The sequence below is a fragment of the Terriglobia bacterium genome (genome assembly GCA_020073495.1).
Classification (GTDB): domain Bacteria; phylum Acidobacteriota; class Terriglobia; order Terriglobales; family Acidobacteriaceae; genus JAIQFD01.
On the sequence record JAIQFD010000001.1, the window covers coordinates 1 to 829,867 of the forward strand.

Here is an 829,867-nt window from a genome sequence, read left to right on the forward strand (position 1 = left end):
CACCGTCGTCGTCCCCACCGCCGCCGATGCACTGGCCGTGAAGGTCAGCGTCGACGTTCCCGAGCCCGGCGCCGCGATCGGGTTGGGCACGAACGCCGCCGTCACCCCGCTGGGCAACGCCGACGTACTCAGCGTGATCCCCGCGTTGAAGCCTCCGCTGATCGTGGTCGTGATGGTCGAGGTCCCGGAACCCCCCTGCGCCACCGTCACCGAACTGGGCGCGGCTGAGACGGTGAAGTCCGGCTGAGTCACTGTCAGCTGCACCGTCGTGGTGTGCGTGATCCCCCCGCCCACCGCCGTGATGGTCACCGTCGTCGTCCCCACCGCCGCCGATGCACTGGCCGTGAAGGTCAGCGTCGACGTCCCCGACCCCGGCGCCGCGATCGGGTTGGGCACGAACGCCGCCGTCACCCCGCTGGGCAGCGCCGACGTCGAGAGCGTGATCCCCGCGCTGAAGCCCCCAGAGATCGTGGTCGTGATGGTCGAGGTCCCACTGTTCCCCTGCGCCACCGTCACCGAACTGGGCGCGGCCGAGACGGTGAAGTCCGGATTCGCCGTCGACGCAAATACCACGTCCACCCAGTAGTTGGTGGCGTTGAAGCTGTTGGCGGGGTACACGGTGCTGGCCCCGTACTTGTACACCCCGTTGCCGCCCACCGCCCCGCTGGCCGGCGCATGCAGCGGCGGATTGTCCACCCCCGTGGTGGCGAAGTACGCGCTGGTCAGGCTGTAGTGCCCCACGCTGGTGTGGTACGAGGCCACGTACACGGTGTTGGCCGTGATGGTCACCGGAGCCGAGAAGCTCACCTGCTGCCATCCCGAGGCCGTCTCCCCGGTGAAGGTCGCCGTCGCCAGCAGATGCCCCTGGCTGTCCCACAGGCTTCCGATGTGCGTCCCCGTGTTCGCCGCCGCCTTGTAGAACCGGATCCCCTGGATCGTGCCGCCTATGTCCGCCGTGAACTTCACTCCCAACTCCACCGAGGAATCCGCTCCCGCGTCTACCACCGCCGGCGTCGCATTGCTCCAGATCGAAGACGCCGCGGCCGTTCCCGACTGCACCGTCAGCGTCACCGTCGTGGTGTGCGTGATCCCCCCGCCCACCCCCGTGATGGTCACCGTCGTCGTCCCCACCGCCGCCGATGCCGTGGCCGTGAAGGTCAGCGTCGACGTTCCCGAGCCCGGCGCCGCGATCGGGTTGGGCACGAACGCCGCCGTCACCCCGCTGGGCAACGCCGACGTCGAGAGCGTGATCCCCGCGCTGAACCCGCCAGAGATCGTGGTCGTGATGGTCGAGGTCCCACTGTTCCCCTGCGCCACCGTCACCGAACTGGGCGCGGCCGAGACGGTGAAGTCCGGCTGGGTCACTGTCAGCTGCACCGTCGTGGTGTGCGTGATCCCCCCGCCCACCCCCGTGATGGTCACCGTCGTCGTCCCCAGCGCCGCCGATGCCGTGGCCGTGAAGGTCAGCGTCGACGTTCCCGACCCGGGCGCCGCGATCGGGTTGGGCACGAACGCCGCCGTCACCCCGCTGGGCAACGCCGACGTGCTCAGCATGATTCCTGCGTTGAAGCCGCCAGAGATCGTGGTCGTGATGGTCGAGGTCCCGGAACCCCCCTGCGCCACCGTCACCGAACTGGGCGCGGCTGAGACGGTGAAGTCCGGCTGGGTCACTGTCAGCTGCACCGTCGTGGTGTGCGTGATCCCGCCGCCCACCGCCGTGACCGTCACCGTCGTCGTCCCCACCGCCGCCGATGCCGTCGCCGTGAAGGTCAGCGTCGACGTTCCCGAACCCGGCGCCGCGATCGGATTGGGCACGAACGCCGCCGTCACCCCGCTGGGCAACGCCGACGTCGAGAGCGTGATCCCCGCGCTGAACCCGCCAGAGATCGTGGTCGTGATGGTCGAGGTCCCACTGTTCCCCTGCGCCACCGTCACCGAACTGGGCGAGGCCGAGACGGTGAAGTCCGGATTCGCCGTCGTCGCGAACACCACGTCCACCCAGTAGTTGGTGGCGTTGTAGCTGTTGGCGGGGTACACGGTGCTGGCCCCGTACTTGTACACCCCGTTGCCGCCCACCGCCCCGCTCGCCGGCGCATGCAGCGGCGGATTGTCCGCCCCCGACGTGGCGAAGTACTTGCTGGTCAGGCTGTAGTGCCCCACGCTGGTGTGGTACGAGGCCACGTACACGGTGTTGGCGGTGATGGTCACCGGAGACGAGAAGGTCACCTGCTGCCATCCCGAGGCCGTCTCCCCGGTGAAGGTCGCCGTCGCCAGCAGATGCCCCTGGCTGTCCCACAGGCTTCCGATGTGCGTCCCCGTGTTCGCCGCCGCCTTGTAGAACCGGATCCCCTGGATCGTGCCGCCTACGTCCGCCGTGAACTTCACTCCCAACTCCACCGAGGAGTCCGCTCCCGCGTCTACCACCGCCGGCGTCGCATTGCTCCAGATCGAGGACGCCGCGGACGTTCCCGACTGCACCGTCAGCGTCACCGTCGTGGTGTGCGTGATCCCCCCGCCCACCCCCGTGATGGTCACCGTCGTCGTCCCCAGCGCCGCCGATGCCGTGGCCGTGAAGGTCAGCGTCGACGTTCCCGACCCCGGCGCCGCGATCGGGTTGGGCACGAACGCCGCCGTCACCCCGCTGGGCAACGCCGACGTCGAGAGCGTGATCCCCGCGCTGAACCCGCCAGAGATCGTGGTCGTGATGGTCGAGGTCCCACTGTTCCCCTGCGCCACCGTCACCGAACTGGGCGCGGCCGAGACGGTGAAGTCTGCAGCGGTGACCGTCAATTTGACGATTGCGGTTTGGGTCACACTGCCACCGGTCGCGGTCACCGTGATGTTGTAGGTGCCGAGGGAGACGGATCCGCCCACGGTCAACGTCATTGTGGAACTGCCCGAACCCGGCGCCGCGATCGGGTTGGGCACGAACACCGCCGTCACCCCCGCCGGCATCCCCGACGCGCTCAGCGTGATCGCGTTGTTGAAACCGCCGCTCGCGGTCGTGCTGACGGTGACATTTCCGGAGTTTCCCCGAGCCACGCTCAGAGTGTCGGGCGCGGCGTACAGATAGAAGGTCGAAACGGAATTCCAGTTGTTCGCCAGAGCGGTGGCGTCCACGGAACCCAGTCCGCTCGCCTGGTCGTACCCAGCCGCAGCATTGAAGCCGGTCACGCCGGGGACCGTGTTGTTGCCTACCGTGGTGTCGTGGTACACAACTGGTCCAGCAGAACCGTATTGGCTGTTGCCCAGCGGGTAGAAGACAGTGTTGGCGTTGCCCTGCCGGTTCCCCGTCTGTTGCACGATCAGCCCCATCAGGCCCGCAAACGACGGCGACGACGCCGACGTACCTCCGACGGAGAACAGTCCTCCCCCCTGGAAAACGAGATACCCGTCATGGCCGGCTGCGCTCAAGGACACGTCGGGGAGGTCGCGCTTGCCGTCTGCGGGGACCCCTGGAGCTACTTGCCAGGAGGGCTTGGCGTAAATCGTGCTGGCGCCCCCGCTGCCGGACCAGAGTCCCGATCCACCGGGAACCGACCCGCTCTCGTTCCACACCATCTCCGGAATGTAAGAGAGCGCCGATCCCTTCGTCGTGGGATCGTTCGTAGCCGCCCAGTACAACGACGGGTCGGCTGGGGGGGTGTCCATGAATTGCGTGCCGCCCACGGACACGTTGTAGGGCGTGGAGGAAAGGCCGTTCACGGCGGGAATCGTGCCCGTGGATGCGCTGCCGGAGTCGCAGCCCGCTGCCCCGTTGTCGCCCGAGGAAATGAACGAAGTGATGCCCTGAGTGGCGGCCTGGAACCACAAATTGTTGTAGAACGTGTTCTCGGCAGCGCCTAAGAGCTGTTCGCACAGCCCGAAGCTCGTGCTCATGGCGACAGCCAGGTTGTTATCCACGATGTACTGCGCCGAGAGGTCCACGCCATCGGTGGATTGGGTGGATGCCGAGATGACGAACTTGATGGTCGCATTCTTGGCGACCGCTCCCGACCACTGCACGTCCAGGTCGGCTTCCGTCTCTTCTCCGCCGCCCAGGTTGCCGGGGTCGGGGCCGTTATGCACAAAGATGGGATCGTTTGCGGGCAGGCCAAAAGTATTCCGGAAGGTGTGCACGTCGTTGATGTTGATATCGGTGCGGCCGACGATCGCGATGATCTGGCCAGTCCCGTCGATGCCGCCGCTGTACAGCGGATTGACGTTGTAGATGGTGGCGAAGTCCGCGGGCGCCAGATAATGGCTGCCGCCCGAGGTGTAGTTCGGATCCACGGCTTGCACGAACGCCAATTGCGGCTTCTTGCGGAAATCATGCAGGGAGACTAGCCCTACCACTATGTCCGCAAGCGCTCTCGGGATCGAAGGCGCCACCGCGTTGGCGGTGTGCATGCCGTCTGGCCCGAAGTACTGATGGATCTGGGTGTGGAACGCCTGCTCCACTTGAATGGCCGTGCCGCTGAAATTGAGCCATCCGCGGCCCTTGCCGATCTCCTCGACGGTGAACCCGTAGGATTGCAGCCAGCCGGTGACCGCGGCCAGGTCGTCGTCGGAGATACCGAACCACAACCCATACTCCTCCGGAGTGATCCATTGGTGATACAGAGAGGAGCTGGGATCATGCAGGTCGCGCATCAGCTTTTCGCGCTGCTGCACCGCTCCCGGACGTGGCGCCAGCACCAAGATCACGCGTTCCATATGCAAGTCGGCTGGCGCCAGGCCTTGATCCATGGCGGCCATCGCTTGCGGGGGCACGGCCCCGGGCAGGGTCACGCGGTCGCCGTCATCTACTACGCGCTTCCCCTGGCCATAAGCAGGCAGGCAGGATAAGGCCATCACTATTGCAACTGAGAGCAGGGTCTTACGGAGACTCACCAAAGGGAATGTCACTGAATTGTTCCTTCACGGAAGCATGGCTGGGACTTCGAGAACTGCTCCGGTTTCGCCATTCCCACCTCGCCGCAGGCAAGGCGGCGGCTTCCGGGCCGAAGGCGGTAGACGGAGGGGTGCAATTGGGTCATTTCAGCGTTTCTGGCAGCTCTGCAAATTGGTATGCAAGACAACGACCACTAATAGACTACTGCTCCTGAGGAGAGGTATAGGCCCGCAGATTGTAGCAGGCATTCACCTTATGGAACCAGAACCCCCGCTCCAAGCGCTGCCCTCTGCTCCAGTTGGCTGGGAGTCGCGCAAAACACTTGCACATAAAGCGCAGACCTTTTCCCCAGCCTCGCCCGGCGATGCCCGTCAGCGTCATTAGGACAGTTTGAGGTCAGCGGTTAAGCCACAGATCTAAATGGTTTCGTTCACCTCAGGACGGGAGCAGACTACCGCAACAGCGGGACCGGAAAGGTTGAACCTGCCGGACGACACCAACCCAACCTCTGCGTCCGCAGAGGACTCTGAAGTACCACTGGCAGGGAGCAGGCGTACGGTGGAGACCGCACGGGCTCTGATCCGGAAGAGCAAGCGGGAAGCGCGACGCCGCTTCAGCGCCGAGGAAAAGGTCCGCACCGTGCTGGAAGGCATGCGCGGCGAGGTGGCGGTGGCGAAGTTATGTTGTCAGGATGGGATCCATCTAACGGCGTATTACAAGTGGCTGAAAGACTTCCTGGAAGAGGACGAGGCTCGGATGCTGGGCGACGCAGTGCAAGGGGGCCACGAGGGACGAGGTGAAAGGACTGCAGCGGGAAGATGAGCGGCTGAAGCAGTTGGTTGCCGACCTGAGCCTGGCCAACGTGCTGCTGAAAAAAAGTCAGAGCTAGGATTGGTTGAACGACGGAGTTGCAGCCGGGTGAGCTGTGGGAAGAAATGCGCGATGATCGAACTGGCCCAGCGCTCGCCGCTGTCCAAGCGCAATTCCCTGGAAGAGATGAGGCTGGCGCGCTCGATCTGGCGGAGGACGCGGATGGTCTCCTCCTGCCCCGTCTTGTCTGGGTCACGGACGACCGGCGAAGGAGGATCTCGGAAGATGCCCAACAGCAATACCTTGTCAAGGTCCTTGCGGTAGCGGGTGGGGAAGTCGGCGGAGGAAGTTGGTGACCAGAATGTTGACCACAGTCCTCTCCGCCTTCTTGCGGGGTGAGGACGCGAGTGGGGATTGGGCGTCACAATGTGCGGTGCGGCACTCGACAGGGTTGTCATCTTGCTTATGGTGCACGGCGTGATTCCAGTGGAACTTCGGATAGCTGATGAAGTATTTTGTAAGGGGCAGTTGGCGAGTCTCGATTGGCACTAACGGCGTCGAGTTTGGGTTGTTGATCCCGACCTCCCCTGACAAGAAGTTTGCAACTTAGATAAAGGGTTGAGCAGTCGTGGGGAAAGTAATTTCTTCCAAACTGCGACTCATCAGCAGAAATGTCCAAACCATCGCCGATCCTCGGTGGGCAAATGCCAGCCCCCCCTGCAGACTCTGATCTCCAACCGCCCTGGGTTAGATACTTTGACCGCGAGCCTCAAGGCAGGCTTCTGCTGCTCGGCTGCCTTCTGCTTGCAACAATGCTCCTCGGTTACGCCCAACTCCGCTGCCAGGATCTCTCTTATAGCGAGGACGAGACGCGCAATGCGGTCACGGGTGTTTACTTTGCCGACCTGATGACCGATAGACCGCTGTCTCACCCTGTCGAGTACACCTACCGATACTACGCACAGTATCCCGCATTGGGCCTGATCCACTGGCCGCCGTTCTTCCATCTGGTAGAAGGCGGAATGTTTCTCCTGGCCGGCCGATCCTTGGAAACAGCCCGCCTGACCGTGTTGCTGTTCATGCTCGTGGGGCTAGTGTTCTGGTTCAAGCTGGTTCGAGCTCTTCTTAACCCCGTCGCTGCGGCGTTCAGCACCGTGATGCTGGCCTTGACGCCATCGCTGTTCTACTTCACGCAGGCCGTCTTACTCGGCGTCCCCGCGCTGGCCCTTTGCCTGGGCGCTGCGTACTTCTGGATACGGTGCTTGCAGACGGAAGATCGGAGCCTGCTCTATCGCGTCGCCGTCCTCTCCAGCCTGGCGCTTCTCACTGCACCGCAAGCCATTCCCCTGCTGCCCTTATTCATCCTAACCTTGCTCGTCGAACGGAAGTGGTCGCTGGTTCTCAACTGGACGTGGGTTCGAGCCTTCGCGCTGTCCGCTGTTTTGCTGGTCCCTTATTACGCGTTAGCGGCGAGGGTTCACGGACGGACGCTCGCCGCACATGTGGTTGAGCGGCGCGCTTATCGCCTCGCCGATTTTACGTACTACTGGCGCGTGCTCCCTGGAGAACTGGGCTGGCCTCTCCTGCTGCTCGCCGCATCCGGTGTCATCATGCTGTTTTTCCAGCGAAGCCGGCGCGGCGCGGTGTGGATGCTGCTCTGGATCGTGGCCTGCTATCTCAGCCTCTCTCTCTTGGCCGCACGGGACCCCCGCTACGCTTTCACGATGCTCCCCCCGCTCATCTATTTCGCCAGTTGGCCGCTCGCGATCGCCGTTCGCACCCGCCGGACTGGGGCCCTAGGACTGGTCGCTTGCGGGCTGCTGTTGGTGGTCTATGGCTTTGCCGGCGTCACGGGTCGATTTCGCCAGCTTACGGGAGCCATTTATGGGAGCTACGCGCACCTTTCCGGCTATTCAGCATTGGCGAGGCGATTGACCCAGGCCCCCGGCAGTGGAGAAGTGGTCTTGGTCGATGATCTCAACGCTTTTAGCGGGAACCTGATTTTCTACATGCGGGCCTACGATTCACAACGCCGTTTTGTCATCTTGACGAAGGCCCTGTACGTCACCAACATCATCCGCTTCTATGGCAGTCGGGAACTGCTACACACGCCGGAGGATCTGCGGGAGTTGATGGCCGCGTATGGGATCAAGCACATCGTCGTGTCTGATCACAAGAATTACGGCTTTCCGATCCAGGGTGTCCTGCGCGAGCTGTTGCAGGGGCCACAGTTTAAACTGGTAGGCAGATTCCCGATGGTCACTGATCAGACCAGCTCGGCGCAACAAGACTTGCTGCTTTACGAGAACGTACAGGCGGCTGCTCCCACGGCCAAGTATCTCGACCTGAAGATGCTGACCTTGGGACGAGACATTGTGGTTCCCCTGGCCGACTTGGGGATTCGCTAAGAGCCGCTCCAAGAAACCTAGTGCCACAGAAGCAGCCAGAAGGGACCCAGCCTGGATGGCTGAGCTAGTCGGAGGCCTTTGCGGCCGCGGCCGCTCCCCCAGTGGTGCTGGTACCAGGTCGGTGCTCCACCCGTGGAGGTTCTGCGTAGGCGGGGCGTTGCGCTTCCGTCGCGGGCTCCCCGCGCTTTTCCTCGTGGTAGTCAGCTTCCGCATTGATCGCCCATAGATCGTGCCGTTCCCCCAGGATGTTCCGGGCCGCGCACATCGCGGTCATCATGGAGTGGTCCTGGTTGTTGTACTTGTGCATCCCATTCCGCCCCACGAGTTGCAGGTTGGGCAGATCGCTTTCCAGATAGCGGCGAATGATTTCCACCTGCTCTGACCAGCCGGTGTCGTACATGGGGTAGGCCTTCGGCATGCGCACGACGGTCCCGTCTGTGATCTCTTCCGGCCGCGCCAAGCCTAACTGCGCCAGTTCACAGCGCGCCAACTCGATCAGCTTGTCGTCCGGACTGGACCATAGCTCATCATTCTCGAAGACGAAGTATTCCATTCCCACGCAGCACTTGGATGGGTCGGGGACCATGGCCGGAGACCACGCCTTGAAGTTCTGGATGCGGCCCACTTTCACCCCGGGCTCGTGCACATAGATCCAGTTGTCGGGCGCGAACGTTTCGCGGTTGATGATCAGGCTGACGATCAGGAAGTCGCGGTAGGAGAGCCGGTTTGCGGCGTCACGCACATCCTGCGGAGCGGCAGGTTCAAGGGCGTTGATGAGATCGCGGATGGGCATCGAGCTGATGAAATCCGTGCCGGGGAATAATTCCTCGCCCTGTGGCCCGCGGGTCAGCACGTGGGTCACCCGCCCTCCCCGGTGACAAATGCGCTGCACCGGGCGCTCCATCAGCACCGGGTAGCCGTTCTGCTCCAAGCGCTGCGTCAGGGTCTCCCACATCTGCCCCGGCCCTCGCTCCGGGTAATGAAACTTATCGATCAACGTCTTTACGTTCGACTTCTTGGGCTTCAGCAACGCGTTCCGCACCGCCGTGGTTAGCGACAGGCCCTTGATCCGCTGCGCCGCCCATTCCGCACGGATCTCGGTGCAAGGAACCCCCCACACTTTCTCCGTGTATGTCTTGAAGAAAACCTCGTACAGCCGCTTGCCGAAGCGGTTGGAAACCCACTGCTCCAGATTCTCCTCCTCCCGGCTGGGAAACACGCGCGCGTGCAGATAGCTGAGCATGATCCGGATGCTCTCCAGTATGCCTAAGCCGAACAGCGCGTTGGCGGGCCTGAGCGGGTAGTAAAAGAACTTCTTTCGGTAAAAGATCCTCGAAAGGCGGGGCCGCTCCAGGAACTTGTCCCCCAGAATCTCTTTCCAGACCTGTTCGACCTCATCCCACTTGGTGAAGAACCGGTGACCGCCGATGTCGAACAGGTAATCCTTGTAGTTGACCGTGCGCGCGATTCCGCCGACGACCTTGTCCGCCTCCACAACGACGGCAGGGACCTTATGCTTGGCGAGTTCGTAGGCTGCGGTCAACCCGGCAGGACCGGCGCCAATTATCACTACGTTGTGGGCAGACACTTCTTTCCCGTTGGCTTAGCTTCGGCTGTTCAAGTTGCAATTCTGGTGCCACTCATGGAAATACTGGTTGTCATGTAAGTCTATGATTTGATGATAATTATTCAAACATCGAGATTTGGCAGGCGCAGAGGTTTCCCTTTATGTGCAATCCTTTGCACACTCACATTACCGTTTCCTGACATTTCCCCAGACATAGAGCATGGATTAGGACGCCTGGCCGTAACCTCGAATCCGGCGAAGCATGCGACGCAGGCCCAAGTAAGTTCCCATTTGCTGGCTGAAGAGATTACGGAACATCGTTGGCCGCCGCAAGTAATAAGCGTCCACTCGCGGTAGCGCGAATACATCCGCATTCCGGCCGACCACTCCGGTTGTCGTGGAGCAGGCCGCACGATAGTGCGACTTCACCACTTCCCTTAAATCGGCGTTCCAGTAGCCATACGGATAACAGAAAAACTCGACTGGCCCCCCGATCCTGGATTCCAGTTCGGCCTTGCTGTCCACGATCTCTCGCTCGGCCTTCGCAGGAATGATTTCAGTTAGCATCGGATGGCTGACACTGTGAGCCCCGAGAATGAATCCTTGCTCCGCCATTTCGCGCACCTGCGGCCACGACATCAAGGGCCGTTCCTCGACCGAGGCCAACTGAGTAGCCCAGCGGGTTGTGCGCCCGCAATGTCCTGTGGGCACGAACACGGCGGCGGGAAGGCCCAGCCGCCGAAGCACAGGGGCGGCCTGCGAATAGAAGTCCAGGAGAGCGTCGTCGAATGTGAGAACCACGCTTCGTGGAGGCATGGTTCGTCCCCCAACCAGCGCTTCCACTAAGTCGGACAGCGACGTTACCCGCGCGTTCGCCGCAAGCCACTCCATCTGCTCGGTGAACAGCGGAGGCGGCGTGGCCAAAGGGGGCCGTCCCGCGGAGATCGAATGGTAGGTCAGGATTAGCGGCTCGGTGACTTTGTCCATGAGCGCGATTTCGCAGAATTGCCGCGTCAGTCTCCCTCGAGGCACGGGCGGGGCGTCTCGTCGAAGCCGGGCTTGTCAGACCCTTGCGACCTTGTTGTAGACCGCCCCTAGAACGGATCCAACCACGAACCCGACTACCCCGGCATATACGAATCCGACCAGGCTGCCCAGAAAGGTCACCCGATACCCGGGAAAGAACTGGCAAAGTAAGCCCAAGTGTGCACCTACTTGCGACCCCCCTTTCAGCACCAGGAAGTTGGTGGTCAGGAACAGGCCGATCCCACAAAGGAGCCCGAGCACCAAGCCAAACAGCTTGCTGTTAAACCGGACAACCGCTTTCTCCAACAGCTCCTCTTCTCGCACCATGGCACTTCCTCCTGCTACAAGTGATCCAGGAGGTCTCCGTATTCCTCCATGTCCGCACGGGAACGAATCAGGGTGAGCCACAACCAAACCGCAAGATTGTGCACCAAGGCAAAACCCCATCCGAGCACGAAGCCAACGCCGAACCCCCAGGCCAGCCCGATCAGCGATCCCGGCCAAGTCACTCTGTAACCGATGAAATACTGGCCTAGCAGCCAAAGATTGGGCCCTACACTGGGCCCGCCCTTGATCAAGAGAATCGCCGTCATGAGGAAAATGATTCCGCCCAGAACCACTCCACTGGCCACACCCAGGGCGGTCCGATGAATAGGCGCAAAGGCAAGCAACACCGGCGACAAGGGCTTTCTCTGCTGCTCGGGCATAGGAAGATAGTCCGCATTCTGCCGCAACTGCGCCAAGATTACCACCTTTGCATTCGTCAAGAGCTTGCTTGTGCTAGAGCGGCTGGTCTCGCATCCCCACCGAAGCTGGCTGAAACGTTGAGTCCCGCTCGCTGGCCTCCCAGGGAATCCGCCCAAACTTCCGTCGGGCGGTTTCCTCGATGATGCGGAAATAATGGCTCAGGTGTGCCTCCTCGCTCCAGCGCTCCAGGAACTTGCGGTAGCCTTTCTCCCCCATGTCGCGCCGCAACCCGGCATCCGTGCGCAGGCGCTCCATGGCCGCAAGGAGTTCCTCCGGGGAGCGATAGCTAAACCCGGCTCCGCTCTCTTCCACCAGTTCCCTCATTCCCGCCAGGTCGTGCACGATCGCCGGAGTACGCTCGGTAAAAGCTTCGATCATGATCAACCCGAAGGTCTCGTAGCAGATGGAGGGCACGATCACCGCGATGGCGTGGCGATAGAAGGCGTGCACCTGCTCCTGCGGCAGCGCGCCCAGAAACCGCACGTTCGACATCGAACCGGCCTGCCGTTGCAGTTCCCCCTGGTACGTTCCAGTGCCAATGATCAGCAGATCGGCGTGTGGGTAGTCACGAAAGACCGGCAACAGGTTCTGCGCGCCTTTGATCTTTTCCAGCCGTCCCACGAAGAGGAAGAACGGCCTGGGGTGTGGCGAGGAAGTTGCCTCGCTCTCAACCACGGGCATGAAATGGGGAAGGACCTCCATCTCCCGCTGGAACCCTTTCTCCCGGTGCATTTGCCGTGTGAACTCGCTGGGGGCTATGAACGTATCCACCGCCTTGGTGCACCGCTCCAACAAACGGCTATAGCGCCACCATTGCGGGGGCCGGTGGTAGGTGAGCGCGCAGCGGAAGCACGCCGGCTTATCACATAGGCGCTCATTGTTCTTCCACAGCACGTGCATGGGGCACACCAGCCAATGTTCGTGCGTGGTGTACAGTTTGACGAAGTCCCGGTAGTCGGGGTCGAGCAGCAGGACCTTGGGCCCAAACAAGGAAATGTTGTGATAATGGATCACGTCAAACTTCTTGCTCAGCAAGACCTCCCGGATCGGCCGCGTCTTCAGCCACGTGCCGCCGGTCTGCTGCGAGAGCAACGGCGAGAGCTTCCCCCAGCCGCTGCGCAGCGTATGCACTGTCACCCCAGGTAGGTTGGGAACGTCAGTCGCCGGCACGGTCGGCTCCAGGGCGTGGTAGGAATCGGCGCAATGGATCACGTCCACCTCATGCCCGCGCCGCGCCAGCGCGTTGGCCAACCGGTGCACGTACCTGGCGTCACCGCCGAAGCTGTACGGGGGGTAGAAGATCGAGATGTGGCAGAACCTAAGAGGACGCGGCACTGGGGCTGACCACCTCCTCAAAGGCGGAAAGCAGTTGCCGTGCGGAGTTCTCCCAGGAGAGCTGCCGCGCGGCAGTCAACCCAGCGCTCCGCATCAGCTCGCGCTTTCGTGGGTCCGAAAGGATGCGGGTGATGGCCTCTTGCCATCCGGCGCGATCCAGCGGGTCGACTGCAATAGCCCCCTCGCCCAACAATTCGGGCAGAGGACTTCGGGTCGTTACCACCGCCGGTGTGCCGCAGGCCGCAGCTTCCACCGCCGGCAGCCCGAACCCCTCGCAGAACGACGGCAGCAGCAGCGCTTCTGATAGGTTCAGCAGTTGCACCACTTCCTCGTCGCCCAGGTAACCAGTGAACACGACTCGCTCTTGCAGCCCATACTCGCGCACCTGGTGCAGGAGCTGTTTATAGCAGGAATAGAATACGTCTCCCTGGTAGTCTCCCACCAGCACGAGGTACACGGCGGAGAACTCCGGCCGGCCTTGCAGTTCGCGAAACACATCCACCAGCAGACTCAGGTTCTTGTGCGGGCTGAATCCTCCGAGGTAGGTGAGAAGTCGTGCGCTTTCGGGGATCCGCAGCCGGCAAAACAAGGCACCCCGGTCCTGGCCCTGCAGCCGGCGGAACGCCGGGTCGCTCGCTTCGGACACCACCCGCATCCGCGAGACCGGTATCTTCAGTTGCTGGGCGAGACACTGCAGCGAATAGTCGGACACCGTCAGCACCAGCCGTGCTTGAATGCATGCGGCCTTCACCTTGGCCCACCAGAAGAACTTGGAGCGGCGCGTCGGGAACACCAGGCTGGGGAACATCTCCGCGATCACATCGTGCACGGTCACCAGCTTGGGGGCGCGAGTGGTCAGGGGCACGTAGCTGTACACCGAGGGAAAGAAAACCAGGTCCAACTTTTTCGAACTGAGGGCACGGCTCATGCTCCACATGCTGCGCAGCGAACGCCGTCCCTGCGCTCCGGCAGCCTGCACCGTGGGCACGTCGCTTTCTACCCGCGTCACCGTCACCGCAGGCGGGAAGGGGAACTCCTCGGACTCGCCATCCACGAAGAAGACGTATTCATTGCGGCGGTCCAGTTGCAGTGCGGCGCTAAGTAGCGCCCGCGTGAAGCGACCGTAACCCCGGCGATTCAACCAGCAGGTTGCATCGACGCCAATGCGCATGGCCTAGTCCTGGCCGTTTGATCGTATCGGAAGAGTCGTCTGCTGAGGAAAGAATTCTCTTAGCTGGTGGGCCAGCATGCAGATCCCAAAAGCCAGACTGCTATAGAAGTAGTACAGCCAGTGCAACACCACCGCGCCGGCCGCGAATGCCAACCCTCGTCGCTTCGCGAACCAGCCATACATGTGCCAGTTCAAAGCCAGCAGCAGCGCCATCAGGCCCGCCAGCACGGGCAGCAGGTACCAGGTGAGAGTTGCCGGCTTCGCAAATGCCAGGCTCACAGGCAGCACGGCTATGGCCACCACCAACAATCCCACCAGTACCCCGCTCAGACGCGAGGAGGTGCGGAGATTCAGATCTTTGGGCACGTGTTTTGTTTCCAGGATCAGTTGCGTCCAGGGAACGGCACGGCACAGGATGTCGGCGCGCAGCATTCCGGAAAGCGACCATCTCTTCAGGTGTTGGGCCAGCACTTTCTTGTCCAGCCGGATCCGCAGGCCGCTCCTCGTGATGCGGAATCCCAGTTCGATGTCCTCCACCGAGGGGCGGCGATACTTCTTGGCATTGAATCCACCGAACTGCTGGAAGATGTGCTTGCGCACCGCGCCGCAGCCCGCCCAGAACGTCTCCGCTTGCTCACTGGCGATCTGGTGGTAATAGTGGTGACTGAGGTTTTTGTACTGCGAAACAAAGTCGGGCCAGGCAGGAGCGTCGTCGTAGGAGCCGAAGACGGCCGCGAGTTCGGGATCGCGCGCAAAGTCGTCATAGATGCGTTGCAGGGCATCGGGCGCAACCACGACGTCGGCATCCACGAATACCACGATGTCCGCGGCCGCCTGTTCCACCCCCAAGTTGCGAGCGCCGCCGGGTCCCATGTTGGAGGGGGTGCGGAGGTAGCGCACTCCGTAGCGTTCCACGATCTCGGGGGTGTTGTCGGTCGAGCAATCATCTACCACGAGAAGCTCAAAATCCCGGTAGCTGGACTGTTGCAGGCCTTCCAGGCAGCGCGACAACTGCATCCGGCCGTTGTGCACCGGCACGATGACACTCAATCGCGTCGCCTTCGCGGTAGCGTTTACTGGGGCAGTTGCAAGTACCGACATAGTTAAAGACGTCTTGGCGCCAGAAGATCTGCCAGGATCCGCCCGTAGTTGTAGAAAACTTCACTTCCTATTCCAGCACGCTGCCTGCCACAACTGAATCCGTAAAACCCAAATCGATTCATAGGCTTACGAAGAATTTGGCGCCGAAGATTTGATTCTTATGGGAAAACTTATTCCTTATATGTGCAAGTTCTTGCAGCTACTGTATGGGCCGCGGGAGTCAGATCGCGCCGATGCCGCCGATGCGAGCCCCGTCACATCGGGGTGGCGCCGTGCATGTTTGGGGAAGATCAGAATTTACTGAGTTCCAGTTGATGAGAGGTAATCGTTGATCACCTCGGCGGCGATCTTCTGCCCTGCGGGCGACCAATGACTGTCATCAGTGTTATAGGGCAGCACTCCCTTTTGCGCGGCGTCTGTCAGATAGGGCGTCAGATCCAGATACCCGATTTCCGGAGAAATGGATCCCATCGCTCGGTGCAGGCGCTCGGGCAGTCTACTCCCGTCCTTGGGTGAACGGAACCTTCAGGTCTGTAGCTTAACTGCTGGTCTCAAACTGTCCCACTTACGCTGACGAGGGACACATCCACACGACCTGCATGGCCCCCTGCATGGCCGATGAGAGCAGTGACCATAATGATCCTTCAATATCGCCATCCCACCCGATTCAAGTGATAATCACCGGTAGGGGTCCCCACAATCGAATGGGTACGCACCAAGCACCGACTTCTCAGCCGAGCGGGGTGTCCACCAAGCGGGCATTTTGGTTCGCGGCTGTGGTCACTCTTGTGATCTTTTTGACCGGAATATACTTCCCTTACTTCTTGGTGGATTCATGGACTTACTTTGAATTGTCGAAGAGCATTTTCAAAGACTTCTACCACGTAAACACGCTCCGACAGTTTGAAAGTGCGCCCCAATACAGTAATGCGTTCCCCCCGCTCTGGCCTGTCCTGCTTGCCCTGGCCCGCGGACTGGCAGATCTTGGGATCTACACCGGCTATGTTCTGAATTTTTTTGTATGCATCGGCCTTCTGGCCGCGTTGATGTGGCTTTTCCGACGGATGGATTTCCCGGGATGGGTCGGGGCGGCGTGTTACCTGTGTCTCCTTGGATTCCCCTTATTTCTTGCGGAAGCGGTGGGCGCGAAGACGATCCCGCTGGCCGTCACGCTCTTGACGCTCACCTTTGTGATCTGGGTCCGGGATCCGATCACGATGCCCCGCGTTGCCCTGGCCGGGCTATTGATGGGGCTTGCCTGCCTGAACCGATTTGACGCCTCGGCGACCGCAGGCGTCATCGGACTCGTCTTCGCAGCCCGCATTTACCTGTCAGAGCGGAGGTTCCGCCGGGGAATTGCGGCTGCTGCCATCTATTTCGCGGTCTTCGGCGCAGTGCTTTCCCCGTGGGTCGCATACGGGATACGGCATTTCGGCAGACCGGTCCCCAGTCCAGACATGCGGCAATTACTGCTTGCGCGGGGCGGATTAACGCTTGACTACTACGAAGTTCCTCCGCCGTCGGACCTGACCCAGCACCCCCGGCAATGGATCGCCGAATTCCTCTTCTATAAGGTGCCAAAAGCCGCATATGGCTTCCTTGAATCGGCGGTTGAGTCGCCGCTCCCGATCTTGCTGGCGGCGGTGCTTGTGGTCTGGGGGGCGACCGGAACTCCACCGCTCCCCACTCCAGCGGTACGGTTCTCGGCTCTCGCGCTCGGGTTAATCCCGGTGATGCTGCTCCCAGCCTCCCTCGTTGGTTTTCGTGAAGGCCGATATTATTCGGGCACGGTGTTGATCCTATTCGCTGTGCTACTTGCCGTGCTCGTGTCTCTCACCCCCGGGGCTTGGGGATCGCGAAGGTCAACCCTGCTGCTTCTCGTAACTGTTCTTCCGCTCTGCCCGGCGATCGTGCGGCCGCCGCTCTCCAACTTGAGCCATCTCTTCTCGCCCGCTGACGTGATGATCCCGTTGTCCCCCACTCCGGAGATGCACCAGGTGACGGATGCCGTGCACCGCGATTCAGGCGGGCAGCCTCATCGCCTGATCCTTACAATCGGCTATATTGCCTCGGCCAGGTATGGTGCGATGACGGGGGAACCCGTAACCTTGACGCCGACAATCAAGAACGGAACGTTCGCGGCCTTCGCCCGCCACTGGCATGTAACCCACGTGTACAACCCGCCAAACAAATCTTGGGTCGGCCCAGTGCCGATCAGGAACCCCGCCAGCGTAATGCGTGAGATCGACACTCCGGGAGTCGAGTTGATCCCGTTGGACCTGCCAGGCTTGTACCGGATCAAGCTAACTTCCCAAGTGCCAACCCCATAGTCTCGGTCTACGCAAACGGTTCTTCGGGTTGATCTAAGTGTTGTGCAGAGATACATACTCGCGACGGGGGAGAGCCTCTCCAGCGCGGGCGTAATCAGCGGCACGCCGGCCAGCGATACCGCTATCCTGCCGGCCGGATCCGTCGCGCGCCCACCGCCTGCTGCGCTGGCGGACCTCCCGGTTTCTGCCGGAGATTCGCTGCATCGCCCGGCAACCTTGCATTGGCGTCTCGGAGCGCTGGGGGGATTTCCAGATGTTTCCGCAGCAAGAAGTTGTCCATCATCAAAGCGTCGACACCAGAAGAGTAGAAGCTCCTTACCGCATCCCTGGGCGACACAACCAAGGGCTCGCCAAAGAGATTGAACGAGGTGTTGACCAGGATCGGTGCGGGACCCTGCTCGCCAAAGCGCTTGAGCAGACGCCAAAACAGGGGGTTGGCCTCACGCTGTACGACCTGCAGCCGCACGCGATTTTCTGGCATCAAGAAATCCCGCAACGGGCCGTCCACCGCCGGGCGGGCCCAGCCAAGCGAGGACATGAGGTGCGACAGCATGGAACACTCGAACCACTGCCGACAATCCTCCTCCGGGACAGCCAACGCGAAGGGCCGGAACCACTCGCGGTGCTTCACGAAGTCGTTGAGGTTTTCACGCACGTACGGAGCCCAGGGTGACGCCAGCAAGCTACGATTCCCCAGTGCGCGTGAGCCGAACTCAGTGGCTCCTTGGTACCAGGCAACGATCTTGCCGGCCTGAAAAAGTTGCACCGCGGCATCGAGTATTCGCAGTTCCGTATCCAAGATGGAATAGGTGCATTTGCAGTTGTCCAGGACGTCCTTGATCTCCTGACGGCTGTATTTCGGACCCAAGTACACCGAAGGAGTGGACTCGCTACGAGGTTTTCCCAGCACCCGGTGCCAGGCCAGATAACCGGCGCCGAGCGCGCAGCCTGCATTGCCGGGAGCCACGGGGACAAATACCCGCGCGCCTACTTTCTTCTCGATGTCAGAGACCAGCAGCGTGTTCTGGAAAAGCCCGCCGGCCAGGCAGACATTCTCGACCTGCTCCCGCTTGCAGTAGAACTCGATCAGATCGCTGATCACCTGGGCGCATGCTTGCTGCAAGCTGGTTGCCAGCGCCTTTGCCTGATCCTGGGAGGGGACTTCCCCGGGAGTCAGGCCAACCTTGCGGTAGAAGTGTGTTGAAAACGCGACTGCGCCCGAGAGCCCGCGATTGAAGTACTTGAAGTTGACGTGCGGGTGTGGCTCCGGGGGGCGCCGGAGCATGTCCAGGAACACGTCGCGGTGAACAGGTTCGCCCTCAAGACTGACCCACTGGACCTTGTGTTCGTCCTGGTGCGGGCGAAAGCCCAGCAGCGCGGTCACCTGGGAATACACCCAGCCCAGAGAATGAGGGAACGGGATCCGGCGCAGGGCGTGAATCTCGTTCCCGACGCCGAGCGCCACCGCACACGAGCAGCCGTCCCCTTCTTCGTCCATGGTGATGATCAGGGCGCGATCGAACGAGGAGGCGTAAAAGGCGCTGGCCGCGTGACAGTCGTGGTGGTCTAAGCTGAGCACCTTCGAGCGATGGACTCCACTGACCTCGGCCAGGCGGCGGGAATTGCTGAGTTCGCGCAACAGCACTCCCAGTTCCCGGGCGCTGGAATATGCGCCAGCTATGGGCGCGCGGACGGCGCGCCGCAAATGGAACGAAGACTTGCTGATCCAACCGGACCAGGGGCGTGTAGCGGATGCGATCAGGCCCACACCGCGCCAGTCAACCCCTGCTTTGCTCAGACAATATCGAATGGCGGCTTGCGGCAGACCCCGCGCGGGCAGGCGTGTCAGTTTCCTTTCCTCGATCGCAGCCAGCGGCGTCCCGTCGCTGAACAGCGCCGCTGCAGGATCGTGTTCAAAGGCCGACAGTCCCAGAATCAGCATCGTCCACCTCTAGTCGACGGTCAGGCCGGGCCTTGCGGTCACACGCCAGGCTGCTCAGGCGCCATTCTTTTCGACCAGAAAATTCTCCAGCACGAGGCAGTCCATTTCGCTTTTCGAGAAAGTCGAGAATGCGTTCGCCGGGGTTGTGACGATCGGCTCTCCCCTGAGATTGAAGGAAGTGTTGAGCACAACCGGCACGCCGGTCGCCTGCCCGAACCGCTGGATCAATTCGTAATAGCGCGGACTCTCGGTCTGAAAAACGGTCTGCAGACGACCCGTTCCATCGACGTGAGTGATCGCCGGAAGAGTGGCCTGTTGCGAGGTCCTCACCGGCACCACGTAAAGCATGTATCGCGCGGGATAATGGCGGGATGCTTGCGGAAAATCGAAGTAAGTCTCCGTACACTCGGACAACACGGATGGGGCGAACGGACGATAGGGCTCGCGAAACTTGATCTTAGCGTTCACGATGTCCTTCATCTCCGGGTTGCGGGCGTCCGCCAGGATGCTTCGGTTCCCCAGCGCTCGCGGCCCCCATTCAAACCGCCCCTGATACCAGCCGATCACCTTTCCCTGCATCAGGCGGTCCACGACGAGGTCCAGCAGTTGATCCTCGTTCTGGATCTCCCGGTGCGAAATGTGATTCTCGGTGAGGAAACCACTGATTTCGCCGCGGGAATAGGACTTGCCCCAATAGGCATGCTGCATGGTGAACGTCCGCGGCTTGCCCAGGAGCATGTTGTAGGCCCAGAGGGCGGCACCCAGAGCTCCGCCTCCATCCCCTGCCGCGGGCTGTATATACAACTCCTCAAAAGGGGTCTCGCGCAGGATCCGGGAGTTAGCCACGCTGTTCAGCCCGACCCCGCCGGCGATGCACAGGCGTTTCTGGCCGGTCTCGCGGTGTAGCTGCTGCGCCATCCCCAGCAGCAGCTCTTCGGTCACCTTCTGAATGCTGGCGGCAATGTCTGCATAGTGCTGGTTGACGCGGCAAAGCTCGCGATAATTGCCCGGAGGGTCTCCGAAATACTTGGGGAAGCCCGTGACCTCGGTGAAAAACTGCAGCTTGGGCGAACGCGGTTCGCCGAACAACTCCACGAAACGGCGGTTGTAGGTGTGTTCGGTGGAGTGATGGAAACTGAAATAGTCCATGTCAAGGGAGAAGGAGCCGTCGGCGTTCTGGTGGACCAGTTTCCACACCTTGTCCACGTAGCGCGGCTGGCCATAGGGCGCCATGCCCATGACCTTGTACTCTCCCTCATTGACCTCGAATCCCAGAAAGGCGGTAAAAGCGCTGTACAGCAGGCCGAGCGAATGGGGGAATTGCATCTGCTTGTGCAACTGGATCCGGTTGCCCTTTCCAGTACCGGTTGTTCCCGTCACCCACTCGCCGACGCCGTCCACGGTCAGAATGGCGGCCTCGTCGAAGGGCGAACACAGGAAGGCGCTGGCGGCATGCGACAGGTGATGCTCGCAGAACAGCACCTTCTCCTTGGGAATGTTCAGTTCGGCTTCGATCGTGCTGCCCACCCAAAGCTTGTCGAGCATCCACGTGATCATGGACTCTCGAAAGACCTTCCAGGACTTTGGGTAGGTCTGCAGCACCGTCATCAGGATGCGGTCCAGCTTGCGGAAGGGCTTTTCGAAAAAAGCCACGTAATCCAGGTCAGGACCCTGGATTCCCGCCGTCTCCAAACAGAAACGGATTGCCTGGTGAGGAAAGGCAAAATCGTGTTTGATACGGGAGAAGCGCTCTTCCTCGGCCGCCGCAATCAATTGCCCGTCGCGGATCAGGACGGCTGCGGCGTCGTGGTAGTAACAGGATATGCCCAGGATGTCCATCTACCACTGCCGCCGAGCCCAATCCAGTTCGGCAGTCTCCTCCTTCGAGTGTGGCATCCAGTTCTCCGGCCGCCGCTTGATGCGGAGGGGATCCCCAAACCAGCGCACCGCCAAGCCCAACGGCAAGACCAGCACTCCGTAGATCAGCGTGAGCAAGACCCGGGCCTGGAAGTTCCCGATCTTCTGGGCCAGCCGTTTCCACGAATTCCAGAGGCGCTTAAGCATGTGGGCGACCTAGAAAAGGGTGTAGATGAACGGGGCAATCGCCGAGCTTTGCGCCAGCAGCAGCAGCAGGGTGAACAGCAAGAGCACAACGATCATCGGTATCATCCACCAGCGCTTGTTGGCGGCGAGAAAGGACAGGAGTTCGCCGGCGATGCCAAAACGCCGGGCCGCAGTCCGCACGAAGCCCATGGGATCTCCTTCTCCGGGATAGTATCAAAAGGCTTACTGTGCAATTGGGATTCCAAAAAGACTAGCGTGTAACTTACTCATCCCCAAGAGGATGATAGCGTTGGTGAGACCCCAGGGAAAGTTTATTTCCTTCTGATGTGCAAAAGTTTGCAACTAGGCCGCAGACTACTGCGCCAGCTGTTCTTCCGCCTCCGACCGGTAACTGGAGTAGATCCAGCCGGAACTGTCTCGGTTGCTCGGCCTGGCTGGTGCTAGTAGAGTGGCGGGCAGACCGAGGCCATGACTCTCGCCTTCAGCTTTTCCGGAGCGTCGTGCCCAGGGGCGGGGAGCTGACTGGATGCGGCCAATTGGCCAGCGTTGGAAAGCCCTGACCTTCGATGTCGACGGGGCACTCTATGACCAGGGGCCAGGGCGGAGGGCGATGCTCTGCCGCGTGCTGCGGGAGGACCGCTTTGGTTTCGAACCCGAAGTGACCGCAAAGATCGCCAAGATCGACTGCCGGATCTACGAGGTCCCCATCTCCTACCGAGGGCGCACTTACGCGGAAGGGAAAAAGATCACTTGGAGAGACGGCATCCGGGGCGTCTGGTGCACCCTCCGCTATAACCTCTTCGACTGAATGGACTCCACCCTGAGGGGATGAAGCACAGGCGGTCAGCGGCGACCCGAACCGAGCCGGTCGCGGGAGTCAGACCTCGCCGATGGCGCTGATGCGGTACCACCGGACCAGGGCGATGATCATGACCCAACCCACAAGAGTCCCAAGCTGAGGGTAGTTCTTGGCACTCCGCTTGCTCTAGCCTCCCTGTAGGTGTGTTTCTATTCCCAATGGGTTAGGATGATGGTAGGACCGTGGGGTGGGGAGGGCGAGATCCTAGCCCTCGCAGCAAGCCAGAGAAAGATACAAGAATGTCTCTCCTAAGGCGGGCAATTCGTCACGCCAAGCTGTCGGTGCGGGCGCGAAAGCACCACGACCGGCAGACCCCGCCCTTTCTCATCGTCTTCATCAACTCCATCTGCAACCTGACATGCGAGCATTGCTTTTATTGGAAGAACCTCAACCGGCGCGACGATCTGACCTATGCCGAGTTTGAGAAGCTCTCCCAGGAATTAGGGACTTTTGAGATTCTTAACCTCTCAGGCGGCGAGCCCTTCATCCGCCAGGAATTCGCAGATATCTGTTCCCTGTTCGTTCGCAACAACCGGGTCAAGCAGATTTACGTGCCCACCAACGGATACTTCACCGAGCGCACAGAGAAAGAGCTTAGGCAACTGCTGACACTTCCGTCCCTGCAGCGCTTCGTCTGCGAAATCTCCCTCGATGGCATGCCCGAATACCACAACCGTTTCCGTGGCAATCCCAAGTCCTTTGAGAAGGCCATGGAAACCTATGCCATGCTGGCAGAAATGCAGAAGGCCGAACCCCGGCTGCGCATCCACGCCAACACGGTGGCCATGAGCGAGAACATGCAGGAGACGTGGCAGTTGACCGAGTACCTGCACGAACATTGCCCCTCCATGGAGCACCACAATCTGGCCATCATCCGCGGGGACCGCAAGAATCCTTCTCTGGAGGGCCCGGCTCTGGCGCAATACCAGGAGCTCTACGCTCACGTGGCCGATGTGTGGAAGGACCGGGAACAGAACCGCTTCGGCTCGGTGGTCGAACCCATGCTGCAGTGGGCCAAGATCCAGACCATCGAGACCCAGTCGCAGTATGTGCCCTGCAAGGCCGGAATCCTTTCTGGCGTCGTCTACGCCAACGGGGACGTGAGCTTCTGCGAAACTCATCCGCCGCTCGGCAACCTGCGGCAGAAGAGCTTCTTCGAGATCTGGGATTCGCCGGAGGCCAAGACCCTGCGCGCTCAGGTACACGCCAAGGAATGCTTCTGCACCAATGAGGTCTTCCTCTGGCCGAGTATCGTCTTCCAGCCCATCCAGCTCACCAAGGCGGCCATTGGCGCCAACATTCTCAGCACAGGACGCACGTTTCACGCCGATCTCGCCCTTGGAAAGAGCGAAAAATAGATGTGGCCCGCCGTCGGAAGACGGAGGCGTTCCCGCTGAAGATCGTCGTACATGGGTTGCAGGGCATCCGGCGCGACGACGACGTCGGCGTCGACGAATACGACGATGTCCCCCGCCGCCTGTTCGACGCCCAAGTTGCGTGCGCCCCCCGCGCCCATATTGCGGGAGTGCGGAGATAACGCGCTCCGTGCCGCTTCACAATCTCCGGAGTGTTGTCCGTGGAGCAGTCGTCGGCCACGAGAAGCTCAAAATCGCGATAGCTTGACCGTCGCAAGCCTTCCAGGCAGCGCGACAATTGCATGCGGCCGTTGTGCACCGGCACGATCACACTTACCGGCATGGCCTTCGCTGTCGCGTTCACCGGACCAGTTACGGATGTCGACATCGGAAACACCGCTTAAGCCTGAGGTCCTGGGATTGAGCGTCGTTGTGAGGAGCTTCACTCTAGTTTTGACAACTCACCTGCCATAGCTGAGTAGCGCAACCAGACGTAAATCCAACAACTTACGGGATATTCGCCGCTGAAGATTTCGCGCTTTTGGAAAATCTATTCCTATTAAGCGCAAACTCTTGCGGCTTGGAAGAGCAGGATGCCGTTGGCCTTGCGGCTGCGACCGCTTCGGTGTGCGCTGCCTGCGCTCACAGCTAAGACGACACGCGTTGTGCGAACCTGTCAGTGAGTGGAGGTGCCAGTAGCCGCCTGGCCTTGTATGGCAAACCCGGCTTGGAGAGAAGGAGAATGATGAGCCGCGCGGCAGTCGAGTAAAGCGGATGCCGGGTGTCGCCGGGAAAGATCGTGACAATCTCTGCCAGCGGGCGGCGGACTGTAATGACGAGAAAGTAGATTTCGTCCCACCAGAGCCCCTTGTCCGCCCCGATGAGCCGCAGGGCCCCCGCTACCATGGTCAGAGCTGACACGCACAGCCGGGCACGGCAAGTGCAGCTTAGCCCATCCGCCGCCGACCTTGTCGCCGTACATCATGCTCCTTCCCCCGCTGCTCGAGCCATCCCTAACGCTCGCCATCCGACGCACCCGCGGCTGCTCCTTTGGCGGCCTCACCGACAGCCGCCGGCGCAGCCACCGGCCGCACGCCTTTCATTCCTTCCCAGAGGATTCGCCCCAGGAAGCGGAAACCGTGTTGGACTACACGCGACTTCATCTCGCCCCCCGCGCGCGCGCGCTCGTGGCTGACAACTTCCACCACCTTGTAGCCTTTCCGCAGCGTGTTCGCGATGATCTCGATCTCGATCTCGAACATCCGCGATGTGTATCGGAAGTCCGTGAAGATATCACGCCGGAAAAGCTTGTAGCCGTTGAGCGCATCGGAAAGATAACGACCCGTGCACAGCCCTAACGTAGCGCTGAGGAAGACGTTTCCCAGCGCGCGCACGTGGTTGTACTCTTCGCTTCCGCCAAAAACCCGCGAACCAATCACCAGGCCGACGCCGTCACGCATGGCAACGAGGAAGTCCGGCATGTCCTCGGGCCGATGTGAATAGTCGGCATCCATCATCAGCAATAGCTCGCCCGTCGCGGCTTCGAAGCCGGCACGCAAGGCGTTGCCCTTGCCTGGCTTCCGCCGGTTTTCCACGACCGTGGCGCCCCACTGGCGCGCGATTGCTGCCGTGCGGTCGCGGCTATGGTCGTCGACGCAAATCACTTCGACCGCGTAGCCTCGCAACGTACGGATGGTCCGCGACAAGTCCTCCAACACTCTCCCGAGCGTCGCCTCTTCGTCCTTGGCCGGTATAATCACACTAAGTTTCACAATGCTTCCTCGGTTTTTTCGCCCACCAGAATCTCGAAGGCCATGAGAGTCCGAATGCCGATGTCAATCGCTACTGGCCGGAATCCATTCCGCACGAGCACCTCGCGTCCCTGCGCCACCGAACGGAGTTGCGATATCTCGTCGGGATGAAAGTGAAACTGGTTCTGCCTGCGGCGCAGGTTGATGAACCATTCGAGTCCCCGCAGCAACCGTTGAGGAATGGAAAAAACCGCCGGCCAGAACAGCACTGCGCGTCCCTGTGGCCTCAGGACGCGGCGGAACTCCCGCATAATCGCGTCGATCTGGTTATGTGTAAAGTGCTCCATTACGCCCACGTTCCAGAGGCCTTCGATGGAGCCGTTGCGGAACGGAAGGTGGAAAACGTCGCCGCAGACTCGCACATCCATGACCGGCTGACAGCGCTCCAAGACCGTCGGCATCAGGTCGAGCGCGACCAACGTGCGACCGCTTCCTTTACTGACGAGAATCGAAGTTTCCGCTGTCCCGCATCCCGCCTCGACCAGCACGCCCCCGGCTGGCAGATAGCGGTCCACGAAGTACGCCACCGCGGGCGCGAAAACCTTCCGGCGGTAAAAGCTGAAAAATTGCTGGGAAACCAGTTTCTGATTCGCCACCGACCAGTGCGTGCGCCACTGAGCCGCTTCCGGGCGCTCGGCGTCGGACACCGGCCGCAGGTCGAGGATTCCGCCTGCTATGGAGTAAGTTGTGCCGCAGCCCTCGCAGACCATCGCGTTATGGTTGAACAGCACGGGCGAGTGGCACTGGGGACATGCAAGGACGGAGACAAGCCGCTCGCGCGCAGCTGCTCCCTCTGCTACTGTCATTAGCCTGCGCCTGCCCCTACGGCCCGCTGAGCCGCCTGGGTTGAATCAAACAACCGCTCGTTGTTTTTGATCCATTCGATCAGCCTCCCCACCCCCTCTGGGACGCTGGTGCGCGGGCTCCAGCCGAAGTCCGCTCTTGCTCTATCGATGTTGCTGACGAACACCGGCTGGTCTCCAGGGCGCCAGTCGCCGAACGGGTATTGCAGGTGCCGGCCGAAATGCCGCTCCAGCATCTCGATCAGCTCGAGGAGAGAAAGGGTGTTCTCCGGGCCGCCGCCGATGTTGTACGCTCGCCCCGCCGTTGTCGCGATCCGCCGCACCGCGGCGTCGTAGGCTTCGAGCAAGTCGGTAACGTACAGCGCATCTCTTACCTGCTTGCCGTCGCCGTAGATAGTAAATGGCTTCTGTTGGTACGCCCGCAGCGCCAACCAGGCAAGCCACCCCTGATCCTCCATCCCGAACTGCCGCGGGCCGTAGATGCAGGATTGCCGGAATACGATAGTTTTCAGGCCGTAGATGCGGGCGTAGTCGAGAAAATACTGATCGCCTGCACATTTTGAGCAGCCGTAGGGAGAATAAGGGTCCAGCGGGCGATCCTCGCTGATGCCTCGGTCATTGTCCTTGTACGCGTATCGGCCGTTTCGTTCGACGATGCAAAGGTCCGCCATTCTGCCATACACCTTGTTCGTCGAGCTGTACACAACCACGGGCGGTTTCGGTGCTCGGCGCGCCGCTTCGAGCACGTTCAACGTGCCGAATGCATTCTCCTGAAAGTCCAACAGGGGATCCGAGACAGACGTCGTGACTGCTACTTGGGCTGCCAGGTGGAAAACGACATCGGCGCCCGCAATGGCTTCGTACAGACCGCCAGCGGGTTGCCGGATATCAGCGCAGACTACCTTTAGCCGGCTCCCGTAACGCGACTCGAGCCAGGCGCGATTCTGGTCCGATCCCGGCCGCGAGAAGTTGTCCAAGATCGTGACGTCGCTCCCTCGGGAGAGATAGAAATCCGCCAGATTGCTTCCGATGAAGCCGGCGCCACCGGTGATCACGCAGTGCGACATCTCACACCTCTACGCTCTGGCTTCCCTTAGGACAGAGAGTGGCTGTGACGCGGGCCACAATTCGCGGCACAGGTATGCAACAGGAGCCATGAGCAACTTAGGCCTTGGAAGCCACTGAAAATGCATGTTAGCAGAAACCCGTCTACTCTACCCCGGTGGAGCTTAAATGCAAGTGGGAAAAAACGACCGATTGTGACTTTGGTTTTCCCTTCTGTGTGACGTTCGTTTTCCGGTTTCGGGGTTGTTTTTCGTGGACTTTAAGATGTCAACGGTGATAAGAACGCGATACGGCGATGCAAGAATCGTCGATGGCGACGATGACCTCACCTCCGGAGCGGCGAATTCACCTGCTGGAAACTGCGGGGGACAGCGCCGTTCTCGCCGGCGCAGCCGTGCTGGTCCTCGCCCTGGCGCTGGCCGCCCTCATTCAGGCGCTTCATGCGTGGAAGCAGCAGAACGAACCCGCCGTTCTGGTCACCGCCGTGCTGTTCGCTGCAATCCTCGCCGCTGTCCCCGGCCTGTATATCTTGTCCAGACGCCGCAACGCGCAACCTGAGACTGTGGGCCTGGCTTTTCTGACCACAATGGCCGTGTTGCTCGTGGCCATCTATTTCTTCTGGGTGCGCTGGTACGTGTTCTTTCCCGCAGACATTTGGGTCTGGTCGGAAGGCGAGTATGTGAACGACATTCTCAAGTTCTCGATCGGCTATCCCCTCTACAGCGCGCCGGCCAACCACGATTCCTTCACGTATGTCCCGGGGTCCCAGCTACTTACGTATCTGCTTGCTTCGATAGCGGGAAAAGCCGGTTCCATCCCCGCCTACCGCATCATTCAAGTCTGCTACACGGCTTTGGCGGCATTCATCGCGACGCTGTGCTGTCGCCGTATCGTGAGGCTGAGCCGGCCCGCATCACCTGCGCTTCGCCGATGGCCGTGGCCCGTTTTCTGGTACGCGGCATGCTTCCTGATGGCGACCAACGCGATCACCAATGGTTTTGCCCATAACCTCCACGGAGACGCCCTGGCGCAAGTGGTGGTGATGGCGGCTTTTTACGTGCTCCTGGCGTATGTCGAAACACGCAGCCGGCTCGCGCTGGCGGCCATGATCGTCCTGGTTCCGACGGGATTTCTGGTCAGGCAGAGTCTCCTGATCTGGGCCGTGTTGTATGGCGGGTTTCTGGCCGTGTGGGACAGGTCCTGGAAACGAGTCGCGGTGTTCGCGGCAGGCACGGCCGCCTTGTGCGGCGCAGTCGTTGCCGCCGGCTATCTCATCTGGGGCGCTCCGTTCTATTACTGGGTCTTCTATCTTCTGGCCCATCATCCGGTCTCGCCGTTGAGAAGCTTTCAGCACGTGCTCGATGCCTGGCCGTATTTTGCGGCGGGACTGCTTGGGGGAGTGGCGGTGTTGCGGGGCAGCGTAGCCGAGCCGCTGCGGGGCGCCTGGCTGGTGTCGCTCGCACTGCTCGCGAGCGAGGCCTACACCAGCGGCATCGCGTGGATGTTGAATCACCTCGGCCCCGGCTGCCTCCTCGCGGGCATCTGGTTTTTGGCTGGCCTGACGTGCCTTTATGAGAGCGCCGCCGGCACCCCTGGGCAGCCGGCATCATTGGAACGCTGGTTTCGCGCTGCCGCGGTGACTGTTGTGGTGGCGCTGATGTTCAGCGGGATGGGCGTCGTCCGGGTTCCCCTCCCACCGGTTTCCGCCGACACCTACCGGTATGTTCGCGATATCGAAAAGCAGTTTGAAGGACAACCGCCGGGCGACGTTCTGCTGGATGCCGGCACGTGGGTCTACCTGAAGGACCGCGTCGTCATGGGCGACCGCGCGCCCGCCATCGGCGAAGAAGGTTATGCGAGCTGCGGCGACTTCTCTGTTTTCCGGTCCAACATCGCTGCCAAACGCTATTCCAAGATTCTGGTTCGGAATCTTCACAGGCCCGATTTCTGGTATGAGAATGCGCTCTGGCCGAAGCCACTCGGGCTCCGCGATGTATTGCTGCGGAACTATCGCGAAGCAGGGACGATTCCAGCGGCGGAGCCGCCCAAAGATGTCAAACGCCGGGCTGAAGACCCGTATCTGTTCGGCGAAATCACAATTCTCGAGCCGAGAACCGATGCCACCGCGCAATGACGTTGTTCGGACGGGCACCCTTCGGCCCCGGCATGCGGCGGCGTTATGAGCGTATTCCAGCCAGCAGTCCCCATGACGGCGGCGGTGGCGTTCGCCGCGGCACCCGCGCGCGACCCCAGGGAGCTCCACGCAACCCCGCGGCTCGCACGTTTTCTCGTCCTGGCGGCGCAATTGGCACTCCTGCTGCTCGTCTTCAGCCTCTATCACACGATGGAAAGGCCCAGGTTCGTCTACCTGTCAGCTCTCGCTTTTGGAGCCTTCCTCGTACACTACTGGCTTCCTTTTCGCTTCAAGGAACCTTTCTGGGTGTCCGTGTCGATCGCCGGGGGTTGTTTTCTCCTCCACCCCGCCACGGCCGCGTTCCTCATCCTTGTGGCGGGGCTGGTTTTCTTCCTGATTCTTCGCAGCTCGGCGCCGTTTAAGTGGCGAGTGCTGCTGGTGGCCGCCATCTTCGTGGTGCTCATCGCCTGCTGTGCCGCGAGGATTCCGCATATCCCGCCCACCTTCTATCCCGTGTTTGGCGCCATATTCATGTTCCGGATCATCATCTATGCGTACGACATGGCACATGCCCGCGAGCGGCCTGGCTTGCTGCCCTTCTGCAGCTACTTCTTCGTACTTCCTAATTACATTTTCACGCTATTTCCTGTAATCGACTTCCAGACCATGCGCCGGACTTACTACCAGCGCGACATTCATGACATTGCGCAGCAAGGCATTCACTGGATGGCCCGCGGCGCCATCCAATTGATGCTTTACCGGCTCGTTGTCTACTTGAACGACATCTACTTGCCGGACCGCGTCACTTCGCTCGGCGCCCTGATATCGACGATGGTTCTCACCTATCTCCTCTACCTCAATGTCTCCGGACAGTTCCACATCGCCGTCGGCATGCTGCACCTGTTCGGCTATGATCTCCCCGAAACAAACCGCCGATACCTACTGGCCTCCAGCATCAGCGATTTCTGGCGCCGCATAAACATTTACTGGAAGGACTTCATGGTGAAGATCGTGTATTTCCCCGTATACTTCAGATTACGCAGGCGGGGTGACCTTCGCGCCCAGGTGATGGCGACCGCTGCCGTATTCCTCGTCACATGGCTCTTGCACTCTTACCAGTTCTTCTGGATCCGCGGCCAGTTTGAGCTAAGCTGGCCCGATACGATCTTCTGGGGCATGCTCGGTCTGCTGGTCATTATCAACATCCTCATCGCGCACCGGCACAAACCCGCCGTGACCACATCCTGGCGTGGCCGCGCGCTGCGCACCGCCCAGGTGCTTGCTACATTTGCGCTGATCACAACGTTGTGGTCTCTGTGGTCGGCGCCGACGGTGAGTTCCTGGCTGTATCTGATGACTCATTGGACGCAGGGCACATGACGAACGGTTGGCGAACGGACCGCCGCTTCAGCCGCAGTGCAATGCTCACCGGCGCAACTCTGGCCGTACTGGCGGCGCTGGCCTGGGGAGCGGGCACTCTCTACAAGGCCCGGGCGAGCCGCCCCCTCGCCGTCGCCGTTCAGTTGATGCGCAGCCGCGCCGTTGTCTTCAACCCCGGCGTTGCTGGGTATTACGAGCGGCTGTTCGGCACGACCCGGGACCCCATGTTCATGAGTCCGAAAGAGTATGAGCGCTGGGCCAGCGGATTTCGCGACCGCACGTACGACCGCACCTTTCGCATCTATCGACTCAAGCCGAACCTGAACCGCCTGTTCAATACGGCCGAACCCCAAGGACTGACGACCAACAGCTTTGGCTTCCTCGGCCCCGAACGGGCCCTTCGCAAACCACCCAACACCCGCCGGGTGGCGGTCTTGGGCGATTCGTTGACCCAGGGGTGGGGCGTCGATCAGAGCCGGTCCTACATTGCATTGTTGGAGAACCGCCTGAATGCCCCAGACGCGGCCGGTACCCTCCAACGGTTCGAAGTCCTGAATTTCTCCGTCCCCGGGTATTCGCTTCCGCAGATGCTGGATGTAGCGGCCGAGGATGCGCCCCGGTTTGATCCCGACCTCTATATTCTGGCTCTTACCGAGCTCTCGGTATCCAGGAACTGGGATAACCACTTAGTCAGGGTAGTTCAGTTGGGAATCGACCCGAAATACGATTTCCTGCGTGATACCGTGCGCGACGCAGGCGCAGTGCCCGGCGAAAATGGACTCACCGTGCTGGCAAAGCTGGCGCCTTTTCGCGTTCCGGTGATTCGCGCGACGATCGCCCGCCTCAAAGCGCTCGCCGACGCGCGCCGTGTGCCGCTGCTCGTTCTTCTTGTGCCCTCGCTCGAAGATGGCGCCATGGACTCGCGGCGATTCAGCGGCATTCCCGAGTTGCTGGCATCGCTCGATGTTCCCGTAATCGACCTTCTCGATACGTTCGACGGCACTCTGGATCTGGAGCCGCTGCGGATCAACCCGTTCGACGTCCACCCGAACGCGCGGGCGCATGCCATGATCTCCGACAATCTCTACGCCAAGCTTCGCGCCTGCCCGGGAATCTGGGCCGCGCTGGCCTCCGCACCCTCCCAGGAGCCTCCACATGGATCTCGAACTCGCCAATGAGCTAGTGGGTGAGTCGGCATCGGCGCAACCGGTATGAGTAGGCTCCGAGATTTCTGGCAATCCGAAAAATTCCGCCGGTTTTCATTAGTTGTGGGCTCTGTCGTGCTTGCCTGGGCTTTGATCGAACTTCCGGCCTTTCTGAATATCCTCGATTATCAGGCGCTCGAGTTCTCAGGCGTCTGGGGAAACCTGCGGTTCATCCGAATGCCCGACCCGGAGTTGCTGCATTTGGAGCGCCCGTATGCTCATTACAGCGGCTCGGCGGCCGGCGGAGATTTTGCCAGCAAATACGACATTCCGGTCTCGGACCGAACGCTTTTCCGATGGGATCTGCAATACGACCACAACGGGTTTCGCAACGATACAGATCTGAAATCCGCGGACATAGTCGCCATCGGCGACTCCATAGTGGAAGGTATGACGGTTCCCCACTCCCAGATGTTGACCACGCGACTGGCAAGCCTCGAAGGTAAAGTAGTGGCCAACCTCGGACAGTACGGGTACGGACCCCAGCAGGAACTGGTGGTGCTGAAGCGGTATGGATTGCGTTTGCGGCCGCGGATCGTAATCTGGATGTTTTTCGAAGGCAACGACCTGGCGGATAACATCGGGTATCGAAAACTCATGCTGCACCCGCCGAACTTCTGGAATTTCTTTATGCAGCGTTCCTTCACACGATTTGCCTATCGTACGCTGACGCGGCTTGTCTCCGGGCCCAAGCCGCCCGGCATCAGGCGCTCCGGAGTGATCCGCACGCCCGACGGTAAGAACCTGCGGGTCTACTTCACCTCGGCCGTCGAGCCTCTTACACCGGAAGAACTCGGAGCCATCGACGACACCGCCCGCATCGCCGCGTCGGCCGCCACATTATCGGCCGCTCAAGGTGCTCGTTTCCTGTTTGTGTTCATCCCCGACAAGTTCCGCGTGTTTCATGATCTGTGTGAGTTCCCCCCAGAATCCGAATGTCGTCAGTGGGCCGGCAACGACTTGCCCGAGCGAATGCGAAAAGCCGTAACCGCCGTGTCTCCCGAAATTGGGTACCTCGACCTGACCCCCAGCCTCGTGAACATCGCGAAAAAAGGCGTGCTTCCGTATTACCCGGACGACCTGCATTGGACGCCAGACGGACACCAGGCGGCCGCGCAGGCGATCAGCGATTACGTTCGTTCGAACATTCCTGGTTCCCCATCCACGCCAATCAGAAGCGCCCAGGCGGCGCCCACATCGCGGTAAAACGGAATCGGCGCAAGAGCCAGTATGACGGCGGCTGCCGCGGTGCACGGCAATCAGCGGGTCTGGCGGTGATACGCAATCAAAATGCCCCGGCGCTCAGGAGGCATTCTTTTCAACGAAAAAGTTCTCCAGAGCAAGACTCGGGCTTGGAAATTCCCGATCTTCTGGACCAGTCGTTTCCACGAATTCCAGAGGCGCTTAAGCATGTGGGCGACCTAGAACAGGGTGTAAATGAACGGGGCAATCGCCGAGCTCTGCGCCAGCAGCAGCAGCAGGGTGAACAGCAAGAGCACAACGATCATCGGTATCATCCACCAGCGCTTGTTGGCGGCCAGAAAGGACAGGAGTTCGCCGGCGATGCCAAAACGCCGCGCGGCAGTGCGAACAAAGCCCATGCAATCTCCTCTGGATTGATGGTTTTAAAGGGATGAATGTGCAATTTGGGTTCCAAAACGACTAGCTGTAACTTCTTCATCGCCAAGAGGATGATTAGCGTCAGCGGAACACCGTGGGAAGCTTATTTCCTTCCGATGTACAAGAGTTTGCAACCACTGCAGGCCAGTGGTCGGGTCGGTTGCCCGCCGCTCGGCAATTTGCGGCAGAAGAGTTTCTTTGAGATCTGGGTTCGCCAGAGGCCGGAAGCCTGCGCGCGCAGATCTGCGCTAAGGAATGCTTCTGTACGAATGAGGTCTTCGTCTGGCCGAGCATCGTACTCCAGCCCATCCAGCTCACCAAGGCCGCCATTGGAGCGAACATCCGTAGCACCGGGCGCACGTTTCATCCCGATATCGCTCTTGTAAAGCCGCAACGATAGTTTGCGGCGCGGCCGTTCGTCCCCGCTTTCCCGCTGCGCACCTCTCCCATTCAGCCAATCCTTACGCACGCGAAAGCCGGTGCGGGCTGGTTGGCAGGTTGCCATGGCGTCGTACTGAGGGCGGCTCTAAATCGGGAACCTGGGTTATCATTCACTTTCATCCCAAACAGGACAAGGAAGAGGCGCCTGAGACACTCATGGATCTCGAGCTTACGCCAGAGCAGCAGAATTTACAGAACGGCGCCATCGAGTTCGCCAAGTCGGAACTGAACGACGACATCGTCCGGCGTGACCGCGACGAGACGTTCAGTCACGAAGGCTGGAAGGCTTGCGCACGTTTCGGCGTGCAGGCACTACCGGTGCCAGCCGAGTATGGCGGCATGGGACTTGGCATCACGGAAGCGATCGCGGTGATGGAAGGACTGGGCTACGGCACGCGCGATCAGGGACTCCTGTTTTCCCTCAACGCTCACCTCTGGACCAACACGCTCCCCATCCTGTACTACGGCACCGAGGAACAGCGAAAGAAGTATCTTCCGGGACTCGCGAGCGATGCCCTGATCGGCGCCAATGGCGCGTCCGAACCCGACGCGGGCTCGGACGTATTCGCCATGCGTACGCGCGCCGACCGGAAGGGAGACTTTTACGTCCTCAACGGCACCAAGACCTTCGTCAGCAATGCGCCCGTGGCGCACCTGTTCGTCGTCTATGCGACCATCGATCCCCGTTTGGGGCCGATGGGCATCACCGCGTTCCTTGTAGAACGCGATACACCCGGTCTCGCAGTGGGTCGACGTCTGGAGAAGATGGGCTTGCGGACCTCGCCGATGGCCGAGTTGACCTTCGAAGATTGCAGCATCCCGGTTGCCAACCGCCTGGGCCGAGAAGGGCGCGGAGTAGCCGTCTTCGAGTCCTCAATGGAGTGGGAGAGGGGCTGCATTCTTGCCAACTGTCTCGGCGTGATGCGACGTCAGTTGGAGGACTGCATCGAGCACGTGCGCAATCGCAAGCAATTCGGAAAGCCTATTGGTAAATTCCAGTCCGTCGCGAATCGCATCGTGGATATGAAGGTCAGACTGGACGCCTGTAGGCCTCTCGTGTACCGCATCGGCTGGTTGAAGCAGCAGAACAAGCCAGCCGTACTTGAGTCCTCGATTGCAAAATTGTTCGTTTCGGAATCGCTGGTCAAGTCCTGCCAGGACGCATTGCAGATTTATGGCGGCTACGGCTACATGGTGGATCAAGGTATCGAGCGCGATCTGCGCAATGCTCTGGGCAGCACCCTGTATTCCGGCACATCGGAAATACAGCGCAATCTCATCGCCAGTAACCTGGGCCTTTAGTAGGAACTCGAATGGGGCATCAACCTGGCTGCAAGCAGTTTCGGCGGAACTCTGAAATGTCGCTCCAGACGGTATTAGGTAAGGCAACCGAAGGCCTCTTGGGATGCTGCCGGTGTGCCCGCTATCGACCTGCGAGATACGTTCCGCTCGGTGAACCTGGACGACGTGCAAGCCGATGCGGGTAAGGATATTCACCCGAACAGTTTTGGCAATTCCATGATCTTTGATAATCTCTTGACCAAGTTGCAGAAACAACCAAACACTTGGCTGACGCTGACCGGTCCCTCCTGCCCGATTGCCTCGTCGGCCCTGGCGGCGAAGTAGCCGTCGACCTCGAGAGAGGAGACGTTGGGAGACGCCAAAGTTCAAGATCCCGATTTCTAAGCGAGCTGTTGACTATGGACACCACCAAGGAAGAGATCCGGCAGTACATCCTTTCCGAGTTCCTGCCCGGCGAAAGACCCGCTAATCTTCGCGACGATACTCCGCTGCGGACCAGTGGCATCCTGGATTCGATCACGACTCTGCGGCTGGTGACCTTCGTCGAAGAACGTTTCAAGATCACCGTGGAAGCGTACGAGGCGAGCGTCGAGAATTTCGACACGATCAACAGTATTGCAGCATTCATACAGACCAAGAGCACCGGGGCCGCCTGAGGATTGGCGGCTCGGAAGGCATTTTTGCACCTTTGTACCTATCTCGAAGCTAGCGCACGCCGTCATCCGGAGCGCGAAGCCGCCGCGGATCCCGACGGCGCTACCTTGTCCTACCGCGAACTCGATGAACGCGCCAACCGCATCGCTGGATTTCTCCTGGACAAGGGTGTGCGGAAAGGCGATCGGGTAGGGCTCGTACTGCCCAAGACCCTCGAAGCCCTGGCCATCGTATTCGGCATCATGAAGGCGGGCGCTGCATATGTTCCGGTGGATTGGTCAAGCCCGGCGGAGCGCATTCGCACGATCCTCACGGACTGCGAGGTACGGGCAGTCTTCGTGGATTCGCGGCGTGGGGATGTGGCCGGCGTGGCCGACACTGTCATCTTGCTGGGCGAGGATTCGACGGGCCCCACCGCTACTTCCGCAACAGGTCGGTTCAGTTGGGAGACTGTGATCGCTCATGCTCCCCACAGGGCTGATGACGCGGCGCGTCAACCTGACGACCTTGCATACATCCTCTATACTTCGGGTTCGACGGGAATCCCCAAAGGCGTAATGCTGACGCACCGCAATGCCACCAGTTACGTCGATTGGTGCTCAGAAGTATTCACGCCAACCGAAGGGGACCGATTCAGCAGCCATGCTCCCTTTCACTTCGATCTATCCATCCTCGACATCTACGTACCGATCAAGCACGGCGCGAGAGTGGACTTGATCCCCGATGAGCTGGGGAAAAACCCACGCGACCTGGCCCGGTGCATCTCCAATCACCAAGTCACGGTGTGGTACTCCACGCCGGCGATCCTGAGCCTGCTATCGGAGTTCGGAGAACTGAACAGGTTCGACTACTCCAAACTACGGCTCGTGCTTTTTGCGGGAGAGGTTTTCCCGGTCAAGCAGTTGCGGAAGCTGGTGAACAAATGGCCTTTGCCGGCGTACTACAACCTCTACGGGCCGACCGAGACCAATGTCTGCACCTACGCGGCGATTCCCAAGCCGATTCCGGAAGGCCGCACGGAACCCTATCCCATAGGTCGGACCTGTTCGCACTGTGCCGCTCTGGTACTCGACGCCGACAATCAGCCAGTGAAGAAAGGAGAAGAAGGCCTGCTGTACATCTCCGGCCCTGCGGTGTGCTCAGGTTACTGGGCCAGGCCGAAGGAAAGTGCCGCGGTGTTTCTAGAGCGTGATGGAGTGCATTGGTACAACACCGGAGACGTGGTGCGCGAGGATGCGGCCGACGGCTTCATCTACGTAGGAAGACGCGATCGGATGGTGAAACGGCGCGGCTATCGCATCGAACTGGACGAGATCGAGACCGCCCTGTACCGGCATCCCTCCATTCAAGGGGCGGCCGTAATCGCGGTACCGCACCCCGAAAGCGGAGTGCGTATCATCAGCTATCTGGTGGCGCCGGAGAACTCGCACCCCTCCGTGATAGAAATGAAGTCCTTCTGCAATCAACACCTTCCGTCCTATATGAATCCGGACGTCTTTGTCTTCGTGGAATCGCTGCCGCGCACGTCGACAAACAAGACGAACTACCAGGCGTTGATCCACAGGTTCCAGTCCGCAGATGAGCATCAGCGTACGGCCGGCAGCGCGCGGTGATTTGATGGGCGCGTAATCATCAAAGATGGCTATCGCGGCGCAATCATTCCTCGTTAATCGCACTGACATCTTCCTGCTCTCCGCTGTCGTATTCATGCTGCTCTCCGCTGTCGTATTCATGACCATAGCGTTCGTGGTCATGCGCCGCTGGTTCCCTGCGGAGCTGACGGCAGTCCAGGATTTGTTGCAAAGCAAAAGGGTGTGGGTTCCGCTCTGCGCCGCGGTGCTGGTCGGATATCTGCTCGTGTTGTTCTTAAACACGATCTACCCCGGCTACCTGGAACACGTGGAACCCAATATCGCCTCTGTCTCATTCATCGTGCTACGGGGCGCCCCGCTGTACCACGAGCTCGCGTCCACGCAGCGGTACACCTTCCCTTACGGGCCGGTCGCGTACCTGCCCTTTATGCTGGCCCTCCGGATGTTGGGCGCCAATGTCCTGTCCCTGAAATTGGTCGTACTGCTGGCGAACCTATGCTTGTTGGCCTTGCTCTGGCGCTCATATCGGAAGCTGCTCGATCCTGCGGGCGCACTGTTGGTTACAACGACAGTGGTCGTATACCTGCTGCTTCACGACTTCTTGCTCCAAGTGCGGGGGGATGTCCTTGTTATACTTTCAGCCGCTCTGGGATTGTATGCGGCGGTTTGTGCCTCGGAGTTTTCCTCGACACTTCTGTTGGCGCTGGCCTGTGGACTCTCGTTCGATATCAAATTCACAGCCCCGCTCTACTTTGCTCCGCTGTTTGTGCTGCTGATCCGACGCCGGGGCTGGCGTCCCGCCGTGCTCGCCGCGGCTGGGGCGGGAATCGTCGCGGTATTGCCTTTCTTTCTGCCGGGCATATCAGCCGCAAGATACGTGGAATGGGTGCAAGGAACGGCGCACCAGCCGCTCAGTCGCATCGAGGTTGCGCGCGAACTGAAGTTCTTGCTAATCCTGTTCTCACCTTTCCTGTTGCTTCTTTCCCGACTGGTCGAGCGAGGAAGGGGGCACCTGAGCGTTTACTTGCGGGACAACCGATCCTTTCTCCTCGTTTCCGGCGCTTCCCTGGCGGCCATTGCCGTTTCATCCTCAAAGCTTGGCGCCGGCCCTCATCACTTCATGCCCTTCTATCCAACGATCGCGTATGCCTGCGCGGACCTCTACAACAAGACCAGGAACGATGCCGTTGCCACCCCTGTCAGCCCTCGTCCGACAATCGTGCCGTTGCTCTGGTGCTGCATTGCGCTGCTCGTAGCGGCGGAGCTTGGGATCAGTTTTGGCCCCGTCGCTAAGACATTGCTCCTATCGAGATCGCAGGCGGCTGCTGTGGCCGGCGATCTGGAAGCAGTGATGAAGAGTCATCCTGGCAAGAAAATAGAAATGGGCTATGGCGGGTGGAATGCGAAATATAAGTTGACGTATTTCCGGCCAGCGCTGGTTTTTGCCGGGAACCCGTTCACCATCGACGTGCTCGCGCTCGGCGATATGCAACTTTCCGGGGTCGTTGCGCTTCCGGCTAGTACACTGGAATATGTCCAACAATGCAAAACGCAGATCTGGTTGATCCCCAAGGGTGACGCACCATTCAGCATGATCAACGTGTACTCGCTCATGGATCCCCGTCTGCTCCCTGAGCGGCCCGTGTTTAGTGATGAATTTCGGCGCCTTTTCTTTCAGCGGTATCGAAAGCAACCCTCGAGTCAGTACTACGATATCTGGGAATGCGGGGGCGAATCCTGATCCGACTTGCCAGAACGTGCCATGCAGGGGTAGACCTTCACGCAAGCCCTTCCGTGGGTCGCTAACGCCATGGACATCGTTATCATCATGCCGGTGTACGAAGATTGGGATGCGGCGATCCAATTGTGCCGCAACATCGACGCCGTACTGCGCCAAGAGGGGTCGCTGCGGGCAAGTCTGCTTTTCATCGACGACGGCTCCACGCTTACTACATACGAGCGCGGTCTCCCGTTTCAACCCGAGGCTATCGACCGTGTCGCGGTACTGAGGCTGCGGCGGAACTTGGGCCATCAACGGGCCATCGCGGTTGCGCTTGCCCACATCCAAAGCCATTGGACGGGAGATGCGGTCGTGGTGATGGACGCGGACGGCGAGGATCGCCCAGAGGACATTCCCGTGCTCCTCGGCGCGATGAGGAATGCCGGGCGTCCGACCGCTGTATTTGCGGAACGCGGCAGGCGGCTTGAGAGCCTCTCGTTCCGCCTCATGTACCGTTGTTACTCCCTTCTGCACAGGGTTTTCACTGGCCGCGATATTCGATTCGGCAACTTCAGCGTTTTGCCATGGTCGTACCTCGACAGCCTTGTCGTGTGTCCGGAATTGTGGAATCACTATTCCGCGACATTCCTGAAGTCCCGGCTCCCTTATATCCGGGTTCGCTGCGATCGCGGTCGACGGCTTGCCGGCGAATCGCGTATGAATTTTGTCAGCCTCGTCACTCACGGCATGTCAGCCTTGTTCGCGAACCAGGAAGTTGTGGGCACGCGCCTGTTGCTGACGACTGTGCTAACCGCCGGGTGTTTCTTTCTGCTGATCGGCGCCATCGTCGGAGTGAAATTGTTCACACACCTGACGATTCCCGGCTGGGTCGCCATCACTATCGGGCTTTCATTTCTTCTCCTGGGGGAGTTTCTAGTCGGTTGTTTCATTCTGGTTTTCTCCGTCATGATGACTCGAAGCCACCTGGGCTTCCTGCCAACCCGGGACTACGCGTACTTCGTCGCCCAAGAAACAACCCTATACTCGGTGGCTCGATCTACCCAATCAGCCACAATGTCGGCAGCTTCTGGAAGTTCTACTTAGGTTCGCCTGGACAGTCCGGGGAGGCCTCGACCCACCAAACCCTCACAAGCATCGGCGAAATAGTCGTCGATCCCGCACCCACCTCGATCCCAACGGCTTGGATCCGTCCGTTGGGCAGAAGCCAACTCCTTCGGCCTTGTAAATAGGTGCCAAAAATGAGAAAAGGGCGGGGACATTCCCAATGGCAGATCCCAAGTCAATGCGTCGTCCTCCTGGGGACTCGACCATGAAAACTATCGGACGGCTTTCCGAAACTCGCGGAAGCGCGGGCGAATGGTGATGTGGTCGGGGCTCAAGGAAGAGGACGGCAGGCCGGAGCCGTGGGCGGCGCTCGCCGCGTTGATGGTGGTGGCGGCAGTGCTTCGCGCCATCGGACTCGACCGCGACCTGTGGCTCGACGAGCTGTACACGCTGATCCAAACGGTGCGGCGACCCTTGTGGGAGATCCTGACGCTCTTCCCGGGCGACAACCAGCACATGTTTTACTCGGTGCTGGCACGGATCTCAGTGCTGTTGTTTGGCGAACACCCGTGGACCCTTCGGCTGCCGTCGGTGATGTTCGGCGTGGGCGCCGTGCCGGCGCTTTACTTCCTGGCGCGAGAATTGACCACACGGCGGGAAGCGCTGCTGGCGGCGACGGTGCTGACCGTTTCCTACCATCACGTATGGTTTTCGCAAAACGCACGCGGCTACACCGGAATGCTCTTCTGGACGCTGCTGTGCACGACCTATCTCCTGCGCGGATTGCGCAGCGTGAAGCAATCCCATTGGGTGGCATACGCCGTGGCGGCAGCGCTGGGGACTTACACCCACCTGACGATGGTCTTTGTGGTAGTGAGCCACGCAGCCGTCTGCGCATGGCTGCTGCTCTTCCCCTCGAAAAAAGGAGCCGACCGGCTCGCCGACTGGAAGCTGCCGGCGATGGGGATAACGCTCGCTGGCGTGTTCACGCTAGTGCTCTACTCCCCTGTGCTATTGCAAGTGCGGGCATACTTCAACAAGCCGTCAAGGCTTGAAGGAGTCTCCACGCCGGTCTGGGCGTTTTGGGAAACGCTGCGCGGATTGCGAATCGGACTAGGCGCGGAGGCGGGAGTCGCAGTGGCGGGAGCGCTGTTTGCGGCGGGGCTGGTGAGCTACTGGCGGCAGTCACGAGTGGCGGCAGCGGTGTTCGTGTTGCCCGGGCTGGTGACGGCGGCGGGCGCGCTCATCGCGCGCGGGACGATGTATCCGCGATTCTATTTTTACCTGTTGGGTTTCGGAGTGCTCATCCTGGTGCGAGGGGCGATGGTGACGGGTGCGGCGCTGGCCGGGAAAATGAGCCGCGAAGCTGCAACGAGCGCGACCGGGATTGAATGGGGCACGGTCCTGGTAGCGTTGCTGATCGTGGTTTCGGCTGTCTCGCTGGTGCGTAATTACCGCTATCCGAAGCAGGACTATGGGGGAGCACTGCGGTTTGTAGAAACGCGAGTACAAACGGGAGAACCGGTGGTGACGGCGGGTGGAATCGGCTATGTTTATCGGGAATACTACGGGCGGCACTGGGCGCAGGTGGATAGCGCCCCGCAGCTTGAAACGATCCGTGGTCAAGGGCGGCGTGTCTGGGTGCTGTACATGTTTCCGATGTATCTCGAACGCGGGTCGCCGGAGCTGATGGCCGCGATCCGGCGCACCTGCTCAGCGCAGCAGGTGTTCCCGGGGACGGTGGGCGGGGGCGAGATTTTCGTTTGCGTGGCCGAACCGGATCGCGGGCCGACACGTCGAGATCGGTGATAAGAACAGATTAGGCCGTCGGGAGGGTCCGGCGACTGGAAGCTGAGAACCCGTCAGATATCTTATGAAACTTGTCATTCAAATCCCGTGCTTCAATGAGGCGCAAACCCTGCCGGCCACCGTCGCGGCGCTGCCGCGGAAGATCAGCGGCGTGGATCAGATCGAATACCTCGTGGTGGACGACGGCAGCAGCGACCGGACGCCGGAAGTCGCGCGCGAGTGCGGGGTGCATCACGTCGTCTGCCTGCCGCACCACATGGGACTGGCGGTGGCATTCTCCGCCGGGCTCGAAGCAAGCGTCCGGCTGGGTGCGGACGTGATCGTGAACACGGACGCCGACAATCAGTATGAGTCCCAGGATATCCCTCGGCTGCTGGAGCCGATCCTCGCGGGGCGCGCGGAGCTGGTGGTCGGCGACCGGGGAGTAGCGGAGTTGCCGGAATTTTCGCCCCTGAAGCGGCGGCTGCAACGGCTGGGAAGCTGGGTGATCTCGCAGGCCGCCGGAGTGCGCACGCCGGACGCGACGAGCGGCTTCCGTGCAATCACGCGCACGGCTGCGTTGCGCACCGTCGTATTGAGCGGTTACTCGTACACGCTGGAAACGCTGATCCAGGCGGGTGCGCGGCGGATGGCGATCGAATACGTGCCGGTACGCACCAACCCGAAGACGCGGCCCTCGCGGCTGATGCGAGGTATTCCGCACTACATCGCGAAATCGGGCGGCACGATCCTGCGCGCTTACACGATGTACCGGCCGCTGCGGGTATTCACGATTCTCGGGACGCTGCTGATCGTATTGGGTATGTTGCCGGGGATCCGGTTCCTTTACCTGAAATCCATCGGGCAGGGCATCGGGCACGTACAATCGCTCATTCTCGGCGCCATCCTGTTCACGGTCGGGTTTCAGGTGTTGCTGATCGGGTTGGCGGCCGACCTGATCGCTTGCAACCGCAAGATCCTGGAAGAGCTGCTCTACCGGATGCGGCGGCTGGAAATGAGCAATCCCGAGGCCGCTGACGCCAATCCGAATGCGGATCCCGCATGCCAGACCGCAAAGATCCCAAAGTGACGCCGAAACGGAAGTGGCTGATCGCATCCTTGCGCTTGATGGGCAGCGCGGTGGTGCTGACGCTGCTGTTCCTTTTGCTGCCCCGGGAGAGCCTGTGGGCGGCGATCAAGCGCCTGACGCCGGGGGTATGGCTGATGACGCTGGTCGCATACCTGTTGCTGCACCTGCTGGGAATCACGAAATGGAGGATGATGGTCAACCTGGCCGGAGGCGGCCTCAGCTACGTTGGGGCGGTGCGCTGCTATTACGCGGGGCTATTCGGGAGCATCTATCTGCCGTCGATCGTCGGCGGGGACGTGGTGCGTGCGGGACTGGGACTGCGCATTGTGCGGTCGAAGATCGGGCTGCTGCTGGGCAGCCTGGTGGACCGGATCCAAGACCTGCTGGCGCTGTTGATCGTAGCCGCGATCGGAGCGTTCTTGCTGCCGCGGCAGCTGGACGCGCAGAGCCGGCGGATCTTCTGGCTTGTGGCGGCAGCGTTTGTGGCGGGACTCCTGGGACTGATGGCATTGTTGGCCGTGCTGCCGGCGAGAAGGTTCTCGTTCCGGATGCGGCGGCGGATCGTGCGGGTGCGCCAGGGCATCCGGGCGGGGTCGCGGCGCCCGCAGATCATGCTGCTTTCGCTCTTGCTCGGCATCTCATTGCAGATCGGGCTGACGCTGCTGAATGCATTCCTGGCCGACGCGTGCGGTCTGCATATCGCTTGGACGGTGTGGCTGTTCGCCTGGCCGCTGTCGAAGATGGCGGCGATGATGCCCATCAGCCAGGGCGGGATCGGCGTGCGAGAGGCCACGTTGGTGGCGCTGCTGGCGCCGTTCGGCGCGACGTCGGCGCTGGCGTTCGCGGCCGGGCTGGTGTTTCAGACGATCCTCATCAGCGGTGGATTGGTGAGCGGATTGATCGCAATGGCGCTCGGCCGAGGCTCCCTGCTGGCCGCGGGGAACGACGGACAGGTCCCCCGCGACCAAAAAACCATCGCTTGATTCCGTGGCCGATACCGCCCTCGCCGAGAACCGGCAGGGGAAAAGGAAATGATCAGGGATGACACCCGACACACCCAAACCCGGAAAGCCTGACCCCGGAGCGCACACGTTGGACGCCATGTGCCGCCCGCGTCGAGCACCGGAGGGAGACCGGAGCAAGCAGCAGGTGGTGATCCTGGGAGCGGGACCCGCAGGGGTGGGGGCGGCGTTTCAACTCCAGCGGACAGCCATTGCCCAAGCCACGGTGCTCGAGCAGAGCGGCAGCGTGGGCGGAATCGCCGGCAGCTTCCAGCTCGAAGGCGTGTATTGCGACCACGGGAGTCACCGGCTGCACCCTGCAGTGGACCCGGCGATCCTGCGCGATTTGCAGTCGCTGTTGGGAGAAGACCTGCGGCTGCGCGTGCGGCACGGGCGCATCCGTTTGCAAGGCCGGTGGATCCACTTCCCCCTGAAGCCGGTGGATCTGCTGCTGCGGCTGCCCAAGCGGTTTGCGTTCGGTGTGGGTGCGGATCTCGTGCGGAAGATCCTCCCCCATGGCACGCAGGGACCGGAGACGTTCGCATCGGTCCTCGAGCGCGGGCTGGGACGCACGATCTGCCAGGAGTTCTACTTCCCGTACGCACGGAAGCTGTGGGGAGTTGCGCCGGAGGAGCTCGCACCGACCACGGCGAAGCGGCGCGTTTCGGGCAGCTCACTTGGCAAGATGTTCCGCAAGATCCTGTCGCAGGTTCCGGGTTTGAAGCCTGCGCGTGCGGGGAAATTTTTCTATCCGCGGCGCGGATACGGCCAACTGTCCGAATGCCTCGCGGAAGCGGCGCAGAAAGCGGGGGCGGAGATCGTGTTCGGCGCGCGCGTGACGTCCATCGAACGCCAGGGCAACCGCATCACGGGCGTGCGCTACCAGAAGGAAGAAAAGGAAATCATGCTGCCGGCGCAGCATGTTTGGTCGACGCTGCCGGTGACTCTGCTGGTGCGGCTGATGCGGCCCGAGGCGCCTCCGGAAGTGCTCGAGGCCGCGAACAGCCTGTGCTACCGGGGAATGGTGCTCGTCTACCTGGTGCTGGAACAGGACCGGTTCAGCGGGTTCGATGCCTACTACTTCCCGGAAGCGTCCATGCCGGTGTCGCGGATGTCCGAGCCGAAGAATTTCTTTGGCTCGGAGGAGCCGCGCGGGACAACGGTATTGTGCGCCGAGCTGCCGTGCGATCCGGGCGGGCCGTACTGGGAGTTGAGCGACGCGGAGCTGGGCAAGAAATTGTGCCAGTGGCTGGAGGGCGCCGGATTGCCGGTGCGCGCACCCATCCGGCGCGTTTACACGCGACGAGTGCGACAGGCCTACCCGGTCTATCGACGCGGGTACGAAGAGCACCTGGAGCGAATGGATCGATGGCTCGAAGGACTCGATGGGCTGCTGCACTACGGCCGGCAGGCGTTGTTCGCGCACGACAACACGCACCACGCTCTGTACATGGCGTACGCGGCCGCGGATTGTTTCGCGGCGGACGGAACGTTCGATGAAGAACGGTGGCATGGATTCCGCCGGGTCTTCGAGACACATGTGGTTGAAGACTGAAAAACAGGCCCGGAAGCGGCGAACCACGAAGGGCGAAAAATGAGCGCTTGCAATCAAGGCACCGAAGTCCGGAGAAACAGGATGGGCTGGCGACTTTCCTCGAACTCAGCTACTTACGCTGCGCTCTTTCTAATTGTCCTTCTGGGGGCATTTCTCCGGATTTATCATGTCAACTACCAGAGCCCTTGGTACGACGAAGAACTTTCGCTCGTAGAGAGTCATGCGCCACTGGATAGAATAATCGACTTCTCCCTGGGCCATGACTCCAACTTTCCTGCCGATACGCAGCCTCCCTTCTACTTTTACGTGCTACATTTCTGGTTTTTCATTTTTGGCCCTGGCGTGTTGCAAGCCCGCTTATTGTCTGCAACAGCGGGCATATTGTCCCTTCCAATGCTCTTCTTGGTTGCGAAGCGCATGTACGATAGCCATACGGCGCTCCTCTCGGCACTGCTTCTCTGTGTATCTCAGCTGGGAATTTGCTACTCTCAAGAGATACGCCCCTACGAGTGCCTCCTCCTGATTTTCCTGGTGACCCTGTATTTTTGGTTGATTGCCGTGTCTCGGCGCAGCTCATTAGCTTGGTGTGGTTGTGTGGTGGGTATGGTGCTGATGGTTGCCACGCACTACTACGGTGCGTTTGCTATTGCCGGTTTGGTTGCTTACACGGCGCTCCGCTGGAGGGTGAAGCGCATTCCAGTAAGTTGGATTGTCGGTGCGGTATCGGGACTAGGTGTCGCAATGCTGCCGTGGCTCGCAGTCGTGTTTGCAGGACAGCTGAAAAAGGTGTCAACACAGCGGACTGCGCCATGGTTCGCCGTGAACCGGTGGACGCTGGTAAGCACCATCAACAAATTCAATAACGGGTCTGTCAAGGGGCTCTTGAATTCAGCACCGCTCTGGACCTTCGCGGTCGGCGGGCTTCTTTTTACAGGACCAGTGATTCTAATGGTGGACCGTTGGCTGAGGCGAGCAGAGACTCCGCCAGCCGAACGTGACAGCACAGCCTTACTTGTCATCTTAATCGTTGTATCTCTGTTGGCCGCTATTAGCGGAGGAATGGTGTACCTGCCGTATACCGTTCGATACGTGGCATTTTGTATTGGTCCATATTACATTCTCACTGCTGCCGGTATCTGCCGATTGCGGCCGGCTTTCATCAGACCAGTGATTGTTGTCGTGCTTTTGTCCTATAGCGTCTACGCTCTGCGGGCAAACTATTTCATCCCTTACAAGGAAAACTATCGCGATGCAGTAGCATACCTCTCGGATCGTGCCCGGGGCGACGATTGCTACGCGTTTGTACCTTGGGGAAGACCTCCATTGGCATGGTCGTTTTACACATCCTTGCCGGTGCCGAAAACGCTCATTGCTCCGGATCGGGATCTGCAGTCTGCGATGGAGTGCCCCCGGGTCTGGGTAGTTTTCCAGAGCCGAGTGTTGGCTCGGCCTCCGAAAGATTGGCAAGAGTTACTGCAACGAGTGGAGGTGAATCGCCAGAAGAGGGATGAACGGCAATTCTTTTGGGTGAAAGTAGAGCTTTACGATTCGCACTGATCACACAGGTCGGGTGGAGACTCTGCGCGGATGCCTACTTTTGCACGGTCTCTTCGGCCCAGGGACCAAGTCTGACACTGCCGAAGAGCGCTTGCACAATCAAGTACACAATCAGACTCACGACAACTTGCAAAGGCCAGTTCACGGATCGCGCGAACCACAATACTGAACCCATAGCGGCACCCCCGAGCAGCGGCCCGCGGAGGGACGGGAACGATTCGCCTGGCAGCACGGCACGACGGAAATAGTGATACGACATAACGAACCAAATCGCATCGGCAAAGGTCGTGGCCGTGGCCGCGCCGATCATCCCGAAACGCGGTATCAGCAAGATGTTCAAGGTGACGTTCAGGCTGGCAGAAGTGATGGCGCAACGCAGGTCGAGAGCCTGGTGGCCGGTGGCGCGAAGTGAGTCCATGTACACAAAGCGCAGAATGACCAGTGCGGCCGACCAGAGCAGTATTCTGAACGGACCTACCGAACTCGCATAAGCCGTGCCATACAGCAACCGGATGACGGGATCGGCGAGAAACGTGCCTCCCACCACCAGGGGCACGACGAAAAGAAGCCAGATTTCGGCGGTGCGACGCACTAAGAGACGGAACCCCTCCCGGTTCTCAACGTAGAGGCGCGATAGAGCAGGAAACAGTCCGGTGAAATAGGTAATTGCCACACCGACGCCGACCAATAGCAGTTTGTATGCTGCGTTATACCAGGCAACGAATGCCGCCCCTCGCAGGAATCCCAGGAGAACGGCGTCGAAGTTGTAGTTCAGCAGGCCCAAGGCCAGGGAGAATCCGATGGTAAACGCAGGCTTGAGAATGACGCGCATCCCGCGCAGGGTCATGCGGAGAGGCAGGCGGCCGTGAATCCGGCGAAACCACCGGGCGAAGTAGATCGTGGTTGCCAGATCGCCCACCAGCCGGAATACGGGAACCCAGACCAGCCCGACAGCGCTGTGGATGAATGCGACAACTGCCACAGCGAAGACTACTTGTCCAATCACCAGCCCGCGAGCCACTCGAGTCATGTTCTGCTGCCCCATGAATGTCCACTTCAGGCTGAACGCCTGGGCGAAGACGGTCAGCCCGTAGACAAGCAGAACGGCGCGAAGGTTGGGGTAATGGGGAAACAGGGGAAGCAGCAACACGAGGATCAGGAAACTGATGGAGGCCAGCAGCAAGCGGAGCGGCACGACCCGAGCTGCAAGGGCTGGTACGTCGGCGGTCGTAGCGGCTTCTCGTGTTCCCCACATTTCGAGGCCGCCGTCGCCGATCAGGAGCAGGTAGGTGAGAACTGAGCCGGCGAACTCCAATACCCCGAAGTTGGATACACCGAGGACTCGCGCCAGATAGACGAACGCGAGGAAGCTGGTCGCTTTGGCCACAAGGTCGCCTGTAGCCAGGCGCAGGATATTCTTGAATGGGTTGGACAGTGTTCCGCTCCCCGTGCGCATGGGAATCTATCACGACTTTCTCCGCTGCCCAGTGCCCAACTTGCGCACTCGCCCCAAGCTCTCAAACCTCTTTCACAGGTGGCCGCCACGCGATGCGCTGATCTATTTGAGATAAACTTCTTCCATGAGCCCGTCTCGTCGCCTGAAGCCACAGGGTGAATAGTCGATCATGGCAGCGGATCCCGTTCTCACCGTTGTGGTCACCGTGGTCAGCGACACCGCCGAGCAATCTGATACCTGCCATCTCGAGGGTTGCCTCGAAGCCCTGCAGCACCAGATCGATCCACCCCCGATGGAAGTGCTGGTGACCTGCGATTCACAGCTGCCTGGCATCCAGGAACTCGAACGGCGTTTCCCCCACGTCTGTTTCATTTGCGTAGATACCCTTCGCACAGTGCGCTCGGGGCATACACGGGAACATCATGACAAGCTGAGGGGTATCGGTATTCAGCGCGCGCGCGCGCCCCTCGTCGCCTTGATCGAAGACCACAGCCGTCCCGATGTGCACTGGTCAGCAGCGCTGATCAAGGAGCATGCACAGTCCCGCGCGGCCATTGGCGGCGCCATCGAAAACGGGATCGATCGCGCCTTGAATTGGGCTGTTTATTTCAGCGATTTTGGGCGCTACCAGAATCCTGTCCGGCGCGGGCCGAGCACCTACCTGAGTGACGCAAATGTCTGTTACAAGCGCGCGGCGCTGGAACAGGTGGCGGAGGCCTGGAGCGGCGGTTACGACGAAGCCCGCGTCCATGCCGCCCTCACCCGGCGCGGGGAGACGCTCGCCCTATCCCCCGATGTCATCGTCTACCAACACAGGCTCGGCCTGCGTTTAGCCACTGCGCTGGTGGAACGCTACGTTTGGGGCCGTTCCTTCGGCGCGGGACGAACCGCGCTGATTGCACCCTGGCAGCGTGCGCTCTACGCCGTCCTCTGCCCGCTGCTGCCGCCGATTCTTTTTCTACGGCAGTTAAGGAATGTCCTTCGCACCGGCAGGAACAGGGCCGCTTTCCTGCGGGCGGCGCCTCTGACCGCCTTGCTGGATGTCGCTTGGTCGTGTGGCGAATGTGTCGGATACCTGACTGGCCATCCATAAAAGCGCTGGAGGCGCCCAAGGTCGGGAGCGCACTGTGGGGGAGCGGCCTCGACGGGCGGCGATCGGGGACTGCCCTGCTGATCTGCTCTTTTTGTGGCGGTTGAACAGGAACCCGCTGAGGGCAGTATGTCGCAACCACCTTCCCAGTTGGAGAATTGGTCGGCGCGCGGCGCTTGGCAAATCCATAACGGCGCCCACCCAGAATCCTGGTTAGCCAGACCGCTACTCGTGCCAAGCCCGTGGCGGGCCTCTCAACTGTAGAAGCCCGTGGCGTTCAATGTTACTCTGACGTCGGCAGGCAAACTGGGTTTCACATTCTTGCGGAGTCGACATGCATCTTACGGTGGTCGGTTCGGGCTATGTGGGTCTGGTAACAACGGCATGTTTCGCAGACATGGGACACGAAATCGTCTGCGTCGACAATGATTTGCAGAAGATCGCGCTCCTGCGGGGCGGCAGTGTTCCCATCCACGAGCAATATCTGTCGGAACTGCTGGTCCGCCATCGCGGCACGCGCATCACGTTTTCCGACTCGTTGCCCGAGGCCGTCCGGAACAGCGACGCCGTTTTCATCGCCGTGGGTACGCCTCAGGCGGAGCAAGGCGAGGCAGATCTCTCCTACGTCGAATCCGTAGCCCGCGAACTGGCTCGTCACGTCAACAGTTACAAGGTAGTGGTGGAGAAGAGTACCGTCCCCGTCTTCACGCACGGCTGGGTCCGCAAGACCCTGCTGCTCAATGGCGCATCCCCGGACGCCTTCGACGTCGCCTCCAATCCTGAGTTCTTGCGCGAAGGCACCGCGGTCAGCGATTTCCTCTATCCTGACCGCATCGTCATCGGCACCGACAGCGAACGCTGTACCTCCCTGCTGAAGGAGATCTACCTCCCGCTGACCAGCGGCCAGTATTACCAGGACCCCCACCTGGTCCCGCGTCCCCAAGGTGCCCGGATTCCCCCGCCCCTGATTGTTACCAGCGCCAAGAGTGCGGAAATCATCAAGCACGCCTGCAACGCCTTCCTGGCGATGAAAATCTCCTTCATCAACGCCGTGGCCAATATCTGTGAGTCCGTGGGCGCTGACGTCCGCCAGGTTTGCCAGGGAATCGGGAGCGATGCGCGCATCGGCCCGCGCTTCCTCAATCCTGGGATCGGCTACGGCGGCTCGTGTTTCCCCAAAGATCTGGCGGCTTTTCAGGCGGTGGCGCGGAATTGCGGTTACGACTTCCGCCTGCTGGAGGAGATCTCAAGCATCAATCAGGAGCAGCGCCAACGCTTTCTGCGCAAGGTGCGCAGCGCCCTCTGGAACCTGCGAGGCAAGCGCCTTGCCGTTCTTGGCCTGGCTTATAAGGGCGGCACCGACGACATTCGCGAGTCCCCTGCCGTCGCCCTGGTGCAGATGCTGCTGAAGGAAGGTTGCGAGCTAAGGGTGTACGATCCTGCAGCCATGCCTCGCGCCCGCGAGGTTCTGCCTGCCGGCGTGACCTTCTCCGATTCCCCATACGACGCCGCCAAGGGCGCTGCTGCCCTTCTCATCCTCACAGACTGGCCGGAATTCGCCGCCCTCGACCTGCAGCGCCTGCGTTCGCTGCTCGACCATCCATTCGTGCTCGATGGCCGCAATCTCTACGATCCTGGGGTGATGGCCGCTGCCGGAATCCTCTATTACAGCGTGGGCCGCCCCGATCCCCACCCCAAGGTTGAGGCGTTGAGCGCACGTATGAACCCGATGCCGGAACAGTAAGCGCGGTAATCGGCCCTCAAGCTCTTGATCACGCCGATGGGTTGCAGCCTGCTTCTGCTTGCCCTCGTCCTGCTGCTACCTGCCTGCGGAAGTACTGCAGCGTTCGACGCAGGCCTTCGTCCAGGTCCACCTTAGGCTCCCAGTGCAGCAACCGCCGTGCCTTGCTGATATCGGGACAGCGCCGCTTGGGGTCATCCACCGGCAAAGGTCGCAACACGATAGGCACGCTCGCCCCCGTCAGCTCCCGCACCCGCTCGGCGAATTCCAGGATGGTGATCTCCTGCGGGGTGCCCAAGTTGACCGGTTCAGCCTCCTCGACTTGCATCAGCCGGTAAATTCCATCGATCAAGTCGGAGACGTAGCAGAAACTGCGTGTCTGCGAGCCATCGCCGTACACCGTGATCGGCTGCCCGGTGAGCGCTTGGTAAATAAAGTTGGGCAGAGCGCGCCCGTCATTCAGCCGCATGCGCGGCCCGTAGGTGTTGAAGATGCGCGCGATCCGCGTGTCCAGGCCGTGGCTGCGCTGGTAGGCCATGGTCATGGCCTCGGAAAAGCGCTTGGCTTCGTCATACACGCTGCGCGGCCCGACGGGATTCACATGCCCCCAGTAGCTCTCCGGCTGCGGACTCACTTCCGGATCGCCATAGCATTCCGAGGTGGAGGCTAGCAGGAATTTTGCCCCCTTCGCCTGTGCCAGCGACAGGGCATTGTCCACGCCATAGGCCCCCACGCGCAGCGTCTCCAGCGGCAGCCGCATGTAGTCCGGTGGGCTTGCCGGAGAAGCAAAGTGCAGCACGTAATCCACCACACCCTCCACCTGTACGGAGCGGCTCACATCCTGCTTGGACATGCGAAATCGCGAATCTCCCCCCAGATGGGCGACGTTGGCCTCCTCGCCGGTCACTAGGTTGTCCAGGCAGAGCACGTCCCAGCCCTTCTCCAGGAGGTACTCGCAGAGGTGTGAGCCCAGGAATCCCGCTCCACCGGTGACCACTGCGCGCATCAAGGTCTCCTCTCAAGGCTTACCCGCAACAAGGGTGAAACTTCCTCCGGTAGCCGGCTGTCAGGGTCACCAGTCCCCCTACAGACGGATGACCCAGGCGGATGCTTACGCATCCTCGACACGGCAATGGTACCGTAAAGATGCCGAGTGGTCGGCACTTCATCGGAGCAAGCTGCGAATCCGGCTGAGCATGCTTTGAGCAGGTCCGACAAAACGGTTCGTTCATGCGTCAGCCGGAACCAGGATCCTGTCATCGCGGTCAGGCGGAAGCAGACATTCCCGTCTTCTCCATGCTACGTGCGACAACGTGGAACGATATTCGTTCGCGGTGCGCGAGCCAAAGGCCCACCGGAGTGACTGCAAAAAACGTGACCAGCCAAAGCATCATCCCACAACTCAGGGCGAGTTCATTCGGCACCTTGAAAACGTGAACCATGGCTGCGATCGTCGCGAGTTGCGAGCCGCCGCCCACCATCGGCAATTGCACCAAAGAGCCTACGATGCCGAAGCCGAGCAGGAGCAGCACGTGGCTAGTTGACAGGTTCCGCAGCGGCTCGGGATATGCCCTGATCACCTGCCAGAAGGCAGCGGCAATCATCAACCACATCAGCAACGAGAGCGCGATAAGCGATGCGAACGAGCCAGGACCAGAGATCGTATTCAGCCCTTCTCCAAAGGAATGCATGCGCTGGCTGATCTTGTCGGCGAGCCTCGGTGCGATCCTGGCTACGGCACCTCGAACCACTGCGGTCGCGCGCTCGGCGTTGCGCCGCAGCAGGAACATGAAGACAGACAGGACGGCAACTGCCATCGTGATCAGCAGCCCAACCTGGCGGTAGCGTGTGACATAAGGCAGCCCAGGGGCATCGGCGGCGAAAAGGATTCCGAGCCCGATGATGATGGTGAAGGATCCCGTGTCGAAGAGGCGTTCAACGGTCCAGACCGCCAACTGCGATGAGAACGGCAGTCCTTCACGTCGCGAGATCAAGTAGGGGCGCAAGAGCTCGCCGGGACGGCCCAGCAGGGCCAATCCGGTGAAGCCGATCAGAGTGGGCGGAAGCAACCTACGCACCGACGTTTGGCACGTTGACTGAAGGAAGATCCGCCAGCGCAGCGCTCGCACTACATATGCCAAGTAAATCAGCGTAGTGGCGATGAGCAAGTGCCCCCACGCAAGCGTGCGAGTGTATGTGAGAAACACACTCCAGTTGAACTCCTTCCACTCGCGGAACTGGAGATAGACCAGAGCTGCGACGACAATCACCAGGCCGACGGTCATCAGCTGTCTACGGTTCAGAAAGCACCTGCGGGGCGGACGCGGTTAGCAGTGCACGATCTTGGGTGAAGGGAAGACCTCGGGGATGCCGGCCTGGATGCGGGTGAACAGCTCATCGAGCAGGGGAAGCTGAGCAGGTGAAGGTCGCATCCATGGAGTACGCCGTGACAAGGCGGATGCCGGATTATATCACCCGGCCATGGCTGCGAAGGGTTGGCCGGACGCGCCCTGGCAGGCCATGCCAGGCTGGGGTCAGTTCGTCCTCCGCAGACGAAGGATTGCAATCAATGGTCCTTAAGCCAGCCGTGAGCGGCGGATGCGACCGCCATCAGCAAGAGCAGCGCCCCCAACTTCAGAAAGCTCTCGTAAAAGACGCCGCCCACCTTTTCGGGTAATTTCAGCCCCACGACGATAAGTCCGCGCCAAATTATGGCCACAGCCGAGCACAATAGGCCCAACCAGTAGCTGAAAACACCAATCTGCTTTTCCATCGCTTCCTCCATCGGTCTGAGGCATTCAAGGGGCTTCCGAGGACAATACTGCACCCCACGGGACCGGCGCACAAGGGCATTCGAGAAGCTCGACGAATCAGCCAGATGAAGCAAGTGGAGAGGCCCGCGCGCCCGCCCCGGTGCGCCCCCCTAATCTGCCGGGGCGAACTTTATGCACGCCGGGGATCCGACCTGGAGCTTTATGCCGGTCGGGATCAAGCGGCCGGTCTGCCCGTCGATCCGGAACTGGACCACATTGCCGCTCGACACGTTGGCGGCGAAAAGATACTTGCCGGATGGGTCGATCCGAATTCCACGCGGCCGTTTGCCCTGGGCGGACACGTATTCGACCGGCGTCAGGGAGCCTGTTTCTGGATCGATGGTGAACACCGCTATGCTGTCGGGTCCGCGGTTCGACACGCAGAGGAACCTGCCACTTGGATGCACCAACACTTCCGCCGGAGCGCTCTTACCGTGGAAATCTTTGGGCACGGTCCTTACGGTTTCGATAGGAGTAAAGACACCGCGCCCGCCCTCCCATTTCATGGCCGTGACGGACGAGTTCACCTCCTCATTCACGTAGGCGAACTTGCCGTTCGGATGAAAGCTCAGGTGCCTCGCACCGGACCCGCGGGGCGTTTTCACGAAGGGCGGATCGTTGGGCTCCAGTGTGCCCTTATCCGGATTGAATTTGTAGACCAGGAGTTCGTCCAGTCCCCAGTCCGCGACAATGACGAAGCGGTTGTCGGGCGCAACATTGATTGAGTGCGGGTGAGACTGGCGCTCGCGATCGGCTCCCGAGCCCTTGGGCCTGATCACACAACTCGCGTCTTGTAACCGGCCCGTGGCGTCGATCGGCAGCACCGCTACGCTATCGTCATAGTTGGCGACGAGCACGTTCTTGCCGGTCTGGTCGACAGTGACGAAAGAGGGTCTCCCGCCGCCGGAGCGCTTCTTGTTCAACATGGTCAACTTCCCGGTTGCCGGATCAATCTGAAACGCCGAAATGGTACCCGCCTCGTTCGTGTCAGCAGAGTAGAGGTAGACGCCGTTGGGGTGAATGGCCAGAAACGTCGGGTTTTCGACGCCGAGCGCGATCCTCATTACGTTCGGCCACTCCGCGCGAATCTGCGCCATGATCCGTTGCAGGCTGCCGGCAAAAGTGTCCGTGTTGGATCTCCATAGCCGTCCTGCGGCCAGCCCCGCTGGTTCTACCCGTCCGGTCGCAGTGTGAAATTTGAAGAGGTAGATGCCCTCGCCGCCGTTTGACGTGAAGCTGCCGACGTACATCCAGTAGTCTTTCGGAGGTGCAGCATGGGCGGCCACCGGGAGTGCACATGCGAGCAAGACATTGACTGCTATCCATCGTGCGATCCATCGCCGGAAACGGGACATACATCCATACCTCTCCGTAAGTGGGTCGTCAGTTCTAGGTCTTGTACCTGAACTGTCAAGGACTAAAGGAGTTGTTCTGAACCTGCAGTGCACTACATCGTTTTCCCATAAACCGTGATGTAGCCGCGTCCCGAGATCTGAGTGGTTAAGGTTCCATTGGTGACGTTGGAATCTGGATGCTTCCCGCCCAAGCTATCGGTAATACCGTAGGTTCCTGCTGGAAGATTCGATACCGTGATGGTATCTTCTGTGGCCGCCTGAACGACCACGACATACTTTCCATTGGTGTTGATAAAAGCGACGGGGTCCGACCTGGCATTATTCGTCTTCGCATCGATGCGCACCGCTCCAGGTCTTATGTAGTGGAAATATTGCCGGTAGTTAATGGCCATGGTTTGCAGCTTGACATTGTTGTTCTGATCGACGGCGAAATAGCCGTCGTTATTCGGCGTATAGCTTACCTGCGCGAGACTGCCTTGCTCCCAGGAGGAATTGTTCCCTTTCTTCAAGCCATCGTGGAGCCAGGACCCGTTTGCGATGCCTGCCCCCTCATTCATCGCTGTATCGAATCCATATTGAACGCCAAGCGCCGCAATCTGCTGTGGTTCTTGACCATGACCGTCATACATGTGATAAGAAAACTCGCCGATAAGCGGCAGTGCCCCCCGAACCGCAATCACTTGCCTAAAATAACGTATTGCATTCTGGACGAACGCCGGAGAGGGTAATTCAAACTTAGGATTGTAGCCATTGGCATGGAGCACGGCTGCGGTCTTGACCAGGGCGTGGCCCATGAGGGTGCCATCTGACCAAGCGGGTGCGTTTTCAGGTTCATTGCACATTTCCCAGGTATCGGGCACAAACCCAAACGTCTGGTCCATGTGTTTGAACACAGCCAAGACAAATCTCGCATAAAAAGCAGGATCACTATGGAGATAACCTTCGCTGGTCCTGAAGGCGTTATAGGTCCCAGTGAAATAGAATTTCTCTCCATTGGCCTCTACCCGCTGCTTCATGGGCAGAACCATGTTATTGATCTGAAAATCGACCGCAGCAAATTGGAAGCCCGTCAAATTAACGACATTTGCATGGCGGCCACTGGACACCACGTTTATCGGATGTTTATACGTGGCCTCAAGAGAGATTTGGCCTGCAAGAGCCTTGCCCCATAAACCGTCACCCGGGCCCTCGATACCGGCACCAAACATGAATCGGATCCTATTCAGGCCTAAATCGTTAGCCGCGTGATCGTAGAGACTATTCTTGTATTGGTCAAATCTCGAAATGAAAACAGGATAAGTGGGCGAATGGGGCCCCCCTTCTAAACCATCTTCATATTCCCATCCTGATATGGTTTGGTGGTGAACACTGGGATCCAACACAATTTGGGTTTGTCCAGAACACGCGTTGATCAACCCTAAGACTGCCAGTGTTGTAAGGAAACAAACCCAAGCCGATAACTCTGAAATGCGTTGTGGTTTTTTCATATTCAATAGCTCCCTGCATTTACATCGTACTGGAAGCTGCCGACCTTAGACCGCCCACGACCGCAAGAGCTGCGCGAGAGCAGCGGGCGCAAATGGCGGCGAAATAGGGCCGGCAAATGTCCAAGAGTTGGGAAACTAAGGTCCACGCGCAACAGCGGAACTCGCAAAGCGATCCGATCTACCCGCCCGGCGACAAGACCGTTCCTTTCGGCTCGTTCCCCAGCTGTGGCCCATTGCGTCAATCGGGCATCCAAACTATCAGCGTGGTCCCGGAGTCCCTCGAAGATACGCTGCGCTGCGGCCGCCATGTCCAATAGCCCCGCACATCCCGGCGCAGACAACTTGAAAAACTCCGGTGTGGTCTCTCGGCTTTCACATCATACTTTTCAGTTCGCCGGCATCGTTCATCGGCGGGTCATCTTTGGTGCGCCCAATACTCGGATTAGGGTTCATGAGGCTGCTCATAATCTCCGATGTAGGTGTCGCGGCTGATGCCCAGCATGCTCAGGAAAAAAGAGGAGAAGACCGTCTGGACACCCAGGAACAGCCACATGGACCAGAACAGGACTTCCCGCAGCCCATCATCGAGCGGCCCAAAATCGGTCGCCGCCCAGTGCCATGCAACCCGCGCGCTCCCCGCAAAACCCGCCACAAACATGATGGCGCCGACCAGCAATCCGTGCTCCAGTGTTACGCGCCGCAACATCCGCTTCAGCGAGACCGGGTTGCGATCGAAGCGCGCGGCATAGCTGAACACCTTAGCGAAGAACCCAATATTGATGATCTGAGCGCCCATCAGCGTGAAAATCACGCCGAAGACCATGGTGTGAATATCCAGGACGATCCGCGCGGTGAGATGGCGCGGGCCGGGCAAGAGCCAGAAGACCAGCGCCAGCCCAAGAAACAACAGCGAAAACCCGGGCAACAGAAAAAGCCAATTGGGTGCGTAAAGCAGGAAAAATCGCAGCGTGCGCCAGCCGTCCCGAAAGCTGCGGAGATGAGGTGGACGGCCGCGCTTGTCAGGCCACAGGATTATGGGAATCTCGGTGATCTTGGCGCCGATCTGTGCGGCTTTGATGATGAGTTCGGGGGCGAATTCCATTCCGGTGCTGCGGACGTCCAGCCGATCGTACATGGCGCGGGAAAAACCGCGCATGCCGCAATAGCAGTCGCCGATTCCTGTCCGAAACAGCAGGTTGAGCAACGCGGTGAGGCCGGGATTCCCAAAATACTTGTGGTGCCACGGCATGGCGCCGGATTTGATGCCGCCGCGAAAGCGGTTGCCCATGACCAGGTCGTAGCCTTCGCGCCACTTCAGAACGAACTGAGGAACGACGGAGAAATCGTAGCTATCGTCTGCGTCACCCATGATGATGAGGCGGCCACGCGACGCGGCGATGCCCGCCTGCAGGGCGGCGCCATACCCGCGCTGCGCGACCCTTATGACGCGCGCGCCGTGCGCCTCGCCGATCTCGATGGACCCGTCGGTTGAGCCATTGTCGGCTACAACCACTTCTCCAGACAGGCCAGCGCCCCTGAACGCGCCGAACGCCTTGTCTATGCAGATGGCGAGGGAGTTCGCCTCATTCAAGCAAGGAATGACGACTGAAACTTCAACCTCTTCGGCTGGCATGGCTGACACGGCTTTAGGCAGGGTTTGCGTTTCCACATCGCGCGCACTTCGCGCAGAATCCTCAAAACCTCATCGGTCGCTAAGATACCAGAAAATGCCCTCTCCCACGAAATCAGGATGATGTCTCATCCTTGCCGCTGTGTTCAACGATCAAGTGGCCCGATCGACGAAGGCCTGCTGCTGCATCCACTCCCAGGCAGAGGTGATGATGGTCCGAAGCTCCTGCTTTTCCGGGACCCAGCCAAGCTCTCTCTTGATTTTTTCCGAGCTGGCCACGAGCACCGCCGGATCGCCGGGTCTCCTCGGGCCGATGCGCACGGGGATCTCCCGCCCGGTGACGCTGCGGGCCGTCTCCACAACTTCCATGACCGAGTGGCCGCCGCCGCAACCCAGATTAAAATTCCCGCTCGACCTTTTCAGATAATCCAACGCCAGCACATGGGCATGCGCGAGGTCGCTCACGTGGATATAGTCGCGAACGCACGTGCCGTCAGGAGTTGGATAGTCATCGCCGAAAATCTCCACATGAGGCCGCAGCTTGGCCGCCGCCTGGAGAATCAGTGGAATCAGGTGCGTTTCCGGATCATGCCGCTCGCCACAGTGTTTTGTTGCGCCGGCAGCGTTGAAATAGCGGAGACTGACGTACCGCATGCCGTAGGCCTGTTCGTACCAATGGCAGGCTCGTTCAAAAGCGAGCTTCGTTTCTCCGTATGGGTTTGTGGGGCGCGTGGCGTCCGATTCATCGATCAGGGGTTTCTGTGATTCACCGTATACGGCAGCTGTCGAGGAAAGTACCAGGCGGGAAACCCCAGTGGCGCGCATGGCTTCGAGCAGCGCCAGGCTGGTGACAAGATTATTGGTGTAGTACTTCGCGGGGTTCTCGCACGACTCTCCCACAAGAGCATTTGCCGCCATGTGAATGACGGCGTCGATTCCGTGTTTTGTCAGCGCACTCTCGAGTGTCTGCCTGTCCAGAATCTCACCCTGAACGAATTCAGCGCCGGGAAGCACGGCATCGCGGTGGCCCAGGCTGAGATTGTCGTAAACGACGGTATGCTGCCCTGCCGCTAATAATTCCTCTACGACCACGCTGCCGATGTAACCCGCCCCGCCCGTAACCAGTATTCGCATCCTGGAAGTGAAGCGAAAGTCTCCATTTTCTTCGTTCGTTCGGCGGGTACTATACACCAAACCACCTACGTGCAAGCGGACCGTAATTAATGGCAAATGGATCGTAGGCGCCACTGGCTCGACCGAAGCATTGACGCACTTGCGAATTGCACGGGTGTTTACAAAGACCGCAGGGGTTTTCGCATTGAGAATGAAGGAATAGACGGATCATCGAGTACAGGGACGGAACGCCGCCGGCACGTGAGAGAGCCAAGACGCGGCAAAGGTGCCCCAAACGCCCGGCTTCGCCAAGCCGATCCTTAGGTGTGCGCAGCAGTGCGGGAACTCGCGGCGGCGGGCAAGAACCTGCGAGCTACGCATTCTTGACCAGCGACTGTTCCACGCGCATGGGCAGCACTGGCTCGAGCATGAAGTCGAAGCGGTCGATCTCCGCGAGGGCGCGGCGCATCACCGGCTCCGACACCGGCTCAACCGTGATGACGAACGAGCGCCGGTCCTTGGGCGAGCGCTCCTGAATGACGGCCTCGACGTTGATGCCCTCGCGCGCAATCACCTCGGCCACGCGCGCCAGGATGCCGGGACGGTCGAGCACGGTCAGCCGCAGGTACCAGCCGACCGGCGTGGGCGTCTGGCTGATGCGCAGATCGTGCTGGTCGAGGAAGCCTGGGACCTTCCGAGCGGCCAGCGTGCCCGCCGCCAGCGAGCGGGCGATGTCCACGATGTCGGCGACCACGGCGGCGCCCGTGGCATCTCCGCCGGCGCCGCGGCCGTAGAACATCTGCGTTCCGATCTTCTCCCCCACGAGGAACACGGCGTTGTTCACGCCCTCCACCTTGGCCAGCATGGAGCGGCGGTCCACCAGCCAGGGACGCACCGACAGCTCGACGCCCTGCTCGGTCTTCTCCGCCGCCGCGACCAGGCGGATCGTCCCTTCCAGACGCCGCGCGTAGTGGATGTCCTCCGCCTCGACCTGGCGCACGCCGGTCACGGAGATCGCTTCGGGCGCGAGACGCCCGCCGAAGGCCAGCCGCGCCAGGATGCAGAGCTTGTCGCGCGCGTCGATGCCGTCGATGTCGAGCGCGGGGTCGGCCTCCGCGTAGCCGGCTTGCTGGGCCGCCGCGAGCGCTGCGCCAAAATCCAGGTTCTCGCTCTCCATGCGGGTCAGGATGTAGTTCACCGTGCCGTTGAGGATGCCGTACACGGCCAGGAGCCGGTCGCCCGCGGTCTCCTCGGCAATGGCGCTCAGGATGGGCACGCCGCCGGCGACGGTGGCCTCAAAACCGATGGGCAGGTTCTTCTTTGCGGCGAGGGCAAAGATCTCGTCGCCGTGGCGGGCGACCAGGTTCTTGTTGGCGGTGACCACCGGCTTGCCGCGTTCCAGGCACGCGCGCACCGCCCGATAGGCGACATCCGTGCCCCCAATCGTCTCGACCAGGATGTCAACGTCATCGGCCTGGACGACCTCGCGCCACTCGTCGGTGACGCGGACGGTTCCCGGTACCGCTTCCGAGGAGAGCGGCGAACGACGACACACCGAGGTCACGCGCAGAGACACCCCGCTGCGCTTGCGGATCTCCTCCGCGTTGGCGGTGATGATCTCCGCCGTGGCCTGTCCCACGGTGCCGTAGCCGACGATTCCGACGCCAACGGTCCTCATCGCCTGGCTTCTCCTTCTGCGAGCACCTTGCGTGAATCGCGTGCGCCGCGGGAGGCGACGGCGGTGGCGTGCACCTCCGCCTTCAAGCCGGCCCGGGCCACGGCCTCCGCGATGTGCCGCTTGGTTTCGTCCACAGGAACGGTTTGGTCGGCGAACACCAGGACCGCAGGTCCGGCGCCGCTGAGCACCGCGCCCAGGATGCCCGCCTTCCCTGCCAGCGCGCGGACAGGCTCCAGCAGCGGGCATAGCGTGGCGCGGTAGGGTTGATGGAAGCGATCATCGAAGGCCCATGGCAGCAGGTCAGGCCGGCCCTGGCCCAGCGCGGAGATCAACAACAGAGCACCCTGAACATTGGCCACAACGTCCCCGCGGGTATATCGCTCGGGGAGCACTCTGCGGCCCTTCTCGGTCGCCAGCGGCTGGTCTGGGACGATCAGCAGAAGCGACCAACGCGCCGGAGTGTCGATGCGCAGCGCCACGACCTCGCGCTCGGTCTGCTTGGTGACCACCAGCCCGCCCAGCCAGCACGCGGCGGCATTGTCAGGATGACCTTCCCGGCGCGCTGCCTCGTTCAGCACCTGGCCGTCCGTCAGGGAAAGCCCGCCGAAGTGCATGGCCAAGGCGATGCCCGCTAGCCGTGCCGCGGCCGAGGAGCCGAAGCCCTTGCCGATGGGGATCTCATTCTCGATCTGCAGAGCGATCGGCGGGGCCGTGCCGCCGCCTGCCTCGAGCACTTCGCAGTAGGTCTTCAAGATGATGCTGTCCCTGTTACCGCAGATGTCCGCGTCCACGCCCTCGGCGCGGATGGAAAAGTCCGAGGCGGGCTGAGCGCGCAAACGGAGATAGAGATCGAGCGCCAGTGCGGCCGCGTCGAATGCCGGGCCCAGATTCGCCGACGTCGCCGGCAACTCGATCTCGAAGGCGGGAGCGCGGGTCGTCATCGGAGGTCCTTGTCTGCGTCCTCCAGGGCGCGGACGACGGCGTCCACTTCAGCGTCGAGGACCACGGGCGGTCGGCGCAAGGGCCGGGTTGCGGGGACGTCGGCGAAGAGCTCGCCGCTGTGGAACTTGAGCGTGTACTCGGGGTCTTTCAGGAGGTGGCCGGTGAGGATCAGCACGACCGTCTCCCCACGCTTGACGAAGCCCGTACGCACCAGCTTCTTCAGACCGGCGAGAGTCGCGGCCGAGGCAGGCTCGCAGCCCACGCCGTCCGCCCCGATCTCGGCCTTGGCGATAGCCAGCTCCGCCTCGGTCACGTCGTCGCATGCTCCGCCGGTGGCACGCAGAACGCGGACCGCCTTGCGCCACGAGGCGGGATTGCCGATGCGGATGGCCGTGGCCAGCGTCTCCGCCGCCATAGGCTCCAAGCGCTCGCCCTTGTTCTCGCGCAGGCTGCGCACCAGCGGGTTCGCGCCTTCCGCCTGGATGAGCGAGACCTTGGGCAGGCGCTCGATGAATCCGAGCTCGCGCAACTCCAGCAGCGCCTTGCCCAGCGAAGAAGAATTCCCCAGGTTGCCAGCCGGCACGATCACATGGTCGGGCACCCTCCATTCGAGCTGCTCCATCAGCTCGATGGCGGCGGTCTTCTGGCCCTCGATGCGATAGGGGTTCACGGAATTCAACAAATAGACGGGACGCCGGCGCACGACCTCGTTGAGCACGCGCATGCAGCCGTCAAAGTCCGTGCGCAGCTGGCAGGTGAGCGCGCCGTACTCCAGCGCTTGCGAGAGCTTGCCCCAGGCGATCTTTCCCTCCGGGATGAGCACGAGGCTGCGCAAGCCGGCCCGGGCCGCGTAGGCCGCCATCGAGGCCGAGGTATTGCCGGTTGAAGCGCAGGCCACCCAGCGAAAGCCCTCCTGCTTCGCCACGGAGAGCGCCGCGGTCATGCCCGTGTCCTTGAACGAGCCGGTCGGATTCATCCCCTGGTGCTTGGCCAGCAGGCGTTCGACGGCGGCGGCGCGCGCACAGCGCGGCAGCTCGTACACCGGGGTGTTGCCCTCGCGCAAGGTCACCGCCTGGCGGAAATCCCGCAGGATGGGCAGGAGTTCGCGGAAACGCCATACGCCGCTCTGGTCTAGCGCGTCGAGCGAAGCCTTGCGCCGCATCCAGACCTGCTTCAGCTCGGCCGCGTCGCACAACATGCCGGGATAGCACGCTTCCAACAGGTCGCCGCAGCGCGTGCATCGGAAGTCCGGCGCAGCGGTCTCCGCCATGCTATTGCATCCGCTGCAACGCAGGCGGGCCGTGGCCGCTGCGGCTCCGGATTGGACATTGGGGCTCATGCCGGGGCCCGTCCCATGGCGACGACGTGGGCCGGCGAAGCCGCGCTGAGGAATTCCGTGTGCACGGCCTGCACCACCTCATTCGCTGCCGACGCCGGCACGGCAAAACAAATGTTCAGCTCGCTCGCACCCTGCGCGACGGCGATCACGCTCACATTGCGCCGCGCCACCGCGCCGAACAGCCGCGCCAGGATGCCGAAGGTGCCCTTCATGGTCTCTCCCAGCACCGCAATGACGGCGATGTTCCGCTGCACCGACACCTCGTTGAGGATCCCGTGCTTCAGCTCGTTGCGGAACAGGCGATGGATCACGCCCAGCACGTGTTCTGTGTCCTGCTCCCGGAACACCAGCCCCAGCGCGTTCTCCGACGAGGATTGGGTGGAGAACAGCACATCCACGTGCTCGTGGGCGAGGCGCAGGAAGAGGCGGCCGAAGATCTCCGCGAAGTGGACGTCGCGGCGGGTGGTGAGGGTCAGCAGCGACGCCTGGATGACCGCAGTCACCGCCTTGACGGGGGAGCCGATCGGCGCAACCGAAGGGGCGATCTTCGTCCCGGCGACTTGCGGCGCGAACGAGTTCTTGATCCACACCGGCGTTGCCGCCTGCATGGCGGGCCAGATGGCGCGGCGGTGGATGACCTTGGCTCCGTAATAGGACAGTTCGATGGCCTCGGCGTAGGTGATCTCCGGCAGCGTGGCCGCGTCGGGGCACACCCGCGGGTCGGCAGTGAGAACCCCGTTCACGTCCGTCCAGATCCAGATCTCATCCGACCCGATGGCGGTGCCCAGGATGGTGGCAGAAAAATCCGATCCGCCGCGGCCGAGGGTGGTTGGCTGGCCCTTGGAGGTGGCCCCGCAGAATCCCGTGATCACCGGCACCACACCGCGCTCCAGCAGTGGCGACAGCGATGCCTGGCAGCGCCGCCGCGTGGCTTCCATGTCGGGGCTGGCGTCGCCGAATTTCTCGTCGGTCACCAGCACGGTCACTGCGTCGACGTACGCCGCGCTGGTGCCGATCTGTCCCAGGTAGGCCGCCAGGATCTGCGCCGAGATCTTCTCTCCCATGGGCAAGGCCACATCGAGCACCTGCGGCGTGCTCGATCGGAGCAGCGCGAGCGCGTGGCAGAACTCGCGAAGCTGGTCCAGAACCGCGTTGACTTTGCCGCGGATGACTTCCCGGGAGTCCGCGGAGAAAAGTTCATCGAGAACGGCGTGATGGCGCCGCTGCATTTCCCCGAGGGGTTCTTCGATACCGGCCTGGCTGCCTGCGGTCGCTGCCTGGAGGGTGCGCACAATGAGGTCCGTGATCCCCGCCATCGCCGAGACCACCACGACGACCTTGTAGCCCTGGGCGGCTTGCTGCACGATCGAGCCGACACCGCGGATGCAGGCCGCATCGCCGACCGAGGTCCCACCGAATTTCATCGTGATCAGGCTCATTGCGCGTCTGCCCGGATATCCGTGTAGTACAACATGGCCGACCGGCAGCAGCAAGCGACAGCCAAGCGGGTCGAGTGCCGAAATGGCGCTGCCCATCGGCCGAGACACGAACGGCACGGCCTCCAGCCGTGCCGAGGTTAATTTCCTAACGCTTAGCAGCGCACAATCTTCGGAGAATCAATCCCCTTGGTGGCGTTGCGGGTGTCCACCACCAGCCGCGACTCGGCGACGATCCTCTTGAAATCGTAAGTCGAGTGGTTGGTGATGATGATGACACAGTCGTACTGGTCCAGCTTTTCGAGCGGCGCGCACGTCATCTGCAGGTTGTAACGGCGCCCGCGGCCAACCTTGGGAAAGTAGGGGTCGTTGTAGCTGACCTCGGCGCCCGCCTTCTTCAACTCCTCGATGATCACCAGAGCCGGCGATTCACGCAGGTCGTCCACGTCCTTCTTGTACGCGACACCCAGAATCAGTACCCGTGCCCCGTTCAGCGACCTGCGATGCTGGTTCAGCGCCCGCGACACCGCCTCTACCACGTGGTAGGGCATGTACGTGTTCACTTCCCCGGCCAGCTCGATGAACTTGGTCTGGAAGTCGAACTCCTTCGCCTTCCAGGAGAGATAGAAGGGATCCACCGGGATGCAGTGCCCGCCGAGGCCGGGGCCTGGATAGAACGGCTGGAAGCCGAAGGGCTTGGTCGAGGCCGCCTCAATCACCTCCCAGATGTCGATGCCCATGCGCATGCACAGCAGCTTCAGCTCGTTCACCAGCGCGATGTTCACGCAGCGATAGATGTTCTCCAGCAACTTCGTCATCTCCGCCGTCTTGGGGCTGGAGACCGGCACGGTGCGCCGGAAGATGGCGGAGTACATGGCCGCCGCCAGTTCGGTCGCACGCGGTGTGGTCCCGCCCACCACCTTGGGAATTTCCTTGCGGTCGAAGTCGCTGCCAGGATTCTCGCGCTCCGGCGAGAAGGCAACGAAGAACACGTTGTCCGAACCCGGCGCATGGCTCGAGACCTTCAGGCCCGACGGGCTCTTTTTCTCCAAGATCGGGATCAGCACCTCTTCGGTCGTGCCCGGATAGGTCGTGCTCTCGAGAATGACCAGCTGCCCGGCCCGCAAGTGGGGCGCGATGGCTTCGCCCGTCGCCCGGATGAAGCTCAAGTCCGGCTCCCGGTACGCATCCAGCGGCGTGGGGACGCAGATGATGATGGCGTCCATCTCCTTCAGGTGGGAGTAGTCGGAGGTAGCCGAGAAACCGCGCTGCCGCGCCTCTTTCACCTGCTCGGCGGGGATGCGATAGATGTACGAGCCGCCCTCGCCCAACACCTTGATTTTGTTCTCGTCGATGTCGAAGCCGGTGACTGGAAATTTCTCTCCACTGAACAGCAGCACCAGGGGCAGACCTATGTACCCCAGGCCGATGATCCCCACTCTGGCGGTGCGGGTTTGGATGCGGGTAAGAAGTTCATCAGACAAGGAGAGCCGCGCGGCCGAAGGTTGCATCTCTGAACACCCCGTGAACGAAAACCATCCCGGATTCTATCATCGGAGCGGGCCGCAGCAGGCGACGCGGGCCCAATCAAGTCCCGTGACCGAGAGCATCGCGGAGGGCATTCTGAGACGCATTCGGGCCGTGAGCACCAGAGGACGGCTTTGGGAACAAAGTGCGGCCAAATTCACAAAAACCGCAAAGTTTTTCGCCTTTTTTGGGCCCACTTTTGAACACAGGAAACCTGGATATCGCATTTTGTTACACTTACGAGCCGTTTTTCGTTGGCCAGAAGGGCCAAAGTTGGCACTCAGCTTGCACCTATCTGAATACTCCGTGCCCTCGGACCGCCCGTTCTAGTATGAGCGTGTGGTCTGTGGCGTAGCGGCCAGGACGTCGCGAAGACGTGGGAGAGGCTAATGTTCCAGGCACAACCTGATAGGCGTACGGAGCAGCGTTTTGCACTTCGCTTGCCGGTAATCGTAAGGTCTTCCGAGGGGGGCCTGAAGGAAGAATCGTCGCAGACGAGGGATGTCAGCGCGCGTGGTGCATTCTTCTTCCTCGAGAACCGCTTGCCGGAAGGAACTCCCATCGAGATGACCCTCACGCTGCCTTCCGAAATCACACTTACCGAAAGCATCAAGGTCCGCTGCAAGGGCCGTGTGGTGCGCATCTTCGACGAGGCGCCGGGGGGCAAAGTCGGCACCGCCGTGATCATCGAACAATACGACTTCGCGCACGAAGTGCACGAGGCCTAGTCCCTGCCTTGATCTCACCGGCGCGGGCATGACCCGCGCCTTTCTTGTTGCCGCGCCCCAGCAAACGGCTGCCCCGTTTAGCACGCCGTCCGGACCGTTCATTTGCTGCTAAACTCCACTCATTGTGAGCCCTCCGCAATCCAAGGGCGAAGGTGAAATGGCTCCCCTGTTTGCCGAACTCTACGCCCGCAGCAAGGCGGAGAGTCTCGGGATCGGACGGGAGCAATTTGCGCGCCTGCTGCAGGCGATCGCCGACAAGTACGCTCCCGGCGCGTCGGAGGTGGAGCTGCGGGTGTTGTACACGTCGTTGCGCGTCGAGGAGCTGGTGCTGGCGCGCGCCTGCGCCGCCGGGCACGACGCCGCCTGGGAGATCTTCCTCACCCGCTTCCGGGAAAAGCTGTACGACGCGGCGCACGCCATCACCCGCGACGACGCGAATGGCCGCGAGCTGGCCGACTCCATCTACGCCGACTTGTACGGCACGCGCACGCGCGACGGCGGCGAGCGCGTCTCCAAGCTCGATTCCTACACTGGGCGCGGCTCGCTGGAGGGTTGGCTGCGTACCGTGCTGGCGCAGGAATTCGTGAACCGCTACCGTACCGGGCGGCGCAACGTGAGCCTCGATGAGCAGGAGGAAGAAGGCCACCAGGTGGCCGCGCCGCACCGGGAGGAGACGGCCGCGCCTGCCCCGCTACTGGCCCCGGCCATCGACGATGCGCTCTCCGCATTGGGCGCCGAGGACCGGTTTATCCTGGCCGCGTACTTTCTCGACGGCCGCACGCTGGCGCAGATCGCGCGTACGCTCGGGGTGCACGAGTCCACCGTCAGCCGCAAGGTGGAGAAGATCGCCGCCAGCCTGCGCAAGAAGATCCTGGAGGCCCTGGTCCGAGGCGGAATGAGCCGCCGCCAGGCCGAAGAGGCGCTCGAGGTGGACGTGCGCGACGTTTCCGCAGATATCCGCGGCCGCCTGGCGCAAGAAACTCGCCGCCGGCCGTTCTTGAAGAAGGAGTCCCCGTAGAGGGAACATAGAAGCGAGCAGAGGGAAATGCCAGAGTTACCCAAATCCGTGATCGAGCGGCTGAGGAACCGGCCCGGGACGCAGGATCATCCCGACGCCGACCTGCTCGCCGCCTTCTCGGAGCAGGCCCTAACCGGACGCGAGCGCGAAAGTGTGCTCGCGCACCTGGCGATCTGCGCCACCTGCCGTGAAGCCGTCGCCCTCGCCCAGCCGGGAGCTCCGGCCGAGCAGCCCATGACGGGGTTCCTGCCCTGGTACCGGCAGCCGCAGACCCTCAAGTGGTCTGGGATCGCCGCGACCGTCGTGGTCGCCGCCGCTCTGGTGGCGGACTACAATCTGCGCCGGCAAGTCCCACCTCCGTCGACGATAGAACGTCGGGCGGAGACGGCTGCGGCCGTCAACGCGCCCGCGGCAGCAAAGGCCGAACCCAAGGCGGAGATGGAGACCAAGAACGGGACCATCGCCGCCGATCGGGTAAGGGCGTACGACAAGCTGACCGCCCCGTCGCCCAAGAAGCAGGCGGACGCCGTGATGGCGACGCGGGCAGTCCAACCCCAGTCGGAAGCAAAGACTACCAAGAGCGAGGAACGCCGCTTCGCGATGGGCGTCCCAGCGGCTCCGCCAGCGGAGAAAGCGCTGGTGAAGGACGACAAACTGGCAGTCGCTGAGCGCGATCAGCGAGCGGACCAGGCGGCCACGCAGGTTTCAGCCCCTGTTACGGCCCCGGCACCCGCTGCGACGGAGAACGCCATGCTCGCGAAGAAACAGCCGGCGTCCGCAGCGGAGACGGTCGAGGTCCAGGCAGCGGCTCCCGCCCCAGCCAAGAGTGCCGGTTCCGTCGGCGGTGCAACGTTTGAGGGGCGTGCGGCGGCTCCCGCGCTCAAGGCCAAGGTCGGGAGAATCAGTACGGGGAGCCGCTGGAGCATCTCCGAAAAGGGACAATTGCAGCGCTCCTCAGACGCCGGTCGCACCTGGCAGGCGGTGACGGTGGAGCGAGGAGCGAGCTTCCGCGCCGTGGCGGTGGTCGGGGCTGACGTGTGGGCCGGCGGACCTGCCGCGCTTCTCTACCACTCCTCCGACAACGGCGGCAACTGGACGCGGCAAACCCTCCCGGGTTCCGCCGCGGCCATCGTCTCGCTCGAGTTTTCTGATGCGCAGCACGGGGTCGCACGCACCGCCGATGGCGCCGCCTGGTCCACCTCGGACGGCGGTCAGCACTGGACGCAACAGTAAGCGCCTGCCTTATTCACTGCACTGACAACATCCTTAAGATGGTTATTTACTTATTGGATAATGGTGCAAAACCGCGGCAGGAGTGATACAAAATGGGGCCTCCCCCTCTCAGGGAACCCCGTCGCAAGCGGAAGCAGGGCTGGGAAACCCGGCAGTCAAGCCCCTCAGACGGGCCCAGGAACGCGGGCCTCAACCTCGTTCCAGGAGGCGTCCTCATGCTTGAAACCGTCGATCTAAAGGCGAGTATCGCCAAGACGCAATACGCGAAGGAAATGCCGGAACTCCAGGAAAAGCTCCGCAAGCTGCAATACGCTGCCCAGGAAGCGGAGATCCCAGTAGTCATCTGCCTGGAAGGGTGGGACACGGCGGGCAAAGGCCAGATCGTCAAGAAGCTGACCGAAAAGCTGGACCCGCGGCTCTTCCGGGTGCTTCCGGGGACGCGGCCGACGCCGCTGGAGCAGCGACATCACTTCCTCTGGCGCTACCAGGTGGTGCTGCCCAATGACGGGGAGATGGCGGTCTTTGACCACTCCTGGTACGGCCGAGTGCTGGTGGAGCGCTGCGACAAGCTGACGCCGAAGAAGGAGTGGCGCGAGGCTTACCAGCAGATCAATGAGTTCGAGCGCTGCCTGACCGACGACGGTCAGGTTCTGCTCAAGTTCTGGATGCACATCTCGAAGAAGGAGCAGAAGAAGCGCTTCCGCGCCTGCCTGAAAGACCCGCTGCTGAAGTGGAAGATCACCAAGGAATACAAGCGTCACCACAAGGACTACGGCAAGTGGGTGGATGCGGTGGAGGAGATGCTGGCCAAGACAGACACGCCGAACGCGCCGTGGGTGGTGGTGGAGGCGAACGACATCCGGTGGGCGAGGGTCAAGGTGTTCGACACGATCGTGAAGGCGATCGAATCGGTATTGGCGCGGCGGCAGGCGCTGCCGGCGGGAGTGTCGCGCACGGCGGCGGCCGCGGCGGCGACCAAAGAGGCGCGCGCGGAGAAGGCGACACGCGACAGCGAACTGGCCCGCGCCGAGGAGAAGAAAACGGTCGGGGCCGAGGCCAGGTCCAGAGCGGAGGTGGCCCATGCTTGAGAAACTGGATCTCGGGAAGAAGCTGTCGGAAAAGCAGTACGAGGAGCAGGTGGGCCGCGCTCAAGTGCGCCTGCGGGAGCTGGAGTTCCAGATCTACAAAAAGCAGATCCCGGTGCTGTGCGTCTTCGAGGGCTGGGACGCGGCCGGCAAGGGTGGAGCGATCAAGCGTGTGACCGAGATCCTGGACCCGCGCGGCTTCACCGTCTCCAGCTATGCGGCGCCGAAAGGCGAGGAGCGGACGCACCCCTATCTGTGGCGCTTCTGGCGGAACCTGCCGCGCACCGGGCATGTCGCCATCTGGGACCGCAGCCATTACGGACGCGTGCTGGTGGAGCGCTGCGAAGGCTTCTGCAACGACGACGAATGGCGGCGCGCCTACCGCGAGATCAACGAATTCGAATCGCACCAGCACTCGTTCGGCATGGTGATCTGCAAGTTCTGGCTGCACATCAGCAAGGAGGAGCAGTTGCGGCGCTTCAAGGGCCGGGAGACGGACCCGTTCCGCTCCTACAAGCTGACCGACGAGGACTGGCGGAACCGCGCCAAGTGGGACGTCTACCTGGCAGCGGTCGAGGACATGCTGCTGCATACCAGCACCCCGTACGCGCCCTGGACGGCGGTGGAGGCGAACAACAAGTACTGGGCCCGCGTGAAAGTATTGCGCACGGTGTTGGAGGCGATCGAGCAGAGGTTGAGTTAGGGTCAGAAAGGGTCGAAGATGCCGATCGATCGGCAACGGAATCAAATGCTCTGCCGGCGGCTCAGCCGGCTTCTTAACCAGGTCGCAGACAAACCGCAGCCGGACACGGTGCACCAGTTCCGCACCACGGCGAGGCGCATCGAGGCGCTGCTGGAGGCACTCAGCCCGGATCCCGACAAGAACCAGCGCAGACTCACCAAGCGCGTCGTGAAGCTGCGGCGGCGCGCAGGACGAGTGCGCGACATCGACGTGCAGATGGCGGCGCTGCGCAGCCTGAAGATCGGTCGGGACGCACAGCGCAAGGACCGCCTGATGCAGGCGCTGGCTGAGCTGCGGAGCAAGCGGGAAAAGAGGCTGGTTTCGGTGCTGGACAAGGAAACGATCCGCGAGGTGCGCAAGCGCCTGCGCAAGGCAGCGAAGGGCCTAAGCCTGTTCGCGGAGCCGGCGGCGATGGACGGCGCCTTGGACGCGGCCGCGCCGTTCGACCCGATAGCTACGTCGCTCCGCATGTTCGTCCGGGTGGCGCGGGCGCAGGGAGCGCCGCTGCGGGAAGACAATCTGCACGCGTATCGCCTGGAGACCAAGCACGTGCGGTACGTGGCCGAGATGGCCGGCGAAGACCAGACCGCGCAAAAGATCGTGGCGGAACTGAAGCGCATGCAGGATACGATCGGCGAGTGGCACGATTGGCTGGTGCTGACGCAGCGGGCGCAGGAGATGCTGGCGCCGGCGCCGGAGTCCCCGCTGATCGCCGCGCTGCAAAACGTGACGCGGGCAAAGTTCCGCGAGGCGATCTCGGTGTGTACCGACGCCCGCAAGAACCTGCTAGAGGTCGCACGGACCGTGCTGCCGCCCCGCAAATCAGCCGCCGGAGTCCACGAACCGGCCGTAGCGGCGAGCGCGTGAATCAGTCGTGAGTCGTCAATCGGCAGTCGTCAGCCTTAAGAAGAAACCCTGAACACTCTTCTTGCCTCCATACCGGAGGCTTTTTGTATGCCGGTACTGGCAGCCATCGATATCGGATCGAACTCGGTGCGGCTCAAGATCGCGAGCCTCACCAGGCGGCGCCTGAAGACCGTGCACGAGGACCGCGAAGTCACGCGGCTGGGCGAGTCGGTGTTCAAGACCGGGATGCTGGCGCCGGACGCGATGGCGCGCACGGTGAAAGTGCTGCGGCGCTTCCACAAGGCCATCCAGGCGCACGGGGCCACGGCGGTTCGCGCGGTGGCGACCAGCGCGCTGCGCGAGGCGCGGAATGCACCATCGTTCCTGGAATGGGTGTTGTCGGCGACGGGCTGGAAGCTGGAGACCATCTCCGGACTGGAAGAGGCGCGGCTGATCCATCTGGGCATCCTGGGAAACCTGCGGGGCACGCGCTCGCCGATGCTGCTGATGGACCTGGGCGGCGGCAGCTGCGAGCTGACCGTCTCGGTGCAACGGCATATCCGGGTGACGGTCAGCCTGCCACTGGGAGCGGTGCGGCTGACGGAGGAATTCCTGCGGCACGATCCGCCGAAGAAGAACGAACTGGCCAGCCTGCAGCGGATAATCGCCCAGCGGATCGGGCGGGTGGCGCCGCGCATCGCACGTGCCGGCGTCAAGATGATGATCGCGACCTCGGGAACGGCGGCGGCGCTGGACGCGATGTTCAAAGCCAGGCTGGGCGGGAGCAAGCGGGAGAAGGTGTCCGCGCAGGTGCCGCGCAAGGCGGTGGTCAAGCTGGCGGAGATGCTGGCGAAACGGAACCACCAGCAGCGGGCGTCGGTGCCGGGACTGGGAACGAAGCGGGCGGAGATCATCGTGGCGGGCGCGACCGTGTATGCCGAAGTGATGGAGCGGTGCGACCTGCCCAGCTTCCTCTGTTCCCCGCTCGGCCTGCGCGATGGCCTGCTGGCGCAGATGGCGGCGGAACAACACCTGAGCGCCCGCTCCACCAGGCAGATCGCAGCCGACCGCTGGGACTCGCTGCTGACGGCGGGCAAGCGGTACCATGTGGACATGCTGCATGCGCGGCAGGTGCGCGAGCTGGCCATGCGGCTGTTCGATGAACTCCAAGACGTGCACCAGTTGCCCGAAGATTACCGCGAATGGCTGTCGGCGGCGGCCATGCTGCACGAGGTGGGGAGTTACGTGAACCGCACCGGCTGGCACCGGCACGCGTACTACATCATCGCGCACTCGGAGATCCTGGGATACACGCCGCAGCAGCGGAGGATCATCGCGGCCATCGCGCGCTACCTGGGCGCGCTGCTGCCCACGCCCGGTCAGCCGTACCTGAAGGCTCTGTCGCCACCGGATCGCAAGCTGGTGCCGAAGGCCGTGGCGCTGCTGCGGCTGGCCCGCGCCCTGAACCAGGGACGCCGGGGAGCGGTCACCGGGGTCACGGCGCGGGTGAAGGACGGAAGGGTGACTCTCGAGCTCAAGGCGGTCAAGCGCATCGGCGCCGATCTGGAGCTGTGGATGCTCGACAAAGAGCGGGGTCACTTCCGGGACTTGTTCGGGCGGGAATTGTTCGCGGAATTAACCTGACGGGGGGAGATCCTTCGCTTCGCTCAGGATGACGCCCGCGGGCTCCCGCTCGGCGGTAAAACCCCCTCGCTCGCGCCCGCGACGCGGCGTCACTTCCGGGATTTGTTCGGTCGGGAGCTGTTCGCAGAGCTTTCGTGAACGGTGCGCACCAGCTTGGGCGTGAGGCACCATTGGAGCGTCGCCGCCTTGTCCACTTCGACGCGGGCCACCGCGCCCTTCTTCAGATCCACCGCCGATTCTGAACTGCGATTGCTGATCAGCAGGCTGAGGAACTCGCTCAGATTGGGGTTATGTCCGACCACCATGATGGCTTCGGCCCTGGCGTTGCGGGTGAGCAGATCGCCGAACTGGGCGAAGCTGGCTTCGGGACGGAGAGCGTTGTCGATGGTGAGCTTGCCCTCGAACGCGATCTCGTTGCCGACGAGCGAGGCGGTCTGGGTGGCGCGCTTGAGCGGGCTGGAGAGGATGGTGTCCACGTGGATGTCCATGGCCGCGAGCGCGCGGCCGATGTAGCCGCACTGCTCGATGCCGTCCTTGTCGAGTGGACGCTTCTCGTCCTTGGCCGGGTCACCTTTGTGCTGGCCTGCGCTGGCGTGGCGCAGGAAATAGACGATCATGGCAAGTCCCTGTGTATTTCAGCGGACAAATGTTAAACCGCGGTGAACGTTTTGTGAAAGGACGGCAAAATCGCAAGACACCGCTCATCGGGCGCGCACGCGCGACTTGCTGGGCACGGGGACCGACTCCAGCGCCTGCTTGCCCTCGGCGAGACCGATGAGGAATTCCTGCGCGTTGAAGCCGGCGGGGCCGAGATCGGCAGCCTGCTTGCGGCGTGAAGTGAGCAGCTGCTCGGCGCGAACGTAGGAACCGTCGGGCTGGAGCAGGCGGGCCTTGACGGTGTCGGAGAGATAGACGCGCAGCACCTCGTCGAGCATGCGCTGCCGCAGCATGGCATCGCGCACCGGGAACACGACCTCGACGCGGTCGTAGAGGTTGCGCGGCATCCAGTCGGCGCTCCCGACGTACATCTCATCCTCGCCGCCATTGGCGAAATAGAAGATCCGGCTGTGCTCGAGGAAGCGTCCCACCAGGGAGCGCACGCGGATGCGGTCGCTGACGCCGCGGATCCCCGGCCGCAAAGCGCATTTGCCGCGCACGATGAGGTCGATCTGCACTCCCGCCTGCGAGGCATGGTACAGCGCCTGGATGATGTTCTTGTCGAGCAGGCCGTTCATCTTGGCGATGATGCGCGCCGGGCGGCCCTTGCGGGCGTGCTCGGCCTCCCGGCCGATCAGCGACAAGAAGCTCTCCGCCAGGTTGAGGGGCGAAACCAGCAAGGGCTGGTAGCTGTCGCGCTCGGAGTAGGCGGTCAGGAAATGGAAGACAGCATGGACCGCGGAGGTGACCTCCTCGTCGGCGGTGAACAGGCTGACGTCGGTGTAGAAGCGCGAGGTGATCTCGTTGTAGTTGCCAGTGCCGAGGTGGGCGTAGCGGTGGATGACTCCGTCGGCTTCCTCGCGGGCGATGAGCGTGAGCTTGCAGTGGGTTTTCAGGCCGACGACGCCGTGAAAGACCTGCACGCCGGCGTCCTCGAGGTAGCGCGCCCATTTGATGTTCGGCGCTTCGTCGAAGCGCGCCTTGAGCTCGACGATGGCGGTGATCTCTTTCTCCTGCGCCGCGTCCACCAGAGCGTTCACGATGGGCGAGTTCTGGCTTGTGCGGTAGAGCGTCTGCTTGACGGAGAGGACGCGCGGGTCCTCGCAGGCCGACTCGATGAACGAGACCACAGTGTCGTAGGAATCGAAGGGGTGGTGCAGGAGGATGTCGCGGCGGCGGATCTCCTCCCACAGGTCGCGCGACTTGGCGGTCAGGTGGAACTCGCGCGCTACAAAGCTCCTATATTTCAGCTCCTGCTTTCCGCTCTGCTCGTAGAGGGTCATCAGCCGGGAGACGTTCACCGGTCCGTCGGTGGGAAAGACCTGCCAGTTCTCCAGCTCGAACTCGGTGCGCAGGCGCTCGATGATCTCGGGGTTGGCGTCTGCCTCGATCTCCAGACGGACGGCGTCGCCGCGCCGGCGGTTGTGCAGCTCGGTGCGCACCGACTCCAGCAGGTTCCGCGACTCCTCTTCCTGAAGATAAAGATTGCTGTTGCGGGTGACGCGGAAGGCCGCGGCAGAGATGATGTCGTAGCCGGAATACATATCGGCGGCGTGCATCGTGACCAGGTCGGCGAGGAAGACATAGTCCTCGGTGTCGGGCAGGCGGACCAGGCGCGGCAGGGCGCGCGGGACGGTGACGACCCCCATGTACGTTCCGGCGGCGCGACGGCGGCGGCGCAGCAGCAAGGCCACGCACAGCGCCTTGTTCAGCACGCGCGGGAAAGGGTGCGCAGGATCGATGGTGACCGGCGTGAGCAGCGGGTCGAGCTCGCGCTGGCGGTAATCGTTCAGGTACGAGAGCTGGTCGGCGTCGAGCTCGTGCAGGCCCAGGACGCGAATGCCCTGATCCGACAGGGCGGGACGCAGACCCTCGCTCCAGCAGCGATACTGCGCGCCGACGAACTCGTGCGTCTCGCGGGCGATGAGGTCGCGCTCGTCGGCGGGAGCCATGCCGTCGGCGCCCGGCTCGGTGTAGCCGTCCTCAATGCGCTGCAGCAGGGCGGCGACACGGACCTCGAAGAACTCGTCCAGATTGCTGGCGGTGATGGCCAGGAACTTGACTCGCTCCAGTAGCGGGTTGCGCTCGTCCTCGGCTTCTTCAAGCACACGCCGGTTGAACTTGAGCCAGGAGGCTTCCGGGTTGATGTAGTACGCCGGGTTTTCCAAGGACCGGGCCATGGGAGCAAGGGGAGACTTCTATCGTATGCCGAGGCGACAGGGGCGGCAAGTGACCTCGGCGATACGAAGTAACTTATTGAAAATAAGATAGATAGACTGGATGTCTGGGGATGGGCGGGACGGCCTCGGGCGGCGTCAAGAGCGCGGCTCACGGGCGTCTGGGATGTCCTCGACGGGTGCTTCAGCCGGGGTTTATCCTTGAGCGTTTGGCTGGAGGACGCCGCGTGACTAAGTCGATCACACCTGCAAGCCCGGGGAGCAAACCCGGAATGTCGGCGAATCCGGAATTGCGCAGGACTGTTCAAAAGCTTTGGCCCGAGCTGAGGTGGATCAAGGACGGAAGCCTGCGCGACAAAACGACTCGGACGTGGGTGCGAGCCTTCGAGCTGAGCCCGCTCACAGCCGAAGACCTCGACGAGATCCCGTTCACCCTGCTCATTCCCAACTGCTCGACCACGTTCATGGAGCACAAGCGGTGCGTGGTGCATATCGCGCGGCGGTCCGCGGAGGTGATGAAGAAATTCATGGGGCGGGCGCTCGAGATCGACATGGATACGGTGATCGCCGGCGCCATCCTGGCGGACGTCGGCAAGCTGCTGGAGTACGAGAAGGTCGGCGGCAAGACCCGCCAAAGCGAACGCGGAGAGTTCCTGCGACATCCGTTCACCGGAGTGGCGCTCGCCATGGAGTGCGGCGTGCCGGAGAAGGTGTGTCACATCATCGCGGCACACGCCGCCGAAGGGGCGCAGGTAAAGCGCACCACCGAGGCCTGGATCGTGCATCACGCGGATTTCATGGCGTTCGAGCCGTTTAAGACGCTGAAGAAGTAGTTGTCAGTTCTCGGAACAAAGGACTCATACATGGGTGTGGGTAGCGGCAAGCCAACGATCACGGCGGAGATGGCGAGGTGGGCGGCGGGGCTGAAGTTCAGCGACCTGTCGCAAGAGGCGGTGTACCAGGCCAAGCGGTACTTCCTGGATTCGATGGGTTGCGCGCTGGGCGGCTACGGCGTGCACGACGTGCAGATCGCGCTGGAAGTGTTGGACGAGATCGCGGCACCCGGCCCGGCCACCGTGATCGGCACCGGCAAGCGCGTGGACGCGGTTTCGGCGTCGCTGGCCAACGCGCTGATGATCCGCTGCATGGACTACAACGACATTTACTGGAAGCAGGATCCGTCGCATCCCTCCGACATCTTCCCCGCCGCCATGGCCTGTGTCGAGCGTGCCAAGGGCGACGGGCGGGAACTGATCGTTGGCTTCGTGCTGGGCCATGAATTCGAGCAGCGCTTTTGCGAGGCGGCCTTCCCCGGCATCCGCGAGCGCGGCTGGCATCACGCAACACTGACTGCATTCGTTTCGCCCATCGTCGCCGGGCGCGCGCTGCACCTCGATTGGGAGAAGATCCAGCACGCTATCGGCATCTCGGCGTCACGCCAGTGCACGCTGGGCGCGGTCACCGCGGGCAAGCTCACCATGATGAAGAACACCGTGGACCCGATGGCGACGCAATCCGGCGTGCTGGCGGCGCTGCTGGCGGAGAAGGGCTACACCGGGCCGGAGCACGTGGTGGACGGCAAGGAAGGCCTGATGCACTGCTTTGGGCCCGAATGGAAGCTGAATGTCCTGACTGACGGACTGGGCAAGTCGTGGCGCATCACGCAATGCGGCATGAAGTTCTTCCCCACCGAGGCGTTGACCCACGCGCCCATCTCGGCGGTGCTCGAGCTGGTCAAGAAACACGACCTCAAGCCGGAGCAGATCGAAACTGTGACCATCCGCTCGCTGGCGCGGGCCGCCGACATCCTGAGCGACCCCAGCAAGTACGATCCGCGCTCGAAGGAGACCGCCGACCACTCGCTGCCCTACGTCATCGCAGCGGCGATCGTGGACCGCCAGGTCACGCCCGTGCAGTTCAAGAACGAGAAGATCATGGACCCGCGCATCCGCGAGCAACTGCACAAGGTGAAGGTGGTCGCCGATTCGAAGATCGAAAAGGTCTTCCCGGCGCTGCAGCGGGTGCACGTCACGATCAAGACCACGAGCGGGAAGGAATTCACCGAGCAGCTCGATTACCCCAAGGGCGATCCGCGGAATCCGCTCTCGGATAAAGAGATCGAGGAGAAGTTCGAGGCGCTGGCCGGGCCAGTGATGTCGAAAGACGGGCGACGCAAGGCGATCGGGGCCATCTGGAAGCTGGAGAAACAGCAGCCCGTAAGCGAACTGATGCGACTTTTCAAAGCAGAGAGTGTCGCGGTGCCGGCGCAAAAATTTAACCGCAGAGGCCGCAGAGAGCGCAGAGTAGCGAGCTAGAAAAAGGATTCTCTGCGTTCTCTGCGGTGAAATGGGTTGCTGATGGGCCAAACAGTCGTTGAGAAGATCGCGCAGGCACATCTCGCGGAAGGTCCGAAGCGGCCGCTGCGGGCGGGGGACTTCGTCTCCATCCGGCCGAAGCACGTGATGACCCACGACAACACCTCGCCGGTGATCAAGAAGTTCAAAGGCATCGGCGCGCAGAAGGTGCTCGACCCGTGCCAGCCGGTCTTCGCGCTCGATCACGACATTCAGAACACCACGGAAGAGAACCTGAAAAAATACCGCGCCATCGAAGCATTCGCGCGCGAGCACGGCATCGATTTCTATCCCGCGGGCACCGGTATCGGACACCAGGTCATGGTGGAGAATGGCTACGTGACGCCGGGCTCGTTCGTGGTGGCCTCAGACTCGCACTCTAACATGTACGGCGCGCTGGGAGCGATCGGCACGCCGGTGGTGCGCACCGACGCCGCTGCTATCTGGGCCACGGGCGAGTTCTGGTGGCAGATCCCGCGCACCGTGCAGGTGGTGCTCGAGGGCCATTTGCCCGAGGGCGCGACTGGCAAGGACGTCATCATCGCCCTGTGCGGGCTCTACAACCAGGAAGAGGTGCTGAACGCGGTGGTGGAGGTCGGCGGACCCGGCCTGGCGTCGCTCTCCGTGGACGCGCGCCTGACCATCGCCAACATGAGCACCGAGTGGGGCACGCTCGTCGGCTGGTTCCCGGTGGATGCCGCCACCATCGCATACGTGCGAAGCGTGCACGCGAAGTTGAAGGCGCAAGGTATCGAGCGCTTCACCGCCGCTGACATCGTGCGCTGGGAGAAAGACCCGCCCTGTCCTGATGCCGACGCGCGATACGCGGCGCGGATCGTGCTGAATCTGAATGAGGTGACGCCGCACGTCTCCGGCCCGGATACGGTGCAGGTGATGGCGTCGCTGGCGGAGATCGGGCCGAAGAAGATCGCCATCCAGAAGGCGTACCTGGTTTCGTGCGTGAACTCGCGCGTGGAGGATTTGGAGGCCGCGGCGCAGGTGCTGAAAGGCAAGAAGGTCGCGCCGACGGTGAAGTTCTATCTCGCGCCGGCGAGCAAAGAAGTGCAGGCCGAGGCCGAGAAGCGCGGCATTTGGCAGACCATCCTGGATGCCGGCGCCGTCACGCTTCCCGCCGGTTGCGGCCCCTGCATCGGGCTGGGCACGGGACTTCTGGAGCCCGGCGAAGTCGGCATTTCCGCCACCAATCGCAACTTCAAGGGCCGCATGGGGTCGAAGGACGCACAGTGCTATCTCGCGAGTCCGGCGGTCGTGGCGGCGTCGGCGGTCGCAGGATTCATTACGGCGCCGCGCCCGTCGGAGACCCGCCCCGACGTGATCAATCGCAATTACACCGAGTTCCAGGCCAAGACAGCGGACGAGACCGTCGAGATCTTGCCCGGCTTCCCCAGCGAAGTGCGCGGCCGACTGGTGTTCATGCCGAAAGATAACCTCAACACCGACGGCATCTATCCCGGCACGTACACTTATCGCGACGACATGACGCCGGAGATGATGGCCAAGGTCATCTTCGGGAATTATGATGCCGAGTACGCCAAGAATGCGCGTGCGGGTGATGTGGTGGTCGGCGGCTTCAATTTTGGCACCGGCTCCAGCCGCGAGCAGGCGGTCACATCGCTGAAAGCGGCGGGCATCCCGCTGGTCATCGCGGGTAGCTTTTCGCAGACCTACCTGCGCAACGCCTTCAACAACGGCTTCCTCTGCATCGAAGTGCCGGAATTCGTGGGCAAGCTGAAGAGGGCCTTTGCGGAAGAAAAAGACAAGACGATCGTGCCCGGCGATGATGTTCTGATCGATTTTCGCTCGGGCGAGATCACTTATCGCGGGGAGAAGTTCCGATTTTCGCCGCTGGGGACAGTTCCGCAGTCGCTGGTGATCGCGGGCGGAGTGGAGAACCTGGTGGCGAAGAAACTAGGACTACGGGAGTCGCACGCCGCAACACGGTAGTGTTGGAAAAGGTAGGGGTCCTTCGACTCGCGCCGCCCTAGAAGCGGCGCTCGCTCAGGATGACACCCTGAAAGGATTTGTTCTTATGTCGTTATTCACGATTGTCTTGGAGCATCGCGGTACCTCGGCAGTGCAGCAGGTGTCCGCGCCCAACGCGAAAGCAGCGCTGGCCAAGTGGGCGAAGGAATTCGACTACGAAGGCGTGCTGGGGATCAGCAACAAGGTCGGCGGGCAGCTTGCGCGCGACCTGAGCAAGGCGACACCCATCCCGGTGCGCCGGACGAAGAACGTCTGGGGCCTCACCGCGCTGGCGCACGGACAAATGGCGTTAGTGCGCCTGATCGAGACCGCCGACGGCCGCAGCGCAAGGTCAATGTCACTGTAGCTCAGGGAGACGCGATGGGTATCGAACAACTGCTCGGAAAGTGGACTTCCGACGCGACCGACGCAACTGGCTACTCCAAGTATGGCGACGTTTCCCTGGAGTTCCTCGAGGGCGGCGAACTCGTTTACACCATGAACGACCCGCACCGCGAGAGCACGATCCTGCTCGATTTCCGGGTGGAAGGTGACGAGATCGTGACCAACCAGCATTCCAAGCCACGCGAAGAGAGAACGAAATACCGCATCGCCCCGGATGGCAAGCTGTCGCTTAACTTTGGCGGAATTGAGACTCGATACATAAGGAGTTCGGAAGGAGACACGCACTAATGGCGAAGTTCACAGTTGTGACCATGCCGGGCGACGGCATCGGGAACCAGGTCCTGCCGGAAGCCCTGCGTGTGCTGAACGCCGTCGATTTCGACGCCGAGTACATCCATGCCGACATCGGCTGGGAGATCTGGTGCAACGAGGGCAATGCCCTGCCCGACCGAACCGTCGAGCTGCTGGAGAAGCACAAGCTCGGCCTGTTCGGCGCCATCACCTCGAAGCCGAAGAAAGAAGCCGACGCGGAGCTGAAGTCTGCCCTGAAAGGTAAAGGCTACGTCTACTACAGCCCCATCGTGACCATGCGCCAGCGCTTCAACCTGGATATCTGCATGCGCCCGTGCATCGGCTTCCCGGGCAATCCGCTGAACTTCATCCGCAAGAAGACGGACGGCGGCTGGGATGAGCCGCACGTGCGCTCCGTCATCTTCCGCCAGGGCACCGAAGGGCTCTACTCGGGCGTGGAGTGGACGAACCCGCCGGAGAACGTCCGCGCGGCCTTCGCCTCACATCCGAAATTCAAGCCGTTCAAGGATGTAAAGGGCGCGGACCTGGCGGTGTCGCTGCGCATCATCACCCGCGAGAACGCGCGCCGAATCGCTGAGGCGGCGTTCAAGTACGCGCGCAAGCACGGCTTCAAGAGCGTGACCATTTGCGAGAAGCCGAACGTGCTGCGCGAGACCTCGGGGATGATGGAAGAGGTCGCCAGGGAAGTGCAGAAGCAATATCCCGAGATCCCGCTGTGGAGCACCAACATCGACGCCCAGATGATGTGGCTGACCAAGAACCCCGAGGAGTACGGCGTGCTGATCGCGTCAAATCTGTTCGGCGACGTGATCTCGGATGCCTTCGCCGGCCTCGTCGGCGGGCTGGGCTTCGCCGCCAGCGGCAACATCGGCGACGATGTCGCGGTCTTTGAGCCGACGCACGGCTCGGCGCCCAAGTACGCGGAGCTGAAGCCGCCCATCGTCAACCCCATCGCCATGATCCTGTCGTCCGCGATGATGCTCGACCACATCGGCGAGCACCAGAGATCGAAGACGATCTGGGACGCCGTCGGCGACGTGGTGAAGGAAGGAAAAGTACGCACCTACGACATGATGCGCATCCCCGGCGGCGCCAAGGCGATCTCGCAGGGCGCGGCCTCGACCATTCAGATGACCGACGCCATCCTGCGCGCGGTCGAGAAACGGATACAGCATGCCGAAAGCAAAGGCGAGCCCGCCGCGGCCCGCTGAGGCCGGGCACTGGGGCGCGGAGATCCGCTCGGACCTGCACGTGGCCATCGAGCCGCGCACTTCGGGCGGGCTGAAGCTGGAGCTCGAGTCGCGCGTCGCGCCCTACTACGGGCGGCAGATCCGGGCACAAGCTCGCGAGGTGCTGGAGCAGCTCCGCGTCAAACACGCACAGGTCGTAATCCACGACGAAGGCGCTCTGCCGTTCACCATCGCGGCCCGCATCGAAGCGGCGGCGCGTCGAGCGGGTTTGGTCAATGGCCGTCGCGCGCTGCCGGAACGCAACGTGGATCCGCCGCCGACCGCGCGCGATCACCTGCACCGCTCGAGGCTCTACCTGCCCGGCTCGGAGCCGAAATATTTCATCAACGCGGCGCTGCATGGGCCCGACGCGGTCATCCTTGACCTGGAAGACGCGGTGCATCCGCAGGAAAAGGATGCGGCGCGCCTGTTGGTGCGCAACACGCTGCGCTCGGTGGACTTCGGCGCGTGCGAGCGTATGGTACGAATCAACCAGGGCCCGCTCGGACTGGAGGACCTGGAAGAGATCGTACCGGAAAGACCCGACCTCATCCTCATCCCGAAAGTTGAAACCGCCGCGCAGGTGGTGGAAGTGGATCGGCGGATCGGAGAGATCCAGAAGAAGCACCGCATCAACCGGCCACTGTGGCTGATCCCGATCCTGGAGTCGGCGCTGGGGATCGAGAACGCGTTCGCCATCGCCAAGGCCAGCGGGCGCAACGTGGCTCTGACCATTGGCCTGGAGGACTACACCGCCGATCTCGGCGTGGTAAAGACTGCGACTGGCACGGAGTCACTGTTCGCGCGCCAGCGCGTGGTGAATGCCGCGCGCGCTGCCGGCCTGCAGGCGAACGACTCCGTGTACGGCGACATCGGCGACATGGAAGGCCTGTTGCGCTGGGGCATCGCGGCGAGGGCCATGGGCTTTGAAGGCATGGGCTGCGTGCACCCGTTGCAGATCGAGGTCATCCACAAGGCGTTCGCGCCCAGCGAGTTGGAGATCGAGAAGGCACTGAAGATTGTCGCCGCGTATGACGAAGCACAGTCAAAAGGCCTGGGCGTGGTCTCGCTGGGTTCGAAAATGATCGATCCTCCGGTAGTACAGCGTGCGCTGAAGCTGGTGGCACGGGCGCGAAGCATGGGTCTGGTAAAGGACAACGCATGAAGCGAGCCGCATCCAAGACCGCACCGGAACTGGTGACCAACGCCGCAGGGCGCGAGGTCCCGACCCTGGTCAACGGCAAGAAGCAGCAGCCATACGCGGGCGTGGACGGCGTACCGGCGAAGGGACGCAAGGCGGCGCCGCCTATCCCGTCAGCCTCCGACTATCCGAAAAGCGGCGACAAGCGGCTGCCCGATCTCGAAACCGCGCTGCGGCTGTGCGGCCTGCGCGACGGCATGGTCGTCTCCAATCACCACCACCTGCGCAACGGCGATGTCATCGCCGTGCGGATGCTCGAAACTGCCGCGCGCATGGGCATTAGAGACCTGATGTGGTTTCCGTCGGCCTCGTTCCCCTCGCAGGAGTCGGTGATCGAGCTGATGGAGCGCGGGGCCGTGCACCACATCGAGGGCTCGATGAACGGCCCGCTGGGCGACTACTGCACGCAAGGAAGGATGCGCGGCATGGGCGTGCTGCGTTCGCACGGCGGACGCTGGCAGGCCATCCAGGACGGCGAGGTGCACATCGACATCGCGGTGATCGCCGCGCCCACCGCCGACACGTTCGGCAATGCCAACGGCGCATTCGGGAAGTCGGCGTGCGGGTCGCTTGGATTCGCGCTGGCCGACTCGATGTACGCCGGCAAGGTCATCGTGGTCACCGACAACCTGGTTCCCTTCCCTTGCGTGCCGGCGCAGATCCAGGGCAACCACGTGGACTTCGTGGTCGAAGTGGACTCCATCGGTGACCCAACCAAGATCGTCTCCGGCACCACGCAGATCACGCGCAGCCCCGACCGCCTGCGCATCGCGCGCCTGGTGGCGGAGTTCCTGCGCGCCGCCGGCATCATGCGCGACGGCTTCTCCTTCCAGGCCGGCGCCGGCGGCATCGCGCTGGCCTTCGTGCAGTACCTGCGCGACATGATGAAAGAAGCCGGCGTGAAGGCGCGCTTCGTGCGCGGCGGCTCGACCCAGTTCCTGGTGGACCTTCTCAAAGAAGGGCTCACCGACTACATCCTCGACGGGCAAACGTTCGATCTCGCCGGCGTGCAGTCCATCGCCAGCGACCCGCGTCACATTCCCACATCGCCGTTCACGTCGTACAACTTCCACGGCAAGGGTTTCTACGGGCAGTTCGTGGACGCGGTCGTGCTGGGCGCGACCGAGGTGGACGTCGACTTCAACGGCAACGTCGTCACCCACTCCGATGGCCGCCTGCTGCACGGCATCGGTGGCTGGCAGAACTGCCTGTTCTCCGGCTGCACCATCCTGGCGGTGCCATCGTTCCGCGACCGCATTCCGGTGATCGTAGACAAGGTCACGACCCTAACCGGCCCGGGCGAACTGATCGACGTTGTCGTCACCGAGCGCGGCATCGCCATCAACCCGAGGCGAAAAGACCTGATCGATGCGACGAAGGGCTCGAAGCTGCCCTTCCGGCCCATCCAGGAGATCCAGCGTGAGGTTGAAGGAATCTGCGGCGGCAAGCCCCAAAAGCCGCGCCTCGGCGACCGCCCAGTGGCCGTAGTGAAGTGGGTGGACGGCTCGGTGCTGGACACGGTTTGGCAGGTGATTGGGCCGGTTTCGAACGCACCATCGGCCAGCGCAGAGTAAGAATCCACGGCAGAGACGCCCGGCAAGGCGTCTCCTCATTTCAAATGTCCCCGCACGGGCTCAGCGTCAGCAGCTTGTCTTTCGCCGTAAGGTCTGCCACCGAACACAGCGCCGGATGCGGATCGGTGCAGAACGGGCACTTCCCCAGCTTCACCTCGGCTTCCCATCCATCTCGCCCGCGCACGTAGAACCGATCTCCGTTCTCGCGCCGCAGGTGCGCGACTACCTCTTCGACCATCAGCACTTCTTTCCAGCCGTCGTCGTCGCCGATGCCGACGTGCGAGATGTGCCGGTGCGGGTCTTCGGCGCGGTCCTTGCGGGTGATGCAGACGATCCGCTTCCGCATCAGAAAGCGGCCAACTGGCCGCTGGTGGGCTCCGCTCAGCAGTACCAGGGCTCGTTCAGGTAAGGGACCGTGGCCCGGTTTTGCGCCGGTGGCACGGGCAGGACGGGCAGCGGCTTCGCTTCTCTTTTCGCCTGCTGGAGCAGCGTCCAGATGATCTCGAATGTTGCCGAGCGGCTGAGCTTTCTCTTGGAGGCGCCCTGCACGGCGGACTCGATGGAACGCTGGAGTTCGTCCACGCGCGGATCGGGATTCGCCCAGCCATGGCTGAGGGCCTGAGGGTCGAATTCGCCGATCCGCTGCCGTAGTTCTTCCAGCTCGAGCAATCGCGAACCTGCTGGGATCAGCAGCCGGATCGCCAGTTGGATCGGCGGCACCTGCTCGATCAGGCCCAGCTCGACCAGCGTCAGCAGCAGATCTTCGTACCCGCCGAGCGAGATCCACGGCGTGAAGGGAACGAACGTCGGAACCAGGAACATGCCGAGATCGCGGAAAAGCTGCGCGACGCGCACGAAATCGGCCCGTGTGTGCCCTTTTTCGAGCAGCGCGAGCACTCGATCGTCCACCGACTCGACCGCGGAGGTCACGAAGGCGCATCCGGTGTCGCGCAGCTCCGTCAGTGTTTGGGCATGTTTCAGCAGGTGCTCGATCTTGATGGTCACGTCGTAGCTGACCTGCGGATGCTCGCGGTGCAGCGCCCGCACGATCTCCAGCCCGTGCGCCGGGCCGTTGAAGAAATCTGGATCGCCGAAGGTGATGTGCTGCGCGCCGGCTGCGACCTGCTGGCGGATGTCGGCCAGCACCACTTCCCGCTGCACTACGCGGAAGGCGCCCTTGTACACCGGCACGATCGGACAGTGGCGGCACAGGTGTTTGCAGCCGCGCGTCGCCTCGGTGTAGCCAACGACACGCGTGGAGCCGTCGGGAAGTGTGAGATGGGCGTAGCGCTCCAGCGGCGGCAAGCCGGCGCGATCGGGGATCATGAAATCCTGACGCGCGAGGGAGATCTCCGGCTCAGACTGTGCTCCCCGACCGCCGAGGGCCACGCGACGCGCCAGGCTTAGCAGGCCTTCCTCGAATTCTCCTCCGAGAATGGTTGCGACCCCGATCTCGCGCAGGAAAGCGGCATTCACCGGCGCGTACAGTCCGTAGGCACAGAGATGCGCCCGAGGGTTCAGCTCTCGCACCTTGCGCAGTGCAGAGACTGCGATCCGGGTGGCGGTATGCATCGGCAGGTAGAAGGCAACGAGTTCCGCCGATCGGATCAGGTCGGCGTCGAGGATCTGTCGTGAAAGATCGACCTGCGCGACCCCGAAGCCATCGCGGCGCAACCATGCCGCGGGCGACGCCAGGCCGAAGGGCTGGCGGCCCAGTTCGTAGGTCGAGATGAGGACGATGCGCATCCGATGGAACGCAGGCAGTTGTGCGAAACTAGATTGCTCCCCCGGTCTCCATGCTAATACAGAGGCCGGGTTTCACGCCTTATGTCCACCGTTTCCAGGCCGCGGCTTCTGCTGCTCTGCACCAAGCTGGGCTACCAGACACGCGCCTTCGCCGAGGCCGCACAGCAACTCGGTCTGGAGGTCGCCTTCGGCACCGACCGCTGCCACGTGTTGGAAGACCCGTGGGGCGACCACGCGCTGCCGCTCCATTTCGAAGATCCCAAGGGAGCGGCGAGCAAGGTGATCGAGTTCGCTGCGAACACGCCCATCCATGCGGTGATCGCAGTGGGCGACCGCCCCACGCCCACGGCGGCGCGGGTGGCGCAGGCGCTGGGATTGCCAGGACATCCCCCTCAGGCGGCCGACATCTGCCGCGATAAGTACCGTTCGCGCGAGGTCCTGCGGAAGGCGGGCTTGAAGGTGCCGTCGTATGAGCGATTCCTCGCCGATGAGGATCCACAAAGGCTGGCTTCGGGCGTCGCTTACCCGTGCGTGGTGAAGCCGGTCGCGCTTTCCGGCAGCCGCGGCGTGATCCGGGCCGATACCCCGGCCGAGTTCGTCGCTGCCTTCGAGCGCGTGCAGCGGCTGCTGGCCAGCGGCGAGATCAAGGCGCTGCGCGAGGACACCAGCGAGTTCATCCAGGTGGAAAACTACATCGAGGGCGTAGAAGTTGCCGTCGAGGCACTGGTCGAGCACGGCCGGCTACACGTGCTGGCCATCTTCGACAAGCCCAACCCGCTCACCGGCCCATACTTCGAGGAAACCATCTACGTCACTCCATCGCGGCTCGCCGATGGCGTACAGGAATCTGTCATGCGCGCCCTGGACGCCGCTGTGCGCTCCCTGGGGCTGCATCACGGGCCGGTGCATGCGGAATTCCGGGTGAATGACCGGGGCGTGTACGTGCTGGAGGTCGCGGCGCGCTGTATCGGCGGACTGTGCGCCCGCGCCCTGCGTTTCAAGATACCGCTGCTCAAGCAGGACATGTCGCTGGAAGAGGTGCTGATCCGCCTGGCGCTGGGAAATGATGTCCGGCGCGTGGTGCGGGAAGACCGCGCCTCCGGCGTGATGATGATCCCGATCCCGAAACCCGGCTTCTACGAAGCGACGCGCGGGGTGCAGTTCGCGATGGCCGTGCCCGGCATCGTGGACATCGAGATCACGGCCAAGCCCCAGCAGAAGCTGGTGCCGCTTCCGGAAGGCTCGAGCTACCTGGGATTCATTTTCGCCCGCGACAACACTCCAGAACTCGTGGAACGGGCGCTGCGTGAAGCCCACGGGAAGCTGGAATTCGTGGTCGCGCCGGAGCTGCCCATCGTCCGTGGCTAGTAGGTAGGGGCCCGCGATTGGAAAAACCCGCCAAGAAAGCGGGCTTTTCAGTCTCCAACAAGCTCACTGCTTGGTCTTGGGTGGAACGTAGCCTTCCGGCAGGGCCGCGCCTTCGCCGAAAAAGTACTGCTCCATCTGCTGCACGATGAGTTCCTGGTCTTTCTTGTTGGCGGGGTTCAGGCGATACTCATTCAGGATCATCTTGCAGTGCTCGCCCCACATCTTCCACGCCTCGGCGGAGACGTTTTCGAAGATCTTCCTGCCCAGTTCGGTGTCGAACGGGGGCTCGTCGAGGCCGGGCATCTCGCGCTGGAACTTGACGCAAAATACCTTGCGCTGGTTGGGATCGTGCGATCCGGGCGGGATCGGCGGTGCTCCACAGCTCATGATGGTTCCTTCCCTATGCGGATAATCTTCTATCATACCGCAGCCGCAAGCGGCGCCTCGCCCAGCACGAGAGCCAACAAAGAGGCTCTGACGCCCGAACCTCTCTGCCCTGGGATGTCCCATCCGCCGGCCTGCATCCGGCCTCGGCACCCGGCCGCTGCTTCGCCTACGAGAAAAAAAGGGCGGCCCTAAGGCCGCCCTTTCAGTCGTACTTCAAGGTTAAGCTACTGCGCGGGAACGCCTCCTACTTGACCGCATTGATGAAGGCCAAGCCGTTCGGGGTGCCCACGCCGGTCACATTGTCCCAGCCAGGTCCAGTCTTGAGCGAAGAGTCGGTCCCGAAGGTCAGAACATACCAACGGGTCGACGAGCCGTGATACATCATGCTCAAGTAGTTCGTGGTTCCATTCAACGGAGCTGCCAGCGATGCCGGTGACTGGTACAGGGGAGGCCCACCGGTCATGATGACTCCGGCCACATCGAACGGGAACACGCCCGCCGGGACGTCGTAGACCGCGCCCGGCGGCAGGCCATAGAGGTAGGGCGCAGAGAAGCCCAGCGGTGCGCCATGAGCCTGGCTCGCGACTGCCCACAAGCCAGAGAACATCGGGCAGGAGGCGCTGGTGCCGCCAATCACCCCGATGAACGGCCCAGCCGGGTTCCCATTCCCGTCAAAGCTCCAGATCATCTCGACCCCGGTCTCCGGGTCAGCATCCATGGAGATGTCCGGAACCATGCGGAAGGCTCCCGGCAAGCCCGATTGGAAGAAGGGCTTGGCGAAATACCCACTGGTTCCGCCGCCTGCTCCGAAGATGTACCCCAAGTGAAGCGGTGGTATCACCGGCGTGTTGGGCGTGACATTCGCGATACGGGTCTCGTTGTTGCCCCAGCCGGTCTCAAACCTCCGGGTGTTGTTGGGGTTGAGGAACAGGCTGGTGCCGCCGATGCCGGTGGCCCATTGCGAGTCGGCAGAGTTCTCCACCGTCTTCACGCCCCAGGCCGCGAGGTCGTCGCCGCTGTCCCCCGACGCGAAGTGCAGCGAAACGCCGTTCAGCGCAGCATACTGGTCGATGCCGTTGATCGCATCGAGGGTGCCCGGATCGAGGAGCGCCTCCGGTGCGGACCAACTGTTGGAAATGACCCCACCCAGGCCGTTGTCGACCGCGTAAATGATCGCTCCGTAGAGAGCGTCAAAGCTGTTGTCCTGCGCCTCGATCAGGACGAGCGGCGAACCCGGTGCAATAGCATGCGCCCACTCCACGTCGAGGGTGATCTCCTCCGCCCAGCCATTGTTGAAGGGGGGAGGACTTTGGTCAGGCGGCGTGAGGATGGTGAGGCTCGGCGCCGGCAGGCCAAAAAAGCCCGAGAACGTCGCCACGTCGCTAGCAATCGAGGGCGACATGAAGGCGTCAACTATGACCACCGGCATTCCAGTCCCATCGTAGCCGGCGGCATAGGCAGCATTCATGCCGTAGGCAGTCTGGATCTCCGAGGGCTGGTAGCCGCACGGATTCAGATGCGGCACCGGATCGCTCGGCTCGGAACCGTACCGGTAGCCCGTGTAAACCGCCGCCGGCAGGTGGCCGCTGGTGGTGAAGGCGTGGGTCTCGACCCCTTTGAAGCATTGCCCTTCCCAGAAACTGCCATTGGGGGCGATGGCCAGGGGGTAGGCCGCAAACTGCTCGCCGGTATCCGGGTGCTTTGCCCGGCGGGAGTTCGGGAGCGGATGCAGATCGTGCAGCCCAGTGACCGCCTTGATCAGGTTGCCGGCTTCGCCGAAAACGACGGGATCACCCGCGTTCGACATGTACGTCCGGCCCTTCATGCTATATCGGTTGATCTTGACGCCGAAGGCGCTCTGAACCCTGGACACGGTCCCCTGCGCCTGCACGAAGAAGTTGTTGGCGTGGATCTTGGTGACATTCAGACCCAGCGACTTGAGGTAGTCCTGGACCTTCGCAGCTTCGGCCGCGGTGGGACCGAATTTCTCCGCGTACTGCTGCGGGCTGAGGAAGTGGTGATAATTCGCGGATCCCTTGGTGTAGATCTGCTGCGCCAGTGCATCCATCGCAGCCTGGTTGTGATGTTGCAGCCAAACGGTCACGGTGATGGTCTTATCCGGGTTCTCGGCCCCGAGATTGGCTCCCGCTTGCGTAAGTCTTGGCGTGCCCTTCAGGGCACGGCCGTTCGCTGCAAACGCGGAATCAACCATCACTGTTGTCAATGCCAGCACGATCGCAAGCCCTACGACGGCATGCGACCAACCTCGACGAGTGGACATAAGAGTCGATCTCCTTCGAAGGGGGGTGGTGGTGCCAGCGCGGCGGCGCCTTCTGGTGCCAGCCGCCGCGCCTTAAGCAAGGATCTAGAGGCCCAGTTTCCGCCGCACGACTCCAGCGATTCCCAGGATCCCGGAGCCGAACAGCGCCAGGCTGCTGGGCTCAGGAACTTCAGTTGAAAAGATGTTTGTGCTCGGACCGCCGGCGGCGGTCGTGGTCGAGAACCATTCCGAGCCAAGGTTTTGACCAGCGGTCTGTGCGAGAACGATGCTGAGGTTGTAGACACCGCCGCCATAGATGTTCGCGAAGTTTACGGTGCCGCCCACGGTGAGCAGGGTGTCGCAGTAGTTGCAATCACCCAGAACGAAAGCCGCCACCAAAATCCCGTTGATATAGACGTCGTTTTCATAGAACGTCCCGGGACTGCCGCCGTAGCCATTCACAACGCCCCAATTGGCCGTCAGGTCGTTAACGAAGGGCTGACCCGTGAAGAACGTCTCGGTGACGGTGTCACCCACCGTCCACATGGGTTGACTCAGGCCGCCGTTGCCGCCCATGAAGCCGCAGCCGTTGGTTGCGCTGCAGTAGAAGGTGTTGTCACTTGGAAAGTTGACCGTGATTTCGGTTGTGTCGGCGCTAGCCACGCCGATCATGCAGAAGCAGAGCGCAAACAGCACAACGACGCTCCGCAGGGTGAGTCCTTTCATATTGCCTCCTGAGCCAGAACCTTAACGATAGGGGGAGCAGCACCAAGGCTGACTGCAGTTTGATAGCCAAAGGCCATGTCCTAAGGTAACATATGTATCTGACTGATAATGAATAACTTATCATGACTTCAATCCGCTGTCTCGATTCGGCGCCACTGTCGAAGATGCAAGCTCCTGCACATAAGCATCAAAGTTCTGCGGAGGGGGCAATCCGGATTGTGTCTGGAACGCTTGACGGGCAAGTACAGGTCTCTTCAACAAGTAACTAACTAGATGGTAATCGGGCGTTCGGGTACCAGCCGCGGCATCCCGCGCTGGAACTTCACACGGGAGAGCGTGCCTTTGCTCGGGCGGTCCGACCCAGGCGGGGGCGGCGGTGCCCCGCAGTTCATGGTGGCTCCTTCCCAGTGTGGCTGATTCTCGATCATGCCGCGGCGGTACGCAGCTCCCCCGCCCGGGACGAGAGACAAAAAAGCAGAGAGGCCGAAGCCTCTCTGCCCGGGAATGGTCCCGCCTACCAGCCGAGATCCGTCAGCAGCTCCAGCGTCAGGTCCAGCGGCTGATGCACCGAGTGCGTCAGGTCGGAGTTGATGTTGGGCTCCATGAGCAGATTGGGGAAGGCGATCGTGTCCCAGTGCGACACCGAAGAGCCGCTCTGGTACGGGTTTGGAGTGAACAGCAGCACCCGGCCGGCGGGATCGCCGCCGGCTCGGATGGAAAGATCCAATCCGAGAGTGGCAAACATGCCGGAGTGCAGGCGGGAGCGGTACTTCAACGCGCTCTTCAGCGTGTTGCCGTCGGGTAGGCTGATGCGTACCGACGGGATGGTGATGGTCGGGTCAGCACCGCCCAGCCCCGACGGAGGTGCGCCCGCAACATTGTCGGCCACCAGCACTGCGATGGCGCCGGCGTTCTGCGCGTTCTTGACTTTCACTACGAACGTGCAGACGCCGCGATCGACCAGCGCGATCTTGCCGTTCACCGCCGCAGCATTGGCGGAGGAAAGCGGATTACACGCCAATCCGGTGCCGTTGGCTTGGTCCACGACCGGCATGACCTCACCCGTCACGCCCGGACTTGACACCGGCGGACCGAAGGACGCCGCACCGATCTGGTAGTTGCCGGCTACGGACGCCGGTGCGGTGACCTCCAACAGAGGCGTGCCGTTGGCCAGCACCAACGACATGTCGGTCATGACGTTGGGGCCATTCCACGCCACCTTGCGGGGGTTGATGGCGGAGGCCGCACGCTCCGCATTGGTCGCCATATCGAACCATGTCTTCCCGGCGGTGGAGTCGTAGGTGAAGTGGTCGTAAGCGCTCGGGAAACCCCCGACAAATGCGCCCGTTTGACCGCTGGTGAACGTCTGGAATCCCAACCCGTGGGCAAACTCGTGCAGCAGCACCGTGACCAGATCGATGTTGAGTCCGTGGTTGGTGTCCAAGCCGAGGTACCAGAAGGTGCCGGTCAGACAATTAGGTTGGCCCAGGTTGACATTGAACCGCGCCCGGATCTGCGCGGTGGCGGGATCGAGATCCGCGCCGAAGATCTTGTTGGCCAGCGCGAAATTATACCAGGTGCCCGGGAACGGAGCGCCGGAAAAGTCCCTCCAGATCTCCGTCGCGCCGGCACTCCCCAGTACCGCCGAGGTTGCGTCACACGCGAGCGGCTCGAAGGTGGCCAGAATCGTGATTTCGACGGTGCTGTTCAGGTTGGCGCCCCAGATGTCGGCCGCTGCCTGGAAGGCGATCAGACGCTGCTCTCCCAGCGTGGTTCCAGCGTTGCCCCCAATGGGAGCCACCGGCGTGGGATCGTTGAAGCCCACACCCGGCGCATTCCCGTTGACGATGGAGATGGTTGCCGCAGCGTATGCCGGCTGAGCCGCCAGCGCCGCGAGGATCAGAACGACCAGAAAGGCAGCGCACTTGTTACTTTTCATTGCCGGCCTCCTTGGTCGCGGGCTGCGTCTTGTTATCCGATTGCACGCGGGCCTCTGCGTCCTTCTTGCCCTGCACGCAGTCGAACTTCACCTTGCCGTCGGCGCTGCGGGTCGCGACCGCGTAGGTTTCGTAGGACTCGTCCAGCAGCACTCCTACCGCTCCCGATGCAGCGGCGGGAGCGGCCTTGAGCAGTTGCAAAGGTTTCTTCACCTGCGGCGCCATTTTCGCTTGGCCGGCCTCGAGTTCCTTTACTTCCTCGGGTGTCGGCTCGCGCAGTTGCCCGGTCGCCGGGTCCTTGGCGACCCGTTGTCCGGCGCTGGGGTTCGCGGTGGTCGGTTCCACCTGCTTGCTTGGGGTGGACTGGTTGGAATCGCTCTGCGCCGTCGCGACCGGGAGGATGACCAGGAAACCGACGAGAGCAATCAAGACGGTCATCACCAGCCAGGCGGAGGCGCGGCGTGCGCGGGGGACACTGAAATGCAACATGCTTCCTCCTTGAGGAATTGGTTGCGGCTGCCGCAGCAGCCAATGATCGTTGCCCGGTCTAGCTCTTCCGGAGCTTGCGGCGGAGCGCCATCCCAGCCAGCCCGATGCCCACTGTGGTCATAGTGAAGGGCTCGGGGACGGGGGTGTGCGCGTAGTCGTCGATGCCGATGTAGTCGGCGTAGTTCAAGTTGTCCGGCAGGTAATAGACAAACTCAAGGCGACCGGCGGTCGGCCCGCTCAACCCCGCAATGGTGATGGTGTAGAGCGTCCAATCGCTCGGGTAGCCGAACGGATCGAGGTTTGGGTTGATGATGAGTTCGAGAGCGCCCCCGAAACCCCCGCTCGTGTTGAGGAACACCCACAATGAATCCGCGTACCCGCTGCCGGTGGACCGAGTCCAGAACGAGAACACGTCGCCGTTGGATACCGTCCCAATCGGGGCGGCGAGCCAGTTCTCGATCGTTCCGCCGAAGGCAGCATTGTTGAAGTTGGCCGCGATGTAGGAGTCCGGCGCGCCGGAATGGGACGTAAAGACGCCCGGATTGCCTTGGAACCAACCGGTGGTTCCAATCGGATTGCTGTTATTGAACATCACCCAGCCCGAACCGGGCAATGTCGCGATGTTGTCGAAGCCTTCCGTGTCGGCATACATGACCGCCGTGAAGACCAGCAGGATGGCAAGGTATTTGACTATAGATCTCATGATGATCCGTCTCTCCACTGCCCAGGATCAGCGTGCCCCGGGCGAGATTGTAAGAAACCAAGATGCGGCGCTTCTCGACTCACAACTCACTCCGCCTTATGCCGGGCCGGCGTGGCGGGGAGCAGTGCGTCAGTGCGGGCTCGATTGCGCTGAATAACGGGAGCGAGGCGCAAATCGACTCGCATGGACATCAAGAGCACGTCGATTGCCAGCTTGGGACTATCTCGGAATGCCGCGAACTGTTGCGTGCGTGGGGCTTATACGTATCCGGAGGAGTCACTCCAGATTTCGGGTTGCACATGTTTGCACAAAAACATCAAATGTCTACCGCACGACATTCCTGACTTGCGGGTCTACAAATCCAACACCATCCGCACTGCGTCGGAGTCGAATTCTGAAACGAGTTGGAACCCGAGCTTCTTGTTGACCGCGCGCATCTCGAAGTTTTCCGGGAGCACGGTGGAGATGACCTTCTTCAATCTCTCCGCGCGCGCCACCTCGAGGCTGCGGCGCACCAGCTCGGTCCCAAGGCCTTTGCCCTGCACTTCGTCCAGCAGCACCACCGCGGACTCGGCCGCCTCCACCCCGTGCAGCTTGCTCAGGCGCGTGACGCCGACGATCTCCGGCTCGCTGGTCTGGGCGTTCGTTCGCTCCGCCACCAGCGCCATTTCGCGGTCGTAGTCGATGAAGCAGATGCGGGTGAGGCGCTCGTGTGAGGTCCGCGTCGAAAGTTTCATCGGCTGGAAGTAGCGCAGGTAGACGGTGCGCGCGGAAAGCTTCTCGTGGAACTTCACGATGAGCGGCTCGTCTTCGGGACGAATGGGACGGATGAGCACCTTCTGCCCGTCCTTCATCGTCCACTCGCCGACGTATTGCGTGGGGTAAGGACGGATGGCGGGACGCGGCAGCCGGTCCTCGGTCATCTCCGCCCCGTGCACGACCACACGCGCATCCAGCGCGAGCAGGCGCTCCGGCGAGGCCAGCAGCGGATTGATATCGATCTCCCTGATCCATGGCTGCTCCACCACCAGTTCGCTGAAGCGCACCATGATCTCTTCGAGCCTGGCCAGATCTACCGGCTTGCGCCCGCGCACTCCCTTCAGAGCGGTGAAGATCCTTGTCTTTTCCATCATGCGCCGGGCCAGGGTCGAATTCAGTGGTGGCAGGGAAAGGGCGCTGTCCTTATTCACTTCGACGAGCTGCCCGCCGGCGCCGAACAGCAGCACCGGGCCGAACTGCGAGTCCAGGCTGCTGCCGATGATGAGTTCATAGCCGTCGAGCTTCACCATGGGCTGGACTGTGACCCCGAGGAAGTGCTGCGCGCCCGCGTGTCCGCTGACCGCGCGCTGGATCTCCTGGAATGCGGTGCGCACCGCGTCCCCATTCTTCAGGTTGAGCTGCACACCCCCGACGTCGGTCTTGTGCGTGATGGTCTCTGAAAACAGCTTGACCACGGCCGGATAGCCAAGTTCTCCGGCGATCCGCACCGCTTCCTGCTCGTTTTCGGCGACCCGCGTCGGAACCGTGGGAATGCCGTACGCGTCGAGCAACTGCTTGGACTCATGCTCGGTGAGAAAGGTGCGGTTGCTGCGGCGCACGCTCTGGATGATGCTCTCCGCCAGCGCGCGGTCCGGCTGCTCGCCGCTGGTGCGCAGCGTCGGGGTCTCGTACAGCCCGCGCAGGTTGTAGGTGTAGCGCCACATGTAAGTAAAGGCGCGGGCCGCGGTATCGGGATAGGGGAAGGTGGGGATGCCGATGCGGTTCAGGATCTCCTCGCCGTGGGCGACGTCAGCTCCTCCCATCCAGCTTGCCAACACCGGCTTGCCGGTCGAGTTGGCGTAGGGCTTGAGCTGCTCCGCGGTCGCGGTGGGATTGGTCATCCCCTGCGGCGTAAGGATCACCAGCATGGCGTCGGTATTCGGATCCTTGGAAGCGATCTCCAGGGCCTTGGCGTAGCGCTCGGGCTCGGCGTCGCCGAGGATGTCCACGGGATTGTTGTGGCTCCAGTGCGGCGGGAGGATCTGGTTGTAGGCGGCCATGGTTTCCGGAGCAAGGTCTGCGAGCTGGCCGCCGAGAGCGATGAGGGCGTCGACAGCGAGCACGGCGGGGCCGCCGGCGTTGGTGAGGATGGTGAGGCGCGGGCCGCGGGGACGCGGCTGCTTGGCCAGCACCTCGGTCATGTAAAAGATGTCGGAGATGGTGTTCACGCGCAGCACGCCGCTGCGGCTGAAGGCGGCGTCGAGCACCTCGTCGCTGCCGGTGAGCGCCCCGGTATGCGAGGCGGCGGCCTTGGCGGCGGCGGCGGTGCGGCCCGCCTTGATGACGATCACCGGCTTGGTCAGCGAGACTTCGCGCGCGGCGGAGAGGAAGGAGCGCGCGTCGCCCACCGACTCCATGTAGATGACGATAGCGTGGGTGCGCGGATCGTCGCCGAAGTAACTGATCAGGTCGCCCCACCCGACGTCGAGCATGGAGCCCACGGAAACGAAGGCGCTGAACCCGACCATCTCCCGCAGGCTCCAGTCCAGCACGGCGGTGCATAAGGCGCCGCTCTGGCTGATGAAGGCGACGCTGCCCGGACGGGCGATGGCGGGGGCGAAGGTCGCATTCAGGCCGCTGACAGGATTCATCACCCCCAAACAGTTGGGGCCGATGATGCGCATCCGGCCCCGGATGTGCTCGGCGATCTGACGCTCCAGGTCGTTGCCACTCTCGCCGAATTCGCGGAAGCCGGCGGAGATGATGATGCCGGCAGGTACGCCTGCATCGACGCACTCCTTGATGATTCCGGGAACGGTGGGGGCGGGCGTGCTCACCACCACCAGATCGGGCTTCTCGGGCAGCGATCGCACGTCACGATAAGCGCGGATGCCCAGCACGCTGGCACGGTTGGGGTTGATCGGCAACACGGCGCCCCCGAAGGGCGTGCTCATCAGGTTCCACAGCACCGCACGGCCAACACTCCCCGGCCTCTCCGAGGCGCCAATCACGGCCACGTTCCTGGGCCGGAAGACAGGGTCGAGAGGATGTCCTTCGGCACGCAGCAGGTCGTGCGCGGGATCGACGGTGGTCCTTTCATTGGCTTTGGCGGCGGGCTTGACACTGATCGAGTCCATGACCACCTCACCCCTGGGACGACAACATCATTGTAGTCTCGCGCCGGAGGGCCGTTCTGTGCGTGACGCGGGTCACGGCTCAGGGGACGGGGAGATGGGCAGCACCAGCCCTGTGTTGGCGCCGCGGGCAGCATTCGCAGTCACCGGCGCGGCTATCCGGGGGGAATTACAAAAGCGTCCGTTACAGGGCCGCGAGCAAATGTCCAGCATCGGCGGGACGGCGCGTTCGCGCCAGCCGTGCGAACTGGTTCCGCAGTTCCTCGTAGCGGGTGCTGACCTCGTGGACGGGAGCGCCCACGGAGGGGATCCAGACGCGTAGATGCAGGATCATCACGACCAGGAGCGCGTACACGCGCAGGCGAAGCGCAGCGTTCACCATCTCGCGGCCGATGGCGGCCACTGCTGGATCCTCATGGCCCATGGCTTCGCCGATGCGCAGCAGGACGGCCGCGTTTGCGGCGCCCTGCTCCACGTATCCGATGGCCGCCCGCAGACGCTCGCGCTGCACCCGGCGGAAGACTGGAGGCGGCAGAGAGCAGCGAAGCAACTCGTCTTCCGCGGGATCGACCAGGTTCTGGAAGGCCAGCAGGTCCACCGGTCGTGTGACCGTCCCGACCTCCTCGAGTGTCCCTTTGGCGGCGGTGCTGCCGCGCACCACGTAGAACAGGAATGCTGCGAGTCCCAGTCCGGCCGCGACGAGGATGGCGGTGGTGATCATCGCTGCATTAGCTCCAGCAGCGTGCGGTTCCAGCCGTCGAGGTCCCAGCGGGGCACACGCGGCAACGCAATGCGCTCCGCGGCAGGCCGCAGTACGGCCACTAACCACACGATTACCGCGCAGTTGTACGCCGCGCTGGTAATGAGAGAGAGGGTCGAGGTCGAGAGTGCCCCGAAGTGGGCTCGCAGAGTGAATGCCGCCAGCGCGATGCTGGTCAACAGCCCCAGCCCTAGCGCGATGCCGAACGCGTGCCTGCCCCAGCGCAGGCCGAGTGCCGCGTGAAACAGAAACAGCAGGAACAACAAACCACCGCGCACGATACTGATACTTTGCTCCAACGCGAACAGGCCCGCCAGGAAACGGTCACTGTCGCTCCCCGAAGAGGAGGCGGCGGCAACCACCGCCACGATGAGAAGCACCGCGCTTGCCCAGCGGAGCAGTACCCACCCCAGCTCGCGTATCCCGTCGTAGGCACGGAAGGTGTGGGCGTACAGTTCGTAGATAACGGCAAACGACAGCAGCGCGTCCACCGCCTCCAGCACCAGGAATGCCTGGCGATAGCTTTCCCGGTTGCCGGCCTGATAGGCGCCAAAGAGTACCAGGAACCGGATCACCTGGCCGAAAATGAAGGCAAAAAACAGCGGGAACTCGCGGTACAGCTTACGCCGCAACATCACACCTCCGATGACGGCCTGGAGCCCGGCTCCGGAGAACCAAAGCGCGAGTTTGAGGGGGCCGATCATCGTGGGCTGACCGCGTCAGCATACCGCCGTCCGCGGTCAGGCCACAACGGTTAAGTACTTCGGTCACTTGCAGCCGGTGAGCGGGCACGACGGGATGGTCGGCCACGGGTCGGGACCGGTGGCTAGGGCCGTCGTCGACAAGGTGCTTGCAAGCACCATCAGCAGGATTACAATCTGAGCGAACCTTTTCACGGGAGACTCCTCATTGCCTGGTTGGCAATCTCCCAGTCAATGTTTCAGAGATTCGGCCGGGTACGACCGACCGCCGCGAAAATTTCGGTGTTCCGAACATGGAACAAGACCGTCCATGACGCTCTCATCCGCCTACGAGGACTTCCAGCAGCGCACCTTGGGGGCCCTGCCCGGCCTTTGGGCCAGGCTGCGATACATTGCCGGGCTGCGTGGTCCAGCCGGTTCCTACCGGCACTGGGGGATGAGCCGGACCTTTGGTCCGGAGGCGACCCAGCGCGTGGTGGGCGCCGCCCATAGCGAGCTGTTCGTGAAGGTGTTGCGCACGCCACTGCGTCAACTCACGACCGAGTTCACGGAGGAGAAGCCTTCTTCCGAAGAGCTGCTGGATTGGTCCCTGTACGTGCCGGCGAACCTGGAGGGGGGCTCCGTCGAGCACTTCAACTCAGTCGTTTCGGCGCTGCTGGCGCTTTCCGAGGCTCGGCGGAAGCCACCGACCCCAGGCGCATAGCCACCCCCACCACCTGCCCGATCACATCCGCTTCATGAGGATAGTGCAGCATCCGCACCGCCACCGGTGACAGCGGATGGGGCTGCAACGTGAGCTGGTCCCCGTGCAGGGCGCACCAGCAGCAGGTATACCCATTGCGGGTCTCCACGAAGTAGATCGGCCGCTCGTACTCGGAGCGCCACATCGCCTCCGACACCTTGTTGGCCGACTCGTCGATCTGTAAGAAGGAGCCGGGCATCAGGATCGGGTACATGGTGTAGTCCTCGCTGCCGATGTAGCCGTAGCTGTAGTCGGTGTTGGCGAATTTGGCGAGATAGGCGAGCGGTACCAGGCCCCATTGCTCCACCATGCGCCCAAAGTTGACGGTGCGGCGCAGGTCAAAGCCGGGATCCAGCCGCACCGGGACCTGCACGCTTGGAGGGTCGCATACGGTGCTCAGGTGGGACTTGGGCGGCTCCGCCACCGAGAGGTCGGCGGCGGTGGTGTTCAGGTCGATCCCGTACCAGGCGAACAGCTCCCGCAGGTCGCGCCGGAAGATCGCGGCCAGCGAGTACAGCCGGTAAAGATTGGGGATGACCCCCTTGGTCTCGATGTCGGAGAGACGGCTCAAAGACAGTGCGAAATCGTCATTACCGTGATTGGCCGCGATGCGAAGGCTGGCTGTCTCCACGTCGCGTATGGTCAAGCCCAGCTGTTCGCGCAATGCTCGTAGACGCTGCCCGGCCGTGAAAGACAAAACTACCTCCCTCTGCGCTCTGCCGTATTCGTTTTGAGAAAACCTGGGACCCGGTCAGTGTCCATCGTTTCTCGCCAACGACGGCACCTCCCGATCTGACTCGACGATTGCTGGATAGTGTAACTGGCGCTTCGCGTTCCGCCTAGAGCTACCTGTCCGGCGGTCCACATTCCCCCTGTCGCTGACCTCTGCCCGGTCCGGACCAGGAGCCCGGGCTCGTCCTCCGATTGCATCGCAGTGTGCTAGATTGGCGAACAGGAGGGCCCGTAGCTCAGCGGTCAGAGCAGGGGACTCATAATCCCTTGGTCCCAGGTTCGAATCCTGGCGGGCCCACCAGCGGAGAGGTCCTTCGTCCGCTTCCCGTCCTCAGGATTTCGCCAGCAGGCTCCCGCGCACCGCGCTCACGCCTGCTAAGCGGCTCAAGTTCGAATCCTGGCGGGCCCACCAGCAGGTACCCGCGCCGGGCCGCAGCCTCTCAGGCTCAGCGCCGGCGGTGTACTTCCTGTTTGGCCCTCTCGTCTTGCTGGCTGATCTCGGCGAGTGTCTAGCTTCGATACTTTCCACTCAGATCGTAGCATCGGACTTTCAGCATCTCGCCGAACATCCTCACCCCGTCCCGCAGGGGAGAGATCTTGGAGCGCTCGTCGTGCGCCCACTCGACCGGGATCTCGCGCGTGGCCAGGCCCATCTTTCCTGCCAGGAACAGGATCTCGGGATCGAAGCCCCAGCGTTCGATGCGCTGGCGGGGGAAGATGAGGCCGGCGGCGCGGCGGGTGAAGGCCTTGAAGCCGCATTGCGTGTCCTTGAACTTGAGCCCCAGGATGAGGCGCAGCAGCAGGTTGAAGATGCGGCCCGCTGCCTGGCGATAGAGGGGCTGTTTGGTGGTCTGAAGAGTGGGGTCCATCCAGCGGGAACCGATCACGACGTCGGCGCCCTGGCGGAGCGCGTCGAAGAGCTTGTCGGCCTGCCAGATGGGGGCGGAGAGGTCGGCGTCGGTAAAGAGCAGCAGTTCCCCGGAGGCCGAGGTCATGCCGTGGCGCACGCTGTAGCCCTTGCCCCGGTTGCCCGGGTTCTCCACCAGGCGGACCGCTCCGTACCGGGACATGTAGCGCCGCACCAGATCGGCGGTCTGGTCGCGCGAGCCGTCATTGACCACGATGACTTCGGCGCTCCACTGCTGGCGGTCGATGTGCTCCAGGACGCGATCCAGCGCGGCGCAGATGCGCTCGCCCTCGTTGTACGCAGGGATGATGATGCTGTAGTCCGGAGTACCCATCAGCGGTTCTCGACCGCTCCCGATTGTAAACGGTGGGATCGGTTGTGCCAGTGGGTCCCGCTACTGCTGCAGCGTGGTTGCGATCTGCTGGATCTGGGTGCGCAGTTTCTCGGCGCTGGCGCGGATGGCTGCGGTCTTCTCCGCCAGGCCGCGGCCCTGCGCCAGTCCGCTCAGGCGTCCGGCGTTCTCCACTTCCTTGTTGGCGGTGGAGATCAGGTAGGTGAGGGCGTCGGCGTGGGGCTTCCAGAGATAGGCGGAACTGCGCTTGCCCTGGTAATCCTTCAGCTCCGCCGCCATGCGCGCCTGGATGGCGACCATGCGCGTCAGGCAATTCGCGTAATCGGCGCGAAAGCTCTTCTCGCCTCGGAACTCCGCCTTGAACGCCTCCGATTCGGCGGGGCTCAGCACCACGCTGCCATGCGGCATGGGAACGATGACGGACCCGCCCTTGGCCGCCGTGCGGTTGAAGTTGCGGATGGTTTCCGCGGAGGCATCGATCTTCGATTCCTCGGGGCTGGTGGGCGCCACAACGGCACGGACCGGCTTGGCCGGCGCCGCCTCAGCCGACCGCGCGCGCCCGTAGGTCCCGCCGCCCGAGCCATAGGCAGAGGGGGCGGCGGCCACGGCGGCGGCCGACGTACCCCGGCCCGAGCGTTTGTCCACCGCCTTCTTGAAGCGGGAGATCTTGCGGAAGTGGTCCTGGGCCTTGCCGTACTCCAGTTTGAGCGCGTTCTGCTCTTCGCCGATGTTCTCCAGGGCCTGCACCGTCACATCGCCATCCACGCGGCTGAGGACGCTGCCGCCCTCTTCCTGCACGCGTGCGGCGAAGGCCTTGATCTGCTTGGCGGCGGCGCGGAAAAGTTCGTCGAAGCGATTGCCGAAGAAGACGTTGTAGGCCGCAACCGTGGCCAGCGCCTGGGGGTGGTAGAACGATTCGTGCAACGACTGTTTGATCTCGCGCACCCGCTGCACGATGCCGGTGTCCATCAGGTCGTCAAAGTGGCGGAAATCCTCGACTTCCTGCTGGATGAAGCCGAATTCGGCGACCAGGTGGCGGTGCTCCTGCGGCATCTCGGGCACCTGGTGGTCGCTCAGGATCTTGCGGATGGCCTGCTCGAAGCGGAGCGTGCCCTCTTCCCCGCTCCCCGCCATGGAGGCCGCGGTCATGCGATAGAGATACGTCACCACGAAGTCCGCTTTGTCGCGGTCGTTGTCGGCGCGCGAAGTCTTGGTGATGTAGTAGCGGAGGAGGGCCTCGGCGGTCTCCAGGGTGGTGGCCCCCTTCAGGCCGTCGCGCACCATGGGGGGCGTGATGGCCATGTCGAGCAGGGCCAGCCAGCGGCGCAAGACCTCGATGGAATGCCGGATCCGTCCCTGCAGGTTGGACACCGCATCGCTGGTGTCCTGGGGCATCGGGACGGCGTGTCCCAGGGCGCGCTTGATCAGGTCCATGTAAAAACCATGGACGGCGATCAGATCCAGTAATTCCCGGATTTGCTCCTGCGCCAAGAGTACCCCGCGGAAAGATTCGATTGTGCCTGGCCCTGGGAGAGGACGACGGAAGTGTAGCGCAGCCAGTCCGCACTTGTCAGTCGTCAGTTTTCACGCGGCGCGGCGGCAATCCCAGCGATCCACCGAGGTTTACAGGCAGGAACAAGAGAGACTAGGCTGGCGGCATGCGCCGCATCGCAATCCTGTTCCTGTTCCTCGCAGCCGGCTGTATCGGCGTTGCGGCGGCGGCGAGCAAGCCGCACCTGGTGAGTTTCGGCAAGGTGATGCCGGTGAAGCTCTTCGTGGGCCCGGCGGAAGACAAAAGTCTCGACATGACCGTCCGGCCCCTGTTTGTGGACAGCCGCTTGCGTGATTTCACCACCGGAGAACCGCACGACGTGACCGACCGGCTGTTCGTGGTGCGCCGTGCGTTCCGCGTCAATGACCGCCTTCCGGAGGATGGCAAGGCGCCGCGCTGGCGCTGGCAGCGCGGCAACTGGCTACTGGTGGACCGCCAGACGGGACGCATCTCCGAGCTGAAGCTGCCGGAGTTCGATCCTTTCTATTCGGCGGTGAGCTGGTACCGCGACTACGCCGCGTACTGCGGGATCTCCGACAGCGGCGAGAAGGTCTTCGCCGTCGTCGCCCAACTGGGGCGCAGGAAGCCGGTATTACGCAAAGAGATCGGCGCGGCACGTCAGGGCGACATGCCGGACTCAGAGTGCTCGCTGCCCACGTGGCAGCGCCAGCCCGCGCGCGTGACCTTTCTGCCCAAAGACCGGCCGGAGATCACCTTCGAAGTCCGCGGGCACTCCGCAGATGTGGCAAACTCATCCGATGAGGAGTGAGGGGTGAAATCTCTCGACGAATACTTGCAGGACGCTGAGCAGGCCCACGGGCATCTTTGCGCCGGACAGGTGCTGGGCGTCCGCCTGGCGATGCTCGGGCTGGAAAGGCTGGGCATCGAGGACCCGCGCGGCAAGGACCGCAAGCGTCTGGTTACTTTTGTCGAGATCGACCGCTGCGCCACTGACGCGGTCGCCGTCGTCACCGGCTGCCGGCTCGGCAAACGCGCGCTGAAGTTCCGCGACTGGGGCAAGGTAGCGGCCACCTTCGTCGATGTCTCCAACGGGAAAGCCGTGCGCATCGTAGCCCGGGAATCGTCGAAGGCGCTGGCGCGCCGGATGCATCCCGAGATCGAGAACAAGAACCAGCAGCAGATGCGCGCCTACCGCGAGATGCGCGAAGACGACCTGTTCGACGTGCAGTGGGTGAAGGTCGAGCTGCCGCCGGAGGAATTTCCCGGCTACAAGGGCGAACGTGTAGTGTGCCAGCAGTGCGGCGAGGGGATCAATTTCAAGCGTGAGGTACGGAAGGACGGGCGTGTGCTGTGCCGCGCCTGCGCCGGCGAGCGCTACTACGAACCCCTCTGAGCCGGGACTGGCGGCTCGGATTCCGCTATTCAGCGGCGCGCAAGTGCTCGTAGGCGTGCGCCAGGCGAAACAAGGTGCCTTCGTCGAACTGCCGGGCGAAGATCTGGAGCCCGATCGGCAACCCAGCCTTCGAATTTCCGCACGGGACGGAGATCCCGGGTACGCCGACCAGGTCTGCGGTGACCGTGTAGATGTCCGCCAGGTACATGGAGAGCGGATCGTCCACCTTCTCGCCCAGCTTGAAGGCGGGCGTGGGAGAGGTGGGCGTGACGATGGCGTCGACCTTCCGAAACGCCTCCTCGAAGTCGCGGGCCAGCAACGTGCGCACACGCTGCGCCTTGAGATAGTAGGCGTCGTAATACCCGGCGCTGAGGGCGTAGGTGCCCAGCATGATGCGCCGCTTCACTTCGGCGCCGAAACCTTCGTCGCGCGTGCGGCGGTACATATCGGACAGTGACCGGGGTGCGGCGGCGCGATGGCCGTAGCGTACGCCGTCATAGCGCGCCAGGTTCGACGAAGCCTCCGCCGTGGCCACCAGGTAGTAGGTCGGAATGGCGTAGTCGGTGTGCGGCAGCGCGATGTCCACGATCTCGCATCCCGCCTTCGCCAGGTCCTGGATTGCGGTTTCGATCGCGGCGCGCACCTCGCCATCGAGTCCTTCGCCGAAATATTCCTTGGGCACGCCGATCTTCATGCCGCCTACCGGCTTGCCGATCTCCCCCACGTAATCCGGAACGGCTACGTCGGCCGAAGTCGAATCCAGCGGGTCGCGCCCGGCGATCTCCTTCAGCAGGATGGCCGCGTCCTTCACCGTCTTGGTCAGAGGACCGATGTGGTCCAGGGAGGAGGCGAATGCGATCAGGCCATAGCGCGAGACACGCCCGTAGGTGCCCATCATCCCCACCACTCCGCAGAACGACGCCGGCTGGCGGATGGATCCGCCGGTGTCCGACCCGAGCGCCGCGACGCACATGTCCGCCGCCACCGCGGCGGCAGACCCCCCGGAAGATCCTCCGGGAACGCGGCTCTTGTCGCGCGGGTTCCGCACCGGCTTGTACGCGGAGTTCTCGTTCGACGAGCCCATGGCGAACTCGTCGCAGTTGGTCTTGCCCAGGATGACGGCGCCCGCGTTCTCGAGGCGCGCCACCGCCGTGCAGTCGTACGGCGGGATGAAATCCTTGAGGATCTTCGACCCGGCGGTGGTGGGCACGCCCTTGGTGACCATCACGTCCTTCACCGCGATGGGCACGCCGGCCAGAGGCGGCAGCGGATCGCCTTTTTCGGCTAGCGCGTCCATGCGCGCCGCCTGCCCCAGAGCGCGCTCCTTGCACAGCGTCAGATAGGCGCCGATCTCTCCGTCCTCGGCCTCGATCTTCTTGTAGAACTCTTCCGCCAGGCGCACCGCGGAGATTGCGCGCTGACGCACGGCGACGCGCGTGGTTTCGACGGTGAGCAGGCTGAGATCCATCTACTTCTCGATCACTTTGGGGACTTTGAAGAAGGCGCCGTCGGTATCGGGCGCATTCTGGAGCGCCTGGTCGCGCGGGACGGATGGGCGGGTCTGGTCGGGCCGAATGGCGTACAGGAACTTCTCGCTGCCGGCCTTCTGCGCCGCGCCGGCAGAAATCTGCGCCATGGGCGGGACATTCGTGGTGTCGAGCTGGTTCAGCCGGTCGATGTATTCCAGGATGGAATTGAGGTCGCGCAGCATGCGCGCCCGCTCGCTGTCGGTGAGCTCCAGGTTCCCGAGGTCTGCGACGTAGAGGACGTCCTTCTCGCTGACCTTCATGCCCGGTGTGCGGCCTTCTTTTCTTCGCAGACGAATTCGATGCGCTGCACCTTCGCCCCCAGCATCGACCCCAGCGCGGCAAGGTATTGCGGCACGAATTCCTCAAGCTGCACGCGCCAGGTGGCGTCCGGGACTCGCACTCGCAGCACACCTGCGCTCAGCTCCAGCACGCTGGTGCGCGATGCGACCTTGGAACCGCAGACCAGTTGCCACGCGATGCGTACCGCGTCTTCGGCGGGTGCTCGGCGCAGAATGTCCGCAACGATCTTGTGATATCCGATCCGGGCGGGTTCCATCCCACGATCGACATGACCGGGCTGGGTGCGGGCTGTCGAACTTCTCAAGGCAGTGACCTCGTCGTGCCGAGGCCCGGATTGTAGCACTACTAGCAAGCGCGGGCGCAACGGTCCCTTGTGAAATTCTCGTAACGCCGTGAGCCACAGGGCCTTGCACTTAGCCGGCGATCGGCGCCCATCGGTCATCGCGGGGTATTACCAAGGTGCATTGACCGGTCGCCGGTTGCGCCATAGCATCGGATTCGATTTCGGGACCGACCCCCGCGGTCCGAGGATGGCATGGACGAGGCTTCACTGCGCGACTTGAATTTCGTTCCTCTGCAATCGGCCGTGTTGTGCGCGGATTGCGAGTTGATCACCCAGTCTCGCTCCGGACAATGCCCCATCTGCGGCGGACGCGCCTTGCTCAGCATCGGGCGAGTGCTCGGCGGGCCGCTCGGGGACAACCGCGCCGTCATGCTCGACCCGGCGGAAGCGGCGGTCACGCGCCTGGTCGAGGAACTGATCGAATCCGCCTATCGTCCCATCGAGCTTGAGGACGAGCCGGACGAAGAAACCGCGGCTTAACTCTTCCTCTTGCCATCGGGCAATCTTGCCGGGGTGCGGGCCGGCCGCATCGCACCTTACGCCGGCGGAAAATTACTTCGCACGAATCCCAGCGCCTCTTCCCTGTTTTTCACTGAACCGTCCAGCTGCGCGTCCTCCACGGCGGCCAGGATCTCCTTGAACTGCGGCCCAGGCTTGTACCCGGCCTCGATCAGGTCGTTGCCGGTGATGAGCGGCTCGGGGCGGATCTCCTCGGGGGGCGTGGCGTCCAGCTTGTGCTTCGTGAATTCGTAAAGCGACAGGTCGCCGTGGCTGGACAGGCAATCCAGCCGGTGCAGTTCGAGGTGTTCGTCGAATCGGTCCAGGCGGAGGAAGCGCTTGAGCGTGGACTGCTTCATGCGCGTCACGTCGGCGAAGCGCAGGTGGTTGGCGACCAGCGCGGCGATCTGCCCGGTGTCGTCGTTGGACATGCGCAGGCGATGGCAGATCTCCTCCGCCATGCGGGTGCCGACCTCGACGTGCCCATCGAAGCGGATGCGGTCGGGAGCGACGCGGAATGTCGGCGGCTTCCCCACATCGTGCAGCAGCGCGCCCCAGGCCAGCGTCCGTGAGCACTGCTGCTTCAACCCCTCCAGGAGCATGAGCGTATGGATCCAGACGTCGCCTTCCGGGTGATACTGCGGCGGCTGCTCCACACCTTTCATCTTCTCCACTTCGGGAAGGACTTCGTGCAGCAGTCCGGTGGCATCGAGCAGCTCGAAGGCGCGGCGCCCGCGGCCTTCGGTGAGCATCTTGGTCAGCTCGTCGCGCACGCGCTCGCGGCTGACCTGGCGGATCCGCGGCGCCAGCTTGCGGATGGCGTCGAAGGTGCCGCGGTCGATCTCGTAACCGAAGCGGGCGGCGAAGCGGACCGCGCGCAGCATGCGCAGCTTGTCCTCGTGGAAGCGGCGGCCGGCGTCGCCGATGGTGCGGATGCGGCGCGCATCGATGTCGGCGCGGCCGCCCACGAAATCCAGCACCTTGTCGCCTTCCAGCGGATCGAGCAGCAGCCCGTTGATGGTGAAGTCGCGCCGCTGCACGTCCTCCCGCGGGTCCCTGGAGTAGGTGACTTCGTTGGGATGGCGGCCGTCGGTGTACAGCCCATCACTGCGAAAGGTGGCCACCTCGATGGCGTTGGGGTGTTCCGTCGGCCCGGGCGGCTGCTCTTCTTTTTCCATCGGCACCAGCACCACGCCGAACTGCGCGCCTACCGCCCAGGTGTGGGGAAAGATCTGCATGACGCGCTCGGGCGTAGCGTCGGTGGCCACGTCGTAGTCGGCGGGCTGGCGTCCCAGCAGCAGGTCGCGCACGCATCCCCCCACGAGGTAGGCCTGGTGGCCGTGCTCGCGCAGGGCGCGCACGATCTCGGTGGCGTGCTGTTTGGCGCTAGGCATCCAAGAAGACTTTACCGCAGAGAACGCCGAGACCGCAGAGGGTTCGGGATCTTTCACCGGTGTCATCCTGAGCGAGGCGCTTTGGCGCCGAGTCGAAGGACCCCTACCGGAGCGACTTCTTTATACTGAAAGGTTGGATCCGGACAGCCGAGGGCGGCTGTCCCACACGCAATGACTTACATCCTCGGCATCGAGAGCTCCTGCGACGAGACGGCGGCGGCGGTGGTGCGCTCCGGCGAGCAAGTGGTCTCGAACGTGGTGTTCTCGCAGATCGCCACGCACCGGCCCTTCGGCGGGATCGTCCCCGAACTGGCCTCGCGCGAGCACCTGCGGGCCATTGTGCCCGTGGTGCGCGGCGCGCTGGAGCAGGCCAAGCAGACCTTCGAATCCGTTGACGCCATCGCGGTCACGCAGGGGCCGGGGCTGGCCGGGTCGTTGCTGGTGGGCGTGAGCTACGCCAAGGCGCTGGCCTTCGCCCTGGACAAGCCGCTCATCGCCGTCAACCACCTCGAAGGACACATCCACGCCGTCCTGCTGGAGGAGAAGCAGAAGGGGCACCGCGACATCGCGTTCCCGGTGCTGGCTCTGGTGGTCTCCGGCGGGCACACCCACCTTTATCTTTCGGAAGAGCGCGCGGACGGATGGACGTACGAGAACATCGGCCAGACTCGCGACGACGCCGCCGGCGAGGCCTTCGACAAGGTGGCCAAGCTGCTGGGGCTGGGCTATCCGGGCGGGCCGGTCATCGACAAGCTGTCGAAGCACGGCGACCCAAACGCGGTCCGCTTCCCCCCGGCGCACATCAAGGGACGGGTGCGCGCCGGCCGCAGCAAGGCCAAGAGCGACACCACCCACGACTTCTCCTTCAGCGGCATCAAGACTGCGGTGCTGCGCCATGTCGAGACCCACACCATGCAGCCGGTGATCGAGGCGCGCCGCCGCGCCCTGGCCGCCAAGCCGAAGCCGCATCTTCAAGATTACTTGGACGTCTGCGACAAGCAGACGCTGGACCTGGCGGCGTCGTTCCAGAAGGCGGTGGTGGACGACCTGGTGGGCAAAACGCTGGCCGCGGCGAGCGAACTTGATGTCGGGACGCTGTTCGTCACCGGCGGGGTCGCCGCCAACAGTGAGCTGCGCGCCCGCTTCGAGGAGCAGGCGGCCCAGGCCGGACTGCCGGTGCATTTCCCTTCCCTGCGCCTTTCCACCGACAACGCCGCCATGATCGCCGCCGCCGCCTACCCCAAATTCCTCGCCCAGGACTTCGCGCCCCTGGAGTTCTCGGCGGAAGCGTCATTGAAGCTGTCGCGGTAACGCGTCTCACATGGTGAGCGACGCCGCTTCGGAGATGGCAAGCTGAAGGTTGCGGCAGATGGCAGCCGCTTCGGCGCCGAGTCGTTTCTCCAGCTCCTGGCGGGCGCGGCTGACGGTGTGACGTTCGCCTGCATCGGACGAGGCGGGTAGCAGCGGCTCAGACTTCAATAAAGAAGCATAGGCGAGACGCGACGGAAGATTGCGGCATGGCGACGGGAGTACAACGAAGGACGGCCCCACAGCCTTCCCGGATATCGCACACTGAAGGATTTTGCTACAGAGATGAGGGGGCTTCGGAGGGCCGCGCTGGACCAGCCTCGCCGTCCTCAGCCGCAAACCCAGGAACTGAGAGTGTCGTATGATTCCGCGTGCGGAGAGTGGGGGCAGGTCACAAGCACAGATTGTTATGCATAGCGACCGGTGCGCTCCTGGTTCGGGGACGATCGGTACCCAAGAGTGCTGTCGATGGGTTCCATCGAACCATCCGGGCCGTGTACGGTCGGCGGCTTCCATTACGATGTGAATGCAGGTAGCTATTGAATATAAGAAAGCGACTGCGCATTTCAGAGTCAGCGATTTGGGCTTGTTTCCTCACAACCCTGGCAGTCTTAGGATTGATCAACGTGTGTTTTGGACAAACCGAAATCACGTTGGATCCCAGTGTTCACCACCAGACCATCTCAGGATGGGAATACGAAGATGGTTTAGAAGGGGGGCCCCATTCGCCGACTTATCCGGTTTTCATTTCGAGATTTAACCAATACAAGGATAGTCTCTACGATCACGCAGCCAACGATTTAGGTGTGAATAGGATCCGATTCCTGTTTGGCGCCGGTATCGAGGGCCCGGATGACGGTCTATGGGGCAAGTATCTTGCAGGCCAAATATCCTTTGAGGCCACGTATAAACACCCGATAGACGTGGTGTCCAGTGGCCGCAATCCAGATGTTGTTGATTTGAAGGGCTTCCAATTTGCTGCGGTCGATTTTCAGATCAATAACATGGTTCTGCCCATGAAGCAGCGGGTAGAGGCCAATGGGGAGCGATTTTATTTCACCGGGACCTATAACGCCTTCCGGACCCACAGCGGTTATCTTCATAGCGATCCTGCTTATTATGCGAGGTTCGTCTTAGCCGTCTTCAAACACATGGACCAAACGTTTGGGTTCGTGCCCGATACCTGGGAAATGTGCAATGAACCTGAAAACGCACCCGCTTGGTCGGATGGCACGCTCATGGGCCCCGCCCTGGTCAAGACCGCTGCCGTGCTACATGCCAATGGCTACAATCCTAAGTTCGAATTACCCTCTCCGGCGTTCGTCAAGGATGCAATACGTTATTTTAGGCAAGTGATTGCGGTTCGGGGGGCGCTGCCGCTTATTGCCGAGTTTTCTTACCACATGTATGACAAGTATGCAGATGCTTATGGTCAAGAAATCCAGCAAATTGCGGCGCTTGGCGTTCAATATGGATTCGATACGGCGATGAACGAGGCGGCAAGTATCGCGAACGGGTCCTGGCTTCACGATGGCCTGAAGAAAGGAAACAATTCCTCTTGGGAGCAATATGCCTTGGCGCAAATAAGCTATGCGCCCAACAACGACGGCTATTATGCGGTCGATGCGAAGAACAATATAAAGCTGCAAACCAATGCCATCAATTACCGGCAATATTTCCACTACATAAGGCCTGGAGCGGTGCGCATCGATGCGAAGACGAATAATGCCCGGTCGGACCCCGTCGCTTTTATCAACACCAATGGAAAGTATGTCGTGGTCGTTCAGGCGGCCACAGAAGATACCATCACGGTATCGAATCTTCCAGCAGGAACCTACGGTATTACCGATAGCTTGGGCGGGAAGCATCCAGATTCCAACGTCACCAATGGAACCTTAACCACTCAGATCTCGGGACGCGGCTACATCACGATTTATGGGAAAACGATGTAGTGCACCCCATGAAACTAGACATTCGGGGCATCGGATTTTGTGAGTAGTTGAGGTTCAGTGAAAGCCGCCCGAGGCTCGCGCGGTAACGCGTCTTACATGGTGAGCGCCGCCGCTTCGGAGATTGCCGGCTTCGGGTTGCGGCGGATGGCAGCAGCTTCGGCGCCGAGGCTTTTCTCCACCTCCTTGCGGGCACGGCTGACGGTGTCACGTTCGCCTGAATCGGAGGTGGCGGGCAGCAGCGACTCAGACTTCAACAAAGAAGCATAGGCGAGACGCGAAGGCAGGCCGCGATCGCGCAGGAAAAGCCCGTAGTGGTACCACGCAGCGGCCTCGGCTCCCGGGTCGTTGATCCCTTCATAGAGCTTCAGGGTGCGCTGGTACAGGCGCAAGGCGTCGGGTGAGTTTCCCTGCGTCGCCTCCCACTCCGCATGCTCCGCGAGAACAGCGCCGATCAGCTTCGGGTTTCCACTCCTCTCAACGAGGGTATCGGCCAGACGATAGGATACTTCCGCTTGCGCCGGCTGCTTGGCCTGCGCCTGACAGCGCGCGAGTTTCAGCACGACCGCGGCGGTTTCATTGGCGGGAGGACGATTCTCGAGACCAGCGCGAGCCACGCCGTCGAGATACGCGGCGTAGTGCGCGATGGCCGTGACGAACTTTCCCTGAGATTCCAGGGCATCGGCCAGATAGAGGTGGCTGTTGATCTGCGCCGGAGAGATGGCGAGAGCCTTTTGCCAGCTCTCGACGGCCTCCTCGGTGTGTCCGAGCTGCCTGGCAAGGATGCCGTGGTTGACCAGCAGGTCGGCATCCCGCGGCGCGCGCGCTAACCACCCGCGCGTAAGCCGATAGGCGTCCGGGAAACGCTTCTGCTCGATCAGATAACGAAGCAGCGCAATGCGCGGGACGGGATTGGATGGATCGGCGTCCGCGGCGCGCTGCCATGCGTCCGCGGCTTGGTCGGGTGCGCCGGCATCCGCCTGCTTGCGGGCGATGCGCATCTGGAGGCTGGCGTCGAATGGATTGAGCGTAGCGGCGGCTTGCAGCCGGGGCAGCGCCCCATCCACCACCTGCGCGTAGCGCACCTGGTCCAACCCCGCCCACATGAGGACCAGGACGGCGACCGCGATCCGCACCGCACGAGCGAGCCAGGACGTCCCCAGCAGCCGGCGCGCCGTCGCGGTCAACCGGCCGGGTGGGGCCGCAAAGGCCTGTGGCTTTGAGTCGATCAGCAGACTGGCGATGCGGCTGTCGCGCAGCTTCCAGATGGCGCCGTCGAGGATGAAATGGTGAATGTTCACCAGTGCGGTGAAGATCAGGAAGCTGCTGGTGAAATCGAAATGGAAAACGTAACTGGCCAGCCAGGGACCGGGGACGAACAGGGCGATCCCGCCCAGCACCAGGACGCCGAAGTACGCGAGCGGGCGCCAGCGGACGACGCCCGCGGCGGTGGCCTCGCGTCGGGCGTAGTAGCTGGTGATCCAGAGATACTGCGCGGCGTGCATCACGGCCAGCACGCCGGTGCTGTAGCGGCTCTGCGGAACCTGCCATCCCCTGGTCAGCGAAAGCACGGTCGGCAACAGGAACCACAGGAACTGGGTGGAGAAGACCGCCAGCGGAGGGACCAAGTCACGCAGGCCGAGCGCGCGCGTCAAGCGCCACAGTCCGAAGCCGGAACACGCGACGAATCCGGCGGCCAGGGCCAGGCTCAGCGCTGTGGACACGCGGCCCGGGATCCCCAGGGAGACGAAAAGCGGGTCCGACGACGGCCCGGTGTGGAAGCCGACGAACAGGATCAGGTACGAGAGCAGGAACGCCCAATAGATCGCGTGGCGCTCGGCGCGCGAGGGCTGGGCTCCGGCCCGGCGCGCGAACATCATGAACAGCCCGTAATTCTGGCCGGTGTAGTGCCAGGGACTCCAGGTGAGGTACAGGGTGAAGACCCAGGGGAGCAGCCGCGGATAGAAGTGCGACAGGACGACGGTCAGCGCCACTACCAAAGTGATGTGCACGGTGAAGATGCGATAACGATGGAAGTCCTCCGCCGTGTGATAGGCGCGGTAGAGCGTCGCCATGTAGTGCGGGTAGTTGAAGAAGAGGGCAAGGGCGTAGAACGCGACCGACCAAGCGAAGAGGTTGGAGTTCCCCATCGCGTAGGCGAATAGCAGCAGGGGCGCGGACCATGCGCCGCAGCCGACGATCAGGTCAAGCGCGGGGTTGTAGATCCACAGCGCCTCGCGTGCGGGGGCCTGGCCGGTTGTGGTCGCTTCCATGGATGGAGTATCCCGAGTGAGCGGATTATAGGACGGAAGAGGGCCGGGGAATGAGTACGGAAGGTGGTCCGGCTGTCGCTCGGCGACGATGTCCTATCGGAATTCCCGGCGGAAGCGTCGCGAGGGCTGTCGCGGTAACCGGTGAGAAGGTCTGTTCTCCACAGTTAGTCTGTCCCACGCCTTTCCGCACCCGCCTGGGCGATGGAAGGACCACTGGGATACGCAACGCTGGACCCGGCGGCGGATAGGAATCATTCTTGCCGACGCCGGCGGATGAGGAAGGCGGCACCGGAGGCCAGCAGCACCATGGTCGATGGCTCGGGAACCTGGCTCTCGGTGAAAGTGACGACTGGAACACTGCCGAGATTGATCGAGGGATCGTTGAGAGCGCAGATCGGAGGACCACCCGGCACGCAGGGTACCTGAGGATCGGGCTGGTCCGTGACACCCGGGACCTGCAGCCAGGAGCCGGTCAACTGGTTGTTGCCCGGATCCGGCCCGGTGTTACCCACGAAGGACTGGAACACGAGCTGCGGCGAACCCTGCACGGTGTAATTGAGATCGTTGAATTCCAGCGGCAGGCTGTAGAAGTCACCGGCGTACCAGTCGGGGTTGAAGTCGTAGTTCCCGGCGAGCAGGGAGAACGGGAACGCAGCCTGCACCGGCGGGAAGTTGTAGTTCACGACCGTGCTGCCGAACAGATCGACCCCCAGGTGGCCGTTGACGCCCAGCCCGAGGAACGAGGACTGGCCAAAGGGCATGTCGAGGCGAATGCCGGGCAGGATGTTGAGGTCGAAGGGCTGGTGGATGAACCCCGGATTGAACGGGAATGTGAAGCCCAGGGGGCCGCTGGTGACGGACTGCCAGTGCAGTGTGTCCGCAGCCGAGAGCGTGCCGGACTGGTTCGTCCACCAGTAGTAGCCGTACTGCGTGGACGGATTCCAGGACACATTCTGTTTCATGAAAAGATTCAGGCTGGCGCTCGCCGTGGCCGAGGCGAAGAGCGCGTTGAAAGTCACGCCGAAAGTGCCGATGGGGGTGCTCGCGTTGCTCTGGGTGGCGCCCGAGAAGAGCTGTCCGCCGCTGACCAGGTTGGCGGATGGACTTGTATTCAGGCTGCGGTTGAACAGATTGAAGTCGCCGCCGAAGGGGCCGATGTTGTAGTGGAAGCTCGCCGAAGCGTCGAACGATGCCGCACTCGAGACCGAGCCGGTCCAGTTGGGGGTGTAGCCGATGTTCATGATATCCAATGGATTGATGATCGTGCCGGGAGTGTATTGCGGGAAGAGGAACTGGGTGTTGCCTCCGACTCCCACATTCGCCGGGCCAAACCCGTAGGACGCCGACGCCTTGATGCCGAAGTTGGAGAAGGGCCATGGACCCGCCGAGACGCTGGCGCCGGAGTAATTCACCGTACCAGACGCACTGGTGTTGACGGTCTCGGTGATCTGAGCGATGCCCAGCGTGGCGGTCGTACAGAGGAGACACAACAGTAGGACGTGTCTGGCCGTGTGCATAATCCTGCACCCCCGTGATGCAAGACGGTGAGCAGTTACAGGGCCATCGCCGGGCGAGAGTCGTGGCACGATGCATCTCGCCTAACTTGCTCACAACACGATACATTCGGGAAGTCAAGACACCCGGGGATGACGCCGCAAAGGGCGGAGATGGATTCTGCAACGCAGAAACTTGCAGTTCATGTGCACATCTTTGCACGCTGCTCCCCGGAACGGGCGCGCAGCGGGAAGGGCTCCACAGGAAAGCCGTCCTGCGGGGCGGCTTTTCTTTTGTTGACTACTGAGACGTCCCGCCAAGGGTCAAGCGCCTGTGGCTGGTGCTCCGCAGGACAACTGGCGAACAATCCCCTTCTCACCAGCATCGTTCTTGCCCTGCAAAGGCAGGACAGCATCTATTCTCCTGGCTCCGTTTCCGCGTGGATGGTGAAGCGCTGGTACCTCTGCCAGGCACCCGGCTCGAGCTACTTTTCCTTCTTCTTGCTCAAATTCTGTTTCACCCGGAACTTCACCATCCGCCTGACCAGAGCAAGCGGGAGGGGCTGGTCAAAGGGGAACTGCACCGAGCCTTTCGCTCCTTTATATGCCGATAGTTCTTTCTTGAACGCTGTGATCGCCGCAGCGCCCGGATAGAACCCGATATGGCTCTTGTGGGCCGCGAACCAGACCAGAGTCCCGTCCAAGGTAAATGCGGGAATGCCGTAGCTGATCTTTTCCTTGGCTTGGGGCGCGGTTTTCCTTATCGTAAGGCGCATCTGCGTCAAGCGCTGCCGCACTTCTTGCGGAAACCGGTCCAAGTAGTCGTCAATATCCCTGGGAGTCTTCCGCTTCATGGCTTTTTCCGCATAATCACCGGACTGGATTGCCGCTGTTTTCCCCACGCCGATTCCGGAACCAGAAACCCAGGGCCGCCATAGCGACGCCGAAGCACACTCCGGAGCCAAGGAGCTGCACGACATCCACCGTTCGGATGAGTGCGAAGCTTGGCCTCTGCATCAGCGTGGACAACCCGGTCAAGCCGACGATGACGGGCAGCAGGATGAGCGCCCACGATGGGCGGCGATTCCGCATGATCTCCTCCTCAAAAGTCGCGCGAGTCTATGCCAGACCTGCCGGAGCAGTCCACGGCTTTCTTATTTCTCCCTCGAACGTGGGCTTCTGTGATGAGATTCCGCCGGCAAAATTCCTGAACATCGCCGCAGCCCTACCGTCTTTACGACTGAGGCTGGGAATGATGGCGGTGGCGGAGCAGGCGATCTTGACCGGAATACTCGCCAGTAAGGAAACCGCGGAGCAGGACGTGGAAGCGCTGGTCCGCGAGCATTCCCGGCTGGTCTTCAAGATCGCCTATACCGCCCTCCGCAACAGCCATGACGCCGAGGACATCGTGCAGGAGGTTTTCCTGCGCGTGCTGCGACGCAAGGACCGGCTGGGCGAAGTCGAGGACATGCGGGCCTGGCTGGCGCGAATCACCTGGAACGTGGTCACCGACCGCCGCCGCGGCGCCCGCGACACGGAAGACTTGGAAGACGTGGCTGAGCCGAGGTCGCCGGCGGCCTCGCCGGAGCACGAGGTCGAGCGGCAGGAGATGGCGGAAGTGGTGGCCCGCATGATCGCCGCCCTGCCCCGTGAACTGCGCGATCCGCTGGTGCTCTCGACCATGCAGGAGATGGCGGGAGTCGAGGTTGCGGCGGTGCTCGGCATCCCGGAGGCGGCGGTTCGGTCGCGGGTCTTCCGCGCCCGGCAGATCTTGAAAGAAAAGTTGGCTGCTTATGTCGGATCACAACATGGAACATAACGACGAATTCGACCGATTGATCGACGAAGGGCTGCGGCGCTATGCCGGCGCAGAGCCCCCGCTGGGGCTGGAGATCCGCGTCATCGCCGCGCTGCAAGCCAAGCAACGGCAGCGTCGCTGGTGGACGCAGCCCTGGCTGGTCGCGGTCCCGACGGCCGCGGTGCTGGCGATGGTGATCGGCCTGTCGCTCGCGAACAGAACGAAACCGCAGCCGCCTGCGCCGCAAAGGGCGAGCACGACGCCGGTGATCCCCGCGCCGCAACCGGAGCCGCAGGTCGTAGCCCACGCTCCGGAGCGTCAGGCGACCCGCCGTACAGCCGTGCAAGTTTCGGCGCGCGCTCCAAATCTGGAGAAGTTCCCGGCTCCTGAGCCGGTTTCCCAGCAGGAGACCCTGCTGGCGCGTCTGGCCCAGAACCTCGCCGCGGTGCAGACCGTGGCCGCCCGTGAGACGGAGTCCGCGGGCCAAATCATCATCAGCCGGATCACGATTGACCCCATTGAGATCCAGCCTCTTCCCGGGCCCGATCCGCAAGGAGATTAGGAGAAGCCATGCACACGACCAAGACGTTGATGTTCGCAGCCGTACTGATCTTCCTGGTGGCGATCGCCGCCGCCGCCCAGCAGGACAAGCCGACGGAGCAGACGGCGCGGCCGCCGGCGGCCACCTACCGCGTGCAATACATCGTTTCGGAGATCGCCGACGGCAAGCGCATCAATTCCCGCAACTACGAGACGCTCGTCCAGGAACCCTTCGGCGGCAATGTGAAGTGGACCCAGATCCGTCTGGGGAACCGCGTACCCATCCCCGGGGAGAAAGGCCCGCACTACCTCGACATCGGCATCAGCATCGACACCGGGCTGCAGCGCGAGGGCGATCAGCTGGTGCTTACCACGCGCTTCGACCTGAGCAGCCTGGCGCCCGAACAGCCCAGCACGCCCGGCGGCATGCCCGTGCTGCGCAGCGTCCGCTTCACCGCGGAGCAGATCGTTTCGCCCGGCCAGAAGGTCCCGGTCTCCAGCGGGGACGATGTGAACACCACCCACAAGTTCGAAGTGGATGCCGTGGTGACCCGTTTGAAGTGACGCTCAGCAGGCGCTGGGGGCGAACAGCTTGGCCAAGGCCGTTTGCAGTTGCGCGACGATGTCGATGTCCTTGTGGATGACATAGTCGGCGCGGAGTTCGGGCTGCAAACCCTTGCCGCCGCGGCGGCCGGCGAGGACGACGATGGGGATGGCCGCGGTCGTGGGATTGGACTTGAGCGCCGTGATCAGTTCCGGGCCGGTCATGCGCGGCATCACCAGGTCGGTGATGATCAGGTCCGGCCGAAGGCAGCCCACTATCTGCAAGGCCTCGGCGCCGTTGGTGGCGGACTCCACCTCGTAGCCGCGCTCCTCCAGGAAGCGGCACACGGTGTGGCGTACCAGCATCGAATCATCGACCACCAGGGCGACTTGAGGCATAGGGGCTCTTGGCGGGGAACGGTATCACCCGGCTCTGCGGCGGGCAAGTGACCCCGGTAATTACGCGTTCGCGGGCGCACCCCGGACTTCGAGGTCACGGCAGGGAGGGCGGCGGTCAGCTTTCGTCGAGCTTCGTGCGTTCTTCGATGGCCATATCCTTGAATTCACTGGCCTCGAAGACTTCCGCGCAGTCGAGGCACTCAACGAATTCCGAGTCTTCGTCGCGTGCCACCACGCGGACGCGCGTATGCTGGCAGACTTTGTCCATGCTAGTTCTCTGCTTCGGTGTAGCGGCGGATGGTGACTGGCGGGATGTACTCATAATCCGGAATCGCACCGGAAAATTTTGGGTATTTTAGCCTGAGCGAACAGGTTGTCAAGAACGAAGCGGGATGACCGGACATTGCTGCTTGCCTCGCTGATCCTAATAAGGGTCGTCTCGGAGAGCGCCGGAAGGGTTCCAACACTGCCCCGACTGCAAGAAACCACAAGTTCATGCTAAGCCCACACAAAAAATGCGACTAATTAAGTCGGGAATAGTCAAACCATTAAGGATGTGCAAGTTACCGTTCGCTGCGTAGTGTTACCATTCCCTGCTAGGGCTTGCGCGAGGACCCTGAGTGTGACTAAAATCATATACGACCAAATTGGTCGGAGTTAGGCTGATAGCTGCATGCTGAAGCTGACCAAGAAAGCGGACTACGGGCTGATGGCGATGCGCCACCTGTCGGAGCACACCCAGGAAGGTGCGCTCAGCGCCAAAGACGTCGCCGAGGCTTACGGCATCCCGGCAGAGCTACTGGCCAAGATCCTGCAGAAGCTGGTGAAGGCGAAGCTGCTCCAATCTTGCCACGGCATCAATGGCGGGTACTCGCTGGCGCGTGATCCGCGGACGATCTCGGCGTTCGAGGTCATCAAGGCGATCGAGGGGCCGCTGTTCATCACTTCGTGCGTCACGTCGGCCGGACGCGAGTGCTACCAGACGGACAAGTGCACCGTCCGCGAGCCGCTGCGCAAGGTGAACGAGAGCATCCAGGAAGTTTTGAGCCGGATCAGCATCTGGGACATGCAGGATGGTTCGGCGAAGAAGAACGGTACGGAAGCGGTGAAGGTCGAAGAACTGGTTTCGCTGACCTAGCCGCCGCAAACGGCATTCATTTAGGAGAAGGAAGATGAGCACCAACGGCAATGGCAACCTACCCCCGGGCGTGAAGCTCCCGATCTACATGGACAACCACGCCACCACCCCGGTCGATCCGCGAGTGCTGGAAGAGATGATGCCGTTCTTCACCAACAAGTTCGGCAATGCCGCCAGCCGCAATCACGAGTTCGGCTGGGAAGCAGAAGCCGCGGTGGAGCAGGCGCGCGAGCGCATCGCCAAGCTGGTCGGGGCGTCGAGCAAGGAAATCATTTTTACCTCGGGCGCGACCGAGAGCGACAACCTGGCCATCAAGGGCGTCGCCGAGATGTACAAGGAAAAGGGCAACCACATCATCACCGTGGTGGACGAGCACAAGGCCGTGCTCGACACCTGCAAGCGTTTGGAGAAGTACGGGTACCGCGTCACGTACCTGCCTGTGCAGAAAGATGGGCTCATCGATCTGGAAGACCTGAAGCGGGCGATGGATGACAAGACCATCCTGGTCACGATCATGTACGCGAACAACGAGATCGGCGTGATCCAACCCGTCGCCGAGATCGGCAAGCTGTGCCACGAAAAGGGCGTGATCTTCCACTCCGACGCGACCCAGGCCGTGGGCAAGGTGCCGGTCAACGTGATCAAGGACAACATCGACGTCATGAGCATCTCGGCCCACAAGATGTACGGGCCGAAGGGGGTGGGCGCGCTGTATGTGCGGCGCAAGAACCCGCGCGTGCAACTGGTGGCGCAGATGGACGGCGGGGGGCACGAGCGCGGCATGCGTTCGGGCACGCTGAACGTGCCGGGCATCGTAGGGCTAGGCAAGTGCTGCGACATCGCGTCGGCGGAAATGCCGAAGGAAGCCTGCCATCTGGCGGGGCTGCGCAACCGGCTCAAGGACAAGATCTTCAGCGAGCTGGACGAGGTGTACATCAACGGCTCGATGGAGCACCGTCTGCCCGGCAACCTGAACATCAGCTTCGCCTACGTGGAAGGCGAGTCGCTGCTGATGGGCATCAACGACATCGCGGTCTCCAGCGGGAGCGCCTGCACCTCGGCGACACTGGAGCCGTCGTACGTGTTGAAGGCGCTGGGCGCGGGCGACGATTTGGCGCACAGCTCGATCCGCTTCGGTCTGGGCCGGTTCAATACGGAAGCGGAAGTGGATTACGTCGCAGCGCGGGTCATCGAGACGGTGAAGCGGCTGCGCGAACTGTCGCCGCTGTACGAGATGGCCAAGGAAGGCATCGACCTGAAGCAAGTGAAGTGGGCGGCGGAATGAAGAAGTTTCTAGTTTCTAGTTTCTAGTTTCTAGTTTCAAGAGGTTAGGAGAAGACATGGCTTACAGCGATAAGGTCCTGGATCATTACACCCACCCCCGGAACGTCGGGTCGATGGACAAGAACGCCCAGGAAGTGGGCACCGGCCTGGTGGGCGCGCCGGAGTGCGGCGACGTCATGAAGCTGCAGATCAAGGTCAACCCGCAGACCAACGTCATCGAAGACGCGAAGTTCAAGACGTTTGGCTGCGGCTCGGCCATCGCTTCTTCGTCGCTCGCCACCGAGTGGGTGAAGGGCAAGACGGTGGATGAGGCGATGTCGATCAAGAACACCGACATCGTGCGCGAGCTGTCGCTGCCCCCGGTGAAGATCCATTGCTCGGTCCTGGCGGAAGACGCGATCCGCGCCGCCATCACTGACTGGAAAAAGAAGAATGGTGTAGCGTCGAGTCAGCCGACGGAGGCAAAGGCGGCGCACTAGAAGCAGGTCCCTCGGGGCTAAAGCCCCTCGGGATGACACTGGGTTAGAAATGGCGACGGAAACCGACAACTCGGTGAAGTCAGAGCAGCCCGCGCGGATGGCGCAGGGGCCTGCGCAGCCGTCGGCGCCTGCCAAGGGCATCCAGGTGACGGAGAAGGCGCTGGCGCGCATCCGTTCGGCGATGGCGAAGGAAGGCGTGGACCCGGCGCAGGGCGGCTTGCGGCTCGGTGTTTCTGGCGGCGGATGCTCAGGGCTGAGCTACAACATCCGCTTCGATACCCAGCCGCGCGAGCGCGACCGCATCTTCCAGTTCGGTGACGTGCGCGTGTTCGTCGACCCCAAGTCGTACATCTACCTGCACGGCATGACGCTCGACTACACCGAGACGCTGATGCAGCAGGGGTTCGCGTTCGTCAACCCCAACTCGCAGAAGTCTTGCGGCTGCGGGTCGTCTTTCTCGGCATAGGAGATCGGACCATCGGGCGATCGGGTCATCAGGCGAATGGAATCCCGCCGATGCTCCGAAGCCCGATTCGTTTCTATGGCAACGAATAGCAAACCCGATACCGCGCTACCTATTTTCGGCGACACCTCGCAGACCGGGCAGTGCTGGTCGTGCGGCGACATGCGCGCGGCCCACTTCTGTGTGTCCTGCGGCAAGCTCCAGCCGGCCACGCCCACTGACTACTTCACTTTTTTCGGGCTGCCGCGAAAGCTGAACATCGACGTCGCCGAACTGGAGCGTGAATTCCACCGCCTGAGCCGCAAACTGCATCCCGACCTGTATGTGGGTGCGGGAGGACCGGAAGCCGAGTGGAGCCTGGAGAAGAGTTCCCAGCTCAACGACGCCTACCGTACCCTGCGCGATCCCATCTCGAGGACGGCGTACCTGCTGAAGCTGGAAGGCGTGCAACTGGAGGAGCAGTCGAAAGCGGCGACGGACAAGGCGCGCGCCAGCGGCGAGGAAAAGAAGCAGGTGGTCCCGCCCGACCTGCTGGAGGAGGTCTTCGAGCTCAACATGCAACTCGAGGAGCTGCGCGCGGGCAAGAAGATGGGCGAGGTGGAAGACAGCCTGAAAGGTGAACTCCAGCAGAAGAAGAACGACTTCGAGCAGAAGCTGGCGGCAACCGACGCCGAACTGAAGAAGCTTTGGACGGAGTGGGACGCTCTTCCCTTTCACAATCAGGCTGAGGGAAATGGCCAGGTCAGCGACCCGGAGCGGTTGCGCGTCCGCGACGCGATGGTCGCGCTGCTCAACCGGCGCAAGTACATCGCGAATCTCGTGCGCGACGTGAAGGCGGAGTTGGATTTGTAGAGTTCGATTTGTAATTTGCAAAGTAAGAGAGTCGGCCGGGAACTTTACAAATTACAAATTTGAAATTGCCAATGAGTGAACGCATCGTAGGCATCGATCTCGGAACGACGAACTCGCTGGTCGCCTACATGGAAGGCGACACGCCGGTGGTGATCCCGGGCGAGGACGGCTCGAATCTTGTGCCCTCGATCGTCGCACTCGACCCGCGCGGCAACGTCGTGGTAGGCAATCCCGCGCGCAAGCACCTGATCGAGACGCCGGAGCGCGCGGTTTACTCGGTGAAGCGCCTGATGGGACGCGGCATCGAGGACGTGCAGGACGAACTGCGGTTCTTCCCGTTCCGCTTGGCGGAAGACCTCAAACCGGGCGAGGTGCTGCGCATCAAGCTGGGCGACCACGAGTTCACTCCGCCGGAGATCTCCGCCTTCATCCTGCGACAGCTCAAGAAAAACGCAGAGCGCTACTTTGGCGCGCCGGTGCACAAGGCGGTCATCACCGTGCCCGCATACTTCAACGACGCTCAGCGCCAGGCCACGAAAGACGCGGGGCGCATCGCCGGCCTGGAAGTCATGCGTCTGGTGAACGAGCCGACCGCAGCATCGCTCGCCTATGGCCTCGACAAGAAGAAGGAAGGCACGATCGCGGTCTACGATCTGGGCGGCGGCACGTTCGACATCTCGATCCTCAAGCTGCGCGAGGGCATCTTCGAGGTGATCGCGACCAACGGCGACACGCACCTGGGCGGCGACGATATCGACAACCTGCTGATCACGATCGCGCTCGACGACATCCAGGGCGACCTCGGGCTCGACCTGCGGCGCAACGGCGAAGCCGTGCAGGCGATCCGCAAGGACGTCATCGACGCGAAGATTGCGCTCTCCTCCAGCGAGGTTGCGCACATCGACCTCGAGCTGGCCGGTGGGAAGAAATACCGGCGTGAGGTCTCGCGTGCAATGTTCGAAGGACTGGTGGATCCGATCCTGAATCGCACGGTGGGTCCGGTGAAACAGGCGATGTCCGACGCCGCGCTCCAACCCGAGCAGATCGACGAAGCCGTGCTGGTGGGCGGTTCGACGCGGATCCCCAAGGTCCGCCGGCTGGTCGAAGACCTGTTCAGACGCAAGCCGCACGCCGAGCAGAACCCCGACGAGGTGGTGGCGCTGGGCGCGGCGGTGCAGGCGCACATCCTGGCCGGCGGCTCGGAAGCCACCCAGGACATGCTCCTGCTCGACGTCACGCCGCTTTCCCTGGGCATCGAGGCGCTGGGCGGCGGCGTGGTGAAGATCATCCACCGCAATTCGACCATCCCCGCGTCGGCGACCGAGCATTTCACCACCGGCGTGGAGGGGCAGACGAATGTTGCTGTCCACGTGGTGCAGGGCGAGCGCGAGATGGCGAAGGACTGCCGCTCGCTAGCGCGCTTCGATCTGAAGGGGATCCCGCCGATGCCCGCCGGCCTGCCGCGCATCGAGGTGAAGTTCCTCATCGACGCCAACGGCATCCTGCACGTATCGGCGCGCGAGCAGCGCAGCGGCAAGGCCGCCGAGATCCAGGTCAAGCCCAGCTACGGGCTTACCGACGAGCAAGTCGAGAGCATGATCCTGGAGTCGTTCGACTACGCCGAGGAAGACTTCCGGGTGCGGCAGATCGCCGAGGCGCGGATCGAAGCCGACAACATCTTCACCGCGCTGGAGCGTGCGAAGAAGGGCCCGGCGTGGCAGCAGTTGGGCAGCGACGAGCGCAACAAGATCGAGAAGCTGGAGAAGGCGCTGGCCGCGGTGAAACAGGAAGACGATTACAAGGCGATCCGCAATGCCATCGACGCGCTGAACCAGGCGACAATGCATCTGGCCGAGCTCATGATGGATTCGGCCGTGGCCACGGCGCTCAAGGGCAAGACCATGGAGACGGCGGACGTGGGCGAAGGCCCCGCGGCGCCGCATCCCATCGCGCCCGCCGAGATCAGGAAGGGTTAGGCTATGGCAGAAGAGAAGTCGAGCAGCAGTACCGCGACCGTGGAAGAAAAGACCAACACCGTGTCCGTGACCTTCCTGCCGGAAGGCAAGACGGTGGAGTTCGAGCACGGCAAGCTGCCGTACAAGGACCATGGCAAGGAAGAATCGCTGCTGGATGTCGCGCTGAATCACGGCATCCATCTCGAACACGCGTGCGGGGGCAACTGCGCCTGCACCACCTGCCACGTGTGGGTGAAGGAAGGCGCGGACTGCCTCTCGGAGATGGACGATGACGAGGCCGACCGGCTCGACATGGCCGCCGACCTGCAGCTCAATTCGCGCCTGGGCTGCCAGGCGTGTGTGACCAAGCCGGGCAAGATCGTGGTCGAGATCCCCGCCTGGAACCGCAACTACGTCTCCGAGGGCGGAGACCACTGAGGGCACGGCTGCAGCCGCGCTTACACCGGCTGCTGAGACGGCTGCCGCACCGGACAAAAGTATGATGAACGATCTTCATTGGGATGACGCCGACGACATCGGCATTGTGCTGGCGGAAAAGTTCCCTGCTATCGATCCGCTCACCGTCCGCTTCACCGACCTGCACCGCTACGTCATCGAGCTGCCCGGCTTTGTCGATGATCCCAGGGCATCCAACGAGGGCAAGCTCGAGGCCATCCAGATGGCCTGGCACGAGGAGTGGAAAGACGCGCAGGAATAAGCGTCCATGCCGCTAGCGACACCCACATCTTCCCTGCCCTTCATAGAACCGGACCTGGCGCGGATCCCCGCGGGCTGGTTCCTGATGGGGAGCGACACCGGGCAGGACAATGAGCGGCCGGTCCATCGCGTCTGGCTGGACGCATTCGAACTGGCTGCGCGGCAGGTCACGAACGCCGATTACGCACGCTACTTGGACGCGGCGAATGCGCCCGCGCCTCCGCACTGGAATGATCCATTGTTCTGCAATCCCGAGCAGCCGGTCGTCGCCGTGTCCTGGTTCGAGGCCGTTGCGTACTGCAAGTGGCTGTCGCGCGTGACCGGCCGCAAGTGCCGCCTTCCAACGGAGGCGGAGTGGGAGCGCGCCGCGCGCGGCGGGGAGGATGGCAAGCAGTATCCCTGGGGCGATGAGCCGCCACAATCGCTGCCCGATTATGCGACCCGCTGGCTGACCGGCCCGGAACCGGTAGGACGTTACGCGCCCAACGCCTTCGGGCTTTACGACATCGGGGACAACGTCCACGAGTGGTGCAGCGACTGGTACGACGCCAACTATTACGCCGCGTCGCCGCAGCGCAATCCCAGCGGCCCCGCGGAGGGCACACGGCGCGCCTCGCGCGGAGGCTCATGGCGGCATCACGTAAAGGTGGCGCGCTGCGCCGCGCGCTCCAGCATCCCGCCGCATTTCCAGTACGCGGACTACGGCTTCCGCGTGGCTTGCGGCAAGTAGAGCGGGGATTCCGCCACCGAAGGCGCGTGTGACCGCCGTCACAGCTTTGTGTTCAGCCGGCTACTAGCTTTGCTGGTAGCGGAGAGTTCAAAAAGGAAGCCACGCAATGAGGATCGCCCGCGACGTCACCCAGCTCATCGGCCGCACCCCCCTCGTCCAACTGAACCGGGTCACGGAGGGCTGTCGTGGGCGCGTCGCCGCCAAGCTGGAGGGCTTCAACCCGTGTGGCAGCGTCAAGGATCGCATCGGCGTCAGCATGATCGAGGACGCCGAGCGCTCGGGGCGCATCACGCCGGGCAAGACGGTGCTGATCGAGCCCACCAGCGGCAACACCGGCATCGCGCTGGCGTTCGTCGCCGCCGTGCACGGCTACCGGCTGATCCTGACCATGCCCGACACCATGAGCCTGGAACGCCGCGTGCTGCTTCGGGCCTTCGGCGCGGAACTCGTCCTGACGCCGGGCGCCAAGGGCATGAAGGGAGCGATCGCCAAGGCCGAGGAGTTGCTCCGGCAGACGCCGAACGCGGTCATCTTGCAGCAATTCTCCAATCCCGCGAACCCGCGGATCCACTTCGAGACCACCGGCCCCGAGATCTGGGACGACACCGAAGGGCAGGTGGACATCCTGGTCTCCGGTGTGGGCACGGGCGGCACCATCACGGGCGTTTCGGAATACATCAAGCCGAAGAAGGCGAGCTTCCGCGCGGTCGCCGTCGAGCCGGTGGACAGCGCCGTGCTCTCCGGCGGTCAGGCGGGGCCGCACAAGATCCAGGGCATCGGCGCCGGCTTCGTGCCGGAGATCCTGCGCCGCGACTATGTCGACGAAGTGCTCACCGTGACCAACGACGAATCCATCGAGATGGCGCGGCGGCTGGCACGCGAAGAAGGGCTGCTGGTCGGCATCTCGTCGGGCGCCGCGGTGGCCGCGGCGGTGCGCGTCGCGCAGCGGCCGGAAAACGCAGGCAAGCTGATCGTGGTGGTCGTTCCCGACTTTGGCGAGCGCTATCTCACCAGCGTGCTGTTTGACGCCCTGCGGCAGGAGGCGCTCCAGATGCAGGCGGTGGCAGTCCCATGATCAGATTTTTCAGAGCGGTGCGCGAAGACATCGCTTCGGTGTTCGAGCGCGACCCGGCGGCACGCTCCTACTTCGAAGTGCTCACCTGCTACCCGGGCCTGTATTCGCTCTGGTCACATCACCTGGAGCATTGGCTGTGGGCCCACGGGCTGCGCTGGATGGCCCGCTTCCTGTCGCAGGTCTCGCGCTTCTGGACCGGCATCGAGATCCATCCTGGCGCGGTGATCGGCCGGCGAGTCTTCATCGATCACGGCATGGGCGTCGTGATCGGGGAAACCACCATCGTCGGCGACGACGTCACCCTCTACCAGGGCGTGACCCTGGGCGGCACCGGCAAGGAGAAAGGCAAGCGCCATCCCACGCTGCTGAACAACGTGATGGTGGGCGCGGGCGCGCGCATCCTGGGAAACATCACGGTGGGCGAGAACTGCCGCGTGGGCGCGGGCTCTGTGGTGCTGCGCGACGTACCGGACAACTCGACTGTCGTCGGTGTGCCGGCGCACGTGGTGCTGCGCGACGGCAAGCGCGTGGTGATCAACGATCCCAAGCAGGTGGATGATCCGGTCGACACCGAGATCCAGGAACTGATGCGGGATGTCCGCGAACTGAAAGAGAAGATGCGTGAGCTCACCGCCGAGACCGCCGCGCGCGACCGCAAGCCTTGATCAGGCGCCCTTCTTGCGCTCCAACCGCACGCGCTCGACGTAGCGGCCGCTCTCGACGTCCACGCGAACCAGCTCGCCCGGCCCGATGAACAGCGGGACATTGAGCTTCATCCCGTTCTCGAGCGTGGCTTCCTTCCACGCGCTGTCATTGCCGGCGTGCAGCGGCGGAGCGGTGTCGGCAACGTGGATCTCCACCACGTCGGGCAACACCAGGCTGATCGGACGCCCGTCGAAAAACTCAACCGGCACCTTCGTGCCTTCCTGGAGAAAGAGTTCACCGGGGCCGAGCGCGGTGCGCGGCACCTCGACCTGCTCGAAGTTCACCGGGTTCATGAAGTGGCAATTGTCGTCGTCGCGGTAAAGGAACTCCATGGTCTGGCGCTCGACTTGCAGTTCCTCGATGCGCACCTCGGGCCGGAAATGCGGCTCCCACATGCGGCCGCTCTCCACGTTGCGCAGCTTGGTCTTGACCACGCCGCCGAGTTGGCCGCCGCCCGCCTTGGACTCGACCTCGAGCACCTTGTAGACCTGGCCCTCGATCCGGACCGCCATGCCTGCCCTGAGCTGCGATGCGATCATGCGCACCTCCCGGACGGAACTATCGGGAAACGAATTCTAGCGCAAACCGGCGGCGAGAGACGGTGACGGGAGGGAAGCACCTTCAGCCGTGGGTCGCCGGCTTCGCCGTGCGACGCAGCCATGCCCCGATCTCGATCCCGCGCTCCTTCATCTGCGTGCGCACCCGCGAGAGCACCAACATGGCGAGAACAATGGTCAGCAATCCGAGCGATGCCGCGCCGATGCCTACCGCGCGCTTGGGAAGGATGGAGAGCCTTCCGTACACGAACTCGATGTGGACCCAGTACACCAGCAGCGAGGTCTGCCCAAGTTGGATGAGGGGGCTGAAACTCCACTGCCCCGCGCCCCAGCGGCACCAGGCATAGCTGCCGCACAGGATGATCAGCAGCACGCCCACACGGATGAGATAAAAGCTGGGGCTGGTGTGCCAGAAGTCGTAGACGGCGTAAGCCCTCTGAGGCTGCGCGTCGAGCCAGCGCGCGAACAGGATGAGGCCAGCACCTCCGGCACCGAACAGGGCAAACATGGCGGCTTCGCGCCGCTTCACCCATTCGCTGAAGAGGACGAATCCGATCGCCAGCCCCGCGAAGGCGAACGCCGCCCAGGGAAAGATGGGGAAAAGCCAGGACTGCGGTTCCTTCAGGTTGTGCACGCCGTTGATGTAAGACTCCACCGGCCAGGGCAGCCAGCGGGGGCGCCACGTGGTCCACAACGGCGGAGTCATTGCGGAGATGGCCAGCGCCACGGCCACGGCGGCGCCGGCCGTGACCCAACGGGCCCTTCCTTCGCCCCCGGCCGCGGTCAGACGGCATAGCCCACCCATCAGCATCATGGACATCCCGATCGTGTTCAGGATGTCCACGCGCAGCAGGTCGGTCCACGGCGCCCAGGGGAAGGAGATCAGGTACTCCTGCAGGCGGAACAGAAGTCCAAGAGCAAAGATCTCCGCCCCGCGGAGAATGGTGGTGCGGGCGATCTCGCCGGCGGCGACGCCCTTCTGCCTCAACTTGCCGGTCACCAGCGCGAACGAGATGCCGGCCAGAAACAGAAACAGCGGCGCGGGCAGCGTCCCACCCAGTTGCGACCACATGAAGAAAGTGGATTTGCGAGCAGCGCCGCCCAGCCAGGAGTCGTAGGCGTGGGTCTGGAACATGAGCACGCAGGCGAGCCCGCGCATCCAGTCGATGTACGCCAGCCGCGCCCGCGTCGCTGTTGCCATGGAAGAAGGGCTAGCCTAGCGCGACCTCTCCGGCCTGCGCCACACAAAACCGGCCTCCGGGCTACAATGCTCGGCGTCTTTGGTGAGCGAGGGCCACCAGTCCATGCACGCTGCGGACGTCGTCATCATCGGGGGAGGGATCGTCGGCGCCAGCATCGCCTACCACTTGACCTCGGCCGGTTGCCGTAACGTGCTCATCGTCGAGCGCGAGACTCACCAGGGCAAGGGCTCGACCGGCAAGAGCATGGGCGGAGTGCGAGCGCAGTTCTCCACGCCGGTCAACATCCGCATGTCGCTGTACTCGATCCCTTTCTACGCCTCGTTCGAGGAACGCATGGGACATCCCTCCGGCTATCGTCCGCAGGGGTATCTCTTCTGCGCCACCAACGACGCGCAGATGAACTACCTGCGCACGAACTATCAGAAGCAGGTCGAGCTGGGATTGAAAGGCGTGCGCCTAGTCTCGGCTGACGACGTCCGCGGCCTGTATCCGCAGCTCCGCGCCGACGACATCGTGGGCGGAAGCTTCTGCGAGACCGACGGCTTCGTCGATCCCTACAGCGCGATGGTCGGCTTCACCCAGCGTGCGCAGGAACAGGGCGCGCAGGTCTGGCGCGATGCCGAGGTCACCGGCATCGCGCTCGACGAGATAGGAATCTGCGCCGTGGACACGACGCGCGAGCGCGTCTCCACCCGCGTGGTGGTGAATGCCGCCGGCGCGTGGGCCGCCGGGGTCGCGAAACTTGCGGGCGTGGACTTGCCGGTCGAGCCGCTGCGCCGCATGCTGGTGCCCACCGAACCGTTCGCCGACTTCCCGCACTCCGCGCCGATGATCATTGACATGTCGAACGGCTTCCACTTCCGCCCCGAGGCGCTCGGCTTCCTGCTCGCGTGGGCCGATCCGGAGGAAACTCCGGGCTACAAATTCGACTTCGAGCCGGCGTTCATCGAGAAGGTGCTGACCCGCGCCGCCAGCCGCGTGCCCATCTTCGAGAATCTCGCGGTCAACCCCAAGCGCGCGTGGGCGGGGCTCTATGAGATGACCCCCGACCATCATCCCATCCTCGGGCCGGTGCCCGACGTGCCCGGGCTCTTCCTGGCCAACGGTTTCAGCGGACACGGAGTGATGCACGCGCCGGCAACGGGAAAGGTCGTTTCCGACCTCATCCTTCACCGCAAAACCGACCTGATCGATGCCGAGTTGCTGTCCTACCGGCGCTTCGCCGAGAACCGTCTGATCCACGAGTCCGCGGTGCTCTAGCCCATGGCGTCTCGTTCAACTGAGGAATTGATCTCGCTGTCGCTCAGTGAAGCCGCCGAATTGGTCCGCGACAAGAAGATTTCGCCGGTCGAGCTCACACGCGCCTGCCTGGAGCGGATCGAGGCAGCCAATCCCGAGCTGAACGCGTTCATCACGGTAACCGCAGAATCGGCATTGCAACAGGCGCGGGCCGCGGAAGACGAGATCCAGGGCGGACACTGGCGCGGGCCGCTGCACGGCATTCCGATCTCGCTCAAGGACCTGATCGACACCGCCGGCGTGCGCACCACCGCCGCCAGCGCGCTCTACCGCGATCGTGTGCCGGAGGAAGATGCCGAGGTCGTTCGCCGCCTGCGCGCCGCAGGCGCCATCGTGCTCGGCAAGACGAACCTGCACGAGTTCGCTTACGGCGGCAGCGGTCTTATCAGCCACTTCGGTCCCGCGCGCAATCCCTGGGACCCGGAGCGGATCACAGGCGGGTCATCGTCGGGCTCGGCGGCCGCCGTGGCTGCAGGCCTGTGCTTCGCTTCTATCGGCAGCGACACCGCCGGATCGGTCCGCCTGCCCGCCGCTTATTGCGGGATCGTCGGCATCAAGCCCAGCTACGGCCTGGTGCCGCTGCGCGGTGTCATCCCGCTGTCCTGGTCATACGACCACGTTGGGCCGCTCGCGCGTTCGGTTCGCGACGCCGCCATCGTGCTGCGCGCCGTCGCGGGCTACGATCCGCTCGACATCACCTCGCGCAAGTTCCTCGCCGAGGACTATGCCGCCGCTCTGGATCGCATGCCCGAACCGATGACGATCGGGATTGCGTCGGATTTTTTCTTCTCCGATCTCCAGCGCGACATCGAAGCGCGCGTGAAAGAAGCTGTGCACCTGCTCCTGCAATTCGGCGACCTGCGGGAGGTGCGCGTTCCGGTGGACCGCGACCGCACCGTCGCTTCCGCCGAGACCTTTGCCTATCACGCCGAGCACGTGGCGCGCTCGCCCGAGCTCTACGACCCGGAGACGCTGCGGCGAATCCGCACCGGCGCCGAGGTCACCGCCACCGCATATATCCAGAAGCGGCAGGAACTCGATAGCCTGCGGCGCCGCGCTCCGGAACTATTCAAAGATGCGGACGTGATCGTGACTCCCACGGTACCCATCGCTCCGCCTGCGATCTCAGAGCTGGTGGCGGAACCCACGCGGCTCCGTCCAAGCGAGCTGCTGATGTTGCGCAACACGCGCCCCTTCAACGTGCTCGGCTTACCCGCGATCTCCGTTCCCTGCGGCTTCACCTCGGACGGCCTGCCCGTCGGATTGCAGATCGCAGGGCCGCCCGGCAGCGAATCCGCGGTCCTGCGCCTCGCATACTTCTACGAGCAGACCGCCCCCTGGCGTCTGCAACACCCGCGCTGAACCCCGCACAAGGAGGTACCGATGGATAGGGCACTCCTTCCTGGTCACTGCGAAAAGACAGTACCCAGAGCTATACTCCGCGCCTGAAATGCAGAAAGGTGGGCCACCCGCCCATGAATCTATCCCATCTTGCTCTCATCTTGTGTCTCGCAGGAATTATGATTGGTAACGTGCTGCACTTGTGGATTGTCGCGAGATTGAAAGGCGCCAATATTTCAGCGAGATACTTCGGAACCATCCTTGACGCTTCCAAAGCGCATCGTGACTATGCAAAGCTTGCGCGCACTTTTGATTGGCACCTATGGCCGTTGTACGTGTTGCAGGTAGCTGGCTACGGTGGGCTCTTAGGAGCAGTGGTCGTTCTAGTGTCGGACCGCTCATTACTTGACGAGATTCGACGCTGGGTGGAGCAGTTGAGGTAAGCCGCGTTCGGTAGAATGTCCACTCCCAAGGAGGACGCTACTAGCATGCCTCTGCTCATCGAGCACCCCACGCAGATCACTTCCGCCGACACCAAGCCGAAGATCATCCAGGAATTCGTCGGACGCGTGAACTCGAAGACGTCCGTCCTGAGTGTGGCCCATATGCGCAGCCCTTCCGGCTGGGAAGAACCCGGCCAGACGCCCGAGTTCGACGAATACACGGTGGTGCTGCATGGCACATTGCGCGTGCGACACAAGGAAGGCGCCCTGGACGTAAGCGCGGGGCAGGCTGTCATCGCTCATCGCGGCGAGTGGGTGCAGTACTCCACGCCGGACGGCGCTGAGTACATCGCCATCTGCCTGCCGGCGTTCTCGCCCGACACCGTCCACCGCGACGGCCACTGACCATCAGCGGCTGCGCCTTGTGGTAGAGTTTTCAGCGAAGGCAGAAACGAGCGTTTCTCGGCGCTTGCGCGCGCCCCGACCACCCGATTCCGCGGCGCAGGGGAAAGAGTACCGATTTGTGTGGCATCGCCGGTTTTACCCGGAAGAAGAGCGTAGGCGGCCCCGACCGCATCCGCGCTGCGGCGAATTGCCTTGTCCACCGCGGGCCTGACCAGCAAGGCGTCTTTCAATCTAACTCCGTTGCACTCGCCGCCACCCGACTGAAGATCATCGACCTCGAATCGGGCGACCAACCGATCGTTTCCCCGGACGGCGATGCGGTGATCGTGTTCAATGGTGAGATCTATAATTTCCTCGAAGTTCGCGCCGAACTGGAGCAGCGCGGCCACCACTTTCACACCCACACGGATACGGAAACAGTCCTGCACGCCTTTCTCGAATGGGACACAGAATGTTTTTCGCATCTGCGGGGGATGTTCGCCGTCGGGCTGTGGACCGAGTCGAAGAAACGCCTGGTCCTGGCTCGTGATCGCATGGGCATCAAGCCGCTTTATTTCGCGCGCCACGCGGACGATCTGTTCTTCGGGTCCGAACTGAAGGCGATCCTGGTCCACCCGGAGATCGATCGCCGCCTCAGCCTGGACGGGCTGGATTGCTATCTGTCTCTGAACTACGTGCCCTGCCCGTGGACCCTGGTCGAGGGCATCGAGAAGCTGCCCCCGGGTCACTGGCTGGAGTGGCGCGACGGCGCCATCCGTTCCGAGCCGTACTGGCGCCTGCCGTTCGGAGTCTCTCGCGATCGGAGCCTGGAATCCGCCCAGGAGGAACTCGACTCTCTTCTGCAACAGTCGGTCCGGGAGCACTTGCTTTCCGATGTTCCCCTCGGCGTCTGGCTCAGCGGCGGCGTCGACTCTTCCACCATCCTTCACTACGCTGCCGCGGCTTCCAGTTCGCCGCTGAAGACGCTTTCGATCTCGTTCCAGGGACGCAGCTTTGACGAAACCGCGTACATGCGCGAGGTCGCAACCCGTTACGGGACGGACCACGAGGAATTCGACCTCAACGTCGACCTGGGCCTCCAGGACGCGATCGAGGAATTCGCGTACTACTCCGACGAGCCGAGCGCGGACGCCGGAGCGCTGCCCGTTTGGTTCCTGTCGAAGCTGAGCAAAACAAAGGTGACCGTCGCTCTCAGCGGAGAAGGTGGTGACGAACTGTTCGGAGGCTACGTCACCTACAGAGCCAATCGGCTCGCACGTCCCATGCGGCGGCTGCCTTCCGTGGCTCTGCGGCTGGCGCTCGAGGCAGTGCGGTTCTGGCCCGTCTCCGACGAGAAGATCAGCTTCGAATACAAGCTGAAGCGCTTCCTCGAAGGCTGCCGCATGCCGCCAGAGCAGGCGCACGTCTTCTGGAATGGGACTTTCTCCGGCCCGGAGAAGCAGGGCCTGCTTCAGGCAACGCTGCCGGGCACATTCGACCGCATCCTGGCCGAACTGCGCCAGAATCTCGCTTCCGAGGATGACCTGGCGCCCTACACCTGGTTCGACCAGAAGTACTACCTGCCGGATGACATCCTTACGAAGGTGGACCGCATGAGCATGGCTCACTCGCTCGAGGTGCGTCCGCCCTTCCTGGACCACCGCATCGTGGAATTCGCCGCGTCACTGCCCGCGGATTTCAAGATCCGCGGCTCCCGGCAGAAACTCATCCTCAAGGAGCTGATGAAGCACAAGCTGCCTTCCTCGGTGCTGCGGCGCAAGAAGATGGGATTCGATATCCCCGCCCACGAATGGTTTCGCGGCCCGCTGCGCACGCTGCTCTGCGATACACTCGGGGCCGGCGCTACCGAACATTCCGGGCTGTTCCGGCGCAGCGCGGTCGATGATTGTGTGCGCGCGCACCTGGAGCGGCGCGCCAACCTTGGGTATCACCTTTGGGGTTTGCTGACCCTGTTCCTTTGGATGAAGAGATGGCGAATTCAAACGGCGCCGGGGGACCGAGTGGGCCGTCCGATGACCGAAAGCATTCCTACCTCTATTTAGCCGTCCTGCTAATTGCGAGCGCAGTGTATCTGGGCTGCATCGTGTCTCCGCCGTCGCTGATGGACGACGTGGACGCGGTGCAGGCGCAGCTCGGGCGCAATATGCTCGCCTCGGGCGACTGGGTGACCGGCCACCTCGACGGCGTCAAATACGTGGAAAAAGCGCCGCTCATCTACTGGTCGATCGCGGTCTCCTACAAGGTCTTCGGCGTTCACGACTGGTCCGCGCGCATCCCCGTCGCGCTGTCCGCCATCGCACTCTGCCTGCTGACGACCGCTTTCGGCGCCTGGGCGTTCGGCCAACGCGCCGGTTTCTACGCCGGCCTGTGCATGTCAACATGCGTCGGCCTGTTCCTGTTCACACGCATCCAGATCCCAGACGTCATGCTCGCCTTCACCGTCGCGTTGGCCCTGTGGTCATTCCTGCGAGCGCTCGACGAGGAGGAGCCACGTCCCCGATTCTGGGCGTTCCTGATGGCTGCAAGTCTGGGGACCGGCCTGCTGCTGAAAAGCCTGATAGGCGTCGTCTTCCCAACCGCTGCGGGCGTGATCTACCTGTTGCTCACACGCCAGTTCTTTTCCGTCCGGACGTGGAAACGGCTCCATCCATTCAGCGGGCTCTTGATCGTGCTGTTGATCGCGGCGCCCTGGCACATCCTGGCGACGCTGCGCAATCCACCTTACTTCGCCTTTACTCTCCAAAGCCGCCCCGGCGAATACCACGGATTCCTCTGGTTCTTTTTCATCAACGAGCAGCTTCTCCGCTTTCTGGGCACACGCTACCCGCACGACTACAACACCGTGCCGCGCTGGGCCTTTTGGCTGTTCCACTTCGTGTGGCTGTTTCCCTGGAGCGTTTACTTCCCGGCGGTGGCGAAGCTTTCCTTCATGCCGGTGGATCGCGCGGGACGCACCCGCTTGTTGGCGCTCTGCTGGGCCGGATTTCTGCTCGTGTTCTTCACCTTCTCCACCACCCAGGAATACTACTCAATGCCTTGCTATGCGGCGCTGGCGCTGCTGCTGGGTTCGGCGATGGAAGCGGGAGGAGTTTGGATCCGCCGTGGCACTCGCGCGCTTACGGTCCTCGCCGGCCTCGCGGCCGTCGTGGCGGGAACCTTGCTTTTCCTGGTGCGCAACGTCCCCACCCCCGGCGACATCTCCGCCGCTCTCACCCAGCACCCCGAGGCCTACACCCTCTCGCTCGGACACATGGAGGACCTGACGCTCCACTCATTCGCCTATCTTCGCCTCCCTCTCGCGGTCGCCGGAATCGCTTTTCTCCTGGGCGCATTGGGGACCCTGCGAGCCGCCAGCCAGCGCGCGTTCCTGGCCGCCGCCCTGATGATGGTCCTGTTTTTCCACGCCGCCCGGCTGGCGCTCGTGGTCTTTGACCCTTACATGTCGTCGCGGCCGCTGGCGGAGGCGTTGCTGCGCGCTCCCGACGGCAAATTGATCGTCCACCACCATTACTACCCGTTCTCCTCGGTCTTCTTTTATACGAACCGCACGGCGTTGTTGCTCGACGGCCGCATCGACACCATGGTGTACGGTTCCTACGCTCCCGGCGTGCCCGACGTTTTCATTGATAATGCGCGATTCAAGGGCCTGTGGACCCAGCCGGAGCGCTGGTACTTCGTCACGGAACGTTCTGAGTTGCCGAAGTTCGAAAGCCTCCTGGGAGGCGGGAGGCTGAACCTGGTCGCCGAGAGCGGGGGCAAGCTCGTCCTGACCAATCTTCCGCTGTCCTCACCGCAAGGGCTCCGCTCCCGATAAAGGAAACGCGCGCGCGGCACCATTGACGCCGGCAACTGCGGCTTATAGCATCTCATCTATTGTCCTTACGGCGGCCATCGACCTGGAGAAACGTCGCCCGAACCGATGAAGCGACTCGTGGTGAATGCCGACGACTTCGGGATGGCCGACAGCATTAACGAGGGGATCCTGGAAGCGCATCGCCGGGGGATCGTGACCAGCACAACCCTGCTGGCCAACGGCGTGGCTTTCGAGCGGGCCGTGGCGATGGCGCAGGCCGCACCCAAGCTGGGAGTGGGAGTGCACCTGAACCTTACCCAGGGGCGGCCCCTATCGGATCCGGCCTCGATCGCGAGTCTGGTGAATAGGAAGGGCGAGTTCTCTCGGCAGCCGGCGGCATTGCTGCGCGGCGCCCTTTCTGGCCGGGTGAGTCTGGCTGAGGTTGAGCGCGAGCTCAGCGCGCAGATCGAAAAAGTGCGCGACGCCGGCATCGCGATCACTCATTTGGACGGACACAAGCACGTCCACATGCTGCCGGGCATCTTCCGCGTCGTGGTGCGGCTGGCAAAGAACTATGGCATTGCCGGCGTGCGCTGGGCCAGCGAACGACGAGGGGGCCTTTGGGCGCTGCTGCGGCGCAACAGGCCGGCGGCGGCGAGCATCGTGAAACAATCCGTGAAGTCGCGCGCCCTGGCCTTCATGACAAGGGATTCGCGCGCCATGCTGCGGGAGGCCAGGCTACAGTTTCCCATGCATTTCTACGGCATCACGCAAACCGGATTTCTCGACGACCACGAGCTGGGCGTGATCCTGGGCAACCTGGCGGAAGGCACCAGCGAGCTGATGTGCCACCCGGGCTGCGAGGATCCCGTCTTGGATCCAAGAATGACTCGGCTGCGAGCCGAGCGACAACGCGAGCTGGATGCACTGACCCGGCCGGAGACTTTGCAACTCACCGCCCGGCTCGGCATCGAGCTCATTGATTACCGGGGGTTAAGTCAGACCTGATGCAGAATGAAGTTGGATTGATGTATTCCGTCGTCGTGCCCTTCTATAACGAGCAGGAGAGCGTCTCTCCGTTGTACGTGAAGATCGTCGAGGTGATGGACGCGGTGGGCGCGCCCTACGAGATGGTCTTCGTGGACGATGGCAGCACCGACGGCACCTACCCCGCCCTGCTCCGCATCTGCGAGAACGACCGCCGCGTGCACCTGGTGCGGCTCCGCCGCAACTTCGGCCAGACGGCCGCGCTCAAGGCGGGCTTCGACTTCGCCCGCGGCGAGATCGTCATCTCCATGGACGGCGATCTACAGCATGATCCCGCCGAGATCCCGCTCTTCCTGGAAAAGATCAAGGAAGGTTTTGACATCGTGAGCGGCTGGCGCGTGCAGCGCAGCGACCGCTGGCTGACGCGCCGCTTGCCCAGCCGCGTCGCCAACTGGATGATGGCCAAGCTTTCCGGGGTCGAGCTGCACGACTTCGGGACCACGTTCAAGGCCTATCGCCGCGAGATCCTCGACGAGGTCCATCTCTACGGTGAACTGCATCGCTTCATCCCCGCGCTGGCGAGTTGGGCGGGCGCTTCGGTGGCCGAAGTCGCCATCACCAACCCTCCGCGCCAGAACGGAAGCTCCAACTACGGCATCTCGCGGACCATCCGCGTGCTGCTCGACCTGCTGAGCGTGAAGTTCCTGCTCGACTACTCCGCCAAGCCGATGCAATTGTTCGGCCTGGCGGGTCTGGTGTGCCTGAGCGGCGGATTCGGCATCGGATTATGGGTCTTCATCCGCAAGGCCGTCCTGGATGAAGGCCTGCTGGCCAACCACGGCCCCCTGATGCTGCTGGGGATGGCGCTGGTCATGGGCGGCATCCAGTTCATCGCCACCGGCCTGATCGGCGAGATGCTCGTGCGCACCTATTACGAAACGCAGAACAAGCCCGTGTATCTCGTGCGCGAGTTCCGCAACGGAAGCGAAGCCATCGCCGGTGGCACTCGTCCTGCGCGTACCGCCAAGACAACCGGCCGGTAGTCCCATGCGACGTAAGGCCCTGTCGTTTTTCGCCTGCCCTTGCTGCGCCAGCGACCTGACGCTCCGCACCGATGAACCACCCGACAGCGATGGGCACATACTGGCCGGCGAACTCGCTTGCTCTGGATGCAGTTTGCGCTTCCCCATCCGCGACGGCGTGCCCGTGCTCCTGCCCGACGATGTGGAAGAGGTGAAGCTCGAGACCGCGTCGCGTTTCGCCGACGAATGGCTGCACTGGAGCGATCTTCGCGACTACTACGAGCAGGAATTCTTCGCTTGGCTCGCCCCGCTTACCGCCGCGGACTTCGCCGGCCGAACAGTCTTCGAAGGAGGATGCGGCAAGGGCCGGCACACGGCGATCGTCGCCGCCCACGGCGCGAAGGCGATTGTCTCCATCGACCTCGGCCAGAGTGCCTTTGTGGCGTTCGCCCACACGCGTCACCTGCCCAACGCTCACGTCGTGATCGGAGATCTGCTCCAACCGCCGGTCCACCCGGTTTTCGACCTGGCCTTCTCCGTCGGCGTTCTGCACCATCTACCCGATCCCGCGGCAGGGTTTGCCAGCCTCGCCTCCCGCGTGCGGGATGGCGGGCGAGTCGCGTTCTGGGTCTACGGGCAGGAGGGGAACGAGTGGATCACCCGCTACGTGGACCCGGTGCGCACTGCGCTCACCTCGAAACTACCCGCCCGCCTCCTCCGGGCTGCGTGTGTTCCGCCTTCCGCGTTCCTGTGGGGCGCGATCAAGCTTTTCTATCGCCCCCGCGCCGATGGAAAAGGTCCCGCGAAGCTTCCCTATGGGGACTATTTCGCTTCGATGTACGACTATCCGTTCGACGAGATCCACGCCAACGTCTTCGACCAGCTGGTGACGCCGGTGGCGCATTACCTGCGGGGAGACGAAGTGCTCGCCTGGGTGGCGTCGGGGTTCTACGATGTGGCGGTGCGCTCCCATCGCGGCTATAGCTGGAGCGGCCTGGCTACTGTCGACCGCAGTTCTTCGGGCGCGACGGCAAGCTACTCGGGTCCCGAGCGCGGCGTTCGTGCAGGGGCGTCGCCCGAACCGTCGCGCTGATCTTTGCGGCCGGTTCCCGCCGCCTGAGTTAACGGGACCAGCAAGCCCCGCTTCACCCGGTACTGCCGTCCCCGCCAGGTGACCTTGTCGGAGAAGAATCCTGCTACCCACACCACGAAACTCACCGCATCCCGCAGCGGAACCAGCCACAGGCTTTTCCGCGTGACCGGATCATCCAGTCCCCACGCGCCCGACGTCCACACCTGAGTGAGCCGCAGCGCCAGGTAAGCCAGCAGATACGCCGCCGCGATTCCTGCCGATGGGGCCACCGCCGCCGCCAGCACCGCCCAGGGCAGCCCGAATGTCAGCGCCAGCCCGATATATCCGGCGGGCCTCACGTTTCGCAGCCCGATCGACCAACGCATCTCATGGCGCAGGTACTCACCGATCGTTTCCCGGGGGAACACCATCCAGACCGGCTGACGAGTGAGCTCGATGCGGAATCCGTGCGCCGCGATGCGGTTGCCCAGCTCGAAATCGTCCGAGTGATAATTCACGATCGCCTCGAAGCCGCCGATCGCCTTCAGGCACTGTTTCGTCGTCGCCATCGTCCATCCGAAGGCGAACTGGATCTTGCCTTCCATCTGCTGCGCCACCAGCGCATTGGGCACGGTCTCGGTGGAGAGCGCCAGTCCCTCCAACTCCGCGGCCATGCCGCCGGGTGTCAGGCCGCGAAAGAACGCCGTGACTGCGCCCACTCGCGGATCGGCGAAGTGCGCCGCCACTTCCCGCAGGTAGCCCGGTTCCACCCGAACGTCGCTGTCGGCGATCACCAGCAGGTCGTGCTTGGCCTCCTGCACCAGCTTGCACAGGTTATTCACTTTGGGGTTGGCGCCGAGAGAGGGCACGTCGGTCAACAGGCGGATCGAACGCTGAGGAAAGTCTCGCCGCAACTTCTCGATGAGCGGAATCACCGGATCGTCCGCATCGCTCACCGCGAACAGCAGCTCGTATTCGGGATAATCCAGCCGGCAGAAGCTGGCGAAATTCTCATACCCTTCGCGGTCGAGCCCCCGAACCGGCTTCAGTACGCTGACCGGCGGCGTGAACGAGGGGTCCAGCGGCGGCAGGGACCGTCGTTTGCGGAAGTACTGCCAGCCGCAGTAGGTCGCGAGCAGGTAGTAAGCTAGTGGCGAGAGCGCCGCCAGCAGCGCCGCTCCTCGAAGCAATTGCACAGTCATTCTTGTAGCAGATTCGGCAAGAAATGGTAGGCACGTGGGGACTCGAACCCCAGACGACTATCTTGTCAAGAATGAAGTCACAACGCTGAAGCCCATTGCCTGCCCTGCTTTCCGCATGTTCATGGTACGGAAAAACAGGCCAAAATGGGTGGGTTTGGGTCACGAATTAGTGACGAGTTTCTTGCGGGCAGGCGAACGTGCAGAGCCGAGAAGCGCGATAACCGGTGAGAAGGAGACTTCTCAACAGCTACCTGAGAAGATTCAAATCCTCTAGGGCGGACCAATCAAAGACTAACGGGCGCTTCCCTCCACTTCAAACGTAGGGCCGACTCCAGGTCTGAGTTTGAGCGCTTCATTCAGGAGCGCATCGACCGTCTATTGGGCGGTTCTGAAGGCGACGCCGATCTCACGCTGATCGGCATTCTCGCGTTGCTGTGGCAGGGTCGGCAGCGCGGCAATGAGCTGTTGGGTGTAGGGATGCGAAGGAGAACTGAAGATCCGCTCCGTGCGGTCGCATTCCACGATCTCTCCGTTGCTCAAGATCGCGATGCGGTGGCAGATCGAGGCGACCGAAAGCAGGTCATGCGAGATGTACAGCACCCCCATCCCACGCTCCCGGTTGAGCTTGGCAAAGAGGTTCAGGATCTCGGACTGGGTGATCACGTCCAGCGAGCTGGTGGCTTCGTCCGCGATCAGCAGTGCGGGACAATGCAGCACCGCCATGGCGATCAGCACCCGCTGCGCCTGGCCGACGCTGATCTGTCCCGAGTAGCGCTGGAGGAACTCATCCTCGTACGGCAGGCTGACGCTGGCCAGCGAGCGCACGATGGCGGCGCGGCACTCCGCGGCAGAACTGCCGCTGTGCGCGCGCCATGCTTCTTCGAGCTGCGTGGAAATCTTTAGCGCCGGATTCAGCGACGAAAGCGGGGACTGGAGCACCAAGCTGATCTCGCGTCCACGCACCTTGCGCATCTCCGATTCGCTCAGGGGCATCAGGTCGCGCCCGTTGAAGGTCATTCGGCCATTGACGCGGCCGCCCTTGAACGCGAGCAGCTTCATCAGCGCCAGGGCGATGGTGCTCTTCCCCGACCCGCTCTGGCCGACGAGGCCCAGCACCTCGCCGGGATAGATGTCGAGCGACACGTCGCGCAGCACCCCGGGCTTGTTGGGATAATCCGCGGAGATGCGCGCCGACAGCAATGGCCCATACGACTTCATTATTGCCGCTCCTTGATGACTTCATGCTTCAATGCGAGCCGGTCGACGTTCCAGTACGTCTGCGGCCGGAGCACGACGGGATGCGCGCCGATCAATGCCGACGACACCGCCGACAGAGCATTCCGGTTCACCAGATAAATGAAGGGCGCCTGCTCGTAGACGATCTCCTGCACCTTGTCGAAGCTGGCCTTGCGCTTGGCCGGATCGAGCGCGGCGGCCTGTGCCTGCATGAGCCGGTCGATCTCCGCTTCCCACGCGGTAGCTGGCGTCTTTTGCTTCGGGTTCCACTGGTGGTTCTCGGCGGAGCTGAGCCACACGTTCATCTGTGCGTTGGGATCGAGGTCGGTGTTGACCAGGCCGAGAAGCACGGCTTCGTAGTTGAACTTGTCGGTCATGCGCTCGATCAGCGACGGGAAGTCGAGCGTGACCACGTTCACCTTCATGCCGATCTTGGCCAAGTCCTGCTGGATCATGGCGGCGATGCGCTCGCGGTACTTGTTCCCGGAATTCGTGACGATGGAGAATTCGACCGCATGTCCGGCGCGATCGCGCAGCACTCCGTCCTGGAGCTTGAACCCGTCGCCCTCGAGACGGCGCAGCGCCGCGTCAGGGCTGTACGCGATGGGCTTCAGCCTGGCGTTGAACCAGAACTTGTTGGCGGTCGAGATGGGCCCGATCGCGGGGCGCGCGTGGGAATTGAAAACCACGCGGCAGAGGTCGTCGCGATTGATGGCCTCCGAAACGGCGCGGCGGAACGCCGTCGAGCGGAACCAGTCGCGCTTGTAGCCGTCGATGGGGGCATTCGGCACCTGGTTGAACCACATCTGCTCAGAGTCGAGCGAAGCGCCCGCGTCATGGACGCTGGAGCTGCCCGCCGACGCCAGCCGGTCGTAGAACTCGCTGTCCAGCGTGTTGATAAGGTCGATCTCGCCGCGGCGGAAGCGCAGCGCTTCGATGTCGCGGTTCGACTGGATGTCCATGCGAATCGTGTTCAGGTACGGCAGCGGGCGTCCTGCCGCATCCTTCTTCCAGTAGTTCGGATTGCGCTTCAGCAGGATGTAGGAGCCCGGCTTGTGATCCGCGACGTAGAACGGCCCGAGCACCGCCATCTCCTTCTTCGGCGAGTACGCGGACATGATCGCCACCTGGTCGAAGAGGCGGTCCATCCCCGCGACCGGCGCCGGGAAGGCGATTGTGACCTCGGTCGGCGAGACGGCCTTTGTCCCCGTTGCGCCGGTCCCCGAGCGGAAGGAGTCGCCGGTCGGCGAGTGGGTCGCCGGGTCCATCATCTGAGTGACCGTGTACACGACATCGTCGGCGGTAAAGGGAGTCCCATCGGAAAAAAAGAGATTACTGCGGAGCTTAAAAGTGATGGTGCGGCCGTCCTTGGACACCTTCCACGAGGCCGCCAGTTCGGGTTGAAGCGCCTGGGTATCGCGGTTGACCCGCACCAGCACGCCACCGGTCAGGTAACGCACCGTTTCGGAGGCCTCGTCCTCGACCAACAGCGGGTTGAACGTCTTCGGTTCCGCCCGCAGACAGAAGCGAAGCTCGCCACCCTGGTTCTGCGCCAACGCGGCAAATGGAAGCAGGAGTGCAAGGAGCAGGAACGCAGACACGATCGCTTTGCGGCTCATGCTTGTACCTCTTTGCGGCTAAGAAAGATCTGGAAGCTGCTGACCACCAGGATAAGGAGCAGCAGCGGGACGAATCTCCAGGGTTGATCGCCGAAGCTGACGAAGGATTCCAGCTCGCGCAGCAGGCTGCCCCACGAGGGCAGCGGCTCGGCCACCCCGAGTCCCAGGATCCCAAGGTTCGCTTCGCTCAAAATGAATACGGGGATCGAGATCCAGAACTGCGCGAACAGCACCGGGCGAACGTTCGGTGTGATGTGGAGCGCGAGCAGTCGCCAGGGCGAGATCCCGGAAGCCTGCGCCTGCAACATAAAATCGGAGTGCCGGATAGTCTGTACTTCCGCAGCAACAACACGCGCCGACGCCGCCCAGCCCAGCAGCCCGAGCAGCAGGAACGTGACGGTGACGCTCGTCCCCGGAGACACGTTCAATGGCAGCATCGCTCGCACGATAATAAGCAGGAACAGCCACGGCATCGAAAGAAAAAGATCAGTAACTGCCATGGCTACCTTCTTAGTCGGCCCGCCGACATACCCGGCGATGCCGCCGACGAATGCCGCCAGCAGCGTCGAGAGCAGTGCCGCGGCCGGCGCCAGCAACAGCGACACCCGCGTGCCGTAGAGGAGGCGCGAGAACGAATCGCGTCCCAGGTCGTCGGTTCCGAGCAGGTGATGGCGCGACGGTGCAGCCGAGGGCGCTTCGCGGAACTGGGTTGCGTAATCCGCTGGAGCGAGGAACCCTGTCAGCACGCAAGCCAGCGCCGCCAGCACCAACACCGAAGCGGCGATGCAGCGGACGGCTTTCATCGGCCCTCCGCGCGCAGCGCTTGCGACAGCAAGTCGGAACTCGAGTTCGCCGCCAGGGTGATGACCGTGACCAGCACAGTCAGTGTCACAAGCAGTGGCAGATCGCGCGCGATGGCGGCTTGCCACGCGAGCTGCCCGATTCCCGGAATGCCGCACAGCGCTTCGACCGGGATGCAGGCGCCCAGCGCCAGGCTGACCGAAACCCCCGCCAGCGCGAACAGCGGGCGGGCACACACCGGCAGAACATGCCAGAACAAAACCCGTGAACCCGACAAGCCCTTGGCGCGCGCCATGATCACGTGCGGCATGTCGTAGCTGTCCGCCAGCAGGTTGCGGCAATAGCGGAAGAGCTTGGGAAAGACGACGCACGCGATGGCCAGATACGCCGGGCTCTTGGCCACCACCGTCATGAGTCCCAGCACCGCAGCCGGCACACAGAGAAACGCGCCGCTGAACACTGTCGTCATCACGTCCATGCCCTTGGAGCGGGTCATGGTCGCGACCACGGCTAGCGCAAAAGCCATGATCCAAGCGGCGAGCAGTCCTGCACCCGCGAGCCTGGCGGTCGCGGGCAGGCGCTCGGCGATCAATTTGCGGACGGGTTCGTTCAGCGTCTGGGATTGACCAAGGTCGCCGCGAGCGGCTCGCCCGAGGAATTGGAGATAGAAGTGGACGATGTTGCGCTGTCCGGCGCGCTCGGCTTTGATCGCCGCGATGGTCTCGGGGCTCAGGCGCGGATCAAGTTGCCGCTCATCGACGTCGAAGCCAGGGGCCAGCCGCACCATGGTCGCAGCCAACAGACCACCCAACAGGATGGTGGCGAGCATCGCTGCGATATGCCGGGCTAGCCTGGAGATCCACATTCCTCACCCACTAGTTGATGGTTGCCCTGACGTAAGAAGCGGGCGGAACGGTCACCACCTTGTCGCGATCGTGGTGCACCTGTTTGATCGAATACATGCGGCGGTCGGCTTCCGACAGCAACTGCTCGGCGTCGCTGCCGTCTTCGCCGAAGATGGTGCTGCCCACGCTGACCGAAAGGAAGGCCTCGCCACAGACCTGCCGCCCGATCTCGTTGGCCAAGCCGGTGATCTGCACGATCTTTTCCTGGATGGCTTCGCGGCGCATGCCCGGCATGACGACCACGAACTCGTCGCCGCCCATGCGGGCCACGTAGTCGTACTCGCGGCAGGAAGCCTTCAGTGCCTGGGCAAACATGCGCAGGACCTTGTTCCCTTCCAGGTGCCCGAAGCGATCGTTCACCTGCTTGAACTCGTCGAGGTCGCAGACCATCAGGGCAAGAGAGGTGCGCGCACGCTTGCAGCGGGCGATCTCGGAATCCAGATGGAGGAAGAGCGAGCGCGCATTCGGCAGGCCGGTCAGGTAGTCGGTGGTAGCGGAGGTCTCGGCTTGCTGGTACTTGAGGGCGTTCTCGATCGCCAATCCGACCTTTGAGCTGATGGCCAGCAGGATGCGGAGTTGGTCGCGCGGGAAGGCATCGATATCGGCCTTATACAGCGACAACACGCCGACCACACCGTTCATGCCCTTCAGCGGCACTGCGAGCGCGGAGCGCAGCGTGGTGGACTGTCCCGGGTCCTTGAAATAGCTGGGCTCGACCGAGGGATTGCCGTTCAGGATCGGGCGACAGTGTTGCGCCACCCATCCGGAAAGGCCTTTGCCCAGCGGGATGTTGGTAGAACCGAACAGGCGGAAATTGTCACCGCTGACGTATTCGGGAACGAGCTCACGGTCGCGGACGATGTACACCGCGATGGAATCGTAGGGAACGAGTTTCTGTAGGCGCACTCCCAGCAGCGACAAGGTTTCGCCCAGGCTTAGCGAGCTGCCCAGTTCGTGACTGAGCTCGAACAGAGTGTGCGCTTCCTGCCGGGCGGCGGCGATGGCGCCCAAGAACCCATCCTCGTTCGGCTCCTGGGCCGAAGCGTGGGCATGCTCGAAGCCGGTCGCCGGAGATTCGCCCCGGGCGACGATCAGGTCCGTGGTCAGGTGCTTCTCCGGGCGCTGCGACACCGCCATGCGTTCCAGTTCCACGTAGCGGCGGGAAAGTATGTCGACCACCGCGGGATCGAATTCTTTGCCGGAAAGCCGGGCTACTTCCTTCATGGCGTCGTCCAGCGGCAACGCGCGCCGGTACTGCCGGTGCGAGGCCAGCGCGTCCAGGCAATCCACCACCGAAAGGATACGGGCGCCGATCGGGATCGCTTCGCCCTTCACCCCGAACGGGTAACCGCTGCCGTCCCATTTCTCGTGGTGCGCGAGGACGATCGGCACCACCGGATAGGGGAATGAAACGCGCTCCAGGATCTCGGCCCCGACCAGGGGGTGGATCTTCATCTTCTCGAATTCTTCGGGGGTCAGCCGGCCCGGCTTGTTGATGATGTGCTCGGGAACGGCGAGCTTGCCGATGTCATGCAGCAAGGCGGCTGCACGCAGGGCTTCAATCTCCTGCTCCGGTAATCCCAGTTCCTTGCCGATCTCGACCGCGTACACGCGTACGCGCTGCAGGTGGTCGTGGGTCGTGTGGTCCTTCGCTTCGATGGCCAACGCCAACGCTTCAATGGTGCGCAGGTGCAGCGATGCCATCTCCTCTACATGCCGCTTCTCGTCTTCCAGGCGGCCGAGGTAGAGGCGATACGATCGGTAGAGCCAGTACACGACCGGCAGCACCATCAGCGAAGTGTGCCATCCGATCCGCTGGTTGATGAAACTGACCAGTCCCGCGATGCCGGCCCCGACCAGGTAGTACGGCAGAGACCAGAAGTAGCATTCGGCCCAGGTCGTCCGCAGCGACTTGTGTTCCGTCATCGTAATGACGATGGCGACCGGGATCGTATTGAACAGGAAGTACGCGAACGCGGCTGCAACCAGCATGAGCGAGGTCTTGCCATGGAATAACCGCATGCTGTGCTGGTACGTCCAGAACGACACGGCGATGGCCGGCGCCATCATGCTGAGTACGTTGAAGATCACCTGAATGGGTTTAACCTTGTTGCGGACCTTCCAGAAGCACTGCACCACGGTCGCCGCGCAGCCGATCACGAGGGTCTCCGGCAGCGACAGCTCCAGGACGCCGATGAGGATGAACAGGAAGGTCACCGACATGGTGCCGTTGATGCCCGGCAACTCGACCCGCATCCGTGACGCCAGCACCGCCAGCAGGACGTAACAGGCAAATCGCACCGGATCGGCGGATTGCCAATGGGAGAGAGCTGAATAGGCGATGGCCGCGCCGATGGCGGCGGTCGCGACAACGTAGGCCCGCGTCTTCAGGTCCATAGAGGAAGCCTCTTCAGTGCTGCTGTCGCACGTTCCGTACCACTGCGGTTCCACAGCTCTAGTATTTTGTGCTTTATTTTCAGTTAGTTACATGAATGCGAACGAGGGGTTTGCAGGCCGCCTGAGGCTGCCTGGGACAACTTGTCGCATCCTGAGATGGGGGCTGAGACAGTATGGCTCTACTGCGAGATAGGCTTGGGCGAGCCGGAGGACGGTTCCCCAGGGCTCGCCTCGCCTTTCTAGCCTTTAGTCCCCATCCGTAGCCGCTGCCCGCAGGGTTGCGGCGGGATACGCCCGGCCCGGAGCCTTGCGTGCCATGACCGCGGCCACCCGGCCGCAGATCGTCTTGTAGGAGAGGTAGATCCCGGCCATCACCGGCAACAGCATGAGCGGCACGTGCCATCCGACATACGCCACCGCCGTGATGAAGATCGTGCCCAGACCCGCGCTCGCCACGTAGTACGGAAAGGTCCACTGGAAGATCGAATACCAGGTCTTGAAGACATCCCCGCCTTCAGTGAGCGTGATGATGACCGCCACGGGTACGGTATTGGCCAGGAAGTAGGCGCACGCCGACACGGTCAGCAGCACCGGGAAATTCGAAGCCTGCCGTCCCCAGAACGGCGCATGGAAGGTTGCGAACGCGGCCCCAGCCGAGATCGCCATCAAACAGAAGTTGAACCATACCTGGACTGCCGCGGGACGCTTCTCAGCCGCCAACAGCGACTGCACCAGCGAACATCCGCAGGCCACGATCAGCGATTCGAACAGCGACATCTGACATGCGGCGATCACGATGAACGGCATGTTCACCGACATCGCTCCCGTCATTCCGGGAAGCCGCACTTTCATTCTCGAGGCGATCAGTGCCACGGCCAGGAACGAACCGAACCGCAGCAGGTCCGATGATCCGAGATGCAGCGCGCCGTAGCCCAGTACCGCCAATCCGATGAGAGAGACGACGACTATGAAACCCTTCGCTTGTGCTTTCACGATTTCCTCCTTTCTTCGCGATTTCGAAGGGTCATTGAATCGTCGGATCTGCGGGGTCGTCCGTGTCGCCGTCGTAGTCAACGCTCATCGCGTCGGTAGTCGCCGTGCCCCACGTTACGCTAGTCCCCCATGTGACGCTGGTGCCCCAGACGATGCTGGAAGCGGTTGAAGTGCTGCTACCCCATACCAGCGACGTACCCCAGACGATGCTGCTGCCGGTCACGTCGGTGCCCGCGAAAGCCGAGGTGCCCCACACCACCGAGGTACCCCAGGTCACGCTCGTGCCCCAGGTGACCGACTGGTCGAAGACCAGGGTCGTCGTACTGTTGTTCGCATTGAAAACGGCTGTGGGCGATTTCGCCGCGCCCACGTTCGCTCCGGCCAGGTCGGTGCTGTTCAGTGCAGCCATGACATCAAGATAGCCGGCGCCGACCGTGAACACGTCATTTTCAAGAGTGCGCAAACTCAGGTTCTTTGTATCCACCCAGCGGGTATACCGCGGCAGGCTCTTGCTCGCCGTCTTCATCAGGCGGGCCTTCACCTGGTCCGGCGTAAGGGTCGGGTCCTGCTGGATCAGCAGCGCGGCAGCGCCCGCAACCATGGGCGACGCCATGCTGGTGCCGTTGAGGCGGAAGTAGTTGCTGGACATTGCGAGGACGGGCCCGGACGTATAGTACGAGACGGGGACCTTGCCAGCCGGGTTCAGGTTCACCAGGGTCGTGCCTTTTGTCATGACCGAGGCGATCCGGTTGCCGGGCGCCACGATGTCAGGCTTGGCGATGTGATCGATGAGCGACGGCCCCTTGGAGCTGTAGGTCGTCATGACGTCGTCAGCGCGGTTGCTATCGCCGCGCATATTGGTGGCGCCAACGGTGATGACGTACGGATCGTTGCCGGGAACCGTGATGGTGCCGTACCCGTCGTTGCCGTTGGTGTTGTCGCGGCCGTAGTTGCCGGCGGCTACCACCACCACGATGCCCGCGTTCCAGGCCTGTTCGACGGCCTGGCACAGAGGATCGAGCGTGTAGCTCTCCCAGATGCCGCGGCCCACCGACAGGTTGATGACGCGGATGTTGTAGGTGTCCTTCAACTGGATGGCGCGCTGGATCGCGGCGATGATGCTGCTATCGTTGCCCGCTCCGTCGGCCGAGAGCACGCGCAGGTCGATGAGGTTGACGTTCGGGGCGACGCCGTGGATGACGACATCGCAGTTCGCGCACGAGGAAGCCGCGCCGTTGCCGCCCACGATGCCGGCCACGTGCGTTCCGTGCTCGTACAGATCAGCCGCGTTCGCCCCTCCATCGCTGGCGAAATTCTCGCGGTACACGATGCGCGACTGCGTCCCGTCCTGGGTCATGAAATCCGGGTTGTCGCTGATGCCGCTATCGATGACTGCGACTCCGACGCCCGTACCGTCATAGCCGTACGACAGGGCGATGTCGGCCCCCAGGGTCGCAACCGCCTTGTCCATCATGCGGGTGTTGGGGCGGTTCAGCGAGATGTACCGGATGTGCCTGTCCCGGTTGAGGAGCGTCTTCAGCGCCCCACACGGCAGCGACAGGTGGCGGGTCCGGATGAACCCAAAGTGCGCCCTCTTGGTCGCGCGGACGTCGTTCGCCGCCCGGTCCGAATCGGCGCCCGGCTGCCGGTCATACTGCACCAGCACCTCGACCTTGGTGCCCGGAGTGCTGCAGACACTCTGCAGGTCCTGCGATAGCTGGGTCTTCCAGTCCGCTAAGGCCGTGCCTGTCGCCATACAGGCGACGAATATGGCGGTGAATATGACGCGAGCTACTTTTCCTGTGATGTAGCGCATAGTGTGCTTGCTCCTACTATTTTCGGAACTACCAAGATGTGTGCCCATGGTGCTCATTAGTTCGCACCCCGCGCATTCTTCGAACCTGGGCCCTGGGCTGACATGCTTTTGGACACGGCCGACGTGCGCAGGACTGCGCCCGGTTGGATCGTGTTGCTCATCCACAGTGCCCGGCTTCCCCAAACCGCCGAGCTCCTCCAGATCATCGGGCTACCCAAAAAAGCCTCACGGGCGGATGTGACCATCTTGCCTCCCCAGACGGCGGAGCATGTCCACTCCGGCGCCTGGTCCCCTGTGATCATCAGCGTGATATCGACAGCTTTCATCTCTGTGCTCCAAGGCACGTCGAGGTGACGAGCGAAACTGCTAAATGCAAGAGCGTGGCCAGTAGCTAAGTTGTTGAATCGCAAGGCGGGCTGAAACGCCACAAGTCTGAGCTGCGCCACTTTGGCGTGACGAAGATGCCACTTTGTCTGGACGTGGCCGTAGCTAGAAAGCCAACCCCCTTGGTGACTGGAGTAATCGAAAGGTCACCTTTTTCTCTCGACAAAGGTTTGGAAATCGAGCTAAATGCCTATCAATCAGGAAAATGACCGTGATGACAGCGAGCAGCGTGCCTATTCGCGTGCACGAGATGGAGATGGTGGTCGCCAGCGAACCCATGCGCCTGGTGATGGCGATGGTGGAGCGGGTGGCAGCCACTCCTGGGGCCGTGCTCATTACGGGCGAGACTGGCGTGGGAAAGGAACTGGTCGCGCGCGCGATCCATTCTTATTCAATGCGCTGCGCCAAGCCTTGGGTGGACGTGAATTGCGCCGCCATCCCCGAGCACCTGGTGGAGAGTGAACTCTTCGGATACGAAAAGGGCGCCTTCAGCGGGGCCGACGCGGCGAAAGCCGGACTGTTCGAACTGGCCGACAAAGGCACCCTGTTCCTGGACGAGATCGGCGAACTCGATCCCAAGGTGCAGGTCAAGCTGCTGCGCGTGTTGGACGGCGTCCCCTACTACCGATTGGGCGGCAATCGAAAAGTGTCGGTGGACGTGCGTATCGTGGCCGCGACGAATCGCCCCCTGGAAGAGGCGGTCCGATTCGGACGTTTCCGCCGCGACCTGTATCACCGCCTGTCGCAGTTCCAGATCCGAGTGCCGGCGCTCCGGGAGCGTCCCGAGGACATTCCCGTGCTCGCCGAGATGTTCCTTCGCCAGAACTGCGACGCGCAGTTCTCTCCGGAGGCGCTGGAAGCGCTGAGCGCCTACGCCTGGCCGGGCAATGTTCGCGAATTGCGCAATGTGGTGATGAAGATGTCGGTGGTCGCCCGCGAGGGACGCGTCGAACCCGGCGACATTCCCTCCGAGATGGTCGACCGCAACGCGGTCTCGATCCCGCCGCCGGTGCCGGTGCGGGCCACCGGGGCAGATCTGGGAGAACTGGAGCGCCAGACGATCCTGCGCACCCTTCATCAGGCCGGCGGCCACCAGGGCGTCGCCTCCAAGATGCTGGGGATCTCGCGTCGTACGCTCAGCCGAAAGCTGAAGCAGTACCGCATCGAAGGATCTGAGGAGACGCTCCGCATCGAGCCGCCGCCGAATCCGCCCGATCCGCAGGACCAGTATTTTCGCATCGACTTGCAGGTGCCGGTCCGGATCCGCGACAGCAAGGGAAACGTGCACGAATTCACGACGGTGAATGTCAGCATGGGAGGCATTGCTCTGGAGGGCGTCAAGAACCCCTTCGCCCTGAGCCGCGACTTTATCGTGTCGCTCCAGATCCCGGACGGACCCACGATCGAATCCACTGCGAAGCTGGTCTGGGCCGACATCAATGGCAGGGCCGGCGTGAACTTCGTGGAACTTCCCGAGGGAACTCACGAACACCTGCGGAAATGGATCGCCAGCCACCAGCAACAAGAGGCCTGGGATCCTGCTACACACTAACTCCCCGCACAAGCGGCATCAGATACACTGCTACGGAACATGGCCTCGCGGATCGGCTGCCGCTGTCTACCACGAGGATTCAATGAGTTAGGGCAGAAAAATGGTAGGCACGTGGGGACTCGAACCCCAGACCTCTACCGTGTCAAGAATGAGGTCACAGACGTAAATCCCTTTGCCTGCCTTGCTTTCCGCATTTTCATAGCCCCAAGAAACGGCCCGATTTTGGCGAGTTTTGGTGACGAATTGGTGACGAGTTTTTGCCGGACTTCCAGGATCAGCTCTCAGACCGTGGGACTCATCGCTCCCACCGTTTGCTGCGCAAAAGTGTTGCGGCAAAGGATGTGGCACTCCGAAGACCTCGGAAAGGGTGGGCCCGCCCAAGTTTACTAAGTCTTTATGGACTCTTAATTCGAACTTTACGAACTCTGTTATCAAATGACGGTAGCCGGATTCTGCCGGCGGGAGACAAAATGACTTCAACCCTCGCGTCATTGGGCTTCCTCGTACTGACATTTCTGCTGCTCAGTCGAGCCTCCGCCTGCCAGCCAGAGAATAGCCACTACAAACGACAACATCGGGTAAGCCAGTTTGCTAGCCGCAGGAGCGAACAAAAGTCGGATGACAACCCGCTGGCAGAAAGAAAATCAATGCCATCCTTGCGGCAGGTGTGATTGGGCGGCAACTGGGGCGCCTGTTGTGGATCCAAAGTCGATTAAGCGAAGATCGCCGCGTGCACGTCTGATAAGCGAACCTGAGGTCATCCTCACCTCAAGGCAACCTGCGAACCACAACCACATCCTCTCCATCTGCTTTTTCCACCCCGACAGGTTATGAATGCAAGCACTAATCCAATATGGCGCTTTCCTCCTGCTCCTCACGCTGTTGGTCAAGCCTCTCGGCGGCTACATGGCACGTGTTTTCCAGGGACAGCGGACATTCTTGGATCCGGTGCTGAAACCCGTAGAACGTCTTCTGTACAGAATCACCGCTGTCGATGATCAGCAGGAGATGGACTGGAAGGAATATGCGGTCTCGTTTGTGCTGTTTGGCTTGTGTGGAACTGTTTTTCTTTATGGAATCCTGCGCCTGCAGCGATTCCTGCCCTGGTTCTATCCCACTTATCAGAACGCGCCATTGACGCAGGACCTGGCGATGAACACGGCGATAAGTTTCTCCACCACCACCACCTGGCAGGCTTACAGCGGTGAGACGACGATGAGCTACTTCAGTCAGATGGCCGGCCTGACTGCCCAGAATTTCCTGGCCGGGGCGGCTGGACTCGCCGTCGGCATGGCGTTCATCCGCGGGCTCGCTCGGCAAATGACAGACAAGCTGGGCAACTTTTGGGTCGATCTTGCGCGCGCCATGCTGTGGGTGCTGCTTCCCCTCGCACTCGCCGGCGCTCTTGTCCTGGTGTGGCAAGGCGTGCCCATGAATTTCCACCCCTACACAGAAGTAACAACGGTTGAAGGGGCAAGGCAGACCATCGCGCAGGGACCGGTTGCCGCCCTGGAGATCATCAAGAACCTCGGCACCAATGGCGGCGGGTTCTTCAATGCGAATGGGGCTCATCCCTACGAAAACCCGACCCCATTGACGAACCTGATCGCCATGCTGGCCATCGCACTGCTTCCGGCCGCGTTCACCAATACCTTCGGCCGCATGATTGGCAATCCGAGGCAGGGATGGATGCTTTACGCAGTGATGACGGTGCTGTTCGTCACCGGGCTCGGGGTGTGCGGGTGGTCAGAGCAACAAGGTAACCGCATCCTCGCGAAGCAAGCGCACGTGCAGGCCAGGTCCACCGCGGACCAGGCCGGCGGCAACATGGAAGGCAAGGAGGTAAGGTTTGGCATCGCGCAGTCTGTCTTAACCGCTGTGGTGACCTCCAACGGCGCGACCGGTTCTTACAACTCGATGCATGACAGCTACACGCCGCTGGGCGGAGCGATGCTGCTGGTCAACATGCTGCTGGGCGAGATCGTCTACGGGGGGCTTGGCACAGGTCTTTACAGCATCATTCTGATCGCCCTGCTGGGCCTGCTGCTGGCGGGACTGATGGTGGGCCGAACACCGCAGTATCTCGGCAAGACGATCGGACCATCGGAAGCAAAGATGCTGACGCTCTACGTGCTCGCAGGTCCGATGGCCATTCTTCCGTTCACCGCGATCGCAGTCGTTACCCAGGCGGGCCTGGCAGGTCTCACGACCAATACGGGGGCACACGGATTCACGGAGATCATTTTCGCTTTCGCCTCTTGTATGGCCAACAACGGCCAGAGCTTTGCAGGGCTGAATGCCAATACGCCGTTCTATAACCTGACCACTGCGATGGCCATGATGGTGGGCCGCTTCGGCCTGGCTATTCCGGCGTTGGCGCTCGCCGGACTCTTTGCCGGACAATCCCGCCGTTATGGCGGGATCGGAACCATCCCCACCGACACGATCGTTTTCGCCCTCCTGCTGCTCGCCACCGCACTCATCGTGTGCGGTCTGAGCTTCTTCCCGGCGCTGACCCTCGGGCCGGTGCTGGAACACCTGGCGGGCTTCAGACCTCTGGCTTGAAACGCACTGCAGCATCACATGATTGCGAGCCGTGCGTTAGGGAGTGCGAGTTTGACGCATGACTTTCGAGCGGCGGCAGACCAAGCGCCACGAGCGAAATATGTGCGACCCTCATTGCCGCCTATCCGAATCTCTCCGCGCTTGTGAGATCGAGTTCCCGATTCGATGCATTACGAATTCTTTACGGCCTCATTATCCATTTCTTATGCGCTCCGTATTCCAATGAACTGTGAAGTGGGTGCACGCACGGACGTAAGCGCGCGCGCCTCTACCAGGTGCTGGAATGCTGACGATGGTCCTAGTTGCTGTCGTATGTGTAGCAGCTGAGCTTTTCCTCATTCGATTTCTCATCGCGCTAATCGCAGAATCACGGAATTCTGTGCGCCTTAGCGCTACGGTGGTGCATCAGCTGCGCTCACAAACTCGCCAGAACTACTCTGTTCTGGCATCTGGTGCAGCCCGAACGAAGCCCAACCAATATCAAGGCGCGTCGGTAGTTCCAATCACTGCAAGCGACGCCCACCGAATACTAAACGCCGGAAGATAATAATGACGCGGGAATTGTCTACGAAACGATCTGTCGGCAGGATGTGAAAAAGGAAGGAAGTATGCGTGCGTGGGTGTGGGTTATCTCGGTCATAGCTGTTGCGATCGTCAGTTTTGCGGCGGGTTTCCGCCTCGGGAAGCGCGCCGGACAATCGATTTCCGCGGGTGCGTCGTCCCTGGGGGTAGCCCAATTGAAGGAAACAGTGTTGGCGCTGCGCGCGCGTGTGGAGCAACTCGAAAACCGGCGTAAGAGCGCTCCAGTCGCGTCCGGCCAATATGTGGCGGGACGCAAGGACTACCGCAAATGACTGCTCCCGTGAGCCGTTGTCCAGCAAGGCTGCAGTTCTTGGGGACACTAGTCTGGATCCTCAAGGCAGCGGTTCTTGCTGTGCTATGTGTGCAACCGCTCTTAGCACAAATCGGCCAGGATGAAGTCCACTTCCTTCCGCCATCGAGGCCAGCCCGCCTAGCTGAACACCAGGCGACGCTGAAAACTAACGTCGATCTGGTACTGGTACATGTCACCGTTACCGACTCCAAAGACCGCATCGTAAGCAACCTGCAGGCAGGCGACTTTTCGGTTCTTGACGGCAAGCATCCGCAAAACATTCGCTATTTATCGTCAGAAGACGCGCCCATCTCGATAGCTGTCATCTTCGATGCAAGCGGCAGCATGCGGAACAAACTTGATCAAGCTCGCGACGCCGCAATCGAATTCTTCAGGTACTCCAATCCGCAAGACGAATTCGCTGTAGTCACGTTTGCCGACACGCCGCGCTTGCTGGCGGGGTTTTCTGACTCCGTCCCTGACATCGAATCGGTTTTACATCCCATTCAGGCTGATGGCGAGACGGCGCTTTGGGACGCCGTTTATCTCGGGCTCGGCGAGATGCGAAAAGCGCGCTTTAGCAAGAAGGCACTCCTGGTGATCTCTGATGGCGGAGATAACCACAGCCGCTCCACGGAAGCTGAAATTAAGTCGGCCCTGAGAGAGGCGGACGTGCAGCTCTATGCCATCGACATCTTCGAAAGATATCCGAAGACACCCGAAGAGAGATCAGGACTGCTGTTTCTTGATGAGGTGACAAGTCTCACGGGCGGACGCGTCTTCCTGACCCATGACTCGAACGAACTGCATCGGGCTGTGAGGCAGATCAGCGATGCATTGCGGACGCAGTACGTGCTTGGCTACTTACCAGGGCAATCAGCACGAAACGGAAAGTGGCACAAGATCAAGGTAGAGCTGAAACACCCCAACCCGAGAAAACTTCGAGCCTACGCCAAGAAAGGCTATTACGGCTCTTTTGACAGATACCCACCGCCGTTACCACCCGCAGAAGCAGTGAAGTAAAACGCAGTTTGAAAGTTGAGGAGACACACAAACATGAGCCCCTTGTTGCAAAAGGTCGTAGCGCAGTCCGTGATCCGTTCGATAGTAATCCTGAGCCTCACATCGGTTGCTCCCCGCGGTTACGCCCAGAGCGTGGCAGAACCGGCACCGGATCAGTCGGTTCGTAGCGTGAGTGCTGCCGCTGAATCGTCCAGCCAATCGACTGGCGCGGCAGATACCGCGATACCGCCCGCGGTCGCGAAGGAGCTTAAGGCGATGAAAGATCGCATCGCGCAGCTCGAGTCCGAGTTGAAGACTGGCAAGGCACCACAAATGCCCGCAACGCCCGTGGAAACCTCAAAGGCGACCGCGCCTAAACAACCAGAGGTCCCAGCACACGAGGGCCAACCAGAGGTGACGGCGCCCTTCGCCTACGCTGACTGGACTTGGCTCAACGGCAACCCGCGCAACAAGGATGCGGTGTGGGACTCCAAATTCTTCACCCCCGAAATCAGGTTCGACACCCACTTCGTGCACAGCTTCAATCACCCACAGGACGACACGATGGGCGGGTCTACCGAAATCTTTCGGTCCAACGAAATCCAGTTGGAGCAGATCAGCTTTGGCGGCGACTTCCACTGGCAGAACGTTCGGGGCCGGATCTTGACCATGAATGGAATGTTCGCAACCACGACCCCACGGAACGACGCCAGCGCCGGTCGCGGCCAATGGGCGCTTCGTGGTGCTTACCGCTACGTTTCGGAAGCGTGGGGCGGATACCACTTCGATGTGAACCATGGGCTCAACATCGACGCGGGAATCTTTGTTTCCTACATCGGCCTGTTCAGCTACTACAACTTCGATAACTGGACCTACCAGCCGTCCTACGTGTCGTCCAACACGCCGTGGTTCTTCAACGGCATCCGCATCCAGTGGTTTCCCACCGACAAGCTGAAGATCGAGCCCTGGATCATCAACGGATGGCAATCTTACGGGAGGATCGGCAGCAAACCCGGGCTGGGAGGACAGATCCTGTACCGTCCCAAACCATGGCTCTCGCTCGTCTTCAACAACTACGGGATGGGTGAGGACACCCTCGGTACCGGAAACGGCCAGTTTGGCCGCACGCGCATCCACACCGACGACAGCGTTGAGATTAAGTACTACGACAGACCGGAAAAGTTCCTAGACAAGATGGCGTTCTCTCTGACCGGCGATCTGGGTTGCGAGTACGGCGGCCCTCCGGGAGCAAACACGAATTGCTACCACAACACCCCGACCAGCTTTAAGCAGACATTTGCCGGCTGGATGCTCTACAACCGCTGGTGGTTCAAGAAGGACTTGTACGCCATCACGATCGGCGGCGGGGCGATGAGTAACCCCGGGCGGTACCTGACGCTGATGCCGCCCATCAATGGAGCAGACGCAATCTCCGGCTCCCCTTACTTTACGGCTAATCCCGGTGACCCGTTCAAAGGCTGGGATGGCTCCATCACGTATGACTGGATGCCCAAGCAGTACATCACCTTCCGTTCGGAGTTCGGCTATCGCCACGCCAACGTGCCGTACTGGAGCGGCCGCGGCGGGATCACGCCTCCGGGTGGAAACACGGGTTCTCCCAGCGTTTTCGCGGGCGGAAACAGCGGCAGCCCTGGCCAAGTAGTGCCCGGAACTACCTTCGTGCCAGGCCCGTACTTGTCCGCTACGCCGGGGTTCACTTGCGTTGCGGGAGCGACCGGCTGGTGCCCCGATCTGCGCAAGGATGAGGCCAGCGTGAGGTTCGCCATCATGGTCAAGTTCTAGTCCTGGTGTGAAGCGGGCGTGCTGCTTCGCAGTTACGAAGGCACGCCCGCTTTGATTATTGGGAAGCTTCGAACGGCTGCTGCCGTTGGGCGGATATTTGTCATGAAAAGCAAAGGTTTGGAGATCGGTTATCTCCTTCTCGCCGTTCCTTTATTGCTGGCGCTGGTCGGCTGTAGCCGAGCGCATGGCGATGCGGCTGCGGAGGCGCCGCCTCCCGCCAAGGTCGTTCCCGATGTGGACGTCAACCTTTTGTCTGTGGACCACCCGGAGCAGTTTCCGCTCAGCGCCGTGACTGAGCACACTGCAACTTCGCGATTGGTGGTGACCGGTGCCGTGACCCCCGACATCGCTCGCAATGTTCCCGTCATATCGCTGGCTACTGGCCGGGTGGTGGCCATTCACGCGCGACTGGGGGATATCGTTAAGAAAGGCCAGTTATTGCTGACCATTCGCAGCGACGATGTCGCAGGCGGCTTCTCCGATTACCGCAAAGCCGTCTCCGCCGAAGCCCTGACCCGCACCCAACTGGAGCGTGTCACCGACCTTTACAAACACGGCGCCAACTCGCTGAACGATCTCCAGGTCGCCGAAGATGCGGAAAACCGGGCCAAGATCGATCTCGAAACCACAGCCGAGCATCTCCGCCTGCTGGGCAACGACCCCGATCATCCGAAGGTCATGGTGGACATCTATGCGCCTGTCTCGGGCGTGATCACCGACCAGCAAGTCACCAACGCAGCTGGCGTACAGGCATTAGGCGCCAGCCCCTTCACCATTTCCGACCTGTCCTACATCTGGGTGGTATGCGATGTGTACGAAAACGATCTGGCTAACGTCCACCTTGACGAGAGCGCTGAAATCGCCGTGAACGCATACCCGGATCAGGTGATCAAGGGCCGGATCAGCAACATTGGCGCAGTCCTCGATCCCAGTATTCGGACCGCGAAGGTGCGCCTCGAAGTCCGCAATCCCGGAATGTTGCGCATCGGTATGTTTGTGACAGCCACGTTCCACGGCCTGAAGAAGGAAACTCACACCGTCATTCCGGCGACTGCGATCTTGCACCTTCATGACCGCGACTGGGTCTATGTGCCGACGGTGGACAATAAGTTCCGCCGGGTGGAAGTCGTCAGCGGTGAACCTGTATCGAGCGAGATGCAGGAGGTTGTCTCAGGACTGAAACCAGGCGAACGGGTGGTCACGAACGCACTCGTCCTCGAGCACACGGTCAATCAATAAGTGAAAGGCAGGGCGGGCTCTCCCCCAGGGAACAGCTAATGATCCGGTTTGTCGTAGACTTTGCGCTCAACAACCGCTTTGTTGTGCTGGCGACTGTCGTCCTTTTGCTGGTCTGGGGTGCGGTCTCGTTTCATAACCTGCCCGTCGAAGCCTATCCCGACATCGCGGACAATTATGTAACGGTCATTACGCAATGGCCGGGCCGCGCCGCAGAAGAGGTGGAACAGCAGGTCACGATCCCCGTTGAAAAGCAGATGAACGGGATCCCGCATCTTTTGCATCTTCGCTCGGAGTCGATCTTCGGCCTGTCGTTCGTGATCCTGATCTTCGACGACCAGTCGAACAACGACTGGAACCGCCAGAAAGTCCTGGAGAGACTCTTGCAAGTCGATCTGCCTCCTGGATTGCAGCCCCAGATGGGTACGGACTGGAGCACGACGGGGCAGATCTATTGGTACGTCCTGCGCAGCACCAACCCCCGGATCGACCTCATGGACCTCAAGTCGATCCAGGACTGGACAGTCGAGAAGGAGCTCAAGTCGGTTCCGGACATTGTTGAAGTCAGTAGCTTCGGCGGCACAACCCGCGAATATCAGGTACGCCTCGATCCCAACAAGCTGGTCTCGTATGGATTGACCGTTGGCCAGGTCGAGCAGCAGTTGGCCAACAATAACGTGAATGCGGGCGGCAGCTTCGTGGAGACCGGCCTGCAACAGATGAACGTCCGCACCATCGGGCTTCTCAGTACCGTCAAAGACATTGAGCAAACGGTCTTGATCGCCAAGAGCGGGACCGCTCTTCGGGTCAAAGACATCGCGGAGGTGACCCAGGGTCCAAAGATCCGCCTCGGCCGCGAGGGAAGGGCCGTTCATCGCGCGGATGGCGTGATCGTAGACAACGACGATGTCATCTTTGCGCAGGTGATGATGCGCAAAGGTGCAAACTCCGCGCCTACGCTGGCAAAGCTCCACGCCAAAGTGGACCAGCTCAACAATGGGATCCTTCCTCGCGGCGTGAAGATGGAGCGGATGATCGACCGCAGCGATCTCCTTCATTACACCCTGCATACCGTGCTGCACAACCTGGTGGAAGGGATGATCCTGGTGACTCTCATCCTTTTGCTCTTCCTTGCCAATGTTCGTGCCGCTTTCATTGTTGCGCTCACCATCCCGTTCTCCCTGCTGTTCGCTTCCATCTGGCTTGATGTGAGCAAGATGGACGTGAATCTTCTTTCCCTCGGGGCCCTCGACTTTGGAATGGTGGTGGACGGCGCCGTGGTCATGGTGGAGAACATCGTTCGGCACCTCAGCCGCAGAAATGGCTCCGAATCCACCGCGGTAAGAACACTACCCGAAACCATACGCAACGCCGCCCACGAAGTTCAACGCCCGGTGTTTTTCGCCATCGCCATCATCATCACGGCATACTTGCCGATCTTCACGCTGCAACGGATAGAGGGCCGGCTATTCCGGCCCATGGCCTGGACGGTTGCCTTCGCTCTTTTCGGAGCCCTGCTTTTCTCGATCCTGGTCGCACCGGTTCTCTGCGGCCTGTTGTTCCGCAAGGAGATCCGGGAACGTCGCAACCGAGTGATGGAATTCCTGACCAAGCACTATCGCAGGCGCCTGCGGTGGGCCATTGCCCATCACTGGATCACGCTCGGAACCGGTGTAGCTCTCTTTGTGCTGACACTGTTTCTGGTGTTTAGCGGGATCATCGGTTCGGAGTTCCTGCCTCATCTGGACGAAGGCGCGATCTGGCTACGCGGTTCACTGGAGCAAAGTACAAGTCTCACGGAAGGGGTGCACTTCATGAACCGGGCGCGCCTCGTTCTTGCCTCATTTCCGGAGGTGACCCAGGTGGTGTCGGAAGTGGGACGTCCCGATGACGGCACCGACACTGGCGGGTTCGGCAACACCGAGTACTTGGTTGACTTGAAGCCGAAGGAGCAATGGAGGGCGGTGTTTCATCAGGACAAGGAGGCGCTGATCGCCGCCATGAATCGCGAGATCGAGAAACTCCCGGGAGCTACCTGGAATTTCTCGCAACCGATCGAAGATAACGTGGGTGAGGCCGAAAGCGGCACAAAAGGCCATCTTGCCGTAAAACTTCTGGGGACCGACCTAAGGACGCTGGACGCGAAGGGCGCAGAGGTCGCTGCCGCGATGGCCCCCGTCCCGGGGATCAAAGACCTAAAGGTATTTCCGCTCGTTGGGCAGCCCAACCTCAATTTCACCATCGACCGGCTCCAGGCTGCCCGCTTCGGGATCAATGTGGTGGACATCCAGGACGCCATCGAGACCGCCGTGGGCGGAAAGGCTGTGAGTCAAGTCCTCGAGGGCGAGGCGCGATACGACGTGGTGGTGCGGTATCAGGAGCCCTATCGCAATACCAAGGAGGCCATCGCCAAAGTCCGGCTGCCTTCTCCATCGGGGGAACGAGTCTCCCTGGCACAGCTCACCAAGGTTACGGTTCGAGATGGTGCATACGACATCTACCGTGAAGGGAACAGCCGTTATGTCGCCGTGACGTTCAGCGTGCGGGGCCGCGACCTGGGCACCACCGTCGAAGAAGCCATGAAGCGGATCGATGACAAGGTGAAGCTTCCGGCGGGCTATCGCCTGGAATGGGCAGGCGAATATGAGAGCCAGCAACGAGCGAACAAACGGCTAGAACTCATTGTTCCGCTCACCATCATGCTCATTTTCATGATTCTCCATGCGCTGTTCAAGTCGGTGAAATGGTCGTTGCTGGTTCTTGGAACCGTGGCGTTGGCCCCGATCGGCGGCTTGTTGGCGCTGCTGGTGACGGGGACGAACTTCAGTGTTTCTTCCGGAGTTGGGTTTCTGGCGCTGTTTGGAGTCTCCGTGCAGGTCGGAGTCATCATGCTCGACTACATCAACCAACTCCGGGCGCGAGGACAGTCCATTCAGCAGGCGGCGGTAGAGGGTGCCATTCTGAGGCTTCGACCCATCATGATGACCATGCTGGTCGCGACCTTGGGCTTGCTGCCGGCGGCGATGTCACACGCGATCGGTTCGGATTCCCAGCGGCCCTTCGCCATCGTCATTGTCGGCGGTCTGGTTGCGGCTTTGGTGCTGAGCATCTTCATACTGCCCACCGTGTACGTTTGGGTCGCTCGCCCGGGCGATGTCCTTCCAGACGCGAAGGAGGCCGCCGAATATTCATGAGGAACAGAGACCTGCTGAGGTATCGGATACAAAAGTTGCGTTGGGTGTGCTGTTTTGTTCTGCTGACCAGCGCGGGCGTTATGGCTCAGACGCCATCACCCATGACCTGGGAACAGGTGCGCGAACGTCTTGAACTGAACAATCCAACCCTGTTAGCAGGCAAGCTGAACATCGATGAGTCCAAGGCGCAGGAGATCACGGCGTTTCTGCGTCCCAATCCGCAGTTCACGGTGGCATCGGACGGGACCCAGGTGATTCCGACTCCCAAGGATCCCGCCACGGGGGCGCTGAACCCCTGGCAGCCGTTCGTCGGCTCTTATGAATCCGGGGCCCTCAGCTATCTACACGAGCGTCAGCACAAGCGGGAATTGCGCCTGGGAAGCGCCCAGAAAGCGACGCAGATCGCCGTCTCCACCCAGGCCGATCTGGAGAGGAGTCTCCTCTTCGGCCTGCGCAGCGCGTTCGTCTCAACCCTTCAGGCCAAGGCGGTGCTTCAGCTGGCGAAAGACAACCTGGCGTACTACGACCACGTCCTCGACATCAGCCGGATCCGCTTCAAGGACGGCGACATCGCGCAGATCGATCTCGACCGCCTCGAACTGCAGCGCGTGCAGTTCGAATCCGACTTGCAGACGGCCGAAGTGAATCTGCGCACGTCCAAGATCGCGCTGCTCACGCTCCTCAACGATCGCACTCCGGTGGAGCAATTCGACGTCAGCGGGCCCTTCGACTTCAGCGAGCAACTCTTGCCCCGTGACGAGTTCCGGAAGATTGCTCTGGATAGCCGACCCGACTTGCGGGCCGCCGTTCAAGCCGTGGACAAAGCCCACACCGACCACGACCTGGCCGTAGCGAACGGCTCAACCGATCCGACGCTCAGCAGTTGGTGGACACACAGTGGCTCGTACAACTTCTCGCCCGGTCCGGTCTATGGCCGCCACACTCTCGGTGCGAGTGTCAGCGTGCCCCTCCGCATCTTCGATCGCAACCAGGGAGAGAAACTGCGCACGAAACTCGATATCACGCGCAACGAAAGACTGCGCGATGCCGCCGAAGCACAGGTGTTCAGCGACGTAGACTCCGGCCACGCCACCCTGGCCAGCACCTTGATCTTGTTGCGGCCATACAAGGCCAGGTACCTGCAGCAATCAGTGCGCGTACGGGACACGGTCTACTACTCCTATCAACATGGCGCGGCTTCCCTGCTTGATTTCTTGAGCGCCGAAAGTGAGTACCGCACCGTGCAACTGAATTACGTGAACCTGGTCGGCTCTTACTTGACGGCTGCAGCCCAATTGAATCAGGCCGTGGGCCGGGAGGTGATCCAATGAAAAGGTATCTCGAGCGGTCGCAGGGAGTGAGGCAAATACCGTGATGAATGCCGCCGAACATAGGACCGAAAATCAAAGCCCACCGATTCGGATGTTAGACGCAGTGACGGAGACCGAAATGGCAAAGGATATGTACCTGATCTTGCAGAGCTTGATCGACAGAGTGAAGAAGCGCGGTTACACCGACGATGACATCCTCCGGGTTGCCACCGCCCAAGGGGACAGCCTGCTCGACAAGTTTGCCGATGTCATGATCGATGCGGCAAGCAAGAAGAGAGATATTTTCCCTGTCGCAGTGAACTACGATCTCTCGGTGGAAGAAGCGGTCAACGCCGGAGATTACCAGGCGGTGCACACCCAGATCACAAGCAAGAACTTTCCGTCCACGCGGCGCGGCCACGCGGACCTGGAAATCGTTCTCGTTCGCTTTGAACGCCGAATGGCGTCGGAGGACGTGGTCCGTGAACTCGAGGAAGAAGGCTTGCGGGCAGCTGAATTGCCCGAATTCCTGGCATTTGGAGCAAAGTATCCGGAGGTGCAGCGGAAATTCTCCGTGGTCGGCATTGGCTCCGTGTGGCGAGACCAGAAGGGCTACCGCAATGTCCCATGCTTGTATAGCGCCTCGGAAGGGCGTTACCTCGACCTGCATTGGTGGGACGACGGGTGGTACGCGTACAGCCGCTTTGCTGCGATCCGCAAATAAAGCTTTCTTCTTGGCCTATGCGGGCAGTTCGATGTGATGCTGCAACACGCTTCAAGCTTCATTTGGGCGCAAATCCGCTTCCGGACCGAAGAACTGTTACAGATCGCGTGTTTGCACTGTGCCAAAGGTGGTACGAAGGGATTTCCTGCAAGCCGCATTAGCGACCAAAATTCAGGCCATGGTGGTAGCAACGTTACGTACGTACGTTACGTGCAAGGATGGGATTCAACTGAAGGGGTCCTCCGCGAAGGCGGAAACTCTCTACGACTTTCGAGATTTACACCCCGCCGATTCCCGCGCATCAGCGCGAGGCAGTCGAAAATCTTTCGCGAATGGTGACAAATGGTGACGAGTCACGGCCAAACGCGGATCGGCTGCCGATGCCTACCACGCGGATTCAATGAGTTAGGGCAAAAAATGGTAGGCACGTGGGGACTCGAACCCCAGACCTCTACCGTGTCAAGGTAGCGCTCTAACCAACTGAGCTACGCGCCTACGCCTGGATGGACTCCTTTATTCTACTACGGCGCTGGAGCCCGAACGGCGCGGCCTGCCCATCGATCCAGGGGTTGGGCCCGGTTAGCAGTTGCAATCGGACGCGGGGGCGGGGACAATCGCACTCGTGCCCCCTCCCGCCCGCAAGAACGCATCGGAAGCGGCCCCGGCGCTGTTTTCCGCCGGCGTGCTGGTGCTGGTCACGCTCAACAGCCCGCGTGAAAAGTTCTGGGGCGCGATCTTGGACATCAACCCGTCGGGGGTAAGTCTGCGCGGCATCGACCTGAATTCCTTCGACGATTTTGCCGGCCTGGTGCGCGCCGGCGAGCCGGTCACCGCGTCTGCCGTCTTCTTTCCCATGCACCGGATCGAGCGCCTGGAGGTCGATGTCCGCAATGGCGAGATCCCTTCCTTGCGCGAGCGCTTCGAGAGCAAGGCGGGCTGCGACGTCGCGGATATCTTTGGCATGGTGCGGCCCGGTCCCGAGGTGAGCGGGTGATCCGTCAGCTCTGGACCGCACCCAACCAGCTCACGCTGCTGCGGCTCATCTTCATTCCCTTCATCGTCATCAATGTCATCGACGGCAAATACCGCTGGGCGCTCCTCCTGTTCGTGCTCGCCGGGCTCAGCGATGCGCTGGACGGCACGCTGGCGCGCGCCCTCAAACAGAAGACGGTGCTCGGCCAGTACCTCGACCCCATCGCCGACAAGCTCCTGCTGAGCTCTCTGTTCCTGGTGCTGTCCCTGCTGCACAAGATCCCCTGGCGGGTGACCATCCTGGTGTTCAGCCGCGACATCTGCATCATCGCCATCTGTGCCGTCCTCTACGCCACCACCTCCCTCCGCGAGTTCCGCCCCAGCACCTTCGGGAAGGTGAACACCCTGGCGCAGATCGTGGCGCTATTCTTCGTCCTGCTGCGGCAGCTCAGCGACGCCACCTGGGTGGCCGTGGGCCGGACCGTCGGGCTGTGGGCGACCTTCGCCTTCACCCTGATCTCGGGGATCCACTACATCATCATCACCGGGCAGCGCCTGCGCGCGCACGAGAAGTCAGTCCCCGGCGCCTAGCAGACACTATTTCCCCGCCATCGACGCCCCGCTGCCGCCCACGTCCGCGAAAGAAAAACGGTTGGAGACGTTCGGATACGTCTTGCCGTCCACCTCGACGTACGGATACACGAGGTAGTTGAGCGGCTCGCCCGCTTGCGGCGGATTCAGACGGAGATCGCGTCCCGCGGAGAACTGCATGCGATTCACGTCGTGGGCGCCGAAGAAGTAATCGCGCCTGGACTGGTCCTTCCAGGCTTCCGAGATGTCGACCGGAACCCAGCCAAACTGCTGATCGTAGAACTCGGCCCAGCAGTGATATCCGGCGATCTCGCCCGAAGTCTTGTTGGCGGGCAGCGGGAAACCGATCTCGAACCGTGCGGGGATGTGCTGCGAGCGCGCCATCGAGATGAACAGCGAGTGAAAGTCGGTGCAGTTGCCGCGCTTGGAGTCGCACGCCCACTCCGCGTCGCCCCGTCCCCAGCCGGTGCCCGTTTTGTCGTACCGCATGGTGCGAAAAACGTAGTCGTAGAGGGCGCGGGCGCGGTCCATCGTACCCGTGTGTCCCTGGACCTCTTTCGCGGCCAGATCCGCCAGCCTGCCGGTGACCGGAACGAGCTTGTCCGGCCCAAGATATTCGCCGGTTTCCTTGCCCGGAGCCTTTATGACCCGCGGCTGTATTCCCTCCCGCGGCAGCGCGATGCGCTCCTTGCGCACCACGTCATACTCAATGTCGAAGCTGTACTCCTCTTTCGCGGCTTTCGGCGCAATGGCATAGAAGATCCGGTTGCCGTACTTTGACTCACGCGTGTTGTTGACCGGCAAATCGCCCTTGACGGACACGATCTTCACCGCCTGGAACCGGTCCGAATAGGCCTGAGGGAACCAGATCTGGACCTTCTGTCCCGGCTGGATGTTGCGCACGCTGAATCCGTAGTGGAAGGTGAAGTGGCGAGACTGCTGGGCGAGGGCCGAGACTGAGAGAAACAGCACAACAATAAAGAGGATGGTCTTGCGCATGGCGAGCGGCTCCTTATGTCTTTGAGGCGGTGTTCAGGGAAACGACCGACCGGTCCTTCAGGCGGGAACTACCGTCAAGTGAAGCCGCGGAACATGGTGAGTGAGATGCCCCCGAATCGGGAGAGGATACACGAAATCCCATTCCCGGTGCACCGCAATAACCGCGGTTGACCCCCTTTCACGGCGACCCCTAGAATCGAGATTCCGCACCGCGTCGGGAACGAATGCCCCTGCACTTATTCAATACGCTCTCCGGCAAAGTCGAGGAGTTCCGGCCGTCGGAGGACAACCTGGTCCGCATGTACGCCTGCGGCCCGACGGTGTACGACTTCGCCCACATCGGCAATTTCCGGACCTTCGTCGCCATCGACCTGCTGCGCCGCTTTCTGCGCCAGAGCGGTTTCAAGCTGCGTCACGTCATGAACATCACTGACGTGGACGACCGCATCATCGCCAACGCCGCCAAACTCGGGCTCACCGTGCCCCAGTACACGGAGAAGTATGAGAAGGCATTCTTAGAAGATTCTCAGTTCCTGAACATCGAGCGGCCGGAGATCGTCATCCGCGCCACCGAGCACATCCCCGACATGGCCCATTTCATCGCCCAGTTGGCGGAGAAGGACCTCGCTTACCGCACCGACGAGGGCTCGTACTATTTCCGGATCTCGAGATTCCCGCAGTACGGCAAGCTGTCGAAGAAGGATTTTGCCAAGAACATCGACGGCGCGCGCGTGGACTCCGACCGCTTCGACAAGGAAGAAGCCCGCGACTTCGCCGTCTGGAAGGCGCCCAAGCCGGGCGAAGCCAAGTGGGAGACCGAGATCGGCTCCGGCCGGCCCGGCTGGCACATCGAGTGCTCCGTCATGGCCATGAAGTACCTGGGCGAGACCTTCGACCTGCACGCCGGCGGCGAAGACCTGATCTTTCCCCACCACGAGAACGAGATCGCCCAGTCCGAGGCGCTGACCGGCAAGACCTTCGCGCGCTTCTGGATGCACGTGCGCTTCCTGCTCATCGAGAGCGACAAGATGTCGAAATCGCTGGGCAACTTTCACACTCTGCGCGACCTCATCCTGATGGGGCAGAAGCCGTCTTCCATTCGCTTTCTGCTCACCTCGGTGCCCTATCGCAACCAGCTCAACTTCACCTTCGACGGGCTCAAGCAGGCGGCCAGTTCGGTCGAGCGGCTGCGCAATTTCAAGATCCGCCTGGAGACTGCATCCTTCGACTCCGGCTCGAATCCCAGGATGAAGGAGTTGGCGGAGAAGACCGTCTCCGAGATGCGCGCCGGCATGGAAGACGACCTGAACACCGCGCGTGCGCAGGCGGCGATCTTCGACATGGTCCGCGACGCGAACGCCGCCGCCGATGCGGGCGGCCTGAAGAAGGACGATGTCGCGCCGCTCCTGGGCGCCCTCGATCGATTCGATCAGATCTTCGGCGTGCTGCGCGACGACGACGCGGAGAAGATGCGCGCGGTCTACGAGTGGGCGAAGTCCGAAGGCCAGCTCGGCCAGGCCCGCAAGGAATTCCTCGACGCGGTCAAGCCCGACGCCCTCTCCGATGGCGAGGTGGACAAGCTCGTCGCCGAAATGCAGGAAGCGCGCAAAACGAAGGACTTCGCCCGCTCGGACGTCCTTCGCGCCCAGCTCAACCAGCAGGGCATCATCGTCGAGATCACCAAGGACGGCGCACGCTGGAAGAGAAAATAGTTTTCAGGTCTGTCATCCTGAACGAGGCGCTTTACGCGCCGAGTGAAGGACCCCGCGAATGCTGCAACCCGCGACGTCAGCGCGCATGGATTCGCTCCGAAGTGCCGACCCGGCACTCTCGTGACTGCGAGCCCGTCGGGGGTCCTTTCGCTCGGGCCTTCGCCCTCGCTCAGGATGACAGTTGCATTGATTTTGTCTGGCTTGCGCGGCTTCACTTACTTCCGTGCAGCTTGATGGAGGCGATCGCCTCGGCGGCTTCCGTCGCCCCACCACAGCAGGAAGCGGGAATGCCCCCCGGCATGAGCACTTGCGCCAGTTTCACGCCCCATTTCACTTCCTTGACCTGAAGATCGCTCAGCCCCGCCTCGAGTGCGTAGCGGATGTAATCGCCGATCAGACTCGCGCCGGAGATGCAGCCGACGTAGGCGGCGACGTCGCGCGCGATCGACTCCGGCAGTTGCTTCAGCAGCACGATGTCGCTCACCGCGAAGCGCCCGCCCGGCTTCAGCACGCGCGCCATCTCGCGGAAGACCGCGGGCTTGTCGGGACTCAGATTGATGACGCAGTTGCTGATGATGAAATCCACTGAGGCATCCTCCACCGGCAACTTCTCGATGAACCCTTTGCGGAACTCGACGTTGGTCGCGCCCACCTTTTCGGCGTTGGCGCGGGCGCGTGCCAGCATGTCGTCGGTCATGTCCACGCCTATCACGCGGCCGGTCGGCCCCACCACCCGCCATGCCAGGAAGGCGTCGAATCCGGCGCCCGCTCCCAGGTCGAGCACCGTCATTCCGGGCTTCACTTCGGCCAGCGCCAGCGGATTGCCGCATCCCAGACCGAGGTTCGCGCCTTCGCCCAGCGCGACTTCTTCTGGGCTGTAGCCGATGGCTATCGCCGTGTTCGCCGTGCCGCACCCGCAGCCCGACTGCTCGCCGCGCGCGATGGAACCGTACTTCTGCTGTACCGCATCGAGGATGGCATCTTTTTCCATGGTCGTTCTCCTATCTGTTTCGTTCCGCTTCGGTTTGGGCTGCGGCGAATCCGCAGCAGCCGCCGCGCTCGATGCACGCGTTCAGCATGCGTAAGCCGTCGAACAGTTTTTGCCGTGAGTCTTCGGGAATGGCGTTGACGATGGCGCCGGTGCGCTCCTGCATCAGGCGGTCGATGCGCTGCCGCACCTTGCGGCCCTCGCCGGTGATCTTGACGATGGAGGCGCGCCCGTCTCTCTGCCCTCCGCGCACGCGCTGCACCAGCCCCAGCTTCTCCAGCCGCTCCAGCACGCGGGTCATGGCGCTGGGGCTGATCTCGGCCGCCTGTGCCAGGTCGGAGAGGCGCGCGCCCTCCTGCCGCACCAGCATGCGCAGGATGGAGCACTGCCGCGCCGTCAGCCCTTCGCAACAGATCTCGTCCGGGCCCACCCGGCCCAGCAGCACGGTCAGCCGCTCCAGTTCGTCACACCATCCGTGAAGGTCAGTGTTTCTCGTCATGGCAACATCATAGGCAGAAGTATTTGCATGTGTCAATCAAATTATTTGCCCCTCCCCCCTCGCTTACAATCGTTCCCTCCATGAACGTCTTCAAAGCGACCAAGCGCTACCAGAGCTGGCTCTCCCAACACACCCACTTGTTGAAGGAAGACGTCCAGCACAAGCACGAGCGCATGGCCGCGGGCCCCTTCCCCTTCCTGCGCGCCACCTTCTACCGCTGGATGCAGTTGTGGCCGGGCATCTGCCCCGACCTGAAGCGGGCGCCCCAGGTGCTGGCCATCGGCGACCTGCACGTCGAGAACTTCGGCACCTGGCGCGACATCGACGGCCGCCTGGTCTGGGGCGTCAACGATTTCGACGAGGCCTATCCCCTGCCCTACACCGTGGATCTCGTGCGCCTGGCGGCCAGCGCCATCCTCGCCATCCACGACCGCAACCTGGCCGTCAATCCGGCGGGCGCCTGCGACGCCATCCTGGAAGGCTATGCCGCTTCCATGAACGCGGGCGGCAAGCCTTTCGTCCTGGAGGAGCAGGACACCTGGCTGCGAGACATCGCCATGAGCGAATTGCGCAACCCCGTCCGCTTCTGGAAGAAGATGGAGGCCTTGAAGCGTTGCAACCACTTGCCGGCCAGCGCGCGCGAGGCGCTGGAGTCGATGCTGCCCGAGCGCGGCATCAAGTACGAGGTCGCACACCGCGTGGCCGGACTGGGCAGTCTGGGGCGGCAGCGCTACGTGGCCCTGGCCACCTGGCGCGGGGGGCGCGTGGCCCGCGAGGCCAAGGCGCTCGTGCCTTCGGCCTGCTTCTGGACCGGCGAAGGCAAGGAGACTGAGATCCTTTATCAGGCCATCATCACGCAGGCCGTACGGTGCCCCGACCCGTTCGTGCAACTCCGCGGCAACTGGATCGTGCGCCGCCTTGCGCCCCACTGCTCCAAGATCGAGCTGTCGTCGCTGCCCGCGCGCCGCGACGAGCTGCGCCTCCTCTCCGCCATGGGCTGGGAGACCGCCAACATCCACCTCGGCACCCGGGGCAGCGTCAAATCTGTCCGGGCCGACCTCGGCAAGCGGAAGAGCCGGTGGCTGCGGGAAGCCGCCCACTCCATGGCGGCCGCTGTTCACAAGGATTGGGAGCGCTGGCGGAAGGAATACGGGAAGAAGGACGCCTAGTCAGCGCCCGCTTCGCACGCGGGCAATTCCGGCTCGCGCTCCGGCGCACCCGCGCGCGGGCGCACCTTGGCGCTGGTCACCAGCGCGACCGCTGCGATGATCACCACGGATCCGGCCACGATGAACACGTCGATCTTCTCGTGCAGGATCAGCCAGCCCAGGAACACGGCCACCACCGGGTTGACGTAGGCGTAGGTCGCGACCTTCCCTGTCGGCACGTGGTCCAGCAGCCAGATGTAAGCCGTGTACCCGACCAGCGAGCCGAAGATCACCAGGTACACGATGGCTCCCAGTCCGCTGGCGGTCCAGTGCGACTTGGGAACATCCCCCAGTGCCAGCGCTCCCAGGAAGTTGACTACGCCTGCGATCAGCATCTCCCACCCGGTCGCGGCGTACACGCCGACGCCCACCGTCCAGCGCCGGGACAGTGTCGATCCCAGCGCCCAGACGCCCGAGGTGCACACCAGCGTGAGGCCGGCGAGGAGCTGCATCTTGCCCAGTCCCGCCCGCGCCGCCACCAGCTTCGGCCACAGCAGGACCACCAGCCCGGCGATGCCCAGCGCGATGCCCACCAATCCGCGCCGCGAGAGGTGGTCGCCCTTCATCACCCAGGTGTCGATCACCAGGAACCACAGGGGGACGACCGCCACGATCAACGCCGCCAGACCGGTCGGCACGTACAGCTCCGCCCAGCCCAGCAGCACGTTCGCGATGCTCAGCAGCAGGATCCCGATCACGCTCAGCTTCACAAAGTCGCGCGCGCCGATCGCGACCTTCTTCCCTTGCAGCGCACAGACCGTCAGCATGATCAGCCCTGCCGCCGTAAACCGCAGCGTCCCCATCATGTACGGGGGGAAGGACTCGACGGAGATGCGGATCGCCAGGTAGGTCGAGCCCCAGAACACGTATACCAGCGCGAAGGCGAAGGCGACGCGGAACCGGTGCTGGCGCTGCTCGGCGGTCATGGGTTTGTTCCTAACCCTATCAGACGTAATGGGCTTTATCGGTGATTCGAAATTCTTCCCGCTCCCCCTCAACACTGCGTACTGAGTACCGAGTACTGCGTACTTCCGTACCCTTCCCAGGGGTTACGCGGACGAATCCAGTCCGCTATAATGGCGTCAGGAGTTGGCGTCATGACGTTCGATCGCTTCCATTGTCCTTCCACGGCCCGGCCCAACCTCTTCGCCGGCGACTAGCCACTCCTCTCTTCTGCTCAAGGCGTTTCCGACCAACGCATCGCCTGCCGTCGCGCATTTTGCTGCGTGCACACGCGATCCGAACTTTGGAAGAGAGGTTTGCCATGGCTACCGAGACTATGACCCGTCCCGCAGGACCGAAGATCGTCACCAAGCTGCCGGGGCCGAACGCCCAGCGCGTGCTCAAGGGCGACGAGAAATGGATCTCGCCCTCCTACACCCGTTCCTACCCGCTGGTCGCCAAGCGCGGCCGCGGCGTGGTGATCGAGGACGTGGACGGCAACGAGTTCTTCGATTTCTCCGCCGGCATCGCCGTGACCTCGACCGGTCACTGCCATCCCGAGGTGGTCGCCGCCATCCAGAAACAGGCCGGCGAGCTGATCCACATGTCGGGCACCGATTTCTACTACGAGAGCATGATCACGCTGGCCGAGCGGCTCTCCAAAATCGCGCCCATGAAGGGGCCGCACAAGGTGTACTACGGCAACTCGGGCGCGGAGGCCATCGAGGCCGCGCTGAAACTGGCGCGCTACCACACCAAACGGCAGCACATCATAGCCTTCTACGGCGCGTTCCACGGACGCACCATGGGGGCGCTGTCGCTGACCTCCTCCAAGCCGCAGCAGCGCCGCCGCTTCGCCCCTCTTATGCCCGGCGTCACCCACATCCCATTTCCCAACCTCTATCGCCGTCCCGCAGGGACCGACGCGACCGAGTACGCCGTGGGCTGTGCCCGCTTCCTCGAGGACAAGGTCTTTAAGACCAGCGTGCCGCCCGAGGAAGTGGCGGCCATCTTTGTCGAGCCCTTCCAGGGCGAGGGCGGATACCTGCCCGCACCGCCTGCGTTCATGCAGGAGCTGCGCCGCATCTGCGACAAGCACGGCATCCTGCTGGTGTGCGACGAAGTGCAGTCCGGCTGCGGCCGCACCGGCAAGTGGTGGGCCGTCGAGCACACCGGAGTCGAGCCTGACATCATCACCATCGCCAAGGGCATCGCCTCCGGCATGCCGCTCGGCGTCACCCTGACCCGCGCCGAGATCATGGACTGGATTCCCGGCTCGCACGCCTCCACCTTCGGCGGCAACCCGGTCTGCATCGCGGCAGCCTTGGCCACCCTGGACGTGCTGGAACACGAAGGCGTGAAGAACTCGGAGAAGGTGGGCCGCCATATCATGCAGCGCATCAAGGACTGGCCGAAGAAGCACCGCATGGTGGGCGACGTCCGCGGCCTGGGCCTGATGATCGGCGTCGAGATCGTCACCGACCACGAGTCTAAGGGCATCGCCAAGGACGAGCGCGACCGCATCGTCGAGCTGGCGTTCGCGCGCGGCATCCTGTTCCTGGGCGCCGGCGAGAACTCCATCCGCATGTCGCCGCCGCTCATCGTCACCGCGGAGCAGGCCGACATCGCGCTCGACGTCCTCGAGGAGTGCATCTCTCTGGTGGAGAGCGGCAAGGCCAAGTAAAGCACGGCCGCTCCAGCGTCCCTACAACCACGGGCCAGCGCACATGCTGGCCCGCTTTTTCGATTGCAGATCTCAGATTTTAGATTCTTGATTTCAGATTATTTAGAGTCGCCGCATGTCACTCTGCAATCTGGAATTTGAAATCTGTAATCGGCTCATCTGTTATTGACTGGGTACTGAGTACCGAGTACTGGGTACTTCTTTATGAAACTCCGTTTTGCCAGCGCGCTGATCGGCGCCATGGTCCTGTGGGCCTCTGGCTTCGCCGGGATCCGCGCCGGGCTGACCGGTTACTCACCGGAGCACCTCGCGGTCCTGCGCTTTCTGGTCGCCTCCGCGACGATGGCCATCTACGCCCTGATCGCGCGCACTGCGCTGCCCAAGCGCACGGACATCTCTTTCATCCTGGTGACGGGGTTCATCAGCATCACCTGGTATCACGTCGCGCTGAACATCGGCGAGCAGACGGTGAGCGCTGGGGCCTCCAGCATGCTCGTAGCCTCGGCGCCCATCTTCTCCACGCTCATCGCGCATTTCTTCACCGGCGAACGCCTGCGCCTGCGGGCGTGGATGGGCATCTTTCTGTCTTTCTGCGGCGTCGGCCTGATCGCTCTGGGCGAAGGCGGTGGCCTGCGCTTCAGTTCCGGCGCCTGGCTGGTGCTCTCGTGCGCCCTGGCCACTGGGATCTCGGTGGTGTTGCAGAAGAAATACGTGGCGCGCTATTCGCCCGCGGAGTTTTCCTGCCACCTGATCTGGGCGGGGACGCTGTTTCTGCTGCCGCTGGCCGGCGGTCTCCCCCAGGCGATCGCGCACGCGCCCCTGAATGCCACCCTCGCGGTGATCTACATCGGCGTCTTCCCCGGCGCCATCGCCTATCTGGGATGGGGATACGCCCTGGCTCGCGTCCCCGCTTCCAACGCCGCCAGTTACCTGTACACCATTCCGGTGATTGCCATCTTCATCGCCTGGATCTGGCTGGGCGAGATCCCCCACATGATTTCACTCGCGGGTGGCGGAGTCGCCCTCGCCGGCGTGCTGCTGGTCAATACCCGCGCCAAGCAGAAGCTCTCAAACGTCGTGGTCGCGGAAGGCGACTGACACTCATTGGTGATTGGTGGTTGGTGATTGGTGATCGTTTCGAGTCACCGTGGAAGCCCACGCCTTCAGGCGTGGGTTCACAATGGCGCCATAAAGAAACGGCATTAGCCCCGGTGGCATCGGAAGTCACGGGCGGGAAGCGGTGAATTTCGGCGTGCATGACCTCACAGGTACAATAGCGGGATGCGTCTTCTCTTCACCATCCTGCTCATGCTCACAGTGGCGGCGGTTTCGGCTCAGACACCGCCTCCGTCGCTTCCCGCTCCCTCCGATGTCGCCGCGCCGCCGGCAGACGCCGCGAAAACGGCGTCCGGCCTTGCGACCAAAGTTCTGAAGCCCGGCGCCGGCAAAGATCACCCCGCCAAAGACGATCTCGTCACCATCGATTACACCGGTTGGACGACCGACGGGAAAATGTTCGACAGCTCGGTCACCCGCGGCAAGCCCGCGACCTTTCCCGTCGCCCGCGTGATCCCCGGCTTCAGCGAAGGCGTTCAGCTGATGGTCGCGGGGGAGACGCGCCGCCTGTGGATCCCCGAGTCGCTCGCCTACAAAGGCCAGCAGGGGAAACCGGCGGGGATGCTGGTGTTTGACGTGACGCTCATCGAGATGCCGACCCGCGCACCCGCCGACGTCAAAGCGCCTCCGCCCGATGCGAAGCGGACCGCCAGCGGCCTCGCCTACAAGGTGCTCCAGCCGGGCACGGGTGGACGCCACCCCAAGGCCAGCGACCAGGTCACAGTGCACTACACCGGCTGGACGATCGACGGGAAGATGTTCGACAGCTCCGTCACCCGCGGCGCGCCGGCGACCTTCCCGCTCAATCAAGTCATTCCCGGGTGGACCGAAGGCGTGCAGCTGATGGTCGAAGGTCAGAAAACGCGCTTCTGGATTCCCGAGAGGCTCGCATATCAGGGCAAGCAGGCGCCGTACGGGATGCTCGTGTTCGACGTGGAACTGATCAAGATCCAGTAGCGGACGCTTCGAATTTGCGATCGGTGATTTGTAATTTGTGATTGTTCCGAATCATGGTGAAAGCCCCGGCCTTCGGATTTGTGATTTGTGATTGTTTCGGATCACCGTGGAAGCCCACGCCTTCAGGCGTGGGTTCACAGCGTGCTGAAGAGAAACGGCTTTAGCCGCGGGTCTTCCTTCGTGTCTTCCTTCGTGTCCTTTGTGGTGAATCTTTGGTGGAAGCCCCTGCCTTTAGGCCGGGGTTTATGACGTTTAGAAGAGAAACGGCTTTAGCCGCGGTAGGAGACAATTCCTCCCCGTCCTCCGTGGTGAAATCGTTCTTCCCCCGCGTACAATCTCTCGCATGACGCGAAAGCTATTTCTCGCCCTCATTCTTTTCTCGTCCTTGGTGGCGTTGGCCGCTCCGCGCACCATGCGCCTCGACTACTACCACTCCGGCAACGCAACCACCGAGATGTACAGCCTGGACCGCGTGGTGCTGGAGCCGCTGCCCTGGCCGGGAAATCCCAGCAAGAACCTCGACGATTCCAACCTCGGGAAGTACTGCTTCGAGGTGCGAGACCGCGCCACCAACCGCATCCTCTACTCGCGCGGATTCGCCTCCGTATTCGGCGAGTGGGAGACCACCGACGAAGCCAAAGCGCTCAACCGCACCTTCTCCGAGTCGCTGCGCTTTCCCATGCCGGACGCTCCCGTCCAGGTGATCTTGAAGAAGCGCGACGCGCAGAACGCCTTCCGCGAGGTCTGGTCCATCAACATCGATCCTCGGGACAAGTTCATCGACCGCTCCACGCCGGCGCCGCCGGGGAAGGTGATCGCTCTGCAGCAGTCGGGCGATCCTGCCGTCAAGGTGGACTTCCTCATCCTGGGCGACGGCTACACCGCCGCCGAGCTGCCCAAGTTCGAGAAGGACGCCCGCCGCCTGATGGAAATCCTTTTCTCCACCTCGCCGTACAAAGAGCACCGCCAGGATTTCAACGTGTGGGGGCTGTGCCCGCCGGCGGCGGAGTCGGGCATCTCGCGCCCCTCCTCCGGCGTCCACAAGCGCTCGCCGCTGGGCGCCACCTACGACGCCTTTGGCTCCGAGCGCTACGTCCTCACCTTCGACAACCGCGATCTCCGCGACGTGGCCCAGTTCGCTCCCTACGAGTTCGTCGAGATCCTGGTCAACGACAAGATCTACGGCGGAGGCGGCATCTTCGGCCAGTACAGCACGGTCGCCGCCGACAACGCCAACTCCCCCTACGTCTTCGTGCACGAGTTCGGTCACCACTTCGCCGGCCTGGGCGACGAGTACTACACCTCCGACGTCGCCTACGGCCCCGCCACCGAAAAGATCGAGCCTTGGGAGCCGAACATCACCGCCCTGCTCGATGCCAAGGATTTGAAATGGCGCGACCTGGTCGAGCCCGGCACGCCTCTGCCCACGCCCTGGAACAAGACCTCATTCGAAGCCCTGGCGCGCGACATCCAGAAGCGCCGCCGCCAGCTCCGCGCCGACAACCGCCCCGAGTCGGAGATGGACGCGCTCTTCCGCGACGAGCGCAAGAACGAGAATGAATTATTCGCCGCGGACAAATACGCCGCCAAGGTGGGCGCCTTCGAAGGCGCGATGTATGAGGCCAAGGGCTACTACCGCCCGCAGGAAGATTGCATCATGTTCACACGGTACGACCGGTTCTGCGCCGTCTGCCGCCGCGCCATCGAGCGCGTGATCGCCATGTACACGGTTCAATAGCCGCTAGATCGAACCGGCTTCAGCCGCACTGAAAAAGAATTCCTCTGCGATCTCTGCGGTCGAATACGCCGGGTCCGCGCACGCCTGCAACTCGATCCCATATCCCGGGACGCACCCTCGCATCAGGTCCCACGCATCCCTGTACTTTTCCCACTGCGCGTGACTGTTGCGGATGTGCGGCATCACGTACCCCACGTCGTACCGCGACGCCTTCCGCCTCGGGATCACGTACCACGCATCCTCCGGCACGACGTACACAACGATGAAATCCACCTCGCCCTTCCGGTACCGATGTCTCCTCGACCCGCTGGCCTTGAACCGGTACATGTTGTCTGTTTTCCCCCACGACGACTTCACCTGCACCCGGCTGACTCTGCTCCCTGGCGCAAACACCAGGAAGTCGAACCGATGGTTGTCGCCATACGGACGGCACACCGTGAACCCCAGGCTCATCGCCTTGGCCATGAACACCAGCTCCGCCCATTCGCCCTTGGTCTTGCGATGGCGCAGACGAGGACACACCCGCGCCGGCGCACGTTTACGCTTTTTCATGTCTTTTCTCGGTAGAGACGCCCCTCAAGGCGTCTGGAAGAAAGGCGTCTGGAAAAAAAAGAGGTAGTGCGGGCCTTCAGGCCCGCGTTCACGGGCCCCCACCCACACCGGCTTCAGCCACTGAGGATTATCACGATGACTAGCGGGTGAGTGCTGACATCCCGTTTCGCTAACGACTAGCCACTAGCTACTGCTTTTCCCCTTTATTTCCAGAGTAGCAAATTGCAGGGGGTGAAAGTACCACGCTCCAGATGTTTATTTCTCGAATGTTTCCAAACAGTTGCGCAGGAATCCAGATCTTGGGGGTCTTGACAGGTTTTCCACTGGCAACTGGCAACTGCCCACTGCCCACTGCCAACTGCTCTACTTCCAGTATGGCAGATCGGATGGGGTGACTCCGACGATTTCCACAAAACTATATCTTGAACGCGATCAACGAGTTCCGGCCAAAACCGAACGCCAGGGGGCTTGACAATTCTTAGAGCCAATATTTCGCGTCGCCATTCGCTGTACACAATCTGGAGCCGCGCCAGATTTCTCCGCACTTACCATGCCGAGTGCCTTCATCGGGACCTAGTCGCGTTCGCGAGTGTCGCAACCTCTAAGCGCGGGTCCACTGCTTCATCGTCCCGCTGTTGGATTTGACAACGTATCCGACCCGGCGCACCAGGTCCCGCTCTGCGTCTATCAAAGCTGGTAAGTCTATTGACGTCTTCTTTGAAACCCACTTGAGCGTGTACAAGTTGCCATCGACAGCACCCCATCTGAGCGCCAACGCTTTGAAGACGGAACTCGGAAGGTCTGTGGGCCGAGCATTTTGAAAGAACTCCCGGATCGTGACGTACTGGTAGGCAGCCATCTCTTCGGGGCCTTCTGTACGACCCCGGTTGTATGCTCGACCATAATCCTCTGCTGTGGGCGGCCGTCCCTCGCGAGCTTCGATTTCTCTGCCCCCCGCGACTACCATGAGCAGCCAACGAATAAGTTCAACGCCCATTGGTTCCGCAAGGTGGTCACCAAGGTTGCTGATCAGAAACTCATCTTCAAAGTTAGCGCGTTTCCTTCGGTTACACTTGCGGCACAGCAGGCGAATATTCCACTCGTCCGACGGTCCACCCTTAGACCATGGAATGACGTGATCGAACTCGACGTCAGGATCTGACACGGCGGACTTGCACACACAACAGATCTGGTTCTCGCGTTTCAAGACCCTGAACTGGGTCACTCGCGGGATTGTCCTACTAATGTTTCTGAGTTCCTTCGTTTCTGTAAATGGTTCCGCTACATAGAAAACCGGACAATCGTGCCCAAATATCCGGCAACTCCTTTCGTCGCGTTCGCTGTGCAACGGGAATTCCTCAATTAGCGGTCCATAAGGACAGTACTTGATTTCCCAGCACGGCTTACAAACCGCTTTGACACGTCTGCCCCACCCGATCTTCTCACCCCAACGAGTGATGAGGTTCGGAGTGGTACTCCGCGTCCGTTGTGCCTTCTTGTTGCGTGCCATTGCCCCTAGTATAGCTGCCGGCTCAAGGCAGCCGACCCCATGTGTTACGTCACAGACATCCACGAGCAGCACCTATTACAAATGTCATCCTGAGGGGCTCTAGCCCCGAAGGACCTCGGACCATGTGGGACTCGCAGAATCGTAGACCGGACCAGCAGAGATGCTTCTACGTGTACATCATGGCCAGCAAGAACCGTGTGCTTTATATCGGCGTGACGAACAGCCTGGCAAAGCGCGTGTGGCAGCACAAAACCCACGAGATCGAGGGATTCACCAGCAAGTACAAAGTTCACACGCTCGTGCATTTCGAATCGTTCGACGATGTGCGCAATGCAATCGATCGCGAGAAAGTGCTGAAGGGGTGGACGCGCGCGAAGAAGATCGCATTGATCGAAGAAACCAACTCGAAGTGGAAGGACCTGGCGGAGGGGTGGTATCGCAAGCTCTCGGATGAACAGATGAAGAAGCAGTTTGCGAGGCGAAATCCGGCGGGGGCGGGGTCCGGGGAGAAACCGGTCAACTGAGTCGTGAGTTGCTACGGCTCCGAGGTCCTTCGGGCGTAAAGGCCCTCAGGATGACAGCGCTTAAGGGTTCCAGGTCCAAACATCGGGCGGGTGGCCCACGCCTTACGGAACCTGAGGGTGCCCCACCCTTTTCGCGCCAGCGAAAGGGTGGGTAAGCAAAATCCGCTCTCATCCGCGTTGATCCGCGGTCAATGAATCCCCTCCGCATCCTCTGCGATCTCGGCGGTGAAATCTTTCCGACGCAGCTACTTCGGCTTTGCGGGCGGCGGCGCCGGTTCGCGCTGGAAGTCGCCGGTCCACGGAGGGATCACTCCCACGGACCTCGCATAGGCGATCGCCTGTCCCAGGTGCTCCGCCGTGTGGCGCATGATAAAGAGCAGTATGCCTCGCTCGGTATTCTTGCCGCCGAACCAATCCAGCGACTTCTCCAGGTCCGCGTCAGGCATGGCCATGATGGCCTTGCATTCGTGCGCGAAGGCGTCTTTCAGCGTGGCGACGATCTTCTGCTTGTCGGTGGTCGATTTGTCGAAGCCCTTCGCGTCGAATCCGGCGGGCGGCGGCGTGCCGATCAGTTTCGGCAGGTTGTAACTGGCGGCCGCGACATGGAGGAAAACTTCGGCGATGGAGCGCACATCCGGCGCCGGGCGCCAGGTGTACTTTTCCGCTGGGATCGCCTCCGCCAAACGTACGAATTTGTTCTCCTGGATGCGGACTTCCGCCAGCACCTCGCCCCGGTAGCCGGTGACGCCGGGCGTCGGGTCCGCGTACGGATTCACCTGCGCCGCCAGGTTCCCGGCAGCCACGCATAACAACATCACAGCCCACAAGCGCTTCATCCCCCACCTCCTGGTGACGGGAGTGTCCACGAGCGTGGCAACGAAGTCAAATCAAGGCGCGGGTAATCTCCGCGCACTCTGCGATCTCTGCGGTCAAATCGGTGGAATCCCTGCCTCCGGTGGAAGCCCCGGCCGGAACCTGTCCTGAGCCGAGCCGAAGGAGGCCGGGGTTTAATAGCCGCTAGATCGAACTGGCTTCAGCCGCGGTGCCCATTGATTCCTCCGCGTCCTCAGAGTCCTCCGTGGTGAAACTCTCTAGAATCTTCTCTGTGCCTCGGTGGTGAAAAAGAATTCCTCTGCGCTCTCTGCGATCTCTGCGGTAAATAAAGACTGCCTGCACGTCACTGCATTTCCCCTCCGAATATGCCTATCCTCAGCCCATGTCCGGCAGGCTCACTCACGCTGCCCTCCGCGCGCTCGATCGCGTGAACCGCGCGCTGCTGCCGAAATCGAAGCGCGCCGAGCACCTTCAGACCGGCCGTCGCGGCGAAGAGGACGCCTATTTCTACCTGCGCCGGCAGGGCTACGTGATGGTGGCGCGGAACTGGCGCTCGCCGCGGCGTAAGGGCGAGCTCGACCTCATCGGTTACGACGGCGATACTCTCTGCTTCGTCGAAGTGAAGACTCGCACCACGATGGACGTCAAGCCGGCGGAAGCGGCCGTGGACCAGGAGAAGCGCCACGACCTCTCGGCCGTCGCCCGCGAGTACTTGCGGCGTTTGCCGCAGCATCCGGCCCACCGATTTGATATCCTCAGCATCTATTACTTGGGCGACGGTGGGAAACTTCCTCAATTTGCCCTCTTTAAGAATTGCTTCCCGCTGTCGTAAGATACTGAGAGCTTTCTTCCGAAAGGAACCCCCGAGAATTGCCCGAACTACGTAAAGATCCCATCACGGGCCGTTGGGTGATCATTTCCACCGATCGCGCCAAACGCCCCACCGATTTCTCCCGCGAAGCAATGAAGCTGAAGGGCGGCTTCTGCCCCTTCTGTTACGGCAACGAGTCGAAGACGCCGCCGGAAGTCCTGGCCTATCGTCCCAACAAGAACGGCGCAGGCCCGCCGCCGGAGCGCGACAGCCCGGGGTGGAACCTGCGGGTGGTGCCCAACAAGTTCCCCGCGTTGGGGATCGAAGGCGGCCTGAACCGCCAGGCCGAGGGCATGTTCGACAAGATGAACGGCATCGGCGCGCACGAGGTCATCATCGAGACCCCGGAGCACGAGAAGACCCTGGCCACCATCCCCGACAAGCGGGTGGAAGACGTCTTCTGGGCTTTCCGCGACCGCATCCTGGATCTCAAGCAGGACAAGCGCTTCAAGTACATCCTGATCTTCAAGAACCACGGCGAGCCCGCGGGAGCGTCGCTGGAACACCCGCACTCGCAGCTCATCGCTCTGCCGATTCTGCCCAAGCAGGTGATCGAAGAACTGGAAGGCTCCAAGCAGTACTACGTGTACAAGGAGCGCTGCGTCTTCTGCGACATCATCCGCCAGGAGCTGGAGAACCCGCTCCGGGTGGTGGCGGAGAACAGTGACTTCGTGACCCTGGAGCCTTACGCTCCGCGCTTCCCCTTCGAGACCTGGATCCTGCCCAAGCGGCACGAGTCCAGCTTCGAGAATTCGCCCACGCACGTGTACGAATCGCTGGCGAAAGCCGTGAAGCTGCTTTTGCTGAAAGCCGACCGCGTACTCGACAACCCCGCCTACAACATGGTCATCCACACTTCGCCGGTGCAGGACCCCTCCAGCGACCACTACCACTGGCATATCGAATTCATGCCGAAGCTGACCAAGACGGCGGGATTCGAGTGGGGCACGGGTTTCTACATCAATCCGACGCCGCCGGAGGAAGCGGCGCGGTTCCTGCGCGAGGCCGACGTGAGCCAGTCGGGTCCGCCGCCGCCAGCGCAGCAGCCGGTGCACGCGTAGAACGTCAGAAGTGAGAAGCTAAAAGGAAGCGGGAAATCTGTCACTAAGCGCAGAGCGCCAGGGCGGGGTTGACGCCGGCCTTCTCCGCTTCCGCGGTCAGCCAATCCCCTAATCGATGCCGGTCCGCCAGCGGGATGGCCCGGAAGCGCAGGCCGCAGCGCCCGTCGGAGTCGCCCCAGGCGACCTCCGCCTCGGCTTTGATCTCGCCCTTGCCGGGAAGCTCGAAGCGCACGTCCACCACCGTGCTGGGACGGAGAGGTTCCGCGAGCTTCAAGCACATTCCGCCCTCGCTCACGTTGCTGCTGGCCGCGCGCAGGTCCTTCACCGCTCCGAAACTGAGGAAGACGGTGGTTTGCATGGGCTGGCGGAAGTAGCGGCGGCGCTCCGCGAGCATCAATCCCTTAGCGGCGCGGAAGCTGCGTAACGCCCGGTCCGGAGCGATCGGCTTCTCCAGGACGAAGTGCGCACCCAAGGCGAAAGCGTCGTGCATCGAGGTCACGCGATTCAGGATGGCGATGGCGATGGAGCGCTTGCTGGAGGCGCCGTCGTGCAGCGCCTTGAGCAGGCCGGGGCCGCCGTCCACGTCGTCGCAATCGACGATCACGGTGTCGAACTTCTTCCGCTTCGCCTGTGCCAGCGCCTGCTCGGGGCCGGCGAAGATCTCGACGGAGACGCCGATGCTCCCGAGCGCGTGGCACAGGGTCTGCACTGCCACCGGATCGCGGCAGAGAAGGAGTGCGTCCAGCTTCACGATCCCATTACAGGGCCCCGAGGCCGGCGCGGAAAGGAAAGCGCTCACAGACGCGTGTGACGAGCAGCCGCCCGAGAACCGCCGGCGTTACTTCCGTTACTTGTTCCGCGATGACCACCGTTATCTTTCGCCGCCCGCGAGACCGCGCTACCTTGCGGGCATCGGGCACGGACTGTGAGGTGGGTCATGGACGAGCTCAATCGCAAGATCGCCCGCGTGGCGGAAGAGTTGCGGTCCGTACAGGAGGAGTTAGAGCGTGCTGGGCTGGTGGTGACGCCCGAGATGGCGCGCGTGCGCCGCTGGGAGCTGGCCCGCCACCTGGGTTCGCTTTACCAGCACCTCCAGGAATTCATCTTTCTGCACCACGGAACGCCGTCCATGGCGCCCGATCGCCGTGAGCCACGACGCGCTGTGGCCCAAGCGCCCCATCCCGACTACTAGCCCCAGGCTTTCCCTATCCGCGCTTAGCGACTAGACTCGAGGCGTCTTCATGTCCGACATCAAGCTAGTGCGGGAGTGGGACGCCGACGGCTTTCACAAGAAAGTCCTCGAACTCGAACAGCAGGGATACGTCTCGAAACTGGACACCTACAAGATCACCGCCGAGATGAACCCCGAGACCGGGCTCATCGTCCACCTGCACACCATTGAGATGCACAAGTCCGATTAGGCAGACTCGCCCAGGAACCGCCTCGATTCCCGAAATGGTGCGGAAATGGTATATTCCTGCTAGGGTCCACAACTGTGCTGTCACCATACGGTCTCGAGATCATCGAGAGCTGCCTGACCTGCAAGCTGCGGGAAGATCGGCTGTTCTGTAATCTGTCGCCGGTGGCGGTCAAGGACCTGGAAGCCATCAAGTATTCCACCGCGTACCCCAAGGGCGCGGTTCTTTTTGTCGAAGGGCAGGCGCCGCGCGGGGTGTTCATCCTGTGCAAGGGCCGGACCAAGCTCTCCATCTGCTCCAGCGACGGCAAGACGCTGATCCTGAAGATCGCCGAGCCCGGCGAAGTGCTGGGGCTCAGCGCTACGGTTTCCGGCAAGCCCTATGAGCTCACCGCCGAGACCCTCGATCCCTGCCAGGTGAACTTCGTCAAGCGGGAGGATTTCCTGCGCTATTTGCGCGACCACAACGAAGTCACGCTGCGCGTCGCCGAACAGCTCAGCGAAAAATACAACACCGCCTGCCACGAGATCCGCTCCCTGGGCCTCTCCCACTCGGCCGCCGAGAAGCTGGCCAAGCTGCTGCTGGAATGGTCGGAGAAGAACGGCGACGCCAAGCAGCCGGGACGGATGAAGCTGGCCCTCACCCACGAGGAGATCGCGCAAATGATCGGCACTTCGCGCGAGACCGTCACCCGCCTGTTCGCCGATTTCAAGAAGCGCCAGATCATCCAGCTGAAGGGCTCGACGCTGGTCATCCGCAACCGGCAGGCCCTGGAAACCCTCATCAATCCCTGAAACTGCGGTCTCCCCGCGTACTTTCCTGATGTACACGCATCACCAATTTTCGTGATGCGAGTCACAGCTTTCCCCCGCCGCGGAACGTAGATTGGCGGCATGAACCACGGGGGCGACATCCCGGTCAGTTTCTTTACCTGCGACGTAGCGCCGCAGCGGCTGTTCACGCATATGGGCGCGGATGCGGCGCGGGATTTCTCCGCCATCCAGAACGTGCAGGAGGTGCCCAAGGGCGCCCTCCTGTTCAGCGAAGGACAGGCACCGACCGCCATCATCTTGTTGCAGACGGGCGGGGCGCGGCTCTCCGTGTGCTCCAGCCGCGGGGAGAAGCTCACCCTGCGCATGGCCAAGGCGGGCGAGTTGCTGGGCCTGAGCGCCAATGTCTCGGGCAAACCCCACGAGGTCACCGCGGAAACCACCGTCCCCTCGCAGATCGTCTTCATCAAGCGCAAGGATTTCGTGCGCTTCCTGAAAGACCATTCCGACGCCTGCCTGCAGGTGGTGCAGATGCTGAGCAACGATGTGCACGCCGCCTACGACCGGGTGCGCGCCATCGGCATGGCCCGGGCCCGCCACGTGCGCAACTGAAAACGCCGGAAGCCCGCTCGCGGGCGGGCGTCTCACCGTTCACCCCAGCCCTCCCCAAGGCCATGATCGAGAAGTGCGCCAATCCGGATTGCGCCCAGCCCTTCCGCTACCTGCGCGAGGGGCGGCTGTACCAGGTGGATCGCGATGCCGCCGGACACCTGGTGCGAGGACCGTTCCAGATCTCGGAGAGCGGCCTGCCGCACCGCCTGGAGCATTTTTGGCTGTGCGGCAACTGCGCCCAGCGCCTGACCCTGGCCATCGATCCGCAGCGCGGCGTCGTTCCCGTGCCGCTGCCGCACCCCCACCGGCGCAAGGCGGCATGAGGAGAAGCGGCGGGGGGTTGGGGCTGTGTGACACTCATCACACCCTCCCGTGACATCAGTCATAGCGTCGGGTCCGCACCCGGCGCACTCTGGGGCCAGTGGGGGCCATGTGGACCGGCGCATTTTAGGACGGCGTGGCGGAAGGAGACACCCATGGCGAAAGATGACCGCGACATCCTCGAACTGCTCAAGTTCGAGCTCAGCTACCTGGAGCAGGGCGGCTACGGGCGCTCCGTGCGCACCCCCTGGAAGCCCACCTCGGCTTTCCAGGACTCGATCAGCTGCATCAATTTCGGCGATCCGGACCGCCCTCGGCCGTGCTCCGAGTGCCTGCTGATGGACTTCGTTCCGCCCGCCGGGCAGGGCGAAGAAGTGCCCTGCCATCACATCCCGCTCAACGAAAAGGGCGAGACCGTGGATGCCATCGAGCGCTACGACAACCAGCAGGAAGTCGAGGAGAAGCTCAAGAAGTGGCTGCGGGACACCATCGCCCGCCTCGAGGCCGAGCGCGCCCGGGGCAAGCAGCAGCGGGCCTGATCGGGCCATCCATGCCCAACCCCTTCTGATCGCCCTGCCTTCCGGCAACCGCCGGGACTGTTTCGTTCTCCGCCCGCACGTACCCGCTCTTGTGATTGTTATCACACTAGAGGGTGAACACAATCACAGCCCGAAGTGTGGAGATGTTCAACAATGGGGTCGGTTCCGGACTCCTGCCAGGCAACGAATCACCCTGGCCGGTCCCGGGTTGGGGAACCTTCCTCGGGCTCACCCGGACGATTACAGAGCGGCGAAATTCCAAGGAGGAATTGTGAACAAGAGACTCATCACTGTGGGGCTGCTGGCTGCACTCGTGGCCATGCCGATGGCCTCCTGGGCCGAAGGCGGCGCGGACACCTTCAAGGCGAAATGCGTGATGTGCCACGGCGCCGATGGCAAGGGCAAGATGGCCGGCACCAAGGACCTGGGCTCGGCGGAGGTGCAGAAGCAGAGCGACGCCGACCTGACCGCTGTCATCACCAAGGGCAAGGCCCCGAAGATGCCGGCTTTCGACGGCAAGCTCACGGCCGACCAGATCAAGGCAGTGGTGGCCTACATCCGGACGCTCAAGAAATAAATGGCTCGACGGCGGCGGTCCTCGTGGCCGCCGCAACCCTTACACCAGGATGGAGCTCGACTCCGTCGTGAACACGGTGGAGGTCCGGGAACCTGTGGGGAGGTAGCCAGGGATCTCCGGAGTTGGAACACACAATGCCGGCGAAGCGTGGATTTGGAATTCGCCGCTACGGGCCCAGGGTTGAGATCGGCCTTATACCTTTCTTTCATGTCTTAGCAGTTCTGGGCTGGGCCGCGATACCGGATCGTAAGGACACTCGCCCGCGCTTGTCGGCGCGACAGGCGGGGCTGTTGGTGTTGCTCGTTCTGTTGTTCCTGCCTGCGCCGCTGGCGCGGGCCGAAGACCAGAACCAGACCTGCCTGGCCTGTCACAGCGACAAGACCCTGAGCACCACGCGCACCGGACGCACGGTTTCCCTGTTCGTCGAAGGCAAGAGATTCGCCGGCTCCGTCCACGGCTCGCTCTCCTGCACCTCGTGCCACGCCGACCTGGAAGGCAAGGAACTGCCGCACTCCACCCCGCTGGCCAAGGTCAACTGCGGCACGTGTCACAGCGCGGAGTACGAACAGCATTCGAAATCGCTGCACGGGCGGGCGGTCGCGCGCGGCGATGCGCTGGCGCCGCGCTGCGTCACCTGCCATGGCAACCACGACATCGTTGCGGTGAAGGACCCGCGCTCGGCAGTGGCTCCGCTGAAGATCCCCCAGGTGTGCGGCAAGTGTCACCGCGAAGGAACGACCGTTCAGCAGACCCGCAACATCCCCGAGCACAACATCCTGGAGAATTACTCCGAGAGCATCCACGGCGAAGGGTTGCTGAGGAAAGGCCTGATTGTCGCGGCCAACTGCGCCTCCTGCCACACGCCGCACAACATCCTCCCCCATACCGATCCCAAGTCGTCGATCGCGCGCAAGAACATCGCGGCCACCTGTACCAAGTGTCACGCGCTGATCGAGCAGGTGCACCGCAAATCCATCAAGGGCGAGTTGTGGGAGAAGGAAGCGAACGTCCTGCCCGCCTGCGTGGATTGCCACCAGCCGCACAAGGCGAGGAAGGTCTTCTACAACCAAGGCATGGCCGACGCCGATTGCCTGCGCTGCCATGCCGACGAGCGGGTGAAGGGGCACGACGGCAAGTCGCTGTTCGTGCGCACTGCGGAGCTTTCGACGTCGCGGCACGCCAAGGTCGCGTGCAGCCAGTGCCACTCCGAAGTGAATGCCTCGCGCGTCCGGCCCTGCGAAACCGTCACCAAGAAGGTGGACTGCGCGTCGTGTCACGCGGAGATCGGGCAGCAGTACACGAAGAGCAAGCACGGCCAGCTTCTCGCCGTTAAGGACAACAACGCGCCGTACTGCTCGGAGTGCCACGGGACGCACCACGTCCTGGGCAAGAAGGACCCGGCTTCCAATACCTTCCCCCCCAATGTGCCGAACCTGTGCGCACGCTGCCACCGCGAAGGCAAGAAGGCTGCTCTGCGTTACACCGGAACGCAGCACGAGATCATCCCCAGCTACCAGGAGAGCATCCACGGCAAGGGCCTGCTGAAGAGCGGGCTGACGGTCACCGCGACCTGCACCAGCTGCCACACGGCGCATGGCGAGCTGCCCAAGAGCGATCCCGATTCGACGGTCAATCCCAAGAACCTGCCCTCGACCTGCGGCCAGTGCCATCACGGGATCCAGGGGCAGTTCGTGCAGAGCGTCCACTCCCGCTCGGTCACGCACACCGACAAGGCACTGCCGGTCTGCAACGACTGCCACACCGCACACTCGATCCAGCGAGCCGACCAGGACAAGTTCGAGCTGGAGGTCATGAGCAAGTGCGGCCGCTGCCACGAGGAGATCGCGAAGACCTACTTCGACACGTATCACGGCAAGGTGTCGCGGCTGGGCTACACCAAAACGGCGAAATGCTATGACTGCCACGGGGCGCACGACATCCAGAAGGTGGCGGACCCGCGCTCGCACCTGAGCCGGGCCAATGTGGTGGACACATGCCGCAAGTGCCACGCCGACGCCACGCGCCGCTTCGCCGGCTATCTGACGCACGCCACCCACCACGATCCGAAGAAGTATCCCTTCCTGTTCTGGTCGTTCTGGGGCATGACCGGCCTGCTGATCGGCACCTTCGTCATCGGCGGCGTGCACACGCTGCTGTGGCTGCCGCGCGCCTTCCAGATGCGCCGCGAGCTGAAGGAACTGGAGGCCAAGGAAGCGGCCGAGCAGGAACGGTCCAGTGGGGAGGAGAAGTAGATGGCCACCCAAGCCGAACTCCAAACCCCGGCGGCTCAAATCGCACGTGACGCCGCTCGCTCCGACGTAAAGGTCGGAACGCGCGAGTTCGTGCGCTTCACCTTGCTGGAGCGGTGGCTGCACGTGTGCATGGTGGTCAGCTTCATTAGTCTCGCGGTCACCGGCATGTCGCTGAAATTCTCCTACACGTCGTGGGCGGTGAAGCTGTCGCACCTGCTGGGCGGCTTTCAGACCGCCGGCTTCATCCACCGGACCGCTGCGGTGATCATGTTCGGGACGTTCCTCACGCACCTGTACAGCCTCTACCAGAAGAAGACGAAGGAGTACGGATCGTGGCGGGAACTGATCCTGGGAAAGAATTCGATGATTCCAGGCCGGCAGGACCTGCGCGAGTTCGTCGCCACCATGAAGTGGTTCGTCGGCCTCGGCCCACGGCCCGAGTACGGCCGCTGGACCTACTGGGAGAAATTCGATTACTTCGCCGTGTTCTGGGGCGTCTTCATCATCGGTTCCACCGGGCTGACGCTGTGGTTCCCGGTGTTCTTCACGCGCGTGATACCGGGATCGTTCATCAACGTCGCCAGCATCATCCACAGTGACGAGGCGTTGCTCGCGACCGGGTTCATCTTCACGGTGCACTTCTTCAACACGCACCTGCGGCCGGAAAAATTCCCGATGGACACCGTGGTCTTCACCGGCCACATGCCGCTGGCGGAACTCAAGCGGGATAAGCCGCGCGAGTATGCGGCCTTGATGGCGAGCGGCAAGCTGGAAGAGTACCTGGCAGAGCCGCAGCCGCCGGTCGTGGTGAAAACGATCCGGACCTTCGCCTGGCTGGCGCTGGGCGTCGGCTTCTGCGTCGTGGTTTGGATCATTTACGCGATGATCTTCGCGTACCGCTGAGCAGGCGGGGAAGTACTGCTCATTGTTATGCGCGCGATTCAGGATCGCGAGATCGGTCCGCCTGAGCGGGTCGCCGGAACCAGTGGGGAGGTAGCCGGCGGGTCCCTGGGAGCAGTCCATGTCCGGAGGTTGTGCCCTATCGGCTGCCTGTAACGAGCGTCACGGCCGGCGTGGCTGGGGACTGTGGGTCGTACTCATACTCTCCTTTATATGGTTGATGCCCCACGCGCTGGCAGCGAAGACTCCCAAGGCGCCGGCCAACGCGGATTGCCTCGCCTGCCACACGGCGGAAGCGGGCCTGACCAAGGAGGTCAACGGCAAGCAGGTCAGCCTTGCCGTGGACGAGAAGAAGTTCAACGCCTCCATCCACGGCCAGATGTTCAAGTGCGTGGATTGCCACAAGGACGTCAAGACGTCGCCGCACGAGAACACGCCGGCCAAGGTGTCGTGCGCGGACTGCCATGCCGACGCGCAGAAGGCGTTCGACGGCAGCATGCACGCCGTGGTGGCCTCGACCGGCAAGATGAACGGCCGGACGCCGACCTGCACCTCCTGCCACGGCGGCGCGCACGAGATCCTGCCTCCGGGCGATGAGAATTCCAAGGTCAACCACAAGAACATCCCTGCCACCTGCGCCACCTGCCACAGCCAGAAGTTCGTGATGGACGAAGCGGGGCTCAGCTCCACCACGGTGGCGTCGTACAACGCGAGCGTGCACGGTAAGGCGGTGGCCGGCGGCAACGTGAATGCCGCGGTCTGCACCGACTGCCATAGCAGTCACGCCATCCTCGGGCCCGGCAACCCGAAATCGGCGATCTACAAGTTCAACGTGCCCGCCACCTGCGCCAAGTGCCACGACAACGTGAAGACGGAGTTCGTGCAGAGCATCCACGGGCAGGCGCTGGCGCGCGGCAACTGGCAGGCGCCGGTATGCACCGACTGCCACGGCATCCACAGCATCAAGAAGCACACGGACCCGACCTCTTCGGTCGCGGCCGCCAATCTGGCGAAGGTGACCTGCTCAAGCTGCCACGAAGGCGTCCGCATGTCGGCGGAATTCGGCGTCGAGTCACGCCGCGCGACCACGTACCTCCAGAGCTATCACGGACTGGCGTCGAAGCTGGGATCCACGGTGGTCGCCAACTGCGCCTCCTGCCACGGCGTTCACAATATCCTTCCTTCATCGGACCCGAAGTCCATGGTGAACAAGGCGAACCTGGTGAAGACCTGCGGCAAGTGCCATCCGGGCGCGAACCAGAAGTTCATCACCGGCACGGTGCACATCGACGTGCCGCTCTCGGCCGACATGGGCAGCACCGCGATCCGCTGGGTGCGGCGGTTTTACATTCCCCTGATCCTGATGACCATCGGCGGCATGCTGCTGCACAACTTCCTGATCTGGCGGAAAAAGGCGATCGCCATCCGCAACAAGCAGCACCGGCCGATCGTGCGCCTGACGCTCGACCAGCGCATTCAGCACGCGCTGCTGCTATCGAGCTTTATCACCCTGGTGATCACCGGCTTCGCGCTGGCGTATCCCGATTCCTGGCTGGGCCTGGTGGTCGGCGAAAGCTTCCGGCGCTGGGCGCACCGTATAGCCGCCGTGATAATGATGGCAGTCGGCGTTTACCACGCGTATTATCTTGCCGCTAAGGGCGAGGGACGGAAGGCGTTCCTGGACATGCTCCCGGTGTTCAAGGACGCCGCGGACATCCGCGACAACATGCGCTACTACCTGGGCCTCGGCGGCGGCAAGCCGGCATTCGCCCGCTTCACCTACGCCGAGAAGATGGAGTACTGGGCGCTGGCGTGGGGCTGGCTGATCATGTCGGCGACCGGCCTGATGGCGTGGTTCAAGGTGGGCGTCGGGGTGTTCTTGCCGCGCTGGTCGGTGGACGTGGCCCTGGCGGTGCATTTCTACGAGGCGGTGCTGGCCTCGCTGGCCATCGTCGTCTGGCACTTCTACCAGGTGATCGTCGATCCCGACGTCTATCCGCTCAACTGGGCGTTCTGGGACGGCAAGATGTCGGAGGAGCTGTACCACGAAGAACATTCGCTCGATGCGTTGCGCATGATGCAGGAACAAAACGGTGGACCAGCCGGGCCGCGTGAGGGCGAGGAAGTAACGGCAAAGAAATAGCAGCGAGGAAGCAGCGCGGGATCACCTTCCGGCGCGCCGGCGGGCATTCCCCGAAAGGACACTGATCCCGGACATGGTCGAGGACATCAAGCAGCGGGCCCCCGGACTCATCCGCAATACTCTCAGTCTCGCCGGCGTGATCGTGGCACTGGTCGCGCTCGCGAACATGATCTTTTTGCTCCTGGTGGACGTCGTCAGCGAGCATCCACGCCCTTACCTGGGAATCTTCGCCTACATGATCTTCCCCGGGATCCTGGGATTTGGCGCATTCCTGATCGCCGCCGGCTTGTTCCTGGAGCGCCGCCGCCGTAAGCGCCTGGCCCCGGGCGAAGAAGTGCACGCCCTGAAGATCGACTTCGGCAATCCTCGCCACCGCAACGCCTTCGTCTTCCTGAGCACGTTTCTTCTGGTCTTTCTGTTTTTGACCGCGGTGGGCAGCATGCGCGCCTACGAGTTCACCGACTCGGTGCAGTTCTGCGGACAGCTCTGCCACACGGTGATGAAGCCCGAGTTCACCGCCTACCTGGCCTCGCCGCACGCGCGGGTGCGCTGCGTGGATTGCCACGTCGGCCCGGGCGCGACCTGGTACGTGAAGTCCAAGATGTCGGGCATGCGGCAGGTCTATTACACGATGCGCGGGACCTTTCCCCGTCCCATCCCCAGCCCGGTGGAGAACCTGCGCCCGGCGCAACAGACCTGCGAGCAGTGCCACTGGCCGGCCAAGTTCTACGGCGGGCAGTTCAAGGTCATCAACCACTTCGGCAGCGACGAGAAGAACACGCCGCGCCAGGTGCGCCTGCTGATCAAGACGGGCGGAGGCAGTCCCACCACGGGCACGGTCAGCGGCATCCACTGGCACATGAACATCGCCAACGAGGTCACCTACGTGGCCACCGACCGGCAGCGGCAGGTGATCCCCTACATCCGGGTGAAAGACCGCAACGGGCGCATCGAGGAGTACTTCGCGCGCGACGCGCAGCTCAAGCCGGAGGAGCTCGCCAAGAAAGAAGCGCGGCGCATGGATTGCGTGGACTGCCACAACCGTCCCACGCACATCTACATCCCGCCCGACCGCTCCGTGGACGACCTGCTGACCACGCACAAGGCCGATCCCACGCTGCCCTTCTTCAAACAGCAGGCGGTCGCCGCCCTCACCCAGCCCTACAAGACCACGGATGAAGGCGTCACCGGCATCGCCAACGCGCTGACCAACTTCTACGAGACCAAGTATCCGGACGTGTACAAACAGAAGCAGGCCGCGGTGCAGGACGCGGTCGCGGCGGTGCAGAAGGTCTTCCAGACCAGCTTCTTCCCCGAGATGAAGCTGGATTGGCGCACCCACCCCAACAACATCGGGCACTTCTATTCCGCGGGCTGCTTCCGCTGCCACGACGGCAACCACGCGACCAAGAGCGGCAAGGTGCTGAGCAAGGACTGCCGTGCCTGCCACGAGATCATCAGCGAGACCGACGGCTCGGCTCCGGGGGTGGAAACGGCCGTCAACCCGGTGGAGTTCAAGCATCCCGGCGGCGATCTCGGCGACCTGACCCAGGTCAACTGCGCCGATTGCCACGGCGCGCAAGCGCAGTAAGGACCTCCCCGAAACAAGTAGGCCGGGCGGAAACGTCCGGCCTTTTTTGTTTGCCTCTGCCCGCGCCGCGGTAGCGGCGACGGGAGTGCAGCCCGCCGCGGAAGCGGCGACGGACGGTCGCAAAGCCGTCGTCGCTGGCGCGACTTGTGTCGGGAAGGTCCGCGTTCCCGGCACTGCCCCTTCGACTGCGCTCAGGGCAGGCCGTGCCGGGCTGCAAACCCGTCGTCCCTTGCGGGACTTGCAATCCCCGACGCCGGGCTGAAAGCCCGGCACTACCTCAGGCCTCAGCGGCTAAAGCCGGGGCGTTTTTTCGCGATGAGGGCGGGGACCTCGGCGACCTGACCCAGGTCAACTGCGCGGATTGCCACGGCGCGCAGGCGCAGTAAGGACCTCCCCGAAACAAGTAGGCCGGGCGGAAACGTCCGGCCTTTTTTGTTTGCCTCTGCCCGCGCCGCGGTAGCGGCGACGGGAGTGCAGCCCGCCACGAAAGTGGCGGGTATTCGGCCAAAACAGGCTCGAAGCCGCGGAAGCGGCGACGGACGGTCGCAAAGCCGTCGTCGCTGGCGCGACTTGTGTCGGGAAGGTCCGCGTTCCCGGCACTCTCGTGCCGGGCTGCAAGTCCGTCGTCCCTTGCGGGACTTGCAATCCCCGACGCCGGGCTGAAAGCCCGGCTCTACCTCCGTCCTGGACAAATGTGTACCGGGAGGAGGTAGAGCTTCAGCGCCGCGTCACCGCGCCTTTAAGAAAATGTGGCTTTAGCCACCGAGGGATGTCTACCCCGGAGCCTCAGCGGCTGAAGCCGGGGCGTATTTTCGCGACGCGGACGGCGATCTCGGCGACATGACCCAGGTCAATTGCGCGGACTGCCACGGAGCGCAGGCGCAGTAAGTGTCAATGACATAGGCCGGGCGTCCCCGCCCGGTCTTTTTCTTCGCGTGTGGGGGAGAGAACTTAAGTGTGCACTTCAATGCCGGCTTCGTCGCGGTTCAATGAGAGCGGTCGTAGCGAGGCTCTTATCTAGACGTAGTTTCCGAGTAGCCGACCATTGGGTCAGAACCATCCCCGACGCGAACCTGCGGGTAAAAATATCGTTCGTTGGGCTGCTATGATGCCGATCATACGAGCGCAAGATGAACCTGCACGATGCGAATCAAAAGGCGGAACAAATACTCGATCAAGAAAGGGTCGAGCCGACTGTCCGGTACGAGATGGCCCCAACCGAAACAGTGATACAGGTCTTAGCCACTTTTGCCGGTCCTTTAAAAGAGCGCGGCAAACATCCTCGTACAATCCAGGAGCGCCCGGAACAATTCCAATTCAAGAGCACAAATTTCGACCTTCTATGCGCAATACTGGATCAGGTGCCTAGTCAGAATAGACCAGCATTCGTTGCGTCCGTACGTTCGCGAATCTCGGATGCGCGGTCATATCGCCGCAGATATGTAGACGTGCTGGGGGCAGGATCCTGGAAGCTGTCGTCGTCCGAACTACCGCTTGTTGCGGAATTCCTTGTTCGTCGTGGCGACAAGCAAGTGTTTATCCGAGCCCTCAGTGAAGCAGCCCCTGGCCCCGGCCTAACTCTGCTGCTGATGCAACTGGAAGAGATGATTGCTCTCAACTTCACATTGTTTACCGACGAGGAGTATCAGCAGCTTCCAACAGCAATCGAGAGTATCAGGACAACTGTCGCAGGCCTGAGTAAGGGACCAAAACCGAGCTCCACTGTCGAGTCCAACACCCTCTTCCACGTCCGCAAGGAAATCCCTGAGCTGTGTGACTCCATATTGGAAGGATGCCGGAAAGCGAGATATCTGTATGTAATAAGCTCCTTGTTGCCAGGCATGAATCTGGAGGTAAACCAAGACAAAAGCAGGGTCCGCACCTTCCTGGAGAAGCTAGGCTTCGCGCAATTGCTCATTGAGTCGCTCGAAGAAGCGGAAAGGTTGTACCGCACGGCCGCCACTCCGTTTGAACTGAAGAGCGGTATGGGACATCTGCGCAGTTTCTTGGAACAGTTGCATTTGCAAGCGTGCGCATTAGCGCACAAGAAACTCGGGGGGTGTCTACCCTCGACATGGGGAGAGGCGCTGAAGTACCTTCGAGATCAGAACATTCTGACCGTAAAGGAAGAACAGTTCGCCAGTCAGTTCTACGCACTGATGAGCGACACCAGTGTGCATCCCCTTGTTGCCGAACGTGAGTATGCCCGGTTGATGCGAAACATGAGCATCGAATACGGTCTGCTACTACTCACTAAGTTGGACAAGTTGGGACTGAATTAGCTGTGTCTGCCCCGTAGCGATCATTCCTGCGTGACGCGCCGCTCCGAAATTTACCGGCCAGGTTCCAGTTCGCAGCTTGTCGACAATTTCGTCGAGGAAATCGCCTCAAGTAATTCGTTTCCGAGTCGGGTCATTAGAGAAGAATAGCTCCAGGCCAGAGACTGGCTAACTCAGACAGTATCCGGTCTCTGACGGAGTCACTTTTCCGATCAATCACCGTGGCTTTGGCGCCCAAATGGTTGATAGAAGATCCAAGCTGATAACACACCGCACCATCCAAGATGATGAAGCGATCGTGAAAATGTGCAGCAACGCGTACTTCCAAGTTGCCTCTTTGTTGACGGAGCTTGTTATAGGCAGGTTTGAAATTTCCTTTGACGTGCTCCGTAATTACTTGAACGCCGATACTGGGATGGACCGCGGCAATAAGGTCGAGGACCTGTTCGTCTACATACGGATCAATGACGATGATCGCGGATCGTGCTTGTTGAAATATTCCTTGCAATGTGCGGAATGCAGTGTAGACCTGACCTTTGGAAATGAACGCTTCGATTTCGGCATATTCAGCAAATGTTTTACCGTGGATCGCCGAAGCTCCGCGTTCCGTCAGCTTGACCCAATCATCTGGCACAGTGAGGTCCGTTCCCGTAGACGCAGTCAGCCGCAGCCTTATGAGTTCATCCCATGTCCAGATTAGAGAGTCTTTCTCGTCAGGCGTCAGGTCCACCTTCTGCCAGCGTTCGAAATCTCCCTGAGCGCCTTTGCCGATCGTGTTGTACTTGTTGGGCGTTCGACGGTTCTTTTGCTCTTCCGAAATGAATCTCAACAACAAGAATTTTAGAGCTTCCTCACCAAACGAAATTAGCCCAGAAGCTTCTATTGTCTCCAGAATCTTTGCGTCAAGCTTGGCGGTCAGTTCAATCGTGTACTTGCCAGTTGGGGTGACTGGATTGTCCCTTAGGTCTTCCAGAAGTTCCCGCGAAAGGTACAGATCGGCATTCCTGCCGCTCGGTCCGAGAAGCCGGAGACAATAAAGACTGCGGTCGGAATCATATCCGGTCTCCGAAATGGAAATTTCGGGGCTGACCGACTTTATCCTTCCATCGACAATGTTGAAGGCCGGTACCTCTAACGGTTCAATTGCCCTGAAGGCCATGCCGCCTCCTTACATTTGAGCGGTGCGGGAGGATAAGTGTAGCTCTTTGCCACGGGACAGGGGTGGTAGCGGGATCTTGGTCATTTGGCCTTCATTAAGGTTCTTCGCGCCCATCGTCGGCGGAGGCGTGGATGGTGAGGCCCCCAGCAGTTTCTGGTTTCTCGTTTCTAGTTTCTAGAACAAGACCGCCGTAGGTGGCGCGGGTGGAGTGTGCCGCCCCTAAAGGGGCTCAGATCCTTTTAAGAATGCATGTAAACCCCCGCCTAAAGGCGGGGGCCTTCCACCGGGGCGAGCTCACGCGCATGGTGACCCAGAGCTGCAAAGCGGCGTCGCGGACGCGACGTGTGCCGCCCCTAAAGGGGCTCAGATCCTTTTAAGAACGCATGTAAACCCCCGCCTGAAGGCGGGGGCTTCCACCGAGGCGAGCTCACGGGCATGGTTACCCAGAGGTGCTACTCGTCGGCTTGGGCGTGGATGGTGAGGCCCCTTCGGCTGACACCTCAGGGCAGGCTCCTTCGGCTGCAGCTCAGGGCAGGCCCCTTCGGCTTGCACCTCAGGGCAGGCTCCTTCGGCTTGCCGCTCAGGGCAGGCTCCTTCGGCTGGCAGCTCAGGGCAGGCTATGCTGGGGCACCGATGATCAGGTCGATCTGAGCCGCGGCAGCGGCGACGGGTGTTCGTCCAAGCCGCCGTCGCTGACGCGACTGAGTGATGGGAGGAATCCTTTCCCCTCCCCGGCACGACGTGCCGGGTTGCAAATCCGTCGTCGCTGACGCGACTCGTGCCGCCCCTGAAGGGGCTCGATAAGATTTCGGTTGGGGGCTCCTAAACCCCCGCCTAAAGGCGGGGGCTTCCACCGAGGCGAGCTCACGGGCATGGTTACCCAGAGGTGCTACTCGTCGGCTTGGGCGTGGATGGTGAGGCCGTGGTCGCGGGTGTCGTCTTCGGGGTCGCCGGTGATCAGGCTCCAGCGGTTGCGGTACTTCTCGTAGGGCCCGGGGCGGTCCGGCTGGTGAGGAAAGAAGTAGGGGTAGCCGTGTTGGGGGATGGCGCGAGCGGGCATGACGTACCAGATATCCATGGGCGCGATGTAGATGGCAAAGATGTCCACCTCGCGGGCGCGATAGGCGCGGGTGGTGCGGCGGGCGCGGGCGTGATAAGCGCCGCCATGGATGGCGAAACAGGTCTTGACCTGGACGCGCACCATCTTTCCTTCGTGCACGGTGACAATGAAATCGAAGGGTTGGTTGTCACCGTTGGGCTTGGCGACGGAGAGTCCGAGGGCGAGGGCCTTGGCCTGGAAGGCGATCTCGCCCCATTCTCCCTTTTCCTTGGTGTGGGAGAGCGGGGGTGGTTTGGGGGAAGATATCCATTTTCATTTTAGGAGAAGAGTGGGGCAAGGGGATGTGATGGCGGTCACGGGCCTGCTCAGCCGTGCCTACGGCACTCGACGATCCCTTCGACGCCGACCCGCCGCTGAAGCGGCGGGCTACTCTCAATCGCTCCGCCGGGGCTCGGATGGCGGCGCGGCCCGGATATCCAGCGCTAAAGCGCGACCAGGGGAACGGTTTTGGCGGGGCTGAAGCCCCGCGCTTCCACCGGGCCGGGCTGAAAGGCGGGCACTACCTCAGGACTCGGCAGGATTCATCGCAGCAACTCGTCGACGACCGCTTCGACGTGGATCGCAGTCGTGTCGAGAAACTCAAGGTCGGACTTCCCGGAATCCCGCAACAGTAGTGGCAGTTCCGTCCCCGCCAGGATCATGGCCTCCGTGCCCTCTTCGACTTTCATCCGATGCGCGATGCGCAGCAACTCCGCACGGGTCTCCGGCAGGAATGTGCCGACCAGGAGTTCGCCGAGGTACTTCTGGTGAATGAAGTCCTGCTCTGACTTGTTGGGTGGCGTGATGGCGATTCCCGCCCGCCGGAACTCCTCGGGATAAAAACTCCCTCGCATGGTGAATCCGGTCCCGAAGAGTCCGACTTTTTTCAACCCCAGCGCTTTCGCACGGTCACACGTTGCCCGCACGATGCTGAGCAGAGGGATCGCCGACCGCCGCTGAACATCGTCGAAGACGATGTGCGGGGTGTTGGCGGAAAAGAAGCCAAAGTCGGCGCCGGCGCGCACCAGCTTCTCGACCCCGGAGGCGAGGTAATCCGCGAGCTCGCTGAGCCGCCCGCTGTCCACCAACTCGATGCCCTTGGCAAGATCGAGACTATTGATGATGAGGGATGGGTAGCCCCCATCGGGCCGCCGGGCACGATAACCCGAGATGATCAAGCGGTAGTAATCGATGGTGGACTCGGGCCCAAGGCCGCCGATCATGCCTGCGGTTTTCATGTCAGGGAACGACCCTCGTCATGGGAGAAGACTCTACACCGGAAGCGGCTGACGGTTCGAACGGATGTCATTCCTCCGCGGCGGCGTGGATGGTGAGGCCGACTTCGCGGAGCCGCTGTGACGGCTGAACGAGCGGCTGTGACGGCGGTCACATCCCGCCCCCGTCCCCTCTTTTAGCCTTGAAGCGGTAAGGAGAAGGGCTCATGGCATCCAGTGGGGAAAAGCCGAACACGGACGGGGCGCCCAAGCCGCGCCTGGTTTTCTGGGAAGTCACCAAGGGGTGCAACCTGCGCTGCATCCACTGCCGGGCCACCGCCACCGAGCTTTCCAGCCCCACCGACCTGCCCACGGAAAAAGCGAAAGGCATCATCGACCAGATCGCGTCGTTCGCCAATCCGATCCTGGTGCTGAGCGGCGGCGAGCCGCTCTTCCGCAAAGACATTTTCGAGCTGGCCTCGTATGGGACCGCCAAAGGGCTCCGGGTCGCGCTGGCGACCAACGGCACGCTGGTGTCGAAGGAGATCGCGCAGAAGATCGTGGACTCCGGCGTGAAGCGCGTCGCCATCTCGCTGGACGGCGCCGACGCCGAGACGCACGACTCGTTCCGCGGCATTCCGGGCGCGTTCGACGCCGCCGTACGCGGCCTGAAGAACCTGCGCTCGCTGGGCATGGGCGTGCAGATCAACATGACAGTCGCACGGCACAACGCGCACCAGTTGCCGGACGTCCTGGAGCTCGCCCGTTCCATCGGCGCCGACGCCCTGCACACCTTCCTGCTCGTGCCCGTGGGCTGCGGCGTGGAGATCGCCGACCGCGAGATGGTCCCCGCCGAGGAATACGAAAAGATCCTGAACTGGTTCTACGACAAATCGCTGGAAGGCGACATCGAGCTGAAGGCCACTTGCGCGCCGCACTACTTCCGAGTGGTACGCCAGCGCCGGGCGCAGGAGCGCCGCGAGGCGGAGCACGCCCCGGTCAACGTCGCGGGCATCGGCCCCACCGACGCCCTGCTGCCCGGCGCCACCGGCATCGTCATCAACCAGAACGCCGGACATCCGGGCGGGCATCCGGGACGCGTGCCCAAGGGACATCACACCGGCCACCCGGGCTCTGCGCCCGACGGCATGAGCGCCATGACCAAGGGCTGCCTGGCGGGCACGGGTGTATGCTTCATCTCGCACGAGGGAGAGGTGTTCCCCTGCGGCTATCTGCCGATGAAGTCGGGCGACCTGCGCACGCAGTCGTTCGCCGAGGTTTGGACCAGTTCCGAAGTCTTTGAACAGCTGAGGGACACCGGGAACCTGAAAGGAAAGTGCGGATGCTGCGAGTTCCGCAACGTCTGCATGGGGTGCCGCGCACGCGCCTATGCCGCCACCGGCGACATGCTCGACGAAGAGCCATTCTGCGTCTATCAGCCGAAGACGGCGGCGACGCCAGTCCGTAAGTGAACGTCAACCATTCGCCGTCCCCGCGGGCGGAGGCACCAGCCGGACGGCACTTGGACCCATAAGGCTCATAGCGGCGCACCCGCGCCGTGTTTTGGAGTGGATCCATGGACGCACTCTTAGTGGATCGTCTGCAGTTCGCGTTTACTGTCACCTATCACTACTTATTCCCGCAACTCACCATGGGGCTTGCGCCCCTGATCGTCCTGCTGAAAACCCTGGGCATCTGGAAGCAGGACGAGCGCTACCACCGCGCGGCGCGCTTCTGGGCGCGCATCTTCGGCATCAACTTCGCGGTCGGCGTGGTGACCGGCATCCCCATGGAATTCCAGTTCGGCACCAACTGGGCGCACTTCTCGCGCTTCGCCGGCGGCGTGATCGGCCAGACGCTGGCCATGGAAGGCATGTTCGCCTTCTTCCTGGAGTCGTCGTTCCTCGGCCTGTTCCTCTACGGCGAGAAGCGCCTGAGCCCGTGGGCACATTGGGTGACCGGCCTGCTGGTGTGGATCGGCGCCTGGATCTCCGGCTTCTTCATCATCGCCACCGACGCCTGGATGCAGCATCCGGTCGGCTTCTACCGGACGGCGGACGGCGCATTCCATCTTTCCAGCTTCTGGGCGCTGGTGCTGAACCCGTGGGCGTGGTGGCAGTACGCGCACAACATGAGCGGCGCGATGATCACCGGCTCGTTCGTGATGGCTGCGGTGGGCGCCTTCTACCTGCTCAACGGCAAGCACGTCGAGCAGGGGCGCATCTTCGTGGGCATCGGCGTGGCGGCCGCGCTCATCTTCTCGCTGCTGCAAGCGTTCCCCACCGGCGACACGCAGGGCAAGATGGTGGCGCAACACCAGCCGGTCACGCTGGCCGCCATGGAAGCTCTCTTCCAGACCGACACCGGCGCGCACCTGGTCATCCTGGGCCAACCCGACATGGAGCAGCTCAAGCTCGACAATCCCATCAGCATCCACGGGCTGCTCAGCTTTCTGACGTATAAGCGCTGGAACGCCGAAGTGAAGGGGCTCGACGCCTTCCCCCGCGAGACCTGGCCCGACAACATCCCGCTGCTTTACTACAGCTACCACATCATGGTCGGGCTAGGGACGTTCTTTATTGCTATATCTATCGTCGCCGCCAACAAGCTGCGGCGAGGCACGCTGTACCACTCGCGCGCGATGCTCTGGGTCCTGATGCTGTCGTTTCCCTTCCCCTACATCGCCAACACCGCGGGCTGGATGACCGCCGAAGTCGGCCGGCAGCCCTGGCTGGTGTACGGCCTCATGCGCACCGCGAGCGGCCTTTCGCCGCACGTCTCCGCCGGCAGCGGAATGTTCACCCTGCTGGGCTTCATGGGCATGTACACCGTGCTGAGCATGCTGTTCCTGTTCCTGATGTGGCGGGAGGTAGAGCACGGACCGGAGGTGGTCCCATCTCCTCCTCCGGACAAAAGTTTCGACGAACGCGAATTCTCGGCGGCGGGGAGGTAAAGCATGCCAACCTTCTGGTTCGTCATCGTCGCTCTGATGCTGGTGGCGTACGTGGTGCTTGACGGCTTCGACCTAGGCGCCGGGATCGTGCAACTGTTCATCGCCCGCAACAGCCAGGAGCGCACGCTGATCGCGCGCTCCGTCGGGCCCGTCTGGGACGGCAACGAAGTCTGGCTGCTGGCCGCCGGCGGCACCCTGTACTTCGCCTTTCCGTTGCTGTATGCCTCGAGCTTCAGCGGCTTCTACCTGCCGCTGATCATGGCGCTGTGGCTGCTGATGATGCGCGGCATCGGGCTGGAGTTCCGGCACCACATCAAGAGCGGCCTCTGGGAGACCTTCTTCGACGTGATGTTCGCCGTCGCCAGCCTGCTGCTGGCGATCTTTTACGGGGCGGCGCTGGGAAACGTGATCCGGGGCGTGCCGCTCAAGCCCGACGGCTACTTCTTCGAACCGCTGTGGACCACCTTCACGGTGACGCCCGAGGCCGGCATCCTCGACTGGTACACGGTGATGGCGGGGGTGGTGGCGCTGGTCACGCTGGGACTGCACGGCGCCCACTGGGTCGCCACCAAGACTCAGGATGAGCTCAACCTGCGTGCCCGGCGCTTCGCCCGCCTGGCGTGGATCCTGCTGCTGGCGCTGACGCCGCTGTCGCTGGTGGCCACGGTGTACGTCCGCGCGCAAATGCTGGATAACTACTGGCAGCATCCTATCGGCCTGCTGATCCCCGCGGTGGTCGTGGCCAGCCTGGTGGCCATGGAGGTCTTCCGCGGACGCGGCGACGACCGCGCTGCGTTCCTGACTTCGGCGGTGTACATCGCGGCCATGCTGGGGGGCGCCGCCTTCGGGCTGTATCCGAACGTGCTGCCGGCCAGCACCGACCCCAGCCTCGGGCTCACCATCTACAACAGCGCCGCCGCCGAACATGGGCTGCGCGTCGGCATGGCGTGGTGGTTCGTCGGCATCGTTTTTGTCATCGGCTACTTCGTTTTCGTTTACCGCACCTTCCGCGGCAAGGTGTCGCTGGAAGGAGGACAACACGGGTACTAGAGGCTTGTAAGGGCACCCGGGCTCCTATGGCATCCATGGATAGCGAAGTACATAGCTTGAACGGTGCGCGCCTGCGTACCCTGCTGTGGCCGCGCGAGCATGGAGCGTGGGGCATCCTGCTGGTTCCCCTGGTGACGGGAGCGGCGGTCGGGCTGATGCACGGCGGATCGCTTGCCGCCGTGCTGCTCTTCCTGGCTGCTTCGCTGGCCCTGTTCTGCCTGCGGACGCCGGTGGAGTCGCTGCTGGGAGCGTCGGCCATGCGGGCGCAGAAAGGCCCGGAGCGACAGTGGGTGCTGTTGGGCGCCGCCGTGTACGGCGCGATCGCGCTGGCCACCCTGGCGGCCCTGTTCTGGGGCGGACGCAACCGCGGCCTATTCCTGCTGGGAGCGGCCGCAGCCGTCTCCTTCGGCGTCCAGGCGGCGCTGCGCAAGCTGGGACGCTCCACCCGCACCGGTTCCCAGATCATCGGCTCCCTGGGCCTGACCTCGACCGCCGCCGGCGCTTACTACGTGACCACCGGACAGCTCGATGCGCACGCTCTGGCGTTGTGGGGCGCCAACTGGCTGTTCGCCGCCAACCAGATCCTGTTCGTCCAACTGCGGCTGCACGCGGCCAAAGTGGAGAGTGTCGGCAAGCGCTTCGCCCACGGCTGGCATGCCGTGGCGGGGCTGGGGATCACGCTCGCGCTCTTGCTCGGGGCCTTCGAGATGGGCCTTATGCCCAAGCGCGCGGTCCTGGCCTACCACCCCATGATGTTGCGCAACCTTTGGTGGTTTTTCCAGAAGCCCCGGCCATTGAACGTCCACCGGCTGGGGATCCGCGAGCTGATCTCCGCCGCGATCTTCGGCGTGATCTTCATTCTCGCGCTGGTGAGTTGGCACTAGAAAAACAACGGACGGGCAGGCCGCGGGTCCGCCGCGGCCTTTTTGCTTCAGGCCAGAAGATGGTCTACGGCGAGGGGCGCCGGCTCGGGCATGGGTTTCTTCGCGGGCACCTGCGTGATGCGCTCCAGATGCTTCTCGACTGCCAGAGTCGCGATCTCCTGGATGCTGGAGAAAAACGTCTGTGCTTCCGGAATGACGGCCAGTCGCGGCTCCGCCACGCGCTCGGTCAGGTCATGGAGCATGGTCGTGACCCGCTGCATGCGGTACTTCTGGAGAACTTCGTCCAGCCCGCCAGTCCGGCGGGCGGCCGCTTCCGCGTAGGGCCACAGCAGGTGCCGGACCCGGTCCACGGCGCTCTTGACGTCGCCCAGCAGCGCTTCCTCGCAGATGTGGATGGATTGACCGCCATTCTCCCGGGCGATCTGCTTGAGTTCATTCTCGATCTCCGCCAATTCGACGCAAAAACGCGACAACCGTGCCTGCAAGTCTTGCACGAGATTTCCTTGTGAGAGGGGATTAGGCCGGATACAGACGGCCCGTCTCGAACGCGAGTGCGTATCTTCGCTCCACCGGAGGCGCACCGCCAGATGTCAGCCGGGCATGGACGTAGGTAACAAGTGCCGAGAGCACATTTTCGGCCATTTGTCAGTGATCTAGATGAGGAATCAGGATAGTAAACAGAGGGGCGGCGATTTCCGGGTCCAATCCTCCGAATCGCCGCCTCTATACTCCCCCCTAGTGCGCGCCACGCACTCAGGAGAGAGCCCCATGAAGCTAGTCCTACGTATTCTTGCCTTCAGCCTGTGCCTGGTTGCCACCTACTCGGCAGCCAGCTTCAACACCACTCTGGCAGCAAATGCGCCCAACCCGCGGCCGTCGGCACCCATGCCGACCTGCTCGCCGTCGAACCCGGCGTGTTCGATGGCGCTGCGGTAGTAAAGCATTTGGCCTTTACCTAGCCAAGAGTACACAAGTAACTTGAGGGCCGCTGCTTGCGGGGGTAACATACCTGCAAGCAGCAGCCCTCTATGTCCTCCAGCCAGTTCCTGCGTGGCTTTTACTACGCGCTGTGGGTCGGCCAGCCGGTCCTGCAGTTCAGCGTGGCCGCATTGCTGCGCCGCCGGAAGCTGGAACGGGAATTCCCCTTCTTCTTCAAATATCTGATCTTTCAGGGCGTCGCCAATGTGCTGCTGTTCGCTTTCCTCAATCACTATCGCGCCTACTTCTACACCTATTGGACTCTGACAGCGATCAGCACGGTGCTGGAGTTCGGGATCATCTACGAGATCTTCGGCCAATTGTTCCGTCCCTACCCGCACCTTGGGGATTTCGCGCGCGTGCTTTTCCGCTGGGCGGGCAGCCTGCTGCTGCTGGTCGCCGTCCTGCTCGCGCTCACCGCCTCTGCGACGGAGGACCCGATCGTGGTGGGCGCCCTGTGGGCGGAGCGGAGCGTCCGCCTGGTGCAGTGCGGGCTGGTGTTCTTTCTGCTCTGGTTCTGCTCTTATCTGGGGATCACCCGCCGGCACTACCTTTTCGGTGTGGCCCTGGGCTTCGGGACGATCGCCAGCACCGAACTGGCGGCGGTCGCGACGCGCATGGTGACCGGGTATATCGACGACCGCGGATTCAATATCGCCTTGCTAGCCGCAGCGGATTTTGCCGCCATCGTGTGGTCCATCTATCTGGTTTCCCCCGCACCCGCAGTGAAACCGGCGCCCGTGCTCGCCCCTCCCGGGCAGAAGTGGGAGGATGGTGTCGCCGAACTCCTCTACCCCCACCCCGAGCCCGGCCTGTTGACACGCATCGACAAGATGGTCGAAGACGCTTTCGCCCACTCGCGCCCTGGAACGGAAGTCAGGCCGCCGGAGGCACCGGCCGCCCCGCAGGCTCCAATCCCGCCCCCACGGCCCAGCCACTAGTCCCGATTCTGCTTTGGAATGAGACCCTAGGCGATCCCGTCCCGCCGGCGATCCGTCGTCCCTACGGGACTTGAGTAAGCTGTACATGCCTACTCGCTGGCCGGGAGGTTGGATGGGAGGCTTGACGATTTCGCTTGGCCGGATGGAGAGTAGAAGCATGTGGTGGGTGGTCTCTCTCCTATTTGCACTCTCGGTCGCCCTAACTGGCGCTTCTGCCCAGAGCATCATCTTCACCCGGGTGCCGAAGGACGTGGTGGAACAGCGCGTACGTGAGCTCAAGAAAGACAATGCGGAACGAGAGGCCACCTTGAAGCGATCCTTCGCCGACGCCGGCTGCGATCAAGGTTCTCTGAAGGAACTCCCCGTCAAACACGAAAAAGTCCCCAATGTGCTCTGCATCCTGAAGGGGACGTCGGATTCTGTCATCGTTGTGGGCGCTCATACCGATCACGTCGCCCGAGGTGAGGGCGCGGTGGACAATTGGAGCGGCGCCGCACTTCTACCAAGCCTGCTGCAAAGCATCTCGAATGTTCCACGAAAGCACACGTTCGTCTTCGTGGGCTTCACGGCCGAGGAACAAGGGCTGGTTGGGTCGAAGGCCTACGCCGACGGGTTGTCGAAAGAAGATCGAGCGAACATCCGCGCGATGGTCGACATCGACACCTTGGGCCTCTCGTCGACCAAGGTATGGGCCACCCGGGCGGACAAGAAGCTGCTGGCGGAATTAGTGCGCGTTGCCCAGACCATGAAGTTGCCTTTGCAAGCTGTGAACGCAGACAAAGTGGGGGCTGCGGATTCGTTCAGTTTCGACAAGTACAAGATTCCTACCATCGCCATCCATTCGATCACGCAGGAGACCTGGCGGATCCTGCACACAGACAAGGACACGCTTGCCGTACTTCACATGGACGAGTACTACGACACGTATCGGCTGCTGGCGGTGTATCTGGCATACCTGGATAACGTGTTGCCGTGATGGCGGCCTCAGTGGCTAAAGCCACTCCGAGAGGAACGCTATAACGCGGGCCTGAAGGCCCGCGCTACCTCATTCCGTCGCGGTCGCAACGGGCGTCGCGTTCTTACGGGGTCGCTTGTTCGACTGAAGGACTTTCTTGCGCAGGCGCAGGGACGTGGGCGTGATCTCGACGAACTCGTCGTCGGCGATGAACTCGATGGCCTGCTCGAGGTTCAGCTCCTTGTGCGGGACAAGGCGGATGGCCTCGTCGGCGGTGGAAGCGCGCATGTTGGTGAGCTTCTTCTCGCGCACGCAGTTGACGTCGAGGTCGGCGTCCTTGGCGTTCTCGCCGATGATCATGCCCTCGTAGACCTCGACGCCCGGACCGGCGAACAGCTCGCCGCGCTCCTGGAGGCCCCACAGCGCATAGGCGGTGGTGGTCCCCGGCCGGTCGGCGACCAGGGCGCCGGTGGGACGGTGCGGAATCTCGCCCAGCCACTCGATGTAGCCGTTGAACAGTGAATTCATGACCGCGGTACCGCGGGTGTCGGTGAGCAGTTCGCCGCGGATGCCGATCAGGCCGCGGCTGGGGACGTCGAACTCCAGGCGCACACGGCCATATCCGTGATTGTGCATCTTGACCAACTGGCCCTTGCGCGAGCCCAGCTTCTCGATGACCACGCCGACGTAGCTCTCGGGCACGTCGATGGTGAGCTTCTCCACCGGTTCCATGGTTTTGCCGTCGACGTTGCGGGTGACGATCTCCGGCTTGCCGACCATGAGCTCGTAGCCCTCGCGGCGCATGGTCTCGATGAGAATGGCGAGCTGGAGTTCACCGCGGCCCATGACCTTGAAGGTGTCCATCGTGCCGGTCTCTTCGACCCGCAGGGAGACGTTGGTCAGCAGCTCCTTTTCCAGGCGCTCGCGCAGGTTTCGCGAAGTGACGTACTGCCCGTCGCGGCCGGAGAAGGGCGAGGTGTTGATGGTGAACTGCATGGCGATCGTGGGCTCGTCGATGATGATGCGGGGCAGCGGCTCAGGGGTCTCGGCGCTGGTGATGGTGTCGCCGATGGAGATGCCCTCGACGCCGGCGATGGCCACGATGTCGCCCAGCTCGGTTTCCGTGATGTCGGTGCGCTTCAGCCCGCGGAAGGAGAACAGCTTGGTGATCTTCGTTTTCTGCACCGAGCCGTCCACCTTGGCGATGCCGACCTCTTCTCCGGTGCGCAGCGTGCCGTTGAAGACGCGCGCGATGGCCATGCGGCCGAGGTAGTCACTGTAATCGAGGTTGGCAACCAGGATCTGAAGCGGCCCCTCCGCCGTTCCGCCCGGCAGGGGGATGTTCGCGAGGATGGCGTCGAAGAGCGGTTGCAGGTCCTCGCCCGGCAGGTTCATATCGGGCGAAGTGGTGCCGGCCTTGGCGTTGGTGTAGAGCACGGGGAAATCGAGCTGGTCTTCCTCGGCGTCGAGATCGATGAACAGGTCGTAGATCTCGTTCAAGACTTCCTGCGAGCGGGCATCGCTGCGGTCGATCTTGTTGATGACCACGATGGGCGGCAGCTTGGCTTCGAGCGCCTTGCCCAGCACGTAGCGGGTCTGGGGCAGCGGGCCTTCGCTGGCGTCCACCAGGAGCATGACGCCGTCCACCATCTTCAGGGCGCGTTCCACCTCGCCGCCGAAGTCGCTGTGGCCGGGTGTATCCACGATGTTGATCTTGATGTCGTGGTAGAAGATGGCGGTGTTCTTGGCCAGGATGGTGATGCCGCGCTCACGCTCCAATTCGTTGGAGTCCATGACGCGCTCTATGACCTGCTCGTTGGCGCGGAAGGTGCCGCTCTGGCGCAGCATGGCGTCCACCAAGGTGGTCTTGCCGTGGTCGACGTGCGCGATGATGGCGATGTTGCGGATGCTCAATTTAGTAGTTGGTAGCTAGTAGTTAGTAGCCCGTACTCGGTTCTTGGCAGCTAGTGTTTGGACGTACAGCTGGCGCTTGAACGGCTTGCCGAGCTACTGACGACCAACTACTAGCTACTGCTTTACAAAAAGAAAGGGCGGCTTGTGACCGCCCTTCTGGTGTAGCGAAAGTTTTCGTCTTACAGAGGACGAACGTTCTCGGCCTGCCAGCCCTTGGGTCCCTTCACGACGTTGAACTCGACCGCCTGGCCTTCCTGCAGGCTGCGGAAGCCCTGTGCCTGGATCGCGGAGAAGTGTACGAAGACATCCTCCCCGTTCTGGCGGCTGATGAAACCATAACCCTTAGCGTCGTTGAACCACTTTACTGTTCCTTGTTCCATGGTGTAGCTAATTCCTCTTCTGTGATTTTGTTTTACGCTGAGTTGAACCGGAAGGTACCGCGAGGCAGGCTGCTTGAAGCTTGTTTCTGCGGATACAACTTACGTTCGAACCAAACGCACAATTATTCTATCGCGAAAGCCCCAGGAAAGCCAGCGTCTGCCGATCCGGTTTTTCCCTGCAGAGCCGATATCAGGCGTTCCCCGGCCTCAGGGCCGGAGCGGGTGGATTGTTCAGCACCTGGCGGAATTGGGCCAGCAAAGAGGAATCGAGCCAGCCCTGGTTCACATGCTCTTGCATGATCTCCATGGCCTGGGAGCGGTTGAGGGCCGCCTTATAGGGCCGCTGGGTGGTGAGAGCGTCGTAGATGTCGCCGATCTGAAAGACGCGCGCCACCAGCGGGATCTGCGCGCCCTTGAGGCCGTCCGGGTACCCCGAGCCGTCGAAACGCTCGTGGTGGTGGCGGATGATGGGCAGCACCGGCCGCAACGAGGTCAGGGGAGCGCACAACTGCTCTCCAACCACGGGATGCTGGCGCACGAGCTGCCATTCGGCATCGCTGAGCTGCCCCTTCTTCAGCAGGACGGACTCGGGGATCACAACCTTGCCGATGTCGTGGAGGACGCCGCCGATGCGCAGCGCGCTCAGCTCCTCCTCGGAGCAGCCCACGCGCTGTCCCAGGCGGACGGCGTAGTCGGCGACGCGGTCGCAGTGACCCTGGGTGAAGGGGTCCTTCCCTTCGATGACGCGGGCCAGCATGAAGAGGGCGTCGGCGGCCTGCTCCAGCTCGTCGGTGTAGGCCTTCATGACGAGCAGCGAGCGGACGCGGGCGAGCAGTTCGGCGCGGTCGAAAGGCTTGATGAGCAAGTCGTCGGCGCCGCATTCCAGGCCGCGTACGCGGTCCTCGATCTGGGAAAGGCCGGTGACGAGCACGACCGGGACCAGGCGGCTGTCCGGGCGGTGCTTGAGGATGCGGCACACCTCGAAGCCGTTCATGCGCGGCATGACGATGTCGAGCAGGACCACGTCGGGCTGGAAGCGGTCGTAGACCTCCAGGGCCTGGTCGCCGTCCTGGGCGAAGGCGAGTTCGTAGCCCTCGCGCTGGAGCAACTCCCCGAGCACGTCGCGGATGGACTCGTCGTCGTCGACGATGAGAATCTTGCCTTTCATGGCTGGCCGCTTGCGGCAGACGGACAGGACAGCGTACCGTCCCCAAGAACAGGTTAACCTGATGCCCGTCCGGACAGGTTAGTTACGAAAGACCGTTGCACTACAGGCGGTGCGCTACCGGCGGTCCGCCTGGTCACGAACGTTCGGGAAAGGCGGCATGTACTTGTCGAACCAGTCCAGCAATCGGTGCATGATGTCGCGACGGTGCTCGGGCTGGGCGACGTTGTGCCCCTCGTTGGGATAGACCACGAGCCGAGTGGAGACCCCGAGGGTACGCAAGGCGTGCCAGAACTCGTAGGACTGCGGCGCCGGGCACTCGCCGTCGCGCTCGCCCACCAGCACCAGCGTCGGCGTCCGCGCCTGCTTGATAAAGGTCATGGGCGCGCTGCGGGCGTACACCTGGGGGTCATCGTAGACCGTGGCCCCGAAGAAGGGGACCATCCATTCGTCAATGTCGTTCTGGCCGTAGTAGCTGAGCCAATTGGCGAGGCCGGCGCCGGCCACCGCCGCCCGGAAACGATTTGTCTGCGTGACCGCCCACATGGTCATGTAGCCGCCGTAGCTCCAGCCGGTGATACCCACGCGTTTGGGATCGATGGGAAACGATCTCAGCGCGGTGTCCACGCCGGCCATGATGTCGCGGAAATCGCCGTAGCCGAAATCCTTGACGTTGGCGCGCGTGAACTCCTCCCCCTGGCCGTAACTGCCGCGCGGATTGGGCTCGAGGACGAAGTAGTCCTCGGTCGAGAGCAGCGCCGTCCCCAGGAACGGCCGCGGCCAGGTGTTGTGGGCCGCCGACGAAGGCCCGCCGTGCACGACGACCACCATGGGATACGTGCGCTTGGGATCGTAGTGGCGCGGGAAGAGGAGCCACCCCTGCACCGTGAACTGGTCGCTTTTCCACTCCAGGCTCTCTGCCTTGCCCCAGGAAGGACGCGCCTCCGCGTTGCTGTGTGTGATCTGGGTCCAGGAGCCGATGGGGCCAGCAAAGAGCTCGGGCGGACGCTCCAGGGAGTCGCGCACCAGGGCGGAGGTTCGGCCGTCGCCCGCCAGCGACACGCTGAAGCGGTAGCTGGCGGCGTGGATGGACTCGGCGGCGCGCCACAACTCTTCGATTTTCCCGCTGGCGGGGTCGAGGGTGGCGATCTGGGCCATGCCCCCGACGGTTGCGGCCAGCACGAGCTGCCTGCGGCCGGGATCCCAGGTGAGCGAGTTGGCGCTGGCGCGCATGCCCGGCGTGAGGTTGCGCGGCTCGCCGCCAGTGGCTGGAAGCAGGTAGACGTCGCCGCCGACCACGCCCTGGTCGCTCATCAATCCGCCGATGAACGCGATGTTCTTGCCGTTGGGCGACCAGAGTGCATCCGCCATTTGCATGTCCGGCTTCAGGAGGGAGGTGATCTGCCCGGTCGCGACGGGCATGGTGTAAAGCTGGGCGATCCACCAGTTGTTGTCGCCGGAGCCGTGCGCTGCGATCAGGGCCATGGTCTTGCCGTCGGGTGACCAGTCGTATTCGTACACATAAAGGTCGGCGGGCGAGACCTGCCGCGTGGTGTGGGCGTCCAGGTCGAAGATGGCGATGCGCTGCTCGAAGGGGTGTTCCTCGATCTCGCCGGTCTGGGGCGTCATCGGAGCCAGCGGGCCGGCCTCCCGGGGAGCGTTCTCGATGAAGAGAAAGGCGAGCCGGGTACCATTGGGGGACCAGCGAGGCTCGTCAAAGGCGCCGGTCATGTCGGTGAGGCGGCGCGGCGTCGCGGCAGGACGAGTGACGTCGGCGACGTAGAGCTGCGGCTGGCCGGAAGCATTGGAGACAAAGGCAAGCTGGCGGCTGTCCGGCGACCAGGCGATCTTCTGTTCGGCGGCGTCGCCATCGGAGGCCGCGGTGATGCGCTGTGGCTTGGTCCTCCCGGCGGCATCCGCGACGAAGATGGCGCTGTGGCCGGTGGGATCGCCGTTGGAGCCGTTGAGGGCCTCGACCCACGCCACGCGAGTTCCGTCCGGCGAGATGGCCGCCTGGCGGAAGGTGCGCGTGGCGAAGAGCGCGTTCAGATCAGTGTCGAGCGATGAGGCATTCGCAGGCGACTGTGCGAATGTCGCAGGCGACAGGACAACCAGGAAAACCAGGCAGACCAGAACCGGCCGGATCTTCATCGAACCCCCAGGCGGCCTATTCTAAACGGACGCTCCCGGAAACACGGTGAATCACCGATTCGGATCGAAGTGCAAGCGGATGGAGACGGGCGCCTCTACGGGAGTACCGTTGAGTCTGCAGGGCTCGTAGCGCCAGCGGTGGACCGCGTCAAGAGCAGCTCGCGTCAGCATCGCGTTCCCCTTCACGACCTCCACCTTGCCGATCGTGCCGTTCTCCCGAACCACGGCGTTCAAGAGCACGTCACCCCTGATCTGGAGACGGCGGGCGGCCTCGGGATAGACCGGCGCCACCCGCAGGACCAGCCGCGCGGGCACCACCCCTTGCGATTGGCGTGCTGGGCCCGGCGCATTAGGGACTTCGGCCCGGGGCTCGGTGAAGCTGGGCAAAGCCGCCGTGTCGGAAGCCATCTCGGGGGGCGTAACGGAGTCAGGGGCAGGCTTCTGGTTCGGACGGCGGATCGCAAACTCGGGCACATCGGCAACGACGGTAGAAGCTCGAGACTTCCCCGGCCCGCTCATCGGGTCGGTGCTGTTCGCGGCGGTCGCGGCCGGGACGGAATCCTTCACTTCGACCGGCTGGGGCGCTGCCTCGGCGGGAAGCGGCACAGGGGACATTGCCGGCACGGCCGGGCTCGAAGCCGGGGCCGCCGGCGCCGGGCGGAGCGTCTGCCTGCGATAGACGTAAACCCAACCGCCGGCCGCGACGACCGACGATGCGACCACGACCAGCGCAAGCCGCGCAGCGGATGACAGGCGTTGGCGCGACGGCCTCATCGATCCGGCGGGAGGGACCGGCCCGGTCACCGCCGCGGGGATACTGAGAGGGGCTTCAGCCGCAGGCATCGTCAAGTCCACTTTCTTCGGCGCCTCGCTGGCAGGTGATTCGATCTTCACCGCCGTGGCCGCGGCCTGGGCGGGCTGGAGAGTCTCCGCCGGCGTGGTCGGAGGGGAGATCCTGGCGGGAGTGGCCGTTGCCACGAGCGCAGGCGCCGCAATCGGCTCCTCAAGTCGCACCGGGGGGACCGTCGCCGCGGGGAATGCCACCGCGAAGCGGCGCAGCACCGTAGCGATCAACTCGCTGGCCTGGCGCAGACGATGCAGGTCGGCGTCGGCGAAAGCCCGCGGACGATCGGAAAAAACCTCCAGCACGCCGCAGACCTCCTCGCCGTCGTGGATGGGGACCAACACGGCCGAACGCAGGTCGAGTGCGCGGCAGACGGCGGCGTCGACGCGCGGATCGAACTCGGTGTCATGGCACGAGACGGGCAGCCCGCTGCGGACGCACTGGCCTGAGAGTCCGCTGTCGGCTTGCAGACGAACCCCGAGGCTCGGGGCGGCGCCCGAAGACGCCCGACAGGTCATCTCGTCCCGTCTTCCCAGCGCGATCGCGGTGCCGTTGGCGCGGCAGATCCGCGACGTGCGCTCGGCAATCAGTTGCAGGGCACCGTCAAGATCGGGACCGAGCGCGGCAATCTCGCTCTCAAGCTGGGCCACATCGAAGCTGAGTCTCGGCGCAGCGGTCGCCGGGGGCGTACGCTCCACTGCCGACGCGCCCGCGGAGCTTCGCGTCCATCGTCCCAGCGCCTCGGCGGAGCCTTCCTGGAATGAAACGATGCGTATCCCGGCACGTCCCGAGGCTTCCGCCCAGCGGACGTCACCGCGCGCGCGGATGCGCGTGCCGCCATCCGGGAGGGAGAACTCCACGTCGGTCGAGGCCCCGTGCGGAAGCCGAGCAACGGCCTGCACCGAAAGACCGCCCTCGCACAGGTCGAGGACGAGCCCGCCGTTGTCGCCAGTGAGCGAGACCGGCACGATCTGCTCGTTCACGACAGCGCGGCGCGTGCTGCGCCGCCGTTCCGGCCGCGGTTGCGGCCCGGGGATCGGGATGCTGGGCGAAGCGGACATCATAGGCTCCAGACGAGATTACGGGAACTGCTTCACTTCTCCGTTGCTGGGCCTGGTTACGCCCGCAACGCCGGCGGCAGCGGCAACGACGTGCACAGGAGCGTTCTCGCCGTCATCGGCGAGAAGGCGTGCGGCGGCGCGCAGCGTCTCGATGTCGCTCTCCATTTGCTGGATCTCCCGCTTCTTCTGCAGGATGTCGCGCTCTTTCTGCTTGATGACCTCAACGATGTTCTTCATGACAGTCCTCGACAAAAGCTGGTAGGGACCAGGCTGGCGGTCCTGTAGTGCTGTTGCTGGAAATGGCGAAGCGCGGAGTACTGCGCTGATTGGAGTCATTTAACCACGCATCGTTGTGGAAATCGTGCTGAATTTTCGTCCCGGTGCCAGGACTGTGCGAAGAACTTCAGGCAGGGACCATGTCGGGAGTCACCGTGGCGTATGGCGGAGGGTGAGGGATTCGAACCCCCGGTGCCCTTTCGGGCACAGCGGTTTTCAAGACCGCCCGTTTCGACCGCTCACGCAACCCTCCGCGCTTGCGATAGCAAGAGTTTACCAGCACTTTCGCAGGGGCCCTCGTGCCGACTGGGGGACTCCTGTGTTCGCGAGTCACTGATTCAAGTGATATCAGTCACGGCGCGGGGGTGGCAGCCAACGGATACTGCGCATGTGGGGAGGTGAGCGATGCTTACCCTGCTCCTCTTGCTGCTTGCCGTTGTTGCCATCGTCAGCATCCTCATGCCGCTGCTGTTCGCCACGCAGGTGTACCGGATCCGCCGAGGCCCTCGGCATGTGAGCTGTCCGGAGACTCATGAAACCGTAGCCGTCGAGATGGACGCGATGCACTGCGCCACGACGGCGCTGAGCGGCACCGAATACGTGCGCCTGGCCTCCTGCTCGCGCTGGCCGGAAAAGAGAGCGTGCGATCAGGATTGCGTCTACGAACTATTCCAGGAGGGGCCCGCCGAGGAAAGGCGCGTGTCTCCGCGCATCCGTCATGCCGCGGTGCTGGCCGGCGCGGGGCTGGCCTGGCTGCTGGGCGCGCTCTGGTACGCGGAGCCGGTGTTCGGCCGTACGTGGATGCGGTTGACGGGTCTCACGGAAGAGGCGGCACGGGCGCGCGCCGAGCTGGTGCTTCCTTACCTGGTACCGCTCGCCGGATTCCTTGTGCTCGGATATGTGCTCGCATGGGGGATGGCGCGAAGCGGGCGAGAGGGCATGGTGCGCGAGGCCTGGCTGGCGGTGCTTTTGTGCGCCGTGTTCTTTGCCCTGGACCTGCTGGTGCGCGCGGTCATTCCCGGACCCTGGCTGGCGTTCACCTGGGTGGACGTCACCTACGCGCTGGCGGGAAGCCTGGTGACCGGCGCCGTAGTCGGCGGCTGGCCGGCATGGGCCCGCGCAATCTCCTGATCTTGGGGCGATCCAAGCAGAATCAGCAGGCTCAGGCGAACATCTTGGTCAGAACAGAAACCAGCAGGAAGCCGAAGATGAGGCCGAGCGACGGACCCTTGGCCTGCGGCTGCTGGCGGCTCTCCGGGATGAGTTGATCGGAAGCCACAAAGATCATGGCGCCGGCGGCCAGCGCCAGGGCGAAGGGAACCATGGGGCCGATAATGCGCACGAACCACACGCCCAGCACGGCGGCGATCGGTTCTCCCAGGCCGGAGCAGGTGGCCCACAAGATGGCGCGGGAACGCGAGAAGCCAGCCGCTCGCAGCGGCATGGCGACAGCCAGCCCTTCGGGGATGTTCTGGAGAGCGATGGCAACCGCCACGATCACGCCCAGCTTGGGCGCACCGCCCGCGAAAGAAACGCCGACCGCCAAGCCTTCCGGCAAATGATGCAGCGTGAGCGCTGCGGCCATGAGCAGGCCGAGCCGCTTGGCGGGGCCGGTCAGTTGCGGCGCGAAATGCGGTTCCAGGTGGGGGACCGCAAGCTCCAGGTGGAAGACCAGCAGGGCCCCGATGGCCAGGCCAAGAGCGACCGTCCAAACGCCGTTCTGGCGCAGCGCGGGGCCGAGCAGGGTGATGGAACCGGCGGCCAGCATCACGCCCGCGCTGAATCCGAGCAGCGTGTCATAGACACGGCGCGAAAGTGTGGGAACGAGCGCGATCAGCGAACCGCCCAGGCCGGTGGCCAGGCCGGCCAGCAGACTGGCGATCAGGGCCGCGCGCACGGCTCGCCTCCTCGGCGACAAAAAACGGGGTGCAGCGAGGCCGCACCCCGAACGATCGAGTTCTCACTTCTCCTCATGCTGGAGCCCGCCCCGGGCTAAACGGCCGCCGCGGTCTTCGAAGCCTCGATGTGGTTGCCGTTCTGGGCCAGCAGAGCCCTGAAGTTGTCGCAGTTCGGCGCAGCGCGATAGACCGGGCAAAAATAACAATCCTGCACCGAGACGACGGGGCACGCCGCACGATTCGCCCAGCACGGCTTGGAGGCGTCGGAGATCACCGGACAGTTCCGCTTGCTCTCAAAACCGCAGTGGCGGATCTCCCAGCAAGGTATAAGCGCTAATAGATGACGGATCCCGGCAAAGTTCAGGCGTGCCTCCCGAACCAGACGCATCACCGTGCTGATCCAAGGAAAATCATGCTCGGTGTAGTAGCGCGTCCCACGACTGGACTTCAGCGGGAGCACAAGGCCTTCCCGTTCGTACAAGCGAAGCAGATCCACCGAAATGCCGAATTGCCGAGCGACCGCCCCGATCTTCAGGCTGCCGTTCGGCAGGTGCCCTTGCTTCTTTTCCATTCCTAATCGCATACGTGGCCACCAGTTGGACCCAAAGATCCAAGCGAATTGCTGTTACTCCAGAAAGTGCAGTTTTCGCACCAGTGAAGATGACTTGAAAGTCGAGAGCAAGTTGCTGAAAACGTGTGACTTAGGCTGTGCAGCGGGAGGAGGAGTGGGATGGGAGCAAGGCCCATAGCGGGAATTGGCGCACAAAACCGTGAGTTTCCGCTCAAGGAGCCCACAATCCGGGTGATTTACGCTGTTGCGAAACCCAGCAGTCGTAGAAAAACGCGGAATTCCGAGGCGATCCGTCGGGGACGGACATTTTTTCGTAAAATGAAAAATCATGCCCACGACGCTGTTCGAAGCTCCGCCCTATGACCCCAAGCGCGAGCGTCGGCGCAACGCCATCCTCGGCTTGGTCGTGGGCACGCTGATCGTGATCGGTGTTCTGGGATACCTGTTCCGCTACCTGCCGTACGAACGGGTGGTGGACCACTTTTTCACGGCGCTGGAACAAAAAGATTTTGAGAAAGCGTACGGCATCTGGCTGAACGATCCGAGCTGGAAACAAAATCAAACCAAACATGCCAACTACAGTTTCCACGATTTCTACGTGGATTGGGGCCCGGGCGGGGAGTGGGGCATCATCCGCCAGCACCAGATCGTGGGGTCGGCGGCGCCCAAGGGGGGAAGCGGGGTGGTGGTCGTGGTGCGCGTCAATGACCGCGCCGAGGAAGCCCGCATCTGGGTGGAGCGAAGAGACAGGACGCTGACGTTTTCGCCCTACTGACCGGCTCTGGTCGCGGCGAGGTTCTCCAGCGTTCTCTGCAGCGATGCACCGTCTTCCACGTTGGCGCAAGTCTTCGAGCGGTCGATCTGCCGCATGAGGCCGCAAAGCACTTTCCCCGGACCAACCTCAACGAACGTGTCAACTCCCTTCCCGATCAGAGCGCGCATGGAGCGCTCCCACTGCACCGCGCCGGTGACCTGGCGGATGAGCGCGTCGCGCGCCTGCTCCGTGTCGGTGGTCGGCGCAGCGTCGAAGTTCTTGACCACCGGGACGCGCATAGGATGGAAGGTGAGCGCGCGCAGGTCGTGGGCCAGACGGTCCTGCGCCGGCTGCATGAGCGCGCAATGAAAGGGCGCGCTCACGGGCAGCATGATGGCGCGCTTGGCGCCGCGCTGCCTGGCGAGTTCGGCGGCTCGCTCGACCGCAGCCTTGCTGCCGGAAATGGCGATCTGGTCGGGCGAGTTGATATTCGCGGGGGAGCAGACCTGCCCCTGCGCCGCTTCCTCACAGACTTTTTGCAAATCCTCAAGCTTCATTCCGAGGACCGCGGCCATGGCGCCTTGGCCCACGGGCACCGCTTCCTGCATGTACTTGCCGCGATTGCGAACCGTGCGCACCGCGTCGGCGAAGTCCAGCGTGCCCGCGGCGACGTGCGCCGAGTATTCGCCCAGGCTGTGACCGGCGACGAAGTCGGGGGTGAAGCCCTTCGAGTGCAGCACGAGGAAGGCGGCTACCGAGACGGTCAGGATGGCGGGCTGGGTGATCTCGGTCAGCTTGAGCTTGTCTTCCGGGCCTTCGAAGCAGATCTGGGAGATCCGGAAGCCGAGGGCTTCGTCGGCCTGGTCGAAGGCATGCCGCGCGGGCGGGTAGATCGCCGCCAGTTCCTTGCCCATGCCCGCAGCCTGCGAGCCTTGTCCGGGGAATAAGAATGCGATCGCCATAATGAGAAGAGCTTACGTGGTGGCTGCGGGTTTGACCTTTCCGTTGATGACCGCCAGCTCGTGCTCGATCTTGGCATTGATGCCCGCGTTGGCGAACTCCGAGGCGACGCGCAGCGCGTTCTTGATGGCGTTGGAATTCGAGGAGCCGTGTCCGACGATGCACACCCCCTTGATCCCCAGCATCGGGGCGCCGCCATACTCGGAGTAGTCGAGGCGCTTCTTGAAATCCTTGAAGGCGCGGCGAGACAGCAGGAATCCGAGCTGGGAGCTGATGGTGGAGGTCAGGGTCTCCTTCAGCATGTAACGCACGGTCTCGACCATGCCCTCGGACACCTTCAGGGCCACGTTGCCGACAAAGCCGTCGCAGACGATGACGTCGAGCTTGCCGTTGTAGAGGTCGCGTCCCTCGACGTTGCCGACGAAATTCAGCGGCAGCCGCTTGAGCAGTTGGTAGGCAGCGCGCGTGAGCTCGTTGCCTTTCGATTCTTCCTCGCCCACCGAGAGCAATCCCACCTTGGGCTGGCGGATGCCGAAGATGGTGCGCGAGTAGATATCGCCCATCACCGCGAACTGCGCGAGGTTGTGGGGCTTGGAATCGACGTTGGCGCCGACGTCGATCATGATGGCGGCAGTACCCTGCGAGGTGGGAAAGACAGCGGCCAGCCCAGGACGATCCACACCGGGCAGCGCGCCCAGCACCATCTTGGCCGTAGCCATAGCGGCGCCGGTGTTGCCCGTGGTGACAAAGCCCGCAGCCTTGCCCTCGCGGACCAGACGGCAGCCGACGCGCAGGGTGGAGTCGCGCTTGGAGCGCACCGCCTGCGCCGCCTTCTCGTGCATGCCGATGATCTCGCTGGCATGGGCGATGCGGATGGGCAGGCCCTCGGCCGAGGGATGCAAAGCCAGTTCCGCACGCACGGCCTGCTCGGGGCCGACCAGGACGATTTCAACGTCGTGGTGGCGCGCCGCCAGGATGGCGCCTTCGACCTCGGGCTTCGGGGCCCGGTCGGAGCCCATCGCGTCCAGCGCTATGACGGTCGGCATCGCGATCCGTGAGGGCTACTTCGTCTCTGCGACTTCGATGATCTCGCGCCCCTTGTAGTAGCCGCACTTGGGGCAGACGCGGTGCGGCATCTTGCGCTCGTGACAGTTGGGGCACTCGGAAAGCGAGTGCGCAGTCAGAAAATCATGGGCGCGACGCTTGCTGGTCCGCGCCTGCGAATGTCTCCGCTTCGGATTTGCCATGAAAACCTCCGGGGACGAGCCGCGAACCTGTGCGGTTCCCCGGTCGCCACTTCTCTTTCGAATTTCACTAACCTGGTAGCTTGTCCTTGAGGTCCTTGAGGGCGTTCCAGCGCGGGTCCGGTTGCGAGGCGCCGCACTGGCAGCTCTCCAGGTTCAAGTTGCGCCCGCAATGCGGGCAAATCCCTTTGCAGTCCTCGCGGCAGACCGCCTTGATCGGCACCGCGAGCAGCACCTGCTCGCGCAGGACGTCCTGCAACTGCAAGCCTTCGCCGACGTAGTAACCGATCTCGGTGTCGGCCTCGTGGACCGCGCGTTCGTGCGTTGTGGCATCCACCCCCAGCGGCCGGTACAGCAGGTCGAAACTGCTGGCCACGTCGCGCAGCACCGGGTCCAGGCAGCGCGCGCACGGGAGCTCCACGCGCGTCCTGTAATCGCCGACCAGGCGGATGTCCTTGACCGTTTCTTTGCCGCCGCGATGCTCTTCGATAAGGACGGCATGGCCCGACGTCGTAAGGCCTGTCCGCTGGTGCAAGTCTGGCCCAAAATCAATCGCCTGAGGCCGGAACTCCTCCGCAAAATCGATCTGGTGGAGTTCTAACTCGTGGATACTGATGAACATACGTACACTTTTCGGCCCGGGTGGTGAGCACGTGGTTTCCACGGGCCAGCACCAGAAACGGACTTCAACCTGGGGGCAAAACTCAAGAATAGCGGCCCAGTGAAGGAGGTGTCAAGAAATGCGGCTCATTCGATCTGCTTGGTGCAGTTGGCGGCGCCGTTCGGATCGTAGGTGATGACGGTCATCTGGTTGGAGCAGAAGCCGCGCACACCGGTCTGGCCGACCGTCGTCGGGACTGCGGTGAGCCCGTAGGCGGCAATCGGGTTCCCCATCGGATTCACGATCGCGAATTGGTAGCCACTCTTGCCACAGGGCTGGTTGGCACAGCCGAGCACCCAATCGAGTAAGGAGGCATTGTTCGGCCCGGGCGGCCCCCCGCCCACCGGCGCTCCGAGCTTGGCCAGGTTGTCCGCGTAGCCCACGGACGGATAAGAGATCGAATAGGTGGTCTGAGCGGTCGAGATGGAGCGTAGAGAAGATACGGCGGAGGCCTCGTTGGCGGAGATCCGAGACTTGATCAGATTGGGAATCGCCATGGCCGCGATGACCAGGATGATCGCCACCACGATCAGCAGTTCGATCAATGAAAACCCGGTTTGTCTTCGCATAGTCCTACCCCCGTACAGCTCTGCGGCCTGGATCCTGGGGAGGGTACGGAGAGCGGCAACAATATATCACGGGGCCACGGGCGCAAGCACCCGCCTTTAGTGCAAGAAGATTAGTGGTAACCGGACGATGGTTACCAAGACCTTTGGGCACCCATTGGGGAAATCATCGGCATCGCTCCCGGCGCCGGTAGGAGGGGCCGCCGTGCCGGCTGCGGCGGAACTGCGCACGGAGGAGCGCCTGATAGACTGACCGCCTATGATCCCGGGGTTTGCGACCGCCGAAGGGACCGCGCGTTACCGCGATCGCTTTCCCCAGTTGCGGGACGCCGGGCATTTTCGCCGTCCCCAGCACGTCCCCGGCGCGGGCGAACTCTGGCTGGCTTCCGTCGGGCTGGGCACCTACCTGGGCGAACCCAGCGAGGCTGTGGACCGCCTCTATACGGAGGCGATCGCGGAGGCGCTGCGTACCGGCATCAACGTGCTCGACACCGCCATCAACTACCGGCACCAGCGCTCGGAAAGGAACATCGGGGCCGCGCTACGCCAGGTGCTGGATGCGGGCGTGCGGCGCGACGAAGTGGTGGTGTGCACGAAAGCAGGCTACCTTTCGTTCGACGGCGACATGCCCCCGGACCCGCGCGCGTATTTCATGAAAGAGTACGTCGAGCCGGGACTCTTCAAGCCGGACGAGGTCGCCGGCGGCATGCATTGCATGGCGCCGAAATACCTTGCCGACCAGATCGAGCGCTCGCGCAAGAACCTGGGGCTGGAGACCATCGACGTCTTCTACGTGCATAACCCGGAGTCCCAGTTGGGCGCGGTCCCACGGGAAGAATTCCGAGTCCGACTGAAAGCAGCATTCGAGGTGCTGGAAAAGGCGGTCGCCGCGGGCAAGATCCGCTACTACGGAACGGCCACCTGGAATGCATTCAGGGTACTGCTAAGCGAGCAGGAAGGCATCGATCTGGCTGACGTCGTGTCGCTGGCGCGCGAGGCCGGCGGAGAGCAACACCACTTCCGCTTCGTGCAGCTTCCCTTCAACTTGGGAATGCCAGAAGCGTACGCGCTGCGCAACCAGCATGCCGGAACCGAGGCGGGCTCGCCGCTGGAGATCGCGGCCCGGCTTGGGGTCGCGGCCGTGGGAAGCGCGACGCTGTACCAGGGCCATCTTACCCGGGATCTTCCGCCCTTCATCGGCGAGAGACTGGGAATGGCGACCGACAGCGCCAATGCCATCCAGTTCGCCCGCTCGGCGCCCGGGCTGGCGTGCGCGCTCATCGGGATGAGCGGCCGCGAGCACGTTCGGAAAAACATGGAAGTAGCCACCCACCCGCCCACGCCGCAAGCGGATTGGGAAAGACTTTTCGCTTCACACTGAGACCCCGCAAAAAATCCCGTGCAAGGACCCTAAGCGCCGGCGTTCTCCTCTTGCAGGCGGGAAGCACCCGCGTCTGCAAGGAGGAGTTATGAAAACCTGTTTCAGACTGGGGACGGCGCTGGCAGTGGCGGCGATCTTCTGCTTTGCCGCGTGGAACCGCGCCGACGCCGGCAGGCCGGCGCGCAGCGATTACCGCGTGCTGGCGCCCATCACGCAGGGCAACCTGACCATCTTCCCCGTGGTCGCTTCCACGACGTACGACACCAGCAAGTTCATCACGCTCGACGAGGGATTGCGCTCGGGCGACGTGGTCGTCACCGAACTGGGCAACGTTCGCGGGATGATCCGGCCGCGTCCCGGGCACGTCGAACCCGTCCCACATCGAGACAGAGGAGCCGAGGTCAACCGCCTGGTCCTGGTGAACAATTCGAACCGGCCGCTGCTTCTGCTGGCGGGCGAGATCGTCACCGGCGGCAAGCAGGACCGCGTCATCGGCAAGGACCGCATCGTCCCGGCGCAGAGTGATCCGCTGGACATGAGCGTCTTCTGCGTGGAACCTGGGCGCTGGACCGCGACCAGCGACAAGTTTGGCGGATTGCAGTCGCAGATGGCCCAGCCCGCCATCCGCTCCAAAGCCATGGGCGACAAGAACCAGCAGATGGTCTGGGATGAAGTACACAAGTCACAAGCCGCCATGGCCAGGTCGGTCCCGGCTCCCGCGGCGGCGGAAGTGAACGGCGCTGCCTCGTATGCGGGCGTGATGTCGAACGAGGAAGTGAAGAAGCAGGTGGACTCGGTGGCCATCCCGGTGCAGCGCTCGTACGACAGCGTGATCCGGCAGTTGCGCGCGCAGAATGCCGTCGGCGTGGTAGTGGCGGTGAACGGCCAGATCATCTGGGCCGACCTGTTCGCCAGCACCTCGCTGCTGGAAAAGTACTGGCCGAAGCTGGTGCGCTCCTACGCCGCCGAGGCGGTCACGACGCGACGCACGCGTTATTCCACGTCGAACACGGCCGACGCGCAGGATTTTCTCGAAGACTTCGAGGGACTGCGGCAGACGGTCGAGACCGAACCTGGGGTGTATCGCCACACGGAGATCGCGGGCAAGGGCTTCCGCGCGTTTGCACTGGCGTCGTTGCTTCCCAAAACGGGGTTCGACCTCCACATCAGCAAGATGGCGGAATAGCTGGCGATGGTAAAGATTTGTAAATCCGGGCAGGCGGTGCGGCGACACCGGAAAACGGATTTGGTTGCATCGGCGAGAAGAAATTTTGCCCGCAACTAACAGGGCCTCTGCCGTGTCTAATCAAGCAGGCAGAGGGAGTAGGGTCCTAAGGAGTCGGAGGTGAGGTGACATGGGGGAAAAGTTCTCAATTACGGAAATGGTCGTCTTGCGGAGTGAGTTGCTGCAGGGCGCACTGGATTCGCAGCAGGCCGCGGAAATGCTCCAGGTCTTCTTGATGGGGCATGGGTATGGGGTCTCTCCGGACGCGGCGCGCGCCGCCGCCAGCCGGGTCGAAGGCGCAGGGTGCTCTCTGGAAGCCATCCAGCAGGAGTTGGAACGTCTTGCGCTCGTGATGTAACCGCATCGGTACAGAGCGTCAGGATCAAACGCCGGGCCAACCAGCCCGGCGTTTCCTTCTCTATTCCCGGCTGTACTTGTTCTTCTTCTTGTCGGCCTGGCGTTCGAGACCGAGCTGGATGAGCCGGTCGATGAGCTTGGGATACGAAAGGCCGCTTGCCGCCCACAGCTTGGGATACATGCTTATGGACGTGAAGCCGGGCATGGTGTTGATCTCGTTCACGTAGATCCTGTGAGTTCTAGGATCCATGAGGAAGTCCACCCGCGCCAGGCCCGAGCAGTCCACAGCCTGGAAGGCGGTGGTCGCCATCTCCTGAACTTGCTTCATCTGTTTCTTGCTGAGCTTGGCAGGGATGTGGAGCTGGGAACCTTCACTCAGATATTTCGCCTCGTAATCGTAGAACTCCTTGCCGGGAACGACCTCGCCGACGACGGAGGCCTCGGGCCGGTCATTGCCCAGCACCGAGCACTCCAGCTCGCGGGCCTTGTGCCTGGCGCCGCCGACACCTTCCTCGACGACCAGCTTGCGGTCGTACCTGGCGGCCTCGTCCATGGCGGGGCCGAGTTCCTTCTTGTCATGCGCCTTGGTGATGCCCACCGAGGAGCCGAGATTGGCCGGCTTCACGAACACCGGGTACTTGAGCTTCCTGTCGATGAGCTTGCGCACGCCCTTGGGGTCGTGTTCCCAGTCAGCACGCAGCGCCGTGACGTGCTTGACGATGGAAAGACCGGCAGCGGCGAACAGGCGCTTCATCACATCCTTATCCATGCCGGCGGCGGAGCCGAGCACGCCCGCGCCGACGTAGGCGATGTCGGCCAGCTCGAGCAGGCCCTGGATGGTGCCGTCCTCGCCAAAGGTGCCGTGCAGGACGGGGAAGATGATGTCCACTTCGATGGGGTGTGCGGCATGTGCGCCATGGCCTCCGCCCTCGAAGGGAGCGAGCGCAGTCTCCGGTACCGGCGGGACGAGAACGTCCTCGCCTTTGGCCAGCAGTGCGGCGCCCGGCGTGGCGTCGGGATCCCCGGCGCGCAGGTGCCGCTCCTCGTGCTTCTCGCCGCGCAGCAGGCGCTCGGCGTGGTGCGCGGTCAGCCAGCGGCCCTTCTTGGTGATGCCGATAGGCACGACTTCGTACTTGTTCTTGTCAATGGCTTCGACCACGGACGCAGCCGAGAGCAGCGAGACCTCGTGTTCGCCGCTGCGGCCGCCGAAGAGGATTCCGACACGGAGCTTTTTCGTCATTACAGTATCTTCTTCCCAAACACTGAACACGCCAGCTCGACCGCCAGATCGGCGGTGCGGTTGTGCTCATCGATGACGGGATTTACTTCCACGATTTCGAAGCTGAGCAGGCGGCCATGGTCGGCGATGATCTCCATGGCCAGGTGCGCCTCGCGGTAGGTGGCGCCGCCGCGGACGGGAGTGCCGACTCCAGGCGCGTCTTCCGGGTCGATCCAGTCCATGTCGAGCGAGACGTGGTAGCCGGCGGTGTTGCGCCCGGCCAGGCGCAGCGCCTCTTCCATCACCGTGCGCATGCCACGCTCGTCGATGTCGCGCATGGTGAACACCTCGATCCCGGCGCGGCGGACGTTTTCCTTCTCCCGATCGTCGATGTCGCGGATGCCCACCAGTACGCAGTTCTCCGGCGAAACCTTGGGGGAGAAATCGAAGATGTTCCCCAGTTCCATCGGTCCCAGGCCCATGATCGCGGCCAGCGGCATGCCGTGCACGTTGCCGCTGGGAGAGCTCTCGGGCGTGTTGATGTCGGAATGCGCATCGATCCAGATCAGGCCGCATTTCAGGTTCTGGCGCCGGTAATACTCGGCCACACCGGCGACGGTGCCGGCGGCGACCGAATGATCGCCTCCCAGCACAACCGGGATCTTGCCGGCTTCGAGCGTCTTCACCACCAGTTCGGCGTGCTTGGTGCAGGTGGCCGTGATCTCCTTGAGGTACTTGGCGCGCGGATCGCCTTCCTTCTTCTGCTCGGCGATGGCGACGGCGACGTTGCCGGCGTCCTCGACCTTGTGCCCGATCGCCTCCAGCCGCGCCTCGAGGCCCGCCACGCGCACCGCCGACGGGCCCATGTCCACGCCGCGCCGCGATTGACCGAGGTCGAGGGGCACGCCGATCACACGGATCTTCTTCGGAGTGATGTTCGTAAATACCGGATTGCCTGCAGTTGCCATACCCTAAGATTTCACCGCCGTGATCGCCGAGACCGCCGAGCGAGGAAATTCATTGACGATCTTCTTCAATCCCTGCTTCAACACCCGCACATTGAAATTCAGTAGCAGCCCGACACGCCTTTCCGACATTCGCAAATAGGACATCACTTGAGCCTGGTGCACGGGCAACAACTGCTCAACCGCCTTTACCTCGACCACGATCTCATCCTCGACGAGCAAGTCGAGACGGTAGCCGCAATCAATCACGACCCCGCGATAGTGGACTGGCAATTCTCTTTGCCTCTCCACCTTAGAGCCAAGCTGAACTAGTTCGTACGCAAGACAGGCTTCATAGGTCGACTCCAGCAACCCCGGACCAAGCGCCCGATGGACATTGATGGCAGCACCAATGATCTTGCGTGTGATCCGATCCAGCTGTTCTGCATCTTGCATTTTTCATTCTCCTCGGCGATCTCGGCGTGCTCGGCGGTGAATGAAACCCGTTCATGGATACATCCGATGCAGCATGCGCGGGAAGGGGATGGTCTCGCGTACGTGCTCCAGGCCGCAGATCCAGGCCACCGCGCGCTCGATGCCCATGCCGAAGCCGGAGTGCGGCACGCCTCCATACTTGCGCAGATCGAGATACCACTTGAAGGCCGCCTCGGGCAGATCGTGCTCCCGGATGCGCTTCAGCAGCAGGTCGTAGGAGCCGATGCGCTGGGAGCCGCCGATGACCTCGCCGTATCCTTCCGGCGCGAGCACGTCCACGCACAATGCCAGGTCGGGGCGCACCGGATCGGGCTCCATGTAGAACGCTTTCACCGACGCCGGGTACCGATGGATCATCAGCGGCTTGTCGTACCGTTGGGAAAGATAGGTCTCGTCGGGCGAGCCCAAGTCGCTACCGTACTCGAACCTGGTTTCCAGCTCGCCGCGAGCGTGGCCGTCCTGGAGCATCTTCACCGCTTCGTCGTATGTGATCCGGGGGAAAGGAGCGGCGACCTTCTCCAGCTTGGAGACATCGCGCCCGATCACCTCGAGGTCGGCGCGGCGGCGCTCCAGCACCCGCTGCACGATGTGCGAAATGAACTGCTCGGCCAGTTCCATCAAGCCTTCGAGTTCGAGGAACGCTACTTCGGGCTCCACCATCCAGAACTCGGTGAGATGGCGGCGCGTCTTCGATTTTTCCGCACGGAAGGTGGGGCCGAACGAGTACACCTTGCCCAGCGCCATCGCGGTGGCCTCGATGTAGAGTTGCCCGGACTGGGTGAGGAACGCCTGCTCGTCGAAGTAATCCACCGGGAACAGCGTCGTGGTGCCCTCGCAGGCGGCGGGAGTGAGGATGGGCGGATCGGTGAGCACGAACCCCCGCTCGTCGAAGAAATCGCGCGCCGCCTTGATGATCTCGGCGCGCGTGCGCAGGATCGCCGCCTGGCGCGGCGTGCGCACCCACAGGTGGCGGTGCTCCATCAGGAAATCGACCCCGTGCTCCTTGAGGGTGATGGGGTACGGATCTTCCTCGGGCACGCGCTGCACGACCTTCAGGTCGGTGACCTCGATCTCGAATCCGCCGGGGGCGCGCGTCTCCCGGCGCACCTTGCCCCGCGTCACCACGCTGGACTCCTGCGTCAGGGTGCGGACGGTCTCGAACACCTCGGGCGTGACCATCTCCTTGAACACGACGCCCTGGATGACGCCGGTACCGTCGCGGAAGATGGGGAACAGCAATTTCCCGCTGCGGCGCAGGTTGTAGAGCCAGCCGTGGATGGTGACGATCTCGCCGTCATGGCGGCCGACACCCGCAATCGCCGTCAGCGGCGCCGGGACTTCATGCGTTCCTTCCATGAGTACGTCAGGACCTCAGGGCTTTCGCCCGACAAGTTTCTTCTCTGCGAGATGGCTCTGCCTGCTCCCCGCAACCGGTTCGACGGCCGGTTCCGCCGTGCCTCGCGGGTTTGACAGCAATGTAATTACGGTTGTGCCGCCTGCGCCGCCTGCTCCAGCCGCTTGAAGGCGTCCGCCATGCCGTTGGGGATGTCCGTCTTCCCCTCGCCGTTGATCTCCATCAGGAGAGCCGGCACCAGGGGCGCGGAGCGCAGCAGGGCAACCGCCTCGGCCCAGTCGATGTTGCCGTCGCCCGGCCACAGGTGCGTGTCGGCAGATCTGTCGTTATCGTGCACGTGGGTGGAGCGGATCTGGTTCTTGAGCTGCTCGAATGTCTCCTGTACTCCGGCTCCGAGGTGGGCGTGCCCTACGTCGAAGCAGAAGCCCACGTCGTCGAAGTGCAGCGTATTGACCAACTCGAGCAGCCGCTCCGGGGTCGAAAGCTCGTTGGGAATGTTCTCCAGCAGAAGGGTGACGCCGAGCGGCTTGGCAAAGGCGCGCAGGTGCTCGATCGAGGTCATGGCCGCCTCGAACTTCCCCTGGTCGAATTCATCGCCGGAACAGCCCACGTGCTGCACCAGGAACTTGTAGGGGATCTGCTCGGCCACCTCGATGGCGCGCTTGATCTCATCCATGGCGACGATGCGCTCGCGCTTGTCCGCGGCCGCGATGTTCACCGGCGGCGAGCCCTGACGTCCCCACTCGTAGTCGCTGTACATGGGCGAATGCATGGATTGCAGGGGGACGCCGCTGGTGCGGAACCAGTCGGCGATCTCCTTCACCTGGGACTTGCGATTGGCGTAGTCGAAGTGGCCGCGGGCGCCGAAGATCTCGATAGCCTGGGCGCCAGCACGCGCCAACCCGTCCAGCAGGCCGGGATGGAGCCGCTCCTTGATGTACACGTACGTGGACATGGCCCGGATCATGGTTCGTCGACCGCCTTTCCGTCCCCCATCACGACTTTCGCCCGGCTCACGCCAAGATTAATAATTGCAGCAGAATCAATGACTTGCAGGAGATTCCCAGCCTGTTCTGGGGTCGAGACAGGCGCTTCCCGCTCACTAGGGCAGACCATTGAGGCTAGCTTAGCGGGGCACCGCCAGTCAAATAAGTCGCTTTCGCGATTTCCAGCCGACCGGCACCGGGCCAACGACCAACGTTGAACCAACTCGAGCTCAACAACGTACCGGAAATACATAACTGCCGTGTGACGTCCGCGCAGCTTGCACGTCTCAAAGGGGGGTATGAAGAAGGCTGTGAGTCTGGCTGTGCTGATCCTGGCGGCTGCTGCCGTTCTGGCGCTGAACGCCCTCAGTAGTGAGACGGTAAGTGGCGCGCCGCGCTTCAACGATAAAGGCGAACTTCTGCCCCCGGAGGACTATCGCGACTGGGTGTATCTCACGTCGGGGTTAAACATGTCATACACGGAGAACGGGCGGCGAGCCGGACCGGCCGGCGAAACCGACGAGCCCCTGCCGTTTGACAACGTCTTTGTGGAGCCGTCCGCGTATCGCGAATTCAAGCGGACCGGCACCTGGCCCGACCACACCATGTTCGTGATCGAGATCCGCTCATCAAAGACGAAGGTGCACCCCAACCAGAGCGGGTGGGTACAGGGCGACGTTGTTGGCATGCCCGCCGCAGTGAAGGACGTGAAGCGCTTTGGGGACAAGAAGTGGGGCTACTTCAGCCTGATGAGCAATGGCAAGCCGACGCCCTCGCAAGCTATGCCCGCCGATCACTGCTGGAACTGCCACAATGCGAACGGCGCGGTGGACAACACCTTCGTGCAGTTCTATCCGACGCTGAAGCCGATCGCCGAAGAGAAAGGCACGTACAAGAAGACCGGTCCCGGACAGTGAGCGGGAGCGCGGGTCCTTCGACCCGCGCTGCTCCTACACTTGCTCGCGTGCCTCGCCCAGCGTGACCTTCACCTCCATCTTGCGCTTGCCGCGGTAGATGGTGATGGTGACCGCGTCGCCGGCGCGGTGGCTGTTCATGGCGTGCGAGAGGTCCTGCTGGTCCACCATCTCCTGCCCGTCGATGGCGACGATCAAGTCCCCGCCTAGCTGGATGGGGACATTCCCGACGTAGGCGCGCTCGGTGCCGCCACGCAGGCCGGCGCGTTCGGCGGCCCCTCCCGGCACCACCGAGATGATCAGCACTCCATAATCCACCGGCAGGCCGATCTGCTCGGCCAGCTCCGGCCCGATGGGCAGCGAGCGGATGCCCAGCGCCGGCCGCTTCACGCGCCCGAAGGTCACCAGGTCGTTGAGCACGGCCTTGGCGGTGTTGATGGGGATGGCGAAGCCGATGCCCGAGCTCTGTCCCGCCGTTCCTGCGATCATGGTGTTGATGCCGATGACTTCGCCGCGCGAATTCAGCAGCGGACCGCCGGAGTTCCCGGGGTTGATGGCGGCATCGGTCTGGATGGCCTCGTCGATGAACACTCCGTCCGGTTCGCGCACCGACCGGATGGAACTGACGATGCCCCGCGTCATGGTCCCGCTGAACATGCCGAACGGGTTGCCGATGGCATAGACCTTCTGCCCCACCAGCAGTCGGCTGGAATCGCCCAGCGTCGCCGGCGCGAGGTTCGGGGCGTTGATCTTGATGACCGCAAGATCGTGCGAGCGGTCGCTGCCGATCACCTCCGCCTTGTACTTCTTTTTATTCGAGAGCGTGACCTCGACCTGTCGCGCGTTCGCGATGACGTGGTAGTTCGTCAGAACGTGGCCCTCTTTGTCGATGACGAAGCCCGAGCCGGCGCCCTGTTCCGGGACCACACCGTAAAAGAAATCAAAACTCAAAGAAGTCGAGGTGATATTGACCACCGCGGGCAGCGCCTTCTTGTAGAGGTTGACGTTGTTCTGCTCCTCGGGATCGAGCTGCTGCGGGCCCGCGGCTTCGGTGATCTCCAGCGGCGCGGAGGGGCCGCTCCAGCGGACGGCCGAGAGCGGCTCGCCTCCACGGTGATGGGTGGTGAAGTAGTAGAAACCCGCCGCCAGCACGGCGGCGACGACGATAAGACGTAGCAATCTCATTTCCGTTACCCCGACCTTTGTCATCCTGAGCGCTGTCCCGGAGGGACAAGCGTGAGGACCTACAGCGTGCATCTCGCAGCGAGCCCCACGCAAGTGGGGCGATCTTCACTAGGCGCCCGCGAGCCGTTTCAGCTCGGCCCACACCGCGTCCACTTGCGGCCCCAGTTGCTCGATGGAGCCGGAGTTGTCGATCACAAAATCTGCGTTCCTGACCTTGAGCTCGTCGGGCGCCTGCGCGGCCATGCGGCGCTCGACTTCGGCGCGCGCGTTGGCATCGCTGACCCCGAGCCGCTTCGCAAATCGCGCCACCTTCTGCTCCATGCTGCACGTGACGACGATCAGCTTCTGAAACTGCCTGCCCGCGCCGGCCTCGACGATCAGGGCCGCCTCCACGATGGTGACCGCGTGCGGCTCACGCCGGCCGATCTCGTTCATCCATTCTTCCTGTCGCTGGATCACTGCCGGATGCACGATCTTGTTCAGCTCCTCGATGCGGTCGGGAAAGACGATCCCGGCGAGCTTCGCGCGATGGATCGTCCCATCTGGTTTGACGATCTCCGGGCCGAAATGTTGCACGACCGCGTCGTACACCGGCAGCCCCGGCTTCATCAGGTCCTGCGCCAGACGGTCGGCCTGGAGGACGTGCGCGCCGCGGGCCTGGAGCATCTCGCCCACCGTGGATTTGCCGCACGCCAGCCCGCCGGTCAGACCTACCTTCAGCAATCTATCCTCTTTTGCCCGACGCCGCGGGTACCCGCGTCCCGCGCCGCAGGCGGGCCGCCTTGACCGTGTTGACCATCAGCATGGCGATGGTCAGCGGTCCCACGCCCCCGGGAACAGGCGTGATCGCGCCTGCCACCTCGGCGACTTCCGGCCGCACGTCGCCGGTGACGATATATCCGTTCTTGGCAAACGCAGCTTCCTTCTTCGCGTCGTTGCGGAATAAGCGATCGAATTCCTCGCGGCTCTCGATGCGGTTCATGCCGACGTCAACCACCGTGGCCCCCGGCTTGACGTGCTCGGTCGTGATCAGGCCGGGCCGCCCGGTTGCGACCACCAGGACGTCGGCCCGCCGGCAGACTTGCGCCAGGTTGCGCGTCTTGGAATGGCACACCGTGACCGTCGCGTCGGCGTAGGTGAGCAGCATCGCCGTCGGCTTGCCCACGATGTTGCTGCGGCCCACCATCACCGCTTCCGCGCCGGCCAGCGGGATCTCGGAGCGCCGCAGGATCTCCATGACGCCCGCGGGCGTACAGGGCAACATCGTGTCCAGCCGTTCGGCCAGCCGGCCGAAGTTGAGCGGGTGCAGGCCGTCCACATCCTTCTGCGGCGAGATGGCCATCAGGACAGCGTTGGTGTCGACCTGCTTCGGCAAGGGGAGCTGGACGAGGATGCCGTCGATCTCGTCCCTGCGGTTGAGCTGGCCGACGAGTTCCAGCAACTCTTCCGTGGTCACCGAAGCCGGACGGGTGATGGTTTCGCCCAGCAGCCCGAGCGCTTCGCAGGTCTTCACCTTGCTGCGGACGTAGATCTCCGAGGCCGGAGTATTGCCCACCAGCACCGCGGCGAGCCCCGGACGCACGCCCAGATCGCGCAGACGGCTGACTTCCTCGGCCAGTTCTGACTTGATCTGGTCGGCGATCTCGGTGCCATTCAGGATCCGTGCGGACATGCGCGCCTCTCGGCGGCACCATTGTAAATGCTGGGTGCCCTACCCTTGTCGCGCCTGTGTTTGGCGCAACAGGGTGGGAAGAAAGCCCGGGTGCTGTGTGCCCTACCCTTGTCGCACCTGTGTTTGGCGCGACAGGGTGGGAAAGAAAAACTCGGGTTCAGGTAGAATGTCGGCCTGATGATCGCGAAGGAACTGCTCGACATCCTGATCTGCCCGGCCTGCCGCCGCGACCGCAACGCACAGGAGTCGCTCGCCTACGACCAGCAACGGCAGGTGCTGAAGTGCAATGCCTGCCGTCGCGCCTATCCCATCCGCGACGAGATCCCAGTTCTGCTCATCGACGAAGCGAAGATCGAGCCGTAGAGGAAAAGGCCCCCGCACGGGGAGCTCGTGGAAAACGGGTGATTGCTACTGCGGCTTCACGACCTGCGCGCGGGCGCTGGCGATCTGCCCCGCCACGCTGTTGGGGCTGTCCTTGTGGATCTGATCGTAGATGCGCGCTGCCTCCGCCGGCTGTGTGCTTTCGTACATGCCGGCGAGCTCGATCTGCGCGGTGGATTTGGGCACCGTGGTGCCCGGACGGTCGATCAGTTCCTTGTAGAGCTGGATGGCGGACGCATCCTTGCCCTCGGAGCGATACACCGAGGCCAGGGCAAACTTGGCCAGGGGCGCAAGCTCGTCGCGCCGCGAACCGGTGAGGCCTTTGAGCTCCGTCTCCGCCGTCTGATAGTCGGCCATGTCCATCGCGGTCACGCCCACCCAGTAGCGCGCGAACTCGGCGGACCGGGTGTGCGGATAGTCCTGCGCCACCTTGCGGAATTCCTTCTGGGCAGCCCGGGCCCGCTCGGCGGCCGAGGTGAAAGTCAGGACGTTGGGCTGCGCCGGGGCGTTCGCCGGCCGCAGTTGAGCGTCATAGATGCGCAGCGCCGCGCCCAGGGCGATGCTCGCCTTCTCGTCGCGGTTCTGCAGGTAGAAGAACCCCGCCACGCCCGCCAGCACTAGGACCGCCGCCACCATGCCGGCAATAGTCAATGGGTTCCGGTGCGCGACCGCCCAGAACACCTGATCCTGGACGGCCTCAGCGAACTTGTCTTCTTTCAGTTGGTGTCGGGTATAACGGGCCACGGATTTCCTTGGATGGAATCGAGGGACGCTTCCAAACTCTTGAGTTTAACAGCCGCAATTCCCACGGGTCAAACGCCGGACGGGGTAGTACTCTCCGGGAAAAATTCGGCTACACCCCCTGGGCTTGGGTGCGCGCGGGCGGATGTGCGGCCCGGTGCAGCAGCGGCCACAGGAGGGGCGCGGGCGGATCAGGGATGGGTGTTTGTAACTGGTGATAAGAGGATTTCTCAACAGTTACCAGGAAGTTCAATTCCTCTAGGGCCGACCAGCTACTCCCATTGACCAAAGCGGGGGCGAGATCGGATTGAATAACATATCGCGTTACGATAACATATCCGGGAGTTTGATCCTGCACTCAGCATGCCTAGCTTGACTTGGTTTCGGATGGAGGCGTGTAGGAGGTCCAGATGGTTCAGGAGGACCACGCCTCGCTATGCAAGTCCTGCCAGACCCGATTCGAGTACACGGACCAGCAAGCTGCCAACGGAGGACGACACATGGCTACCGCCCAAACAAAGACCTCCCGACAACCCCCTGCCGGGCACCAATTTATCGAGGGTACTCTCAGCAGACCCTTGCTCCGATTTGACCTAACCAGCGAACTCGACCAACTGCACCGTGATGAATCATGGGCGCAGGCCGCTGGACGAAGTTCCAAGACCCTTGTAAAGCATCCGGATCTCCGCATTGTTCTGATCGCGATGAAAGCAAACACTCGCATGCACGAGCACTCAGCGGCAGCGAGAATCTCCGTGCACACGCTCAGCGGCCACATCCGGCTCCATTTACCAGAGCAGGTCGTGGAACTCCCTGTCGGGCACCTGCTCGCTCTCGATGAGTGCATGCCTCACGACGTGGAGGCAGCCGAGGACAGCGGCTTCCTGCTCACGCTATCGTGGCCGCCGGAAACAAAGATTGAGGAATCCAAGACGGACCGGAAGAAGACGATTCGCCAGAAAGGGAAATAGCCGGAAGTCGCGCGTAAGATTCCTGCCCGCCTTCCTGGGGGTTCTTCCGCTCACCACGAGCAAGCCTTCTCGGGCAGTGCGACGGAGGGACGCGCTCATGGTTAAGGTAACCCTACGAGATGCCCGATGAAGCCACTTTCGTTGCGCGTTCTGCGGTTATTCGGAGAAATGGGGATGGACCGACTGGACCTGCATGTGCTATTCGAGGCGGCGGGCAACGAACCGTCCGAACGGCAGCGCGTGCTCGACGCCATCGATGAATTGACCCGCGAAGGTATGCTGGATGCGTGCGGTGGGGACTTCTACGCGCTGACGGAAAAAGGTAAGGGGCAATCGCTCAGTCTTAAGTAGCGGAGTTTGGGCCCGTTTCGAAGAAAAGACCTGTGGAGCCGGTGGAGAAGCCGGGTTGCGAATCGGGATAGAGTTCGGCGTGCTGTGGGAACCCAGACGATCAAACGAAATAATCGCGGCGGCTGAGGCGGCCAAAGATGAGTTCACAGCATTCACAAAGTAAGCGTGAATTGCCTATCGCGGAAGTGGTCCGCTTGATAGACCTCGTGAATTACCAAGAAGGAGCCGTTGTTAGCCGGACGCTCATCAACCGTGCGACAGGAACAGTCACGCTTTTCGCTTTCGATGAGGGCCAGGGCCTAAGTGAGCATACAGCCCCTTTTGACGCCTTGGCGCATTTGTTAGAGGGCGAAGCGGAAATTGTAGTTTCGGGCAAGCCGCTACCAACGCAGGCAGGCGAAGCGGTTCTCATGCCAGCACATCAACCTCACTCTTTGAAGGCTCTCACCAAGTTCAAAATGCTGCTGACGATGATCCGTTCATGACCCCAGAAGAAGAGGCAACACGGAAGTATCTATGGAAATGCCGGACAAACTCTCACCTTGGTGGAAGCATTCAGTCATTCTGACTGTCGTTGCTGGGTTCTCAATTCTGATCTGGCTCGCGACGAAGAGCTATCATGATGCGCCCCCCATCCCGGAAAAGGTTTTGTCTCCCGTGGGTGAAACTGTTTTCACTGCTCAAGATGTGCTCAAAGGGCAGCAGGTTTTTCTGAAGTACGGCCTGATGGAAAACGGAACGATTTGGGGCCACGGTGCTTATCTAGGGCCGGATTTCTCCGCCGAATACCTTCACACATTGGCCGACGACACCCAACATTTGCTGGCCCGCCAGCACTACCACAGGGAGATGATCGAGCTGACGCCGGAAGAAAGGCAGGCGGTCTACGCCGAAGTCCAGCATCTGCTGAAGACGAACCGCTATGACCCTCGAACAAACAGCCTTGCTTTCACAGAACCAGAATCAGATTCTTTCCGGGGACAAATCGCGAAGTGGAAGGCGTACCTTGCCCACCCGAAGACAAGCGCTGGCCTTCCAGCCAACTACATCAACGACTCCGAAGAGGTCCGCCAACTAACGGCTTTCTTCGCTTGGACAGCGTGGGCTTCTGCTGCGAATCGCCCTGGGAAATCGTATTCCTACACAAACAATTTCCCGTACGATCCGGCAGTCGGGAATCTGCCGAGCAGCGATTCAGTCCTTTGGAGCGCCCTGAGTCTCATTACGCTGCTGGGGGCCCTTGCGCTAGCACTTTTTATCGTTGGAAGATTCGACTTCCTGGGATGGAGGGGCAAGCCAGGCCACGTCCATCCTCAATTGATCCCGGGAGGCGCCACTGAAACACAGCGCGCACTCCTCAAGTACTTTGTCGTTGCGGCTCTGCTCTTCTTGGGCCAAGTGCTGGTCGGGGGAACCGTTGCACACTACCGAGCCGATCCCGGGAGTTTTTATGGGATTGACCTTTCCCAGATCTGGCCGAGCCACATTGCCCGCACCTGGCACCTGCAACTCGCCATTTTCTGGATCGTTACTGCCTATCTGGCGGGAGGACTGTTCTTGGCCTCTGCTCTCGGCGGCAGTGAGCCGGAGGGCCAGGTCAAAGGAGTCGGCTTTTTGTTCGGCGCTCTCGTCGTCGTGGTGGTCGGAAGTCTGCTGGGCGAAGTCATGGGCGTCAAGCAGCTGCTCGGGAACCTGTGGTTTTGGTTTGGGCACCAGGGTTGGGAGTATCTTGATCTGGGGCGTGCCTGGCAAGTCTTGCTCGCCATCGGGCTGGTGTTTTGGCTCTTTCTGCTCCGCCGCGCGGTCGCACCAGCCAGGAAGAATCCTGAAGCCCGCGAGGTTTCCTCGCTTTTCCTCTATGCGGCAGCGGCTATTCCGATCTTTTACCTCCCGGCGATGTTTTTTGACAGCACATCGCACTTCTCGGTCGTAGACATGTGGCGTTTCTGGATCATTCACCTCTGGGTAGAAGGATTCTTTGAGCTCTTTGTCACCGCGATGGTCGCAATCATTTTCTACAAAATGGGGATCGTATCCCATGTGACTGCGGCGCGCGTGGTCTACCTCGACGCCATCCTCTACCTGGGGAGTGGAATCGTTGGTACCGGACATCATTGGTATTGGACCGGCCAATCCAACATCACCATGGCTCTTGCAGCCGTCTTTTCGGCAATGGAGGTTGTTCCGCTGACCCTTCTTACGCTGGATGCATCTGACTTCGTAAAGTTGACGCACACGAAATGCGAGACGTGCGGAAAGGAAGTAGGCATTCCCCATAAGTGGACGTTTCGTTTTCTAATGGCCGTAGGATTTTGGAATTTTCTCGGTGCCGGCGTGTTTGGGTTTCTGATCAACTTACCCATCGTCAGCTACTATGAGGTGGGAACCATCCTTACGCCCAATCACGGTCATGCCGCCATGATGGGCGTCTTCGGGATGCTGGCCGTCGCGCTGATGGTGTTTGCTTTCCGGCAAATTCTCTCGGATGAAGACTGGCTGCGAATCGAGAAGTATGTAGGAGCATCTTTCTGGGGATTGAATCTCGGCCTCCTCTTGATGGTCATGACCAACTTATTCCCCGGCGGGGTGTTGCAACTTGCCGATGCGTTAAACAACGGATACTGGCATGCGCGAGGGCCCGAGTTCCTGAGTCAAAGAATTGTGCGTGTGATCGAATGGTGCCGGTTACCGGGCGATCTGGTGTTTATCCTACTTGGCGTGCTGCCGCTCATATACGCAGCGTGTGTAACTTGGAAATACTCGAAGAATTTACTCGCAGATTAGAGTGAAATCATGCGGAGAATATCAAGTACCATCAGCACCGCGCCCAGACCGGATTTCAGAGAACGATGACGAGACCGCGGCGCGCCGTTAGTCCCGGTGTTCGGCACTTGATTTAGTTGCATCTGGCGGGTGGCCCACCTTTGACGGCGAGTATAGAACCGGGCTGCCTCGCAGCAAAAAGACCGTGGGTGCCCCACCCAACGCGGTGTTCGTTGGGTGGGTCGTTCCGCGTTTTTGCGGTGAGTCTTTTCTCCCACCGCAACTCCCTGATAACACAGACGCGCTCCAAATCTGGATTTGTATAGCTTTCAGCTATGTCAAGCGATTTATTTTTCGGCCCGCTAACCCTCTGATTCCATTCGCTCTTTCGCGCCGTCTCTCTCCGATCCCTCTCCTTCGACTTGCTATTCTGGATGGAGCGGGCCCAGGCTCGCCCGAGGTTCAGGCGCTCTTCTGGCTGACCACTGCCCACTGCCCACTGATTCCTCGCCTAATTCCTTTAAAACGACATACCCGACATATCTTCGCGCCTAACCCCTTTGTTTCGACATATCGAAGGGGAGGGGGAGGGGGGCTGCATCTGTCGTCGACGCTCTATCCCGCCGACGACCGTTCTGAGCTGCCCTTCTTTGCCGAACGAAGTGAGCCCTGAGCGCAGTCGAAGGGGTTGCGAAGGGACTGACGACTGCTCGCTGCTTTCGCCGTACAATGTTTCTTGTCGAGAAGCTGCCCCGCCAGCCCTTCCGTCTGACTCGCAGCCGTGAGCGCAGACTCCCTGCGCTCGGGAGGTCGTCATGCGCAAGCTTGGTATCGCCATTCTCGTGCTCCTTGCTGTGGTGGTGATCGTCGCGCTGGCGCTGCCCGCGTTCCTGGACGTCAACCGTTACCACGACCGCATCCAGGCGGAGCTGCAGAAAAAGCTGGGCCGCCCGGTGTCGCTGGGCCCGATGCACCTCAGCCTCCTCCCTCTTGCCTTCCGGGTGGAGAACGCCGTCATCGGAGATGATCCGGAATTTCGCAGCGAGCGGCCGTTCGCCCAGGCGCAGGAGCTTTACCTCACCGCCAAACTCATGCCGCTCCTGCATGGCGACGTGCAGATGGATTCACTGGAATTGCGCCAGCCGCGGATTGAATTGATCCGCAACGCCCAGGGCGTGTGGAATTTCTCCAGCCTGGGCCATAAGGCGGTCACGCCGGCGACCGAGCCTCGCGCCACGGCGCCGCAGCCAGCGCCGCAGGCACAGCAAGAGAAGCCCGCGGCCCAGCCGGCACAGCCGTTCAGCATCCAGGACCTGAGCATCCGCGATGGCCAGGTCGCGCTCACCGACCTGCAGAAGCGCCAGCCGCGCGCCGTCTACGACCACATCGATCTTTCGGTGAGGGGCTACGCGCCCGGCAGGGCGTTCACCCTCGACGCGGCGGCACACCTGCCCGGCCAGGGCGCGCAGCAGGTGCAGCTCAGCGGCCAGGCAGGCCCGATTCCCGAGGGCGCGCTGGTCAGCATGCCCTTCGACGGCACCCTCAAGCTGGACCAGGTTTCCATCTCCTCGGCGCAGACGTTCTTGAACACGCAGGCGCTGACCGGGATGGAGGCCATCGCCTCCGGAGAGACCAAGCTCCGGAACGAGAGCGGGAAGGTTTCCACCAGCGGCTCGCTCAAGCTGGAGCAGGCGCGCGTGCACGGCGCCGACATCGGGTATCCCATCGCCCTCGACTACGACCTGACCGCCGACCTGGACTCCGACGTCATCCACATCGCGCGGGGAGACCTGAAGCTGGGCTCCACGCCGCTTTCCATCTCCGGCACGTTGAACATGCAACCCACGCCCTCGCAGCTGGACCTGAAGCTGAAGGCGTCGAATGTCTCGATTGAGGAGGCGGCGCGCCTGGCCGCGGCCTTCGGCGTGGCCTTTGACCCCGGCATGAAGATCGCCGGAAAGATGAACGCGGATATTCGCGCCCAGGGTCCCGCCACGCGGCCGGCGCTCGATGGCACGCTCTCGGCGCAGAACCTGAGCATCGTGGGCAAGGATCTGCCCAGCCCGGTGCAGGTGCAGGGCATCGACCTGGCTCTGTCGCCGCAGGCGATCCAGTCGAACAGCTTCACGGCGACCACCGGCTCGACCACACTCTCGGCGCAGTTCACGCTCAGCGATTACACCGCGCCGTCATCGAACCTCGACCTCGTGCTGCACACGGCGAACGCCAGGATCGGCGAGCTGATCAATATCGCCAAGGCGTACGGCGTCTCGGCGGCCGAGGGGATGTCGGGCTCGGGCAGCATCGCGCTCGACGTCCGTGCCAGCGGGCCGATGAAGAATACGGCCGCCATGACCTTCTCCGGCAACGGCGCCATCCAGAACGCGTCGCTGACGGCGCCGCAGATCACCAAGCCGCTCGAGGTGCGCAACGCCAACCTGCGCTTCTCCCAGAATTCGGTGATCTTCGAGAACGTGAGCGCCGGGCTGGGCTCGACCAACGCCACGGGATCGCTCACACTCCGCAACTTCAGCGAGCCGCAACTGCAGTTCGCCATCAATGCCGACCGCATGATCGTCGCCGAGTGGCAGCAGATGTTCCCCACCGTGCAGCCCGCGAAGCAGGCCGCGTTCTCGCTGGTTCCCGTGGCCTACGCGGCCAACCCGACGGAGCCCAGCCTGCTGTCGAAGACCACTGGCACCGGCTCGCTCGCCGTCGGCACCATCCAATACGACCAGCTGGTGCTGACCGACGCGCGCAGCAGCGTCACGCTGGATCACGGGGTGATCCGCCTCGCGCCCATCACCGCCAACGTGTACAACGGCAAGCATACCGGCTCGGTCGTCATCGACACTCGCCCCACTCCGTCGGTCTACACCGTCACCAGCAAGCTCGACCAGGTGGACGCCAACAAGCTGCTTTCCTCCACGTCGTCGCTGAAGCAGACGCTGTACGGGCTGCTCGCGGCCAACGCCAATGATCTGACCTTCACCAGCGGCGGCAATGCCGACCAGATCGCGCGGTCACTGAACGGGACCCTCGCGCTCAATCTCACGAACGGCAAGCTCGTCGGCATGGACGTGCTGCACCAGTTGTCGGAGATCGCGAAGTTCATGGGAGGCGGCCAGCAGACGGACCGCGGATTCACCAACATCGTGCAATTGACCGGCAATTTCGACGTGCGCAATGGCGTCGCGCAAACCAACAATCTGAAGGCCGTCATTGACGGAGGCACCATGGGCGCGGTGGGTGCGGTCAATCTCGCGGACCAGTCGCTCAACATGCGCGTCACGGCCGTGCTCTCCAAGGCGATGAGCGACACGGTGGGCGGCACCGGCATTGGCGGCTTCATGAACACGGCGCTGGCCAACAACAAGGGCGAACTGGTGATCCCGATCGTCGTCCGAGGGACTTTCCAGCGCCCCAGCTTCGCGCCCGACCTCGAGCAGATCGCGCGCATGAAGCTACAGAACATGCTGCCCTCCCTGAATAACCCCGGGGCGCTGACCACCGGCATCCTGGGCGCGATCCTCGGACAGAAGGGCCAGCAAGGCGGCCAGCAGCAGAACCAGCAGGGCGGCCTGCAGGAGATCCTGGGCGCGATCGGGGGAAAGCAGCCGCAGCAACAACAACAACAACAGCAGCAGCAACCTCAGCAACAGCAGGGCAGCGGCCAGCCGCAGCAGCAACAGAAAGGAAATATCTGGCAGGACATTCTCGGCGCGGCGATCGGCGGGCAACAGAAGAAACAGCCACCGCCGCAACAACAGCAAGGCGGGCAGCAGCAGAACCAGCAACAGCAGCAACAGCAGAACCAGCGGCAACAGCCCGATCAGCCGCCGCAACAGCCGCAGTGAAGTCGGTCAGCGGGCAATCAGGCCATCCGGGGAAGCTGGGAAAATGGTTCGATGGCCAGATCCAACTTGGCCCGAGCAAACGAAAACGCCGTCGATCTCTCGACGGCGTTTCATATTCCAACACGATCAGCTACCGCGGCGTCTCCTGGATCTGCCCCTGCTCAATCTTCTCCTGGCAAGAGATGCAGTAGCGCGCCCAGGGCACGGCTTCGAGCCGCTTGGGGTTGAGTTCTTTGCCGCAGTTGATGCATCCTCCGAAGGTGCCGTCCCGGATGCGAGCCAGCGCCTCTTCCACGCGCGCCAGCAGCGCGCGGTCGTTGCTGCTCTGCGAGAACAGGAACTCCTTGGTGTAGGAGTTGGCGGCCTTGTCGGCGATGTCCTGCGCGATGTCCTCGCTGTCGGCGGCGCGGCCATCCTGCACGTTACGCGACATGGTCCGGCGCAGCTCCTGCTGCCGTTGCTCCAGCTTCTTTTTGAATTGTTCCAGCTTCTTCTTGTCCATGAATGATTGCTCGAATAAAGAGAGGCCCTTCGGTGTCCTCGTTACCCGTAGGGCTAAACTTAAGATGATAGGCTGCGGAGAAAGGGAGCGTCAATACGTGCTGGGGCCTTACAAATAGCGGCTCGGCGCATCGGCCCGTGCGCCGGGTCTCCTCCCATGCCTCGGTCAAGTGATCTCCCCATCCAAGTTGCGTCGCGGAGAATGGGCCTTGGGGGCAACACGCAGGCCGCCGTTTCCGGCGGCCCGCGGTTGCGAAAGGTGTCGGCCTAGCTCGCCCTGATCTTGTTGGGCATGAAATGGTAGGGCGGCCAGGGACCGCTGATCTGCACCTCGATGTCCTTCAACTGGCGGGCGGCGGTGCTGTAGCGGTTCTGGTACTTTTCGACGGACTTATTGTCGATCAGGTGGGCGATGTCGATGAGCATACCGCCCGAATCCACTTTCTTGCAGCAGATTTCCTCGTCGAGCGGGTTGAACAGCTTGTGCACTTGCACCGAGATGGCGCGCGCCCGTGTCTGGCGTTCCCGCTGCCGGACGGCCTTCTCGCGCAGCTTGGTCAGGTACTCGCCGCCGGCGGTGGTGGGCAGTACGATCTCCGTCAGTGCCTCGCGCAGCGACCCGTCCTTCACCAGTAACTTGAGGTGCATCTCGGCCTTGCCGCGCAGCTTGCTGACGCTGTCCACGAACGCCTTGCGGTTCGAGCGCACGGCGCGCCGCAGCGAGTCATCGGTCTCGAACACCGTACCAAACCGGAAGGGCAGCACGGTGGTGTTGCGGAAGCACTCGCTCACCACGCGCGCGTGGTCAAGGATGGCCCGCTGGTCCAGCTCCTGGCCTCCTCGGTCATACTCACTGACGATGATTGCGAATTCCCCGCTCGGATACCCGAACACCTGGGCACCCAGGATCCCCTTCAAACCTTCGATTGGAAATGGTCTGCGAGCTCGAGTCTCGCCTTGGAAAGCCTGCTGCTCAGTGATGCAGTACGCGTACCACGCCATATCATCGCTCCGAAACAAAGGGCTGACGCGACGCACCGCGTCGCGGATACAGGGGCCGACAGATGTGGAGTAACGGGCTGTGTAGCGAGATGGCGTCCGCCGCAGCCGGGAATCCGGCGCCGAAAACCCGCACCGCAAGGCCATCGGCGAACGGCCACCATTTATCCTAGCCCCTCCGGGGACAAATAGCAACTCTTCCGCTGCATAGCCCCCAGCACTGCGGCGAGGGCATCGTCCGCAGCCGCCATGCCCGCTCTGCGAGGAGTGCCGAAAGGTATGGACTGGGAAGTGGCCGCCAATCGCCCTTGTTCCCTAAGCACGTGAATTTCCAGCCAGTTGCGGAGAGGATGATGGAAGCGTCACCCTCGCCGAGCGACCACACACGGAAGTATCTTGCAGCCGGCGGACGCCTACGACGAAGCGGTTCGGGCGCGCGCTTGCTCGAGCTGCTTCTGCAAGTCCTGGTTGCTTCGCAACAGCTCGCTGATCTCCTGGCGGGCGCGCTGGTTGACCTTCTCCTGCTCGCGTCGCGCCACCTCCTCCGCCCGTTTGCGGAGCTGGTCGGCTCGTTCCAGCGACTTGGCGTTCGCCCAGATAAGCGCGACCAGGAGGATGATCTGGATGGCGGTGGATAAGGCCACGCCTAACTCGTTATCGTAGTAACCGACTTCCTCGCCCTTCCAGCGTAACCACGCGATGATCAGCGAGAGCACGATGGCGGCGGGCAACAGCCGCCGCGCCATGCTCCCCCCAAAACTCTCCCCCGCTACCACGCTCACAAGCCCCTCGGTGGGCCGGACCAGTGCGATCGCTAGAGAGATTAGAGCGATGTTGAGCACGGTCAAAATCGGCATGTGCATCTGGGAGAGCGTCGGGTTGAGAATGCCGTCCAGCAGGCCGAAGACGCAGACAAGAAAGGTCAGGCACGCAATCCATTGCGCGCGGTATGCACCCTGCACTCCGCGCTCATGGATGGCAAACAGAGCCGGTCCGAGGAACACAAATGCGGTGGCGGTCGCCGCCGCCATCCGCCACGGATCCTCCAAGGCCAGGTCCGCGGGCATGCCGGTGACCAGCAGGTGGTCCAGGTGCAGGTGCACGCCGAAGATGTATTCGACCGTCGTCAGGATGCCCAGCAGGAATACCACTGCACCAGAGATCCGGCCCACCGTTCTCGCGATCCCACCTCCGGCTCCTCCGTCTGCCCACCGCCGCCAGGTCCACAGCGATACCGCGCAAAGCATGAATCCCAGCGCGGTGTTGGGCTTCATCACGATGATCCGCGCCTCCGGCCGGAAAAAGAGGGACAGCCTCACGAGCCAACCGCTCAGAACAACCGCACCGATCACGAACACGAGCGTGCTCGACAGTCGGGAAAGAAACTGCAGTGACGAGATCAGGCAGGGATTGAAGCCTTCGGATTGATTTTGCATACCGCGGGAGTGCTCTCGGGGATGAATGCTGATGGTGACGGAATTCGCAGCGCCTGTCAACGCGCCTTCCCGCACGCCGCTCACTTCTGCTTGGGCTGGAGCGCGGACGTGACCACGCGCTGCATCTCGTCCACCGGCGCCGGCTTCCCCGTCCAGATCTCGAATTGGCGCGCCCCCTGCTGCACGAACATCTCCGCGCCCGGGATGACCTGCACCCCCTTGGCCCGCGCCAGCTTCATCAGCTTGGTCTCGGCCGGGACGTACACCATGTCGAGCAGGTACCGGGCGTTGATCTCGTGCTCCTTCAATGGCGACTGCTTCGGGCTCCCCAGGCCCACCGGGGTAGCGTGCACGATGGCGTCGAACTGCAATTTCCGGAGCTGCGCCCGCGTGACGAACTTGCTCTTGGATTTCTTCGCCAACTTCTGTCCCGCCGCCGAGGTGCGGTTGCTGATGAACACTTCCGCGCCGCGCTCCTTCAGCCCGAACGCGGCCGCCCGTGCCGCTCCTCCCGCTCCCAGCACCAGCACCTTCGCGCCATTCAGGGTCATGCGCTGTTCCAGCGGACGGACTACTCCTGCAACATCGGTATTGAACCCATACAGATTACCGTCCTGCGCCCGGACGACGGTATTGCAGGCCCCGATCTTGGCCGCCAAAGGCTCCGTGTTGTCGAGGTATTCGACGATGTCTTCCTTGTAGGGCATGGTGATACTGAGCCCGTGGATGGGGATCTCGCGCACACAGCTCAGCAGGTCGTCCAGGCTCTTCGCGTGCAATCCGAGATAGACGGCATTCACGGTTTCGCGGCGGAATGCGGCGTTCATCATCGCCGGCGAGAGCGAATGCTCGATGGGATCGCCGGCCACGCCGTAGACGCGGGTCGAATTCTCCACCTGCTCGATGCGATAGGTGTCACGCAGGGTCCGGCTGTCGAGCTGTCCCGGCGCGGTTTCCTCTCCGGGGGTGGACGAGGCGAAGGTGAACGCGCTTCCGGCCCTCACTCCCAGCACACGGCTGATGATTCCCTGCTCCCCCATGCACACACCGATCACCGAGCGCTGGTGGCTTTTCTGTTCCAGGAATTTCATCATGACCACGTTGTCGGCGAGACAGGTCGCCGTGGCCACGATCTTGTAGAAGTCGGCAGGAACCGCCGTCATTTTGCGAAAAGTTTCTTCCAGCTTCCGGGTTGCACGGTAGTCGTGGAAGGAAAGGATCAGAGCGGCGGCGCCCCGCACCCGCTGCATATCCTTGGGTTTCATCGCTGCGGCGCTCTGCAGTTCCACATCCACCAACTGGCAGCCTGCAGCCGCCGCCTTCACCAGCACGTCGGCCTGCGCCGCGACCGAACCCCGGAACTTGCCCCCATTCGCAGCCCGGCGACAGGTCCCGATGGCCAGTACCTCGGGATGGTATTCCAAGAAGCGGCGCAGCCGGAGAAACGCGCTGGCAGGCTGCCGGATGTAGTCTAACCTGAACTCAATAAAGGGGTTATCGCGAACCAGGGAATCAGCCTTGGCGATCATTTCGGCGGGGTTGGAGGCAGCCACGGCCACGCACACCCGGGGCAGGCGAAGCGGCAGATGCCGCGGCAACGTTGTGGCCGTCGTTCCCATGCGCAATTGGCGCGCAGTATTACAGATGCACCATTCCCTATGCAACCAGACTTTGCCCCACGGCCACTGGGTGTCCCATCCCTAACGTACCTTTCCGGTAACTAGCGCGTCCTTGACCCGCTCCATTGGGGATGCTACGTTTCGACGCGAGATACAAGGTGGGCGCAGTGTCTGACTGCGTTCCGGAAACCCCGGCGTAGACCTCATTCGAGCCGGGGTGGAGTGTTGGGAAGCTTCCGCCCGCCGTGCGGCTTCGGAAGTCCGGAGGCAACATGAAACGAATCCTTCTCGTCGTCCTGCTGGCGACTGTGACAGTGGCTCAGCAATCGGCGCCCGCGAATCCGTCCGCCAGCGTGCCGCAGGTAGCGGTGACCAACATCGCCATTCGCGCTCAGGCGCCGACCTACTCTGACGTCAATTGCGCGGGCTTCATCGCCGACCAGACGCTGCCGCATGACAAGTTTGTTGCCGGCGGTTGGGCCACGCCGCACCAGACCAAGTTCGGCGACCGCGATTACGTCTATCTGACCGGGGGAGGGTTCCAGGAGGGCGCGCGCTATTCGATCGTCCGCCGCTTGAAGGACCCCAACACCTCCGAATCATTCCAGGGCCAGAGGGCCTTGCTGACCGGACTCGGCGAGCCTTACGCCGAGATGGGTCGTGTCCTGGTTGTCGGCGTCAACGACACCACAGCCATCACCCAGGTCGAGTTCGCTTGTGATGCCATCGTGACCGGCGACGTGGCTGTTCCCTTCGCTGCCAAGGAGATTCCCTCGCTGCGGCCCGCCGTGAGATTCGATCGCTTCGCGTCGTCGAATGGCAAGCTCAGCGGCCACATTGTCATGGCCAAGGATTTCGACACGCTCCTCGGCACCGGCCGAAAGGTGTATTTGAACGTGGGTAGCAGCCAGGGGGTGAAGGTCGGCGACTACTTCCGCGCCGTGCGCACTTACTCGGAAACCAAGAGAGACCGCGCCGATTCGCTCTCCTTCCACGTGGACCAGATGGAGGATACCCAGAAGAGTCCGCCGATGTTCCCCAACACGCGGATCGGCGAGCTTCCGCGCCGCAGCCTGGGCGAGATGATCGTGCTGGGCGTGACCCCGAAGAGCGCGACCGCGATGATCACCTTCGCGGTGGAAGAGATCCACGTCGGCGATGGAGTGGAGCTGGAGGAAGCGCCTCCACCTCCGCCCCCGCCGCCCGCCGCGCCCATGAACCCGCCGACGATCTCGTGTGCGGCGAATCCGGCCACGATCCGCGTGGGTGAGACCAGCGCCGTCACCTGCGAGGCGGCCAGCCCGGACAACCGTCCGCTGCAATACGCCTTTGCTTCCAATGGCGGGCAGATGACGCAGCGGGACAATGTCGGCACGCTGACCTCCAACGAACCTGGGACCATCAGCGTAAAGGCCACCGCGACCGATGACCGCAACCTCTCGGCCGTCGCCCTCACCACGGTGAACGTCGAAGCCCCGCCTGCGGCGCCGACCGCAGCCAAGACCAACGAGATCGCCTTCAAGACCAACAGCGCCTACGTGGACAACCGCGCGAAGGCCGTGCTCGACGATGTCGCGCTGCGCTTGCAGCAGGATCCGAACTCGAGCACAACGCTGGTCGGCTTTGCCGATCCCAAGGAAGCGGGCGCCAAGCGCCTGGCCGCGCGCCGTGCCAGCAATGCCGCCGCGTATCTCACCAAGTCCAAGGGCCTCGACGCCGCTCGCGTCCACACCAAGACCGGCGCCGAAGCCGGCAAGAAAGCCGACATCTGGATGGTGCCCGCCGGCGCGCAAGCCCCCTAACACTCCAGCCGTTTCGATCGCGCCGGCGGCCCGGGCCGCCGGCGATTTTCGTTTGCTGGGAGATTGCGCCTGCGCGCTCTTGTGCGTGGATCATCAGGTCCGCTCCTCCGAAATGCAAGGAGCCGCGCGTGCGCGCGGCTCCATGCTTCTTCGCTCGAGCGCTAATTCGCTCCCATGCCCTTGCCGATGATATTGGCGATGGTGATCTTCGTCTTACCGCCCTCGTCCTGGATGTGGATGGTGATCATCGATCCTTTGCCGCCGACGACTAGGGTGTGCTCGCTGCCCGACGCCGTATACATGCCCTTGGGATATCTCTGACGATAGAACTCGCCGACCTTTTCGGCGGGGTCGCTGGTCTCGAAGATGCCGGTCACCGTGTGCATGCCCATGGCCTGGACGTCGCTGCCGCCTTCGGTGGCCTTGGCGCCAGGATAGATATCGACATCCAGTTTTTCGGCGATCTTGGCCGGATCCTTCGTAGTCTCGACCGTGCCGAATGGCGTGACCACGCGGGCATCGCCCTTCGACTCCGAGATGGCGACTTTGGTTTCCCTCGCGATTCTGCGGACGATGAGCAGGCCGACGACCGAGCCGACAACACCGAGCAGGACGATGCCCGCGACGACGATGAGGACGATCTTCACCGCGCTGCTGGTGCCCTGGGAGGGCGCCGCAGCGCGAGCAGCCGCCGCGCCGCCACCGCCGACACCAGCCGCCTGCTTGGTGCCGCACTTGACGCAGAACTGCGAGGTCGCATCGAGCTGCGCTCCGCAGGATGTACAGAAGGCCATTTCTCACCTCGGGGTGAATTCTCCGCAAGACAAACCGCAGTATATCCCACTCCGAAATCCGCCTGCGGCCCGCGCGCCAATCCGGGCCAAGGCGTCGCCGATGCGAGCTCTCGCCGGTGCTAAACTAAGACCCTCGTTATGGCAAATGATGGCCGTCCTCGCACGCTCCTGTGGGTCGTTGTCGGCGGAGGCGCGTTCTTCCTCTTCCTGATCGCGGTCTTCACCCTGGTGTACATCAGCATGCGCAGCCAGCGCACCGACGGCTTCGGTGGCTTCGGCGACAAGATCGCGGTGGTGGACCTTGAGGGCGTGATCCTGCAACCGAAGACCGTGGTAGAGCAGCTCAAGAAGTACAACGACGACAGCTCCATCAAGGCCATCATCCTGCACGTCAACACGCCCGGCGGGGGCGTAGCCGCCTCGGAGGAGATGTACGACGCGGTCAAGCGCATCCGCGACCAGAAAAAGAAGCGCATCGTGGCCTCCATCGAGACAGTCGGGGCCAGCGGCGGTTATTACGTGGCTTCGGCGACCAACAAGATCTTCGCGGATCGCGGCTCCATCGTGGGCTCCATCGGGGTGATCGCGCAGTGGGTCAACTACGGCGACCTGATGCGCTGGGCCAAGCTGAAGGATGTCACGCTGAAAGCCGGCGAACTCAAGGACGCGGGGAACCCCTCGCGCGAGATGACCCCGGAAGAGAAGGCGTATTTCCAGGAACTGATCGACCAGATGCACGGCCAGTTCATCCAGGCCGTCGCCGAAGGACGCAAGCTGAAGGAGGACGACGTGCGCAGCATCGCCAACGGGCGGGTCTGGACCGGCGAGCAGGCACTGGGCCTGAAGCTGATCGACCAGATCGGCGACTTCCAGGCTTGCGTGGACGATACGGCCAAATCGGTCGGCATCAAGGGCGAGCCAGTGCTGGTCCGGCCGGAGAAAGAGCGCCACACCCTGCTGGATATGCTGTTCGGGGACTTCTCCGACTTTATCCCCGACAAGGCCAAGCTGCTGCAGAACAATCCCGGCTTCTATTACCTCTGGAAGTAAGTTCCGGGGTGAAGGAAAGTGGTTCCCGACCCGTCTTTGCCATCTCCGCCTAGCGCGGTGCCTGGGGCGGGTCCCAGAGGCGCACTCCCCAGCTGTGAAAAAATCGCCTACTCTCTGCATTTTGTGTAAGATACGAGGCGAACTCCCGACCGAGGTAGACCGTCATGACCAAAGCCGACCTGATTGAAGAAGTCTCACGGCTGGTAGAACTTACGCGCAAAGACAGCGAAGTGATCGTCGAAACCATTTTCGACAGCATCGTGCACTCGCTGCGCGCCGGGGACAAGATCGAGATCCGCGGCTTTGGCAGCTTCCGCACGCGGCAGCGCAAGCCGCGCGTCGGGCGCAACCCCAAGACCGGCGACCGCGTCGAGGTCCCGGCCAAAAAGATCCCCTTCTTCAAGCCCAGCAAGGAGTTGAAGGACCTGGTCAATAACGGAGCCGGCCAGCCGGCGGCGTCGGCCCCGGGTTCCCACGGCTGACTCGAAAGCAGCGAGTTCGAACGCATGTAGGCCGGGCAACGCGACCGGCCTTTTTCATTCTTCGGCGAGGAAAAGGGATTCGTCCGGAGTCAGATAGCCCTTGCGCCGGAACCAGTCTGCCATCGCTTCCTGGAGGCGGGGGAGCGGGACTCGCGCGCCGACTTCCATGAGGCCGTCGCCGACGGGGAGCGTGTCGTCGAAAATCTGGTCGTTGGTGAAGTTGCGCATGGAAAAGCTGTCCAGCCATTTCAGCGGAGCGGGCGCGCGCTTGCCGCCGGCTACGTATTCCACGCGGATCTTGCGGGCGAACATCGGGACTCAGAATAACAAAAGCGCCCGGATCGCTCCGGGCGCTGTGGTGAAACGGAGCCTTACTTCTTCGCTGCCTTGAGCCGCTGCTCGAGCTTGTCCACCTCATCCTTCAAGCCCTGAGGCAGGTGCGAGCCGAACTTGGCGAAGTGCTCGCGGATGAGCGGCACTTCGGCCAGCCAGCCGTTCACGTCCACATTGAGCAGTTTCTCGAGATTGGCAGCCGGGATATTGAGGCCGCTCATATCGAACTCACTGCGGACCGGTAGACGTCCGATGGGAGTCTCCTCCGCCTTGGCGGTGCCGTCCACGCGCTCGAAGACCCACCTCAACACGCGGCTGTTCTCGCCGTAGCCGGGCCAGAGGAACTTGCCGTTCTCGTCCTGGCGGAACCAGTTGACGTAGTAGATCTTCGGAAGCTTGGCGCCGGAACGCTGCCCGATCTTCAGGTAGTGCCCGAAATAGTCGCCCATGTTGTAGCCGCAGAACGGCAACATGGCCATGGGATCGCGGCGCAGCTGGCCGACTTTACCCACGGCGGCGGCGGTCGTTTCGCTGGACGCGGTCGCTCCCAGGAACGTGCCGTGCTGCCAGTCGAGCGATTCGACCACCAGCGGCACCACGCCCGCGCGGCGTCCGCCGAACAGGATGGCATCGATGGGCACGCCCTTCGGATCCTCCCACTCCTTGGCGATGCAAGGACACTGCTTCGCCGGCGCGGTGAAGCGGGCGTTGGGATGGGACGACTTGCGTCCGCTCTTCGGGGTCCACGGGCGGCGGAGCCAGTCCACCAACTCGGCCGGTGGAGTATCGGTCATGCCTTCCCACCACACGTCGCCGTCCCGCGTCATGGCGCAATTGGTGAAGATGGCATTGCGGGTGACGCTGCGCATCGCGTTCTCGTTCGACTTCATGCTGGTGCCGGGTGCCACGCCGAAGAAGCCGGCTTCGGGATTGATGGCGTAGAGGCGTCCGTCGGCGCCGAACTTCATCCACGCGATGTCGTCGCCGATGGTCTCGACCTTCCAGCCGGGGATGGTCGGGATCAGCATGGCGAGGTTTGTCTTGCCGCAGGCCGAGGGGAAAGCGGCGGTGACGTACTTCACCTTGCCCTGCGGGTTGACGAGCTTGAGGATGAGCATGTGCTCGGCCATCCAGCCCTCGTCGCGTGCCTGGACCGAGGCGATGCGCAGCGCGTGGCACTTCTTGCCCAGCAGCGCGTTGCCGCCGTAGCCGGAACCGAACGAGATGATCTCGCGCGTGTCCGGGAAGTGGCAGATGTACTTATCCTGGCGATTATTGGGCCAGGGTTTATCCGCGTCGGCGGGGCCCAGCGGCAGCCCGACCGTGTGCAGCCCCTTTACGAATTCGCCGTCGGTCCCGAGCACGTCCAGCACCTTGGTCCCCACGCGGGCCATGATGTGCATGTTGGCGACCACGTAGGGCGAATCCGTCAGCTCAAATCCGATCTTGGCAATGGGCGAGCCGATGGGGCCCATGCTGTAGGGGATCACATAGAGCGTGCGACCGGTCATGCAGCCGGTCAAGAGCTTGTTCAGAATGCCCTTCATCTCGGCCGGATCTTTCCAGTTGTTGGTCGGCCCGGCTTCGTCCTGCGTTTTCGAGCAGATGAAGGTGCGGTCCTCGACCCGGGCCACGTCGGCCGGTGTGGAGCGGACAAAGATGCTGTTCGGCCGCTTCCCGGGGTTCATGGGGATGGCGGTGCCGGCCTGGATCATCAGCCGGAGCATCTCCTGGTATTCGGCGGGAGAACCGTCGCACCAGTGCACGCGCTCCGGCTTGCACATCTGTGCGACTTCGTTCACCCATCGAGCTAGTTTTTTGTGTTTTGCTTGGTCGGTCACTTGTCCGGCTGTCGGTTCATGAGTAGCGGTTGCCATGATTGCCTCATTTATCCCCGATCAACTCGGGGAACGATATGAAAAAAGAATGAATGCGCAACGCATTATTGTGCTCCTGCCGGGGCACAATTCCAAGCTGAAGTTACTGGGGTGCGGCTCAGGCGGGCTGGGGAGTCTGTTGGGAAACGACCGCTTCCAGGTGGTCGAGTGTCTCCTGGACCGAGAGGCTGTACATCTCGCGGCCGCCCTCCAGGCCGGACTCGATCGCTTCCTTGAGATAGTGGCCGGCAATCTGGATGGCCAGCGGATCGGTGATGGCCTTCCCCGTGCGCCGTTTGTACTCGCCCCACGCGGGGTGCGGCAGCGCGATCCACGCGGGGCGGCCGTTGACCAGGAACTTGATATCCACAGCGTCGGCGTGGCGGGTGGCGATGGCCACGATCAGCGCCTGGAAAATGCAGTGCACGTCTTGCCCGGTCCAGCGGTCCCTCACATGGAAATCGTCTAACGTCATGCGTAGATGCCGCGCTGGCGGATGGTGTAGGCCACGCGGTTGATGGCCAGCATGTAGGCCGCGATGCGGTTGTTCACGTTGTGTGTCTCGGCGTAGGCTACCACGTCCTCGAACGAGCTGCGCATGATGTGCTCCAGTTGCTCGTTCACTACCGATTCCTTCCAGAAGTAGCCCTGCCGGTCCTGCACCCATTCGAAGTACGAGGTGGTGACTCCGCCGGCGTTGCACAGGATGTCGGGTATGACGAACACCTTCTTGTCCTGAAGGATGTCGTCGGCCGCGGACGTGGTCGGGCCGTTGGCGCCTTCGGCCAGGATCTTTGCCTTGATGCCTTCTGCGTTCTGCGTCGTGATGACGTTCTCGGTGGCGGCGGGAAGCAGGATGTCGCACTCGGTGGTCAACAGCGCGGACGAATCGTGCGCCTCGGCGCCCGGGAAGCCGACGACGGTTCCGTTGCGCTGCCGGTACTCGACCAGCTTGTCGACCTCGATGCCCTTGGGGTTGTACAAGCCGCCGTCCCACTCGGCGATGCCGATGATCTTGTAGCCGTGTTGGTACATGAGGTTGGCGGCGTTGGAGCCCACGTTGCCGAAGCCCTGCACGATCACCCGCGTCTCGTCGCGGTTCATGTTCAGCTTTTTCAGGGACTCGTCGCAGACCACCATGATGCCGCGGCCGGTGGCCTCGCGTCTCCCGCGCGAGCCCCCCATGTCGATGGGCTTGCCGGTCACTACTGCGGTGACCGTCTGCCGCATGTGCATGGAGTAGGTGTCCATCATCCAGGCCATGATCTGCTCGTTGGTGTTCATATCGGGGGCAGGAACGTCCTTCTCCGGGCCGATGAACTCCATCAGTTCCGCGGTGTAGCGGCGGGTCATGCGCTCCAGTTCGCCCATGGACATCTTCTTCGGATCGCAGATCACGCCGCCCTTGGCGCCGCCGAAGGGGATGTTCACCACGGCGCACTTCCACGTCATCCACGCCGCCAGCGCGCGCACTTCCTCCAGGGTGACGTCGGGCGAATAACGGATGCCGCCCTTGGACGGGCCGCGCGCGATCGAGTGCTGCACGCGGAATCCGGTGAAGACTTCCAGCCGTCCGTCGTCCATCGAGACCGGGATGTGTACGATGAGCTCGCGCGTCGGGTAGCGAAGGATCTTCCACAGCCCTTCGTCCAGGTTCAGCTTCCGCGCCGCCAGGTCGAAGCGCGCCGCCTGCGATTCCCAGGGATTGATCTCCTGCTCGAGGGAAATGGTCTTAGCCATGAAGTTTCTCCGATGAGTGCCGGACGCGGATCGGGAAGGTACAAGACATCGCGCTCAAGTGTGCGGCAGACAAACGGCAAGTATAAGGAACGGGAGGAACAGGAGGCAAGCAGCGGTTGTAAAGGTCAGGCGGCTGTCGGGCTGATCCACTCGTGTATCTCTTGCAGGGATGGGATGCGGCCGGAAGCCTTGACCACCCCGTTGACCGTGACGGCGGGGGTCGTCAGGACACCCGTTTTCGCCAATTCGACGATGTCCGTCGATTTCCGTACGACCGCTTCGACGCCTTGTTTCTGCACGACATCTCGGACCCTTTTTTCTGTCTCTTTGCATCTTGAACATCCTGGCCCGTACACGACGATCTCCAACATGGTCCCTCCATTCAAAGCAACACATTGAACAGGTAGCCGACGATGAGAATGCCGGCCGCGACGATGCTCACAAAGACGGCGATCAACTGCGGCCGCAACACCTTGCGGAGGATGATGGTCTCCGGCAATGAGAGGCCGATCACCGACATCATGAACGCGAGCGCCGTGCCCAGCGCTGCTCCTTTTCCCAGCAGGGCCTGCACGATGGGGACGATGCCGGCAGCGTTGGAATACATCGGGACGCCGATGAGGACGGCCAGCGGCACCGACCACCACGCGCCCTTGCCCATGATTGAGGCCATGAAGTTCTCGGGCACGTAGCCGTGAATGCCGGCGCCGACCGCTAGTCCAAGAACGACAAACACCCAAACCTTACCGACGATCTCGCGCACGGCATCCGCGCCGTAGCGCAAGCGCGCCGGCCAGTCCAGAGACTCTTCTGTGCCGCTGCCCTCGCCGAGTTGCGCCGCGAACACCCATGCCTCGACGTACTTCTCCATCTTGAGCCGTCCGATGGTCCAGCCGGCGACCAGCGCAATCAGCAAGCCGGTAGCGGCATACAGGCCGGCGACACGCCATCCGAACAGACCGAACAGGAGCACCAGCGCGACCTCGTTCACCATGGGAGCGGAGATCAGAAACGAGAACGTGACCCCGAGCGGAACGCCCGTGGTGACGAAACCAATAAACAGGGGCACGGCCGAGCAGGAGCAGAACGGAGTGACGACACCGAGCAGGGTGGCCAGCACATTCCCAGTAAACTCACGACGCCCGGCCAGAATGCGCCGCGTGCTCTCGGGAGTGAAGAAGGACCGCAGGACCCCGACGCCGAAAATCACGAGGGTGAGAAGCATCAGCACCTTCGGGGTCTCGAAGGTGAAGAACCGGACGGCGGATGCAAGGTGAGTGCCCCGGCCCAGGCGGAGGATGGAGTAGGTCAGCCAGCCCGCAACCGCGTCCAGTTCACGGTAGACGAACCACCAAGCAATCAGTACCCCGCCTAAAAGTGCGAACTGCCTCTCAGCGGAGGGGAAAGGGCCGCGTGCTGCTGTTACTGCTTCAACCTCTCCGACCGGGCAGATTTCTGTCGACACTAATGAGCTCCTCTGGACTCACAGAATAAATGCAGCCTGACTCGACTTCGTTACGAAGAAATCCCTGCGATGGTCGGTGCACAAGAAGCCCATGGGCCGTCTCCACTGGCAATGCGTTTCCTTTCCCTTATCCGATCCGTACCGGCTCGTTCATTTGCGCTCGCAGGCGCTTCATGGTCTCTCGAAGCTCATCCTTGCTAGGAAAGCTGATTGCCTGAACCGGACACACATTGAGGCAAGCCTGGCAACCGACCACGCAGTTGTACGGATTGGCGACGACGGGATGGTTGTTTGCTTCGTCCCAAGTGAAAACGTTGTTCTTGCAGAATTCGAAGCACTCCTGGTCTCCCGTGCAGAGATCGATATCCACAGTGGGAAACCACGGAATCTTTTCTCTCGGAATCGTTCCTGCTGGCATGGCATTTTCCTTCCGTGATCCGAACCGTTCCGAGCAGTGGCATCATGCCGCTGCCGCCAGCCGCGCTTGCGCCTGGGAAAAGGCCTCTTTCACCTTTTCAATGGCTTGGTCGGTCGGCATCGACCGGAGATCAAGCGGAATCACCTGCTTGTCGAAGTCGATCCCGGCTTTCTCGAAGGCATCGCGGAACATCTTTTTCTGCATGCGGGGATCGCAGGCACCGATGATGTAAAGCGCGCCCGGTTTGAGGATTTCCTGGAAGAAGCGCTCGCCGTCGTCCACACACAGTTGCGGATGAAGAATGGCGTACTCGGAGTCCAGTTCATTGCGGATGAAGTTCAGCAGTTGCCAGAAATTCATGTCCTTGAATCCCGGGCACTCGCCCGTGCAGTTGCACATCACAAAACGCGGTTTTCCAGCCATAAGCGGCCTCCTCAGTCTTCAGCGACTTCGCTGGCGACGGTTTCGAGCGGCAGAACGGCCTCTTCAGCAGGCGCGAACCAGTGCCGCGTCCGATTGCAAAAGGAACATACGGAGAGCATCACCGGGACCTCGACTAGGACGCCGACCACGGTGGCCAGCGCAGCTCCCGAACCGGCTCCGAACAGGGCGATGGCCGTGGCCACGGCCAGCTCAAAGAAGTTGCTGGCGCCGATCAGCGCCCCGGGAGCTGCGACGCTGTGCTCCACTTTCAGCAGGCGCATCAAGCCATAGGCCAGCGCCGAATTGAAGTACACCTGGAGCAGGATGGGGACCGCGATCAGCAGCACGTGGAACCAACGTCCGGTGATGTTGTCGGCCTGAAAGGCAAAGATGAAGACCAGCGTAGCCAGGAGCGCTGCGATGGTGACCGGCGCAAAACGGGGCAGAAGCACGCGCTCGAACCAATCGCGCCCCCGGCGGGCGAGAAACCATTTGCGAATCGCCGTGCCCGCCGCCAGCGGGATCACGATGAATGCGACCACCGAATACACCAGCACCAGGAAGGGCACGCTCAGCGACGACGCTCCGCTCACCAGGAAGCGCACGATGGGCGCAAAAAGAAACAGCATGATGAGATCGTTCACCGACACTTGCACGAGTGTGTACGCCGGATCCCCATTGGTCAGGTAGCTCCAAACGAACACCATGGCGGTGCAGGGCGCCGCGGCCAGGATGATGACCCCGGCGATGTACTGGTCCGCCTGCGCCGGCGCGATCCAAGCGGCGAATACATGCCGGAAGAACAGCCAGCCGATCAGCGCCATGGAAAAGGGCTTCACCAGCCAGTTCACGAACAGCGTCACCATCAGCCCGCGGGGCCGCTGGCCCACGTTGCGGATGGAGGCGAAGTCCACCTTCATCATCATGGGCGTGATCATGAGCCAGATGAGCACCGCGATGGGCACGTTGACCTGGCTGCCATGCCCGAACTCCATGCCGCGCAACGCGTCCACCAGGCCGGGCGCCCCTTTCCCTAGCGCCAGCCCCGCGACCATGCACAGCCCGACCCACAGAGTGAGGTATCGTTCGAAAAAGGCCAAGCGCCGTGGGGCGGCGAGTTGCGGGGTAGCCGCCTCAGCGACCGGCATGGGTGTGGGCTTTCTCGCCGCGCAGGGCGGAATAGGGGTGGAACGCGCTGGCCGTGCAGGCGCCATCGCGGATGGCCCGCTTCAGCATTTCGGTGTCGGCGCGCAGTCCGTCATCGTGCTTGCACGCCTGACGCAGGAAATCGAACAGGAGCCGCGCCTCACCGTGGCAAGCGTCGGCCAGGCGGTAGTAGACGCGGAAGCCCTCGCGGCGGTCGAGCACCAGACCGGAGTTCCGGAGATAGGTGAGGTGGCGCGAGACGTTGGGCTGGGGAGACGCCAGCACGTGCTGGATGTCGCACACGCACAGCTCGCCGTGCAACAGCAGGTTCAGGATGCGCAGCCGGTTGGTGTCCGCCAGGCCTTTGAAGATCCGCTCCAGTTCTTTCATCCGGTCGTCCCTCTTGTGTATATTCGCATATACATATATAGTTGTCCACCGGCTCGCGCTGTGACGTAGGTCACCGCTGCGAGTGACACGAGGTCAACACCCGATGAAGCCCAAAGTGCTCTTCCTTTGCACCGGAAACTCCGCCCGCAGCCAGATGGCGGAGGGATACCTGCGCCACACGGCAGGGGACAGATTCGAGACGCTCAGCGCCGGAATCGCGCCCAAAGGACTGAACCCGCTGGCGGTCGAAGCCATGCGCGAGATCGGTATCGACATCTCGCAGCAGCAATCGAAAGACGTGGTGACACTCCTCGGCCAGCACATCCCCTACGTAGTGACCGTGTGCGACAACGCCAAGGAACGCTGCCCGATCTTTCCCGGGACCTGGAAGTTTCTGCACTGGAGCTTCGAGGATCCGGCAGCCGCCGAGGGCACCCACGAGGAGAAGCTCGCGGTCTTTCGCCTGGTGCGCGACGAGATCGTTGCAGACGTCGAGCGAGAGTTCGTACAAGGAAGCGCGGACAAGCGACGAGCTTGAGAGGAAGAATGCCGCAGCCGAGGCTTGTTCACTTCGCCATGGCCGCTTTGCTCGTCGCCTTACTAGCGACGTCATGCGCGCGGTCCGACAACTTCCAAACGGAACTTCGAAGGGTGCAGAGCGCGCTAGGTACCGACAGTTTCACGAACCACTCCCGGCCGAGCGCATCAGGATACGGCATAGTTGCGGATTGGCATTATCAAGTGGTCGGCGATGTCGCAGGAGTCGGAAGCGACCTCGCGCGACGTGTCCCGAAGGACTACCGCCAGGTAGAACAGTCCATCGGCATCCTTGAGTTTGCAAGAACTGACGGAGATGACACTTACTACCTGAAGTTGGTGCTATCAGCTGCCGGCCCTGGCAGGATTGCGATTTCAGCTACTCTACGCTGCTTGCCTGATTAGCAAGGACGAAGCGCCGAGTCAGACCTGGATCTCCATGCCCTCGCTGGCGGCGCGCACCTTGGGGTAGTGGTCGCGCGCGGTCTTGACGATGCTGTCGATGCACTCGTCGGAGTGGTCGGGGTCGTGGTGGAACAGGACCAACTCCTTGGTCCCGCTCTCCATCACGATGTTGACCGCCTCGCGCCAGTGGCTGTGGCCCCAGCCGCGCTTCTTGGCGGCGTACTCCTCGGGCAGGTACTGCGCGTCATAGATGAGGACGTCGGCGCCCGCGGCCAGCTTGCGCACATTCTTGTCGAAGATGGGATGGCCGGGTTCGTTGTCGGTGGCGTACACCAGCACGTGGTTCTCGGTCTCCAGGCGGAAGCCGAGACAGCCCTGCGGGTGGTTCAGCCACATGGATTGGATCACGCAATCGTCGAAGGCGATGCGGTCTTCCTCGATGTCGTAGAAGTGCCGGTGCGCCGCCATCTCGCTCATGTCCACGGGGAAGTAGGGGTCCGACATCTGTTCCTCGATGGCGCGCTGCAGGCCCCGCGAGCGGCTGGATGAGTGGAAGAAGAAATAGTTCTCCGGATTGTCGTACAGCGGCTGGAAGAAGGGGATGCCCTGGATGTGGTCCCAGTGGAAGTGGGAGATGAAGATGTGCGCGTGGATGGGCTTGTTCTCGAATTCCTTGGTCAGCTGCTTGCCCAGGTTGCGGAAGCCGGTGCCGCAGTCGAAGACGTAGATGTTCCCATTGACGCGCACTTCGACGCACGAGGTGTTGCCCCCGTATCGCAGGTTCTCCGCCTGCGGGGTCGGTGTCGATCCTCGCACGCCCCAGAACTTGACTTGCATGCGTCTCCGCCGGCTTTAGCGGCCGGCCCTATGATCGTGCGTACCAAGGGCGCCCCTGATAAACGCACCAATCCTTACGTGCTCATCGCCAGTATATGGCAAGGCTGTGGCACAGACGCTCGTATGGATCCGCGCCGATGCGCTTAGGGGAGAACGATTTGCGCCATGAGCGGCAGAAGTATAAGCCAACTAAGCCTCGGCAAGTCAATACTTTCGGAGGCACCAGACGTGCCGGAATGAGTACTCAGCCCTGGGTACTCGGTTCGGGGCAGGCCTAAAGCAGATGGCCTCGCCTGCCCCTAACCGGTCGAAAACGCTTGGGAGCATGACGAGTCCGTATAATCACCCGAGATTCGACTGAGAACTGAGCACCGGGTACTGGGTACTTCTTTATGCTGCGCCCCGATTACAACGAATTCGCTCGGGTGGCCAAGGATGCCACGCTGGTGCCGCTGTCGCGAACCATCACTGCGGACCTTCAGACCCCGGTGTCGGCCTTCCTGAGCGTTGCGGCCAAAGAGCCGTATTCGTTCCTGTTGGAATCGGTGGAGGGCGGAGAGAAGATCGGGCGCTACACCTTCCTGGGGGCGCGACCATACATGATCGTGAGGTCTCGGGGGCCGGAGGTCGAGGTCGAGCGCCGCGGCCGCTGCGAGCGCCGCGAGGGAAACGTCTTCGAGGTCGTGCGGCAGTTGCTGACCGCGCACCGCCCGGCGCACATCGAAGGCCTTCCGCCATTCACCGCGGGCGCGGTCGGGTTCTTTGCCTACGACATCGTGCGCCGGTTGGAGCGGCTGCCCGAGCGCGCGCGCCGCGATACCGATGTGCCGGATTGCGTGCTGATGTTCTTCGACCGCCTGCTGGCGTTCGACCACGTGCGCCACCAGATCCACATCCTGGCCGCCGCCGACGTCAGCCGCGAGAAGCCGCGCCAGGCCTACGACCGCGCCCTGCGCGACATCGCCGCCCTGGAGAAGAAGCTGCGCGCTGGAGTCCGCGCCGCCGATCTGCGCGCCAAGCCGATCCGCGGAGCAATGAAGACGAAGTCCGCCACCTCGCGCGAGCAGTTCATGAAGAGCGTAGCGCGGGCGAAGGAGTACATCGCCGCCGGCGACGTCTTCCAGGTGGTGCTCTCGCAGCGGCTGGAATTCGTTCCCGGGGCAGCTCCGTTCGACATCTACCGCGCGCTGCGCACGGTGAACCCGTCCCCGTATATGTACTTCCTGCGCATGGGCGACAACCGGGTCATCGGCTCGTCGCCGGAGATGCTGGTGAAGGTGACGGGCCGGCAGCTCGAATACCGGCCCATCGCGGGCACACGTTGGCGCGGCAGTGACGACGCTGAAGACAAACGCCTGGAGCAGGAATTGCGCTCCGACGAGAAGGAACGCGCCGAGCACGTCATGCTGGTCGACCTGGGTCGCAATGACATCGGGCGGGTCAGCGAGTACGGGACGGTGAAGGTGCGCGACCTGATGTACGTGGAGCGCTACTCGCACGTCATGCACCTGGTTTCGGCCATCGAGGGCAAGCTGCGCGAGGGCCTGGGCCCGCTGGACGCCTTCGCCGCCTGCTTCCCTGCCGGCACGCTGACCGGAGCGCCCAAGGTGCGGGCCATGGAGATCATTGAGGAACTGGAGCCGGTGCGGCGGGGCGTGTACGGCGGGTCTGTGCTCTATGCGGATTTCGCGGGCAATCTGGATTCCTGCATCGTCATTCGAACGCTGATGATGGATCGCAAGAAGGCGTTTGTGCAGGCGGGCGCGGGCATCGTCGCCGATTCCGATCCACAGCGCGAGCACGAGGAGTGCCTGAACAAAGCGCGCGCCGTGCTGCGCGCCGTCGAGCTCGCGCGCCAAGGGCTATAAGTAGTCACAGAGCTACTGAGCGCCGACGACCATGGCGACATTCGACGAGCTCGAGCACACCGCCGATTGGGCCTTCCGCGCACGCGGTGAGACCCTGGCGCTGCTGTTCATCAACGCGGCTTTCGCCATGTTCTCCCTGGAGGGGATCCAGGCCGAAGGGAAAAAGACTGGACAGACGATTATCCGCGAGCTCGAAGTGCAGGCCGTGGACAAGGAGGGTCTGCTGGTCAACTGGCTCAACGAGCTCCTGTATATCGCCGAGGTGGACCGCCAGTTCCCGGTGGGGATTGAAATCCTGGATCTCGCACCGCAGCGCCTGCGCGCCCGGCTGGAACTGATCGCCGAAGAACGGCCCGACCGCCGCATCAAGGCGGTGACCTTTCACAACCTCAGAGTCGAGCAAACGCCGCACGGCTGGGAGGCCACGGTCGTCGTGGACGTGTAGAGACGCCCGCACGGGCGTCTTTGCAAGACTAGAATCTTCTCGTGGCTATTCAGCGCAGCGACGTGCGGCAGATCGGCCCCACGCTGTGGGAGATCCCGCGCGGGTACCGCGACGACATGCGGGTGCCGGCGCGGCTGTACGCCGACGAAGAACTGCTCGAGGACGCGCTCCGGGATGCCTCAATCGAGCAGCTCATCAACACCGCGACCCTGCCCGGAGTCACGCGCTATGCGCTGGCCATGCCCGACATCCACCAGGGCTACGGGTTCCCTATTGGCGGCGTGGTGGCCACGCGCCTCCCCGACGGCGTCATCTCGCCCGGCGGCGTGGGATACGACATCAATTGCGGCGTGCGGTTGATGGCCTCAGCGGCCATGATCGAGGAGATCAAGCCGTTCCTCGACGACCTTGCGACCGTGCTCTACCACAACTGCCCCAGCGGCATGGGGACCCGCGGCTCCCTCCGGCTCAACAAAGATGACCTGGACCGCGTGCTGCACGACGGCGCGCGCTGGGCGCTGGACGAGGGCTACGCCCGCCGCGAGGACCTGGAGCACACCGAGGAACGCGGCTGCATCCCGGGCGCGGACGCGGAGTTCGTCTCGCAGAAAGCCAAGGACCGCGGGCGCGATCAGGTGGGCACGCTCGGCTCCGGCAACCACTTCATCGAGGTGGACCGGGTGGCCGCCATCTACGACGAAGACGCTGCCGCACGCCTCGGGCTCTTTCTGGACCAGGTGGCGGTGCAGATCCACTGCGGCTCCCGCGGGCTGGGACACCAGGTCTGCGAGGACTACGTCGGCAGGTTCCAGAAGACCGTGCTGGAGCACAAGATCGAGTTACCGGACCGGCAGCTGGTGTGCGCGCCCTTCAGTTCCGGCGAAGGCCAGGACTATTTCCGCGCCATGGCTGCGGCGGCAAACTTCGCCTTCGCCAACCGCCAGGTGCTCGCCGCCCACATCCGGCGCTCCTTCGAGCAGGTGCTCGCGGGCAGGGTGAAGGATTTCGACCTGCACCAGGTGTACGACATCGCGCACAACATGGCGAAGGTGGAAGAGCACGACGTCGAGGGGCACCATCTGCGGCTCTGCGTGCACCGCAAAGGCTCGACGCGCGCCTTCGGCCCCGGCTCGCCGGTGTTACCCGACGACCTGCGCGACCTGGGGCAGCCGGTGCTGATCCCCGGCTCCATGGGGACCGCGTCTTACGTTCTGCTAGGGCAGACCGGCAACATGCAGCAGACCTTCGGCTCCACCTGCCACGGCGCGGGCCGCGTCTGGAGCCGCTCCCGGGCCAAGAAGGAAGTGCGCGGCGCCGACCTGCGCGGACAGCTCGAGGCGCGCGGCATCCACGTGCGCGCCGGCTCCATGAGCGGCCTCGCCGAAGAAGCGCCGCAGGCTTACAAGGACGTGGCGCGCGTGGTCGAGGTGGTGCACCAGGCCGGCATCGGCAAAAAGGTCGCGCGCCTGGAACCGGTAGCAGTAGTGAAAGGCTAGTGAGTAGTGGGTAGTGAATAGTGGATAGCTGGGGGTGAGAAACGGAGACCACCTATGGCGGTGCAGTCATACCGCGAACTGATTGCGTGGCAAAAGGCGATGGATCTCGTGAGTCACGTTTACGATCTCACTGCGAGATTTCCGGAACGAGAGGCCTTTGGCCTTACCAGTCAGCTGCGCCGTTGCTCGGTGTCGATTCCGAGCAACATCGCCGAAGGCCAGGGCCGCTTGACCCGCGGTGAGTTCAAACTCTTCCTCGGCCATGCGCGAGGATCGTTGTTCGAACTGCAGACTCAAATCTCTATCGCCGAGAGGCTCCATTACATCGATCACCAGACTCATGACCAGACTCTTGTCCAAGCCGTCGAAGTCGGTAAGATTATTAACGGATTGCTGGCAGCACTCGACTAACCACTACCCACTATGCACTACCCACTAACGTGATCTTCGTCCTCGATAATTACGATTCCTTCACCTACAACCTCGTCCAATACCTGGGTGAGATGGGACAAACGGTCGAAGTGCGCCGCAACGACCAGATCACGGTAAGAGAGATCGAGCGGCTGGATCCTTCGCACATCGTGATCTCGCCCGGCCCATGCACGCCGCAGGAAGCGGGCATCAGCATCGAGCTTATCCGCCACTTCAGCGGCAGGAAACCGGTGCTCGGGGTCTGCCTGGGACACCAGGCGCTGGGGGCGGCCTTCGGCGGCAACGTGGTGCGGGCCAGGAACCTGATGCACGGCAAAACCAGCGCCATCGAACACGACGGGCGGACCATCTTCCGCGGCGTGCGCTCACCCATGACGGCGACGCGGTATCACTCCCTGGTGGTGAGCGAGGAAGGGCTGCCCCCGGAACTTGAGATCAGCGCGCGCGCGCGTGAACGCGACGGTTCCTCCGTCATCATGGGACTGCGCCACCGCCAGCACCCCACCGAGGGCGTGCAATTCCACCCGGAGAGCGTCCTCACCGAAGACGGCAAGAAGCTGCTGGCGAATTTCCTCGCCCTGTGAGCGGCGCGGCGAGTATGTCGCTGACCTGTTCCGGCCCTATGGTCGATGTCCAAAATGCATCTTGACACTTGCGCGACGGGAAGGCGATTCTACCTTGGCAGGGAGACTTGGCGAGCGCGCTGCATCGGCTCGCCGGGCCGGAGGCATCGGTATGGCCGAGGGTTCGCAGGAACAACGGGCAACGCGGCGGTTTGCGCTGCGCCTGCCCGTCACCATCAAATTCACCGACGGAGCGCTCGCTGAGGCGCAGGCCCAGACCCGGGACGTCAGCGCCCGGGGCGTTTTCTTTTACATGGATTCGAAGATCGAAGAAGGCTCCACCATCGAATTCACCCTCACGCTCCCTCCGGAGATCACCCTGACCGAGAGTATCCGGGTGCGCTGCCGAGGCAAGGTGGTGCGCGTGGATCAGCCCGGCGCCGGATCAAAAGTGGGCATCGGCGCCGTCATCGAGCAGTACGATTTCGTCTCCGAAGTCTGATCCACTCTACGTATCTTCGAGGCGGCCTGCGGGCCGCCTTTGAGTTTTGTGGGGACGGATCTCGCCCGTCCAGGTCCGAGACCTGCGCCCACCCAACCCCATTTGCTGCTAAGATGTGGCGCATCCCATGAAGTCCCCGCTGTCATCCTGCTGCGCCGCCGCCATCCTCTGCATGCTTCCGCTTACCGCTAGCGCGCAGCAAGCGATCGGCGAGGTATACGCCACCGATGCCACGGTGAAGGGCTCGGTGATCCTGGCGGGCGGCGGCACGCGCCTGATGAGTGGATCTTCCGTGACCGCAGGGAGCGCGACCGCGGTCCTCAAGCTGGCGCGTGGCGGCGAGGTGCGGGTCTGCTCGAACACCAGCATCTCCGTGGCTTCCTCGCCCAGCGGCCGCGATCTGCTGCTGGGCATGGGTACCGGCGCCATCGAGACCCACTATGACCTGGGAGCGAGCACCGATTCCCTGCTCACCCCCGACCTTCGCATCCAGTTGCCGGGACCGGGAGGATTCCATCTCGCATTCGGCGCCGACTCCCGGGGCAACACCTGTATCCGCTCCCTACCCTCAAACACCGCCGCAGTGATCGTGACCGAATTGATGGGCGACGGCAGTTACCAGGTGAAACCGGGTGAAGAGGTGCGATTCGCAGGGGGACGCGTCTCCGCCGCCTCGGCGGATGCGGGCGATTGTGGATGCCCGGCGCCTCCGCCGCCCGTGATCAAGACCGAGGCGCCCGCACCGGCAGAGCCGAAGAAAGTGGAATCGGCGGTGGTCGCGCAGGCGACCTCGCCCAGCGAGAGCAAACTGACCGCTCCCCCGCCGCCCGCCGATCCGGGACAGTTGCACATCGTCGTGGATGCACCTTTTGTCTTTAGCGCCGCAGATCCTGCACCCCTGCCCCCGCCCGCCGTCGTGAGCATGGATCTCTCCAGCCTGCCCAAGGTGCCGCAGCCGCAGGTGTCGCCTCCTCCGCCCCCGCCGCCCCTTCCACAGCAGGCCGCTAAAGAAGAGAAGAAAAAGCCAGAGCGGCGAGGATTTTTCGGCAAGCTCCGCGGCTTCCTCGCGTCCGTTTTCCGGGGATAGGCCCCGGGGCCGGAGAGATTCAGTTGACAGTGCCGGCAAGCCCGATTTGCGCGATAATACTTTCAGGCACGGGGATGCTTGGGTCCGCGGCTGCCTGGTACCTATTTGGGAGTAGAAGGCAGGGTTCCCCCGGATTTCGGGAAACGTTTTGCGCTGTTCGGGGTCTATACTTAGGGGATTGATGTCCGCATCTGAAGTAAAGTCGGCGCCGGCCGCATCGGGGGCGATGCTATCTCGCAACGAGACGGTGCTACCCACCCTGTTTGGCGTGGGCTACCACAACTATGACGTCCAGCCGAACAACTTCATCCTGTCGTTCCTGCTGCACGCCCTGATGGCGGCGGCCTTGTTGTACTCGGGGATCTACATCCAGGAGCACAAGGTGGAGATCAAGCGGCAGGTCATCGGCATGGTGACGGACATCAGCCCGTACGTGCTGCCCCCGGCCAAGGACAAGGCGGGTGGCGGTGGCGGCGGTGGCGATCGCGACAAGCTGGCCGCATCCAAGGGTGCGCTGCCCAAGCTCAGCGACAAACAGTTCACCCCGCCCGCAGCGGTGATCCGGAACGAGAATCCCAAGCTCGCGGTGGACCCGACGGTGGTCGTGCCGCCTCAGATCAAGCTGCCGACTACGGGACAACTGGGCGACCCGTTGTCCAACGTCCTTGGGCCGCCCTCGAACGGCACCGGCTCCGGCGGAGGCATCGGCAGCGGAAGCGGCGGCGGCGTCGGTTCCGGCCGTGGTCCGGGCGTCGGACCGGGCTGGGGCGGCGGGATCGGAGGCGGCGCCTATCGTGTGGGCGGCGGAGTGAGTGCTCCCCGCGCCATCTATGATCCCGAGCCGGAGTATTCCGAAGAAGCGCGCAAGGCCAAGTACCAGGGAACCGTAGTGCTCTGGGTAGTCGTGGGACCCGATGGGCGCGTGCGCGAGATCCGCGTTTCCCGTTCCCTCGGCATGGGCTTGGACGAGAAGGCCATGGAGGCGGTGCGGCAGTGGCGCTTCGATCCCGCCCGCAAGGACGGCCAGCCGGTACCGGTCCAGGTATCGATCGAGGTCAATTTCCGGCTCTACTAGCCGACAGCATCGAACAGAAATGCCGCGGGTTTTCCGCGGCATTTGTTTTCTCTGAGTACTGAGTACTAGGTACTGGGTACTTCGTCTAGCGGTCGAAGACCTTGCCGAGAGGAGCGACCCTGTCCTTCACGTCGTCGGCCCACTCGCCCCCGCGCTTCGCCCACTCGCTGCCGCGCTCCATCAACTCGTCCGCGCCTTCCACGGCGTCTTCGTACTTTCGCCGCAGGAGACGGCGCATCTGTTTTCCAGTCTTGGGTGCAAACAAGAGCGCGGCCAGCGCGCCGACGCCCAGTCCGATGAACAGGAACGTGATTGCCGTGCCCACCGTGCTGCGGTCCGAGGCCCGGTATTCACCGAATCGTTCGTAAGACATAACGGGTTCACCTGTGGACGCACATTCTACCCGCTTGAAGTAAGAAAAAACATTGCAGAAGTCAGATCGAGGAATGCAGAAGCGGGAACCCAAACTTCTGCATTCTGACTTCTTCGTTCTGACTTAATTGTTTCCGTCGGCCTGCCCAGCGGCGCCCTCCTGACGCACGTGTGCGGGAGGGCTGCCGTGGAATCGTCGTCTGGGGTAAAATTGCTTGTTTGTCTCTGAGCCGCGCGGCGCGTCTGTCCCTGCCGCTGCGCTGTGACCCGGTCCAGCGGGCTCTTCCGACAGCGAAATACGACAGGAGCTTTCTCTTTAATTATGGCGATTTCAGCGACCCAGATGCGTCCGGGGATGATCATCAAGCACAACAACGACCTGCACCTGGTCTTCAGCGTCGAGCACCGCACCCCCGGAAACCTGCGCGCCTTCATCCAGGCCAAGCTGCGCAACCTGCGCACCGGCGCGATGTTCGAGCACCGCTTCCGCTCCGCCGACTCCATCGACCGCGTGGTCGTGGACGAGACCGAGATGGAGTACCTCTACCAGGACGGTGACGATTACCACTTCATGAACACCGAGACCTACGACCAAATCCACCTGACGAAGGAGACCCTCGGGGACGCCACCGACTACCTGACGCCCAATCTGAAGATCAAGGTCGAGTTCCACGAGGGCCGTCCCCTCGGCGTCGAGCTGCCCCAGACCGTGGACCTGCAAGTCGTTGAGACCGAACCGGGGCTGAAGAGCGCCACCGCGTCGTCGGTGATGAAGCCGGCCAAGACCGAGACCGGCCTGATCGTGCAGGTCCCGCCGTTCATCGGCGAGGGTGAGAAGATCCGGGTGGACACTGCGGAGGGCACCTACCTGGAACGGGTGAAGTGATTAAGCTCGGCGGGCGGGAGCGTAGCGGGAACCCGCCGCGGCCAGCCTGACCCTGGGCGGAGCGCAGGCGATGGATCTCTGGAAGCAATGACCAAGGCCGAAAAATCGATCGCAGCGCGCCGCTACATCGTCCACGGACGCGTGCAGGGCGTCGGCTTCCGCTGGTTTGTGGAGCGCGAAGCGCACCTGCTCGGCGTCTCCGGCTGGGTGCGCAACACCTCGGACGGCAGCGTCGAGGTGATGGCCCAAGGCACGCCCGAGCAGTTGGCCGGCCTGCACGGGCGCCTGCGCGAAGGCCCGCGCGCCTCCCGCGTCGACGCCGTCGATGTCTCCGAGGCCGAGCCGCAGTCCGGCTTGAGTTCATTCCGCATCGAAGGAGTGTGGTGAGCATGCAGCCGAAGACCGCCACCGACTGTTCCGGCCTGAAAACACTGATCCGCGAGGTCCCGGATTTCCCCATCCCCGGCATCCTCTTTTACGACATCACCACGCTGCTGAAGGACAAGAAGGGCTTCGCCACGCTCATCGACGCCCTCTCCGAGCACTACATCGACAAGGAAGTGGACCTGGTGCTGGGCATGGAGGCGCGCGGCTTCATTTTCGGCCCCGCCGTCGCCTATCGCCTGAACGCCGGCTTCGTGCCCGTGCGCAAGCCCAAGAAGCTGCCCGCCGAAGTGGCTCGCGTCGAGTACGCGCTGGAATACGGCAAGAACACGCTGGAGATTCACAAGGACGCCGTCCGCAATGGGCAGCGGGTGATCATCGTGGACGACCTGCTGGCCACCGGCGGCACCGCCGCCGCCACGATCGAACTGGCCCAGTCCCTGGGCGCAGAGATCGCCGGTTTGGGCTTCGTGGTCGAGCTTGACTTCCTCAAAGGCCGGGCAAAGCTCGCCGGACACGACGTCTTCTCGCTGCTTCACTACGACAAGTAGATAGCCGACTAGGCGGTAGTCTGTGCAGCCGGCTCCCGCCAGCTACCAACTACCAGCTACCTCCTAGTGTCGTATTTACAAACCCCACGTTCCTGCTTATAGTAACGGCGCACTGGAACTCCCCCTCGGAGCGGCAAATCCGCGTCTCGGGCCCATTTTCCGCAGTTGCCCGGGGCGTACAGGACTGGAAAGGGTCTGGACGTGGAATCACCGGCAGCGGCGGCAGAAAAGGCGAAAGCTGCTCGCAAGGGATACATCAGCGCATTCGGCGAGGCAGTCGCCCGCCTGACCTCCGCTCCCTCGGGCGAGGAGGTGCTGAGCAGCATCCCCACCATCCTGGTCGCGGAATTCGGCGCTGCCCGCGGTGAGCTGTGGCTTTGGGACGAATCCTCCGGTTCTGCCTACCTGACCCACGCCGCCGGACTGAACGTCGGCCACCGCAAGGATTACAGAAACCCCGGGCAGGGCTTCATCGGCGCGGTGATCCAGTCGCGGCAGGGGAGCGAGAATGTCGATCTGCCTTCGCTGGGCGACGCGGAAGCCGATTTCGCCGCCCTGACCAAACTCGCGTACGCCTCCGCCTATCCGCTTCTGGCCAAGGGACGCCTGGTGGGCGTTCTGGTGGCATACACCCAGGCCGTCGTGTCGGACACCCAGCTCGAGTGGTGGCAGCTCTACGCCGAGATCTCCAGCGTGGCGGCGCAGGACGCCCTGGCCGCGCAGGAAAGCCAGAAGACCATCACCCAGCTCTCGTTGCTCTTCGAAGCCACGCGCCTGCTGAACTCCACCCTCGATCTGGCCGAGCTGCTCGACCTCATCCTCAAGATCGCGCGCACCGAAGTGAAGGCCGACCGCGGGACCGTCTTCCTGGTGGACACCAAGCACAAACAACTGTGGTCCATCGTGGCCAGCGGCCTCGACCACCAGGAGATCCGCGTGCCCTTCGGCAAGGGCGTGGCCGGCAAGGTGGCCGAGACCGGCCAGGAGATCAACGTCGAGGACGCCTACACCCTCGAGTTCTTCGACCGCAGCTTCGACCAGAAATTCGGCTACAAGACCGGTTCGCTGCTCTGCCTGCCCATCCGCCATCACACCGGCGAGGTGGTCGGCGTCATCCAGTTGCTGAACAAGACCACGGGGTCGCGCTTCTCGGTGGACGACCAGGATTTCCTCTCCAAGCTCTCCGGCCACATGGCCATGGCGCTGGAGAATGCGCGCCTGCACCGCGAGGTGGTGGAGAAGCAGCGCCTGGAGAAGGAATTGGCCCTGGCGCGCGGTATCCAGCGCTCACTGCTGCCCGACGCGCCGCCGGTGGTTCCCGGCTACGACATTGCCGTCATCAACGAGCCCTGCTACGAAGTCGGTGGCGACTACTACGATTTCCTCAATCTGGGGCCGCAATCGTTGCTGCTGGTGGTCGCGGACGTCGAGGGCAAGGGCGTTTCGTCGGCGCTGGTGATGTCGAACCTCCAGGCCACGCTGCGCGCCCTGGTCATGCACCTGCATTCGCTCGAGGTGCTCACCCTTTCGCTCAACGAGATGATCTGCAACGACACCAAGTCCCAGAAGTTCCTCTCCATGTTCCTGGGGCTGGTGGACACCCGGCGCAACGGCCTGCACTACATCAACGCCGGACACGTGCCGCCCATCCTCATCGACGGCGAGACGGGAAAGTACCAGACCCTGGAAGATGGCGGCACTGTCATCGGCCTGTTCCTGGCCACCGAGTACGAGCGCGGAGCGGCCAAGCTCAAGGCGGGAGACATCCTGGTGTGCTGCACCGACGGCATCATGGAAGCAAACGACGAGAAGGACGACGAGTTCGGCACCGAGCGCCTCGCGGCTTCCGTGTTCCAGCACCGCAACAAATCGGCGCAGGAACTGGTGGACTCTGTGCTGGCGGACGTAAACGCCTTTTCCGTCCGCGGCACCCACGTGGACGACAAGGTCCTGATGGTGCTGAAGGTCACCGGCTCCGGCGCGGTGGCTGCGGCTACCGCCAAGAAGCACGAGAGCCTAAGACACTCGTAATGAAGTACTCAGTACCCGGCACCCAGTCCTCCGTTAATTCCTGATCCCGATCGCCCCAACCTGACGCCCCGTCACGCCCTTCTCTTTGCGGTGCGAGAACAGTAGGTCGTTGTGGCAGGAGGTGCATTTCCCGGTTGCGGAGATGTGTTTGTGCGGGACGCCGGCATCGAGCAACTGGCGCTGGGCCGCCATGGCCAGATCGAGGTGAAGCTTGCGGCCGAGCGGATGGTGTCCGGGGGCGCGCGCCGTCAAGAACAGGAGCGGATATTTCTCGCGCACCTCGTCGTGCTCCATGACTTCGTGGAAAAGCTCGGAGGAGTAGACGAACTGCGATTCAAAGGCATCGCGGACCTCGTCTCCCACCGAGTAGCAGCAGGCGGCGATGCCCGGCCCGATGGCTGCCCGGATGTCGCGGGGCTTGCTGCCGTATTCGCGGCGCAGCACGCCGACCGTCTTCTCCACGATGCGCTTCACCAGGCCGCGCCACCCGGCGTGGATGGCAGCGACCGCCCTCTTCTTTGCGTCCACCAGCAGCACGGGCACGCAATCGGCAGTCTTGACCGCCAGCACCGATCCGGGCACGTCCGTCACCAGCGCATCGCCGGTGAGCGGCTGCGTCGGCGGGCCGTCCACCCGCACAATGAAGTCGGAGTGGACCTGCCGGCCGGTGATCATCGGCCAGGTGCGTCTGCCGGTCTTCGCGCCGATGGCCCTGAGGAACGCGGCCCGGTTTCGTTCCACAGCCGCGCGCACGTCGCTATGGGTGAAGCCAAGGTTGAGGGCGCCGCCACCGTAAGCCGCAGAAAAGCCCCCCAGCCGCGTGCTGAAGCCGTGCACTAGCCAGGGCAGCCGTTCGAAGTCGGGGACGGTCAGGAGAGTCAGCGAAGTCTTGCTCTTGAGCCCGGACACTGTTCGCATTGTAAATCGCCGCTCCGCTGCGTTGCTTTCACCCAGGGTGTGGGGGATAATCGGCTGTTAACGTGTCCCGTTTTTGCGCGTTCCTGCGCGCGGCGGGATCCTTGTGTGAATCTTCCCAATTACATCACGCTGACCCGCATCTTCAGCGTACCGCTGCTGATCTGGATCCTGTCCAGCCACCGGTTCGCAAGCGCCGATGGCACACGCGAGGTCCTCGCCTCCGCGCTCTTCATCGCCGCCTCCATCACCGACGGCATTGACGGCTACCTGGCTCGCAGGCGCGGCCAGATCACCACCCTGGGCATGCTGCTTGATCCGCTGGCCGACAAGCTGCTGATCGCCGCCGCCTTCATCACCCTGGTGCAGTTCAATCCCTCGATCGTGAAGGCATGGATCGCGGTGGTCATCATCGGGCGCGAGTTCCTGGTCAGCGGACTGCGCTCCATCGCGGCTTCGGAAGGCTTCACCATCGAGGCCAGCGACTTCGGCAAGGTGAAGATGGTGGCGCAGATCGTGGCTGTGGTCGCCGCCATCGTCGAGCACCATTGGTTCTATTGGGATTTCCGCTATTTCATCCTGGACATCAAGCTGGTCGCGCACATGGCCATCTGGTTCATGGTGGCTCTGTCGCTGGGCTCCGCGGTGGATTATTTTGTGGGGTTCTGGTCCAAGATCGACCGCACCGTGAGGGTGCGCCAGAGGCGCCGCCGCTTCATTCTCCGCCGGAGGAAGCGCGATGTTCCCGCAACCTGATGCCACACCGTCTGCCGACACCGACGCCGAGTATTCCCAGGACGAGCGCCGGTTCCTGCTGAAAATGGCGCACGACGCCATCGACGCCACCCTGCGCGGGCAGGAAGTGGACACCACCCCACCCTCGGACCACCTCGCCGAGAAGCGCGGCGCGTTCACCACTCTGCACCTGCATGGCCAGCTTCGCGGATGCGTCGGCTACGTCTTCGCCGTGCGCCCACTGGTGCGCACCGTCGCCGAGACCGCGGTCGCCGCCGCCTTCCACGACACCCGCTTCCTGCCGGTGTCGGAGGAAGAGGCGCGGGAGATCGACGTGGAGATCAGCGTGCTCTCGCCGCTCCAGCCCATCGCCCCCGAAGACGTGGAGGTCGGCCGCCACGGCCTGGTGGTGACGCTGGGGGCCCGCCGCGGGCTGCTCCTGCCCCAAGTGCCGCTGGAGTACGACTGGGATCGCGAGACCTTCCTGGCCGAGACCTGCCACAAGGCGGGCCTGCCCGGCGATGCCTGGGAGCACGGGGCCACCCTCGAGGCCTTTACCGCCGAGGTCTTCAGCGAGCTCCCCCGCCCGGCTCTCAAGCACAAGACCGCATAAACGAAACCCGCCCTTCCCCGTCGAATCAGGATTGACGGGGAGGTGTGTGGATAATAAAGTAAGTAACCACTTACTATATGGCCACGGCACGAGTGCGGTTCACCGCCGACGATCGGCGCCAGCAGATCCTGGAGGTCGCCAGCGGTCTGTTCGCCGGCCAGGGCTTCAACGGCACCACCACGCGCCACATCGCCGAGGCCGCCGGCGTCAACGAAGCCCTCATCTTCCGTCACTTCCCCAGCAAGGAAGAGCTTTACTGGGCGGTGATCGAGGAGAGGTGCAGAGTCGCCACCTGGCGGCAGGACCTGGAGGCGCGCCTTCTCTCGGGAGAATGCGACCGGGATGTGTTCCAGGGGATCGCCGCGGACATTCTGCAAGCCCGGCGCAAGGACTCGAGCCTGAGCCGCCTGTTGCTGTTCAGCGCCCTGGAGAACCACACGCTCTCCGAACGCTTCTTCCGCACGAACGTGGCGCAGTATTACGAAGTTCTCGCGGAGTACATCGCGCGGCGTATCCGCCAGGGGGCGTTCCGTAAAGTGGACCCCATGCTGGCGGCGCGTGGCTTCTTGGGGATGATCAGCTACCACTTCCAGATCCAGGAGCTGTACGGGGGCAAGCGATATCAGAATTATGACGACGCCGAGGTCGCCGCAGCGCTGACTGACCTGTGGCTGCACGGGATGACGAATCCCGCGACGCGCGCCACCATCGGCGGACGCAAGAAACGGGCACGCAAATGAACCGAGTCCTCACTCATAACAAGCTCTTCTCTGGCGCAGCGGCCGTGCTGCTCTCCGCTGCCTGGCTCTTGAGCGGTTGTTCCGCGGATAAGGTCCAGTCGGCCGGGCCTCCGCCGGTGGCGATCACCGTCGCCACCGCCGAACAGAAGACCGTCCCCGTGCAGGTGCGGGCCATCGGCAACGTCGAGTCCTATACCACCGTGGGCGTGAAACCCCAGGTCACCGGCGAGATCATGGAAGTTCACTTCACCGAAGGCCAGGACGTGAAGCGGGGACAGCTCCTCTTCACCTTCGATCCGCGCAGCTTCGAAGCCGATCTGCAACGCGCCGAGGGCACCCTGGCCAAGGACAAGGCCACCGCCGACAACGACATCATGCAGGCCAAGCGCTACGCCAGGCTCTACCAGGCCGGGGTCGTCGCCAAGGAACAGAACGACGACATGCAGTCGAAGGCCGAGTCGTCGCAGGCCAACGTAACCGCCGACAAGGCCGCGGTCGAGTACGCTCGCGTGCAGCTCTCCTACACAAAGATCTCCTCCCCGGTGAACGGCCGCACCGGAAACCTCATGGTGCACCGCGGCAACGTGGTCAAGGCCAATCCCGACAACCCGATCGTGACCATCAACCAGGTCGAGCCCATTTACGTGACCTTCTCGGTCCCGCAGCAGGAGCTGCCCGAGATCAAGCTGCGCAAGGACTCGGGCAAGCTCAAGGTGGAAGCCGTCTTCCCCAACAGCGACCAGCGTGCGCTGGGCACGCTCACCTTCATTGACAACGCCGTGGACCTCACCACCGGCACCATCAAGCTGAAGGGAACGTTCGACAACCACGACCGGCGGCTGTGGCCGGGTGAGTTCGTCAATGTCGTGCTTACGCTCTCCGAGCAGCCCAACACCATCGTCGTGCCCTCGGCGGCGGTGCAGACCGGGCAGCAGGGGCAGTACGTGTTCGTGGTCAAGCCCGACCAGACTGCCGACATGCGTCCCGTCGAGGCGGGGTGGACGATCGACAACATGATCGTCATCAAGAAGGGCGTCCAGGCCGGGGATCGGGTCGTGACCGACGGCCAGGTGCGTCTGGTTCCCGGGGCCAGGGTCGAGATCAAGCAGCAGCCGCAAAGCGCGTCAGGCGCGGGGCAGGAACCTCGTTCATGAGCGTCGCAGAACTATTTATCCGGCGCCCGGTCATGACCACTCTGGTCATGGCGGCGATCCTTCTCTTCGGCGTCATGGGCTATCGGCTCTTGCCGGTGAGCGACCTGCCGAACGTGGACTTCCCCACCATCCTGGTCTCGGCTTCACTGCCCGGAGCCACGCCGGAGACGATGGCCTCGGCGGTCGCACTACCGCTGGAGAAGCAGTTCTCCACCATCGCCGGTCTGGACTCGATGACCTCGAGCAGCTTTCAGGGATCCACGCAGATCACGCTCCAGTTCACGCTCGACCGCAACATCGACGCCGCCGCCCAGGACGTGCAGGCCATGATCTCCAAGGCCAGCCGTGACTTGCCCCAGGACATCCCCACCCCGCCCTCCTACCAGAAGGTGAACCCGGCCGATCAGCCCGTGCTCTACCTCGCGCTCTATTCGCCTACGCTGCCCCTCTCGCAGGTGGACGAGTACGCGGAGACCATGATGGCGCAGCGCATCTCCATGGTTTCCGGCGTCGCCCAGGTGCAAGTGTACGGCTCGCAGAAGTACGCGGTGCGGGTGCAGCTCGACCCGCGCGCCATGGCCACCCGCCAGATCGGCATCGACGAGGTCAACACCGCCGTCCAGCGCGCCAACGTGAATCTGCCCACTGGCATCCTCTACGGCCACAAGCAGGCGTTCACGGTCCAGGCCAACGGCCAACTCACCGACGCCAGCGAGTACAAGCCGCTGATTGTCACTTACCGCAACGGTTCCCCGGTGCGGTTGCAGGACATCGGCAACGTCATCGACTCGGTCGAGAACGACAAGATCCGCGGCATGTTCTACACCGATAAGGGCGGGCTGCGCTCCGTCGTGCTCGCCATCCAGCGCCAGCCCGGCACCAACACGGTCGAGGTGGTGGACAGCATCAAGGCGCTGCTGCCCAAGTTCCGCCAGCAGATGCCGGCCTCGGTTTTCCTCGACGTCCTCTACGACCGCTCCGTCTCCATCCGCGACTCGGTGCACGACGTGAAGTTCACCCTGATGCTGACCGTCACCCTAGTCGTCATGGTGATCTTCATTTTCCTGCGGAATTTCTCGGCGACCATCATTCCCAGCCTGGCTCTGCCCATGTCCATCGTGGGAACGTTTGCCGCGATGTACCTGCTGGGCTATTCGCTCGACAACATGTCGCTGATGGCGCTGACGCTCTCCGTGGGCTTCGTCGTAGATGACGCCATCGTCATGCTGGAAAACATCGTGCGCCACATGGAGCACGGCGAGCAGCCCTACGAGGCCTCGGTGCGCGGCTCGCGCGAGATCGGCTTCACCATCATCTCCATGACCCTGTCGCTGGCCGCGGTGTTCATCCCCGTGCTGTTCATGGGCGGGATCCTGGGCCGCCTGCTGCACGAGTTCGCGGTGACCATCGGCGTGGCCATCCTGGTTTCGGGCTTCGTTTCCCTGACCCTGACGCCCATGCTGTGCAGCCGCTGGTTGCGGCCCTCGAAGGAAGCGCACCACGGCACGCTCTACCGCTGGTTCGAGCACGGCTTCGACGCCATGCACGGCCTGTACGTCCGCACGCTGGGGCCGGTGTTGCGCTTCCGCAAGACCGTCATCCTGTTCTCGACCATCATCCTAGTCGTGACCGTGTACATGTTCATGGCCATCCCCAAGGGCTTCCTCCCCAGCGAGGACACCGGGCAGATATTCATCATCACCGAGGCGGCGCAAGGCATCTCCTTCGACTCCATGGTGCAGCACCAGATGCAGGTGGCGGAGATCATCCGCCGGCAGTCCTGGGCCTCCGATTTCATGTCCTTTGTGGGGGGCGGCGGCGGCAACACCGGACGCTTGTTCGTCCGCCTCACGCCGCGCGGCACCCGTCCTCACGTGGACCAGATCATCCAGGACCTGCGCCGCAAGGTGGGCTCGGTCCCGGGGATCATGGTCTTCGCGCAGAACCTGCCTCCCATCCGCATCGGCGGACAGCTCACCAAGAGCCAGTACCAGCTCACGCTACAGAGCACCGATACCCAGGAGCTGTACTCCGCCGTCCCCAAGCTCGAGGAGAAGATGCGCCAGGTCCCCGGGCTTCAGGACGTGACCAGCGACATGCTGGTCAGGAACCCGCAGGTCAACGTCAACATTGACCGCGACAAGGCCTCCGCCCTGGGCGTCACCGCGCAGCAGGTTGAAGACGCGCTTTACACCGCCTACAGCATGCGCCAGGTTTCCACCATCTACGCCCCCAACAACGAGTACCGCGTGATCATGGAGGTGAAACCGGAGTTCCAGCGCGACCCGGCGGCGCTTTCCCTGCTCTACATCCGCTCGGACAAGGGCGCGCTGGTGCCGCTGAACGCCGTCGCCACGCTGACGCCCACCCTCGGGCCGCTGTCAGTGAACCACCTGGGCCAGCTGCCGTCGGTGACCATGTCATTCAACACGCGTCCCGGAGTGGCGCTGGGTGACGCCGTCACCGCCGTACAGAAGGTCGCGCGCGACACCCTGCCCAGCACCATCACCACCAGCTTCCAGGGCACCGCGCAGGCCTTTGAGTCCTCCATCCGCGGACTCGGCGTGCTGCTCATCCTCGCCATCCTGGTCATCTACATCGTGCTGGGCATCCTGTACGAGAGCTTCATCCACCCTTTGACCATTCTTTCCGGCCTGCCCTCGGCGGGATTCGGCGCGCTGCTCACGCTGATGATCTTCCACATCGATCTGAACATCTACGCCTTCGTGGGCGTGATCATGCTGGTGGGCATCGTGAAGAAGAACGCCATCATGATGATCGACTTCGCGCTGGTGGCGCAGCGCGAGCACGGCAAGAACGCCGCCGACGCCATCTACGAAGGCGCGCTGGTGCGCTTCCGCCCCATCATGATGACCACCATGGCGGCGCTGATGGGCACCCTGCCCATCGCGCTCGGCTTCGGCGCCGGCGCCGAGTCGCGCCGCCCCCTGGGCCTGGCCGTGGTCGGCGGCCTGCTCTTCTCCCAGCTCATCACCCTCTACATCACCCCGGTGATCTACACCTATATGGACTCGATGCAGACCTGGGTACAGAAGAGAACGAGCAAAGCGGCCAACGGCCAGGAGATCCCCGAGGAAGTTCCAGCCGGCAACGGCAACGGCGAGCTGGTCGAGCTCTGAATCAGACCTGAATTCCGGTAGAGACGCCCGTCAGGGCGTCTTCAAAAACTGACGACAGCGCGATAGCGCTGTCGCTTTCATTCACGGAGCGGTTTCACTTGCAGTGCCTTAGCCTTTCACGGATGCGGGAACGTTCTTCTTCATTTCGCTTCCTGAACGGATCAAGCCGTATTGTCCTGCCCTGTGTTTCGGCGCGGTCGCCCTGTAGCCGCGGGATCAGACCCTCGAACACCTCCATCGCTCTTCGGTAGTACTCGCAACCTCCGGTCGAAAGGTCATCTCCCACAATCATGTAGTTCACGCCGACGTTGAACACGTTTGCAATGTCCGTCGGGTTCGCATCGCGGGCCTTCTCAGAGTACTCGGCTGCGAGCTTCGCCCAATCGCCACTGCGGTCCTTATCTTGGAAGGCGCGTGTGAAATACGTGGTCGCAATCATCTGAAAAAGGAAATCGTCACCTTGCCCTTTCATGGAATGCAGACCGAGTTCGACTGCTTCATCGAAATGACCGTTGTTCCTCAGTTCCGCCATTCTCGTTGCGGCGTCAACGTATTGGCTGGGAGCAACGAGAGACCACGGCAAGTCGCGGGTGTCGTAGTAGTGCTTAATTGCAAAAACTGTGAACAACAGCATCGCTGCTGCGCCCAGTGCAACCCACGCTCGCCGCCACCTAGATTTCGTCTCTGTCATGTTGCTGTTGCTGCTGGCTTTCTGCAGATAAGTGCGAAGCAACATGCTAGGCCGGAATCGCCCGGAATCCAAACGAACCGTGCGCGCGAGCGGATTGCTATCAGTGCGCCGCCACTTCCATCTTCTGCGGCCGCGTCTTCTTCATCAGGAACATCAGCGGGATCATCAGCAGAAACACCATGGCCAGCACCCAGAAGCTGTCCACGAAGCCCATCATCGCCGACTGGCGCATCAGCATGCCGTACATCAACCCGTGCGCCTGCTGCGTCGCCTGCACCGGATCGGAACCCTGCGCCACCAGCATGTGACCCGCTCCATAGATCATCGAGCGGTAGCTTTCTTCCATGCCGGTGATGTGCCCGGCCAGCATGTTCTGATGGAAGGCGGTGCGCCGGGTCAGCATGGTCATGGTCAGCGCGATGCCCGAGCTGCCGCCGATGTTGCGCGCCAGGTTGATGATCCCGGTCGCGTTGTTGGCCTGCTCCTTCACCAGATAGGAAAATGCGGCGGTGTTGATGGGCACGAAGAGGAACGCCATGCCCACGCTCTGCACGATGCGCGCCATCATCGCCGCGTGGTAGTCGGTCTCCAGGTTGAACTGCGCCATCTGGTACATGCCCAGCGAGCACATGGCCACCCCGAAGGTCACCAGCCAGCGCGCCTCATATTTCGAGAGCAGGAAGCCCACGATCGGCATCAGGAACAGCACGACGACCCCGCCTGGGGAGAGCACCAGCCCGCTCAGCGTCGCGTTGTAGCCCATCAGGCTCTGCAGGTAGATGGGGAGAAGCACGGTGCTGGCGTAGAGCACGACGCCGAGGAAGTACATGGTGATGGTCGCCAGCGTGAAGTTGCGGTTCTTCAGCAGGCGCAGCTCGACCACCGGATGCTCGGCGTGCAACTCCCAGAGCACCACCGCCAGCAGGCACAATCCGGCGACGATGGCGGCGGCGGTGATCCCGCCAGACTCGAACCAATCGTTGCGCTGCCCTTCATCGAGCATGATCTCCAGCGCGCCCAGGCCCACAGCCAGCAGACTGAAGCCGAGGTAGTCGATCTTCAGTCCCTCCCTGACGCTGTGCCGCTTCAGGTACGGCGGATCGAAGATGAGGTACAGCGTCATCAGGATGGCGAAGATGCCGACGGGGATGTTGATGAAGAAGATCCAGCGCCAACTGTAGTTGTCGGTGATCCAGCCGCCCAGCGTGGGGCCGATGATGGGGGCAAAGATCACGCCCATGCCGTACACCGCCATGCCCATGCCGCGCTTCTCGTGGGGGAAGCTTTCCACCAGGATGGCCTGTGCGATGGGCTGCATCGCTCCGCCGCCGATGCCTTGCAGCACGCGGAAGAAGATCAGCGATCCCAGGTTCGGCGCCAGGCCGCACAGGAAAGAGGTCACAGTGAACAGCGCCACGCAGATCATGAAGAAGCGCTTGCGCCCGAACAGCGACGAGAACCAGCCCGACATGGGGAGGATGATGGCGTTGGAAACCAGGTAGGAGGTCAGGACCCAGGTGCTCTCGTCCACGCTCGCCGACAGGCTGCCGGCAATGTGATTGAGCGCGACGTTGGCGATGCTGGTATCCAGCACCTCCATGAACGTCGCCAGCATCACCGTCAGCGCGATCACCCAGGGGTTGATCTCGCCGTCGCCGTTCTTCGCCCGCGCTAGGAACCGCTGCACCACGTCAGTTCCGCGCCTCCGGCCAGGCCACGGGGGAGAGCGCGGTGGAGTGCGCTTCGCTCTCGTCGGCACCCACCAGGATCTGCACTCCCTCCTGCTGCATGAAGAAGAGCATCTTGCGTCCGGCGGCATCGATGTGCGTCAATCCGCGCACGTCCAGAAGCAGCACGCCGCCCGTCTCGATGTGCTCGATCCAAAGCCGTTCCAGCCGCCGCACCGCGTTCCCGTACAGCTTCCCTTTCAGGCTGAACTCGGTGATGTAGCGGTTCTCGCGGACGTTGATGTCGAGCTGGTCGCTGCCGTCGCGCCGTTCTGCACTTCCCATCCGCATCGCTTGCCTCCTACTTGGTGATGATGGTGGCTTCCACGTTCATGCCCGGCCGCAGTACCGCACCCTGCTGCGGGTCGAGCACGATCTTGACCGGGATCCTCTGCACCACTTTCACGTAGTTTCCCGTCGCGTTCTCCGGCGGCAGCAAGCTCAGCCGAGTGCCCGTCGCGCCCGCCACCGAATCCACTTTCCCGGTAAACGTTTTCCCGTACATGTCCACTTTGACCTCGGCCCTCTGGCCCGCACGAACCTTCGCCAGTTGCGTCTCCTTGAAGTTGGCGGTCACCCACACGTCGTGCAGCGGGATGACCACCAGCAGCCCCTGGCCGGGCTGCACGATCTGGCCGGATTCCACGCTCTTCTTGGTGACCACGCCATCCACTGGCGCAACCACTGTCGTATAGCTGAGTTGCAGTTCGGCGGCGGCGAGATTGGCCCGCGCCTGGTTCACGGCGGCCTGGGCCGACTGCGCCTGTGCCGATTGGATATCGGCCTGCTTGAGCGAGGCGTGGGCCTGCGTCACGCCCGCCCGCGCGTGATCGATGTTCGCCTTGGCAGCGACCACGGCAGCTTTGCGCAAGGTCACGTCCTTGGCAGAGGAATTGAATTCCTCCCGCGCCGCCTGCACCTCGCTCTCGGCAACGCGAGCCTCAGCCCGCACGGCGTCGTATTGCTGCTTCGAGATCTCTTCCTTCTCCATCAGGGGCTTCATGCGCGCCAGGTCCGCTTGTGCGCGCTCACTGTTGGCCTCGGCCGCCCCCACCTCCGCCTTCGCCTTCGCCATGTCCGCCGCACTCTTGGCCTCGGCGGCTTGCGTGCGCTCGTGCTCCGCCTGGACAGCGGCCAGCGCCGCCGCCGCGCCCGTGGTCCCACTCAGCGTCGTCTGCTGCATCATCGGGACCCCGATCTCCGCCGCCCTGGCCTGCGCCTCCGCCAGCGCCAGCGTCGCCCTCGCCTGGTCCAACCGCGCCTGGTAATCGCGCGCATCGATGCGCACCAGCACCTGCCCTGCCTGCACCGCCTGGTTGTCGTTGACCAGCACCTCGGCGACATTGCCGTACACCTTGGAGGCCACGGTCGCCAAGTGTCCGTCCACCTGCGCGTCATCGGTCGAGACGCGGTTGTGGTAGTAGAGGAACGAGGCCAGGACCGCCGCCAGCACCAGCGCTCCTGCGCCCAGCACCGCGTGCCGGAACTTCGGGTTCGCCCAGCGGTCCCTCAGCGGCGTGGTGCGCGCTTCCGCCTCTGGCGCTTCCACCTGCGGTAGTTCAAGTTCTTCCAATTCGGTTGGCATCGACGTATTCCTTACTTGCTATATAGCGATTCCATCTGGCCGGCGGCGTGCGCCAGGTCGGCCCGGGCCTGGTTGTAGCGATATAAAGCCGCGATCTGGTTGTCGCTGGCGCGGGACAACTCGTCCTGTGCCGTGATGACCTCGATATTGTTGGCTACGCCCGCCTGGAAGCGGTCGCGCGCCTGCGTGACCTCCTCCTGCGCCAGCCGCACTCCCTGGTTGGCCACGTCCACCTCGTTGCGCGCGGCCGCCAGTTCGGCCGCCGCCGTGTTCACCTGCAGCGCGATCTGGTTTCGTAGTTCCTGCCGCTCCTGCTCGACCTTCTTCAGCTCCAGGTCGGCGCGCACGTTCTCCGCCTGGATGCGGCCGCCGGTGAAGATGGGAACGTCGGCCGTGATCTGGACTTGGTACGCCGGGATCGTGCTCCCCCAGGTCAGCCCTTGGTATCCCCAGGTCCCCACGGAGGCGAACCGCGGCAGGCGCTGCTCCCACGCGGCGCGTTTGGCCGCCTGCGCCGCTTGCTCGCGGGCCAGCAGCGCCTTCAATTCCGGGCGCGTCTCCCAGGCACGCTCCAGGGCCTGGTCGCTTTCGATTTGCGGCGTCTCGAAGAAGCTGACCTCATCGGTCAATTCGACGGATTGGCGCGAGTCGAGGTTCAGCAGCCGCTGCAGCCCGAAGATCGCGGTCTTGCGCGCCGTCTCCGCCTGGATCAGCCGCTGCTTCTCGTTCTGTAGCTGCACGTTGGCGCGCAGCGTGTCGATGCCCGTGCCCACGCCGTTCTTTTGCAGATCAGAGGCCAGGTTGTAGAGCGCTTGCGCCAGCTCTACCCGCGACTGCGCCGCCTTCACGTCCGCCGAGGCGCGCAGCACGCCGAGATATTGCGAGACGGTCAGCAGCACCATCTCCTCCCGCACGCTCATCTGCTGCGCCTGGCTGCCGCGTACTCCGGCCCGTGCTCCCTGCAGCCGCCGCCACAGCGTCAGGTCGAAGATGGAAGCGCTGTACACCGGGCCGCCCTGCACCGACTGGAACGGACCAGCGACCTGCGGGAACAGAGGCGACTGGGTCCCGATCAGCGAGGCGGTGTTGAAGCGCTGGTATCTCCAGAACGCTTCCGCGCCCACCTGCGGCAGCAGTGCCGCGCGCGCGATGTTCTTGTCTTCATTCGCCTGCGCCGTGCTGAGGACTGCGAGCTGGACTTGCGGGTTCTGCTTCAGCGCCATCTGCACCGCATCGCGCAGCGTCAGCCGGACGGACCCGGCAGTGGCTTGCGCGGCGGTTGCCGGCGCGGGCGCGGCCTGCGCATCCAGCCGCGGCACGGTCCACAGAAGCAGCAACGGGAGGAAGATAACGATGATTGCTTCCCGCTTCCCGAAGAGTGCCTTGACCGCGGCGTGGATTTGCCGGTGTCGCGCCCGGATCTCGTCGCAGATGCAGCGCGTCAGCGGCGCTCCCGCTTTCAGGGCCGCGCCCTCGTCCGCCATGTGTTCCAGCAGGTTCCTGCCGGCCGCGTCGATGAACGTCACGCCGTCTAGGTCCACGGTCACCGCCTTGCGGTGGGCGCCGGTCATTCTCTGCCACGCCCTTTCCAGCTCAGCGACCCACGGTCCGGCCAGCCGGCCTTCCAGCTTCAGCGTCTCCAGTTCGTCCAGGATGGTGATTCGTAGCATCTTCCACTCCCGAATCCATCCGTACTCCTCGCAGTTTCTTTGCCAACGCGAGACACTAACTGTCGAAAAGTATGTCTAGGGAAATCAATTACTTAGGAAGGTCTCGTTGGGGAAGAGTGAGGTTGGAATGACGAATTATCGGCATCTGCCGAAATACCGGCAGTCAGCGCGCGCGCGCGATGCCGAGCTTCTTCATTTTGGATTGCAACGTGGTGCGCTTCATCCCGAGACGGGCCGCGGCGCCGCGCCCTCCCGCCAGCACCCACTCCGTCTCCTTGAGCACGTTGAGGATGTGCTCGCGCTCGGCCGCCTCCAGCGTCTTGCCGCTGCTCACCACGGCGGCGCCGCCCTTGAGCTCGGCCAGCGCGATCTTCAGCGCCGGCCCGGGCGACAGGATCACCGCGCGTTCGATGAAGTTCTCCAGCTCGCGCACGTTCCCCGGCCAGGCATAGCGGCCGATCGCTTCCAGCGCCTCGCTGGGGATGGTCTCGATCTTCTTGTTCATGCGCCGCGAATGTTTTTGCGCGAAGTAGCGCACCAGCAGCGCGATGTCTTCCTGCCGCTCCCGCAGCGGCGGGATCACGATGGGAAAGACGTTCAGCCGGTAGAACAGGTCGGTGCGGAACTGCCGCTCCGCCACCATCTGCGACAGGTCGCGGTTCGTGGCCGCGATCAGTCGCACGTTCACCTTGATCGTCCGCGTGCTGCCCAGCCGCTCGAACTCCTGTTCCTGGAGCACGCGCAGCAATTTGGGCTGAAGCTCCGGCGGGATGTCGCCGATCTCATCCAGGAACAGCGTGCCGTCGTGCGCCAGCTCGATGCGCCCGATCTTGCGCTCGATGGCCCCGGTGAACGCGCCCTTTTCGTGCCCGAACAGCTCGCTCTCCAGCAGTCCGGTAGGGATGGCGGCGCAGTTCAGTTTCACCAGCGTGCGCTCGCGCCGCGGGCTCAGGTTGTGCAGCGCGCGCGCGATCAGCTCCTTGCCCGTCCCCGTCTCCCCCAGGATCAGCACCGTGGCGTCGCTCGGTCCGACGATCTCCACCTGCTTCAGCACCCTCTTCAGCGCCGCGCTGTCCCCGATGATCTCTTCGAAGTCATATTCCGTGCGGATCTCGTCCTCGAGGTAAAGCTTCTCCTCCGCCAGCCGGTTCTTGAACTCGGCGATCTGGGTGTAGGCGCGCGCGTTCTCGATGGCGATGGCGATCTGGTTCGCCACCTGCGTCAGCACGTCGGCGTCTTTTTCGTCGAAGGCGTTGGGGCGCATGCTGGCCACGTTGAGCGTCCCCAGGACCCGATTGCGCGTGATCAGCGGCACGCAGCACGCCGACTTCACTCCCGCCTCCAGCAGCGTGCGCGTGATCTCCGAGGGGAAGCGCTCCAGCAGATTCTCCTCGTCCGCGTTGTGGCAGAGAAACGGCTTGCGGGACGAGAACGCGATGCCCGCGACCGTGTCCGCGATCGGCGCCATCGTCCCTTCGGGGATCGGCGGAATCTGGCCCGTGGCGTCCACCGCGTGCAGCCGCAGCGAGTCCGTCTCCGCGTCGTACAGCGCCAGGCTGGTGTACTCGTGCTGCATCACCCGCCGCATGCACGACGCGATGGCCGCGAACAGCTCCCGCGTCTCCAGGTTCGCCACCAGCGCATTATTGATTTCCAGCAGCATGCGCAGGTGGTCGCGTTCGTGTTCCAGCTGGATCTGCGACGTCTGCGCCTTCTCGAAGTTCAGCGCATTGTCCACGGCGACTGCGACCTGCGCCGCCACCCGTTGCAGAAAATCGAAGTCGGTATCGCGATACACGCCGGGCTGCAGCGAGCCGATGCCCAGCGAGCCCAGCCGGCGCTGCGCCGTGGTCAGCGGCAGCAGGCAGTAGGAACGGACATGGTTCCGGCGCAGCAATTCGCGCACCCGTGGGTAGCGCATATCCTGCTCCACGTCGTCCACGACCATCGCTTTCTGATGCTCGAGCACCCAGCCAGTGGGCGTCTCTTCGGCGCGCAGCTCCAGGTCCGGATCCACATGCGCCGGCCGTGACGCCTCCAGCACGTGCAGCTTGAAGGTTTTCTTCAGCGGGTTGTAGAGCACGACGTTGATGAAATCGAACTCCACCACCGCGTGCAGTTTCTGCGCCAGGTCGTGGAAGAGCGCCTGCGTGTCGCGGTGCGAGGCGATGGAATCGGCCACCTCGAGCAGCGCGCGGTAGCGCTGCACCGCCTGCTGCTCCGCCTTCTGTGCCGTGACGCGCATGCTGTCCCGATTCTACCCACCCGGCGCGCCCGCGCGCGACTCGGCAGAACAAATCGCCGGTCCATGCCGTATCCTCTAGAGCGTCCATCCGGAGGGAGTCATGCGCAAGCGTCTGTCCCATTTCTTTGCCGTCATCGGTTTCGTAGTCGTCATGTACGCACTCGTCATCCTGGTGGTGGTGCTGGTGTCCAAGGGCCACGTTCCCAAGAAGACGGTGGTCGAACTCAACCTCGAGCAGCCGCTCATCGAGGCCGTCCCCGACGACCCGCTGGCGCAGGCCATGAACCGAGACAACACCACGGTCCGCGACATCGTCGAGACCCTGGAGCGCGCCGAGAAGGACGACCGCGTGGTCGGCGTCGTGGCCCGCATCGGCGCCACCAGGATGGGCCTGGCCCAGGCGCAGGAGATCCGCAACGCCGTACTCCACTTCCGCCAGACCAAGAAATTCGCCATCGCCTTCGCCGAAACCTTCGGCGAGTTCCGCAACGGCGGTGGCTCGTACTACGTGGCGACGGGCTTTGAGCAGATCTGGCTCCAGCCGTCGGGCGACATCGGCCTGACCGGCATCATGCTGGAATCGCCGTTCATCAAGGGCACCCTGGCCAAACTCGGGCTGAGCTTACACGGCGACCACCGCTACGAGTACAAGAACGCGTTCAACTTCTACACCGAGACCAAGTACACGCCGGCGCACCGCGAGGCCATGCAGAAGATCCTGGACTCGTGGTTTGGCCAGATGCTGAAGGGCATCGGCGAGGCGCGGCACAAATCACCCGACGAGGTGAAAGCGCTCATCGACAAGGGGCCGTTCCTGGGCAAAGAGGCGCTCGACGCCGGCCTGGTGGACAAGCTCGGCTACCGCGACGAGGCCTACGACGAGGTCAAGAAACTCGCCGGCAGCGACGCCGAACTCCTCTATTCCGAGAAGTATCTGAAACGCGCCGGCCGTCCGCACGATAAGGGCAAGAAGATCGCCCTCATCTACGGCGTGGGCACGGTAGTGCGCGGGAAGAGCGGCTTCGACCCGATCCAGGGCGACTTCTACATGGGCTCCGACACCGTGGCCGCCGCCTTCCGCGAAGCCGCCGAAGATAAGGACGTGAAGGCCATTCTCTTCCGCGTGGACAGCCCCGGGGGATCGTATGTCGCCTCCGACACCATCTGGCGCGAGGCCGCAAAGGCGAAAAAAGCGGGCAAGCCCATCATCGTCTCCATGGGCGACCTCGCGGGCTCGGGCGGCTACTTCGTCGCCATGAACGCCGACAAGATCGTGGCCCAGCCCGGCACCATCACCGCTTCCATCGGCGTGCTCGGCGGCAAGGTGCTGACCTCCGGTTTCTGGGACAAGATCGGCCTCACCTGGGACGAGATCCACACCAGCCAGAACTCCACCATGTGGACGGGCACCCACGACTACTCGCCCGCCGAGTGGGCGCGCCTCCAGCAGTGGCTCGACCGCGTGTACGTGGACTTCACCGGCAAGGTCGCCGACGGCCGCAAGCTGCCCAAGGACAATGTTCTTCAGATCGCCAAAGGGCGCATCTGGTCGGGCGAAGACGGCAAGGCCCTCGGCCTGGTTGACGAACTGGGCGGCTTCCCCGAGGCGCTGGCCCTGGCCAAGAAGGCCGCCGCCATCCCCGACTCCGAGGAAGTGAAACTGGCCGTGTATCCAACGCCCAAGTCGATGCTGCAACAACTTCTCAAGAAGGGCGCGGAGAACAGCGAGCGCGACGCCGCCGTCGAAGCCATGGTTGGCATGCTGCGCACCATCCAGCCCGCCATGCGCCAGTTGCACGCCATCACCGCCAACCCTGCCGACGACGTGCTCAAGACCCCGGAGTTCGAGGTGACGCGATAGGAACTTCATCGCCACGGATCAACGCGGATGAACGCAAATGAAGGAACCTGAGGTAGTGCGGGCCTTCAGGCCCGCGTCATGGCGCGTCAACAATGGAATCGGCTTTAGCCGCTGAGGACAAATCTTGCCAAGTCTGCGGAACCCCAGTGGCTAAAGCCTCTCTCAACTCGCCGTGGAAGCCCCCGCTTTTAGGCTCGATTCACCTTCCATCCCGCGACCATGCGTGCGCCACCGTGGAAGCCCCCGCCTTTAGGCGGGGGTTCAGTTTGGCGTTAGAAAGACCCGGCTTTAGCCGCGGTCAGATTGAATTCGTCGGTGATCTCTGCGATCTCTGCGGTGGAATCCGCATACGCCGGATCGGCGCACGCTCGGATCTCGAGGCCTCCCTCGCTCCGCCCGCGCCGCGGACGCAGTAGCAGGTGCCACGCTTCCCGGTACTTCTCCAGCCGTCCCCGGCTGTTCGGAATGTGCGGATAAAAACCGAGGCCCTTGTTGCGGCTGGCCACGGCAGCCGGGATGATGTACCAAGCCTCTTCCGGTACGATGCATACGGCGACGAAGTCCACCGCTCCCTCTCGGTAGCGAGGCCCCGTCACCACGCTGTACTCCCCGTGGTTCGCCCGCCGCCAGCACGACTTGACTTGGATCGCCAGCACTGCCCCGCTCGGGGTGCAGGCCAGGAAGTCAAACGCTTGGCTGTCGCTGAACGGCCGGCAAACCACCAGCCCCATGCCGGTCGCTTTAGTCATGAAATCCATCTCTGCCCATTCCCCCTTCCGCTTCTGGTGAGACACACGGGGGCGCAGGCGCGCTTGCGCATAGTTTTTCTTTTTCATTGTCTTGGGAGGAGAGGCACGACCAGACCTTCTCTTGCCCCTCTCTGATTCCAGTATGGCAGATGGGGCGGGGTGAAAGTACCACGCTCCAGATTTTTGTTTCCCGATTGTTTGCAGAAACTTACGGACGAATCCAGATTTCCAGCGTCTTGACAAGAGTTCGCTGCCGACTGACGACCGCCGACGGCTTTCCTACTCTCTACTTCCAGTATGACAAATCGGAGGGGGTGAATCCGACATTTTCCACAAATTTATAGTCGGAATGGAATCAAAGGGTTGCGGCAAAAGCGCGACTGGAGGGGGCTTGACAAGATTCCGCCCGGGAAATTCCGCGGCGCCATTCGCTGTACACGATCTGGAGCCGCTCCAGATTTTGTGTTCATCCCCTCGTGGCCTGGATCACGGGCCACCCTCTTGGAACGGTGCCCCAAAAGTCGTAACTGGTGATATGGTCTGTTCTCGACAGTTATCCTGCATCTGCTGGATTGACCAAGAGCTACATGCGCCAGCGGCCAGTGACGGCCGTCACAGACGCCCTGCGCGGTCGCCTAGCTCCTCAGCTGCCGCGCGCCGATCTTTATGCGACTCGTTGCGTGGCTGGCCGGTGGTAAGCTCACACTTTTTTCCGGGCTTGGCGCCACAGGTGGGGCAACGCACCTTTAGGGCGTGATTCTCTTTGCCGGTTTTCATGGCGGCATTAATGCACGTTGCTCGGTGACACGATGTTCGGTTTTGACCACAGTGCCCGTGGATTTCAAACTGACCCACTACCAAAGTTTCCCACCGTTCGCACCCGAGCGCAGCACCATGCACGCTGACCGTCATGCGCTCGCTTGTGCTGGTTGCCGGTGAGAAGGGCATTAATGAGATGTTCCGCAGGGCCCTCTTGTGGTCGCTGAGATCGGATACACAATCTGTGGAGGAGCATTTTGTAACTGGCGATATGGTCTGTTCTCAACAGTCAGCCGCCGAGCACTCGTTTCTGAGTAGCCCGTTACACGTCCAGTTGACTGCGAGAGCTATCGAGCGGGCCTGAATTGGGAACCGGGTTGCTCGTTTATGCCACCGGCTTATTGAGCAGCCGATCTGGCGGTGGCTGCAATTCCTCGGGCGTCGCGGCGCGCAATTCCCGTTCGATGCTGGCCACCGACTCTTGCAGCACCTGGAACAGCTCGCGCTCCGACGGCGCATAGCTGGCGTAAGCAATGGCTTGGAGCGCGTTGCGCACCCGATCATTGAGGCGGATTAGCTTGGACAGGTGCTGGTACAGGTCGGCTTGACGCTGTTCGATGGCTTCGTGCCTGGCGTTCCAAGCGGCGAGAAGGACCCAGACCACACCAGCGCTGGCCAGCGCTGGCGGAGACGAGGCAAGCAATACGTAGGCCCACGGCGGCTGCCGCAGCAGCAATAAGAAGTGGATGGCCCACCAGACCAAGCCGGAGAAAAAGGCCACGATACACCAGACTACAACCATCGTCAGCCATACTCGGGCGCGGGTGGAACAGCAGGTAGCATACAACCACTCCGAGGCGGGCACCGTCCGTCTCCCTTCCTGGAAATTATTCCAATCCTGTTACCTGCAGTCTTGCGCCCTTTCTTCTTCATGACGACAGGGCGTTTGACAGCCAGGGAATCTCCTTCACGGAGACTGTGTGCACCAGCCCTCGCCAAGTAAAGCAAATTAGAGCCCAGTTGCGATTCCTCCATCGGTCCTTCCCGATTTGGAACCCTCAAACCGACAGGCGCGCTTGGGCCGCCCTGAAAACCTGCTCGGATTCAGTGCTATGACGAGCACGATGCGGAGTCCTTACGCCGAGCTGGCCTCCTTCGACGGCGCGCCAACCCGTCGCCGATCCCGCCCGCTCAACATGGGGACATTGGATATGTGCGCTGACGTAACCAAGTCTGATTCTTGGCACGGCCGCCGATTGCAACCATAATCAGCCCCCGATGGCCTCCAACCGAATTGCTTCCGGCTGCCTCGTGCTGTTCGGTCTCCCATTCGCCGCCGCCGGCCTTTTCTCCATCTGGATGTCCTCTCAGGCCAAGACTCCCAAGGAAGCCCTGGTCACCATCCTTGTGGGATCCGCCTTCACGTTGGTCGGCTTCGGTCTCATGGTCTCCTCCTTCTTGGGCAGCAAGAAGGCCTCCGAGACTGATCGCCTGAAGTCGCTCTATCCCGGCCAGCCCTGGATGTGGCGCACCGACTGGGCCAGCGGCGTTTCCCGCAGCCGCAACGCCTCCGCGGCCGTAGGAATGTGGGCGGTCGCCATTCTGTGGAACCTTGTCTGCGCCCCGGGCGCGATCCTGGTCTTGCCTAACCTGGCTCGCAAAGGAGACGCGCACGCGCTCTTCTTCCTTCCCTTCATCGGCGTTGGGATCTGGCTCCTGATCGACGCTCTTCGCAAGACCATTCGCCGTGTCGAATTCGGCGTCGGGGTTCTCGACTTGCGCTCCCCTCCCTACAAGCTGGGTGGACCGCTCGAGGGCGCCATCCACGCGCGTTTCCACCACATGCCGGAAAAAAGCGTGAATCTCCGCTGCACCTGCATCCAGCGCACCGTTTCCGGCTCGGGCAACAGCCGCTCCGTCAACGAGCAGATTCTGTGGCGGGATGAGGCCTCCGTCCCGCCTTCCGCTTTGGCCCAGACTCCCGAGGGCGTGACCATCCCCATTTCCTTCCATATCCCGCCCGACCAGCAGGAGACCTACGCGGAAGATCCCAGCAACCAGATCGAGTGGACCGTTCAGGCCACCGCCGACGTCCCCGGCGTCGACTACGACGACTCCTTCGAAGTCCCGGTCTACGGCAAAGTTGCGGCCCCGGGCACCGACGCTGGATCCGCCGCCGACGCCGCCGCGCCCGGTTCTGTCTCTGAACCTGAAAGCCACACCATCCTCGTCCAGCCGACCGCCGAAGGCGTTCAGTTCTACTTCCCCGCCGACCGCAATCCCGGCGCAGCGGCCGGTATCACCGTCTTCTTCCTGATCTTCACCGGCATCGTCGTTTTTCTTGTGCAAGGCGGCGCGCCCTTGATCTTTCCTGTCGTCTTCGGTCTGGCCGACGCGCTCATCTTCATCGCCGCCTTGTATCAATGGTTCGGGACGTCGAAGGTGACGATCGGTCCGGGCCAGCTCACCGCCCACGGCGGGATCTTCGGCATCGGCCCCACCCATGTCGTTCCCCTCTCCGACATCGCCTCCATCGCCTACGCCATCGGCATGCAGTCCGGCGGAGCCCAGGGCACTCCTTACTACGACATTCGCCTCACGCAAGCCTCCGGCAAGCAGATCACCCTCGGCAGCGGCGTGAAGGACAAGAAGGAACTCGAGTGGCTTCTGGCGCAGATGCGCACCGCCTGCGGTCTAAAGCCCCGCAGCGGCGAATGATACTTTCTGCGCCTTGGTACTCGTGCGGCTGCTGTGTGACAATGCACTATCGGCCGCCCGGGTGGCGAAACTGGCAGACGCACGGGACTTAAAATCCCGAGGGGCTCACCGCTCCGTGAGGGTTCAACTCCCTCCCCGGGCACCAAAATCCTCCAGCCCCGGATTTCTCCTCGGTCTTATGCGTAAGCGCTTATGAATCAATGGCTTAGCCTATTCCCAGCACTGAATTACCGTTCACTTTGCCCTTGCTTTCCGCAGCCAAAGGCGTAGAATATCAAGTTTTGGCGCGAGCCTGTCGAGCCCGTGAATACGGCTTCGTTGAATCATCCGACATTCGCCCGCATCCAACACTTTAGGTACCTCTCATAAAGGCAGGACGAATAGACATAATGGCAAAGCGACGTGGAAATCCAAATTGGGGAAAGCCGGAGCCGATCGGGCCGGTGATCCCCACGGTGACTTCGTTCGAGCAGGCGGTGAAGGAATTCAAGCTCGAGCCGGACCAGTACCTGCGCTCGACGCGTCTGCGCGAATGGGCTCGCCGCAACAAGAATTCGAAGTACATCCCCGAGACCCTGCTGCAGGCCTGGGGCTTCGAGATCGAGTCGACTCTGTAACGAGCCGACCGCCGACGCATCCCCATGGGCCGCCGCGAGGCGGCCCATTCTTCTTGTGCCACACAAGACCGAGGTTTGACGTGGTTTCCCCGCGAATGAGATAGTGGTGCGCTTGAGGGGACGGGAGCAGAGCCGTCCGCGAAAACGAGGAGCGAGCCCATGGTCCGGCTGGTGCCGCACGAGACGAAATTCTTCGAAATGTTCGCCGACATGTCGGCGAACCTGACGGAGGGCGCGCGGGTGCTACTGGAGCTGCTGCGCACCGGCCAGGACATCCCCATCAAGGCGCAGCGCATCAAGGAGCTGGAACACCGCGGCGACGACATGACGCACGCGGTCATCACCAAGCTCAACCAGACCTTCATCACCCCCTTTGACCGCGAGGACATCCACAAGCTGGCCAGTTCGCTGGACGACGTGCTGGACTACATCCACGCGGCCGCCGACCGGCTCATCCTGTACAAGATCATCCGCATCCCAGCGCCGGCCATCGAGCTGGCGCAGATCGTGGTCAAGCAGTGCGAACAGCTCTCGCAGGCAGTGGCGCACCTGGAGAAGCACGACAACGTGCTCGACTACTGCGTGGAGATCAACCGGCTGGAGAACGAGGCCGACCACGTGGTGCGCCAGGCCATCGCCCGGCTCTTCGACGAAGAGAAAGACCCCATCGCCCTGATCAAGATCAAAGAGCTGTACGAAGTGCTGGAGATGGCCACCGACAAGGCCGAAGACGCGGCCAACGTGCTGGAGTCGGTGGTGGTCAAGAGCGCCTAACAGGAATTGGTAATTTGTGATTGATTGGCCGCCTCCTCCATTCCCTCCTTCGCTACAGAGACGCAGACGCACCGGGAAGTCTTTCGACCTGTATCACCACCGCGTCATCTAATCGGCCACGGAGAGACCGCGATGGCGGAGAAGATAAACAAAACCGAAGCTGAATGGCGGCGCGAGCTTTCGCCGGAGCAGTATCACGTTCTCCGGGAGAAAGGGACCGAGCGCGCTTTCAGCGGCCAGTATGCGCACACGAAGACGGCGGGGGTTTATCGCTGTGCTGCCTGTGGACAGGAGTTGTTCGCCTCCGACACCAAGTTCGAATCGGGCAGTGGGTGGCCGAGTTTCTTTCAGCCAGTTGCACCCGACCGGGTTGAGTCGCACGAAGACACCACTTACGGGATGCGTCGGGTCGAAGTGATCTGTTCCCGGTGCGAATCGCACCTGGGGCACGTGTTTCCGGACGGCCCGCGCCCGACGGGACTGCGGTATTGCATCAACTCGGCATCGTTGAAGCTGGAGGAGAAATAAAGTACCCAGTACTCGGTACTCAGTACCCAGCTGAAGAACTTCATCTCCGCGGATGAACGCGTCGCGGTCAGTGTGCCTTCACCGAAAAGAACCCGCTCACGTTCTCCCACAGCAATTGCGGGAAGGTCTTGTCGAGGTAGGAGCGGATGGAGACGTAGCACTCGTCGCAGTCGTTGGTGGGGGTGAACTCCGCCGCCATGCGCGCGTACTCCTCCAACCGGTAGCGCTGGAAGACCATGGAGCAGGGCTGCAGCCAGCCGTCGCAGGTCACCACCAGGAAGCGGTGGCCGGCCTTGCAGCCCGCCATCCCGCCCTGCTCGAAGAAGCGCCGGGTGGAGGCCAGGGTGGTGGGCGAGTTCACGATCCAGTTGGTGCGGTCGCGGCGGGCCTCCACCGCATCCAGCTCGCGGCTGAGTGCGGCCAGTTGCTCGGGCGTGGTGAGCGAGTAGTCGCGGCAGCCGGTACGGCGCGCCGAGTACGAGCTGTAGCAGATGTTCACGCCCCACTCCCGCGCCTTGTCCGCCAGCCGGCCGATCTCGCCGACATTCTCGCTGGTGATGCAGGAATTCAGCACGATGTCGTCGTAGCCGTGGCGCACCAGCCGTGGCACGAGGTCGCTGAGATGCCCGTACAGCCCGGGATATCGGCGGAAGTCGTCGTGCCGTTCGTCGGGAAAATCCAGGCTGACGGAGAACTGGTCCACGCCCGCCCGGTGGAGCGCCAGGTACATCTCCTCCGTCATGTCCGACCAGTTGGAGACCAGGATGGTGTAGGGCACGCCCGAGCCCGCCTTGATGCTGCGCACGATCTCCACCAGGTCGCGGCGCAGCAGCGGCTCGCCGCCCGACACCTGCACCACGCACGGCCGCAGCACATCCATGTAGCGGCGGTAGTCGGCGGGCTTCAGTTGGCGCGAATCGTCCCTGGGGCCGCCGTGGTCGCAGTGCCTGCAAAAGCACGTGCAGGAGTCGGTGACTTCGAAGGAAACGACGATGGGCCGTCCGGCCGGCCAGTTCCGCGAGCCTCGCCCGATGATGTGCAGCGAATCGACGAAGGAAACCTTGCGCATGCGACGTGATCACCTCGTACGTTAGTGCGCGAAGCTGATGCTAGTCCCGCGCAGCAACCTGGCGCAATCCGAAACCGTTCACCGCCATTCCCACTGCAGGAAGCCGGGCCGCACCGCCGCAATCGAGTTCGCGACCAGCTCCGCCAGGCCGCCATACAAGATCCGGTTCTTCTCCCAGGGAGCGTGTTCCGCCAGCAGGTCGCGCAATTGCGTTTTGCAGTCGCCGCAGGGCGCGCACAGGTACTTGCGCGTCTCCGCGTCCAGGCACTCGGAGAAGGCGTCCAACACCTGATCCATCTTCTTGCGCCCGGCCACCCGCACGCGCCAGTCGCGGGCTTCCTTGATGTGGACGAGCCCGCCCCCGCCGCCGCAGCAGTAGTTCCGCTCCGCCCACGGATCCATCTCGCGGAACTGCGGGCAGAGACGGCGCAGGACCTCGCGCTGCGGCTCCACCACTCCGCGCCGCACCAGGTTGCAGGAATCGTGCAGCGTTACCGGAAAGTCGTTGCGGAGCGGATCGAACTCCACGCGGCCGCTGCGTACGACGTCGCGGATCAGCGTCACCACGCTCTGGCGCGGCACATTCAGCTCGCCGTGGGCCAACCGCTCATCCTCCACGCAGAGCGCGCGGCAGGCCTCGCCGGACTCTCCGACCACGATCTTCTTCGCCTTCAAGCCGCAGGCAATGTGGGCGTAGCGCCGCACCGATTCCAGTAGCTGAGTCCCCTCGCGCGAGAATGTATCCCCGAGATCGTCCCCGGCCAGCTGCGACGACATCGTCCACTTGATCCCGGCGCGAGTCAGGATCAGGCCCAAGGCGCCCACGTTTTCCGGCCAGTCGAGGACGGCGGACGCGGGCTGGACCAGCAGCACCTCGGCGCCCTCGACGTCCCACGGCGTGTGGAACTCGATGCCTGCGCGCCGGCTGGTGTGCTGGTCGATTTCCGCGATCCGGCCGCGCACCCCTGCCGCGTCGGCGTGGCGTTCGACAATGGGGGCAACCCCCATCTCGTGAAAGACGGTACGCAGCGCGCGGGCCACCAGGGCGTGGCCGGCGGCGTGGCAGCTCTGGGCGCATCGGCCGCACAGGTTGCACCGGTATGCCATCTGCGCCAGCCGGGCGACCAGAGGCCAATCCAGCTCCACGTCCCCGCGCCACCAGGTCGAGACCCGGCCGCCGCTTTTCACATGTTTGAAGTAAAGGCGTCGAAGGATGTCTGCCCGCAGCCCCGGCCGGTAGCGCTCGTCCCGGCCACTGCCCTCGAAGACATGACACGCCGCCGCACAACGCGGACAGCTCGCCGAATGTCGCAGCGCATGCAGCAGCCGGCCACTCAGTTCAGGGTCGCTGCCAGCTTCGAAGAGCTTCCTTACTCCTGCGAGGAATCGCGCGACCAGCGCCCGCTCTTCCTCGGCGGACTGCGGCCGCGGCAGCGCGACGACACAGTCCAAGCGCGAGTTGTCTACCGCCAGGCTCATGCCTGCCCGGCAGCCTACCCCCAGCGTGCACGCGCCTGTGTGACGCACGTCACCCCTCATTGTGCACAGCGCACGCCAGCCCGATGGCTGGAACGGATCGTGAGGGCGGGTGACGGGTGAGAAGGTCTGTTATCACCAGTTGAGGTATCCCGCGCGCGTGGCTTTCGGATAGGTGTCAGCTTGGCCACTACGACTTTGGCAGGTTCATGCGGCGGACCAAGTCCTGGAAGCGTGGATCGGAGCGTAGGGGCTTGTAAGGGATCTCGATCCTGATCCAAGGCATATAGCCAGCGTGGGAACTGAAACACACTTCCAGCCATCGGAATGCAGCATCCTTTTCCCCTAAGGCTGTGTAGATTTCGGCTAGACCCCACGGATTCAAGCCCACGGGTTCCTTTTCCAGTTCAGCCGCTACCCTCCGCGCCGCTTCCCACTGGCCAGCTAAGGCGTAGGTATACCCGAGGGGCCATCTCCAAGCAGAGCTGGCGACACCCGCTTTTCGGTGCGCGGCGATGGCCTGCGGGTACATCCCCTTCTGTGCGTAGGCGGCTCCTAAGATGTAAAGCCCGACCGGGAAATTGGGATCCAATTCGAGCGACTTCTGGGCTGCGTCAATCGCCTTGTCGCTTCTTCCTGCCTCCCAGTACTGCCATCCTAGCCATGCACTCCAGAGGGGCGTCAGCGGATCCAATTCTCGGGCTCGTTCCATTTCTGCGATGGCTTCATCTAAGGGACGAACTAGCTGGAGATACCACGAATAGTGGACGTGCCCTTGGGCTAGATTGGGGTTGATCTCCAATGCGCGACGGAAAGACTGTTCCGCACCCGGCCAATCCCAATCCTGATAGAGTTTGATCTCGGCTAGGGCTTCATGGGCTTCCGCCAGCGATTCATCGAGTTGCAATGCCTTAAGTGCTGCCGCCCGGGCTAGAGGAAAGGTTTCAGGCGCCTGCTCATGACCCATCATGCCGTAACCGAGCGCCAGTTCGGCGTACGGCAAGGGGTTCATCGGGTCTTTCTTGATTGCCTCTTGCAGATATGCCAGACCTTTTTGGAATCCTTCCGGCGTGTATTTGTTCAGATAGAACTTCCCCTTGAGGTAGGCCTCGTAAGCTTCGGGATTGACGGGGCGAGCGGTTGCCAGCCGCGCCTTTTCCTGCGGACTGAGCTGGAGTCGGATTGCCTGCGTGATTGCGGAGACGATGTCGTTCTGCAGCGATAGAACATCGCGCAACTGGCGCTCGTAGCGGTCTCCCCACAGTTGTTGTTCGGAAGATGCCTGGATAAGGTGGGCCGTGATTTGCACCCTGTCTCCGGAGCGCAGCACCGATCCGCTGATCAGAGCATCTACCCCAAGTTCCTTTGCGATCTGTGACAGCGGCTTGCTGGTCTTGCGATAGCCCATCACCGACGAGCGAGCGATCACCCGTTTGATGCCCCCGAGCTTAGCCAAGTCGGTGATCAGAGCTTCGTGGACGCCGTCGGCGAGGTAGTCCTGTTCCGGATCGCCCGACAGATTCTCCAACGGCAGCACAGCCAGCGACTCGACGCGTGGCACGCCCCCAAGCACGCGAGTACGAATGCGCTCGTAATTCGCAGCCGCAACAATCAACAGCAGCAGCGCGATGCTAGCAGCGGCCATCAACCAGCGCCGCCGGGCCAGCGCATAGCGCCAAGCGGCCCACGAAACCTCGCCCGCTCGAATCGCCTCCAGCGCCGCCCGTACTTCTCCGGCCCGCTGATAGCGGCGGCCGGGGTCCTTCTCCAAGCAACGACCGATCACCGCACGCAGTTCCAAGGGGAGTTTGCTCGGCAGTTCCCTAGGTGGCTGGTCGAGGATCGCTGAACTCACCTCGTAACCTGTCTGCCCGCGGAAGGGCAGCTTACCCGTGGCCATCTCATAGAGCACCACCCCCAGGGCCCAGATGTCGCTGTGCTCGTCGCCCGGCTGACCGCGCAACTGTTCGGGAGCCATGTAGGCCAGCGTGCCGGCCACCGTCCCCGGCGCAGTCAGAGACTCCTCCGAGCGCGTTACTTCATCCAGCACCTCCCGACTAAGCCGCTTGGCCAAACCAAAGTCCAGGATCTTGGCTCGACCATCGTGCGTGATCACGATATTGGCGCTCTTCAGATCGCGGTGCACGATGCCGCGTTCGTGTGCGTGCGCCAATGCATCGGACAACTGTGTGCCCAGGCGCGTGACATCATCGGCTGACATCGGCCCGGGTGTAAGTCGCGCACTTAAGGTCGTCCCCTGGACCAGCTCCATCGCGATATAGGCCTGGCCATCGTCCTCACCGACTTCGTAAACTGTGCAGATGTGGGGGTGATTCAGAGCAGCCGCCGACCGGGCCTCACGCAGCAGACGGGCGCGCGCCGCGGGATCGGTGAAGGTGCTCAACGGAAGGACTTTGAGGGCTACGTCGCGCTGGAGTTGCTCATCATGAGCGCGGTAGACCACACCCATACCACCAGCACCGATTTGCCCCAGAATGCGGTAATGGGATAGCGCGGCTTCCATGGCGGCCTCTCCTGATGGCCCGCCTGGGTTCGCTCCCAAAGCTGCGTAAACAATAGTGCTGGCGAGAGTTCTCGGCAGTGATGGCGGTCACGCGGCAGAGTATCCGCGTAACTGTCGATAAATCCTCTTCTCACCAGTGATCCCTCTCTAGGTATCAACCACAAAGGTCGCAGGCAGCGGACAGCAGTTGCCAAGCATCGCGATACCGCTCCCACTGGCCTCGGGAGTTGGAGCGGTGGGGGAAGAAGGCGATCTTCTGGAGGCCTCGGATGGCGCTGGTGGGGATGATGTACCAGGCGTCGTGGGGGACGATGTAAACGGCGAAGAAGTCGACGGCGGATTCGGGGTACGGGGTCTTGTGCAGGCCGCCGCCGGTGTTGACGGCGAACCAATGGCGGTTCTTGACCCAGCAGGAGCGGACCTGGACACGGGAGAGGCGTCCGGCGGCGTCCACGATGAAATCGTAGGCCGTGGGGTCGCCGTAGGGCCGGGCAACGCGCATGCCCAGACCCAGCGCCTTGAGCGTGAAGCACAGTTCTACCCACTCGCCTTTCACTTTGTTGTGGGCGAGAGAAAGCATGAGGGATCTCGGATTTGCCGTAAAGATAGGGGTCCTTCGACTCGGCGCGCCCAACCACAGGTCGCGCCTCGCTCAGGATGACACCCTCAAAATTCAGAGCAAGATGTAAGAGGCAGGGGTCCCCCCGCTTCAGCTCGGGGCAGGCACTTCGACTTGGCGCGCCCAACCACAGGTCGCGCCTCGCTGAGGATGACACCCTCATCCCTAGCTGATTGTTGATTTGAGGGTGAAGAACTCTGGAATGGGTGGGGGCACAAAAAGGCCGGTCGCGGCGGACCGGCCTTCTTTCCTTACTCTCTAAGTTAATTATAGCACACCGCAGGGGTCAAGAGTGCCATTTTCCACAAAGATATATTTCCGTTGTGGTCAGCAAGATAGGGGGAATTGTGGAGTTTTTGCCTATTGACCACAATCTGGAGCGGCTCCAGATTGTGCAGTCAGAAGGCCAGCGCTGAAGCGCCAGTCCGCGCGGCCATCGTTGGCCGGCCTAAAGGCCGGCGTTTCCACCAGCAGTGCCTGGAGGTTTGACGCTGGTTGGGGGCGGATGAGATATTCTCCCTTCGATGAAAGGCCCTCATCCAGAGATGTTCCCGAACGCGGCGCGCGCCGAGGCAGCATAAGTGGACACTGGATTTCTGCTGCTCTTGCTCACCGTCGCCTTTGCGCTGATCTTCGATTTTCTGAACGGCTTCCACGACGCCGCGAATTCCATCGCCACGGTGGTTTCCACGCGGGTGCTGTCGCCCAAGCTGGCGGTAGCCTGGGCGGCATTCTTCAATTTCGCCGCCGCCTTCCTGCTGGGGACGGCGGTGGCCAAGACCATCGGCAAGGGCATGATCTCGCTGGATATCGTCACCCAATACGTGGTGCTGGCGGGGCTGCTGGGGGCGATCGTGTGGGACCTGCTGACCTGGATATGGGGGCTGCCGACCTCGTCGTCGCACGCGCTGATCGGGGGCTACGCAGGTGCGGCCATGGCGCGCGCCACCATCCTGCACGGCTTCGATCACGCCTTCGACGTCATCATCCCCGGGGGCTGGACCAAGACGCTGATCTTCATCGTGGTGGCGCCGCTGATGGGCCTGGTGCTGGGGTGGACGATCATGACCGCCATCTACTGGACCCTGCAACACAAGACGCCGCGTTCGGTGGACACCTGGTTCCGCAAGCTGCAACTGCTCTCGGCGGCGTCGTATTCGCTGGGACATGGGGGCAACGACGCGCAGAAAACGATGGGCATCGTGGCCGGGGCGCTGTACACCGGCGGGATCATGAGCAAGGCCGACTTTGCCGCCGACTGGGGCAAGTATCATTGGCCGATCATCCTGGCGGCACACGCCGCCATCGCCGCGGGCACCTACCTCGGGGGCTGGCGGATCGTGCACACCATGGGGTCGAAGATCACCAAGCTCAAGCCGGTGGGCGGATTCGCCGCCGAGACGGCGGGAGCGGTCACGCTGTTCGGTACGGCGCTGGCGGGGATCCCGGTGAGCACTACGCACACCATCACGGGCGCGATCGTGGGCGTGGGGGCGACGCATCGGCTCTCGGCGGTGCGCTGGGGCGTGGCGCAGAGGATCGTGTGGGCGTGGATGCTGACCATCCCGGCATCTGCGGCGGTGGCGGCGGTGACTTTTTACCTGGTGCGGATGTTCGTGCCGACGGCGTGAGCAGTCCGCCCTCGGCGACCAGCACTCAGCCAGCCATCTCATCCAAACATCACAAGGAGCTTCATCTCCCGCGCAGGAACGCGGATTTTTCGCCGCGGAGTCAGCGAGCGTCGAACACTTGTTGACGGCCACGCGGCCACTCGGTAGCATTCGGCCGAAGGTTGCCCCCGCTCCCCGGAAAGAGCCAGTTCTCCGGGCTTTTGTGACCAAGAAAGCTGACATCGGCGACCGGGCCCCTGTCCCGCTGGACAACGCCTCCCAATGGCGAACAGCGCGTCGCCTGTATTCGCTCTACATGCCGCTGGTGAAGGTGTTCGGCATCGGAGCTCCCTGCCCTGAATTGGAGTCGCCGATCAACCGGAGCGAGCCGGAGGTGCTGGAGAGGGTGCTGCGGTGGTTCGACGAGATGGATGCCGGCATCCAGGTGCAACACTGGCGGCAACTGGCCCAGGTCAGCGATCTGTTCAATGAAGAGAATCTTCGTGACCTGGTCCAACGGCACCTGAAACCGGCGAAGGCCACTCCCGGCAATCGCGACAAAGTCGATTTTCTGGTGGTGCAGTACCTTGCTCATCGTTTGCCGGCCGAGACGGAGCGGCAAGATCTCACCCTGGAGCAGGTGGCGCAAGCACTGGAACCGGTGCTGGGGCACGTGGAAACCCCGCCGCGCTGGCTGCTGGACCTGGAAGAAACCACGTACGCTGCACGCCGCTGCCGCAACCTCCGCGAACTGTTGGACGAGCAGATCGTGGAGAAGGGCCGTACGGCCAAAGCGGCTGCGGGCGAGGGATACTACCGTCGTGGAGCGCTGATCGCCTTCGCCCGCTTCAACGTGTTCACCCGCCATGCATTTGCCCGCCATGCTGACGGCGAACTGCAGGCCATCCACCAGGCACTGGAAGCCCTGGAATCCAGCAATGTCTCGCGGATCGATGGAAGCCGCTTCGGCCTTTCGCCGGAGGAGTCGGTCGCTCGACTGCGACAGCTCCATGGGCAGTGGAAAGAAACGCCACGCGGCGCCTACACGCGCGATGACCTGCGGCAGTTGACACAGATGCGAACCGCGCTCGAAGACGCGGTGTCGAAATCGTGTGCGGCGCTCCCCGGCGAACCGCCCGCCCGAGCGCCCGCCAAAAGCAAGGCGGCGAGTGCGCCCCCCGAAGCGGGATCTTTCTCCCAGCTCTTCGATTCGCCGGCCCAAAGGCACGCCTTCGAGGAGTGGTATCTGGGCAGCCGGATGCTGGAGATCAGAGAGAAGGTGCAGACGACTCCTGACGCGGACGCCCTGGCTCCTCTGCACCTGGAGTTTGGCGAGATCAAACTGGTGCTCCGAGCCTGTGAAGCTGCGGCGTTCGCCCACCCCGGGGGCCTCTCGGCCCCCGCGCTGCAGCGCGGGGTGGCCATGCGAAGCGTTCTTCTGGACGCCTTGAACCGGTACCGGGCCATCTCCGACGCTGCCGACCTGGTCAGCGCTCTCAAGCTGGCGCATTCGGAAGCAGCCCGGATGCAGGAAGCGATCGCTGCGGCCGGCGACGCGCGCGACATCGATGCTGTCCTGAACCTTGCCGCCAGCGCGAAGCAGTTACTGGTCCTCATCGAAGAGGCTGATGCAACTCTCGACGCCGGCTTAGGTTTCGGAACTTGAGTGTGCGAAATCCCGCTAGCGCCTTCCGATGCGACGAAAGTCGGCTAGAGAGAGCGGTGGCAAGTACGCGCCCAGCAGCTCTCTGTGCCACCATGCACCCGTCTGGCGGCGTTCGCTCCAGGTGGTGAAGCGGTACTGATAGAGCTGCGCGCGGATGTAGCGCGGTGGCGCCGAGGGAAAAGGATCTTGCTTGAGCAGGCGGAGAACGCCGGGCGATCCCTCGAGCAGCCGATATTCAAACTCCAGGATCCACGGATTGTTCCGGTAATTGCCCAGAGCGGCAAACCACATCTGCCAGTCCAGGCGGGGCTGGTGGGGCGCGATCCAGGCCGGGCGCTGGTAGATGTTTCCGGGCTTGTACTTGAATTCGTACTCGCTCCAGGTGATGTTGTCGTTCGAGCCCTCGATCACGATCTCTGGACGCGACGTGGTCATCACCGCGAACAAACCGTAGCTGTTCACAATCTCCAACGGAGCCACGGCTGCCAACAGGTCGCTGCCGGTTTCGGAACGGAATCCCGCAGCCTCCAGCAGCACCGCGAGGCTGGCCAGGACAACCGCCGCCGACATCACTCCGACCGTCCATCGTTTCAAGCGGCCCGGCAGCGGCGAAGGACCGCGCATCTTGCCCGCCCAGCGCCGGGGCAGGATCCGCCCGAGGCGGGCATCGTCGAGCAGAAACAGGCAGAGCGTGATGGTCAGCAGATTGAAGAAGGTGTAGTTGCCGGTCAGAAGGATCAGGACCTGGAGCGAGATGAGAACGACCGCCGCAAGAAACCGCAGGCGTCTGGGAAAGATGATGAACCACGGCGCCACCAGCTCGATCGCCAGGACCGCCGCCGTGCTTCCCTGCTGAAACCACGCTGGAAGCTGCTGCACGTACCAGGCCAGCGGGGTCGGCAAAGGCTGAGTCTGATAGTGAAATTGCAGGGCGGTGAGGTTCCGCCAGGTGAGATCGCCGCTCAGCAATTTGACCGCTCCCGACATGAACACCAGCCGGAACAGCAGCCAGCGGAAGAGCCAGACCACGACGCGCGACCACCCCATAAAGATCGCCAGGAATCCGGCTTCCAGCAGCAGCGCGTCCCACTGGAAATTCATGAAAGGCTGTCCCGCGCTGGCCAGCGAAAGATACAGCAAGAACAAACCCACGCAGGCCAGACGCTTCCAGACGCCCAGAAACAAAAGCAACGCCAGCACTACGCCCGCGAGCCAGACCATGGCGATGGCAGCATCGCCGGCGTGAAACCAGAAGAGCGATGGCAGCAGCCGGTATCCGGCCGCGCCGTAGTATTGGCGCACGCTTGAGAGCGTGTCGCCGAGCGGCACGATTCCAGCTTCCCCGATCAGCCCCTGCGCTTGTACGCCGAACGAGATGAAGGCGATCAGGTAGACGATGGCCAGGGCACGCAAGAACAATCCTGATACCAGCAACTGCTTCTGCCGCACCGGAGTCCCCCAAAAGAACCTTGTCGCCTTGTAGGCAAAATCGCGGTGGCGCGCGATGAAGTCGTACGCCGCCTCACTGACGGGCGCAAATCCGGGGACACGCCGGTACGCCGGCAACAGCCACCGCCTCCCCGGGACGGCAGCTAGCGCCGAAAAGGCGGCGTGCGCCCCGCTCCGCCTTTCTCCATCAGGAAGGAGGAGCTGCACCGCGGAAGAAAAGGTGTCGCGGGGGATATCGGGAAACCGGCTCGCCGCCTGCTGGAAGGGCTCATAGCGAATGCTGTCGCCGGTCAGCTCGCGCCAGTAGTCCGCCCAGAGGCGGCAAAAGGAGCAATCGCCGTCATACACCAGCAGCGGTTTCGCCTTGTTCGTTTCTTCGATGGGCGGGAGCGGCTGATCAGTCACTGAAGGTCCACGGAGGGTCATTATGGCCTATCGAGACCAGGCGGCCGCAAGAGAGGGCCAGGGCCCGGCTCGCAGCTCTGGGACCGCTGCACAGGCGAGACCATCTGCGGGCGACCGAGGCACGGCCATAACCGGCCGGCCGAGGCGGGCTTTATCAATTCATCCTGAGGGACGAGATGTGAGCAACGGGGCGAACGGTGGGCTCCCCGACCAGCATGGTGGCCGCCCGCCTAGGATGCGCGCCGACAGGCAGAAGCATCGCCAAAGGAAGCCAAACCCTCCGCTTCCGTCCCGTGACATTCCAGTGCCTGGGTGAGGTGGGTCAGGGAGATGAGGCGGGCAACGTGTCCGGGCACGTTGCAGAGCCTGATGGCTCCGCCGGAATCGGAAGCTAACGCAGCCATGTCCGCCAGCAGCCCGAGTCCGGCAGCGTCCATGGCCTCGACTTCCCCGAGGTGCAGCAACGCCCGACGTTTCTCGGCCAGCACACTACCGATCTGGGTGGCCAGTAGCTGGATCCCGTTACCGAAAGTCAGTCGCCCTTTGCAGTGAACAACGACCACATCACCCACCGAACGACAATCAAACCGCAAGCTCATCTCTGACCCTTGGAAACCAATTTCGCGGCCAACGCGCGGCCGGCTGAAGACCAGCCTTCCCGTGCGGTCTCTAAGAACATACGCAGCGGGAAGACTGACGGTTCCTGCCATCTCGGGTGGCGAAATGAGAGAACCACCACCCGCCGAGATCGGGACTTTCATGAGTAATTAGACGCATCTCGCGGAGAAAAGTTAGAAAACAATCCCCTGTCCGCCCAGCGATCCACCGGGAGCCCACGAAATGATCTAGAATAGCGGGGCGTGGGAGGCCCTTCGAGACCAGTCCGTTCGTTGTTCGCGGTGCTTTGCGCACTGGCACTGGCCGGCATCCTCATTTCTCCTGCCGTCCCGAGCCCACCGACAGTCGTGGGCAAGGCCATCGGCGCCGCAGTCTCTGTGCTAGTGGCGGCTGTGCTGCCGCCGCCATGCTCCCTGCGCGCCCTTGTGATGCGCTTCACGTACGGCGCCCCTGAAATGGACGCCCGCGCCGCCGAACCCGGCTCGGGTGATGTCGCCATTCCGCTCCTGCGCTAGACGCATCGATCGCTCAACCTTTATGCGCCCCGCAGCACTTGCGGACGCACCAGCAGTTGTCACACGGAAATGACCTCGAGGAGAGTCGATGAGCAGCACAAGCGCAAATTGCAAATCGCCTGGCATCAAACCTCTGGAACTCATGTCGGCGTGGTTCCGGATCCTGAACGGCCGGGCCCCGATGCTGTCGATCGAGATCACGCGGGAGTGCCCGCTGCATTGCCCCGGATGCTACGCCTACGACGAGGCGCACCTGGGCGGCAGGACCACACTCCGGCAACTCAGCGACCTCCGCGGGGACGCGCTGGTGAACGGTGTCCTTGACTTGGTGAAGAAGCACCGCTCGCTGCACGTGTCGCTGGTCGGCGGGGAGCCGCTGATGCGCAAACCGGAACTGGAGCGGATCCTGCCCGCGTTGAGCGAGATGGGCATCTTCAGCCTGCTGGTGACCAGCGCCGTGGCCCCCATCCCGCGCGAGTGGAAGCAGATCCCGCGCTTGAAGATCACGGTGTCGGTGGACGGGCTTCCGGAGCATCACGACGTGCGCCGCGCGCCCGCGACCTACGAGCGCATCCTGCGCAACATCGAGGGCCTGCGCATCAACGTGCACCTGACCATCACGCGCCCGATGGTGCAAAGCTCCGATTATCTCGACGAGTACTTCCGGTTCTGGACCTCACGGCCGGAGGTCGATCGCATCTGGGTGAGCACGTACACCCCGCAGGTCGGCGAGCAAAGCCCCGAGATGCTGACCCGGAGCGAGCGCCGCGACCTGATCGAGCGCATGGCGGGGTGGAGAGCGCGCTTCCCCCAGGTGCTGATGAACCCGTACATCGCGCACGCGTTCGAGAATCCGCCGCAGAACCCGTCTGACTGCGTGTTCGCCAAGATGTCGGTGAACTATTCCGCCGACCTGAATACGCGGGTGGAGCCCTGCATCTTCGGAGGCAATCCCGACTGCGCCCAGTGCGGCTGCGCCTCCAGCGTGGGGTTGCACTCGCTGCGCCGCATGAAGCTGGTCGGTCCGGTGAAGATCGGACACATGATCGGGGGCTCGATGAAGGTGGGCTCGTTCGCCAACCGCATCCGCCGCTCCATGGCTCCCGCGCGCTGGCAGAACGGCCAGACTAAGCCGACGGAGCTTACCCAGATCGGCGCGCAACGGGAGCAATAAGGATGGCCACGCCCGAGTGCGGCGTGGCCTGATTACGGCGAAGATCCTCAGTAGCTGCTCATCGGGCTGTCGCTCTTCGTGGCTACATCTTTCGAAGTGATGTCGAAGGTGAGCATGAAGCCGTTGGTGCCCTTGAATTCGTAAGCGTTGGGGCCCTCGCGGTACGTTTCGATCTCGTTGGGCATCATCACGAAGCCGTCGTTACGCGGTGTTCCCCAGTAGCGCACGTTCTTCAGGACCGCGGGCTCGTTGGTCAATCCCTGGAAGCGCTTCAGCTTGACCTCCGCCGTCTTGCCGCCGTTCAGGGTGGCGTGCGCGGAGTTCTTGTCGAAGGTCCAGGTGTCGATATTGCCCTCATCCGTCTGGAACGATTTCCATTTCACCGGGAAGACGTGCCCGAGGATCTCACCCAGAGCCTTTCGCTGTTCCGGCGTGGTGGCTTTGTCAAAGGTGACCACCGCCCAATCCAGCTGGCCCTGCGAGAAATCGCCGCCCAGGTCGCCGTGGATCCAGAATTTCGCCCCGTCCAAGCTCACCTCGCCGTAATGGCCGTGGTTGACCTTGTAGGCGTTGTTGAACTTGCAGTAGTGCGCCATCTTTCCGTTGTCGTGGTGTGCGGTCGGATGAGGATTGAAGTAGCAGGGACAGAAATGTGTGCAGCTACACGCCTCGATCGCGGTGGCATTCAACGCCCAGCCGGCGGGCGGAGAAGAGTGCCCCACCGTGACCCCCAACAACGCAATGACAGCAAGCAATCCGAGCTTGCGCATACCTTCACCCCCCTATGGGCCCGAGATTATGCGCCTAACCCGCGCCGGACCGCAAGGTGGAATCAGGACAATAAGGCATTGCGGCGTTTGACATCCAGCTGTCACCCGGGTCTAATCCGTGCGTGGGGACTACCGGTCGTCCGACCTCGCCTCCGAGTGCTTCCCTCATCTCTCGCCGGCAACGCCGTAAACGCGGAATGAGTCCTTTCTAACAGGCGGTCTGATCCGGTCGCCGCTGCGGTTCGCAGGAGAATCGTCGATCATGAGAATCCATCTCGTGAATCCGAGCAGTGTCTCGTTCGGAACCGCGGTGATCACGCCGCGCTGGCTGTACGTGCTGGCCGGCGCCACTCCGAAGGACTTCGGCGATCCGATCATCACCGACGAGACCCTGGAGCAGGTTGACCCGCAGCGGATCCTGCCCGGAGACGTGGTTGGGATCGGCATCCACACGGCGAACGCGCTGCGCGGATACGAGATCGGTCGGATCGCAAAAGGCCGTGGTGCGCACGTCATTTTCGGCGGCATCCATGCCACGCTCTACCCCAACGAAGCGCGGGAACTGGGCGCCGCGGATGCGGTCGTGCAGGGGGATGGCGATGTCGTGTGGCCGCTGGCTCTGAACGACTGCTCCCGCGGCGCCTGCCAAGCCATCTATGCCGGCGGCCGGATCGAGGCGGACAGGTTTGTACCGGCACGATGGGACCTGGTCCCCCGCAGCCGCTACATGTGGGCGTCGGTGCAAACCGTGCGCGGGTGCCCCAAGCACTGTTCCTTCTGCTCGGTATGGCGCACCGACGGGCAGCGGCCACGCCAACGTTCCTCCGACGCGGTCATCGAAGAGATTGTCCAGCTTCGTCGTCTGGGCTTCCGTTTTGTCGCGCTGGCCGACGACAATTTCTACCCCGTCACTCTGACCGACCTGGATCTGGCGCGCCGCAATGGCCAGGGCGCACGTTTGGCGGAGCTGGAGTCCCTCCGGCAGGAGCGTTTCGAATTGATGTCCCGCCTGGCGCAGCTTCCGGATGATATGGGTTTCTTCACCCAGATCACGATGGAAGCGGCCGAAGACCCAGCTTTCCTGGACGCGATGAAAGCGGCGCACATCAAAGGCGCCCTGGTGGGCGTCGAGTCCGTCACGCCCGAGGGTCTCAAGGACGTCTACAAGGACTTCAACCAGGCGGGTGATAACTTGGTGGAACGCCTGCGGACCTTCCGCCGCCATGGCGTGCACGTCCTTGGCTCCTTCATTTTCGGCCTGCCGAGCGACCGGCCGGAGACCTTCGCCGCCACCGCTTCCGTCGCCGACCGCTCCGAGCTGACTTTCGCCCAATTCGTGATGCTCACACCCTTCCCCGGGACCGTCGATTTCGAACGCTGGGAGAAGAAGTTGGGAGACCATCCGCAGGAGATCGCCGGCGTGCCCATCACCCGGCGCTGGCTCATCCCGCAGGCGCTTCGTCCGAAGCTCTACTGGCCCCATCCGACCATGTCAGCCGACGAGATCCGCGAGCGCACCCAGCAGGTGTGGGACAAGTTCTATGAGTGGGGCTCGATCTGGAAGCGATCCGCCTTCATCCGCTCCCGAAAAGGCCGCCTGGCTTTTCTTCTGATCTCCCGCATCTACCGGCACATGTACGCCGATACCGGCATCGCGACCGACAGCGCCCGCGTCTCCTGGTCCGCCCGCTGGACGCGCTGGATGGCCATACCGTGCCGCCTGCTTTTCGCGGGGAAGCCGATGGCTGGTCTCGAGGTTCCACAACTCGAAGACCGCTTTGGCGGCCGTCCATTCGACCCTTCCTCGGAGGCCGCCGACTAGCGGCCACACGCTCTTTGTTACAATTTCAGCGCAGACTCCATGAGCCCCAACGCCCCATTCTGTGACGTCCCCACCGCCATCGAGGAGATCCGCGCCGGGCGGATGATCGTGGTGGTGGACGACGAAGACCGCGAGAACGAAGGCGACCTGACGCTCGCCGCCGAGAAGGTCACGCCCGACGCCATCAACTTCATGGCCAAGCACGGGCGCGGGCTGGTGTGCCTGGCCATGACCGAGGAGCGGCTCGACGAGCTGCGTATCCCGCCCATGAGCGCGGAGAACACCTCGCAGTTCGGCACCGCGTTCTGCGAGGCCATCGACGCCAAGGAAGGCACCACCACCGGCATCTCGGCGCACGACCGCGCCCGGACCATCCAGGTGGCGCTCGATCCCAAGACCCGGCCCAGCGATCTGGCGCGTCCCGGGCACGTCTTTCCCCTGCGCGCGCGGCAGGGTGGCGTGCTGATCCGCGCCGGGCAGACCGAGGCTTCGGTGGACCTGGCGCGCCTTGCCGGGCTCAAGCCCGCGGGCGTGATCTGCGAGATCATGAACGACGACGGCACCATGGCGCGCGTGCCCCAGCTCATCGAGGTCTGCCGCGAGCATGGTCTGAAGATGCTGACCGTCGCCGAACTGATCCGCTACCGCATGCGCAACGAGCGGCTGGTGAAGCGCATCGGTGAGGCCATGGTGCCGACCCGCTACGGCGAGTTCCGCATGATCGCCTACGAGAGCCAGATCACGCACAACTCGCACATCGCGCTAGTCAAGGGCGACATCGAGCGGGCCGGCGGCCCGGTGCTGGTGCGCATGCACGCGCACTGCGTCATGGGAGACGTCTTCGGCGCCACCTGGTGCGACTGCCGCGACATCATCGACCGCTCCATGGAGATGATCGCGGAGAAGGGCCGCGGAGCGCTCATCTACCTGCACCAGACCTCGAAGGGATTCACCGTCGAGACCGCCGGAGACAAGTCCTCTCTGGTCTTCCACAAGGACGCGCGCGAGCCGGAGGCGCGCAAGTCGCAGAAGAAGATCCAGCGCGAAGCCGGCATCGGGGCGCAGATCCTGATCGACCTCGGACTGCGCGAAGTGCGCCTGCTCACCAATCATCCGCGCAAAGTGGTCGCCCTTGAGGGCTACGGCATCCACATCGTGGAGCAGGTCCCGGTGGCGGTGAGAGCAGCGGCCGGAACCGGTCGGTAAGCTCCAGATCACATCAGCAAAACCAAGTCAGATCGAAGAACGCAGATTGCAGAAGTTACTTCTGCGTTCTGCAATCTGACTTCTGCATCGTTTTCCCTCTCCTAAACTGAAAAGGCACAGGAAATCTCCTGTGCCTTAGGTGTCTCGGTCCCGCCGAAGCGTCTAGCTCGCCTTGCGCACCACGATGTCGCTGTCGTTGATGAAGAACTGGGCGGAGCAATGGTCCGAGCCGCAGATGACCGGGATCAGTCCCGCGATCTGGCGGCGCGTGATCAGCCCCAGCACGCCGCAGGATGGGCAAGCCAGCACCGCGAAGTAGGGATCCTCGGGTTCGCCGACCTCGCCGGCGTTTTCCAGCACGAAGAGAGTGCCGGGGGACATCTGTTCGGGGATCCACTCGCTGAGGACGTTCACTTCTCCGACCATGTGACCTCCGTTCCGCGGGGTCCCCGGCGCGAGCCGTCGTTGCTCGCGCTGGGGTGCAGGAAAACGTGCGCCCGAGTTGAGGACAGCAAAAAAGCCCCGCTCAAGCGCGGAGCCTTCGGACTGTCCGGTTGACGGTCGAACCGCCGCCGGCGCTTGCCGGCGCCTGCCGTCGGACTTCCGCGCGCACCCGGCGCACGGCGTCGCTGAGGCAGACGGTCAGCATCGGCTGGCGGGCGTTTTTCAGAATGTCGATGACCTGCTTCTCCGAGGTTTCAAGAAATAAGTGCTTGCCGTCGGTGAGCAGGTGGTAGTCGGAGTCGCCGGTGACGGTCTGCGCCAGGCGCCGCCCGAGCTCGTTGCGCAGGAAACGGATCACCTTGCGCATGCGCTGCAGGGAGAATCCCTTGCGGCGGAGTTCGAGGATGACCGCGACCTCGGCGACGTCTTCCATCGAGTACAGGCGGCGATGTCCCTCGCGGGCGGGGACGACCAGGGCGCGCTCGTCCCACCACTGAAGCTGGCGGGCCGTGATGCCCGTCAGCGCCACCACCTCATTCGATGTGAACCGGCCTTCCATGTGTCCGTAAGAATGTTTCAAACAAAAGCTGCTACGAATGTTTGAAACATTTTAGGCGCAAGGTGTTGGCTGTCAAGGACTAATGTTGGTGCAACTGTGGATTCTGGATTACAGGCCGCCGCCGACGAAGTGGACGATTTCCAGGCGGTCGCCGTCGCGCAGCGGCGTCTCGGACCAGCGGGTGCGGGGGACGATCTCGCAGTTCAGCTCGACGGCGACCCGGTCGCCCTTCATGCCGAGCTGCTCCACCAGGGCCGCCAGGCTGGACAGCTCGCCGAAGCTGCGCTCTTCCCCGTTGATGATGAGCTGCATCTGTCCATCATAGCGCGGCCGGAAACCTGCCCCGGCGTGTAACGAAACTGGTAAAGTTACGTCCATAAAGGGAGGGGAGTGGGGATGAGCCGGACAGCGAATATAGCGGTCGTTGGCGATTACAAAGCCGACAATCGCACGCATGTGGCCACGACCAATGCATTGCGTCATGCGGCGCGCGTGGTCGGGGCCGCGCTCGACTTGCAATGGGTGCATACGTCGCGGGTGAAAGCCGACAACCCTGGCGGGACACTCGACGAGTTCGACGGCCTGTTCCTGGCGCCGGGAAGCCCTTACGCGAACTTCGAAGGAGCGCTGGCGGCGGTGCGCTTTGCCCGCGAGCAGGGCCGCGCCTTCGCCGCCACTTGAGGCGGCTTCCAACATACTCTGTTGGAGTATGCAAGGAACGTGATGGGGATTGCTGACGCGGATTCAGAAGAGCATGGCACGGGGTCGAAGAATCTGATGGTGACCGCGTGCTCGCTGCCGCAACGGCAGCCGGGCGCCGCGTACGTCGACCGGCAGGAGCCGATACAGTTGAAGCCCGGATCGCAAGCGGCTCGGGTATTTGGTCTCGAGGCAAGGACGGAGGAGTACCTCTGCAACTACGAGTTCAACCGCGAATACCAGGAGCAGGTGGACGCCGCCGGCCTTAAGGTGGTCGGATTCGACGATCGCGGAGTGGGTCGCGTGGTCGAGCTGCCGGAGCACCGCTTCTTCATCGCGACGCTGTTCCTGCCGCAGTTGAAGTCGAGCGACGCGCGTCCGCATCCGTACCTGGTGGCTTTCATTGAGGCCGCGAGCCACGGCAAGCCGAAGAATTTGGGCGCAAGAATCGGATAGCGCGCGCCGCCGCCACTTCCCTATCCTGCGGACATGGCGAATGCTACAGTGATGCCCGATTTCCAGATGCTCCTCATCGCCGACGACGATCCACGGTGGGCCGCAGTCCTGGCGCGCGACGCGTCGCAGGACGGCAGCTTCTTTTATGCCGTGCGCTCGACCGGAGTTTATTGCCGGCCGTCGTGCCCGTCGCGGCGCCCTCGGCGGGAAAACGTCCAGTTCTACCGCACGCCGGAGCAGGCGGAGCGCGCCGGTTTCCGCCCGTGCTTGCGCTGCCAACCTCTGGCGGTACGCACCGGCGACACGCGCGTCGAGTTCGTCGAACGGGTCTGCCGCCACATCGAGGAGCACCTCGACGAGCCCCTGCGGCTTAGCAGCCTGGGGCGTGAGTTCGGGATGAGTCCGTTCCATCTGCAGCGGACCTTCAAGTCCGTGCTCGACATCACGCCGCGCGAATATGCGGAAACCTGCCGCATGAAGTCGCTGAAGAATGGGTTGCAATCCGGGCATTCGGTGACCGAGGCCATGCACGAGGCGGGCTATGGTTCCACCAGCAGGCTGTACGAGAAGACCGGCGGCCAGCTCGGCATGACGCCGACGCTCTACCGGCTGGGCGCGAACCGCATCACCATCCGTTATGCGACGGTCAATTCCCCGCTGGGCCGGATGCTGGTGGCCGCCACTGACAAGGGCATCTGCTCCATCACCTTCGGTGGATCAGAAGCAGGTCTGGTGAAAGACCTGCGCAAGGAATATCCGCAAGCGCAGTTCAAGAGAGCCGAGGCGGTCCTGCACCGCTGGATCGGGGCCTTGCTCAAGCAGATGTTCGGCGAGCCGCAGAAGACCAGGCTGCCGCTGGACATCCAGGCCACAGCGTTCCAGCGTCGCGTGTGGCAGCATCTGCAATCCATCCCCTTCGGCTCGACCAAGAGTTACTCAGAAGTGGCCCGCGAGATCGGTGAGCCGAATGCGACCCGCGCGGTGGCGCAGGCCTGCGCGAGAAATCCCGTGGCCATCGCTATCCCCTGCCATCGCGTGGTGCGCAACGACGGCTCGCTCGGCGGGTACCGCTGGGGCATCGAGAGAAAGAAGCAGTTGCTGGAGCGGGAGGCGGGGCGGGCGTAGCCGCCCGCCGATCCGCTGTCCCTGCCGGACTCCTTGCCGGACGACTCTGAGCCGCCGCCCTCCGAGCGAAACGTGCAAGCTCCGTGGATTACGCGCCCGCGTGTTACGATTCTCGGACTTTTCTTCCGAGAGGACTCTGCATGATCTTCAGGCGACTCGTTGTGGTCCTGGTGTTCCTGGCCGGTTTCAATGGGACTCCCTCTGCTGCGCAAGGGTACGATCCGAATCTTTTCAACGAGATGAAGTGGCGCCTCCTGGGTCCCTTCCGGGGCGGCCGCGCACTGGCAGTCACGGGCGTTCCTGGTGATCCGAGTGTCTATTATTTCGGAGCCGTTGCAGGCGGGGTATGGAAGAGCGCGGATGGCGGAGCCACCTGGAAGCCGATCTCCGACCACGAACCCATTTCGTCGATCGGCGCGATCGCCGTGGCAGAGTCCGATCACAACGTCATCTACGCGGGCACGGGCGAAGCCTGCATTCGCGGCAACATCTCCTACGGCGATGGCGTGTACAAGTCCACGGACGGGGGCAAGACCTGGAGCAACATCGGGCTGCGCGATACCCGACACATCGGGGCCATCGTCGTGGATCCTCGCAACGCGGACATCGTTTTCGTCGCCGCCCTAGGCCATGTTTACGGTCCCAATGCCGAGCGCGGCATCTTCCGCACCACCGATGGGGGAAAGACGTGGCAGAAGGTGCTCTCCAAGGACGAGCGCACCGGGGGCATCGACGTGGTCTTCGACCCGGGCAATCCACGGGTCGTGTATGCGGCCCTGTGGCAGGCGTACCGGACGCCGTGGAGCCTCAGTAGTGGCGGCCCGGGCAGCGGTCTCTACAAATCCACGGACGGCGGGACCACGTGGAAGCGGCTGGAAGGACATGGTCTGCCCGAGGGCGTGCTCGGCCGCATCGGCATCTCCGTTTCGGGCGCCGATTCAAACCGCGTGTATGCGCTCATCGAGGCCAAGGCAGGCGGGCTGTACCGGTCCGATGACGCGGGCGACACCTGGACGCGAGTGAACGACGACGAGCGCTATCGCCAGCGCGCCTGGTATTTCACCCACGTGTTCGCCGATCCCGCCAGCGTGGACACCGTGTACCTGCTGAACACGGGCCTGTTCCGTTCGACCGACGGAGGCAAGAGCTTTACTCTGCTACCGGCCCCCCACGGAGACCACCACGGGCTGTGGATCGACCCTGCCAACTCCAAGCGCCTGATCAACGGCAACGATGGCGGCGTGAGCATCAGCGTCGACGGCGGGCAAACCTGGACACAGCAGGGCAACCAGCCGACCGCGCAGTTCTATCACGTTATCACCGACAATCAGTGGCCCTACTACGTCTATGGCACGCAGCAGGACAACAGCAGTGTAGGGATCCCCAGCTTTGACGACTCCGGCGTGATCGGCCGCTGGAGTTGGTTCGACTTCGGCGGTGAGACTGGGTTTGTGGCTCCCGACCCGAGCGATCCGAACATCATTTACTCCAACAACGAAGGCACGGTCGGGCGCTTCGACAAACGGAGCCAGCAGACCCAGGACGTCTCCCTTTGGCCACTCGACGTGTCCGGACACGGCGCTAAGGACCTGGAATACCGCTACAACTGGACCTCGCCGCTGATGATCTCTCCCCACGATGCCAATACGATCTATTCGGCGAACAACCGCCTGTTCCGCAGCCGCAATAAGGGCATGAGCTGGGAAGCGATCAGCCCGGATCTCACCCGCAACGACAAGAGCAAACAGGAGCCCTCCGGCGGGCCCATCACGCTCGACATCACCAGCGTGGAGTACTTCGACACCATCTTTGCCGTGGCCGAGTCGGCGCGGCAGAAAGACCTGCTGTGGGTCGGCACCGACGACGGCCTGGTCCAGGTCTCCCGCGACGGCGGAGCCAACTGGAGCAATGTGACGCCCAAGGCGCTGCCCGAGTGGAGCCTGGTGAGTGTCATCGAGGCGTCGCCGCTCGATGCGGGGACGGCCTACATCGCCGTGGACCGGCACAAGCTCGACGATTTCCGTCCCTACATCTTCAAGACCAACGATTACGGCAAGACCTGGACGTCCATCAGCAATGGGATCCCCGACGGGTCTTTCGTTCACGCCGTGCGCGAGGACTCGAAGCGCAAAGGACTGTTGTATGCCGGCACCGAGAGGGGCGTGTTCGTTTCATGGGACGATGGCGCGCATTGGCAGCCGCTGCAGTTGAACCTGCCGACGACGCCGGTCACCGACCTGGTCGTGCACGACGACGACCTGGTGATTGCGACCAATGGCCGCTCCTTTTGGGTTCTGGATGACCTGATGCCTCTGCGCGAGCTGGATGCACAAGTCGCCCACGCCGACGTTCACCTGTTCCGGACCGAGTCGGCCGTTCGCTTGCATCTGCCTGAAGATGTGAACCGCCGCCGGCCGGTGGGACAGAATCCGCCTCCCGGGGCCATCATCGACTACTACTTGAAAACTAAACCGGCGGGGGATGTCACGCTCGACATCCTCGACGCCCAAGGTGGACTTGTCCGGCACTACTCGAGCAAGGAGAAGAAGATCGCGGAGCAGCCGCCAGAGTGGCCTGATCAGGAGAAGCCGAAGGAGGTCATCCCCGCCGAGGCCGGCTTGAACCGCTTTGCCTGGGACCTTCGCCACGAGCCGCCCATCAAGATCCCCGGCGCCTTCTACTCGGGGATCGGGCCTCAAGGCCCGCTGGCGCTGCCCGGCGCCTACCAGGTGAAGCTGACGATAGGCGGGCAAACCCAGACGCAACCCCTGGAGCTGCGCATGGATCCGCGCGTGAAAAACGTCTCCCTGGATGACTTGCAGAAGGAATTCGAGTTGGGAAAGAAGATCCGCGACGCCAACAGCCGCCTGCACATCGCCGTGAATCAGATCCGACAGTTGCGCGGCGAACTGGAGACGCTGCGCAAGTGGGCGGGGACCAGCCAGGGCGCCGCGCCAGTGATCGCGGCCGCGGAGCAGTTGGACAAGAAAATGACGCCCATCGAGGAGCAGCTCATCCAGGTGAAGATGAAGAGCTCGGAGGGCAACCTGCGCTATCCGAACATGCTGAACGAGCAGCTCGATTCGCTCAGCCACACGGCAGACGCCGCGGATGCGGCGCCGACCGGACAGCTGTACAAAGTCTTCGATGATCTTAAGAGGAAGCTTGAAGCCGAGCTCGCGCAATGGGCGGACATCGTCCAGAAAGACCTGCCCGCGCTCAACCAATTGATGCGCTCGCAGGGCGTGCCCGCCCTGGAGGCGCCGAGCGGAAACCCGGCCGACTGATGGCCCGAAGGCCGGCAGCTACGAGCTCTTCTTGAGGCGAAACTTGCGGGTGGCGGACTTGTCGCCGTAAATGGCCTGGATCATGACAGAGCCGTCCTGGAGGGCGTGCTCGTCGAGGGTGACGACCATGGCGGCGGTGCCGTTCGCGTCCGTGGTCGTCTCGCAGGCCAGGTCAGCGTCCGAGGCGAGGAAGGGCCGTGACCGGACGCGCGCGCCAGGAACGGCGCTGCCGGCGTCGTTGACGATGAACTTCATGGTCACGGTATTGCCGTTCGGCGCCGCATCGGTGTTCAGCCAGCGGACGGCGAGGCCGCAGCCGTCCACGTCTTGGATCTCGTTGTTCAGGTCGACGATGCCCTCGACCTTCCCTTCCTTGACCGCGTCGAGCACCAGGCGGTGCTGGCCCTTCAGCATCTCGTGCATCTGCTCTTCGGAAAAACCGGCGCGGGTGACGCTCTCGGCGTAGGATGTGGCCCGCTTGCCGATGCACCGCCCCTTCACGAAGACCTGGGTTTGGAGGAGAAGATCGTTGGCCCGTGCTTCGCTCTGCACGTGGTAGACGGTGTCACCGTACTTCACGTCAGTATTGAAGCCGAAGATCATGGATTCCGCTGGCCGCCGCGCGCGAGCGGCTTGACACCCTCGCGACCGAAATCTATAGTCGGATGTTTTGTAACTCGTTGTTGGCGCGCATTATATACACCCCTTTCTATGCCGGACAACTACTTCGCCCGATACCTGCCGCTGCTCCTCCACATAGTGATCGTGGGCGGGATCGCAGTGGCGATGGTGGTGCTCTCCCAACTCGTGGGCAAGCACCGCTGGACGCGGGCGAAGATGTCTCCGTATGAATGCGGCATCATTCCCACGGGCGACGCGCGCCAGCGCTTCTCGGTGAAGTTTTACCTGGTCGCCATGCTCTTCATCCTGTTCGACGTGGAAGTGGTCTTCCTCTACCCCTGGGCCATCCTCCTCAAGGAACTCAAGATGTTCGGGTTCTGGGAGATGCTGGTGTACATCGGGGTGATCCTCGTGGGGTTCTTCTACATCTGGAAGAAGGGCGCGCTGGACTGGTCGAAGCCGGAAGCAGAACGGAGCGAGTAAGGCCCGATGCCGCTAGTGCCCGCGATCACTGATCTGGAGAAGCTCAAGGACCATCCCGCGCTGGCGCGGCTGCTGGCGTGGGCCCCTTCCGCCGTGCAGGGGGCCAGGTCGGACCGCAACGAGCTGTCGATCTACATCGACCGCGCCTTCATACGCGAGGCGACGACGGTCCTCAAAGACGATCCCGGCCTGAAGTTCGATTTCCTCTCCGACCTGAGCTGCGTGGACTGGCATCCCAATGAGCCCCGCTTCGAGGTGGCGTACCACCTGCTCTCCATGCAGCGGAAGGAGCGGCTGCGGCTGAAAGTAAAGCTGGCGGGGGACGATGCCAGCGTCGAGTCGCTGACCTCGGTCTGGCCGGGAGCAAATTCTTTCGAGCGCGAGGTCTGGGACCTGTTCGGAGTGCGCTTCCTCGGACATCCCAACTTGTCGCGCATCATGATGCCGGAGAACTGGGAAGGACACCCACTAAGGAAAGATTACCCGGTTGAAGGCTATCGGTAATTTCGGATTTGTAATTTGTAATTTGTAATTTCCAAATTGATGGCACACCTGACGACATCGCCGAACATCGACTTGCAAGACAAGACGATGATCCTGAACATGGGCCCGCAGCACCCGTCCACGCACGGCGTGCTCCGGCTCCTGCTCGAGATCGACGGCGAAAAGATCGTGCGGGTGATGCCCGACATCGGCTACCTGCACACCGGCATCGAGAAGACGGCAGAGGCCAAGTTCTACCAGCAGGTGGTGCCGCTTACCGACCGCATCGACTACCTCTGCCCCATGACCAACAACCTGTGCTACGTGCTGGCGGTAGAGAAACTGCTGGGGCTGGAGATCCCGCCGCGCGCGCAGTGGGTCCGGGTCATGCTGAACGAGCTGACCCGCATCAACTCGCACCTGGTGTGGCTGGGTACCCACGCCATCGATATCGGCGCGATGTCGGTGTTCCTCTACTGCTTCCGCGAGCGTGAGGACGTGCTGCGGCTGTTCGAGGAGGTCAGCGGACAGCGCATGATGACCTCCTACTTCCGCGTGGGTGGGCTGGCCATGGACGTACCCATCGGCTTCTTCCAGCGCGTGAAGAGATTCGCCGACCGCTTCCCCGAAAAAGTGGATGAGTACGAGGACCTCCTGACCGCCAATCCCATCTGGATGAAGCGCACCAAAGGCGTCGCCAAGCTGACGAAAGAAGACGCCATGGCGCTGGGCGCGACCGGCCCCACCGCCCGCGGCAGCGGCGTGGACTGGGACCTGCGCCGCGACATGCCGTACTCCGGCTACGAGCAATTCCAGTTCCAGGTGCCCGTGGGCACTGACGGCGACGTCTTCACGCGGTACATCCTGCGCGTGCAGGAGCTGCGCGAATCCTGCAAGATCGTGCAGCAGGCGCTGGCCGGCATGCCCGAGGGACGGGTGAAAGCCGACGCGCCGCACGTCGTCCTGCCCGACCGCGAGAAGATGAAGACGCAGATGGAAGCGCTCATCTACCACTTCAAGATCGTGACCGAAGGGTTCGCGGTGCCGGCAGGCGAGGTGTATCAGGCGGTCGAGTCGCCCCGCGGCGAGATGGGCTACTACGTGGTCTCGGACGGCACCGCCAAGCCCTACCGCTGCCACATGCGCGGCGCATCGTTCGCCAATCTTCAGGTGCTCGCAAAAATGTGCGAGGGAAATCTGATTGCCGATGTCGTGGCAGCTATCGGCAGCATCGACATCGTTCTCGGAGACGTGGACCGGTGAAATTTTCGGACGAATTCGAGCAGCGCTTCGCGGAGATGCTGACGCATTATCCGATCAAGCGCTCGGTCCTCGTGCCTACGCTCCTCTACATGCAGGACGAGCTCGGCTACCTGACCGAGGAGGCGATCGAGGAGATCGCCCATCGGCTCGACCTGCCCGTGCTCGAGATCCGCAACGTGATCTCGTACTACTCGATGCTCACCACCAAGCCGCGCGGCAAGTACAACGTGCAGGTGTGCACCAACGTGAGCTGCATGGCCCGCGGCGCCGAAGACCTCTTGGAGCACTGCAAGAAGAAGCTGGGCATCGGACACAGGGGCACGACACCCGATGGCACGTTCTCCCTGGAGGAAGTCGAGTGCATCGGGGCGTGCAGTTGGGCGCCGGCGGCGCAGGTCAACTACGACTTCCACGAGAACCTGACAGCGGACAAGATGGATGAACTGATCGAGCAATACAGGAAGAAAGGCACACCGTGATTTTCGATTTGTGATTTGCGATTTGTGATTTGCGACCCGTCTACTCTCGCAAATCACAAGTCAGAAATCGCAAATGGCTGACCTGGTCTCCCATCCCGACGAAGTACGGGTCGTCAGCAAGCGCTTCGGCAAGGGCGCGGCCGATATCGACCGCTACCTCGAGCTGGATGGCTACAAGGCCGTGCAGAAGGCGCTCGCCATGGCGCCCGACGCCATCATCAACGAGGTGAAAGCGTCGAACCTGCGCGGGCGCGGCGGGGCGGGCTTCCCCGCGGGCATGAAGTGGTCGTTCGTCCCGAAACAGGCGCCCAAGCCGAAGTACGTGCTGTGCAACGGAGACGAGAGCGAGCCCGGCACCTGCAAGGACCGCCTCATCTTCGAGCACGATCCCCACTCGGTGATCGAGGGCGTGGTGATCGCGGGGCTCTCCATCGAGTCCAAGGTCGGCTACATCTACATCCGCGGCGAGTACCGCTACCTGTCGAACATCATGCAGAAGGCGATCCGGGACGCCTACGCGCGCGGCTTTCTGGGCAAGAACATCTTCGGCAGCGGCAAGGATTTTGACGTGTACTGGCACGGCGGGGCCGGAGCGTACGAGGTCGGCGAAGAGTCGGCGCTGATGGAATCGCTGGAAGGCAAGCGTGGCGTGCCTCGCATCCGCCCGCCGTTCCCCGCTGTGGTGGGGCTCTATGGCGGGCCGACCATCATCAACAACGCCGAGACGCTGGCCAACGTTCCGCACATCATGCTGGGCGGCGGCGAGTGGTACGCCGGCCTGGGTGTCCCGAAGAACGGCGGCACGCGCCTGTTCTGCCTGAGCGGGCAGATCGAGAAGCCCGGCGTCTACGAGCTGCCCATGGGCTACAACCTCAAGAAGATGATTTATGACGTGGGCGGCGGGATCTGGAAGGGCCACAAGCTCAAAGGCGTGATCCCCGGCGGCTCGTCCACCCCGGTGCTGACCGCCGACGAGGTCGACATCCCCATGGACTTCGATTCGGTGGCGAAGGCCGGCTCGATGCTGGGCTCCGGCGGAGTGGTGGTGATCGACGATCACACCTGCATCGTCAGGCTGGCCACGCGGATCATGAAGTTTTACCAGCACGAGAGCTGCGGCTGGTGTATCCCGTGCCGCGAAGGCACCGACTGGCTAAAGAAGACGCTGGTGCGCTTCCATAACGGCGGCGGCGTCAAGAAGGACATCGACAACATCCAGTACCTGGCCGAGAACATGCTGGGCCGGACGTTCTGCCCCCTGGGCGATGCGGCCGCCATGCCCACCATCGCGTTCGTGAAAAAGTTCAGGAAAGAATTTGAGGACCACCTCGAAGGAAAGCCGTGTCCCTTCGGGGAAACGAAGACTATTGAGATGCTCCCGGTGTTTTCGCATTGAGTAATCGGGTGATTGGGTAATCGGGTAATTGATGGCTGACGTCAACATAACTGTCGATGGCAAGAAGGTCACGGCGGCTGCCGGGACTCTCCTCATCGAGGCCTGCAAGAGCGTGGGCATCGAGGTGCCGTCGTTCTGCTATTACCCGGGGCTCTCGCTGCAAGGCGCGTGCCGCATGTGCCTGGTGAAGGTCGAGAAGATGCCCAAGCTGCAGACGGCCTGCACTACCGTGATCAGCGAGGGCATGGCGGTCACCACCGACTCTGACGAGATCCGCCAGGCGCGCAAGGCGATGCTGGAGATGGTCCTGCAGAACCATCCACTGGATTGCCCGGTGTGCGACGCGGGCGGCGAGTGCGAACTCCAGGACATGACTTTCAGCTACGGCGCCGCCGAGTCCATGCTCATCGATCCCAAGAACCACCGCGAGGAGCAGCAGTGGTCGCCGGTGGTGTACTTCGACCGCCCGCGCTGCATCCTGTGCTATCGCTGCGTGCGCGTCTGTGGCGAGGGCATGGACGTGTGGGCGCTGGGCATCCAGCAACGCGGCTCGTCCTCCGTGATCGCGCCCAACAAGGAAGACCACCTCGAGTGCGAAGAGTGCGGAATGTGCATCGACATCTGCCCGGTCGGCGCGCTGACCTCGGGCGCGTACCGCTACAAGACGCGGCCATGGGAGATGAACCACGTGGGCACCGTCTGCACGCACTGCGCCGACGGCTGCAAGACCACGCTGGGCGTCCGCCGCCACGAGACCGGCATGGAGATCGTCCGCGGCGACAATCGCGACAAGAGCGGTATCAACGGCGACTTCCTTTGCATCAAGGGGCGCTACGCTTTCGACTTCGCCCACCACGAGGAGCGGCTGACCACGCCGCTCATCCAGCGTGACGGCAAGCTCGGGCCGGCGTCCTGGGACGAGGCGCTGGAGACGATTGGGACGAAGTTCCGCGAGATCCGCGATACGCATGGTGGTAAGGCGATGGGCGTCATCGGCTCTCCTCGCGTGACCAACGAAGAGAACTATCTGCTCCAGAAGTTCGCGCGGCTGGGGCTGAAGACCAACAACATCGACCACCACCGCACCGCCGACTTCCCTGGCTTCGCCGCCGCGCTGGCCGGCAAGCCGGATGCGACCGCCAGCATGCGCGATGTCTTCAACGCGCCGGCCGTGCTGCTCATCGGGAACAACCCCACCGAGCAGCATCCGCTGCTGGCGTGGCAGATCCGCACTGCGGTACGTCTGCGCCGCGCCAAGCTCTACGTGGTGAACTCCCAGCCCATCAAGCTGCGGCGGCAGGCAGTGGCTTTCGCGCAGATCCCGGCAGGTGCGGAGCCGAAATTCGTCGCATACCTGAACGGCGACGATGCCGCGGCCGATGCGCTCGCCGGTGAGAAGCTGACCAAAGACGCTCTCGCCAAGCTACGCGACTCGCTCAGATCCGAGCAGAACCTGGTCATCGTTTTCGGCTCGGAGCTGCGCGGCGACGACATCGCCGCCCTAGTGCGCTGGGGATCGGGGATCGCGGGCGCGAAGTTCGTCTGCCTCGGCGATTACGCCAACTCGCGCGGCGTCGCCGACATGGGCCTCTACCCTGACCTGCTCCCGGGATATCTGCCGCTTTCGCAGGGCTCCCGCCTGAAGGAAGAGTGGCCCGACCTGCCGGCCGAGCCGGGCATGAACATCGAGCAGATGATCGATGCGGCAAAAAAGGACGAACTGAAGGCGCTGTACGTGGTGAGCGCCAACATCGTGTCGGCCCACAAGATCGATCCCTTCATCCTGCAGAAGCCCTTCGTGGTCGTGCAGGATATGTTCCTGACCGAGACCGCGCTGCTCGCGGACGTGGTGCTGCCGGTGCAGAACATCTACGAGAAGTCGGGCACCATGACCAACACCTGCGGCGACCTCCAGGCTGTACGCAAGGCGGGCGAATTCGTCGGGGCGAAAACGGATCTGGAGATCATCGTGCGCATCGCCGACCGCATGGGCATCGCGCCGCAATCGCTGGTGCCATTTGGTCCACGTGGAGTGCACGCCGACATGGGCCAGTCGCGCGGCGCACAGTCAGGCGAGGCGGACCGTCACATGGTCTACCTGCAATCGCACGGCCTGGAACCGAAGATGAGCCCCTTCGACCCCATGGCGCTGCTCGACGAGATCCTGCGCCTGGTGCCGGGCTACGAGGTTTCGCGGACCGAGCTGCTCGCGGGCAATGACGTGCACACCCGGCTTGGACACTCGACCGGCAGGCAGCAACATGCCGCCGAACTGGTCCGCCCGGCGAATGACACCCTGTTCACCTCGGGCACGCTCGGCAGGTATTCCAAGGTCCTGAATTCGGTGATGGAGAACAAGAAGGGCGTGCCCGTGGATGGGAAGGTTGCCGCGGATTAGTCGTCAGTCATCAGTCGTTATTCGTCAGCAAGAGAGAAGACGTTGAACTACCCGGACATCACGGCCTACATCGTCGTCAGTCTCGTCAAGATCGCGATCGTCGTCGTCATCTTGCTGACGGCGGTGGCTTACACCGTGTTGCTGGAGCGGAAACTGGTGGGACACATCCAGAACCGCTGGGGACCTACCCGCGTAGGCCCGTTCGGCCTGCTGCAACCACTGGCCGACGGTCTGAAGATCATCCTCAAGGAAGATCTCACGCCGCCGCACGTGTACCGGCCGCTGTACATCCTGGCGCCCATCCTGTCGCTGACGCTCGCCCTGACCAGCATCTCCGTGATTCCCTTCGGCAACGTCATACACATCGGCAAGAACATCATCACCCCGCTGCAGATCACCGACCTCAACATCGGGCTGCTGGTGATCCTGGGCGTGACCTCGATGGGCGTGTACGGCGTCGCGCTGTCGGGTTGGTCGTCGAACAATAAGTACTCCCTGCTCGGCTCGCTGCGCGCCAGCGCGCAGATGGTCAGCTACGAGCTGGCGCTGGGGCTGTCGCTGATCGGCGTGCTGATCCTGTCGGGCACGCTCAGCCTGCGCGGCATCGTGGACGCGCAGAAGGGCGGCATCCTGCACTGGAATTTCTTTGGCGGGTTCCAGTTCGTGGCCTTCTTCATCTATCTGATGGCGGCCTACGCGGAGACCAACCGCATCCCCTTCGACCTGCCCGAAGCCGAGACCGAGCTGGTCGCCGGCTACCACACCGAGTACAGCTCCATGAAGTTCGCCATGTTCTTCATGGCGGAGTACGCGAACATGATCACCGTCGGCTGTCTGGCCACTATCCTGTTCTTCGGCGGATGGCATGGGCCGGTTCCGTACTTCACGCCCGTCTTCTTGCAGCCATTCCTGCCGGCGTTCTGGTTCGCGGCCAAAGTTTTCTGCTTCCTCTTCCTGTACATCTGGGTGCGCGGAACGCTGCCGCGCTTCCGTTATGACCAGCTGATGGCATTCGGCTGGAAGGTGCTGCTGCCGCTGGCCATCGCAAACGTGATCTTGACCAGCCTGTGGGTGGCGTTGAAGTCATGATTCATCCGGTCTTGTTCTTCATCTTCGCGGCGGTGGCGGTGGCAGGGGCGGTGAATCTGCTGGCGCAGAAGCATCCCATCAACAGCGCGCTGTCGCTGATCGTGGTGATGGGCTCGCTGGCCGTGCTTTACCTGCTGCTGGGAGCGGAGTTCGTGGCCGCCATCCAGGTGATCGTGTACGCCGGCGCGGTGATGGTGCTGTTCGTATTCGTGATCATGCTGCTCAACGCCGGCGAGGAAGAACACGAGGGCCCGGGCAGCCGTGTGGCCAAGATCTTTGGCTATCCGGCGGTGGTGCTGCTGGCCGGACTGCTCACCTACGTGCTGACCAGCCGCGCGACTCCCGAGCAGTTCGTCGAGATCGGGCGCTTCGTGGGCAGCACCAAGGACATCGGGCGCCTGCTCTTCCGCGACTTCCTGCTGCCCTTCGAGGTGACCTCGGTGCTGATCCTGATCGCCATCATGGGCGCCGTGGTCCTGGCCCGGAGAGGAGAACAGTAGATGGTCCCTGTTCACTACTACCTAGTGCTGAGCGCGGTGCTGTTTTCCTGCGGCGTGGTCGGCTTCCTCATCAAGCGCAACATCATCACCATCTTCATGTGCATCGAGCTGATGCTCAACGGGGTGAACCTGGCCTTCGTGGCCTTTGCCTATGAGTGGCACAAACTGAGCGGGCACGTGTTCGTCTTTTTCGTCATGGTAGTGGCCGCGGCTGAGGCTGCGGTTGGTTTGGCGATCATCATCACTGTATTCCGGACTCGCGAGACCTTGAACGTCGACCGCGTCAATCTATTGAAGCTGTAGTTCTTATTCGTTCTTCGCTCTTGGTTTTTGGCTAGGAGCTAGTGACTAGCAGCTAGAAGCTTATGAACCTTCATGTCTGGCTTATCCCGGTGCTGCCGCTGGTGGGCGCGGCCGTCAACGGGCTGTTCGGTCGGCACTACTCGAAGAAGGTAGTGGCGGCGGTCGGACTGGCGTTCGTGGGACTGGCATTCCTCTGGTCCGTGTACGCGGCCATCCAGTTCGGGAACCTGCCGCACGATCAGCTGCCCTACATCGAGACCCACTTGCCGTGGATCCAGGCGGGCGACTTCCGCGCGGACTTTGGCTTCTACCTCGACCAGCTCTCCCTAGTTATGATCCTGGTGGTCAGCGGCGTCGGTTTCGTCATTCATATCTACTCGGTCGGCTACATGTGGGAAGAGGGCGGGTTCTACCGTTATTTCTCGTACCTGAACCTGTTCATGTTCTTCATGCTGACCCTGGTGCTGGCGAACAACTACCTGCTGATGTTCGTCGGTTGGGAAGGCGTGGGCCTGGCGTCGTACCTGCTGATCGGGTTCTTCTTCCTGCGCGACTCAGCCGCCAGCGCCGGCAAGAAGGCGTTCATCGTCAACCGCATCGGCGACTTCGGTTTCCTGATCGCGCTGTTCCTCCTTATCAAGCACTTCGGCTCGCTGAACTACGCGGAAGTGTTCGGAGCGGCCTCGCACCTGACGATTGAGCCCGTGCCCGGCGTGCTGACCGCGATCGCCATCCTGATGATGGTGGGCGCGGCTGGAAAGTCGGCGCAGGTCCCACTCTACGTCTGGCTGCCCGACGCCATGGAAGGCCCGACGCCGGTTTCGGCGCTGATCCACGCCGCCACCATGGTCACCGCGGGCGTCTACATGGTTTGCCGCTCCAACCCCATCTTCAGCCGCTCGCCGGAGGCGATGCTGGTAGTGGCCGTCGTCGGCTGCTTCACCGCGTTCTTCGCAGCCACCATCGGCATGGCCCAGACTGACATCAAGCGCGTGCTCGCCTACTCCACCGTGTCGCAGCTCGGATACATGTTCCTGGCGGCGGGTGTCGCTGCGTATTCGGCGGCCATCTTCCACCTGATGACCCACGCGTTTTTCAAGGCGCTGCTCTTCCTCGCCGCAGGCTCCGTCATCCACGGCCTTGGCGGACAGCAGGACATGCGCAACATGGGCGGACTCAAGAAGTACATGCCAGTCACTTTCTGGACCATGACCGCTGCCACCTTCGCCATCGCCGGCTTCTTCCCCCTGTCGGGCTTCTTCTCCAAAGACGAGATCCTGTGGCAGGCCTATTCCAGCCGGCACGGCCACTGGCTGCTGTGGCTGATCGCGACTGTCACCGCGCTAATGACCTCCTTCTACATGTTCCGCCTCTGGTTCCTGACCTTCTTCGGCGAGTACCGCGGCGTCGAGGGTGCGGGCCACGGCCAAGCGCCAGGGCAGCCCATCCCCGAGGAAGCGAGATCTGCCGAACCGGCCGTCACCGAGGACTCCGCGGAGATCCTGATCCCCGCCGAGTATGAAAAGCTCGTCCTCCGCGAAGTGAAGTTGCGTCATGGAACGGTCATCAAGGTCGAGCAGACCGGCGATTCGAAGCTGCTGAAGGCCACCTTCCCAAAAGGCCGCATGATGTATCTGGAACAGGACGTCAAGAAGGTCAGCAACGGGAGGGGGACCGCGACCCTGCGTTTCACCGATGTGGTCCGTGCTTCCAGGCCGGCAGCGGCTCCGCCCCCTGTCCACCATGGGCCGCACGAAAGTCCCTGGGTGATGCTCGGTCCGCTGGTCGTGCTGGCCATCGGCAGCGTGATCGCCGGATGGATCGGCTGGCCGCAGGCGCTGGGCGGCTCGAACCACTTCGAACACTTCCTCTCTCCTGCGATCCAGCAGGTGGAACAGACCGCCGCCGAGGGGCACGTTGAGGCTGCATCGACCGAGATCGCGTTCATGCTGATCTCTCTGGGCGCGTCGGCGCTGGGCCTGTTCTTCGCCTGGCTGCTCTACTACAAGCGGCGCGAGCTGCCCGCGAAGATCACGGTCCAGCTGGGTGGCCTCTACGACGCGGTGCGCAACAAATACTGGGTGGACGAAGGCTACAACACGCTCTTCGTCCAGCCGCTGATCGAAGGCTCGACTCGCCTGCTCTGGCGCGCCATTGACGTGGGCGCCATCGACCGCTCTGTCAACGAAGCCGCCGAAGGCGCGCAAGCGCTTTCCGGCGAGGTGCGCCAGATGCAATCCGGCAACATCCGCTCCTACGCCGGATGGGTGGCTGCCGGCGCCGCCGTCGCGCTGCTCTACATGATCTGGGCAGGTGGGCGATGAGCCCGCAAGACCTGAACGGGATCATCCTGACGCTGGTCACGTTCCTGCCGACCGCGGGCGCGCTGCTGCTCCTGCTCTTTCCCCGGCGCGACAGCAGTATCCGCTCCTTCGCGCTCATCATCTCGGTCATCAACTTCATCCTCTCCCTGCACCTGCCCATCTACTTCGACAATGCGCGCGCGGGCTTTCAGTACCGCATCGACCTGCCGTGGATCGCCACGCCCAACATCCACTACCACCTCGGCGTGGACGGCATCTCCATATGGCTGGTGGTGCTGACCACTTTCCTGGTGCCCTTGGGCGTGCTGGTCTCGTGGAAGTCGGTCCACGAGCGCGTCAAGGAATTCTTCATCCTCTTCCTGCTGCTGGAGACGGCGATGATCGGCGTCTTCGTCAGCCTCGATCTCTTCCTGTTCTATTTCTTCTGGGAAGCGTCTTTGATCCCCATGGCGCTGCTCATCGGCATGTACGGACACGAGCGGCGCGTGTACGCCGCGGTGAAATTCTTTCTGTTCACGATGATCGGCTCGGTTTTCATGCTGGCGGCCATCATCTGGCTGTACGTGAAGGTTGGCAGCTTCGATTTCCTCACCATCCAGGCGGCGCTCCGGGCGGAGCGGATCCCGGGCATCTGGACGGCCTCCGAGTGGCTCTTCCTCGGCTTCTTCATCGCCTTTGCAGTGAAGGTGCCGCTGTTCCCGCTGCACACCTGGTTGCCCGATGCGCACGTCGAAGCCCCGACCGCAGGCTCCGTGCTGCTGGCCGGCGTCCTGCTGAAGATGGGAACTTACGGCCTGCTGCGCTTCAACGTCGGGCTCTTCCCCGCCCAGTCGCGCGAGCACGCGCCCTGGATCGTCACCCTGGCCATCATCGGCATCATCTACGGCGCGCTGGTGGCCATGGTTCAGCCCAACATGAAGAAGCTGATCGCCTACTCCTCGGTCAGCCACCTCGGCTTCGTGGTGCTCGGCATCTTCACCTTTACCCAGGCGGGCGTGGACGGCGCGGTCTACCAGATGCTGAACCACGGCGTCTCCACCGGCGCGCTGTTCATGCTCGCCGGCATGATCTACGAGCGCCGCCACACTTACGAGATCAAGGACTACGGCGGCCTGGCCACTCCCATGCCGGTGTACGCCACCTTCTTTCTGGTGATCACGCTGTCGTCCATCGGCCTGCCGCTGCTGAACGGATTTGTCGGCGAGTTCCTGGTGTTGAGCGGCGCCTTCAAGGCCAAAGCCGTCTACGGCATCCTGGGCGCTACGGGCGTCATCTGGAGCGCGTGTTACATGCTGTGGATGTACCAGCGCGCATTCTTCGGAAAGGTGACCAGCGAAGCGAACCGCGCGGTGCCCGACATTGACGTGCGCGAACGCATCGCGCTCTGGCCGACGGCGATCGCCGCGCTGGCCATGGGCGTCGCGCCACCCATCTGGTTCGCCTCCATCGACCCGGCGGTCCGCATCGCGCTCGGGCCTCTCGCTCAGCAGATCGGAAGATTGGTGGGCCAATGATCCCGGCCGAAGAGTACATCCGCCTGCTGCCGGAGATCGTGCTCACCCTGTTCGGCATCATCGTGATGATCGCCGACCCGCTGCTCGACCATAAAGCTTCGCGCAAACCGCTGGGCATCGTCGCCTTCGTCGGCACGCTCTGCGCGCTCGCGGCCACGCTCTACCAGGCCGACAACCTCGGACCGGCGTTCTTCTCCCTGGTCCGCGTGGACGACTTCAGCGTCTTCTTCCACCTGGTGATCGAACTGATCGCCGCGGTCGTGATCCTGGCCTCGCTCGACTATCTCGACACACAGCACATCCGCGCCGGCGAGTTCTACGCCCTGATCCTGTTCGGCAGCGTCGGCATGGTGCTGATGTCGTCGGCCATGGAACTGGTGCTCATCTTCGTCGCGCTGGAGATCTCGTCCATCTCCACCTACATCCTGGCCGGCTTCCGCCGACGCGTCGCCACCAGCACCGAATCGTCCCTGAAGTATTTCCTGCTGGGATCGTTCGCCACCGCCTTCTTCCTCTACGGCGTGGCGTTGATGTTCGGCGCCACCGGCTCCACCAGCATCCCGGACATCGCCGACGTTCTGCGCTCCGGCCACACCTCCACCCTGGTCTACACCGCCGTCGCCATGATGTTCGTCGGCCTCGGCTTCAAGGTCGCCTCCGCGCCTTTCCACGTGTGGACCCCGGACGTCTACGAAGGCGCGCCTGCGCCGGTGGTCGCGCTGATGTCCACCGCGCCCAAAGCGGCGGTGTTCGCCGTCATGCTGCGCATCTTCTTCATGGCCTCGGCGCCGGGTTGGTTCTGGATGGTGTGGGTCTCGGCGGTGCTTTCCATGTTCATCGGCAACATCGGCGCCCTGGTGCAGACCAACGTCAAGCGTATGCTGGCCTACTCGTCCATCGCGCACGCCGGCTACCTGCTGATCGCGTTCGCTGCGGCCCAGGAAATAGGCATCTCGGCGGCGATGTTCTACACCGCGTCCTACGCGGCGATGAACGTGGGCGCCTTCGCCGTGGTCGGCCACTTCGCCGGCGCCGGCGAGCGCTACGTCAGCATCGAGGACTACGCCGGCCTGGGCAGACGCTATCCCTTGCTGGCCGCAATCCTCACCGTGTTCCTGCTGTCGTTGATCGGGATTCCTGTGACCGGCGGCTTCTTCGCCAAGTTCTACGTGTTCAGCGCGGCGCTCAAGTCGAACCTGGTTTGGCTGACCATCCTCGGCGTCATCAACAGCGCCATCGCCGCGTACTACTACCTGCGCGTGATCGTGGTGATGTACATGCGTGAGTCGGAGGTGGAGGAAGAGGTTGCACCCGTCTCCCCGGCGCTCGGGGCCGCGCTCGCCGTTAGCGTGCTGGCGACCCTCTACTTGGGCGTTCTCCCAGGCCGCGTCTTGCAATTCGCGCAATCCAGCGCCCGGCAGCTCCTGAAATGAATTGGTAAAGTCAAATTTGTAATTTGTAAAGCTTGCAAACCCTTAGCCGATCCTTACTTTGCAAATTGCACATTACAAATCGTACTTTACTCGACCGCCACTGCGACATCCCTCGTCGAGAAGATCATCGCCGCCAGCAGCCAGAAGCCTGCCGCCTCGAGCACGGCGATCAGGATCAATGTCCACGAGGGATGCCAACTGAGCGCGATCGAATTCTCCGTGATCATTGCCCCCAGCGTATAGACCGGCAGCGAATCCAGCCAGATGGGCGCCAGCGCACGGGCCAGAGCCACGGGGAGGATGATGAGCACGCCCGTAGCGGCGGTCGCCACGATCGGCGGCAGGAAGCTGGCGAAGAAGAGCGCGACCGCGGCGGTCAGCAGCGCCGTAACCAGCGCCACCAGCATCATGATGCTGAGTTGTGCCGCGGAGCCGCGTCCGCGCAGCATCCACAGGCCCCCGGCCCAGATCACGAAGCAGTACAGCCAGATGATCGCCTGCGCTCCGGCCAGCAGCCCGGCGATGTACTGCGCCCGCGTCACCGCTTTCGAAAGCACCGAGAGCATCCGCCGCGACTTGCGTTCGTTGTGGATCGCCGACACCGCCAGAAACCCGCTGAAGATGATGGCGTAGATCGCCTGCTGCTTGAGGACGAAAGCCATGTCGTCCAGCGTGGTGTCGTGGAACAGGCCGAAGAACAAGGACGTGACCAGGGCATAGGCGACCAGCAGGATGCAGATCAGCCGCTGCTCCCGCGCGAAATTCCCCGCAATCAGCAGCACCGCCCTCACGAGCGTCCCTCCTCGCCCGAGGTCAACTCGACGAAGATCTGCTCCAGCGACTTCTTCTCCGGGTAGAGGGAGACCACTTCGCCGCCCAGCGACCAGACCTTCTCCAGCACAGCGCGCTGCTCCGATGCCGCAACAGTGAACCGCACCAGCCCGTCGACAGCTTCGGCGCCGGCAAACGCTGAGGCGGAGATTCCCCGAGCGGTGACGCGCAACTTCTCGCGCGATTCCAGCAGCTCCGAGGTGCGGCCGGAGCGCGCGATCCGGCCGCGATGCAGGATCGCGACCCGGTCGCAGATCAACTCGATCTCCGACAGCAGGTGCGAGCTGAGGAACACGGTCTTCCCCGCTTGCTTGGCGGCCAGCAGGAGCTCGCGGACGGCGATGCGCGCCAGCGGGTCCAGCGCCGCGGTGGGCTCGTCCAGGATGAGCAGCTCCGGATCATTCACCAGCGCCTGTGCCAGCCCGACCCGCTGCAGCATGCCCCGGGAAAACTTGCCCACGTTGCGGTCCGAGTCGGAGTCGAGCTCCAGCGTCTCCAGCACCTCGCGGGCACGCTGTGCCAGGTGTGGGTCGTGCAGCCCGTTCAGTGCGCCGTAGAAGCGCACCAGCTTGAGTGCGGGACGGTGGTAAAGTGCGACGTTCTCGGCCAGGAATCCGACGCGGGCGCGGGTGGGCGCGTGTCCGAAGGGCCGCCCGAGCATCCGCCCGGAGCCGCGGCTGGGGCGCATGAATCCCAGCGCCAGATGGATGGCCGTGGTCTTCCCCGCTCCGTTGGGACCGAGAAACCCGAAAATCTCGCCCGCTTCGATCGTCAGAGAGAAATCGTCGAGCGCCCGCACGGTCTGGCCGCGGAAAAAGGAGCGATACAACTTCGAAACCCGGTCGAATTCGAGGACGGCAGGCATCCGCCGATGGCACCTTCAGGCCGTAGAGCTTCCACGCAACATCTTAATCTCCGCTCCGGCGAAACCGGTCCTTTGTGCGTCTTCGTGTCCGTTGTGATCAATTCTTGTTTTCCGATCCCGGCGATGTCGGCGATCACCGGATCCCGGCGATTTCCTCTGTGTCCTTTGTGTTGAGCTTTTTCTTCCAATTATCCGATCACTCAATTACCCGATTACCCAATGAAGAAAGCCTCCGCCGCAGCGGAGGCTTGGAACTCGAACCGGGTCTCGTCACTTCACTTTGGCGAAGATGATCACCAGGGTGTAGAGGGCCAGGGATTCGATCAGCGCCAGGCCGAGAATCAGTGAGAGCTGGATACCCGGGCGGGCGGCTGGATTACGGGCCAGCCCTTCGCAGGCGGCGGCTGTCGCCCGCGACTGGCCGATCCCGCATACTGCGGAGGCGATCGCCATGGCGAAGCCGGAAGTGATGGCCACCCAGTTCGTTCCCGCCGCGGCGGCAGGCTCACCCTGGGCGTACACGGGCATGGCAAAGCATAGCGCCGCCATGACCAGGAAGACGTACATCATCGTTTTGCGCATTGGTGTTGCTCCTTCTATGAATCGCCGCCAGTGGGTGGTTGACGTCATCCTCGTGCAGACGCCCTCACGCTTGCGGCAGTTGTCAGTACCCAGTACTCAGTTCCCTTCGCCGTCTTTAACTGAGTACTGAGTACCGAGTACTGAGTACTTGAATCAGTGCTCTTCCGCCACTGCTCCCGCCAGGTACACGGTGGTCAGTAGCACAAAAATATATGCCTGCAAGAACGACACGCCGATGTGCAGCCCCAGGAAGATGATCGGGACTCCCACCGGCACCAGGGAGAAGAAAACCAGGGTCACCATGTCGCCCGCGAAGATGTTGGCGAAAAGACGGATGGTGAGCGACAGCATGCGGGCGCTGTGGCTGATGAGCTCGATGGGGATCATTAGCGGCGCCAGCAGCGGCATCGGCCCGGCAAAGTGCTTCAGGTAGTGCAGCACGCCCTGCTTCCGCATGCCCGAGAAGTTGTAGTACGCGAAGGCGCAAATGGCGCACCCCAGCGGCACCGATGGATTCGCGGTGGGCGATTCGAACGCCGGCAACAGGCCGAGCAGGTTGCAGCCCAGGATGAACAGGCCCAGCGTCACCAGGAATGGCGTGTAGGCCTCGCTGTGATGGCCGATGATCTCCTGGCTCTGGCCCTGGACGAAGCCGTGGATGCCCTCCATCACGTGCTGCAGCCCGCCCGGGCTCTCCACCGACAGGCGCGAACGCACCAACAGGAAGAACCCCACCAGGATCAGCGCCACCAGGATCTCCATGGCCACGAAGTTGGAGATGGGCGCTTCCGGATGCTGGGGATGGATACCGAGGGCGTTCAGGAGCGAGAGGGCGATCCCGCCGAAAAATTTGTTTAGCAGTGCTGTGAACGGCAGTTGTTCCATATCAATGCCCAGCTACTCCCCGCGGCGCACCGCCACGTATAACTCGTACACTGCCTCGATCAGGATTGCCGCGACCGGGAGAAACAGGCCCGCCAGGAGCCCGTAAAGACTGGCTAAAGAAACTCTGAATATAACATACGCAGCCCCCGCGACCAACAGGTAGCGGAACAGAAACCGGCCTACTATCCCCTTGCTGGACTGCGACTTACCGGTAGTGGCGGCACGCTCGACCAGGGCGCTGGCCACCGTCTTCAGCCAGTGGAAATTGAGCATGGCGATGGCGCATCCCACGGCGAACCCTGCCGCTACGATGCCCCCAAAGCGGAGATAGGCGCCTCCCGTCAGCGAGATCCCCAGCACCACCATCAGGCGGACGATCCGCCCGTAGGCGCCGGAGTAAAAATCCTCGGATCTCTGCGAGATGGTTTCTTCGCCCACTGATACCGATTGTAGAAGAGTACCCAGTACTCAGTACTCAGTTCGAATCGCCCGGTCTTAGCTGAGTACTGAGTACCGAGTACTGAGTACTCACTCTTTCCTTTCGGCGGCGAGGACCGTTCTTATGAGCTGCACAAACCCCGCCACGATCCCCAGGATCAACCCGACGAGATAGATCCACGTGGTGTGCAGCCACTTGTCCAGCGCAGCTCCGATCAACCACCCGACGAAGGTCGCTGCGGGCAACAGGACGCCGAGCTCGACGAAGCGGCTCGCCTGCAGCCACGCGTTCTTCTTGTCCTCGGGCATCTAAGAGAATTTAACCGCAGAGGCCGCAGAGCACGCAGAGAAAAATGATTCGCAAGAACTTCTCTGCGATCTCTGCGTTCTCTGCGGTAAAACAAGAAGCGCGGCCTAAGCCGCGCTCTCGGAGATTGGTCTAGACTAGCGCACGTTCTGCGCCACGGACGCCGCCGTTTGCGCGATCCCGATGCTCCAGTTCGTTAGCCGGATGAAAACATCAGGCAGGAGCCCGATGCCGATCGTGGCTGCGGCGGTGATGGCCAGCGCCGCGCCCATTCCGGGCGAGATGTGGACCGGCTCCGTGTCCACCGCCGGTCGCATCAGCATCGCGTTGGTGACCCGCAGGTAGTAATACATCGCCACCGCAACGTAGAGCACGGCAATCGAAGCCAGCCCATAGTGTCCGGTCTCGATCAGCGACAGGAAGATGAAGTACTTTCCGTAGAACCCGGCCAGCGGAGGAATGCCGGCCAGCGACAGCAGGAACACCACCATCAGCATCGCTTCCACCGGCGCCTTGAAGTACAGGCCCGCGATGTCGTCGATCTCGTCACCGATGATCTCCCGCCGCCGCAGCGACGTCAGCACCGCGAACACCCCCAGGTTCATGAACGTGTACACCATCAGGTAAAACAGGATGCCCTTGATCCCGGTGGCGCTGGGGCTATAGGCGTCGCCCGCGATCAGGCCCAGCAGCATGTAGCCGACGTGGGCGATCGAGGAGTAGGCGAACAGGCGCTTGAGATTGGTCTGTGTCAGCGCCGCCAGGTTGCCGCCGGTCATGGTGGCGATGGCCACGAACACCAGCAGGGGCAGGTAGAGGGGCCGAACCGCCGGCAGCGCCCAAAGGAAGATCCGCAGCAGCAGCGCCCAGGCCGCCGCCTTGCCCGCCACCGACATGAATCCGGTGATCGAGGTTGGCGCGCCCTCGTACGCGTCCGGCGCCCACTGGTGGAAGGGCACCGCGGCGATCTTGAAGAATAGCCCGACCGACGTGGTCAGCAGCGCCAGGATCACGATCGGGCTGTGCGGATTGTTCCGCAGGACGCGGCCCAGCATCCCCGCGATGACGTTCAGGTTGGTGCTCCCCGACAACCCGTACAGCAGCGACAGGCCGTAGGCGAAGATCCCCGAGGAGAATGCCCCCAGCAGCAGGTACTTCAGCGACGCCTCGTTCGAGCGCTTGTCGCGCCGCAAGAATCCCACCAGCACGTAGGTCGAGAGGGCCATCAGCTCCAGGCTGATGAACAGCATGATCAGGTCCATGCCCATGGCCATGCCCATCATGCCGATGACGGAGAGCAGGATCAGCGCGTAGAACTCCCCATGGCTCTCGTTCTCGATCTCGAGATACCTCACCGACATCAGGATGGTGATCGCCGCTCCGGCCAGGAACAGGTAGCAGAAGTACATGGCGAAGGGGTCCATGCGCACTGCGCCGCCGAAGCCGCGCAGGAACGCTCCGAGCGGCACTCCCTGGCTGGCCATCGCGTTGTACGGAACGTGTATGCGCGTGATGAGTGCGACTGTGGCGAAGGCGAGGCCGATCAGCGCCGTGACCGCGTTCAACCGCTTCCATTCCGCCGGCAGCATCAGATCGATGAGCAGGATGCCCAGCGCGAACATCGTCAGCAGCAGGATGGGCAGTGCGAGCGTGTAGTCGGAGCTGGCGAAAAAATTGGAGAAGCTACCTGGCATCGCTACTTCCTCGCGGTGACGCGGTTCGGATTCGGAGCTGCCTGCGCCTGCTCCGCCATGCCCGGCGTCTTCACTGGCGCGGTGGCCGCAGCATGCTCTTCATGCTGGACCCTCGCCTCCGCCGGCCCCGGTTTGGGCAACTCTCGATGCAGCTGGTTGTACACGATGTTGTTCACCGGCTGCTCCAGGATCTGGAAGAACGGCTTGGGGAACAACCCGATCCAGAACGCCAGGATGACGAGCGGCACGAAGGTGACCACCTCGCGCGGCGTCAGGTCGTGCAGCTTCTCGTTTTTCGGATTGTTGACCGGGCCGAAGAACACGCGCTGGTAGAGCCACAGCAGGTAAGCCGCTCCGAGGACCACGCCCAGCACGGCCCACGCCGCCCACACCCGTCCGCTGTACCCGGCGATCATCGGCTCCATGAAGGTGCCTTGCAGGATGGTGAACTCTCCGATGAACCCGTTCAGCAGCGGCAGGCCCATCGACGACAGGAACATGATCAGCGTGATGGTCGCGTACACCGGCATGCGGTTCGAGACGCCCCCGTACTCCGCGATCTCGCGTGTGTGCCGCCGCTCGTACAGGATGCCGACGATCAAGAACAGCGCGCCCGTCGAGATCCCGTGATTGACCTGTTGCAGCACCGACCCGCTCAGCCCCAGCGGGTTCAGCGCGAAGATGCCCAGGGTGCAGAAGCCCAGGTGGCTGACCGACGAGTACGCCACCAGCTTCTTCATGTCCTTCTGCATCAGCGACACCAGCGCGCCGTACACGATGCCGATCACCGACAGCACCATCATCCACAGCCGCATCGAGTCGCTCATCGCCACCTTGGGGAACAGCGGCAGCGAGAACCGTACCAGCCCGTACGTCCCCATCTTCAGCAGGACGCCGGCCAGGATCACCGAGCCCGCCGTGGGCGCCTCCACGTGCGCATCCGGCAACCAGGTGTGGAACGGGAACATCGGCACCTTGATGGCGAAGCCGACGAAGAACGCCAGGAACAGCAGCGTGGCCGCCGTGCCCGTGATGTCGGGCGCCGTCTTGTAGATCTCCGTCACGCTGAACGTGTACACACCGGTCTTGGCCTGGTGGTTGAAGTACAGGTACAGGATGCCCAGCAGCATCAGCACCGAGCCCACCAGCGTGTAGAGGAAGAACTTGATCGCCGCGTAGAGTTTCCGCGGGCCGCCCCAGATGCCGATCAGCAGGTACATCGGCACCAGCATCACTTCCCAGAACACGTAGAACAGGAAGAAGTCCAGCGACATGAACACGCCGAGCATCCCCGTCTGCAGCACCAGGAACCAGACGTAATATTCCTTCACCCGCTCTTCAATCGCCGTCCACGACGACAGGATCGAGACCCACCCCAGCAGCGTGGTCAGCATGATCAGTAGGAAGCTGATGCCGTCGATGCCCAGGCTGTACTCGGCGCCGATCGACGGGATCCACGTCGTCCGCTCCATGAACTGGAAGCCCGGCTGACCTTTTACCGCCCAGAACCACGGCACCAGCGGCAGCGACACCACCAGGCCGGCGAAGGCGAAGATGTTCGCCACCCAGCGGATGACGTTTTTGTTGTCCTTCGGAAGAAAAAGGAGCACCAAGGCGCCCACCAGCGGCGTAAACAGCACGATCGAGAGGATGTGGTTGTACATAAGTTCTCAGTTCTCGGTTATCAATTCTCTGTCGCGACGCCCATCAGGGCGTCTCGAATTCACCGCGCCAGGTAATACACGACGAATCCCAGTAATCCGATCACCATCACGAACGCATACCACTGCACCAGGCCCCACTGCACCAGGCGCGACACGTACGAGCCGCCCAGCGTCAGGATCGGCACCGTGTGGACGCCGACCCCGTCTACCACCCACTTGTCGAACCACATCGAGACACTTGAGGTAAAGCGCGTGAACCACCCCGCGCCGTTCACCCCGCCGTCCACGAAGTTGGCATCGAACTTCCACGCCGCCTCGCCCAGTCCCATCGCGCCCAGGCGCACCGGGCCCAGCGAGCGGCGTCCGGTGAAGGCGTAATCGTAGGCCTCGTCCACGTACCACTTGTTGAACAGCACCTGGTAAACGGGAGGCGCGATCGCGTCGATGGGCTCGCGGTAATCCTTCTCCGCCTTGCCGTAGGAACGCTTCGCCAGGCCCCACCCGGCAAACGCCGCGCCCACCGAGAGCAGCATCAGCAGGTACTCGGTGTTGTCGTGCTTGGGCGCTTCAGCCGTAGCCGCTGCGGCATGCGCTTCACCCTCCGCCGCAGCCTCGCGAGCGAACACCGGCTCCAGGTATTTCTCGAAACGATTGGAGCCGCCCAGCGCCGGCGACACTCCCAGGAATCCGGCCAGCACCGAACCGGCCGCCAGCACCACCAGCGGCCCGGTCATGGACTTGGGCGACTCGTGGATGTGGTGCTCCACCTCGTGGTCCACCCGCGACGGGCTCCAGAAGGTCAGATAGATAAGCCGGAACATGTAGAACGAGGTCATCACCGCGGTGGCGAAACCGATGACCCACAACGCGCGGAAGGCGCCGTTCTCCGCCGACCACGCCTGCCACAGGATCTCGTCCTTGGAGAAGAAGCCGGCCAGCGGCGGCACGCCGGCGATGGCCAGCGTCCCTACCAGCATGGTCTTGAAGGTGGTCGGGATCTTCCCTGCCATCGCTCCCATCTTCTGCATGTTCTGCTCGCCGGAAAGCGCGTGGATCACCGAACCGGAGCCCAGGAACAGCAGCGCCTTGAAGAAGGAGTGCGTGAACACGTGGAACACCCCGGCGGCGAACGCGCCCACACCCAGCGCCAGGAACATGTACCCGAGCTGCGACACCGTCGAGTAGGCCAGTACGCGCTTGATGTCGTTCTGCACCAGGCCGATCGAGGCCGCGAAGATCGCCGTCACCGCGCCGATGATCGCCACCACCTTCATCGCTTCCGGCGCCAGCACGAACAGCGCGTTGGAACGCGCCACCATGTACACGCCCGCGGTCACCATGGTCGCCGCGTGGATCAGCGCCGAAACTGGCGTCGGGCCTTCCATCGCGTCCGGCAGCCAGACATACAGCGGCACCTGCGCCGACTTGCCGCACGCTCCTACGAACAACAGCAGGCAGGCGGCGGTGATGACCGGGTCGCCCGTCTGGAAGTGTCCGCTGCGCGCCAGTTCGTTCACCACCGTGTACTTCACCGACCCCAAGTACCAGGCGATGGTGAACATTCCCATCAGGAAGCCGGCGTCACCCACGCGATTGACTATGAATGCCTTGTTGGCCGCGGTCGAGGCCGAATGTCTCAGGAAATAAAAGCCGATCAGCAGGTAGGAACAGAGACCCACGCCCTCCCACCCCACGAACATCATGGCGTAGTTGTTCCCCAGGACCAGGGTGAGCATGGCGAACATGAACAGGTTCAGATAGCCGAAGAAGCGGTAATAGCCGCCCTCGTGCCCCATGTAGCCGATGCTGTAGATGTGGATCAGCATGCCCACGCCGGTCACGAACAGCAGCCAGATCGCCGACAGCGGATCCAGCAGGAACCCGGCCTCGGCCTTGAAGTTGGCGAATTTCGCGTCGCGCGTGGCGTAGCCCAGGTTGCCGGTGTCGCTGCCCAGCCAGGTGTACATCACCTTCTCGAAGGGCTTGCCGTGGTTTGCCGCCGAGTAGTCGCTGAGCTGCCACACCGCGCCGCAGGCCATCAAGAACGACAGCACTACCACGCCCACGCAGATGACGCTCACCGCCCGCTTCGACACCTTCCGGCCGAAGAAAAACATCATGGCCGCCCCGAACGCCGGCAGCAGCGGAATCACCCATATGTACTCTAAGAAGAACATTTCGTTTTTCTCACCAGCTACTAGCTACCACTTGAGCAGATCGATATCGTCGGCGTTCACCGTCTCTTTGTTCCGGAAGAGCGCGATCAGGATGCCCAGCCCCACCGCAGCTTCCGCCGCCGCGTCGGTGATCACGAAGACCGAGAACACCTGTCCTTGCAGGTTGTACAGCCGCGAGAACGCCACCAGGTTCAGGTTCACCGCGTTCAGGATCAGCTCGATGGACATCAGGATGATGACGATGTTGCGCCGCGTCAGCACCCCGATGGTGCCGATGATGAACAGCGCCGCCGCCACCACCAGGTAATGTAAGGTCGTGATCTCCATCTCTTCTCTTCCTCTGCGCCCCTCGTGCCTACCCTTGCGTCCTTTGCATTGAGCTTTTGCTTCTCAATTCCTCAATTCCCCAATTACCCGATTACTCAATTACCCAATTACGCAATCCGCCTAGATCCTCTTCTTCGCCATCACCACCGCTCCCACGATGGCCACCAGTAGCAGCAGCGACGCTATTTCGAAGGGCAGCAGGTAGTTCCGGTACAGCATCAGTCCGACGTCCTGGGTATTGCTGCTCTCCGACATCACCACGTTCTTAGTCGGGAAGATGGCGCTTCCTCTCGCGTACACCGCCACGAACAGCGCGCCCAGCGCCAGCGCCGCCAGGACACCGGCCAGCCACTGTTTGTTGAACTGCTCCTCCACCATGGTCCGGTCGATGTTCACCAGCATGATCACGAACAGGAACAGCACCATGATTCCGCCGACGTAGAGGATGATCTGCACGGCAGCGACGAACGGCGCATACAGCATCAGGTACAGCCCGGCTAGCGACAGCAGCGTGAAGATCAACGAGATCGCCGAGTGCACCGCGTTGCGCCGCGTGATCACCAGCATCGCGCTGACCACCGCGATCCCCGACAGAAAGTAAAAGAAGAACGGCGTGGCGACTGGGTTCATTTCACGTACACCGTCGGTTCCGGCCCCTTCTCCAGCCGCTCCCGGTCCAGGATCAGACCCTCGCGGCTGTACAGGGCGATTTCGAAGTCCTGGGTGAGCTCCAGCGCATCGGTCGAGCAGGCGTCCTCGCACAGCCCGCAGAACATGCAGCGGCCCAGGTCCACCGTGTAGCTGGTCATCTTCTTGCGCTTGCTCACCGGGTCGCGCTCGCTGGTGACCTTGATCAGCTTCTCCGGGCAGGCCAGCGCGCACAGGTCGCAGGCGATGCACAGCGTTTCCCCCGTCTCCGGGTTCACGTTCAGCCGGTGCAGACCGCGATACCGCTCCGCGATCTGCGGACGCTCCATCGGATATTGCTCCGTGTAGATCTCCTTCGGATGCTGGTAGCGGAACGTGACCGACATCCCCTCGATCAGGTCCACCAGCAGGATGTGGCGTAAGAATTGCGAGACGCTCATTTCAGTATCAGTCCTGCCGCCGCTGTAAGAATAAGGACGGCGATGCCGGTCGGGATCATGAACTTCCATCCCAGCTTCATCAGTTGATCGAAGCGATACCGCGGGAACGTGCCCCGGTACCAGATGTACAGATACATGAAGACGGAGACTTTGAGGATGAACCAGTAGATGTCCTCGATGCGCACCCGCACCGGCGGGATCAGAAGCACCAGCCCGATCAGCGCCAGTACCGCGCCGAATCCGCCCAACCCCAGCTTCTGAATCTTGAACGCGGGATGGGTCGGCATGCGCACGAAGGTGCGGAAGGTCAGCCCCGCCAGGAAGAAGAAGGTCAGCGCCGGAAAGCAGGAGAACGCCACGTCCCAGGTCGATCCGCTCAGCCAATGCGGGAACGGACGCATCCAGCCTCCCAGCCACAGCGTCACCGCGATCGAGGAGACCGCGACCATCGCGGCGTATTCACCCAGCATGAAGAGCGACCATCGCAGGCCGGAGTATTCCGTGTGGAAGCCGGCGGTCAGCTCCGATTCCGCCTCCGGCAGGTCGAAGGGTGTCCGGTTGGTTTCGGCCACCATGGCCACGGCGAAGATAAAGAATGCAATCAGCCCCAGCGGGAAGAACTTGAAAATGAACCAGGTCTCTTGTGCGTACTGCGCCTGCACGATGCCGATCATGCTCAGCGTGCCCGTGCCCTCGGTGCCGAAAAGCCACTTCTTGTCCACCTGCGGCGTAAGGCTGGTCATCAGCACCGCCGAGACCACCGCCATTCCCATCGCAATCTCGTACGACACCATCTGCGCGCTGGAGCGCAGAGATCCCAGCAGCGGATAGTGCGAGTTCGACGCCCAGCCCGCCATGATGACTCCCAGCGTCGTCATCGAACTCACCCCGAGCATGAACAACAGTCCGATGTTCATGTCGGTGACCGCGTGCGTCCGGCCGAACGGCACCACGATGTACGTCGTGAAGGCCACCGTCACGATCACCACCGGCGCCAGCCAGAACACCAGCTTGTCCGCCTGGTCCGGGATGATGTCTTCCTTGGTCAGCAGTTTGATGGCGTCGGCGATCGGTTGCAGCAGCCCGTGCGGGCCCACCCGCATCGGCCCCAGACGCACCTGCATGTGCGCCAGCACCTTGCGCTCGATCCAGTTCATCGCCATCACGATCAGCGACACGCCCGCGAAGATGATCAGGATGTAGACCAGCGCCCACAGCTGGTTCCCCGCCTCCCCGGGCGTCACGTTCTGACTCAAATATCCAGTGATGTAATCCAGCATGATTGTTCCGCTACCGGTCTACTTCGCCGAGGACGATGTCGAGCGTTCCGATCACCGCTACGACATCTGCCACAAGCTGTCCCTTCACCATCACGTCCAGCGCCTGCAGGTTCACGAACGATGGTGGACGCACCCGCACGCGGTACGGCTGTGTCGACCCGTCGCTCACGATGAAGTATCCCAGCTCGCCCTTGGGCGCCTCGATCGAGTGGTAGATCTCGCCCACCGGCGGCTTGATCACCTTGGGCACTTTGCCCATGATTGGTCCTTCCGGGATCGAGTCCACCGCCTGCTCGATGATGCGCAGCGACTGCCGCATCTCCGCGATCCGCACCATGTACCGGTCGTACGTGTCGCCGTTCTGGCCGGTGGGGATCTCGAACTCGAAGTTCTTGTACGCGGCGTACGGTTGCGCCTTGCGGATGTCCCACTTCAGCCCGCTGGCGCGCAGCACCGGTCCCGTGACTCCCAGCGCGATGCAGTCCTTCGTCGAGATCACTCCCACGCCTGTCGTGCGTTCCACCCAGATGCGGTTGGTGGTGAGCAACTGCTCGTACTCGCCGATCTTCGGGGCGACGAACTTGCAGAAGTTCTTCACGTCGGCCTCGAAGCCGTCGTAGGTCTCGTACAGGCAGCCCCCGATGCGGAAGGCGTGTGTCGTCAGCCGCGCCCCGCAGTATTTCTCGAAGATCTTCAGGATCTCTTCCCGGTCGCGGAAGGTGTAGAACAGCGGCGTCATCGCCCCGATGTCCAGCGCGTGCGTGCCCAGCCAGAGCTGGTGGCTGGCGATCCGGTTCAGCTCCGTCAGGATCGTCCGCACCCACGCGGCTCGCGGCGGCGCTTCGATGTTCAGGATCTTCTCCACCGCCTCGCAGTACCCCAGCCCGTTCGACACCGCCGCCACGTAGTCCATGCGGTCCACGTAGGGATTGAACATCGCGTACGTGCGGTTCTCCGCGATCTTCTCCACCCCCCGGTGCAGGTAGCCGATCACGCACTCCGTGCCCAGCACCTTCTCGCCGTCCAGCTTCAGGATCACGCGCAGCACCCCGTGCGTGGACGGGTGCTGCGGGCCCATGTTGATGATCAGCTCGCTGGCATCGAGTACCGTCCTCTCGGACGCAGGCGCTTTCTCCAGGTGCTCCAGCGCCAGCGGGTTCTGTTCGCTCTTGAAGATGTCCGCCATTTACTGTCCGCTCTCGATCCCGAGGTTGATCTTCACCCACTCCTGGTCCTGCTGGATGATGCTGTGGTCCTTGCGCAGCGGGTGGCCCTTCCATTCGTCCGGCAGCAGGATGCGCCGCAGGTCCGGATGCCCTTCGAAGCGGATGCCGAACATGTCGTAGCACTCGCGCTCCAGCCAGTTGGCCGCCGGCCACAGCGGCACGGCGCTTGCCACCGCCTCGCCCTCCTTGAGCTGGGTCTTCACCCGCATGCGCTCGTTTTTCGGAAACGAGTACAGGACATAGACGATGTCGAACTGCGTCTCCTCGCGCTTGGGGTAGTGCACCGCGGTGGCGTCCACCAGGTAGTCGAACTGCTCCTCGTCGCGCATCGCGCGCAGGACTTCGTGCACGATGGACTTGTCCACCACGACGTAGTTCTGCCCCAGGTAGGTGCTGGCTTCTTTGACCCCCGAGCCGTACTGCTTTCTCAGTTTGGCGACGCGCTCGTGCTCCCATGGCGTCGGTGTCGGGCCGGCTGGTTTCGCCGGAGCGGCTGGCTTCGCGGCGGCGGGCGCCGCTGCCGGCGGAGGAGTTGCTGGCTTGTCTCCCGGCGCGGCTGCGCCGGGCTGTGAGGGAGAGACGGGCTGCCCTTTCTCTTTGCTTTCTTCCGTCATAGTTCGCTTAGACCCACTCCAGAGCGCCCTTCTTCCAGATCCACACGTAGCCCACCACCAGGATCGCCAGGAACACCATCATCTCCACGAATCCGAACATTCCCAGCTGCTTGTATTGCACCGCCCACGGAAACAAGAATACGGTTTCAATATCAAAAATCACGAAGAGGATGGCGACGATGTAGAAGCGGACGGTGTAGCGCTGGCGGCTGTCGCCGATGGGATCGACGCCGCACTCGTAGGGCATGAGCTTGATCCTGCCGGGGTTTTGCGGGCGCACCAGCTTGGCCACCATCAGCGTCACGGGGATCAGAACGGCCACCACGGCGGCGAAGATGAAGATCGGCACGTAGTTCTGGGGCATAGGGCTCGTCTATCGAAAGTAAAAGAACCCGCAATACTAAACTGCTTCGCCGCCGCGTTCAATCGGCAACATCGCTGCCCGGTGTGATTCAGGACACAGGAGACCGTGGGCCGGGTCCCAGGGGACCGCTATGAACCTGAAAGAGGGGGCGGGCGCGACCCTTCCTTTATAATCGCTGGTTCGTCCCTGACCCTGACCGAAAGATAAGACCCCTCACGTGGCACTGGACCAGAAGATCTACGAACTCAGGCGGCAGAAGCTGAAGGAGATCGAAGCCCTCGGCCAGCCCGCGTATCCCTACAAGTACGAGCCCACGCACGAGGTCCCGGCCATCGTCGCGCAATATAAAGACGCGACCACCGAGCAGCTCGCGGCCCAGCGGGTCGAACTGAAGATCGCCGGGCGCATCATGACCATCCGCCTGATGGGCAAGGTCGGCTTCGCGCACCTCCAACAGGCCGGACAGCGCCTGCAGATCTACATCAAGAAAGATGACGTGGGCGAGAAGGGGTTCGCGCTGTGGAAGCTGCTGGACATCGGCGACCACATCGGGGTCAAAGGTTTCCTCTTCCGCACGCGGACGAACGAGCTGACGGTGCACGTCGAGGAGCTCACGTTCCTGGCCAAGGCCATGCTGCCGCTGCCGGAGAAGTGGCACGGGCTCACTGACGTCGAGACGCGCTACCGCCAGCGCTACGTGGACCTGGTGATGAACCCCGAGGTGCGGGAAACCTTCGTCAAGCGCAGCAAGGTGGTGCAGGCCATCCGGCGTTTTCTGGACGCGCGCGGCTACGTCGAGGTGGAGACGCCCATGCTGCATCCCATCGTGGGCGGCGCAGCGGCCCGGCCCTTCATCACCCACCACAACACGCTCGACATGGACCTCTACCTGCGCATCGCGCCCGAGTTGTACCTCAAGCGCCTGATCGCCGGCGGGCTCGACCGCGTGTACGAGATCAACCGCAACTTCCGCAACGAGGGCATCTCCACGCAGCACAACCCCGAATTCTCCATGCTCGAGTTCTACCAGGCCTACGCCGACTACAACGACCTGATGGACCTGACGGCGGAGATGCTGGCCTCGGTGGCGCGCGAGGTCACCGGCTCGACAAAGGTGAAGTATGGCGAGCACGAGATCGACTGGGCGAAGTGGCAGCGGCTCTCCATGCGCGAGTCCATCATCAAGTACTGGCCGGAGGCGGCGGGAGCAAAGCCCGAGATGAAGGACTTCAACGACGCGGCCTCCGTGGGCGCGCTGGTGAAGCGGTTCAACGCGGCGCACACGCCGCACATGCCTTACGACCCGAGCGCTCCGGTGGGCAGGGCTATCGCCGACATGTTCGAGGCCGTGGCCGAGGAGCACCTGATCCAGCCCACGTTCATCTACGACTTCCCTCTCGCCATCTCGCCGCTGTCGAAGAACAAGCGCGGCGAAGAGGAGCATTGGGTGGAGCGCTTCGAGGTATTTTGCGGCGGCCTGGAGATCGGCAACGCCTTCAGCGAGCTGAATGACCCCGAGGAGCAGTTGCGGCGCTTCGAGGACCAGGTGCGCCAGCGCCAGGCCGGCGACGAGGAGGCCATGGCGGAGATCGATCACGACTACGTGCGCGCGCTGTCGTACGGCATGCCGCCGACCGGCGGCGAAGGCATCGGCATCGACCGGCTGACCATGCTGCTGACCGATTCCAAATCCATCCGCGACGTGATCCTGTTCCCCCTGCTGCGCCCCGAGAAACCAACCACGGAGGACGCGGAGGGGCCGGAGGAATCTGCAAAGTAAGATTTGTGATTGGCAAAGTCAGAATGCAGCGGCGTCTTGACCTTACAAATCGTACTTTTCAAATTACAAGTTCGTTCGCGGCGTGGTCGCCCGCAGTCGCGGTGGGATAGGACACGCCTTGTGCGGTGCCGGTGGGAGAGGACACGAATTCAGCGGTGCCGGTGGGAAAGGGCACGAATTCAGCGGTGCCGGTGGAAGGTTTGCAAGGCCCTAAATGACGCGGCTTTAGCCGCTGAGGGCCCCAGGGGGCGAAAACCAATGCCGAGCATCAAACACGCGATCACGATCGACGCGCCGCTGGAGCGGATCTATCCGCTGGTGTCGTCGGGACGCGGGTTCGGACAATGGTGGGCGGCGGACATCACCGAAGTGAGCGCCGACTCCGTGGAACTCGGCTTCTTCAACCGCACGACCATCTACCGCCTGCAACGGATCCGCTCCGCCGCGCCCACGGAAGTGGAATGGCTGTGCACCTCGGGCAAGGAGTGGAAGGACACGCGCCTGGTCTTCCGCCTCAGCCCTTCCAAGACCGGCGCGCAGCTCCAGTTCTCCCACGCCGACTGGCGCTCGGAGACCGACTACTTCGTCTCCTGCAACACCACCTGGGGCGAGCTGATGTTCCGCCTGAAAGCCGCCGCCGAGGGTAAGACGCCGGGGCCGTTGTTCACCAAGGACGGACTGGGGTACTGAGCGCCTTGGGGAAAATTGGGCGCACAGGACGCGGAGGAAACTCTCGCAGCAGGCAGACGAGTTACTCGATGTTCGGGTCCGCGCGATCTTGTCCCTGCATGTTCTCACGCTTGTTCACTACCAGCTTGACGATCTCGTCCGTATAGACAACCTGACCTTCGACTACGAAGGCTACGACTTCATTCCGCTGGAAGAAGCTCAGAAACAGATGTTTCTCGGGATCAATTCTGTCTTGGTACTCTTTACATTTCGCCGACACAAATTCCGTTAGTTTGAGAAGTTCATCTTTTGTGGGTCTCGCCGATTCCGGCGAAAGATCGAATCTAATCACTAGCCGCCGTCCACGTCCGATCTGAATTAGTGGAGGAGGAACCTTCATCTCGTCAGCAATAGCATCGGCAAGCCGCTCTAGCTCCGGGCCAGAGCGGATTACGTCCCGTTGTCGTGCCAGAAATCGTGCCAGCTCGAGGACGCGATAAATTGCTGCATCGCAATCTCGGTCTGGCAAATTCTTCGGCAGGTGTCCCGTCTTGTGAACAATTTCGTTCCGCCAGCTGATTGCTTTTAGGACGCGGTCCAGCTCAAGTTTCTTAATTTCATCGGGAGTTAAAACGAGCTCTAGAATTAAGCCAACTCGTGCGGACAGATGCAGGTTGGAACTTAGAAGGTTATCGATTCTCTTACTGGAGAACCCCTTCTTCAGACCTAAATAGGCCTTCAGGTATTGAGTAAGAACTATCTCAAGACAGACTACAGACTCCAGCAGCGCGGCACGTCTATTCTGTAGCCTGAGATACTCAACTGCGTTTGCCAGGAATTCTTGTTCCGGCTTCGGCTCCAGGTTCTCCTCTATTGCCTCCTCAATTTCCTCCCAGTCTCGGACGCTGAACAAATCACGAGTTTCGTGTGGTGCCCGTCGGAGTAGCGCTTCCAGAAGAGCGTTCGGCTCGAACATCAACGCGTACTCGCCCCCATCTGCGATACTCGTTTGCCACTCGCGAAGTAAGCTATCAATTCTGGTCGCGTCGAAGGAAATTTCGTTGACTGCAGTCACAATACCAATGTTTCTAAGGGCTAAATTGATTCGGCTCGTTATCTGCACCAATGTCCTTGCAAGTTCTTCTCGGTTCTCTGGCGCCGCCAAGCGCTCTACAACACGCTCGTCGGAGGCGTTCTCGATCTCGACAACTTGGTGAGTCAAGAGCCGCAGGAACTTTTCCTCCCGGTCAGGAACCTCTATCGGATCCAGAGAGGCAAACGACAGACTTACCCGCAATCCCCCGTGAACAAATGCAGTGCTTAGGTCCATCCTGTTCTGTGCGAAGCCTGACAACCAGCATGCAAACGGAATTCGTACTCGAATCTTCATATACTGACGGAATAAGAGTGCAGTTGGGACGGTCCTTTGGCGTCACCCCGAGACGGTCGACGCCGATTCGCCGATTGCTTCGGAGAAAGAATCGAGAAAATCCGCCTTTAGAACGCTGGCAAGCCCATGCTCGTGCACGATGGCTGATTTACTCTTTAGCTGCGCGAAGCTGATGTAGCGGCAAACCTGTTTCAGCGGAGGGGACAGCATCGTAAATGTGGGCCGTAACACCTCCGATTCCACCTTTCCTCGCCTCTCTTCAGGTGCAACGAGATACAGCTTCACATTCAGATTCGGAACTAACGCCAGCAAGTCGCTCATTCGGAGCAACCCTGAATAAATCGATGTTGTGTGCTCAACCTCAAACGCGGCGACGATCGCCTTCTTGTCGAGCCACAAAACATCGATAAACTCGATGATCTTTTGGGCCGGCTCGCTAAACTGCGCCGGCAATGCCGACAGCATCCTCGGCATTGAACCGAGCGCTATTCCAGTTGCTTGTTTCTTGCGATCGTTTTTCGCTACCCAAACGTCGAAACCCATAGCCGCACCGAGACGCAGCAGCTCATATTGAATAGTCGTGTGTTCCGTTGTCTCTTCGACGGTAGTCATGCCAGGTAGCGCTGGCTGCTCCTCTTCCTCGGGGATGCTTATGACCGCAGAGACGCTCTTGTCTCCCTTCTTGAGCTTGACCTGAAAGAACGGCTTCTTCGCGAGCTTCTTCGGATCGACAGGGAGGAATACTGGGTGCAAGTTCGCCTCGTTCATGAGGCTGAGAATGAAATCACCGTCCGGAGGAGAAAATTTGTTAAGGCTCTGACGGATGAACCCCTTGAACTTTCCTTTATCCTTCGCGCCCCTGAAGAACACAACTTTGCCTTCAAGCGTCCCCATGGGAACACCGTGCTCGGGCTTTAGCTGAACCATCGGTTCAACGGCGAATCGTACAGGGTAGTTGCCCTCACCCCAGATCGGGTCCTTGTTCACGATCGGCCCGATTACGCGAAGCGCGCCCACCCATCTCATTACGCCTGTCAAGTAACAGAGCAGCACATCGTCGGGCTTAACCCGTGCTGCCAACTTTGTTGAGCGCTTGTTGAACCCCGAGACTTTCGATCCGGCTTGCTGGAATTGCTGCCAGGTTTGGCCGGTAAACAGGTCCAGCCAATAATTCATAGTGACACCATTATGATGAGTGTCCCGAAGCTATATCGATTTCCGATGGATTTCCAGCATATTCTCAATACGCCACGCTTGGAACGCCCGCCTCCGGGGGGCGGAAACAGTAGGCCCGGGCTTCAGGCCGGGGTTCGGAGGCCAGTCCGAACGAGGGGTACGCGTCCCCCTTTGCTCCCGAGTCCCGTAGGGACGACACGAACTTCGTTCATCACAGAGATTGGGGGATTTCTTTCTTACGCCCCTGAAGGGGCTGGGGCAATCTTCGCAGCTTTCCCCTCGTTCGCGACCGGCGTCGCGAAGTCAGGGCTCAAGCCCTGACCTACCGCGCCCGGGGTTCGGACGCCGGTCCGAAAAAGGGGTACGCGTCTCCCGTTACTCCCGAGTCCCGTAACGACGGCACAAACTTCGTTCGTCACAGAGATTGGGGGATTTGTTTCTTACGCCCCTGAAGGGGCTGGGGCAATCTTCGCAGGTTTCCCCTTGTTCGCGACTGAGGTCGCGAAGTCAGGGTTAAAACCCTGACCTACCTCGCCCGGGCTGGATTCTTACGCCCCTGAAGGGGCTGAGAGCGATTGTCGCCGTTTTCTACAGAGTGGCGTACTCGAGCCGGCCGATATTCAGTTTTTTCAGCTCACCGGCGAAGGTTTCCAGGGCGGAGACGGCGCGGCCGGCGTCGCTGTCGGGATTCGGCAACCTGCCGTTGCGTACTTTGAATTCCTTGACCGTCCCGTTCAGCCTCTCGAGTTCGTCAAGCGCGGCCTGGAGCTTGGAGTTTGTCATTCCACCCCTCCACTGCCATCCTACGCTCCCAACCACTCGCCCGCTATAAGCGGAAGCTCCATGCCCTGGATCGAGAGGTAGTGCCGCGGTTGTGGCGCTCCGTCGCAAGCGGCTGCGCGCCAGCCTTCGGCAGAGTGGAGGTTGGGATCTGTGTTGTCTCGTACCCCGGGCCCGCTGAAGCGGGCGTGATTGGAGTAGGGGTCCCTTCGACTTCGCTCAGGGCAGGCTCTTCGACTCGCTCAGGGTAGTGGTCCCTTCGACACGCTCAGGGCAAGCTCTTCGGCTCGGCATCGGCAACCGCGGCCGATGCTTCGCTCAGGATGACACCACCTTTTATAGCGCGGGCTGCCCGGACGAGGGCCTCCGCGCTTCATAAGCCTCAGCGGCTAAAGCCGCCCTCCATCCGAGACTGTTTCCCCGGCCTGAAGGCCGGGCCTACCTCGGCACGTCCGAGGAATCCGTTCTAAGCCACCCTAGCCCGACTTTAATCAAGGTGGGTGTAGAATGCGTCCCCAACGAGGGGGTGGGCTGGTGAGTTCTCAAGGCGTGCGCGCGTCCGAGGTGTTCTCAGAAAGAATCACAGCATTGGCGCCCGAGGCGGGAGAAGCAAGATGGTGGCTGGGCGGTCTGGCGGTGATCAAGCTGACGGGCAAGGAGACGGAAGGCCGATTCTCACTCATCGAGCTCCTGTACCCGCCCAAGCTCGAAGTGCCGCTCCATGTTCACACCCGCGAGGATGAGCTGTTCCATCTGCTGGAGGGGACGATCTCCTACCGCATCGGAGCGTCGAGGCTCGACGCTGCTCCCGGCCACACCGTGTTCGCCCCGAGGAACATCCCGCACAACTTCACCGTGACCTCTCCCGGGCCAGCGCGCTATCTGATCGTGTACTCGCCCGCCGGGTTCGAGGACTGTATTCGCGAGACCAGCGAACCGGCCCAAGCCCTGACCTTGCCGCCCAACCCCTACGCGCCTATCCCACCGGCGGAAATACAGAGAATCGCCACCTTGATGGCTACCAAGTACGGCTGCCAGTTCGTCGGGTAGGACGGGCACCCGGCGGCAGGGGTCCATTCGCTCCGCTCAGGGTAGGGGGGCCCTTCGACTTCGCTCAGGGTAGGAGTCCTTCGACTCGGCGCCAAGGGCGCCTCGCTCAGGATGACACCATCTTTTGTGGCGCGGGCTGCTGCGGTGTATTTCTGTGGTGCACAATGGTGCATTGTGGTGTAGAATGCATCCATGCCCACCGCAAAGAAGCCGAAGATCGTGCGCCGCAGCGTTTCCCTGCCCTCCGAGACCGACAGCAAGGTGCAAAAGCTGGCGCGCCGCCAGAACCGCAGCGCCAACCAGGTGATCGAGAACCTGATCGAGACCGGCCTGGCCGCCAAGGAAGCCGAGAAACGCCGCTTCTTCGAGCTGACTGATCGCTTGCAATCGGCCTCCGACCCCGCCGAAGTCCAGCGACTCAAGGATGAGCTCGCGCGCATGACCTTCGGGGCCTGATGCGACACAATCAGCCCGCCGCGGCGGGCGTAAGATTTTAGCCCCGGGCGTAAGCCCGGGGTACGCGGGCATAACCTCCCTTAGCCCCTTCAGGGGCGTAAGAAATCAATCCCACAGATGCTCGGGATCGAAGGCAATCCCGTTCTTGCGTAGAAACGCAATGAACTCATCCTGGAACGACACCTTTTCGTGGTGCTCCTGCTGACGCTCGATGTAACGCGTCACCACCGGAACGTTCGACGTGCTCACCGAAGACGCGCCGTATCCCGTCTGCCAGGCGAATTTCTTCCGGTCGGGCCAGGTTTCGTGTACCCAGCGCGAGGAGTTCGTCTTCACCACGCGCAAACACTCGGCCAATGCGACCTCCGCCGGCAATTGCACCAGCATGTGCACGTGGTCCGAGACGCCGTTCACGATAGCCGCCGTTCCACGCATCTCGCGCACCATCCCGCCCATGTAGGCGAAATCGCGGGAGCGGATCTTTGCATCGAGGAATGGAGCTCTGTCTTTGGTAGAGAAGATGACGTGGGTGTGCAGGGTGGTGAAGGTGTGCGCCATTCCGCCTCCCCCTCACCCCGTCCCGGATTCTTACGCCCCTGAAGGGGCTAGGGTCAACCTTCGCAGCTTTCCCCTTGTTCGCGACGGAGGTCGCGAAGTCAGGGTTATAACCCTGACCTACCGCGCCCGGGGCTAAGTTCTTTCGCCCCTGAAGGGGCTCTGGTCTATTTTCCCGGCTTTCCCCTTGTTCGCGCGACTGAAGTCGCGAAGTCAGGGTTCCCTCGGCTCCGCTCGGGACAGGTTTCGCCCTGACCTACCGCGCCCGAGGTTCGGACTCCGGCCTACCTCCGCGCCCGGGGAACATTCTGGCAGGCGGCTGCCCTATGGCTTGTAACCGGTGAGAAGGGCTGTTCCCAACAGTAACCCGCGAGCGCTAGTTTCCGAGAAGGCCGTCGTCCCGAGGTAGACCAACGGGGCCTCAGTCTCTAATGCCCAGACGCCTTTTCATAACATGTAGTGGAACACTAAACCGTCCAGCCAGCTGCTTGGGGTCATTCATTCCAGTAGAACGAAGATCGCGGATCAACGCCCGCGGCATCAGTGGTTTTCGTAAGACTTTCGCAGATACTGTATGGCTCGATCCTTTTCACCCAAACGCATCCGGTGGACTGAACTCCCGGGCCCCGGCAGAAACGATGTTCGTTTTCACTGCTGAGCGGCGGTCACGTCCCTACGTGAGTCCCGTCACCGACCCGCAGGCACCGTTGGGCTTCTCATATAGGTCTGGCGCGAAGGCGGCGTCCCGACAGGAAGATTGTTGCTATGACTGACACTGTTCCGCGTCTCAGTGAAGAGCGCATTTCCTACCTGGAATCATTGGTCAGTCAGGCCAGAAGCGCCGCTGCCGTGTTCACCCAATACACGCAAGCGGACGTGGACCGAATCGTCAAACCCATGGTCCTGGCTGGATTAGAGAAAGCCGAATACCTGGCCCGCCTGGCGATCGAGGAAACCAAGATCGGCGTCCTCGAAGACAAGGTCATGAAGAACATGGTGGCCACGGAGTTTGTCTACAACTACGTCAAGGACAAACGCACCGTTGGCGTGATCCACGAATATCCGGAACGCGGCCTGGTGGAGTTGGCGGAACCCATCGGTGTCATCCTGTCGCTCACGCCAATCACGAACCCGACTTCCACGGTCCTGTTCAAGTGCATCATGGCGATCAAGACCCGGAACGCCGTGATCTTCAGCCCCCACCCGAGCGCATGGCGCTGTTCCTACGAGGCGGTGCGCGTGATGTGTGAAGCTGCCGTGAAGCACGGAGCGCCTGAAGGTGTCTTCACATGCCTGGAGTCCCACACCCTCAAAGACAACTGCTATCTCATGCGGCACAAGGATGTCTGCCTGATCGACGCCACCGGCGGACCAGGCGCGGTGCGGGCCGCCTACAGTTCCGGTAAACCGGCCTTGGGAGTGGGAGCGGGCAATACGCCCGTGTACGTGGAAAAAACCGCGGACCTGGGCATGGCCGTGGTGGACATCCTTACCTCGAAGACCTTCGACAACGGGACGATCTGCGCCTCAGAGCAGACCTTGGTGATCGATGACGAGATCTATGACGTCGTACTGAAGAAGTTCGCCGACCTGGGAGCGCACCTCTGCAACGAGGAGGAGTCGGAACTGCTGGCGCGCGCGGTGATCGATCCCCAGACCGGATGCATGCAGCCCGCTGCCATCGGCCAGAGAGCCACCGACATCGCCCGCGTAGCGGGTTTTGCGGTCATGCCGAACACCAAGGTCTTGATCGCTCCGATCCAGGGTGTCGGCCGCGATCATCCTCTCTCGGTCGAGAAACTGTTCCCTGTGCTCTCGGTGTATCGCGCGAAGTCCCTGGATGAGGCGCTCAAGGTGTGCGTCGACGTCAATCATTGCGGCGGGCTTGGCCACACGGCAGTCGTTTTCTCGCGCAACGAAGAGATCATCCGCAGATTCGGCGAGGTGCTCAACGCCGGGCGGATCATCGTGAATTCACCCGGGGCCATCGGAGCTCTCGGCGGCGTTTACAACGACATGGTGCCCAGCTTCTCCTTCGGATGCGGGACCGGCGGCGGCAACAGCACCACTGACAACGTCAACCTCTCTCACTACCTGAATATCAAACGCCTGGCGCGAAGGACGCAAGCGCATATGTGGTTCCGCGTTCCGAATCAGATTTATTTCAACTTCAACGCCGTGGAAGAGCTGCGCCATCTTCCCTCGCACTCCACCGTCATCATCACCAATCCGGCTTTGGAGCAGATCGGCCACGCGGACATCGTCCGGCGCTACATCCCCAAGCAAACACTTGTGCATGTCTCCGTCATTCCTGACGCGGAGCCCGAGGTCGCGGTCATCCTGCAGGGCGTGGAGACGCTGAATTCCTACAAGGCGGACCAGATCATCGCGCTGGGCGGCGGCTCCGTCATCGACGCGGCGAAGATCATGAAGCTCATGTACGAATCGCCGCAGGCCGACTTGCAGGAACTGGCCGCGCCGTTTCTGGATTTCCGCAAGCGCGTGGCGCGGTTCCCGACCGAAAAGATCCACCACGCGCGGCTGGTCGCCATCTCCACCACCAGCGGAACGGGCAGCGAGGTCACTCCGTTCGCCGTTCTTTGCGACAAAGAGCGCGGGCGCAAGGTGACCCTTGCCGACTACTCGCTGACTCCGGATGTGGCGATCGTGGACCCGCAGTTCGTCATGTCCATGCCAAAAGGCCTCACCGCCGATACCGGCATCGATTGCTTGACCCACGCGCTGGAGGCCGCGGTTTCCATTTACGCCTCGCCATACACTGATTCCCACGCCATGCAGGCGATCCAACTGGTGTTCAAGTACTTGCCCATCGCCTATGAGAACCCGCGCGACGAAGAGGCGCGCACCATGATGCACAATGCCGCCTGCATCGCAGCGATGGCGTTTGCCAATGCGTCGGTGGGCGTGAACCACGCGCTGGCCCATGCCTTCGGCGCACGGTTTGGGGTCGCGCACGGGAGAGCCAATGCGCTCATGTTGCCCCATGTCATCCCGTACAACGCGTCGGTGCCCACGAAATTCATGCCCTCACCGAACCAGCGGGCGTATGTCGCACACAAGAAATATGCCTTGGCCGCGGATTCGCTGGGGCTGGGCGGCCGTACGACCGAGGAGAAAGTGAAGAACCTTGTGGCAGCCACCGAACAGTTGCTTGACCGGGTGGGCATGCCCCGTTCCATCGCCGAGCTGGGGATCTCGGACCAGGCGTTCGAGGCGGCGCTCCCTGAACTGGTCAAGCTCGCCTATGAAGATCCTTCCTGGCGCTCGAACCCGCGCATGCCGCTGCTGAGCGAATTGGCCGAGCTGTTTTGGAGCGCGTATTACGGACGAGGCCTGGCGAAGTCGGCTGCCGCATGTCAGCAACAAACTGCGTGATGGACGGTGATGCCATGGCGACGATCGCGGTGTGGCTCAAGGTGGATGGAGAACGCGTAGCCGACGACTTGCAAGACACATGCGAAAAACTGCACAGCGCTGACGGCGAAGTGGTTCTGGATCTCTCGTCGGTGCGACGCATCGACTCCAATGCGCTCTCCGCGATAGACAGGTTGGCCACCGAAGCGGATGAGCAAGCGATCAAGGTCGTGCTGCGGGGTGTAAACGTCGAGGTTTACAAAGTCCTGAAGCTGGTGAAGCTGGCGCGGCGCTTCTCGATTGTGACCTGAAATCTTGAGGCGGGGATTCGAGCCCCCGGTACCCGTCAGGGTTACGGCAGTTTTGAAGTTCCCTCTGAGGCACGCCGTGCTTACCACCTTCCGCCCTTCGGAAACAGCGCAATTCTCCTCCTCGACCGAATCGGTGGCAACCAGGAACTCGCGTTTGTTCTGGATTTGGAACACCAATGGAAGCCGCTCAGTGCCCCGAAGACTACGGTCGTCGGGCTAAATTTTGTTAGCCGTGACAAGGCGAATGTCGAACTAGCGGGGTGCCGGGCGGACCCCCAGACAATCAACGTCGGGATTACTGTGTTGGCCGTATGGGGCGGCCATAAATCCGCCCGGCCCTGATAGCGGTCGCTGATCTCACGACCACAATATGTGGGGGAGCAATTTGTAACCGGTGAGAAGGGCTGTTATCAACAGTTATCGCCCTTTCGGACGCTGCTCCAAAGGCCCTCGCTAGGGTGGTGGATTGGCCCTCAGCGGGCTAAGGCGCAGCTGCCTTGGTGGCTGGAAGGATGGTGAATCCTTTGCGCGAGCGGACGCGTGCCTTCCTTGCGGGTCTAAGGAGGACGAAGTGCCGTCAAGTATCTTGTCTCCCTGCGTCGCTCAGGGCATGGTCAGTGTTGCCGCCGCTTTCTCCAGTTCCTCAAGCTCTTTGGCTTCTTGCGCCCTGATGAACACATGCGCGTATTCACGTAAATGGAAATTCCCTTGGACGGTGTCTGACAGCACTACCAAGGCATCTGCATTCATCGCACCCGGAGTTCGCGACTCGTGCCACTGAGAAGACTTCCCGAACAGAGTCACAGGAATCACCTTGCCCGACGTCCCTTGGTATGAGGGGAAGTTGCCCACGTAGAGCCCCAGGCTGGCCGGCTTCGTTCCAAGAGCCGCAATCTTCTTGACCTTGTAGACAATGAAATCCGGACCACGTTGTTCCGAGGTCACATAACCAGGCGGTAATTGGAGCCCGAAGCGGTTTCCGAACTTGGCCCGCCCACCGGTAAGAGACAAGCGGCGGCTGCCCGGCCGCAGCGTCGCTGCCATGCGTCTCGCCTGCGACGGGCACTCTTCCGGTAGTTGCGCCTGCGGACGGTCCCCATAGAATGCGATGCGCTGCACCGTCCCGTCAGGATGGGCAATGTAGGCGCCCCAGAGAAGGTTGGCCTGTGCTTGGGGAGCGGCTGGAAAGAACGCGAACCCCTTCAGCGGCTGCTGCAATTCCGCGCGTTGGACCTTCACCGGGTCATTTCCAAGGTCCTTGCGGACCGCGCCTTCGAAGTCGCCAGGAGGCGTGGCGAAGAGCTCCTGGACAACGAAAATCATTTCGGATCCCGACGACCCGATCACCGCTCGCGTTTCCTCCTGCTGCGATTCTGGAGCTGCCATGATGCTTCGTTGCCGCTGCTCAATTCGCACTTGGCTAGGCACGCGCATGGTCAAATGAGCGCCTAGTAGATCCATGTCCTTGGTGAGAGGCGCTCGGCAGACATCTTCAGACGCGGCCGAGCATGCTGCGACGGCCAGGAGTACGAGAACTCTCTTCATCGGCCGCCTCCTTGGCTTTTGATCTGTTCCAGGATGGGGTACTGGGAAAGCGTGGCTTGCACGGGGCCTCCGACGGGGCCCGGGATCCGTGTAGAGATAGCAGCCTTAATCACAAGGATGCAGTGACCGAGGTCACCAGCAGCGGTGAGGAGATCCAGTCGTCGCTGCTGGACTCTCGTGGCTGGCGATAACTGGCGACAAATCCTCTTCTCACCAATTGCGCGGCGGAAGAGTCGCGATGTCTTAAGGCAATTCTCTTGTGGCGCTCCGCCGCAAGCGGCTGCGCGCCAGCCTTCGGCAGAGTGGAGGTTGGGATCTGTGTTGTCTCGTGCCCCGGGCTTACGCCCGGGGCTAGAGTCTTACGCCCGCTGAAGCGGGCTGGGATCACCAGCGCTAAAGCGTGGGTGACCTCGTACGGGTAGGGGCCCTTCGACTCGCTCAGGGCAGGCTCCTTCGACTCGGCATCGGCATCCGCGGCCGATGCCTCGCTCAGGATGACACCATCATTGATGGCGCGGACGAGGGCATCCTCACCCCATCGCGCGAAAGAACGCGCGCTGGGGGCCCCGATGTCCGCGCCAGAAGCGCCACCGCGGCTAAAGCCGCTCCATTGTGCAGTCCTCTTTCCCACGCCTAAAGGCGTGGGCTTCCACCCCGCCCGTGCGCGTTCTCCGATAGGTTACCGGATGCCGTTCAGGAAGGGCTCTGCGGTCTCAAGACCCAGATCACCCAGGGTGCAACGGTAGTCTCGCTGAGCCAGCGGTACGGCTCTTTGCCGGTAGCCATGGGGCGGCGGGTTTCGAGTACCTGCAGTCTGGAGTGCGCGTACAGGTCCAGGTAGGCGTGATCCGTACACAGCACGTCGGCACAGGGGCGGCGGTCCTCGATATCCGTGGTGACGATCAGTACCGTGTCCCCGTCCTTCGCCTTGCGGTTCTGCGCTGCGTAGTCGCGGGTGGAGAACGATGCCCACTCGTGCCAGTAGATCTCCGGCGAGGAAACCAGGTTCACCAGCACGCCAGAGGGTTTCAGCGAAGTCGCGAGCTGGGTGAAGAGCGGCAGCTTGTTTTCGGCGGGGATGTTGTCGAACGTGAATGCCGACAGAGCCAAATCGTAGCCAGGAGCGAGCGGCCCCAGGTCGCCGCCGGCCACGCGCCGGTAATCCCCGTTGGGGTCCGCCTGCCGTGCCTTGCGCAGCATGTCCTCGGAAATGTCGACGCCCGTGACCTCGAAGCCCAGGCCTTTCAGGAATCGTGACGACCGCCCCGTGCCGCAGCCGAAATCGAGAGCCTTGCGTCCCTTCGCGTACTTCGCGGCGATCTCCGGCAGGTCGCGAAATGCCAGGTAGTAGGTGTTGGCGAACTCCAGCCTGGAATACGCTTCGGCCCGCGCAGCATCTTCATAAACGTTGACGAAGGCCATGACGATCTCCTGGGTGCGGCGTATCCGGGGCGGAATTGTATGCAGGGGGATGAGCACGCGTCTGTGATGTGAGGCACGAGGACTGCCAAGAAAGAACGGGGGGGCGAAGGAAGATCCCGGCGGGTGACCGCTCATCGCGGTGCTTCCATACGCGGAAGAAGACGAAGCGAGGCGGATACAGGTAAGTATTGATTCCAGCGGGTGATTCGGACAGGATGCGGTCAACCAATGAGTCTCTTCGACGATCTGCGGGAGACGTTCCGCGAGCCCTGGCGGCCGGTGGGGCGGACGGCGCTGCTGGCGTGGACGGCGTGCTACGCCCTGTTCCTGGTGTACGCCTTCCGCAACCGCGAGGGGTTCCTGCTGGTGGACAACGCCAACCTGGTGGTGCACGAGGCCGGCCACGCGCTATTCGGGTGGTTCGGGCCGACGCTGGGGCTGTGGGGCGGCACCATCCTGCAACTGCTGGTGCCGCTGCTGCTGGCGGCGTCGTTCGCCTACAAGCGGCAGACGGCGGCGGCGGCGTTCTGCATGTTCCTCTTCTTCGAGAACTTCCTCTACGTCGCCACGTACATGGCGGACGCGCGCACGCAGCTACTGGACCTGGTCAGCCTGGGCGGCGGCGAGCCCCCGGAACACGACTGGTATCTGATGCTGACGCAGATCGGGATGCTGCAGAAGGACACAGCGATCGCGGCAGTGGTGCGGGTGATGGGCTACTTGGGCATGATCGGCAGCGTGGGTTGGCTGTGGCTGCGCGCTCGCGCGCGCTAGAACTTCAGCGCACTTCGCCGATCTTGCCGGTCTTGACGTCGTAGATGAAGCCGCGGACGGCGAGGTCGTGCGGAAACCAGGGGTGCGAGCGCACGCGGGCGACCTGCTCGCGGACGCTTCCTTCCAGCGAACTGAATCCGCCGAAATGCGGCGGTCCCTGCGAGTGGATGCCGTAATCCTTCTCCAGGCGGGCGCGCAGTTCCGCTTCGCGCAGGTCGAGCAAGCCGCACTCGGTGTGCTGGATGATCATGATCTCGCGCGTGCCCTTCAGGTGGACGGAGATGAGCAGCGAGCGCAGGACGTCGTCGGTGACCAGGCCGCCGGCGTTGCGGATGAAGTGCGCGTCCCCCGGGCCGAGTCCGAGCATGGCCTTGAGCGGCTGGCGCGAGTCCATGCAGGAGACGACGACCAGCTCGCGGGTGGGCTCGGCGGGCAGGTGTCCCCAGGCGAAGTCACGGGCCCATTGCTCGCAGCTGGTGAGGACTTCGTCTATGACGTTGCCGACAGGCGTGGGCCGTAGTGTGTGGGTATGCATAAAGTCTCCACTCAATGAATGAGGTACCAGGCTTCCTGGAGCCTCCGGGCAACAACGGGGCCTACGAGCAGAAAGAGGGCGACACCAAGGACCGGTTTGCGCATCCGCGAACCTCGGGATTGGAATGAGGGGCTACTGTCCGGAGGGCTCGTCGCCGCCGGGCTTCACGATGCCAGCGCGGACAGCGACCTCGCCCAGGGTCGTGCCGATCTTGCGCGCTACATCGACCAAGGGACCGGCCGGGGCGCTGCGCTTGCGCGCGCTTCGTTTCCCGGAAGACTTCGGCGGTTTTGCGGGCTTCTTGGCCGCGGCTTTGCGTTTGGTGGGCATGAGTTCTCCTCTATCCAGTATCGGCGGGTCATTCTACTGCAAATCGTCCAGGGCACGCTTCTCTTCCCTGGTGAGTTCCCGGACGGCGCCCTTGGGAAGATCGCCGAGGGCGAGGGGGCCGATGGCCACGCGCACCAGGCGCAGCACTTCGACCCCGAGGCCCTCCAACATGCGGCGGATGTGGCGGTTCCTGCCTTCGTCGAGGACGATCTCCAGCCAGGTGTTCTTCTGTCCACCCCGCAGGATGCGGACGCGCTTGGCGCGTAGCAATTCGTCCCCGTCCGTCCGCACGCCCTTGACCAGAGCGGCGAGCAGGGGCGGGCCGGCGGATGTTCCCACCTGGACGTGGTAGGTCTTGTCGAGGCGCGTCTGGGGCGCGGCTATGCGCGCGCCCCACTCGGAATCGTTGGTCAGCAGCAGAAGACCTTCGCTGGCCTTGTCGAGGCGGCCGACGGGGGCGACCCAGGGGGTATCGGGCGGCAGGCAGGCATAGACGGTGTCGCGGCCCTTCTCGTCGGAGGCGGTGGTCACGGACACCGCGCGGCTTGTTCAACATGAGGTAGAGGGGAGTCGCGGCGGCCACGGTCTGGCGATCCACCGCGATGCGATCGCGCTGCAGATCGACCGGCGCTTCCGGCTCGCGGCAGAGGCGGCCGTTCAGGCGGACATGGCCGGCCCGGACCAGTCCGAAGGCCTGAGCACGCGAACAGTAGCCCAGCTTGGAGAGAGCCCGAGCCAGGCCGACCTTCCGCCGATGGACTATGCGAGACATGCAAAGCGCAACGCATGATAGCCGAAGGCGTGTTGGGGAAGAAAAAGGCCCGGGCGTCGGAGGCGGTGCCCGGGCCGATGGAGTGGCAACGAAATGTCTAGCCGGCCGGAGCGAAGGCGGCGATGGCGTCTGCCTCCGTTTCGTAGACAGGAAATACGCTGTTGAGCTTGGTGCTTTCCAGCAAGCGAGCGATCTTGCGAGAAGGCCGGGCGAAGCGCAACTTCCCGCCATGGGCGGTGGCCGAGGTGTACAGGCTCAGCAGGGCGCCGATCCCGCTGGGATCGACGAAGAACAGGCCGTCCAGGTCAATGACGATCTGCGGGTTCTTGGCGATGAGGTCCCGCAGCCATTCGGTGGCTTCTGAGGAGGCCTGGCCGAGCACCATTCGCCCGGAGAACCTCACGACGACTACGCTCCCGGCATGGCGTGCGCGTACAGTAAGTTCCATGTTCCACCTGATCACTGCTATAAATCTAGAAGGCCGAATGAACGCGGTGACAGTGTCAGAATGCGCCCACCGCGCCGGGTGGGCAAGTAACCGAGGTAATGGAGGTCCGGTAACCGACGAGATTCGGGCCGCGCCGGAAGATAAAATCCTCACGCCATGAAATGGGATATCGGTAAACGGAGCCGGAGGCTGCAGGTCTGGGGGGCACTTTGTGCCTTCATCGCATGCCTGCTGGCGGCCGCGCCAGGATGGGCCCAGAAGCAGCCCAACTTCTCGGGCCGATGGAATTTGAACCTGGAGAAAAGCGAGTTGGGCCCCATGCCGAAGCCGGATTCCGGCCAGTACGTCATTCGCCACGCCGGCGCCAACCTGACGCTAGACTACACGCAGGACGGCAAGACGACGCACGCCGAAATCACCACCGATGGCGAAGAGCGGGTCACGGACTCCAACCCGGATACCGAGATCTGGACGCGGGTGTACTGGGCGGGGCCGGTGCTGGTCTTCGAGTCACGCCAGAAGGCGCGCCCCGCGCACGAAAGCCAGGGCATCAAGTGGACAAGCCGATGGAGCTTGTCCGACGACGGTAAGACGCTGGCCCTCCAGAAACACTTCACCACGCCGGACGGAGAATTCGATCAGAAACTGCTCTTCGACAAGCAGTGAGCAGAGGGTGAGCGGGGAAGGGACCGAAACGTGCATCTCCGCCGGTGTTCGACACAGAAAACTTCTAACCACCATAAGAAAAATCGATTGGACGGGCTCCAGGGCGCGCACTACGCTCAAGTGTCGAGTCAGCGCCGATCCGATCCGGCGGCCCGGGCGGTGGTTCCGTCTCCTCCCCTGTCGGGCTAATGTGCCAGTTCTCAAGAGTGAGGCCAGAGCGGTTCGAGGCTGCTCCGGCCGGGGTGTCACCGTATGAAGGTTGCGGGCTTTCTGTTGCTGCTGGCGGGATGGGGAATCGTTCTCTCGGCGCTCGCGCTGCTCGCGCCGTCGGCGCTGCGGACCGGCTTTGTGCTGGCCGGCATCGGTGTCGAGGTGCTGGGCCTGATCCTGGCCGTGCGCGCCCATCTGGTCCTGCGAGAGGAAAGAGATTGACGTCCGCGCCTGTTCCTGCGCTCTCCGAGCTAGCGGCCGCCCTCTGCGTCGCGCTCATTTTCCTTGTTCCTCTGGCCCTGGCGGGGCTTTCGCTGATCAATGCCGGATTGGGGCGGTCGCGTAGTGCGGCGCACTCGATGGTCGCTTCCCTGTGTGTCGTGGCGGTGGCCGCAGTCGTGTACTTCGCCTGCGGGTTTGCGCTGCAGGGTTATCCCGGCCGGCCGGCGCACGTGTTGACCGTGGCGGGAAAACCCTGGAACTGGATCGCGGCGGAGCGGTTCTTTCTTCGCGGACTGGATCTGGACGGCTCTCCCGCCTCATTGGCGGCCTGGCTGCAGATGTTCAGCGTCGGGTTGGCAGCGCTGATCCCACTGGGGAGCGGAGCCGACCGCTGGCGGTTGGGGGCGAGCTGCGTTTCGACGGCCCTGCTGGCCGGCTTAACCTATCCCGTGTTCGCGCACTGGGTCTGGGGTGGCGGATGGTTGGCGCAACTCGGGGTCAATTTCGGGTTGGGCCAGGGCTTGGTGGATGGCGGTGGCGCGGGCTCGATCCAAGCGCTCGGAGGCCTGACCGCACTCGCAATGAGTTGGATCCTGGGTCCTCGCCGGGGCAAGTACGCCGCCGATGGCATGGCGGCTGCCATTCCCGGCCATAACGCCGTCTTCGTTCTCTTCGGGTGTCTGCTGGCCTTGCTGGGCTGGTGCGGCCTGAATTCCGCCGGCGCGATCCTTTTCAGCGGGGTTGAGGCCAAACGAGTGGGGCTGATCGCGGTCAATACCACGCTGGCCGCGGCGGCTGCCGCGTTGATGGCGGTGGTGATGACGCGCCTGCGATTCGGCAAACCGGACGCATCGCTCAGCGCCAACGGCTGGGTAAGCGGGCTGGTGGCCAGCAGCGCCGCGTGTGCGTTCATCCGACCGGGGACAGCACTCGTGATCGGCTTGGTCGCGGGCGCTGTGGTCACCTACGCGGTGGAGTTTTTCGAGTTGCGACTCGGAGTGGACGATCCCGGAGGAGCAATCGCGGTGCACGCCGTGGGTGGAATCTGGGGCCTGTTGGCGCTCGGCCTTTTCGCGCGTCTTCCTTACGCAGCGACCGGTGGGGCCTGGCGTGGATGGGGAAGCGGCGGTTCCAGCCAGTGGCTGGCGCAACTGGTGGGCGTCGCTACCCTGCTGGGCTTTGTACTGCCGATGACCTACGGTTTGAATTGGCTATTGAATCGTGTTTACCCGCAGCGGGTAGCATTGGAAGGCGAACGCCTGGGCCTGGATCTATACGAGCTGGGCGCGGGCGCCTATCCGGAGTTCGTCACCCATACTGACGAATTCGTCCAGCGGTAAAGGCCGGCCCTTCCCCACCGCATCGGCCACACGACTGCAATCATCCCCGGCAGAACGGTTCAGCCGTGCCGCGCCAGATAAAACATCAGGGCGAAGATGATGACGGGAATCAACGCCAGCACCACATAAAATAGGATGGTTCTGGCCAAGGGCGAGCGCCGCCGTTTCCAGTCCCGCAGCTCGGGACGCTCCGCCACTCCGACCTGGTCCAGATGCCGGAGATCCCTGGCAAACTCGCGGGCGCTGCCGTACCGGTTCTTGGGGTCCCGTTCCAGGGCGCGGTAGATGACCTCCTGGAGCTGGGGGGAGATAGCAGGATCGATCTCGCGCGGAGGGATGGGGTTGTTCAGCAGGCGATCGTTCATGATGAGGAAGGGATTGGAGCCGGTGAACGGGACCTTCCCGGTCAGCATCTCGTACAACATGACCCCCAGCGCGTAGATGTCGCTGCGGGCGTCGCCGCGCTTCGCCTTCACCTGCTCCGGAGAGATGTAGTCGGGCGTGCCCATGGTCTGAGACAGACGGGAGAAGGTGATCCTGCGCGCCCCGACGTTGGAGGCGATGCCGAAGTCGATGAGCTTGATGCGGTCCTCGGCGTCCACCATGATGTTCTCGGGCTTCAGATCGCGGTGCACGACCCCCTGGCTGTGGATGTACTCCAAAGCGTCACAGACGCCGAGGGCGATGCGGACCGCGCGATCCGCTGGAAGCTTGCGCTGCTCGTTGAGGACTTGACGCAGCAGCCGCCCGTCTACCCATTCCATGACCATGTAGACCCGGCTGCGGTCATCGTCGGTGAACACCCTCATGACGCCGGGATGGTCCAGCTTTGCGCCAATCTCCTCCTCGCGATGAAAACGCTCGAAGAAGACCGGGTCACTCTCGACTTCGGGATGGGGAATCTTGATGGCGACGGGGCGACCGGTGAGGAGATCGATGCCGCGGAAGATGGAGGCCATCCCGCTGCGGGCAACAACTCCTTCGATGCGATAGTGGTCGAGTTGATCGCCGGGATGGATGGAATTCATGTGGCAGCGCCGATCCGCGGCGACAAGCGGGTGCGATTCCCAGGCTCAGCGAAGCTTGTAGGGGCGCCCGCGGTACATGCCGACACGTTCAACGCCTCGAACGCGGATCAATTGAACGCTGACATTATCGCTGCCGTCGCGTTGATTGGCAATCGCGACCAGTTCGTGCGCCGCTTCCTGCAAGTCAGCGCGCCGGCTGACGGCGTGGGCCATCTCCGATTCGGTGACCGGGCCGTGCAGCCCGTCGGAACACAGCAGCAGGACATCGCCGGGAAGAAGGAGGTTCTCGCAACAGTCGACGGCGACGAAAAGATCGTTTCCCAGCGAGCGGCTGAGGAGGTGGCGAGTGGGTGCCGCAGCCGCCTCGCGGGCTGAGAGCACGCCCAGCCGGAACTGCTCACCGGCGACGGTATGGTCGCGGGTCAAGAGCCGGGCGTGGCCGCGCCGGATGAGGTAACAACGCGAATCACCCACGTGGGCCACGACTGCATGATCGAAGCGAAGAGCGCAGGCCACGATGGTGGTCGCCATGGCCACAGCCCTGGGTACGGCCGTGCGCCCAGCGTCGTACACATGGGTATTGGCCGCCTGGATCAGACGCGTCAACAAGGCGGCGTGGGGTTCGTCTTTCGGAGCTGTGCGAAAGCCAGCGGCCAGGTCGTCCACCGCGGTGCGAGAGGCCACGTGTCCCTGCTCCTGTCCGCCGACTCCATCGGCCAGCGCGAACATCCAGCCATGAGTGCGGGCCTGCTCCGGCGTCGCGGGAAGCGCATGGCCGAGATAATCCTGGTTCTGCTCGCGCACGCAGCCGTGGTCGGAAAGCTGCGCGAACTCGAGATCCAGCACAGACGTATGCGCAGGACGGTGCGTGCCGGAGAGCTTGCCGGCCCCGCCAGAGAGCGGCCCTCGAGATTGCTTCAACATTTGCTCCTTCAAGAAGGGGCGGGCCTAAGCCCGCCCATTCTCACGAGCAATCGCACGTCGTCACACCGCCTGTGTCCGGCTTGCGACCAGCGTGGTCCTCCCCATCGTGCGACTGCTGCGGACAAAGAAGATCCCACCGTAGATCCCCCAGACCAGAGCGATCCCTAAAGCCAGCAGCGGCTCCATCTTTGTGCCGTAGCCCAGGAACGGTCCGACCAGGTAGAAAATCATGCAGGCCAGGTTGGCAACCAGCCCGAAGACAGGGATCAAGAGGTGCCGCAGAACGCTGAACTTCGGGTGGCCATGGTAGGCGACGATGCAGATCACGCAGCTCAGGCCGTACAGCAGGAAGGTACCGAAGTTCGACGCCAGCGTGATGGTCAGCAGCGAATTGGGCAGCGCCGCCATCTTGTCATGAGTGGTGTACCCAAAGCTGGACCAGAAGCCATGGGGCAACGCCTGGATTGCGCTGTCGGTGGGCGCACCGGCGTCGCCGAAGGCCATCACGACCGCGATGCAACCGACCACCGCCGAGATCGCCGCCAAGGTCCAGATGGCGCGATGAGGAGTGAGGTTTTTCCCGTGCAGGAAGCCGAAGTGCTCCGGCACTTCCTGATCCTTCCCCATGGAGTAGGTCACGCGCGCCCCGGTGTTCATGCAGGACAGAGTGGTTCCGATAAGCGCCAGGAACACGGTGAAGGCCTCGCACAACATGAAGATACGTCCCCGCCCCGCGCCGAACAGAGCATCGCCCACCATGATCATCATGTCACCGATGGGCGCCGCCGAGCCCGCGGCACTTTGCAGGGTGTAGCCACTGTTGAGGAAATAGTTCGCCGCAAAGTACTCGAACAGGTAGCAGAACGCCCCCTGGACCAGCAGCGAGACGATGACCGCAATGGGCACGTCGCGCTTGGGATTCTTGGCTTCGCCGCCCATGGCGGTCACCGATTCGAATCCCACCAGGATCAGGATGGCGACCGTGGCCTGGACGAACACCCAGCCCCAGTTGTGCGCCTTGATCACGGAAGCGGCGTTGGAATGGGTCAGGAAATTGCCGCTGTCGTCTTTGGTGGGGTAGCTGATGCGAAACGGCACGGGCTTTCCGGCAGTGTCCAGCTTGGGCTGCGGGATACCGTCCGGGTTGCGCACGATCGATTCCGTCTCTTTTCCGTCAACGACCGCCTTCTGGGTCGCGAATTCGTAGGTGTACGCCGCACCCGACGCCGAATCGAACTGGAAGGCTACGCTGCCCGGCGGATGGTTCACGCGATACCCCAGCGCCAGCACGGAGAACACGACCAAGGCTGCGATCTGGATCACGTTGATGGCAATACTGACCGACGTGGAGCCGTTCACGCCCCGATACGCGATGTAAGCGACTCCGAAGGAGAAGACGATGGCAATCAGCATCATGAATGCCGGACCGGGATTGGAGGCATTCATGAAACTCGGCCAGATGGTCCCCACCAGGTAGCCGCAGAGGACTCCCATTACCCCGACCATGACGCCGGGATAGATCCAGTAATAGAGGTGCGAACCCCAACCGACGATGAACTTGGAAAGCCGGGCGTACCGCCACGCCTTGTCGTGATTGAGGAAGGACTGTTCGGCGAAATAGTAGGAACTGCCGGTCCCGGGATACAGCTTCGCCATCTCGGCATAGCACACGGCGGTCGCCAGGCAGAGCGCGAGCGCCAACAAGATCCCGAGCCACATGGCCGGTCCGGTCACGCCGGTGGTCGCCTGGATGTAGAAGGTCAACCAGAGAAAGGCGCCCGGCGCGATCAGCGCCATGGCATTCATGGTCAAGCCGGTCAAACCCAGGGTCGGTTTCATCTCAACGGGGGCGTTCGCCGCCATATCCATCCTCCTTGTGTGTGCGTTGCAGAATCGGTTCGTAGATCCCAGGGGCCTTGCAGAAGCCAGCCGCCGCATAGAGCAGAAGTGCCATGGCGGCCAGCGCGATCAGCGTGCCCGCCACCGGATCACCCTCCAATGCGAGCAAGCCGCCAAGCAATCCAGGAAAGCCAATCAGGAACGCTCCGAGGTTAGTCATTTGTCGCCGGCCTGTGGTCATCGCCGGGTTTCTCCGCCGCAGGCACTGCCGGAATCGCGTCTGATGAAGCCACCGGCCGACGGTGGCTGCGCCTCCCGGATGGCAAGGAGCGGGTGCGGATTGGGAGCGGGCGCAGCTTGAGCATCGCTGGTCGTTGGGTTTGTTTGAGTTTTTGCCCAAGCTGCGGACCCGCACAACGAAAGTGGCGCCGGAAACCCTCTACCGGCCGCAGCCACCTCCGATCTCGTATTTGGCGCACCGAGGATGCCCCCAAGTCTCATTGCTCCCTCGAATCGATCGCGTAGATCAAACCGGCACTGATGGTGCTCTGCCCCGGCACCGGCGTGCTGCCTTTCATGAAGACGGGAGCATTGGAGACGTCGTGGCGGAACTCGAGCCGGGTGATCAGGTGGTGAGACACGAGGCGTTCCAGCGTCCCAGTGAACTCGTTCAGGTGCTGGGGTGTACCCGTGGTGAAGCCGTTATGGTCGTCGAAATACTCGTATCGGGTTGCCAGGGAGTACCGCGAATTGAAGACGTAGCGGACGTAGCCTCCGATCCCGGTCCAGAAGGCTGGGTTGGCGTAGCCGAGGACCATGTCGCCACGGCCGTAGTCGTAGTTCAGAGCCAACGAGAGCCGGTTGGTGGGCGCGTAGGTGAAGACGGTGTCGCTGACCTGGCGCCAGTGGCTGTTCGTGTTCAGCCCTTCCGGGCCGGCCATGTAGTTCTGCGTCAGACTGAACTTCTTGGTGGGGTTCCACGCGAAACTCAGGCCGAAGGTCTTCCCGGTGTTGTTGTCGATGACATCGTTCCACCCGTTCACCACGTATCCGGTCAACGAATACTTGCTGTTGAAGGCGTATTTCGCCCGCACGCCGTAGTGGTAATAGGGGATCGCGTAACTGAATAGGAGCCCGCGGGAGTAGTTCCAATCGTCCTTGCTCTCGATGACCTCGAAGCCGTGGGGCGTGACGAACTTGCCGACGTCGATGGTGAGACCGCTTCCGACCGGGGCGAGATAGGTGAAGTAGGCTTCCTTGAGGTACTGGGCGAAGCCCAACCCGCCCGGATCGGTGGCATTCACTGCGTTCATGGCATCGCCGTAGCCGAACGCGATGTGGTAGCCGAGGCGGCTGTTGGTGGCTTCCGCCGGCTTGTCGATAATCAGCTCGATCATGTTCAGCGAGAACTGGTTTGCCGGAGCGTCGAAGCTCCGCAGACCGGTCATGCGGGATTGCGGCTGGTTGATACTGAACCCGTAATAGGTGTCAACGAAGCCGCTCAGGGTGGTCGAGCCCAGAAGGTGTCCGAGGGACTCCGCCGCAGTCGCGGGCGGAGCGGGAGTTGCAACGGCTGCCGCCGCGGGAGGCACAGCGGAGCTGGCGGCAGGGGCGGCGGGCGCGTTGGCGGCAGCCAGAGCAGCGCGCAGATCGCTGACCTGCTTTTCCAACAGCTCCAGCCGGTGATTCAGCTCGGCGGTATCGGAGGCCGAACCGTTAGTTTGTGCGTTCAGCGTCATCGCTGAACATGCAAGGAACATCAGCAAAGCGACAGCAGCCACCTGCCGGGACAGAGGCATTTCGGATACTCACTTTCCCCCACAAGCCGCGCGGTTGCCCACATCCAACCCGCGACTTGACGACCAGCGAGCCGACAGTATCGGTGGAGGTTTCCCCTGTCCAACTCATAGTTTTTCTCCGGCGAATCGCAATTACGCCCAGAAATTCTGCTTATGGGCACGATAAACGATTTCTTGCGGCCTTTATATCGTAAGGCGATGTAATCGTGCGGAGCGAGTACGTTTTCCGGCGAGAAAGGGCGGCGTCACGGCGGGGGATGGATCGGGATACGGAGAGATTCGAGTGGTGAGCGCGGAAGGAATCGAACCTTCAACCTACTGATTAAGAGTCAGTTGCTCTGCCAATTGAGCTACGCGCCCAAGACGTTTCTCTTGAATAGATTACCACAGGCTCCAGGGATACAAGTGATTCTCGGGTCAGTCGTTCTCTCAGTAGCATCAATAATTTGAGTGGACTCACCGTAGCCCGCCGTATTCGTCCGATGCAGGCGGTCCCTACGAAAACCCCCACATGTTTGACGAGTTGTGACGTATTCCCCTACCGCCATGCCTCATGAGATGACAGATGGTAGAGCGCAGCGTTTTCAGTGTGGCGATAATTTGCAGTTTCAATAATCTCACTTATGTGGCTTCAAGTGGCTGCGTCCATCACTGAAAAGTCACCACAGGCGAGCACGTAGAGCGTCAGTATCTTCGCTTCCGGCGGTCCGATCGTCTTGCCGAGATACTCCTGCGTTCGGCCCACCATCAGTCCCGCCAGCAGCAGGCCCAGCAGGGCGACCAGGATGCGAGCGGCTTGACCAACAGTGTGAGGATCAGCAGGAAAGCACCGTATTGAATCAGTGCTTGCATTCATGACCTGTCGGGGTGGAAGAAGCCGCCGGAAGAGCCCCGGCTACTCTGATTCGATAACGAGCCCGTAACGTTCGAATGAAAAGTCCATCGAGACTTAAGGATGGTTTTGTTCCATGGTCTTTGCCTGCTTTCTTGCCGGGTAACGGGTATCCAGCTCGAGATTAAGCTCTAGAACATTGACACGCGGCTCTCCCAGAAATCCCAACTGTCGTCCCGCGGTGTGTTTGCCGATAAGCTGCCGCAGCTGGTCTTCGCTCAAGGCACGTTCGCGGGCGACGCGGGGGACCTGGAACTCGGCTGCCGCGGGCGTAATGTCGGGATCGAGACCGGAGGCAGATGTGGTGACCAGGTCGATCGGCACAGGCTTGCCGGGATTCTCCGATTGGAGTGAGGCGATGTCCTGCTTCACGCGGTCGATCAGTTTCTGATTGGTGGGGCCGAGATTCGTTCCACCGGAATTGGCGGCGTCATAGCCATTGCCGGCCGCAGACGGACGTGAGTGGAAGTATCCCGGTCCTGTGAAGGGCTGGCCGATGATCCGGGATCCGATGATCCTTCCGTCGCGCTGGATCAGCTGGCCGCCGGCCTTGTCTGGAAACAGGACCTTAGCGATGCCGGTCACAACCAGCGGGTAAATGATGCCCAGCAAGATCGTGGTTGCGATCGTCATGAGCACGGCGGTGATGAGATTCTTCTTCATTGCGGCATTCCTTTATGCAAGACCAATGTGCGTGATCACCATGTCGATCAGCTTGATCCCGATGAACGGCACGATGATCCCGCCCAGGCCGTAGATCAGGAGGTTCCGCCGCAGCAGCGGAGCTGCGCCCATAGGCCGGTATTTCACGCCGCGCAATGCAAGCGGGATCAGAGCGATGATGATCAGAGCGTTAAAGACAACGGCCGACAAAATGGCCGACTCCGGTGTTTGCAGACGCATGATGTTCAGCGCTTGCAGCACAGGGAACGTTCCCGCGAACATGGCGGGAATGATGGCGAAGTACTTGGCCACATCGTTGGCGATGGAGAACGTGGTCAGCGAGCCGCGCGTCATCAGAAGCTGTTTACCGATCTCTACGATCTCGATCAGCTTGGTGGGATTCGAGTCCAGGTCCACCATGTTTCCGGCCTCTTTGGCAGCCTGCGTGCCGGTGTTCATGGCGACGCCCACGTCGGCCTGCGCGAGCGCCGGCGCGTCGTTGGTGCCGTCACCCGTCATCGCGACCAGCTTACCGCCGGCCTGCTCACTCTTGATCAAGTCCATCTTGTCCTTGGGCGTGGCCTGCGCGAGAAAATCGTCGACACCGGCCTCGCGCGCGATGGCGGCTGCGGTCAACGGATTGTCGCCGGTGATCATCACAGTGCGGATGCCCATGGCGCGTAAATGGTCGAAGCGATCGCGCATGCCGCCCTTGACGATGTCTTTCAGTTCGATCACGCCTAGAGCGCCGCGGCTCTTCTCGGCGACCACCAGGGGGGTGCCTCCGCTGCGCGCGATCTCCTCAACCGTGGCCTGCACTTCCTTTGGAAACTCTGTGCCTCCCTGAGACAGGTAGGCTGCAATTGCGTCGGCTGCACCCTTGCGGATCTCGAAGCCGTTCATGTTTACGCCCGACATGCGGGTCTGGGCGGAAAAAGGCACAAATTGCGCATCGTGGGAAGCCAGTTCGCGTCCGCGCAGACCATATTTCTCCTTGGCGAGCACCACGATGGAACGGCCCTCAGGAGTCTCGTCTGCCAAAGATGAAAGTTGCGCCACGTCTGCCAACTCCTTCTCTGTCACGCCGGGAGCCGGAACGAAGCGCGAGGCTTGCCGGTTGCCGAGAGTGATGGTGCCGGTTTTGTCCAGCAGGAGAGTGTTCACGTCACCGGCTGCTTCGACGGCCCGTCCGGACATGGCGAGCACGTTGTGCTGGATGAGCCGATCCATTCCGGCAATACCGATCGCCGACAGCAGCCCGCCGATGGTCGTCGGGATGAGGCAGACCAGCAGCGACACCAGCACGAACACCGTCTGCGGAGAGCCGGAGTAGATAGCGAACGGCTGTAGAGTGATAACCGCCAGAAGGAAAATGATCGTCAGACCAGCCAGGAGAATGTTGAGCGCAATCTCATTCGGGGTCTTCTGCCGCTCGGCGCCTTCGACCAGCGCGATCATGCGGTCCAGGAAGGTTTCGCCAGGGTTCGCCGTGATCTTGACTTTGATCTGATCGGAGAGAACCCGCGTGCCGCCTGTCACAGCCGAGCGATCGCCGCCGGCTTCGCGAATGACCGGGGCGGATTCGCCCGTGATCGCCGATTCATCGACTGAGGCCACGCCTTCGAGGATCTCGCCGTCCGATGGAACCAATTCACCGGCAGAGACGATCACCAGGTCTGCAGCACGCAGCTTGGAACTCGGCACTTTCTCGATCGTTCCATCCCCGAGCAGCCGATTGGCGACGGTCTCGGAGCGTGCCTTACGGAGCGTGTCTGCCTGGGCTTTTCCGCGTCCCTCAGCCATGGCCTCGGCGAAATTGGCGAACAACACCGTGAACCAAAGCCAGAGCGTGATCTGCAGGTTGAAGTTGAAGGCCGTACCACCGCGGAACAGCAGCACGGTCGTGATCACGCTGCCGATCTCCACCACGAACATGACGGGATTGCCCATCATCTTGCGCGGGTTCAGCTTGACGAAAGAGTCCACGATCGCACGTCGTACGATCTTCCACTCCCAAATAGCTTTCTGCTTTGCCATATCGTTTATCCAACCAAATCAGAAGGTCTTGCCCGCCCCCATCAGCAGGTGCTCGAGGATCGGTCCCAGGCTCAAAGCCGGGAAAAACGTCAGCGCGCCGACAATCAGAATCACGCCGATCAGAAGTACGGTGAACAGCGGCGTCGTGACCGGGAACGTGCCCAGCGACGGTGGCACGTACTTCTTGCGCGCCAGATTCCCGGCGATGGCCAGCATGGGGATGATCATCAAGAACCGTCCCGCCAGCATGGTCAGGCCGATAGTCGTGTCGTACCAGGGTGTGTTTACGGTCAATCCGCCAAATGCGGAACCATTGTTGCCAGCGCCCGAGACGAAGGCGTAGAGCATTTGGCTCAATCCGTGAGGTCCCGGATTCGAGATGCCCGACGTGCCGAATGGCTTGACCGATGAAATCGCCGTGAACACCAGGATCACCAGCGGGAACACCAGCACTACGAGCATGGCCATCTTCACGTCATAGGCTTCTATCTTCTTGCCAAGGTATTCGGGTGTGCGGCCCACCATCAGGCCGGCGATGAACACCGCCAGCACGATGTAGATCAGCATGCCGTACATCCCGGAACCGACGCCACCGAAGATGACTTCGCTGAGCATGATGTTGACCAGCGGAACCATGCCGCCGAGCGGCGTGAAGGAGTCGTGCCAGCCGTTGATGGCGCCGCAGCTTGCGTCGGTAGTCACCGTCGCCCACAGGGCGCTATTGGCGATGCCGAACCGGACTTCTTTGCCCTCCGTGTTCCCACCGGACTGGGTCGCGCTCACGCGTTGGTCTACGCCGGCCAGCAGTGGGTTCCCGCGCGATTCCGCCCAGTACGCCGTTGTAACCCCGGCCAGGAACAATACGGCCATCGCCGCCCACACCGCCCATCCATGGCGCTGTGAGCCCGTCATCCGGCCCAGTGTGTAAGTCAGTCCGGCCCCAATTGCGAAGATGGAGAACATCTCGATGAGATTTGAGAAGGGAGTCGGGTTCTCAAACGGATGCGCGCTATTGGCATTGAAGAAGCCGCCACCGTTGGTGCCAAATTCCTTGATGATCTCCTGCGACGCTACTGGGCCTTGGGCAATCGTTTGCTCGGTGACCGTGTCCATCACCTGCTTGCTGTCCGGCCCGATTACGGGTTTTCCATTCGCATCCACCTTCGGTACCTGCTGCGGCTCGACCAGCTTCACCGTGTCGTACGGTTTCAGGTTCTGCACGACGCCCTGGGACACGAGCACCAGCGATCCAACGATGCAGAACGGCAACAGCACCCATAGGCTGCAGCGAGCCAGATCCACCCAGAAGTTGCCGATCGTCTTCATCTCACGCCGCGCAATACCTCGAATGAAGGCAATGGCCAGGGCGATGCCGGTCGCTGCCGAGACGAAGTTGTGGTAAGCCAGGCCCGCCATCTGGGTGAAATAGCTCATCGTGGTTTCACCCGAGTAGGCTTGCCAGTTCGTGTTGGTGGTGAACGAAGCCGCGGTGTTGAAGGCCAAATGAGCTGGCGCTACTGCGCCGAACTTCTGCGGGTTGAGCGGCAGGAATCCTTGGACGCGCTGAATGACATACAGCAGCAGCATCGAAACTGCACTGAACAAGAGCATGGACACGCCGTACTCGACCCAGCCCATCTCCCGGTCTTCATCCACGCGGGTCACCCGGTACAGCAGCCGCTCGATCGGCCGCAACACGGGATCCATAAATGTGCGCTCGCGGTTGAACACGCGCGCCATGAAGACGCCCAAAGGCTTGGTCACAGCGAGGATCAGGGCAAGAAAAAGCAGTATTTGGAACCAGCCGTTGACTGTCATCTCAGAACTTCTCCGGACGCAGCAGTGCGTAGATCAGATACACCATTGTCAGGGCACTCACTGCAAGCATGATGATCGATTCCAGGCTCATATTCTTTCTCTCTTACTTCACGCGATCGCAGAAACGCACATAGGCAATGGAAATCGCAAAGAATGCGATCGAAATGGCCACGAAGATCAGATCCTGCATACGCGAGCTCCTAATTCAAACTTTCAATTGACTGTTCTTGCTCGAAGGTCGCAGTGGTTTCCTTCCCGATTTCCTGAGCTGGTCGAGCTCCCCCAATACCCGCCAGCCAAGGCGGATTAGATATGCGAGAAGTCCGACAGCAGCCAACGCTGCAACGGTCTCAAGTCCGTTAACCATTGTGCGTCCGCCTCACAACCTATGTCGAATGTCTTCTGATCCTTCCGGGAGTGCCACGCTTGGTCGAGAGGTGTTGCGCCGGGTTTTCAGAAGGTGTGGATACATCGGGATCACTCTCCCGAGAGGGATGGGTGAATCCGCATGCTGGGGAAACACGTCTTGGTCGCGTTCACTTTCACCATCCTCACCGCTATCGTGCTCCGGCCCGACCTGCACCAGGTAGCCCAATCGTGCGGCTCTACCTTCCCTGCCGCAGATGGCAATCAGGAACCGAACCATGAATAGCACCGAGCTGGTGCATATCGCAACGAGAATGGGAGTCAACAGCATTTGAGAACTCGACTCGGAGGGACCAGCACGCGGAGCGGTCCGCGATCTCGTCTCCTCACAGCAACATTGGATACCGTCGTACGTAAAACTTGTCTAAAGAGTGCATAAAGAAGTTGTAACGCCATTGTTTGCTGCGCTTGTTCCCCTTCCGAGACCTGCGGTGAGCGGCTTATTCGGGGGCAGTTATGAAGTCTTTACGAGGGTTTTATTCGGTCTTTACGGCTTCTCTTGTCCAATCAGAGTAGCCGGATTATGTAAAGTTCGGCTGGAGGCGAGGTGACTTCACTCACGGCAGTTCTGGGTTTCTTATTGCTGTTGGGCCTGCTACTAACCGGAAGTCAGATTCGGCGGCGGCAACTGAAGAGCAACGAGAAAAGGCCACACCAGCAGCCAATGAAGGCGAGCACAGCAGCTTTTGGCTGTCAGTCGACAACTCACTGACCTTTGGCCACGAGGATGCTTACAGTTTCGGCTCTCTGGTCGATCATGATTCGCTGATACGGTTACTCGTCTCCAGGATCGAAACGATAACCAACCCACGGCTCAGTAATAAGGTAGCGCGGCGCGATCCCAGCGCCAACTGGCCCTTGCGGCAGAGGTCGATAGCCTCGGCCAGCGATTTGATCGAGTACTGGTCGGCGTGGAAACCCATGGAGTTCTCGGAGATCATGAAGTCGATGTAGAGCTGCGCCTGGCGCTGGTATTGGCGCGCTTGCTCCATGTCGGTTTCGCTGGCGCCGGCGTCCTTGGCCGCCTTGATGTCGTGGATCAGGTCCATGAGGGCATCGAGGGCGATGTTGCACGTGTCATAGAAGCGGGTCTGGATCTCCTCGACCCGGTCCTTCAGCTCCTTCTCCGGCCAGCGATGACAGGTCTGGCAGGCGCGGTTGATGTTGAGCAGGGGCGAGCGCACGTCGTGGTCGCTGATCTTCAGGCCGCCCTCGCGGGTGTAGGGCATGTGGCAGTCGGCGCAGGCGTTGGGGTCATTCGTGAGGTAGGAATAGCCTTTGGCGTAGACGAAGGTGTACAGGCCAAGGCCGAGGGCAACACCAACCAGGATGCCGAGGACGATCGTCGCAGTGCTTCGCATGGGCGCCTCAGATCGGGACTGCTAGCGGAGCGCGCCCAGTTGTGTGCCGGCCCCGCCGTGGCAGGCACCGCACATCATCTGTCCTTCCATGGAGTTCAGCTTCCGCTGAACCGCGACTGCGGTGCCGTCCTTGCCATCGTCGGAAGTGTCGTGATCGAGATGGAAGCGGACGGCGTCCGACAAGCGCGATTCCAACTCCAGTTGCTGGCGGATGACTGGATCGCCGCTCGTGATATGCACCCGCGTCATTGCCATGGTGCGCAGGAGGTCTAGGATCTCAGCGGTCTGGGCCTGCTCTTCTTGGAGTTGCCGCATGGGGACTACACGGATCAAGGCGCGCTTGGTCATGCGCGGCCCGGGGGCGTCTTCCAGCCCATAGCGAGGTTGCGGGGCCTGGGCATCGAGGGGAATAGCCAGAACGAGGACGACAAGGAACAGGAAGCGTTTCATGGCCGGCCTCCTCGCAGGCAGCCTAGTGCGGAGCAGGCCCCGCAGGGGAGGACGGCGGTCACATGAATCTGTGACCTGGTCCGAAGGGACGAGCACGGGGATCGGGCGCCGGGATCGATCCCCTCACCACAAGGGACACAAGGACGCACGAAGGAACATGACGGACTAGTGCGCAACGGGCTTCTTGGCCGGCGCAGGTGGTACGGCCGGCTTTTTCACCGCGCGCGGGGCGGGCGCCCGCACCGCCGGGACAGCGCCCTTGCGCATCTGCTCGGCCAGATCCCTGATCTCGGTGAGGTCGCGGCGCATCTCGCTCCAGCCGTACCAGAGAGCGTAGTCCGGACTTTGGTGGAAGGTGCCCTGGAAGGCTCGCATGCGATGTTCCAGGTGCATGACGAAGAGCTTCTGCTCGATCACGGTGGGGGCGTCGTGGAAGGTCAGCAGGTCGGGGAATGGGTAGGCGTAATTGGCCGGCTTCTTGAGCACGCCGTCCTTGTAGAGCGCCGCGACCGCCCGGATGGCTTCGGCCAAAAGGTGGTCGGCTTCCCGGATCATGTCGTCGCCCTTGGCCAACTGTTGTTTGGCGAAGTTCGAAGAGTGGCACTGGTTACAGGTCTTGAGCGCCTTGTCGCGCTCCTGCTGCCAGTCGTTCTGGTCGAGACGTGCCACTTCGGCGGCCTTCACTACGTCGAGCCGGGCGGTGGGTTTGCCAGCAGGATCGAGCACACCCAGTGCCTGGAGGATGACGGCGCGGTCGGCGGCCCACTGCTTGTCATCGGGCATGGGCAGGCGGACGGCGAGGAAGCCCCAAGCGGTGCGCACACCGTGGTCGCCGTTCTGCATGTGGCAGGTCTGGCAGGTGGGTGCGGCCGAGGTTTCGGGGATGGCCTTGGTCGCGATCAGCGTATGGCGCACGCCGTGCTTGGACGAGGAGTACATCTCCCACTGCGGGTGGTCGAAGCCCATGTGGCAGGTCTGGCAGGCCTCGGGCTGCTTGGCCTCGGCGACGGAGAAAGTGTGGCGCGTGTGGCAGGAGTCGCAGGAGGCGACGCCAAAGCCGCCCGTCGTCTGGCGAAGCTCCTTGATCTCCTGGTCAGTCTTGAGGCCGATCTTGTGACAGCCGCCGCAGCCCTTCATGCCCTCGATGAGCGCCATGGGCTGATAATGGATGGTGGGCATGGCTTTCATCGCGGCCCAGGCAAAGGAGTGCTTGCCCTTGGTGAACTGCGCGAGCTGGCGATCGTGGCAGGCGCCGCAGGTATCGGGGGTGGGGATCTTGACCTGGTCAACGTCCTTGGCGGAGTGGTGCTGGTCGCCGTGACAGACGTCGCAGGTGATGCCGCCTTTGCTGTGCTTCGACAATTCCCAGTCAGAAACGATGTTGGGCGTGACGCCCTTATGGCAGGTCACGCAATCGGAGGGTTTCGCCGCGGCGGGCTGCTGGGCTGAAACGACGATCGGAAGAAAAAGGATGAATGCGACGACGACCGCTCTGTAGCTCATAAGTGTGCTCCTGCGTACAGATTGGTGTTCGTTAAGAGAGACGCCCTGACGGGCGTCTCTACGCCAACGAAATTATACGCGGGTCAGCCGATGGGCGGTCTCTTGCGGTGCCAATCGCTGTGCCGCTGGAAGAGGGTTGCGGCGGCGAGCACTGCGTGTTCGCCAAGTACGGGGCCAACGAACTGGATGCCGACGGGTTTGCCGCCTTCGAAACCGCAGGGGACGCTGATCGCGGGCAGGCCGCACATGTTGCCGATGCCGCCAATGGGATCCGAAAAATCAAGGGCCTCGTCCAGGTTGGCCTCGATGTTGGTGGCGGTGGCAGGCAGCGATGCGGCGGCGAGCACGTCCACCTTCTTGAAAATCTCGCTCATCCTCTTCTGGCAAATGGCGCGGACGCGATTGGAGCGGATGAAGTCGGAAGCGGGGATCTGCTGGGAGACGTAGCCGCCGATCTTCCCTGCCGGGTCGACCAGCTCAGAGACACGCCCGGATTCGATGAGGTCGTGGAAAGCGGCAGCGCCTTCGACGGAAATGATGGTGCCGGCGGCAGCTTCCCAGGGGCCTTCGGGGAGAGCGATGTCCTGAAACTGCGGCCCATTCTTCGCGAGAACCTCTTTCGCGGCGTTCACCGCCGATTCGATGCCGGGCGACACCTTCTTCCACTGGTTGGTGAGCCAGCCGATGCGCAGCGGTTTCTTGCGGTCGAGGGTCGCACGAAACTCGAAGCGCGCCTCGTTCGGTCCGGGCAGAGATCCGGGACCGAGAGGATCGTGTCCGGCGATAGCGGCGAGCACGAGCGCGCAATCCTGCGCCGCACGGCACATGGGGCCGATCTTGTCCATGGAGTATGCCAAGGCCATAGCGCCGTGGCGCGAGACGCGGCCATAGGTTGGACGCAGTCCGGAGACGCCGCAGAAGGCCGAGGGACAGACGATGGATCCCCAGGTTTCGGTGCCGATGGCGAAGGCCGCCTGTGCCGAGGCGACGATGCCGCCGGAGCCGCTGGACGAACCGCAGGTCCAGCAGGTTTCGTCCCAGGGGTTCTTGGCGGGGCCTTGCAGGGAGGCGGAGGCGAAGCGATATCCCATGCCGCCGGCCAATTCGATCATGGCAGCTTTGCCGAGTAGGACGGCGCCGGCCTGGTTCAGCTTCTCGATGATGGTGGCATCGAAGTCGAACTTCTGGTTGGCGTAGGGCTTGGCGCCCCAGGTGGTGGGATAGCCCTTCACCGCCAGCAGATCCTTCGCGGCATAGGGGATGCCGTGCAGCGGGCCGCGATACTTCCCTGCCGCAACCTCCTTGTCGGCGGCCTGCGCCTGCTGGAGAGCGAGATCGCGGGTGAGTGTGGCGTAAGAGTTCAGCTTGGCGCCGAGCTTGGCGCTGCGGTCCAGATATGCCTGAGTGAGTTCGGTGGAGGACAGCTTGCGGGTCTTGATGCGCTCCCCCAGTTCGGCCACGGTAAGATAGAGGACGTCTTCGCCGATCATTGCGCGCTCCTCACCAGGTGCAGAACGGTGGCTGGTTCGTCCGCGTTATCGAGCGGAAAGGCGCGGAGCTTTTCGACGCCCGACATGCCCTCGGTGATGTTCTTGCGGACCTCGGCCTTCTGGTCGTCGGTCAAGCGGTCGCCGTATTTGCGAAGCAGGTTCTGGATGCGGGCTTCGGCCTCGGCCTGGAGTTCGGGCGAGAGCTTGGGCTTCTCGGGAGGCTTCTCCGGCGGCTTGGCGGCCGCCTTTTCCTGCTGTGCGAGCAGATCGTGTGGAAGGACGGCAGCAGTGGCGGCGGCCAGGGCCGCACTGCGGGCAAAATCACGGCGGGAAAACTTGTCTTTGGACATGGCGCGCGAAAGCCTAATGGGAAGCGAGCCGCGGCGTCAACGTTAAGATCTCAACACCAAAGAACACGAAGGCTTTTACGAGGGAACGCAAGGGGAAACCGGCTAGAAGGTGAAGGACAGGCCGCCGCGGATAGAGCGGGCGGACTGGACGAGGTACACCGTCTGGCCGTCCTGGGCGAGGACGGGGATGTAGCCCTGCGCCAGGAGATTGCGGAGGTCAACGATCGCTTCCATGCGTCCCGGCAGGAATGAGGAGGTGGGAAGCGGTTGGCGCAGGAACACGTTCAGGTAGGGGTCGGCCTGACCGGGCGAAGCATTGAACAGATCCACCGGAGTGAGCGCTCCGCCGCTGGTCCACTTGTAGGAGGCGATCCAGCGCGTCTTGTAGCGGGGGATGCCGCCGGCGATCTTGCCGGTGAAAGCATGACGGCGCTCGTTGTGCAGCGATGCCTGGACGCTCTCCCAATCGGCGGCGGAGCGGTCGAGGGCGACCACGCCGCCGAAGGCGTAGTCCACGGTCGCAGTGAGCTCCTGGGCCAGTTTGCGCGAGTACACCACGCGGACGCCGTTGGTAGAGAGCGTGCCGCCGTTGTAGGTGAAGGTGCCGGAGTAGACGTCGGGCAGAAAGTCGCTAGACGCCGCGGTCACGTCCCCCACGCCCACCAGCGCGGCGTTGCTGATCTGGTCGGAGTACAACGCGACCTGGAAGTTGTTGCCAGCGAGCCGATGCGAGAGCGATAGCTCGTGGTGGTGAGCGCGCTCCAGCGCGGGCTGCGACTCGGCCAGCGACATGCGCGGCCCGGACTCGCTGAGGTCGGCGGGCGCGGTGTCGAATCCCTTGGCCCCGCGCATATCCGGCTCCGAAGTGGCGTAGCGGTACTGCACGATGGTGCCGGACGTCACATGGACGGCCACGGAGCCGAAGGGTCGGAAGCCGGAGACGCGTTGCCCGAACTGGACAGTCTGGAGTTCGCCGCCATAGTTCAGCTCTACGACGTCTGCCAGAGTGATGCCGTCGGTGGCGCTGAGCGCCAGGGCCTCGAGGGCGCCGTCCGCGATGGTGTTGCCGGGGGAGCCGAAGCGACGGACGGTAAGGGCGAACTCGGGGTGCAAGCCGTTGGAGAAACGGTGGCTGTATGCGGCGCGCACCACGCCAGCGGGGCCGTTGCCGTATCCCAGGTTGCCGTCGAAGGAGAGTGTGCCGGAAGAAAAGATCGACTGCTGGACGCTAAAAGCGGTGCCCATGGCGGGAGCGGCGCCGAAGCCTTCCGCCTCCGACCCGGCGAGAAAGACGACCTGGCCCTTGAGACGGCGGTCGTCGCTCTTCTGCTCGCTGACCAGCACGGGCGGTCCGTCGTCCAGCACGCGCAGGATGGGCCGGTTGGCGGATGAACGCAGGGTCCACTTCCAGTCGTCGTCGTCCTCGGAGACACGAGGCCGGGCGGGCAGGAACTGGGCCGCCTCGAACAACGTGTTGAGCGTGAGGTTGATGATGAGGTGGGCGCCGGGAGCGACGCTCACATTCTCGCGCATGGAGGGCAGGAATGCGGGCGCGGTGACGCGCACGTCATAGGTGCCGGGCGCAAGGTCGGCGGCGGAGAAATGTCCCTTCGCGTCAGTGAAGACGACCCGGGCGGATGGACCGGCCGCGATCTCGACGGCGGCGCCCATCTGGGGCGAGCCGGTGGAGGTGCGCACGAAGCCGGAGATCGTGGCGGGCTTGCCGCCGGCACACGCAGGCAAGGAGATCGCCAAGAGCAATGCGACGAGTCCGAGCTTGCGAGCCATCCTAGCTACCTCCTCCCCGCCCTGTCACCCCCATGGCATGGCGGAGACCCCAATCCGATTCCGGCGTTGCCGGGCTTACTCGACAATGAACCTGGCCGTGGGAGTGACCGTCTGCTTCGAGACATTGTCGCTCACCTTGATGGTGATCTGGTACAGACCGGGCTCCACTTTGTCCAGGGGCAGGCTCTTAAGCAGGGTGATCTGGTCGCCGACGTTGCCCATGGTTTCGGTGGATTCGACCTGCTTGACCACTTCTTTCTTGGTCGAAGTGTTCACAATGTCGTACTCGATGGTGGCCGAGGGTTTCTTTTTCTGCTCGTCGATGCCGAGATTATAGATCTGCATCCAGAAGTTGACCTTCTGGCCGGCGATCCGCTTGAAGGTGGCGGGCTTGCCATCGGCGCCATCCACGCGCGGGCGCACCCTGGTGGTGCCGATCACGAAGTTGCCGGAGCCCACGTTGCGGGATGGCACGGGCTCCATCTGATCGGCCACGATGAGGGTCGAGTTGGCCAGCTTGTCATCGCCGAAGTCGGGGACGCGGATGCCGCGGCTCCACGTACCCACGCGGTCGCCGTTGACGTCCTTCAGAACGATGTCCACCCGGTAGAGATTGGGACGCAGCGGCAGCGCCTTCCAGTACACCGAGGAATTCTCGATGGTCTTGGGAAGCAGCTCGGCGGGCACGTCCACGCGGACCGTGTCCTCAAAGGTCTGGGCGATGCGGCCCGTGAGGGTGGTGACCCGGCCGAAGATGTTCACCACTCCGCGCTGCACGCCGTCTTTGTTGACGAAGGTGACGTCCTTGTTCTTCACCTGGATAGTGATCGGCACCAGCACGGTGTCGGAGGTCACCTTCACGAAATCGGCGCGCACTTCGAAGGGCAGCAGGTTGACGCTGATCTTGTGAGTGACGACCTCTTCCAGGTCTTTGAACTTGACCGTGGGCGGCCGGCTGAGCTTGGCGAATGTCTCCAGGCGGTCAAACTGCTTGCTTTGCAGATTCTGGTTGAACGGCGAGGCGCCCAGGCTCTCCAGCCCGCCGCCGGTGAAGCGATCGGCCTTGTTTGCCATGCCCATCTGTTCATACAAGGTCAGGCCGGCGTTGGGGACGTGGAGGAGCGCGTCCTTTTTGGAGCGGTCGAGGGTCATCTGGTACTCGCCGCTCATGCTCGGGTCCACGAATTCGATCTCGATGTTCTGCCCGATGCCCTCCAGGTAACGATAGGTCCAGACCTCGAACGGAAAGGTCGAAGTGCTGCCGCCACCCTCTTCCATGGGGCGCTGGTAGAAGCCGCCGGAGGGATGAGTCTCGATGTTGTCGGCCGGGCCATACATGATGTACATGCGGCCGCGGTCGGACTTCCAGCCGGGAATGCCCGAGGCAAAGTGCTCGTTGGCGTAGGTGATGCGGCGGTAGTGTTCTTCCTTGTACTCGTTCTCGACGGTGTCCGGAGTGGGATCGCGGCGGAGCCAGAACTGTTCGATGAACTGGTCCCGCTCCTCGTCGTTGGAGAGTTGCTTGAAGGCGGTGCGCTCCTCGTCGGTGATGATCCAGGCGACGTCCTGGTTCAGCCATTTCTTGTAAGTGCCTTCGAGCTCCTGCTTGAGCTTTTTCTCCTGCTGCTTCTTCTGCTCGGGGGTAGGAGGACGCTTCAGCGGGTCGACCTGCTGATCGGACTGGGAGGTAGCGGCCTTGCCTTGGGATGAAGAGGTTGCCGGTGGTTTCGAGGCGTCCTGAGCCAGCGCCATCCCGGGCGCCAAGATGCCTGCTAAAAGGACGGAAATCGAACGCCCAACAAACCTCAAGAAAGACACCTCGGGGAGAGTCTGGATGCCAATTCTAGGTTCTTGAGGGATGGAAAGCAAGGCGCGGGGGCGCGTCCGATGCGGCTGAAAACGGCTCACAAACCCTTGTGACATAACGGACTGGGGCCCGTCTATAGGGGGAGGAACGGGTGCGCCGGCGCGCTCCAGCCGATATAATCGGGAAGGAATAGACGCCCCCAGATTTCGCCGATGCGGGTCGGTTGGGAGGGAACTTTTCCGACGGCGCGAACGTTAGTACATTACAGAGCGGGCCCTCGCTCGCACCGCGGCTTTGTATGTATAGAGGAACGATGAAGAACTGGAAGAAGATCGCAATCATCGCCGGCATCGTCTTGCTGGTCCTGATCGTCGCCGGCGCCATCTACTCGCGAACCCAGGCGGGGGTGGTGACGGTACAGACGGGCAAGGTCATCCACGAGGACCTGGCCAGCATCGTGACGGCCTCGGGGGAGATCAAACCCCTGACCTACGTCAACATCGGCGCCAACGCCTTCGGCAAGATCACGAACCTCTATGTGCAGGAAGGCGAACGGGTCAAGAAGGGCCAGATGCTGGCGCAGATCGAGAACGTGCAGCCGGAGGCGAACGTCGCCGGCATGAAGGCAGGGCTGGAGGCGACGGCGGGGGACGCGACTGCGGCCGATGCGGCCTATAACACGGCAGTGGCCGACCTGGCCCGCGCCAAGGCCGATGCGGAGCGAGCCAAACTGGACTACGAGCGTGCCGACGGGCTGTACAAGGACCGGTTGATCGCCAAGGCGGACTACGACCTGAAGAAGGCAACGTGGGAGATGGCAGCGTCCGGACTTTCGCAGGCACAGGCGCGGATCGTGCAGACCAAAGCGCAGCGCGATGCGGCCCACGTGCGCATCAGCCAGGCACGGGCTCAGCTGACCTCGGCCTCCGACGTCCTGAGCAAGACCATCTACACCGCCCCCTACGACGGTCTCATCACCAACCTGCCGGTGCGCCAGGGCGAGACGGTCGTGATCGGCATCCAGAACGCGCCGGGCAGCACGCTGATGACGCTGGCGGACACGTCGGTGATCACAGCCGAAGTGAAAGTTGACGAAACCGACATCGTGAACGTGAAACTGAATCAGCCGGCAGAGGTGACGATCGACGCCATGCCGGGCAAGACGTTCAAGGGGCATGTGACCCAGATCGGCGACAATGCGATCGTGCGCTCCACCGGGGTGGCGACGACGCAGACCACGACCGGCAGCCAGGAGGCCAAAGACTTCAAGGTGGTGGTGACCCTGGATGATCCGCCCCCGAACCTGCGCCCCGGCCTGTCCACGACCGCCAAGATCACGACGGCGACGAAGTCAAATGTGGTGGTGATCCCCATCCAGGCGCTGACCATCCGGCAGAAGGCCGACCTCGAGGCCAAGGACAAGAGAGAATCGGTGCAGGCCGCCAGCCCGACGCCGAAGAAGGACAAGGAAGAGATCCAGGGCGTGTTCGTGGTGCGCAACAAGAAGGCCGAGTTCGTGAAGGTGGACACGGGCATCACGGGCGTGACCGAGATCGAGGTCCTGAACGGCCTGAAGGACGGCGACGAGATCGTCACCGGGAGTTACAAGGTGCTGCGCACGCTCAAGAACGGAGCGAGCGTCAAGGTGGACAACACCGTAAAGGCCCAGGAAAAAGAGTCGTAAGGCAGCGCGCCTTACAGGACGAGGAACAGGTGGACGAGGAGAAGCGGATGGCGACAGAAGTCTTGAATCAGAGCGATACCGGGCTGCAACCCCCGCCGGACCACTGCATGATCTGCACCGAAGACCTCTGGAAGACGTACGACATGGGCTCGGAGCAGGTGCACGCGCTGCGCGGCGTGGACCTGAAGATCGAACGCAACGAGTACGTCGCCATCATGGGGCCATCGGGATCCGGCAAGTCGACGCTGATGAACCTGATCGGCTGCCTGGACACGCCCACCCAGGGCAAGTACTGGCTGAACGGCAGCCTGGTCAGCGACATGGATGACGACGAGCTGGCCCGCATCCGCAACAAGGAGATCGGATTCGTCTTCCAGACCTTCAACCTGCTGGCGCGGGCCACGGCGCTGCACAACGTGGAGCTGCCGCTGATCTACAACGGCACGCCGTCGCACGAGCGCATCGAGAGAGCGAAGCAGGCGCTGCGCCTAGTAGACCTGGAAGACCGCATGATGCACAAGCCGAACGAGCTCTCGGGGGGCCAGCGGCAGCGCGTGGCCGTCGCGCGGGCGCTGGTGAATAGTCCCTCCATCATCCTGGCCGACGAGCCGACCGGGAACTTGGACTCGAAGACCGGCAACGAGATCATGGCGCTGTTCGACCGCCTGCACCAGCAGGGCAACACCATCGTGCTGGTCACTCACGAACACGACATCGCCGAGTACGCGCACCGCATCATCCACATCAAGGACGGGAAGATCGCGGGGGACGAGAGGAAGAAGTAGTTTTCAGTCGTCAGTTGTCAGTTGTCAGAGAGGCCGCGGGGACGCGGCCTTTTGTTGCGCCGGAAATATGAAGGCCTCCGCTGGCGGAGGCCTTAGTCATTGAGGAGACGCCCTGACGGGCGTTTCTACGGAATCATTGCGTCGAGCCGGCCGACTGCGCGGGAGTGCGATTGGAGGACGTTGCCTTGGTTTCGGTGAAGAAGCTGTGGTCGTAGAGATTGCGGTACATGCGGCCGGCGATCTCGGCGGCCTTGGGGCCGTAGGTGGGACGCCCGCCTTGCAGGAAAACCACGGTGACGATGCGGCCGTGCTGAGTGTTGGAGTAGCTGGCGAACCAGCCGAAGCGTGTGCCGTCCTTGGAGCAGGTGCCGGTCTTGCCCAGGATCTCTTCCTCGCTGAAGTTGTAGCGGACGCTGCGCGCGGTGCCGTACTCGACGGCGCCGGCCATGCCGTCGGCGATCTCAGGAACCAGCGGCGCGATGTCGAGCTGCCGCTTCAGCTTGGGCTGGAAGCCAGCCACCTCCGCGGGAGAGTTCGGGTGCTGGAGGTAGTAGAGCGAGCCGCCGTTGGCGATGGCTGAAACCAGCGCGCCCAGTTGCAGCGGCGTGATGGAGATGCTGTCGCCGTAGGAGCACATCTTGCCCACCCCGCCGAGCCTGGCGTCGAGCACTTCTGTGGGATAGACGCCAAGGTGTTCGCCCTCGATGTTCCATCCAGCCATTTCGCCCAGGCCGTAAAGCTGGGCGTAGTGGTGCACCTTGTCGAAGCCAAGGCGGCGCCCTACGTTCTCAAAGTACGCGTTGTTGGAGTGCGCGAGGGCCTCGGTCAGATTCATGCGCACGCGGCGGCCAAGGCGGATCTCGGTGTCCTTGTCGATGACGTGCTCGCTCAGGGCGGCCAAGGCGACGGCCAACTTGATGGTGGAGCAGGGTTGGGCGCCTTCGGAGAGCGCCAGCTTCTGGTTGACCATGGCCAGAACGCGTCCGCTGGTGGGGTCGATGGCCACAACCGTGCCATTCATGTTGCCCAGGGCCTCGGTCGCAGCCTGGCGCACCACCGGGTCTTCGCCCGCGATGACGTCGCCCGCGGTCACGTCGTCGACGTAGGAGCTGGTGTAAAAGCGCTCGTAGTAGCGACGCCGACGGCTCTTGCGGCTGTGCTTCAGCCGGGTCATTTTCGTGCTGGCCTTCGGATTCTCGGCGATGGACGAGGTAGAAGAACCAGAAGAGCGGGACTTCGAATTAGCGGCGCTGTCGGTGGAACTCGCGGCAAGGGCGGCGGCGCACCACATCATCGCCGCGACCAGTACCAGAACGACCCGAATCGATAGAATTTTTTTCATTACTCCCTATGCCCTAGTTCGACCCCATAACCTGCTGCGTACCCCACGCCCGACAGACACCCCGCCCACATCTTGCGAGCAAAGGGATCTGTCCCGGAGAGAATGGCAGAGCTTTCGCGATAGTAAGAGAGCAGCACACGCGAGTTCAACGGAAAAGTGCACACTTGTTTCAAGAAAAATGGCCGTAAGCGATGGATGCAGCGGCTCGGCTCAGAGTTGCGGGAAGAGTGGACAGTGGTCAGTGGTTTGGAGAATCAGCCACCGGCCACTATCGGATGGGACTGATGGTGATGGGCCCCATGGAAACACGCTCGCCGACCACCGACGATCCTCTCTCCTGAACCTGTTCGTGGACCTCCCCGAGCCTCTGGCGCAAAGCGGCGAGCAACAGACCCACGGCGTTGGCCACGCGCTGGCGCCGGGTCAGCGGCTCGAGTTCGCCTTCCTTCACCCCCAGGCGTGCCACTTGCGTGCCCGGGGTGCCGTGGGAATCGAGCATGAAAATGTAGTGGTACGCCAGCCAGAACAGGCAGGGGACCAGCAGGCCGATGGGGAGGGCCAGCTTGGACTGCGGGACGCTGGAGGAGAATTCGAAGACCAGCACGCCGAACAGCACCGTGGCAGCGAGAACGATCACGCCGTCCACGCAGGTGCCGAAGATGCGCTCCGCGGTGTTCTCGGCGGCAAGAGAGAGCAACGCGGGATGGTCATCCGAGCCCAGCGTGCTGGGCGCCACGTGGATGCTGGCGGCGAAGTCGCGTGGCGTATCCGCGTCCCGGTACCGGCTGGGCATGGCGATGCGCGAGGGGGCGACGGTGTTGACGAAGATCCAGTCCTTCAGCGCGCTCGAGCACTGCTCGGGAACGTCCACGAAGCGGATGCCGGCGCGGCCGGAGGCGTCGGCCCAGGTGATCTCGCCGCTGACCTGCAGGCGCTTTTTGGTGCCGGGCAGATCGAAGCGAAGTTGCAACACCTTGCTGGCTTCCACCGGCGCAAGCGCCTGGATGGCCATGCCACCCTCGCTCAGGTCGAGGATGATGGCCTGCTCGGAAAGAGAATTCATCTCGACGAACGCCAGGGTCTGTACCTGCACACGGACAGAACGGCGTCCCATGCGGAAGATCAGCCCCTTCATGGCGCGGATGGTGCGCGCCACCGGTTCCGGAGCCATCGGCTTGCAGAGGACAAAGTTGGCGCCATTATCGAGCGCACCCTGCATGGCGGCCAGGTTCTCAACCAGCGCCAGGCTGATGGCGTTCTTGTTGTCGCCGGTCAGGCGCACATAGCGCAGCAGGTCGGAGGCGTCGGCGACCTGGCAGTCCACGATGACCGCCTCATATCTTTCGTGCACCAGGCGGTCGAGTGCCTGGTCGCGATCGTGGCAGAGCTCAACCGTTACTTCAAGGTCGCCCAGCACGTCGCTGAGGACATAGATGGATTCCGATTCCTCGCAGAGGAGTAAGGCCCGCATTTCCATAGCACAGGCGATGCTAGCGCCCAGATTATGGCAGTAACATTGACCAGGTTGATTCCGGGGGTAACCTTTGAGGTTCCTGCAAGTCTCGGCGAAGAAGATTCGACCGCAGAGACCGCAGAGGTCGCAGAGAGTCAAATCCACTTCTCACTGCGTTCTCAGCGTTCTCTGCGGTTCAATCCTCAGTGGTGCTCGCCGCGCTTGCGGATGAAGGCGGGCACGTCCAGATCGTCCTGCTCCACGCTTCCCTTCACCGAATCCTTCACCGCATCGAGCGACGGTGTCTCGCGGTGCGGGATGTTGGCCTGGGTACGCTCGGTGGCGCGCGCGGGGGGCGGAGCGATGGGCGGAGGCGGGGCCACCGGCCGCGGCCCGGCGGGGACGAAGGACGACTGCTGGCGCGCCTGCGCGATGGCGGCCTGCGCCGCCGTCACTTTCTCCCGCTTGGGCAGGTGGTCGGTCTTGAAGCCGGTGGCGATGACCGTGATCTTGACCTCGTCCTTCATCTTCTCGTCGTGCACCGCGCCGAAAATGATGTTGGCGTCCTCGTGGGCGGCGCTCTGGATGATGGTGGAGGCCTCGTTCACCTCGGCCAGCTTCAGCGAGCTGGAGCCGGTGATGTTGATGAGCAGGCCGCGGGCGCCGTCGATGGCGCCGGCCTCGAGCAGCGGCGAGGCGATGGCGCGGTTGGCCGCCTCGATGGCGCGCCGCTCGCCCCTGGCCTGCGCGGTGCCCATGACGGCGTAGCCCATCCCTTGCATGATCGCCTTCACGTCGGCGAAGTCACGGTTGATGATGCCGGGAATGGTGATGATGTCGGAAATGCCCTGCACCGCCTGGCGCAGGATGTCGTCGGCCACGCGGAACGATTCGAAGAAGCCCGCGTTCTGGGCCACGGCGAGCAGCTTCTCGTTGGGGATGACGATGGTGGTGTCCACGGAGTCGATCAGGTCGGCGAGACCGCGCTCCGCCTGGGTCATGCGGCGCTTGCCCTCGAAGGCGAACGGCTTGGTGACCACCGCGACGGTGAGTGCGCCCATCTCGCTGGCCAGCGAGGCGATGATGGGAGCGGCGCCAGTGCCGGTGCCGCCGCCGAGTCCGGTGGTGACGAAGACCATGTCCGCGCCCTCGAGCGCCTCGATGATCTTGTCGGCATCCTCGAGCGCGGCCTTGCGTCCGATCTCCGGGTTGGCGCCGGCGCCCAGCCCGTTGGTCAGTTTCACGCCGAGCTGGATCTTGATGGGCGCGCGCGACAGTTGCAGCGCCTGAAGATCGGTGTTGGCGGTCAGGAACTCGACGCCCTCGAGATGGGCGTCGATCATGCGATTGACGGCGTTGCCGCCGCCGCCACCCACGCCGATGACCTTGATCTTGGCGTTGTTGCGCGGGTCTTCGCCGAACTCGATGCGGATATCGCTCTTGTCAGTCATTCCCCACTCCGTCAGGCTCGCTTCGCGAAAAGCGCTTTCAACTTCGAGGTGAAGCTATTGTCTTGTGTGCCGCGGGCCAGCCGGGCACGGTTTCCGTAAAAGATCATTCCGATGGAACAGGCGAACTCGGGCTCGGCCAGCTGCGAGGGCATCTTGGAGATGGGCAGCGGGACGGCCTTGCGCCCGGGCCGGCGCAGGACGTCCTCGGCGACCTCGAGCAGGGCGTTGAGGCGAGAGCCGCCGCCGGTGAGCGCGATCCCCGCGCTGCAGAGGTCGAGCACGCCGGCATGGCGCAGGTTGTCGCGCAGCATCTCGAACAGCTCGCGGGCCCGCGGCTCGATGATCTCGGAGAGGAAGCGCTGCGGCATCAGACGCGAGGGCCGGTCGCCGACCGCAGTGACCTCGATCTCGTTCTGTTCGGGCACCTTGCTGACCACGGCGCAGCCGAACAGCTTCTTGATCTTCTCGGCGTCGGAAAGCGGGGTGCGCAAGCCGACGGCGACGTCGCTGGTGAAGTGGTCGCCGCCGATGGGCACTACGCCGGTGTGCACGACGGCGCCCTCGTGGAAGACGATGATGTCGGTGGAGCCCGCGCCGATGTCGGCCAAGCAGACGCCCAGCTCGCGCTCGTCGGCCTTGAGGCAGGCGTCCGCAGCGGCGAGCGGTTCGAAGACGGTGTCGTCCACGTGGATGCCGGCGCGGTTCAGCGAAGTGATGATGTTCTGCGCGGCGGTGGAGGCCGCGGTCACCACGTGCACCTGGACCTCGAGCTTGGAGCCGAGCATGCCCGCGGGATCGCGGATGGAGCCCTGCTCGTCGAGGATGAACTGTTGCGGCAGCAGGTGCAGGATCTCGCGGTCGGGGGGCAGGGTGATGGAGCGGGCGCGCTCGACGGCGGAGCGGATGTCGTCGCGGGTGATCTCGCGAGAGCGCCCTACATTGATGCCGCCGCGGCTATTGACGCCGCGCACGTGGGCGCCGGCCACGCCGACCAACGCCCGCTCCACCGCCACCCCGGCGGATTGCTCGGCTTCTTCGACGGCCTTCTGCACGGACACCACGGCCTTCTCCAGGTCGACGATGACGCCCTTGCGCGAGCCGCGCGATTCGTAGATGCCGTGGCCGCGGTAGCGCGGCCCGGAATCGGTGAGTTCGGCCACCAGCGCGCAGGTCTTGGCGCTGCCCACGTCAATTGCCGTCAACAGGTTCTGCTGGTCCTTGCTCATGGCCCTAATGCCTGGTCCCCCGTGCCCGGGTGGCCGCCGGCGGTGCGGGCGCCTGGGCCGCGGGCACGGCTTTCGTGTCCGGGTTGACGATGATCTGGCCCTCGTAGCGCAGGTCCACGGAGTCCAGTTTCTGGCCGGGCACCTGCTGCCGCCACTCGGCGACGTGCGCGATGAAGGTCTTGTAACGGCGCAGGAACTCGGAGGACCCCATGTGGATGAGCACCGCGCCTGCGGCTTCGGGCACGATGATCTTCACGTCCTCGGGATCGGAGAGGTCCACCTCGCTGAGCGCCGACGAATAATTGCCGCCCTCGGAGTCGAGGTCGCGCACCAGGGCGGAGTATATCTTCATGCGCGCGGCGCGGGTGGAAAGTGGCTCGGATTCCTGCATGCCGGTGATGACCGGGAACGAGTAGTGCGTCTGCCGGGTGGCCGGCATGTCCATCACGACACCGGAAGCGTCGATGAGAGAAACTCGTGAGCCGATCTGGACGAAAGCGACGGGCGTGCGCTCCTTGATCTCGATGCGCAGGCGGTCGGGCAGCAGGCGCATGACGCTGGCCGACTCCACCCAGGCGATGTCCTCGAGCTGCTTCTTGCGCTCGAACAGCGGAACGAAGAAGACGTTGCGGCCGATGTCCGATCCCATGACCTCGAGCACCTGCGCGCGAGTGACGTTGTGGGTGCCGCGGATCTCAAGGTTGCTGCTGGACTCGAGGCGGAAGCGCCAGGAGTGTGCGCCATAGCGGTAGAGCACAGTAGCGACGGCGCCCACGACGGCGGCCGCGAGCAGGACGATGGCGGCGATCTTGACCCGCCGCGCCGTCCTGCGCGGCAGCGGCCCACGGCGCACCGGCACCCGCTTCTGGCCGCGCAGGAATGGAGACTCTTCTTCGTTCTCGAGGTCGATCAGGCGGGCATCGGTTTCTTCGATTTCGTCAACGGCGTCGCGCACCGCTCCGGCTGGAGGCCGGGGCAGCCGTTCGTCTTCTCGCGTGAACTGACCGTTATCGCGCGCCATTCCCGACTTTGGAGGGAAACATCGCCGTGGCAGCAACTATAACTGCTTTCGTTGCAATTTGAGACAGGGATTTTTGGGTGGTCTGTGGATATTTCGCAGCCGGTCAGCCGCCAGCAGGTTTTGTCGCAACGCGGAGATCACGCGCGGCGAGCTTCTCCAGAATCTGTTGCGCGAGTTGGGAGACGTTGCCGGCACCAAGGGTGAGCACCATGTCGCCGTCCTGAGCGACCGCAGCGACAGCCGTTGCCGCGTCGGCGAACGAAGCAACATACATGGCGCTGGGGTTGCCGAACTCCGCGATGTGGCGGGCAAGACGCTCGCCGGAGACGCCAGCGATCGGCGCCTCGCTGGCGGCGTAGATGTCGAGCACGAAGACCGAGTCGGCGTCTCGGAAGGCAGTACCGAACTCGTCCATCAGCAAGTGGGTGCGGGTGTAGCGGTGGGGCTGGAAGACGACATGGACGCGCTTGTATCCGCACTGGCGCGCGGCGGCCAGCGTAGCCCGGATCTCCGTGGGATGGTGGCCGTAGTCGTCGACGACGGCGACGCCGGCGGCTTGTCCCTTGAGCTGGAACCGGCGATCCACGCCGCGGAAGCTGGAGAGCGCGCTGCGGATGTGTCCGGGCGAGACGTCGAGGCCGATGCCCACGGCGATGGCCGCGCCCGCGTTGAGCACGTTGTGCGTGCCGGGAACGTGAAGGTGGAATTCTCCGAGATCGGCGCCACGGTAAACGGCGCGAAACTGGCTCAAGGGGCGGTCGGCGCCCAGCCCGGTCTCGACCGACGCGATGTGCAGATCGGAATCGGGGAGCGTGCCGTAGGTCACGATGCGGCGCTGCACGCGCGGAATCAGGCCGCGGAGACGCGCGTCGTCGTTGCAGAGCACGACCATGCCGTAAAAGGGCACGCGGTCCATGAACTCGATGAAGGAGCGCTCCACGTCGTCCATGTCGCGGTAGCAGTCCATGTGCTCGCGATCGATGTTGGTGACGACCGAAAGGATTGGGGAGAGCTTGAGGAACGAGCGGTCGCTCTCGTCGGCTTCGGCGACCAGGTAGTGGGACTTGCCCAGGCGCGCATTGGAGCCCATGGCGTCCACGCGGCCGCCCACGACCACGGTCGGATCGAGGCCGCCCGCCGCGAGCACGGCCGCGACCATGGACGTGGTGGTGGTCTTGCCGTGCATGCCGGCAATGGCGATGCCGTACTTCAGGCGCATCAGCTCGGCCAGCATCTCGGCGCGCTGGATGACCGGGACGTGGTGGCGGCGGGCCTCGGCGACCTCGGGATTGTCCCCGGCGATGGCTGAACTGGTGACCACGACCTCGGCACCGAGCACGTTCTCGGCACGGTGTCCTTCGAAGATGGTAGCGCCCAGCTTCTCGAGGCGGTCCGTAAGGCCGGAGCGCTTCAGATCAGAGCCGGAAACCTTGTAGCCGAGGGTGAGCAGGACCTCGGCAATGCCGCTCATGCCGATGCCGCCGATGCCGACGAAATGGACGCGTTGGAGTTTGGCGAACATCAGTACTCGATACTCGGTACTCAGTACTCAGTTGAGTAAAGAAGATAGCCTAACACTGTCGCGTACCGGGCGTAGCAGGTCACGCTGTGGCGGCGGACCAGCCGGCGAGGCGGGCGGCGAGGGCGGCGATCTCGCGGGTGGCGTTGGGATGAGCGAGAGTGCGCGCGGCCTGGGACATGCGGGCCAGGCGCGCCGGATCATTCAGCAACGAGGCCACGGTGTCCGTCAGCTTCTCGGGCGTGAGCTCTGGTTCAGGCAGAAGAACCGCGGCCGCAGCGCGTTCCAGCGCTTCGGCATTGCGGCGCTGGTGGTCGTCGGCGGCGTGTGGAAAGGGGGCGAAGATGGCCGGCTTCCCTGCCGCGGTGATCTCGGCAACGGTGCTGGCGCCGGAACGGCAGAGCAGCAGGTCGGCGCGGCGGAAGGCCTCGGGCATCTGCTCAATGAAGGGAAATATCTCGGCCGACACGCCCGCCTCGAGGTACACGCGCTGCGCTTCCTGGAAGTCGCGCTCGCCGGTCTGGTGGACGATGTGCAGTCCGGGGACGCGTTGGTAGAGCGCGGGAAGAGCCTCCTTGAGCGCTCGGTTGATGGCGGTGGCGCCTTGCGATCCGCCGAAGACCAGCAGCGTCGGACTGCCGCCCTGCTTCGCCGGAATGTCGAAGAAGGCGCGGCGCACAGGCACGCCGGTGACGTGGCAGTTGCGGAAGTAGCTGCAGGTCTCCTCGAAATGCACGGCCGCGGCCGAGACCATGGGAGCGATAACACGATTCGCGAATCCCGGTACGACATTGGGCTCGAAGGCGAGCGTGGGGCGGCCGCTGAACGCAGCCGCGAGCATCCCCGGGCCGCTGGCGTATCCGCCAACGCCGATCACCACATCCGGCCGGAACTCGCTCAGGATCATCCACGAGCGCACGATGGCCCGGGGCAGAGCCAGCAGGGTGCTGAGGCGCGTTGCCAGGCCCACATTCTTCAGCGCGCCAACCTCTATCTGTTCCAGCACGTATCCGGCCTGGGGCACGAGCCGGGTCTCGATGCCGCGCGCCGTGCCGATGAACAGAACCTCGGCGTGGTAGCGCTCGCGCAGCTCGTGAGCAATGGCCAGCGCGGGGATGACGTGCCCGCCCGTTCCTCCTCCGGCGATCACGGCGCGCATGTCAGTCCGTCTGCTGCGTAATGTTGAGGAGCACGCCGACGCAGGCCAGCGTCACGAACAGCGACGATCCGCCGTAGGAGATGAAGGGCAGCGGGATGCCCTTGGTGGGCATCAGGCCGAGGACCACGCTGACGTTGAAGAACGCCTGGGCCACGATCATGGTTGTAATACCGGTGGCCAGGAACTTGGCGAAGAGATCGTCGGTGGCGAGCGCCGTGCGCATGCCGCGGTAGAGGAAGACGCCGAACAGGCTCACGATCACCAGCGATCCGATTAGCCCGAGTTCTTCCGCAGTGACGGCGAAGATGAAGTCGGTATGCGGCTCGGGAAGATAAAAGAGCTTCTGCTTCCCTTCCATCAGGCCGAGGCCGCTGACGCCGCCGGTGCCCACCGCGATCAGCGACTGGATCATGTGGAAGCCGCGCCCCTGCGGGTCGGCATACGGATTGAGGAAGGCGAGAATGCGGTCGTACCGCCACTTCACACGGAATACCAGGAAATACAGCGGGAGCAGCGAGGCCGCGACAGCGTAGGCGAAGTAGCGCAAGCGCATCCCAGCGACGAACAGCACCACCGCGGCGATGCCCAGGCAGACGATGGTCGTGCCCAAGTCAGGCTGCCGGACGACGAGGACTGCCAGCACCAGGGGTGGGATGACGGCGGGCAGCAGCGTGTTGCGCCAGTCGTCGATGGCCTTTGTCCGGCTCTCCAGGAAGTACGCGAGGAACAGGATGATGGCGGGTTTCGCCAGCTCCGAAGGCTGGAACGAGAACATGCCCAAACGGATCCAGCGGTGCGTGTTGTGCGAACGGTCGAGGAAGAAGACAGCTACCAAGAGCAGCATCGTGACACTCAACAACGAGAAGACCACCGCCGGATGCTTGAAGCGGCGGTAGTCCACATTCATCGCGCCCCACATCACGAGCATGCCGGCGACCGCCCAGGCGAACTGGCGCAATAAGAAGGTGTAGGCGGAGCCGTAGCGCTCATTGGCCATCACCGCGGAGGCGCTGAAGACCATCACCAGACCGATAAAGACCAGCACCAGCGTGACCGCGAACAACGTCTTGTCCACGCTGACGCGCTTGGCCATCTAGGCGGCTCCTTTGGCGGCCAGCGCCTGGACCAAGTCCTTGAAGACCTTGCCACGATGCTCGTAGCTGGTGAACTGGTCAAAGCTGGCGCAGGCGGGCGCGAGCAGGACGATGTCGCCGGCGGCGGCGTGCTGCGAAGCCTGCTTGACGGCGCTCTCAATCGTCTCGGCGTGTACGATCTCGGCGGCGCCGGTGATCTGCTGCTCGATCTTCCCAGCCGCTGCGCCGATGGTGTATACGCGCTTCACCCGCTCCCTCAGCAGCGGGTTGAGCACCGAGTAGTCGCTGCCCTTGTCCTTGCCACCCAGAATGATGTGGATGTTGGCGGGAAACGATTCCAGCGCCTTGATGGTGGCGTCGACGTTGGTGGCCTTGGAGTCGTTGTAGAACTCGACACCGCGGATGGTAGCCACGTATTCCAGCCGGTGCTCGACCGCTTTGAACTCCTGCACCGCTTTGCGGATGCGGCCGGGCTCGCATCCGACGATGCGCCCGACGCAGACGCTCGCCAGGACGTTCTCCACGTTATGCGTACCCTTCAGCGAAATGTCGGCGACCGCCATGACCTCCTGCTCGCCGCTGTCGGCATCGCGGTAGAAGATCTTGCTGCCTCGAACGAAGGCGCCTTCCGTAACTTCTTTCTTGCGGCTGAACCAAAGAACCTTGGCCTTGGTGCGGCCGCCCAGCTTCGCGCATTCGGGGTCGTCGGCATTGAGGACTGCATGGTCGCTCGGGGTCTGGTTCTCGAAGATACGCACCTTGGCGGAGATGTAGGCTTCCATCGTGTGATGGCGGTCGAGGTGGTCGGGCGTGATGTTCAGGACGACCGCGATCTGGGGATGAAATGTCTCGATGGTCTCTAGCTGAAAGCTGGAGATCTCGAGCACGTTGTAGGTATCCGACGTGGCTTCCGGCACCAGGGAGATCACGGGCGTGCCGATGTTGCCGCCGACCAGCGTCTCGTAGCCGCCCCAGGAGATGACCTCGCCGATCAGCGCGGTGGTCGTCGTTTTTCCATTCGAACCGGTGATGGCGATGATGTGCCCGGGCAGGAAGCGCGAGGCCAGCTCGACCTCGCCCATGATGGCGATGCCCGCCGCCCGTGCCTGCACCAGGTGCGGCTCGTCGCTGGGAACGCCCGGGCTGACCACGATCAGGTCCTGGTCGCGGAAGGTGCGCTCGCCGTGCCCCCCGGCCTCGACCGCGATCCCCTTATCCAGAAGCTGCGGAATTGCCTCGCGCAGCTGCTCCTCGGTTTTGGCGTCGGAGACAGTGACTCGCGCGCCTCTCTCTTTCAGGAAGAGCGCGGAGCTCACGCCCGATTTACCCAGCCCGACCACCAGGACCCGTTTTCCCTTAACGTCCATACTCGTCCATCCGCATTGTGCCACGCGCGCGCGCGGCTAGCGCAACTTCAGCGTGGTCAGAGCAAAAAGTGCAAACACCAGCGAGGCGATCCAGAAGCGCACGATGATCTTCGATTCCGACCAGCCCAGCAGCTCGAAATGGTGGTGCAGCGGGGCCATCTTGAAGACGCGCTTCTTGCGCGTCTTGTAGGAGACCACCTGGATGATGACCGAGAGCGCCTCGATCACGAAGATGCCTCCGATGAAGGGCAGCAGCAGCTCTTGCTTGATGATGACCGCGACCGTGCCGATGGCGCCGCCCAGCGCCAGAGAACCTACGTCGCCCATGAAGATCTCGGCCGGATGCGCGTTGTACCAGAGGAATCCGATGGCCGCGCCCACCATCGCGCCGCAGAATATCGTGAGTTCCGCGACCTGGGGCATCCGTTGAAGCTCAAGATAGGAGGCAAACGCGGCGTGTCCGCTGACGTACGTGAGCACGGCCAGAGCGCCGGCAGCGATGACGGTGCAGCCGATGGCCAGGCCGTCTAATCCGTCGGTCAGGTTGACCGCATTGCTCGAACCGACGATGACGATGACCACAAAGCCGATGAAGGGCAGGAAGGCGATGGGCCAGAGATAGGGATTGTGGAGGAGCGCGCTGATCACCAGGTCCGGGCGGTAGGTCTTGAAGAACGGGACGATCAGGTGCGTCGAGTAGTTCCCTCGTGCCTGCAGCAACACCAGCACGACCGCGATAATGGTGCTCAATAGTATCTGGAGCATCAGCTTGGAGCGCCCGGTAAGTCCCAGGTTGCGATGGTGGACGACCTTCAAGTAATCATCGGCGAAGCCGATGGAGCCAAAGGCTATGGTCGCGATCACCGCGACCCACACGAAGGGATTGCTCAGGTCGGCCCAGAGCATGGTCGGCACCACGATGGCGATGCAGATGAGCACGCCGCCCATGGTCGGAGTTCCCGCCTTCTTCTGATGCGCCTTGGGGCCTTCCTCGCGGATGTACTGGCCGATCTGGAACTCGCGGAGCTGGCGGATGACGGAGGGTCCGACGATGAGCGCCATGAACAACGCGGTCAGGCTGCCGAAAGCGGTGCGGAAGGTAAGGTAACGGAAAAGGCGGAACGGTCCGAAGTGCGGTTGAAGTACCTGGTACAGCAGCCAATAGAGCAAATCGTTTCTCCGCCTCTGCCCGCAGGGGCTCTCGCCCAAGTGTTACATGGATAGGGGGCCGCCGCCCATGCCATCCCGTGTTCCCGGTCTATTACTTCGCGTCTGCGAGGCGCGATCGCCAGGCATCCAACGCGCGCTCCAGCTTGACGCCGCGCGAAGCCTTGAGCAGGATCGCGTCGCCGCGCTGCGTCTCGCGCGCCAGCCACTCGCCCGCCTGTTCGGGCGACTCCAGGAATTCGGCGCGGAGCCCGGCTTGTTTCGCTGCGGCGACGATCTCAGTCGCCAATCCACGCACTCCGACCACGACGTCGATTTTCTGCTCCGCCATGTAGGCGCCCGTGCGGCGGTGCAGTTCGGGGGACGTGGGTCCGAGTTCCAGCATCTCGCCGGCAACCACGATGCGCCGCTTGGCGGGCATGCTTGCCAGCACGTCCACCATGGCGTTCATCGCCTTCGGGTTGGCATTGTAACAATCGTTGATGACGGTAGCGCCGCCCAGTTCGAGCAGTTGCCCGCGCTTATCCTGCGCCTGGAGCGTGGCCAGCGCCGCCGCAGCTTCCGAGGGCTTGATGCCGCGTTCCAGCGCCGCCGCGATGGCCGCCAGCGCATTGTAGACATTGTGCTTGCCGACGAGCGGGAGCGAGGCGCGCTCGCGCACGCTGCCGACCACGATGTCGAAGACCGACCCTTCCGCGCCGCGGTGCAAGATGTTCTCGGCTCGCACGTCGGCCGTCGCACCCAGACCGAAGGTCACGACCTTGCCGTGGAAATCGCGGCCGAACTGCGAGACATATTCGTCGTCGCAGTTGAGGACCGCCGTGCCGCCGGCGTGAAGGCTTTCGATCAGCTCGTACTTGGCGCGCGCAATGGCCGCCACCGAATCGAAAAACTCCAGGTGCACGGGCGCCACGTTGGTGACCACGCCGACATCGTGCGCGGCGATCCTGGCCAGCGCGGTGATCTCGCCCGCGTGGTTCATGCCTAGTTCGATGACCGCGATGTCGTGGGCCGGCTCGAGCTTCAGCAGTGTGAGCGGCAGGCCGAAGTGATTGTTCAGATTGCCCTCGGTCTTGAGCACGCGGTACTGCAGGGCCAGCAGGTGCGCGATGGCTTCCTTGGTAGTGGTCTTGCCGGTCGAACCGGTCAGCCCGACCACGGTCTTGCCCCACATACGGCGCACGGCCGCCCCCAGCGCCTGAAGCGCCGAGAGAGTGTCGTCCACGACCAGCAGGCCAGTCTTCACCGTGTAGCGCGGGGCGTGTTCTTTGCCGATGATTGCGCCGATGGCGCCCGTGGCCAGCGCCCGCTCGACAAAGTCGTGCCCGTCGAGGCGCTCGCCTTTCACGGCAAAGAAGAGGTCGCCCGGTTGCACGGTGCGCGAGTCGATGGAATAGCCGGCCGCGACGGCGCTGCGGTCGAACTCGCCGACCGCGTGTGTGAACTCGGCGACGCGCGCCAGGGGCAGCTTCATGTGTTGCCGTCCCTGGCCGCGCCCACAGCGGCGTAGCCGGCGGCGCGAAGCGCTTCGCGCGCGACTTCAACGTCGTCGAACGGGGCGGCGCCATCGCGCGTGACCTGGACCTTCTCATGGCCCTTGCCCGCGACGAGAACGATGTCGCCGGCTTTCGCATCACCGACGGCGAGTGCGATGGCTTTGCGGCGGTCCGGCTCGACCGTGTAGCTGGTCCCGGTGCGCTGGAGACCCACCACCGCGTCCTGGATGATGGTGAGCGGGTCCTCGCTGCGCGGGTTGTCGGAGGTAACGATCACGAGATCGCTGCCCTTGCCCGCCGCCTCGCCCATGAGCGGCCGCTTGGTGCGGTCGCGGTCACCGCCACAGCCGAAGACGGTGATCACCCGCCCGCGGCGCCCGCGTCCGCCGACGAACTCGCGCGCCAGCGCGGTGAGATTGCGCAGTGCGTCGTCGGTATGCGCGTAGTCCACCACTAGCGAGAACGGCTGCCCGGCATTGACCCGCTCGAAACGCCCGGGCACGCGCTCCAGGGCCTCGACACCTTTTGCAATCTGTTCCGAGGAGCAGCCGCGCGCGGTAGCGGCGGCCGCCGCGGCCAGGATGTTGAAGACGTTCACCCGCCCGATCAGTGGCGAGAACACGGGGATGGTGGTCGTGCCGGTGACGATATCGAAGCGCGTGCCGCTGCTGCTGATGTCTACGCCCGCCGCGTGGAAGTCACCACCTTCCAAGCCATACGTGACAGTCTCGGCCGACCTGCTGGCCTTCGCCAGGCGCTTTCCGTATTCGTCCTCGAGATTCAGCACGCTGACGCGCGGAGGCTCGGTGCCGCAGCCCTGGAAAAGAACGCTTTTCGCGGCGAAGTAATCGTCCATGTGGCGATGGAAGTCGAGGTGGTCGCGCGTGAGGTTGGTGAACACGGCGACATCGTACGGGATGCCGAAGACACGCTGCTGTGCCAGGGCGTGCGAAGAGACCTCCATGGCGGTTTCGGTGACGCCGAGCCCCGCCGCCTTGGCAAAGAGCTGGTTGAGTTCGAGCGATTCCGGCGTGGTATGCGGCGCCGCTAGCACCTCTCCGGCGACGTGGTACTCGATGGTCCCCACCAGCGCGCACTGGCGTCCGGCAGCGCGAAAGATCGATTCCACGAGCAAAGCGACGGTGGTTTTACCGTTGGTGCCGGTCACGCCCGTGATGGCCAGCTTCTGCGCAGGGTTTCGATAGAGGTTGGCGCTGAGGCGGCCCATGGCACGCCGGCCATGGGAGATCTTCGCCCAGGCGACCTTCTCGCGCGGCTTTTCTTCCTTTGAGTCCGTGACCACGGCGACTGCGCCGGCAGCGATCGCTTTGTCGATGTAGCGATTCCCGTCGGTGGTCTCGCCGTGCATGGCCAGGAATACGTCCCCGGGACGAATGCGCCGGGAATCGTATTGCAAGCCGCTGACGGCCGGATTGCCTTGCTGAAAGAGCACGTCCGCTCCGTCCAGCAGTTCGAGGAAGGTCATTGGTGTCGATTATATAAAGCGGGGATGAGGAAATCGGCTGTTCCGGCGCGATTCATCGCGAGAATCTGACGGCCACGTGTCCGCCGGCCGGGATGCGGCTGCCGGGCGGCGGCATCTGTTCGCGCGCGATGCCATTGCCCACCACGTCGATCTCGATCCCCGTCTGCTGCGCGATCTCCAGCGCGCTGCGCACTCCCTTCCCCAGCAGCGACGGCACGATCACGCCGCCCTCGGTGTCCACGACGACCGTCCCGGATGTCTGCATCGGCGGGCCGGCAGGCGCGGTCAATGGCGGAGCAGGTCCGGATGGCGCCGGTGAGCGCGTCTTCAGGGCCACGTTCAAGACCTTCGCAGTAGCCGCGACCTCCGGGCTCGGCACTTTGGCCGGGACCTTGACCTCCGGCGTCGGAGCTGCTTCCGCGTCCACGATCTCCGCGCCGCCGCCCAGCCGGTCCGGCGAGCTCTCGTCCAGGTCTTCGTCCTTGACCTTCGCCAGCAGCATGCGCCGCTGCGGCGAATTCCTTGCGTCGGCGTCCTGCGGGACATTCAGGTAGGCGAGCACCTGCTGCGTCACCCGCGTCCACACCGGCGCGGCCACCTGTCCGCCCTGGTGCAGCCCCTGCGCCGAATCGATGATCACCACCACCGTGATCGCCGGTTCGTTGACCGGCGCAAACCCCGCAAATGAGCCGATGTACTTCGACTTCGAATACGCCCCGGTCGCAGGATCAACCTTCTGCGCGGTGCCGGTCTTGCCCGCCGAGGTGTAACCGTCGAGCAGCGCCTTGCGGCCGGTGCCGTGCAGCACCACGCTCTCCAGCATCTTTTTCATCTCGACCGCGGTGAGGGGCGAGATCACGCGGCGTTGCTTGGGGACGTGGAAGGCGACGCGCTGCAGCGGCGCATTCGACGGCGTGCTGCCGGCCACGATCCGCGGCGGCGTGTAGAGCCCGTCGTTGGCGATGGTGGAGACCATCGCCGCAAGCTGCACTGCGGAGATCCCGATCTCCTGCCCCATGGAGATGGCGCCGATCGAGACTTTCGACCAACGGCTGACCGGCTTGGCCAGGCCCCGGGTCTCGCCCGGCAGCTCGATCCCGCTCTGCGAGCCGAAGCCGAAGGCGCGGATGTAGTGGTCGAAGCGCTCATCACCCAGCCGCAGGCCCACCTTGATGGCGCCTACGTCGCTGGAGTGCGTCACGATGTCGGAAACGCTGAGCATACCGAACTTCTCATGGTCGCGGATGCGCAGGCCGCCGATCTGGATCGCGCCCTCCTGGCAATCGATCATCTCCTCGGGGCGAGTGACCTTCTCTTCCAGTGCCGCGGCGATGGTCACGATCTTGAAGGTCGAACCGGGCTCGTACACGTCCGATACCGCGCGGTTCTTCAGCGCCTGCGCCGGCACCTTTCCGAAGACGTTGGGATTGAAGGTCGGCCGGTTGGCCAGCGCCAGCACCTCCCCGGTGTGCGGGTTCTGCACGATGATGGTCGCACCTTCGGCCCGGGTCTCCCGCATGGCGCGCTCCAGTTCGCGCTCCGCGATGTACTGGATCTTTTCGTCGATGGTGAGGACGAGGTTCTTGCCGCTGTCGGGCTGGCGCTCCACGCGCCCGAACCAGCGGCGCTTGGCGTCCACGGAAATGAGCATCTTCCCCGGCCGCCCGTGCAGCTGATCGTCGTACTCGCGCTCCAGCCCGCCCAGGCCTTCGTCGTCGAGGCCAACGTAGCCGAGCGCCTGTGCCGCCAGCTCGCGCTTGGGATAGAAGCGCTTGGACTCCTTCTGGAAGTAAATACCTTTGAGATTCAGTGCCCGCACGCGCTCGCTGTCCTGGGCGTCCACCTTGCGCGCGATCCAACTGAAGGCGCGCGAGGACTTCATGCGCGCCAGGATGTCGTCGGCATCGAGCTTCAGCACCCTGGCAAGGATCGCCGCCGTACTCTGCTGATCGGGGATCTCCGAGGGCACGGCGAAGATCGAGTCGACCTGCACCGACATGGCCAGCTCGTGGCCGTTGCGGTCGTAGATGATGCCGCGCTTGGGCGCGACTTCGATGGAGCGCTGCTGCTGCCGCCGCGCCTGCTGCGCAAAATCGCCGTAGTGCAGGACCTGGAGGTAGACGAGACGGAAGCCGATGGCGATGAGCCAGACAATAAGGATCCCTGCGAGGACATAGAGACGCCGGGTTGCGATGGCCGCGCTGTTCGCTGGCATTTCCTCGTCTGACGATCAGATGGCATGGCGGCCCGACGGGCGGGCCGCCACGATTTGGACTGCTCCCGGCCGGGACCCTGGTTCAAGCGCCGGCCGGTATCTTACCCCGTCCAAACTTCTAGTACTGGACCGTCGGCATCACCACGGAAACGCGCGCCATCACCGGACCGCCGGGGTCGCGGTCGTCGCCCGAATCCATACGCAGGATCTGCCCGGCCTGCGGCGCCACCAGACCCATCTGCTGGGCCAGGGCGTCGATGCGCTCGGGATCGCGCAGCGAGGCTTCCTCAAGCCGCAGCGCACGGTTCAGTTCCGCCACTCCGTCTCGTTGCGCCCGCAGCGCCTCGATGCGGTAGCCGTACTCGATGGCGCTGAAATGCTGCCAGGCGTAGCCGATCACCAGCGCGAACAGCACCACCAGCGCCACGGTGAACATCCCCATCTCGCGGTTGCGCTCGTGGTCGGTCACCTTCACGAGCCGCGAGTTGTCGATGTGCTTGGCGATGTAGATCTCCGGCGCACAGGGGCGCCGTCCCACCGCCGGCGAAGTCCACGCTCCGGCCGCCATCTAGGCCACACCTACGAGTCCCTGGTTGTACGAGAAGTTGTAGATGAACGTGTCGCGGCTCTGGTGGACGTCCACCTTGATGACGTCCGCCTCACCTGCACGCATCATGTGCGCATGCTGCTCCGCGCGTTCCACGCTCTCCATCAACTCTTCGATCACTCTTCCTGTGTACATCGCTCACCTCCGGCCCTACCCAGACCAGGTCCAGCGAAATTCTTTCGGGACGGCGCGCTCTTATTGGGAAGGTTTGGTGAACTGCTTCGCCCGTATCAGGAGAGAGGCAGCGCCGCCCCGAAACCTTCAACTGAAATCCACATTTCTCACAGCTTGTTTCACAGCGCCTTACAAATCCGTGGGCTACAGCCTTTCTGCCGCCCGTAATTTCGCGCTCCTGCTGCGAGGATTGCGATCGATCTCCTCTTCCGTGGCCGTCACCGGCTTTTTGGTCAGCAGCCGGTACAAACCCTGTTTTGCGCCTTCGCGCAGGCTGTCCTTGACTTTCCTGTCTTCCAGCGAGTGGAAGCTGATCAGGACCAGCCTTCCTCCCGGCCTGAGGACCCGGGGCGCGCTTGCCAGCAGCGCCTCCAGGTCTTCCAGCTCTCGGTTCACGTGAATTCGGATCGCTTGGAAAGTTCGAGTCGCGGGATGGATGCGGCGATCGGCCGGATTCATTGGCCGGGCCGCGGCCGATATAACTTGCGCGAGATGAGCGGTAGTTCGTATCGGCCGCGACCGGACAATGGCTCTGGCGATTCTCCGCGACCTCCTTTCCTCACCGAATTCGTAAATCAGATCGGCGAGCTCGCGCTCGTCCATCCGATTTACCACTTGATCGGCGGTACGCTCGCCGCGCGGGTCCATGCGCATGTCGAGCGGTCCTTCCGCCTGAAAACTGAATCCCCGCTGCGCGTCGGCCAACTGGAAAGAGCTGAGCCCCAGGTCGGCCAGCAGCCCGTCTGCCGACTTCGGCGCGACGCGCTCGCTCACCTCCGCGAAGGAGGCGTGCACCAGCGTGACCTCGGGCCAGTTCCCCTCAAAATGCGGGGGAGGCTGGCTCAAACGCTTGCGGGCGATCTCCAGCGCCGCGGTGTCCTTATCGAAGCCAATCAAATGACCCTGTGCGCCGAGGCGTCTTGCGATTTCGTAACTGTGCCCGCCAGCGCCCAGTGTCGCGTCGATATAGGTCCCGCCGCGCTTTACGGCCAGGAAATCGATCGCTTCTTGTAAAAGAACCGAAACATGGCCACTGCTTTCGTTCTCGCCATGTCCGCCCCGTGGGGCGTGGTTGAATTCCCCAGAATCCTCGTCCGCCACTAGATGCCCAGTTCGTCGAGAGTCTTTTCATCCTCAGCCGTGAACGGGTTCTCTGCCATCTCCTTGCGGAACTGCTCCATGTTGCGAACTTCCAGGTACGTCAGGTTGCCCAGCACCGCGACCTCGCCTTTCAGGTCGGCCGCTTCCCGCAACAGCGCCGGCATCAGGACGCGCCCTTGGCCGTCCATCTCCACCACCTGCCCGAAATAATTTGTCCGCTGCAAAAGCTTTTTCTTGGTCGGGTTGAAGTTCGACAGGCGCGCCAGCTTCTCCTCGATGCGCTGCCACTCTTCGAACGGATACACTTGAGCAACCTTCCCATCCAGGCTGGTGATGTAAAATTCGGCGCCGGCATACTTCTCGTCCAACACGCGCTTGAATTCCGCGGGGATCTTGAGCCGCCCCTTTTCGTCGACGCGAGTTGGATGATTGCCGCGAAACATGTGTCGTGGGCCTTGGGCCCCTCGATCTGATTCCCGCTGCTACTGCCGCAGCCAGGGAGGTAAAAGCGGTCACGAGTTCGTTCATCTGGGGTTCGTTGGCGTCGTTTTTGGGGCTTTTCTTGTCCATCAAGCGACTGTCACCACTTGTTGGCACCGCTACCCACCGACGAACTTGTATTACCACTTCTAACCACTTTGGACCACATCCTACGCCTAAATGGTTGACTGTCAATAGGAATTTTGGAGGTTAGGTGCGGGTATGGGGAGACCTTGGGGAAACCGCGATTCCTTGTGCTGCCCTGCCCGCGGAACCCCAAGGGGTTGCGTTTACTGCCGTGGTGCACGCCCCTCCGGGAGCCCCCTCGGGATGATGAGCTTGGCGTCGCTAACCTGTGGAAAACAGACGTTGTTGGGAGTGGAAAGGACTTTACCGCCCTAGCTTGACGTGATTGGGCGGGGCGCCGGCTTGTTTCTACACTGCCTGCGCCCCCTCACTAAGCACTCACGCCTTCTCACTTGGCACGAAGTAGACGTCGGTGGGCTTGAATTGAGCCAGCCGCCGAAACTTGGCTTTCACCGGCATGCCGACCTTCATTCCCTCCTGCCCCACGCCGATGACGCGGCTCAGGAACAGGGTGTTCACCCCCTCAAACTCGATCAATGCAAGGTTGAACGGTGTCTCCTTCAGAAAAGCCTCCGACCCGAAGTGGCACGTCGTCCAGGTGTGCACGCGGCCTTGGAGGGGTAGCTCGATCCAGCGCGTGCGCCCGCCACATTCCATGCAGGACGCGCGCGGCGTGGCGAAACGGTAGTGGCACTTGGTGCACTCGCTGGCCATCAGCTTGCCTTGCGCCAGCCCGGTGAAGAAGGGCGAGTCCTCGGCATAGCTGTGGATGTAATCGATCTCGTAATGGTCCTTGACGACCAGGGGATCGGTGCGGAAGACGACCGCGCCCTGGTCGCTCTCCGGCAGCCGCACCTTGTCGTAGACCGGCTTGGGGCCGCGGACGCGCTGCGGTTTGGGAGCTGCCCCGGCCACGATTGGCGTGGTCTTTTTGCGCACAGATGCTGCTTTGGCCATGATTTCCTCCTAATCGCCCTGGAACGGGACTGGGCTGCTGGTGCTTTCCATGATGCTGACCGTGACGTAGGTTCCGGTACCGGCGTGGCTGTGAATGGCGCCCCGCAGCTTGCGCCGGTCGCGGCCCCGCTTCTGCTTCACCTGGATGGTGGCGTCGCCGTCGTTGTGCTTGGCGATCGAGCCCTGCAGCTGCCAGAACGCGAACACCGCCTGCATCAGGCCGGTGGCGCCCACGGGATGTCCGCAAGCGATCAGCCCGCCCGAGGGGTTCACCGGCAGCGCGCCGGTCAGTTCGGGGTGGCCCGCATCAATGTATTTGCCGCCCTCGCCATAGCGGCACAGCCCCATGTCCTCATAGGTCTGGATCTCGCTGGAGGTGTACGCATCGTGCAGTTCGACGAAGTCCAGTTCCTCGCGCGGGTCATCGATACCGGCCTTTTCATAGGCCATCTTGGAGGCCATGCGCCCGGCCCGGAAACTGTGCACACCGGGATACTTCAAGTCTTTATACCAGCGCGGGTCTTCGTGCTTGAGCAGCGGCACCTCGCCATGCGGACGGTCGGCCATGCGCATGGCGTCAGAGCCCTGCCCCACGCCCAGGATCTTCACCGGGTTTTCGCAGTACTTTTCCGCCACCTTTTCGCTGGCCAGGATGGCCACCGCTGCCCCGTCTGACATGGTGCAGATGTCGAGCATGGTCAGCGGGTACGCCACCATGGGCGAACGGCGCACGTCCTCCACCGTGATGTCGTAATGGTGTTGCGCCCACTTGTTGTACAGCGCGTTGCGGTGGTTCTTCACGCTCACCTTGGCCATCTGCTCCACGGTGGTGCCGAACTCGTGCATGTGCCGCACCACCATCATGGCGTAGTAGCCGCTGTAGAAGCCGCCGACCGGGTAATCGAAGTTGGTGTCGCTGGCCAAGGCGATGAACTCGTTGCCCTTCCAGGTGTTGACATGGGACATGGTCTCGAAGCCCATGGCCACCACGCAGTCCATCCAGCCGGAAGCCACGTGCCGCCAGGCCTCCTGGAAGCACAACCCGCCGGTCGCGCCGCCGCCCTCGACCCGGATGGTGGGCTTGGGCACCAGGCCGCAGGTGTCCACAGCCATGATCCCGGCCATGAGCTGGCGGGTGAAGTGATCGCTGAAATAGCTGACCACCGTGCCGTCAATGCGGTCGCGCTTCAGCCGCGGGCAGTCGTGCCTAGCGTAATCGAAGGCTTCCTTGACCATGCTGCGGAACGATTTCCGCGGCTCGGCCTTGGTGAACTTGGTCAGGCCCCCGGAGATCATGTAGACGGGTCGCATCAGAGCCTCCTGCACGGGCGCGCATCCGGTAAGATTGCGGGGTGGGAAAGACCGTGCGCCCGTAGCGCGCTCACACTGAGCGTGCCCGCGGGAAAAAAGCAGTGACCCGGCTCACAGACGCCGGTGACTTCGCAGAAAGAAAAAGGCCGGCTGCAGTTCCTGCCACCGGCCCGCTTCAATAGTCTAGCCTTAGCGGCTCGCCGTGGCCAGGGCGCGCTGGTCGCGCAGGCCCTTCTTCTTGACCTCCATCAGCGACACCGCCTTCTGCGCGATGTGCTCGGCGCTCACTTCGAACTCCTTGATCAGTTCCCAGGGCGCGCCGCTGTCCCCGAAGCGGTCCTTCACCCCGATGGCGCCGGTGATCAGGGGCACGCCGTAAAGCTCTTCGCTCTCGGTGAGCACGCTGCTGACGCGCCAGGCCAGCGCACCGATCTGGTGCTCTTCGGCCGTGACCACCACGCCCGTCTCCCTTCCCGCGCGCAGGATGGCGGCGACGTCGATCGGCTTCAGCGTGTGCAGGTTCACGACACGCGTCTCATAGCCGAAGTCCTGCTTCAGGATGTAGGCGGCCCGCATGGCTTCCGGCACCATGGGACCGCAGGCGATGATGGCGAGGTCCTCGTGCTCGTTGTCGTAGTCGGCGGCGAGCACCGTTTCGAAGGCGTCGATGAATTTTTCCGCTTCCCGCCGCAGGCGGATGACGTTGGCCTTGCCGAACACGAACGGTGTTTTATCGGTGGTCACGATGGGCGTGGCCTCGCGCGCAAAGCGCAAGTACTTCGGCCCCACGTGCTTCAGCAGCAGGTAGTCGGTCGCCTTGCGCGTCTCCACGACATCGCAGGGCACGCAGACCACCATGTTGGGCAGGCCCTGCATGGCAAAAATATCCTCCAGCGCCTGGTGCGTGGCCCCGTCCGGCCCCACCGATACGCCGCCGTGCGCTCCCGCTACCAAGACATTGAAGTTTCCGTAGCAGACGGACGTGCGCACTTGGTCGAGGTTGCGCGAGGCGGCGAAGGTCGCGTAGGTACCGAAGACCGGCAGCTTCCCTTCCCTAGCCAATCCGGCCGCTACCCCAGTCGCCGACTGCTCGGCGATGCCCATCGAGAGCCATCTCTTCTTGCGCTCGGGATTGTTGGCGTAGAACTCGCTGATGGTGATGGATCCGGAGATGTCCAGCCCCAGCGCCACCACGCGCTCGTCGCCTCCATTCGCCGCCAGCGACTGGCCGAAGCCCAGCCGCGTCGGCTTCATATCCGCCTTCATCTTCGAGTCGGCGTTCCACCAGTAGTTGCGGCGGAACTTGGGCATCTTAGCGCTCAGCTTTTTTTCCACCTCCACCTGGTACGCCTTGGCTTTTTCCAGCAATTCCTTGTACGGGACTTCTTCCAGCAGCCCGAGCTCGGTCAGTCCCTTGACCATCTCGTCCTGGTTCGGCGCCTTGCCGTGCCAGCCCGCGATGTTCTCGCAGAAGCTGACGCCCTTGCCCTTTACCGTGTCGGCAATGATCAGCAACGGCCGTTCGGTTTGCCGTTTGCCCTGCTCCAGCGCCTCCACCACCTGCGCCATGTCGTGCCCGTTGATGCGGGTGACATCCCAGTTGAACGCCTTGTACTTGGCCGCCAGGGGATCGATGCTCATCACGTCCGACACGAACCCGTCGATCTGCAGCCGATTGCAGTCGATGATGCCGACCAGATTGTTGAGCTTGTAGTGCCCGGCCTCCATGGCCGCTTCCCAGATCTGTCCTTCCTGCTGCTCGCCGTCGCCCATGATGCAGAAGGTGGTGTGCTTCCTGTCGTTCAGCTTGGCGGCCAGCGCGATCCCCACGGCGATGCTCAGTCCCTGACCCAGCGATCCGGTCGAGGCCTCCACGCCCGGCAGCTTCACCCAGTGCGGATGCCCCTGGAAGGGGGAATACAGTTTGCGCAACGTGACCACATCCTCTTTCGGAAAGTAGCCGGCAAACGCCAGGCCGAGGTACAGGCTCGGCGCCTTGTGCCCGGTGGACCAGATGATGCGGTCGCGGTCCTCCCAATCGGGGTTCTGTGGATCGTGATCGGCCACCTTGAGGTACAGGGCGGCGGCGATGTCCATGATGGACAGCGTGCCCCCGGCGTGGCCTGAACCCGCGGCCGCGAGCGCCACCAGGTCATAGCCGCGCATGAGGTTTGCGTTCTCCACCAGTTCGCTGATGGTGTAATCCCGTATCTTCTTGCCAGTCTTGGAGTTAGTAAGAGCCATGTGAGTCCCTCACGACTATTCTCCGGATTGCCGGACTTTCAGCAGTGATGGGCACCACATGGCGCTGTGACGAGCAAACCGGTGGTGCGGTCTGGCTTGGGCGGGGAGATTGAAGAGGGCGGCGCGATCGGACGGGCCGATCGCGCGCCGCCGCTCACTGCTGGAAGAGGTAGATCGCCATGGGGTGGTTGTTCACGGTGTCCTGGGCGAGCAGAAAGATGACGAACTTGTTTTCTGGATTGCCCACCACGGCGACCGCGGGAAATGAAGGATTGGCCCCGATGGTCACGCTTGCCGCCTTGTACAAACCATTGCTAACGCTGTCCTGAGTCCCCAGGTTGATGGTCATGTTGGTAGCGTGCGCCTGGGTCGGGTCGTCATTCGGAAAGGTGCCCCCCGTCATGCTCGTTCCCGCCCCGCCACCGAAGCCGGCCATCTGGCTCCTCGCCGCCGCACCCGGCTCATACAGGAAGCCGAGGTAATTCCCGGCGACGACGCTACCTGTGTTGAGTGGGCCGGAGGGCTCGATCACGCCAGCCTCTCCCTGACCTCCCGGACCTTCGTCCGCTGCAAATATCCCCGATGGGCCGACTCCGACGGTGACCGTGTTCTGGATCGTCGGGCTCGGCGGGATGGTAATGACGGAGTTGCTGCAGTTGCCGGGCGAGAGCGCTGCTCCTACATCCTTGGGAGTGCCCCCCAACGTTGCCTGCGTCAGGCTGGAGAAATTCCAGATGTTTCCGTTGGTGCTTGCCTGGACGCTGCCGAATGCCACGTCGCTCCCCACCGCCCAACTCGAGCTGGGGACGGTCACGAATTCGAAGCCGACGGTCCCGCTGATGTTGAGGCAGGTGCCAGTCGGCGTCTGGATCAGCGCGATGAGATCATTCGTGTCGTCGCCCGGGCGGGCCAGCACGGCCCGGCTCAGGATCTCCAGCGCATAACCCGAAGGCACAGCGTTGACGCTGAATTTCAGGAATCCCCCGGCGTTCACAAAGGTGCCATTCACCGTCGGCGTGCCAGCGGTCTTGTCCTGCGCGCTGAAAGTGTTGCCGGTGTGATCGATGTGCACGGTCCAAATGTCTCCAGGAGTGGCCGTTCCCGTGTAGTCGTTCACCTGGGTCGGTGCGGGCGGGTTGGGAAGACTACCGGCGAAGCCTTTGCTGACGAAAGAGCCGGTGGTCGTGTTGCAGCCCGCAAGCAGCGCTGCAATGGAAAAGGCAAGCGTCAGTACCGCTGCCCACAAGGTCCTTCTCTGCGCGAGATTCATGTTCCGCCTCTCGTGGATCTGACACCCATGTCCTTGGTGTTGGGCCCGGAGAACTAAACCCCCACTTGCATAAAGTGACCGGATTGTGAGAACCGATGACTATCGTGTCAAGATAAAAATCACGGCACTGGCCGCACTCGAATCCCATCGTACCGAAACAGGAGGCGCGCGGACAGAGGAATTGCTCCCGCCGGCAGGGATCCAGGAAGAATCGCATTCAGAAAGTTCTCGGGACTGTGAAGCGCGGCTGGGGCCGCAAAATCCGGGTTGGCGGGTAGGGTGGAACGGGGAAGGTGGTCAATTCCGAAAGCTGAGGCCGGGTAACGAATCCGCGAGCTACTGTCCGCAGTTTTTCACGGTCGCCGGCACGGGGAACTTGCGCATGTGGATCTCGGTCCCGCCGCGCTTGTACTCCACGTGGTCCATGAGCTGATTGATGAGAAAGACGCCGCGGCCGTGCTCCGAATAAACATTCTCGCCCACGCACGGGTTGGGCAGGCTGTCGGGATCGAAGCCCTGCCCGGGATCGCGCACTACCACCAGCATCCCGTGCACGTCGTCGCAAGCCACGCAACATTCCACCTTGCGCGCGGGATCGCCCGCGGCGCCATGGATGATGGCGTTGGTCAGCGCCTCCCGCATGGCCAGCTCGACGTCCTGTTCGTGCCCGCAGGCGCATTTCATCGCCGTCACGATCTTCATGAAGCCGTCGATCACCTCGGAAAGCCGGGTGACCTCGGCCGGGAACACCATATCCATCTTGACCTTGAGGTTATCGGCGTAAAACTCGCACGTGGGCAGCGATTGTTCCGGCATGGCTCTCTCCGGCTGACCCATTGTACGACCACAGTAGCGGGTTCACTCGACTAGTCATTGCCAACAAGGACTGGCGGCGGCACTCTAGGGTCACAAGATTGTTGACACCCATTCCCAAATCGGTATAATCCTTGCCATGTCTTTGGACGCCCACAACTCCACCATGGCCATGTGCATTTGCATGTGCATTTGCGGCCGTGGTCTGTGGGTACCGTCCAGGGAACGAAGTAACTAGCCGATAAGGCAAACAAGTCCCGAGCGGCCCACGATCACAAGGATCGTGGGCCGTTTCCTTTTTGCGCGGAAATAACGAGAGGAGAAGACATGTCAACCAACAATGGCAACAACGGGTACCGGCTGGCGACACTGGCGATCCACGGCGGGCAGCAGCCCGACCCCACCACCAGGTCGCGCGCTGTACCTATCTACCAGACCACTTCCTACACCTTCGATGATGCCGACCACGCGGCGCGCCTGTTCGCGCTGAAGGAGTTCGGCAACATCTACACCCGCATCATGAACCCGACCACCGACGTCTTCGAGAAGCGCATCGCGGCGCTCGAAGGCGGCGCGGCGGCGCTGGCCGTGGCGTCAGGACAAGCTGCCGAGACCCTCACCATCCTCACCCTCGCCGGTGCGGGTGACGAGATCGTCTCCACCACCTCGCTCTACGGCGGCACTTACAACCTGTTCCACTACACCCTGCCCCGGCTCGGCATCACCGTTCGCTTCGTCGACCCCGAGGACTTCGACGGCCTGCGCGCCGCCATCAACGAGCGCACCAAGGCCGTGTACACGGAGACCATCGGCAACCCCAAGCTCGACGTCGTGGACATCGAGCGCCTGGCTGCCATCGCCCACGAGCACGGGCTGCCGCTCGTCATCGACAACACCAGCGTTTCCCCCGCGCTCTGCCGCCCCATCGAGTGGGGCGCAGACATCGTGGTCCACTCCGCCACCAAGTTCATCGGCGGACACGGCACCTCCATCGGCGGCGTCATCGTGGACAGCGGCAAGTTCGACTGGAAAGCTTCCGGCCGCTTCCCCGGCTTCGTCGAGCCCGATCCTTCGTATCACGGTGTGTCGTTCACCGAAGCCTTCGGCCCGCTGGCGTTCATCATCAAAGCCCGGGTGCAGGGGCTGCGGGATACCGGCGCCTGCCTCTCGCCGTTCAACTCGTTCCTGTTCCTGCAAGGCACCGAGACTTTGCACGTCCGCCTGCAGCGCCATTCCGAGAATGCGCTGGCGGTGGCGCGTTTCCTCGGCCAGCACCCGGCGGTGGAGTGGATCAACTATCCCGGCCTGTGGTCGAGCCCGCATTTCCAGCGCGCCAAGAAGTACCTGGCCGACGGCGCGGGCGCGCTGCTGACCTTTGGCATCCGCGGCGGATACGAAGCCGGGCGCAAGTTCATCAACTCACTCAAGCTCTTCAGCCTGCTGGCCAACATCGGGGACGCCAAGTCGCTGGTCATCCACCCGGCTTCGACCACCCACCAGCAGCTCTCCGATGAAGAGCAGCGGTCCACCGGCGTCACTCCGGAGCTGGTCCGCCTGTCGGTCGGCCTCGAGGACGTGCGCGACATCCTCGAAGACCTCGACCAGGCGCTGGAGCAGGCCACAGGCAAGCGCGCGGCGCCGCTGGCCGCCGCCGGAGACTAGTCATGGCTGCGCTGCAACCGACCTTCGAGGGCGACGTCACCCTGCGCGAGCAGCCGTTTGTGCTCGACTGCGGGGCGCAGTTGCCCTCGGTCACTCTCCACTACGCCGTGTACGGCGATCCGGCGCGGCTACCCGTGGTGCTGGTGTGCCACGCGCTCTCCGGCTCGGCGCGCGCGGCCGAGTGGTGGCCGCAGCTCTACGCACCCCGCGCGCCTCTCGACCGCTTCGCCTCCGTCTGCTTCAACATCGTTGGCTCGTGTTACGGTTCGACCGGGCCGACTTCGGTCGATCCGGCCACCGACCGGGCGTATGGACCCGAGTTCCCTCCCGTGACCATCGCTGACATCGTGCGCGCGCAGGCTTCGGCGCTGGAAACTCTCGGCATCCACAAGCTGTACGCCGTGATCGGCGCCTCCATCGGCGGGATGCAGGCGCTGCAGTGGGCGATCGATTTCCCGGAGCGCGTGGAACGATGTATCGCCATCGGCGCGGCGCCGCTCAGCGCCATGGGACTGGCCTTCAACCACCTCCAGCGCCAGGCGATCCGCCTCGATCCCGGCTGGGAGGACGGGCGATACGCCCGCCAGCCCGCGTCCGGCCTGGGGCTGGCCCGCGCCATCGCCATGTGCACCTATAAGTCGGCGACCCTGTTTGACGAGCGGCACGCGCGGCGCCCCAACCCGCACGAGGACCCCTACCGCTCTCTCGACGCCCGTTTCGACGTCGCCGGCTACCTCGATCACCAGGGTGCGAAGATGGTCGCCCGCTTTGACGCCAACTCCTACCTGGTGATCTCGAAGGCCATGGACACCTTCGACCCGGTGCGCGGCTACACTTCCGACCAGGCGGCGTTCGGGCGCATCCGTGCCCGCACCACCCTGGTCGGCATCAGCACCGACTGGCTTTTCCCTGCCACCGACGTGTGGTCGCTCTCCCAGCGCATCCGCGGCGCGGGCGCGACATGCGATTACGCCGAGATCGACAGCGGACACGGCCACGATGGGTTCCTCGCCGACGCGCACCTGCTCGAGCCCATTCTGCTTAAGGCGCTCGACGTCCAGCCGAGGGGCGCCGTGGCGGCGCATACCCTCACCAAGGAGCTGCGTAATGGAACAGGTGACTGAACAGGAGATTCGCGTCCCCAGGGACCTGCTGCACTACCGGGTGGCGGTCGTGACCGGCGGGTCCCGCGGCATCGGCCGCGACACATCACCGGCGAGGTGCTGAACGTCAACGGAGGCGCCGTGCTCTGCGAATGATTGCTATCAGTTCACGTTCACCGTGACGGGCACGATGTGGATGTCTGCATTACTCTTGCCCTGGAGGACGATCGTCCCCGACTCCGGTACCGGCGGTGGAGGTGGGGGCGGAGGCGTCACGTTCGATCCGCTGCTGCCGCCGCATCCTGCCAGCATGGCCACCAGCAGCAGCATGGCGATGAACGTGGCCGCCAGCGCAGTCTTCTTCTTCGTGCTCCAGCGCTTCCTGTCATCTCTGCCCACGAGCAGGAAGCCGGCTATTAGGGCCGTTCCCCCTCCAGTCCAGGCAAAGAACGTCGGCGAAGCACCGGGTCGCGGTGCGAGCTTCGCCGTGGCGGACGCCGTGATCATGAAGGAGGGGTTTCCGGGAGGCGACATCGCACTCGGCGGCGTACAGGTCACGCCTGCCAGAGACGTCGGCACGATGCAACTGAACGTGATAGTCCCGTTGAAGCCATTCATCCCCTGGAGCGAAACCATCACCGGCTGCGAGGTTCCGTGGGTCACAGTGAGGCTCTGCGTCGTGCTGCTGATCGTGAAGTCCGGCGGCGCCGGCGTGCTGGTGGTGCCCGTGCTCAATTCCGTGATCAGGTTGTAGGCATCCACCGAGCCAAGCCCGCTGGCCAGGTCGTATCCGAGCCCCGCCGTGAAGCCGATCGGCACGCCGCTGGGACAGCCCGGCGATCCGGACTGGCATGGAACCTTGTTGTCCACGGCGGTAATGTCATGGAACGCATCTGTCGAGCCGGCTACGACAAGCCCGTACAGGAGCGGATTCACGTTCCCGACGGGGGTAGGCTGTCCCTGATTCTTCAGTGCCTGGTTCAACAGCGCGACCATGCCCGCGAAACTAGGTGTACCGGCGGAGGTCCCGCCAATCGCGTCCAGAAAGGTACCCGAGTCGCGGAACCCGTTCGTGCAATCCGCGGGAGTTTGCTGACTGGCACAGATCAGGTAGCCGTCGTGGATGAACGCTGCGGCTAAGGAAATGTCAGGCACGTCGCGCGCGCCGTCGGCGGGGGTGAGCGCAGTCTGCCAGGGTGGCTTCGGGAAGATGGCACTGGCGCCGCCGCCTCCCGCTGCGAGGCTGCCCGCAGCGACGGTCTCGTTCCACACCAGTTCCGGGATGTAGGAGAGGGCTGAGCCGTTCGAGCTGTTATTCGCCGTGCTCCAAAATTGGGATGCGTTGGCACCCTCATTGAACTGCGTCCCTCCGACTCCCGTGACATAGGGGCTGCTGGCAGGGAAATCCACCGCTAGTCCATGGATAGCTGTCGGAGCGGTAGGATCTTCGCAATCGGCGGCGCCGGTATCGCCGCCGGGGCCGACCACCGTCTGGCCTTGCAGATTCGCCTGCTGCAAAACAGTGTTTATGGAATTGAGCTCGGCAATGGGCCAACCGTTGGGCGTAGTCGAATTCTCACAAAGGCCATAGCTGATGCTGATCACCGGGACAAACTGTGCCGGTTGACCGTTCGGGGAGATCGGGAAATTGACCGTATAGGTCAGCGAATCGAACACGCTCATGTTAGCTGCTGTGCCCGCGTTGACGTAGATGACGGTGGCATTGCGCGCCACCGCGCCGGCCCACTCCACGTCCAGGTCCGCTTCTCCGATGTCGCTTGTCGAGATCCCGGTATTGGCTCCAGGGATCTGCTGCACGAATGGCGGATTCGCGGACAGCCCGGACAAACTGCGGAAGGTAGCGATATCGCTTAGCGGGATGGCTGTCTGTCCCATGACCGCCAGCCATTGTCCTGTCCCATCGATGCCGGCGTCGTACAACGGCTTCAGGTGGTAGATGGTCGCGAAATCGTCGGGCGTCAGGTAATGGCTGCCGCTGATGCTGGAAGTGAACCTCGGCTGCGCACTGCGGATACCTCGCGGCTTCGGCCGGAAATCGTGCAGGCCGCGTATGCCCAGCACCACATTTGTCAGAGCGTGGGGGAGCGACGGCTCTGCCGCGTTGGCGAAGTGCGCCTCCCCGTTCACTACGTAGTTGTGGATCTCGGTGCCGAACGCCGCCTGCACCTGCGCGGCAGTCCCGCTGAAGGCGATGTACTGCCGTCCTCGCGCCTTTTCGACGATGGTGAACCCCTGCGCTTGCAGCCAGTCGGCCGTCCTGGCGAGATCGCCTTCGCTCGCCCCAAAACGGTCGGCATACTGCTCCGGCGTCAGCCACTTGTGATAGTTCGGCGAGGAAGGGTCCATCTGTTCGCGCAGGAGATTGTCGAGGTCGGCCTCCTGCGCCGCCGTTCGATTGAAGAACAGCGTGATGCGCTGGAGGGGGAACGATCCCGCCACTTTGCCGGTGTCGAATCTCGCCTGTGCGAGAGGATGCACGTTCCCGCGAAGCGCCGTGCGCGCCTCGTCGATCGTGGTGGGGATCCGATTGTAGCCCTGCGCCAGCGCCGTCGAGGCGGCCAGCAGAAGGCTCGCAAACAATACCCAATATCCTGACGTTCTTCTCATAGCTGTGTCGATTCTCTCTTCCTCGCAGGACGCAAGGGGGCGTGTCGCCGAATGTCGAGGCATTATCCTTAGAACACTCCAGGCACTGCAAGGTTGCCACTACTTTGGTGAGTTCGTTGGTACATGTACCAATCCGGAACGAGGACTGTGTGGGAACAGATGTATGGCGGAGAGAGAGGGATTCGAACTTGAGCCGCTCCGCGGGCGTGAGCGCGCAGCGCGGGAGCCCGCTGGCGAAATTTGAGCCGTCTTGCCGGCGTCCGAGCCGGCAGGCGAAATCCTGAGCCTCGAGCAGCGAGGCGAAGGACCTCGCACCTTCCAAAATGCTGGCGGAGAGAGAGGGATTCGAACTTGAGCCCCTCAGCGGGCGTGAGCGCGAAGCGCGGGAGCCCGCTGGCGAAACCCTGAGGAGCGCAGCGACGAAGGACCTCGGGGCGGGCAAAATGCTGGCGGAGAGAGAGGGATTCGAACCCTCGATACGGTTTCCCGTATACACGCTTTCCAAGCGTGCGCCTTCAGCCACTCGGCCATCTCTCCGGTGAGACGTAACCAGGCAGGCGAGCCCGGGTGAGCTCGTTGTTTATTCTAACAGGAGGCAGGATGAGGGCGGCGGGAGGCAGGTCCTGCATCCTGCCTCCTGCCAGCTAATCGTCCTTGTGCAGTTGCTGGGCGAGGTAGTTCTCGATGCCCATCTCGTCGATGGCGTGGAGTTGGGCCTCGAGCCAGTCGATGTGCTCTTCCTCGTCCACCAGGATGTGCTCGAAGAGCTCGCGCGAGCCGCCGTCCTTGAGCCGGTCGCACTCGACGATGAACTCGTTGAGGCGCTTGACCGCGTCGTACTCCAGCTTCACATCGTTCTTGAACTGCGACTCGACGTTCTGCCCGATGTTGATCCTGAAGTAGTCGCTCATGTTGGGCGTGCCGTCGAGGTAGAGGATGCGCTCCATCAGCTTCTCGGCGTGCTTCATCTCCTCGATGGATTCCTTGCGGGTGTGCTTGGCCAGCCGCTCGTACTTCCAGTTCTCCAGCATCTCGGCGTGGAGGAAGTACTGGTTGATGGCCGTCAGCTCGGCCTTGAGCGCCTCGTTCAGCATCGCGATGACTTTGGAATCGCCTTTCACGGGCAGCATCCTTTCGCTAGGAATTGAAGGGCGGATAAGGATAGCAGAGGAAGCGCCGCTCCAGATTTGTACCCCCCTGCCCCCGGCTTTGCCTAACAAGCACGATAAAATCCTTAATTTGTAGGCAACAATCAGAGTTTTTAGGCAAGTGAAATTATACCAACCGGGTCTTCGGTTCGGGGAGTGTAGCGCAGCGTTTTCCAAATCAATCCCTTGGGGGTTTCCCGTGATTCTAAGTATTATGAAGCACGGCAAAAGCACCCGAATTCAAGGACAAGGACATCAGAACGCTGCGTCAGCGTGCGGGAGAGATGTGTTCACGCTGCAAGAAGACGACCAGCCAGTCCCACTCCCATCTCGATAAATCAGTCACACTTGGAGAAGCCGCCCACATACGTGCCGCACGGCATGGAGAAGCGAGGTACATCGCTTCAATGACGGACGAAGAACGCGGACACATAGGTAACGGCATCTGGGTGTGCCGCCCGTGCCACAAGACAATCGACAGTGACGAAAACCTGTACACGATAGAGATCGTTCAAGCGTTGAAAGACCGCCATGAGGCGTGGATACTGGACGGCAAACCTAACTTAGAAAATGCAAGGAAGAAAGCTCGCATTCTTGAGTATCAGGGGCAGACAGTCGGGCAGCTAAACGGCTCGCGTCAATCGAACCCCTCTACTGTATTCGTGGTCGATTGTAATGATGACAACGTGATCCTACGATTTGGGAACGCCGAGCAGCAGCCGATTAGCTGGCCTCTGAACGAAGTCACCTTGGAAACTGATGAGCGTGGCAGGTTCACAATCGTCCTTCACGGACATGGTAGGTAGGAAAGAATTTGCTCCAAGAATGAGACTGTTTTACGTTCACGGTTCCTGTTTGGACACGAAACTTAAGGCCGGGTGCCCCGTCCTAGCCCGGTTTTGGCTAGGGCGGGCAAACTCCTTCGTGCGCCTTCGTGATCCTTTGTGCCCTTTGTGTTGAGCCTTTCTTCACCCAAAGCTCCACAATCTATAGCTCTCAGTAATAGTCAAGAACTATTTTTTCTCGCCTGCAACCCCTTGATCCCACGGCATCTACGGAACCGCCCCGCACGGCCGTGCCGACCCGATTTGCTATGCTCGATGTAGCGGGTCTCGCGCCCGCCGCGCTGCCCTCTACAGCGCTAGTTCATTGACAAGAAAGATCCGTGCCGGACGCAATCACTAACTCCTTTACCCGACATATTTTGCGGAACTGCCGCTGCAATGAAATGACTTAGCGACAAATATGTCGCTAAGTCCTTTACTTCGACATATCGAGGGAGGGGGGAGGGGGTCGAAATCCGGAGCGCCTCTCCTGATCCCCTTGATATCAGGACGTAACTCCTTTGTTTGAACTGATGACCCCAGGGGGTAGGGGGTGTCCGGACCTGGAGATCTGGGAGGAGGTAGGGGTCCCTCGACTTGGGCTAAAGCCCTCGCTCGGGATGACTCAAACGCTCTCGGCGCTCTCGGCGTGCTCGGCGGTGAAAAGATCACGCGCTGCGCAGCAGGATCACCGTAGCATCGTCCTCCAGCGCGCATTTGCCCCGAAAGTCCTGAACGGCTTGCATCAGGCGGGTGACGTTGCAATCGTGCGTCGCCACGAATTCCGCGAGGCGTGCGTGGCCGAACTCCTGCTCCTCGCGGTTCAGCGCTTCGGAGATGCCGTCGGTGTAGAACAGCAGGCGGAAATCGTGACAGAACTTCACGGTGTGCTCGGTGAACGCGCAGGGAAACAGGCCGAGCGGCAGGCCAGCGTCGGTGTGCAGCGGGCGCACTTCCGTTCCGTGGCAAAGGAACGGCCAGGGATGCCCGGCGCTGGCGAAGGTGAGTGTGCGGCGCGCCGGATCGAGTACCCCGTAGATCATGGTGACGTAGCGGCCGGTGGCGACGTCGTCGAGCAGCATCTGATTGACCCGCGCCAGCATCTCGGCGGGGCCGCCGGCCAGCGGCGCCAGCGAGCGCACGATGCTGCGGACCGATGACATCAGCAACGCCGCGGGCAAGCCTTTGCCGGAAACGTCGGCGAGCACGATGCCCCAGCGCCCATCGGCCAGCGGGATGTAGTCGTACCAGTCGCCGCCCACCGCTCCCGCGGAGACGCACTCCGCCTCCAGTAGAAAACCGGGGAGCGAGGGCGCCGCGCGCGGGAGCAGGTTGCGCTGGATGCGGCTGGCTTCGTCCTGCTCCTGCCGGAGTTGGTGCGTCTGGTTCCGCTCACGCTGGATCCGTTGGGCGTTGTCGACGGCCACGGCGATGTGGCCGGCCAGGGCCTTCAGGATCTCGATCTGGGCGCGGGGAAACGCGTCCAACTCGTGGTGCGACGCGCCAAACACACCGATGATCCGGTCGCGCACCTTCAGGGGGATGATGACCTCAGACTGGGTATCGGGCTCGCAGGCGCGATAAAGCAGCTCCTGCGAGACATCGGGCGCGTAGTAGGGCGCGCCGGTCGCAACCACGTGGCCTGATAAACCTTGCGTAACGGGCCAGCGCTCGCCTTTCTTCGACTGGGTGCAGCCATGCACAGCGGCGAGTTGGAATTCATCGCCGTCGATGAGGACGACGGTGGACTCGATGCAGCCAAAATCCACGGCGACGCGATCAACGATGGTGTCGAGGAGCTCGTCGAGCTCGAGGATGGAAGTGATTTGTTGCGCTGCCTTCTGCAACGAGACCAGGGCTTCGACCCGGCGTTGCTGGAAGATCCCAGGGGTCGGCGGCAGGGGAAACGGACTTGCAGGGCTGGCCACGACTTCCTCCTTGCGGATCAAACTATTGGATTCCGGGGCCAGTTACGGGATGCAAAAACGACGGGCGGATGGACCGCCCACCGCCCACGGGAATTATAGAACCGGCCAGGGCGGAGTGAATGAATCCGTGTCTCGTCCCACCCCGGAGCCAGCGGGGAGATAGTAGGGGTCGCTTCGGCTTCGCTCAGGGCAGGCTCTCGACTCGGGCCGAAGCCCTCGCTCGGGATGACACAAAAAGATTCTCGGCGTTCTCGGCGATCTCGGCGGTGAAAGCTAGGCTTTCTGTTGCTGGGCTTGGGCGGCGGCGGCAGCGGCGGCGGCGCTGGCATCGGTCTGGTCGGAGCCCTTGCCGCCGGCGAGGATACGGTGGTGGATGCAGTACAGCGCCAGCTCAAGGCGATCGGAGACGCCCAGCTTGTCGTACACCTTGCGCAGGTAGTTCTTCACCACCTGCTCGGTGGTCCCGATCTCGCTGGCGATCTCCTTGTTCTTCATCCCCTGGGTGACGCAGGACACGATGAGCAGCTCCTTGTCGGTCAGCTTCGTCTTGTGGCGTGGTGACGTGAGCTGCGAGGCCTGCGAGCGGTAGGCCTCCATGACCCAGTTGATGCCCTGGTTGTCGAGCCAGGTCTCGCCCTCGGCCACCTTGCGCACGCAGCGCACCAGCAGGTCGGGGGAGATGGAGCGGGGCACGATACCGCGAACGCCGCGGCGGAAATACTCGATGGTGGCTTCCTCGTCCATGGACTCGGCGATGACCACGATGCGGGCGTTGGGAGCGCGTTTGGAGACTTCGCCCACGGCCTCTGCGGGATTGGGGCAGATGCCGGATTCGAACAGGATCACGTCGGGCGAGAACTTTTGGGCGGCGGCCAGGGTCTGGCCGAGGGTCTCGGCCTGGGCGACCACGCGCAGCTCGTCCTCCAGGGCGAAGATCTTGCGGATGCCGACGCGGTAGATGGCCTGGCTGTCGGCCAGCAACACCTTCAGGACCGGCGCTGAGCCGGACTTTCCCTCATTTGTAGCTTTGGCGGGAGGGCTGCCGGGTTTGGGAGTCGCACTACCCATGTATTGCTGATCGTGCGTTTAATTGCGGTCGAAACGATACTCGTCGATAACGGCGGCGACGGCTCTGCGGTTGCCCTCCTCCGCGCATCGCACCACTCGACCCACACACTTTACCATCACATCGGAAGCGGTCCCCAGCACGGTGGCGGGCATGGCGATGGCAAACTCGATTCGCGAGCCTGGGGCCATATCGGCGTCCACGGTGAACAGAACGCCGCCGGCGGAGATGTTCTCCGTCTCCGCGTGGTGTTCCTGCTTGGCTTCGGTCGTAATGGCTACCGGCAACTTGATCGGGAAGCGGACAGAACTGCGCAGTTCATCCGTCTGCTCGGAATTTTGCATGGCAGCTAGCTTATACACCCGGTTTGGGAGGGAAATGAAGCGTTTTGTGCGAGATACGAGGTAACGAAGGTCATAGGAGGGGAGATGACCTGGCGGGCGGGGCGGAGGTTACTTCAGGATGCGGATAGCAAGGGAGAGCGGGCAGATAGCAGGAGGCTGGGGGGCAGGAAGCAGGGGGCAGGAGGTAGGCCAGCAGGAGCCAGCGGGCGGGAGCTGCATCCCGCCGTCTGCATCCTGCGACCTAAAACTTAGTGACCTCGGTGAAGTTGAAGTCGCGCACCTTCATGGGCGGAACGACCATGTCGAAGGACTCTTCCCCGCTGGCCCGTACCGGCGTACCCAAGGCTTCCACGCCCGAGAGCATGGCGATCAGGCTCTGATTAAAGCGGAAGTTGCGCACGCCGCCCTGGATCTTGCCGTTCTCCACCAGGAAGGTGCCGTCGCGGGTCATGCCGGTGAGGATCTTCTCGTAGGGATCCACCTCGCGGATGTACCAGAGGCGGGTGACCAGGATGGCGCGCTCGGTGGAGGCGATCATCTGGTCCACGGTCCGGCGCTGGGCCTCGGGGCCAGCGTCAAAGACGATGTTGAGCGGAACTTCGCCAATCTCGTTGGGCAGGGGCAGGCCGTGGCCGGTGGGACGGATGTCGCCGACCTTCGCGGCGTACTCGGACTGCTTCATTTTTTCGGCGGTACCGCGCGCGTACACCAGGCTCTTGATGGTCCCACGATCGACAAGCTGGACGCGCTGGCGGCGGACACCTTCGCCGTCGAACGCCGGCCCGGACTGGAGCGGGTGGTAGGCGTCGTCCCAGATGCTGACGTTTTCGCCGAAGAGGCGAGCGCCCACGCGGTTGTTAAGGAACGAGCGCTGGTCGAGGACGGCCAGCCCGCCGAAGTCATAGAACATGAACCCGACCAGATCGAGGACGGCGGCGGGCTCGAGGATGACGGTGTACTTGCCGGGGGCGAGTTCCCTGGGATGGGCCGAGTCGCGGGCCTTGCGCGCCGCGGTTTCAGCCAGCGCGCCGGGGTTGAGGTTGCGCACGTCGGGGGAGTTCGCCTTCTGCCAGCCGGAGGAGTCCTCGGCGAGCATCGTAATGGAAATCTCCGACGAGGTCTGGCGATGGAAGGTCTCCAGGCCGCGGGAATTGAAGATGGCCTCCACACTGCGCGATGAGGAGTAAATCCCGGCTGTGACCAGCTGGTTGCGCTTGGCCACGTCCACGATGTTGGCGACGGCGGCGGCGCGGTCCTGCGGCGTGATGGCGGCGGTCTCCGGAAACCAGCGGTTGGGCGTGCGCTCGTCGGGGCGGTCGGGTTCGGGCTCGGCCATGGGCAGCAGGTCGGGGTCCGGCTGCTGGACCTCGGTGATGGCTTCGGCGGACCGGACGGCGCGCCGCAGCGACTCGGGATCGAGCTTGTTGGTCGTCGCGCGCGCGGTCTTCTTGCCGATCACAGTGCGAACGGAAACGACGTAGTTCTCGTCCGCAACGTTCTGGTGGATGGTGTTGTTGGCGAAGCGGGTGAGTGCGTGATGTCCGCCGGCGATCAGGACCTCGATCTCATCGGCTTCTGAGGCTCGGCTCACTATCTCGAAAATGTCGTTGGCGCGTTCTTCGTTAAGCATTCAGCTATGAGCCTTTGTATGCTGTTCCCACGGTCACATTCTTGAAACGCGCCGGACTCGCGCCGTGGCCGGTGCCCATGGTCTGCATGGGCTGGCCCTTGCCGCAGTTGGGCGTGCCCCAGAGCGTCCACTGGTCGCGCGAGCAGATGGCGTCCATGGAGGCCCAGAACTCGGTGGTGATGCCGGAGTACGACGGGTTCTTGAGCATGCGGCCCAGCTTGCCTCCCTTGATCTCCCATCCGATCTCGGTGCCGAACTGGAAGTTGTAGCGCTTGTCGTCGATCGACCAGGAGCGGTTGGTTTGCATGAGGATGCCGTGATCGGTCCCGGCGATGAGCTGCTCGAAGGTGAGTGGCTTCTCGCCCGGCAGGATGCTGACGTTGGTCATGCGGATGATGGGGATGCGGTTCCATCCTTCGGCGCGCATGGTCCCGTTGGAGCGGTTCTCGCCGATGGAGTGCGCGGTCTCGCGCGACGAGAGGTAGCCGGTGAAGAGGCCGTCTTTGATGATCGGCGTGCACTGCGCCGGAACGCCCTCGTCGTCGTAGGCAAAGGTGCCAAGGCCGGGGCCGTGGTGCTCGGTGGCATCGGCGACGACGTTGACAATGTCGCTGCCGTAACGGAGTTTCCTGAGCTTCTCCAGCGTGAGGAACGACATGCCGGCAAAGTTTGCCTCCATGCCGAGCACACGGTCGAGCTCGATGGGGTGACCGATGGATTCGTGGATCTGAAGACCGAGCTGCGAGGAGTCGAGGATGATGTCGAACTTCCCTTCCGGACATTGGTCGGCTTTGTGCAGCGAGACACACTCTTCGGCGATGCGGCGCGCGTTCTCCACCAGCTTGAGCTCGTCGATCAGCTCGTATCCCTTGTTCTGGTACTGGCCGCCGAAGGAATTGGGAAACGAGCGCTTCTGGATCTCGGTCCCCTGGAAGCTGTAGGCCGTGAATCCGGCGCCGGTGGTGGTGCGGGTCTGGTGGATGTCGGAACCTTCGGACGAATAGAACCACTGCTCGCAGCGGCGGAAGTGCAGGTTGGTCTCGGCGAGGGTCACGCCTTCGACGGCGCGGAGTTCCTTGTCTACGCGCAGCAGCAGGTCGATGTTCTGCGCGATGGAGGTGGAGAAGGGATCGATGCGGCAGGGCGAACTCCATTCGACCACAGCCGCTTTCTCCGGGGCGAGGCGCACATCGTGCTCCTTGACCCCGGCCGAGGCGCGCGCGATCTCGACCGCCTGGGCGGCAGCAGCTTCCACTCCGTCCCTGGTGAGTTCCTCCGTGGCAGCGAAGCCCCAGGAGCCATTGACGATGACGCGGATGCCGACGCCCAGGGACTCGCTCTCCGAGGCGTGGCCGACCGCGCCGTTCTTGGTGGCCAGCAGGCGGTGGCGCTCGTCCACGACGCGCAGGTCGCAGTAGGTGGCGCCGCGCTGCGTTGCCGTGTTCAGGGCCCAATCAGCGATCTGTTTCATGCTCATGGCGACCGAACATCATAAATCAGCCGTCAGCCCTCAGCCATCAGCCCTCAGGTATAGTTGGCGGCGATGAGCCGCAAACCGGCGGTAATGAAACTGGTGAATCTGGAGGACGGGATGCCGACGGTGGAGCGCGCGCAGCTGCTCCTCGAGCACGAACTCCGCACTTCGCGCGAGCAGGGATACAAGGCGGTCAAGATCATCCACGGCTACGGCTCGAGCGGCGTCGGGGGCGGGTTGCGCACCGGATTGCAGGCGACGTTGCGGTGCGCGGCACAGAACGGCGACATCGCGGCCGTGATCTACGGCGAGGACTGGCGCGTATCCGACGAAACAACCTGGGAAATGCTCAAGCGCTATCCCGAGTGGAAGAAGGACCCCGACCTGGGGCGCGGCAACAAGGGGATCTCAATCGTCTTTCTATAGAGTTCGTCGGCCGCGCAGGGCGGCGTGTATTCTGGTTCTCATCCATGCCGAACGTCTTCGACAAGACGACAGCGCGGGTGCTGGCGACGGTGCTGCTGTTCGCCGCAGCGCTTGCGGTCCTCTACCTGGCGCGGAAGACATTCATCGTTTTCCTGTTCGCGATGTTCTTCGCGTACGTGCTGGAGCCGGTCGTGGCGCGGGTGGAGTTGTGGGTGAAAGGGTCGCGGGTGCGGGCGATCGCGGTCACCTATGTCGTACTGCTGGTCATTGTGGCGGTCTTCCTGCTGACGGTGGGGCCGAAGATCGCGCTCGAGGGACAGAAGCTGGCACAGTCGGTGCCTGGGCTGATCGAGAATTTCAGCAGCGGCAAATTCATCGTCACCATCGGCGAAAAGCGCGGATGGAGCTACGAGACCGAGATGCGGATCCAGCAACTGATCACGACGCACCAGGGAGAGATCGTGGCCGCGGCGCAGAGCTTCGCCAAGCGGGCCGCTGAAGTGGCGACGAATGCGCCGTGGGTGGTGCTGATCCCCATCCTGGCCATTTTCTTCCTCAAGGACAAGGGTTCCTTCGTCAGCAGCCTGGTGGAGACGGCGAAGCCGGGCGGCGGCCAGACCTTTCTGCGGCGCATGCTGAACGACGTGGACGTGATGCTGGCCAAGTACATCCGTGCGCAATTGGTGCTGGCCGCGATCTCGCTGGTCGTGTACACGGCATTCCTGGCGATCATGCGTGTGCCCTACGGGTTCGCGCTGGGCCCGGTGGCGGGCGTGCTGGAGTTCATCCCTGTCGTGGGTCCGGCGATCGCGGCGGTGCTGATCGTGGGGGTGAGCTTTCTCAGCGGATATCAGCACGTGTTCGCGCTGCTGATCTTCGTCGGCTTGTGGCGCTTGGTGCAGGACTACGTGAATGCGCCGTGGCTGCTAGGAGAGGGCCTGGAGCTTCATCCGCTGGCGGCGATCTTCGCCGTGCTGGTCGGCGGCGAAGTGGCGGGCGTGGTGGGGATGTTCCTGTCTGTGCCGGTGATGGCGGCGCTGCGCATCGTGTGGCGGAACTGGAGGATCCACCAGGCGGCGGAAGAGGTCGTGCGGCCGAGAGCGGTCGTGTAGATCACGAATCAAAAGAACAAAGCCTCCGCGGATGCGGAGGCTTCTTGCTGGGCGGCAGAGATCGGCCGCCCGACGGTGTTTAGGTTCCCTCGCTCCAGCTCGCCAGGTATTCCTCCTGCTGCGGAGTCAGGCGGTCGATCTTGATCCCCATGGACTCCAGCTTCAGGCGGGCGACGCGCTTGTCGAGCTCGACCGGCACCCCGTAGACCTTCTTCTCCAGCGAGCCGTGGTTCTTCACCATGTACTCGACGGAGAGCGCCTGGTCGGCGAAGCTCATGTCCATCACCGACGCAGGATGGCCCTCGGCGGCGGCCAGGTTGATGAGGCGGCCTTCGCCCAAGAGGTTGATCTTGCGGCCGTCCTTGAGCGAGTACTCCTCGACGAACTCGCGCGTGGTGCGCTTGGAGCTGGACAACTTCTCCAGCGCGGGGATGTCGATCTCGACGTTGAAGTGGCCCGAATTGGAGACGATGGCGCCGTCCTTCATGGCCTCGAAGTGCTCTTTGGTGATGACGCTCTTGTTGCCGGTGACGGTGCAGAAGACGTCGCCGATCTTGGCCGCTTCCGCCATGGACATGACGCGATAGCCATCCATCACGCCCTCAAGAGCGCGGGTGGGATCGACCTCCGTGATGATGACTTCGGCACCCAGGCCGCGGGCGCGCGATGCCAGGCCGCGCCCGCACCAGCCGTAGCCGGCGACCACAAACTTGGAGCCGGCGAGCAGGAAGTTGGTGGAGCGGACGATGCCGTCGATGGTGGACTGGCCGGTGCCGTAACGGTTGTCGAACATGTGCTTGGTCAGGGCGTCGTTGACGGCGATGATGGGGTACTTGAGCACCTTTTCGGCGGCCATGGCGCGCAGGCGGATGACGCCCGTGGTGGTCTCTTCCGTGCCGCCGATGATCCCGTCCGCCACATCGGTGCGCTTGGTCAGCGCGGTGGTGACCAGGTCAGCGCCGTCATCCATGGTGACCTGCGGTTTGTGATCGAGCGCGGCCAGGATGTGCTGATAGTAGGTCTCGTTGTCCTCGCCCTTGATGGCGAAGACCGAGATGTTGTAGTCGCGCACCAGCGAGGCGGCGACGTCGTCCTGGGTGGAGAGCGGGTTGGAGGCGCAGAGCACCACGTCGGCGCCGCCATCGCGCAGCGTGATGGCGAGGTTGGCGGTCTCCGAGGTCACGTGCAGGCAGGCCGAGATGCGGATGCCCTTCAGCGGCTGGTTCTTGATGAATTCCTTGCGGATGAGCTGGAGCACCTTCATCGACTGGTTGGCCCACTCGATGCGCTTCTTGCCCTGATCGGCCAGTTCGATGTTCTTAACGTCACACTTCACTTGCGCGGTTGTTGTCGACATACCTTCCTTGTTGCGAACTCTCGTCGTCATGGATTTCGAACGGTCGCCCGAAGGCGAGCTGGTTTCAGGGACAGGTTCCTAAGATACCAAGAAGGGGAGGATTTTGGGGCGCGATCTTCGCCGCGCCCCGAGGTCCTTACTTGGTGGCCGCGTGCGCGGCGGGATGCGATCTCTCGCCCGCCTGCTCGCGCAGCGCCTTGGCCTTATCCGTCGCCTCCCAGGTGAAGTCCGGGTCCTTGCGGCCGAAGTGGCCGTAAGCAGCGGTCTTGCGGAAGATGGGACGGCGCAGGTTGAGCGACTCCATGATGCCCTTGGGGGTGAGTTTGAAGTTGCCCCGCACCAGGTCAGTGAGCTTCTCGGGAGCCATCTTACCCGTCCCGAAGGTGTCCACCAGGACGCTGACCGGCTCGGCCACGCCGATGGCGTAGGCGAGCTGCACTTCGCAGCGGTCGGCCAAACCTGCGGCCACGATGTTCTTGGCGATGTAGCGCGCGATGTAGGCGGCGGAACGATCCACCTTGGTCGGGTCCTTGCCGCTGAAGCAGCCGCCGCCGTGACGGCCCATGCCGCCGTAGGTGTCCACGATGATCTTGCGGCCGGTGAGGCCGGTGTCGCCCATCGGACCGCCCACGACGAAGCGCCCGGTCGGGTTGATGTGGTACTTGGTATCGGCGTCCAGCATGTTGCTGGGGATCACGGCCTGGATGATGTGCTGGAGGACTTCGGCGCGGAGCCTCTTGTTGTCCACGGTCTCGGAGTGCTGGGTGGAGATGACGACGGCGTCCACGCGGACCGGCTTGTGGATCCTGGCGTCGTACTCCACTGTGACCTGCGACTTGCCGTCGGGGCGTAGGAAATCGAGCTGCCCGCTCTTGCGCGCCTCCGCCAGGCGCAGGGTGAGTTTGTGCGCCAGCATGATGGGCATGGGCATGAATTCCTGGGTCTCGTTGCTGGCGTAGCCGAACATCATGCCCTGGTCGCCGGCCCCGCCCGGATCCACGCCCATGGCGATGTCCGGGGACTGCTCATGGATGGAGGAGATCACGGAACAGGTCTGGGAATCGAAGCCATAGGAGGCGTCCGTATAACCGACCGACTGCACGGTGCCGCGCACGATGGAGGGGAAGTCCACATAGGCCTTGGTGGTGATCTCGCCGGCGATGAAGGCGAGCCCGGTGGTCAGCAGGGTCTCGCAGGCGACACGGCTGTGGGGGTCTTCGGCGATACAGGCATCGACGATCGAATCCGAAATCTGGTCGGCGATCTTGTCCGGATGCCCTTCGGTCACGGACTCAGATGTGAAAAGAAAACGCTCTCTGGAAGACAACTTGGACTCCTTCTTCTTGATGTCGTGAGGCGGCACTCGCCTCGCCACCCGGGGCCGAGGGGTGCGCCGGGAAGGTCACGTTGGGAGACTCTAAAATACCAGAGAACCCGCACCGCATCAATCGTTTACAGCGAATGGAGAGAAACCGGGGTCGAGCGGGTGGCGATCACGGTTCGTGGAGGACGCCGACTTTGCGGTGCAGGGCGCGGACCACGCGTTCGAGCTCGTCCACCAGCGGGTTGACGCGCGGGTCGGAGGGGGCGCTGCGGAGGGCTTTCACCATCTCGCGGTAGTACCAAAGGGTGCCGTCCCGCCCTTTCTTGAACTTGTCCCAGACGGCATCGCCGATCTCGCGGTAGTCGGCGAGGATAGCGCGGGAGTTGTGCAGTTTGTCGGCGGCCGAGACCAGGCGAATGCTCGCGTCGGCCGTCGGCACGTGCGCGATGTAAGCTTTCTTGCGCTCCTCCCACGGAGGCTTGGGGGAAGTGTCGGTGTCGGTACAGCCCTGAACGATGTGGGCCACCCGCTCGCCGAACTCGCGCCGGATCTCCTCCAGGACGGGCTTGCCGCCCTGGTCCTCGACCACGTCGTGCAACAGTGCGGCGATGGCTTCTTCCTGTCCGCCGCCGTAATGCAGCACGAGGGAACAGACGCCCATCAGGTGCTCTATGTAGGGGACACGCTTGCCCTTGCGGCGTTGCGTCCGGTGCTTGCGCAGCGCGTACCCCACAGCGCGCAGAAACTCCGCGTCGAGGAGTGGCTCGGGAAGGTCGGCTTTGCGGCTGTGTTCCACGTCACCCAAGAATTGAAGACTCACCACAGAGGACACAAAGGTACACGAAGAAAAACACAAAGGAAATCAGGAGCGGGAGCACGCGCAGCCCTCACCGCGGAGTGCTTCCCTGCCTTCGTTGATGATGATCGGCGTCATGACCAGCCCGGCGACAGGGTCGGCCCACCACCAGCCGAGGGCCGCATTCAGCACCAGGCCACCGAGAAGGATGGCCGACAGATAGGCACAGAGATCGGTCTGGCGGGAGTCGGCGTGCAGGGCGCGGCTGGAGATGGAGGAGGCGACGCGTCGCTTGGCGCGGGCCAGCAGTGGCATCACGACCAAAGAGACCGCGGCGAGCGCGATGCCGATTGGGCTGCGCTCCGGCGCGTCCTTGAACCACAGCGTCTTCACCGCCTCGCCGGCAACGTAGGCGGCGAGGAGCAGAAAGCTGACGCCTACGAGCTTTAGAGCGCGGCGCTCGGTGGATTCACGGCGCGCCTCGTCTCGGTCGGAGCGCAGGCGCCAGAGCAGGATCCCGCCGGAGGAAACTTCGATCACAGAGTCCAGACCGAACCCGACGAGGGCGATGCTACCCGCCACTACGCCTGCGCCGATGGCGATGAGGCCTTCGAGAGAGTTCCAGATGACGGTTACGTATTCCAGGCGCAGGCCGCGTCGGACAAGTTGTATCCTGCTGATGTCAAGCGCACTGGTGCTGTCGTTCATCTATTTCTGTTGTTGCTGTTCCGCCCGCCGCATCTTCAGAAACTCACGGATGAAGATGTCGATGTCGCCGTCCAGCACGCGGTCCACATCGCCGACCTCGACCTTGGTGCGCACGTCCTTCACCATGCGGTACGGCTGGAGTACGTACGATCGGATCTGGGAGCCAAAATCTATGTCGAGCTTCGAGTCCTCGATCTTTCGGGACGCCGCCTGCTTCTTCTCCAGCTCGTACTCGTAGAGCTTGGAGCGCAGGATCTTCATGCCGCGCTCCTTGTTCTTGTGCTGCGAGCGCTCGTTCTGGCAGGCGACCACGATGCCGGTCGGAAGATGCGTAAGCCGCACCGCCGAGTCAGTGGTGTTCACGTGCTGGCCGCCCCGCCCGCCGGAGCGATAGGTGTCCACGCGCAGGTCTTCGGGCTTGATGTCGATCTGGATGGTCTCGTCTATTTCGGGCGAGACGAACACGCTGGCGAACGACGTGTGCCGCCGCGCCTGCTGGTCGAAGGGGGAGATGCGGACCAGCCGGTGCACGCCGATCTCGCTGGTCAGCAGCCCGTAGGCGTACTCGCCGTTGACGGTAAAGGTCGCCGACTTGATGCCCGCTTCTTCACCGGCCTGGTAGTCGTTGAGCACGGTCTCGAAGCCCTGGCGCTCGGCCCAGCGCAGGTACATGCGCAAGAGCATCTCTGCCCAGTCCTGCGACTCGATGCCGCCGGCGCCAGGATGGATGGTGGCGATGGCGTTGCGGGCGTCGTTCTCGCCGGAAAGCAGGGTCTTGGTCTCGAGGCGCTCGACCAGCGCGCGCAGCGCGTCGATCTCGCGCCTGAGGTCGGCGTCCACGCTCTCGCCTTCGCGGGCAAGCTCGAAGTAGGTGGCGATGTCGCCTTCGCGGCGTGCCAGCTCGGCCTCGGTCGAGAGCGACTCTTCCAGGCGCTTGCGCTCGCGCATGACCTGCTGTGACTGCTCGGGATTCGACCAGAAATCGGGGTCGTGGAGCTTTTTTTCGATCTCGGCTAATTGCGCGCGGAGTTTGGGCGCGTCAAAGGTACTCCCGCAGGTCGCGGACCTTGTCTTTAACGGCGAAGTATTCGCGTTCGAGTTCTTCAACCATATAAGAAGTACCCAGTACCCGGTACTCAGTACCAAGTTGGAGTGGCTAAGAAGTGCGAATCGTCCCTGCACGGAAGCGGATACGGACGAACAGAGCCACCATGACGATTATCGCACACAGGTAGGCGAACAGGTCGCCGTGGCGGGTGTAGAAGGTGGTATCCGAGCGGTAGGCGTAGGGCACGTCGATGGCGATGCGCTCGTGGCGGGGGGCGCGCGTCACCATGCGTCCGTAGGGATCGATGGCGCCGGTGATGCCGCTGTTAGTACCGCGCAGCAGCCAGCGCCGGTTCTCGATGGCGCGCATCCGGGCCATGTTCAGATGCTGATAGGGGGCGCCGGTGTCGCCGAACCAGCCGTCGTTGGAAATGTTGAGGAAGACCTCCGCGCCGCGGGCGGCAAAGATGCGGATCTCGTCCGGAAAGACCGACTCGTAACAGATGAAGACCCCGAGCTTGTGGCCGTTGAGCGTGAACACGGTGCGCTCGGTGCCGGGGGAAAAATCACCCGTCTCCTTCATGAGCGACTGGGCGAAGCGCAGCAGCGATTTGAACGGGACGTACTCGCCGAAGGGCACCAGGTGCACCTTGTCATATCGCCCCACCCATTGGCCGGCGGGGGACATCAGCGCCGCGGAGTTCAGCAATTCCGACGGCCTCTGCCTCCCGGGGCTGCTGCGCACTCCGATGCTCCCGACCAACACATAGGAACCGGTCTCCGAGGCTACGGCCATGATCGCGTGCTGGAACATCGGATCGTTCAGGAAGAACGGGGTTGGCGACTCCGGCCAGACGATGAGGCGCGGCTGCGGAGGTTGGGGCGAAGGCGCCGGCTGCTCGCTCACCGCGCTGAGCTCGCTGACCGTTTTCTGGAAGTATTGGAGGGACCAGGCGCCGCCTTCCAGGATGGGCACGTTCGCCTGCACCAGGCGGGCGGTGTGAGTCGTCGGTTCAGCCGGCGGAAGGGCGAGCACGCCTGCCTGGAGCGACACCGCGGCGGCCACGCTGGCCACCAACATCAGGCGGCGCCGGACCGGGGGCAGCAGGAATGCGGCAGCGAAGGCGGAGTTGACCAGCGCAATGCCGAACGAGAGCCCGTACACCCCGGTGACGGTGGCAATGCCGGTGAGCGGGATGTTGTCCACCTGCGCGGTGCCGAGCACGTCCCAGGAAAAGCCGCTGATGCGCGTCCGGGCCAGTTCCACCGCCACCCACAAGCAAGGCACGAGCGCCAGCACGCGCCCCAGGTTGTCGCCGGACCGGCGGAGAAGGATGGCCAGCACGAGCCCGAAGGCGGCGTGGTAGAGAGCAAGATAGAGGCAGTACAGGATTAGAATGCCGAGGGCGACCGGCACCGAGAGCCCGCCATAGATGTGCATGACGTCGAAAACCCAGGAGCAGCTTCCCGCGTACCAGATGATGCCGCTGAGGTATCCGAGCAGGAAGCCCTGGCCAGGAGTGGTGGCGCCGAGGTCGCGCCCGCCGGGATCCATGATTCGCAGTCTCTTCTGCTGGCCGGCGAGAATGGCGACCAGCAGCGGCGTCAGTGAGATCCAGCACAGGAAAGAGAGGTCGGGCCGGGGGAAGACGAGCACCTGCAGGACGCCCGAGAGGGCGGCCAGCAGCCAGGCCCGATTGCGGATCCCACGCATCTGCGGGTCAGTGTAGCAAAGCGCCCCCTGCCGCTCCGGATAACTCTTCGAGCCGTGGCGGCGAAGTATTAGAATTCTGGGTTCTCATCCGATCTGGTGGCACATGAACGTCGTTCTTGTAGGCTTGATCCAGGCACTGGAGTTCCTGTTCATCGTGGGCATCTTCGGCTCCCTGGTGGTGATCCTGCTCGCCGGCATTGAAGATGTGGAAACCATCTTCAACCGCAAGGAGGAGCCGGAGTCGCAGCCCACGCAGCCGACCAGGTCTTAGCTGAGCAACGGCCGGCCGAGGCACGCGGCGGCCGAAGTCAATGTCCTCAAACCTCCAGCCATTAGCGCCGGGCTCCAACCGGGTTCGCATCGTGGTCGCGACCTCGGTGATGCTCACCTTCATCTCCTACTGGCGTGCCGCCGCCATCATCCTGAACGACCTGGGCTCCTCCGCGTTCTACGCCGCCGGCATCGCGGAGAAGGCGGTGGGCAAGACCGCTCCCTGGTTCGTGCTGGCGGTCATGCTGTTCTCGTTCGCGGTGCGCGCGGTGTACGTCGAGAGCTGCTCCATGTTCGTGCGCGGCGGCGTGTACCGCGTGGTGAAGGAAGCGCTGGGCGGCACTCTGGCAAAGGTCAGCGTCTCGGCGCTGATGTTCGACTACGTGCTGACGGGACCGACGTCGGGGGTATCGGCGGGCCAGTACATTGCGGGCCTGGTCAACGCCACCCTGGCGGCGATGGAGGCGCACGGCTGGGTGCCGCGCGCTCTGCACAACCTCTTTGGCGGCACCCCGCACGTGAACGTGAACGCCATGGCGGTGCTGCTCGCCGCCGGCGTCACCCTCTACTACTGGTGGCAGAACATCAAGGGCATCGAGGAATCCAGCGAGAAGGCCATGCGGGTGATGGAGATCACCACGGTGATGGTGGTCTTGCTGCTGGGCTGGTCGGCCTACACGCTCCTGAGCACGCATGGCTGGTCCCTGCCGCCGCTGCCCCGGCCGGAAAACCTGCACTTCACCCCTGAATCGCTGGGTTTCCTGAAGCACCATGGCGACCTGGCAAAATACTTCGGCGTCTTCGGAATCATGATGGCCTTCGGGCACTCAATCCTGGCCATGAGCGGCGAGGAAACGCTTGCCCAGGTGTACCGCGAGATCGCCCACCCCAAGCTGAAGAACCTGAAGCGCACGGCGCTCATCATCGCGATTTATAGCTTCGTCTTCACCGGACTCTGCTCCCTGCTCGCGGTGATGCTCATTCCCGACGGGCCGCGGATCCAGACCTACAACGACAACCTGATCGCCGGGCTGGCCATGTATCAGGCGGGCCCGCAGGTCCTGAAGCTGATCTTTCGCGCCTTCGTGGTGGTGGTCGGGTTCCTGATGCTGTCGGGAGCGATCAACACCTCCATCGTCGGCTCCAACGGCGTGCTGAATCGGGTGTCGGAAGACGGCGTGCTCACCGACTGGTTCCGCAAGCCGCACAAAAAGTACGGCACCAGCTACCGCATCATCAATATCGTGGTCGCCTTCCAGCTGGTCACCATCTTCGCCAGCCGCGGCGACGTGTACGTGCTGGGCGAGGCGTACGCCTTCGGCTTGATCTGGAGCTTCGTCTTCAACAGCCTGTCGATGCTGGTGCTGCGCTACAAGTACGCCGGGGTGCGGGGCTGGAAAGTGCCGCCGAACTTCACGGTCGGCGGCGTCGAGATCCCGGTGGGGCTGGCGTCAGTACACCTGGTGCTGTTGACGACGGCGATCGTCAACCTCTTCACCAAGTCGATCGCCACGGTGGCCGGCCTGGTGTTCGCGACGGCATTCTTCCTGGTTTTCAGCGTGTCAGAGCGAATCAATCGCAAGCGGTTCGCCGATGCCGCGGCGCAGATGAAGGAGCAGTTCCAACTTCTGCGCCGCGAGAACCTCCTGGAAGAGGCGGCGTTCGTGCGGCCGGGAAACATTCTGGTCACGGTCCGCGACTACAACACCCTCCTGCATTTGAAATGGATGTTGCAGCGCACGGATACCAGTGAACAGGACGTGGTGGTGATGGAGGCGCGCCTGGTCGGCCCCGGGGCCGCCGAGTACGACCTCTCCATGGAGCAGATCTTCAGCGAGTATGAACAGACGTTGTTCACGCGCGCCGTGTCCGTCGCGGAGAGCGTCGGCAGGAAGATCTCGCTGCTGGTGGTGCCGGCGCGCGACGTGTGGTCGGCCGTCGCGCAGACTGCCACGCAACTACAGTCCTCCATCGTTGTGGCCGGGCTATCCTCGAAGATGACGCCGCAAGAGCAAGCCTTCAATCTGGGCCGCGCGTGGGAGGCGATGCCCGAGCCCAAGCGTCAATTCATTTTCCAGGTGGTACGCCCCGAGGGCAAGGCCGAAACCTACACCATCGGACCGCACACTCCTTCGCTGAAGCCGGAGGACATCCAGCTCACGCATCGCCTCTGGCTGAGCGTTACGCGCATGCCTGGGCTGGAGAAGCTCCACCACGCCGACATCATTTCCCTGGCGCTAACGCGCCTGGCGCGCGACTACGGCCGCGACCGCGAGGAGATCCTTCAGGACCTGAGCTCCGTCGGACGCGAGAAGCGGTTCGGGCAGCCGTTGCCGGAACGGCGCGAGCTCGAGGTGCCGCGCCCGCCGGCGGAGCGTGAAGACAAGAAGCCGCCCATCCCGCCGATCATTTCGCCGTAACGCAGTACTCGGTACTCAGTATCCAGTACTCAGAGAAAAGGGCACCTCGAATGTGCGGCTTCCTGATCCGGGGCACGCACCTGGGCGGGAAGCCATCCCGCCCCGTGCGTGGCCTTGTCACCGCCCGAGGTCAGGGCTATGCTCTTCCGACATGTCCCACCCGTTGCGCACCACAGTCCAGGATCTGGTCGAAGGACTGAAGAAGTTCGAGGAGCACCTCATCACCAAGGAAGCGGTGCGCGAATACCTGGAGGCCACGCGGCTCAGCCCCGAAGCGCTCCGGCCGTTTACCTTCTACCGGGACGATTTCTACACGCGTAACCTGATCTACCGCGACCGGCTTTTCGAGGTGATGACCATATGCTGGAAGCCGGGACAGAAGACAGCCGTGCACACCCACAACGGGCAGCTTGGCTGGATGGCGATCGCCCAGGGCGAAGTCGCCGTGCACAACTATAAGTACGTGAATTGCAACGCGCCGGAAAACCAGAACGTGATCGGGATCGACTGTCTGGGCGGGGCCACGCACATCGAATTGGACCGCTGCGTCACGGAGCGATGTCACGCCGAGGGCCATATCTCCACGGTAGACAAGCTCCAGACCATCCACCAGATCGAGAACACAGACCCGGCCAGGGCAGGTTGCATCAGCCTCCACATCTATTCCCTTCCCATCGAGTCGTGCATCGCCTTCGACCTGGAAAATCAGCGCTGCTACCGGCGCACCTTGAGCTACTACAGCCAGTACGGGAAGGTGGAGCTGGAGGTCGAGGTCAAGCCCGGCGAACGCCTGTACCAGGTCGGCTAGTCCGGCGCCGCGGCCAGCAATCCCATTCTCTCGCGCACGAATCCCACGATCTGTGGCGTGACGTATTCCGGCGGGTGGATGCGGAAGACCGGCTTGCCGCGGATCAACTTGAGGGAGACGTTGTCCCAGTCAGGAGTGTGGCCCGCGGTTTCGTTCAGGATCACCGCCGAGGCGAGGTCGAGATACCGCCGGGCGGTGTCCTTGAAGTCCTTCGTACCGAAATCGAGCACGGTGAGATAGAGGTCAGGGCGGAGGAACTTCATCACGCTGTTGGATTCGATGATGACGTGGGCGGCGTGCGCCAGGCGCGCGCGCAGGTCGGGCATGGCTTCGGCCAGCATGCCCTGTTTCGTTCGCACCCACAGCGACCGCTCCGCCCCCGCTACCAGGAAGCGCGAACTGTCGCTCTCTCCCGAACGGTCACGCTCCTCTGCGATGAGATGGGTATGGACGTCACTGGCGCAGTCGCAATCCGAGCCGTTGGCGCAGATCCCATGTCCGAACTGCGTGATCTTGACCGCCGTCCAGTGGAGTTCGGGAAGAGCGGCGATCAGACCCGCCACCACGCTGGTCTTGCCCACGCTGCGGGAGTGTCCGCCGACGACCACGATGGCCATCAGGGTTCCTTCTTCGCCAGACGGGCCAGCGCCGCCAGTTCCTTCAGGTAACCGCGGATGGGCCGCGCCGGAGTCCCCCAGAACGCCTCGCCCTTGCCGCGGATCACCTTCTTCGATGGGATGCCGCACTGTGCACCCAGGACGGCTCCTTCCTCGATGCGCACGTGGTCGGCGATGCCCACCTGCCCCGCGATGACCACGTCCTTCTCGATGGTGGAGCTGCCGGAGATGCCGGTCTGGGCGGCGATGACGACGTTCTCACCGATGATCACATTGTGCGCCACGTGCACCAGGTTGTCGATCTTCACGCCGTTGCCGATCACGGTGGAGTCGAGCGCGCCGCGGTCGATGGTGGCGTTGGCGCCGATCTCCACGTCGTCGCCGATGATGAGCGTGCCCACCTGTGGAAACTTCTCGTAGCGGCCGGTCTCCTGGTTGCGCACGTATCCGAAGCCGTCGCTACCCAGCACCGCCCCGGCGTGGATGACGCAGCGCACGCCGATGGTCGTGCCAGAGTAGACCGTCACGTTGGCTCCGAGGTGGGTGTCGGCGCCGATCTTCACGTTGGCGCCGATGTAGGTCCCGGCGGCGATGCTGGTGCGCTCGCCCACCGTGCTGTTCTCGTTGATCACCACGTGCGGCCCGACGCGCACCAGTTTGCCGATGGCGTGCAGGTCGTGGACGATGGCCGTCGAGTGGATGCCAGGCTCGGGGCGCCGACGCGGCTGGATGACCGCGGCCACGCGCGAGAACACGATGCGCGGCTGGCGTCCGATCAGCAAGGGCTTCTCGCTGCGCGCGGCCGCGGCGAATTCGCCTGCGATAACCGCTCCCGCCTTCGACGCCAGGGCCCGCTGGAAGCGGTCCTGGTCGTCCGCGAACACGATATCGCCGGACGTCGCCGATTCGATGCTCGCGATGCCCTGGATCTCAAGTTTGGGGTCGCCGACGACGCGCGCCCCGACAGCTTCCGCTAGGGTTCTCAAGGAGTGCTTCATAGCGTGCCGATGGTATCAAGTTCCGCGTGCGGAGTACCTAGTGGCGACTTAGTAGACGGGCGGTCCGCCTTCCGGGCGCGTCTTCCAGCGGCGGTGCACCCACAGCCATTGCTCGGGGTACTTGCGCGCGTAGTCCTCGATGACCTTGGTGAACATGGCAGTGTTGGCGATGGCGTCAGCTTCGTCGTCGCCGGTGCGAACCAGATTGAGCGCGGGGTCGAAGCGCAAGCGGTAGCGGCCGATCTGCGCGTCCCAGACAGTAAAGCCTGGCACCACGGCGGCGTCGGTGCGCAGGGCTACGCGGGCCGGCCCTGCGGCCGTGCACGCGAGTTTGCCGAAATAGTCCACGAACACGCCGGCGTCGGGCATCACGTTCTGGTCCATCAGGATGCCCACCGACTCGCCGGCTCGCATGGCGGCGATCAGGCCGCGGGCGAAATCCTGCTTGCCGAAGCTCATCGCTCCGTGCAGCGTACGGTAGCGATCGACGAGCGCATTGAGGTACGGGTTGTCGAGCGGGCGGACCACGATGTACAGCGGATGGCCGCAGAGCGAGTGGAAGAAAGAGCCCAGTTCCCATCCGCCGAAGTGCGCAGTCAGGAAGATGACTCCCTTGCCGCGGCGATGCGGCGCCTCGAAATTCTCGAAACCGTCGTAAAGAATGACCTGTGACGCGTTGTCTCTCGTGTAGCGCGGAAACAGGCAGAATTCGGCGAGTTGCCGGCCGAGGGTGGTGAAGGTGCCTCGCAGGATACGCCGGCGCTCGGCCAGTGTTTTCTCCGGGAAAGCGATCTCCAGATTGCGCATGCCGACGCGGCGCAGGCGCGAGTGCACCCAATACACGAGATGGGCGAGAACGATGCCGGCGGCGCGGGATAGGGGACGAGGCAGCACGCCCAGCATCTTCACCAGCAGCCACACGGGCGCGTACTCGAGCTTGTGTCGCATTTTGAGGGAAAGGGCGACGGTAGCACCGGCGAAAAATCCTTGTCAAACCGATGCAACTTCCCGCTGCGGATCGACTCCATTTAGAATGTGCGGCACTTCGCGGATGGAGAGCGTGGATGAAGCGATTCCTGGCAGCGATTTCCCTGGCGGTAATGACCTCGATCGCCGGCTGCAAGGCGAGCGGCCCGGGCAACTTCGAGAGCGCCGTCGCCAAACAGGTGAAGCAAAACATCACCATCGGCGGCAAGGATTGGAAGAACCCGACGCCCGACACGCCTGACAGCGTCAAGGAAGGCGGAGAGCACTTCCAGCACCACTGCATGATCTGCCACGGTCTGGATGGGCACGCCACCGGCGTCCCTTTTGCGATGAAGATGGACCCGCCCATCCCGGATCTCTCCTCCAAGGACGTGCAGGACTACAGTGACGGGCAGTTGAAGTGGATCATCCAGAACGGCATCGGACCGTCCGGCATGCCGGCGTGGAATGGCATCCTCGACGACCAGGAGATGTGGCTGGCGGTGCGCTACATCCGCCACCTGCCTGCGCCGGGGAGCCTGGGCATTCCCGGGGTCTACAAGGAAGCCAACGAGGAGCACGAGCACGCCGAGCACGGTGCTGCGCCCTCCGGCAAACAGGAATCGCAGCCGCAGGAACATAAACACGAGCACACGCACTGAGTCAGTAGAAGGCTCGGGTCTCGGCCCTGAAGCGGATACAAACTACGGGCTGAAGCCCGTTTGTCTGGCGGCCCAGGGGCGCTAGTTCGGCTTTGCCTCGACCGGAGGCTGGGTGGCCGGTTGTGTGTTCTGCGGTTTTGGCGCGGGCTGAGCCGGTCCCTTACCCGAAGCGCGCAGCGCGTATTTCGCCACCGCCGCCAGGAATGTGTGCGCGTCCGCGGGGGCGGCGATCTGGCCCGCCAGGCTGGTGCGGAAAGGCACCATGCGTCCGTAGAAGGCGCGCGTATCATCCTTGTCCTGACGCAGGGTGTTGCCCTTGAGCGAGATGCCGGCGAACAGGCCGCGCGAGCGCGAATAGGTGAGCACTTCCGCGCGCAGTTTCCAGTCAGTCGAGCCTTCGGCATGGCGTCCCACCGGTCCGGCGGCGGCAGCGGCGTCGGCCCCCAACTGGAATTTGCTGGACATCAGGCTACGCATCCCATGCTCGTTCATGATGAGCATTACCAGGTCCACGGCCTCGCCGCCAATCTGCAGTCCGAAGCTGCCGCCCTCCATTCGGAAGAAGGCCGGCGCGCTCCAGCCGTCCGGCGTGCGGCAAGTCGCAACCCCCTTGCCGTAGGCGCCTCCGACGACAAACCCGCCCTTCAGGAATGAAGGCACGATGGCCACACACTCGGCCGAGCCTAGAATCTCCTCCGGGATGCCCTTGTCGGGGGCAGCCATGATCTCGTCCATGATGGTGGCCGCAGCATCAAGCCGCTCGACGACCTTCTCCCGGTTGCCGGCAGCGAATGCGGTGCTGGTGATTAGAAACAGCAACAACACACTTAAGAATTTCTTCATTTCGACCCCTTTCGGATTAGATCACCCTATCAGGATTCCCATCCACATTGGAGGCAGACAAGCGGCAGCTGGTTACCTGGCCTAGTGGCGGAATTGGTACCCAGGAAGGATTTCGGGAAAAGATTAAGGGTTGGAGCCGACGACCCTCATTGGCGACCCCAACCCTTGTCTCCCAGGTTCTGTGGTAGGTGGAACGAGTATCTGCCCGCTGGCCGGGGCAGGCAATGTCACCGAAGTCGCGGCCCGGCAGGGCAATCCGGACATGTACCTGCGGAGGTTACCCGCCTGATCGGCCAGTATGACTATTTCGCCGTTACCATCGAGTGGGTGATGGCGTGGACCGACAAGGCGATGCGGTTCTGCACCCCGACCTTACGCATGAGCTTGGCCACGTGCGCCTTGACTGTCCGCTCTTCGATGCCGAGGGCGGCCCCGATCTCCTTGTTGGAGCGGCCGGCGACCAGCAGTTCCAGAACCTCTTTCTCACGGTCGGTGAAGGTGACGCGGCCCGCCGGAAAAATGCGCCCCGGCGATGAGGTGACGCGCTCGATGAAGATGGACAGCACGCGGCGCGGCGCCCAGACCGACCCCTGGTTCACGATGCGGATGGCCTGCACGAATTCCTGCGGGGTGGCGGCTTCGTCCACGTAGCCCTTGGCGCCCGCGGCCAGCGCCTTGAGAATGGTTTCGTCGTCGGCACCCGCGCCGGTCACGATGATGCGCAGGTCGGGGCGGATGGCTTTGAGGCTGGCCATCGTGTCGAACAGGTTATGCCCGGCACGGCTTCCCAGCAGGACCAGGTCGATGTTCTCGCGTCCGGTCAGCTCAGCGATGGACGCCGACACTAGCTCGAATTCCGGCTCGGAATCGAACAGGGCGCGGAAGCCGACGAAGCGCAACGGATCACTTTCCACGACGGCGATGCGGATGGCGGGTTTTCTTGTTGCAGCCGGTTTCATGGGCACGTCCTGAAATTTGCGCGTAGCATATCGTTCTTTCGACTCGGCGCAAAGTGGCCAAGGGTCTAAAGGACATTGTCCTAAGGTACTAGCACCATCGGGGGGCAGAAATGAGACGGCTGATCTTGATGGTACTCCTGGCGGCGTGGGCAGCCACGGCGCAAACGACATATACGCCCAAGTTTCCCGGCGATCCCGCACATTCCAACGCGGAAGCGGCAGCGCTCGGCTACATGCGCACGGTGCTGGGCGCACAGCGCGAGTACAAGAAAAAGCACGGCGGGTACGCCTCCTCGCTCGCGTCCCTGGTGCATTCCGGCTCCTTCACCCGGCGCATGACCGGCACCGACCGCGGGGAATATACCGTCCACTTCAAAGGCACGACGGAGGGGTTCACCCTGGGGCTCGCCCCCAAGCAGTTCGACGCCGAGCACCGCGCCTTTTTCGCGGATGAGACGGGCAAGATCCGCGGCGAAGCAGACAAGCCCGCGACCGCCCAGTCCGCGCCGGTGAAGTGACTCCTGGCCTGCCGGCCGCCCCTGCGCGCGGGGGCGCGGCTGCAACCACGGGTGATTTCCCTCATCTACAGCTTCGGGAGACGGAGGCAAGGCCTGCCGATCACGCAAGAATCCGTGATGGAAGCGCTGCGCGAATGTTACGACCCCGAGATCCCGGTCAACATCGTAGACCTGGGGCTGATCTACGCGGTGCGCATCGACCCCGTGCCCCCCGAGGCCGGCACCGGCGACACGGTGGAAGTGGACATGACGCTCACCGCCCCCGGCTGTCCCTCTTCCGGCTATATCAGCCAGCAGGTCAAGCAGCGACTCGAGCAGTTGCCGGGCGTGCGCGCCGCTACCGTAAACGTCGTGTGGAGTCCGCCCTGGGGACCGGAACGGATCAGCCCGGAAGCCCGGAAGAAGCTGGGCGTCGAATGATAGAAGGGGCGGGGAGCCGAGCGTTCGCCGTCGCGTGAGTCTCGGGTTCATACCACGTAGGAAGAATCGATCCGCCGCTGCTGATACTCCGAGAGCCGCTCCAGGAACCCGGACACCAGGTTCAGGACCTGGGTGGTCTTGTGCACGTACTCGGGCGCGCGCTCCCACACTTGTTCCAGTTTCTCAGCATGCTCCGAAGCCAGCACCGCCAATCCCACCCCGGCCAGGACGGCGCCGGCCGCGCGCCGCCCGGTCACCGCCATTACCGCTCCCGCGCCCAGCGATCCCAGAACCACTGCCCGCTTCCAATTGCACATCCCTAGACCTCCCATTGTCCCAACCGGAGCCTCAGGCCACTGATCCCGTTACTTCGCAGCTCACGACCTTGCTTTACATTCTACCGCCGGACAAAAAATGAGCGCAGGGTTTACACCCTGCGCTGGAGGATCGCACGGCCGCTAGCGGCCGCGTCATTTCATCGTCTGATCTTTTTCCATGGTGACGCCGGAAACGGTCAGTGTGTTGTTGTCCATGCTGCCCTTCACCGTGACATGGTGGCCGGCATGGCCCTTGACCGAATCCTGGTTCGCGATGGGATACACCGTCTTGTCTTTGTCGCTGACGAAGACGGCCTTCTCCCCGGCGTCGATGCACTTCTGTGTGCAACCGGCTATGAGCTTGGCGCCGCATTTCGAGTCACTGATCCAGCCGGTCCAGCTTCCGCTCGTCGCCTTGCCGCTGTAGGCGAACGAAAGCATAGAAACCGCGAGGACAAGCGCCAGAACCACAAGCAACTTCTTCATTTGTACTCTCCTGTTGAGGATCTTGGCCATCGCCTCGGGCCCGACGGTTGGGCTGCTGGAACTGGGCTCTGCCGGCGATCCCGGCAACGGCTATCCGATGTACGCGCCGCACCGGCTACCGGATTGCCCCCACAGCCGGTCGGTGGCGAGAGAGCCTATCACGACCTGGGGCCAATCCGAAGCCGAAACGGAACCCCCCCTGCAATACAGAGCGGCACACCGGCTCCAGAGTTACACCTGTATTGCACCTTCGAGGTTGAGCTAGCTCGGCACAGCCGCCTCCGGCTATGCTTTGCTAGAATAGGGCTGCTTCCTCGGAGCGCGCCCGTAGCTCAGCTGGATAGAGCGATTGCCTCCGGAGCAATAGGTCGGGAGTTCGAATCTCTCCGGGCGCGCCATTTTTCCTTTAGCGGCTTATTCACTTGCAGAGATTCCGTGCGCTCCGGCAACGCCGGTGTTTCTGCGCTGTGCCCGATCTTTCGCCCACTTAGCCGCGAAAGCGCACACAGTACTGCCTCCTCGGAAGGGTGGGCGTCCAGACATCGCCCTAGATTACTCTGCCTTCCTTCCCGATCCTCCAGGCGGCCGAAACTCAGCGACCGTTCGCGGCATCGCTCTTCGGGTTTGGTTCCGTATTGCGCCAGCAGTCGTAAAGGTACTCCCAGCGCTGTTCGCGACCGTCCTTGCTGCGGACGACCGCGGAGCGTTTCAACGGATCGGTGTAGTGGATGGTGAATTCGCCGGCGGACGCCCCACCGCGAGCCAGCCAGCGGCGCGCTTCTTCGTCCGAGTGGAGCTCCGCGGTGGACGGCTCGACGCGATCCAATTGCTCCCGCAGGCAAGCCTCGGTGGCCTGGCAGCACGCCGCGGCCCGCGATGGGTGGGACCGCATCCGACCCTGGAAAAACTTGACCCGCCCCTTGAGCATGTCAGCCTGGTCCTGCGGCGCCGGCAAGCTGCTCCAATACTCCAGCAGCGGCAGCGCGTCCGGGTCATGCAGGCTGGCGATGATCCACCAGTTCTTGTTGCGCTGGGGATGAGCGTTGAAGATCCTGAGCAGGCGCCGCGTGTCGTCGCCGGAGACCAGCCCGGCCAGGTTGTACAGCATGTGGTTCGAGACCCACGCGTCCCTGGGCCGCGCGCCGGACTCGAGCCAGCTCAACAGATCGTTGACGTCTTCCCGGCTCATGCCGGGCTTGGACGGATGTCCGCCGCTTTCCGGGAATTCCATCAGCACCAGCACGTTCACCGGCAGCCAGATGTCCCAGAGGTCGCGGTACACATGGTCCTGCCGCGTCTGCAGGTTGCCGTTGAGCAGCTCCCATTGCACGTACTGGGCCGGCTCGCTCTTGAGAAGCTCGAGAGCGGCGGGCGCAAACTTCCGGCCCCAGCGTCCCCAGGCGTTGATCATCACCTGGTGGCGCTCCCAGGCGTTTTTGGTCTGCCGCGCAAGGTGCGTCCAGTAGCTCACGGTCGCCCGCGTCCGCAGGCCGATCGCTTTCAGCGCGATCACGTGTTCCATCATCTCGCACGTGGGCGAGATCTTGCGCAGGATCGCCTGGAGCGCATCCAGTTCCGCCTCTTCCTTATTAGGGTCCGGATTGCGGCTGAAGAATCCGAGCCAGTAGGAGGCCATCGCGGTGCGCTGGTCGCACCCGCTCTCCACGATCTGGCGCAGGTGCTCGCGCGTCCGCTGCGGCGGAGGCACCATGCTCCACCGGTCGTGAAGCTCGAAGAGCACGGGATAGTCTTCGTCGGCCAGCGCGGTCTGGGCCAGGTTGCTCTCCTGCCCGCGTTCTGCGTACCTCTGGATCAGCCCGATGGCGCGCGGCGTGCCGATATTGCGCAGCGCCGACAGTACGACGGCTTGCTTGTACTTGCTTCCCGTCAGCAGGTGCTTTTCCAGCAGGTCGGTAACGCGCTCCTGGTTCCCGCTCATGACCATGGCGTAGACCATGGTGAGCACCGTCTCCTTGCCGCGGAAATCGGGCAGTCCGGGAGGCGGCGGGAACGCGTTGCTGTCGGGGGCCAGGTTGTTCAGCGCGCTGTCGAACAGTTCCTCGTACGGGACCAGCCGCGCTTCGTCCTGCTGGAGCACCAGCAGAGCGGAGCGGGCCAGGATCGCAGTGCTGTACTGGGCGTTGGAGTCTTCCGCAAGCCTCTTGATCTCAGGAACCCCGATCCCTTGCGGAGCGCCGATTTGCACAGTGCGCAGCAGGCGTTGCTGCACCGTCTGGCGCTGCGGAACTGCGTAAAGCGCGCACGAGAGGGACGGAATGACGGTGAGAAGGAACCATACATGGCGGGAGCGCACCATACCGCCTGCCGTCAAGGCTTCTCTTCCGCTGCGCGGGAGTAAGTCAGGACGATGCCGCCGTCGAGGTGCATCGGGAGATTCCCTAGCAGGTCCGGCGGCTCGACGAAATGCGGGTTGCGCCCGTAATCGATCCGCCAGCGGTTGGCGCCGTCATTCGGTATCAGCACGGTCTCGGCCGAGCGCACGTTGAAGGTCTGCAATTGCAGTTCCGGCGGGGGCTGGTCCGTGGTGCAGAGCTCTTTCCCGGGCGACACTGCGCACCACTGCTTCCAGGCGTTCACGGTGCAAGCGTGCTGCAAGTCCCGGACTTTCGTTTCCAAATCCGCTACGCGGAATCGGACTACGACCTCGCGGCGCGAGTTGTTGGCGTTCAACACGTTGTCGCCAAATCGGTCCAGCCCGAGTTCGATCATCCGTTGCAGATGGGTGTCCATCGGGGCATCGGCGGGGAATTCTGCCTGCAACCGCTGTATCACCTCATAGGGTTGTTCGCTTATGGTTCTGTTCGGCGGGGGACTCTTCAATGTTCGGATGCGCTCGAATAACAGCAAATGGCCGTGGTTCGATTCCACGTAGTTGCGGATCAGGTCGAGCTGTTTGTCGAGTTGCTGCGCGACCTCGACGGGCTTCAGTCCTTCCGCTGCGACCCCTCCCACGACGACCGCCGTCGTGGGCTGCACCCCGGACGAGCACGTCCCGGTGAGTTCGAAGTACATCGGCCCGCCGTAGACGCGCGGGCGGGGCGACGTGGGCGAGGGTAACCCTATGACCCCGCCACTCGGCACGCGCACCTCTTGCGCCTGTGCGCCCATGGCCGCGCAAACCGCTATCAACGTGGCTATTCTTAACAGAGATCTCAAGCTGTCAGTCTCTTACGTCTGTGGGGCGGCTGTGTCAACCGATCGGCGGCTCCAGGCTCGACAGCTTTCGCGGGTCAAGTGGTGAGACGGGCTGATTCCGACATCCAGCGATTGCTGTGTGCTGCGCATTGCTTCCAGCTAGGAGGCGAGCACGGGGCAACGGACCAGCGACGCGCAGTGGTATCCTAAGGGTCTGCACGGCCCTCGGCGAAGCGCGTTCTTCACCGCAATCGTCCTGGCGCACGGAGTCAGGCGCATGCTGCCGCCATACTGATCTGGAGGGGAGCTGGCAATGTTTCGGCGCCTGGTGTTGACCGCCGCCCTTGCAGTGATCCTCAACGCTGCGCAACCCGCGCTTGCCGGCCAGAGCAGTACAGCGCCAGCCCCAGGACAGGACCGCCGCGCCACTGCAGACCAGGCTTACGCGGAAGCGATGCGGTTGTACGCGCAGAAGACCCCGGAATCGATCCGCCAAGCCGTCGCGAAGGGTGAGGAAGCGCTCGCGCTGTACCGGGAGCTGGGAGACCGCGTTAAGGAAGCTGAATTGCATGTGGGCCTCGGTTCCACCTATCTCACCCTCGGAGACAAAGCGAGCGCAGCCGAACACCTGCGCCAGGCATTGGCCTTGGTCCGCAGCATCGGCAATCGTACCGATGAAGCCAGCGTCCTCCTGATGCTGGGCAGCGCCTACGAATCCTCACTGGAATCGAAGCCGGCGGTGGACACCTACCAGCAGGCGTTGGCGCTCTGTCGCACCTTGGCCAACATCCAGTGCGAAGCTTCGACGCTGATGGGGCTCGGCCGTGTCTCGGTCGCCGGCGGCGACAAGCAGAAGGCATCGGAGTACTTCGGGCAGGCGCTTCCCCTGTGGCGCGCACTCGGCGACCGCGCGAAACAAGCGTCCACCCTCTACCTGCTGGGGATCCTGAACGATCTGCTGAATCAGAAGCAGGCTGCCATCGGTCACTATCTGCAGGCGCTGCCTTTGTACCGCGGTCTCGGCGATCAACCATGGGAGGCCCGCACGCTATTCAACCTGGCGGAAGCGTATGCGGCACTGGGGGACGACACGAAGGCCCGCGAATACTACGGACAGGCCATCCCCGCCCTTCACGCCGCCGGAGATCAGCCCAAGGAGGCCACGGCCCTGGTCGGCCGGGGCATACTTTACGAAGCTGGGGGCGAGTATGCGCAATCACTCGCCGACCTGAAGGCCGCGCTGGCTGTGTTTCGCGCGCTCGGTGACCGCCTCATGGAGGCGACGGTGCTGCTTCGTCTTGGCATCGTCCATTTCGAGGCAGGAGAGCAGGAGAAGTCGTTGGACTTCGATCAGCAGGCGCTGGCGCTGGCTCGGACGTTGCACGAACCCGGGCTCGAAACTGCCGCGCTGGTCGGGATCAGCAGCGTCTATGGTGCTTTGGGTGACGACCGCCGGGCCTTGAGCTATTCCGACCAGGCGTTCAAGCTGATGCCGTCCGCCGACAGCGGGCAGGCGGATCCCGAGGCTCTCTATCGTCTCGGGGTCACTTACCAGTCTCTGGGGCGGAACGACAGGGCGCTCGAGTGTTTCACCCGTGAGGTTCCACTCCATCGCGCCAAAGGCGATCGCATGGGAGAGGCTCGCGCACTCTACGCACTGGCGGGAGTTTACGACGTGCAGGGACAGACCCAGCAGGCGCTCAGTCTCTACCAGCAAGTCCTGGAGATCCGGCAAGCGGTCGGCGACCGCCGCTCGAACGCACAGGCGCTGAACGCCGTGGGCAATGCCTATGCTGGACTGCAGCAGCCCGAGACCGCCCTTGGCTACTATCGGCAGGCCCTGGAGCTTCGCCGTGCAGTGCACGATCCTGTCGGAGAGTCGCAAACGCTGTTCTGGATGGCGAAGGCCGAACGAGACCTGGCCGAGCTGGCGCCGGCTCGCGATCACATCGAGGCTTCGCTGGCGATCGTCGAGTCGCAGCGGGCGCGGATTGCCAGCCGCGAACTGCGCACTTCGTACTTCGCGACCGCACAGCAAGCCTACGAGCTGTACATCGATCTGCTGATGCAGTTGCACCGGCAGCATCCAGAAAAGGGATATGACGCCCAGGCGCTGGAAGCGCATGAGCGGGCAAAAGCGCGGGGCCTGCTGGACCTTCTCAGCGAGGCTGGAGTCGACCTTCGCCAGGGAGTTGCGCCCGAGTTGCTGCAGCGCGGGCGTCAACTCAGTCAGCTCCTGGAGGAAAAGCAGAGCGCGGAGATCCGGCTGCTGAGCAGCGGCGACGCTGGCGAGCAGGCGCAGCAACTTCAGCAGGAGCTGGAAGCGCTCCGCACCGAGTACCAGCAGGTGGAAGCAAAGATCCGCGCGAACAGCCCTCGTTACGCTGCACTCACCCAGTCCCGGCCGGTGGATCTCGCGACCATCCAGAAAGAAGTGCTGGATGCCGACACGTTGCTCCTGGAGTATGCGCTGGGCAGCCAACGCAGCTACTTGTGGGCCGTGACGCCGTCGGGGTTGGCCAGCTTTGAGCTACCCGCGCGCGGCGAGATCGAAACCCTGTCGGTGCGTCTGTATCGAACCATCGTCGGCCGGCGCCCATCCGCTGCCGACGACCATCAGAGGATCGCCTCCTCGCTGAGCCGGATGGTCCTGGGGCCGGTGCAAAGCCAGCTTGGGACCAAGCGCCTCCTGATCGCGAGCGACGGCGCTTTGCAGGTTGTGCCGTTTGCAGCGCTGCCGCCGCCGGGCTGGGACCCCGGCGCGTCAGCACCGTATGAACCATTGATCGTCGCGCACGAGATCGTCAATGTTCCCTCTGCCTCGACTCTGGCTTTCCTGCGAAGAGGCGTGGGCGGCCGCCATCCGGCCCCCAAGAAACTCGCGGTGCTGGCCGATCCAGTGTTCGAGCGCGAGGATGACCGCATCGCAGCGAACTCCTCGAGCGGGGAAACCGTGAGGCAAGCCGCACCGCTCCGTTCGCCGGAGGACCGTGTCCCCCCGGCCGCCGCCACGCGAGACGTGGCGACCGGGATTTCGCGAGGAATCGGCCTGGAACGGCTTCCCTTCACCCGCAAAGAGGCGGAGGCCATCCTCCGCCTGGCGCCACCGCAATCGCGGTTCGCTGCGCTCGATTTCGCTGCCAACAGATCGGCTGCGACCTCTCCTGAACTGGGGCAGTACCAGATCATTCACTTCGCGACGCACGGCGTCGTGAATGACGCGCATCCGGAGTTATCAGGTGTGGTTTTGTCGCTCTTCGACAAGAATGGCAACCCGGAGGACGGATTCCTCCGGCTGAACGATCTCTTCAATCTGAAGCTGAACGCCGGTCTGGTTGTGCTCAGTGCCTGCGAAACCGGCTTGGGCAAGGAAGTGCGAGGCGAAGGGTTGATCGGCCTGGCGCGAGGTTTCATGTACGCCGGAGCGCCACGCGTGGTGGTGAGCTTCTGGAGCATCAATGACCAGGCTGCCGCGGAGGAGATGCGGCGTTTCTACGAGGGAATGCTGGGCAGCCGGCGCTTGCGGCCGGCGGCCGCCTTACGGCAGGCCCAGATCGAGATGTGGAAGCAGGAAACGTGGCGTGATCCATTCTTCTGGGCTGCGTTCGTTCTGCAAGGCGAGTGGAGGTAAGTTTGGAGAATCTTGCTGCGTCCTCCGCTCGGCCACCGCTCACCGGTTGGAAATCGCGGCCTGCAGTTCGTCGGCACGAACGAAGTCCTGATCGGCCAGCGCCTGCGTGACTTCTAACTGCACGTAGATGGCGCCTCACTCATACGGTTTGGCGGCGGCCTCACGTCTACTGGCTCGTTCTGGCGACCGTCATAGGCTGCGGCTCGGCTTGCGCGCAGAAATGTATTTGCCCCGGCATTGGGCATGTAGCAAAATGCGCCAGCAGAGCCGGCCGTTACGTGTCGATCGTTCCTCGCTGCGAGCATGAGTCATGGATCGAAGTGCTCCGTCCAAGTACACCCGCCTAAGGCCGAAGAGATTCAGAGCAGCAAGACGCCTGTTCTGTTTTGTTCTGTTCCTCGTTGCACTCGCCGCTGGGGAAGATACACGCAAGCCGCGCTACATCCCTCCAGAGCTCAAGGCTAGTGACCCCGAGGTCCGCAGATTGTTGGAACAAGCCCAGGTAGACGCCAACAAAGGCGACTTCCAACAGGCAATTCTGGCTGTAGAGGAAGCGACCCGGGTGGCATCTGCGAAGAAACTTGTTGCCGATATGGCGATCGCCGAAGAGGCGATGGTCAGTACGAGTCTTGTTGCTGGCGATCTTGAGAAGGCACGCGCTGTCGCACAAAAAGCGTTGGAGGATGCACGCTCAAGCAACAATCTTGTCGTCGAAGCCAGCGTCTTGGATTCACTCGCTCAGCAATCCAACATGCAAGGCCGCCTCGCAGAAGCCATTCAACTCGAGCAACAAGCGCTTGATACTGCTGTCCGAAGCAAGAATTTGTACATGAAAGCTAGGATATTGGGGGCGCTCGCTAGTCTTCAGGTGAATACAGGCAAGCTGGCAGAAGCTCAATCCGCAATAGACGAAGCCGTCTCAATCGACAGGCAGAGCGATTTCGATTTTCTACCTCTGCATCTCGTCTATGCAGCCCAGATACACGCGGGCAAGAGCACCAATGCCGAAGTAATTGCGGAGCTAGAGTTCGCTAGGGATGAGGCAATCCGGCGGGAGAACTATATGGTTCTGGTCGTCGCTGTTTACGGCCTCGGTAATGCCTACACGGCAGACAAGCATCTCGACAAGGCTACAGAATTGCTCCAACGCACGATGAGCGGTGATGTCGAGCGCAATGGCACCGTAGTGAACTTGCCCGTGCTCAAGAAGTTTGCCGAGTTGCCTCTTTGTCGCTCCCTTCTCCTGGCTGGACTAGGAGAAGCTTACAAGGCGGCAGGACAGAACCAGCAAGCACTCACGACCTTTTCGACGTTGCTCTCCTTTGCCCGCAATCTGCACATGGACGCTGTGGCAGCTGCAGCTGCCGAGGAGGTTGCACGAGCAGATCAGGTGTTAAACAGGGAAGACGAAGCCATTCGCTACTTTCAAGATGCGGCCGAACTCTGGAGTAAGCTCCATTACGGCCAACGGCTAAACACGGTCCTTTTGCCTCTCGGCGTCCTCCTCAACAAGAACGCAAGACATGAAGAAGCGTTGGCGGCGTGGAGGCAACTCGAAGCATCGTCCGAAAAGGAGAAGTCAGCCGTTTTTTTGTTTACTGCCCATGGCGGAGCGGGTCGTAGCCTTTTTCAGCTTCATCGATACAAAGACGCAGAGCGGGCTTTCGTCGGTGCCGAATCGTTAGTGTCGCTGCTGTACGCTGACAAAACCATAAATGCAAACGCTTTGCAGAAGGATCTCGTATCTCTTTATTTCGCTGAGGCACTCCTGTACCAAGAACTCAAGCAACCTGTGAACGAGCTGCTGGTGATCGAAAAAGCGATGTTGCAAGTCGATCCAGCCGACGATAAGAGCCGCGACGTCCTTTACTCGCGCGCGAAACTGATTATCGATGTAATGCAGATTCGCGGCGAGGCCGAACGACTGCTTAAAGACAACAAACTCGCAAGCGCGTTGCTGCTGTGTGAACTTATTAACACATTCGACAATTTGGAAAGGGCCTGGGGCAAATCGACTGACAAATCTGTTGGCAGCTCGCTCGCTCTGCAACGGCTGGGCGAGATTCCATTCAAGCTAATTGCTGACCAAACCGGGGCTGACGCATTAGAGGCAAGTCTGAACGACACGGGTCCTGCCGCCGGGATTGCATTGCGGATTGGGTTTGACGCTCTGATGCGTTACTACCTTCAGCGCAAGAACATCAACCGGGCCTTGGCGTTTGGACAAGGAATGGCAGGCCTTATCTCGTTTACTCCGGATAGGGCGCCATTTGTAGCGGACGTCTTGGCTGTCTGTACTTACGCAAGCGTTGCCGCAATGGCAAACAAGCCGGATCTTGCCTCAGCTAAGGCGCGTGATTGCCTCGCCCAAGCAAAACGCGTGAAGGACGAACAGTCAGGCGTTCTCAAGTATGCCGAGCAGATGACTGCGACAATTTTGGCATCCGAGAGTCCCGGGGAGGCACAGGAGAGTGCGCAGAAGTTGATCGAGCTCGAACCCGACGTAGCGCTGCACAGGATTTTGCTGGCAACGATCTATGTGAATGAGGGCGAGATCGGTAAGGCAATCGAGCAGTGGGATAATGCATTGGCCTTACTTCAAAAGGCGCACGAAAACGCCTCAGCAGCCGAGCTTCACTACAACATCGGCCGACAGCTACTTGCGAAGTCTTTCCAACAGCATTCGGATTTGGCTCTTTCCCATCTTCAGCAATGCCGTGCTCTCTACAACTCCCTCTCCGATACTAGCCACGAAATCGAATGCGATTTGGCACAAGCTGACTTTTGTGTGCGAAAGCGAGATCAGAAGGAGGCGTACGATTCGATTGAACGTGCGGCTAAGCTGGCAAAGCAACTCCGAAATGACCAAATAACCGCGACTGTTTTGTCGAAGCGGGGAGAAATAGAAACTGCCTTCGATCAGCTTGACAACGCTCTGGTCGCCCACAAACAAGCGCTCGAAATCTACAAACATCTCGTCAACAAGGCTGGCGAGGCTAATGAACAGCGTCAGATCGGAATGGTGTTGCAAAGGAAGGGAGATCTCGAAGGTGCAATTTCGAGTTACGTCCACGCGAAACAAATTGCCGACGAACTACCAGATGTGTGGCAGCGTGCATGGAGCAGAACCGTACTGGCTTGGGCCTACAACGAAAGGGGCGACTACGAGTCTGGCATCAAACTGCTGAAACAAGCAAGAAAACTCTACAGCGACAGTAACGCGAATCCCGTAAGCCTCGCCTGGGCAAGCTATAACTTGGTCGCTCCCCTTTCCGTGGTCGGCGAATGGGAAGAAGCGCTAGGGCAAGCACAGGAGGCATTACGAGAGGCACAGACAAGCAAAGACACCGCGCTTCAGTTTCAAGTCTTATCAACGTTGATGTCAGTTTACGGCGAACGGAACTCGGCGGTTAAGAACTTAAACAAGGCAATGGAGGTCTACACTCAAGCGAGCGCCCTGGCCAAGTCCAACCCAGCCGTCGATATCTCATCGCTGGCCGACAGTGTGGTAGAAGTCCTGGTACAACTTCGGAAATATGACGAGGCCCTCGCTCGAGCACAAGAGGCGCTTGTGTACTACCGGAAATCGAAGAACGAGGTGAGCGAAGCACACGGGTTGATGTCCCTCGCAGAGGTGTACCGACGAGAACACGATTATGCCAGCGCAGCTAGGGCCTTGAGCGAGGCTGATCCATTAGTTCGAGGAAGTCACGATTTGTATACGACCGGACGCTACTGGTACGGTCAAGCCGGATTAGCCCGAGACACAGGGGATTTCACGCGGGCAGTGGAACTGTACAAACGTGTGATCGATCGAATTGATTTGATGAAGGCCGCTGGTGATAAAGAGCGACAAACCAGGCTGGCAGAATCTTACGGATTCATTTACGACGAGCTCATCGACTGTTTGTTCTCGCTTTACTCGACTGCGGCACCGGCTGATCGGAACCGCTTGGCAGCTGAAGCATTAGAATACTCAGAAGCCAACAAGGCCCGCGAGTTTCTTGCCTCTTACGGGGCGACATTTCTTCGAGAATTGCGTTCCCGGATGCCAGCCGATGTGCAGGAGCGCGAGCGAGCGATACTCGCGAAACGGACACAGACGACCGCGTCCTTCGATAAAGACTTCTCGCCCAGCGACCCAGAGCAACAACTGTTTGTGGATGAATTACGCAAAGAATATCCGGCCTATGCGTCTGTTCGATATCCGAGAGCCCTTGAGCTGTCTAAGGTGCCTCTACATTCAGGTGAGACTCTAGTCGAATTCCGGCTCTCCGACTCGGCTGCATTCGTATGGACCGCGACAGCAGCGAAAGGAGCTGTCTCTCTCGTTGACTTTTACAAAGTGCCCGAGCCGAGGAGCTGGTTTGAACAGCGGGTGGCAAAGGTCCGAGACGACTTGAACAACGGACGCCTGGATGAAACCGACACTGCTGCTCTTGAGGATCTGTACGTCGCGTTATTTCCAAAGCCAGTGCTTTTGGACACGAAGTCTCTTGTCATAGTCCCTGACGGCGTTCTTTTCCTCCTTCCAATCGAATTGCTGTCCCCAAGAGCAAGCAGTAGCGCCTATCCCCTAGCATCCATACCAACTCGGTACTACCCCTCGTTATCGAGTTTGGTCCTGGCCCGATCCGCATCATCGCACCAGCATCAATGGTCCCGCATGTTGTTCGCTATCGGAGACCCGGTAACATCGCTCGATGATTTGAACTCGAGCTCCTCTGAAAACGCACGCGGAACATCTCCAATGTCCGACAATAAGCCCTGGACTGCATACCTCACTCGCGGCTTTGTCCTTCCGCGCCTTCCGGCAACTGCGACAGAAGTGAAAAATATAGCTGCTCTTTTCCCGAACACTTCCACCGAGGTCCGCCTCGGCACAGTCGCGACCAAACACAGCTTTTTACAGACGGATGTGAGCACCACCCGGTTTCTTCACTTCGCCACGCATGGAATAGCTCCAAGCTTTTCCAGCGCACTGGAACCCGCTCTCGTATTTTCTTTTGACAAACAACATCCCGACGACTTGCTCCTGAAAACTTCTGAGATTTTGCGTTTAAACCTCAACGCTGAGATGGTCGTACTGTCGGCATGCAACACCGGTTCTGGCCGCGTTACTCGTGTTGAGGGAGTCTCCAACCTCGGACGAGCATTTCTGATGGCAGGCGCCTCGAGCACCACTGTTTCACTTTGGCAAGTAGACGACAAATCAACTGCTCTACTGATGGATCACTTTTATCGGCACATCCTAGAGGGAAAAGACAAGTCCGAAGCATTGGCACTCGCCAAGTCAGAATTGCGAGCCAGCGGGTACGACAACCCATTCTTCTGGGCACCGTTCATTGTCATGGGCGAGTGATTCGTCGAAGGCCGGCACATATCTACTGCTGCCAGAACGGATAGCATCTTACGGTTTTGCCCTCAGCTCCTCGGCGCGGGCGAAGTCCTGGTCGGCAGGCGCCTGCGTCACCTCGAACTGCGCGTAGATCATCCCCCGCTGCTCGTAGAGCTTAGGGCGATCGGGAAATTTTGCGATGAGATCGGTGTAGGCGCCGATGGCGTCATACCAGAGCCGCTGATCGGTGAGAATTTGCGCCCGCTCGTAGGCCGCGGCATACCCGTCACGATTCTTGACCTTCGCGAACCGCTCATCAATCTCCTGCCGCTGCTCTGCGGGCACGACGACGAATCCGACCGGCGCGGACGGCTCCGCCAGCATCATCACGGCCGGTTCCACTGTCCAGAAGTATGTCCTACCGGGAGCAAGCTGCGGCGCGGTCGCGGGATAGCGGAACTCCGTCCCCACCACCTCCGTACGCAGGAGTTCCGAGTCCGAGTCGTCCCTGAGCACGAAGTTGAATTTCTTCGTCTTCCCGGGATAACTCCACTGGAACACCGGCGACGAACCATAGAACTTCGCCAACCGCGGAGCCAGCGCCGTGGCGCGGGGCCCGCCTCGCGTGGCGCCGGCAATCATGGTCTGCTTCTTGGCTTTGCCGGGATCGAGCAGGTCGAAGCCGGAGAGGTCGGTCACAACGCGGGGACGCGCCGCCTTCTTGGCTTCAGGCGGCTTGGCCGTCTCCACCGCCGGCTTCGCGGGAGGCTTGCTGGTTTGAGGTTGCGTCTGGGCCCAGGATGAAAACTGCAGCAAGAAGATCAGTGCGACGATGAGCCAGGACGAAGTGTGCACCTTCATGGCGGAACCTCCTGCCACACGATGGGTCGGCGACGATGACGAGCGCCCAAGTGAAAAAGGACATCAGGCGCGGGCGCCAGTCTGCGCGCTTGCCACGCCGTACACTCTCATGTTCTGCATTGTATCTTCGAAGCCACGCACGGTGGTCTCCCCCAACAGCCGCGTAGGGAAGCAGTCCTGCACCAGCTCGTGCGTCTGCGGGCTAAGCACGATCTCGCTCTTAAATTCCTTGGTCAGGGACTCCAGGCGCGAGGCCAGGTTCACGGTCTCGCCGATCACCGAGTACTCCAGGCGGTCGCTGGAGCCGACGTTGCCGGCCGTCAACATCCCGGTGTGAATCCCCACGCCGATCTTGAGCGGTGGCCGGCGAGCGTCTGCCGCATGGAGCTGATTCATCCGTTCGACCTCCTGCACCATGCGCAAGGCCGTGCGGACGGAGCGACAAGCGTCCTCTTTCTCTCCGTGGCTCACGGGCACGCCAAAGACCGCCATAAGACCGTCGCCGATGAATTTGTTGAGAAAGCCGCCCTCGTCCCGAACGATCGCAGCCATCGCGGTGAAGTAGTCGTTCAACCACTCCAGCACTTCTGCGGAAGGTTTGCCGGCTGTGATCTTGGTGAAGCTGCGGATATCGGAGAACAGCACGGTCGCGACCCGCTCCTGCCCGGCAAGGACGATTTCGCCCCGTCGCCGCCAGATCTCGTCCGCCACCTCGGGAGAGACGTAGCGTGAAAAGATTCCCATGAGCTGCGCCCGCTCTGCTTCGGCCTTCGACTTCAGCAGCCGTTCGGTGACAAATCGGTGACCCAGGCCCGCGGGGAGCACGAGCAGCACGACGGCCTCGCCAGCGACAAAGCGAAGCCACGCATGCTCCCATGTCAGCAAAGCCTGGGCGAATCCGTACAGCGCCAGGTTGGCGGCAATCACCGCGAGCACGCCAAATCCCGGCCCCGATATGAGCACCAAGGTAGCCACAAGCCAGCCTAATAAGAAAATCATTCCCCACAACACCGGTCTGCTCATCACTCGGATCGCGCTGCCGTCGAGCAGCGTTCCCAGCGCCGCAGCATGGATCTCCGTGCCGGAAAACATCTTGCGGGTGCCGTCCGCCTGCGCGAAGCGGAAGACCGGTGTAAAGTGCCGATCCTTGCCGGCGGCACTGCTTTGGCCGATCAGAACGATCTTTCCCTTGAATGTCCCGGCATCACCTTTGCCTTGGAGGAACTCGAGGGCTGATACGCGGATGGCAGGCCGACTGCTCCAAGCGCCGATGCGGACCGTGTTCAATCCGCTCTCGTCCAGCGGGAGTGAGGTGGTACCTAGCCGGTAGGTGCCCGCGTCGCTGCGTTGCAGCGGCTGTCGCCGGAACAGGCTGGCCAGGGCCAGCGGAAAGGGCAGCGCCGCAACATTCCTCGGCGGCAACAGGAACGTCCGGCGGATGAAGCCGTCGTCGTCCACCGGCATGTTGACGAAGCCCCTGGCCATCGCGGCGCCGGACTTGCAGTACGGGATCGCCGCAGGATCAGGTTCGCAGTATTCGGGCAGCGGGTTCTCATCCGGAATCTGTTCTGAGCCGAACTGGCTGGCAACGATTACGTTCCCGGCTTCAGTAATGGCTTGGGCCAGATCGAGGTCGCCCTCTGGCGTGCGTTTATCGACGAGCAGGAGATCCAACCCGATGATTGCCGGACCACCAGCCGAGATACGTCGCACGACCTGCGCGACCGCCTTCCGCGGCACGGGAAAACTGCGCAATGCGCCGACGGCCGCATCGTCGAAATCAACGATCACGACCTCGGAGTGCGGCGGGGAATCCAGGGCGGGATGGACGAGAAGGTCGTAGCCCCAGCTCTCCAAGTCGCTCATCAGAGGCGAGCCAGCCACCGAAAACACCGATACACAAGCCAGTGCGCTGATCACGGCCCCGATCACGATGTGCTTGAACAGCTCGGCCCCTTTTTGCATAGCCGGTGAAGCTTACTTCTGTACCGGCAACAGCAGCAACCCGAGAGACTCCCCGATGGGCTGCTGCGGCCGGATAGAGAGCGTGCCCAAAATCACTTGATAGTGGGCAGCGAAGATTGGCGGGGTTTCGGCCTTACGGGTCAAGTTATAGCAAGACCGGTCCGGGCATCTTCTTGTGCATCGCTGCCGGCTTGATTTGCGAAAAGTGACGCAGTCCCAGTGGCCGGGTGTGTCCCAGCTACGATACGTTCGGGGGTGCTGGGCGCGATTCCTAGTGAGAAGGAGATTCCTCAACAGCAAGGGAATTCCGCCCGTTGACGTTGGTCCGCCAGCCCTATTGTTCCAGCAGCGATTCTTGCCGCGGCCCGCGCAGCCGCCGAAGGCATCGCCGCTCTCCGGCGCGGTGAGATCACCGTGCGCGCGCTCCAGCAGCTCCCCGCCGAAGGTGGCGCCGCCACTCACTGATTCAGCGTTGGGTAGTAGCGGCGGGGTCTGTCTTTTTCTGTTCGATGAGGCGCAGGAAGTCCTGCCGGGAGAGAGTCTCGTGCGTGCTGAACCACTTGATGATTGCTTCGAGCGCCGCTGCGGCCGCCGGACTGGGCGGGCGTGTGCCCGCCGGTGGCGCAACCACATTTGGTTTCCGCGCCGGTGCGCCACCCGCTAGCACGGCGACGATCTGCTCTAGGGTCTCTATCTGCTCCGGCGCAGTCTCGACGAAGGCAATCCCCATTCCGAAGCCGGGGTGGTGCGAGCGCACCAGCCCTCGCGTGCGCGCTTGTTCGCCGCACACGTTGACTACCATCTCAACAGGAGTGTCGATGGGGAGTGGCGACGTCACTTCCACGTAGCAGCCGCCCAGACAGATGTCCGACACCTTTCCCCATCCAGCAAGGTCGGTGCCCTGCTTGCGGAATTCGGCGGAGCCGGCACACTTGTAGCGCGGATGCCGGCGCCGCTCCTGTTCCTGCCGCCGTTCCACCACGCGGCGATCGATGATCCCCGTCGTGGTACCCGGCGGAGCGCCGTGCGGAAGGGTGGGATCGAAGCTGTCGAGGCTGGGCGAAGACAGTTCGATGCCGAACATGGCCTTCTGCGGCGCCAAGGTCTGGAGCCCGGCGCATCCGGCCATGCGCGTGCCCGACTCGCCGATCCACACCACGCGGAATTGCACCCGGTGTCCGTTGTGTTCCAGTGAAATGATCTCGTTTACCCGGGTGATGCACCCGACGCCTTCAACGCGAGCACCGTTCTGGCTCACTTCGGTGACGCATGCCATCTCCGACAACGGCTCTCCCCGGGCGTTGCTGCTGAATACCTTGACCGGCAGCACGATCCGTTCGCGTTGCTCTCGGCGTACCATATTGCCTCGCGCCGCCGGACTGCGGTTCCGGGCGTCCGGCGTGCTGGTCCGTTCAACGTAGTATGCGCCGCCCTCGATCATCCACCAGATGACGGCGGTACCCGCGGCATACCTTTGGTAACTCGTATCTGCCAAGGTTCCGAGTGGCATGCCGATGGCGGCTCCGAACCGTCGGCCGCACTGTAGCCGTCGTCACGTAAAGGTGTGACTCAGGGCACTGAGCGCGTCTGGGTCAAATGGTCAGAATGTCGCCCTCCGAGTAGTTCCCGGCACCTGGCCAGGGGTGAACAGTGCGCCGCCGCAGGTCGAAGAATCGGTCGATCGTCAGCCACATCCTATTTGTCGTGGCGCCGCCCCTTGCCGTATGTCTGATGGCTGCCGCACACGCCTCTCTGGGAGACTATCTCAACCTGCTTTGGCTCCTGGGGACCGCCGGCGTATTCGCCCATTGGATCCTGTACAGCCGGCCCGGCCCTTGCTCGCGGTGGACGGAGCTGCTCGGCCTGACCCTCGCCCTGGCGCTGCTGTTCCCCGTCATCTCGGCCGACGACGACCGGCTGCAGTTCGAGCTTCCCAACGACGTGCAGTCCCTTTTTTCGACCCCAGAAAAACAGAAGCATTTCCCGGCTTCGGCAAAACTGCACTCGCCGGAGATGATCACCGTCCGGTTCATTCCGTCTCTGCTGCACTTCCTCGACCTCGTACCAAGATCGGGCAACGTGGCGACAGTTGTTCTCCCCTCTCACACGACCGGCAATCACTCTCCTCCCCTCTGCTGAGCGAGGCCCCGCAGAGTCGCAGCACGCGGCTCATCGAGACACGATGATGCCAGCTGCGTTGAGATCCGGGGCCATGCGCCGGCGCACCAGTGATCAAACAACTGTTTAACCAGCGCCACGGGAGATGGGACAGGGCGCGGAAATCGTTCCACAGGAGAAGACATGGCTGCAGGTAGTGCGTTCCTCACCCAGGTGTCGACCCACGCCTGGAAGTGTTCCGAGTGTCCTTTGATTTTCACGGTAGCGGATGCTCTGGCTGTCAATGGCATGTTGGACCGCTTCATGCACCACGTGAAACATGCGCATCAGGATGCCGAACGAAACGGCGAGGCCGGGAGTGCATCGCGAAGATGGAAGCCACGCCGGCGCGCGCGTCAGCCGGGGCCGTGCTGACTTGCGTCGAACGGCGGAATGAGACCAAGCGAACTTGAAGAACGGGGACTGTTGCGCGGCAGCGCAGTAACGAATGGGGCCAGAACCTCCAGGCGCCAGACAGGAAGCGCGCTCCCTGCTGGGCGTCTGAACGGTGGCCCCTGTCCCGATGCGGCTACTTCCTCACCGTCTTCCAATCGGTGAACACGACGGGTTTCCCGCCTTTAACCACGGTTGAGTAAACCGTGTCGAAGCCCTTGTGGTCTTCCGGCCCGTAGTCCAGCACCAGCTTGCCCAGGCCAACGTCCATCTTGTGGATGGATTCGATGGACGAAATGAGCTTGGCCCGGGTCGGTTCCTTTCCAGCCCGTTTCAGGCCTTCGACCAGCACCATGGCGTCAACGAATCCTTCCAGGCTGGCGAAGCTAGGCTCCGACCCTCCATAGAACTTGTTGATCGCTTCGCGGTACATGGCGATGGTGGGGAAGTCGGTGCGGTCGTACGGGGGCACCACTTGGGTGATGATTGTCCCCTCGGCGTCCTTCCCCGCGTCTTTGATGAACGCCTCAGTGCCGACGAACGACACCGTCAGGAAGATGGGATGCCATCCTTGCGCGTGGCTGCGCTTCACGATCTCCGCTACCGGGGCGTAGGGGCCGACCAGCACCACGGCTTCGGGATTAGTCGCTCGCGCCGTGCGGATGCCTCCGTCCACGTCCAGCGAGGCCCTCTGGAACGTGCCCAGTCCTGTCGGCGCCAGGTGATGTTTTTCCAGCGCGATCCTCACGCCGTCCAGGACTGCTTTTCCGAAGGCGTCATCCTGATAGATCACGCCGACCTTCTTGATGTTGAGATCGTTCACCAGGCCATTCACCATGTCTCGGGTCTCGTCGTAATACGAGGCGCGGACGTTGATGACCCAGTGCTTCAACGGCGAATACAGGAGCTGCGCGCCGGTGAACAACCCGACCACAGGCAGCTTGTGCTCTTCCGCCATCGGCACGTACTTGGCAGCCGTAGGCGTGCCCACGAAAAATCCTGCAGCAAAAACCCCTTCTTTCAGCAGGCGGTTGAAGCAGGCGGTGGTCTTCTCCGGATCGTAGCTGTCGTCGAAGGCCAGCAACTCCACCTTGCGGCCGTATACACCGCCTTTCTCATCGACAAGATGAAGATAGGCAGTCGCGCCCTTGACGGTTTCAAGGCCCAGGAGCCTCGCCGGCCCTTCCAATGCCGAACAGGAACCGATGAGCACCTTTTTGTCTGTCACGCCGGGCTCTTCCGCCGATGCGAGCGCGGCACAGCACAGCAGTACGGCGCCCACAAGGGCTACCAGCCGCATGCTGCGAACGATGGAATCGCGATCGAAACCTCTGTTCACGGAAATCCTCCTTCCACCGTGTTGGTCGGATCTCTTCTCCGGGTACTCTTCGGGTTGCGCCAATTGTAGCCGCGGATCGTCCCTGGGCTCCACTCAAGGAACGAGGTAAACGATACACTTGGATCACGTCCCAGAAAAGCTACGGGCGGCCCCTATGTTCTGTCGCATCCTGATTGTGCCGGGGCGCTTGCGGGTGGGGAAAATTAAAAGGGCCGTGACATTGGTTATGGTCTAGCCGCCAGCTCCTGCGAGGGAGCCAACAGCGTGGACACATGCACCATCACAGCCCCTGATGTAACCACTGCTTTCGCAGTTCCGAACCCCGACTGCCCCTCGCAGGGCCTGTCGGATTTTTCGGGTCCGGGGATCCCGCGGGTCGCCCCGCTGGACCGGTCACTCGGCCTACTTCGGACTGGCGACTAGTGTGGAAGCCAACCCTTTCGACCGTCGACGCACGAAATCCTAACCGCAAATTCCTGTTTGTCAATGCCCGAGATTGGTGCAAATCAACAAAGATTCTCGTCCGGTCCAGGGTGGCGAATCCCCAGTGAAAATGCGTACTTCATACATGCTTGCATCAATTCATCCTTGTTTTTCACACCTTTTTCCACAGAATAGCGGGGAAACCAGCGTTTTCCCGTATCAAACAAGCATCTTGACCAACGCGCGAGCTTGGCGCATTGTGTCCCAAGCAGGAGCGAAATGTCCGATCTCGTAGCTTATGTGGACGGCGGCTCTCACGGGAATCCGGGGCCGTCGGGCATTGGCGTCGTCATCGAGGATTCCGGCGGAGAGACCATCCGCATCGCCAAGTGGATCGGGCACCAGGACAACAACGTGGCCGAGTATGTTGCCCTGATGGAGGCGCTGCAGAATGCCCTCACCCTGAAGGCAAGGGCGCTTCACGTCTTTTCCGATTCCCAGGTCGTGGTCCGGCAGATGACCGGCGAATACGCCTGCCGCAGCCCGCGCCTTTACTCCTTGCACTGGACCTGCCGCAAGCTGGCCCGCTCCCTCCGCTTCTCCATCGCTCACATCCCGCGGGAGCACAACGAGGAGGCCAACCATCTGGCCAACCATGCGGTCCGCGAGCGGATTCAATTCTGAATCGATTCTCTCCCAGTGGCCTTGTCCGGCAGGCATGTAGGCCACGCGGTCCCTATGAAGGATCAAGGTAAAGACAGGCGGCGCTTCTCGCGATTACCCGTGGACGTTCGCGTCCGGGTTTTGGCCGACACCAAAGGACGGCCTATCCACAGCTTCGGCCGCGGCCACGATCTGAGCGAAGGCGGCATGGCGCTCTACGTTCCCCTGGACCTGAAGACCGGGCAGCAGATCAAGCTGGAATTCGAACTGCCGCACGCGCGCATGAAATTCGGCATCCGCTGCGTGGTCCGCAACACCGACGGCTACCGCTACGGCATCGAGTTCGTCGCCCTCAGCCCGGCAGAAAAAGAAGCCTTGCACCGCGCCGTGACTGTGCTGGCGCTCACCGCTGAGAGAGCGCGCGCCTCGGATTAGCTTTTCCCATCGCTGTCCCTCCTCCTCACACCTCTCACATTACCTTCGTAAATTGACGCCGGGCGCGATCTATCGCACCATGCAAGCGGAACCAGCGGAGGTGCTCGATGGCCACTCCTGGCAGCGCACAGATACTTCCTCTGCGGATCTTCACCGTTCCATCTTCCGGCGAACAGTATTGGAATACCGACGATGCTGTCCCGGCGGGCCGCCCCCGGACCGAGACTGAAGACCGGCCGCGCAAGAGAGCGCGAGTGCGGCCGCGGCTCAACGGGCGGAGGAGAATATGACATGCTCCCGTCTGATCCGGAACCGCGCAAGCTGGTCTGCTCTGCATTCCTGAACCAGCTCCCAGTCGGCTGGAAGTGCAGCCACTGTCTCTGGAGATATTCTCTTCCCCTGACACAGAGCCGGCCCCGTTTTCAGTCGGCTCCACCCCGCGCCGTGATCACAGCTTTCAGCCTTCACATCTGCCAGGAGCATTCCCCGGCGCCAGACTCCGGACTCTGCGCCGCCTGATCCCTTTTCCTTCGTGTCCTCCTTCTTGTACCTTGGTGTCCTTTATAGTGAGGCTTCAGAAAGGATGGCATGAGGAATCCATTTATCTGTTTTGCGGCGATGGCCCTGGCGCTGATCTGCGCGTGGGAACTGCACGCGCAGCAGGCCAGAACATCTTCGGACGCGCACGCAATCGACAGCGCGCGCCTCATTAACCCGGAGGACCTGGTCAAATTGCTTCAGTCATCCAAGGGCGAAAAGCCCCTGGTCCTCATGGTGGGATTCCACGTTCTGTACGCGCAGGCACATATTCCTAGCGCCGAGTACGCCGGTGCGGGCTCCGAGGAGCGCGGGATCCAACAGTTGCGCAAGCGCGCGGAGGCCCTTTCACGCAAAAAGCTCATCGTGATCTACTGCGGCTGCTGTCCCTGGGCGCACTGTCCGAACGTGGGGCCAGCTTACAAGGAACTCCAGAGCATGGGGTTCACCAACGTCAAGGTGCTCTACATCGCCGATAACTTCGGCGCAGACTGGATCTCGAAAGGCTATCCGGTCGAAAAAGGACAATAGAGCCACCGCTGTGATCGCCACTCCCGAGCTGCGCACAGAGCGCCTTCTGCTGCGTGCATTCCGCCGGCAGGACATCCCAGACATCGTGCGTCTGGCCGGCGCGCGCGAAGTGGCTGCGACGACCCTGCGCATTCCGCATCCGTACACCGAGGCAGACGCGCACAGGTTCCTCGACACTCTGCAGACTGGTCCGGCCAACGAACTTGGTGCGGTCTTCGCCATCACGCTGCTTGATACCGGCGAGCTCTGTGGCGCCGTCGGCTTGCATCCCGACCCGGTACATCCGCGAGCCGAGCTGGGATACTGGATTGGCGTGCCCTACTGGGGACGCGGCTATGCCACCGAGGCCGCCCGTGCCGTCCTCGCCTACGGCTTCGACGTGTTGAAGCTGCACCGCATCTGGGCCAACCACTTCAAGGACAACGCCCCCTCCGGACTCGTCTTGCGGAAGCTCGGTATGCGCTACGAAGGCTGTTCCCGCGAGCACATAGAAAAATGGGGCCGCTTCATCGACCTGGAGAATTACGCCATCCTCGCCTCGGAGTGGCGCTAGGACTTGGAGCGGAACCAAGCGGATCTTTCTTGTGGAAAAAATCAGGGGCGCTGGCGCGCCCCTGCGGGATCACTTCCCATTTGCTAGACGTTATCTTTCTTGTGGCACTCCATGCACTTGCCTGCCGCCGGCGCCTTCTTGCCCGCCGCGTTTTCTTTCACGTGGCAGTCAATGCAGGTGCCCTTCTTGGCGGTCGCATCGTGGAAGGCCGCCTGGAGTTTGGTCTTCATGGGTGCGGTTGCCGTCGAGGTGTGGCAGTCGCCGCAGGCTTCCTGCGCCGCCTTCGACGCTTTTTCGGGTTTGGACGCATGGTGACAGGTGTCGCACTTGATGTTGCGATCCGTCGCGTGCGCCTTGTGCTGGAACTTTACTCCGCCCATGGGCGCCTTCAGGACGTAGGTGTCCTTGGGGGCCTTTTTCTCCTCCGCGACCAGTGTGGAGCAAGCCACGAAGACGAACGTCAGGCCGAGCAGAACAGCGAACAGTCGTTGATGATTTCTCACGTCTCCTCCAGATGACAGGTACAGCAGCATTGATCAGGACTTCCCAGTGTTCCACGCCGCGCTCTTGATCGGCGGGGAGTTGCCGGGGGACTTTACGGCGGCGCCCATGGCGGAAGTCCTGCAGCGCACATTCTAGGCCAGGAGATGGGTAGGCTCCCGTGAGTGCCGTCACGCAACGTTGTGACGTTCGTCGCAGCCATCCTCCGCCCTGGTGGGCGGACGGATTGCCTTGACGCGTTCGGCCCGCCGTCCTAAAGTTCAGGCAGCCCTAGGATTTCCGCCGCCGTCGGAACGGCTACGACGGTGGCGATCAGGAGCGACACATGAAAGCCGCGCTTGCCTCGATATTGTTCTGCGCCTTGCTGGCTCCGGGCGCGATCGCACAGCAGCAGCAACAGCAACAGGCGAATCCCCAGAAAAAGCCCGCGAAGGTGTACACCAACGACGACCTGGAAGGCCTCAGCGGCGGCATCAGCACGGTCGGCGAAGCGTCGAAGCCGGAGAAGCCGGACACAGGCACCGCTGAGGGCGAAACCAAGTCCCCGGCCCCGACCGCCCCCAAGAGCAAGAAGCCGCCCCAGAAAGACCAATGCGCGGATTGGGGCTGGGGTGAGGTCGTCGCAGCCACTCTCGGCTCCCAAGGCGTGCCCTTCGACGCTGCATACTGGGTGGACAAGACTTGGGGAACGGGGCGGTGTTTGAGTTCGCTTCCTTCCGCATCCGGGCTTGCCAGCTCGATCGATGGCGATTACGCACTGGACGACGGGTCGAAGATCCGGGTCCAGTCCATCGTGGGCGCGCCGAGCGGCGCGGGTGTGGTTGAAAGCATCCAGAAAAACCGCCCCTTCATTGTGCTATGGCGCGGGATCCCGTACTTAGCCAGCGGCGTGCGCGGGGTCAAGATGGACAACGGCGACGGCAGTTACACCTACTACATACGAGAGATGACGCTCAATAACCCCTACCTCGGGAAAAGCGTGACCTTCAATTCGGAAAAGGACAAGGAAAGCGAGTTGGAGGCGGTTATCTTCAAGGTTACCAACCGCCAGTAATCGGCGCCTGGGCATGGCTTTTCCCTGTTTCTCCTTGACGGCGGCGCGCCCGGGGCGTAACTTGCTGCCCGCTCCCGGACAATCAGGTTCTGTCGCTGTCCCCGCCCGCGGGCTGAACTGTCTGGGCATTTCTGGGGAGCTAGCTCTCAAGGAGGATTGCACACGTATGAGGAAGTTCTTAACTATGTTGTTCACACTGGCTTTGGCCATCACTCTCTCCGCTCCGGCGTTCGCCGACGAGCCCAAGAAGGATGAGAAGAAGGACGCAAAGACTGCGGCCAAGACTGACGCCAAGGCTGACACGACAGGCGCCAAGACTGGAACGAAGACAGGCGCCAAGACAGGCACCAAGACTGGCACCAAGACAGGCGCCAAGACTGGCGCCAAGACTGGCACCAAGACTGTCGCCAAGGCTGACACGACGGGCGCCAAGACTGGAACGAAGACCGGCGCCAAGACCGGTACCAAGACCGGCACCAAGACCGGCACCAAGACAGACGCAAAGGCGGACGCAAAGACCGAGAAGAAGGACGACACCAAGAAATAGTCTGCATCTTTGCCTGTTTGATCCCCCGGTGGCTCGGGGGATTTTTGTTTGCGCCCGCGGCGGAAGGGCGGAACCTGTCGCGGCGAGAAAGCATCTCACGAGTAGGTATGGCGTCCCGGATCTCCCGTCCGCTTCAGCAACACGATAGCGGAGCGTCCAGTCTGTTTCTGGCAGCTAGCGGTTTCGGGAAGAAAAAAGCCAGATCACCAGACTGATCACAACAAAGATCGCACCCACTCCGCTGACGAAGATGGGGACGGCGAAGAAGTGCATGTTGTAGCCCACCTGCGCCCGGATATCGCGCGGGTCGGCGGGGTTGTAGCGGATGGAGTGGCGGCTGCCGACGGGAAACTGCGCTGCCTGTTTCTCCTTGCGCGCGTGGCTGGTGCTCAGGTGGTTGGAGTGGATGACGCCAATCTGCGGCCGCCCGCTCACTGCGTACGCGAACTGCACTTCGATGTCGTTGAGCGGCCCACTCGGGGTCCCCCGTGTCAGCACACGGCTGCCGACGACCTCGCCCTCCGCCGCCGGCCAGGTGCGCAGGATCCTATACTGCCCCCAATACAGAGGAACTGACAGCCCGAGGAAGCCAAGGAAGAAGATAAAGAGAGCGATGGCAATGATGCGCAGGACCGCGCGCGTCCCGGAGGTCATGCCTAGCGCTTCAGGTCTTCGATCTCCCGCCGCAAGCGTGCAGCCTTGCGTCCCAGGATCAGGAGATAGGAGATGTGCACCACCCAGGTGACGACGTAGGCGGCATAAAGGAAGTACAGCTTGTTCATCGCGCGCCTCCCGCGATGGCCTGCGCCACGTGCGCCGCTTCCACCATATGGCGGGTGCGTTCCAGCTTGTAGCGCAGCCACAAGAGCATGGCCGCGTAGGCGGCGAAGGCCAGGAAATTCATCAGCAGGGCGTGGAGCATGCTGGGATCGATCCCCGATCCCTGGCTGCCGCCCACCACCGGCTGCGGATGCTGGGTGCGGAACCAGCGGATCGCCATGTATACGAAGAGCACGTCCAGGAAGCCGAATACGGCCAGCGCCGCCGCCAGTACCCCGGTCTGGCTCCCGGTGGCGTAGCGGCGCAGCATCAGGTAGCTGACGTAGATCAGCCACAGGACCAGGGTGGAGGTCAGGCGCGCGTCCCAGGTCCACCAGATGCCCCACACCGGCCGCGCCCAGATGGGCCCGGTCAGAAGCACCACGGTGCAGAAGACCACGCCCACTTCCGCTGCCGAGAGGGCGAAGGCGTCGAGCTTCTCGTTGCGGTTTGCCAGGTAGACGATCGAGGCGATGAAGTTAGCGATGAAGCACAGAAACGCCGTCCAGGCCGAAGGCACGTGGTAGTAGAAGATGCGCTGGACGTCGCCCATCGTGGCTTCGGTCGGGGCGGCAACCAGGGCCTGCTGAAGTCCGTAGGAAAGCAGAGCGAATACGATCAGCGAACAAACAATGAATACGGTTCTCATTCGGCGTGCAACACCGTATCGAACAGTAGCAGGCAGATGATGGTGAAAACAAGGTCATAGACCGCCAGGAACTCGAGCGCGAGAATGGGCGAGGATTCTCCGGTGAGGGTGGCCGTGGTGGCGCTGACCATGGCCAGCAGCGCAGGGATCGAGATGGGAAAGAGGAGTAGCGGCAGCATGATCTCGCGCGCCCGGGTGCGCAGCGACATGGCGGCGAAGAATGTCCCGTTCACAACCAGGGCCCAGGTCCCCAGTGCGGCGTCGAGTGCCAGCAGATATTCCGGACCGACGCTGCGCAGGTTGTAGAAAACGACGAACAGCGGCGCCATCAGGCACTCCAGCACCATCACGAAGATAAAGTTGCCGAGGGTCTTGGCGAGGAACAAGGACGCGCCGGGCGCGGGCGAGACGCGGTAGGCGTCCAGCACCTGGTTGCGCAGTTCGCGCGCCCAGGTCTGGTTGAGCGCCACCACCGCCGCGAACAAAAAGGCCACCCACATCAGACCGCCGGCGATGCGTCGCGCCTCTTCCGAGGTCGGCTCAAAAGAAAAGCTGAAGATCACCACCACCAGCAGGGCGAAGAACAACATGGAGTTGATGGCGTCCTTGGAGCGCCACTCCAGGCGGAGATCCTTGGCCAGCGTGGTGCGCAAAACGGCGACGGTGCTCATGATTGCGCCACCGCTTCCGCCGCGCGGATGCCGGGCTCGCGTGCCGCGATCTTGCCGGCCGACATCCACACCGATTCGTCGGCGATGTCGGCGACGTGCACCGCCTGGTGGGTGACGACCAGGACGGTCTTGCCGCTGTCGCGCATCTGCCCCAGCAGGCGGGCCATGGCCTTGGACGATTGCGGATCGAGATTGGAGAACGGCTCGTCCAGCAACAGGACCTTGGGATCGTTCAACGTGGCGCGCGCCAGCGACAGCCGCTGGCGCATGCCCTGCGAGTACTGGCCGACGTAGCGGTCGAGGTCGGGGTCGAGGCCGACGGTGCGGATGGCCTCACGCAGCTTCACTTCGTCCGCCGGCCCATACAGGCCGGCGAAGTAGCGCAGGTTCTCGAGGCCGCTCATCTCGTCGTAGAGCAACGGCGCGTGCGCCATGTATCCGACATCGGCCAGTACCGATCGCAGATCTGAAGAGCCGAGCATGGTGACCGTCCCGCTGGTCGGGCGCGCCAGCCCGCTGATGACGCGCAGCAGGGTGCTCTTCCCCGCCCCGTTGTCGCCGAAGATGGCGTACAGGCGGCTGGCATCGAAGGTGGCGCTCACCTCGCGCAGCGCCGCAAATCGTTCAAATACCTTGGTGACTTTATCGAGAACGATGCGCGGAATGGCGCCGGTGACCAGCTCGTGCCTCGGAGCTTAAGGTGTGGCCCGGTTGCCCTCGGCCGGGCGGGTGTCCTGGGTGGTGTTGATGGGCGCGGTGTTGCCCGCGGGGGCCGTCTGGCCGTCCTTCTTGGGCGTGTATTTCGAGGCGCATTTGGCCTGGAGCATCTTGGCGTGGAAAACGCCGTCGTGGCCGAAGGTGCCCTCAGCCAGCGCCTGGGAATTGTCCACGAACGTGTCGGGCGGGGCTTCGGTGCCGGTGTACTCGACCGCCAGAAGTTTCCCCTCTTCCTCGAGGCTGAACTCGACGTGCGTGCCGCGGCGCTTGATGGAGCCGGGCGCGACGTTGCCGGCAACACGCAGCCGCTTCTTGTAGGCGTCGTCACCCATCTTGTTCAGTTCTTTGATGGTGACGTAGTAGCTCTTGCTCTGCTGCACTCCGGTAAAGGCGAGATACGCGAGCGCTACCACGATGACGCCGATCGCTGCGCCGAACTTCACGAATTTGTTGCTGGAACTCCCCATATCCTCGTTCAACTGTACGTTTCGCAACCCCGCAGGGTCAAGGCGCACGCCCTGCCACCCGCCCGACGTGGGCACATCCGTCCACTGTGATGCGCGACGCTCCCACTCCCGTTAGAGCCGGAAAGGGTTCCGTCCGAAGCAGGCTCAATCGTTTGTGACCCCAGACACAACGCCGCCGTATAATAATGGATTCTAGGGGGAGAAGAGGGATCCCACGTATGAGCGGAAGCAACGGCAGCAACGGGAACAGCCATGGTGTCCCCAAGCCGCGCGCGGAGTGGATCGTGCGCCGCAAGGCCGGCAACAAGGACGGCAATTTTTCCCAGATGCACTACGCCCGGCAGGGCGTGGTGACCGAAGAGATGGAGTACGTGGCGAAGCGCGAGCGCCTGACGCCGGAGCTGGTGCGCGATGAAGTGGCGCGCGGCCGCATGATCATCCCCGCCAATATCAACCATCCCGAGCTGGAGCCCATGTGCATCGGCGTAGCCTCGCTGTGCAAGATCAACTCCAACATCGGCAATTCCGCTGTGACTTCCAACATCGAGGAGGAGCTGAAGAAGCTGCACACTTCGGTGCACTACGGCGCCGACACGGTGATGGACCTCTCCACCGGTGGCGACATCCCCGAGATTCGCAACGCCATCCTGCGGCACTCGCCGGTGCCCATCGGCACGGTTCCGATCTACGAAGCCATCGCGCGCGTGAAGCGCCTGGAGGACCTGACCGCCGACATCATGCTCGAGGTGATCGAGGAGCAGGCGGCGCAGGGCGTGGACTACATGACCATCCATGCCGGCGTGCTCATCCAGTACCTGCCGTTGGTGGCGAACCGCATCACCGGCATCGTCAGCCGCGGGGGCGCCATCCTGGCGCAGTGGATGGCGCACCACCACAAGCAGAACTTCCTCTACGACCGCTTCGAGGACATCTGCAAGATCTTCAAGAAGTACGACGTCTCGTTCTCCCTTGGCGACGGGCTGCGGCCCGGCTGCATCGCCGATGCCAGCGACGAGGCCCAGTTCGCCGAACTGAGGTCGCTGGGCGATCTGACCCGGATCGCCTGGAAGCACGACGTCCAGGTCATGATCGAAGGCCCCGGCCACGTGCCGCTCGACAAGATCAAGGAACAGGTCGACAAAGAGATCGAGTGGTGCTACGAGGCGCCCTTCTACACCCTCGGCCCGCTGGTCACTGACATCGCGCCCGGCTACGACCACATCACCTCGGCCATTGGCGCGGCTATGATCGGCTGGTATGGCGCGTCGATGCTGTGCTACGTCACGCCCAAGGAACACCTCGGCCTGCCCAACGAGAAAGACGTGAAGGACGGCATCATCGCCTACAAGATTGCCGCCCACGCCGCCGACCTGGCGCGGCACCGGCCCGGCGTCCAGGACCGCGACAACGCCCTCAGCTACGCGCGCTACACCTTCGACTGGGAGAAGCAGTTCGCGCTCTCCCTCGATCCGGAAACGGCGCGCGCCATGCACGACGAGACCCTGCCCGACCAGTTCTACAAAGAGGCGGCCTTCTGCTCCATGTGCGGGCCGAAATTCTGCTCTATGAACTACTCCTCAAAGGTGGACGAGTACAACAAGCAGGTCCATGGCCTGGAGAAAAAGGACTATTCGGAGTTGGTGACAAAGATCGCCGGGACGAAGTAGCTAGCAGCTGGTAGTTAGTAGCTAGGAATTGTGAAGGCCGCGCGGGTGCGCGGCCTTTGCTTTTGTGGAAACTGTCATCGGGATTTTTCCAGCACGGCGGCAGCCCGGTTCAGGGCCTCGGCCAGGGCCGCAGCCTGGCGCTGAGCCTGGGCGGCATCGTGCGATTCAAGGGCGTCGCCGACCCCGGGAAGCACCGCCGCAGCGTATCCCGTCAGCCGCCCCGGAGCATAGATTGCGTGACGGAACCACGCCCGTTGCGGCAGGCCGCCGGGAAGCAGTAAGGCGCGCTCCGCCTCGCGCAGCGCGCGGTTCAGGTCCCGGACGTTGTTCCCTGGCTTTTGTTGCAGCGCCGCGATCGCAGCACCCGCCTCGGTGAATCGCCTTGCCGCCGCTGCCGCCGCCGCAAGGGCTGGTGCCCTCGCTCCGAATTCGGCCTCCGCTCGCTTCCGCATCACCTGGATGTAGGCCTCGATCTCGCGGCCATAACTCTCGTACTCGAAGGGGAGGACGTCGGCATCTGCCAGGTGCACGGCCTCGAGACCGAAGATGCGGGCCATCTGCTGCTCGTAGCGGAACTCCGGGTCACCGAATTTCCTGAACCACGCCAGGTTGTCGAATACCGAGTGATACACGCCGTACGACCCGGACGAGGTGATGTCGGTCGCCGGCATCCCCATGTGCTGGAGGAACGGCGTGTAGTCGGAGCCGCTACCCAGGTCGCCCACCGGGACATCGTCCTTCAACTGCACCACGGGGAGGCGCTGCGTGCCTCCCGACACCTGGGGCTCGGGCATCTTCGCCGGAGTCTGCCGCGTGCGCTGCCAGGCGTCGTAGACCGTGCCTTGTCCATCCGCCGCGGGCACGATCTTGGCGATGTCGCGCAGGAATTCCTTCAGGGTCGGCACCGCCGATGCCCCGAAACGCGGCCCTGAAACGGCGGTGTCCATGTTGAGGTACGCGACCCCGCTCGCCAGTTCCGCCTCGTGCTGCTCCACCCACTCGACGGAACCGATCAGCCCCCACTCCTCTGCGTCCCAACTGCCGAAGACAATCGTGCGCTTCGGACGCCAGCCGGACTTCAGCAGAGCGCCGATGCCGTGCACCGCCTCCAGCATCGCCGCCGTGCCGCTGCTCGGGTCCACGGCGCCGTAGGCCCAGGCGTCGCGATGATTTCCCGCGATCACCCACTCATCCGGGAACTCGCTGCCCCGCACCGTTCCGATCACGTTCCAAATGCTGCGGTACGCGTCGTCGTGCTTGAGGTGGATGCGCACCCGTGCCGGCCCCGGACCCACGTGATAAGTGAAGGGCAGCCCTCCTTGCCAGGCGCGCGGAGACTCGGACCCCGCGAGATTTTGCAGGATGGGCGCCGCATCCTCCGCAGACAGCGGCGTGGCGGGGATCTTCGGCATTTCCGCCGACCGCTGCGGCGCGGTCCGTTGGCTCGCCGCCAGTGACGGCAGCGAAGCGATGCCTGGCGTCGTCGGATCGCCGGGAAACTCGAACATGTATCCGATGGATCCGCGCTGCACGCTTGTCGGCGGCCGCCACGGCCCCTTGGGGTAGGTGTCGCCACGGAAGTATCCGTCCTGCTGCGGATCGGAATAAATGATGACGCCCGCCGCACCGCGCTGCTGGGCTACGAAAGGCTTCACGCCGCGGTACGTTTCTCCGTATCGCACCAGCACGATCTTGCCGCGGACGTCCACATTCATCTGGGCCAGAGTGTCGAAGTCCTCGGGACGTCCGTAGTTCGCGTACACGACGTCGGCCTCGACGTCGCCCGAGGGCGCGTACGCATTGAACGCGGCGATCACGCGCGGATCGGCCTGGTAGGCGTCGTCGTCGGTGCGTTCCCGCGTGGGGCCGTGCATGACGACGCCCTTCGGCGCGACCACGTCCACCCGCACTTCGGTCGGAAACGGCAGCCAGACCTTGTACTCGACGATCTCGGTCTCGAGACCGGCCTCGCGGAATTTCTGCGCCACGTAGTCTGCGGTCTTGCGGTCCTCGGGAGTACCGGCGACGTGCGGCGCGGAGGCCAAGACCCGCAAGTGCTCTTCCGCTAGTCCCGGGTCCGGCACTGCCAGGAACCGCCGGTCGATCTCCGCCTCGCGCGCGGGATCCAGGAAGCCGAGCATCGCAGGCCGGGCGCTTTCCTGCGCCTGGGTGGAAGCTTGCTTCGCGGAGGTAGTGGACAGCAGAAGGATGGCGGCCAGGGAAAAGCCTGTGATCCGGTTCAACCGATCCCTCCGTCAGCGCCGCATTCGGTTGGGAGAGTCAAGCCGACAATTTACACTACGAGGAACAGGAGACAAAGCGCGCGTGTCCGGCCCCGACATCCGAGATGGAAAATCCTCCGGCCCGTCCGCGCGCCCCGCCGCCGAGGACCACGGGCAGGCGCTCCAGGCGGTCGCGGTCGAAGAAACGGTCGCGCCGCAGGTCGCTCCCGCTGCCATCGAGATGCCGCGCGTCCTGCGCGCGTTGCGCAATCCCGACTACCGCTACTTCTGGCTCGGCAACTTCCTCTCGAATATCGGCACCTGGATGCAGAACGTCGCCCAGGGCTGGCTGGTGCTGGAACTTTCGAACTCGGCGTTCTGGCTGGGCGTGGTGGGATTCGCCGCGTCGGCCCCGATGCTGATGTTCTCGCTCATCGGCGGTGTCATCGCCGACCGCGTCGACCGCCGCAGCATGATGATCCGCACCCAGTCCGCCATGATGCTCTTCGCCTTCATCCTGGCCGCGCTGTCGTACGCGAAGGTCATCAACGTGCCGGAGATTGTACTGCTGGCCTTCGCCACCGGCATCGCCATGTCGCTGAACATGCCCAGCTATCAGGCGCTGGTGCCGCAGCTCGTGCCCCGCGAAGACCTGACCAATGCCATCGGCCTGAACTCGGCGCAGTTCAACTTGTCGCGCATCATCGGCCCCAGCATCGGCGGATTCGTGATGGCGTGGCTGGGGGTGAGCACCAATTTCCTGCTCAACGGGATCAGTTTTCTCGCATTGCTGCTGGTACTGCTGCGCATGCGCATGCCCACGCCGGAGTTTGACGACTCCAGCGCCACCATGTGGCAGCGCCTCGCCGACGGCTTCCGCTACGTGCTCGACCACCGCCAGATGTCGGCACTCCTCTCCCTCGTGGCGCTGGCCAGCATCTTCGGCATCCCCTACCTGATGTTCATGCCTTACTTCGCGCGCGACATCCTGCACGTCGGCCCGCGCGGACTGGGGCTGCTGCTGGCGTTCTCGGGCTTCGGATCGCTGGGCGCCGCCACCACGGTGGCGTACCTGGGGGTGACCGGCGTCCACCGCCGCGGACGCCTGCTCGTCTCCTCCGGTTCCGCTTTCTTCATCGCCGTGATCCTGTTCACCTTCTCCCGCAACTTCTATCTTTCTTCCGCTCTCCTGGTGGTCGCGGGATATTCCGCCATCCTCATGGTGGCCATCGTCAACACGCTGCTCCAGCACCTCTCGGCCGAGGAGATGCGCGGCCGCGTGATGAGCATCTACACCATGGCCTTTCTTGGATTTGCGCCGGTGGGAAGCCTGATCGCCGGTTCGCTCGCCGGCGCTGTGACTGCGTCCTACGCCATCGCCGGCATGTGCAGCGTGGCGCTGATCGGAACGCTTGCGCTTTACTTTTTCCGTCCGGAATTGCGCGAGCTGAACTAGGCGGCGAAGCCGCTACAATCCTGAACATGACTGCCCTGCGCCGCAGCATCCTCGCGCTCGCGTGCTTCGTATCTCTCGGCACGTGTCTGTCCGCCTGCAACAGGCAGAAGCCGACCACGAGCGCGGGGCACGAACTCGTGCCCAGCGGCGCGCCCGCGCTGCTGATCGACGTTCCGCCGGAGTACAACATCGAGGCGCGCAAAGGGGCGGACTTTGACGTCTTCTACATCCAGCGCGCGAAAACGGAACATGGGGATCCACCGAAGGATGGGATGGGCATTTATGTTGGACACGCGCCCAATTTTTCTCCGCCGCAGGATGCGCGCACCATGTCGGGCACGATCGCCGGCCGGAAAATCGCCTGGTACGCCTGGGAAGACGAGCGGTCCGACCGCACGCTGCTGCGCATGGAGACCCTGATCACCGGCCTATTCACGAGTGAAAAAGAAAAGGCTGGCGGGGCCGCCGTCGACCAAGTCCATATTTTTCTCTGGGCTCCGGGGGACAAGCGTCTCGGCATCCTCAAAGACGCCGCCGAGACCCTGCGGCTCAAGTAGCTACTTGCGCTTCAGCACGCGTTTGACCGCCTCGACGATGTAGGGCGCAGTGAGCCCGTACTTGTTCATGAGCTGATCGGGCGTGCCCGATTCCGCGTACGTGTTCTGGATGCCGACGAACTCCATGGGCACCGGGTGCGACTTCGCGGCGGAGCGGGCCACCCGCGACCCGAGCCCGCCGTCGAGCAGGTGCTCTTCCGCGGTCACGATGGCTCCGCACTCGCTTGCTGCCTTGGCCACCGCCTCATCGTCGATCGGCTTGATGGTGTGCATGTCCACGACACGCGCAGCGATTCCCTCTTCCTCGAGCTGCGCTTGGGCCTGCAACGCATAGCCGACCTCGAAACCGCAGGCGATGATGGCCACGTCGCGGCCCGGGCCGTGCACCTTGGCTTTTCCGATCTCGAAGGTGTCGTTCGGGCCGTAAATGATCGGCGCCTTGGCACGTCCCGTGCGCATGTATGCCGGACCGTTCCACTCGGCCATGCGATGCACCAGCGCCCGCGCCGAAAACTCATCCGCCGGATGCATGACCACGAAGCCAGGGAGGGCGCACATGAGCGCGAAATCCTCCACCGACTGCTGGCTGGGGCCGTCTTCCCCGATGGAGATGCCGCCGTGCGAGCCCACGAATTTCGCATTCACTCTTGGATAGGCGACGCACATGCGGAGCTGGTCATACGCCTTGTCGCACAAAAAGACGGCAAACGACGAAGCGAAGGGGATCTTGCCGGCGAGCGCCAGCCCGCTGGCGATGCCCACCATGTTCGCCTCGGCGATGCCGGCAGTATAGAACCTGTCGGGGAACTTCTCCGCGAACTTGGCGCTGAAGGTGGATTTTGCCAGGTCGGCGTCGAGCGCCACCACGTTCGGGTTGTTTGCGCCCAGCTCGGCCAGCGCCTGCCCGTAAGCTTCGCGCGTCGCCAGGCCCATCTTCAGCTCGAACTTGTTGGGCGTCGCTTTCATGGTTGTGCGGGATCCCGCGGACACCGCCGCTGCGCTCGCTTCCACGTCGCCTCCGCTATCCTGCTGCCTGCAATTGCCGTCCGACCGCTTCCAGCTCTTTCACGGCGGCTTCCACTTCCTCCGGCTTGGGTGCCACGCCGTGCCACTTGATGTTGTTCTCCATGAAGGAGACGCCCTTGCCCTTGGTCGTGTTGGCGATGATGACCGTAGGCTTGCCGGTGGCGGCGCGCGCTTCCTGCAGCGCCGGCAGCACCTGGTTGATGTCGTTGCCGTCGATCTCGATGGGGCTCCAGCCGAACGCCAGCCACTTCTCCGCCAGAGGCGACAGGTCCAGGATCTTCGCGGTGAAGTCGTCGAGCTGCTGCCGGTTGTTATCGATGATGACCGTCAGGTTCGACAGCTTGTGGAAGCCGGCGAACATCGCTCCCTCCCAGATCTGCCCTTCCTGGCTCTCGCCGTCGCCGATCATCACGAAGGTGTGGAAGTCCTTCTTGTCCAGGCGCGCGGCCAGCGCCATGCCGATGCCGATGGAGACGCCCTGTCCCAGCGAGCCGGTCGAAGCCTCGAGGATGGGCAGCATGCGCTTGTCGGGGTGTCCTTGCAGCGGCGAGCCCAGTTTGCGCAGTGTGCTCAACAGCGCGGGGTCGATGTAGCCGGCCTCCGCGTAGGTGGCGTACAGCACCGGACAGCCGTGCCCCTTGGAGAGGATGAAGCGGTCGCGGTCCGGCCACTGCGGGTTCTTCGGGTCGTGCCGCAGCACGCCGCCAAAATAGAGCGCGGTCAGGACCTCTACGGCCGACAGCGACCCGCCCGGATGCCCGCTTCCGGCGGCGCCGATCATCTTCACGATGTCGATGCGCATGCGGTTGGCGATGCGCTTCAGCTCATCTACCGACGCAGTTCGATTTGTCATTACCGGGGATTCTCTCCTGCCGCCACTTTGCGGGAGCGCTCCATGGGCCTTTCCGAACTCGGCTGGTAGCCGCGGACCTCGGCGGGCTGCGCGCTGCCTTCGCGGAACTTGCGCACGATGTACTTGCCTTTGCCGGTCAGGAACAGCGCCAGCTTTCCGGCCACGTTTTTCAACAGCACGCGGTCTTCGCCGCCGAATGCGTCCATCTGGTCGCTTTCCGCGTCCAGCACGCCGATCACGCGCCCCGCGATCTTGATGGGCGTCGCGATCTCGGACGTGGTTTCATGGAAGCAGCGGAGGTAAGCCTGGTCGGCGCTCACGTCGGGGACGACGCGCACCCTGCCGTCCTGCGCCGCCGAGCCCACGTTGCCGCGTCCCAGCGCGATCGACGCGCACGGCTCCTGCTCCGCCTCCGGCCCACGGAACGCCGCACGTACCGCCTGCTTTCCCATGACCAGATAAATGCCGACCCAGAAATAATGGCGATCATCGTGGAGGATGCGGGTGATTTCCTGGAGCGTCTTCGTGTGCTGTACCGGCTTATCGCCGGCAATGGCTCGCTCAACGGCTGCGAGTACGTCGCGGGCGGAGCGATAGCTTTTCATCCACGGTCCTGAGGAGGGAATCTAAGGGAACGCACGTAGTTTAACCGGGGTGTATAGCTCGGTCAACGATATGCGACTGCATCTTTTTTGGGTGCCATGACCAAAACTACAGTGCCGCCGGCTGCACCCGGCCCGCGGGCATGTGGACCGGCCGAGGCTTGGGAGGAGACCACTGCCGGATCGCGGGCAGCGCCTCGCGCGCCACTTTCTCCCCGATCTTCACCAGTTCCCGGGAGCGGTCGAAGCAATCGTAGGGGAATCCCGCCACGTCCGGCTCGAGCACGAGGTCGGCGTCTTTTTGCCAGATCTCCGACATGTTCGCCTGCGCGATCGAGAAGCACTGGCCGATGACGTCGAAGACGTGCCGCGGCCCGTCGGTGCCATCCATGAGGTTGGATCGCAGGAACACCGCGATCACGTGGCTAGCGCCATTTTTTCGCAGCGGCGCGGTCGGCACCGCGTGCGCCAGCAGCCCATCCACAAGCAGCCGGCCGTCGATCTCGACAGGAAGGAACAGGCCGGGATAGGCGCAACTCGCGCGCACCGGATCGATCAGCGGCCCGCTGCGGAACACCACCCCCTCCCCGGTACGGAAGTCGGTCGCGGTCACCGCCAGCGGGATGCGCAGCTCCTCGAAGGTCTTCACTTTCAGCAACCGCTGCAGCAGAGGGGTCATGCGGTCGGTGGAGGCAAATCCGAGGCGCGACACTGTCCAGCGGGCGAAGTCGCGGAAGCGCACCTGCCCCGCCATCTCTTCCAGTTCCTGGGCGGAGAGGCCGCTGCAATACGCAGCGCCGACCAGCGCCCCTACGCTGGTGCCGGCGATGAAATCGATGGGGATCTGTTCTTCTTCCAGGACCTTCAGCACGCCGAGGTGGGCCATCCCGCGGGCGAATCCCCCGCCCAGCGCCAGGCCCAGCGTGGGCCGCTTCTGCGGATTCGGTGCCGATTCTTCGACAGGGCGGGTCAGCTCGCGATGGAATGCGCGCGCCGATCGCCCCAATCGTACAAGGATGTTCACTTTGGCCCTCACCCCCAAACACCCGGAACCCGGGTGTTTTCCATCATCTGGTAGGATGCCGCAGCTTGTCCTTATGGTGCAGCATACCTCATGTCGTCCAGCGAAAAAGTAACATGCAGGCTGCCGTCGCAATCGAAAGTAACCATGCGGCGGATGTCCGGAGGCAACCGTGGCGCGTGAGGTTTCGTCGGGCGGAGTGGTCGTGCGGCACATGCGCGGGGGTTGGTACATGGCTGCCATCGAACCCGCCGGGAAAGGGCCCCGGCAGCGTCCCGGCAAGAGGCCCACCAAGGGCGTCTTGGCTCTTCCCAAGGGCTTGGTGGACAAGGATGAAAAGCCCGAGCAGGCGGCCATCCGCGAAGTCCGCGAGGAGACCGGGATTGAAGCCATCCTCATTCGCAAGCTCGGTGACATCAAGTATGTTTACGTTCGTTCCTGGGGGGATGGCGAAAAAGTGTTCAAGGTAGTCAGCTTCTACTTGTTGAAATACTCAGCGGGGGAGATCGGTAACATCTCGCCCGCCATGCGCCAAGAGGTCAGCCGCGCCGAGTGGATCCCGCTCGCAGAAGCCAGCAATTTGCTGTCCTATAAAGGTGAACGCGACATGGCTGCCGCCGCGCTCGCCCACATCGAAGCGCACCCGGACCTGGCGACATGAATTTGGGAATGGCGATTTGTGATTTGTGATTTGCGCCAACCCTCAGAGCTTCGAAAATCACAAATCAATAATCACCAATCGCAAACCAGGAGCCCCGATGCCCCGCCACAAGAAACACATCCCCCGCCACGAGCACATCGAGCGCCACTTCACCGGCGGCGAGACCGTCCGCGACGTCGTCATCGGCATGTCCGATGGCCTGACCGTGCCCTTCGCCCTGGCCGCCGGGCTTTCCGGCGCGGTCACCGGCACCCGGGTCGTGGTCATCGCTGGGCTGGCCGAGATCGCCGCCGGCTCCATCGCCATGGGGCTGGGCGGATATCTCGCCGCACGCTCCGACGCCGAACATTACGAAAGCGAGCGAACCCGTGAAGAACGCGAGATCGTCGAGCTTCCTGACGAAGAACAGCGGGAGGTGGTGGAGATCCTAAAGACCTACGGCATGAGCGACGAAGAGGCGCGCCCGGTGGTCTCCGCCATGGCCAAGCGTCCCAAGGCGTGGATCGATTTCATGATGCGCTTCGAGCTCGGTCTGGAAAAACCCGACCCCCGCCGCGCTCTGACCAGCGCTTCCACCATCGCCGGCTCCTACATCGCCGGCGGCATCATTCCCCTTGCGCCGTACATGCTCCTCGAGCGCGCGCACTCTGCGCTCGGCCTTTCGGTGGTCGTGACCTTGATCGCGCTGGGAATCTTCGGTTACATCAAGGGCCGCTACACCGGCGCCCGGCCCTTCCGCGGCGCGGTCCAGACGGTGGTGATCGGTGGCCTGGCCGCGTCGGCTGCCTTTGGCCTGGCACGTTTATTTTCCTGAACCTGGCCGCCGGACCACCCGAAAGGCCTTGTTCTGAATTCAGAACAAATCCAGGCCTCGTGTCCCGCGGGTGCCAGGCGGCAGTAACTTGCTGCTGCGCTTCGCGGGAATCAATCCGCTCTTTTCCCGCCCAGTTGCGTTGTGCAAACCGGGACCGGTTCGGCTGCTGGCGGTTCCCGGCGTTAGCAGACTCGGGGGCCTGCGCGCCGACTCGTCCGGCGGCCCGAACCGGGCCCGGACGTCGCGTGACGACGGACACATATTCGTGTGATTTATGTCACATGCACAATTCCTGCAACACTCTGCAAGCAAAAGATTTATTTCATTTTCCACTTGACTGAATGAATCGCCATTCAGTATCCTTTTTTCAACTTAATACGGGCGCGCGTCGTTGCCATCCTCACCCCCACATCCACTTCGACGCGCGCCCTTCTCGTTTGCGGCGTTTTGCGTCTCGTAGTGGTACTACCGGCCCCGCAGTCGGGCAGTTAGGTCATTTGTACGAACACAGGCATGATCCTCGGCAAACCCCCTCGGCAGAAGAAATCCCTCAACCCTCGTGTCTGCTCCCGGAATCGAATCTCCTATGCTGAAACGCATTCATAAAGCGGCCGTCCTCGGCGCCGGCACCATGGGCGCGCGCATCGCCGCCCACCTGGCCAACGCCGGCGTTCCCTGCACTCTGCTCGACATCGTTCCCCCGGATGCCGACGGCCCGGCGCGCAACAAGATCGTGCGTGCCGGCCTGGATGCCGCCATCAAGTCCAAGCCCGCGGCCTTCTTCGAGCCCGCGCTGGCCAAGCTGATCACCATCGGCAACTTCGACGACGATATGAAGAAGCTCGCCGACGCCGACTGGATCATCGAGGCGGTGGCCGAGAACCTCGACATCAAGCGCGCGTTGCTGAAAAAAGTGGAGGCGGTGCGCAAGCCCGGCACCATCACCACCACCAACACCAGCGGCCTGCCGGTGTCGAAGATCGCCGAGGGTTTCTCCGACGACCTCCGCCGCCACTGGTTCGGCACGCACTTCTTCAATCCGCCGCGCTATATGCGGCTGCTGGAGATCATCCCCACGCCCGAGGCCGACCGTGCCGCCATCGAAGCCATCGCGCACTTCTGCGACCTCCGCCTGGGCAAAGGGATCGTGGTCGCCAAGGACACGCCCAACTTCATCGCCAACCGCATCGGCACCTTCTCCGTGCTCAACGTCATTCGTGTGATGCAGGAGATGGATTTCTCCATCGAGGATGTGGACGCGCTCACGGGCAGCGTCGTGGGCTGGCCGAAATCCGCGACCTTCCGCACCATCGACCTTGTGGGCCTCGACATCCTGGGAAGCGTCGTCGGCAACATGACGAAGAACGTGCGCGACGAGCGCAGCGAACTCAAGCTCCCCGATTTTTTCCAGCACATGCTGGAGCGCAAGTGGCTGGGCGACAAGACCCGCCAGGGCTTCTACAAGAAGCAAAAGAGCGCCTCCGGCGAGGAACGCCTCGGACTCGATTGGAAGACGCTGGAGTATCGACCGCGGCAGAAGGCCAGGTTCCCTGCCCTCGACATGGCCAAAAACGTCGAGGACACCGCCGAGCGTCTCCGCATGCTGCTGGGCGGCGATCCGAAGAAGGACAAGGCCGCCGCGTTCTATTGGCGCACTCTTTCGGACCTGTGGACCTATGCGGCGAACCGCATCCCGGAGATCAGCGACCGCGTGGTCGAGATCGACCGCGCCATGAAGATGGGTTTCAACTGGGAAATGGGCCCGTTCGAGCTGTGGGACGCCGCCGGCGTCGCCGCCACGGTCGAGCGCATGAAGAAGGAAGGCCACCCGGTCGCGGCCAACGTCGAGAAGTTGCTCGCCTCCGGCGCAACCTCCTGGTACAAGGACGAGCCCTCGACGCGTTCCGGCCGCGCCTATTTCGACCTCGCCAGCGTTTCGTTCAAGCCGGTAGAAGTGCCCGAGGGCGTCAGCACCGTAACGGTGGTCAAGAAATCGAATGGCGTGGTGAAGAAGAACGCGGGCGCTTCCCTGGTGGACGTCGGCGACGGCGTCGGCTGCCTCGAGTTCCACTCCAAAATGAACGCGCTCGGCGGCGACATCATCCAGATGGTCACCCAGGCACTCAAGCCCGGCTCCGAGCTGAATGCGAACTTCGACGCTTTTGTCATCACCAACGACGGGCAGCACTTTTCCGTCGGCGCGAACATCATGCTCTTGCTGATGGCGGTGCAGGAAGAAGAATGGGACGACATCGACCTGATGGTCCGCTCCTTCCAGGGGATGACCCAGGCCATCAAGTTCTCGCCCAAGCCGGTGGTGGTGGCGCCTTTCGGGATGGCGCTGGGCGGCGGCTGCGAGATCTCGCTGCACGCGCCCGTGCGTATGCCGCACGCCGAGCTTTACATGGGCCTGGTCGAGGTTGGCGTCGGCCTGCTGCCCGGCGGCGGCGGCTGCAAGGAGATGACCCTGCGCGCGGTGAACAGCGCGCAGTCAATCCGCCCCGACGCGCGCGGTGAGTCGGTCGAGATGATGGAGGCCATGAAGCGCGCCTTCGAGACCATCGCCATGGCAAAGGTCTCGACCTCGGCCAATGAGGCCCGCAACCTCGGCTTCCTCTCGAACGGCGACGAGATCGTGATGAACCGCGACCGCGTGCTCTCCGACGCCAAGGCCCGCGCGCTGGAGATGGCCCGCGCCGGATACAAGCCGCCGGTCATGCGGACCGACATTCCCGCTCCCGGCGAGAGCATTCTGGCGACGCTCAAGCTCGGCGTACATCTAATGCGGCAGGGCGAGTTCATCACCGAGTACGAAGTGAAGATCGGCAGCAAGGTGGCCGAGGTGCTCTGCGGCGGCGCTGTGACCCCCGGCACCCCGGTGAGCGAGCAGTACCTGCTGGACCTGGAGCGCGAGACGTTCAAATCGCTGTGCGGCGAGCGCAACACGCAACAGCGCATCCAGCACACGCTGAAGACCGGCAAGCCGCTGAGAAATTGATTGAACCGCCGAGAACGCCGAGATGAGTTGATTTCTCGGCGATCTCTGCGATCTCGGCGGTAGAAAAGGAACTGTATGCGAGAAGTAGTGATTGCAAGTTCGGTGAGGACTCCGATCGGCAAGGCCTACAAAGGCACACTTCGCGCCACGCGCCCCGACGACCTGGCCGCGGTGGCCATCAAGGGCGCGCTCGGACGCGTCCCGCAGCTCGACCCCCGCGAGATCGAAGACGTCATCCTCGGCTGCGCCATGCCCGAGGCCGAACAGGGCATGAACGTCGCCCGCATCGCGTCCTTGCGCGCCGGCCTGCCGGTCGAGGTCTCGGCCATGACCGTCAACCGCTTCTGCTCCTCCGGCCTGCAGGCGATCGCCATGGCCGCGGAGCGCATCATGGCGGGCGGCGCTGAGGTAATCGTCGCCGGCGGCGTCGAGTCCATGACTATGATCCCCATGGGCGGCCACAAGGTCTCGTGCAATCCCTGGCTGGTCGAGAACTATCCCGACTCGTACCTCTCCATGGGCCTGACCACCGAGCGGCTGGCCAAGCGCTTCGGCATCACCCGCGAGCAGGCGGACGAGTTCAGCTACCACAGCCACCAGAAGGCGCTCGCTGCCATCGCGGCCGGCAAGTTCGACGAGGAGACCGTGCCCGTTCCGGTCAGCTTCACCACGCCAAACGGCTCCAAGCCCAAGCGCCACGACATTATTTTCAAGATTGACGAAGGCCCACGCGCCGACACCACGCTCGAGGCGCTCGCACACTTGAAGCCTGCGTTCCACGTCAAGGGCATGGTGACCGCCGGCAACTCGTCACAGATGTCCGACGGAGCCGCCGCCGCTGTGGTCATGTCCGCCGAAAAGGCGAAAGCGCTCGGCATCAAGCCGCTGGCGCGCTACGTCGCCTTCGCCACCGCCGGTTACAAGCCGGAGGAAATGGGCATCGGCCCCGTGTTCGCCATCCCCAAGGCTCTGAAGATGGCCGGCCTGAAGCTCTCCGACATCGACGTCATCGAGCTCAACGAAGCCTTCGCCGCGCAGTCGCTCGCTGTCATCAAGGAAGCAGAGCTGCCGATGGATAAGCTCAACCCCAACGGCGGGGCTGTCGCGCTCGGTCATCCGCTGGGCTGCACCGGCGCGAAGCTGACCGCCACCATCATCCGCGAACTCAAGCGCCGCAACGGACGGTACGGCATCGTGACCATGTGCGTCGGCGGCGGCATGGGCGCGGCAGGAATCTTCGAGAACATTCAGTGAGGAGTTAAGCGAGGAACCATGGCAACAGTAGCAGTCCCGAAAACGAAGCTGGCCGGCGGAAGCTGGCTGATCGAAGACCACAACACCCAGCAGGTGTTCACCCCGGAAGATTTCACCGACGAGCACCAGCAGATCGCGCAGACCACCGAAGAGTTCTCGCTCAACGAGATCGTTCCCAACGCCGAGAAGATCGAGCACAAGGACTACGAGCTGCAGCGCGAGCTGCTGCGCAAGGCAAGCGAGATCGGCATCGCCAACGTGGACGTCCCGGAGGAGTACGGCGGCTCCGAAATGGACAAGGTCTCCTCCGCCATCGTGGGCGACCGCATCGCCAAGAACGCGAGCTTCACCACGACCTGGGGCGCGCACTGCGGCATCGGCACTCTGCCCATCGTCTATTTCGGCACCGAGGACCAGAAGAAGCGCTACCTGCCGCGGCTGGCCAAGGCCGAGATCGTGGGCGCCTACGCGCTCTCCGAGTCCACCTCCGCCTCGGACGCCATGAACGCCCGCGCCAAGGCCGTGCTCTCGCCCGACGGCAAGCATTACATCCTCAACGGCGAGAAGATGTGGATCACCAACGGCGGCTTCGCCGACCTGTTCATCGTCTTCGCCAAGGTGGACGGTGAGAAGTTCACCGCGTTCATCGTCGAGAAGACCTTCCCCGGCTTCTCCGCCGGCAAGGAAGAGAAGAAGCTGGGCATCCGCGGATCCTCGACCACGCCCATCATCCTCAACGACTGCAAGGTCCCGGTGGAGAATGTGCTGGGCGAGATCGGCAAGGGGCACGTGATCGCCTTCAACACCCTGAACATCGGGCGTTTCAAGCTGGGTGCGCACTCGGTCGGCGGCGCTCGCATGGCCTTGCAGCAGTCCATCGCCTACGCCAAGCAGCGCAAAGCGTTTGGCAAGACCATCTCCGAGTTCGGCCTGATCAAGGAGATGCTGGCTGATATCGCCATCGGCGTCTATGTTGGCGAGGCGCTGGTGTACCGCACGGTGGGCATGATCGACGCCGCGCTCTCCGACATCGACAAGAAGTCCGCCGACGCCTCCACCCAGATCCGCAAGGGCATCGAGGAATACGCCGTCGAGTGCTCCATCCTGAAGGTCTGGGGCTCGGAGATGATCGACTACGTCGTGGACCACATGGTGCAGATCTACGGCGGCTACGGCTTCGTCGAGGAGTACCCGGCGGAGCGCGTATACCGCGACGCCCGCGTCAACCGCATCTTCGAGGGCACCAACGAGATCAATCGGCTGATCATCACCGGCTGGCTGCTCAAACGGGCCATGAGCGGACAGATCGCGCTGCTGCCCGCGATCAAGAAGTTGATGGACGAGGTGCTCGCCGGACCGACCATCGGAGAAGAGTTCGAAGGCCCACTGGCCGACCAGCGCAAGATGCTGACCAACGCCAAGAAGCTCGGGCTGCTGGCCGCAGGCATCGCGTCCCAGAAGTTCATGATGGCGCTCGCCGACCAGCAGGAGATCATGGGCGCCATCGCCGACATGGTCATCGAGGGCTACGCCATGGACTCGGCGCTGCTCCGGACGCAGAAGCTGATCGAGCGCAACGGCGAGGCGGCTTCCAAGCTGGCCATCGCCTACACGCAGGTGTACCTGCAATCGGCGTTCGAGAAGATCGAGTCCTGCGCGCGCAAGGTGGTCGCGGCGTGCGCTGACGGCGACATGCTCCGCACCCAGATGGCGATCGTGAAACGGCTTTCGAAGTTCGAGCCGGTCAACGTCATCGCGCTGCGCCAGCTGATCGCCGACCGCGTCACCGAGGCGGGCAAGTACGTGATCGCGTAGGGTGGAGCAGGCCTTTAGGCCTGCATTAATAGAGAGAGAGACAACCGGCTTTAGCCGCTGAGGTACCTCGGCGGCTGAAGCCGTCGCTTTTGTTGGCCTGATCCGCAGGGCTAAAGCCCTGCTCCACCCAGCCTCCCGATAAGAATCTGCGGCTATTTCTTCTTCAGTTCTTCCATGACGCTGCTCACCAGACTCTTGGAATCGTTCAGCAGCTTCATCATCAATTCGATATCCATCGCCGGACGGTTGGGATACCGGTTGCTCTGGCAATATACGCCGTGCTGCCCCACCAGGCTCAGCGCATCGGTCAGCAGGTCGAGCGTGACCGCTAGCCGCCCCCGCGGCACTCCCATCATGAACTCGTGCCGTTCCAGCTCTTCCTGTCGTTCGTCGAACACGGACATGGGTACGATTCTACGTGACCGGCATCACTTCTTTCTGCCGGGAACCGGGGTTAGAATGTGTTTGCCCAAATGTCCTTCAGGGGGGAGGCCCTATGCCCCGTTACGAGTACATTTGCCACGCCTGCGAAAAGTCCTTCGAGAAGATCCTCACCCTCCACGAGTACGAGAAAGGCGAGGTCACCTGCCCTTATTGCGGCAGCGACAAGGTGGAACAGGAGGCCGCCGCCTTTTTCGCAGTGACCTCGAAGAAGAGCTGACTCACAGACCAGGCCGCACTAGGACACGCATCCCATCGCAGCATTGGTGCGTTCTTATTACGCTCACCAATCCGCGGCACGCGAGTCTAACTGAGCAGTTCTCCCTATGCTCGTGTGCTTGGGGGACCTTCGGGTCCCCCGCTTTTTGTGGCGGGTTGCGGGCGGGCCCCGCATCTTCGATAATGCCGTTCGCCAACAATCTCGTTTGACGAGGTAACCATGCGCAAGCTATCCATCGCATTATTCGTTCTGCTCGCGTTCACCTTGGCTGCTGCCCAGCAGGACAAGAGCAAGCGGCCCAGCCCTCCGGGGACCGCCGAGGTCACGCTCAGCGGCAAGAAGATCACCGTGGACTACAGCCGGCCAAAGATCGCCGACCCCAAGACCGGAACGCCGCGCAAGATCTTCGGCGGGCTCGTGCCCTATGGTCAAGTCTGGCGGACGGGCGCCAATGATGCCACGTCGCTCAAGACCGATGCCGACCTCGACATCGGCGGCACCAAGGTCCCCGCCGGCAGCTACACCGTCTTCACTCTTCCGTCCGAGAGCGGCTGGAAGTTGATCATCAATAAGCAGACGGGAGAGTGGGGCACGAAGTACGACGAGAAGCAGGACTTCGCGCGTATTCCGATGAAAGCAGAAAAGACCTCAAAGACAGTGGACCCCTTCACCATCTCCTTCGACAAGAAGAGCGAAACCGAGGCCGCTCTGCACCTGGCCTGGGAGAACACCGACGCGTCGGTTTCGGTCAGACTGAAAAAGTAATCTCCAAACAAAACCGGCACGGATATCTCCGTGCCGGTTTCGTGTCTCTGGCCGATTAGTCCGCTGCGGTCTTGGCCGGCTGCGGCTTCCAGCGCAGGATCGGGTTCCTCGCCGCCCGGACCTCGTCCAGCCGGCGGACGCGTGTAGTGTGCGGCGCCTCCAGCACCAGGTTGGGATCCTCCTCGACCTCCTTCGCGATCGCCCTCATGGCGTCCACGAATAGGTCGATCTCTTCCTTCGACTCGCTCTCTGTCGGCTCGATCATGAGCGCCCCGTGCGCGATGATCGGGAACGACACCGTGTACGGATGGAAACCGTAATCGATCAGCCGTTTGGCGATGTCGCCGGTCTTCACGCCTTTGGCAGTCTGCAGGTGGTCGCTGAATACGACCTCGTGCATGCTGGGCGTCTTATACGGCAGGTCGTATACACCCTCGAGCTTCTTGCGGATGTAATTGGCGTTGAGCACGGCGTCCTCGGTGGTTTGCCGCAGCCCGTCCGGCCCGTTGGCCATGATGTACGCCAGAGCGCGGACCAGCATCCCGAAGTTCCCGTAGAACGCGCGCACCCGGCCGATCGACTGCGGGCGGTTGTAGTCGAAGCCCAGCGTTCCATCCGGCTTCGTCACAACCACCGGCACCGGCAGGAAAGGCTCCAGGTGTTTCTTGCACACGACCGGTCCCGAACCCGGACCGCCGCCGCCATGGGGCGTCGAGCACGTCTTGTGCAGGTTCAGGTGCATGACGTCCACGCCGAACTCGCCGGGACGCGCTTTGCCTACCAGCGCGTTCATGTTCGCGCCATCCATGTAGAGCAGGCCGCCCTTCTGGTGCATGATCTCGGCGACCTTATGGATCTCCTGCTCGAACACGCCGAGCGTATTCGGATTGGTGACCATCAGCGCCGCGACGTCCTCGTTCATCTGCGCTACCAGCGACGGGATGTCCACCATGCCGGCCGCGTTCGACTTCAGGTTCTCGACCGCGTAGCCGCAGATGGCCGCCGTCGCGGGATTCGTCCCGTGCGCCGAATCCGGGATCAGGACCTTCTTGCGCGGGTTCCCCTTGCTCTCCAGGTATGCCCGGCACAGCATGATCCCGGTCATCTCGCCGTGGGCGCCTGCCGCCGGTTGCAGCGTGATCGCATCCATGCCGCAGATCTCCGTCAGGCACTTCGACAGCACCTTCAGGATCAGCAGCGCGCCCTGCGAGATTTTCTCCGGCTGATAGGGATGCGAGTTCGCCATCCCTTCCAGCCGCGCCACGTACTCGTTGACCCGCGGGTTGTACTTCATCGTGCACGAGCCCAGCGGGTACAGGCCCGTGTCCACTCCGTAGTTCCAGGTGGAGAGCCGCGTGAAGTGGCGGATGATCTCGATCTCGCTCACCTCGGGCATGTTCCCCAGGTCGCGCCGCGCCGCCGCGCCCAGCTCCTTCTCCGGATCCACTCCTGGCACGTCGAGCGGCGGCAGCCTGTAGGCGAACTTGCCGGGCGACGACTTCTCGAAGATCAGCCCTTCGTTCTGGTTTACGTGCTCGGTCGCTTTGCGGATGCGGTCCTTCATCGCGCCACCGCCTTTACCGCTGCGTCGATCGCCTGCTTGGTCAGCAGCTCCGTGCAGCACCAGAGCGCGGCGTTGCCCAGCTCGGGGTAGAACTTCCTCAGCGGGAAGCCGCCGATGATCTTCTCCTGGAGCAGGCGGTCGTTCACCGCGTGCGGGTCTTCGTCCGTGACCACCACGAACTCATTGAATCGAGGCGCGCCGTGGAACAGAACGCGGGCCTTCTTGCCGAACTCGCTCGCCGCGTACTTCGCCTTGGCCAGGTTCTGGATGGCCAGCTCCCTCAGGCCCTCGCGTCCGTGGATGGTCATGAAGATGTTGGCCATCAGCGCGACCAGCGCCTGGTTGGTGCAGATGTTCGAGGTCGCCTTCTCCCGCCGGATGTGCTGCTCGCGGGTGGAGAGCGTCAGGCAGAAGCCGCGCTTGCCGTCGCGGTCCACCGTCTGGCCCACCAGTCGGCCCGGGATCTGGCGCACGAATTTCTCTTTCGTCCCGATCACCCCGCAGTACGGCCCGCCGAAACCCATGGGGATGCCGAACGCCTGCGCTTCCATGCACACGATGTCGGCCTCCACCGGCGGCTTCACGATGCCCAGCGAGAGCGCCTCGGCGATGGAAACGATCAGCAGCGCGCCTTTCTTTTGGGCGATGTCCGCTACCGCCGCAACGTCCTCGATGGTTCCGAAGAAGTTGGGCGACTGGATCAGCACGCAGGCCGTTTCGCTGCTGACCGCGGCGTCGAGCGCCTTCAGGTCCACGCGCCCGTTCTGCCCGAAGCCCACGGTCGTGATGGGCAGCCCCTGGTAGTGCGCGTAGGTGGTGAGCACGTCGCGATACTCGGGGTGCACGCTCTTGGCTACCACCGCGCCGCGACGCCCGGTCACCCGCACTGCCATCATCACCGACTCCGGTACCGCGGTGGAGCCGTCGTACATGGAGGCGTTCGCCACTTCCATGCCCGTCAGCTCGCACACCATGGTCTGGAATTCGAAGATGGCTTGCAGCGTGCCTTGCGAGATCTCCGGCTGGTAGGGCGTGTACGCGGTGAAGAATTCGCCACGCGAGATCAGCATGTCGATCACCACTGGCCGGTAGTGGTTGTAGGCGCCGGCGCCGAGAAAGATCTTGAACCCCGCCGCGTTCTCCGCCGAGCGCTGCTGGAAGTACTCCACGATCTCCGCTTCCGAGAACGCCGGCGCGATGTTGAGGTCGCCCTTGACCCGGAACTCCGCCGGGATGGGCGCGAACAGCTCGTCGATCGAGCTGATGCCGATCTCCCGCAGCATGGCCTCTCGGTCCGCCGGCGATTTCGGCAGGTAACGCATCACGGTTTCGAGCCGGGACGGCGCTTGCCGCTCCGGCTCATCAATGACAGTTTTCATGGATGAAGACTCCTGTGTGCTGGCGGGCGGTTAGCCGCGCTCCGAGGCGTATTTCTCGTAATCCCCAGCCGACATGAGCCCATCGGCTTGCTTCGTCAGTTTGACCTTGATCATCCACGCGCCGTAGGGGTCGGTGTTGACCTTCTCCGGCGCATTGGCCAGGTCCTCGTTCACGGCGGTGACGGTGCCGGACACCGGCGAGTACAGCTCGCTCACCGCCTTCACCGACTCCACCGTTCCGAAACTCTTGCCGGCTTCCACCGTGGCGCCCGGCTTGGGCAACTCCACGAACACGATGTCACCCAGCGCGTTCTGTGCGTAGTCGGTGATCCCCACCGTGCCCTGATCACCTTCCACTTTCAGCCACTCATCTTCCTTGGTGTACTTCAGTTCTTTCGGATAGTTCATCGGGTGCTCTCTTGTATGTGTGACGTTTTGATTGCCTACAATTTCTTCGGCCGCTTGTAGAACGGCGTCGGTACGACCTTGGCCTTCACTTTCTGGTTGCGGATCTCGACGTTCACCACGCCATCCACCGCCGCCTTCCCCGGCGGCACGTACGCCAGCGCGATGTTCTTCTTGAGATAGGGAGCGTATGACCCGCTGGTCACGTAGCCGATCTCGCCTCCGGCGTCGTCCACCACCTTGTAGCCGTCGCGCGCGATGCCCCGCTCGATCATCTCCAGCCCCACCAGCGTGCGCCTCACCCCGTCGGCCTTGGCCTTCTCCAGCGCTGCCTTGCCGATGAACTTCGGCTTCTCCATCTTGCACCAGCGATCGAGCCCCGCCTCCCAGACGTTGATCTTCTCGCTGATCTCGTGGCCGTAGAGCGCCATCTTGCCTTCCAGGCGCAGCGTGTTGCGCGCGCCCAGGCCGCAGGGCAGGATCCCGAACTCCTTGCCCGCCTCCAGCACCTCGTACCACACGCGCGCGCTCGTCTTCTCGTCCGATGGGATGTAGATCTCGAAGCCGTCTTCGGCGGTGTAGCCGGTGCGCGCGATCATCCGGTCCTTGAGCCCGCACACCGTCCCGTAGGTGAACCAGTAGTTCTTGATCTTCGACAGGTCCACGTCGGTCAGCTTCTGCAACACGTCCACGCCCCGCGGCCCCTGGATGGCGATCTGGGTGTAATCGTTGCCGACGTCCTCCGCCTTGCAATTGAAGCCCTGGACCGCTTCCCGCACCCAGCCCCAGTCTTTCTCGCGCGTGCCGGCGTTGATGACAAAGTAATATTCCTGGTCGCTGACCTTGTGCACGATCACGTCATCGACGAACGTGCCCTGCGGGTAGAGCAGCGCGGAATAGTGCGCCTGGCCGATCTGCAACTTCGAGGCGTCGTTCATGGAGATGTGCTGCACGGCCTCCAGCGCCTGCGGGCCGGAGATGCGGATGTCGCCCATGTGGCTGACGTCGAAGGCCCCCACCCCCGTGCGCACCGCCAGGTGCTCGTTGATCAGCCCCGCCGGCGCGGGGTACTCGACCGGCATGTGCCAGCCGCCGAAATCCACCATCTTCGCGCCCATCTGGCAATGGACCGGGTTGAGTGCAGTCTTGCGGAGAGCGGCGGCCTCGACCGAGGAAGACAAGGGCGACTCCTGTTTGGGACGGCGCTGGTTCGAAGAACCCCGTACGTTAACACGCGGGTTTTCAAGGGTCAATGCAGCACTCACGGCAATCTCGCTGGTGTCATCCTGAGCGCGGGTCGCGCCCTGTGCGACCCGAGTCGAAGAGCCTGCCCTGAGCGAAGCGAACGGGACCCCTACTCATTTGCTGTCTTCTCGACTCTCGCAGAAGTCCTTGTCGAGACCCCCTCCCCCGCGCTACATTCCGCCCATGGCCGAACCGTTCATCTGCCTGCTCTGCGACAAGCCGGAAGCCGATTGCAAGTGCGAGCGCTTTTGCGCTCTCTGCCAGGGCGAGCACGACGTCCGCCTCGTCCAGGACGGCCAATACTATTGCCGGGACTGCCGCGAGGCCTGCGACTTCCAGGCGCAGTACTGACGACGCTCGCGTAGGGACGGGCGTCTGACTCGTCCTGGCCGCACACAGCGCGGCAACAAAAGATGCCGATCACCAAGCTCACCTTCCACCCCGCCACTCCCGCCCGCTGGCCAGACGTCGAAGAGCTGTTTGGCGAGCGCGGCGCCTGCGGCGGATGCTGGTGCATGACCTGGCGCCTGCCCCGTGCGAAGTTCCTGGCGAATCAGGGCCCTACCAACAAGCGCTCCTTTCGCAAGATCGTCCGCTCCGGGGCCCAACCCGGCGTCCTGGCATACGCGGATGGAAAGCCGGTTGGATGGTGCGCTGTCGCCCCGCGCAGCGAGTTCTCCTTCTTAGATCGCTCGCGGGTGCTGGCGCCGGTGGACGACCAGCCGGTCTGGTCGGTGACTTGTTTCTTTGTCGCCAAGGAATGGCGCCGCCGTGGCTTGTCCGTGAAATTACTGAAGGCTGCCGTCGCGTTTGCCGGCAAGCGCGGCGCCAAGATCGTGGAAGGCTACCCGCAAGAGCCCCGGATGAAGCTGCCCGGGGCATTCGTCTGGACCGGCCTGGCCTCGGCCTTCCGCAAAGCCGGCTTCACCGTCGCCGCCCGCCGCTCGAAGCTCCGGCCCATCATGCGGCTCGAGCTTTAGTCCCTGCATCCGTCTTCGGGCGAAATCTGGGCCACCAACGCGGCACCTGCCGGCAATATTCGCGATACTCTTCCCCGAACCGCCGTTCCATATCGCGTTCCTCGTACGCGGGGACAAAAATCATCACGAACGCGATGAACATCGCGAAGCCGAACCACAGTCCCACGGATCCGAACCACAGCGCCGTCCCCGTCACGATCGCGCCCACTCCCCACATCATGGGATTGCGGACGTACTTGTAGGGGCCGCTCACCACCAGCCGCTGGGTCTTGGCGACGAAGGGCAGCGGCGTCCCGTGCCCGAGAACCCGGAACAGGCCGATGCACCACGCCACCAGTGCCGTCCCGGCCAGGAGAAGGGGTGCAGCGAGCCAGCGCACGCGAGGCCCGTGCCAGCCCATCGCGGCATCCAGCCGCACCCAGAAAATGAAGATCAGCACGACAAAGGTAGGGAATATGGCAGCCCGGATGATCGTAACCATACGTCCTCCGGCGCGGACGCAGAAGCCCGCGGATCAGATCACGACAGCTTCTTTATACTCTCCAAACACGCTGCGCATCGCGTCCGAGATCTCGCCCACCGTGCAGCAGCTCTCCACCGCCTCAATGATGTGCGGCATCAGGTTCTCGCCGTTGCGCGCGGCCTCGTCCACTCCCGCCAGCGCGGCTTTCCACTTCTGCTGATCGCGCTTCGTCCGCAGCGCGCGCAGCCGCTCCACTTGCTTGCGCTCCAGGTCGGGGTCGATGCGCAGGATGGGGATCTCTTTCTCTTCCTCGATCTGGAACCGGTTCACGCCCACCACAACGCGCTCGAGCTGGTCCACCTGCTTCTGGTAGTCGTACGCCGCGTTCTGGATCTCCGCCTGCACGTAGCCGCGCTCGATGGCTTTGAGCATGCCGCCCATGGCATCGATCCTCTCCACGTACTCGGTCGCACGCCGCTCGATCTCGCTGGTCAGCGACTCGATGTAGTACGCCCCACCCAGCGGATCGATGGTATTGGGCACGCCGGACTCGTAGGCGATGATCTGCTGCGTGCGCAGCGCGATGCGCGCCGCCTCTTCGGTGGGTAGCGCCAGCGCCTCGTCGAACGAGTTGGTGTGCAGCGACTGTGTTCCCCCCAGCACCGCCGCCAGCGCCTGCAGCGCCGTGCGCACGATGTTGATCTCCGGCTGCTGCGCCGTGAGCGTGACCCCGCCGGTCTGCGTGTGGAAGCGCAGCATCCACGACTTCGGGCTCTTGGCCCGGAAGCGCTCCCGCATCATCCGCGCCCACATGCGCCGCGCCGCCCGGAATTTCGCCACTTCCTCGAGGAAATTCGAGTGGCAGGCGAAGAAGAACGACAGCCGGGGCGCGAACTTGTCCACGTCCAGCCCCGCGTCGATCGCCGCCTGCACGTAGGTGACGCCGTCCGCCAGCGTGAACGCGACCTCCTGCACCGCGGTCGAACCGGCCTCGCGCATGTGGTACCCGGAGATGGAAATGGTGTTCCACTCCGGCACGTTCTGGTTGCAGTAGGCGAACATGTCGGTGATGATGCGCATCGCCTGCTTCACCGGATAGATGTAAGTTCCGCGTGCCACGTACTCTTTCAGGATGTCGTTCTGCACCGTGCCCGAAAGCTTGCGTACATCCGACCCGCCGCGCTTGGCCACCGCGATGTACAGCGCCAGCAGGATGGACGCCGTCGCGTTGATGGTCATCGAGGTCGAGATCTTGTCCAGCGTGATGCCGTCGAACAGACGCTGCATGTCCTCGATGGAGTCGATCGCCACGCCCACCTTCCCCACCTCGCCCATCGCCATCGGGTGGTCCGAGTCCATGCCGATTTGCGTGGGCAGGTCGAAGGCCACCGACAGCCCGGTCGTCCCCGCGGCAAGCAGGTACTTGTACCGCTTGTTCGATTCCTCGGCGTCGCCCATGCCGGCGTACTGCCGCATGGTCCACAGCCGCCCGCGATACATGGTGGGCTGCACCCCCCGCGTGAAGGGGAACTCACCCGGATACCCGGCGTCGCGGTCGTAATCCCAATCGCTCAGATCGGCGGGCGTGTACAGCGGGTTGACAGGGACCTGCGCGGGGCTGGACTCCTGCACGGTGGGGCTGACGGCCAGCTTCGACTTCTCAGGCATGAATCACGGCTTTCGGCGCGAACGCCAGAATGAAGTGACTGCGAAGTATGAGAACAGGAGAGTAAAGGATACCGCCAGAACCACCTTCCCGGGCCCGATTTTTCCCTCCGACCAGGCCCCGTACGTGCGCCACGTCGCCCCCGCCCCGACCAGCACGAACAGCACGAAGAACACGCCCGTGACTTCCAGCAACAGGCCATGCGCCGCTTTCCGGAAGTGCTGCAACGCGCCCCGAGCTCCGGCGCCAAGCGCTCCGAGCACACGGCTCTGCCCCGCCATGCGCGACGTCACTCGCGCCAGCGCCGCCGCTCCCCGCCCCCAACGCGCTACCCTGGACACTTGGCTCACACCCGCATTCTACAAGGCCCGCACGTAGTACCCAGTAATCAGTACTCGGTACTCAGATGAAACCGGAAGAATAAGCCGCGGGCCTCGCAACCAGCGACGTCCGAGGCGGGGAGTCCGACAGCCTGAGAAGAGACTTGGCGCTTGCTGCACTTCAATGAGTACCGAGTACTGAGTACTGCTCTTCCGCGTGATAACATTTCCACTTTCCAGAGGGCGAGTGGACGCGCGATGAAAGACACCCTTGGAGTCCTGCTGGCAGGAGGCGCTGGGGAGCGCCTGTATCCCCTCACGCGCGATCGCGCCAAGCCGGCGGTGACCTTCGGCGGCATCTACCGCATCATCGACGTCACGCTCTCCAACTGCATCAACTCCGACCTGCGCCGCGTGCACATCCTCACCCAGTACAAGGCGCTGTCGCTGAACCGTCACATCCGCGAGGGCTGGGGCAACACCGTGGCCCGTGAGCTGGGCGAGTTCATCGAGATCCTGCCGCCCATGAAGCGGGTCAGCGAGAACTGGTACCTGGGCACCGCCGACGCCGTCTACCAGAACATCTACAGCATCGGCTCCGAGCAGCCCAAGCACGTGCTCATTCTCTCCGGCGATCACATCTACAAGATGAACTACGGGCTGATGCTGGAGCAGCACCTGCAGTCCGGAGCCGACGTGACTCTGGCCACCATCCTCAGCGATCCGGAAGAGACCCATCGCTTCGGCATAGTGGACATCGACCGCGAGGGACGCATCGTCGGCTTCGAAGAGAAGCCCAAGCAGACCGACATCCGCTCGCCCTACAACCCGCGCATGGTGTCGGGCTCCATGGGCGTCTACCTGTTCAACACCGACGTCCTCATCCCCGTCCTGCTCAAGGACGCCGAAGACTCCAACTCCACCCACGACTTCGGGCACGACATCCTGCCCAAGATGATGGAGGAATACAAGGTTTACTCCTTCAACTTCATCGACGAGAACCGCAAGGAAGCGCTCTACTGGCGTGATGTCGGCACCCTCGAGGCCTATTACGAAGCCAACATGGACCTGGTCGCGGTGTCCCCGGTCTTCAACCTCTACGACAAGGCCTGGCCCCTCCGCACCCACCAGCGCCAGTATCCCCCGGCCAAGTTCGTCTTCGCCGATCCGGGGCGCATGGGCGCGGCCATCGACTCCATCGTCTCCGCCGGCTGCATCGTCTCCGGCGGCGTGGTGCGCAATTCCATCCTCTCCCCCGACGTGCGCGTGAACTCCTACTCCGAGGTCGACTCCAGCATCATCTTTTCCCACGTCAATATCGGACGCCACTGCCGCATCCGCCACGCCATCATTGATCGCGACGTCCACATCCCCGAGGGCACCGTCATCGGCTACGACCAGGAGGCCGACCGCGAGCGCTACTTCGTCACCGAGACCGGCATCACCGTCGTCACCCGCGACTACTCTCTCTTCGAAAGCCCGGTCACGGTCGATTACTTCACCTCGGAATAGCTCTCATGTTGTCGCCTGGTTTTCAAACGTCTCCTGGCCGCCCCTAGAGACCGCTGACTTTGCGGCTGACGGTCGTTGCCATCCCGGCGATCACGGCGATTCCTCCGCTCCGCTGCTACAATCTCACGTTTCCCATCGCAGGCGAACTTCTGGCTGGTAACTGCCGTATTCCCAACTAGCTGGAAGTTCCCACGGAGTCTTGGTTGGAAGATACCCAGGCCGTATCTCTTCTGGTCCGCCGCTGCGTGGCCGGCGACGCCGCCGCCTGGGAGGAAATCGTCCGCTCCTACAATCGCCGTATCTATAACATTTGTTACAGGTTTAGCGGTTCCCCGGACGACGCCGAAGACCTCACCCAGGAGGTTTTCATCAAGCTCTACCGCACCCTGGGCACCTGGGACCAGTCCAAGGGGGCATTCGCCACCTGGCTCACCAGCGTCACCCGCAACCTGCTGGTGGACCACTTCCGCAAAACCAAGCAGGACCGGGCCACCGACTCCCTCGACGCCACCCCCGCCGGCGACCAGGAGGCCAAACCGCTGGCCGAACAGCTCCCCGACACCGCTCCCCCGGCTGACGCCCGGGTGCAGACCCAACAGGCCCAACGCATGGTCCACGACGCCCTCCAGAAGCTCTCCCCCGAGCTGCGCGAGGCCGTCATCCTCCGCGACTTGCAGGACATGGATTACCGCGAGATAGCCCTGGTCCTGAAGGTCCCGGAGGGCACCGTAAAGTCCCGGATTAACCGCGGTAGGACGGAACTAGCACGCCTCTTATCGCGTACCTATAGGCAGGTGACCTGATGGACGGCAAGACCCAAAACGGAATGCAGTGCATCGAGTTCGAAGCCCTGCTCGCCGACGCCCTTGACGGCACGCTCGAGGCCCCCCGCATGGCCGCTTTCCAGGCCCATGCGCACGGATGCCTCGATTGCGGGCCGCTGTTGGCGCAGGCCAGGGCTGGGCTCGCCTGGATGAAGTCCCTCCAGGAGATCGAGCCTCCGCGCAACCTCGTGCACAACATCCTCGCTGCCACGACGGGCCGCGAGGCTGCCGAGGAACGCGCCGCCGCCCGCAGGAGCTGGAAGCAGTGGTTCAGCGATTGGATCCGCCCCGTGCTGGTCCCCGCCTGGACGACTGTCCGCCAGCCTCGGTTCGCCATGAGCTTTGGCATGGCGTTCTTTTCCCTGTCTTTGGTCCTGAACGTCACCGGCCTCAAGCTGCGCGATCTGCGCTATCTGGATCTGCGCCCCAGCGCCATCCAGAGTTCCGCTACCCGCGGCTACTACGAGACCCAGGCGAGGGTGGTCAAGTACTACGAGAACATGCGGCTCGTTTATGAGTTGCAGTCCCGCGTGCGCGACCTCCGCAACGCCACCCGGTCCGACGATCAGCAGCAACAACAGCAGCAGCCACCACAGCAGCGAAAAGAAAAGAACCGCGACAACGACACCAGCGGCCAGCCCGAGCGGCGCAACCAGTACTACAGCGCCGATCAGCCGGGCGTGTTGCTGGCAGTCCTGCGGGATCCGGATTCGAATCAGCTTTTCCCGGCGCTGGAAGTCCGGGAGCTGCGTCCAGGGAGTTCCGCCCTCGACGCGCACGACGATAGGAGGGGTGCATGAACTGCGCCGTCCATAACGATCAGCCCGCAACCGCTTACTGCCGCACCTGCGGCAAGGCGCTGTGCGACAACTGCAAGCGCGACGTCCGCGGGGTCGTCTATTGCGAGGACTGCATCGCCGCCCGCGTGCAGGGCACCTTTCCCGCCTCCGCGCCCGGCGCCCCGGGGACTGTTCCCCACGCCGTTGCGCCCGCTACGGGCCCCAACCCGGCCCTGGCCACCATCCTCGCTGTGTTCTTCCCCTTTGGCGTGGCCTCGGTCTACCTCGGCCAGTACGCCAAGGGCCTGGTGCATCTGGTGATCTTCGCCTTCCTGGTGATGGGCGCAAATCACGGACGCGGCGCTGAAGCTTTCTTCGGGATTGCCATCGCCTTCTTCTACATTTACCAGATCGTGGATGCGCACCGATCCGCGCACGCCATCGCCAGGGGGGAGTCCGCGCCGGACCCCTTCGGCCTTGGCCGTGCGCTCGGCACCGAGCACCTTTCGCCACAGAACGTGCCCATCGGCGCCATCATCTTGATCGCGGTCGGCGCCATATTCCTGCTCCAGAACATCGGGCTGTTCCACTTCCACTGGATCGGCAAGCTGTGGCCGCTGATCTTGATCGCGCTCGGCATCCGCATCTTCCTGCGCGCGCAAGGACCGAGGGGCTGACGCCATGGAAAACTACCAGCGAAATTGTGATTGCGTCTGCCAGCGTTGTAGCCGCGCGCGCGTGATGGGCGGCGCCGTCCTGGTCACCCTTGGAGGGCTGTTTCTCGCCAACGAATTCACCGACTTCGGATTCCAGTGGCCGGTGCTGCTGATCGTCATCGGCGTGGTGCTGGTGTGGCAGCACGCGGGTTCCACCGCCGGACACCTCCCCCCGGGCGCGTCCCCGGCGCAAGCGCCTCCGCCTCCGGCTTCCGATTCATCGCAGGTGCCCCATGTCTAGTCCTGGTTCCACCCCGACCGTTCCGCCGGTGTACCCACGCCGCCCCCGCTCGCTGTTCGGGCCCATCCTGCTGATCGCCATCGGCGTCGTCTTCACGCTGCGCAACTTCGGCTATCTCAGGTCCGTGACCATCTTCCACTGGTTCGCGCTCTACTGGCCCGTCCTCATCATCATCTGGGGTCTCCTCAAGCTCCTCGACCACCAGCGGGCGCAGCGCGCCGGCTACCCCACGCGCGGCATCGGCGGCGGCGGGGTCGTGCTGCTCATTTTCCTCATCCTGTGCGGCCTGGCGGTCTCCGAGAGCGAGAAAGTCAACTGGGGCCAGCTCGGCAACGAGATGGACATCGACGAAGACGTCTTCTCTGCCTTCGGCAACACCTACAATTACACTGCCGACCTCGACCAGGCCATCCCAGCCGGGGTGACCACTCTGCGCGTCGTTTCCGACCGCGGCGATGTCACCGTGAATCCCTCGGACGACAACAAGATCAAAGTTACGGTGCGCAAGTCGGTCACGGCTTCGAGCGAAGCCGACTCCAAGCAGTACGACAATCAGACCAAGCCCCAGATCTCCGTCTCCGGTGACGCCCTCGTGGTCAACGCCAACACCGGCGGCGCCGGCGACAAGACCATCAAGAGCAACCTGGAGATCTTCGTGCCCCGGAAGCTCGCCCTCGACATCGCCACCAAGCGCGGCGATGTCGCCGTCCGCCAGCGCCAGGCCGACGTCAAGGCTTCCACCGCCCACGGCGACGTTTCCACAGACGACATCACCGGCAACGTTTCCCTCTCGGTCCGTCGCGGCAACATCACCGCCAGCAAGGTCACCGGCGATCTCACCGTTGACGGCCGCATCGACAACACCACCGTCTCCGAGGTTGGTGGCTCCGTCCGCTTCAGCGGCGATTTCTTTGGCGACATGAACCTTTCCGGGATCGGCAAGTCCGTCAGCTTCAAGTCGTCCCGTACGGACCTCGAGTTTGCCCGTCTCCAGGGCGTGATGGTCATGCAGAGCGGCGACCTGCGCGCCACTGGTGCGATCGGCCCCGTGCGCGTCGTCACCAAGGCCAAGGACATCCACCTTGAGGACATCACCGGCGACGTCCGCATCGAGGACAGCAACGGCGAGGTCGAGATCCACGCCAGCAAGACGCCGCTGGGCAATATCCAGGTGGACAACCGCCACGGCCGCGTCGCGCTCACCGTCCCCGCCCGGGCCGGTTTCCAGCTCGACGCCCGCACCATGCGGGGCGAGGTCCAGTCCGACTTCGACATCAAGATCGAGAGCAGCGGCCGCGAGTCGCATGGCTCCGGTTCGGTGGGCGGCGGCGGCTCCAGCGTACGCCTCAACACCGACCACGCCGACATCGAGATCCGCAAAGCCAGCTAAACCCGATTCTCCCCACAGGGACGCGGAAAGCACACGGGGTTCGTATTCCTGATTCCTCTGTGCACTCTGTGTCTCTGGATTTCTTGCCTGGATTAGAAACGAGTGCTGATGCCTGCACCGACCGCGTGCACCCAGTAGTTGGCCGGTGCCGTCGCCGCCGCTGCCGTTTGCGCCGACGAGTACCCGTACGCCACGAACGGCTCCACCCGCCCCAGCTTTAGCGTGACCTTCGCGTCGAGGTTTCCGGTCAGGCTGAAGCCGTGCGCGCCGCTCGTGTCAAAGAGGAAGAACCGTTGTCTCCCCAGCAGCCCTGACACATCCACCTCCACCCGCGTGTGCGGACGCCACCACGCGTGCCCCGTCCCACCGTATCTCTGGTAGCTGCGCGGGGTGAAGAACCCCGGGGCCGGGATCGCCGCCGCGCTGGCCTCGAAACCGTAGGCCTCATATCGCGCTCCCGCCTCGAGCAGCAGCCGCTCGCCGCGATACAGCACCGGCGTCACGAACGCCGCGCCACCATCCGCCGACGTCTTCCATTCACGGGGTCCGCTTGTGTCCGGCGACTCCAGGCCGTACCCGGCGTGCCAGTACTCCCCTCCGGCCTTCAGCCTCCGCCAGGCGTAGCTCGCGGCCACCGTCTCCCGCTGCTCGATCACGTTGTTATGGATGGCCAGCGGTGTGTAATCTCCCAGTCCTCTTGACGCCGCGAAGTCCAGCCGCAGCCCGCGCCACCGCACCACCGGATGGATCGCGTACAGGAAGTGCTCGTGCCGCGCCCGCTCGATCCCCGGCCCTCCCGCCGCCGCACCCGTCGACCCCTCGCCCACGCCCAGGTTCAGCGCCAGCCAGTGCTCCGGACGGAATCTGACTTCCGCCATGGTCGCCACCGCCAGCGCGTTCGCCCCATATAGCGACGCTCCCGCGCTGCTGGTCGAGCCCCGCGTCACGACGCTGCTCAACTTGACGCGCACGTCGGGGTGGACGTTGAACTCCATCGCCACTGTGTACCGCGCCGCCCGGACCGTACTCCCTGCTCCGATCTCCGGCAGCTCGCGGTCATCCTCCAGCGCGTAGCCGAACCGCAGCACGGGACGCAGTTCCTGCCGGATGCTCTCTCTGAGCTTCGCGCCTGGCGGACCCAGCGGATTCAACACCGCCAGCGCGCGATCGTTGTGCCCGCGTGCCCGCTCCACTTCCGCCAGCAGCAGCCGCCCTTCCGGGCTGTTCACTCCGTGGAGAGCAGCCGCAGCCGCATTCAGCCGGCCACTCCAATACAGCACTCTTGCCCGGCCGACGATCGCTTCCTCATTGTTGGCATCCAGGACCAGCACGGCCTGGTAGGCGCGCAGCGCATCGTCGTACCGTCCGGCCCACGACAGCACCCGCGCATACTCCATCCGCGCCTCGATGTTCCCGGACTCGCGCTCCAGCACCCGCTCGATGGCCGCCAGTGCCTGCGAATGCTTTCCTTCCCGCGCTGCCCGGCGCGCCTCCGCCAGCTCATCCTGCTGCGCCATTGCCGGCGCTGCAGCGCAGCAGAGCAGCACAATCACGAGCATCCGCGCTGTGTCACGCCACCACATGATTTCCTTTCCGTTAACAGACTTGAGGGTGTCATCCTGAGCGAGCGCTCGCCGCTTTTGCGAGTGCGAGTCGAAGGACCACTACCCTGTCGCCACGGCTCGTGCCGTTCAGTCACTCTGCTGTCTCTGCGCCTTCGCTGCCGCCACCAGCGCCCGTACGTCTGCATCGTCCGCGTACCGCCCCCCTAGCTTCTCGATCTTCTTCACGTCCAGCCGCTGCCCGCCGTGCCAGGCGACGAAAGCTCCTCCCAGTTGTGCCTCGTCATTCCGCGGATCGAGCCGCTGCGCCCGCTGGAAATAGAACCCCGCCTCTTCGTATCGCCGCAGTTTCAGGTTGCTCCACCCCATCATCACGATCACCTCCACCGCGTTGGGCGCAACCTGGTACGCCCGATCGAACTCCCGCAGCGCCTCTTCGTACCGTCCGTGCTGGTAAAGCACGATTCCCCGCTCATACATCGGCCGGAACTGCGGCTTCAGCCGGAACTCCCACACCGCCATGGCGGCGAAGAACACCACCAGCCCCACTACCACCCGGTTTTTCGCCCAGCTAGGCATGCGACGACGCCTCCCCCGCTCCGCTCGGCCGCAACCCCGCCGGTCGGATTGATTCCAGGCCCGTCTTCTGCACCACTTCCCATCCCCGCTTGCCCAACAGGTACTGGATCACTCCCTGGGCGCGGAAGAAGGCCATCAGTTGGCGGTATCCCAGGTTCTCCACCACCGCATACGCCATCAGCACCATCAGGTGCTTCACCTTGGGATAGCGCCGGACCGTGGTCTCCTCCATCAGCACTGACCCGGTGGAAAGCAGCGTCCCGTAACCCACCGCCAGGAACAGCAGCAGCAGGAACAGCCAAAGCGGCATCGCTCCCACCAGAAAAGAGAACGGGATCAGCACCGTGCCCAGCGCCTCCACCACGCAACCCACTGCCTCGATGTAGGTGTGGAAGGGCATGCTCAGCATTCCCAGCGCACCGTAGCGCCGGTTGAAGATCATGTCGTTGTGCTTCATCACCGTCTGCAGCAGTCCGAGCTGCCACCGCCGCCGCTGCCGCGCCAGCATGCGCAAGTCTTTCGGGGCCTCCGTCCAGCAGATGGGGTCGGTGGAAAACACCATGCGGTACGGCCGTCCCTCCGCCCGCTGCGTGCGGTGTAGCGACGCGATCACGTCGATGTCCTCGGTCACCGTGTCCGTGTGGTAGCCGCCGGCCGCGATTACCGACTCCCGGTGCAACAGGCACAACGCCCCCGACGCGATGAAGGTCGCGTTCAGGAAATTCCATCCCGGCCGCCCGAACATGAAGCTGCGGATGTACTCCACCACCTGGCAGCGCTCCAGCCAGCTCTTGGGCAGGTCGATGCGCGCGATCTTGCCCTGCTCCAGCGTGCACCCGTTGGCGATGCGCACCACGCCCCCGCTGACGATCGTCGGCGTGTGGGAGTGCAGCACTGGCGCCATCAGCCGCAGCAGCGCCTGCTTCTCGATGATCGAATCCGCGTCCACCGTGCAGAAGTACGGGCTGCGCGCCAGGTTGATGCCCACGTTCAGCGCGTCCGGCTTGCCCCCGTTCTCCTTCGCGATCAGCAGCAGCTCCGGCTGTTCCGAGTTGTAGTAGAAGGCCCGCGGCGTCTTGGCCTCCAGCCGCGGCCGGTAGATGAAGTCCACGCGCTTCAGCCCGAAATGTTCGATCAGCCGCTCCGCCGTCCGGTCGGTCGAGCCGTCGTCCACCACGATCAGCTCCTTCTCCGGATAGCTCAGCTCCAGCAGCGACAGCACGGTCTGCACGATGCCCTCTTCCTCGTTGTGCGCCGGCACGATCAGCGCCACCGGCGGCGTCACCGGCGATGTCAGCAAGTCCTCGTGCGTCATCCGCGCCGCGTACTTCGAGTGCAGCGACACCGCGTACAGCGACAGGAACATGAGCACCGTGTAGGTCACGTTGGTGACCACGAAGTACACCAGGATCACCGAGTTGGCGAAGTCGAGCAGTGGCAGCACCAGGTCGCGCATCACGCTGCTCCTGTCGCCAGCGGGCGGCCGCGCATCTCCCCCAGCAACACCGCCGCTCGCGCCGCGATTTCGTTCTCGCCGCTGAGCGCCACTTCCTGAAGAAGCTCCGCGGTTTCCGCGTTCGGACGCGAAGCGAAGGCTTCCAGCAGCATCACTCGGGCCTCCGGGTTCTCTTCCCCGAGCAGTTCGACCCGCAGCCGGGCGGTCTTGCCCACCGCCACCATGCGCCGGCACACTGCCAGCGCCAGCTCCGCCGTTGCTCCGCCCGCGCCCAGGTCGGCCAGCAACTGCTCCACCAGCCCGCTGCGCTGGAGCTCTTCCGTCATCTGCTCGCTCTCGTAGCGGTCGAGGCTGGCGGCGAACTCGCGGAACAGCATCTGCTGTGCCTCGTGCCCCAGCCGCGCCAGCGCCCGCACCGACGCCTCCCGCACCCGCCACCGCCGCTCCGTCATGCGCTCCACCAGCGCCGGCAGCAGCTCCGGATACGCCGGGTCCGCCGCCGCTCGCACCGCGTGCAGGCGCACGAACTCGTTCTCGTCCGTCAGCAGGTGGCGCAGCGCCATCGAGGCCCGGAGATCGTGGAAATGTCCCACCACGGGCGCGCTCCGGGCGCGCACGTCCGCCGACTCGTCCCGCACCAGCGCATCCAGGAATTCCGCGTACAGCTCTCCGGGAAAATCCCGTCGCCCCAGTTTGCGTTCCCGCGATTCCCGCGCGCAGATCTCGCGGACGATGTCCACCACGTAGAAGCGGAACTCGTCGTCGCGATGGCGCAGGTAGGGGACGAACCTCCGCAGGTGTTTCAGCCCATAGCACACCAGCGCCGACTTCGCCGAGCGCGCGGAGATCCCCGCCTGTTCTGTCAGCGCCTCGCGCAGTTCCCCGAAAATGGGCGCGATCCCCGCCGCACGCTGGTTCCGCCCCAGCGAGACGATCGCTACCCGCCGCACTTCCCCCGCCGGGTCTTCCAGCGCTGCTAGCGCGAAGACTTCCGCGAAGTCTGGCGCCAGCCGCCCCAGCGCGTCCACCGCCAGCAGGCGCGGCACGTACAGCAGCCGCGTCCGCGCCAGCGCGTCTCGCACCCGCCTCCGTTTCCGCTCCGGGAACGGGATGTGCCCCACCGACAGCGCGCTCACCAGCACCGCCGCCGAACGGTTCCCGTACGCCGCATGCGCCCACCGGTCCACCGCTCCCAGCGCGAAGAAAAGCGCCGTGATGCGGTCCGCCGTGCCTCGCGTCACCCGGGCCAGCAGCAACTCGCGCACCGCGTCCTCCGCTGCCCGCGACCGCGCCGGCATCAATGCTTCTGCCGCCTCGGTCTGCGTCAGCTCCCAGCGGATGAACTTCTCCACCACCGGCTGGAAGCGCGCCCGCGCCTCGTCCTTCTTCTTGAAGTAGCGGCCGCGCGCCAGCCGTCGGAACAGCACCGAACACAGGAACACCAGGTTGATCGCCACTACTGCCACGACCAGCCACACCACCAGCGCCGCGATGTCCTCCAGCAACAAGGGGACGGACCTCGTCTACGGTCTATCCCCCTGCACGACCCTGACCGCCAGCGCGTCCGTGTTTTCAGTGGATTAGCTGAGAGAAAACTGCAATTCGGTCCGAAACAGGAATCGTAGGGATGAATGGTTCAAAATCGGCACAGATCGGACCTCCTCCTAGGACAGCGCCCCTGGCGCGGCGGCAAAATCACTGACCGGTGTGACCGTGGTCACTGAAGGAACGCGAGGTTGGGCGTAAGAAGTTCACAACACGCGGATCAACCCGGGGGAATGCTCGGAGAGGAGCTGGTATGGAACTCACACTCCAAATCGGCCGAGCCCACAACGTCATTGTCGTTTCCTGCTGCGGGCGCATCGTGTTCGGTGAGGAAACGACCGAGCTGTGCAGGTCGGTGCGAAATCTGCTTCCGGAGAATCCTCGCGTCGTCTTGAACCTTCGCGCCGTCCAATATGTCGATAGCGGTGGGCTAGGAGCTGTGGTTGGGCTAGTGCTTTCCGCCCGGAGCCTCGGTGGGGACGTTAAGATCTGCGATCCATCGAGCAGGGTTCACAACCTGCTCCAGATCACCCGGCTGATGTCCGTCGTCGACGTTCTCGCTACAGAAGAGGAAGCCGTAGCGGGCTTCCGCTGTAGCCCTGTGGCCGCTTGAGGCGTGCGCGCTGCGACTGAAACCTCATCGCAGCTCGTTGCCGACCACAGACTTCTCCGATTCTGGCCTCCTCGGCGATCCCGGCGATCCCCCGATCCCGACGATCCCCCGATCTGAGCCCCAATCACGCCTCCCCGTGACTCCAGTCACAGCGCCGCCACCTCTGCGGGTGTATCCATCGGGTACAAGGCCGCACCTCGGGATCACCCAAGCACAGAGGAGATCCATTGCAGGCCACGCTCTCTCATTACCGCATCCTGGAAGAGATCGGCGCTGGCGGGATGGGTGTGGTCTACCGCGCTCACGACGACCGCCTCGACCGCGATGTCGCGCTCAAGGTCCTTCCCCCTGGCACCTTGTCCGACGAAGCCGCCCGCAGGCGCTTCCATAAAGAAGCGCTAACCCTTTCCAGGCTCAGCCACCCCAACATCGCCACTGTCTTCGACTTCGACACCCAGGAGGGAACGGATTTCCTGGTCACCGAGTTCATCCCCGGCCTGACGCTCGACAGCATGCTCGCCGCGGGCCCGCTGGCGGAGAAGGAGATCGTGCGCCTGGGGAGTCAGTTGGCGGAGGGGCTCGAGGCTGCGCACCAGCACGGCGTCATCCACCGCGACCTCAAGCCGGGGAATGTGCGGATCACCGCCGACGCGCGCGTGAAGATCCTCGACTTCGGCCTGGCCAGGATCGTGCACGGCGAGGCCGGGCCCGCTGCCGTCACCGAGAGTCTCACCGAGACCGGATTGGTCGCCGGCACCCTGCCCTACATGGCGCCGGAGCAACTGCTGGGCAGCTCGTTGGACCCGCGCACCGACATCTGGGCCGCCGGCTGCGTCCTCTACGAGATGGCCTCCGGCCGCCGCCCCTTCCTGGGCTCCGGGACGGCTCTCACGGACGCCATCCTGCACCAAGCGCCGGCGCCGCCTTTGAAACTCAATCCCTTGCTGCCGTGGGCGTTGGAAGCGGTCATCCTGAAGTGTCTCGAGAAGGATCCCGAGAACCGCTATCAGTCGGCGCGCGAGCTCGCCGTGGACCTCCGCCGCCTGACCTCCGCCTCCGCCACGGTCCGTGCGGCGCAACCAACGCGGCTGCGCAGACGTACTGTCGTGATCGCCGTCGCCCTGCCGGTGTTGCTCGCCCTCGCCGTGATTGCGGCATTGCGCTTCGGACGCGGCCGCAATGCTTCATCGCCCCCGCCCACCGCGCCCTCCATCGCGGTGCTTCCCTTCGTGGACATGAGTCCGCAGAAAGACCAGGAGTACTTTGCCGATGGCCTGGCCGAAGAACTGCTCAACAGCTTGGCCAGGACCCCGGGTGTGCGGGTCGTGGCTCGCACCTCCTCGTTCCAGTTCAAGGGGAAGAACGCGAAGCTGGCGGACATCGGACGCGAGTTGAACGTGGCTACGATCCTGGAGGGGAGCGTCCGCAAACAAGCCAACCGCGTCCGCATCACGGCACAATTGATCAACGCCTCCGACGGCTTCCACCTCTGGTCGGAGACCTACGATCGCGAACTGAACGACATCTTCATCGTGCAGGAGGACATTGCGCAATCGGTGGCTGCATCGCTGAAAGTGACGCTGCTGGGAGGAAAAACACCTTTCTCGCGCGGGACGAACGAAGAGGCCTACAACGCCTACCTGCAGGGGCGGTACTTCTACCAGCGGAGCAGCAAGGAGAACTTGGAAAAGGCCATCGGCTACTACGAGCGCGCCATCAAGCTGGATCCGAAGTATGCCCTTGCATTTGTGGGTCTGGCTGAGGCGCACGGCCGTCAAGCGGATTGGGGTTACCTGCCTGTAGTGGAGAGCTACCAGAAGGCACGGGAAGCGGCACGTCGGGCGCTGGAGTTGAATCCGAATCTCGCAGAGGCCCACGCGGCCATGGGGTTGATCAAGACGATCCACGACTGGGATTGGGTGGCAGCGGATGCGTCCTATCAGCGGGCGCTGGCCCTGGAGCCGGGAAATGCCACGGTTGCCTTTGGGGCTGCAGTGCTGGCACTCGCCCTGGGCCGCGTTGAGGAAGCTACGGCGCTGGACCGCAAGGCAGTAGAGCTGGATCCACTCAACACCCAGACTCACGTCAATCTCGGGGTTGCTACCTACTACGCGGGTCGCCAGGAGGAGGCCGTAGCGGCCCTCAGGAAGGCGCTGGAGCTCGACCCGGAGCGCCCGTATGCACACGCCGTGCTCGGCCAGGTCTATCTGGCGCAGTCACATCCTCAGGAGGCTCTGGCCGAGATGGAGCGGGAGCCGGACCTTAACTGGCGCCTGTACGGGCTAGCGCTGGCGAATCACGCTCTGGGCCGCGCGAGGGAGTCGGATGCCGCCTTGGCGGAGTTGACCGCCAAGTACGACACGACCAATGCCTTCCAGGTCGCCGAGGTGTATGCCTTCCGCGGCGAGGTTGACCGGGCGTTCGAGTGGCTGGAGCGGGCCTATGCCCAACGCGACGGCGGGCTCACTTGGATCAAAGGCGATCCTTTACTCAAGAGTCTTCAGCGCGACCCGCGCTACGCGGCGTTCCTCAAGAAGATGCGTCTGCCGGCAAACTGACATCCATTCCGGCGATCCCGGCGATTTCTTCGTGCCCTTCGTGCTTGCCTTTGTGCCCTTCGTGGTGAGCTTTTGAATTCCGGCGATTATGGCAATTCCGGCGATTCCGGCGATCCCACGCTCTCCCGCTCCCCCGCTCTCCCGATCTTCTTCCGGATGATCTCTTCCGCCCGCGCCACCACTTCCTCGATCCTCATGTCGGTCGAATCGATCACCACTGCATCCGCCGCCGGCGCCAGCGGCGACGCCGCCCGCGTCCGGTCCCGCCGGTCGCGCTCGCGCAACTCCTTCAGCACCGACTCCGGCTGCTTCTCTCCCACCCCGACCGGGTCCTGCTTGAATCGCCGGTCGCCCCGCACCTCCGGCGCCGCGTCCAGGAAGATCTTCACCTCCGCGTCGGGAAACACCTTGGTCCCGATGTCGCGGCCTTCCATCACGATCCCGCCTTGCGTTCCCATCTTCTGCTGCCGTGCCACCATCCACTCCCGCACCTGGGGATGCACGCTCACCTTCGATGCCGCCTCGGTCACGTCCTGCTCCCGCACCCGGGATGAGACGTCCTCACCATCCAGCAGCACGCGGTTGCCGTCTCGCATCGGCTCCAGGTCGATGTGCGAGTTGTGCGCCAGCTCCACCAGCGCCGCCTCGTCGTTGACCGACACATCCGACCGGATCGCCTTCAGCCCCAGCGCCCGGTACATGGCTCCGCTCTCGATGTTGACGTAACCCAGCTTGCGGGCCAGGCGCGACGCCAGCGTGCTCTTGCCCGATCCCGCCGGGCCATCGATGGCTATCACGATCTTCTTCATGCTTTCTTGATCTGCGGACGCCGCGCGATCGGCTGCCGCCGGCTGGCTGCCGCCTTGGGCGGCGTGACCTGCACCATGGACCGCGCTCCCACCTGCACGAAACTCAGCTCGCGCGCTCCCAGCAACGCGTTCAGCGCCTCTCGCACCTTCGACCGCGGCACCAGGTTCCCGAAGAATTCCTCGACTTCTTTCTGCTCCGCCGCGATCACCGCGTCCAGGTACTTCGACACCAGCGCTGACATCGCTTCCCCCACCGACAGGTGCACGCCCTCGTTCACTGCCTCCGGCGCCCATCGATACAGCACGTCCCACGACGCGCCCTCCTCCGGGCAGTAGTCCACGCGGATGATCTTCAGCCGCGACCACAGCTCGTCCAGCGCTCGCTCCATGGCCGCGTCCGACAGCGCACCTCCCAGCCGGTCCCGCAGCCGCGACTTCGCGATCGGTCCCTCCCGCTGGATCATCGCGAACGCGTCCCCCGCCAGCGGCGACAGCTTCGGGTCCTTCTTCTCTCCCTTGGGATTGCGATCGCCGGCCAGCCCATAAAAATAAGGAAACACCGAACCCGCGACCAGAAAATTGGTCTCCGGAAAAAGATTGGCTTCGAACGCGGATTTGTCGCGCAGCAGGCGCACCATCAGTTCGGTCGCCGCCTGCGATTGCGGATGCCGGAACGCGTGCTGTCCCAGCGGCAGGTTTTCGTCCGACCCCAGGTACGCCCCGAAAAACGTCGGCGCCAGCACCGCCGGACGCACCGGGTACATGGTCGCGAACCCCACGCTTTCGAGAAAGCTCCGCGCCTCCTCCATCGTGCGCACCGCGCGCTCCGGCGAATCCACCCGCCACCGTTCCCGCCTCCGCTCTTGCAGTTCCTGTTGCGTCATCAGATCCGTTTGAATGCCTTCTGGATATCCTTAAGACTATATCGCAGCACCACCGGCCTCCCGTGCGGGCACGACATCGGCGCCTCGCATTTCGCCAGTTCTTTGATCAGCCACTCCATTTTTTCTGGCGTCAGCGGCATATTCACCTTGATCGCCGCATGGCACGAGATCGAGGCTGCGATCTTGGCGCGCACTTTCTCGAGGTTTGTGGCCTGCTGCTCGCGCTCCACCTGGTCCAGCAGCTCGTGCAGCATGTGCTCGACGTCGGAGGCCTCGACGCCCGCGGGCGAAGTCTTCACCGCCACCGTGCGCGACCCGAATGGCTCGGCGTCGAAGCCGTTGTGGCGCAGCTCGTCGGCGATCTCCGCGAACACCGCCTGCTGCCCCGGCGCCAGCTCGATGATCAGCGGCATCAGCAGGCGCTGCGTCTCCACTTTCTCCGCCGCGCGCTGCCGCAGGATCTTCTCGAACAGAACGCGCTCGTGCGCCACGTGCTGATCGATGATCCACAGCCCCGCCTCGTTCACCGCCAGGATGAAACTGTCGCGCAACTGTCCCAACGGCTTCAGCGACGACAGCGGCGGCACGTCACCCTCCGAGACGTCGGCGATCGCGCCCGCGCATCCGTCATCGTGCCGGATCGAGTATTGCTGCGGCGGAAGCTGCGCCACCGGTACCGCCGCATTCGCGATGACGTCGATCGGCGTCTCTGCAAATTCCAGACTCTGGTTCCGAGGCGGCATCTGCGGCGCGTGCAGCGCGAAATCCTGTGTGGGCCCACCGCCCTCGGCTGATTGTGTGGGCCAGCCGCCCCCGGCTGGCCTTGCGCCCGTGCTCAGCGCCGCCCCCGCCGTCGGCGACGCCTTGATCTCTGCCGTGAACTGCGGCACCGGACGCGCCTTCATCAGCGCCGCCCGCACCGAATCCCGCACAAAATCGTGAACGAACGACTGCTGCCGGAACCGCACTTCGACCTTCGACGGATGCACATTCGCGTCGACCTCGCCATAAGGCAGCTCGATGAACAGCAGCACCACGGGAAAGACGGCCGGCGGGATGATGTTGCGATAAGCCTCGGTCAGCGCATGTTGGATGAGCCGGTCGCGGATCAGCCTCCCGTTCACAAACACGAAGATGGAATTGCGGTTGAGCTTCTGGATCTCCGGCTTGCTGACGAACCCGTGCACCCGCATCTCCCCCGGCGCCGGCGTTTCGTAATCCTCGCCGCGCCTCCACGGCGGAGGCTGCGGCAGCCCCACGCGCTCCAGCGGCGCCTGCGCCGCCAGCGGGATCAACTGCTCGAGTGTGTCCTTGCCGAACACCTGGTAGATGCGCTCCGCCGAGGTCTTCACCGGCGGCGCGATCAGCATGGCGTTGGTCGCGGAATGCAGCTCGAAGTGCTTGTCGGGATGCGCCAGCGCGTAGTGCGTCACCAGCGCCGCGATGTGCCCCAGCTCGGTGGACTCGCTCTTGAGGAATTTCTTGCGCGCCGGCGTGTTGAAGAACAGGTCCTTGACCGTGATCGACGTCCCCGCCGGCAGTCCCGCTTCTTCGATCTTCAGGATGCGCCCGCCCGCGATCTCAACGATGGTCCCCGCCACTTTCGCTGTGTCATCCCGAGTGGCTTTAGCCGCGAGGGACCTGCTGTCGTCTTCCCGCGCGCACGTCTCCATCCTCAACCGCGATACTGCACCGATCGAGGGCAGCGCCTCCCCCCGGAATCCCAGGGTATGGATGTTCAGCAAGTCCTCGGCATCCTTGATCTTGGAGGTGGCGTGCCGCTCGAAGGCCAGCATGGCATCGTCGTGCACCATTCCGCTGCCGTCGTCTTGAACCTGGATCAGCTTCTTGCCGCCCGCCTCCACCTGCACGCGTATGCGATGCGCCCCCGCGTCCAGCGAATTCTCCAGCAGCTCTTTCACTACCGACGCAGGCCGCTCCACCACCTCGCCGGCGGCGATCTTATTCGCGACATGTTCCGGCAGCACATGGATCCTAGCCACGAGAGATCCTTCGCGGGGCTGGCGCCCCGCTCAGGACGACCCTGCGGGTCGTCTTGTTGGCGACATGTTCGGGAAGGACGTGAATGCGGGCCATGGCAGTCGTCAGTCGCCAGTCGTCAGCGACCGTCCGCAGAGTAACGCAGATGTCCACGGTTGGAAATGGCTAGCAGCTAGGAGCTGGGAGCTAGTAGCTTCGGAACGGGTTAGAATGCGCGTGGGGGAAGCCGCCATGCGCCTGCTCGCTGTCGTACTGTTCTTGTCCGCCGTCGCCTTTGCCCAGGGCGACGTCGCCGCGGCCGCCCGCGCCAACAAGGATCAGAAGGAGAACCAGCCTCCGCCCAAGAAGGTCTATACCAACGACGACCTCGGGTACGGCAACCCCTCGGACAACAAGCCCGACCGCGCCATCGACGTCTCCAAGGTTCCGCGCGATAAGCAGGACAAAGCCCGCCTGGCCGCCCGGCAGATCCTCCAGCAGAAACAGCAGATCGCCCGCCTGCAGGAACATTTCGACAAGCTGCAGAAGATCCAGTCCGAGCGCGCCAACCTGCAAACTCCTCCGCAGTTGACCCGCGCCGAGTGCAGCAAGGAACCGGAGCGCTGCGAGGGCCGCCGCGCCTTCGCCTCTGACCTTGACCGCACCCAGAAACAGCTCGACGCGGCCAAGAAGAAGCTCGACGACCTCCAGGATGCCGCCCGCAAACAGAGCTTCCCCCGCTCGGTCTACGATCCGTAGCCAGTCGGCAGTCGGCGGTCGTTAGTCGTCGGTCGTCGGCTCCGAAGCGAATCATCCCCGTCATGGGTGTCATCCTGAGCGAGGCGCCCAGCGCCGAGTCGAAGGACCCCTATCGCCTCGCCCAATGTCTACCCCTGTCATCCTGAGGGCCTGGTAGCCTCGGGCTTTAGCCCGAGGTCTCCCCGAAGGTTTCTCGGACGTGCCGGCACCGCGACGTCCGTTTGGATGGATTTCAGCAAGAATAGCGTTACGGCATGGTTTGGGCAGTGCGATTCCGCAGCAGGTGCCAGGCTTCCATGTAGCGGAAATACTTGTTGGTAGTCCGGCGCGGCTCCAGCGTAACCCCCAGATACCCTTCCACTTCACCGATCGGGATCACGTACCAGATCTCTTCCGGAATGATAAAAGCTACGACGAATTCGATGTCTTTCTTGGAATACACACCACTCCCGGTGAGGAATTTGCATTGGTAACCGCCTCGCCTATAAAAGTACGTTGATTTCACCTGCACACGGACACAGCGTCCCTTGTGCTCGACGATAAAGTCGTAGCGAGCGGAATCGCCCCAGGGCTTGGAAACGGTAAGGCCGTGGTGGGCGGCGCGGGACATGAATTGCAATTCGACCCATTCCCCGCGGCGTTTGGGATGCTTGATCATAGGACTCCAGTACCCGGTACTCAGTACTCAACAAAGGAACGAGCGCGGCGGAGGCCGCGCTCGTGTCAGGGCACGCCTTCAGGCGTGCCGCTCAGTTGCGAGATGGATACGGCTTTAGCCGCTGAGGGATTAGCGGCGCTGGCGCGCCGCCGACGGGGCCTGCCGAGGGCGGCCGGCGTACAAAGGAATGCAAAGAAAAAACGCGGCCGGAAGGGCCGCGTTTTCTTGTCTTACTCTCTAACTTCAGTATAGCACATTTTAATAGCCAAAAGTGACATATTCCACAAAAATATATTCTATTTGCAATCAGTAGATTACGACGAATCGTGTAGTTTTTGCCTATTGACCACAATCTGGAGCGGCTCCAGATTTCCTGTGGAAATCCGCCCGCCCGCTTCGCCGTCCAACTCAACCCCTACCGCCCCGACAACAAATACTTCGGCTACCTCGAGGCCTGGCACCTGCTGCGACGAAAAGGAGCAGACGAGAAACCGTCGCGCCAGCGACGGCGGGTTTTCAGCCCGGGACACGACTCCCGGGAACACACGACGTGCGACCCCGAGCCGCGCCAAGGCGGCCGGCAGAACCCAGCCCGTCTGAAAAAGGGTGGGGCAGGCCTTTAGGCCTGCGTTAAAGGTTCCAAACCAAGGCGGCTTTAGCCGCTGAGGGACATCGCGCCCATCACAGACAACTGCTGGCTTCGCATGTTAGATGGCGCAGCTATGACCATTCCCTACCGCGGCGTGACCGGGCATGGCGCCTACTTCCTAAGTGCTTCCACTTTTATGAAACAATGCCTGCTCCAGTCGGAGCGCATGGCCATGCTTTTCATCGATGTCCTCTACAGCTACCGCAAGCAGAAGAAGTACTTGCTCCACGGATTTGTTGTCATGCCGGACCATATCCATCTGCTGATCACGCCGACCATCACGCTGGAGCGGAGCGCGCAATTGATCAAGGGTGGGTTCTCATTCAGAGCAAAGCGAGACGTCGGAATCGAGAGTGAGATTTGGCAGACCAGCTTCCACGATCACCGTATCCGCGATGCCGACGACTACGCCCGCTGCCGGGAATACATCCATCAGAACCCGGTCAAGCGAGGCCTTGCCCTCCGGCCAGAAGATTTTCCTTATAGCTCTGCCAATCCCCGCTTCGAACTGGACGACGTCCCTTAGTGGCTAAAGCCGAATCCTCTGATGGTTCCCTGAGCCGCAGGCCTAAAGGCCTGCTCCACCCTGACCGCGTTGACGGCGGCCTCTTACCCTGCAACACCGTCCGGATCCAGGATCACTTCTTCGCAGGCTTGGCGGCAGCCGGCGATTTCGCGCCTTTCAATTCGACAAGGATCGCGTCGAAAGCAGCGTTGCCCGTGTTTTCGGGCTTATGGACACCGGCTGGTGTGAAGAGCGTTTGTCCCGTCTTTCCCGTAAAGTCTTGCGTCTTCCCGTCAGGCGTGGTCATACGGATCGTGCCATCGCTCAAATACACCACTACCGAATCCGGGTGGCTGTGCATCACCGATTTCTCGTGAGCTCCGTAATGGATCCTGAGGATGCGCACCTGCGCGTTCTCGCTTTCGACCTTGTAGTGTTTGGGATCGACTTTTACAGGGTCTTGAGCCAGGCAAATGGTGGCGGCAAACAGACAAACCGCCGAGCACGACAATAGGAATCGCAGCCTCATGTCTCTCCTTTTGCAGAATGGTGGGATGGGGCGGGAGCCTACGCGTCATCAGTAGCGCTGTCAAACATCTTGTGCCTGCTTCGCCCCAGGGGCGGGTGGCCCATCGTTCAGCGTAAGACGGTTCTCGTCAGCAGTGACAGAAATGTGGGTGCCCCATCCAACGATGATGGCCACTCGCCACCTAAAATGACGGCGGCTCGAATCGGCCCCAAAAATAGGTCTTATTAATGGGTATCCCACATTCCGGGGGAACCATCTCAGGATCTAAGCGTTTCGCCTCTGCAAACTGCTGTGCTGCTTCCCGCTCGCGCTTCAAGAGTCGGAGTGTGAGCCCCAGCTCGCAACGTGTTGGAGGATAGTTCGGAGCTATACGAAATGCATCGGTGAGATACGAATATGATTCTGTATATCGCTCGTTGTAGCGCATCGCGACGCCGACATTGAACACGAGATCAGGATTATCTCGATTCCGTGCCAAGGCCGCTTCCGCCGCCTCCAGCCCCTCTTTGTACCGTCCACTCCTGAGATAACAAGCGAGGAGATGGTTGTATGGCCTCCAGTCACTCGGGTCAAGTCTAATCGCCGTACGGAGAGCAGCCTCCGCCAACTTGCACTTGTTCAAAAGGTCGTACACGAGCCCGAGAGATGTATGCAACTGCGCATCGTCAGGATTCTTGTCGATCGATATTGAGAGCACCTTAAGGGCATCTTGATAGCGGTTCGAGAAAAGCAGGAAGTGGGCGTAATTCTCCGCAATGATGGGAGAGTTGCTGATTCTTGCCGCAGCTTCAAATGTCGCTTCGGTTTTTCGGAACTCACCTACGGTTGCATACCCAATGGCTAGAGCGTCGAGGATTGCTGGGTCGTTGCCGTCAAGAGCGGCGGCGCGCTCAAGATGCGTCACTGCCTTCTCGTATTTTCGACTACCGCCTTCCGCCAGTCCCAAACCGAAAAACGCCGCGGCACTCTTCGGTTCACGAAAAGTCCATCGTTCATAGACGTAGGCAGATTTGTCCCTAAGGCCATCGCGGAGATAGATTCTTCCGGCGATGTCGGGTGCATACAGAGTGAAAAGCTTTAGCCCGAGATCACGGCATCCCTGCTTAAGCCCGGATTCTGAAACGTCGAAAGGCGCTGATTCCCACACTCCGTCGGGTGTCGTGACGTGAAGCTTCATCTTTTCGCCGTCTAACAAGAGCTCTCCGTCAATCACGGACTGGTCTTCACGTATCCATCGCCACTCTGCTATTGCGCGATCCAGAGAAATGCCTGATATCTCGATCCCAACGCGCGTAGGCTTTTGTAGCTTGTCGAGCAGCAATTCTGAAGGCGCACCGGACTTGCGCGAGCCCAGCTTGGTCATGGCGGTCGCGTCGGCGACGAGGATTTTCAGTTCACCGAACAATAGGTTCGCGACGGAGTCGCCAGAAACGCCGATTGGATTCCGTTCTGGAACCCGAATTATTCCAACTATCAGCGCCTTCTCAGGAAACACCCACCGAAGAAACAGACCAACGAGGAGGAGAGCGAAACCAGCGACGAGCGCGACACGCCAAAGATTGAACCAAATTGAAGCCGCAGCACGTGCCGGCCACGCCGGGGCCGCACGCGGGTCCAGTGGGTGTCGGGCGATTTTGCGCTTCATTGTTGCAGGCCCTCTTGCGTGCGACTGAAGAGACAATGTTGCTCACCAACCGGTGTCACGAGCTTACGCCTTTTCGCTCTCGGCCCGACGCTTGACCGTGATCCCCAGCTCCTTCAATTGCGCCTCGCCCACTGGCGTGGGGGCGTCCACCATCAGGTCCACGGCCTTGGCGGTCTTGGGGAAGGGGATGACTTCGCGCAGGCTGTCGGCCCCGGCCAGGATCATCACGATGCGGTCCAGGCCGAGCGCGATCCCGCCGTGCGGCGGAGTGCCGTACTCCAGCGCCTCCAGGAAGAAGCCGAAGCGCGAGCGCGCCTCGTCATCGGTCATGCCCAGCGCTTTGAAGATGGCGCGCTGCACGTCCTGGCGGTGGATGCGGATGGACCCCGAGCCCAGTTCGGTGCCGTTGAGCACGACGTCGTAGGCGCGGGCGCGCACCGTGTCCAGGTCGCGTCCGGCGATCACCTTCTCCATGTCCTGCTCGAACGGAGATGTGAAGGGATGGTGCGCCGCGTTCCAGCGGTGCTCGTTCTCGTCCCACTCGAACATGGGGAAACCGGTCACCCAGAGGAATTCGTAGGAGTTCGGATCCTTGCGGTCGCCGGCGAAGGCGCCGTGGCGCTCGGCGTACTTGCGCGCCAGGTCCAGGCGGAACCCGCCCGCCGAGGTGTACACCGCCATGGCCGCCTTGCGCAGATAGACAGGGTCCTTCTCCCGCATGGGCGTACCGCCGACGATGACGATCAGGTCCGGAGCGACAGCCGAGGTCGGCTGTCCCACACGCTCTTTGATCTTGGCCACCGCGTCGGGCCACGATTTCTCCAGGCGCTTGAGGTCGTCGAGCAGCTTGGCGCCGCCCTTGGTGGAGAACAGCGCCTTGTTGTCGTCGCGCTCCTTGCGCGAGAGCTCGCCGACCTTGGGGATCTTGATGGCGACGATGGGCAGCTCGGGATCGAGTTGCAGCGTCTGCGCCATCTCCGCGGTGAAAATGTCGTGGACATCGGTGAAGCCGGGCAGGCGCAGGTCGGGCTTGTCGCTGCCGTAGAGCCGGATGGCCTGGTCGTACGGCATCTGGGGGAAGGTGTCGCGGATCTTCACCCCGGCGGCCAGGAACGCCGCCTTCAGGAACGCCTCGACCACCTCGAAGACCCGCTCCTGTTGCGGATACGACATCTCCAGGTCCACCTGGGTGAATTCCGGTTGCCGGTCGGCGCGCAGGTCCTCGTCGCGGAAGCAGCGCACGATCTGGAAGTAGCGGTCGAAGCCGGAGATCATCAGGATCTGCTTGAACAGTTGCGGCGACTGCGGCAGCGCATAGAACGATCCCGGATACACGCGGCTGGGCACCAGGTAGTCGCGCGCGCCTTCGGGCGTGGAGCGCGTCATGAACGGCGTCTCGATCTCGAAGAAGCCCTGCTCCGACAGGTTCTGGCGGATGGCCAGCGCCACTTTGTGCCGCAGCTCGATGTTGGCCTGCATCTGTTCGCGACGCAGGTCGATGTAGCGATACTTGAGCCGCATCTCCTCGTTGGGCAGCACGGATTCGCCGGGGAGGAAAGGCGGCGTCTTCGATTCGTTCAGGATGCGCAGCTCGTCGCAGACCACTTCGATCTCGCCCGTGGGAATCTTGGGGTTGATGGCGTCGGCGTCGCGCTTCTTCACCCGCCCGACCACCGCAACCACATACTCCAGGCGGAGCGATTCCGCCTTGTGGTGCGCGGCCGGGTTCGCGTCCTTATCGAGCACCACCTGGGTGATGCCGGTGCGGTCGCGCACGTCGAGGAAGATCAGCTTGCCGTGGTCTCGCCGCTTGTTCACCCAGCCCATCAGCACGGTCTTCTGGCCGGCGTCGGAAGCGCGCAGCTCGCCGCATTTGTGCGTCCGTCTTAGATCTCCGAGGAAATCGAGCAAATGAATGCCTTCGTGTCAGGGTTCTCCGCGCCTGCGGAAACAAGGATTATAAACGCCTGCCTCTGGGAGACTACGGAAGTCGGCGCGAAACTCGGCCTCTGAAGCACACAGTCGCAGAGCGACGGCGAATGTGTAGCCCAGGACGGAAGTCCTGGGTATGCGGTTGAAAGAGCGTTCGGAGTCCCGGAGGGACGGCGCAGGGACTAGCGCGTGCTCGGAGCGGCCTCCGCCTGGATCACGGTTCCCTGGTGGAATACCAGCAGCCACTTGCCGCTGCGCTCCTGCCACACGCTGCTCACGCCAAAATGGATGGGGACCGGCTTCTCCTTGTACGCGCCCTTGCCTTCCACGCGGTAGGTGACCAGCACGCCTCCGCTGCCCAGCGCGGTGGCCACCATGTCGTGGGCGGTGACCTCGTCGATGCGGACGTCGGCCAGCAGGCGCGGGATATCGGCCTTGCCGTACAGGCCGCCATCGCCGCCGATCTCACGGAAGTCGTCGGCCAGCACCGCCATGATCGCTTCGACATTGTGGTGCAGCTCGGAATCGAGCAGCCGGCGTTCCCGCTCGATGGCGTCCGGCGGCGCTTCCACCGCCACCTGTTCCGGGATCGGGGTGGAGGTGTGGAACACCATCTGCCAGCGGTTCTTCTGCCGCCGCCAGGTCGAGCTCAGATAGTTGTGCATGGGGAACGCCTGCCCCTTGTAACTGCCGCGCACCGTGGCCTCGTAGGTGACGATGCCGAGGTCGTCGCGGACGTTCAGCACGCGGAAATTCTCCAGCGCGTAGTCTTCGATCTGGATGTCCTTCACCACCTCCATGATCTCCGCCTTGGTGTACAGGCGGCCGTTGCCCGCGATCTCCAGGAACTCGGGCACCAGCGCCGTGTCGATGGATTGCAGGTTGTGTGATTTCTCCGCGCGGATCAGGTCCTTCTCCAGCATGACCAGCGGCGCGCCCGCCAGACTCGCCGGCGGCCCCGCGGGCTTGTCTTGCGCGCACGCGCAAGACACTGGCATAGCGATCATTATGACCAGGTTCAAGAAGGTGCGAATCATCGCTGCCCCTGGACGTCACGAGAAACTAGAAACGAGAAACTGGAAACTCAGATCAGCTCCCGGCGATGGTTTTGGCCAGCTCCGCGCGCGGCACCGAGACCTGTTCGCCGCTGGCCAGGTTCTTCAGCGCGAACGCGCCCGCTTTCACCTCGTTCTCGCCCACGATGACCGCGAAGCGCGCGCCCGTCTTGCTGGCCAGCTCCAGCGAGCGCTTGAGCCGGAAACTCTCGTCGCCCAGGTCCACGATCAGCCCCGCGCGACGCAGTTCGCGTCCCAGCTTCGCCGCCTCTTTGTTCATCCCTGCGCCCAGCGGCGCGATGTACGCATCCGCCGGCCTCAGCGAAGGCTTGTGGTGCTCGCTGAGCGTGAGCACGAGCCGGTCTTCTCCGATGGCGAAGCCGATCCCCGGCGCCTTCGGCCCACCCAGCGCTTCCGACAATCCGTCGTATCTTCCTCCGCCCAGGATCGCGTTCTGCGCCCCCAGCGCCCCATGCGTGAACTCAAACGCCGTCCTGGTGTAGTAATCGAGGCCGCGGACGAGGCGGTGGTTGAGGTGGAAGGGGACGCCGACAGAAGAAAGAATCACCTGCACGTCAGAAAAATGGGCGCGGCAGGGATCGTCGAGGAAATCGAACATGCGGGGGAGCTTTTCGATGATGGGCTGGTCGGCGGGGACCTTGCAGTCAAGGACGCGGAGAGGATTGGTCTCGGTGCGGCGCTGGCAGTCGGCGCACATCGTGTGCACCACGTCTTTGAGCGCGGCGCGCAGCGCCTCGTTGTAGCGCCGGCGGTCGTCGGCGCAGCCGACAGAATTCAGTTCCAGCGTCCAGCCGGCGATGCCGAGGCGGTCGAGGAGGGTGGCCATCATCTCCAGGACTTCGGCATCCACGATGGGCGATTCGCTGCCCGCGGTGGGCGGGCCGAGTATCTCGACGCCGATCTGGTAGAACTGGCGGTAGCGGCCCTTCTGCGGGCGTTCGCGGCGGAACTGCGGTCCGATATAGAAGAGCTTCTGCAGACCGGGGCGCTCCCACAGGCGGTTCTCAATGTAGGCGCGGACGACACCGGCGGTGTTCTCCGGGCGCAGAGCGAGCCATTGGCCTTTTTCCGACTGGGCGCGGGCGCGGTCCTCCCAGGCGAACATCTCCTTCGACACGATGTCGGTCTCTTCACCGACGGAACGCTGGAAAAGCGCCAGGTCCTCGAGAACCGGAGTGCGGATCTCGTGGAAGTGATAAGAGCGGAAGACGTCGCGCGCCGCCGACTCGGTGAAATTCCACAGCTCGGTTTCGGGCGGGAGAAGGTCGCGGGTTCCTCGAATAGCCTTGATGACTCGATCCGGCATTACCGCTGCTGTCCCTTCATCTCTTTCAGGTACTGCTCCTTATACCCGAGATAGTTCTGGGCGTAGCGCATGATCATTTTCTGCGCCTCGTCATCCAGTTTCTTGCGGAACTTGCCGGGGACGCCCATCCACAGCGAGTGTGGCTCCACATGGGTGCCCTCGGGGATGACGGTGCCGGCGGCGATGATGCTGCCGTGGCCGATGCGGGCGCCGTTCAGGATCACGCAGCCCATGCCGATCAGGCAGTGGTCCTCGACCTTGCATCCGTGCAGCGTGGCCGAGTGGCCGACGGTGACCCAGTCGCCGACCTCGACCGTGTACTCGCCCAGCATGCCGTGCAGCACGGAGCAATCCTGGATGTTGGAATTCTTGCCGACGCGGATGGAATTCACGTCGCCACGGAGCACGGCGTTCATCCACACGCTGGCGTGGTCGCCCAGGACCACGTCGCCGATGATCTGGGCGGATTCGTCCACGTAGCAGGTCGCGGGAATCTGCGGAGAGATGCCTTTGTAAGAGCGGATCATTGCGTCACAAGGAAAACGTAGAAGTTAGCACGCGAGCGGAAGGAGGGGCAATGCGATCGCCGGGATTGCCAACATCGCCGGGATCGCCGGGAATGGTTACTTTGGTCCATAAGATGGGGCGGGGCCGGTCGAGAGATGCTAATATCCGGGAAATCGGGGAGAGATTGGCGACCGCCTCGCAAACGCACGACTTAATGATCGAGATCGGCGGGATGAGTGTGTGCCTGCGGACGGACAGCGACGAATTCCGGAGGATGTTGGAGGAAAGGTACGTGGGATTCGTTCCGTCGCCCGCTGCGCCGGCTGTCCGGCCGGCGGCGGCCGGGCAGCAAGAGCCCTTCGTACTCGAGATCGAGTTGTTGGCCGAGGGAGCGACGGGGCCGGATGAAGATGTGCGTGTCCGGCGTGCGGGCGGGAGGTGGGTGTTGACGCGAGGGGATTTTCGCGCCGAGTGGGAGCCGGAGCGTCGGCGCGGGTGGGTGCGGCAGACGGCCAATCCGTATGCCATCGATTCGGTGCTGCGCATCCTGCACACTCTGCTGCTGGCGGAAGAAGGCGGGTTCCTGCTGCATGCGGCATCGGCGATCCGGAAGGGCAAGGCGTTTCTTTTTTCCGGTAAGTCCGAGGCGGGCAAGACGACCATCTCGCGCCTGGCGCCGGGGGATGTGGTCCTCCTGACGGACGAAATCTCCTATATCCGCAAGGATCGTGCCGAAGGTAGGGCTCCTTCGACTCGCGCGCCCAAAGACGGCGCGCTCGCTCAGGATGACACCCGGAATACTTATGTCGCCTTCGGGACGCCGTTTGCCGGGGAGCTGGCGAAGGTGGGCGAGAACGTGTGCGCGCCCATCACGGGGCTGTATTTCCTGGAGAAGGCTGCGCAGAACCGGATCGAACCGTTGGCAACGGCGGAGGCGCTGTTCCGCCTGATGCAGAACATCCTCTTCTTCGCCGAGGATGAGAGACTGGTTTCGCAGGTGTTCGAGGCGGCGGGAGAGTTTGTGTTGAACGTGCCCTCGTACCGGCTGGAGTTCGTGCCGGACGCGCGGGTCTGGGAGCTGATGGCATGAAGTACTTGGCGCGGAGCACCATGGTGGCGGCCCGCATGCTGGGCGACGAGATGGTGATCATGTCGGGCAAGGACTCGACCCTGTTCACGCTCAATCCGGTGGCGACAGCGATCTGGAATGCGGCCGACGGACGGACGACGCTGGAGAGCATCGTGGAGCAGGCGGTTTGCGAAGAATTCGACGTGGACCGCTATACCGCGATGCAGGATGCGGAGGCCTTTGTGAGCGAGCTTTCGCAACACGGCATTCTGCTGGTCTCGGACCAGCCGATCGCGGGTTGATCCTTGATGGTAGGGGTCCTTCGACTCGCGCGCCGAAGGCGGCGCACTCGCTCAGGATGACACAGTAATAGTTTGTCCCAAGGAGAAAGCGTGAACGGGCAGTTGATGGTGGAAGTCGGGATGCGGGCGCTGGAGCTGGGGGTACCGCTGAGCGCGCACTTCGACCTGACGTGGCGCTGCAACGAACGCTGCGTCCACTGCTATCTCGACCATGACGACCACGGCGAAGTGACTACCGCCGAGGTCAAAGACATCCTCGACCAACTGGCCGCCGCGGGCACCTTCTTCCTCATCCTGAGCGGCGGCGAGCCGGTGATGCGCAAGGACTTTTTCGAGATCGTGGAATACGCGCGCCAGCTGATGTTCTCGGTGAAGGTCAAGACCAACGGCATCCTGATCGGGGAGCGCGAGGCGGCGCGGCTTCGCGAACTGGCGGTGGAAGTGGTACAGATCAGCGTCTACTCCCACCGCAGCGAGGTGCACGACGCCATCACCAAGGCGCCGGGATCGCTGCAGCGCACCCTCCGCGCCATCCGCTTCCTGCGCGACCAGGGGCTGAAGGTGATCATCGCCGGGGTGATGATGCGGCAGAACATGAGCGACTACAAGGAAGTGCAGCGCATGGCCGAGGAGCTGGGCGTCACCTTCCAGCTCGACCCCACCATCACGCCGAAGCTGGACGGAGATACCTCCATCCTCGATCTTCGCATCCCCAACACCATGTTGCCCGAGCTGTTCCGCGACGCGACCCTGGTGGACGACGTGGACGAGTTCTGCGCCACGGCAGAGGTGGATACCAGCGCGCTGGAGGCGCTGCCGTGCAGCGCCGGACACACCGCCTGCTACATCTCGCCCTATGCCGATGTCTTCCCCTGCGTGCAGTTCCCCCTGCCCACGGGGAACCTTCGCCGGCAGAAGTTTCTCGACATCTGGCGCGGGTCGCCGCAAATGCAGGAGGTGCGCGGCATCCGAGTCAGCGACCTGCACACCTGCACTTCGTGCGGCAACGTGGCTTCGTGCAGCCGGTGCCCCGGACTGGCGTACATGGAGGGCGACATGCGGGGGCCGTCGGCAGCCGATTGCGACAAGTCGTTTGCGCGGACTGGGATCCTGTCGCCGCGCAAGCAACAGCAGTTGGTGCAGATCGCGGACTGATTTGTAATTTGAAATTGGAAATTTGTAATTTTTGGCGCGGACAATCCGCGCCTTTCCCGTTTTGGGAAAGCCCAGTGCGCAATCTGGAGTTCTGATTTCAGAACAGCGGTGCGCAAGTCACAGACGCAAGGCTTGGGGCAGGGATATATGAGCGGGTTCGCAGATTCATTCCGCGGAGGCATCGTATGTCCCACGGGCCGCGGCCATGCTGTCTTCATATCCTTCTTCTCTTTCTCCTGACCTTCTTCTCCGAATCCACCTACAGCCAGGACGCGGCACTGGGAACGTTGCGCGGGACGGTCTCGGATGCGAGCGGCGCTCGCGTCCCGCAGGCGACGGTGACCGCAGTGAACAGCGGCACCGCGGTGCAGCGCGCGGTGACCACGGGCGACGACGGCGGATTTGCCATCCAGTTCCTGCCCCCGGGCCAGTACGAAGTGCGGATCGAGGCCGCGGGAATGGCTCCCGAGGTGCGCAAGGGCGTGCGCGTCGAAGTCGGCGCAGTAGTGGAGCTGCACGCGCGGCTGCACGTGGCCGGGCCGCGCGAGGCGGTCACCATCTCGGGCGAGCCCGGGGCGGTGGAAACGCAGGCCAGCGCGGTGTCCTCGGTGATCGATTCGCGCGCCATTTCCGAGCTGCCGCTCAACGGCCGCCGGTTCACCGACCTGGTGCTGCTGACGCCGGGCGTGACCCAGGACCCTCGCGGGCTGACCTCGACCTCGGTAGGAGACCTGTCGTTCGGCGGAGTGCGCGGCTACAACTCCAGCTTCCTGGTGGACGGGCTGGACAACAACAACGCCTTCTTCACACAGGCGCGCGGGCGTTACCGCGCGCCCTACCAGTTCAGCAACGAGGTGGTGCAGGAGTTCCGCGTCTCGTCGAACACCTACGGGGCGGAGCTGGGACGCTCGGGCGGCGCCGTGGTGAACGTGGTCACCAAATCGGGGACCAACAACTATCACGGAACCGCATTCTGGTACCTGCGCGACGGGAGTTTGAGCGCGCAGCATCCGTTCAGCGACATCAAGCCGCCCAGCCGGCAAAATCAGTTCGGAGTCACGGTGGGCGGCCCCATCCGCAAGAACGGCGTGTTCTTCTACGCCGGCTTCGACCAGCACATCTATCACGTGCCCACGGTGGTGTACTTCTGGAACGGGAAGGCGACGGTGACGCCAACGCCCGACGATTACGAGGCCAGCGACCGGGACCTGGTATTCGCCACCGCCGGCCAACTCTCGCAGATGGGCGGCCCGTGGGCGGCGGCCATGGTGGGGAACACGGGGTTCATGAAGGTGGACTGGGCGCTGTCGCCGCGGAATTACCTGGTAGCGCGGCTGAGCACCTCACGCTACTGGGGCCAGAACAACGTGTTCCTGGATGGGAGCAGCCCCATCACGCACTACGCGACCAGCGAGAACGGTGAGGAGCGGGTGAGCACGGAGAGCGCGTCGTTGAGCCTGACCAGCGCGCTTTCGTTCCACCTCACCAGCAACCTGAAGGCGCAGTTCTCGCGCGACCTGCAGACGAGCGACCCCAACTCCAGCGATGTGCGCACCAGCATCTACGACGTGATCGAGGCCTTCGGGCGATCGTCCATCCTGCCGCGCAATACGCGCGAGCACCGGATCCACCTGGTGGAGACCCTGACGCTGGACGGGCGGCGGCACGCGTGGAAATTCGGCGCCGATTTCAGCCAGGCCTGGGTGGAGAATTTCTTTCCCCTGATGTCGGGCGGGGAGTACCTGTTCGACAACACCCGGGTGAACCCGTTCACCTTCAAGCCCATGACGCTGGGGATGGAGATCACGCCGCTGCGGGCCTACGCGCACGGCGTGCCGCGCTACTACATCCAGGATTTTGGGGACGCGGTGACGCACCCGGACACGCGCGAGTATGCCCTCTTCGCGCAGGACACGATCCGGGTCACCGACCACCTGGCGCTGACCCTGGGCGTGCGCTACGACCTGCAGACGTTCCGCAGCAGCGGCCTGGTGGCGAACCCGCTGTGGCCGGGCTCGGGCCAGGTGCCCACCGACAGCAACAACGTGGCGCCGAGGGTGGGCTTTGCGTATTCCATCGGAGACCAGAAGCCAGTGGTAATCCGTGGGGGATTCGGGTTGTTCTACACGCGCATCCCACAGATCTACAACTCAGCGGTCGAACTCTACAACGGGCTGGAGAGACAGCACCTGTTCCTGCGGAACACGCCCAACGGCGAGGCTGCGGTGTTCCCCAGCTATCCGACCCCGGTGAGCGTGTGTGCGGCGGCGGCGACATCGTGCCCGGCGCCGGACAACATGGCCGCCTATCTGACGTCGGAGATCTCGGCCTTCGCGCAGGATTTCCGGACTCCCGTGGTCCAGCAGGGCAGCCTGACGGTGGAGAAGGAGATCTGGCGGCGTTTCGCGATCGGCGCAGCCTACCTCTACGTCAGCGGAAGGAACCTGATCCGGGCGCGGGACATGAACCTACCCGAGCCGATGGTCGTCCAGTATCCGGTGTTCGACGAGAGCACCGCTTTCACCGGCGACTACTATCCGGTGGCTTCCTTCGCGACCTGGCAGATGACGCCCAGCTTCGACTGCAAGTGGCCACCGTGCCTGAACGACGTGGTGCGGCCGGTCCCCAGCCTGGCGGCAATCAACGTCTTCGAGAGCGCGGCCACCAGCATCTACCACGGGCTGACCATCTCGGCCAGGCGGCGCATGACCAGCGGCTTCTACTTTCGCCTGGCGTACACTTGGGCGCGGGCCAGCGACAACGGCCAGGACGCGCTGCTGGTGGGACGGCCACCCGCAGTCCAGAATACCTACCAGCCCCAGGCGGAGTGGGGACCGAGCGTCACCGACCAGCGGAACCGCCTGGCGGTGTCGTGGGTGTGGGAGCCGAAGCCCTTCCACCGGGACCAGCCCTTCTTGAAGTCGCTGTTCAACGACTGGAGGGTCTCGGGGGTGCTGAGCCTTGGCAGCGGGCGGCCAGTGAATGCACAGGTGGTGGGGGACGCCAACGGGGACCAGAACACCGCCAATGACCGCCTGCCGGGATACGGGCGGAACGCCTTTACCGGCCCCGATTACGCCACCACCGACTTGCGGCTGGCGCGCCGCTTCTTTCTGGGGAGCCGGTTGAAGCTGGAGGCGCTGGCAGAAGCTTTCAACGTCTTCAACCGTACGAATAACCGGGTAACGGTGACGGATGATGGATTTCTCAACTCAGCCGCCGAATTTGTCCCCTTCGACACAGCGGCTGGGGGCAGCCACTACCCCGGTTACTACGTGAAATCGTCGACCTTCCTTCAGCCGACGGATGCGTACGCACCCAGGCAGGTGCAGTTTGCCGTGAAGCTGATCTTTTGAGAGGTTAATCAGATAACCAATATAGCTGAGGAAATGCGCAAGAAATGTAGCCTATCGAACATATCTCTTGACTTGGGTGATAGATATTGCAATAACTTAGCTGACCAAACGGGTATGTGAGGGGGTGTTTTTTTTGGCCGAAGTCAGGCTCCAAGAGGGCGAATCGCTAGAGAACGCCCTCCGTCGCTTCAAGCGCAAAGTCCAGCAAGAGGACATTATCAAGGAGGTCAAGCGGCACTCCTTTTATCTGAAGCCGGGCGAGAAGCGTCGAGTGAAGGAAGCCCTGGCGCGCAAACGGAATCGGAAGAAGGCGCGCAAGGAGCAAGAGTAGATCTTCCTAAAGGGGCCGCTCCACAAGGAGGCGGCCCTTTGTATTGGCGGTCGCGCAGTCATAGTCCGCAGTCCTACCGTGGTAGGTGGGCGAGAGTTTTGAGGTGGCAGGACCCGCGTGGGAGCGCGGGCGGGTTGAACCAGGGGGAGTAGGCATCCTGCGCCGTGCCGGAGCTGGGGCATATCTGGCCTGAGGTGCGGCTCCAGCAGCGTGGACGGCGGGGGAACACGGGCACAAGGAAGGTTTCCCATGGAATTCCAGGACAAGATTCTGAAATGCGTGGACTGCGGCGCCGAATTCGTCTTTACAGCCGGGGAACAACTCTTCTTCCACGACAAACAATTCAAAAACGAACCTAAGCGGTGCAAACCGTGTAAGGCGAAACGGGCCTCGACGCTGGGCAGTCAGGTCAGCGCCGGCGGCGGCAATTCGTTCAACAAGGTGGAGACCCGCACAACCTGTTCACAGTGCGGGAAAGACACGACCGTCCCGTTCAAGCCCACCCAGGGACGGCCGGTGTTCTGCCGCGAGTGCTTCCAGTCGCGGCGTGCGTCGCCGGCCAGCGCGTAAGCGCCTCGCCCGGATCACAGACCCCCGAAACAAAGTGGATGTGTGTCCCCTCGCACGCGGAGGTGCGGGAGCGGTTTCCGTCAGGACAGGAACGGCATGGGCGACCCCGCCGCGGGACGAAAATCGTGCGCCGACGCAGCCGGTGGCGCGTCTGTCGTCCCGAATGAACCCCGATCCCGCGGTTGTTATAATGCGGTGGTGGCGACGTTCTATGTGGAGAATTTCGGCTGCCGGGCGACCCAGGCCGATGGCGCGGCCATCGCGCAGCAATTGGTCCAGCGCGGGCTGAGACGGGCGGAAAATCCCCAGGACGCCCAAGTGGTCGTGCTGAACACCTGCACCGTGACGTCGGCGGCCGATCACGACGCGCGGGCGGCCATCCGGCGGATCCACCGGCAGAACCCGGAGTGCAAGATCCTGGTCACAGGTTGCTACGCGCAGCGCGCGCCCGAGGAGATCGTTTCCCTGCCCGGAGTGGCCTGGGTGGTGGGAAACTCGCACAAACATCAGGTAGCGGAGATTGCGGCGCAGCAGCCGGCGGAGTTTGTCCCCGTGGAGACGCTGGCCGCACCAGAGGCGGTGCAGGTCGTGGGCGACATCTTCGCCCACACCGAGCTGATGGCGGCGCCGGTGTTCGAGGTGAACAGCGCCTCGGAAAAAACCCGGCCCAACCTCAAGGTCCAGGACGGCTGCGACAACCGGTGCTCGTTCTGCATCATCCCTTTCGTGCGCGGGCAGAGCCGCTCGCTCCAGCTGGACGAAGTGCTGCGCGAGATGAATGGGCTGGTGGCGGCGGGATTCCGCGAGGTGGTGATCTCGGGCATCAATCTGGGACGATGGGGGCGGGACCTCGACCGGCCACAGCGTTTCGAGCAACTGGTGCGGGCGCTCGTGGAGAAGACCGGCATCGAGCGTCTGCGGATCAGCTCGGTGGAGCCCATGGATTGGAGCGACGAGCTGATCGAGCTGGTGGCCGGCTCGCCGCGCATCGCCAAGCACGCGCACGTGCCCCTGCAATCGGGATCGGACCGGATCCTGCGGCTGATGCACCGCAAGTACCGGCCGTGGCATTACGCGGCGAAGATCCGAAAGATCCGGCGGGCCATGCCGACGGCGGCGATCGGGGCCGACGTGATGGTCGGATTCCCGGGCGAGACGGACGCGGACTTCGAAGAGAACCGCCGCTTTATCGCTTCCCTGCCCTTCACCTACCTGCACGTCTTCACTTACTCGGCGCGGCCGGGGACGCCGTCGGCGAAGATGCCGGAGCGGGTGCTGAACACGGTCAAGCGGGAGCGCAACCGCATACTGCGCGAGCTGGCAGCGGAGAAGAAGAGAGTCTTCATGGAGGGGTTCGTCGGTAAGACGCTGTCCACTATCACGCTGAACCTGTACGACGGCGATTATACGGAGACGCTGAGCGACAACTACCTGAAGCTGATGCTGCGCGGACGGCACGGGGCCAACCAGATGGTGGAAGCAAGGGTCGAAAGTTTGCGCAACGACCACCTGATCGGCGCGGTGTAGGCTTTTGCCAGGTGCTGTCGCACCCTGGATCACGGACCTGCGCTCGCGCCGCGGCTGTGTCGCGCCCGCTTCCTAGGTTATAATCTCTGGGCCGCTGGGCACTTTTCTGAATTCCCGGGGAGGATCGTATCGACAAACGTTTTATCCGCACCAACGAGCGCATCCGCGCGAAAGAGATCCGCGTGATCGACGCAGAAGGCCAACAACTCGGCATCATGCCGCCTTTCGAAGCGCTCAAGAAAGCCCGGGAACAAAACCTAGACCTGGTAGAGATCTCGCCGACGGCGCAGCCGCCGGTGTGCCGCATCATGGACTACGGCAAGTTTCTCTACGAGCAGGAGAAGAAAGAGCGCGCGGCCAAGAAGCACCAGAAGGTGATCACGGTCAAGGAAGTGAAGTTCCGCATCAACGTGGATGAGCACGACTACGAGTTCAAGAAAAACCACGTGCTGCGATTCCTGGACGACGGCGACAAGGTGAAGGCCACCATCTTCTTCCGCGGGCGGGAGATGACGCACACCAACCTGGGCCGCCAAATCCTGGACCGGCTGATCAAGGACATCGGCGACAAGGGGATCGTGGAGTTCCGGCCGCGCATGGAAGGCAACACGCTGCACGCCATCCTGGCGCCGAAGAAGACTTAGTCCCTCGCCGAAAACCCGAGTGACAAGGTAAAATAAGAGATTCGTCCCGAGCTGCGGAAGTGTGCCGGGGTGAAGGTCTGCGGAAAAGCAGGTCCCTCACGGTTGAAACCGTTCGGGATGACACTGGAATAGAAAAATGCCGAAACTGAAGACACACAGCGGAGCCGCCAAGCGGTTCAAGAAGACGGGGACGGGGAAGATCAAGCGCGGACACGCTTTCAAGCGCCACATCCTGACCTCGAAAGGCACCAAGCGCAAGCGCCAGCTCGACACCGACACCCTGGTCGATCCGGCCGATGCGCGCAAGATCAAGCGGATGATCCCGTACTAGTAGCTGGTAGCTGGTAGCTGGGAAGAACGCGTGTGAAGAGGCTGCAACTCCTGCCTCCAGCCGCGAGAACGAAGAGGACAGCCGAGGGCAGCTGTCCCACACAGACAAAAAAGGAGAAGCAGATGCCTCGCGTCAAACGTGGGACCAAGCGGCGCGCCAAGCGGAAAAAGATATTGGAGCGCGCGTCCGGATATTTCCTGACAAAATCGAAACTCTACCGCTCCGCCAAAGAGAGCGTGGAGCGGGCGCTGAAGTTCGCCTATTCAGGGCGGAAGCAGAAGAAGCGCCAGTACCGGTCCATCTGGATCGTGCGCATCGGCGCCGCCGCCAAGCAGAACGGGATGAGCTATTCGCAGTTCATCAACGGGCTGAAGAAGAGCGGCGTGGAGCTGGACCGCAAGATCCTGGCCGACATCGCGACCAGGGACGCCGCGGCGTTCAAGAGCCTGACCGAGCAGGCGAAGGCAGCGTTGGCGTCGTAGCCGCCAGCTTCTAGCTGCTAGCCTCTAGCTTCTAGCTTTCACAATCAGCACTTGGCAGTTAGCATTTGGCCGGGGGATGGCGTGGCCTAAAGCCCGCGCTTCCCTCAGCGGCTAAAGCCGGTTTCGTTCTTGGCTTGTACGGCACGGCTGAAGCCGTGCCCCTTCCCGATAAGTTTCTGACGTAAGCCGCCGGAAAGGCGCAGTGGACAGGGACTTGTACACTGTTCAAAAACTCGCGGATTTCTCGCCCACCGCGCTGGAGAAGGCGGTGCGGGAGCTGCTCGCGGCGCTGGAGAGCGAGGCGGCGCAGGTTACGTCCGAGGCGGCCTGGAAAGAATTCCGTGACCGCTGGATGGCGCGCAAGAACGGCATCCTCACCCAGGTCAACGACCTGTGGCTGAAGGCCGCGCCGGGGCCGCAGAAGCGCGATGTCGGGCAGAGAGTCAACGAACTGAAGACGAAGGTCGAGGCCTCGGTCGAGGCGGCGCAGGCGCGTGCCTCGGGCGCGGGCAGCGCGTCACGGCTGCAGCAGGAGCGTGTGGACGTCACGCTGCCCGGCATCCGACGGCCGCTGGGGGCCGAGCACCCGGTCATCAAGACCATGCACGAGATCGTGCAAGTCTTCAAGAACCTGGGCTACTCCATCGGCGAAGGCCCAGAGATCGAGACCGATTACTACAACTTCGAGTCGCTGAACTTTCCGCCCAACCATCCGGCGCGCGACACGCAGGACACGGTGTTCATCGCCGGGCAGGAGCAGAAGCCGCAGCGCGACCGCCTGCTGCTGCGCACCCACACCTCGCCGGTGCAGGTGCGGTACATGGAGAAGAACCCGCCGCCGATCCGCGTGGTCATCCCCGGCAAGGTGCACCGCAGCGACACGCCCGACGCAACGCACTACCCGATCTTCCACCAGGTCGAGGGGCTGGCGGTGGACACCAACATCACCTTCGGCGACTTGAAGGGCACGCTTGACCACGCCATGAAGGCGCTGTTCGGCTCGGCGATGAAGACGCGCTTCTTCCCCTCGTTCTTCCCCTTCACCGAGCCCAGCGCGGACGTGGCGGTCACCTGCTTCGTCTGCGGCGGCAAGGGCTGCCGGGTGTGCAAGATGAGCGGATGGATCGAGCTGCTGGGCTGCGGCATGGTAGACCCCAACGTCTTCGAGTTCGTGAAATCGAACGGCTACCACCCGAAGAAAGTCTCCGGCTTCGCCTTCGGCATGGGTGTGGAGCGCATCGCGATGGCAAAGTACGGGATCGGGGATATCCAGTTGCTGTTCAGCGGAGACGTGCGGTTTTTGGAGCAGTTCGCGTGATTTCTTACCGCAGAGATCGCAGAGACCGCGGAGGTTTTGAATTGTTTTTCTCTGCGACCTCGGCGTTCTCTGCGGTGGAACGGTTGTCGTGAAGATCTCGCCCAAATGGCTGCGCGAGTCCGTTGACCTGAAGAAGGTCGATCTGCGCACGCTTGCCACCGACCTCACGATGGCGGGAACGTCGGTGGAGTCGGTTTCGGGTGAGGGTGATGCGATCATCTTCGAAATGGAGATCACCACCAATCGCCCCGACTGCATGAACCACTATGGTGTGGCGCGGGAGTGCTCGGCCATCTACGACCTGGACCTGAAGCCGCTCGAGGCCAAGCTCCCGGCGGCGAAGGGCAGCGCGGAGTTCAAGATCGAGATCGAGGACCCGCAGGGCTGCGCGCGGTACACGGCGCGCGTGATCCGGAATGTCACGATCAAAGCTTCGCCGGCTCACATCCAGCGGCGGCTGGAATCCATGGACGCGCGGCCCATCAACAACGCCGCCGATGCCACCAACTACAACCTGATCGAGATGGGCCACCCCACGCACGCCTTCGACCTCGACCTGCTGGAGGGCGGCAAGATCGTGATCCGGCGGGCTCGCGACGGCGAATTCCTGAAAACGCTGGACGGGGTCGGCCGCACGCTGACCAAAGATGACGTGGTGATCGCCGACGCCAAGAAGGCGGTCGCGCTGGCCGGCGTGATGGGCGGCGCCGACACCATGATCACGGAGAAGACCAAAAACGTGCTGATCGAGTCAGCGTGGTTCGATCCGGCGTCGATCCGGGCGACCGCCAAGCGCCACGGCATGCACACCGACGCCTCGCACCGCTTCGAGCGCGGCGCCGACTGGGGCGCGACGCCGCTGGCCTGTTCGCTGGTGGCGCAGCACATCCTGGAGTGGGGCGGCGGCGAATTGGAGGGCGGCGAGATCGACGCAGCGGCGCGCAGCCTGGCGCGCCAGCCCATCCAGGAGGACCGCAGCGAGGTGCGCCGCATCCTCGGGCAGGACGTCCCCGACATCGAGCGCATCCTGAGCCGACTGGGATTCGGTGTGATGCCCGCGGGCGACGGCTTCGCGGTCACCATCCCCACCTGGCGGCTGGACGTGGAGCGCGAGATCGACGTCATCGAGGAGATCGCGCGCATCCACGGCTACGACAAATTTCCCAACACGCTGCCCTCGTTCTCCGGCGGGGTGATCGAGTTGCCCGAGGCGGCGCGCGACGGTGCTACTCGCACGGCGCTGCTTGCCCTTGGTTACAACGAAGCTCTTTCAGTCACATTCATCTCGCATGCGGACGCGAAGGCGTTCTCGCCGGCCAGCGCGGTCGAGCTGAAGAATCCGCTGAACGAAGAGATGTCGGTCATGCGGACATCGCTGGCGCCCAGCATGCTCAACATGCTGGCCTATAACCTCAACCACGGCAGCGATAATGTGCGCCTGTTCGAGGCCGGCTTTGTGTACGAGATGGCCAGCGGCAAGACCGAGGAGCGCAAGCAGATCTCCATGGGCGCAACCGGGATGGCCGAGCCGCCGAACGTGCATGAGAAGGCGCGTCCGTACTCCTTCTTCGACCTCAAGGGCGACGTGGAGACACTGCTGTCGGAGTTCCAGCACAACAATCTTTACTTCGACGCCGGCACGACCGACTACTACCATCCGGGGCGCTCGGCGCGTGCGGTGATGGACGGCGCCACCGTGGCGCGCTTTGGGCAGATCCATCCCGAGGTAGCCGCGGCACGCAAGATCAAGCAGGATGTGTTTCTGGCGGAGATCTATCTCGACCGGCTCTACGCGCACCCGCTGCGCGAGGCGCGCTACCAGCCGCTGTCGAAGTTTCCGGCTGTCGAACGCGATTTCTCCTTCCTGATGGACGACACGGTGAAGTGGGAGAATATCCGCGGCGCGGTCGAGGCGTTGAAGCTGGGCGACCTGCGCAGCTTCGCGCCGGCAGAGATCTTCCGCGGGGGCGCGGTGCCAGCGGGCAAGTATTCCATCCTGATGCGGGCGACCTTCCAGTCCACGGAGCGCACCCTGCGCGACGACGAGGTCGCGGCCTGGTCGCAGAAGATCATCAAGGTGCTGCAAGGTCAAGGCGGAACGCTGAGAGCGTAGGCGTCGGCAAGAAACTCATGTTCATCGGACATTTTGGCGTAGCGCTGGCGGCGAAGAAGTTCGCGCCGCGCACATCGCTCGGGACGCTGATTGTGGCCGCCGAATTTCTCGACGTGCTGTGGCCGGTGTTCCTGGTGGCCGGGGTGGAGCATGTACGTATTGCGCCGGGGATCACCAAGGTCAATCCGTTGGACTTCTACGATTACCCGGTCAGCCACAGCTTGGTCGCGACGTCGGGCTGGGCGGCGGTCTTCGCCTTACTCTATTTCGCGCTGCGAAAGTACAAAGCGGGAGCGCTGGTCTGCGGCGCGCTGGTGCTCAGCCATTGGTTCCTCGACGCGCTGGTGCACCGGCCGGACTTGCCGGTTGGGCCGCGCGGGCCGTACGTCGGGCTGGGATTGTGGAACTCGGTGGCGGCGAGCGTGGCGGCAGAGCTTGCACTTTTTGTGATCGGGCTGGCGCTCTATCTGGGCGTGAGCAAACCAATGGACGCAGCCGGAAGATGGGGATTCGGGTCGCTGTTCATCCTGTTGCTCGCCATCTGGGGCAACAGCCTCAACGGCACCCCGCCTCCGAATCTCAAGGTGCTGGAAATCATGACCTTTTCCCTGTGGCTCACTTTCGTGTGGGCATGGTGGGCGGACAAGCACCGAGTGATTGAGTAATCGGGTGCTTGGGCGATTGGTCGGGGAGCTTTGTCGGAGTTGTGGATTTCCCGAGTGGCCGGATGCGCTATACTTTCGCTGCGCCAGCCGAAAATCCCAGAGGAGTCCCCGAAAGTATGTCCGTCAAGGCGTTGCAGGAAGAAGCCCCACACGTCTCCGCCGATGATTTCCATGCCCTGGAAGAGAAGGTGTTCCGCACCATCGAACTGCTGAAGTCGGCGCGGGAGGCCAAGGCGGCGGTGGAGCGCGATGCGGACCGGTTGCGCCAGCAACTGGAAGACCGCGAGGAGCAGCTCGAAGCGCTGCGCAGCGAGGCCGTCGCTCTGCGCAAGGAGCGCGAAGAGGTACGTACCCGGGTAGAAAAGATGCTCCGCCAAATTGATGCATTGACGACGGACGATTCCGGGAGATAATCAGCCCAAAGCCAGCCGAAGAAAGACCGGAAGGGGGCGGGAAACGCCTGTCCGGGATCAGGGTGAAAGGAGATTCGGTGAGCACAAAGCCGAATGGCGACGCAATCCGAGTTGAGATCTACGACCAACCCTACAACCTGCGCGGTTCCGATCAGGAATACATCTTCAAGCTCGCCGAGTACGTGGACGGGAAGATGCGCGCGGTGGCGGGACAGACGCAGACCGTGGACTCCCTGAGGCTGGCGGTCCTGGCGGCGCTGAATATCGCCGACGAATATCACATCCTGAAGCGCAAGTACGACGCCATCGCCAGCGAGTTCAACCAGCGGGCGCACAACCTGACCGACGCCCTGGACGAGGTCTTGCAGGACGGACGGCGGGCCGGCTAGTAGCACCTTGATTGCCAAGTTTTTACGCTGGGGCTCTTGCCAGCGGCCTGGGTTCTTCTCTAGCATCCAGGGTGAGGCCGGCCTGCAAAGTTTGTGTTTGCGGAAGCCGTTTTTTTGAACCAACACTTGGTGAACTGGGGGCTCGACTCGTAAAACGGTCCGGTGTGCGAAGCTCCGCCAGACGGAGATGCCTAAAGGATCGCGGCGGGTTCCCACCGTCGTAGACGGGTTCATCAAACGGTGACGCACACGGCCAAGCGGGTCGGCTGTTTGTGCGTACTCGGTACTCAGTGCTCAGTGAGGTTTCGGAAAACCGTAACAGAACTTCCCGCCTGGAACTTCAAACCAAGCGCTCTCATCTAAACTAGAGAAGTGTTTCCCCAGCTTTTTCATTACGGACGGTTCAGCCTGGCGACGTACGGGGTAATGGCGGCCCTGGGGCTGATCGTCGGCCTCGTGGTCATCGTGCATTGCGCCAAGCGCCGCGGCTTCGATCCGGACAAGACGTGGAACCTGGGGATCCTGGCCATCCTGTCGGCGATCGTCGGGGCCAAAGTGCTGCTGATCGTGATGGACTGGGGATACTACGCGGCGAATCCGCGGGAGATCTTCAGCCTGGGGACGCTGCAAGCCGGCGGGGTGTTCCAGGGCGGGCTGGTGGCGGCCATCGTGATGTCGTACTGGTACATCCGGCGGAACCACCTGCCGGTGCTGGCGACCTGCGACGTGTTCGCGCCCGGCATCGCGCTGGGACACGGCATCGGGCGCCTGGGGTGCTTTGCCGCGGGCTGCTGCTACGGCAAGCCGACCGACCTGCCCTGGGGCGTGACCTTCACCAATCCGCTGGCGAAGCTCATCTCGGAAACACCGCTGGGCATTCCTCTGCATCCCACGCAGATCTACGAAATGATGGTGGAGTTCGTGAATTTTTCCATCCTGATGTGGCTGCTGGGGCACAAGAAATTCGACGGGCAGGTGATCGGCGCGTACCTGTTCCTGTACGGACTGGCGCGCTACTTCCTGGAGTTCCTGCGCGACGATCCGGGGCGGGGCAGCGTCTTCGGCGGAATGATGACAGGGACGCAGCTCATCGCCATCCTGCTGGTGATCGCGGGGGGAGTGATATGGATGGTGCGCAAGCAGCCGGAAGCGAAGGCGGCGGTAGCAGCGTCGAGCAATTAGCTATTAGCGTTTGGCCAGTGAAGTTCGTCGTAACTGGATAAACGCTAATCGCTAATCGCCAACCGCTCTTCTAGAATCCTACCGAATGTCCCAGTCGACAAAATCCTTCACGACTACCTCCGAAGAGGCAGGCAAGCGCCTTGACCAGTTTCTGGTGGCGCAGTTGCCGGAGGTCAGCCGGGCGCGGGTGCAGCAGCTCATCGAACAGGACAAGGTGCGGGTGGAGGGCAGAGCGGCCAAGGCATCATTGCGCTTGCGCGGCGGGGAGCGCATCGAGGTGTTGGGCGAGGCCCAGGCGCCGCCGCTGCGCGCCCTCGCGGAAGATATCCCGCTCGACATCGTGTACGAGGACGAGTCGCTGGCGATCGTCAACAAACCGGCGGGGATGATGGTGCATGCGGGTTCGGGAGCGACGGAAGACGCACGCAACCGCGGCACGCTGGTCAATGCGCTGCTGCACCATTTCGGTAGCCTGAGCGGGGTGGGCGGCGCATTGCGGCCGGGGATCGTGCACCGGCTGGACAAAGCCACCAGCGGGCTGATGGTGGTGGCCAAGGACGATGTCGCGCACCGCAAGCTGGGGAAGCAGTTCGCCGGGCGCACGGTGAAGAAGACGTATATCGCGCTGGTGCATGGCTGGCCCAAGCAGGACAGGGGGACGATCGAGAGCGCCATCAGCCGCGACCGGGTGAGGCGCACGCGCATGACCACCCGACGAAGCGGCGGGCGCGAGGCTGTGTCGCACTACAAGGTCCTCCGCAAGATGCAGAGCGGCTACGGGAAGTTTGCGCTGCTGGAGGTGAAGATCGACACCGGGCGGACGCACCAGATCCGGGTGCACATGGCGTCGATCGGGCATCCGGTGGTGGGGGACACACTGTATGGAGCTCCACGGGAGATGCGTGACATCAAGAAAAAGCTACCCGCCATAAGCCTGGGAAGAAACTTCCTGCACGCCGGCGCCATCGAATTCGCGCATCCCAAGACAGGTGCACCAGTCGCCTTTTCCCGGCCCTTGCCGCCGGAGTTGGAGGAATTTCTGGTCAAAATAGAGACCGTATAGGCGTCGGGACCGGTGTCCCTCCGCTGCACTGAATCTATGCTGCGCGCATCGCGAAGGTCCTTCGGTCGTGCCTACGCCACTCCCTCAGGATGACAAATCACTATGGCAAAGATGGATGACAAAAGTGGAGCGGTTACGAAAGGTCTGTGCCGAGCTTCACGGTCAAGGGCATAACGTAAGCAGCTATAATGAAAAATATCCGATGAAGAAGCCGCATCCGCTCCTCTTAGTCGTCCTGCTAGTGGTCCTAGCCGCGCCCGTATGGGCGCAAGCGCCTGGCACCGCGAAACAACCGCCGGCGACGGCCCAGCAAGCTGCGGCGGAACCCAGCGTCGAAGACTCCGATCTCACCATCCGCAAAAAGGTGGAAGAGGTCAACGTCATCTTCACGGTGACGGACAAGCGCGGCAAGTTCATCAAGGACCTGAAGCAGCAGGATTTCCGCTTCCTCGACGACAAGAGGCCTCCGGAAGCGATAAAGGACTTCCACAGTGAGACCGACTTGCCGCTGCGGGTGGGACTGCTGATCGATTCCAGCAATTCCATCGCAATGCGATTCCGCTTCGAGCAGGAAGCAGCGGTGGAGTTCCTGAACCAGATCGTGAGGCCGAGGTCGGACCTGGCGTTCGTGATCGGGTTCGATACGTCGGCCGAGGTGACGCAGGACTTCACCGACGACGTGGAGAAACTCTCGAAGGGAATCCGCATGCTGCGGCCCGGCGGAGGAACCGCGCTGTACGACGCGGTCTATTACGCGTGCCGGGACAAGCTGGCGAAGGCGCCAGCCAATGGCCCGGTGCGAAGGGCCATCATCCTGCTCAGCGACGGCGACGACAACCAGAGCCGGGTGACGCGCGAGGAAACCATCGACATGGCGCAGCGCGCGGAGGTGATCATCTACGCCATCAGCACCAACACCGCCGACATGAAGGGCCTGCCGGGAGACAAAGTGCTGGAGCGGATGTCGGAGGCGACCGGGGGGCGGGCGTTCTTCCCCTTCAAGATCCAAGACGTCTCCAACGCCTTTACCGAGATCCAGGAAGAGCTGCGCAGCCAGTACCAGGTGGCGTACAAGCCGGCGCAGTTGCTGCCCAACGGAAAGTTTCGCAGCATCGAGATCCTGGCCGCGGACAAGAAGTACAAGGTGAGGGCAAGGAAGGGATATTTCGCGCCGAGGCAGTAGTACCCAGTACTCGGTACTCAGTACTCAGTACTCAGTTGAAGAAGAGCCCCTGGGAAACCGGGGGCTTTTTCTTGCTGGCAGATCAAGATCTCAACACAAAGGACACGAAGGAAAACACGAAGGATACAAAGAACGGGAATAGGGGTCCTTCGACTCGGCGCGAAGCGCGCCTCGCTCAGGATGACACCAGATCACGAAAGCTGGCGGCCTCGCTCAAGGATGACACCAACCGCGATCCGGTCCCTGCGGACTAACGGGTGGGAGCGTAGTAACCCTTACGGGTCTGGATGTGGTAGCCCTGCTTGCTGCGAATCTCGACGCGGCGGAAGGCGCCGTCGTGGGCGGCATTGCTGGGGGTGTAGCCGAGGCTGTACTGGCTGCGGAGCTCGGCGGCGATCTGGTCAAACGCTTCCTTCACTTTCTGGTACTTGTTGCCGACTTCGATGAGGCGACCGCCGGTCTGCTCCGCCACCTGCTTCATGTCGCGATCGCCGGAATATCCCAACATGCCGTAGTAGAAACCGCGGTCGGCGATGAGCAGGACGTAGACGATAGTGTCGGCTTTCTGCGCCGCTTCGACCGCGCGCTTGAGGGTCATCATGCTGCCCTGGTCCTCGCCGTCGGTGAGTATGATCATGGCCTTGCGGCCGACTTCGTTCTTAAGCTTCTCATCCGCCGCGAGGAAGATGGCGTCATAGAGCAGCGTCCCCTTGGGCGTGCCGTGCTGCGGAACTGGCCCGCCGCCGACGCCGGGAATGCCGGTGGCCTGCGGACTGCCGGAGTTGATCTTTACCCGGTAGAGGGCGTCTCGCAGGTCGCGGGACGAGTTGGTAAAGTCCTGCTGGAGCTCGACGTTCACGTCAAAGTTGATGACGAACGCGAGGTCCTTCGGGTTGAGAACTTCGCGGAGAAAAGCGGCGCCAACCTCCTGTTCCATGGGGAGAACGCGCATCTGGCTGGCGCTGGTGTCAATCAGGATGCCGAGGGTCAGGGGCTGGTTGGTCTCGGCGGAGAAGTACTTGATGGCTTCCGTCTTGCCGTCCTCGAAGACTTCGAAGTCGCCCTTGGCCAGGTTGGGGATGAGCCCACCCTTCTTGTCCTTGACGTTGAAGAAGAGGTTGACGACATTGACGGTGGCACGAAAGGTCGGAAGCTCTTCCTGCTGATCCTTGCTCTGGTCTTTGGGCGCTTCCTGCGCCCATGCAGAAAAAGCTCCGCACAGGAGCAGGCAAAGGAACAGCGAGACACCACGCCGCGCACGATGGCCGATGGGCATACTTTTCAGCGCCTTTTTGCTAGTCTAGACTATCTTATGATGCAGGAATTCCCCACATCGTTACTGTAAACGAAGTACGGGGCAAAACTTCGAAAAGGCACTCATGATGCGATTCTCCCGCGCGGTGGCCGGTGTGGTGATGCTGGCGGCTAGCCTGGCCCTGGGCCAGCAGGAACACCCCGATGCGCCGTCGGCGGCGAAGCAGCAGGCGGGGCAGAGCGGCAGCCAATTGCCGGACACGCCGCAGCCGCAGCAGCAACCGACGTTTCCCAAGCCGGGACAAGCCCCGCCCGCAGAACCGGCTCCACGCACCAGCGCTCCGCCGTCGAACATCATGCCGGCAGTCCCCCACGCGCCGAACTCGGGCGTGGACTCGCGCGACGAGATGTTCAAAATCATCATTAACGTCAGCCAGGTCTTCCTCCCGGTTACTGTGCGGGACGACAACGGGCACCTGGTGGAGGGGCTGTTGCGGAGGGATTTCAGCGTCTTTGAGGACGGAGTAGAGCAGAACATCAACTTCTTCACCAGCGATCCCTTCCCGCTGAGCGCTGCGGTGGTGCTGGACCTGAACCTCTCCGACGGCGAAATGAGGAAGATCAACGAGACGCTGGGAGCGCTGGTGGGCGCGTTCAGCGAATTCGACGAGGTCGGGTTCTACACCTACGGGAGTTCGGTGAAGAGGGAGCTGGACTTCAGCGCCATGACCGACCGATTCGCGACAGCGCTGCGGCGCATCAAGCCGAAGGGCCAGACCGGCGGAGTCCCGGTAACTTCGGGGCCGATGGCGGGCGGCCCTTCGATCAACGGGCGGCCCGTGGACCCGGGAGCGCCGATGGTCAATTACCCCGGGCGGGAGTCGGCGGTGCTCAACGACGCCATCCTGCTGGCGGCCCGCGACCTTTCCAAGCGAGAGCGCGCGCGGCGCAAGATCATCTTCGTGATCAGCGACGGCAAGGAGTGGGGCAGCCATGCCGGCTACGACGAGGTCCGCAAGGTCTTGCTCTCCAGCGAGATCGCGGTGTACGGCGTGGCGGTGGAGGAGGGGGCGCTGCCGGTGTATCGAACTGCGCAAAAGGTCCACATTCCCGGCGGGGCGTACGGCAACATCCTCGACAGGTACGTGAAAGACACGGGCGGCGAGGTGTTTGCGGAGATGGACCGGAGCGCGATCGAAGCGGCGTATGCGCGGGTGACGGGAACGGCGCGCAACCAGTACACGATCGGGTACAAGGCGAAAGTCACGGTGTCCGGGACCTACCGGAACATCGAGGTCGTCATCCATCGCGGCGGCTTGAACGTGAAGGCCAAACCGGGATACTTCCCGCTGCCGCCGGGCAGCTGAAATCATGCGGCTTCGCGCGAACGGTAACCCTCGGAGGGCAGAAAACTGGGCCGCAGCCCCGAGGCGATGTGGTATAAGAACCGAGCAGCACGGACAAGCTGGACAATCAAGCGCGCGCGCTGAGGTGTGCTGCGGCCGTGCGCGCCGACTGAGGCAAGGGCCTTGAGTTTCATCAACTTCGCTGCTCGCGAGATCAACTGCAAAATCGTCTATTACGGACCCGGCTTGGGCGGGAAGACGACCAATCTCCAGGTCGTGTTCGACAAGACCGCCGACAAGCAGAAGGGCAAGATGATCTCGCTGGCCACGGAAACCGACCGCACGCTGTTCTTCGATTTCCTGCCGCTGGACCTGGGCACGGTGCGCGGATTCAAGACTCGCTTCCACCTGTACACCGTCCCCGGACAGGTGTTCTACGACGCCAGCCGAAAGCTGATCCTGCGCGGGGTGGATGGGGTGGTGTTCGTGGCCGACTCGCAGGAAGAGCGCATGGACGCCAACGTTGAAGCGCTGGAGAACCTCCACGACAACCTGAAGGAACACGGATACGACTTCAACAAGATCCCCTACGTGCTCCAGCTGAATAAGCGCGACCTGCCCAACGTGCTTTCGGTGGATGCATTGAAGAAGGATCTGACAAAAAAAGGCGAGCCGGTGTTCGAAGCGGTGGCGTTCCAGGGTGTGGGAGTGTTCGAGACGCTGAAGGAAGTGGCGCGGCAGGTGCTGATCGAGCTGAAGAAGGGCTAGTTCCAGGTTTCGAGTTTCAAGCCGGCGCGGCGAGAGCTGCGCCAATCGTGTTTTTGGGAGCAACGTCGGAAGCACGGAGGAAGGCGAACTGCAAGTTAGATCGCAGAAGTCAGATTGCAGAAGTCCGAGAGGAGTCCACTTCTGCAATGTTCGTATTTACTTCTTCGCTGCTGTTTCTTCGACCCCTCAGCCGCGAAGGGCGAAATCGCCGGCGGAGCGGTCTACGATCTGCTTGAGCTGGGGATAGTGGTGGACCAGGGGATCCGGCGCGCGGACCTTTTCGCCGGTGAGCATGTGGCGCAATTGCAGGCTGTTCACCGCGGCCTTGCCTTCGAAATGATTGTTGGCCACAACGAAGGTGACCTCGGCTTTCTTCGCGATGTTCTCCACCTTGGTCTTCCAGCGGGCAAGCTCGGCCTCCGAATAAAGGTAGTTGTAGCGGTCGTGCGGATGCTCGTGCTCGAACCACTGGTCGTAGTTGCGGCCGTGGAGGCGCACATAGGCGATGCGCGAGGTGACGTGCTCGGTGGGGCGCAGCGACTGTCCGAGCGCGGGCTGGTCGATGTTGCAGAAGCTGACGCCCTTCTCCATGAAGTAGCGGATGATGCCCTCGTTGTTCCAGCTGGCGTGGCGGACCTCGACGGCCAGCGGATAGTCGGGGAAGCGGCGGATCAGGGACTCCAGGTAGTCGCGGTTCTCCAGCGTGTTGCGAAAGGAGATGGGAAACTGAGCGAGCACGGCGCCGAGCTTGCCCTCGGCGGCGATGACGTCAAAGCCCTCGCGCACCTGGCGTTCGTCTTCGCCGGTGGGGTCGAGTGTGGCGGCGGAGGTGGGCTGCACCACGCCGCCCGGCGCGTGGGTGAACGACTTGTAGAGTTTGGCCGTAAAACGAAAATCCGGGTTCACCGACCCGACCTTGTGGCACCACAGCTTGGCGTGCTCCGGCTTGATGGGCCCGTAGAACGAGGTGTTGATCTCGATGAGGTCGAAGAATTGGGCGAGATACTCGGCGGGATGTTGCGAGCGCTGGAGGCCCGGCGGGTACACGATGCCGTCCCAGTCCTTGTAGGCCCAGCCGGCGGGGCCGATGAGAACTCTGCCGTCCATCAGGGCGAGGGTAGCACAGGAGGAATCGGGCCATCGGGTGATCGGAACATCAGAAGCAAGATCAGTAGAAGGCAACCACGACCCAGTTCGTGCCTTCGGGATATCTGTCGGTCTTGCCGAAGCAGGAGCCGACCGCGAAGGAGGGCGCGGCAGGCGCGGCCCGGGCCAGGGCGTGGGGGAGCTCTTGCGGCTCCGCGGCGGTGAAGGTGAAGACGGCGCGCACGTGGCTGAGCTTGGAGACGAGGGCAGAAGCCTCCATATGTCCGTCGCGGGCCATGCCGCAGGCGGCCGCGTGGACGTCGGGGGCGTTCACGAGTCGGATGCCGCCAAGGCCAGCCTGGGCGCGAGCGCGGATGAATTGGGTGGCGACGATGGTCTCGACCTCCTTGTCGCTGTAGGCGGCGAGACGGTGGGCGAAGTCCTGCACCGCATACAGGGTGCGCCCGCGGCGGACAACGGCGATGCCGACGGCGTTGTAATTCGGGTTGAGAAGGTTGCGGCGATGTCCGGCGGATTCCGTCCAGCCGTTGTGAATCTCTTCGGGCGTCTCAGCGGAACCGATGTTCTCGGCGGAGGCGTCGTTACGCAGGCCGGTGTCGATGATGCGCTGGCGCGGTGACGGCTCGCCGGGGAACTGGTGGGAAAGCTGTTTCCGGTTTGCCATCTCCTGCGCATGCTGCGCGCCGGCCGCAGCCAGCTTGTCGTCCCATTGCAGTTCGGGAACGCCGGCCTTCGAGCGCTCGTGGTTGAGACGGTCAAAGAGATGGCGCGCGGCCTCTTCGTCCAGTTGGGCGAAGGCGCCGCAGGAGAGCACTAGAAGGAACAGGACGATCGAGCGTCTCACCATGAGTGGGATGCGTAACCCCGCAGAACCATCGTACCCGATGGATTGTGCGAAGGCGCAGGCCGGGCGGAGACGCCCGGCCTACGCAGCTACGCCGTCTTGCCGCGGCGAGACTTGACCTCGGCCAGCAGCTTGTCAATCTCGTCCTCGCGCTCCAGCTTGGAGAGGCGCGCCTCGATGTCGTCGCCCAGCAGCTCGTGCTTGGCCTGGCTGATGGCTTCGTTGCGCGCCACCTTGGTCTTCATGCGGTCGAAGGCTGCAACGTTGGAACCGTCGCCCATGGCGGCCTGGGCGTCGGCAGCGCGTGTGGCGGCGCGGGCGCGGCGCTGCTTGGAGATCAGCAGCTCGCTCTTCGACTCCGCCTCGGCCATCTTCTGCTCCAGCTTGTTGAGCGCCGACTTCAGGCTCTCGACCTGCGCGTGCTGGTCGGCGATCTGTTCGGTGAAACTGTCGGCCATCTGGGAGCAGCTCTTGTGGCGCTCGAGAGCGGCGCGCGCCAGGTCGTCCTGCTTCTTGTCCACCGCCAGCTCGGCCTTGCGCATCCACTCGACCGCCTTCTCCTGCTGCTCTTTCTGGCGCTTCTCCAGAAGATGCTGGTCGGCGATGGAGATGGCCACCTGCGTCTTCACCTGGAGAAGCTGGTTCTGCATGTCGAGGATAACCTGCTTGATCATCTTCTCCGGGTCCTCTGCCTTGTCGATCAGGTCGTTGAGGTTGGCCCGGACCAGGGTTGCGACTCGCTCCAGTAATGCCATGATGACTACTCCTTCCTCAGCCTCTAGCTGCTAGCTCTTAGCTCCTAGCTTTTCGTGATCGGCTCGCGGATCTTTTCCGTCTGAATCCCTGACCAGGTTGTTCATCGCGGCGGCCAGCACCAGGCCGACAACCGCGCCAGCCGCCAGCCACATGGCGATGGACGCGCTGGTCAGGGCAAACGCGGCGCCAGCCCCGATCACTACCGCTGCCGCCACACTCGCGTGTTTGTGATTGCGTTGCATCTCTTCACTCCCGAAGCGGGCGGCCGAGGTCGGCCGCCGTACGGAATCGCGCTACTTCCCTGCACCCTTGGCCGGGGCTGACGCCGTGTCGTCGCCCGGCTTGGGGGCCTTGTCTCCGATCAGACGGATCTTCGACATCAGGTCCGTCATCTTCATGCCGCTCAGCGCCTCGAATAGCGCGGGCACCTGCGCGGCCATCTGGGTCACGTCGCCGGTGATCTTGTGCACGCCGGCGCTGGAACCGTTGCCGGTGGAGACGATCGTGATCTTGTCCACCTTCGACAGCGGCTCCGACAGCGCGCGCACCACTTCGGGCAGGCTGGAGAAAAGCTTGTCCACGACCGCGGCCTGGTTGTACTCCTGGAAAGCGGCGGCCTTGACGTTCATGGCGCGAGCTTCGGCATCCCCCTTCTTGAAGATGATGTCGGCTTCCGCTTCGCCCTGCTGCCGGATGGACGACGCCTTGCCTTCTGCCTCGGTCGTCAGGCGCATGCGCTCGGCTTCGGCGAGGGTGGAGATGCGCTGCTTCTCGATCTCCGCCTGCTTGAGCACGGTGGCGATGAGCTCTTTCTCGACGCGCAGGATCTCGGCCTCCTGCACCTTGACCTGCTGCTCCTTCTCGATCTGCTGCACCTTCACCTGCTCGGCGGTGAGTTGCTGCTGCATGATCTGGGTCTGGATCTCGTAGGACTTGTCGGCCTGGGCCTGCTGGCGCTTGGTGGTTTCCAGGTACTGGGCTTTCTTGACCTCCAGGTCGCGGGTGGATTCGGCCTGTTTGGCTTGCGACAGGGTCTCGGCCAACACGCGCTCCTGGTCGGCCTGGGCGCGGGCGACCGCGGCTTCGCGCTGCGCCACCGCGCGCTTGATGGCAGTGTCGCGCTCGGCTTCGGCCGTGGCCACGTCGGCGTCGCGCTTGATGCGGGCGACGTCCGGCCGGCCCATGTTGGCGATGTAATCGTTCTTGTCCTTCACCTCCTTGATGGTGAATGAGACCACCGCCAGGCCCATCTTGTTCATGTCGTCGGCGCAGGTGGAACGCATGCGGTCGGCGACCATCTCCGGCTGCTTCACGATCTCTTCCACCGTGAGCTGGCCGATGATGCCGCGCAGGTGGCCTTCCATCACCAGGCGGATCAGCCCTTCCCGCTGCGGCGGGGTCTTGGTCAGGAACTGCTCGGCGGCAGTGCGGATGGACTCAGGATCCGATTTCACCTTGATCTGGGCCACCGCTTCGACCATCACTGCGACGCCCTGCTTGGTGTAGAGGTCCTGCTGGGGGGCGACGTCGAACGACATCAGCTCCAGCGAAAGGTCCTGCCCGGTTTCGACCAAGGGCCAGACGATCGTGCCGCCGCCCTTGACGATGCGTGTGCCGCGGAAGCCGGTGACCACCAGCGCGCGATTCGGCCCCACGATACGGTACAGCCGCGTCAGAACGGTCATCAGGAAGATCACCACCGCTACTGCCAGGCCGGAGATGACCCACACATTGAGTAAACCCTGCATAACGCCTCCTAGAAATCAGAACTCGACTTACTTTTCGCTTCTGTATCCGTGACCCCAGCGTCCTGCGCCATCTCGTCCCAGCGGCGCACGGACGCGATCCCTTTGGAGTAACCCGTGATCACAACCTCAGTGCCCTTCTCGATCGCGTTGCCGTCCTCGCTGCGGGCGCCGCAAGTCTGGCGGGTGCCCTCCAGCGAATACACGATCTCTCCGGTGCCTCCGGCGCGGATGCCGCTGGTGACGTTGGCCAGCAGCCCGATGACGTCGTAGTCGGAATCGTGCAAGGTGTAATCGCCGCGCATCAGCACCTTGGCCAGAAACAGGAACACGACCATCGCGCCGGTGACGCCCGACAGCAGCGACAGGCCCAGGGCCATCACCGCCCAGACGTGCCAGACGGTGGTGAGCAGATATCCCGCGCCACCGAACCAGGCGAGGAAGGCCATCATGCTGGAGAAGTTGAAGGGCGATATTCCGCCGGATTCGGCGTGTAGGCCGGCGCCGGCGGGCCCCGCGCCACCGTCCATGTGGATGTGGGGCAGGTGCAGGTGCCCGTGGTCGAGGTGGGGCAGGTGGATGTGGATGTGGTGGTGTCCCAACCCGGGCAGGTGCAGGTTCAGCGCTCCCGCCAGGAACGACAGCAGGCTGAGCGTGAAACCGACGATGAAACAGATGAGATAAAAGTTCGACCACGTCATGGCCATCACTTCCCTTCCACAACCGGCCTGGCGCCGGGGCGCAGCACTTCGAGCAGCCGCTCGGCCAGCCCGGGGTTCTCCAGGATCTCTTTCATCAGCAGGAGGCACTGGCGCGAGTCCGCGTGCTTGGCGATATCCAGCAGCGCCTCGCAGACCTCGGGATCGCGGCGGAAGCGTTCGGCGCCGCTGATCAGCCAGAGGTCGAGCCTGTCCTCGACCGTGCGCAGCTCCGAGATCAGTTCCGCGTGGTAGCCCTCCGGATCCTCGACCAGGTAGCCGGGGTGAACCTTGAAGAACTTCGCCAGCAACAGGCGCGTCTTGTTGGTCAGGTGCGGTCGCGCGCCGCTCTCGATCTGCGAGAGATAGGACTGGCTGAGGTCCGCCTTCAGCTCCTTCTTGATGGCGCGGACGATCTCCTGCTGGGTCATCTCGCGATCCAGGCCGCGGACCGTGCCCTCGATCTTGCGCAGCCAGCGGATTTTCTCTCCCAACGTCATATTGCGATTTGCCATATTACAATTGCAATATGCAATATGTCAAGCGAAACATCTGCCTGATTTTTCAATCGCTTAGCGTTGGTTGTGCAAATCGAGGTCCGCCGAGGTGGTCAGAGGCCAGCTTCGATGCGGGAGCGGGGATCCATGAGATCGCGCAGTGCGTCGCCGATGAAATTGAACGAGAGCACGGCGAGCATCACGGCACCAGCGGGAAACAGCACGAGGTGCGGCGCGTCGAAGAGGTGGGAGCGGCCGTCGTTGAGCATAGAGCCCCAACTGGCGATAGGCGGCGGAACGCCCAGGCCAAGGAAGCTCATGGTGGCTTCGGCGAGGACGGCGCCGGCCATCCCGATGGCGGCTTGCACGATCACCGGCTGGATGATGTTGGGCAGGATGTGACGGCTGACGATGCGCCAGTCGCTCGCGCCAAGGGCGCGCGCGGCTTCGATGAATTCCCTCTCCTTCACCGCCAGCACCTGAGCGCGGACCAGGCGCGCGTAGCCCACCCACCCGCCGATGGAGAGCGCGAGGATGAGGTTGAATACTCCCGGCCCCAGGAAGGCGACGAAGGCGATGGCCAGCAGGATGCCGGGAAACGACAGGAACGCGTTCATCACCACGACATTGAAGAAGCGGTCCACCTTGCCGCCGTAGTATCCGGCGATGGAACCGAAGACGAGGCCGAGGGAGAGCGAAGCGACCACCACGCTGGAACCGACCAGCATGGAGATGCGCGCGCCGTAGATGACGCGGGAGAGGATGTCGCGGCCCAGCTCGTCGGTGCCGAACCAGTGGGCGTCGGAGGGCGGCTGGAGGCGCACGAGCAGGTCGATGAAAGCGGGATCGCGCGGCGCGATCCAGGGCGCGAAAATCGCGCAGATGACGAAAAGCACGACCAGGAAGACGCCCAGGGCGGCGAGCGGATTGTGGCGCGCGGCGCGCGTGGCGGTCTGCATCGAGGTGGCGGCGGCGGCCATTATTGCCGGATCCTCGGGTTGGCGACGGAGTAGAGCAGGTCGGTGAGGAAGTTGACGGCGACGTAGGTGAGGCCGATGGCGAGGATGCAGCCCTGTACGAGGTAGTAATCGCGATTGGAGATGGCCTGGATGGTGAGGCGCCCGATACCGGGCCAGGAAAAGATGGTCTCGGTGACAATGGCGCCGGCGAGCAGCGCGCCGAACTGCAGTCCGACCACGGTGAGCACGGGGACCAGGGCGTTGCGCAACGCGTGCTTGTAGACGACGGTGCGTTCTGGCAGTCCCTTGGCGCGTGCGGTGCGGACGTAGTCCTGGCCCAGCTCTTCCAACATGGAGGTTCGCACCATGCGGGTCAGGATGGCGGCGAGCGCGCCCCCCATGGTGACGGCGGGCAGGATGAGGTGCATCCAGGTGCCGGAGCCGGAGACCGGCAGCAGCCCGAGGTAGATGGAGAAAAGCAGGATGAGGACCGGGCCGAGGGCAAAATTGGGGAACGAGAGGCCGAGCAAGCTGACGAAACTGAGCAGGCGGTCGTCCCAGCGGTTTCGCCGTCGCGCCGAGTGGACCCCGGCGGGGACGGAGAGCGCGAGCGCGACCAGCAGCGCGGCGACAGTCAGCATCACGGTAAAGGGATAGCGCTGAACGATGATGCTGGCCACGCTCTGGTTGAAGCGGATGGACTGCCCAAGATCGCCGCGCAGCACGCCTTGCCAGTAATTCAGGTACTGGCGGCCGATGGGAACGTCGAGTCCATAGGCGTGGCGGGCGGCGGCGACGTCGGCGCTGGCCGCTCCTTCGCCCAGCATCTGCTGGATGGGGTCGCCCGGAACCATGTGGATGAGCAGGAAAACGACCGAAACCACGAGCCAGATGACCGGGATGGTGTAGAGCAACCGGGTTGTGAAGTAGCGGAACATCGAGGGTCAGGTTGTTGGCCCGACATCGTACTTCAATCCGACTTTTTCGCCATGGTACCGACCACCGCCGTTTCCACCGGTTCAATCTTGACCGCGGCCACCCGGCGTCCGTCCATGTTGAGCACGGTGAAGCGGCGGCCCTGGTAGTCGAACTGTTCCCCGCCCCGGGGGATCTTCTGCAAGCGCGAGAGCACGAAGCCTCCGAGGGTCTCGAAACCCTGGTCGCGGGGCAGCTCGAGGTGGTACTGAAGATCGAGATCGCGGATGTTCTGCGAGCCCTCGAGCACGACGGGCGCCTTGCCGATCAGCGCCGGGGGCTCGCGCAGGGCGTCGAATTCGTCTTCGATCTCGCCCACGATCTGCTCCAGCACGTCTTCGACGGAAACCACGCCGGCGGTGGAGCCGAATTCGTCCACCACCACGGCGAGATGGCGGCGGTGGCGCTTGAAGTCCACCAGCAGGTCGGAGATGGGCTTGGTCTCGGGGATGACCAGCACGTCGTGCATGATGTGGCGCAGTTGGGTGGAGCCGCGCAGCACCTCGGGCAGGCCGCCGGCGGTCATGGAGGCGTACATCAGGCGCATGAGGTCCTTGGCGTAAAGCACGCCGACGATGTGCTCCGGTCCCAGTTGCGGGTCGTACACCGGGATACGCGAGTATTGCTGCTCGACCACGCGACGCGCGGCCTCCTCGACCGGCATCTCGGCGGACAAGGAGAAGATCGCGACGCGTGGCACCATGATCTCGCGCACGGTTGTGTTTCCCAGCTCCAGGGCGCGATGGACCATGTCTTCCTGCACCTTGGGGAGGAGGCCGATGCGGCGGCTGGCAGTGACCATCAGCTTCAGCTCGTCCGGAGAGTGGACACTGCCTTCGCCGAGTTGGTGGGTGCCGAACGCGCCCAGCACCAGCGAGGCGGACTTACTCATAAAGCGCAGGAAAGGGCGGCCCAGAGTGACGAAGATGTCCATGGGGCCGGCCACGGCCAGGGCCACGCGGTCGGCGCGCTGCAGCGCGAGGGTCTTGGGGACCACTTCGCCCAGGATCACCACCACGTAGGTGATCAGCACGAAGCCGAAGGCGATCCCGATGCCGTGGGCGTAGACCTTGACGTGGGGGACATGGGAGAACGCCCGCATCAGCAGATCGGCCACCGTAGCTTCTCCGATCCAGCCCAAACCGAGGCTGGCCAGAGTCACCCCTAGCTGCACGGCGGCGAGAAGCTCGTCGAGGTTCTGGTGCAGCTTCAGGACGGTGCGGGCGCCGATACGCTTCTCGGCAATGAGCTGCTGGAGGCGGGTGTCGCGGATGCTGACCAGGGCGAATTCGGCCGCGACAAAGAAGGCGTTCGCAGCCACGAGCAGGATAACGGCCGCCAGCCGCATCAGGACGATGGACACCATAAAGTCCGAATTGTACTCAAAACCGGGTCCCTGCCGCCCTGGAGCAGCTCCAGAAAGGCGGTCCGGGACCTGGATTGCTCACTTTTTCGCAGCTTGGGTGTCTAATCCGAGAACGAAAAGAATCTCGCAGAATGCGGAACTAAGACACAGGTGGGGCCGTATCAGACAGCAGGAGCAGGGCAGCCTGCTTGCAGGGAGGCAGCAGTGGCGAACGGAAACGGGAAAAACAAGCGGAAACGCTTTTTTTTGACCCTCGGCTCGATCGGAGCGGTGGTCATCATCGTGTTGGTCGTGGTCGGGGCCACGCGCGGTGGCACCAAGATCGACCCCTCGAAACTGGCCAAGGTGGAGAAGGGTGACCTGGCCAAGAGCGTGGTCGCCACCGGCAAGATCGAGCCCATCACGAAGGTCGAAATCAAGTCCAAGGCCAGCGGCATCGTGAAGAAGCTGCTGGTGGAAGCCGGGGACCGGGTGAAGGCCGGCCAGGTGCTGGCAGAACTCGATAAAGAAGAGATCGAGGCCCAGGTGAAGCAGTCGGCAGCGTCGCTGGAGGCGGCGCTCTCCAACGAGCACGCCGCCGAAGCCGATCTGGAGCGCGCCAAGGTGGACGCCGAAGGTCCAGACGTGCCCCTGTTGCTCCGCGCGTATGAGCGCGCCCAGCACATGGCCAAGGAAGGCGTGGTTTCGCAGGCCAACCTGGACGACGCGCAAAAGGCTTACCAACTGGCGGTCAACAGGCAGGACATGGCCAAGGCGCAGCTGGTGGTGGGCAAGGCCAAGCTGGCGCAGGCCAGGGCCCAGGTGTTGCAGGCCAAGGCCACGCTGGACCAGCTCAGGGAGCAACTCAATTACACCACCATCGTCGCTCCCATCGACGGCATCATCCTTTCGCGTGATGTGGAGATGGGTGACGCGGTCAGCTCCATCCTGGTGCTGGGTTCCTCGGCCACGCTGGTGATGACCATCGGCGACACCCACGAGGTGTACGTCAAGGGCAAGGTGGACGAGAGCGATATCGGCAAGGTGTATCTGGGCCAGGCGGCGCGCATCAAGGTGGAATCCTTCAAGGACAAGAGCTTCACCGGCAAGGTCACGAAGATCTCGCCCATGGGTGTGGAGAAGGACAACGTGACCACCTTCGAAGTGCGGGTGTCGATCGACAACCCGGGCGGCGAGCTGAAGGCCGCCATGACCGCCAACGCCGAGATCATCCTGGAAGAACACAAGAACGTGCTGATGATCCCCGAGGGCGCCATCATCTACGACAAGGAGAAGAAGGCATCGGTCGAGGTGCCGGTCAGCAACGGCAAGGACGGCAAGAACAAGGTGGCGATCAACATCGGCATCTCCAATGGGGCCAAGACCGAGGTGCTCAGCGGCCTGAAGGAAGGCGAGCAGGTGGTGCTGCAATAGTTCGTGCCCGCAAACGCCTCCCTGTTGCGGGTTCCGGAAGGCACGAGCAGCCCGGCTCGTGCCTTTTTCTCTAGCGGCCGACCGGGCAATCAAGAGGCGAACGATGAAGCGAGAATCAGCGGTGGCGATCCTCCTGGCGCTGGCACTTTCCCTGCCCGCGCTGGCGGCGGTCAACGGCAGTTTCGAGCGCACCTTGAAGGTCAGCGGCCCGGTGCAGCTGGAAGTGAAGACCGGCTCGGGCGACATCCATGTCCGCAAGGGCGACGACGGGTCGGTGCGGGTGTACGGCAAGATCCGCGCCAGTGAAGGCTTCTTCACCGGCACCGAGGAAGTACGGGAGAAGGTGCGGCGCCTGGAGCAGAACCCTCCCATCGAGCAGAGCGGCAACCGCATCCGGATCGGATTCGTGGAAGATCACGAGCTCTTCAACAACGTCTCCATCTCGTACGAAATCGTGGTGCCGGCGGAGACCCAGGTGACGGCCAATACCGGCTCGGGGAACATGGAGGTGGAGCGTGTGCATGGTGCGGCGAAGCTGCACAGCGGCTCCGGAAACGTGACGGCGTCCAACATCGACGGCGACGTGGACGCGCAGGCGGGATCGGGCGCCATCGAGCTCAGCGTGATCAGTGGCAATGCGGTGGCACATACCGGGAGCGGCCACATCAAGCTCGAGCGTGTCTCCGGCGTGGACGCGCACACCGGCTCGGGCGGCATCAATATCCTCGACATGAAAGGACGGCTTCGGGCGCACGCCGGCAGCGGCGACATCACCGCCGAGGGCGCGCCGACGGGCGAATGGAACGTAGAGACTGGTTCCGGCAGCGTCACCCTGCGGCTGACCGGGAGCGGGGGCTTCGATTTCCACGCGAGAACCGGCTCGGGAGGCATCGAATCCGATTTGCCCATCACCATCAGCGGCCGGCAGGACCGGCATGAGATCTCGGGGAAGATCCGCGGCGGCGGGCCGATGATCGACGTGCGCACCGGCTCCGGCAGAGTGCATCTTCAATAGAGGGCGACCTCATCGCCTCCACGCTGCTGCCTTGCCCGACAAGATCGAGTGAACGTTTGTTTGACCCTCCTTTTCCGCGCATGTTATAAGAAGCGTCTGTCTTGTACCGGCCCGTGGCGATGCGGGATCGGTACTGCGGGGCGCGGCCAAACCTCAAATTTCACTTTTCTTGAAGTGGAAGCGTGTTCCCGGACGGTAGTTTCGAGGGAGCAAGATGGCTCAGACTCCCATATTCCTTTTCGGGACCCCAAAATTGGTGTGGAGGAATTTATGCATACCCTACTTGCCACGTCATTGTGGCAGGGACACTCGCCCAATCCCCCTGCGTCCGGGACCGCGCTGCGTTCACTGGCGCGAGTCGCTTGCCGGCCCATGAAGATGCTGCTGGCCGCGCTGACCTTCGTGGTGACGCAATCAACCCTGGCGCTCGCGCAACCGTCCGGCGAGGCTGGCGGCGAAGCTTCGCTGAAGCTGCCGGACCTGTCCTCGGTCGATTTCCTCGGCATGAACGGGCACAGCCTGCTGACCATCGGGCTGGCCTTCTGTGCCGCAGGACTGGTGTTCGGCATGGTCATCTACGTACAACTCAAGAATCTGCCCGTGCACCGCTCGATGCGGGAGATCTCCGAACTCATCTACGAAACGTGCAAGACGTACCTGGTCACGCAGGGCAAGTTCATCCTGATCCTGTGGGTGTTCATCGCGGCCGTCATCGTCCTGTACTTCGGCATCCTGTCGCCCGTCCCGAACAAGCCGCTGGCCGTGACGCTGCCCATCATCATCCTGTTCAGCCTGGTGGGTATCGGTGGCAGCTACGGCGTGGCCTGGTTCGGCATCCGGGTGAATACCTTCGCCAACTCGCGGACGGCGTTCGCCGGCCTGAGCGGCAAGCCCTGGCCCATCTGCGCCATCCCGCTGAAATCGGGCATGAGCGTGGGCATGATGCTGATCTCGGTCGAGCTGCTGATCATGCTCTTCATCCTGCTGTTCATTCCGGGCGATTATGCCGGCCCCTGCTTCATCGGCTTCGCCATCGGCGAGTCGCTGGGCGCGGCGGCACTGCGTATCGCCGGCGGCATCTTCACCAAGATCGCCGACATCGGCTCCGACCTGATGAAGATCGTCTTCAAGATCAAGGAAGACGACGCGCGCAACCCGGGCGTGATCGCCGACTGTACCGGAGATAATGCCGGCGACTCGGTCGGCCCGACCGCCGACGGCTTCGAGACCTACGGCGTCACCGGCGTCGCGCTCATCACCTTCATCCTGCTGGCGGTGAAAGACCCGACGGTGCAGGTGCAACTGCTGGTCTGGATCTTCGTCATGCGCATCATGATGCTGGTCTCCAGCTCCGGCGCCTACTTCCTCAACAACGCCATCTCCAAGGCGAGATTTAGCGACTCCGACGACTTCAACTTCGAGGCGCCTCTGACCTCGCTGGTATGGCTCACCTCCATCGTTTCCATCGGCCTCACTTACCTGGTTTCGTACTTCATCATCCCCGAACTGGGCGGCAACGACACGCTGTGGTGGAAGCTTTCGACCATCATCTCGTGTGGCACGCTGGCGGGAGCGCTCATCCCTGAACTGGTGAAGGTGTTCACCTCCACCGAGTCGGCACACGTCAAGGAAGTCGTGACTTCGACGGAGGAAGGCGGCGCGTCACTCAACATCCTGTCCGGCCTGGTCGCGGGTAACTTCTCCGCCTATTGGCTCGGGCTCTCGATGGTCGCGTTGATGGCGATTGCATTCGTGGTCAGTACGCACGGCCTGGGCGACTACATCCTGGGCACGCAGATCCCGCTGATGCTGGCGCCCGCCGTGTTCGCCTTCGGGCTGGTGGCCTTCGGCTTCCTGGGCATGGGCCCGGTCACCATCGCCGTGGACTCCTACGGTCCGGTCACCGACAACGCCCAGTCCGTGTACGAACTCTCGCTGATCGAGCAGATCCCCAACATCAAGGGCGAGATCAAGAAGGATTACGGCATGGAGGTGAACTTCGAGCGGGCCAAGCACCTGCTGGAAGCCAACGACGGCGCCGGCAACACCTTCAAGGCTACGGCCAAGCCGGTGCTGATCGGCACTGCGGTGGTGGGCGCTACCACCATGATCTTCTCGATCATCATGGCGCTGACCAACGGCCTGTCGGAGAACGTCAACAAGCTTTCGCTGCTGCACGCGCCCTTCGTGCTGGGCCTGATCACCGGCGGCGCCATGATCTACTGGTTCGCCGGCGCCTCGATCCAGGCGGTGAGCACGGGCGCATACCGCGCGGTGGAATTCATCAAGGCCAACATCAAGCTGGAAGGCGTGGAGAAGGCCTCGGTGAGTGACAGCAAGAAGGTGGTGGCCATCTGCACGCAGTACGCGCAGCGCGGCATGTTCAACATCTTCCTGGCCGTGTTCTTCGGCACGCTGGCGTTCGCGTTCGTCGAGCCGTTCTTCTTCATCGGCTACCTGATCTCGATCGCGATCTTCGGCCTGTACCAGGCCATCTTCATGGCCAACGCGGGCGGCGCCTGGGACAACGCCAAGAAGGTCGTCGAGGTCGAACTGAAGCAGAAGGGCACGGACCTGCACGCCGCCACCGTGGTGGGCGACACCGTGGGCGACCCGTTCAAGGACACCTCGTCGGTGGCCATGAACCCGGTCATCAAGTTCACCACCCTGTTCGGCCTGTTGGCGGTGGAACTGGCGGTCAGCCTGACGGCCAAGTCAGGCGTGGCTGTCAGCCTGGTGCTCGCAGCGCTGTTCTTCCTCGTCTCTGTCTTCTTCGTGCACCGGTCGTTCTACGGCATGAGGATCGGGACGGTGAGGGCCGCGGCTGCGGCCGGCGAAGAGCCCACCCGCCTGAGCGCGGATTAGCGATCCACAACGACAACAACGCCACCGGGCAACCGGTGGCGTTTTTCTGTTTGCCGGCCATCCACCCGCTTCGCCACGGCACCTAATCGCCCTTCATCTTCGTCTTGACGCTCTTGGCGAGCTTCTCGATCTCTTCTGCTTTCTTGACCACGTCCAGGGAGAGGGTGTTCTCACCGGCTGTATCGACGTAGCGCTTGAGCTGGTTGGCAAGCAGGACGAGCTGCTCGCTGTCGCGCCTGAGCTCCTGGTAACGCTGTTTGCCGAGCTCCTTCTTCCTCGTTTTCTCCAGGCGGATCTCGTCGGGCGTGGGCGGTCGTTTCTCCCCCGGCCGCTCCTGGGAGGCGTCGACGGTTTGAGGGACAGGCAGAGGGGCTGGCGGCGTACTACGGCTGATCTGGACAGGTGGCATCACCACCAGGGCCAGCACGAAGACGACTACGGCGAGGTTGCGCAGCATGGATCCGTACACTCCGTCAGAGGCGAGCCCCGGCATTATACGGTGCGGATGCCGCCGCGGACGGCTGCTATAATCGCGCGCTGGCCGACGGCCCCAACCGGGCCTGCTCCGGCCCTCCGGCATGAATCTTCAGAACATCCTGCGAGACTGGCGCGGCGACGCTTACTACTTCTTCCGCCACAGCGTGCCCAAGATCGCCGTCATTCTGATCGGCGCCGTGGTTCTGGTGTGGCTGCTCCGCCAGTTGCGGGCCCGGCTGGTGCGTCTGGCGGAACGCCCCGGGCTGCCAATTCCCATCGACCCGCACCACGCGCACCAGCTCCGCACCCTGGCCGGGGTGATCTACAGTGTGGGATTGGCGGTGATCATGCTCTTCGCGGCCATGCAGATCCTGCCCCTGGTCGGCATCGACATGAAACCGCTGCTGGCCAGCGCGGGCATCGCGGGACTGGCCATCGGCTTCGGCGCCCAGGCGCTGGTGCACGATGTCATCAACGGCTTCTTCATCCTGATGGAGGACCAGTATCACCTGGGAGACATCGTAAGGATCAGCGGGGTCTCGGGCACGGTCGAGGACATGACGCTGCGGCGCACCGTGCTGCGCGGGGATGACGGCACACTGCACTCCATCCCCAACAGTGAGATCAAGGTCGTCTCCAACCTGACGCGCGACTGGGCGCAGGTGCAACTGCGCGTGTCCGCAGCCTACGCGGAGAACAGCGACCGCGTCATCCAGCTTCTCCAACAAGTGGCGAGCGAATTCCACCGCGACCCCAACTTCGCCCACCTAGTTGTGGCCGAGCCGCAGGTGCCGGGCATCGAGCGCATCTCCTCCGGCGAGGTGGACTACCTGCTGCTGGTGAAGACCAAGCCGGGCTCGCAGTACGCCGTGAGCCGCGAACTGCGCCGCCGCATCAAGGAGTGTTTCGAGAAGAACCACGTCCAGGCAGCGCCCGCGCGCGTGTACGTGGTGGATGCCGACAGCGCGGGCCAGAAGCGCGAGATCCAGTAGCCATGGAGACCGGACTGCGGGACCGCGTGGCCATCGTGGCGGCGTCAAGCCAGGGGCTGGGCCGCGCTACCGCCGAGGCCCTCGCCGCTGAAGGGGCGCGCGTTGCCATGTGCGCCCGCACGGAAAAAACCCTGCGCGCCGCCGCCGACGCCATCCGCAAGAAGCACAAGACCGAGGTCTTCGAGCGCGCCTTCGACGTGACCCATGCGGGGGCAGTGCAGGCCTTCGTGGCCGCGGTGGCGGAGAAATTCGGCCGTATCGACATCTGCGTGACCAACGCGGGCGGCCCTCCGGCCAAGAATTTCCTCTCGCTCGGTATGGAGGAGTGGCGGAAGGCCGTCGAACTGAACTTCCTGAGCGTGGTCTCGTTCTGTCAGGCAGTGATCCCGCACATGCAGCGGCAGCGCTGGGGGCGGATCATCACCATCACTTCCATGACGGTGAAGCAGCCGGTGCCGGAGCTCATACTCTCGAACGCGGTGCGCAACGCCGTCGTCGGCCTGGTGCGCAGCCTGGCCAATGAATTCGGGCCGGATGGGATCCTGGTGAACAACGTCGGCCCGGGCTACACCGCCACCGACCGCCTGAAGGAGTTGGGCGCCACCCGGGCGCTCGCGCTAGGAATCACCGCCGACGACGTGATGCAGCGCTTCGGCGCCGAGGCCGCGCTCCAGCGCGTGGGTGACCCGCGCGAGCTCGCCGATACCGTCGTGTTCCTGGCCTCGGAACGCGCCTCCTACATCACCGGACAGACCATCCTGGTGGATGGCGGCGCGTACAAAGGTTTGTAGGTTTGCCATTATTGGGAGGCCGCATGCGCCGTCGTTCATTCCTTAGATCCGCCGCTCTCGCCGCCGTCGCCACCCCCGAACTCGCCCGCGCCATGATCCACGCGGAGAACAAGGCGGGCGCGATGCCACAGAAGGCCTACCTGCCGCTGACCGGGCCTTTCCGCCTGCCCATCGAGTGGTACAAGGCGACGACCGCGCTCTTTCAGCAACAGCTTGCTGAGCAGAAGCTCGATGGCGCGGTCATCTCGGATGCGAACAGCATCAACTACTTGACCGGTTCGTTCGCCGTGACCACCGAGCGGCCCATCTGGCTTTTTGTGCCGGCGAAGGGCAACCCGGCGGTGTTCCATCCCGGCCTGGACCGCGACATGTGGGGTTCCTGGTGGGTCGCGGACCACGAGTGGTACTTCGATTACCCGCACCATGGACCGTACGACAAGGTGGTCTTCGAGGCCGGGCCGCAGGCCGATCTTTTCGCGTGGATGCTCGACGGCTTGGCCAAGCGCGGCCACGCAAAGGCGCGCGTGGGCTTCGAGCGGCGTCCGGCCGACGAGCTGATCCACACGATGGAGAAGCGCGGGATGAAGCCCGACTGGCGGATCGTCGGGCCGATGGTTCTGCACATGCGCGAAGTCAAGACTCCGGAGGAGATCGCGCTGGCGCGCGTGGCCTTGCAACTGCACGATCGCATGATGGATTTCGCCCGCGACTACATCCTGGCGCACGGCACCGATGCCACCGACTTCGAGGTGGCACATGCCACGCAGGCATTCGGCGCCTCAGAACTCACAAAATACTTGAAACTCGATGGCCGTCCCCACAGCGGTGTCGGCATCGACATCGGCTACGAGTGCCGTACCGGCGTCGCCACCGCTTACCCGCATCCCAACCAATTCTTCCACGCACGCATCCAGCGCGGCGACGCGGTGCAGATCGCCGCCGACGTAAAGCTGGGCGGGCATGGTGGCGAGGGCTACCGGGCGCTCCAGATCGCCGGCCCGAACGTCACCGACCTTCACCACAAGCTCTGGGACGTTCACACCGCCATGACCGTGGAACAGCAGAAGCTCAGCGTCGCCGGGCGGAAGTGCAATGAGGTCGGCGCAGGCGTGCTCAAACTGGCGCGCGATGCCGGCCTGGAGAAGTACGTCTATCACCGCCCTGCGCACGGCGAGGGCAGCGAAGGCCACCAGCCGCCCTATCTTTCGCTGGGCGACAACACCGTGCTGGAGGAGAACATGACCTTCTCCAACGAGCCCGGGCTCTACAATCCGGAAGGCGGCTTCGGGTACAACCATGGCAACCTGGTGCGGGTGACCAAGTCCGGCGGCGAGCAGATGAACCAGACGCCGCTCACCAAAGAGTGGTGCTGGATCAGGATCTAGCTGTCCTTGGGGTTGGAAACGAATTTGTAACCGACGCGTCGGACGGTCAGCAGGTAGCGCGGCCGGGAGGGGTCCGGCTCGATATAGCGGCGCAGCCGCACGATGAAATTGTCGATGGCACGCGTGTCGGTGTCTTCGCGCAGGTTCCACACGTGCTCCAGGATCGCCTTGCGGGACACTGGATGGCCGCTGTTCTGGATCAAGTAGCGCAACAGTTCCGATTCCATCAGCGTCAGCTGGTAGACCGTCTTCCCCGTTCGCAGTTGCAGGTTCTGGAAGTCCACCACTTTGCCGTCGAAGCTGTGGCTGTCCGGCGTCTGCTGCGATTCCGCGGAACTGACCGCACGGCGCGCCCACTCGGTGCGGCGCAACAGGCTGGTGATCCGCGCCATCAAGATCGAGAGCTCGAAGGGCTTCGGCAGGTAGTCGTCGGCGCCAGACTCGAATCCGTTCAGCACATCCTCGGGGCGGCCACGGGCGGTCAGCATGAGCACCGGGATGTAATTCCGCGCCTGGCGGAGTTCCTGCGCGACCGTGAATCCGTCCTTCCCGGGCAGCATGACGTCCAGGACGACGATGTCAAAGTCCTCATTCTTTTCCAGGAGGCGCACCAGCGCCTCTTCGCCATTGTCGGTGATTTGCACCGAATGGCCTTCGGCTTCCAGATTGAACCGGAGTCCCTCCGCCAGGTGCGTCTCATCTTCCACTACGAGTATCCGGCTCATGCTCGGTAGACCCTCGGAAGACGGATGGTGAAGGCGCTGCCGTGGCCCTCGCCTTCGCTGTCGGCAAACGCGTCTCCCCCGTGACGGCGCGCGATGGCGCGCACGATGAACAAACCGAGGCCCGTGCCCTTGACCTGGCCGCCAGCCAAGGTGGGGGCCCGATAGAAGCGCTTGAAGATGCGCTTCAACTCCGTCCTGGGAATCCCGATGCCGTGGTCCTGGACGCGTAGGAGCACGGTATCGAGATCGGGGGTCACAACGTCGACCACGATGTCCTTTTTCGTGCCGGAATATTTCACGGCATTGTCCAGCAGGTTGGCGGTGGCGGTGCGCAGTTCTTCGGGGTTCCCTTTCAGAAGGATCTCCTGTGCGGGCAGGGCGCCGAATCGCAGCTCATCAGGCTGGAGATGGTGGCGCAGGCGGGCCAGTTCGAGCGCGTCGCGCACGATGGCGGAAAAATCCACCTCCTGCCAGTTCTTGCGGCCGTCCCCGAGGCGGGCCTCGCCGGCTTTCAATACCTGTTCCACCGTCCCCAGCAGGCGGTCGGTGTCTTCCAGCATGATGCGGTAGAACTCCTCGCGTTTCGCGTCCTCCACGGAGCGGTGCTGTAGCGTCTCCAGGTACAAGCGAATGGATGCGATCGGCGTCTTCAGCTCATGAGTCACCGCATTGAGGAAGCTGTCCTGCTGTTCGTTGCGGCGGATCTCGCGCACCAAGAAGATGGTGTTGAGCACGACGCCGGCGATGATGAATCCGAAGAAAATGATCCCCAGCACCAGCGGGACCACCTCGCGCCACTTGAGCAGGACCCAGCTGATGTTGAGCGCGATCGCCACTCCCACCAGGAGGGAGCCCAGGGTCACGAAGAAGGCAATCGTTTTGGCGCGGCTGGCGATGCGCATGGGAACCGCCTGAAATTGTAGTGGAAGAGAGGCGCACAAAAAACAAACCGCGGGCAGAATCGTCCGCGGTTCGAGGATCCCCTGGTTATTCGCTAATCTCCCGCAACCGGCTCCAACCCCGCAGTAGCGGGCGACTCGATCGCAGTCTCCGGTCCCTCATCTGCCTTTAGCTTCGGAAGCTTCACGTCCCATGCCAGTCCCAGCCGGCGCAAGGTCGAGATGAAGTACCAGTTGAAGTCGATCTCGTACCAGGCCAGCCCGTGCCGCGCCGACTGCGGGTGCGCGTGATGGTTATTGTGCCAGCCTTCCCCGAAGGTAAGGATGGCCACCCAGAAACTGTTGGTGGAAGTGTCGCCGGTGAGGAACCGCTGCGAGCCCCACATGTGAGTCGCGGAGTTCACCAGCCAGGTGATGTGCAGCCCCAGCGTAGTGCGGAAGAAGATGCCCCACATCAGGTACGGCCATCCGCCGGCCGCCAGCAGCACCAGTCCCAGCACGGTGATGGGGATCCAGTGCCACTTGCTGATCCACAGGTGGAACTTGTCTTTGCGCAGGTCGGGGACATAGGGCAGAAGCGAGGAATTGTTGTTGTGGATCACGCGGCCGGTAAGGATCCAGCCCATGTGCGCCCAGAATCCGCCATCATTCGGCGAATGAGGATCGCCTTCCTTGTCGGTGTTCTGGTGGTGCATGCGGTGCACCGCCACCCAGTACACCGGTCCGCCTTCCAGGGCCATTGCGCCGAAAACGGTCAGCACATACTCGAGCCACTTGGGCGTCTTGAAGCCACGATGGGTCAGCAGCCGGTGGTACCCCATGCCGATGCCGAAGCTGCCGGAGATCAGCCACAAGACGGCGGCTACCGCGACCGCCTTCCAACTGAAGAAGAAGAATGCCGCAATCGCGCCGACGTGGAATGCAACCATGAAAAACGTCGTGATCGGACTGAACGGCTCGCGGAACGTCCTGTCCCCTTTAAGAAGGCTCATAAGCTCCAAATGTCACAGGGATTTTCTTACGGATATCTCCATGAACTTATCAGGAGCGAGGCTAGCTGTTTGTAATAGTTGTGTAATTGCTGAGGGCTATGCCGGGACCCCGCCCTTGACCTCCAGCCCGGCCCATTTCTGGAGCAGGATCAGGGTAGCAGCGAAGTCCTGGTCATCGAGGCCTTCTTCGCTGGCCACGTCGTAGATCTCTTCCACCGTTTCGAGGCCAGGAAGTTTGACCCTGGTTTCCTTGGCGGCTTCCAGCATCAGGCGGATGTCCTTGTGCATGAGCCGGAGCGGGAAGTTGGGAGAAAAATCGCTCTTGAGGACGAACGGCGCCTTGTAGTCCACTACGCCGGAGCGGACCATGGTCATGCCGATGAGCTCGACCAGGTCCTGGGCCTCCACGCCCAGCTTGGTTGCCAGGGTCAGGGCCTCGGCGAACCCTTCATAGATCATCGCGATCATGAGGTTCATCGAGATCTTGGTGGCCTGGCCCTTGCCCGTCTCGCCCATGCGCTTGACCGCCTTGCCCATGGCCTCGAAGAGCGGGCGGATGCGCTCCAGAGTCGGCTCCGATCCGCCCACCATGAATATGAGCTGGCCGCTCTCGGCTCCAATCTTCGATCCGGTGATAGGCGCGTCCACGTAATCGGCGCCATACTGGCGCACGCGCTTGGCGAACTCCAGGGTGCGCGTGGGCGAGATGGTGCTGGAATCCACGACCACCATGCCCTCGCGCAGCGAGCCTTCCACGCCGTTTTCCCCGAAGAGCACGTGCTCGACGGCGGCGGTGTCAGAGACACACATCCAGACGACCTCGGCGCCCTGGGCCGCCTCGGCGGGCGTGGCCGCCGTCCGCGCGCCCTCCACCTGCTTCGGCGTGCGGTTCCACACCGTTACTTCGTGGCCCTTCTTGGCCAGGTTCGCCGCCATCGGCCGCCCCATGATGCCCAGACCCAGGAACGCTACGCGCATGATCGCCTCCCTCAGAATCCACGATTAGAAAGCAACGGGACCGCGTGGTCAAATCTGAAATGGAACCCCTGATGGGATTTCAGATTGCGGAATCTGGAACTCCGATTTTCGAGTTCCCTGGTTGCGACGGCGGTTAAATCAGAATCCTTCCGCCCGCGAAATCGTCTAATCTATACGGAGATGTTGACCCCAGCAATCCGGCGGAGGGCCCGCAATTTCGGCCGCCTGGTCCGCCATTCCGCACTTACCAAACGCACGGGAGAAGTGCACAAGCCGGTGCTCACCAGCAACGGCGACCTGGGCGTGACTTTCATCGGGCATTCCTCGTTCTTCCTGCAGATCGGCGGCCGCAACGTGGTCGTGGACCCGAACTTCGCGCAATGGCTGTTCGTGCTCAAGCGCCTGCGCCGCCCAGGATTGCGCATCAAGGACCTACCCGCGATAGACCTGGTGCTGGTGACGCATGCGCATTTCGACCACCTGCATCGGCCGTCGCTGCGCGCCATCGCGCGCGCCACCCGCCGCATCGCCGGCCGAGGGCCCGTCATCGTCGTGCCGCGGAACGTGTCTGACCTGGTCCGCGATCTCGGCTTCCGCAAAATCGTCGAGCTCGACTGGTGGCAGGAATACCGGCACGAGACCATCACCATCACCCACACGCCGTCCCGGCACTGGGGCGCGCGCGTCATCAAGGACATGCACCGCGGCTACGGCGGGTACGTCATCCGTTCGCACAAGCATTCCGTCTACCACGCCGGCGACACCGCTTACTTCGAGGGCTTCCGCGAGATCGGCGATCGCCTCGCGCCGGAGTTGGCCTTGCTGCCCATCGGAGCTTACGAGCCGCCCTCCTTCCGCCAGGTGCACACCAGTCCCGCCGATGCGGTTCAGGCATTCCTTGACCTGGGATCGCGCTGGATGGTCCCCATGCACTACGGCAGCTTCCGCCTCTCGCACGAGCCGGTGGACGAGCCACCGAGATTCCTGGGCCGCGAAGCCAACAAATGGGGCGTCAGGAACCGCGTCTTCGTCCTCAAAGAAGGTCTGACGAAGTTCTTCTGATCGGTGTGGGACAGCCGCCCTCGGCCGTTCACCTCGATCAATCGGCGAGCAGGATCCTCAGGTCGCGCACGTTGTTTCCCGTCGGCCCGGTGACGATCGCATCTCCTAGCTTCTCGAACAGCGGATAGGCGTCGAATTCTTTAAGCGCTCTCTCGACATCCAGCCCCGTCGCACGCGCACGCGCCACGGTCGTGCCGTCCACCACAGCGCCGGCTGCTCGACTGTTGCCATCCACGCCGTCCGTGCCCGCGCTCAGCACGCAGATGTTCTGCCCCGCGATCTTCTCCGCGCAGTACAGCGCGAACTGCTGGTTGCGCCCTCCGGTCCCCGCGGGCTGGGAGACTTTCACCGTCACCTCGCCGGCGGAGATCAAACACACCCGCGACGCTCCCTTGCGTAACTCTTGTAGTCGCTTCAGCAGGTGGTCCGCCGCCTTCGCGTAATCCCAATCGTCGCACGTGTTGTCCTCCTCGACCGTGAAGCCACTCAGGGCAGCTTTGTCGGCCGCAGCCTTCTGGGCCGTCGCGCTGGACAGGATCGGCCACCAGCGCGAGCGGTGGAATAGCGGATCGCCGGGCTTGGGGGTTTCCTCCAGCGCGCGGGTCTGGAACAGATCGCGCACCGAGGGCGGGAATCTGCTCAGCAGGCCGTACTTGCGCACGATGGCGTAACAGTCCTCGACGGTCGTCGAGTCCCCCATGGTGGGGCCGGAAGCGAGAGAGTCCAGCGCAGCCGGCGGCACGTCGGAGACCAGGATCGAAACCTGCTGGGCCTCGCGCGCCGCCTGCGCCAGCCGCCCTCCCTTGACTGCCGAGAGGTGCTTGCGGATGGCGTTGATCTCGGCGATGGGCGCGCCGCACAGCACCAGCTCGCGATAGGTGGCGACCAGGTCCTCGAGGCCGATGTCGGCGTCGATCGGCTTTTCGATCACGGCCGAGCCGCCGCCGCTGATCAGGTAGAGCACCAGCCAGCGCGCTGTGGCCCCGTGCAGGCTGCGCAAGACGGCATTGGCGCCGAGGATCGACTCTTCGTTGGGAACCGGGTGTCCACCCTGGAAATAGCGGAAGCCGAAGACCTTCGCCGGGGGCGCCTCCGGGCAGGCAACGATGCCGCCCACGCTGCCGCCCATCTGGCCGGCGAGCGCCTCCACCATGGTGTGCGCCGCCTTGCCGAAGGCAACCACGAACACCCGGCTGTACGTGCCGATGTTGTAGAGATCTTCCGCCACTTGCAGGACTCCGCGGCTGTAACTCACGTGCCGATCGAATGCCTTGGCGATGCTGGATCGATCCAGCGCATCCAGGAAGATCTCCCGCGCCGTCTCGCGCATGTGCGGCGTCGCTTGCGAACTGCTCCCCGCGCTGGCTGTGCGTCCCATTGGGCCTCGGAATTATAGTTGCCGGTCGCCAGTTGTCAGCTTTCGACTCATGATCCCGGCGATGACGGCGATCCAAGGTTCAGCGTCTCCCGCACCCATCCTTCGATGGTGTGCCTCACTTCTGCGAGTTTTCCCTCGAAGAAGTGTCCGCTGCCTGCGATGAGCACGAGTCTCTTGGGCGGATGGGCGCGCGCTACTACCGCTTCCAGGGTCTCGAGTGGGCCGTAGGGATCGCGGTCGCCGCTGATGAACAGTTTGGGCTTGGCGCAGTCCGTCAGAAAGCTGTAGCGGTAGGTGCGCCCTTCGACTTCGACCGGAGTGCCCAGGGAGATCATCGCCTGCACGCGGGCATCGGGGCAGCAGGCGCGCAGGCCGGTGGAAGCCCCGAAAGAAAATCCCGCGACGACGATGGGCAGGTGGAACTGGCGCTCGAGCCAATCCAGCGCAGCGCGCACGTCGTCGCGTTCGCCGCGGCCTTCGTCGTGCTTGCCTTCGCTGCGTCCCGTGCCGCGGAAGTTGAAGCGCAGCGCGGGGAAACCCAATCCGTTGAGCGCCTTCGTGGCGTGGAAGACCACCTTGTTGTGCATGGTGCCGCCAAAAAGCGGATGGGGAGGGCACACCAGCGCGGCGTGCGTCGCGTCCGGCTTGCCCGCGTTCAGCAGGGCCTCGAGGCGTCCGGCCGGACCGTCGAGGAACAGGCTCTGGATCTGGGTTGGTGAGTGCAAGCGCGTTCCGGCAAGAATACCAGCAACACGGCCGCATTTCCGACTCCTGGCTGGCGACCAGCGACTAGCGACTGTTATCCTCCTCCGCATGGACGTGGTCGCGCTCACCCGTCGCCTGGTGGACATCGCCTCGGTCACGGGCGAGGAACATGCCGTCGGCGGATTCCTGCTCCAGCACCTGCGCGGCAGCGGCTGGGAGGCCGCACCCATCCCCGTCGATCAGCACCGTTTCAACGTTTTCGCGCACTCCAAGACTGCCCTGCCGACCATCGTGTTCTGCACCCACATGGACACGGTTCCGCCGTTCATCCCTTCCTCGGAGGATGGCGAGAAGGTGTACGGGCGGGGGTCGTGCGACGCAAAGGGGATCATGGCGGCGCAGATCACCGCCGCCGAGCGCCTGCGAGACGACGGGGCGGCGGTCGGGTTGCTGTTCACCGTAGGCGAGGAGCGGGACTCCATCGGCGCCAAGACCGCCAACCAGCACGCGCCCGGCTCCAAGTTTCTGATCGACGGCGAGCCGACGGACAACAGGCTGGCCATCGCTACCAAGGGCGTACTCAACGTCCGCCTGACCGCGCGCGGCAAGATGGCGCACTCGGCGTATCCCGAAGAGGGCGAGTCGGCCATCGAGAAGCTGCTGGACGCACTGGCGCGGCTGCGCGCCATGGAATTGCCGAGAGTGCCCGAGATCGGGCAGTGCACGCTGAACATCGGAACCATCAGCGGCGGGCGCGCGCCCAATGTGGTCGCCGACGAGGCGCACGCCGAGGTCCTCTACCGCATGGTGACCGCCTCCGACGATATCAAGCAGCGCATCCAGCAGTGGGTCGGAACGCTGGCCGAGGTTGAGTTTGGCGCCGACTCGCCCTTCATGAAGCTGCGCACCGTAGACGGAATGCCCACCATGGTCGCGTCCTTCTCCACCGACATCCCCCACCTGCGCAACTGGGGCGAGCCGCTGCTGCTGGGCCCGGGCTCCATCCACGTCGCGCACACCGAGCGCGAATTCGTGGCGAAACAGGAGCTGCACGAGGCGGTAGAGCTGTACTGCTCGGTGGCTCGCAAACTTCTCTAACTTCACGCGGCTTCGCTAGGCAGGGCCCGCAATCCCGAGTACAATCGCGCGCATATCGGGGTGAAGGCCGTATCCCATTCGGAGTAAACCATGGCACAGGTATCTCCTGTTGTGACGCTGGTGTGCCCCCAGTGTGGCCGCAAGTATGGCATCGAAGCCAGCAAGCAGTCCGCCAAGCCTGTCTGTCCAGACGATGGGACAGCGCTGGTCGCCCCGGAAGCCGATTCGGGGGCTACGCTCGCCATGGGAATGGATACCGTGGCGCAGTCTCCGCAAAGCGGGGATCCCGGCGCGGACGCGGGGCGTACCACGATCGGATCTGTGTCCGGCCCCTCCAGCCCAGCATCGCCATCGCACCGCGGCCAGTACGAGGAGCGGCCATCGGTGGTATCGCAGCTCCGTCCCAGGGATGTGAAGGTAGATCCCGCCGCGTCCGCGCCGAAGAAGTACGTTGTCAGCGGAAAGTTGGGCCAGGGCGGGGTCGGCGAGGTGCTGTTGGTCGAAGACCGCGACCTCGAGCGCGCGGTCGCCATGAAGAGACTCCTTCCGCAACCTGGCGGAACCGTCGCCGAGGACACGCTCACCCGCTTCCTGCGCGAGGCGCAGACCACCGGACAACTCGAGCATCCCAACATCGTTCCCGTCCACGACGTAGGCCTGGATAGCCAGGGCCAGCTTTACTTCACCCTCAAGTATGTTCGTGGGCTGTCGTTACGCCAGGTGATCCGCGGCCGCGAACAGAACGGGCACGTCGAGGCGGGCGGTCCGCGGTTCCGCGATGCCTACTCACCGCGAAAAATGATCGAGATCCTGATCGGCGTCTGCCAGGGTATCGCCTTCGCCCACAGCAAGCGCGTGATCCACCGCGACCTCAAGCCGGACAACATCATGCTGGGCAAGTTCGGCGAGGTGCTGGTGATGGATTGGGGACTTGCCAAGACTCTTGGTCCTGTGACCCGGGAAGAGGCAGGATCGGCAAAGACCGTCCTGCTGGGCAGCCCATCGGCGGAAGCTTCCATGACCATGGAAGGCGCGATCGCCGGAACTCCCGCGTACATGGCCCCGGAACAGGCGGCAGGCAAGATCAGCGAACTCGATGAACGGACCGACATCTACTCCCTCGGCGCCATGCTGTACGAGATCCTCAGCGGGAAAGCCCCGTACACCGGTGGCATTGCCATGGAGGTGCTGCGGCGCGTCACCCAGGGGCCGCCGCCGCCGCTCATGACCGGCGCCAACGGCTTCAACCCCATCCCGCGCGAGCTGAAGGCGATCTGCGAAAAGGCAATGCAGCGCCGACCGGAGGATCGCTATCGGTCGGCGGCGGCGATGCTCCACGACCTGGAAGCCTACCTCGATAACCGCAGCGTCACTGCCTGTCCGGACAGCGCGTTGCAGCGGCTGGGAAAATGGGCTCGCCGCAACCGCCGCCAGGTCGGCGCCGCTGCTGTGAGCGCGATCGCGGTGCTGGCGCTTGCCGCAGGGTCGTGGTTCGCCTACCGCGAATACACCATCCGACGCCTGATCACGCAAGCCGAACAGACAGCGTCCGAGGGCAAGCGTACCTTCGAGCAACTGCGGGGCGCGATCACGAAAGTCAGCAATGACGATCCTTACCGGGCGCAGATGGTGGCCAGCCTGCAAAGCGGTCCGGATCGCGAGTACCGTGGCGCGCTGAACCGGAGCAACAACCTCTTGCAGGAAGTGCTGGACATCTCGCCCAAGGACCGCCATGCCCGGCAGCTGCTGGCGGCAAACTACATGGCGCTGTGGCGGCTGGCGCTGGCGGAGAGGAACCCCGACCTGATGCAGGCGACGCGCGCGGAAGTGGTGCGTTACGCCGGCACGCCCAATCCCTTCCTCGACGAACTCAACGGCCTGGGAACGGTTGACGTCACCGTGGATCCGCCGCAGGCGGAAGCGTACCTCTTCTCGTTCGAGATGTTGCAGGCGAACGATCGCGAAGGCAATGCGTTGCCGCCGCGCTTGATCCCGGTCCCGTACGACCTGCAGAACCGCCAGCCCGATCGCGCTTTCCTCGAGGCGGAAAAGGAGCGGGCCAAGTCTGGCCCGCCGGTCATCGAAGCCACGCATTCGATCTTCCGCATGGAGCCGGTTGCGGCGGCCAAGGCGGGGGTTGGACACATACAGATCGCATCTCTCGCTCCCGGCAGCTACGTGCTTTTCCTGCGCGCTCCGGGCAGGGTGGATATCCGGCTGCCGTTCTCGCTTCCCCGCCACGGCAAAGTCGAGCAGAAGGTCGAAATGCCCAAACCGGACGATGTCCCGCCGGGATTCGTGTACGTGGCCGGCGGAGCAACTATCGTCGGAGGCGACACGGCCGGAGCGCCTCCGCCCCATCCCTTCACCGTGAAGCCCATGCTCATCTTCCACGACGAGCTGACCATGAAGGAGTATGGCGAGTTTCTGAGAGACCTGCTGCGGTCCGGCAAGGCTGCCGAGGTCAGGAATTACCTGCCCCAGGATTTCGGCAAGCCGCTGGCCATCCTGTCGCCCAAGGGCGAGCTGTTGCCTGCTTACGGCCCCGCCTCGGAGCATTTTTCCAGTTCTCCGGTGCGAGGCGTGTCGTTCAATGCCGCCACTGCTTACATCGCCTGGCGGAGCAGGCGCGACGGCCTGCCCTATCGGCTCCCTCACGACTGGGAGTGGGAAGCGGTCTGCCGCGGCACCGACGCCCGCAAGTACTCCTGGGGAAACCAGCCAGGCAAGGGGCTTGCCGTGGTAACGCAAGGCTACGGCGACAAGGGAACGAATATCAGCTGGCGCTGGCAGGACTACAAGGACGAAGCCCCCTGGGGCACCATCCACAATATGGCGGGAGGCGCGGCCGAGTGGACCGATTCTCTCTACGACCCCAAGGCCAAGCCGGAAGATCCCGTCTACGGCCAGCGCACCATCCGCGGAAACGCATGGGCGCTGCCGCCGGTGGGACTGGAGTGCGCCTTCCGCACTTCGGGCCAGCCGGATTATTTCCATCCCACCATCGGATTCCGCCTGGCGCTCGATTGGCCGTTGCAGCGCCTCAGCGCAGCAAATGTGCCGGCGGCGGCCGCGCACGCGCATTGAGGAACGGCTGCGGCCGCGGGTGAGGACCGGCCAAGGCCAAGGCGCGTACACTTATAAGTTCATGGAGACCCAGACCAGCAACGCCTTGGCGCATGCGTCATCGGCTTACCTGCGCTCCGCCATGCACCAGCCCATTCGCTGGAATGAGTGGGGCGATGAAGCTTTCGAGACCGCGAAGCGCGAGAACAAGCCCATCCTGCTCGACATCGGCGCGGTGTGGTGCCACTGGTGTCACGTGATGGACCGCGAGTCGTACGACGATCCCATGGTGGCGCAGCTCATCAACGAGCGCTATATCGCCATCAAGGTGGACCGCGACGAGCGCCCCGACGTAGACAGCCGCTACCAGGCGGCGGTGCAGGCCATCAGCGGGCAAGGCGGCTGGCCGCTCACCGCGTTCCTGACGCCCGACGGCAAGCCCTTTTTCGGCGGAACCTACTTCCCTCCCGACGACCAGTGGGGACGTCCGGGACTCAAGCGCGTGCTCCAAGCCATCGCCGACGCCTTCCAGCAGAAGAACGCGGAAGTGATCGAGCAGGCCGGACAGGTGATGAGCGCCATCTCGCAGGCGGAGTCGTTCGCGGGCAAGTCGGGGCGCGTGTCGCCGCGCATCCCGGAGAGCATCGCGGTCTCGGCGCTGCATATGTTCGACGCGACCAACGGTGGTTTTGGCACGGCGCCCAAGTTCCCGCATCCCGCGGCGCTCGACCTGTGCATCGACCGCTTCGCGCGCACCGGCGACGAGCAGCTCAAGCAGCTCATCGAGGTCACGCTCACCAAGATGGCGCGGGGCGGTGTGTACGACCAGCTTGCCGGCGGCTTTCATCGCTACTCGGTGGACGAGCGCTGGGTGGTGCCGCACTTCGAGAAGATGTCGTACGACAACTCGGAGCTGCTGAAGAACTACGTGCACGCCTACCAGGCGCTGGGGACGCCGCTGCTCTGGCACGTGGCGCGCGACATCGTCCGCTGGATGGACGAGTGGCTCAGCGACCGCGAGCGCGGCGGCTTCTACGGCTCGCAGGACGCCGACATCGATCTGCACGACGACGGCGACCACTTCACCTGGACGCTGGACGAAGCCAAGGCCGTGCTCAGCGAGGACGAGCTGAAGGCCGTATCGCTGCACTATGACATCAACGAAGTGGGCGAGATGCACCACAACCCGCAAAAGAACGTGCTCTTCGTGCGGGCATCGGTGGAGGAGATCGCGACGCGGCTGGGCATGACCAGCGACCGCGTGCAGCAACTGCTCGATTCGGCCAAGAAGAAGATGTACGAGGCGCGGCTGAAGCGGCCGATCCCGTACGTGGACAAGACGGTGTACGTGGGCTGGAACGCGCTGTGTATCTCGGCGTACCTGGAAGCGGCGCGGGTGCTTCAGCTCAAGGACGCGCGGCACTTCGCGCTGCGCTCGCTGGACCGCATCCTGGCGGAAGGCTGGAACCCGGAGAAGGGCCTCCGACACGTGATCGCCTACTCCGATCCGAAGGCCGCGGTGCGAGAGGTCGCCGGCGTGCTCGACGATTACGCTTTTGTGACCATCGCCTGCCTGGACGGGTACGAAACGGCTTCTGACCTGAGCTACTTCAATTTCGCCCGCAAGATCGCCAATGCCATGATCGCGCGCTTCTACGATTCGACATCGCACGGTTTCTTCGACAGCGATGCGGGGCCTTTGGGCGCGCTGGTCGCGCGGCGCAAACCCTTCCAGGATTCTCCGACACCGGCGGCAAACTCCGCGGCGGCGATCGCGCTCTTGCGGCTGTACGCCTACACCAACGACAAGGGCTACTACGAGAAGGCGGAGGAGACGCTGGAGGTCTTTGCCGGTGTGGCTGAGCAGTTCGGGATCTTCGCCGCGACTTACGGCATCGCCACGCTCCTCTTCAGCAAAGGGCACACGCAGGTCGTCATCGTGGGCAGCGGAGAAAAAGCCGATCAGCTCTACGCCGCGGCGGTCGCGCCGTTCGCGCTCAACAAAGCGGTGCTGCGCTTCGCCCAAAGCGAGCTGGCGCCGCAGAACCTGCCACCCGCTCTGGCGGAAACTTTGCCCAACATACCTGGGGCAAAAGACGGCAAGCCGGTCGCAGTGATCTGCTCCGGACTCACCTGCCGCCCGCCGATCCAGGATGCGGACGAACTGACGAAAGTTCTGCGCGAGAGCATCGCGCCCTAACTTCTACCAAGGTAGGGGTCCTTCGACTCGCGCGGCCGTGTCGGCCGCGCTCGCTCAGGATGACACCGCCATTGCCGTTCGGGGCGGCCGCCCCCGCTCAGGAGGACCCCATCAAGGGAATTCCTTGACTCCGGCTGCTAGCTGCCGCAGACTTCCTGCCCATTCAGGAGGGATCGATGGCACGAGTCACGCAGTTGCTGGTGCTGGCCGAGCACAAGCCGGGGACGCTGGCGCGCATCTGCTCGGAACTGGCAAAGAGAGCGGTCAACATCACGGCCATCATGGCTTCGCACGACCAGCCTGGCGGGATCCGCATGGTGGCGACGCCGGTCGGAACCGCGCGCAGGGTGCTCGATCAGCTCGGCATCCCCTACAAGGAAGAAGAGGCGATCGCCATCCGCCTGGGAGATCGCCCGGGCGCGCTGGGCAAGGTGACGCGCAAGTTGGGCGACGCCGGCATCAACATTGAGTACGCCTACGGGTCGATCGTGAAGGGCGAGAACCGCGCGCTGATCGTAATGGGCGTTTCCGACGTCGCCAAGGCGGAAAAGCTGGTCTAGTACACGCCGTCGAGCAGTTCGATGACGTGCTTCACTTCCATGCTGAGGCCGCGCTGCGCGACCCCGGCGCGGAGCTGGAGCATGCAGCCGACGTTCGCCGTGACGATGATGTCGGCCCTGGTCTCGCTCACCTCGTCCATCTTGACCGTCAGGACTTGCGACGCCAGCTCCTGCTGGGTGACGTTGTAAGTGCCGGCGCTGCCGCAGCACCAGTCGGGATGGCGCATCTCGACCAGGTCGGCGCCCGCGGCTTCCAGAAGCTCGCGCGGCGCACTGCGGACCTTCTGTCCGTGCGCAAGGTGGCACGGGTCCTGATAGGTCACGCGCTTGCCGACCTTGAAGCGCGGCGCACGGAGCCCTATTCCAGAGAGGAACTCGGCGACGTCCTTCACTTTGGCCGCGAATTGGGACGCTTTTTGTGCGTACTCCGGATCGTTTCCGAGCAGGTCGCCGTACTCCTTGAGCGTGGCGCCACAACCCGCCGCATTGGTGACGATGGCGTCGAAGTCGCCGGAGAGAAAAACGTTTACGTTACGGCGGGCATTGCGGCGCGCCTCTTCCAAGTATCCGCCGTGCGCCTGAAGAGCACCGCAGCAGCGCTGCCCTTCCGGGACGTGGACCTCGACGCCGTTCTGCCGCAGCACGCGGATGGTGGCGCGGTTCAGCTCGGAAAAAGCGACGCTGGCGATGCAGCCGCCGAGCAGCGCGACGCGGGCGCGGCGCTCGCCGATGGCGGGAAACATCATGCCGAACTCGCTGAAGAAGAAATCTCCGTCCACGGGCGGCGCGAGCTTCTCGACATCGGCCAGCCCGACCAGCTTCAGGATGCCGGTGGCGCGCACCAGCTTGTCCAGGCGCGTCCGCTGATACCAGCGGAGCAGCCGTGCCATGCGCGCGAGTTCACCGTTGTCACGCAGGACGCGGGTGTAGAAATAGCGGCGGAGTAAGCGCGCCAGCAACGGGCGGCGGTAGTTCTGCTCGATCTCGGTGCGGGCGCGCTCCAGGATGCGGCCGTAATGCACGCCGGAAGGGCAGGCGGTCTCGCAGGCGCGGCAGCCCAGGCAGCGATCGAGGTGGGTGACGAAAGAATCGGCGATCGTGAGCCGGCCTTCGTCCACCAGGAGCACCTGGTAGATGCGGCCGCGGGGAGAATCCATCTCCGTGCCCAGGATCCGATAGGTCGGGCAATGGTTCAGGCAAAGCCCGCAATGGATGCACTGCGAGTAGAGATCCCAGGTCGGACGATCGGACGAGGTGAATTGAGAGTGCTTTTCCCCGGCAGGCGCGTGGTTCACGGCGGGTGCGCTCACAGCAGGAACCTCCCGCGATTGAGGACGCCGGCGGGATCGAGCGCCTGCTTGATGGTGCGCATCATGCTGAGATCGGTGGGCGTGTCACCCCAGACATGGAAGTGGCGCTTGGCCTCGCGGGGGCAGCGCACGACGGCGGCGGAGGAATCCGCGGTCAGGCCGGAGCGAAAGGCCGAGGCCGCGTTCACGTACTGCACGGCCGCAGGCGGATCCACGGCGATGGGAATGAACGCAACCACCAGCGAGCCGATACCGCCGCGGCCCATGACGGCGGGCAGGAAGTTGTTCTCGATGCCAGCGCGCTCCGCGGAAGAAACGACCACCCCCAGCGACTCGGGCGGGACGTTGATGTTCATGAGCATCGCGTTGCGGTGACGGGCGAGCACGCTCTCCGGAAAATCGGAGACGGCGAGCCACAGCTTCTCTTCGTCCGCACCATCGAAATCCCCGACGATGTAGTGGCCGAGTTCGGTGCGGTAGCGGGCGAGCACGGCGTCGCTTCCGGCGGCGCGCAGGAGCAGACGCCAATTCTGCGACTGCATGCCGGCAACGTACTCGGAGGCGCGCGGCGACAGGAGGTCGACGGCGAGGAACGGCAGGGGCGATCTCATCAGGCGGTCGCGGAACTGGACAGCCCCGCCGCTGAGCAGGAAGTCGAGAACGAAAGTGCGCGTCTGGCGCGGCCGGGGAAAGACTTTGAAACTCGCGCCGACGATGACGCCGAGCGTGCCCCAACTGCCGATCATCAGCTTCATCAGGTCGTAGCCGGCGACGTTCTTGACCACACGGCCGCCGCCACGGCCGACCTTGCCGTCGCCGGTCACGAACTTCACACCGATGCAGAATTCGCGCACGCCGCCGTAACCGTGCTTGAGGGGACCGGAGGACGCGGCAGCCATCACGCCGCCCACGGTGCGCTCGTCGGCGTGCGGCGGATCGATGGGCAGGATCTGCCGGCGCTCGCCGACGGCGCGGAATACGTCGCCAAGCTTCGCTCCGGCGCCGACTCCGATGGTGAGGTCGGCGGGATCGTAGTGATCGATGGCGTTCAAACGGCGAGTGCTGAGGACGACGTCCACGCGCTCCGGGGTAAAACCGACCGCTTGCTCGTGCAAGGCGCCGACGGGAACGACCGTCCACTGCCGCGCCGAGGCCAGTCTCAGAACGGCGGCGATCTCTTCGGCCGAACCGGGAGAAGCCACCGCCGCGGGCAACACGCCGTCGATGGCGGCGGCGCAAACGGCGGCTTCCTGGTCGAGCACGTGGGCGTCGCCGACGATGGCGGCCAGCTCCGCGCCGAGGGCGGCGGCAGGCGAAGCGGAGCTCATGCGCGCGCTCCGGCAGGCTTGGCACGCGCGATGTTGATCTCGCCGCAACCGAGGGTCGTCGGCAGGATCTTCGCGGGGTTCAGGGTGCCTGTCGGGTTGATGGCCAGGCGCAGGCGCCCCATGATCTCCAGGTCGTCCTGAGTGAACATCAGCGGCATCATGTTCTGCTTCTCGAGGCCGACGCCGTGCTCGCCGGTGATGGAACCGCCGACATCCACGCACCACTTCAGGATGTCGTGGCTGACCAGCTTCACGCGCTCTACCTGGCCGGGATCGCGCACATCATAGAGGATGATGGGGTGCAGGTTGCCGTCGCCGGCGTGGAAGATGTTGCCGATGCGGAAGCCGTACTTCTTCCCGACCTCGTCGATAAAGCGCAGCGTAGCCGGGATCTTGGTGCGGGGCACGACGCCGTCCTGGGTGTAATAGGAATTCGAGATGCGGCCGATGGCGGCGAAGGCGTTCTTGCGGCCGGCCCAGAGCAGTTGCCGCTCCTTCTCGTTCTTGGCGATGCGGACCTCGCGTGCGTTCTGCTGGCGGCAGACCTCGCTAACCGCGGCCTCCTGCTCGGGAATCGACTCGCGCACGCCTTCCACCTCGATCAGGAGGACAGCGCCGGAATCGAGCGGGTAGCCGGCGTGGGTAGCCTCCTCGACGGTGCGCAGGGTCCAGCCGTCGAGCATCTCGAGCGCGGCCGGCGTGATGCCCTCGGCGGTGAGCGCGACGACGGTGTTGGCGGCGTCGTCCACCGTGTTGTAGATGGCGAGCATGGTGGAGACCGCTTCCGAAAGCCGCGTGAGCTTGACCGTGATGGCGGTCACGATGCCCAGCGTGCCTTCGGAGCCAACGAAGAAGCCGGTCAGGTCGTAACCGGCAGAGTCGGCAGCTTTGCCGCCGAAGTGCGCGACCCGGCCGTCGGCCAGGACCACTTCGAGGCCGGTGACATGGTTCACGGTCACGCCGTAGGCGAGGGTGTGCGGCCCGCCCGAGTTTTCGGCGACGTTACCGCCGATCGTGCAGGAGCGCTGGCTGGCCGGATCGGGGGCGAAGTAGTATCCGTCGCGCAAGACCGCGGCGCTGAGGTCGAGGTTGACCACGCCGGGCTGGACGACGGCGCGCAGATTCATAAGATCGATCTCGAGGATCTTGGTCATGCGCGAAAAGACCATGACGATACCGGCATCGCGCGAGATGGAGCCGCCGCTCAGGCCGGTCCCGGCGCCACGGGGAACGATGGAAACCTGCGCCTCGCAAGCCAGCTTGACGATGGCGGAGACGTGCGCCGTGCTCTGCGGAAAGACAACCAAGCCCGGCGTGGCGCGCGCCACCCCCGCGTCGTACTCGTAGAGCATGAGATCTTCGGCGCGGTCGAGAACCGCGTCTCGGCCCACGATCTTTCGGAGTCGCTTGGCTAGGTCAGGCAGGCGCATGGGTGGAACCAGGCGTCATTCTAGAACGGAAACTTGTGATTTGCGATTTCAGCGTGCAGGCCTGTAGCGCCTGACCTGCGATCTGCGATCGGCTACGTGGAGGAGTGGATGTAGGCCTTGAGGTGGCGCGCTTCGTCGGCCTTCTCCGCGACGTCGTGAATGAGGACGTCACGCAAAGAGATCAGGCCCCACAGCTTGTCGTTCTCGCAGATGGGCAAGTGACGGCAATTGTGCTTGGCCATCAGCGCCATGCATTCATCGATGGTGGTTTCGAGAGTCACTGTGACGGGATCCTTGGTCATGACGTCGGAGACCTTGGTGGTACGGGGATCGCGAGCTTCGGCGACGACGCGTTTCATGATGTCGCGCTCGGAAAAGATGCCGACCAGCTTCCCTTCCCGCAAGACCGGCATGGCTCCGATGTTGTGCTCGCCCATATATCGTGCGGCTTCCAAGATGGTTTGATCGGCATTCGCCGTGTAGGTCTTGCGGTCCTTGATCACGTCTTTGACCTTTGCCATCGTCTCCTCCCCAGGTAATTCGCTCGACTGACCCGCTCCATCGACGGATGGTCCCAAATTGGCGGCTGCTGCCCGACAGCGGGCAGCAGCCGGCACCCGCAGCTACTGCGTGAGGTTAAAAGCGTCGATGATCTTACTCTTGGAATCGATCAGCATGACGCGGTTACCGTACACCACCCGCTGGTAGCCCTGAGGCAGCGGCGAAAGCTGGCTCTCGCAGACCTCAGGCACGGGCTGGACCTTCTTCTGCAATCCGGGCGGCAGAGTCCCGCCACGCTGCACCTGGCGCTCCAGACCGGGAGGCAGGCTCTCGCGTTTGGCCAATCCCGGAGGGAGTTCGGACGCATGTTGAGTGAAGCAGGTGCGGATCGCGCTCGTGTCACGAGAGCCGAACGCGGTTGGAACCGCCGCCGTGTCATTGAATTCGCGGACCGGGGCCCTCGCCGCCGCGGTGCCTGGCGTCGAACTGGCGACCCTCCAGGACAGGATGGCTTCGGACTCGACCGAGGCCTCCTTCTTGCCGGTGGCCGCAGCCACGCCGGTGCCGGCCGCCGCGCCCACGCCCGCGCCGATGGCAGCACCCTTGCCGCCTCCGGCGAGGGCGCCGATGATGGCGCCCGCAGCCGCTCCGCCACCGATCTTCGTGACGTTGCTCTTGGTGTGTGACTGGCCCTTGATCTCAAACGGGTCGGTCCTCAGTTTGGTGGTGTGGGCGCTATCGGACACGGAAGTGAGCGTCAAGACCAGGATGCCCGGAGCGTTGAGACGGCCGGACCCTTTAGCGCTGACCACACGCCCGGTGACGTCCGCGCCTTTGGCGTAGAGCGTCTTGCCGCCCACCACGACAGGCTCAGTGAGAGTGCCGTGGAACACCTGCCCGGCCTGCGCGCTGGCGCTGGAGAGGTTTTCGATTACCCGCACCTGAAGCACGGTGCCGGTAGAAATCGTAGGAGAAGCAGATGAGGACTTCTTCTTCTGCTGTGCCCAGGCGCTGAGCACCAGCAGGAAACAAAGGGCGATGATGGACGCGTGCCGCTTCATCTGGGTACTCCTTAGGGTTGGCTTTCTCGCCACAGGATGGGAGGACAGACATCCGAGCGAATCCTACCCCGGGAGGGGAGGAGAGTACAAGGGCAGGAGCTTGAGCGTGGTCCGCGCCAGACCTTGGGCTCGCTCAGGAGGACGCCCGCGGGCAAACGCCTGGCTCACGCCCGCGAAACGGCGTCATTCTTGTTCCATGAAGATGAAGTACGACGAAGCCCAGAGCTGGGTGGGAATGCTGCCTCGGGCCCGCGAGGTGACCACCACGTTGTAGTCGTCGGTCACTTGAAGGTTGTCGAGCACAGAGCGCCCTTCGGCCGGTTGCACCAGGGCGAGATAGCGCAAGAACTCATACACATCCGAGTTGGCAAAGCCGGGAGCGACGAAGGAGAGGTCGGCGGGTTCAGCGGCGAAGTGCCAACCCAGGGAGGCGGCCAGCGCGACCGCCGATTCATAGGCCTTGCTGGGAACGATGCCGGGCGCGGGGTTGTCGAAGACGATGCGCAGCTTGCGCTCGTCCTCGCGGGTGAACTCGCGCACCTTCAGGGTCATGGACTTGGCGGTCGCCTTCCAGTCCACGTGGCGGGCGGAATCCTCGGGCATGTGGTCGCGGATGAGGTACAGGTCGTGGCCGCGGCCGCGAATGAAGGCTTCGAATTCTCCCGTGATCATGGGCAGCACCTCGAAGAATTCGTCCGTCGGCTCGACCGAGGGATACGCGATGACTTCGCGCGCCAGCTCGATTCGGCGCGTCTTGGTCAGGAAGGCGAAGGGAAAACGGGTGGCGACGCCGAAGCCTTCCTGGCGATAGCGCCCGCGCCGGTCGAACTTGAGCTGAACATCGGCAGCGACGGCGGCGCGCGGCGGCAGGAAGGGAAAATACACCGTCCCGCTAAAGATGGAGGACTCGGGCGCGGAGACGGTCACAAACTGGAGCCAGATATCGGGCCAGTGGATCCACTGCTCCTCCCGCGGGCGGTTGGGGGGAAAGGAAAAGACGGAATGACGCCAGCGCCAGTGCCGGCCGGCCTGTTGCCTGGGGGGAACGATGCTGACAGAGAACGAGGGCACGCGGCGGCGCGTATTGCGCAGGGTCAGGCGCCCCATCACGGAGTTGCCGGCAAACAGGTGGTCGGGGATGGAGGCGTCCATCTCCAGCCCGCGCAGCACTCCCGCCGAGGCCACGCCGGATACCAGGATGGCGGCGAGCATTGCCGAGACGATGATGAACAGCAGGTTGTTGCCGGTATTGAGGGCGGCGATGCCGATCACCAGCACCAGGACCATGTACACGACGCCCTGGCGGGTGACGTCGTAGTCGAAGGCATCGCGCACGCGGGTGATGGCTACGCGCCGCGCCAGGTACGGGACCGTCGTGATGGCCACCACACCCGCCACCAACAGGGCGGAAGAGGCCAGGATGGCCGTGGCCCAGAGATTTCCCGATCGCCGGGCGACGGTGGAAAAGACGGCGGCGGCAAAGGCCAGCGACAGGCCTCCCAGGGCCACGAAGAAGCGGATCCAGACCTCGCGCTCGAAGCCGGAGAACAAAGATTTGATCGCCTCGCGCATCGCCTTAGCCTGAGCCTAGCACCGGCGTGCGGGGGTTTCCAGTTGTCAGCCGGCGGAACGGTCGTCCTCGGCGGCAAGGCGGCGGCGGTGGCGCCACCACAAGACCACGACCAGGACAGCAACGAAGATCAGCACGCCCAAGTTCACGTGTTTGAGGACGCGCACCAGTTCCTCCCATTCGCTGCCAAAGAAATATCCGACGCAGGCGATGACCGTCACCCAGGTCGCGGCGCCGAGAAAGTTGAAGAGCGCGAACTGCTTCCAGGGCATGCGCAGAACCCCCGCCAGCGGCCCGGCGATGATGCGCATACCGAAAACGAATCGGGCGAAAAAGATGGTCACGCTGCCGTGGCGAGAGAACAGCCGCTCCCCGCGGCGGATGGTGCGGTCGGGGATGTGGAAGATGTGCTTGTAGCGCTCCAGCAGAGGACGGCCGCCGCGGTGACCGATGGCGTAGCCGATGTTGTCGCCCAGGGTGCAGGCGATGGTCCCCACCAGGATGATGTACGGCAGGCGCAGTTCCTGCTCGTCGTAGGCGAGGAAACTGGCAAAGAGCAGGATGGTCTCGCCGGGCACGGGCAGGCCCGCGTTCTCCAGGAGCAGGGCGAGGACGACCGTCCAGTAGCCCCACTGCTCGAAGTGACTGCGCAGGACCTCGAAGAGCCATTGCGCCATAAGGGGTGGGGACAAGAGTACAGGGCAGGCGGCGCGGGCGGAAGTGTCAGCGTGTTAGAAAGTCGAGAACGGCGCGGTTGAAGGCGTCGGGGATTTCCTCGTAGGTCAGGTGACCGGCGCCGTCGAAGATCACGAGTTCGGCGCGGCGGAACTGCGCTTGCAGGGTAGGGGCCGAGGCGAAGGACACCGGGACATCGCGCGTGCCCCAAAGCAGCAGAGTGGGGATGTCGGCGATCGTCGGCAGGATGCGGCGCACTTCCTCCAGACCGGCATTCCAGCCATCGAGGATGCGCAGCACATGATCCGTAGTACCGGGAATGGCGATGGGTGCGGAGTAGCCTTCCAGCGTGCCGGGTGAGATACGGGCGGGGTCTCCATACATGCGGCGCAGCTGGAAGTTGCGAAAGCTACGGCTGCGCACCAGATGCGGAACGAGGAAACGCGCGGGCACGCTGGCGAGGAACGGCGCGAGGCGGCGCCCGTAGGATGACCAGGGATTGGCGGGCGCGGGCAAAACAAGCCGCCGCACGCGCCTGGGGTCGAGCGCGGCGAGCATCATGGCCACGGCGCCACCGTGCGAAGTGCCCAGCAGGTCGAACTCGCGGATGCCGAGCTGATCGAGAAAATGGGCCATGCGCTCCGCTGTGGCGCGCAAGGAGCAGTCCAGGACCGCCCGGTCGGAGAAACCCGTGCCCGGCAGATCGACCGCATAGACGGTCGCGTGCCGGGCAAACTCGGCGAGATTGAAGCGCCACGAAAACGAGTAGCCGAGCAAGCCGTGGATGAGCAGGAGAGGACGTCCGCTGCCCGCGCACAGGTAGCGCATTCGGTGGCCAGGGAGAGAGGCCCAACACTCTTCGACGGCTTGGATCGGAGGCGGCGGACTGGGCGATCGGATCATCGGGGCAACGGGTCATCAGCTCAGCAAAACTCCTAAGTCAAATGACCCGATGACCCGGCAATCAATTGACCCGATCCGATTGGGCAACCGCAGCAGCAGTTCCAACCTCTAAGCCAGTGTATCGCCTCTGTTGCTTCTGTTCGGGGGAGCTTTGATGCTCCCCCATTTTTGCAAGCCCATGACTCTAGTCGTCTTCGACCCAGCGGCAGCTGATCTCGCCGCTGCGCATCTCGCCCATGATCTTTTCCGCGATGCGGTCGAGCTCTCCGATGGGGTGCTTCTCCCCCTCGTAGTAGACAGCAGGAGGAGAGGCAAAGGGCTCCGCCCAGACTTCGTAAGCGCCGCCGCCGGTCGAGATCTCCAGGTAGTCGCCTTCGCGCAGGCGGCGCTTCAACTCTTCCAGGTTCAGGTCGCTAGACACGGGCGAATTCTATCAACCGAAAGAGAGCTTGGGCAGGTTCCAAGTTCCACAGCGAATCCATATTTTAGGAGGGCAATTCCAAAATCTGTATTAGCTGCGCACGAGTTCGCATATAATTACGTAACTTACGGTATATCCTAAGGTTACCGGCACACCGATGGCGCCAGTGGTGGTAAACGACGTGCTCTTGCAGGAGACGGCGGAGCCTGCCCATCCGAGGCATCCGCGTGCCCCGCAGGGCCCGATGACCAAGGAATTTCGAGTCCGTTTCTCCGCCATCCTGCTGGCGATTATCACGCTCGCAGCGGCGATCTTCGCCGCCATCAACTTCGAAAAAGAGCGAGACTTCCAGACCCCCTACGACGGCGTGTGGTGGGTGGAGCACGAGGGCTGGCTGCGAGCCGAGCGGGTGGATCCCGGAGGCCCCGCGCAGCGGGCCGGCATCAAGGTCGGCGACGAACTGACGGCCATCAACAATCACACCGTGTCCAGCACGGTGCAACTGGTGCGCCAGATGTACAAAACGGGGGTCTGGAACCAGGCCACGTACTCGCTGGTGCGCCAGGATGTCCCCCTGGAAGTGCCCATCATCCTGGTGCCCACCGATAAATCGCTGAACGCGGGCCTGCGGCTGATCGCGCTCATCTACCTGGGCATTGGGCTGTACGTACTGCTGCGACGGTGGACCGCGCCGAAGTCGATGCACTTCTACGGCTTCTGCCTGGTCTCGTTCATTTTCTATTCCTTCAAGTACACGGGGAAGCTGAACCAGTTCGACGAGATCATCTACTGGACCAACGTGGCTGCCTGGCTGCTGCAACCCGCGCTGTTCCTGCATTTCGCGCTGACTTTCCCCGAGCCCAAGGAGTTCCTGCGCAAGCGGGCTTGGCTGATCCCCTTCGTGTACGTCCCCGGGATCCTGCTGGGCGCGCTGCACGTGTGGGTGCTGCGCACGCATCCGGCAAGCGAGATGCTGCGCTGGAACCTGGACCGCGTGCAGATGCTGTACCTCGCGCTGCTGTTCTGCGGTGCAGCCGCCATTTTCTGGCACACCTACCGGCGGGTGAGCATGCCCATCGTGCGCCAGCAGATGAAGTGGGTGACGCGAGGCACCATTCTGGCCATCGCTCCGTTCACGCTGTTCTATGTGCTGCCCTATCTGAACGGTGCAGTGCCGACGCAAGCCATGAAGATCAGCGTGCTGTCGCTGGTCTTCCTGCCGCTGACCTTCGGCTACGCCATCGTGCGCTACCGCCTGATGGATGTGGACATCATTTTCAAGCGCGGCATGGCGTACACGCTGGCCACGGCGGCGATCGTGGGCGTGTACTTCGGCGCGGTGGGCCTGACGGCGGAACTGATCCGCAAGAACGTGCCCAGCGCCGGTCCGGCGGGCCTGATCGCGGCCATCATCATCACCGCCCTCCTGTTCGATCCGATCAAGAACTGGATCCAGGAGCGCATGGACAGGGCCTTCTACAAGAAGCGCTACGACTACCGGCGGACGCTGATCGAATTCGGGCGCGAACTGAGCTCCGAGACCGATCTGGACAAGATGCTGACCTCGGTGATCGACCGCCTGTCGCGCACCCTGCTGGTGGACCGGGTGGCCATATTCCTGGCGACGGGCGAGACCCCGGAGCGTTTCACGCTGGCCAAGTCATTCGGCATTTCCGAGGTCGGCGACCTCGACCTCAGCTTCCTGACGGAGCAACGCGCCGAGTTCGCCTCGGCACACCTGTTCTTCGACAACACGGCCGCGGTGGTGCGCGAGACGGGGTCGGTCCAGTTCACCATCCGGCTCCTGGACCTGAACTACTACCTCCCGTGCACGGTGCAGAACCGGATCATCGCGGCGCTCGGGCTGGGCAAGACCATGGAAGGCGATTTCCTCTCCAGCGAGGACGTGGAATTGCTGGAGGCGCTGGCGGGATACATCGGCATCGCCATCCAGAACGCGCGCCTGTACGAGTCGCTGGAGCAGAAGGTGAGCGAGTACGAACGCCTCAAGGAGTTCAACGAGAACATCGTCGAGTCCATCAGCGTGGGGGTGCTGGCGGTGGACCTGGAGGACCGAGTCGAGTCGTGGAACTCGCAGATGGAGGTGATGTACGCGATGTCCCGGTCGGAGGCGCTGGGACGGAGGATCGCGGACGTGTTCGCCCCCAGCTTCGTGGAGGAGTTCTACCGGTTCCGGCAGAGCGCCGGCATCCACAACCTGTACAAGTTCCGGCTGGAAACGCCCGCGGGAGAGCCGCGCGTCACCAACATCGCCATCGCGCCGCTGGTCAGCAAGAGGTTCCAGGTGATCGGGCGCCTGATCATCGTAGACGACATCACGGAACGCATCGGGCTGGAGTCGCAACTGGCGCAGGCGGAGAAGATGTCGTCGATCGGCCTGCTGGCCGCGGGCGTGGCCCACGAGGTGAACACGCCGCTGGCGGTCATAAGTTCCTACGCGCAGATGCTGGCGAAGCAGCTGCATGGTGAGCAGAAGAAGTCGGAACTGCTGGAGAAGATCACGCGGCAGACGTTCCGCGCCTCGGAGATCGTGAACAACCTGCTCAACTTCTCGCGCACCAGCGGCACCGAGTTCAGCGACATCGACATCAACAAGATCATCACCGACACGCTGGCGTTGCTCGATCACCAGATGAAGACCACGCGGGTCAAGGTGCAGGCGGATCTGGCCTCGGAACTTCCTCGCATCCATGGGAACGCCGGGAAGCTGCAACAAGTGTTCCTCAACCTGTTCCTGAACGCCAAGGACGCGATGGTGGGCGGCGGCACGCTGGCGGTGACGACCTCCAACGGGAGTGGCGTGCTGGTGACGGTGACGGATACGGGAACGGGGATCGCGCCCGAGCACATCCAGCGTATCTACGACCCGTTCTTCACCACCAAGAACAATCCCCGCGACGGGCAGGCCCGCGGCACCGGCCTGGGGCTGTCGGTCACCTACGGCATCATCCAGGAACACGCGGGGAAGATCCGCGTGGAGAGCCGCCCCGGACAGGGCACGACGTTCTATCTGGAATTCCCCATGGTAAGGAAGGCGGTCAATGTCTGAAGTTGAGGCGATTCGCGGGCGTCTGAGCCCGCAGCCGAAATCCCCAGTGCAACGAGGGACCCATGTCTGAAGCAGCCGTTCTGCCCCGCAAGACGAAAATCGAAGAAGAGGCGGCCGCGCCCAGCATCCTGATCATCGACGACGAAGCGGCCATCCGCGAATCGCTGGAGACGCTGCTGGGGTTGGAAAACTACTCGGTGGAGAGCGCCGAGAGCGGGGAGGAGGGCCTGGCGAAGATGGCGGGCCAGCCTTTCGACCTGGTGCTGCTGGATTTCGCGCTGCCGGACCGCAACGGCCTCGAAGTGCTGAAGGAGATCCGCGACCGGGATCCACAAATGGCGGTTGTCATGATCACGGCCTACGGAACAGTGGAGAACGCCGTCAACGCCATGCAGGCCGGGGCGGTCAACTTCATCCAGAAGCCGTGGGACAACGAGAAACTGCTGGCGGACGTCCGCGTCACCGTCGGCCGCAAGCGCGCCGAAGAGGAGATCATCCAGCTCAAGCGCGCCCTGAAACAGCGCTACAACTTCGAGAACATCGTGGGCCGGAGCGAGGTCATGCTGCGCGTCTTCGACCTGGTGGCGCAGGTGGCGCCGAGCCGCTCGACCGTGCTGATCCAGGGCGAGAGCGGCACGGGCAAGGAGCTGATCGCGAAGGCGATCCACATGAACTCGCCGCGCAAGGACCGCGCCTTCGTGCCGGTCAACGCGGGTTCCACGCCGGCGGATCTGCTCGAGTCCACGCTCTTCGGACACGTCAAAGGCGCGTTCACCAGCGCGGTCGCCTCCAAGAAGGGGCTCTTCGAAGTGGCCAACGGGGGCACCATCTTCCTGGACGAGATCGGCACCATGAGCCTGGACACCCAGGCCAAGATCCTGCGCGTTCTTCAGGACAGGAAGTTCATGCATTTGGGCGGTGTGCAGGAAGTCCAGGTGGACGTGCGCGTGCTCGCGGCCACGAATCTGGACTTGCGCCAGGCGGTCCAGGAAGGCAAGTTCCGCGAGGACCTGTATTACCGTCTCAATGTCATCACGGTCGAACTGCCCCCGCTGCGCCGGCGCCCCGAAGACGTCCCCCAGCTGGTGCAGCACTTCCTCAAGAAATTCTGCGCGGATAACGACAAGCCGGAGCTCAAAATCGCGCCCGAGGCCCTGCGTGCGCTGCTCGACTACGGCTGGCCGGGGAACGTGCGCGAGCTGGAGAACGTGATCGAGCGGGCAGTGGTGCTGGCATCGGGGCCGGTGGTCACCTCCGACCTTCTGCCGGCGGGCATCACCGGGCGGGGGATCGCCGCGCCGGCCTTCGAGGGTCGGCCGGAGGCTTCGCTGTTCGACATCATGGAGGAGTGCGAGCGGCGCATCATCGTGGATATGCTCGACAAGTGCAATTGGAACCAGACGGAGGCGGCGGAGCGCTTTCATATCCCGCTCTCCACTCTCAATCAGAAGATCAAGCGGCTGAACATCGAGATCAAACGCAAGGGACGCGACTAGCTGGGTTCCGGGCTACCAGGGCCTCTCGCCGGAAGGTGAGGGGCCTTTTCATTTGTGATTTGCGAGTCGTGATTTCTGATCGGGGCATGAAAGCTACGATCGATGTTGTGCTGCTATGCATATCGGACTGGACGCAGGGCAAGGCGCCGCGGCCAGAAGACGTCGCGACCGTCGATGGAGTGGTCAAGGCATCTTACGAGGTGGTCTCCGGGCCGGCGGGCCAGCCGCGCGATTGGGACCGGGACCGCACGCTCTACGTTCCCGGCGTGAAGTTTGTGGCCATGGGCGAGAAGGACGGCAAGCCGGTGGCCGAGGTGATGCCCGCGAACAGTACGTGGCGCGCACCCGTGACTGGCTGGCGAAGAAGGGCTTCTTCGAGCAGGAGGTCCATCGCGAGACACGCCGCTTCGGCAACATCGCGCATATCTGGAGCACGTAGGAGAGCCGCGAGAAGCCGGACGGCCCAGTGATCGGCCGGGGCATCAACAGCCTGGACCTCTACTGGGACGGCACGCGGTGGTGGGTGGCAGCGGAGGTGTGGAACAGCGAGCGGAAGGATAACCCCATCGCGAAGGAATACCTGCCCTAGAAGATGTCAAGACTCGCTTTGCAGGCTGGACATCAACGGAAATTGGCGGCTGACCAAAACCCGCCCGCTCTGTTATAGTGCGGCCTTCCCATGGAACTCCTGTCGCCCATCGATTATGCCAAGCAGACGGTGCTGGCGGTGCAGAACTATTCCCTGCTGGCATGGCGGTCGATCGCCAACGTCTTCGGACATCCAAGATACGTGGCGGACACGTTGATGCAGGCCGACCTGATCGGCGTGGGCTCGCTGCCCATCGTAGTGCTGACGGGCTTCTTCACCGGCGCGGTGCTGGCGCTGCAGGGGGCCAATACGTTGCAGCGGTTCGGCAGCCTCTCGCTGATCGGCCAACTGGTGTCGCTCTCCATGGTGCGCGAACTGGGGCCGGTGCTGACCGGACTGATGGTGTCGGGTCGGAACTCGTCGGGCATGGCCAGCGAGCTCGGGTCGATGAAGGTGACCGAGCAGATCGACGCCATGCGCGCCCTGGGCACCGATCCGAGCCGCAAGCTGGTGACGCCGCGCGTCATGGCCACCGTCTTCATGCTCTTCTTCCTGACCATCATCAGCGACCTGGTGGGATTGACGGGCGGATTCATGGTGGCGTACTTCATGCTGGGACTCGATCCGAATCAGTATTGGTCGCAGGCTTGGCAAAACCTGGTGTTCGCCGACGTGCTCATGGGATTGGTCAAGCCGGTGTTCTTCGGGTTCATCATCTCCAGCGTGGGCTGCTATTACGGGCTCTCAACCACCGGCGGAACGCAGGGCGTTGGCCGGTCCACGACGCAGGCCGTGGTGGCGGCTTCCGTGATGATCCTGATCCTCGACTTCTTCGTCACCCGCGTGCTGATGGTCTTCTTCCCCCACTGATATGGCCGAACTGCTGACCAACCAGGAAGCGGCCGGCGCCGGTCAGCCGACCCACCACAAGGCCGTCGTCTTCGACGACGTGGCGATCGAATTCGAAGGGAATCAGGTGCTGGACGGCGTGTCCTTCGAAGTGGCACGGGGCGAGACCAAGGCGGTGTTCGGCGTGGCGGGTGTGGGCAAGTCCACCATCCTCAAGCTCGCTCTGGGCCTGATGAAGCCCGATCGCGGCCACATCTACGTGCTCGGCTACGACGTCACGCAGATGAAGGAGCGGGAACTCTTCGAGCTGCGGCGCAAGGTCGGGATGGTGTTCCAGGAAAGCGCGCTCTTCGATTCCCTGACCGTCAGGGAGAATGTGGCATTCCGGCTGATCGAGGAAGGCGAGGCTCCCGAGGACGAGATCGAGAGGAGAGTGAAAGAGGCGTTGCGGTTCGTCGAGCTGGAACACACGGTGAACATGTTTCCGGCGGAACTCTCGGGGGGCATGCGGCGACGTGTGGCCATCGCCCGCGCCATCATCACCCAGCCCGAGGTCCTCTTCTACGATTCGCCGACCGGCGGTCTCGACCCGATCACGTCCACGACCATTGTCGAGCTCCTGGTGAAGCAGCGCGACGTGTACAAAACCACCGCCCTGCTCGTGACCCACCGCCTGCAGGACGCCTTCACCATGGCGACGCACTACTTTGATACGGAGAAGAACGAGATGCGTCCGCTGGCATTCAAGAGCACGCGCGACGTGCACACCAGCTTCCTCCTGTTGAAGGAATGCAAGGTGATCTTCGACGGCACGGCGCAGGATCTGAGCCAGACAAGAGACGAGTACATCAAGGAATACATCTCCTGAAGCGCCGTTGGTCTTCGGCTTCGGGGGCTACTTCGCGGCCTTGGCCAGCATGCGCTGGCGGAAGGCGGCGATGCGCTCCTGGAGGCGCGCAGTGCGTTCCCGGGTCTCCGGAGTCGCCTCGGCCACCTTTTCGACGTTAGCCAGGAACTCCGGCGACTGGAATTCCTGTCGCAGCGGCTGGATGAACGGCTTCAGCTTGGCGTAGATGAAATACATCTCTCCGGAGCTGTCGAAGAACAGATCGGCGTTCAGGACGCCGCGGACCACGAACGACGCCGCCATATCCCAGTATCCGAGCACCTGCCGGTACCAGTTGTTCTCCTGGCTGGGAAAGGCCATCAGGATGCGGCGGAGATCGTCCACAGAATTGGGCCAGAACTCGCCCATGATCCAGTTGCGGGCTTTGCGCATCTCGGCCTCGCGGCGGAGATCGTAGAGCTGCATGATGATCTGGGCATCGGTGGAAGTGGGGTCAGTCGGCATTCGAAGCCTCCGGGTGGCTGGTCTCTATCCGCGCCGGCAACATCTCCGGCGGCGCAGGGCGGGAATAATCGCACTGCACCGTGGATTCCGGTTCCGGCTTGCGACGCCGGCGCGTTTTTTCCTCGCCACCCCTATTGTTCGGACAGGAAATCACCGGGCCTGATTTGAGATTCTTCAGCACCAGATACGCAGAGCCGCACTTGGGACACGGTTCCTCGAGCGGCTTGTGCGCCGACGTGAACTTGCACTTTGGATAGCGGTCGCATCCGAAGAAGGTCGTGCCAAAGCGCGATTTTTTCTCCGCCAGTTCGCCCTTCTTGCATACAGGGCACTTCATCCCGATGAAGTTCTGCTTGACCCACTTGCAGTCCGGGTAGCCGCTGCAGGTGGTGAACTCACCGTAGCGCCCATGGCGCAGGATGAGGTTGCGCCCGCACTGCGGGCACTTCTCGTCGAGCGGGATATCCGGGACCTTCTTGCCCTGGTCGAGGCGGCGGGTGGTCTTGCAATCCGGATAGCCGGTGCAGGCCATGAACTGGCCAAAACGCCCGCGCTTGAGCACCATCACGCGGCCGCAGTTCTCACAGTACTCCTCCTGCGTGGTCTCCTGTATGTCGGCCGAGTCGAGGTCCGGCAGGTCGATGGGGTTCTCTTTGGTGAAGGTGCAGGTGTTGGGGTCGTCCTTGTCGTACGAGCTGCAGGCGTAGAAGGAGCCGTGCTTGCCCCACTTGATGACCAAAGGCGAGCCGCAGCGCTCGCACTTCTCGTCCGTGGGCTTCTCCATACGCTTGATGTTCTCCATGTGCTTGGCGGCGTATCGGAGGTCCTTCTCGAATTTCTTGTAGAACTCTCGCAGGGCGTCGGTCCACTTCTCCTTGCCTTCCTCGATCTCGTCCAGTTCTTCTTCGAGACGCGCGGTGTAGCTGACGTCGAAGATGTCCTTGAAGTTCTCGACCAGCAGGTCGGTGACCACCAGGCCGATCTCGGTGGGCACGAATTTGCCGCCGATCTTCTGCACGTACTGCCGCTCCTGGATGGTGGACAGGATGGTCGCATAGGTGGACGGGCGGCCGATCCCGCGCTCTTCCAGCTCCTTGACCAGCGAGGCTTCGTTGTAGCGCGGCGGAGGCTCGGTGAAGTGCTGCTCCGGCTTGAGCGATTTGAGCGTGAGCTTCTGGCCGGCCTCGAGCGCAGGCAGCTTGTGCTTGAGCGCCTCGTCCTCTTCGTCCTTCCCTTCCTTGGCCTCCTCGTAAACCTTCAGGAAACCGTCGAACTTGAGCACGGACCCGGTGACGCGGAACGGGAAGCTATCGCCATTGGAACGCGCCTCGATGTCCACGCTGGTCTGGTCGAACACCGCGGGATTTATCTGCGAAGCCACGAAGCGCTGCCAGATCAGCTTGTAGAGCTTGTACTCGTCCTCTTTCAGGTACTGCTTGATCGAATCCGGCGTGCGCCCCACCGAGGTCGGACGGATGGCTTCGTGTGCGGCCTGCGCTTCCTTGCGCTGCTTGTAGACATTCGCCGTTTCGGGCAGGTACTGTGGCCCGAATTCGCCGGTGATGTATCCGCGAACTTCGCCGATGGCATCCTTGGAGACCGCGGTGGAGTCGGTACGCATGTAGGTGATGAGGCCGACGGAACCTTCTTCGCCGAGCTCGGCGCCTTCGTAAAGCCGCTGGGCGATCATCATGGTGCGCTTGACGCTGAAGCGGAGCTTGCGCGAGGCGTCCTGCTGGAGCTTGCTGGTGGTGAAGGGCGGAGTCGCGCTGCGCCGCCGCTCTTTCTTCTCGACATTGGTGACGACCCACTGCGCCCGCTCCAGGGCGGCCTGGATCCGCTTGGCTTCTTCCTCGTTCGGGACCAGGTTCTTGTCGGGATTGGCGCCGATCAGGTAGGCGTCGAACGCCGGCGGCTTGCCCGAGCTCAGGTGCGCATCGAGCGTCCAGTATTCTTTCTTCTGGAAGGCCTTGATCTCGCGGTCGCGGTCGACGATGAGCCGCAGCGCCACGGTCTGCACGCGGCCGGCGGAGAGACCGCGACGCACTTTGTCCCACAGCAGCGGCGAGACTTGGTACCCGACCAGGCGATCGAGCACGCGGCGCGTCTGCTGCGCGTCCACCAGATTGCGGTCGATCTCCCGAGGGTGCTCGAACGCCTCCCGGACCGCCTTCTGGGTGATCTCGTTGAAGGTGACGCGGTAGACGGGGATGCCGTTCTTCTTTTTTCCCTTGGCGCCGTTTCCGGCCAGCTCTTCGGCCAGGTGCGCGGCGATGGCCTCGCCCTCGCGGTCCGGGTCGGGGGCCAGATAGATCGCCGAGGCGGTCTTCGCCTTCTTCCTTAGATTGGCGAGGACCTTTTCCTTGCCGGGAATGACCACGTAGTCGGTCGCGAAGTCATTCTTGATGTCCACACCAAGGATGCTCTTGGGCAGGTCCTTGACGTGGCCCAGCGAGGCTTCGACCTCGTAGTCCTTCCCGAGATATTTGTTGATCGTCTTCGCCTTAGCGGGCGATTCGACGATGACGAGTGCTTTAGCCAAAACTACTCCCTGGGTTTACCCCCGGATTGAAACTAGCATGAATGAGCTTCTAGCTGCTAGCCACTAGCTCCTAGCCAGCCCCGACGCGAGCGGAAACATTACGCTGGGACGATGGCTCCAGCACCTGGACCAAGGACGTCAACATACGCTCGACTTCTGTTACTTTGGCTTCAAGCCGCTTGTAATCAGCCTCTGACAACAGCGCCAGATCTCGCGCGAGTATCAGGTGGTATTCGGTCTCGCTGGCCGACCCACGAGCGATCTGGACGAACCGCTTGAATTCTCGATCCGATCTGCGGCCACATCCTTCGACGATATTCGCGCCGATGGAGGCCGCGGAGCGCCGGATTTGGCTCGTGAGAGCATAAATCTCCCGCTTCGGAAATTTCTCGGTGATCCGATAGATATCGAGAGTCAGATCGTGGGCTTTGTGCCAGACTTTCAGGTCCTTGAAGTCCTTCATCGCAACTCCGCCCCACATCCACTTGGGTCCAGGTGGCTAGTAGCTAGAAGCTAGGAGCTAGAAGCTTTTTACAAAATTCTTCCCCGGCAATTGCCGGATCTTTCCCGCCAGCTCCAGCTCGAACAGCGCCGCGAAGATCTCCGACGAAGATACCTGGGGTTCCAAACGCTCCACCAACTCATCGATGTGAGTCGGTTCATCCTTCTTCAGCTGGGTAAAAACCAGCTTCTCATGGGGCGAGAGCTTCTCTTCCTCAAATAAGGATGCGGTCGAGGGGCCGGAGGATTCAGGCTTGGCGGGAACAAGTTCGAGCTTGACCGCGGAAGGAAGCTCTTCAAAGACGTCTTCCCAGGTGGCGACCAGCTTGGCCCCTTGCTTGATGAGGGTGTTGGGCCCCCAGGAAAGCTTGTTGGTGACGTTGCCGGGGACGGCAAAGACCTCGCGGCCCTGCTCCAGCGCGCAGCGCGCCGTGATGCGCGTGCCGCTGTACTCCCCGGCCTCGACCACCAGGACGCCGAGCGCCAGACCGCTGATGATGCGGTTGCGGATGGGAAAATTCTGCGGGGCGGCAAAACTGCCCAGTGCGAATTCGGAAACCAGGGCTCCGCCGAGCGACAGCAGGCTGTCGGCGATCTTGCCGTTCTCGCGCGGATAGACCACGTCCACGCCGGTGCCGAAGACGGCCACCGAGCGGCCCTTGGCGTGGATGGCGCCTCGGTGACCGGAGGCATCGACGCCGCGCGCCAGGCCGCTCGTGATCACCAAGCCTGCGTTGGCCAGGTCGCAGGCGAGGCGTTCCGCCATGCCCATGCCGTAGGGTGTCGGATGGCGGGTTCCGACCACCGCGATCCCATGGCGCGAGAGCACCGACGGGTCCCCACGGACGTACAGCACGATGGGCGGGTCATAGATCTGTCGAAGCAGCGGCGGGTAGAGCGGGTCGTCGAGCGTCAGGATCTGGGCCCCGGCGGAGACCGCGCGCACCATCTCCTGCTCGGCCGATTCCAGCGACTTCCCTGTGCCGATGGCCTGCGCGGCGGGAGCGGGCAGTCCAGCTCCCTCCAGCTCCGTCAGCGAGGCGTGAAAGACATTGGCGACGGACTGGAAGTGCTCCACGAGGTGGCGGCTGCGGGTCGGTCCCAGCCCCGGAGTCAGGGAGAGAGCCAGCCACTCGAGTTGATGGGCGGCTACCGGATTGGTCGCGGCAGTGTCCACGGTAACCGCTGAGGGTACCTGCGGCAAAATTTCCGCGTCAAGGACATGGAGCGCTTATTCGTGTGACCAGCGGCCGGCGTGGTTCACGCAGGGCTTTTGTTAGAATTGCCTCCGACATGCCACGGCCGCGGATCTCCGCCATTTCCTTCCTCAATACGGCGCCGCTGATGTGGGACCTCGTCCACGGATCTGCCGGAAAAGACTTTGAGATCTCTTACACCGTCCCGTCGCTCTGTGCCGAGTCGCTGCGCACCGGGACTGCGGATATCGGGATCGTTCCCGTCGTAGCCTGCACGTTCATCCCGGGGCTGAAGATCATTCCTGACGTGGCCATCGCCAGCAAACGCTCGGTGCGCTCCATCCTTTTGGTCTGCAGGAAGCCGATCGAGGAAGTAAAGACGGTCGCCGCGGACACCTCCTCGCGCACCTCGGTGGCCCTGGCCCGCGTGCTGTTTCGCAAGTGGTGGGGCGGAGCGCGCCAGTTCCACGCCATGGCGCCGGACCTCGGCGACATGCTACGGGAGTGCGATGCGGCCCTGATCATCGGCGACCCCGCGCTTACCGTGGACCGCAACAAATTTGTCTGCTACGACCTGGCGGAGGAGTGGAACCGGCTCACCGGCAAGCCGTTCGTCTTTGCCTTCTGGGCCGTTCGGGCCGAGGCGGCGGAGCACAGCCCAGTGGACCTGGTCCAGATCTTCCAGCAGTCGCGCGACCATGGGTTGCAGAACGTGGACGCGCTGGCCCGCGAATGGGCGCCGCGCGTGGGCATCAGCGAGGATGCGGTCCGCAGCTACCTCACCGAGAACATTGATTTTTCGCTGGATGCCGGGAACCTGGCCGGCATGGAGTTGTTTTTCCATTACGCCGTGGAGTGTGGCGCCATCGCAGCCGCGCCGCCGCTGGAGTTCGTGGGCGCGAAAGCAGCATCGCGGTAGGCACGTTATTCCACGGTGTCATCCCGAGTGGGCTTCAGCCCCGAGGGACCTGCTGTTGCTCATCAAGAAGAGCAGGTCCCTCACGGCTAATGCCGTTCGGGATGACACCGGTTAAGAACGCAGGCACGGTAAAATAGAGGCGATGTCGCTGACCAAGCCACAAGCCTTGGAGATGTTCCGTTCCGACGACCTCATCGGCATCGGGATGGAAGCGGACTCCGTGCGCCGCAAGCTTCATCCCGAGGGCGTGGTCACCTACATCATCGACCGCAACATCAATTACACGAACTTCTGCACCGAGTACTGCACCTTCTGCGCCTTCTATGCGCCGGTGAAGGGTCCCGGACGCGCCAAGGGCTACGTGCTTGACTTCGAGCAGATCTACGACAAGGTGCGCGAGACGGTCGAGATGGGCGGCACCGGCGTGCTCATGCAGGGCGGTCTGCATCCCGACCTGAAGATCGAGTGGTACGAGCAGATGCTCGGCGGCATCAAGCAGCGCTTCCCGCAAGTGCACCTGCACTGTTTCTCGGCGTCAGAGATCCTGCATTTTGCCGAGCTGAACGCACTCTCGGTCGAGGACACCATCAAACGCCTGCGCAACGCCGGACTGGACTCCATCCCCGGCGGCGGCGCCGAGATCCTCGACGATGAGATCCGCTACAAAATCGCCCGCTTGAAGTGCCTGACCGAGGACTGGCTCAAAGTGCATCGCACCGCGCACAAGCTGGGCATGCGCACCACCGCCACGATGATGTTCGGCTGCGGCGAGACGCTCGAGCACCGCGTCAATCACTTCCAGCGCATCTACGACCTGCAAAGCGAGACCGGCGGCTTCACCGCTTTTATCCCCTGGACCTTCCAGCCGGGAAATACGGCGCTGGGCGGGCGCGGCTGGGACGAGGCCACCTCGGTCGAGTACTTGAAGACGCTGGCCATCTCGCGCATCTTCCTCGACAACTTCGAGAACGTGCAGGCGAGCTGGGTGACCCAGGGGCTGAAGGTGCTCCAGCTCGGTCTGCGCTTCGGCGGCAACGACGTGGGCTCGGTCATGCTCGAGGAGAACGTGGTCAAGGCCGCCGGCACCTCCAACTGCACCACGGAGGAGGAACTGCGCCGCATCATCCGCGACGCCGGATTTCGCCCCGCGCGGCGCGACACGCTCTACCGGACCTTCTTCCTCAACTAGCCGTGACTTTATGGCAATCAGGTAGAATCATTGGTTTCGCGGTGGGTGAGACCCGCCGACGGGAGTTACTGTCCTGACCAGCCCGGCCCTAATCGGATTTTTTCTAATCTACGCAGCGCCCAACCGGGGCGTCGGACACTGGCTGCGCACGCAGATCGAGCGTACGCCCTTCCACGGCCTTTACGAGGTCAACGCTTTCGACCTTGCCCTGCTGATCCCCTATTTCATCGTTCTGATCCTGCTGGCGTCGTACGGTATCCACCGCTATGTGCTGGTTTGGATGTACTACCGGAATCGCAAGAACAAGGTCACCGAGCCGGCGGCGCGCTTCCCCGAGCTGCCGCGGGTCACCGTGCAACTGCCGATCTTCAACGAGCAATTTGTGATCGACCGGCTGGTGGACGCCATCTGCAAGCTCGACTACCCGCGTGAGAAGCTCGACATCCAGGTGCTGGACGATTCGACCGACGAGACCGTGGATGTGGCGCGTGCGGTGGTCGACCGCTATGCTGCGATGGGACATCCCATCACCTATCTTCACCGCGACAGTCGCGAGGGCTTCAAGGCCGGCGCGTTGCAGGAAGGGCTCAATACCGCCAAGGGCGAATTCGTCGCCATCTTCGACGCCGATTTCGTCCCGCCCCCGGACTGGCTGCACAAAGTCATCCACCACTTCACCGACCCCAAGGTCGGGATGGTGCAGACCCGTTGGGCGCACCTGAACCGCAACTACTCCTTCCTGACCGAGGTCGAGGCCATCCTGCTCGACGGACATTTCATCCTGGAGCACGGTGGTCGCTCGCGCAGCCACGCCTTCTTCAATTTCAACGGCACCGCCGGCATGTGGCGCCGCTGCGTGATCGACGACGCCGGCGGCTGGCAGCACGACACCCTGACCGAAGACACCGACCTTTCCTATCGCGCGCAGCTCAAGGGCTGGGAGTTTCGCTATCTCCAGGACGTGGAGTGCCCGGCGGAGCTGCCCATCGAGATGACCGCGTTCAAGACGCAGCAGGCGCGCTGGGCCAAGGGACTGATCCAGACGGCGAAGAAGATCCTGCCCACCGTCCTGAAGAGCAAGGTGCCGCGCCGGGTGAAGATGGAGGCCTGGTACCACCTGACGGCCAACATCAGCTACCCGCTCATGATCGTGCTCTCGACGCTGCTGCTGCCCGCCATGGTCATCCGCTTCTATCAGGGCTGGTTCCAGATGCTGTACATCGACGTGCCGCTCTTCCTGGCCTCGACCTTCAGCATCTCCAGCTTCTATCTGGTCTCGCAGAAGGAGCTGTTCCCGCGGAGTTGGCCGCGTGTGTTCCTCTTCCTGCCGTTCCTCATGGCGCTGGGTATCGGGCTCACGCTGACCAACTCCAAGGCTGTACTGGAGGCGATCATCGGCAAGGAGTCGGCGTTCGCGCGCACGCCCAAGTACAGCGTCGCAATCAAGGGCGAGAAGTCGAAAGCGGCGGCGAAGTATCGCAAGCGCCTCGGGCTGGTGCCGTGGCTCGAACTCCTGATCGGCGCTTATTTCGCCAGCACCGTGTACTACGCGATCGACAACGAGAACTACATCACCGTACCTTTCCTGATCCTGTTCGTCTTAGGTTATTGGTACACGGGATTGATGTCGCTGTTGCAAGGACGGTTCGAGAAGCTGGCCGTGGGATCGGGCGCGGAGCTGCATGAGAAGCCGTTTCCGGTGGGAGTGTGAATCAAGTACCCAGTACGCGGTACTCAGTACCCAGTTGTGTTTCGTCTCAAGGAAAAAGAATGCGAAACGTTTTGTTGTCGATCGCTGTCGTATTGAGTTCCTTCTGTTGTGCTGCGCTTGACCTGCAGCCGAAAGCCGATTATCACGCTCGCCGCGTGGCCTTGTCGCAGAAGACCGAGGGTGGCGTAGTGGTCCTGTTCGCCGCCACCGAGGCCGAGGGTCAGAACGACGTCTACGGCTTCAAGCAGAACAACAATTTCTTTTACCTGACCGGCTGGGTCGAGCCAGGTGCGGCGGTCCTGATCGCGCCGGAATTAAAAGAAGGCAACGGCCAGCCGGCACGCCCCTACACCGAGATCCTCTTCCTGCCCGCGCACAACGTGACGCAGGAGAAGTGGACCGGGCCGAAGCTCGGGCCGGAAGATCCGCGGGCTCGCGAGGTGACCGGCTTCGACCGCGTCGAAATGCTGGACAAGCTGCGCGACGAACTGGTGAAGATCCTGCCGCAGCCGAGAGCGACGGTGCTCTCCGACCTCGGCGAGACTTCCCCTTCCGCCGATCCTCTCAAGTGGCTCAAGCGCGCCAACGCTTTCCCTAACTACATCTCCTTCCAGGACGTGAAGCCGCTGGTCACCGCCCTGCGCATGGCGAAGGACCGGGGCGAGATGCAGCGCATCCAGCATGCGGTGGACGCAAGCGTTGCGGCGCACCTGGCGGCGATGAAGGCCATGAAGCCCGGCATTACCGAGCGCGAGATCTCGGCGCTCATGCAGTACGAGTTCGAGAAACGAGGATGCGAGCGCCCGGCCTATTCGCCGATCGTCGGCTCCGGCCTCAACTCCACCGTGCTGCACTACTCCGAGGACTCGGGCACGGCGCAAGCCGGTGACGTGGTGGTGATCGACGTCGCCGGAGAGTACGCCGGCTATGCGGCGGACATCACGCGTACCCTCCCCGCCACCGGCAAGTTCACGGCGCGCCAGCGCGAGATCTACGACATCGTTCTGGGTGCGCAGAAGGCTGCCGCCACGGCCTTCGTCGCCGGCAACTCGAAGCTGATCGGCTCCGATTCGCTCTACACCGTGGCCAAGGACTACATCAACGCGCACGGCAAAGACCTCCACGGCGAGCCCCTGGGCAAGTACTTCATCCATGGTCTTGGTCACCAGGTGGGCCTCGCCGTCCATGACGCCGACAACCGCGCCCCGCTCGATAAGGGAATGGTGTTCACCATCGAGCCCGGGATCTACATTCCAGAAGAAAAGCTGGGCGTGCGCATCGAGGACATGTTCTGGGTGGACGAAAACGGGAAACTCGTCCGGCTTACGGCCAAGCTTCCACAGGCGGCGGACGAGGTGGAGAAGACGATGGCCGGCCGCTAGTCGTTGGGTGGGTGCGGCGCCGAGTCTGGTATCCTAGTGTTCCGTCCCTATGAAAGTTTTGTTCGTGATCCTGGTGTTCTGCATGCTGGCCTTGCTGGGTGTGGCCGCGGCGGTGTTCCGCCTGGCGCGGCAGCACATGCGCAAGCAGGCGTCGGACACCACCCTCCGCCAGGCCCTGCAGGAGATCGAAGAGGACCAGCAGAGTCGGATCGAACACTGAGGAAGGTATGGCCAAGTCCGCAACCCAGACCCTGAACCGGATCGAGACGTGGTGGGTCCAGATCGCCCTGGTGGTCGGCGCCAGTTTCTTTGTCGCGCTGTGCGCCCGCGTGACCTTGCCCCTGCCCTGGACTCCCGTGCCGCTGACCTTGCAGAACTTCGGTGTCCTACTGGTAGCGCTGGGGCTGGGCAGCAAGCGCGGATTCGCCGCCATGGCGCTGTACCTGGCGGAAGGCGCTTCCGGCATGCCGGTCTTCAATCCTGCCGGCGCTGGCGGGATCGCCCAACTGCTGGGATGGACCGGCGGCTACCTGATGGCCTACCCGCTCGTCGCATTCGTGGTGGGCCTGATCGCGGAACGTGGCGCAAGAAGCTTTGCCCGCAGCGCAGTGGCCGCGGTTGCAGGTGAACTGGTCCTGTTCGCCGCAGGCCTGGCCTGGCTGGCGGCGCTGGCGCAAGGTTCCGGGTGGCAGGCCGTCCAGTTCGGACTGTATCCCTTCCTGTTCGCCGAGGTGGCCAAGATCACAGCGGCGGCTGGAGCGGCCTCGCGGCTGCCGCGCCTGGGCGCCCAGCCGTCCCGATGATTGCCTTGATCACCGCTTTTTCGTCCGCAGGAAGACACCAGTCCGATGCCGCGTAGTCCCGTTTCCGAGAAAATCCGCGAAGTCACCATCGCGCACAGCCCCGACTCCGATGACGCCTTCATGTTCTACGCTATGGCGACGAACAAGGTACGGATCAAGGGCCTGAAGTTCACCCATACTCTCTGCGACATCGAGACCCTGAACCGGCGCGCGATGGAGGACGGGCACTTCGACGTGACCGCCGTCTCTTTCCACGCTTACCCTTACATCCAGGAGAAGTATGCGCTGATGCCGTGCGGCGGAAGCGTCGGCGAAGGCTACGGGCCGATGATCATCTCCACGCGCGTCCTGACCCTGGACGAGGTCAAGCACGTCAAGATCGCGGTCCCTGGCAGGCTGACGACCGCGTTCCTGACGCTCAAGCTTTTCGCGCCCTCGGTCGAAACCGAGGTTGTCCCTTTTGACCGGATCATCCCGCAGGTGCTGGAAGGCAGGTACGAAGCGGGACTCATCATCCACGAGGGCCAACTGACCTACGGCAAGGCCGGGCTGCATCGCGTGCTCGATCTCGGTAAGTGGTGGCGCGACATGACCGGATTGCCGCTGCCGCTGGGCGGCAACGCCATCCGCCGTGACCTCGGCCCGGAGCTGATCTCCAGCGTCACACAGGCGTTGCGCGACAGCATCCAGTACGCGCTCGAACATCGCGGCGCCGCGCTGGAATACGCCATGCAGTTCGCCCGCGACCTCGATGCCCACTCCGCCGACAAGTTCGTCGGCATGTACGTGAACGAGCGCACGCTGGACTACGGTCCCGAAGGCCGCGAGGCGGTGCGCCGCCTGCTCGACATGGGGCACGCTGCCGGGGTCATCCCGCACAAGGCGAAGGTGGAGTTCGTCGGCTAGGGACGGTCTGCGGTTGGCGACCTGCATTTGGCCGTCCCGTCAACGACGGATCCACAGATGCTGACTGCTACGTGCTTTCTGGAGGAGTGATGAAGAGATTCACTGCGGTCGCCGTACTCGCGCTGGTTACCCAAGCATGGTGCCAGCAACAGACCAAGCCCGCGCCGGCGCAACCGGAAACACAGAAGGCGGCGCAGGCGGACCCGGCGGACGTGAGATCGCTCGACGCCATCGTGCACGCGCTCTACGACGTGATCTCCGGTCCCGCAGGGCAACCGCGCAACTGGGACCGCTTTCGCTCGCTCTTCCACCCCCAGGCGCGGATGATCCCGGTCGGCAAGCGGCCGGTCGATGCCAAGACCGGGGCGCGTGTGCTCACGGCCGACGATTACATCCAGAGTGTCGGGCCCTACTTCGAGAAGAATAGCTTTTTCGAGCGCGAGGTTGCCGACAAGCGGGAACAGTTCGCTCACATCGCGCACGTATTCAGCACCTACGAATCCCGCCATGCGAAGGATGAGAAACCGTTCCAGCGAGGGATCAACAGCTTCCAGCTGTACAACGACGGTGCCCGCTGGTGGATCATGAACGTGATGTGGGACGCGGAGACTCCGGAGAATCCGATCCCAGAGAAATACTTGAAGTAGGCGAGGTCCCCGGGAAATTATTTTTTCGTGCCGTGGGCGTAGTGCTTGCCGATCATGACGCCGATCTCGACCGCGGCGTCGGCATCGAGATGGTGGAACTCGAAGCCCACGCCCGCACCCTGGCGATATCGTGGGAAGACGGTGATCTTGCGACGGATGCCCTCCGCCTCGTCCACGATCACCACTTCCAGCTTCTTCCCCAGCTCGAAGCTCTCCTGGGTATCGACCATCAGGCCGCCACGGCCAAGGATGCGTACCGTGCCGATCTGCTTGCCGGACGGCGTCCGCAGGTGGATCCTGGCGCTGGCCGGGATGTTGATGCGCTCGAATTTGCGACGCTCGTCCATAGTCACCCTGCACTCCAGGCGCGAACCCGCTCAGCGCCCGCCCTCGTAGTACTTGCCGATCAGGATGCCAACGTCCACTGCGGCATCGGCATCCAGGTCGCGGAACTCCAGGCCGACCTTCCGTGGGCCAGCGTACCGCACCACCGCATTCACGTGGAAGCGGATCTTTTCGCTGTCGTCGCTGATGACCAGCTTCAGTTTCTTGTCCTTCTTGAATGATTTCTCGGGCTCAAGGGCGATCCCTCCGCGGCCGATCTGGCGCAGGATGCCCAGCAAATGGCCCTTTGTATCTGTGACACGGACCTTGGCTGCGTAGCCGACCTCCACGCGCTCGAACTTTCTTCGCTCAACGCCAGACTTCAGGGCCGCCGAATGGGTCATTGAACAGGCTCCGGGTATGAGAACACAGGATCGACGTCCACGGGGACGTCGTTGGCGGAGTTTAGCGCGGATCTTAGCTCCGCAGGCATGGAATCGTACTTGGCGAACCACGCTTCAGCACGGGCGCGGTTGCCGGTGGCCTCGATCTCCAGCAATTCCTTGGCCAGGCCCGCCACGGCCGCCGGCATCCTGTCGTAGTCGATGTGGTAGCGGTGTGTGGCGGGGTTGCGAACGATCGCGCCCTGCTCGCTCAGATAGTTGAATTCCATCATTTCGGCGCGCCCGTGCGCCTCCCCCGTGCCAAACCGCACGGTGCGGAACAGGTCCGCCACGTACGACACGTAATACTCCTCCAGGCGCTCCTTCGGCAGGATGCCGCGATCGATCAGCCACTTCAGCCCGAACAGGCCGACGACGTCGGCCTTGGCTTCTTCCAGCCCGCTGTGGGCCGGCCCGATGGCCTCGCGGATGTCCACTTCCTTGCCCTGGATGCGCGCGAAGGCGGGCCCGAGTCCGTGGGAGATCTCGTGCATGATCGTGCCCGCCATATAACCCTCGGCCGACGCCTTGTTCGCCTGGTCCAGGCGCATCATGCGCTGCGCCACCGGAAGGATCACGTACTTCACCCGCGCATCCATGAAGTTCTTGAAGAAGATCTTCTTGCTTCCCTTCTGCTTTTGGATCTCAGGATCGTTGGGAAGGTTGTCGGCGACGGCCTGGTAGCCGTGGCGCAGGTCGCCGGCCCGGAAGGGTGCGTCCACCACCTCCATCGGCGACGAGAGGCCGCGCTTCGATGGCCGGTCCGCCTCGGCCAGCGGTAACGCGTCCTGGATGTCGGCGACGTACTTCTCGTAGAGCTTGAGCTTGACACTCTCCGCATCGTTGCGAATCAGCACGGCCCCGCCGTACGACGTCTTGATCCCCAGGACGCCGTCAAGGTAGGTCTCGTAGGGTGCGAAGATGACGTCGAACCTGGGATCTTTGAGGTCCAGCCATTTCAGGTCGCTGTCGAAGTACTTGTCGGTAAGCAGGGCATCGGCGCGCAAGCGCAGGAAGTCGGCGAAGTCCTCGTCGACGGAAAGGTTGGCAGCTTCACGCAGCGCTTTGGCGGCCGGCTCGAGGAAGCTCCGGTAGGCGATTCGGTAGGGGATGCCCTCGAGTTGATCGCCGCGGCGCCGGAGGACGGTGTACGGGCTGTAGATCTCAGCCTTTTTCTCCGGATGCCGTTTGACGTATTCCTCGATCTGCTCTCGCGTCAGCGCAACGGGGTACAGGCCGCGGCCCGGTGGCATCGGTTGGGTTCCCACGAAGGGAGTGTCGCCGTCGAGCAGGTCGAACCGGCTGGCGTTGATGAACACGAAGCGGCGCAGGTTGACGTCACGAAGCTGCTTGCGCCCGGCCAGCGATTGGTAAAGTGTGAGCGCGTCCGGGTCGCTCTGGCGCCAGAAGATGTTCTCGATGGAATGGCTCGCCTCGACCAGCTTCTCCACCAGCTGCTGCTCGCGCCCCGAGAGGCCGCTGGGCGCGGGCATCTGCACCGTCCGGTAGCGGGCAAGACGCTTATACAGGTCGGGCGCGACCTGAAGCTTGCCGGCGGCATGCCCTTGCATGCTCCGCTTCTTTTTCTTTGCGGGGCGGCTGCTCTGAGCGGCAGCCGGAATCACGATGGCGACGAGCAGACAGAAGACAACGGCGCGGACCCGGGGTGTCTCCATAGAAGCGAAAATTCTAGCAGACACTCACGCTGCCCGTGGCAGCTCGAGGCTTGCGATGATGCCCTTGAGCACGTCGGCCGAGCGGCGCAAGCCCGCCCCCTCGTCCGCGCTGAGCTCGAGTATGAGCACGCGCTCCACTCCCGAGCGGTTGATCACCGTAGGCAGGCTGAGGCAGACGTCGCTCAACCCGTAGCACCCTTCGGCCAGGCTGGAGACAGAGAGCACCGTCCGCTGGTCGCGCAGGATGGCTTCAACGATGCGCATCAGCCCGGCGGCCACCGCATAGTAAGTCGCGCCCTTGCGTTGGATGATGGCGTAGGCGGCGTCGCGCGTGCTGACGAAGATCTCCTGCATGCGCTTCTGGTCCAGAGGCATGCCATTGGCTTCCGCGAAAGCCGGCAGGCGCATGCCCGCTATGTTGGCCAGCGACCAGACCGGCACCTCGCTGTCGCCGTGCTCGCCGATGATGTAGGCATGCACGCTGCGCGGGTCCACGGCGAAATGCTTGGACAGCAGGTAGCGGAAGCGGGCGGTGTCGAGGATGGTGCCGGAGCCGATCACCCGCCGGGCAGGCAGGCCGGAGAGTTTCAACGAGGCATAGGTGAGCACGTCCACCGGGTTGGTGGCCACCAGGAGGATGCCGTCAGGGTTGTATTTCGCGATCTGCGGCACGACTTGTGCGAATACCGCCGCATTGCGCTTCACCAGTTCGAGGCGCGTCTCGCCGGGCTTCTGACCGACTCCGGCGGCGATCACTGTGACCGCGGCTCCCGCGCAATCCGGATAGTCTCCGGCCCAGATGCGCGTGGGCTTGGCGAAGGGCTCGGTGTGGTTCAGGTCCATGGCCTCGCCTTCGGCGCGTGCGCGATTCACGTCGATCAGGACGATCTCGGAGGCCAGGCCGCTGAGCAACAGAGCGTATGCGAAGGTCGAGCCGACATTGCCGGTTCCGACCACGGCGACGCGATTGGTTTGCTGTGCCATGGGTTGCATGATAACCAAGTCCGGGCTTTCGCGCTGTGATACGCGCTTCACTTGCTAGTGTTCGCGTGGCGGTCTTGACTGGGTACTGAGTACTGAGTACTGAGTACTATAGAAACGATGCCGGCATCTCCTCTTACATCCACGCAGACCCTGCTTATCGATGCCGACGATACCCTCTGGGAGAACAACGTCTATTTCGAGCGGGCGATCGCCGACTTCATCTCCTTCCTCAATCACCACGAGTACAGGCCGGAGCAGGTGCGCCAGGTGCTGAACGAGGTGGAGCGGGAATGCATCGTCCGGCACGGCTACGGGTTGCACAGCTTCGTGCATGCGCTGGTGGACACCTTCGAGCGGCTGGCGGTGGACCCGATCACGCCCGCTGTCCACGAGACCATCCACGGCTTCGCCCGGGTCATCGCCGATAAACCCGCCGAGATCCTGGCGGGCGTGCCGGAGACGCTGGAGTACCTCGCGGGCCGCCACCATCTCATCCTGATGACCAAGGGGAACGTGACCGAGCAGTCGGGCAAGATCGAGCGTTCGGGGCTTAAACACTTCTTCGCTGCGCACGAGATCGTCATGGAAAAGGACGCTCCGACCTATGCCGCTATCGTCGAAAAGTACGGGCTGGCGCGTGACGCCACGTGGATGGTCGGGAACAGTCCCAAGTCCGACATCAATCCCGCGCTCGCGGCAGGGCTGAACGCCGTCTTCGTGCCCCATGACATGACCTGGGTTCTGGAACACGAGACCATCGACCAGCCCAAGAACGACGCACAGCTCCTGGTCGTGCAAACGTTCTCTGACCTGCGGTCGCACTTCTGACGTGCGCCCGGCCCCCGGAGTAACCGGGGCGGGTTACTCCAGTGAGCACCAAGTTAACCAACACAAGGGTGATGGCTGCGCGCCGGAGTGCGTGTTAGTCTCAGATTGCTCTGGGAGTCCTCTGCCGCTTCGTTGGCAGGAAAAGAAAATAATTTCCGGCGCCTCCTGCTCACCTTCAAGACCCTGGCCGAGCTGGGGCCTGAGCTGACGTCGGACCGCACCAGTGGCGAGGCGTCGCAGTCCATGCTCGCCCTGCTGATGGAGGCAGTGGAGGCGGGTGAAGGCGCGCTGTTCCGCTTCAGCGACCGCCCGGCCCTGCTGACCTCGCTGGCCGCGAGCGGCTTCTCCATTTTTCCCGAAACGGCCGTCATCCCGCTGCTGCCCAAGCACGTGCACGCCCTGACCACCGCAGCCAAGCCGCAGGCGCTATCCGGCAAATCGTGCGAAGGGTTCCTGAGCGCCAACGGAAATGTGGCGCCGGAGCTTTTCAAGTGCATCGTGCCCCTGAAAGTCGGGCCGAAGCTGGTGGGAATGATCGCCCTGGGCCGGCGCGAGGGCGAGGTCCCGTACACCGAGGACGATTTTGAGGCGCTCGGCCTTCTGTCCAACTACATCGCGCTGGCGGTGCACAACCGCACCTTATCGGAGTCACTCCAGCAGCGGATCGGCGAGAACCTGAAGCTCATGGCCTCGTTGCACGGCTTCTACGACCACACCCTGAACGCATTCGCCACGGCCATCGATGCCAAAGATCAGTTCACGCGCGGGCACTCGCGCCGTGTCGCCCAATACGCCGGCGGTGTGGGGCAGGCGCTGGGCATGGATGACCGGGAGGTCGCCGGTCTCCGTGCAGCCGGCCTCCTGCACGATGTCGGCAAGGTCACGGTGGACAAATACATCTTCTCCAAGCCGGGGAAGCTGGAGCCGAATGAGTTCCGCGAGATGGCCGACCATACGACCCTCGGCCACCAGATCGTGAATGGCGTGGAGTTCCCCTGGCCGGAGATCCCGGGTGTGGTGCGCTGGCACCACGAGCGCGGCGACGGCTCCGGGTATCCTGACAAACTGCACAGCGAGGAAGTGTCCACCCCGGTGCGCATCATGGCCGTCGCCGACGTCTTCGACGCCTTGACCAGCGACCGCGCCCATCGCCACTCGTTCACGGTGGGCGAGGCGCTGAGCGAGATCGTGCGCGCGACCCCGCAAAAGTTCGATCCCAGCATCGTCCAGGCCCTGCTCATCCAGGTGCGGCGCGACGCCGTAGGCCGCAATCAGCCCGGCTTCCTGGATCAGCACGTCGTGTGCAACATCGCCGCGCCCGATGTGGACCACCTCGCCGCCATGGTCCATCACAAGAGTTCCAGCGGCCGCGTTCACTCCTGCTAGTTTCCCGTCTGAGCAGCAACTTTTCTGCCCGAATGGGTTGATAATTACCGGTACAAAGCCGGCCTCCTCCGGCTGGTGGGGCATTCCGAATGGCACATCGCAAATTCTTCGCGTGGGCGCTGGCGCTCTGCCTTGTGGTCCCGGGCGGCCTCCTCCTCGCCAGGGAAAAGAAATCGAAAAAGAGCGCTTCGGCGCCGCAGATGGATGATGACAAGCGGATCGTCCATGCGTTGAACCGGTTCACCTTCGGCCCGCGGCCCGGGGACGCCGCGCGCGTGCGGCAGATGGGACTGGACAACTGGTTCGAGCAGCAGCTCCGCCCGGACAAGATCGACGACCGCGCGCTGGCGGCACGGCTCGGGTCGTATCCCACCCTGGCGATGAGCACCAAGGAGATGATGGAGAAGTTTCCGCCTCCGCAGGTGATCAAGGCCGTGGCTGAGGGAAAGATGTCGATGCCGAGCGATCCCCAGGAACGCGCCGTTTATCAGAAGCAGATCGAGATCTACGAACAACGCAAGGCAGCCAGGCAGGACAAGGGCGCCGAGGCCACGCAGGCGGACGCTGATTCGCAGCCGATGGCGCCGGAAGACCAGGCGTCGCGTCGGCACACTCGCCTGGCGGCGGAAGAAAAGGCCGACGCTATGCTCGACATGACTCCCGAGCAGCGCATGCAGGAGCTGCTGCGCATGTCCCCCCAGGAGCTTCGTTCTTTCAATCGGGCTCTCTCCCCGGAGCAGCGGCAGCAGTTCATGAACGACTTCACGCCGCAGCAGCGCGAGGCCCTGATGGCCATGGCCGCCCCGCAGCAGGTGGTCGCCGGCGAACTCCAGCAGGCCAAGGTCCTGCGCGCCGCCTACGGCGAGCGCCAGCTCGAAGAAGTGATGACCGACTTCTGGTTCAATCACTTCAACGTCTTCCTCAACAAGGGCGCCGACCGGTACATGATCACCGCCTACGAGCGCGACGTCATCCGCCCGCACGCCCTGGGCAAGTTCAAGGACCTGCTGCAAGCCACGGCCACAAGTCCCGCGATGCTCTTCTACCTGGACAACTGGCTGAGCGTCGGGCCGGATTCGGATTTCGCAAAGTACGGGCAAGGAGGCCAGCGGCGCGCGCAAGGCGGCCGGCCACGCGGCGGCTTTGGCGGACCGTTCGGCGGGCCACGTCGGAATCCGAATGCGCAACGCCGCCAGCAGCAGGCCAAGAGCAACAAGCGCTCCGGCCTGAACGAGAACTACGCCCGCGAGATCATTGAGCTGCACACCCTCGGGGTCAATGGCGGCTACACCCAGCAGGACGTCACCGAGCTGGCTAAGATCCTGTCCGGATGGACCATCATGCAGCCACGCCAGGGCGGCGGCTTCGACTTCAACGAGCGCATGCACGAGCCTGGCGACAAGTCCTTCCTGGGCGAGCGCATCAAGAGCGGCGGCCAGAAGGAAGGCGAGAAGGTTCTGGAGATCCTGGCGCACCATCCTTCGACGGCGAAGTTCATCTCGGCCAAGCTGGCCATGCGCTTCGTCTCCGACGATCCACCGCAGGCGCTGGTGGACCGCATGGCGGACACCTTTCTGAAGACTGGGGGCGACATTCGCGAGGTGCTGCGCACCATGTATCGCTCGCCCGAATTCTGGGCGCCCGAAGCCTATCGCGCAAAGATCAAGACCCCGCTCGAGTTCGTGGCCTCTGCGGTGCGAGCCAGTGGCGTAGATGTGCAGAACGCGATGCCTCTGGTCCAGGCGCTGAATCGCATGGGCATGCCGCTCTACCAGGCGCAGCCGCCCACCGGTTATTCCATGAAGGCCGACGCCTGGGTGAACTCCTCGGCGCTTCTCAACCGCATGAATTTCGCGCTCGCCATGGGCACCGGGCGCCTGCGGGGAATGCAGGTCGACCCGGATACGCTGCTGGGCAGCGCGTCGCCCACGGATCCCAACCAGGCTTTGGCGATGCTCGAGAGCTCGCTGCTCTCCGGCGATGTCTCCCAGCAGACGCACCAGACCATCGAGAAGCAGTTGAACGATCCCCAGGTCACCGGGCGCAGCCTGGACGATGCGCCTCGACCGGCGAATGTGGGGGCCATCGCGGGATTGATCCTGGGCTCGCCGGAATTCCAGCGCCGGTAGTGGGGAAATCTATGAGGATCACGCGTCGAGTTTTCTTGAAGGGCGGTGCCATGGCCATCGCCGCAACGGCGGCGGTGCCCAGCTTCCTGACGCGGGCCGTGTACGGGCTCGACATGCCAGCGGGCGGCCGGCGCAAGCGCTTCGTGGTGCTTTTCCAGCGCGGCGCGGCCGATGGCCTGAACATCGTGGTGCCACATGGCGAGGGCGCGTACTACGGCATGCGGCCGTCGATCGCGATACCCCGCCCCAGCAGCGGGCGCGAGTCGGCCATCGACCTCGACGGCTTCTTCGGCCTGCATCCTTCGTTGGCGCCGCTCAAGCCGCTTTGGGACCAAAAGCACCTGGCCATCGTCCACGCGGCCGGCTCGCCGGACAACACCCGTTCGCACTTCGACGCTCAGGACTACATGGAGTCGGGCACGCCCGGCCTCAAATCCACCGAGGACGGCTGGCTGAACCGCGCCCTGCGCACAGACAAGGAGGATGCCAGCCCCTTCCGCGCCGTCGCGCTCAGCACCGGCCTGCCGCGGACGTTGGCGGGATCGGCGCCGGCCATCGCCATCTCCCACGTCAACCAATTCGGCGTAGGCGGACGCAACCCGGCAGCCGTGCCCCTGGCCAATACTTTCGAAGCCATGTACGACCAGTCGGTGGACGCGGTGCTGCACGGCACCGGGCAGGCGACATTCGACGCCGTGAAGATGCTGAAATCCGCCGACCCGGCCCGTTACACCCCGGCCGCCGGAGCAAATTATCCGCGCGGGCGTTTCGGCGACAGCTTGAAGCAGATCGCGCAGTTGCTGAAGGCTGACCTGGGCGTCGAGGTCGCCTTTGCCGACATCGGCGGCTGGGACCACCACGTCAACGAGGGCAGCACGCAGGGCCAGCTCGCCAACCTGCTGCGCGACTTCGGCACCTCCATCGCGGCCTTCTGGACCGACATCGGCGACTTGGGCGAAGACACCGTGCTGGTCACCATGTCGGAGTTCGGACGCACAGCGCGCGAGAATGGCAATCGCGGCACCGACCACGGCCACGCCAACGTCATGTTCGTCGTAGGCGGACCGGTGAAGGGCGGGCGCGTGTACGGCGACTGGCCCGGTCTCAATCCCGGCCAACTGTATGAAGGACGCGACCTGGCCCTCACCACCGACTTCCGCCGCGTGCTCGGCGAGGCCGTCTACCGCCACCTGGGAAACAAGGACTTGGCGACCGTCTTCCCCGGCTTCGAGAATGACCCGCACCGGTTCTCGGGATTGCTCAAGACTTAAGTGACTGTGTGGCACAGCCGCCCTCGGCTGTGCTTGGCAGTCTTGTGGTGTCATCCTGAGCGAGCGCTCGCCTTCATTGCGAGCGCGAGTCGAAGAGCATGCCCTGAGCGAAGCGAAGGGACCGCTATCGCAAACATGAACGGCGCGGCCTCGGCCGCGCCGTTTGCTTTTCCAACCGAGATCTATTTCTTCGTGGGAACCGGACGTCTCGCTGCCGGTTTGGCTGCCGGCGCCGCCTTCTTTAGGTGCAGGTCCTCGTCGATCTGGTCCCGCACTGCCTGCGCCTCATGCCCGAAGCCGTCCATCACCGCATCCACGGCGCGCACGGGGGCAGACCCCGGCACGCTGGCATTGAGCTGCGGCACAGTCTTTGCGGTCTTGAACAGCTGGATGTCGAGCCGGGTGTTGAAATTGTTCGGATCGGTCGCCGCCGCCTTCGCCCCTTTGCCAGGCATCGGTGGCGCCGGCTGGCCTGGGTCGGCAAGACCTGCCGCATTGGTGAATAGGATGTAGTCGCAGCCCTTCTGCTTCGCCTCGGCCACGATCTGGTCCGGCGCATCCGTAGTGAGCGGGACGCTATCTATCTTCTTCAACGACAGCTCGTACATCAGGTTCAGCCGCAGGTTGTCCGTGGGAAGGTATTGGTTCGTCTTGTCGGCGATCTTAACCACGCCGACCAGCAACGTGCCCCCTACCCTGGCCGGTGCAGGCGCGGCAGCGGGCGCCGGTGTAGGAGCCGCGGCTGGTGCAGGTGCTTCCTCCGCGGGCGCGCCCGCGACCTCGATAGGGATGCCCTGGCTGCAGCCGCCGGACGCCATGGCGCGCGGGTCGCCCATCATCGCCATGTAGTCGTTCACCTGACGATATCCGGCGGGAATGTCGAACAGCGCGGGGTTGAGGTTCGCGGTCGAAAGCTCCGTGACCTCCTCGGTCATGGTGAACGGATGGCCCTCCGCCACGTACGTGATCGTCTCTTTCAGTGGGAAGCCCAGGTACGTCGACCCACCTTTCATGCGATACGCATCGCGGCATGCCGGACGAGGCCCACGTCCTCCTCCCATCCCGGCGGCAAAACGATGCGGCCCCGCCTCGCAGGTGAAATGCGGCGACAGGCTCACGTACCAGCCGTCGCGCTCCATCTTCGTTGACGTCTTCGAGCAGGCGTCGGGGCTGGGTTCCATGGACATGGAACTCTTGATGTGCCGCGCCTCCAGGCCGAACATCTTCTCCCGCTCTTTGGTGTCGATGACCGAGTTGACGATCGTCACCACGCCGCCCTTCTGCGGCGCTCCGCGGTCCGCCTGCTCTGCCGCTGCGCCCGCAGCCATGGCAGCGGAGGGGCTCATTGCCGGGCCGGCCATCTCGTCCATCGGCGTGATCATGTACGTCTTGGTGCAGACGTTGATGGTGATGATGCGTTTCTGATCGCACTGCACGATGGTGGTCGTGCCCGGCATCCCCATCATGCCCGCCTCTTCGGTGCGCTGGCGCGCGCCCTTCACGTACACCGTGTTCTCCATGGTGTGGCCCATGACCGTTTTGCGGGTCTTGATCTTGGTATCCGCCGAACACAGGCCCACCAGCACCACAATGACAATGACGAATTTAAGAAAACGCATGTCTCTTCTCCTGGATTGTGTAGCAATTCTGGTTTCCGGCTTGCCACTGGCCACTTGCGACTTGCGATCCTTACGCGCCGACCGCCTGTTCGCGCACGGTGATCCGGTCGCTGGTCTTGACGAACGACTTCACGTGGTCGGCCTTGCGGATCAGGTCCTCCAGGCTCTCGGGCGCCTTGATGTGCGTGACCACGCTGATGGCGAAAAGCAGCGGCCAGTCGTGCTGCTGGATGGCTTCCAGCATGAGCTCGCGGATCTTGTTGGCGAACTGTTTGGCGGATTCGGTCGCCGTAGTCGGCAGCAGCACAACGAACTCCGCGTCCCCGGTGCGCGCCAGCACGTCCGTATGGCGCACCCGGTTGCGCAACAGGTTGGCCACCGAGACCACCAGCGCGTCGGCCACCTGGTCTCCCTGCTGCTCTCGGATCCGCTGCAAATTCTCCAGGTCGAACGTGATGACGCTCATCGGGACTTCGTATCGCTGGGAGCGCTTGCGCTCGCGGTCGGCGATATCCAGGAACGCGCGCCGGTTGATCAACCCGGTGAGGAGGTCCACGCGCGCCAGTTCCGGCTCGCGTTCATAGGCCATCTGGAGCTCGCGCTCGGTGCGGCTCCGCTCGGCCTCCGCCTTCTTCACCAGCGTGCGCTGCCGCGACAGTTCGAGCAGCGCTTCCGCCTGCCGCGCCAGCGCCCGCAGCGCATTCATCTGCTCTCCGGTCAGCTCCCGGGCCACGAAGTCGAGGACGCACAGCGTACCCAGCGCGTGCGTTCCGTCGGCCGTGAACAGCGGGATCCCGGCGTAGAAACGGATCTTCGGCTCGTTGACCACCAGCGGGTTGGTGGCGAATCGAGGGTCCTGGAGCGCGTCCGGAATGATGAACAGGTCGGATTGCAGGATGGCGTACGAACAGAACGAGACGTCGCGCGAGCACTCCGTCTGGGTGATCCCCATCCGCGCCTTGAACCACTGGCGCTCGGCGTCGATCAGGCTCAGCAAGGCGATCGGTGTGCGGCAGATCACAGACGCCAGCTGCGCCAGGTCATCGAAGACCTGTTCCGAAGCTGTATCCAGGATCTGATATGCGCGCAGAGCTGCGAGTCGACCTTCTTCGCCCTTGGGTCTTGGCGCCGGCACCTGAGCCTCCGCGATCAGCCTACCAGCTTCTCTGGGGGGATTCCGATGGTACTCGCAAAGGGGTGTGCGAGTCGAGAGGCTAGCGGCCCAAGGCGGCCAGAAACTCCTCCACCGTGAGCCCTGCCCGCGCAATGAGGGTTCGCAGCGTCCCACGTGCGACTTGGTCGTGATTCGGAACCGAAAGAGTAGCCATGTGACCGGGCTTGGTCAGGATGATGTGGCTGCCCTGCTGACGGACCACCCGCCAGCCCAGCGATTCGAATGTCTTGATCGCTTCTCGCGGTCGGAGGAGCGGGACCGGCGGCATCAGTCAGCCACGTCGACTTGCACCTGGCGCGTCGTGACCGTCAGTGGTAAGCCGAGCTCCGCACGCGCCGCAAGGCACTGCCGGATCGCATCGCGCACGTTCTCTTCCGCTTCGCTCTCCGTCCGCCCCTGGCTGACGCAGCCGGGTATCGCAGGACACTCGGCGATGTACATTCCGTCTTCGTCGCGGTAGATGGTCACGGTGAAGGTCATTTCGACTATGTTCCCTCTAATCTCGGTCCGATTGCAACCTTCGGCCCGCGATTGCGTCGCGGGACTCATGGCCTCAGACTTCGATCAGCACGTCGTCGCCCTCGATCTTGAGGGGATAGACCCCGACTTTCGCTCCGGGATTGTGCACCGCCTCGCCCGTCTTCGGGTCCCACATCCAGCCGTGCCAGGGACAGATCACCTTGCCGTCCATCACCACGCCCCCACCCAGCGGCCCGCCGCGGTGCAGGCATATGTTGTCCATGGCCGAGCAGGTGCCGTCCACGTTGGCGACGCAGATGACCTGCCCTTTGACCGTGAACTCCTTGGCTTGGTTCTCGCCCGGCAGGTCCGCCTTGGTCCCGATCTTCACGATTTCCGCCATCTTCGCCTCGTTGCAGTCTGCAGTGTACGAAAACAGCGGGTCAAAGCAAAAGCCCGTCCTCACCACGAACTCACTGAGTACTGAGTACCGAGCACTGAGTACTTTCCAAATCAAAAGCCCGTCGATTCCGACGGGCTCACTGAGTACTGAGTACCGAGTACTGAGTACTTTCCAAATCAAAAGCCCGTCGTTTCCGACGGGCTCACTTGGTACCTGGTACTGGGTACTTGGTACTTACTTCGGCTGCAGCGTCTGCGCGATCATCACTTGTTTCTTAAACGATTCCACCATGCCCTCGTCCAGCCGAACTTCGGTCGGCTTCTTGGCGATGGTCATGCTGTCGATCTTGTCCTGCAGCTTCAGCAGCGCATAGAAGAGGTTTTCCGGGCGCGGCGGGCACCCGATCACGTACACGTCCACGGGCACGATCTTGTCCACGCCCTGGAGCACGGCGTAGGTGTTGAACGGCCCGCCGACCGAGGAGCACGCACCCATCGAGATCACCCACTTCGGGTCGGGCATCTGGTCGTAGATGCGCTTCACCACCGGCGCCATCTTCAGCGTCACCGTGCCGGAGACGATCATCAGGTCGGACTGCCGCGGGCTGGGACGGAACACCTCGGCCCCGAAGCGCGCGATGTCGAAGCGCGCCGTCGAGCTGGCGATCATCTCGATGGCACAGCACGCCAGGCCGAAGGTCATCGGCCACAGCGCCGACTTGCGCGCCCAGTTGAAGACGTAATCTACCGTGGTGGTGACAAAATTCTTCTCGAACCGGTTCTGCAGCCAGCCCATTCGGACCCCTTGTGTAGGACAGCCGCCCTCGGCTGTCATCCTTCGTTTCAGTCTAGGTTTCGGACCATTCAGTGTCAACGATAAGGCGGGTATATGTATATTGGGTGCGCATGTGTACACACCCCTTATGGTTGGGTCCTGTGTTGGATGGGCCGAGGATGGTGAGCGGGCTCGATGCCTTCAGCGCCCAGGAGGGGTAGAATCTAGCCCGTATATGCTCGGAAGCTTACGAAAGCCGTATGTTTGCCTCCTCTTCTCGCTGGCTATCTCGGTGTATGCGCCTGGGCAGGAAAGTGCGAAATCGGTGAAGGCCGACAAGGACTTCTCTGGCGAAGCCTATGTCGTCGAAGAGATGACCTCCGGGTGGTCTTTTGAGAATGACGGCACCGGAAGCCGTGACGTCTCCGTGCGCATCCGCATTCAGTCCGATGTGGCCCTGCAAACGTTCGGTGTGCTGACGATCGGCTACCAGAAGGCTGCGGAAACGGTTGCAGTCGACTACGTCCGTGTCCGCCATGCGAACGGATCCGTCGTCGAAACGCCCCTTGGGGACGTCGAGGACATGCCGGCCGCTATTACGCGCGAGGCTCCTTTCTACAGCGATCTGCGGGAAAAGCACGTTCCTGTCAAAGGCCTCGGCATCGGTGACGTGCTCGAGTACAAGTGTCACTGGATCCAGGCCAAGCCGCTGGTCCCCGGCCAATTCTGGGTCAGCATGGATTTTTCCAAAGACGAGATCGTCCTCAAGCAGACGGCGCAGATCTCGGTTCCCCGCGCTCGTGCGGTGAAGTTAAGTAGCGAGTTACCGCCGACGGTCAAAGATGACGGCGCTCGCCGCGTCTATACCTGGACACGTTCGAACCTCGTCAAGAGCCAGCAGCCCAAGATCGAGCTCGCGCAGCTGACGATCACCGGCAAGCTGCCTGCACCCGACATTCAGCTCAGCACTTTCCAGAGCTGGCAGGAGGTGGCGCGCTGGTACGGCGGCCTCCAGCAGGATCGGGTGGCGCCTTCCCCGGAGATTCGCCAGAAGGCTGCCGAGTTGACCGCGCACTCCGCCGACGACAATGCCAAGCTCCGCGCCATCTACGAGTACGTCAGCTCCGAGTTCCGCTACATCGGAGTGGCGTTTGGCATCGGTCGCTACCAGCCGCATTTCGCGGCCGAGGTGCTCGCGAATCAATATGGCGACTGCAAAGATAAGCACACCTTGCTCGCCTCCTTGCTTGCCGCCGCAGGCATTCCCTCCTATCCGGCCCTGATCAGCTCGTCGCGACTGATGGCGATGGATGTCCCGTCGCCTGCGCAGTTCGACCACATCATCACCGCCGTCCCGCGTGGACAAGACATCCTGTGGCTCGACACCACGGCCGAAGTCGCCCCGCTTGGCTACCTTCTGCTTCCGCTGCGCGGCAAGGATGCGCTCATCATCTACGAGAATCCCGCTTTTCAGAAAACCGCGTTGGATCCGCCTTTTCCTACATCCTGGACCTTCAAGATGGATTCCAAGCTCGACGACAAAGGCACTTTGACCGGCAAGGTTGAAGAGAGCCTCCGCGGCGACTTGGAGTTCCAGTTCCGCACTGCGCTACGCAGATTGCCCAGAGACAAGTGGAAGGATCTTATCCAGCAGATCTCTTATGCCACCGGCTTCGCCGGTAAAGTCAGCGACGTCACCGTCGACCGGCTGGATCCGGCTGCGCCCGTTCGCCTCTCCTACACTTACGAACGAGAGGATTTCCCCGACTGGAAGAATCGTCGCATCGTGGTCCCCGCCCCAAGCGCGCTCGGGGTTCCTGCGGAAGAAGATGGCAAGTTGCCCCGCTTCTTCTGGCTGGGCACCCCCGGAGAATTCGTGTTCGATTCCAAGGTCGAGCTTCCCAAGGGATTCACCGCTTCCATCCCCAGCGAGAAGAACATCAAAGAGGATTTCATCGAGTACCACGCCACCTACAGCTTCTCCGGCAGTGTCTTGTCCGGTCACTACCGCATTCTGCTCAAGCAGCGCGAGATCTCGGGTCCCGCCGTCGCCGCTTACAAGGAATTCACCAAGAAGGTCGCCGAAGACCGCGACCAATACGTCGAACTCTCCTCGTCAACGGCCCGGAACGCGCAGGTCGCCGTCGGGACCCTGCAGAGGCGCGTCTGGGAGCTGCCCGACAGCACCGACCCCAAGGCGATGGAGGCGGAGAATCAGGCGAAAGAAGCCCTCCAGCGCGGCCAGATGGAGGAGGGCATCCGCGACTACCGGCGAGCCGTTGCCGCTGATCCGAAATTTACCCGCGGCTGGATCGTCCTCGGGCAGATGTACTTGGCGACCCTGCAGAAAGACGCGGGCATCGAGGCCCTACGCGGCGCGGTTCGCTCCAACCCGCAGCAGGTCATCTCGTACAAGGTGCTCGCCTTCGCACTGACGTCCTCCGGTCGCCGCGACGAAGCCATCGGCGTCTGGCAGGACCTCGCCAAGGTCGCGCCCGACGATCATGACGCCCCCACCAATCTCGGCAACCTCTTCATCTCCCAAAAGAAATACAAGGACGCCATTCCTTATCTCGAGAAGAGTACCAAGCTGTTTCCCGACCAGCCCATCTCTTTCGCGAACCTGGCCATCGCCTACCTCCACACGGGCGAGGAAGAGAAAGCCGTCGCTTTGTTCGACCAGGTATTGAAACTCGGCGCCGGTCCCGTCCCGCTGAACAACGTCGCGTACATGCTGACCAACGAGAACAAGCGCCTGGACCTGGCGCTCAAGTACGCGCAACAGGCCGTCCACGAGGAGGAAGAGGACTCGAGCAAGGTAAAGCTCGCCACCATGTCCGCGGCGGATCTGGTGCACACCTCCAATTTGAGCGCCTACTGGGACACCCTGGGCTGGGTATATTTCCGCACCGGCGATCTGAAGCAGGCCGAGACGTACCTGCGGGCTGCTTGGAGCGTCCTGCAGGACCCCGTCATCGGCAACCACCTCGGCCAGGCATACGAGGCACAGCATCGCCGCCAGGACGCCATCCACATCTACCGCTTGGCCGCTTCCATCACGCCGGCGCTAGGCCAGGGATCGGAAGCGACCGAAGCCGTCGCATCCTCGAACGAACGCCTCCACGCTCTCGGCGCCCCCGCGCAGAAGGCCGGAGCCCGTGCACCTTTTCCGGGGGAAGAACTTAGCAAGGAACGCACCGTTCTTCTTCCCCGCCTGGGGAGCTTGAGTGGCGTGGCAGAGGCATTCGTATTGCTGGGACCGGGACCCAAAGTCGAGGACATCAAGTTCATCAGCGGCTCGCAGCAGATGCGCGACGCCGGCAAGGCTCTCGCGGAAGCTAAGTTCAACGCCGTTTTTCCTGCCAATAGCTCGGGGCGGGTTGTACGCCGAGGCATTTTAGCCTGCTATCCGCATTCCGGCTGCAGCTTCGCCCTGATCCCCGTCGAGGCCGTCCGCAGCGTCGAATAGGCGGGTGGCCCACCTTTCATGGCGAGTATAGAACCGGGCTGCCCCGCAGCAAAAAGACCGTGGGTGCCCCACCCAACGCGGTTTTCGTTGGGTGGGTTGGTGAGTCTTTTCTCCCACCGCAACTCCCTGATAACACAGACACGCGCCAAATCTAGATTTGTATAGCTTTCAGCTATGTCAAGCGATTTATTTTCCGGCCCTCTAACCCTCTGATTCCATTCGCTCTTTCGCGCGCCCCTCTCCGTTCCCTCTCTTCGAACTTGCTATTCTGGATGTAGCGGCCCGTGCGCCGCCCAGCTGCCGGCATATCCGGCGGTCCTAAGTTGAGGCGTTTGGCGGGCGTGTGAGCCCGCCGCCGAAACCCTGACGCTGAGCGCAGCGAGACGGAAGGGTCCCCAGTTCTTGGAAACGACATACCTCACATATTTCTGGCCCTAAGTTGAGGCGTTTGGCGGGCGTCAGGCGAAGCCGGGAGCCCGCCGCCGAAACCCTGACGCTGAGCGCAGCGAGACGGAAGGGTCCCCAGTTCTTTGAAACGACATACCTCACATATTTCTGGCCCTAAGTTGAGGCGTTTGGCGGGCGTGTGAGCCCGCCGCCGAAACCCTGACGCTGAGCGCAGCGAGACGGAAGGGTCCCCAGTTCTTTGAAAACGACATACCCGACATATTTCCGCCCCTAAGTTGAGGCGTTTGGCGGGCGTGTGAGCCCGCCGCCGAAACCCTGACGCTGAGCGCAGCGAGACGGAAGGGTCCCCAGTTCTTTGAAACGACATACCTCACATATTTCTGGCCCTAACTCCTTTGTTTCGACATATCGAGGCAGGGGGGGTACCCCCCGGTAGATATGTCGCCTGATGGCTGACGGCTGATCGCTGTCCGCTAGTAGATCTGGTATCCCGGCGCGGGGGAGCGGAAGTTGGGCTTTGTCCCAATCAGGAGCAGCGCGCCGATGCGCTTGAACTCGCGCAGTTCCTGGGCGTTCTTAAACCATTTGCCGGAATACTCCTCGGGCGTAGGCGTGTCGTCGGGGATCTGGAGAGCCTGCACGTCCTCGAAGGCGTGGGCATGGAGCAAGTCCACGTACTCCTGCTTGGAGCGCGCGTGTACCGGCACTTCGAGAGAATCCACCCAGCGCAGCGAGTAGGGGTTGTCCTGGTAGAGGTTGATGAGGATGAACAGCCGGCCGCGCGGGGCCATGATGCGGAAGAGCTCGTTCAGCGCCCGGTCCTGGTCGGGGTAATAGTAGAACGATTCGACCGAGAGCACCTTGTCGAAGAAGTTCTCTTCCCAGGGGATCTTCTCCGCCGAGCCGACCACGAACATGACGTTGTCGAAGTCTTTCGAGGCCGCCCGGGCGCGGCGGATCATTTCGTCGGAGATGTCGATGCCGATGACTTGCCCGTGCCCTTCGGGGCCTTCGCCCACCAGGCGGGCGAGGATGCGCGTGGCCCATCCGGCGCCGCAGCCCAGGTCAAGCACGCGCTCGCCGGGACGCAGCTCCATGTGGCGGATGGTCTTCTCCGTGATGTCGAGGTGATGGCGCTCCATCTCCTCGCCGCGGCCGGCCTCGGCCCATTTGTTGAATTCGGAGCGGAGTCGCTCGTCGGGATTCATGGTTCGGTGAGAGTACTCGGTACTCAGTACTCAGAAAACCATTGTAAATGGGCCCTGTGGTAGAGTTCGCACGAATGGCCGAACGAGCTGAAGCGAAGCCGCAACCGCTTTACTGTCCCAAGTGCGGGCGCGAGGTGGATGATCCGCTCACCTGCGGGGACTGTTCGGCCGTGATCTGCCGGGTCTGCGGCACGCCGCTGGAATCTCCCGACGAGCTAGGGATCGGATGATCTCTTCCACTCCCGTGACCACTCCTGCCGAATCCAAGCCGACGCTGGTCCGCGGGCTGTCGCTGCTGGATTCTGTTCTGCTGCTGGTGGGCGGGATCATCGGCTCGGCGGTCTTCCTGGCGGTGAGCGACGTCGCAGAACACCTGTCCGATCCGCGGCTCTTTCTCGCGGTCTGGGTGATTGGCGGCGGGATCTCCCTGCTGGCGTGCTTCGCCTTCGCCGAGCTGGGCGCGATGTTCCCCAGCGCCGGCGGGCAGTACATCTATCTGCGCGAAGCTTACGGCGAGTTCTACGGCTTCCTGTTCGGATGGATGGTGCTGTTCATCAATTTCAGCGGCACGGTGGCGGCGCTGGCAGTCGGCTTCGCCACCTACGGCGACGAAGTACTTCCCTACGGAGCGAAACAGGCGCTGCTGGAGATCGGCGGATGGTCGGTCACCCGCGGGCAGGTGGTCGCGCTGCTCGCCATCGCCGTGCTGACCTGGGTCAACGTGATCGGTCTGCGCCGTGTCGCGGTCATGCAGAACATCGCCACCTGGATGAAGTTCGCGGCCATCGCGGTGTTCGTGGTGCTGGGTGTTGCGATCGGAAAAGGATCGGGCGCCAACTTCACCACGCCCGCGCCGAACTCCCACCCGATCCCGCTGCTGTTCGCGGTCGTGGTCGCGCTGAACGGCGTCTTCTTTGCCTACGACGGCTGGAACTACATCACCTGCGCGGCGGGAGAGGTGAAGAACCCGCAGCGGAATATCCCCCGGGCGCTGGTGCTGGGCGTGATCGCGGTGGCCATCATCTACGTCAGCCTGAACGTGGTGTATCTGTACGCGCTGCCACTGGCGCAGATCAAGGACGAGCGGACCATCGCGAAAGCGGCGGCCATCACGCTCTTCGCTCCGGGCGTCGGGCGCTGGATCTCGCTGCTGATCACGGTCTCCTGCTTCGGCGCGGCGTCGGCTTGCATCCTGGCGGGCGCGCGCGTGGTGTACGCCATGGCCTGCGACCGCGCTTTTTTTCCGCAGCTTTCGTACGTGCATCCGCGCTACCGCACGCCGTCGCTGGCGCTGGTGGTGCTGGGTGCGTGGTCGGGGGTGCTGGCGCTCAGCGGCAAGTACGACGAGCTCTACACCTACGTGATGTTCGTGGGCGTGATCGCCTACGTGGCCACGGTGGCGGGCGTGTTCGTGCTGCGCAAGAAGCGGCCGGATGCCGAACGGCCCTATCGCTGCACCGGATATCCGTTCGTGCCGGCGCTCTACCTGGTGGCCGCGAGCGTTTGGGCGGCGATCGTCGCGTACGAGAAACCGAAGGAGGCGATCGCGGGTGCGGTCATCATGCTGATCGGCGTGCCGGGATACGTGTACTGGCGGCGTGGCGCCAACAAAACCGGCTGAACGAAGGGGAAACCGCTCCCCCGTGGAGCATGATTGAGCACCTGCTGATCCTATGGGTCTGGAGATCGCACATCTCGCGCGCCGGATCATCGTGATTCTCGCGACCGTCTACGTGCTGCTTGGGGCGGCGCTCTTCATCGCACAACGGCGGCTAATCTTCTTTCCCAACCGCGATGTCAGCCTAGCTCCTGACTACTTCGGGGTGAAATACGAGGACATCTTCATCGAGGTGCACGACGCGGAGGGCGGGAAGCTGAACGCATGGTGGGCCCCGACCGAGGTTCCGAACAGCAAGGCCATCATCCTGTTCCACGGCAATGCCGAGAGCATCTCGGGTCTTGCGAAGCAGACACAGCGGTTCCACCAGCTAGGCTGCGCCGTGCTTGCGGTCGAATATCGTGGCTACGGGCACAGTACGGGCGGCTTACCGTCGGAGGCAAGCGTCTACGCCGACGCCGAAGCGGCGTGGAACTACCTGGTGGGACAGCGCGGGGTGCAACCGCGGAATATCTACATCTACGGACACTCACTGGGAGGCGCGGTGGCGATGGACCTCGCCGCCAAACATCCCGACGCCGCCGGGGTCATTTTGGAAAGTACATTCACGTCCGCCGCCGACCTGGGCCGCCGCCTGACCCTGTTTCGAGTTTTTCCTCTGCGACTGCTGGTGACGCAACGCTTCGATTCACTCCACAAGGCGCCTCGGTTGAAGATTCCGGTACTGGTGATCCATGGCGACGCGGATCCGGTGATCCCGTATGCGGTCGGACGGGATCTGTACGCTGCGGCGCCGCAGCCAAAACGGTTCTTCACCGTGCCCGGAGGGGACCACGATCACATCGCGGAGATCGGCGGTGCGGCCTACCTCCAGGCGCTCCGCGAGTTCATCCACTAGCCGTTTTGTGCTGTGCCAGCAGATGCTGTAATCTGGCGGGCCATTCAATCATCAATTTGGAAGTGCTCTTATGAAGCTCTTAGTCATCGGTGCAGGCATGATGGGATCGGCGGCGGCGTATGACATGGCGCGCGCCGAGACTGTGGAAGCGGTCACGCTGGCCGACAGAGACACCAAGAAAGCCAAAGCGGCGGCAGCGCGGATCAACAAGCTCGCCGGCGGCAAGAAGGTGCGGGCAGTCCCCTTCGACGCGCGCAAACCTGCTGCGGCGAAGACGCTGATGCGCGGGCATGATGGCGCGCTGTCGGCGGTCCCGTATTTCTTCAACCTCGGGTTGGCGAAGGCGGCCATCGACGCCGGCTGCCACTTCGCCGATCTGGGCGGCAACAACACGGTCGTCAAGCAGGAGTATGCGCTCAGCAAGCAGGCGGCGAAAAAAGGAGTGGGAATCGCGCCGGATTGCGGGCTGTCGCCGGGCATGGCCTCGATCCTGGCCGGCGAACTGATGCGCAAGGCGGGGGGCGAGGCCGACGCGCTGAAGATCTACGTTGGCGGGCTGCCCAAGCAACCCAAGCCGCCGTTCTATTACCAGCTTGTGTTCTCGGTGGAAGGGCTGATCAACGAATACGTGGAACCGGCGAAGGTGCTGCGCGGCGGCAAGATCACCTACGTCGAGCCCCTGACCGAGCCCGAGGATTTCGAGGTCCGCGGCCTGCCCCGGCTGATCGCCTTCCACACCTCAGGCGGCACCTCGACCCTGCCGGAGACCTTCCAGGGCAAGGTGGGCGAGTGCTTCGAGAAGACGTTGCGCTATCCCATCCACTTCGCCATGGTGCGCCTGCTGTACGACCTGGGCCTGTTCTCCAGCGAGAAGCGGAAGGTGGGCAAGGCTGAGATCGCGCCGCGCGAGCTGATGTCGCAGATCCTGGTGGAAAGGTTCTCCGGCAACGACCCGGACATCTGCGTCTTGCGGGTGGAGGCGCACGCGCACGACACGGTGCACGCCTATTCCCTGTTCGACGACTACGAACCGGACACGAAAATGTCGGCCATGATGCGCACCACCGCCTGGCCGGCCTCGATCGTGCTGCAGATGATGTGCAGCGGCAAGATCGCGAAACGCGGCGGCATCTACCAGGAGACGGACGTGCCGACGCCGGAGTTCGTCGCGGAGATGCAGCGGCGCGGCGTCAGCCTCAACTATTCGGAGGAGACGGTGAGCGCAGATTCCACCGTGGTCCTGCATATATAGCCGGGAGAAGAGCGCTTGCGAGTACTCGATCGGTTGCAGCCGTTGGCGCTGCTGGGGTTGCGAGTCGTGCTGGGCGTCATCATGATCGCGCACGGCTACAGCAAGGTGTTCGGCGGCATGTCGAAACACGTGTCGCTGGTCGGCAGTTTGGGACTCCCGGGGTGGTGGGCCTACTTCTCCGCAGCGGCGGAGTTCGGCGGGGGGATCCTGCTGATCGGCGGGCTCCTGACCCGCTTTGCCGGCCTGGCGGTGTTCATAAACATGTTCGTCGCCATCTGGAAGGTGCACTGGAAGAACGGCCTGCGGGGCCCCGGCGGCTACGAGTTCCCGCTGGCCTGCGCCGCCATCGCCTTCGCTCTCATCTTCTTCGGCGGGGGGCCGATCTCACTGGATCCGGTGTTCTTCCGCGGCGGCGGCAAAGGAAAAGATTGATCCATTGAGCCATTGACGATGGACTGTGCTCCGTCCAATCGTCAATGACTCAATCTCACATTCGTCAACCCGCTAAAAGCTGAAGCGTTGCAGGTCGTGAGCGCCGGAGGCGCGGGCGGCGGCCGCGTATTTCTTCTGCGGGGCGCCCGGCGCGGCCAGTGCGCGCATGGGATCGGCGAGACCGCGCATCATCGCCTCGAACCCTTCCAGGTCGAGGGATTGCGCGCCGTCTGAGAGCGCGCGCTCGGGGCACGGATGCACCTCGACGATGATCCCATCTGCGCCGAGCGCTACCGCCGCACGCGAAACCGGCAAGATGAGGCTGCGGCGGCCCGTGCCGTGCGAGGGGTCGGCGATCACCGGCAGGTGCGACAATTCCTTGGCCAGCGCGATGGCGGCCAGATCCATGGTGTTGCGCAGCTCGGTCTCGAAGGTCTTGATGCCGCGTTCGCAGAGCACCACGTTGGTGTTGCCGCCGGAAAGCAGGTACTCGGCCGCCAGCAGCCACTCCTTGATCGTCGCCGAAGGGCCACGCTTCAGCAGGACCGGCTTGGTGCAACGAGCCAGACGGCGCAGCAGGTTGTAGTTCTGCATGTTGCGCGCGCCCACCTGGAGCATGTCGGCATACTCGGAGATCAGGTCCACGTCTTCGCTGCCCATGACCTCGGTGACGACCGGCAGGCCGGTCTGCTCGCGCGCCTCGCGCAGGATCTCCAGCGCTTCGACTCCGAGGCCCTGGAAATCGTAAGGAGAGGTGCGGGGCTTGTAGGCGCCGCCGCGCAGCATGGTGGCGCCGGACTGCTTGACGGCGTGCGCTGTGGCCAGCATCTGGTCGCGCGATTCCACCGAGCACGGTCCGGCGATGACCACCACCTTGTGCGCGCCGATGTGCACGTCGCCGACCGTGACCACCGTCCCCTGCGGCCGGGTCTGGCGGCTGACCAGCTTGAACGGCTGGGCGATGGGCACCACGTTATCCACGCCGGGCGCGGCCTGGAGTGCTTCCAGCTCGTGGCGCCGCCCGCCGCTGCCCACGGCGGCGATGATGCAGCGCTCGGTGCCGCGGGTGACGTGCGCCTGGTAGCCGGCTTCGCGCACCCGCTCGATCACGTGCTCGATCTGTTGCTCGCTTGCTCCGTCTTTCATGTTGACGATCATCTCGGACCTCCCAGTCCCCGGAAAAAACAAAAGCCGCGACCGGAGTCGCGGCTGCTTGGCTGAAATCTTGGCGGTTATGTCATCTGATCATGCGCGCGCAAGCTTCGCCCCAGCCGCTCCCGGTAAATCGGAAGCCGGCAAAGGTAAAGCTCGTAAATCGAATGGCGCGCATAGAAATCCGCCTGAGTCCGTGCATTCTGCACCAACTCAGGCGGGGTGTCAATGCGAAAGATGGCTCAATCGGCGCTTACCGCGCAGGTCTCGCCTTTCTTGGCCTTCTCCTCAGCAACGACCTTCAGCATGGTCGCGTTGTCGGAATACTTGAAGAAGCCGAGGCCACGGGCCTTGGCTTCGCGCTCGGCGGCGGCGTCGAGCAGCTCGAGATCCGCCTTGTTGACCGGGCGGAGGCCCTTGCGGTCGAGGTAGCGCTGGATGTCGTTCGGCTGAGCCGCTGCGACACGCTCCGGGGCGCTCTCGACGAACTTGAGCACCTCGGCGGCAGCGACTTCGCCGTCGTGACGGGCGATGCCGACCAAACCTTCGCTGGCGCGGCGGGCCCATCCGCCCACGTACACGCCCTCCAGGTCCTGGTTCGTCGCCGGGTCATAGACCTGGTACACGGGCTGCTTGGGATCGGCGGCGGGACGAGTGGCAAATCCGTCCGGGCCCATGGGCAAGCCGACCTTGGGATCGTGCGAGTCGCCGATGGCGAAAATCATCGTGTCGACATCGAGGTCGGAGGTCCGCTCGGTGGCCTTGGCGGCCGTGCCCGTTCCCTTCGCGACCAGGAGGTTCTCGGTGACAGTCAGGCGGTTGATGCGGCCGTCGGGACCGGCATGGATCTCCTTGGGCGAGCACAGGAAGCGGAAGCGCAGCTTGGGCGGCTTACGCGTGTACGCCGGCTTCTTGAGGAAGGGGAAGGTCTCGTCGGCGACCTTGGAGGGGTCCTGGCCGACGGCGATGAGCTTTTCCTTGATGCGCTCGACCTCGTCCAGGAATTCCTTCTGGTCGAGGTGCATGTCGATGTGGGCGATCTCCTTCTCGTCGAACTTGGCTTCGAAGGGGCCGCGGCGGGCGACCACGATCAGCTCTTCGGTCTTGCGGTTGGGATCGTCCTGCAAGACCCAGCGCGCGATGTCCACCATGACGTTGCCCATGCCGACGATGGCGATGCGCTTGCCGGTGGAGAAATCCTGCGAGGCGAACGGCGGAAGCTGGTTGTAGAAATAGACGAAGTCCTTGGCCGAGTAGACGCCTTTGGAGTTCTCGCCGGGCAGGCCCAGCTTCTTCGTCCCCTGCGCGCCGACGGTAAAGAGGATGGCGGATGGATTGAACTGGCGCAGGTCTTCAAGCTTCAACGGATATTCAGTCCCCACCTGGACGCCGCCGAAGTAGTACACGTTGGGAAGAGCGAAGATCTTGGCGAACTGCTTGCGCAGCCCGAACTTCATCTTGTCCTTGACGGGATAAATGCCGTACTCGGCGAGGCCTCCGGGCTTGATGTCCCGGTTCAAAATGATGACGTTATGCCCCGCCTGGGCGATCTTTTGTGCAGCGAACAGCCCGGCTGGGCCGGCCCCCACAACGAAAACAGTCTTCACGTGGCCCCTCCTGAAAAATGGCAGTATTGCGGCAAGGCCCGAAAGCCGTGCCGGATAGTGCACGGTAGCCCGAGGGGTACACCCGAGGCGGTGACGGGCGTCACAGACCTTGGTGCGGATTCGCACACCGCCCGGGACCAGGGCCGTGTCGGGAATTGTGGCACAGGAAGGTATGGATCCGTCATGTTTTTGCGGGTTCGGGAGGGCGCGGGGACGGGCAAAGCCGCCCGTCCCCACACCGGAAGGTCAGAATTGGGCCAGGGAGAGGATGGCCTGGTAGACGTCGTCGGCCTGGGGCAGGATCTCGTCTTCCAGGACAGGTTGGTAGGCCACGAAGGTGTCCTCGGCGGCCAGGCGCCGGACGGGGGCGTCCAGGTGCTCGAACAGCTCGTCAGCGATGCGGGCGGCGATCTCGGCGCCGTAGCCCCAGCTCAGGCAGTCTTCATGCGCCACCAGTACGCGGCTGGTCTTGCGTACGGAGGCGGCGATGCCCTCCCAGTCGTACGGGCTGAGGGTGCGAAGGTCGAGCAGTTCGACGCTGATGCCCTGTTCGCGCTCCGCCCGCTGCGCCGCCTGCAAGGCACGTGGAACGAGCGCGCCATAAGTGATGATCGTGAGATCGCTTCCCTCCTTCCAGACCCGCGCCTTGCCGAAGGGGACCATGTGGTCGGGGCCGGGATAGGGAGCGCGTCCGAAGGGCTCGCGGTAGAGCCGCTTGTGCTCCAGGAAGAGTACCGGGTCGTCGCAGCGGATGGCTGTGCGCAGCAGTCCGTTGGCGTCGACCGCATTCGAGGGAAAGCAGACGCGCAGGCCCGGGGTGTGCGTGAAGATGCTCTCGCCGCACTGGGAGTGGTAGATGGAGCCGCCGGTGAGATATCCGCCGATGGCCACGCGCACCACCGCCGGGCAGGAAAACCCGTTGTTGGAGCGCCAGCGGATGAGCGGCATCTCGTTGCGCAACTGGTGCATGGCGGGCCAGATGTAGTCGAAGAACTGGATCTCGACCACCGGCTTGAGGCCGCGCGTGCCCATGCCGACGGCGCGCCCGACGATGTTGGCCTCCGCCAGGGGCGAGTTGAAGACGCGGTCCGGTCCGAACTCCTTCTGCAAGCCGGCCGTGAGCTTGAAGACGCCGCCCTTGCCTTTGACCAGCTTCTTCTTGAGGTATTCCTCGCGCGAGCAGTCGGCCACGTCCTCGCCGAAGATGACGATGCGCGGGTCGCGGCGCATCTCGTCACGCAGGCAGACGTTGATCAAGTCGGCCATGGTTTTGTCGCCGCCCTCCGACATGGCCTCGAAGTTGAAGTTGGCGGACGTGGGATCGAGGTCGGGCGAGTACACGAACTTCTTGTAGGAATCGAGCGCCGGCAGGGCGGCTTCGAGGGCGCGGTCGCTGGCCTCCTGGGCCTCCTCGTCCACCTCGCGCTCCAGGTTGTTGATGCCCTCCTCGTCGAGGATGCCCTCGCGGATGAGGAACATCTGGGTGCGGGTGAGCGGGTCGCGGCGAGTCTCTTCCTGGCGCTCGGGCTCGGGGCGGTAGAGGCGCTCGTCGTCGGAGAGCGAGTGCGAATACGGCCGCACCACATGGCCATGCACGAACGCCGGGCCTTTGCCCAATCGGATGTGGTCCACGGCGCGGCGGAACTCCGCATAGCTGGAGATGGGGTCGGTGCCGTCGCACTCGGCAAAATGGAAATTCGGAAAATTCGCCACCAGGCGAGAGATGTTGCCGCCGGCGGTGTTCACTTCGACCGGCACCGAGATGGCGTACTCGTTGTCCTCGATGGCAAACAGGACGGGCAGCTTCCGGTTGGAAGCGGTGTTGAGGGCTTCCCAGAACTCGCCTTGGCTGGTGGTGCCATCGCCGCTGGAGACGTACACGACCTCGTCGCCGTGAAAAACGAGGTCCTTGAACTGGCGGTAATCGCCGTCGGCCTTCTGGGCGGAGTCGGGGTGCTGAGCGAAGTAGCGTCCGGCCTCGGCGCAGCCCACGGCCTGGAGGAATTGCGATCCCGTCGGCGAGGACTGGGTGACGATGTTCAGCTTGCGGCTGCTCCAGTGCGAAGGCATCTGGCGGCCGCCAGAGCTGGGATCATCGGCGGCGCCTACGGCCTGAAGCAACATGTCGAGCGGAGTGATGCCCAAGGTCAGGCAGAGCGTGCGATCGCGATAATAGGGGTAGAACCAGTCGTAGCCGGGCTTCAGGGCCATGGCGGCGGCGACCAGGAAAGCCTCGTGTCCAGCGCCGGAGATCTGGAAGAAGATGCGCTGCTGGCGCTTGAGCATGATCTCGCGGTCGTCCAGGCGGCGCGAAAGAAACATCAGGCGGTACATCTGGATGAGCTGCTCGCCGGTCAGACCCTCGTAGGTTTTCGACTTCTTTTCCGGCGCCGCTTCGACGGGCGGCTTGGGCTCTGCCTTTGTAGTCGCCATTCAGTTCCTCAGATGTCTAGATGCAGCGGGGGTGGTGCATTCGCTACATTGTAAATGGTCAGGCAAGCTGCCGGATATACTCGAAACAAGGGGCAGGAGGCAGGCCGTAAACGTCCGGCCGTCGGGAACGATGATTCGCATAAAACGCAAAATTCCCGCTGCCAGCATCAAGCTGCTGATCTTCGACCTTGACGGCACGCTGGTGGATTCGCGCGTGGACCTCACCAACGCGGTCAACGCGATGCTGCGCAAGTTCGGCCGGTTTGAGCTGCCCATGGAGGTGGTCGAGAGCTACGTCGGGGACGGCGCGCCCATGCTGGTACGCCGGGCGATGGGCGATCCCGACGACGGCAACGTGATGCGCGAGGCGTTGGAGTACTTCATCCAGTACTACCGCGAGCACAAGCTGGACAACACGACCCTGTACGAGGGCGTGCTCGGGGCGCTGGAAGCGATCCGCAATGGCAGCGATGGGCGGCGCATGGCGGTGCTCTCAAACAAGCCCGTGAACCCGTCCCGGGGCATCTGCGAGGCGCTGGGGATCGGCCCGTTCTTCGTGCAGGTGTACGGGGGCAACAGCTTCCCCACCAAGAAACCCGATCCGCAGGGCGCGCTGGCGCTGTGCTCTGAAACCGGGGTCCAGCCCGAGGAAGCGGTGATCATCGGCGACTCGGACATCGACATCCTGACCGGGCGGAACGCCGGAATGTGGACGGTTGGAGTGAATTACGGATTCATGCCCGACCGGCTGAAGGCTACGCCACCGGATGTGCTGGTGGATACCGCTTTCGAGCTGGCCGACGTTTTCAAGATCTAACCGCGGAGGACGCGGAGGACACGGAGAAAACTTAACCGGGTAGTGGTCTCTCGGCTCGCCGCGAAGCGCGGCTCGCTCGGGATGACGCCATGAAAAGAGGACTTGTCGCTGCGAGCAGTTCCCGCTACTCTCGCTGCAATTCACGATGGCCAGGAAATCAGCAGAGACATTTGGCTTCACGCACGCGGAGCTGCGCACCATCCGCGCCATGAAGGATCCCAACGGCGTGCAGACGTTCCTCAACAGCCTGCCCTATCACCTCGCGCCGACCTGCTGGTCGCCACGCAAGGTGCTGCACGCGCGCACCGTGCATTGCCTGGAGGGCGCGATCTTCGGCGCGGCCGCGCTGCGGGTACTGGGTTATCCGCCACTCCTGTTGGACCTGGAGGCGGAGCGGGACACCGATCACGTGCTCGCCATCTTCAAGAAAAACGGCGGCTGGGGAGCGGTGGCGGCGTCGAATTTCGCCGGCTGCCGCTATCGCGAGCCCGTGTACCGCTCCCTGCGCGAACTGGTGATGAGCTACGTCAATCTTTATTTCAATCTCGCCAAGCAGAGGTCGTTGCGCCGCTATTCCAATCCCGTGAACTTGCGCCGCTTCGATCACCTGCACTGGATGACCAGCGAGAAAGAAGTGTGGTTCATCCCCAACTACCTCTGCGACATCCCGCACAAGCGCCTGCTCACGCCGAAGCAGGAAAAGGCACTGCACACGGTGGACCAGCGGCTCTACGATGCGGAGCTGGTCGGACATAGATGGAAATAGCGAACGGTATAATAGAGAGATGCCCACCCGCTAATATGCGCGTCCGAGAGGGATCGCCCACCGGCTAAAGCCGCTTGGAAGGGCGCTGATGCGCGACGGCTAAAGCCGTCGCCTATCACGCAGATTCGGGTAAAGGGCGCACAGCCGGGGGCGGCTGTGCCACACGATCATCATGGATTTCAAGCTCGTCAGCGATTACAAGCCGCGCGGCGACCAAGGCCGGGCCATTGAACAGCTCAACCGGGGTGTGGCCGAAGCCGAAAAGCACCAGGTACTGCTGGGCGTGACCGGTTCCGGCAAGACTTTCACCATGGCCAAGCTCATCGAGCAGGCCAACCGCCCGACCCTGGTGCTGGCCCACAACAAGACCCTGGCGGCGCAGCTCTACCACGAGTTCAAGAGCTTCTTCCCCAACAACGCGGTCGAATACTTCGTATCGTATTACGACTATTACCAGCCGGAGGCGTATATCCCCTCGGGCGACGTGTACATCGAGAAGGAAGCGACCATCAACGACGAGCTGGACAAGCTGCGTCTGTCGGCGACCAAGTCGCTGTTCGAGCGGCGCGACTGCGTGATCGTGGCCTCGGTGAGCTGCATCTACGGCCTGGGCTCGCCCGACGCTTACTACGGGATGATGATGTTCCTGGAGAAGGGACAGAAGATCAAACGCGAGGACATCACACGGCGGCTGGTCGAGATCCTGTACGAGCGCACCGACGGCGAGTTCCGGCGCGGCACCTTCCGCGTGCGCGGCGACGTGATCGAGCTCTTCCCCACCTACGACGACAACGCCTACCGCATCGAGCTGTGGGGCGACAATATCGAGTCGCTATCGCAGATCGATCCCTTGTTCGGCACGGTCAAGCAGAAGTACGTGCGCCTGCCCATCTATCCGAAGACGCACTACGTGATGTCGAACGAGACCAGGAACCGCGCGCTGGACTCGATCAAGGAAGAGCTGAAGTGGTGGGAAGCCGAGATGGAGAAGAACGGGCGGCTGGTGGAATCGCAGCGCGTCCACCAGCGCACCATGTTCGATCTGGAGATGATCAAGTCAGTCGGCTACTGCCACGGCATCGAGAACTACTCGCGGCACTTCTCGGGCCGCCTGCCGGGCGAGGCGCCGCCTACGCTGCTCGACTACGTGCCCCGCGACTATCTGCTGTTCATCGACGAGTCGCACCAGACGGTCCCGCAGCTCCACGGCATGTACCACGGCGACCGCTCGCGCAAGGAGACGCTGGTTGAGTACGGATTCCGCTTGCCATCGGCGCTCGATAACCGCCCGCTGACCTTCGAGGAGTTCGAACACCGCGTCAACCAGGCGGTCTACGTCTCGGCGACGCCGGGCCCCTACGAGCTGACCAAGTCCGCGGGGGTCGTGGTCGAGCAGATCATCCGCCCGACCGGGCTGATCGACCCCGAGGTCGAAGTGCGCCCGGTGAAGGGCCAGATCGACGACCTGTTGCACGAGATCCGCGCCCGCGCCGAGAAGGGCGAGCGGGTGCTGGTGACCACGCTCACCAAGCGCATGGCCGAGGACCTGGCCGAGTACTACAGCGAGGTCGGGGCGCGCTGCCGCTACATGCATTCGGAGATCGTGACCCTGGAACGCATCAAGATCCTGCGCGACCTGCGCAAAGGCGAGTTCGATGTGCTCATCGGCATCAACCTGCTGCGGGAAGGGCTGGACCTTCCGGAAGTCTCGCTGGTGGCGATCCTTGACGCAGACAAGGAGGGCTTCCTGCGGTCGAGCGGATCGCTGATCCAGACCATGGGGCGCTGCGCGCGCAACCTGAACGGCCGGGCGATCCTTTACGCGGACAGGATGACCGATTCGATGCAGAAGGCGATCGATGAGACGAACCGGCGCCGGGCGATCCAGCATGCCTACAACGAGGAGCACGGCATCACGCCGGAATCGATCGTACGCCCACTGGAGATGTCGCTGGCGCGGATCGTTGAGGCCGATTACGTGGATATCGGTGAGGCTGCCGAGGGCCTGCCGGAATTCAAGTCGCAGGAAGAGGTGGACGCCTACATCGCCAAACTCGAGAGCGAGATGCGGGAGGCGGCGAAGAGGTTCGAGTTCGAGCGCGCGGCGAAATTGCGCGACACGATCAAGGATCTGCGCACAAAGGAATTTCTTTTCGCGTGAGCAAGCACTCAGTACTCAGTACTCGGTACTCAGATGAAATCCGATTCGTCTGAACTGAGCACTGGGTACCGAGTACTGAGTACTATCTTCCGACAGAAAAGCGTCCCGCGAAACCACTCGGGACGCTTTCTTGCGCCGCTCCAAATTCCTTGCGGCGCTAACCTCGATAGCAGTTGTCAGTTGTCAGTTCTCAGTAGCACCGACTGAGAACCGAGAACTCATTCCGACTCCTGTAAAGTCTTGATGTGCGCCTCCAAGGCGCGGCTGTATTCGCGCTCCGCCTCGAGTTCGGCCTGAAGCTTCTTGACCAGCCCCTCCAGACGCATGATCTCCAGCCGCGTCTTGGCGATGTCCATCGAGGGCGTCGCGCGCGGCGCCTGGGGCGCAATCGCGGCAGGAGCGGGTGCAGCGGGCGCAGGCGAGGCCGGGAATTGGGTCACATTCGACAGCGGCGGCGCTGCGACCTGTGGCCGGGTTGCTGCCGGAACGGCGGTCGGAGGCGTCGCGGCACGCGGCCGTCCCGCGACCCCGGATGCCTGGGCGGCGAAGATGCTGCTCAGGGCGGCGGCCGATGCGGCCGCGGCGGCGGGCGGCGGTGCTGGAGCGGCAGCCCCGGGCCGCAGCAAGTGACGCACGCGCGTGATCAGGTCCTGGGGCTGGAAAGGCTTGCGGATGAGCTCATCGGCTTTCACCGCGAATGCCTTCTCCGCCACGGCGCGATTCACCACGCCCGACATCAGGATCACGGGGGTCTTGCCCAGAACGGGATGCTGCTTGATGTACTGGCAGACTTCGTAGCCGTCCTTGTCGGGCATGATGACGTCGCTGATCACGACGTCGGGTTTGACCTGCTCGATCTGCTCGAAGGCCGATGCGGCGTCGTGGCAAGCCACCACGTGGATATTCTCGCGGCGGAAGGCGATCTTGATGACTTCGCGCATGGTGGCGGAGTCGTCGATGAAATAGACGGTCGGTGCGGCAGCGGTTGCTTGCGCCAGGTCGGCCATCACGCGCCTCCTTCCGTGGTGTGAGCGTCTTCATCGACCTCGCGCAGGGCTTCGAGCATCATTTCGGTGGCGCTGCGCAGCACGGTGCGCGTGCCGGCGCAGGCGCCGGGCACGAATTTGTACACGCCGGTTTCCTCGCCGTTGCAGCATTTCACGATCTGGACGACGGCTTCGTCGCCGATGAGGTCTCCGGCCTCGGCATGCGAGATGTCGCCGCCGTCGAAAAAGATGATGCCATCCACTTCCCGGGTATTCACGTGCAGCGCGCCGCTTTGGCGGGAGTGGCAGAGCATCTGCACCACGCCGGGAAGGTCGAGGTGGGAGAGGCTGCCGCTCAGCGCGGTGTCGGTGGCGCCAAGCATCTGCGTGGGCTGGAAGCCCTCGGTGTGGCTCTTCAGAAACGTTCGCACGTGGGTAGCGATGTGCTCGGGGCCGAGGCGGCGGTCCACGTAGTCGTCGCAGCCGGCGCGGAAGGCCTCCATCAGCGCCTGGTCCCCGCCGTCGCCCACGGCGATGATGGGGATGTGCGCGGTCTTGATGTCGGCGTGCAGGATGCGCGGGATCTCGTAGGCCCCCATCTCGCGCAGGTTGGTGGCGCAGAGGATGGCGGCGGGCGTGTTCCACTCCAGGGCGGTCAGCGCGTACGCCGACTGGGTGCAGTGCTCGACCTCGAATCCTTCCTGCTTCAGGGCTTCGCTGAGCCGCTTGGCAAAAAAGACGTTGCTGTCGATGAGCAGCAGCTTGGGCAGTTCGGCAGTCATGGTGCTCATGCCTCCGCCTCCGCTCCGTTCAATAATTCTAAGTCAATAACCTCGACGATTTCCTCTGACACCGACAGCAGCCCGGTCACATACTGCGGCAGCTTGCCGGTCACCGGCAGCAGCTCCGCCGCGGCCAGCTCGCATTCGCCCGTCACCGGAATCGCAGTCCACTCCCGGGACGAGCCGAAGGTCCGGTTGGCGATCAGGAAGAACTTGCGCGGAGGCGTCTCGGGGCCGACCAACACAGGAGCCACGTCGCACACCGGCACGATGCGGCCACGGCGCAGCAGCACTCCGGTCAGCATGCGGGTGGTGTGGGGGAACGGTTGCAGGCGGTCCGGCTGCGCCAGCTCCGTCACGACACTCGCAGGCAGCGCAAAGCGCTTCTTCCCCAGGGGGAAAAGCACGAACGACTGCGCGCCTTCGATCTTGCGCGTCATCCGGCGACCGCTCCTTTCGCGGCATGCATCTTTTCCACCGCGGCCGTCAAAACCGTGCTTTCGGCCCTGGTGAGGAAAGCGTCGGCGTTCACCACCGGCACCACGCTGTCCTTCAGTACGGCCAGCCCGCGATACCATTCGCGCTCGTCCCCGGTGAAGGCGCGGGGCAGCGCATGCAGGCTGGCGATCTCGGTCATGCGGTCGATCCCGTCCACCAGGATGGCCGTGGGCGAGGCGCGCAGCACGAGCAGCCGGCTGTGGCGCGTGGGCAGCGCGTGGAAATGCGTGTTGGCGTCCACGACGAAGTACGTCCGCCCGTCTCGCTGGAGGGTGTACGTGAACTTGGAGAACTTGGGTCCTAGCTGGCCGACGCGCAGCGGCTGCAGACCGGAGGTATCGCGGATCTCGTCCACCGCCGCGGCGGAGATGGCGAAGGTGGTCCCGGCGGCGGCGAACAGGATGACCGCCTCGCCGTGGTGCACGCGCTTCCGGGTTTCCGCCCGCACGATCCTCACAACGCACCTACCCGCGCCGCACCGAAGACGTAGAGCACGCGCTTCTCCACCGCGCCAAAGATGTTGTCGAGGGGCAGCACCTGGTCCACGCAGCCAGTCTTGATAGCTTCCGCGTTCATGCCAAAAATAATCGAGGTACTTTCATCCTGCGCGATCACGTGCCCGCCGGCGGATTTCACCTTTTGCACGCCCTGCGACGCATCGCTGCCCATGCCGGTGAGCACCACGCCGATGGTCATGGGGCCGGCGAAGGCGGCCGCGGTGTCGAGCGTGACATCGGCGCAAGGCCGGTACCCGGCGATGCGCGGCCCGTCGTCGAGCGTGATGCGCCCGGTAGGGGTGATCCGCAGGTGGTGCGAGCCGGGGCAGACGTACAGCGTCGAGGGCTGAAGGATCTCGCCCTGCTCGGCGTCCTTCACCCGGATCTGAGCGATCTCGCCCAATTGCTTGCCGAACTGCGAGGTAAAGGTCCCCGGCATGTGCTGCACCAGGATGACCGCCCCCGGAAAATCCCTCGGGAACATGGGGACGAACCTCATCAGGGTGGCAGGACCGCCCGTCGAGGAGGCGATGACCACGACCGGGAACTTGCCGTTCGCCCTGGAGAGCATCGAGGACGTCGCCGATGGCGCGCTGCGCGTATGTGCCGGGGACGGCTCGATGCGCGGCGCCGAGGTGGCGACCTCCTGCTGCAGCTTGCTGCGCACGGCGGTACGCACCACGCGGACCTTCGCCGCCATCTTGAGCTTGCGGGTCAATTCTGCGCGCACCGAGTTCATGTCGAGGTCCACGCCCGCCGACGGCTTGGCCACAAAATCGATGGCGCCGAGTTCCAGCGACTTCAGTGTGGTGTCCGCGCCTTCGCGCGTCTCCGAGCTGACGATCAGGATGGGCCGCGGGTTCTTCGACATGATCACTTCAGTGGCCTGGAGGCCGTCCATGTGCGGCATGTTGATGTCCATGGTGATCACGTCGGGATTCAGGGAGTCGTTCTGGGCCACGGCCTCGCGGCCATCGCGCGCCTCGCCGCAGACGTCCATCTCGGGGTCCGCGGTCAGGATGCTCTGCAGCACCTTGCGCATGAACGCCGAATCGTCCACGATCAACACCCGGATTCGTTTGCCAGACATGACCTATGACACCGTTTCCGCCGCTGCGTCCTTTGGCGCCGTGGGGCTGCCGATCAACTGGGCCACCACCGCCAGGAACTGGTCTTCCTGCACCGGCTTGGTGAGGAACACCGAGGCGCCTTCCTTGAGCGCGCGCTCGCGGTGCTTGGCGCCGGCGCGCGAGGTCACCACCATCACCGGCAGGTTGCGCGTCTCCGGCTGCTGCCGCAGGTGCGCCATCAGTTCGTATCCGTTCGTGCGAGGCATCTCGAGATCGGTCACGACCAGATCGCAGCGATTCTGGGTGGCGATCTCGAGAGCCTCGAGGCCATCGGCCGCAAGCCGCACGCGGTAGCCCGCTTTCTCGAGCATTCGACCCACGAACTTGCGGACGCTGATGGAATCGTCGGCCAGCACGACCACCTTTTCCGGCGCCACTTCGTCGATGGCTTCGGCGGGGATCTCGCCGCGAGCCACGGCGGCGGCGCCGGGCGCGAACACGCGCGCCGCGGTCGCGCTGGTCATCAAAGGCCGTTTTTCGATCGACTCGCCCGCAACCAGGCGGTTGACGTCGATGAGCAGGATGAGGCTGCCGTCGGGAGCGATGGTCGCGCCCGGGAACAGCTTCACGTTGCGCATGTATTCGCCCAGGTTCTTGATGACGATCTCGTCCTTGCGGATCACTTCCTCGACCACCAGCCCGACCTGGCGCCCCGCGACGTTCACGATCACCATGCGGTAGTAGCCGCTGACCGGCTCGACGCACTCCAGCCCGAGCGAATGGTCGAGACGCACGACCTCGGTGACCACGTCACGGACCTTGGTGAGCAGCTTGCCGCCGACCTCCTCGATCTCCGATTCCTTGAGGCGGCGTATCTCCTCGACGAAGGCCAGCGGCAGCGCGAAGAGGCTCGCGCCGCAGCGGACGAACAGCGCCTGCGAGATGATGAGAGTAAGCGGGACTTTCAGCGTGAAGCGCGAGCCCACGCCCTTCTGGGTCTCGATCTCGATCTCGCCGTTGAGCTGCGAGAGGTTGGCGCGGACCACGTCCAGACCCACGCCGCGGCCGGCCAGTTCCGTCTTGCGCGGCGCGGTGGAGAAGCCCGGATGGAAAAGCAGTTCGAGCAGATCGCGCTCGCCCAGCGCGGCGGCGTCCTCTGCGCTGACCAGGCCGTTCTCCACGGCGGTGCTGCGCACCTTCTCGTAATCGATGCCGCGGCCGTCGTCCTCCACCTCGATGTAGATATGGTTGCCGCGGTGATAGGCGCGCACCGCGACGGTGCCGTGGTCGGGTTTGCCCGTATGGTAGCGGTCTTCGTTGCGCTCGATCCCGTGCGCCACGGCGTTCCGGACAAGGTGGATGAGCGGGTCGGAGATCTGCTGAATGATGTTGTTGTCCAGTTCGGTTTCAGCGCCGGCGAGCGTCAGCTCCACGTGCTTGCCGCTGGCTTTGGCGGCGTCGCGCACGGTGCGGGTCAGGCGCGTGTACAGGTTCCCGATGGGCACCATGCGCGCCTGCGTGATCTCGTCCTGGAGCCGGTGCGCCAGTTTCGTGAACTCGTCGATGTCGGAATCCACCCGGCGCACGAATCCGTCCAGCTGGGTGAGGACCTCCGTGATGTCGGCCGAGATCTCCGACAGGGAGCGCGACAGGATGTTGAAATCGTCGTAGCGGTCCATTTCCAGCTCGCTGAACTCCGCCAGCGACGAGTCGAACGAGTGCGAATAGCTGGAGTAGCCCCCCGCGAAAGGATAGGAGTCCGACGCTTTCGGGGCCGGCTGGTAGTAGTTGTTGCCGGTCAGGCGGCTGAACTCATACTTCTCCTGGAACTCGGCGACCTTGTCCGACATGCGTGCCTTGGAAAAATTCAGCACGTCGGCCAGCTTCTCCAGTTCGTTCAGGCGGCCCAGCATGCGGGTGCGGTTGATAACCAGCTCGCCGACCGCGTTCATCATGCGGTCCAGGCGCTCCAGCGCAATGCGCACGGACTTGGACTGCGGCACGCCCGCCGGTTCTTTCTTCGCCGCCGCGGCTTCGACTTCCTTCGCGGGTCCGGGGGTGACTTCGGGTTGCGTGGCTTCCGCGATCTCCTCGCGAAGCGCCTGCGTCTGGGCGCGCGCAGCTTCGAGCTCCTGCGCCAGCTCCACCGCTTGCGCCGCCAGCATCTCTGCCTCGGCCGGTAGAGACGTTGTGAGCACCGTCTCCGCGGGAGACGCAGCCAGCGGCGTCTCGATGGCGCTTTCGGCTTGCGGTGCAGCTTCGGCCGCCGCAGGTGCGATCTCTTCCTTTTCTTCCGGCGCGAGGCGCGCGATGCGCGTCAGCAGCGACTTCACCGACGCCTGCATCGTCTGTTCGTCGGGCCACTGCCGGTAGAGGAACTTCTTGAGCGTGTCCACGGCCTCGAGGCAGATGTCCACGATCTGGGCCGAAGGCTTGAGTTCGCCGTCGCGCAGGCGGCCGACCAGGTCCTCGGCGCGGTGGGCCACGCGCGCGATGCGCTGCAAGCCGACCTGGGCCGCCGAGCCCTTCACCGTGTGCATGGCGCGGAACAACCGGTGGATCTCTTCCGGGTTCGGGTTGGTCTCGAGCGAGAGCAGGCAGTCGGTGACGACCTGCAAGTGCTCCTCCGCCTCGGGGACGAAGAACTCCATGATCTCGGCCGGGACGTCGCTGTCGGGTGGCAGGCCGGCTACCTGCGGCTCGGGCGCCGCCGGCGGCGCGATCGGCCCCACGGAGACCGCGGCCTCCAGCAGCTGCTCGTGTTCCTGCTCCTCCGGCGAGGGGCCGGTGAAAGCGAACGGATATTTCTGCTTGAAGGCGGCGATGTCGTCCGCCGCCTCACCGTTGGTCGCGCTGATCATCAGCAGGTCGGATTCGAGCACGGCGACCGCTTCCGAGATGAACTCAACCAGCGGACCGGCAGCTTCCGATCCGATCGTTGCGTTCATCGCGTACTGGAAGATGTGGGCCAGCTTGCCGGCAATCTCGGAGAACAGCGGATAGCCATACATTGCCGAGGCGCCGCCCAGCGTGTGCGCGGATACGTAGAGCCGATCCAGGTCCTCCGCCGCCGGATACGGGTCCAGCAGCAGCCCCGAGTACTCCCGCAGGAACTGCAGGTGCTCGGAGGCTTCCTGGAGGAAGACTTCGACGAAATCCTGTCCTGGCGCGCTCACAGGCTCTCCTGGGCGGACGGGCTCAAGTTGGACCGCCGCGTGGTGCCGCTGCTCGGCTTCTGGTAGATGATCGAATCGCCGTACACGAAGGTCTCGAAGTTCACCGGGAGCTTGGCTACCGACTCGGCGTGGCCGAGGAACAGGTAGCCGCCGGGTTCCAGGTAGTCGTAGAAACGCTGGATGACCTGCGAGCGCCGCTCTTCGGTGAAGTAGATCAGGACGTTCATGCAGAAGATGCAGTCGAAGCGTCCCATGTACACGCCGTTGGCCAGGTTCACGGGCGCGAAAGTCACCATGTTGCGGATCTTCGGCTTGACCATGTACTGGTCGCCGACTTTCACGAAATAGGTCTCGAGCTGGTGCAGGTCCAGGCTCGACAGCTCGCGCCTGGAGTACACGCCGCGCTCAGCGTGCTGCAGCGCCTGCTTGCTGATGTCCGTCGCCAGAATGTGGATCTTCCAGGCCTCGGCGAACTCGAGCGTCTCCGCCAGCGTCATGGCGATGGAGTACGGCTCTTCGCCGGAAGCGCATCCCGCCGACCACACACGCAGGCTGCGCGGGTTCTCCCAGAACTTTTTCATGTGCATCTCGGGGAGGACCTTCTTCTCCAGCGCCGCGAAGACCGCCGGGTAGCGGAAAAACGAGGTCTCCTGGGTCAGCAGCCGTTCCACCAGCGAGTCATACTCGACATTGGAGCCGCGGATCAGGCGCAGCAGGTCGGTGCCGTGCAGCATGCGCTTTTCGGCGAGGTGCTCGCGCAGGCGCGTCAGCAGGAAGCGCTCGCGCGAGGCGTCGAAGTGGATCCCCGACCGCTGCTCGATGAGCGCGCAGACCTCCGACAACTCGTGGCTGCTGACCGTGCCGTGGCGCTTTTCGACCATGGGACCTCCCGTTCGACCTGATCAACGGCGGCCAGCGATGGCCGACAATTCCTTGACTTCGATCGGTCCCGCGGTGGTGCTGACGCGGAACTGCGACAGGGCTTCGTTCAACTGCTCCGACAGCTTCACCATCTCCTCGACGGTGCGCGCCGTCTGCCGTGCGCCCTGCGAGGTCTGGCGGGTGATGTTGGAGATGATCTGCATGGCGTTGGCGACACCTTCCGTGCCGCGCACCTGCTGCTTCGAGGCCAGCGAGATCTCCTGCACCAGCTCGGCAGATTGACGGACCACGCTGGAAATCGCTTCCAGTGCCTTGCCGGCCTGGTCGGCCAGGCGTGCGCCGACTTCCACTTCCTTGGTGCCCTCCTCCATGACCACCACGGCCTCGTTCGTCTCCGCCTGGATGGCCTTGATGAGAGCCGCGATGTCCTTGGTGGCGTTGCGCGAGTGCTCGGCCAGCTTGCGGACCTCGTCGGCGACCACGGCAAAGCCGCGGCCGGCCTCGCCGGCGCGCGCCGCTTCGATGGCTGCGTTCAGCGCCAGCAGGTTGGTCTGCTCGGTGATGTCGTTGATCACGCTGATGATCTCGCTGATCTCCAGCGAGCGGTCGCCCAGCGATTTGATCTTCTTGGCGGTCGCCTGCACCGAGGCGCGGATGCGCTGCATGCCGTCCAGGGTGTCGCGCACGGCGCGGTTGCCCTGCTCGGCGGCGTCCAGCGCGCGGCGCGCGGCTTCCGCGCTCGCCTCGGCGTTGTTCGACACCTGCTTCATCGAGACCGTCAGCTCTTCCACCGCGGACGAGGTGTTGGTGATCTCCTGGTCCTGCTGCACGGCGCCATTGAGCATCTGCTCGGAGGCCACGAGGATCTGGTTGGCGCTGCTGGATACGTCGATGGCGCCCTTGCGCACGCGCTCCAGCACCTTGGTGAAATTGTCGAGCATGTAATTGACGGAGTCCACCACGTTGCCCAGCGCGTCGTTGGTCACCTTGCCGCGAAGAGTAAGGTCACCGCGCGCGATCTGGCTGACGATGGTCAGGAAGTCGGTCACCGAGCGCTGCAGGTTTTCCTGCGCCTCCTGGTTGAAGACCGCCTTCGAGATCTTTTCCGCCGTGCGGTTCATGTTCTGGGCGATGAGACCGAAGTCGTCGCTCGACTCGATGTCCGCCGAGGCGCGGTAATCCCCCGCCGCCAGCCGCTCAGAAAACTCGGTCAGCTCCTTCACCGGCTTGGCGACCTTGCTGCCCAGCACGACAACGCTGATGCCGCCAGCAATGACCAGCACCAGCAGCCCGCCGAGCAGGCGCATGCCGGCCTGGCTGGACGCGCTCATGGCGTCCAGGATGGGCAGCCCGTGCGCCCAGGCACCGGCTCCATAGCCGAGACCCAGCATCGCGGCCATCGCGACCACGTTGACCAGGACCAGCGTCCAGATCGTCGAATTCACTCGACCTTTCATATCGGCCTCCAGAAATCAGCTGCTAGCTCAAATCACAGGCACCGGGAACGTCTCGGTGACTCTCTTCAGATCCAGGTGCAGCGCCAGACGATCGTCATGGCGCAGCATGCCGCTGCAATGCGGCACATCCTTCGGCGCTTCATCCACCAGCAACGACTCGGTCGTGCTGTAGGTACCGATGACTTCGTCGGCGGCGATCCCGATGCGCAGGTCGTCGCGGTCTCCCTCGCCTTTCAGCACGCCGACCACGACATGCTTGGGCGGCAGGTCCGGACGGCGCCCTTCGGTGAAGGCAATGTCGATGACCGGCACGATCGAGCCGCGCAGGTTGAAGATCCCCATCAGGAATGCCGGCGAGAGCGGCACGCGGGTCACCGCCGGCCACTCCACGACCTCCTCGACGTCCAGCACGGCAAGAGAGAAGCGCTCGCGTCCCGCCCGGAAGATGCAGTACTGGAATTCAGGAAGCTGCTCTTCGACCGGGACGGCGGTCTCTGCATTTTCCGCTTGCGGCGCCTGTGGCTCGAGTTGTGGGGTTTCGGACATCGTCGCTCAGCCTACGAACTTTTGGATCGCGCCCAGGAGCTGCGCCGGAGTGAACGGCTTGACCACGTAGCCGTCAGCTCCCTGCTGCTGGCCCCAGAACTTGTCGCTATCGGTGCTCTTGGACGTGACCAGCACGATGGGGATGCGGCCGTATTCGGCGCTCCCCTTCAGTTCCCGGCACGCCTGGAACCCATTGCGTTGCGGCATCACCACGTCCAGCAGGATCAGGACCGGCCGCTCCGCGTCGATGGTCTGCTCGATCTTGGTCGAATCGTTGATGGCCACCGGCCAGTAGCCGGCCTGTTGCAGCACGGCCTGCATCACTTTCACTTCCGCCTGCGAATCGTCAACGATGAGGATCTTTTTCACGGACAAAACCTCTTACAGAGTGATCCGTGAACAGAAGTGCAATTGCGCGGCCACCTTACGCCTCCGCGCATCCTTTGTATCAATTTTTTAAGTGCAGATAAATCAGATATTTAGCTGGGCAGGAAGCGCCCTAGTAACGGATGGCGTAGGGCTGAGACGAGTGAGACGTCTCATTCTGAGAGGATTTCTCAGCGAAGTTCATCTCCGCCTCCAGCGACGCCAGGCGCTGCATGATCTCGTGCATGCGCAGAGCCATGGTGTGGATGGTATCGATCTGGTCGCGGACCTCGGCCGAGAAGGCCCCCGGCTCGAGCAACAGCAACTCCGCATTCCCCAGCACCGAGGTGAGGGCGTTATTGAAGCTGTGGCGCATCTCCAGCATGTAGCGGCCCAGAGTCGCGTGGCGACGGTCGACGGCGGCCGCCCGTTCCGCCTGTCGCAGTTGCGCCAGTGCATCCATGCGCTTCAGCACCTCGCAGCCGAGCAACACCAGCGTGTCCGCCCATCCATCGTACCGGCGGAACACGAGCACGCGGGGACGTGCGGCGCGGACCTCCTGCACCTTGCCGCTGTCGTCAGTGATGTAGATGGCCGGCGAGCGGCCCGCCTCCAGGCCGTCGAGGATGGAGTTCAGCCGTTGCGGCGAGACCGGTCCCACGATAGCCAGGCTGTACGCCGCCTGCGCCGAGGCGCTCCACAACTCGCTGCTCACCAGAGTGAATTCCGGAACCGAGGGCTCCATCTGCCAGCGGCCGATGACGGTGCGGGTGAAGTCAGCGTCGTCCGCGATGATGAGAACATTTTCCACGTCCGTCTCTCCCTACTTGCTCAGCTTCTCGGCTTCGTCGATCAGCGACAGGAGCCGCTTGCAGGTGGCGGCGAGGTTCACCGCCGCGTCGATGTCCTTCGCGTCCTTGGCCTTTGCGATGCTCTCCTGGAGCAACGCAAGTTCCGCGTGCGCCAACTTGAGGATGTCCGGCAGGTCCGCGGCGGGCACGCGCTTCTTCTTGCGCTCGACCGCCTCCAGCAGCACGGTACGGGCTGCGACTGCGCGCTGCAGCGCCTCGGCCGAATCGTTGCCACCCTGGGTGTAGGCCGTCACTTCCCACGACGACAACAGGACCTTCGTATCCTTGTAGTACACGGTCGCGACCGAAGTCGGCGTCGGTTGGACCTCTCCGATCAGTTGTTCAGAAATGTGTTCCCGGCAGGCCTGCACATCGAGCGCCGGCGTCTGGGGCGTTTCGGCATGCGGGAGCGTCTCTTCCCCGGCGCCGTAAACGGGAATCTCGGTGGTCGAGGGGCCCTCGACCGCGGGTGCCGCTGCCGCCTTCATGATCTCGGTGGGGATCTTGCCGTCCGCCGTCTCGAACGAGATTTCGTGGGTGGAAGCTTCCCGGGCCGGTTCGACCGCAGGCGGTGCCGTCGCGGGCTGCGGCTTGGGAACAGGCTCGGCCACCGCTTCTTGCAGGATCCGCATGACGCCCATCATCTGCTCGAAGGGTTTTCCCGCCGCGTAGGGTGCGCGGAACGGAGTTTTCCAGTCGTGACAGATGCGGGCCAGGCTCTCCAGAGGTTCTTGCGCAGAGAGGCCCGCGCGCTTGCAATCCAGTGTCTTGATGCCGCGGTGCTCGATCTCGAGCAGCGCCTGCCGCATGATCCCAAGGTCAGCGTGCAGCAGGCGGAAGAAGGCATGCCGCGCTGCGAAGTTGAAGCGTGTGAACGCCAGCAGGGCGCCGGATCCGAAGTACATCTCACCGGCCTCTTCTTTCAACTGGCGGACGTGCGCCAGCACTCCCTTCTCCAGCAGCTCGCGCAGGCTCTTGCACTCGCCGAGCTTCGCCAGTTCTGAGTCCAGCACCTGAAGCCAGCGCGGTTGCTGGGGAACGGCCTCGCCCAGCACCGGCTCCAGTACCTCGGCGATGTCCTCCAGCTCCAGCGCACGGTTATGCATGGCGTGCGGGGCGCATTGCGCGAAGTACTGCACCAAGAGGAAATCGATCTTGTCCCGGTCCGAGGCGCTCTTCTGTTCCTTTTCCAGGAACCGGCGCAGCAGCTCGCGGAGGTTGTCCTCCTTGGCTACATGGGCCGTCTGCAATGCCTGGCGTAGATGCCCGGCGTGGCTGCGCTCATCCACCGAATCGAACCAGGAAGCGATCTTTTCCAGGATCTCGGGATCGTTGCGGTCGATGGGCGATTCCAGGTCGCGGCACGGTTGAATGCCGATGTCGAAGTGCCTGACCACGCCGGCGTAGATGGGATAAATGCGGCGTGCCGCGCGCCACTGCGCGGCGATCTCACGCAAAGAAACTGTTGCGGTGCTCATTTTCGAATAACCCAATTGGCGACCGGCCCCGTGAAGCGGGCGGCCACCGCTGTCTTGCCCTGGTGATATTGCACGGCCACCACCGCCGCTTCTGCCTCGAGCAGGCCTTCCGCATTCACCAGGCGGATGCGGTCGCCGAACTCCAGCGGCAGTCTGGCCGAGAAAAGGACCTCGCTGGGCGTGCCGAACTCGATCACCGTCTCTTCCACTGCGGCCTCGCCGTGCCCATCCAGGCGGCTCACGCGCACCGGGATCCGCACCGCCGTCGCCGCGGGAAAGAATTGCGCCAGCTTCGACACATCCGATTCCTCGCCACTCCAGGACGCAATGACGGCTTTCTCTGCCACCGATTCCTCACTCTCCCCGCCCTGGGGCGGGGAGCCTTGCGTCTTCACTCCCAACCCGGCTACCCGGGTCGCTGCGATGGCGTGAAGATGGCAGCTTTCGGAGTGCACGAAGGCGGCCAAAGGGATGATCGCCTGCGAAAATCGTAAGTTATTGAAAAAATGGACTAATCAGGTGAGGCCTTGGGCTGAGACCCCCAATCAGCGTCTCAGGATGAAACACTTTCTCAGCATTGGCGTGTCTCCGATCCGGCAGCTCTGCGGCCCGGGCCGGAGATGAGACACGTCATTGTCCGGTCCCTGCGCTGTCCCGATTTGGGTGCTCCAGGCTGATGTTGTACCGCTTCAGCTTGCGGTACAAGGTTGCGCGGCTGATGCCCAACATCCTGCCGGCCAGCACCTTGTCTCCCCCTACCTGCTCGAAGACGCGCTGGATAGTCATGCGCTCGATGTCCTCGAGGTCGGTCGCCGGGGCCGACAGGCTCCCAACCGATTCCTCCTCTAACGACACGCCGGGACCGGGCTGGGCATCGCGGATGGCGGGCGGCAGGTCGGTGAGGTCGATGGTTTCCTTGTTGCCCAAGGCGATGGCCCGCTCGATGCAGTTTTGCAACTCGCGCACGTTGCCTGGCCAGTCGTACTGTAGCAGGCAGCGCATGGCCGCGGGCAGGACCTGGATAGGCACGTCGGGGGAATGATCCAGCAGGAAACACCGGACCAGGCTGGGAATATCGGACTTGCGCTCGCGCAACGGCGGCAGGTGGATGGTGACCACGTTCAGGCGGAAAAAGAGATCCTTGCGGAACGTACCCGCCTTGTAAGCGGCTTCCAGGTCGCGATTGGTGGCGGCGATGACCCGGACATCCACCTTGACCCGGTCATTGCTTCCCACCGGCCGGACTTCCTTTTCTTGCAGCACGCGGAGCAGCTTGGCCTGCATCTCCTGGGGCAACTCCCCGATCTCGTCCAGGAAGATCGTGCCGCCGCTGGCCGCCTGGAACAAGCCCTGCTTTGACTTGAGCGCACCGGTGAACGCGCCTTTCTCGTAGCCGAACAGCTCGCTCTCGATCAGCGTCGGCACCAGCGCGCCGCAATCGACGGCCACGAACGGCCGCTTGGCGAACGAGCCGCGGAAGTGGATGGCGCGCGCCACCAGCTCCTTCCCCGTGCCACTCTCGCCGGCGATGAGCACAGGAGTGCGCGTATCCTTCAGGCGCGCGATCATGCGCAGCACTTCCTGGATCTTCGCCGAGGAGCCCGTGATGTCGTTGAGCTGGGTCTCCGTCGTCAGGCGATCGCGCAGGAAGTCGCGCTCAGCGACCAGGCGCACCTTCTCCGCCATGCGCTGCAGGATCAGCTTGACCTCCTCCACGCGGAACGGCTTTTGCAGGTAGTGGTACGCGCCCAGCTTCATGGCCTGCACGGCGCTCTCGATGGAGCCGTGGCCGGTCATGATGGCGACCTCGCAGCGCGGTTGCATGCGCTTGATCTGCTGCAACAGCTCCACCCCGCTCATCTTGGGCAGCATGAGGTCCGAAATGACGATGTCCGGGCATTCCGCTTCGACTAGGGCCAGCGCCGACTCGCCGCTCTCGGCTTCGGAGCAGTCGAACCCGAGCGAGGCGCCGATGGTCATGCAGAGCTTGCGGATGCTCTGCTCGTCGTCCACGATCTGGAACTTGATGCGGTAATCGTCGGTCATCGCGCTTTCCCTATCGTCTTCTCGACCACCTGGATCAGTTGCTGCACCCGGAACGGCTTCTCGATGCACGGGGCTCCGGTCTGGGTCAGGATCTGCTGCGTCTCCTCGTTCACCGTGTCTCCGGTGATGAACACGACCCGCGAGACCAGTTCCGGCCGGTTGGCGGCGATCCAGGCATGCACGTCGGCGCCATTCACCCCTCCTGGGGTGCGCATGTCGGAGACAACGCCCATGTAGCTGGTGGCGGCCAGCATCTTCAGCGCTTCCACGCCGGAGGCCGCCTGTTCGGTCTTGTAGCCGGAGCGCTCCAGGGCCGCGACCAGGAACCCCATTACCGAGGCTTCATCCTCGATCACCAGGATGGGCAAGGGCTGCGGTTGAAGGCCTGCACTCATGCTTGTGCTCCCGCCGTCGCGGTCGGAACCCGTGCCGGCTGTCCCACTGCCGGAAGCCGGACCACGAAGCTCGCCCCCGGCCTTCCCTGATTGTTGTGACAGGTGATGTCGCCTCCGTGCTCGCGCACGATGCCGTAGCAGATGCTCAGGCCCAGGCCCGTTCCTTTGCCCACTTCTTTCGTGGTGAAGAACGGATCGAAGATCCGCTCGGGGAACTGGATGCCTCTGCCGTTGTCGCGGAAGAGGATCTCGACCCCGCCATTGACGTACGAAGTCTCGACCTCGATGGCGCCACGGCGCTCGCTCTCGTGCACCGCGTCGTAGGCGTTGTTGATGATGTTCAGGAACACCTGCTGGAGCTGCTGCGCGTCGCCGACAACGTCGGGGATCTCCTCGGCGAGCCGCTCGACGATGTCCACGCCGTGACTGGCGAAATCGTAGGCGCGCAGTTGCAGCGTGCGGCGCAGGATCGGGTTCACCCGTACCGGGCGCCGCTCCGCCGGCATCTGGCGCGCGAAGCTGAGCAGGTTCTGCACGATGGTCTTCGTCCGCTGCGCTTCCTGCACGATGACTTTCAGGCTCTTGCGCGCGGACTCGGGGACGTCTTCCTGCTCCAGCAGGAGATCGGCGAAGCCCAGGATCGCCGTGAGCGGGTTGTTGACCTCGTGGGCCACGCCGGAGACCAGCTGTCCCACGGCAGCCATCTTCTCCGCGTGGATCAGCTTGCCTTGCAGCATGGCTGCGTCGGTGATGTCGGTCATCACCGCGACGATGCTGTTCACGTCTCCCCGCTCGTCGCGCATGGGGCTGAAGTTGATGGAGAATTGCGAGAGTTTGCCGTCGGCGCGCACCATCGGCAGTTCCAGGTTGTCCACCTGCTGGCCGGCGAGCACCGCATCAAAAGCTGCGGCCATGGCCTCGCGCCGCGGCGGCGCCACGAACTCGATCAAGCGGTGGCCCAGCAGTTCGCTCTCCCGGAAATTGCCATGCTCGAAGCAGCGGCGGTTCGCATAGCTCACCAGGCCCGCGGTGTCCGCCACCAGGATCATGCTCTGCGTGTTGTTCAGGATCTTGGTGTTGAAGTCGCGCTCCCGCTGCAATTGCGCCTGGAACGCCTTCGCTTCCGTGATGTCGAGCATCACGCCCCGGTACTGGGTGACGGCGCCGCGGGCATCGCGCACCGCGAACGCGTTCTGCAGCGTGTGCACGATGGTGCCATCCTTGCGGCACAACGTTTCCTCGAAGTTGCGCACGACCCCGTGCTGATCGAGCGCGTCTGTGAAACGCTTGCGGTGCTCGGGCGCGACGTACAACTCGTTCTTGATGTCCACCTGCAGCAGCTCTTCCCGGCTGGCGTAGCCGAGCATGCGCACCAGGGCATCGTTGACCTCGACGAACCGCCCGTCCGGGGTCGAGAAAAAGATGCCTTCCTGGATGTTATCCAGCAACTCGCGGTAGCGGCGTTCGGCCTCGCGCCGGTCGCTGATGTCCTTGAGCACATGGATGGTCTGGAGTCCCTCGTTGAGTGCGCCACGGACCCGCGAGGTCGAGACCAGGTACGTACGCTCCAGCACGGGATGGATGAATTCATCGGTCCTCTCCATCCCCACGCGGCAGAACGGACAGGGCTGGCTGCCGGCATCGGCCGCGATCGAGACCAGCGCGCGCATGCCCACTCCGATCAGTTCCGCCGGGCGCACGCCGATGAAGTTGGCCAGCGACTGGTTCACGCGCAGTACCCGGTTGGCTTCGTCGTGCACCACGATGAAGTCGGTGATGGAATCGAAGATCTCCGCCCAGTGCTTGTTCGACTGCGCGATGCGCGAGAACAGGCGCGAGTTCTCCAGCGCGACCGCGGCGTGTCCGGAGATGGCCTGGAGAAGGTTGCGGTCGGCTTCCGAGAGTTCCCGGCCGACGTTGGCAAGGCAAAGCAGGCCGAGCAGCTCGTTGTCGGCGCCGGTGAGCCGGACCACGGCGACATCCTTCCACCCGAACGCGGAGGCGATCCCCAGCCCGAGGAGCTCGGCCGCATCGCCCTGGAAGAGCGGTCCCTGCTGTCCCGCCGCCAAGTCGGTGAAGGCCGCATTCAGCCGCCGGAGCTGCGATTTGTCGGTGGAGGCGCCGGGCTCATAAAGGATGATGGTTTCGAGCACGTTGCCTTGCGAAAGCGCCAGTGCCGCGGCCCGCGCCCCTAGCATGTCGGCCGCGCGCTGGGTGAAGCTGCGGGCGAAGTCGGGCAGGCGCAGCGAGGCGCTCAGGTCCAGCGCCAGCGCCATCAAGTCCTCGGCCCTCTTGCGGTGGCGCTCGGAGCGTTGCAGGTTTTGCGTCGCCTCCAGGGCGACTGCGGCGGGCGCCCCCAGCGCCTTGGCGCGGCGAACGTCCTCTTTCGTAATCTGCCGGCTGTCGATCGGGTCCAGTAGCCCGAATAGTCCCAGGACGCGAGCGTCCGAGCCGACCAGCGGCACAGCCAGGTATTGCTGGATGTTGAATTGCCGCACGGTTTCCTGGTTGCCGTCGGCGTCTTCGGTGGCGTCCTCGGTCCAGAATGGTTCTCGTGATCCCAGGATGCGCTTCGTGCGCTCGCTGGTCAGCTTCAGGTTCAAGGGCTGCGACTGGCCGCCGGTGGCCCCCCAGCGCACCCTGCAACCCCCGGTACCGTCCACAAGGCCGACGAAACAGCGCGCAAATCCCAGGAAGCTCGCGGCGCGGACCACGAATTGTTCCAGGAACCGGTCCAGGTCTCGCGTGCTGCCCAGCGTGCTTGAGATCTCGAGCAGCTGCTGCGTCTCATAGGCCTGCGCGTTGGCCGTCGCCAGCAGTTCGGCATTGGACAACGCCAGGGCGCCGAAGCGCGCGATGGCGGCGATGAGCGATCTCTCCTGCTCGCTGAAGGTGCGGTCCGGACCGGAATAGACCAGCAACGCGCCGCTGGTTCGGGTAGTGCGCAGCGGCGCCGCGATCATCTCTCCCGTTGTGATGAACTCCGGGAAATCCTTGCTCCCGGGCTCGATGCGGACGCACAGTGCCTGGTCGGACTTCGAGACCTGCTCGACCAGTTCCGCGGCGGCCCTGCATCCGTGCTCCGCGTGCGTGCGGCGTACCGTCTCGAGCAGTTCCGGCGAAGCCGCGGCGGCTCCGCGCATCTCCAACGCTTCGTGGTGCCGCACCAGCACGGTCGCGATCGGCACCTGAAACAGTTCGCAGATGCGCTCCGTCAGCGCGTTGACCACGGCGTTGACGTCCAGCACCGCATGCAGCATCTGGGCGCACTGCACCAGCACTTCGGCGCGCCGGCGCTCCTCCCGCGAACTCTCCATCAGACGCGCATTCTCGATCAGGCTTCCCAGATGCGCCGCCAGGATGGTCCCTTTGGCCGCCAGATCCTCGTTGAAATTGTCGGGCACGTCCCGGCTCAGGAAGACGACCGCCCCGATGATTTCGCCGGCAACGATGAGCGGCGCGACCATCACGGCCGCCGCCTGGAAATCCGCTGCCATCGGATATTTCTTCGGGTCCAGATGGTTCACGTACACGGTGCGGCGGGTCTTGACTGCCTCGACCGCTACCGCCCGGTCGCTCAATCTCAGGCTGGAAGCGCGGAACTTGTCTGCCAGGTAGCCGTCGGCGTCAACGCTGACCAGCTGATCGGGTTCGGCCACTTTCCAGTAGTACACGCCGTCCACGGCAAAGAACTGCCGGCTCTCTTTGCAGAATAGGGAAATCAGTTCCCCAAATGGACGTCCCTCGCCGCATGCCAGCGAGAGTCTTAATAAGAGGTTCTGAAAGGAGTCGTCCTGGCGTGACGGGGAAGTCGGTTTCGCCGGTTCTTTGCTGGCTCGCATGGGTTCGGGCGCCCTGGACGTTCTCTCTACTTCGTAGAGGGTGAGACGGTGCGAAGGTATCGTCGAATCTCAAATTGAGTCAAGGAAATAAGCCCCGGCAGTAGTCACTTGGGAAACCAACCCTGTCTGGAGGCAGTCTCACGCTGAGACGCACCGTGGCCACCAGGGTGGCTTCCTGAGACGATCGCCCTCCCTCGACGCCCTCGATCTCGATCCCCGAGATTCAATGTAACTGGCACAAATAGAATGACTTAATTAGTAATCCCAAGGTGATACGGCAACTCCACACGCAATGGCATTCGCATTGCACTTCTGGCTGTGGGTTGAACCTTAATCACTTGGAGGAATTGTGTTGCTAAGGAAGATCGCCCGTTGGCTGGGAATCGTAATCATCGCACTGCTGGCTGTCATGGTAGCCGTGCAGACCGCGGCGGCGCAGGAAGACGGTGGTCGCAAAGTCAAAGCGCGCGTCGCCCCGGTGTACCCGGAACTGGCTCGCAAAATGAACGTCAGTGGCGTGGTGAAGGTGCAGGTCACCATCGCCCCCAACGGCGCCGTCAAGACGGCGAAAGCGCTGGGCGGCCACCCGCTGCTCATCGAGTCCGCCGTCGACGCCATTAAGAAGTGGAAGTACGAGCCGGCCAAAGATGAAACCACAACCATTGTGCAATTCAACTTTAATCCCGCGAGCTAGCACGACGGAGAGCGTGCGGAGGCAGCTATGAGTATCCGCAACAAATTGTACGTGGGCTTTGGCGCGATCCTGGCGATCGTGCTGGTCCTGTTCCTGGTCAACATGGCAGCGATGATGCGCGAGCGCAACGCGCGAGCCGCGGCGGCGCGGTCCGCCGACATGGAGCAGGCCACTGAGGTGGTCCGTTTCCAGATGATGCAGAACCGCCTCTTCCTCGGCAATTACCTGCTGAGTGGCGACACCCGTGAGCTCGACCAGATGAACGCCGGCGTCTCCAAGCTGGCGGACCTGCTCAAGCGCGCCGACGATCTGGCTGTCTCCGACCATGAACATTCGGCACTGGCCAAGGTCAAAGAAGCCGAACAAGCCTGGGCGACCAGCTTCGCTACTTCCATGATCAACAAGCGCAAGGACGTGGATGCCGGCAACTCCACCGTCGCCGAGTTGCAGATCTTCTATCTCCAGCAGAACCCCAGCGAATGGCTGCGCAAATCCGCCGAGCCCCTGGACGACGCCAAACAAGCGACCGCGGCCACCCGCGAGGCGCAGCACCGGTTTAACGAGACCGCTTCGACCGTGACCCTGGTCGTTTCCATCGTGGGCACGCTCATCGCGGTTCTATGTGGGCTGGGCGTTGCGTTCTTCACCGCCAAATCCATCAGCGTTCCCCTGTCTCACCTAATCGGCGTGGCGCGCGAGATCGGCAATTCCGGCGATCTGAACCAGTCGGTGGATACCAGCCGCAATGACGAGATCGGCGAACTCGCTCGCACTTTCGACAAGATGGTGATCTACCTGAAGGAGATGGCAGCGGTGTCGGAGGCCATCGCGGGCGGCAACCTGACTCTGGAAGTGCAGCCGCGCTCCGACAAGGACACTCTTGCTCTCGCCTTCTCCAGCATGATCTCCGGTCTCCGCAAGCTGGTCACCAGCGTGCGCGACAGCGCCTCGCAGGTGGCGGGCGGGTCCAACCAGGTGGCCGGCGCCAGCGAAGAGTCCGCCAAGGTCAGCGTCCAGGCCTCGCAGGCCATTGACGAAGTCACCAGCACCATGCACGAGATGTCCATCAACGTGCAGAACATGGTCAAGAACACGCAGACGCAGGCTTCCAGCGTGAGCGAAACCTCGGCCTCCATCGATCAGATGGTCGCCTCCATCCAGCGCGTGGCCGACACCGCCAAGGTGCTGCTCGACATCTCCCACCGCTCGCGCGAGGAAGTGACCAGCGGCATCACCACCATGGAAAAGGCCACCGACGGTCTCAACAAGATCAACCAATCCATCCATACCTCGTCCGACATCATCGGCGTGCTCGGTCAGCGCGCCGACGACATCGGCAAGATCATCGAGGTCATCGACGACCTGGCCGAGCAGACCAACCTGCTGGCGCTCAATGCGGCTATCGAAGCGGCGCGCGCCGGAGAGCACGGTCTCGGCTTTGCGGTGGTCGCCGACGAAGTCCGCAAACTGGCGGAGAAGTCGGCGCAGTCCACCAAGGAGATCAGCGACCTCATCCGCAGTATCCAGAACGAGTCCCGCAAGGCCGTGGACAACATGGAGAAGAGCACCACCATCGTCAACGACGGCCTGACCCTCGGAACGGACCTGAGCACGGCCCTGAAGAAGATCTCCAACGTGGTGACCGAGGTTTACAAGTTCGCCCAGGAGATCGGCGCCGCCACCAACGAGCAGTCGCACGGCTCCTCCCAGATCGCCAAGGCCACCACCCGGCTGAACGAGATCACGCACGAGATCAACTCCTCGGTCGAGGAGCAGGCCTCGGGCGCGCAGGCTGTGGTCAAGGCCATGGAGCGCATGCGCGAACTGACGCAGCAGTCGACCTCCAGCTCCACCGAGCTGGCGGCTTCGGCGGAACAGATGTCGAAGATGGCACGCACCCTGCTCGAAGCCATGGACCGTTTCGCGGTGGACACCACAAGCAGCGGCAGCAACGGACACGGGCGTCCCGCTTCCTCCCAAGCTCCCTTCGGCGAGGAACGGTCGCAAGCCGCCCATTACGCTTCTGCCGCGCGTTCCTAGCGAGGTGAGTATGGCCAAGGACCTGCATATCGTCGGCTTCCGCATCGGCAAGGAGACCTTCGGGGTCCCCATCGCCCTGGTGCACGAGATCGTGCGCGTGCCCGAGATCACGGCGGTGCCCGATGCGCCCAACTGCGTCGAAGGGGTCATCAATCTGCGCGGCCGCATCATCTCCGTCGTGGACCTCCGCAAGCGCTTCGGCGAAAAGGAGATCTCGCGCAATAAGAAGAACCGCATCCTGGTGGCGGAAGTCGAAGGCAAGCTGGTCGGCCTGGTCGTCGACTCGGCTTCCGAGGTCCTCAAGATTCCCGCCACCGCGATCGACAAACCTCCCCAAGTTTACGAAGAGAACGAATTGAACTACGTCACCGGGGTGGGCAAGCTGCACGGCCGCCTCATCATTCTGGTGGACCTGTCCCGCATCCTCAAGCCCGGCGAGCTGCGCCGGCTGGATCAATTTGCCGGGGCACAAGCCGCGGTGGTGGCGTAGCAGAACCGGTGGAGGCCGGGTCTCCGACCCGGCTAGAAGGATTCGATGGCGACTACGACGATGACCGTTCCGATCCAACTGAGCGATGCCGAGCTGAAGCTGCTCCAGACCCTCGTCTACCAGGAATGCGGGATGTATTTCGACGAGCGCCGGGTGCACTTTCTACAGGACCGCCTGCAGCGGCGCCTGAAGGCGACACAGCTTGACTCGTTCTATCACTATTACCGGCTGCTCACGAGCCGCGACGGTAAGACCGAACTTTCCGCCCTGCTCGAGAACCTCACCGTCAACGAGACCAGTTTCTTCCGCAATAAGCCGCAGATCGACCTCTTCTCCAAGGTGGTGCTCGAGCAGCTGCTGCACAAGAAGCAGGAGCGCCGTGACTGGTCACTGCGCATCTGGAGCGCTGGCTGCTCGACCGGCCAGGAGCCCTATACCCTGGCCATGCTGGTCTGTGACGCTCTGGCTTATTACTACCTGCGCAATCCTTTGCCCTTCGAGATGCCGTCGCCCAAGCCCCTGATCCCGCCGCCGTGGAAGGTGGAGATCCTGGCTTCCGACATCAGCTACTCCGTGCTGCGCGTCGCGCAGGAGGGCGTTTACCCCGAGAACCACATGGAACCCGTGGATTACACCTTCCGCCTGCGCTACTTCGACAAGATGCGCGACCGCTACGCGATCAAGAAGCCGGTGAAGGAGCTGGTCCACTTCGACTTCCACAATCTCAAGACCGAGTTCCTGCCGCAGCGGAACGATGTCATCTTTTGCCGCAACGTCATGATCTATTTCGACGAGGCTGAGCAGAAGCGTCTCATCGAAAAGTTTTACCGCTGCCTGAATCCCGAAGGGTACCTGCTCGTCGGACACGCCGAGAGCCTGTTCGGCCTGACCGACAAGTTCAAAATGATCCACCAGAACAACGGAACCGCCTACCAGCGGATCGAGGTCGCGGGATGAGCTTCTTCTCCGAGGACCGGGTCGCCGAGCTGAAAGAGCTCTTCTTCGAGAGCGCGCAGGAGCTGTTGCAGGCGCTCAACGAGGAAGGCCTCCGCTTGGAGAAGGAGCCCGGGGACAAGGAGATCGTACGCGGTATCCGCCGCACCGTGCACACCCTGAAGGGCGACTCGGCCGCCTGCGGATACAAGGACCTCAGCGAGCTGGCCCACGAGCTGGAAGATGTGCTCACGCCCGAGATCGCGGACCGGCGCAATGGCCGCGTCGCGGAAGTGGTGCTGTCGGCCGCCGACACCTTCCACGAGATGCTCGCCGCCTACCGCGGCAACACCCAGCCGCCCGCGCCCGAGGCCCTGCGCAACCAGATCAAGACGCTCATCGAAGCGCCCCAGCAGGCCGCCGAGGTCGCCTTCGCTCCGGCCTTCGCCTGGAACGAGTACGAGCAACTGGTCATCTCCGACGCAGCCAAGAAGGGCCAGAAGATTCTCTTCGTCGCCATGGGGATCGATCCTCAGTGCCCCATGCGCGCCGCCGCCGTGCAGCTTGTCCGCAACGTTTTGAACGAAGGCGGCAAGGTGCTGGTCATCCATCCCGAGGACAACCGCCCTGACGTCGGACTGATCGAGACTGCCGTGGCCACCCGGCACAAGGAGAGCTGGTTCGAGAAGAAGTGCCGCGTCCCCTCGATCGTGAACAAAGTTCTGGTGCGCAGATACGAGCACCCCGCCGGCGAGGAAGACGTGCTCGGCATCCTGCCCTCCGAAAAGGCAGCCGCGCCTGCGGCCAAGCTCGCCGAAGAGGAGCCGCTCGCCGAGGTTGCTCTGCCCAGCGCCGCCGAGGTCAAGGCGGCCCCGCTCCAAGCCGCCCCCGCAGGGAGTGGTTCCCCCGAGAGCCTGCTGCGCGTGGACGCCGAGCGCATCGACGCCGTGCTCAACCTCGTCGGCGAGCTGATCATCGGCAAGTCCATGCTCCACCAGGCCATCACCGAGTTCGACAAGCGCTTCGGGCGCGACCCGCTGCGCGGCCGCTTCGCCGACGCCATAGCGTTTCAGGCGCGCGTCCTCAACGATCTCCAGAAGTCGGTCATGAAGATCCGCATGGTGCCGGTCGAGCAGCTCTTCCGCCGCTTCCCTCGTCTGGTGCGCGACGTCGCCAAGGTGGCCGGAAAGGATGTCGAGCTGGTCACTGCCGGCGAAGATACCGATCTCGACAAGAGCATCCTCGATTCCCTGGCCGAGCCTCTGGCTCACCTGGTCCGCAACGCCGTGGACCACGGCATCGAGACGCCGGCCGAGCGCGTGGCCGCCGGCAAAACGTCGCAAGGGGTCGTGCGCCTCAACGCCTATCACCAGGGCAACCAGATCGTCATCGAGATCACCGATGACGGCCGCGGCATCGACCGCGCCAGGGTGATCGCCAAGGCCATCGAGCGCCGTGTGATCACCCAGGACGAAGCCACCCGGCTCACCGACTCGGAGGCGTTGAACCTGATCTTCCACTCCGGGCTGAGCACCGCCCAGCAGGTGACCGGCATCTCCGGCCGCGGCGTTGGCATGGACGTGGTCAAGAGCGTCCTCGAACGGCTGAAGGGAACCATTTCCATCGAAACCGATCCCGGCCACGGCACCACCTTCCTGCTCAAGGTCCCTCTGACGCTGGCCATCATCAAGGCCCTGCTGTTCCGCGTCGCAGACCGCATCTACGCCGTGCCGCTCAGCTCGGTCGTCGAGATCACCCGCGCCGATGAGAGCGACCTCCATCGCGTCGAGCAGCGGGAAGTCATGCAGCTCCGTGAAGAGGTGCTCACGCTGGTCCGCCTGGGCAAGCTCGCCCGCACCACCGCGGCCCCGAAGAGCAAACTTTTCATCGTGGTCATCACATTGGCCGAGCGCAAGTTCGGGCTGGTGGTCGATCACCTGGTGGGCGAAGAGGAACTGGTCATCAAGGCGGTGGACGACTCTCTGGTCGCCACCGAGTTGGTCAGCGGTGCCTCCATCCTGGGCGATGGAACCGTCGTCCTCATCCTCAATATTCCGGCTGTTGTCGCGCGGCTGGGCAATTCCAAGGTTTTGGAGGCCATCGCTTGAGCAGCCCGGTCCGCGTTCTCGTCGTCGATGATTCCGCTCTCATGCGGAAACTCATTCCCCAGATTCTGGAGCGTGACGGCTCCATCCGCGTCGTTGGAACGGCGATGGACGGCTCCTTCGTTTCCAAGAAGATCGAAGAGCTTCGCCCCGACGTCATCACCCTCGACCTTGAGATGCCCCGCATGGACGGCATGGACACCCTGCGTGAGATCATGCGCACTCACCGCCTGCCCGTCATCGTGGTGAGCGCGCACAGTACTCAGGGCGCCTCGGCGACCTTTAGAGCTCTCTCCATGGGCGCTTTCGATTTCGTGGCCAAGCCGCGCGATGCCGTCTCCGCCCACATGGGCCAGATCGGCGATGAACTGATCTCCAAGATCAAGGCCGCGGCCCAGACCAAGCTGCCCGCCCTGCAACCCGCTGTCGTCGAGGCGGTCCGTCCGCGCAAGCCGCTGCTCAAGCACCGGGGCGCTCCTAACAAGATCGTGGCGATCGGCATCTCGACCGGCGGCCCGAACGCTCTGCAATACGTCCTGGCGCAATTGCCCGGCGACTTCCCCGCGGCCATCGCGGTGGTGCAGCACATGCCCGAGGGCTTTACCGAGATGTTCGCCCGACGCCTCGACGAGTGCTGCGCCATCGAAGTCAAGGAAGCCCAGTCCGGCGACATGCTTCTGGCCGGCCGCGCCCTGATCTGCCCCGGCAACCGCCACCTGAAGGTGCGCCGCATGCCCCTGGGCGACATCGTGGTGCTCTCCGATGAGCCGCGCATCAACGGACATCGGCCCTCGGTGGACGTGCTCTTCCGCTCGCTGGCGCAGGAATACGGCTCTCAAGGGATCGCCGTGATCATGACCGGCATGGGCGAGGACGGCGCCGACGCGTTGGGCGCCGTCAAGTCCAGCGGCGGGTTGACCATCGCGCAGAGCGAGGATTCCTGCGTGGTGTACGGCATGCCCAAGGCCGCCATCGAGCGCGGCCATGCCATCCGCGTCGTTCCCCTCGACGCCTTGGCCAACACATTACAGGCGCAGTGCGTCGCCGAGCGCGCACGCGCCGCGAAGGTTTAGGGCTCGGAGGAGAAGTGGTTATGGAATTCGCAGCTTTGCTCCGCAGCAGTGACCGCAAACCGGTGCGCTACCTGGTCGTGGACGACTCCGTCTTTGCTCGCAAGAACTTGGCCAAGATGATCGAATCCTTCGGCGGGCAGTTGGCAGGCGAAGCCGGCGACGGCTGCACCGCCATCACCGAGTACGACCGCACCCATCCCGACGTGGTGCTGATGGACATCACCATGCCGCAGATGGAAGGCATCGAGGCCGCCGAGCGCATCGTGCGCCAGCACCCCGACGCCCGCATCGTCATGGTCTCCTCGGTCGGCTACCAGGAAAACATCGTGACCGCCCTCCAGAAAGGCGCGCGCCACTTCGTGCAAAAGCCGGTCAAGCCCGAGGTCCTGTACGAGGTGATCCGCTACGTCCTCGGGGACAGCGCCGTCGCCATGGAGACCGCCAACGCCGGGGGGACACAGTAATGCGCATGGATCTGATCCAACCGTTCATCAACGCGGCCGACGCGGTGCTGGCCGAATCCCTGAACTGCGCCACCCACATGGGTGACGTGACCATGGAGGAAGAGGCCTACCGCCGCAAGGGCATCGCCGCCATCGTCGTCATCCACGGCGACATTGAGGGCCGTGTGATCTTCGACCTCGATCCCCAGACCGCCGTCAACGTGGCCGCCGCACTGGCCGGCTCGCCCGTCAGCGAGACCGAGTCGGTCGTGCGTGAGACCATCTGCGAGCTCGCCAACCTGGTGATCGGCAACGCCGTCACCACCCTCAACGATCAGGGGTTCCGCTTCAAGATCTGCCCCCCAGAGATCCACTCCGACGACTCGGGCATGAAGAACACCGAAGACACCGAGGCGCTGGTCATGAGCTTCGACACCCCCAGCGGCTGCGTGTACATGAACATCGCCATGAAGTACAACCGCCGCCGCCACCACGAGCGCGAAGCGGCGGTTTCCATGTAATCGCCAGGCTTTGGCGGAGCGGCTGTATGGGCGGGCCTCGGCCCGCCTCATTTTTTTCTGCAACAAGAAGAATGGCACGGCCGTAGCCGTGCCGCCCGGAAGAGACCGGCTCAGTGCCCGACGACGAAGGCCGGGTTCATATACTTGCAGACTGGTGGCGCTGGCGGCGCGGGGTCCTGGCAGTTGGGGTCGGTTTTCGGCGCCAGCAACGCTGTCACGACGGTGTCCTGGTCGGTGCGGATGATGGAGATGTTTTGTGAACCCGAGTTCGCCACGTACACCCGCGTCCCGTCCCCCGACGCGCCCACCGAGATCGGCGCCGTGCCCACGGAGATGCTTTTGGTGATCGTGTTGCTCAACGAACTGATCACGCACACGTTGTTGGTCGCCGAATTCGCGACGTAGGCCCGCGAGCCGTCCGGCAGCGCCGCCACCTGCTGCGGTGACGAGCCGTTGCACGGCGCCGCGCTTACGTCGATTCCCGGCCCCGGCGTTAGCAGCGATGGCAATGTCGGCAACGGCTGGTCGGCGCGCATGATGCTCACCGTATCGCTCGCCGTGTTCGCGGCGTACACGCGCTTGAGACCGGGGTCGTAGGCGAGGAAGCTCGGCGACGCCCCCAGGGCAATGGTCTCCAACGGGGTGGCGTCGTTGGTGGTGCCAATCACCGTCACGTCGTTGCTCCCGCTGTTGGCCACGAACACGAACTGGCCGTCGGTGCTGGCCACAGCCCACACCGGCGCGGTACCCACAGGCAAAGCCGGATTGAGCACGCTCCCGTCCGCTGTTTGGATGATTGTGACTGTGTTGTCCCCCTGGTTCACGACGTAGAGTTTCTGGCCGTTCGGCGTTTCTGCCAGCGCCACCGGGTTCGAACCCACGACGATCTCGTTGGTCAGGATGTTCTGCGCCGCGCTGATCTGCGCCACCCGGCCCGGGACGGGACCGGATTCCGCCACGTACATGCGGTCGGCCAGCGTGCTGTGCGCGAATACCGGTTGCGCGCCCACGGGCAGCGTGATCGTCGTAGGCGCGACGGACACGTTCCCCGGCACGAGCATCGTCACCGTGTCGTCCGCCTTGTTCACGATGTAAGCACGGGAGCCGCCCGGAATGAGCCCCACGTGCACGGGGTTGTGTCCTGCGTACTGGACGGACGCGGCCGTGTCGCCGGAGACGTCGATGGTCGTCAGCCCGCCCAGGCCGCCGGGTACTGGCAAGTTGTTGTTGCTGAGGACGATTGCCCCCGACAGCCTGCCTGGATCCGCTCCGGGGTTCGGGATCGCGATCACGATCGGGCGGAACGCTTCGTTGCAGGCGACCCAGAAGATGACCGAGAAAATGATGACTGTGATTCCGGCCTTCGCGGCTGAACTCATCCATACTCCTGCCTGCCTTGGTTACGGTCAGGCGTCTGTGATTAAGAACAAACAGGTCATTCTACGGGAACTGATAGGGCCGCGCTAGCCGTGGAGAACGCTGGTAGTGGGTCAGTTTCGTTTTCCACAGGTGGGGGTGTAAAGTGAAGCCCCCGAAGCCGCCTTCCACACAGCCCAAACCGAGACGGCTTCCCGCGAGGAAAGCCGTGACAATCATCGCCGGGTTCAAATGCTATGAAGGAATCGTGCTGTGTGCAGACACGCTAGAGACAGTTTCAAACCTATCAAAGCGCAATGTGCCAAAGCTGCGGTTTGAACCATCTGGCATTCCACACAAAGGCGATAGTTTGGCGGTGGCACTCTGTGGAGCCTCAGATACTGGACCATTTATTGATAAGGTGGTTGAAACCGCGTGGGAAGATGCACAGATCACGACTTCGCTTGATGAGGCGTGTGAGGAAATAGAAAAGAGCATCAAGCGCACCTATCGCGAGTTTGGGCAGATTTATCAACCTGGATTCTGTCCGACCGCCGATCTGATTTATGGCGTCAAGATGCATGGCGCGTGCCGTCTCTTTAGCGCCAATGGCCCTCTCGTTAACGAAAAGGGTACTTATGACTCTGCGGGTGCCGGATATTACATGGCCGACTTCTTGGCAAAGAGAATGTACGGTCACCACTTAACCATTCATCAATGCGTGATTCTTGCTGCTTATATTCTGTTTCAAGCAAAAGAGCATGTGGACGGGTGCGGAGGCGACAGCAACATTGCTGTTCTACGCGACGATGGGGTCAGTGGATGGGTCGATTATCGCCGTGTCAATGCAATAACTGAACTGCTAGGGTACGCAGATCAGAGCACAGCAGAACTCTTGCTGACGGCTGCGAACATGGAATTGGATAGCGTGGAGTTTCAGAAAGACGGGAAGGAGAAAATAGAGTTCCTCGACGCCATCCGTATTGGCCAAAAGGAGCAACTAGAGCAACACAAGCCAACTTTCAGCAAATCTTTGGGTGGGCGCAAACGAGAGAAAACTGATTTCCTCGGTCTGCCACTGCCGCCAGACGAAGTCGAACCAGAAAACCAGTAACGACTAAGCGTGTTCCTTCAAGGCTTTCAGGGTCAGACTCCGCTCGATCTGCGAAACGGAAACGGTCGGCTTTGGCAGCAGAGCACACAGTTCCTCGATGCTCCACACATGGTCTGAAATTCCAGCCGCCATCGCGGGAGTGATTCTCAACGACTGATGGACGCGGACGAAGTTGTAATACATGTAGTGCAGGGCGACCGAGTGGCGGTGATTGTCCACCTTCTTTGAGAAACCATTGGTCAGCCGCGTGAATCTCCGCATGGACATACGCATGGTTAAATTCTGCCGCTCCACATAGGACGTGCTGACATGGGCAGGATCAGGATTCCCGGTCACAACTTTCATGTCGCAGCCGATGCACTTAGCGGGAGAGTAGCGGCGGGCCTCCTCATCGGAGGGAGCGCCATAGATTTTGTGAAGCATGGCGTAGTCGCAATCCAGTCCAAAGGCTCCCTCGACCGTATCCAAGTAAGCGCGGTGCGCGTCGGTAGTGATCTGCACGCGGCCCCGGATGCGGTTGGCGCAGTCAGTCATAAAGTCCAAAGCCCAACCCGCATCACGTCCGCCAACTAGCCAACTCACACACACCTTCGTGTCGGCATCAATCGCAGTCCAGGTCCAAACATCTCCCCACCCTTCGGCCTTCTGCTCTGGCGTGGCATTCTTCTTCTTGCAGCCAACGAAGCACCAAATCTCATCGCACTGCAAACGGCGCACACGAAGATTGCGGACGGTTCGGTTGTGGTAATCGGCGCAGGCGCAGCCAATGTCAGATAGGAGTTTTACGACGGTATTTTTGGCGGCTCCGGTCATGCGGACCGTGGCACGGATTGAGCAGCCTTCGATAAGGCAACTGACCACCCTGGCGCGGGTTTCGGAGTCCAAGCAATTCATACTGACTCTTATACCATAGCCGCTTTAGCATGTCAAGTGGTATGTTGTGGCATGAGCTTGTACTGTTGGCGCACCAGCTCCCAAAGCGGTCGTTCGCATCTCCAGCCAAAGCGAACGGCTAGAACGATTGCAATTTCAAAACCAAAAGCGAGAACTGCCATGACAAATGACCGTTCATCCTGGGAAGAAGCAACTCGACTTTTCAGCAAATGGAAGCAGGAGTCTTGCAGTGTGCGACTCTTAGCAGATGGACCGCCGCTATCGCTTGTGTTGACCGGGCGCGTTACTGGGTTTGACGATCCATTTCTGACCATCGAGGGTGATGGGTTTACTTGTATCGCTGATCTCGACGGAGCGACCTTTGAAGATGAACACAAGCTCCCCGCCTTCCCCGTTTGCGTCAAAGTGACTGTTCGAGGGGAAGCGCGCATGGTACGAGAGTCATTCAAAGAGGTTTGTTTTATGATCTGTGAACTACCTTGATTCCTGCGGTTTTGACGCGCCACAACGGTCACCTGTAATATTCAGATTACAGGTCAGCGCTGACCTCGAATTTTCATAGAAGCCCCGCCTTTGGCAGCGGGGTTTCTTATTTGCCTAACCAGCAGCGGTTCGCCTGTATCGGTGACTAAATGGGCATGCTGGGTTGCCACTTCGGTGCTCGAAGTGGGCTCCGTTCTTGATTCCAGTCGGCCCCTCGCCCGCTTTATGTGCATCAACCAATTCACCACATTTCGGACAATGGAACTCATTTCCTAATGCGGGGTTGAGTTGCCTAAGAGCCAACGCTACCTTGACGCTGATAACGCATTTTGTGAGTCGGGGCATCGGGGGCAATTATCTCCCCAAATCCTGAGCCGTACTAGTGTTTCTTCCACGGGGAGGAAGCCAGATTCACATTTTGCATTTTGCCGAAGTGGAAAGGCATCGGAGTTATCCAAGACGGCCCAGATGCACCGATGGATGTGGAGCAGACGGCCGAGTTTATCGTCAAGCGCATGGCGATGATGGTCAGACAAGTGGAACTGTAGTTGCCGCCTTTCGGATTCCCCTCAATTAAATCACGCACGTCAACTCGGACCCGCGTTATCATTTCCGTCTGAAACAAAAAGTTCAGGCGACGGCTTAGTTGAAAGGCGGGATTAGCCATGAAGCGGATCAGTAGCGTTCTCGTTCTGCTCGTGATGGTGGCTGTTGGAACAACATCGCAAGAAACGGCCAAACAAGCGGCTCCCGCCAAGCAGGGATTCGAGGCGCTAGATGAATTTCTGAAGGAACAACGACAGCCGCCTCCGAACTGGTCTTGGCAGGAGTCCTGTAAGAAGCTCATCGGCGTCAGGGATAGGTTGTTAGACGATTTAGCGAAGCCGGCCAGCGTCGATGAGAACGAGCTTGTAGTTTCCAAGGGTTTTGCAGACACATGTATCCGACGTGCACTGATGGAGACGCCTCCGTACACCAGAGAGCACATGTCCGTAGTCTTGGATGGCTACACGATTTTGAACATCGCTGAGGTGATCGACCATTGGAAGAAATCCGCTGTCGAATATGACAAGCTGGTGGAGAAGTACAACGCCCTAGTCGAGCGATACAACGCACTCGCAACCCTTTCTTCCCAAATGCAACTGATAGACAAGATCCACGAAAACGCGATGCAGCAGGCGCGGATGCAGATGCTCTATACGCAAGAGCAGTTGAGATATTGGACATGGCGCTCCCAATCTCAGGCGGTGCCACAGCAAACTGGTCCTGTTAACTGCTCGGTGACAATGAACACTACCGGCGATGGCAGGTTCACGCAGGGGCAAGTAAACTGCCACTAACAAATAGAAAACCCCGCTGCCAGGCGGGGCTAACTGCGGTGCACATCCAAATTGTATAAACGGAGTGTGCGCTGTGCAAGATATGATCCTCAATAGTGAACAGGACCGTTGGCGAGAAATCAAACTGGCCGAATATGCTTCTCGAAGTAATCACGAAACATTTTCACATCATGCTTCGCCGCAAACTGAAGCGCCTCTAAGCGCTGAGCGGTCATCGGCTCCTTGTCCAGAACCGCATACTGGAGAGCAGTGACCTCAACTTCAAGTTTAGTGAGCGCGGTGATGACATCCGTTCGTAGCTGGGCAACTGCCTTTCTAAGGTCGTCTTCCGGCATACGGTTCCTTTCTTTTGACTGAGGTATGATAGGCGCGTGAAGTCTAAACCATGACGCCATACAGTGTGTTTGTAAGCCACAGCATGAGGCAGGAAGACTTGGGAATCGTCTACACCGCCAACCAGGATGCATACGCCCGTGGAATCACCTGCTACATCGCCGAGAGGGATTGGCAGTTCGGACAGTCTTTGCCCGCCAAGATCGACAAAGCAATTCGCGACTGCGATTGCTTTGTAGCTTTCCTGACCCAAGGCGGCGCGCATTCCGCATTTGTTAATCAAGAAATCGGTCATGCAGTTGGCTGCAAGAAGCTGCGCATTTTAGTGGTTGAGCAAGGTGTACAGGTACAGGGATTCGATGTCGGCAACGAGTACATAAGCCTCGACAGGGCGAACCCATGGGACGCGATAAGCAAGCTAAATACCTATCTGTCTCAGCGACAGTTGGCGAAGGAGCAGCAACGGAACGCTGGGTTATTCGTGCTGGTCGTTGTTGGGCTCTTGGCTCTGTTTGGAGGGAGTGAATAGCGGGGGTTAACTCGGCCTTCTCTTCTTCCAACGCGTTCTGGCGGCCTTTACTGCGACCTTCCGGCGCTGTTCACGGGTCATGGTCTTGAGGCGGCGTTTCCCACCGATTAGGCCCCCCTTGCGGCCCATAGCGGCCATGTACTCGGAGAGGTTAGCTGGCGTAGAGCCTTCTGGTATGTGTGCTTTTTGCGGCTCAGGCGTCTCGCCGGTCGAGCGGTCTACAATCCACTTGGCGAGTTGGTTGGGATCACGGGGGCGCTTTCCCTTGCCGACTGTCATAGGTTCCATCCTGCCACATCCCAGCCATGTCCCGCTACCTCCCACTAGCCCTGTGGATATTCAAACTGACCCACTACCGGAACGCTTGCTTCTGGCGCGCCTCGGCGGCAGCTCTGGTAGGATGCGCTCCACTGGAAGCTTTGCCGCATCATGAGCGCGCTCCACGCCATCATCGCCGGGCCACTCTCCGCCTGGGCCGGACTTGTGGGCTGGGAACTCGTCGCAGGGCGCGCTCCCGTCGGGTTGGCGGTCACGGCGGCATTCGCCGTGGCGGCGCGTCTCCTGCGCTCCGTCACCCTGGGTGGCGCCGTCGCCGGCGCCGTCGTCACATTCCTGCTCTGGATCGCGTGGCCGCCCACCTTCGCCGCTTTGCTCACCGTATTCGTGCTGACTGCGGCCGCGACCCGTGTCGGTTATCGGCGCAAGCAGCAGCTTGGCACCGCAGAGCGGCGCGAAGGCCGTTCCGCCTCCCAAGTGCTCGCCAACCTTTTCGTCGCCACCGTGGCTGCCCTCGCCGCCACCTATCTTCACCAGCCGCTCTTCCTGTTCGGGTGCGCCGGCGCTCTCGCGGAGGCCGCCGCCGACACCGCCTCCAGCGAGATGGGACAGGCACTCAGCAGCGAGCCCTTCTTGATCACCACCTTCCACCCCGTGCCTGCCGGAACCAACGGCGGCGTCAGTGGCCCGGGGACTTTCGCCGGGATTGCCTCTGCCCTGATCGTATCTGGAGCCTGCGTCCTTGCGCGGGTGGTGCCGGGCCACGGGCTGCTGATTGCCCTGATCGCCGGCACCGCTGGCATGTTCCTCGACAGCTTCCTGGGCGCCACTCTCGAACGCATGCGCGTGCTCAACAATGACCAGGTGAACTTCACCAGCACCCTTTTCGCCGCCGCCCTTGCCCTCGTCATCGCGAAACTTTGGTTGTAGCACCCGGCGCAATCACGCAAGTTTGTCACCCCGAGCGAAGACGCGCCCTTTTCTTCAGCACGCCAAGCGTGCTGGGCACGTCGGAGTCCAGGGACCTGCTTTTCTCGCTGACGATTACTTCTGCAATCTCACTTCTGCCTTCCTCCATGTTGTTGTACCTTTTCCGCTGACATGAAACGCTTGCTAGCGCTGTTTCTCCTCTGCTCCTCCTTCGCTCTCGCCCAGCAGTACGACGTCCTTATCCGCGACGGCCGCTTGGTGGACGGCACTGGAAACCCGTGGATCTATGCAGACCTGGGAGTCATCGGTGACCGCATCGCCTTCATCGGCCATGCCGATCCCGCGGTCATTGCCAAGCGCACCATCGACGCCCGCGGACTGGTCGTCGCGCCCGGCTTTATCGACATGCTGGGCCAGTCGGAGTGGCGGTTATTGATCGAACCGCAGGCCGCCAGCAAATTGACGCAAGGCATTACGACCGAGGTTACTGGCGAAGGCGACTCGATCGCCCCGCTCGACGATCGCCTCGCTAAGGAAGCGGCGGAACATTTCAGCCAGCAGAAGCTCGCCGTGGACTGGCGCACCCTCGACGAGTATTTCCGCCGTCTTGAGATACAAGGTTCCGGCATCAACCTGGCCACTTTCGTAGGCGCCACCCAGGTGCGTCGCATGGTCATCGGCGACAGCGATCGCGCGCCCACCCCAGAAGAGCTCGCCAGGATGGAGGACATGGTCGGCGACGCCATGTACGACGGCGCGCTCGGCGTGTCCACCTCCCTGCTTTACGCGCCCGCGTACTACGCCAAGACCGACGAGCTGATCGCGCTCGCCAGGCAGGCTGCAAAGTTTGGCGGCCTCTACGCCACCCACATCCGCAATGAAGCGGACTCGGAGCTGCAGGCCCTCGACGAAGCTTTTCGCATCGGCCGCGAGGCCCACATCCCGGTCGAGGTCTGGCACCTGAAGGTTGCCGGCAGACAGAACTGGGGGAAGATGCAGCAGATCATCGACGCCATCGAGAAGGCTCGCGCCTCAGGGGTGGACGTCACTGCCGACCAGTATCCCTACGTCGCCTCTGCGACCTCGCTCAGCACCGTGGTCCCTCCCAAGTACCACGACGGCGGCACCGACGCTCTCCTCCGCCGCCTCAAGGACCCGCAACAGCGCGCCGCCATCCGGAAGGAGTTGGCGTCGCTCCATCCTGCCTATGAGAACCTGTGGCTGGGGTCAGGCGGCGCGGACGGCATCCTGGTCACGTCTGTACTCAATCCCGATCTGCGCAAACACCAGGGCAAGACCATCGCACAGATCGCCGCAGCCGAGCACAAAGACCCGTTCGACGCCCTCCTGGACCTGGTCATCGCCGACCATGACAACGTCGGGGCCGCTTACTTCGAGATGACCGAGTTGGACGTCCGCCTCGCCATGCAGCGACCGTGGGTCGCGGTGAACAACGACTCCGAGGCCACCAGCCCTGACGGTCCGTTCTCCTACGAGCATCCGCATCCCCGCGCCTACGGCACCTTCCCCCGGATCCTTGGCAAGTATGTCCGCGAAGAGAAGGTCCTGCGCCTGGAAGACGCGATCCGCAAGTTCACTTCCCTGCCCGCACAGCGCGTGAAGCTTCCCGACCGCGGCCTGCTGCGCACGGGATACTTCGCCGACATCACCGTCTTCGATCCCGCAACCGTTCTCGATGTCGCGACCTTTGAGGATCCGCACCGCGTCTCAAAGGGCATCGAGTACGTCTTCGTCAACGGTCTGCTCGCGCTGGAGCACGGAAAGGTCACCGGCCTACTCGGCGGGCGCCCCTTGCGCGGCCCCGGCTGGGGCGCGCGCGAGGTCTCCCCCGACGGTCTGCCGCCGCGCGGCAAAGTCCAGGGCGTCATCACCGACGAGGATGGCTGGCCCGTCCCACGCGCCAAGGTCTCCCTGGCGGACGCCTCCGGCAAGCTCTTCGGCGCCTGCGAGACAAAGAAGGACGGACGCTACGAGATCATCAGCACCGAGCCCTGCGATGCCTGCAAGCTCACCGTCGAACGCGTGGGCTTCTCCTCGGCCGAGCAGCCCGTCCACTACAACGGCGCCAACTCCCTCTGGTTCAGCTTCGCCCTGAAGCAGATGCCGAATCCGCCGGAGCCGTGACTTGAGGGCTTGCGGCTTACGACTTGAGAGTCACGACCTGCGACTCTGTCCTCCACCCACGACCTCCCGCAGCCATCCCTCGCCCCCGCTCCGCCATCCCGCTTGTATGGCCGCTCCTCCCCAACCTGTTCCCACTTTAGCAACGGATTCACAGCAACTTTTTCCGCCAAACTTCGTCAATAGTTAGTACATGAAGCTGAAGACCTTCGCCGTCGCGGTCGCTCTCCTGCTCGGGTTGTTCCTGTTCGCCCAGCGGCGTACGTCGCTGGCGCCGCAGGCCCAGTTCAAGGCCGCCGTGGATCTCACGCATTCGATCAGCGAGAAATCGCCCAACTGGGAAGGCACCGAAAAGAGTCCCTTCGAGGCCAGGCAACTCGGACACCTCGACAAGGACGGATACTTCTCGCGCTACATCTCTTTACCCGAGCACTTCTCCACTCACATCGACGCGCCCGCGCACTTCGCCTCCGGCGCCTGGACCGTGGATCAGATCCCGCCCGAGCGCCTCATCGCTCCGCTCGTGGTGCTCGATGTCACGAAGAAAGTCGATGCCGATCCCGAGCACGTGGTTTCGGTCGAGGACATCGCCGCCTGGGAGCAGGCCAACGGACAGATCCCATCGGGCGCGGTGGTCGTGGCCCGCACCGGGTGGTCCGCGCGCTGGTATTCGATGGAGAAGTACCGCAACGCCGACGCCAAGGGCATGCATTTTCCCGGCTTCGGCGAACCCGCGGTCCGCTTCCTGGTCGAGGCGCGCAGCATCGTCGGCCTGGGCATCGACACTCTCAGCGTGGATCCCGGCTCGTCGAAGACCTTCCCCGTCCACCAGTACGTAGCCGCGCACAACGTCTACAACCTGGAGAACGTCGCCTATCTGGAGCAGGTGCCTCCCAGTGGCGCCTTACTGGTGGTGGCGCCGGCCAAGCTCGAAGGCGGCTCCGGCGGCCCCGTCCGCCTCCTCGCTCTCATCCGATAGTCTTGGCCTGCATTTGGAGTTCCGAGATCGTTTCCGGATCGCCCTGACTCTTCTGAGTACTTGTTACTGGGTACTGGGTACTCGTTCCTAGGTGATGTGCAACCGCCAGAGGGTGTAGCTGAGGACCTCCCGCAGCACCAGGGAAACCCGCTGCCAGCGGCTCCGCGGGCGGGACTGCGGACGCGGCGCGCCGTACACCTGCACTCCGTAACGCCCCAGCATGCGCTTGACCCGGAAGATGTGGTACCCGTCGCTCACCACCACGCAGCTTCTCATGCCGTTCACCTGCATGATGGTGGCCACCCGCTCGGTGGATTCGTCCGTGTTGTCGCTCTGCGTCTCGGCGATGATCTTCTGTTCGGGCACGCCGTGCTCCACCAGGTATTTGCGCCCGACGCCGCCTTCGCTGAACTTCGGGTCCTCGCCCTGCCCGCCGGTGGTGATCATGACCGGCGCGATGCCCCGCTGGTAGAGCGCGAGCGCGTGGTCCAGACGCGCCTTGAAAATGGGAGACGGGCGCCCCGCGTATTCCGCCGCGCCCAGCACCACGATAGCGTCCGCCGGCCGCGTCTCGTCCACCCACATCTGCTGCTGGATGCGCCGGTAGACCACGGCCGTGTATGCCACGACCGCAAGCAAGACTGCGGCCAGCAGCCACGCGAGCCGATTGTGTCGTCGCGCACTCAATGCGGGAGACCCCTGGGGCGGGATGCGGCTATGCCAGGCCCTCGTGGCCGAGGAATTCCGCGATCTCCTGGGTGGTGATGGCGCCTTCGCGCAGCACGCGCCAGCGCCCCTTTTCGTCGGTCAGGTCGATGATAGTCGAGGCCACGTTGCGCGGCGACGGCCCTCCGTCCACGATCACCGGGATCTTGGTGCCCAGTTGCTCGCGCACCCCTTCCGCTGTGGTGCACTCTGCGGCGCCGCTCACGTTGGCCGAGGTCGCGGTGATCGGCACCTGCGCCGCGCGCACCACTTCGATCGGGATCTTGGCCGCGGGCACGCGCAGCGCCACGTTCCCCGTGTTCGCCGTCACCTTCAGCGGCAGCCGCGACGCCCCGCGCACAATCAGCGTCAGCGGCCCCGGCCAGAACTTCCGCGCCAGGGCGTAGAACTGCTCGGAGAGCGGTTTGGTGAGTTCTTCCGCCTGGTCCACGCTCTCGATCAGCAGCGACAGCGGCTTGTGCTTGGAGCGCGACTTCACGTCGTAGATGTGCTCCACGGCGCGCAGGTTGAACGGGTCCGCCGCCAGGCCGTAAAACGTGTCCGTGGGCATGCCCAGCACCTGTCCGGCCCGGATCTGCTCGGCAACGTATTGGATGAGCCGGGATTCGGGCGTGGCGGGATTGATCCTGATGATCTCGGCGGGCAAATGTTCCCTTTCTTCCCTGCTGAACGGCGAAAACTAACATATCAGTTTACTGGCTGCAAGGACGAGCCCGTTGAACGGCGTCATCCTGAGCGAGGCCGCGCCGCGCGGCCGAGTCGAAGGACCCCTACCGGGGGAATGTCATCCCGAGCGAAGACGCGCCCGCGCTTTTCAGCACGCACGCTTTTCGCGTGCTGGGCGCGTCGCAGTCGAGGGACCTGCTCTTTCGCTGGCGTATCATTATCAACCGTGCCCTCCACCACCCGCGCTCGCTTGCGCCACATCACCAGCGCCCAGAACGCGCTGGTCAAGGAGCTGCGCCGTGCCTTCTCCCGCGGCGAGCTGACTTCTGACGGGAACTGCGCCATCGAAGGCATCCGCATCACCGAGGAGGCCATCCGCAGCGGCCTGCGCTTCCGCGCCGTGTTCTTCCGCGAGTCGGCGACGTCGGCCGCCGAACGCCTGCTGCCGCAGATCGGCGCCAACGTCGAGACCGTCACCGTGCCCGACGCCGTCTTCGACAGTGTGGTCGCGACCGAAACTCCTCAAGGCATCGCCGCCCTGGTGAAACTGAAGTCGTTCGAACTCGAAGACGCATTGCGCGCGCCTGTGCCCCTGGTGGTGGTCGCTGCCGGCGTGCAGGATCCGGGCAACCTCGGCACCTTGCTGCGCTCCGCCGAAGCCTTCGGCGCGACGGGGATCCTGGTCGGCGAAAAGACCGTGAGCCACCTTTCGCCCAAGACCGTGCGCGCCTCGGCGGGCTCGGTCTTTCGTCTGCCCATTATTTCCGTGACTCTTGCCGACGTTCTGCCGCGTCTTCGCGAGGCCGGCCTGCGCCTGGTGGCGACCTCCTCGCACAAGGGCACTCCCGCGGATGGGGCCGATCTCGCGGGCAAGCTGGCGCTGTTCATCGGCAACGAGGGCGCGGGCCTCCCGCGCGACGTGATGAAAGATATGGACGAGGTCATCGTCATCCCCCACTCGCCCAAGGTCGAATCCCTCAATGCCGGGATTGCCGCGAGTATCCTTCTGTATGAAGCTGCGCGGCAGAGGCGCGCAAATTTGTAATTGGTAATTTGTAATTTGGAAGATTCAAGCAGTGCTGGGAACGCACGCTCTCGCGTTTCAATTACCAATTACAAATTACCAATTACCAATTTCATGGGCTTGTTCCAACCGCTTCCGAAAGACGAGAGTCTCGACCGCACGCAGCCTCTGGCGGCGCGCATGCGGCCGCGCACGCTCGAGGAATTCGTCGGCCAGGAGCACATCCTCGCGCCCGGCAAGCCGTTGCGCCTGCAGATCGAGCGCGACGACCCCGGCTCGCTCATTTTCTGGGGACCTCCGGGCGTGGGCAAGACCACTCTGGCGCGGATCATCGCCAACATGACCCGCTCGGAATTCATCCAGTTCTCCGCCGTGCTCTCCGGCATCAAGGAGATCAAAGCGGTGATGGCCGACGCCGACAAGGCCCGCCAGTACGGCACCCGCACCATCGTCTTCGTGGACGAGATCCACCGCTTCAACAAGGCGCAGCAGGACGCCTTCCTGCCCTACGTCGAGTCCGGCGCCATCCGCCTCATCGGCGCCACCACCGAGAATCCCTCGTTCGAGATCATCTCCGCCCTGCTCTCACGCACCCGCGTGTACGTGCTCAACCCGCTGACCGAAGAGCAGATCGTAACGCTGCTCCGCCGCGCGCTGGCCGACCGCGAGCACGGCCTGGGCGACATGGAGATGAAGATGGCCGACGCCGTGCTGGAGAAGATCGCCAGCTACTCCAGCGGCGACGCCCGCAGCGCCTACAACGTGCTCGAGCTTGCCGCCAAGGCCGCGGGCAAGGGCGGCATCATCACCGATGAAATCGTTAAAGACGCGCTCCAGAAGCGCGTCCTGCTCTACGACAAGGCGGGCGAGGAGCACTACAACCTCATCTCCGCGCTGCACAAGTCGGTGCGCAACTCCGATCCCGACGCCGCCCTCTACTGGCTGGCGCGCATGTTGGAAGCCGGCGAGGAGCCGCTCTACATCGCGCGCCGCGTGGTGCGCATGGCGGTCGAGGACATCGGCTTGGCCGATCCCAACGCGCTCGCCGTCACCCTCGCAGTAAAAGATGCCGTGGATTTCTTGGGGCAACCGGAAGGCGATCTCGCGCTGGCTGAAGCGGTCGTCTATCTCTCGGTCGCGCCCAAATCGAACGCGCTCTACACCGCGTACGGTGCGGTGCGGGGCGATGTCGAACAGACCGTCGCCGAACCGGTGCCGCTCCACCTGCGTAACGCGCCCACCGGTTTGATGAAGAATATCGGCTACGGCAAGGGCTACCAGTATGCCCACGACCTCGACGAAAAAGTGGCGGACATGCAGTGCCTGCCCGACAATCTGAAAAACCGCCGCTACTACCACCCGACCGATCAGGGCGTGGAGAAGCGCATCCGCGAGCGCCTCGAAGAGATCCGGAAGCTACGCAAGTCTCGGTAACTTCTGCATTCTTCGTTCTGCGCTCTTCGTTGCCGTTCGAGATTGCAAAAGCATCGCAGAAGTGAGAACGAGGATCGCAGAAGTGCCAGAATGACTCACATCTCCGTGGAAGCCCACGCCTTCAGGCGTGGGAAATAGCGAGCCGGGTGCCCCACCCTTCCCGCGCCAGCGGGAGGGTGGGCCATCTTTCTTCGTGCGCCTTCGTATTCCTTGGTGTTCCTTCGTGTTGAGTCTTTATTCTTGAGCTCCCACTCAACTAACTATAGCTTTTGGCAATGTCAAGAGCTTTATTTTTCTGCTCTGCAACTCATTGATCCCGCAGCGCCTTCCGTTCCGTACCTCGCCGTCCACAACTCTTGAACTTGCTATGCTGGATGTAGCGAGCTTTGTTCTCGCACGTTCTTTGACAACTCGCGCCCGTTGCTAAGTCCTTTGAAAAACTTATTTTGCAGATCTCGCGCTGAAAACAAATGACTTCACAACAGATCTCCTAACCTGCTGATTCCGCAGGTGGTTTAACTCTATTGTTTGACTGATCTTGCGGCTAAGTCGCTGAAAATAAAGGATCACGGCACAGGGGGGGGTACCCCCTCGGAGATATGTCTCTGCGCGCTAGAACCGCGTGCGGTGCTCTTTCAGGATGCAGCGGTCCATGACCACGAACAGGCCCGCCCTCTTCGCCCGCTCGTAGGCCTGCTGGTTGACGACTTCCTCCTGCATCCAGACGGCGGGGATCTTGAGCCTGATGGCCTGGGCCACGATGTCGGGGACGAACTCGGGCCGGCGGAAGATGTCCACGATGTCGATCTTTTCTTTCACCGCGTCGAGCGACGGATACGCTTTCTCGCCCAGCGCCGACTCGATCTTGGGATTCACCGGGATGATGCGGTAGCCGTGCTGCTGCAGATACAAGGCGACGCCGTGGCTGGGCCGCAGCGGGCTGTTGGAGAGCCCCACCACGGCGATGGTCTTTGCGTTGTTTAGAAGATCGTAGATGGGATCGGAGGGCACGGGGGGATTATAACGATTGGAAATTGGTAATTTGTAATTGGTGATTTGAAAGTTGCGATCCTGCAGATTTCTTACAATTACAAATTTCAGATTACAAATTACCAATCAACGAATCACTCGCTTTTCTTGCCGCCTGCGGGCTGGGATTTCTGTTTGTAGGTCTTGAGCGCCAATTTCCGTAGCGTATCGGAGATGTTCTTGTTCATCGAGAGGTTCTTCAGATCGTTGACCAGCAGGTGGTTCATCAGGCCCAAGCCGAGGTCGATCGGCAGGCGCGGGTTGTTCACCAGCGCGCGGATCACGGCATAGTTCTTCATGAACTTTCGCTTCTGCGTGATGCCGCGCAGCACGCTCTCCTGGACGTTTTTCATGGAGGCGAACTGCTCGATCTCGGCGTCGCTCACCTTGGGCGACTCCAGCACGGCGCTGGAGACGACTTTCGAGCCGTCGCGGATGAGCACGAAGCGCTCGTCCTTGGTGCCTTTCATGGCGAGCTGAACGCGCTCACCGACCGTGCAGCGCGCCAGCTTCTGGATCGTGGAGATGCGCTCGCGCTCCTTGGGTTCTGCCTTCGCCGCGGGTGCGGCGGCGGCGGGATCGGCGACAGCAGCAGGCGCGGCGGCAGGCGCCGGAGCAGCAGCAGGGTTTGGCGCTTGTCCCGTGACCGCGGCGATGGCCGCGATCTCCTCGTGGTTCTCGTGCGCGCCGACTAGTTCGAAGGCCTTCCCTTCCTCGGCGGCGATCTCGGCGGCGTGCTCGGCCAGGTACTTGGCGGTCTCTTCTTCGTGGGCAGCGGAGGCCAGCTCCGCATCGGCCGCGGGTGCGGCGGCGATCTCTTCTCCCAGTTCGCGCAGCGCCTCCTGCACTTTTTGCAGCTCGTCCGGACTGAGGTGCGGGTTCGTGGCCAGCGCCTGCAGCACGTGCGACGACTTCTGCACTCGCGGGCTGGCCAGCATCATATCCACCAGTTCGCGCGATTCCGCTTGCGCCATGTCGATCAGGTACTTCTCCTCGACGGCAACGTTCTCCACCAGCGTAGGAATGAGTCTGGGACGCCGATTCTGCGGGTCAACGAGATATTCCAGCACCTCTTTTGGCGTGCCGGGATCGCCCGCGACAAGGATCGACGAAGATTCTTCCCACCCCGCCAGAGTCATCTTGGCCTGCTCGGCGAAGACCGGATTGGTGGTCAGATACACCAGGATCTCGATCATCTCCGGCGGCGGCAGAGCAAGGGCGCCGCGGGCGGCCGAGCGCATGACGTTGGCGGGCACGGCCGACTGGCGCATCAACTCGATCATTCGCGGCACGGAGGATCCTCTATCGCTGCAAGCCGTCGGGAGTAAAAACGACGGTCTTGACCTGGTTGCCGGCGCCGAGCGTCGGTTGCGGCTGGCCATTGAACGAGAGCTCGACCGCCCCGGCGTTGCCCGTGGTGAGGACGACCTTGTTCTTCGCCCGGATGGTCTTCTCGCCCTTCAAGGTGCCTTGCATGAGGACCTTGTCGTCGGCGGTGATCGAGACCCAGGAATCCTGGCGGGCGCGGATCTGAAGCACGAACTCGCCGGGAAGCGCCGCTACCGCGGGACTCACCGTGCTGGCGCCGGACAACATGGGATTCTGCGACGCCGCGGAAGCCGTCGTGCGAGCGGCGCCAGGAACGCCTGCCGGCGAGTTACTGGCCGCCCCGGGCGTGGAGATGTTGTCCAGAGGAGCGGCCGCAGGAGCCGCCGGGGCGGGCTTCGGAGCGGCCGCGACGGTCGAGGGCACCTGCGCCGCCGGTGCGGGCTTCGCCCGGTGCACCATGCGGCTGGCAGCTCCGGCGATGGGTTCGTGGAAGCGCCAGGCGGCAAAGATCAGCACCAGCAGGACGATCGCGCCGCCCACCACCAGCATGTTCAGTGACAGCAGCGGCTCCTCGGCTGCCGGGGTTTCGGGCGTAGTGGACGCCGGCTGTTGCTGCTGGAACTCCCCGTAGGCGGCCATGAAATCGGTGACCGCCTGTTCCTCATCGATGCCGAGATACTTGGCGTAGGCGCGGACGAATCCTTTGTTGAAGATGCCGCCGGGAAGCTTGTCGAAATCCTCCCCCTCGAGCGCGCGCAGGGAGCGGGTGCCGATCTTGGTGGATTCGGCAATCTCCTCCAGCGTGATCCCGCGCATTTCGCGCTCACGCTGCATGCGTTCGCCAAACGATCCCATGGTCCTGCGCACCTTTCCCGGCCAGACGGCAAGAGAGCGGGAGGTTTACTGGTAGATGGCGGCCATGATAGGTATGTAGGGGAAAGCTGTCAAACGGAAATCGAGGCCGAAAGCCTTTGTCAGCAATGACTTTGGGGCAATGCCAGGGTTGTTACCGAAGCTACTCCGGGTCCAGAAAGGTTGTTGCTGCTGCAGAAATAGTCCGCATATAATGAGCCGCGCTTCTCCGCCAGGACGAGGGACTCTCGCACTCATGTCTGAGGCTGCCGCGGCCGACCGTCATCGACAGATCCAGGAGCTCAACATCTTCCACGATGTTGCGAAGGCACTTACGTCTTCGCTCAACCTGGACTCCGTCCTGCAGACCATCATGGACAAAATGGCGGAGTACTTCCGGCCGGACACCTGGTCGCTGCTGATGGTGGACGAGGCCAAGGATGAGCTGTATTTCGCCATCGCAGTGGGCGACGCCGCCGAGGCCCTGAAGACGGTCCGGCTGAAGATGGGCGAGGGCATCGCGGGATGGGTGGCGCGGCACGGCGAGTCGCTGATCGTGCCCGACGTGCGCACCGACCCGCGCTTCGCCAAGCGCATCGACGAGATGACCAAGTGGCAGACCCGCTCCATCATCTGCGTGCCGCTGAAGTCCAAGCAGCGGGTGCTGGGCGTGATCCAGCTCATCAACTGCGCGGTCGAGACCTTCGTCGAGAAGGAGATGTTCTTCCTGCACGCGCTCTGCGACTACGCCGCCATCGCCATCGACAACGCGCGCGCGGTGGAGAAGATCCAGGAACTCACCATCACCGACGACTGCACCGGCCTGTACAATGCGCGGCACCTGTACAAGACGCTGGAAGCCGAGGTCTACCGCTCGGCCCGCTTCGGCTACGAATTCAGCGTGTTGTTCATCGATCTGGACCATTTCAAGCAGGTCAACGACACCCACGGCCACCTGGTCGGAAGCAAGCTGCTGGCCGAGGTGGGATACAGCATCAAGAGCCACCTGCGCCTGATCGACTACGCCTTCCGCTACGGCGGCGACGAGTTCGTGATCCTGCTGCCACAGACCAGCAAGGAAGCGGCGCTGGTGGTGGCCAAGCGCATCCGCGACGTCTTCCGCACCGCTCCCATGCTGAAGGACGACAATCTTAACCTCAACATCCGGGCGAGCCTCGGCCTTGCCTCCTACCCCGACGACGCCAAAAGCGCGCACGAGATCATCCGCCAGGCAGACGAGATGATGTACATGGTCAAGAACTCGACCCGCGACAACATTGCGGTGGCGCAGCAGGGGATCGTGAAGTAAGGGTTTAGTTCGGAACTGAGTACTCGGTACTCATTACTCAGTACTCAGTACTCGGTTAACTTCCAGAGCGTTCTTACAAGCCATCGGCGCACCGCAATCAAGACGGTTGGTGCCCACACGAGCAAAACCGGCTCGTGTGGGGCACCCGGCACCCCCATCATGGAGAGGTGTAACATTCTGGCGTTGTCTGGGCCACCCGCCACCCTCAGATTTTATTCTGTGAGTGAGCAAGAAACTCGGCGCGAACGGTGGGCCACCCGCCAAACTATGTGTACGGGGTTTACATGAGCGCTGCGGGATACACTCTCAATCAGGCGCTAACCGGGGCGGACATCTACGCGCAATATAGATCCTCCTACCCGGCAGGCACAGTGATGGATCCGAAATACCAGTTCACGCCCGAAGTCAATGTCATGAATATCACTTACGGGTTTAGCGCGCAGCAGATGGGGACTCTATGCCACAAGTAGAGAATAATCTTGAGGGATGTACGGACGACCCGACCATCCAGCGTGTCAGAGACAGCCGCTCTGCACTCCGCAAGACGATGCTGATCCTAGCCATTTCAGGGTGCGCCTTTCTGTCTGGCTGTAGCAATGTCGCGACGATCTGGTCCACAGAAGTTCGATCTCCAGATGGGCGGTGGGTTGCGATAGCTCGCACAGATCAATACAGTGGTCCCGGAAACGCTGCCTTGCTAACCACTGTGTTTCTGAAGCATACCAAGGGTCCCAAGGCTCCAATCGAAGTCTTGCTCTTCATGCAAGATGCAAAATCTATAGACCTGAAGATGAACTGGCCGACGTCATCGCGTCTGGAGGTCACTTACAAACAACCCGCAGTAATCGACTTCCAGGCCATCAAGTGCGGTGGGGTCGACATCTCGGTGCAGGACGTCTCAAGTGCGATGCCCGAGACCGGTGCCGTGGACCTGAAGAATGGGACGCTGAGCCTACAAGTCCCGATCCCGGCCACTCAACAGAAAACGACAGCGCCGCGATCCGGGAGCGGGTGAGGGTCAGGCAGGGTACTCAGGGTTCTGGCAGGTGTCCTGAGAGTTTTTTCTTTAGCTGCGGGTTTGGTTTTCTGGCCGCGCCGATCTGTGGCGCGGCCTTGCCGTCTTGCCGCTGCCGATCCCGTTCCTGAGTGACCTGCTCCCCGAATTCCGCACACAGCCAAGTATGATTTCGAACGAAGGAGAGGGGACGGGGCCGTAGTAGGTTCCAGCCCACCTACAACCCGGGCGGTGGCCCAGGTAAGCCGGGGTGACAAAAATGAAGTTTCCCTTGCGCCGGTTCGCCTGTCGGACGCTTACTCTGCCAGCCGCTCTGCTTGGCAAATCTTAAGCTGCCGAAATAAGAGTTCTAAAATCGTCCTCTAAGGCCGACCATTTCCAGCCACCAGCCGTCAGCACTCAGTGTTGAGGAGAGGGCCCCTCCCGTTGCAGCCTTCGGTTCAGCGGAAACTGAACGAGAGATGTCCTGCGCCCGAACCGAGTTGGCGGGCTAGACTGGCAGCGTGACCAAGGGTCTGAAACGGGTCTACAACGGGCGAGACCTGCACTACATCACCTGCAGTTGTTACCGCCGGCGGCCGCTGTTGGGGACGGCGAAGCGGCGCGACACCTTCGCGAAGATACTGGAGCAAGTACGCCAGCGGTACCGATTCGTGGTGGTGGGATACGTGGTCATGCCGGAGCACATTCTTCTGCTGATCAGTGAACCGGAGGTCGGAGATCCGTCCGCGGTCATGCAGGTGCTGAAGCAGCGGGTGGCGCGCCGGCTGCTGCCGAAAGGCCCGCGCCAGTCCCTGCACCACGGCTGGGAACAATCAGAACTGTGGCCATTCCAAGCCGAGCCGCACTTCTGGCAGCGGCGGTTCTATGATCTCAATGTCTGGAGCCAACGCAAACGAGTGGAGAAGCTGGATTATATGCACCAGAATCCAGTGAGACGCAGGCTGGTGAGCACGCCGGAACTGTGGCGGTGGAGCAGCTTCCGGGCTTATGCTTTCGGGGAGGAAGGGTTGGTGAAGATCAACTACGGCTGGAGGCCGGCGAAGTTACGGCGGATTCAGCCTGCCGCGTGAAACCTGGTAGCCCACCCTTTGCGGCGCAAAGACGGTGCCGCAAACGGTGGGGCACCCTCAGATTTTATTCTGTGAGTGAGCAAGAAACTCGGCGCGAACGGTGGGCCACCCGCCAATCACTGGTACCCAACATCGATGGGAAATACTCACCAGACGTACAACATCACTGCGACGTGCCATTGATCATGAAACTACGATTATTACTGATACTGATGACGATAGCCTGTGTGCTGGTGGGGTGTCATACGACACAGCCGCCGGTCACGCCACACGACGTTGCAGGCAACTACACGTTTGTTTCGAAGGACCCAGAAAGCCGGGCGACGGATCACAATCTGAACCATCTGGTTCTGCAATCGGATGGAACATACGATCTCGTCGAGGGAGGAGCAACTAAGGCTGTATCAGAAAGGAAGGGTGTTTGGAGGATAGAGCCTGGAACTCCCCCCGATCATGTCAACGTCGTCCTCGATCACTCTGGCTATCCGGTTGAGATGAAGCGACATGAAGTCCGGTTATTGATCGATTTGGATACGGGAGTGTGGTGGGTCAAGCCTAGGTGAACGGGACTGGTGTAGCCGCAAACAACGGGTTAAAACAAAAGATATGCAGCGCCATTCCGCAGGGAAGGATGACGAGTGCTGGCGGCTCGGTCGGACTGATCGGTGGAGAAACCGGCTCCCTTCAACAGGTCGTGAACTACAACAGCGGCGAAGTGAGCAATTTTGCCAGTGGTGGTGTACAAGGAGGCTGGAACGGGGGCGCATCGGCCTCGGGTTCTGTCGGGCTGATTTTTCAGGGAAACGGCCAATTCACTAATTCGGATTTCAGCGGGCCTTTTAGCAACGTCACCGTGAGCGCACGCGAAGGCCCGGGCGGCTCTGTTTCTTGGGCGTCGAATGGAGTCAAGGTCGTCTCTGGAAGTGTCAGTGCGACCCTGATCCCAGGACCACCCACAGTGAGCTATTCTTACACTTGGACTACGAAACCCAAGCCTGCGGGGAATATTTGGACCAATCTCAGTAACCCGCTCGGGTTGGCAGATTTGGCCTTATATGGCCTGCGGCAGCTGTGCAAGTAGGCAGCGACATGATCACATTTAGCGTATCTGCCGCCATACTCCTTGCCCTCGGGTCCAGCTGCGGCATACTGTCCGCATTTTTCTTGTGGCAGGAGATCGGGGAGGTCAATCGAAAATTACCTGACGGTGAACAAATTTCCTACTGGGGAATGCATCCGGCGAAAATGGCGAGGGTGAGGAGGGAATATAGACGGTTGTATCCATCGGGCAAGATTGATCTCATGAGTCGCATCTTTCAGTATGCAGCGTTTGTATTCGCAGTGCTTTTGTTGATTCCGCTAGGGTTCTTTAGGTGAATGCCGTCATCGACCTTGTTCTCGTCACCGGCCTCGGAGACGCGTGACCCTCGATAACAGCGAAGGCACTGTCAAGGACACACGGGGGCACGTGGCCACCTGGTGGGTGGCCCGGGCAACCGCCTCTGCGAGAATTCCGAGGGTGCCCCGTCCGAGCGCGGTGTTCGCTCGGGCGGGGGTCTTGGTCAGAGTCGAGCCCGTATCGGGAGCAGGTCAGGCATCCCGAGCCTGAGAAAAGTTCTAAAATCGTCCTCTAGGGCCGACCATTCATTTCTTTAAGAATCAACCGCCGATGCGCCGAGGCAGAATCACGCCCACCCAACGAAAACCGCGTTGGGTGGGGCACCCCCATCATGGAGAGGTGTAACATTCTGGCGTTGTCTGGGCCACCCGCCAAAGACGGTGCCGCAAACGGTGGGGCACCCTCAGATTTTATTCTGTGAGTGAGCAAGAAACTCGGCGCGAACGGTGGGCCACCCGCCAATTCTTTACGATCTTGAACCAGCATGGGTATGCGACTGGGAACTCTGGTTATCCAGCTTTTATGGTCAATACGAGTCCGAAAAACCGCGGTCCGTACACTCTTGTCAGCGCTTGCATGGGAGGGTAATGAAATGAGGAGGGTTATTGTACTTTTCCTTCTGGTCTCTCTCTACTCAACAACAGCCATGGCGGGTAGACCTGCCGAGCGCAAATTAACGGTCGAGCAAGCCAGAGCGCTCGTTATGGCATCCCTCACCACGCAGGAGAGACGGCTGCCAAAAGTGGAAGCGGAACACTTCGACGACCCAGATAACCCGAGCCCGAGGTTTTTGATCTTCACGGTGGTTTGGGAAGGGTTACCTAAAGGAAGTGTGGTCGCGGGCATGTATGCAGTTGACCCCTATACTGGAGATGTCTTTGGCGCCAACAAGGAGTGTGACGAAGTGAAGAACGAAAGGCTTGAGCGTCTCCAAGCGCAAGTTCGCGCCAAGCTCCATCTCTCGCAGTCGGAATATCGGCGACTGAAAACAAAAGGCCCGCTTTGCGAAGAGTAAGTACCGCGTTGAGTCTGGACAGCTCTCTGGCCGCCCGATGCTGCCGGGGTGACGGTTGCCGGTGGTTGGGGTGACCTTTTCGGGTTCCCGAGGCTCCGGCCTTGGGGCTGGGTTTTTGCGCTGCCTTCGGCATCGGGTTTAGCCATGACACGTCACCCCAGAATGGGTGCTGCACAGCAACTTTGGTTGCTGTAGGGTAACCACTGAAAACACGGGAGTTAGATAATCTCCGGCGCAGTGCAGCGCTGGCGGTTGCTGTACAGGCTACCCACTTTCACTTATGGCGTGGACGGGGAGGGCCGTCCGAACGCAGTCACAGCCAGCAGCGGGCCGGCGGGTGGCCCAGGTAAAAGGGGGTGCCCCAGACGAGCCGGTTTTGCTCGTCTGGGGATCATAAAAATAAACTTGCCTTGTGCAGTTTCGCCTGTAAGACGCTAAGCCGCTGAGATCACGCCCCTTAGCAACCCCCAAGTATAGCTTTTAGCAATGTCAAGCGCCGCCTTCCCGCCTGTTGTAACTCATTGATTCCGTTGCCCTTCGCATTCCGCACCCACACGTCCACAACTCTTCGATTTGCTACTCTGGAGGTAGCGCCTCCCGCGCCGCCACTGCCCTCGCGCCGCCGCCGCTCTTTGAAAATCCGCTGCCTGGACTTCCTTTGTGTACGTTTGTGCTCCTCTGTGTCCTTTGTGTTGAGTCCTTTTCCATTTGGTCCGCGTGAATCCGCGGCAGATGAATTTCTCCTCCGTTAACTCCTTTGAATAACTGATCTTGCAAGCACCGCATTGCAAACAAAGGGACTTCCCGACAGACCGTACGGATAGGTAAGAATATAGTTGGCTAACCCAAATGCAAATAAAAGCGGGGGTATCAATCTATCTGGCTAACCAAGAGTGCTAAAAAATGAAGGGTGAAGAGCACTTTAGAGTTGCCAGTAAGCGACAATGACCCATCGTGGTGGGACGATGGAGATTTGTTAATGGCGATTGATCTGGGCTATGACGAAAGCGGAAGCGACCAAATCCTGCTCGTGTCAATGCAACTCGGGGTCGGGGAAGATGCGCGTAAACTAAAACGTCGCTGGCGGGCCTTTCTGAGAAAACACCACCTCCCGTATTTCCATTCAAAGGAATTCTCCGATTCATTGGGCGGAATATTCGCAGGGATAAATAGGCCCAAGCGGGAGCGCCTGCTGCAAAATCTCGTGAACCTTATTCGGCTGAGGTTACGTATTGGAATGACTGTCCGAATTGATCTCAGTAAATATGAAGAGACTACCTCTCCTGAATTTCGCTCACGATATGGAACCGCGTATAGCTGTGCAATTAATGTACTGTTACTGGGCGCTTCACTGTACATGGACGTATTTAAGTTAGGCAAAGATGTGAACATTCTGGTTGAGGATGGGCACAGAAATTCGCGGCAGGCGCTTGAGATTTTGAATGACCTGAAAAAGTCTGAACCGCCGCAAGCTCCAGTGAGAATCCTTACTGCCGCGCTCGGCTCCAAGAGAGACCACCCGATTCTGCAAGCCGCTGATATGCTGGCCTATTCGGAATGGCAAAAGATTTCCGCTGGAGACTTGGCTATTTACCATCATCTCCATGCCCCAGGGAACGCCTATCAGCCAGAAATGATTGACGATTGCATACCTGATTTGGTTAAGGTGTTCACCGATGGCGCGGCGGAAATACAGCGGCAGAGAATTGAATTCGGTCGAAAACGAACTCAGGAGATTGAATTAAGGCAGAAGAAATAGAAAAGCCACGATGCCAGTCGGGGCCACAATTCGCAATCTCTAAGCGCACATTAGCGCAGAGGATTGCGTGTGTCAATTGCCTCTCTGCTCCATTATTCAGTTAACTGGGCCCGACGTTGGTATAGGAATATCTATAAGTCGGTCATTGCTCTTGGGCGGAGTCCATCCAAAACCGCGGAGGAATGTGGCCGTGCGATCGGCTGGGCCATCGAGCCGAATGGTGCAATTAGCGAACATAGAGTCCACCCATACACAATCGCTACCTCCATACACGAGTATGCACTCGGTGAAGGAACAGCAGATAAAACGTTTACCGTCCATGTAGATTGTGATTCCACGCGCGGTCTGATTCTCTATGGTGTCCATAACTGCACTTCCTCTCTTTTGCACGCAACCGAATACCACGATGTGAGTTATGATTGGAAGCATGAAGTCTAAACCCAAGCCCTCGGACGAGTACACGGCTTTCCAAAGCACACTTCGGCGCGTGCTCCAATGCAGCAAAGAGGAGCTGAAAGCGCGTGAACTGGAATATCAGAAATCGCGTGAGGGATTGCCGAAGCGCGGCCCCAAACCTAAGACTTCCGCTTCGGGCCGCGCTTCCCGCGCACAGGGTTAGTTAGTCGTTTCTCCCACCTTGCCAGTGACTTCCGCAAAAGTCAGCCTGCGTCCCGCGATCTGCGATAGCAATTCTGCGAAGCGCACACTGTCCGGCACAGGCTTATCGTTTTCGTCTTTTCGATTGTTGTAGCGGAAAACCTGCTCATCCAAATAGCGATGCAGATGGAACGGTTCGACTGAGACGTAAGTGCCATTCAATCCGCGTTTCAGCAGCGACCAGAAATTCTCGATTCCCTGAGTGTGTACGCGGCCACGGACGTACTCTTCCATGTGATTCACGACCGCATGGTTGTACCGCCATCCCAAGTGGTCGTATCCGATGTGGCTGTCGGTGTAGACAGTGGAACCATACTTGACGTGCTTCCGCACCATCGCATCCATAGTGTCCCGATGCAGGTACGGCACGACTTCAGCACGCGCTTTGCCAGCAGTACGGTCAATAGTTCCCATCACAATCGCCTTGTTGCGGATAGCGCCGCCCGATCCGCGCAATTCGGCGCGTTTGCGAACGTGCATATTGCGCAGCTTGCCGCCAACGTAAGTTTCGTCCGCTTCGCACTCCGAACCTGGGCCGCCAAGCTTAAAGCCAGAACGATTCCGCATGGCGAGTCTGAGCCGATGCAGCATGAACCATGCGCTCTTTTGGGTAACTCCGGTAGCGCGTGCAATCTCGTAAGAACTGACACCGTTGCGGCAGTTCGCCAGCATCCAAGTCGCGATCAGCCACTTGGAGAGCGGGATAGGCGAGTCCTCGAAAATGCTGCCTTGCTTGACGGAGAACTGATGGCGACACGCCTTGCATTTGAATCGCTGCTGAGTGCTTATGTAGTAGTGCTCAGTCTTAGCGCACTTCGGGCAGCGCGGCACGCCATCGGGCCAACGTAGCGCAGCAACAGTATCCACGCAGGTCTGCCCGTCGCTGTACATCTGCACGGCTTGCTGCAAGGTGCGTGGGAGTTTGATTTCTTTGGGGTCTTTCATAGCAAGGAAAGGATAGCCGAAAGACTTGGGTTAGTCAAGTATATTTTTACCTACGGATATCAGCAGCTAAGTCCTTTGTTTCAACAGATTCGGGTGGGGGGTAGGGGGTTAACCAGGGTCCCTCCCTACTGAGGTATCGCTTGCGGCCTGGAGTTCATCAGCTCCTCGAAGCGCGGGTCCTTGCGCAAGGCGGCGAATTCCTCGTCTTTATAGACCGACTCGATGTGCGGGTAGCCTTCTTCTATGGCCTTGCGGAGATAGTGCAGCGAGCGCTCGAAATTGCCGTTGCGCGCGTACAGCTTGGCCACGACGTAGGAGTAGCGGGCGCGGTCCTGGGGGGAGGCGATATGCGCCTGGATCCCGCCGCTGGATTGGCGTTCGAGGATGTCGGGATCGAGTTCGAGGGCTCGGAGGTACTCAGCACTGGCTTTGTCGAACTCCTGGCGTGAAAAGAGTGCGGTCGCCAGGTTGCTGTGGAAGGACGCTGATCCGGGCCGCAATCCGATGGCTTTGCGATACAGCTTGATGGCTTTCTTGTAATCCTGCTGGATATAGAAGACGACGCCCCTGTTGTTGACCGCGTCGGACAGCCCCGGTTCGAGTTTCACGGCGCGATCGAAGTCCTTCCCGGCATCGACGTATCGCATGAGCTGGAGCTCCGCGATCCCCAGCTTGTTCCACAGCGAGGCCGCTTTGGGCGATTTGGCGAGCGCAGCCCGGTAATAATCGATGGCGTCGGCGTAATACTTCTGGGCGCGCAGGGTATCGGCCTGACCTTCCAGTTGCGACGCGGTCATGTTGGGATCCGGCGGCTCAGCATGATGGAATTGCGATGGGGCCAGGGCCGTGCTTTCCTGGGTGGCCGGGCCGGTCAGCGGAGTGGGCCCCTGCGCGAAAGCGACGGCAGCGGCCAGGATGCACGTGGTCAGTGCGAGAAGGCGAAGCATGGCGGACCCTCTTTCTCTCCAGTTACTCCAACCACTCGCCGCTCCGCAAGGACAGTGGCCCGGCAACGGGGCCGCAGCCTAGCGAGGAGCGCTGCCGCCCGCGTTGGGAGGCGGGGGCGGATTGGCGGGCGGTGGCTGCTTGTTCTGGTCGTCCTCACCCTTGAAGACACCAAAGATTTTCCCAAAGAAACCTTTTTTCTTTTTCTCCGGTGGCTGCTGGCCGACTTGCTGCTGGGCCTGTGCCCCGGATTGCGGTTGAGGGTTAGACACCGGAGGGGCCGGCTTGGCTCCGAGGCCGAAGATGCGGGAGAACAAACTGCGGTGGTCGCTCTGGTCGCAGGTGTCGCGCGGTTCGGTGCCGGCGATGAACTCGGCGGTGTAGTCGTCGGGGCAGGTGGAGGTGGCCAGGCGGTTGGTCACCTTGTCGAGGGTGACTTCGACCACGCCGGGAGGCTGGGGAAACGACTGGACATCGCGGTACTGCGGCATCTGCACGGCCCGTTTCATGAATTCGGCCCAGATGGGCGCCGCGGTCACCGCCCCGCTCAGGCGCAGGTCGCTGTAGTCGTCGAAGCCGATCCAGACAATGCAGAGCAGGTTGCTGGTGTAGCCGGCGAACCAGCCGTCGTGCGAAGTGCCGGTCTTCCCTGCGGCGGGGGCGCTGAAGCCGCGAGCGCGCACCGGGTAAGCGGTGCCGAAATTGACCACGCCCTCCATCATGTTGGTCATGACAGCGGCAACGCGGGGATCGAGCACATCGCGCCTTTCGGGGCTGTAGTCTTCGATGACGTTGCCCTGAGCGTCGCGCACGGACTTGACCATGATGGGCGACACATGAGTGCCGCCATTGGCGAAGACGGTGTAGGCGCTGGCCATGTCGAGCGGGCTGGCGTCGTAGGCACCGAGGGCCATGGCAGGCGTGGCCTTCACGGAGGTGATGCCCGCGGCGTTCGCCAGAGCGGCGACGTTCTCATAGCCGGCCATCTCCGCCACCTTCACCGTCGCATTATTCAAGGATTGCGCCAGCGCATACCGGGCGGTCACCGGGCCGTGGTACTCCTCTTTGTAGTTCCGCGGCTCGTAGATCTGGTCGCCGAAGCTGAAGGTGGTCGGGGAATCGTCCACCATCGACGCGGGAGTGAAGGCGCCCTCGGGATTGGTGAGAGCGGTATTGATGGCCGCCCCGTAGACGAACGGCTTGAAGATCGAGCCGGTGGGACGCCTGGCGACAGCGTGGTTCAACTGGCTGGCGCCGTAGTTGCGGCCGCCGATCAGCGCCAGCACCGCTCCGCTGTGGGGATCGAGGGCGACGAGCGCGACCTGGGCCTGCGGGCCGGGCAGGACTTTGGTCTCGGTCCTGGCGGTCTGGCCGGCGCCTACCTTCACGCGCTTGGTGCGCAGCCTGGCGACCTGCTCGTCCACCAGCTTGATGCCTGCCTGGACCGCCTCGGCGGCGGCCCGCTGCAGGTCTGGATCGAGCGTGGTGTAGATGCGATAGGAGTTCTCGTTCAGTTCCCGCTCGTTGTAACGCTGGGTGAGCGTGTCTTTGACCAGGTCCACGAAGTAGGGAGCGTCGGTGGCGTCGACGTTGGGGGGCGCGAGCTTGAGCGGCGTGGCCTTGGCACGGTCGGCCTCGTCGCGGTTGATGGCGCCGGTCTCGACCATGGACTCCAGCACCAGGTTGCGGCGCTCGAGAGCGCGCTCGGGGTTCTTGTAGGGATTCAGGTAGTTGGGGCGCTGGATCATGCCCGCGATCAAGGCCGCTTCAGGCAGGGTCAGCGATTTGATGTCCTTGCCGAAATAGGCCTGCGCGGCCTCACCGAAGCCGTTGATGGTGAACGAGCCGCGCTGGCCCATGTACACCGAATTGGCGTAGAGCTCGAAGATCTGCTGCTTGCTGAAGCGTTGCTCCAACTGCACGGCGATGAGCATCTCGGAGAGCTTGCGGGTGAACTTCTTCTCCGGGGTCAGAAAGAAGCCGCGGGCGATCTGCATGGTGATGGTGGAGCCGCCCTGCTGCGGCTTGCCGCCGAAGCGGAGGTCCACCAGCGCGGCCTCGGCCAGCCGGTAGTAGTTCACGCCGCCGTGTTCGAAGAAGCGGCGATCCTCGATGGCGAGGACGGCGTCGACCAGGACCTTGGGAATGTCGTAGTAGCTGATGAGGCGCCGCTTGGAGCGCTGTTCGCCTTCGAACAGGGCGGTGACCAGCTGCGGCTCGAGCTCGTAGGCGGACAGGTCCTGGCCGTTCTTGTCGGCCGTGGAGGCGATGCGGTCCACCCTGCCGTCAGTGATGTGGATCACCGCCCCATCGGCGCTGTGATAAGACTCCGTGCCGGGGACGATCTGGATCCCACCGCTCTGCAGGTGGTACGTGCCGAAGCGACTGTCGCCGGCGTCGTTGTAGCCGGCGCGGCGAAGCTGGTTGGCGATCTCCTGGCTCGTGACCTTTTCGCCCAGGCGGACTTCCCTGGGCAAGGCATAGATCTTGGCGGCGTTGGAGAAGATGCGACCGCTCATGCGGCGGTCCACGATCCTCTGATACTTCACGTAATACCAGGCAAAGACGCTCAACAGGAAGGTGCAGACGACGATGAGCGCCGCCGCCGCTGCCTTGACGGCGGCCGGTGGGATTGGGGCGCTCTTCCTAGCCTTCGATAGCTTCAGCTTGACTGCCATGGATAGAATGCGCGGAGCACCAGGCCCTACTTACCTGAGACGGCATAAAAGGCCAGAGCGTTATCCAGCCGAGCCCAGAATCTCACCCCCGGGTATTCGGCTGCCATCATTTTAGATGTTTTCACGGAGGGGCGCTTGGTAGCCCACCGGCCAGAGCTTCGCCAGATCAAATCCGCCGGTTCTTGGTCGCCGGCGAGAAATGCAGATCGAAGGGATACATCGGGATATCGATGTGGACCGTGTAATCGGCCGAGATGGCCAGGTCGTTCCCCATACGCTGGATCTTGACCTGTTCGGAGGTCAAGGGAATGTCGTATTCGTGGGCCTTCTTCGCGATGGTGTCCCGGATCTCCTGCTCGCTTTTCGGAGTGTAGGAGAAGTACCGGGCCTGATTTTCGAGCTCATCCTGGAACTGGTAGTTGGAAAAATAGGGCGGCAAGACCTTCCAAGCCATATAAAACATCGCCACGATAACGCATAAGCCAAACAGAGCCTTGATCGTTTTCATCGCCCTTGTCCCTCAGCGGCGCCGGGAATCGGGCCCCTAGGCCGCCGGATGTTGGAGAAGACGCTTCAACTGGCTTGCAACCGCGCTGATGTTAGCATCCTGCTTATTCCCTGTCGAGCGAACGACGACCTCCACATTTCCTTCGGAAACCTTCTTGCCAACCGTCACCCGGAAGGGGACGCCGACCAGGTCGGCGTCGTTGAATTTCACGCCCGGACGCTCGTCGCGGTCGTCGAGCAGGACGTCGAGGCCGGCGGCTTCGAGGTCGCGCGCGATCTTCTCGGCGGCCTCGGCCTGAGCTTTGTCCTTGCTGTTGATGACGACCACGATCACGTGAAAGGGTGCGATCGAGGCGGGCAGCCAGAAGCCGCGCTCGTCGTGGTTCTGCTCGATGGCGGCGGTGAGGATGCGCTCGATGCCGATGCCGTAGCTGCCCATGATGGGGGTGACTTCCTTGCCGTCCTTGTCGAGCACCGTCGCGCCCATGGACTCGGAGTACTTGTAGCCCAGCTTGAAGATGTGTCCGACCTCGACCGCCTTGGCGACAACCAGAGGGGCGCCGCAGTTGGGGCAGCCTTCGCCGGCTTCGACCGCGCGCAGGTCGGCCCACTCGTGCTCCGCCACCTGAAAGTCGCGCCCGGGCGTGACGTTGCGCAAGTGGTAGTCCTCCTTGTTGGCGCCGGCGATCAGGTTCTTGCGGCCGAGCAGCGCGCGGTCCACAAACACCTTGGCCTTGATACCCTTGTACTCGCGCTCGTTCAAGCCGATGGGACCGAGGAACCCGGCGGGTGACTTGAAGACCGCCTGGATCTCTTCGGGATGCATGGGGCGAGTCTCGGCGACGGAAAGCACGGAGACGAGCTTGGCGTCGTTGAGCTGGTGGTCACCGCGGAGGAAGAGGATGACGGGCGTCGCTTTCGTCTCCTTGCCGTCCTCGTGCTCCACCGCCATCAGCGCGAGGGTCTTCATTTTGTTCTTCGGTGAGACGTTGAGGAACTTGGCGACGTCTTCGATGGTCTTCATTCCCGGCGTATGCACCGGCGTAGGGGATCCGTCGCCGACTGGCGGATAGTCCTCGACCACATCGAGACGCGAGGTCGCCTTTTCGAGGTTCGCGGCGTACTTGCACTTGGGGCAGCTCACCACCAGGTCTTCGCCGGCGTCGGTGTAGACCATGAACTCGTGCGACTGCGAGCCGCCCATGGCCCCGGAGTGCGCCTCGACCACCACGTACTTCAGCCCGCAACGGTCGAAGATGCGGCAATAGGCGTCGTAGTGCTTCTGGTAGGAAATGTCGAGTCCCGCCGGATCGATGTCGAAGGAGTACGAGTCCTTCATGGTGAACTGGCGGACGCGCAGCAAGCCGGATTTCGGGCGGGGCTCGTCGCGGAACTTGGCCTGGATCTGGTACCAGATCTGCGGCAACTGCTTGTAACTGCGCAGCTCCTTGCGCGCGATCTCGGTCATGACCTCTTCTTCGGTCATGCCCAGGCAGAAATCGGCGCCCTTGCGGTCCTTGAGGCGGAACATGTTGTCGCCCATGGCGGACCAGCGGCCGCTGGCTTCCCACAGCTCGCGGGGATGGATGGCGGGCAGGTAGAACTCCTGGCCGATCTTGTCCATCTCCTCGCGGACGATCTGCGTGATCTTCAGCTCGGCGCGGTGGCCGAGGAAGAGGAACGAGTAGATGCCTGCCCCGAGCTGGCGGATGTAGCCGGCGCGGAGGAGGAATTTGTGGCTAGCCACTTCCGCGTCGGCGGGCGCTTCACGCAACGTGGGGATGAAGAGTTGTGACCATCTGTGCATGAATTCGATCCTTATCGAGAACAGAAATTTTTATTGTAACGGATAGGCGAAGTTAGAAGGCAGAAGTACTGGCCGGCGGCGAGGTAGTCGCGACTAGAGCGGAACGCGACAGCCGAGGGCGGCTGTCCCACGCGGACGCTCAGCGGGCCAGTTGCTCGAGGATGTCGCGCGCCAGCTTCTGAAGTTCCGCGAAGTCCTTCTGGTAGGCCAGGAACTTGCGGTTCAGCTCCAGCGACTGGCCGGCCGACGGGTGCTTGCGCAGGATCATGTCGCGTACGTGCACCGGGTTGGGCAGCACGACATCTTCTTTCAGCTCTTCGAGGGCGGTGTTGGGATCGTAGTGGTACATAGCATTTGTGATTGGTGATTTGTGATTTGTGGTTCAGTTTATCGCCAGCCCGAATCACAAATCGCAAATCACAAATCGAAGAATTACACCATTTCGGTTCCCCACAGGTCGTGCAGGTGCAGGATGCCGGCGATGCGGCCGCTGGCGTCCACCACGGCCAGCGACGTGATCTTCTTCTGCTCCATGATATTAAGCGCCTTGGTGGCGAACTCGTCGGGGGAAATGGTTTTGGGATCCCGGGTCATGCACTCGCCTGCGGTGAGGTCGAGGACGTCTTTGCCGCGGCGCTCCAGCAGGCGGCGCAGGTCGCCGTCGCTGATGATGCCCAGCAGCTTCTCCCCTTCGACCACGGTGGTGATGCCCAGCTTCTTGCGCGACATCTCGTAAATGACGTCGGGCATTTTGGTCTGCGGGGTGACGCGCGGGATGGCGTCGCCGGTGTGCATCAGTTGCGAGACGCGGGCCAGCTTCTTGCCCAGCTTGCCGCCAGGATGGAGCTCGGCAAAATCTTCTTCGCGGAAGCCGCGGCGCTCGGCCAGCGCGACCGCGAGCGCGTCGCCGAGCGCGAGCATGGTTGTCGTGGAGGCGGTCGGGGCCAAGCCAAGGGAGCACGCTTCTTTGGCAATCGAGCAGTCGAGCGCGATGTCGGCGGCCTGCGCGAGAGTGGAAACGCGCGCCGGCGATTGCGGGGCGTAGAGCGAATCACCGGTGAACGACACCAGCGGCACACCCAGGCGCTTGAGGATCGGGAGCAGCGTGACGATCTCGTCGGTTTCGCCGCTGGCGGAAAGGGCGATGACGACGTCTCCGACGACCACCATGCCCAGATCGCCATGCAGCGCCTCTGCCGGATGCAGGTAGAGCGAGGGTGTGCCGGTGGAACTGAGGGTGGCGGCGATCTTGCGAGCGATCAGGCCGCTTTTGCCCATGCCGGTGACGACCACGCGCCCGGCACAGCCGAACAGCAGGTCTACGGCGCGCTGGAAAGCGCCCGCCATGGGGCCGGCGATGCGCTCGGCCAGTTCGCGCAGGGCCTCGGCTTCGATGCGCACCACGTTTTCGCCGATGCGGTTCACGGGAAGCAGAGATGGTAACAGACCATCAGCGGGCGTGAGACGCCGGTTTCCATTTCCGCAGGAAGGCGACCACGTCCTCGGGCGACAGGGAGCGCGCCGCCTGGAACTCGCCCGCCTGCTGGCTGAAGATCAGCTTGTCCGCGGGATCGAGCACTGCGATGGCGGGAACACCCTTCTTCAGCGGGATCTGGTACTTCTCCGCCAGGTCGAGATTCTTGTCGTACTCGCCGACGTCCACGTGAACCACGATGTAGTTCCTGTCGAGCGTGGGCTCGACGTCGCCGCTGTGGAAGGCGAGGTCGAGCACGTGGCAGTCGTAGCACCAGTTGCCGCCGAACATCAGCAGCACGCGTTTGTGCTCGCGCCCGGCGCGCTGCTCCGCCTCGCGGATCTCGGCTCTGGCGTCGGCGGCGGGATCGTAGAGCTTGGGATTGAGCCGGACCGGCTGCTTGATGCGCAGGATGCTGGTGCGCGTCTCCGAGGCTATCCTGGGCGCGGAGCCCACCTGCCAGCCTTGGATGGCAACGACGTAATTCGTCCTCGCGCCCGCAGCGGTCTTGTTCTTCAGCTCGGCTTCGAATTTGACGTACTGGATGCCATTCTGCGGCGGGTCCACCTTCACTATGTCGAGCGCGATCGATTGCAGGCCATTCTTCTTTTGCGAAGTCCAGAACTGGAGCTCGTCGGGCAGGCTGATGGACTCTTTCTTCGGGTTCTGGATCTGCGGGGCGGCGGTATAGACCCGCTTCAGGGCCTCTGCGTTACCGGAAAGCACCGCTGCCCGCCAGTGCTCGAGCGCGGACGAGAGCGCGGGAGGAAGGAGTTGATCGACGGCTTGCGGAAGAGCAGAGACCGAGAGGACGAGAATCAGGACGGGTATAGACGCGAATCTCACCTGGGTCCTCATGATTGAGACGAGCCGGTCGAGGGATCGTAACGTGCGCGCAGTCGCTATGAACGCTCCCCGACAATGTACAACACAAGGTTATGGAAAGTGCGCGGGGCGGCTGGGTCGGGCCACATCTGTTTCATGATTTCGGAACGCGCCGCTTCCTGTTGCTCAGGCGACATGCGCAACGCGGTGACGTTGGTGAAGGTGTCCCAGGCATGTTGCAGGTTAGGATGGCCCCAGGTGATCATCTCCGGCTCGACGTGCGCCAAAACGCCATGGCGCGATAGCACGTGCAAGAAGGGTTTCGGGTCGGCCAGGGAGCCGGGGCCGACACCTTTGACCGGGGGTTCGGGCGCGAACGATCCGACCAGGCGCTGGAAGCGGACGATATCGCACTGCTCCGGGGTACCCCAGACGGAGGCGACGAAGCGTCCGCCGGGCCTGAGGACGCGGGCGATCTCGGCGGCGGCCGCGGCTTTGTCGGCGACGAACATCAGGCTGAGGCTGGCGGTGACCAGGTCGCAGGAGGCGTCGAGCGCGGGAATGTGCTCGGCGCGGCCTTCGTCCACCCGGACGTCGAAGCCGGCACGGGCGGCCCGGGCCTCGGTGATGCGCAGCATCTCCTCGCTGATATCGATGGCGCGCACGCGTGCTCCGGCAGCGGCAAGTTTCATGGCCACGCTTCCCGTCCCGCAGCCGAGATCGAGTGCCGTGGTGTTGGCCCGCGGCGCGGCGCGGCGCACCACCCCGGCGACAATGGGCGCCATGCGCGGATCTATCTCCTGCTCGTAGGCGCGGGACATCGCGTCCCAGACGTCCTTCTGCCAGGAGAGGAAATCGTCCACGATGGCTGGCTTTGGATCAGTGGGCAGGCGTGACCGCCTTTCGCACCGCCAGCAGCTCGTTGAGCACGCCACGGAGTTTCTTGAGATCGAGGGCGTTGGGGCCGTCGGACTTGGCCCGCGCCGGATCATCGTGGACTTCCATGAAGACTCCGTCGACGCCGGCGGCGACGGCGGCGCGCGCCAGTACGGGGATGAACTGGGGTTGGCCACCGGACTGGGCGCCGTCGCCAGCGGAGGGCAACTGAACCGAGTGCGTGGCGTCGAAGACCACGGGCGCGAACTCGCGCATGATGGCCAGGGAACGCATGTCCACCACCAGATTGTTGTAGCCGAACGAGCTGCCACGCTCGGTGACAAAGACTTTGTCGTTGTCGGAGGAGCGGCACTTCTCGACCGCGTGACGCATGTCCCAGGGCGAGACGAACTGTCCTTTCTTGATGTTCACCGCGCGCCCACTGCGCGCGGCGGCGACGATCAGGTCAGTCTGGCGGCAGAGGAAGGCGGGGATCTGTAGGACGTCTGCGACTTCGGCGACGCGCTGCACATCCACGGCTTCATGCACGTCGGTGAGCACGGGGACCTTCACCGTATCCCGGACCTTCTTGAGGATGCGCAGGCCTTCCTTCACCCCCAGACCTCGAAAACTCTTGATGGAGGTGCGGTTGGCCTTGTCGTAGGAGGCTTTGAAGATGTAGGGCAGGCGCAGGGCGCGGCAGACACCGGCGATCGACTCCGCCATCTTGATGGCGTGGTCCTCGCTCTCGATCACGCAAGGACCGGCGATCAGGAACAGCTCGGGCCCGCCGATGGTGATCTTGTCGAGTTTGAAGGAGCGGTCGATGTGGGTCGTCATGCGGTCAGCCGTCAGGAAATCTTATCGCTTCGCGGCGCGCTCCGGGCGCAAGAACATCTCGACCTCGGCGGCGTGTTTCTGCGCGCGGCGCTTCTTCCCTTCCTCGTACGACGTGCCGACGAACGCTTTGAAGAGCGGATGCGGCTCCAGCGGCTTGGACTTGAACTCAGGGTGGAACTGGCATCCGAGGAAGTGCGGGTGGTCGGCCAGTTCGACGATCTCGACATAGGTGCCGTCGGGGGTGGAGCCGGTGATGAGTAGACCGGCGCCGGTCATCACCGCTTCGTACTCGCGATTGAACTCGTAGCGGTGACGATGGCGCTCGCTGATCTCCAGCGCGCCGTAAACCTTGTTGGCGAGCGAGCCCGGCTCGAGCTTGCAGGTCCACGCGCCCAGACGCATAGTGCCGCCCAGTTCCTCGACACCGCGCAGTTCGCGCAGCTTGTAAATGACGCGGTGCTGGGTGGCAGGGTCGAATTCACTGGAGTTCGCATCCTCAAGGCCGCAGACGTTGCGGGCGAACTCGATGCAGGCGGTCTGCATGCCCAGGCAGATGCCGAAGTACGGGACCTTCCGTTCGCGGGCGTAGCGGATGGCGTTGAGCATGCCCGCGATGCCGCGCTTGCCGAAGCCGCCCGGCACCAAGATGCCGTCGAACTCTTCCAGTTGCGACTCGTAGCTGCGGTCTTCCTTGTCCTTGGTCTCGAGGCCCTCGGCCTCGACCCAGGTCAGACTGAGCTTCAGGTTGTGCGCCAGCGCGCCGTGCACCAGCGCTTCCTTCAGCGACTTGTAGGAATCCTCGTACTCGACGTACTTGCCGACGATGCCGATCTTCACGTCGTCTTTGGGGTTATAGACGCGGTGCACCAGCTCTTCCCAGCTCGAGAGGTCGGCCTCCTTGGCCTCGATGTGCAGGTACTTGAGAACGAGCGAATCCACGCCTTCCTTCGAGAATACGAGCGGGACCTCATAGATCGAGGCCACGTCCTTGGCGGTCACGACCGCCTGCTCTTCGACGTTGCAGAACAGCGCGATCTTGCCCTTCAGATCTTTCGACAGGAAGCGGTCGGTGCGGCACAGCAGGATGTCGGGCTGGATGCCGATGGAGAGCAGTTCTTTCACCGAGTGCTGCGTGGGCTTGGTCTTAAGTTCCTGGGCGGCGCCGATCCACGGCACCAGGGTAACGTGCACGAAGAGCGTGTTCTCGCGGCCCAGTTCCTGGCGCATCTGGCGGATGGCCTCGAGGAAGGGCAGCGATTCGATGTCGCCGACCGTGCCCCCGATCTCCACGATGGCCACGTCCACCTCCTGCGACACCTTCTTCATCGCCGCTTTGATCTCGTTGGTGACGTGGGGGATGACCTGGACGGTCTTGCCCAGGTAGTCGCCGCGGCGCTCCTTAGCGATGATCTGCTCGTAGATGCGGCCGGTGGTCCAGTTGTTATCGCGGGAGAGCTTGGCGTGGGTGAAGCGCTCGTAGTGGCCCAGGTCGAGGTCGGTCTCGGCGCCGTCGTCGGTGACAAACACCTCGCCGTGCTGGAAGGGCGACATGGTACCGGGATCGACGTTGAGGTAAGGATCGAACTTCTGGAGATTGACTTTGAGTCCCCGGGATTCCAGCAGGCAGCCGATGGAAGCCGCCGCCAGACCCTTGCCCAGGGAAGACACAACGCCGCCCGTCACGAAGATGTATTTCGCCATCTGCTCCTCGACTCGCTCTTGGATTGAAGGGCTGGTTCTCCCAGGCATCGGCTGGATGTCGCCTGGGCGATACAGGGGTGCACGACCAATTATGGCAGAATCGTACTGGACTGGCTAGTCTTGCCGCGCCGGTAACGGGAGGCGGCAGGAGCGCATCCAAACAAAGTGCAGAAGATCCCTGGATTCCGCGTGCGCGTGTTTGCCAAAGCCGCAATGCTGACCCTGGTGCTGGCGGCGCTGTCGTGCCTGCTGTCGCCGGCTGCCAACGCCGACGGCGCCAAGCGCCTGATCCTGAAGGATGGCAGCTACCAGTCGGTCTCGAAGTACGAGATCAAGGGGAACCGCGTCCGCTACCTAAGCGCCGAGCGCTTCGAGTGGGAGGAGCTCCCGAAGGACCTGGTGGACTGGCCAGCGACCGAAAAATGGGAGAAGGACCGGGAGTCGGGCAAGGAATCGGCGGAAATCAAGGAGCTTTCGGAAGAGTTTGAGGCCGAGCGCAAGGAAGAGGATGCGAAGTCGCCGACCGTGGCACCGGGGCTGCGCCTGCCGTCCCAGGGGGGCGTGTACCTGCTGGATGACTTCCAGGGCAAGAAACAGATCGCCGAACTGGTGCAGAGCGGAAGCGAGCTCAACAAGCAGACCAGCAGGAACATCCTGCGGGCGGCGCTCAACCCCTTCTCGGGGGCCAGGCAGAGCATCGAGTTGAAGGGCGCGCGGGCGACCGTACAGGCGCACGAGACCCTGCCGGTCATATACGTGAATGTGGACAGCGATTCGAACGATTCGGGCGCGACAGCGCGCGTCGGTAGCCAGGAGCCGCCGCCCGCGCCGGCCGAACGCTACCGCATCGTGCGCCTGGAGAAAAAGAAAGACGCGCGCGTGGTCGGGAACCTGAAGATCGCCATCACCGGCAGCGTAAAACAGCAGCAGACATTCGTGGAGGCCGCCGTGACCCGGATGCCCGGCGGCTGGATGAAGGTCACACCGGCGGCGCCGCTGCCAACGGGCGAGTACGCCATCGTGGAGATGCTGAGCTCCAAGGAGATCAACGTGTACGTCTGGGATTTCGGCGTGGACCCGGCGGCGCCCGCCAATGCCACTGCCTGGAAATCTACGCCGGCCCAGAATACCGAGAGCGGCACGACGCCGTCACCGGTGCTGCAAGGACGTCCGCCGAAATAGTTGATTTCACCGCAGAGATCGCAGAGAACGCAGAGAGATTCAGAAATAAACCACGGATTCACACGGATGGTCACGGATTCTTCCATCTCTTTCTGATCCGTGAGGATCCGTGGTCGGCCGTCCTTATTTTTTCGTGTTAGGAGCGCGGTCGGAGACGTAGCTCTTCACGACTTCGTCCCACTTGCCTTGCGCGCGCAGTATGTATTCGACCGCGTCGCGCACGGCGCCGGCGCCGCCCGCGTGGTCGGTGATCAGGTGGGCTTCGTCCTTCACCTCTTCGCGGGCATTGGCGACGGCGATGGCCAGCCCGCAGCGGCGCATGACCGGAAGGTCGATCACGTCGTCGCCGACGTAACACGCCTCGTCTTCTTTCAGGCGCTCCTTCTCGATGATCTCGCGGAAGGCGGCGACCTTGTCGGCGCAGCCCTGGTACACGTGGTCCATCTTCAGGTCGCGCGCCCGCAGCGCCACGGTCTCGGAGATGCGCTTGGTGATGAGGCCGACCTTGATGCCGCCGAGCCGCGCCAGCGACATGGCGGTGCCGTCGTGGGCGTGGAATCCCTTGGCCTCAACGAACTGGTCGCTGGAGATGGCGTAGCCGCCCTTGCCGGCGTGGGCGCGGGCGTCTTCGCGCAGGCTCTGCTGCGCGCCCGCCGGCGCGGGAAAGAACCAGATGGTGCCGTCGGTGAGGACGCCGTCCACATCGAGGAGGAGGAGCTTGATCTTTCTTGCGCGGGCTTTGGACATAAGTACTCGGTGCTCATTACTCGGTACTCAGTTGGGGAACACGTGATTGTACACGCGGGCTAAAACGTCCCAGGGACGAACTCTTCGATCGCGAGCTTCAGCACCGCGCGGCACTTGCCGCAGACCAGCAGCGTTTCGCTCGGATCGCTGCGCAGGACCGCGAGGTTCAGGCTGTCGCAAGCAGCGCAGCCAGTCGTGGGGTCGCCCGAGTCTGGCTCGCGGAACTCCAGCTTGGACTCGCGGTCGAACTGACCGGTCTTGTGGGTGTTGATCTCGAAGGTGCTGCGGCAGTCGGCGCAGACGTGGTTGAAGCAGCACTTGGGCTCGCAGGAATAGACGATCTCCGAGCCGCCGCACTTGGGGCATCGGATCAGGTCTTTGAGTGTGGTCCCCATCCCGCGGGATTCTACAAGAAGCTCGACAGGCGTCCGGGGCCGCGGTAGATGAGCGACAGCGCCAGCCAGACCACCAGCGCCAGCACCGCTACGCGGAAGCCGATGGCTGTGGCGAAGACTGCGTACGGCCCAAAGTGTCCTACCCAGCGGAGCAGGTATCCCGCCAGGAAGACGGTCAGGACGAAGGCGACCACCACGCCGGCAAGCGCGTACTTGTACATGACGCGGTCTCCCCGCTCGTCCCCATGATACTCCTTTCGTCCGGGGCGAAGAATTTGCGAAACTGTGGCCGAAGTCCTAAAATGGCAGGATGTCGTCGGGGGAATGGGGCGAATTAGCAGAGAGGGGCGCAGCCGGTCCGCTGGCCTGGGCCCATCCCATCGTGAGGGAATGGTTCGAGCGCCGCTTTGAGTCGGCGACCGAGCCGCAGGAGCAGGGCTGGCCGGAGATTCTGGCCGGCCGCACCACGCTGATCTCCGCCCCGACCGGTTCCGGCAAGACGCTTTCGGCTTTCCTCATCTGCATCGACCGGCTGGTGCGCAAGGCGTTGGGCGGAAATCTGCAAGACCGCACCGAAGTCCTGTACATCTCCCCGCTGAAGGCGCTGGGCAACGACATTCAGAAGAACCTCGAAGTCCCGCTGGGCGAGATCCTGCAAATGGCCGGCGAGCGCGGGCTGCTGATGCCGGTGATCCGAACGGCCGTCCGCACCGGCGACACGCTCATGCACGAACGCCGGGCGATGCTGAAGCGCCCGCCGCACATCCTGGTGACTACACCCGAATCGTTCTACATCCTGCTGACGGCGGAGAAGAGCCGCGCCATTTTGCGCGACGTCGAGACGGTGATCGTGGACGAGATCCACGCCGTCGCCGATGACAAGCGCGGCGCGCACCTGGCGCTCTCACTGGAGCGCCTGGAGCGACTCACGACTAGGCCGCCGGTGCGGATCGGCCTTTCCGCCACGCAGAAGCCGATCGAGTTGGTCGCGCATTTCCTGACGGGATCGAACCGGCCCGCGCCCGCCATCGTCAACATCGGGCACAAGCGCCAGCTCGATCTCGCGATCGAGGTGCCGAACTCGGAGCTTGGGCCGGTAGCTTCCAACGAGATGTGGGACGAGATGTACGACCGCATCGCGGCGCTGGTGCGGGAGCACCGTTCCACGCTGGTGTTCGTGAACACGCGGCGGCTGGCGGAACGTGTGGCGCACCATCTGGCGGAGCGTCTGGGCGAGGATGCGGTGGCCGCGCACCACGGCTCGCTGGCGCGCAAGCTGCGCCTGGCCGCGGAAAAGAGGCTCAAGAACGGCGAAGTCAAGGTGCTGGTGGCGACCGCGTCGCTGGAGCTGGGTATCGACATCGGGACGGTGGACCTGGTGGTGCACCTCAGCTCGCCGCGCTCCATCGCGGTGACTCTGCAACGCATCGGCCGCGCGGGTCACTGGCGCGGGGCCGTGCCCAAAGGACGCATCTTCGCCACCACGCGCGACGAGCTGATCGAGTGCGCCGCGCTGGTGCGCTCCATCCATCACGGAGATCTCGACCGGCTGATAATCCCCGAGGAGCCGCTGGACATCCTCGCGCAGCAGATCGTGGCCGCCTGTTCGGCGGAAGAGTGGAAGGAAGACGAGCTGTACGCGCTGGTGCGGGGCGCGTATCCGTATCGCAATCTCACGCGCGAAATATTCGATTCGCTGCTGACCATGTTGTCCGAAGGCCTGGCTTCGCGGCGCGGCCGCTACGGGGCGTACCTCTATCGAGACCAGGTGAACGGCCGCTTGCGCGCGCGGCGCGGCGCCCGCATGACCGCGATCTTGAACGGCGGCGCCATCCCGGACAACGCCCTCTTCACCATCGTTGCCGAGCCTGAAGGCATGGTGGTCGGCACCGTGGACGAGGACTTCGCCGTCGAAAGCATGAAGGGGGAGATCTTTCTGCTGGGCAACACCTCGTGGCTGATCCGCCGCATCGAAGGAAGCTCGGGAAAGATTTTCGTCGAAGACGCGCACGGTGCGCCGCCCGGGATCCCCTTCTGGCGCGGCGAGGCGCCGTCGCGGACCACGGAGCTTTCGGCGCAAGTATCGGAGCTGCGCGAGAAGATCTCGCAACTGGTTCCGAACACCGTCCCCGGGCACGCGAACCAGAGATTGCCCGAGGTGGCGAACGCGGTGGCGTGGCTGAAGCAAGAATGCGGGCTGGATGATGCGGGCGCGGAGCAGGCTATCGAGTACGTCGTGACCGGGCGCGCGGTGCTGGGCGCGGTGCCGGCGCATCGCACGGTCATCGCCGAGCGCTTCTTCGACGAGGGCGGCGGAATGCAGCTCATCATTCACGCGCCCTTCGGCGGGCGCATCAACAAAGCCTGGGGGCTGGCGCTGCGCAAGCGTTTCTGCCGCTCGTTCAACTTCGAATTGCAGGCGGCTGCCACCGACAACGGCCTCAACATCGCGCTGGCCGAGCAGCACAGCTTCCCGCTGGCCGATGTCTTCCAGTTTCTGCAAGCCGAGAGCGTGCAGCCGGTTCTGGAGCAGGCGGTGCTGACCGGTTCGCCGATCTTCCAGACGCGCTGGCGTTGGGACGCCAACCGCTCGCTGGCGTTGCTGCGCTTCCAGGGCGGCAAGAAAGTGCCGCCGCAGATCCAGCGCATGCGCGGCGACGACCTGCTGGCGTCGGTGTTCCCCGACGTCGCCGCCTGCCAGGAGAACATCACCGGCGACATCGAGATCCCCGACCACCCGCTGGTGCGCGAGGTGATGAAAGACTGCCTGCACGAGGCCATGGACATTGACGGCCTCAAGCAGGTGCTGCGCGGGCTGGCGGATGGGACGATCAAGTTCGTCGCGGTGGATACGCCCATTCCGTCGGTGTTCTCCCACGAGATTTTGAACGCAAACCCGTACGCGTATCTCGACGACGCACCGCTGGAGGAACGCCGGGCCCGCGCCGTCAACATGCGGCGCACGCTGCCGGAGTCGGTGCTTCAGGAGGTCGGCCGTCTCGAGCCCGCTGCCATCGCCGAGGTACAGGCGGACGCTTGGCCCGAGATTCGCGACGCCGACGAACTGCACGACACGCTGCTGAGCGTCATCGCCCTGCCGGAGACCCTTGAACGCACAGTCGTGCCCGAGGGCTTCGACGCTCCGCACAGTCAGCCTGCGGACCTATGGGGCCGGTTTTTCGACGATCTGGCGCGCGATGGCAGGGCGGCACGCGCGCAAGCTGGCGGAAAGACGTTCTGGGTCGCCACCGAGCGCGCCAAGGCGTTCCATAGCGTCTATCGTGACGCTGCATTCGAGGGCCGTGTTGCCGAGATGGGCGAGGCGCCGGCTTCCGACGAAGCCCTGCTCGCCTGCGTTACCGGCTGGATGGGGGACCTTGGGCCGACCACGGCCCGGGAGGTGGCCGCCATCCTCGCCATTCCCTCAAGCGAAGTGGAGAAGGCGCTGCTGCGAATGGAAGCCGCGGGCATCATCCTGCGCGGAAGATTTGTTGAAGGACAGCCGGGGGCGGCTGTCCCACACGATATCCCACACGAAGAGCAATGGTGCGAGCGACGGCTGCTGGCGCGCATCCATCGGCTGACCCTGGGAACGCTGCGCAAGCAGATCGAGCCGGTGACAGCGGCGCAGTTCATGCGCTGGCTGCTGCGCTGGCAGCACGTCGCGCCGGGCCTGCAAACCCGCGGCGAGCGCGGCACCCTGGAAGTCCTGCGCCAGTTGCAGGGGTTCGAGGTTCCCGCCAATGCCTGGGAGCGGAAGATCCTGGCGCGGCGCATCTCCGAGTACGATCCCGCGGTGCTTGACCAGCTCTGCCTGACCGGCGCGGTGGGCTGGGGCCGGCTTTCGCCGCATCCGGCAACGCTGGAGGATTCGGCCAAGAGCATGCGGCGGGTGATCCCGACCAGCGTGGCTCCGATCACCTTCTTCATTCGCGAAGAATCCGACTGGATGCTGCCCCATCGTGCCGACGACGGCGAACTGCGAGGCCTGGGCCAGGGCGCGCGCGATGTCTTGGAGTTCTTGAAGACGCGCGGCGCGTCGTTCTTCGCCGACATCGTGCGTGGCTCGGGAAAACTCAAGGCGGAGGTGGAGACAGCGCTGTGGGAACTGGTCGCGGCTGGCATGATCACCGCCGACGGATTCGACAATCTGCGGTCGCTCATCGATCCGCGGCGCCGCGCCGGGCAGGGCTCGCAGCGCAGCGCACGGCCACGCCACAGCGCCGGCCGCTGGTCGCTGCTCTATTCGGCTGAGGCGGCGGAGCGCAACAAGGCGGTCGAGGCCACCTGCTGGATGCTGCTGCACCGCTACGGCGTGGTCTTCCGCGACCTGCTGGCGCGCGAATCGGTGGTGCCCAAGTGGCGCGAACTGCACCTCGCGTTTCGCCGATTGGAAGATCGTGGTGAAGTGCGCGGCGGCCGCTTCGTTTCCGGCTTTCTCGGAGAGCAATTCGCGCTGCCGGTGGCGGTGGATTCGGTTCGCAACATGCGAACCGTTCCACCCTCCGGCGAGACCATCACGGTCTCCGCGGCTGACCCGCTAAATCTGGTCGGCATCCTGGTGCCCGGCGAACGCGTGCCGGCTATCTCAGGGAACATGGTCACGTATCGCGACGGAGTGCCGGTAGAGCCCGGAGAGGCCGGGCTGAAGATCGCCGCACTTCAATAACGTTCAGACGCCAAGCGCGAAACCTTTTTCCATCCCAACTGTCATAGAATATTGAGAAGTGTAGGTGCGGTATGCGTCCCCTCGTTGTTTTCGTTCTCGCGTTATCCCTGACCAACTGCGGCAGCATCACAGCGACCGGCGGTTTCACACCCGGACAAATGATGGTGGTGAGCGGAACCGTGAGCTCGGTTCAGGTCTCCACGACTTCCGCCAACGGGAGCATGATCCAGGTCACCTTCGTGACCCTGCAAACCAGCGGCATGCCCAACCAGTTGACGTTCTGTGGCAACACGGCCAGCCAATTCCCCATGAACACCTCGGTCAAGGTGAACTTCAATCCCGGGCAGAACTGTAACCAGATTGTCGTAGTCATCACAGCATAGAAAGGATTGGTGGACCTGGTCGGGATCGAACTTGAGGCGCTTAGCGGGCGTGAGCCGGAGCGCAGCGGAGGCGGGAGCCCGCTGCGGAAATCCTGAGGCGGGGCGCAGCGCTGCCGAAGGACCTCCTCCGAAGACTCTGCCAACAAAGAGATTGGTGGACCTGGTCGGGATCGAACCGACGACCTCTTCCATGCCATGGAAGCGCGCTCCCAGCTGCGCCACAGGCCCACACAAGGCGGGAAAACCGGCTGACGTCGTGCTTAAAGATTCTCGCCCAGGCTGCGCGCTTAGTCAAATGCCGGGCCGTTCTGATATTGACTGCAAGCCGGAGGTCTTTCACCGTTCTCTCAACAGGACGGTGACTCGGCTTGTGATCCGAGGTACCGGACCGAAGGTCAGCGGGCGGGGGTGCAAAACGGCCCTAAACGCCTGGGACGTGGGAACTTCCGCGGCTCCGGCGGCGTCTATATGTATGGAACGCAAGCAACTGCAGGGCTGTAGAAGGGCTGTTGTTGCCGTATCTGTATCCTGCTAACCTTGAGGTGTACACGCCATGAGATCCGTGGCGGGAGCAGCTACTTTGGGCAACTTGGCCAGCGCTATTGCAGCTCGGGCGGAAGAAGCCTCGGTGGTAGCCGAGCTGAAAGCCGGCTCCGAGGACGCTTACGCCTGGCTCATCGCGCAATTCCACCAGTCCATCTACAGCCTGGTGTATCGCGTGCTGAACGATCCCAGCGATGCGGCCGACGTCACCCAGGAAGTCTTCCTCAAGGTGTTCCGGGGCATGAAACATTTTAACGGCCAAGCCAGCCTGAAGACCTGGATCTACCGCATCGCCATCCACGAGGCTTCCAACCAGCGCCGCTGGTGGTTCCGCCACAAGAGCCGGGAACGCTCGCTGGAGCCGCTGGAGCCGCAAGAAAGCCGTGGCCTGGGAGAGTTCCTGGTGGACGACGCGGAGTCGCCGTTCGACGCCGTCTCGCATGAGGAAGTCCGTTCGCGCGTGGAGATGGAGCTGAAGCAGGTGCCCGAGCCGTACCGCACCACCGTGGTCCTGCGCGACATCGAGGAGTTCTCCTACGAGGAGATTGCGGAGATCCTGCAAGTCTCGCTGGGCACGGTGAAGTCGCGGCTGATGCGCGGCCGCGAAGCGCTGAAGAAACGCTTGACGGCATACGTCGAGCAAACCGGGCCGGAACTGGGATTGCGCGGTGGTTCTGCGGCGCGCTCCGCGAAAGCAGGCGCGGGAGTCACCGCCAGGAATATCGAGGTCACGTCATGAAGTGCACGGATATCCGGTCTTTGTTCTCGTCCTATCTGGATGGCGCGCTGACCGGCGGGCAGATGCAGAAATTGTCCGAGCACCTGGAAGGCTGCCCCGCTTGCACCGCCGATTACACAGAGCTGCGCCGAACCCAGCAGATGGTCGCCGCACTGGGGCGCAAGCGGCCGCCGGCGGACCTGGCGCTGAAGCTGCGGGTCGCCATTTCGCGCGAGGCTGCGCTGCGCCGCCAGCGTGCGTGGAACCGATGGTCGGTCCGTCTCGAGAATGCGTTGAACGGGTTCATGATCCCGGCGACGGCGGGCCTGGTCAGTGCCGTGATCTTCTTCGGGGTCATGATCGGCTTCTTCGCCCTGCCTTCGTCGGTCTCGGCTGCGGACCAGGAGGTGCCGATCTTCTATACTCCGCCGCAGCTGGCGACCGTGCCCGTGGAACCGGGGATCGCGAACGCCATTCCCGAGTCGCTGGTGGTCGAGACCCTGGTGGACGCCAAGGGGCGGGTGCAGGAGTACCGCATCATCTCCGGCCCCAAGGATGCTTCGCATTACACCACGCAGTTGGACAATGTGATGATCTTCACCACCTTCCGCCCGGCGACTTCGTTCGGGCGGCCGACGGTGGGCCGCGCGGTAGTGTCGTTTGCCAAGATCAACGTGAAGGGATAGGTCGGGCCCGGCGTTTGACGCTGGCCGGCGGCCGTGAAGTAAACTAGCTGAATCCCACCCAATCGAGGCTCCAGGAGGAGTGGTCTGGGTCTGTTTTTCCGAATCGTTGCGGTCTGCGCGCTGAGCCTGGCGCTGGCGGCGCCATCGCTGGCGCAGCAGGGCTCTGATCTCACACTGGACGTCAGCGAGACCCTGTTCAGCGTGACCGCCGCCATCAACGCCTGCAGCTACGACGCCGAATTGCGCGCTTCCGAACCGCTGCGCCAGCATGTGCGCGGCGAAGTGGCGCAGGCGGTGGAGCGCTCCGGCGCGGCGCGCGCGACGCGGGACGAGCTGTGCCGCTTCTACAAGGACCACCAGCAGCCGGATCCGGGGCTCGACCTGGCGCAATACGTCTCCCTGGCGCTGAACCTGGGAGCACCACCGCGCTTCGACCTGCTGCGGCGCGAATCCGACCTGCCGCCCGATGCCGCGTACGTCCTCGGCATGGTCCCCATCCTCCAGCGTTTTTACCCGCAGGCCGGTCTGGGCTCGATCTGGCAGAAGCATCGCGTCGACTACGAAGCCCTGGTGGAGCGGTACCACGAGCCGGTCGCCCGGATGATCCTGACCACCGACGTCTACTTGAAGATGCCGAGCAGCCGCTACGTCGGGCGCCAGTTCGACATCTACATCGAGCCGCTCGCCGCCCCCGGTCAGGTCAACTCCCGGAATTTCGGCAGCGACTACTTCATGGTCATTGCGCCGGAGAACGGGTCCCTCCGCATGCCGGAGATCCGTCATACCTACCTGCATTACCTGCTTGACCCGCTCACCCTCAAGCGCGCCAACTCGCTCAAGAAGCTCGATCCCTTGCTGTCGGCAGTCAAGAACGCTCCCATGGCCGACGAGTACAAGCACGACACCGCGCTGCTGGTGACCGAGTGCCTGATCCGCGCCATCGAGGCGCGAACGCTGCACGACGGCAAGGCGCCCGAGGCCGAGCAGCGTAAGCTGGTCGAGGTCTCGACGCGGGAAGGCTTCGTCCTGACCGGGTACTTCTACGCTGTGCTGGGGACGTTTGAAAAAGAACCGACGAGTCTGAAGGACGCGTTCGGTGACTTGCTGTACGGCATCGACGTCGGGCGCGAAAAGAAGCTGGCGTTGGAGATCCGTTTCAGCCCGCAAGCTTCTCCCGAGGTTGTGCGCGCATCCAGGCTGAGACGAGCACAGTTGCTGGATCTGGCGGAGGAGCGGCTGGTTTCCGGAGATCTTCGCTCCGCGGAACGCATGGCGCGGCAGGCGCTCGATGAGGGCAACGAGGACCCGGCGCGCGCCCTGTTCATCCTGGCGCGGGCCGCGACTCTGGACCGCGATGTCGAGGGCGCGCGCACCTACTTCGAGCGGACCCTGGCCGTCGCCCGCGAACCCAGGCTGGTGGCCTGGTCGCATATCTATCTGGGAAGGATCTTTGATCTACAGGACAACCGGGAATCGGCGGTGCAGCATTACCGTGCTGCACTGGCCGCCGGAGACACGACGCCCGATACCAAAGCAGCGGCCGAACATGGGTTGAAGGAACCTTACCAGCCGCCGGCGCAGCGTCGTTAGCAGCACCGCAATGAGGGCATACAATCCAGTTCGGAAAAAGGGAGTGATTCTAATGAAGCGAGTTCTTATTGCCGGAGCGGCCGTGCTGGCCATCGCCTCACTTGCCGCAGCGCAGGCGCAACCGGCAGGCAGCAGCGGCACGCAGACGAAGCCCGCGGCGCAAGCCCATCCCCCCGCACCCGCCCCGTTGAAGGGCGTCAAGCCGCCGCCGCAGGCCAAGACCCCGGAAGAGTACGCCGCCTTCAACACCGCCTTCGGCTCCGCGCAGGGTCCCGACCTGGCCGCCGGGGAAGCTGCCGCCCGCGAGTTCCAAGCCAAGTACCCGCAGAGCGAACTCGCCTCCCAGCTATACACGGTGGTGTTCTTCAACAGCATTCAGGCGAACAACGCGGACAAAGCGATTGACATGGGGCGCGAGGCATTGAAGCTAGAACCCACCAATCCGGTGGCCAGTGTTTACACCGCCACCGTGCTGGCGGAAACCACCCGCGAAACGGACATCGACGCCGCTGAGAAGTTCGACGAAGCCGTCAAGGATGCCAATGCTGGCCTGCAGAATGTGGACACAAGCCTGACGCTCGCAGCCAACGTCACCCAGGACCAGGTAGACGGCATCAGGGCCGACCTCAAGGCGCGCGCCTATGATGCGCTGGGTCTGATAGCCTTCAAGCGCAAGGACGATGCCGGCGCGGAAAAGTACCTCCGCCAGTCGCTGCAGGCGACGGGCGGGGCCGGCGATCCCATGACGCACCTCCGCCTCGCGGTCACGCTGGACCGCCAGGGCAAGTATGCTGAGGCGCTGACCGAGGCGAACAAGGCGGCTGCCACCGCCCCCCCAGACCAACCGGTGGCCAAGCAGGCGCAAGCCGAGGTCGACCGGCTGAAGAAGCTGACGGGTTCCGGCGGCACGGCGACTCCCGCGCCGCAGACGACCCCGAGGTAGCAGACGACTAGGTGGGGGCGCGACCCACGCGTCCCTGCCGCTCGCATCTATGGAACAGCAGAAAATCTCGGCGTTGGAGCATGCCCTGGGCCACCACTTTGGGCGGCCCGCACTCCTGGAACAGGCGCTCACCCACAGCTCACACGCGCACGAGTCGGAGGCACGCGCCGACGAGGGCCCCGGCGCCGCGGACAACGAGCAGCTCGAGTTCCTCGGCGATGCCGTGCTCGGCTTCGTGACCAGCCAGGTCCTGTTCGAGCGGTTCCCTCACTTCCAGGAAGGACAGCTCTCGAAGATGCGTGCCCACCTGGTGAGCGCGCGGCATCTCGTCCGCGTCGCCCGGGATCTCGACCTCGGCCGCTACCTGCGTCTGGGCCGGGGCGAAGAGAAGAGTGGGGGCCGCGCCAAGTCCGCCTTGCTGGTGGATGCGCTGGAAGCCGTATTGGCGGCGATGTACCTCGATTCCGGCATCGCAGTCCCGCAGCGCTTCATCGTCGAGCGCATCCTCAACCCCGAGTTGCAGCGTTTGGAGCAGCAGAGCGGCGGTGTCTTCCCGGTCACCGATCACAAGTCCGCCTTGCAGGAGTTCCTGCAGGGCGGGGGTCGCCCCCAGCCCATCTACTCGGTCGTCAAGGAGCAGGGCCCGGAACATAACAAGCTGTTCACGGTCGAGGTGCGGGTGCGCATGGGGACCAACGGCGCCGGAGACTACGTCACCCACGCCGAGGGGCCGACCAAGAAGACGGCGGAGCAGCGCGCCGCACGGCAGGCGCTTGCGGACTTGCGCGCGCTACCGGGGCAGGCGGCGCACGGAGCCGACGAATGAGCGAAGTGCCTCCCTACGCCCCCCCTCCGGAATCGTCCGCTCCGGCCCCCGCCCTCGAAGCGGCGCCGCAGCCCGCACTGCCGCCCGCTGACGTGCCCTTGCAAGAGCCGGAATCTTCCGGCGCCAGCATCCTCGGCTCGACACAGTCCCTGAGCGTGACCGTCGTCATCGCGGTGTTTGTGATCACTTTCCTCGTACAGGCCTTCCAGATCCCGTCTGAATCGATGGAGAACACACTGCTGATCGGCGACTACCTGCTGGTGGATAAGGTCCGCTTCGGGCACGGCGGAGTGTGGGGAAGGATCCTGCCCTATCGCGAGATCCAGCGCGGCGACATCATCGTGTTCCGCTACCCCGTCCATCCCTCGCAGCACTTCGTGAAGCGGGTGCTGGGTCTGCCGGGTGACCGCGTCCACCTGGTGAACAAGCGCGTCTTCGTGAATGGCCGGCCGGTCGAAGAAAACTACGTCGTCTACAACGGCCATGGGAAAGACGTCTACCGTGACGATTTCCCTTCCCCTGCCCATGCCGGCGGCTCTGTCGAGGCGCGCTGGTGGCTCCAGATGCGCAAATGGGTACACGAGGGCGAACTCGTCGTCCCCCCGGAAGCGTACTTCGTGCTAGGCGACAACCGAGACGAGAGCCTGGATAGCCGCTACTGGGGGTTCGTCCCGCGGGAAAACGTCATCGGCCGTCCCTTGATCATCTACTGGTCGGTGCGCCATCCCGACGGCCCTGAGAGCGCGTTCGCGGATGATACACTGTCGCGTTTCGCATTCGTGTTGACTCATCTGCTCCAGTTCACACGGTGGGACCGCACGTTCCGCATCGTGAAATAGCCGAAGGACAGCGCTTGGCCAAGAAGGCGAAAGAACCCGAAAAATCTGAGGGCAAGAAAAAGAAGCCGGAAGAAACTCCGGCCGAATTCGTCCAATCGCTGGCGGTCGTCCTGGTCACCGGCCTGTTCATCATCACCTTCATCCTCCAGGCGTTCGAGATCCCGTCGAGCTCCATGGAGGACACGCTCTTGATCGGCGACCATGTGTTCGTGGACCGTGTGGCGTACGCGCCCCGGGCGCGGTGGGCCGGCCCGCTCATGCCCTACCGCGACATCCGGCGCAACGACATCGTCGTGTTCCTCTCGCCGGCCGAAGCCGGACTGTTCGTGGTCAAGCGCATCATCGGCGTCCCCGGCGATCGCCTTCACCTCAAGGACGGTAAGGTTTACCTCAACGGCCAGCCGCAGGACGAGTCGTACGTCATCCGCAGCCGGGGCGACTACAACCCCTACCGCGACAACTTCCCGGACCTGCCGCCTTCGTTCGGCACCACCATCACGGCGGACTGGAACCTGGCCATGCACTCCCACATCCAGGACAGCGACCTGGTGGTCCCCGCCGGCAGCTACTTTGCGATGGGAGATAACCGCGACATAAGCTACGACAGCCGGTACTGGGGATTCATCCCGCGCGAGAACATCATCGGCCGCCCCATGTTCGTCTACTGGTCGTTCGAGACGCCAAAGGACCAATACCAGAAGACCAGCATGGGAGACCGGCTGGCGTTCATTGGGAAAGTGGTCATTCACTTCTTCGACCAGACTCGCTGGCGGCGAATGTTCAAGCTGGTGCGCTGAGATGTCCGCCGTCCCCCTGCCGGAGCCCGCGGGCGAAGGACCTCGTTTTGATTCCGCGAGGCGAACCCGACGCCGTATCGTATTCGCGCTGTTCGTCAGCCTCATGATTGCGCTCTTTGTTCCGCCGTACGTGAACTTGAAGCGCTTCCGCGCGCGCCTGGAAGGCTCGATCGGGGGCGCGCTCGGGCGCAAGGTCACCTTCGGCGCCGTCAGCCTCCGCCTGCTCCCCCGGCCGGGCTTCGACGTCCAGGACTTCGTCGTCTACGACGATCCGACGATCAGCGCCGAACCCATGCTGCGCGCCGAGACGGTGACGGCATCGTTGCGCCTGACTTCCCTGTGGGGAGGACGCCTGGAGATTGCCAGCCTCAGCCTTCGCTACACCAGCCTCAACCTGGTCCGGGCCGTCGACGGGCGCTGGAACGTAGAAGGGCTGCTGGCGCGCGCCTCGCAGGTGCCCACCGCTCCCACCGCCCTGGCCCGCGCCGAAGCCCGCCCGCGCTTTCCTTACATCGAAGCTGCGGCCGGACGTATCAACTTCAAGCTCGGGCAGGAGAAAAAGGCCTTCGCGCTCACCGACGCCGAATTCTCCCTCTGGCTGGCGCAGGAAGACGAATGGAACATGCGGCTCAACGCGCGCCCGGTGCGCACCGATTTCAACCTGAGTGACACCGGCCGAATCCGCGTCAGCGGTACCTTCCGCCGCGCCGGGGCGTTTCGGGAGACTCCGGTAAGCCTCCATCTGACGCTGGAGCGGGCGCAGCTCGGGCAACTCACCACGCTGGTTTATGACCGTGATCGCGGCTGGCGCGGCTCGGCCGATGTAACCGCCGATCTTGCCGGCACCCCGGCGAAGCTCCAGTTCGCGGTGGACGCCCGGGTCGATGACTTTCGCCGCTACGACATCATGAGCGGCGGGCCGTTCGCTCTCCGCACCAGATGCACCGGGAACTACTCCGTCGATGGCGAAACACTTTCCAACATGTTGTGCATCGTTCCCGCAGGGGATGGGCAGGTCACCCTGCGCGGGCAGATCGTCCACTTGTTCGGCGAGCGCCAGTACGGCCTCAGTATCGCAGCGAAGGATGTCCCCATGCAGGAGGTGGTGCGGTTCGCGCAGCACGCCAAGCGCGACCTGCCGGCCGATCTGGGCGCGGACGGAGATGTCGACGCCGCCTTCGCCCTGAAAACCGTGCCCGAGGACTCAAAGAGCATCCAGGCCTGGACTGGCGGGGGAAGCACCAACGGGTTCGTTCTCCGCTCCCAGACCCTTGACGCCGCTCTCGAGCTTGGCGCCATCAACTTCAGCTTCCAGCCCACCCTGGCGGGCGGGCCTCACCGCCGCGCGGCGCCGGATTATCAGCATCTGCAACTCGAAGTCGCTTCGTTTCCCGTTGCCCTAGGGGGCGCAGCGCCGGCCAGTGTCCACGCGACTGTGACTCGGGCCGGCTACTCGGTCAGCATTCAGGGTGACGCCGATCTCCGGCGTCTGCTCCGGGTCGCGCAGGGGCTGGGCGTGCCTGCGCCGCGGCGCGACATCCCCGGCGCCGCCCGCGTGGACCTAGACGTTGCTGGAGCCTGGGCCGGTTTCGGCTCGCCGTTGCCCGTGGGCACAGTCCAACTGAAGAACGTGACGGCGGAACTGCCGGGCGTCGCCGCTCCGCTCCATCTATCGTCGGCAGTGATCGCGCTGGCCCCCGACCGCGCGAGCATCACCAACATCATCGGCGCGTTTGAGAACCTGCACCTGGCGTTCGGGGGGGGGCTGCAATTTCCCCGCCGCTGCGACTTCGCCGCCACCTGTATCGTGCAGTTCGATCTCCGCTCCGACCAGCTCAGCACAGATGAGCTGAACCGCCTGCTGAATCCACAGTTGCGCAGCCGTCCCTGGTACCAGTTCGTCAGCGGCCAGGCTGCGAACGACATCGCTGCGGTGGGGCGGCTCCGCGCCGAGGGCCGCATCTTGATCGGCCGCTTGCTGCTCAAGTCGGTGGTGGTGACCCACGTCTCCGCACAGGTAAAGCTCGGGGACGGGCACTTGCTCCTCAGCGACGTTCGCGGCGAGCTGTTCGGCGGCAAGCAGCAGGGCCGCTGGCAGGCCGATTTCTCCGGCAACACGCCCGCCTACTCCGGCACGGGCACGCTCGACGGCATTTCGCTGGCGCAGATCTCGACCGCCATGCGTGACAACTGGGCCAGTGGCACGGCGCACGCCACCTACCAGGCCAGCCTGGCTGGCTGGAACGCGTCGGAGCTCTTGGAGTCGCTCTCCGGCATGCTGGACTTCCAGTGGCGCGACGGGGTCCTGCGCCACCTGTCGTTGCGCGGGTCGGAGGCGCTGCGCTTCCCTCGCTTGCGGGGCCACGCCGCCTTCGACGACGGCAAGCTCACTTTTACCGACAGCAGCATGGACACCGCTTCCGGCATCTATGAGGTCACTGGAACGGCGTCGCTTGCGCGGGAGCTCGATCTGAAGCTGACCCCGCGGATTGGGCCGGCGATCGCGGTCGAGGGCACGCTCCAAAAGCCGCAGGTCTCCGTCGAAAAGACGCCAACCGAGGCCGCCCTGCGGCGATGAAGCGGTGCACACGCGCACCCATCACCGATTGCGCCACCGTGCTGAGCGGCGTGGCCACGGAGAAGGATCCCTAAGAGGCGGCGGCCGCAGGCTGGCCGAAATCGACCTCCACCAGCGGGTAGCCCTTCTCTTTCCAGCCGAAGAAGCCGCCCAGCAGCGGCCGAACGCGCTGGATGCCCTTCGCTCTCAATTGCAGCGCCACACGGGCGCTGGTCGCTTCATTCGGTCAAGTGCAGTAAAGGATGATGTCCCGGTCGCGCGGGATCTCCTGGTGCCGCTGCTCCAGCTCCGCGGGCGCCATGCGCAGCGCGTTTCCGATGGTGGACGGATAGGGCAGAAAATCGAGCGGGTGCCGGAGATCCACGATGAACACGTCCTCGCCACGCTCCAGCATCCCCTTGAGCTCTTCGGGGGTGATGCGCGCCACCTCCAGCTCCTTCAGGAACGCCTTCCGCTGCCGGTACCGCCGGTAGATGTATAACCCGACCGCTGCGAACAGCAGCCAGATCAGGAAGGTCCCCACCTGGCCGACGTAAGCGGCGACGTCCTCCACCTGATGGCTGAAGATGTAGCCCAGGGCGCCGAAGGAGAAGGCCCAGAGCAGCGCGCCCAGCGCATCGAACAGCAGGAACCGGCCCAACCCCATGCGCACCACCGCCGACATGGGTGGCGCGGCCACGCTCAGCCCGGGAATGAACTTGGCCACCAGCAGTGTGCGCGGGCCGTACTTGGCAAACACGTCCTCGGTGCGGCGGACACACGAATCGGGCTCCAGAGAGATGCGGCAGAGCAGCTCCAGTACCTTCGCCCCCCGGCGCCTTCCCAGCGCATACCACAGCAGGTCCGCCGCCACCGAGACCGCCACCGAGCCCAGCAGCGCTCCACCGGCATTCATGTGTCCCATGCCGGCCAGCACGCCCGCTCCCAGCAGCACCGGGACCGCGGGCAGCGGCAGACCCACCTGCTCCGCGAATACCCACGCGAACAGGACGACGTACCCGTGTTGCACCAGGAATTCGAGGATCTCTTTCATGGTCTCTCGTTCATTGGAGTCGCGAACGGCCTGGAGGATTCAGAGTCCGCGGGCCGGACTGCGGTCGGGGTCTAGAGGCGGTTGATCACGGAGGCGACGTATCCCGCGCCAAAGCCGTTGTCGATGTTGACCACGCTCACGTTGGAGGCGCAGGAGTTGAGCATTCCCAACAAGGCCGCCAGGCCTTCAAAAGAAGCGCCATAGCCCACGCTGGTGGGCACAGCGATCACCGGCACGCGCACCAGGCCGCCCACCACGCTGGGCAACGCCCCTTCCATCCCCGCGCATACGATCACCACTCGCGCCCTGGTGAGGGCTTTGCGGTGCGCCAGCAGGCGATGGATCCCGGCGACGCCCACGTCGTAGACGTGCTCCACGTCGTTGCCCATCACCTCGGCCGTGACCACCGCCTCTTCGGCGACGGGGATGTCGCTGGTGCCGGCCGACACCACCGCGATCGTTCCCTTCCCGTACTTCTTCCGATCCTGCTGCAAAACAATGGCGCGCGCCAGCTCGTGGTACTCGGTCTTGGGTAACGCGGCATGCACGGCATCGTAGTGCTCGCGGGTGGCGCGCGTGGCCAGGACGTTGGTTTTGTGCCGCGCCAGCCGTGCGAAGATCTCCGCCACCTGGCCCGGCGGCTTCCCCGCCGCCAGCACCACCTCCGGCATGCCCGCGCGCAGCACGCGATGGTGGTCCACCTTGGCGAACCCTAGATCTTCGAACGGAAGATGCCGCAGACGCGAGACGGCCTCGTCCGCCGAGAGCTTTCCCCGGCGGACGTCTTCGAACAATCTGCGGATGGATTCAGCCTTCACGGGAGCACTCGGCAATCGCCAATCAGCCAATGAGATTATCACCTCGACCGGCACTCCATGGGGTGAGTGCTGAATGCTGATGGCTGGCTGTTCTCAGGCTAGAACGCGCTGCCGGGGGACGCGCGACCGCCGGACGACGTCGAAGTACATCTTCCTCGCCGAATCGGCGGCAGCCAGCTTGCGGAAGAACAATGCGCGGATGTACCGCTTCGACAGGCGTCCGGCGACGTAGGCGTCGTACAGCTCGCTGCCCAGCATGTGGCCGAGCTTCTCGGTGACGAAAACAAACCTCTCATCGCGGTAGCGGATGCCATCGCGCAGCAGTTGCGGCATCTGGAAGTATCGGCGAAAGTTTGTCTCCCAGTCCTTGTGCAGGACGAGGAAGTCGATCGTCTCCATGAACTCGCGGTAGCCGTCGAAGCGCTGCTCGACCGATTCGCAAGGCTGCGTGTACAGCGCGTACAGGTCTGCCTCGCGCACCGGCGGACGTTCGGGGCTGAGCACCCGCGAACCGAAATAGGCGAGCGCCTCTTCCAGCGTGCGCTGGTAAAAGACGTACTCGGCAAGGGCGTCGTCGCTTGGAGCGGCGGACTCCGTCACGCTCCCGGCCCACCCGGAGCACGCTGCGTGCACGAAGCGCACCGCCTCTTCGGCCCCGCCCACCATCTGGAACTCGCGCACGAACACCGTGTTGACCCGGGGCAGGTAGCAGCATCCGTGCGTTTTGAGACGCGTCAGGACCTCTCGTTGCTCGAGCTCCGTGGCGCGCTTGCGCGCCAGCTGGCGGCGCAGCTGGTCTTCGGCCGCCACGCTGCACACCTCCGGCATCTGGTCCACGAGATAGCGTGGCTGGGTGCCGTTCTGCGAAGCATAGGTATCGATGTGCAGGAAGCGTGCCATCGCGTCCACCAGGTTGTAGATAGTGGGCTCCAGGTCGGGCCCGGTCCGGCGCTCCTGCCGCCAGCGTTCGATGCATTGCCGGTAACTCTCGTACTTCTCCAGCGGCGTGGCGTTGAAGGCGCAGACGACTCCTTCTGTTACCTGCACGGCTTCTACTCGGTCTACTTGCTCGCCCGCCGCCTTCCAGAACAGCGCGTCCACGTTCTGCAGGACGGTGAGCAGGCGGGCATCCGGCAGGCGCAGCCGCACCTGCTCCGGCAGATGGCCGGGCGCAAGGTGCGACTCGCCGAACAGCGCCACAACGGGCGCGCCCGGATGGCGCTCGCGGATCTCGGCCAGCTTGGCGGCGGCGTGGCGGTCTCGCGCCGCGATCTTGCGCAGGTCGTCACGCGGAGGGCAGTCCAATCCATACGCCGCGACTCCAGACCGCCGCGCCGCCTCCAGCACCCCCAGGAACGGCTCCCACTCGTAGCTCCACTCCAGGTCGAAGCGGATACGTTCCCGCAGCTCGTCGTTGTCGATCTCGCCCGCAAGCCATTCGTCCAGGATGTGCTGGTCGCGCGCGTAGATGAATTCGACGCCGAGCACGACCGGCTGCCCGGCCGCTCCCGACTCGTGGATGAGGTTAGCGGTGAATTCCTGCGAGCGTCGGAGGGAGTGGTAGTCGCCCACCAGCAGGACGTCGGAACTGCGGATCCTCCCCCGCAGCTCGCTTTCGCTGAGAATCGTCTCGTACGAGCGGTAGGAAGCGGCGAAATCGCGCAAGTATTTCCTGCGGCCATTGGGGTCAGTGGCCTGGATTTCGCGCTGCAATGCGGCCAGGGCGTGCAACTGTCCCGCGCTGCGGCGCCGCGATCGGATTCCCGCTGATGGCGCCATATTCGCTCGTGCAAGTCACTGATCCTTAAAGGTTTCCTTGACTTGCCTGAGTTCCGCTCCCTATCCTCAATCTTCCGCCTGTCCACGGAACAGCTACTTGATTGGATGGCGGCAAAAGCATGAGGGACGCCCCCCAGAACCTCACCGTCGCGAGCACCGGCGCCAGCGGGTCAGTGTTCCTTCGTCACCTGCTGTTGGCCGTGGAACGCGATCAGCGGGTTCACACCGTGAACTTTATCGTCTCCGATAGCGGCTTACGAGTAATCGCCGAGGAACTGGGGTTGCGCGGCCGCAGCCGGCTGGTCGAGCAGATCCTGGGCAAGAAGTCGAAGAAGATCCAGCCGCAGAACAACGACGACATCGGGGCCAACGTGGCCAGCGGCTCCTATCCGACCGACGCCATGATCGTGATCCCGTGCAGCATGGGCACGCTGGCGCGGATCGCCAACGGCACCGCCGAGCGGCTCATCGAGCGCGCCGCCGACGTTTGCATGAAGGAGCGCCGCCCGCTGGTGCTCTGCGTGCGCGAGACGCCGCTGAACAAGGTCCACATCCGCAACCTGGGACTCGCTGCCGACGCCGGCGCCACCATTTATCCCCTCATCCCCACCTTCTACAACAAGCCCCAGGATTCGGAGGAGATGGCGCGCGAGTTCGCCAATCGGGTGCTGGCGCACATGGGCCTGCCTCAAAACGAAGCGTATCGCTGGAAGGGATAGCCGCAAAAAGCGCGAAGCGCAATGCCCGTCAGCACTGCGCTTCGCCGGTAAGCTGTTGGGATTGGCCTGAGGCGGTCCACTCTATGAATCGTGGCCCGAGGCAGCCTCCATCACAGCCGGAAGTTGCAAGGACATTAGAGCGTTCGCCCTAAGCCTCAGCCACCTCACCTGATCTCGATCTACTATGGCTTTCCAAACTCATCGGACCACCTCCTTTCCGGTGTAAGCGCACATTAGTACACATCAAAAATCGGAGTCAAGTGGCTCGATGGATTCAGATCAGCCGATCTGCGGCGCCAGGCGGACACCCGGGACTCGGTTCTGCGACGCCCGTACGATCTTCTCTCCCAGCTTGGCCCACACCCACATGTACACGCCGGGGACCTGGCGGAACCGCAGCTCGTACCCGGTCACGAAAAACCTCTTCTTCGGCTCGATCTCAAGTTCCTCCCAGGGAATGAGGAGCGGCGGATGTCCGGCTCGAAGCAGGAAGAACATCGCCACATACAGCCCCTGGGCGTTCCCTCCGAAGGTCAGACAATTGTTGTAGTGGCTCAAGTAGCGCATCTGCACGCTCTGGAAGTACCACTTCTCGCCTTCGAACGGCGCGTTCGCGCCATAGCGCTCCGCCAGCAGCGACCACCCGCTCAGCCGCGCGACGAGGGATATAACCAGCCATCCCCACGCCACTACGAACAGGGGGATCACCCACGGGTTCGCGCGCAGAAACTCGTCCACCGGTCCCTTCGCGGCCGTGGCGATGATCACTTCTCACTCCGTGCGAAGCCCTTGCGGATGACCTCTGCCGCCGACTCCGCGATGTCGAAGGTCCTCAGCTCGGTCCGGCTGACCCAGCGCACCGCGCTGACGTCGCTGCCGGCCCGCGCTTCGCCCGCGATCCTCCGGCACAGGAAATCCACCAGCACGTAGTGGTAGCGCGTCTTCCCCTCGTCGTCGGGAATGATGCGATCGACGACTTCAAGCACTTCTCCTACTTCGACCTTGAGGCCAGTCTCTTCCAGGGCCTCGCGCGCGGCGCCGGCGCGCAGCGTCTCGCCCAGTTCCAGCACGCCGCCGGGGATCGACCACTGCCCCTTGAGCGGCTCGGTGGCGCGGCGTACCACCAGCGCGCGGTCGCCGTCCACGATCACGGCTCCGACGCCGACGATCGGCCGATCGGGATAATCTCTCTTCATCGCGATGACTGGAACGATCCTCGAGCGCCGGTGATCAGGTCCCGGGGCGCGACCTCGACGATGCGCCACCCGTTCGCGCCCCGTTCGAAGGTGAACCGGGCCTGCCCCGCAGTACGCGTCGGGGGGACCGCATTGAGGGCGAAGCTCTCCTCGATCTGCAGCTCCACGGCCGCCGCGCCGCCTGCCCCCTCGATGGTCGTGCTCACGATCCGGTAATGGACACGGAACGAATCGTGCTGGCTCAGCCGCGCTCGAATTCGATCCGCGAATGTCCCGTAATCGGAGAAATGCTGCGCATCGAATGCGGAGAGCAGCACCTTGGGATTCCGGCGCGTGAATCCGTCCGCGATGCGCGACAGGAGAGCGGTCGCGACCTCCTCCGAGTAGTTCTCGGCCATCAGCGCGGCGGGTTGGCGCGCCGGCTTCGCCTTCTTGGCGGGCGCTTCAGAGCTGCTGGCCGCCGCCTGCCCTGGCGCGGGCGGTTGAGCGCTTCCCGATTGTTGTCCTGCCGCGAATGTCGCGGCGAGTACGGCCAAGGTGACGGATCTCATTCGCATCATTTTGTCTTCATGTCGTACACGCCGTCCCAATCTTCCGCCGGGGATTCGGCGCAGAACTCGATACAGCGCTGCAACAGCACCTGCGACGGACCGTCGTGGGGATACTTCGCCAGCAGGGCCTCGAACAATTTTAAGGCCTTGTCCCACTCATGCCGGCGATACGCGGCCAGCGCTTCTTCGTACTCCTCCAGCAGGTCAGCGAATTTCTCCCGCTCCGGCAGGAACCCCATGAGCTCGTAGATCGCCACCGGCTGCATCTTTCCCATCACCCGGATGCGGTCCAGCTCGCGGCACACGAACCCACTCCGGATCTGCTCGTAGGTGAATTCGCTGACGATGACCGGGCAGTGATATTCCTTGGTCATGCCCTCCAGCCGCGACGCCAGGTTCACGTTGTCTCCCATCACCGTCCAGGAAAGCCTCTTCTCCGAACCCATGTTGCCCACATTGACCGGGCCCGTATTGAGCCCGATGCCGATACTGAGCTGCTTCTTCCCCGCCGCCGCCCAGGCGGCGTTCATCTCGGCCAGCCGGTCGAGCATGTTGAGCGCGCACGATGCCCCGCGCATGGCGTGCTCCTCCTGTGGATACGGCGAGTTCCAGAACGCCATCAGAGCGTCGCCGATGTACTTGTCGAGCGTGCCCCACGATTTGAAAAGGACATCGGTCATCTGGCCCAGATACTCGTTGAGCACGCTCACCAGCTCTTCCGGTGTCATGTCCTCGGCGATGGTGGTGAACGACCGGATGTCGCTGAACATCACGGTGATCTCCCGCCGCTCGCCGCCCGGTTTGAAGTACCGTTCCGGGTCCTGCTCCAGCAGCGCGATCACCCCCGGCGCCACGTACTGCCCGAAAGCGTGGCGGATCTTCCGCTTCTCTCTCTCCTCGAAGATCATGCGGAAGCTGGTGACCGCGGCGTAGTTGGCGACCAACACGCCCGCCGGCAGCACGAAGCTCAGCCACAGGCTGAATCGGGCAAATGTTTCGTACACGACTGCTGCAAACACGGCCAACGCCACGATGGCGACTACCGTCGAGGTGATCGGCTTCGCGTGCCCGAACAAGTACCCCAGCCCCAGCCCGAAGGCCAGCAGGAAGGCGAGGTCGATCATTTCCTCGCGCCTTCCGTGGGTGAGGAATCCGCGCCCCTTCTCGCCGTTATGCAGGATGTTGTCGATGATGTTGGCGTGGATCTCTACTCCCATGTAATCCGCGCTCTGAAATGGCGTGGGCCGTATGTCGCCGATGCCGAGAGCGGTTGAGCCTAGCAGCACGATCTTGTTCCGGAAAGTCTGTGGAGGCAGCGCACCATTCATCACATCGACCATGGAGTAATGCTGGTAGGTGCGGAATGGCCCGGCGAAGTTGATCAGCATGGTGGCGTCGGGGCGCGTTTTCAGCACGTGCTGGCCCATCTGGACGTTGTCGAGGCCGGTCGGCCCCATCCACCCGATGATTTGCTCGTTGGGGATCTCCTCGTATTGCCGGACCGCCTCCAGGGCTAGGGAGGGGTACCACTCGAAGTTCTGGTAGCGGACCAGCAGGATCGCGCGACGGTAGGTGCCGTCCCCGTCGGGCTCGTTGTTGAAGAATCCGTACGACCGCGCCGCCTCCGCGATGATCCGGATGTTCGGCTCGATGCTTACAAAGACTTTCCCCAAGTGGCCTTGCCTGGGGTCAGACCACGCGGTATTGAGATCGAACTTGCCCGCATCCGGCAGTGGCCGCATCTGCGGGAAGGGCTGCCCCCAGAGGATGTTGTAGTAATCCTCCGCTGCTTGCGGGTCCTGCGATTTCGCGCGCACGGCATCCAGGAAGATGTGTCCGAGGATCACGTTCTCTGCGTGTTTCATCGACTCGGCCAGGATGGCGTCGTTGTCGCTGGTGCGTTCGATCTCGCGGATGCGGTCGACGACCGCCGCAGGAGCCCTCCCGTGCACCTCCGCTTCGAGTTTCTTCAGCGCCTCGACCGCGGAATTTTTCTCCGGCTTAGGGAAGACGATGTCGAACGCGACTATGCTGGCCCCATCCTTTTTCAGGTTCTCGATAACCCGCGCGTAGGCATTGCGCGCGATCGGAAATGACCCGACCTTCTCCAGCGTTTTCTCGTCAAGGTCCACGATCACGATGCGTGGATCGTGCGGCCTCTCGCCGCGCAGGACGAAACGGGCGTCCAGCGAACGCAGCTCGACGTTCTGGATGAATGAGACGGCGGCCGCGCTGCTGCCCAGGACTTGAGCGTAGTAGAAGATCAACACCCCGACCGCGGTCACCACCAGGGAGATACCGACGTCCAGCCGCTTGTACCAGGACTTTCCGGTGACCACCGCGCCCGGCGGCCCTTGTGGCTTCTTATCCCACAGCTTCATTCTTCCGAAGCCTATCCCAAAATGCCGCTACAAACAAAAGGCGCGGCCTGCGCCGCGCCCACCCGCTCCTGCTGCCCCCAGGACTCCGGACCGATTACAGTTGCAGCCCTTTGCCCCACTGGTTGTCGAAGATCACCTTGGACATCGCGAACCGTCCCCCATAGGGCTTGTCGTCGCCCTTGCGCCGCCCCACCGCCAGCAGCGCCACCACCCGCACCTCGTTGGGGATATTCAGGACCTGCTTCACCTTGTCTTCCCAGAATCCTTCCATCGGCGCAGTGTCATATCCCAGGCACTCCGCCATCCACATCATCGTGGTGTAGGCGATCATCACGTGGCGGTTCACCCACACGTGCGTGTTGCCGCTGATGCCGCCCGCTTCGCCTCCCGCGCCGCTGAGCAGCCCGGTGACGGCTTTGCGCGCACCCTCATTGCCCGCCTCCGGGAAGCCATGCTCGTTGCCCATGCGCAGCATCTCCTCCAGATCACCCTTCTTCCAGCCCTGCGGATCGCCGCAGGCCACGATGATCACCGGAGCTTCCTCCACCCTGGGTTGTCCCATCGCCGCTTCGCGCAGCCGTTTGCGCTGTTCCGCATCGCGCACCACCACGAAGCGCCAGGGCTGCAGGTTGTAGCCGCTCGGCGCTTCCATGCCCGCCTGCAAGATCTTCTTGAGGTCTTCCTCGTGGATGGGAGTGGATTCAAAATGACCGGTCGCGCGGCGCTCGCGCACCGCCTCGCTCAATGGTCTCTCGCTTGCGACTTTCGCCATGATTGTTGCCTCGCGTCGGATTATTTCAATGTCAAAGTAGATTCCGAAGTCCCGCTGCCGGCTTCAGAAAATCTTCGACTGTGCGCTCCCTGGAGGGTTCCGCCGATCGGCGAACGCTCAATACTACGGGCGGCCTCGCGGTCGCCTTTGTTCTTCCGGAGCGCGGACGGCGGATGGCCGGCTGCTATTTCACGTCCTTCATCGCCAGCATGGAACCGTAATCCCGCCCCGAGGGCTCGGTGGCGCGCGCCACCACGCCCGCGAAGGCTTCCCGATACTCCGGGTACTGCGTCGTCAGCGCCTTGATCACGTTCACGTTATCGGCGTAGGCCTGCTGCGTGTTCGAGACATCCGGCGATCGGTACCTCACCAGCAGGTACAGGTCGTTGTCCACCGGGACCATGGAGACGTATGTGACCTTGAAGCTCTTCCCTGTCCCCGCAAGGTCCACCGGCCCATTGAAGGGAAGATCGTTCGGGCGCATCGGCGCCATCTCGTCCACCAGCCGGTCGAGCTGGCGTGTGCTCATGAAGTCCAGCGGCGAAGTCAGGTCCCATGCCGCCAGGTAATAGAACCACGCGTTGTGGATCTCGGCCCGCGCCTTGAAGTCTCGCGCTGTTTGCAGGAACCAGGCCGCGTCGTGCCCCGCCAGTTGCGTCGGCTTCAGGTAGAAGCCGGCCAGCTTCCAGCTCCCCTCATCCTTCAGGATCTGCGTCAGGAGGAACGGCATCTTTGGCGCGGTGATGTCCTCGATCACGATGGCGTACCGCCCCGGCGGCAGGTTTGTGATGCTGAACCCCGTCGCTTCCGGCGAGTTTATGATGCCGCAGAAGAACCCCGCGGTCTCCAGCGGCTGCGATCCCCTGGCTTCCAGCAGGTACAGGCTGCGGATCTTCGCCGTCCCGCCCGCCAGGCTTGGTTTGTATTCCCCGATCAGCGCCTCGATCGCGCCGAAATTCGCCGCCAGGCTGCCGGTCGAGATCTGCCGCAGGTTGAAGGCGTTGCCCTGCACGGCGTCAGTGGTGAATTGCTGCGCCGCGCGCTCGATGTTCGCGCGCATCGCGGGATCGAGCTCGCCGGCCGTCGAGCAAGACGTTTTGCCGGCCTCCATCTGCGCCGTTGCCGCCCACGCCCAAACCAGCAGGAACCACGCCACCAGGGTTTTGCGGATCATAACCGTGTTGCCGCTTTCCGGACGCTACTCTGGGAGAGATGCGTCTCCGTCCGTTTCTGATGTCCAACCCGCGCTCCCAGCCGCATCCTGGGCCTTATCCAGGACCATGCGCTCGCCGCGGGCCGCTTGGGTGTAAAATCGCGCCACGGGGAGTTCCACTTGAACGCCGTTCGCAAATGGTCACCGCTGTTGCTGGTCATGGCCTTTCTGGCGCCGGGATTGATCGCCCAGGTCGTCGATGACCGGACGCAGCCGCCCCAAAAGCTCACCGGTGCGACCGCAGGGCCGACGGCACCCGCCGAATCAACTTCCCCAACAGACCGTCCGCGCTCAAAACGGCACCACTCTGGTGTCTCCAAGCCCCCGCCTGCTCTAGTCGAGAAGCCTGCGCCCACGCCCGAGCCTGCGCCGGCGCCGCCTCCGCCGACTGCGGCTCAGCTTCCGCCCACCGCGCCCCAGGTCACTTACCGCGACGGGATGCTGACCGTGGTCGCAAACAATTCTACTCTCGGCGATATTCTCAGCCAGGTACGGCTGAAGACGGGCGCCAGCATCGAGTATCCCCCCACCCTCTCGCAGGAGCGCGTCGTCGCTACGGTCGGACCGGCCCCTGCTCCGCAGGTGCTGGCTGCGCTGCTCAACGGTTCCCGCTTCGATTACATCCTGCTGGGAGCCAACGGCCGCCCCGATCTTCTGCAGAAGGCGATCATCACCTCCAAGGACGGTGGCGGCGTCATCGCGTCCAGTGCGGCTCCGGCCGGGGCGATTCCACAGCCGCGACGGGGGCCCGCGGCCCAGCCGGCGCCGGAGGAAGACCCCGACACGCAGCCCGACGACATCGTCGAGCAGCCTGAGGAAGCACCGCAGCCACAGCCACCGCAATCGGTGCAGCCGCAACCCGTCCCCCAGGCCGTCCCCAACCAGCCTTTCCCGACCCAGCCTGGCCAGCCCCAACAACCGCCCGTCAAGACTCCCGAACAGCTCCTCCAGGAGTTGCAGCGTCTGCAGCAGCAACAGCAGCAGCAGCAACAGCAGCAGCAACAACAGCAGCAGCAGGAGCCGCAGGCACCCCAGCAGTGACCCACTACACGGCACAAAGTCCTGAGTGCTCGGTATATGTTTGGTGAATAGTGAAGAACCAGGTGGGATGAGTCTCCGCCTGACGGCTAACGACCCGCTGCCGTCTCCACCGGCACCAGCGCCGGTTCCTGGGCGGCTGGGCGGCGTCCGAGCGCGGTCAGGATGCCCCAGATGGCCGCGTACCCGGCAACGATTCCGACTGCGACTGCGGAGACGATGGTGAAGAGGATGGTGGTCGAGATCAACATGGTCCGCACTTCTTTCCGCCCTTCCAGGATGTCCGGACCGGAGCTCCGGATGTCATTGCCCCGCCCCAGTCAGCCCTAACAATGTCTCATTCGTTTGCCCCGGTAAACGTCACCGAAGGACATGGACTTGCAGTTGTCAGTTGTCAGTCAATCTCGCCGGACTGGCAACCGACAACTGGCAACTACTTCTTCTTCTCCGCGTTCCAAATCGTCCGCGAGATCGCCCGCCCGCAGAACGGACAATAATTGATGCAGTACAAGTTCGGCCGGTCTTCGGGCGAACGCACCGCGTAATCCGAATCGATCTCGTTCAGGATCCTGCCCCGCATTTCCAGCTTGGGCTGGTTCAGGATCGCGTCGCCGTCCACCGCATCTCGCAGCATTTCGCAGCAGTGTTCGATCATGTGTAGCGCGGCCGCCCATGGCTGCGCTCCTCAATTTCCACCTCGTTGACGCTCCCTGCTAGTGACGACTAAGATACGGAGTAGAGCTGTGCTCCTCCCTTTCTGAGGCTTCCAGGTGACCGCACCGCGGGTGGGGCGTTCCGGTCCAATGGCCATCACTAAGATCACGGTGCGCGGCGCGCGCCAGCACAACCTGAAGAACATCTCGGTCGAGATCCCGCGCAACACCCTGACCGTGATCACCGGCCTCTCCGGATCCGGCAAGTCTTCGCTGGCATTCGACACCATCTATGCCGAAGGCCAGCGCCGCTACGTCGAGACCCTCTCCGCCTACGCCCGCCAGTTCCTTGACCAGATGGAGCGTCCCGACGTCGATTCCATCGACGGCCTCTCGCCCGCCATCTCCATCGAGCAGAAGACCACCAGCCGTTCCCCGCGCTCCACCGTGGGGACGATCACCGAGCTCTACGATTACTTGCGCCTGCTCTATGCCAACGTGGGCGTGCCCCATTGCCCGCAGTGCGGCCGCGAGATCACCCGCCAGTCTGCCGGCCAGATCGTGCAGCAGGTGATGGAACTCAAGGCCGAAGACCGCGTGATGATCCTGGCTCCCATCGTCCGCGGGCGTAAGGGCGAATTCACCAAGGAGCTGGAGAAACTCGCCGCACACGGTTTTGTACGCGCCCGCATCGACGGCGAGCTGCGCAACCTCGAAGAAGAGATCAAGCTCGACAAGCGCAAGAACCACACCATCGAGGTGGTCATCGACCGCCTGCTGGTCAAGCCCGGCATCGAGAAGCGCCTGGAGAACTCGGTCGCCATCGCCATGAAGCTGGCCGGCGGCCTGGTGCTTGTGGCCGTGGTAGACGGCGAGGAGCGCCTCTTTTCTTCCCGCCTGGCCTGTCCGGTCTGCGGCATCAACGTGCCCACGCTCGAGCCGCGCTCGTTCTCCTTCAACAGCGTGTACGGCGCCTGCCCGGAGTGCCACGGCCTGGGCAGCAAGTACGATTTCGATCCCGCGAAGGTGATCGTGGACTGGTCCAAGCCTCTGCTCGACGGCGGCCTCGGCCCCGGCTCCGGCTCGACCTATCTCCATCGCCTGCTGGCGCTCGCCGCCGAGGCCTACGGCTTCGACCTCTCCATCCCGTTCGAACAACTTCCCGAGAAGACGCAGACCCTCATCCTCTACGGCCCCGACGCCACGCAGGCCAGGAAGGTTGGGTTCCACGGCTTGCTGGCGTTCCTGAAGCAGAACATGGAAGAAGCGTCGTCGGAGAGCTACCGCGAGTGGCTGCTCAACTACATGTCGGCGACGCAGTGCCCGGCGTGCCACGGCAGACGCCTGCGTCCGGAGAGCTTGGCCGTCAAAGTCAATCAGCTCTCCATTGCCGACTTCACCGCCCTCGCCGTCGAGAAAGCCATCAAAGCGGTCGACAGGATCAAGCTCAACGAGCGCGAGCAGAAGATCGCCGGCCGCGTGGTGCGCGAGATCGCCGAGCGCCTGCAATTCCTCGATGCTGTCGGCCTGGGCTACATCTCCCTCGACCGCTCCGCCGCCACGCTTTCCGGCGGCGAAGGCCAGCGCATCCGTCTGGCCACGCAGATCGGCTCGCGCCTGCGCGGAGTGCTCTACGTTCTCGACGAGCCCTCCATCGGCCTGCATCACCGCGACAACGGACGCCTGCTCAGCGCCCTCGAAGACCTGCGCGATCTCGGCAACACCGTCCTCGTCGTCGAGCACGATGAAGAGACCATCCGCCGCGCCGATTACGTCATTGACCTCGGCCCCGGTGCCGGACGCCATGGCGGTGCGGTCGTCGCTGCCGGCACCCCCAAAGACATCGAGAACGCCGCAGCCTCCCTCACCGGCCGCTACATCTCCGGCGAGCTTTCCATCGCGATGCGCCTTGAGCGCCGCAAGACCAACGGCCACGCCATCACCGTGCTGGGCGCGCGCGAGAACAATCTTAAGAGTATCGACGTCGCGTTCCCGCTCGGCGTCATGACCGTGGTCACCGGCGTTTCCGGCAGCGGCAAATCCACACTGGTGAACGACATCCTCTACCGCGCGCTGGCCAAGCAGCTCTACCGTTCTCGCGAGGAGCCCGGCGCGCACAAGGGCATCGCCGGCGCCGAGAACGTCGACAAGGTCATCCGCATCGACCAGTCGCCCATCGGGCGTACGCCGCGCTCCAACCCCGCCACCTACACCGGCGTCTTCACCCAGATCCGCGACCTCTACGCCATGCTTCCGGAATCCCGCGAGCGCGGATACAAGGCGGGGCGATTCTCCTTCAACGTTCCCGGCGGACGCTGCGAGGCCTGCCAGGGCGAGGGCCAGAAGCGGATCGAGATGAATTTCTTGCCCGACGTCTACGTGCAGTGCGACATCTGTGGCGGCAAGCGCTACAACCACGAGACCCTGGCGGTGAGGTTCAAGGGCTTCTCCATCGCCGACCTGCTCGAGACCTCGGCCGCCGACGCCCTGCCCGCTCTGGAGAACATCCCCCAGGTCCGCCAGAAGTTGCAGACGCTGGTGGACGTCGGCCTTGGCTACATCCATCTGGGCCAGTCGGCGGTCACGCTCTCCGGCGGCGAGGCGCAGCGCATCAAGCTGGCCCGCGAGCTCTCCAAGCGCCAGACCGGGCGCACCCTCTACCTGCTCGATGAGCCTACCACCGGCCTGCATTTCGACGACGTCAAGAAGCTGCTCGACGTGCTGCACCGCCTGACCGATCTGGGCAACACTATCGTCATCATCGAACACAACATGGACGTCATCCGCTCCGCTGACTGGATCATCGACCTCGGCCCCGAGGGCGGAGACGGCGGCGGGCGTGTCGTCGTCCAGGGCACCCCCGAGCAGGTCGGCCGCACCCGCAAGTCCTACACTGGCCAGGCGCTCGCCGCAGTCCTCGCCCACACCCGGCCCGGCGCGCGCCAGTGACTGCGCGTCTGCGAACAAGAAGCGCCGTTGACGTGGAGAGGGCAACGGTCACTAGTGAGAAGGTCTGTTATCAACAGCTATGCCCGGGCGAGCCCTTGCTGGTGTCTAACACCGTAGAGAAACAAATAGCCGCCCTTATGACACGAGCGTTCGTCACTCTCATTGCCATGTGCCTCGCTGCTCAGGGTGGTGCGCAAGAAAGCAGTCAGGCCGGGAGTAACAAGGCTGGCGGTGCACCTGCGGCTTCGTATGAAGTGTACTCAGCCGTGCTTAGCCAGCGGTACTCATCGTGGTTCAAGGCCCACCGGCCGCTTAGGATTGCCGCGCTGACGAAGGCGATTCCAGCCGGAGCTATCACGAACGATTGTCGTGCTCAGGTTCAACAAGATCAGCAAGAGGTTCAAGTCCTAAGTAGTCTGCTTGCAGCGAACAGACAAAGGCAGCGCCTCCAGAAGAAGCTTACTGTTCCGGGTGCGTATTCTCTTATTCGGGACAAAACGCAAATCAAGAATGGCGATTTCCCTGGCATTGTGTGGCTGTCCGCGATTGGTTTCTCGACGGACCAGCGGCATGCGATGGTGTACGTGCAGAGCTACTGTGGCCCACGTTGCGCTAGCGGGTATTTGTGGAAGCTCGATAAGAAAGATAATACTTGGCGCGTTGTTGGCGGAGGAATTTGCGGTTTCGTCTCGTAGCCGCTGCGTAACTGTTGTGAAATCCCCTTCTCACCAGTTACGTTTCCGACCCCGCGCCCGCCCGCACCCCTCTTGTGGTCGTTGCTCCGCACGCGCGCGCCCGCCCCCGAGCCATGGGGGTGTAGGAATTTTCCCGCGCCAATAGCTATCCCCCAAGGCAGCGTTGACTTGGCGTAGCGGGCCACCTAACATGGCCGCCTATCATGGCGTCGCCCGCTTCCATGGTTGGGAAGACGCTGGGTCATTACCGGATCCTGGATCAGGTCGGTGCGGGTGGCATGGGCGTGGTGTACCGGGCGCGCGACGAGCGTCTGGAACGCGATGTCGCTCTGAAGGTTTTGCCGCCCGGCTCCCTGGCCGATGACTCCGCCCGCAAGCGTTTCCGCAAGGAAGCCTTGGCCCTCTCCCGCCTCAACCACCCCAACATCGCCACCGTATTCGACTTCGACTGTCAGGAGGGGATCGACTTCCTGGTCACGGAGCTGATTCCGGGCATAACGTTGGACGAAAAGCTTGCGGCCGGTCCGCTGCCGGAAAAGGAGACCCTCCAGATCGGCGTCCAACTTGCCGACGGGTTGGAAGCCGCGCACCGTGAAGGGGTCGTCCACCGCGACCTGAAGCCGGGCAACCTGCGGCTCACGCCGGAGGGACGCCTCAAGATCCTGGACTTCGGGCTGGCCACGCGGGTCGGACTCGTCGGCCAGGCGTCGGTGACCCAGAGCGTCCTGGACGCTGGCCCGGTGGGCACGCTGGCCTACATGGCCCCGGAACAACTGCGCAACGAAAACGTGGACGCGCGCGCCGACATCTGGGCGGCGGGCGTCGTGCTCTACGAGCTGGCGACGGGGCGGCGTCCCTTCGACAGCAAGACGGCAACGGCGCTTGCGGACGACATCCTGCATCAACTGCCTCCGGCGCCCCAGCTCCTCCAACCCAGGCTGTCCCCGCGTCTGGCGGACATCATCGCCAAATGCCTGGAGAAAGACCCGGAGAACCGCTACCAGTCTGCCAAGGAGCTGTTGGTGGACCTGAGGCGCCTGAGCGGGAGCAGCTCCTCACCGAGCGTGGCCATTGCACCTTCTTCTCCCCCTGCTGTGAGGGGAGTATCGCTACGAGCCGTGTCCGTGGCGGCCGCTGGGTTAGTCTTGCTGGTCATTATCGGGATGATGGCCAACCTCGGAGGCCTCCGTGATCGGCTCTTCCCAGGGGCAAAGGCCTCGCACATCCGCTCCATCGCCGTCTTGCCTCTGGAAAACCTCTCCCGTGATCCCGAGCAGGAATACTTCGCCGACGGCATGACCGAAGCGCTCATCGCCGAACTCTCCCGCATCAAGGCCCTGAAGGTGATCTCGCGGACCTCGGTGATGCAGTACAAGGGGACGCGCAAGCCGCTCCCCCAGATCGCGCGCGAACTTGGTGTGGACGCCGTGGTCGAAGGCTCTGTCCTGCGCGAAGGCAATCAGGCCAGGATCACCGTCCAGTTGATCGAGGGCGCCACCGACCAGCACATCTGGGCGGACAGCTTCCAGAGAGAGCTGCGCAACATTCTCTCCCTTCAGGGAGAGGTCGCCGCCTCCATCGCGCGCGAGATCCGCATCGCGGTCACCCCGGAAGAACAAACCCGCCTGACTCACGTCGCGGCCGTCGATCCTGAAGCCCACGAGCTCACTCTCAAGGCCAGATTCCTCATGCAGCAAGAGAGCACCAATCGCGAGTCCCTGGAGAGGGGACTGGCCATGCTGCGGCAAGCGCTTCAGCTCGATCCCACCTACGCACCGGCGTATGCTGCGCTCTCCCATGCCTACGAGGCGATCGCCGGGGTTGGGTACAAGCCCATGCGGGAAGCCTGCCCCGAGTTCCGCGCCGCCGCCGACAAGGCCATCGAACTCGACCCGGCCCTCGGCGAAGCTTACGCCTCGCGCGCCATGGCTCACCTCGAGTGTGACTGGGATTGGGCCGGGGCCTTGGCCGACGCGCAACAGGCTGTACAACTCTCCCCTGGGTCTTCCGTCGTCCACAACACGTATGCCTGGATCCTGAGCCCGCTCGGGCGCCACCAGGAGGCACTCGAGCAGAGCCGCATCGCCGCGCAACTGGATCCCCTGTCCATTTCGTTCGCAGTGGACCGTGCCTGGTTTCTTTACTACGCCCGCCGCTACGACGAATCGGCCGAAGAATGCCGCCGCGTGCTCGCCTTCGCTCCCGAGAACATCTTTGCCAAGTGGCAGTTGGGTGTGACATTGACGGCGATGGGTAAGTACGACGAAGCCATCGCCACCTTCCTCAGCCGCAAGGTTCCCACCGCTGGGACGAACTGGGCCCTCGGGTATGCCTATGGCCGCGCCGGCAAGCGCGACGAGGCTCGTCGCGTGCTCGACTTCCTGCTCGAGAAGCGCAAGCACCAGTTCATCTGGCCCGGCATCATCGCTGTCGTCTACATCGGGATGGACGACAAAGACAAGGCTTTCGAGTGGCTGGAGACCACCTACAAGGAGCGGGAGGTCTGGCTCAGCTGGATGAAAGTCAGCCCCATGTACGACCCCATCCGCTCTGACCCGCGCTTCCAGGATCTGCAGCGCCGCATGAACTTCCCGCCGTAACTCAGGCCGGATCTCTGGGTTCTTCTGACCGCCCTGTGCACCCGGGTCATTCTTCCCTCTGCCTTCTCCGCGTCCTCTCCGGGTAGAATCGCTTCCAGTCCCATGAAGGTTCTCACCAGGTTTCTCTTGTCCGCCACCTCCCCGGCGCAATTCCCCGCTGCCGGGCCGCCGGAGATTGCCTTCCTCGGCCGCTCCAACGTGGGCAAGTCCAGCCTCATCAATTCCCTGCTCGGCCACAAGGTCGCCCGCACCAGCTCTACCCCGGGGCGCACCCGTGCCATCAATTTTTTCGAGATCCGCTTCCCCGGAAGGCCCCGTCCAGACTTCGTCTTCGCCGATCTTCCTGGATATGGGTACGCCAAATTGTCGCGCGAAGTATCCGCCGAATGGCCCAAGTTCATCGACCCGTATTTGCGTGACCGTCCCCCGCTTATCCTCTGCGTTGCGCTTGTGGACATCAACGTTCCTCCGCAGCCCAGCGACCAGCACCTCGTCGAATGGCTCCGGGCGAACCAGCGCCCTTTCGTGGTCGTCGCCACTAAAGCCGATAAGCTCTCCGGCAACCAGCGGACAAACTCTCTCCGCGCCCTCACCGAGACGCTCGCTACCGATGCGATCCTGGCCTACTCCGCCCGGACTAGTGATGGCCGCCAGGAGCTCTGGCGCCGCATCCGCGAGTCTGCCCACCCCTCTTCACTCGCGCAGCCCTGATTTCCTTCGTGCGCCTTCGTGTCCCTTCGTGACCTTTGTGTTGAGTCTTCCTCTTTTGTCCAAAGACACGTCGGCGGCCGCCAGCTCCTGCTGACGACCGCCGACTGTTCTTAGCCTGCCCTGAGCGCAGCGAAGGGACTACTCTACTGCGTACTGCTGCCCCGACGCCCCGCCCTTCTGCTTCAGCCACGCCGCCAGCCGTTGCTCCTGCTGCTGCTTCAGGCGCACGCAGTTGTCGATGCTCTCCAGTGTGCGGTTCAGGATGCGAGTCGCATCGGGTGCTTTCTGCGAGAAGAACGACTTCACGTCGTTGCGCATCCCCACATCGCAGAAAGTGCGCGCACTTCCGGCGATCTCGCCGGTGGTGTATGTGGCGAATTTCGCTTTGAGCTGTGGCCAGTTCGCCTTCAGGAACTCCCATCCCGGCTGCATGCCCGCTGGGTTCTGCCACACCGCGCCCACCATCAGGCTGGCATCCTGGTTGCGCACGTTCGGCCCGGCGATGTACCGCAGCGTCCGCTCCAGCAGCTTGGGATCGCGGAACTCGGTCAGTGCGTACACCCAGGTGTAGTACTCGTTGGGCGGGATCTTGGTGTCGCTCAGCTTGGCCGCGATCTTGTCGTACAGCGCCGCGTCTCCGTACATGGCGGCGACCTCGACCATGTTCCCGAACAGCGACGGATCCACTTCGTTCGAGCTCTCCAGCGCCTGCTCCGTCATCTCGCGCGCTACTTTGAGCACCTTCGGGTCGCGCCCGGCATGGCCCAGCGTCAGCAGTACCGAGGCCCGCAATTGTTTGGTGTCGTCGCTGTCGTTCGGGGCCGTGTGATATCCGAGGTCCTCCGCCAGCGGGTGCAGCAGGTTGCGCACCCAGCCCTCATACTGCGCCCGGTCGGCATCCGTCACCAGGTAGTCCGAGACATAGCGCAGGTACGCTCCCTCCAGCGACATCACGCCGTACTCGCGCTCGCCTTCGAGGCCCTGGACCACGGCCAGAAAGTCCTCCGCGTTGTTGCGCCCGGCACGCACCATCGCCCAGGCGTCGTTCAGCAGTTGCGCCCGCTCCGGCCCGTTCAGGTCCTTCTCAGACGTCGCCGCGACCTTGCGCAGGGTCGCGCTGTCATAGCCGGTGCGGTAGTAGCCGCGCGCGTCGGCGTTGCCGAACACGTACGATGCGCAGCCCTTCAGCGTCAACGATTGCTTTTTCTCCGTCATCAGCTCGCAGCGCGCCGCGCTCCCCGGGACCTTCAAACACACCGGGATCTGCCACACCGCATTGGAACTCTCTGTGACCGCGGGGTTGTACGCGAAACGCTCCTGGGTGAGCGTGACCACCGTGTTCCCGCTCTCGCACTTCGAGGCCACGTTCACCACCGGCACTCCCGGCTGGATCACGAAGCTCGAAATCACCTTGTCCGCCGGTTTCTTCGACACCCGCGTCAGCGTGTTCCAGAAGTCCTCCGAGGTGGCGTTGCCGTACGCGTGCTCCTTCAGGTACGCGTTCACGCCGTCGCGGAATGTTTCCTCGCCTAGGTACGACTCGACCATCCGCAGCACCGCCGCCGACTTCTCATACGCGATGGCGTCGAACTGCTGGCTGATCTCCGCCGTGTTGCTGGCTGGATTGCGGATGGCTCGGGTGGTTTGCAGCGAGTCCAGATTCATGGCCCGGGCGTTGTTCTTCACCGCGTCCATCTCGACGTGCCACTCGGGCTTCCACGCCGCCAGTGGCTTCGGGCTCATCCAGGTCGCGAAGCCTTCGTTCAGCCAGATGTCGTCCCACCACTTCATCGTCACCAGGTCTCCGAACCACTGGTGCGCCATCTCGTGCGACAGGACATCGGTCACCTCCTTATGCAGGCCGACCGACGAGCGCTGGTCGTCGATGGCCAGCAGCGTCTCGCGGTAGGTGATCGCCGCGGTGTTCTCCATCGCGCCCGCCGAGAAGTCCGGGAACGCGATCACGTCCAGCTTCCCAAACGGGTACTTGATCGCGTAATACCGGTTGAAGTACTTCAGGTTCGCCTCCGCCGATTCCAGCGCGAATGTCAGCAGGTGCTTCCGCCCCGGCACGTCGCAGATTCGCACCGGGATGTTGTCCGCGCTTCCCTCGATGCACTCGAAGTCCCCCACCGCCATCGCCACCAGGTAGGTGGACATCTTCGGCGTGGTCGAGAATGTCAGCGTGTGCTTGTCCTCCCCCGGCCCCGGCTCGTCCTGGATGATCTTTCCATTCGAGATCGCCGTATCGCCTTTGTCGATCATCAGACGGATGTCGAACGTCGCCTTCATCGCCGGCTCGTCGAACGACGGGAACGCCCACCGCGCGTCGGTCGGCTCGAACTGTGTCACCGCATAGTTCCGCTCCTTCGTCTTGCTCAGGTAGAACCCGCGGAGCTGGTCGTTCAGCTTGCCGTGGAACTTGATGTCGATCTCCGCCGGGCCCGCCGCCAGCGCCTTCTCCACCGTGAGTGTCGCCATTTCTACTTTCGGATCCAGCGACACCTTCGCATCTTGGGTCATCCCGTTCTGCGTGATCGCCGCGATGTCGAACGCCAGGTCCACCGCGTTAAGCACGATCGTGTTGCCCGGCTTCTTCACTTGGACGTCGATCTTCTCCGCGCCCGCGAACGTCGCGTTCTTTAGGTCGGGTGCGAAAGTGATGCTGTAATGGCTGGGTATCGCGGTATCCGGCAGGCGCTGGGCCCATGCGCAGGTTGCGGACAGAATGACCAGGGCCCACATCGCGAGTTTCTTCATGGAACAGTTTTCTCCCTCAAGAGTTTGATGACGTATCTACGGGATTCAGAAGCGGAAAGTTCTCCCAGGGCGCACCAGCGCTCCAGCTTGTAGACGCCCCCCACTCGGAATCGTTAGCTGCCCATTGAGCACCGTGGCTTGGCAGCGGTTTCCCGCCACCCAGTACGGGATCTCACGGTAATCCCCCACATCGAACACCGCCAGGTCGGCGTCCTTCCCCGTCTCGATCGACCCCTTGCGCTCCCCCAGTCGCAGTGCGTGCGCTCCATTGATTGTACCTGCCGCGATGGCCTCCGCCGGCGTCATCTTCATTTGCGTGCACGCCAGCGACATCACGAACGCCATGCTGGTGGTCGGCGACGTCCCCGGGTTGTAATCCGTCGCCAGCGCCACTGGCACGCCCGCCTCTATCATCCGCCGCGCGTCCGGATATTGCTTCAGCCCGAGAAAATAATTCGCCCCCGGCAGCAGCGTCACCACCGTGTCCCGTCTCGCCAACTGCGGGATGTCCTCATCCCCCACGCAGTCCATGTGATCCAGCGACGCCGGCTTGAACCTCAGCAGACGCCACACCTCCGACGCCGTGAGCTGGCACATGTGCGCCCGCACCTCCAGCCCATGTTTCTGCGCCGCCTCGAAAATACGCTCCGCATCCTCGACCGTGAACGCTCCGCGATCGCAGAAGATGTCCACGAACGCCGCCAGCTTCTTTTTCGCCGCCTGCGGGATCATCTTCTCCGCCACTTCGCGGACATATTTTTCTGGCTTGCCCTTGAACTCCGGCGGGACGACGTGCGCGCCCAGCAGCGTCGGCACCACCGTCCCCGGCCATTGCGCCGCCGCCTCCCGGATCGCCTCCAAGGATTTGATCTCCGCCTCCGTACTCAACCCATACCCCGACTTGGCTTCGACCGTCGTCGTCCCCTGCGCTCCCATCTCTTCCAGCGCCGCCAGCGCCTTTGCCGCCAGCTCTTTCACCGGCGCTTTCCGAACGCCCGCAACACTCGACCGGATCCCCCCACCCGCCTCCGCGATCTCCTCATATGTCGCGCCTGCCACCCGCTTCTCGAAATCCACTAGCCGAGGCCCGGCGAAGATCAGGTGCGTGTGCGAATCCACGAACCCGGGCACCACCACTTTCCCCGCGCAGTCGATCTCCTCGATCTTCTTCCTGTTCTTCTTGATCCACGGATCACGCAGCGCGTCCTTCGTCGTCCCCGCCGACACGATCTTCCCGCCCGCGCACAGCACCGCACCGTCCTCGACGATGCCGAGCTCACGCAGCTCCGCCCCGCGCCTCGGCCCTTTCGCGCCACGCAGCGTCAGCAACTGCCCGATATTGGTCAGGAGAAGCGTTTTTTCGGTAGGCACTCGTTATTTCTTCATCGGGATCTTCACGCCGGTCTTATCCGCGAACTCCACAGCCTGTTCGTACCCCGCGTCCACGTGCCGCGCCACGCCGATCCCGGGATCGTTGGTCAGCACCCGCTCGATGCGTTTGGCCATCGCGTCCGTGCCGTCGGCCACCGTCACCTGTCCCGCGTGCTGCGAGTACCCGATGCCCACGCCGCCGCCGTTGTGGATCGACACCCAGCTCGCGCCGCTCGCCGTATTCAGCAACGCATTCAGCAGCGGCCAGTCGGCGACCGCGTCCGAGCCGTCCTTCATGCCTTCGGTCTCGCGGAACGGCGACGCCACCGAGCCGCAATCCAAATGGTCGCGCCCGATCACGATCGGCGCCTTGATCTTCCCCTTCTTCACCAGCTCGTTGATCGCCAGCCCGAACTGCGCCCGCTCGCCGTATCCCAGCCAGCAGATGCGCGCCGGCAGCCCCTGGAACTTGATCCTCTTCCGCGCCAGCTCGATCCACCGCGACAGGATCCGGTTCTCCGGGAACATCTTGAGCACCAGGTCGTCGGTGACCGCGATGTCCGACGCCTCTCCCGACAGCGCCACCCAGCGGAACGGCCCCCGCCCCTCACAGAACAGCGGACGGATATATGCCGGCACGAATCCCGGAAAGTCGTACGCGTTTTTCACCCCGCGCTGGTAGGCGAACGTGCGGATGTTGTTTCCGTAATCGAAGGTGACCGCGCCCATCTTTTGCAGCGCCAGCATGCCCTCGACGTGCCGCGCGATCGCGTCCAGCGACCGCTCTTCGTACCCCTTTGGATCGCGCCGCCGCAGCTCCAGCGCCTGCTCCAGCGGCATCCCATTCGGCACGTACCCATTCAGCGGATCGTGCGCCGACGTCTGATCGGTCAGGATGTCGGGCACCACGCCCCGCGACGCCAGCTCCGGCACCACATCGGCGCAGTTCCCCACCAGCCCCACCGAGACATTCTCTTTCTTGCGCACCGCGTTCTTCAGGATGCGCAGCGCTTCGTCCAGGCTGTTGACCATGAAGTCGCAGTAGCCGGTCTTCAGCCGCTTCTTGATCCGCTCCGGATCGACCTCCACGCCCAGGAAGCACGCGCCGGTCATGGTTGCGGCCAGCGGCTGCGCTCCACCCATGCCGCCCATCCCGCCCGAGACAATCAATTTCCCGCTCAGCTCGCCGCCAAAACTCTTCTCCCCCGCCGCCGCAAAGGTCTCGAACGTGCCCTGAATGATCCCCTGAGACCCGATGTAGATCCACGACCCGGCGGTCATCTGGCCGTACATCATCAGGCCCGCGCGCTCCAGTTCGTTGAACTTTTCCCAGTTCGACCAGTGCCCGACCAGGTTTGAGTTCGCGATCAGCACCCGCGGCGCGTACTCGTGCGTCTTGAAGACGCCCACCGGCTTGCCCGACTGCACCAGCAGTGTCTCGTCGTTGGCCAGCGACTTCAGCGCCGCCACGATCGCGTGAAAGCACTCCCAGCTCCGCGCCGCCCGCCCCGTGCCGCCATACACCACCAGGTCGCGAGGCCGTTCCCCGACCTCCTCGTCCAGGTTGTTCATGAGCATGCGCATCGCCGCCTCCTGCTGCCAGCTCTTGCAGGAGATCTGGGTGCCGCGCGGCGCTTTCACAGGCGTGTAGGAAGACGCAGTGATGTCTTTCTCAACCGGCATTACAAAAGAATGTTAGATGTTCGCCGATGTGAAGGCAATTCGCTCAGGCTTTAGGCGGCGCAATGGCTGGACTGAAATGATTGCGGCTGTAGGCACTGTGCTTCCTGATGGCTGATGGCTGACGGCTGACGGCTCTCCCCTACCACTGGCAGTACGCCCTGCCGTCCCGCCCTCGTTCCGTCGACTTGCTGTGCACGTCCACGATCCCGAAATGCCCGCGGTCGATCGACTCCGGCACATCCGCGAAGTCCGGGTCCCAGTCCGCCTTTTCCGTGATCGGATCGACCGGGATCTCGATCATGTATCCCTGCTCCACCATGTCCATCAACCGGTGCGGCGCGTGGTGTTCGTCGGCAGTGTACTCGCGGATCGTCGCTCGCAACAGCGCCAGGTCGTTCCGCAGCACCGCCTCCCGATGCCGCCGCAGCAGGTACCCCGATGCCTCAACCGTCCCCGCGCACATTGCCACGCACACGGCGACTGCGACCGCGGCTTTCCGCAGAGGGATCCTTTCCCGTAACCGCCTTCCATTCGCGGCTATCCAGGAGGGGACTCCCTCGGGCCACCCCAGGCGGGGTGGTGTCTGTTGCAGCATTTCCATGTCTAGATTGTTCTACGGAGAAGAGGGCGATGAAAGATTACGAACGAGCCTGCCCTGACGGCTGACCGCGGATGGCTGACCGTCACCACTCGCTGTACGCCCGCCCATCGCTCCCCGACCCGTTCGCTCCGCTGTGCACGTCGGTGATCCCCGGCTGGTTCTGGTCGATGCTCTGCATCACGTCTTCCTGGACCACCTGCCAGGTATCTCGCGAGTTCGTGAACGGGTCCACGGGGATCTCTTTCAGGTACCCGGCCTCGACCACGTCCTGCAACGACTGCGGCGCCCGCTGCTTGTCCAGCGTGAATTGGTCGATCAGCGAGCGCATGGTGAACAGGTCGTCCCGCAGTACCGCCTCCCGCGCCCGCACGATGGACTGCGAATAGATCGGCACCGCGATCGACACCAGGATCAGGATGATCGAGATCACGATCATCAGCTCGATCAGCGTGAATCCGCGCTCTTTTTTCATATTGTCATCCCGAGTGAGCGCCGCCTTCTCTTTGATGGCGTCATCCTGAGCGAGGCGCACTTCGCGCCGAGTCGAAGGACCCCTACCGTGATCCCATACCACGTTGGCTCCGGTTGCCCCGATCGCCCGTTCCTACCAGTCCGAATACTTCGTCCCGTCCATCGCCGTTCCCTCCGACTTCGAGTAAACGTCGAACACGTTCTGCCCGCCCCAGGACTGCGATTTCGGATCGTCCTGCATCGAGCGCGTCCCCCATTCCGCTTTTCCCGTCATCGGGTCCACCGGGATGCTCCGCAGGAACCGGATTTTCTTTCCCGCCACGTCCACGCCCTTCACCAGCGTGTCCAGGTCCGGCGGATACCCTTCTGTCCCGATCTTTACCTGGAAAGCGTTGCGGTCCGCTGCGTCTTTGTAGCGGTCGATGGCATCGCGGATCTGCCACAGGTCATAGCGGAGCTCGTGTTCCTTCGCCCGCTTGATTCGCACCCGCGCGATGGGAATGGCCATCCCGGTCAGGATCAACAGGATCGTGATCGCCACGATCAGCTCGACCAGCGTCAGCCCGCGCCGCCTGCGCGCACTGCTTCTCTCCATATTTCGTTATTCTAAGCCGATCCCGGCGATCCCCGGATCCCGGCGATCTCGGCGATCTATTTCACCGTCACCGTCGCCGCCGCCGGCGTCGCCGGGATCGCCTGCGACGCGCTGTTCCTCGCCGCTGGCCGCGTGATCGTGATCATCCCCGTGCCCGGCGCCTTGGCCAGGAAGGTCAGCGTGTACACCGCCCCGCTGCCCGTCACTCCCGCCGTTCCCGGCGGTCGGGTTGCGGAGACTTGCAGGGTGCCGCTGGGCGGGTCGTCGCGATGCACCAGCGCCACCGGCTGCCCGTCTTGCGACAGGAATCCCCCGTTCGACACGTTCACCAGTTGCATGACCTGCGGGTTGTAGGTGATCTGCAGCGGGACCGTCGCGATGTCCTGACCTCCCGTCAGCACTACGTTCACCGCGAACGTGGAGCCGTTCGTTGGGTTCACCGCGTTCGGATCGAAGCTCAATCCCACCGGCGTCGGCGGACCCGCAGGCGCCTGGCTCGGTGTCGGCGCTTGCTGCCCGTTGGCCGCCGCGCCCGGCGCTGCGGCCTGCCCCGTAGGTTGCTGCGGTGCCGCGGGCTGCGCCGCGGCCTGCTGCGGTGCCGCGGCCGGAGCTGTCGCCGGCACCTGCGTCGGTCCGTTCGGCGGCGAGGCCGGCTGCCTCGGGCGCGACGCTCGACGCAGGTCGATGGCCGTCCCCGTGCCCACGTCGATCGCACGCGCGTTCAGCTCCGTCAGCTCCTGCGAGCGCACCACGTGCGGGATCAGAACGAACACGATCTCGTTTTGGTGCAGCTCTGTGTGCTGCGATGCGAACAGGTATCGGAAGAACGGGATCTGCCCCAGCCCCGGGATCCCCGACCATCCTTTCACCGTGTCGTCTTCCAGGATTCCGCCCAGCAGGTTGACTTCGCCTTCCTTCAGGCGGATCTCGTGCTCGATCTTGCGCTGTCCGATCACCGGCTGGTCGATGCCCCCGATGCTCACGTGCGACGTTACCGACGACACGTCGATCATCAGCTTCAGCGTCACCTCGTGTCCCGCGTGCACCCGCGGCGTGATGTCGATGTTCACGCCTACGTCGATGTACTGGAATTGCGTGTTCACCAGCGGGTTGATACCCACGCCGCCGATGCCCGGCTGGAACGATCCAGTCGCGATCGGCACCCGGTCGCCGATTTTCAGCGACGCCTTCTGTCCGTCCGACGCCCGGATCTGCGGGTTCTGCAGGATCTTGGTGGTCGTGTCGTTGAACAGGAAGTTGGCCGCCGCCTGCGGGATCGTCACCACGAAGTTAGTCGCGTTGAGATGGGCCAGCGAATTCAGGCTGATCTGGTTCGGGGTGGTCGTGGGCGTCGAAGTTGTGGTTCCTGTCGTGCCGGTCGTTCCCGTGGTGGTGGTCGTGGTCGTGTTCGGCGCCAGCCCGATGGCAGCGCTGCCCGGCGGCGCGATCCCCAGGTCCCGCAGCTTGTCGCGCCGTACCTGCATGATCGCCACCTCCACCACCACCTCGGGTTTCGCCTTGTCGATGTCACCGACCAGCTTCTCCGCCAGCGCCACCTGGTCCGGCGTGCCGCGTACGATGATTGCATTCTGCGACGGTAACTGCTGGATGCGGCTCACTTCCAGGATGGTGCGCATCGCGTTCACCATGTCCTGGAGCTCGGTCGGAAGCGACACGTTCGACAGATAAAACGTCTTGATGACGCTCTGTTCCAGTTCCTTGCGCTTGGCCGGCGTGTCCGACGCCACGAAGATCGTGTTTCCCGTCACCGGCCGCCAGAAGGTCTTCGATTCCAGCGCCAGGATGTCCAGCGCTTCGTTCAGCGTCACCCCGTTCAGCTCGATCTTCACCCGCCGCGACGTGTAGTCGGGATCGAACAGCACGTTGATTCCCGCCAGCTTTCCGATGGTCTCGTAGATGACCTTGGTGTCTTCCGACAGCTTCAGCGTGATTGGCGTCTCGGCGATCGGCGCCAGGTCGATGGGACCGCCCGCTTCCTCCACCCGTTTGCCCAGGCTGGAGGTCGGCGGCGGCCCTCCGGTCTTCCGCTTTTCGATCAGCGCCTTGGTCCGCTTGATCTCCTGTTGCGCGATGAAGCTCGAGGGATCGACCACCGCCGCCTTCTCGAACAGCAGCAGGGCCTCATCCAGCTTGCCCTCGTCCTTCAGCTTCTGCCCCCGGTGTACGTATGAAGCCGCGGCCAGGAAGCGCGCCCGCGACGTTGCCGCCCGGTACTTCAGTTCCTTGGGCTTGTCCTGCCACGCCTGGCTGTAGAAGTCGTAGGCCGACTCGTAGTCCTGCCGTGCCTCCGCGTCTCTCCCCTTGTTGTACAGCGACTTCGCCGAGTCGGCGATGGCGGGAGGCAGCGCCACCGTAAGCAGCAGCAGCAGCAGCGCCGCGCCGCGCAACCGTCCACAACTTTTGCTGCCTGCTGGGGTGAAGCGCCGGATAGATCGGGTCATCGAACTCCTTGGGACGGTACTGGATTCACTCGCCAACAACACTTCCCCCTGAGGGAACTGTCTTGCCACCGGCGCCTTCGGCAAGATTCCATGAGAACGCGCGATTATAGCATCTGTAAATTGCTCATTCTTTTGCTTTGTTGGCGCAGACCCTCCCTTGCGACTTGCGACTTGCGGCCCCGCGGGCTCACGACCCACGACCCGCGGCTCTTCTCGCCGCGTGTTAGCATTTCCATTCGCGCATGCCCCGCCACTCCCATCAGGTCACTCCGAACAAGGAGAAGAACCCCCGCCGCGACCCCGTCGCCTCGGGACAGCGCGACGCCACCCAGAACCGCGCCGCCGCCCACAACTACTTCTTGCTGGAAAGATTCGAGACCGGCATCGTCCTCACCGGCTCCGAGGTTAAATCCATCCGCTCCGGCCGCGCCAACCTCAAGGATGCCTACGGCCTGATCAAGGACGGCGAGCTCTGGCTGCTGAACGCCCACATCGGCGCTTACGAGAACGCGGGCTACGCCGGCCACGCCCCGCTGCGCACCCGCAAGCTCCTCGTCCACCGCGACGAGCTTCGCAAGCTGATCGGCAAGACCCAGCAGAAAGGCCTCACCCTTATTCCCACCCGCATGTACTTCAAGAGCGGCAAGATCAAAGTGGAATTGGCCCTGGCCAAAGGCAAGCAGTTGTGGGACAAGCGCGAGACCGAGCGCCGCCGTACCGCCGACCGCGAGGCCCGCGAGGCCATCCAGCGCTCCCGCAAGGCAGGAAACGTATGATCTCCTCGCCTTGCTCACAATTCGCGGACAGGAGAATTCTTTTGGGTGTCATCCTGAGTGAGGCGCGGCGCGTTCTCCGCCGCGCCAAGTCGAAGGACCCCTATCTGAGGAAAACATGAATCTAAAGCTCTCTTACGAAAATCCCGCCCAACTCGACACCGAATGTCTCGTGATCACCATGGTGGACCAGGGTGAAAAGGACAAGAACGTCCCCACACTGCACTCCTCCGACCCGGCCATCCAAGCCGCCGCCAAAGAACTGCTCTCCTCCGGCGAGGTCACTGGCAAGAGCTTCGAGACCGTCCTGCTCTACCGCCCACAGGGACTCAAGGCCAAGCGCCTTCTCCTCGTCGGCGGCGGCAAGGCCAGGTCTTTCACCCGCCACGAACTGCGCAAGCTCGCCGGCGCCGCCGTGCGTTTCCTCAAGCCCAGGAACATCCGCGCTTTCGCCTTTGTGCTCCCCGACGCCGCCCCCGACGCTGCCCGCGCCGTCGTCGAAGGCGCTTTCGTCGGCGGCTTCGAGCCCGACGTCTACAAGAGCGATCGCAAGGACCAGAAGATCGACGCCCTCACCCTCGTCGCCCCTGCCTCCGCCGGCCCCGCCGGCCTCGAGCGCGCCCTCGAAGAAGGACGCATCTTGGGCGAGTCGCAGAACTTCACCCGCGACCTGGTGAACGAGCCCGGCAACCGCATGACTCCCACCGTCCTCGCCGCCCGCGCCCAGAAGATGGCCGCCGACGTCGGTCTCAACTGCGAGGTCCTCGGCGCCGATCGCATCCGGGAGCTCAAGATGGGCGCCTTCTGGAGCGTCGCCCAGGGCTCCGACGAGCCTCCCGCCTTGATCGTGTTGCGATACGATCCTCCCGGCGCCCTGCCCCAGCCCGTCCTCGGCCTGGTCGGCAAGGGCGTCACCTTCGACTCCGGCGGCATCTCCATCAAGCCCTCCGACGGCATGGAAAAAATGAAATACGATATGGGGGGAGGGGCGGCGATGCTGGGGGCGATGCGCGCCATCGCCTTGTTGAAGCCGAAGGTCAAAGTCATCTCCATCGTGTGCGCGACGGAGAACATGCCTTCCGGCAAGGCGCAGAAGCCCGGCGACGTGCAGATCGCCATGTCGGGCAAGTCCATCGAGATCATCAACACCGACGCCGAAGGCCGCCTGGTGCTGGCCGACGGATTGCACTACGCCCGCCAGCTCGGCTGCACCCACCTGATCGACGCCGCCACCCTCACCGGCGCCTGCGTGGTCGCGCTCGGATACGTCAACGCCGGCGTCTTCGCCAACGACGAAGCCGCCTACCAGCGATTCCTGCGCGCGCTCGAGCGTTCCGGCGAGAAGATGTGGCGCCTGCCGCTGGACGACGAGTACAAGGAGCTGATCCGCTCCGGCATCGCCGACATCAAGAACACCGGCGGCCGCTGGGGCGGCGCCATCTCCGCCGCCATGTTCCTCAAGGAATTCGTCGAGGACACGCCCTGGATCCATCTCGACATCGCCGGCACCGCCTGGATGGAGGAGAGCAAGGCGTGGATCGCGCAGGGACCGTCCGGCATCGCCGTGCGCTCCATCGTCGAATGGGTGCGCGACTTCGACCGCGACAGCAGCGTGGTCTGAGCTCGCGCCGCTCCGCCGCGGGTTCTTGGAGTGCACCGCGCTGGCGAATTCCGGGCCACGTCTTTCGTAACCTTATGCGCCGCGGCATTCCCTGCTAGTCTTCGCCTGCAGGGAGTCCCTATGGGAACCGAAGCGGTGCTGCACGAATCCGGCTACGAGAGCGTCCGCCGCTGGCCGCGATACAAGCTGGAAGTCCCGGTGCGCCTGCTGGCCCAAAAGGGAGACAAGGTCGCCATCGTGCAGGCCCGCGGCAACGAGCTCAACGAGGGCGGGATGGCGGTCTTCGCCGGCACCGAACTTTCCCTCGACGAAGAGGTCGCGGTCGAATTCACGCCGCCTTACTCCGGCCAGCCCATCCGCGTGCGCTGCCTAGTGCGCGACCGCAAAGGCTACTGCTACGGCCTGGAATTCCTCTCCCTCACCATCGACGACCACCAGAACGTCAGCCAGATCCGCACTGTGCTGCGCGGCCTGGGCTCACCCATCCGCTGAGCCCGCTCACTTCCATCCACCGGAACCGCCGCCCGCACCTGCCGATTGCATGCGCATGGGGTCCTTCTGCCCGGTGGAGATGAAGTCGCGGAGGAGTCGCCGGCAGTGGTGGATGACCAGCAGCTTCTCCAGCATCAGAATGCCCAGCACGAGCACCGCCGTGACGAGCATCCCGACGGCCCCCAGGTCATCCGGTTTCGCCGGCGGCTTGCCCCAGGTGGCCGCCGCCGCGATAGCGAAAATGACGATCAGCAGAATCAGCCAGGCTTCCCCTATCAAGCCGAGCACGCCCAGGAGGGTCTGGCCGCAGTAAAAGTACCCGCCGCCGGGGATCAGCAGGGCGCGCTTCTTCATCGTGCCCTCATCCTTGAACACCAGCCCGCAGCCGGCGCACTGGTACACCTTCTCGGTCAGCGGGGCCAGGCAATCCGGGCACAGTGACGCCATGCCGGCCGCCGGAGTGCTCTCCCCGCCCGAGGCCGGGAGCAGCGCCGCGAACAGCGCTTTCATCTTCCTGACGCCATCGCCCCTCATGCCCCAGTACTTTTCTTTCTTGCCGTTCTTGTAGGTGAGCCACAGGACGCCGCTGAGCCAACCCTTCGGTTCGGCCTTCGCGATGTCGCCATAGGCGACGCTCTTGAGGGATCCTTTCCATTTGCCGCTCGCGTCCACCCCCAGGTGCAGGATGCGCCGGTTGGTGAACACCAGCACCGTCGCGGTGATGCGGTAGACGTACCAGCCGAGGCCATACTGTTCGAACGCGCCGATGGGGGCCTGCAAGCGGACCGCGTAGAGTACCGCTTCGTCCTGGCCCATCGCCCGTTGCAGCACGTCCCCGAGCTTCTCCAGGGCCTTGTTCACCCGCTTGCGTGTGCCTTTGTCTTCCTCACCTTTGGCGTTGGTGAAAGCCACATCCTCCCGAAAGCGCAGCCCGCTCAGCGATGCCGGACGCGGCGCCGTGTTCTCGTGGATCTGTATGTCCGCCTTGGCCATGCGGTCCTCCTGAGGGGAAAATTGCGCGGATTCTATCCCGGAATCATCTCAAAACGAGACAATTTGCATATCTGGAGCGCCTCCAGATTGTTGTCAAGCCCCCAAAACTGTGGATTTCTCGCTAACCTATTCCTGGAGAAGAAGATATATCTTTGTGGAAAATGGTACTTTTGGCCCTATCCGTGTGCTATACTATAATTAGATAGTAAGAAGAAAGGCGGGCGCCAGTCGCCCGCCTTTTCTCTTTCTGGCCCTCTAGCCGGAATGGGTGGCGCAGGCCTTTAGGCCTGCATTCGGGCCGCGCGATAGATACCGGGCTTTAGCCCCTGAGGCATTGTTCCGCCTCAGCGGCTAAAGCCGTTCGTGGTTAGAACCTGTAAATGCAGGGCTGAAGCCCTGCTCCACCCCGATCCCGATCCCGATCCCGGCGATCCCACAATCAGTCGATCCCCCGATCTAAATCTATGCCTCCGAATTTCCGGCAGCCCAAACGCCGCGGCGAGTGGGCGGAGATCAAGTTCATGCTGCGCGCCACCGAGTGCGGCCTCACCGTGTCCAAACCCTATGGCGATTCGGCGCGTTTCGACTTCGTCGTCGGCTCGCGCGGCCCTCAATACCGCCTCCAGGTCCGCTCCACGCGCATTTTCACCAACTCCCGCGCCTACGTGACCCGTTTCACTTGGGGCGATCCTCCGCGCCGCTATTCCCGGCTCGATTTCGATTTCATTGCCGTCTACGTCGTTCCCTGCGACATCTGGTACGTAATCCCCATCTCCGCCATCCGTCCCGCGCCCCTCTACCTCTGCCTTTACCCTCACATTCGCCGCAGCCGAGGCCGCTTCGAACGCTTCCGCGAGGCGTGGAGTTTGTTGAAGCAGCCGCAAACCCAGCGCCGTAGGCGCGGAGCATGTGTAGCCCAGGACGGAAGAAAGGTAGTCACGCGATCGGGGACAGGCTGGTAAGTGGTGATAAGGTCTGTTATCAACAGTTACGGCTTATGGGCCATTTTCTCCAAACAGTGATCGAGGAAGCACGACAAGGAATGAAGGAGGGCGGCATCCCCATCGGCTCGGTCATCGCCCATGCAGGCAAGGTCATCGGTCGAGGTCACAACCGACGTGTGCGGCAAGGCAGCGCTATCCTGCACGGAGAGATGGACGCGCTGGAGCGTGCTGGTCGCCAGCCCGTGCGCGCCGTCTGAACAAACCCGTCTTCGCCCAAAAAAATGGCAGCACGCCGCAGCGCGCTGCCGAGAAATCGTTCGGCTTACCGCCCCCAGGGCACTCGACCATACTGGCCATAGGGGCCTCCGTAGCCACCCGCGCCGTATCCGCGCTGATAGCCCTGCTCGTAGGCCTGCCTAAAGACCCACTTGTAGTGGTTCTTGTCGCCGTAGGCGCTTACGTAACCGACGGTGGCGTGTCTGTAGGTTTCGTTACTGGTCGCACGGTAGGAGCGACCAGCTTGCCGGTCGACCTGTCCATCGCGCAGGCCCCACTGGTAACCGTTTTGCTGGGCTTGCTGGATGCCCGTGTTGTAATACGGGTTCTGGTCGTACGGGCCTTGGTTATACGGGCCCTGGTTATAGGGGCCGTAGACGCCCCGGTTGTTGCGATAACCGTCGTTGCCATAGCCTTCCTGCGCGACAGCGAGCCCCGCCGTACCTACGATGAGAGCAAACGCGATCAATAAAGTCTTCGTCCACTTCATAGTCCCTCCTTGCCAGCCCCACCCCCCTGGTCCTTCGCGCCTGGGTGCCCGGGGCCCCATCTGTAGGTATCAACCCGCGGCACGCGAGAATTTCGCGGCCTAAATGGTAAAGATTGGTAAAGAACGCCAGGCAACCATCACGAAAACCAGCTGTGGACGTTGGTTTTCAACAACATCGCGAGAAAATCGAGGCTTTTGTCCGAGCCTACCGCCTCATGTGACGCGCGTCGCTGTAGGCCCGTAGAGGCGGCCTCTATGCTTCCTGGCTTCCTGGTTACCACCCTCTGCTCGCCGCCCAGGACAGCCGATCAGGCGAACAAACGGCGCACGCTTGTGCTAAGGTCTGTTATCGTAAGTTGACCTGTTCGATAATCTGTGGGATGGCATCAACCCTCTGCAATCGACTCTTCCGGGTTGCGCGATTAATGGGCGTAGTATCCTGCCTTTCGCTCTATGCAGCTGCCCAGGCGACAAGTTCCTCTCCCCCAACCAAAGAGCCGCTCCTCATCGTAAAGGATGGGAAGTACGGCTTCATCGACCACAACGGTGCGGTCGTCATCAAGCCACAATACTACTGGGCGACGGATTTCCACGACGGCTTCGCAGAGGTGTTCGTTTGCGGTCGCCTAGTCTCAATCGATGCTTCGGGGAAGTTCCTCCCGCACAGGCCAGGTACGACGCAATTGGGCGTAAAGCGCGAAGGTGAGAAGGTTGGATTCGTCGATGGAACAGGCAAATTCATAATACAGCCCGTCTACGATCATGCCCTGCCATTCTCAGATGGCCTTGCTGCCGTCGAAGTGCAGGGCCGTTGGGGGTTCGTTGATACTTCAGGTCACGAGGTGATCCCGCCGACCTTCAAGGCTGCCTATTACTTTCAGCAGGGCGTTGCGAGTGCGGAAAGCGACGAAGGCGAAGTACTGATTGATAGAGACGGAACCGTCCTTGCCAAAGGCTTCCAACAACTCACGGGTGGCGTGTCGGAGGGCCGTATACCCGTTAGTCGCAACGATAAATACGGATACTTAGACTTGCGCGGCAAAGTAGCCATACCGCTGATCTACGAACTGGCTCTTTCCTTTGGCAATGGGCTGGCTCCGGTCAAGAAATCTGGAAAGTGGGGCTACATCGATCGCGACGGCCAAGTGGTGATCCCGTTTAAGTTCGACGAGGCAGACGTATTCGCTAGTGGGTTAGCGCCTGCTCGAATCGGTGCAGAGACCGGATTCATAAACCGCTCGGGAGCATTCGCGTTTCATTTGGCGTATCAATCTGCGCCGGGCTTCTTCGGGTCAGACAATGAGGCTGCGGAGAACGACGTGTCCCGCTTCTTCACGGCAGACAACGGATTTGGATATGTGAATACATCTGGAAAGGTCATTTGGGGGCCGACGGTCGGCAGTCCAGATCACGCTCCCATCCTCGGCTGGGACGACGAAGATCGTGCAAGGAGCTGCGACGGCATTTCTCAGGACGTGCGCAACATGGTCGCCAGCTTTCCTCCCGAATAGGTCAACTTCCGATAAATCGCCTTATCACCAGTTTGCGCCTTTTGTTCGCGAAAATCGGACGCGCTGATGGCACCGGGGAGAGATCCTTCGGGGTGCGCCCCTCAGAGCCTGTCCTGAGCGCAGCGAAGGAATGACCGCGGCGGGCTCAGACGCCCGCCAGACGCGGTCACATCACCGGTGGGACGGTGATGCCCATCACATCAAGCGCGCGGATGAGTTCGCGGCGGACCACGGCGGCGGTGGCCAGCAGGAACTTCTTCTTCGACTCGTCAGTTTCCCCGATGATGTGGTGGCGGTGGTAGAAGTTGTTGAACAACTGCGCCAACTGGAAGGCGTACTTGGCAAGGAACGCGGGCTCGGTGGTCGAGATGCACTGCTCGATGACGTAGGCCAGCTTCGACGCGGCCAGCCACAGCTCCCAAAGGTCGTCTTTTTCTGAGGGCTCCGCAACGCCGGTGCTGCGCCCCGGCTGCTTCGCCCTCGCGTCCGGCTCGCGCGCGACAGCGCTCGCCGGCCGCTCACCCGCTCCGCCGCTGCCGAGAAACCGCTCGAACTCGATATCCGCAAGCGGCGTCTCTACCAGGAACGACTCCGGTTCCAGGCCGGCCTTACGGAAGATGTTGCTGGCGCGGACCACGGCGTACTGCGCGTAGGGTCCGGTCTCGCCCTCGAAGGCGAGCGCGTCCTTGAAATCGAACGCGATCACGGAATTCTTGGTGAAGCGCAGCATGAAGTAGCGCAGGGCGCCGATGGCGATCTGCATGGCGACGTGCAGGCGCTCGTCGTCGCTCAACTCGGGGTGGCGCGGGTCCACCTCTTTCCTGGCGGCGTGGATGAGGGCGTCGATCAGGTCGTCGGCCTTGACCCCGAAGCCTTTGCGCCCCGAGACCTCGATGTACGCCCGCGCCTTGTCTTCCTCGTCGATGTCGTAGCCCAGTTCCAGGGCGCAGCGCGGAGTGAGCGCGACCATCTCGTAGGAAAAGTGCGTGTAGTGCTCGGCCTGGGCGGTGTAACCCAAAGCGCGGATGGCCTCGACCACGTTGTTCTGCGGATCGCTCTGGCGCGCGTCGATGACGTTGTAAATGGCGGCCACGCCGCCGAACTGCGGATGGTCGGGCTCGTTCTGCAAAAGGTCGGTGGAGATCCAGCACTCGAGCCCGTCGGGATAGGTGTAGAAGCGCCGGTAGCCGAAATCCTTGCCCAGCAAGCCGAACTTCCACAGGTGGTAGGCGATGTCCTTGCCCACGTAGGTGACCGTGCCGTTCGACCGAACAATGACTTTCTGATCTTCCTCGGCGTTCTCTGCGGACTCTGCGGCTGGCTTTTCGGCCCCGCCGCGCGACATCACCCAGCAGCCCTTGTTCTTCCCTTCCTCGACGTACGTGAGCACGCCCTTGTCCTTGAGCTGCTGGAAGGCCGAGTCCCAGAAGTGCAGGTGGAGGATCTCGCTCTCCTGGGGCAGGAAGTCGTAGGTGATGCCCAGGCGCAGCATGGTGTCGAGGTGCTTGGCGACGATGGTTTCGGAGATCATGCGCGCGATCTCCGCCAGCTCGTTGCCGCCCTGCTCGATCTGGTGCAGCGCCTCCAGGCGCGCGTCCACGTGCTTCTTGCCCTCGGTGTACCACTGCGAGACGCGCGCGTAGAGGTCCCAGCAGGTGTAGTCGAAGCGCGGGTCCTGATCGATGAGCTTCTCGATCTCGGCCTGCGACTTCTTCTCCAGATGGACGAAGCCGACCACCACGTCGGCCACCTGCACGCCGGTGTTGTCGATGTAGTTCTGCACGTCCACCGGGTAGCCGTCGGCGCGCAGCAGGCGCACGAAAGTGTCGCCCAGGATGGCGTTGCGCAGGTGTCCGATGTGCGCCGCCTTGTTGGGATTGATGGAGGTGTGCTCGACCAGGATCTTCTCCCGGGCGTGGTGCTCGGCTTCGATAGGGGTGATGTCGTCCTTGTCGGCGGCCAGCGCCGCCGCCAGCTCGCCGCGCTTGACCCGGGCGTTGATGTATCCCGCGCCCGCAACCTCCAGCCGGTCGAAACCGAGGATGGGCCCGATGCCGGCCACGATCTCTTCGGCGATCTTGCGCGGCGCTTTGCGCAGCTTCTTGGCCAGCTCGAAGCAGAGCGGCATGGCGAACTCGCCGAAACCCACGTTCGGCGGCTGCTCCACGATGATCTCCGGCAGATCGAGCTGGTACTGCCGGTGCAGGAAGGCGCGCACCGTTTCGACCAGCCTGTTTTGGAACTGGCGGTACAAGAAAGCTCCCTGGGAGTCAGAGTTTGCGTGCGATTATAGCAAGCGCCGTTGCCGCGTCAGGTTTGACGCCTGTCGTACGCTTCCCTATCATCGAAAGTTTGGAGTGAAGGTGTCATCCTGAGCGAGCGCGCCCGCATGGGGCGCGCGAGTCGAAGGACCCCTACGGAGTACGATGCGCATCGCTTACCTAGACTGCTTTTCCGGCATCAGCGGCGACATGTTCCTGGGCGCGCTGGTGGAGGCCGGCGTTCCGCCGCGCCTGCTGGAAGAGACGGTCGCCGCGCTCGATGTCGGCGCGCGCCTGGAGACCCGCCGCGTGGACCGCAGCGGCATCTCGGCCACCAAGGTGGACGTCTGGGTCGGCGGCGAGAAAGACCTCCCGCGTGAGGAGTACTGGAAGAGCAAAGAAGACTTGGACAAAGTAGCCCGCGCGCCCGCGCGCGGGCACGAGCACGGCCATACTCACGAACATCATCATCACGAGCACGACCACGCGCATGATCACCAGCACGATCATCCGCATCGCGGCCTGACCGAGATCCGCACCATCATCGCCAAGGCAAAGATCACCGACACCGCCAAGGCCCGCGCCATCGCCATCTTCGAAGCTCTTGCCGACGCCGAGGCCAAGGTCCACAACTCCACCCGCGACGCCATCCACTTCCACGAGGTCGGGGCGGTGGACGCGATCGTGGACATCGTCTGTGCCGCCGTTGGCAGCGAGGCGCTGGGCGTGGACGAGTGGGTGTGCTCGCCGCTCAACCTGGGCAGCGGCACCCTGAAGTGCGCGCACGGCGAGTTCCCCGTCCCGGCGCCCGCGGTGGTCGAGTTGCTGAAGGATGCACCCGTGTTCTCCAGCGGAATCCAAGCGGAATTGGTCACGCCGACTGGCGCTGCCATCGTGAAAGTACTCGCGAACCGCTTTGCGCCGATCCCCGGCATGAAGATCGAGAAGGTCGGCTACGGCGCGGGGTCGCGCGATTTCAAAGGGCACGCGAATGTGGTCCGCATTCTCGTGGGCAAGACGGGAGTAGAGGAACAAAAGGCTGACCTGGTCTCGGTCGAGGCGCCGCGCGAGACCATCGCGGTGCTGGAGGCGAATCTCGACGACCTGAACCCGCAGGTCTTCGGATACGTGATGGACCGTCTGCTGGCGGAGGGCGCGCTCGACGTCTTCGCTACCTCCGTGCAGATGAAGAAGAACCGCCCCGGCCTGCTGCTGACCGTCTTGTGCAAGCCGGAGCACGCGTCGAAGCTGACCAAGCTGATCTTCACCGAGACGACGACGCTGGGCGTGCGCATGCGCGAGGAGCGCCGCGCCGCGCTCCTGCGCCGCTCGGTCAGCGTGCAGACGAAGTGGGGCGAGGTCCGCCTGAAGGTCGCGAACCTGAACGGCGCCGTCGCCAACTACGCTCCCGAGTACGAGGATTGCCGCCGCATCGCCGAAAAGAATCATGTTCCGCTGAAACGGGTCATGCAGGAAGCCACGCGCCTTTATCTGGAGAAGAATGGCTGAACGCTTTTACATCACGACTCCGATTTTCTACGTCAACGCCCACCCGCATATCGGGCACGCGTACACCACGATCGCGTGCGATGCGGTCGCGCGAAGAAAGAGGATGCTGGGCATCGACACCTTCTTCCTGACGGGGACGGACGAGCACGGGCAGAAGATCGGGCGGTCGGCGGAAGCGGCGGGCAAATCGCCGCAGCAGTTCACCGACGAGGTGGCGGGGGAGTTCCGCGCGCTGTGGGAGCGGATGGGGATCACGAACGACAAGTTCATCCGCACCACCAGCGCCGAACACAAGCGCGGCGTGCAGGAGATCTTCCGCACGCTGAAGAAGAACGGCTTCATCTATAAAGGCAAGTACACCGGCCAGTACTGCGTCTTCGACGAGCTGTACGTGGATGCGGGCGGGACGGGCGCGCCCTGCCCGGAGTGCGGACGTCCGACGGAGACGGTCAGCGAAGAGAATTATTACTTCAAGCTGTCGGCGTTCGAAGACAAGCTGCTGAAGTATTACGCGGAGCACCCGGAGTTCATCCGGCCGGAGACGCGGCGCAACGAGGTGACGGCGTTCGTGCGCGGCGGACTGCGCGACCTCTCGATCTCGCGCAGCACCTTCAAGTGGGGCGTGCCGGTGCCGGACGATCCCGAGCACGTGGTGTACGTCTGGCTGGATGCGTTAAGCAACTACATCACCGCCATCGGGTACGGGTCGGCGGAGAAGAAGGACCAGAATCGATTCCACAAATACTGGCCGGCGGATGTGCACATGATCGGGAAAGAGATCGTGCGCTTCCACTGCGTGTACTGGCCGGCGTTCCTGATGGCGGCGGAACTGCCGCTGCCGCGGTCGGTGATGGTGCACGGGTGGATCCTGTTCGAAGAGAGCAAGATGTCGAAGTCGCGCGGGAACATCGTGCGGGCGGAGACCATCGGGGAGACGCTGGGGTACGACGCGCTGCGCTATTTCCTGCTGCGCGAGATCGTGTTCGGACAGGACGGGTCGTTCTCCTTCGACGCGCTGGTGCAGCGCTTCAACGCCGACCTGGCCAACGACCTGGGAAACCTGTCGAGCCGCACGCTGTCGATGATCACGCGCTACTTCAAGGGCGAGGTGCCGTACCCGTCGGCGGCGGTGGCACGCACGCCCGGCGATGAGGCGATCGCCAAGCTTGCCGAGGAAACGATCGCGAACTTCGGTTCGCTGTTCGACGATTTCCAGTTCTCGCGGGCGCTGGAGAGCGCGTGGTCGCTGGTGGCCGCGGTGAACAAGTACATCGTCGAGAACGAGCCGTGGGCGGTGGCGGAGAAAAAGGACGAGGCGAGCCGGGCGCGGCTGGCGACCGTCCTTTATACCTGCGCCGAGGCGCTGCGCATCGTGACCGCGCTGGCGCACCCAGTGATGCCCGAGTCCACGGCAAGAATCTGGTCGCAGCTTGGGCTGGGCAACATCGGGAAATTCAAACTGGCGGGATTGAAGTGGGGACAACTGGAGCTGGGCACAAAGCTGGGCAAAGTCGAGGGCGTGTTCCCGCGCGCCGACAAATCCGCTATCGAGGGGATGCAGAAAATGGAAGAGCAGCGCACGCAGGCGGCGGCGACGAAGAAAGAGCCGACTACGGCCGAGGGAGGCGGTGCCACACAGGGGGCGCCGGGAGCGGCGGAATCGGCACCCGCGCCGGCGGAGCCGGCAAAGATCACGATCGATGACTTCACGAAGGTCGAGTTGCGCGTGGCACAGGTGAAGGTGGCGGAGAAGGTGAAGGGCGCGGACAAGCTGCTGCGTCTTGAAGTGGACCTCGGCACCGAGGTGCGGCAGATCGTGGCCGGGATCGCGCTGGCGTATGAGCCGGAGAAGCTGGTCGGGCGGAAGATCATCGTGGTGACGAACCTGGCGCCGCGAAAGCTGCGCGGGCTGGAGTCGAATGGCATGCTGCTGGCGGCTTCGGTCGGAGATGGGCAGCCGGTGCTGGCGGGATTCCTGGAGGACGTGCCCATCGGGGCGAGATTGAAGTGATTTAGCTCGGGCTCACGCCCTCGCAGACTTGTGTCGCCCCTGACGGGGCTCAGGATCATTTTGGACAGCTAACCCCGGGCTTACGCCCGGGGCTAAATTCTTTCGCCCGCTGAAGCGGGCTGGCGACCGGCGACTTACAAGGTCTGGTGTTCCCGTATGTTTGTAGATTCGCACTGCCATCTCGACGGGCCGAAGTACGCACAGGATCGCGGAGGGGTGTTGTTCCGGGCGCAGGAGGCGGGGTTGGAGGCAATGGTGGCCATCGGGAACGGCGAGGGGCCCGAATCGATGGACTGCGGTATCCGGCTGGCCGAGGGACACGACTGGATCTGGGCGACCGTGGGGGTGCATCCGCACGAGGCGCGGCTGGCGGACGAGGCCGCGTACCAGAGGCTGGACGCGCTGGTGCAGCATCCCAGGGTGATCGCGGTAGGTGAGACAGGGCTGGACTATCACTACGACCACTCGCCACGCGAGGTGCAGCGCGCGGTGTTCGTGCGGCAGATGGAGATCGCGCGGGCGCGGAAAAAACCGATCGTCATCCACAACCGGCCGAGCGACAACAGCGAGAACGCGTGGGTGGAGCTGCTGGATCTTTTGAGTAAGCATTGGGCGATGAGCGGGCTGGGCGGGGTCCTGCATTGTTTTACCGGCGAGCTGAAGCATGCGAACGCAGCGCTGGACATGGGATTCATGATCTCGTTCGCGGGGAACATCACCTATCCCAAGGCGCAAAACATACGGGAGACGGCGCGGGAGATCCCGTTGGAACGGATGTTGATCGAGACGGATTCGCCGTACCTGGCGCCGATCCCCCACCGCGGAAAAAGAAATGAGCCCGCGTACGTGGTGGAGACGGCGAGGACGATAGCCGAGGTGCGCGGGATGGGGCGGGACGAGGTGGGACGGGCGACGACAGAGAATTTCTATCGGTTTTTCAACCTGCGCTTGGGCTAGCGCCTCGCGCGCGTTGTGTCGCCCCTGAAGGGGCTCAGGATGGTTCTTGGGGGGCTAACCCCGGGCTTACGCCCGGGGCTAAATTCTTGCGCCCGCCGGAGCGGGCTTTAAGACTTCGGATTCGACACTCGGGCGCCCTTGCGCAGGGCGCGGTTACGCGCGCGTTGGGCGATCTTCTTGCGGCGTTGGCGTCCGTAGCGGGATTTGTCGCCGTTGCGAGCAGACATCTGGTCTCCTCCGTAAGAATGGCTGTGAACAGGATACGCTAACCGCGCGAAATCAGCCTAGATGGCCTGCGTCTTGCCTTCGGAGCCGAGTGCGACGATGCGGAAATCCTTGCCGTCGGAATCGAGGACAGTGCAAGAGCCGTTGTCGGGGCGGAAGCAGGAAACGCGATCGTCGTGGCGCGCGTGACCGACGGCGACGTTGATGGCGACGAAGTGGGTGACGACGACGGTGTCGCGCGCGATCTCGAGGAGCGCCTCCAAAACCCGGTCCCGCCACAGACGCAGTGGGCGATCCAGATCGGGCCAGCGGCGCTGGCGGACGAATTTCAGCCACTCCGCGCGGGACATCGAGACGCCTGGTGGCACCGGGATCTCGCCGATGCGCGGGTCAGTCTGGATCGACACGCCCCAGAGGCGCTCGAGAGGCGCCGCGGTTTCGCGGGTGCGGCGAAAGGGACTGGTCAGGAGCGGCAAGGGGCCCTTGGGCGCGAGAGCCAAGGCCATCGCTTCGGCCTGGGCGCGGCCGGTGTCGGTAAGACCGGGATCCTCCTCAGAGTCTTCCGTGGCTTTGCCGTGGCGAACGAGGTAGAGGCGCGGCATATGCGTGTCTGTTCCCGACGCAGGGCTCACGCCCTGGCGCGATTCTGTCGCCCGCTGAAGCGGGCTCAAGGTTCATTTTGCGAACGGTACCCCGGGCTTACGCCCGGGGCTAAATTCTTGCGCCCGCCTCGCGGGCTGCCTGCGCTTCCACCGCCGCGGCGCTGCGCGCCGCCTCGACAGGTGGGAACGCCCGCCGCTACACCAGTCGCGCGGGTTGCGGGGGTTTACGGCGAACCTATAGCATAGTCGGACGTCATGCCTGAGAACACGTTCGACATCGTCAGCAAGGTGGACCTGCAGGAGGTATCGAACGCCATCCAGCAGGCGCTGAAGGAAGTCCACACGCGCTTCGACCTGAAGGACGCGAAATGCAACATCGCGCTGGAGGAGAAAGACGCGATCAACCTGGCGGCGGTGGACGAATACAAGCTGAAGGCGGTCAACGACGTGCTCCAGACCAAGCTGGTCAAGCGCGGCGTGCCGCTCAAGGCGCTGACTTACGGCGTGGTGGAGCCGGCGGCCAGTGCCACCGTCAAGCAGAAAATCACGATGCAGCAAGGCATCCCCATCGAGAAGGCGCGCGAAATCGTGAAATTGATCAAGAACTCGAAGAAGAAAGTGCAGGCGTCGATCCAGGGAGACCTGGTGCGGGTGAGCGGGAAAGACCGCGACACGCTGCAGGAAATCATCGCGCTGCTGCGGCAGCAGGATTTTGGGATCGATATGCAGTTCGTGAACTACCGAACGCAGTAGCTTGTAGCTGGTAGTTAGTAGTTAGGAAAAGCCCAAGAAATGAGCACACCGGCCACAACGTCGGCGATGGCGAAAGAGGTCTTTGACCTGTTGCGGGACGATCTCTCGGCGATCGAGCGGGAGTTCGGACGCGACACGGTGTCGAACGTCGCGGCCATCACCGACATCGGGGAGCACCTGCGAGGCGGCGGGGGCAAGCGCATCCGGCCAGCGCTGCTGCTGCTCTCGTCCAAGCTGTTCCAGTGCAACGAGCGGAGCGTGATCCGGCTGGGCGCGGTAGTGGAAATCATCCACACCGCGACCCTGGTGCACGACGACATCATCGACGAAGCGCAGACGCGGCGCGGCCGTCCATCGGCGAACACGCAATGGGGAAACTCGAAGTGCGTGCTGGCGGGCGACTGGCTCTACATGCAGGCGTTCAAGATCGCGGTGCAGGAGCGGAATTTCCGCGTGCTGGACGCGCTGATCGAGCTGACCCAGGCGATGGTCGAGGGCGAACTGCTGCAAATGGAGAAGCTGGGCAAGAGCATCACGCAGGAAGAGCATTTCGACCTGATCTACCGCAAGACGGCGTGCCTGTTCTCCACCTGCATGCGGATGGGCGCGATCCTGGGCAAAGCCAGCAAAGAAGAGGAAGAGAAGCTGGCGAAGTATGGGCGCGACGTGGGCATGGCGTTCCAGATCGTGGACGACGTGCTGGACCTGACGGCATCGGAAGAGGTGCTGGGCAAACCGGTGGCCAGCGATCTGCGCGAAGGCAAGGCGACGCTGGCGGTGATCCATGCGCTGGAGCGATGCACGCCGGAAGATCGGCGGCAGATCGAGACCGTGCTGCGGGAGCAAGCGTTCAAGGGCGTGACCCACCAGGAGATCCTCGACATCCTGAGCCGCTACGGGTCAGTCGATGCGTCGCTGGCACGCGCGTCGGAGTATGCGGCGGAGGCGCGGGAGTTGATCCGCGAGTTTCCCGACTCGGAGATCAAGCGGGCGTTGCTGTGGGTGCCGGATTTCGTGGTGTCGAGAGAAAAGTAGGGTGGAGCAGCGCTTCAGCGCTGCATTGTAGAGGTCCAGACCTATGCGGCTTTAGCCTCTGAGGTACCTCAGCGGCTAAAGCCGATTTCATTCCATGGCAGGAACGCAGGCCTTAAGGCCTGCTCCACCCTTCGCCGGTCATTTTCGATCCGCGACGAGCGTGCCGCCGCGGGCGAAGTCTTCCTTCGGGACCTCGACGATGGCGACGGTGATGGCATCGCGGGTGGCGTTACATTCTTCGACCAGCGCGTCGGTGATGCGGGTGACGAGTTTGCGTTTCTGGTCGGTGGAGCGGCCCTGAAGCAAAGTAACTTGAACATGCGGCATATTCTTACGCCCCTTAAGGGGCTCGGGAATCTCTCCTCGAGCCTACCCCGGGCTTGCGCCCGGGGCTAAATTCTCACGCCCGCTGAAGCGGGCTTGCGCGGCCGAGGGCGACCGCTCCACACCGGGGCTAAAGCCCCGATTCATTTCCAATCCCGTTTCGCAGGCCTAAAGGCCTGCGCTTCCACCGGAGCGGCGCCGCGCGCCGCCTGATGGCTGAGAGACACCAATCGGGACAGCCGAGGGCGGCTGTCCCACACAGATCCTTCGCTCCGCTCAGGATGACCGCGGCGGGCTCGGACGCCCGCCAAAAGCGGTCATTTCGTCAGCTCGTAGCCGGCGAAGAAATAGCTGATCTCGAAGTGGGCGGTGTCCTCGGCGTCGGAGCCGTGGACGGCGTTCTGCTCGATGTTGGCAGCGTACTTCTTGCGAATGGTACCGGGCTCGGCGTTGGCCGGGTTGGTGGCGCCCATCAGCTTGCGCCAGGCGGCGATGGCATCCTCGGGCTTCTCCAGCGCCATGACGATGATGGGGCCGCTGGACATGAACTTGGTCAGCGACTCGAAGAAGGGCTTGCCGGCGTGCACGGCGTAGAAACCCTCGGCCTGATCCTTGGTGATATGCAGCATCTTCATGCCGATGATGGAGAAGCCGTTGTTCAGAATCACTTCGATGATCTCGCCGTGGACTTTCTTCTTCACGGCGTCGGGCTTGATGATGGCGAGCGTGCGTTGTAGGGTCTTCATTCGTTCCTAGTAGCTAGTAGCTGGTAGTCAGTAGTTAGGTCGGGAGCGACGCAGCAAACTGCGTCGCTCCCGAAGATCAACGTGTCGCGTGGGCGCCCATGGAGGCGGCGACGGTCTCGCCGATCTCGGCGGGCGTCTTGCAGACCTTGATGCCGGCGGCGGTGAGCGCTTTCATCTTCTCCGCCGCGGTACCGTGTCCGCCGGAGATGATGGCGCCGGCGTGTCCCATGCGGCGTCCCGGAGGCGCGGTCTGGCCGGCGATGAACGAAACCACCGGCTTGCGCACGTGCTTCTGGATGTACTCGGCGGCCTGCTCCTCGGCGTTGCCGCCGATCTCGCCGATCATAACGATGGCCTCGGTCTGCGGGTCCTTTTCGAAGAGCTCGAGGGCGTCGATGAAGTTGGTGCCGATGATGGGGTCGCCACCGATGCCGATGGCGGTGGACTGCCCGATGCCGCGCAACGTGAGCTGGTGAACGGCTTCGTAAGTCAGTGTCCCGGAGCGCGAGACGATGCCGACATTGCCCTCGCGATGGATGTGTCCGGGCATGATGCCGATCTTGCACTTGCCGGGAGAGATGATGCCGGGGCAGTTGGGGCCGATGAGGCGCGAGCGGCGCGTCTGGAGGAATTCCCACACGCGGACCATGTCGAGCGTGGGGATGCCTTCGGTGATGCAAACGATGAGCTCGATCTCGGCGTCAGCGGCTTCCATGATGGCGTCGGCGGCGAATGGCGGCGGGACGAAGATGACGGTGGCGTTGGCGCCGGTCTTGTCCGCGGCTTCGAGCACGGTGTTGAACACGGGCCAGCCTTCGTGCGTGGTGCCGCCCTTGCCGGGGGTGACGCCACCTACGATCCTGGTGCCGTATTCGGCGCAAGTCTTGGCGTGAAAGGTGCCTTCGCGTCCGGTGAGGCCCTGGACGATGACTTTGGTGGATTTATCGATGAGTACGCTCATGTTTTTCCTCAGGGGCTAAAGCCCCCGTTCAATAAAGCTCTGACGGCACGGCTGAAGCCGTGCCCCTTCTAATCAACCCCTGGCGGCGGCGACGACTTTTTCGGCCGCGTCCTTCATGGTCTGCGCAACAATGAAATTCAGCCCCGAGTTCTTCAGGATCTCGCGGCCCTGCTCGACGTTGGTGCCTTCAAGACGCAGCACGATGGGCAACTGGATGTTGGTCTTGCGCGCGGCTTCGACCACTCCCGTGGCCAGCGTGTCCACGCGCAGGATGCCGCCGAAAATATTGATGAGGACGGCCTTCACGTTCTTGTCGCTGAGCAGGATCTCGAAGGCGTGGGTGACCTGCTCGGCGTTGGCGCCACCGCCGACGTCGAGGAAGTTGGCGGGATTGCCGCCGGCGTACTTGATGATGTCCATGGTGGACATGGCCAGGCCGGCGCCGTTGACCATGCAGCCGACGGTGCCGTCGAGCTTGATGTAGTTGAGGCCGTACTTCGAGGCTTCGACCTCGAGCGGATCTTCCTCGGTGATGTCGCGCAGCTCCTTCAGGTCCTTGTGGCGGAAGAGCGCGTTGTCGTCGAAGTTGATCTTGGCGTCGAGGGCGTAGAGCTTGCCGTCCTTGGTGGTGATGAAGGGATTGATCTCGGCGAGCGAGGCGTCGGTGGCTTCGCAGGCCTTGTAGAGAGCGGTCATGAACCTCACTGCCTCGTTGATCTGCTCCGCCTTGAGGCCGAGGCCGAAGGCGAGCTTGCGCGCCTGGTAGCCGAGAAGTCCGATGCCGGGGTCGATCCATTCTTTGAGGATGGCATCGGGATTCTCGGCGGCGACCTGCTCGATCTCCATGCCGCCGGCGGCCGAGGCCATGAAGACGGGCTTGGCTTCGGCGCGGTCGATGACGATGCCGAGATAGAGCTCGCGCTCGATAGGCAGCGTCTCTTCGACCAGCAGGCGAAGTACGGTCCTGCCCTCGGGGCCGGTCTGGTGGGTGACCAGACGCATGCCCAGCATGCGGGCGGCGATCTCGCCGGCTTCTTCGGCGGACTTGGCGATCTTGACGCCTCCGCCTTTGCCGCGGCCTCCGGCATGGATCTGCGCCTTCACGACGACGCCGGACGCGCCGTTGCCGAGCAGAGTCTTGGCCGCGTTCTCGGCTTCCTCGCGGGTCATGGCGACTTCGCCGCGCGGCACCGCGACACCAAACTTCTGAATGATGGCTTTTGCCTGATATTCGTGGATTTTCATAATCGTATGTAGGACCACTGCTTCAGATTGCTTGCTGCTTACCGGGGGTAACAACCGATGGGCAGGAAACGAACGATTTTATAACCGCGGCTCGCTTTTGGCTATTAGCTTTTGGCAGCTAAATCAATGCGGTAAGCTTGGGAACCCATGATCCTCGACGCCCTTCATCGTGTCGCCAACCACCGCGAGCCGCTTTCCCGGGAGCAGGCGCGGGAGGTGATGAGCGAGATCCTGCGCGGAGAGTGCACTGACGCGCAGATCGCCGCGTTGCTGGTCGCGCTGCACATGAAGGGCGAAACGGTGGAGGAGATCGTCGGGTTCGCGGAGGCGATCCGGGCAGCGGCCACGCCGCTCACCATCCCGGAAAATTCCACGGTGGATGTTAGCGACACGGAACGCGATGCGCTGGTGGATACCTGCGGCACCGGCGGCGATGCGTCGGGGACGTTCAACATCTCGACCGCGACGGCGCTGGCGGTGGCGGGGGCGGGCGTGCGCGTCGCCAAGCACGGCAACCGCAGCGTGACCTCAAAATGCGGGTCGGCGGACGTGATGGAAGCCCTCGGAGTGAATATCTCCCTGCCCGTGGCGCGGCTGGCGCAGTGCCTGGGCGAGGTAGGGATCGCGTTCCTGTACGCGCCGGCGATGCACTCGGCGACCAAGTACGTGCAGCCCGCGCGACGCGAGCTGCGGCTGCGTACGGTCTTCAATCTTCTCGGGCCGCTGACGAATCCGGCACACGCATCGGCGCAGGTGGTGGGCGTCTATTCCGAAGATCTGGTCGAGAAGCTGGCAGAGGCGCTGTCGCTGCTAGGAGTACGGCGCGCGCTGGTGGTGCACGGCAACGACGGGCTGGACGAGATCACCGTCACCGGGCCGACAAGGGTGGCGGAGGTGCGCGACGGGCGGGTACGCGCCTATGAAGTCGCGCCGGAGGATTTCGGCATCGAGCGCGCGACCTTGGAGGACATCTCGGGCGGAGACGCCGGGATGAATGCGGGGATCATCCGGGATGTGCTGCGGGGGAAGAAATCAGCGCGGCGGGATGTGGTGCTGCTGAATTCCGCGGCGGCGCTGGTGGCGGCGGGACGAGCGGACCATATTGGCGATGCGATCCCGATCGCCGCGAAGTCGCTCGATTCGGGCGCGGCGATGGAGAAGCTAGAGGCGCTGGTGAGGTTTACCAACCAGCACTGAGCACGAAAATGCGGGGTGATTGTTGCAAGCAAAGGAGGTGGCATTTGAAATCAATTACATTGGGAACTTTACTATTCCTGACGCTTACTTCTCTATTGCTCACAGCGCAGGAACTCCAAATCAGTCGTTCCAGCCGGACGATTTACGTTTCGGCGGAAGATTCTGTGAAGGTCGACGCGGAGCTGGCCGAAGTGCATTTCGGATACCTGAACTTTGCTCCGACGGAAGATCAGACGTTTACCGATAACGCGCGTGCAGCCGACCGAATCATCAAGGCCATCCTCGATTCCGGCGTGAAAGAGGAAGAAATTGAGACAGAAACAATGGCTGTCTTCCGGACGAACTTCTCTGACAAGGTGCCGGAGGCGACGCAGCAGCAACGACGGTTCACAGCACGGCAAATGTGGCGCGTCCGCGTACCGGTCGCGCAGGCACAGGGAGTGATCAACACAGCAATGAATGCTGGGGCCAATGTCGTGGATCCGGTCAGCTGGACGGTTCGCGACCGGAACGCACTGCAATCCAAGGCGACAGCGGCGGCGATGATCAAAGCTCACAGGGTCGCGGAGCAAGTCGCAATTTCACTGGGAATCAAACTCGGTGCGCTGCTCTACTCGAGCAATTTCGCCGGCGTTGCCTCGAGTCGCGGCTACCCAGCCGGTGTCGCGGGCGGCATGGTTGGCGGAATCATGGGAGATGAGAATATTCCAAGGCCGCACATCCGATTGTTCCCACAAAAGGTCGAGCAGGAGGCGACGGCGTACGCGGTGTACGCAATCGAATAGGGACCTCAGGGGCTGAAGCCCCTTCAATAGATTGTGATGAAAGGCACGGCTGAAGCCGTGCCCTTTCGCCCGACAGCCGAGGCGGCTGTCCCACACAATCAGGCTTGCACGCGCTCCATGTACTCGGCGATCTCGATGGTCCAGCCCAATTCCTTCTTCATGGCATCGCGTAGTTGCGAAGACGCCTGGGGCTCGCCGTGGACCAGGTAGGTGGTCTTGGGCGGGCGTGGAAAGGTGCGCAGCCAGTACAGGAGTTCGGGGGTGTCGGCGTGGTCGGAGAACTGCTCCAGCGCAGCGACCTGGGCGCGGATAGGGACGATCTGGCCGAATATTTTCACATCCGAAGCGCCGCTCTTGATGATGAAGCCGCGTGTGCCCGGCGCCTGGAATCCGATGAAAAGCACGAGATTGCGCGGGTCGGGCAATCGTTGGATGAGATGGTGCTGGATACGCCCGCCGGTCACCATGCCGCTCGATGACACGATGATGCAGGGGTAGCGCGATTCGTTGATCTTCTTTGAATCTTCCACGTTCGTCGCGAACTGGAAGCCCGGCCACTGGAGCGGAGAACCGTACTTGGCGATGAGGTTGCGCGTGTCCTGGCTGAACTCCTCGGAGTGCTTCAGAAAGACGTCCACCGCCTTGCAGGACATGGGGCTGTCGGTATAGACGGGCAGACGCGGGATGTCGCCGGCTTCCATCAGCTCCTTGACCAGGAAGAGGAACTTCTGGGTGCGTTCGACGGCGAAGGCGGGCACGACGATGGAGCCGCCGCGTTTGGCGGTGTCGCGGATCAGGCGGGCGAGTTCCGGGCGAGGGTCGGTGGTGGGATGGTTGCGGCTGCCGTAGGTGGACTCCATCACCAGAATGTCGGCCTGCTCGCCCTCGGTGGGCCCCTCCTGCATGACCTTGCCGGGGTTGGCGCGGACGTTGCGCACACGCCCGATGTCCCCGGTGAAAAGCATGCGGCGGGTGGCGCCGTCGGCGTTCACCGTCACCTCCACCATGGAGGCGCCCAGGATGTGCGCCGAGCGCACGAAGCGGAAGGAGAACTCGGGGCCAAGCTGCGTGACCTCACCAAAATCCACCGGACTGAACAGGCGCAGACAGTCCTGCGCCTCCTCCTCGGTGTAGAGCGGGAGGGCGGGCGTGTGCTTCGACGTCTTCTTCTTATTGGCGAATTCCGCGTCTTCTTCCTGGAGGTGGCCGGAATCGGGCAGGAGGATGGAGCAGAGGTCAATCGTTGCCGGTGTGCAAAAGATCTTTCCGGTGAATCCTTCCTTCACCAGGCGCGGTACCCAGCCGGAGTGGTCGAGATGCGCGTGGGTGAGGATGACGAAATCGATCTCGCGCGCCGGGACGGGCGTGTCCTGCCAGTTGCGCTCGCGCCATTCCTTCTGTCCTTGGAAGAGTCCGCAGTCGATGAGCACCTGGAGACCGCGCTTGCCGGTGGTGTCGCCGGAGACGTTGATCAGGTGCTTGGAGCCGGTGACGGTGCCGGCGGCACCAAGGAATTGGATGTAGGCCATGGGCGTAGTGGAGAACCGCATATTGTAGCGGAAGAAGTACTCAGTACTCGGTACTCAGTACTCGGTTCGCTTCGCGAGATGTGGGAATTCGGAGTGCCGAGTGCTGAGTACTAGCTCCCCGGGAGCTTCACCTCGAAGACGTTGTCCTTGCGCAGGACCTCGGGGACGCTGCCGTCGTTGACGATGACGCGCCGTGGGGCTTCGGGCACTTCGATACGGACGAAGGCTTTGTCGTGCGCGTGGACCTCGAGGCGGCGGGTGACGGCGCCGTGTGCGGTCTCGACGGTGACCGGCACTTCGGCGCCGGCGTCGCCGCGGTCCTCGACGGCGATGGTGAGGATGTATCCGCCGGCCAGCGTGGCGCGTGGATACGCCGAGTCGACGTGGAAGTCGGGCAGGCCGCGGTCGCGATAGATCCAGTCGTCGAAGAACCACTCGAGCTTGCGTTTGGACTCGGCCTCGATGAGGCGCTGCATGTAGGACGGCTCGCGGTCGTCGTCGGCCTTGTAGGCATGAAGCGCGCGCTGGAGGGGGGCGTCGCCGACCATGTCGCGCAACATCCACCACACCCACATCGCTTTCGTGCGGTAGAAGAGCTCGTCGGTCGTAGTGGCCAGCGGCTGTTGACGCCGCGCCTCGGCCGGCTCCTTCCTCCCCGGAGCATTGGGCACGTCGGGCTGCTGCGCTGTCAGCAGCAAGTCCGACTGCGCCTGCATGTACGCGATCGCGTCTTTGCGCCCGTCCACCCGCTCGCGGTCGAGCACCTGTGCGAAGTGCGCCAGCCCTTCGTATATCCACTGACGCGGCGACTCGAAGGCCGCATGCGTGAGTTGGTGCACCAGCGCCAGCTCCAGCTTGCTGTGGCTTTCCTGCTCGAGCGGCGTCAGCAGCATGGGCCCGCTCTCCCAGGGCGCCGCAACCGCCCACGGCAATTCAACCACGTGCACCGCCTGCTTCGGCGCCCCGAACCATTCGGTCACGAAGGGCGCCAGGTCGGTGATGGCGCGGGCGTAATCCTCCGCGAGCTGCTGCCGGCCGGCGAGGTAGTCGATGTCCACATTCGGATGGTCGGCTGGCATCCCCGACCTTTTCAAATGTTGATATTCGCCGGTCGCAAAAGCAGGTGTACTGAAACCGAGAGGTCGCCGATCAAACACATTGAGCGTTCCAACCACCTCGCGTTTGGCAGCATCGACTGCTCGCAGAATTGTGACGTCCATGGTCGCTTCCGTTTCCCGCTGCTTCCACGCCCCGATCTCGTCGAATAACTGGCTCCCGAAGGTCAGGCTCGCAGCCTCGGTCGAAATGGGATACCAGGTCACGTACCCGACGCCCCGCAGCGCCGTGAATGGATCTCCGATGCGGTCCCAGTCACTTGCCAGAGCGGTCTTCTCCGGGACGCCGGCCGCGGTCAGGCGGTAGGCATCTTGGCGGATGGTGCCGCTGTATTGGAATTCGACCTCCACCGTTCCCTTCGGCGCTACCGCCGCCGGCAGGGTGACGATGGCTTCGTTCAGTGAGCCGGTGTGGTCGATGTCTGAGATGTAGGGCTGGGAGACGAACTGCACCCGCTTCCCGCCGACGGTAATCGATCTCCAATCCAGCGAAGAGGAGATCTGGAGGACGGCAACCTTCTGCGGCTCGGTGGTGTCGTTGCGCAGGGTCACGCTGCCTTCGGCGGTGAGACCCGACTTCGGCGGATCGAGGGTGATGGTCAGGTTGTAGTCGGTGAAAGTGAACGCGTGGCGATCGAGGGCGGACGAAGAAAGAACTGAACCGCAGAGAACGCAGAGAACGCAGAGAAACTTTTTCATTATTTCTTGTTCCCTGCTCTGCGCTGGCGGGCGATCTCGTACATGACCACGGCGGCGGCGACGGAGACGTTCAACGACGGCACCTGGCCGAGCATGGGGATCGACACCACCAAATCGCAGTGTTTGCGGACCTGCTCGTGCAGGCCCTTGCCCTCGGCGCCGAGGACGAGGGCGCAGTCCATCTTGTAGTCGAGCTGGTCGTAGGGCTGGGTGCCGCGCTCGTCGAGGCCGACGGTCCAGATGTTCTGCTTTTTCAGTTCTTCGACGGCGCGGGAAACGTTGGTGACCCTGGCGATGGGCAGATGCTCGCTGGCGCCGGCGGAAGCCTTGGCGACGGTGCCGGTGACGCCCACGGCGCGGCGCTCAGGGATGACGATGCCGTCGGCGCCGGCGGCGTCGGCGGTGCGGATGATGGCGCCGAGATTGTGCGGGTCTTCGACGCCGTCGAGGACGATGAGGAAAGCGTGCGCGCCGCGGCGGTGGGCCAGCAGGTCATCAAGGTCGCCGTACTGCTTGGCGGCGGCGACCGCCACCACGCCCTGGTGGGCGGCGCGGTTGGCCAGCCGGTCGAGGTCCTGGCGGGAGACGAATCGCACAGGCACGCGCGACTCGCGGCAGTCGTCCACGATGCGCTGCAGCTTGGCGTCGTGGCGCTCGCGCGAGATGGCGACGTACTCGAAGGCGCGGCCGCGCGATTTCAGCGCTTCGGCGACGGCGTGAATGCCGTAGATGACGTCCATCGGGAACAGTGTAACAACTTCGATTCCGCGGATTCACCCACATCGAAACCATTTGACCGCAGAGAGCGCAGAGAAGCCATGCGATAAAGTACGGGGGAGGACGCCCGTCTCAACGCAAACCTGGATGCTAGACTTAACGGTTCGGGGGTGCTGCTTTGCAGGACGTATTCATCCTTTCGGCGGTGCGCACGGCGATCGGGAAGTTCGGCGGATCGCTTATGTCGCAGACGGCCGCGGACATGGGCGTGGTCGCGGCCAAGGCGGCGATGGAGCGCGCCGGGGTCGAGCCCGGGCAGGTCGAGGAAACGATCTTCGGCAACGCGCGGCAGGCGGGCGGCGGGCCCAACGTAGCGCGGCAGATCTCCATCCGCAGCGGGGTGCCACAGGAGGTGCCGGCGTACACCGTGAACCAGGCGTGCGCGTCGGGCATGAAGACGATCGCGCTCGGCTACCTGGAGATCCTGCAGGGCAACATGGAGTGCGTGCTGGCGGGCGGGACGGAGTCGATGTCGCGGCTTCCCTACTACCTCGAGGGCGCGCGCTGGGGATACCGGCTGGGCAACAGCGAGCTGGTGGATGGGATGTATCGCGATGGCTTCTTCTGCCCCGTGGCCAAAATGGTGATGGGCGAGACCGCGGAGCTGCTGGCCGAGCAGTACAAGATCGGACGCGAAGAGCAGGACCAGTACGCGCTGTGCTCGCAGCAGAGGGCGGAGCGCGCCATCAATAGCGGGCGCTTCGAGGACGAGATCGTGCCGGTGACCATCGAGAGCAAGAAAGGCGCGACCACGTTCGCCAGGGACGAGCACCCGTTCCTGGGAGCGTCGCTGGAGAAGATGGCGAAGCTGGCGCCGGCGTTCGACAAGAAGACCGGAACGATCACCGCAGGAAATGCATCGGGGATCACCGACGGAGCGGCGGCGGTAGTGGTGGCGGGCGAGTCGTTGGTCAAGAAGCACAACCTGAAACCTCTGGCGCGGATCGTGGGAGCGGCGTCAGCGGGCGTGGACCCGCGGACCATGGGGATCGGGCCGGTGCCGGCAGTCAGAAAACTAGAGCGGAAGACCGGGATTAAGTTAGAGCAGTACGACGTGGTCGAGTTGAACGAGGCGTTTGCGGCGCAGGTGTTGGCGTGCGACCGCGAGCTGCATTTCGATAGGTCGAAGCTGAATGTGAATGGCGGGGCGATCGCGCTGGGGCATCCCATCGGCTGCACGGGAACACGGATCACGGTCACTTTGTTGCACGAAATGATGAAGCGCAAAGCGCAGCGCGGGCTGGCGACGTTGTGCGTGAGCGGCGGGATGGGGATGGCGCTGGCGGTGGAGCGGGTATGAGGTTTGCCTCAGGGGCTAAAAGCCCTTATCGTTCTTGTCTCTAATCGGCGCGGCTGAAGCCGCGCCCCTTCAAAGCAGGTTCGTTGACGGTCTGCAAACGGCGTCAATATACTTATAGGATTGGACTCAAGATGTCAGGAGTGTAGATGTCCCTTTCCGCAGTGATCGTGGATGATGAGCAGTTGGCGCGGGACGAGCTCGCCTACCTGCTGAAGTCGGTGGACGGCGTCGACATCGTCGCCCAGGGCAAGAACGGCGTGGAGGCGGTGAACCTGATCAAGGAACACGCGCCCGACCTGGTCTTCCTGGACGTGCAGATGCCGGGGCTGGATGGCTTTGGAGTCATCAAGAGGCTGATCGACAAGAAGGTCAGCATGCCGCAGATCGTCTTTGCCACGGCCTTCGACCAGTACGCGGTCAAGGCGTTCGAGGTCAACGCGGTCGACTACCTGCTGAAGCCGTTCGACAAGAAACGCGTGGCGCAGTCGGTGCAGAAGGCCAGGCAGCGCATCCAAAGCCCCGCGGCGCCCACGGACAAGCTGGAAACGCTGGTCAAGATGCTGGAGCAGCAGAAGACGGCGGCGTCAAAGATCGTGATCAAGGCCGGAGGGCGGCTGTTCCTGGTGGACCAGAAGGACATCTGCTACGCCTCGATCGAGGACGGCGTGATCACGGTGTTCACCGCCACCACGGATGGCCAGTCGAACTGCCGCACGCTGGAAGAACTGCTGGATTCGCTCGATCCCAGCCTGTTCTGGCGGGCGCACCGCTCTTTCCTGGTGAACATCAACCGGATCAAGGAAGTGGTGCCCTGGTTCAAGAGCTCGTACCAGCTCCGCATGGACGACAAGAAGCAGTCGGAGATCCCGGTGAGCCGGGCGCAGACCAAGAGGCTGCGGGAGCTGTTCGGGTTGTAGCAGTGGTCAGTTGGCAGTTGGCAGTTGGCAGCGAAGATTAAAGATGACCGCAGAGGGGTGACTTCGGTCACTGTCTTGAAAATGGGGACTGTGGTGTAATGCGGTCTCGTCCGGCCCAAGTAGTCCCAGCCATTGTCACCGGTAACAGGAGGGGAACATGGAAGCCACAACCGTAAAGAAGATGGTGAATGAGCGGATCGCCGACACGGCGGAGGAGGCGGCGCGCCTGCGCGAGGCCGTCGTCCACGCCATCGATGACAGCCTGGACGCCGCCCGGAAGGCGGCAAAACGCGGCCAGAAAGTGGCCGAAGAAGTCATGGAAGACGCCGAGCACAGCGTACGGCATCATCCGCTGACCACCGTGGGGCTCGCCACACTGGGCGCGTTCACGATCGGCACCGTGGTGGGATTCCTGCTCGGACGCAAGAGATAACACCGCCCGGTTGGGCGCTCGCCGTCAACAAAACCGGCCCGGCACGCAGGTGTCGGGCCTTGTTGCGTCCCGAGGATTTATAATCATCGTTCCCATGAAAGCCTACGTCTATGTCTCCCTGAAGAAGACTGTCCTCGATCCCCAAGGCAAGACCATCCACGGCGCGCTGAAGAAGATGGGCTACGCCGACATCCATGACGTGCGTCAGGGGAAGTACTTCGAGATCACGCTGGCCAACGGCGACCGCGAGGCGGCCAAGGCCGAGGTGGAACGCATTGCGCGCGAGGTGCTGACCAACCCGGTGATCGAAGAGTTTCGGTACTCGCTCGAAGATTAGTTCCCGCGACCGAGGGGGGCCGCGCTGCAAGTAACCTTACTTCTTGCACCGCGGTAACGGCGGCGGACATCCACAGAACCAGGTTTGTGGCGCATAATTACAGGGATTTCCTGAGAGTCTGATTCCCTTTGAAGGCGGTGGGTCGTGTGTGGAATCGTTGGCTACGTAGGTAAGAAGCGGGTAGTGCCCGTGATCGTAGAGGGGCTGCGGCGGCTGGAGTATCGCGGGTACGATTCGGCGGGGATTGCGGTGGGCGGCAACGGCGACGGGCTGCAGGTGCGGCGCGCCGAGGGCAAGCTGCGCAACCTGGAAGAGGCCATCCGCCTGAAGCCGCTCGACGGCACCTACGGCATCGGCCACACGCGCTGGGCCACCCACGGGCGTCCGACGGAAGAAAACGCCCACCCGCACCGCGACTGCACGGGCAAGATCGTGGTGGTGCACAACGGCATCATCGAGAACTATCTCCAGCTCAAGAAGAAGCTGACCGAGGAAGGCCACAAGTTCACCACCGAGACCGACACCGAGGTGATCGCCCACCTGGTGGAGAAGTACCACTTCGCCAAGGACGGCAGCAAGCAGGTCTCGCTGGAAGAGGCGGTGCGCAAGACGGCCAAGGAACTGACAGGCGTGTTCGCGATGGCCATCATCGCGGCCGATGAGCGGGACAAGATCGTGGCGGCGCGCAATGGGCCGCCGGCGGTGATCGGGCTGGGCAAGGACGAGTACTTCGTGGCGTCGGACGTGCCCGCGATCCTGTATCACACGCGCGACCTGTTCTTCCTGGCCGACGGCGACCTGGCGGTGATCACGCCGGCGGGCGTGCAGCTCACCGACTTCGACGGCAAACCCATCCAGCGCCAGGTGCAGCACGTGACCTGGGACCCGATCATGGCGGAGAAGGGCGGCTTCAAGCACTTCATGCTCAAGGAGATCTACGAGCAGCCGCGCGCGGTGCGGGACACCACGCTGGGACGCGTCTCGCTGGATTCGGGCAAGATCTTCCTGGAAGAGATGGAGATCACCGAGGCCGACTTCCGCAATTGCGGCAAGATCAACATCGCCGCCTGCGGCACCAGCTGGCACGCGGGACAGGCGGGCAAGTTCATGATCGAGCGGCTGGCCCGCATCCCGGTGGAGGTGGACTACGCCAGCGAGTGGCGCTACCGCGACCCGCTGGTGACGGCGGACGCGATCACGGTGCTGATCTCGCAGTCGGGCGAGACTGCCGACACCATCGCGGCGCAGCGCGAGGCCAAAGCGAAGGGCTCGAAAACGCTGGCCATCTGCAACGTGGTTGGGTCCATGATCCCGCGCGAGGCGGCGGGGACGATCTATACGCACGCCGGGCCGGAGATCGGCGTGGCCTCGACCAAGGCGTTCTCGGCGCAGCTCACCGCGCTGTTCCTGCTGGCGCTCCACATGGCCGAGGTGCGCAAGTCCATCACCAACGACTGCGCCAGGAAGATGATCACGGAACTGACGCGCATCCCCGGCAAGCTGGAGGCGCTGCTGGCGCGGGACGAGGAGACCGAAGACCTGGCCAAGGAATACTCGCGGGCGCAGGACTTCCTGTTCCTGGGGCGCGGCATCCACTACCCCATCGCGCTCGAAGGCGCGCTCAAGCTGAAAGAGATCTCGTACATCCATGCCGAGGGCTATCCGGCGGGCGAGATGAAGCACGGCCCCAATGCCCTGATCGACGAGAACCTGCCGGTGGTGGTCATCGCGACACGAGACGCCGAGAGTGCCGAGTCCATGACGCGCTACGAGAAGACGCTGTCGAACATCAAGGAGGTAAAGGCGCGCTCCGGCAAGGTGATCGCGCTGGCGACCGACGGCGATGAGGAGATCCGGGAGTCGGTGGACAACGTGATCTACATCCCGCCGGCGCCGGAGTTGCTCTCGCCCATCCTCGAGGTCATCCCGATGCAGCTCCTGGCGTACCACATCGCGGTGCGTCGCGGGTGCGACGTGGACCAGCCCAGGAACTTAGCGAAGTCAGTAACGGTCGAGTAGAGATCCTTCGCGCGGGCTCTGCCCGCTCAGGATGGCCGCGCCGAGGCTCTGACGCCTCGGCAAGCGCGGCGACATCGCGGTGCGTCGCGGGTGCGACGTGGACCAGCCGAGAAACCTGGCAAAATCGGTGACTGTCGAATAACGATTTCACCGCCCAGAACGCAGCGATCGCCGAGGAAATGATTCCTCGGCTTTCTTGCTTCTACGCCGTGGATTGGCGGTCAGGAACCGGCCGGCTTGGCCGCCTGCGTAGCCTCGGAGTTTCCGCCGAATTTCTGGGTGGCGCGATGCATGACGCGATTTCCCAGCAGGCAGATGACTCCGGTCACAATCAGGAAGGAGCCGGCGAGTCCCACGGTGAGGGCAGTCAGCGAAATCGGCTTGTTCCAGTGTCCCAGCGCGATGTAGAGAACCGCGAAGGCCCCGCACGAAGAACACACCAGAGCGAACAGGTGCCAGAGCCTGGCCTCGCGCGGCTGATAGCCATCAATCAGTGCGTTCATGACGCGTCCGAAAACGGTGCCGGCGATGCCCGCCAGCATCATGAAGGAGGCTGCCAGGCCGTTGCTGAGGGTGGCGGCGTCCGAAACCTTGATCACGCCGTTCTGTTTGAACAGAACCAGCAGCATGCCCGCTCCCGCCGCCCAGGCGATGATGCCGATGGTCTGCCACACGTGAGCTTCTTCTTCCAGTTGCATAAGCTCCTCCGCTTAGCTGCGCAGTTTATCTCCGAGCCTTGCGCCGCGCCAGCAGCAATTCACGCCAGAACCACAGCGAAAACTGGTGCAGCGCACAGCCTCGGAGGCACATCTAACGACTTGACAACAACTCACTCAAGTCTTATTCTAGGCTTGTTGTAAGACGAAAGTTGACGGACAACATCATAGGAATCAAGCACTTATAAGCAGGAGGCTGGGTCAATGGCGAAGATTATCGGTATCGATCTGGGCACAACGAACTCGGTTGTGGCGGTGATGGAGGGCACGGAGCCCAAGGTCATAGCCAACGAAGAGGGTGGCCGCACCACTCCGTCGGTGGTGGGATTCACCAAGACCGGCGAGCGGCTGGTGGGACAGGTGGCCAAGCGCCAGGCGATCACCAATCCCGAGAACACGATCTACTCCATCAAGCGCTTCATGGGACGCCGTTACGACGAAGTGAATGAAGAGATGAAGATGGTGCCCTACAAGGTGGAGCGCGAGGGCGATCACGTCGCCGTGCTGGCGCAGGGGAAGAAGTACACCCCGCCGGAGATCTCGGCATACATCCTGATGAAGCTGAAGAAGGCGGCCGAGGACTACCTGGGGGAGAAGATCACCGATGCGGTGATCACGGTCCCGGCGTACTTCAACGACGCGCAGCGCCAGGCGACCAAGGACGCGGGCAAGATCGCGGGCCTGGAGGTGAAGCGCATCATCAACGAGCCGACGGCGGCGGCGCTGGCCTATGGACTCGACAAGAAGAAAGACGAAACCATCGCGGTGTACGACTTCGGCGGCGGCACCTTCGACATCTCCATCCTGGAGGTGGGCGAGGGAGTCATCGAGGTGAAGGCGACCAACGGTGACACCCACCTGGGTGGCGACAACATCGACCAGCGCATCGTGGAGTGGCTCATCGACGAGTTCAAGAAGGACGAGGGCCTCAACCTGCGCGACAAGGGCAACGAGATGGCGCTGCAGCGCCTGCGCGACGCCGCCGAGCGCGCCAAGATCGAGCTTTCCACCACCATGGAGACCGAGATCAACCTGCCCTTCATCACCGCGGATGCCACCGGGCCCAAACACCTGGTGAAGAAGATGACGCGGGCCAAGCTGGAGTCGATGATCGAAGACATCATCCAGCGCTCGGTGGGGCCGTGCCGCCAGTGCATCAAGGACGCGGGCATCGAGACCAGCAAGATCGACGAAGTGGTGCTGGTGGGCGGGCAGACGCGCATGCCGCGCATCCAGAACCTGGTCAAGGAACTGTTCGGGCGCGAGCCGCACAAGGGAGTCAACCCGGACGAAGTGGTGGCGGTGGGAGCGGCCATCCAGGGCGGCGTGCTCAAGGGCGACGTCAAGGACCTGCTGCTGCTGGACGTCACCCCGCTGACGCTCTCCATCGAGACGCTGGGCGGCGTGGCCACGGCCATGATCCCGCGCAACACCACCATCCCCACGCGGAAGACCGAGGTGTTCTCCACCGCGGCCGACAGCCAGACGTCGGTGGAGGTGCACGTGATGCAGGGCGAACGCCCCATGGCGGCGCACAACCGGACGCTGGGCAAGTTCCAGTTGACGGGCCTGCCGCCGGCCCCGCGCGGAGTGCCGCAGATCGAAGTCACCTTCGACATCGACGCCAACGGCATCCTGAACGTCACCGCCAAGGACCGGGCCACGAGCCGGGACCAGAAGATCACCATCACCTCGTCCTCGGGCCTGTCGAAGGAGGAGGTCGACAAGATGGCCAAGGAGGCCGAGGCGCACGCCGCGGAAGACAAAGCCAAGCGCGAGGAGATCGATTCGCGCAACCAGCTCGACTCCATGGTCTACAACATCGAGAAGATGCTGAAGGAGCACGGGGACAAGATCACCGGCAGCGAGCGCGGCGACGTGGAGAACGCGCTGGCCGACGCCAAGAAGGCGCTGGAGTCCGGCGACGCGGCGCAGATGAAGCACGCGCAGGAGACCCTGACCAAGGCGTCGCACAAACTGGCTGAGGCCATGTACAAACAGGCTGCCCCGCCTCCGGGCGCCGAGGCCGGTCCGCAACCCGGAGCGCAGGCCCCGGGCGGCGGCAACGGCGAGGCCAAGAAGAAAGACGAAGGCGTGATTGACGCCGAGTACGTGGACGTGGACGAAAAGAAGTGACCGCGCATGGCGGGGCGTCTGAGCCCCGCCGCGGTCATCCTGAGCGGCCGAAGGCCGCGAAGGATCTCTGAATGCTTTTGTGGGGGCGAATGATCTTTTGGGGGTCTTCGCCTCGTTTGTTTTAGACTCGCGGTACTTGCAATGGCCACACAGAGCAAGGACTACTACGGCGTGCTGGACGTGAAGTTGAGCCGCTTGGCGGGCGTGAGCGAAGCGGGAGCCCGCCGGCGAAATCCTGAGCGAGGAGCGTAGCGACGAGTCGAAGGAACCCTATGGCTACGCAGACCAAAGATTATTACGGCGTTCTTGGCGTAAAAAAGACTGCGTCCGCAGACGACATCCGCAAGGCGTTCCGCAAACTCGCGCGCAAGTACCATCCCGACGTCAATCCCAGCGACAAGAAGGCGGAGGAGAAGTTCAAGGAGCTCTCCGAGGCCCACGACGTCCTTTCCGATCCCAAGAAGCGCAAGATCTACGACCAGCTCGGGTTCTACTCGGACAACATCGATCCGGCGGCGGCCGCAGCGTACGCGCGTGGCGGCGGATTCGCGGGCTTTCCCGGCGGCGGGCAAGGCCACGCCCAGGAAGTGCCGTTCGATTTCAGCGGCTTCGATTTTTCCGATTTCACCGGAGGCGGCGCGCAGCCGGGCGGTGGCGGGTTCCGCGACATTTTCTCTTCCATCTTCGGCGGCGGACGCGGCGCGCAGCCGCACGGTCCCGAGCCGGGATCCGACCTCGAATACCAGGTGAGTGTTCCCTTCTGGACGGCGATCCGCGGCGGGGTGATGCGGATCAACGTGCAGCACGGCGAGCAATGCGCCAACTGCCGCGGCACGGGCGTGCTGCAAGCGAGTGGGCCATGCCCGGAGTGCGGCGGCAAAGGGCAGGTCCAGCAGACGGCCAACCGTATGAAGTTCAACCTGCAATGCCCGCGCTGCCACGGAACAGGCAAGGCGCAGTCGGGATGCCACGTGTGCGGCGGACAGGGGTCGGTGAGCCGGACCGAGCCGCTGGAGGTGCGCATCAAGGCGGGCACGCGCGACGGTCAGCGCATCCGGCTGGGCGGAAAAGGGAATGTGGGGCGCAACGGCGGGCCGAACGGCGATCTGTACATCATCGTCCGTATCGGCGAGCACCCGGTGTTCAAGCGCGACGGCGACGACATCCACGTGGTAGTGCCGGTCACCGCGACCGAGGCCGCACTGGGAGCGAAGATCGAAGTCCCCACCGTCGACGGGCGCACCCAGATGAAGGTGCCGCCGGGCACGCAGAGCGGACAGAAGCTGCGCCTGCGGGAGAAGGGCGTGTCCTCGGCGACCAGGGACGGAGTGCGCGGCGACCAGATCGTGGAAGTGAAGGTCGTGGTTCCGCAGGTGCACGACGAACGCTCCAAGGAGATCCTGCGCGAGCTGGCCAAGCTGAACCCGGACGACCCGAGGGCGGAGCTGTTCGCGAAAGTGTGAGGCGATTAGCTATTAGCGATTGGCGTTTAGCTGTCCATTGATGGCTAATCGCTAATAGCAAATCGCTAAGTGCTCAATCATGGCGAAGCGTAAGACCAAAGGCGCGTACATGTTGAGCCGCTTTGCGGGCGTGAGCGAGGCGGAGTCGAGCGGGAGCCCGCAGGCGAAATCCTGAGCGACGCGAAGGAACTATGGCCAAGCGGAAAACAAAAGGTGCCTACATGATTAGCGCGGTGGCCGAGATGTACGGCATCCATCCGCAGACGCTGCGGCTGTACGAGCGCGAAGGGCTGCTGAAGCCGTCGCGCACCGAGGGCAACACGCGGCTGTACACGGATGAGGACCTGCAGCGGCTGGAGTTCATCCTCTCGCTGGCGCGCGAGCTGGGGGTGAACATCTCGGGCATCGCCATCATCCTGCAAATGCGCGAGCGCATGGAGGAGATGCAGCGGCAGATCCAGGAATTCATCCTGCAATTGCAGAGAGAGATGATCGCGCACGCGCAGGCGCCGGCCGACGCGTCCAAGGGCGCCATCATCCCCATCCGCCGGCCGGTGCCGCCGCCCGCCGCGCCTCCGAAGCGCAAGTAGCGAAATCGGCGTCGAGCACCTGCTGCGAGAGCGACGGTAATGACGAGCGGCCACCGGGTGGGCTATTCTGACGGTTCGCCCGCAGGGCCGTATGCTTCCCTTCAAGCTGATCTACAGCGACGGGTATTACCTGCCGATCGGGGAGCACGTGTTCCCGGCGCACAAGTTCCGGCTGATCCACAACCAGCTGCTGCAAGAAGGGATCGCCGGCGCCGAGGACTTCCTCGAGCCGGAGCCGGCCTCGGACGACGACGTCCGGCTGGCGCACACGTCTGACTACGTGGGCAAGCTGAAGAACGGGACGCTCTCGCCGCGGGAAGAGCTGCAGATGGAGGTCCCGTACTCGCTGGCGCTGGTGCAGTCCTTCTGGCTGGCGGCGGGAGGCACCATCTCGGCAGCGGAGCACGCGCTGCGCGACCGTGTCGCCTTCCAGATCGGAGGCGGCTTTCACCACGCCTTCCCCGACCATGGTGAAGGATTTTGCATGATCAACGACATCGCCATCGCCATCCGGCGGATGCAGAAGGACAGGAAGATCAAGCGGGCCATGACCGTGGACTGCGACGTTCACCAGGGCAATGGGACGGCAGTCATCTTCGCGCCGCAGGATTCGCAGGCGCAGCCGCTGCCCGCGTGGTCGCGGGCCACCATGAGCCGCATCGGGCCCACCTCCGACATGGAGTCCTTCGAGGGCGATGTGTTCACCATCTCGCTGCACCAGGAGAACAACTACCCGGCGTGGAAGCCGCCCTCGACCATCGACGTGAACCTGCCGGACGGCACCACCGACGACGAGTACCTCTCCTGGCTGGAGAATGCGCTCAGCGCCGGGCTGCGGCAATTCGATCCCGAACTGCTCTGCTACGTGGCGGGCGCCGACCCCTACAAGGAAGACCAGTTGGGCGGATTAATGCTGACCATCGAAGGCCTGAAACAGCGCGACCTGCTGGTGTTCAAGGCGGCCAAGGCGCGCGGCATCCCGGTGATGGTCACCTTTGCGGGCGGGTATGCGCAGAACGTGCTCGACACGATCACCATCCACTGCAACACCGTACTGGCGGCCCAGGGGGTCTTCGCGCCCGTGGCCAGCAAGCGGTGATGTCCGCCCTTGCCTGGAGCCGTGCGCAGGACTACAGTTTCCGCGAAATCACCCGGAGGTCCGTATGGCTGCTATTGCCATGAAAGCGCCGAAATTGAAGCCGTACCGCGTGTTGGCGCCGCGCGTCACCGAGATCCACCTGGAAGATGAGTTGAACCGCGCCTGGGAAGAAGGCTACCAACTGCAATTCGTGGTGCCGAGCGCCGGTGCGCACGACCGCAACGTGTTCCTGATCATGGTGCCGAAGAAGAAGAAATAACATCCTCCACGGAGGCAACAGAAGCTGAATCGAAGATCGAAGAAGTCAGATCGCAGATGGAAGAAGTGACTTCTGCATTCTTCGTTCTTCGCTCTTTGTTCTGCCTTCCTCCGTATCTCCGCGTCTCCGTGGTAGGGTTTCTTCCATGAAGATCCGACTCATCCGTCACGCCACGCTGAAGCTGGAGTATGCCGGGCACAGGCTGCTGGTCGATCCCATGTTGAGCCGGGCCGGGGCCATGACAGCGATCGACAACTCGCCGAACCCGCGGCCCAACCCGCTGGTGGAGCTGCCCGAGCCGGTCGAGGACGTGCTGCGCGGGGTGGAGGCGGTGCTGGTGACGCACACCCATCGCGATCACTGGGACGCAGCGGCGGCCGAGATCATCCCCAAGAACATGCCACTGCTGGGGCAACCGGAAGATGAGCCGAAATTCCGCGCCGCCGGGTTCACGAACGTGACGCCGATCGTCAAGACAGCCGCAGGCGGCTATCCCACACATACTTGGGGCGGAATCACCATCCACCGCACCGGCGGGCGGCATGGCACCGGAGAGATTGGGAAGAAGATGGCGCCGGTGTCAGGATTCGTGCTGCGCGCGTCGGGTGAGCCGACGCTCTATATCGCCGGCGACACCATCTGGTGCGAGGAGGTCGCCGGGCCTCTGCACGAGTTCCATCCGGCGACGACCGTGGTCAATGCGGGCGGGGCGCGGTTCCTGCAAGGCGATCCCATCACCATGACGCCGGAAGACGTGATCCGGGTGTGCCAGGCGGCGCCCAAGACTCAGGTGGTCGCGGTGCACATGGACGCCATCAACCACTGCATCGTCACGCGCGAGGACCTGGCGTTCCAGCTCGAAGCGGAACGACTGCGCGAGCGCGTAGCGCTCCCGGCGGACGGTGAGTGGGTGGACGTCGGCATCTCGGAAGCGCCAAGAAAGAGCTGAACCGCAGAGAGCGCCGAGATCGCAGAGAATCTTCTGAATTCCGTTCCTCTGCGTACTGTGCGGTTAAATCTTCTGTGCAGCGCAGCTACAGAAAAGCCCACCCAAGCGGCTGATACAATAGAGGTTTCGAGCGGGCTTTCTGCTTATGTTTGAGAACCTTTCCGAAAAACTACAACGGGCATTCAAGAACCTCCGCGGCCAGGGCACGCTGAACGAGGAGAACATCGGCGAAGCGCTGCGCGAGCTCCGCCTGGCGCTGCTGGAAGCCGACGTCCACTTCAAGGTGGTCAAGGAGCTGATCGACCGCATCCGGGAGAAGGCGGTCGGCCAGGAAGTGATGACTGCGCTCTCGCCCGCCGAGCAGGTGGTGAAGATCGTCCGCGACGAGCTCATCAACGTCCTGGGCAAGGACACCGCCAAGCTGAAGTTCGCCTCGCAGCCGCCGACCGTGATCCTGATGGCCGGCCTCCAAGGCTCCGGCAAGACCACCACTTCGGGCAAGCTGGCGCATTGGCTCAAGGCCGGGGGGCACCGCCCGATGCTGGTGTCGGTGGACGTCTACCGCCCCGCCGCGCGCGAGCAGTTGAAGGTGGTGGCGGGCGCGATCAAGGGCAATCTTTACGAGGGCCAGGTCACGGAAGCGAACACGGCGACGGTGGAGCGACTGGCGAAAGAGGCGCGGCGCGAGGCCATCAACACCGGCTGCGATGTGCTGATCGTGGACACCGCCGGCCGCCTGCACATCGACGAGCAGCTCATGGAGGAGATGCAGTCGCTCAAGAAGCTGCTCAACCCGCAGGAGATCCTGTTTGTCGCAGACTCCATGACCGGCCAGGACGCGGTCAAGTCCGCCGACGAGTTCCACAAAAAGCTCACGCTCACCGGCGTGGTGCTGACCAAGATGGACGGCGACGCGCGCGGTGGCGCAGCGCTCTCCATCCGTAACGTCACCGGCCAGCCCATCAAGTTCATCGGCGTGGGCGAGAAGTACGACGCGCTCGAGCCCTTCCACCCCGACCGCATCGTGGGCCGCATCCTGGGCATGGGCGACATCCTCTCGCTGATCGAGAAGGCCGAGCAGCAGGTGGACAAGAAGAAGTCGGCGGAGTTCGCGGCCAAGGCGCTCTCCGGCGACGGCTTCTCGCTCGAAGACTTCCGCGACCAGCTCCGGCAGGTGAAGAAGATGGGCTCGCTGCAGAGCATCATGGGCATGCTGCCGCGCATCGGGCCGTTCGCGCAGCTCCAGGCGCATTCCGACAAGGTGGACGAGAAGCAACTGGTGCGCGTGGAGGCCATCATCAATTCCATGACCTCCTACGAGCGCGAGCACCACGAGGCCATCAACGGCTCGCGCCGCAAGCGCATCGCGCGCGGCTCCGGCACCAGCGTGCAGGAGGTCAACCAGCTCCTCCGCCAGTACGCCCAGATGCGCAAAATGTTCAAGAGCATGTCGAAATCCAGCTTCATGAACAAGCGCCTGGCGGGAATGAAGCTGCCGGGAATGTGACGGCGCTTGGCGGGCGTGAGCGACCGGAGCGCGTTGCGCGACGGGAGCGGGAGCCCGCCGCCGTCATCCTGAGCGGCCCTGCCGCGAAGGATCTCGCGTGCGAGTCAGACCCTTCATCTTCGTGGCGGTTGGTATCGCGTGGTTTGCGGGCGTACTTTGGCTTGTCATCGGGAACGTCATCCTCCGAGAGACACGCATTGGCCCACTGGCTCAATGGCTAGACCGAATCCCGGAACCGCTCTCAAACGTGATTTTTTCTGTACTCTGGACTGCTTTACTACTCGGCTGGTTGGTGCCGATTGTGATTGGTTTCAGGTCTCTGAAGCGCTAGGTCAGCCTAGCCTTCCCGGTTGTCAAAACCCCGCCAGATACGCGATAATACTGGATTGTCCGCACATCAGCGGAAAGATAAGAAAGGACAACTGTTTACGTGTTAATGATCCGTCTGGCGCGCATAGGTGCGCCCAAGAAACCGTACTACCGCATCGTGGTGATCGAGAAAGAGCGCGCCCGTAACGGCCGCCCGGTGGAGGTCGTGGGAACCTACAATCCCCGCACCAGCCCAGCCTCCGTGGATTTGAAGCGCGACCGCATCGATTATTGGAAGTCGAAGGGCGCGCAGGTATCCGAGACCGTTGGCAAGCTCCTGGCCAGGAACGCGCCGGCAGGAACCGCGGCTTAATACTGCCTGTTCTTAGGGTTGCAGGAATTCAGGCCCCACACCACTCAGGAGCTCGATGATGACGACGGAGCCGGGTGGGGACATGCGCGCGTTGGTCGAGCAGATCGCGAAGGCGCTGGTCGACGAACCCGAAAAAGTCTCCGTACAGGCGGTTGACGGTGAGCAGATCACGGTGCTCGAGTTGCGGGTTTCGCCCGCAGACCTGGGCAAGGTGATCGGCAAGCAGGGGCGCACGGCGCGGTCCATCCGCACCATCCTGGGCGCCGCCGGCATGAAGCTAAAAAAGCGCTACACGCTGGAGATTCTGGAATAACGGACGCGTTCATCACCATCGCCCGCGTGACCCGTACCCAGGGACGTCGCGGCGAGGTCGCCGCCGAGATCCACACCGATTTCCCGGAGCGCTTCCGCGAGCGGAAACGATTGTTCGCGCTCGCCGCCGACGGGTCGCGCCGACAGCTCGAGCTGGAAACGAGCTGGGAGCACAAGGGCGGCATCGTGCTGAAGTTCCGCGGCGTGGATTCGATTTCGGACGCCGAGGGGTTGATCGGCTGCGAGATCCAGATCCCGCAGGAAGAGCGGGCGCCGCTGAAGCCGGGCGCGGCGTACATCGCCGACCTGGTGGGATGCGCGGTGATCGCGGACGGCAAAGAGATCGGGCGCATCGAGGACGTGCAGCCGGGCGCGGGAGAGGCGCCGCTGCTGGTGGTGAAGAAAGAAGACAAGGAATACCTGGTCCCCTTCGCCGCCGAGTTCGTGAAGTCGCTTGATATCGAGCGCAAGCGCCTGGAGATGGCGCTGCCCGAAGGGCTTTTGGAATTGGACGCGCCGCTGAGCGAGGAAGAAAAACGCCGGCAGCGCGGCGAGTAGGTTGGCAGGCACGGGAATGAAGTGCCGCCGTTTAGCGGGCGTCTGAGCCCGCTGGCGGCATCCCGAGCGAAGCGAGGGATCTCGAGCGGCGGGATCGTTCGGATGAAATTCGAAATTTTCACGATTTTTCCGGACTTTTTCCGCGGGCCGCTGGAACACGGCATCGTGCGCCGGGCGCGCGAAGCCGGGCTCATTGACATCGGAGTGCACGACCTGCGGGGGTTCACGCGCGACAAGCATCGCACCGTGGACGACCGGCCGTTCGGCGGCGGCGAGGGCATGGTCTTCAAGCCCGAGCCTATCTTCGAATGCGCCGAGTCGCTGAAGATCGCGCCGCGCGGGCACCGCCGGGAGAACAAGGAGTCGGTGATCCTGCTCTCGGCCGGCGGACAGATCTTCCGCCAAAGCGTGGCCGAGGAGCTGGCGGGGCTGGAGCGCATCGTGCTCATCTGCGGCCGTTACGAGGGCGTGGACGAGCGCGTGGCTGAGCACCTGGCCGACCGCGAGCTGTCGATCGGCGATTTCGTGCTGAGCGGCGGCGAGCTGGGCGCGGCCATCGTGCTGGACGCGGTGACGCGGCTCATCCCCGGCGCGCTGGGAAATGAGGCGTCGGCACAGCAGGAATCGTTCACGTGTGGGACAGCCGCCTCGGCTGTCAGGGGCGATGGTCCAATAGCGACCTGCGCTTCCGGCGGGCTGCTGGATTACCCGCACTACACGCGTCCGGCGGAATACCGCGGGATGCCGGTGCCCGAGGTCCTGGTGAACGGGAACCACGAGCAGATCCGGCGCTGGCGGCGGCGCAAGGCGCTGGAAAAGACACTCCGCAATCGCCCCGACCTGCTGGAGCAGGTCGCGTTGAGCGAGGAAGACAAAAGTTTGATCGCTTCCATACGAAGCGGTAAGGATTAGAATCCTGCGGGCCCAGGCGCTCCGCATCTGGAAGGAAAAAGGCTATGAGCACAGTAATGGAAAAGTTGACCGCCAAGCTGCAGCGCACGGACCTCCCGGCCATGAAGCCGGGCGACACGGTGCGCGTGCACGTGAAGATCAAGGAAGGCGACAAGGAGCGCTTGCAGGCCTTCGAGGGCACGGTTATCGCCAGCCGCAACGGCCCCCAGGGCAGCTTCACGGTGCGCAAGATGAGCTTCGGCCACGGCGTGGAGCGCATCTTCCCCCGAAATTCGAAAGTCATCGACAAGGTGGAAGTGGTGCGTTCCGGCAAGGTCCGCCGCGCCAAGCTCTTCTACCTGCGCGAGCTGCGCGGCAAGGCCGCACGCCTGCGCGAAGCGGAGTAAGGGTGGAGCAGGCCTTCAGGCCTGCGGAAGATATTGGCAGGATCATCGGCTTTAGCCGCTGCGGCGCATTGAGTTATGTACCTCAGCGGCTAAAGCCGTCTTCATTGGCGGACTGGACTGCAGGGCTAAAGCCCTGCGCCACCCTTCTTACTTCTGCATTCTTCGTTCTAACTTCTTCGTTCTGCCGTGTGTCTTCGTGCTAGGTTTTCCGGTTAGAATCGTCGCAATCCTCCCGTGCCCGCAAAAGCGAAACCGGCGAAAGAGCTCTCCCCTGCCGCGGCAAAAATGCGCCTGCTCAAGCGGCTGAAGTGCACGACGAAATACGAGAAGCAGCTTTGGGCGCAGGGTCTGCGGCTGGTGGCGGGGGTGGACGAAGTGGGGCGCGGGTCTCTGTTCGGGCCGGTGGTGGCGGCGGCGGTGATCCTGGATCCCGCGTACCGCATCCGCGGGCTGCGCGACTCCAAGCTGCTGCCGGAGAAAGATCGCGACCGGCTGGCGGAGAAGGTCCGCGAGCACGCGCTGGCCATCGCCTTCGCCGCGGTGGACGCGGCGCGCATCGACCAGATCAACATCTATCACGCCTCACGGCTGGCCATGCTGGAAGCGGTGGCGCAACTGAGTCCCCGCCCCGAGCACCTGCTGATCGACGCGTTGCGCATCGAGTTCGACTGCCCGCAGACGCCCATCATCCACGGCGACGCGCTCTCCGCCTCGATCGCCGCCGCCTCCGTCATCGCCAAGGTGGAGCGCGACCGAATGGTGCGGGAATGGGACGCGGTGTTCCCCATCTACGGCCTGCGCACCAACAAGGGGTACTCCACGCCCCAGCACATCCGGGTGCTGCGCGAGCACGGGCCGTCGCCGCTGCATCGGCTGTCATTCGCACCGGTTTGGCAGACCTCGCAGGCGGTGCTGGAGTTCATGCTGGAGGAGTCTGTGCCCCCGGCGCCGGAGGCGGCTTCGATCTCGTCCGACGACTGACGACTCGCTTCTCCCCGTGTTACACATGAAGAATCTCCATCCCCGGAGGACGACCGAAACATGCTTCACCTGCTCTGTGTGACCGCCCATCCCGACGACGAAGCCGGCGGGTTCGGCGGATCGCTGCTGCACTATGCCTCGCGCGGGGTACAGACCCACTTGCTTTGCCTGACCCCCGGGCAGGCGGCCACGCATAGGGGCAGCGCCCGCTCGGACCAGGATCTCGGGACGCTGCGGCGCCAGGAACTTGCTCGCGCCTGCCAGATCCTGAACATCCGGCAGCACGAGTGCATGGATTATCCGGATGCCGGACTCGACCGCGTGGACTTCAACGAAGTCGTCGGCCAGGTGGCGCGCCGCATCCGGCAGATCCAGCCCCACGTGATCGTCACCATAGGTCCGGAGGGGGCCATCACCGCCCATCCCGACCACTCGATGGTTTCTCTGTTCACGACACTGGCCTACCACTGGGCGGGGCGCTCGAACCGTTACCCCGAGCAGCTCAATGGAGGGCTGGAGCCGCACCGGACCCAGAAGCTGTACTACGCGACCGCGCTGTTCACGCTCCCGGACCGTCAACCAGTGTCGCTCTCGCCGGTCACGGCCGTGATCGAGGTCGGCAAAGACCTGCTGGAGAGGAAGATCGCCGCCTTCAAGGCGCACACATCGCAGTCACCGCTCTTCTCGATCTTCGAGAATGCGGTGCGGCAGCGCGGGACGCAGGAAACTTTCCACCTGGCGGCGTCCACCCGGCCGCGCCATGTGGAACCCGAAACCGACCTGTTCGCGGGCGTGGAAGAAAAAGAGAATTAACCGCAGAGAACGCAGAGGATGCGGGGGAGGAATGGGGATAGGAAATTCTCAGCCTGCTTGGCGACGTCGCTCGTGAACCGGCTTATTTCTTTCCGCCGCCGAGCTGCTCCTTGGCAGTGGCCAGCAGCTTGTCGAAGGCTTCCTGCTTGGTCATCTGCTTGCCGCCCTTGTTCTTGCGGTAGTTGTGCTCGTAGCTACAGGTGCGGCAGCGGACCTTCTTGACCTCCTCGCCGACCATGGACACGATGGCGTGGTCGGTGGAGAGCTTGCAGCGGGAACAGTAATCGTCGATGTAGTCGCCGAGGCGCATGACTGGCCTCCTTCAGCAAGGGTCAGGGCTCCCAGGGATGGGAATTTTGGGGGACGTGCAGCCGGAGTGTAGCACAGGTCGGATGATATGATTTCCGCGTGTCTGGCAGGAAAACGCGCGGGAAGTTCATCACCATCGAGGGGCTCGACGGTTGCGGGAAGAGCACGCAACTGGAGAAGCTGGCGGCCGTCCTGCGCGCCGAAGGAGTCGAGGTGGTGGTGACGCGCGAGCCCGGCGGCACGCCCGCAGGCGAGAAGATCCGCGCCGTACTGCTCGATTCCCACACCGGCGACCTCTCGCCGTGGGCCGAGCTGGCCATGATGTTCGCCTCGCGGGCGCAGCATATCCACGAGGTCATCCTCCCTGCCTTGAACGCCGGCAAGTTCGTCCTGTGCGACCGCTTCACCGACTCCAGCGAGGCCTACCAGGGCGGCGGTCGCAAATTGGGCAGCGAGCCCGTCCTGCGACTCCATGAAATCCTTTGCCAGGGGCTGCAACCGGACATGACCATCCTGATGGTCTCCGACGTCGCCAAGAGCGTAGCCCGCGCGCGCAAGCGCAATCTGGCGAAAGATCCGAACTCCATCGCCGACGAGAACCGCTTCGAGCAGGAGAACCGGGCGTTCTTCCAGCGCGTGCTCGACAAGTATCTCGAGATCGCCAAGCGCGAGCCCGACCGCGTCTTCGCCGTGGACGCCAAGCCGCCCGCCGAGGTCGTGCACCCGCAGATCGTGGCCGAAGTGCGGCGGAGGCTGACGGGCAAGAAGGCGTCCGGATTCTAGTCATGGGCTTCCGCGATTTCCACGGCAACGAGCGGGTCGTCACGCAGCTTCGGCAAATGTTGCAGGGCGGGCGTCTGCCGCAGGGCATCATCCTCGCCGGGCCTGCGGGCGCGGGCAAGTACACGCTGGCGCAGATGATGGCCAAAGCGCTGAACTGCCTTCAGCCGCCGGCCGGCGACCTGCCCGACTTCTGCGGCAAGTGCTCGAACTGCACCCGCATCGCCGAGGCCGACGACCTCGACGCGCGCTTCGCTGAAGCGGTGGAAGCCCGCGAAGGCCTGCGCGATGCCGACAAGAAGGATACCCGCATCTTTCTCCAGACCCATCCGGACGTGCTGGTCATCCCGCCCGACCCCCCGCAGATGATGATCAAGGTTGGGCAGGTGCGGCACGTGGTCGGAAGCATCTACTACCGGCCCAGCGACGGCCGGGAGCGCGTGTACATCTTCACCGACTCGGTATTCATGAAAGAGGCGGCCAATTCCCTGCTCAAAGTGCTGGAGGAGCCGCCGGAGTTCGCCACGCTCTTTCTGCTGACCACCAACCCGGGCGAACTGCTGCCTACCATCCGCTCGCGCTGCATGACGCTGACCCTGGCCGCGCTTCCGGCGCGCGAGATCGAGCAGGACCTGGCCAAGCGCCGTCCGGAGTGGAACGCCAAGCAACGCGCACTGGTGGCGCGGCTGAGCGGCGGCGCCGTCGGCTGCGCTCGCACCTTCGACCTGGCTGCCTACATGAGCGCGCGCAAGGACGCGCTCACCCTGCTGGCCACCGCCATCGAGGCCAAGGAACACAGCGACCTGTTCCGCACCACCGAAACCTACCGCGCCGGTGCTGACGGCAAAGAAAAGACCGACGACCTGCTCCACGCGACATATCTGCTTCTGGAAGACCTGCTGTTCGTGAAATCGGGGACCAAGGACCTGGTGCGAAACACGGATATTGCCGCCGAACTGGAACGACTGTCGGGACCGGTGGACTTTGACTGGATCGCCGCGGCGGCCCAGCGCCTGGACGAGGTTCAGGCCGGCATGCGGCGCAACCTGCTGCGGTCGCTCTCGCTAGACGCCTTCGCCACATCGCTGGAGAGGACCTAGCCGAACGTTTACTCACTGGTAAATCGGTCCATCAACAAAGGTCTGACCACTACCCACTGTCCACTGCCCACTCATTGTCACTCCGTCCTCGCCTGTGATACCGTTAACCCAAGTTCAGCCCACAAAAGGTCGTCCTGGGGTCAATCCTGGAAAGTTTTGCCGCGCGAGGTGTTCGTGTCGCGTCCAGCAAGTTCGACCGCGCCGGAACCGCAAGCGAAGGAATTGTCCCAAGGGCGGACGGAGCACGGTATCGAGATGAAGGAAATAGAATCCACCGCGCCGCGTCGTGCTCCTGAGACGGACGATTTCGCGAATCGCAAACTGATCCGCCCCACGCTGACCCGTCCCGAGGGAAATGGCGGCCAGGTCTTGATGGAGCGCCGGGAGCGCCCCGCCAAGAAGACCCCGCCGGCCGAGCAGACCCACGCCGAGAACTTCTATTACCAGAAGCAGATGCAGTCCAAGACCCCGATGGTCATCGTGCTCAAAGATGGCGAACTGGTGCACGGCTACATCGAGTGGTACGACAAGACCTGCATCAAAGTCACGCGCAGCGGGCAGGCAAACCTGCTCATCTACAAGCCATCCATCAAATACATGTACAAGGAAGGCGAGAACGGCGGGCAGAACAACCGCTAGCCGTTGGTCGCTTGTCGTTAGCCGGCACGGCAGACGCCGTGCCATTTGCTTTTGCCCGCAAAGAAACAGGCGCGGCTTGTGCCCCGCCTTCTGAGCGACTTATATCTAGAGTTTCGGCAGCACGATGCCCTTCTGTGCCTGGTACTTGCCGTTGCGGTCTTTGTAGCTGACTTCGCACATCTCGTCGGACTGGAAGAAGACGATCTGGCACAGGCCCTCGTTGGCGTAGATCTTGGCCGGCAGGGGCGTGGTGTTGGAGATCTCCAGGGTCACGAAGCCCTCCCACTCCGGCTCGAAGGGAGTGACGTTCACGATGATGCCGCAGCGCGCGTAGGTGCTTTTGCCCACGCAGATGGTCAGGATGTCGCGCGGGATCTTGAAGTACTCGATGGAGCGCGCCAGGGCGAAGGAGTTGGGCGGGATGATGGCGCATTCTGAGCGAATGGTAACGAAGGAGCGCTCGTCGAAAGCCTTGGGATCCACGATGGTGCAGTTGACGTTGGTAAAGATCTTGAACTCGTCGGCCACCCGCAGGTCGTAGCCGTAGCTGGACACCCCGTAGCTGATCACACCCTGGCTCATCTGCTTCTCGGAGAAGGGGTTGATCATGTCGTGCTCCAGCGCCATCTTGCGGATCCAGCGGTCACTCTTAATGGACATTTCGCTCCTCGGGATTGCTAGGTTCTTGTCCGGCAGGGACTTATCGCCGTGCGACCCTGCGGCAGGCTGGAACGGTGTGCCCATCTTAATCGCAACCCCCGTCGTTGACAAATAGGGGCTAAAGTCCGTAGTATCCGTGCTTTACAGGTATTTCAACAGTGTGCGTCGGGCGGGCTCAGCGCGACGCCGGTCTGGAGCTGCTTGTGATCAAGCTGGACATCATCAATGAAGTGGTGAGTAAAACGGGCATCACCAAGACCAAGGCGGAGCTGGCGGTCGAGACCGTCTTCGACAGCATGAAGAAGGCGCTGGCCCACGGCGACCGCATCGAGCTGCGCGGCTTCGGCGTCTTTAACGTGCGCCCGCGCAAGACCGGCATCGGACGCAACCCGCGCACCGGCGCCGAGGTCAACATCCCTCCCGGCAAGGCGGTCCGCTTCAAGCCGGGGAAAGAATTGCAGTCTATCGACTAGGTTCGGCCGGTCGCGCGCGCACGCCGTACCCCCGAGTATTTGTGCCCCATGTCTGAGCCGAACCCGCCCCTCTCGCCGCCCGAACCACCCGTCCCGTCCTCGACGTTCGAGCTCTATCGTCCGCTCGAGGTGTATGCGGTGGAGCCTCCGCGCCGGCGTTACTGGCTGCACGCGCTGCTGTTCCTGCTGACGATCTTCACCACGCTGGTGGTGGGGGCGCGCCTCGAATACAACTTCCACGCCAACCTGCCGGCGTTTCCGCCCATCCCGGACGATGCCACCTCCAGCCAGGTGCTGTTCTGGTGGTTTCCGTTGCGGTGGGTGTTGGCACAGCCGTCGCGGCTGCTGCTGGGCGTGCCCTTCTCGGCGACGCTGCTGCTGATCCTGTTCTGCCATGAGATGGGGCATTACCTCTACTGCGTGCGCTACCGCGTGTTCGCGACGCTTCCCTACTTCATCCCGGCGCCGACCCTGATCGGGACGCTGGGGGCGGTGATCCGCATCAAGTCGCCCATCCGCAACCGCGCGCAACTCTTCGATATCGGCATTGCCGGCCCCATCGCCGGATTCGTGGTGGCGGTGGTGACGCTGGCGGTCTCGCTGCTGCTGTCGAAAAAGATGCCGACGGGAGTGGTGGCATCTGCCATACCGCTGGGGTACCCCGAAATCTTCTACTACGTCCAGTACGCGCTGAGGGCCCTGGGCAGCCATGCGGACGTTGCGCGCGTCCCGTTGCAGGCCCTCTATCTGCATCCCACGGCGCTCGCTGCCTGGGTGGGGATGTTTGCCACGGCGCTGAACCTGTTGCCCGGCGGACAGCTCGATGGCGGGCACATCGTCTATGCCGTGAAGCCGCACCTGCACCGCTGGGTGTCGCTGCTCACGGTCGTGGTGCTCGTTTACCTGACCAAGTACTGGTCGGGTTGGGGACTCTGGTCGATGTTGCTGCTGATCACCGGAATGCGGCATCCGAATGTGCAGCGCGGACCCGATCTCTCCCCCGGACGCTACGCGCTCGCCGTGCTGGGCCTGGTCATGTTCCTGCTGACGTTCATGCCGTCGCCGTTCCCGGGTACGGGCATCTCGGAACTGAGATAGGACTCAGCAGTCAGCTTTCAGCACTCAGCCCACACTAATCCGCGCTTATCGCGGGCTGAATGCTGAGTGCTGATTGCCGACCGCTACAGCAGCGAGAGGGCGTCCACATCCACGATCACGTTGGTGCGCGGGACGCGGTGCTGCTCCGCGTGCTGGAGCATGGCGCGCAGAGCGTCGTTCAGCTTCTGCCGAGAAGGCGACTTCAGGACGAAGTGATAGCGGTAGTCGCGCTTGAGGCGCACGATGGGTGCCGCCGCGGGCCCGAGCACGCGGATGCCGTCCAGCCGGGTCTTGTGGAACCACTGCCCGAGCAGCCCGGACCAGCGCAGCGCTTCTTCCAGCTTGCCGCTGCGCACCAGCACGTTGGCCAGCGCGCTGAAGGGCGGGTAGTGCATCCAGCGGCGGTAGCGCAGCTCCTTCTCCTGGAATCCGGCGTAATCGTGGGTGGCAGCGAACTGGATGGCGTAGTGGTCGGGAAACCAGGTTTGCAGGACGACCTTGCCGGGTGTTTCGCCGCGTCCGGCGCGGCCCGCGACCTGGGTCAGTAATTGGAAGGTGCGTTCGGCGGCGCGGAAATCCGGGAAGCCGAGGGCGAAATCGGCGCCCACCACGCCGACCAGCGTGACCCCGTGGATATCGTGTCCCTTGGCGATCATCTGCGTGCCCACCAGCAGGTCGAGTTCCCCGGCATGCAGCGCGTTGAGGACGCGCTCGAAGTCGCCTCGCGCGCGCACCGTGTCGCGGTCGAGCCGCCCGATGCGCGCGGTGGGAAAGGCGCCGTGCAGCAGGTCTTCCAGCTTCTCCGAGCCCGCGCCGAGGAAGTAGATGTACTCGCTGCCGCACTTGGGACACTTTTGCGGCACCCGCTCGCGATATCCGCAGTAATGGCATTCCAGCTTCTGGTCGCGCTTGTGGTGGGTGAGAGCGATGGCGCAGTTCTTGCACTGCAGGGTCTCGCCGCAGGCGCGGCAGAGCACCACCGACGAGTAGCCGCGGCGGTTCATCAGGATCATGGCCTGCTCGCCGCGGGCCAGGCGGTCGTTGATCTCCTCCACCAGGCGGCGGGAGAAGACGTGCTCTTCGCCGGTCTGTTGGAACTCCTGGCGCATGTCCACCAGCGCGACCTCGGGCAACGGCCGCTGCTCGACGCGCTCCTTCAGTTCGAGAAGCTGGTACTTGGCGCTGGCGGCGTTATGGAAGGATTCGAGCGAAGGCGTAGCCGATCCCAGCACGACCGCGGCTCTTGCCAGCTTGCCGCGCATGACGGCGACGTCGCGCCCGTGGTAGCGGGGCGTCTCTTCCTGCTTGTAGGAAGTGTCATGCTCCTCGTCCACCACGATGAGGGCCAGGTCGCTCACGGGCGCGAAGACCGCAGAGCGCGTGCCGACCACGATCTTTGCTTCCCCGCGCCGGATGCGGTGCCACTGCTGGGCTCGTTCGCCGTCGGAGAGGGCGGAATGCAGCACCGCCACCTGCTCACCGAAGATCTGGTACAGGTTCGCGGCAGCGACCGGCGTGAGGCCGATCTCGGGAACGAGCAGGATGGCAGAACGACCGGCGGCAAGAACCCGCTGCATCGCCGCCAAGTACACGGCAGTCTTGCCCGACCCGGTGACGCCGTGCACCAGCGTCACGGAAAAGCTTCGCGACTCGACCGCCTTCTGGATCTGTTCCAGCGCGCCGCGCTGCTCCCGGTTGAGTTCGAAGTCCGAGCCGTGCGGGCGTGCGGATGAAACGGTGAATCCCTCCGGCTCTTCTTCGATCTGCACGATGCCGCGCCGGACCAGGGTTTCCAGGGTACTCTGGGGCAGGTCGAGCTTGCGCAAGGTGTCCACACGCGCGCGCCCGCCGGTGGCGGCGAGCATTTCGACGAGCTGCCGCTGGTTCTGGTTAAGCCGCCCCTCGGCCATGCGCAAGACGGCGATACTGACGGTTGGTGTGGCGTCGTGCGCGGTGGAGACGTCTTCTGCTTCGATCCACTTGCGGCGCAGCAGGCGATCGATGACCCCGCGGCTCACCTTGCTTGCGGCGCGCGCGGTCTCTTCGCGCGCGGCATCGTGACCGGCGAGATAGTTCAGCACGCGGAATTCGGCGAGGGTGTCTTCCTCGCTGCGGCGCGAGCGCGCACCTTTCTCCGCCGATTCGTGCAGCGCCGTCCAGCCCTGCTGGGTGATGCGCAGCGCGCGCACGCGGCGGAACTCCCCCGCCAGCGGCAGCATCGTGCGATACACCTCGCCCAGCGGCGCGATGTAATACTGCGAGATCCATGCGGCGAGCTTGCGCAGTTCGGCGTCGAGCACAGGCTGGTGATCGAGGACTTCGAGGACTTTCTTGGTCGTGACGCTCGGCTTGGTGTCGTGCAGCGCCGTGACCACGCCGGAGAGGCGGAGGTTGCGGAAGGGCACGAGCACGCGCCCGCCCACCACCGGCTCGACACCATCCACCGCGTAGGTGAAGGTCTGGTCGAGGGGGACGGGCAGTGCGACGTCACAGAATGTTGGCACGGCCTACTCCGCCGGTGATTTTTGGGGATTGGGTAGCCCGAGTTGGCGCATGACCATCTGGAGGTCTTTCCACGCCTCGCCTTTCTGCCGCGGGTCGCGCAGCAGGAAGGCGGGATGGTAGGTGACGGCCAACATGGCGCCGCGGAAATCGTACATGCGCCCCCGCAGGTTGGCCATGGAGTCGTTCAGACCGAGCAGGTTCTTGGCTGCGACCGCGCCCAGCGCCACGATGGCTTTGGGCTTGATGGCGTCGATCTGGCGCATGAGGAAGGGCGAACAGGTGTCGCACTCCTCGCGCTCGGGGGTGCGGTTGCCTGGCGGTCGGCACTTCACCACGTTGGCGATGTAGACGTCCTCGCGGCGCAGGCCCATGGCGGTGATCATCTTGTTCAGCAACTGGCCGGCGCGGCCCACGAAGGGCTCGCCCTGCTCATCTTCGTCTGCGCCGGGGCCCTCGCCCACGAACATCAGCTCGGCGCGCGGGTTTCCGACGCCAAACACGATCTGCTTGCGTCCCTGTTTGTGCAGGACGCAGCGGGTGCAGTCGCCCAGGTCTTCGCGGATGATGCGCAGCGCCTCGGCGGGATCCTGGGCGCGGGATTCAGGGCGCGTCGGCGCGAACATATCTTCTGAGGATGCGACCTGCACAACCGGGGACGGCTCCGCCACACTTGCTTCTTCCTGCACAGACGAGGGCGGCCGTGCCACGCCCGCCCGGCGGTAGAGGTCGTAGATCCCCATGTCGCGGTAATAACGGACACGGTTGGCGAGGGCTTCGCGGAGTTTCGGATCGAGTGCCATCAGTGGCGCGTGGCGGCCGGCTGGTGGCGGTGCTGGCGGATCCGCAACACCGCGTCAAGCACGCGGTGCGCGACTTCCCACTTGGTGGTCTCCGGGACTTCCATGGTCTCGCTGGCGGTGAGGATGGTGACAGCGTTGCGGTCGGAGTCCATGCCGATGCCGCGGCGCGAGACGTCGTTCACCACGATGGCGTCCACGCTCTTGGCGGCGAGCTTCTTGCGCGCGTTCTCCAGCACGTTGTCGGTCTCGGCGGCAAAACCGATCACGATCTGCGAATCGCGCTTGCGGCCGACCTCGGCCAGAATGTCGACGGTGGGCTCGAGCTCGAGCGCCATCGCGCCGCTACGTTTGATCTTCTTTTCGGACTTCTGCTTCGGACGGTAATCGGCGACGGCTGCGGCTTTGATCACCACGGTCGCTTCCGGCAGGCGCTTCAACACTGCCTCGCGCATCTCCGCCGCGGTCTCGACCGGAACCACTTCGGCGGCGCCGGGCGGTTGCAGCGCCGTCGGACCGGTGACCAGCACAACCCGTCCGCCGCGCCGCAGCACGGCTTCGGCGAGCGCATACCCCATCTTTCCGCTGGAGCGGTTGCCGATGTAGCGCACCGGATCGATGGGCTCGCGCGTGGGACCGGCGGTGATGAGCACGGTCTCACCGGCGAAATCCTGGTGCGCGCCGAGCACGTCCATGACCGCGGCGACGATCCCCTCGTTCGCGGCCAGGCGGCCGGGGCCGGTCATGCCGCACGCCAGGTAGCCCGAGTCGGGCTCGACCACGCGCACTCCGCGCTCCTTCAGCTTGGCCACGTTGGCCTGCGTCACCGCGTTCTCCCACATGTTGACGTTCATCGCGGGAGCGACCACGACCGGCGCCGTGGTGGCGAGGAAGAGTGTGGAGAGGAAGTCGTCCGCCAGGCCATGAGCAAACTTGGCGAGGGTGTCGGCGGTGGCGGGGGCCACCACCAGCGCGTCGATGGACTGCGCCACCGCGATGTGTTCGACCGCGGAGTCGATGTTGGGCTGCTCGGCGCCGTGTCCGAAGAGGTCGGTGATCACCTTCTCGCCGGAGAGCGCGGCGAAGGTCAGGGGCCGGATGAACTCCTGGGCCGCGCGCGTCATGATCACCTGCACGCGAATGCCACGGTCCTGGAACTGGCGTACCAGCTCCGCCGCCTTGTAGGCGGCAATGCCTCCGCAGACGCCGAGAGCGATCTTCATACTTATTCGATGACCGACGGCACGGGGACGTCGCAAGCGACGTCTCGAACGACTATCGCGGAGCGCCGAGCGCCTGATCGAGCAATTCGCTGGCCTTGGCCGCGGGCGTTTTTTCGGCGCCCACGATGAACTTCACCTTGCCGGCCTCGATCTCCTGCTGCGCGATCTTGCAGGGCTTGCGCGCCACTGTCTCCACCATGGGGCGAGCGCCGCCCTGAAGCTGGCGCGCGCGCCGCGCCGCCACCAGGATGTAGCGGTAGTTGCTGTCGAACCCTTCGATGAGCTTCATACGCCAGACACCTCTAATCTCCGCTGGGGGCCGGGGGCAGACCGAATGACTTCAGGATCGACTGGAGCCGCGGGCGCATGTTCTGCTGCTTGCACGCATCCGCCATGCTCACCATCATCTGCTCTTGCTCGGAGAGACTCTTCCCCGATCGCGTGAGACGTTCGGAGAGGACGATGGCCTTGAGCGCGTCGATGGACTGTTCCAGTCGGTCGTTCACAAGAATATAGTCGTATTCGGGATATTTCTCAATTTCCTTTGTGGCAGTTTGCAGGCGCCGCTGGATGGTCTCCTCGGTGACGGGGTGCCCGGCCAGGGCGTCGGCGTCGCTGCGGCGGTGAAGACGGCGCTGCAATTCTTCGCGCGACGGCGGCAGCACGAAGATGGTGATCGCTTCCGGAAGCCTGCCCTTGATCTGCGCCGCTCCCTGGACGTCGATATCGAGCAGCAGGTCCTGGCCGCGGCGGTTCGCGTCGTCCAGGAAGCGTCGCGCGGTCCCGTAATGGTTACCGAATACCTCCGCGTGCTCCAGGAACTCGTCACGCCGGAGCATGCGATCGAACTCCTCGCGCGACACAAAATAATATTCTCGACCGTTCTGCTCGGAACCGCGCGGCTTGCGCGTGGTGTAGGAGATGGAAAACTCGAGCCCGGCGACGACCTTGCGCAGCTCGTTGACCAGCGTGCTCTTCCCCGAACCCGACGGGGCCGAAATGATGTAGATGAGGCCGTTCACTCGACGTTCTGCACCTGTTCGCGCGACTTCTCGATCTCGGACTTCATGGCCAGGCCAAGCTCGGTGATGCGTAGGCCCTCGCCGGCCACGCCCGCGGTCTTCGAGAGCAAGGTGTTGGCCTCGCGGTTCATCTCCTGCAAGAGGAAGTCGAGCTTCTTGCCGACCTCGCCGCCGGCATCCAGCAGGCCGATAAAGTGCTGGATGTGCGTGTTCAAGCGCACGATCTCCTCCTGGACGTCGCTTCGCTCGGCGAGCAGGGCGGCCTCCTGGAGGATGCGGTCCTGGTCGGCGTGCCCGCCGATGAGTTCCTTCATGCGGGCCTGCACCTTTTCCAGGTAGGCGCGGGAGACGGCGGCGCGCAGCTTCTCGACCTCGCTGTTGGCGGCCTGGAGATGGCGCATGCGCTCGCGGAGCTCGCGATCGATGCCGCGGCCCTCCTCGTCACGCATGACGTTGAGCAGGCCGATGGCCTCTTCCAGCTTCTGCACCACCATGGCGTCGAGCCGCTCGTCCACCGGGCCCTCGGAGCTGCCCATCGCACCCGGCAGGCGCAGGACCGCGTTCAGGTCGGGCTCAGCGGTGATGCCGAACTCTTTGGCGGCCGCGCGGAAAGCGCCAATGTATCCGCTCACCAGCTCGCGGTTGAGCGCGAAGCCGTTGCTGGAAGCCCTCTCGACGGTCAGCGTCAGCTCCACGTGCCCGCGTGCCAGCTTGTCTTTCAAAAGGCGGCGGAGTTTCATCTCCAGCGCGTCGGTCTGGTTGGGCATGCGCAGGTGCAGGTCAAGGAAGCGGTGGTTGACGGACTTGAGCGAGAGGGAAAAGGAAATGTCCTCGCGCGCCTGTCCTGTGACGCTGGCGAACGCCGTCATGGAGCGGATGGGCATATTGTCAGTCGGGCGAACCGGCCTGGACCCGCGGCTGCTCCAGGTCCACGAACTGCAAATCATACAACCTGCGATAGGTCCCGAGGCGTCCGAGCAGGTCCTCGTGGGTGCCGGCGTCGGTGATGGCGCCGTTCTCCAGCACCACAATGCGGTCGGCCCGCCGCACGGTCGAAAGCCGGTGGGCGATGACGAACACCGTGCGGCCAGCCATCAGGTTCTGTAAGGCTGATTGCACCAGAGACTCGGACTCGGAGTCCAGTGCCGAGGTCGCCTCGTCGAGAATAAGGATAGGGGCATTCTTCAGGATGGCGCGGGCGATGGCGATGCGCTGGCGCTCGCCGCCGGAGAGGCGCACACCCTTCTCGCCGATCACGGTGTTGTAACCCTCGGGCATGGCGGTGATGAAGTCGTCGGCCAGCGCGGCCCTGGCGGCATCGCGGACGGCGTCCAGGGAGACGTGCGGCTGGCCGTAGGCGATGTTATTGCGCACCGTGTCGTTGAAAAGAATGGTCTCCTGGGTGACGATGCCGATCTGGGCGCGCAGCGATGCGAGGGTGACGTCGCGCACGTCGTGGCCGTCGATGAGCAGGCGGCCGCCGCTGACGTCGAAGAAGCGCGGGATCAGATGGATGAGCGTGGTCTTGCCGGCGCCGCTGGAGCCGACCACCGCCAGCACCTCGCCCCGCTTGACCTCGAGGTCGATGCCGCGCAGCACGTCGCGTGCCTCTTCTTCGTCCTGGTAGGAAAAGCTGACCGTGTCGAATTTCACCGACCCGGTGAACGGCGGCAGCGGCTTGGCGTGCGGCTTCTCGCGGACCTTGTCCTCGGCGTCCATGAACGTGAAGATGGCCGACGAGGCGCCCAGCGCCTGCTGGAAGCTGTTGTTGAACAGGGCGAACTTGCGCACCGGCTCGTAGAGTTTGAAGACGGCGACGATGAAGGCCAGGAAAATGCCCGGCGTGAAGCGGCCGTGCTTGATCCAGTCGCGGCCCAGCAGCAGCAGAAGTGCGATGGCGATGGCCCCGAAGATGTCCATCAGCGGCGAGCTCACGGCGGCGGCGCGCACCGAGCGCAGGTTGGCGCGGAACAGGCGGCTGGCGGCGTCGCGGAAACGCAGGTTCTCCCAGCGCTCCATGCTGAACGCCTTCACGATGCGGTGGCCGGTGATGGTCTCCTGCAGGATGTTCTGCACGTCGGCGAGCTTGTCCTGTCCGCGACGGGTGGTGTGGCGCACGCGATGCCCGATGCGCCGCGCCGAGCCCAGGATGAAAGGTACGAAGATCGCCAGCACCCAAGCCAATCTTCCCCCTAACAGAAAGACCACGGCGGCAGTGAAGATGAAGGTGAAGATCTGCTGGAGGAACTCCGCCAGCACCGCCGACATGGCGTACTGCACGCGCTCGATGTCGTTGACGATGGTGGAGATCAGCGTGCCCGTCGAAAACTTCGAGAAAAATCCCACCGAACGGCGCAGGATGGCGTTGTAAAGCTCGTTGCGCAAGTCGGTGATCATGCCGAACCCGGCATAATTCACCAGGTAGGTGCCCGCGTAGTCGAAGATGCCTTTCAGGACCGTGGCTCCGACCAGAGCAACAGCAACCACCGTCCAATCATTGTGGAAGTAGTCGGGGACAAACTGCCCCAGATAGATGCTCTGTCCGCTCCACGGGACGCGGAACAGAGAGATGCCCGAAGGATGCACGGCCGGATGGAGCACACGGTCGAGGATGGGGCCGATCAGCAGCACGCGGAAGGCGTCGAGCAGGCCGACCATGGCCATCAGCAGCACAGAGAAAAAGAGCTGCGGTGAATAGGGCCGCACGTAGCGGAGCAGTCGGCTCAGTTGACGCATGGGCTCCGCTGGGCGGACAGTCGGCGTGCGGGCCGCTGGGCGGCCGCGTCCGAAATGGGGTTGAGGGGATGCAAGCGCCTATTCTAGCGGATTCTCCAGAACTATTTGGGTGAGTCCCGATGGACCACCTTTCCCCGGTATCCCGCCTTCTTCAATTGCTTGTAGACATCTTCGGCGATCATCACCGAGCGGTGCTGGCCCCCGGTGCAGCCGAACGCGATGGTCAGGTAGCTCTTCCCTTCCTTGACGTAGTGCGGCAGCAAATACACCAGCAGGTCGGAAATGCGGGTGATGAATTCCTGCGTCTGGGGGAAGGAGCGGATGTATCTGGCGACGCGCGGGTCGCGTCCGGTGAGCGGGCGGAACTCGGGCACGAAATGCGGATTGGGCAGGAAGCGGACGTCGAAGACCAGGTCGGCGTCGTCGGGGACACCATGCTTGTAGCCGAAGCTGACGCAGGAGACCAGGATGTTCTTGTCCGTGGCCTCGCGCTGGAAGCGCTCGTTGATGTGCGCCCGCAGCTCATGAACGTTGAAGCGCGACGTGTCGATGACCACATCGGCCAGTTTGCGGATGGCGCGCAGGCGCAGGCGTTCGGCTTTGAGCGACGATTTGACGGGTTCCGAGGTGCCCAGCGGGTGTGGGCGGCGGGTCTCGCTAAAGCGCCGCAACAGCGACTCGTCGCTGGCTTCCAGGAAGATGACGGTGGTAGGCATGATGCGCCGCACCGATTGCAGCATGGCGGGCAGCTTGCCCAGCTTGACGCCCTCGCGGACGTCCACCACCAGGGCGGTGCGCTCGATCTCGGCGGACTGCTTCGCCAGTTCCGCGAAGCGTGGAAGCAACTCGACCGGCAGGTTATCCACCGCGTAGTAACCCAGGTCCTCGAAGGCCTTGAGCACGGACGCCTTGCCCGATCCGCTCATGCCAGTGATGAGCACCAGCTCGGGACGGCGCGCGCTGGGCGCGCCCTTGCGCCGGGCCACGATTGGCTCAGACTTCTGGGGAGCCTTGCGGCGGACCGCCATAGGCCGATGGTATCACCGCGGCCCCGGTCCGGAGCGCGGAGGCGGGTTGCGGAGCAGGTTCACGATGTCCTCGTGACCGTTGCGGGCGGCCTCGGAGATGGCGGTGCGGCCGTTGCGGGCGCGCAGGTTGGGATCCGCACCCTGCTCGAGCAGCAGAGTGACCATGTCAATATGCCCGCGGCCCGCCGCCAGCATCAGCCCGGTGATGCCGCTACTGGTGGCGGCATTGACGCGGGCGCCGCGCCCCAGGAGCACGCGCGCGCTGTCCAGGTCGTCGTGGTCGGCGGCCAGGAGCAGGGGCGTGCGGCCATCGACGGCACGCGCGTTGGGGTCGGCGCCGCGCTCCAGCAGGACGCCGGCGAGAGCGCTCCAGCCCTGCGCGACGGTATGGTGCAGCGCGGTCCAGCCGCGGCGGTCGCGTCCGTTGACGAATGCCGGCAACCGGCTGGGCGGCTCGGCATCGAGCAGGATGTCCACCACCGCCGCGTGGCCCTCGGCGGCGGCGAACATCAGCAGGGTGCGGCCGTCGGGATCGCGGACAGCGAGCGATGCCCCATGCGCGACCAGTGTCTTCACGGCGTCGGCGTGGTTATTCAGCACAGCCTCGGTCAGTGCCGACCAGCCGTTCTTGTCCACCAGGTTGATCTCCGCATGCCGGACCAACAACAGCTTGATGACCTCGACGTTGCCGGCCTCGGCCGCGGTCATGAGGGCGGTCCAGCCGCCGGAGTCCTCGCGGTTGACGTCCGCTCCCGCCTTGAGCAGCGCCTGGACGACCGCGGGATTGGGCGATTCCGCAGCGTGCATCAGCGCCGTGGTGCCGAAGTTGTCGGCGGCATTGGGGTCCGCGCCCTGGGCGAGCAGGGCGCGGACCGCCGCCGGCTTCTCGTCGTCCGCCGCGGCGATCAGCTGTTCATTGAGCTGGGCGCGCTGGGCGTCGGAGATCCCCTTCTTTGCGGTGGATGGCTTCTGTGCGCTCGCGGAAGCCAGGCAGGCGAACACGACGGCAGCGATCTGGAGGGCGCGCCACATCCCGCACAGTATCGCGCTGCCCGCGCGCGCACTCCACGGAAATCTCGACAAAAACAGGCACATCGCTGTGCCCCTCTGAGCTGCGGATGTCGCCAGCAAGACCTATCCCGCCGCCGGCTTGGAGAACGATTGGATGGCTTCCGTCTCGTCGTCCTTCATATCGATGAATTTATCCAGACGGGTGAGCTTCAACACGTCGCGGACGGTCTTGTTCGGGCTTAAGAACTTCAACTCCCCGTTCTGCTTGCGCAGCGAAGTATAGGCGCCGAACAGGTCGCCGATCCCGGAGCTGTCGATGTAGGCCACTTTCTTCAGGTTCAGCAGGATGCGCGTGTGGCCCTCATGGGCGAGGCTGCGGATGAGATCGCTGAGCTTGGCGCCGCTGCCCGCGCCAAAAGCGACTGCCTCGCCCAGACTTATGCGTCCGCTTAGATCGAGGATGGTGACGTCTCCGGTGCGGCGAACGGTGTGCTCGAGCATGCCTACCTCCTAAGCGCTTCCCCGCGAGACGCGGCCGGTCACGGCAGCACCTGATAGCGGGTGACCATACCCATGTCCATGTGGTCGGAGATGTGACAGTGGTAGAGCCAGATGCCGGGAGCGTCGGGGACCATGTCCACGGTGTCCATTTGTGCCGGGCTGAGGGCGATAACGTCGGTGCGCCGGCCGTGGTCGAGCACCACGTTGCCGTGCCAGTGGGGAGTGTGGAAGTTGATCCCTTCGCCCAAGGTCACCAGATACCAGCGGACGCGCTCACCAAGCTTCATGCTGGTCATCGGCCCGTTTCCAGCCAGATAGCCGTTGATGGTGGACTTGAAATTGGAAGGCGCGAAGCCCACGCCGATAAGAGAAAACATGTCATCCGTATCGCGCGGCTCTAGGTCCAGCTTCTTCACGCCCGCGGGGTCGCCGGCGAAGTGCTGGATGTTGTAGTCGAGATAGTGGCTCTGGTTTTCGTCGTAGATCATGAAGAGGCTGAGGAATTCGCGATCCACATCCTTGGGGGTGCCGTCCGGCCGGGCCATGCCCTTGCCAGTCACAATGATCGCCCCGATCAGGCCGCTGTTGACGTCGCGCATTTCTTCGGTGTGCGAGTGGTAGAGCCAGACGATCGAGCTGGGATCGCTCGGGCCGGGTCCGGCGCGCTGGGGAATCTTCCAGGTATAGACGTGGATGCTGCCGGGCGGCACCGCGTCATCGGCCTTGTCGGCGCCGCTGGTCCCGTCGTTGTACAGCGCGCCTTCGGAGTCCTTGTTGTAGAAGACGCCGTGCGGGTGCATGCCGTAGGGCCGGGATGCGTGGTTCTTAAAGACCACGCGGATGGTGTCGCCGACTTCGCCACGCAGGACCGGGCCGAGACTCCCCAAGTACTGCTGGTCGGCCGGGCGCGGCTTGAGCTGGGCAAAAGTGTCGTCGGTGTATTCACGATAGAGCGCCTTGCGGTAGATGTGGCCGATGCGCTGCGGGCCGCCCTCCACGAATGTCTTGGCGTAACCCGCGAAGGGCTTGCCGGTGATCCTGTCGAGACCGTCGGGCGTGTAGTCCCAGTCCACTTCATCGGCGGCGACAAAGTAGGTGTGGACTTTGCCTCCGCTTGGCGCCCTTTGCGCTGCGGCGCGAGCAGACGCCGGCGCAATGGCCAAGAGAATCTGCCCGAGCACAACGAGGCTCCAGACTACGGCTTTCCGGACCAGCATGGATGTCCCTCCAGTATTCGGTGAGCCGTGACCTCACCTCGCCCCACTGTTGTGCCTCTTGGAAGGCGTGTGGCGCTTGTGGCGGTCACGCATTCTAGCCCGCCGCTTTCGACTGTGCCACTTTATTGTGGCTGGATCGCCGCGGTCGAAGCTGTTCTGGGCGCTGTCGAGTGCGGAACTGCGTAGGACACGATCGCTGGCGAGAACAGCCCTTCCCAGCAAATGACCAGTGTCGTTGGCGAGATGGGGATTTCTCGCCAACAATCGGATCGACGGATGCCAGAAACGGCAGACTTCTGGACAGTTCAACAGCCTGCAAGAAGAAAGCCGCCCCGCAGGGCGGCTGCACAACGACTCCTGAGACGTTATCGGCGTACCTTCCGGCGCAGTGTGCCTGCGATCCCGAACCGTCCGGACCCAACAGCGACAGCGATCCTGGCTCGGGGACTTCGGTCGAGGTGCTGATGAAAAAGATCTGGTTGTCACCACCGCCGAAGGCCCCGAAGACCAGACAGAATTGGCCCGGGTGCGATCGTGCGGCCGCGCAGCGCACCCGTGCCGATCCGAAGCAGCAGAAGGGGGAGGTCTTCTGCGCTGACGCTCGACGCTAGGCCGCCCAGCGCTTCCGAATGCGGAAGGCAATTGCCGTCAGACCGCTGCCGAAGAGCGCCAGGGAGCCGGGCTCGGGTACCTGAGCACCGCCCTCCTGGATGTCCCACCCGATAGCGGGATGCCAGCTGGCAGTATCAGTCTCGATCAGCGCCCCCGCATCATAGAAATAGATGGTGAATGACAAGGGGTCGTTGGGACTGCCGCTAAATAGCGCGCTAAAAGTCAGATCGGTGAGGGTATTGCCGGTGGCGGTGGCGTACCAGGGGAACACAAAGTTTGCCCCCCAGCTTCCATTACTGAAGCCATTCGTCCCCGGACTTTCGAGAGTGCCGCTGAGCATGACGATCCCAAAGCTGTCAAAAGTCATGTTGAACGCGTGGAATCCCTGCTGCCAGCTCCCGAAGACAACCGGATCGCCGACCGCCACAGTGTCTGCGACGGCGGTGCCGGCACAGACGAACAGCACCACGGCGAGAGACAAAATGCAAAGAGTTTTCACAGAAAACCTCCAGTATGTATATGTATTTGTCTTGCACGGGCCCAATTTCCTAAAACAAAACTCTGTCGTCGCGGGATTGCGGCGCGGCTGGTTTGCCGCCCGCCGACCCGCAATCGTCTTGTCAGAGCCGAAGCGGAACCGAGAGATCCGCCCCATCAGATCCGGACCTTACGGCGCACCAAGCCGGCAGCGGCGAAGAGCCCTGATCCAAACAGCATCAGCGACGATGGTTCGGGCACACCGATGAATGGCTGCGGAATGCCGTAGGGATATCCGTGAGCTACGTCATAGTCCGCAACGACCGGGATGTAGAACAAATCGGGAGTCTGGTAGCCGGGATTGGCAGCCAGAAAGGCGTCCACGATAGGCTTCCAAACACCGTCGAAGCCGCCGCCCAGACCCAAGGCCGCCCAGACGTCGTTCTGGATGGCCGCGTTTCCAGGATTCTTGAGCAGCAGATCGGCGAACAGGGCAGCCATATTCCACTTGTTTGGGTTCTGAGTGAAATATGGATTGGTATTGATGTCGGCGATGGTGTAAACCTGCGCGGTCCAGGATTCGCCCATGGTGATGAAATTCACGTCGGAGCCGCACGCCAATTGCTGCACGCTGCCGTTGACCTTCATGTCGTAGGGACCGATTTGGCCGTACGGAGTGCCCACCAGTTGCAGGGTCACGGTGTCGGCGACCGCGGCGGTCGCCACCGCCATCAGAACGAGAACGAATAACCATTTCTTCATGTTCATTGCCTCCTGTTTCATCACAGCGGTATCAGAGCTGTTTCCTCCTCAACGCAAGTTCGTGGACGGAACGCCAGCGCGCGGCTCGCGTTCCGCCCGAGGTCACGTGGCTCGGAGGTGCTCGAGCCGGAGCGCGCGTCTGGCCGGCCAGAACCCCCAGTAGCGCCGCATGCAGGTGCGACAACGGAATGGGCGAAGCACAAGGAACGGAAGCACCGTCCATTCGAACCATCCGTCGCGGCGGGAGCTGCTGACGTGGCCACTTCCGCAGGTGGGGCAGCGGCGGTGCAGGTGGTATCGAATCTTCATCTCCATATCTCCTGAGAAGGGGCCCTACCGCATCCCTGCCGGGGACGCGCGGGATGCAGAAAACTCGTCAAGGACATCCGAGATGACTCCACTCCCGATCACAGCCGGGAGGCGTTGCCCTCGCTTTCGGTGGGGTTCAGAAGGAATACGTGGTCCTTCCCGTCAAGCAACCCCACTCCTACAATCTGGCCCTGGTCGTTGATCCCCACCGCCTGGAGGAGCTCCCAGCGATGGGCATCGACGAGAAGCTGGTTGAGGTCGTACATCACGCCCCCGGTAACGAGAAACGCGTGAAAGGTGTCATTTCCGGCGGTGAGTGATCCCCCGACGATCTGTCCGGCATTGTTGATGCCGTGGGCGGCGCTGAACGCGCCGCCGAGAGTCCCCAGGGCGGACCTGCGCCCGTTGCAGACGAAAGCCTGCACGGCGTGCTGCTCGTTAGCGGCGGCGCCGACGAAGGAGCCCGAGTTGTTGATGGCGTGAACCATATTGTGATTACCTTCGACGACTCCGAGGTCGATGACCCGAAAACGCGGAAGGCGTCCCATTTCCATCCCTTTCGTCACCGATCGCCTGTGGCTTCTCCAACTTCCGCACAAAGCGATGGCGAAGGCTCAGCGGCGGCCCAGCCGAGCCCGGCGACACACCGCGGAGCTCACGCAGCCCCGGGCTGGCGGACGAAGTAGTCCAGGTACAGGTCGACCGTCTGAATCGCTTCCCGCAAGTCGCCGGCGTACCCTTCCGCCACCACTTCTCCGGTGGCGTCAGTACGGATGGTGTAGGAGTAGCAAGGCAGATCGTGAAACACCTTTATGAAGTTGCCGACTTCGCCGCGAAACGGCCCACGGCGCCTGACATGCGGGTCCATGGTGTCCTCCGAGGAGGCGAATCATGCGCGGTCGATAGGGGGGCCGTCATCACCCATATGGGTGATATCGGTCGATATTTCTGGCGTCGTAAAAGAGAAGCGGGTCTAAGAGAGATCGGGTTGCTGGAGGACGCTGCCGATCAAGAGCGCCAGGAGTTGCGTCTGGCGATTGGTTTCCGTCTTCAAGAAAATGTGCTTGAGGTGAGTGCGGACGGTATTGGGGGTGACATGAAGCGCATCGCCGGCTTCTGCCAGTGTCTTGCCGTTGAGGAGGAGCACGACCAGGTGACTTTCTGCGCGCGTAAGACCGTAGAGGCGGGAGAGGGCAGCCTGGTCGATACAGGCGAGCGCCGCCGGATCCTGGAGAAAGACAACTGCGCGACAGAGAGGACCGCCCGCCAGCCCGGTCGGCATCCGCACCGGAGCGATGCGGAGCAGGAGGCTGGGCTTCAGTGAAGGCCGCCATAGCGACAAGACTGCGGCAGTCTCCGGTGAAGGAGCCGGACGACTGGCCGCCCAGCGCACCAGACCGCGAAGGTCCACCGTATCCCGGGCGCGATAGGCAGACAGCCCGTCGGGACCCCTGTACAAGCCGTCTGCGTACTTGAAAATCTTGTTGGCGGTTTGATTGGTGAACAGAACTCGGGAGCAGTCGTCGGCCACAATGAGGCCGCGGTTGAGGGAATCGAGGGCCTGGGCGGCCGCTTCGCGCTCCACCAGCAGATCGATTGCGGGCGCCGCACGCCTGGTAAGATTCTGCGGACGCGGCTCCCCGAGGGTCGTGGTGGCCATCAAGCACCTCCGAGAATCATGGACTGGGGCCGGATGATGATCGGGGGCTCAACAACTCTCACATCGGGCGATCGCCTGGTCGCCCGCCTTTTTGATTGCTGTGTTCCTGCGGACCTCGGAGCGTGAGTGGGTGAGGTCCAGCGGCGACTTCTGGCCGGGCATCCAGAATTCCACCAAGGCCCGACTTTTCCACAATCCTTTGCAACGGTTGGGCCCGCGAGAGGGTCGCAAAGGCGCGGTGCTGCATGCTGCCCCTGCCCGGCCCACCCTGTCTGTGACTGCAGTCACTGCATTGCATGTCCGGCGACACTCCAGCGGGACCGGCGGCCAGCGCCGCCGTCGCTCGCGAAGTTGCGGTCGCTTGGGGGACTGCCCAGGACACGATTGCTGGCGAGAACAGCCCTTCGAGTTCATCGTGTGCGACCGTTCCGGCCACCCCACCCCTCCCCCGGATCAATTGAAACAAAGGAGTTAGCTCTTGATATCAAAGGGAGCAGTAGACCCTTCCGCTTCGCGTCAGGGTCTCGGCGGCGGGCTCCCGCGTTGCTCACGCCCGCCAAACGCCTCGAGTTAGCTCTTGATATCAAGGGGATCAGGAGGGATGCGGTCAAGGGCAAGAAAAGACCCACCACAAAGGACACCAAGGTACACAACGGAAGACACGAAGGAAGGCGGGCGGCGACAGATGCAGACCCCCTCCCCCTCCCCTTCGATATGTCGAAAGAGAGGAGTTAGGCGCGAAGATATGTCGATATGTCGTTCTAAAGGACTTAGGCGAGGATTCAGGGGGCAGTGGTCAGCGAGAAAAGCGCCTGAACCTCGGGCGAGCCTGGGCCCGCTCCATCCAGCATAGCAAACCGAGTTGCGCGTCCGGGGAGAGGCGGCGCCGTAGCTGCTCCGGAATCAGCAGGTTGCGAGCCAATAAAATAGTCCTTGACAATAGCTAAAAGATATAGATTGTGGACCAGGAAGTGAACAACTTTTGTTAATTCCCTGACGAGCAAGACCGTCTCGTGTGCGGCGCCCCCCAGGTCACCCGGGGCCACCCGGCAACTTGGTTCTTCCGGCGTGCGATTCACAGATCGCTTTCGGCTAGAGCACGTTGCCAGCGGCCAAGCACGTTGCCGCCTGGCCATCGCTACTGAACCTGATCACGCCGGATGCATCCGAGCAGAAGGCGCGCTGCCCAGAGGTCCCGAGCGCTAGCGGCGTAGCAGTCGCCTGATATGCCACGTTGGGTGGATTGGGACCGCAGGCCTGGAGCTGGATGCTGTAGCCGCTTTTCTGTCCCGCGGCAAGTGTCTTGTCGATCAGGTCGGCACGCAATTGATTCGGAGGCATCATGGGAGGCGGCGGCCCCAGGGTCGGCAACGTGCAGGCAAAGCCCTGGGCGGGATAGGTGAGCTGATATGTCAGTTCCGCGGTGTTGACGGTGCGGATCGAGCCGACCGCCGAGCTTTCGTTGGCCGCCATCCGCGACCGCAGCAGATTGGGGATGGCGATGGCCGCGATGATCAGGATGATCGCCACGACGATCAACAGCTCGATCAGCGAAAAACCGCGTTGATGCTTCACTGCGCCCTCCTGTAACTCTGGGGGAATGGGCCAATCGGATCGTACCGCAGGCGCAGCAATATTCCATGATTACGGAGGTTCGCATGACTTACCAAAGTCGATGGCACTTCCGGGGGGCAATCCTCCCGCAAGTTCGGCGGAGTCAGAGCGCAGGAGCATCGCTGCCAGTACGAACCAGGGCACTATTGGCTCGCGAAGTTGCGGTCGCTTGGGGAACTGCATAGGACACGATCGTTGGCGAGAACCAGCCCTTCGATTTCATCGTGTGCGACCGTTCCGGCCGCCCCAGCCGCAGTAAGTGGGAGGACTACCGCGGTGCCTGGCACCTCCTCACCGGCGACCCTGCCGACGGCAACCGCAGCCTGGGCCTCACCATCCACGCCGCAGCCGACAATGGCCCCTTTTCGGCACTTCCCTGAATCGACCATGATTGCCGCAGATGTCGGTCCGGGGGCACTGATCTTCGCCCGTGTCACACACCGCATTTGCCTTACTATGAAGAGGCTCTCGCGCAGTGCCCGCGGCTTAGCCCCGAAGGGGCGAATGAAAGTAGCCCGGCACAAGCCGCGCAGCGGCCCAGTGCCGGGTAAGTGAGGTAGCGGTGTCCAGCGCCGAAGGCGCGGCTGAGAGAAGCCCGGCACCTAAGTGCCGGGTTTGGGCGGCAACTCGAAGCTACTCCCCTAGGAAGGCCCGAGCCTCAGCCGTCCCTACGGGACTCGGAGTCACATCTGCACGTCTACCCGGCATTCCGCCGCCTAGCGGCACCACCACCCCAGCGAACCAACAGCGGGTTCGCTGGGGACCCCGGCTCCATGCCGGGCTACTTTCATCCGGCCCTGCCGGGCCTGACCCTCCCGCAACGGGTTCGAAGAGGCACGGCTAGCAAAGGATGGATCAGAGGCTGGTATCAACGAAGAAAGCCGCGGCAACTGGGAGCAGTATCTCGGCGCCTGGCACATTCTCACCGGCGACCGCGCAGCCTGGGCCTCACCATCCACGCTGCCGCCGACGACGGCCACTCCTCCGATCTGCCCTGGCGGAAGCACCACACCGCGTCTCGTGCCCGGTTGACACATTCAAAGTTCAGCACTAGGCTCACGCAACATTGACGGACTAAGGGATTGTCATGGCGGACTCTGGGACAGCATACGGAGAACGGACTACGCGGACCCTTGAAGTCGCCCATGTGCTGTTCATGGACGTAGTCGGATACTCGCGGCTCACGATCGAAGAACAAAAGGGCATATTGGAGGAGCTGCAAGACATTGTTCGAGGAGCTGAGGAGTTCCGGCAGGCGAGCGAAGCACGAAGACTGATACGGCTACCTACAGGCGACGGCATGGCTCTCGTTTTCTTTGGGGATCCAGAGGCTCCCTTGCGGGCTGCCGTCGAGCTGAGTCGAGTTCTCCGAAGCCATCCAGCTGTCAAGCTGCGAATGGGGATTCACACTGGCCCCGTCTATCGCGTCGAAGATATCAATGCCAATATGAACGTCGCCGGCGGTGGTGTGAACCTCGCGCAGCGCGTCATGGATTGTGGTGATGCAGGGCATATCTTGGTCTCTGAAGACACCGCGAGATTCTTCTCGCAGGTCGGCACTTGGGGAGACCAGCTTCACGACATTGGGAGGACGAAAGCAAAGCACGGCGTCCGGCTGCATCTCTTCAGCTTATACATCAGCGAGGTCGGCAATCCGCAGCTACCGCGTAAGTTGCGGCGAGAGAAGGTTCGTCGCCGGGGACTAGCCAGTGTAGTTGTCGGTGCCGGCATTTTCGTCGCGTTAGCCGTGTTTCTGAAGTTCGTTCCCTCGACACCGGCGCCGCCACCCATTTACACCCAGCTCACGACAAACGCAGCAATACGCCCGGTGAGTGCAGCTGCGATTTCGCCGAATGGCCAATATCTGGCTTACGTCTCAGCTGAAGGAGTCGTTATCCAAGACATAGGACGAGGGGAGGCGCGAACGCTGCCAGTGCCGATGGGCGAGAGCTTCTCTTTTGCGAGCCCGAACTGGACCCTGGCATGGTTCCCGGATTCTAACAGGTTGCTCGTCTCCGGCCCCGCGGGTAGAGAAAAACTGGAAAGCTTGTGGCTGTTCCCTCTCGTCGGCGAGCCGCACAAAATCCGAGATAAGGCATTGTCCCCTGCCGTCGCGCCAGACGGATCTCGGATTGCGTTTGTGGATGCTGAGACAGAGCGGGGCATTTGGGTTATGGACTCGGAGGAAGGCGAACCGCGAAGGATTTTGTCCACGACGGAGGGCAATTGGTTCTCCGATATTGCGTGGTCACCTGCAAATTCCCGAGTGGCTTTCATCAGAACGGGCACGGAAGGCAAAGGGGACATCCTCGGAACAGTTCAAATCGCAACAGGCGAAACTACCACGGTCGCCGACGGGATTAACTTGACCTCCGGGCCACAGGAGGAGTTTACCGGTCTCTGTTGGTTGCTCGACGGACGCATACTCTTTGTCGAACGAAACTCAGAAGGAACGAAGGGTTCGGATTTGTGGGCAATCGCAGTGGAGCCCAAATTGGGAACACCAACCAGCAAGCCGTCTCGATTGGCGAGCAACCCCGGCATTTATTGGGCGGATTTGAGTTCCACCAGTGACGGAAAACGTGTTGCGTTTCTCAAGATCAGACTCAAGTACGACGTTTTCTTGGGAGTCTTGCAGGACGATGGCGGCGCACCTACTCCTCTGGCGACCTTCATCTCTGAAGAAAGCAACAACTGGGCGACTGGGTGGACGCACGATTCGAAATTTGTCCTGTTTACCTCCGACCGTAAGAACGGCGTGGAAGACATCTACCAGCAAACGGCAGCCGGTGGCCGACCCGAAGCGCTGGCCACGGGGAGCGAAACGAGAAGGGGCGCTGTAGCGACATCGGACGGCACCTCATTCCTTTACTGGTCGTGGGATAGAGCGACCGGTGAATATCCCAAAAAGAAAAAACTCCAGCAGAGTTCGATAGGTCGGAGTTCTGCGACGACCTTGGTGCACGACGTCCAGGGTACCGCACAGTTGCGCTGTGCCCAGTCAGCACCTGTCTGCATCATCAGCGAAGAAACACCGGACGGTCTCCGGTTCTCCAAGTTGGTTCCCGGGAATTCGCGCCTAACCGTGATTGCGACACTCAAACTTCGCAGCGGCGACGGGTACGATTGGGACCTGTCGCCGGATGGAGGGCGAATCGCGGCAGTGCACAGCGACCTAGCAGATACCAACATAAGAGTTATCAACCTCAGCGATGGCGCCGTGTCGGAAACGCGTGTTCCTCAAGCCGGGAATTTTGAAGGCGTCGCATGGGCCGCTGACGCCAACGCGCTCTATGTGTCCAGTGACCTGCCCAAGCAAGCATCCGTCCTGCGTGTCGATATGAGAGGGAACACGCGCGTGCTTTGGCATTCCGATCGACAATCTTTCGATGTGCCGGTGCCATCGCCCGACGGCAAGCAAGTCGCGATCAGTATTAGCTCAACGGGTGAGAGCAACGCATGGCTGATGGAGCGGTTTTAGATCATCGCATAAGTACCAAAGAAAGGCCGTGATGAGGCCCCTCCGCGCCCCAAGCACAAGGGGCGCGACGGTGGCCGCGCCCCTGGTCTGCCCCGAATTGTGCCTACCGGCTAGGGTGCTTCGATCAACTCCATTTTTCCGTCCTTGGTGCGGTGCAGCACCTTGACGCGGCCCTTGTTGTCGCGCGGGCGGAGCCTTGTCAATCACCCGCGATAGAATCGGGGGCACACAGAAACGGATTCACTACGCGAACGCCATCCAGGTTCTGGTCCGGCTGCAAGTCTTCTGTTAGGAGATACCGGCAGGAAGCCGATTTTGCCGCCGCCACGATCAGCGCGTCCCAGAACGACAGTTGGTAGCGATCCTGAATCCTCCAGGCTCGCTCGATTATCTCGCCATCCACCCGCAGCGGACGCCATGCCATTAAGTCACGCACCTCGGCTCGCGCCTGGTCGCGCGCTGCCGGCCATTTCTTTGTCACCTTGGCATAGAACTCTTCCAGGACTTGAAAGCTGGTTCGGCCGAGACGCGCCTTCCACAGCGCCGCCCGCCAGCGTCGAGCCGCCTGTTGTTTGCCCCGGTCGGCCTCGTCCATTGCGTAGATGAGCACATTTGTATCAACGAAGACGGGCGCGGTCATGGACCTCCTCGCGCGACAGATACGATCCGTCCGTCGTCAGAAAGGGCTTGCGGCCTAAGGCCCGGCGCATCGCGCGCCCGTACTCATCCTGCTGTACCATGCGTTCTTCCAGGATTCGCGCGAGGAGCCGCGACACACTCGTATCCTCCTTCGCCGCTTCCAGACGCGCCCATCGAGCGACACTCTCCTCCAGCGTGATCGTGATATTGCGCAGGCGGTTTCTCATGACACGATTCTAGTGTTACACGAAGTCCGTGTCAACTGCCCTCTAATGCAAGCACAAGGGGC

At 63.0% G+C, this 829,867-nt stretch carries 746 protein-coding genes, 8 tRNA genes, 1 other RNA gene and 4 pseudogenes; 356 read left to right on the forward strand and 403 right to left on the reverse strand.

The features are described from left to right. Positions 1-4,833: DUF4082 domain-containing protein (locus tag LAN37_00005; protein ID MBZ5645586.1), on the reverse strand; the 4,833-nt coding region annotated here is incomplete at its 3' end. A gap of 598 nt (positions 4,834-5,431) precedes the next feature. On the opposite strand from LAN37_00005, the gene LAN37_00010 reads away from it, so the two are divergent. Continuing rightward, on the forward strand, positions 5,432-5,695 hold the full coding sequence (locus tag LAN37_00010; protein MBZ5645587.1) for a transposase: 264 nt from the start codon (positions 5,432-5,434) through the stop codon (positions 5,693-5,695). 659 nt (positions 5,696-6,354) lie between these two features. Then, positions 6,355-8,091, forward strand: coding sequence for a glycosyltransferase family 39 protein (locus tag LAN37_00015; GenBank protein MBZ5645588.1), 1,737 nt, complete (start codon positions 6,355-6,357; stop codon positions 8,089-8,091). Between the two features lie 64 nt (positions 8,092-8,155). On the opposite strand, the gene LAN37_00020 is transcribed toward LAN37_00015, so the two are convergent. From LAN37_00020 to LAN37_00050, 7 genes are all read right to left on the reverse strand, one after another. Then, positions 8,156-9,679, reverse strand: a complete 1,524-nt coding sequence (locus tag LAN37_00020; GenBank protein MBZ5645589.1) for an NAD(P)/FAD-dependent oxidoreductase — start codon at positions 9,677-9,679, stop codon at positions 8,156-8,158. Positions 9,680-9,883: 204 nt separating this feature from the next. Continuing rightward, positions 9,884-10,645: a polysaccharide deacetylase family protein gene (locus LAN37_00025; protein ID MBZ5645590.1), complete on the reverse strand. Its 762-nt coding sequence runs from the start codon at positions 10,643-10,645 to the stop codon at positions 9,884-9,886. A gap of 75 nt (positions 10,646-10,720) precedes the next feature. Next, on the reverse strand, positions 10,721-11,011 hold the full coding sequence (locus tag LAN37_00030) for a hypothetical protein (protein ID MBZ5645591.1): 291 nt from the start codon (positions 11,009-11,011) through the stop codon (positions 10,721-10,723). A gap of 14 nt (positions 11,012-11,025) precedes the next feature. After that, positions 11,026-11,451, reverse strand: a complete 426-nt coding sequence (locus tag LAN37_00035) for a hypothetical protein (protein MBZ5645592.1) — start codon at positions 11,449-11,451, stop codon at positions 11,026-11,028. A 13-nt stretch (positions 11,452-11,464) separates the two neighbouring features. Further along, positions 11,465-12,766 carry a glycosyltransferase family 4 protein gene (locus LAN37_00040; protein ID MBZ5645593.1) on the reverse strand — a complete coding sequence of 434 codons (1,302 nt, stop codon included), beginning with the start codon at positions 12,764-12,766 and terminating at the stop codon, positions 11,465-11,467. Beyond that, positions 12,750-13,937, reverse strand: a complete 1,188-nt coding sequence (locus LAN37_00045; protein ID MBZ5645594.1) for a glycosyltransferase family 4 protein — start codon at positions 13,935-13,937, stop codon at positions 12,750-12,752. The genes LAN37_00040 and LAN37_00045 overlap by 17 nt, the downstream gene beginning before the upstream one ends. 3 nt (positions 13,938-13,940) lie before the next feature. Then, a complete protein-coding gene (locus LAN37_00050; GenBank protein MBZ5645595.1) occupies positions 13,941-14,987 on the reverse strand; it encodes a glycosyltransferase in 1,047 nt (348 codons plus the stop codon). A 794-nt stretch (positions 14,988-15,781) separates the two neighbouring features. On the opposite strand from LAN37_00050, the gene LAN37_00055 reads away from it, so the two are divergent. After that, the gene (locus LAN37_00055; GenBank protein MBZ5645596.1) at positions 15,782-17,368 is read left to right on the forward strand and encodes a hypothetical protein; all 1,587 of its coding nucleotides are present in this window, start codon (positions 15,782-15,784) and stop codon (positions 17,366-17,368) included. Between the two features lie 121 nt (positions 17,369-17,489). Here the strand turns inward: LAN37_00055 and LAN37_00060 are convergent, their stop codons facing one another. The 4 genes from LAN37_00060 to LAN37_00075 are packed head-to-tail and all read right to left on the reverse strand — an operon-like array spanning position 17,490 to position 21,563. Continuing rightward, positions 17,490-19,310, reverse strand: a complete 1,821-nt coding sequence (locus tag LAN37_00060; protein MBZ5645597.1) for a hypothetical protein — start codon at positions 19,308-19,310, stop codon at positions 17,490-17,492. A gap of 54 nt (positions 19,311-19,364) precedes the next feature. Beyond that, positions 19,365-21,149, reverse strand: a complete 1,785-nt coding sequence (locus LAN37_00065) for a hypothetical protein (protein MBZ5645598.1) — start codon at positions 21,147-21,149, stop codon at positions 19,365-19,367. Further along, positions 21,150-21,374, reverse strand: coding sequence for a hypothetical protein (locus LAN37_00070; protein ID MBZ5645599.1), 225 nt, complete (start codon positions 21,372-21,374; stop codon positions 21,150-21,152). A 9-nt stretch (positions 21,375-21,383) separates the two neighbouring features. After that, on the reverse strand, positions 21,384-21,563 hold the full coding sequence (locus LAN37_00075; protein MBZ5645600.1) for a DUF5989 family protein: 180 nt from the start codon (positions 21,561-21,563) through the stop codon (positions 21,384-21,386). Between the two features lie 337 nt (positions 21,564-21,900). Between LAN37_00075 and LAN37_00080 the strand changes: the two genes are divergently transcribed. Together LAN37_00080 and LAN37_00085 are read left to right on the forward strand one after the other, a co-directional pair. After that, positions 21,901-22,182 (forward strand): hypothetical protein, encoded by a 282-nt coding sequence (locus LAN37_00080; GenBank protein MBZ5645601.1) that lies wholly within the window; start codon positions 21,901-21,903, stop codon positions 22,180-22,182. 290 nt (positions 22,183-22,472) lie between these two features. Further along, positions 22,473-23,591 (forward strand): radical SAM protein, encoded by a 1,119-nt coding sequence (locus LAN37_00085; GenBank protein ID MBZ5645602.1) that lies wholly within the window; start codon positions 22,473-22,475, stop codon positions 23,589-23,591. Here the strand turns inward: LAN37_00085 and LAN37_00090 are convergent. The 5 genes and pseudogenes from LAN37_00090 to LAN37_00110 form a co-directional block, all read right to left on the reverse strand. Further along, positions 23,555-23,749: a glycosyltransferase gene (locus LAN37_00090; protein MBZ5645603.1), complete on the reverse strand. Its 195-nt coding sequence runs from the start codon at positions 23,747-23,749 to the stop codon at positions 23,555-23,557. The genes LAN37_00085 and LAN37_00090 overlap by 37 nt on opposite strands. 5 nt (positions 23,750-23,754) lie before the next feature. Continuing rightward, positions 23,755-23,976 (reverse strand): annotated as a pseudogene (locus LAN37_00095) (glycosyltransferase). Between the two features lie 625 nt (positions 23,977-24,601). Next, positions 24,602-25,360 (reverse strand): glycosyltransferase family 2 protein, encoded by a 759-nt coding sequence (locus LAN37_00100; GenBank protein ID MBZ5645604.1) that lies wholly within the window; start codon positions 25,358-25,360, stop codon positions 24,602-24,604. Continuing rightward, positions 25,357-26,205, reverse strand: coding sequence for a methyltransferase domain-containing protein (locus LAN37_00105; protein MBZ5645605.1), 849 nt, complete (start codon positions 26,203-26,205; stop codon positions 25,357-25,359). The genes LAN37_00100 and LAN37_00105 overlap by 4 nt, the downstream gene beginning before the upstream one ends. Then, the gene (locus LAN37_00110; protein ID MBZ5645606.1) at positions 26,205-27,269 is read right to left on the reverse strand and encodes a GDP-mannose 4,6-dehydratase; all 1,065 of its coding nucleotides are present in this window, start codon (positions 27,267-27,269) and stop codon (positions 26,205-26,207) included. Before LAN37_00110 ends, LAN37_00105 begins: the two co-directional genes overlap by 1 nt. A gap of 308 nt (positions 27,270-27,577) precedes the next feature. On the opposite strand from LAN37_00110, the gene LAN37_00115 reads away from it, so the two are divergent. From LAN37_00115 to LAN37_00130, 4 genes are read left to right on the forward strand one after another with little or no spacing between them, the layout of a single operon-like run. Continuing rightward, positions 27,578-29,401, forward strand: a complete 1,824-nt coding sequence (locus LAN37_00115; protein MBZ5645607.1) for a hypothetical protein — start codon at positions 27,578-27,580, stop codon at positions 29,399-29,401. A 45-nt stretch (positions 29,402-29,446) separates the two neighbouring features. Next, positions 29,447-30,781: a hypothetical protein gene (locus LAN37_00120; GenBank protein MBZ5645608.1), complete on the forward strand. Its 1,335-nt coding sequence runs from the start codon at positions 29,447-29,449 to the stop codon at positions 30,779-30,781. Next, a complete protein-coding gene (locus LAN37_00125; GenBank protein MBZ5645609.1) occupies positions 30,778-31,959 on the forward strand; it encodes an SGNH/GDSL hydrolase family protein in 1,182 nt (393 codons plus the stop codon). Before LAN37_00120 ends, LAN37_00125 begins: the two co-directional genes overlap by 4 nt. A gap of 33 nt (positions 31,960-31,992) precedes the next feature. Next, positions 31,993-33,192 carry a hypothetical protein gene (locus LAN37_00130; GenBank protein MBZ5645610.1) on the forward strand — a complete coding sequence of 400 codons (1,200 nt, stop codon included), beginning with the start codon at positions 31,993-31,995 and terminating at the stop codon, positions 33,190-33,192. A gap of 215 nt (positions 33,193-33,407) precedes the next feature. Here LAN37_00130 and LAN37_00135 read toward each other — a convergent pair whose 3' ends face one another. After that, entirely contained in the window at positions 33,408-33,587 is a 180-nt protein-coding gene (locus tag LAN37_00135) for a DUF5989 family protein (protein MBZ5645611.1), read from the reverse strand. A 616-nt stretch (positions 33,588-34,203) separates the two neighbouring features. On the opposite strand from LAN37_00135, the gene LAN37_00140 reads away from it, so the two are divergent. From LAN37_00140 to LAN37_00190, 11 genes are all read left to right on the forward strand, one after another. Further along, positions 34,204-35,349, forward strand: a complete 1,146-nt coding sequence (locus tag LAN37_00140; GenBank protein ID MBZ5645612.1) for an acyl-CoA dehydrogenase family protein — start codon at positions 34,204-34,206, stop codon at positions 35,347-35,349. Between the two features lie 114 nt (positions 35,350-35,463). Further along, positions 35,464-35,673 (forward strand): hypothetical protein, encoded by a 210-nt coding sequence (locus tag LAN37_00145; GenBank protein MBZ5645613.1) that lies wholly within the window; start codon positions 35,464-35,466, stop codon positions 35,671-35,673. Between the two features lie 74 nt (positions 35,674-35,747). Continuing rightward, entirely contained in the window at positions 35,748-36,005 is a 258-nt protein-coding gene (locus LAN37_00150; GenBank protein MBZ5645614.1) for an acyl carrier protein, read from the forward strand. Between the two features lie 3 nt (positions 36,006-36,008). After that, positions 36,009-37,616 (forward strand): amino acid adenylation domain-containing protein, encoded by a 1,608-nt coding sequence (locus LAN37_00155; GenBank protein MBZ5645615.1) that lies wholly within the window; start codon positions 36,009-36,011, stop codon positions 37,614-37,616. A gap of 25 nt (positions 37,617-37,641) precedes the next feature. After that, a complete protein-coding gene (locus tag LAN37_00160) occupies positions 37,642-39,336 on the forward strand; it encodes a hypothetical protein (protein MBZ5645616.1) in 1,695 nt (564 codons plus the stop codon). Between the two features lie 69 nt (positions 39,337-39,405). Beyond that, positions 39,406-40,419, forward strand: coding sequence for a glycosyltransferase (locus LAN37_00165; protein MBZ5645617.1), 1,014 nt, complete (start codon positions 39,406-39,408; stop codon positions 40,417-40,419). Positions 40,420-40,692: 273 nt separating this feature from the next. Next, positions 40,693-42,189: a glycosyltransferase family 39 protein gene (locus LAN37_00170; GenBank protein ID MBZ5645618.1), complete on the forward strand. Its 1,497-nt coding sequence runs from the start codon at positions 40,693-40,695 to the stop codon at positions 42,187-42,189. A gap of 64 nt (positions 42,190-42,253) precedes the next feature. Beyond that, complete coding sequence (locus LAN37_00175; GenBank protein MBZ5645619.1) at positions 42,254-43,258, forward strand: glycosyltransferase family 2 protein; 1,005 nt, start codon at positions 42,254-42,256, stop codon at positions 43,256-43,258. Beyond that, positions 43,231-44,241: a flippase-like domain-containing protein gene (locus LAN37_00180; protein ID MBZ5645620.1), complete on the forward strand. Its 1,011-nt coding sequence runs from the start codon at positions 43,231-43,233 to the stop codon at positions 44,239-44,241. Before LAN37_00175 ends, LAN37_00180 begins: the two co-directional genes overlap by 28 nt. A gap of 58 nt (positions 44,242-44,299) precedes the next feature. After that, positions 44,300-45,814 carry an FAD-dependent oxidoreductase gene (locus tag LAN37_00185; GenBank protein MBZ5645621.1) on the forward strand — a complete coding sequence of 505 codons (1,515 nt, stop codon included), beginning with the start codon at positions 44,300-44,302 and terminating at the stop codon, positions 45,812-45,814. Positions 45,815-45,895: 81 nt separating this feature from the next. Continuing rightward, positions 45,896-47,371 carry a glycosyltransferase family 39 protein gene (locus tag LAN37_00190; GenBank protein ID MBZ5645622.1) on the forward strand — a complete coding sequence of 492 codons (1,476 nt, stop codon included), beginning with the start codon at positions 45,896-45,898 and terminating at the stop codon, positions 47,369-47,371. 34 nt (positions 47,372-47,405) lie between these two features. On the opposite strand, the gene LAN37_00195 is transcribed toward LAN37_00190, so the two are convergent. Next, the gene (locus LAN37_00195; GenBank protein MBZ5645623.1) at positions 47,406-48,827 is read right to left on the reverse strand and encodes an oligosaccharide flippase family protein; all 1,422 of its coding nucleotides are present in this window, start codon (positions 48,825-48,827) and stop codon (positions 47,406-47,408) included. Between the two features lie 169 nt (positions 48,828-48,996). Here LAN37_00195 and LAN37_00200 point away from each other — a divergent pair, with 169 nt between their 5' ends. Continuing rightward, entirely contained in the window at positions 48,997-49,920 is a 924-nt protein-coding gene (locus tag LAN37_00200) for a hypothetical protein (GenBank protein MBZ5645624.1), read from the forward strand. Between the two features lie 331 nt (positions 49,921-50,251). Then, positions 50,252-51,661, forward strand: a complete 1,410-nt coding sequence (locus LAN37_00205; protein ID MBZ5645625.1) for a UDP-glucose/GDP-mannose dehydrogenase family protein — start codon at positions 50,252-50,254, stop codon at positions 51,659-51,661. A 28-nt stretch (positions 51,662-51,689) separates the two neighbouring features. On the opposite strand, the gene LAN37_00210 is transcribed toward LAN37_00205, so the two are convergent. The 12 genes from LAN37_00210 to LAN37_00265 form a co-directional block, all read right to left on the reverse strand. Continuing rightward, the gene (locus tag LAN37_00210; protein ID MBZ5645626.1) at positions 51,690-52,664 is read right to left on the reverse strand and encodes an SDR family oxidoreductase; all 975 of its coding nucleotides are present in this window, start codon (positions 52,662-52,664) and stop codon (positions 51,690-51,692) included. A gap of 259 nt (positions 52,665-52,923) precedes the next feature. Beyond that, positions 52,924-53,943, reverse strand: a complete 1,020-nt coding sequence (locus tag LAN37_00215) for a flippase-like domain-containing protein (protein ID MBZ5645627.1) — start codon at positions 53,941-53,943, stop codon at positions 52,924-52,926. A 281-nt stretch (positions 53,944-54,224) separates the two neighbouring features. Then, on the reverse strand, positions 54,225-54,431 hold the full coding sequence (locus LAN37_00220) for a hypothetical protein (protein ID MBZ5645628.1): 207 nt from the start codon (positions 54,429-54,431) through the stop codon (positions 54,225-54,227). A 150-nt stretch (positions 54,432-54,581) separates the two neighbouring features. After that, on the reverse strand, positions 54,582-55,721 hold the full coding sequence (locus LAN37_00225; GenBank protein MBZ5645629.1) for a lactonase family protein: 1,140 nt from the start codon (positions 55,719-55,721) through the stop codon (positions 54,582-54,584). Between the two features lie 197 nt (positions 55,722-55,918). Then, positions 55,919-57,313, reverse strand: coding sequence for a hypothetical protein (locus LAN37_00230; protein MBZ5645630.1), 1,395 nt, complete (start codon positions 57,311-57,313; stop codon positions 55,919-55,921). 442 nt (positions 57,314-57,755) lie between these two features. Beyond that, the gene (locus LAN37_00235) at positions 57,756-58,946 is read right to left on the reverse strand and encodes a glycosyltransferase family 2 protein (protein ID MBZ5645631.1); all 1,191 of its coding nucleotides are present in this window, start codon (positions 58,944-58,946) and stop codon (positions 57,756-57,758) included. Between the two features lie 150 nt (positions 58,947-59,096). Beyond that, positions 59,097-60,077, reverse strand: a complete 981-nt coding sequence (gene galE, locus LAN37_00240; protein MBZ5645632.1) for a UDP-glucose 4-epimerase GalE — start codon at positions 60,075-60,077, stop codon at positions 59,097-59,099. 352 nt (positions 60,078-60,429) lie between these two features. After that, entirely contained in the window at positions 60,430-61,734 is a 1,305-nt protein-coding gene (locus LAN37_00245) for a homoserine dehydrogenase (GenBank protein MBZ5645633.1), read from the reverse strand. Continuing rightward, a complete protein-coding gene (gene thrB, locus LAN37_00250; protein MBZ5645634.1) occupies positions 61,731-62,675 on the reverse strand; it encodes a homoserine kinase in 945 nt (314 codons plus the stop codon). The genes LAN37_00245 and thrB overlap by 4 nt, the downstream gene beginning before the upstream one ends. Then, positions 62,672-64,015, reverse strand: coding sequence for a threonine synthase (thrC, locus tag LAN37_00255; GenBank protein MBZ5645635.1), 1,344 nt, complete (start codon positions 64,013-64,015; stop codon positions 62,672-62,674). The genes thrB and thrC overlap by 4 nt, the downstream gene beginning before the upstream one ends. Further along, the gene (locus tag LAN37_00260) at positions 64,012-65,454 is read right to left on the reverse strand and encodes an aspartate kinase (protein MBZ5645636.1); all 1,443 of its coding nucleotides are present in this window, start codon (positions 65,452-65,454) and stop codon (positions 64,012-64,014) included. The genes thrC and LAN37_00260 overlap by 4 nt, the downstream gene beginning before the upstream one ends. A 152-nt stretch (positions 65,455-65,606) precedes the next feature. Beyond that, positions 65,607-66,962, reverse strand: coding sequence for a nucleotide sugar dehydrogenase (locus LAN37_00265; GenBank protein ID MBZ5645637.1), 1,356 nt, complete (start codon positions 66,960-66,962; stop codon positions 65,607-65,609). A 405-nt stretch (positions 66,963-67,367) separates the two neighbouring features. Here LAN37_00265 and LAN37_00270 point away from each other — a divergent pair, with 405 nt between their 5' ends. The 7 genes from LAN37_00270 to LAN37_00300 all read left to right on the forward strand — a co-directional run bounded on the left by LAN37_00270 (position 67,368) and on the right by LAN37_00300 (position 74,274). After that, the gene (locus tag LAN37_00270) at positions 67,368-67,706 is read left to right on the forward strand and encodes a PilZ domain-containing protein (GenBank protein ID MBZ5645638.1); all 339 of its coding nucleotides are present in this window, start codon (positions 67,368-67,370) and stop codon (positions 67,704-67,706) included. Positions 67,707-67,863: 157 nt separating this feature from the next. Beyond that, the gene (locus LAN37_00275; protein MBZ5645639.1) at positions 67,864-68,724 is read left to right on the forward strand and encodes a sigma-70 family RNA polymerase sigma factor; all 861 of its coding nucleotides are present in this window, start codon (positions 67,864-67,866) and stop codon (positions 68,722-68,724) included. Positions 68,725-68,751: 27 nt separating this feature from the next. Continuing rightward, entirely contained in the window at positions 68,752-69,957 is a 1,206-nt protein-coding gene (locus tag LAN37_00280; GenBank protein ID MBZ5645640.1) for a hypothetical protein, read from the forward strand. A 215-nt stretch (positions 69,958-70,172) separates the two neighbouring features. Further along, positions 70,173-71,045 carry a hypothetical protein gene (locus LAN37_00285; GenBank protein ID MBZ5645641.1) on the forward strand — a complete coding sequence of 291 codons (873 nt, stop codon included), beginning with the start codon at positions 70,173-70,175 and terminating at the stop codon, positions 71,043-71,045. Further along, positions 71,038-71,745: a hypothetical protein gene (locus tag LAN37_00290; protein MBZ5645642.1), complete on the forward strand. Its 708-nt coding sequence runs from the start codon at positions 71,038-71,040 to the stop codon at positions 71,743-71,745. The genes LAN37_00285 and LAN37_00290 overlap by 8 nt, the downstream gene beginning before the upstream one ends. An 18-nt stretch (positions 71,746-71,763) precedes the next feature. After that, on the forward strand, positions 71,764-72,651 hold the full coding sequence (locus LAN37_00295; GenBank protein MBZ5645643.1) for a CHAD domain-containing protein: 888 nt from the start codon (positions 71,764-71,766) through the stop codon (positions 72,649-72,651). 87 nt (positions 72,652-72,738) lie between these two features. Continuing rightward, complete coding sequence (locus tag LAN37_00300; GenBank protein MBZ5645644.1) at positions 72,739-74,274, forward strand: Ppx/GppA family phosphatase; 1,536 nt, start codon at positions 72,739-72,741, stop codon at positions 74,272-74,274. Positions 74,275-74,363: 89 nt separating this feature from the next. Here the strand turns inward: LAN37_00300 and sixA are convergent, their stop codons facing one another. Then, complete coding sequence (sixA, locus tag LAN37_00305) at positions 74,364-74,891, reverse strand: phosphohistidine phosphatase SixA (protein ID MBZ5645645.1); 528 nt, start codon at positions 74,889-74,891, stop codon at positions 74,364-74,366. Positions 74,892-74,975: 84 nt separating this feature from the next. Beyond that, entirely contained in the window at positions 74,976-77,111 is a 2,136-nt protein-coding gene (gene ppk1 / locus LAN37_00310; protein ID MBZ5645646.1) for a polyphosphate kinase 1, read from the reverse strand. A 269-nt stretch (positions 77,112-77,380) separates the two neighbouring features. On the opposite strand from ppk1, the gene LAN37_00315 reads away from it, so the two are divergent. The 8 genes from LAN37_00315 to LAN37_00350 all read left to right on the forward strand — a co-directional run bounded on the left by LAN37_00315 (position 77,381) and on the right by LAN37_00350 (position 86,166). Next, the gene (locus tag LAN37_00315) at positions 77,381-77,941 is read left to right on the forward strand and encodes an HDIG domain-containing protein (GenBank protein ID MBZ5645647.1); all 561 of its coding nucleotides are present in this window, start codon (positions 77,381-77,383) and stop codon (positions 77,939-77,941) included. A gap of 30 nt (positions 77,942-77,971) precedes the next feature. Further along, positions 77,972-79,423, forward strand: a complete 1,452-nt coding sequence (locus LAN37_00320) for an MmgE/PrpD family protein (GenBank protein ID MBZ5645648.1) — start codon at positions 77,972-77,974, stop codon at positions 79,421-79,423. A 42-nt stretch (positions 79,424-79,465) separates the two neighbouring features. Then, positions 79,466-81,427: a homoaconitase gene (gene lysF, locus LAN37_00325; protein ID MBZ5645649.1), complete on the forward strand. Its 1,962-nt coding sequence runs from the start codon at positions 79,466-79,468 to the stop codon at positions 81,425-81,427. 85 nt (positions 81,428-81,512) lie between these two features. After that, positions 81,513-81,812: a hypothetical protein gene (locus tag LAN37_00330; GenBank protein MBZ5645650.1), complete on the forward strand. Its 300-nt coding sequence runs from the start codon at positions 81,513-81,515 to the stop codon at positions 81,810-81,812. Between the two features lie 14 nt (positions 81,813-81,826). Continuing rightward, a complete protein-coding gene (locus LAN37_00335) occupies positions 81,827-82,138 on the forward strand; it encodes a hypothetical protein (protein MBZ5645651.1) in 312 nt (103 codons plus the stop codon). After that, positions 82,138-83,373, forward strand: coding sequence for an isocitrate/isopropylmalate dehydrogenase family protein (locus tag LAN37_00340; GenBank protein MBZ5645652.1), 1,236 nt, complete (start codon positions 82,138-82,140; stop codon positions 83,371-83,373). The genes LAN37_00335 and LAN37_00340 overlap by 1 nt, the downstream gene beginning before the upstream one ends. Beyond that, on the forward strand, positions 83,336-84,556 hold the full coding sequence (locus tag LAN37_00345) for a citrate lyase ACP (GenBank protein MBZ5645653.1): 1,221 nt from the start codon (positions 83,336-83,338) through the stop codon (positions 84,554-84,556). Before LAN37_00340 ends, LAN37_00345 begins: the two co-directional genes overlap by 38 nt. Next, positions 84,553-86,166 carry a citrate lyase subunit alpha gene (locus tag LAN37_00350; protein ID MBZ5645654.1) on the forward strand — a complete coding sequence of 538 codons (1,614 nt, stop codon included), beginning with the start codon at positions 84,553-84,555 and terminating at the stop codon, positions 86,164-86,166. The genes LAN37_00345 and LAN37_00350 overlap by 4 nt, the downstream gene beginning before the upstream one ends. A 40-nt stretch (positions 86,167-86,206) precedes the next feature. Here LAN37_00350 and LAN37_00355 read toward each other — a convergent pair whose 3' ends face one another. Both LAN37_00355 and LAN37_00360 read right to left on the reverse strand, forming a co-directional pair. Beyond that, on the reverse strand, positions 86,207-86,512 hold the full coding sequence (locus LAN37_00355; protein MBZ5645655.1) for a hypothetical protein: 306 nt from the start codon (positions 86,510-86,512) through the stop codon (positions 86,207-86,209). Between the two features lie 35 nt (positions 86,513-86,547). Beyond that, complete coding sequence (locus LAN37_00360; protein MBZ5645656.1) at positions 86,548-87,912, reverse strand: radical SAM protein; 1,365 nt, start codon at positions 87,910-87,912, stop codon at positions 86,548-86,550. 81 nt (positions 87,913-87,993) lie between these two features. On the opposite strand from LAN37_00360, the gene LAN37_00365 reads away from it, so the two are divergent. Continuing rightward, on the forward strand, positions 87,994-89,280 hold the full coding sequence (locus LAN37_00365; GenBank protein MBZ5645657.1) for an ATP-grasp domain-containing protein: 1,287 nt from the start codon (positions 87,994-87,996) through the stop codon (positions 89,278-89,280). Between the two features lie 63 nt (positions 89,281-89,343). Here LAN37_00365 and LAN37_00370 read toward each other — a convergent pair whose 3' ends face one another. The 9 genes from LAN37_00370 to LAN37_00410 form a co-directional block, all read right to left on the reverse strand. Beyond that, positions 89,344-89,667 (reverse strand): oxidative damage protection protein, encoded by a 324-nt coding sequence (locus LAN37_00370; GenBank protein MBZ5645658.1) that lies wholly within the window; start codon positions 89,665-89,667, stop codon positions 89,344-89,346. Between the two features lie 244 nt (positions 89,668-89,911). Further along, positions 89,912-91,948, reverse strand: a complete 2,037-nt coding sequence (locus LAN37_00375; GenBank protein ID MBZ5645659.1) for a S53 family peptidase — start codon at positions 91,946-91,948, stop codon at positions 89,912-89,914. A gap of 84 nt (positions 91,949-92,032) precedes the next feature. After that, positions 92,033-92,653, reverse strand: a complete 621-nt coding sequence (locus LAN37_00380; GenBank protein MBZ5645660.1) for a PEP-CTERM sorting domain-containing protein — start codon at positions 92,651-92,653, stop codon at positions 92,033-92,035. A gap of 514 nt (positions 92,654-93,167) precedes the next feature. Beyond that, positions 93,168-94,592, reverse strand: a complete 1,425-nt coding sequence (locus tag LAN37_00385) for a peptidase (GenBank protein ID MBZ5645661.1) — start codon at positions 94,590-94,592, stop codon at positions 93,168-93,170. Beyond that, positions 94,582-95,079 carry a hypothetical protein gene (locus tag LAN37_00390; GenBank protein MBZ5645662.1) on the reverse strand — a complete coding sequence of 166 codons (498 nt, stop codon included), beginning with the start codon at positions 95,077-95,079 and terminating at the stop codon, positions 94,582-94,584. Before LAN37_00390 ends, LAN37_00385 begins: the two co-directional genes overlap by 11 nt. Before the next feature lie 58 nt (positions 95,080-95,137). Beyond that, entirely contained in the window at positions 95,138-95,782 is a 645-nt protein-coding gene (locus LAN37_00395) for a PEP-CTERM sorting domain-containing protein (protein MBZ5645663.1), read from the reverse strand. 353 nt (positions 95,783-96,135) lie between these two features. Beyond that, entirely contained in the window at positions 96,136-98,898 is a 2,763-nt protein-coding gene (locus LAN37_00400; GenBank protein MBZ5645664.1) for a bifunctional acetate--CoA ligase family protein/GNAT family N-acetyltransferase, read from the reverse strand. A gap of 181 nt (positions 98,899-99,079) precedes the next feature. After that, a complete protein-coding gene (locus LAN37_00405) occupies positions 99,080-99,616 on the reverse strand; it encodes a hypothetical protein (protein ID MBZ5645665.1) in 537 nt (178 codons plus the stop codon). Next, a complete protein-coding gene (locus tag LAN37_00410; GenBank protein ID MBZ5645666.1) occupies positions 99,613-100,359 on the reverse strand; it encodes a hypothetical protein in 747 nt (248 codons plus the stop codon). The genes LAN37_00405 and LAN37_00410 overlap by 4 nt, the downstream gene beginning before the upstream one ends. 307 nt (positions 100,360-100,666) lie before the next feature. Here LAN37_00410 and LAN37_00415 point away from each other — a divergent pair, with 307 nt between their 5' ends. After that, the gene (locus LAN37_00415) at positions 100,667-101,059 is read left to right on the forward strand and encodes a hypothetical protein (protein ID MBZ5645667.1); all 393 of its coding nucleotides are present in this window, start codon (positions 100,667-100,669) and stop codon (positions 101,057-101,059) included. On the opposite strand, the gene LAN37_00420 is transcribed toward LAN37_00415, so the two are convergent. Beyond that, on the reverse strand, positions 100,989-101,762 hold the full coding sequence (locus LAN37_00420; protein MBZ5645668.1) for a helix-turn-helix transcriptional regulator: 774 nt from the start codon (positions 101,760-101,762) through the stop codon (positions 100,989-100,991). The two genes, LAN37_00415 and LAN37_00420, sit on opposite strands and share 71 nt — an antisense overlap. 293 nt (positions 101,763-102,055) lie before the next feature. On the opposite strand from LAN37_00420, the gene LAN37_00425 reads away from it, so the two are divergent. After that, positions 102,056-102,131, forward strand: a tRNA-Ile gene (locus LAN37_00425). A gap of 208 nt (positions 102,132-102,339) precedes the next feature. Here the strand turns inward: LAN37_00425 and LAN37_00430 are convergent. After that, positions 102,340-103,071 carry a glycosyltransferase family 2 protein gene (locus LAN37_00430; GenBank protein ID MBZ5645669.1) on the reverse strand — a complete coding sequence of 244 codons (732 nt, stop codon included), beginning with the start codon at positions 103,069-103,071 and terminating at the stop codon, positions 102,340-102,342. A gap of 60 nt (positions 103,072-103,131) precedes the next feature. After that, positions 103,132-104,580 carry a hypothetical protein gene (locus tag LAN37_00435; protein MBZ5645670.1) on the reverse strand — a complete coding sequence of 483 codons (1,449 nt, stop codon included), beginning with the start codon at positions 104,578-104,580 and terminating at the stop codon, positions 103,132-103,134. A gap of 167 nt (positions 104,581-104,747) precedes the next feature. Between LAN37_00435 and LAN37_00440 the strand changes: the two genes are divergently transcribed. Together LAN37_00440 and LAN37_00445 are read left to right on the forward strand one after the other, a co-directional pair. Then, positions 104,748-105,410, forward strand: coding sequence for a hypothetical protein (locus LAN37_00440; protein ID MBZ5645671.1), 663 nt, complete (start codon positions 104,748-104,750; stop codon positions 105,408-105,410). A gap of 3 nt (positions 105,411-105,413) precedes the next feature. Then, complete coding sequence (locus LAN37_00445) at positions 105,414-105,995, forward strand: TraR/DksA C4-type zinc finger protein (protein ID MBZ5645672.1); 582 nt, start codon at positions 105,414-105,416, stop codon at positions 105,993-105,995. A gap of 25 nt (positions 105,996-106,020) precedes the next feature. Here LAN37_00445 and gatA read toward each other — a convergent pair whose 3' ends face one another. The 3 genes from gatA to LAN37_00460 are packed head-to-tail and all read right to left on the reverse strand — an operon-like array spanning position 106,021 to position 108,080. Then, positions 106,021-107,463 (reverse strand): Asp-tRNA(Asn)/Glu-tRNA(Gln) amidotransferase subunit GatA, encoded by a 1,443-nt coding sequence (gene gatA / locus LAN37_00450; protein ID MBZ5645673.1) that lies wholly within the window; start codon positions 107,461-107,463, stop codon positions 106,021-106,023. Then, positions 107,464-107,784 (reverse strand): Asp-tRNA(Asn)/Glu-tRNA(Gln) amidotransferase subunit GatC, encoded by a 321-nt coding sequence (gatC, locus tag LAN37_00455; GenBank protein MBZ5645674.1) that lies wholly within the window; start codon positions 107,782-107,784, stop codon positions 107,464-107,466. It lies immediately after the preceding gene. After that, positions 107,781-108,080 carry a DUF721 domain-containing protein gene (locus tag LAN37_00460; GenBank protein MBZ5645675.1) on the reverse strand — a complete coding sequence of 100 codons (300 nt, stop codon included), beginning with the start codon at positions 108,078-108,080 and terminating at the stop codon, positions 107,781-107,783. The genes gatC and LAN37_00460 overlap by 4 nt, the downstream gene beginning before the upstream one ends. Before the next feature lie 279 nt (positions 108,081-108,359). Here LAN37_00460 and LAN37_00465 point away from each other — a divergent pair, with 279 nt between their 5' ends. Continuing rightward, entirely contained in the window at positions 108,360-108,647 is a 288-nt protein-coding gene (locus tag LAN37_00465) for a hypothetical protein (GenBank protein MBZ5645676.1), read from the forward strand. 56 nt (positions 108,648-108,703) lie between these two features. On the opposite strand, the gene LAN37_00470 is transcribed toward LAN37_00465, so the two are convergent. Next, on the reverse strand, positions 108,704-110,059 hold the full coding sequence (locus LAN37_00470) for a CCA tRNA nucleotidyltransferase (protein MBZ5645677.1): 1,356 nt from the start codon (positions 110,057-110,059) through the stop codon (positions 108,704-108,706). A 171-nt stretch (positions 110,060-110,230) separates the two neighbouring features. Here LAN37_00470 and tsaD point away from each other — a divergent pair, with 171 nt between their 5' ends. Then, positions 110,231-111,370: a tRNA (adenosine(37)-N6)-threonylcarbamoyltransferase complex transferase subunit TsaD gene (tsaD, locus tag LAN37_00475; protein MBZ5645678.1), complete on the forward strand. Its 1,140-nt coding sequence runs from the start codon at positions 110,231-110,233 to the stop codon at positions 111,368-111,370. A gap of 6 nt (positions 111,371-111,376) precedes the next feature. On the opposite strand, the gene LAN37_00480 is transcribed toward tsaD, so the two are convergent. Beyond that, positions 111,377-111,538, reverse strand: a complete 162-nt coding sequence (locus LAN37_00480) for a hypothetical protein (protein MBZ5645679.1) — start codon at positions 111,536-111,538, stop codon at positions 111,377-111,379. Positions 111,539-111,547: 9 nt separating this feature from the next. Between LAN37_00480 and LAN37_00485 the strand changes: the two genes are divergently transcribed. Both LAN37_00485 and LAN37_00490 read left to right on the forward strand, forming a co-directional pair. Next, complete coding sequence (locus tag LAN37_00485) at positions 111,548-111,784, forward strand: transposase (GenBank protein MBZ5645680.1); 237 nt, start codon at positions 111,548-111,550, stop codon at positions 111,782-111,784. 200 nt (positions 111,785-111,984) lie between these two features. After that, positions 111,985-113,319: a hypothetical protein gene (locus LAN37_00490; protein MBZ5645681.1), complete on the forward strand. Its 1,335-nt coding sequence runs from the start codon at positions 111,985-111,987 to the stop codon at positions 113,317-113,319. A 92-nt stretch (positions 113,320-113,411) separates the two neighbouring features. Here LAN37_00490 and LAN37_00495 read toward each other — a convergent pair whose 3' ends face one another. From LAN37_00495 to LAN37_00510, 4 genes are all read right to left on the reverse strand, one after another. After that, a complete protein-coding gene (locus LAN37_00495) occupies positions 113,412-115,589 on the reverse strand; it encodes a tetratricopeptide repeat protein (GenBank protein ID MBZ5645682.1) in 2,178 nt (725 codons plus the stop codon). A 251-nt stretch (positions 115,590-115,840) separates the two neighbouring features. Next, positions 115,841-117,079, reverse strand: a complete 1,239-nt coding sequence (locus tag LAN37_00500; GenBank protein MBZ5645683.1) for a PEP-CTERM sorting domain-containing protein — start codon at positions 117,077-117,079, stop codon at positions 115,841-115,843. Positions 117,080-117,567: 488 nt separating this feature from the next. Next, entirely contained in the window at positions 117,568-117,936 is a 369-nt protein-coding gene (locus tag LAN37_00505; protein MBZ5645684.1) for a DUF1801 domain-containing protein, read from the reverse strand. 16 nt (positions 117,937-117,952) lie between these two features. Beyond that, positions 117,953-118,174: a hypothetical protein gene (locus tag LAN37_00510; GenBank protein MBZ5645685.1), complete on the reverse strand. Its 222-nt coding sequence runs from the start codon at positions 118,172-118,174 to the stop codon at positions 117,953-117,955. Positions 118,175-118,334: 160 nt separating this feature from the next. Between LAN37_00510 and LAN37_00515 the strand changes: the two genes are divergently transcribed. From LAN37_00515 to LAN37_00525, 3 genes are read left to right on the forward strand one after another with little or no spacing between them, the layout of a single operon-like run. Then, on the forward strand, positions 118,335-118,901 hold the full coding sequence (locus LAN37_00515) for an RNA polymerase sigma factor (GenBank protein MBZ5645686.1): 567 nt from the start codon (positions 118,335-118,337) through the stop codon (positions 118,899-118,901). Then, positions 118,891-119,442: a hypothetical protein gene (locus LAN37_00520; GenBank protein MBZ5645687.1), complete on the forward strand. Its 552-nt coding sequence runs from the start codon at positions 118,891-118,893 to the stop codon at positions 119,440-119,442. Before LAN37_00515 ends, LAN37_00520 begins: the two co-directional genes overlap by 11 nt. Before the next feature lie 8 nt (positions 119,443-119,450). Continuing rightward, a complete protein-coding gene (locus LAN37_00525) occupies positions 119,451-119,984 on the forward strand; it encodes a hypothetical protein (protein MBZ5645688.1) in 534 nt (177 codons plus the stop codon). A gap of 3 nt (positions 119,985-119,987) precedes the next feature. Here LAN37_00525 and LAN37_00530 read toward each other — a convergent pair whose 3' ends face one another. Further along, positions 119,988-120,362, reverse strand: a complete 375-nt coding sequence (locus LAN37_00530) for a response regulator (protein ID MBZ5645689.1) — start codon at positions 120,360-120,362, stop codon at positions 119,988-119,990. A 115-nt stretch (positions 120,363-120,477) separates the two neighbouring features. Further along, positions 120,478-120,630 (reverse strand): hypothetical protein, encoded by a 153-nt coding sequence (locus LAN37_00535; protein MBZ5645690.1) that lies wholly within the window; start codon positions 120,628-120,630, stop codon positions 120,478-120,480. Positions 120,631-121,035: 405 nt separating this feature from the next. On the opposite strand from LAN37_00535, the gene LAN37_00540 reads away from it, so the two are divergent. From LAN37_00540 to cysE, 11 genes are all read left to right on the forward strand, one after another. After that, complete coding sequence (locus LAN37_00540; protein MBZ5645691.1) at positions 121,036-121,500, forward strand: Rrf2 family transcriptional regulator; 465 nt, start codon at positions 121,036-121,038, stop codon at positions 121,498-121,500. Between the two features lie 70 nt (positions 121,501-121,570). Next, positions 121,571-122,785, forward strand: coding sequence for an IscS subfamily cysteine desulfurase (locus tag LAN37_00545; protein ID MBZ5645692.1), 1,215 nt, complete (start codon positions 121,571-121,573; stop codon positions 122,783-122,785). A gap of 55 nt (positions 122,786-122,840) precedes the next feature. Continuing rightward, complete coding sequence (gene iscU, locus LAN37_00550; protein MBZ5645693.1) at positions 122,841-123,263, forward strand: Fe-S cluster assembly scaffold IscU; 423 nt, start codon at positions 122,841-122,843, stop codon at positions 123,261-123,263. A 49-nt stretch (positions 123,264-123,312) separates the two neighbouring features. After that, positions 123,313-123,729 (forward strand): iron-sulfur cluster assembly accessory protein, encoded by a 417-nt coding sequence (locus tag LAN37_00555; protein ID MBZ5645694.1) that lies wholly within the window; start codon positions 123,313-123,315, stop codon positions 123,727-123,729. 159 nt (positions 123,730-123,888) lie between these two features. Beyond that, complete coding sequence (hscB, locus tag LAN37_00560) at positions 123,889-124,578, forward strand: Fe-S protein assembly co-chaperone HscB (GenBank protein MBZ5645695.1); 690 nt, start codon at positions 123,889-123,891, stop codon at positions 124,576-124,578. Positions 124,579-124,649: 71 nt separating this feature from the next. Further along, complete coding sequence (gene hscA, locus LAN37_00565) at positions 124,650-126,554, forward strand: Fe-S protein assembly chaperone HscA (protein MBZ5645696.1); 1,905 nt, start codon at positions 124,650-124,652, stop codon at positions 126,552-126,554. A gap of 3 nt (positions 126,555-126,557) precedes the next feature. Further along, positions 126,558-126,971 (forward strand): 2Fe-2S iron-sulfur cluster binding domain-containing protein, encoded by a 414-nt coding sequence (locus tag LAN37_00570; GenBank protein ID MBZ5645697.1) that lies wholly within the window; start codon positions 126,558-126,560, stop codon positions 126,969-126,971. 61 nt (positions 126,972-127,032) lie between these two features. Then, on the forward strand, positions 127,033-127,251 hold the full coding sequence (iscX, locus tag LAN37_00575; GenBank protein ID MBZ5645698.1) for a Fe-S cluster assembly protein IscX: 219 nt from the start codon (positions 127,033-127,035) through the stop codon (positions 127,249-127,251). Between the two features lie 6 nt (positions 127,252-127,257). Continuing rightward, on the forward strand, positions 127,258-127,980 hold the full coding sequence (locus tag LAN37_00580) for a formylglycine-generating enzyme family protein (GenBank protein MBZ5645699.1): 723 nt from the start codon (positions 127,258-127,260) through the stop codon (positions 127,978-127,980). A gap of 106 nt (positions 127,981-128,086) precedes the next feature. Further along, the gene (cysK, locus tag LAN37_00585) at positions 128,087-129,055 is read left to right on the forward strand and encodes a cysteine synthase A (protein ID MBZ5645700.1); all 969 of its coding nucleotides are present in this window, start codon (positions 128,087-128,089) and stop codon (positions 129,053-129,055) included. Further along, positions 129,052-129,720 carry a serine O-acetyltransferase gene (gene cysE, locus LAN37_00590; GenBank protein ID MBZ5645701.1) on the forward strand — a complete coding sequence of 223 codons (669 nt, stop codon included), beginning with the start codon at positions 129,052-129,054 and terminating at the stop codon, positions 129,718-129,720. Before cysK ends, cysE begins: the two co-directional genes overlap by 4 nt. On the opposite strand, the gene LAN37_00595 is transcribed toward cysE, so the two are convergent. Next, entirely contained in the window at positions 129,721-130,299 is a 579-nt protein-coding gene (locus LAN37_00595) for an elongation factor P (GenBank protein MBZ5645702.1), read from the reverse strand. Between the two features lie 82 nt (positions 130,300-130,381). Beyond that, positions 130,382-131,518, reverse strand: coding sequence for a DUF1624 domain-containing protein (locus LAN37_00600; GenBank protein ID MBZ5645703.1), 1,137 nt, complete (start codon positions 131,516-131,518; stop codon positions 130,382-130,384). Between the two features lie 103 nt (positions 131,519-131,621). Between LAN37_00600 and LAN37_00605 the strand changes: the two genes are divergently transcribed. The 8 genes from LAN37_00605 to LAN37_00640 all read left to right on the forward strand — a co-directional run bounded on the left by LAN37_00605 (position 131,622) and on the right by LAN37_00640 (position 141,902). Then, the gene (locus LAN37_00605; GenBank protein MBZ5645704.1) at positions 131,622-132,779 is read left to right on the forward strand and encodes an FAD-binding oxidoreductase; all 1,158 of its coding nucleotides are present in this window, start codon (positions 131,622-131,624) and stop codon (positions 132,777-132,779) included. Positions 132,780-132,782: 3 nt separating this feature from the next. Further along, positions 132,783-134,180: an amidase gene (locus LAN37_00610; GenBank protein MBZ5645705.1), complete on the forward strand. Its 1,398-nt coding sequence runs from the start codon at positions 132,783-132,785 to the stop codon at positions 134,178-134,180. A gap of 467 nt (positions 134,181-134,647) precedes the next feature. Next, entirely contained in the window at positions 134,648-135,007 is a 360-nt protein-coding gene (locus tag LAN37_00615) for a cupin (protein ID MBZ5645706.1), read from the forward strand. A 116-nt stretch (positions 135,008-135,123) separates the two neighbouring features. After that, complete coding sequence (gene asnB / locus LAN37_00620) at positions 135,124-137,049, forward strand: asparagine synthase (glutamine-hydrolyzing) (protein MBZ5645707.1); 1,926 nt, start codon at positions 135,124-135,126, stop codon at positions 137,047-137,049. A gap of 59 nt (positions 137,050-137,108) precedes the next feature. Beyond that, positions 137,109-138,821 (forward strand): glycosyltransferase family 39 protein, encoded by a 1,713-nt coding sequence (locus LAN37_00625; protein MBZ5645708.1) that lies wholly within the window; start codon positions 137,109-137,111, stop codon positions 138,819-138,821. A 105-nt stretch (positions 138,822-138,926) separates the two neighbouring features. After that, positions 138,927-139,808, forward strand: a complete 882-nt coding sequence (locus LAN37_00630) for a ChbG/HpnK family deacetylase (protein MBZ5645709.1) — start codon at positions 138,927-138,929, stop codon at positions 139,806-139,808. Beyond that, positions 139,808-140,830 carry a glycosyltransferase family 2 protein gene (locus tag LAN37_00635; protein ID MBZ5645710.1) on the forward strand — a complete coding sequence of 341 codons (1,023 nt, stop codon included), beginning with the start codon at positions 139,808-139,810 and terminating at the stop codon, positions 140,828-140,830. The genes LAN37_00630 and LAN37_00635 overlap by 1 nt, the downstream gene beginning before the upstream one ends. A 4-nt stretch (positions 140,831-140,834) precedes the next feature. Continuing rightward, entirely contained in the window at positions 140,835-141,902 is a 1,068-nt protein-coding gene (locus LAN37_00640) for a methyltransferase domain-containing protein (protein MBZ5645711.1), read from the forward strand. Here LAN37_00640 and hpnI read toward each other — a convergent pair. From hpnI to LAN37_00680, 8 genes are all read right to left on the reverse strand, one after another. Then, positions 141,845-143,083 (reverse strand): bacteriohopanetetrol glucosamine biosynthesis glycosyltransferase HpnI, encoded by a 1,239-nt coding sequence (hpnI, locus tag LAN37_00645; GenBank protein MBZ5645712.1) that lies wholly within the window; start codon positions 143,081-143,083, stop codon positions 141,845-141,847. The genes LAN37_00640 and hpnI overlap by 58 nt on opposite strands. A 375-nt stretch (positions 143,084-143,458) precedes the next feature. After that, a complete protein-coding gene (locus LAN37_00650; GenBank protein ID MBZ5645713.1) occupies positions 143,459-144,301 on the reverse strand; it encodes an ABC transporter ATP-binding protein in 843 nt (280 codons plus the stop codon). Then, complete coding sequence (locus LAN37_00655) at positions 144,301-145,938, reverse strand: ABC transporter substrate-binding protein (protein MBZ5645714.1); 1,638 nt, start codon at positions 145,936-145,938, stop codon at positions 144,301-144,303. The genes LAN37_00650 and LAN37_00655 overlap by 1 nt, the downstream gene beginning before the upstream one ends. Next, complete coding sequence (locus tag LAN37_00660) at positions 145,935-146,741, reverse strand: ABC transporter permease (protein ID MBZ5645715.1); 807 nt, start codon at positions 146,739-146,741, stop codon at positions 145,935-145,937. The genes LAN37_00655 and LAN37_00660 overlap by 4 nt, the downstream gene beginning before the upstream one ends. Beyond that, the gene (locus LAN37_00665) at positions 146,738-147,604 is read right to left on the reverse strand and encodes an ABC transporter permease (GenBank protein MBZ5645716.1); all 867 of its coding nucleotides are present in this window, start codon (positions 147,602-147,604) and stop codon (positions 146,738-146,740) included. The genes LAN37_00660 and LAN37_00665 overlap by 4 nt, the downstream gene beginning before the upstream one ends. A 10-nt stretch (positions 147,605-147,614) precedes the next feature. Beyond that, positions 147,615-150,041 (reverse strand): diguanylate cyclase, encoded by a 2,427-nt coding sequence (locus LAN37_00670; protein ID MBZ5645717.1) that lies wholly within the window; start codon positions 150,039-150,041, stop codon positions 147,615-147,617. A 246-nt stretch (positions 150,042-150,287) separates the two neighbouring features. Further along, on the reverse strand, positions 150,288-151,034 hold the full coding sequence (locus LAN37_00675; protein ID MBZ5645718.1) for a hypothetical protein: 747 nt from the start codon (positions 151,032-151,034) through the stop codon (positions 150,288-150,290). 31 nt (positions 151,035-151,065) lie between these two features. Then, the gene (locus tag LAN37_00680; protein ID MBZ5645719.1) at positions 151,066-152,850 is read right to left on the reverse strand and encodes a S8 family serine peptidase; all 1,785 of its coding nucleotides are present in this window, start codon (positions 152,848-152,850) and stop codon (positions 151,066-151,068) included. A 598-nt stretch (positions 152,851-153,448) separates the two neighbouring features. Here LAN37_00680 and LAN37_00685 point away from each other — a divergent pair. The 9 genes from LAN37_00685 to LAN37_00725 all read left to right on the forward strand — a co-directional run bounded on the left by LAN37_00685 (position 153,449) and on the right by LAN37_00725 (position 167,494). Beyond that, on the forward strand, positions 153,449-154,786 hold the full coding sequence (locus LAN37_00685; GenBank protein ID MBZ5645720.1) for a sigma 54-interacting transcriptional regulator: 1,338 nt from the start codon (positions 153,449-153,451) through the stop codon (positions 154,784-154,786). Between the two features lie 834 nt (positions 154,787-155,620). Continuing rightward, positions 155,621-157,351 carry a potassium-transporting ATPase subunit KdpA gene (gene kdpA / locus LAN37_00690; GenBank protein ID MBZ5645721.1) on the forward strand — a complete coding sequence of 577 codons (1,731 nt, stop codon included), beginning with the start codon at positions 155,621-155,623 and terminating at the stop codon, positions 157,349-157,351. A gap of 608 nt (positions 157,352-157,959) precedes the next feature. Beyond that, positions 157,960-158,205 (forward strand): hypothetical protein, encoded by a 246-nt coding sequence (locus tag LAN37_00695; protein ID MBZ5645722.1) that lies wholly within the window; start codon positions 157,960-157,962, stop codon positions 158,203-158,205. 38 nt (positions 158,206-158,243) lie between these two features. After that, positions 158,244-159,248, forward strand: coding sequence for a VWA domain-containing protein (locus LAN37_00700; protein MBZ5645723.1), 1,005 nt, complete (start codon positions 158,244-158,246; stop codon positions 159,246-159,248). Positions 159,249-159,281: 33 nt separating this feature from the next. Then, positions 159,282-161,030: a porin gene (locus LAN37_00705; protein MBZ5645724.1), complete on the forward strand. Its 1,749-nt coding sequence runs from the start codon at positions 159,282-159,284 to the stop codon at positions 161,028-161,030. A gap of 102 nt (positions 161,031-161,132) precedes the next feature. Beyond that, on the forward strand, positions 161,133-162,269 hold the full coding sequence (locus LAN37_00710) for an efflux RND transporter periplasmic adaptor subunit (protein MBZ5645725.1): 1,137 nt from the start codon (positions 161,133-161,135) through the stop codon (positions 162,267-162,269). Positions 162,270-162,307: 38 nt separating this feature from the next. Then, positions 162,308-165,460 carry a CusA/CzcA family heavy metal efflux RND transporter gene (locus LAN37_00715; protein ID MBZ5645726.1) on the forward strand — a complete coding sequence of 1,051 codons (3,153 nt, stop codon included), beginning with the start codon at positions 162,308-162,310 and terminating at the stop codon, positions 165,458-165,460. Next, on the forward strand, positions 165,457-166,791 hold the full coding sequence (locus LAN37_00720) for a TolC family protein (protein ID MBZ5645727.1): 1,335 nt from the start codon (positions 165,457-165,459) through the stop codon (positions 166,789-166,791). The genes LAN37_00715 and LAN37_00720 overlap by 4 nt, the downstream gene beginning before the upstream one ends. Before the next feature lie 103 nt (positions 166,792-166,894). Continuing rightward, entirely contained in the window at positions 166,895-167,494 is a 600-nt protein-coding gene (locus tag LAN37_00725; protein MBZ5645728.1) for a hypothetical protein, read from the forward strand. A 418-nt stretch (positions 167,495-167,912) separates the two neighbouring features. Here the strand turns inward: LAN37_00725 and LAN37_00730 are convergent. Beyond that, a tRNA-Val gene (locus LAN37_00730) sits at positions 167,913-167,989 on the reverse strand. Between the two features lie 127 nt (positions 167,990-168,116). Between LAN37_00730 and LAN37_00735 the strand changes: the two genes are divergently transcribed. Then, positions 168,117-168,488, forward strand: a complete 372-nt coding sequence (locus LAN37_00735) for a hypothetical protein (GenBank protein ID MBZ5645729.1) — start codon at positions 168,117-168,119, stop codon at positions 168,486-168,488. Then, entirely contained in the window at positions 168,485-169,057 is a 573-nt protein-coding gene (locus tag LAN37_00740; GenBank protein MBZ5645730.1) for a CDP-alcohol phosphatidyltransferase family protein, read from the forward strand. Before LAN37_00735 ends, LAN37_00740 begins: the two co-directional genes overlap by 4 nt. A gap of 6 nt (positions 169,058-169,063) precedes the next feature. Here the strand turns inward: LAN37_00740 and LAN37_00745 are convergent, their stop codons facing one another. Beyond that, positions 169,064-170,056, reverse strand: a complete 993-nt coding sequence (locus LAN37_00745; GenBank protein ID MBZ5645731.1) for a transglutaminase-like domain-containing protein — start codon at positions 170,054-170,056, stop codon at positions 169,064-169,066. 224 nt (positions 170,057-170,280) lie between these two features. Between LAN37_00745 and cysS the strand changes: the two genes are divergently transcribed. Then, positions 170,281-171,768 (forward strand): cysteine--tRNA ligase, encoded by a 1,488-nt coding sequence (gene cysS / locus LAN37_00750; GenBank protein MBZ5645732.1) that lies wholly within the window; start codon positions 170,281-170,283, stop codon positions 171,766-171,768. Positions 171,769-171,979: 211 nt separating this feature from the next. Here the strand turns inward: cysS and arsM are convergent, their stop codons facing one another. Next, positions 171,980-172,759 carry an arsenite methyltransferase gene (arsM, locus tag LAN37_00755; protein ID MBZ5645733.1) on the reverse strand — a complete coding sequence of 260 codons (780 nt, stop codon included), beginning with the start codon at positions 172,757-172,759 and terminating at the stop codon, positions 171,980-171,982. Positions 172,760-172,769: 10 nt separating this feature from the next. Continuing rightward, positions 172,770-173,255 (reverse strand): MarR family transcriptional regulator, encoded by a 486-nt coding sequence (locus tag LAN37_00760; protein MBZ5645734.1) that lies wholly within the window; start codon positions 173,253-173,255, stop codon positions 172,770-172,772. Between the two features lie 80 nt (positions 173,256-173,335). On the opposite strand from LAN37_00760, the gene LAN37_00765 reads away from it, so the two are divergent. Continuing rightward, positions 173,336-174,424 carry a DUF2252 domain-containing protein gene (locus LAN37_00765; GenBank protein ID MBZ5645735.1) on the forward strand — a complete coding sequence of 363 codons (1,089 nt, stop codon included), beginning with the start codon at positions 173,336-173,338 and terminating at the stop codon, positions 174,422-174,424. On the opposite strand, the gene LAN37_00770 is transcribed toward LAN37_00765, so the two are convergent. Then, positions 174,421-175,389: an EamA family transporter gene (locus LAN37_00770; GenBank protein MBZ5645736.1), complete on the reverse strand. Its 969-nt coding sequence runs from the start codon at positions 175,387-175,389 to the stop codon at positions 174,421-174,423. The two genes, LAN37_00765 and LAN37_00770, sit on opposite strands and share 4 nt — an antisense overlap. A 353-nt stretch (positions 175,390-175,742) precedes the next feature. Between LAN37_00770 and LAN37_00775 the strand changes: the two genes are divergently transcribed. From LAN37_00775 to LAN37_00790, 4 genes are all read left to right on the forward strand, one after another. After that, a complete protein-coding gene (locus LAN37_00775) occupies positions 175,743-177,089 on the forward strand; it encodes an acetyl ornithine aminotransferase family protein (protein MBZ5645737.1) in 1,347 nt (448 codons plus the stop codon). A gap of 204 nt (positions 177,090-177,293) precedes the next feature. Continuing rightward, entirely contained in the window at positions 177,294-178,187 is an 894-nt protein-coding gene (locus LAN37_00780; GenBank protein ID MBZ5645738.1) for a DMT family transporter, read from the forward strand. A gap of 210 nt (positions 178,188-178,397) precedes the next feature. After that, the gene (locus LAN37_00785; GenBank protein ID MBZ5645739.1) at positions 178,398-179,162 is read left to right on the forward strand and encodes an FKBP-type peptidyl-prolyl cis-trans isomerase; all 765 of its coding nucleotides are present in this window, start codon (positions 178,398-178,400) and stop codon (positions 179,160-179,162) included. Positions 179,163-179,505: 343 nt separating this feature from the next. After that, positions 179,506-180,900 (forward strand): IgA Peptidase M64, encoded by a 1,395-nt coding sequence (locus LAN37_00790; GenBank protein ID MBZ5645740.1) that lies wholly within the window; start codon positions 179,506-179,508, stop codon positions 180,898-180,900. Positions 180,901-180,903: 3 nt separating this feature from the next. Here LAN37_00790 and LAN37_00795 read toward each other — a convergent pair whose 3' ends face one another. After that, complete coding sequence (locus tag LAN37_00795; GenBank protein ID MBZ5645741.1) at positions 180,904-181,452, reverse strand: hypothetical protein; 549 nt, start codon at positions 181,450-181,452, stop codon at positions 180,904-180,906. Between the two features lie 601 nt (positions 181,453-182,053). After that, positions 182,054-182,617, reverse strand: coding sequence for an HNH endonuclease (locus tag LAN37_00800; protein MBZ5645742.1), 564 nt, complete (start codon positions 182,615-182,617; stop codon positions 182,054-182,056). A gap of 467 nt (positions 182,618-183,084) precedes the next feature. Between LAN37_00800 and LAN37_00805 the strand changes: the two genes are divergently transcribed. After that, complete coding sequence (locus LAN37_00805) at positions 183,085-183,486, forward strand: GIY-YIG nuclease family protein (protein ID MBZ5645743.1); 402 nt, start codon at positions 183,085-183,087, stop codon at positions 183,484-183,486. Positions 183,487-183,731: 245 nt separating this feature from the next. On the opposite strand, the gene LAN37_00810 is transcribed toward LAN37_00805, so the two are convergent. Next, the gene (locus tag LAN37_00810) at positions 183,732-184,322 is read right to left on the reverse strand and encodes a DinB family protein (protein ID MBZ5645744.1); all 591 of its coding nucleotides are present in this window, start codon (positions 184,320-184,322) and stop codon (positions 183,732-183,734) included. A 380-nt stretch (positions 184,323-184,702) separates the two neighbouring features. On the opposite strand from LAN37_00810, the gene LAN37_00815 reads away from it, so the two are divergent. Further along, complete coding sequence (locus LAN37_00815) at positions 184,703-185,152, forward strand: YraN family protein (protein ID MBZ5645745.1); 450 nt, start codon at positions 184,703-184,705, stop codon at positions 185,150-185,152. A gap of 38 nt (positions 185,153-185,190) precedes the next feature. Then, on the forward strand, positions 185,191-186,252 hold the full coding sequence (galT, locus tag LAN37_00820; GenBank protein MBZ5645746.1) for a galactose-1-phosphate uridylyltransferase: 1,062 nt from the start codon (positions 185,191-185,193) through the stop codon (positions 186,250-186,252). Positions 186,253-186,295: 43 nt separating this feature from the next. Here galT and LAN37_00825 read toward each other — a convergent pair whose 3' ends face one another. Next, positions 186,296-187,003, reverse strand: a complete 708-nt coding sequence (locus LAN37_00825; protein MBZ5645747.1) for a response regulator — start codon at positions 187,001-187,003, stop codon at positions 186,296-186,298. Between the two features lie 186 nt (positions 187,004-187,189). Here LAN37_00825 and LAN37_00830 point away from each other — a divergent pair, with 186 nt between their 5' ends. The 12 genes from LAN37_00830 (at position 187,190) to LAN37_00885 (ending at position 199,657) form a co-directional block, all read left to right on the forward strand. Then, entirely contained in the window at positions 187,190-187,444 is a 255-nt protein-coding gene (locus LAN37_00830; GenBank protein MBZ5645748.1) for a hypothetical protein, read from the forward strand. 49 nt (positions 187,445-187,493) lie between these two features. Beyond that, the gene (locus LAN37_00835; protein MBZ5645749.1) at positions 187,494-187,673 is read left to right on the forward strand and encodes a hypothetical protein; all 180 of its coding nucleotides are present in this window, start codon (positions 187,494-187,496) and stop codon (positions 187,671-187,673) included. A 74-nt stretch (positions 187,674-187,747) separates the two neighbouring features. Further along, positions 187,748-188,464, forward strand: coding sequence for a Crp/Fnr family transcriptional regulator (locus LAN37_00840; GenBank protein ID MBZ5645750.1), 717 nt, complete (start codon positions 187,748-187,750; stop codon positions 188,462-188,464). A gap of 99 nt (positions 188,465-188,563) precedes the next feature. Further along, positions 188,564-189,052: a Crp/Fnr family transcriptional regulator gene (locus tag LAN37_00845; protein ID MBZ5645751.1), complete on the forward strand. Its 489-nt coding sequence runs from the start codon at positions 188,564-188,566 to the stop codon at positions 189,050-189,052. Between the two features lie 62 nt (positions 189,053-189,114). After that, positions 189,115-189,375 carry a hypothetical protein gene (locus LAN37_00850; GenBank protein MBZ5645752.1) on the forward strand — a complete coding sequence of 87 codons (261 nt, stop codon included), beginning with the start codon at positions 189,115-189,117 and terminating at the stop codon, positions 189,373-189,375. Positions 189,376-189,528: 153 nt separating this feature from the next. Next, positions 189,529-189,912, forward strand: a complete 384-nt coding sequence (locus tag LAN37_00855; protein ID MBZ5645753.1) for a hypothetical protein — start codon at positions 189,529-189,531, stop codon at positions 189,910-189,912. A 319-nt stretch (positions 189,913-190,231) separates the two neighbouring features. Further along, positions 190,232-190,489 (forward strand): c-type cytochrome, encoded by a 258-nt coding sequence (locus LAN37_00860; protein MBZ5645754.1) that lies wholly within the window; start codon positions 190,232-190,234, stop codon positions 190,487-190,489. 293 nt (positions 190,490-190,782) lie between these two features. Then, positions 190,783-192,741 (forward strand): hypothetical protein, encoded by a 1,959-nt coding sequence (locus LAN37_00865; protein ID MBZ5645755.1) that lies wholly within the window; start codon positions 190,783-190,785, stop codon positions 192,739-192,741. After that, positions 192,742-193,644: a hypothetical protein gene (locus LAN37_00870; protein ID MBZ5645756.1), complete on the forward strand. Its 903-nt coding sequence runs from the start codon at positions 192,742-192,744 to the stop codon at positions 193,642-193,644. A gap of 118 nt (positions 193,645-193,762) precedes the next feature. Then, the gene (locus LAN37_00875; protein MBZ5645757.1) at positions 193,763-195,784 is read left to right on the forward strand and encodes a cytochrome b/b6 domain-containing protein; all 2,022 of its coding nucleotides are present in this window, start codon (positions 193,763-193,765) and stop codon (positions 195,782-195,784) included. 73 nt (positions 195,785-195,857) lie between these two features. After that, a complete protein-coding gene (locus LAN37_00880; GenBank protein ID MBZ5645758.1) occupies positions 195,858-197,375 on the forward strand; it encodes a NapC/NirT family cytochrome c in 1,518 nt (505 codons plus the stop codon). A 1,130-nt stretch (positions 197,376-198,505) separates the two neighbouring features. After that, the gene (locus LAN37_00885) at positions 198,506-199,657 is read left to right on the forward strand and encodes a hypothetical protein (GenBank protein MBZ5645759.1); all 1,152 of its coding nucleotides are present in this window, start codon (positions 198,506-198,508) and stop codon (positions 199,655-199,657) included. A gap of 133 nt (positions 199,658-199,790) precedes the next feature. On the opposite strand, the gene LAN37_00890 is transcribed toward LAN37_00885, so the two are convergent. The 3 genes from LAN37_00890 to LAN37_00900 all read right to left on the reverse strand — a co-directional run bounded on the left by LAN37_00890 (position 199,791) and on the right by LAN37_00900 (position 203,150). Beyond that, positions 199,791-200,813 carry a hypothetical protein gene (locus LAN37_00890; GenBank protein MBZ5645760.1) on the reverse strand — a complete coding sequence of 341 codons (1,023 nt, stop codon included), beginning with the start codon at positions 200,811-200,813 and terminating at the stop codon, positions 199,791-199,793. Between the two features lie 889 nt (positions 200,814-201,702). Then, a complete protein-coding gene (locus tag LAN37_00895) occupies positions 201,703-202,179 on the reverse strand; it encodes a hypothetical protein (GenBank protein ID MBZ5645761.1) in 477 nt (158 codons plus the stop codon). Between the two features lie 275 nt (positions 202,180-202,454). Then, complete coding sequence (locus LAN37_00900; protein MBZ5645762.1) at positions 202,455-203,150, reverse strand: amino acid racemase; 696 nt, start codon at positions 203,148-203,150, stop codon at positions 202,455-202,457. Between the two features lie 203 nt (positions 203,151-203,353). Here LAN37_00900 and LAN37_00905 point away from each other — a divergent pair, with 203 nt between their 5' ends. The 4 genes from LAN37_00905 (at position 203,354) to LAN37_00920 (ending at position 208,013) form a co-directional block, all read left to right on the forward strand. Continuing rightward, on the forward strand, positions 203,354-204,598 hold the full coding sequence (locus LAN37_00905) for a radical SAM protein (GenBank protein ID MBZ5645763.1): 1,245 nt from the start codon (positions 203,354-203,356) through the stop codon (positions 204,596-204,598). A gap of 104 nt (positions 204,599-204,702) precedes the next feature. Next, positions 204,703-206,079 carry a cytochrome ubiquinol oxidase subunit I gene (locus tag LAN37_00910; protein ID MBZ5645764.1) on the forward strand — a complete coding sequence of 459 codons (1,377 nt, stop codon included), beginning with the start codon at positions 204,703-204,705 and terminating at the stop codon, positions 206,077-206,079. Positions 206,080-206,082: 3 nt separating this feature from the next. Further along, a complete protein-coding gene (gene cydB / locus LAN37_00915) occupies positions 206,083-207,129 on the forward strand; it encodes a cytochrome d ubiquinol oxidase subunit II (protein ID MBZ5645765.1) in 1,047 nt (348 codons plus the stop codon). A gap of 26 nt (positions 207,130-207,155) precedes the next feature. Continuing rightward, positions 207,156-208,013 carry a YwiC-like family protein gene (locus LAN37_00920; GenBank protein ID MBZ5645766.1) on the forward strand — a complete coding sequence of 286 codons (858 nt, stop codon included), beginning with the start codon at positions 207,156-207,158 and terminating at the stop codon, positions 208,011-208,013. A 47-nt stretch (positions 208,014-208,060) separates the two neighbouring features. Here the strand turns inward: LAN37_00920 and LAN37_00925 are convergent, their stop codons facing one another. Further along, a complete protein-coding gene (locus tag LAN37_00925) occupies positions 208,061-208,507 on the reverse strand; it encodes a hypothetical protein (GenBank protein ID MBZ5645767.1) in 447 nt (148 codons plus the stop codon). A 274-nt stretch (positions 208,508-208,781) separates the two neighbouring features. Here LAN37_00925 and LAN37_00930 point away from each other — a divergent pair, with 274 nt between their 5' ends. The 3 genes from LAN37_00930 (at position 208,782) to LAN37_00940 (ending at position 210,908) form a co-directional block, all read left to right on the forward strand. After that, positions 208,782-208,949: a hypothetical protein gene (locus LAN37_00930; protein ID MBZ5645768.1), complete on the forward strand. Its 168-nt coding sequence runs from the start codon at positions 208,782-208,784 to the stop codon at positions 208,947-208,949. A 92-nt stretch (positions 208,950-209,041) separates the two neighbouring features. Then, positions 209,042-209,932, forward strand: coding sequence for a hypothetical protein (locus LAN37_00935; GenBank protein MBZ5645769.1), 891 nt, complete (start codon positions 209,042-209,044; stop codon positions 209,930-209,932). Between the two features lie 157 nt (positions 209,933-210,089). After that, positions 210,090-210,908 carry a Zn-dependent exopeptidase M28 gene (locus LAN37_00940; protein ID MBZ5645770.1) on the forward strand — a complete coding sequence of 273 codons (819 nt, stop codon included), beginning with the start codon at positions 210,090-210,092 and terminating at the stop codon, positions 210,906-210,908. Positions 210,909-210,977: 69 nt separating this feature from the next. Here LAN37_00940 and typA read toward each other — a convergent pair whose 3' ends face one another. From typA to LAN37_00975, 7 genes are all read right to left on the reverse strand, one after another. Further along, positions 210,978-212,801 (reverse strand): translational GTPase TypA, encoded by a 1,824-nt coding sequence (gene typA / locus LAN37_00945; GenBank protein ID MBZ5645771.1) that lies wholly within the window; start codon positions 212,799-212,801, stop codon positions 210,978-210,980. Between the two features lie 179 nt (positions 212,802-212,980). Further along, on the reverse strand, positions 212,981-213,181 hold the full coding sequence (locus LAN37_00950) for a cold-shock protein (GenBank protein MBZ5645772.1): 201 nt from the start codon (positions 213,179-213,181) through the stop codon (positions 212,981-212,983). Positions 213,182-213,371: 190 nt separating this feature from the next. Continuing rightward, on the reverse strand, positions 213,372-214,349 hold the full coding sequence (locus tag LAN37_00955; GenBank protein ID MBZ5645773.1) for a response regulator: 978 nt from the start codon (positions 214,347-214,349) through the stop codon (positions 213,372-213,374). A 114-nt stretch (positions 214,350-214,463) separates the two neighbouring features. Then, the gene (locus LAN37_00960) at positions 214,464-216,497 is read right to left on the reverse strand and encodes a S9 family peptidase (GenBank protein ID MBZ5645774.1); all 2,034 of its coding nucleotides are present in this window, start codon (positions 216,495-216,497) and stop codon (positions 214,464-214,466) included. Positions 216,498-216,548: 51 nt separating this feature from the next. Beyond that, complete coding sequence (locus tag LAN37_00965; GenBank protein MBZ5645775.1) at positions 216,549-218,405, reverse strand: TonB family protein; 1,857 nt, start codon at positions 218,403-218,405, stop codon at positions 216,549-216,551. Positions 218,406-218,420: 15 nt separating this feature from the next. Then, positions 218,421-218,639: a hypothetical protein gene (locus tag LAN37_00970; GenBank protein MBZ5645776.1), complete on the reverse strand. Its 219-nt coding sequence runs from the start codon at positions 218,637-218,639 to the stop codon at positions 218,421-218,423. 202 nt (positions 218,640-218,841) lie between these two features. Beyond that, positions 218,842-218,931: transfer RNA gene (locus LAN37_00975), tRNA-Ser, on the reverse strand. Between the two features lie 152 nt (positions 218,932-219,083). Here LAN37_00975 and LAN37_00980 point away from each other — a divergent pair. After that, a complete protein-coding gene (locus LAN37_00980) occupies positions 219,084-219,809 on the forward strand; it encodes a DUF1761 domain-containing protein (GenBank protein ID MBZ5645777.1) in 726 nt (241 codons plus the stop codon). Positions 219,810-219,840: 31 nt separating this feature from the next. Here LAN37_00980 and LAN37_00985 read toward each other — a convergent pair whose 3' ends face one another. Both LAN37_00985 and LAN37_00990 read right to left on the reverse strand, forming a co-directional pair. Next, positions 219,841-220,575 carry a ZIP family metal transporter gene (locus LAN37_00985; GenBank protein MBZ5645778.1) on the reverse strand — a complete coding sequence of 245 codons (735 nt, stop codon included), beginning with the start codon at positions 220,573-220,575 and terminating at the stop codon, positions 219,841-219,843. Between the two features lie 95 nt (positions 220,576-220,670). Further along, entirely contained in the window at positions 220,671-221,147 is a 477-nt protein-coding gene (locus tag LAN37_00990) for a MerR family transcriptional regulator (GenBank protein ID MBZ5645779.1), read from the reverse strand. Positions 221,148-221,475: 328 nt separating this feature from the next. Here LAN37_00990 and LAN37_00995 point away from each other — a divergent pair, with 328 nt between their 5' ends. Next, positions 221,476-221,922, forward strand: a complete 447-nt coding sequence (locus tag LAN37_00995) for a hypothetical protein (GenBank protein MBZ5645780.1) — start codon at positions 221,476-221,478, stop codon at positions 221,920-221,922. Here LAN37_00995 and fabD read toward each other — a convergent pair. From fabD to LAN37_01020, 5 genes are all read right to left on the reverse strand, one after another. Continuing rightward, a complete protein-coding gene (fabD, locus tag LAN37_01000) occupies positions 221,916-222,866 on the reverse strand; it encodes an ACP S-malonyltransferase (GenBank protein ID MBZ5645781.1) in 951 nt (316 codons plus the stop codon). The two genes, LAN37_00995 and fabD, sit on opposite strands and share 7 nt — an antisense overlap. 9 nt (positions 222,867-222,875) lie before the next feature. Continuing rightward, on the reverse strand, positions 222,876-223,907 hold the full coding sequence (plsX, locus tag LAN37_01005; protein ID MBZ5645782.1) for a phosphate acyltransferase PlsX: 1,032 nt from the start codon (positions 223,905-223,907) through the stop codon (positions 222,876-222,878). A 15-nt stretch (positions 223,908-223,922) separates the two neighbouring features. Then, positions 223,923-224,108, reverse strand: a complete 186-nt coding sequence (rpmF, locus tag LAN37_01010; protein ID MBZ5645783.1) for a 50S ribosomal protein L32 — start codon at positions 224,106-224,108, stop codon at positions 223,923-223,925. Positions 224,109-224,175: 67 nt separating this feature from the next. Continuing rightward, the gene (locus LAN37_01015; GenBank protein MBZ5645784.1) at positions 224,176-224,727 is read right to left on the reverse strand and encodes a DUF177 domain-containing protein; all 552 of its coding nucleotides are present in this window, start codon (positions 224,725-224,727) and stop codon (positions 224,176-224,178) included. A 125-nt stretch (positions 224,728-224,852) separates the two neighbouring features. Continuing rightward, on the reverse strand, positions 224,853-225,335 hold the full coding sequence (locus LAN37_01020) for a prepilin-type N-terminal cleavage/methylation domain-containing protein (protein MBZ5645785.1): 483 nt from the start codon (positions 225,333-225,335) through the stop codon (positions 224,853-224,855). Between the two features lie 256 nt (positions 225,336-225,591). Here LAN37_01020 and LAN37_01025 point away from each other — a divergent pair, with 256 nt between their 5' ends. The 3 genes from LAN37_01025 (at position 225,592) to LAN37_01035 (ending at position 228,296) form a co-directional block, all read left to right on the forward strand. Next, the gene (locus LAN37_01025; protein MBZ5645786.1) at positions 225,592-226,713 is read left to right on the forward strand and encodes an aldo/keto reductase; all 1,122 of its coding nucleotides are present in this window, start codon (positions 225,592-225,594) and stop codon (positions 226,711-226,713) included. Positions 226,714-226,801: 88 nt separating this feature from the next. Continuing rightward, positions 226,802-227,899 (forward strand): hypothetical protein, encoded by a 1,098-nt coding sequence (locus LAN37_01030; GenBank protein MBZ5645787.1) that lies wholly within the window; start codon positions 226,802-226,804, stop codon positions 227,897-227,899. Positions 227,900-228,068: 169 nt separating this feature from the next. After that, a complete protein-coding gene (locus tag LAN37_01035; GenBank protein MBZ5645788.1) occupies positions 228,069-228,296 on the forward strand; it encodes a hypothetical protein in 228 nt (75 codons plus the stop codon). Between the two features lie 60 nt (positions 228,297-228,356). Here the strand turns inward: LAN37_01035 and LAN37_01040 are convergent, their stop codons facing one another. From LAN37_01040 to LAN37_01060, 5 genes are all read right to left on the reverse strand, one after another. Continuing rightward, complete coding sequence (locus tag LAN37_01040) at positions 228,357-229,535, reverse strand: D-alanine--D-alanine ligase (GenBank protein ID MBZ5645789.1); 1,179 nt, start codon at positions 229,533-229,535, stop codon at positions 228,357-228,359. Continuing rightward, the gene (gene rocF, locus LAN37_01045) at positions 229,535-230,482 is read right to left on the reverse strand and encodes an arginase (protein ID MBZ5645790.1); all 948 of its coding nucleotides are present in this window, start codon (positions 230,480-230,482) and stop codon (positions 229,535-229,537) included. Before rocF ends, LAN37_01040 begins: the two co-directional genes overlap by 1 nt. Positions 230,483-230,485: 3 nt before the next feature. Then, positions 230,486-230,914 (reverse strand): GxxExxY protein, encoded by a 429-nt coding sequence (locus tag LAN37_01050; protein MBZ5645791.1) that lies wholly within the window; start codon positions 230,912-230,914, stop codon positions 230,486-230,488. Positions 230,915-230,965: 51 nt separating this feature from the next. Continuing rightward, on the reverse strand, positions 230,966-232,309 hold the full coding sequence (gene asnS / locus LAN37_01055; protein MBZ5645792.1) for an asparagine--tRNA ligase: 1,344 nt from the start codon (positions 232,307-232,309) through the stop codon (positions 230,966-230,968). Positions 232,310-232,434: 125 nt separating this feature from the next. Further along, complete coding sequence (locus LAN37_01060; protein MBZ5645793.1) at positions 232,435-233,274, reverse strand: sugar phosphate isomerase/epimerase; 840 nt, start codon at positions 233,272-233,274, stop codon at positions 232,435-232,437. Between the two features lie 318 nt (positions 233,275-233,592). On the opposite strand from LAN37_01060, the gene LAN37_01065 reads away from it, so the two are divergent. After that, positions 233,593-234,210 (forward strand): cytochrome P460 family protein, encoded by a 618-nt coding sequence (locus LAN37_01065; GenBank protein ID MBZ5645794.1) that lies wholly within the window; start codon positions 233,593-233,595, stop codon positions 234,208-234,210. A gap of 33 nt (positions 234,211-234,243) precedes the next feature. On the opposite strand, the gene LAN37_01070 is transcribed toward LAN37_01065, so the two are convergent. From LAN37_01070 to LAN37_01080, 3 genes are all read right to left on the reverse strand, one after another. Further along, positions 234,244-235,392 (reverse strand): trypsin-like peptidase domain-containing protein, encoded by a 1,149-nt coding sequence (locus tag LAN37_01070; GenBank protein ID MBZ5645795.1) that lies wholly within the window; start codon positions 235,390-235,392, stop codon positions 234,244-234,246. Positions 235,393-235,500: 108 nt separating this feature from the next. Next, positions 235,501-236,115: a dephospho-CoA kinase gene (gene coaE, locus LAN37_01075; GenBank protein ID MBZ5645796.1), complete on the reverse strand. Its 615-nt coding sequence runs from the start codon at positions 236,113-236,115 to the stop codon at positions 235,501-235,503. 1 nt (position 236,116) lies between these two features. Next, the gene (locus tag LAN37_01080) at positions 236,117-237,064 is read right to left on the reverse strand and encodes a bifunctional 5,10-methylenetetrahydrofolate dehydrogenase/5,10-methenyltetrahydrofolate cyclohydrolase (protein ID MBZ5645797.1); all 948 of its coding nucleotides are present in this window, start codon (positions 237,062-237,064) and stop codon (positions 236,117-236,119) included. Positions 237,065-237,241: 177 nt separating this feature from the next. Between LAN37_01080 and LAN37_01085 the strand changes: the two genes are divergently transcribed. Next, the gene (locus tag LAN37_01085; protein ID MBZ5645798.1) at positions 237,242-237,427 is read left to right on the forward strand and encodes a Trm112 family protein; all 186 of its coding nucleotides are present in this window, start codon (positions 237,242-237,244) and stop codon (positions 237,425-237,427) included. A gap of 45 nt (positions 237,428-237,472) precedes the next feature. On the opposite strand, the gene LAN37_01090 is transcribed toward LAN37_01085, so the two are convergent. After that, complete coding sequence (locus LAN37_01090; protein MBZ5645799.1) at positions 237,473-238,189, reverse strand: tetratricopeptide repeat protein; 717 nt, start codon at positions 238,187-238,189, stop codon at positions 237,473-237,475. A gap of 701 nt (positions 238,190-238,890) precedes the next feature. Between LAN37_01090 and LAN37_01095 the strand changes: the two genes are divergently transcribed. The 5 genes from LAN37_01095 (at position 238,891) to LAN37_01115 (ending at position 246,128) form a co-directional block, all read left to right on the forward strand. Continuing rightward, positions 238,891-239,157: a hypothetical protein gene (locus LAN37_01095; protein ID MBZ5645800.1), complete on the forward strand. Its 267-nt coding sequence runs from the start codon at positions 238,891-238,893 to the stop codon at positions 239,155-239,157. A 174-nt stretch (positions 239,158-239,331) separates the two neighbouring features. Further along, on the forward strand, positions 239,332-239,508 hold the full coding sequence (locus tag LAN37_01100; GenBank protein MBZ5645801.1) for a hypothetical protein: 177 nt from the start codon (positions 239,332-239,334) through the stop codon (positions 239,506-239,508). Between the two features lie 137 nt (positions 239,509-239,645). Further along, positions 239,646-239,993: a cupin domain-containing protein gene (locus tag LAN37_01105; protein ID MBZ5645802.1), complete on the forward strand. Its 348-nt coding sequence runs from the start codon at positions 239,646-239,648 to the stop codon at positions 239,991-239,993. Positions 239,994-240,024: 31 nt separating this feature from the next. Beyond that, entirely contained in the window at positions 240,025-242,292 is a 2,268-nt protein-coding gene (locus tag LAN37_01110) for a nitric-oxide reductase large subunit (protein ID MBZ5645803.1), read from the forward strand. Between the two features lie 794 nt (positions 242,293-243,086). Further along, positions 243,087-246,128, forward strand: a complete 3,042-nt coding sequence (locus LAN37_01115) for an AsmA family protein (protein ID MBZ5645804.1) — start codon at positions 243,087-243,089, stop codon at positions 246,126-246,128. Between the two features lie 130 nt (positions 246,129-246,258). Here LAN37_01115 and LAN37_01120 read toward each other — a convergent pair whose 3' ends face one another. From LAN37_01120 to aroE, 4 genes are all read right to left on the reverse strand, one after another. Then, positions 246,259-246,630, reverse strand: coding sequence for a TraR/DksA family transcriptional regulator (locus tag LAN37_01120; GenBank protein MBZ5645805.1), 372 nt, complete (start codon positions 246,628-246,630; stop codon positions 246,259-246,261). Positions 246,631-246,896: 266 nt separating this feature from the next. Then, the gene (locus tag LAN37_01125; protein ID MBZ5645806.1) at positions 246,897-247,631 is read right to left on the reverse strand and encodes a GvpL/GvpF family gas vesicle protein; all 735 of its coding nucleotides are present in this window, start codon (positions 247,629-247,631) and stop codon (positions 246,897-246,899) included. 410 nt (positions 247,632-248,041) lie between these two features. Continuing rightward, the gene (locus LAN37_01130; protein ID MBZ5645807.1) at positions 248,042-249,064 is read right to left on the reverse strand and encodes a trichohyalin-plectin-homology domain domain-containing protein; all 1,023 of its coding nucleotides are present in this window, start codon (positions 249,062-249,064) and stop codon (positions 248,042-248,044) included. Between the two features lie 80 nt (positions 249,065-249,144). Then, positions 249,145-250,683 carry a shikimate dehydrogenase gene (gene aroE, locus LAN37_01135; protein ID MBZ5645808.1) on the reverse strand — a complete coding sequence of 513 codons (1,539 nt, stop codon included), beginning with the start codon at positions 250,681-250,683 and terminating at the stop codon, positions 249,145-249,147. Between the two features lie 272 nt (positions 250,684-250,955). Between aroE and LAN37_01140 the strand changes: the two genes are divergently transcribed. After that, on the forward strand, positions 250,956-252,485 hold the full coding sequence (locus LAN37_01140) for an OmpA family protein (protein MBZ5645809.1): 1,530 nt from the start codon (positions 250,956-250,958) through the stop codon (positions 252,483-252,485). A gap of 161 nt (positions 252,486-252,646) precedes the next feature. On the opposite strand, the gene LAN37_01145 is transcribed toward LAN37_01140, so the two are convergent. Further along, positions 252,647-253,279, reverse strand: a complete 633-nt coding sequence (locus LAN37_01145) for a zinc ribbon domain-containing protein (protein ID MBZ5645810.1) — start codon at positions 253,277-253,279, stop codon at positions 252,647-252,649. 138 nt (positions 253,280-253,417) lie between these two features. Here LAN37_01145 and sppA point away from each other — a divergent pair, with 138 nt between their 5' ends. Then, a complete protein-coding gene (gene sppA, locus LAN37_01150) occupies positions 253,418-254,329 on the forward strand; it encodes a signal peptide peptidase SppA (GenBank protein MBZ5645811.1) in 912 nt (303 codons plus the stop codon). Positions 254,330-254,493: 164 nt separating this feature from the next. Next, entirely contained in the window at positions 254,494-254,811 is a 318-nt protein-coding gene (locus LAN37_01155; GenBank protein ID MBZ5645812.1) for an integration host factor subunit beta, read from the forward strand. Positions 254,812-254,865: 54 nt separating this feature from the next. On the opposite strand, the gene LAN37_01160 is transcribed toward LAN37_01155, so the two are convergent. The 10 genes from LAN37_01160 to LAN37_01205 form a co-directional block, all read right to left on the reverse strand. Then, entirely contained in the window at positions 254,866-255,123 is a 258-nt protein-coding gene (locus LAN37_01160; GenBank protein ID MBZ5645813.1) for a hypothetical protein, read from the reverse strand. A gap of 59 nt (positions 255,124-255,182) precedes the next feature. Continuing rightward, positions 255,183-257,021 (reverse strand): phosphoenolpyruvate carboxykinase (GTP), encoded by a 1,839-nt coding sequence (locus LAN37_01165; protein MBZ5645814.1) that lies wholly within the window; start codon positions 257,019-257,021, stop codon positions 255,183-255,185. Between the two features lie 118 nt (positions 257,022-257,139). Then, on the reverse strand, positions 257,140-257,496 hold the full coding sequence (locus LAN37_01170; GenBank protein MBZ5645815.1) for a hypothetical protein: 357 nt from the start codon (positions 257,494-257,496) through the stop codon (positions 257,140-257,142). Further along, positions 257,493-258,761, reverse strand: a complete 1,269-nt coding sequence (locus LAN37_01175) for a Glu/Leu/Phe/Val dehydrogenase (protein MBZ5645816.1) — start codon at positions 258,759-258,761, stop codon at positions 257,493-257,495. The genes LAN37_01170 and LAN37_01175 overlap by 4 nt, the downstream gene beginning before the upstream one ends. Before the next feature lie 125 nt (positions 258,762-258,886). Beyond that, the gene (locus LAN37_01180) at positions 258,887-259,129 is read right to left on the reverse strand and encodes a thioredoxin family protein (GenBank protein MBZ5645817.1); all 243 of its coding nucleotides are present in this window, start codon (positions 259,127-259,129) and stop codon (positions 258,887-258,889) included. A 14-nt stretch (positions 259,130-259,143) separates the two neighbouring features. Continuing rightward, positions 259,144-260,226 carry a permease gene (locus tag LAN37_01185; protein MBZ5645818.1) on the reverse strand — a complete coding sequence of 361 codons (1,083 nt, stop codon included), beginning with the start codon at positions 260,224-260,226 and terminating at the stop codon, positions 259,144-259,146. A gap of 127 nt (positions 260,227-260,353) precedes the next feature. Beyond that, positions 260,354-260,644 carry a ferredoxin family protein gene (locus LAN37_01190; protein MBZ5645819.1) on the reverse strand — a complete coding sequence of 97 codons (291 nt, stop codon included), beginning with the start codon at positions 260,642-260,644 and terminating at the stop codon, positions 260,354-260,356. 42 nt (positions 260,645-260,686) lie between these two features. Next, a complete protein-coding gene (locus LAN37_01195; protein MBZ5645820.1) occupies positions 260,687-261,067 on the reverse strand; it encodes a hypothetical protein in 381 nt (126 codons plus the stop codon). An 11-nt stretch (positions 261,068-261,078) separates the two neighbouring features. Beyond that, on the reverse strand, positions 261,079-262,215 hold the full coding sequence (gene arsB / locus LAN37_01200; GenBank protein MBZ5645821.1) for an ACR3 family arsenite efflux transporter: 1,137 nt from the start codon (positions 262,213-262,215) through the stop codon (positions 261,079-261,081). Further along, positions 262,202-262,603, reverse strand: coding sequence for a metalloregulator ArsR/SmtB family transcription factor (locus tag LAN37_01205; GenBank protein ID MBZ5645822.1), 402 nt, complete (start codon positions 262,601-262,603; stop codon positions 262,202-262,204). Before LAN37_01205 ends, arsB begins: the two co-directional genes overlap by 14 nt. 103 nt (positions 262,604-262,706) lie before the next feature. Between LAN37_01205 and LAN37_01210 the strand changes: the two genes are divergently transcribed. Next, complete coding sequence (locus tag LAN37_01210; GenBank protein ID MBZ5645823.1) at positions 262,707-263,141, forward strand: arsenate reductase ArsC; 435 nt, start codon at positions 262,707-262,709, stop codon at positions 263,139-263,141. Positions 263,142-263,563: 422 nt separating this feature from the next. Here the strand turns inward: LAN37_01210 and LAN37_01215 are convergent, their stop codons facing one another. After that, on the reverse strand, positions 263,564-264,382 hold the full coding sequence (locus tag LAN37_01215; GenBank protein ID MBZ5645824.1) for an MBL fold metallo-hydrolase: 819 nt from the start codon (positions 264,380-264,382) through the stop codon (positions 263,564-263,566). A 392-nt stretch (positions 264,383-264,774) separates the two neighbouring features. Here LAN37_01215 and trpE point away from each other — a divergent pair, with 392 nt between their 5' ends. From trpE to LAN37_01255, 8 genes are all read left to right on the forward strand, one after another. Continuing rightward, complete coding sequence (trpE, locus tag LAN37_01220; GenBank protein ID MBZ5645825.1) at positions 264,775-266,250, forward strand: anthranilate synthase component I; 1,476 nt, start codon at positions 264,775-264,777, stop codon at positions 266,248-266,250. A gap of 31 nt (positions 266,251-266,281) precedes the next feature. Beyond that, the gene (locus LAN37_01225) at positions 266,282-266,695 is read left to right on the forward strand and encodes an archease (protein MBZ5645826.1); all 414 of its coding nucleotides are present in this window, start codon (positions 266,282-266,284) and stop codon (positions 266,693-266,695) included. Positions 266,696-266,811: 116 nt separating this feature from the next. Continuing rightward, positions 266,812-268,191, forward strand: coding sequence for an RtcB family protein (locus LAN37_01230; protein ID MBZ5645827.1), 1,380 nt, complete (start codon positions 266,812-266,814; stop codon positions 268,189-268,191). A 54-nt stretch (positions 268,192-268,245) separates the two neighbouring features. Continuing rightward, positions 268,246-268,602, forward strand: a complete 357-nt coding sequence (locus tag LAN37_01235) for a four helix bundle protein (protein MBZ5645828.1) — start codon at positions 268,246-268,248, stop codon at positions 268,600-268,602. A 29-nt stretch (positions 268,603-268,631) separates the two neighbouring features. After that, on the forward strand, positions 268,632-269,207 hold the full coding sequence (locus LAN37_01240; GenBank protein ID MBZ5645829.1) for an aminodeoxychorismate/anthranilate synthase component II: 576 nt from the start codon (positions 268,632-268,634) through the stop codon (positions 269,205-269,207). A gap of 151 nt (positions 269,208-269,358) precedes the next feature. After that, the gene (locus tag LAN37_01245; GenBank protein MBZ5645830.1) at positions 269,359-269,688 is read left to right on the forward strand and encodes a PilZ domain-containing protein; all 330 of its coding nucleotides are present in this window, start codon (positions 269,359-269,361) and stop codon (positions 269,686-269,688) included. A gap of 127 nt (positions 269,689-269,815) precedes the next feature. Further along, positions 269,816-270,775 carry a hypothetical protein gene (locus tag LAN37_01250; GenBank protein ID MBZ5645831.1) on the forward strand — a complete coding sequence of 320 codons (960 nt, stop codon included), beginning with the start codon at positions 269,816-269,818 and terminating at the stop codon, positions 270,773-270,775. A gap of 181 nt (positions 270,776-270,956) precedes the next feature. Beyond that, on the forward strand, positions 270,957-271,850 hold the full coding sequence (locus LAN37_01255) for an energy transducer TonB (GenBank protein ID MBZ5645832.1): 894 nt from the start codon (positions 270,957-270,959) through the stop codon (positions 271,848-271,850). A gap of 85 nt (positions 271,851-271,935) precedes the next feature. On the opposite strand, the gene LAN37_01260 is transcribed toward LAN37_01255, so the two are convergent. Next, positions 271,936-272,223: a YtxH domain-containing protein gene (locus LAN37_01260; GenBank protein ID MBZ5645833.1), complete on the reverse strand. Its 288-nt coding sequence runs from the start codon at positions 272,221-272,223 to the stop codon at positions 271,936-271,938. A 321-nt stretch (positions 272,224-272,544) separates the two neighbouring features. Between LAN37_01260 and efp the strand changes: the two genes are divergently transcribed. The 4 genes from efp (at position 272,545) to LAN37_01280 (ending at position 276,074) form a co-directional block, all read left to right on the forward strand. After that, positions 272,545-273,108: an elongation factor P gene (efp, locus tag LAN37_01265; protein MBZ5645834.1), complete on the forward strand. Its 564-nt coding sequence runs from the start codon at positions 272,545-272,547 to the stop codon at positions 273,106-273,108. Positions 273,109-273,195: 87 nt separating this feature from the next. Next, positions 273,196-273,495 (forward strand): acylphosphatase, encoded by a 300-nt coding sequence (locus LAN37_01270; protein MBZ5645835.1) that lies wholly within the window; start codon positions 273,196-273,198, stop codon positions 273,493-273,495. A 2-nt stretch (positions 273,496-273,497) separates the two neighbouring features. Continuing rightward, positions 273,498-274,043, forward strand: coding sequence for an adenine phosphoribosyltransferase (locus LAN37_01275; GenBank protein ID MBZ5645836.1), 546 nt, complete (start codon positions 273,498-273,500; stop codon positions 274,041-274,043). Between the two features lie 201 nt (positions 274,044-274,244). Beyond that, positions 274,245-276,074: a SpoIIE family protein phosphatase gene (locus LAN37_01280; protein MBZ5645837.1), complete on the forward strand. Its 1,830-nt coding sequence runs from the start codon at positions 274,245-274,247 to the stop codon at positions 276,072-276,074. A gap of 33 nt (positions 276,075-276,107) precedes the next feature. Here the strand turns inward: LAN37_01280 and pgeF are convergent, their stop codons facing one another. Further along, positions 276,108-276,992, reverse strand: a complete 885-nt coding sequence (gene pgeF / locus LAN37_01285) for a peptidoglycan editing factor PgeF (protein ID MBZ5645838.1) — start codon at positions 276,990-276,992, stop codon at positions 276,108-276,110. A gap of 105 nt (positions 276,993-277,097) precedes the next feature. Between pgeF and pgsA the strand changes: the two genes are divergently transcribed. The 5 genes from pgsA to LAN37_01310 all read left to right on the forward strand — a co-directional run bounded on the left by pgsA (position 277,098) and on the right by LAN37_01310 (position 283,371). Next, the gene (gene pgsA, locus LAN37_01290; protein ID MBZ5645839.1) at positions 277,098-277,745 is read left to right on the forward strand and encodes a CDP-diacylglycerol--glycerol-3-phosphate 3-phosphatidyltransferase; all 648 of its coding nucleotides are present in this window, start codon (positions 277,098-277,100) and stop codon (positions 277,743-277,745) included. Then, positions 277,729-278,337, forward strand: coding sequence for an AmmeMemoRadiSam system protein A (gene amrA, locus LAN37_01295; GenBank protein MBZ5645840.1), 609 nt, complete (start codon positions 277,729-277,731; stop codon positions 278,335-278,337). Before pgsA ends, amrA begins: the two co-directional genes overlap by 17 nt. Before the next feature lie 77 nt (positions 278,338-278,414). Further along, the gene (locus LAN37_01300; protein ID MBZ5645841.1) at positions 278,415-279,077 is read left to right on the forward strand and encodes a TetR/AcrR family transcriptional regulator; all 663 of its coding nucleotides are present in this window, start codon (positions 278,415-278,417) and stop codon (positions 279,075-279,077) included. Next, positions 279,074-280,231: an efflux RND transporter periplasmic adaptor subunit gene (locus tag LAN37_01305; protein ID MBZ5645842.1), complete on the forward strand. Its 1,158-nt coding sequence runs from the start codon at positions 279,074-279,076 to the stop codon at positions 280,229-280,231. The genes LAN37_01300 and LAN37_01305 overlap by 4 nt, the downstream gene beginning before the upstream one ends. After that, on the forward strand, positions 280,228-283,371 hold the full coding sequence (locus LAN37_01310) for an efflux RND transporter permease subunit (GenBank protein MBZ5645843.1): 3,144 nt from the start codon (positions 280,228-280,230) through the stop codon (positions 283,369-283,371). Before LAN37_01305 ends, LAN37_01310 begins: the two co-directional genes overlap by 4 nt. A 94-nt stretch (positions 283,372-283,465) precedes the next feature. On the opposite strand, the gene LAN37_01315 is transcribed toward LAN37_01310, so the two are convergent. The 6 genes from LAN37_01315 to LAN37_01340 form a co-directional block, all read right to left on the reverse strand. Then, positions 283,466-284,107 (reverse strand): hypothetical protein, encoded by a 642-nt coding sequence (locus LAN37_01315; protein ID MBZ5645844.1) that lies wholly within the window; start codon positions 284,105-284,107, stop codon positions 283,466-283,468. Positions 284,108-284,162: 55 nt separating this feature from the next. Then, entirely contained in the window at positions 284,163-285,677 is a 1,515-nt protein-coding gene (locus tag LAN37_01320; GenBank protein ID MBZ5645845.1) for a DHA2 family efflux MFS transporter permease subunit, read from the reverse strand. Positions 285,678-285,753: 76 nt separating this feature from the next. Further along, the gene (locus LAN37_01325; protein ID MBZ5645846.1) at positions 285,754-286,074 is read right to left on the reverse strand and encodes an STAS domain-containing protein; all 321 of its coding nucleotides are present in this window, start codon (positions 286,072-286,074) and stop codon (positions 285,754-285,756) included. 16 nt (positions 286,075-286,090) lie between these two features. Then, positions 286,091-287,374 (reverse strand): HlyD family secretion protein, encoded by a 1,284-nt coding sequence (locus LAN37_01330; protein ID MBZ5645847.1) that lies wholly within the window; start codon positions 287,372-287,374, stop codon positions 286,091-286,093. Positions 287,375-287,385: 11 nt separating this feature from the next. Then, the gene (locus tag LAN37_01335; GenBank protein ID MBZ5645848.1) at positions 287,386-289,044 is read right to left on the reverse strand and encodes a TolC family protein; all 1,659 of its coding nucleotides are present in this window, start codon (positions 289,042-289,044) and stop codon (positions 287,386-287,388) included. Positions 289,045-289,207: 163 nt separating this feature from the next. Beyond that, positions 289,208-291,289 (reverse strand): sigma 54-interacting transcriptional regulator, encoded by a 2,082-nt coding sequence (locus LAN37_01340; GenBank protein MBZ5645849.1) that lies wholly within the window; start codon positions 291,287-291,289, stop codon positions 289,208-289,210. Between the two features lie 100 nt (positions 291,290-291,389). Between LAN37_01340 and LAN37_01345 the strand changes: the two genes are divergently transcribed. Further along, on the forward strand, positions 291,390-293,150 hold the full coding sequence (locus LAN37_01345) for a S49 family peptidase (GenBank protein MBZ5645850.1): 1,761 nt from the start codon (positions 291,390-291,392) through the stop codon (positions 293,148-293,150). Between the two features lie 272 nt (positions 293,151-293,422). Here LAN37_01345 and LAN37_01350 read toward each other — a convergent pair whose 3' ends face one another. Beyond that, positions 293,423-293,899: a hypothetical protein gene (locus tag LAN37_01350; GenBank protein MBZ5645851.1), complete on the reverse strand. Its 477-nt coding sequence runs from the start codon at positions 293,897-293,899 to the stop codon at positions 293,423-293,425. Between the two features lie 1,144 nt (positions 293,900-295,043). Then, positions 295,044-295,460 carry a hypothetical protein gene (locus LAN37_01355; protein MBZ5645852.1) on the reverse strand — a complete coding sequence of 139 codons (417 nt, stop codon included), beginning with the start codon at positions 295,458-295,460 and terminating at the stop codon, positions 295,044-295,046. A gap of 476 nt (positions 295,461-295,936) precedes the next feature. Here LAN37_01355 and LAN37_01360 point away from each other — a divergent pair, with 476 nt between their 5' ends. The 5 genes from LAN37_01360 (at position 295,937) to msrB (ending at position 299,295) form a co-directional block, all read left to right on the forward strand. Then, complete coding sequence (locus LAN37_01360) at positions 295,937-297,376, forward strand: hypothetical protein (protein ID MBZ5645853.1); 1,440 nt, start codon at positions 295,937-295,939, stop codon at positions 297,374-297,376. Positions 297,377-297,431: 55 nt separating this feature from the next. After that, positions 297,432-297,521: transfer RNA gene (locus LAN37_01365), tRNA-Leu, on the forward strand. Positions 297,522-297,765: 244 nt separating this feature from the next. Further along, positions 297,766-297,993: a hypothetical protein gene (locus LAN37_01370; GenBank protein ID MBZ5645854.1), complete on the forward strand. Its 228-nt coding sequence runs from the start codon at positions 297,766-297,768 to the stop codon at positions 297,991-297,993. Between the two features lie 159 nt (positions 297,994-298,152). Then, positions 298,153-298,767: a DUF47 family protein gene (locus LAN37_01375; protein MBZ5645855.1), complete on the forward strand. Its 615-nt coding sequence runs from the start codon at positions 298,153-298,155 to the stop codon at positions 298,765-298,767. A gap of 132 nt (positions 298,768-298,899) precedes the next feature. After that, positions 298,900-299,295 (forward strand): peptide-methionine (R)-S-oxide reductase MsrB, encoded by a 396-nt coding sequence (msrB, locus tag LAN37_01380; protein MBZ5645856.1) that lies wholly within the window; start codon positions 298,900-298,902, stop codon positions 299,293-299,295. Positions 299,296-299,362: 67 nt separating this feature from the next. Here the strand turns inward: msrB and LAN37_01385 are convergent, their stop codons facing one another. From LAN37_01385 to LAN37_01400, 4 genes are all read right to left on the reverse strand, one after another. Next, on the reverse strand, positions 299,363-300,364 hold the full coding sequence (locus LAN37_01385; protein ID MBZ5645857.1) for a radical SAM protein: 1,002 nt from the start codon (positions 300,362-300,364) through the stop codon (positions 299,363-299,365). A 78-nt stretch (positions 300,365-300,442) separates the two neighbouring features. Continuing rightward, complete coding sequence (locus LAN37_01390; GenBank protein ID MBZ5645858.1) at positions 300,443-301,891, reverse strand: (Fe-S)-binding protein; 1,449 nt, start codon at positions 301,889-301,891, stop codon at positions 300,443-300,445. Between the two features lie 139 nt (positions 301,892-302,030). Continuing rightward, complete coding sequence (locus LAN37_01395) at positions 302,031-304,364, reverse strand: protein kinase (protein MBZ5645859.1); 2,334 nt, start codon at positions 304,362-304,364, stop codon at positions 302,031-302,033. 154 nt (positions 304,365-304,518) lie between these two features. Continuing rightward, entirely contained in the window at positions 304,519-304,944 is a 426-nt protein-coding gene (locus LAN37_01400) for a hypothetical protein (protein MBZ5645860.1), read from the reverse strand. A gap of 638 nt (positions 304,945-305,582) precedes the next feature. On the opposite strand from LAN37_01400, the gene LAN37_01405 reads away from it, so the two are divergent. After that, positions 305,583-306,614 carry an inorganic phosphate transporter gene (locus LAN37_01405; protein MBZ5645861.1) on the forward strand — a complete coding sequence of 344 codons (1,032 nt, stop codon included), beginning with the start codon at positions 305,583-305,585 and terminating at the stop codon, positions 306,612-306,614. A 202-nt stretch (positions 306,615-306,816) separates the two neighbouring features. Beyond that, entirely contained in the window at positions 306,817-308,259 is a 1,443-nt protein-coding gene (locus LAN37_01410) for a hypothetical protein (protein MBZ5645862.1), read from the forward strand. Between the two features lie 15 nt (positions 308,260-308,274). Here the strand turns inward: LAN37_01410 and LAN37_01415 are convergent, their stop codons facing one another. Together LAN37_01415 and LAN37_01420 are read right to left on the reverse strand one after the other, a co-directional pair. Then, entirely contained in the window at positions 308,275-310,113 is a 1,839-nt protein-coding gene (locus LAN37_01415) for a lipase maturation factor family protein (GenBank protein MBZ5645863.1), read from the reverse strand. Positions 310,114-310,343: 230 nt separating this feature from the next. Further along, entirely contained in the window at positions 310,344-310,874 is a 531-nt protein-coding gene (locus tag LAN37_01420; protein ID MBZ5645864.1) for an STAS domain-containing protein, read from the reverse strand. Between the two features lie 138 nt (positions 310,875-311,012). Between LAN37_01420 and LAN37_01425 the strand changes: the two genes are divergently transcribed. Both LAN37_01425 and LAN37_01430 read left to right on the forward strand, forming a co-directional pair. Continuing rightward, positions 311,013-311,246 carry a hypothetical protein gene (locus LAN37_01425; protein ID MBZ5645865.1) on the forward strand — a complete coding sequence of 78 codons (234 nt, stop codon included), beginning with the start codon at positions 311,013-311,015 and terminating at the stop codon, positions 311,244-311,246. Between the two features lie 88 nt (positions 311,247-311,334). Beyond that, positions 311,335-312,420 carry a radical SAM protein gene (locus LAN37_01430; protein MBZ5645866.1) on the forward strand — a complete coding sequence of 362 codons (1,086 nt, stop codon included), beginning with the start codon at positions 311,335-311,337 and terminating at the stop codon, positions 312,418-312,420. 47 nt (positions 312,421-312,467) lie between these two features. Here the strand turns inward: LAN37_01430 and LAN37_01435 are convergent, their stop codons facing one another. Continuing rightward, positions 312,468-313,190, reverse strand: a complete 723-nt coding sequence (locus LAN37_01435) for a DUF1326 domain-containing protein (GenBank protein MBZ5645867.1) — start codon at positions 313,188-313,190, stop codon at positions 312,468-312,470. Between the two features lie 262 nt (positions 313,191-313,452). Between LAN37_01435 and LAN37_01440 the strand changes: the two genes are divergently transcribed. Together LAN37_01440 and ribB are read left to right on the forward strand one after the other, a co-directional pair. Further along, positions 313,453-315,012, forward strand: coding sequence for a B12-binding domain-containing radical SAM protein (locus LAN37_01440; GenBank protein ID MBZ5645868.1), 1,560 nt, complete (start codon positions 313,453-313,455; stop codon positions 315,010-315,012). A gap of 39 nt (positions 315,013-315,051) precedes the next feature. Beyond that, complete coding sequence (ribB, locus tag LAN37_01445) at positions 315,052-316,218, forward strand: 3,4-dihydroxy-2-butanone-4-phosphate synthase (GenBank protein ID MBZ5645869.1); 1,167 nt, start codon at positions 315,052-315,054, stop codon at positions 316,216-316,218. 162 nt (positions 316,219-316,380) lie between these two features. Here ribB and LAN37_01450 read toward each other — a convergent pair whose 3' ends face one another. The 3 genes from LAN37_01450 to thiS form a co-directional block, all read right to left on the reverse strand. Continuing rightward, positions 316,381-316,644, reverse strand: coding sequence for a hypothetical protein (locus LAN37_01450; protein MBZ5645870.1), 264 nt, complete (start codon positions 316,642-316,644; stop codon positions 316,381-316,383). A gap of 100 nt (positions 316,645-316,744) precedes the next feature. Continuing rightward, positions 316,745-317,221 carry a MerR family transcriptional regulator gene (locus LAN37_01455; GenBank protein MBZ5645871.1) on the reverse strand — a complete coding sequence of 159 codons (477 nt, stop codon included), beginning with the start codon at positions 317,219-317,221 and terminating at the stop codon, positions 316,745-316,747. Positions 317,222-317,329: 108 nt separating this feature from the next. Then, a complete protein-coding gene (gene thiS, locus LAN37_01460) occupies positions 317,330-317,533 on the reverse strand; it encodes a sulfur carrier protein ThiS (protein ID MBZ5645872.1) in 204 nt (67 codons plus the stop codon). Positions 317,534-317,617: 84 nt separating this feature from the next. On the opposite strand from thiS, the gene LAN37_01465 reads away from it, so the two are divergent. From LAN37_01465 to LAN37_01480, 4 genes are all read left to right on the forward strand, one after another. Further along, positions 317,618-317,902, forward strand: a complete 285-nt coding sequence (locus tag LAN37_01465; GenBank protein MBZ5645873.1) for a hypothetical protein — start codon at positions 317,618-317,620, stop codon at positions 317,900-317,902. A gap of 42 nt (positions 317,903-317,944) precedes the next feature. Continuing rightward, the gene (locus LAN37_01470) at positions 317,945-318,376 is read left to right on the forward strand and encodes a hypothetical protein (GenBank protein MBZ5645874.1); all 432 of its coding nucleotides are present in this window, start codon (positions 317,945-317,947) and stop codon (positions 318,374-318,376) included. Between the two features lie 66 nt (positions 318,377-318,442). After that, positions 318,443-319,501 carry a bifunctional DNA-binding transcriptional regulator/O6-methylguanine-DNA methyltransferase Ada gene (gene ada / locus LAN37_01475; protein MBZ5645875.1) on the forward strand — a complete coding sequence of 353 codons (1,059 nt, stop codon included), beginning with the start codon at positions 318,443-318,445 and terminating at the stop codon, positions 319,499-319,501. 140 nt (positions 319,502-319,641) lie between these two features. Continuing rightward, positions 319,642-322,788, forward strand: coding sequence for a glycosyl hydrolase (locus LAN37_01480; GenBank protein ID MBZ5645876.1), 3,147 nt, complete (start codon positions 319,642-319,644; stop codon positions 322,786-322,788). An 18-nt stretch (positions 322,789-322,806) separates the two neighbouring features. Here LAN37_01480 and LAN37_01485 read toward each other — a convergent pair whose 3' ends face one another. After that, complete coding sequence (locus LAN37_01485; protein MBZ5645877.1) at positions 322,807-323,391, reverse strand: hypothetical protein; 585 nt, start codon at positions 323,389-323,391, stop codon at positions 322,807-322,809. A 108-nt stretch (positions 323,392-323,499) separates the two neighbouring features. On the opposite strand from LAN37_01485, the gene LAN37_01490 reads away from it, so the two are divergent. From LAN37_01490 to LAN37_01545, 12 genes are all read left to right on the forward strand, one after another. Next, a complete protein-coding gene (locus LAN37_01490) occupies positions 323,500-323,892 on the forward strand; it encodes an NADH-quinone oxidoreductase subunit A (GenBank protein MBZ5645878.1) in 393 nt (130 codons plus the stop codon). A 6-nt stretch (positions 323,893-323,898) separates the two neighbouring features. Beyond that, positions 323,899-324,396, forward strand: coding sequence for an NADH-quinone oxidoreductase subunit C (locus LAN37_01495; GenBank protein ID MBZ5645879.1), 498 nt, complete (start codon positions 323,899-323,901; stop codon positions 324,394-324,396). Between the two features lie 39 nt (positions 324,397-324,435). Further along, complete coding sequence (gene nuoD / locus LAN37_01500) at positions 324,436-325,638, forward strand: NADH dehydrogenase (quinone) subunit D (GenBank protein MBZ5645880.1); 1,203 nt, start codon at positions 324,436-324,438, stop codon at positions 325,636-325,638. A gap of 35 nt (positions 325,639-325,673) precedes the next feature. Beyond that, the gene (locus LAN37_01505; protein ID MBZ5645881.1) at positions 325,674-326,117 is read left to right on the forward strand and encodes an NAD(P)H-dependent oxidoreductase subunit E; all 444 of its coding nucleotides are present in this window, start codon (positions 325,674-325,676) and stop codon (positions 326,115-326,117) included. Between the two features lie 73 nt (positions 326,118-326,190). Then, positions 326,191-327,513 (forward strand): NADH-quinone oxidoreductase subunit NuoF, encoded by a 1,323-nt coding sequence (gene nuoF / locus LAN37_01510; GenBank protein MBZ5645882.1) that lies wholly within the window; start codon positions 326,191-326,193, stop codon positions 327,511-327,513. 31 nt (positions 327,514-327,544) lie between these two features. After that, complete coding sequence (locus LAN37_01515) at positions 327,545-329,911, forward strand: molybdopterin-dependent oxidoreductase (GenBank protein ID MBZ5645883.1); 2,367 nt, start codon at positions 327,545-327,547, stop codon at positions 329,909-329,911. A 42-nt stretch (positions 329,912-329,953) separates the two neighbouring features. Then, positions 329,954-331,000 (forward strand): NADH-quinone oxidoreductase subunit NuoH, encoded by a 1,047-nt coding sequence (gene nuoH, locus LAN37_01520; GenBank protein MBZ5645884.1) that lies wholly within the window; start codon positions 329,954-329,956, stop codon positions 330,998-331,000. Beyond that, the gene (locus LAN37_01525) at positions 331,000-331,500 is read left to right on the forward strand and encodes an NADH-quinone oxidoreductase subunit J (protein ID MBZ5645885.1); all 501 of its coding nucleotides are present in this window, start codon (positions 331,000-331,002) and stop codon (positions 331,498-331,500) included. The genes nuoH and LAN37_01525 overlap by 1 nt, the downstream gene beginning before the upstream one ends. After that, positions 331,501-331,803: an NADH-quinone oxidoreductase subunit NuoK gene (gene nuoK, locus LAN37_01530; GenBank protein ID MBZ5645886.1), complete on the forward strand. Its 303-nt coding sequence runs from the start codon at positions 331,501-331,503 to the stop codon at positions 331,801-331,803. It begins immediately after the preceding gene. A 62-nt stretch (positions 331,804-331,865) separates the two neighbouring features. Continuing rightward, a complete protein-coding gene (nuoL, locus tag LAN37_01535) occupies positions 331,866-334,127 on the forward strand; it encodes an NADH-quinone oxidoreductase subunit L (protein ID MBZ5645887.1) in 2,262 nt (753 codons plus the stop codon). Continuing rightward, positions 334,124-335,641, forward strand: coding sequence for an NADH-quinone oxidoreductase subunit M (locus LAN37_01540; protein MBZ5645888.1), 1,518 nt, complete (start codon positions 334,124-334,126; stop codon positions 335,639-335,641). Before nuoL (LAN37_01535) ends, LAN37_01540 begins: the two co-directional genes overlap by 4 nt. Further along, positions 335,638-337,074, forward strand: a complete 1,437-nt coding sequence (locus tag LAN37_01545; protein MBZ5645889.1) for an NADH-quinone oxidoreductase subunit N — start codon at positions 335,638-335,640, stop codon at positions 337,072-337,074. The genes LAN37_01540 and LAN37_01545 overlap by 4 nt, the downstream gene beginning before the upstream one ends. Before the next feature lie 86 nt (positions 337,075-337,160). Here the strand turns inward: LAN37_01545 and LAN37_01550 are convergent, their stop codons facing one another. From LAN37_01550 to ndhC, 16 genes are all read right to left on the reverse strand, one after another. After that, entirely contained in the window at positions 337,161-337,865 is a 705-nt protein-coding gene (locus LAN37_01550) for a hypothetical protein (protein MBZ5645890.1), read from the reverse strand. Continuing rightward, a complete protein-coding gene (locus tag LAN37_01555) occupies positions 337,862-338,770 on the reverse strand; it encodes an ABC transporter ATP-binding protein (GenBank protein MBZ5645891.1) in 909 nt (302 codons plus the stop codon). The genes LAN37_01550 and LAN37_01555 overlap by 4 nt, the downstream gene beginning before the upstream one ends. Positions 338,771-339,040: 270 nt before the next feature. Beyond that, positions 339,041-339,352 carry an ATP synthase F0 subunit C gene (locus LAN37_01560; protein ID MBZ5645892.1) on the reverse strand — a complete coding sequence of 104 codons (312 nt, stop codon included), beginning with the start codon at positions 339,350-339,352 and terminating at the stop codon, positions 339,041-339,043. A 153-nt stretch (positions 339,353-339,505) separates the two neighbouring features. Further along, entirely contained in the window at positions 339,506-340,237 is a 732-nt protein-coding gene (atpB, locus tag LAN37_01565) for a F0F1 ATP synthase subunit A (protein MBZ5645893.1), read from the reverse strand. 12 nt (positions 340,238-340,249) lie between these two features. Beyond that, the gene (locus LAN37_01570; GenBank protein MBZ5645894.1) at positions 340,250-340,675 is read right to left on the reverse strand and encodes an ATP synthase subunit I; all 426 of its coding nucleotides are present in this window, start codon (positions 340,673-340,675) and stop codon (positions 340,250-340,252) included. 90 nt (positions 340,676-340,765) lie between these two features. Next, the gene (locus tag LAN37_01575) at positions 340,766-340,984 is read right to left on the reverse strand and encodes an AtpZ/AtpI family protein (protein ID MBZ5645895.1); all 219 of its coding nucleotides are present in this window, start codon (positions 340,982-340,984) and stop codon (positions 340,766-340,768) included. A 135-nt stretch (positions 340,985-341,119) separates the two neighbouring features. Next, positions 341,120-342,676 (reverse strand): NADH-quinone oxidoreductase subunit N, encoded by a 1,557-nt coding sequence (locus LAN37_01580; GenBank protein MBZ5645896.1) that lies wholly within the window; start codon positions 342,674-342,676, stop codon positions 341,120-341,122. A 2-nt stretch (positions 342,677-342,678) separates the two neighbouring features. Next, positions 342,679-344,340 carry an NADH-quinone oxidoreductase subunit M gene (locus LAN37_01585; GenBank protein ID MBZ5645897.1) on the reverse strand — a complete coding sequence of 554 codons (1,662 nt, stop codon included), beginning with the start codon at positions 344,338-344,340 and terminating at the stop codon, positions 342,679-342,681. A gap of 59 nt (positions 344,341-344,399) precedes the next feature. Further along, a complete protein-coding gene (gene nuoL / locus LAN37_01590) occupies positions 344,400-346,517 on the reverse strand; it encodes an NADH-quinone oxidoreductase subunit L (GenBank protein ID MBZ5645898.1) in 2,118 nt (705 codons plus the stop codon). Between the two features lie 24 nt (positions 346,518-346,541). Beyond that, positions 346,542-346,844, reverse strand: coding sequence for an NADH-quinone oxidoreductase subunit NuoK (gene nuoK / locus LAN37_01595; protein ID MBZ5645899.1), 303 nt, complete (start codon positions 346,842-346,844; stop codon positions 346,542-346,544). Between the two features lie 120 nt (positions 346,845-346,964). After that, entirely contained in the window at positions 346,965-347,411 is a 447-nt protein-coding gene (locus LAN37_01600; protein ID MBZ5645900.1) for an NADH-quinone oxidoreductase subunit J, read from the reverse strand. Positions 347,412-347,470: 59 nt separating this feature from the next. Beyond that, entirely contained in the window at positions 347,471-347,932 is a 462-nt protein-coding gene (locus tag LAN37_01605) for an NADH-quinone oxidoreductase subunit I (GenBank protein ID MBZ5645901.1), read from the reverse strand. Continuing rightward, complete coding sequence (locus tag LAN37_01610) at positions 347,929-349,212, reverse strand: NADH-quinone oxidoreductase subunit H (protein ID MBZ5645902.1); 1,284 nt, start codon at positions 349,210-349,212, stop codon at positions 347,929-347,931. The genes LAN37_01605 and LAN37_01610 overlap by 4 nt, the downstream gene beginning before the upstream one ends. A gap of 10 nt (positions 349,213-349,222) precedes the next feature. Further along, positions 349,223-350,398 (reverse strand): NADH-quinone oxidoreductase subunit D, encoded by a 1,176-nt coding sequence (locus tag LAN37_01615; GenBank protein MBZ5645903.1) that lies wholly within the window; start codon positions 350,396-350,398, stop codon positions 349,223-349,225. Then, positions 350,399-351,052, reverse strand: a complete 654-nt coding sequence (locus LAN37_01620) for an NADH-quinone oxidoreductase subunit C (protein MBZ5645904.1) — start codon at positions 351,050-351,052, stop codon at positions 350,399-350,401. Positions 351,053-351,059: 7 nt separating this feature from the next. Next, positions 351,060-351,416 carry an NADH-quinone oxidoreductase subunit A gene (gene ndhC / locus LAN37_01625; GenBank protein ID MBZ5645905.1) on the reverse strand — a complete coding sequence of 119 codons (357 nt, stop codon included), beginning with the start codon at positions 351,414-351,416 and terminating at the stop codon, positions 351,060-351,062. 217 nt (positions 351,417-351,633) lie between these two features. Here ndhC and lysS point away from each other — a divergent pair, with 217 nt between their 5' ends. Both lysS and LAN37_01635 read left to right on the forward strand, forming a co-directional pair. Then, entirely contained in the window at positions 351,634-353,196 is a 1,563-nt protein-coding gene (gene lysS, locus LAN37_01630; GenBank protein ID MBZ5645906.1) for a lysine--tRNA ligase, read from the forward strand. A 258-nt stretch (positions 353,197-353,454) separates the two neighbouring features. Further along, positions 353,455-353,886 carry a hypothetical protein gene (locus LAN37_01635; protein ID MBZ5645907.1) on the forward strand — a complete coding sequence of 144 codons (432 nt, stop codon included), beginning with the start codon at positions 353,455-353,457 and terminating at the stop codon, positions 353,884-353,886. 61 nt (positions 353,887-353,947) lie between these two features. Here LAN37_01635 and LAN37_01640 read toward each other — a convergent pair whose 3' ends face one another. From LAN37_01640 to LAN37_01650, 3 genes are all read right to left on the reverse strand, one after another. Further along, positions 353,948-355,195 carry a hypothetical protein gene (locus tag LAN37_01640; protein ID MBZ5645908.1) on the reverse strand — a complete coding sequence of 416 codons (1,248 nt, stop codon included), beginning with the start codon at positions 355,193-355,195 and terminating at the stop codon, positions 353,948-353,950. Between the two features lie 102 nt (positions 355,196-355,297). Further along, entirely contained in the window at positions 355,298-356,431 is a 1,134-nt protein-coding gene (locus tag LAN37_01645; protein MBZ5645909.1) for a hypothetical protein, read from the reverse strand. Between the two features lie 588 nt (positions 356,432-357,019). Continuing rightward, the gene (locus tag LAN37_01650) at positions 357,020-357,214 is read right to left on the reverse strand and encodes a hypothetical protein (protein ID MBZ5645910.1); all 195 of its coding nucleotides are present in this window, start codon (positions 357,212-357,214) and stop codon (positions 357,020-357,022) included. 585 nt (positions 357,215-357,799) lie between these two features. Here LAN37_01650 and LAN37_01655 point away from each other — a divergent pair. Both LAN37_01655 and LAN37_01660 read left to right on the forward strand, forming a co-directional pair. Further along, complete coding sequence (locus LAN37_01655) at positions 357,800-358,261, forward strand: cupin domain-containing protein (protein ID MBZ5645911.1); 462 nt, start codon at positions 357,800-357,802, stop codon at positions 358,259-358,261. Positions 358,262-358,453: 192 nt separating this feature from the next. Then, positions 358,454-358,717 carry a ribbon-helix-helix protein, CopG family gene (locus LAN37_01660; protein ID MBZ5645912.1) on the forward strand — a complete coding sequence of 88 codons (264 nt, stop codon included), beginning with the start codon at positions 358,454-358,456 and terminating at the stop codon, positions 358,715-358,717. A 105-nt stretch (positions 358,718-358,822) separates the two neighbouring features. Here the strand turns inward: LAN37_01660 and tnpA are convergent, their stop codons facing one another. Next, complete coding sequence (gene tnpA, locus LAN37_01665; protein ID MBZ5645913.1) at positions 358,823-359,275, reverse strand: IS200/IS605 family transposase; 453 nt, start codon at positions 359,273-359,275, stop codon at positions 358,823-358,825. A 762-nt stretch (positions 359,276-360,037) separates the two neighbouring features. Here tnpA and adhE point away from each other — a divergent pair. Next, on the forward strand, positions 360,038-362,668 hold the full coding sequence (gene adhE / locus LAN37_01670) for a bifunctional acetaldehyde-CoA/alcohol dehydrogenase (protein ID MBZ5645914.1): 2,631 nt from the start codon (positions 360,038-360,040) through the stop codon (positions 362,666-362,668). Positions 362,669-362,682: 14 nt separating this feature from the next. Continuing rightward, positions 362,683-362,958, forward strand: a complete 276-nt coding sequence (locus LAN37_01675) for an STAS domain-containing protein (protein ID MBZ5645915.1) — start codon at positions 362,683-362,685, stop codon at positions 362,956-362,958. 603 nt (positions 362,959-363,561) lie between these two features. On the opposite strand, the gene LAN37_01680 is transcribed toward LAN37_01675, so the two are convergent. Both LAN37_01680 and LAN37_01685 read right to left on the reverse strand, forming a co-directional pair. Further along, the gene (locus LAN37_01680) at positions 363,562-364,503 is read right to left on the reverse strand and encodes a hypothetical protein (protein ID MBZ5645916.1); all 942 of its coding nucleotides are present in this window, start codon (positions 364,501-364,503) and stop codon (positions 363,562-363,564) included. 693 nt (positions 364,504-365,196) lie between these two features. Further along, on the reverse strand, positions 365,197-365,925 hold the full coding sequence (locus LAN37_01685; protein ID MBZ5645917.1) for a class I SAM-dependent methyltransferase: 729 nt from the start codon (positions 365,923-365,925) through the stop codon (positions 365,197-365,199). A 228-nt stretch (positions 365,926-366,153) separates the two neighbouring features. Here LAN37_01685 and LAN37_01690 point away from each other — a divergent pair, with 228 nt between their 5' ends. Next, a complete protein-coding gene (locus LAN37_01690; protein MBZ5645918.1) occupies positions 366,154-366,699 on the forward strand; it encodes a hypothetical protein in 546 nt (181 codons plus the stop codon). Positions 366,700-366,703: 4 nt separating this feature from the next. Here the strand turns inward: LAN37_01690 and LAN37_01695 are convergent, their stop codons facing one another. From LAN37_01695 to LAN37_01710, 4 genes and pseudogenes are all read right to left on the reverse strand, one after another. Further along, complete coding sequence (locus LAN37_01695) at positions 366,704-367,234, reverse strand: carbonic anhydrase (GenBank protein ID MBZ5645919.1); 531 nt, start codon at positions 367,232-367,234, stop codon at positions 366,704-366,706. 132 nt (positions 367,235-367,366) lie between these two features. Then, positions 367,367-367,564 carry a hypothetical protein gene (locus LAN37_01700; GenBank protein MBZ5645920.1) on the reverse strand — a complete coding sequence of 66 codons (198 nt, stop codon included), beginning with the start codon at positions 367,562-367,564 and terminating at the stop codon, positions 367,367-367,369. Between the two features lie 33 nt (positions 367,565-367,597). Next, a pseudogene (locus LAN37_01705) lies at positions 367,598-368,336 on the reverse strand (rRNA pseudouridine synthase). Between the two features lie 97 nt (positions 368,337-368,433). Further along, positions 368,434-368,784, reverse strand: coding sequence for an STAS domain-containing protein (locus tag LAN37_01710; protein ID MBZ5645921.1), 351 nt, complete (start codon positions 368,782-368,784; stop codon positions 368,434-368,436). Between the two features lie 318 nt (positions 368,785-369,102). Here LAN37_01710 and LAN37_01715 point away from each other — a divergent pair, with 318 nt between their 5' ends. The 3 genes from LAN37_01715 (at position 369,103) to LAN37_01725 (ending at position 371,222) form a co-directional block, all read left to right on the forward strand. Further along, the gene (locus tag LAN37_01715) at positions 369,103-369,450 is read left to right on the forward strand and encodes a hypothetical protein (GenBank protein ID MBZ5645922.1); all 348 of its coding nucleotides are present in this window, start codon (positions 369,103-369,105) and stop codon (positions 369,448-369,450) included. A 252-nt stretch (positions 369,451-369,702) separates the two neighbouring features. After that, positions 369,703-369,882, forward strand: a complete 180-nt coding sequence (locus tag LAN37_01720; protein MBZ5645923.1) for a hypothetical protein — start codon at positions 369,703-369,705, stop codon at positions 369,880-369,882. Then, positions 369,879-371,222 (forward strand): ammonium transporter, encoded by a 1,344-nt coding sequence (locus LAN37_01725; GenBank protein ID MBZ5645924.1) that lies wholly within the window; start codon positions 369,879-369,881, stop codon positions 371,220-371,222. Before LAN37_01720 ends, LAN37_01725 begins: the two co-directional genes overlap by 4 nt. A gap of 59 nt (positions 371,223-371,281) precedes the next feature. On the opposite strand, the gene LAN37_01730 is transcribed toward LAN37_01725, so the two are convergent. From LAN37_01730 to LAN37_01815, 18 genes are all read right to left on the reverse strand, one after another. Beyond that, on the reverse strand, positions 371,282-372,250 hold the full coding sequence (locus LAN37_01730) for a serine/threonine protein kinase (GenBank protein ID MBZ5645925.1): 969 nt from the start codon (positions 372,248-372,250) through the stop codon (positions 371,282-371,284). A 45-nt stretch (positions 372,251-372,295) separates the two neighbouring features. Further along, positions 372,296-373,174, reverse strand: coding sequence for a protein phosphatase 2C domain-containing protein (locus LAN37_01735; protein ID MBZ5645926.1), 879 nt, complete (start codon positions 373,172-373,174; stop codon positions 372,296-372,298). Positions 373,175-373,234: 60 nt separating this feature from the next. Further along, positions 373,235-375,037, reverse strand: coding sequence for an APC family permease (locus tag LAN37_01740; GenBank protein MBZ5645927.1), 1,803 nt, complete (start codon positions 375,035-375,037; stop codon positions 373,235-373,237). Next, the gene (locus LAN37_01745) at positions 375,015-375,254 is read right to left on the reverse strand and encodes a hypothetical protein (protein ID MBZ5645928.1); all 240 of its coding nucleotides are present in this window, start codon (positions 375,252-375,254) and stop codon (positions 375,015-375,017) included. Before LAN37_01745 ends, LAN37_01740 begins: the two co-directional genes overlap by 23 nt. Before the next feature lie 256 nt (positions 375,255-375,510). After that, positions 375,511-376,812 (reverse strand): porin, encoded by a 1,302-nt coding sequence (locus LAN37_01750; GenBank protein ID MBZ5645929.1) that lies wholly within the window; start codon positions 376,810-376,812, stop codon positions 375,511-375,513. 284 nt (positions 376,813-377,096) lie between these two features. Next, positions 377,097-377,172 (reverse strand) — tRNA-Lys (locus tag LAN37_01755). Between the two features lie 271 nt (positions 377,173-377,443). Further along, complete coding sequence (locus LAN37_01760; protein ID MBZ5645930.1) at positions 377,444-377,668, reverse strand: potassium-transporting ATPase subunit KdpA; 225 nt, start codon at positions 377,666-377,668, stop codon at positions 377,444-377,446. Between the two features lie 93 nt (positions 377,669-377,761). Beyond that, positions 377,762-378,367, reverse strand: coding sequence for a potassium-transporting ATPase subunit KdpC (gene kdpC, locus LAN37_01765; GenBank protein ID MBZ5645931.1), 606 nt, complete (start codon positions 378,365-378,367; stop codon positions 377,762-377,764). Between the two features lie 12 nt (positions 378,368-378,379). Further along, positions 378,380-380,404 carry a potassium-transporting ATPase subunit KdpB gene (gene kdpB / locus LAN37_01770; GenBank protein MBZ5645932.1) on the reverse strand — a complete coding sequence of 675 codons (2,025 nt, stop codon included), beginning with the start codon at positions 380,402-380,404 and terminating at the stop codon, positions 378,380-378,382. A gap of 18 nt (positions 380,405-380,422) precedes the next feature. Next, positions 380,423-382,222 (reverse strand): potassium-transporting ATPase subunit KdpA, encoded by a 1,800-nt coding sequence (kdpA, locus tag LAN37_01775; protein MBZ5645933.1) that lies wholly within the window; start codon positions 382,220-382,222, stop codon positions 380,423-380,425. A 1-nt stretch (position 382,223) separates the two neighbouring features. Then, positions 382,224-382,313 (reverse strand): K(+)-transporting ATPase subunit F, encoded by a 90-nt coding sequence (gene kdpF / locus LAN37_01780; protein MBZ5645934.1) that lies wholly within the window; start codon positions 382,311-382,313, stop codon positions 382,224-382,226. A gap of 1,090 nt (positions 382,314-383,403) precedes the next feature. Next, positions 383,404-384,009: an ammonia-forming cytochrome c nitrite reductase subunit c552 gene (locus LAN37_01785; protein ID MBZ5645935.1), complete on the reverse strand. Its 606-nt coding sequence runs from the start codon at positions 384,007-384,009 to the stop codon at positions 383,404-383,406. A gap of 21 nt (positions 384,010-384,030) precedes the next feature. Beyond that, positions 384,031-384,459 carry a hypothetical protein gene (locus LAN37_01790; GenBank protein ID MBZ5645936.1) on the reverse strand — a complete coding sequence of 143 codons (429 nt, stop codon included), beginning with the start codon at positions 384,457-384,459 and terminating at the stop codon, positions 384,031-384,033. A gap of 165 nt (positions 384,460-384,624) precedes the next feature. Continuing rightward, complete coding sequence (locus tag LAN37_01795) at positions 384,625-385,962, reverse strand: cytochrome C (protein ID MBZ5645937.1); 1,338 nt, start codon at positions 385,960-385,962, stop codon at positions 384,625-384,627. Between the two features lie 83 nt (positions 385,963-386,045). Further along, positions 386,046-387,452, reverse strand: a complete 1,407-nt coding sequence (locus LAN37_01800; protein MBZ5645938.1) for an amidase — start codon at positions 387,450-387,452, stop codon at positions 386,046-386,048. Next, positions 387,449-387,802, reverse strand: coding sequence for a hypothetical protein (locus LAN37_01805; protein ID MBZ5645939.1), 354 nt, complete (start codon positions 387,800-387,802; stop codon positions 387,449-387,451). The genes LAN37_01800 and LAN37_01805 overlap by 4 nt, the downstream gene beginning before the upstream one ends. Positions 387,803-387,904: 102 nt before the next feature. Beyond that, on the reverse strand, positions 387,905-389,590 hold the full coding sequence (locus LAN37_01810) for a carboxypeptidase-like regulatory domain-containing protein (GenBank protein ID MBZ5645940.1): 1,686 nt from the start codon (positions 389,588-389,590) through the stop codon (positions 387,905-387,907). 75 nt (positions 389,591-389,665) lie between these two features. Then, positions 389,666-391,342, reverse strand: coding sequence for a GWxTD domain-containing protein (locus tag LAN37_01815; GenBank protein ID MBZ5645941.1), 1,677 nt, complete (start codon positions 391,340-391,342; stop codon positions 389,666-389,668). Between the two features lie 368 nt (positions 391,343-391,710). On the opposite strand from LAN37_01815, the gene LAN37_01820 reads away from it, so the two are divergent. Together LAN37_01820 and LAN37_01825 are read left to right on the forward strand one after the other, a co-directional pair. Then, positions 391,711-393,081 carry an efflux RND transporter periplasmic adaptor subunit gene (locus LAN37_01820; protein MBZ5645942.1) on the forward strand — a complete coding sequence of 457 codons (1,371 nt, stop codon included), beginning with the start codon at positions 391,711-391,713 and terminating at the stop codon, positions 393,079-393,081. Positions 393,082-393,188: 107 nt separating this feature from the next. After that, on the forward strand, positions 393,189-393,866 hold the full coding sequence (locus tag LAN37_01825) for an ABC transporter ATP-binding protein (protein ID MBZ5645943.1): 678 nt from the start codon (positions 393,189-393,191) through the stop codon (positions 393,864-393,866). A gap of 133 nt (positions 393,867-393,999) precedes the next feature. On the opposite strand, the gene LAN37_01830 is transcribed toward LAN37_01825, so the two are convergent. The 22 genes from LAN37_01830 to LAN37_01935 form a co-directional block, all read right to left on the reverse strand. After that, complete coding sequence (locus LAN37_01830; protein ID MBZ5645944.1) at positions 394,000-395,208, reverse strand: penicillin-binding protein; 1,209 nt, start codon at positions 395,206-395,208, stop codon at positions 394,000-394,002. Between the two features lie 268 nt (positions 395,209-395,476). Beyond that, the gene (locus tag LAN37_01835) at positions 395,477-396,679 is read right to left on the reverse strand and encodes a PilZ domain-containing protein (GenBank protein ID MBZ5645945.1); all 1,203 of its coding nucleotides are present in this window, start codon (positions 396,677-396,679) and stop codon (positions 395,477-395,479) included. A 185-nt stretch (positions 396,680-396,864) separates the two neighbouring features. Beyond that, on the reverse strand, positions 396,865-398,112 hold the full coding sequence (gene ftsZ, locus LAN37_01840) for a cell division protein FtsZ (GenBank protein ID MBZ5645946.1): 1,248 nt from the start codon (positions 398,110-398,112) through the stop codon (positions 396,865-396,867). An 11-nt stretch (positions 398,113-398,123) separates the two neighbouring features. Further along, positions 398,124-399,338, reverse strand: a complete 1,215-nt coding sequence (gene ftsA, locus LAN37_01845; GenBank protein ID MBZ5645947.1) for a cell division protein FtsA — start codon at positions 399,336-399,338, stop codon at positions 398,124-398,126. 4 nt (positions 399,339-399,342) lie between these two features. Further along, positions 399,343-400,359: an FtsQ-type POTRA domain-containing protein gene (locus LAN37_01850; protein MBZ5645948.1), complete on the reverse strand. Its 1,017-nt coding sequence runs from the start codon at positions 400,357-400,359 to the stop codon at positions 399,343-399,345. A 103-nt stretch (positions 400,360-400,462) separates the two neighbouring features. Then, complete coding sequence (murC, locus tag LAN37_01855) at positions 400,463-401,881, reverse strand: UDP-N-acetylmuramate--L-alanine ligase (GenBank protein ID MBZ5645949.1); 1,419 nt, start codon at positions 401,879-401,881, stop codon at positions 400,463-400,465. Between the two features lie 79 nt (positions 401,882-401,960). Next, positions 401,961-403,037: an undecaprenyldiphospho-muramoylpentapeptide beta-N-acetylglucosaminyltransferase gene (gene murG, locus LAN37_01860; GenBank protein ID MBZ5645950.1), complete on the reverse strand. Its 1,077-nt coding sequence runs from the start codon at positions 403,035-403,037 to the stop codon at positions 401,961-401,963. A 1-nt stretch (position 403,038) separates the two neighbouring features. Further along, positions 403,039-404,130: a putative lipid II flippase FtsW gene (gene ftsW, locus LAN37_01865; protein ID MBZ5645951.1), complete on the reverse strand. Its 1,092-nt coding sequence runs from the start codon at positions 404,128-404,130 to the stop codon at positions 403,039-403,041. Then, positions 404,131-405,498 carry a UDP-N-acetylmuramoyl-L-alanine--D-glutamate ligase gene (murD, locus tag LAN37_01870; GenBank protein ID MBZ5645952.1) on the reverse strand — a complete coding sequence of 456 codons (1,368 nt, stop codon included), beginning with the start codon at positions 405,496-405,498 and terminating at the stop codon, positions 404,131-404,133. A 36-nt stretch (positions 405,499-405,534) separates the two neighbouring features. Next, entirely contained in the window at positions 405,535-406,668 is a 1,134-nt protein-coding gene (mraY, locus tag LAN37_01875; protein MBZ5645953.1) for a phospho-N-acetylmuramoyl-pentapeptide-transferase, read from the reverse strand. 91 nt (positions 406,669-406,759) lie between these two features. Beyond that, complete coding sequence (locus LAN37_01880; GenBank protein MBZ5645954.1) at positions 406,760-408,139, reverse strand: UDP-N-acetylmuramoyl-tripeptide--D-alanyl-D-alanine ligase; 1,380 nt, start codon at positions 408,137-408,139, stop codon at positions 406,760-406,762. Next, positions 408,136-409,647 carry a UDP-N-acetylmuramoyl-L-alanyl-D-glutamate--2,6-diaminopimelate ligase gene (locus LAN37_01885; protein ID MBZ5645955.1) on the reverse strand — a complete coding sequence of 504 codons (1,512 nt, stop codon included), beginning with the start codon at positions 409,645-409,647 and terminating at the stop codon, positions 408,136-408,138. The genes LAN37_01880 and LAN37_01885 overlap by 4 nt, the downstream gene beginning before the upstream one ends. Positions 409,648-409,699: 52 nt before the next feature. Next, positions 409,700-411,862 (reverse strand): transpeptidase family protein, encoded by a 2,163-nt coding sequence (locus LAN37_01890; protein ID MBZ5645956.1) that lies wholly within the window; start codon positions 411,860-411,862, stop codon positions 409,700-409,702. Between the two features lie 118 nt (positions 411,863-411,980). Then, positions 411,981-412,430, reverse strand: coding sequence for a cell division protein FtsL (locus LAN37_01895; GenBank protein ID MBZ5645957.1), 450 nt, complete (start codon positions 412,428-412,430; stop codon positions 411,981-411,983). Continuing rightward, positions 412,431-412,604, reverse strand: coding sequence for a hypothetical protein (locus tag LAN37_01900; protein MBZ5645958.1), 174 nt, complete (start codon positions 412,602-412,604; stop codon positions 412,431-412,433). It abuts the gene before it with no gap. Between the two features lie 183 nt (positions 412,605-412,787). Then, positions 412,788-413,744 carry a 16S rRNA (cytosine(1402)-N(4))-methyltransferase RsmH gene (rsmH, locus tag LAN37_01905; GenBank protein ID MBZ5645959.1) on the reverse strand — a complete coding sequence of 319 codons (957 nt, stop codon included), beginning with the start codon at positions 413,742-413,744 and terminating at the stop codon, positions 412,788-412,790. Beyond that, a complete protein-coding gene (locus LAN37_01910) occupies positions 413,744-414,187 on the reverse strand; it encodes a division/cell wall cluster transcriptional repressor MraZ (protein MBZ5645960.1) in 444 nt (147 codons plus the stop codon). Before LAN37_01910 ends, rsmH begins: the two co-directional genes overlap by 1 nt. A 502-nt stretch (positions 414,188-414,689) precedes the next feature. Beyond that, entirely contained in the window at positions 414,690-415,268 is a 579-nt protein-coding gene (locus LAN37_01915; GenBank protein MBZ5645961.1) for a Zn-ribbon domain-containing OB-fold protein, read from the reverse strand. Positions 415,269-415,277: 9 nt separating this feature from the next. Continuing rightward, entirely contained in the window at positions 415,278-416,579 is a 1,302-nt protein-coding gene (locus LAN37_01920; protein MBZ5645962.1) for a thiolase domain-containing protein, read from the reverse strand. Positions 416,580-416,768: 189 nt separating this feature from the next. Beyond that, positions 416,769-418,823: a transketolase gene (locus LAN37_01925; protein MBZ5645963.1), complete on the reverse strand. Its 2,055-nt coding sequence runs from the start codon at positions 418,821-418,823 to the stop codon at positions 416,769-416,771. 154 nt (positions 418,824-418,977) lie between these two features. Next, positions 418,978-420,093: a hypothetical protein gene (locus tag LAN37_01930; protein MBZ5645964.1), complete on the reverse strand. Its 1,116-nt coding sequence runs from the start codon at positions 420,091-420,093 to the stop codon at positions 418,978-418,980. 336 nt (positions 420,094-420,429) lie between these two features. Next, a complete protein-coding gene (locus LAN37_01935; protein ID MBZ5645965.1) occupies positions 420,430-420,909 on the reverse strand; it encodes an ATP-binding protein in 480 nt (159 codons plus the stop codon). 324 nt (positions 420,910-421,233) lie between these two features. Between LAN37_01935 and LAN37_01940 the strand changes: the two genes are divergently transcribed. Beyond that, the gene (locus LAN37_01940; protein MBZ5645966.1) at positions 421,234-422,568 is read left to right on the forward strand and encodes a homocysteine synthase; all 1,335 of its coding nucleotides are present in this window, start codon (positions 421,234-421,236) and stop codon (positions 422,566-422,568) included. A 2-nt stretch (positions 422,569-422,570) separates the two neighbouring features. Continuing rightward, positions 422,571-423,692 carry a homoserine O-acetyltransferase gene (locus LAN37_01945; protein MBZ5645967.1) on the forward strand — a complete coding sequence of 374 codons (1,122 nt, stop codon included), beginning with the start codon at positions 422,571-422,573 and terminating at the stop codon, positions 423,690-423,692. Positions 423,693-423,833: 141 nt separating this feature from the next. Here LAN37_01945 and LAN37_01950 read toward each other — a convergent pair whose 3' ends face one another. The 3 genes from LAN37_01950 to bfr all read right to left on the reverse strand — a co-directional run bounded on the left by LAN37_01950 (position 423,834) and on the right by bfr (position 427,420). After that, positions 423,834-426,272, reverse strand: coding sequence for a S53 family peptidase (locus LAN37_01950; GenBank protein MBZ5645968.1), 2,439 nt, complete (start codon positions 426,270-426,272; stop codon positions 423,834-423,836). 474 nt (positions 426,273-426,746) lie between these two features. Continuing rightward, positions 426,747-426,836 (reverse strand) — tRNA-Ser (locus LAN37_01955). 107 nt (positions 426,837-426,943) lie between these two features. Next, positions 426,944-427,420: a bacterioferritin gene (gene bfr / locus LAN37_01960; GenBank protein MBZ5645969.1), complete on the reverse strand. Its 477-nt coding sequence runs from the start codon at positions 427,418-427,420 to the stop codon at positions 426,944-426,946. Between the two features lie 434 nt (positions 427,421-427,854). On the opposite strand from bfr, the gene LAN37_01965 reads away from it, so the two are divergent. Continuing rightward, the gene (locus LAN37_01965; GenBank protein ID MBZ5645970.1) at positions 427,855-428,253 is read left to right on the forward strand and encodes a hypothetical protein; all 399 of its coding nucleotides are present in this window, start codon (positions 427,855-427,857) and stop codon (positions 428,251-428,253) included. 686 nt (positions 428,254-428,939) lie between these two features. On the opposite strand, the gene LAN37_01970 is transcribed toward LAN37_01965, so the two are convergent. The 5 genes from LAN37_01970 to LAN37_01990 form a co-directional block, all read right to left on the reverse strand. Then, entirely contained in the window at positions 428,940-430,199 is a 1,260-nt protein-coding gene (locus LAN37_01970) for a SpoIIE family protein phosphatase (GenBank protein MBZ5645971.1), read from the reverse strand. A gap of 273 nt (positions 430,200-430,472) precedes the next feature. Beyond that, a complete protein-coding gene (locus LAN37_01975) occupies positions 430,473-431,267 on the reverse strand; it encodes a response regulator transcription factor (GenBank protein MBZ5645972.1) in 795 nt (264 codons plus the stop codon). An 18-nt stretch (positions 431,268-431,285) separates the two neighbouring features. Then, a complete protein-coding gene (locus LAN37_01980) occupies positions 431,286-431,609 on the reverse strand; it encodes a PilZ domain-containing protein (GenBank protein ID MBZ5645973.1) in 324 nt (107 codons plus the stop codon). 241 nt (positions 431,610-431,850) lie between these two features. Beyond that, positions 431,851-433,239 carry a TldD/PmbA family protein gene (locus LAN37_01985; GenBank protein ID MBZ5645974.1) on the reverse strand — a complete coding sequence of 463 codons (1,389 nt, stop codon included), beginning with the start codon at positions 433,237-433,239 and terminating at the stop codon, positions 431,851-431,853. A 4-nt stretch (positions 433,240-433,243) separates the two neighbouring features. Then, positions 433,244-434,710: a TldD/PmbA family protein gene (locus LAN37_01990; GenBank protein ID MBZ5645975.1), complete on the reverse strand. Its 1,467-nt coding sequence runs from the start codon at positions 434,708-434,710 to the stop codon at positions 433,244-433,246. Positions 434,711-434,782: 72 nt separating this feature from the next. Between LAN37_01990 and LAN37_01995 the strand changes: the two genes are divergently transcribed. Both LAN37_01995 and LAN37_02000 read left to right on the forward strand, forming a co-directional pair. Further along, entirely contained in the window at positions 434,783-435,139 is a 357-nt protein-coding gene (locus LAN37_01995; protein MBZ5645976.1) for a hypothetical protein, read from the forward strand. Positions 435,140-435,183: 44 nt separating this feature from the next. Further along, on the forward strand, positions 435,184-436,251 hold the full coding sequence (locus tag LAN37_02000; GenBank protein ID MBZ5645977.1) for an AI-2E family transporter: 1,068 nt from the start codon (positions 435,184-435,186) through the stop codon (positions 436,249-436,251). 79 nt (positions 436,252-436,330) lie between these two features. Here the strand turns inward: LAN37_02000 and ahcY are convergent, their stop codons facing one another. From ahcY to lnt, 6 genes are all read right to left on the reverse strand, one after another. Continuing rightward, positions 436,331-437,608 carry an adenosylhomocysteinase gene (gene ahcY / locus LAN37_02005; protein MBZ5645978.1) on the reverse strand — a complete coding sequence of 426 codons (1,278 nt, stop codon included), beginning with the start codon at positions 437,606-437,608 and terminating at the stop codon, positions 436,331-436,333. Between the two features lie 136 nt (positions 437,609-437,744). Next, the gene (metK, locus tag LAN37_02010; protein MBZ5645979.1) at positions 437,745-438,935 is read right to left on the reverse strand and encodes a methionine adenosyltransferase; all 1,191 of its coding nucleotides are present in this window, start codon (positions 438,933-438,935) and stop codon (positions 437,745-437,747) included. A gap of 166 nt (positions 438,936-439,101) precedes the next feature. Beyond that, positions 439,102-439,728 carry an HD domain-containing protein gene (locus LAN37_02015; protein ID MBZ5645980.1) on the reverse strand — a complete coding sequence of 209 codons (627 nt, stop codon included), beginning with the start codon at positions 439,726-439,728 and terminating at the stop codon, positions 439,102-439,104. 66 nt (positions 439,729-439,794) lie between these two features. Further along, positions 439,795-440,436 (reverse strand): cation transporter, encoded by a 642-nt coding sequence (locus LAN37_02020; protein MBZ5645981.1) that lies wholly within the window; start codon positions 440,434-440,436, stop codon positions 439,795-439,797. Further along, a complete protein-coding gene (gene prfB / locus LAN37_02025) occupies positions 440,437-441,543 on the reverse strand; it encodes a peptide chain release factor 2 (protein ID MBZ5645982.1) in 1,107 nt (368 codons plus the stop codon). It lies immediately after the preceding gene. 49 nt (positions 441,544-441,592) lie between these two features. Continuing rightward, positions 441,593-443,167, reverse strand: a complete 1,575-nt coding sequence (lnt, locus tag LAN37_02030) for an apolipoprotein N-acyltransferase (protein MBZ5645983.1) — start codon at positions 443,165-443,167, stop codon at positions 441,593-441,595. 133 nt (positions 443,168-443,300) lie between these two features. On the opposite strand from lnt, the gene LAN37_02035 reads away from it, so the two are divergent. The 3 genes from LAN37_02035 to LAN37_02045 all read left to right on the forward strand — a co-directional run bounded on the left by LAN37_02035 (position 443,301) and on the right by LAN37_02045 (position 446,695). Then, a complete protein-coding gene (locus LAN37_02035) occupies positions 443,301-443,468 on the forward strand; it encodes a hypothetical protein (protein MBZ5645984.1) in 168 nt (55 codons plus the stop codon). A 109-nt stretch (positions 443,469-443,577) separates the two neighbouring features. Further along, positions 443,578-445,887 carry an APC family permease gene (locus LAN37_02040; protein ID MBZ5645985.1) on the forward strand — a complete coding sequence of 770 codons (2,310 nt, stop codon included), beginning with the start codon at positions 443,578-443,580 and terminating at the stop codon, positions 445,885-445,887. Positions 445,888-446,038: 151 nt separating this feature from the next. Next, a complete protein-coding gene (locus LAN37_02045) occupies positions 446,039-446,695 on the forward strand; it encodes a cysteine dioxygenase family protein (protein ID MBZ5645986.1) in 657 nt (218 codons plus the stop codon). Here LAN37_02045 and LAN37_02050 read toward each other — a convergent pair. The 3 genes from LAN37_02050 to LAN37_02060 are packed head-to-tail and all read right to left on the reverse strand — an operon-like array spanning position 446,692 to position 449,258. Continuing rightward, a complete protein-coding gene (locus tag LAN37_02050) occupies positions 446,692-447,312 on the reverse strand; it encodes a hypothetical protein (GenBank protein ID MBZ5645987.1) in 621 nt (206 codons plus the stop codon). The genes LAN37_02045 and LAN37_02050 overlap by 4 nt on opposite strands. Next, on the reverse strand, positions 447,312-448,310 hold the full coding sequence (gene lpxD, locus LAN37_02055) for a UDP-3-O-(3-hydroxymyristoyl)glucosamine N-acyltransferase (GenBank protein MBZ5645988.1): 999 nt from the start codon (positions 448,308-448,310) through the stop codon (positions 447,312-447,314). Before lpxD ends, LAN37_02050 begins: the two co-directional genes overlap by 1 nt. Before the next feature lie 48 nt (positions 448,311-448,358). Beyond that, the gene (locus LAN37_02060) at positions 448,359-449,258 is read right to left on the reverse strand and encodes a lysophospholipid acyltransferase family protein (GenBank protein ID MBZ5645989.1); all 900 of its coding nucleotides are present in this window, start codon (positions 449,256-449,258) and stop codon (positions 448,359-448,361) included. A gap of 116 nt (positions 449,259-449,374) precedes the next feature. On the opposite strand from LAN37_02060, the gene LAN37_02065 reads away from it, so the two are divergent. Next, positions 449,375-449,938, forward strand: coding sequence for a cytochrome c (locus tag LAN37_02065; protein MBZ5645990.1), 564 nt, complete (start codon positions 449,375-449,377; stop codon positions 449,936-449,938). 81 nt (positions 449,939-450,019) lie between these two features. Here LAN37_02065 and LAN37_02070 read toward each other — a convergent pair whose 3' ends face one another. Then, on the reverse strand, positions 450,020-450,781 hold the full coding sequence (locus tag LAN37_02070; protein ID MBZ5645991.1) for a lipid-binding SYLF domain-containing protein: 762 nt from the start codon (positions 450,779-450,781) through the stop codon (positions 450,020-450,022). Between the two features lie 302 nt (positions 450,782-451,083). Then, positions 451,084-451,740 (reverse strand): response regulator transcription factor, encoded by a 657-nt coding sequence (locus LAN37_02075; protein ID MBZ5645992.1) that lies wholly within the window; start codon positions 451,738-451,740, stop codon positions 451,084-451,086. Positions 451,741-451,850: 110 nt separating this feature from the next. Here LAN37_02075 and LAN37_02080 point away from each other — a divergent pair, with 110 nt between their 5' ends. Together LAN37_02080 and LAN37_02085 are read left to right on the forward strand one after the other, a co-directional pair. Further along, a complete protein-coding gene (locus tag LAN37_02080; protein ID MBZ5645993.1) occupies positions 451,851-452,258 on the forward strand; it encodes a hypothetical protein in 408 nt (135 codons plus the stop codon). Between the two features lie 117 nt (positions 452,259-452,375). Continuing rightward, positions 452,376-452,678, forward strand: coding sequence for a metal-sulfur cluster assembly factor (locus LAN37_02085; protein ID MBZ5645994.1), 303 nt, complete (start codon positions 452,376-452,378; stop codon positions 452,676-452,678). A 47-nt stretch (positions 452,679-452,725) separates the two neighbouring features. On the opposite strand, the gene LAN37_02090 is transcribed toward LAN37_02085, so the two are convergent. Both LAN37_02090 and LAN37_02095 read right to left on the reverse strand, forming a co-directional pair. Beyond that, positions 452,726-452,995, reverse strand: coding sequence for a hypothetical protein (locus LAN37_02090; protein MBZ5645995.1), 270 nt, complete (start codon positions 452,993-452,995; stop codon positions 452,726-452,728). 153 nt (positions 452,996-453,148) lie between these two features. After that, a complete protein-coding gene (locus tag LAN37_02095; GenBank protein ID MBZ5645996.1) occupies positions 453,149-453,481 on the reverse strand; it encodes a hypothetical protein in 333 nt (110 codons plus the stop codon). A gap of 321 nt (positions 453,482-453,802) precedes the next feature. Between LAN37_02095 and LAN37_02100 the strand changes: the two genes are divergently transcribed. Next, a tRNA-Arg gene (locus LAN37_02100) sits at positions 453,803-453,879 on the forward strand. A 194-nt stretch (positions 453,880-454,073) separates the two neighbouring features. Here the strand turns inward: LAN37_02100 and LAN37_02105 are convergent. Then, positions 454,074-455,813, reverse strand: a complete 1,740-nt coding sequence (locus tag LAN37_02105) for a hypothetical protein (GenBank protein ID MBZ5645997.1) — start codon at positions 455,811-455,813, stop codon at positions 454,074-454,076. Continuing rightward, complete coding sequence (locus tag LAN37_02110) at positions 455,810-456,631, reverse strand: SIMPL domain-containing protein (protein ID MBZ5645998.1); 822 nt, start codon at positions 456,629-456,631, stop codon at positions 455,810-455,812. The genes LAN37_02105 and LAN37_02110 overlap by 4 nt, the downstream gene beginning before the upstream one ends. Before the next feature lie 319 nt (positions 456,632-456,950). Here LAN37_02110 and LAN37_02115 point away from each other — a divergent pair, with 319 nt between their 5' ends. Further along, complete coding sequence (locus LAN37_02115) at positions 456,951-460,268, forward strand: CHAT domain-containing protein (protein ID MBZ5645999.1); 3,318 nt, start codon at positions 456,951-456,953, stop codon at positions 460,266-460,268. 310 nt (positions 460,269-460,578) lie between these two features. Next, positions 460,579-465,630: a CHAT domain-containing protein gene (locus tag LAN37_02120; protein ID MBZ5646000.1), complete on the forward strand. Its 5,052-nt coding sequence runs from the start codon at positions 460,579-460,581 to the stop codon at positions 465,628-465,630. A gap of 48 nt (positions 465,631-465,678) precedes the next feature. Here the strand turns inward: LAN37_02120 and LAN37_02125 are convergent, their stop codons facing one another. From LAN37_02125 to LAN37_02135, 3 genes are all read right to left on the reverse strand, one after another. Beyond that, the gene (locus LAN37_02125) at positions 465,679-466,467 is read right to left on the reverse strand and encodes a DUF928 domain-containing protein (protein MBZ5646001.1); all 789 of its coding nucleotides are present in this window, start codon (positions 466,465-466,467) and stop codon (positions 465,679-465,681) included. A 63-nt stretch (positions 466,468-466,530) separates the two neighbouring features. Further along, positions 466,531-468,387 carry an adenylate/guanylate cyclase domain-containing protein gene (locus LAN37_02130; protein ID MBZ5646002.1) on the reverse strand — a complete coding sequence of 619 codons (1,857 nt, stop codon included), beginning with the start codon at positions 468,385-468,387 and terminating at the stop codon, positions 466,531-466,533. Positions 468,388-468,898: 511 nt separating this feature from the next. Continuing rightward, the gene (locus LAN37_02135; protein MBZ5646003.1) at positions 468,899-469,942 is read right to left on the reverse strand and encodes a PilZ domain-containing protein; all 1,044 of its coding nucleotides are present in this window, start codon (positions 469,940-469,942) and stop codon (positions 468,899-468,901) included. A gap of 221 nt (positions 469,943-470,163) precedes the next feature. Here LAN37_02135 and LAN37_02140 point away from each other — a divergent pair, with 221 nt between their 5' ends. Next, entirely contained in the window at positions 470,164-470,571 is a 408-nt protein-coding gene (locus LAN37_02140) for a hypothetical protein (protein MBZ5646004.1), read from the forward strand. Between the two features lie 547 nt (positions 470,572-471,118). On the opposite strand, the gene LAN37_02145 is transcribed toward LAN37_02140, so the two are convergent. Then, positions 471,119-472,321, reverse strand: coding sequence for an ABC transporter substrate-binding protein (locus tag LAN37_02145; GenBank protein MBZ5646005.1), 1,203 nt, complete (start codon positions 472,319-472,321; stop codon positions 471,119-471,121). Between the two features lie 702 nt (positions 472,322-473,023). On the opposite strand from LAN37_02145, the gene LAN37_02150 reads away from it, so the two are divergent. From LAN37_02150 to LAN37_02165, 4 genes are all read left to right on the forward strand, one after another. Further along, entirely contained in the window at positions 473,024-473,428 is a 405-nt protein-coding gene (locus LAN37_02150; GenBank protein ID MBZ5646006.1) for a ribonuclease HI family protein, read from the forward strand. 99 nt (positions 473,429-473,527) lie between these two features. Continuing rightward, positions 473,528-473,842, forward strand: coding sequence for a PilZ domain-containing protein (locus tag LAN37_02155; protein ID MBZ5646007.1), 315 nt, complete (start codon positions 473,528-473,530; stop codon positions 473,840-473,842). A gap of 588 nt (positions 473,843-474,430) precedes the next feature. Beyond that, positions 474,431-474,910, forward strand: coding sequence for a rhodanese-like domain-containing protein (locus tag LAN37_02160; GenBank protein MBZ5646008.1), 480 nt, complete (start codon positions 474,431-474,433; stop codon positions 474,908-474,910). Positions 474,911-474,920: 10 nt separating this feature from the next. Then, a complete protein-coding gene (locus LAN37_02165; GenBank protein MBZ5646009.1) occupies positions 474,921-475,463 on the forward strand; it encodes a GNAT family N-acetyltransferase in 543 nt (180 codons plus the stop codon). An 83-nt stretch (positions 475,464-475,546) separates the two neighbouring features. Here the strand turns inward: LAN37_02165 and LAN37_02170 are convergent, their stop codons facing one another. After that, on the reverse strand, positions 475,547-475,966 hold the full coding sequence (locus LAN37_02170; GenBank protein MBZ5646010.1) for a cytochrome c family protein: 420 nt from the start codon (positions 475,964-475,966) through the stop codon (positions 475,547-475,549). A gap of 323 nt (positions 475,967-476,289) precedes the next feature. Here LAN37_02170 and LAN37_02175 point away from each other — a divergent pair, with 323 nt between their 5' ends. Beyond that, positions 476,290-477,018 (forward strand): hypothetical protein, encoded by a 729-nt coding sequence (locus LAN37_02175; protein MBZ5646011.1) that lies wholly within the window; start codon positions 476,290-476,292, stop codon positions 477,016-477,018. 166 nt (positions 477,019-477,184) lie between these two features. After that, the gene (locus LAN37_02180) at positions 477,185-477,565 is read left to right on the forward strand and encodes a hypothetical protein (GenBank protein MBZ5646012.1); all 381 of its coding nucleotides are present in this window, start codon (positions 477,185-477,187) and stop codon (positions 477,563-477,565) included. A gap of 174 nt (positions 477,566-477,739) precedes the next feature. On the opposite strand, the gene LAN37_02185 is transcribed toward LAN37_02180, so the two are convergent. The 6 genes from LAN37_02185 to LAN37_02210 are packed head-to-tail and all read right to left on the reverse strand — an operon-like array spanning position 477,740 to position 480,888. Beyond that, positions 477,740-478,219 carry a DUF3592 domain-containing protein gene (locus tag LAN37_02185; protein MBZ5646013.1) on the reverse strand — a complete coding sequence of 160 codons (480 nt, stop codon included), beginning with the start codon at positions 478,217-478,219 and terminating at the stop codon, positions 477,740-477,742. A gap of 2 nt (positions 478,220-478,221) precedes the next feature. Next, entirely contained in the window at positions 478,222-478,347 is a 126-nt protein-coding gene (locus LAN37_02190) for a CcmD family protein (protein MBZ5646014.1), read from the reverse strand. Next, positions 478,344-479,033, reverse strand: coding sequence for a cytochrome c biogenesis protein (locus LAN37_02195; GenBank protein ID MBZ5646015.1), 690 nt, complete (start codon positions 479,031-479,033; stop codon positions 478,344-478,346). The genes LAN37_02190 and LAN37_02195 overlap by 4 nt, the downstream gene beginning before the upstream one ends. Continuing rightward, complete coding sequence (locus LAN37_02200; protein MBZ5646016.1) at positions 479,030-479,704, reverse strand: heme exporter protein CcmB; 675 nt, start codon at positions 479,702-479,704, stop codon at positions 479,030-479,032. The genes LAN37_02195 and LAN37_02200 overlap by 4 nt, the downstream gene beginning before the upstream one ends. Further along, positions 479,701-480,384, reverse strand: a complete 684-nt coding sequence (locus LAN37_02205; protein MBZ5646017.1) for an ABC transporter ATP-binding protein — start codon at positions 480,382-480,384, stop codon at positions 479,701-479,703. Before LAN37_02205 ends, LAN37_02200 begins: the two co-directional genes overlap by 4 nt. Before the next feature lie 15 nt (positions 480,385-480,399). Then, the gene (locus LAN37_02210) at positions 480,400-480,888 is read right to left on the reverse strand and encodes a cytochrome c maturation protein CcmE (protein ID MBZ5646018.1); all 489 of its coding nucleotides are present in this window, start codon (positions 480,886-480,888) and stop codon (positions 480,400-480,402) included. A 218-nt stretch (positions 480,889-481,106) separates the two neighbouring features. On the opposite strand from LAN37_02210, the gene thiC reads away from it, so the two are divergent. After that, positions 481,107-482,555 carry a phosphomethylpyrimidine synthase ThiC gene (gene thiC / locus LAN37_02215; GenBank protein ID MBZ5646019.1) on the forward strand — a complete coding sequence of 483 codons (1,449 nt, stop codon included), beginning with the start codon at positions 481,107-481,109 and terminating at the stop codon, positions 482,553-482,555. Between the two features lie 74 nt (positions 482,556-482,629). On the opposite strand, the gene LAN37_02220 is transcribed toward thiC, so the two are convergent. Continuing rightward, on the reverse strand, positions 482,630-484,696 hold the full coding sequence (locus tag LAN37_02220) for a M28 family metallopeptidase (protein ID MBZ5646020.1): 2,067 nt from the start codon (positions 484,694-484,696) through the stop codon (positions 482,630-482,632). A gap of 184 nt (positions 484,697-484,880) precedes the next feature. On the opposite strand from LAN37_02220, the gene LAN37_02225 reads away from it, so the two are divergent. Then, positions 484,881-486,233: an MFS transporter gene (locus LAN37_02225; protein ID MBZ5646021.1), complete on the forward strand. Its 1,353-nt coding sequence runs from the start codon at positions 484,881-484,883 to the stop codon at positions 486,231-486,233. A 26-nt stretch (positions 486,234-486,259) separates the two neighbouring features. Further along, a complete protein-coding gene (locus tag LAN37_02230; protein ID MBZ5646022.1) occupies positions 486,260-486,790 on the forward strand; it encodes a hypothetical protein in 531 nt (176 codons plus the stop codon). On the opposite strand, the gene LAN37_02235 is transcribed toward LAN37_02230, so the two are convergent. The 4 genes from LAN37_02235 to LAN37_02250 all read right to left on the reverse strand — a co-directional run bounded on the left by LAN37_02235 (position 486,791) and on the right by LAN37_02250 (position 490,295). Beyond that, positions 486,791-487,756 (reverse strand): transketolase family protein, encoded by a 966-nt coding sequence (locus tag LAN37_02235; GenBank protein MBZ5646023.1) that lies wholly within the window; start codon positions 487,754-487,756, stop codon positions 486,791-486,793. A gap of 55 nt (positions 487,757-487,811) precedes the next feature. After that, positions 487,812-488,669, reverse strand: coding sequence for a transketolase (locus LAN37_02240; GenBank protein ID MBZ5646024.1), 858 nt, complete (start codon positions 488,667-488,669; stop codon positions 487,812-487,814). After that, on the reverse strand, positions 488,669-489,274 hold the full coding sequence (locus LAN37_02245) for a GAF domain-containing protein (protein MBZ5646025.1): 606 nt from the start codon (positions 489,272-489,274) through the stop codon (positions 488,669-488,671). Before LAN37_02245 ends, LAN37_02240 begins: the two co-directional genes overlap by 1 nt. A 106-nt stretch (positions 489,275-489,380) precedes the next feature. Then, a complete protein-coding gene (locus LAN37_02250; protein MBZ5646026.1) occupies positions 489,381-490,295 on the reverse strand; it encodes a patatin-like phospholipase family protein in 915 nt (304 codons plus the stop codon). A 229-nt stretch (positions 490,296-490,524) separates the two neighbouring features. Here LAN37_02250 and LAN37_02255 point away from each other — a divergent pair, with 229 nt between their 5' ends. From LAN37_02255 to LAN37_02275, 5 genes are all read left to right on the forward strand, one after another. After that, on the forward strand, positions 490,525-490,953 hold the full coding sequence (locus LAN37_02255; protein MBZ5646027.1) for an NUDIX domain-containing protein: 429 nt from the start codon (positions 490,525-490,527) through the stop codon (positions 490,951-490,953). Positions 490,954-491,050: 97 nt separating this feature from the next. After that, entirely contained in the window at positions 491,051-491,767 is a 717-nt protein-coding gene (locus LAN37_02260) for a VIT1/CCC1 transporter family protein (GenBank protein ID MBZ5646028.1), read from the forward strand. Between the two features lie 586 nt (positions 491,768-492,353). Next, on the forward strand, positions 492,354-494,765 hold the full coding sequence (locus LAN37_02265) for an enoyl-CoA hydratase/isomerase family protein (GenBank protein MBZ5646029.1): 2,412 nt from the start codon (positions 492,354-492,356) through the stop codon (positions 494,763-494,765). 75 nt (positions 494,766-494,840) lie between these two features. Beyond that, positions 494,841-496,019: an acetyl-CoA C-acyltransferase gene (locus tag LAN37_02270; protein ID MBZ5646030.1), complete on the forward strand. Its 1,179-nt coding sequence runs from the start codon at positions 494,841-494,843 to the stop codon at positions 496,017-496,019. 18 nt (positions 496,020-496,037) lie between these two features. After that, a complete protein-coding gene (locus LAN37_02275) occupies positions 496,038-497,834 on the forward strand; it encodes an acyl-CoA dehydrogenase family protein (protein ID MBZ5646031.1) in 1,797 nt (598 codons plus the stop codon). 152 nt (positions 497,835-497,986) lie between these two features. Here the strand turns inward: LAN37_02275 and LAN37_02280 are convergent, their stop codons facing one another. After that, positions 497,987-498,238 carry a hypothetical protein gene (locus tag LAN37_02280; protein ID MBZ5646032.1) on the reverse strand — a complete coding sequence of 84 codons (252 nt, stop codon included), beginning with the start codon at positions 498,236-498,238 and terminating at the stop codon, positions 497,987-497,989. Between the two features lie 92 nt (positions 498,239-498,330). Between LAN37_02280 and LAN37_02285 the strand changes: the two genes are divergently transcribed. Both LAN37_02285 and LAN37_02290 read left to right on the forward strand, forming a co-directional pair. Further along, positions 498,331-498,495 carry a zinc ribbon domain-containing protein gene (locus LAN37_02285; protein MBZ5646033.1) on the forward strand — a complete coding sequence of 55 codons (165 nt, stop codon included), beginning with the start codon at positions 498,331-498,333 and terminating at the stop codon, positions 498,493-498,495. A 219-nt stretch (positions 498,496-498,714) separates the two neighbouring features. After that, on the forward strand, positions 498,715-499,260 hold the full coding sequence (locus tag LAN37_02290; protein MBZ5646034.1) for a DUF2911 domain-containing protein: 546 nt from the start codon (positions 498,715-498,717) through the stop codon (positions 499,258-499,260). Between the two features lie 55 nt (positions 499,261-499,315). Here LAN37_02290 and gcvPB read toward each other — a convergent pair whose 3' ends face one another. The 4 genes from gcvPB to gcvT form a co-directional block, all read right to left on the reverse strand. After that, complete coding sequence (gene gcvPB / locus LAN37_02295) at positions 499,316-500,824, reverse strand: aminomethyl-transferring glycine dehydrogenase subunit GcvPB (GenBank protein MBZ5646035.1); 1,509 nt, start codon at positions 500,822-500,824, stop codon at positions 499,316-499,318. Next, complete coding sequence (gene gcvPA / locus LAN37_02300; protein ID MBZ5646036.1) at positions 500,821-502,146, reverse strand: aminomethyl-transferring glycine dehydrogenase subunit GcvPA; 1,326 nt, start codon at positions 502,144-502,146, stop codon at positions 500,821-500,823. Before gcvPA ends, gcvPB begins: the two co-directional genes overlap by 4 nt. An 87-nt stretch (positions 502,147-502,233) precedes the next feature. Beyond that, positions 502,234-502,611, reverse strand: a complete 378-nt coding sequence (gene gcvH, locus LAN37_02305; protein MBZ5646037.1) for a glycine cleavage system protein GcvH — start codon at positions 502,609-502,611, stop codon at positions 502,234-502,236. Between the two features lie 35 nt (positions 502,612-502,646). Further along, on the reverse strand, positions 502,647-503,789 hold the full coding sequence (gcvT, locus tag LAN37_02310) for a glycine cleavage system aminomethyltransferase GcvT (protein ID MBZ5646038.1): 1,143 nt from the start codon (positions 503,787-503,789) through the stop codon (positions 502,647-502,649). Between the two features lie 247 nt (positions 503,790-504,036). Between gcvT and LAN37_02315 the strand changes: the two genes are divergently transcribed. Both LAN37_02315 and LAN37_02320 read left to right on the forward strand, forming a co-directional pair. Continuing rightward, positions 504,037-504,204 carry a hypothetical protein gene (locus tag LAN37_02315; protein MBZ5646039.1) on the forward strand — a complete coding sequence of 56 codons (168 nt, stop codon included), beginning with the start codon at positions 504,037-504,039 and terminating at the stop codon, positions 504,202-504,204. 62 nt (positions 504,205-504,266) lie between these two features. Then, the gene (locus LAN37_02320; protein MBZ5646040.1) at positions 504,267-504,833 is read left to right on the forward strand and encodes a GNAT family N-acetyltransferase; all 567 of its coding nucleotides are present in this window, start codon (positions 504,267-504,269) and stop codon (positions 504,831-504,833) included. On the opposite strand, the gene LAN37_02325 is transcribed toward LAN37_02320, so the two are convergent. Genes LAN37_02325 through LAN37_02335 form a run of 3 tightly spaced genes read right to left on the reverse strand, consistent with a single transcriptional unit; the run spans position 504,814 to position 507,312 of the window. Further along, on the reverse strand, positions 504,814-505,314 hold the full coding sequence (locus tag LAN37_02325; GenBank protein ID MBZ5646041.1) for an isoprenylcysteine carboxylmethyltransferase family protein: 501 nt from the start codon (positions 505,312-505,314) through the stop codon (positions 504,814-504,816). The two genes, LAN37_02320 and LAN37_02325, sit on opposite strands and share 20 nt — an antisense overlap. Positions 505,315-505,347: 33 nt before the next feature. Continuing rightward, the gene (locus LAN37_02330; protein ID MBZ5646042.1) at positions 505,348-506,964 is read right to left on the reverse strand and encodes a methylmalonyl-CoA mutase family protein; all 1,617 of its coding nucleotides are present in this window, start codon (positions 506,962-506,964) and stop codon (positions 505,348-505,350) included. A gap of 3 nt (positions 506,965-506,967) precedes the next feature. Beyond that, positions 506,968-507,312: a hypothetical protein gene (locus tag LAN37_02335; protein MBZ5646043.1), complete on the reverse strand. Its 345-nt coding sequence runs from the start codon at positions 507,310-507,312 to the stop codon at positions 506,968-506,970. A gap of 228 nt (positions 507,313-507,540) precedes the next feature. On the opposite strand from LAN37_02335, the gene glgC reads away from it, so the two are divergent. From glgC to LAN37_02365, 6 genes are all read left to right on the forward strand, one after another. Beyond that, positions 507,541-508,794 carry a glucose-1-phosphate adenylyltransferase gene (gene glgC, locus LAN37_02340; GenBank protein MBZ5646044.1) on the forward strand — a complete coding sequence of 418 codons (1,254 nt, stop codon included), beginning with the start codon at positions 507,541-507,543 and terminating at the stop codon, positions 508,792-508,794. Between the two features lie 203 nt (positions 508,795-508,997). Continuing rightward, positions 508,998-509,597 (forward strand): sigma-70 family RNA polymerase sigma factor, encoded by a 600-nt coding sequence (locus tag LAN37_02345; protein MBZ5646045.1) that lies wholly within the window; start codon positions 508,998-509,000, stop codon positions 509,595-509,597. Continuing rightward, positions 509,597-510,418 (forward strand): zf-HC2 domain-containing protein, encoded by an 822-nt coding sequence (locus LAN37_02350; GenBank protein MBZ5646046.1) that lies wholly within the window; start codon positions 509,597-509,599, stop codon positions 510,416-510,418. The genes LAN37_02345 and LAN37_02350 overlap by 1 nt, the downstream gene beginning before the upstream one ends. Further along, positions 510,415-511,074, forward strand: a complete 660-nt coding sequence (locus LAN37_02355) for a DUF5668 domain-containing protein (GenBank protein ID MBZ5646047.1) — start codon at positions 510,415-510,417, stop codon at positions 511,072-511,074. Before LAN37_02350 ends, LAN37_02355 begins: the two co-directional genes overlap by 4 nt. Before the next feature lie 64 nt (positions 511,075-511,138). Beyond that, positions 511,139-511,354 carry a DUF5668 domain-containing protein gene (locus LAN37_02360; GenBank protein MBZ5646048.1) on the forward strand — a complete coding sequence of 72 codons (216 nt, stop codon included), beginning with the start codon at positions 511,139-511,141 and terminating at the stop codon, positions 511,352-511,354. Further along, a complete protein-coding gene (locus LAN37_02365; protein ID MBZ5646049.1) occupies positions 511,347-512,744 on the forward strand; it encodes a DUF5668 domain-containing protein in 1,398 nt (465 codons plus the stop codon). The genes LAN37_02360 and LAN37_02365 overlap by 8 nt, the downstream gene beginning before the upstream one ends. Positions 512,745-512,836: 92 nt before the next feature. Here the strand turns inward: LAN37_02365 and LAN37_02370 are convergent, their stop codons facing one another. The 4 genes from LAN37_02370 to LAN37_02385 all read right to left on the reverse strand — a co-directional run bounded on the left by LAN37_02370 (position 512,837) and on the right by LAN37_02385 (position 517,849). Next, positions 512,837-514,327: a tetratricopeptide repeat protein gene (locus tag LAN37_02370; protein ID MBZ5646050.1), complete on the reverse strand. Its 1,491-nt coding sequence runs from the start codon at positions 514,325-514,327 to the stop codon at positions 512,837-512,839. 108 nt (positions 514,328-514,435) lie between these two features. Next, on the reverse strand, positions 514,436-514,885 hold the full coding sequence (locus LAN37_02375; protein MBZ5646051.1) for a tetratricopeptide repeat protein: 450 nt from the start codon (positions 514,883-514,885) through the stop codon (positions 514,436-514,438). Further along, complete coding sequence (locus LAN37_02380; protein ID MBZ5646052.1) at positions 514,878-516,341, reverse strand: glycosyltransferase family 2 protein; 1,464 nt, start codon at positions 516,339-516,341, stop codon at positions 514,878-514,880. The genes LAN37_02375 and LAN37_02380 overlap by 8 nt, the downstream gene beginning before the upstream one ends. Further along, on the reverse strand, positions 516,341-517,849 hold the full coding sequence (locus tag LAN37_02385) for a HEAT repeat domain-containing protein (protein ID MBZ5646053.1): 1,509 nt from the start codon (positions 517,847-517,849) through the stop codon (positions 516,341-516,343). The genes LAN37_02380 and LAN37_02385 overlap by 1 nt, the downstream gene beginning before the upstream one ends. Positions 517,850-518,139: 290 nt before the next feature. Between LAN37_02385 and LAN37_02390 the strand changes: the two genes are divergently transcribed. Then, entirely contained in the window at positions 518,140-518,499 is a 360-nt protein-coding gene (locus tag LAN37_02390; protein ID MBZ5646054.1) for an STAS domain-containing protein, read from the forward strand. A gap of 227 nt (positions 518,500-518,726) precedes the next feature. Further along, entirely contained in the window at positions 518,727-521,057 is a 2,331-nt protein-coding gene (locus LAN37_02395; GenBank protein ID MBZ5646055.1) for a protein kinase, read from the forward strand. Positions 521,058-521,143: 86 nt separating this feature from the next. On the opposite strand, the gene cmk is transcribed toward LAN37_02395, so the two are convergent. From cmk to mutL, 3 genes are read right to left on the reverse strand one after another with little or no spacing between them, the layout of a single operon-like run. Further along, a complete protein-coding gene (gene cmk, locus LAN37_02400; GenBank protein MBZ5646056.1) occupies positions 521,144-521,866 on the reverse strand; it encodes a (d)CMP kinase in 723 nt (240 codons plus the stop codon). Beyond that, positions 521,863-522,750 carry a hypothetical protein gene (locus LAN37_02405; protein MBZ5646057.1) on the reverse strand — a complete coding sequence of 296 codons (888 nt, stop codon included), beginning with the start codon at positions 522,748-522,750 and terminating at the stop codon, positions 521,863-521,865. The genes cmk and LAN37_02405 overlap by 4 nt, the downstream gene beginning before the upstream one ends. Continuing rightward, positions 522,750-524,753: a DNA mismatch repair endonuclease MutL gene (mutL, locus tag LAN37_02410; GenBank protein MBZ5646058.1), complete on the reverse strand. Its 2,004-nt coding sequence runs from the start codon at positions 524,751-524,753 to the stop codon at positions 522,750-522,752. Before mutL ends, LAN37_02405 begins: the two co-directional genes overlap by 1 nt. Before the next feature lie 208 nt (positions 524,754-524,961). On the opposite strand from mutL, the gene LAN37_02415 reads away from it, so the two are divergent. Then, the gene (locus tag LAN37_02415) at positions 524,962-525,489 is read left to right on the forward strand and encodes a hypothetical protein (GenBank protein MBZ5646059.1); all 528 of its coding nucleotides are present in this window, start codon (positions 524,962-524,964) and stop codon (positions 525,487-525,489) included. Between the two features lie 247 nt (positions 525,490-525,736). On the opposite strand, the gene LAN37_02420 is transcribed toward LAN37_02415, so the two are convergent. Further along, positions 525,737-526,147: a hypothetical protein gene (locus tag LAN37_02420; protein ID MBZ5646060.1), complete on the reverse strand. Its 411-nt coding sequence runs from the start codon at positions 526,145-526,147 to the stop codon at positions 525,737-525,739. 722 nt (positions 526,148-526,869) lie between these two features. On the opposite strand from LAN37_02420, the gene LAN37_02425 reads away from it, so the two are divergent. After that, the gene (locus tag LAN37_02425) at positions 526,870-527,322 is read left to right on the forward strand and encodes a transposase (protein MBZ5646061.1); all 453 of its coding nucleotides are present in this window, start codon (positions 526,870-526,872) and stop codon (positions 527,320-527,322) included. Between the two features lie 112 nt (positions 527,323-527,434). Here the strand turns inward: LAN37_02425 and LAN37_02430 are convergent, their stop codons facing one another. The 6 genes from LAN37_02430 to LAN37_02455 form a co-directional block, all read right to left on the reverse strand. Next, the gene (locus LAN37_02430) at positions 527,435-527,830 is read right to left on the reverse strand and encodes a cupin domain-containing protein (protein MBZ5646062.1); all 396 of its coding nucleotides are present in this window, start codon (positions 527,828-527,830) and stop codon (positions 527,435-527,437) included. A 181-nt stretch (positions 527,831-528,011) separates the two neighbouring features. Next, positions 528,012-529,475: a tetratricopeptide repeat protein gene (locus LAN37_02435; GenBank protein MBZ5646063.1), complete on the reverse strand. Its 1,464-nt coding sequence runs from the start codon at positions 529,473-529,475 to the stop codon at positions 528,012-528,014. Between the two features lie 63 nt (positions 529,476-529,538). Beyond that, positions 529,539-531,386, reverse strand: coding sequence for an aspartate--tRNA ligase (aspS, locus tag LAN37_02440; protein ID MBZ5646064.1), 1,848 nt, complete (start codon positions 531,384-531,386; stop codon positions 529,539-529,541). Between the two features lie 203 nt (positions 531,387-531,589). Continuing rightward, complete coding sequence (locus LAN37_02445) at positions 531,590-532,405, reverse strand: nuclear transport factor 2 family protein (protein MBZ5646065.1); 816 nt, start codon at positions 532,403-532,405, stop codon at positions 531,590-531,592. A 91-nt stretch (positions 532,406-532,496) separates the two neighbouring features. After that, positions 532,497-533,789 carry a histidine--tRNA ligase gene (gene hisS, locus LAN37_02450; protein ID MBZ5646066.1) on the reverse strand — a complete coding sequence of 431 codons (1,293 nt, stop codon included), beginning with the start codon at positions 533,787-533,789 and terminating at the stop codon, positions 532,497-532,499. Next, positions 533,789-534,316 (reverse strand): gamma carbonic anhydrase family protein, encoded by a 528-nt coding sequence (locus LAN37_02455; GenBank protein MBZ5646067.1) that lies wholly within the window; start codon positions 534,314-534,316, stop codon positions 533,789-533,791. The genes hisS and LAN37_02455 overlap by 1 nt, the downstream gene beginning before the upstream one ends. Before the next feature lie 254 nt (positions 534,317-534,570). On the opposite strand from LAN37_02455, the gene LAN37_02460 reads away from it, so the two are divergent. From LAN37_02460 to LAN37_02550, 19 genes are all read left to right on the forward strand, one after another. Then, positions 534,571-535,386, forward strand: a complete 816-nt coding sequence (locus LAN37_02460; GenBank protein ID MBZ5646068.1) for a hypothetical protein — start codon at positions 534,571-534,573, stop codon at positions 535,384-535,386. Next, on the forward strand, positions 535,383-535,667 hold the full coding sequence (locus LAN37_02465) for a PqqD family protein (GenBank protein MBZ5646069.1): 285 nt from the start codon (positions 535,383-535,385) through the stop codon (positions 535,665-535,667). The genes LAN37_02460 and LAN37_02465 overlap by 4 nt, the downstream gene beginning before the upstream one ends. A 90-nt stretch (positions 535,668-535,757) precedes the next feature. After that, positions 535,758-536,822: a radical SAM protein gene (locus LAN37_02470; GenBank protein MBZ5646070.1), complete on the forward strand. Its 1,065-nt coding sequence runs from the start codon at positions 535,758-535,760 to the stop codon at positions 536,820-536,822. Positions 536,823-537,007: 185 nt separating this feature from the next. Beyond that, the gene (locus tag LAN37_02475) at positions 537,008-540,178 is read left to right on the forward strand and encodes a TonB-dependent receptor (protein MBZ5646071.1); all 3,171 of its coding nucleotides are present in this window, start codon (positions 537,008-537,010) and stop codon (positions 540,176-540,178) included. Between the two features lie 133 nt (positions 540,179-540,311). Then, positions 540,312-540,509 carry a 30S ribosomal protein S21 gene (gene rpsU, locus LAN37_02480; protein ID MBZ5646072.1) on the forward strand — a complete coding sequence of 66 codons (198 nt, stop codon included), beginning with the start codon at positions 540,312-540,314 and terminating at the stop codon, positions 540,507-540,509. A 249-nt stretch (positions 540,510-540,758) separates the two neighbouring features. Further along, positions 540,759-541,079: a zinc-ribbon domain containing protein gene (locus LAN37_02485; protein ID MBZ5646073.1), complete on the forward strand. Its 321-nt coding sequence runs from the start codon at positions 540,759-540,761 to the stop codon at positions 541,077-541,079. 96 nt (positions 541,080-541,175) lie between these two features. Continuing rightward, entirely contained in the window at positions 541,176-542,606 is a 1,431-nt protein-coding gene (gene mtaB / locus LAN37_02490; protein MBZ5646074.1) for a tRNA (N(6)-L-threonylcarbamoyladenosine(37)-C(2))-methylthiotransferase MtaB, read from the forward strand. A gap of 143 nt (positions 542,607-542,749) precedes the next feature. Continuing rightward, on the forward strand, positions 542,750-543,250 hold the full coding sequence (gene infC, locus LAN37_02495; protein ID MBZ5646075.1) for a translation initiation factor IF-3: 501 nt from the start codon (positions 542,750-542,752) through the stop codon (positions 543,248-543,250). 136 nt (positions 543,251-543,386) lie between these two features. Beyond that, entirely contained in the window at positions 543,387-543,581 is a 195-nt protein-coding gene (gene rpmI, locus LAN37_02500) for a 50S ribosomal protein L35 (protein ID MBZ5646076.1), read from the forward strand. Positions 543,582-543,703: 122 nt separating this feature from the next. Beyond that, a complete protein-coding gene (rplT, locus tag LAN37_02505; GenBank protein MBZ5646077.1) occupies positions 543,704-544,063 on the forward strand; it encodes a 50S ribosomal protein L20 in 360 nt (119 codons plus the stop codon). A gap of 202 nt (positions 544,064-544,265) precedes the next feature. After that, the gene (gene pheS / locus LAN37_02510; protein ID MBZ5646078.1) at positions 544,266-545,381 is read left to right on the forward strand and encodes a phenylalanine--tRNA ligase subunit alpha; all 1,116 of its coding nucleotides are present in this window, start codon (positions 544,266-544,268) and stop codon (positions 545,379-545,381) included. 88 nt (positions 545,382-545,469) lie between these two features. Continuing rightward, a complete protein-coding gene (gene pheT, locus LAN37_02515; GenBank protein ID MBZ5646079.1) occupies positions 545,470-547,494 on the forward strand; it encodes a phenylalanine--tRNA ligase subunit beta in 2,025 nt (674 codons plus the stop codon). Positions 547,495-547,511: 17 nt separating this feature from the next. Further along, a complete protein-coding gene (locus LAN37_02520) occupies positions 547,512-548,159 on the forward strand; it encodes a hypothetical protein (GenBank protein MBZ5646080.1) in 648 nt (215 codons plus the stop codon). Positions 548,160-548,275: 116 nt separating this feature from the next. Continuing rightward, positions 548,276-548,572, forward strand: a complete 297-nt coding sequence (locus LAN37_02525; protein MBZ5646081.1) for a hypothetical protein — start codon at positions 548,276-548,278, stop codon at positions 548,570-548,572. Positions 548,573-548,634: 62 nt separating this feature from the next. Next, a complete protein-coding gene (locus tag LAN37_02530) occupies positions 548,635-548,961 on the forward strand; it encodes a cell division protein ZapA (GenBank protein MBZ5646082.1) in 327 nt (108 codons plus the stop codon). A gap of 76 nt (positions 548,962-549,037) precedes the next feature. After that, positions 549,038-549,229: non-coding RNA, 6S RNA (ssrS, locus tag LAN37_02535), on the forward strand. Positions 549,230-549,333: 104 nt separating this feature from the next. Continuing rightward, positions 549,334-550,143, forward strand: coding sequence for a prolipoprotein diacylglyceryl transferase (gene lgt / locus LAN37_02540; GenBank protein ID MBZ5646083.1), 810 nt, complete (start codon positions 549,334-549,336; stop codon positions 550,141-550,143). A gap of 85 nt (positions 550,144-550,228) precedes the next feature. After that, positions 550,229-551,206: an RluA family pseudouridine synthase gene (locus tag LAN37_02545; GenBank protein ID MBZ5646084.1), complete on the forward strand. Its 978-nt coding sequence runs from the start codon at positions 550,229-550,231 to the stop codon at positions 551,204-551,206. Between the two features lie 115 nt (positions 551,207-551,321). Beyond that, a complete protein-coding gene (locus LAN37_02550; GenBank protein ID MBZ5646085.1) occupies positions 551,322-552,389 on the forward strand; it encodes a VWA domain-containing protein in 1,068 nt (355 codons plus the stop codon). A 250-nt stretch (positions 552,390-552,639) separates the two neighbouring features. On the opposite strand, the gene LAN37_02555 is transcribed toward LAN37_02550, so the two are convergent. Continuing rightward, a complete protein-coding gene (locus tag LAN37_02555) occupies positions 552,640-553,665 on the reverse strand; it encodes a VWA domain-containing protein (GenBank protein MBZ5646086.1) in 1,026 nt (341 codons plus the stop codon). A gap of 103 nt (positions 553,666-553,768) precedes the next feature. Here LAN37_02555 and LAN37_02560 point away from each other — a divergent pair, with 103 nt between their 5' ends. After that, positions 553,769-555,010 carry a VWA domain-containing protein gene (locus tag LAN37_02560; GenBank protein ID MBZ5646087.1) on the forward strand — a complete coding sequence of 414 codons (1,242 nt, stop codon included), beginning with the start codon at positions 553,769-553,771 and terminating at the stop codon, positions 555,008-555,010. A gap of 162 nt (positions 555,011-555,172) precedes the next feature. Then, positions 555,173-555,757 (forward strand): gliding-motility protein MglA, encoded by a 585-nt coding sequence (locus tag LAN37_02565; protein ID MBZ5646088.1) that lies wholly within the window; start codon positions 555,173-555,175, stop codon positions 555,755-555,757. A gap of 186 nt (positions 555,758-555,943) precedes the next feature. Here LAN37_02565 and LAN37_02570 read toward each other — a convergent pair whose 3' ends face one another. The 10 genes from LAN37_02570 to LAN37_02615 form a co-directional block, all read right to left on the reverse strand. Next, positions 555,944-556,864, reverse strand: coding sequence for a DUF72 domain-containing protein (locus LAN37_02570; GenBank protein MBZ5646089.1), 921 nt, complete (start codon positions 556,862-556,864; stop codon positions 555,944-555,946). Between the two features lie 61 nt (positions 556,865-556,925). Next, positions 556,926-557,711 carry a CAP domain-containing protein gene (locus LAN37_02575; protein ID MBZ5646090.1) on the reverse strand — a complete coding sequence of 262 codons (786 nt, stop codon included), beginning with the start codon at positions 557,709-557,711 and terminating at the stop codon, positions 556,926-556,928. An 86-nt stretch (positions 557,712-557,797) separates the two neighbouring features. Next, positions 557,798-558,463, reverse strand: a complete 666-nt coding sequence (locus LAN37_02580) for a PspA/IM30 family protein (GenBank protein MBZ5646091.1) — start codon at positions 558,461-558,463, stop codon at positions 557,798-557,800. A gap of 30 nt (positions 558,464-558,493) precedes the next feature. Then, entirely contained in the window at positions 558,494-558,706 is a 213-nt protein-coding gene (locus LAN37_02585; GenBank protein ID MBZ5646092.1) for a hypothetical protein, read from the reverse strand. A 51-nt stretch (positions 558,707-558,757) separates the two neighbouring features. Continuing rightward, the gene (locus LAN37_02590; GenBank protein ID MBZ5646093.1) at positions 558,758-560,212 is read right to left on the reverse strand and encodes a flotillin family protein; all 1,455 of its coding nucleotides are present in this window, start codon (positions 560,210-560,212) and stop codon (positions 558,758-558,760) included. Between the two features lie 8 nt (positions 560,213-560,220). Further along, on the reverse strand, positions 560,221-560,910 hold the full coding sequence (locus tag LAN37_02595) for a hypothetical protein (protein ID MBZ5646094.1): 690 nt from the start codon (positions 560,908-560,910) through the stop codon (positions 560,221-560,223). Positions 560,911-560,915: 5 nt separating this feature from the next. Continuing rightward, positions 560,916-561,407 (reverse strand): helix-turn-helix domain-containing protein, encoded by a 492-nt coding sequence (locus LAN37_02600; GenBank protein MBZ5646095.1) that lies wholly within the window; start codon positions 561,405-561,407, stop codon positions 560,916-560,918. Between the two features lie 110 nt (positions 561,408-561,517). Then, positions 561,518-562,384, reverse strand: coding sequence for an ABC transporter permease (locus tag LAN37_02605; GenBank protein ID MBZ5646096.1), 867 nt, complete (start codon positions 562,382-562,384; stop codon positions 561,518-561,520). Continuing rightward, entirely contained in the window at positions 562,384-563,301 is a 918-nt protein-coding gene (locus LAN37_02610; GenBank protein ID MBZ5646097.1) for an ABC transporter permease, read from the reverse strand. Before LAN37_02610 ends, LAN37_02605 begins: the two co-directional genes overlap by 1 nt. Positions 563,302-563,333: 32 nt before the next feature. Next, the gene (locus tag LAN37_02615; GenBank protein ID MBZ5646098.1) at positions 563,334-564,704 is read right to left on the reverse strand and encodes a hemolysin family protein; all 1,371 of its coding nucleotides are present in this window, start codon (positions 564,702-564,704) and stop codon (positions 563,334-563,336) included. Between the two features lie 204 nt (positions 564,705-564,908). On the opposite strand from LAN37_02615, the gene LAN37_02620 reads away from it, so the two are divergent. The 3 genes from LAN37_02620 (at position 564,909) to LAN37_02630 (ending at position 569,997) form a co-directional block, all read left to right on the forward strand. Next, entirely contained in the window at positions 564,909-566,117 is a 1,209-nt protein-coding gene (locus LAN37_02620; GenBank protein MBZ5646099.1) for an efflux RND transporter periplasmic adaptor subunit, read from the forward strand. Between the two features lie 103 nt (positions 566,118-566,220). Then, positions 566,221-567,132, forward strand: a complete 912-nt coding sequence (locus LAN37_02625) for a DUF4097 domain-containing protein (protein MBZ5646100.1) — start codon at positions 566,221-566,223, stop codon at positions 567,130-567,132. A gap of 372 nt (positions 567,133-567,504) precedes the next feature. Next, entirely contained in the window at positions 567,505-569,997 is a 2,493-nt protein-coding gene (locus tag LAN37_02630; protein MBZ5646101.1) for a sodium-translocating pyrophosphatase, read from the forward strand. An 82-nt stretch (positions 569,998-570,079) separates the two neighbouring features. On the opposite strand, the gene LAN37_02635 is transcribed toward LAN37_02630, so the two are convergent. After that, complete coding sequence (locus LAN37_02635) at positions 570,080-570,454, reverse strand: hypothetical protein (GenBank protein ID MBZ5646102.1); 375 nt, start codon at positions 570,452-570,454, stop codon at positions 570,080-570,082. A gap of 121 nt (positions 570,455-570,575) precedes the next feature. On the opposite strand from LAN37_02635, the gene LAN37_02640 reads away from it, so the two are divergent. The 3 genes from LAN37_02640 to LAN37_02650 are packed head-to-tail and all read left to right on the forward strand — an operon-like array spanning position 570,576 to position 573,642. Next, positions 570,576-571,466 carry a mechanosensitive ion channel family protein gene (locus LAN37_02640; protein MBZ5646103.1) on the forward strand — a complete coding sequence of 297 codons (891 nt, stop codon included), beginning with the start codon at positions 570,576-570,578 and terminating at the stop codon, positions 571,464-571,466. A gap of 2 nt (positions 571,467-571,468) precedes the next feature. Further along, the gene (locus LAN37_02645) at positions 571,469-572,257 is read left to right on the forward strand and encodes an SDR family oxidoreductase (protein ID MBZ5646104.1); all 789 of its coding nucleotides are present in this window, start codon (positions 571,469-571,471) and stop codon (positions 572,255-572,257) included. Positions 572,258-572,280: 23 nt separating this feature from the next. Beyond that, positions 572,281-573,642 (forward strand): M24 family metallopeptidase, encoded by a 1,362-nt coding sequence (locus tag LAN37_02650; protein MBZ5646105.1) that lies wholly within the window; start codon positions 572,281-572,283, stop codon positions 573,640-573,642. On the opposite strand, the gene LAN37_02655 is transcribed toward LAN37_02650, so the two are convergent. The 4 genes from LAN37_02655 to LAN37_02670 form a co-directional block, all read right to left on the reverse strand. Then, on the reverse strand, positions 573,639-574,367 hold the full coding sequence (locus LAN37_02655; GenBank protein MBZ5646106.1) for a response regulator transcription factor: 729 nt from the start codon (positions 574,365-574,367) through the stop codon (positions 573,639-573,641). The genes LAN37_02650 and LAN37_02655 overlap by 4 nt on opposite strands. Then, complete coding sequence (locus LAN37_02660) at positions 574,364-575,269, reverse strand: HAMP domain-containing histidine kinase (GenBank protein MBZ5646107.1); 906 nt, start codon at positions 575,267-575,269, stop codon at positions 574,364-574,366. The genes LAN37_02655 and LAN37_02660 overlap by 4 nt, the downstream gene beginning before the upstream one ends. Before the next feature lie 92 nt (positions 575,270-575,361). Further along, positions 575,362-576,258, reverse strand: a complete 897-nt coding sequence (locus tag LAN37_02665) for a fatty acid desaturase (GenBank protein MBZ5646108.1) — start codon at positions 576,256-576,258, stop codon at positions 575,362-575,364. Between the two features lie 96 nt (positions 576,259-576,354). Continuing rightward, entirely contained in the window at positions 576,355-577,236 is an 882-nt protein-coding gene (locus LAN37_02670) for an NAD(P)-dependent oxidoreductase (GenBank protein ID MBZ5646109.1), read from the reverse strand. Between the two features lie 180 nt (positions 577,237-577,416). Between LAN37_02670 and LAN37_02675 the strand changes: the two genes are divergently transcribed. Beyond that, the gene (locus tag LAN37_02675; GenBank protein MBZ5646110.1) at positions 577,417-578,298 is read left to right on the forward strand and encodes an MBL fold metallo-hydrolase; all 882 of its coding nucleotides are present in this window, start codon (positions 577,417-577,419) and stop codon (positions 578,296-578,298) included. Between the two features lie 37 nt (positions 578,299-578,335). Here LAN37_02675 and LAN37_02680 read toward each other — a convergent pair whose 3' ends face one another. Both LAN37_02680 and LAN37_02685 read right to left on the reverse strand, forming a co-directional pair. Then, on the reverse strand, positions 578,336-579,676 hold the full coding sequence (locus tag LAN37_02680) for a DUF4147 domain-containing protein (GenBank protein MBZ5646111.1): 1,341 nt from the start codon (positions 579,674-579,676) through the stop codon (positions 578,336-578,338). Positions 579,677-579,723: 47 nt separating this feature from the next. Further along, the gene (locus tag LAN37_02685) at positions 579,724-580,491 is read right to left on the reverse strand and encodes an alpha/beta hydrolase (protein ID MBZ5646112.1); all 768 of its coding nucleotides are present in this window, start codon (positions 580,489-580,491) and stop codon (positions 579,724-579,726) included. On the opposite strand from LAN37_02685, the gene LAN37_02690 reads away from it, so the two are divergent. From LAN37_02690 to LAN37_02705, 4 genes are all read left to right on the forward strand, one after another. After that, positions 580,490-581,479 carry a M20/M25/M40 family metallo-hydrolase gene (locus LAN37_02690; GenBank protein MBZ5646113.1) on the forward strand — a complete coding sequence of 330 codons (990 nt, stop codon included), beginning with the start codon at positions 580,490-580,492 and terminating at the stop codon, positions 581,477-581,479. The two genes, LAN37_02685 and LAN37_02690, sit on opposite strands and share 2 nt — an antisense overlap. Before the next feature lie 90 nt (positions 581,480-581,569). Continuing rightward, the gene (locus tag LAN37_02695) at positions 581,570-584,566 is read left to right on the forward strand and encodes an SUMF1/EgtB/PvdO family nonheme iron enzyme (GenBank protein MBZ5646114.1); all 2,997 of its coding nucleotides are present in this window, start codon (positions 581,570-581,572) and stop codon (positions 584,564-584,566) included. 61 nt (positions 584,567-584,627) lie between these two features. Further along, positions 584,628-586,745, forward strand: a complete 2,118-nt coding sequence (locus LAN37_02700; GenBank protein MBZ5646115.1) for a thioredoxin domain-containing protein — start codon at positions 584,628-584,630, stop codon at positions 586,743-586,745. 176 nt (positions 586,746-586,921) lie between these two features. Beyond that, positions 586,922-587,305 carry an ACT domain-containing protein gene (locus LAN37_02705; protein ID MBZ5646116.1) on the forward strand — a complete coding sequence of 128 codons (384 nt, stop codon included), beginning with the start codon at positions 586,922-586,924 and terminating at the stop codon, positions 587,303-587,305. Here LAN37_02705 and LAN37_02710 read toward each other — a convergent pair. From LAN37_02710 to LAN37_02750, 9 genes are all read right to left on the reverse strand, one after another. Then, positions 587,302-588,615, reverse strand: coding sequence for a 4Fe-4S dicluster domain-containing protein (locus LAN37_02710; protein ID MBZ5646117.1), 1,314 nt, complete (start codon positions 588,613-588,615; stop codon positions 587,302-587,304). The genes LAN37_02705 and LAN37_02710 overlap by 4 nt on opposite strands. Next, the gene (locus tag LAN37_02715; GenBank protein MBZ5646118.1) at positions 588,612-589,943 is read right to left on the reverse strand and encodes an FAD-binding oxidoreductase; all 1,332 of its coding nucleotides are present in this window, start codon (positions 589,941-589,943) and stop codon (positions 588,612-588,614) included. Before LAN37_02715 ends, LAN37_02710 begins: the two co-directional genes overlap by 4 nt. Beyond that, on the reverse strand, positions 589,940-591,373 hold the full coding sequence (locus LAN37_02720) for an FAD-binding protein (GenBank protein MBZ5646119.1): 1,434 nt from the start codon (positions 591,371-591,373) through the stop codon (positions 589,940-589,942). The genes LAN37_02715 and LAN37_02720 overlap by 4 nt, the downstream gene beginning before the upstream one ends. Positions 591,374-591,465: 92 nt before the next feature. Continuing rightward, on the reverse strand, positions 591,466-591,894 hold the full coding sequence (locus tag LAN37_02725) for a CBS domain-containing protein (GenBank protein ID MBZ5646120.1): 429 nt from the start codon (positions 591,892-591,894) through the stop codon (positions 591,466-591,468). A 102-nt stretch (positions 591,895-591,996) separates the two neighbouring features. After that, the gene (locus LAN37_02730; GenBank protein MBZ5646121.1) at positions 591,997-592,935 is read right to left on the reverse strand and encodes a hypothetical protein; all 939 of its coding nucleotides are present in this window, start codon (positions 592,933-592,935) and stop codon (positions 591,997-591,999) included. Between the two features lie 183 nt (positions 592,936-593,118). Beyond that, on the reverse strand, positions 593,119-594,507 hold the full coding sequence (locus LAN37_02735) for a DUF58 domain-containing protein (GenBank protein ID MBZ5646122.1): 1,389 nt from the start codon (positions 594,505-594,507) through the stop codon (positions 593,119-593,121). A gap of 45 nt (positions 594,508-594,552) precedes the next feature. Beyond that, positions 594,553-595,182: a DedA family protein gene (locus tag LAN37_02740; GenBank protein MBZ5646123.1), complete on the reverse strand. Its 630-nt coding sequence runs from the start codon at positions 595,180-595,182 to the stop codon at positions 594,553-594,555. A 46-nt stretch (positions 595,183-595,228) separates the two neighbouring features. Further along, positions 595,229-596,008, reverse strand: a complete 780-nt coding sequence (locus LAN37_02745; protein ID MBZ5646124.1) for an alpha/beta fold hydrolase — start codon at positions 596,006-596,008, stop codon at positions 595,229-595,231. Positions 596,009-596,267: 259 nt separating this feature from the next. Then, complete coding sequence (locus LAN37_02750) at positions 596,268-596,504, reverse strand: hypothetical protein (GenBank protein MBZ5646125.1); 237 nt, start codon at positions 596,502-596,504, stop codon at positions 596,268-596,270. A gap of 244 nt (positions 596,505-596,748) precedes the next feature. Here LAN37_02750 and LAN37_02755 point away from each other — a divergent pair, with 244 nt between their 5' ends. The 4 genes from LAN37_02755 to LAN37_02770 all read left to right on the forward strand — a co-directional run bounded on the left by LAN37_02755 (position 596,749) and on the right by LAN37_02770 (position 603,376). After that, positions 596,749-599,574, forward strand: coding sequence for a GAF domain-containing protein (locus tag LAN37_02755; GenBank protein MBZ5646126.1), 2,826 nt, complete (start codon positions 596,749-596,751; stop codon positions 599,572-599,574). Between the two features lie 62 nt (positions 599,575-599,636). Then, on the forward strand, positions 599,637-601,070 hold the full coding sequence (locus tag LAN37_02760) for a sigma-54 dependent transcriptional regulator (GenBank protein MBZ5646127.1): 1,434 nt from the start codon (positions 599,637-599,639) through the stop codon (positions 601,068-601,070). 679 nt (positions 601,071-601,749) lie between these two features. Beyond that, on the forward strand, positions 601,750-602,529 hold the full coding sequence (locus LAN37_02765; GenBank protein MBZ5646128.1) for an ABC transporter permease: 780 nt from the start codon (positions 601,750-601,752) through the stop codon (positions 602,527-602,529). Between the two features lies 1 nt (position 602,530). Further along, the gene (locus LAN37_02770; protein MBZ5646129.1) at positions 602,531-603,376 is read left to right on the forward strand and encodes an ATP-binding cassette domain-containing protein; all 846 of its coding nucleotides are present in this window, start codon (positions 602,531-602,533) and stop codon (positions 603,374-603,376) included. A 27-nt stretch (positions 603,377-603,403) separates the two neighbouring features. On the opposite strand, the gene LAN37_02775 is transcribed toward LAN37_02770, so the two are convergent. From LAN37_02775 to dprA, 4 genes are all read right to left on the reverse strand, one after another. Further along, on the reverse strand, positions 603,404-603,859 hold the full coding sequence (locus tag LAN37_02775) for a hypothetical protein (GenBank protein MBZ5646130.1): 456 nt from the start codon (positions 603,857-603,859) through the stop codon (positions 603,404-603,406). Then, complete coding sequence (topA, locus tag LAN37_02780) at positions 603,849-606,401, reverse strand: type I DNA topoisomerase (GenBank protein MBZ5646131.1); 2,553 nt, start codon at positions 606,399-606,401, stop codon at positions 603,849-603,851. The genes LAN37_02775 and topA overlap by 11 nt, the downstream gene beginning before the upstream one ends. A gap of 70 nt (positions 606,402-606,471) precedes the next feature. Beyond that, on the reverse strand, positions 606,472-606,864 hold the full coding sequence (locus tag LAN37_02785) for a four helix bundle protein (protein MBZ5646132.1): 393 nt from the start codon (positions 606,862-606,864) through the stop codon (positions 606,472-606,474). A 57-nt stretch (positions 606,865-606,921) separates the two neighbouring features. Then, a complete protein-coding gene (gene dprA / locus LAN37_02790) occupies positions 606,922-608,079 on the reverse strand; it encodes a DNA-processing protein DprA (protein ID MBZ5646133.1) in 1,158 nt (385 codons plus the stop codon). Between the two features lie 116 nt (positions 608,080-608,195). Here dprA and LAN37_02795 point away from each other — a divergent pair, with 116 nt between their 5' ends. The 8 genes from LAN37_02795 (at position 608,196) to LAN37_02830 (ending at position 615,655) form a co-directional block, all read left to right on the forward strand. Further along, complete coding sequence (locus tag LAN37_02795) at positions 608,196-609,017, forward strand: menaquinone biosynthesis protein (protein ID MBZ5646134.1); 822 nt, start codon at positions 608,196-608,198, stop codon at positions 609,015-609,017. A gap of 142 nt (positions 609,018-609,159) precedes the next feature. Beyond that, positions 609,160-610,206: a dehypoxanthine futalosine cyclase gene (gene mqnC / locus LAN37_02800; protein ID MBZ5646135.1), complete on the forward strand. Its 1,047-nt coding sequence runs from the start codon at positions 609,160-609,162 to the stop codon at positions 610,204-610,206. 73 nt (positions 610,207-610,279) lie between these two features. After that, the gene (locus tag LAN37_02805) at positions 610,280-611,917 is read left to right on the forward strand and encodes a glycosyltransferase family 2 protein (GenBank protein ID MBZ5646136.1); all 1,638 of its coding nucleotides are present in this window, start codon (positions 610,280-610,282) and stop codon (positions 611,915-611,917) included. 59 nt (positions 611,918-611,976) lie between these two features. Then, positions 611,977-613,299 (forward strand): Xaa-Pro peptidase family protein, encoded by a 1,323-nt coding sequence (locus LAN37_02810; GenBank protein MBZ5646137.1) that lies wholly within the window; start codon positions 611,977-611,979, stop codon positions 613,297-613,299. 49 nt (positions 613,300-613,348) lie between these two features. Next, positions 613,349-613,519, forward strand: coding sequence for a hypothetical protein (locus LAN37_02815; protein MBZ5646138.1), 171 nt, complete (start codon positions 613,349-613,351; stop codon positions 613,517-613,519). Between the two features lie 7 nt (positions 613,520-613,526). Then, on the forward strand, positions 613,527-614,102 hold the full coding sequence (locus tag LAN37_02820; protein MBZ5646139.1) for a biotin transporter BioY: 576 nt from the start codon (positions 613,527-613,529) through the stop codon (positions 614,100-614,102). Positions 614,103-614,147: 45 nt separating this feature from the next. Then, positions 614,148-615,008 carry an ABC transporter substrate-binding protein gene (locus LAN37_02825; GenBank protein ID MBZ5646140.1) on the forward strand — a complete coding sequence of 287 codons (861 nt, stop codon included), beginning with the start codon at positions 614,148-614,150 and terminating at the stop codon, positions 615,006-615,008. 212 nt (positions 615,009-615,220) lie between these two features. Then, entirely contained in the window at positions 615,221-615,655 is a 435-nt protein-coding gene (locus LAN37_02830) for a hypothetical protein (GenBank protein ID MBZ5646141.1), read from the forward strand. 17 nt (positions 615,656-615,672) lie between these two features. Here the strand turns inward: LAN37_02830 and LAN37_02835 are convergent, their stop codons facing one another. The 4 genes from LAN37_02835 to LAN37_02850 are packed head-to-tail and all read right to left on the reverse strand — an operon-like array spanning position 615,673 to position 619,082. Further along, positions 615,673-616,002, reverse strand: coding sequence for a PilZ domain-containing protein (locus LAN37_02835; protein ID MBZ5646142.1), 330 nt, complete (start codon positions 616,000-616,002; stop codon positions 615,673-615,675). Between the two features lie 30 nt (positions 616,003-616,032). Then, positions 616,033-616,383 carry a PilZ domain-containing protein gene (locus tag LAN37_02840; protein ID MBZ5646143.1) on the reverse strand — a complete coding sequence of 117 codons (351 nt, stop codon included), beginning with the start codon at positions 616,381-616,383 and terminating at the stop codon, positions 616,033-616,035. Then, positions 616,380-618,098, reverse strand: a complete 1,719-nt coding sequence (locus LAN37_02845) for a Zn-dependent hydrolase (protein MBZ5646144.1) — start codon at positions 618,096-618,098, stop codon at positions 616,380-616,382. Before LAN37_02845 ends, LAN37_02840 begins: the two co-directional genes overlap by 4 nt. A gap of 24 nt (positions 618,099-618,122) precedes the next feature. After that, positions 618,123-619,082 (reverse strand): L-lactate dehydrogenase, encoded by a 960-nt coding sequence (locus tag LAN37_02850; GenBank protein MBZ5646145.1) that lies wholly within the window; start codon positions 619,080-619,082, stop codon positions 618,123-618,125. 117 nt (positions 619,083-619,199) lie between these two features. On the opposite strand from LAN37_02850, the gene LAN37_02855 reads away from it, so the two are divergent. The 4 genes from LAN37_02855 to LAN37_02870 all read left to right on the forward strand — a co-directional run bounded on the left by LAN37_02855 (position 619,200) and on the right by LAN37_02870 (position 624,696). After that, on the forward strand, positions 619,200-619,910 hold the full coding sequence (locus LAN37_02855; protein MBZ5646146.1) for an HAD family hydrolase: 711 nt from the start codon (positions 619,200-619,202) through the stop codon (positions 619,908-619,910). Positions 619,911-620,042: 132 nt separating this feature from the next. Then, a complete protein-coding gene (locus LAN37_02860) occupies positions 620,043-621,296 on the forward strand; it encodes an HD domain-containing protein (protein MBZ5646147.1) in 1,254 nt (417 codons plus the stop codon). 89 nt (positions 621,297-621,385) lie between these two features. Continuing rightward, entirely contained in the window at positions 621,386-623,425 is a 2,040-nt protein-coding gene (locus LAN37_02865; protein MBZ5646148.1) for a DUF1800 domain-containing protein, read from the forward strand. An 11-nt stretch (positions 623,426-623,436) separates the two neighbouring features. Continuing rightward, the gene (locus LAN37_02870; protein ID MBZ5646149.1) at positions 623,437-624,696 is read left to right on the forward strand and encodes a DUF1501 domain-containing protein; all 1,260 of its coding nucleotides are present in this window, start codon (positions 623,437-623,439) and stop codon (positions 624,694-624,696) included. 182 nt (positions 624,697-624,878) lie between these two features. On the opposite strand, the gene LAN37_02875 is transcribed toward LAN37_02870, so the two are convergent. From LAN37_02875 to LAN37_02900, 6 genes are all read right to left on the reverse strand, one after another. Next, on the reverse strand, positions 624,879-626,315 hold the full coding sequence (locus tag LAN37_02875; GenBank protein ID MBZ5646150.1) for a hypothetical protein: 1,437 nt from the start codon (positions 626,313-626,315) through the stop codon (positions 624,879-624,881). Positions 626,316-626,385: 70 nt separating this feature from the next. Then, the gene (locus tag LAN37_02880) at positions 626,386-627,450 is read right to left on the reverse strand and encodes a sensor domain-containing diguanylate cyclase (protein MBZ5646151.1); all 1,065 of its coding nucleotides are present in this window, start codon (positions 627,448-627,450) and stop codon (positions 626,386-626,388) included. 79 nt (positions 627,451-627,529) lie between these two features. Beyond that, positions 627,530-627,757 carry a type II toxin-antitoxin system HicA family toxin gene (locus LAN37_02885; protein MBZ5646152.1) on the reverse strand — a complete coding sequence of 76 codons (228 nt, stop codon included), beginning with the start codon at positions 627,755-627,757 and terminating at the stop codon, positions 627,530-627,532. Next, the gene (locus LAN37_02890; GenBank protein MBZ5646153.1) at positions 627,757-627,969 is read right to left on the reverse strand and encodes a type II toxin-antitoxin system HicB family antitoxin; all 213 of its coding nucleotides are present in this window, start codon (positions 627,967-627,969) and stop codon (positions 627,757-627,759) included. Before LAN37_02890 ends, LAN37_02885 begins: the two co-directional genes overlap by 1 nt. Positions 627,970-628,042: 73 nt before the next feature. Next, positions 628,043-628,351: a Rieske (2Fe-2S) protein gene (locus LAN37_02895; GenBank protein MBZ5646154.1), complete on the reverse strand. Its 309-nt coding sequence runs from the start codon at positions 628,349-628,351 to the stop codon at positions 628,043-628,045. A gap of 234 nt (positions 628,352-628,585) precedes the next feature. Continuing rightward, positions 628,586-629,146 (reverse strand): NADH-quinone oxidoreductase subunit B, encoded by a 561-nt coding sequence (locus LAN37_02900; GenBank protein MBZ5646155.1) that lies wholly within the window; start codon positions 629,144-629,146, stop codon positions 628,586-628,588. A 214-nt stretch (positions 629,147-629,360) separates the two neighbouring features. Between LAN37_02900 and LAN37_02905 the strand changes: the two genes are divergently transcribed. Then, entirely contained in the window at positions 629,361-632,594 is a 3,234-nt protein-coding gene (locus LAN37_02905; protein ID MBZ5646156.1) for a DUF3857 domain-containing protein, read from the forward strand. Positions 632,595-633,475: 881 nt separating this feature from the next. Here LAN37_02905 and LAN37_02910 read toward each other — a convergent pair. Continuing rightward, positions 633,476-634,210, reverse strand: coding sequence for a class I SAM-dependent methyltransferase (locus LAN37_02910; protein MBZ5646157.1), 735 nt, complete (start codon positions 634,208-634,210; stop codon positions 633,476-633,478). Between the two features lie 74 nt (positions 634,211-634,284). Here LAN37_02910 and LAN37_02915 point away from each other — a divergent pair, with 74 nt between their 5' ends. The 5 genes from LAN37_02915 to LAN37_02935 all read left to right on the forward strand — a co-directional run bounded on the left by LAN37_02915 (position 634,285) and on the right by LAN37_02935 (position 638,410). Continuing rightward, positions 634,285-634,440, forward strand: coding sequence for a 60S ribosomal export protein NMD3 (locus tag LAN37_02915; GenBank protein ID MBZ5646158.1), 156 nt, complete (start codon positions 634,285-634,287; stop codon positions 634,438-634,440). Beyond that, positions 634,437-635,831: an amino acid permease gene (locus tag LAN37_02920; protein ID MBZ5646159.1), complete on the forward strand. Its 1,395-nt coding sequence runs from the start codon at positions 634,437-634,439 to the stop codon at positions 635,829-635,831. Before LAN37_02915 ends, LAN37_02920 begins: the two co-directional genes overlap by 4 nt. A gap of 52 nt (positions 635,832-635,883) precedes the next feature. Beyond that, on the forward strand, positions 635,884-636,726 hold the full coding sequence (locus LAN37_02925) for a lysophospholipase (GenBank protein MBZ5646160.1): 843 nt from the start codon (positions 635,884-635,886) through the stop codon (positions 636,724-636,726). Positions 636,727-636,796: 70 nt separating this feature from the next. Continuing rightward, positions 636,797-637,978 (forward strand): saccharopine dehydrogenase NADP-binding domain-containing protein, encoded by a 1,182-nt coding sequence (locus LAN37_02930; GenBank protein ID MBZ5646161.1) that lies wholly within the window; start codon positions 636,797-636,799, stop codon positions 637,976-637,978. 15 nt (positions 637,979-637,993) lie between these two features. Next, positions 637,994-638,410, forward strand: coding sequence for a DoxX family protein (locus LAN37_02935; GenBank protein MBZ5646162.1), 417 nt, complete (start codon positions 637,994-637,996; stop codon positions 638,408-638,410). Between the two features lie 72 nt (positions 638,411-638,482). On the opposite strand, the gene aroF is transcribed toward LAN37_02935, so the two are convergent. From aroF to LAN37_02950, 3 genes are all read right to left on the reverse strand, one after another. After that, positions 638,483-639,568: a 3-deoxy-7-phosphoheptulonate synthase gene (gene aroF / locus LAN37_02940; GenBank protein MBZ5646163.1), complete on the reverse strand. Its 1,086-nt coding sequence runs from the start codon at positions 639,566-639,568 to the stop codon at positions 638,483-638,485. Between the two features lie 236 nt (positions 639,569-639,804). After that, positions 639,805-641,169: an FAD-dependent oxidoreductase gene (locus LAN37_02945; protein ID MBZ5646164.1), complete on the reverse strand. Its 1,365-nt coding sequence runs from the start codon at positions 641,167-641,169 to the stop codon at positions 639,805-639,807. Between the two features lie 246 nt (positions 641,170-641,415). Continuing rightward, positions 641,416-643,602 carry a dehydrogenase E1 component subunit alpha/beta gene (locus tag LAN37_02950; GenBank protein MBZ5646165.1) on the reverse strand — a complete coding sequence of 729 codons (2,187 nt, stop codon included), beginning with the start codon at positions 643,600-643,602 and terminating at the stop codon, positions 641,416-641,418. Positions 643,603-643,732: 130 nt separating this feature from the next. On the opposite strand from LAN37_02950, the gene LAN37_02955 reads away from it, so the two are divergent. From LAN37_02955 to uvrB, 3 genes are all read left to right on the forward strand, one after another. Continuing rightward, positions 643,733-644,419, forward strand: coding sequence for an HAD-IA family hydrolase (locus LAN37_02955; protein MBZ5646166.1), 687 nt, complete (start codon positions 643,733-643,735; stop codon positions 644,417-644,419). Between the two features lie 190 nt (positions 644,420-644,609). Further along, on the forward strand, positions 644,610-645,185 hold the full coding sequence (locus LAN37_02960; GenBank protein MBZ5646167.1) for a hypothetical protein: 576 nt from the start codon (positions 644,610-644,612) through the stop codon (positions 645,183-645,185). Between the two features lie 166 nt (positions 645,186-645,351). Beyond that, on the forward strand, positions 645,352-647,346 hold the full coding sequence (uvrB, locus tag LAN37_02965; GenBank protein ID MBZ5646168.1) for an excinuclease ABC subunit UvrB: 1,995 nt from the start codon (positions 645,352-645,354) through the stop codon (positions 647,344-647,346). Between the two features lie 218 nt (positions 647,347-647,564). Here the strand turns inward: uvrB and LAN37_02970 are convergent, their stop codons facing one another. The 16 genes from LAN37_02970 to LAN37_03045 form a co-directional block, all read right to left on the reverse strand. Then, positions 647,565-648,353 (reverse strand): response regulator, encoded by a 789-nt coding sequence (locus LAN37_02970; protein ID MBZ5646169.1) that lies wholly within the window; start codon positions 648,351-648,353, stop codon positions 647,565-647,567. Beyond that, positions 648,353-649,123, reverse strand: coding sequence for a DUF4388 domain-containing protein (locus tag LAN37_02975; protein MBZ5646170.1), 771 nt, complete (start codon positions 649,121-649,123; stop codon positions 648,353-648,355). The genes LAN37_02970 and LAN37_02975 overlap by 1 nt, the downstream gene beginning before the upstream one ends. Continuing rightward, positions 649,120-649,554, reverse strand: a complete 435-nt coding sequence (locus tag LAN37_02980) for a chemotaxis protein CheW (GenBank protein ID MBZ5646171.1) — start codon at positions 649,552-649,554, stop codon at positions 649,120-649,122. Before LAN37_02980 ends, LAN37_02975 begins: the two co-directional genes overlap by 4 nt. Further along, the gene (locus LAN37_02985) at positions 649,551-650,069 is read right to left on the reverse strand and encodes a chemotaxis protein CheW (GenBank protein ID MBZ5646172.1); all 519 of its coding nucleotides are present in this window, start codon (positions 650,067-650,069) and stop codon (positions 649,551-649,553) included. Before LAN37_02985 ends, LAN37_02980 begins: the two co-directional genes overlap by 4 nt. Further along, positions 650,066-651,199: a chemotaxis response regulator protein-glutamate methylesterase gene (locus tag LAN37_02990; GenBank protein ID MBZ5646173.1), complete on the reverse strand. Its 1,134-nt coding sequence runs from the start codon at positions 651,197-651,199 to the stop codon at positions 650,066-650,068. Before LAN37_02990 ends, LAN37_02985 begins: the two co-directional genes overlap by 4 nt. A 3-nt stretch (positions 651,200-651,202) precedes the next feature. Beyond that, on the reverse strand, positions 651,203-654,355 hold the full coding sequence (locus LAN37_02995) for a response regulator (protein ID MBZ5646174.1): 3,153 nt from the start codon (positions 654,353-654,355) through the stop codon (positions 651,203-651,205). Continuing rightward, positions 654,352-655,236, reverse strand: a complete 885-nt coding sequence (locus LAN37_03000) for a protein-glutamate O-methyltransferase CheR (protein MBZ5646175.1) — start codon at positions 655,234-655,236, stop codon at positions 654,352-654,354. The genes LAN37_02995 and LAN37_03000 overlap by 4 nt, the downstream gene beginning before the upstream one ends. A 21-nt stretch (positions 655,237-655,257) precedes the next feature. Then, on the reverse strand, positions 655,258-656,694 hold the full coding sequence (locus tag LAN37_03005) for a methyl-accepting chemotaxis protein (protein MBZ5646176.1): 1,437 nt from the start codon (positions 656,692-656,694) through the stop codon (positions 655,258-655,260). Between the two features lie 27 nt (positions 656,695-656,721). Continuing rightward, positions 656,722-657,240 (reverse strand): chemotaxis protein CheW, encoded by a 519-nt coding sequence (locus LAN37_03010; GenBank protein MBZ5646177.1) that lies wholly within the window; start codon positions 657,238-657,240, stop codon positions 656,722-656,724. A 6-nt stretch (positions 657,241-657,246) separates the two neighbouring features. Then, positions 657,247-657,609, reverse strand: coding sequence for a response regulator (locus LAN37_03015; protein ID MBZ5646178.1), 363 nt, complete (start codon positions 657,607-657,609; stop codon positions 657,247-657,249). A 130-nt stretch (positions 657,610-657,739) separates the two neighbouring features. Continuing rightward, positions 657,740-658,417, reverse strand: a complete 678-nt coding sequence (locus LAN37_03020) for a hypothetical protein (GenBank protein ID MBZ5646179.1) — start codon at positions 658,415-658,417, stop codon at positions 657,740-657,742. A gap of 12 nt (positions 658,418-658,429) precedes the next feature. Then, on the reverse strand, positions 658,430-659,935 hold the full coding sequence (locus LAN37_03025; GenBank protein ID MBZ5646180.1) for a hypothetical protein: 1,506 nt from the start codon (positions 659,933-659,935) through the stop codon (positions 658,430-658,432). Then, positions 659,932-660,402, reverse strand: coding sequence for a hypothetical protein (locus tag LAN37_03030; GenBank protein MBZ5646181.1), 471 nt, complete (start codon positions 660,400-660,402; stop codon positions 659,932-659,934). The genes LAN37_03025 and LAN37_03030 overlap by 4 nt, the downstream gene beginning before the upstream one ends. Positions 660,403-660,565: 163 nt before the next feature. Beyond that, on the reverse strand, positions 660,566-661,981 hold the full coding sequence (locus LAN37_03035; GenBank protein MBZ5646182.1) for a sigma-54 dependent transcriptional regulator: 1,416 nt from the start codon (positions 661,979-661,981) through the stop codon (positions 660,566-660,568). Continuing rightward, a complete protein-coding gene (locus tag LAN37_03040; GenBank protein ID MBZ5646183.1) occupies positions 661,978-662,376 on the reverse strand; it encodes a response regulator in 399 nt (132 codons plus the stop codon). Before LAN37_03040 ends, LAN37_03035 begins: the two co-directional genes overlap by 4 nt. Continuing rightward, positions 662,373-666,218 (reverse strand): PAS domain S-box protein, encoded by a 3,846-nt coding sequence (locus LAN37_03045; GenBank protein MBZ5646184.1) that lies wholly within the window; start codon positions 666,216-666,218, stop codon positions 662,373-662,375. The genes LAN37_03040 and LAN37_03045 overlap by 4 nt, the downstream gene beginning before the upstream one ends. 349 nt (positions 666,219-666,567) lie before the next feature. Here LAN37_03045 and LAN37_03050 point away from each other — a divergent pair, with 349 nt between their 5' ends. Genes LAN37_03050 through LAN37_03085 form a run of 8 tightly spaced genes read left to right on the forward strand, consistent with a single transcriptional unit; the run spans position 666,568 to position 674,517 of the window. After that, positions 666,568-666,912 (forward strand): energy transducer TonB, encoded by a 345-nt coding sequence (locus LAN37_03050; GenBank protein ID MBZ5646185.1) that lies wholly within the window; start codon positions 666,568-666,570, stop codon positions 666,910-666,912. A 27-nt stretch (positions 666,913-666,939) separates the two neighbouring features. Further along, a complete protein-coding gene (locus tag LAN37_03055) occupies positions 666,940-668,952 on the forward strand; it encodes a HAMP domain-containing protein (protein ID MBZ5646186.1) in 2,013 nt (670 codons plus the stop codon). Positions 668,953-668,962: 10 nt separating this feature from the next. Beyond that, on the forward strand, positions 668,963-669,442 hold the full coding sequence (locus LAN37_03060; GenBank protein MBZ5646187.1) for a chemotaxis protein CheW: 480 nt from the start codon (positions 668,963-668,965) through the stop codon (positions 669,440-669,442). A 45-nt stretch (positions 669,443-669,487) separates the two neighbouring features. Continuing rightward, complete coding sequence (locus LAN37_03065) at positions 669,488-670,399, forward strand: methyltransferase domain-containing protein (GenBank protein ID MBZ5646188.1); 912 nt, start codon at positions 669,488-669,490, stop codon at positions 670,397-670,399. Beyond that, the gene (locus LAN37_03070) at positions 670,396-672,483 is read left to right on the forward strand and encodes a chemotaxis protein CheA (protein MBZ5646189.1); all 2,088 of its coding nucleotides are present in this window, start codon (positions 670,396-670,398) and stop codon (positions 672,481-672,483) included. The genes LAN37_03065 and LAN37_03070 overlap by 4 nt, the downstream gene beginning before the upstream one ends. A 41-nt stretch (positions 672,484-672,524) precedes the next feature. Further along, on the forward strand, positions 672,525-673,553 hold the full coding sequence (locus LAN37_03075) for a chemotaxis response regulator protein-glutamate methylesterase (GenBank protein MBZ5646190.1): 1,029 nt from the start codon (positions 672,525-672,527) through the stop codon (positions 673,551-673,553). Between the two features lie 20 nt (positions 673,554-673,573). Further along, positions 673,574-674,017 carry a response regulator gene (locus LAN37_03080; GenBank protein ID MBZ5646191.1) on the forward strand — a complete coding sequence of 148 codons (444 nt, stop codon included), beginning with the start codon at positions 673,574-673,576 and terminating at the stop codon, positions 674,015-674,017. A gap of 5 nt (positions 674,018-674,022) precedes the next feature. After that, the gene (locus LAN37_03085) at positions 674,023-674,517 is read left to right on the forward strand and encodes a chemotaxis protein CheX (protein ID MBZ5646192.1); all 495 of its coding nucleotides are present in this window, start codon (positions 674,023-674,025) and stop codon (positions 674,515-674,517) included. Positions 674,518-674,627: 110 nt separating this feature from the next. Here the strand turns inward: LAN37_03085 and LAN37_03090 are convergent, their stop codons facing one another. Further along, a complete protein-coding gene (locus tag LAN37_03090) occupies positions 674,628-675,896 on the reverse strand; it encodes a YncE family protein (GenBank protein MBZ5646193.1) in 1,269 nt (422 codons plus the stop codon). A gap of 206 nt (positions 675,897-676,102) precedes the next feature. On the opposite strand from LAN37_03090, the gene LAN37_03095 reads away from it, so the two are divergent. Beyond that, on the forward strand, positions 676,103-676,987 hold the full coding sequence (locus LAN37_03095; GenBank protein ID MBZ5646194.1) for a hypothetical protein: 885 nt from the start codon (positions 676,103-676,105) through the stop codon (positions 676,985-676,987). Positions 676,988-677,062: 75 nt separating this feature from the next. Here the strand turns inward: LAN37_03095 and LAN37_03100 are convergent. Beyond that, a pseudogene (locus LAN37_03100) lies at positions 677,063-677,881 on the reverse strand (IS1 family transposase). A 1,148-nt stretch (positions 677,882-679,029) separates the two neighbouring features. Between LAN37_03100 and LAN37_03105 the strand changes: the two are divergent. Continuing rightward, entirely contained in the window at positions 679,030-679,704 is a 675-nt protein-coding gene (locus tag LAN37_03105; protein ID MBZ5646195.1) for a hypothetical protein, read from the forward strand. A 119-nt stretch (positions 679,705-679,823) separates the two neighbouring features. Here the strand turns inward: LAN37_03105 and LAN37_03110 are convergent, their stop codons facing one another. Beyond that, a complete protein-coding gene (locus tag LAN37_03110) occupies positions 679,824-680,039 on the reverse strand; it encodes a hypothetical protein (GenBank protein MBZ5646196.1) in 216 nt (71 codons plus the stop codon). A gap of 83 nt (positions 680,040-680,122) precedes the next feature. Between LAN37_03110 and LAN37_03115 the strand changes: the two genes are divergently transcribed. The 4 genes from LAN37_03115 to LAN37_03130 all read left to right on the forward strand — a co-directional run bounded on the left by LAN37_03115 (position 680,123) and on the right by LAN37_03130 (position 684,893). Continuing rightward, positions 680,123-680,566, forward strand: a complete 444-nt coding sequence (locus tag LAN37_03115; GenBank protein MBZ5646197.1) for a toll/interleukin-1 receptor domain-containing protein — start codon at positions 680,123-680,125, stop codon at positions 680,564-680,566. A gap of 429 nt (positions 680,567-680,995) precedes the next feature. Further along, positions 680,996-681,772, forward strand: a complete 777-nt coding sequence (locus LAN37_03120) for a DUF92 domain-containing protein (protein MBZ5646198.1) — start codon at positions 680,996-680,998, stop codon at positions 681,770-681,772. A gap of 171 nt (positions 681,773-681,943) precedes the next feature. Beyond that, on the forward strand, positions 681,944-683,917 hold the full coding sequence (locus LAN37_03125) for an amidohydrolase family protein (GenBank protein MBZ5646199.1): 1,974 nt from the start codon (positions 681,944-681,946) through the stop codon (positions 683,915-683,917). Positions 683,918-684,107: 190 nt separating this feature from the next. Beyond that, positions 684,108-684,893, forward strand: a complete 786-nt coding sequence (locus LAN37_03130; GenBank protein MBZ5646200.1) for a cyclase family protein — start codon at positions 684,108-684,110, stop codon at positions 684,891-684,893. A gap of 87 nt (positions 684,894-684,980) precedes the next feature. Here the strand turns inward: LAN37_03130 and LAN37_03135 are convergent, their stop codons facing one another. Together LAN37_03135 and LAN37_03140 are read right to left on the reverse strand one after the other, a co-directional pair. Beyond that, a complete protein-coding gene (locus tag LAN37_03135; GenBank protein ID MBZ5646201.1) occupies positions 684,981-685,604 on the reverse strand; it encodes a YdcF family protein in 624 nt (207 codons plus the stop codon). A gap of 4 nt (positions 685,605-685,608) precedes the next feature. Then, positions 685,609-686,265 (reverse strand): threonylcarbamoyl-AMP synthase, encoded by a 657-nt coding sequence (locus LAN37_03140; protein MBZ5646202.1) that lies wholly within the window; start codon positions 686,263-686,265, stop codon positions 685,609-685,611. A gap of 246 nt (positions 686,266-686,511) precedes the next feature. Between LAN37_03140 and LAN37_03145 the strand changes: the two genes are divergently transcribed. Then, a complete protein-coding gene (locus LAN37_03145; GenBank protein ID MBZ5646203.1) occupies positions 686,512-687,330 on the forward strand; it encodes an RNA methyltransferase in 819 nt (272 codons plus the stop codon). A gap of 93 nt (positions 687,331-687,423) precedes the next feature. After that, positions 687,424-688,743 carry a replication-associated recombination protein A gene (locus LAN37_03150; GenBank protein MBZ5646204.1) on the forward strand — a complete coding sequence of 440 codons (1,320 nt, stop codon included), beginning with the start codon at positions 687,424-687,426 and terminating at the stop codon, positions 688,741-688,743. 612 nt (positions 688,744-689,355) lie between these two features. On the opposite strand, the gene LAN37_03155 is transcribed toward LAN37_03150, so the two are convergent. The 3 genes from LAN37_03155 to LAN37_03165 form a co-directional block, all read right to left on the reverse strand. Continuing rightward, a complete protein-coding gene (locus LAN37_03155) occupies positions 689,356-689,754 on the reverse strand; it encodes a CoA-binding protein (GenBank protein MBZ5646205.1) in 399 nt (132 codons plus the stop codon). A 113-nt stretch (positions 689,755-689,867) separates the two neighbouring features. Beyond that, positions 689,868-691,064, reverse strand: a complete 1,197-nt coding sequence (locus tag LAN37_03160) for a hypothetical protein (protein MBZ5646206.1) — start codon at positions 691,062-691,064, stop codon at positions 689,868-689,870. A gap of 10 nt (positions 691,065-691,074) precedes the next feature. After that, positions 691,075-691,956, reverse strand: coding sequence for a DUF4115 domain-containing protein (locus LAN37_03165; GenBank protein MBZ5646207.1), 882 nt, complete (start codon positions 691,954-691,956; stop codon positions 691,075-691,077). 211 nt (positions 691,957-692,167) lie between these two features. On the opposite strand from LAN37_03165, the gene LAN37_03170 reads away from it, so the two are divergent. The 6 genes from LAN37_03170 to LAN37_03195 all read left to right on the forward strand — a co-directional run bounded on the left by LAN37_03170 (position 692,168) and on the right by LAN37_03195 (position 699,523). Further along, positions 692,168-693,262 carry a sensor domain-containing diguanylate cyclase gene (locus LAN37_03170; protein ID MBZ5646208.1) on the forward strand — a complete coding sequence of 365 codons (1,095 nt, stop codon included), beginning with the start codon at positions 692,168-692,170 and terminating at the stop codon, positions 693,260-693,262. A gap of 760 nt (positions 693,263-694,022) precedes the next feature. After that, complete coding sequence (locus tag LAN37_03175; protein MBZ5646209.1) at positions 694,023-694,277, forward strand: hypothetical protein; 255 nt, start codon at positions 694,023-694,025, stop codon at positions 694,275-694,277. A 503-nt stretch (positions 694,278-694,780) separates the two neighbouring features. After that, complete coding sequence (locus LAN37_03180) at positions 694,781-695,350, forward strand: transposase (GenBank protein MBZ5646210.1); 570 nt, start codon at positions 694,781-694,783, stop codon at positions 695,348-695,350. 559 nt (positions 695,351-695,909) lie between these two features. Beyond that, positions 695,910-696,431, forward strand: coding sequence for a hypothetical protein (locus LAN37_03185; GenBank protein ID MBZ5646211.1), 522 nt, complete (start codon positions 695,910-695,912; stop codon positions 696,429-696,431). Between the two features lie 910 nt (positions 696,432-697,341). Beyond that, the gene (locus LAN37_03190) at positions 697,342-697,764 is read left to right on the forward strand and encodes a hypothetical protein (GenBank protein ID MBZ5646212.1); all 423 of its coding nucleotides are present in this window, start codon (positions 697,342-697,344) and stop codon (positions 697,762-697,764) included. Between the two features lie 910 nt (positions 697,765-698,674). Next, the gene (locus LAN37_03195) at positions 698,675-699,523 is read left to right on the forward strand and encodes a hypothetical protein (protein MBZ5646213.1); all 849 of its coding nucleotides are present in this window, start codon (positions 698,675-698,677) and stop codon (positions 699,521-699,523) included. A gap of 615 nt (positions 699,524-700,138) precedes the next feature. Here the strand turns inward: LAN37_03195 and LAN37_03200 are convergent. The 11 genes from LAN37_03200 to LAN37_03250 all read right to left on the reverse strand — a co-directional run bounded on the left by LAN37_03200 (position 700,139) and on the right by LAN37_03250 (position 712,778). Next, positions 700,139-701,125 (reverse strand): IS1595 family transposase, encoded by a 987-nt coding sequence (locus tag LAN37_03200; GenBank protein ID MBZ5646214.1) that lies wholly within the window; start codon positions 701,123-701,125, stop codon positions 700,139-700,141. A gap of 125 nt (positions 701,126-701,250) precedes the next feature. Next, on the reverse strand, positions 701,251-702,072 hold the full coding sequence (locus LAN37_03205; protein ID MBZ5646215.1) for a tetratricopeptide repeat protein: 822 nt from the start codon (positions 702,070-702,072) through the stop codon (positions 701,251-701,253). Between the two features lie 78 nt (positions 702,073-702,150). Next, on the reverse strand, positions 702,151-704,748 hold the full coding sequence (locus tag LAN37_03210; protein MBZ5646216.1) for a PBP1A family penicillin-binding protein: 2,598 nt from the start codon (positions 704,746-704,748) through the stop codon (positions 702,151-702,153). Between the two features lie 166 nt (positions 704,749-704,914). Continuing rightward, entirely contained in the window at positions 704,915-705,202 is a 288-nt protein-coding gene (locus LAN37_03215) for a DUF4845 domain-containing protein (protein ID MBZ5646217.1), read from the reverse strand. 90 nt (positions 705,203-705,292) lie between these two features. After that, positions 705,293-707,062: a proline--tRNA ligase gene (locus LAN37_03220; protein ID MBZ5646218.1), complete on the reverse strand. Its 1,770-nt coding sequence runs from the start codon at positions 707,060-707,062 to the stop codon at positions 705,293-705,295. A gap of 139 nt (positions 707,063-707,201) precedes the next feature. Further along, positions 707,202-707,411 (reverse strand): hypothetical protein, encoded by a 210-nt coding sequence (locus LAN37_03225; GenBank protein MBZ5646219.1) that lies wholly within the window; start codon positions 707,409-707,411, stop codon positions 707,202-707,204. Positions 707,412-707,494: 83 nt separating this feature from the next. Continuing rightward, positions 707,495-708,409: a KpsF/GutQ family sugar-phosphate isomerase gene (locus tag LAN37_03230; protein ID MBZ5646220.1), complete on the reverse strand. Its 915-nt coding sequence runs from the start codon at positions 708,407-708,409 to the stop codon at positions 707,495-707,497. A gap of 103 nt (positions 708,410-708,512) precedes the next feature. Continuing rightward, the gene (locus LAN37_03235; protein MBZ5646221.1) at positions 708,513-709,382 is read right to left on the reverse strand and encodes a thioredoxin family protein; all 870 of its coding nucleotides are present in this window, start codon (positions 709,380-709,382) and stop codon (positions 708,513-708,515) included. A gap of 56 nt (positions 709,383-709,438) precedes the next feature. After that, positions 709,439-710,224, reverse strand: coding sequence for a class I SAM-dependent methyltransferase (locus LAN37_03240; GenBank protein ID MBZ5646222.1), 786 nt, complete (start codon positions 710,222-710,224; stop codon positions 709,439-709,441). Between the two features lie 16 nt (positions 710,225-710,240). Then, a complete protein-coding gene (gene kdsA, locus LAN37_03245) occupies positions 710,241-711,077 on the reverse strand; it encodes a 3-deoxy-8-phosphooctulonate synthase (protein ID MBZ5646223.1) in 837 nt (278 codons plus the stop codon). A 21-nt stretch (positions 711,078-711,098) separates the two neighbouring features. Continuing rightward, positions 711,099-712,778, reverse strand: a complete 1,680-nt coding sequence (locus LAN37_03250) for a CTP synthase (GenBank protein MBZ5646224.1) — start codon at positions 712,776-712,778, stop codon at positions 711,099-711,101. A 165-nt stretch (positions 712,779-712,943) separates the two neighbouring features. Here LAN37_03250 and LAN37_03255 point away from each other — a divergent pair, with 165 nt between their 5' ends. Beyond that, positions 712,944-713,960, forward strand: coding sequence for a hypothetical protein (locus LAN37_03255; GenBank protein MBZ5646225.1), 1,017 nt, complete (start codon positions 712,944-712,946; stop codon positions 713,958-713,960). A gap of 123 nt (positions 713,961-714,083) precedes the next feature. On the opposite strand, the gene LAN37_03260 is transcribed toward LAN37_03255, so the two are convergent. From LAN37_03260 to LAN37_03270, 3 genes are read right to left on the reverse strand one after another with little or no spacing between them, the layout of a single operon-like run. Beyond that, complete coding sequence (locus LAN37_03260) at positions 714,084-714,707, reverse strand: HAD-IA family hydrolase (protein MBZ5646226.1); 624 nt, start codon at positions 714,705-714,707, stop codon at positions 714,084-714,086. A 59-nt stretch (positions 714,708-714,766) separates the two neighbouring features. After that, positions 714,767-715,102: a hypothetical protein gene (locus LAN37_03265; protein MBZ5646227.1), complete on the reverse strand. Its 336-nt coding sequence runs from the start codon at positions 715,100-715,102 to the stop codon at positions 714,767-714,769. 11 nt (positions 715,103-715,113) lie between these two features. Next, positions 715,114-715,323 carry a hypothetical protein gene (locus LAN37_03270; GenBank protein ID MBZ5646228.1) on the reverse strand — a complete coding sequence of 70 codons (210 nt, stop codon included), beginning with the start codon at positions 715,321-715,323 and terminating at the stop codon, positions 715,114-715,116. 89 nt (positions 715,324-715,412) lie between these two features. On the opposite strand from LAN37_03270, the gene LAN37_03275 reads away from it, so the two are divergent. Both LAN37_03275 and LAN37_03280 read left to right on the forward strand, forming a co-directional pair. Next, a complete protein-coding gene (locus LAN37_03275; GenBank protein MBZ5646229.1) occupies positions 715,413-719,771 on the forward strand; it encodes a DEAD/DEAH box helicase in 4,359 nt (1,452 codons plus the stop codon). 71 nt (positions 719,772-719,842) lie between these two features. Further along, complete coding sequence (locus LAN37_03280) at positions 719,843-720,154, forward strand: hypothetical protein (protein MBZ5646230.1); 312 nt, start codon at positions 719,843-719,845, stop codon at positions 720,152-720,154. A gap of 152 nt (positions 720,155-720,306) precedes the next feature. Here the strand turns inward: LAN37_03280 and LAN37_03285 are convergent. After that, a tRNA-Ala gene (locus tag LAN37_03285) sits at positions 720,307-720,382 on the reverse strand. A gap of 325 nt (positions 720,383-720,707) precedes the next feature. Between LAN37_03285 and LAN37_03290 the strand changes: the two genes are divergently transcribed. The 8 genes from LAN37_03290 (at position 720,708) to LAN37_03325 (ending at position 729,674) form a co-directional block, all read left to right on the forward strand. Next, complete coding sequence (locus LAN37_03290) at positions 720,708-721,436, forward strand: sigma-70 family RNA polymerase sigma factor (protein MBZ5646231.1); 729 nt, start codon at positions 720,708-720,710, stop codon at positions 721,434-721,436. Then, on the forward strand, positions 721,433-722,101 hold the full coding sequence (locus LAN37_03295) for a zf-HC2 domain-containing protein (protein ID MBZ5646232.1): 669 nt from the start codon (positions 721,433-721,435) through the stop codon (positions 722,099-722,101). Before LAN37_03290 ends, LAN37_03295 begins: the two co-directional genes overlap by 4 nt. A 201-nt stretch (positions 722,102-722,302) precedes the next feature. Next, the gene (locus LAN37_03300; protein MBZ5646233.1) at positions 722,303-723,691 is read left to right on the forward strand and encodes a tetratricopeptide repeat protein; all 1,389 of its coding nucleotides are present in this window, start codon (positions 722,303-722,305) and stop codon (positions 723,689-723,691) included. Positions 723,692-723,743: 52 nt separating this feature from the next. Next, positions 723,744-724,634, forward strand: coding sequence for a tetratricopeptide repeat protein (locus tag LAN37_03305; protein MBZ5646234.1), 891 nt, complete (start codon positions 723,744-723,746; stop codon positions 724,632-724,634). 49 nt (positions 724,635-724,683) lie between these two features. Next, a complete protein-coding gene (gene rnc / locus LAN37_03310) occupies positions 724,684-725,460 on the forward strand; it encodes a ribonuclease III (protein ID MBZ5646235.1) in 777 nt (258 codons plus the stop codon). Beyond that, on the forward strand, positions 725,457-726,299 hold the full coding sequence (gene lepB, locus LAN37_03315) for a signal peptidase I (protein MBZ5646236.1): 843 nt from the start codon (positions 725,457-725,459) through the stop codon (positions 726,297-726,299). The genes rnc and lepB (LAN37_03315) overlap by 4 nt, the downstream gene beginning before the upstream one ends. A 14-nt stretch (positions 726,300-726,313) precedes the next feature. Then, positions 726,314-727,096: a signal peptidase I gene (lepB, locus tag LAN37_03320; GenBank protein ID MBZ5646237.1), complete on the forward strand. Its 783-nt coding sequence runs from the start codon at positions 726,314-726,316 to the stop codon at positions 727,094-727,096. Position 727,097: 1 nt separating this feature from the next. After that, the gene (locus tag LAN37_03325; GenBank protein MBZ5646238.1) at positions 727,098-729,674 is read left to right on the forward strand and encodes an AsmA family protein; all 2,577 of its coding nucleotides are present in this window, start codon (positions 727,098-727,100) and stop codon (positions 729,672-729,674) included. 226 nt (positions 729,675-729,900) lie between these two features. On the opposite strand, the gene LAN37_03330 is transcribed toward LAN37_03325, so the two are convergent. The 3 genes from LAN37_03330 to LAN37_03340 all read right to left on the reverse strand — a co-directional run bounded on the left by LAN37_03330 (position 729,901) and on the right by LAN37_03340 (position 733,304). Next, positions 729,901-730,707 carry a VTT domain-containing protein gene (locus LAN37_03330; protein ID MBZ5646239.1) on the reverse strand — a complete coding sequence of 269 codons (807 nt, stop codon included), beginning with the start codon at positions 730,705-730,707 and terminating at the stop codon, positions 729,901-729,903. 71 nt (positions 730,708-730,778) lie between these two features. After that, complete coding sequence (gene larB / locus LAN37_03335; GenBank protein ID MBZ5646240.1) at positions 730,779-731,525, reverse strand: nickel pincer cofactor biosynthesis protein LarB; 747 nt, start codon at positions 731,523-731,525, stop codon at positions 730,779-730,781. A gap of 93 nt (positions 731,526-731,618) precedes the next feature. Further along, positions 731,619-733,304, reverse strand: coding sequence for a ChaN family lipoprotein (locus LAN37_03340; protein MBZ5646241.1), 1,686 nt, complete (start codon positions 733,302-733,304; stop codon positions 731,619-731,621). Positions 733,305-733,423: 119 nt separating this feature from the next. Between LAN37_03340 and LAN37_03345 the strand changes: the two genes are divergently transcribed. Then, on the forward strand, positions 733,424-734,023 hold the full coding sequence (locus LAN37_03345; protein MBZ5646242.1) for a UbiX family flavin prenyltransferase: 600 nt from the start codon (positions 733,424-733,426) through the stop codon (positions 734,021-734,023). 279 nt (positions 734,024-734,302) lie between these two features. Here the strand turns inward: LAN37_03345 and LAN37_03350 are convergent, their stop codons facing one another. The 6 genes from LAN37_03350 to LAN37_03375 form a co-directional block, all read right to left on the reverse strand. Beyond that, positions 734,303-734,791, reverse strand: coding sequence for a hypothetical protein (locus tag LAN37_03350; GenBank protein MBZ5646243.1), 489 nt, complete (start codon positions 734,789-734,791; stop codon positions 734,303-734,305). Beyond that, positions 734,788-735,219, reverse strand: a complete 432-nt coding sequence (locus tag LAN37_03355; protein MBZ5646244.1) for an NUDIX hydrolase — start codon at positions 735,217-735,219, stop codon at positions 734,788-734,790. The genes LAN37_03350 and LAN37_03355 overlap by 4 nt, the downstream gene beginning before the upstream one ends. Then, a complete protein-coding gene (locus LAN37_03360; protein ID MBZ5646245.1) occupies positions 735,216-735,770 on the reverse strand; it encodes a hypothetical protein in 555 nt (184 codons plus the stop codon). Before LAN37_03360 ends, LAN37_03355 begins: the two co-directional genes overlap by 4 nt. Before the next feature lie 5 nt (positions 735,771-735,775). Then, the gene (locus tag LAN37_03365; protein MBZ5646246.1) at positions 735,776-738,151 is read right to left on the reverse strand and encodes an adenylate/guanylate cyclase domain-containing protein; all 2,376 of its coding nucleotides are present in this window, start codon (positions 738,149-738,151) and stop codon (positions 735,776-735,778) included. A 94-nt stretch (positions 738,152-738,245) separates the two neighbouring features. Beyond that, positions 738,246-738,923, reverse strand: coding sequence for a nitroreductase family protein (locus LAN37_03370; GenBank protein MBZ5646247.1), 678 nt, complete (start codon positions 738,921-738,923; stop codon positions 738,246-738,248). A 184-nt stretch (positions 738,924-739,107) separates the two neighbouring features. Beyond that, complete coding sequence (locus tag LAN37_03375) at positions 739,108-740,097, reverse strand: hypothetical protein (protein MBZ5646248.1); 990 nt, start codon at positions 740,095-740,097, stop codon at positions 739,108-739,110. Between the two features lie 159 nt (positions 740,098-740,256). On the opposite strand from LAN37_03375, the gene LAN37_03380 reads away from it, so the two are divergent. Continuing rightward, positions 740,257-741,177, forward strand: a complete 921-nt coding sequence (locus tag LAN37_03380) for a hypothetical protein (GenBank protein ID MBZ5646249.1) — start codon at positions 740,257-740,259, stop codon at positions 741,175-741,177. An 86-nt stretch (positions 741,178-741,263) separates the two neighbouring features. Here the strand turns inward: LAN37_03380 and LAN37_03385 are convergent, their stop codons facing one another. Continuing rightward, positions 741,264-741,425, reverse strand: a complete 162-nt coding sequence (locus tag LAN37_03385; protein MBZ5646250.1) for a hypothetical protein — start codon at positions 741,423-741,425, stop codon at positions 741,264-741,266. A gap of 182 nt (positions 741,426-741,607) precedes the next feature. After that, a complete protein-coding gene (locus LAN37_03390; protein ID MBZ5646251.1) occupies positions 741,608-741,808 on the reverse strand; it encodes a hypothetical protein in 201 nt (66 codons plus the stop codon). Positions 741,809-741,977: 169 nt separating this feature from the next. Here LAN37_03390 and uvrA point away from each other — a divergent pair, with 169 nt between their 5' ends. The 3 genes from uvrA (at position 741,978) to yihA (ending at position 748,782) form a co-directional block, all read left to right on the forward strand. Continuing rightward, entirely contained in the window at positions 741,978-744,776 is a 2,799-nt protein-coding gene (gene uvrA, locus LAN37_03395) for an excinuclease ABC subunit UvrA (protein ID MBZ5646252.1), read from the forward strand. 898 nt (positions 744,777-745,674) lie between these two features. Further along, on the forward strand, positions 745,675-748,071 hold the full coding sequence (locus LAN37_03400; protein MBZ5646253.1) for a protein kinase: 2,397 nt from the start codon (positions 745,675-745,677) through the stop codon (positions 748,069-748,071). A gap of 102 nt (positions 748,072-748,173) precedes the next feature. Continuing rightward, positions 748,174-748,782: a ribosome biogenesis GTP-binding protein YihA/YsxC gene (yihA, locus tag LAN37_03405; GenBank protein ID MBZ5646254.1), complete on the forward strand. Its 609-nt coding sequence runs from the start codon at positions 748,174-748,176 to the stop codon at positions 748,780-748,782. Positions 748,783-748,920: 138 nt separating this feature from the next. Here yihA and LAN37_03410 read toward each other — a convergent pair whose 3' ends face one another. From LAN37_03410 to LAN37_03440, 7 genes are all read right to left on the reverse strand, one after another. Continuing rightward, positions 748,921-751,542, reverse strand: a complete 2,622-nt coding sequence (locus LAN37_03410; GenBank protein ID MBZ5646255.1) for a M1 family metallopeptidase — start codon at positions 751,540-751,542, stop codon at positions 748,921-748,923. Positions 751,543-751,587: 45 nt separating this feature from the next. Beyond that, entirely contained in the window at positions 751,588-752,913 is a 1,326-nt protein-coding gene (gene hutI, locus LAN37_03415) for an imidazolonepropionase (protein ID MBZ5646256.1), read from the reverse strand. A 3-nt stretch (positions 752,914-752,916) separates the two neighbouring features. Then, positions 752,917-754,596 (reverse strand): urocanate hydratase, encoded by a 1,680-nt coding sequence (gene hutU / locus LAN37_03420; protein ID MBZ5646257.1) that lies wholly within the window; start codon positions 754,594-754,596, stop codon positions 752,917-752,919. Positions 754,597-754,735: 139 nt separating this feature from the next. After that, on the reverse strand, positions 754,736-755,059 hold the full coding sequence (locus LAN37_03425; protein MBZ5646258.1) for a general secretion pathway protein GspG: 324 nt from the start codon (positions 755,057-755,059) through the stop codon (positions 754,736-754,738). Positions 755,060-755,279: 220 nt separating this feature from the next. Next, the gene (locus LAN37_03430) at positions 755,280-755,669 is read right to left on the reverse strand and encodes a prepilin-type N-terminal cleavage/methylation domain-containing protein (GenBank protein ID MBZ5646259.1); all 390 of its coding nucleotides are present in this window, start codon (positions 755,667-755,669) and stop codon (positions 755,280-755,282) included. Between the two features lie 132 nt (positions 755,670-755,801). After that, positions 755,802-756,263, reverse strand: a complete 462-nt coding sequence (locus LAN37_03435; protein ID MBZ5646260.1) for a type II secretion system GspH family protein — start codon at positions 756,261-756,263, stop codon at positions 755,802-755,804. 56 nt (positions 756,264-756,319) lie between these two features. Next, positions 756,320-758,725 carry a type II and III secretion system protein gene (locus LAN37_03440; protein ID MBZ5646261.1) on the reverse strand — a complete coding sequence of 802 codons (2,406 nt, stop codon included), beginning with the start codon at positions 758,723-758,725 and terminating at the stop codon, positions 756,320-756,322. 242 nt (positions 758,726-758,967) lie between these two features. Between LAN37_03440 and smpB the strand changes: the two genes are divergently transcribed. The 3 genes from smpB (at position 758,968) to LAN37_03455 (ending at position 761,611) form a co-directional block, all read left to right on the forward strand. Then, positions 758,968-759,501, forward strand: coding sequence for an SsrA-binding protein SmpB (gene smpB, locus LAN37_03445; protein MBZ5646262.1), 534 nt, complete (start codon positions 758,968-758,970; stop codon positions 759,499-759,501). 115 nt (positions 759,502-759,616) lie between these two features. Next, on the forward strand, positions 759,617-761,119 hold the full coding sequence (locus tag LAN37_03450; protein MBZ5646263.1) for a leucyl aminopeptidase: 1,503 nt from the start codon (positions 759,617-759,619) through the stop codon (positions 761,117-761,119). 120 nt (positions 761,120-761,239) lie between these two features. Beyond that, positions 761,240-761,611: a PilZ domain-containing protein gene (locus LAN37_03455; protein ID MBZ5646264.1), complete on the forward strand. Its 372-nt coding sequence runs from the start codon at positions 761,240-761,242 to the stop codon at positions 761,609-761,611. A gap of 6 nt (positions 761,612-761,617) precedes the next feature. Here LAN37_03455 and LAN37_03460 read toward each other — a convergent pair whose 3' ends face one another. Beyond that, complete coding sequence (locus LAN37_03460; protein ID MBZ5646265.1) at positions 761,618-762,604, reverse strand: hypothetical protein; 987 nt, start codon at positions 762,602-762,604, stop codon at positions 761,618-761,620. Positions 762,605-763,068: 464 nt separating this feature from the next. Between LAN37_03460 and LAN37_03465 the strand changes: the two genes are divergently transcribed. Then, on the forward strand, positions 763,069-763,566 hold the full coding sequence (locus LAN37_03465; GenBank protein MBZ5646266.1) for a hypothetical protein: 498 nt from the start codon (positions 763,069-763,071) through the stop codon (positions 763,564-763,566). A gap of 35 nt (positions 763,567-763,601) precedes the next feature. Further along, complete coding sequence (locus LAN37_03470) at positions 763,602-763,805, forward strand: hypothetical protein (protein ID MBZ5646267.1); 204 nt, start codon at positions 763,602-763,604, stop codon at positions 763,803-763,805. Between the two features lie 65 nt (positions 763,806-763,870). Here LAN37_03470 and LAN37_03475 read toward each other — a convergent pair whose 3' ends face one another. Beyond that, the gene (locus LAN37_03475; protein MBZ5646268.1) at positions 763,871-764,314 is read right to left on the reverse strand and encodes a hypothetical protein; all 444 of its coding nucleotides are present in this window, start codon (positions 764,312-764,314) and stop codon (positions 763,871-763,873) included. 380 nt (positions 764,315-764,694) lie between these two features. On the opposite strand from LAN37_03475, the gene LAN37_03480 reads away from it, so the two are divergent. Next, positions 764,695-765,825 carry a WG repeat-containing protein gene (locus tag LAN37_03480; GenBank protein ID MBZ5646269.1) on the forward strand — a complete coding sequence of 377 codons (1,131 nt, stop codon included), beginning with the start codon at positions 764,695-764,697 and terminating at the stop codon, positions 765,823-765,825. A gap of 166 nt (positions 765,826-765,991) precedes the next feature. Here the strand turns inward: LAN37_03480 and argS are convergent, their stop codons facing one another. Continuing rightward, positions 765,992-768,079: an arginine--tRNA ligase gene (gene argS, locus LAN37_03485; protein MBZ5646270.1), complete on the reverse strand. Its 2,088-nt coding sequence runs from the start codon at positions 768,077-768,079 to the stop codon at positions 765,992-765,994. 172 nt (positions 768,080-768,251) lie between these two features. Here argS and larC point away from each other — a divergent pair, with 172 nt between their 5' ends. The 3 genes from larC to LAN37_03500 all read left to right on the forward strand — a co-directional run bounded on the left by larC (position 768,252) and on the right by LAN37_03500 (position 772,563). Then, complete coding sequence (larC, locus tag LAN37_03490) at positions 768,252-769,595, forward strand: nickel pincer cofactor biosynthesis protein LarC (GenBank protein MBZ5646271.1); 1,344 nt, start codon at positions 768,252-768,254, stop codon at positions 769,593-769,595. Continuing rightward, complete coding sequence (gene metG / locus LAN37_03495) at positions 769,588-771,606, forward strand: methionine--tRNA ligase (GenBank protein MBZ5646272.1); 2,019 nt, start codon at positions 769,588-769,590, stop codon at positions 771,604-771,606. The genes larC and metG overlap by 8 nt, the downstream gene beginning before the upstream one ends. Before the next feature lie 156 nt (positions 771,607-771,762). Beyond that, the gene (locus LAN37_03500; protein MBZ5646273.1) at positions 771,763-772,563 is read left to right on the forward strand and encodes a TatD family hydrolase; all 801 of its coding nucleotides are present in this window, start codon (positions 771,763-771,765) and stop codon (positions 772,561-772,563) included. A gap of 284 nt (positions 772,564-772,847) precedes the next feature. Here the strand turns inward: LAN37_03500 and LAN37_03505 are convergent, their stop codons facing one another. Further along, positions 772,848-773,459 (reverse strand): histidine phosphatase family protein, encoded by a 612-nt coding sequence (locus LAN37_03505; GenBank protein MBZ5646274.1) that lies wholly within the window; start codon positions 773,457-773,459, stop codon positions 772,848-772,850. A gap of 186 nt (positions 773,460-773,645) precedes the next feature. Here LAN37_03505 and LAN37_03510 point away from each other — a divergent pair, with 186 nt between their 5' ends. Continuing rightward, positions 773,646-774,143 carry a YajQ family cyclic di-GMP-binding protein gene (locus LAN37_03510; protein ID MBZ5646275.1) on the forward strand — a complete coding sequence of 166 codons (498 nt, stop codon included), beginning with the start codon at positions 773,646-773,648 and terminating at the stop codon, positions 774,141-774,143. Positions 774,144-774,182: 39 nt separating this feature from the next. After that, complete coding sequence (locus tag LAN37_03515; GenBank protein ID MBZ5646276.1) at positions 774,183-775,178, forward strand: polyprenyl synthetase family protein; 996 nt, start codon at positions 774,183-774,185, stop codon at positions 775,176-775,178. A 138-nt stretch (positions 775,179-775,316) separates the two neighbouring features. On the opposite strand, the gene LAN37_03520 is transcribed toward LAN37_03515, so the two are convergent. From LAN37_03520 to sucC, 4 genes are all read right to left on the reverse strand, one after another. Next, complete coding sequence (locus tag LAN37_03520; protein MBZ5646277.1) at positions 775,317-775,505, reverse strand: 4-oxalocrotonate tautomerase family protein; 189 nt, start codon at positions 775,503-775,505, stop codon at positions 775,317-775,319. Positions 775,506-775,819: 314 nt separating this feature from the next. Next, positions 775,820-776,248 carry a nucleoside-diphosphate kinase gene (gene ndk / locus LAN37_03525; GenBank protein ID MBZ5646278.1) on the reverse strand — a complete coding sequence of 143 codons (429 nt, stop codon included), beginning with the start codon at positions 776,246-776,248 and terminating at the stop codon, positions 775,820-775,822. A 76-nt stretch (positions 776,249-776,324) separates the two neighbouring features. Further along, the gene (sucD, locus tag LAN37_03530; GenBank protein ID MBZ5646279.1) at positions 776,325-777,209 is read right to left on the reverse strand and encodes a succinate--CoA ligase subunit alpha; all 885 of its coding nucleotides are present in this window, start codon (positions 777,207-777,209) and stop codon (positions 776,325-776,327) included. Between the two features lie 72 nt (positions 777,210-777,281). Further along, a complete protein-coding gene (sucC, locus tag LAN37_03535; GenBank protein MBZ5646280.1) occupies positions 777,282-778,454 on the reverse strand; it encodes an ADP-forming succinate--CoA ligase subunit beta in 1,173 nt (390 codons plus the stop codon). A gap of 147 nt (positions 778,455-778,601) precedes the next feature. Between sucC and trpD the strand changes: the two genes are divergently transcribed. Both trpD and LAN37_03545 read left to right on the forward strand, forming a co-directional pair. After that, positions 778,602-779,651 (forward strand): anthranilate phosphoribosyltransferase, encoded by a 1,050-nt coding sequence (gene trpD, locus LAN37_03540; protein MBZ5646281.1) that lies wholly within the window; start codon positions 778,602-778,604, stop codon positions 779,649-779,651. A 44-nt stretch (positions 779,652-779,695) separates the two neighbouring features. Beyond that, the gene (locus LAN37_03545) at positions 779,696-780,436 is read left to right on the forward strand and encodes an SIMPL domain-containing protein (protein ID MBZ5646282.1); all 741 of its coding nucleotides are present in this window, start codon (positions 779,696-779,698) and stop codon (positions 780,434-780,436) included. Between the two features lie 98 nt (positions 780,437-780,534). Here the strand turns inward: LAN37_03545 and LAN37_03550 are convergent, their stop codons facing one another. The 3 genes from LAN37_03550 to rlmB form a co-directional block, all read right to left on the reverse strand. Continuing rightward, positions 780,535-781,965 (reverse strand): MBL fold metallo-hydrolase, encoded by a 1,431-nt coding sequence (locus LAN37_03550; GenBank protein ID MBZ5646283.1) that lies wholly within the window; start codon positions 781,963-781,965, stop codon positions 780,535-780,537. A 110-nt stretch (positions 781,966-782,075) separates the two neighbouring features. Beyond that, positions 782,076-783,779, reverse strand: a complete 1,704-nt coding sequence (locus tag LAN37_03555) for a hypothetical protein (GenBank protein MBZ5646284.1) — start codon at positions 783,777-783,779, stop codon at positions 782,076-782,078. Next, a complete protein-coding gene (gene rlmB / locus LAN37_03560) occupies positions 783,779-784,519 on the reverse strand; it encodes a 23S rRNA (guanosine(2251)-2'-O)-methyltransferase RlmB (GenBank protein ID MBZ5646285.1) in 741 nt (246 codons plus the stop codon). The genes LAN37_03555 and rlmB overlap by 1 nt, the downstream gene beginning before the upstream one ends. Positions 784,520-784,674: 155 nt before the next feature. On the opposite strand from rlmB, the gene LAN37_03565 reads away from it, so the two are divergent. The 5 genes from LAN37_03565 to glmS all read left to right on the forward strand — a co-directional run bounded on the left by LAN37_03565 (position 784,675) and on the right by glmS (position 789,562). Next, a complete protein-coding gene (locus LAN37_03565; protein MBZ5646286.1) occupies positions 784,675-785,856 on the forward strand; it encodes an acetyl-CoA C-acetyltransferase in 1,182 nt (393 codons plus the stop codon). A 146-nt stretch (positions 785,857-786,002) separates the two neighbouring features. Next, complete coding sequence (locus LAN37_03570) at positions 786,003-786,773, forward strand: LytTR family DNA-binding domain-containing protein (GenBank protein ID MBZ5646287.1); 771 nt, start codon at positions 786,003-786,005, stop codon at positions 786,771-786,773. A 157-nt stretch (positions 786,774-786,930) separates the two neighbouring features. Then, a complete protein-coding gene (locus tag LAN37_03575; GenBank protein ID MBZ5646288.1) occupies positions 786,931-787,206 on the forward strand; it encodes a hypothetical protein in 276 nt (91 codons plus the stop codon). A 94-nt stretch (positions 787,207-787,300) separates the two neighbouring features. Beyond that, positions 787,301-787,543, forward strand: a complete 243-nt coding sequence (purS, locus tag LAN37_03580; protein ID MBZ5646289.1) for a phosphoribosylformylglycinamidine synthase subunit PurS — start codon at positions 787,301-787,303, stop codon at positions 787,541-787,543. A 144-nt stretch (positions 787,544-787,687) separates the two neighbouring features. Then, a complete protein-coding gene (glmS, locus tag LAN37_03585; protein MBZ5646290.1) occupies positions 787,688-789,562 on the forward strand; it encodes a glutamine--fructose-6-phosphate transaminase (isomerizing) in 1,875 nt (624 codons plus the stop codon). Positions 789,563-789,783: 221 nt separating this feature from the next. Here glmS and LAN37_03590 read toward each other — a convergent pair whose 3' ends face one another. Further along, positions 789,784-790,260: a hypothetical protein gene (locus LAN37_03590; GenBank protein ID MBZ5646291.1), complete on the reverse strand. Its 477-nt coding sequence runs from the start codon at positions 790,258-790,260 to the stop codon at positions 789,784-789,786. 222 nt (positions 790,261-790,482) lie between these two features. On the opposite strand from LAN37_03590, the gene dnaK reads away from it, so the two are divergent. From dnaK to LAN37_03660, 14 genes are all read left to right on the forward strand, one after another. After that, positions 790,483-792,414: a molecular chaperone DnaK gene (gene dnaK, locus LAN37_03595; protein ID MBZ5646292.1), complete on the forward strand. Its 1,932-nt coding sequence runs from the start codon at positions 790,483-790,485 to the stop codon at positions 792,412-792,414. Between the two features lie 272 nt (positions 792,415-792,686). Then, positions 792,687-793,877 (forward strand): J domain-containing protein, encoded by a 1,191-nt coding sequence (locus LAN37_03600; protein MBZ5646293.1) that lies wholly within the window; start codon positions 792,687-792,689, stop codon positions 793,875-793,877. Between the two features lie 191 nt (positions 793,878-794,068). Beyond that, the gene (locus LAN37_03605) at positions 794,069-794,467 is read left to right on the forward strand and encodes a helix-turn-helix transcriptional regulator (protein ID MBZ5646294.1); all 399 of its coding nucleotides are present in this window, start codon (positions 794,069-794,071) and stop codon (positions 794,465-794,467) included. A 91-nt stretch (positions 794,468-794,558) separates the two neighbouring features. Then, positions 794,559-795,566 carry a histone deacetylase gene (locus LAN37_03610; protein MBZ5646295.1) on the forward strand — a complete coding sequence of 336 codons (1,008 nt, stop codon included), beginning with the start codon at positions 794,559-794,561 and terminating at the stop codon, positions 795,564-795,566. Between the two features lie 64 nt (positions 795,567-795,630). Then, positions 795,631-795,825 carry a hypothetical protein gene (locus LAN37_03615; GenBank protein MBZ5646296.1) on the forward strand — a complete coding sequence of 65 codons (195 nt, stop codon included), beginning with the start codon at positions 795,631-795,633 and terminating at the stop codon, positions 795,823-795,825. A gap of 145 nt (positions 795,826-795,970) precedes the next feature. Next, a complete protein-coding gene (locus LAN37_03620) occupies positions 795,971-796,774 on the forward strand; it encodes an MBL fold metallo-hydrolase (GenBank protein MBZ5646297.1) in 804 nt (267 codons plus the stop codon). Between the two features lie 145 nt (positions 796,775-796,919). Then, positions 796,920-798,281 (forward strand): signal recognition particle protein, encoded by a 1,362-nt coding sequence (gene ffh, locus LAN37_03625; GenBank protein MBZ5646298.1) that lies wholly within the window; start codon positions 796,920-796,922, stop codon positions 798,279-798,281. Positions 798,282-798,717: 436 nt separating this feature from the next. Continuing rightward, on the forward strand, positions 798,718-798,963 hold the full coding sequence (gene rpsP / locus LAN37_03630; protein ID MBZ5646299.1) for a 30S ribosomal protein S16: 246 nt from the start codon (positions 798,718-798,720) through the stop codon (positions 798,961-798,963). Positions 798,964-799,045: 82 nt separating this feature from the next. Further along, positions 799,046-799,276 (forward strand): KH domain-containing protein, encoded by a 231-nt coding sequence (locus tag LAN37_03635; GenBank protein MBZ5646300.1) that lies wholly within the window; start codon positions 799,046-799,048, stop codon positions 799,274-799,276. A gap of 26 nt (positions 799,277-799,302) precedes the next feature. Next, the gene (gene rimM / locus LAN37_03640) at positions 799,303-799,833 is read left to right on the forward strand and encodes a ribosome maturation factor RimM (GenBank protein MBZ5646301.1); all 531 of its coding nucleotides are present in this window, start codon (positions 799,303-799,305) and stop codon (positions 799,831-799,833) included. Positions 799,834-799,935: 102 nt separating this feature from the next. Beyond that, positions 799,936-800,745 carry a tRNA (guanosine(37)-N1)-methyltransferase TrmD gene (gene trmD, locus LAN37_03645; GenBank protein ID MBZ5646302.1) on the forward strand — a complete coding sequence of 270 codons (810 nt, stop codon included), beginning with the start codon at positions 799,936-799,938 and terminating at the stop codon, positions 800,743-800,745. A gap of 44 nt (positions 800,746-800,789) precedes the next feature. Then, positions 800,790-801,131, forward strand: coding sequence for a 50S ribosomal protein L19 (gene rplS, locus LAN37_03650; GenBank protein ID MBZ5646303.1), 342 nt, complete (start codon positions 800,790-800,792; stop codon positions 801,129-801,131). 285 nt (positions 801,132-801,416) lie between these two features. Further along, positions 801,417-802,112, forward strand: a complete 696-nt coding sequence (locus tag LAN37_03655; protein ID MBZ5646304.1) for a ribonuclease HII — start codon at positions 801,417-801,419, stop codon at positions 802,110-802,112. Positions 802,113-802,172: 60 nt separating this feature from the next. After that, complete coding sequence (locus LAN37_03660; protein MBZ5646305.1) at positions 802,173-802,925, forward strand: PIG-L family deacetylase; 753 nt, start codon at positions 802,173-802,175, stop codon at positions 802,923-802,925. An 82-nt stretch (positions 802,926-803,007) separates the two neighbouring features. Here LAN37_03660 and LAN37_03665 read toward each other — a convergent pair whose 3' ends face one another. Beyond that, positions 803,008-803,235, reverse strand: a complete 228-nt coding sequence (locus tag LAN37_03665) for a hypothetical protein (protein MBZ5646306.1) — start codon at positions 803,233-803,235, stop codon at positions 803,008-803,010. A 98-nt stretch (positions 803,236-803,333) separates the two neighbouring features. Between LAN37_03665 and tmk the strand changes: the two genes are divergently transcribed. From tmk to LAN37_03680, 3 genes are all read left to right on the forward strand, one after another. Continuing rightward, a complete protein-coding gene (gene tmk / locus LAN37_03670; GenBank protein MBZ5646307.1) occupies positions 803,334-804,017 on the forward strand; it encodes a dTMP kinase in 684 nt (227 codons plus the stop codon). Between the two features lie 2 nt (positions 804,018-804,019). Then, a complete protein-coding gene (locus LAN37_03675) occupies positions 804,020-805,114 on the forward strand; it encodes a DNA polymerase III subunit delta' (protein ID MBZ5646308.1) in 1,095 nt (364 codons plus the stop codon). 372 nt (positions 805,115-805,486) lie between these two features. Then, entirely contained in the window at positions 805,487-805,753 is a 267-nt protein-coding gene (locus LAN37_03680; protein ID MBZ5646309.1) for an RNA chaperone Hfq, read from the forward strand. A 105-nt stretch (positions 805,754-805,858) separates the two neighbouring features. Here the strand turns inward: LAN37_03680 and dcd are convergent, their stop codons facing one another. Next, complete coding sequence (dcd, locus tag LAN37_03685) at positions 805,859-806,413, reverse strand: dCTP deaminase (protein MBZ5646310.1); 555 nt, start codon at positions 806,411-806,413, stop codon at positions 805,859-805,861. A gap of 203 nt (positions 806,414-806,616) precedes the next feature. Between dcd and LAN37_03690 the strand changes: the two genes are divergently transcribed. Together LAN37_03690 and LAN37_03695 are read left to right on the forward strand one after the other, a co-directional pair. Continuing rightward, complete coding sequence (locus LAN37_03690) at positions 806,617-806,886, forward strand: integration host factor subunit beta (protein MBZ5646311.1); 270 nt, start codon at positions 806,617-806,619, stop codon at positions 806,884-806,886. 48 nt (positions 806,887-806,934) lie between these two features. Continuing rightward, positions 806,935-807,984, forward strand: a complete 1,050-nt coding sequence (locus LAN37_03695; protein MBZ5646312.1) for a site-2 protease family protein — start codon at positions 806,935-806,937, stop codon at positions 807,982-807,984. Positions 807,985-808,067: 83 nt separating this feature from the next. Here LAN37_03695 and priA read toward each other — a convergent pair whose 3' ends face one another. From priA to LAN37_03780, 17 genes and pseudogenes are all read right to left on the reverse strand, one after another. After that, positions 808,068-810,488 (reverse strand): primosomal protein N', encoded by a 2,421-nt coding sequence (gene priA, locus LAN37_03700; GenBank protein ID MBZ5646313.1) that lies wholly within the window; start codon positions 810,486-810,488, stop codon positions 808,068-808,070. 3 nt (positions 810,489-810,491) lie between these two features. Continuing rightward, positions 810,492-811,289, reverse strand: coding sequence for a uracil-DNA glycosylase (locus LAN37_03705; GenBank protein ID MBZ5646314.1), 798 nt, complete (start codon positions 811,287-811,289; stop codon positions 810,492-810,494). Beyond that, on the reverse strand, positions 811,289-812,509 hold the full coding sequence (gene coaBC / locus LAN37_03710) for a bifunctional phosphopantothenoylcysteine decarboxylase/phosphopantothenate--cysteine ligase CoaBC (GenBank protein ID MBZ5646315.1): 1,221 nt from the start codon (positions 812,507-812,509) through the stop codon (positions 811,289-811,291). The genes LAN37_03705 and coaBC overlap by 1 nt, the downstream gene beginning before the upstream one ends. Positions 812,510-812,561: 52 nt before the next feature. After that, entirely contained in the window at positions 812,562-812,798 is a 237-nt protein-coding gene (rpoZ, locus tag LAN37_03715; protein ID MBZ5646316.1) for a DNA-directed RNA polymerase subunit omega, read from the reverse strand. 13 nt (positions 812,799-812,811) lie between these two features. Continuing rightward, positions 812,812-813,531 (reverse strand): guanylate kinase, encoded by a 720-nt coding sequence (gmk, locus tag LAN37_03720; protein MBZ5646317.1) that lies wholly within the window; start codon positions 813,529-813,531, stop codon positions 812,812-812,814. Next, the gene (locus LAN37_03725; GenBank protein ID MBZ5646318.1) at positions 813,528-814,415 is read right to left on the reverse strand and encodes a YicC family protein; all 888 of its coding nucleotides are present in this window, start codon (positions 814,413-814,415) and stop codon (positions 813,528-813,530) included. Before LAN37_03725 ends, gmk begins: the two co-directional genes overlap by 4 nt. Before the next feature lie 4 nt (positions 814,416-814,419). Beyond that, a complete protein-coding gene (locus LAN37_03730) occupies positions 814,420-816,267 on the reverse strand; it encodes an ABC transporter ATP-binding protein/permease (protein MBZ5646319.1) in 1,848 nt (615 codons plus the stop codon). Positions 816,268-816,368: 101 nt separating this feature from the next. Further along, positions 816,369-817,295: an RNase adapter RapZ gene (gene rapZ, locus LAN37_03735; protein MBZ5646320.1), complete on the reverse strand. Its 927-nt coding sequence runs from the start codon at positions 817,293-817,295 to the stop codon at positions 816,369-816,371. A 12-nt stretch (positions 817,296-817,307) separates the two neighbouring features. Continuing rightward, positions 817,308-818,327 carry an ankyrin repeat domain-containing protein gene (locus LAN37_03740; GenBank protein MBZ5646321.1) on the reverse strand — a complete coding sequence of 340 codons (1,020 nt, stop codon included), beginning with the start codon at positions 818,325-818,327 and terminating at the stop codon, positions 817,308-817,310. Between the two features lie 102 nt (positions 818,328-818,429). Further along, positions 818,430-818,807: an STAS domain-containing protein gene (locus LAN37_03745; protein MBZ5646322.1), complete on the reverse strand. Its 378-nt coding sequence runs from the start codon at positions 818,805-818,807 to the stop codon at positions 818,430-818,432. Positions 818,808-818,845: 38 nt separating this feature from the next. Further along, positions 818,846-820,024, reverse strand: coding sequence for a multicopper oxidase domain-containing protein (locus LAN37_03750; protein ID MBZ5646323.1), 1,179 nt, complete (start codon positions 820,022-820,024; stop codon positions 818,846-818,848). 607 nt (positions 820,025-820,631) lie between these two features. After that, complete coding sequence (locus tag LAN37_03755) at positions 820,632-821,117, reverse strand: PEP-CTERM sorting domain-containing protein (protein MBZ5646324.1); 486 nt, start codon at positions 821,115-821,117, stop codon at positions 820,632-820,634. 173 nt (positions 821,118-821,290) lie between these two features. Continuing rightward, positions 821,291-821,374 (reverse strand): annotated as a pseudogene (locus tag LAN37_03760) (PEP-CTERM sorting domain-containing protein). Positions 821,375-822,282: 908 nt separating this feature from the next. Beyond that, complete coding sequence (locus LAN37_03765; protein MBZ5646325.1) at positions 822,283-822,732, reverse strand: hypothetical protein; 450 nt, start codon at positions 822,730-822,732, stop codon at positions 822,283-822,285. 107 nt (positions 822,733-822,839) lie between these two features. Beyond that, positions 822,840-823,052: a hypothetical protein gene (locus LAN37_03770; GenBank protein ID MBZ5646326.1), complete on the reverse strand. Its 213-nt coding sequence runs from the start codon at positions 823,050-823,052 to the stop codon at positions 822,840-822,842. A 105-nt stretch (positions 823,053-823,157) separates the two neighbouring features. Continuing rightward, a complete protein-coding gene (locus LAN37_03775; protein MBZ5646327.1) occupies positions 823,158-823,844 on the reverse strand; it encodes a helix-turn-helix transcriptional regulator in 687 nt (228 codons plus the stop codon). A gap of 1,092 nt (positions 823,845-824,936) precedes the next feature. Beyond that, positions 824,937-825,419, reverse strand: a complete 483-nt coding sequence (locus LAN37_03780; protein ID MBZ5646328.1) for a prepilin-type N-terminal cleavage/methylation domain-containing protein — start codon at positions 825,417-825,419, stop codon at positions 824,937-824,939. Positions 825,420-826,614: 1,195 nt separating this feature from the next. On the opposite strand from LAN37_03780, the gene LAN37_03785 reads away from it, so the two are divergent. Then, entirely contained in the window at positions 826,615-828,939 is a 2,325-nt protein-coding gene (locus LAN37_03785; GenBank protein MBZ5646329.1) for a hypothetical protein, read from the forward strand. 199 nt (positions 828,940-829,138) lie between these two features. Here the strand turns inward: LAN37_03785 and LAN37_03790 are convergent, their stop codons facing one another. Further along, positions 829,139-829,579, reverse strand: a complete 441-nt coding sequence (locus LAN37_03790) for a PIN domain-containing protein (GenBank protein MBZ5646330.1) — start codon at positions 829,577-829,579, stop codon at positions 829,139-829,141. After that, a complete protein-coding gene (locus tag LAN37_03795; protein MBZ5646331.1) occupies positions 829,557-829,793 on the reverse strand; it encodes a CopG family transcriptional regulator in 237 nt (78 codons plus the stop codon). The genes LAN37_03790 and LAN37_03795 overlap by 23 nt, the downstream gene beginning before the upstream one ends. Between the last annotated feature and the right edge of the window lie 74 nt (positions 829,794-829,867).

Excerpts from the sequence above, each read along its gene's own strand:
- LAN37_01810 (MBZ5645940.1), bottom strand. The coding sequence starts at position 389,590 with ATGGCTCGCAAGCTCGGACTCGTCGCATTGCTCTTGGCGATCTCCTTG.
- LAN37_02655 (MBZ5646106.1), bottom strand. The coding sequence starts at position 574,367 with ATGAGCCGGATACTCGTAGTGGAAGATGAGACGCACCTGGCGGAGGGA.
- LAN37_01305 (MBZ5645842.1), top strand. The coding sequence starts at position 279,074 with ATGAACCGAGTCCTCACTCATAACAAGCTCTTCTCTGGCGCAGCGGCC.
- LAN37_00525 (MBZ5645688.1), top strand. The coding sequence starts at position 119,451 with ATGCACACGACCAAGACGTTGATGTTCGCAGCCGTACTGATCTTCCTG.
- LAN37_03375 (MBZ5646248.1), bottom strand. The coding sequence starts at position 740,097 with ATGATCCGCAAAACCCTGGTGGCGTGGTTCCTGCTGGTTTGGGCGTGG.
- LAN37_01360 (MBZ5645853.1), top strand. The coding sequence starts at position 295,937 with ATGGCCTCCAACCGAATTGCTTCCGGCTGCCTCGTGCTGTTCGGTCTC.
- LAN37_01925 (MBZ5645963.1), bottom strand. The coding sequence starts at position 418,823 with ATGGCTCTTACTAACTCCAAGACTGGCAAGAAGATACGGGATTACACC.
- LAN37_02720 (MBZ5646119.1), bottom strand. The coding sequence starts at position 591,373 with ATGCGCCTGCCTGACCTAGCCAAGCGACTCCGAAAGATCGTGGGCCGA.
- glgC (MBZ5646044.1), top strand. The coding sequence starts at position 507,541 with ATGAAAGACACCCTTGGAGTCCTGCTGGCAGGAGGCGCTGGGGAGCGC.
- sixA (MBZ5645645.1), bottom strand. The coding sequence starts at position 74,891 with ATGATCGTCTATTTCCTGCGCCACGCCAGCGCAGGCCAGCACAAAGGT.
- LAN37_01980 (MBZ5645973.1), bottom strand. The coding sequence starts at position 431,609 with ATGCAAAATTCCGAGCAGACGGATGAACTGCGCAGTTCTGTCCGCTTC.
- LAN37_02035 (MBZ5645984.1), top strand. The coding sequence starts at position 443,301 with ATGAACGTCGTTCTTGTAGGCTTGATCCAGGCACTGGAGTTCCTGTTC.
- LAN37_00555 (MBZ5645694.1), top strand. The coding sequence starts at position 123,313 with ATGGCGACGGAAACCGACAACTCGGTGAAGTCAGAGCAGCCCGCGCGG.
- LAN37_00715 (MBZ5645726.1), top strand. The coding sequence starts at position 162,308 with ATGATCCGGTTTGTCGTAGACTTTGCGCTCAACAACCGCTTTGTTGTG.
- LAN37_03410 (MBZ5646255.1), bottom strand. The coding sequence starts at position 751,542 with ATGAAGAAACTCGCGATGTGGGCCCTGGTCATTCTGTCCGCAACCTGC.
- LAN37_02680 (MBZ5646111.1), bottom strand. The coding sequence starts at position 579,676 with ATGGGACGCACAGCCAGCGCGGGGAGCAGTTCGCAAGCGACGCCGCAC.
- LAN37_00190 (MBZ5645622.1), top strand. The coding sequence starts at position 45,896 with ATGGGCTGGCGACTTTCCTCGAACTCAGCTACTTACGCTGCGCTCTTT.
- LAN37_03075 (MBZ5646190.1), top strand. The coding sequence starts at position 672,525 with ATGCGGAAACTCATTCCCCAGATTCTGGAGCGTGACGGCTCCATCCGC.
- rpoZ (MBZ5646316.1), bottom strand. The coding sequence starts at position 812,798 with ATGAAGCTCATCGAAGGGTTCGACAGCAACTACCGCTACATCCTGGTG.
- LAN37_00215 (MBZ5645627.1), bottom strand. The coding sequence starts at position 53,943 with ATGACCGTCGGCCTGGTGATTGTCGTCGCAGCTCTGGTCTATCTCCAG.
- LAN37_03730 (MBZ5646319.1), bottom strand. The coding sequence starts at position 816,267 with ATGCGTCAACTGAGCCGACTGCTCCGCTACGTGCGGCCCTATTCACCG.
- trmD (MBZ5646302.1), top strand. The coding sequence starts at position 799,936 with ATGAAATTCGAAATTTTCACGATTTTTCCGGACTTTTTCCGCGGGCCG.
- LAN37_01115 (MBZ5645804.1), top strand. The coding sequence starts at position 243,087 with ATGCGCAAGCTTGGTATCGCCATTCTCGTGCTCCTTGCTGTGGTGGTG.
- ppk1 (MBZ5645646.1), bottom strand. The coding sequence starts at position 77,111 with ATGGCCCGGTCCTTGGAAAACCCGGCGTACTACATCAACCCGGAAGCC.
- LAN37_01805 (MBZ5645939.1), bottom strand. The coding sequence starts at position 387,802 with ATGTCCAAAGACAAGTTTTCCCGCCGTGATTTTGCCCGCAGTGCGGCC.
- LAN37_03615 (MBZ5646296.1), top strand. The coding sequence starts at position 795,631 with ATGGCTGCTATTGCCATGAAAGCGCCGAAATTGAAGCCGTACCGCGTG.
- LAN37_02820 (MBZ5646139.1), top strand. The coding sequence starts at position 613,527 with ATGGCCAAGTCCGCAACCCAGACCCTGAACCGGATCGAGACGTGGTGG.
- LAN37_01660 (MBZ5645912.1), top strand. The coding sequence starts at position 358,454 with ATGCCCACCGCAAAGAAGCCGAAGATCGTGCGCCGCAGCGTTTCCCTG.
- LAN37_03260 (MBZ5646226.1), bottom strand. The coding sequence starts at position 714,707 with ATGTCCAAAGCCCGCGCAAGAAAGATCAAGCTCCTCCTCCTCGATGTG.
- LAN37_02765 (MBZ5646128.1), top strand. The coding sequence starts at position 601,750 with ATGGAACTCCTGTCGCCCATCGATTATGCCAAGCAGACGGTGCTGGCG.
- ahcY (MBZ5645978.1), bottom strand. The coding sequence starts at position 437,608 with ATGTCGACAACAACCGCGCAAGTGAAGTGTGACGTTAAGAACATCGAA.
- LAN37_00880 (MBZ5645758.1), top strand. The coding sequence starts at position 195,858 with ATGGTCGAGGACATCAAGCAGCGGGCCCCCGGACTCATCCGCAATACT.
- LAN37_03605 (MBZ5646294.1), top strand. The coding sequence starts at position 794,069 with ATGGCCAAGCGGAAAACAAAAGGTGCCTACATGATTAGCGCGGTGGCC.
- LAN37_02690 (MBZ5646113.1), top strand. The coding sequence starts at position 580,490 with ATGGACGTGGTCGCGCTCACCCGTCGCCTGGTGGACATCGCCTCGGTC.
- LAN37_02890 (MBZ5646153.1), bottom strand. The coding sequence starts at position 627,969 with ATGACCTTCACCGTGACCATCTACCGCGACGAAGACGGAATGTACATC.
- LAN37_00760 (MBZ5645734.1), bottom strand. The coding sequence starts at position 173,255 with ATGACGAGAAACACTGACCTTCACGGATGGTGTGACGAACTGGAGCGG.
- LAN37_02725 (MBZ5646120.1), bottom strand. The coding sequence starts at position 591,894 with ATGGCAAAGGTCAAAGACGTGATCAAGGACCGCAAGACCTACACGGCG.
- dcd (MBZ5646310.1), bottom strand. The coding sequence starts at position 806,413 with ATGTCCATTAAGAGTGACCGCTGGATCCGCAAGATGGCGCTGGAGCAC.
- LAN37_03200 (MBZ5646214.1), bottom strand. The coding sequence starts at position 701,125 with ATGAAAGACCCCAAAGAAATCAAACTCCCACGCACCTTGCAGCAAGCC.
- lpxD (MBZ5645988.1), bottom strand. The coding sequence starts at position 448,310 with ATGAAGCACTCCTTGAGAACCCTAGCGGAAGCTGTCGGGGCGCGCGTC.
- LAN37_03125 (MBZ5646199.1), top strand. The coding sequence starts at position 681,944 with ATGAAACGCTTGCTAGCGCTGTTTCTCCTCTGCTCCTCCTTCGCTCTC.
- LAN37_02045 (MBZ5645986.1), top strand. The coding sequence starts at position 446,039 with ATGTCCCACCCGTTGCGCACCACAGTCCAGGATCTGGTCGAAGGACTG.
- LAN37_01250 (MBZ5645831.1), top strand. The coding sequence starts at position 269,816 with ATGAAGTCCCCGCTGTCATCCTGCTGCGCCGCCGCCATCCTCTGCATG.
- LAN37_00350 (MBZ5645654.1), top strand. The coding sequence starts at position 84,553 with ATGAAGCGAGCCGCATCCAAGACCGCACCGGAACTGGTGACCAACGCC.
- LAN37_03425 (MBZ5646258.1), bottom strand. The coding sequence starts at position 755,059 with ATGTGCGCGGGGACGGTTGAGGCATCGGGGTACCTGCTGCGGCGGCAT.
- LAN37_03455 (MBZ5646264.1), top strand. The coding sequence starts at position 761,240 with ATGGGAACCGAAGCGGTGCTGCACGAATCCGGCTACGAGAGCGTCCGC.
- LAN37_02245 (MBZ5646025.1), bottom strand. The coding sequence starts at position 489,274 with ATGAAAAGCTATCGCTCCGCCCGCGACGTACTCGCAGCCGTTGAGCGA.
- LAN37_01620 (MBZ5645904.1), bottom strand. The coding sequence starts at position 351,052 with ATGACGGAAGAAAGCAAAGAGAAAGGGCAGCCCGTCTCTCCCTCACAG.
- LAN37_02615 (MBZ5646098.1), bottom strand. The coding sequence starts at position 564,704 with ATGGTGTCCATCGTCCTGATGCGGCTGGCGGCCGTTATCCTGCTCGTG.
- LAN37_00790 (MBZ5645740.1), top strand. The coding sequence starts at position 179,506 with ATGACGCGAAAGCTATTTCTCGCCCTCATTCTTTTCTCGTCCTTGGTG.
- LAN37_01300 (MBZ5645841.1), top strand. The coding sequence starts at position 278,415 with ATGGCCACGGCACGAGTGCGGTTCACCGCCGACGATCGGCGCCAGCAG.
- atpB (MBZ5645893.1), bottom strand. The coding sequence starts at position 340,237 with ATGGAACAACTGCCGTTCACAGCACTGCTAAACAAATTTTTCGGCGGG.
- LAN37_02970 (MBZ5646169.1), bottom strand. The coding sequence starts at position 648,353 with ATGGCCGACCTGGCGCAAGCAACCGCTGCCGCACCGACCGTCTATTTC.
- LAN37_02905 (MBZ5646156.1), top strand. The coding sequence starts at position 629,361 with ATGCTCGGAAGCTTACGAAAGCCGTATGTTTGCCTCCTCTTCTCGCTG.
- LAN37_00835 (MBZ5645749.1), top strand. The coding sequence starts at position 187,494 with ATGTCCGACATCAAGCTAGTGCGGGAGTGGGACGCCGACGGCTTTCAC.
- LAN37_00890 (MBZ5645760.1), bottom strand. The coding sequence starts at position 200,813 with ATGGCCTTCAGGGCAATTGAACCGTTAGAGGTACCGGCCTTCAACATT.
- thrB (MBZ5645634.1), bottom strand. The coding sequence starts at position 62,675 with ATGACGACCCGCGCTCCCGCCTTCGAGATCGAGTTGCCGGCGACGTCG.
- arsM (MBZ5645733.1), bottom strand. The coding sequence starts at position 172,759 with ATGGAAAAAGATGCCATCCTCGATGCGGTACAGCAGAAGTACGGTTCC.
- LAN37_00640 (MBZ5645711.1), top strand. The coding sequence starts at position 140,835 with ATGCGACGTAAGGCCCTGTCGTTTTTCGCCTGCCCTTGCTGCGCCAGC.
- LAN37_01400 (MBZ5645860.1), bottom strand. The coding sequence starts at position 304,944 with ATGCTTTCTCTCGCCCACAACAAAGTGAAAGGCGAGTGGGTAGAACTG.
- LAN37_01730 (MBZ5645925.1), bottom strand. The coding sequence starts at position 372,250 with ATGAATTCCATCCATCCCGGCGATCAACTCGACCACTATCGCATCGAA.
- LAN37_01125 (MBZ5645806.1), bottom strand. The coding sequence starts at position 247,631 with ATGGCGTGGTACGCGTACTGCATCACTGAGCAGCAGGCTTTCCAAGGC.
- rpsP (MBZ5646299.1), top strand. The coding sequence starts at position 798,718 with ATGATCCGTCTGGCGCGCATAGGTGCGCCCAAGAAACCGTACTACCGC.
- LAN37_00720 (MBZ5645727.1), top strand. The coding sequence starts at position 165,457 with ATGAGGAACAGAGACCTGCTGAGGTATCGGATACAAAAGTTGCGTTGG.
- LAN37_02160 (MBZ5646008.1), top strand. The coding sequence starts at position 474,431 with ATGAGGAATCCATTTATCTGTTTTGCGGCGATGGCCCTGGCGCTGATC.
- LAN37_01690 (MBZ5645918.1), top strand. The coding sequence starts at position 366,154 with ATGAGTCTCTTCGACGATCTGCGGGAGACGTTCCGCGAGCCCTGGCGG.
- LAN37_00270 (MBZ5645638.1), top strand. The coding sequence starts at position 67,368 with ATGTTCCAGGCACAACCTGATAGGCGTACGGAGCAGCGTTTTGCACTT.
- LAN37_03610 (MBZ5646295.1), top strand. The coding sequence starts at position 794,559 with ATGCTTCCCTTCAAGCTGATCTACAGCGACGGGTATTACCTGCCGATC.
- aroF (MBZ5646163.1), bottom strand. The coding sequence starts at position 639,568 with ATGATCGTCAACATGAAAGACGGAGCAAGCGAGCAACAGATCGAGCAC.
- LAN37_00495 (MBZ5645682.1), bottom strand. The coding sequence starts at position 115,589 with ATGGAAGCGACCACAACCGGCCAGGCCCCCGCACGCGAGGCGCTGTGG.
- LAN37_03660 (MBZ5646305.1), top strand. The coding sequence starts at position 802,173 with ATGCTTCACCTGCTCTGTGTGACCGCCCATCCCGACGACGAAGCCGGC.
- LAN37_01720 (MBZ5645923.1), top strand. The coding sequence starts at position 369,703 with ATGAAGGTTGCGGGCTTTCTGTTGCTGCTGGCGGGATGGGGAATCGTT.
- rlmB (MBZ5646285.1), bottom strand. The coding sequence starts at position 784,519 with ATGGACGTCATCTACGGCATTCACGCCGTCGCCGAAGCGCTGAAATCG.
- cmk (MBZ5646056.1), bottom strand. The coding sequence starts at position 521,866 with ATGAAGAAGATCGTGATAGCCATCGATGGCCCGGCGGGATCGGGCAAG.
- LAN37_01175 (MBZ5645816.1), bottom strand. The coding sequence starts at position 258,761 with ATGGCTAAGACCATTTCCCTCGAGCAGGAGATCAATCCCTGGGAATCG.
- LAN37_00860 (MBZ5645754.1), top strand. The coding sequence starts at position 190,232 with ATGCCGATGGCCTCCTGGGCCGAAGGCGGCGCGGACACCTTCAAGGCG.
- LAN37_01395 (MBZ5645859.1), bottom strand. The coding sequence starts at position 304,364 with ATGGAAGCCGCGCTATCCCATTACCGCATTCTGGGGCAAATCGGTGCT.
- LAN37_03340 (MBZ5646241.1), bottom strand. The coding sequence starts at position 733,304 with ATGGCGCCATCAGCGGGAATCCGATCGCGGCGCCGCAGCGCGGGACAG.
- LAN37_01600 (MBZ5645900.1), bottom strand. The coding sequence starts at position 347,411 with ATGCTGGTGATCACGCGGCGCAACGCGGTGCACTCGGCGATCTCGTTG.
- iscU (MBZ5645693.1), top strand. The coding sequence starts at position 122,841 with ATGGCTTACAGCGATAAGGTCCTGGATCATTACACCCACCCCCGGAAC.
- LAN37_01470 (MBZ5645874.1), top strand. The coding sequence starts at position 317,945 with ATGGGGATTGCTGACGCGGATTCAGAAGAGCATGGCACGGGGTCGAAG.
- LAN37_02210 (MBZ5646018.1), bottom strand. The coding sequence starts at position 480,888 with ATGGGGAGTTCCAGCAACAAATTCGTGAAGTTCGGCGCAGCGATCGGC.
- LAN37_01985 (MBZ5645974.1), bottom strand. The coding sequence starts at position 433,239 with ATGCTTAACGAAGAACGCGCCAACGACATTTTCGAGATAGTGAGCCGA.
- sppA (MBZ5645811.1), top strand. The coding sequence starts at position 253,418 with ATGGCAAATGATGGCCGTCCTCGCACGCTCCTGTGGGTCGTTGTCGGC.
- LAN37_03775 (MBZ5646327.1), bottom strand. The coding sequence starts at position 823,844 with ATGGCCACCACGACCCTCGGGGAGCCGCGTCCGCAGAATCTTACCAGG.
- LAN37_01350 (MBZ5645851.1), bottom strand. The coding sequence starts at position 293,899 with ATGACTAAAGCGACCGGCATGGGGCTGGTGGTTTGCCGGCCGTTCAGC.
- kdpA (MBZ5645933.1), bottom strand. The coding sequence starts at position 382,222 with ATGACAGTCAACGGCTGGTTCCAAATACTGCTTTTTCTTGCCCTGATC.
- LAN37_00570 (MBZ5645697.1), top strand. The coding sequence starts at position 126,558 with ATGGCAGAAGAGAAGTCGAGCAGCAGTACCGCGACCGTGGAAGAAAAG.
- LAN37_00280 (MBZ5645640.1), top strand. The coding sequence starts at position 68,752 with ATGCCAGAGTTACCCAAATCCGTGATCGAGCGGCTGAGGAACCGGCCC.
- LAN37_02405 (MBZ5646057.1), bottom strand. The coding sequence starts at position 522,750 with ATGACGCAACAGGAACTGCAAGAGCGGAGGCGGGAACGGTGGCGGGTG.
- LAN37_02200 (MBZ5646016.1), bottom strand. The coding sequence starts at position 479,704 with ATGAGCACCGTCGCCGTTTTGCGCACCACGCTGGCCAAGGATCTCCGC.
- sucD (MBZ5646279.1), bottom strand. The coding sequence starts at position 777,209 with ATGAGCGTACTCATCGATAAATCCACCAAAGTCATCGTCCAGGGCCTC.
- LAN37_00405 (MBZ5645665.1), bottom strand. The coding sequence starts at position 99,616 with ATGATCACCACCGCCATCCTCGTCGCGGCCGGACTGGGACTCGCAGCA.
- LAN37_01750 (MBZ5645929.1), bottom strand. The coding sequence starts at position 376,812 with ATGCCTCTGTCCCGGCAGGTGGCTGCTGTCGCTTTGCTGATGTTCCTT.
- LAN37_03435 (MBZ5646260.1), bottom strand. The coding sequence starts at position 756,263 with ATGGAGAGAAGCAGTGCGCGCAGGCGGCGCGGGCTGACGCTGGTCGAG.
- thiC (MBZ5646019.1), top strand. The coding sequence starts at position 481,107 with ATGAGCGGAAGCAACGGCAGCAACGGGAACAGCCATGGTGTCCCCAAG.
- LAN37_03390 (MBZ5646251.1), bottom strand. The coding sequence starts at position 741,808 with ATGCTGCGAGATGCGGTGGACGGCGACGCGATCCTGAACCAGCCCAAG.
- LAN37_01820 (MBZ5645942.1), top strand. The coding sequence starts at position 391,711 with ATGAAGAACTGGAAGAAGATCGCAATCATCGCCGGCATCGTCTTGCTG.
- LAN37_01430 (MBZ5645866.1), top strand. The coding sequence starts at position 311,335 with ATGAGCAGCACAAGCGCAAATTGCAAATCGCCTGGCATCAAACCTCTG.
- LAN37_02525 (MBZ5646081.1), top strand. The coding sequence starts at position 548,276 with ATGTCCGTCAAGGCGTTGCAGGAAGAAGCCCCACACGTCTCCGCCGAT.
- LAN37_03790 (MBZ5646330.1), bottom strand. The coding sequence starts at position 829,579 with ATGACCGCGCCCGTCTTCGTTGATACAAATGTGCTCATCTACGCAATG.
- LAN37_01675 (MBZ5645915.1), top strand. The coding sequence starts at position 362,683 with ATGGCGACGATCGCGGTGTGGCTCAAGGTGGATGGAGAACGCGTAGCC.
- efp (MBZ5645834.1), top strand. The coding sequence starts at position 272,545 with ATGGCGATTTCAGCGACCCAGATGCGTCCGGGGATGATCATCAAGCAC.
- LAN37_01900 (MBZ5645958.1), bottom strand. The coding sequence starts at position 412,604 with ATGTACACAGGAAGAGTGATCGAAGAGTTGATGGAGAGCGTGGAACGC.
- LAN37_02590 (MBZ5646093.1), bottom strand. The coding sequence starts at position 560,212 with ATGCAGGGTTTACTCAATGTGTGGGTCATCTCCGGCCTGGCAGTAGCG.
- hisS (MBZ5646066.1), bottom strand. The coding sequence starts at position 533,789 with ATGCCGGATCGAGTCATCAAGGCTATTCGAGGAACCCGCGACCTTCTC.
- LAN37_02040 (MBZ5645985.1), top strand. The coding sequence starts at position 443,578 with ATGCTCACCTTCATCTCCTACTGGCGTGCCGCCGCCATCATCCTGAAC.
- LAN37_02950 (MBZ5646165.1), bottom strand. The coding sequence starts at position 643,602 with ATGGCGACTACAAAGGCAGAGCCCAAGCCGCCCGTCGAAGCGGCGCCG.
- LAN37_00770 (MBZ5645736.1), bottom strand. The coding sequence starts at position 175,389 with ATGACCGCCGAGCAGCGCCAGCACCGGTTCCGCGTCGCCTTCGCCTTC.
- LAN37_02560 (MBZ5646087.1), top strand. The coding sequence starts at position 553,769 with ATGATGCGATTCTCCCGCGCGGTGGCCGGTGTGGTGATGCTGGCGGCT.
- LAN37_01615 (MBZ5645903.1), bottom strand. The coding sequence starts at position 350,398 with ATGGCGGACATCTTCAAGAGCGAACAGAACCCGCTGGCGCTGGAGCAC.
- LAN37_02600 (MBZ5646095.1), bottom strand. The coding sequence starts at position 561,407 with ATGACGTTGGGAGAGAAAATCCGCTGGCTGCGCAAGATCGAGGGCACG.
- LAN37_02685 (MBZ5646112.1), bottom strand. The coding sequence starts at position 580,491 with ATGCGGAGGAGGATAACAGTCGCTAGTCGCTGGTCGCCAGCCAGGAGT.
- LAN37_01465 (MBZ5645873.1), top strand. The coding sequence starts at position 317,618 with ATGAGCCGGACAGCGAATATAGCGGTCGTTGGCGATTACAAAGCCGAC.
- LAN37_02050 (MBZ5645987.1), bottom strand. The coding sequence starts at position 447,312 with ATGGCCATCGTGGTCGTCGGCGGACACTCCCGCAGCGTGGGCAAGACC.
- LAN37_00510 (MBZ5645685.1), bottom strand. The coding sequence starts at position 118,174 with ATGCGGAATCGCCGCCCATCGTGGGCGCTCATCCTGCTGCCCGTCATC.
- LAN37_00315 (MBZ5645647.1), top strand. The coding sequence starts at position 77,381 with ATGTCGGCGAATCCGGAATTGCGCAGGACTGTTCAAAAGCTTTGGCCC.
- LAN37_00910 (MBZ5645764.1), top strand. The coding sequence starts at position 204,703 with ATGGACGCACTCTTAGTGGATCGTCTGCAGTTCGCGTTTACTGTCACC.
- LAN37_00615 (MBZ5645706.1), top strand. The coding sequence starts at position 134,648 with ATGCCTCTGCTCATCGAGCACCCCACGCAGATCACTTCCGCCGACACC.
- LAN37_02575 (MBZ5646090.1), bottom strand. The coding sequence starts at position 557,711 with ATGGTGAGACGCTCGATCGTCCTGTTCCTTCTAGTGCTCTCCTGCGGC.
- LAN37_03635 (MBZ5646300.1), top strand. The coding sequence starts at position 799,046 with ATGCGCGCGTTGGTCGAGCAGATCGCGAAGGCGCTGGTCGACGAACCC.
- LAN37_01195 (MBZ5645820.1), bottom strand. The coding sequence starts at position 261,067 with ATGGCTGGAAAACCGCGTTTTGTGATGTGCAACTGCACGGGCGAGTGC.
- LAN37_01130 (MBZ5645807.1), bottom strand. The coding sequence starts at position 249,064 with ATGCAAAATCAATCCGAAGGCTTCAATCCCTGCCTGATCTCGTCACTG.
- LAN37_02115 (MBZ5645999.1), top strand. The coding sequence starts at position 456,951 with ATGTTTCGGCGCCTGGTGTTGACCGCCGCCCTTGCAGTGATCCTCAAC.
- LAN37_03165 (MBZ5646207.1), bottom strand. The coding sequence starts at position 691,956 with ATGGGATCGTTTGGCGAACGCATGCAGCGTGAGCGCGAAATGCGCGGG.
- LAN37_02070 (MBZ5645991.1), bottom strand. The coding sequence starts at position 450,781 with ATGAAGAAATTCTTAAGTGTGTTGTTGCTGTTTCTAATCACCAGCACC.
- LAN37_02895 (MBZ5646154.1), bottom strand. The coding sequence starts at position 628,351 with ATGGCGGAAATCGTGAAGATCGGGACCAAGGCGGACCTGCCGGGCGAG.
- LAN37_01515 (MBZ5645883.1), top strand. The coding sequence starts at position 327,545 with ATGGCTGACGTCAACATAACTGTCGATGGCAAGAAGGTCACGGCGGCT.
- LAN37_00440 (MBZ5645671.1), top strand. The coding sequence starts at position 104,748 with ATGCGCCGCATCGCAATCCTGTTCCTGTTCCTCGCAGCCGGCTGTATC.
- LAN37_03045 (MBZ5646184.1), bottom strand. The coding sequence starts at position 666,218 with ATGCGAGCCAGCAAAGAACCGGCGAAACCGACTTCCCCGTCACGCCAG.
- ndhC (MBZ5645905.1), bottom strand. The coding sequence starts at position 351,416 with ATGCCCCAGAACTACGTGCCGATCTTCATCTTCGCCGCCGTGGTGGCC.
- LAN37_02580 (MBZ5646091.1), bottom strand. The coding sequence starts at position 558,463 with ATGGCATTACTGGAGCGAGTCGCAACCCTGGTCCGGGCCAACCTCAAC.
- LAN37_00535 (MBZ5645690.1), bottom strand. The coding sequence starts at position 120,630 with ATGGACAAAGTCTGCCAGCATACGCGCGTCCGCGTGGTGGCACGCGAC.
- LAN37_01505 (MBZ5645881.1), top strand. The coding sequence starts at position 325,674 with ATGCTGACGCATTATCCGATCAAGCGCTCGGTCCTCGTGCCTACGCTC.
- LAN37_01580 (MBZ5645896.1), bottom strand. The coding sequence starts at position 342,676 with ATGCCAGGTAGCTTCTCCAATTTTTTCGCCAGCTCCGACTACACGCTC.
- LAN37_03600 (MBZ5646293.1), top strand. The coding sequence starts at position 792,687 with ATGGCTACGCAGACCAAAGATTATTACGGCGTTCTTGGCGTAAAAAAG.
- LAN37_00375 (MBZ5645659.1), bottom strand. The coding sequence starts at position 91,948 with ATGTCCACTCGTCGAGGTTGGTCGCATGCCGTCGTAGGGCTTGCGATC.
- LAN37_02150 (MBZ5646006.1), top strand. The coding sequence starts at position 473,024 with ATGTCCGATCTCGTAGCTTATGTGGACGGCGGCTCTCACGGGAATCCG.
- LAN37_00805 (MBZ5645743.1), top strand. The coding sequence starts at position 183,085 with ATGTGGGACTCGCAGAATCGTAGACCGGACCAGCAGAGATGCTTCTAC.
- LAN37_01935 (MBZ5645965.1), bottom strand. The coding sequence starts at position 420,909 with ATGCCGGAACAATCGCTGCCCACGTGCGAGTTTTACGCCGATAACCTC.
- LAN37_00595 (MBZ5645702.1), bottom strand. The coding sequence starts at position 130,299 with ATGATCGCATCGCAGCTCAGGGCAGGCATGGCGGTCCGGATCGAGGGC.
- LAN37_02370 (MBZ5646050.1), bottom strand. The coding sequence starts at position 514,327 with ATGTGGTGGCGTGACACAGCGCGGATGCTCGTGATTGTGCTGCTCTGC.
- LAN37_02360 (MBZ5646048.1), top strand. The coding sequence starts at position 511,139 with ATGGGCGGCGCCGTCCTGGTCACCCTTGGAGGGCTGTTTCTCGCCAAC.
- nuoK (MBZ5645886.1), top strand. The coding sequence starts at position 331,501 with ATGGTCCCTGTTCACTACTACCTAGTGCTGAGCGCGGTGCTGTTTTCC.
- LAN37_03550 (MBZ5646283.1), bottom strand. The coding sequence starts at position 781,965 with ATGGCCTACATCCAATTCCTTGGTGCCGCCGGCACCGTCACCGGCTCC.
- LAN37_02835 (MBZ5646142.1), bottom strand. The coding sequence starts at position 616,002 with ATGGACGAGCGTCGCAAATTCGAGCGCATCAACATCCCGGCCAGCGCC.
- LAN37_01975 (MBZ5645972.1), bottom strand. The coding sequence starts at position 431,267 with ATGGGTAGTGCGACTCCCAAACCCGGCAGCCCTCCCGCCAAAGCTACA.
- LAN37_01710 (MBZ5645921.1), bottom strand. The coding sequence starts at position 368,784 with ATGGAACTTACTGTACGCGCACGCCATGCCGGGAGCGTAGTCGTCGTG.
- LAN37_00875 (MBZ5645757.1), top strand. The coding sequence starts at position 193,763 with ATGTCCGGAGGTTGTGCCCTATCGGCTGCCTGTAACGAGCGTCACGGC.
- LAN37_02320 (MBZ5646040.1), top strand. The coding sequence starts at position 504,267 with ATGCCGATCACCAAGCTCACCTTCCACCCCGCCACTCCCGCCCGCTGG.
- LAN37_02715 (MBZ5646118.1), bottom strand. The coding sequence starts at position 589,943 with ATGAGCTCCGCTTCGCCTGCCGCCGCCCTCGGCGCGGAGCTGGCCGCC.
- LAN37_00320 (MBZ5645648.1), top strand. The coding sequence starts at position 77,972 with ATGGGTGTGGGTAGCGGCAAGCCAACGATCACGGCGGAGATGGCGAGG.
- LAN37_00120 (MBZ5645608.1), top strand. The coding sequence starts at position 29,447 with ATGAGCGTATTCCAGCCAGCAGTCCCCATGACGGCGGCGGTGGCGTTC.
- LAN37_00195 (MBZ5645623.1), bottom strand. The coding sequence starts at position 48,827 with ATGCGCACGGGGAGCGGAACACTGTCCAACCCATTCAAGAATATCCTG.
- trpE (MBZ5645825.1), top strand. The coding sequence starts at position 264,775 with ATGCTGCGCCCCGATTACAACGAATTCGCTCGGGTGGCCAAGGATGCC.
- gcvH (MBZ5646037.1), bottom strand. The coding sequence starts at position 502,611 with ATGAACTATCCGAAAGAACTGAAGTACACCAAGGAAGATGAGTGGCTG.
- LAN37_03400 (MBZ5646253.1), top strand. The coding sequence starts at position 745,675 with ATGGCGTCGCCCGCTTCCATGGTTGGGAAGACGCTGGGTCATTACCGG.
- LAN37_01815 (MBZ5645941.1), bottom strand. The coding sequence starts at position 391,342 with ATGGCGCTGGCTCAGGACGCCTCGAAACCACCGGCAACCTCTTCATCC.
- LAN37_01215 (MBZ5645824.1), bottom strand. The coding sequence starts at position 264,382 with ATGCAAGTCAAGTTCTGGGGCGTGCGAGGATCGACACCGACCCCGCAG.
- LAN37_00610 (MBZ5645705.1), top strand. The coding sequence starts at position 132,783 with ATGGCGTCTCGTTCAACTGAGGAATTGATCTCGCTGTCGCTCAGTGAA.
- LAN37_00235 (MBZ5645631.1), bottom strand. The coding sequence starts at position 58,946 with ATGCCAGCCGAAGAGGTTGAAGTTTCAGTCGTCATTCCTTGCTTGAAT.
- nuoF (MBZ5645882.1), top strand. The coding sequence starts at position 326,191 with ATGGCTGACCTGGTCTCCCATCCCGACGAAGTACGGGTCGTCAGCAAG.
- LAN37_02650 (MBZ5646105.1), top strand. The coding sequence starts at position 572,281 with ATGCGCCGTCGTTCATTCCTTAGATCCGCCGCTCTCGCCGCCGTCGCC.
- LAN37_02090 (MBZ5645995.1), bottom strand. The coding sequence starts at position 452,995 with ATGTGCAATTGGAAGCGGGCAGTGGTTCTGGGATCGCTGGGCGCGGGA.
- LAN37_00025 (MBZ5645590.1), bottom strand. The coding sequence starts at position 10,645 with ATGGACAAAGTCACCGAGCCGCTAATCCTGACCTACCATTCGATCTCC.
- LAN37_00105 (MBZ5645605.1), bottom strand. The coding sequence starts at position 26,205 with ATGACAGTAGCAGAGGGAGCAGCTGCGCGCGAGCGGCTTGTCTCCGTC.
- LAN37_03355 (MBZ5646244.1), bottom strand. The coding sequence starts at position 735,219 with ATGAAGAGAGATTATCCCGATCGGCCGATCGTCGGCGTCGGAGCCGTG.
- LAN37_02700 (MBZ5646115.1), top strand. The coding sequence starts at position 584,628 with ATGGAGACCCAGACCAGCAACGCCTTGGCGCATGCGTCATCGGCTTAC.
- LAN37_00710 (MBZ5645725.1), top strand. The coding sequence starts at position 161,133 with ATGAAAAGCAAAGGTTTGGAGATCGGTTATCTCCTTCTCGCCGTTCCT.
- LAN37_03215 (MBZ5646217.1), bottom strand. The coding sequence starts at position 705,202 with ATGGCTTGGAAGGTCTTGCCGCCCTATTTTTCCAACTACCAGTTCCAG.
- mqnC (MBZ5646135.1), top strand. The coding sequence starts at position 609,160 with ATGTCGCTGACCAAGCCACAAGCCTTGGAGATGTTCCGTTCCGACGAC.
- LAN37_00125 (MBZ5645609.1), top strand. The coding sequence starts at position 30,778 with ATGACGAACGGTTGGCGAACGGACCGCCGCTTCAGCCGCAGTGCAATG.
- lepB (MBZ5646236.1), top strand. The coding sequence starts at position 725,457 with ATGAGCGAAGTGCCTCCCTACGCCCCCCCTCCGGAATCGTCCGCTCCG.
- LAN37_01035 (MBZ5645788.1), top strand. The coding sequence starts at position 228,069 with ATGGGGGAAAAGTTCTCAATTACGGAAATGGTCGTCTTGCGGAGTGAG.
- LAN37_01945 (MBZ5645967.1), top strand. The coding sequence starts at position 422,571 with ATGGCTGCGCTGCAACCGACCTTCGAGGGCGACGTCACCCTGCGCGAG.
- LAN37_03655 (MBZ5646304.1), top strand. The coding sequence starts at position 801,417 with ATGCGCCTGCTCAAGCGGCTGAAGTGCACGACGAAATACGAGAAGCAG.
- LAN37_00300 (MBZ5645644.1), top strand. The coding sequence starts at position 72,739 with ATGCCGGTACTGGCAGCCATCGATATCGGATCGAACTCGGTGCGGCTC.
- LAN37_00970 (MBZ5645776.1), bottom strand. The coding sequence starts at position 218,639 with ATGAAGAACATCGTTGAGGTCATCAAGCAGAAAGAGCGCGACATCCTG.
- LAN37_00655 (MBZ5645714.1), bottom strand. The coding sequence starts at position 145,938 with ATGAGCCGCAAAGCGATCGTGTCTGCGTTCCTGCTCCTTGCACTCCTG.
- LAN37_02240 (MBZ5646024.1), bottom strand. The coding sequence starts at position 488,669 with ATGACAAATCGAACTGCGTCGGTAGATGAGCTGAAGCGCATCGCCAAC.
- LAN37_03325 (MBZ5646238.1), top strand. The coding sequence starts at position 727,098 with ATGTCCGCCGTCCCCCTGCCGGAGCCCGCGGGCGAAGGACCTCGTTTT.
- LAN37_02365 (MBZ5646049.1), top strand. The coding sequence starts at position 511,347 with ATGTCTAGTCCTGGTTCCACCCCGACCGTTCCGCCGGTGTACCCACGC.
- asnS (MBZ5645792.1), bottom strand. The coding sequence starts at position 232,309 with ATGGAAGGAACGCATGAAGTCCCGGCGCCGCTGACGGCGATTGCGGGT.
- LAN37_00290 (MBZ5645642.1), top strand. The coding sequence starts at position 71,038 with ATGCTTGAGAAACTGGATCTCGGGAAGAAGCTGTCGGAAAAGCAGTAC.
- kdpC (MBZ5645931.1), bottom strand. The coding sequence starts at position 378,367 with ATGAAGAAGAATCTCATCACCGCCGTGCTCATGACGATCGCAACCACG.
- LAN37_03515 (MBZ5646276.1), top strand. The coding sequence starts at position 774,183 with ATGAGCACACCGGCCACAACGTCGGCGATGGCGAAAGAGGTCTTTGAC.
- LAN37_03250 (MBZ5646224.1), bottom strand. The coding sequence starts at position 712,778 with ATGGCGAAATACATCTTCGTGACGGGCGGCGTTGTGTCTTCCCTGGGC.
- LAN37_00205 (MBZ5645625.1), top strand. The coding sequence starts at position 50,252 with ATGCATCTTACGGTGGTCGGTTCGGGCTATGTGGGTCTGGTAACAACG.
- LAN37_02080 (MBZ5645993.1), top strand. The coding sequence starts at position 451,851 with ATGAGACGGCTGATCTTGATGGTACTCCTGGCGGCGTGGGCAGCCACG.
- LAN37_00905 (MBZ5645763.1), top strand. The coding sequence starts at position 203,354 with ATGGCATCCAGTGGGGAAAAGCCGAACACGGACGGGGCGCCCAAGCCG.
- LAN37_02230 (MBZ5646022.1), top strand. The coding sequence starts at position 486,260 with ATGACTGCCCTGCGCCGCAGCATCCTCGCGCTCGCGTGCTTCGTATCT.
- LAN37_03085 (MBZ5646192.1), top strand. The coding sequence starts at position 674,023 with ATGGATCTGATCCAACCGTTCATCAACGCGGCCGACGCGGTGCTGGCC.
- LAN37_02425 (MBZ5646061.1), top strand. The coding sequence starts at position 526,870 with ATGACCATTCCCTACCGCGGCGTGACCGGGCATGGCGCCTACTTCCTA.
- LAN37_00900 (MBZ5645762.1), bottom strand. The coding sequence starts at position 203,150 with ATGAAAACCGCAGGCATGATCGGCGGCCTTGGGCCCGAGTCCACCATC.
- LAN37_01685 (MBZ5645917.1), bottom strand. The coding sequence starts at position 365,925 with ATGGCCTTCGTCAACGTTTATGAAGATGCTGCGCGGGCCGAAGCGTAT.
- yihA (MBZ5646254.1), top strand. The coding sequence starts at position 748,174 with ATGAAGGTTCTCACCAGGTTTCTCTTGTCCGCCACCTCCCCGGCGCAA.
- pgeF (MBZ5645838.1), bottom strand. The coding sequence starts at position 276,992 with ATGCGAACAGTGTCCGGGCTCAAGAGCAAGACTTCGCTGACTCTCCTG.
- LAN37_00110 (MBZ5645606.1), bottom strand. The coding sequence starts at position 27,269 with ATGTCGCACTGCGTGATCACCGGTGGCGCCGGCTTCATCGGAAGCAAT.
- LAN37_03220 (MBZ5646218.1), bottom strand. The coding sequence starts at position 707,062 with ATGCACAGATGGTCACAACTCTTCATCCCCACGTTGCGTGAAGCGCCC.
- LAN37_03725 (MBZ5646318.1), bottom strand. The coding sequence starts at position 814,415 with ATGCCCATCCGCTCCATGACGGCGTTCGCCAGCGTCACAGGACAGGCG.
- LAN37_01275 (MBZ5645836.1), top strand. The coding sequence starts at position 273,498 with ATGCAGCCGAAGACCGCCACCGACTGTTCCGGCCTGAAAACACTGATC.
- LAN37_00295 (MBZ5645643.1), top strand. The coding sequence starts at position 71,764 with ATGCCGATCGATCGGCAACGGAATCAAATGCTCTGCCGGCGGCTCAGC.
- LAN37_02605 (MBZ5646096.1), bottom strand. The coding sequence starts at position 562,384 with ATGGCCGCCGCCGCCACCTCGATGCAGACCGCCACGCGCGCCGCGCGC.
- LAN37_01225 (MBZ5645826.1), top strand. The coding sequence starts at position 266,282 with ATGGCGACATTCGACGAGCTCGAGCACACCGCCGATTGGGCCTTCCGC.
- LAN37_02930 (MBZ5646161.1), top strand. The coding sequence starts at position 636,797 with ATGAAGCTCTTAGTCATCGGTGCAGGCATGATGGGATCGGCGGCGGCG.
- kdpA (MBZ5645721.1), top strand. The coding sequence starts at position 155,621 with ATGCAAGCACTAATCCAATATGGCGCTTTCCTCCTGCTCCTCACGCTG.
- LAN37_01345 (MBZ5645850.1), top strand. The coding sequence starts at position 291,390 with ATGCGCAAGCGTCTGTCCCATTTCTTTGCCGTCATCGGTTTCGTAGTC.
- LAN37_00130 (MBZ5645610.1), top strand. The coding sequence starts at position 31,993 with ATGAGTAGGCTCCGAGATTTCTGGCAATCCGAAAAATTCCGCCGGTTT.
- LAN37_00530 (MBZ5645689.1), bottom strand. The coding sequence starts at position 120,362 with ATGCCTCAAGTCGCCCTGGTGGTCGATGATTCGATGCTGGTACGCCAC.
- LAN37_01740 (MBZ5645927.1), bottom strand. The coding sequence starts at position 375,037 with ATGGCGGCGAACGCCCCCGTTGAGATGAAACCGACCCTGGGTTTGACC.
- LAN37_01650 (MBZ5645910.1), bottom strand. The coding sequence starts at position 357,214 with ATGACAAACTCCAAGCTCCAGGCCGCGCTTGACGAACTCGAGAGGCTG.
- LAN37_00330 (MBZ5645650.1), top strand. The coding sequence starts at position 81,513 with ATGTCGTTATTCACGATTGTCTTGGAGCATCGCGGTACCTCGGCAGTG.
- LAN37_02855 (MBZ5646146.1), top strand. The coding sequence starts at position 619,200 with ATGCCGGCATCTCCTCTTACATCCACGCAGACCCTGCTTATCGATGCC.
- rpmF (MBZ5645783.1), bottom strand. The coding sequence starts at position 224,108 with ATGGCAAATCCGAAGCGGAGACATTCGCAGGCGCGGACCAGCAAGCGT.
- cysK (MBZ5645700.1), top strand. The coding sequence starts at position 128,087 with ATGAGGATCGCCCGCGACGTCACCCAGCTCATCGGCCGCACCCCCCTC.
- LAN37_03510 (MBZ5646275.1), top strand. The coding sequence starts at position 773,646 with ATGCCTGAGAACACGTTCGACATCGTCAGCAAGGTGGACCTGCAGGAG.
- LAN37_01830 (MBZ5645944.1), bottom strand. The coding sequence starts at position 395,208 with ATGAAAAAAATTCTATCGATTCGGGTCGTTCTGGTACTGGTCGCGGCG.
- LAN37_02420 (MBZ5646060.1), bottom strand. The coding sequence starts at position 526,147 with ATGATCAAGCATCCCAAACGCCGCGGGGAATGGGTCGAATTGCAATTC.
- LAN37_02910 (MBZ5646157.1), bottom strand. The coding sequence starts at position 634,210 with ATGAATCCCGACGAGCGACTCCGCTCCGAATTCAACAAATGGGCCGAG.
- LAN37_01560 (MBZ5645892.1), bottom strand. The coding sequence starts at position 339,352 with ATGCGCAAAACGATGATGTACGTCTTCCTGGTCATGGCGGCGCTATGC.
- nuoD (MBZ5645880.1), top strand. The coding sequence starts at position 324,436 with ATGGCACACCTGACGACATCGCCGAACATCGACTTGCAAGACAAGACG.
- LAN37_02730 (MBZ5646121.1), bottom strand. The coding sequence starts at position 592,935 with ATGAAGCGGCACGCGTCCATCATCGCCCTTTGTTTCCTGCTGGTGCTC.
- kdpF (MBZ5645934.1), bottom strand. The coding sequence starts at position 382,313 with ATGAGCCTGGAATCGATCATCATGCTTGCAGTGAGTGCCCTGACAATG.
- LAN37_02095 (MBZ5645996.1), bottom strand. The coding sequence starts at position 453,481 with ATGAAGAAGTTGCTTGTGGTTCTGGCGCTTGTCCTCGCGGTTTCTATG.
- LAN37_03785 (MBZ5646329.1), top strand. The coding sequence starts at position 826,615 with ATGGACGTAGTCGGATACTCGCGGCTCACGATCGAAGAACAAAAGGGC.
- metG (MBZ5646272.1), top strand. The coding sequence starts at position 769,588 with ATGGCTGAACGCTTTTACATCACGACTCCGATTTTCTACGTCAACGCC.
- nuoL (MBZ5645887.1), top strand. The coding sequence starts at position 331,866 with ATGAACCTTCATGTCTGGCTTATCCCGGTGCTGCCGCTGGTGGGCGCG.
- LAN37_01990 (MBZ5645975.1), bottom strand. The coding sequence starts at position 434,710 with ATGAAACAGATCGCTGATTGGGCCCTGAACACGGCAACGCAGCGCGGC.
- hpnI (MBZ5645712.1), bottom strand. The coding sequence starts at position 143,083 with ATGACTGTGCAATTGCTTCGAGGAGCGGCGCTGCTGGCGGCGCTCTCG.
- LAN37_02065 (MBZ5645990.1), top strand. The coding sequence starts at position 449,375 with ATGAAGCGATTCCTGGCAGCGATTTCCCTGGCGGTAATGACCTCGATC.
- LAN37_02915 (MBZ5646158.1), top strand. The coding sequence starts at position 634,285 with ATGGCCGAACGAGCTGAAGCGAAGCCGCAACCGCTTTACTGTCCCAAG.
- LAN37_03205 (MBZ5646215.1), bottom strand. The coding sequence starts at position 702,072 with ATGCTTCGCCTTCTCGCACTGACCACGTGCATCCTGGCCGCTGCCGTC.
- LAN37_02185 (MBZ5646013.1), bottom strand. The coding sequence starts at position 478,219 with ATGACCTCCGGGACGCGCGCGGTCCTGCGCATCATTGCCATCGCTCTC.
- LAN37_00275 (MBZ5645639.1), top strand. The coding sequence starts at position 67,864 with ATGGCTCCCCTGTTTGCCGAACTCTACGCCCGCAGCAAGGCGGAGAGT.
- LAN37_02140 (MBZ5646004.1), top strand. The coding sequence starts at position 470,164 with ATGGCTGCCGCACACGCCTCTCTGGGAGACTATCTCAACCTGCTTTGG.
- LAN37_00160 (MBZ5645616.1), top strand. The coding sequence starts at position 37,642 with ATGGCTATCGCGGCGCAATCATTCCTCGTTAATCGCACTGACATCTTC.
- LAN37_01455 (MBZ5645871.1), bottom strand. The coding sequence starts at position 317,221 with ATGGAAGGCCGGTTCACATCGAATGAGGTGGTGGCGCTGACGGGCATC.
- LAN37_00665 (MBZ5645716.1), bottom strand. The coding sequence starts at position 147,604 with ATGTGGATCTCCAGGCTAGCCCGGCATATCGCAGCGATGCTCGCCACC.
- LAN37_01060 (MBZ5645793.1), bottom strand. The coding sequence starts at position 233,274 with ATGATCCGGGCCATGTCCACGTACGTGTACATCAAGGAGCGGCTCCAT.
- LAN37_00385 (MBZ5645661.1), bottom strand. The coding sequence starts at position 94,592 with ATGAAAAGTAACAAGTGCGCTGCCTTTCTGGTCGTTCTGATCCTCGCG.
- hutU (MBZ5646257.1), bottom strand. The coding sequence starts at position 754,596 with ATGCCGGTTGAGAAAGACATCACTGCGTCTTCCTACACGCCTGTGAAA.
- LAN37_01850 (MBZ5645948.1), bottom strand. The coding sequence starts at position 400,359 with ATGGCGCGCGATAACGGTCAGTTCACGCGAGAAGACGAACGGCTGCCC.
- LAN37_00795 (MBZ5645741.1), bottom strand. The coding sequence starts at position 181,452 with ATGAAAAAGCGTAAACGTGCGCCGGCGCGGGTGTGTCCTCGTCTGCGC.
- LAN37_02760 (MBZ5646127.1), top strand. The coding sequence starts at position 599,637 with ATGTCTGAAGCAGCCGTTCTGCCCCGCAAGACGAAAATCGAAGAAGAG.
- LAN37_02060 (MBZ5645989.1), bottom strand. The coding sequence starts at position 449,258 with ATGCGACACAAGCTCGAGTACGCGCCCGTGTGGCTGCTGGTGAAGATG.
- LAN37_01610 (MBZ5645902.1), bottom strand. The coding sequence starts at position 349,212 with ATGCTGGATTACATCACTGGATATTTGAGTCAGAACGTGACGCCCGGG.
- murC (MBZ5645949.1), bottom strand. The coding sequence starts at position 401,881 with ATGTTCGCCAAACTCCAACGCGTCCATTTCGTCGGCATCGGCGGCATC.
- LAN37_01050 (MBZ5645791.1), bottom strand. The coding sequence starts at position 230,914 with ATGCAAGATGCAGAACAGCTGGATCGGATCACACGCAAGATCATTGGT.
- cysE (MBZ5645701.1), top strand. The coding sequence starts at position 129,052 with ATGATCAGATTTTTCAGAGCGGTGCGCGAAGACATCGCTTCGGTGTTC.
- LAN37_00165 (MBZ5645617.1), top strand. The coding sequence starts at position 39,406 with ATGGACATCGTTATCATCATGCCGGTGTACGAAGATTGGGATGCGGCG.
- LAN37_03365 (MBZ5646246.1), bottom strand. The coding sequence starts at position 738,151 with ATGAAGCTGTGGGATAAGAAGCCACAAGGGCCGCCGGGCGCGGTGGTC.
- larC (MBZ5646271.1), top strand. The coding sequence starts at position 768,252 with ATGCGCATCGCTTACCTAGACTGCTTTTCCGGCATCAGCGGCGACATG.
- LAN37_03440 (MBZ5646261.1), bottom strand. The coding sequence starts at position 758,725 with ATGACCCGATCTATCCGGCGCTTCACCCCAGCAGGCAGCAAAAGTTGT.
- LAN37_00015 (MBZ5645588.1), top strand. The coding sequence starts at position 6,355 with ATGTCCAAACCATCGCCGATCCTCGGTGGGCAAATGCCAGCCCCCCCT.
- LAN37_01210 (MBZ5645823.1), top strand. The coding sequence starts at position 262,707 with ATGAAGCCCAAAGTGCTCTTCCTTTGCACCGGAAACTCCGCCCGCAGC.
- LAN37_02705 (MBZ5646116.1), top strand. The coding sequence starts at position 586,922 with ATGGCACGAGTCACGCAGTTGCTGGTGCTGGCCGAGCACAAGCCGGGG.
- murG (MBZ5645950.1), bottom strand. The coding sequence starts at position 403,037 with ATGCGCGCCGTGATCGCCGGAGGAGGAACGGGCGGGCACGTCATCCCC.
- rocF (MBZ5645790.1), bottom strand. The coding sequence starts at position 230,482 with ATGGCAACTGCAGGCAATCCGGTATTTACGAACATCACTCCGAAGAAG.
- LAN37_00135 (MBZ5645611.1), bottom strand. The coding sequence starts at position 33,587 with ATGGGCTTTGTTCGCACTGCCGCGCGGCGTTTTGGCATCGCCGGCGAA.
- LAN37_02645 (MBZ5646104.1), top strand. The coding sequence starts at position 571,469 with ATGGAGACCGGACTGCGGGACCGCGTGGCCATCGTGGCGGCGTCAAGC.
- LAN37_00845 (MBZ5645751.1), top strand. The coding sequence starts at position 188,564 with ATGAACCACGGGGGCGACATCCCGGTCAGTTTCTTTACCTGCGACGTA.
- LAN37_03005 (MBZ5646176.1), bottom strand. The coding sequence starts at position 656,694 with ATGAAAGGTCGAGTGAATTCGACGATCTGGACGCTGGTCCTGGTCAAC.
- LAN37_03150 (MBZ5646204.1), top strand. The coding sequence starts at position 687,424 with ATGGGCTTGTTCCAACCGCTTCCGAAAGACGAGAGTCTCGACCGCACG.
- LAN37_02415 (MBZ5646059.1), top strand. The coding sequence starts at position 524,962 with ATGCGCGTGGGGGAAGCCGCCATGCGCCTGCTCGCTGTCGTACTGTTC.
- LAN37_02840 (MBZ5646143.1), bottom strand. The coding sequence starts at position 616,383 with ATGACCCATTCGGCGGCCCTGAAGTCTGGCGTTGAGCGAAGAAAGTTC.
- LAN37_01585 (MBZ5645897.1), bottom strand. The coding sequence starts at position 344,340 with ATGTACAACCACATCCTCTCGATCGTGCTGTTTACGCCGCTGGTGGGC.
- LAN37_00850 (MBZ5645752.1), top strand. The coding sequence starts at position 189,115 with ATGATCGAGAAGTGCGCCAATCCGGATTGCGCCCAGCCCTTCCGCTAC.
- LAN37_01745 (MBZ5645928.1), bottom strand. The coding sequence starts at position 375,254 with ATGACCACAGGCCGGCGACAAATGACTAACCTCGGAGCGTTCCTGATT.
- LAN37_00285 (MBZ5645641.1), top strand. The coding sequence starts at position 70,173 with ATGCTTGAAACCGTCGATCTAAAGGCGAGTATCGCCAAGACGCAATAC.
- murD (MBZ5645952.1), bottom strand. The coding sequence starts at position 405,498 with ATGGACGTTAAGGGAAAACGGGTCCTGGTGGTCGGGCTGGGTAAATCG.
- LAN37_00955 (MBZ5645773.1), bottom strand. The coding sequence starts at position 214,349 with ATGAAAGGCAAGATTCTCATCGTCGACGACGACGAGTCCATCCGCGAC.
- LAN37_00580 (MBZ5645699.1), top strand. The coding sequence starts at position 127,258 with ATGCCGCTAGCGACACCCACATCTTCCCTGCCCTTCATAGAACCGGAC.
- LAN37_00505 (MBZ5645684.1), bottom strand. The coding sequence starts at position 117,936 with ATGAAGCGGAAGACTCCCAGGGATATTGACGACTACTTGGACCGGTTT.
- LAN37_00060 (MBZ5645597.1), bottom strand. The coding sequence starts at position 19,310 with ATGCTGATTCTGGGACTGTCGGCCTTTGAACACGATCCTGCAGCGGCG.
- LAN37_00180 (MBZ5645620.1), top strand. The coding sequence starts at position 43,231 with ATGCCAGACCGCAAAGATCCCAAAGTGACGCCGAAACGGAAGTGGCTG.
- LAN37_02000 (MBZ5645977.1), top strand. The coding sequence starts at position 435,184 with ATGCCGAACGTCTTCGACAAGACGACAGCGCGGGTGCTGGCGACGGTG.
- LAN37_01165 (MBZ5645814.1), bottom strand. The coding sequence starts at position 257,021 with ATGGCAACCGCTACTCATGAACCGACAGCCGGACAAGTGACCGACCAA.
- LAN37_02020 (MBZ5645981.1), bottom strand. The coding sequence starts at position 440,436 with ATGAACGACAGCACCAGTGCGCTTGACATCAGCAGGATACAACTTGTC.
- LAN37_03620 (MBZ5646297.1), top strand. The coding sequence starts at position 795,971 with ATGAAGATCCGACTCATCCGTCACGCCACGCTGAAGCTGGAGTATGCC.
- LAN37_03520 (MBZ5646277.1), bottom strand. The coding sequence starts at position 775,505 with ATGCCGCATGTTCAAGTTACTTTGCTTCAGGGCCGCTCCACCGACCAG.
- LAN37_02195 (MBZ5646015.1), bottom strand. The coding sequence starts at position 479,033 with ATGAGAACCGTATTCATTGTTTGTTCGCTGATCGTATTCGCTCTGCTT.
- LAN37_00695 (MBZ5645722.1), top strand. The coding sequence starts at position 157,960 with ATGCGTGCGTGGGTGTGGGTTATCTCGGTCATAGCTGTTGCGATCGTC.
- LAN37_01070 (MBZ5645795.1), bottom strand. The coding sequence starts at position 235,392 with ATGAGATTGCTACGTCTTATCGTCGTCGCCGCCGTGCTGGCGGCGGGT.
- LAN37_02190 (MBZ5646014.1), bottom strand. The coding sequence starts at position 478,347 with ATGAACAAGCTGTACTTCCTTTATGCCGCCTACGTCGTCACCTGGGTG.
- LAN37_01315 (MBZ5645844.1), bottom strand. The coding sequence starts at position 284,107 with ATGTTGCTTCGCACTTATCTGCAGAAAGCCAGCAGCAACAGCAACATG.
- LAN37_03765 (MBZ5646325.1), bottom strand. The coding sequence starts at position 822,732 with ATGGGACGCCTTCCGCGTTTTCGGGTCATCGACCTCGGAGTCGTCGAA.
- LAN37_01085 (MBZ5645798.1), top strand. The coding sequence starts at position 237,242 with ATGATCGCGAAGGAACTGCTCGACATCCTGATCTGCCCGGCCTGCCGC.
- LAN37_01995 (MBZ5645976.1), top strand. The coding sequence starts at position 434,783 with ATGAGCCGCAAACCGGCGGTAATGAAACTGGTGAATCTGGAGGACGGG.
- LAN37_01640 (MBZ5645908.1), bottom strand. The coding sequence starts at position 355,195 with ATGGACCTAAGCACTGCATTTGTTCACGGGGGATTGCGGGTAAGTCTG.
- LAN37_00140 (MBZ5645612.1), top strand. The coding sequence starts at position 34,204 with ATGGATCTCGAGCTTACGCCAGAGCAGCAGAATTTACAGAACGGCGCC.
- ribB (MBZ5645869.1), top strand. The coding sequence starts at position 315,052 with ATGAGCCCCAACGCCCCATTCTGTGACGTCCCCACCGCCATCGAGGAG.
- LAN37_02920 (MBZ5646159.1), top strand. The coding sequence starts at position 634,437 with ATGATCTCTTCCACTCCCGTGACCACTCCTGCCGAATCCAAGCCGACG.
- LAN37_01335 (MBZ5645848.1), bottom strand. The coding sequence starts at position 289,044 with ATGCTACGAATCACCATCCTGGACGAACTGGAGACGCTGAAGCTGGAA.
- LAN37_01255 (MBZ5645832.1), top strand. The coding sequence starts at position 270,957 with ATGTCCGCATCTGAAGTAAAGTCGGCGCCGGCCGCATCGGGGGCGATG.
- LAN37_01245 (MBZ5645830.1), top strand. The coding sequence starts at position 269,359 with ATGGCCGAGGGTTCGCAGGAACAACGGGCAACGCGGCGGTTTGCGCTG.
- LAN37_01355 (MBZ5645852.1), bottom strand. The coding sequence starts at position 295,460 with ATGGTTGTAGTCTGGTGTATCGTGGCCTTTTTCTCCGGCTTGGTCTGG.
- LAN37_00930 (MBZ5645768.1), top strand. The coding sequence starts at position 208,782 with ATGAAGCTAGTCCTACGTATTCTTGCCTTCAGCCTGTGCCTGGTTGCC.
- LAN37_03035 (MBZ5646182.1), bottom strand. The coding sequence starts at position 661,981 with ATGACCGACGATTACCGCATCAAGTTCCAGATCGTGGACGACGAGCAG.
- msrB (MBZ5645856.1), top strand. The coding sequence starts at position 298,900 with ATGGCGGAGAAGATAAACAAAACCGAAGCTGAATGGCGGCGCGAGCTT.
- LAN37_02285 (MBZ5646033.1), top strand. The coding sequence starts at position 498,331 with ATGCCCCGTTACGAGTACATTTGCCACGCCTGCGAAAAGTCCTTCGAG.
- LAN37_00855 (MBZ5645753.1), top strand. The coding sequence starts at position 189,529 with ATGGCGAAAGATGACCGCGACATCCTCGAACTGCTCAAGTTCGAGCTC.
- LAN37_03010 (MBZ5646177.1), bottom strand. The coding sequence starts at position 657,240 with ATGTCCGAAACCCCACAACTCGAGCCACAGGCGCCGCAAGCGGAAAAT.
- LAN37_02375 (MBZ5646051.1), bottom strand. The coding sequence starts at position 514,885 with ATGCCTAGCTGGGCGAAAAACCGGGTGGTAGTGGGGCTGGTGGTGTTC.
- LAN37_00265 (MBZ5645637.1), bottom strand. The coding sequence starts at position 66,962 with ATGCAACCTTCGGCCGCGCGGCTCTCCTTGTCTGATGAACTTCTTACC.
- hscB (MBZ5645695.1), top strand. The coding sequence starts at position 123,889 with ATGCGCGCGGCCCACTTCTGTGTGTCCTGCGGCAAGCTCCAGCCGGCC.
- LAN37_00660 (MBZ5645715.1), bottom strand. The coding sequence starts at position 146,741 with ATGAAAGCCGTCCGCTGCATCGCCGCTTCGGTGTTGGTGCTGGCGGCG.
- LAN37_02330 (MBZ5646042.1), bottom strand. The coding sequence starts at position 506,964 with ATGCCTGAGAAGTCGAAGCTGGCCGTCAGCCCCACCGTGCAGGAGTCC.
- LAN37_02135 (MBZ5646003.1), bottom strand. The coding sequence starts at position 469,942 with ATGCCACTCGGAACCTTGGCAGATACGAGTTACCAAAGGTATGCCGCG.
- LAN37_01320 (MBZ5645845.1), bottom strand. The coding sequence starts at position 285,677 with ATGCTGGCGACGTTCATGGAGGTGCTGGATACCAGCATCGCCAACGTC.
- LAN37_02125 (MBZ5646001.1), bottom strand. The coding sequence starts at position 466,467 with ATGAAGGTGCACACTTCGTCCTGGCTCATCGTCGCACTGATCTTCTTG.
- thiS (MBZ5645872.1), bottom strand. The coding sequence starts at position 317,533 with ATGCAGCTCATCATCAACGGGGAAGAGCGCAGCTTCGGCGAGCTGTCC.
- LAN37_01880 (MBZ5645954.1), bottom strand. The coding sequence starts at position 408,139 with ATGAAGCTGCCCCTGGCGCGCGTCGCCGAGTTCACACACGCGGTCGGC.
- LAN37_00260 (MBZ5645636.1), bottom strand. The coding sequence starts at position 65,454 with ATGAGCCTGATCACGATGAAATTCGGTGGGACCTCGGTCGGCGATGCG.
- LAN37_00650 (MBZ5645713.1), bottom strand. The coding sequence starts at position 144,301 with ATGAAGTCGTATGGGCCATTGCTGTCGGCGCGCATCTCCGCGGATTAT.
- LAN37_02275 (MBZ5646031.1), top strand. The coding sequence starts at position 496,038 with ATGGCAACAGTAGCAGTCCCGAAAACGAAGCTGGCCGGCGGAAGCTGG.
- LAN37_01340 (MBZ5645849.1), bottom strand. The coding sequence starts at position 291,289 with ATGCGCGTCACGGCACAGAAGGCGGAGCAGCAGGCGGTGCAGCGCTAC.
- LAN37_00940 (MBZ5645770.1), top strand. The coding sequence starts at position 210,090 with ATGTGGTGGGTGGTCTCTCTCCTATTTGCACTCTCGGTCGCCCTAACT.
- LAN37_02810 (MBZ5646137.1), top strand. The coding sequence starts at position 611,977 with ATGCGAAACGTTTTGTTGTCGATCGCTGTCGTATTGAGTTCCTTCTGT.
- LAN37_02850 (MBZ5646145.1), bottom strand. The coding sequence starts at position 619,082 with ATGGCACAGCAAACCAATCGCGTCGCCGTGGTCGGAACCGGCAATGTC.
- LAN37_00430 (MBZ5645669.1), bottom strand. The coding sequence starts at position 103,071 with ATGGGTACTCCGGACTACAGCATCATCATCCCTGCGTACAACGAGGGC.
- uvrA (MBZ5646252.1), top strand. The coding sequence starts at position 741,978 with ATGGCCATCACTAAGATCACGGTGCGCGGCGCGCGCCAGCACAACCTG.
- LAN37_01145 (MBZ5645810.1), bottom strand. The coding sequence starts at position 253,279 with ATGGCCTTCTGTACATCCTGCGGAGCGCAGCTCGATGCGACCTCGCAG.
- LAN37_00210 (MBZ5645626.1), bottom strand. The coding sequence starts at position 52,664 with ATGCGCGCAGTGGTCACCGGTGGAGCGGGATTCCTGGGCTCACACCTC.
- LAN37_01680 (MBZ5645916.1), bottom strand. The coding sequence starts at position 364,503 with ATGAAGAGAGTTCTCGTACTCCTGGCCGTCGCAGCATGCTCGGCCGCG.
- LAN37_01575 (MBZ5645895.1), bottom strand. The coding sequence starts at position 340,984 with ATGCCCGAGGACAAGAAGAACGCGTGGCTGCAGGCGAGCCGCTTCGTC.
- LAN37_00395 (MBZ5645663.1), bottom strand. The coding sequence starts at position 95,782 with ATGAGATCTATAGTCAAATACCTTGCCATCCTGCTGGTCTTCACGGCG.
- LAN37_02975 (MBZ5646170.1), bottom strand. The coding sequence starts at position 649,123 with ATGAGCACCATGACTGCCGAACTGCCCAAGCTGCTGCTCATCGACAGC.
- LAN37_01490 (MBZ5645878.1), top strand. The coding sequence starts at position 323,500 with ATGCCGGACAACTACTTCGCCCGATACCTGCCGCTGCTCCTCCACATA.
- LAN37_00465 (MBZ5645676.1), top strand. The coding sequence starts at position 108,360 with ATGGACGAGGCTTCACTGCGCGACTTGAATTTCGTTCCTCTGCAATCG.
- LAN37_00030 (MBZ5645591.1), bottom strand. The coding sequence starts at position 11,011 with ATGGTGCGAGAAGAGGAGCTGTTGGAGAAAGCGGTTGTCCGGTTTAAC.
- LAN37_02220 (MBZ5646020.1), bottom strand. The coding sequence starts at position 484,696 with ATGCTCGGCTTCCTGGATCCCGCGCGCGAGGCGGAGATCGACCGGCGG.
- LAN37_00515 (MBZ5645686.1), top strand. The coding sequence starts at position 118,335 with ATGATGGCGGTGGCGGAGCAGGCGATCTTGACCGGAATACTCGCCAGT.
- LAN37_00220 (MBZ5645628.1), bottom strand. The coding sequence starts at position 54,431 with ATGGAAAAGCAGATTGGTGTTTTCAGCTACTGGTTGGGCCTATTGTGC.
- LAN37_03025 (MBZ5646180.1), bottom strand. The coding sequence starts at position 659,935 with ATGAGCACCGCAACAGTTTCTTTGCGTGAGATCGCCGCGCAGTGGCGC.
- LAN37_00965 (MBZ5645775.1), bottom strand. The coding sequence starts at position 218,405 with ATGATGTCCGCTTCGCCCAGCATCCCGATCCCCGGGCCGCAACCGCGG.
- LAN37_00225 (MBZ5645629.1), bottom strand. The coding sequence starts at position 55,721 with ATGTACGTCGGCAGCTTCACGTCAAACGGCGGCGAGGGCATCTACCTC.
- LAN37_02455 (MBZ5646067.1), bottom strand. The coding sequence starts at position 534,316 with ATGATCCGCTCTTACAAAGGCATCTCTCCGCAGATTCCCGCGACCTGC.
- LAN37_02315 (MBZ5646039.1), top strand. The coding sequence starts at position 504,037 with ATGGCCGAACCGTTCATCTGCCTGCTCTGCGACAAGCCGGAAGCCGAT.
- LAN37_01080 (MBZ5645797.1), bottom strand. The coding sequence starts at position 237,064 with ATGTCCGCACGGATCCTGAATGGCACCGAGATCGCCGACCAGATCAAG.
- LAN37_02695 (MBZ5646114.1), top strand. The coding sequence starts at position 581,570 with ATGGCACAGGTATCTCCTGTTGTGACGCTGGTGTGCCCCCAGTGTGGC.
- LAN37_03475 (MBZ5646268.1), bottom strand. The coding sequence starts at position 764,314 with ATGAAGTGGACGAAGACTTTATTGATCGCGTTTGCTCTCATCGTAGGT.
- LAN37_01435 (MBZ5645867.1), bottom strand. The coding sequence starts at position 313,190 with ATGCGCAAGCTCGGATTGCTTGCTGTCATTGCGTTGTTGGGGGTCACG.
- LAN37_01555 (MBZ5645891.1), bottom strand. The coding sequence starts at position 338,770 with ATGCCTGCCGTCCTCGAATTCGACCGGGTTTCGAAGTTGTATCGCTCC.
- LAN37_00200 (MBZ5645624.1), top strand. The coding sequence starts at position 48,997 with ATGGCAGCGGATCCCGTTCTCACCGTTGTGGTCACCGTGGTCAGCGAC.
- mtaB (MBZ5646074.1), top strand. The coding sequence starts at position 541,176 with ATGGGCGACCCCGCCGCGGGACGAAAATCGTGCGCCGACGCAGCCGGT.
- LAN37_02875 (MBZ5646150.1), bottom strand. The coding sequence starts at position 626,315 with ATGCGTTTTCTTAAATTCGTCATTGTCATTGTGGTGCTGGTGGGCCTG.
- LAN37_02660 (MBZ5646107.1), bottom strand. The coding sequence starts at position 575,269 with ATGCGCATCGCCAGCCGCGCCAAAACGATTGCCTTCTTCGTGACCCTG.
- LAN37_03080 (MBZ5646191.1), top strand. The coding sequence starts at position 673,574 with ATGGAATTCGCAGCTTTGCTCCGCAGCAGTGACCGCAAACCGGTGCGC.
- coaBC (MBZ5646315.1), bottom strand. The coding sequence starts at position 812,509 with ATGAAGATCGCTCTCGGCGTCTGCGGAGGCATTGCCGCCTACAAGGCG.
- LAN37_00415 (MBZ5645667.1), top strand. The coding sequence starts at position 100,667 with ATGACGCTCTCATCCGCCTACGAGGACTTCCAGCAGCGCACCTTGGGG.
- amrA (MBZ5645840.1), top strand. The coding sequence starts at position 277,729 with ATGTTCCCGCAACCTGATGCCACACCGTCTGCCGACACCGACGCCGAG.
- LAN37_02460 (MBZ5646068.1), top strand. The coding sequence starts at position 534,571 with ATGTTGGAGGAAAGGTACGTGGGATTCGTTCCGTCGCCCGCTGCGCCG.
- tnpA (MBZ5645913.1), bottom strand. The coding sequence starts at position 359,275 with ATGGCGCACACCTTCACCACCCTGCACACCCACGTCATCTTCTCTACC.
- LAN37_01760 (MBZ5645930.1), bottom strand. The coding sequence starts at position 377,668 with ATGAATGCAAGCACTGATTCAATACGGTGCTTTCCTGCTGATCCTCAC.
- LAN37_00885 (MBZ5645759.1), top strand. The coding sequence starts at position 198,506 with ATGAACCTGCACGATGCGAATCAAAAGGCGGAACAAATACTCGATCAA.
- ftsA (MBZ5645947.1), bottom strand. The coding sequence starts at position 399,338 with ATGAGCAAGGACCAGCAGAACCTGTTGACGGCAATTGACGTGGGCAGC.
- LAN37_01205 (MBZ5645822.1), bottom strand. The coding sequence starts at position 262,603 with ATGAAAGAACTGGAGCGGATCTTCAAAGGCCTGGCGGACACCAACCGG.
- LAN37_02235 (MBZ5646023.1), bottom strand. The coding sequence starts at position 487,756 with ATGAAAGCGACGCCCAACAAGTTCGAGCTGAAGATGGGCCTGGCGACG.
- kdsA (MBZ5646223.1), bottom strand. The coding sequence starts at position 711,077 with ATGACGACCCACATCGACCGCTCCTTCAAACTCGACAAGATCACCATC.
- LAN37_01155 (MBZ5645812.1), top strand. The coding sequence starts at position 254,494 with ATGACCAAAGCCGACCTGATTGAAGAAGTCTCACGGCTGGTAGAACTT.
- LAN37_01325 (MBZ5645846.1), bottom strand. The coding sequence starts at position 286,074 with ATGGGAAGTGCAGAACGGCGCGACGGCAGCGACCAGCTCGACATCAAC.
- kdpB (MBZ5645932.1), bottom strand. The coding sequence starts at position 380,404 with ATGGCAAAGCAGAAAGCTATTTGGGAGTGGAAGATCGTACGACGTGCG.
- LAN37_01920 (MBZ5645962.1), bottom strand. The coding sequence starts at position 416,579 with ATGCGACCCGTCTACATGATCTCCGGGGGCCTGACCAAGTTCACCAAG.
- LAN37_02885 (MBZ5646152.1), bottom strand. The coding sequence starts at position 627,757 with ATGCCGCCGGTCCCGCTCCTCCGACCGCGAGAAGCGATCAAGACATTC.
- thrC (MBZ5645635.1), bottom strand. The coding sequence starts at position 64,015 with ATGAGCCCCAATGTCCAATCCGGAGCCGCAGCGGCCACGGCCCGCCTG.
- LAN37_03175 (MBZ5646209.1), top strand. The coding sequence starts at position 694,023 with ATGCAAGATGCAAAATCTATAGACCTGAAGATGAACTGGCCGACGTCA.
- LAN37_02475 (MBZ5646071.1), top strand. The coding sequence starts at position 537,008 with ATGTCCCACGGGCCGCGGCCATGCTGTCTTCATATCCTTCTTCTCTTT.
- LAN37_02585 (MBZ5646092.1), bottom strand. The coding sequence starts at position 558,706 with ATGCAACGCAATCACAAACACGCGAGTGTGGCGGCAGCGGTAGTGATC.
- LAN37_01785 (MBZ5645935.1), bottom strand. The coding sequence starts at position 384,009 with ATGCGAAGCACTGCGACGATCGTCCTCGGCATCCTGGTTGGTGTTGCC.
- LAN37_00680 (MBZ5645719.1), bottom strand. The coding sequence starts at position 152,850 with ATGCGCTACATCACAGGAAAAGTAGCTCGCGTCATATTCACCGCCATA.
- rplS (MBZ5646303.1), top strand. The coding sequence starts at position 800,790 with ATGAGCACAGTAATGGAAAAGTTGACCGCCAAGCTGCAGCGCACGGAC.
- LAN37_00870 (MBZ5645756.1), top strand. The coding sequence starts at position 192,742 with ATGGCCACCCAAGCCGAACTCCAAACCCCGGCGGCTCAAATCGCACGT.
- LAN37_02955 (MBZ5646166.1), top strand. The coding sequence starts at position 643,733 with ATGATTCGCATAAAACGCAAAATTCCCGCTGCCAGCATCAAGCTGCTG.
- LAN37_02485 (MBZ5646073.1), top strand. The coding sequence starts at position 540,759 with ATGGAATTCCAGGACAAGATTCTGAAATGCGTGGACTGCGGCGCCGAA.
- LAN37_01545 (MBZ5645889.1), top strand. The coding sequence starts at position 335,638 with ATGATCCCGGCCGAAGAGTACATCCGCCTGCTGCCGGAGATCGTGCTC.
- LAN37_00630 (MBZ5645709.1), top strand. The coding sequence starts at position 138,927 with ATGAAGCGACTCGTGGTGAATGCCGACGACTTCGGGATGGCCGACAGC.
- LAN37_02555 (MBZ5646086.1), bottom strand. The coding sequence starts at position 553,665 with ATGCCCATCGGCCATCGTGCGCGGCGTGGTGTCTCGCTGTTCCTTTGC.
- LAN37_03770 (MBZ5646326.1), bottom strand. The coding sequence starts at position 823,052 with ATGGACCCGCATGTCAGGCGCCGTGGGCCGTTTCGCGGCGAAGTCGGC.
- LAN37_03305 (MBZ5646234.1), top strand. The coding sequence starts at position 723,744 with ATGAAGCGAGTTCTTATTGCCGGAGCGGCCGTGCTGGCCATCGCCTCA.
- LAN37_01100 (MBZ5645801.1), top strand. The coding sequence starts at position 239,332 with ATGGACCGACTGGACCTGCATGTGCTATTCGAGGCGGCGGGCAACGAA.
- LAN37_01310 (MBZ5645843.1), top strand. The coding sequence starts at position 280,228 with ATGAGCGTCGCAGAACTATTTATCCGGCGCCCGGTCATGACCACTCTG.
- LAN37_02635 (MBZ5646102.1), bottom strand. The coding sequence starts at position 570,454 with ATGCTGCGCAACCTCGCCGTAGTCGTCTTCGTGCTGGCCCTGGTGGTG.
- LAN37_03465 (MBZ5646266.1), top strand. The coding sequence starts at position 763,069 with ATGCCTCCGAATTTCCGGCAGCCCAAACGCCGCGGCGAGTGGGCGGAG.
- LAN37_03270 (MBZ5646228.1), bottom strand. The coding sequence starts at position 715,323 with ATGTACAAGTACGCGCTTGCCGGCGTGGTGGTCGCCTTCGTCCTGACC.
- rnc (MBZ5646235.1), top strand. The coding sequence starts at position 724,684 with ATGGAACAGCAGAAAATCTCGGCGTTGGAGCATGCCCTGGGCCACCAC.
- LAN37_03110 (MBZ5646196.1), bottom strand. The coding sequence starts at position 680,039 with ATGCCGGAAGACGACCTTAGAAAGGCAGTTGCCCAGCTACGAACGGAT.
- LAN37_02825 (MBZ5646140.1), top strand. The coding sequence starts at position 614,148 with ATGCCGCGTAGTCCCGTTTCCGAGAAAATCCGCGAAGTCACCATCGCG.
- LAN37_01715 (MBZ5645922.1), top strand. The coding sequence starts at position 369,103 with ATGCCGAAGCCGGATTCCGGCCAGTACGTCATTCGCCACGCCGGCGCC.
- LAN37_01440 (MBZ5645868.1), top strand. The coding sequence starts at position 313,453 with ATGAGAATCCATCTCGTGAATCCGAGCAGTGTCTCGTTCGGAACCGCG.
- LAN37_01645 (MBZ5645909.1), bottom strand. The coding sequence starts at position 356,431 with ATGAATTATTGGCTGGACCTGTTTACCGGCCAAACCTGGCAGCAATTC.
- LAN37_00470 (MBZ5645677.1), bottom strand. The coding sequence starts at position 110,059 with ATGCCTAGCGCCAAACAGCACGCCACCGAGATCGTGCGCGCCCTGCGC.
- LAN37_03330 (MBZ5646239.1), bottom strand. The coding sequence starts at position 730,707 with ATGAAAGAGATCCTCGAATTCCTGGTGCAACACGGGTACGTCGTCCTG.
- LAN37_03280 (MBZ5646230.1), top strand. The coding sequence starts at position 719,843 with ATGCGTCCCCTCGTTGTTTTCGTTCTCGCGTTATCCCTGACCAACTGC.
- LAN37_01885 (MBZ5645955.1), bottom strand. The coding sequence starts at position 409,647 with ATGACCTTCCTCGAACTGCTGGACGGAGCGGACGTGCTCTTTCAGCAA.
- LAN37_01940 (MBZ5645966.1), top strand. The coding sequence starts at position 421,234 with ATGTCAACCAACAATGGCAACAACGGGTACCGGCTGGCGACACTGGCG.
- LAN37_02670 (MBZ5646109.1), bottom strand. The coding sequence starts at position 577,236 with ATGCGCGTAGCGTTCCTGGGTCTGGGCATCATGGGGCGGCCGATGGCG.
- LAN37_02550 (MBZ5646085.1), top strand. The coding sequence starts at position 551,322 with ATGACAAAAGTGGAGCGGTTACGAAAGGTCTGTGCCGAGCTTCACGGT.
- LAN37_01105 (MBZ5645802.1), top strand. The coding sequence starts at position 239,646 with ATGAGTTCACAGCATTCACAAAGTAAGCGTGAATTGCCTATCGCGGAA.
- LAN37_02735 (MBZ5646122.1), bottom strand. The coding sequence starts at position 594,507 with ATGCGCGAGGCGATCAAATCTTTGTTCTCCGGCTTCGAGCGCGAGGTC.
- LAN37_01330 (MBZ5645847.1), bottom strand. The coding sequence starts at position 287,374 with ATGCCAACCGAATTGGAAGAACTTGAACTACCGCAGGTGGAAGCGCCA.
- LAN37_01370 (MBZ5645854.1), top strand. The coding sequence starts at position 297,766 with ATGGCAAAGCGACGTGGAAATCCAAATTGGGGAAAGCCGGAGCCGATC.
- LAN37_01825 (MBZ5645943.1), top strand. The coding sequence starts at position 393,189 with ATGATCTGCACCGAAGACCTCTGGAAGACGTACGACATGGGCTCGGAG.
- LAN37_00075 (MBZ5645600.1), bottom strand. The coding sequence starts at position 21,563 with ATGGGCTTCGTGCGGACTGCGGCCCGGCGTTTTGGCATCGCCGGCGAA.
- nuoK (MBZ5645899.1), bottom strand. The coding sequence starts at position 346,844 with ATGGAGATCACGACCTTACATTACCTGGTGGTGGCGGCGGCGCTGTTC.
- ndk (MBZ5646278.1), bottom strand. The coding sequence starts at position 776,248 with ATGAAGACCCTACAACGCACGCTCGCCATCATCAAGCCCGACGCCGTG.
- LAN37_03120 (MBZ5646198.1), top strand. The coding sequence starts at position 680,996 with ATGAGCGCGCTCCACGCCATCATCGCCGGGCCACTCTCCGCCTGGGCC.
- LAN37_02325 (MBZ5646041.1), bottom strand. The coding sequence starts at position 505,314 with ATGGTTACGATCATCCGGGCTGCCATATTCCCTACCTTTGTCGTGCTG.
- LAN37_00935 (MBZ5645769.1), top strand. The coding sequence starts at position 209,042 with ATGTCCTCCAGCCAGTTCCTGCGTGGCTTTTACTACGCGCTGTGGGTC.
- LAN37_03265 (MBZ5646227.1), bottom strand. The coding sequence starts at position 715,102 with ATGGGGACCACACTCAAAGACCTGATCCGATGCCCCAAGTGCGGCGGC.
- LAN37_00150 (MBZ5645614.1), top strand. The coding sequence starts at position 35,748 with ATGGACACCACCAAGGAAGAGATCCGGCAGTACATCCTTTCCGAGTTC.
- LAN37_02815 (MBZ5646138.1), top strand. The coding sequence starts at position 613,349 with ATGAAAGTTTTGTTCGTGATCCTGGTGTTCTGCATGCTGGCCTTGCTG.
- LAN37_02675 (MBZ5646110.1), top strand. The coding sequence starts at position 577,417 with ATGTTGACCCCAGCAATCCGGCGGAGGGCCCGCAATTTCGGCCGCCTG.
- LAN37_00625 (MBZ5645708.1), top strand. The coding sequence starts at position 137,109 with ATGGACGACGTGGACGCGGTGCAGGCGCAGCTCGGGCGCAATATGCTC.
- LAN37_00685 (MBZ5645720.1), top strand. The coding sequence starts at position 153,449 with ATGACAGCGAGCAGCGTGCCTATTCGCGTGCACGAGATGGAGATGGTG.
- LAN37_03740 (MBZ5646321.1), bottom strand. The coding sequence starts at position 818,327 with ATGTGGCGCGCCCTCCAGATCGCTGCCGTCGTGTTCGCCTGCCTGGCT.
- LAN37_02260 (MBZ5646028.1), top strand. The coding sequence starts at position 491,051 with ATGCCCCGCCACAAGAAACACATCCCCCGCCACGAGCACATCGAGCGC.
- LAN37_00990 (MBZ5645779.1), bottom strand. The coding sequence starts at position 221,147 with ATGGAAAAGAAGCAAGGGCACCTGCCGAACGGCAGCCTGAAGATCGGG.
- ffh (MBZ5646298.1), top strand. The coding sequence starts at position 796,920 with ATGTTTGAGAACCTTTCCGAAAAACTACAACGGGCATTCAAGAACCTC.
- LAN37_03695 (MBZ5646312.1), top strand. The coding sequence starts at position 806,935 with ATGTCTGAGCCGAACCCGCCCCTCTCGCCGCCCGAACCACCCGTCCCG.
- LAN37_01120 (MBZ5645805.1), bottom strand. The coding sequence starts at position 246,630 with ATGGACAAGAAGAAGCTGGAACAATTCAAAAAGAAGCTGGAGCAACGG.
- LAN37_00065 (MBZ5645598.1), bottom strand. The coding sequence starts at position 21,149 with ATGGACATCCTGGGCATATCCTGTTACTACCACGACGCCGCAGCCGTC.
- LAN37_01700 (MBZ5645920.1), bottom strand. The coding sequence starts at position 367,564 with ATGCCCACCAAACGCAAAGCCGCGGCCAAGAAGCCCGCAAAACCGCCG.
- LAN37_03570 (MBZ5646287.1), top strand. The coding sequence starts at position 786,003 with ATGTCCCTTTCCGCAGTGATCGTGGATGATGAGCAGTTGGCGCGGGAC.
- LAN37_02355 (MBZ5646047.1), top strand. The coding sequence starts at position 510,415 with ATGAACTGCGCCGTCCATAACGATCAGCCCGCAACCGCTTACTGCCGC.
- LAN37_00045 (MBZ5645594.1), bottom strand. The coding sequence starts at position 13,937 with ATGCGCATTGGCGTCGATGCAACCTGCTGGTTGAATCGCCGGGGTTAC.
- LAN37_00080 (MBZ5645601.1), top strand. The coding sequence starts at position 21,901 with ATGCGGCCAATTGGCCAGCGTTGGAAAGCCCTGACCTTCGATGTCGAC.
- LAN37_00810 (MBZ5645744.1), bottom strand. The coding sequence starts at position 184,322 with ATGAAGCGCTTGTGGGCTGTGATGTTGTTATGCGTGGCTGCCGGGAAC.
- LAN37_03385 (MBZ5646250.1), bottom strand. The coding sequence starts at position 741,425 with ATGTTGATCTCGACCACCATCCTCTTCACCATCGTCTCCGCAGTCGCA.
- LAN37_01110 (MBZ5645803.1), top strand. The coding sequence starts at position 240,025 with ATGGAAATGCCGGACAAACTCTCACCTTGGTGGAAGCATTCAGTCATT.
- LAN37_02980 (MBZ5646171.1), bottom strand. The coding sequence starts at position 649,554 with ATGACGCGCAAGATCGAAGGCGCGCAGTCGTTCGTGCTTTTCCCCCTG.
- LAN37_01420 (MBZ5645864.1), bottom strand. The coding sequence starts at position 310,874 with ATGAAAGTCCCGATCTCGGCGGGTGGTGGTTCTCTCATTTCGCCACCC.
- LAN37_01450 (MBZ5645870.1), bottom strand. The coding sequence starts at position 316,644 with ATGGTCGGAGAAGTGAACGTCCTCAGCGAGTGGATCCCCGAACAGATG.
- LAN37_03360 (MBZ5646245.1), bottom strand. The coding sequence starts at position 735,770 with ATGAGATCCGTCACCTTGGCCGTACTCGCCGCGACATTCGCGGCAGGA.
- LAN37_01910 (MBZ5645960.1), bottom strand. The coding sequence starts at position 414,187 with ATGTTTCGCGGCAATCATCCAACTCGCGTCGACGAAAAGGGGCGGCTC.
- LAN37_01965 (MBZ5645970.1), top strand. The coding sequence starts at position 427,855 with ATGACGGACGAAGAACGCGGACACATAGGTAACGGCATCTGGGTGTGC.
- LAN37_00635 (MBZ5645710.1), top strand. The coding sequence starts at position 139,808 with ATGCAGAATGAAGTTGGATTGATGTATTCCGTCGTCGTGCCCTTCTAT.
- LAN37_02630 (MBZ5646101.1), top strand. The coding sequence starts at position 567,505 with ATGAAGATGCTGCTGGCCGCGCTGACCTTCGTGGTGACGCAATCAACC.
- LAN37_00380 (MBZ5645660.1), bottom strand. The coding sequence starts at position 92,653 with ATGAAAGGACTCACCCTGCGGAGCGTCGTTGTGCTGTTTGCGCTCTGC.
- LAN37_01635 (MBZ5645907.1), top strand. The coding sequence starts at position 353,455 with ATGCCGAGCATCAAACACGCGATCACGATCGACGCGCCGCTGGAGCGG.
- sucC (MBZ5646280.1), bottom strand. The coding sequence starts at position 778,454 with ATGAAAATCCACGAATATCAGGCAAAAGCCATCATTCAGAAGTTTGGT.
- LAN37_02270 (MBZ5646030.1), top strand. The coding sequence starts at position 494,841 with ATGCGAGAAGTAGTGATTGCAAGTTCGGTGAGGACTCCGATCGGCAAG.
- LAN37_01385 (MBZ5645857.1), bottom strand. The coding sequence starts at position 300,364 with ATGCGCAAGGTTTCCTTCGTCGATTCGCTGCACATCATCGGGCGAGGC.
- LAN37_03430 (MBZ5646259.1), bottom strand. The coding sequence starts at position 755,669 with ATGAAAAAAGAGCGCGGATTCACGCTGATCGAGCTGATGATCGTGATC.
- LAN37_02775 (MBZ5646130.1), bottom strand. The coding sequence starts at position 603,859 with ATGCCGACTGACCCCACTTCCACCGATGCCCAGATCATCATGCAGCTC.
- LAN37_02465 (MBZ5646069.1), top strand. The coding sequence starts at position 535,383 with ATGAAGTACTTGGCGCGGAGCACCATGGTGGCGGCCCGCATGCTGGGC.
- LAN37_02280 (MBZ5646032.1), bottom strand. The coding sequence starts at position 498,238 with ATGTCCGTGTTCGACGAACGACAGGAAGAGCTGGAACGGCACGAGTTC.
- LAN37_03130 (MBZ5646200.1), top strand. The coding sequence starts at position 684,108 with ATGAAGCTGAAGACCTTCGCCGTCGCGGTCGCTCTCCTGCTCGGGTTG.
- LAN37_01480 (MBZ5645876.1), top strand. The coding sequence starts at position 319,642 with ATGATCTTCAGGCGACTCGTTGTGGTCCTGGTGTTCCTGGCCGGTTTC.
- LAN37_01190 (MBZ5645819.1), bottom strand. The coding sequence starts at position 260,644 with ATGCCAGCAGGAACGATTCCGAGAGAAAAGATTCCGTGGTTTCCCACT.
- LAN37_00775 (MBZ5645737.1), top strand. The coding sequence starts at position 175,743 with ATGACCCGTCCCGCAGGACCGAAGATCGTCACCAAGCTGCCGGGGCCG.
- LAN37_02665 (MBZ5646108.1), bottom strand. The coding sequence starts at position 576,258 with ATGAGCCTTCTTAAAGGGGACAGGACGTTCCGCGAGCCGTTCAGTCCG.
- LAN37_03115 (MBZ5646197.1), top strand. The coding sequence starts at position 680,123 with ATGAGGCAGGAAGACTTGGGAATCGTCTACACCGCCAACCAGGATGCA.
- LAN37_03555 (MBZ5646284.1), bottom strand. The coding sequence starts at position 783,779 with ATGAAAAAGTTTCTCTGCGTTCTCTGCGTTCTCTGCGGTTCAGTTCTT.
- LAN37_02785 (MBZ5646132.1), bottom strand. The coding sequence starts at position 606,864 with ATGAAGGACTTCAAGGACCTGAAAGTCTGGCACAAAGCCCACGATCTG.
- plsX (MBZ5645782.1), bottom strand. The coding sequence starts at position 223,907 with ATGCCGACCGTCATAGCGCTGGACGCGATGGGCTCCGACCGGGCCCCG.
- LAN37_03275 (MBZ5646229.1), top strand. The coding sequence starts at position 715,413 with ATGTCGTCGGGGGAATGGGGCGAATTAGCAGAGAGGGGCGCAGCCGGT.
- galE (MBZ5645632.1), bottom strand. The coding sequence starts at position 60,077 with ATGCGAATACTGGTTACGGGCGGGGCGGGTTACATCGGCAGCGTGGTC.
- LAN37_03705 (MBZ5646314.1), bottom strand. The coding sequence starts at position 811,289 with ATGGCACTCGATCCGAAACTCCGCGAAGCCCTCGCCAACCGTGTCCGT.
- trpD (MBZ5646281.1), top strand. The coding sequence starts at position 778,602 with ATGATCCTCGACGCCCTTCATCGTGTCGCCAACCACCGCGAGCCGCTT.
- LAN37_02770 (MBZ5646129.1), top strand. The coding sequence starts at position 602,531 with ATGGCCGAACTGCTGACCAACCAGGAAGCGGCCGGCGCCGGTCAGCCG.
- LAN37_03065 (MBZ5646188.1), top strand. The coding sequence starts at position 669,488 with ATGGCGACTACGACGATGACCGTTCCGATCCAACTGAGCGATGCCGAG.
- LAN37_01230 (MBZ5645827.1), top strand. The coding sequence starts at position 266,812 with ATGCGGGTGCCGGCGCGGCTGTACGCCGACGAAGAACTGCTCGAGGAC.
- LAN37_01930 (MBZ5645964.1), bottom strand. The coding sequence starts at position 420,093 with ATGAATCTCGCGCAGAGAAGGACCTTGTGGGCAGCGGTACTGACGCTT.
- LAN37_03070 (MBZ5646189.1), top strand. The coding sequence starts at position 670,396 with ATGAGCTTCTTCTCCGAGGACCGGGTCGCCGAGCTGAAAGAGCTCTTC.
- LAN37_01800 (MBZ5645938.1), bottom strand. The coding sequence starts at position 387,452 with ATGATCGGCGAAGACGTCCTCTATCTTACCGTGGCCGAACTGGGGGAG.
- LAN37_00460 (MBZ5645675.1), bottom strand. The coding sequence starts at position 108,080 with ATGGAACCCGCCCGGATCGGATATCACAAGATCGTTGCGGACATTCTG.
- gatA (MBZ5645673.1), bottom strand. The coding sequence starts at position 107,463 with ATGGATCTCAGCCTGCTCACCGTCGAAACCACGCGCGTCGCCGTGCGT.
- LAN37_03090 (MBZ5646193.1), bottom strand. The coding sequence starts at position 675,896 with ATGAGTTCAGCCGCGAAGGCCGGAATCACAGTCATCATTTTCTCGGTC.
- LAN37_03210 (MBZ5646216.1), bottom strand. The coding sequence starts at position 704,748 with ATGGCAGTCAAGCTGAAGCTATCGAAGGCTAGGAAGAGCGCCCCAATC.
- LAN37_01160 (MBZ5645813.1), bottom strand. The coding sequence starts at position 255,123 with ATGTTCGCCCGCAAGATCCGCGTGGAATACGTAGCCGGCGGCAAGCGC.
- dnaK (MBZ5646292.1), top strand. The coding sequence starts at position 790,483 with ATGGCGAAGATTATCGGTATCGATCTGGGCACAACGAACTCGGTTGTG.
- LAN37_01015 (MBZ5645784.1), bottom strand. The coding sequence starts at position 224,727 with ATGTTCATCAGTATCCACGAGTTAGAACTCCACCAGATCGATTTTGCG.
- LAN37_00540 (MBZ5645691.1), top strand. The coding sequence starts at position 121,036 with ATGCTGAAGCTGACCAAGAAAGCGGACTACGGGCTGATGGCGATGCGC.
- LAN37_01605 (MBZ5645901.1), bottom strand. The coding sequence starts at position 347,932 with ATGAGCGTCTCGCAATTCTTACGCCACATCCTGCTGGTGGACCTGATC.
- LAN37_00815 (MBZ5645745.1), top strand. The coding sequence starts at position 184,703 with ATGTCCGGCAGGCTCACTCACGCTGCCCTCCGCGCGCTCGATCGCGTG.
- aroE (MBZ5645808.1), bottom strand. The coding sequence starts at position 250,683 with ATGGGAACGACGGCCACAACGTTGCCGCGGCATCTGCCGCTTCGCCTG.
- LAN37_02990 (MBZ5646173.1), bottom strand. The coding sequence starts at position 651,199 with ATGTCTGGCAAACGAATCCGGGTGTTGATCGTGGACGATTCGGCGTTC.
- LAN37_01540 (MBZ5645888.1), top strand. The coding sequence starts at position 334,124 with ATGAGCCCGCAAGACCTGAACGGGATCATCCTGACGCTGGTCACGTTC.
- LAN37_01030 (MBZ5645787.1), top strand. The coding sequence starts at position 226,802 with ATGAAAACCTGTTTCAGACTGGGGACGGCGCTGGCAGTGGCGGCGATC.
- LAN37_01895 (MBZ5645957.1), bottom strand. The coding sequence starts at position 412,430 with ATGGCGGCCGGAGCGTGGACTTCGCCGGCGGTGGGACGGCGCCCCTGT.
- LAN37_02175 (MBZ5646011.1), top strand. The coding sequence starts at position 476,290 with ATGAAAGCCGCGCTTGCCTCGATATTGTTCTGCGCCTTGCTGGCTCCG.
- LAN37_02610 (MBZ5646097.1), bottom strand. The coding sequence starts at position 563,301 with ATGTTCCGCTACTTCACAACCCGGTTGCTCTACACCATCCCGGTCATC.
- LAN37_02845 (MBZ5646144.1), bottom strand. The coding sequence starts at position 618,098 with ATGGAGACACCCCGGGTCCGCGCCGTTGTCTTCTGTCTGCTCGTCGCC.
- LAN37_00345 (MBZ5645653.1), top strand. The coding sequence starts at position 83,336 with ATGCCGAAAGCAAAGGCGAGCCCGCCGCGGCCCGCTGAGGCCGGGCAC.
- smpB (MBZ5646262.1), top strand. The coding sequence starts at position 758,968 with ATGCCCCGCCACTCCCATCAGGTCACTCCGAACAAGGAGAAGAACCCC.
- LAN37_03590 (MBZ5646291.1), bottom strand. The coding sequence starts at position 790,260 with ATGCAACTGGAAGAAGAAGCTCACGTGTGGCAGACCATCGGCATCATC.
- LAN37_00670 (MBZ5645717.1), bottom strand. The coding sequence starts at position 150,041 with ATGGACCTGAAGACGCGGGCCTACGTTGTCGCGACCGCCGCCATCGGC.
- LAN37_00410 (MBZ5645666.1), bottom strand. The coding sequence starts at position 100,359 with ATGATCGGCCCCCTCAAACTCGCGCTTTGGTTCTCCGGAGCCGGGCTC.
- nuoL (MBZ5645898.1), bottom strand. The coding sequence starts at position 346,517 with ATGTTCTTCTTAGAGTACATATGGGTGATTCCGCTGCTGCCGGCGTTC.
- LAN37_02925 (MBZ5646160.1), top strand. The coding sequence starts at position 635,884 with ATGGGTCTGGAGATCGCACATCTCGCGCGCCGGATCATCGTGATTCTC.
- LAN37_01140 (MBZ5645809.1), top strand. The coding sequence starts at position 250,956 with ATGAAACGAATCCTTCTCGTCGTCCTGCTGGCGACTGTGACAGTGGCT.
- hscA (MBZ5645696.1), top strand. The coding sequence starts at position 124,650 with ATGAGTGAACGCATCGTAGGCATCGATCTCGGAACGACGAACTCGCTG.
- LAN37_03190 (MBZ5646212.1), top strand. The coding sequence starts at position 697,342 with ATGAGGAGGGTTATTGTACTTTTCCTTCTGGTCTCTCTCTACTCAACA.
- LAN37_00400 (MBZ5645664.1), bottom strand. The coding sequence starts at position 98,898 with ATGGACTCGATCAGTGTCAAGCCCGCCGCCAAAGCCAATGAAAGGACC.
- LAN37_03675 (MBZ5646308.1), top strand. The coding sequence starts at position 804,020 with ATGGGCTTCCGCGATTTCCACGGCAACGAGCGGGTCGTCACGCAGCTT.
- cydB (MBZ5645765.1), top strand. The coding sequence starts at position 206,083 with ATGCCAACCTTCTGGTTCGTCATCGTCGCTCTGATGCTGGTGGCGTAC.
- LAN37_02595 (MBZ5646094.1), bottom strand. The coding sequence starts at position 560,910 with ATGACGTGGTCGAACTTTTATCTCATCTGTTTCATCGTCGGTTTCACG.
- LAN37_02350 (MBZ5646046.1), top strand. The coding sequence starts at position 509,597 with ATGGACGGCAAGACCCAAAACGGAATGCAGTGCATCGAGTTCGAAGCC.
- gatC (MBZ5645674.1), bottom strand. The coding sequence starts at position 107,784 with ATGAAGGTCAGCGAGAAGGACGTCCTCTACGTCGCAGACCTCGGGAAC.
- gcvPA (MBZ5646036.1), bottom strand. The coding sequence starts at position 502,146 with ATGCGTTACCTGCCGAAATCGCCGGCGGACCGAGAGGCCATGCTGCGG.
- LAN37_00370 (MBZ5645658.1), bottom strand. The coding sequence starts at position 89,667 with ATGAGCTGTGGAGCACCGCCGATCCCGCCCGGATCGCACGATCCCAAC.
- LAN37_00365 (MBZ5645657.1), top strand. The coding sequence starts at position 87,994 with ATGTCCACCGTTTCCAGGCCGCGGCTTCTGCTGCTCTGCACCAAGCTG.
- LAN37_00950 (MBZ5645772.1), bottom strand. The coding sequence starts at position 213,181 with ATGGAACAAGGAACAGTAAAGTGGTTCAACGACGCTAAGGGTTATGGT.
- LAN37_00245 (MBZ5645633.1), bottom strand. The coding sequence starts at position 61,734 with ATGAGGACCGTTGGCGTCGGAATCGTCGGCTACGGCACCGTGGGACAG.
- LAN37_00780 (MBZ5645738.1), top strand. The coding sequence starts at position 177,294 with ATGAAACTCCGTTTTGCCAGCGCGCTGATCGGCGCCATGGTCCTGTGG.
- LAN37_00340 (MBZ5645652.1), top strand. The coding sequence starts at position 82,138 with ATGGCGAAGTTCACAGTTGTGACCATGCCGGGCGACGGCATCGGGAAC.
- LAN37_03290 (MBZ5646231.1), top strand. The coding sequence starts at position 720,708 with ATGAGATCCGTGGCGGGAGCAGCTACTTTGGGCAACTTGGCCAGCGCT.
- LAN37_02755 (MBZ5646126.1), top strand. The coding sequence starts at position 596,749 with ATGACCAAGGAATTTCGAGTCCGTTTCTCCGCCATCCTGCTGGCGATT.
- LAN37_02380 (MBZ5646052.1), bottom strand. The coding sequence starts at position 516,341 with ATGCGCGACCTGGTGCTGCCACTGCTCGACTTCGCCAACTCGGTGATC.
- LAN37_01695 (MBZ5645919.1), bottom strand. The coding sequence starts at position 367,234 with ATGCATACCCACACACTACGGCCCACGCCTGTCGGCAACGTCATAGAC.
- gcvPB (MBZ5646035.1), bottom strand. The coding sequence starts at position 500,824 with ATGAAGGACCGCATCCGCAAAGCGACCGAGCACGTAAACCAGAACGAA.
- LAN37_01065 (MBZ5645794.1), top strand. The coding sequence starts at position 233,593 with ATGAAGAAGGCTGTGAGTCTGGCTGTGCTGATCCTGGCGGCTGCTGCC.
- LAN37_01835 (MBZ5645945.1), bottom strand. The coding sequence starts at position 396,679 with ATGCGGGCCTTACTCCTCTGCGAGGAATCGGAATCCATCTATGTCCTC.
- cysS (MBZ5645732.1), top strand. The coding sequence starts at position 170,281 with ATGCCCCTGCACTTATTCAATACGCTCTCCGGCAAAGTCGAGGAGTTC.
- LAN37_00175 (MBZ5645619.1), top strand. The coding sequence starts at position 42,254 with ATGAAACTTGTCATTCAAATCCCGTGCTTCAATGAGGCGCAAACCCTG.
- LAN37_02520 (MBZ5646080.1), top strand. The coding sequence starts at position 547,512 with ATGTTCATCGGACATTTTGGCGTAGCGCTGGCGGCGAAGAAGTTCGCG.
- LAN37_00390 (MBZ5645662.1), bottom strand. The coding sequence starts at position 95,079 with ATGTTGCATTTCAGTGTCCCCCGCGCACGCCGCGCCTCCGCCTGGCTG.
- LAN37_01375 (MBZ5645855.1), top strand. The coding sequence starts at position 298,153 with ATGGTCCGGCTGGTGCCGCACGAGACGAAATTCTTCGAAATGTTCGCC.
- arsB (MBZ5645821.1), bottom strand. The coding sequence starts at position 262,215 with ATGCCGGTCGCTGAGGCGGCTACCCCGCAACTCGCCGCCCCACGGCGC.
- LAN37_02445 (MBZ5646065.1), bottom strand. The coding sequence starts at position 532,405 with ATGCCAGTGTCTTGCGCGTGCGCGCAAGACAAGCCCGCGGGGCCGCCG.
- LAN37_03345 (MBZ5646242.1), top strand. The coding sequence starts at position 733,424 with ATGAGGGACGCCCCCCAGAACCTCACCGTCGCGAGCACCGGCGCCAGC.
- iscX (MBZ5645698.1), top strand. The coding sequence starts at position 127,033 with ATGATGAACGATCTTCATTGGGATGACGCCGACGACATCGGCATTGTG.
- LAN37_01020 (MBZ5645785.1), bottom strand. The coding sequence starts at position 225,335 with ATGCGAAGACAAACCGGGTTTTCATTGATCGAACTGCTGATCGTGGTG.
- LAN37_00745 (MBZ5645731.1), bottom strand. The coding sequence starts at position 170,056 with ATGCGCAAGACCATCCTCTTTATTGTTGTGCTGTTTCTCTCAGTCTCG.
- LAN37_02640 (MBZ5646103.1), top strand. The coding sequence starts at position 570,576 with ATGAATCTTCAGAACATCCTGCGAGACTGGCGCGGCGACGCTTACTAC.
- LAN37_00830 (MBZ5645748.1), top strand. The coding sequence starts at position 187,190 with ATGGACGAGCTCAATCGCAAGATCGCCCGCGTGGCGGAAGAGTTGCGG.
- LAN37_02265 (MBZ5646029.1), top strand. The coding sequence starts at position 492,354 with ATGCTGAAACGCATTCATAAAGCGGCCGTCCTCGGCGCCGGCACCATG.
- LAN37_00705 (MBZ5645724.1), top strand. The coding sequence starts at position 159,282 with ATGAGCCCCTTGTTGCAAAAGGTCGTAGCGCAGTCCGTGATCCGTTCG.
- LAN37_01270 (MBZ5645835.1), top strand. The coding sequence starts at position 273,196 with ATGACCAAGGCCGAAAAATCGATCGCAGCGCGCCGCTACATCGTCCAC.
- rapZ (MBZ5646320.1), bottom strand. The coding sequence starts at position 817,295 with ATGGCGGTCCGCCGCAAGGCTCCCCAGAAGTCTGAGCCAATCGTGGCC.
- LAN37_01790 (MBZ5645936.1), bottom strand. The coding sequence starts at position 384,459 with ATGAAACGCTTCCTGTTCCTTGTCGTCCTCGTTCTGGCTATTCCCCTC.
- purS (MBZ5646289.1), top strand. The coding sequence starts at position 787,301 with ATGAAAGCCTACGTCTATGTCTCCCTGAAGAAGACTGTCCTCGATCCC.
- LAN37_01795 (MBZ5645937.1), bottom strand. The coding sequence starts at position 385,962 with ATGAGCTACAGAGCGGTCGTCGTCGCATTCATCCTTTTTCTTCCGATC.
- LAN37_00980 (MBZ5645777.1), top strand. The coding sequence starts at position 219,084 with ATGCTTACCCTGCTCCTCTTGCTGCTTGCCGTTGTTGCCATCGTCAGC.
- LAN37_02435 (MBZ5646063.1), bottom strand. The coding sequence starts at position 529,475 with ATGAAGCGCAAAATCGCCCGACACCCACTGGACCCGCGTGCGGCCCCG.
- LAN37_00335 (MBZ5645651.1), top strand. The coding sequence starts at position 81,827 with ATGGGTATCGAACAACTGCTCGGAAAGTGGACTTCCGACGCGACCGAC.
- LAN37_00355 (MBZ5645655.1), bottom strand. The coding sequence starts at position 86,512 with ATGCGGAAGCGGATCGTCTGCATCACCCGCAAGGACCGCGCCGAAGAC.
- LAN37_00520 (MBZ5645687.1), top strand. The coding sequence starts at position 118,891 with ATGGAACATAACGACGAATTCGACCGATTGATCGACGAAGGGCTGCGG.
- LAN37_03225 (MBZ5646219.1), bottom strand. The coding sequence starts at position 707,411 with ATGTACCACTACGATCCCAACACCGCCCTCGAAGAGCTGAAAGAAGAT.
- LAN37_03170 (MBZ5646208.1), top strand. The coding sequence starts at position 692,168 with ATGAGCCGCGCTTCTCCGCCAGGACGAGGGACTCTCGCACTCATGTCT.
- LAN37_02180 (MBZ5646012.1), top strand. The coding sequence starts at position 477,185 with ATGAGGAAGTTCTTAACTATGTTGTTCACACTGGCTTTGGCCATCACT.
- LAN37_03295 (MBZ5646232.1), top strand. The coding sequence starts at position 721,433 with ATGAAGTGCACGGATATCCGGTCTTTGTTCTCGTCCTATCTGGATGGC.
- LAN37_03750 (MBZ5646323.1), bottom strand. The coding sequence starts at position 820,024 with ATGCTGGTCCGGAAAGCCGTAGTCTGGAGCCTCGTTGTGCTCGGGCAG.
- LAN37_02865 (MBZ5646148.1), top strand. The coding sequence starts at position 621,386 with ATGGCACATCGCAAATTCTTCGCGTGGGCGCTGGCGCTCTGCCTTGTG.
- LAN37_03480 (MBZ5646269.1), top strand. The coding sequence starts at position 764,695 with ATGGCATCAACCCTCTGCAATCGACTCTTCCGGGTTGCGCGATTAATG.
- LAN37_00765 (MBZ5645735.1), top strand. The coding sequence starts at position 173,336 with ATGAACGTCTTCAAAGCGACCAAGCGCTACCAGAGCTGGCTCTCCCAA.
- LAN37_03575 (MBZ5646288.1), top strand. The coding sequence starts at position 786,931 with ATGGAAGCCACAACCGTAAAGAAGATGGTGAATGAGCGGATCGCCGAC.
- LAN37_00920 (MBZ5645766.1), top strand. The coding sequence starts at position 207,156 with ATGGCATCCATGGATAGCGAAGTACATAGCTTGAACGGTGCGCGCCTG.
- LAN37_02430 (MBZ5646062.1), bottom strand. The coding sequence starts at position 527,830 with ATGAGGCTGCGATTCCTATTGTCGTGCTCGGCGGTTTGTCTGTTTGCC.
- LAN37_02120 (MBZ5646000.1), top strand. The coding sequence starts at position 460,579 with ATGGATCGAAGTGCTCCGTCCAAGTACACCCGCCTAAGGCCGAAGAGA.
- LAN37_00070 (MBZ5645599.1), bottom strand. The coding sequence starts at position 21,374 with ATGCTTAAGCGCCTCTGGAATTCGTGGAAACGGCTGGCCCAGAAGATC.
- LAN37_01495 (MBZ5645879.1), top strand. The coding sequence starts at position 323,899 with ATGCCGCTAGTGCCCGCGATCACTGATCTGGAGAAGCTCAAGGACCAT.
- LAN37_01260 (MBZ5645833.1), bottom strand. The coding sequence starts at position 272,223 with ATGTCTTACGAACGATTCGGTGAATACCGGGCCTCGGACCGCAGCACG.
- LAN37_02570 (MBZ5646089.1), bottom strand. The coding sequence starts at position 556,864 with ATGGACGGCAGAGTTCTCATCGGCCCCGCCGGCTGGGCCTACAAGGAC.
- LAN37_02625 (MBZ5646100.1), top strand. The coding sequence starts at position 566,221 with ATGAAGCGAGAATCAGCGGTGGCGATCCTCCTGGCGCTGGCACTTTCC.
- LAN37_03470 (MBZ5646267.1), top strand. The coding sequence starts at position 763,602 with ATGGGCCATTTTCTCCAAACAGTGATCGAGGAAGCACGACAAGGAATG.
- tsaD (MBZ5645678.1), top strand. The coding sequence starts at position 110,231 with ATGACTTACATCCTCGGCATCGAGAGCTCCTGCGACGAGACGGCGGCG.
- LAN37_03500 (MBZ5646273.1), top strand. The coding sequence starts at position 771,763 with ATGTTTGTAGATTCGCACTGCCATCTCGACGGGCCGAAGTACGCACAG.
- LAN37_01915 (MBZ5645961.1), bottom strand. The coding sequence starts at position 415,268 with ATGGCCAAAGCAGCATCTGTGCGCAAAAAGACCACGCCAATCGTGGCC.
- LAN37_00170 (MBZ5645618.1), top strand. The coding sequence starts at position 40,693 with ATGGTGATGTGGTCGGGGCTCAAGGAAGAGGACGGCAGGCCGGAGCCG.
- lysF (MBZ5645649.1), top strand. The coding sequence starts at position 79,466 with ATGGGCCAAACAGTCGTTGAGAAGATCGCGCAGGCACATCTCGCGGAA.
- rplT (MBZ5646077.1), top strand. The coding sequence starts at position 543,704 with ATGCCTCGCGTCAAACGTGGGACCAAGCGGCGCGCCAAGCGGAAAAAG.
- LAN37_00115 (MBZ5645607.1), top strand. The coding sequence starts at position 27,578 with ATGGCGACGATGACCTCACCTCCGGAGCGGCGAATTCACCTGCTGGAA.
- LAN37_03040 (MBZ5646183.1), bottom strand. The coding sequence starts at position 662,376 with ATGAGTGCAGGCCTTCAACCGCAGCCCTTGCCCATCCTGGTGATCGAG.
- LAN37_00785 (MBZ5645739.1), top strand. The coding sequence starts at position 178,398 with ATGCTCACAGTGGCGGCGGTTTCGGCTCAGACACCGCCTCCGTCGCTT.
- LAN37_01485 (MBZ5645877.1), bottom strand. The coding sequence starts at position 323,391 with ATGATCTTCGGCTTCAATACTGACGTGAAGTACGGTGACACCGTCTAC.
- LAN37_03450 (MBZ5646263.1), top strand. The coding sequence starts at position 759,617 with ATGAATCTAAAGCTCTCTTACGAAAATCCCGCCCAACTCGACACCGAA.
- LAN37_00605 (MBZ5645704.1), top strand. The coding sequence starts at position 131,622 with ATGCACGCTGCGGACGTCGTCATCATCGGGGGAGGGATCGTCGGCGCC.
- LAN37_03060 (MBZ5646187.1), top strand. The coding sequence starts at position 668,963 with ATGGCCAAGGACCTGCATATCGTCGGCTTCCGCATCGGCAAGGAGACC.
- LAN37_00085 (MBZ5645602.1), top strand. The coding sequence starts at position 22,473 with ATGTCTCTCCTAAGGCGGGCAATTCGTCACGCCAAGCTGTCGGTGCGG.
- LAN37_00600 (MBZ5645703.1), bottom strand. The coding sequence starts at position 131,518 with ATGGCAACAGCGACGCGGGCGCGGCTGGCGTACATCGACTGGATGCGC.
- LAN37_02075 (MBZ5645992.1), bottom strand. The coding sequence starts at position 451,740 with ATGAAACCGGCTGCAACAAGAAAACCCGCCATCCGCATCGCCGTCGTG.
- LAN37_00360 (MBZ5645656.1), bottom strand. The coding sequence starts at position 87,912 with ATGCGCATCGTCCTCATCTCGACCTACGAACTGGGCCGCCAGCCCTTC.
- LAN37_00995 (MBZ5645780.1), top strand. The coding sequence starts at position 221,476 with ATGCCCACGACGCTGTTCGAAGCTCCGCCCTATGACCCCAAGCGCGAG.
- LAN37_03055 (MBZ5646186.1), top strand. The coding sequence starts at position 666,940 with ATGAGTATCCGCAACAAATTGTACGTGGGCTTTGGCGCGATCCTGGCG.
- LAN37_03230 (MBZ5646220.1), bottom strand. The coding sequence starts at position 708,409 with ATGGCGGGCGCTTTCCAGCGCGCCGTAGACCTGCTGTTCGGCTGTGCC.
- LAN37_03105 (MBZ5646195.1), top strand. The coding sequence starts at position 679,030 with ATGAAGCGGATCAGTAGCGTTCTCGTTCTGCTCGTGATGGTGGCTGTT.
- LAN37_01040 (MBZ5645789.1), bottom strand. The coding sequence starts at position 229,535 with ATGACGAAAAAGCTCCGTGTCGGAATCCTCTTCGGCGGCCGCAGCGGC.
- LAN37_02795 (MBZ5646134.1), top strand. The coding sequence starts at position 608,196 with ATGCCACGGCCGCGGATCTCCGCCATTTCCTTCCTCAATACGGCGCCG.
- LAN37_03745 (MBZ5646322.1), bottom strand. The coding sequence starts at position 818,807 with ATGCTCGAGCACACCGTTCGCCGCACCGGAGACGTCACCATCCTCGAT.
- ftsW (MBZ5645951.1), bottom strand. The coding sequence starts at position 404,130 with ATGGCCAAGCGCGTCAGCGTGGACAAGACGTTGTTCGCGGTCACGCTG.
- rpmI (MBZ5646076.1), top strand. The coding sequence starts at position 543,387 with ATGCCGAAACTGAAGACACACAGCGGAGCCGCCAAGCGGTTCAAGAAG.
- LAN37_03665 (MBZ5646306.1), bottom strand. The coding sequence starts at position 803,235 with ATGCGCCTCGGCGACTACATCGACGATTACTGTTCCCGCTGCAAGCTC.
- LAN37_02290 (MBZ5646034.1), top strand. The coding sequence starts at position 498,715 with ATGCGCAAGCTATCCATCGCATTATTCGTTCTGCTCGCGTTCACCTTG.
- LAN37_00185 (MBZ5645621.1), top strand. The coding sequence starts at position 44,300 with ATGACACCCGACACACCCAAACCCGGAAAGCCTGACCCCGGAGCGCAC.
- LAN37_00960 (MBZ5645774.1), bottom strand. The coding sequence starts at position 216,497 with ATGAAGATCCGGCCGGTTCTGGTCTGCCTGGTTTTCCTGGTTGTCCTG.
- LAN37_01170 (MBZ5645815.1), bottom strand. The coding sequence starts at position 257,496 with ATGACGTTAGACGATTTCCATGTGAGGGACCGCTGGACCGGGCAAGAC.
- LAN37_03460 (MBZ5646265.1), bottom strand. The coding sequence starts at position 762,604 with ATGGCCAAGGCGGACATACAGATCCACGAGAACACGGCGCCGCGTCCG.
- LAN37_03680 (MBZ5646309.1), top strand. The coding sequence starts at position 805,487 with ATGGAGCGCCGGGAGCGCCCCGCCAAGAAGACCCCGCCGGCCGAGCAG.
- LAN37_02740 (MBZ5646123.1), bottom strand. The coding sequence starts at position 595,182 with ATGGCGCAATGGCTCTTCGAGGTCCTGCGCAGTCACTTCGAGCAGTGG.
- ftsZ (MBZ5645946.1), bottom strand. The coding sequence starts at position 398,112 with ATGACTGACAAGAGCGATATCCGCATCGAGTTCGGCGAAGACCCGCGC.
- adhE (MBZ5645914.1), top strand. The coding sequence starts at position 360,038 with ATGACTGACACTGTTCCGCGTCTCAGTGAAGAGCGCATTTCCTACCTG.
- LAN37_02085 (MBZ5645994.1), top strand. The coding sequence starts at position 452,376 with ATGGAAGCGCTGCGCGAATGTTACGACCCCGAGATCCCGGTCAACATC.
- LAN37_03000 (MBZ5646175.1), bottom strand. The coding sequence starts at position 655,236 with ATGGTCGAAAAGCGCCACGGCACGGTCAGCAGCCACGAGTTGTCGGAG.
- LAN37_02390 (MBZ5646054.1), top strand. The coding sequence starts at position 518,140 with ATGGAACTCACACTCCAAATCGGCCGAGCCCACAACGTCATTGTCGTT.
- LAN37_02745 (MBZ5646124.1), bottom strand. The coding sequence starts at position 596,008 with ATGCGCTACCTGTGCGCGGGCAGCGGACGTCCTCTCCTGCTCATCCAC.
- LAN37_02255 (MBZ5646027.1), top strand. The coding sequence starts at position 490,525 with ATGGCTGCCATCGAACCCGCCGGGAAAGGGCCCCGGCAGCGTCCCGGC.
- LAN37_00230 (MBZ5645630.1), bottom strand. The coding sequence starts at position 57,313 with ATGAAAAAACCACAACGCATTTCAGAGTTATCGGCTTGGGTTTGTTTC.
- LAN37_02900 (MBZ5646155.1), bottom strand. The coding sequence starts at position 629,146 with ATGGGCTGGCTGCAGAACCGGTTCGAGAAGAATTTTGTCACCACCACG.
- LAN37_02545 (MBZ5646084.1), top strand. The coding sequence starts at position 550,229 with ATGTCCCAGTCGACAAAATCCTTCACGACTACCTCCGAAGAGGCAGGC.
- LAN37_01025 (MBZ5645786.1), top strand. The coding sequence starts at position 225,592 with ATGATCCCGGGGTTTGCGACCGCCGAAGGGACCGCGCGTTACCGCGAT.
- LAN37_02870 (MBZ5646149.1), top strand. The coding sequence starts at position 623,437 with ATGAGGATCACGCGTCGAGTTTTCTTGAAGGGCGGTGCCATGGCCATC.
- LAN37_01735 (MBZ5645926.1), bottom strand. The coding sequence starts at position 373,174 with ATGTTGAAGCAATCTCGAGGGCCGCTCTCTGGCGGGGCCGGCAAGCTC.
- ada (MBZ5645875.1), top strand. The coding sequence starts at position 318,443 with ATGCTCCTCATCGCCGACGACGATCCACGGTGGGCCGCAGTCCTGGCG.
- LAN37_01235 (MBZ5645828.1), top strand. The coding sequence starts at position 268,246 with ATGGCGGTGCAGTCATACCGCGAACTGATTGCGTGGCAAAAGGCGATG.
- LAN37_01095 (MBZ5645800.1), top strand. The coding sequence starts at position 238,891 with ATGAAAGCAAACACTCGCATGCACGAGCACTCAGCGGCAGCGAGAATC.
- LAN37_03370 (MBZ5646247.1), bottom strand. The coding sequence starts at position 738,923 with ATGGCGAAAGTCGCAAGCGAGAGACCATTGAGCGAGGCGGTGCGCGAG.
- LAN37_01890 (MBZ5645956.1), bottom strand. The coding sequence starts at position 411,862 with ATGCCAGCGAACAGCGCGGCCATCGCAACCCGGCGTCTCTATGTCCTC.
- LAN37_00090 (MBZ5645603.1), bottom strand. The coding sequence starts at position 23,749 with ATGGGCGCGGGGGGCGCACGCAACTTGGGCGTCGAACAGGCGGCGGGG.